Annotated in this window: 841 protein-coding genes, 21 tRNA genes, 3 rRNA genes, 12 pseudogenes and 1 riboswitch (2 of these 878 running past the window's edge); of the genes and pseudogenes, 522 read left to right on the top strand and 355 right to left on the bottom strand. The window is 61.1% G+C overall.

Going from position 1 to position 912,097, the window contains the following annotated elements; all coding sequences use genetic code 11:
• Together J3P94_RS22095 and J3P94_RS22090 are read left to right on the top strand one after the other, a co-directional pair.
• Positions 1–177: the final stretch of a tetratricopeptide repeat protein gene (locus J3P94_RS22095; RefSeq protein ID WP_305496455.1), read on the top strand. 198 nt of this gene lie to the left of the window's left edge; only the last 177 of its 375 coding nucleotides appear in the window; its start codon lies beyond the left edge, outside the window; its stop codon occupies positions 175–177.
• Positions 178–444: 267 nt separating this feature from the next.
• On the top strand, positions 445–804 hold the full coding sequence (locus tag J3P94_RS22090) for a PilZ domain-containing protein (protein ID WP_434569652.1): 360 nt from the start codon (positions 445–447) through the stop codon (positions 802–804).
• Positions 805–826: 22 nt separating this feature from the next.
• On the opposite strand, the gene J3P94_RS22085 is transcribed toward J3P94_RS22090, so the two are convergent.
• The 7 genes from J3P94_RS22085 to J3P94_RS22055 form a co-directional block, all read right to left on the bottom strand.
• A complete protein-coding gene (locus J3P94_RS22085) occupies positions 827–2,158 on the bottom strand; it encodes a DUF58 domain-containing protein (protein ID WP_434569651.1) in 1,332 nt (443 codons plus the stop codon).
• 25 nt (positions 2,159–2,183) lie between these two features.
• Positions 2,184–3,191: an AAA family ATPase gene (locus J3P94_RS22080; protein WP_305496452.1), complete on the bottom strand. Its 1,008-nt coding sequence runs from the start codon at positions 3,189–3,191 to the stop codon at positions 2,184–2,186.
• 121 nt (positions 3,192–3,312) lie between these two features.
• Positions 3,313–4,500 (bottom strand): Fic family protein, encoded by a 1,188-nt coding sequence (locus J3P94_RS22075; protein ID WP_434569650.1) that lies wholly within the window; start codon positions 4,498–4,500, stop codon positions 3,313–3,315.
• Between the two features lie 154 nt (positions 4,501–4,654).
• Positions 4,655–5,818 carry a DUF4350 domain-containing protein gene (locus J3P94_RS22070; protein WP_434569649.1) on the bottom strand — a complete coding sequence of 388 codons (1,164 nt, stop codon included), beginning with the start codon at positions 5,816–5,818 and terminating at the stop codon, positions 4,655–4,657.
• Complete coding sequence (locus J3P94_RS22065) at positions 5,815–7,371, bottom strand: DUF4129 domain-containing protein (RefSeq protein ID WP_434569648.1); 1,557 nt, start codon at positions 7,369–7,371, stop codon at positions 5,815–5,817. Before J3P94_RS22065 ends, J3P94_RS22070 begins: the two co-directional genes overlap by 4 nt.
• Positions 7,358–8,332 (bottom strand): stage II sporulation protein M, encoded by a 975-nt coding sequence (locus J3P94_RS22060; protein ID WP_434569647.1) that lies wholly within the window; start codon positions 8,330–8,332, stop codon positions 7,358–7,360. The genes J3P94_RS22065 and J3P94_RS22060 overlap by 14 nt, the downstream gene beginning before the upstream one ends.
• The gene (locus J3P94_RS22055; protein ID WP_434569646.1) at positions 8,329–9,054 is read right to left on the bottom strand and encodes an RDD family protein; all 726 of its coding nucleotides are present in this window, start codon (positions 9,052–9,054) and stop codon (positions 8,329–8,331) included. Before J3P94_RS22055 ends, J3P94_RS22060 begins: the two co-directional genes overlap by 4 nt.
• A 232-nt stretch (positions 9,055–9,286) precedes the next feature.
• Here J3P94_RS22055 and sbcB point away from each other — a divergent pair, with 232 nt between their 5' ends.
• Positions 9,287–10,714: an exodeoxyribonuclease I gene (gene sbcB / locus J3P94_RS22050; protein ID WP_434569645.1), complete on the top strand. Its 1,428-nt coding sequence runs from the start codon at positions 9,287–9,289 to the stop codon at positions 10,712–10,714.
• Positions 10,715–10,824: 110 nt separating this feature from the next.
• On the opposite strand, the gene mvaT is transcribed toward sbcB, so the two are convergent.
• A complete protein-coding gene (gene mvaT, locus J3P94_RS22045; RefSeq protein WP_305496444.1) occupies positions 10,825–11,202 on the bottom strand; it encodes a histone-like nucleoid-structuring protein MvaT in 378 nt (125 codons plus the stop codon).
• Between the two features lie 297 nt (positions 11,203–11,499).
• Here mvaT and purU point away from each other — a divergent pair, with 297 nt between their 5' ends.
• Both purU and J3P94_RS22035 read left to right on the top strand, forming a co-directional pair.
• Entirely contained in the window at positions 11,500–12,348 is an 849-nt protein-coding gene (purU, locus tag J3P94_RS22040; RefSeq protein ID WP_305496443.1) for a formyltetrahydrofolate deformylase, read from the top strand.
• Between the two features lie 70 nt (positions 12,349–12,418).
• Positions 12,419–12,598 (top strand): hypothetical protein, encoded by a 180-nt coding sequence (locus tag J3P94_RS22035; protein WP_434569644.1) that lies wholly within the window; start codon positions 12,419–12,421, stop codon positions 12,596–12,598.
• A 4-nt stretch (positions 12,599–12,602) separates the two neighbouring features.
• Here the strand turns inward: J3P94_RS22035 and J3P94_RS22030 are convergent, their stop codons facing one another.
• From J3P94_RS22030 to J3P94_RS22020, 3 genes are read right to left on the bottom strand one after another with little or no spacing between them, the layout of a single operon-like run.
• Complete coding sequence (locus tag J3P94_RS22030; protein ID WP_434569643.1) at positions 12,603–13,598, bottom strand: lysylphosphatidylglycerol synthase transmembrane domain-containing protein; 996 nt, start codon at positions 13,596–13,598, stop codon at positions 12,603–12,605.
• Positions 13,595–14,368: a DUF2334 domain-containing protein gene (locus J3P94_RS22025; RefSeq protein ID WP_434569642.1), complete on the bottom strand. Its 774-nt coding sequence runs from the start codon at positions 14,366–14,368 to the stop codon at positions 13,595–13,597. Before J3P94_RS22025 ends, J3P94_RS22030 begins: the two co-directional genes overlap by 4 nt.
• 10 nt (positions 14,369–14,378) lie before the next feature.
• On the bottom strand, positions 14,379–15,500 hold the full coding sequence (locus tag J3P94_RS22020) for a glycosyltransferase family 4 protein (protein ID WP_434569641.1): 1,122 nt from the start codon (positions 15,498–15,500) through the stop codon (positions 14,379–14,381).
• Positions 15,501–15,783: 283 nt separating this feature from the next.
• Here J3P94_RS22020 and J3P94_RS22015 point away from each other — a divergent pair, with 283 nt between their 5' ends.
• The gene (locus J3P94_RS22015) at positions 15,784–17,271 is read left to right on the top strand and encodes a helicase HerA-like domain-containing protein (RefSeq protein ID WP_434569640.1); all 1,488 of its coding nucleotides are present in this window, start codon (positions 15,784–15,786) and stop codon (positions 17,269–17,271) included.
• 138 nt (positions 17,272–17,409) lie between these two features.
• Here J3P94_RS22015 and J3P94_RS22010 read toward each other — a convergent pair whose 3' ends face one another.
• Positions 17,410–17,865: a DUF721 domain-containing protein gene (locus J3P94_RS22010; RefSeq protein ID WP_053124648.1), complete on the bottom strand. Its 456-nt coding sequence runs from the start codon at positions 17,863–17,865 to the stop codon at positions 17,410–17,412.
• 307 nt (positions 17,866–18,172) lie between these two features.
• On the opposite strand from J3P94_RS22010, the gene secA reads away from it, so the two are divergent.
• The 4 genes from secA (at position 18,173) to J3P94_RS21990 (ending at position 23,965) form a co-directional block, all read left to right on the top strand.
• Positions 18,173–20,914, top strand: coding sequence for a preprotein translocase subunit SecA (gene secA / locus J3P94_RS22005; protein WP_305496429.1), 2,742 nt, complete (start codon positions 18,173–18,175; stop codon positions 20,912–20,914).
• A 125-nt stretch (positions 20,915–21,039) separates the two neighbouring features.
• Positions 21,040–22,257, top strand: coding sequence for a bifunctional glutamate N-acetyltransferase/amino-acid acetyltransferase ArgJ (gene argJ / locus J3P94_RS22000; RefSeq protein WP_434569639.1), 1,218 nt, complete (start codon positions 21,040–21,042; stop codon positions 22,255–22,257).
• A gap of 134 nt (positions 22,258–22,391) precedes the next feature.
• Positions 22,392–23,024, top strand: coding sequence for a glutathione S-transferase family protein (locus J3P94_RS21995; RefSeq protein WP_434569638.1), 633 nt, complete (start codon positions 22,392–22,394; stop codon positions 23,022–23,024).
• Positions 23,021–23,965: a Nudix family hydrolase gene (locus J3P94_RS21990; RefSeq protein WP_434569637.1), complete on the top strand. Its 945-nt coding sequence runs from the start codon at positions 23,021–23,023 to the stop codon at positions 23,963–23,965. Before J3P94_RS21995 ends, J3P94_RS21990 begins: the two co-directional genes overlap by 4 nt.
• Before the next feature lie 121 nt (positions 23,966–24,086).
• Here the strand turns inward: J3P94_RS21990 and J3P94_RS21985 are convergent, their stop codons facing one another.
• Genes J3P94_RS21985 through J3P94_RS21975 form a run of 3 tightly spaced genes read right to left on the bottom strand, consistent with a single transcriptional unit; the run spans position 24,087 to position 27,671 of the window.
• Entirely contained in the window at positions 24,087–24,668 is a 582-nt protein-coding gene (locus J3P94_RS21985) for a cob(I)yrinic acid a,c-diamide adenosyltransferase (protein WP_434569636.1), read from the bottom strand.
• 2 nt (positions 24,669–24,670) lie between these two features.
• Entirely contained in the window at positions 24,671–26,707 is a 2,037-nt protein-coding gene (locus J3P94_RS21980; protein WP_434569635.1) for a sensor histidine kinase, read from the bottom strand.
• 46 nt (positions 26,708–26,753) lie between these two features.
• Entirely contained in the window at positions 26,754–27,671 is a 918-nt protein-coding gene (locus J3P94_RS21975) for a putative 2-dehydropantoate 2-reductase (protein WP_434569634.1), read from the bottom strand.
• A 143-nt stretch (positions 27,672–27,814) separates the two neighbouring features.
• On the opposite strand from J3P94_RS21975, the gene J3P94_RS21970 reads away from it, so the two are divergent.
• Both J3P94_RS21970 and J3P94_RS21965 read left to right on the top strand, forming a co-directional pair.
• Positions 27,815–28,300 (top strand): YajQ family cyclic di-GMP-binding protein, encoded by a 486-nt coding sequence (locus J3P94_RS21970; protein ID WP_003205057.1) that lies wholly within the window; start codon positions 27,815–27,817, stop codon positions 28,298–28,300.
• 146 nt (positions 28,301–28,446) lie between these two features.
• On the top strand, positions 28,447–29,289 hold the full coding sequence (locus J3P94_RS21965) for a mechanosensitive ion channel family protein (RefSeq protein WP_434569633.1): 843 nt from the start codon (positions 28,447–28,449) through the stop codon (positions 29,287–29,289).
• A gap of 93 nt (positions 29,290–29,382) precedes the next feature.
• Here the strand turns inward: J3P94_RS21965 and J3P94_RS21960 are convergent, their stop codons facing one another.
• Complete coding sequence (locus J3P94_RS21960) at positions 29,383–30,732, bottom strand: OprD family porin (RefSeq protein ID WP_434569632.1); 1,350 nt, start codon at positions 30,730–30,732, stop codon at positions 29,383–29,385.
• A gap of 818 nt (positions 30,733–31,550) precedes the next feature.
• On the opposite strand from J3P94_RS21960, the gene J3P94_RS21955 reads away from it, so the two are divergent.
• Both J3P94_RS21955 and J3P94_RS21950 read left to right on the top strand, forming a co-directional pair.
• The gene (locus tag J3P94_RS21955) at positions 31,551–31,976 is read left to right on the top strand and encodes an HIT family protein (protein ID WP_434569631.1); all 426 of its coding nucleotides are present in this window, start codon (positions 31,551–31,553) and stop codon (positions 31,974–31,976) included.
• A 3-nt stretch (positions 31,977–31,979) separates the two neighbouring features.
• The gene (locus tag J3P94_RS21950; protein WP_217861372.1) at positions 31,980–32,186 is read left to right on the top strand and encodes a SlyX family protein; all 207 of its coding nucleotides are present in this window, start codon (positions 31,980–31,982) and stop codon (positions 32,184–32,186) included.
• Positions 32,187–32,256: 70 nt separating this feature from the next.
• On the opposite strand, the gene J3P94_RS21945 is transcribed toward J3P94_RS21950, so the two are convergent.
• Positions 32,257–32,862: a cold-shock protein gene (locus J3P94_RS21945; RefSeq protein ID WP_186611670.1), complete on the bottom strand. Its 606-nt coding sequence runs from the start codon at positions 32,860–32,862 to the stop codon at positions 32,257–32,259.
• Positions 32,863–33,259: 397 nt separating this feature from the next.
• Between J3P94_RS21945 and J3P94_RS21940 the strand changes: the two genes are divergently transcribed.
• From J3P94_RS21940 to J3P94_RS21855, 18 genes are all read left to right on the top strand, one after another.
• Positions 33,260–33,733, top strand: coding sequence for a Dps family protein (locus J3P94_RS21940; protein WP_305496408.1), 474 nt, complete (start codon positions 33,260–33,262; stop codon positions 33,731–33,733).
• Positions 33,734–33,937: 204 nt separating this feature from the next.
• Positions 33,938–34,279, top strand: a complete 342-nt coding sequence (locus J3P94_RS21935; RefSeq protein WP_434569630.1) for a ribbon-helix-helix domain-containing protein — start codon at positions 33,938–33,940, stop codon at positions 34,277–34,279.
• A gap of 118 nt (positions 34,280–34,397) precedes the next feature.
• Positions 34,398–34,619 (top strand): FmdB family zinc ribbon protein, encoded by a 222-nt coding sequence (locus J3P94_RS21930; RefSeq protein ID WP_003178589.1) that lies wholly within the window; start codon positions 34,398–34,400, stop codon positions 34,617–34,619.
• Between the two features lie 75 nt (positions 34,620–34,694).
• Positions 34,695–36,470: an aspartate--tRNA ligase gene (gene aspS, locus J3P94_RS21925; RefSeq protein WP_305496406.1), complete on the top strand. Its 1,776-nt coding sequence runs from the start codon at positions 34,695–34,697 to the stop codon at positions 36,468–36,470.
• Positions 36,471–36,587: 117 nt separating this feature from the next.
• On the top strand, positions 36,588–37,334 hold the full coding sequence (locus tag J3P94_RS21920) for a YebC/PmpR family DNA-binding transcriptional regulator (protein ID WP_305496404.1): 747 nt from the start codon (positions 36,588–36,590) through the stop codon (positions 37,332–37,334).
• Positions 37,335–37,486: 152 nt separating this feature from the next.
• Positions 37,487–38,011, top strand: coding sequence for a crossover junction endodeoxyribonuclease RuvC (gene ruvC, locus J3P94_RS21915; RefSeq protein ID WP_305496403.1), 525 nt, complete (start codon positions 37,487–37,489; stop codon positions 38,009–38,011).
• A 115-nt stretch (positions 38,012–38,126) separates the two neighbouring features.
• Positions 38,127–38,735 carry a Holliday junction branch migration protein RuvA gene (gene ruvA, locus J3P94_RS21910; protein ID WP_434569629.1) on the top strand — a complete coding sequence of 203 codons (609 nt, stop codon included), beginning with the start codon at positions 38,127–38,129 and terminating at the stop codon, positions 38,733–38,735.
• Complete coding sequence (ruvB, locus tag J3P94_RS21905; RefSeq protein ID WP_434569628.1) at positions 38,736–39,797, top strand: Holliday junction branch migration DNA helicase RuvB; 1,062 nt, start codon at positions 38,736–38,738, stop codon at positions 39,795–39,797. It begins immediately after the preceding gene.
• Between the two features lie 128 nt (positions 39,798–39,925).
• Positions 39,926–40,393, top strand: coding sequence for a tol-pal system-associated acyl-CoA thioesterase (gene ybgC, locus J3P94_RS21900; RefSeq protein ID WP_030140799.1), 468 nt, complete (start codon positions 39,926–39,928; stop codon positions 40,391–40,393).
• On the top strand, positions 40,383–41,078 hold the full coding sequence (gene tolQ, locus J3P94_RS21895; RefSeq protein ID WP_305496399.1) for a protein TolQ: 696 nt from the start codon (positions 40,383–40,385) through the stop codon (positions 41,076–41,078). The genes ybgC and tolQ overlap by 11 nt, the downstream gene beginning before the upstream one ends.
• Before the next feature lie 23 nt (positions 41,079–41,101).
• Positions 41,102–41,554, top strand: a complete 453-nt coding sequence (tolR, locus tag J3P94_RS21890; protein WP_162254906.1) for a protein TolR — start codon at positions 41,102–41,104, stop codon at positions 41,552–41,554.
• On the top strand, positions 41,554–42,633 hold the full coding sequence (tolA, locus tag J3P94_RS21885) for a cell envelope integrity protein TolA (RefSeq protein WP_186611664.1): 1,080 nt from the start codon (positions 41,554–41,556) through the stop codon (positions 42,631–42,633). Before tolR ends, tolA begins: the two co-directional genes overlap by 1 nt.
• Positions 42,630–43,931, top strand: coding sequence for a Tol-Pal system beta propeller repeat protein TolB (gene tolB / locus J3P94_RS21880; protein ID WP_370870988.1), 1,302 nt, complete (start codon positions 42,630–42,632; stop codon positions 43,929–43,931). The genes tolA and tolB overlap by 4 nt, the downstream gene beginning before the upstream one ends.
• A 52-nt stretch (positions 43,932–43,983) precedes the next feature.
• Positions 43,984–44,481, top strand: coding sequence for a peptidoglycan-associated lipoprotein Pal (gene pal, locus J3P94_RS21875; RefSeq protein ID WP_003178634.1), 498 nt, complete (start codon positions 43,984–43,986; stop codon positions 44,479–44,481).
• Between the two features lie 6 nt (positions 44,482–44,487).
• Positions 44,488–45,321: a tol-pal system protein YbgF gene (gene ybgF / locus J3P94_RS21870; protein ID WP_434569627.1), complete on the top strand. Its 834-nt coding sequence runs from the start codon at positions 44,488–44,490 to the stop codon at positions 45,319–45,321.
• A 166-nt stretch (positions 45,322–45,487) separates the two neighbouring features.
• Positions 45,488–46,135, top strand: coding sequence for a 7-carboxy-7-deazaguanine synthase QueE (gene queE, locus J3P94_RS21865; RefSeq protein ID WP_434569626.1), 648 nt, complete (start codon positions 45,488–45,490; stop codon positions 46,133–46,135).
• A 1-nt stretch (position 46,136) separates the two neighbouring features.
• Complete coding sequence (gene queC / locus J3P94_RS21860; RefSeq protein WP_434569625.1) at positions 46,137–46,829, top strand: 7-cyano-7-deazaguanine synthase QueC; 693 nt, start codon at positions 46,137–46,139, stop codon at positions 46,827–46,829.
• Positions 46,830–46,892: 63 nt separating this feature from the next.
• Positions 46,893–46,968 (top strand) — tRNA-Lys (locus J3P94_RS21855).
• Between the two features lie 169 nt (positions 46,969–47,137).
• Here the strand turns inward: J3P94_RS21855 and J3P94_RS21850 are convergent.
• From J3P94_RS21850 to J3P94_RS21825, 6 genes are all read right to left on the bottom strand, one after another.
• Complete coding sequence (locus tag J3P94_RS21850) at positions 47,138–48,589, bottom strand: hypothetical protein (protein ID WP_434569624.1); 1,452 nt, start codon at positions 48,587–48,589, stop codon at positions 47,138–47,140.
• Between the two features lie 97 nt (positions 48,590–48,686).
• Complete coding sequence (locus J3P94_RS21845; RefSeq protein ID WP_434569623.1) at positions 48,687–49,874, bottom strand: cyanate transporter; 1,188 nt, start codon at positions 49,872–49,874, stop codon at positions 48,687–48,689.
• 272 nt (positions 49,875–50,146) lie between these two features.
• Positions 50,147–51,007: a copper homeostasis membrane protein CopD gene (copD, locus tag J3P94_RS21840; RefSeq protein WP_434574274.1), complete on the bottom strand. Its 861-nt coding sequence runs from the start codon at positions 51,005–51,007 to the stop codon at positions 50,147–50,149.
• 55 nt (positions 51,008–51,062) lie between these two features.
• Entirely contained in the window at positions 51,063–51,449 is a 387-nt protein-coding gene (gene copC, locus J3P94_RS21835) for a copper homeostasis periplasmic binding protein CopC (protein WP_434569622.1), read from the bottom strand.
• Positions 51,450–51,502: 53 nt separating this feature from the next.
• Positions 51,503–52,405, bottom strand: a complete 903-nt coding sequence (locus J3P94_RS21830) for a copper resistance protein B (protein WP_434569621.1) — start codon at positions 52,403–52,405, stop codon at positions 51,503–51,505.
• Positions 52,406–52,415: 10 nt separating this feature from the next.
• Positions 52,416–54,158 carry a copper resistance system multicopper oxidase gene (locus tag J3P94_RS21825; RefSeq protein WP_434569620.1) on the bottom strand — a complete coding sequence of 581 codons (1,743 nt, stop codon included), beginning with the start codon at positions 54,156–54,158 and terminating at the stop codon, positions 52,416–52,418.
• Positions 54,159–54,474: 316 nt separating this feature from the next.
• Here J3P94_RS21825 and nadA point away from each other — a divergent pair, with 316 nt between their 5' ends.
• A complete protein-coding gene (gene nadA / locus J3P94_RS21820) occupies positions 54,475–55,533 on the top strand; it encodes a quinolinate synthase NadA (protein WP_305496382.1) in 1,059 nt (352 codons plus the stop codon).
• Positions 55,534–55,749: 216 nt separating this feature from the next.
• On the opposite strand, the gene J3P94_RS21815 is transcribed toward nadA, so the two are convergent.
• The 8 genes from J3P94_RS21815 to J3P94_RS21780 all read right to left on the bottom strand — a co-directional run bounded on the left by J3P94_RS21815 (position 55,750) and on the right by J3P94_RS21780 (position 65,941).
• Positions 55,750–56,238 carry an RDD family protein gene (locus J3P94_RS21815; protein ID WP_434569619.1) on the bottom strand — a complete coding sequence of 163 codons (489 nt, stop codon included), beginning with the start codon at positions 56,236–56,238 and terminating at the stop codon, positions 55,750–55,752.
• Between the two features lie 94 nt (positions 56,239–56,332).
• Positions 56,333–56,545 carry a cold-shock protein gene (locus tag J3P94_RS21810; protein ID WP_003227496.1) on the bottom strand — a complete coding sequence of 71 codons (213 nt, stop codon included), beginning with the start codon at positions 56,543–56,545 and terminating at the stop codon, positions 56,333–56,335.
• A 392-nt stretch (positions 56,546–56,937) separates the two neighbouring features.
• On the bottom strand, positions 56,938–58,062 hold the full coding sequence (gcvT, locus tag J3P94_RS21805; RefSeq protein WP_434569618.1) for a glycine cleavage system aminomethyltransferase GcvT: 1,125 nt from the start codon (positions 58,060–58,062) through the stop codon (positions 56,938–56,940).
• Between the two features lie 31 nt (positions 58,063–58,093).
• Positions 58,094–59,470 (bottom strand): L-serine ammonia-lyase, encoded by a 1,377-nt coding sequence (locus J3P94_RS21800; RefSeq protein ID WP_434569617.1) that lies wholly within the window; start codon positions 59,468–59,470, stop codon positions 58,094–58,096.
• 191 nt (positions 59,471–59,661) lie between these two features.
• Complete coding sequence (gene gcvP, locus J3P94_RS21795) at positions 59,662–62,511, bottom strand: aminomethyl-transferring glycine dehydrogenase (RefSeq protein ID WP_434569616.1); 2,850 nt, start codon at positions 62,509–62,511, stop codon at positions 59,662–59,664.
• An 11-nt stretch (positions 62,512–62,522) separates the two neighbouring features.
• Positions 62,523–62,906 (bottom strand): glycine cleavage system protein GcvH, encoded by a 384-nt coding sequence (gene gcvH, locus J3P94_RS21790; protein ID WP_434561638.1) that lies wholly within the window; start codon positions 62,904–62,906, stop codon positions 62,523–62,525.
• Between the two features lie 426 nt (positions 62,907–63,332).
• The gene (locus tag J3P94_RS21785) at positions 63,333–64,841 is read right to left on the bottom strand and encodes a sigma-54-dependent transcriptional regulator (protein ID WP_434569615.1); all 1,509 of its coding nucleotides are present in this window, start codon (positions 64,839–64,841) and stop codon (positions 63,333–63,335) included.
• Between the two features lie 194 nt (positions 64,842–65,035).
• Entirely contained in the window at positions 65,036–65,941 is a 906-nt protein-coding gene (locus tag J3P94_RS21780; RefSeq protein ID WP_434569614.1) for a LysR family transcriptional regulator, read from the bottom strand.
• Positions 65,942–66,053: 112 nt separating this feature from the next.
• Here J3P94_RS21780 and J3P94_RS21775 point away from each other — a divergent pair, with 112 nt between their 5' ends.
• Both J3P94_RS21775 and J3P94_RS21770 read left to right on the top strand, forming a co-directional pair.
• Positions 66,054–66,932: an MBL fold metallo-hydrolase gene (locus tag J3P94_RS21775; protein ID WP_434569613.1), complete on the top strand. Its 879-nt coding sequence runs from the start codon at positions 66,054–66,056 to the stop codon at positions 66,930–66,932.
• 219 nt (positions 66,933–67,151) lie between these two features.
• Positions 67,152–67,766 carry an NAD(P)-dependent oxidoreductase gene (locus J3P94_RS21770; RefSeq protein ID WP_434569612.1) on the top strand — a complete coding sequence of 205 codons (615 nt, stop codon included), beginning with the start codon at positions 67,152–67,154 and terminating at the stop codon, positions 67,764–67,766.
• Between the two features lie 9 nt (positions 67,767–67,775).
• Here J3P94_RS21770 and J3P94_RS21765 read toward each other — a convergent pair whose 3' ends face one another.
• The 11 genes from J3P94_RS21765 to J3P94_RS21715 form a co-directional block, all read right to left on the bottom strand.
• Positions 67,776–68,105 carry a GlpM family protein gene (locus J3P94_RS21765; RefSeq protein WP_434574272.1) on the bottom strand — a complete coding sequence of 110 codons (330 nt, stop codon included), beginning with the start codon at positions 68,103–68,105 and terminating at the stop codon, positions 67,776–67,778.
• A gap of 25 nt (positions 68,106–68,130) precedes the next feature.
• A complete protein-coding gene (locus J3P94_RS21760; RefSeq protein ID WP_434574270.1) occupies positions 68,131–69,411 on the bottom strand; it encodes a sigma-54-dependent transcriptional regulator in 1,281 nt (426 codons plus the stop codon).
• 44 nt (positions 69,412–69,455) lie between these two features.
• The gene (locus tag J3P94_RS21755) at positions 69,456–71,357 is read right to left on the bottom strand and encodes a sensor histidine kinase (RefSeq protein ID WP_434569611.1); all 1,902 of its coding nucleotides are present in this window, start codon (positions 71,355–71,357) and stop codon (positions 69,456–69,458) included.
• 215 nt (positions 71,358–71,572) lie between these two features.
• Positions 71,573–72,307: an amino acid ABC transporter ATP-binding protein gene (locus J3P94_RS21750; RefSeq protein ID WP_014339893.1), complete on the bottom strand. Its 735-nt coding sequence runs from the start codon at positions 72,305–72,307 to the stop codon at positions 71,573–71,575.
• Positions 72,304–72,975, bottom strand: a complete 672-nt coding sequence (locus J3P94_RS21745) for an amino acid ABC transporter permease (protein WP_014339892.1) — start codon at positions 72,973–72,975, stop codon at positions 72,304–72,306. The genes J3P94_RS21750 and J3P94_RS21745 overlap by 4 nt, the downstream gene beginning before the upstream one ends.
• Positions 72,975–73,721, bottom strand: coding sequence for an amino acid ABC transporter permease (locus J3P94_RS21740; protein WP_434569610.1), 747 nt, complete (start codon positions 73,719–73,721; stop codon positions 72,975–72,977). The genes J3P94_RS21745 and J3P94_RS21740 overlap by 1 nt, the downstream gene beginning before the upstream one ends.
• Before the next feature lie 188 nt (positions 73,722–73,909).
• Entirely contained in the window at positions 73,910–74,824 is a 915-nt protein-coding gene (locus J3P94_RS21735) for a glutamate/aspartate ABC transporter substrate-binding protein (protein WP_434569609.1), read from the bottom strand.
• A 445-nt stretch (positions 74,825–75,269) separates the two neighbouring features.
• Positions 75,270–76,808 carry a glycerol-3-phosphate dehydrogenase gene (gene glpD, locus J3P94_RS21730; RefSeq protein ID WP_434574268.1) on the bottom strand — a complete coding sequence of 513 codons (1,539 nt, stop codon included), beginning with the start codon at positions 76,806–76,808 and terminating at the stop codon, positions 75,270–75,272.
• A gap of 319 nt (positions 76,809–77,127) precedes the next feature.
• On the bottom strand, positions 77,128–77,883 hold the full coding sequence (locus tag J3P94_RS21725) for a DeoR/GlpR family transcriptional regulator (protein WP_434569608.1): 756 nt from the start codon (positions 77,881–77,883) through the stop codon (positions 77,128–77,130).
• 96 nt (positions 77,884–77,979) lie between these two features.
• On the bottom strand, positions 77,980–79,485 hold the full coding sequence (gene glpK, locus J3P94_RS21720) for a glycerol kinase GlpK (protein WP_305496365.1): 1,506 nt from the start codon (positions 79,483–79,485) through the stop codon (positions 77,980–77,982).
• 76 nt (positions 79,486–79,561) lie between these two features.
• Entirely contained in the window at positions 79,562–80,413 is an 852-nt protein-coding gene (locus J3P94_RS21715; RefSeq protein ID WP_434569607.1) for an MIP/aquaporin family protein, read from the bottom strand.
• Between the two features lie 323 nt (positions 80,414–80,736).
• On the opposite strand from J3P94_RS21715, the gene ybaK reads away from it, so the two are divergent.
• Positions 80,737–81,207 carry a Cys-tRNA(Pro) deacylase gene (gene ybaK, locus J3P94_RS21710; RefSeq protein ID WP_305496364.1) on the top strand — a complete coding sequence of 157 codons (471 nt, stop codon included), beginning with the start codon at positions 80,737–80,739 and terminating at the stop codon, positions 81,205–81,207.
• A gap of 184 nt (positions 81,208–81,391) precedes the next feature.
• On the top strand, positions 81,392–82,174 hold the full coding sequence (locus J3P94_RS21705) for a PhzF family phenazine biosynthesis protein (RefSeq protein ID WP_434569606.1): 783 nt from the start codon (positions 81,392–81,394) through the stop codon (positions 82,172–82,174).
• Between the two features lie 138 nt (positions 82,175–82,312).
• Here the strand turns inward: J3P94_RS21705 and J3P94_RS21700 are convergent, their stop codons facing one another.
• The gene (locus tag J3P94_RS21700) at positions 82,313–83,422 is read right to left on the bottom strand and encodes an ABC transporter ATP-binding protein (protein ID WP_434569605.1); all 1,110 of its coding nucleotides are present in this window, start codon (positions 83,420–83,422) and stop codon (positions 82,313–82,315) included.
• Entirely contained in the window at positions 83,419–84,339 is a 921-nt protein-coding gene (gene argF, locus J3P94_RS21695) for an ornithine carbamoyltransferase (RefSeq protein ID WP_305496361.1), read from the bottom strand. The genes J3P94_RS21700 and argF overlap by 4 nt, the downstream gene beginning before the upstream one ends.
• Before the next feature lie 402 nt (positions 84,340–84,741).
• Between argF and J3P94_RS21690 the strand changes: the two genes are divergently transcribed.
• The 3 genes from J3P94_RS21690 (at position 84,742) to grxD (ending at position 87,702) form a co-directional block, all read left to right on the top strand.
• On the top strand, positions 84,742–85,029 hold the full coding sequence (locus J3P94_RS21690; RefSeq protein WP_305496360.1) for a hypothetical protein: 288 nt from the start codon (positions 84,742–84,744) through the stop codon (positions 85,027–85,029).
• Between the two features lie 123 nt (positions 85,030–85,152).
• Entirely contained in the window at positions 85,153–87,261 is a 2,109-nt protein-coding gene (locus J3P94_RS21685; protein WP_434569604.1) for a molybdopterin oxidoreductase family protein, read from the top strand.
• A gap of 99 nt (positions 87,262–87,360) precedes the next feature.
• Positions 87,361–87,702 carry a Grx4 family monothiol glutaredoxin gene (grxD, locus tag J3P94_RS21680; protein WP_305496358.1) on the top strand — a complete coding sequence of 114 codons (342 nt, stop codon included), beginning with the start codon at positions 87,361–87,363 and terminating at the stop codon, positions 87,700–87,702.
• A gap of 195 nt (positions 87,703–87,897) precedes the next feature.
• On the opposite strand, the gene bfr is transcribed toward grxD, so the two are convergent.
• Both bfr and J3P94_RS21670 read right to left on the bottom strand, forming a co-directional pair.
• Positions 87,898–88,371 (bottom strand): bacterioferritin, encoded by a 474-nt coding sequence (gene bfr / locus J3P94_RS21675; RefSeq protein ID WP_186635709.1) that lies wholly within the window; start codon positions 88,369–88,371, stop codon positions 87,898–87,900.
• A gap of 199 nt (positions 88,372–88,570) precedes the next feature.
• Positions 88,571–88,789 (bottom strand): bacterioferritin-associated ferredoxin, encoded by a 219-nt coding sequence (locus J3P94_RS21670; protein ID WP_003178704.1) that lies wholly within the window; start codon positions 88,787–88,789, stop codon positions 88,571–88,573.
• A gap of 304 nt (positions 88,790–89,093) precedes the next feature.
• On the opposite strand from J3P94_RS21670, the gene J3P94_RS21665 reads away from it, so the two are divergent.
• The gene (locus J3P94_RS21665; protein ID WP_434569603.1) at positions 89,094–89,696 is read left to right on the top strand and encodes a peroxiredoxin; all 603 of its coding nucleotides are present in this window, start codon (positions 89,094–89,096) and stop codon (positions 89,694–89,696) included.
• Positions 89,697–89,840: 144 nt separating this feature from the next.
• Here J3P94_RS21665 and rnt read toward each other — a convergent pair whose 3' ends face one another.
• Positions 89,841–90,518 carry a ribonuclease T gene (gene rnt, locus J3P94_RS21660; RefSeq protein ID WP_039591753.1) on the bottom strand — a complete coding sequence of 226 codons (678 nt, stop codon included), beginning with the start codon at positions 90,516–90,518 and terminating at the stop codon, positions 89,841–89,843.
• Complete coding sequence (pyrC, locus tag J3P94_RS21655) at positions 90,515–91,561, bottom strand: dihydroorotase (RefSeq protein ID WP_434569602.1); 1,047 nt, start codon at positions 91,559–91,561, stop codon at positions 90,515–90,517. Before pyrC ends, rnt begins: the two co-directional genes overlap by 4 nt.
• A gap of 193 nt (positions 91,562–91,754) precedes the next feature.
• Here pyrC and J3P94_RS21650 point away from each other — a divergent pair, with 193 nt between their 5' ends.
• Together J3P94_RS21650 and J3P94_RS21645 are read left to right on the top strand one after the other, a co-directional pair.
• A complete protein-coding gene (locus J3P94_RS21650; protein WP_434569601.1) occupies positions 91,755–92,762 on the top strand; it encodes a flagellar protein MotY in 1,008 nt (335 codons plus the stop codon).
• A gap of 128 nt (positions 92,763–92,890) precedes the next feature.
• Positions 92,891–94,108 carry an argininosuccinate synthase gene (locus tag J3P94_RS21645; RefSeq protein ID WP_003204943.1) on the top strand — a complete coding sequence of 406 codons (1,218 nt, stop codon included), beginning with the start codon at positions 92,891–92,893 and terminating at the stop codon, positions 94,106–94,108.
• A gap of 9 nt (positions 94,109–94,117) precedes the next feature.
• Here J3P94_RS21645 and J3P94_RS21640 read toward each other — a convergent pair whose 3' ends face one another.
• Positions 94,118–94,330, bottom strand: a complete 213-nt coding sequence (locus J3P94_RS21640) for a hypothetical protein (protein WP_434569600.1) — start codon at positions 94,328–94,330, stop codon at positions 94,118–94,120.
• 293 nt (positions 94,331–94,623) lie between these two features.
• On the opposite strand from J3P94_RS21640, the gene J3P94_RS21635 reads away from it, so the two are divergent.
• Positions 94,624–95,250, top strand: coding sequence for a response regulator transcription factor (locus tag J3P94_RS21635; protein ID WP_305496355.1), 627 nt, complete (start codon positions 94,624–94,626; stop codon positions 95,248–95,250).
• 54 nt (positions 95,251–95,304) lie between these two features.
• Here the strand turns inward: J3P94_RS21635 and J3P94_RS21630 are convergent, their stop codons facing one another.
• The 8 genes from J3P94_RS21630 to metG form a co-directional block, all read right to left on the bottom strand.
• A complete protein-coding gene (locus J3P94_RS21630) occupies positions 95,305–95,487 on the bottom strand; it encodes a PA3496 family putative envelope integrity protein (RefSeq protein WP_135846865.1) in 183 nt (60 codons plus the stop codon).
• 107 nt (positions 95,488–95,594) lie between these two features.
• Positions 95,595–96,233 carry an endonuclease III gene (nth, locus tag J3P94_RS21625; protein WP_434569599.1) on the bottom strand — a complete coding sequence of 213 codons (639 nt, stop codon included), beginning with the start codon at positions 96,231–96,233 and terminating at the stop codon, positions 95,595–95,597.
• On the bottom strand, positions 96,230–96,757 hold the full coding sequence (locus J3P94_RS21620; RefSeq protein ID WP_434569598.1) for an Rnf-Nqr domain containing protein: 528 nt from the start codon (positions 96,755–96,757) through the stop codon (positions 96,230–96,232). The genes nth and J3P94_RS21620 overlap by 4 nt, the downstream gene beginning before the upstream one ends.
• A complete protein-coding gene (locus J3P94_RS21615) occupies positions 96,750–97,361 on the bottom strand; it encodes an RnfABCDGE type electron transport complex subunit G (RefSeq protein ID WP_434569597.1) in 612 nt (203 codons plus the stop codon). Before J3P94_RS21615 ends, J3P94_RS21620 begins: the two co-directional genes overlap by 8 nt.
• Positions 97,358–98,344 carry an RnfABCDGE type electron transport complex subunit D gene (locus J3P94_RS21610; protein ID WP_434569596.1) on the bottom strand — a complete coding sequence of 329 codons (987 nt, stop codon included), beginning with the start codon at positions 98,342–98,344 and terminating at the stop codon, positions 97,358–97,360. The genes J3P94_RS21615 and J3P94_RS21610 overlap by 4 nt, the downstream gene beginning before the upstream one ends.
• A complete protein-coding gene (gene rsxB, locus J3P94_RS21605; RefSeq protein ID WP_434569595.1) occupies positions 98,331–99,335 on the bottom strand; it encodes an electron transport complex subunit RsxB in 1,005 nt (334 codons plus the stop codon). Before rsxB ends, J3P94_RS21610 begins: the two co-directional genes overlap by 14 nt.
• A complete protein-coding gene (locus tag J3P94_RS21600) occupies positions 99,332–99,904 on the bottom strand; it encodes an Rnf-Nqr domain containing protein (RefSeq protein WP_434569594.1) in 573 nt (190 codons plus the stop codon). Before J3P94_RS21600 ends, rsxB begins: the two co-directional genes overlap by 4 nt.
• A gap of 129 nt (positions 99,905–100,033) precedes the next feature.
• Positions 100,034–102,079 (bottom strand): methionine--tRNA ligase, encoded by a 2,046-nt coding sequence (metG, locus tag J3P94_RS21595; protein WP_434569593.1) that lies wholly within the window; start codon positions 102,077–102,079, stop codon positions 100,034–100,036.
• 311 nt (positions 102,080–102,390) lie between these two features.
• Here metG and apbC point away from each other — a divergent pair, with 311 nt between their 5' ends.
• Positions 102,391–103,485, top strand: a complete 1,095-nt coding sequence (apbC, locus tag J3P94_RS21590) for an iron-sulfur cluster carrier protein ApbC (protein ID WP_434569592.1) — start codon at positions 102,391–102,393, stop codon at positions 103,483–103,485.
• Positions 103,486–103,551: 66 nt separating this feature from the next.
• On the opposite strand, the gene J3P94_RS21585 is transcribed toward apbC, so the two are convergent.
• Positions 103,552–104,310, bottom strand: a complete 759-nt coding sequence (locus J3P94_RS21585) for an SDR family oxidoreductase (RefSeq protein WP_305496346.1) — start codon at positions 104,308–104,310, stop codon at positions 103,552–103,554.
• Positions 104,311–104,460: 150 nt separating this feature from the next.
• Between J3P94_RS21585 and J3P94_RS21580 the strand changes: the two genes are divergently transcribed.
• The 4 genes from J3P94_RS21580 (at position 104,461) to groL (ending at position 107,987) form a co-directional block, all read left to right on the top strand.
• Positions 104,461–105,192: a HugZ family protein gene (locus J3P94_RS21580; RefSeq protein WP_434569591.1), complete on the top strand. Its 732-nt coding sequence runs from the start codon at positions 104,461–104,463 to the stop codon at positions 105,190–105,192.
• Positions 105,193–105,258: 66 nt separating this feature from the next.
• Positions 105,259–105,735: an FxsA family protein gene (locus J3P94_RS21575; protein ID WP_434569590.1), complete on the top strand. Its 477-nt coding sequence runs from the start codon at positions 105,259–105,261 to the stop codon at positions 105,733–105,735.
• A gap of 261 nt (positions 105,736–105,996) precedes the next feature.
• A complete protein-coding gene (locus J3P94_RS21570) occupies positions 105,997–106,290 on the top strand; it encodes a co-chaperone GroES (RefSeq protein ID WP_003204913.1) in 294 nt (97 codons plus the stop codon).
• 53 nt (positions 106,291–106,343) lie between these two features.
• Positions 106,344–107,987, top strand: coding sequence for a chaperonin GroEL (groL, locus tag J3P94_RS21565; RefSeq protein WP_181288598.1), 1,644 nt, complete (start codon positions 106,344–106,346; stop codon positions 107,985–107,987).
• Between the two features lie 195 nt (positions 107,988–108,182).
• On the opposite strand, the gene J3P94_RS21560 is transcribed toward groL, so the two are convergent.
• On the bottom strand, positions 108,183–108,926 hold the full coding sequence (locus tag J3P94_RS21560; RefSeq protein WP_434569589.1) for a phosphatase PAP2 family protein: 744 nt from the start codon (positions 108,924–108,926) through the stop codon (positions 108,183–108,185).
• Between the two features lie 320 nt (positions 108,927–109,246).
• Between J3P94_RS21560 and colR the strand changes: the two genes are divergently transcribed.
• The 5 genes from colR (at position 109,247) to J3P94_RS21535 (ending at position 112,932) form a co-directional block, all read left to right on the top strand.
• Positions 109,247–109,930, top strand: a complete 684-nt coding sequence (gene colR / locus J3P94_RS21555; RefSeq protein ID WP_030142512.1) for a two-component system response regulator ColR — start codon at positions 109,247–109,249, stop codon at positions 109,928–109,930.
• Entirely contained in the window at positions 109,920–111,197 is a 1,278-nt protein-coding gene (locus J3P94_RS21550) for a sensor histidine kinase (protein ID WP_305496342.1), read from the top strand. Before colR ends, J3P94_RS21550 begins: the two co-directional genes overlap by 11 nt.
• A 123-nt stretch (positions 111,198–111,320) precedes the next feature.
• Positions 111,321–111,989: a class I SAM-dependent methyltransferase gene (locus J3P94_RS21545; RefSeq protein ID WP_434569588.1), complete on the top strand. Its 669-nt coding sequence runs from the start codon at positions 111,321–111,323 to the stop codon at positions 111,987–111,989.
• A 5-nt stretch (positions 111,990–111,994) separates the two neighbouring features.
• Positions 111,995–112,708: a lipopolysaccharide kinase InaA family protein gene (locus J3P94_RS21540; RefSeq protein WP_434569587.1), complete on the top strand. Its 714-nt coding sequence runs from the start codon at positions 111,995–111,997 to the stop codon at positions 112,706–112,708.
• Entirely contained in the window at positions 112,705–112,932 is a 228-nt protein-coding gene (locus J3P94_RS21535; RefSeq protein WP_305496339.1) for a hypothetical protein, read from the top strand. The genes J3P94_RS21540 and J3P94_RS21535 overlap by 4 nt, the downstream gene beginning before the upstream one ends.
• Before the next feature lie 39 nt (positions 112,933–112,971).
• Here J3P94_RS21535 and J3P94_RS21530 read toward each other — a convergent pair whose 3' ends face one another.
• The 6 genes and pseudogenes from J3P94_RS21530 to gap form a co-directional block, all read right to left on the bottom strand.
• On the bottom strand, positions 112,972–115,998 hold the full coding sequence (locus J3P94_RS21530) for a multidrug efflux RND transporter permease subunit (RefSeq protein WP_434569586.1): 3,027 nt from the start codon (positions 115,996–115,998) through the stop codon (positions 112,972–112,974).
• A 13-nt stretch (positions 115,999–116,011) separates the two neighbouring features.
• Positions 116,012–117,160: pseudogene (locus J3P94_RS21525) on the bottom strand (efflux RND transporter periplasmic adaptor subunit).
• A gap of 131 nt (positions 117,161–117,291) precedes the next feature.
• Positions 117,292–118,389: a DUF1513 domain-containing protein gene (locus J3P94_RS21520; protein WP_434569585.1), complete on the bottom strand. Its 1,098-nt coding sequence runs from the start codon at positions 118,387–118,389 to the stop codon at positions 117,292–117,294.
• 2 nt (positions 118,390–118,391) lie between these two features.
• Positions 118,392–119,456 (bottom strand): imelysin family protein, encoded by a 1,065-nt coding sequence (locus J3P94_RS21515; protein ID WP_305496335.1) that lies wholly within the window; start codon positions 119,454–119,456, stop codon positions 118,392–118,394.
• A gap of 29 nt (positions 119,457–119,485) precedes the next feature.
• The gene (locus tag J3P94_RS21510; protein WP_434569584.1) at positions 119,486–120,913 is read right to left on the bottom strand and encodes a di-heme oxidoredictase family protein; all 1,428 of its coding nucleotides are present in this window, start codon (positions 120,911–120,913) and stop codon (positions 119,486–119,488) included.
• A gap of 178 nt (positions 120,914–121,091) precedes the next feature.
• On the bottom strand, positions 121,092–122,093 hold the full coding sequence (gap, locus tag J3P94_RS21505) for a type I glyceraldehyde-3-phosphate dehydrogenase (protein ID WP_305496333.1): 1,002 nt from the start codon (positions 122,091–122,093) through the stop codon (positions 121,092–121,094).
• Positions 122,094–122,323: 230 nt separating this feature from the next.
• Here gap and edd point away from each other — a divergent pair, with 230 nt between their 5' ends.
• The 11 genes from edd (at position 122,324) to J3P94_RS21450 (ending at position 136,027) form a co-directional block, all read left to right on the top strand.
• Positions 122,324–124,150, top strand: coding sequence for a phosphogluconate dehydratase (edd, locus tag J3P94_RS21500; RefSeq protein WP_434569583.1), 1,827 nt, complete (start codon positions 122,324–122,326; stop codon positions 124,148–124,150).
• Positions 124,147–125,106, top strand: a complete 960-nt coding sequence (locus tag J3P94_RS21495) for a glucokinase (protein ID WP_434569582.1) — start codon at positions 124,147–124,149, stop codon at positions 125,104–125,106. The genes edd and J3P94_RS21495 overlap by 4 nt, the downstream gene beginning before the upstream one ends.
• Before the next feature lie 175 nt (positions 125,107–125,281).
• Positions 125,282–126,013 (top strand): response regulator, encoded by a 732-nt coding sequence (locus tag J3P94_RS21490; protein WP_042730801.1) that lies wholly within the window; start codon positions 125,282–125,284, stop codon positions 126,011–126,013.
• Positions 126,003–127,472 (top strand): ATP-binding protein, encoded by a 1,470-nt coding sequence (locus tag J3P94_RS21485; protein ID WP_305496330.1) that lies wholly within the window; start codon positions 126,003–126,005, stop codon positions 127,470–127,472. The genes J3P94_RS21490 and J3P94_RS21485 overlap by 11 nt, the downstream gene beginning before the upstream one ends.
• A gap of 226 nt (positions 127,473–127,698) precedes the next feature.
• Positions 127,699–128,958, top strand: a complete 1,260-nt coding sequence (locus J3P94_RS21480; RefSeq protein WP_434569581.1) for an AGE family epimerase/isomerase — start codon at positions 127,699–127,701, stop codon at positions 128,956–128,958.
• 116 nt (positions 128,959–129,074) lie between these two features.
• Positions 129,075–130,376 (top strand): ABC transporter substrate-binding protein, encoded by a 1,302-nt coding sequence (locus J3P94_RS21475; protein WP_434569580.1) that lies wholly within the window; start codon positions 129,075–129,077, stop codon positions 130,374–130,376.
• 144 nt (positions 130,377–130,520) lie between these two features.
• Positions 130,521–131,429 carry a carbohydrate ABC transporter permease gene (locus tag J3P94_RS21470; RefSeq protein WP_030139360.1) on the top strand — a complete coding sequence of 303 codons (909 nt, stop codon included), beginning with the start codon at positions 130,521–130,523 and terminating at the stop codon, positions 131,427–131,429.
• Positions 131,422–132,267 carry a carbohydrate ABC transporter permease gene (locus tag J3P94_RS21465; protein ID WP_030139359.1) on the top strand — a complete coding sequence of 282 codons (846 nt, stop codon included), beginning with the start codon at positions 131,422–131,424 and terminating at the stop codon, positions 132,265–132,267. Before J3P94_RS21470 ends, J3P94_RS21465 begins: the two co-directional genes overlap by 8 nt.
• A gap of 2 nt (positions 132,268–132,269) precedes the next feature.
• Positions 132,270–133,430 (top strand): ABC transporter ATP-binding protein, encoded by a 1,161-nt coding sequence (locus tag J3P94_RS21460; RefSeq protein ID WP_434569579.1) that lies wholly within the window; start codon positions 132,270–132,272, stop codon positions 133,428–133,430.
• Between the two features lie 131 nt (positions 133,431–133,561).
• Complete coding sequence (locus J3P94_RS21455) at positions 133,562–134,908, top strand: carbohydrate porin (RefSeq protein WP_434569578.1); 1,347 nt, start codon at positions 133,562–133,564, stop codon at positions 134,906–134,908.
• Between the two features lie 264 nt (positions 134,909–135,172).
• Positions 135,173–136,027: a D-hexose-6-phosphate mutarotase gene (locus tag J3P94_RS21450; RefSeq protein WP_434569577.1), complete on the top strand. Its 855-nt coding sequence runs from the start codon at positions 135,173–135,175 to the stop codon at positions 136,025–136,027.
• A 138-nt stretch (positions 136,028–136,165) separates the two neighbouring features.
• On the opposite strand, the gene J3P94_RS21445 is transcribed toward J3P94_RS21450, so the two are convergent.
• Entirely contained in the window at positions 136,166–137,026 is an 861-nt protein-coding gene (locus tag J3P94_RS21445; RefSeq protein ID WP_171061416.1) for a MurR/RpiR family transcriptional regulator, read from the bottom strand.
• Between the two features lie 196 nt (positions 137,027–137,222).
• On the opposite strand from J3P94_RS21445, the gene zwf reads away from it, so the two are divergent.
• From zwf to J3P94_RS21430, 3 genes are read left to right on the top strand one after another with little or no spacing between them, the layout of a single operon-like run.
• The gene (gene zwf / locus J3P94_RS21440; protein WP_305496323.1) at positions 137,223–138,695 is read left to right on the top strand and encodes a glucose-6-phosphate dehydrogenase; all 1,473 of its coding nucleotides are present in this window, start codon (positions 137,223–137,225) and stop codon (positions 138,693–138,695) included.
• On the top strand, positions 138,682–139,395 hold the full coding sequence (pgl, locus tag J3P94_RS21435; RefSeq protein WP_434569576.1) for a 6-phosphogluconolactonase: 714 nt from the start codon (positions 138,682–138,684) through the stop codon (positions 139,393–139,395). The genes zwf and pgl overlap by 14 nt, the downstream gene beginning before the upstream one ends.
• 17 nt (positions 139,396–139,412) lie before the next feature.
• Positions 139,413–140,078 carry a bifunctional 4-hydroxy-2-oxoglutarate aldolase/2-dehydro-3-deoxy-phosphogluconate aldolase gene (locus J3P94_RS21430; RefSeq protein ID WP_283556083.1) on the top strand — a complete coding sequence of 222 codons (666 nt, stop codon included), beginning with the start codon at positions 139,413–139,415 and terminating at the stop codon, positions 140,076–140,078.
• 228 nt (positions 140,079–140,306) lie between these two features.
• On the opposite strand, the gene J3P94_RS21425 is transcribed toward J3P94_RS21430, so the two are convergent.
• Together J3P94_RS21425 and J3P94_RS21420 are read right to left on the bottom strand one after the other, a co-directional pair.
• A complete protein-coding gene (locus tag J3P94_RS21425) occupies positions 140,307–141,494 on the bottom strand; it encodes an aminotransferase class V-fold PLP-dependent enzyme (RefSeq protein ID WP_434569575.1) in 1,188 nt (395 codons plus the stop codon).
• Between the two features lie 16 nt (positions 141,495–141,510).
• On the bottom strand, positions 141,511–141,747 hold the full coding sequence (locus tag J3P94_RS21420) for a DUF3820 family protein (RefSeq protein ID WP_305496320.1): 237 nt from the start codon (positions 141,745–141,747) through the stop codon (positions 141,511–141,513).
• 206 nt (positions 141,748–141,953) lie between these two features.
• On the opposite strand from J3P94_RS21420, the gene J3P94_RS21415 reads away from it, so the two are divergent.
• The 4 genes from J3P94_RS21415 to J3P94_RS21400 all read left to right on the top strand — a co-directional run bounded on the left by J3P94_RS21415 (position 141,954) and on the right by J3P94_RS21400 (position 145,690).
• Positions 141,954–142,418 (top strand): PA2169 family four-helix-bundle protein, encoded by a 465-nt coding sequence (locus J3P94_RS21415; protein ID WP_186709209.1) that lies wholly within the window; start codon positions 141,954–141,956, stop codon positions 142,416–142,418.
• Between the two features lie 204 nt (positions 142,419–142,622).
• On the top strand, positions 142,623–144,623 hold the full coding sequence (locus J3P94_RS21410) for an FUSC family protein (RefSeq protein WP_434569574.1): 2,001 nt from the start codon (positions 142,623–142,625) through the stop codon (positions 144,621–144,623).
• On the top strand, positions 144,610–144,816 hold the full coding sequence (locus J3P94_RS21405) for a DUF1656 domain-containing protein (RefSeq protein WP_249873604.1): 207 nt from the start codon (positions 144,610–144,612) through the stop codon (positions 144,814–144,816). The genes J3P94_RS21410 and J3P94_RS21405 overlap by 14 nt, the downstream gene beginning before the upstream one ends.
• Before the next feature lie 10 nt (positions 144,817–144,826).
• Positions 144,827–145,690 carry an efflux RND transporter periplasmic adaptor subunit gene (locus tag J3P94_RS21400; protein ID WP_434569573.1) on the top strand — a complete coding sequence of 288 codons (864 nt, stop codon included), beginning with the start codon at positions 144,827–144,829 and terminating at the stop codon, positions 145,688–145,690.
• Between the two features lie 165 nt (positions 145,691–145,855).
• Here the strand turns inward: J3P94_RS21400 and J3P94_RS21395 are convergent, their stop codons facing one another.
• Positions 145,856–146,326 carry a MaoC family dehydratase gene (locus J3P94_RS21395; RefSeq protein ID WP_003227420.1) on the bottom strand — a complete coding sequence of 157 codons (471 nt, stop codon included), beginning with the start codon at positions 146,324–146,326 and terminating at the stop codon, positions 145,856–145,858.
• 40 nt (positions 146,327–146,366) lie between these two features.
• Entirely contained in the window at positions 146,367–147,311 is a 945-nt protein-coding gene (locus J3P94_RS21390) for a lysophospholipase (RefSeq protein WP_434569572.1), read from the bottom strand.
• 224 nt (positions 147,312–147,535) lie between these two features.
• Here J3P94_RS21390 and fadD2 point away from each other — a divergent pair, with 224 nt between their 5' ends.
• Both fadD2 and fadD1 read left to right on the top strand, forming a co-directional pair.
• Positions 147,536–149,224, top strand: coding sequence for a long-chain-fatty-acid--CoA ligase FadD2 (gene fadD2 / locus J3P94_RS21385; protein ID WP_434569571.1), 1,689 nt, complete (start codon positions 147,536–147,538; stop codon positions 149,222–149,224).
• A gap of 372 nt (positions 149,225–149,596) precedes the next feature.
• Positions 149,597–151,288 carry a long-chain-fatty-acid--CoA ligase FadD1 gene (gene fadD1, locus J3P94_RS21380; protein ID WP_434569570.1) on the top strand — a complete coding sequence of 564 codons (1,692 nt, stop codon included), beginning with the start codon at positions 149,597–149,599 and terminating at the stop codon, positions 151,286–151,288.
• An 89-nt stretch (positions 151,289–151,377) separates the two neighbouring features.
• Here fadD1 and J3P94_RS21375 read toward each other — a convergent pair whose 3' ends face one another.
• A complete protein-coding gene (locus J3P94_RS21375) occupies positions 151,378–151,755 on the bottom strand; it encodes a hypothetical protein (protein WP_305496313.1) in 378 nt (125 codons plus the stop codon).
• Positions 151,756–151,950: 195 nt separating this feature from the next.
• Here J3P94_RS21375 and J3P94_RS21370 point away from each other — a divergent pair, with 195 nt between their 5' ends.
• The 3 genes from J3P94_RS21370 to def all read left to right on the top strand — a co-directional run bounded on the left by J3P94_RS21370 (position 151,951) and on the right by def (position 153,799).
• Entirely contained in the window at positions 151,951–152,142 is a 192-nt protein-coding gene (locus J3P94_RS21370) for a CsbD family protein (protein ID WP_434569569.1), read from the top strand.
• A gap of 170 nt (positions 152,143–152,312) precedes the next feature.
• A complete protein-coding gene (locus tag J3P94_RS21365) occupies positions 152,313–153,263 on the top strand; it encodes a YihY/virulence factor BrkB family protein (RefSeq protein ID WP_434569568.1) in 951 nt (316 codons plus the stop codon).
• A complete protein-coding gene (gene def, locus J3P94_RS21360) occupies positions 153,260–153,799 on the top strand; it encodes a peptide deformylase (protein WP_434569567.1) in 540 nt (179 codons plus the stop codon). Before J3P94_RS21365 ends, def begins: the two co-directional genes overlap by 4 nt.
• Positions 153,800–153,924: 125 nt before the next feature.
• On the opposite strand, the gene J3P94_RS21355 is transcribed toward def, so the two are convergent.
• Positions 153,925–154,344 carry a GNAT family N-acetyltransferase gene (locus J3P94_RS21355; protein WP_434569566.1) on the bottom strand — a complete coding sequence of 140 codons (420 nt, stop codon included), beginning with the start codon at positions 154,342–154,344 and terminating at the stop codon, positions 153,925–153,927.
• Between the two features lie 374 nt (positions 154,345–154,718).
• On the bottom strand, positions 154,719–155,750 hold the full coding sequence (locus J3P94_RS21350; RefSeq protein WP_434569565.1) for a LacI family DNA-binding transcriptional regulator: 1,032 nt from the start codon (positions 155,748–155,750) through the stop codon (positions 154,719–154,721).
• A 216-nt stretch (positions 155,751–155,966) separates the two neighbouring features.
• On the opposite strand from J3P94_RS21350, the gene J3P94_RS21345 reads away from it, so the two are divergent.
• Both J3P94_RS21345 and J3P94_RS21340 read left to right on the top strand, forming a co-directional pair.
• A complete protein-coding gene (locus J3P94_RS21345) occupies positions 155,967–156,500 on the top strand; it encodes a gluconokinase (RefSeq protein WP_434569564.1) in 534 nt (177 codons plus the stop codon).
• Positions 156,501–156,592: 92 nt separating this feature from the next.
• The gene (locus J3P94_RS21340; RefSeq protein WP_305496305.1) at positions 156,593–157,945 is read left to right on the top strand and encodes a GntP family permease; all 1,353 of its coding nucleotides are present in this window, start codon (positions 156,593–156,595) and stop codon (positions 157,943–157,945) included.
• 118 nt (positions 157,946–158,063) lie between these two features.
• On the opposite strand, the gene alaC is transcribed toward J3P94_RS21340, so the two are convergent.
• Positions 158,064–159,281: an alanine transaminase gene (gene alaC / locus J3P94_RS21335; protein WP_434569563.1), complete on the bottom strand. Its 1,218-nt coding sequence runs from the start codon at positions 159,279–159,281 to the stop codon at positions 158,064–158,066.
• A 208-nt stretch (positions 159,282–159,489) separates the two neighbouring features.
• Between alaC and J3P94_RS21330 the strand changes: the two genes are divergently transcribed.
• Positions 159,490–160,152 (top strand): LysE family translocator, encoded by a 663-nt coding sequence (locus J3P94_RS21330; protein ID WP_434569562.1) that lies wholly within the window; start codon positions 159,490–159,492, stop codon positions 160,150–160,152.
• A 79-nt stretch (positions 160,153–160,231) separates the two neighbouring features.
• Positions 160,232–160,720: a GyrI-like domain-containing protein gene (locus J3P94_RS21325; RefSeq protein WP_434569561.1), complete on the top strand. Its 489-nt coding sequence runs from the start codon at positions 160,232–160,234 to the stop codon at positions 160,718–160,720.
• Between the two features lie 14 nt (positions 160,721–160,734).
• On the opposite strand, the gene J3P94_RS21320 is transcribed toward J3P94_RS21325, so the two are convergent.
• Positions 160,735–161,223, bottom strand: coding sequence for a GNAT family N-acetyltransferase (locus J3P94_RS21320; protein WP_434569560.1), 489 nt, complete (start codon positions 161,221–161,223; stop codon positions 160,735–160,737).
• A 140-nt stretch (positions 161,224–161,363) separates the two neighbouring features.
• Here J3P94_RS21320 and J3P94_RS21315 point away from each other — a divergent pair, with 140 nt between their 5' ends.
• The 3 genes from J3P94_RS21315 (at position 161,364) to J3P94_RS21305 (ending at position 163,511) form a co-directional block, all read left to right on the top strand.
• Entirely contained in the window at positions 161,364–161,789 is a 426-nt protein-coding gene (locus J3P94_RS21315) for a YybH family protein (RefSeq protein ID WP_434569559.1), read from the top strand.
• A gap of 56 nt (positions 161,790–161,845) precedes the next feature.
• Positions 161,846–162,190: a YciI family protein gene (locus J3P94_RS21310; RefSeq protein ID WP_434569558.1), complete on the top strand. Its 345-nt coding sequence runs from the start codon at positions 161,846–161,848 to the stop codon at positions 162,188–162,190.
• Between the two features lie 85 nt (positions 162,191–162,275).
• On the top strand, positions 162,276–163,511 hold the full coding sequence (locus J3P94_RS21305; protein WP_434569557.1) for an RNA polymerase sigma factor: 1,236 nt from the start codon (positions 162,276–162,278) through the stop codon (positions 163,509–163,511).
• A 266-nt stretch (positions 163,512–163,777) separates the two neighbouring features.
• Here the strand turns inward: J3P94_RS21305 and J3P94_RS21300 are convergent, their stop codons facing one another.
• The 4 genes from J3P94_RS21300 to J3P94_RS21285 all read right to left on the bottom strand — a co-directional run bounded on the left by J3P94_RS21300 (position 163,778) and on the right by J3P94_RS21285 (position 169,089).
• The gene (locus J3P94_RS21300; RefSeq protein ID WP_434569556.1) at positions 163,778–165,121 is read right to left on the bottom strand and encodes an imelysin family protein; all 1,344 of its coding nucleotides are present in this window, start codon (positions 165,119–165,121) and stop codon (positions 163,778–163,780) included.
• A gap of 145 nt (positions 165,122–165,266) precedes the next feature.
• A complete protein-coding gene (locus tag J3P94_RS21295) occupies positions 165,267–167,318 on the bottom strand; it encodes a putative bifunctional diguanylate cyclase/phosphodiesterase (protein WP_434569555.1) in 2,052 nt (683 codons plus the stop codon).
• A gap of 397 nt (positions 167,319–167,715) precedes the next feature.
• Complete coding sequence (locus J3P94_RS21290) at positions 167,716–168,312, bottom strand: superoxide dismutase (protein WP_127929573.1); 597 nt, start codon at positions 168,310–168,312, stop codon at positions 167,716–167,718.
• 174 nt (positions 168,313–168,486) lie between these two features.
• Entirely contained in the window at positions 168,487–169,089 is a 603-nt protein-coding gene (locus tag J3P94_RS21285; RefSeq protein WP_434569554.1) for a LysE/ArgO family amino acid transporter, read from the bottom strand.
• A gap of 92 nt (positions 169,090–169,181) precedes the next feature.
• Here J3P94_RS21285 and J3P94_RS21280 point away from each other — a divergent pair, with 92 nt between their 5' ends.
• The 4 genes from J3P94_RS21280 (at position 169,182) to J3P94_RS21265 (ending at position 173,093) form a co-directional block, all read left to right on the top strand.
• Entirely contained in the window at positions 169,182–170,081 is a 900-nt protein-coding gene (locus tag J3P94_RS21280; protein ID WP_434574266.1) for a LysR family transcriptional regulator ArgP, read from the top strand.
• A 55-nt stretch (positions 170,082–170,136) separates the two neighbouring features.
• A complete protein-coding gene (locus tag J3P94_RS21275) occupies positions 170,137–171,129 on the top strand; it encodes an NAD-dependent epimerase/dehydratase family protein (protein WP_434569553.1) in 993 nt (330 codons plus the stop codon).
• Between the two features lie 107 nt (positions 171,130–171,236).
• Positions 171,237–172,118 (top strand): ATPase, encoded by an 882-nt coding sequence (locus J3P94_RS21270; RefSeq protein ID WP_434569552.1) that lies wholly within the window; start codon positions 171,237–171,239, stop codon positions 172,116–172,118.
• A gap of 132 nt (positions 172,119–172,250) precedes the next feature.
• Complete coding sequence (locus tag J3P94_RS21265; protein WP_434569551.1) at positions 172,251–173,093, top strand: cache domain-containing protein; 843 nt, start codon at positions 172,251–172,253, stop codon at positions 173,091–173,093.
• A 75-nt stretch (positions 173,094–173,168) separates the two neighbouring features.
• On the opposite strand, the gene rapA is transcribed toward J3P94_RS21265, so the two are convergent.
• A complete protein-coding gene (gene rapA, locus J3P94_RS21260) occupies positions 173,169–176,015 on the bottom strand; it encodes an RNA polymerase-associated protein RapA (protein WP_434569550.1) in 2,847 nt (948 codons plus the stop codon).
• A 247-nt stretch (positions 176,016–176,262) separates the two neighbouring features.
• On the opposite strand from rapA, the gene J3P94_RS21255 reads away from it, so the two are divergent.
• The 3 genes from J3P94_RS21255 (at position 176,263) to ccoM (ending at position 177,115) form a co-directional block, all read left to right on the top strand.
• Complete coding sequence (locus J3P94_RS21255; protein WP_434569549.1) at positions 176,263–176,604, top strand: aspartate-semialdehyde dehydrogenase; 342 nt, start codon at positions 176,263–176,265, stop codon at positions 176,602–176,604.
• A gap of 88 nt (positions 176,605–176,692) precedes the next feature.
• Positions 176,693–176,854, top strand: a complete 162-nt coding sequence (locus tag J3P94_RS21250; protein WP_434569548.1) for a hypothetical protein — start codon at positions 176,693–176,695, stop codon at positions 176,852–176,854.
• Between the two features lie 144 nt (positions 176,855–176,998).
• Positions 176,999–177,115 (top strand): cytochrome c oxidase subunit CcoM, encoded by a 117-nt coding sequence (ccoM, locus tag J3P94_RS21245; protein ID WP_030139315.1) that lies wholly within the window; start codon positions 176,999–177,001, stop codon positions 177,113–177,115.
• Positions 177,116–177,368: 253 nt separating this feature from the next.
• Here ccoM and J3P94_RS21240 read toward each other — a convergent pair whose 3' ends face one another.
• The 3 genes from J3P94_RS21240 to J3P94_RS21230 form a co-directional block, all read right to left on the bottom strand.
• Positions 177,369–178,844 (bottom strand): inorganic phosphate transporter, encoded by a 1,476-nt coding sequence (locus tag J3P94_RS21240; RefSeq protein ID WP_305496282.1) that lies wholly within the window; start codon positions 178,842–178,844, stop codon positions 177,369–177,371.
• A 360-nt stretch (positions 178,845–179,204) separates the two neighbouring features.
• Positions 179,205–179,405, bottom strand: a complete 201-nt coding sequence (locus J3P94_RS21235) for a hypothetical protein (RefSeq protein ID WP_434569547.1) — start codon at positions 179,403–179,405, stop codon at positions 179,205–179,207.
• A gap of 266 nt (positions 179,406–179,671) precedes the next feature.
• Positions 179,672–179,932 carry a hypothetical protein gene (locus J3P94_RS21230; RefSeq protein ID WP_434569546.1) on the bottom strand — a complete coding sequence of 87 codons (261 nt, stop codon included), beginning with the start codon at positions 179,930–179,932 and terminating at the stop codon, positions 179,672–179,674.
• A gap of 16 nt (positions 179,933–179,948) precedes the next feature.
• Between J3P94_RS21230 and pcaR the strand changes: the two genes are divergently transcribed.
• From pcaR to pcaC, 11 genes are all read left to right on the top strand, one after another.
• Positions 179,949–180,791, top strand: a complete 843-nt coding sequence (pcaR, locus tag J3P94_RS21225; RefSeq protein ID WP_305496280.1) for a pca regulon transcriptional regulator PcaR — start codon at positions 179,949–179,951, stop codon at positions 180,789–180,791.
• A 109-nt stretch (positions 180,792–180,900) separates the two neighbouring features.
• Positions 180,901–182,247: an MFS transporter gene (locus J3P94_RS21220; protein ID WP_305496279.1), complete on the top strand. Its 1,347-nt coding sequence runs from the start codon at positions 180,901–180,903 to the stop codon at positions 182,245–182,247.
• Positions 182,248–182,540: 293 nt separating this feature from the next.
• Positions 182,541–183,401 carry a CoA transferase subunit A gene (locus J3P94_RS21215; protein ID WP_434569545.1) on the top strand — a complete coding sequence of 287 codons (861 nt, stop codon included), beginning with the start codon at positions 182,541–182,543 and terminating at the stop codon, positions 183,399–183,401.
• Positions 183,398–184,177 (top strand): CoA-transferase subunit beta, encoded by a 780-nt coding sequence (locus J3P94_RS21210; protein ID WP_420764441.1) that lies wholly within the window; start codon positions 183,398–183,400, stop codon positions 184,175–184,177. The genes J3P94_RS21215 and J3P94_RS21210 overlap by 4 nt, the downstream gene beginning before the upstream one ends.
• A complete protein-coding gene (pcaF, locus tag J3P94_RS21205; protein ID WP_434569544.1) occupies positions 184,178–185,380 on the top strand; it encodes a 3-oxoadipyl-CoA thiolase in 1,203 nt (400 codons plus the stop codon).
• A 37-nt stretch (positions 185,381–185,417) separates the two neighbouring features.
• Positions 185,418–186,122 carry a protocatechuate 3,4-dioxygenase subunit beta gene (pcaH, locus tag J3P94_RS21200; RefSeq protein ID WP_434569543.1) on the top strand — a complete coding sequence of 235 codons (705 nt, stop codon included), beginning with the start codon at positions 185,418–185,420 and terminating at the stop codon, positions 186,120–186,122.
• Position 186,123: 1 nt separating this feature from the next.
• Positions 186,124–186,690: a protocatechuate 3,4-dioxygenase subunit alpha gene (pcaG, locus tag J3P94_RS21195; protein WP_434569542.1), complete on the top strand. Its 567-nt coding sequence runs from the start codon at positions 186,124–186,126 to the stop codon at positions 186,688–186,690.
• Between the two features lie 214 nt (positions 186,691–186,904).
• Complete coding sequence (locus tag J3P94_RS21190; protein ID WP_434569541.1) at positions 186,905–188,200, top strand: MFS family transporter; 1,296 nt, start codon at positions 186,905–186,907, stop codon at positions 188,198–188,200.
• Between the two features lie 69 nt (positions 188,201–188,269).
• Positions 188,270–189,634 carry a 3-carboxy-cis,cis-muconate cycloisomerase gene (locus J3P94_RS21185; protein ID WP_434569540.1) on the top strand — a complete coding sequence of 455 codons (1,365 nt, stop codon included), beginning with the start codon at positions 188,270–188,272 and terminating at the stop codon, positions 189,632–189,634.
• Positions 189,635–189,646: 12 nt separating this feature from the next.
• Positions 189,647–190,462 (top strand): 3-oxoadipate enol-lactonase, encoded by an 816-nt coding sequence (pcaD, locus tag J3P94_RS21180; RefSeq protein ID WP_434569539.1) that lies wholly within the window; start codon positions 189,647–189,649, stop codon positions 190,460–190,462.
• A gap of 10 nt (positions 190,463–190,472) precedes the next feature.
• On the top strand, positions 190,473–190,865 hold the full coding sequence (pcaC, locus tag J3P94_RS21175) for a 4-carboxymuconolactone decarboxylase (protein WP_434569538.1): 393 nt from the start codon (positions 190,473–190,475) through the stop codon (positions 190,863–190,865).
• A gap of 209 nt (positions 190,866–191,074) precedes the next feature.
• Here pcaC and J3P94_RS21170 read toward each other — a convergent pair whose 3' ends face one another.
• The 4 genes from J3P94_RS21170 to J3P94_RS21155 form a co-directional block, all read right to left on the bottom strand.
• Complete coding sequence (locus J3P94_RS21170; protein WP_434569537.1) at positions 191,075–192,328, bottom strand: OprD family porin; 1,254 nt, start codon at positions 192,326–192,328, stop codon at positions 191,075–191,077.
• Between the two features lie 554 nt (positions 192,329–192,882).
• Positions 192,883–194,340, bottom strand: coding sequence for an AdeC/AdeK/OprM family multidrug efflux complex outer membrane factor (gene adeC / locus J3P94_RS21165; RefSeq protein ID WP_434569536.1), 1,458 nt, complete (start codon positions 194,338–194,340; stop codon positions 192,883–192,885).
• Positions 194,337–197,501 (bottom strand): efflux RND transporter permease subunit EmhB, encoded by a 3,165-nt coding sequence (emhB, locus tag J3P94_RS21160; RefSeq protein WP_434569535.1) that lies wholly within the window; start codon positions 197,499–197,501, stop codon positions 194,337–194,339. Before emhB ends, adeC begins: the two co-directional genes overlap by 4 nt.
• 3 nt (positions 197,502–197,504) lie before the next feature.
• Positions 197,505–198,662: an efflux RND transporter periplasmic adaptor subunit gene (locus J3P94_RS21155; protein WP_434569534.1), complete on the bottom strand. Its 1,158-nt coding sequence runs from the start codon at positions 198,660–198,662 to the stop codon at positions 197,505–197,507.
• Positions 198,663–198,927: 265 nt separating this feature from the next.
• Between J3P94_RS21155 and J3P94_RS21150 the strand changes: the two genes are divergently transcribed.
• Positions 198,928–199,560 carry a TetR family transcriptional regulator gene (locus J3P94_RS21150; protein WP_305496265.1) on the top strand — a complete coding sequence of 211 codons (633 nt, stop codon included), beginning with the start codon at positions 198,928–198,930 and terminating at the stop codon, positions 199,558–199,560.
• A 243-nt stretch (positions 199,561–199,803) separates the two neighbouring features.
• Here the strand turns inward: J3P94_RS21150 and J3P94_RS21145 are convergent, their stop codons facing one another.
• The 3 genes from J3P94_RS21145 to J3P94_RS21135 are packed head-to-tail and all read right to left on the bottom strand — an operon-like array spanning position 199,804 to position 202,372.
• Positions 199,804–200,853 carry an alkene reductase gene (locus tag J3P94_RS21145; protein WP_434569533.1) on the bottom strand — a complete coding sequence of 350 codons (1,050 nt, stop codon included), beginning with the start codon at positions 200,851–200,853 and terminating at the stop codon, positions 199,804–199,806.
• Between the two features lie 32 nt (positions 200,854–200,885).
• Entirely contained in the window at positions 200,886–202,052 is a 1,167-nt protein-coding gene (locus J3P94_RS21140; protein WP_434569532.1) for an MFS transporter, read from the bottom strand.
• A 17-nt stretch (positions 202,053–202,069) separates the two neighbouring features.
• Complete coding sequence (locus J3P94_RS21135; RefSeq protein ID WP_014336977.1) at positions 202,070–202,372, bottom strand: ArsR/SmtB family transcription factor; 303 nt, start codon at positions 202,370–202,372, stop codon at positions 202,070–202,072.
• Between the two features lie 152 nt (positions 202,373–202,524).
• Between J3P94_RS21135 and J3P94_RS21130 the strand changes: the two genes are divergently transcribed.
• Entirely contained in the window at positions 202,525–203,109 is a 585-nt protein-coding gene (locus tag J3P94_RS21130) for an ACP phosphodiesterase (protein ID WP_434569531.1), read from the top strand.
• Between the two features lie 113 nt (positions 203,110–203,222).
• Here the strand turns inward: J3P94_RS21130 and J3P94_RS21125 are convergent, their stop codons facing one another.
• Both J3P94_RS21125 and olsB read right to left on the bottom strand, forming a co-directional pair.
• Positions 203,223–204,017 carry a lysophospholipid acyltransferase family protein gene (locus J3P94_RS21125; protein ID WP_434569530.1) on the bottom strand — a complete coding sequence of 265 codons (795 nt, stop codon included), beginning with the start codon at positions 204,015–204,017 and terminating at the stop codon, positions 203,223–203,225.
• A complete protein-coding gene (gene olsB, locus J3P94_RS21120) occupies positions 204,017–204,772 on the bottom strand; it encodes an L-ornithine N(alpha)-acyltransferase (RefSeq protein WP_305496260.1) in 756 nt (251 codons plus the stop codon). The genes J3P94_RS21125 and olsB overlap by 1 nt, the downstream gene beginning before the upstream one ends.
• A gap of 152 nt (positions 204,773–204,924) precedes the next feature.
• Here olsB and J3P94_RS21115 point away from each other — a divergent pair, with 152 nt between their 5' ends.
• The 5 genes from J3P94_RS21115 (at position 204,925) to J3P94_RS21095 (ending at position 209,242) form a co-directional block, all read left to right on the top strand.
• The gene (locus J3P94_RS21115; protein ID WP_434569529.1) at positions 204,925–205,809 is read left to right on the top strand and encodes an acyl-CoA dehydrogenase; all 885 of its coding nucleotides are present in this window, start codon (positions 204,925–204,927) and stop codon (positions 205,807–205,809) included.
• Between the two features lie 163 nt (positions 205,810–205,972).
• Positions 205,973–207,067: a serine hydrolase domain-containing protein gene (locus J3P94_RS21110; protein WP_434569528.1), complete on the top strand. Its 1,095-nt coding sequence runs from the start codon at positions 205,973–205,975 to the stop codon at positions 207,065–207,067.
• Positions 207,064–207,375, top strand: a complete 312-nt coding sequence (locus tag J3P94_RS21105) for an amidase (RefSeq protein ID WP_434569527.1) — start codon at positions 207,064–207,066, stop codon at positions 207,373–207,375. The genes J3P94_RS21110 and J3P94_RS21105 overlap by 4 nt, the downstream gene beginning before the upstream one ends.
• A gap of 117 nt (positions 207,376–207,492) precedes the next feature.
• Entirely contained in the window at positions 207,493–208,083 is a 591-nt protein-coding gene (locus J3P94_RS21100; protein WP_434569526.1) for a YceI family protein, read from the top strand.
• Between the two features lies 1 nt (position 208,084).
• Entirely contained in the window at positions 208,085–209,242 is a 1,158-nt protein-coding gene (locus tag J3P94_RS21095) for a phospholipase D-like domain-containing protein (RefSeq protein ID WP_434569525.1), read from the top strand.
• A gap of 119 nt (positions 209,243–209,361) precedes the next feature.
• On the opposite strand, the gene bglX is transcribed toward J3P94_RS21095, so the two are convergent.
• Positions 209,362–211,653, bottom strand: a complete 2,292-nt coding sequence (gene bglX, locus J3P94_RS21090; protein ID WP_434569524.1) for a beta-glucosidase BglX — start codon at positions 211,651–211,653, stop codon at positions 209,362–209,364.
• A gap of 260 nt (positions 211,654–211,913) precedes the next feature.
• Here bglX and J3P94_RS21085 point away from each other — a divergent pair, with 260 nt between their 5' ends.
• The 5 genes from J3P94_RS21085 (at position 211,914) to J3P94_RS21065 (ending at position 216,340) form a co-directional block, all read left to right on the top strand.
• Positions 211,914–212,522, top strand: coding sequence for a LemA family protein (locus J3P94_RS21085; RefSeq protein WP_305496253.1), 609 nt, complete (start codon positions 211,914–211,916; stop codon positions 212,520–212,522).
• A 107-nt stretch (positions 212,523–212,629) separates the two neighbouring features.
• Positions 212,630–213,379 (top strand): TPM domain-containing protein, encoded by a 750-nt coding sequence (locus J3P94_RS21080; protein ID WP_434569523.1) that lies wholly within the window; start codon positions 212,630–212,632, stop codon positions 213,377–213,379.
• A 27-nt stretch (positions 213,380–213,406) separates the two neighbouring features.
• Complete coding sequence (locus J3P94_RS21075) at positions 213,407–214,024, top strand: TPM domain-containing protein (RefSeq protein ID WP_434569522.1); 618 nt, start codon at positions 213,407–213,409, stop codon at positions 214,022–214,024.
• Positions 214,025–214,314: 290 nt separating this feature from the next.
• On the top strand, positions 214,315–215,532 hold the full coding sequence (locus J3P94_RS21070) for a class I SAM-dependent methyltransferase (protein WP_434569521.1): 1,218 nt from the start codon (positions 214,315–214,317) through the stop codon (positions 215,530–215,532).
• A 226-nt stretch (positions 215,533–215,758) separates the two neighbouring features.
• A complete protein-coding gene (locus J3P94_RS21065) occupies positions 215,759–216,340 on the top strand; it encodes a DJ-1/PfpI family protein (RefSeq protein ID WP_434569520.1) in 582 nt (193 codons plus the stop codon).
• Between the two features lie 164 nt (positions 216,341–216,504).
• On the opposite strand, the gene J3P94_RS21060 is transcribed toward J3P94_RS21065, so the two are convergent.
• Positions 216,505–217,524, bottom strand: coding sequence for a DUF4917 family protein (locus J3P94_RS21060; protein ID WP_434569519.1), 1,020 nt, complete (start codon positions 217,522–217,524; stop codon positions 216,505–216,507).
• Positions 217,525–217,756: 232 nt separating this feature from the next.
• Here J3P94_RS21060 and J3P94_RS21055 point away from each other — a divergent pair, with 232 nt between their 5' ends.
• From J3P94_RS21055 to J3P94_RS21045, 3 genes are all read left to right on the top strand, one after another.
• Complete coding sequence (locus J3P94_RS21055; protein ID WP_434569518.1) at positions 217,757–219,106, top strand: diguanylate cyclase domain-containing protein; 1,350 nt, start codon at positions 217,757–217,759, stop codon at positions 219,104–219,106.
• Positions 219,107–219,452: 346 nt separating this feature from the next.
• The gene (locus J3P94_RS21050; protein WP_434569517.1) at positions 219,453–219,956 is read left to right on the top strand and encodes a DUF4142 domain-containing protein; all 504 of its coding nucleotides are present in this window, start codon (positions 219,453–219,455) and stop codon (positions 219,954–219,956) included.
• Positions 219,957–220,034: 78 nt separating this feature from the next.
• Positions 220,035–220,943 carry an SDR family oxidoreductase gene (locus J3P94_RS21045; protein ID WP_434569516.1) on the top strand — a complete coding sequence of 303 codons (909 nt, stop codon included), beginning with the start codon at positions 220,035–220,037 and terminating at the stop codon, positions 220,941–220,943.
• A gap of 51 nt (positions 220,944–220,994) precedes the next feature.
• Here J3P94_RS21045 and J3P94_RS21040 read toward each other — a convergent pair whose 3' ends face one another.
• Positions 220,995–221,399, bottom strand: a complete 405-nt coding sequence (locus J3P94_RS21040; RefSeq protein ID WP_434569515.1) for a low affinity iron permease family protein — start codon at positions 221,397–221,399, stop codon at positions 220,995–220,997.
• A 176-nt stretch (positions 221,400–221,575) separates the two neighbouring features.
• Between J3P94_RS21040 and J3P94_RS21035 the strand changes: the two genes are divergently transcribed.
• Complete coding sequence (locus tag J3P94_RS21035; RefSeq protein WP_434569514.1) at positions 221,576–221,722, top strand: hypothetical protein; 147 nt, start codon at positions 221,576–221,578, stop codon at positions 221,720–221,722.
• Positions 221,723–221,868: 146 nt separating this feature from the next.
• Here J3P94_RS21035 and J3P94_RS21030 read toward each other — a convergent pair whose 3' ends face one another.
• From J3P94_RS21030 to J3P94_RS21020, 3 genes are all read right to left on the bottom strand, one after another.
• A complete protein-coding gene (locus J3P94_RS21030) occupies positions 221,869–222,279 on the bottom strand; it encodes a type II toxin-antitoxin system HicB family antitoxin (protein WP_434569513.1) in 411 nt (136 codons plus the stop codon).
• The gene (locus J3P94_RS21025) at positions 222,280–222,495 is read right to left on the bottom strand and encodes a type II toxin-antitoxin system HicA family toxin (protein WP_434569512.1); all 216 of its coding nucleotides are present in this window, start codon (positions 222,493–222,495) and stop codon (positions 222,280–222,282) included.
• A 275-nt stretch (positions 222,496–222,770) separates the two neighbouring features.
• On the bottom strand, positions 222,771–223,400 hold the full coding sequence (locus J3P94_RS21020) for a LysE family translocator (RefSeq protein WP_434569511.1): 630 nt from the start codon (positions 223,398–223,400) through the stop codon (positions 222,771–222,773).
• A gap of 144 nt (positions 223,401–223,544) precedes the next feature.
• On the opposite strand from J3P94_RS21020, the gene J3P94_RS21015 reads away from it, so the two are divergent.
• Positions 223,545–224,021 carry an Lrp/AsnC family transcriptional regulator gene (locus J3P94_RS21015; protein WP_434569510.1) on the top strand — a complete coding sequence of 159 codons (477 nt, stop codon included), beginning with the start codon at positions 223,545–223,547 and terminating at the stop codon, positions 224,019–224,021.
• A gap of 290 nt (positions 224,022–224,311) precedes the next feature.
• On the opposite strand, the gene J3P94_RS21010 is transcribed toward J3P94_RS21015, so the two are convergent.
• The 12 genes and pseudogenes from J3P94_RS21010 to J3P94_RS20955 all read right to left on the bottom strand — a co-directional run bounded on the left by J3P94_RS21010 (position 224,312) and on the right by J3P94_RS20955 (position 237,361).
• Positions 224,312–224,385 (bottom strand) — tRNA-Gly (locus J3P94_RS21010).
• A gap of 148 nt (positions 224,386–224,533) precedes the next feature.
• Complete coding sequence (locus J3P94_RS21005; protein WP_305496238.1) at positions 224,534–225,418, bottom strand: alpha/beta fold hydrolase; 885 nt, start codon at positions 225,416–225,418, stop codon at positions 224,534–224,536.
• Positions 225,419–225,727: 309 nt separating this feature from the next.
• On the bottom strand, positions 225,728–226,420 hold the full coding sequence (locus J3P94_RS21000) for a pseudouridine synthase (protein WP_434569509.1): 693 nt from the start codon (positions 226,418–226,420) through the stop codon (positions 225,728–225,730).
• Between the two features lie 35 nt (positions 226,421–226,455).
• Positions 226,456–226,674 (bottom strand): cysteine-rich CWC family protein, encoded by a 219-nt coding sequence (locus J3P94_RS20995; protein WP_434569508.1) that lies wholly within the window; start codon positions 226,672–226,674, stop codon positions 226,456–226,458.
• Positions 226,667–227,284: pseudogene (locus J3P94_RS20990) on the bottom strand (GGDEF domain-containing protein); the annotation flags it as partial. The gene J3P94_RS20995 and the pseudogene J3P94_RS20990, both read right to left, overlap by 8 nt.
• A 282-nt stretch (positions 227,285–227,566) precedes the next feature.
• Positions 227,567–229,345 (bottom strand): allophanate hydrolase, encoded by a 1,779-nt coding sequence (gene atzF / locus J3P94_RS20985; protein WP_434569507.1) that lies wholly within the window; start codon positions 229,343–229,345, stop codon positions 227,567–227,569.
• A 22-nt stretch (positions 229,346–229,367) separates the two neighbouring features.
• Positions 229,368–232,997: an urea carboxylase gene (uca, locus tag J3P94_RS20980; RefSeq protein WP_434569506.1), complete on the bottom strand. Its 3,630-nt coding sequence runs from the start codon at positions 232,995–232,997 to the stop codon at positions 229,368–229,370.
• Between the two features lie 288 nt (positions 232,998–233,285).
• On the bottom strand, positions 233,286–233,927 hold the full coding sequence (locus J3P94_RS20975) for an urea amidolyase associated protein UAAP2 (RefSeq protein ID WP_434569505.1): 642 nt from the start codon (positions 233,925–233,927) through the stop codon (positions 233,286–233,288).
• Positions 233,928–233,938: 11 nt separating this feature from the next.
• Entirely contained in the window at positions 233,939–234,664 is a 726-nt protein-coding gene (locus J3P94_RS20970; RefSeq protein ID WP_434569504.1) for an urea amidolyase associated protein UAAP1, read from the bottom strand.
• A gap of 13 nt (positions 234,665–234,677) precedes the next feature.
• Positions 234,678–235,466 (bottom strand): ABC transporter ATP-binding protein, encoded by a 789-nt coding sequence (locus tag J3P94_RS20965; RefSeq protein ID WP_434569503.1) that lies wholly within the window; start codon positions 235,464–235,466, stop codon positions 234,678–234,680.
• Entirely contained in the window at positions 235,463–236,278 is an 816-nt protein-coding gene (locus J3P94_RS20960; RefSeq protein WP_024616101.1) for an ABC transporter permease, read from the bottom strand. Before J3P94_RS20960 ends, J3P94_RS20965 begins: the two co-directional genes overlap by 4 nt.
• A gap of 15 nt (positions 236,279–236,293) precedes the next feature.
• Positions 236,294–237,361, bottom strand: a complete 1,068-nt coding sequence (locus J3P94_RS20955; protein ID WP_434569502.1) for a putative urea ABC transporter substrate-binding protein — start codon at positions 237,359–237,361, stop codon at positions 236,294–236,296.
• A gap of 60 nt (positions 237,362–237,421) precedes the next feature.
• Positions 237,422–237,523: riboswitch (guanidine-I (ykkC/yxkD leader) on the bottom strand.
• 307 nt (positions 237,524–237,830) lie between these two features.
• Here J3P94_RS20955 and J3P94_RS20950 point away from each other — a divergent pair.
• Complete coding sequence (locus J3P94_RS20950) at positions 237,831–238,250, top strand: hypothetical protein (protein WP_305496228.1); 420 nt, start codon at positions 237,831–237,833, stop codon at positions 238,248–238,250.
• A gap of 191 nt (positions 238,251–238,441) precedes the next feature.
• On the opposite strand, the gene J3P94_RS20945 is transcribed toward J3P94_RS20950, so the two are convergent.
• On the bottom strand, positions 238,442–239,554 hold the full coding sequence (locus J3P94_RS20945) for an enoyl-CoA hydratase/isomerase family protein (protein WP_434569501.1): 1,113 nt from the start codon (positions 239,552–239,554) through the stop codon (positions 238,442–238,444).
• 131 nt (positions 239,555–239,685) lie between these two features.
• Between J3P94_RS20945 and ung the strand changes: the two genes are divergently transcribed.
• Complete coding sequence (gene ung / locus J3P94_RS20940) at positions 239,686–240,378, top strand: uracil-DNA glycosylase (RefSeq protein WP_434569500.1); 693 nt, start codon at positions 239,686–239,688, stop codon at positions 240,376–240,378.
• 108 nt (positions 240,379–240,486) lie between these two features.
• Here the strand turns inward: ung and J3P94_RS20935 are convergent, their stop codons facing one another.
• The 5 genes from J3P94_RS20935 to J3P94_RS20915 all read right to left on the bottom strand — a co-directional run bounded on the left by J3P94_RS20935 (position 240,487) and on the right by J3P94_RS20915 (position 244,971).
• Positions 240,487–241,530, bottom strand: coding sequence for an AbrB family transcriptional regulator (locus J3P94_RS20935; RefSeq protein ID WP_434569499.1), 1,044 nt, complete (start codon positions 241,528–241,530; stop codon positions 240,487–240,489).
• Positions 241,523–243,037: a tripartite tricarboxylate transporter permease gene (locus tag J3P94_RS20930; RefSeq protein ID WP_434569498.1), complete on the bottom strand. Its 1,515-nt coding sequence runs from the start codon at positions 243,035–243,037 to the stop codon at positions 241,523–241,525. The genes J3P94_RS20935 and J3P94_RS20930 overlap by 8 nt, the downstream gene beginning before the upstream one ends.
• A 1-nt stretch (position 243,038) precedes the next feature.
• The gene (locus J3P94_RS20925) at positions 243,039–243,500 is read right to left on the bottom strand and encodes a tripartite tricarboxylate transporter TctB family protein (RefSeq protein WP_305496223.1); all 462 of its coding nucleotides are present in this window, start codon (positions 243,498–243,500) and stop codon (positions 243,039–243,041) included.
• Positions 243,501–243,555: 55 nt separating this feature from the next.
• Positions 243,556–244,548: a Bug family tripartite tricarboxylate transporter substrate binding protein gene (locus tag J3P94_RS20920; protein ID WP_434569497.1), complete on the bottom strand. Its 993-nt coding sequence runs from the start codon at positions 244,546–244,548 to the stop codon at positions 243,556–243,558.
• A gap of 81 nt (positions 244,549–244,629) precedes the next feature.
• Complete coding sequence (locus J3P94_RS20915) at positions 244,630–244,971, bottom strand: hypothetical protein (RefSeq protein ID WP_434569496.1); 342 nt, start codon at positions 244,969–244,971, stop codon at positions 244,630–244,632.
• Here J3P94_RS20915 and J3P94_RS20910 point away from each other — a divergent pair.
• Both J3P94_RS20910 and J3P94_RS20905 read left to right on the top strand, forming a co-directional pair.
• Positions 244,970–245,641, top strand: coding sequence for a response regulator (locus tag J3P94_RS20910; protein WP_305496222.1), 672 nt, complete (start codon positions 244,970–244,972; stop codon positions 245,639–245,641). The genes J3P94_RS20915 and J3P94_RS20910 overlap by 2 nt on opposite strands.
• Complete coding sequence (locus J3P94_RS20905) at positions 245,634–247,025, top strand: sensor histidine kinase (RefSeq protein ID WP_434569495.1); 1,392 nt, start codon at positions 245,634–245,636, stop codon at positions 247,023–247,025. The genes J3P94_RS20910 and J3P94_RS20905 overlap by 8 nt, the downstream gene beginning before the upstream one ends.
• A 55-nt stretch (positions 247,026–247,080) precedes the next feature.
• On the opposite strand, the gene J3P94_RS20900 is transcribed toward J3P94_RS20905, so the two are convergent.
• Positions 247,081–247,902 carry an HDOD domain-containing protein gene (locus J3P94_RS20900; RefSeq protein ID WP_434569494.1) on the bottom strand — a complete coding sequence of 274 codons (822 nt, stop codon included), beginning with the start codon at positions 247,900–247,902 and terminating at the stop codon, positions 247,081–247,083.
• A 36-nt stretch (positions 247,903–247,938) separates the two neighbouring features.
• Positions 247,939–248,880: a YgfZ/GcvT domain-containing protein gene (locus J3P94_RS20895; protein WP_434569493.1), complete on the bottom strand. Its 942-nt coding sequence runs from the start codon at positions 248,878–248,880 to the stop codon at positions 247,939–247,941.
• Positions 248,881–249,029: 149 nt separating this feature from the next.
• Here J3P94_RS20895 and J3P94_RS20890 point away from each other — a divergent pair, with 149 nt between their 5' ends.
• Both J3P94_RS20890 and J3P94_RS20885 read left to right on the top strand, forming a co-directional pair.
• Positions 249,030–249,284: a succinate dehydrogenase assembly factor 2 gene (locus tag J3P94_RS20890; protein ID WP_039593311.1), complete on the top strand. Its 255-nt coding sequence runs from the start codon at positions 249,030–249,032 to the stop codon at positions 249,282–249,284.
• Positions 249,268–249,720 carry a protein YgfX gene (locus tag J3P94_RS20885; RefSeq protein ID WP_434569492.1) on the top strand — a complete coding sequence of 151 codons (453 nt, stop codon included), beginning with the start codon at positions 249,268–249,270 and terminating at the stop codon, positions 249,718–249,720. The genes J3P94_RS20890 and J3P94_RS20885 overlap by 17 nt, the downstream gene beginning before the upstream one ends.
• Here J3P94_RS20885 and nadB read toward each other — a convergent pair.
• Positions 249,689–251,305: an L-aspartate oxidase gene (nadB, locus tag J3P94_RS20880; RefSeq protein ID WP_434569491.1), complete on the bottom strand. Its 1,617-nt coding sequence runs from the start codon at positions 251,303–251,305 to the stop codon at positions 249,689–249,691. The two genes, J3P94_RS20885 and nadB, sit on opposite strands and share 32 nt — an antisense overlap.
• A gap of 559 nt (positions 251,306–251,864) precedes the next feature.
• On the opposite strand from nadB, the gene rpoE reads away from it, so the two are divergent.
• The 4 genes from rpoE (at position 251,865) to J3P94_RS20860 (ending at position 255,675) form a co-directional block, all read left to right on the top strand.
• Positions 251,865–252,446 (top strand): RNA polymerase sigma factor RpoE, encoded by a 582-nt coding sequence (gene rpoE / locus J3P94_RS20875; RefSeq protein WP_003172477.1) that lies wholly within the window; start codon positions 251,865–251,867, stop codon positions 252,444–252,446.
• Between the two features lie 30 nt (positions 252,447–252,476).
• A complete protein-coding gene (locus J3P94_RS20870; protein WP_305496216.1) occupies positions 252,477–253,064 on the top strand; it encodes a sigma-E factor negative regulatory protein in 588 nt (195 codons plus the stop codon).
• 8 nt (positions 253,065–253,072) lie between these two features.
• Positions 253,073–254,020 (top strand): MucB/RseB C-terminal domain-containing protein, encoded by a 948-nt coding sequence (locus J3P94_RS20865; protein WP_434569490.1) that lies wholly within the window; start codon positions 253,073–253,075, stop codon positions 254,018–254,020.
• Between the two features lie 227 nt (positions 254,021–254,247).
• Positions 254,248–255,675 (top strand): DegQ family serine endoprotease, encoded by a 1,428-nt coding sequence (locus J3P94_RS20860; RefSeq protein WP_434569489.1) that lies wholly within the window; start codon positions 254,248–254,250, stop codon positions 255,673–255,675.
• A 64-nt stretch (positions 255,676–255,739) separates the two neighbouring features.
• On the opposite strand, the gene J3P94_RS20855 is transcribed toward J3P94_RS20860, so the two are convergent.
• A complete protein-coding gene (locus tag J3P94_RS20855) occupies positions 255,740–257,173 on the bottom strand; it encodes a M48 family metalloprotease (RefSeq protein WP_434569488.1) in 1,434 nt (477 codons plus the stop codon).
• 98 nt (positions 257,174–257,271) lie between these two features.
• Here J3P94_RS20855 and J3P94_RS20850 point away from each other — a divergent pair, with 98 nt between their 5' ends.
• Entirely contained in the window at positions 257,272–257,511 is a 240-nt protein-coding gene (locus tag J3P94_RS20850; protein ID WP_025212368.1) for a sulfurtransferase TusA family protein, read from the top strand.
• Positions 257,512–257,540: 29 nt separating this feature from the next.
• Entirely contained in the window at positions 257,541–258,611 is a 1,071-nt protein-coding gene (locus J3P94_RS20845; RefSeq protein WP_305496211.1) for an AI-2E family transporter, read from the top strand.
• A 137-nt stretch (positions 258,612–258,748) separates the two neighbouring features.
• Here J3P94_RS20845 and J3P94_RS20840 read toward each other — a convergent pair whose 3' ends face one another.
• Positions 258,749–259,222 (bottom strand): peroxiredoxin, encoded by a 474-nt coding sequence (locus tag J3P94_RS20840; protein ID WP_434569487.1) that lies wholly within the window; start codon positions 259,220–259,222, stop codon positions 258,749–258,751.
• A 10-nt stretch (positions 259,223–259,232) separates the two neighbouring features.
• Entirely contained in the window at positions 259,233–259,793 is a 561-nt protein-coding gene (locus J3P94_RS20835; protein ID WP_003184325.1) for a glycine cleavage system protein R, read from the bottom strand.
• A gap of 316 nt (positions 259,794–260,109) precedes the next feature.
• On the opposite strand from J3P94_RS20835, the gene dapA reads away from it, so the two are divergent.
• The 5 genes from dapA (at position 260,110) to J3P94_RS20810 (ending at position 263,799) form a co-directional block, all read left to right on the top strand.
• The gene (dapA, locus tag J3P94_RS20830) at positions 260,110–260,988 is read left to right on the top strand and encodes a 4-hydroxy-tetrahydrodipicolinate synthase (RefSeq protein WP_434569486.1); all 879 of its coding nucleotides are present in this window, start codon (positions 260,110–260,112) and stop codon (positions 260,986–260,988) included.
• Between the two features lie 17 nt (positions 260,989–261,005).
• Complete coding sequence (bamC, locus tag J3P94_RS20825) at positions 261,006–262,121, top strand: outer membrane protein assembly factor BamC (RefSeq protein ID WP_434569485.1); 1,116 nt, start codon at positions 261,006–261,008, stop codon at positions 262,119–262,121.
• Between the two features lie 4 nt (positions 262,122–262,125).
• A complete protein-coding gene (locus J3P94_RS20820; protein ID WP_305496207.1) occupies positions 262,126–262,884 on the top strand; it encodes an MBL fold metallo-hydrolase in 759 nt (252 codons plus the stop codon).
• A 28-nt stretch (positions 262,885–262,912) separates the two neighbouring features.
• Positions 262,913–263,626, top strand: a complete 714-nt coding sequence (gene purC / locus J3P94_RS20815) for a phosphoribosylaminoimidazolesuccinocarboxamide synthase (RefSeq protein ID WP_434569484.1) — start codon at positions 262,913–262,915, stop codon at positions 263,624–263,626.
• Between the two features lie 83 nt (positions 263,627–263,709).
• Positions 263,710–263,799: transfer RNA gene (locus J3P94_RS20810), tRNA-Ser, on the top strand.
• A gap of 620 nt (positions 263,800–264,419) precedes the next feature.
• Here the strand turns inward: J3P94_RS20810 and J3P94_RS20805 are convergent.
• A pseudogene (locus J3P94_RS20805) lies at positions 264,420–264,563 on the bottom strand (short-chain dehydrogenase); the annotation flags it as partial.
• Between the two features lie 337 nt (positions 264,564–264,900).
• On the opposite strand from J3P94_RS20805, the gene J3P94_RS20800 reads away from it, so the two are divergent.
• Together J3P94_RS20800 and J3P94_RS20795 are read left to right on the top strand one after the other, a co-directional pair.
• On the top strand, positions 264,901–266,535 hold the full coding sequence (locus J3P94_RS20800) for a methyl-accepting chemotaxis protein (RefSeq protein ID WP_434569483.1): 1,635 nt from the start codon (positions 264,901–264,903) through the stop codon (positions 266,533–266,535).
• 13 nt (positions 266,536–266,548) lie between these two features.
• Positions 266,549–267,295: a phytanoyl-CoA dioxygenase family protein gene (locus J3P94_RS20795; protein WP_434569482.1), complete on the top strand. Its 747-nt coding sequence runs from the start codon at positions 266,549–266,551 to the stop codon at positions 267,293–267,295.
• Between the two features lie 11 nt (positions 267,296–267,306).
• Here the strand turns inward: J3P94_RS20795 and J3P94_RS20790 are convergent, their stop codons facing one another.
• From J3P94_RS20790 to J3P94_RS20780, 3 genes are all read right to left on the bottom strand, one after another.
• A complete protein-coding gene (locus J3P94_RS20790; protein WP_434569481.1) occupies positions 267,307–267,675 on the bottom strand; it encodes a cupin domain-containing protein in 369 nt (122 codons plus the stop codon).
• A 101-nt stretch (positions 267,676–267,776) separates the two neighbouring features.
• Positions 267,777–268,583, bottom strand: a complete 807-nt coding sequence (locus J3P94_RS20785) for an AraC family transcriptional regulator (protein WP_434569480.1) — start codon at positions 268,581–268,583, stop codon at positions 267,777–267,779.
• 123 nt (positions 268,584–268,706) lie between these two features.
• On the bottom strand, positions 268,707–268,898 hold the full coding sequence (locus J3P94_RS20780) for a YegP family protein (RefSeq protein ID WP_305496199.1): 192 nt from the start codon (positions 268,896–268,898) through the stop codon (positions 268,707–268,709).
• Between the two features lie 164 nt (positions 268,899–269,062).
• Here J3P94_RS20780 and J3P94_RS20775 point away from each other — a divergent pair, with 164 nt between their 5' ends.
• Together J3P94_RS20775 and J3P94_RS20770 are read left to right on the top strand one after the other, a co-directional pair.
• The gene (locus J3P94_RS20775; protein WP_434569479.1) at positions 269,063–269,998 is read left to right on the top strand and encodes a LysR substrate-binding domain-containing protein; all 936 of its coding nucleotides are present in this window, start codon (positions 269,063–269,065) and stop codon (positions 269,996–269,998) included.
• A 71-nt stretch (positions 269,999–270,069) separates the two neighbouring features.
• The gene (locus J3P94_RS20770; protein WP_434569478.1) at positions 270,070–270,435 is read left to right on the top strand and encodes a 5-carboxymethyl-2-hydroxymuconate Delta-isomerase; all 366 of its coding nucleotides are present in this window, start codon (positions 270,070–270,072) and stop codon (positions 270,433–270,435) included.
• A gap of 3 nt (positions 270,436–270,438) precedes the next feature.
• Here J3P94_RS20770 and J3P94_RS20765 read toward each other — a convergent pair whose 3' ends face one another.
• Positions 270,439–271,374, bottom strand: a complete 936-nt coding sequence (locus tag J3P94_RS20765; RefSeq protein WP_434569477.1) for a LysR substrate-binding domain-containing protein — start codon at positions 271,372–271,374, stop codon at positions 270,439–270,441.
• Positions 271,375–271,869: 495 nt separating this feature from the next.
• Between J3P94_RS20765 and J3P94_RS20760 the strand changes: the two genes are divergently transcribed.
• The 6 genes from J3P94_RS20760 to J3P94_RS20735 all read left to right on the top strand — a co-directional run bounded on the left by J3P94_RS20760 (position 271,870) and on the right by J3P94_RS20735 (position 278,375).
• Positions 271,870–273,252, top strand: a complete 1,383-nt coding sequence (locus J3P94_RS20760; RefSeq protein ID WP_434569476.1) for a glutamine synthetase family protein — start codon at positions 271,870–271,872, stop codon at positions 273,250–273,252.
• Between the two features lie 162 nt (positions 273,253–273,414).
• The gene (locus J3P94_RS20755) at positions 273,415–275,064 is read left to right on the top strand and encodes a phosphoethanolamine transferase (protein ID WP_434569475.1); all 1,650 of its coding nucleotides are present in this window, start codon (positions 273,415–273,417) and stop codon (positions 275,062–275,064) included.
• A 72-nt stretch (positions 275,065–275,136) separates the two neighbouring features.
• Positions 275,137–275,778, top strand: a complete 642-nt coding sequence (locus J3P94_RS20750; RefSeq protein ID WP_434569474.1) for a class I SAM-dependent methyltransferase — start codon at positions 275,137–275,139, stop codon at positions 275,776–275,778.
• A gap of 121 nt (positions 275,779–275,899) precedes the next feature.
• Positions 275,900–277,033, top strand: coding sequence for a ribonuclease D (gene rnd, locus J3P94_RS20745; protein WP_434569473.1), 1,134 nt, complete (start codon positions 275,900–275,902; stop codon positions 277,031–277,033).
• Positions 277,030–277,323 carry a YcgL domain-containing protein gene (locus J3P94_RS20740; protein ID WP_030141193.1) on the top strand — a complete coding sequence of 98 codons (294 nt, stop codon included), beginning with the start codon at positions 277,030–277,032 and terminating at the stop codon, positions 277,321–277,323. The genes rnd and J3P94_RS20740 overlap by 4 nt, the downstream gene beginning before the upstream one ends.
• Before the next feature lie 119 nt (positions 277,324–277,442).
• Entirely contained in the window at positions 277,443–278,375 is a 933-nt protein-coding gene (locus J3P94_RS20735) for a D-2-hydroxyacid dehydrogenase (protein WP_434569472.1), read from the top strand.
• 127 nt (positions 278,376–278,502) lie between these two features.
• Here the strand turns inward: J3P94_RS20735 and J3P94_RS20730 are convergent, their stop codons facing one another.
• The gene (locus J3P94_RS20730) at positions 278,503–279,096 is read right to left on the bottom strand and encodes a nitroreductase family protein (RefSeq protein WP_434569471.1); all 594 of its coding nucleotides are present in this window, start codon (positions 279,094–279,096) and stop codon (positions 278,503–278,505) included.
• A gap of 159 nt (positions 279,097–279,255) precedes the next feature.
• Between J3P94_RS20730 and J3P94_RS20725 the strand changes: the two genes are divergently transcribed.
• Positions 279,256–279,705: a YcgN family cysteine cluster protein gene (locus tag J3P94_RS20725; protein ID WP_003184256.1), complete on the top strand. Its 450-nt coding sequence runs from the start codon at positions 279,256–279,258 to the stop codon at positions 279,703–279,705.
• Positions 279,706–279,735: 30 nt separating this feature from the next.
• Entirely contained in the window at positions 279,736–280,965 is a 1,230-nt protein-coding gene (locus J3P94_RS20720; RefSeq protein WP_434569470.1) for a hypothetical protein, read from the top strand.
• A gap of 142 nt (positions 280,966–281,107) precedes the next feature.
• On the opposite strand, the gene J3P94_RS20715 is transcribed toward J3P94_RS20720, so the two are convergent.
• The 4 genes from J3P94_RS20715 to J3P94_RS20700 form a co-directional block, all read right to left on the bottom strand.
• Positions 281,108–281,485 carry a YgaP family membrane protein gene (locus J3P94_RS20715; RefSeq protein ID WP_434569469.1) on the bottom strand — a complete coding sequence of 126 codons (378 nt, stop codon included), beginning with the start codon at positions 281,483–281,485 and terminating at the stop codon, positions 281,108–281,110.
• A 77-nt stretch (positions 281,486–281,562) separates the two neighbouring features.
• Positions 281,563–282,033: an RNA methyltransferase gene (locus J3P94_RS20710; protein WP_264432809.1), complete on the bottom strand. Its 471-nt coding sequence runs from the start codon at positions 282,031–282,033 to the stop codon at positions 281,563–281,565.
• Positions 282,034–282,213: 180 nt separating this feature from the next.
• On the bottom strand, positions 282,214–282,588 hold the full coding sequence (locus tag J3P94_RS20705) for a YajD family HNH nuclease (protein ID WP_003184246.1): 375 nt from the start codon (positions 282,586–282,588) through the stop codon (positions 282,214–282,216).
• A gap of 47 nt (positions 282,589–282,635) precedes the next feature.
• Complete coding sequence (locus tag J3P94_RS20700) at positions 282,636–283,322, bottom strand: spermidine synthase (RefSeq protein WP_030141186.1); 687 nt, start codon at positions 283,320–283,322, stop codon at positions 282,636–282,638.
• A gap of 76 nt (positions 283,323–283,398) precedes the next feature.
• On the opposite strand from J3P94_RS20700, the gene J3P94_RS20695 reads away from it, so the two are divergent.
• Positions 283,399–283,686 carry a hypothetical protein gene (locus J3P94_RS20695; RefSeq protein WP_434569468.1) on the top strand — a complete coding sequence of 96 codons (288 nt, stop codon included), beginning with the start codon at positions 283,399–283,401 and terminating at the stop codon, positions 283,684–283,686.
• Positions 283,687–283,827: 141 nt separating this feature from the next.
• Here the strand turns inward: J3P94_RS20695 and J3P94_RS20690 are convergent, their stop codons facing one another.
• Together J3P94_RS20690 and J3P94_RS20685 are read right to left on the bottom strand one after the other, a co-directional pair.
• Entirely contained in the window at positions 283,828–284,301 is a 474-nt protein-coding gene (locus J3P94_RS20690; protein WP_434569467.1) for a cyclic nucleotide-binding domain-containing protein, read from the bottom strand.
• Positions 284,302–284,511: 210 nt separating this feature from the next.
• Positions 284,512–286,566, bottom strand: coding sequence for a S9 family peptidase (locus J3P94_RS20685; RefSeq protein WP_434569466.1), 2,055 nt, complete (start codon positions 286,564–286,566; stop codon positions 284,512–284,514).
• Between the two features lie 159 nt (positions 286,567–286,725).
• Between J3P94_RS20685 and J3P94_RS20680 the strand changes: the two genes are divergently transcribed.
• From J3P94_RS20680 to J3P94_RS20650, 7 genes are all read left to right on the top strand, one after another.
• A complete protein-coding gene (locus J3P94_RS20680; RefSeq protein ID WP_434569465.1) occupies positions 286,726–287,220 on the top strand; it encodes an MFS transporter in 495 nt (164 codons plus the stop codon).
• Between the two features lie 31 nt (positions 287,221–287,251).
• Entirely contained in the window at positions 287,252–288,028 is a 777-nt protein-coding gene (locus tag J3P94_RS20675) for a class II glutamine amidotransferase (protein WP_305496182.1), read from the top strand.
• 12 nt (positions 288,029–288,040) lie between these two features.
• Positions 288,041–288,583 carry a DUF2937 family protein gene (locus J3P94_RS20670; protein WP_434569464.1) on the top strand — a complete coding sequence of 181 codons (543 nt, stop codon included), beginning with the start codon at positions 288,041–288,043 and terminating at the stop codon, positions 288,581–288,583.
• A gap of 284 nt (positions 288,584–288,867) precedes the next feature.
• Complete coding sequence (locus tag J3P94_RS20665; protein WP_305496180.1) at positions 288,868–290,154, top strand: MFS transporter; 1,287 nt, start codon at positions 288,868–288,870, stop codon at positions 290,152–290,154.
• Between the two features lie 63 nt (positions 290,155–290,217).
• On the top strand, positions 290,218–290,970 hold the full coding sequence (locus tag J3P94_RS20660) for a 5-oxoprolinase subunit PxpA (RefSeq protein ID WP_434569463.1): 753 nt from the start codon (positions 290,218–290,220) through the stop codon (positions 290,968–290,970).
• Positions 290,967–291,671, top strand: a complete 705-nt coding sequence (gene pxpB / locus J3P94_RS20655) for a 5-oxoprolinase subunit PxpB (RefSeq protein WP_434569462.1) — start codon at positions 290,967–290,969, stop codon at positions 291,669–291,671. The genes J3P94_RS20660 and pxpB overlap by 4 nt, the downstream gene beginning before the upstream one ends.
• Positions 291,668–292,588: a biotin-dependent carboxyltransferase family protein gene (locus J3P94_RS20650; protein WP_434569461.1), complete on the top strand. Its 921-nt coding sequence runs from the start codon at positions 291,668–291,670 to the stop codon at positions 292,586–292,588. Before pxpB ends, J3P94_RS20650 begins: the two co-directional genes overlap by 4 nt.
• 120 nt (positions 292,589–292,708) lie before the next feature.
• On the opposite strand, the gene J3P94_RS20645 is transcribed toward J3P94_RS20650, so the two are convergent.
• From J3P94_RS20645 to J3P94_RS20635, 3 genes are all read right to left on the bottom strand, one after another.
• Complete coding sequence (locus tag J3P94_RS20645; RefSeq protein ID WP_305496176.1) at positions 292,709–293,887, bottom strand: vWA domain-containing protein; 1,179 nt, start codon at positions 293,885–293,887, stop codon at positions 292,709–292,711.
• 34 nt (positions 293,888–293,921) lie between these two features.
• The gene (locus J3P94_RS20640) at positions 293,922–294,767 is read right to left on the bottom strand and encodes an AAA family ATPase (RefSeq protein ID WP_304550908.1); all 846 of its coding nucleotides are present in this window, start codon (positions 294,765–294,767) and stop codon (positions 293,922–293,924) included.
• Between the two features lie 257 nt (positions 294,768–295,024).
• Complete coding sequence (locus J3P94_RS20635) at positions 295,025–296,101, bottom strand: DUF748 domain-containing protein (protein WP_434569460.1); 1,077 nt, start codon at positions 296,099–296,101, stop codon at positions 295,025–295,027.
• Positions 296,102–296,227: 126 nt separating this feature from the next.
• On the opposite strand from J3P94_RS20635, the gene cysK reads away from it, so the two are divergent.
• From cysK to J3P94_RS20620, 3 genes are all read left to right on the top strand, one after another.
• Positions 296,228–297,202 (top strand): cysteine synthase A, encoded by a 975-nt coding sequence (gene cysK, locus J3P94_RS20630; RefSeq protein ID WP_434569459.1) that lies wholly within the window; start codon positions 296,228–296,230, stop codon positions 297,200–297,202.
• A 356-nt stretch (positions 297,203–297,558) separates the two neighbouring features.
• Positions 297,559–298,497 (top strand): aspartyl/asparaginyl beta-hydroxylase domain-containing protein, encoded by a 939-nt coding sequence (locus tag J3P94_RS20625; protein ID WP_434569458.1) that lies wholly within the window; start codon positions 297,559–297,561, stop codon positions 298,495–298,497.
• Positions 298,498–298,831: 334 nt separating this feature from the next.
• Positions 298,832–299,695 carry a DMT family transporter gene (locus J3P94_RS20620; protein ID WP_434569457.1) on the top strand — a complete coding sequence of 288 codons (864 nt, stop codon included), beginning with the start codon at positions 298,832–298,834 and terminating at the stop codon, positions 299,693–299,695.
• Positions 299,696–299,809: 114 nt separating this feature from the next.
• On the opposite strand, the gene J3P94_RS20615 is transcribed toward J3P94_RS20620, so the two are convergent.
• Positions 299,810–300,718, bottom strand: a complete 909-nt coding sequence (locus J3P94_RS20615) for a DMT family transporter (RefSeq protein ID WP_434569456.1) — start codon at positions 300,716–300,718, stop codon at positions 299,810–299,812.
• Positions 300,719–300,849: 131 nt separating this feature from the next.
• On the opposite strand from J3P94_RS20615, the gene aceK reads away from it, so the two are divergent.
• From aceK to J3P94_RS20590, 5 genes are all read left to right on the top strand, one after another.
• Entirely contained in the window at positions 300,850–302,571 is a 1,722-nt protein-coding gene (gene aceK, locus J3P94_RS20610) for a bifunctional isocitrate dehydrogenase kinase/phosphatase (protein ID WP_434569455.1), read from the top strand.
• A 274-nt stretch (positions 302,572–302,845) separates the two neighbouring features.
• The gene (hrpA, locus tag J3P94_RS20605) at positions 302,846–306,757 is read left to right on the top strand and encodes an ATP-dependent RNA helicase HrpA (protein ID WP_434569454.1); all 3,912 of its coding nucleotides are present in this window, start codon (positions 302,846–302,848) and stop codon (positions 306,755–306,757) included.
• 327 nt (positions 306,758–307,084) lie between these two features.
• Positions 307,085–308,206: a beta-ketoacyl-ACP synthase III gene (locus J3P94_RS20600; RefSeq protein ID WP_434569453.1), complete on the top strand. Its 1,122-nt coding sequence runs from the start codon at positions 307,085–307,087 to the stop codon at positions 308,204–308,206.
• Positions 308,207–308,533: 327 nt separating this feature from the next.
• Positions 308,534–309,844: an OprO/OprP family phosphate-selective porin gene (locus J3P94_RS20595; RefSeq protein WP_305496166.1), complete on the top strand. Its 1,311-nt coding sequence runs from the start codon at positions 308,534–308,536 to the stop codon at positions 309,842–309,844.
• A gap of 139 nt (positions 309,845–309,983) precedes the next feature.
• Positions 309,984–311,108, top strand: a complete 1,125-nt coding sequence (locus J3P94_RS20590) for a GNAT family N-acetyltransferase (protein ID WP_434569452.1) — start codon at positions 309,984–309,986, stop codon at positions 311,106–311,108.
• A 165-nt stretch (positions 311,109–311,273) separates the two neighbouring features.
• Here the strand turns inward: J3P94_RS20590 and J3P94_RS20585 are convergent, their stop codons facing one another.
• From J3P94_RS20585 to J3P94_RS20570, 4 genes are all read right to left on the bottom strand, one after another.
• On the bottom strand, positions 311,274–313,106 hold the full coding sequence (locus J3P94_RS20585) for an ABC transporter ATP-binding protein (RefSeq protein ID WP_434569451.1): 1,833 nt from the start codon (positions 313,104–313,106) through the stop codon (positions 311,274–311,276).
• Between the two features lie 85 nt (positions 313,107–313,191).
• On the bottom strand, positions 313,192–313,755 hold the full coding sequence (locus J3P94_RS20580; RefSeq protein WP_434569450.1) for a peptidylprolyl isomerase: 564 nt from the start codon (positions 313,753–313,755) through the stop codon (positions 313,192–313,194).
• A gap of 4 nt (positions 313,756–313,759) precedes the next feature.
• Positions 313,760–314,563 (bottom strand): alpha/beta fold hydrolase, encoded by an 804-nt coding sequence (locus J3P94_RS20575; protein ID WP_434569449.1) that lies wholly within the window; start codon positions 314,561–314,563, stop codon positions 313,760–313,762.
• 14 nt (positions 314,564–314,577) lie between these two features.
• Positions 314,578–315,501: a LysR family transcriptional regulator gene (locus tag J3P94_RS20570; RefSeq protein ID WP_305496160.1), complete on the bottom strand. Its 924-nt coding sequence runs from the start codon at positions 315,499–315,501 to the stop codon at positions 314,578–314,580.
• Between the two features lie 50 nt (positions 315,502–315,551).
• On the opposite strand from J3P94_RS20570, the gene J3P94_RS20565 reads away from it, so the two are divergent.
• The 3 genes from J3P94_RS20565 to J3P94_RS20555 all read left to right on the top strand — a co-directional run bounded on the left by J3P94_RS20565 (position 315,552) and on the right by J3P94_RS20555 (position 317,839).
• Entirely contained in the window at positions 315,552–315,866 is a 315-nt protein-coding gene (locus J3P94_RS20565; protein ID WP_305496159.1) for a 3-phosphoglycerate kinase, read from the top strand.
• 150 nt (positions 315,867–316,016) lie between these two features.
• The gene (locus J3P94_RS20560; RefSeq protein WP_305496158.1) at positions 316,017–316,616 is read left to right on the top strand and encodes an FMN-dependent NADH-azoreductase; all 600 of its coding nucleotides are present in this window, start codon (positions 316,017–316,019) and stop codon (positions 316,614–316,616) included.
• 350 nt (positions 316,617–316,966) lie between these two features.
• Complete coding sequence (locus J3P94_RS20555; protein WP_434569448.1) at positions 316,967–317,839, top strand: carboxylate/amino acid/amine transporter; 873 nt, start codon at positions 316,967–316,969, stop codon at positions 317,837–317,839.
• Positions 317,840–317,949: 110 nt separating this feature from the next.
• Here J3P94_RS20555 and J3P94_RS20550 read toward each other — a convergent pair whose 3' ends face one another.
• A complete protein-coding gene (locus J3P94_RS20550) occupies positions 317,950–319,248 on the bottom strand; it encodes a mechanosensitive ion channel family protein (RefSeq protein WP_434569447.1) in 1,299 nt (432 codons plus the stop codon).
• A 190-nt stretch (positions 319,249–319,438) separates the two neighbouring features.
• Between J3P94_RS20550 and J3P94_RS20545 the strand changes: the two genes are divergently transcribed.
• Positions 319,439–320,785, top strand: coding sequence for a DEAD/DEAH box helicase (locus tag J3P94_RS20545; RefSeq protein ID WP_434569446.1), 1,347 nt, complete (start codon positions 319,439–319,441; stop codon positions 320,783–320,785).
• A gap of 224 nt (positions 320,786–321,009) precedes the next feature.
• Here the strand turns inward: J3P94_RS20545 and J3P94_RS20540 are convergent, their stop codons facing one another.
• The 6 genes from J3P94_RS20540 to puuE form a co-directional block, all read right to left on the bottom strand.
• Positions 321,010–321,795, bottom strand: coding sequence for an outer membrane protein OmpK (locus tag J3P94_RS20540; RefSeq protein ID WP_434569445.1), 786 nt, complete (start codon positions 321,793–321,795; stop codon positions 321,010–321,012).
• A 374-nt stretch (positions 321,796–322,169) separates the two neighbouring features.
• A complete protein-coding gene (locus tag J3P94_RS20535; RefSeq protein ID WP_305496153.1) occupies positions 322,170–323,471 on the bottom strand; it encodes a urate hydroxylase PuuD in 1,302 nt (433 codons plus the stop codon).
• Positions 323,472–323,652: 181 nt separating this feature from the next.
• Positions 323,653–324,165 carry an ureidoglycolate lyase gene (locus J3P94_RS20530; RefSeq protein ID WP_434569444.1) on the bottom strand — a complete coding sequence of 171 codons (513 nt, stop codon included), beginning with the start codon at positions 324,163–324,165 and terminating at the stop codon, positions 323,653–323,655.
• Positions 324,166–324,281: 116 nt separating this feature from the next.
• On the bottom strand, positions 324,282–325,283 hold the full coding sequence (gene alc, locus J3P94_RS20525) for an allantoicase (protein WP_434569443.1): 1,002 nt from the start codon (positions 325,281–325,283) through the stop codon (positions 324,282–324,284).
• Between the two features lie 67 nt (positions 325,284–325,350).
• Positions 325,351–325,866 carry a 2-oxo-4-hydroxy-4-carboxy-5-ureidoimidazoline decarboxylase gene (gene uraD, locus J3P94_RS20520; RefSeq protein ID WP_434569442.1) on the bottom strand — a complete coding sequence of 172 codons (516 nt, stop codon included), beginning with the start codon at positions 325,864–325,866 and terminating at the stop codon, positions 325,351–325,353.
• A complete protein-coding gene (puuE, locus tag J3P94_RS20515; protein WP_434569441.1) occupies positions 325,863–326,789 on the bottom strand; it encodes an allantoinase PuuE in 927 nt (308 codons plus the stop codon). Before puuE ends, uraD begins: the two co-directional genes overlap by 4 nt.
• A 411-nt stretch (positions 326,790–327,200) precedes the next feature.
• Here puuE and uraH point away from each other — a divergent pair, with 411 nt between their 5' ends.
• Positions 327,201–327,554: a hydroxyisourate hydrolase gene (uraH, locus tag J3P94_RS20510; protein WP_434569440.1), complete on the top strand. Its 354-nt coding sequence runs from the start codon at positions 327,201–327,203 to the stop codon at positions 327,552–327,554.
• A gap of 203 nt (positions 327,555–327,757) precedes the next feature.
• Here the strand turns inward: uraH and J3P94_RS20505 are convergent, their stop codons facing one another.
• The 3 genes from J3P94_RS20505 to J3P94_RS20495 form a co-directional block, all read right to left on the bottom strand.
• The gene (locus J3P94_RS20505; RefSeq protein ID WP_434569439.1) at positions 327,758–328,384 is read right to left on the bottom strand and encodes a LysE family translocator; all 627 of its coding nucleotides are present in this window, start codon (positions 328,382–328,384) and stop codon (positions 327,758–327,760) included.
• A gap of 64 nt (positions 328,385–328,448) precedes the next feature.
• Positions 328,449–329,798 (bottom strand): NCS2 family permease, encoded by a 1,350-nt coding sequence (locus J3P94_RS20500; protein ID WP_434569438.1) that lies wholly within the window; start codon positions 329,796–329,798, stop codon positions 328,449–328,451.
• 330 nt (positions 329,799–330,128) lie between these two features.
• Positions 330,129–330,566: a MarR family winged helix-turn-helix transcriptional regulator gene (locus tag J3P94_RS20495; RefSeq protein WP_305496145.1), complete on the bottom strand. Its 438-nt coding sequence runs from the start codon at positions 330,564–330,566 to the stop codon at positions 330,129–330,131.
• An 81-nt stretch (positions 330,567–330,647) separates the two neighbouring features.
• On the opposite strand from J3P94_RS20495, the gene J3P94_RS20490 reads away from it, so the two are divergent.
• Complete coding sequence (locus tag J3P94_RS20490) at positions 330,648–331,814, top strand: PLP-dependent aminotransferase family protein (protein WP_434569437.1); 1,167 nt, start codon at positions 330,648–330,650, stop codon at positions 331,812–331,814.
• Between the two features lie 115 nt (positions 331,815–331,929).
• On the opposite strand, the gene J3P94_RS20485 is transcribed toward J3P94_RS20490, so the two are convergent.
• From J3P94_RS20485 to J3P94_RS20465, 5 genes are all read right to left on the bottom strand, one after another.
• Positions 331,930–332,301, bottom strand: coding sequence for a glutathione S-transferase N-terminal domain-containing protein (locus J3P94_RS20485; RefSeq protein WP_434569436.1), 372 nt, complete (start codon positions 332,299–332,301; stop codon positions 331,930–331,932).
• A gap of 103 nt (positions 332,302–332,404) precedes the next feature.
• Positions 332,405–332,950, bottom strand: coding sequence for a GTP cyclohydrolase I FolE (folE, locus tag J3P94_RS20480; RefSeq protein ID WP_305496142.1), 546 nt, complete (start codon positions 332,948–332,950; stop codon positions 332,405–332,407).
• Positions 332,951–333,027: 77 nt separating this feature from the next.
• Positions 333,028–333,585, bottom strand: coding sequence for a Smr/MutS family protein (locus J3P94_RS20475; protein ID WP_434569435.1), 558 nt, complete (start codon positions 333,583–333,585; stop codon positions 333,028–333,030).
• Between the two features lie 74 nt (positions 333,586–333,659).
• Positions 333,660–333,980, bottom strand: coding sequence for a hypothetical protein (locus J3P94_RS20470; protein ID WP_305496140.1), 321 nt, complete (start codon positions 333,978–333,980; stop codon positions 333,660–333,662).
• Between the two features lie 129 nt (positions 333,981–334,109).
• Positions 334,110–334,700 carry a cysteine hydrolase family protein gene (locus J3P94_RS20465; protein WP_305496139.1) on the bottom strand — a complete coding sequence of 197 codons (591 nt, stop codon included), beginning with the start codon at positions 334,698–334,700 and terminating at the stop codon, positions 334,110–334,112.
• Positions 334,701–334,953: 253 nt separating this feature from the next.
• Here J3P94_RS20465 and prmB point away from each other — a divergent pair, with 253 nt between their 5' ends.
• On the top strand, positions 334,954–335,862 hold the full coding sequence (gene prmB / locus J3P94_RS20460; RefSeq protein ID WP_434569434.1) for a 50S ribosomal protein L3 N(5)-glutamine methyltransferase: 909 nt from the start codon (positions 334,954–334,956) through the stop codon (positions 335,860–335,862).
• A gap of 183 nt (positions 335,863–336,045) precedes the next feature.
• Here prmB and J3P94_RS20455 read toward each other — a convergent pair whose 3' ends face one another.
• Both J3P94_RS20455 and J3P94_RS20450 read right to left on the bottom strand, forming a co-directional pair.
• A complete protein-coding gene (locus tag J3P94_RS20455) occupies positions 336,046–336,834 on the bottom strand; it encodes a hypothetical protein (protein WP_434569433.1) in 789 nt (262 codons plus the stop codon).
• Positions 336,835–336,952: 118 nt separating this feature from the next.
• Complete coding sequence (locus J3P94_RS20450; RefSeq protein ID WP_434569432.1) at positions 336,953–337,918, bottom strand: alpha/beta hydrolase; 966 nt, start codon at positions 337,916–337,918, stop codon at positions 336,953–336,955.
• A gap of 129 nt (positions 337,919–338,047) precedes the next feature.
• Here J3P94_RS20450 and aroC point away from each other — a divergent pair, with 129 nt between their 5' ends.
• From aroC to mtnC, 5 genes are read left to right on the top strand one after another with little or no spacing between them, the layout of a single operon-like run.
• Positions 338,048–339,139 carry a chorismate synthase gene (gene aroC, locus J3P94_RS20445; protein WP_434569431.1) on the top strand — a complete coding sequence of 364 codons (1,092 nt, stop codon included), beginning with the start codon at positions 338,048–338,050 and terminating at the stop codon, positions 339,137–339,139.
• Positions 339,140–339,173: 34 nt separating this feature from the next.
• Positions 339,174–340,319, top strand: coding sequence for an MFS transporter (locus J3P94_RS20440; protein ID WP_434569430.1), 1,146 nt, complete (start codon positions 339,174–339,176; stop codon positions 340,317–340,319).
• Entirely contained in the window at positions 340,316–340,936 is a 621-nt protein-coding gene (locus J3P94_RS20435; RefSeq protein ID WP_434569429.1) for a methylthioribulose 1-phosphate dehydratase, read from the top strand. The genes J3P94_RS20440 and J3P94_RS20435 overlap by 4 nt, the downstream gene beginning before the upstream one ends.
• An 18-nt stretch (positions 340,937–340,954) precedes the next feature.
• Positions 340,955–341,500: a 1,2-dihydroxy-3-keto-5-methylthiopentene dioxygenase gene (locus J3P94_RS20430; protein WP_305496132.1), complete on the top strand. Its 546-nt coding sequence runs from the start codon at positions 340,955–340,957 to the stop codon at positions 341,498–341,500.
• Between the two features lie 4 nt (positions 341,501–341,504).
• On the top strand, positions 341,505–342,188 hold the full coding sequence (gene mtnC / locus J3P94_RS20425) for an acireductone synthase (protein ID WP_434569428.1): 684 nt from the start codon (positions 341,505–341,507) through the stop codon (positions 342,186–342,188).
• 86 nt (positions 342,189–342,274) lie between these two features.
• Here mtnC and J3P94_RS20420 read toward each other — a convergent pair whose 3' ends face one another.
• Positions 342,275–342,553, bottom strand: coding sequence for a DUF3509 domain-containing protein (locus J3P94_RS20420; RefSeq protein WP_186637286.1), 279 nt, complete (start codon positions 342,551–342,553; stop codon positions 342,275–342,277).
• 355 nt (positions 342,554–342,908) lie between these two features.
• Here J3P94_RS20420 and J3P94_RS20415 point away from each other — a divergent pair, with 355 nt between their 5' ends.
• From J3P94_RS20415 to J3P94_RS20400, 4 genes are all read left to right on the top strand, one after another.
• The gene (locus J3P94_RS20415) at positions 342,909–344,732 is read left to right on the top strand and encodes a long-chain-acyl-CoA synthetase (protein ID WP_434569427.1); all 1,824 of its coding nucleotides are present in this window, start codon (positions 342,909–342,911) and stop codon (positions 344,730–344,732) included.
• Positions 344,733–344,825: 93 nt separating this feature from the next.
• Positions 344,826–345,344, top strand: coding sequence for an ankyrin repeat domain-containing protein (locus tag J3P94_RS20410; protein WP_434569426.1), 519 nt, complete (start codon positions 344,826–344,828; stop codon positions 345,342–345,344).
• A 90-nt stretch (positions 345,345–345,434) separates the two neighbouring features.
• Positions 345,435–345,965 carry a hypothetical protein gene (locus J3P94_RS20405; protein ID WP_434569425.1) on the top strand — a complete coding sequence of 177 codons (531 nt, stop codon included), beginning with the start codon at positions 345,435–345,437 and terminating at the stop codon, positions 345,963–345,965.
• A 70-nt stretch (positions 345,966–346,035) separates the two neighbouring features.
• Positions 346,036–346,227 carry a PLDc N-terminal domain-containing protein gene (locus J3P94_RS20400; RefSeq protein WP_053149901.1) on the top strand — a complete coding sequence of 64 codons (192 nt, stop codon included), beginning with the start codon at positions 346,036–346,038 and terminating at the stop codon, positions 346,225–346,227.
• A 61-nt stretch (positions 346,228–346,288) separates the two neighbouring features.
• Here the strand turns inward: J3P94_RS20400 and J3P94_RS20395 are convergent, their stop codons facing one another.
• From J3P94_RS20395 to gcl, 9 genes are all read right to left on the bottom strand, one after another.
• A complete protein-coding gene (locus J3P94_RS20395; protein ID WP_434569424.1) occupies positions 346,289–347,488 on the bottom strand; it encodes an MFS transporter in 1,200 nt (399 codons plus the stop codon).
• Positions 347,489–347,741: 253 nt separating this feature from the next.
• Entirely contained in the window at positions 347,742–348,740 is a 999-nt protein-coding gene (locus J3P94_RS20390) for a sulfate ABC transporter substrate-binding protein (protein WP_434569423.1), read from the bottom strand.
• Positions 348,741–348,833: 93 nt separating this feature from the next.
• Positions 348,834–349,658, bottom strand: coding sequence for an ion transporter (locus J3P94_RS20385; RefSeq protein ID WP_434569422.1), 825 nt, complete (start codon positions 349,656–349,658; stop codon positions 348,834–348,836).
• 21 nt (positions 349,659–349,679) lie between these two features.
• Entirely contained in the window at positions 349,680–350,579 is a 900-nt protein-coding gene (locus J3P94_RS20380) for an urea transporter (protein WP_434569421.1), read from the bottom strand.
• A 124-nt stretch (positions 350,580–350,703) separates the two neighbouring features.
• The gene (pyk, locus tag J3P94_RS20375) at positions 350,704–352,119 is read right to left on the bottom strand and encodes a pyruvate kinase (RefSeq protein ID WP_434569420.1); all 1,416 of its coding nucleotides are present in this window, start codon (positions 352,117–352,119) and stop codon (positions 350,704–350,706) included.
• On the bottom strand, positions 352,109–353,389 hold the full coding sequence (locus J3P94_RS20370; protein ID WP_434569419.1) for a glycerate kinase type-2 family protein: 1,281 nt from the start codon (positions 353,387–353,389) through the stop codon (positions 352,109–352,111). The genes pyk and J3P94_RS20370 overlap by 11 nt, the downstream gene beginning before the upstream one ends.
• A 148-nt stretch (positions 353,390–353,537) precedes the next feature.
• Complete coding sequence (locus J3P94_RS20365; RefSeq protein WP_434569418.1) at positions 353,538–354,428, bottom strand: 2-hydroxy-3-oxopropionate reductase; 891 nt, start codon at positions 354,426–354,428, stop codon at positions 353,538–353,540.
• Positions 354,429–354,586: 158 nt separating this feature from the next.
• A complete protein-coding gene (gene hyi / locus J3P94_RS20360; RefSeq protein ID WP_434569417.1) occupies positions 354,587–355,369 on the bottom strand; it encodes a hydroxypyruvate isomerase in 783 nt (260 codons plus the stop codon).
• Positions 355,370–355,499: 130 nt separating this feature from the next.
• A complete protein-coding gene (gcl, locus tag J3P94_RS20355) occupies positions 355,500–357,275 on the bottom strand; it encodes a glyoxylate carboligase (RefSeq protein ID WP_434569416.1) in 1,776 nt (591 codons plus the stop codon).
• A gap of 268 nt (positions 357,276–357,543) precedes the next feature.
• Here gcl and J3P94_RS20350 point away from each other — a divergent pair, with 268 nt between their 5' ends.
• The gene (locus J3P94_RS20350) at positions 357,544–357,984 is read left to right on the top strand and encodes a GlcG/HbpS family heme-binding protein (protein WP_434569415.1); all 441 of its coding nucleotides are present in this window, start codon (positions 357,544–357,546) and stop codon (positions 357,982–357,984) included.
• A gap of 200 nt (positions 357,985–358,184) precedes the next feature.
• Positions 358,185–358,643 (top strand): REP-associated tyrosine transposase, encoded by a 459-nt coding sequence (locus tag J3P94_RS20345; protein WP_434569414.1) that lies wholly within the window; start codon positions 358,185–358,187, stop codon positions 358,641–358,643.
• 128 nt (positions 358,644–358,771) lie between these two features.
• Here J3P94_RS20345 and J3P94_RS20340 read toward each other — a convergent pair whose 3' ends face one another.
• Positions 358,772–359,377, bottom strand: coding sequence for a TetR/AcrR family transcriptional regulator (locus tag J3P94_RS20340; protein ID WP_305496116.1), 606 nt, complete (start codon positions 359,375–359,377; stop codon positions 358,772–358,774).
• A gap of 131 nt (positions 359,378–359,508) precedes the next feature.
• On the opposite strand from J3P94_RS20340, the gene J3P94_RS20335 reads away from it, so the two are divergent.
• The gene (locus J3P94_RS20335) at positions 359,509–360,423 is read left to right on the top strand and encodes a DUF808 domain-containing protein (RefSeq protein WP_434569413.1); all 915 of its coding nucleotides are present in this window, start codon (positions 359,509–359,511) and stop codon (positions 360,421–360,423) included.
• 131 nt (positions 360,424–360,554) lie between these two features.
• On the opposite strand, the gene J3P94_RS20330 is transcribed toward J3P94_RS20335, so the two are convergent.
• Together J3P94_RS20330 and J3P94_RS20325 are read right to left on the bottom strand one after the other, a co-directional pair.
• Positions 360,555–361,343 carry an MlaA family lipoprotein gene (locus J3P94_RS20330; protein ID WP_434569412.1) on the bottom strand — a complete coding sequence of 263 codons (789 nt, stop codon included), beginning with the start codon at positions 361,341–361,343 and terminating at the stop codon, positions 360,555–360,557.
• Entirely contained in the window at positions 361,336–362,634 is a 1,299-nt protein-coding gene (locus tag J3P94_RS20325; RefSeq protein WP_434569411.1) for a serine/threonine protein kinase, read from the bottom strand. The genes J3P94_RS20330 and J3P94_RS20325 overlap by 8 nt, the downstream gene beginning before the upstream one ends.
• A gap of 428 nt (positions 362,635–363,062) precedes the next feature.
• Here J3P94_RS20325 and J3P94_RS20320 point away from each other — a divergent pair, with 428 nt between their 5' ends.
• The 3 genes from J3P94_RS20320 to J3P94_RS20310 all read left to right on the top strand — a co-directional run bounded on the left by J3P94_RS20320 (position 363,063) and on the right by J3P94_RS20310 (position 366,201).
• The gene (locus tag J3P94_RS20320) at positions 363,063–363,917 is read left to right on the top strand and encodes a glycine betaine ABC transporter substrate-binding protein (RefSeq protein ID WP_434569410.1); all 855 of its coding nucleotides are present in this window, start codon (positions 363,063–363,065) and stop codon (positions 363,915–363,917) included.
• A gap of 317 nt (positions 363,918–364,234) precedes the next feature.
• Positions 364,235–364,546, top strand: coding sequence for a DUF485 domain-containing protein (locus J3P94_RS20315; RefSeq protein ID WP_305496111.1), 312 nt, complete (start codon positions 364,235–364,237; stop codon positions 364,544–364,546).
• Positions 364,543–366,201, top strand: a complete 1,659-nt coding sequence (locus J3P94_RS20310; protein ID WP_434569409.1) for a cation acetate symporter — start codon at positions 364,543–364,545, stop codon at positions 366,199–366,201. Before J3P94_RS20315 ends, J3P94_RS20310 begins: the two co-directional genes overlap by 4 nt.
• Positions 366,202–366,488: 287 nt before the next feature.
• Here the strand turns inward: J3P94_RS20310 and gltA are convergent, their stop codons facing one another.
• Positions 366,489–367,778 (bottom strand): citrate synthase, encoded by a 1,290-nt coding sequence (gene gltA / locus J3P94_RS20305; protein ID WP_003172803.1) that lies wholly within the window; start codon positions 367,776–367,778, stop codon positions 366,489–366,491.
• A 365-nt stretch (positions 367,779–368,143) separates the two neighbouring features.
• Between gltA and sdhC the strand changes: the two genes are divergently transcribed.
• From sdhC to J3P94_RS20250, 11 genes are all read left to right on the top strand, one after another.
• A complete protein-coding gene (gene sdhC / locus J3P94_RS20300; RefSeq protein WP_024780620.1) occupies positions 368,144–368,518 on the top strand; it encodes a succinate dehydrogenase, cytochrome b556 subunit in 375 nt (124 codons plus the stop codon).
• Entirely contained in the window at positions 368,512–368,880 is a 369-nt protein-coding gene (gene sdhD / locus J3P94_RS20295; RefSeq protein WP_003179222.1) for a succinate dehydrogenase, hydrophobic membrane anchor protein, read from the top strand. The genes sdhC and sdhD overlap by 7 nt, the downstream gene beginning before the upstream one ends.
• Before the next feature lie 3 nt (positions 368,881–368,883).
• Positions 368,884–370,656 carry a succinate dehydrogenase flavoprotein subunit gene (gene sdhA, locus J3P94_RS20290; protein ID WP_434569408.1) on the top strand — a complete coding sequence of 591 codons (1,773 nt, stop codon included), beginning with the start codon at positions 368,884–368,886 and terminating at the stop codon, positions 370,654–370,656.
• 11 nt (positions 370,657–370,667) lie between these two features.
• Positions 370,668–371,372 (top strand): succinate dehydrogenase iron-sulfur subunit, encoded by a 705-nt coding sequence (locus J3P94_RS20285; protein ID WP_039594133.1) that lies wholly within the window; start codon positions 370,668–370,670, stop codon positions 371,370–371,372.
• A 262-nt stretch (positions 371,373–371,634) separates the two neighbouring features.
• Positions 371,635–374,466 carry a 2-oxoglutarate dehydrogenase E1 component gene (locus tag J3P94_RS20280; protein ID WP_305496108.1) on the top strand — a complete coding sequence of 944 codons (2,832 nt, stop codon included), beginning with the start codon at positions 371,635–371,637 and terminating at the stop codon, positions 374,464–374,466.
• Positions 374,467–374,510: 44 nt separating this feature from the next.
• The gene (gene odhB, locus J3P94_RS20275) at positions 374,511–375,734 is read left to right on the top strand and encodes a 2-oxoglutarate dehydrogenase complex dihydrolipoyllysine-residue succinyltransferase (RefSeq protein ID WP_305496107.1); all 1,224 of its coding nucleotides are present in this window, start codon (positions 374,511–374,513) and stop codon (positions 375,732–375,734) included.
• A gap of 111 nt (positions 375,735–375,845) precedes the next feature.
• Positions 375,846–377,282 carry a dihydrolipoyl dehydrogenase gene (lpdA, locus tag J3P94_RS20270; RefSeq protein WP_434569407.1) on the top strand — a complete coding sequence of 479 codons (1,437 nt, stop codon included), beginning with the start codon at positions 375,846–375,848 and terminating at the stop codon, positions 377,280–377,282.
• A 196-nt stretch (positions 377,283–377,478) separates the two neighbouring features.
• Complete coding sequence (sucC, locus tag J3P94_RS20265; RefSeq protein ID WP_305496105.1) at positions 377,479–378,645, top strand: ADP-forming succinate--CoA ligase subunit beta; 1,167 nt, start codon at positions 377,479–377,481, stop codon at positions 378,643–378,645.
• Positions 378,645–379,529 carry a succinate--CoA ligase subunit alpha gene (gene sucD / locus J3P94_RS20260; protein ID WP_305496104.1) on the top strand — a complete coding sequence of 295 codons (885 nt, stop codon included), beginning with the start codon at positions 378,645–378,647 and terminating at the stop codon, positions 379,527–379,529. The genes sucC and sucD overlap by 1 nt, the downstream gene beginning before the upstream one ends.
• A 463-nt stretch (positions 379,530–379,992) precedes the next feature.
• Positions 379,993–381,306, top strand: coding sequence for a branched-chain amino acid transport system II carrier protein (brnQ, locus tag J3P94_RS20255; RefSeq protein WP_305496103.1), 1,314 nt, complete (start codon positions 379,993–379,995; stop codon positions 381,304–381,306).
• 232 nt (positions 381,307–381,538) lie between these two features.
• Entirely contained in the window at positions 381,539–382,276 is a 738-nt protein-coding gene (locus J3P94_RS20250; RefSeq protein ID WP_434569406.1) for a DUF599 domain-containing protein, read from the top strand.
• A gap of 72 nt (positions 382,277–382,348) precedes the next feature.
• Here the strand turns inward: J3P94_RS20250 and J3P94_RS20245 are convergent, their stop codons facing one another.
• Complete coding sequence (locus J3P94_RS20245) at positions 382,349–382,600, bottom strand: hypothetical protein (RefSeq protein WP_030138335.1); 252 nt, start codon at positions 382,598–382,600, stop codon at positions 382,349–382,351.
• A gap of 158 nt (positions 382,601–382,758) precedes the next feature.
• Between J3P94_RS20245 and J3P94_RS20240 the strand changes: the two genes are divergently transcribed.
• From J3P94_RS20240 to J3P94_RS20225, 4 genes are all read left to right on the top strand, one after another.
• Complete coding sequence (locus J3P94_RS20240) at positions 382,759–383,235, top strand: PaaI family thioesterase (protein ID WP_434569405.1); 477 nt, start codon at positions 382,759–382,761, stop codon at positions 383,233–383,235.
• Positions 383,232–383,693, top strand: a complete 462-nt coding sequence (locus J3P94_RS20235) for a PaaI family thioesterase (protein ID WP_434569404.1) — start codon at positions 383,232–383,234, stop codon at positions 383,691–383,693. The genes J3P94_RS20240 and J3P94_RS20235 overlap by 4 nt, the downstream gene beginning before the upstream one ends.
• An 87-nt stretch (positions 383,694–383,780) precedes the next feature.
• Positions 383,781–385,685, top strand: a complete 1,905-nt coding sequence (gene htpG, locus J3P94_RS20230) for a molecular chaperone HtpG (RefSeq protein ID WP_305496099.1) — start codon at positions 383,781–383,783, stop codon at positions 385,683–385,685.
• Between the two features lie 145 nt (positions 385,686–385,830).
• Positions 385,831–386,559, top strand: coding sequence for a dienelactone hydrolase family protein (locus tag J3P94_RS20225; RefSeq protein ID WP_434569403.1), 729 nt, complete (start codon positions 385,831–385,833; stop codon positions 386,557–386,559).
• Between the two features lie 142 nt (positions 386,560–386,701).
• Here J3P94_RS20225 and J3P94_RS20220 read toward each other — a convergent pair whose 3' ends face one another.
• A complete protein-coding gene (locus J3P94_RS20220; protein WP_434569402.1) occupies positions 386,702–387,562 on the bottom strand; it encodes a pirin family protein in 861 nt (286 codons plus the stop codon).
• A gap of 119 nt (positions 387,563–387,681) precedes the next feature.
• On the opposite strand from J3P94_RS20220, the gene J3P94_RS20215 reads away from it, so the two are divergent.
• Both J3P94_RS20215 and J3P94_RS20210 read left to right on the top strand, forming a co-directional pair.
• Positions 387,682–388,698: an amidohydrolase family protein gene (locus J3P94_RS20215; RefSeq protein WP_434574265.1), complete on the top strand. Its 1,017-nt coding sequence runs from the start codon at positions 387,682–387,684 to the stop codon at positions 388,696–388,698.
• A 209-nt stretch (positions 388,699–388,907) separates the two neighbouring features.
• Entirely contained in the window at positions 388,908–389,372 is a 465-nt protein-coding gene (locus J3P94_RS20210) for a DUF3859 domain-containing protein (protein WP_434569401.1), read from the top strand.
• A gap of 201 nt (positions 389,373–389,573) precedes the next feature.
• On the opposite strand, the gene fabB is transcribed toward J3P94_RS20210, so the two are convergent.
• The 5 genes from fabB to J3P94_RS20185 form a co-directional block, all read right to left on the bottom strand.
• Positions 389,574–390,794, bottom strand: coding sequence for a beta-ketoacyl-ACP synthase I (gene fabB / locus J3P94_RS20205; RefSeq protein WP_434569400.1), 1,221 nt, complete (start codon positions 390,792–390,794; stop codon positions 389,574–389,576).
• An 11-nt stretch (positions 390,795–390,805) separates the two neighbouring features.
• Complete coding sequence (fabA, locus tag J3P94_RS20200; protein ID WP_030138344.1) at positions 390,806–391,321, bottom strand: 3-hydroxyacyl-[acyl-carrier-protein] dehydratase FabA; 516 nt, start codon at positions 391,319–391,321, stop codon at positions 390,806–390,808.
• A gap of 249 nt (positions 391,322–391,570) precedes the next feature.
• Positions 391,571–393,472: an ATP-binding protein gene (locus J3P94_RS20195; RefSeq protein WP_434569399.1), complete on the bottom strand. Its 1,902-nt coding sequence runs from the start codon at positions 393,470–393,472 to the stop codon at positions 391,571–391,573.
• Positions 393,469–394,401 carry an ABC transporter substrate-binding protein gene (locus tag J3P94_RS20190; protein ID WP_434569398.1) on the bottom strand — a complete coding sequence of 311 codons (933 nt, stop codon included), beginning with the start codon at positions 394,399–394,401 and terminating at the stop codon, positions 393,469–393,471. The genes J3P94_RS20195 and J3P94_RS20190 overlap by 4 nt, the downstream gene beginning before the upstream one ends.
• Positions 394,402–396,561: a TonB-dependent receptor plug domain-containing protein gene (locus J3P94_RS20185; protein WP_434569397.1), complete on the bottom strand. Its 2,160-nt coding sequence runs from the start codon at positions 396,559–396,561 to the stop codon at positions 394,402–394,404.
• Positions 396,562–396,725: 164 nt separating this feature from the next.
• Between J3P94_RS20185 and J3P94_RS20180 the strand changes: the two genes are divergently transcribed.
• The 9 genes from J3P94_RS20180 (at position 396,726) to pyrF (ending at position 403,891) form a co-directional block, all read left to right on the top strand.
• On the top strand, positions 396,726–397,751 hold the full coding sequence (locus J3P94_RS20180) for an NAD(P)H-dependent glycerol-3-phosphate dehydrogenase (RefSeq protein WP_434569396.1): 1,026 nt from the start codon (positions 396,726–396,728) through the stop codon (positions 397,749–397,751).
• Between the two features lie 30 nt (positions 397,752–397,781).
• A complete protein-coding gene (locus J3P94_RS20175; RefSeq protein WP_434569395.1) occupies positions 397,782–398,129 on the top strand; it encodes a DUF4389 domain-containing protein in 348 nt (115 codons plus the stop codon).
• Positions 398,126–398,578 (top strand): phosphohistidine phosphatase SixA, encoded by a 453-nt coding sequence (sixA, locus tag J3P94_RS20170; protein WP_434569394.1) that lies wholly within the window; start codon positions 398,126–398,128, stop codon positions 398,576–398,578. Before J3P94_RS20175 ends, sixA begins: the two co-directional genes overlap by 4 nt.
• Before the next feature lie 49 nt (positions 398,579–398,627).
• Complete coding sequence (locus J3P94_RS20165; protein WP_434569393.1) at positions 398,628–399,071, top strand: hotdog fold thioesterase; 444 nt, start codon at positions 398,628–398,630, stop codon at positions 399,069–399,071.
• Positions 399,072–399,344: 273 nt separating this feature from the next.
• Positions 399,345–400,139 carry an alpha/beta fold hydrolase gene (locus J3P94_RS20160; protein WP_434569392.1) on the top strand — a complete coding sequence of 265 codons (795 nt, stop codon included), beginning with the start codon at positions 399,345–399,347 and terminating at the stop codon, positions 400,137–400,139.
• Positions 400,136–400,987 carry an alpha/beta hydrolase gene (locus J3P94_RS20155; protein WP_434569391.1) on the top strand — a complete coding sequence of 284 codons (852 nt, stop codon included), beginning with the start codon at positions 400,136–400,138 and terminating at the stop codon, positions 400,985–400,987. The genes J3P94_RS20160 and J3P94_RS20155 overlap by 4 nt, the downstream gene beginning before the upstream one ends.
• A 147-nt stretch (positions 400,988–401,134) precedes the next feature.
• Positions 401,135–401,941 carry a DUF4892 domain-containing protein gene (locus J3P94_RS20150; protein WP_434574263.1) on the top strand — a complete coding sequence of 269 codons (807 nt, stop codon included), beginning with the start codon at positions 401,135–401,137 and terminating at the stop codon, positions 401,939–401,941.
• A gap of 60 nt (positions 401,942–402,001) precedes the next feature.
• Entirely contained in the window at positions 402,002–403,039 is a 1,038-nt protein-coding gene (locus J3P94_RS20145) for an AI-2E family transporter (protein WP_434569390.1), read from the top strand.
• 153 nt (positions 403,040–403,192) lie between these two features.
• On the top strand, positions 403,193–403,891 hold the full coding sequence (gene pyrF, locus J3P94_RS20140; RefSeq protein ID WP_434569389.1) for an orotidine-5'-phosphate decarboxylase: 699 nt from the start codon (positions 403,193–403,195) through the stop codon (positions 403,889–403,891).
• A 149-nt stretch (positions 403,892–404,040) separates the two neighbouring features.
• Here the strand turns inward: pyrF and J3P94_RS20135 are convergent, their stop codons facing one another.
• Positions 404,041–405,045: an NADP-dependent oxidoreductase gene (locus J3P94_RS20135; protein ID WP_434569388.1), complete on the bottom strand. Its 1,005-nt coding sequence runs from the start codon at positions 405,043–405,045 to the stop codon at positions 404,041–404,043.
• A gap of 225 nt (positions 405,046–405,270) precedes the next feature.
• Here J3P94_RS20135 and J3P94_RS20130 point away from each other — a divergent pair, with 225 nt between their 5' ends.
• From J3P94_RS20130 to J3P94_RS20115, 4 genes and pseudogenes are all read left to right on the top strand, one after another.
• Entirely contained in the window at positions 405,271–406,032 is a 762-nt protein-coding gene (locus J3P94_RS20130) for an SDR family oxidoreductase (protein WP_434569387.1), read from the top strand.
• A gap of 210 nt (positions 406,033–406,242) precedes the next feature.
• Positions 406,243–407,640 carry a PLP-dependent aminotransferase family protein gene (locus tag J3P94_RS20125; RefSeq protein ID WP_434569386.1) on the top strand — a complete coding sequence of 466 codons (1,398 nt, stop codon included), beginning with the start codon at positions 406,243–406,245 and terminating at the stop codon, positions 407,638–407,640.
• A 110-nt stretch (positions 407,641–407,750) separates the two neighbouring features.
• A pseudogene (locus J3P94_RS20120) lies at positions 407,751–408,809 on the top strand (methyl-accepting chemotaxis protein); the annotation flags it as partial.
• Positions 408,810–408,836: 27 nt separating this feature from the next.
• Positions 408,837–409,718: a methyl-accepting chemotaxis protein gene (locus tag J3P94_RS20115; RefSeq protein ID WP_434574261.1), complete on the top strand. Its 882-nt coding sequence runs from the start codon at positions 408,837–408,839 to the stop codon at positions 409,716–409,718.
• 95 nt (positions 409,719–409,813) lie between these two features.
• Here the strand turns inward: J3P94_RS20115 and J3P94_RS20110 are convergent, their stop codons facing one another.
• Positions 409,814–410,572 (bottom strand): hypothetical protein, encoded by a 759-nt coding sequence (locus J3P94_RS20110; protein WP_305496076.1) that lies wholly within the window; start codon positions 410,570–410,572, stop codon positions 409,814–409,816.
• 371 nt (positions 410,573–410,943) lie between these two features.
• Between J3P94_RS20110 and J3P94_RS20105 the strand changes: the two genes are divergently transcribed.
• The 4 genes from J3P94_RS20105 to J3P94_RS20090 all read left to right on the top strand — a co-directional run bounded on the left by J3P94_RS20105 (position 410,944) and on the right by J3P94_RS20090 (position 411,357).
• A tRNA-Glu gene (locus tag J3P94_RS20105) sits at positions 410,944–411,019 on the top strand.
• 2 nt (positions 411,020–411,021) lie between these two features.
• Positions 411,022–411,097 (top strand) — tRNA-Gly (locus J3P94_RS20100).
• A gap of 105 nt (positions 411,098–411,202) precedes the next feature.
• A tRNA-Glu gene (locus J3P94_RS20095) sits at positions 411,203–411,278 on the top strand.
• A 3-nt stretch (positions 411,279–411,281) separates the two neighbouring features.
• A tRNA-Gly gene (locus tag J3P94_RS20090) sits at positions 411,282–411,357 on the top strand.
• A gap of 60 nt (positions 411,358–411,417) precedes the next feature.
• Here J3P94_RS20090 and J3P94_RS20085 read toward each other — a convergent pair.
• Complete coding sequence (locus J3P94_RS20085) at positions 411,418–412,278, bottom strand: helix-turn-helix domain-containing protein (protein WP_434569385.1); 861 nt, start codon at positions 412,276–412,278, stop codon at positions 411,418–411,420.
• Between the two features lie 298 nt (positions 412,279–412,576).
• On the opposite strand from J3P94_RS20085, the gene J3P94_RS20080 reads away from it, so the two are divergent.
• The 12 genes from J3P94_RS20080 (at position 412,577) to J3P94_RS20025 (ending at position 422,843) form a co-directional block, all read left to right on the top strand.
• Positions 412,577–412,771, top strand: coding sequence for a Flp family type IVb pilin (locus J3P94_RS20080; RefSeq protein WP_008070254.1), 195 nt, complete (start codon positions 412,577–412,579; stop codon positions 412,769–412,771).
• A 156-nt stretch (positions 412,772–412,927) separates the two neighbouring features.
• On the top strand, positions 412,928–413,122 hold the full coding sequence (locus J3P94_RS20075) for a Flp family type IVb pilin (RefSeq protein WP_434569384.1): 195 nt from the start codon (positions 412,928–412,930) through the stop codon (positions 413,120–413,122).
• A gap of 26 nt (positions 413,123–413,148) precedes the next feature.
• Positions 413,149–413,679: an A24 family peptidase gene (locus tag J3P94_RS20070; RefSeq protein WP_434569383.1), complete on the top strand. Its 531-nt coding sequence runs from the start codon at positions 413,149–413,151 to the stop codon at positions 413,677–413,679.
• Between the two features lie 2 nt (positions 413,680–413,681).
• Positions 413,682–415,010 carry an AAA family ATPase gene (locus tag J3P94_RS20065; RefSeq protein WP_434569382.1) on the top strand — a complete coding sequence of 443 codons (1,329 nt, stop codon included), beginning with the start codon at positions 413,682–413,684 and terminating at the stop codon, positions 415,008–415,010.
• A gap of 15 nt (positions 415,011–415,025) precedes the next feature.
• On the top strand, positions 415,026–415,841 hold the full coding sequence (gene cpaB / locus J3P94_RS20060; RefSeq protein ID WP_434569381.1) for a Flp pilus assembly protein CpaB: 816 nt from the start codon (positions 415,026–415,028) through the stop codon (positions 415,839–415,841).
• 70 nt (positions 415,842–415,911) lie between these two features.
• Positions 415,912–417,243 carry a TadE/TadG family type IV pilus assembly protein gene (locus tag J3P94_RS20055; protein WP_434574260.1) on the top strand — a complete coding sequence of 444 codons (1,332 nt, stop codon included), beginning with the start codon at positions 415,912–415,914 and terminating at the stop codon, positions 417,241–417,243.
• A gap of 8 nt (positions 417,244–417,251) precedes the next feature.
• The gene (locus J3P94_RS20050) at positions 417,252–417,716 is read left to right on the top strand and encodes a TadE/TadG family type IV pilus assembly protein (protein ID WP_434569380.1); all 465 of its coding nucleotides are present in this window, start codon (positions 417,252–417,254) and stop codon (positions 417,714–417,716) included.
• Positions 417,716–418,210, top strand: a complete 495-nt coding sequence (locus J3P94_RS20045; protein WP_434569379.1) for a TadE family protein — start codon at positions 417,716–417,718, stop codon at positions 418,208–418,210. The genes J3P94_RS20050 and J3P94_RS20045 overlap by 1 nt, the downstream gene beginning before the upstream one ends.
• Positions 418,204–419,424: an AAA family ATPase gene (locus J3P94_RS20040; RefSeq protein ID WP_434569378.1), complete on the top strand. Its 1,221-nt coding sequence runs from the start codon at positions 418,204–418,206 to the stop codon at positions 419,422–419,424. The genes J3P94_RS20045 and J3P94_RS20040 overlap by 7 nt, the downstream gene beginning before the upstream one ends.
• Positions 419,425–419,427: 3 nt before the next feature.
• Positions 419,428–420,867, top strand: a complete 1,440-nt coding sequence (locus J3P94_RS20035; protein ID WP_434569377.1) for a CpaF family protein — start codon at positions 419,428–419,430, stop codon at positions 420,865–420,867.
• Positions 420,864–421,850: a type II secretion system F family protein gene (locus J3P94_RS20030; RefSeq protein WP_434569376.1), complete on the top strand. Its 987-nt coding sequence runs from the start codon at positions 420,864–420,866 to the stop codon at positions 421,848–421,850. Before J3P94_RS20035 ends, J3P94_RS20030 begins: the two co-directional genes overlap by 4 nt.
• Before the next feature lie 27 nt (positions 421,851–421,877).
• Positions 421,878–422,843 (top strand): type II secretion system F family protein, encoded by a 966-nt coding sequence (locus tag J3P94_RS20025; protein WP_434569375.1) that lies wholly within the window; start codon positions 421,878–421,880, stop codon positions 422,841–422,843.
• Positions 422,844–423,185: 342 nt separating this feature from the next.
• Here the strand turns inward: J3P94_RS20025 and J3P94_RS20020 are convergent, their stop codons facing one another.
• The 5 genes from J3P94_RS20020 to J3P94_RS20000 all read right to left on the bottom strand — a co-directional run bounded on the left by J3P94_RS20020 (position 423,186) and on the right by J3P94_RS20000 (position 428,794).
• Positions 423,186–423,455, bottom strand: coding sequence for a DUF3613 domain-containing protein (locus J3P94_RS20020; protein ID WP_434569374.1), 270 nt, complete (start codon positions 423,453–423,455; stop codon positions 423,186–423,188).
• Positions 423,456–423,476: 21 nt separating this feature from the next.
• Positions 423,477–424,190, bottom strand: a complete 714-nt coding sequence (locus tag J3P94_RS20015; protein ID WP_434569373.1) for a tetratricopeptide repeat protein — start codon at positions 424,188–424,190, stop codon at positions 423,477–423,479.
• Positions 424,191–424,246: 56 nt separating this feature from the next.
• Positions 424,247–425,470 (bottom strand): type II and III secretion system protein family protein, encoded by a 1,224-nt coding sequence (locus tag J3P94_RS20010; protein ID WP_434569372.1) that lies wholly within the window; start codon positions 425,468–425,470, stop codon positions 424,247–424,249.
• 380 nt (positions 425,471–425,850) lie between these two features.
• Positions 425,851–426,258, bottom strand: a complete 408-nt coding sequence (locus J3P94_RS20005) for a PA2817 family protein (protein ID WP_305496075.1) — start codon at positions 426,256–426,258, stop codon at positions 425,851–425,853.
• An 88-nt stretch (positions 426,259–426,346) separates the two neighbouring features.
• Positions 426,347–428,794, bottom strand: a complete 2,448-nt coding sequence (locus J3P94_RS20000) for an acyl-CoA dehydrogenase (RefSeq protein WP_434569371.1) — start codon at positions 428,792–428,794, stop codon at positions 426,347–426,349.
• A gap of 277 nt (positions 428,795–429,071) precedes the next feature.
• Between J3P94_RS20000 and J3P94_RS19995 the strand changes: the two genes are divergently transcribed.
• The 3 genes from J3P94_RS19995 (at position 429,072) to J3P94_RS19985 (ending at position 431,544) form a co-directional block, all read left to right on the top strand.
• Positions 429,072–429,695 (top strand): glutathione S-transferase family protein, encoded by a 624-nt coding sequence (locus tag J3P94_RS19995; protein ID WP_434569370.1) that lies wholly within the window; start codon positions 429,072–429,074, stop codon positions 429,693–429,695.
• A gap of 134 nt (positions 429,696–429,829) precedes the next feature.
• Complete coding sequence (locus tag J3P94_RS19990) at positions 429,830–430,762, top strand: ABC transporter ATP-binding protein (protein WP_305496072.1); 933 nt, start codon at positions 429,830–429,832, stop codon at positions 430,760–430,762.
• 2 nt (positions 430,763–430,764) lie between these two features.
• Positions 430,765–431,544 (top strand): ABC transporter permease, encoded by a 780-nt coding sequence (locus J3P94_RS19985; protein WP_434574258.1) that lies wholly within the window; start codon positions 430,765–430,767, stop codon positions 431,542–431,544.
• Positions 431,545–431,708: 164 nt separating this feature from the next.
• On the opposite strand, the gene J3P94_RS19980 is transcribed toward J3P94_RS19985, so the two are convergent.
• On the bottom strand, positions 431,709–432,239 hold the full coding sequence (locus J3P94_RS19980) for a DUF2062 domain-containing protein (protein WP_434569369.1): 531 nt from the start codon (positions 432,237–432,239) through the stop codon (positions 431,709–431,711).
• A gap of 144 nt (positions 432,240–432,383) precedes the next feature.
• Between J3P94_RS19980 and J3P94_RS19975 the strand changes: the two are divergent.
• From J3P94_RS19975 to J3P94_RS19920, 12 genes and pseudogenes are all read left to right on the top strand, one after another.
• A pseudogene (locus J3P94_RS19975) lies at positions 432,384–434,629 on the top strand (DNA internalization-related competence protein ComEC/Rec2).
• 95 nt (positions 434,630–434,724) lie between these two features.
• Entirely contained in the window at positions 434,725–435,360 is a 636-nt protein-coding gene (locus tag J3P94_RS19970) for a MotA/TolQ/ExbB proton channel family protein (RefSeq protein ID WP_305496069.1), read from the top strand.
• Positions 435,357–435,785, top strand: coding sequence for an ExbD/TolR family protein (locus tag J3P94_RS19965; protein ID WP_434569368.1), 429 nt, complete (start codon positions 435,357–435,359; stop codon positions 435,783–435,785). The genes J3P94_RS19970 and J3P94_RS19965 overlap by 4 nt, the downstream gene beginning before the upstream one ends.
• Positions 435,785–436,795 carry a tetraacyldisaccharide 4'-kinase gene (gene lpxK, locus J3P94_RS19960; RefSeq protein ID WP_434569367.1) on the top strand — a complete coding sequence of 337 codons (1,011 nt, stop codon included), beginning with the start codon at positions 435,785–435,787 and terminating at the stop codon, positions 436,793–436,795. The genes J3P94_RS19965 and lpxK overlap by 1 nt, the downstream gene beginning before the upstream one ends.
• Positions 436,796–436,818: 23 nt before the next feature.
• Complete coding sequence (locus J3P94_RS19955; protein WP_003179363.1) at positions 436,819–437,004, top strand: Trm112 family protein; 186 nt, start codon at positions 436,819–436,821, stop codon at positions 437,002–437,004.
• Positions 437,001–437,765, top strand: a complete 765-nt coding sequence (gene kdsB, locus J3P94_RS19950; RefSeq protein WP_434569366.1) for a 3-deoxy-manno-octulosonate cytidylyltransferase — start codon at positions 437,001–437,003, stop codon at positions 437,763–437,765. Before J3P94_RS19955 ends, kdsB begins: the two co-directional genes overlap by 4 nt.
• Complete coding sequence (locus J3P94_RS19945; protein WP_434569365.1) at positions 437,765–438,229, top strand: low molecular weight protein-tyrosine-phosphatase; 465 nt, start codon at positions 437,765–437,767, stop codon at positions 438,227–438,229. Before kdsB ends, J3P94_RS19945 begins: the two co-directional genes overlap by 1 nt.
• Complete coding sequence (murB, locus tag J3P94_RS19940; RefSeq protein WP_434569364.1) at positions 438,226–439,245, top strand: UDP-N-acetylmuramate dehydrogenase; 1,020 nt, start codon at positions 438,226–438,228, stop codon at positions 439,243–439,245. The genes J3P94_RS19945 and murB overlap by 4 nt, the downstream gene beginning before the upstream one ends.
• Positions 439,246–439,512: 267 nt before the next feature.
• Positions 439,513–439,983 carry a (2Fe-2S)-binding protein gene (locus J3P94_RS19935; RefSeq protein ID WP_434574256.1) on the top strand — a complete coding sequence of 157 codons (471 nt, stop codon included), beginning with the start codon at positions 439,513–439,515 and terminating at the stop codon, positions 439,981–439,983.
• Positions 439,980–442,295, top strand: a complete 2,316-nt coding sequence (locus J3P94_RS19930; protein WP_434569363.1) for a molybdopterin cofactor-binding domain-containing protein — start codon at positions 439,980–439,982, stop codon at positions 442,293–442,295. The genes J3P94_RS19935 and J3P94_RS19930 overlap by 4 nt, the downstream gene beginning before the upstream one ends.
• Complete coding sequence (locus tag J3P94_RS19925) at positions 442,295–443,266, top strand: XdhC family protein (RefSeq protein ID WP_434569362.1); 972 nt, start codon at positions 442,295–442,297, stop codon at positions 443,264–443,266. Before J3P94_RS19930 ends, J3P94_RS19925 begins: the two co-directional genes overlap by 1 nt.
• A gap of 16 nt (positions 443,267–443,282) precedes the next feature.
• Complete coding sequence (locus J3P94_RS19920) at positions 443,283–443,873, top strand: nucleotidyltransferase family protein (protein ID WP_434569361.1); 591 nt, start codon at positions 443,283–443,285, stop codon at positions 443,871–443,873.
• A gap of 248 nt (positions 443,874–444,121) precedes the next feature.
• Here J3P94_RS19920 and rne read toward each other — a convergent pair whose 3' ends face one another.
• Positions 444,122–447,337, bottom strand: coding sequence for a ribonuclease E (gene rne, locus J3P94_RS19915; RefSeq protein ID WP_434569360.1), 3,216 nt, complete (start codon positions 447,335–447,337; stop codon positions 444,122–444,124).
• A 699-nt stretch (positions 447,338–448,036) separates the two neighbouring features.
• Between rne and rluC the strand changes: the two genes are divergently transcribed.
• From rluC to J3P94_RS19900, 3 genes are read left to right on the top strand one after another with little or no spacing between them, the layout of a single operon-like run.
• Positions 448,037–448,993, top strand: a complete 957-nt coding sequence (gene rluC / locus J3P94_RS19910) for a 23S rRNA pseudouridine(955/2504/2580) synthase RluC (RefSeq protein ID WP_434569359.1) — start codon at positions 448,037–448,039, stop codon at positions 448,991–448,993.
• Positions 448,983–449,645, top strand: coding sequence for an HAD-IIIA family hydrolase (locus J3P94_RS19905; protein ID WP_434569358.1), 663 nt, complete (start codon positions 448,983–448,985; stop codon positions 449,643–449,645). Before rluC ends, J3P94_RS19905 begins: the two co-directional genes overlap by 11 nt.
• Before the next feature lie 21 nt (positions 449,646–449,666).
• Positions 449,667–450,656: a S49 family peptidase gene (locus J3P94_RS19900; RefSeq protein WP_434569357.1), complete on the top strand. Its 990-nt coding sequence runs from the start codon at positions 449,667–449,669 to the stop codon at positions 450,654–450,656.
• Positions 450,657–450,782: 126 nt separating this feature from the next.
• Here J3P94_RS19900 and J3P94_RS19895 read toward each other — a convergent pair whose 3' ends face one another.
• Positions 450,783–451,361 (bottom strand): Maf family protein, encoded by a 579-nt coding sequence (locus J3P94_RS19895; RefSeq protein WP_434569356.1) that lies wholly within the window; start codon positions 451,359–451,361, stop codon positions 450,783–450,785.
• Between the two features lie 105 nt (positions 451,362–451,466).
• Here J3P94_RS19895 and J3P94_RS19890 point away from each other — a divergent pair, with 105 nt between their 5' ends.
• The 23 genes from J3P94_RS19890 to araH all read left to right on the top strand — a co-directional run bounded on the left by J3P94_RS19890 (position 451,467) and on the right by araH (position 471,707).
• Positions 451,467–451,994: a YceD family protein gene (locus J3P94_RS19890; protein WP_003204262.1), complete on the top strand. Its 528-nt coding sequence runs from the start codon at positions 451,467–451,469 to the stop codon at positions 451,992–451,994.
• A gap of 13 nt (positions 451,995–452,007) precedes the next feature.
• Positions 452,008–452,190 (top strand): 50S ribosomal protein L32, encoded by a 183-nt coding sequence (gene rpmF / locus J3P94_RS19885; RefSeq protein ID WP_003179396.1) that lies wholly within the window; start codon positions 452,008–452,010, stop codon positions 452,188–452,190.
• Positions 452,191–452,194: 4 nt separating this feature from the next.
• Positions 452,195–453,205, top strand: coding sequence for a phosphate acyltransferase PlsX (gene plsX, locus J3P94_RS19880; RefSeq protein WP_434569355.1), 1,011 nt, complete (start codon positions 452,195–452,197; stop codon positions 453,203–453,205).
• A gap of 123 nt (positions 453,206–453,328) precedes the next feature.
• Positions 453,329–454,267, top strand: coding sequence for an ACP S-malonyltransferase (fabD, locus tag J3P94_RS19875; RefSeq protein ID WP_434569354.1), 939 nt, complete (start codon positions 453,329–453,331; stop codon positions 454,265–454,267).
• Positions 454,268–454,282: 15 nt separating this feature from the next.
• Positions 454,283–455,026, top strand: a complete 744-nt coding sequence (fabG, locus tag J3P94_RS19870; protein ID WP_434569353.1) for a 3-oxoacyl-ACP reductase FabG — start codon at positions 454,283–454,285, stop codon at positions 455,024–455,026.
• 191 nt (positions 455,027–455,217) lie between these two features.
• Positions 455,218–455,454 carry an acyl carrier protein gene (gene acpP, locus J3P94_RS19865; protein ID WP_003175607.1) on the top strand — a complete coding sequence of 79 codons (237 nt, stop codon included), beginning with the start codon at positions 455,218–455,220 and terminating at the stop codon, positions 455,452–455,454.
• 108 nt (positions 455,455–455,562) lie between these two features.
• Complete coding sequence (fabF, locus tag J3P94_RS19860; RefSeq protein ID WP_305496054.1) at positions 455,563–456,807, top strand: beta-ketoacyl-ACP synthase II; 1,245 nt, start codon at positions 455,563–455,565, stop codon at positions 456,805–456,807.
• Entirely contained in the window at positions 456,807–457,622 is an 816-nt protein-coding gene (gene pabC, locus J3P94_RS19855) for an aminodeoxychorismate lyase (protein ID WP_434569352.1), read from the top strand. The genes fabF and pabC overlap by 1 nt, the downstream gene beginning before the upstream one ends.
• A gap of 3 nt (positions 457,623–457,625) precedes the next feature.
• Positions 457,626–458,798, top strand: a complete 1,173-nt coding sequence (mltG, locus tag J3P94_RS19850) for an endolytic transglycosylase MltG (protein ID WP_434569351.1) — start codon at positions 457,626–457,628, stop codon at positions 458,796–458,798.
• A 19-nt stretch (positions 458,799–458,817) separates the two neighbouring features.
• Positions 458,818–459,450 (top strand): dTMP kinase, encoded by a 633-nt coding sequence (tmk, locus tag J3P94_RS19845; protein ID WP_434569350.1) that lies wholly within the window; start codon positions 458,818–458,820, stop codon positions 459,448–459,450.
• The gene (locus J3P94_RS19840; RefSeq protein WP_434569349.1) at positions 459,443–460,429 is read left to right on the top strand and encodes a DNA polymerase III subunit delta'; all 987 of its coding nucleotides are present in this window, start codon (positions 459,443–459,445) and stop codon (positions 460,427–460,429) included. The genes tmk and J3P94_RS19840 overlap by 8 nt, the downstream gene beginning before the upstream one ends.
• 40 nt (positions 460,430–460,469) lie before the next feature.
• A complete protein-coding gene (locus J3P94_RS19835; RefSeq protein ID WP_305496049.1) occupies positions 460,470–460,826 on the top strand; it encodes a PilZ domain-containing protein in 357 nt (118 codons plus the stop codon).
• A gap of 10 nt (positions 460,827–460,836) precedes the next feature.
• The gene (locus J3P94_RS19830; RefSeq protein WP_434569348.1) at positions 460,837–461,631 is read left to right on the top strand and encodes a TatD family hydrolase; all 795 of its coding nucleotides are present in this window, start codon (positions 460,837–460,839) and stop codon (positions 461,629–461,631) included.
• 383 nt (positions 461,632–462,014) lie between these two features.
• Positions 462,015–462,653 (top strand): TetR/AcrR family transcriptional regulator, encoded by a 639-nt coding sequence (locus tag J3P94_RS19825; RefSeq protein WP_003204240.1) that lies wholly within the window; start codon positions 462,015–462,017, stop codon positions 462,651–462,653.
• Between the two features lie 137 nt (positions 462,654–462,790).
• Positions 462,791–463,759 (top strand): GTP 3',8-cyclase MoaA, encoded by a 969-nt coding sequence (locus J3P94_RS19820; RefSeq protein ID WP_305496047.1) that lies wholly within the window; start codon positions 462,791–462,793, stop codon positions 463,757–463,759.
• A 134-nt stretch (positions 463,760–463,893) separates the two neighbouring features.
• The gene (locus J3P94_RS19815) at positions 463,894–464,499 is read left to right on the top strand and encodes a DUF4823 domain-containing protein (RefSeq protein ID WP_434569347.1); all 606 of its coding nucleotides are present in this window, start codon (positions 463,894–463,896) and stop codon (positions 464,497–464,499) included.
• A gap of 16 nt (positions 464,500–464,515) precedes the next feature.
• Positions 464,516–465,076 (top strand): DUF1285 domain-containing protein, encoded by a 561-nt coding sequence (locus J3P94_RS19810; RefSeq protein WP_434569346.1) that lies wholly within the window; start codon positions 464,516–464,518, stop codon positions 465,074–465,076.
• A 178-nt stretch (positions 465,077–465,254) separates the two neighbouring features.
• On the top strand, positions 465,255–466,001 hold the full coding sequence (locus tag J3P94_RS19805; RefSeq protein ID WP_305496044.1) for a FadR/GntR family transcriptional regulator: 747 nt from the start codon (positions 465,255–465,257) through the stop codon (positions 465,999–466,001).
• Entirely contained in the window at positions 465,998–466,873 is an 876-nt protein-coding gene (locus J3P94_RS19800) for an SMP-30/gluconolactonase/LRE family protein (RefSeq protein WP_434569345.1), read from the top strand. The genes J3P94_RS19805 and J3P94_RS19800 overlap by 4 nt, the downstream gene beginning before the upstream one ends.
• Positions 466,874–467,110: 237 nt before the next feature.
• The gene (locus J3P94_RS19795; protein WP_434569344.1) at positions 467,111–467,929 is read left to right on the top strand and encodes an SDR family oxidoreductase; all 819 of its coding nucleotides are present in this window, start codon (positions 467,111–467,113) and stop codon (positions 467,927–467,929) included.
• A 174-nt stretch (positions 467,930–468,103) separates the two neighbouring features.
• Positions 468,104–469,108, top strand: a complete 1,005-nt coding sequence (locus tag J3P94_RS19790; RefSeq protein ID WP_434569343.1) for a substrate-binding domain-containing protein — start codon at positions 468,104–468,106, stop codon at positions 469,106–469,108.
• Positions 469,109–469,184: 76 nt separating this feature from the next.
• Complete coding sequence (gene araG, locus J3P94_RS19785; RefSeq protein WP_434569342.1) at positions 469,185–470,729, top strand: L-arabinose ABC transporter ATP-binding protein AraG; 1,545 nt, start codon at positions 469,185–469,187, stop codon at positions 470,727–470,729.
• Between the two features lie 9 nt (positions 470,730–470,738).
• Positions 470,739–471,707, top strand: coding sequence for an L-arabinose ABC transporter permease AraH (gene araH, locus J3P94_RS19780; protein ID WP_305496039.1), 969 nt, complete (start codon positions 470,739–470,741; stop codon positions 471,705–471,707).
• A 140-nt stretch (positions 471,708–471,847) separates the two neighbouring features.
• Here araH and J3P94_RS19775 read toward each other — a convergent pair whose 3' ends face one another.
• Positions 471,848–472,228, bottom strand: coding sequence for a Rho termination factor N-terminal domain-containing protein (locus tag J3P94_RS19775; protein WP_434569341.1), 381 nt, complete (start codon positions 472,226–472,228; stop codon positions 471,848–471,850).
• Positions 472,229–472,275: 47 nt separating this feature from the next.
• Positions 472,276–472,617: a hypothetical protein gene (locus tag J3P94_RS19770; protein ID WP_305496037.1), complete on the bottom strand. Its 342-nt coding sequence runs from the start codon at positions 472,615–472,617 to the stop codon at positions 472,276–472,278.
• 166 nt (positions 472,618–472,783) lie between these two features.
• Here J3P94_RS19770 and J3P94_RS19765 point away from each other — a divergent pair, with 166 nt between their 5' ends.
• Positions 472,784–473,266, top strand: coding sequence for a GNAT family N-acetyltransferase (locus J3P94_RS19765; protein WP_434569340.1), 483 nt, complete (start codon positions 472,784–472,786; stop codon positions 473,264–473,266).
• 3 nt (positions 473,267–473,269) lie between these two features.
• Here J3P94_RS19765 and J3P94_RS19760 read toward each other — a convergent pair whose 3' ends face one another.
• On the bottom strand, positions 473,270–473,902 hold the full coding sequence (locus J3P94_RS19760) for a glutathione S-transferase family protein (RefSeq protein WP_434569339.1): 633 nt from the start codon (positions 473,900–473,902) through the stop codon (positions 473,270–473,272).
• A 184-nt stretch (positions 473,903–474,086) separates the two neighbouring features.
• Between J3P94_RS19760 and J3P94_RS19755 the strand changes: the two genes are divergently transcribed.
• The 5 genes from J3P94_RS19755 (at position 474,087) to J3P94_RS19735 (ending at position 479,260) form a co-directional block, all read left to right on the top strand.
• A complete protein-coding gene (locus J3P94_RS19755; RefSeq protein WP_434569338.1) occupies positions 474,087–475,070 on the top strand; it encodes a 2-dehydro-3-deoxygalactonokinase in 984 nt (327 codons plus the stop codon).
• Between the two features lie 19 nt (positions 475,071–475,089).
• Positions 475,090–475,710: a 2-dehydro-3-deoxy-6-phosphogalactonate aldolase gene (locus J3P94_RS19750; RefSeq protein ID WP_434569337.1), complete on the top strand. Its 621-nt coding sequence runs from the start codon at positions 475,090–475,092 to the stop codon at positions 475,708–475,710.
• Positions 475,711–475,759: 49 nt separating this feature from the next.
• Complete coding sequence (gene dgoD, locus J3P94_RS19745; protein WP_186707213.1) at positions 475,760–476,908, top strand: galactonate dehydratase; 1,149 nt, start codon at positions 475,760–475,762, stop codon at positions 476,906–476,908.
• Between the two features lie 177 nt (positions 476,909–477,085).
• Positions 477,086–478,396, top strand: coding sequence for an MFS transporter (locus J3P94_RS19740; RefSeq protein WP_305496032.1), 1,311 nt, complete (start codon positions 477,086–477,088; stop codon positions 478,394–478,396).
• A gap of 60 nt (positions 478,397–478,456) precedes the next feature.
• Positions 478,457–479,260 (top strand): IclR family transcriptional regulator, encoded by an 804-nt coding sequence (locus tag J3P94_RS19735; RefSeq protein WP_013693986.1) that lies wholly within the window; start codon positions 478,457–478,459, stop codon positions 479,258–479,260.
• A gap of 85 nt (positions 479,261–479,345) precedes the next feature.
• Here J3P94_RS19735 and J3P94_RS19730 read toward each other — a convergent pair whose 3' ends face one another.
• Positions 479,346–481,010, bottom strand: a complete 1,665-nt coding sequence (locus tag J3P94_RS19730; protein WP_434569336.1) for an electron transfer flavoprotein-ubiquinone oxidoreductase — start codon at positions 481,008–481,010, stop codon at positions 479,346–479,348.
• 546 nt (positions 481,011–481,556) lie between these two features.
• On the opposite strand from J3P94_RS19730, the gene J3P94_RS19725 reads away from it, so the two are divergent.
• The 11 genes from J3P94_RS19725 (at position 481,557) to J3P94_RS19675 (ending at position 489,486) form a co-directional block, all read left to right on the top strand.
• Entirely contained in the window at positions 481,557–482,306 is a 750-nt protein-coding gene (locus J3P94_RS19725; RefSeq protein ID WP_024776877.1) for an electron transfer flavoprotein subunit beta/FixA family protein, read from the top strand.
• A gap of 2 nt (positions 482,307–482,308) precedes the next feature.
• A complete protein-coding gene (locus J3P94_RS19720; RefSeq protein ID WP_434569335.1) occupies positions 482,309–483,238 on the top strand; it encodes an electron transfer flavoprotein subunit alpha/FixB family protein in 930 nt (309 codons plus the stop codon).
• 75 nt (positions 483,239–483,313) lie between these two features.
• The gene (locus tag J3P94_RS19715) at positions 483,314–484,138 is read left to right on the top strand and encodes a substrate-binding periplasmic protein (RefSeq protein ID WP_434569334.1); all 825 of its coding nucleotides are present in this window, start codon (positions 483,314–483,316) and stop codon (positions 484,136–484,138) included.
• Between the two features lie 9 nt (positions 484,139–484,147).
• Positions 484,148–484,507 carry a DUF4398 domain-containing protein gene (locus J3P94_RS19710; protein WP_434569333.1) on the top strand — a complete coding sequence of 120 codons (360 nt, stop codon included), beginning with the start codon at positions 484,148–484,150 and terminating at the stop codon, positions 484,505–484,507.
• Positions 484,504–485,313 carry an OmpA family protein gene (locus tag J3P94_RS19705; protein ID WP_434569332.1) on the top strand — a complete coding sequence of 270 codons (810 nt, stop codon included), beginning with the start codon at positions 484,504–484,506 and terminating at the stop codon, positions 485,311–485,313. Before J3P94_RS19710 ends, J3P94_RS19705 begins: the two co-directional genes overlap by 4 nt.
• A 201-nt stretch (positions 485,314–485,514) precedes the next feature.
• On the top strand, positions 485,515–486,957 hold the full coding sequence (locus J3P94_RS19700; RefSeq protein ID WP_305496026.1) for a PLP-dependent aminotransferase family protein: 1,443 nt from the start codon (positions 485,515–485,517) through the stop codon (positions 486,955–486,957).
• Between the two features lie 84 nt (positions 486,958–487,041).
• Complete coding sequence (locus tag J3P94_RS19695; RefSeq protein ID WP_434569331.1) at positions 487,042–487,515, top strand: translation initiation factor 2; 474 nt, start codon at positions 487,042–487,044, stop codon at positions 487,513–487,515.
• A gap of 148 nt (positions 487,516–487,663) precedes the next feature.
• Positions 487,664–487,918, top strand: coding sequence for a YkgJ family cysteine cluster protein (locus J3P94_RS19690; protein ID WP_434569330.1), 255 nt, complete (start codon positions 487,664–487,666; stop codon positions 487,916–487,918).
• Between the two features lie 39 nt (positions 487,919–487,957).
• Positions 487,958–488,566: an START domain-containing protein gene (locus J3P94_RS19685; RefSeq protein WP_434569329.1), complete on the top strand. Its 609-nt coding sequence runs from the start codon at positions 487,958–487,960 to the stop codon at positions 488,564–488,566.
• Positions 488,567–488,704: 138 nt separating this feature from the next.
• Positions 488,705–488,941 carry a hypothetical protein gene (locus tag J3P94_RS19680; protein ID WP_434569328.1) on the top strand — a complete coding sequence of 79 codons (237 nt, stop codon included), beginning with the start codon at positions 488,705–488,707 and terminating at the stop codon, positions 488,939–488,941.
• Between the two features lie 203 nt (positions 488,942–489,144).
• Positions 489,145–489,486, top strand: a complete 342-nt coding sequence (locus J3P94_RS19675; protein WP_434569327.1) for a ribonuclease E inhibitor RraB — start codon at positions 489,145–489,147, stop codon at positions 489,484–489,486.
• Between the two features lie 79 nt (positions 489,487–489,565).
• On the opposite strand, the gene J3P94_RS19670 is transcribed toward J3P94_RS19675, so the two are convergent.
• Positions 489,566–490,384 (bottom strand): c-type cytochrome, encoded by an 819-nt coding sequence (locus J3P94_RS19670; protein WP_434574254.1) that lies wholly within the window; start codon positions 490,382–490,384, stop codon positions 489,566–489,568.
• A gap of 587 nt (positions 490,385–490,971) precedes the next feature.
• On the opposite strand from J3P94_RS19670, the gene J3P94_RS19665 reads away from it, so the two are divergent.
• From J3P94_RS19665 to J3P94_RS19655, 3 genes are all read left to right on the top strand, one after another.
• Positions 490,972–492,177, top strand: coding sequence for an acetyl-CoA C-acetyltransferase (locus J3P94_RS19665; RefSeq protein WP_434569326.1), 1,206 nt, complete (start codon positions 490,972–490,974; stop codon positions 492,175–492,177).
• A gap of 26 nt (positions 492,178–492,203) precedes the next feature.
• A complete protein-coding gene (locus J3P94_RS19660) occupies positions 492,204–494,348 on the top strand; it encodes a 3-hydroxyacyl-CoA dehydrogenase NAD-binding domain-containing protein (protein WP_434569325.1) in 2,145 nt (714 codons plus the stop codon).
• An 84-nt stretch (positions 494,349–494,432) separates the two neighbouring features.
• Complete coding sequence (locus J3P94_RS19655; RefSeq protein WP_434569324.1) at positions 494,433–495,167, top strand: amidotransferase; 735 nt, start codon at positions 494,433–494,435, stop codon at positions 495,165–495,167.
• 90 nt (positions 495,168–495,257) lie between these two features.
• Here J3P94_RS19655 and J3P94_RS19650 read toward each other — a convergent pair whose 3' ends face one another.
• The 3 genes from J3P94_RS19650 to J3P94_RS19640 form a co-directional block, all read right to left on the bottom strand.
• On the bottom strand, positions 495,258–496,229 hold the full coding sequence (locus J3P94_RS19650; RefSeq protein WP_434569323.1) for a magnesium and cobalt transport protein CorA: 972 nt from the start codon (positions 496,227–496,229) through the stop codon (positions 495,258–495,260).
• A gap of 135 nt (positions 496,230–496,364) precedes the next feature.
• Positions 496,365–497,087, bottom strand: coding sequence for a 1-acylglycerol-3-phosphate O-acyltransferase (locus tag J3P94_RS19645; protein WP_434569322.1), 723 nt, complete (start codon positions 497,085–497,087; stop codon positions 496,365–496,367).
• 318 nt (positions 497,088–497,405) lie between these two features.
• Positions 497,406–498,095, bottom strand: a complete 690-nt coding sequence (locus J3P94_RS19640; protein WP_434569321.1) for a crotonase/enoyl-CoA hydratase family protein — start codon at positions 498,093–498,095, stop codon at positions 497,406–497,408.
• A 308-nt stretch (positions 498,096–498,403) separates the two neighbouring features.
• Between J3P94_RS19640 and J3P94_RS19635 the strand changes: the two genes are divergently transcribed.
• Positions 498,404–498,493 (top strand) — tRNA-Ser (locus J3P94_RS19635).
• A gap of 124 nt (positions 498,494–498,617) precedes the next feature.
• On the opposite strand, the gene J3P94_RS19630 is transcribed toward J3P94_RS19635, so the two are convergent.
• Both J3P94_RS19630 and J3P94_RS19625 read right to left on the bottom strand, forming a co-directional pair.
• Complete coding sequence (locus J3P94_RS19630; RefSeq protein WP_434569320.1) at positions 498,618–498,767, bottom strand: hypothetical protein; 150 nt, start codon at positions 498,765–498,767, stop codon at positions 498,618–498,620.
• A gap of 45 nt (positions 498,768–498,812) precedes the next feature.
• Positions 498,813–498,995 (bottom strand): hypothetical protein, encoded by a 183-nt coding sequence (locus J3P94_RS19625; protein ID WP_407684018.1) that lies wholly within the window; start codon positions 498,993–498,995, stop codon positions 498,813–498,815.
• 321 nt (positions 498,996–499,316) lie between these two features.
• On the opposite strand from J3P94_RS19625, the gene uvsE reads away from it, so the two are divergent.
• Positions 499,317–500,357, top strand: a complete 1,041-nt coding sequence (gene uvsE / locus J3P94_RS19620) for a UV DNA damage repair endonuclease UvsE (RefSeq protein WP_434569319.1) — start codon at positions 499,317–499,319, stop codon at positions 500,355–500,357.
• Positions 500,317–500,979 (top strand): nuclear transport factor 2 family protein, encoded by a 663-nt coding sequence (locus J3P94_RS19615; protein WP_434569318.1) that lies wholly within the window; start codon positions 500,317–500,319, stop codon positions 500,977–500,979. The genes uvsE and J3P94_RS19615 overlap by 41 nt, the downstream gene beginning before the upstream one ends.
• Before the next feature lie 33 nt (positions 500,980–501,012).
• On the opposite strand, the gene J3P94_RS19610 is transcribed toward J3P94_RS19615, so the two are convergent.
• A complete protein-coding gene (locus J3P94_RS19610; RefSeq protein ID WP_434569317.1) occupies positions 501,013–501,828 on the bottom strand; it encodes a DUF1206 domain-containing protein in 816 nt (271 codons plus the stop codon).
• Between the two features lie 224 nt (positions 501,829–502,052).
• Here J3P94_RS19610 and J3P94_RS19605 point away from each other — a divergent pair, with 224 nt between their 5' ends.
• The gene (locus J3P94_RS19605; RefSeq protein ID WP_434569316.1) at positions 502,053–502,385 is read left to right on the top strand and encodes a type II toxin-antitoxin system HigB family toxin; all 333 of its coding nucleotides are present in this window, start codon (positions 502,053–502,055) and stop codon (positions 502,383–502,385) included.
• Entirely contained in the window at positions 502,382–503,020 is a 639-nt protein-coding gene (locus J3P94_RS19600; protein WP_434569315.1) for a helix-turn-helix domain-containing protein, read from the top strand. Before J3P94_RS19605 ends, J3P94_RS19600 begins: the two co-directional genes overlap by 4 nt.
• 14 nt (positions 503,021–503,034) lie before the next feature.
• On the opposite strand, the gene J3P94_RS19595 is transcribed toward J3P94_RS19600, so the two are convergent.
• Entirely contained in the window at positions 503,035–504,000 is a 966-nt protein-coding gene (locus J3P94_RS19595) for an EamA family transporter (protein ID WP_434574252.1), read from the bottom strand.
• Positions 504,001–504,154: 154 nt separating this feature from the next.
• Here J3P94_RS19595 and dapF point away from each other — a divergent pair, with 154 nt between their 5' ends.
• Entirely contained in the window at positions 504,155–504,958 is an 804-nt protein-coding gene (gene dapF, locus J3P94_RS19590) for a diaminopimelate epimerase (protein ID WP_434569314.1), read from the top strand.
• 238 nt (positions 504,959–505,196) lie between these two features.
• Here dapF and J3P94_RS19585 read toward each other — a convergent pair.
• Positions 505,197–505,758: pseudogene (locus J3P94_RS19585) on the bottom strand (nucleotidyltransferase family protein).
• A gap of 75 nt (positions 505,759–505,833) precedes the next feature.
• Between J3P94_RS19585 and J3P94_RS19580 the strand changes: the two are divergent.
• The 10 genes from J3P94_RS19580 to J3P94_RS19535 all read left to right on the top strand — a co-directional run bounded on the left by J3P94_RS19580 (position 505,834) and on the right by J3P94_RS19535 (position 513,838).
• Entirely contained in the window at positions 505,834–506,649 is an 816-nt protein-coding gene (locus J3P94_RS19580) for a suppressor of fused domain protein (RefSeq protein ID WP_434569313.1), read from the top strand.
• Between the two features lie 72 nt (positions 506,650–506,721).
• Positions 506,722–507,024, top strand: a complete 303-nt coding sequence (locus tag J3P94_RS19575) for an ArsR/SmtB family transcription factor (protein ID WP_305501316.1) — start codon at positions 506,722–506,724, stop codon at positions 507,022–507,024.
• 63 nt (positions 507,025–507,087) lie between these two features.
• A complete protein-coding gene (locus J3P94_RS19570) occupies positions 507,088–508,062 on the top strand; it encodes a zinc-dependent alcohol dehydrogenase family protein (RefSeq protein WP_434569312.1) in 975 nt (324 codons plus the stop codon).
• Positions 508,063–508,102: 40 nt separating this feature from the next.
• The gene (locus tag J3P94_RS19565; RefSeq protein WP_434569311.1) at positions 508,103–508,444 is read left to right on the top strand and encodes an antibiotic biosynthesis monooxygenase family protein; all 342 of its coding nucleotides are present in this window, start codon (positions 508,103–508,105) and stop codon (positions 508,442–508,444) included.
• A gap of 157 nt (positions 508,445–508,601) precedes the next feature.
• Positions 508,602–510,791: a response regulator gene (locus J3P94_RS19560; RefSeq protein ID WP_434569310.1), complete on the top strand. Its 2,190-nt coding sequence runs from the start codon at positions 508,602–508,604 to the stop codon at positions 510,789–510,791.
• A gap of 691 nt (positions 510,792–511,482) precedes the next feature.
• On the top strand, positions 511,483–511,893 hold the full coding sequence (locus J3P94_RS19555; protein ID WP_434569309.1) for a glycine zipper domain-containing protein: 411 nt from the start codon (positions 511,483–511,485) through the stop codon (positions 511,891–511,893).
• 121 nt (positions 511,894–512,014) lie between these two features.
• Positions 512,015–512,188 carry a hypothetical protein gene (locus tag J3P94_RS19550; RefSeq protein ID WP_305495999.1) on the top strand — a complete coding sequence of 58 codons (174 nt, stop codon included), beginning with the start codon at positions 512,015–512,017 and terminating at the stop codon, positions 512,186–512,188.
• Between the two features lie 36 nt (positions 512,189–512,224).
• Positions 512,225–512,428 carry a hypothetical protein gene (locus J3P94_RS19545; RefSeq protein ID WP_305495998.1) on the top strand — a complete coding sequence of 68 codons (204 nt, stop codon included), beginning with the start codon at positions 512,225–512,227 and terminating at the stop codon, positions 512,426–512,428.
• Between the two features lie 87 nt (positions 512,429–512,515).
• A complete protein-coding gene (locus tag J3P94_RS19540) occupies positions 512,516–512,887 on the top strand; it encodes a hypothetical protein (RefSeq protein ID WP_434569308.1) in 372 nt (123 codons plus the stop codon).
• Between the two features lie 255 nt (positions 512,888–513,142).
• The gene (locus tag J3P94_RS19535) at positions 513,143–513,838 is read left to right on the top strand and encodes an HAD-IA family hydrolase (RefSeq protein ID WP_434569307.1); all 696 of its coding nucleotides are present in this window, start codon (positions 513,143–513,145) and stop codon (positions 513,836–513,838) included.
• Between the two features lie 66 nt (positions 513,839–513,904).
• Here the strand turns inward: J3P94_RS19535 and J3P94_RS19530 are convergent, their stop codons facing one another.
• Positions 513,905–514,651 carry a 3-oxoacyl-ACP reductase family protein gene (locus J3P94_RS19530; RefSeq protein WP_434569306.1) on the bottom strand — a complete coding sequence of 249 codons (747 nt, stop codon included), beginning with the start codon at positions 514,649–514,651 and terminating at the stop codon, positions 513,905–513,907.
• A 128-nt stretch (positions 514,652–514,779) separates the two neighbouring features.
• Between J3P94_RS19530 and J3P94_RS19525 the strand changes: the two genes are divergently transcribed.
• Positions 514,780–515,703 carry a LysR family transcriptional regulator gene (locus J3P94_RS19525; protein WP_434569305.1) on the top strand — a complete coding sequence of 308 codons (924 nt, stop codon included), beginning with the start codon at positions 514,780–514,782 and terminating at the stop codon, positions 515,701–515,703.
• Positions 515,704–515,850: 147 nt separating this feature from the next.
• Here the strand turns inward: J3P94_RS19525 and J3P94_RS19520 are convergent, their stop codons facing one another.
• From J3P94_RS19520 to J3P94_RS19510, 3 genes are all read right to left on the bottom strand, one after another.
• Positions 515,851–516,579, bottom strand: coding sequence for an aspartate/glutamate racemase family protein (locus tag J3P94_RS19520; protein WP_434569304.1), 729 nt, complete (start codon positions 516,577–516,579; stop codon positions 515,851–515,853).
• Between the two features lie 59 nt (positions 516,580–516,638).
• Positions 516,639–518,168 (bottom strand): NCS1 family nucleobase:cation symporter-1, encoded by a 1,530-nt coding sequence (locus J3P94_RS19515; protein WP_434569303.1) that lies wholly within the window; start codon positions 518,166–518,168, stop codon positions 516,639–516,641.
• Between the two features lie 450 nt (positions 518,169–518,618).
• Positions 518,619–519,362, bottom strand: coding sequence for a phosphoadenylyl-sulfate reductase (locus J3P94_RS19510; protein WP_434569302.1), 744 nt, complete (start codon positions 519,360–519,362; stop codon positions 518,619–518,621).
• 172 nt (positions 519,363–519,534) lie between these two features.
• Between J3P94_RS19510 and thrH the strand changes: the two genes are divergently transcribed.
• Entirely contained in the window at positions 519,535–520,152 is a 618-nt protein-coding gene (gene thrH, locus J3P94_RS19505; protein WP_434569301.1) for a bifunctional phosphoserine phosphatase/homoserine phosphotransferase ThrH, read from the top strand.
• A 128-nt stretch (positions 520,153–520,280) separates the two neighbouring features.
• Here the strand turns inward: thrH and pabB are convergent, their stop codons facing one another.
• From pabB to J3P94_RS19485, 4 genes are all read right to left on the bottom strand, one after another.
• Complete coding sequence (gene pabB, locus J3P94_RS19500; protein ID WP_434569300.1) at positions 520,281–521,624, bottom strand: aminodeoxychorismate synthase component I; 1,344 nt, start codon at positions 521,622–521,624, stop codon at positions 520,281–520,283.
• A gap of 183 nt (positions 521,625–521,807) precedes the next feature.
• Complete coding sequence (locus tag J3P94_RS19495; RefSeq protein ID WP_305495988.1) at positions 521,808–522,794, bottom strand: alpha-L-glutamate ligase-like protein; 987 nt, start codon at positions 522,792–522,794, stop codon at positions 521,808–521,810.
• Entirely contained in the window at positions 522,794–524,326 is a 1,533-nt protein-coding gene (locus tag J3P94_RS19490) for an inactive transglutaminase family protein (protein ID WP_039593717.1), read from the bottom strand. Before J3P94_RS19490 ends, J3P94_RS19495 begins: the two co-directional genes overlap by 1 nt.
• A 5-nt stretch (positions 524,327–524,331) precedes the next feature.
• On the bottom strand, positions 524,332–524,868 hold the full coding sequence (locus J3P94_RS19485) for an ATP-dependent zinc protease family protein (protein ID WP_305495987.1): 537 nt from the start codon (positions 524,866–524,868) through the stop codon (positions 524,332–524,334).
• A 280-nt stretch (positions 524,869–525,148) separates the two neighbouring features.
• Between J3P94_RS19485 and J3P94_RS19480 the strand changes: the two genes are divergently transcribed.
• The 5 genes from J3P94_RS19480 (at position 525,149) to prpF (ending at position 531,947) form a co-directional block, all read left to right on the top strand.
• Complete coding sequence (locus J3P94_RS19480) at positions 525,149–525,862, top strand: GntR family transcriptional regulator (RefSeq protein ID WP_434569299.1); 714 nt, start codon at positions 525,149–525,151, stop codon at positions 525,860–525,862.
• Positions 525,859–526,749 carry a methylisocitrate lyase gene (gene prpB / locus J3P94_RS19475; RefSeq protein ID WP_434569298.1) on the top strand — a complete coding sequence of 297 codons (891 nt, stop codon included), beginning with the start codon at positions 525,859–525,861 and terminating at the stop codon, positions 526,747–526,749. The genes J3P94_RS19480 and prpB overlap by 4 nt, the downstream gene beginning before the upstream one ends.
• A gap of 41 nt (positions 526,750–526,790) precedes the next feature.
• On the top strand, positions 526,791–527,918 hold the full coding sequence (gene prpC, locus J3P94_RS19470) for a bifunctional 2-methylcitrate synthase/citrate synthase (protein WP_305495984.1): 1,128 nt from the start codon (positions 526,791–526,793) through the stop codon (positions 527,916–527,918).
• Positions 527,919–528,111: 193 nt separating this feature from the next.
• A complete protein-coding gene (gene acnD / locus J3P94_RS19465) occupies positions 528,112–530,703 on the top strand; it encodes a Fe/S-dependent 2-methylisocitrate dehydratase AcnD (protein ID WP_434569297.1) in 2,592 nt (863 codons plus the stop codon).
• Between the two features lie 53 nt (positions 530,704–530,756).
• Complete coding sequence (gene prpF, locus J3P94_RS19460; protein WP_434569296.1) at positions 530,757–531,947, top strand: 2-methylaconitate cis-trans isomerase PrpF; 1,191 nt, start codon at positions 530,757–530,759, stop codon at positions 531,945–531,947.
• Between the two features lie 811 nt (positions 531,948–532,758).
• On the opposite strand, the gene J3P94_RS19455 is transcribed toward prpF, so the two are convergent.
• The 9 genes from J3P94_RS19455 to soxR form a co-directional block, all read right to left on the bottom strand.
• Positions 532,759–533,652: a metal ABC transporter solute-binding protein, Zn/Mn family gene (locus J3P94_RS19455; protein ID WP_434569295.1), complete on the bottom strand. Its 894-nt coding sequence runs from the start codon at positions 533,650–533,652 to the stop codon at positions 532,759–532,761.
• Positions 533,653–534,552, bottom strand: coding sequence for a metal ABC transporter permease (locus tag J3P94_RS19450; protein ID WP_434569294.1), 900 nt, complete (start codon positions 534,550–534,552; stop codon positions 533,653–533,655).
• Positions 534,552–535,304 carry a metal ABC transporter ATP-binding protein gene (locus J3P94_RS19445; RefSeq protein WP_434569293.1) on the bottom strand — a complete coding sequence of 251 codons (753 nt, stop codon included), beginning with the start codon at positions 535,302–535,304 and terminating at the stop codon, positions 534,552–534,554. Before J3P94_RS19445 ends, J3P94_RS19450 begins: the two co-directional genes overlap by 1 nt.
• Entirely contained in the window at positions 535,301–536,230 is a 930-nt protein-coding gene (locus J3P94_RS19440; RefSeq protein WP_434569292.1) for a metal ABC transporter substrate-binding protein, read from the bottom strand. Before J3P94_RS19440 ends, J3P94_RS19445 begins: the two co-directional genes overlap by 4 nt.
• Positions 536,231–536,265: 35 nt before the next feature.
• On the bottom strand, positions 536,266–536,841 hold the full coding sequence (locus J3P94_RS19435) for a DUF6162 family protein (protein WP_434569291.1): 576 nt from the start codon (positions 536,839–536,841) through the stop codon (positions 536,266–536,268).
• Positions 536,838–537,164, bottom strand: a complete 327-nt coding sequence (locus J3P94_RS19430; RefSeq protein ID WP_434569290.1) for a hypothetical protein — start codon at positions 537,162–537,164, stop codon at positions 536,838–536,840. Before J3P94_RS19430 ends, J3P94_RS19435 begins: the two co-directional genes overlap by 4 nt.
• A complete protein-coding gene (locus tag J3P94_RS19425) occupies positions 537,161–537,703 on the bottom strand; it encodes a thiamine pyrophosphate-binding protein (protein WP_434569289.1) in 543 nt (180 codons plus the stop codon). Before J3P94_RS19425 ends, J3P94_RS19430 begins: the two co-directional genes overlap by 4 nt.
• Complete coding sequence (locus J3P94_RS19420) at positions 537,700–538,914, bottom strand: PepSY-associated TM helix domain-containing protein (RefSeq protein WP_434569288.1); 1,215 nt, start codon at positions 538,912–538,914, stop codon at positions 537,700–537,702. Before J3P94_RS19420 ends, J3P94_RS19425 begins: the two co-directional genes overlap by 4 nt.
• A 281-nt stretch (positions 538,915–539,195) precedes the next feature.
• A complete protein-coding gene (gene soxR / locus J3P94_RS19415) occupies positions 539,196–539,648 on the bottom strand; it encodes a redox-sensitive transcriptional activator SoxR (protein ID WP_434569287.1) in 453 nt (150 codons plus the stop codon).
• A gap of 92 nt (positions 539,649–539,740) precedes the next feature.
• Here soxR and J3P94_RS19410 point away from each other — a divergent pair, with 92 nt between their 5' ends.
• The 5 genes from J3P94_RS19410 to J3P94_RS19390 all read left to right on the top strand — a co-directional run bounded on the left by J3P94_RS19410 (position 539,741) and on the right by J3P94_RS19390 (position 544,384).
• Complete coding sequence (locus J3P94_RS19410; RefSeq protein ID WP_434569286.1) at positions 539,741–540,154, top strand: antibiotic biosynthesis monooxygenase; 414 nt, start codon at positions 539,741–539,743, stop codon at positions 540,152–540,154.
• A gap of 65 nt (positions 540,155–540,219) precedes the next feature.
• On the top strand, positions 540,220–540,486 hold the full coding sequence (locus tag J3P94_RS19405) for a hypothetical protein (protein WP_434569285.1): 267 nt from the start codon (positions 540,220–540,222) through the stop codon (positions 540,484–540,486).
• Between the two features lie 96 nt (positions 540,487–540,582).
• A complete protein-coding gene (locus tag J3P94_RS19400) occupies positions 540,583–541,197 on the top strand; it encodes a LysE family translocator (RefSeq protein ID WP_434569284.1) in 615 nt (204 codons plus the stop codon).
• 162 nt (positions 541,198–541,359) lie between these two features.
• Positions 541,360–542,526, top strand: a complete 1,167-nt coding sequence (locus J3P94_RS19395; protein ID WP_434569283.1) for an aminotransferase class V-fold PLP-dependent enzyme — start codon at positions 541,360–541,362, stop codon at positions 542,524–542,526.
• A 49-nt stretch (positions 542,527–542,575) separates the two neighbouring features.
• Positions 542,576–544,384, top strand: coding sequence for an aminopeptidase P family protein (locus tag J3P94_RS19390; protein WP_434569282.1), 1,809 nt, complete (start codon positions 542,576–542,578; stop codon positions 544,382–544,384).
• A gap of 9 nt (positions 544,385–544,393) precedes the next feature.
• Here the strand turns inward: J3P94_RS19390 and J3P94_RS19385 are convergent, their stop codons facing one another.
• The gene (locus J3P94_RS19385; protein WP_434569281.1) at positions 544,394–544,984 is read right to left on the bottom strand and encodes a 2-hydroxychromene-2-carboxylate isomerase; all 591 of its coding nucleotides are present in this window, start codon (positions 544,982–544,984) and stop codon (positions 544,394–544,396) included.
• 32 nt (positions 544,985–545,016) lie between these two features.
• Positions 545,017–545,745 carry an SDR family oxidoreductase gene (locus J3P94_RS19380; RefSeq protein WP_434569280.1) on the bottom strand — a complete coding sequence of 243 codons (729 nt, stop codon included), beginning with the start codon at positions 545,743–545,745 and terminating at the stop codon, positions 545,017–545,019.
• A gap of 89 nt (positions 545,746–545,834) precedes the next feature.
• On the opposite strand from J3P94_RS19380, the gene J3P94_RS19375 reads away from it, so the two are divergent.
• The gene (locus J3P94_RS19375; RefSeq protein WP_434569279.1) at positions 545,835–546,404 is read left to right on the top strand and encodes a TetR/AcrR family transcriptional regulator; all 570 of its coding nucleotides are present in this window, start codon (positions 545,835–545,837) and stop codon (positions 546,402–546,404) included.
• Positions 546,405–546,412: 8 nt separating this feature from the next.
• Here the strand turns inward: J3P94_RS19375 and J3P94_RS19370 are convergent, their stop codons facing one another.
• The gene (locus J3P94_RS19370; RefSeq protein ID WP_434569278.1) at positions 546,413–546,694 is read right to left on the bottom strand and encodes a hypothetical protein; all 282 of its coding nucleotides are present in this window, start codon (positions 546,692–546,694) and stop codon (positions 546,413–546,415) included.
• Between the two features lie 167 nt (positions 546,695–546,861).
• Positions 546,862–547,749: a threonine/homoserine exporter RhtA gene (gene rhtA, locus J3P94_RS19365; protein ID WP_434569277.1), complete on the bottom strand. Its 888-nt coding sequence runs from the start codon at positions 547,747–547,749 to the stop codon at positions 546,862–546,864.
• 678 nt (positions 547,750–548,427) lie between these two features.
• Here rhtA and J3P94_RS19360 point away from each other — a divergent pair.
• The 5 genes from J3P94_RS19360 (at position 548,428) to rrf (ending at position 553,619) form a co-directional block, all read left to right on the top strand.
• A 16S ribosomal RNA gene (locus J3P94_RS19360) occupies positions 548,428–549,966 on the top strand.
• Positions 549,967–550,031: 65 nt separating this feature from the next.
• Positions 550,032–550,108, top strand: a tRNA-Ile gene (locus tag J3P94_RS19355).
• 27 nt (positions 550,109–550,135) lie between these two features.
• Positions 550,136–550,211: transfer RNA gene (locus J3P94_RS19350), tRNA-Ala, on the top strand.
• Positions 550,212–550,462: 251 nt separating this feature from the next.
• Positions 550,463–553,354: ribosomal RNA gene (locus tag J3P94_RS19345) — 23S ribosomal RNA — on the top strand.
• 149 nt (positions 553,355–553,503) lie between these two features.
• A 5S ribosomal RNA gene (gene rrf, locus J3P94_RS19340) occupies positions 553,504–553,619 on the top strand.
• Together the 16S, 23S and 5S rRNA genes with 2 tRNA genes alongside form the textbook arrangement of a ribosomal RNA operon.
• A 94-nt stretch (positions 553,620–553,713) precedes the next feature.
• Here rrf and J3P94_RS19335 read toward each other — a convergent pair.
• Positions 553,714–554,115: a lysozyme inhibitor LprI family protein gene (locus J3P94_RS19335; RefSeq protein ID WP_434574251.1), complete on the bottom strand. Its 402-nt coding sequence runs from the start codon at positions 554,113–554,115 to the stop codon at positions 553,714–553,716.
• A gap of 123 nt (positions 554,116–554,238) precedes the next feature.
• Here J3P94_RS19335 and J3P94_RS19330 point away from each other — a divergent pair, with 123 nt between their 5' ends.
• Positions 554,239–554,697, top strand: coding sequence for an SRPBCC family protein (locus J3P94_RS19330; RefSeq protein ID WP_434569276.1), 459 nt, complete (start codon positions 554,239–554,241; stop codon positions 554,695–554,697).
• A gap of 907 nt (positions 554,698–555,604) precedes the next feature.
• Here the strand turns inward: J3P94_RS19330 and J3P94_RS19325 are convergent.
• Positions 555,605–556,552, bottom strand: coding sequence for an AraC family transcriptional regulator (locus J3P94_RS19325; RefSeq protein WP_305495957.1), 948 nt, complete (start codon positions 556,550–556,552; stop codon positions 555,605–555,607).
• Between the two features lie 199 nt (positions 556,553–556,751).
• Here J3P94_RS19325 and J3P94_RS19320 point away from each other — a divergent pair, with 199 nt between their 5' ends.
• Together J3P94_RS19320 and J3P94_RS19315 are read left to right on the top strand one after the other, a co-directional pair.
• Complete coding sequence (locus J3P94_RS19320; RefSeq protein ID WP_434569275.1) at positions 556,752–557,489, top strand: SDR family oxidoreductase; 738 nt, start codon at positions 556,752–556,754, stop codon at positions 557,487–557,489.
• A gap of 27 nt (positions 557,490–557,516) precedes the next feature.
• A complete protein-coding gene (locus tag J3P94_RS19315) occupies positions 557,517–557,774 on the top strand; it encodes an Atu4866 domain-containing protein (protein WP_434569274.1) in 258 nt (85 codons plus the stop codon).
• Positions 557,775–557,821: 47 nt separating this feature from the next.
• Here the strand turns inward: J3P94_RS19315 and inhA are convergent, their stop codons facing one another.
• Positions 557,822–558,508, bottom strand: coding sequence for an isonitrile hydratase (gene inhA, locus J3P94_RS19310; RefSeq protein ID WP_434569273.1), 687 nt, complete (start codon positions 558,506–558,508; stop codon positions 557,822–557,824).
• 101 nt (positions 558,509–558,609) lie between these two features.
• Between inhA and J3P94_RS19305 the strand changes: the two genes are divergently transcribed.
• A complete protein-coding gene (locus tag J3P94_RS19305; protein WP_434569272.1) occupies positions 558,610–559,602 on the top strand; it encodes a GlxA family transcriptional regulator in 993 nt (330 codons plus the stop codon).
• Here the strand turns inward: J3P94_RS19305 and J3P94_RS19300 are convergent.
• From J3P94_RS19300 to J3P94_RS19285, 4 genes are all read right to left on the bottom strand, one after another.
• Entirely contained in the window at positions 559,571–560,473 is a 903-nt protein-coding gene (locus tag J3P94_RS19300; protein ID WP_434569271.1) for an alpha/beta fold hydrolase, read from the bottom strand. The genes J3P94_RS19305 and J3P94_RS19300 overlap by 32 nt on opposite strands.
• 28 nt (positions 560,474–560,501) lie before the next feature.
• Entirely contained in the window at positions 560,502–560,879 is a 378-nt protein-coding gene (locus J3P94_RS19295; RefSeq protein ID WP_434569270.1) for a hypothetical protein, read from the bottom strand.
• Between the two features lie 750 nt (positions 560,880–561,629).
• Positions 561,630–563,453 carry a glycoside hydrolase family 15 protein gene (locus J3P94_RS19290; protein ID WP_434569269.1) on the bottom strand — a complete coding sequence of 608 codons (1,824 nt, stop codon included), beginning with the start codon at positions 563,451–563,453 and terminating at the stop codon, positions 561,630–561,632.
• Positions 563,446–564,246 (bottom strand): SDR family oxidoreductase, encoded by an 801-nt coding sequence (locus J3P94_RS19285; protein WP_434569268.1) that lies wholly within the window; start codon positions 564,244–564,246, stop codon positions 563,446–563,448. Before J3P94_RS19285 ends, J3P94_RS19290 begins: the two co-directional genes overlap by 8 nt.
• A gap of 158 nt (positions 564,247–564,404) precedes the next feature.
• On the opposite strand from J3P94_RS19285, the gene J3P94_RS19280 reads away from it, so the two are divergent.
• Positions 564,405–565,577, top strand: coding sequence for an MFS transporter (locus J3P94_RS19280; RefSeq protein WP_434569267.1), 1,173 nt, complete (start codon positions 564,405–564,407; stop codon positions 565,575–565,577).
• 122 nt (positions 565,578–565,699) lie between these two features.
• Here J3P94_RS19280 and J3P94_RS19275 read toward each other — a convergent pair whose 3' ends face one another.
• Together J3P94_RS19275 and tam are read right to left on the bottom strand one after the other, a co-directional pair.
• Positions 565,700–566,833, bottom strand: coding sequence for a cupin-like domain-containing protein (locus tag J3P94_RS19275; RefSeq protein ID WP_434569266.1), 1,134 nt, complete (start codon positions 566,831–566,833; stop codon positions 565,700–565,702).
• An 82-nt stretch (positions 566,834–566,915) separates the two neighbouring features.
• Positions 566,916–567,686, bottom strand: a complete 771-nt coding sequence (gene tam / locus J3P94_RS19270; RefSeq protein ID WP_434569265.1) for a trans-aconitate 2-methyltransferase — start codon at positions 567,684–567,686, stop codon at positions 566,916–566,918.
• A gap of 132 nt (positions 567,687–567,818) precedes the next feature.
• Here tam and J3P94_RS19265 point away from each other — a divergent pair, with 132 nt between their 5' ends.
• From J3P94_RS19265 to J3P94_RS19245, 5 genes are all read left to right on the top strand, one after another.
• Positions 567,819–568,553, top strand: a complete 735-nt coding sequence (locus J3P94_RS19265) for a thioesterase II family protein (protein ID WP_434569264.1) — start codon at positions 567,819–567,821, stop codon at positions 568,551–568,553.
• Positions 568,554–568,953: 400 nt separating this feature from the next.
• The gene (locus J3P94_RS19260; protein ID WP_434569263.1) at positions 568,954–581,388 is read left to right on the top strand and encodes a non-ribosomal peptide synthase/polyketide synthase; all 12,435 of its coding nucleotides are present in this window, start codon (positions 568,954–568,956) and stop codon (positions 581,386–581,388) included.
• The gene (locus J3P94_RS19255; protein ID WP_434569262.1) at positions 581,388–594,977 is read left to right on the top strand and encodes a non-ribosomal peptide synthase/polyketide synthase; all 13,590 of its coding nucleotides are present in this window, start codon (positions 581,388–581,390) and stop codon (positions 594,975–594,977) included. Before J3P94_RS19260 ends, J3P94_RS19255 begins: the two co-directional genes overlap by 1 nt.
• Positions 594,974–598,180 (top strand): non-ribosomal peptide synthetase, encoded by a 3,207-nt coding sequence (locus J3P94_RS19250; RefSeq protein WP_434569261.1) that lies wholly within the window; start codon positions 594,974–594,976, stop codon positions 598,178–598,180. The genes J3P94_RS19255 and J3P94_RS19250 overlap by 4 nt, the downstream gene beginning before the upstream one ends.
• A gap of 333 nt (positions 598,181–598,513) precedes the next feature.
• Positions 598,514–600,982, top strand: a complete 2,469-nt coding sequence (locus tag J3P94_RS19245) for a TonB-dependent siderophore receptor (protein WP_434569260.1) — start codon at positions 598,514–598,516, stop codon at positions 600,980–600,982.
• A gap of 77 nt (positions 600,983–601,059) precedes the next feature.
• Here the strand turns inward: J3P94_RS19245 and J3P94_RS19240 are convergent, their stop codons facing one another.
• The 6 genes from J3P94_RS19240 to pvdM form a co-directional block, all read right to left on the bottom strand.
• Positions 601,060–602,223, bottom strand: a complete 1,164-nt coding sequence (locus J3P94_RS19240; protein WP_434569259.1) for a hypothetical protein — start codon at positions 602,221–602,223, stop codon at positions 601,060–601,062.
• Positions 602,224–602,971: 748 nt separating this feature from the next.
• Complete coding sequence (locus J3P94_RS19235) at positions 602,972–607,099, bottom strand: amino acid adenylation domain-containing protein (protein ID WP_434569258.1); 4,128 nt, start codon at positions 607,097–607,099, stop codon at positions 602,972–602,974.
• 37 nt (positions 607,100–607,136) lie between these two features.
• Positions 607,137–608,795, bottom strand: coding sequence for a cyclic peptide export ABC transporter (locus J3P94_RS19230; RefSeq protein ID WP_434569257.1), 1,659 nt, complete (start codon positions 608,793–608,795; stop codon positions 607,137–607,139).
• A 282-nt stretch (positions 608,796–609,077) separates the two neighbouring features.
• Entirely contained in the window at positions 609,078–609,953 is an 876-nt protein-coding gene (locus J3P94_RS19225) for a formylglycine-generating enzyme family protein (protein ID WP_434569256.1), read from the bottom strand.
• A gap of 20 nt (positions 609,954–609,973) precedes the next feature.
• Positions 609,974–611,254 (bottom strand): pyoverdine-tailoring periplasmic protein PvdN, encoded by a 1,281-nt coding sequence (pvdN, locus tag J3P94_RS19220; RefSeq protein WP_434569255.1) that lies wholly within the window; start codon positions 611,252–611,254, stop codon positions 609,974–609,976.
• Complete coding sequence (gene pvdM, locus J3P94_RS19215; RefSeq protein ID WP_434569254.1) at positions 611,251–612,621, bottom strand: pyoverdine-tailoring dipeptidase-like protein PvdM; 1,371 nt, start codon at positions 612,619–612,621, stop codon at positions 611,251–611,253. Before pvdM ends, pvdN begins: the two co-directional genes overlap by 4 nt.
• 330 nt (positions 612,622–612,951) lie before the next feature.
• On the opposite strand from pvdM, the gene pvdP reads away from it, so the two are divergent.
• Positions 612,952–614,568: a pyoverdine maturation tyrosinase PvdP gene (gene pvdP / locus J3P94_RS19210; protein WP_434569253.1), complete on the top strand. Its 1,617-nt coding sequence runs from the start codon at positions 612,952–612,954 to the stop codon at positions 614,566–614,568.
• A gap of 72 nt (positions 614,569–614,640) precedes the next feature.
• Here the strand turns inward: pvdP and J3P94_RS19205 are convergent, their stop codons facing one another.
• Positions 614,641–614,889, bottom strand: a complete 249-nt coding sequence (locus J3P94_RS19205; RefSeq protein WP_434569252.1) for a DUF6124 family protein — start codon at positions 614,887–614,889, stop codon at positions 614,641–614,643.
• Between the two features lie 480 nt (positions 614,890–615,369).
• Between J3P94_RS19205 and J3P94_RS19200 the strand changes: the two genes are divergently transcribed.
• Both J3P94_RS19200 and J3P94_RS19195 read left to right on the top strand, forming a co-directional pair.
• Complete coding sequence (locus tag J3P94_RS19200; protein ID WP_434569251.1) at positions 615,370–615,777, top strand: DUF6088 family protein; 408 nt, start codon at positions 615,370–615,372, stop codon at positions 615,775–615,777.
• On the top strand, positions 615,758–616,720 hold the full coding sequence (locus J3P94_RS19195; RefSeq protein WP_434569250.1) for a nucleotidyl transferase AbiEii/AbiGii toxin family protein: 963 nt from the start codon (positions 615,758–615,760) through the stop codon (positions 616,718–616,720). The genes J3P94_RS19200 and J3P94_RS19195 overlap by 20 nt, the downstream gene beginning before the upstream one ends.
• A 49-nt stretch (positions 616,721–616,769) precedes the next feature.
• On the opposite strand, the gene J3P94_RS19190 is transcribed toward J3P94_RS19195, so the two are convergent.
• From J3P94_RS19190 to J3P94_RS19180, 3 genes are read right to left on the bottom strand one after another with little or no spacing between them, the layout of a single operon-like run.
• Positions 616,770–618,164, bottom strand: a complete 1,395-nt coding sequence (locus J3P94_RS19190) for an efflux transporter outer membrane subunit (RefSeq protein ID WP_434569249.1) — start codon at positions 618,162–618,164, stop codon at positions 616,770–616,772.
• Positions 618,165–618,174: 10 nt separating this feature from the next.
• Positions 618,175–620,145, bottom strand: coding sequence for a MacB family efflux pump subunit (locus J3P94_RS19185; RefSeq protein ID WP_434569248.1), 1,971 nt, complete (start codon positions 620,143–620,145; stop codon positions 618,175–618,177).
• Positions 620,146–621,294, bottom strand: coding sequence for an efflux RND transporter periplasmic adaptor subunit (locus tag J3P94_RS19180; protein WP_434569247.1), 1,149 nt, complete (start codon positions 621,292–621,294; stop codon positions 620,146–620,148).
• 425 nt (positions 621,295–621,719) lie between these two features.
• Here J3P94_RS19180 and J3P94_RS19175 point away from each other — a divergent pair, with 425 nt between their 5' ends.
• The 5 genes from J3P94_RS19175 (at position 621,720) to J3P94_RS19155 (ending at position 628,915) form a co-directional block, all read left to right on the top strand.
• Entirely contained in the window at positions 621,720–622,202 is a 483-nt protein-coding gene (locus tag J3P94_RS19175; RefSeq protein ID WP_434569246.1) for a sigma-70 family RNA polymerase sigma factor, read from the top strand.
• A gap of 142 nt (positions 622,203–622,344) precedes the next feature.
• Positions 622,345–623,679 (top strand): lysine N(6)-hydroxylase/L-ornithine N(5)-oxygenase family protein, encoded by a 1,335-nt coding sequence (locus J3P94_RS19170; protein ID WP_434569245.1) that lies wholly within the window; start codon positions 622,345–622,347, stop codon positions 623,677–623,679.
• 266 nt (positions 623,680–623,945) lie between these two features.
• Positions 623,946–627,590, top strand: coding sequence for an ATP-binding protein (locus J3P94_RS19165; RefSeq protein WP_434569244.1), 3,645 nt, complete (start codon positions 623,946–623,948; stop codon positions 627,588–627,590).
• 171 nt (positions 627,591–627,761) lie between these two features.
• Positions 627,762–628,166 (top strand): hypothetical protein, encoded by a 405-nt coding sequence (locus J3P94_RS19160; protein ID WP_434569243.1) that lies wholly within the window; start codon positions 627,762–627,764, stop codon positions 628,164–628,166.
• Between the two features lie 134 nt (positions 628,167–628,300).
• Positions 628,301–628,915, top strand: coding sequence for a response regulator (locus tag J3P94_RS19155; RefSeq protein WP_434569242.1), 615 nt, complete (start codon positions 628,301–628,303; stop codon positions 628,913–628,915).
• Positions 628,916–628,944: 29 nt separating this feature from the next.
• Here J3P94_RS19155 and J3P94_RS19150 read toward each other — a convergent pair whose 3' ends face one another.
• Complete coding sequence (locus J3P94_RS19150) at positions 628,945–629,850, bottom strand: LysR family transcriptional regulator (RefSeq protein ID WP_434574250.1); 906 nt, start codon at positions 629,848–629,850, stop codon at positions 628,945–628,947.
• A gap of 107 nt (positions 629,851–629,957) precedes the next feature.
• On the opposite strand from J3P94_RS19150, the gene J3P94_RS19145 reads away from it, so the two are divergent.
• From J3P94_RS19145 to J3P94_RS19110, 8 genes are all read left to right on the top strand, one after another.
• Positions 629,958–630,824, top strand: coding sequence for a pirin family protein (locus J3P94_RS19145; protein WP_434569241.1), 867 nt, complete (start codon positions 629,958–629,960; stop codon positions 630,822–630,824).
• A 1,014-nt stretch (positions 630,825–631,838) separates the two neighbouring features.
• Positions 631,839–633,281, top strand: a complete 1,443-nt coding sequence (locus tag J3P94_RS19140; protein WP_434569240.1) for a mechanosensitive ion channel domain-containing protein — start codon at positions 631,839–631,841, stop codon at positions 633,279–633,281.
• A gap of 254 nt (positions 633,282–633,535) precedes the next feature.
• On the top strand, positions 633,536–633,976 hold the full coding sequence (locus J3P94_RS19135) for a carboxymuconolactone decarboxylase family protein (RefSeq protein ID WP_434569239.1): 441 nt from the start codon (positions 633,536–633,538) through the stop codon (positions 633,974–633,976).
• A 249-nt stretch (positions 633,977–634,225) separates the two neighbouring features.
• The gene (locus J3P94_RS19130; protein ID WP_434569238.1) at positions 634,226–634,648 is read left to right on the top strand and encodes an HPF/RaiA family ribosome-associated protein; all 423 of its coding nucleotides are present in this window, start codon (positions 634,226–634,228) and stop codon (positions 634,646–634,648) included.
• 12 nt (positions 634,649–634,660) lie between these two features.
• A complete protein-coding gene (locus tag J3P94_RS19125) occupies positions 634,661–635,836 on the top strand; it encodes a hypothetical protein (RefSeq protein ID WP_434569237.1) in 1,176 nt (391 codons plus the stop codon).
• Between the two features lie 207 nt (positions 635,837–636,043).
• A complete protein-coding gene (locus J3P94_RS19120; protein ID WP_434569236.1) occupies positions 636,044–636,544 on the top strand; it encodes a sigma-70 family RNA polymerase sigma factor in 501 nt (166 codons plus the stop codon).
• 38 nt (positions 636,545–636,582) lie between these two features.
• On the top strand, positions 636,583–637,554 hold the full coding sequence (locus J3P94_RS19115; RefSeq protein ID WP_434569235.1) for a FecR family protein: 972 nt from the start codon (positions 636,583–636,585) through the stop codon (positions 637,552–637,554).
• Between the two features lie 98 nt (positions 637,555–637,652).
• Entirely contained in the window at positions 637,653–640,091 is a 2,439-nt protein-coding gene (locus tag J3P94_RS19110; protein ID WP_434569234.1) for a TonB-dependent siderophore receptor, read from the top strand.
• Between the two features lie 197 nt (positions 640,092–640,288).
• On the opposite strand, the gene J3P94_RS19105 is transcribed toward J3P94_RS19110, so the two are convergent.
• Positions 640,289–641,440, bottom strand: coding sequence for an MFS transporter (locus J3P94_RS19105; RefSeq protein WP_434569233.1), 1,152 nt, complete (start codon positions 641,438–641,440; stop codon positions 640,289–640,291).
• A 200-nt stretch (positions 641,441–641,640) separates the two neighbouring features.
• On the opposite strand from J3P94_RS19105, the gene J3P94_RS19100 reads away from it, so the two are divergent.
• Positions 641,641–642,840, top strand: a complete 1,200-nt coding sequence (locus J3P94_RS19100) for an aromatic ring-hydroxylating oxygenase subunit alpha (protein WP_434574249.1) — start codon at positions 641,641–641,643, stop codon at positions 642,838–642,840.
• A gap of 104 nt (positions 642,841–642,944) precedes the next feature.
• Positions 642,945–643,937, top strand: a complete 993-nt coding sequence (locus tag J3P94_RS19095; RefSeq protein WP_434569232.1) for a diaminopimelate epimerase — start codon at positions 642,945–642,947, stop codon at positions 643,935–643,937.
• A gap of 183 nt (positions 643,938–644,120) precedes the next feature.
• On the opposite strand, the gene codA is transcribed toward J3P94_RS19095, so the two are convergent.
• From codA to J3P94_RS19070, 5 genes are all read right to left on the bottom strand, one after another.
• Positions 644,121–645,368 (bottom strand): cytosine deaminase, encoded by a 1,248-nt coding sequence (gene codA / locus J3P94_RS19090; protein WP_434569231.1) that lies wholly within the window; start codon positions 645,366–645,368, stop codon positions 644,121–644,123.
• A 12-nt stretch (positions 645,369–645,380) separates the two neighbouring features.
• A complete protein-coding gene (codB, locus tag J3P94_RS19085) occupies positions 645,381–646,652 on the bottom strand; it encodes a cytosine permease (protein WP_434569230.1) in 1,272 nt (423 codons plus the stop codon).
• A 274-nt stretch (positions 646,653–646,926) separates the two neighbouring features.
• Positions 646,927–647,757: an alpha/beta fold hydrolase gene (locus tag J3P94_RS19080; protein WP_434569229.1), complete on the bottom strand. Its 831-nt coding sequence runs from the start codon at positions 647,755–647,757 to the stop codon at positions 646,927–646,929.
• Positions 647,758–647,812: 55 nt separating this feature from the next.
• A complete protein-coding gene (gene queD, locus J3P94_RS19075) occupies positions 647,813–648,169 on the bottom strand; it encodes a 6-carboxytetrahydropterin synthase QueD (protein WP_025212792.1) in 357 nt (118 codons plus the stop codon).
• A gap of 82 nt (positions 648,170–648,251) precedes the next feature.
• Entirely contained in the window at positions 648,252–649,331 is a 1,080-nt protein-coding gene (locus J3P94_RS19070; RefSeq protein ID WP_434569228.1) for a patatin-like phospholipase family protein, read from the bottom strand.
• Between the two features lie 227 nt (positions 649,332–649,558).
• Here J3P94_RS19070 and J3P94_RS19065 point away from each other — a divergent pair, with 227 nt between their 5' ends.
• The 8 genes and pseudogenes from J3P94_RS19065 (at position 649,559) to J3P94_RS19030 (ending at position 657,169) form a co-directional block, all read left to right on the top strand.
• Positions 649,559–649,867 carry a PepSY domain-containing protein gene (locus J3P94_RS19065; RefSeq protein ID WP_434569227.1) on the top strand — a complete coding sequence of 103 codons (309 nt, stop codon included), beginning with the start codon at positions 649,559–649,561 and terminating at the stop codon, positions 649,865–649,867.
• The gene (locus tag J3P94_RS19060; protein ID WP_434569226.1) at positions 649,867–650,178 is read left to right on the top strand and encodes a PepSY domain-containing protein; all 312 of its coding nucleotides are present in this window, start codon (positions 649,867–649,869) and stop codon (positions 650,176–650,178) included. Before J3P94_RS19065 ends, J3P94_RS19060 begins: the two co-directional genes overlap by 1 nt.
• Positions 650,178–650,846 carry a response regulator transcription factor gene (locus J3P94_RS19055; RefSeq protein WP_434569225.1) on the top strand — a complete coding sequence of 223 codons (669 nt, stop codon included), beginning with the start codon at positions 650,178–650,180 and terminating at the stop codon, positions 650,844–650,846. The genes J3P94_RS19060 and J3P94_RS19055 overlap by 1 nt, the downstream gene beginning before the upstream one ends.
• Positions 650,843–652,156, top strand: coding sequence for an ATP-binding protein (locus J3P94_RS19050; RefSeq protein WP_434569224.1), 1,314 nt, complete (start codon positions 650,843–650,845; stop codon positions 652,154–652,156). The genes J3P94_RS19055 and J3P94_RS19050 overlap by 4 nt, the downstream gene beginning before the upstream one ends.
• Positions 652,157–652,401: 245 nt before the next feature.
• Positions 652,402–653,718, top strand: coding sequence for a Na+/H+ antiporter family protein (locus J3P94_RS19045; protein ID WP_434574248.1), 1,317 nt, complete (start codon positions 652,402–652,404; stop codon positions 653,716–653,718).
• A 224-nt stretch (positions 653,719–653,942) separates the two neighbouring features.
• Positions 653,943–654,716: pseudogene (locus tag J3P94_RS19040) on the top strand (cache domain-containing protein); the annotation flags it as partial.
• 84 nt (positions 654,717–654,800) lie between these two features.
• The gene (locus J3P94_RS19035) at positions 654,801–655,622 is read left to right on the top strand and encodes a methyl-accepting chemotaxis protein (protein ID WP_370871133.1); all 822 of its coding nucleotides are present in this window, start codon (positions 654,801–654,803) and stop codon (positions 655,620–655,622) included.
• 485 nt (positions 655,623–656,107) lie between these two features.
• Positions 656,108–657,169, top strand: coding sequence for an AI-2E family transporter (locus J3P94_RS19030; protein WP_434569223.1), 1,062 nt, complete (start codon positions 656,108–656,110; stop codon positions 657,167–657,169).
• Here the strand turns inward: J3P94_RS19030 and J3P94_RS19025 are convergent.
• The 3 genes from J3P94_RS19025 to J3P94_RS19015 form a co-directional block, all read right to left on the bottom strand.
• On the bottom strand, positions 657,166–657,348 hold the full coding sequence (locus tag J3P94_RS19025) for a hypothetical protein (protein WP_305495849.1): 183 nt from the start codon (positions 657,346–657,348) through the stop codon (positions 657,166–657,168). The two genes, J3P94_RS19030 and J3P94_RS19025, sit on opposite strands and share 4 nt — an antisense overlap.
• A gap of 89 nt (positions 657,349–657,437) precedes the next feature.
• A complete protein-coding gene (locus J3P94_RS19020; RefSeq protein ID WP_305495847.1) occupies positions 657,438–657,632 on the bottom strand; it encodes a hypothetical protein in 195 nt (64 codons plus the stop codon).
• A gap of 254 nt (positions 657,633–657,886) precedes the next feature.
• A tRNA-Asn gene (locus J3P94_RS19015) sits at positions 657,887–657,962 on the bottom strand.
• A 231-nt stretch (positions 657,963–658,193) separates the two neighbouring features.
• On the opposite strand from J3P94_RS19015, the gene J3P94_RS19010 reads away from it, so the two are divergent.
• Positions 658,194–658,421, top strand: a complete 228-nt coding sequence (locus J3P94_RS19010) for a hypothetical protein (protein ID WP_305495845.1) — start codon at positions 658,194–658,196, stop codon at positions 658,419–658,421.
• A gap of 251 nt (positions 658,422–658,672) precedes the next feature.
• Here J3P94_RS19010 and J3P94_RS19005 read toward each other — a convergent pair whose 3' ends face one another.
• A complete protein-coding gene (locus J3P94_RS19005) occupies positions 658,673–659,869 on the bottom strand; it encodes an amino acid aminotransferase (RefSeq protein ID WP_305495843.1) in 1,197 nt (398 codons plus the stop codon).
• Between the two features lie 332 nt (positions 659,870–660,201).
• Between J3P94_RS19005 and uvrB the strand changes: the two genes are divergently transcribed.
• From uvrB to J3P94_RS18950, 11 genes are all read left to right on the top strand, one after another.
• Positions 660,202–662,217: an excinuclease ABC subunit UvrB gene (gene uvrB / locus J3P94_RS19000; RefSeq protein WP_434569222.1), complete on the top strand. Its 2,016-nt coding sequence runs from the start codon at positions 660,202–660,204 to the stop codon at positions 662,215–662,217.
• Between the two features lie 231 nt (positions 662,218–662,448).
• Entirely contained in the window at positions 662,449–663,930 is a 1,482-nt protein-coding gene (gltX, locus tag J3P94_RS18995; RefSeq protein ID WP_434569221.1) for a glutamate--tRNA ligase, read from the top strand.
• Positions 663,931–664,076: 146 nt separating this feature from the next.
• Positions 664,077–664,152 (top strand) — tRNA-Ala (locus tag J3P94_RS18990).
• A 79-nt stretch (positions 664,153–664,231) separates the two neighbouring features.
• A tRNA-Glu gene (locus J3P94_RS18985) sits at positions 664,232–664,307 on the top strand.
• Between the two features lie 55 nt (positions 664,308–664,362).
• Positions 664,363–664,438 (top strand) — tRNA-Ala (locus J3P94_RS18980).
• A 76-nt stretch (positions 664,439–664,514) separates the two neighbouring features.
• Positions 664,515–664,590, top strand: a tRNA-Glu gene (locus J3P94_RS18975).
• Positions 664,591–664,769: 179 nt separating this feature from the next.
• Positions 664,770–665,309, top strand: a complete 540-nt coding sequence (locus J3P94_RS18970) for a TetR/AcrR family transcriptional regulator (protein WP_305495839.1) — start codon at positions 664,770–664,772, stop codon at positions 665,307–665,309.
• 27 nt (positions 665,310–665,336) lie between these two features.
• On the top strand, positions 665,337–666,170 hold the full coding sequence (locus J3P94_RS18965; RefSeq protein WP_434569220.1) for an alpha/beta fold hydrolase: 834 nt from the start codon (positions 665,337–665,339) through the stop codon (positions 666,168–666,170).
• 45 nt (positions 666,171–666,215) lie between these two features.
• A complete protein-coding gene (locus J3P94_RS18960; protein WP_434569219.1) occupies positions 666,216–666,665 on the top strand; it encodes an acyl-CoA thioesterase in 450 nt (149 codons plus the stop codon).
• Positions 666,666–666,945: 280 nt separating this feature from the next.
• On the top strand, positions 666,946–667,905 hold the full coding sequence (locus J3P94_RS18955) for a tRNA dihydrouridine synthase (protein WP_434569218.1): 960 nt from the start codon (positions 666,946–666,948) through the stop codon (positions 667,903–667,905).
• A gap of 118 nt (positions 667,906–668,023) precedes the next feature.
• Positions 668,024–668,476, top strand: coding sequence for an Hsp20 family protein (locus tag J3P94_RS18950; protein WP_434569217.1), 453 nt, complete (start codon positions 668,024–668,026; stop codon positions 668,474–668,476).
• A 212-nt stretch (positions 668,477–668,688) separates the two neighbouring features.
• Here J3P94_RS18950 and J3P94_RS18945 read toward each other — a convergent pair whose 3' ends face one another.
• Both J3P94_RS18945 and J3P94_RS18940 read right to left on the bottom strand, forming a co-directional pair.
• Positions 668,689–671,967, bottom strand: coding sequence for an EAL domain-containing protein (locus tag J3P94_RS18945; protein ID WP_434569216.1), 3,279 nt, complete (start codon positions 671,965–671,967; stop codon positions 668,689–668,691).
• 67 nt (positions 671,968–672,034) lie between these two features.
• Positions 672,035–672,925 carry a LysR family transcriptional regulator gene (locus J3P94_RS18940; RefSeq protein WP_434569215.1) on the bottom strand — a complete coding sequence of 297 codons (891 nt, stop codon included), beginning with the start codon at positions 672,923–672,925 and terminating at the stop codon, positions 672,035–672,037.
• Positions 672,926–673,082: 157 nt separating this feature from the next.
• Here J3P94_RS18940 and leuC point away from each other — a divergent pair, with 157 nt between their 5' ends.
• The 19 genes from leuC (at position 673,083) to J3P94_RS18845 (ending at position 692,084) form a co-directional block, all read left to right on the top strand.
• Positions 673,083–674,501, top strand: a complete 1,419-nt coding sequence (gene leuC, locus J3P94_RS18935) for a 3-isopropylmalate dehydratase large subunit (protein ID WP_305495827.1) — start codon at positions 673,083–673,085, stop codon at positions 674,499–674,501.
• Between the two features lie 11 nt (positions 674,502–674,512).
• Entirely contained in the window at positions 674,513–675,157 is a 645-nt protein-coding gene (gene leuD, locus J3P94_RS18930) for a 3-isopropylmalate dehydratase small subunit (protein ID WP_030142033.1), read from the top strand.
• 146 nt (positions 675,158–675,303) lie between these two features.
• On the top strand, positions 675,304–676,068 hold the full coding sequence (locus J3P94_RS18925; RefSeq protein WP_434569214.1) for a class I SAM-dependent methyltransferase: 765 nt from the start codon (positions 675,304–675,306) through the stop codon (positions 676,066–676,068).
• A gap of 47 nt (positions 676,069–676,115) precedes the next feature.
• The gene (leuB, locus tag J3P94_RS18920; RefSeq protein WP_434569213.1) at positions 676,116–677,198 is read left to right on the top strand and encodes a 3-isopropylmalate dehydrogenase; all 1,083 of its coding nucleotides are present in this window, start codon (positions 676,116–676,118) and stop codon (positions 677,196–677,198) included.
• Between the two features lie 54 nt (positions 677,199–677,252).
• Positions 677,253–678,365, top strand: coding sequence for an aspartate-semialdehyde dehydrogenase (gene asd / locus J3P94_RS18915; protein WP_434569212.1), 1,113 nt, complete (start codon positions 677,253–677,255; stop codon positions 678,363–678,365).
• A 264-nt stretch (positions 678,366–678,629) separates the two neighbouring features.
• A complete protein-coding gene (locus tag J3P94_RS18910; protein ID WP_434569211.1) occupies positions 678,630–679,640 on the top strand; it encodes an aspartate-semialdehyde dehydrogenase in 1,011 nt (336 codons plus the stop codon).
• A gap of 208 nt (positions 679,641–679,848) precedes the next feature.
• Positions 679,849–682,431, top strand: coding sequence for a FimV/HubP family polar landmark protein (locus tag J3P94_RS18905; RefSeq protein ID WP_434569210.1), 2,583 nt, complete (start codon positions 679,849–679,851; stop codon positions 682,429–682,431).
• Between the two features lie 283 nt (positions 682,432–682,714).
• Complete coding sequence (gene truA, locus J3P94_RS18900; RefSeq protein ID WP_434574247.1) at positions 682,715–683,539, top strand: tRNA pseudouridine(38-40) synthase TruA; 825 nt, start codon at positions 682,715–682,717, stop codon at positions 683,537–683,539.
• Between the two features lie 63 nt (positions 683,540–683,602).
• Positions 683,603–684,226: a phosphoribosylanthranilate isomerase gene (locus J3P94_RS18895; RefSeq protein WP_434569209.1), complete on the top strand. Its 624-nt coding sequence runs from the start codon at positions 683,603–683,605 to the stop codon at positions 684,224–684,226.
• A gap of 265 nt (positions 684,227–684,491) precedes the next feature.
• Positions 684,492–685,412, top strand: a complete 921-nt coding sequence (gene accD, locus J3P94_RS18890; RefSeq protein ID WP_434569208.1) for an acetyl-CoA carboxylase, carboxyltransferase subunit beta — start codon at positions 684,492–684,494, stop codon at positions 685,410–685,412.
• A complete protein-coding gene (gene folC, locus J3P94_RS18885) occupies positions 685,409–686,716 on the top strand; it encodes a bifunctional tetrahydrofolate synthase/dihydrofolate synthase (protein WP_434569207.1) in 1,308 nt (435 codons plus the stop codon). The genes accD and folC overlap by 4 nt, the downstream gene beginning before the upstream one ends.
• Positions 686,700–687,368, top strand: coding sequence for an SPOR domain-containing protein (locus J3P94_RS18880; protein WP_434569206.1), 669 nt, complete (start codon positions 686,700–686,702; stop codon positions 687,366–687,368). Before folC ends, J3P94_RS18880 begins: the two co-directional genes overlap by 17 nt.
• A gap of 89 nt (positions 687,369–687,457) precedes the next feature.
• Positions 687,458–688,018: a CvpA family protein gene (locus J3P94_RS18875; RefSeq protein WP_039593931.1), complete on the top strand. Its 561-nt coding sequence runs from the start codon at positions 687,458–687,460 to the stop codon at positions 688,016–688,018.
• Positions 688,019–688,059: 41 nt separating this feature from the next.
• Positions 688,060–689,565, top strand: a complete 1,506-nt coding sequence (gene purF / locus J3P94_RS18870; RefSeq protein WP_434569205.1) for an amidophosphoribosyltransferase — start codon at positions 688,060–688,062, stop codon at positions 689,563–689,565.
• Between the two features lie 57 nt (positions 689,566–689,622).
• A complete protein-coding gene (locus tag J3P94_RS18865; protein WP_434569204.1) occupies positions 689,623–690,834 on the top strand; it encodes an O-succinylhomoserine sulfhydrylase in 1,212 nt (403 codons plus the stop codon).
• Entirely contained in the window at positions 690,831–691,604 is a 774-nt protein-coding gene (locus J3P94_RS18860; protein WP_305495812.1) for an SDR family oxidoreductase, read from the top strand. Before J3P94_RS18865 ends, J3P94_RS18860 begins: the two co-directional genes overlap by 4 nt.
• A 103-nt stretch (positions 691,605–691,707) precedes the next feature.
• A tRNA-Val gene (locus tag J3P94_RS18855) sits at positions 691,708–691,783 on the top strand.
• 58 nt (positions 691,784–691,841) lie between these two features.
• Positions 691,842–691,918 (top strand) — tRNA-Asp (locus J3P94_RS18850).
• An 89-nt stretch (positions 691,919–692,007) separates the two neighbouring features.
• A tRNA-Asp gene (locus J3P94_RS18845) sits at positions 692,008–692,084 on the top strand.
• A gap of 189 nt (positions 692,085–692,273) precedes the next feature.
• On the opposite strand, the gene J3P94_RS18840 is transcribed toward J3P94_RS18845, so the two are convergent.
• Positions 692,274–693,557: an NAD(P)/FAD-dependent oxidoreductase gene (locus J3P94_RS18840; protein ID WP_434569203.1), complete on the bottom strand. Its 1,284-nt coding sequence runs from the start codon at positions 693,555–693,557 to the stop codon at positions 692,274–692,276.
• A 183-nt stretch (positions 693,558–693,740) separates the two neighbouring features.
• Between J3P94_RS18840 and J3P94_RS18835 the strand changes: the two genes are divergently transcribed.
• Positions 693,741–693,817: transfer RNA gene (locus J3P94_RS18835), tRNA-Val, on the top strand.
• Positions 693,818–693,926: 109 nt separating this feature from the next.
• Here the strand turns inward: J3P94_RS18835 and J3P94_RS18830 are convergent.
• The 6 genes from J3P94_RS18830 to J3P94_RS18805 all read right to left on the bottom strand — a co-directional run bounded on the left by J3P94_RS18830 (position 693,927) and on the right by J3P94_RS18805 (position 696,446).
• Positions 693,927–695,063 carry a tyrosine-type recombinase/integrase gene (locus tag J3P94_RS18830; RefSeq protein WP_434569202.1) on the bottom strand — a complete coding sequence of 379 codons (1,137 nt, stop codon included), beginning with the start codon at positions 695,061–695,063 and terminating at the stop codon, positions 693,927–693,929.
• On the bottom strand, positions 695,063–695,296 hold the full coding sequence (locus J3P94_RS18825; protein ID WP_055135598.1) for a hypothetical protein: 234 nt from the start codon (positions 695,294–695,296) through the stop codon (positions 695,063–695,065). The genes J3P94_RS18830 and J3P94_RS18825 overlap by 1 nt, the downstream gene beginning before the upstream one ends.
• Positions 695,297–695,376: 80 nt before the next feature.
• Positions 695,377–695,706: a hypothetical protein gene (locus tag J3P94_RS18820; RefSeq protein WP_434569201.1), complete on the bottom strand. Its 330-nt coding sequence runs from the start codon at positions 695,704–695,706 to the stop codon at positions 695,377–695,379.
• Positions 695,699–695,899, bottom strand: coding sequence for a hypothetical protein (locus tag J3P94_RS18815; RefSeq protein WP_434569200.1), 201 nt, complete (start codon positions 695,897–695,899; stop codon positions 695,699–695,701). Before J3P94_RS18815 ends, J3P94_RS18820 begins: the two co-directional genes overlap by 8 nt.
• Positions 695,896–696,201, bottom strand: a complete 306-nt coding sequence (locus J3P94_RS18810) for a CopG family ribbon-helix-helix protein (protein ID WP_434569199.1) — start codon at positions 696,199–696,201, stop codon at positions 695,896–695,898. The genes J3P94_RS18815 and J3P94_RS18810 overlap by 4 nt, the downstream gene beginning before the upstream one ends.
• Positions 696,198–696,446, bottom strand: coding sequence for a hypothetical protein (locus tag J3P94_RS18805; RefSeq protein WP_434569198.1), 249 nt, complete (start codon positions 696,444–696,446; stop codon positions 696,198–696,200). The genes J3P94_RS18810 and J3P94_RS18805 overlap by 4 nt, the downstream gene beginning before the upstream one ends.
• Positions 696,447–697,284: 838 nt before the next feature.
• Between J3P94_RS18805 and J3P94_RS18800 the strand changes: the two genes are divergently transcribed.
• From J3P94_RS18800 to J3P94_RS18790, 3 genes are read left to right on the top strand one after another with little or no spacing between them, the layout of a single operon-like run.
• On the top strand, positions 697,285–697,662 hold the full coding sequence (locus J3P94_RS18800; protein WP_434569197.1) for a type II toxin-antitoxin system RelE family toxin: 378 nt from the start codon (positions 697,285–697,287) through the stop codon (positions 697,660–697,662).
• Positions 697,663–697,699: 37 nt separating this feature from the next.
• On the top strand, positions 697,700–698,113 hold the full coding sequence (locus J3P94_RS18795) for a helix-turn-helix domain-containing protein (RefSeq protein ID WP_434569196.1): 414 nt from the start codon (positions 697,700–697,702) through the stop codon (positions 698,111–698,113).
• Complete coding sequence (locus J3P94_RS18790; RefSeq protein ID WP_434569195.1) at positions 698,110–698,553, top strand: DUF6941 family protein; 444 nt, start codon at positions 698,110–698,112, stop codon at positions 698,551–698,553. The genes J3P94_RS18795 and J3P94_RS18790 overlap by 4 nt, the downstream gene beginning before the upstream one ends.
• Before the next feature lie 249 nt (positions 698,554–698,802).
• Here the strand turns inward: J3P94_RS18790 and J3P94_RS18785 are convergent, their stop codons facing one another.
• Complete coding sequence (locus tag J3P94_RS18785) at positions 698,803–700,044, bottom strand: hypothetical protein (RefSeq protein ID WP_434569194.1); 1,242 nt, start codon at positions 700,042–700,044, stop codon at positions 698,803–698,805.
• 174 nt (positions 700,045–700,218) lie between these two features.
• On the opposite strand from J3P94_RS18785, the gene J3P94_RS18780 reads away from it, so the two are divergent.
• Entirely contained in the window at positions 700,219–700,731 is a 513-nt protein-coding gene (locus tag J3P94_RS18780) for a hypothetical protein (protein ID WP_434569193.1), read from the top strand.
• Between the two features lie 158 nt (positions 700,732–700,889).
• Here J3P94_RS18780 and J3P94_RS18775 read toward each other — a convergent pair whose 3' ends face one another.
• Both J3P94_RS18775 and J3P94_RS18770 read right to left on the bottom strand, forming a co-directional pair.
• Entirely contained in the window at positions 700,890–701,603 is a 714-nt protein-coding gene (locus tag J3P94_RS18775) for a TIGR02391 family protein (RefSeq protein ID WP_434569192.1), read from the bottom strand.
• Between the two features lie 94 nt (positions 701,604–701,697).
• Positions 701,698–702,072, bottom strand: a complete 375-nt coding sequence (locus tag J3P94_RS18770) for a hypothetical protein (protein ID WP_434569191.1) — start codon at positions 702,070–702,072, stop codon at positions 701,698–701,700.
• A gap of 763 nt (positions 702,073–702,835) precedes the next feature.
• Here J3P94_RS18770 and J3P94_RS18765 point away from each other — a divergent pair.
• Positions 702,836–703,837: a hypothetical protein gene (locus J3P94_RS18765; protein WP_434569190.1), complete on the top strand. Its 1,002-nt coding sequence runs from the start codon at positions 702,836–702,838 to the stop codon at positions 703,835–703,837.
• Between the two features lie 215 nt (positions 703,838–704,052).
• Here the strand turns inward: J3P94_RS18765 and J3P94_RS18760 are convergent, their stop codons facing one another.
• Complete coding sequence (locus J3P94_RS18760) at positions 704,053–704,496, bottom strand: helix-turn-helix domain-containing protein (RefSeq protein ID WP_434569189.1); 444 nt, start codon at positions 704,494–704,496, stop codon at positions 704,053–704,055.
• 113 nt (positions 704,497–704,609) lie between these two features.
• Between J3P94_RS18760 and J3P94_RS18755 the strand changes: the two genes are divergently transcribed.
• The 3 genes from J3P94_RS18755 to J3P94_RS18745 are packed head-to-tail and all read left to right on the top strand — an operon-like array spanning position 704,610 to position 705,950.
• Positions 704,610–704,768, top strand: a complete 159-nt coding sequence (locus tag J3P94_RS18755) for an Arc family DNA-binding protein (protein ID WP_434569188.1) — start codon at positions 704,610–704,612, stop codon at positions 704,766–704,768.
• Positions 704,749–705,147: a DUF3077 domain-containing protein gene (locus J3P94_RS18750; RefSeq protein WP_434569187.1), complete on the top strand. Its 399-nt coding sequence runs from the start codon at positions 704,749–704,751 to the stop codon at positions 705,145–705,147. Before J3P94_RS18755 ends, J3P94_RS18750 begins: the two co-directional genes overlap by 20 nt.
• A complete protein-coding gene (locus tag J3P94_RS18745; RefSeq protein ID WP_434569186.1) occupies positions 705,144–705,950 on the top strand; it encodes a phage antirepressor KilAC domain-containing protein in 807 nt (268 codons plus the stop codon). The genes J3P94_RS18750 and J3P94_RS18745 overlap by 4 nt, the downstream gene beginning before the upstream one ends.
• 45 nt (positions 705,951–705,995) lie before the next feature.
• Here the strand turns inward: J3P94_RS18745 and J3P94_RS18740 are convergent, their stop codons facing one another.
• Entirely contained in the window at positions 705,996–706,421 is a 426-nt protein-coding gene (locus J3P94_RS18740; protein WP_434569185.1) for a hypothetical protein, read from the bottom strand.
• A 99-nt stretch (positions 706,422–706,520) separates the two neighbouring features.
• On the opposite strand from J3P94_RS18740, the gene J3P94_RS18735 reads away from it, so the two are divergent.
• The 33 genes from J3P94_RS18735 (at position 706,521) to J3P94_RS18575 (ending at position 734,329) form a co-directional block, all read left to right on the top strand.
• The gene (locus J3P94_RS18735) at positions 706,521–706,754 is read left to right on the top strand and encodes a transcriptional regulator (protein ID WP_434569184.1); all 234 of its coding nucleotides are present in this window, start codon (positions 706,521–706,523) and stop codon (positions 706,752–706,754) included.
• 77 nt (positions 706,755–706,831) lie between these two features.
• Positions 706,832–707,254 carry a phage regulatory CII family protein gene (locus J3P94_RS18730; protein ID WP_215002395.1) on the top strand — a complete coding sequence of 141 codons (423 nt, stop codon included), beginning with the start codon at positions 706,832–706,834 and terminating at the stop codon, positions 707,252–707,254.
• Positions 707,255–707,367: 113 nt separating this feature from the next.
• Positions 707,368–707,751, top strand: a complete 384-nt coding sequence (locus J3P94_RS18725) for a hypothetical protein (RefSeq protein ID WP_434569183.1) — start codon at positions 707,368–707,370, stop codon at positions 707,749–707,751.
• A gap of 318 nt (positions 707,752–708,069) precedes the next feature.
• Positions 708,070–708,798, top strand: coding sequence for a helix-turn-helix domain-containing protein (locus tag J3P94_RS18720; RefSeq protein WP_434569182.1), 729 nt, complete (start codon positions 708,070–708,072; stop codon positions 708,796–708,798).
• Positions 708,782–709,585, top strand: a complete 804-nt coding sequence (locus J3P94_RS18715; protein WP_434569181.1) for an ATP-binding protein — start codon at positions 708,782–708,784, stop codon at positions 709,583–709,585. The genes J3P94_RS18720 and J3P94_RS18715 overlap by 17 nt, the downstream gene beginning before the upstream one ends.
• A complete protein-coding gene (locus J3P94_RS18710; protein WP_434569180.1) occupies positions 709,582–710,970 on the top strand; it encodes a replicative DNA helicase in 1,389 nt (462 codons plus the stop codon). Before J3P94_RS18715 ends, J3P94_RS18710 begins: the two co-directional genes overlap by 4 nt.
• Positions 710,963–711,250: a hypothetical protein gene (locus tag J3P94_RS18705; protein WP_116833013.1), complete on the top strand. Its 288-nt coding sequence runs from the start codon at positions 710,963–710,965 to the stop codon at positions 711,248–711,250. The genes J3P94_RS18710 and J3P94_RS18705 overlap by 8 nt, the downstream gene beginning before the upstream one ends.
• Positions 711,247–711,648 carry an antiterminator Q family protein gene (locus J3P94_RS18700; protein ID WP_434569179.1) on the top strand — a complete coding sequence of 134 codons (402 nt, stop codon included), beginning with the start codon at positions 711,247–711,249 and terminating at the stop codon, positions 711,646–711,648. Before J3P94_RS18705 ends, J3P94_RS18700 begins: the two co-directional genes overlap by 4 nt.
• A 176-nt stretch (positions 711,649–711,824) precedes the next feature.
• Entirely contained in the window at positions 711,825–712,142 is a 318-nt protein-coding gene (locus tag J3P94_RS18695; protein WP_434569178.1) for a hypothetical protein, read from the top strand.
• Positions 712,139–712,378, top strand: a complete 240-nt coding sequence (locus tag J3P94_RS18690) for a hypothetical protein (RefSeq protein WP_434569177.1) — start codon at positions 712,139–712,141, stop codon at positions 712,376–712,378. Before J3P94_RS18695 ends, J3P94_RS18690 begins: the two co-directional genes overlap by 4 nt.
• The gene (locus J3P94_RS18685) at positions 712,362–712,574 is read left to right on the top strand and encodes a hypothetical protein (RefSeq protein WP_434569176.1); all 213 of its coding nucleotides are present in this window, start codon (positions 712,362–712,364) and stop codon (positions 712,572–712,574) included. The genes J3P94_RS18690 and J3P94_RS18685 overlap by 17 nt, the downstream gene beginning before the upstream one ends.
• Positions 712,561–713,088: a glycoside hydrolase family protein gene (locus J3P94_RS18680; protein ID WP_434569175.1), complete on the top strand. Its 528-nt coding sequence runs from the start codon at positions 712,561–712,563 to the stop codon at positions 713,086–713,088. Before J3P94_RS18685 ends, J3P94_RS18680 begins: the two co-directional genes overlap by 14 nt.
• A 4-nt stretch (positions 713,089–713,092) precedes the next feature.
• Positions 713,093–713,320 (top strand): hypothetical protein, encoded by a 228-nt coding sequence (locus tag J3P94_RS18675; protein ID WP_434569174.1) that lies wholly within the window; start codon positions 713,093–713,095, stop codon positions 713,318–713,320.
• Positions 713,317–713,787: a lysis system i-spanin subunit Rz gene (locus tag J3P94_RS18670; protein ID WP_434569173.1), complete on the top strand. Its 471-nt coding sequence runs from the start codon at positions 713,317–713,319 to the stop codon at positions 713,785–713,787. Before J3P94_RS18675 ends, J3P94_RS18670 begins: the two co-directional genes overlap by 4 nt.
• A gap of 2 nt (positions 713,788–713,789) precedes the next feature.
• Entirely contained in the window at positions 713,790–713,993 is a 204-nt protein-coding gene (locus J3P94_RS18665; RefSeq protein WP_434569172.1) for a hypothetical protein, read from the top strand.
• A gap of 2 nt (positions 713,994–713,995) precedes the next feature.
• Positions 713,996–714,532 carry a terminase small subunit gene (locus tag J3P94_RS18660; RefSeq protein WP_434569171.1) on the top strand — a complete coding sequence of 179 codons (537 nt, stop codon included), beginning with the start codon at positions 713,996–713,998 and terminating at the stop codon, positions 714,530–714,532.
• Positions 714,510–716,015, top strand: coding sequence for a terminase (locus J3P94_RS18655; RefSeq protein WP_434569170.1), 1,506 nt, complete (start codon positions 714,510–714,512; stop codon positions 716,013–716,015). Before J3P94_RS18660 ends, J3P94_RS18655 begins: the two co-directional genes overlap by 23 nt.
• Positions 716,016–716,017: 2 nt before the next feature.
• Positions 716,018–716,365: a hypothetical protein gene (locus J3P94_RS18650; protein ID WP_434569169.1), complete on the top strand. Its 348-nt coding sequence runs from the start codon at positions 716,018–716,020 to the stop codon at positions 716,363–716,365.
• 1 nt (position 716,366) lies between these two features.
• The gene (locus tag J3P94_RS18645) at positions 716,367–718,061 is read left to right on the top strand and encodes a portal protein (RefSeq protein ID WP_434569168.1); all 1,695 of its coding nucleotides are present in this window, start codon (positions 716,367–716,369) and stop codon (positions 718,059–718,061) included.
• Positions 718,061–718,381 (top strand): hypothetical protein, encoded by a 321-nt coding sequence (locus J3P94_RS18640; RefSeq protein WP_434569167.1) that lies wholly within the window; start codon positions 718,061–718,063, stop codon positions 718,379–718,381. Before J3P94_RS18645 ends, J3P94_RS18640 begins: the two co-directional genes overlap by 1 nt.
• Positions 718,378–719,097 (top strand): hypothetical protein, encoded by a 720-nt coding sequence (locus J3P94_RS18635; protein ID WP_434569166.1) that lies wholly within the window; start codon positions 718,378–718,380, stop codon positions 719,095–719,097. The genes J3P94_RS18640 and J3P94_RS18635 overlap by 4 nt, the downstream gene beginning before the upstream one ends.
• A 29-nt stretch (positions 719,098–719,126) precedes the next feature.
• Complete coding sequence (locus tag J3P94_RS18630; protein WP_434569165.1) at positions 719,127–720,122, top strand: major capsid protein; 996 nt, start codon at positions 719,127–719,129, stop codon at positions 720,120–720,122.
• A gap of 36 nt (positions 720,123–720,158) precedes the next feature.
• Complete coding sequence (locus tag J3P94_RS18625) at positions 720,159–720,551, top strand: Bbp16 family capsid cement protein (RefSeq protein WP_434569164.1); 393 nt, start codon at positions 720,159–720,161, stop codon at positions 720,549–720,551.
• Complete coding sequence (locus J3P94_RS18620; RefSeq protein ID WP_434569163.1) at positions 720,544–720,903, top strand: hypothetical protein; 360 nt, start codon at positions 720,544–720,546, stop codon at positions 720,901–720,903. The genes J3P94_RS18625 and J3P94_RS18620 overlap by 8 nt, the downstream gene beginning before the upstream one ends.
• A gap of 57 nt (positions 720,904–720,960) precedes the next feature.
• Positions 720,961–721,560 (top strand): hypothetical protein, encoded by a 600-nt coding sequence (locus tag J3P94_RS18615; RefSeq protein ID WP_434569162.1) that lies wholly within the window; start codon positions 720,961–720,963, stop codon positions 721,558–721,560.
• Positions 721,557–723,884, top strand: coding sequence for a hypothetical protein (locus tag J3P94_RS18610; protein ID WP_434569161.1), 2,328 nt, complete (start codon positions 721,557–721,559; stop codon positions 723,882–723,884). Before J3P94_RS18615 ends, J3P94_RS18610 begins: the two co-directional genes overlap by 4 nt.
• On the top strand, positions 723,874–724,338 hold the full coding sequence (locus tag J3P94_RS18605; protein ID WP_434569160.1) for a hypothetical protein: 465 nt from the start codon (positions 723,874–723,876) through the stop codon (positions 724,336–724,338). The genes J3P94_RS18610 and J3P94_RS18605 overlap by 11 nt, the downstream gene beginning before the upstream one ends.
• Positions 724,339–724,349: 11 nt before the next feature.
• Positions 724,350–724,814 carry a virion core protein, T7 gp14 family gene (locus J3P94_RS18600; protein WP_434569159.1) on the top strand — a complete coding sequence of 155 codons (465 nt, stop codon included), beginning with the start codon at positions 724,350–724,352 and terminating at the stop codon, positions 724,812–724,814.
• Positions 724,815–724,879: 65 nt separating this feature from the next.
• Positions 724,880–726,904, top strand: a complete 2,025-nt coding sequence (locus J3P94_RS18595) for a hypothetical protein (protein WP_434569158.1) — start codon at positions 724,880–724,882, stop codon at positions 726,902–726,904.
• On the top strand, positions 726,901–728,667 hold the full coding sequence (locus J3P94_RS18590) for a hypothetical protein (protein ID WP_434569157.1): 1,767 nt from the start codon (positions 726,901–726,903) through the stop codon (positions 728,665–728,667). Before J3P94_RS18595 ends, J3P94_RS18590 begins: the two co-directional genes overlap by 4 nt.
• Positions 728,664–731,213, top strand: a complete 2,550-nt coding sequence (locus J3P94_RS18585) for a hypothetical protein (RefSeq protein WP_434569156.1) — start codon at positions 728,664–728,666, stop codon at positions 731,211–731,213. Before J3P94_RS18590 ends, J3P94_RS18585 begins: the two co-directional genes overlap by 4 nt.
• A 69-nt stretch (positions 731,214–731,282) precedes the next feature.
• Positions 731,283–733,709 (top strand): hypothetical protein, encoded by a 2,427-nt coding sequence (locus J3P94_RS18580; protein WP_434569155.1) that lies wholly within the window; start codon positions 731,283–731,285, stop codon positions 733,707–733,709.
• Between the two features lie 212 nt (positions 733,710–733,921).
• Positions 733,922–734,329 (top strand): lysis protein, encoded by a 408-nt coding sequence (locus J3P94_RS18575; RefSeq protein ID WP_434569154.1) that lies wholly within the window; start codon positions 733,922–733,924, stop codon positions 734,327–734,329.
• Here J3P94_RS18575 and J3P94_RS18570 read toward each other — a convergent pair whose 3' ends face one another.
• From J3P94_RS18570 to J3P94_RS18560, 3 genes are all read right to left on the bottom strand, one after another.
• Positions 734,330–735,457: a hypothetical protein gene (locus J3P94_RS18570; RefSeq protein WP_434569153.1), complete on the bottom strand. Its 1,128-nt coding sequence runs from the start codon at positions 735,455–735,457 to the stop codon at positions 734,330–734,332.
• A 191-nt stretch (positions 735,458–735,648) separates the two neighbouring features.
• Positions 735,649–736,374: a hypothetical protein gene (locus J3P94_RS18565; protein ID WP_434569152.1), complete on the bottom strand. Its 726-nt coding sequence runs from the start codon at positions 736,372–736,374 to the stop codon at positions 735,649–735,651.
• 88 nt (positions 736,375–736,462) lie between these two features.
• Positions 736,463–736,672 (bottom strand): hypothetical protein, encoded by a 210-nt coding sequence (locus tag J3P94_RS18560; protein WP_434569151.1) that lies wholly within the window; start codon positions 736,670–736,672, stop codon positions 736,463–736,465.
• 126 nt (positions 736,673–736,798) lie between these two features.
• Here J3P94_RS18560 and J3P94_RS18555 point away from each other — a divergent pair.
• From J3P94_RS18555 to J3P94_RS18505, 11 genes are all read left to right on the top strand, one after another.
• Positions 736,799–736,918, top strand: a tRNA-Val gene (locus J3P94_RS18555).
• Positions 736,919–737,172: 254 nt separating this feature from the next.
• Positions 737,173–737,475, top strand: a complete 303-nt coding sequence (locus J3P94_RS18550; protein WP_434569150.1) for a hypothetical protein — start codon at positions 737,173–737,175, stop codon at positions 737,473–737,475.
• A gap of 601 nt (positions 737,476–738,076) precedes the next feature.
• Positions 738,077–738,268, top strand: coding sequence for a hypothetical protein (locus J3P94_RS18545; protein ID WP_434569149.1), 192 nt, complete (start codon positions 738,077–738,079; stop codon positions 738,266–738,268).
• 261 nt (positions 738,269–738,529) lie between these two features.
• Complete coding sequence (locus J3P94_RS18540; protein ID WP_434569148.1) at positions 738,530–739,171, top strand: DUF998 domain-containing protein; 642 nt, start codon at positions 738,530–738,532, stop codon at positions 739,169–739,171.
• Between the two features lie 71 nt (positions 739,172–739,242).
• Complete coding sequence (locus J3P94_RS18535; RefSeq protein WP_434569147.1) at positions 739,243–739,788, top strand: hypothetical protein; 546 nt, start codon at positions 739,243–739,245, stop codon at positions 739,786–739,788.
• 189 nt (positions 739,789–739,977) lie between these two features.
• Positions 739,978–740,502, top strand: a complete 525-nt coding sequence (locus J3P94_RS18530) for a hypothetical protein (protein WP_434569146.1) — start codon at positions 739,978–739,980, stop codon at positions 740,500–740,502.
• 132 nt (positions 740,503–740,634) lie between these two features.
• Positions 740,635–741,252 (top strand): hypothetical protein, encoded by a 618-nt coding sequence (locus tag J3P94_RS18525; protein ID WP_434569145.1) that lies wholly within the window; start codon positions 740,635–740,637, stop codon positions 741,250–741,252.
• A 142-nt stretch (positions 741,253–741,394) separates the two neighbouring features.
• Entirely contained in the window at positions 741,395–741,922 is a 528-nt protein-coding gene (locus J3P94_RS18520; RefSeq protein ID WP_434569144.1) for a DUF2867 domain-containing protein, read from the top strand.
• A gap of 145 nt (positions 741,923–742,067) precedes the next feature.
• Entirely contained in the window at positions 742,068–742,814 is a 747-nt protein-coding gene (locus tag J3P94_RS18515; protein ID WP_434569143.1) for a hypothetical protein, read from the top strand.
• Between the two features lie 431 nt (positions 742,815–743,245).
• Positions 743,246–743,476, top strand: coding sequence for a hypothetical protein (locus J3P94_RS18510; RefSeq protein WP_434569142.1), 231 nt, complete (start codon positions 743,246–743,248; stop codon positions 743,474–743,476).
• A 61-nt stretch (positions 743,477–743,537) separates the two neighbouring features.
• Positions 743,538–743,741, top strand: coding sequence for a hypothetical protein (locus J3P94_RS18505; RefSeq protein ID WP_434569141.1), 204 nt, complete (start codon positions 743,538–743,540; stop codon positions 743,739–743,741).
• Positions 743,742–743,781: 40 nt separating this feature from the next.
• Here J3P94_RS18505 and J3P94_RS18500 read toward each other — a convergent pair.
• Positions 743,782–744,276 (bottom strand): annotated as a pseudogene (locus tag J3P94_RS18500) (aromatic alcohol reductase); the annotation flags it as partial.
• Between J3P94_RS18500 and J3P94_RS18495 the strand changes: the two are divergent.
• A pseudogene (locus J3P94_RS18495) lies at positions 744,274–744,552 on the top strand (winged helix-turn-helix transcriptional regulator); the annotation flags it as partial. The pseudogenes J3P94_RS18500 and J3P94_RS18495 overlap by 3 nt on opposite strands.
• Before the next feature lie 964 nt (positions 744,553–745,516).
• Positions 745,517–746,353, top strand: a complete 837-nt coding sequence (locus J3P94_RS18490; RefSeq protein WP_434569140.1) for a hypothetical protein — start codon at positions 745,517–745,519, stop codon at positions 746,351–746,353.
• 173 nt (positions 746,354–746,526) lie between these two features.
• On the opposite strand, the gene J3P94_RS18485 is transcribed toward J3P94_RS18490, so the two are convergent.
• From J3P94_RS18485 to J3P94_RS18475, 3 genes are all read right to left on the bottom strand, one after another.
• Entirely contained in the window at positions 746,527–746,703 is a 177-nt protein-coding gene (locus J3P94_RS18485) for a DUF3606 domain-containing protein (protein WP_434569139.1), read from the bottom strand.
• 105 nt (positions 746,704–746,808) lie between these two features.
• On the bottom strand, positions 746,809–747,237 hold the full coding sequence (locus tag J3P94_RS18480) for a DUF2628 domain-containing protein (protein WP_434569138.1): 429 nt from the start codon (positions 747,235–747,237) through the stop codon (positions 746,809–746,811).
• Between the two features lie 289 nt (positions 747,238–747,526).
• On the bottom strand, positions 747,527–747,724 hold the full coding sequence (locus J3P94_RS18475) for a hypothetical protein (RefSeq protein WP_434569137.1): 198 nt from the start codon (positions 747,722–747,724) through the stop codon (positions 747,527–747,529).
• A 354-nt stretch (positions 747,725–748,078) separates the two neighbouring features.
• Between J3P94_RS18475 and J3P94_RS18470 the strand changes: the two genes are divergently transcribed.
• Positions 748,079–748,612 carry an anti-virulence regulator CigR family protein gene (locus J3P94_RS18470; RefSeq protein ID WP_434569136.1) on the top strand — a complete coding sequence of 178 codons (534 nt, stop codon included), beginning with the start codon at positions 748,079–748,081 and terminating at the stop codon, positions 748,610–748,612.
• 360 nt (positions 748,613–748,972) lie between these two features.
• Here J3P94_RS18470 and J3P94_RS18465 read toward each other — a convergent pair whose 3' ends face one another.
• Complete coding sequence (locus tag J3P94_RS18465; RefSeq protein ID WP_434569135.1) at positions 748,973–750,850, bottom strand: sigma-54-dependent Fis family transcriptional regulator; 1,878 nt, start codon at positions 750,848–750,850, stop codon at positions 748,973–748,975.
• Positions 750,851–751,264: 414 nt separating this feature from the next.
• Between J3P94_RS18465 and J3P94_RS18460 the strand changes: the two genes are divergently transcribed.
• Genes J3P94_RS18460 through J3P94_RS18435 form a run of 6 tightly spaced genes read left to right on the top strand, consistent with a single transcriptional unit; the run spans position 751,265 to position 757,216 of the window.
• Positions 751,265–752,359 (top strand): ABC transporter ATP-binding protein, encoded by a 1,095-nt coding sequence (locus J3P94_RS18460; protein WP_305495775.1) that lies wholly within the window; start codon positions 751,265–751,267, stop codon positions 752,357–752,359.
• Positions 752,359–753,468, top strand: coding sequence for an ABC transporter ATP-binding protein (locus J3P94_RS18455; protein WP_434569134.1), 1,110 nt, complete (start codon positions 752,359–752,361; stop codon positions 753,466–753,468). The genes J3P94_RS18460 and J3P94_RS18455 overlap by 1 nt, the downstream gene beginning before the upstream one ends.
• Complete coding sequence (locus tag J3P94_RS18450) at positions 753,465–754,331, top strand: carbohydrate ABC transporter permease (protein WP_305495771.1); 867 nt, start codon at positions 753,465–753,467, stop codon at positions 754,329–754,331. Before J3P94_RS18455 ends, J3P94_RS18450 begins: the two co-directional genes overlap by 4 nt.
• A 10-nt stretch (positions 754,332–754,341) precedes the next feature.
• The gene (locus J3P94_RS18445) at positions 754,342–755,142 is read left to right on the top strand and encodes a carbohydrate ABC transporter permease (protein WP_305495769.1); all 801 of its coding nucleotides are present in this window, start codon (positions 754,342–754,344) and stop codon (positions 755,140–755,142) included.
• Between the two features lie 10 nt (positions 755,143–755,152).
• Positions 755,153–755,425, top strand: a complete 273-nt coding sequence (locus J3P94_RS18440; RefSeq protein ID WP_305495766.1) for a DUF2160 domain-containing protein — start codon at positions 755,153–755,155, stop codon at positions 755,423–755,425.
• 48 nt (positions 755,426–755,473) lie between these two features.
• Positions 755,474–757,216 (top strand): ABC transporter substrate-binding protein, encoded by a 1,743-nt coding sequence (locus J3P94_RS18435; protein ID WP_305495764.1) that lies wholly within the window; start codon positions 755,474–755,476, stop codon positions 757,214–757,216.
• Between the two features lie 195 nt (positions 757,217–757,411).
• Here the strand turns inward: J3P94_RS18435 and J3P94_RS18430 are convergent, their stop codons facing one another.
• Entirely contained in the window at positions 757,412–758,353 is a 942-nt protein-coding gene (locus tag J3P94_RS18430) for an alpha/beta hydrolase (protein ID WP_434569133.1), read from the bottom strand.
• Positions 758,354–758,524: 171 nt separating this feature from the next.
• Here J3P94_RS18430 and J3P94_RS18425 point away from each other — a divergent pair, with 171 nt between their 5' ends.
• Positions 758,525–758,752, top strand: a complete 228-nt coding sequence (locus J3P94_RS18425; protein WP_434569132.1) for a hypothetical protein — start codon at positions 758,525–758,527, stop codon at positions 758,750–758,752.
• 96 nt (positions 758,753–758,848) lie between these two features.
• Positions 758,849–759,391, top strand: a complete 543-nt coding sequence (locus J3P94_RS18420) for a hypothetical protein (protein ID WP_434569131.1) — start codon at positions 758,849–758,851, stop codon at positions 759,389–759,391.
• 126 nt (positions 759,392–759,517) lie between these two features.
• Here J3P94_RS18420 and J3P94_RS18415 read toward each other — a convergent pair whose 3' ends face one another.
• From J3P94_RS18415 to J3P94_RS18340, 16 genes are all read right to left on the bottom strand, one after another.
• The gene (locus J3P94_RS18415; RefSeq protein WP_434569130.1) at positions 759,518–760,312 is read right to left on the bottom strand and encodes a ChbG/HpnK family deacetylase; all 795 of its coding nucleotides are present in this window, start codon (positions 760,310–760,312) and stop codon (positions 759,518–759,520) included.
• Entirely contained in the window at positions 760,284–761,456 is a 1,173-nt protein-coding gene (locus J3P94_RS18410) for a GNAT family N-acetyltransferase (RefSeq protein WP_434569129.1), read from the bottom strand. Before J3P94_RS18410 ends, J3P94_RS18415 begins: the two co-directional genes overlap by 29 nt.
• Positions 761,457–761,461: 5 nt before the next feature.
• The gene (locus J3P94_RS18405) at positions 761,462–762,151 is read right to left on the bottom strand and encodes an N-acetyltransferase (protein WP_434569128.1); all 690 of its coding nucleotides are present in this window, start codon (positions 762,149–762,151) and stop codon (positions 761,462–761,464) included.
• Positions 762,148–764,106, bottom strand: coding sequence for a hypothetical protein (locus J3P94_RS18400; RefSeq protein WP_434569127.1), 1,959 nt, complete (start codon positions 764,104–764,106; stop codon positions 762,148–762,150). The genes J3P94_RS18405 and J3P94_RS18400 overlap by 4 nt, the downstream gene beginning before the upstream one ends.
• Before the next feature lie 401 nt (positions 764,107–764,507).
• Positions 764,508–765,812 carry a lipopolysaccharide biosynthesis protein gene (locus J3P94_RS18395; RefSeq protein ID WP_434569126.1) on the bottom strand — a complete coding sequence of 435 codons (1,305 nt, stop codon included), beginning with the start codon at positions 765,810–765,812 and terminating at the stop codon, positions 764,508–764,510.
• On the bottom strand, positions 765,809–766,813 hold the full coding sequence (locus J3P94_RS18390; RefSeq protein ID WP_434569125.1) for a polysaccharide deacetylase family protein: 1,005 nt from the start codon (positions 766,811–766,813) through the stop codon (positions 765,809–765,811). The genes J3P94_RS18395 and J3P94_RS18390 overlap by 4 nt, the downstream gene beginning before the upstream one ends.
• Before the next feature lie 12 nt (positions 766,814–766,825).
• A complete protein-coding gene (locus tag J3P94_RS18385) occupies positions 766,826–767,962 on the bottom strand; it encodes a glycosyltransferase (protein ID WP_434569124.1) in 1,137 nt (378 codons plus the stop codon).
• Entirely contained in the window at positions 767,955–768,914 is a 960-nt protein-coding gene (locus J3P94_RS18380; RefSeq protein WP_434569123.1) for a glycosyltransferase, read from the bottom strand. The genes J3P94_RS18385 and J3P94_RS18380 overlap by 8 nt, the downstream gene beginning before the upstream one ends.
• Positions 768,914–770,281, bottom strand: a complete 1,368-nt coding sequence (locus J3P94_RS18375) for an O-antigen ligase family protein (protein ID WP_434569122.1) — start codon at positions 770,279–770,281, stop codon at positions 768,914–768,916. The genes J3P94_RS18380 and J3P94_RS18375 overlap by 1 nt, the downstream gene beginning before the upstream one ends.
• Positions 770,278–771,381 (bottom strand): glycosyltransferase family 4 protein, encoded by a 1,104-nt coding sequence (locus tag J3P94_RS18370; RefSeq protein WP_434569121.1) that lies wholly within the window; start codon positions 771,379–771,381, stop codon positions 770,278–770,280. The genes J3P94_RS18375 and J3P94_RS18370 overlap by 4 nt, the downstream gene beginning before the upstream one ends.
• Positions 771,378–772,970 (bottom strand): GumC family protein, encoded by a 1,593-nt coding sequence (locus J3P94_RS18365; RefSeq protein ID WP_434569120.1) that lies wholly within the window; start codon positions 772,968–772,970, stop codon positions 771,378–771,380. Before J3P94_RS18365 ends, J3P94_RS18370 begins: the two co-directional genes overlap by 4 nt.
• 17 nt (positions 772,971–772,987) lie before the next feature.
• Positions 772,988–774,010: a polysaccharide biosynthesis/export family protein gene (locus J3P94_RS18360; protein ID WP_434569119.1), complete on the bottom strand. Its 1,023-nt coding sequence runs from the start codon at positions 774,008–774,010 to the stop codon at positions 772,988–772,990.
• 20 nt (positions 774,011–774,030) lie between these two features.
• Positions 774,031–774,675 (bottom strand): CpsD/CapB family tyrosine-protein kinase, encoded by a 645-nt coding sequence (locus J3P94_RS18355; RefSeq protein WP_434569118.1) that lies wholly within the window; start codon positions 774,673–774,675, stop codon positions 774,031–774,033.
• Positions 774,676–775,422, bottom strand: coding sequence for a sugar transferase (locus J3P94_RS18350; RefSeq protein WP_434569117.1), 747 nt, complete (start codon positions 775,420–775,422; stop codon positions 774,676–774,678).
• Complete coding sequence (locus J3P94_RS18345) at positions 775,409–776,491, bottom strand: NAD-dependent epimerase (RefSeq protein WP_434569116.1); 1,083 nt, start codon at positions 776,489–776,491, stop codon at positions 775,409–775,411. Before J3P94_RS18345 ends, J3P94_RS18350 begins: the two co-directional genes overlap by 14 nt.
• Positions 776,488–777,843: a UDP-glucose dehydrogenase family protein gene (locus tag J3P94_RS18340; RefSeq protein ID WP_434569115.1), complete on the bottom strand. Its 1,356-nt coding sequence runs from the start codon at positions 777,841–777,843 to the stop codon at positions 776,488–776,490. The genes J3P94_RS18345 and J3P94_RS18340 overlap by 4 nt, the downstream gene beginning before the upstream one ends.
• 377 nt (positions 777,844–778,220) lie before the next feature.
• Here J3P94_RS18340 and J3P94_RS18335 point away from each other — a divergent pair, with 377 nt between their 5' ends.
• The 6 genes from J3P94_RS18335 (at position 778,221) to J3P94_RS18310 (ending at position 785,073) form a co-directional block, all read left to right on the top strand.
• Positions 778,221–779,918, top strand: a complete 1,698-nt coding sequence (locus J3P94_RS18335; RefSeq protein ID WP_434569114.1) for a sulfatase-like hydrolase/transferase — start codon at positions 778,221–778,223, stop codon at positions 779,916–779,918.
• A gap of 296 nt (positions 779,919–780,214) precedes the next feature.
• Positions 780,215–780,883 carry an ABC transporter ATP-binding protein gene (locus tag J3P94_RS18330; protein ID WP_434569113.1) on the top strand — a complete coding sequence of 223 codons (669 nt, stop codon included), beginning with the start codon at positions 780,215–780,217 and terminating at the stop codon, positions 780,881–780,883.
• Positions 780,880–783,351, top strand: coding sequence for an FtsX-like permease family protein (locus J3P94_RS18325; protein ID WP_434569112.1), 2,472 nt, complete (start codon positions 780,880–780,882; stop codon positions 783,349–783,351). Before J3P94_RS18330 ends, J3P94_RS18325 begins: the two co-directional genes overlap by 4 nt.
• Entirely contained in the window at positions 783,341–784,411 is a 1,071-nt protein-coding gene (locus tag J3P94_RS18320; RefSeq protein ID WP_434569111.1) for a lipocalin-like domain-containing protein, read from the top strand. The genes J3P94_RS18325 and J3P94_RS18320 overlap by 11 nt, the downstream gene beginning before the upstream one ends.
• Before the next feature lie 65 nt (positions 784,412–784,476).
• Positions 784,477–784,719, top strand: coding sequence for a hypothetical protein (locus J3P94_RS18315; protein ID WP_434569110.1), 243 nt, complete (start codon positions 784,477–784,479; stop codon positions 784,717–784,719).
• Between the two features lie 183 nt (positions 784,720–784,902).
• Positions 784,903–785,073 (top strand): hypothetical protein, encoded by a 171-nt coding sequence (locus J3P94_RS18310; RefSeq protein ID WP_434569109.1) that lies wholly within the window; start codon positions 784,903–784,905, stop codon positions 785,071–785,073.
• Between the two features lie 175 nt (positions 785,074–785,248).
• Here the strand turns inward: J3P94_RS18310 and J3P94_RS18305 are convergent, their stop codons facing one another.
• From J3P94_RS18305 to J3P94_RS18280, 6 genes are all read right to left on the bottom strand, one after another.
• On the bottom strand, positions 785,249–785,767 hold the full coding sequence (locus tag J3P94_RS18305; protein ID WP_434569108.1) for an Hcp family type VI secretion system effector: 519 nt from the start codon (positions 785,765–785,767) through the stop codon (positions 785,249–785,251).
• Positions 785,768–786,067: 300 nt separating this feature from the next.
• Positions 786,068–787,444, bottom strand: a complete 1,377-nt coding sequence (hglS, locus tag J3P94_RS18300; protein ID WP_434569107.1) for a 2-oxoadipate dioxygenase/decarboxylase HglS — start codon at positions 787,442–787,444, stop codon at positions 786,068–786,070.
• 88 nt (positions 787,445–787,532) lie between these two features.
• Positions 787,533–788,753, bottom strand: a complete 1,221-nt coding sequence (gene glcF, locus J3P94_RS18295) for a glycolate oxidase subunit GlcF (RefSeq protein ID WP_434569106.1) — start codon at positions 788,751–788,753, stop codon at positions 787,533–787,535.
• Positions 788,754–789,812, bottom strand: a complete 1,059-nt coding sequence (gene glcE / locus J3P94_RS18290) for a glycolate oxidase subunit GlcE (RefSeq protein WP_434569105.1) — start codon at positions 789,810–789,812, stop codon at positions 788,754–788,756.
• Entirely contained in the window at positions 789,812–791,311 is a 1,500-nt protein-coding gene (gene glcD / locus J3P94_RS18285; RefSeq protein WP_434569104.1) for a glycolate oxidase subunit GlcD, read from the bottom strand. The genes glcE and glcD overlap by 1 nt, the downstream gene beginning before the upstream one ends.
• Before the next feature lie 157 nt (positions 791,312–791,468).
• A complete protein-coding gene (locus J3P94_RS18280) occupies positions 791,469–792,398 on the bottom strand; it encodes an alpha/beta fold hydrolase (protein WP_434569103.1) in 930 nt (309 codons plus the stop codon).
• A 199-nt stretch (positions 792,399–792,597) separates the two neighbouring features.
• Between J3P94_RS18280 and J3P94_RS18275 the strand changes: the two genes are divergently transcribed.
• Both J3P94_RS18275 and J3P94_RS18270 read left to right on the top strand, forming a co-directional pair.
• The gene (locus J3P94_RS18275; RefSeq protein ID WP_434569102.1) at positions 792,598–793,677 is read left to right on the top strand and encodes a diguanylate cyclase; all 1,080 of its coding nucleotides are present in this window, start codon (positions 792,598–792,600) and stop codon (positions 793,675–793,677) included.
• Positions 793,678–793,753: 76 nt separating this feature from the next.
• Entirely contained in the window at positions 793,754–794,992 is a 1,239-nt protein-coding gene (locus J3P94_RS18270; protein WP_434569101.1) for a M20/M25/M40 family metallo-hydrolase, read from the top strand.
• 200 nt (positions 794,993–795,192) lie between these two features.
• Here the strand turns inward: J3P94_RS18270 and J3P94_RS18265 are convergent.
• The 5 genes and pseudogenes from J3P94_RS18265 to xthA all read right to left on the bottom strand — a co-directional run bounded on the left by J3P94_RS18265 (position 795,193) and on the right by xthA (position 799,871).
• A pseudogene (locus J3P94_RS18265) lies at positions 795,193–795,476 on the bottom strand (DUF6124 family protein).
• A 462-nt stretch (positions 795,477–795,938) separates the two neighbouring features.
• Entirely contained in the window at positions 795,939–796,217 is a 279-nt protein-coding gene (locus J3P94_RS18260) for a DUF6124 family protein (protein WP_305495705.1), read from the bottom strand.
• Positions 796,218–796,760: 543 nt separating this feature from the next.
• Positions 796,761–797,039 carry a DUF6124 family protein gene (locus J3P94_RS18255; protein WP_305495705.1) on the bottom strand — a complete coding sequence of 93 codons (279 nt, stop codon included), beginning with the start codon at positions 797,037–797,039 and terminating at the stop codon, positions 796,761–796,763.
• A 480-nt stretch (positions 797,040–797,519) separates the two neighbouring features.
• Positions 797,520–798,854, bottom strand: a complete 1,335-nt coding sequence (locus J3P94_RS18250; protein ID WP_434569100.1) for a substrate-binding domain-containing protein — start codon at positions 798,852–798,854, stop codon at positions 797,520–797,522.
• Between the two features lie 204 nt (positions 798,855–799,058).
• Positions 799,059–799,871: an exodeoxyribonuclease III gene (xthA, locus tag J3P94_RS18245; RefSeq protein ID WP_434569099.1), complete on the bottom strand. Its 813-nt coding sequence runs from the start codon at positions 799,869–799,871 to the stop codon at positions 799,059–799,061.
• A 177-nt stretch (positions 799,872–800,048) separates the two neighbouring features.
• On the opposite strand from xthA, the gene J3P94_RS18240 reads away from it, so the two are divergent.
• The 7 genes from J3P94_RS18240 (at position 800,049) to J3P94_RS18210 (ending at position 811,229) form a co-directional block, all read left to right on the top strand.
• Positions 800,049–800,693, top strand: a complete 645-nt coding sequence (locus J3P94_RS18240) for a GNAT family N-acetyltransferase (protein ID WP_434569098.1) — start codon at positions 800,049–800,051, stop codon at positions 800,691–800,693.
• 65 nt (positions 800,694–800,758) lie between these two features.
• Positions 800,759–802,486, top strand: coding sequence for an autotransporter assembly complex protein TamA (locus tag J3P94_RS18235; protein WP_434569097.1), 1,728 nt, complete (start codon positions 800,759–800,761; stop codon positions 802,484–802,486).
• Complete coding sequence (locus J3P94_RS18230) at positions 802,483–806,157, top strand: translocation/assembly module TamB domain-containing protein (protein ID WP_434569096.1); 3,675 nt, start codon at positions 802,483–802,485, stop codon at positions 806,155–806,157. Before J3P94_RS18235 ends, J3P94_RS18230 begins: the two co-directional genes overlap by 4 nt.
• A gap of 223 nt (positions 806,158–806,380) precedes the next feature.
• On the top strand, positions 806,381–806,854 hold the full coding sequence (locus J3P94_RS18225) for a MarR family winged helix-turn-helix transcriptional regulator (protein WP_305495695.1): 474 nt from the start codon (positions 806,381–806,383) through the stop codon (positions 806,852–806,854).
• A complete protein-coding gene (locus tag J3P94_RS18220) occupies positions 806,851–808,320 on the top strand; it encodes an efflux transporter outer membrane subunit (protein ID WP_434569095.1) in 1,470 nt (489 codons plus the stop codon). The genes J3P94_RS18225 and J3P94_RS18220 overlap by 4 nt, the downstream gene beginning before the upstream one ends.
• A 15-nt stretch (positions 808,321–808,335) precedes the next feature.
• Positions 808,336–809,532 carry an HlyD family efflux transporter periplasmic adaptor subunit gene (locus J3P94_RS18215; RefSeq protein WP_434569094.1) on the top strand — a complete coding sequence of 399 codons (1,197 nt, stop codon included), beginning with the start codon at positions 808,336–808,338 and terminating at the stop codon, positions 809,530–809,532.
• A 167-nt stretch (positions 809,533–809,699) separates the two neighbouring features.
• Positions 809,700–811,229: a DHA2 family efflux MFS transporter permease subunit gene (locus J3P94_RS18210; protein ID WP_434569093.1), complete on the top strand. Its 1,530-nt coding sequence runs from the start codon at positions 809,700–809,702 to the stop codon at positions 811,227–811,229.
• Between the two features lie 114 nt (positions 811,230–811,343).
• On the opposite strand, the gene J3P94_RS18205 is transcribed toward J3P94_RS18210, so the two are convergent.
• A complete protein-coding gene (locus J3P94_RS18205; protein ID WP_434569092.1) occupies positions 811,344–812,111 on the bottom strand; it encodes a UDP-2,3-diacylglucosamine diphosphatase in 768 nt (255 codons plus the stop codon).
• A complete protein-coding gene (locus J3P94_RS18200) occupies positions 812,108–812,611 on the bottom strand; it encodes a peptidylprolyl isomerase (RefSeq protein ID WP_434569091.1) in 504 nt (167 codons plus the stop codon). Before J3P94_RS18200 ends, J3P94_RS18205 begins: the two co-directional genes overlap by 4 nt.
• Before the next feature lie 250 nt (positions 812,612–812,861).
• Here J3P94_RS18200 and J3P94_RS18195 point away from each other — a divergent pair, with 250 nt between their 5' ends.
• On the top strand, positions 812,862–814,559 hold the full coding sequence (locus tag J3P94_RS18195; RefSeq protein ID WP_434569090.1) for a glutamine--tRNA ligase/YqeY domain fusion protein: 1,698 nt from the start codon (positions 812,862–812,864) through the stop codon (positions 814,557–814,559).
• A 21-nt stretch (positions 814,560–814,580) separates the two neighbouring features.
• Complete coding sequence (gene cysS, locus J3P94_RS18190; protein WP_434569089.1) at positions 814,581–815,963, top strand: cysteine--tRNA ligase; 1,383 nt, start codon at positions 814,581–814,583, stop codon at positions 815,961–815,963.
• Positions 815,964–816,338: 375 nt separating this feature from the next.
• On the opposite strand, the gene csrA is transcribed toward cysS, so the two are convergent.
• Positions 816,339–816,533, bottom strand: a complete 195-nt coding sequence (gene csrA, locus J3P94_RS18185; protein WP_003179932.1) for a carbon storage regulator CsrA — start codon at positions 816,531–816,533, stop codon at positions 816,339–816,341.
• A 247-nt stretch (positions 816,534–816,780) separates the two neighbouring features.
• On the opposite strand from csrA, the gene J3P94_RS18180 reads away from it, so the two are divergent.
• Positions 816,781–817,143: an SPOR domain-containing protein gene (locus tag J3P94_RS18180; protein WP_434569088.1), complete on the top strand. Its 363-nt coding sequence runs from the start codon at positions 816,781–816,783 to the stop codon at positions 817,141–817,143.
• A gap of 138 nt (positions 817,144–817,281) precedes the next feature.
• Here J3P94_RS18180 and J3P94_RS18175 read toward each other — a convergent pair whose 3' ends face one another.
• The 3 genes from J3P94_RS18175 to J3P94_RS18165 all read right to left on the bottom strand — a co-directional run bounded on the left by J3P94_RS18175 (position 817,282) and on the right by J3P94_RS18165 (position 819,526).
• Entirely contained in the window at positions 817,282–817,971 is a 690-nt protein-coding gene (locus J3P94_RS18175) for an endonuclease (RefSeq protein WP_434569087.1), read from the bottom strand.
• Positions 817,972–817,976: 5 nt separating this feature from the next.
• A complete protein-coding gene (locus J3P94_RS18170; protein WP_434569086.1) occupies positions 817,977–818,276 on the bottom strand; it encodes a DUF1654 domain-containing protein in 300 nt (99 codons plus the stop codon).
• A gap of 161 nt (positions 818,277–818,437) precedes the next feature.
• Positions 818,438–819,526, bottom strand: coding sequence for an asparaginase (locus J3P94_RS18165; protein WP_434569085.1), 1,089 nt, complete (start codon positions 819,524–819,526; stop codon positions 818,438–818,440).
• A gap of 326 nt (positions 819,527–819,852) precedes the next feature.
• On the opposite strand from J3P94_RS18165, the gene J3P94_RS18160 reads away from it, so the two are divergent.
• From J3P94_RS18160 to J3P94_RS18125, 8 genes are all read left to right on the top strand, one after another.
• Positions 819,853–820,299, top strand: coding sequence for a hypothetical protein (locus J3P94_RS18160; RefSeq protein WP_434569084.1), 447 nt, complete (start codon positions 819,853–819,855; stop codon positions 820,297–820,299).
• A gap of 134 nt (positions 820,300–820,433) precedes the next feature.
• Entirely contained in the window at positions 820,434–821,393 is a 960-nt protein-coding gene (locus tag J3P94_RS18155; RefSeq protein WP_434569083.1) for a sugar ABC transporter substrate-binding protein, read from the top strand.
• A 55-nt stretch (positions 821,394–821,448) separates the two neighbouring features.
• Complete coding sequence (locus J3P94_RS18150) at positions 821,449–823,002, top strand: sugar ABC transporter ATP-binding protein (protein WP_434569082.1); 1,554 nt, start codon at positions 821,449–821,451, stop codon at positions 823,000–823,002.
• The gene (locus J3P94_RS18145; RefSeq protein ID WP_305495674.1) at positions 822,999–823,976 is read left to right on the top strand and encodes an ABC transporter permease; all 978 of its coding nucleotides are present in this window, start codon (positions 822,999–823,001) and stop codon (positions 823,974–823,976) included. The genes J3P94_RS18150 and J3P94_RS18145 overlap by 4 nt, the downstream gene beginning before the upstream one ends.
• A gap of 3 nt (positions 823,977–823,979) precedes the next feature.
• On the top strand, positions 823,980–824,999 hold the full coding sequence (locus J3P94_RS18140) for a LacI family DNA-binding transcriptional regulator (protein ID WP_305495672.1): 1,020 nt from the start codon (positions 823,980–823,982) through the stop codon (positions 824,997–824,999).
• A 23-nt stretch (positions 825,000–825,022) separates the two neighbouring features.
• Entirely contained in the window at positions 825,023–825,937 is a 915-nt protein-coding gene (rbsK, locus tag J3P94_RS18135; protein WP_434569081.1) for a ribokinase, read from the top strand.
• A complete protein-coding gene (gene rbsD / locus J3P94_RS18130; RefSeq protein WP_434569080.1) occupies positions 825,934–826,338 on the top strand; it encodes a D-ribose pyranase in 405 nt (134 codons plus the stop codon). The genes rbsK and rbsD overlap by 4 nt, the downstream gene beginning before the upstream one ends.
• Before the next feature lie 28 nt (positions 826,339–826,366).
• On the top strand, positions 826,367–827,395 hold the full coding sequence (locus tag J3P94_RS18125) for a nucleoside hydrolase (RefSeq protein WP_434569079.1): 1,029 nt from the start codon (positions 826,367–826,369) through the stop codon (positions 827,393–827,395).
• Between the two features lie 41 nt (positions 827,396–827,436).
• Here J3P94_RS18125 and J3P94_RS18120 read toward each other — a convergent pair whose 3' ends face one another.
• Positions 827,437–827,634: a hypothetical protein gene (locus tag J3P94_RS18120; RefSeq protein WP_434569078.1), complete on the bottom strand. Its 198-nt coding sequence runs from the start codon at positions 827,632–827,634 to the stop codon at positions 827,437–827,439.
• A 130-nt stretch (positions 827,635–827,764) separates the two neighbouring features.
• On the opposite strand from J3P94_RS18120, the gene J3P94_RS18115 reads away from it, so the two are divergent.
• Both J3P94_RS18115 and J3P94_RS18110 read left to right on the top strand, forming a co-directional pair.
• Entirely contained in the window at positions 827,765–828,070 is a 306-nt protein-coding gene (locus J3P94_RS18115; protein ID WP_434569077.1) for a hypothetical protein, read from the top strand.
• A 162-nt stretch (positions 828,071–828,232) separates the two neighbouring features.
• Positions 828,233–828,547 carry an I78 family peptidase inhibitor gene (locus tag J3P94_RS18110; protein ID WP_434569076.1) on the top strand — a complete coding sequence of 105 codons (315 nt, stop codon included), beginning with the start codon at positions 828,233–828,235 and terminating at the stop codon, positions 828,545–828,547.
• 67 nt (positions 828,548–828,614) lie between these two features.
• Here the strand turns inward: J3P94_RS18110 and J3P94_RS18105 are convergent, their stop codons facing one another.
• Positions 828,615–828,827 (bottom strand): cold-shock protein, encoded by a 213-nt coding sequence (locus J3P94_RS18105; RefSeq protein ID WP_003179963.1) that lies wholly within the window; start codon positions 828,825–828,827, stop codon positions 828,615–828,617.
• A gap of 289 nt (positions 828,828–829,116) precedes the next feature.
• Positions 829,117–829,419, bottom strand: coding sequence for a hypothetical protein (locus J3P94_RS18100; protein WP_305495662.1), 303 nt, complete (start codon positions 829,417–829,419; stop codon positions 829,117–829,119).
• 373 nt (positions 829,420–829,792) lie between these two features.
• Here J3P94_RS18100 and thrS point away from each other — a divergent pair, with 373 nt between their 5' ends.
• The 10 genes and pseudogenes from thrS to J3P94_RS18050 all read left to right on the top strand — a co-directional run.
• The gene (gene thrS, locus J3P94_RS18095) at positions 829,793–831,715 is read left to right on the top strand and encodes a threonine--tRNA ligase (protein ID WP_305495660.1); all 1,923 of its coding nucleotides are present in this window, start codon (positions 829,793–829,795) and stop codon (positions 831,713–831,715) included.
• Positions 831,715–832,266 (top strand): translation initiation factor IF-3, encoded by a 552-nt coding sequence (gene infC, locus J3P94_RS18090; protein ID WP_169432615.1) that lies wholly within the window; start codon positions 831,715–831,717, stop codon positions 832,264–832,266. Before thrS ends, infC begins: the two co-directional genes overlap by 1 nt.
• 60 nt (positions 832,267–832,326) lie before the next feature.
• Entirely contained in the window at positions 832,327–832,521 is a 195-nt protein-coding gene (gene rpmI, locus J3P94_RS18085; RefSeq protein ID WP_002553160.1) for a 50S ribosomal protein L35, read from the top strand.
• A 30-nt stretch (positions 832,522–832,551) separates the two neighbouring features.
• On the top strand, positions 832,552–832,908 hold the full coding sequence (rplT, locus tag J3P94_RS18080; protein ID WP_002553161.1) for a 50S ribosomal protein L20: 357 nt from the start codon (positions 832,552–832,554) through the stop codon (positions 832,906–832,908).
• A gap of 109 nt (positions 832,909–833,017) precedes the next feature.
• On the top strand, positions 833,018–834,034 hold the full coding sequence (gene pheS / locus J3P94_RS18075) for a phenylalanine--tRNA ligase subunit alpha (RefSeq protein ID WP_003203624.1): 1,017 nt from the start codon (positions 833,018–833,020) through the stop codon (positions 834,032–834,034).
• Positions 834,035–834,070: 36 nt separating this feature from the next.
• Entirely contained in the window at positions 834,071–836,449 is a 2,379-nt protein-coding gene (pheT, locus tag J3P94_RS18070; protein ID WP_434569075.1) for a phenylalanine--tRNA ligase subunit beta, read from the top strand.
• A 3-nt stretch (positions 836,450–836,452) separates the two neighbouring features.
• On the top strand, positions 836,453–836,755 hold the full coding sequence (gene ihfA, locus J3P94_RS18065; protein WP_002553164.1) for an integration host factor subunit alpha: 303 nt from the start codon (positions 836,453–836,455) through the stop codon (positions 836,753–836,755).
• On the top strand, positions 836,736–837,092 hold the full coding sequence (locus tag J3P94_RS18060; protein WP_223471987.1) for a MerR family transcriptional regulator: 357 nt from the start codon (positions 836,736–836,738) through the stop codon (positions 837,090–837,092). Before ihfA ends, J3P94_RS18060 begins: the two co-directional genes overlap by 20 nt.
• Before the next feature lie 90 nt (positions 837,093–837,182).
• Positions 837,183–837,259 (top strand) — tRNA-Pro (locus J3P94_RS18055).
• An 838-nt stretch (positions 837,260–838,097) separates the two neighbouring features.
• Positions 838,098–839,071, top strand: a pseudogene (locus J3P94_RS18050) (IS4 family transposase); the annotation flags it as partial.
• A 272-nt stretch (positions 839,072–839,343) separates the two neighbouring features.
• Here J3P94_RS18050 and J3P94_RS18045 read toward each other — a convergent pair.
• Together J3P94_RS18045 and J3P94_RS18040 are read right to left on the bottom strand one after the other, a co-directional pair.
• Positions 839,344–839,958: a hypothetical protein gene (locus J3P94_RS18045; RefSeq protein ID WP_434569074.1), complete on the bottom strand. Its 615-nt coding sequence runs from the start codon at positions 839,956–839,958 to the stop codon at positions 839,344–839,346.
• Between the two features lie 81 nt (positions 839,959–840,039).
• Positions 840,040–840,294 carry a protein L gene (locus tag J3P94_RS18040; RefSeq protein WP_434569073.1) on the bottom strand — a complete coding sequence of 85 codons (255 nt, stop codon included), beginning with the start codon at positions 840,292–840,294 and terminating at the stop codon, positions 840,040–840,042.
• A 136-nt stretch (positions 840,295–840,430) separates the two neighbouring features.
• Between J3P94_RS18040 and J3P94_RS18035 the strand changes: the two genes are divergently transcribed.
• Together J3P94_RS18035 and J3P94_RS18030 are read left to right on the top strand one after the other, a co-directional pair.
• Positions 840,431–841,033 (top strand): DUF6338 family protein, encoded by a 603-nt coding sequence (locus tag J3P94_RS18035; RefSeq protein ID WP_434569072.1) that lies wholly within the window; start codon positions 840,431–840,433, stop codon positions 841,031–841,033.
• A 343-nt stretch (positions 841,034–841,376) separates the two neighbouring features.
• The gene (locus J3P94_RS18030) at positions 841,377–841,661 is read left to right on the top strand and encodes a hypothetical protein (RefSeq protein ID WP_434569071.1); all 285 of its coding nucleotides are present in this window, start codon (positions 841,377–841,379) and stop codon (positions 841,659–841,661) included.
• A 148-nt stretch (positions 841,662–841,809) separates the two neighbouring features.
• Here J3P94_RS18030 and J3P94_RS18025 read toward each other — a convergent pair whose 3' ends face one another.
• From J3P94_RS18025 to J3P94_RS18000, 6 genes are all read right to left on the bottom strand, one after another.
• Positions 841,810–842,571: an SDR family oxidoreductase gene (locus J3P94_RS18025; protein ID WP_434569070.1), complete on the bottom strand. Its 762-nt coding sequence runs from the start codon at positions 842,569–842,571 to the stop codon at positions 841,810–841,812.
• Positions 842,572–842,602: 31 nt separating this feature from the next.
• Positions 842,603–843,430, bottom strand: a complete 828-nt coding sequence (locus tag J3P94_RS18020) for an EamA family transporter (protein ID WP_434569069.1) — start codon at positions 843,428–843,430, stop codon at positions 842,603–842,605.
• A gap of 68 nt (positions 843,431–843,498) precedes the next feature.
• Positions 843,499–844,410: a transcriptional regulator GcvA gene (gene gcvA, locus J3P94_RS18015; RefSeq protein WP_305495621.1), complete on the bottom strand. Its 912-nt coding sequence runs from the start codon at positions 844,408–844,410 to the stop codon at positions 843,499–843,501.
• A gap of 69 nt (positions 844,411–844,479) precedes the next feature.
• Positions 844,480–846,498: a DKNYY domain-containing protein gene (locus tag J3P94_RS18010; protein WP_434569068.1), complete on the bottom strand. Its 2,019-nt coding sequence runs from the start codon at positions 846,496–846,498 to the stop codon at positions 844,480–844,482.
• A 95-nt stretch (positions 846,499–846,593) separates the two neighbouring features.
• Positions 846,594–847,376 carry an SDR family NAD(P)-dependent oxidoreductase gene (locus tag J3P94_RS18005; protein ID WP_434569067.1) on the bottom strand — a complete coding sequence of 261 codons (783 nt, stop codon included), beginning with the start codon at positions 847,374–847,376 and terminating at the stop codon, positions 846,594–846,596.
• Between the two features lie 40 nt (positions 847,377–847,416).
• Positions 847,417–848,514 (bottom strand): alkene reductase, encoded by a 1,098-nt coding sequence (locus J3P94_RS18000; RefSeq protein WP_434569066.1) that lies wholly within the window; start codon positions 848,512–848,514, stop codon positions 847,417–847,419.
• Between the two features lie 146 nt (positions 848,515–848,660).
• On the opposite strand from J3P94_RS18000, the gene J3P94_RS17995 reads away from it, so the two are divergent.
• Entirely contained in the window at positions 848,661–849,227 is a 567-nt protein-coding gene (locus tag J3P94_RS17995) for a TetR/AcrR family transcriptional regulator (protein ID WP_434569065.1), read from the top strand.
• A gap of 217 nt (positions 849,228–849,444) precedes the next feature.
• On the opposite strand, the gene J3P94_RS17990 is transcribed toward J3P94_RS17995, so the two are convergent.
• The 6 genes from J3P94_RS17990 to choW all read right to left on the bottom strand — a co-directional run bounded on the left by J3P94_RS17990 (position 849,445) and on the right by choW (position 855,354).
• A complete protein-coding gene (locus J3P94_RS17990; RefSeq protein ID WP_305495615.1) occupies positions 849,445–849,708 on the bottom strand; it encodes a hypothetical protein in 264 nt (87 codons plus the stop codon).
• A 117-nt stretch (positions 849,709–849,825) separates the two neighbouring features.
• Positions 849,826–850,740, bottom strand: coding sequence for a LysR substrate-binding domain-containing protein (locus J3P94_RS17985; protein ID WP_434569064.1), 915 nt, complete (start codon positions 850,738–850,740; stop codon positions 849,826–849,828).
• An 88-nt stretch (positions 850,741–850,828) separates the two neighbouring features.
• On the bottom strand, positions 850,829–851,947 hold the full coding sequence (locus J3P94_RS17980) for an FAD-binding oxidoreductase (RefSeq protein ID WP_434569063.1): 1,119 nt from the start codon (positions 851,945–851,947) through the stop codon (positions 850,829–850,831).
• A 9-nt stretch (positions 851,948–851,956) separates the two neighbouring features.
• Positions 851,957–853,210, bottom strand: a complete 1,254-nt coding sequence (locus tag J3P94_RS17975; RefSeq protein ID WP_434569062.1) for an aromatic ring-hydroxylating oxygenase subunit alpha — start codon at positions 853,208–853,210, stop codon at positions 851,957–851,959.
• Between the two features lie 75 nt (positions 853,211–853,285).
• The gene (choV, locus tag J3P94_RS17970; protein WP_434569061.1) at positions 853,286–854,509 is read right to left on the bottom strand and encodes a choline ABC transporter ATP-binding protein; all 1,224 of its coding nucleotides are present in this window, start codon (positions 854,507–854,509) and stop codon (positions 853,286–853,288) included.
• Entirely contained in the window at positions 854,506–855,354 is an 849-nt protein-coding gene (gene choW, locus J3P94_RS17965) for a choline ABC transporter permease subunit (protein ID WP_434569060.1), read from the bottom strand. Before choW ends, choV begins: the two co-directional genes overlap by 4 nt.
• A 221-nt stretch (positions 855,355–855,575) precedes the next feature.
• On the opposite strand from choW, the gene J3P94_RS17960 reads away from it, so the two are divergent.
• Entirely contained in the window at positions 855,576–856,277 is a 702-nt protein-coding gene (locus J3P94_RS17960; RefSeq protein WP_305495603.1) for a TetR/AcrR family transcriptional regulator, read from the top strand.
• The gene (locus J3P94_RS17955; RefSeq protein ID WP_434569059.1) at positions 856,274–857,059 is read left to right on the top strand and encodes a pyrroline-5-carboxylate reductase family protein; all 786 of its coding nucleotides are present in this window, start codon (positions 856,274–856,276) and stop codon (positions 857,057–857,059) included. Before J3P94_RS17960 ends, J3P94_RS17955 begins: the two co-directional genes overlap by 4 nt.
• A gap of 567 nt (positions 857,060–857,626) precedes the next feature.
• On the opposite strand, the gene J3P94_RS17950 is transcribed toward J3P94_RS17955, so the two are convergent.
• Positions 857,627–859,663 carry an FAD-dependent oxidoreductase gene (locus J3P94_RS17950; RefSeq protein WP_434569058.1) on the bottom strand — a complete coding sequence of 679 codons (2,037 nt, stop codon included), beginning with the start codon at positions 859,661–859,663 and terminating at the stop codon, positions 857,627–857,629.
• Between the two features lie 209 nt (positions 859,664–859,872).
• On the opposite strand from J3P94_RS17950, the gene J3P94_RS17945 reads away from it, so the two are divergent.
• The 4 genes from J3P94_RS17945 to J3P94_RS17930 all read left to right on the top strand — a co-directional run bounded on the left by J3P94_RS17945 (position 859,873) and on the right by J3P94_RS17930 (position 864,068).
• Positions 859,873–860,622, top strand: a complete 750-nt coding sequence (locus J3P94_RS17945) for an electron transfer flavoprotein subunit beta/FixA family protein (RefSeq protein ID WP_434569057.1) — start codon at positions 859,873–859,875, stop codon at positions 860,620–860,622.
• On the top strand, positions 860,622–861,557 hold the full coding sequence (locus tag J3P94_RS17940; RefSeq protein ID WP_434569056.1) for an electron transfer flavoprotein subunit alpha/FixB family protein: 936 nt from the start codon (positions 860,622–860,624) through the stop codon (positions 861,555–861,557). Before J3P94_RS17945 ends, J3P94_RS17940 begins: the two co-directional genes overlap by 1 nt.
• A 292-nt stretch (positions 861,558–861,849) precedes the next feature.
• Positions 861,850–862,749 (top strand): glycine betaine ABC transporter substrate-binding protein, encoded by a 900-nt coding sequence (locus J3P94_RS17935; RefSeq protein ID WP_434569055.1) that lies wholly within the window; start codon positions 861,850–861,852, stop codon positions 862,747–862,749.
• Between the two features lie 332 nt (positions 862,750–863,081).
• Positions 863,082–864,068 carry an isopenicillin N synthase family dioxygenase gene (locus J3P94_RS17930; RefSeq protein WP_434569054.1) on the top strand — a complete coding sequence of 329 codons (987 nt, stop codon included), beginning with the start codon at positions 863,082–863,084 and terminating at the stop codon, positions 864,066–864,068.
• 32 nt (positions 864,069–864,100) lie between these two features.
• On the opposite strand, the gene J3P94_RS17925 is transcribed toward J3P94_RS17930, so the two are convergent.
• The 8 genes from J3P94_RS17925 to J3P94_RS17890 form a co-directional block, all read right to left on the bottom strand.
• Complete coding sequence (locus J3P94_RS17925) at positions 864,101–865,054, bottom strand: GlxA family transcriptional regulator (protein WP_434569053.1); 954 nt, start codon at positions 865,052–865,054, stop codon at positions 864,101–864,103.
• On the bottom strand, positions 865,051–866,412 hold the full coding sequence (gene dddP, locus J3P94_RS17920) for a dimethylsulfonioproprionate lyase DddP (RefSeq protein ID WP_434569052.1): 1,362 nt from the start codon (positions 866,410–866,412) through the stop codon (positions 865,051–865,053). Before dddP ends, J3P94_RS17925 begins: the two co-directional genes overlap by 4 nt.
• A 122-nt stretch (positions 866,413–866,534) precedes the next feature.
• The gene (locus J3P94_RS17915; RefSeq protein ID WP_434569051.1) at positions 866,535–868,025 is read right to left on the bottom strand and encodes an aldehyde dehydrogenase; all 1,491 of its coding nucleotides are present in this window, start codon (positions 868,023–868,025) and stop codon (positions 866,535–866,537) included.
• Position 868,026: 1 nt separating this feature from the next.
• Positions 868,027–868,929 carry a dihydrodipicolinate synthase family protein gene (locus J3P94_RS17910; protein ID WP_434569050.1) on the bottom strand — a complete coding sequence of 301 codons (903 nt, stop codon included), beginning with the start codon at positions 868,927–868,929 and terminating at the stop codon, positions 868,027–868,029.
• A 98-nt stretch (positions 868,930–869,027) separates the two neighbouring features.
• Entirely contained in the window at positions 869,028–870,347 is a 1,320-nt protein-coding gene (locus tag J3P94_RS17905; RefSeq protein ID WP_434574245.1) for an NAD(P)/FAD-dependent oxidoreductase, read from the bottom strand.
• A 315-nt stretch (positions 870,348–870,662) separates the two neighbouring features.
• Positions 870,663–871,691 carry a glycine betaine/L-proline ABC transporter substrate-binding protein ProX gene (gene proX / locus J3P94_RS17900; RefSeq protein ID WP_434569049.1) on the bottom strand — a complete coding sequence of 343 codons (1,029 nt, stop codon included), beginning with the start codon at positions 871,689–871,691 and terminating at the stop codon, positions 870,663–870,665.
• A 56-nt stretch (positions 871,692–871,747) separates the two neighbouring features.
• Positions 871,748–872,701 (bottom strand): glycine betaine/L-proline ABC transporter permease ProW, encoded by a 954-nt coding sequence (proW, locus tag J3P94_RS17895; protein ID WP_434569048.1) that lies wholly within the window; start codon positions 872,699–872,701, stop codon positions 871,748–871,750.
• A gap of 25 nt (positions 872,702–872,726) precedes the next feature.
• The gene (locus J3P94_RS17890; protein WP_434569047.1) at positions 872,727–873,887 is read right to left on the bottom strand and encodes a quaternary amine ABC transporter ATP-binding protein; all 1,161 of its coding nucleotides are present in this window, start codon (positions 873,885–873,887) and stop codon (positions 872,727–872,729) included.
• 332 nt (positions 873,888–874,219) lie between these two features.
• Here J3P94_RS17890 and J3P94_RS17885 point away from each other — a divergent pair, with 332 nt between their 5' ends.
• The 4 genes from J3P94_RS17885 (at position 874,220) to J3P94_RS17870 (ending at position 878,597) form a co-directional block, all read left to right on the top strand.
• On the top strand, positions 874,220–875,188 hold the full coding sequence (locus tag J3P94_RS17885; protein ID WP_434569046.1) for a LysR family transcriptional regulator: 969 nt from the start codon (positions 874,220–874,222) through the stop codon (positions 875,186–875,188).
• Between the two features lie 273 nt (positions 875,189–875,461).
• The gene (locus tag J3P94_RS17880) at positions 875,462–876,697 is read left to right on the top strand and encodes an aromatic ring-hydroxylating oxygenase subunit alpha (RefSeq protein WP_434569045.1); all 1,236 of its coding nucleotides are present in this window, start codon (positions 875,462–875,464) and stop codon (positions 876,695–876,697) included.
• A gap of 52 nt (positions 876,698–876,749) precedes the next feature.
• Positions 876,750–877,643, top strand: a complete 894-nt coding sequence (locus J3P94_RS17875) for a dihydrodipicolinate synthase family protein (protein WP_434569044.1) — start codon at positions 876,750–876,752, stop codon at positions 877,641–877,643.
• A gap of 66 nt (positions 877,644–877,709) precedes the next feature.
• Complete coding sequence (locus J3P94_RS17870) at positions 877,710–878,597, top strand: DMT family transporter (RefSeq protein ID WP_434569043.1); 888 nt, start codon at positions 877,710–877,712, stop codon at positions 878,595–878,597.
• A 496-nt stretch (positions 878,598–879,093) separates the two neighbouring features.
• On the opposite strand, the gene J3P94_RS17865 is transcribed toward J3P94_RS17870, so the two are convergent.
• Entirely contained in the window at positions 879,094–879,798 is a 705-nt protein-coding gene (locus J3P94_RS17865; RefSeq protein WP_434574243.1) for a methyl-accepting chemotaxis protein, read from the bottom strand.
• Between the two features lie 204 nt (positions 879,799–880,002).
• Positions 880,003–880,857 (bottom strand): annotated as a pseudogene (locus J3P94_RS17860) (cache domain-containing protein); the annotation flags it as partial.
• Positions 880,858–881,307: 450 nt separating this feature from the next.
• Between J3P94_RS17860 and J3P94_RS17855 the strand changes: the two are divergent.
• The 4 genes from J3P94_RS17855 (at position 881,308) to J3P94_RS17840 (ending at position 884,735) form a co-directional block, all read left to right on the top strand.
• Positions 881,308–882,351 carry a GlxA family transcriptional regulator gene (locus J3P94_RS17855; protein ID WP_434569042.1) on the top strand — a complete coding sequence of 348 codons (1,044 nt, stop codon included), beginning with the start codon at positions 881,308–881,310 and terminating at the stop codon, positions 882,349–882,351.
• Between the two features lie 196 nt (positions 882,352–882,547).
• Positions 882,548–883,231, top strand: a complete 684-nt coding sequence (locus tag J3P94_RS17850; protein ID WP_434569041.1) for a TenA family transcriptional regulator — start codon at positions 882,548–882,550, stop codon at positions 883,229–883,231.
• A gap of 33 nt (positions 883,232–883,264) precedes the next feature.
• Positions 883,265–884,314, top strand: coding sequence for a Rieske 2Fe-2S domain-containing protein (locus J3P94_RS17845; RefSeq protein WP_434569040.1), 1,050 nt, complete (start codon positions 883,265–883,267; stop codon positions 884,312–884,314).
• A gap of 16 nt (positions 884,315–884,330) precedes the next feature.
• Positions 884,331–884,735 carry a carboxymuconolactone decarboxylase family protein gene (locus J3P94_RS17840; RefSeq protein WP_434569039.1) on the top strand — a complete coding sequence of 135 codons (405 nt, stop codon included), beginning with the start codon at positions 884,331–884,333 and terminating at the stop codon, positions 884,733–884,735.
• A gap of 5 nt (positions 884,736–884,740) precedes the next feature.
• On the opposite strand, the gene J3P94_RS17835 is transcribed toward J3P94_RS17840, so the two are convergent.
• Positions 884,741–884,947, bottom strand: coding sequence for a hypothetical protein (locus J3P94_RS17835; RefSeq protein ID WP_434569038.1), 207 nt, complete (start codon positions 884,945–884,947; stop codon positions 884,741–884,743).
• Positions 884,948–885,120: 173 nt separating this feature from the next.
• Positions 885,121–885,843 carry a pirin family protein gene (locus tag J3P94_RS17830; protein ID WP_434569037.1) on the bottom strand — a complete coding sequence of 241 codons (723 nt, stop codon included), beginning with the start codon at positions 885,841–885,843 and terminating at the stop codon, positions 885,121–885,123.
• A gap of 323 nt (positions 885,844–886,166) precedes the next feature.
• Between J3P94_RS17830 and J3P94_RS17825 the strand changes: the two genes are divergently transcribed.
• Positions 886,167–887,117, top strand: coding sequence for a GlxA family transcriptional regulator (locus J3P94_RS17825; protein WP_434569036.1), 951 nt, complete (start codon positions 886,167–886,169; stop codon positions 887,115–887,117).
• Between the two features lie 183 nt (positions 887,118–887,300).
• Entirely contained in the window at positions 887,301–888,809 is a 1,509-nt protein-coding gene (locus J3P94_RS17820; protein ID WP_434569035.1) for an ATP-binding protein, read from the top strand.
• Here the strand turns inward: J3P94_RS17820 and J3P94_RS17815 are convergent.
• Positions 888,756–891,566, bottom strand: a complete 2,811-nt coding sequence (locus J3P94_RS17815) for an ATP-binding protein (RefSeq protein WP_434569034.1) — start codon at positions 891,564–891,566, stop codon at positions 888,756–888,758. The genes J3P94_RS17820 and J3P94_RS17815 overlap by 54 nt on opposite strands.
• A 362-nt stretch (positions 891,567–891,928) precedes the next feature.
• On the opposite strand from J3P94_RS17815, the gene J3P94_RS17810 reads away from it, so the two are divergent.
• From J3P94_RS17810 to J3P94_RS17780, 7 genes are all read left to right on the top strand, one after another.
• Complete coding sequence (locus J3P94_RS17810; protein WP_305495574.1) at positions 891,929–892,750, top strand: alpha/beta fold hydrolase; 822 nt, start codon at positions 891,929–891,931, stop codon at positions 892,748–892,750.
• A 60-nt stretch (positions 892,751–892,810) separates the two neighbouring features.
• Positions 892,811–893,758, top strand: coding sequence for a LysR family transcriptional regulator (locus tag J3P94_RS17805; RefSeq protein WP_305495573.1), 948 nt, complete (start codon positions 892,811–892,813; stop codon positions 893,756–893,758).
• Positions 893,755–894,168 (top strand): DoxX family protein, encoded by a 414-nt coding sequence (locus J3P94_RS17800; protein ID WP_434569033.1) that lies wholly within the window; start codon positions 893,755–893,757, stop codon positions 894,166–894,168. The genes J3P94_RS17805 and J3P94_RS17800 overlap by 4 nt, the downstream gene beginning before the upstream one ends.
• Positions 894,161–894,799 carry an antibiotic biosynthesis monooxygenase gene (locus J3P94_RS17795; RefSeq protein WP_434569032.1) on the top strand — a complete coding sequence of 213 codons (639 nt, stop codon included), beginning with the start codon at positions 894,161–894,163 and terminating at the stop codon, positions 894,797–894,799. The genes J3P94_RS17800 and J3P94_RS17795 overlap by 8 nt, the downstream gene beginning before the upstream one ends.
• 118 nt (positions 894,800–894,917) lie before the next feature.
• Positions 894,918–896,756: an amidohydrolase gene (locus J3P94_RS17790; protein ID WP_434574241.1), complete on the top strand. Its 1,839-nt coding sequence runs from the start codon at positions 894,918–894,920 to the stop codon at positions 896,754–896,756.
• 158 nt (positions 896,757–896,914) lie between these two features.
• Complete coding sequence (gene ycaC, locus J3P94_RS17785; RefSeq protein ID WP_030141308.1) at positions 896,915–897,544, top strand: isochorismate family cysteine hydrolase YcaC; 630 nt, start codon at positions 896,915–896,917, stop codon at positions 897,542–897,544.
• Positions 897,545–897,788: 244 nt separating this feature from the next.
• Positions 897,789–898,667, top strand: a complete 879-nt coding sequence (locus tag J3P94_RS17780) for a LysR family transcriptional regulator (RefSeq protein ID WP_434569031.1) — start codon at positions 897,789–897,791, stop codon at positions 898,665–898,667.
• A 56-nt stretch (positions 898,668–898,723) separates the two neighbouring features.
• Here J3P94_RS17780 and J3P94_RS17775 read toward each other — a convergent pair whose 3' ends face one another.
• The 13 genes from J3P94_RS17775 to nuoE form a co-directional block, all read right to left on the bottom strand.
• Positions 898,724–899,197 (bottom strand): hemerythrin domain-containing protein, encoded by a 474-nt coding sequence (locus tag J3P94_RS17775; protein WP_305495568.1) that lies wholly within the window; start codon positions 899,195–899,197, stop codon positions 898,724–898,726.
• Between the two features lie 226 nt (positions 899,198–899,423).
• On the bottom strand, positions 899,424–899,699 hold the full coding sequence (locus J3P94_RS17770; protein WP_434569030.1) for a type II toxin-antitoxin system RelE/ParE family toxin: 276 nt from the start codon (positions 899,697–899,699) through the stop codon (positions 899,424–899,426).
• Positions 899,699–899,971, bottom strand: a complete 273-nt coding sequence (locus J3P94_RS17765) for a CopG family ribbon-helix-helix protein (RefSeq protein ID WP_434569029.1) — start codon at positions 899,969–899,971, stop codon at positions 899,699–899,701. Before J3P94_RS17765 ends, J3P94_RS17770 begins: the two co-directional genes overlap by 1 nt.
• 324 nt (positions 899,972–900,295) lie before the next feature.
• Entirely contained in the window at positions 900,296–901,759 is a 1,464-nt protein-coding gene (gene nuoN, locus J3P94_RS17760) for an NADH-quinone oxidoreductase subunit NuoN (RefSeq protein WP_256228933.1), read from the bottom strand.
• Between the two features lie 7 nt (positions 901,760–901,766).
• Complete coding sequence (gene nuoM / locus J3P94_RS17755) at positions 901,767–903,299, bottom strand: NADH-quinone oxidoreductase subunit M (RefSeq protein WP_434569028.1); 1,533 nt, start codon at positions 903,297–903,299, stop codon at positions 901,767–901,769.
• Positions 903,300–903,338: 39 nt separating this feature from the next.
• The gene (nuoL, locus tag J3P94_RS17750; RefSeq protein WP_434569027.1) at positions 903,339–905,192 is read right to left on the bottom strand and encodes an NADH-quinone oxidoreductase subunit L; all 1,854 of its coding nucleotides are present in this window, start codon (positions 905,190–905,192) and stop codon (positions 903,339–903,341) included.
• Positions 905,189–905,497, bottom strand: a complete 309-nt coding sequence (gene nuoK, locus J3P94_RS17745) for an NADH-quinone oxidoreductase subunit NuoK (RefSeq protein ID WP_003180046.1) — start codon at positions 905,495–905,497, stop codon at positions 905,189–905,191. The genes nuoL and nuoK overlap by 4 nt, the downstream gene beginning before the upstream one ends.
• A 4-nt stretch (positions 905,498–905,501) precedes the next feature.
• Entirely contained in the window at positions 905,502–906,002 is a 501-nt protein-coding gene (gene nuoJ / locus J3P94_RS17740) for an NADH-quinone oxidoreductase subunit J (RefSeq protein WP_030141317.1), read from the bottom strand.
• 9 nt (positions 906,003–906,011) lie between these two features.
• Entirely contained in the window at positions 906,012–906,560 is a 549-nt protein-coding gene (gene nuoI, locus J3P94_RS17735; RefSeq protein ID WP_072392816.1) for an NADH-quinone oxidoreductase subunit NuoI, read from the bottom strand.
• An 11-nt stretch (positions 906,561–906,571) separates the two neighbouring features.
• Positions 906,572–907,579, bottom strand: a complete 1,008-nt coding sequence (gene nuoH, locus J3P94_RS17730) for an NADH-quinone oxidoreductase subunit NuoH (protein WP_434569026.1) — start codon at positions 907,577–907,579, stop codon at positions 906,572–906,574.
• Entirely contained in the window at positions 907,576–910,290 is a 2,715-nt protein-coding gene (nuoG, locus tag J3P94_RS17725; RefSeq protein ID WP_434569025.1) for an NADH-quinone oxidoreductase subunit NuoG, read from the bottom strand. Before nuoG ends, nuoH begins: the two co-directional genes overlap by 4 nt.
• A gap of 142 nt (positions 910,291–910,432) precedes the next feature.
• The gene (nuoF, locus tag J3P94_RS17720; protein WP_434569024.1) at positions 910,433–911,791 is read right to left on the bottom strand and encodes an NADH-quinone oxidoreductase subunit NuoF; all 1,359 of its coding nucleotides are present in this window, start codon (positions 911,789–911,791) and stop codon (positions 910,433–910,435) included.
• Positions 911,788–912,097: the 3' portion of an NADH-quinone oxidoreductase subunit NuoE gene (nuoE, locus tag J3P94_RS17715; RefSeq protein WP_003180060.1), read on the bottom strand. 188 nt of this gene lie beyond the right edge of the window; only the last 310 of its 498 coding nucleotides appear in the window; its start codon lies off the right edge, out of view; its stop codon occupies positions 911,788–911,790. The genes nuoF and nuoE overlap by 4 nt, the downstream gene beginning before the upstream one ends.

Genomic DNA, 912,097 nt, shown 5'->3' with positions numbered 1-912,097 from the left:
CAATGCCTGGAGCGGCAAAAGCTGTTCGTCGATGCGGCGCAGACGTACCAGTTCATCCTTACGCAATACCCGAACAGCGAGTATGCCTATCGTGCCCGCGCCCGGCTCGAAACCTTGCAGAGCCTTGGGCATTACCCCACCCGTAGCACCTCGGCCATCCGCCCGACGGCGTTCTGAGCGACCTTGCATCCAAGCCCTCGGCCAAGCGCCGTCGCGGCATCATGATGGGGATCGCATCCGGACTGGCCGTCACCGGAACCTGCGCTATAGTTGTACACATGGCTATTAGAGCTTGAGCTCTAATAGCCATTGTGACGCCTGTAGCCGATGATCCTGGACGCTTGCTGGCGTCTGGCACGGGGATCAGGGAGAGCGGGCTCGCTTGGGTTCGTTCCGAAGTGTTCGATTGGGCCGTGAGCGTCCATTAAAAAAGCGATACAGAACATGTACAAAGAGCGCCGTATTGAACGGCATCAGCTGGCTTGTTTTCTTGAGGTATTCAACGGCCTCAACGACAAACCGATCGGTTTTCTGGGCAACGTCTCTGAAAGTGGCCTGATGTTGATCAGTCAATTGCCGTTGATGATTGGCGCAAGCTTTGATCTGTACCTGAAAATCCCCGCCGACGACGGATCACAGCAAGAGATCCGGTTGAAGGCCAAGTGCCTGTGGTGTCATGAAGACGTGACGCCGCAGCATTTCGATGCCGGTTTCAGCCTGCAATGGGCGCCGCCGGAGTACGGGTCGCTGGTTAGCGCGTTGCAGCAATATTTCTGTTTTTATCCGTTGCCCGCCTCGGCTTGAGTAACCGACTCCTGCGCAGGGTCTATGCGGTTCCGGCTTTTTTCCATGCCAGGTATTGGCTCACCAGATCCGCCCCTAGCTCGCCGGGGCGCGAATCCAGGGTCGGGATGCCATGGGCCGCCAACCGCAGATGGAGTCCGGCGCGGGTGTTCATGTAATCCACCGTCCCGCAATAGGCCAAGGCTTCGGGCTGGGTTTGTACCGGCGCCTGGCGCAACCGGTCGAGTGCCTCTTCGCGCAGGCTGGCGACCAGCACCCGGTGCTGCTGGCCCAGGCGCTTGACGGCAGCCAGCAGTTCCTCGTCGTCCTCATCCCGCAGGTTGGTCACCAACACCACCAGGGCCCGGCGTTTTTGCCGGGCCAGCAGTTGATTGACCGCGGCCTGGTAATCGGCGGGATGCTGGCTGCTGTCCAGGTCATAGACGGCGTTGAGCAAGACGTTGAGCTGGCCGCTGCCTTTGACCGGCGCGAGGTAGCGAGGTCGCTCACCGGCGAAGGTATACAGGCCGACGGCGTCGCCCTGGCGCAACGCGGTATAGCTGAGCAACAGGCAGGCATTGAGAGCGTGATCGAAGTGCGCCAGCTCGTCGTCCTGGCTGCGCATGCGCCGGCCGCAGTCGAGCATGAAGATAATCTGTTGGTCGCGTTCGTCTTCGTACTCACGGGCGATCGGCGTACGGTGGCGGGCGGTGGCCTTCCAGTCGATCTGGCGCAGGCTGTCGCCCTCGCGGAACTCGCGCAACTGATGAAATTCCTGGCCCTGGCCACGGCGCTGCCGCTGGCGTATGCCGAGCTGGCTCAGCCAGTTGTCGACGGCCAATAGCTGGCCGTCATAGAGCCTGGCGAAATCCGGGTAGACGCGAGTGTTGTCGAGCGCCTCCAACAGGCGTTTGCCGGACCACAACCCCAGCGGGCTGGGCAGGCTGATCTCGCAGTGGCTGAAAATGAAATGACCGCGCTTGAGCGGGCGCAAGCGGTAGCCGAGCTGGCTGCGTTGGCCGGGTTGAAGTTCGACCGACAAGGGCAGGTCGTCGAAGTCGAGGCCATCGGGTACGTGATCGAACACCTGGACCGGCATCGGCTGGGCAAAATCATGGCTGATCTGCAGGCGCACTTCGCCCCATCGGCCCAGTGCCAGGCTGCCCGGCATGTGTCGCTGTACGCGGGGCGAGGGCAGGCGCCGCAGCCGCACGGCATCGAGCAGCGCCAAGGCCAGCAAGGCCAGCAGCATCCCCCAGTTGATCGACAGGAGTGTCGACGGCACCGCGATGCCCAGCGCTCGCAATGTGCCTAGCACGATCCCGACAGCCAGCAGGATCGCGAGCCAGATGAGCAACAGGCGCGAGGGTTTCATGGGCGCATCCTTGCCGCGCGATTTTTCACAGCCGCGGCGCCGAGACTTGATCGAGCAACTGCCCCAGCACCTGGTCCACCGAGAGCCCCTCGATGTCCAGCTCCGGCGCCAGCCTTACGCGATGGCGCAGCACGGCCAGGGCGCAGCCCTTGATGTCGTCCGGAACCACGAATTCGCCACCGCGCAGCAGCGCCCGGGCCCTTGCGCAGCGTACCAGCGCGATCGAGGCGCGCGGCCCGGCGCCCAGCGTCAGCCCCGGCCAGCTGCGAGTGGCGCGGGCCAGGCGGACGGCGTAGTCGAGCACCTGATCGTCCATCGGCAGGTCACTGGCGATGCGCTGCAACGCCTGCACATCCTTGGCTTGCAGCACCGTGCGCAACGGTTGCACGTCAAGCATGTCGGCCCGGGTCGAGCGGCTGACCTGGCGGACCATGTCCAGTTCCTGGTCGGCATCGGGATAGTCCATGCGGACCTTGAGCATGAAGCGGTCGAGCTCGGCTTCCGGCAGCGGGTAAGTGCCTTCCTGTTCGATGGGGTTCTGGGTCGCCAGCACCATGAACGGTTGGGCGATCGGCAGGGCGCGGCCTTCCAGGGTGACCTGGCGTTCCTGCATGGCCTCGAGCAGCGCCGCCTGGGTTTTTGCCGGCGCGCGGTTGATCTCGTCGGCCAGCAGGAGGTTGGTGAAAACCGGACCCTTGCGCAACTTGAACTGCTCGGTCTGCAAGTCGTACACCGCATGGCCGGTGACGTCGCTGGGCATCAGGTCGGGCGTGAACTGGATGCGCGCGAACTCGCCACTGAAACAGCGCGCGAGCGCGCGCACCAGCAACGTCTTGCCCAACCCGGGAACGCCTTCGAGCAGCACATGCCCGCCAGCGATCAACGCCGTGAGCACATCGTCGACCACCGCAGCCTGGCCGACCACCGCCTTGTGCAGTTCGGTACGGATCGCCTGGGCCAACTGGCTGGCGCGCTGGCGCTGTTGGGCGGCATGGGCCTGGCCGTCGACAGGTTCGTTCTGTTCAGTCGTCAATTCTGGCGTTCTCTTAACTGTTGAGTTTGATTAGCGCTGGATAACTTGCGCAGGTGAAAACAGTCCGCTTGCATACCACGGCAACTCCCCTCCCACCTGACAGCCGAGTCGTCGGCATGACTCAGCCCATCTGGATATGCAGGTTCGGAAAGATCAGTCCGGCGAAGCGTGCGGGCAAGCCCGCTTCCACCGTGCGAGACCTGGGCGTACTACTGACCACTATTCCCGCTTCGATCAAGTGGCTCAGTTCTTCCGTTGCGAGTCGATCCTTCAATCCTGTAAATACCTTGAATTCCGCACGCGGCATCGCACCTTGGGTGAGAAGCGCCAACACAGCACCGGCACTGGCGGGTCTGATCCCTGCACGGCGAAGGCCAGCATCCGTCGAAAACACATGGAAGATCTGCTCGCGTAGCCTGGCTGGGTTGAGTGAGGTTGTCATGTATTCAATCTGGTCGCGACAGACATCGAGCATGAACTCGATGAAGTTAAAGTAATGGCGCTGTGAGAGTTGACCTCGCCCGTCACAGTCGCCTTCTCGAGTTCGATCAGCCAAAGCCAGGAAACGATAGTATTCATCCTGCCTTCGGGCCAAGCCACGCGACAGTGACCAAAGAAACGGTTTTAGCCCGAGGTGGACAAGCTGCAGGTGGGTGAGCATCCGGATCACTCGACCATTGCCATCAAGGAAGGGGTGGACAAGCGCCACACGGTGATGACCCGCCAGGGCGGCGATCAATTGGCGTCGGGGGTCGTTTATACGTCCATAGTGCAGTTGCAGATGCTCAAGCATGGGCAATACCGCAGTAGCAGCTGGGGCGACATGTGCGCCGACCTGGACCTGTTCATTCGCTTCGGCCCGCAGCTTTCCTGGTTCCATCATCCGACCGTCGCTCAGGATCAGCTCCTGCGTTGAGGCGTCTTTGAACAGTCGACGGTGAATGGTCGCGATCAACTGGGGATCGAACAAGGCAGAGAAACTGTCCGCCGGGCGCATGCGAAGCAATCGCTCCATCACCTCCTGCTGTGTCATGTGTTGCACGGCAAGCTGTTTGAGCTCCTTTCGCTGGCGTTTCGGCGTGGTGCGAGCGACCTGGAGATCAGCGATCTCGGTTCGATGCCCCTCGATCAGATTCGAATAGTAGGTATTGGTGATGCGCAACAGGCTCGCCAGTTGCTTCGATGTCTCATCGGCGAGCCGCCCGGCAAGAAACTCTGCTTTGCGCGGCAACTGATCCGCGGCCTGAATGATCGAGGTGGGAAGATTTTCCGGCAGTACTGGATCCAGGTACGTTTTCGAGGTAATCATCGTTTTGCTTCCAGCGAGCGGAAACGGCTGTTTGTTAGGCAACTTTGCGGAAATTCCTGCGGAAAGTAAAATGGCGATAATGCCCGCAGTTGCTATGGCTAGTGACAGGGTACGATAGGTTATATAGAGCTTTTTTGCGGATTTTTTTCGGAATCTATAAGGCATTCCTGAGAGTTTGCAAAAGGGCAACCTGGCGGCAGAACTCAGTGCTGGACATGCGCTGCGCCGGCCGGGGGCTGAGGGCCTGGCTGATGGTTCGCGTGGGTTGGCGGGTCAGGCGTGCAAGCACTTGCCATTGTTCGGCGACGACCAGCCGTTCGAAACCTGGATGAAGCTGGCGCGCCCGGCGCAACACGTCATGCTGCAAATTCTGCAACAGGTGTTGCCGGCCGTGGTGGCGCAGCTGGAACGCGGCGCTGGCCTGCAGGTGTTCCAGTAACTGCCGTCGCGCCTTGGGTGCGGGTTGTTGCAACGGGCCATGCCGCACCGCCGAGCGCCAGAACCACAGCCCGATCAGGACCAGCAGCGCCACCAGGGCCTGGGGGAAATAGCGCAGCAGCAGGGTCAGCAGGTTGTCGTGCTCGATGTCGAACAGCAGCGTGACATTCGTGTCGGCATTCAGGTACCAGAGCAGCCAGGCGTTGTCGTATTGGTCGATCTGGTCGTTCTTCCACAGCTCGGCGTCTGTGAGCACAGTGATGGTGCCGAGGCCGTGGTTCAGTTGCATCATGTGAGTTGCCTGTTCGCTGTTGGCCCAGGCCTGGGCGAGGTTCTGCGGGTCTTCGAGATGAAAGTCGGTGTCGAAGGCGACATAGGCCGGCGCTTCTTCATCTTCCAGATAAAGCTTGGTCAGTTCGGGGTAGCGATCCTTGATGAGTTCGGCGTCGGATTCCTCGAGGTCCTTGCTGAGGAGTTGGCGCAGACCCACGCGGTCCAGCAACAAATCGCCGCTGCTGCTGGTGCTGTCATCCCACAAGGCCTCGGCGACGAACAGCAGCCGTCCGCCGGCCCGGGTCCAGTTCATCAACTGGTCGGCCTCCCGTGGCGTCATGTCGCTGCGCTCGCCCAGCAACAGCAGGCTGCGCTGGTGGGGTTCGAGGCCGGGCAGGACGTCCAGGCTGTTGGCGTGATCGACTTCTACCCCATGCCGACGCAGGAAATGTTCCGCCGCCAGGTAGGGATTGGCCTGGGCTTCGGGGGATGGGCCGTGATCAATGGTTTCCTGGTAGGGCACGGCTTTCGTGGACAAGTAGAAGCCCACTGCACAAACCAACGCCGCAACCAGCGCCGCGACCAGCCATCCGGCGCGGCGGCTCATCGGGAAACTCCCGGACCGAACAGGCCGCGCCAGCCATCGCACAGCTCCCGTTGCAGATGCAGCGCTGGTGGACGGTGCCCGTAGGCGATGTTTTGCCAGTGCTGGGTCAGGTTTTTGCTGAAGACCAGCAGGTCCTGCTGCTGAAGCTGTTCGACACGTTGCAATACCTGGCCTTCGGTGTCGGCGGGTTTCAGGGGGATGGCGAATTCATGGTGCAACCGGCTGAGCAAGGCTCGATAGAGCAAGCCCAACGCCTCGCGGGGCGCGGTGGACCATAGCTGTTCGGCACGGGTCGCCACATCCTCCGGCAGGCTCTCTTCGCGGATATCCAGGCCGAACATCTGTGTCGGCGCAGGAGGTTTCGAAGGTATGCGCTGTGCTGGCCTACGGTTCGCCAGGGCCTTGAGACTATGGCGGTAATGCCAGGCCAGCCAGGCGATGGACGTCAACAGGGCCGCCCAGAGCAGCACCTGGATCAGCGCGGCAATACCCTCGAAGCGTTTTTTCGACAGCCATTCGAACAGCGACTTGAGCCAGCCCGGCGCTCCATCGGTTTCAGCTGGCTCGGCTGATTCGGCTGGTTTTTCGGCTTCTTCGCCGAAACGATAGCGGGTGATCGTTTCCGGATTCTTGAATGGCGGCGCTTCGAGAATCGCTTCAATGCTTTCCCGAGAGGCCTCGCTGGTCAGCGGCTGGTTGAGCAAGCGCGGGCTGTCGGGACCGTTGTCGTCCTGCGCGGCCCAGGCAGGTGGCGCCAACGGCAGCAGCGTCATTGCCAGCAGCAACAGCGCCGGGGCCAAGCCGGCCAGGCGCTGGCGCAGGCGCCGGAATACCAGTTCGATGTCCCAGGCCTCGAGAATCGTGCGGCGGTTCAGGTAGAGGCTGAAGCCACAGGCGACGTAAACCGGTTCCCAGAAGATCAGCAGCAGTGGATACAGGAAGTTGACCAGGTGTTCGAGCCACAGCCAGTCGTGCTCGGCCACGGCGATCAGGGTCTGCCAGTCCCATTCCAGCTCGACCTGTTGCGGTATGAACAGATAGAACAGCGCCATCAGGCCGAACCACAGCGCGGTTTCCAGGTGCACGCCGATGATGGTCAGCCACTGCGCCGCGCCGCCGTTGCGCTGCAGCAGGACGCGCAAGCGTTGCTCGCGCGCCTCGCCGGCCAGGCCTTCGAGTTGCACCACCGGCATCAGGAAGCTGCGGTTCAGGCTCAGCCGTCGCCAGGTCAGGCTGGCCAGCAATTGCGGCTTGAGCAGCGCGGGCCATTGGCGCAACGCCTGCTTCAGCGTAGGCGGCTCGCCAAACAGGGCCTTCGATAAAATGAACAGGGGCAGGCGGTCGAAGGCCGGTTTCAGCCACCAGAACACAATGACTACCAGCGACGGCGAGTCCCACAGCAACAGGGTCAGCAGCGCATACACCGGTAGCGTGACGATGGCCCAACTGGTCATCAGCAGCCGTCGGTGCTGCTGGCTCATCAGCACGCCGAGGTCCATGGCTTCCCAGGTGGTGCGGGGGCGGATGACAACGCTGGCGTCACTCAGGCGCATGGTGGCCTCGTCCGGCAAACAGCAGATACCCGAGCACCAGCAGCCACAACAAGGCGCCGACGATGTATTTGGTGGTGGGTGTCACCGCGCTGGAAGACCAGTAGGCCTCGACGAACGCGGCGATGAGCAGCAACAGCACCACGCCGCCGATGATCAGCACGCTCTTGCCGGCGGCGAGCCGTAACGCTTCGCCTCGGGTGAGACGCCCCGGCGCGATCAGTGCCCAACCGAGCAACAGGCCCGCCGCGCCGGCCAGTACGATGGCGGTGAGTTCGAAGGCGCCGTGGCCGATCACGAATGACCAGAACGTCGATCCCGAACCGATCTGGGTCAGGTGCCCGGCCACCGCGCCGATGGTCAGGCCGTTGAAGAACAGGAAGAATGCGCTGCCCAGGCCAAACAGCAAGCCGCTGGCGAACGTCTGAAAGGCAATGCCGATGTTGTGCATGATGTAATAGCCGAACATGACCCAGTCTTCGCTGGCGGCCCGCTCGATCGAGCGCCCCAGGTGGCCGGCGGCAGGGTCGTACATGCCGCGTATCTGACTGGCTTCTTCGACGCTCAACACGCTGTAGACCAGTTCGGGGAACAGGTAGACCAGCAGCCCGATGCCGACCAGGCTACCAAGGAACATCAAGGCCGCCGCCAGCACGAATCGCCATTGCTCACGAACCAGTCGGGGGAAACCGGCCAGGATGAAGGTCGACAGGCTGGCCGAGAACCGGCCGCGGTCCCGGTAGAGTTGCTGGTGACCACGCAGGGCCAATTGCTGCAACGCGTCTATTAAAAGGCTGCTATAGCCCCTGGCCTGGGCCAGCGTCAGGTGGTGGCAGAGGCGTCGATAGGCATTGGGGAAATCGCTGCTCTGCCCGACGTTGCGGCTGCGCTCCAATTGGTCGAGCTGTTGGGACAGACGGTCCCATTCCTCTTGATGACGTTTTTCGAAAAGGCTTTGTTTCATGTCGGCCCCAGCAGGCCGCGGGCGATGCCATTGAGTTCGGCCACGGCGCCGGAAGGGTGCACCTTCAGCGGCGCGGCCAGGATCGTCGCCAGTTCGGTGACCCTGGCACCGGACAGTTCTGCCTGGCGCTCGGCGAAGCCCAGCACGGCACGCTGCTCGTTGAGGTCGAGGACAAAAGGTGGCCGTATCGGTCGGGCCGATGGCAGGATGGGGCGTTTGATCGCTTGTTCGCGATAAACCACCAGGGTCCCGGCCGCCAGGTCGCCCAGGCGCTTGAACGCTGGATGCTGCAGGCAGGTAATCGCCCCGAACGCATAGCCGAAGGGCAGCATGTCGACGAAGCGCAGCAGGTTGCGGATCAGCGAGGCCGACCAGTCGACAGGCCGGCCGTCATCCTGCACCACGCGCAAACCCATGATCTGCTTGCCGGGGGAACGCCCCTGGTTCAGCACTTCGAACAGCACCATGTACCACCAACTGATGACAAACAGCAGGATCGAGCCCAGGCCGACGCCCAGTTCGCCAAAAAACGCCAGGATCAGGAACAGCAGGCCCAAGGCCAGGCCCCGTATGCCGAGGTCGATGGCAAAGGCCAGGGCGCGAGGCATCAACCCCGCCGGGCGCAGCGGCAGGTCGATGCCCTCGGGCGTCTCGACCTGGTAACGCGTGTCCAGTGGCGCGGGCAGCGGCGCGTTCCTTTGCAATGCTGGTGTCTCGAGCATGGGCAACCTGTGAGGGGGCGGTTCGAACGTTCGATCTCGGCCCAGATGCTAGCAGTCTTCGTGCAGGCGCACGATACAACTCTGTGGGTCATTTCACGCTTCATGTAAACAACAGGGATCTTGCGGGAGGGCGCAGGCTTGCGCCTCCCAGGAATTCAAAAGTTACAGCAGCGCTGGCCGCCGGCCGGTTGCAGCGCCTAGACTTCGCCAGTCCTCAGCACAGGAACCACCCGTGACCTCCATTTTCTGGTACGACTACGAAACCACCGGCATCAATCCGCGTTGCGACCGCCCCTTGCAGGTGGCCGGGATACGTACCGATTTCGAACTCAATGAAATCGATGAACCGGTGAACCTGTACTGCCGGCCCAGCGATGACATCCTGCCCCATCCGGCCGCATGCGCGATCACCGGGATCACACCGGCATGCCTGGCGGAAAAAGGCTTGAGCGAGGCCGATTTCATGACCCGCGTCCATGCGCAACTGGCCGCGCCCGGGACCTGTGGCGCCGGCTACAACACGCTGCGCTTCGATGACGAGATGACCCGCTACAGCCTTTACCGGAATTTCTTCGACCCGTACGCACGGGAATGGCAGGGGGGCAACAGTCGCTGGGACCTGATTGACCTGGTGCGGGCCGCCTATGCGTTGCGCCCCGATGGGATTGTCTGGCCGCAGGAGGAGGGGCGCGTCACCCTCAAGCTCGAACGCCTGACCGCCGCCAACGGCATCGACCATGGCCAGGCCCATGATGCGCTGTCGGATGTACGTGCAACGATTGCCCTGGCCCGGTTGATCCGTCAGAAACAACCCCGGCTTTACGACTGGCTGTTCCAGTTGCGCACTAAACAGAAAGTCATGGACCAGGTCCGCCTGCTACAGCCCATGGTGCACATCTCCGGGCGCTTCTCGGCGGCGCGAAACTACATCGGCGTGGTCCTGCCGCTGGCCTGGCATCCGAAGAACCGCAACGCCCTGATCGTCTGCGATCTGCATCTGGATCCTCAAGGGCTGCTGGACCATGACGCCGAAATCCTGCGCCATCGCTTGTATACCCGCCGTGAAGAGTTGTTGGAAGGGGAATTGCCCGTACCCCTCAAGCTTATTCATGTCAACAAGTGCCCGGTGGTCGCGCCGCTGTCAGTCCTGCGCGACGAGGACCAGCAACGCCTGCAACTGGACATGGAGGGTTATCGCCAGCGGGCGCTGCGGCTAAGTGACGCACAGCAAGTCTGGCACGATAAACTCCAGGCGATTTACGGTCGCGAGGATTTCACTGCGAGCGAGGACCCCGAACAACAGTTGTACGCTGGATTCATGGGTGATCGTGATCGGCGTTTGTGCGAACAAGTGCGCCAGGCTGATCCCGACCAGTTGGCGGGGGAACGTTGGCATTTCGATGATGAGCGCCTGCCGGAATTATTATTCCGATACCGGGCCCGTAACTTCCCCGACACCTTGAGCATTGAAGAGCAGGTACGCTGGAAACTATTTTGCCAGCAGCGACTGAAATCGCCGGAGTGGGGGGCGCCTAATACCCTGGAAAGTTTTGATGAGGCGATGACGCAGTGGCTGGCGCTTTCCAGCCCAATGCAGCAAGAGGTGCTGACTCAATGGCAGGGTTATAGCCAGCAATTGCGCAAACGTTTGAGCCTTTGAGTCGCCGCGCTGCCATGTAAGGAAATAAATCAGAAGTGGACAGGCAGAAAAAAACGCCAGCAATCGCTGGCGTTTTTTTCTGCGTCGAGAACGCTTCGAACCGCCGGAGCTTAGCCCAGCAGGGTCGCCCAGCCTTCAACCACGTCGCCGCCCCACTTGGCTTTCCACTCTTTCAGAGTCTTGTGGTTGCCACCTTTGGTTTCGATGACTTCACCGTTGTGCGGGTTCTTGTATTGCTTAACTTTGCGAGCGCGCTTGGTGCCGGTAGTTTTCACAGCGCCACGCGGGGCTTTGCTCGACTTGGACTCTGGATCCAACAGGGCAATGATATCGCGCAGGGACTTGGAGTATTCACCCATCAGCGTGCGCAGTTTGCCTTCGAATTCCAGTTCTTTTTGCAGTTTGTCGTCTTTGGACAGGTCGGCCAGACGTTGTTGCAGTTCTTCAATGGCTTGTTTTGTAGCGTTGTATTCGGTGATCAGGGACATGGGGACTACCTTATGTAGGACGCTGGTGACAAGGAGACAGTGGGGTAATAGTAATCAGACAGTTTCATCAAGTAAACATTTAAGCAGTGTTTATTTAATTAATAGTGCGCTAGCACAGAGTGGGCGCCGTGAAATAAATAATGTGATGCAGTCTTCACATCTGTTCACGATAAAGCTTGCCATGCGGGCATTGGCAGTCCAGGTCAGCCACTGCTGGGCGCGATGTGTGATCGATACTGCAGTTTTGCCGCGCAATGGCTAGAATGGCCGCCTTTGCGAAGTTCTGGAGTTCCCCTAATGCGCACTTTTCGGCTGGTGATCGCTTGCCCGGACCGCGTCGGTATCGTTGCTAAAGTCAGTAACTTTCTGGCGTCCCATAACGGCTGGATCACTGAAGCAAGCCACCATTCGGACAATCAGAGTGGTTGGTTTTTCATGCGTCACGAGATACGCGCCGACTCGCTGCCCTTCGGCATCGAAGCCTTCCGCGAGGCATTCGCCCCGATTGCCGAAGAGTTTTCGATGGACTGGCGTATCACCGATACCGCGCAGAAAAAGCGCGTAGTGCTGATGGCCAGTCGTGAGTCCCACTGCCTGGCTGATCTGTTGCACCGCTGGCACAGCGATGAGCTCGATTGCGACATCGCCTGTGTCATTTCCAACCATGACGACTTACGCAGCATGGTGGAATGGCACGGCATCCCTTATTACCACGTACCGGTCAACCCGCAGGACAAGCACCCGGCGTTCGCCGAGGTCTCGCGGCTGGTCAAGCAGCACGACGCCGAGGTGGTGGTACTGGCCCGCTACATGCAAATCCTGCCGCCGTCACTGTGCAGCGAATACGCGCATAAAGTCATCAACATCCACCACAGTTTCCTGCCGTCGTTCGTTGGTGCCAAGCCTTACCACCAGGCCTCGATGCGCGGAGTGAAGCTGATCGGCGCCACGTGCCACTACGTGACCGAAGAGCTGGACGCCGGCCCGATCATCGAGCAGGACGTGGTGCGTGTCAGCCACAGCGACAGCATTGAAGACATGGTGCGCTTCGGCCGCGACGTGGAAAAAATGGTCCTGGCGCGCGGCTTGCGCTATCACTTGGAAGACCGCGTACTGGTGCACGGCAACAAGACCGTGGTCTTCTGATCTATAGTCTTCTGACTCTATGTGGCAAGGGAGCTTTCTCCCTTGCCACCAACCTCGAGGCATGAATTCCATGACCGATCCCTTGGACAAAGCCACCGCCAGAGCGCCGGCGACCGTGGGCGAGGGTTGCCTGAGTCGCTACGATCCCGAAGCGCTGGGCCCGGAAGACGGCACCGAATTTCCCGACGCCGCCCAGCTGTGGAACGAAATGCACAAACAGCCCCAGGACGACCCCGAGTCCAAGGGCTGACCTCTCAGGCTTGCCGCAGCTTCATCAGCTTCTTGATCAAAGGTCGCCCGACCATCATGAAGAACACCGGTCCTCCGGCCAGCAGATAGAAGTAATACGTCACCGCCCGCCAGATCAGGATCGCTGCCGCCGCGGTGGATTTGCCCACCATCGGCGCCAGCAACGCCGCCGAGGTCAACTCCGCCGCTCCGGCGCCGCCCGGCAACAGGCTGAACTGCCCAGCGCTGAGGGAGAGCATCTGGATCAGGAAACTCCAGGCCCATTGCAGATCCGCGCCGAGTCCTTTTAATGCCAGGTACAGCACGCTATAGCGCAGGACCCAATGCAGGCAGGTCAAGACGAACACCTGGAACAGCGTCTGGCGTGGCAATTTCAGAGTGTCGGTAAATGCCGCGAGGAAGTTCAGGATCTTGCGTCCCCAGCGTCGACGGGTTGCCGGCTTCACTCGCAAATGCCGCAGCAGCCGCGCGCCCAGGAGAATCAGCCGGCGATGGTAGCGGGCCACCAGCACGCAGCAGCAAAGCCCGCCGAACAATGAAACCGCGCTCAGCGCCAGCATCCATTCCATGCGCTGGCTGAGATTCTGGAAAAGTGCATAAAACAGGATGCCCAACAAGGCGCAGAGAAAAAACAGCAGGTCGCTCAACTGATCCATGGCGAACACCGCGCTGCCATGGGCGGGGCGCACGCCGTTGCGCGCGAGCAGCGCCATCAGCGTCAACGGCCCGCCACTGCCGCCGGGCGTCGCGCACATCGCGAACTCGGTGGACATCACTACGCCAATGCTTTTCAACCCGCCTATGCGCCCACGGTGTTCACCCAGCAGCAAGCGCAGGCGCACCGAGTTGAGGCCCCAGCAGAGTACGATCATGCCAAGCATGACCAGCAGCAAGGACAGGGGAAAGCGCTGCAGCCGCGACCACATTTCCCCGCCGCCCACGAGCATCGGGACCAATACTGCAATCAACAGGGCGGCGCCTAACCAGACCAGCCGTTTCATGCGGCACTGCTGACGGGCTGGCGCAGTGACGCCAGCCAGTCGATCTTGGTCATCGGCACGCGTCCGTCTTCAAGCAGGCGCTCCAGGGTTCGCAGCCAGTAGTCGCGGGAAAATCCGTGGCGCATGTCTACCGGGTGCAGGCCCAGGCGAATGACCGGTGCCTGACGCCAGCGCTGTTCACGCCGGTCGCTGATGACTTTCGACAGGCCTCGGCGCCAGGCACTGCGAGCGCTCCAGACCAGCCCCGGGGCGTCGATCGGGGTGAACTCCGGCAAGCGATAAAGGTGCTGGGTGTCGCTGGTATAACTCAACGGCAACTGGCGCAAGGCCTGGCGTGTGCCTTCGCTCATCAGCCAGGCCGGCGCGACGAAGCCTTCCAGCGGCCACTGGTAGCGCTGAAAGATTTCGATGCCGGCGCGAAGGCGGGCGAGGGCCGCTTCCTCGGACAGACCGTAGAACTCCCCTTCATGGGTGTAGACCCGGCGCATGAACCAGTCCTTGGGATGGAGCGCCGGCGGACCGTCATCGCAGTGGTAATAGCCGTGCAGCACCAGTTCATCGCCGCGCTCGACCCGGCTGTCGAGCAAGCGCCGGAAGCCGGGATGTTCGTCGAGCGCGTTGGCGTGATGGAAGTCCGGCACCACCAGCCAGGTCATCGGCACCTGGCCGAGGGCGTCGACGGCTTCGACGAAGGGCTGGTAGTCGGGCCAGGTTTGCGGTGCGACATCGTGCAGCACCAGCAGCAGGCTGGATTGAGCGGTCATCGACATGGGCCTCGACTCAACCATTGGCCAGCAGGGGCATTTCTGCGCCGAGCACGCTGTAATAGTGGCCCAACAGACTGTTGACCACCGAATCCCAGGCGTAATGACGTTCTACATGCCTGCGTGCTTTTGCGCCGCGTTGCTGGCAGCCTTCGGCGAACAGTTGCCGAACGGCATTGGCCATCGCCTGTGGATTGTCAGGCGCGCACAACAGGCCACAGTCCTCGTGGACGATTTCATTGAAGGCGCCTGCCGCGACCGCTACCACCGGGATGCCGCTGGCCATCGCTTCGAGGATTACCAGGCCGAAGGTTTCCTGGTCGCCTGCGTGCAGCAGGGCGTCGGCGCTGGCCATCAGCCGGGCGACTTGCGGAGCCGGGCAGAATTCGTCGATCACCGTGACGTTGTCCGGCACCACGGCAGGCATCGAAGAGCCCACCAGCAGCAGGTGATAGCGTTCGCCCAGGCGTTTCATGCATTTGAGCAGCACCGGCAGGTTTTTTTCCTTGGAACCGCGACCGGCGAAAATCAGCAGGCGCGCATCCTCGGCGATGCCCAGTTCGGCCCGCAGTTCCGGGTCGCGAGCGGCGGGATTGAAGGTCTGCAGGTCTACCCCCAACGGCTGCACGTAGACATTTTTGACCCCAAGCCCGGTGAGTTTGTCGGCCATGACCTGGCTCGGCGCGAGCACCCGGTCGAAGTTGCCGTACAGTTTGCTGACATAGGCTTCGATATTGGGCGTGAACCAGTTGCCCATGCGGTTGCTTACCAGCAACGGCAGGTCGGAGTGATAAAAGCCGATCACGGGCACGTCCAGCTGTCGCCGGGCATCCAGGGCGGCCCAGGCGGTGAGGTAAGGGTCGCCGACCTCGATCAGGTCGGGCTGCAAGTCGCGCAGGACATTACGCCAAGGGGCCAGGCGCAGCGGGAAGCGGTAGCCCTTGCCAAAGGGCAGCGGAGGGGCCGGGACCTTGTAGATCCCATCCTGCTCGCTCAAATGCGCGCCGGGGATCAGAAGGCTATGGCGAATACCCGGCCGATTGCCCAGGCGCCGGTGCTTGGCATCCAGATAAGTGCGTACACCTCCGCTGGCGGGGGCGTAGAACATGGTTATGTCCGCTATATGCACGATGAACATCCCTCCGGTCTGTGTTCTCCCCTTGTTGACCTTGGGTAAGAATAGATGTTCGGTTGGGGTTGGGTGCAGTAAAGGAATGCGTTGTCGGGCACTCTTCGCGAGCAGGCTCGCTCCCACAGGGTTCTATGCTCAACATAGGCCTAAAGTGTGGGAGCGAGCCTGCTCGCGAAGGGGCCAGTGCCGGTTGCAGGCTATTATTCTGCCGCTCGGGCCTTATTGCACTGGGCATGCTTTTATATATGCGCGCAAAATGGCCTCATACCGCAAACCCACAGGTGACCAAATGCCTGATTCATCGCAACTCGTTATCGGGGCCGACCTGGCCGGCCAACCTGTCGCCCAGGCCATGCGCCTGGCCAATCGTCATGGGCTGGTGGCGGGCGCCACCGGCACCGGCAAGACCGTCACCTTGCAGCGCCTGGCCGAGATGTTCAGCGATGCCGGCGTGGCGGTGTTCGCGGCGGACATCAAGGGTGACCTGTGCGGCCTCGGCGCCGCCGGCAATCCTCAAGGCAAGATCGCCGAGCGCATCGCCGGCATGCCCTGGCTCGGCCATGAGCCACAGGCCTATCCGGTGACCTTGTGGGATATCCACGGTCAGTCCGGTCATCCGCTGCGCACCACGTTGAGTGAAATGGGCCCGTTGTTGCTCGGCAGCCTGCTGGAACTGACGGACAGCCAGCAAGCAGCATTATACGCGGCCTTCAAGGTCGCCGACCGCGAGGGCCTGTTGCTGCTCGACCTCAAGGACCTGAAAGCGCTGCTCAATCACCTCAAGGACAACCCTGAATTGCTCGGGGACGACGCGGCCCTGATGACCACCGGTTCCAGCCAGGCCTTGATGCGCCGACTGTCCACCCTGGAACAGCAGGGCGCGGATGCCTTGTTCGGCGAACCGGCGTTGCAGCTTGAAGACATCCTGCAACCGGCCAGTGACGGCCGTGGCCGCATTCATCTGCTGGACGCCAGTCGTCTGGTCCATGAAGCGCCGAAAGTCTACGCCACATTCCTGCTGTGGCTGCTGGCCGAGCTGTTCGAGCAACTGCCCGAGCGCGGCGATGCGGACAAACCCTTGCTGGCGTTGTTTTTCGATGAGGCACATTTGTTGTTCGCCGGCACGCCCAAGGCATTGCAAGAGCGCCTGGAACAAGTGGTGCGGCTGATCCGCTCCAAGGGCGTCGGGGTGTATTTTGTCACCCAGTCGCCGGGCGATCTGCCGGACGACGTGCTCGCGCAGCTGGGGTTGCGCATCCAGCATGGCCTACGGGCGTTCACCGCCAAGGAACAGAAATCCCTGCGGGCGGTGGCTGACGGTTTTCGACCGAATCCGCAATTCGATGCCCTGGCGGTGCTGACCGAGCTGGGCATCGGTGAAGCGCTGGTGGGCACCTTGCAGGAAAAAGGCACGCCGGAAATGGTCCAGCGTGTGCTGGTGGCGCCGCCGCAGTCGCGTATCGGGCCGTTGACCGCGGCTGAGCGTGCCGGGCTGATCGCCAGCTCACCGTTGCAGGGCCGTTATGACAAACCCATCGACCGCGAGTCGGCCTATGAAGTGCTGATGGGGCGCAAGGGGCTGGAGCCGCAGGCCGAAGCCGTGCCAGGCAAACCGGCCGCCGAGGAGCCGAGCTTCACCGAAAAGGCCGGGGAATTCCTCGGCACCGCGGCCGGCCAGGCGCTGAAATCGGCGATGCGCCAGGCGGCCAATCAGTTGGGCCGGCAGTTGGTGCGTGGGTTGATGGGATCGTTGCTGGGGGGCAGCAAGCGGCGTTAGATCGAAGACCGAGTCGCCGCCTTCGCGAGCAGGCTCGCTCCCACAGGAGATCTCCTGCGCGCGCAATCTTGTGCCTCATGCAGATCCATTGTGGGAGCGAGCCTGCTCGCGAAGGCTATTCAACAGCCGAAAAAAATCTCAATCCTTGGGCCGCGCATGCGCCGCCAATCGCTCCAGCGCTGCCCGCAGGTTGGGGTCGCTGATGCCATCGGCCGTGGCCTGGATGGTGGCGGCAGCGTCGGTAGACAGATCCAGCGTATGACCCTTGGCGCCGACTTGCACCGTGGGCGGCTGGACCTTGAACAGGATTCTCGTCAGGTTGGCGAACTCCTCGAATGCCTGCAATTGGCGCAACAGGCGCTTTTGCTGGTAGCGCAGGCGCGTGGCCCAGTGACCATCGGTGACGATCAGCAACAAACTGCCTTCCCGCCAGGACGCCACGTGACAATGCTCGCGCGCAGCGGGCTGTAGCTGGCTGTCGAGCAGGCGTTGCAAGTGCCCCAGGCGTCTGGCGTGGCCGAAGATGGCTTTCAGCGGCTTGGCTTCGCGCAGCAGAACGGCGGGCGCCTTGGCTGGAAGAGGGCGAAAGGCCATGGTTGATTACCGCAAGTGACAAAGGCGCCATGGTAGCAGAAAGCGCCGGATACGCCCGAGCCCTGCCGCCCGGAGGCTTTTACTCGCATAATCAATGAGTAACTTCTGCGTTTTGTGGGTTGAAGTTCGCGCAAAAGCCCTTATTTTAGGGAGGCCCCGTCACAGCGCTGTGCCAGCATCGTGGAATAACGCCACTTTCCTCTCCATCGTTTCCGGGTAGAATGCTCGTTCGCATGCGGCCATGAGGGCTGCACGGGCGACTCATGGGGCCGCCCTCCATCCCTTTAGTGTGGAAGATCCTGCCGATATGTTTGCGCCTTTGTTAAAGAAACTTTTTGGAAGCAAGAACGAGCGTGAAGTCAAACGCATGCTCAAGACGGTACAGATCGTCAATGCCTTCGAAGAGCAAATGGTGGCCCTTTCGGACGATCAGTTACGCGCCAAGACCGCCGAATTCAAGGACCGCATCGCCAAGGGCGAGACCCTTGACCAGATCCTGCCCGAAGCTTTCGCGGTCTGCCGTGAAGCCGGCAAGCGGGTCATGGGCATGCGCCACTTCGACGTCCAGTTGATCGGCGGCATGACCTTGCATGAAGGCAAGATCGCCGAAATGCGCACAGGTGAAGGCAAGACCCTGGTGGCGACCCTGGCGGTATATCTCAACGCACTGTCCGGCAAGGGCGTGCACGTGGTGACGGTCAACGACTACCTGGCCCGCCGCGACGCCAACTGGATGCGCCCGCTCTATGAATTCCTCGGCCTGACGGTCGGCGTGGTCACGCCGTTCCAGCCGCCGGAAGAGAAGCGCGCCGCCTACGCCTCGGACATCACCTACGGCACCAACAACGAATTCGGTTTCGACTACCTGCGCGACAACATGGCGTTCAGCATGGAAGAAAAATTCCAGCGCGAACTCAACTTTGCCGTGATCGACGAAGTCGACTCCATCCTCATCGACGAAGCCCGTACGCCGCTGATCATTTCCGGCCAGGCCGAAGACAGCTCCAAGCTGTACATCGAGATCAACAAGCTGATCCCGCAGCTCCAGCTGCACGTCGAGGAAGTCGAAGGCGAAGTGACCCAGCCCGGCCACTACACCGTCGACGAGAAGACCCGCCAGGTCGAGCTCAACGAATCCGGCCACCAGTTCATCGAAGAGATGTTGACCCGCGTCGGCCTGCTGGCTGAAGGCGAAAGCCTCTACTCGGCCCATAACCTGGGCCTGCTGACCCACGTCTACGCCGGCCTGCGTGCCCACAAGCTGTTCCATCGCAACGTCGAATACATCGTCCAGGACGGCCAGGTCGTACTGGTCGACGAACACACCGGCCGCACCATGCCGGGCCGTCGCCTGTCCGAAGGCCTGCACCAGGCCATCGAAGCGAAGGAAGGCCTGAACATCCAGGCCGAGAGCCAGACCCTGGCCTCGACCACGTTCCAGAATTACTTCCGCCTGTACAACAAACTGTCCGGCATGACCGGTACCGCCGACACCGAAGCGTTCGAATTCCACCAGATCTACGGCCTGCAAGTGGTGGTGATTCCGCCGAACAAGCCGCTGGCGCGCAAGGACTACAACGACCTGGTGTTCCTGACCGCCGAAGAGAAATACGCGGCGATCATCAACGACATCAAGGAAGGCATGGCCCAGGGCCGTCCGATCCTGGTGGGTACCGCGACCATCGAGACCTCCGAGCACATGTCCGCCTTGCTCGCCAAGGAAGGTATCGAGCACAAGGTCCTCAATGCCAAGTTCCACGAGAAGGAAGCCGAGATTATCGCCCAGGCCGGTCGCCCGGGTGCGTTGACCATCGCCACCAACATGGCCGGCCGTGGTACCGACATCCTGCTGGGCGGCAACTGGGAAGTCGAAGTGGCTTCGCTGGAAAACCCGACCCCCGAGCAGATCGCGCAAATCAAGGCCGACTGGCAGAAGCGTCACCAGCAGGTGCTCGAATCCGGTGGCTTGCAGGTGATCGCGTCCGAGCGTCACGAATCGCGCCGTATCGACAACCAGCTGCGTGGCCGTGCCGGTCGCCAGGGCGACGCCGGCTCCAGCCGCTTCTACCTGTCCCTGGAAGACAGCCTGATGCGCATCTTCGCCTCTGACCGGGTGAAGAACTTCATGAAGGCCCTGGGCATGCAGCCGGGCGAGGCGATCGAGCACCGCATGGTGACCAACGCCATCGAGAAGGCTCAGCGCAAGGTCGAGGGCCGCAACTTCGACATCCGCAAGCAGTTGCTGGAGTTCGACGACGTCAACAACGAGCAGCGCAAAGTGATCTATCACATGCGCAACAGCCTGTTGGCCGCCGACGACATTGGCGAAACCATCGCCGATTTCCGCCGCGAAGTGCTCGACGCCACTGTCAGCGCACACATTCCGCCGCAGTCGCTGCCGGAGCAGTGGGACGTTGCTGGTCTGGAAGCCTCCCTGCGCAGTGATTTCGGCGTGTCGTTGCCGATCCAGCAGTGGCTCGACGAGGACGATCACCTCTACGAAGAAACGCTGCGCGAGAAACTTCTGACCGAACTGATCGCCGCGTACAACGAGAAAGAAGACCAGGCCGGCGCCGAAGCGCTGCGCTCATTCGAGAAGCAGATCGTGCTGCGGGTGCTGGACGACCTGTGGAAAGACCATCTGTCGACCATGGATCACCTGCGCCACGGTATCCACTTGCGTGGCTACGCGCAGAAGAATCCGAAGCAGGAATACAAGCGCGAGTCTTACACGCTGTTCTCCGAGCTGCTGGATTCGATCAAGCGCGACTCGATCCGGGTCCTGTCCCACGTTCAGGTTCGCCGCGAAGATCCGGTCGAAGAAGAAGCCCGCCTGCGCCAGGAGGCCGAAGCCCTGGCCGCGCGCATGCAGTTCGAGCACGCCGAAGCTCCGGGCCTGGAAGTGGTCCAGGCGATGGAAGAGGGCGTCGATGTGGACGTGGCCCTGGCCACCGCACCGGTACGCAACGAGCAGAAACTGGGCCGAAACGAGCTGTGCTATTGCGGCTCGGGCAAGAAATACAAGCATTGCCACGGGCAGATCCAATAACCCCCCGTTTCAACGCTGAAGCACCCGCGCCGCGACCGGATTCTATCCGTCGCGGCGTTTTGCCATTTTTAATCGCCGTCTCGATGAGGACGGCGTCGATAGACATCTCATTTAGGAGCGCATTCATGGCTGTTGGTCTTGGTCCGTTGCCAACGTTGCACCCGGTTGCCGGTTTTGAACTTGGTATCGCCTCGGCGGGCATCAAGCGTCCCGGGCGCAAGGATGTGGTGGTCATGCGTTGCGCCGAGGGCTCGACGGTGGCCGGCGTGTTTACGCTCAATGCGTTTTGCGCCGCGCCGGTGATCCTGGCCAAGCAACGCGTGCAAGGGCCGGTGCGTTACCTGCTGACCAACACCGGTAACGCCAACGCCGGCACCGGCGCGCCTGGCCTGGCCGCCGCTGAGCGCACCTGCGCCAGGCTGGCTGAACTGACCGGTGTCGACGCCAGCCAGGTGCTGCCGTACTCCACGGGTGTGATCGGCGAACCGCTGCCGGTCGAAAAAATCGAAGGCGCGCTGCAAGCCGCCCTTGATGACCTCTCGGAAAACAACTGGGCCGCGGCCGCCACCGGCATCATGACCACCGACACCCTGCCCAAGGGCGCGAGCCGCCAGTTCCAGCACGACGGTGTGACCGTGACCGTGACCGGCATCAGCAAAGGCGCCGGCATGATCCGCCCGAACATGGCGACCATGCTCGGCTACATCGCCACCGACGCCAAGGTCTCCCGCCAGGTGCTGCAGGACCTGATGCTCGACGGCGCCAACAAGTCCTTCAATCGCATCACCATCGACGGCGACACCTCGACCAACGACTGCTGCATGCTGATCGCCACCGGCAAGGCCAACCTGCCGGAGATCACCGAAGCCAGCGGTCCGCTGTTCGCGGCGCTGAAACAGGCGGTATTCGAGGTGTGCATGGAAGTGGCCCAGGCCATCGTCCGCGACGGCGAAGGCGCGACCAAGTTCGTTACGGTACAGGTCAACGGTGGTAGTAATCACCAGGAATGCCTGGACGTCGGTTATACCGTGGCGCATTCGCCGCTGATCAAGACCGCACTGTTTGCTTCCGACCCGAACTGGGGTCGTATTCTCGCCGCTGTCGGCCGTGCCGGCGTGCCTGAGCTGGACGTGAGCAAGATCGATGTCTTCCTCGGTGAGGTCTGCATCGCCAGCCAGGGCGCCCGGGCGACGACCTACACCGAGGCGCAGGGCGCGGCGGTGATGCAGCAGGAGGAAATCACCATCCGCATCGAGCTGGGGCGTGGCGATTGCAGCGAAACGATCTGGACCACCGATCTGTCCCACGAGTACGTCAAGATCAACGCTGAGTATCGGACTTAAAACCGAGTCGTTCCATTCGCGAGCAGGCTCGCTCCCACAGGGATTCTGTGAACGCCACAGATTCACTGTGGGAGCGAGCCTGCTCGCGAAGACGGCAGTACAAACACCCCCAGAACCACAAGAAAGGAATCCAAATGAGCCTGCACCTGATCATCGGCGATAAACGAGCTTCTTCCTGGTCCCTGCGGGGCGCGCTGGCCCTGTCGTTGACCGGCGCGAACTACACCGAAGAACTGGTCAGGCTCGGCCAGCCCGATACCCGCGAAAAACTGCTGAAGTATTCGGCCACGGCCAAGGTCCCGCTGCTCAAGACCGAGTTCGGCGTGATCGCCGACTCCCTGGCCATTGCCGAGTACCTGGCCGAGCAGTTTCCCGAGGCCGGTCTCTGGCCCAAGGATGTAGCGGCACGGGCCCAGGCTCGTTCGGCCTGTGCGCAGATGCACAGTGGTTTCTTTGCCATCCGCACCCACATGCCGTTCGACCTGGGCCGCGATGCGCCGTTGTCACCGATTCCGGCGGATGTGCAGGCGGAAATCCAGCGGATGTTGGCGTTGTGGGCAGAGTGCCGCGCGGCGGCTACCGAAGCCGGTCCCTACCTGTTTGGTACCCTGAGCCTGGCTGACGTATTTTTTGCGCCGATTGCCGTGCGCTTGCGCACCTACCAGGTGGAACTGCCGGAAGTCGACGCGGCCTATGTTGAAACCCTTTATCAATGGCCGGCCTTCAAAGCATGGCAACAGGCTGGCCTGGAGGAAATCGCCCGGTGAAACGCGTACATGTAGCGGCGGCAGTCATTCGAGACGCCGCCGGCAAGATCCTGATTGCTCGCCGGGCCGATTCCCAGCACCAGGGCGGTTTGTGGGAATTCCCGGGGGGCAAGGTCGAGGCCAATGAGTCGGTCGAAGCGGCCCTGGCCCGCGAGCTTCTCGAAGAGTTGGGCATTGTCGTCAGCGCTGCCCGGCCACTGATCAAGGTGCGCCACGATTATCCGGACAAGCAGGTGTTGCTGGATGTCTGGGAAGTCTCGGCGTTCAGCGGCGAGCCCCATGGCGCCGAAGGCCAGCCGCTTGCCTGGGTGACGGCCCGTGAATTGACGAACTACGAGTTTCCAGCGGCCAATCAGCCGATCGTCGCGGCGGCCCGTTTGCCGGGCGAGTACCTGATCACCCCTGAAGGCCTTGAAACGCCCGCCTTGCTGCGTGGCATTCAAAAGGCTGTTGTTGGCGGGATCAAGCTGCTGCAACTGCGCGCGCCCAGCGGTTACGACCCGCAATACCGTGACCTGGCAGTGGACGCGGTGGGGCTGTGTGCCGGCAAGGCGCAATTGATGCTCAAGGGCCCGTTCGAATGGCTGGGTGATTTTCCGTCTGCCGGCTGGCATATCACCGCCGCGCAACTGCGCAAGCATGCGGCGGCGGGTCGGCCGTTCGGCACCGATCGCTGGCTGGCGGCCTCGTGCCACAACGCCGAGGAACTCTCCCTGGCTCAGCAGATGGGCGTGGATTTCGTGACGTTGTCACCCGTGCAACCGACCCAGACCCACCCCGATGCGCAGCCATTGGGGTGGGAAGAGGCTGCGCGACTGATCGAGGGGTTCGACAGGCCGGTGTATCTGTTGGGCGGGGTAGGCCCCGATCAGCGGCAGAAAGCCTGGGAGGCCGGGGCGCAAGGGGTGGCGGGGATTCGGGCGTTCTGGCCTGACGCCTGATGCTGCGGTGTGGCTGCTGGCCTCTTCGCGAGCAGGCTCGCTCCCACGGGAGGCTTGAGCGCCGAAAATCCAGTGTGGGAGCGAGCCTGCTCGCGAAGAGGCCCTGATAGACGCCTATGCTTCAACTCCCCGGCTTTGCCGCCGCCTCCCAAAGCACTTCCGCCACACCCTGGCGCCGGGCGATGACCCGCGCCGCCACGAACAGCAGGTCCGACAACCGATTGATATACGCCAGCCCCGGCCCGGCCAGTGGTTCCACCGCGTTCAGTTGCTGGCAACGGCGCTCGGCGCTGCGGGCCAGGCTGCGGCACACATGGGCCTGGGCGATCAGGGTCGAGCCGCCGGGCAGGATGAAATTCTCGAGCGGCCCCAACTCTTCATTCCACACATCGATGGCCGCTTCCAGGCGCGCCACTTCTGCATCGTTCAGGGCCTGATAGGTCGGCATCGCCAGCTCGCCGCCCAGGTCGAACAGCCGATGCTGACAAGGCGTCAGCACCTCGGTTACTTCCTTCAACGCCGGGTACCGTTGCGTTTCGACGGCAAGCCCGGCCAGCAACAAGCCCAGTTGGCTGTTCAGCGTATCCACTTCGCCGATGGCCTCGATTCGCGGATGATCCTTCGCCACCCGGCGACCATCCCCCAGTCCGGTTTCACCTTTGTCCCCGGTGCGGGTGTAAATCTTCGACAGACGAAAACCCATGTTCAGCGCTCCACTTGCTTGTGTTCTTGCGCCACCATCGAAGTGCCCGCCAGCGGCAGGCGTAGGGTGAAGCAAGTGCCTTGGCCCGGCGCTGATTGCACTTCCATCTGGCCCTTGTGGTTGTTGGTGATGATGAAATACGACACCGACAATCCGAGCCCGGTGCCCTGGCCGATCTCCTTGGTGGTGAAGAAAGGCTCGAAGGTACGCTTGCGCACGTTCTCGCTCATGCCGATGCCGTTGTCCTCGACCTGGATTTCCGCCCACGGCGGATTCAGCCGTGTACGCAGGATGATACGGCCGGGCTCGCTGTCGTCCTGGCGTTGATGGATGGCCTGGGCGGCGTTTTTCAGCAGGTTGAGCAATACCTGCTCCAGTTCGTTGGCGGTGCCTGGCACCGGGCCGAGGTTCGGGTCGAACTGGCGGATGATCGCCTGGCCCTTGAAGTCGAAACCGATCGCCAGGTCGAAGTCGTTACCGGCAATTTCCACGGCCTGGTCGATCAGTGCAGGCAGGTCGCAAGGCGCCATCTGCCTTGTGCTGCGGCGGCTGAAGCTGAGCATGTGGGTGACGATTTTCGCTGCCCGGGCGCCGGCCTGCTGGATGCCATCGAGCAACTGCGGGATCTCCCGGCTTTCCAGATAACGGTTGACCACCGGTAAATCGATCCCCAACTGCTCGGCCTGCTCAAGGTTCTTCGGCAATTCCGCAGACAGGCGTCGGCGAATATTCTGCACGTTGTGCAGGATCGCCCCCAGCGGATTGTTGATCTCATGGGCCATGCCCGCCGCGAGGCCGCCTACCGAGAGCATTTTTTCCGATTGCACCATCATTTCCTCCAGCGACAGGCGCTGGGTGATGTCATCGATGCGGATCACCACGCCGCGCCCGGCACCGCCCATCAAAGGATAAAAAGTCAGGGCGTAATGCCGGGCTTCATCGTCCTTGGTCCAGGTGACGCGCTCGATCTTGGCCACTGTGTGTTGTTCCACCGTCTGCTTGAGCTGCGGCAGGTACGGCTTGAGCGGCTCGAAGGCGAGGAAGATCGGCTGGTTCAGCGCCTCGTCCAGCCGGGTGCCGGAAAGGGCGCTGGCCTCCTGGTTCCATTGCGTGACATAGAGCTGCTCGTCGAGGGCGATCAGCGCCGATGGCATGGAGTCGATGATGCTGTTGAGGTAGTTCTGGAAGCCGGTGAGTTTTTTCTCGATCTTGCTGCGGACCTGGACTTCCAGCTCCAGCTTGCGGTTGGTGTGACGGGTTTCTTCCGCCAGGCCCTGGGCCTGGTCGTAGGCGGCCTGGGAATCGTCCCGCGCGCGCTTGAGCTGCTGTTCCCGGGCTTCGATCCGCGAGAGCATGGTGTTGAACGCTTCGGCCAGGCTGCCGATTTCGTCGTGGTTGCCCCGGGCGGCGCGCAGGGAATAGTTTTCTTCGCGGGTGACCTGGCGCGACAACTCTTCGAGTTGATGGATCGGCTGGGTGATCAGCCGCTTGATCTGCTGGGCAATGACCAGCCACAACAGCACGCTGAAAATCAGGATGCCCAGGCTGGCGGTCAGGGTGCCGGTGTAGAACGCAGTGGGCAGTTCGCTGCTGGCCACCAGCAGGAGATGGCCGGGCGCCCTGCCGGGGCGGGGCAGGGTAATGACCTGGTTGCTGCGAAACTCCCCGGCCTGCCAGGCCTGCATGTTACGGAAATGCTCCGGCAACTTGAGCTTCTCGCCCTGTTGCAACTGGGCCAGGCGTACGCCGTCACCGTCATACAGTGCCGCTGCCCGCAGCGGCGCATAGCTGTTGAGTTCATCGAGCAGACGCTTGGCGCTTTGCGGCGATTGCAATGCGTCGGAGATCAGGCTCGGGTTGGCTACCAGTCGACCGATGGTCTGCAAGGCCTGGGGCGCCATGCTTTCCTGGGAAATGTAATAGGCCGCGCTGATGAAGGTCAGGTTGGCCACCAGCAGAACCGTGGTCAACAGTACCAACAGGGCCGCCAGCAGTTTCTGGCCGACCGGGAGATTTTCAAGGCGCTGGCGCAATGGCATCTGACTCGTCGCTGAAAGGGAACACGAGGGCCAGCGTAGCCGCTGCTCAGTCGCTGGGCAATCCGAGGTTGTCCAAGTGGGCAATCAGGCGCTGGCGCATCTGTTCAAGATGCGGCACCGCCACGTCATGGCGCCGCGCGACGGCGCAGGCATGGCCGAGCAGATAGCTGATTTCGGTACGTCGCCGGTTGGCAACGTCCTGGTACATGGAGGAATAGTTGGCGGCTGTGGCCTGGATCACCCGTTCCACCTCCGATTGTAAGTCCTCGGCCGCCGTCGGCTGGCCGCAGCGTTCGAGCAGATCGGCGAGCTCCGCGCACAAGGTCGCCACTTCGCAGCGGTGTTCCTGCAAGCCGCCGTTTTTGCACTGATGCAGTACCGTCAATGGGTTGATTGCACAGTTGAGCGCCAGTTTGCGCCACAGGCGGGTGAGGATGTCGGCGCTCCATTCGTGGGGAATGCCGGCCATGCCCAGGTCATCCAGCCAGACCGGCGCCACCGGCTGGGCGGGGTCGCCCAGCCAGGTGTAGCCGTGGCCGGCGAACACCACGCGCCAGTCACCGTCGCGAAACGCGCCTTCGGTGCTGGAGGCGCTGATACAGCGGGCCTGGGGGACGCGGTTCGCCACGGCGTCCTGGCTGCCGAGGCCGTTCTGCAGCAGGATCAGTTCGCTCTCGCCATCCAGGCGATGGGCGACCGAAGCCACAGCCGCCTCCGCGTCATAGGCCTTGCAGGCCAGCAGCAAGCGTTTTATCGGTTCGAGGCCCTGCGCGGTTTCGCCTGGCACCGGGTAACACTGCGCCTGGCCTTGTTCCACCAGTGTCAGCCCTCCGGCCTCCCGGTAAGCCTGCAGCCGCTGTTCATTGCGCAACACCAGCCTCACCGGCAGGCCGGCCCGGGCCAGGCGCGTCGCCCACAAGGTGCCGAGGCTGCCGGCGCCCAGGACGTGCCAGGTGGTGGACATCAGTTTTTTACTCGGTTTGGCGCAGGCATCTGAGGCGCTCGCGGTAACGACGGGAAAAGACCCGTTATAATGAGCCCGATTTCAACCACAAGCCAAGTGCGCGCCTTTGTCATGAGCGCGCCTTTTTATTTGGAGAACACTACATGCCGTCATTCGACGTGGTATCCGAACTGGACAAGCACGAAGTCACCAACGCCGTTGAAAACGCCGTCAAGGAACTCGACCGTCGGTATGACCTCAAGGGCAAGGGCAGTTTCGAGTTCAAGGAAAAGGACCTGACCGTCAACCTGACCGCCGAGGCCGATTTCCAGCTCGAGGCGATGATCGAGATCCTCAAGCTGGCGCTGGTCAAGCGCAAGATCGACGTGCAATGCCTTGAAGTCAAGGACGCCTATGCCTCCGGCAAGCTGATGAAGCAGGAAGCCGTGCTCAAGGAAGGCATCGACAAGGAACTGGCCAAGAAAATCGTCGCTCATATCAAGGACGCCAAGCTCAAGGTCCAGGCCGCCATCCAGGGCGAGCAGGTGCGCGTCACCGGCAAGAAGCGTGACGACCTGCAAGAAGCCATCGCCGCGCTGCGGGGCAAGGAATTCGGCATGCCGCTGCAGTTCAACAACTTCCGCGACTGACCCCTCGGTTATAGGGAAACACTGTGGCGAGGGAGCTTGCTCCCGCTGGGCTGCGTAGCGGCCCCTTTGGTGGGTGCTGCGCCCCCAAACGGAAGCAAGCCCCCTCGCCACAAATGCCGCGCACAACAGGAACAAAGGAGAATTAGATGGACTTGAACGCTGAAGTAGACCACCTGGTCAAGGCCTCCCAGGCCTGGATACCGATGATCATGGAGTACGGCAGCCGCGTGTTGCTGGCAATTGTCACCCTGGCAATCGGCTGGTGGCTGATCAACAAGGTCACCCAGAAGCTCGGGGCGCTGCTGGCCCTGCGTAACGCCGACCTCGCGCTGCAAGGGTTTATCAGTACCCTGGCAAACATCATTCTGAAGATCCTGCTGATCGTCAGCGTCGCCTCGATGATTGGTGTGGAAACCACGTCCTTCGTCGCGGCCATCGGTGCGGCAGGCCTGGCGATTGGCCTGGCCTTGCAAGGCAGCCTGGCGAACTTCGCCGGCGGCGTGCTGATCCTGCTCTTTCGTCCGTTTCGCATCGGAGACTGGATCGAGGCCCAAGGCGTAGCCGGAACGGTCGACAGCATCCAGATCTTCCACACGGTCCTGCGTACCGGTGACAACAAGACGGTCATCGTGCCCAACGGCAATCTGTCGAACGGCATCATTACCAACACCAATCGCCAGCCGACCCGCAAAGTGGTGTTCGACGTGGGCGTGGATTACCAGGCTGACCTGCAAAAGGCCCGGGAAGTGTTACTGGAATTGGCCAAGGATGAACGGGTGTTGACCGATCCTGCACCTGAGGCGGTGATTTCTACCTTGGGCGACAGCTCGATCACTGTTTCGCTGCGCATCTGGGTGAAGACGGCGGACTACTGGAACGTGATGTTCATGCTCAATGAACAGGCGCGCGACCGCTTGAAAGATGCCGGTATCGATATTCCGTTTCCGCAGCGTGTGATCCGGGTGGTTCAGGAATCTGCATCGGTCTGACCGATTTGATTTGCCGGTCAAGCTTCAGCGCAATAAAAAAGGCCCATCCGAAGATGGGCCTTTTTTTGATTACCGCAAACTGACTTTCGGCAATTACAGAACCGAAATCGGGTAGTCGACGATCAGGCGGAACTCTTTGATGTCGCCTTCAGTTTCGTCGGTGTTGGCGTGGTGCCAGGCTTGACGAACGCGGAAGGAAAGATCTTTGGCCGGGCCAGACTGAACAACGTACTTGGCTTCGAAGTTGGTTTCGTTATGTTTGCCATCTTCACCATAACCCAAAGCGGCGTATGGGCTGCTGGCGTCCACTTTGGTACCGTCGATGTCCCAACCTTTGACGTAACGGGTCATGAAGCTCAGACCAGGAATACCGTACTCAGCCATCTTGATGTCGTAACGGATCTGGGCAGATTTCTCGTTAGGCGCGTTGAAGTCGGAGTATTGGATGGAGTTGGCAAGGAAGATCGAGTCGCCGCCGCGGTTGGTGGAACCGAAATGGCCACCTACACCGATGTAGTCGAACGGTGTATCACCGTTGATTTTCTGGAAGGCAACGGTGACGGTGTGAGCTTTCAGGAACGAGAAAGCAGCTGCCAGGGAGAACGCCGTGTTGCTGATGTCACCAGCTTTGGCGCTGCCGGTGTCGGTGGTACGGTAGATGTTACCGTCCAGGTTCAGCGACTGATCACCGCCCATTGGGATGGTGTAGTTCAGGTTGGCGTAGTACTGGTTCCAGATATCTTCCAGCTGGGCGCCGTACAACGATGCACTCAGGTTTTCGCTGATAGCGTATTTGCCGCCAGCGTAGTCGATGGAGTTGGCTTCCACTCCGGCATAGGTTGCCCACAGGCCGCCGTCACGAGCGTTTTTGTCCTGGCTGGTGGACGAGTAGAAGTGACCTGCTTCAAGGTCAAGGTCTTTGATCTCGCTGCTTTGCAGTTGGAAACCGCTGGCAGTTTGAGGCAGGACGCGGGAACCACCGACGGCGAACACTGGAGCAGTGCTTGGCTGCTGGTCACCGATTTTCAGCTCGGTCTTGGAGACGCGGAACTTGATGGCTGCGCCGGCTTTGCCTTGGCTGTCGTTGACATCACCGTCGCCAGGGACGTCGCGGCTCATGTTGCCAGTGCCGCCGGTACCGTCGCCACCGTCCAGTTTGACAGCCAGGTAACCGAATGCATCAACACCGACGCCTACGGTACCTTGGGTGTAGCCGGAGCTGAGATTGCCCCAGATACCCTGAGTCCAGTCTTTCTGGTCGGTGCTACCGTCTTTGCGGTCACGGTTGAAGTAATAGTTACGCAGCAGCAAATCGAACTTGGCGTCTTCAACAAAGCCTTTGGCTTCAGACTGGTCACTTACGAAAGGTGCGGCCGTAGCCATTTGAGTACTGGCTGCTGCAGCAACGGCCAGTGCGATCATGCTCCACTTCATCACGCGCATCGTGATTTGCTCCTTTGGTTTTAAGAGTACTGCCGTCCCACCTGTTTTTTTATCTGGGCGGCTCTTTCTTTTTGTGTCGGCGCAAACTTATATCACGCCGACATTCTTTGGCGACACTTGCCCATTCAACCTTTCAGCTTCTTTACGACCATGTCGCCAATGGCTCGATCCATGTCGCATTTCAGCTGAACCGAGGCGTCCGAACTGACAACTTCAGAGTTGTTCTATTGGGTTCGCCATCGGTGTAAAGAGTCCCTGATTGCTACGCTTGATGCTCCTGAGGGCAGCCTTGCCACTTTAATTTTCGAGCCTGCAGGTTTCGCTTCCGGCGATACCCTGTAGACGATGTTGGGATGAATGCAACAAGCATGCACAAATCCGGTTTTCTTTTACATTTTTTTCACATTTTAGCTGCGGTTGCGGTGAAACCTCATGAAACCGGGCTCCAAAGGCCTTGTTTTAAATGGGGTTGACTGCTGGACAGCTGCCATGTTTGAAGCGGGTAAACCGCGCCGGACAACCAAAAACGTTACCGGTTCACCCCTTCAGTGGGTAAAACGCGGATGCTTCGTGCACAGAGCGTAGACGCATTGTGCTGTTTTGGTGCAAAAAATCTTCCAGCTGTACGAAAACCGCACAGGGCTTGTGTCTACTCAGCTCGAGGTGCGCCGTTAAAGTACCGGTGCGCGCTATTGGTGCGCAAAGACGGTGCGCAGTGAACGTTCCGGCATTCACAGGTATGCTGGCCCCCTGTGCTCGGGCGGGCCTGCGGGCTGCCAGCTCGATCGCAATCGATTAATGAGCGAGGAGTACGCGCGGTGTTTGCCCTAGATCCACGACTGCAACAAGACACATTGCCTATCGGCGATTTCCCGCTGTGCCGTTTGCTGTTATCCAATGATTCCAATTACCCGTGGTTCATCCTCGTGCCGCGCCGGGAAAATATCAGTGAATTGTTTCAATTGGATGACGCCGATCAACAACAGTTGTGGAAAGAAACCACGGCACTGGCTGAAACCCTCAAGGACTCGTTCGATGCGGACAAATTGAATGTTGCAACCTTGGGTAACGTTGTCAGTCAATTGCACATGCATGTGATCGTGCGCAAGCGAGAGGATGCCGCATGGCCTGCGCCGGTGTGGGGCAAGCATCCGGCACAGCCTTATGATGCCGAGCAGGTCAGCGTCATTCGTGAACGCTTGCGAGCGGTCCTGACCGATGATTTCAAGTTCCTGGAGGGCTGAACCATGAACCTTGAAGAGCGTGTAACCGACCTTGAAAGCCGCCTGGCGTTTCAGGACGACACCATCCAGGCATTAAACGACGTGCTGGTGGAGCAGCAGCGAGTTGTCGAACGTCTGCAGCTGCAGATGGCGGCGTTGCTCAAGCGTCAGGAGGAAATGGCCGGCCAGTTCGAATCCTTTGAAGAAGAAGCGCCGCCACCGCATTACTGACCGGGGCCGAACGGCAGGCAATAAAAAACCGCGAGCAGCCTGGCTGCATCGCGGTTTTTTTACGCCTGGATCAGCGGCGCGGCAGCGCGGCGATCACATCTTCGGCCTGCAGGCCTTTGTCACGGTGCATGACGGAAAACTCCACGCGCTGGCCTTCGACCAGGACGCGATGGCCTTCGCCACGAATGGCCCGGAAATGCACAAAAATGTCATCGCCGGAGTCGCGGGAGATGAAACCGAACCCCTTGGAGGTGTTGAACCACTTCACGGTACCGGTATCACGGTTGGACATGTCGTAGTTCTGCGGCGCGGCGGCCGGCGACGACTTCTTGTAGAAGCTGACGGCCAGGTGCAGCAACACAGCGAGCAACGCGGCGGCCAGGCTGGAAAGAATGGCGGGTTGGCCGCCGATTTCCGGCATGGGCGCCAGCAGGGTCAGTGTTTGCAGGGCGACGGCCAGCACCAGCAGGGCGCTGACAAGGTTTTGCAGTTGATGACGTGGACCTTTGTTCCAGTAAGGGATGACGGGTGCCAGGGTCAGGTTGAGCAGGCCGAAAAAGGCCAGGTACAGCGCGTCGGGATGTTGCAGGTAAGGTGTGGCTTCGGAACCCAGGCTAGGGATGAAGGACAGCAGCAGGGCAGCTGCGCCCATTAGCAAGTGGACGATTTTCAACATTTTGATTGGCTCACGGTTAAGACAGATCACAAGGAAGAGCTGGTCGGGGACGGTTCGCTCCAGAACAATGAGAGGCGTAGGAACACGTACCCGAATCAGCCTATGCGCGACGCCCGGAAAAATAGGCGTAGCGACACACTGCCTATTTAACAGCAAAGCCCCGGCCTTCTCAAACTCGTTACGGGCCCGTGACACGCTGTTCGTCGGCCGAAAAGCGCCGGCGGGGCGCTTGAAGATGGCCGGCAAAGGAGCTTGAATTTTCCCCTGCGCCGGAACCCTCCGCCATCCCGGCTTGTCGGTTCAGGAGGGCTGGCGATTAGTCGCAGGCTACAGATGGCGACACCCGCTAGAGTGCAATGGCCGCTGTCGAATTCATCACCGTCAGGAGATCAAACACATGGCAATTGATATCGGTATCAGCGAAGAAGATCGCAAGTCCATCGTCGACGGGCTTTCGCGCCTGTTGTCGGACACCTACGTGCTTTACCTCAAGACCCATAATTTCCATTGGAACGTCACCGGGCCGATGTTCCGCACCCTGCACTTGATGTTCGAGGAACAGTACAACGAGCTGGCGCTGGCGGTGGACCTGATCGCCGAGCGAATCCGTGCCCTGGGCTTTCCGGCGCCGGGTGCCTACTCCGTGTATGCGCGCCTGTCTTCCATCAAGGAGGAGGAAGGCGTGCCTGGCGCCGAGGACATGATCCGGCAACTGGTCGAAGGCCAGGAGGCGGTGACACGTACCGCCCGCGGCATCTTTCCTTTATTGGACAAGGTCAGCGACGAGCCGACCGCCGACCTGCTGACCCAGCGCATGCAGGTTCATGAAAAAACCGCCTGGATGCTGCGTTCGCTGCTGGACGAGCGGTAATCCGCAATCGGGTGATGGTGCCGCCATTGGCATCATCGCCTGCGGTCCGGGGTAGGACGGAGTCATTCGTCCTCGGGCTACTGTTGTCATCTCCTACGCTGATGGGCAAAAAGTCATCTGGAGCTTGGGCTCGAGTTGAGCTTCCATAGAGCCACAGGCCGCTTGGCCTGACTGAGGCTCGTATGGCAAAGGAGTGTCAACGGTATGATTCAAGGAAAAGCACCCAGGGGCGGTGCAGGCGGGCGTCTCAAGCCCGTCAGCATCGACCCGTTCGTCAGGGGGTTCGATATGCAACTGGCCCGGCCCCTGGCCCGCTCCATCCGGCTTAACGGGTTCGCCACCTGTTTACGCCTTGAGCAAGTCTATTGGGATATTCTCGGCGATATGGCCCAGCTCAACAGTTGCTCCGTCAGTACCTTGCTCTCCCATGTGGATCGGGAGGTGCAGTTGCGTCACGGCGGCGTGCGCAATTTCAGCGGGCTGGTGCGTGTTGTCTGCGTGGTGCACAGCCTGAAGGATATGGGCACCGATCATCGCGAGGCCTAGCCCTCTCACCGCCTGTGCGGTCTTACGGCTGCACAGGCCGCATTTAATGGATATAATCCCGCTCTTTGCCGCAAAGCCCGGGTTTTGCGTGAATAACCTGATTGCCGAGACAACCCCCATGCCGATGTACGACTATCAATGTGCTTCCTGTGGTCATCAGATGGAAGCCATTCAAAAAATCAGCGCGGCACCGCTGGTCGATTGCCCTGCCTGCCAGGCGCCGGAGCTGAAAAAGATGCTGTCCATGCCAGGTTTCCGCCTCGGCGGCACCGGCTGGTATGAAACCGACTTCAAGACCGGTGCCAAGAAGAACCTGGCCGGTGGCGACAAGGCTGACTGAGTTGAACACGCGCGGGTTCTTGCACGGGCAGGGCCTCCAACCGAATTTCGAATTACGAGAAGTGAAACCACTACCATGATGCGCAGCCATTATTGCGGCCAACTGAACGAAAGCCTGGAAGGTCAGGAAGTTACTCTTTGCGGATGGGTTCATCGTCGCCGTGACCATGGCGGGGTGATTTTCCTCGATATCCGTGATCGTGAAGGCCTGGCCCAGGTAGTGTTCGACCCCGACCGCGCGGAAACCTTCGCCACCGCCGACCGCGTGCGCAGCGAATACGTGGTCAAGATCACCGGCAAGGTGCGCCTGCGTCCGGCCGGCGCCGGCAACGCCAACATGGCGTCCGGCATGATCGAAGTGCTCGGCTACGAGCTGGAAGTGCTGAACGAAGCGGAAACCCCGCCGTTCCCACTCAACGAATATTCCGACGTAGGCGAGGAAACCCGCCTGCGCTATCGTTTCATCGACCTGCGTCGCCCGGAAATGGCCGAGAAGCTGCGCCTGCGTTCGCGCATGACCACCAGCATCCGTCGTTACCTGGACGAGAACGGCTTCCTCGACGTCGAGACGCCGATCCTGACCCGTGCCACGCCGGAAGGCGCCCGCGACTACCTGGTGCCGAGCCGTACCCACCCCGGCAGTTTCTTCGCCTTGCCGCAATCGCCACAATTGTTCAAGCAGTTGCTGATGGTGGCCGGGTTCGACCGCTACTACCAGATCGCCAAGTGCTTCCGCGATGAAGACCTGCGTGCCGATCGGCAGCCTGAGTTCACCCAGATCGACATCGAGACCAGCTTCCTCGATGAAAAAGACATCATGGGCCTGACCGAGGGCATGATCCGCAACCTGTTCCGGGAAGTGCTGGGTCTTGAGTTCGGCGAGTTCCCGCACATGACCTTCGAAGAGGCCATGCGTCGCTACGGTTCCGACAAGCCTGACCTGCGCAACCCGCTGGAACTGGTGGACGTCGCGGACCAGCTCAAGGAAGTCGAATTCAAGGTCTTCAGTGGTCCGGCCAACGATCCGAAATGCCGTATCGCCGCCCTGCGTGTTCCAGGCGGCGCCAGCATGCCGCGCAAGCAGATCGACGATTACACCAAGTTCGTCGGCATCTACGGTGCCAAGGGCCTGGCATACATCAAGGTCAACGAGCGCGCCGCCGGTATCGACGGCCTGCAGTCGCCGATCGTCAAGAACATCCCGGAAGCCAACCTCAACGTGATCCTCGATCGCGTGGGCGCGGTCGATGGCGACATCGTGTTCTTTGGCGCCGACAAGGCCAAGATTGTCAGCGAAGCCCTGGGCGCGCTGCGCATCAAGCTGGGTCACGACCTGAAACTGCTGACTTGCGAGTGGGCGCCGATGTGGGTCGTCGACTTCCCGATGTTCGAGGAAAACGACGACGGCAGCTTCTCTGCCTTGCACCACCCGTTCACCGCGCCGAAGTGCTCGCCTGAAGAGTTGGAGGCCAACCCGGCCGGCGCATTGTCCCGTGCCTACGACATGGTCCTCAACGGCACCGAGCTGGGCGGCGGTTCGATCCGTATCCATCGCAAGGAAATGCAACAGGCAGTGTTCCGTCTGCTGGGTATCAGCGAAGCCGAGCAGGAAGAGAAGTTCGGCTTCCTGCTGGACGCTTTGAAGTACGGTGCGCCGCCCCACGGTGGCCTGGCCTTCGGCCTGGATCGCCTGGTGATGCTGATGACCGGCGCCCAGTCGATCCGCGAAGTGATCGCATTCCCGAAAACCCAGAGCGCGGCCGATGTCATGACCCAGGCTCCGGGCGTGGTGGATGCCAAGGCGCTGCGCGAGTTGCATATCCGTTTGCGCGAACAGCCAAAGGCTGAGTAAGGCCGGCACCTGAAGGCGCATCTTCGGATGCGCCTTTTCATTGGGGTCGACATTTCCGATTGCTGGCTGCCGCGCAAGCGGGGCGGGCAATGTTTCAAAGAAAAACCGGAGCGAGTTATGGCAGGTCATTCCAAGTGGGCGAACATCAAGCACCGCAAAGAACGTCAGGATGCCAAGAGGGGCAAGATCTTTACCAAGTGGATCCGTGAGCTGACGGTCGCGGCCCGCCAGGGTGGCGGCGATCCAGGTTCCAATCCGCGCTTGCGCCTCGCCTTGGACAAGGCGCTGGGCGCGAACATGAGCCGCGACATCATCGACCGGGCCATTGCCCGTGGCGCGGGTGCCACCGAGGCCGACAACGTCGAGGAGCTGACCTATGAAGGCTACGGCCCGGGTGGCGTGGCGGTCATGGTCGAGTGCATGACCGACAACCGCAACCGCACCGCTGCGGCCGTGCGCCATGCGTTCAGCAAATGCGGTGGCAACCTGGGGACCGACGGTTCGGTGGCTTATCTGTTCGAGCGCAAGGGGCAGATCAGCTTCGCGCCAGGCATCGATGAAGATGCGCTGACCGAAGCGGCGCTGGAAGCCGATGCCGATGACGTGGTCAGCCACGAAGACGGTTCGTTCGACGTGTTCACCTCGTTCGCCAGCTTCTATGCCGTGCGTAATGCCCTTGAAGCTGCCGGTTTCAAACCGGTCGACGCGGAAATCGTCATGCAGCCGACCACCAGTGCCGAACTCGACCTGGAAGGCGCCGAGAAGGTGCTCAAGCTGATCGACATGCTTGAAGACCTGGACGATGTGCAGAACGTTTATTCCAACGCCGATATTCCGGAGTCGGTGGCTGAGCAACTGGGCTGATGGTCTTTATCGAATAGCATGAGTGCCAGGGTGGGAGCGAGCCTGCTCGCGAATGCGGTGTGTCGGCCGACCTTGATGTCGGATGTGACGGCCTCTTCGCGAGCAGGCTCGCTCCCACAGGTCCAGTTAGCCCCCTTCAAACCGCAGGCGTTATGACTTTAATCCTTGGTATCGACCCCGGTTCGCGCATCACCGGCTACGGCGTGGTTCGCGATACCGGGCGTGGCTGCGTGTACGTTGCTTCCGGCTGTATCCGCACCGGTGCGGGCGAGTTGCACGAGCGCTTGCAGATCGTTTATCGCGGCGTGCGCGAAGTCATCCAGACCTACGGCCCGGTGACCATGGGCATCGAAAAGGTCTTCATGGCCCGCAACGCCGATTCCGCCCTGAAGCTGGGGCAGGCCCGCGGCGCGGCCATTGTGGCCGGCGCCGAGGAAAACCTGGAGATCGCCGAATACACCGCGACCCAGGTCAAGCAGGCCGTGGTAGGCACCGGCGCGGCAAACAAGGAACAGGTGCAGATGATGGTGATGCACCTGTTGAAACTGGTCAGCAAGCCGCAGATCGACGCCTCCGACGCCCTGGCCATCGCCATTTGCCATGCGCATACCCGTTCCAGCCTGCTGCCTCACGGACTGGGAAGCGCACGCAGTCGTGGCGGGCGCCTGCGTCTCTGATAGCATCAGCGCATTCATTCATCAGCCCATGCAAGTTGCGCCTGTGTCGTCGGCCTTCCTGCCTGGGCTGTTATTCGCCAGCCAGCGGGCTGGTCAACGCCCAAGGATCTGAAACGTGATTGGACGCTTGCGCGGCACCCTGGCTGAAAAACAGCCGCCGCACCTGATTCTGGATGTAAACGGCCTCGGTTATGAGCTGGAAGTGCCCATGACCACCCTGTATCGCTTGCCGTCGGTCGGTGAGCCGCTGACGCTGCACACTCATCTGGTCGTGCGTGAAGATGCCCAGTTACTCTATGGTTTCTTCGCCAAGCGCGAGCGGGATTTCTTTCGCGAGCTGATCCGGCTCAATGGCGTCGGCCCGAAGCTGGCGCTGGCCTTGATGTCCAGCCTGGAAGTCGATGAACTGATTCGTTGCGTGCAGTCCCAGGACACCTCGGCCCTGACCAAGGTGCCGGGAGTCGGCAAGAAAACCGCCGAGCGCCTGTTGGTCGAGCTCAAGGATCGCTTCAAGGCCTGGGAAACGGTGCCGGCAATGTTCGCCCTGGTGCCGAACCAGCCGGATGCGCCGATGCCGGCGGTCAGCGCTGAAAACGATGCGGTCACCGCGCTGATTTCCCTGGGCTACAAGCCGCAGGAAGCCAGCAAGGCGATCTCCGCGATCAAGGAAAAAGGCTTGAGTACCGAAGACATGATTCGCCGCGCCCTGAAGGGAATGATTTAAGTGATTGAAGCCGATCGTCTGATCGCCGCCACGGGCGCGCCCCGTGACCGCGAGGAAATCCAGGACCGTGCGATTCGTCCCGTCAGCCTCGCCGATTATATTGGCCAGCCGACCGTGCGCGAGCAGATGGAGCTGTTCATCCAGGCGGCACGCGGGCGCAGCGAGTCGCTCGACCATACACTTATCTTCGGCCCGCCTGGCCTGGGCAAGACCACCCTGGCCAATATCATTGCCCAGGAAATGGGCGTGTCGATCAAGAGCACGTCCGGCCCGGTTCTCGAACGGCCGGGTGACCTGGCGGCGCTGCTGACCAATCTTGAGCCGCACGATGTGCTGTTCATCGACGAAATCCACCGGCTGTCGCCGATCGTCGAGGAAGTGCTATACCCGGCCATGGAAGATTTCCAGCTCGACATCATGATCGGCGAAGGGCCGGCGGCGCGCTCCATCAAGCTGGACCTGCCGCCCTTTACCCTGGTGGGCGCCACCACCCGCGCCGGGATGCTGACCAACCCGCTGCGGGACCGTTTTGGTATCGTCCAGCGTCTGGAGTTCTACAACAACGCTGACCTGGCGACGATTGTCAGCCGTTCGGCGGGCATCCTCGGGTTGCCGCTGGACCTGGACGGCGCTTATGAAATTGCTCGTCGGGCGCGGGGTACGCCGCGGATCGCCAACCGCCTGCTGCGCCGGGTGCGGGATTTTGCCGAAGTCCGGGCCAAGGGCCACATCACCAAGCCGATCGCCGACCTGGCCTTGAACCTGCTGGACATCGACGAGCGCGGCTTCGACCACCAGGACCGGCGCCTGCTGCTGACCATGATCGAGAAATTCGACGGTGGCCCGGTGGGCGTGGACAGCCTGGCGGCCGCCATCAGCGAAGAACGCCACACCATCGAAGACGTGCTGGAACCGTACCTGATCCAGCAGGGCTATATCATGCGCACGCCTCGCGGACGCGTGGTGACCCGTCATGCTTATCTGCACTTCGGCTTAAACATCCCGACACGAATGGGTGAGATGCCGGTGGTAGACGAATTTCTCGATGCGGTGGACGATTGAACCCGCTCTGTATCCCGACTTTTTTCCGCTTCGTGCTGTCCCAGACCACGCCTGGAGCGTCAATGCGTTCAAGAATGAAAAAACAGTTGCCTGGCCGGATTGGCAACCCGAGGAGTAAGCACTAGAGTATGCGCGCGCAAAACGGGCTTGAGTCGTTCGCACATCGCTGTCGCGTTTATTACGAGGACACCGATGCCGGCGGCATCGTTTACTACGTCAATTACCTCAAGTTTATGGAACGGGCTCGAACCGAACGGCTGCGGGAACTGGGTTTTGCCCAATCCGCGCTGGCAGGGGAGGACCTGTTATTCGTCGTGCATTCCAGCGAAGCGCGCTACCACGCGCCGGCGCGACTGGACGACGAGCTGGTGGTGACTGCCGATGTCATCGAATTGAACCGCGTCAGCCTGCGCTTCAAGCAGCAGGTCAGGCGGGCTGCGGATAATGTGCTGCTCTGCGAAGGGCAGTTTTTGGTGGCCTGTGTGCGCACCCATAGTTTGAAACCCCGGGCCATTCCCGAAGCTCTACGCGCGGCCTTTGCCGGCGTGAGCGGCGCGGGTACACACTCAGAGCAGGAGATAAAGCGTGGAAGCTAACGTCGTCGACCATTCCTCCATGTGGAGCCTGGTCAGCAATGCCAGCGTCGTGGTGCAACTGGTAATGCTGATCCTGGTAGCCGCATCGGTGACCTCATGGATCATGATTTTTCAGCGCAGCAACATGCTGCGTGCCGGTCGCCGTGCCCTGGAGAGCTTCGAAGAGCGCTTCTGGTCCGGCATCGACCTGTCCAAACTCTATCGCCAGGCCGGCAGCAATCCGGACCCGGATTCCGGCGTCGAGCAGATCTTCCGTGCAGGCTTCAAGGAATTCTCCCGTCTGCGCCAGCAGCCGGGCGTAGACCCTGAAGCGGTGATGGAAGGTGTGGCCCGCGCCATGCGCGTCGCCATATCCCGCGAGGAAGAAAAACTCGAACAGGGCCTGCCGTACCTGGCTACCGTCGGTTCGGTCAGCCCGTACATCGGCCTGTTCGGCACCGTGTGGGGGATCATGAACTCGTTCCGTGGCCTGGCTTCCGCCCAGCAGGCGACGCTGGCTACCGTCGCCCCGGGTATCGCCGAGGCGCTGATCGCCACCGCCATCGGCCTGTTCGCGGCGATTCCGGCCGTGATCGCCTACAACCGTTTCGCGGCTCGCAGCGAAACGCTGACCAGCCGTTACTACACCTTCGCCGATGAATTCCAGGCGATCCTGCACCGCAAAGTGCACACCAGCGAAGAATAAGCAGGTATTTCCCGATGGCTTTAATCGCTCGAGCCCGAAACAAGCGCAAGCCGGTTGCCGAGATGAACGTGGTGCCTTACATCGACGTGATGCTGGTGCTGCTGGTCATCTTCATGGTGACCGCGCCGATGCTCAATCAGGGCGTGAAGGTCGATCTGCCCAAGGTTTCCAGCGAAGCCTTGCCGCAGGACAACAACACCCAGGTCCTGACCATTTCGATCAAGGCCGACAAGACTTATTACTGGAACCTTGGCAGCGAAGTCGACACCGAGAAGCAGCAGGACCGGGCCATGACCCTGCCGCAGATGACCGATGCGGTGACCAAGATCATCAATGCCGGCAACAGCAACGGCAAGCGCACCCAGGTCTTCATTCGCGGCGACAAGACCGTCGACTACGGTGCCGTGATGGGCGCCATGGGCGGCCTGCAGAAAGCCGGGGTCGGTAATGTTGGCTTGATCACCGAGGCGCCCTGATGCAGCAACAGCGAGAGCCGTCCGCCTCGGAAAGCTACTTCTGGCCTAGTGTCCTGGCAATCGGCCTGCATGTGCTGGTATTCGGCATGCTGTTCGTCAGTTTTGCCATGACACCGGAGCTGCCGCCGGCCAAGCCGATCGTGCAGGCGACCCTGTACCAGCTCAAATCGAAAAGCCAGGCCACCACGCAGACCAACCAGAAGCTTGCCGGCGAGGCGAAGAAATCCGCCGCGCGCCAGACCGAAGTCGAGCAGATGGAGCAGAAGAAGGTCGAGCAGGAAGCGGTGAGAGCAGCGGAACAAAAGAAAGAGGAAGCTGCTCAAAAGGCCGAAGAAGCCAAGAAGGCCGATGAGGCGAAAAAAGCGGACGAGGCCAAAAAGGCCGACGAAGCCAAGAAAGCCGACGAGGCGAAGAAAACCGCCGAAGCGAAAAAGGCAGAAGAGAAACAATTGGCTGATATAGCCAAGAAGAAAGCCGAAGAAGAAGCCAAGAAAGCCGCTGAAGAAGAGGCCAAGAAAGCGGCCGCTGAAGAAGCGAAGAAAAAGATTGTCGAGGACGCGAAGAAAAAAGCGGCCGAAGACGCCAAGAAGAAAGCTGAAGCTGAAGAGGCGAAAAAGAAAGTCGCCGAAGACGCGAAGAAGAAAGCCGCCGCCGACGCCGCCAAGAAGAAGGCCCAGGACGCAGCGCGTAAATCCGCCGAAGAGAAAAAGGCCCAGGCCCTGGCAGATTTGCTTTCCGACACGCCGGAGCGTCAGCAGGCCTTGGCCGACGAGCAGGGCGATGAAGTCGCCGGCAGCTTCGACGATCTGATTCGCGCCCGGGCGGCGGAAGGCTGGGCGCGTCCTCCTTCGGCGCGCAAAGGCATGACGGTAGTATTGCAAATCGGCATGTTGCCCGACGGTACGGTTACCTCGGTCAGCGTGGCCAAGTCCAGTGGCGATGGTCCGTTCGACGCTTCGGCGGTCGCGGCGGTCAAGAACATTGGGCGATTGACGGAAATGCAAGGAATGAAGCCGAGCGATTTTGCTCCCTATCGTTCGTTCAAGATGACATTCACACCTGAGGATCTAGCCTTGTGAGAAACCTTCTTCGATCAATGCTTGTCGTTATCTGCTGCCTGGCAGGGATAGCGGTAGCAGAGGAAAAGAACATCCTGGTCACCAGCGGCAGCGACCGTGCGACCCCGATCGCCGTCGTTCCGTTCGGTTGGCAGGGCGGCAGCGTCCTGCCGGACGACATGGCGGAAATCATCGGCAACGACCTGCGCAACTCGGGCTACTACGCGCCGATTCCCAAGCAGAACATGATCAGCCTGCCAACCCAGGCCAGCGAAGTCATCTACCGCGACTGGAAGGCTCTTGGCGCCCAGTACATCATGGTCGGCAGCATCGTTCCGGCCGGTGGCCGCCTGCAGGTGCAGTACGCCTTGTTCAACGTCGCCACCGAGCAGCAAGTGCTGACCGGCAGCGTGTCGGGCAGCGTTGACCAGTTGCGTGACATGTCCCACTACATCGCCGACCAGTCGTTCGAGAAACTTACCGGCATCAAGGGCGCGTTCTCGACCCGCATGCTCTACGTGACCGCCGAACGCTTCTCCGAGAAAAATACCCGCTACACCCTGCAGCGCTCCGACTATGACGGCGCCCGCGCGGTGACCCTGCTGCAATCGCGCGAGCCGATCCTGTCGCCGCGTTTCGCCCCCGATGGCAAGCGCATCGCCTATGTGTCGTTCGAACAGAAACGCCCGCGCATCTTCGTCCAACACATCGACACCGGTCGCCGCGAGCAGATCACCAACTTCGAAGGCCTGAACGGCGCGCCTGCCTGGTCGCCCGACGGTACGCGGCTGGCGTTCGTGTTGTCCAAGGACGGTAATCCGGACATCTACGTGATGAACCTGGCTTCACGCTCGATCTCCCGCGTGACCAACGGCCCGGGCATCAACACCGAACCGTTCTGGGGCAAGGATGGCTCGACCATCTACTTCACCTCGGACCGTGGCGGCAAGCCGCAGATCTACAAGACCAGCGCCGGTGGCGGTGGTGCCGAGCGCGTGACGTTCGTCGGTAACTACAACGCCAACCCTAAGCTTTCGGCTGACGAAAAGACTCTGGTGATGATCCATCGCCAGGACGGTTTCACCAATTTCAAGGTGGCGGCCCAGGATTTGCAGCGCGGTAGCGTAAAAATCCTCACTGATAGCACTCTGGACGAGTCACCTACTGTTGCGCCCAACGGCACCATGGTAATCTACGCCACCCGCCAGCAGGGCCGGGGAGTCTTGATGCTCGTGTCCATTAATGGACGCGTGAGGCTCCCGCTTCCTACCGCTCAAGGCGAAGTCAGAGAACCGTCCTGGTCCCCTTACCTGAACTGACGCGGCGCAATACGTTTTACTTAACACACTGGGGTTCATTAGGAGTTTCACGATGGAAATGCTGAAGTTTGGTAAATTTGCTGCGCTGGCTCTGGCCATGGCTGTAGCTGTAGGTTGCTCGTCCAAAGGCGGCGACAACGCCGGTGAAGGCGCTGTTGATCCAAACGCTGGTTACGGCGCTAACACTGGTGCAGTTGATGGCTCCCTGAGCGAAGAAGCTGCTCTGCGCGCAATCACCACCTTCTACTTCGAATACGACAGCTCGGACCTGAAGCCAGAAGCCATGCGCGCTCTGGACGTTCACGCCAAAGACCTGAAAGCAAACGGCGCTCGCGTTGTTCTGGAAGGCAACACCGACGAACGTGGTACTCGTGAGTACAACATGGCACTGGGCGAGCGTCGTGCGAAAGCCGTTCAGCGCTACCTGGTACTGCAAGGTGTTTCCCCAGCTCAGCTGGAACTGGTTTCCTACGGCGAAGAGCGTCCAGTTGCTACCGGCAACGACGAGCAGTCCTGGGCTCAAAACCGTCGCGTCGAACTGCGTAAGTAATTCGTCATGCGAACGTGCCGTCGTGCTGTAACTGTTCTGGCTCTCAGCCTCGCGCCGCTTGCGGCGTGGGCTGCGGTTCCTGTGGTCGATAACGATGCCGGCTATAACAATAGCGGGAGCAGTTATCCGCCTGCAGGTTACGGTACGAACGGCGCCTATGCCGGGGGAGGGGTTTCGGCCCCTGTCTCGGCACAGGGCGAGCTGTTCAACCAACTGCAGCAAATGCAGGATCAACTGTCACGCCAGCAAGGCGCGATTGAAGTTCTGCAAAACGAAGTATCGCGCATGAAGCAGGAAAACCTGGAGCGATACCAGGATCTTGATCGGCGCATAGGAACCGGCGTTGCACCTGCCGCGACTCCTGAGAATTCTCCAGCCGGTGGCGACTTGAACGCCCCCGGTGCAGCCGCAGGCGCCGGGGCAAGTGCCCCAGCAGCACCTGCCGCTGGTGGCGAGCCGGCTGACCCGGCGAAGGAAAAGCTCTATTACGATGCTGCCTTCGACCTGATCAAAGCCAAGGATTTCGACAAGGCCAGCCAGGCCTTCGGCGCTTTCCTGCGTAAATACCCCAATAGTCAGTATTCGGGTAATGCCCAATACTGGCTGGGCGAAGTGAACCTGGCCAAGGGCGACCTGCAAGGCGCAGGCCAGGCGTTCGCCAAGGTCTCGCAGCTGTATCCCAAGCATGCCAAAGTGCCGGATTCGCTGTACAAGCTCGCTGATGTCGAGCGCCGCCTCGGTCATACCGACAAGGTAAAAGGCATTCTGCAGCAGGTGGTGGCCCAATATCCGGGTACCTCCGCCGCTCAGTTGGCCCAGCGCGATCTGCAACGCATGTAAGGCCGTTTGACCCGTTTTGAAGAAACCCGCGCCTGTCGCGGGTTTTTTCGTTAGAATTCACGCCCTTTTTCTGAAACACGCTTCCTGGGATCTACGCGTTGGCGGGGTTGCTTGAAGTGCCTGACGGAGGCGGACAGCCTGTTTAGCTGTTACGCCCGTGGCGACTATGCAAGACACATTGAGAATTACCGAAGTTTTTTACTCGTTGCAGGGTGAAACGCGGACGGCCGGGCTGCCCACTGTTTTTGTGCGCCTCACCGGTTGCCCGCTGCGTTGCCAATACTGCGACAGCGCCTACGCCTTCAGCGGCGGTACCTTGCGCACCCTCGATGACCTCGTTGAACAAGTGGCAGGTTTTCGTCCGCGCTATGTTTGCGTCACTGGCGGTGAGCCGTTGGCACAACCCAATGCCATCCCTTTACTCAAGCGACTGTGCGATGTCGGCTATGAGGTCTCGCTGGAGACCAGCGGCGCCTTGGATATCTCGGCCGTCGATTCGCGCGTCAGTCGTGTCGTGGACCTGAAGACCCCGGGTTCGAAGGAGGCGCATCGTAACCGCTACGAGAACATGGAGCTGTTGACGTCCAACGACCAGGTCAAATTTGTTATCTGTTCGCGGGAAGATTACGACTGGGCGGTATCCAAGCTGATCCAGTACGGACTCGATCAGCGCGCCGGCGAGGTATTGTTCTCGCCGAGTCACCACGACCTGAACGCCCGGGATCTGGCCGACTGGGTGGTAGCGGACAACTTGCCGGTGCGCCTGCAATTGCAGCTGCATAAATATCTTTGGAACGACGAGCCGGGGCGCTGACATGACTGAACAATCAACCACTTCTGAAAAACGTGCCGTCATCCTGCTGTCCGGTGGCCTGGACTCGGCGACTGTCGTGGCGATGGCCCGTGCCGAAGGTTATCGCTGCTACACCATGAGCTTCGATTATGGCCAGCGCCACCGTGCCGAACTGCATGCTGCCGAGCGAGTGGCACGAGACCTGGGTGTGATCGAACACAAGGTGATCGGCCTGAACCTCAACGGCATCGGCGGTTCGGCGTTGACCGACAGTTCCATCGACGTGCCCGAAGCACCGAGCGAGGGGATTCCGGTGACCTACGTGCCGGCGCGCAATACCGTGTTCCTGTCCCTGGCGTTGGGCTGGGCCGAAGTACTGGGGGCGCGTGACATCTTCATTGGTGTCAATGCCGTGGATTATTCCGGTTATCCGGATTGCCGCCCGGAGTTCGTCGAAGCCTTCGAGCGTATGGCCAACCTGGCGACCAAGGCCGGTGTAGAAGGGCAAGGCTTCCGTATCCAGGCGCCGCTGCAAAACCTCAGCAAGGCTGACATCATCAAGGCGGGGGTGAAGCTGGGCGTGGACTACGGCCTTACCGTCTCGTGCTATCAGGCCGATGATCAAGGGCGTGCTTGTGGCAAGTGCGACAGCTGCCGTCTGCGTGCTGAAGGCTTCGCGGCAGCCGGCGTGAGCGATCCAACCCCTTATTTTTGATTTATTTCAAATTAAGTGTTGAATAGTCCTTAGAAATCAGTATTATACGCGCCACCACACAGAGGGTCGTTAGCTCAGTTGGTAGAGCAGTTGGCTTTTAACCAATTGGTCGTAGGTTCGAATCCCACACGACCCACCATTTTCTGTAGTTTTAAAAGTCTGGAAGGCCCACGTAAGTGAGGATTTCCGGATTTTTTTTTGCCTGGAATAAAGTATCCCCCGCGCAGAAGCGAGGAGTCAGGTGCTGCGGCTGGACGGTCGCAGAGCGGACGCATGCCAGCTCTGCGACGAGTAGCGCGAGCGATACGCTATGACCTGACCTGGTCTGGCGCTTTCTTCTCGCCCCAAGCGGAGCGATGGATACCTGGAACCAGCACTTCCCAACCTAGCCAACGTCCTGCGTGGATTTGCCATGATGGTACCCGGCAGGACCATTCATTTGGCGCCTTCCTGGCGAATGCCGGCAACAGAGGTTTTCGTACGACTTTGCTGTTGAGCGTGCTGACACAGAACTTCGAGTAGTTTTTCAGCTCCTTGAGTTCAAGCGACAGCATGTCTTTTGGGCACAGCAGCAGTACGTCCCCAAAGGAATACAACTGGAACGCCTCGACTTCTATTTTTTTCGCGGCAACCTGACGTGTTTTCCACAGGGTGGCGCTCAGGTCCTGCAGCTCCATGTCTTCTGGCAACGCATATCGTTCTGCCGTTTTTTGCCGGACTGACAAGCTTTCTGCCGCGATATAGGTAATGTGGCTCAAACTGCCTGGTGAAAGCATTGTGAAGGCGCAGAATGCGAGGATCATTGCCATCAGGCCATTGAAGGTACGCCTGTAGATGTCCCCCTTGAAACAATAAAAGATGATGACTGGCAGCAGGGTGAAGATGAGTGTCAACCAAGACAGACCCGCCACGTAGGGGACGGTGTCCGGCGTTTCCCTCTCCATATACGAACGTATCGTCAACAGGATTGGAAAAGCGGCGAAGATCACAGTGACAAATATGGAGAGCGAGAGCAGGAAGACGAGCCAGAATCCTTTGCGAGCCCATACCCATGACCACAGCCGCTGGCATTCTCCTGTCATCCATAACCACGTTGGCGTCATCCTGTTTTTGAATGCCCGCCACGAATCGGTAAGCCGTTTTGGCAGCCGGGCCTTTGGGGCGCGGGCTACCTTCTGCGGCTTTTGTTTTTTTTGCTTTATCTGCTGATGGTGCGCCAGGCGTTTCAGGCGGGCTCGATCCAGCCTGGCTTGGACAAGGATGCTTTTCCTGATGACTTTTTTGAACGGCGTGAAGGCGTACATGAGAAAGCACGCCACGAAGACGATCACGAATAACGCCGCGAATGTCGCCCATGCGTTTAATGCGGGCAGGAAGAAAGTGGTCAGGATGAATGCGCTAAAACCCACGACCGTGGGAAACGCCAGATAAAAAACGATCTTCGGCTGGTTATCCTTCAGGTTTGAAAACAGCGAAACCGAGCAGCCGAACATCCAGGTTGTTGCTCCGAGGATGAACAGGTACGAAAGCATCAGCAGTAAAACCAGTACGACCCAGACCAACAGTGCGGACTTCACATCGATGGACGGCATGAACAGATCGATTCGTCCAATCGTGCGGGTATAGAGATACAGCGTGATGAACCCTAGCCCTGTTGCGAGCAGGCCTAAGGTGACTGTGATCTGGGTCCAATAGGAAAGAATGCGTCTGACGGTGTGCTTGAGTACTTCAGCGAAGGTTCTGTCAGGTCTGACGGACAAGGCGTAGCTCCCTTACAAGGTAAAATTCCTGGCAGGTATAGTAGCGCCAGGAAGCGAGAGCTAAAGCTTCAACCTGTAAATCTCCTACCTGAAATCGTTAGCGGATGTGCTTTGCGTAATGTTTCGGGTCCAGGCGCAATACCATTACCATCATCAGCGCGATGACCACCACGAGCGACCACCAGGCCCATTCGAAACTCCCCAGCCGGTCGCGGATCATCCCGGCAATCAGCGGCGACAGCCCGGCGATGAGGTAGCCGATGCCCTGCACGAATGCAGTGAGCCCCCCGGCGCGGCGTGGGTTGTCCAGGTGATCGAGGGAGACGATCAGGCTCATGGGGAACAGCCCGCCGATACCCAGCCCCAACAGGCTCGGCCATAACAGGCTGAGGCGCTCCGGATTGAGAATCAGGCCGCAGAAGCCGGCCATGATCATGACCAGCAGAACGATCAGGATTTTACGTTTGTCCTGACTGCGGTTGGCGATCGCCGGAGTGATGAGGCCGGACAACACCTCCATCGTCGTGAGAAATCCCAGCAGCAGGCCGGCGTGCTGTTCGCTCCAGCCTTTTTCCACGTAATACGGTGCCAGCCAGGCCAGTACGCAGGTATAGGAGGCGGTGCCCAAGCCAAAAAAAATCGCCAGCAGCCAGGCCCGGGCGTTGCCGAAAAACGCTTGGTGGCGCTGGGATGCGGCTTGGGGCAGGGGCGTGACGCTCCAGCGTTGGACCCACCAGCAGCCCAAGGCGACCAGCGCCAGCAAGGCCCAGATCGCCAGGCCGATGCGCCAACTGCCGGTCTGCGCCAGGACAAAGGGTGAAAACGAGGCGGCAAGCGCCGCGCCGCCCATGATTGAGGTGACATACAAGCCCATCAGCAGCGAGACGCTGTCGGCGAAGCGCGCCTTGATCAGTGCGGGCATCACGGCCTGGATCAAGGCGATTCCGAGCCCGGCCACCACCGCGCTGGTGACCAACCCGGCGGCGCTGTCCAGATACAAGCGCGATGCCGTGGCGATACCAATGATCAGCAGCGACAGGACGACGGTACGGTGTTCACCGATGCGCAGGGCGATGCGCATGCCCAGGAACATGGCCACGCCCATCGCCATGACAGGCAGCATGGTCAGCAGTGAAGCGCTGCTGAAACTCAGGGGCACCTCGCCGCGAATGGCTGACAGCAGCGGCCCGACCGCGGCCATCGAGGGCCGCAGGTTCAGCGCTACCAGCACGATACTGACCATCAGCCAGACGGCGCGGGTGCTGGTGGTTTGGACGTTTTCCATGATGGGGCCTTGCTAAGACAAAGCACATTTAGGCTACGGCGGCCTGCATTGGGCAAACTGAAAAACGGCGGGACTTATCGAATAATCAAATGCCGCACCCAGTCGCCCTTCGTGGCGAGGGAGCTTGCTCCCGCTGGGCTGCGAAGCAGACCTGAAAAAGAATGGGCGCGATGCATCTGGGGGGACCGAGTGCGGCGGTTTTGGGGCGGCTTCGCCCCCCAGCGGGAGCGAGCTCCCTCGCCACGGGTTCGGTGAGTGCCGTGAGAGGGGCTTTATTCCATCCCTGGGCTTAACGTCCCCAGCCACGCCACCAATCCCAGGATAACCACCGCTACACTAAGCTCCAGCAGCATGCTGCGCCGCAGGGCCCTCACCGCGGCTCGGTGCTCGCCGGTCTGTCGGGCCTGTTCCAGCAGCGGGCCCAGGTGAAAACGGTTCAGCGCGGCGAACCCCAGCATGGCCAGGAACAGGCCGAGTTTCAGCACCAGCAGCTGACCATAGGTGCTGTCGAGTAACCCCGCGACGTTCGGGCCGACGATGAACAGATAATTGGCGACTCCTGTCAGAGCGATGACTGCCACGATCACCGCACCGGCCGTGGCAAATCCGCTCAGGGTCCGGGCCAGTACCGCCAGCTGAGGTTCGGCCTGCCGAAGCAGCAGGGCAAACGCGGCCAAGGCTCCGACCCAGCCACCCGCTGCCCACAGGTGCAGAAAGTCGCTGATGAAATGCCAGCTCCGGCGTGCGCCTTCGTCCATGGCGCCGTGCCCTGCCCAGGCCAGCGTCGCCAGAGCCACGGCTCCGCCCAGCATGGCCAGGACCAGGCTGACGGTTGGCGAGCGGCTATCAAGCGTCACGGCGAAACCGGCCAGTAATAACGCCGCCATGCGCAGCGTCCAGCTCAAACCGACATCGGTTTCCAGCACCATCATTTCGAAGTGCGGCCACAGCTCCGCCCACTCCGAAGCTCCGCTCATGGCCCAGGTCATGCACGCCATGGCACCCAGGGAGAGCAGCATCCCAAGCACGGCCGTAGTCGCCAGCAACGACGCGAAAGGCAACACCGCGCCTGACGCCCGCTCCCGACCTCGCAGGCTGTAAAGGCCAAACGCAGCCAGGCCGAACAGCAACATCAGATCCAGGTAGAGGGCAAAGCGCAGCGCGATGTTGATCGAGTCGCTCGTCAACTCAGTTCACCTTGAACGTGATATTGCCGGTGATCGGGTGCGTGTCTGACGATACCGCGCGCCACTGCACCTGGTAGGTGCCGGCGGTGAGAGGCGCATGGGGAGTAATGACCATGGTTTTCGGATCATCGCTGCCGGATACCTTGGCTGGCACGGGCATTGGTGCGTGCGCCGACATGCCGGGCATCCCGGTCATCATCAGCTTGGCGCCGGAGAATTGGGTCACGAGATTTTCGGAAAAGTGCAGCTCGATCTTCGCTGGCGATGACCCCTCAGCGCCTTCGGCGGGGCTGGAGGACAGCAGTTTCGGATGGGCCTGGGCCAGGCCACTGGCCAACAGGCCGGTGGACAGCGCGGCGGCCATGACAGCGGTTTTGATGAATGACATGCAAGGACTCCTACAGCTTGTTTTTCAGTGATTGATGGAGCAGGGCCAATGCCTCAGAACCGCAGGCGCACACCCACTACCAGGCGTGCCTCGCTGCGGTCTTCACCTTCGTCCCGGGCGAAGTCGGCGGTGTTGCCGTAGACGCGGTTCCAGGTCACGCCAACGTACGGGGCGAACTCACGGCGGATTTCGTAGCGCAGCCGCAGCCCCACTTCGGTGTCGGACAACCCCGAGCCGACGCCCCGATCAGGGTCATTCTTGCCGTAGAAGTTGGCTTCGGCGGTGGGCTGCAGAATCAGCCGATTGGTCAGCAGAATGTCGTAGTCGCCCTCCAGGCGCGCCGCGCTCCGGCCATCTTCACCGATGAAGGCGGTGGCCTCGGCTTCGAAGTTGTACAGCGCCATGCCTTGTAGGCCGAATGCTGCCCAGGTCTGTGAGTCACCTGGCTTGAAGTCCTGGCGCACGCCGGCCACCACATCCCACCAAGGGCTGATGGCATGGCCCCAGAGGGCCTGGAGTTCGGCTTCTTCGGTCTTGCCATGGTTGCGTTCGCCTTCGGAGCGCAGCCACAAGCGGTCGATGTCGCCGCCGATCCAGCCGGAGGCATCCCAGCTAAGGGCGTTGCCGTCATCGGCGTCTTGCCACTCCAGCTGGTCGATAAGGAAGAACGAGTTGATGGCGCTGTCGTGCACCGCGTGGCCACCGTGGTCTTCATAGACGGCGGCGCGGTCAGCGGCGGTCAGTTCGGGGATCGGTGTGCGGCTGCTGGTGGGCGCGGCTTGCATGGAATCCATGCCCTGCATCGAGTCCATGCCTTGCATCTGGCTGTGGTCCATACCCGGCATCCGGCTGTGATCCATGCCTTGCATCGTGTCGCTTGCTGCCCAGGCTGACAGGCTGGTGCCGAGGGCAAGCACAGCCACGGGCAGGGTGGGGGATTTAAACAGGCTGATCATGGTCGGCTCCTCATTCCTGCACCCGGACTTCGCGGAACATGCCCATTTCCATGTGAAACAGCAGGTGGCAGTGATAGGCCCAGCGGCCAAGCGCGTCGGCGGTCACTCGATAGCTGCGCCTGGAACCGGGCGGTACGTCGATGGTGTGCTTGCGCACCATGAACTGGCCGTTTTCGTCTTCCAGGTCGCTCCACATGCCGTGCAGGTGGATGGGGTGGGTCATCATGGTGTCGTTGATCAAGACGATGCGCAGGCGCTCGCCGTACTTGAGCAGCAGCGGCGCGGCGTCGCTGAACTTCACGCCGTTGAACGACCAGACGAATTTTTCCATGTGCCCGGTCAGGTGCAGCTCGATCGTGCGGCCCGGCTCGCGGCCGTCGGGGTCGGCAAAGGTGCTGCGCAGGTCCGCGTAGGTCAGCACTTTGCGGCCATTGTTGCGCAGGCCCATGCCTGGGTCGTCGAGCTTGGGTTTGACGCTCATGGCCTGCATGTCCACCAACGGATTGTCGTTCTCCGTTTCGGGATGGGTTTGCATCCCGCCCATACCTGGCAGGGTGCCGTGGTCCATGCCGGTCATGTCATCCATGCCCTGCATCTGGCTATGGTCCATGCCCTGCATTGATCCGTGATCCATGCCAGCCATGCCCATGTCGTCCATGGTCACCAGTGGCCGAGGGTCCAAGGGCGGTACCGGCGCCGCCAATCCGGCCCGGGTCGCGAGGGTGCCGCGGGCGTAGCCGGTGCGGTCCATGGACTGGGCGAACAGGGTGTAGGCTTGCTGCGTCGGCTCGATGATGACGTCGTAGGTTTCCGCCACGGCGATTCGGAACTCATCGACGCTCACCGGTTTGACGTACTGGCCATCCGAGGCCACGACGGTCATTTTCAGGCCGGGTATGCGCACATCGAAATAGGTCATGGACGAGCCATTGATGAAACGCAAGCGGATGCGTTCACCCGGCTTGAACAGGCCGGTCCAGTTCATGTCCGGTGCCTGGCCGTTCATGAGATAGGTGTAGGTGGCGCCACTGACGTCGGCAAGGTCGGTGGGATTCATCTTCATCTCGGCCCACATCTTGCGATCGGCCACGGTGGCGGCCCAGCCGTTCTTGCCGACATCGTCGATGAAGTCGCCGACCGTGCGTTTGTTGTAGTTGTAGTAGTCCGATTGTTTCTTCAGCTTGCGGATGATCTGGGTGGGGTCCTCATCGCTCCAGTCGGTGAGCATGACCACGTAGTCACGCTCATACTGGAAAGGCTCGGGTTCCCTGGCGTCTATGACCAGCGGGCCATAGACCCCGGATTGCTCCTGGAAGCCGGAATGGCTGTGGTACCAGTAGGTGCCGTTCTGCCGGACCTTGAACTGGTAGACATACAGGCCGCCGGGCTCGATGCCTTTGAAGCTCAGCCCGGGGACGCCGTCCATGTTGGCCGGCAGGAGGATGCCGTGCCAATGGATCGAAGTGCTGTCTTGCAGGCGATTGCGTACGCGCAAGGTCACGGTGTCGCCCTCACGCCAGCGCAGCAACGGCCCGGGAATGCCGCCGTTGATGGTCTGGGCGGTGCGCGGGTTGCCGGTGAAATTGACCGGGCTTTCGCCGATGAACAGGTCGAACTCGGTGCCGCTCAGTACGTTGGGCTGGCCCGGGCTGGTAAGGGCCCAGACGGGCGAGCGCCACAAGCCCAGGCCACCAAGGATGCCGCCGGCAGTCAGGCCCTTGACGAAGGTTCGCCGGGAAGTTTTCGATTGCATGACGTTTGAAAATCCATCGCTCGATTCAAAGCAGGCACAGGAGCTGGCCCCTGTGCGGGTTGAAAAGAAGATGACACAGCCGGACGCGGCGGGTGATTACATTTCAGTCAGCTTGGCACCACGAGGGAACGGGTGCGTTGCAGTGGCGGGGCACAGGTCAGAATGATCTTTTGCAACGGCGGGATATTCTGTAGCCTTGCCGGCTTCATGCTGTCCCGTGCCTGATTGATACCCACTTTCCCGGCGGTACCCGAGTGGTCCGGAGCCGGGTGTATACTCGACTTTCGCGCAAAACGCGCCCATAGGTCTTGCGAACATGACGCAGATTTCCGAACGCCTTCTGGTCCAGGCCCACCTCGATGCCAAGCAGCCCAAGCCGCTGACGGCCGAGCAAGAAGCCTGGTACCGCGCCGCCATCGCCGCCGAGCTCAAGGCTCAGGACGCGGTGCTGGTTGCGCATTTCTACTGTGACCCGATCATCCAGGCCCTGGCCGAGGAGACCGGGGGCTGTGTTTCCGACTCCCTGGAAATGGCCCGCTTCGGCAACGCCCATCCGGCCAAGACCGTGGTGGTGGCCGGGGTCAAGTTCATGGGCGAGACCGCGAAGATCCTCAACCCTGAAAAACGCGTGCTGATGCCGACCCTGGAAGCCACCTGCTCCCTGGACCTGGGCTGCCCGGTGGATGAGTTCTCGGCGTTCTGCGACCAGCATCCGGAGCGCACCGTGGTCGTCTACGCCAACACTTCGGCGGCGGTAAAGGCCCGGGCCGACTGGGTTGTGACGTCCAGCTGCGCACTGGAGATCGTCGAGAGCCTGATGGACAACGGCGAGACGATCATCTGGGGCCCGGACAAGCACCTGGGGACCTACATCCAGCGCAAGACCGGCGCCGATATGCTGCTCTGGGACGGTGCCTGCATCGTCCACGAGGAGTTCAAGTCCAAGCAATTGGAAGACATGAAGGCGCTGTACCCGGACGCCGCGATCCTGGTGCACCCGGAGTCGCCGACCTCGGTGATCGAGCTGGCGGATGCCGTGGGCTCCACCAGTCAGTTGATCGCTGCGGCGCAAAGCTTGCCGAACAAGACGCTGATCGTCGCCACCGACCGCGGCATCTTCTACAAGATGCAGCAGCTGTGCCCCGACAAAGTCTTCATCGAAGCTCCCACGGCCGGCAACGGCGCGGCGTGCCGCAGTTGCGCGCATTGCCCGTGGATGGCGATGAACACCCTGGAGCGCACCCTCCAGGCGTTGAAGGACGGCAGCAACGAGATCTTCGTCGACCCGGCCTTGATCCCCCAGGCGATCCGCCCGCTCAAGCGCATGCTGGACTTCACCCAGGCAGCGCGGATGAAATTGGCGGGGAATGCCTGATTCCGGGAGTCTTGAGACCTCTGAAGGGCTTGAAGCTTTGAGAGGTATTGAGACCTGAGAAACCTTCGTGGCGAGGGAGCTTGCTCCCGCTGGGCTGCGAAGCAGCCCCCTCCTGCCAGCACCGCATATCTTCAGATAAACCAAACAGGCCTTTTACAACTGCTGCGCAGCCGAGCGGGAGCAAGCTCCCTCGCCACGGGACCAGTGGTTGTTCCTTTACTTGGTTTTCTTGGGAATCCGCACCAGTTGCGTATCCGAGTAGATGTCATGCCAGCCGCGCTTGCGCTTGTCGAACAGCGCCCAGATAAAGCCCAGCCCCAGCAACAGCAACGACGCAATCGACACCACGAACCGCAACAGCGCCTGCCACAGGCTGATGGCCGTGCCATCGGCGTTCTGCACGCGAATACACCAGACCTGCATGCCCAGGGTCTGGCCGTTGTGGGTCCAGAACTTGGCGAAGAAACCGAACAGCACGAAGAGCAATACGGTGGACAGCAGCGGGTCACCGTCCAGTGCTCCGGCGTCGGTGAGGGCGCGCATCTTTTCTTCGCCGATGATCGCCATCTGGATCATCTTGTAGACCCCACCGGTCACGATCAGCAGTGCCGTGCACAGCAGGAAGTCATAAAACATCGCTGCCAGGCGACGGCCCAGGCCGACGGGTGGAAAATCGCCCTGGGGAGTGAGCAGGTGTTTCGGCATGACGGCCTCGGCTGAAAAAAGAAGCCATTTTACGGATTTGCGCCCATAAAAAAGCCCCTGATATCAATCAGGGGCTTTTTAGTTTGCGAAAGCCTCAGGCCTCGGCTTGAACCTCGTCAGCCTGCATGCCTTTCTGGCCCTGCACAGCGACGAAAGTGACTTTCTGGCCTTCTTTCAGGCTCTTGAAGCCGTTGCCCTGGATGGCGCGGAAGTGCACGAACAGGTCCGGACCGCTTTCAGGGGTGATGAAACCAAAACCTTTTTCGTCGTTGAACCACTTGACGGTACCGCTCTGACGAGTAGACATTTTCTTAATTTCCTTGACGCTAAATTAATGACAGCCTCTTTCAACGCGAAAGAGTACTGGGGCTGGGTTGCAGGAAAGTAAGATGACGTCGAACGGGATGTAGCTAACTTCGTAGGCTACTGCCCAGGTCACGATCCAAGCGACCCATGCAAACACAGTGACGAAACTCTACGCCAACTTCCAATGAAAAAACAACCCCCCTCAAGGGCCCGGATTTGCTCAGCTTGCTGGCGATTTAGATGTTTCGCTGGAGAAGGCTTATTCGAAAGGCTAGTCCAATAGTTCCTCGACGTTATAAGCCGGTTGAATATCAAACATGCACCTTTTTATGGCGGTTGCGTTACACATTAGTGCACGTTTAACGCAACCGCGTTACTTATAGAAACAGCCAATCAACCACGGTAGTAGCGCTGTGCAACAAATGGCATTTTGCTTACAAGCATAGGCACCTTTTTCCCACGCACAATGGCCCAGACCGGTGTATCCATTGCCACGTAGGCACTGTCCAGATAGCCCATGGCCAACGGACCGCCCAGCGTCGGGCCGAAACCGCCGCTGCATACGGTGCCGATGGTCTCGCCAGCTTCGTTGACGATCTCCGCGCCTTCGCGCACCGGTGTGCGTTCCTGGGGCAGGAGGCCGACGCGTTTGCGGCTGACGCCGCTCTGTTGTTGGGCGAAGATGGTCTCAGCCCCGGGGAACCCACCGGCGCGGGCACCGTCGGCACGGCGTACTTTGGAAATGGCCCAGAGCAGGCTGGCTTCGATCGGCGTGGTTTCGGTGTTCATGTCGTGGCCATAAAGGCACAGGCCGGCTTCCAGGCGCAGGGAGTCGCGGGCACCGAGGCCAATGGCCGCGACTTCCGGTTCGGCCAGCAGGGCGCGGGCGAGTTTCTCTGCGTCGGCGGCCGGCACGGAAATTTCGAAACCGTCTTCGCCGGTGTAGCCCGAACGGCTGACAAAACAATCCACGCCCAGCAGCGTCACGCGCTGGAACTGCATGAAGGTCATTTTCGCCACGTCCGGCGCCCGGCGCGCGAGTACGCTGACGGCGGCCGGGCCTTGCAGGGCGAGCAGGGCGCGGGCTTCGAACAGCGGTTCGATGCTGCACCGGTCGCCGATTTTCGCTTGCAGGTGGGCCAGGTCCTGATGCTTGCAGGCGGCATTGACCACCAGGATCAGTTCGTCATTGCCCAGGTTGGCGACCATCAGGTCGTCAAGGATGCCGCCGTTATCGTTGGTGAACATGGCGTAGCGCTGCATGCCCACCGGCAGGTCGATGATGTCCACCGGCACCAGTGTCTCCAGGGCTTTGGCGGCATCGGCGCCGGTCAGGCGGATCTGGCCCATGTGGGACACATCGAACAGCCCGGCCTGATCACGGGTGTGCTGGTGTTCTTTCATGACGCCCAGCGGGTATTGCACGGGCATGTCGTAGCCGGCAAATGGCACCATGCGCGCGCCCAGCTCAAGGTGCAGAGCGTGCAGCGGGGTTTTCATCAATTGTTCGGTGGACATATCAGCTCCTGGAAAATGAAAGTGGCGCGTATCAGCATTCGATGATGTTGACCGCCAGACCGCCGCGGGCGGTCTCCTTGTATTTGCTTTTCATGTCGGCGCCGGTCTGGCGCATGGTGCGGATGACTTTGTCGAGGGAGACGAAGTGATGCCCGTCGCCGCGCATGGCCATGCGCACCGCGTTGATGGCTTTCACCGAGCCCATGGCGTTGCGTTCGATGCAAGGTACCTGGACGAGGCCACCGATGGGGTCGCAGGTCAGGCCGAGGTTGTGTTCCATGCCGATTTCGGCGGCGTTTTCCACTTGTTGCACGGTGCCGCCCAAAACTTCGCACAGTGCGCCGGCCGCCATGGAACAGGCCACGCCGACTTCGCCCTGGCAGCCGACTTCGGCGCCGGAGATGGAAGCGTTTTCCTTGTAGAGGATGCCGATGGCGGCGGCGGTCAGCAGGAACCGCACCACGCCATCTTCGTTGGCCCCGGGAATGAAGCGCATGTAGTAATGCAGTACGGCCGGAACGATGCCTGCCGCGCCGTTGGTAGGCGCGGTGACAACGCGTCCGCCGTAGGCGTTTTCTTCGTTGACGGCCAAGGCATACAGGTTGACCCAGTCGAGCACGGACAACGGATCACGCAATGCCGCTTCGGGATTCTTGCACAGCTGGCGATGCAGCGCGGCGGCCCGTCGCTTGACCTTCAGCCCGCCCGGCAGTATCCCTTCATTGCGACAGCCGGCCGCCACGCAATCCTGCATGACCTGCCAGATCTTCAGCAGGCCGGCGCGGGTTTCGGCTTCGGGGCGCCAGGCACTTTCGTTGGTCAGCATCACCTGGCTGATGGACAGGCCGTAAGTGGTGCAATGGGCGAGCAGGTCCTTGGCGCTCTTGAACGGGAAGGTCAGGGGCGTTGCATCCTCGACGATACGGTCGGCACCGGCGGCGCCTTCATCGACCACAAAGCCGCCGCCTACTGAGTAGTACTCGCGGCTGCGCACCTGCAGCCCGGCGGCGTCGAAGGCACGGAAGATCATGCCGTTGGGGTGGAAGGCCAACGGTTTGCGAATCATCGCCAGGTGCAGCTTTTCGTTGAATTCGATGGGGTGTTCGCCGAGCAGGTTCAGGCGACCGCTGCTGCGAATCTCCTGGAGCCGGGTAGATACCGTTTCGGTGTCCACGGTATCCGGGTGCTCGCCTTCCAGGCCCAGCAGCACGGCCTTGTCACTGCCATGGCCCTTGCCAGTGGCACCGAGCGAACCATACAGCTCGACTTTGACGCTGGCAGTGGTCTTGAGCAGGTCATCACGGCGCAGCCCTTCGGCGAACCGGGCCGCGGCACGCATCGGGCCAACCGTGTGGGAGCTGGAAGGGCCGATGCCGATCTTGAACAGGTCGAACACGCTTAACGACATGGTGTTTCTCCGGTTTCTTTTTATGGGATCGACGGTTTACAAGGGTTGAAAACAAATTCCCTGTGGGAGCGAGCCTGCTCGCGAAGGCGGCGTGTCAGTTGACATCTGATTGGCTGACATATCGCCTTCGCGAGCAGGCTCGCTCCCACAAGGGAAGTTCGGAGGACGGATGGACCGTCCCCCTTCACAGATCAAGCGTAGCTTTCGATCGACGGGCAGGCGCAAACCAGGTTGCGGTCGCCGAACACGTTGTCGACCCGGCCCACGGGCGGCCAGTACTTGCCTTCGATCAACGACGCCAGCGGGTACACGGCCTGTTCGCGGCTGTAGGGGTGAGTCCACTCGCCGACGAGTTCCGCCGCGGTGTGCGGGGCGTTTTTCAGCGGGTTGTCGTCCTTGTCGAGGCTGCCGTTCTCCACCGCGCGGATTTCTTCGCGGATGCAGATCATGGCGTCGCAGAAGCGGTCCAGTTCTTCCTTGGATTCGCTTTCGGTCGGCTCGATCATCAATGTGCCGGCCACCGGGAACGACATGGTCGGGGCGTGGAAGCCGAAGTCGATCAGGCGCTTGGCGACGTCATCGACGCTGATGCCGCTGCTGTCCTTGAGCGGACGCAAATCGAGGATGCATTCGTGGGCCACCAGACCGTTGCTGCCGGAGTAGAGCACCGGGTAGTGCTCTTCCAGGCGACGGGCGATGTAGTTGGCGTTGAGGATCGCCAGTTGCGAGGCGCGCTTGAGGCCGGCGCCGCCCATCATGCGGATGTACATCCAGGTGATCGGCAAAATGCTCGCACTGCCGAACGGCGCCGCGCACACCGCGCCTTCCTTGCGCTCCATGTTCGCATGGCCGGGCAGGAACGGTGCCAGGTGCGACTTGACGCCGATCGGGCCGACGCCCGGGCCGCCACCGCCGTGAGGGATGCAGAAGGTCTTGTGCAGGTTCAGGTGCGACACGTCCCCGCCGAACTTGCCTGGGGCGCAGAGTCCGACCATGGCGTTCATGTTGGCGCCGTCGATGTATACCTGGCCGCCGTTGTCATGAATGATGCCGCAGATTTCGCGGATGCCTTCCTCGAACACGCCGTGGGTGGACGGGTAGGTGATCATCAGCGCGGCGAGGTGTTCGCGGTGCTCGATGGCCTTGGCGCGCAGGTCTTCGATGTCGACGTTGCCACGGGCATCGCACGCGGTCACGACCACGCGCATGCCGGCCATGTTGGCAGTGGCCGGGTTGGTGCCGTGGGCGGAGGACGGGATCAGGCAGATGTCGCGACGGTCTTCGCCACGGCTCTGGTGGTAGGCGCGGATTGCCAGCAGGCCAGCGTATTCACCCTGGGAACCGGCGTTGGGTTGCAGCGACACCGCGTCATAGCCGGTGGCGGCGCAGAGCATGGCTTCCAGCTCGTCGGTCAATTGCTGGTAGCCGGCGCTCTGCTCGGCCGGGGCGAACGGGTGCAGGGCACCGAATTCGGCCCAGGTCACCGGGATCATTTCGCTGGCGGCGTTGAGTTTCATCGTGCAGGAACCCAGCGGGATCATGGTGCGATCCAGGGCCAGGTCCTTGTCGGCGAGCTTGCGCAGGTAACGCATCAGCTCGGTTTCGGAATGGTAGCGGTTGAACACCGGGTGGCTGAGGATCGCCGATTGGCGCACCAGTTCGGCCGGGATGCGGCTTTGCACGCTGGCGGCGAGGGCGGCAAAGTCCGGCAGGGCCTTGCCGTCGGCCAACAGGCTCCACAATGCCTCGATATCAGCCTGGCTGGTGGTCTCGTCCAGGGACAGGCCCAGGCGTTCTGCATCCACCACGCGCAGGTTGATGCGTTGGGCACGGGCCTTGTCGTGCAGGGCAGCAGTCTGTGCGCCGGTGTGCAGGGTCAGGGTGTCGAAGAAGCTCTCTTGCTCGACGCTCAGGCCCAGCGCGCCCAGGCCCTTGGCGAGGATCGCGGTCAGGTGGTGGATGCGGTTGGCAATCTGCACCAGGCCTTTGGGGCCGTGATACACCGCGTACATGCTGGCGATGTTGGCGAGCAGTACCTGGGCGGTGCAGATGTTGCTGGTGGCTTTCTCGCGGCGGATGTGTTGCTCGCGGGTCTGCATCGCCAGGCGCAGGGCCGGCTTGCCGAAACGGTCTACGGACACGCCGACCAGACGGCCCGGCATGTCGCGCTTGAACGCATCCTTGGTGGAAAAATACGCCGCGTGCGGGCCGCCGAAACCCAGTGGCACGCCAAAGCGCTGGGCGCTGCCGATGGCCACGTCTGCACCGAATTCACCGGGGGCGGTCAGCAGCGTCAGGGCCAGCAGGTCAGCCGCGACGGCCACCAGGGCATTGGCGGCGTGGAAGCGTTCGGTCAGCTCGCTATAGTCGAACAGATCACCGTTGCTGGCCGGGTATTGCAACAGTGCGCCAAAAAAGCCGCTGACGTCGCTCAGTTCGCGTTCATCACCGACCACCACGTCGATACCCAGGGGTTCGGCACGGGTGCGCAGCACGTCGAGGGTCTGCGGGTGGCAATGGCGAGAAGCGAAGAAGGCATTGCTGCCCTTGTTCTTGCTCAGGCGTTTGCAGAAGGTCATGGCTTCGGCAGCGGCGGTGGCTTCGTCGAGCAGCGAGGCGTTGGCGATCGGCAGGCCGGTGAGGTCGCTGATCAGGGTCTGGAAATTCAGCAGCGCTTCGAGACGGCCCTGGGAAATTTCCGGCTGGTACGGCGTGTAGGCGGTGTACCAGGCCGGGTTTTCCAGCAGGTTGCGCAGGATCGGCGCCGGGGTGTGGCAGTTGTAGTAACCCTGGCCGATGTAGGTCTTGAATAGCTGGTTCTTGCCGGCGATGGCCTTGATCGAGGCCAGTGCATCGGCTTCGCTCTGGCCGTCGCCCATGTCCAGCACGCTGGTGCCCTTGATGCTTTCCGGGATGACGCTGGCGCTCAGGGCTTCCAGGGAGTCGAAACCCAGGCGCTCGAGCATGGCTTGCTCGTCGCTGGCCCGAGGGCCGATATGGCGGGCGATGAATTCGTTGGCGGTGCCGAGATTTACGGTCATGTCGTGGCTCCTCAGGCTTCGGCGTTGGCTTTGATCAGGCGATCGTAGGCGTCTTGATCCAACAGCTTAGCCACTGCGTCGGCGTCGGTCGGTTTAAAGCGGAAGAACCAGCCGTCGCCCAGCGGATCTTCGTTGACCAGTTCCGGGCTGTCGCCGAGCTTGTCGTTCACTTCAAGTACTTCCCCATCGAGGGGCATGTACACACCGCTGGCGGCTTTCACCGATTCAACCGTGGAGGCTTCGTCGCCCTTGGCGTAGGACTGCAATTCAGGCAGTTGCACAAAAACCACGTCGCCCAATGCGTTCTGCGCGAAGGCGGTAATGCCTACGGTGACGCTGCCGTCTGCTTCGGTGCGCAGCCATTCGTGATCTTCAGTAAAACGCAACTCGCTCATGGAAACTCCTGGGGCCAGATTTCGTCTGGTGGACGCGAAGAAAGGCGCGGGGCTTGGCCCGGCCGAATGGCTAAAGCCTTAGCAAGAACGTGGCCAATTTACAAAATTCATTATTTATCAATAGGTTGAAAGATCTTCGCGCGGCGATAGTCTTTCGCGCTGTAGCGAAATCGCTACAGCGCCTCGGCCGGATAAAATCGTTATGGGATCAGAGCCTTACGCTGCGCAGGCTGACGACGACTGTAGCGATATCGTTCCGCTGTAGCGCTTTCAGTACAGTGGAGGTCGTTTTTGACGCGATTTCGACCACAGCTCAGAACCTCTGTGGGAGCGGGCTTGCTCGCGAAGACGGTGTGCCAGCCAAGTTGATGTTGACTGACACACCGTCTTCGCGAGCAAGCCCGCTCCCACATGAACCGAGTAAAGCTATGGCTTCCCGGAAATCCCATACTTGCGCAACCGATGGGCAATCGCGGTATGGGAGGTCTGCAGGCGGCTGGCCAACTGGCGGGTGGACGGGTAGTTGGCGTACAAACTTTCAAGCAGGTGCTTCTCGAAGCTTTCCACAGCCTGCTCCAGGCTTTCGACTTCCACATCGCCCTGGCGCGCCACGGAGGTGCCGGCGATGTCGAGGTCGCCGATGTCCACCAGGCTGCTTTCGCAGATGGCGGCGGCGCGGAAGATCACGTTCTGCAGTTGCCGCACATTGCCCGGCCAGCGATTGCCCAGCAATGCCGGATAGGTGCCGGGGGCCAGCCGGCAGACCGGGCGCTGGATCTGCGCGCAGGCCTGCTGCATGAAATAACGCGCCAGCAGCAGGATGTCCTGGCCGCGCTCGCGCAGCGGCGGGACTTCGACGTTGAGCACGTTCAGGCGGTAGAACAAGTCTTCGCGGAACGAGCCTTCGCTGACCATTTTCTCCAGGTTGCGGTGGGTGGCGCTGAGGATTCGCACATTGACCTTGATCTCCCGATCGCCACCCACACGGCGAAAGCTGCCGTCATTGAGGAAACGCAGCAGCTTGGCTTGCAGGTACGGCGACATCTCGCCGATTTCATCGAGAAACACCGTGCCCTGATTCGCCAGTTCCATCAGCCCCGGCTTGCCGCCGCGCTGGGCGCCGGTGAAGGCGCCGGGGGCATAGCCGAACAGTTCGCTTTCGGCGAGGTTCTCCGGCAGCGCGGCGCAGTTCAGGGCCAGGAATGGCGCGCCGTGGCGGGCGCTGATGGCGTGGCAGGCGCGGGCCACCAGTTCCTTGCCGGTACCGGTCTCGCCCTGGATCAGCAGCGGCGCATCCAGGGCCGCGACGCGCTGGGCCCGGGCCTTGAGCGTGCGGATCGCCGGGGATTCGCCCAGCAGCGCGTCGAAACCCTCGGCGTGGTCGTGATGCAGCGCCGACAGGCGTTCGCCGATGCGGTTTGGCTGATAAAGCGTCAGCAGCGCCCCGGCATCGGTGATGGGCGTGGCGTCCAGCAACAAGGTCTGGCCGTTGAGGGTGATTTCCCGCAGCGGCAGGCGAAAACCGTTTTCCAGCAGGGCGTCCAGCAGCGCCGCGTCGCCGAACAGCTCGGCCACGCTTTCCCCGGCCGGTTCCCGACCGTACAAGGCGATCAGCGCGGGGTTGGCGAGCAGCACCTTGCCGGCGCTGTCGAGGGCCAGCACCGGGTCAGTCATGGCGGCGAGCAAGGCATCGAGCTGCAAGTGTCGGCGTTGCCCCGGGAGAATGTCCACCACGGTGACCGCCTGCACGCCGCGCACGCTGAACAGTGCCTCGCGCAGTTCGTCGAGCACCTGCGGGCTGAGGGTCGGGGCATCGATGTAGACGTTGGGCGGCACCATCTCCACCGCATCCAGGTTCAAATTGCGCCCACCGAGCAAAGCCAGGACTTCCTGGGTGATGCCGACGCGGTCGATGAAACTGACGTGGATGCGCATGGGGCGGTTTCGGGTTCTGGATTACGAAGGGTGGCAAGTATGCCTTGGGCCGGGCTGTTGGTGAAATCCCGGTCATGCGTCGATTTCCATTGTGGGAGCGAGCCTGCTCGCGAAAGCAGTATGTCAGCCAGCATTGATGTTGGCTGAGACACCGCTTTCGCGAGCAGGCTCGCTCCCACAGGCTCCCACCGGGCTTATAGCCCGTCATCCCACTCAGGCGTTTCGGGAAACTTCAGCACCAGAAAATCCACCAGGCAACGCAGCGCCGAGGGCATGTGCTTGCGCGATGCATACACTGCGTACATGTTCATCAGCCGCGGTTCGGCGTGGGCCAGCAGGCGCACCAGTTCACCACTGCGCAGATAAGGGCCGGCCTGGTAGCTGGGCAGCATCGCCACGCCAGCGCCGGCGATCGTTGCCTGGAGCAGCGTGCTGGCTTCGTTGGCGCTGATGTTGCCCTGCACCGGAACCGCGATCTGTTCGCCGTCCTGCTCGAAATGCCACAAGCTCTTGCCGACGTAGGAATGGGTCAGGCAGTTGTGTCGGCTCAAGTCCTCCACCTGTTGCGGTGTCGGCTGCTCGCGCAGGTAACGGGGCGAGGCGCAGATCACCGAGCGGCACACCGTGAGGCGCCGGGCGATCAGGTTGGGATCGAGATCGTTGCTCATGCGGATCGCCAGGTCGATGCGCTCATCTACCAGGTTCACCGTGCGATCGAGCATCTGCAGGTCGACGCTTACCCCCGGGTAGCGCTTGACGAACTCGGCCATGGCCGACGCCAGCTGGGACTGGCCGAATGAGGGGCTGGCGGTAATGCGCAGCATGCCCCGGGGCGCGTCTTCCGGCGTGCTCACGGCGGCTTGAATGTCGCCGGACAGCTCAAGCATCTGTCGGCAGCGCGGCAGGATCTCCGAGCCGGCGGCCGTCAGGCTCAGTTTGCGCGTGGTGCGGTGCATCAGCCGGGCGCCGACCCAGTCCTCGAGCTCCGCCAGGTAGCGCGACACCACCGGTCGCGACAGGTCCAGGTGCTCGGCCGCCGCCGATTGGCTGCCCAGGTCCATCACGGTTACGAACACCCGCATAGCTTGTAGACGATCCATGATTTGCCCGATTTCAGAAACAAACTATGTCCCAGCATCGCATTTTTTGTAATGAGTCAGGCAACTAAGCTCTGTCCATTCCCTTGCGGACCCTTGGACGACGGAGCACAACATGACCGGATTCACCCCAATCAAACGCCTGCTGCTGGCGACCGCCGCCTTGGCCTTCACCGCCCAGGCCTGGGCGGGCGACTTGACGCTCGATGTCTATAACCCCGGCGCCGCGGCGATTTTCCCGGTGACTTCGGTTCTGGTCAGCGGCGACAAGGAGGCAATCCTGGTGGACGCCCAGTTTGGCAAGGCCCAGGCCGAGCAGGTCGTGGAGAAAATCCGCGCCAGCGGCAAACGGCTGACCACGATTTACATCAGCCACGGCGATCCGGACTACTATTTCGGCCTCGAGACTCTGACCTCAGCGTTCCCTGAAGCCAAGGTGCTCGCGTCGGCAGCGACCGTCGAGCACATCCAGCACACCGCTGACGGCAAGTTGAAATACTGGGGGCCGATCCTGAAGGCCGATGCACCGGCCAAGACGCTCGTGCCCCAGGTACTCAAGGGCGACAGCCTGACGCTGGAGGGCAAGCGCTTGCAGATCATCGGCCTCGACGGCCCGCAACCGGACCGCAGCTTTGTCTGGATTCCATCGATCAAGGCAGTGGTTGGCGGCGTGGTGGTGGCGGAAAACATTCACGTCTGGATGGCCGATACCCAGACGCCGCAATCCCACAAGGACTGGCTGGCGACGCTGGCGGGCATTGAAAAACTGCAACCGGCCACGGTGATCCCCGGCCATTACCTGGGTGAAAGTGCCCGCTCCCTGGCGCCGGTGCGCTTCACCGCCGACTACATCAAGGCCTTCGACGAGGAGACCGCCAAGGCCAAGGATTCCGCCGCGCTGATCGCCGCGATGAAACTACGCTATCCCAACCTGGGGGAGGACAGTTCGCTGGAACTCAGCGCCAAGGTCGCGAAGGGCGAGATGAAGTGGTGACGCTCAACTTTTGATCGGGGCTTTTGTGGCGAGGGAGCTTGCTCCCGCTGGGCTGCGCAGCAGCCCCAATAGCAACAAATGAGAAGTACCTGACACACCGCATGAGCCGTTTTTGCGACTGCTTCGCAGACGAGCGGGAGCAAGCTCCCTCGCCACGAATGTGTTCATGGCTCCAAGAGGCGTTGAAGTAATCCCTACGAATAACCATAGGAGAACACCATGAGCAAAATCGCAATCATCGGCGCCACCGGCCGGGCCGGCAGCCAGCTGTTGGAAGAGGCCCTGCGACGCGGCCACAGCGTGACGGCCATCGCCCGCAATACGACCAAGATCGGCGAGCGGGCCGGCGTGGTCAGCAAGCAACTGGACGTACTGGACAGCGAGGCGTTGACCGCAGCAGTCGCCGGCCATGACGTGGTAATCAGCGCCGCGCACTTTGCCACCGTGCCGGCCGATAAGGTCATCGCTCCGGTGAAAGCTGCCGGGGTCAAGCGTCTGCTGGTGGTGGGCGGTGCCGGTTCGTTGTTGCTGCCGGATAACAGCCGTGTGATCGACGGCGAGGGCTTCCCGGAGGAATACCTGGCCGAAGCCAGCGCCGGTGCATTGTTCCTCGACGTGTTGCGCAAGGAACAGGACCTGGATTGGACCTTCCTCTCGCCCTCGGCGGAGTTCGTCGAAACCGAGCGCACCGGGCAGTTCCGTGTCGGCAAGGATCACCTGTTGTTCGACCAGGCCGGACGCAGTTGGATCAGCTTTGCCGACTACGCCATTGCGATGATCGATGAAGTCGAAACGCCGCAGTTTTCACGGACGCGGTTTACCGTCGGCTATTGATCGCGGGGATCAGCCGTGAAGCCGCACCCAGACGCTGACCAGCACCGTCGCCGCCATCAGCCAGGCGACGGCTGCTATGGCCAATGAGGCTTCGAGGCGCATGCGGTCGACCATCACGTACAGCGTCGCAAGATAGACGAAGTACGGAATGATCGACCACATGCCGAACACGATGGTGGTCTTCAGGTCGTCCACCGAGCGGCCCTTGCCGACGATGTAGTGGGCGATCAGGGCGAAAGTGGGAAACAGCGGCACCAGCCCGGCAATGTAATAATTCCTGGTCTTGGCGAGCATCGCCAGGATGACCACTACGGCCGCGCCAAGCGCCGCCTTGAAAATCAGATCCACAGGTTCGCGTCCTCGGTCAGTGGCTCAGGCCATATTTTTTGACTTTGTCGAACAGCGTGGTCTTGGCCATGCCCAGTTCCTGGCTGGCCTGGGTCAGGTTGCCGCCGCTGCGTTGCAATGCGTCCACCAACAGGTTGCGCTCGAAGGCTTCCACTGCTTCGGCGAAAGCCAGGCCCTGGCTGCCCGCGCTCGCGCCGGACTTCTTGAAAGCCGGCAGGCCGAGGGCATAACGCTCGGCGACGTTGCGCAGTTCACGTACGTTGCCCGGCCAGTCGTGGCTCATCAGGTTCGACAGGGTCTGGTTGTCTAGCTCCGGCACCGTGCGGTCGAAGCGCAGGGACGATTGCTGGAGGAAATGCTCGAACAGTTGCAGGATGTCCTCGCGCCGTTCGCGCAGGGGCGGCAGTTCCAGGGTGACCACGTTGAGGCGGTAATACAGGTCGCTGCGGAACTGCCCGGTCCGGCCCATTTCGTCGAGGTCGGACTTGGTGGCGGCGATCACGCGACAATCCACGGCCACGCTCTGGTTCGAACCCAGGCGCTCCAGGGTGCGTTCCTGCAACACCCGCAGCAGCTTGATCTGCAAGGGCAGGGGCATGCTTTCCACTTCATCGAGAAACAGCGTGCCGCCATCGGCGTGCTCGATCTTGCCGATCCGGCGTTTGCCCGCACCGGTGAAAGCGTTGGCCTCGTGACCGAAAATCTCGCTTTCGAACAGGTTTTCCGGCAGCCCCCCGCAGTTCAGCGCGACGAACTGTTTGTCGTGGCGTCGGCTGAAATCATGCAGGCAGCGGGCGACCAGCTCCTTGCCGGTACCGGTTTCGCCCTCGATCAATACGTTGGCCGAGGTGTCGGCGACGTTGGCGATCAGCGCTCGCAAATGCTGCATGGCCGGCGAGCGGCCAATGATCCGGCCTTCCAGCGAATCGCGTTCGGCCAGTTTCCTGCGCAGCGTTGAAACTTCCCGGGCCAGGCTGCGTTGCTCCAGGGCGCGGCGGGCGACGTCCACCAGGCGTTCGGGAGAGAAGGGTTTTTCCATGAAGTCATAGGCGCCTTTCTGCATGGCGCCGACGGCCATGGAGATATCGCCGTGGCCGGTGATCAACACCACCGGCAGGCTGCGATCGCGGGCCTTGAGCCGGGTCAGCAGTTCCAGCCCATCGATGCCCGGCAGCCGGATGTCACTGATGACGATGCCGGCAAAATCATCGCCAACCCGTTCCAGGGCCTCTTCGGCGCTGCCCACGCCCACGCAGGGAATGTCTTCCAGGGTCAGGGCCTGTTGGCAGCCCAACAGGACATGGGGGTCGTCTTCGACGATCAGAACGCTCAGGTCGTTGTTCATAGCGGCTCGGCAGGTGAAAGGCTTACCAACGGTAAACTGAGGACAAACGTGGTGCCACCATCGTCCGGGTGCTCGACGCCCAGGTGTCCGCCCGCGGCGGCGCACAGGCTCGCCGAAAGCGTCAGGCCGAGGCCCAGGCCTTGTTCGCCGGGCTTGGTGGTGAAAAAAGGTTCGAACAGATGCTTGCGTGCCTGCGGATCGATGCCGTGGCCGTTATCGCGCACCCGCAGGCGGTATTTGCCATCGCTGATCTCACCGGCGAGCCACAGTTTTGGCTCGGGTTGGACTTGCATCGCGTCCAGGGCGTTGCCAATCAGGTTCACCAGGATCTGCTCCAGGCGTGTCTGGTCGATTTGCAGCTGGACGTCTTCGAAAGCTGTCTGTGTCTGGACGCCAAGTTTTTCCAGACGCGCCCCGAGCAATTGCAGCGCGGCCTCGACGGCCTTGCCCAGGCTGGCCCGGCCTTTGTCGTCACCGCGCCGGGCAAAGGCACGCAGGCTGGCGGTGATCCGGCCCATGCGGTCGATCAGGTCGTTGATGGTCCTGAGGTTGGCGCTGGCAATGTCCAGCTGGCCGCGCTCCAGGAAGCGCACCGTGTTGCCGGACAACGTACGCAACGCAGCCAGCGGCTGGTTGAGTTCATGGGCGATGCTGGTGGACATCTGGCCGATGGCCGCCAGCTTGCCGGCCTGTACCAGTTCGTCCTGGGCGCGGCGCAGGGTCTCTTCCGCTTGCCGGCGTTCGCGGATCTGGCCTTTGAGCCGCTCGTTGCTGGCCCGCAGATCGGTGGTGCGTTCGGTAATCCGACGTTCGAGCTGGTTGTTGGCTTGCTGCAACGCTTCGCGAGCGGCGAGGCGGGTGGCAATCACCTTGCGCCGCTCGTTCCAGGCGATCAGCAGGAAGGCCACCAGGGCAAACGCCACGGCCACCAGAATGCCCTGGTTGATCGCTTGGCGGCGCAGGTCTTCAAGTGGGGTGAGCAAGGTGAAATTCCACGGCGTGTCGCTCAACGGCCGGGTCTGCGAGAGGTAGCTGGTGGCCTGCTGGTCGGCGGCGATTTCGGTATTGGCGGGGAAGGTCAGCTTCTCCATGCCTTCGGCCAGTTGCTCGCGGGCCAGGGGGACCAGCTCGTTCAGCGGGAACCAGTAGTATTGCAGGCTGCGGGCCAGGCGTTCCTTGGTTTCGTCGCTCAGCGGCCGTACGGACTTGAGCCGTCGCGCTGGATCGCTGGAGAGGATGATGATGCCGTTCTCGTCGCTGACGAAGGCTTCCAGGCGTGCTCGCTGCCAGCGTTCCTCCATGGCTTCGAGACGCACCTTGACCACGGCCACGCCGATGATCTTGCCTCTTTCTTCCAGCCCATGGGCCAGGTAGTAGCCCGGCTCGCCGTTGGTGCTGCCGATGCCGTAGAAGCGTCCCGGCTGGCCGCGAACGGCGTTCTGGAAGTAGGCGCGGAATGACAGGTCTTCGCCCAGGTAACTGTCGACGTCGCGCCAGTTGCTGGTGGCCATCACCCGGCCGGTGGTGTCCATGACATAGATGGCCCGGCTACGGCTGCGCCGATTCAGGCCTTCGAGGTACTCGTTGACGGTCTTGCGGTGCTCGGGTGTCGGGTCGTCGAGCAGTTTCGAGACGCTGGATTCAAGCTCCAGCAGGCTGGGCAGATAGGTATATTTGCTGATCTCGCTTTCCACCGCCCGGGCATGCAGTTCCAGCTGGCGCTCGCCATTTTCGGCCAGGCCGCGAATGCCGTAGTGCTCGCTGATCCAGAAGCCGAGGTAACCCAGGCCGATCATCAGGGCAATGACCAGCGGCGGCAGGAACAGGTGGCGGATCAGGCGGGGTTTCACGGCGAGTGATGGCGGCGCGGCGCGATAGAGGGTGGGGTCGCATTTCATCACAGAAGCCTTGGGTCAACCAGTGAGGCGGCGATTGCCCTTCAAACGCGGTCCCGTGGCGAGGGAGCTTGCTCCCGCTCGGCTGCGAAGCAGTCGCAAAACGGCTAATGCGGTATGCCTGATACATCGCATTTGCCGGATTTGGGGCCGCTACGCGACCCAGCGGGAGCAAGCTCCCTCGCCACAAGGGCAAGCGCGTCTAAAGAAGGCGACGCTTAGTGCTGCAGGATTTTCTCAAGGAAATGCTGTGCGCGTTCGGAGCGGGCGCTGATGTCGCCGAAGAACTCTTCCTTCTCGCAATCCTCGATGATCTGGCCCTGGTCCATGAAGATCACCCGGTTCGCCACTTTGCGGGCGAAGCCCATTTCGTGGGTCACGCACATCATGGTCATGCCTTCGTGGGCCAGTTGCACCATCACGTCCAGCACTTCGTTGACCATTTCCGGGTCGAGGGCCGAGGTCGGTTCGTCGAACAGCATCACCACCGGGTCCATCGCCAGCGCACGGGCAATCGCCACGCGCTGTTGCTGGCCGCCGGAAAGCTGGCCCGGGTGCTTGTGGGCATGGGCGGACAGGCCGACGCGCTCAAGCAGTTGCAGGCCTTTTTTGGTGGCTTCTTCCTTGCTGCGGCCCAGCACCTTGATCTGCGCGATGGTCAGGTTTTCGGTGATGGTCAGGTGCGGGAACAATTCGAAGTGCTGGAACACCATGCCCACCCGCGAACGCAGTTTCGGCAGGTTGGTCTTCGGGTCGGCGATGGAGGTGCCATCGACCACGATGTCGCCTTTCTGGAACGGCTCCAGCGCGTTGACGCACTTGATCAGCGTGGACTTGCCCGAACCCGACGGCCCGCACACCACCACAACCTCACCCTTGCTGACCTCGGTGCTGCAATTGGTCAGTACCTGGAAGTCCCCATACCACTTGTTGATGTTCTTGATAGAGATCATACGGCGAACCTTTTTTGCAGACGCTTGACCAGCAGCGAGGCGGCAAAGCTGATTGTGAAGTACACGAGACCTGCGATGATCAGGAACTCATTGGAGCGGCCGATGATGTCGCCATTGGCCCGCGAAGCATTGAGGAAGTCCACCAGGCCGACGGTGTAGACCAGCGAGGTGTCCTGAAACAGGATGATGCTCTGTTGCAGCAACAGCGGGGTCATCTTGCGAAACGCCTGGGGCAGGATGATCAGGCGCATGACCTGGCCATAGTTCATGCCCAGTGCCTGTGCCGCGCCCATCTGGCCCTTGGGGATCGACTGCACGCCGGCCCGGACGATTTCGCAGAAGTAAGCCGCCTCGAACATCATGAACGCCACGACGCAAGAGCCAAACGCGCCGATCGGCGTGTCTTCACCGGTGATCCAGCGCAGCACGAACGGCACCGCCAGGTAGAACCAGGTGATGACCAGCAGCAACGGGATCGAGCGGAAATAGTTGACGTAGGCGCCAGCGATGTTGGAGACCAGCTTGTTGTGGGACAGGCGCATCAGCGCCAGGATCGTCCCCAGGATGATCCCGCCAACGACGCCCAGGGCCATCAGCTTGAGGGTCATCACCATGCCGTTCCACAAACCGGGAATGGCCGGGATGATGCCTGTGAAGTCGAATTCCATTATTTACCCCCCACGGAGATCAGGCCGGGCACCGCGACTTTCTTCTCGACCATGCGCATGAGCAGCATCAGGCTCATGTTCAGGGTGAAGTAGATCAGCGTCGCCAGGGTAAAGGCTTCGAACAGGTTGGCCGAGAACTCGGCGGTCTGCTTGGTCTGCGCGAGCAGCTCCATCAGGCCGATCAGCGAGGCCACGGAGGAGTTCTTGAAGACGTTGAGGAATTCCGAGGTAAGCGGCGGAATGATGATCCGGTAGGCCTGTGGCAGCAGCACGTTCCAGTAGATCTGGGGCAGCTTGAAGCCCATGGCGCGGGCGGCGGCTTCCTGGCCGCGTGGCAGCGCCTGGATGCCGGTGCGCACCTGCTCGCAAACCCGTGCGGCAGTGAACAGGCCCAGGCAGACGACGACGCTCAGGTAGGCCGAGGTGGTCGGGTTGAGGTCCTGCTTGTACCATTCCTGCATGTCGGCGGGCAGCAGATCCGGCACCAGGAAGTACCAGATGAACAGCTGCACCAGCAGCGGCACATTACGAAAGAGTTCCACGTAGCAAGTCGCGATGCCCGACACCAGCCGGTTCGGCACGGTGCGCATCACACCCAGGATCGAGCCCAGCAGCAGGGCAATGATCCAGGCGACGACGGCGATGGCAATGGTCCAGCCCAGGCCGGCCACGTACCAGTCGAGATAGATCTCGCTGCCCACGCCGGTGGACTTGAAGAACACGCCCCAGTCCCAGTTGTAATTCATCAGGGTCTCCCCTCAGATCGATCGATGTACAAATATCTGCAGGGGGAAGTCCTTTCCCGCCCAATCTTGACGATCGGGCACACACTCTCGGCTCGACTCGCCGTTTCGAGTGTTTCCTTTGATTCCAGCAGGGAATGACACACTCCTGGAAGGGCCGGGCCCTTCCAGGAGGTAAGGTTAGTCAGAAATCAGGATTTCTTTTCGTCAGCCGCTTTGTCGGTCGGTTCTGCGATCAGTTTCTTGAGTTCGTCGCTCATCGGGAAATTGAGGTTCAGGCCTTTTGGCGGGATAGGCTGCATGAACCACTTTTCGTAGATCTTGTTGATCTCGCCCGACGCGTAGGTGGCCTTGATCGCGTCATCGACAACCTTTTTGAACGGCTCGTCGCCCTTGCGCACCATGCAGCCGTAGATTTCGTAGGATTGCGGAGTGCCGGTGACGGCCCAGTCATCGGCCTTCTTGGCCTTGGCGGCTTCGCCGGCCAGCAGCGCGTCGTCCATCATGAACGCCACGGCACGACCCGATTCCAGCATCTGGAAGGATTCGCCGTGGTCCTTGGCGGAGATGACGTTCATGCCCATCTGCTTGTCAGCGTTCATGGCCTTGAGCAGGCGCTCGGACGTGGTGCCGGCGGTGGTCACGACGTTCTTGCCCTTGAGGTCGTCGAAATCCTTGTACTTGGAGTCTTTCTTGGACAGCAGCTTGGTGCCGATCTCGAAGATGCCAACGGAGAAGGCGACTTGTTGCTGGCGCTCGACATTGTTGGTGGTGGAGCCGCACTCCAGGTCCACGGTGCCGTTCTGCACCAGCGGGATACGGGTTTGCGAGGTGACCAGGTTGTACTTGACCTGCAGGTTCGGCACATCCAGCTCTTTTTTCAGGGCTTCGACGACTTTCAGCTGGATGTCGTGGGAGTAGCCGACCGGTTTGCCGGAAGCGTCCGCGATGTAGGAAAACGGAATGGAGGCGTCGCGGTGGCCGAGCGTAACGACGCCGGACTCTTTGATCTTTTTCAGTGTGCCGGTCAGTTCGGCGGCGAAGACCGGAGTGCTGATCAGAGCGGCAGCAACGGCTGCGCCCAGGAGATGGGGAACGATGCGCATCGATGTTTCCTCGACATTGTTTTTTTTGTATTCGGCCGGTTCACCGGCCCTGAGTGCTTCGAATGCCTGGAAGCTCCTGTTGTGTTGGCGTACAGGCGTTCGTCTCCAGGAGTGTAGAGCATGACTCGTGCCAGGCCAGTGGCAGTTGGGTAAGACTATGTTTTTAAAGAAATTAATGTTTTGTTTCAGGTTTTTGGCCGGTTGTTTATCCGGTTTGCCGAACTGACCGTCGGGTCGTGTTCGGAAAACCGAATGGCTTGAGAACCCATCGACTCCTGTGGGAGCGAGCCTGCTCGCGAAGGCGGCCTCTCAGTTGCATCAGTTGTGAAACGGATGGCCTCTTCGCGAGCAGGCTCGCTCCCACAGGGGAGTTGCGGTGCATTCCAGGCAATAAAAAGCCCCTGAATCGTAGGATTCAGGGGCTTTCTGGTTTCGCGGGTCGCACTCAGGCCGCTTCGATCTTGCGCCGGTTGTGCTCGACCTTGTCCAGATACGTGCGAAGCTTTTCCTGTTCAGCGGCGGTTGTGAACAAGCCCAGCTTGCTGCGACGCCAGAGAATATCCTCGGCGGCGATGGCCCACTCGTCGCTGCACAGATAGTCGACTTCCCGGGTATAAAGGCCCGCGCCGATGTGCTCGCCCAGGTCGGCAAGGCTGTGGACGCCTTCGAGCATGCGCCAGGTGCGGCTGCCATAGGTAGTGGCCCAGCGGCGGGCGATATCGGTGGGCAGCCAGTCGAACTTGTCGCGGATTGCCGAGCACAGAGCCTGTGGCGTGGTCATGTTCTCGCCGCCGGGCAAGGTCTCCAGGGCCGTCCAGCTCGGGCGCATCTGGGTGAAGTACGGAGCCAGCTGGGCCATCGCCGACTCGGCAAGCTTGCGGTACGTGGTCAGTTTGCCGCCGAACACCGATAACAACGGAGCTTCCTGGCCACACCCCGACAGCGCCAGGGTGTAGTCCCGGGTCACGGCGGAAGGGTTGTCGGATTCGTCGTTGCACAAAGGCCGGACACCGGAATAGCTGTGCAGGATGTCGTCGCGGCTGATCTGTTTCTTGAAGTGCGCATTGACGACCTTCATCAGGTAGTCGGTTTCGCCCTCGGTAATTGCCACCTTGGCCGGATCGCCGGTGTATTCGCGGTCGGTCGTGCCTATCAGGGTGAATTGATTCAGATACGGGATGGTGAAGACGATGCGCTGGTCTTCGTTTTGAAGAATGTGCGCATGCTCGCCTTCGTAGAGTTTTGGCACGATCAGGTGGCTGCCCTGGATCAGACGGATGCCGTAGGGCGATTCCATCTTCAGGTCATCACGAATGAACCTGGCGACCCATGGGCCGGCGGCGTTCACCAGCGATTTGGCCAGGATTGAAAACAGGCTGCCGTCGGCACGTTCCAGGTTCAATTGCCACAGGCCTTTACTGCGTCGAGCGCTGACGCAACGGGTGCGGGTGTGGATATGCGCACCTTTTTCTCGCGCCGACATGGCATTGAGCACCACCAGCCGGGCGTCATCGACCCAGCAATCGGAGTATTCGAAGCCTTTGGTGATCTCGCTTTTTAATGCGCTGTCGGCGCCGAATTTCAGACTCCGGGAGCCGGCGAGCTGCTCGCGCTTGCCCAGGTGATCATAAAGGAACAGGCCGGCGCGGATCATCCAGGCCGGACGCAGGTGCGGGCGATGGGGCAACACGAAGCGCATCTGCTTGACGATATGCGGAGCCTTGGTCAGCAGCACTTCGCGTTCGGCGAGTGCTTCACGTACCAGGCGGAATTCGTAATGTTCGAGATAACGCAGGCCGCCATGGATCAGCTTGCTGCTGGCCGAAGAGGTGTGGCTGGCCAAATCGTCCTTTTCGCAAAGGAACACCGAAAGACCGCGACCGGCAGCATCCGCGGCGATCCCTACACCATTGATACCGCCACCGATGACGGCGACGTCATAGATTTCAGCGAGAGGGGGCATAGGCAAGGTGGAATTGGGCATCGGCTGGCCTCGGGTTCTTTTTTCGAAATATTTGAATTCGAACATAAATGTTCATTTGCGAAAATACTAGCCCATAAGCACAGCAACAGCCAGTCGAATCCGATTGAAAATACTGATCGAAGTACGCTGAAAGGAAAATTTTCGAACAAAAAGGAGTTGAGGAGGGCTTTTGTGGCGAGGGAGCTTGCTCCCGCTGGATGGCGAAGCCGTCCCAAGCAGGCCGGGGTTTTTCTTCAGGCTAGCCCCATCAGGCCGATTTACGACGGCTACGCCGCCGAGCGGGAGCAAGCTCCCTCGCCACAGGGGATCGGGGGTGAAGTCAGACCACTTCCAGGCGAATCTTGTGCTGGCTCAACAACTGCGCCAGGGCCGGCACCGGTTGTTGGTCGGTCACCAGGCAATCTATCAGGCTGATCGGGCCCAGGCGGACCATGGCGTTGCGGCCGAACTTGCTGGAATCCGCCGCCAGCAATACCTGCCGGGCGTTGGCGATGATGGCTTGGGAGACCCGGACCTCCTGGTAGTCAAAATCCAGCAGGCTGCCGTCCTCGTCGATCCCGCTGATGCCCACCAGGGCGAAGTCGACCTTGAACTGACTGATGAAATCGACGCTGGCCTGACCGACCACGCCGCCGTCACGGCGCACGTTGCCGCCGGCGATCAGGACTTCGAAATCATCCTTGGCACTGAGGATCGATGCCACGTGCAGGTTGTTGGTGATGACTTTCAAATGGTTGTGGTTGAGCAGCGCCCGGGCGATGGATTCGGTGGTGGTACCGATATTGATGAACAGCGAGGCGTGGTCGGGAATCTGCGCAGCGATCGCTTCGGCGATGCGTTGCTTCTCATCGCGCATCTGATCGGCGCGCATGGCGTAGGCGGTGTTTTCCACGCTGGAATCGTAAGCGGCGCCGCCATGGTAGCGGCGCAGCAGGTTCACTTCCGCCAGTTGATTGATGTCGCGGCGGATGGTCTGCGGGGTGACGACAAATAGCTGCGCCATTTCCTCGATGCTGACATAGCCGCGTTCGCGGACCAGTTCAAGGATTTGCTGCTGGCGGGGAGGCAGATTCATGGGGCTTCCTTTGGGCTGCCGTACAAAATTTGCCCATGATGCCGCAGGAATCCTTTCCCGACCAGTTTCAGATCCTCATCATCCTCGGCTCAGCTGTCATTCAGCGTCTTCGTGGGGCTCCCAATCGCGCGTGCGGCTGACGGCTTTTTTCCATCCTGCGTAGAGTTTTTCCTTGGCTTGCTCATCCAGCTGCGGTTCGAACTCGCGCTCGATGACCGCTTTGCCACGCAACTCTTCCAGGCTGCCCCAGAAACCGCATGCCAGGCCAGCCAGGTATGCCGCGCCGAGCGCAGTGGTTTCGCGCATTTTCGGGCGTTCGACCTGCGTGCCAAGAATGTCGGCCTGAAATTGCATGAGGAAATTGTTGGCCACGGCGCCACCGTCCACGCGCAAGGACTTGAGGCGTTCGCCGGCATCCTGTTGCATGGCGTCGAGTACGTCGCGGGTCTGGTAGGCGATGGATTCCAGCGCGGCCCGGATGATGTGATCGACACGCACGCCACGGGTCAGGCCGAACAGCGCGCCACGGGCGTAGGGGTCCCAGTACGGTGCGCCGAGGCCGGTGAAGGCTGGCACCAGGTAAACGCCGTTGCTGTCCTTGACCTTGTTGGCGAAGTATTCGGTGTCGAGGGCGTCGTTGATGATTTTCAGTTCATCGCGCAACCACTGGACGGTAGAGCCACCGTTGAACACGGCGCCTTCCAGGGCGTAGGCCACTTCGCCGCGAGGACCGCAGGCGATGGTGGTCAGCATGCCGTGGTTGGATTTGACGGCTTTGTTTCCGGTGTTCATCAGCAGGAAGCAGCCGGTGCCATAGGTATTTTTCGCCTGGCCCGGTTCCACGCACATCTGGCCGAAGAGGGCGGCCTGCTGGTCGCCGGCGATGCCGCCAATAGCGATGCCGCTTTTGGTCCGGCCGTAGATTTCCGAGGATGATTTGACTTCCGGCAGCATCTCGCGAGGGATGTTGAGGATGTCGAGCATCTTCGCGTCCCACTCCAGCGTGTGGATGTTGAAGAGCATGGTGCGAGAGGCGTTGGTGTAGTCGGTGACGTGGACCTTGCCGCCGGTAAATTTCCAGATCAGCCAGCTGTCCACGGTGCCGAACAGCAATTCACCGTTGCGCGCGCGCTCGCGGCTGCCTTCGACGTTGTCGAGGATCCACTTGAGCTTGGTGCCGGAAAAGTAGGGGTCGGTCACCAGGCCAGTGGCTTCACTGATGTACTGCTCATGGCCGTCGCGCTTGAGTTGCTGGCAGATTTCGGTGCTGCGTCGACATTGCCAGACTACAGCGTTGTAAATGGGGCGGCCGGTGGACTTGTCCCAGACCACGGTGGTTTCGCGCTGGTTGGTGATGCCGATTGCGGCGACCTGGTCGTGGTGCAAACCCGCTTGAGCCAAGGCTTCCACCATCACCGCGCTTTGCGTGGCAAAGATTTCCATGGGGTCATGCTCGACCCAGCCCGGTTGCGGATAATGCTGGACGAATTCCCGTTGGGCGGTGCAGACCACGTTGGCGTCACGGTCGAAAATAATGGCGCGTGAGCTGGTCGTACCCTGGTCGAGGGCAATGATGTAGTTTTTGTTCTCTGAGTCAGTCATGTCGATTGCCTTGGGACGTGTGTTTGGGATGAAGCCATGGCGCATGCTTGAAGGGCAGTGGCATGCGCCCATTGTTTCAGGAAGTTCTTGGCTTGCCGTCAATGGCCGGTTCTGCATCCTTTGTAGCAGCCTTGGCACCCGGCAGGTGTCGGGCAATCAATCCGCGATACGCGGCAGCGCCCAGGCACGCACCCACTATCGGCGCGAAAATCGGAACCAGGAAGTAAGGGATGTCACGCCCGCCCGTGAGGGAAATTTCACCCCAGCCAGCGAAGAAAGTCATCAATTTTGGACCGAAGTCCCGCGCCGGGTTCATCGCGAAGCCTGTCAGCGGCCCCATCGAGCTGCCGATCACGGCGATCAGAAGGCCGATCAGCAGCGGCGCAAGCGCACCACGAGGCAGGCCATTGTTGTCATCGGTCAGGGACATGATCACGCCCATCAGGATTGCAGTGATGATCACCTCCACCAGAAAGGCTTGGCCGGTGGAGAGCGCCGGGTGCGGGTAGGTGGAGAATACCGAAGCCAGTTCGAGGCTGGCTTGGGTGCCACGAATCATTTGCCGGGACTGTTCGAAATCGAAGAAAAGATTGCTGTACAGCGTGTAGACCAAGAGCGCGCCACAGAATGCCCCCGCCACCTGGCAGATAATATAGAAGGGCAGTTTGCGTTTTTCGAAATCGGTAAAAATACACAGGGCGATGCTGACGGCGGGGTTGAGGTGGGCGCCGGAAATACCCGCGCTGAGGTAGATGGCCATGCTGACCCCGACACCCCAGATGATGCTGATTTCCCACAACCCGAAACTCGCGCCCGCGACCTTGAGCGCCGCGACGCAACCGGTACCGAAAAAAATCAGCAGGGCGGTACCGAGGAATTCGGCCAGGCATTGGCTGGAAAGGGTGGGCTGTTGTAAAGCGGTAGTCATGCAAACCTCGGTGTTTTTGTTCTTGTCTGGTGCCTTCGATAAACCTTGAAGACACATTCTTCGCCGAGACCAGGATCCCCATCCGGGTCTCGGGTGCAGCTTGAGACAGGTAAATCGGCTTTCAGTTTCGAAAAAATATAGACAAGAAACGCTGGTGTCAAAGGTCGAAAGTGAACCGTCGGTCATATTTGGATTATTCGTCACGTGAATGTTTCGCTGTGCTCCCTGCAGGGAGATCATCCCAGTAGGCTCACGACGCCTTTTCATTGCCGATCGCTTAGAATCTGCGCCACTCTTTTGCTTTTTCCTTGTCAGGAGCCGTCATGACCCCCGCATTGGACCTGCTTAAAAAAGTGCGCGCCGAACATCGCATCCACAGTTACGAACATGACCCGAAGGCTGCCTCCTATGGGCTGGAGGCGGCTGAAAAACTCGGTCTGGATCCGGCGCAGGTGTTCAAGACCCTGTTGGCGGCCAGCGAAAAAGGCGAATTGCTGGTGGCCGTGGTGCCGGTGGCCGGGAGCCTGGATCTGAAAGGCCTGGCTCATGCGGCCGGAGTGAAAAAAGTCGAGATGGCCGATCCGGCCGCCGCGCAGCGTTCGACCGGCTATTTGCTGGGCGGGATCAGCCCGCTGGGTCAGAAAAAGCGTCTTCGCACGTTTATCGACAATTCTGCGCAGCCGTTGGCCAGCATGTTCGTCAGCGCGGGGAGGCGGGGGCTGGAAGTGGAACTGGCGCCTGCGGTACTGGCGGAGCATACCGGAGCGATCTTTGCTGATATCGGGCGTGCCTGAGCCTGTTGGAGGCCGCTGCGCCCAAGCGGGAGCAGGCTCCCTCGCCAGAATGATTTGAATCTTCAAGATCGATTGGGCGTCAGATTTCATGTGCGCTGTAGGGTGAAAATTCTGCTGATCTGTCACTGGCTAAACGATGTCCGGGCAGCTCATGCTCGCGCATCCATAAAAAAGGAGAAGTGCCATGCAGCTCGCGTTTCATCAAGTCGATGCGTTCAGTGACCGGCCGTTTGGCGGTAACCCGGCGATGGTCTATCGGCTCGATGCCTGGCTTGCCGATGAACTGATGCAGAAAATTGCCGCCGAACACAACCTGGCCGAGACCGCTTTTCTGGTACGTGAGAATCAGCGTTGGCACATTCGCTGGTTCACGCCCACCACCGAAGTGCCGCTGTGTGGGCATGCGACATTGGCCAGCGCCCATGTCTTGTTCGAGGTCTACCACGAACCGGCCGAGCGACTCGACTTCATCTGCAAGTCCGGAGCGTTGAGTGTCACTCGTGAAGGCGATCGGTTGTGGTTGGATTTCCCGGCCATCGTGCCGACTGAGTTGGGCGCCTCCCTGGCGGTCCAGAGCGCCTTGGGTGTCGAGGCGGTGGATGTGCTCAGTTGCAACGAATTGTTCGTGGTGCTGGAGTCGGAGCAGGCAGTGCTCGATTGCAAGCCGGACATGGCGGCCCTGGCGAAGCTGCCGTGGCCGGGCGCGATCGTTACCGCACCGGGAAGCAAGCACGATTTTGTCTCGCGCTATTTTGCCCCGGCGATCGGCATCAACGAGGATCCGGTAACCGGATCGACTCATTGCAGCTTGATTCCATACTGGTCCAAACGCCTGAACAAACATGGCCTGACGGCCTATCAATGCTCGGCGAGGGGCGGGGCATTGTTTTGCCGATTGGAAGGTGAGCGGGTGAAGATTGGCGGGGATGCGACGTTGGTGGCTAGTGGTACGCTGACGCTGGGGTGAATCTGCACTCAAGCCAATGGATCAAATGTGGGAGCGAGCCTGCTCGCGATAGCGGTAGCTCAGCTTGCACGATCGCTGGATGTGCCTACGCCATCGCGAGCAGGCTCGCTCCCACAGAGGTTTGCATTCCTTCAGCTATTAGCTGGCGGTGCCATACCGCCGCACACCACTTTCCCCGATCGGCAAATGCGCCGCCGTGCTGCCCGATGCCTGGAACAGCACCAGGTGCTCAGCCGCCACGCGGATACCGACCGTAGCCCCGACCTGATGGTCGGCATGGCTTGGGAAAATCGATTCCAGTTGTGCGCCGGTCGGCAGTTGCAGGCGATACAGGGTTGAAGCACCGAGGAACGTCTTGCCAACGATAGTCGCCGTGAGCGGACTGTCCGGCGCGTGGACGATGTCGTCCGGGCGCAGCAGGACGTCTACGGCGCTGCCGATGGGCCAGGTGTACGCCCGGTTGCCGCGCAGCATGCCCAGTTCGGTCTGCACCGATTCCGGGCTGTCGAGCTGACCGCGGATGAAGTAACCCTGGCCGATGAAACTGGCGACATAGGGCGTCAGAGGTTCGTGATACAGGTTGTAGGGCGTATCCCACTGTTCCAGGCGACCCTCTCTGAACACACCGACATGGTCACTCACCGCAAAGGCTTCTTCCTGGTCATGGGTGACCAGGATTGCGCTGGTGCCGCGGGCCTTGAGAATGTCCCGCACCTCATGGCTGAGCTTGCGTCGCAGCTCGCCGTCGAGGTTGGAGAACGGCTCGTCGAGTAACAGCAGTTGGGGTTCCGGTGCCAGTGCGCGGGCCAGCGCCACGCGCTGTTGCTGGCCTCCCGACAGCTCGTGGGGAAAACGCTTGCCCAGGCTTTTCAGGTTGACCAGCTCCAACAGTTCTTCGACCACGCGATCCTTGTCCGGATGTTTGCGGATGCCGAACGCGATATTTTCGGCGACGCTCAAATGCGGGAACAACGCGTAGTCCTGGAACACCATGCCGATGCGGCGTTTTTCCGGAGCGAGGGTAAACCCCGCGCGGGAAATGGTTTCCCCAGCCAACTGGATCTCGCCTTCATGCACCGGTTCGAAACCGGCGATGGCCCGCAGGGTGGTGGTCTTGCCACACCCGGAAGAGCCGAGCAGACAACCGATGTCACCAGCATTGAGGTGCAGGTTGAGGTTCTGGACGACCCGCTGGTCCTGATAACCGCAGGCCAGATTGTGCAGATTCAATAACAATGGAGCACTCATGCGTGGTGGTACGCCGGCTCGACGAGGAATTCAAGCAGGGCCTTCTGTGCATGGAGACGGTTTTCTGCCTGGTCCCACGCCACCGAGCGGGGATCATCAAGCAGGTCGAGACTGATTTCTTCGCCACGGTGGGCTGGCAGGCAATGCATGAACAGCACCTCGGCATCCGCGAGGTCGAGCAGTGCCCGATTGACCTGGAAGGGCGCAAACAACTCCAGGCGCTTGGCGGTTTCTTCTTCCTGGCCCATGGATGTCCAGACGTCGGTGCTCACCAGGTGCGCGCCGGCGACGGCCTGTTTCGGATCGCGCAGGATTGTCACCCGGTCGCCGGCCCTGGCGACGAATTGCGGGTTGGGTTCGTAGCCTTCAGGGCAGGCGATGCGCAACTGGAAGTCGAACTGGATCGCCGCTTCTATATAGCTGTTGCACATGTTGTTGCCATCGCCGATCCAGGCCACGGTCTTGCCCTGGATCGGGCCGCGATGTTCGAGGAAAGTCTGCATGTCGGCGAGCAACTGGCACGGGTGCAGATCGTCGGACAGGCCATTGATCACCGGCACGCGAGAATGCGCCGCGAACTGGGTCAGCGTGCTGTGGGCAAAAGTCCGGATCATCACCGCATCGAGCATGCTCGACATGACGATGGCGCAATCGCCAATGGGTTCGCCACGGCCCAGCTGGGTGTCACGGGGCGACAGGAAAATCGCCTGGCCGCCGAGCTGGATCATGCCGGCTTCGAAAGAAATGCGCGTGCGCGTGGAGGATTTCTCGAAGATCATCCCCAGCACACGGTTTTTCAAGGGCTCGAACAGTACGCCGCGCTTACGCAGGTCCTTGAGCTCCACGCCTCGACGGATCACGCCGAGCAACTCTTCGGGCGTGAAATCCATCAGGGAGAGAAAGTGCCTTGCGCTCATGATTGACTACCTTTTTGTAACTGACCGCAGATGCTCAAAGCCTTGTTTAATGGAAAAACGGGCGAGACCTGCGGCAAAAGCCGCACGGGGCGACGAAATTAGGGGAAGGCGCGATATTGACATTAAATGTCGCGTCTTACCAATAGGGCTACGGTTTTAGGGGATTTCATCGAGGTCATGGCAGGACTGCGATGACATGTTTGAAGCCGGTTTCCTGACAGCAGCGACCCCATTTGTACACTGGCGCTGCGGCGCTTGGCAAACAAGCCGGACGGGCGCCGGAGGACAAACGGCGTTTATTGGCCAGCGTGCAATTGATTTCGTGTGTCTGTCATCGGATGTGAGATTTCTTAATGCAAGGGCCTGGGTTATAAATGAACCCTTAGACGCAGGAGCCCCGAAATGGATTCGAAAGAGCAACAACTGATGGAACTGCTGGGGCTGACGGCACGCTCCCTGACGCACCTGACCGCTTCGGTGACCTCCATGTCATTCGAATTGTTGCGCAGCGAAGACGAAGTGACCAAGGCTGCCGGCCGCCGCATGATCGACCGCATGGCTACCATCAGCAGCGGCCTCGACGAACATTGGCGATTGATCGGCGAGTTGACCGGAGTGCCCATCGCTCAGGAACAAGTGGAAACCGTCGAGGAAATCCAGCTGCTGGCGCCGCCTCCCGAGCACCCCTGAAATCGGTTGGCCTGATGCCCGGCGATTCACAGGACGAACGTCGCTGGCGCGGTGGAGGATCCCGCGCCATAGTTTTGTTCCCGCGGCCGAAAGTGCCCGCTACGAATAAAACAGAGACTGGCCATGACCAAGACTCTTCATCACCGTGCGTGCCATCTATGTGAGGCCATCTGTGGCCTGACGCTCGAAACCACCGAAACTGAAGGCCAAGGCCTGGCGATCACCTCGATCAAGGGCGATCCGCTGGACAGTTTCAGCCGTGGGCACATCTGTCCCAAGGCCGTCGCCCTGCAAGATATCCAGAATGACCCGGACCGGCTGCGCCAACCCATGCAGCGGGTCGGCGGCGAGTGGCAGCCGATTGCCTGGGATGACGCTTTCGCCCTGGTCGCCGAACGCCTGGCTGCAATCCAGGAGCGCCACGGCCAGAACGCGGTGGGCGTCTACCAGGGCAACCCCAGCGTCCATAACTATGGGTTGATGACCCACAGCAACTATTTCCTCGGCCTGCTGAAGACACGCAGTCGCTTCTCGGCGACGTCAGTGGACCAACTGCCCCATCACCTGACCAGTCACCTGATGTACGGTCACGGCCTGCTGCTGCCGATACCGGACATCGACCATACCGATTTCATGCTGATCCTGGGAGGCAATCCCCTGGCTTCCAACGGCAGCATCATGACCGTGCCGGACGTCGAGAAGCGCCTCAAGGCGATCCAGGCCCGTGGCGGCAAAGTCGTGGTTGTCGATCCACGGCGCAGCGAAACGGCGGCGATTGCCGACCAGCATGTTTTCGTGCGTCCCGGTGGCGATGCCGCGCTGCTGTTTGGCCTGCTCAATACGCTGTTCAGCGAAGGTCTGAGCCGCGACAGCCATTTGCCGGTGGACGGCCTCGAAGAGGTGCGCCAGGCCGTGGCAGGTTTTACCGCCGAGGTGATGAGCCCCCTCTGTGCGGTGCCGGCGCCGCAGATCCGGCAGTTGGCCCGCGACTTTGCCGCTGCGCCCTCAGCGGTCTGCTACGGCAGAATGGGCGTGTCCACCCAGGCGTTCGGCACGTTATGCCACTGGCTGATCCAAGTGATCAACCTAGTCACCGGCAACCTGGATCGGGTGGGCGGGGCATTGTGCACCGAGCCGGCGGTGGACCTGGTGGCGACCACTTCGGGTGGCCATTTCAACCGTTGGCAGAGCCGGGTGTCCGGGCGTCCCGAATACGCCGGCGAGCTGCCCGTGTCGACCTTGGCCGAAGAAATGCTGACCGAGGGCGACGGGCAGATTCGTGCGCTGGTCACCGTGGCCGGCAACCCGGTGCTGTCCACGCCCAACGGGCGGCAGCTCGAACAGGCGCTGGATGGGCTGGAGTTCATGGTCAGCATCGATTTGTACATCAACGAGACCACGCGTTATGCCGATCTGATCCTGCCATCGACTTCGGCTTTGGAAAACGATCACTACGACACCACGTTCAACCTGTTCGCGGTGCGTAACGTCAGCCGTTTCAATCGGGCGATCCTGCCCAAGCCCGAAGGGGCACTGCACGATTGGGAGATTTTTGTCGGCCTGGCCAAGGCCTTCGCCGCGCGGACTGGCAAGGAACTCAAGCCGACCATGCCGCCCGCGCAAATGATTGATTTTGGCCTGCGCGCGGGAAGGTATGGGGATGCCTCGCCACACAAGTTGTCGCTGGCGACGCTGTTCGATCATCCCCACGGCATCGACCTTGGTGCGCTCAAGCCCAACCTGACGACGCGCTTGAAAACCGAAAATGGCCGCGTGCAGGCCGCGCCGGCGGTGATCCTCGCGGATCTGGCGCGCTTTGCCGCGCTGCGAGCGCCGGCATCGGACGAGTTGCTGATGATTGGCCGTCGGCATGTGCGCAGCAACAATTCCTGGATGCATAACTTTCATCGACTGGTGAAGGGCAAGCCGCGCCATCAGTTGCTGATGCATCCTGAAGACCTCGCCAGTCGCGGTTTAGTCGATGGCCAGCGCGTGCAGGTCAGTTCACGGGTGGGCGTGATCGAAGTGGAGGTGCAAGGCAGCCTGGACATGATGAAAGGCGTGGTCAGCCTTCCCCATGGCTGGGGCCACGCCCGACCGGGCGTGCAGATGACCATCGCCAGCGGCCAGCCTGGTTCCAGCGCCAACGACCTGACCGATGAATGTCAGCTCGATGAGTTGTCCGGCAATGCGGCGCTTAATGGGGTTCCGGTGAAAGTGGCGGCTGCGTAGAATTGTCCTTGGGCCGGACCGAGCAGGGTGCTCGGCTTTCCGTTACAATGCGCCACCGTGTCGACATCTGTAGTCGCAAAGTTCAAGCCGAGGTGCTCCGTGGATATCATCGAAACGATCAAAGACCAGATTGCCAACAACACTATCCTGCTTTACATGAAAGGCTCGCCGAATGCCCCTCAGTGCGGCTTCTCGGCCAAGGCTGCTCAGGCGGTGATGGCGTGTGGCGAGAAGTTCGCTTACGTGGACATCCTGCAGAACCCGGAAATCCGCGCCAATCTGCCCAAGTACGCCAACTGGCCAACCTTTCCACAGTTGTGGGTTGGCGGTGAACTGATCGGCGGCAGCGACATCATGACCGAGATGGCCGCGGACGGTTCGCTGCAGTCCACGATCAAGGCAGCTGTAGAAGCGGCAGCGGCGAACAAGACTGAAGCCTGATTCACCCCAAGCCAATGTGGGAGCGAGCCTGCTCGCGATGAGGGCGTGTCAGTCAATTTGATGGTGACTGACACACCGCTATCGCGAGCAGGCTCGCTCCCACAAGGAATCCAGGGGAGCCTGGAATCCAGGCAATAAAAAGCCCCGCCTCTCGAAAGAGGGCGGGGCTTTTTAGTGGCCTGCTACTGGGGAAACTTACTCTTCACCCATCTGCGACTGCAGGTAGTTCTCCAGACCGATCTTGTCGATCAGGCCCAACTGGGTTTCCAGCCAGTCGATGTGCTCTTCTTCGGACTCGAGGATATCCTCGAGCAACTCGCGACTGCCGAAGTCACCGACGGTTTCGCAATGGGCGATGGCGGCTTTCAGGTCGGCGTGGCCGGTGCGTTCGATGCGCAGGTCGCATTCGAGCATTTCCCGGGTGTGTTCGCCGATGTGCAGCTTGCCAAGGTCCTGGACGTTCGGCAGGCCTTCGAGGAACAGGATGCGCTTGATCAGCTTGTCCGCGTGTTTCATCTCGTCGATGGATTCGTGGTACTCGTGCTTGCCCAGCTTGTTCAGGCCCCAATCCTCATACATGCGCGCATGCAGGAAGTATTGATTGATCGCGACCAGCTCATTGGCGAGGATCTTGTTGAGATGCTGGATGACTGTAATGTCGCCTTTCATGGTGAGGGCCTGCCCTGTAATAGCTGTGTATACGGCAGAGTTTGAGCCGCGCAATTACCAGTGTCAAACCTAAGTTATTGAATAATAAATGAAAATTAATCGGAATAAGAATGTTTGTGTTCCGCGTCTGGAAGCTAAGCACTTGATTTCCCGGCATAAAAAAACCGGACATTGAGTCCGGTTCTTCAAAAAGCTGGATTTATGCGGCAGTAAATTCTACCGGATAAGGGATCGAGGCCTGGGCAGTCTGCACTTTGGCCAGGGTTTCACGCACCACTTCCTTGGCAAGGCAGGCACATTTACCGCATTGGCTGGCTACGCCGGTGGCCTGGCGGACTTCCCTATAACTGCAGCAACCTTCATAGATCGCTTCGCGGATCTGTCCGTCGGTGACGCCAGTGCAGAGGCATACATACATAAGTGAGAACCGTCGCTGGTTGTGACTCAATTGAGACGGATCTTAATGTTAACGAGAATGATTGTCAAAGTGGTTTCTGATAGTCCCTGGCTTGAGATGCCTTGGTCTGACGAACGGTTTTTTCCCGGTGGGCCATGAGACGTCGCGGATTTCCGTGATCCCCGAAAAACCGTTGAGGACAGTCCAAACGCGCGGTGTATGATGGTCGGTCCTTGCAAAGCGGGTTCGTGTCACAGGGCTGTCGCCTGAGGGTGGCAGGCTGGCGCGGACCCGGTTTTCACGTTACTACACCAGGAGATATCCAATGAGCGTACTCGTAGGCAAACAAGCCCCTGACTTCACCGTTCCAGCCGTCCTCGGCAACGGCGAAATCGTCGACAGCTTCACCCTGTCCTCGGCCATCAAAGGCAAATACGGCCTGGTGTTCTTCTACCCGCTGGACTTCACCTTCGTCTGCCCGTCCGAGCTGATCGCACTGGATCACCGCATGGACGACTTCAAGGCGCGCAACGTTGAAGTGGTCGCGGTTTCGATCGACTCGCACTTCACCCACAACGCCTGGCGCAACACCCCGATCAACAACGGCGGGATCGGCCCGGTGAAGTACACCATGGCCGCTGACATGAAGCACGAAATCGCCAAGGCCTACGACGTTGAGTCCGAAGGTGGCGTGGCCTTCCGTGGCGCGTTCCTGATCGACGACAAAGGCGTGGTCCGTTCGCAGATCATCAACGACCTGCCGCTGGGCCGTAACATGGAAGAGCTGATCCGTCTGGTCGACGCTCTGCAATTCCACGAAGAGCACGGCGAAGTCTGCCCGGCCAACTGGAAAAAAGGCGACAAGGGCATGACCGCATCGCCTGAAGGCGTAGCGGCTTACCTGGGCGAACACAGCGACAAGCTGTAAGCGCACTCAGGCATAAAAAAACCGGCCCTTGATGGGCCGGTTTTTTTATGGGCGGGTTATAAGCTGCAACGCAGAACCTTTTGCACTGAATACCGTGGCGAGGGAGCAAGCTCCCTCGCCACAAGATCTAAATCCAGTCCTATGTCAGTCGTCGAAATCCTGCCAGCCGCCCATTTCCTTCCAGCGATTGACGATGCCGCAGAACAGCTCGGCAGTCTTCTCGGTGTCATAGCGGGCCGAGTGGGCTTCGCGGCCGTCGAAATCGATGTCGGCGGCCTGGCAGGCCTTGGCCAATACGGTCTGGCCGTACGCCAGGCCGGCCAGGGTCGCCGTATCGAAGCTGGAAAACGGGTGGAATGGGTTGCGCTTCATGTCCAGTCGCGCAACGGCGGCGTTAAGGAAGCCCAGGTCGAAGCTGCTGTTGTGACCGACCAGGATCGCGCGCTTGCAACCGTTGGCCTTCAGGGCCTTGCGCACGCCACGAAAGATATCGGTCAGTGCCGTTTCCTCGCTGACCGCCATGCGCAGCGGGTGGTCGAGCTTGATCCCGGTGAATTCCAGCGCGGCTGCTTCGATGTTGGCGCCTTCGAACGGTTCAACGCGGAAGAAATAAGTGTGGTCCGGGAACACAAAACCTTTTTCGTCCATGCCGATGGTGGTCGCGGCGATTTCCAGCAACGCATCGGTGGCCGAGTTGAAACCGCCGGTTTCTACGTCGACCACGACCGGCAGGTAACCCCGGAAACGGGCTGCCATGGGGTGGCGAGCGCCGCCGGAACCACCGTTGCCGTCCAGTTCGTCGTCGAAATGATCTTCACTCACGCGTTTTCCTCCAGCAGGCGCCAGCGCAGTTTTTCACCGGCGCGCAGCGGGATGACAGTCTGTTCGCCAAACGGCAGGCTGGCGGGGGCAGTCCACTCGTCGCGGACCAGGGTAATGCTATCGGTGTTCACCGGCAGGCCATAGAAACGCGGACCGTGCAGGCTGGCAAAACCTTCGAGCCTGTCCAGCGCGTTGCGCTGCTCGAACGCTTCGGCGTACATCTCGATGGCGGCATAGGCGGTGTAGCAACCGGCGCAACCGCAGGCGGCTTCCTTGGCATGGCGGGCATGGGGCGCCGAGTCCGTGCCGAGGAAAAACTTCGCGCTGCCGCTGGTGGCGGCGTCGAGCAAGGCTTCCTGGTGGGTGTTGCGCTTGAGGATCGGCAGGCAATAGAAGTGCGGCCGGATCCCGCCCACCAGCATGTGGTTGCGGTTGTAAAGCAGGTGATGCGCGGTAATGGTCGCGCCGACGTTGGCCGGGGCCTCGTTGACGAACTGCACGGCATCGCCGGTGGTGATGTGTTCGAACACCACCTTGAGCGTCGGGAAACGCTCCACGACGCGGCGCATGTGCTCGTCGATGAAAATTTTCTCGCGGTCGAACACGTCGACATCGCTGCGGGTGACTTCACCGTGGATCAGCAACGGCATCCCGACTTCGGCCATCGCTTCGAGCGCCGGGAAGATCTTGTCGATGCTGGTGACGCCGGAGTCCGAATTGGTGGTGGCACCGGCCGGGTACAATTTGGCCGCGTGGACGAAGCCGCTGGCCTTGGCCTCGCGGATTTCCTCGGGCTGGGTGCGGTCGGTGAGGTAAAGCACCATCAGCGGTTCGAAGCGGCTGCCGGCCGGGCGTGCGGCCAGGATGCGCTGGCGATAGCCATCGGCCTCGACAGCGTTGCGTACGGGCGGAACCAGGTTAGGCATGATGATGGCGCGCCCGAAGGTGCGCGCGACATCGGCGACGGTATGGGTCAACACAGCACCATCGCGAAGATGAATATGCCAGTCGTCGGGACGCAGCAGGGTCAGGCGGTCGGACATTGGGGGGCTTCCAGGCGGGTCAAACTCTGGGGGAATGCTACCGGAAAAGACCGATGCGGGCACCCGCTATCAAGTTTTGCCACAAGTTACCGATAGCCCCTTCAGGTGTGCCACGAATCCGTGCGGTGTCTCGTACAGGCGTCATGCCCGGTGTTTTTCGATTTCCGTAAGTAAAAAGCCAGTGGAGCCTCCCGTGCGCCAGCGTTATCTAGCCTTGCTCAGCTTGTTTGCCAGCCTTCCTGCGATGGCGCTCACTTTCCAGACTCGTCTGGAGAGCATCGAGTGGACGGTCGAAGGCGACAAGTTCGAGTGCCGGCTGAGCCAGCCGATCGCCGATTTTGGTAGCGGCGAGTTCGTCCGCCGGGCGGGCGAGCAGGCCACGTTCCGACTCAAGGCCTACAACCCGGTGCTGGGTGGCGGTTCCGCGACGCTGCTGGCGGCCGCTGCGCCGTGGCAACCGGGGCGGGGCGATATCAACCTGGGGTCGGTCAGGATCGGCAGCGGCGACGTGTTATTCAACAGCTCCCAAGTCCAGGCGGGACGCCTGATCAGTGGGTTGATGGAAGGGCGCAGCCCCGTGGTCCGGCGTAATGCCGAGGATGGCCGGGTGTCGGAAGTTCGCCTGTTGCCTGTGCGCTTCAACAAGGCCTTCAGCGACTACCAGGGCTGCGTGGCGAAACTGTTGCCGAAGAATTTCGAGCAGATCAAGCAGACCCAGATCGGCTTTCCCGGCGAGGGGGTTGAGCTCGACGCCCAGGCCAAGGCTCAATTGCAGGTCATGCTCGACTTCATCAAGGCTGACCCGAGCGTCAACCATGTCGAACTCGATGGGCATTCCGACAACAGCGGCAACCGCTTGACCAATCGTGAGCTGTCGCGCCGCCGTGCGCTGGCGGTCATGGATTTCTTCAAGGCCAATGGCTTCCAGGAATCGCAGTTCACTGTGCGTTTCCACGGTGAGCGTTATCCGCTCGTGCCTAATAACAACGCTGCCCATCGCGCCAAGAACCGGCGTGTGGTGGTGCAACTGGATCGAGTGGCGGCCACTCAGGCGCCAGCGGCCCAGCCCACCACGCCAACCCCGCCAGCAACGCCAGCTGTGCCTGCGGCGACGCCCGCTGCGGCACCCGGCAAGGCTCCGGCGCCGGTCGCCCCCACCAAGGCCGTGGCGCCCGCAGCGGCGACTGCAAGAACTTCCTGAGGCCATTCTGATCGTCGCGCCATCGACATAATCTGTCGCTTCGTCGTCATAAGCTGTCGCGCCTCTGTAAATTATCCGCGCTGGACGTTAGACTTCCCGGCTTTCCGTACAACCCGTGGAGTGATGGCATGGCGGACGTAAACAAGGTCGTTCTGGCGTATTCCGGCGGCCTGGACACTTCGGTGATCCTCAAGTGGCTGCAGGACACTTATAACTGTGAAGTGGTGACGTTCACCGCTGACCTGGGGCAGGGCGAAGAAGTTGAGCCTGCCCGCGCCAAGGCTCAGGCCATGGGCGTCAAGGAGATTTACATCGATGACCTGCGCGAAGAGTTCGTCCGCGACTTCGTGTTCCCGATGTTCCGCGCCAACACTGTTTACGAAGGCGAGTACCTGCTGGGTACCTCCATCGCCCGTCCGCTGATCGCCAAGCGCCTGATCGAAATCGCCAACGAAACCGGCGCCGACGCCATTTCCCACGGTGCTACCGGCAAGGGCAACGACCAGGTACGTTTCGAGCTGGGCGCCTATGCCCTCAAGCCGGGCGTCAAAGTCATCGCCCCGTGGCGCGAGTGGGACCTGCTGTCCCGTGAAAAACTGATGGACTACGCCGAGAAGCATGCGATCCCGATCGAGCGTCACGGCAAGAAAAAATCCCCGTATTCGATGGATGCCAACCTGCTGCACATCTCCTACGAAGGCGGCGTGCTGGAAGACACCTGGACCGAGCACGAAGAAGACATGTGGCGTTGGACCGTCTCCCCGGAGAAGGCTCCCGATACCCCACAATACCTTGAGCTGACCTATCGCAACGGCGATATCGTTGCCCTCGACGGCGTGGAAATGAGCCCGGCCACCGTCCTCGCGACGCTGAACCGTATCGGCGGCGAACACGGCATCGGTCGCCTGGACATCGTTGAAAACCGCTACGTCGGCATGAAATCCCGTGGCTGCTACGAAACCCCCGGCGGCACCATCATGCTGCGTGCTCACCGGGCGATCGAGTCGATCACCCTGGACCGCGAAGTGGCTCACCTGAAAGACGAGTTGATGCCCAAGTACGCCAGCCTGATCTACACCGGCTACTGGTGGAGCCCGGAGCGTCTGATGCTGCAACAGATGATCGATGCTTCCCAGGCCCACGTGAACGGCGTCGTGCGCCTGAAGCTGTACAAGGGCAACGTGATCGTGACCGGGCGCAAGTCCGACGAGTCGCTATTCGATGCAAACATCGCGACCTTCGAAGAAGACGGTGGCGCCTACAACCAGGCCGACGCGGCCGGCTTCATCAAGCTCAACGCCCTGCGCATGCGCATCGCGGCGAACAAGGGTCGCAAGCTGTTCTGACCCGGCTGCTTAAAAAAAGGCCTGCCTTGCGCAGGCCTTTTTTTTGCGCATTGTCTCGTCCTGAATAATGTTGTTGCCGAGGAATATCATTGATCGCTTTCCCTGGTTTATAACAAAAGTAAATTTTTGAATTGAGTAACGCAAATAGGCTTCGGAATAACGATATTGTGCTGCTTTCTCTTCCTTGGAATTTTTTTCTGCAGGAAGCAGGCGTTTGGGCATGAATAGATCAATTACTTTGTATGAGAAAAGTCCCACGTCTAATAACAAGTCAGGTGTATTTTTTGCCGAAGTCGAGCTGTTATCGGGGAGCCGTGGCGCGTCAGAATCACTCCATCGCTGCGACGGAAAAAATCATGGCGCGTTATGTTACGGGTTATTTGTAGGATTTTTCTGCATTGCTTGTAAGTTTTGTCTTTCGGTGCGAACGGCTTGCTACAGCGGCATCCCACGGGTGAAATGACTACGCTATTGTGCGTGCTCTAAAAATTCGAACAGCTAAGTTGGATTTGCCCATGAATAAAGTGCTGATCGTGGATGATCACCCCGTCATTCGTCTTGCTGTACGTTTGTTAATGGAGCGCCATGGATATGAAGTCATCGCGGAAACAGACAATGGCGTCGATGCGTTACAGCTGGCGCGCGATAAAATGCCCGACATCGTTGTTCTCGATATCGGGATCCCGAAGTTGGACGGACTGGAGGTTATCGCGCGCCTGACCACCAATCCTTCGCCCCTGAAAGTACTGGTGCTCACCTCTCAGTCGCCAGGGCATTTCTCGATGCGATGCATGCAGATGGGAGCGGCCGGTTATGTGTGCAAGCAACAGGACCTGACCGAGTTGTTGAGTGCAATAAAAGCGGTGCTCTCGGGCTACAGTTATTTTCCCAACCAGGCGTTGCATACCGTGCGTTCGAGCCTGGGCAACGCCAGCGAGTCGGATATGGTCGATCGTTTGTCCGGACGAGAGATGATGGTCCTGCAGCAGCTGGCCCGTGGGAGAACCAACAAGGAGATTGCCGACGGGATGTTCCTGAGCAACAAGACAGTGAGTACCTACAAGACCCGACTGTTGTTGAAGCTCAATGCTCGCTCACTGGTCGACCTGATCGAGCTGGCACAGCGTAACGGATTGGTGTAAGTCCACAGCCCCACGTGCTCGGTAAAAGGCCTCCGTCAGGGAGGCTTTTACGAGTCAGAGGTCAAAATCATAGTCGGCCAATTGTTTCTGCAAGCGACGCTCTTCCAGCAGGTTATCGATGGTGCGACGTTTGCTCAGGTTGGTTTTCGCCACTTCCACGACCACAGGTTCCGCATCGTCAGCCTCGACGGCGATGAAATCGTCTTCTACATCCAGTTGTTCTTTGCCAGCGCTCATGGGTTCGACTCCAGGCTAAGACTGCCATTGGCGCTCCTTATAGCGATAAACCTGCGGCGGGTAAAAAAGATTTTTTCAATCGCTCGATCAAAGAAAGCAATAGCGCCTCAATCGTCAGATGTCTTGTGCTTGTATTCGCACAGGTCTTCGATTCGGCAGCTGCCGCAACGGGGCTTTCTCGCCAGGCAGACGTAACGTCCATGGAGGATGAGCCAGTGGTGGGAATCCAGGAGGTATTCCTTGGGGACAAATTTCATCAATTTCTTTTCCACTTCCACGACATTTTTGCCCGGAGCAATTCCGGTACGGTTGCTGACGCGGAAAATGTGCGTGTCGACTGCCATCGTCAGCTGACGAAACGCGGTGTTGAGCACCACGTTGGCGGTCTTGCGGCCGACGCCTGGAAGGGCTTCCAGCTCTTCGCGGGTCTGCGGGATCTCGCCGCCATGACGCTCTATCAGCAGGCGGCAGGTCTCGATGACGTTTTTGGCCTTGCTGTTGAACAGCCCGATGGTCTTGATGTATTCCGACAGCCCTTCGACCCCCAAGGCGTGGATCGCTTGCGGCGTATTGGCCACGGGAAACAGCTTGGCTGTGGCCTTGTTGACGCCGACGTCGGTGGATTGGGCCGACAGAATTACCGCGATCAGCAGCTCGAAGGGCGAGGAGTAGGCCAGTTCGGTTTTCGGCTCCGGGTTGTCTTCATGAAAGCGACGGAATATTTCCAGGCGTTTTGCGGCGTTCATGGGCGCGGCGTTTCCTCTAGGGGTGGATGGGGTTTGCTGGCCGTCCAGGCCTGGTGGGCCGCCAGCAGCAGGCCGAGCAGGATGAACCCGCCCGGAGCCAGCAGGGCCAGTGGGACGCCATTGCCGATCAATTCGCGCAGGGCGCTCAGAATGGCCATCAGGAGGCCAGACTGGCCCGCAAGCCTGAGGCGGTCAGCAACCCGGGATTCGTCCACTGGCGCTTGATCCAGCGCTACGCAGCTCAAGGCGATCCAGCCGAGGTAAAGGCCTGACGATGCATACCACTCCGGCAGCCAGGCCTGCGTGACCAGGCTTGCGCAAGCACTCAAGGCTGCGGCCAGCAGGATAGCGGCAACCAGCCGCTGATAAGTCGTGCAGCGTGGCCCGGCCAGCGTCATGGCCCAGCCATGGCCGAAGCTGATCAAAACCCAGGCCAGCCACACCCCCAGTGCATTCGTCAGCGAGCTGCTTGCACCCACCAAGGGCACGAGCAGCAGGCCACGGGTCAATACCGGCTTATTCATTGGCACTCGCTCCGGACAGGTGGGCCTGGTGCTCATCGAAATAACGCAGCGCATCGTGGATCGCCTGGAGCACCGCGCGCGAGGTCACCGTCGCGCCGGCCAATTGATCGAACTGGCCCTGGTCCTTTTTCAAGGCCCAGCCGTCATCGGTCGGCGCCTGGCGCGACTTTCCGGTGAATGTCCGCAGCCAGGCATTCGGCCAGTCGGCGATTACCGCGCCCAGGCCGGGTGTTTCCGACTGGCGCAGGGTTCTAACGCCAAGCAGGCGGCCGCTGGGATCGATGGCGATCATCAAATCGATGCTGCCCTCATAGCCCAACGCCTGGCTGCGCAACAGCACCGCGCTGGGCTGGCCGTTGCGGGTCGCCAGGTAACCGCCCAGCAACCGGCTGTGGCTCAACTCAACCGGCGTCGTTATGACTGGTTGCGCCAACGGCTGGTTGTCATAACGCTCGGAGGGCAATACCTCGAGCAAGGTCCTGCCGGCCAAGGCTTGCCGTTGGGCTTCGATGCGTCCGGCCAGATTGATCTGCATGAGGTACGTGGCGCCGATGCCGAGGCCGGCCAGGACGATCAGGATCAGCACGCCGCCGGGTCTTTTCATGTCAGCGCTCGCCTTTGTCGTGCCTCGGCGAGACGATCCAGCGCAGGCACGCCGAGGTTCATCAGCAGCACGGCAAACGCCACGCCGTCCGGGTAGCCGCCCCAGGTGCGAATCAGGTAGACCAGCGCGCCCACGCCAGCCCCGAACAACAGTCGGGCGAGCGGGGCCTTGGCGCCTGACACCGGTTCGGTGACGATGAAAAATGCGCCCAGCATGGTTGCCCCGGTCAACAGATGAAACAGCGGCGAGCCATGGGAGTCCGAGCCCGAGCCGTTCCAACACAGCAGGCTCAAGGTGAACAGGCTGGCAAGCATGCCCACCGGCGCGTGCCAACTGAACACGCGCTGTTGCAGCAGGAACAAGCCACCGGCGAGGAAGGCCAGGTTGACCCACTCGACACCGCGCCCACCCCAACGACCGAACGCCGGATTGCTCGCGAACAGTTCGTCGACGGTCAGGCTTGTGTTGATTCGCAGACTGTCCAGCGCCGTGGCGCCGGCCCATCCGTCGGGCGCCTGGGCAATGCCGGCGACTTGTCGCAGACCTTCGAGAAAGTCCATGTCATGGGGCGCGGGCCATTGGCTCAGGTGCTGGGGAAACGCCACCAGCACCAGGGCATACCCGAGCATCGCCGGATTGAAGGGATTGCTGCCGAGCCCGCCCCATAAGTGCTTGCCGAACAGCAAGGCGCAGGCAGCGGCCGTGACGGTCAGCCACCAGGGGCAATACGCCGGCAAGGCCATGGCCAGCAGCGCGGCGCTGACCAGTGCGCTGCCGTCGCTCAGGCCGGGCTTGAGGGGACGTCGTCGCAGACGCAACGCCAGCGCCTCGACAGCCAGCGCGGCGAGGGCCGACAACAGCAGGTTCAGTGCCACGCCCCAGCCATAAAACCAGACCATCGCCAGCACGCCGGGCAGCATCGCCAGCAGCACGCGTCGCATCGCTTGCCGCAGCCGCTCGTCCACCGGATCAGGGCGTAGCATGGGCGTCCACCTGCCGTTGGGCGTCTTCCACTGCTTGTTCCAGTGCCTGCAACTGTTCGGCGGAAGCCGCGGCAGCGCGGGCCTTGCCGAGCTCGGCGCGACGCATCGCCAGCTGGATCTTGGCCCGCTTCAAGTCAGCACTCTGCGCCGATGCCGGGGCGGCGGGCGCCGCGCTGCCTTCCAGTCTGGCCAGGGCCTGCTCTGCCGCTTCGAATTGGCGTTGCAGCACGATCAATTGTGATTGTTGTTCGAGGGTCGGTGGATGGCCGAACGCTTTCAAGGATTTATTCAGCTGTGCCCTGCTCATGGCCAGGTCGACCTTGGCTTTTTTCAGGGCAGCGTCGGCGCTGGCGGTTTTTTGCGCGCGCACTCGTTCCAGCGCAGCCTGCACCGGATCAAGTGGCTGGGCCTGGGCTGGTTGAGCGTTGCGCTGGGTTCGGGCCAGTCGCTCGGCCTGGCGCTGCTCTTCTTCTCGGCGCAGGCGCGCATTGCGCAGCTCGAAGCGGCGGCGGGCGTGATTGCGCTTGGCGGTCCGCGTCTGCTGTTCTTCGATGCTGGAGGCCAGGCCACCGATGACCGGCGTTACGGTTGCCATCGGCAATGGGCGCATCTCGATGCAATCCACCGGACAAGGCGCCACGCAGAGGTCGCAGCCGGTGCACTCATCGATGAGGACGGTGTGCATCAGCTTGGCCGCGCCAACAATCGCGTCCACCGGGCACGCCTGGATGCACTTGGTGCAGCCGATGCATTCGGCTTCGCGGATGTATGCGATCTGCGCCGGGGCCGAGCCACGGCTGGCGTCCAGTTCGAGTACCGGCACGGTCATCAGCTCGGCCAGGGCAGCGATGGTTTCGCGTCCACCGGGGGGGCACTTGTTGATCGGTTCGCCCTGGGCGATGCCTTCGGCGTAAGGCTTGCAGCCGGGATGGCCGCACTTGCCGCATTGGGTCTGCGGTAGCAGGGCATCGATACGTTGAATCAGGTTCATGTCTTGACCAACCCGCGCAATCCGAGAAATGCCACCGCCATCAATCCGACGCTGATCAACTGGATTGGCAGGCCCCGAAAAGGCAAGGGAATATCGTTATCCTGGACTCGCTGGCGCAAGTCCTCGAACAGGCTCAGCACCAGCCAGAAACCCAGCCCGGCGCCCAGGCTGAAGGCCATGGCCTGGCCCAGGCCCTGGTCGTTCCGGCTGTTGAGCAGCGTGACGCCCAGTACGCCGGCATTGCCGAGCAGCAGCGGCCACAAGCCATCGAACGGCTGCGACGGCAGCCAATGCGTCAGCAGGCGCAGCAACGGGCTGATCAGCAGCACGCTCAGGGGCAGCCATACGAACAACCGTAGCGATGTCAGCTGCGCCGGAACCAGCAGCCAGCGGTCGAGCAGATAACCGAGGGCCCCGACAACCAGCATCAGGCAGGCTGTCGCCAGGCCCAGTGCATGTACCCGGCTCCTCCCCTTGGCCGCCAGCAGCGGATCGACGCCCAGCGGCCAGTGCAACACGAGGTTGTTGATCAGGGCAGCGCTGAACAGCGAGAGAAGAATGTCAGTCATGGGCATGGGGCAACAGGGGAGCCGGTTGAAAGATCAGGCATTATCCGGCACGCCGCGAGGGCGGGCCAGATATGAAAATCCCACAGCCGCTCGACAGCGACTGTGGGATCGGTGCAGCGCGCAGTCGCGTTATTTGATCCGCTGACCCGGCTTGGCGCCGCTGTCGGGGCTCAGCAGGTAGATTTCTTCGCCGCCAGGACCGGCCGCCATGACCATGCCTTCGGAAATGCCGAAGCGCATTTTGCGTGGCTTGAGGTTGGCGATCATCATCGTCAGCCGGCCCTCGAGCTTGGCCGGATCCGGGTAGGCGCTCTTGATGCCGGAGAACACGTTGCGCTGCTCATCGCCGATGTCCAGGGTCAGGCGCAACAGTTTGTCGGCGCCTTCCACGGCTTCAGCCTTGACGATCAGCGCCACGCGCAGGTCGATGGCGGCGAAGGCATCGAAATCGATTTCCGGCGACAGCGGGTCCTTGGTCAGCTCGCCGTTGCCAGCAGGGGCACCGGTGTCGGTCTGGCTGGCGGCCAGGTCTTCCTTGGACGCGTCGATCATGGCCTGGACCTTGGCCGGGTCGATGCGGGTCATCAACGGCTTGAACGCGTTCAGTTGATGGTTGCTCAGCAGGGTCTGGTGGTCGTTCCAGGTCAGCGGCGCAACGTTCAGGAACGCTTCGGCATCGGCGGCCAGCAACGGCAGCACCGGCTTGAGGAAAATCACCAACTGGCGGAACAGATTGATGCCCAAGGCGCAGATGGCCTGGACTTCGTCCTGCTTGCCGTCCTGCTTGGCCAGCGACCATGGGGCCTTGTCGGCGATCCAGGCGTTGGCGCGGTCGGCCAGGGCCATGATTTCACGCATGGCGCGGGCAAAGTCGCGGCTCTCGTAGGCCTCGGCGATGCTTGGCGCGGCAGCCAGGAAAGCGTCGGTGAGTTCCGGCGCGGCGTTACCCGCCACCAGCACGCCGGCGTTGCCCTTGTGGATGAACCCGGCGCAACGGCTGGCGATGTTGACGACCTTGCCCACCAGGTCGGAGTTGACCTTCTGCACGAAGTCCTCGAGGTTCAGGTCGAGGTCGTCGACGCCACGGCCGAGCTTGGCCGCGTAGTAGTAGCGCAGGTATTCCGGCGACAGGTGATCCAGGTACGTCCGCGCCTTGATGAAGGTGCCACGGGACTTGGACATCTTCTGGCCGTTGACGGTCAGGTACCCGTGGACGTTGATGCCGGTCGGCTTGCGGAAACCGGCGCCTTCGAGCATGGCGGGCCAGAACAGCGCGTGGAAATTGACGATGTCCTTGCCGATGAAGTGATACACCTCGGCCGTGGAGTCCTTGGCCCAGAACGCGTCGAAGTCCAGCTCCGGGGTGCGATCGCAAAGGTTCTTGAAGCTCGCCATGTAGCCGATGGGCGCGTCCAGCCATACGTAGAAGTACTTGCCGGGCTCGCCAGGAATTTCGAAGCCGAAATACGGCGCATCGCGGGAGATGTCCCATTCCTGCAAACCGGAGTCGAGCCATTCGGCGAGCTTGTTGGCCACCGCGTCGTGCAGCGTGCCGCTGCGGGTCCAGGTCTGCAGCATCTCCTGGAAATCCGGCAGCTTGAAGAAGAAGTGCTGGGAATCCCTGAGTACCGGCGTCGCGCCGGAAATCGCCGATTTCGGGTCTTTCAGGTCGGTCGGTGCGTAGGTGGCGCCGCATTTTTCGCAGTTGTCGCCGTACTGGTCTTCGGTGCCGCATTTCGGGCAGGTGCCCTTGATGAATCGGTCGGCCAGGAACATTTTCTTTTCCGGGTCGAAATATTGGGTGACCGAACGGGTGGCGATATGCCCGGCGTCACGCAGCTTCAGGTAGATCTGGCTCGACAGCTCACGGTTTTCTTCGGCGTGAGTGGAGTGGAAGTTGTCGAAGTCCACCAGGAACTCGGCAAAGTCGGCGCTGTGTTCAGCCTGGACATTGGCGATCAGTTGTTCCGGAGTGATGCCTTCCTTTTCCGCGCGCAACATGATGGCCGAACCGTGGGCGTCGTCGGCGCAGACGTAGATGCACTGGTTGCCGCGATGTTTCTGAAAGCGCGTCCACATATCGGTCTGGATGTATTCCAGCATATGGCCAAGGTGAATCGAACCATTGGCATAGGGCAGGGCGCTGGTGACGAGAATCTTGCGTGGCTCGGACATGGGGCTCGGCTACTTGATGAAACGGAGGTCGGCCACTATAAAGCGCCGGGAAATATTTTTCACCCCGCGGGCCTGTTTCCCGCCGAATCCGTGGCGAGGGAGCTTGCTCCCGCTGGGGGGCGAAGCCGCCCCAAAAATGGTTCTACGCCCTTGCTGCTCGACAGCGTCAGCTTCATTGCGGCTGCTGCGCAGCCGAGCGGGAGCAAGCTCCCTCGCCACAAGAGCGGTCGTCGCTTTTAATCGGGTCGCCACGCGAGAGCGTGCGGCGTAGGATAGCGGCCTGTTTTCAAGTCTTGTTATCGGAGTTGCCCATGAGCGCCGTCAATCGCGCAGCGGTGGAAGCCGTCCTTCGCCAGTACACCGACCCCTACCTGAGCCAGGATCCGGTCAGCGCCGGATGCGTGCGAGCCATCGATATCCAGGGCGATCGTGTCAGCGTCGAACTGGAGATCGGTTATGCCGCCGATCTGTTCAAGAATGGTTGGGCGCAAATGCTGCAGATGGCGGTCGAAGGCCTGGACGGCGTGGTGAGCGCCAAAGTCCAGGTTACCAGCGTGATTTCCGCCCACAAGGCCCAAGCCCAGGTGCCGGGCTTGGCGAACGTCAAGAACGTCATCGCCGTGGCCTCGGGCAAGGGCGGCGTAGGCAAGTCCACCACCGCCGCCAACCTGGCGCTGGCCCTGGCTCGCGAAGGGGCGAAGGTCGGTATCCTCGACGCGGATATCTACGGTCCGAGCCAAGGCATCATGTTCGGCATCGCCGAAGGCACCCGACCGCAGGTCAAGGACCAGAAGTGGTTCGTACCGCTGCAATCCCATGGCGTGGAGGTCATGTCCATGGCCTTCCTCACCGATGACAACACACCAATGGTCTGGCGCGGGCCGATGGTCTCCGGCGCCTTGCTGCAACTGGTCACGCAAACCGCGTGGGGCGACCTGGATTACCTGGTGATCGACATGCCGCCGGGAACTGGCGACATCCAGCTGACCCTCGCGCAGAAAGTCCCGGTGGCCGGCGCGGTGATCGTTACCACGCCCCAGGACCTGGCCCTGCTGGATGCGCGCAAGGGTGTGGAGATGTTCCGCAAGGTGAACATCCCGGTACTGGGCGTGGTGGAAAACATGGCCGTGCACATCTGCTCGAACTGTGGACACGCCGAGCATCTGTTCGGTGAAGGCGGCGGTGAAAAACTGGCGACCCAGTACGGTGTCGAGTTGCTGGCTTCGTTGCCGCTGTCGATGGTGATCCGCGAGCAGGCCGACGGCGGCAAGCCGACCGTCATCGCCGAGCCGGACAGCCAGATCGCCATGGTCTATCAAGAGCTGGCCCGCCACGTGGGCGCGCGGATCGTGTTGCAGGAGGCTGCGTCGCCGGCGATGCCGAACATCACCGTCAGCGACGATTGATAGATTGAATTGAAACCCTATCCACTGTGGGAGCAAGCTCGCTCCCACAGGGGTTATGGGGTGGGTTTAGATCCGCAACCCGCCATCCATCTCCAGGATCCGCCCGGTGTAGTAGTCGTTCTCGAAGATATACGCAGCCGAGTGCGCAATCTCTTCGGGCTTGCCCATGCGCTTGAGCGGAATTCCCGAGGTCATTTTTTCGAGGGCTTCGGGTTTCATGCCCAGGGTCATTTCGGTTTCGATGAAGCCCGGAGCAATCCCCGCCACGCGGATGCCGTAGCGCGCCAGTTCCTTGGCCCAGGTCACGGTAGCGGCCGCGACGCCGGCCTTGGCCGCCGAATAGTTGGTCTGGCCGACGTTGCCAGCCCGGGAGATCGAGGAAATATTGATGATCGCGCCGTTGTTCTTCAGCTCGACCATTTTTGCCGCCACTTCGCGGGTGCACAGGAATACACCGGTGAGGTTGACGTCGATCACCGCCTGCCACTGGGCCAGGCTCATTCTGGTCATTTCACCGTCCTTGACCTTGAGCAGCAGGCCGTCGCGCAGGATACCGGCATTGTTGATCAGCCCGTGGATCGCGCCGAAGTCCTCGGCCACCCGGGCAACCATGTCGATCACCTGATCTTCATTGGCCACGTTGCACAGGTACGCACGCGCCTCGACGCCCTTGGCGGCGCAGGCGGCGACCGCCTGGTCGAGTTTTTCCTGATTGAGGTCCACCAGCGCGAGCTTTGCACCCTTGCCGGCGAAATACTCGGCCATGGAGCGACCCAGGCCCTGGCAACCGCCGGTGATAATGATTACTTTGTCAGTGAGTTGCATTCTCATGTCCAGGTGGCGCAGCGGTGGAGGGGTTGGGCGCGTCTCGATTTGCAGCGCGGCTGCGCGAGCAAACAGGCCCGAAGGTGCGTCAGAACATTACTCCACTCAACCGACCGTTTTCTAGACGAATTTTATTAAAGGAGTCATAAATTGAGCGTTGAAGCTGCCAAGCATGCCCGCGAACTGCTGCTCAAGGAATATCGGGGCATGCTCTCCACCCATTCCAAATCGATGCCCGGCTTTCCGTTCGGCTCCGTTGTGCCGTATTGCCTGGACGCGCAAGGCCTGCCGCTGATACTCATCAGCCGCATCGCCCAGCACACCCACAATCTGCAAAAAGACCCTAAATGCTCAATGCTGGTGGGAGAGCGGGGCGCCGAGGATGTTCAGGCCGTCGGGCGCCTGACCTATCTGGCCGAGGCGCAGAAGCTGGAGGACAGCGCCGCCATCGAGGCCGCCGCCGAGCGTTATTACCGCTATTTCCCCGAATCGCAGAACTACCATAAGGCCCACGATTTCGATTTCTGGGTTCTCCACCCGGTGCGCCATCGTTATATCGGCGGCTTCGGCGCGATTCACTGGATCGACCAGATCACCCTGGCCAATCCCTTTGCCGGCAAAGCCGAGGCGGGCATGGTCGAACACATGAATGCCGACCATGCCAAAGCCATCGCCCACTACGTCGAATTGAGTGGCCTGCCAAAAAACCAACCCGCGCGATTGGTCGGTATCGACAGCGAAGGCATGCACCTGCGCATTGGGCAAGGCCTGCACTGGTTGCCGTTTGCGGGGCCTTGCAATACCCCGACACAAGTGCGCGAAGCCTTGGTTTACCTGGCTCACGCCGAGCAATGGCCAAAAAATGCCGAGGTTGATGCTTGAATTCACGAAAGGGCGACGTCATTTAGGTTTTCATAGCAAGGCATTCTTGCGTTGAGGAACCATTTGATGCGCCCTTTTTTATTGCTCTTTCTGCTGTTCCCGGTGTTGGAGCTGTTCGTATTCGTCAAGGTCAGCGGTGCGATCGGGTTCTTCCCGGCGTTGCTGCTGGTCATTCTCGGCTCGATGCTTGGCGTGTTCGTGCTGCGCATCGCCGGCCTGGCCACGGCACTGCGTGCCCGTGAAAGCCTGACCCGTGGCGAACTGCCCGCCCAGACCATGCTCGAAGGCCTGATGCTCGCGCTGGGTGGTGGTCTGTTGATCCTGCCTGGCTTCATCAGCGACGTGCTGGGCCTGGTCTTGCTGCTGCCCTTCACGCGCCGGTTGCTGTCCAACAAGATGCGCCAGCGCGCCGAAGAACAGGCGATGCGCCAGCGGGCTTTCGCCGATGACCTCCAGCCCCGTGGCGGTCCGACGCCGCGCGAACCCGTGGGCCGTGAGCCCAACGTGATCGAAGGCGAATTCGAACACCGCGACCCCAAGTAGCTTTCAGTGACACGGCAGCCAGCGACACGGCACCTTCGGGTGTCGTGTTCGTTTTAGCGCTCGTTCAGTAAAAAATTTCACCCCCGACCCTTGTAATCGACTTGCACGCCCTTATGTATGGGTCACCGCAAGGTTTCCGGTGGCGACACCGGACAGACTTCCGCGGTTCGCTTGACGAACCGCACCCCGGCACCGCCGGCTTTTGTTAAACCCGCCGGGACTACACCGGCCGATGAAAACCAAAATTAGGAGAGATCGACAATGAAGCTTCGTCCTCTGCATGACCGCGTCGTCATCCGTCGCAGCGAAGAAGAGAAGAAAACCGCTGGCGGTATCGTCCTGCCAGGTTCGGCTGCTGAAAAAGCCAACCACGGTGAAGTTCTCGCTGTAGGTCCGGGCAAGGCTCTGGAAAACGGTGAAGTACGTGCGCTGGCCGTGAAAGTGGGTGACAAGGTTGTGTTCGGCCCTTACTCCGGCAGCAACACTGTGAAAGTCGACGGCGAAGACCTGTTGGTAATGAGCGAGAACGAAATCCTCGCCGTTCTCGAAGGCTGATTTCCCCGCGCATTTTCCCGCTACTACTACAAAGTATTTAAGGAATATCGATCATGGCTGCTAAAGAAGTTAAATTCGGCGATTCCGCCCGCAAGAAAATGCTCGCCGGTGTCAACGTCCTGGCTGACGCAGTAAAAGCGACCCTCGGCCCGAAAGGCCGTAACGTGATCATCGAGAAGAGCTTCGGCGCTCCGACCATCACCAAGGACGGCGTTTCCGTAGCCAAGGAAATCGAGCTGAAAGATCGCTTCGAAAACATGGGCGCGCAGCTGGTCAAGGACGTTGCTTCCCGTGCCAACGACGACGCCGGTGACGGCACCACCACCGCGACCGTACTGGCTCAGTCGATCGTCAACGAAGGCCTGAAAGCCGTCGCTGCCGGCATGAACCCGATGGACCTCAAGCGCGGCATCGACAAGGCGACCATCGCCATCGTCAAGGAACTGAAGGGTCTGGCCAAGCCTTGCGCTGACTCCAAGGCTATCGCCCAGGTAGGTACCATCTCCGCCAACTCCGACAACTCCATCGGCGACATCATTGCCGAAGCCATGGAAAAAGTCGGCAAGGAAGGCGTGATCACCGTTGAAGAAGGCTCGGGCCTGGAAAACGAACTGTCGGTTGTAGAAGGCATGCAGTTCGACCGTGGCTACCTGTCGCCATATTTCGTCAACAAGCCGGACACCATGGTTGCCGAGCTGGACAGCCCGCTGATCCTGCTGGTCGACAAGAAGATCTCCAACATCCGCGAAATGCTGCCAGTGCTGGAAGCCGTTGCCAAAGCCGGCCGCCCTCTGCTGATCGTGGCTGAAGATGTCGAAGGCGAAGCCCTGGCGACCCTGGTCGTGAACAACATGCGTGGCATCGTCAAGGTTGCAGCCGTCAAGGCTCCAGGCTTCGGCGACCGTCGCAAGGCCATGCTGCAGGACATCGCCGTACTGACCGGCGGTACCGTTATCTCCGAAGAGATCGGCCTGAGCCTGGAAAGCACCACCCTGGAGCACCTGGGTAACGCCAAGCGCGTGATCCTGTCCAAGGAAAACACCACCGTGATCGACGGTGCTGGCAACGATGCCGATATCCAGGCTCGTGTCACCCAGATCCGCGCACAAGTGGCCGAGACTTCGTCCGACTACGACCGCGAAAAACTGCAAGAGCGTCTGGCCAAGCTGTCCGGCGGTGTTGCGGTGATCAAGGTTGGCGCCGGTTCCGAAGTTGAAATGAAAGAGAAGAAAGCCCGCGTTGAAGACGCCCTGCACGCAACCCGCGCAGCCGTCGAAGAAGGCGTGGTGCCTGGCGGCGGCGTGGCACTGGTTCGTGCCCTGCAAGCCATCAGCGAGCTGAAAGGCGACAACGATGACCAGAACGTTGGCATCCAGTTGCTGCGTCGCGCTGTTGAAGCACCTCTGCGCCAGATCGTTGCCAACTCCGGCGACGAGCCAAGCGTAGTGGTCGACAAGGTCAAGCAGGGTTCGGGTAACTACGGTTACAACGCTGCCACCGGCGAATACGGCGACATGATCGAAATGGGTATCCTGGACCCGGCCAAAGTGACTCGTTCGGCTCTGCAAGCGGCTTCGTCGATTGCCAGCCTGATGATCACCACCGAGGCGATGATCGCTGAAATCAAGGACGACGCTCCAGCTGGCGGCGGCATGCCAGACATGGGCGGCATGGGTGGCATGGGCGGCATGATGTAAGCCAGCCTTACCCCTGTAGCGAAAAACCCCGCCTGTGAAAGCAGGCGGGGTTTTTTATTGCCCTGGATTCATGAACGACACCAATCCCAATGTGGGAGCGAGCTTGCTCGCGATTACGGTGTGTCAGCTCATATATCCGGCACTGACCCACCGCTATCGCGAGCAAGCTCGCTCCCACATGGGACGTGGTTCAATTCAGGCATTGGCGGGACTGGCGACCGCGACACGCCCAGCCATGGCGGCAGGTCGGTACAGAACGCAGTAATAACACCCGAGGCAAATCAGCCAGCAGAACACCGCCGTCCAGACGTTGTGGGAGAAAAAGTGCGCCCCTTGCATCATGCGTCCCACGGAAAACACCGTGCCCAGGGCAAAGGCGAACAACAGCGCCTGGCGTGCGAGGCGTGGGCGACGGTCACGCAGTACGAAAAACAACGCGAACAGCGTGAAGCCGGTGGCGGCATGCCCGCCGGGCCAGCATCTGCCGGGCTTGTCGGTAGCCGGGCGTGGGCTCAGTAGCTCACTGTAGGTTTCCTTGCCACCGAACTCCTTGAGACTCCATGGGCATTGCACTGCCGTCACTGCCTTCAAAGGCGTGACAAACGCAGTCGCCAATGCCAGCGACAGGACCAGGCAACCCAGCTCACGTTTGTACGGCTTGAGCCGAGCGATAAAAAACGAGGCGACAAACCCCACGACCGCCAGCACGGAAAACCCGATGACCAGTTGTTTGGCCCGGTCATGCAGGATGTCTTCCAGGAAAAAACTGTGTCGACCGATAAACCCACCCGCCGTCGGATCGTAAAACAGCTTGGCCACGTTCATGTCCAGGGTGGTCAGTTCCAGCAACACCAGAATGGCTGCGACCACGGCGGGCAGGCCCAGGGCGACCCATAGATTCAGGGGCCTGGAAGCGGGGCGGATGGCAGTGGAAACCATGGCAGTACCTTTGATGGGAGTTTTCGTGATCAGCGCGTTGCACAGTCTGGTCTGCGTTGCGTTCGGGCGGTGTGAAGGTTGGGTGAAAAACTCGTCAACACCCGCGCAGCCCCGCTGCTGGGGGCTATTGACCTTTGTGGGAGCGAGCCTGCTCGCGAAGGGGCGGCACATTCAACCTGGATGGCGGCTGTTCTACCGCCTTCGCGAGCAGGCTCGCTCCCACAGTGACTCGCGCTGCGTATACAACCCTAGCCGTAAGCCACGCTTGGCCTTAAGCTGCGCGGGCCACGACGATTGCCCCGTGCGCAGAGGAGATGCCCATGCGAATTCTGTTGGTTGAAGACAACCGTGACATCCTGGCCAACCTGGCCGACTACCTGGGCCTCAAGGGCTACACGGTCGATTGCGCACAGGACGGTTTGTCAGGGCTGCACCTGGCCGCGACCGAACACTACGACTTGATTGTGCTGGATATCATGCTGCCGGGCATCGACGGCTATACGCTGTGCAAGCGCCTGCGCGAAGACGCCCGGCGCGATACACCGGTGATCATGCTCACCGCGCGGGACCAGTTGGATGATCGTTTGCAGGGTTTCAAATCCGGGGCGGATGATTACCTGGTCAAGCCCTTTGCCTTGTCGGAGCTGGCGGCGCGGATCGAAGCGGTCATGCGGCGTGCCCAGGGCGGTGGCCGACGCGCGTTGCAAGTCGGCGACCTGAGCTACGACCTCGATACGTTGGAAGTGACCCGGGAAGGCAAACTGCTCAAGCTCAACCCCGTGGGCCTCAAGTTGCTGGCGGTACTGATGCAGAAAAGCCCCCACGTGCTGCGGCGCGAGATCCTTGAGGAAGCCTTGTGGGGCGATGATTGCCCGGATAGCGACAGCCTGCGCAGCCATGTCCACCAATTGCGCCAGGTGATCGACAAACCGTTTGAAAAACCGTTGCTGCACACTGTGCACGGCGTCGGCTATCGGTTGGCCGAGGGCCGAGATGGAGTTTAAGCAAAGCCTTGCGCAACGGATCATCATCGCTTTTGCGCTGATGAGCGCATTGGTGGCGGGAGCGTTTGCACTGGGCATCGTGGCAACGGTCCATCTGGTGGAAGAAAAACTGATTTCCGCCGGGCTCGGAGGCGACCTGCAACGCCTGCTGTTGATGGACAGCGTTTCCGACTGGAGTCATCGTCCGGAACCCGACCAGCTGTTCTATTTCAGCGGCGGCCCGGGGGACTTCGAGTTGCCCAGGGACCTTCGTCACTTGCAACGTGGCTTTCACGAAGTCTTTCGCGAACAGCTGTCCTATCACGCGATGGTAGAGATTGTTGACGGTCGGCATTACGTGCTGTTGCAGGACCAGAGCGATTTCGAGGAGCGCGAGCGGGTGCTGTTTGCCGTGGTGCTGGTGGGCTTCGTCCTCAGTCTGGCGCTCGCGGTGTTCCTGGGCTGGGTCCTGGCACGCCGGGTGATGGCGCCGGTGGTACGTCTGGCCCGGCAGGTACGGCATCGCGACCAGTTGCTCGGGCTCGCTCCGCCATTGGCGCCGGATTATGCCGCTGATGAGGTGGGCGAGCTGGCCGTGGCGTTCGATGCCACGCTGGGCCGGTTGCGCCAGGCCCTGACCCGGGAACGGTTGTTCACCAGCGACGTAAGTCACGAACTGCGCACGCCGTTGATGATCCTCGCCACCTCCTGCGAATTGCTGCTGGAGAATCCGGCGTTGGACCAGCGTGGTCGCACCCAGGTCGAGCGCATCAACCGCGCCAGCGAAGAAATGCGCGAACTGGTGCAGACCTTCCTGATGCTAGCCAGGGCCCAACGCGAGGACAACGGCATGTCGCCTCGCTCGACGCTGGGGCAGGTCGCGGAAAACCTCCTTGGGGTCTGGCGTGCGCCGATCGAATCCAAGGGCCTGACTTTGATTTTCGAACCAGGGCAAACCACCGATACGCAGTACAACGCCACGTTCCTGACTGCCGTCATGGGAAATCTGCTGCGTAACGCCTTGCACTACACCGATCAGGGCTTTATCCGCGTCTCGCTGACCGCCACGGGATTTGTCGTCGAGGACAGCGGCGTAGGCATTCCCGAGGAGAAGCGCGAGGCGATGTTCGAGCCGTTTGTGCGCGGTAACGAAAAGCGTGGCGAGGGACTGGGGCTGGGGCTGTCACTGGTGCAGCGGATCTGCGAGGACCAGGGCTGGACCGTGAGCCTCAGCACGATGGAACCCAACGGATGCCGTTTCGAGGTGGAGTTGAACCCGAAGTCCTGAGATCGGCGGCGAAAAATCTTGAAAACATTCAGCCGTTTACATGACGAAGTTTTCACAAAGGGATGACCTGGCAGCTACAAGCCGATCCCTAAGGTGGCGCCATCAACTCTGGAGGCGCCATCGATGTCCAATCCCATCAAGCTAGCTTTTTCCGCCAAGTACGACGAGCGACATGCCCAGCAGTACCTGCGCAAACACAAGACGGGGCTGAGCCGCCGTCTTTCCCACCATCGGGACGAACAACTGGCCCGGCGCGCCTTGATGCTCGCGGGCGACCCGGGCCTGGTCCTGGACTTGCCGTGCGGAGCCGGACGTTTCTGGCCGCTGCTGGCCGAGAAAGCCGGCCGGGTAATCATCGGCGCGGACAATTCCACCGCCATGCTCCAGACGGCATTGAAGGCACAACCGGCCGATGTCGTAAAACGGGTACAACCTTTGCACACATCTGCGTTCGACATCGCCTTGCCTGATAACGCCGTCGACAGCATTTTTTGCATGCGCCTCTTGCACCACATCGGCGAACCCGCGCACCGACTGGCGATATTGAGGGAATTCGAGCGTGTCACCCGTGACAGCGTAATCGTTTCATTGTGGGTCGACGGCAATTTCAAGGCCTGGAAACGCAAGCGCCTGGAGCGCACCCGTGGGCAGAAAGACTACCAGAACCGATTTGTGTTACCGGTCGCTACAGTCGAAGAAGAGTTTCGGCAGGCCGGGTTTCGCATTGAGGAACAGTTGGATTTCCTGCCGCTCTATGCCATGTGGCGAGTTTATGTATTACGCAAGGGGTAGCAGGCATGGTTGTACAGGTAGCAGGAGCCCAGGCGGCTTTTCGTAGTTGCTTTGACCAGATCTGGAATCAGCGTGGCGAGTGGGTGGAAGCCCCCAATACCCGGCGTGGCGGCGAAAGCGGTGTGCAGCGGATCAGCCATGATGGCGAGCTGTTTTATTCCAAGCGCCAGACCGGACACATTTACCGTAGTCTGCTGCACCCGTTCGGCCGTCCGACGGTGTTGCGTGAAGAGCGAGCGCTGCTGGCCCTGGCGGAACTCGGCGTCACGGTACCCCAGGTGGTCTTTTGCGGCGCGCAGAGAGACCCGGTCCACAAGTGGCGGGCGCTGCTGGTCACCCGCGCTCTGGACGGCTTCGAGGAAATCGGGCATTGGTATGCCGCAGGCGGCCGCGAGCGTCATGGCGAGGCGGTCCATGATCGTCTCCTCCAGGCCCTGGCCGAGAACCTCGCCCGCATGCACAAGGGACGCTGGCAGCACAGTTGCCTCTACATCAAGCATGTATTCGTGCGAGTAACCGGAGAGGGCGAGTCGGCCAAGGCCGAAGTGGCGTTGCTCGATCTTGAGAAATGTCGCCAACGGCTGACCGCACGCGGCGCGGCGTTCCATGACATGAGCCAGCTGCGGCGCCATTCGTCGTTCCAGGATTGCGACTGGGGAAAACTCGTCTATTTTTACGAGGCGGCGTTTGGCAGCGCTATCAAAGGTTTATCCCGATGAAACTAGAAATTGCTAGAGGTTTGTTTTTAGTCGGAGCCCTGGCAGTTGCATCCCTGGCGCTGGTGGTGTGGGAGCAGCCACGCTCGCAGATCCTCAGTGCCTCCACTGTCGGTGCACATTGCCCGGTGCCTCGGGTGGCCAAGGCCAGCGAGGCGATCCAGCCGGACGACGACCTGTTGCTGTTCATGTTCAGTCTGTCCCAGGGCATGCGACCGCAGAGTTGAGCGTCAGGTAGCCCAACACGGCCCCGATATCTGCATGCCTCAGGCTTTGTCCGGCTTGGCCAGCAAGGTGTAGACACACGGCAGCACGAACAACGTGAACAAGGTGCCGATCGACATGCCGGTGGCGATGACCGTGCCGATGTCGAAGCGGCTCACTGCGCCGGCACCGGTGGCCAGGATCAACGGCACCATGCCAAACACCATGGCAGCAGTGGTCATCAGCACCGGACGCAGGCGAATCGATGCGGCCTGTTCCACTGCGTCACGCGGGCTCAAGCCTTGCTCCTTGCGCAGCTGGTTGGCGAATTCGACGATCAGGATGCCGTGCTTGCTGATCAGGCCGATCAGGGTCACCAGCCCCACCTGGGTGTAGATGTTCATGCTCGACCAGCCGAGGAACAGCGGAATCAGTGCGCCGCAAATGGACAACGGCACCGTCACCAGGATCACCAGCGGGTCGCGGAAGCTTTCGAACTGCGCCGCCAGCACCAGGAAAATGATTGCCAGGGCCAGGCCAAAGGTGACCCATAACGCGCTGCCTTCCTGGACGAACTGACGCGAAGCTCCGGCGTAATCAAAGGCGAACCCTGTCGGAGCTTCCTCAAGGGCTATCTGGCGAACCGTCTCGATGGCCTCGCCCATGCTTACCGTGGGAAAGCCCGAGATCGTGACGGCATTGAGCTGCTGGAACTGGTTCAGTTGCCGCGGTCGTGCCTGGTCGCTGACCTTGATCAGCGTCGACAACGGAAGCGACTCGCCCTGGGCGTTCTTTACGTAATAATTGTTCAGCCAGTCCGGATTGTCCCGGAATGGCCGCTCGACCTGGGCGATGACCTTGTAGCTACGCCCCTCCAGCGTGAAGCGGTTGATCTCCGCCTCGCCCAGCAGTGTCGCCAGCGTGCCGCCGAGGTCTTGCATCGAGACGCCCATCTGGGCGGCTTTGGCGCGATCGATGTCCACTACGACTTCAGGCTTGTCGAACGCAAGGTCGATGTCCATGAAGGCGAACTTGCCGGACTCCAGCGCACGCTTCTTGACCCGTTCGGCAATCTGCAGGAGCGTCGTGTAGTCCTTCGGCGAGTTGATGACGAATTCGAAGGGCAAGCCTTCGCCGGTGCCGGGCAGCGAGGGCAGGTTGAAGCCGAAGATCTGCAGGCCGGGCACGCTTTCCAGCCTGGCCTGGACTTCCGGGAGGATTTCCATCTGGGTGCGGCTGCGTTCGTTCCAGGGCTTGAGCAGGAAGCCGCCGATGCCCGACTGTACGCCGTTGTAGCCGTTGATCTGGAACGAAGAGTAGTACTCGGGGAATTCCTTGAAGATCGTGATGAAGTGATCGGTGTAAGCGTTCAGGTAGTCCAGGTTGGTGGTCTTCGGGGCGTTGGCCATCATGAAGATGATGCCCTGGTCCTCGTCAGGCGCCAGTTCGGACTTGGTGAACATGATCAGCACCGGAATCAGCAACAGCACGAGCACGGCGAATACCAGCACCACCGGCCGAGTGTTGAGCGTGCCGTGAAGCATGCGCTGGTAACGGGCCTTCAGGCGCTCGAAGATCACGTCCAGCCGATGGGCCAGCCCCGAGGGGTTCTGGTCATGACGCAGCAGCATCGCGCACATCATTGGGGAGAGGGTCAGGGCGACGATTCCAGAGATCACCACCGCCCCGGCGAGGGTCAGGGCGAACTCCTTGAACAGCGCCCCCGTCAGGCCTTCGAGCAGGCCGATCGGTGCATACACCGCCGCCAGCGTGATGGTCATCGAGACCACCGGCATGGCGATTTCCCGCGCGCCTTCAATCGCGGCGTCGAACGGTGTCTTGCCTTCCTCGATGTGCCGGTGGATGTTTTCCACCACCACGATGGCGTCGTCCACCACCAGGCCGATGGCTAATACCATGGCCAGCAGTGTCAGCAGGTTCATGGAGTAGCCCATCAACTGCATGAAGAACATCACGCCGATCATCGACAGCGGAATGGTCACTACCGGAATGAGCACCGAGCGCAGGGCGCCGAGGAACAGGAACACCACGACGATGACGATCAGCACCGCCTCGAACAGGGTCTTCACCACTTCGTCGATGGAGGCCTGGATGAACAGCGTGGCATCGTAGGCGATCTCGGCCTTGAGGTTGGACGGCAGCTGGGCCTCCATTTCCGGCATGATCTTGCGCACTTCCTTGATGACATCGAGGGGGTTGGCCCCAGGGGTTGCCTTGATCCCGATGTACACCGAAGGGGTACCACCGAAAGAGCTGATGGTGTCGTAGTTTTCGGCGCCCATCTCCACCCGCGCCACGTCCCGCAGCAACACGCGGCTGTCACCGTCAGTCTTGAGCGGGATGCCGGCGAATGCCTCGGCGGATTTGAGTTCGGTGTTGGCGTTGATGCTGGTGACCACGTACTCGCCTTTCACTTCACCAGCAGCGGAGAGAAAGTTGTGCTGGCGCACGGCGTTGGTCACGTCGGCGGCGGTCAGGCCGAAGCCTGCGAGCTTGACCGGGTCCAGCCACAGGCGCATGGCGAATACCTGGTTACCGAGGATCTCCGCTTCAGCCATGCCCGGCAGCGTCGCCAGTTTTGGCTGGATGACGCGCGACAGATAATCGGTGATCTGCGGGTTGTTCAGCTCCTTGCTGAAAAAACTGATGTACATCAACGCCGAGGCATCGGCTGCCTCGCGGCTGAGGACCGGGTCCTCGGCGTCCTGGGGCAGTTGATTCTTCACCTCGTTGGCCTTGGCCAGCAGTTCGGTAAAGAGCCGGTCGCTGTTGGAACCGATGCGCGCGTAGACCGATATGACCGAGAAATTCTGGCGGCTGACCGAGGTCATGTAGTCGATGCCCTCGGCACTGGCCAGGCTTTGCTGCATCGGTTGGGTGATGTAACCCTGGATGGTCTCGGCGTTGGCCCCGGGGTAGGCGGTGGTCACCGTGATCAGGGCATTTTCCATCTGTGGATACTGGCGCAGGGGCAGCTTGCTCCAGGCCTGGAAGCCCAGCAGCACGATCAACAGGCTGACCACGGTGGCAAGCACCGGGCGGCGGATGAACGGATCGGTAAAGGCCATGGGGGTTCCTTGATCAGTCCGCGCGCGGTGGGCTGTTCTGTTCGGTCAGGGTCTTGTCGTCGCTGATGGCGATGGGCGTACCGTTGTCGAGCTTGATCTGGCCGGCAATCACTACTTCTTCGCCGCGCTGCACGCCCTTGGCCACCAGGACCTGCCCGTCACGGCGCTCACCGGTTTCGACAAAACGCCGTTCGGCAATCAGGATCGGCTGGCCCTTGTCATCCTTCTCGACACTGCCATCGGCGGTTTTCTTCTGAGTGACCACGTACATGGAATTGCCATAGAGGGTGTAGGTCACGGCGCTCTCCGGCACGACGATACCGACAGCGACGTCCGGCAGGATGACGTTCAGGTTGGCGAACATGCCGGGCAACAGCTTGCCGTCGGGGTTGGCGAGCGTGGCGCGCACGAGCACATTACGGGTGCTGTCCTCGACCTTGGGGTTGATTGCGCTGATGGTGCCAACGAAGGTCTGGCCGGGATAGGCCGAGACGCTGACGTTGACTGGCTGGGCAACCGCCAGCCGAGGCACCGTCTGTTCAGGAACGTAGAAGTCGACGTACAGGCTGCTGAGGTCCTGCAGGGTCGCGATCACCGTGCCGCTGGCGAGGTAGTCGCCGACATCCACCTGGCGGATGCCGATGGTGCCGCTGAACGGCGCGACGATGTGTTTTTTCGCCAGCGAAGCCTTGAGCTGGTTGACCGTGGCCTGGTTCTTCTTCAATTGGGCCGAAAGCCGGTCGAACTCGCCCTTGGAAATTGCCTGGCTGCCCACCAGTTGTCGGCCACGGCCGAAATCCAGTTGCGACAGGCCAAGGTCGGCCTGGGCAGTTTCCAGCAGGGCGCTTTCGACTTCGCTGTCCAGTTGCAGGATCGGTTACCCGGCCTTGACCTTCTGGCCGGATTCGAACTGGACCTTTTGCACGGTGCCGGCGATTTCCAGGCTCAGGTCGACGCCTTGCAACGCCTTGAGGCTGCCGACAGTGGGCAGGCGGGCTTGCCAGGGCTGTTCGACGGCCTTGGCCACCGCGACGCTGACCGCAGGTTTGGGCGCAGAGAACATCTGGATCTGCTGATAGATGGAATAGGCCTTGTAGCCCGCCAGCGCCAGCACCACCAACAGGACAACACCCAACATGATCAGCATGCGTCGTCGCAGCATGTTCCACTTCCTTGGAAAATAGCCGAGAGAAATACAGACAGGCGGGCACCTTACCTTGAGTGCCCGGAGGATTCCAATCGGTGTTTGTCGGCAATGTGTAAGGTTTTCCCTGCGCCCTCCGCGCTTGCAGCTCAGACCAGATGCAGATGGTTGTCCCAGAGCCCTGCCGGCAGATCCAGCGGCTTAGCAACCAGTTGTGCCTGTCGACAATCGTAGTAGCGGCAACGCCCCTGGCCCGACGTCACGACAAACCCGTCGGCTACCGCGCCGACCCCGGCGCAGTCCGGCAGGGGCGCGTCGAGGCGAACCTCGCCGCTGTCCAGGTCCCAGATGAAAAAGCGGTTGCCCCGTGGCGCCGTCAGGGCCACCAGGCGCAGGTCGCTGTGCACGGCGACGCTGGCGGTGTAATGCCCCATGGCTTGCAACTGGTATTCAGGTACCGGGAACGCCTTGAACGGTTGGCCCGGACGCTTGATCGCGAGCAATTCGGACGATTCGTGGGCCGCTCCCATGAACTGCTGGCCGGTGACGATGGTGCCATCGCTGGCGATGCCCATATGGCGCACGCTGTTCATCTGCTGGGCGAGGGTTTCCTTGCTCAACAGCGTGCCATCGCGGTGCATCAGCACCAGGCTCGGCTCCATGGCGTCGAGGTTCATTTCGACCCGGCTTTCGGCCTCGGTGCGGATGCCGCCGTTGGCCACCACCAGCGTCTCACCGTCGGGCAGCCACGACACTTGGTGAGGGCCGATGCCGTGGGTGGACAGTTCGCCACTGTGCACCAGCCGTTCGCCTTCAAAACGGTACACGCCGAGCAGGCCGCGTCCCGGATCGCTGGTATCGTTTTCTGTGGCGTACAGCCATTCGCCGCTCTTGTGGATCACCGCATGACCGTAGAAATGCCGGTTCGGCAGCGAGGTGATGGTTTGCAGCAGCGTGCCGTCGCGCAGGTCGACCAGATAGCTTTCGGTGCCCGGGCGGCGGGCGACGAACAGGGCGATCGGCAGCGCCGGGTGATTGATGATGTCATGGCAGCGCTGGCCAACCTGGGTGGCGAACACCCGTGTGCCGTCCAGTCGATAGCCGACCGCGTAGTGCTTGCCGTCGGCATCGTCCCGTGCCGACAGCAGTAACGGACTCTTGTCCTTTTGCTTGAACAGCGTCCAGCCGCCCAGGGTGATGGCGCCGAGCAGCAAGCTGCCCAGCGTCAGAGCCTGACGTCGAAACATGATCAGTCACCGTCGTTGGCGTTGAAGCCCAGTTGAATGCCCAGCGCCTTGGCCAGTTCGCCTTCATGCAGGCGATGGACGACGTTGAGGCTGTCGTACAAATCGTTGAGTTGCTGGCGCCCGGCGTCGTCACCGAGCATTTCGGTCAGTGAGCGCTGGCTGCTGGCGAACAGTTTCAACGAGGCGTCGTAGGCGGCGTCGATCTTGTCGGCCAGCGGCTTCTGCTCGCTTGGCAACAAACCTCGCAAGCCTTTGTTGTCGACGCCAACCCACACGGTCCGGGCGGCGCTCAGGCTGGCCTCAAGCCCTTGCAACGACGACTGGCTGCGCCATGCATCGGCCTGGAACGGTTGCGGCACGCCCTTGCTCTGGCGGCCCATCGGCGTGCCGAGTTTTTTCTTCAAGGTGTCCAGGGCGGTCACCTGGACCCGCAGCAGGTCGGCGATCGCTTCATGGGAGTCGGCGTAGCGCTGGTTCGGGAACTTGCTCATCTGGGCGAGCATGCCGTCGTTGGTGTTCCACCGCGACAGGATCTCTTCGGCCAGTTGCTTCTGGCGTTCGCCGATGGCGATCAGCAGCGGGCAGTACTTGGCTTTCTGGGCGCTGTCGGCCATGTCGATCTTTGCGTCGAACAGCAGGTATTCGTAAGCCGAGAGCCCTTGCACGACGACGCTGGACTTGGCCAGGCCGGCGGCGTCGATCTGCGGCTGGCTGTTGACCAGTTGCTCGACCTGGCGGCCGACGAGGTTTTTCTTGTCCGGCCAGAACTGTACCTGCCAGGCGCGGTTGCCCTCCGCCAGCGGCCCGATCAGTAGCGGCTGGAGTTCAGCCCAGGCTTTTTGTGCCTTGAGGAAATCGGCGCGGGCGGTTTCCAGGTTTTCCTTGCCCTGGCAGAACGCCAGGGCGCTGGTCGCCAGTTGGCGGTCGGCCTCGACCCAGCGACTGTAGGTCGGCAGGATCACCTGCTTGGCGATGGCGGCCGAGGTGACCGCTTGCGGGTCCTGGGGCGAGCAGGCACCCAGGGCGATGGCGGCGAGGCTGGTGAACAACAGCTTGGGACGGAACATGTCGGGCTCCCGTTTTTCGGAAAGTGCGTTTAAAGAGAGTTCAGGAAAGCCAACAGCGCAGCGCGCTGCTCGGCGTTGAATGCTAGAACCTGTCGCTGCGCCGCCTGGGCTTCGCCGCCATGCCAGAGCACGGCTTCGAGCAGGTTGCGGGCGCGACCGTCGTGGAGAAACTGGGTGTGGCCGTTGACGGTTTCGGTCAGGCCGATGCCCCACAGCGGCGGGGTCCGCCAGTCGCGGCCGCTGGCCTTGAATTCGCTGCGGTTGTCCGCCAGGCCTTCGCCCATGTCGTGCAACAGCAGGTCGGTGTAGGGACGGATGACCTGGTTCGCCAGCTCGGGTTCGGCGGCATCGGCGGACGTGGTGTACTTGGGGGTGTGGCAGGACTGGCAACCGGCCTGGAAAAACAGGTTCTTGCCCGCCAGCACCTGGGCCGAACCCACCTCGCGGCGGGCCGGCACGGCGAGGTTGCGGCTGTAGAACAGGACCAGCCGCAGAATGTTGTCGCTGACTTCCGGTTCGCCCTCCGGGCCGTTGCCGTTGGGCGCGCGCTGGCAATCGAGCTGGGCCTGGGTGCAGTCGTCGAAGGGCCGCAGGCTGGTCGTCAGGCCCATGTCGCCGGAGAACGCATGGACGTTCTGTTGATTGAGGTTCGGTTGTCCGGCCTTCCAGCCGAAGCGCCCCGGCACGGTTTTTTGCTGGACGTCGTCCCAGACCATGTTCGGGCGACCGGCGATGCCGGTGTTCTCCCGCGCCTGGGACTCGGCATTGGCCAGGATGGCTGCATCGGGGATGGCCTCGAGCAGACCCAGGCCGATCATCGGCGGTGCGACACGGGCCGAAAATCGTGTGTCGGGGTGCATCGGGCCATAGCCCAGCTGGGTGATCTGCAGGCTCGGCTTGCGCAATTCGACGACGGTGCCGTCCTCGAAGCGCACCGGGACGGGAGAGTAATCGACCCTGACCTTGCCTTCCGGCGCGACGCCCGGCACGGACATGTCCTGCAATTGCCCGCCGTAGACCGGCTCCGGTACGACGCCGAGTTGTTCGATGAGCTTGGCGTAGGGCGGCGCATCGGGGATCGACAGGCGTACCAGCATCGACACCGCGCTGCTGGCATCCGGTGCCGGCGGATGGCCGCGACCGTCCTTGATGTGGCAGTTCTGGCAGGCGTTGGTGTTGAACAGGGGGCCGAGGCCGTCCCGGGCGGTAGTGGTCGAGGGCGCGATTACCCAGGGACTGCGGAAAAAACTGTTGCCGACGCTGAAGTCCACGCGCCGCGACGGCGGCAGATTGGCCGAGGGCAGCGAGAAGGCGTTCTGGTCGGCCTTGCGTACTGTCGCGCTGCCGCCGGATCTGGCTTCGCCGGGCTCGGCCTGGGTAAAACGCGGGGCGTCATCGCAGGCCGTCAGGCCCAGGGCCATGAACAGAGCGCACAAGCGAAGAGGCAACGACAGCATTGGAAATCCTGCGGGACGAGTGAAACGCGGGGGCAAAGTCTAACAGGGTGGGGGAGTTTGAATAAGAGGAATTATCGTTTGGTTCGAGGCAGATGCTTCAACCGCGTGGCGGTGGACGGCCTTTTTCGACTATCGCCCCCAAGGGAGCAATAGTCGAGGCACACGCAGCTATCGGGGATTATTCGGCGTTGCACAGCGCCAGGCAGTTATCCAGCATGCGGTTGGAGAAACCCCATTCGTTGTCATACCAGGCCAGTACCTTGAGCAGCTTGCCGCTGGCCTTGGTGTGGTTGGCATCGAAGATCGACGACAGCGGGTTGTGGTTGAAGTCGCTGGAGACCAGCGGCAGGGTGTTGTAGCCAAGGATCTTCGAATGCTGGCTGGCCTGCTTGAGCAGCGCGTTGACCTCATCGGCCGAAGCTTCGCGCTTGAGTTGCACGGTCAGGTCCACCAGCGACACGTTGATCACCGGCACGCGCACGGCCATGCCGGTCAGCTTGCCCGCCAGCTCCGGCAGCACCAGGCCTACCGCTTCGGCGGCGCCGGTCTTGCTCGGGATCATGTTCTGGGTGGCCGAACGGGCGCGGTACGGGTCGCTGTGATAGACGTCGGTCAGGTTCTGGTCGTTGGTGTAGGCATGGATGGTGGTCATCAGGCCGCTTTCGATACCCAGCTCGCGGTGCAGCACCTGGGCCACCGGGGCCAGACAGTTGGTGGTGCACGAAGCGTTGGAAATGATCTGGTGGGACTGGCGCAGGATGTCATGGTTCACGCCATACACCACGGTCGCGTCGGCGCCCTTGGCCGGGGCCGAGATGATCACCTTGCGGGCGCCGGCGCTGATGTGCGCGGCGGCCTTGGCGCGGTCGGTGAACAGGCCGGTGCATTCGAACACGACGTCGATCTTTTCGGCGGCCCAGGGCAGTTCGGCCGGGTTGCGGATGGCACTGACCGCGATGCGGTCGCCATTGACCGTCAGGCTCTCGTGATCGTGCTGCACGTCGGCATCAAAGGTGCCGTGGACGGTGTCGAACTTGAGCAGGTGAGCATTGATCGCGCTGTCACCCAGGTCGTTGATGGCGACGATCTGCAAGTCGCGACGATAGCCTTGGGTATACAGTGCACGGAGGACGTTGCGGCCGATGCGGCCGAAACCATTGATTGCGATTCGAAGAGTCATTAACTGCGCCGCCGTCGGTTTGTTGTTGGAATTACAAGATTATTCGCATAAAAATAGAAAACAAGCCTTTTTAGTGGCAATATTTTGTTTTATCTACAACGAGTGACCTGAATCAACTGGTCCGATTGGTCAAAAACCGTTTGTCGCCCTGTCTTTCCTGCGGTGTGCAACGGGCTTCTAACCAGCATAGACAATCAGGTCGCCACATCCGTTAGCCTGGAGTTCTACACATGCATCCCCGCGTACTTGAGGTCACCGAACGGCTTATCGCCCGCAGTCGCGCTACTCGCGAGGCTTACCTTGCACTGATCCGCGGTGCAGCCAGCGACGGTCCGATGCGCGGCAAGCTGCAATGCGCCAACTTCGCCCATGGCGTTGCCGGTTGCGGCACTGAAGACAAACATCACCTGCGGATGATGAACGCCGCCAACATCGCTATCGTGTCGTCCTATAACGACATGCTCTCGGCCCACCAGCCGTACGAAACCTTCCCGGAACAAATCAAGAAAGCCCTGCGCGAGATCGGCTCGGTCGGCCAGTTCGCCGGCGGTACGCCAGCCATGTGCGATGGTGTGACCCAGGGCGAGGCGGGGATGGAGCTGAGCCTGCCGAGCCGCGAAGTGATCGCGTTGTCCACGGCGGTGGCGTTGTCCCACAACATGTTCGACGGTGCCTTGATGCTGGGCATCTGCGACAAGATCGTCCCGGGGCTGATGATGGGCGCGCTGCGCTTCGGTCATCTGCCGACGATCTTCGTGCCTGGCGGGCCGATGGTCTCGGGCATTTCCAACAAGGAAAAGGCCGATGTGCGCCAGCGCTACGCCGAAGGCAAGGCGACCCGCGAAGAGCTGCTGGAGTCGGAGATGAAGTCCTACCACAGCCCAGGTACCTGCACGTTCTACGGCACCGCCAACACCAACCAGTTGCTGATGGAAGTGATGGGCCTGCACTTGCCGGGCGCCTCGTTCGTCAACCCGAACACGCCGCTGCGCGATGCCCTGACCCGCGAAGCGGCGTTCCAGGTGACGCGCCTGACCATGCAGAGCGGCAACTTCATGCCCATCGGCGAAATCGTCGATGAGCGTTCGCTGGTCAACTCCATCGTTGCGCTGCACGCCACCGGTGGCTCCACCAACCACACCCTGCACATGCCGGCCATCGCCATGGCGGCGGGCATCCAGCTGACCTGGCAGGACATGGCCGACCTCTCCGAAGTGGTGCCGACCCTGAGCCACGTCTACCCGAACGGCAAGGCCGATATCAACCACTTCCAGGCGGCGGGCGGCATGTCGTTCCTGATTCGCGAACTGCTGGAAGCCGGCCTGCTCCACGAAAACGTCAACACCGTGATGGGCCATGGCCTGAGCCGTTACACCCAGGAACCGTTCCTGGAGGACGGCGAACTGGTCTGGCGCGATGGCCCGACCGAAAGTCTCGACGAAAGCATCCTGCGTCCGGTCGCCCGGGCCTTCTCGCCGGAAGGCGGGTTGCGGGTGATGGAAGGCAACCTGGGCCGGGGCGTGATGAAGGTCTCGGCCGTGGCCCTGGAAAACCAGGTCGTCGAAGCCCCGGCCATGGTGTTCCAGGACCAGCAGGACCTGGCCGATGCGTTCAAGGCTGGTCTGCTGGAGAAGGATTTTGTCGCGGTGATGCGCTTCCAGGGCCCGCGCTCCAACGGCATGCCGGAGCTGCACAAGATGACGCCGTTCCTCGGCGTGCTGCAAGATCGCGGCTTCAAGGTGGCGCTGGTCACCGACGGGCGCATGTCCGGCGCATCGGGGAAAATCCCGGCGGCCATCCATGTCAGTCCCGAAGCCTATGTCGGCGGCGCGTTGGCTCGGGTGCGCGAGGGCGATATCATCCGTGTCGATGGCGTCAAAGGCACCTTGGAATTGAAGGTGGACGCCGAGGAATTCGCCGCGCGCGAACCGGCCAAGGGCCTGTTGGGCAACAACATCGGCACCGGTCGCGAGCTGTTCGGTTTCATGCGCATGGCCTTCAGCTCGGCAGAGCAGGGCGCCAGCGCCTTCACTTCTGCCCTGGAGACGCTTAATTGAAACTGGCTTTGGTCGGTGATATCGGTGGGACCAACGCACGTTTCGCGTTGTGGAAGAACCACAACCTGGAAAACATCCAGGTGCTGGCGACGGCGGATTACGCCTGCCCGGAAGATGCCATCAAGGTTTACCTGAGCGGGATGGGCATGGCGCCGGGTTCCATCGGCTCGGTGTGCCTGTCGGTGGCCGGTCCGGTGAGTGGCGATGAGTTTCGCTTCACCAACAATCACTGGCGCTTGAGCAACCTGGCGTTCTGCAAGACTTTGCAGGTGGAGAAGCTGCTGCTGGTCAACGATTTCTCCGCCATGGCCCTGGGCATGACCTGCTTGCGTCCCGATGAATACCGGGTCGTCTGCCAGGGCACGCCGGAGCCGATGCGCCCGGCGGTGGTGATCGGCCCGGGCACGGGGCTGGGCGTCGGTACGCTGCTGGACCTGGGCGAGGGCCGTTTCGCGGCGTTGCCGGGGGAGGGCGGGCATGTCGACCTGCCGATGAGCAGTCCGCGCGAGACCCAGCTCTGGCAGCACATCTACAACGAAATCGGCCACGTCAGCGCCGAAACGGCACTGAGCGGCAGCGGTCTGCCTCGTGTGTACCGGGCGATCTGCGCGGTGGACGGCCATGAGCCGGTGCTTGATACCCCCGAGTCGATCACCGCCGCCGGCCTGGCCGGCGACCCGGTCGCCCTGGAGGTGCTCGAACAATTCTGCCGTTGGCTGGGGCGCGTGGCGGGCAACAATGTGCTCACCGTGGGCGGGCGTGGTGGCGTGTACATCGTCGGCGGCGTGGTCCCGCGCTTTGCCGATTTTTTTGTCGAGAGCGGCTTCGCCAGATGCTTCGCCGACAAGGGCTGCATGAGCGATTATTTCAAAGGCATTCCGGTCTGGCTGGTGACGGCGCCTTATTCCGGCCTGATGGGCGCGGGCGTGGCGTTGGAGCAGTCCTCCGCAGTTTGAGATGCGCCCACTGTGGGAGCGAGCTTGCTCGCGATGACGGCGTGCCAGTCGCCATTTATATTGGCTGATACATCGCTATCGCGAGCAAGCTCGCTCCCACAAGGGGCCATGGTGTTTGCAGATCCCGTCCATCAGGCATAATCGCCCCCAATTCAAACAACAAGGACGAGGCCCCGTGAGTTCAGTGAACAAATCGATTTTGCTGGTCGACGACGACCAGGAGATTCGCGAACTGCTGGACACTTACCTCAGTCGCGCGGGTTTCCAGGTGCGTACCACCCCCGATGGCGCCGGGTTTCGCCAGGCCCTCAACGAGGCCCCGAGCGACCTGGTGATCCTCGACGTGATGCTGCCCGACGAGGACGGCTTCAGCCTTTGCCGCTGGGTTCGCCAGCATCCGCGCCAGGCCCATGTGCCGATCATCATGCTCACCGCCAGTTCCGACGAGGCCGATCGGGTCATCGGCCTGGAGCTGGGTGCGGATGATTACCTGGGCAAGCCGTTCAGTCCTCGCGAATTGCAGGCGCGCATCAAGGCCTTGCTGCGACGGGCGCAGTTCGGCCAGGAGCGATCCGGCGGCGAAGTGCTGGCCTTCGATGAGTGGCGGCTGGACATGGTCAGCCACCGGCTGTTCCATGCCGATGGCGAAGAGGTGATCCTGTCGGGTGCCGATTTTGCCTTGCTCAAGCTGTTCCTCGATCATCCACAGGAAATCCTCGACCGCGACACCATCGGCAACGCCACCCGGGGGCGTGAATTGATGCCACTGGACCGGATTGTCGACATGGCGGTGAGTCGCTTGCGCCAGCGCCTGCGCGATACCGACAAGCCGCCCCGATTGATCCGCACGGTGCGCGGCAGCGGTTATCAGCTGGCGGCCAGTGTGGTTGCCAGCAATGGTCATTGAGGGAATCCGCAAGATTGCCCGACGGGTGCCCGTGCCGCGCTCGTTGCTCGGGCGGATGCTGCTGCTGACGCTGCTGGTGGTGCTGTTCGCCCAGACGCTGTCGAGCCTGATCTGGGTTTCGCAACTGCGCGCCACGCAGCTCGAAGGCCTGGTCACCAGCGCCCGCAGCCTGGCTCACTCGATGACCGCCACCGTGACCTACTTGCGTTCGCTGCCGGTGGCCTATCGGCCGTTGGTGCTGGACCAGTTGCGCAGCATGGGCGGCACGCGGTTTGTCGTTACGCTCAATGACAAGCCGCTGGGCATGGATGTGCTGCCGGTCACGCCGCGCAAACTGGCGGTGCTCAAGGCCGTGGACGATGTGCTGCGCCGCTCCCTGGGCAATAACGCCGACATCTCCGTCAAGTTTGTCAGCCCCGAAGACCTGCGGATCTTCAACGGCGGGCTCAAGCTTGATGAGCTACCCCGTTCGTGGGCTCACTACGCCCTGACGCTCGAGCCGGTGAACCCGCCGGTACTGGTCACGCAGATCCAGATGGCGCCGGGCGAATGGCTGTACATCGCCTCGCTGCTGCCCGAACCCTATACCAGTCTCGAAGAGCAGGACCTGCCCAAGCAGCAGGTGGGCTTCATCGTGCTCACCAGTAGCCTGTTGCTGTTGTTCATCGGCTTGCTGGTGCATTGGCAGAGCCGGCCGCTCAAGCGCTTGGCCCGTGCCGCGCGGGACATGTCCCTGGGCGCTGAAGTGGAGCCCGTGGCCGAGGGCGGCGGCAGCGAAGTGGTGGAGGTGGGGCGTGCGTTCAATGCCATGCGCGAGCGTATCAGCCGCTACCTGACCGAGCGCAGCCAGTTGTTCAGCGCGATTTCCCATGACCTGCGCACGCCGATCACCCGCCTGCGGCTGCGGGTCGAGTTGCTCGAGGATGAAAATCTGCAGGCCAAGTTCGGCCGCGACCTCGACGAGCTGGAGCTGCTGGTCAAGGGCGCGCTGCAATGCGTCAAGGACACCGATATTCACGAGAACATCGAGCCGGTCGACCTCAATCATGTGCTCGATTGCCTGGTGGAGCCTTACCTGGCGCCCCACGGCAACGGCCGGGTGACCCAGGATGGCCGGGCGTTGGCACCGTACCCCGGCAAACCGCTGGCCCTCAAGCGCTGCATCGGCAACCTGATCGACAACGCCTTGAAATACGGGCAGAGGGCCCACTTGCACATCGACGATGATGAAAACGCCTTCATCCTGCACGTTGACGATGAAGGCCCGGGCGTACCGGAACAACGCCTCGAACAGGTCTTCGAACCGCACTTTCGCCTGGCCGGGCAGCAGCAGGGATATGGCCTGGGGCTGGGCATCGCGCGTAACATTGCCCACAGCCATGGCGGCGAGGTGAGCCTGCAGAACCTGCGCGAGGGCGGGTTGCGGGTGACGTTGCAGTTGCCTCGCAGTGTGGATTGATTAGACCGCGTTATCGTTCATCGCGAGCAAGCTCGCTCCCACAGGGGATTTGTGAACGCCGAAGATCCAATGTGGGGGCGAGCTTGCTCGCGATGGCGTCAGTCGTCTCGATACTTCTCTCAGCTGAATGTCACAATGCGGTGACATAACTCGCCCCTTTCGTTACCTGCCACCCATCCCGCCTTGTTTAGACTCCTTGCGTCAAAACAACAAAAAAGGTACCTCGATGGACACCTTCCAACCGGCGTTCAGCAGTTGGCTGAATGCGCCTGCCCATCAGCAGTGGCTCGCCGCCGAAGGTTTGCGGCTGCTGGCGTTCGCCAAGGCTTCGAAGCTGCCGGACGGTTTCGGCAACCTGGACGAGCTGGGTCGCCTGCCGGCCGGTGCGCGGGCCGAGACCATGAACACCGCACGCATGACCCACAGCTTCGCCATGGCCCACATCCAGGGCCTGCCGGGGTTCGCCGAGCTGGTGGATCATGGCGTCCAGGCCCTCGGCGGCTCGCTGCGCGATGCCGAACATGGCGGCTGGTTCGCCATGGCCGATCCCGATGCCAGCGACACCGGCAAGGCGGCTTACCTGCATGCTTTTGTGGCCCTGGCCGCCAGCTCCGCGGTAGTCGCCCAACGCCCCGGCGCCGAGGCATTGCTCAAGGAAGCGGTGCGGGTCATCGACGAGCATTTCTGGTGTGAAGAAGAGGGCGCCCTGCGCGAGTCCTTCAGCCGCGACTGGAGCGAGGAGGAAGCCTATCGCGGCGCCAACAGCAACATGCACGCCACCGAAGCCTTCCTGGCCCTGGCCGACGCCACGGACGACCCGCGCTGGTTGGCCCGCGCGCTGCGTATCGTCGAGCGGGTCATCCATGGTCATGCGGCCGCCAACGACTACATGGTGGTGGAGCATTTTGACCGCGACTGGCGACCGCTGCGCGAGTACAACCAGGACAATCCCGCCGATGGCTTCCGCCCCTACGGCACCACGCCCGGTCATGGTTTCGAATGGGCGCGGCTGCTGCTGCATCTGGAAGCCGCGCGCGTGCAGATCGGCATGCTGACCCCGGGCTGGCTGGCCCAGGATGCGCAGAAACTTTTCGATCAGAATTGCCGCCATGGCTGGGACATCGATGGCGCGCCCGGCATCGTCTACACGCTGGACTGGGACAATCGCGCCGTGGTTCGCCATCGCCTGCACTGGGTGCACGCCGAAGCGGCAGCGGCGGCCAGTGCCTTGCTCAAACGTACCGACGAGGCGCAATACGAAGTCTGGTACCGGCGTTTCTGGGAGTTTTGTGACAAACATTTAATCGACCGCTGCAACGGCAGCTGGCATCACGAGCTGGACCCGCAGAACCGCCCCAGCGCCGACATCTGGCCGGGCAAACCGGACCTTTATCACGCCTGGCAAGCGGTGCTGATACCACGCTTGCCATTGGCGCCGAGCATGGCGTCGGCCTTGGCGCGATTATCCGATCCTGCACCTGTGTAACCATGTCGTGACATACACGCGTCCCTTCGTTACCTGCGAAGGGATTGCCCCTGATTAGAATCCATGCAGCGCAAGCACCAGACTTGCATGCATAACAACAAGAAAGGTACTTCTAGATGAATGCGATTTCTCGCCTCGCTACTGTCATTTCTCTTGCTTCCTTGCTTCCCGTCGCAGCATTCCCCGTCAGCGCCCTGGCCGCCGAATCGAAAGGTTCCGTGGAAGTCGTCCACTGGTGGACGTCGGGTGGTGAAAAAGCCGCGGTCGATGTGCTCAAGGCCCAGGTAGAAAAAGACGGCTTTACCTGGAAGGACGGCGCTGTCGCCGGCGGCGGCGGTTCCACCGCCATGACCGTGCTCAAGAGCCGTGCCGTGGCCGGCAACCCACCGGGCGTCGCCCAGATCAAAGGTCCGGACATCCAGGAATGGGCGTCCACCGGCCTGCTTGATACCGACATCCTGGAAGACGTTGCCAAAGCGGAGAAGTGGGACAGCCTGCTCGACAAGAAAGTCTCCGACACCGTGAAGTACGAAGGTGACTACGTCGCCGTGCCGGTGAACATCCACCGCGTCAACTGGCTGTGGATCAACCCGGAAGTCTTCAAGAAAGCCGGCATCACCAAGAACCCGACCACCCTCGAAGAATTCTACGCTGCCGGTGACAAGCTCAAGGCCGCGGGCTTCATTCCCCTGGCCCACGGCGGCCAGCCATGGCAGGACAGCACCGTGTTCGAAGCGGTGGTGCTCTCGGTCATGGGCGCTGATGGCTACAAGAAAGCCCTGGTCGACCTGGACAACAAGGCGCTGACCGGTCCGGAAATGGTCAAGGCGCTGACCGAGCTGAAAAAGGTCGCGACCTACATGGACGCCGACGGCAAGGGCCAGGACTGGAACCTGGAAGCGGCCAAGGTCATCAACGGCAAGGCCGGCATGCAGATCATGGGTGACTGGGCCAAGAGCGAGTGGACCGCGGCCAAGAAGGTCGCCGGCAAGGACTATGAGTGCGTAGCCTTCCCGGGCACCGACAAGGCGTTCACCTACAACATCGACTCTTTGGCGGTGTTCAAGCAGAAAGACAAGGGCACGGCGGCGGGTCAGCAGGATATCGCCAAGGTCGTGCTGGGCGAGAACTTCCAGAAAGTCTTCAGCATCAACAAAGGCTCGATCCCGGTGCGTAACGACATGCTGGGCGACATGGCCAAGTACGGTTTCGACTCGTGCGCCCAGACCGCCGCCAAGGACTTCCTGGCAGATGCCAAGAGCGGCGGCCTGCAACCAAGCATGGCGCACAACATGGCGACCACGCTGGCGGTGCAGGGCGCGTTCTTCGATGTCGTGACCAACTACATCAACGACCCGAAAGCCGACCCGGCCGATGCTGCCAAGAAATTGGGCGCAGCGGTTCAGTCTGCGAAGTAATTAGCGCCGCGGTCCCTTGTGGGAGCGAGCTTGCTCGCGATAGCGGAGTGTCAGGCAGCAAATGAGTGAACTGACACACTGCCATCGCGAGCAAGCTCGCTCCCACAAAGGGAGGCCCTTGTAACCTAGTTTTTGGATCTTCCCATGAGTTCTGTTGCTGTGTTCAGCAAGGCCTCGCCGTTCGATGCATTGCAGCGCTGGCTACCAAAACTGGTGCTGGCGCCGAGCATGTTCATCGTCCTGGTGGGCTTCTATGGCTACATCTTGTGGACGTTCGTCCTGTCGTTCACCACGTCGACCTTCCTGCCTACTTATAAATGGGCCGGCCTGGCGCAATACGCACGGCTTTGGGACAACGACCGCTGGTGGGTGGCGAGCAAGAACCTGGCAGTCTTTGGTGGCATGTTCATTGGTATCACCCTGGTGATCGGCGTGCTGCTGGCGGTGTTCCTCGACCAGCGTATTCGCCGCGAAGGGTTCATCCGCACCATTTACCTGTACCCGATGGCGCTCTCGATGATCGTCACCGGTACCGCCTGGAAATGGCTGCTCAACCCGGGCATGGGCCTGGATAAATTGTTGCGCGACTGGGGTTGGGAAGGCTTCCGCCTGGACTGGCTGATCGACCCCGATCGCGTGGTGTACTGCCTGGTGATCGCTGCCGTATGGCAGGCCTCGGGTTTCATCATGGCGATGTTCCTGGCCGGCCTGCGGGGCGTTGATCAATCGATCATCCGTGCCGCGCAGATCGATGGCGCGAGCATGCCGCGCATCTACTGGAAAGTGGTGCTGCCAAGCCTGCGTCCAGTGTTCTTCAGTGCCGTGATGATCCTGGCGCATATCGCGATCAAGAGTTTCGACCTGGTGGCGGCGATGACCGCTGGTGGTCCGGGGTATTCCTCCGACCTGCCTGCCATGTTCATGTATTCCTTCACGTTCAGTCGCGGCCAGATGGGCATGGGCTCGGCCAGTGCAATCCTGATGCTCGGTGCGATCCTCGCGATCATCGTGCCTTACCTGTATTCCGAGCTGAGGGCCAAGCGTCATGACTAGTCTCGCTGCGAAACCTTCCATCAGCCTGAGCCGCATCGCGATCTACGCAGTGTTGATTCTTGCGGTACTGCTTTACCTGGTGCCGTTGGTGGTCATGCTGTTGACCAGCTTCAAGACGCCGGAAGACATCAGCACCGGTAACTTGCTGAGCTGGCCGACCGTGGTCAGCGGCATCGGCTGGGTCAAGGCCTGGGCCACGGTCAACGGGTACTTCTGGAACTCGATCAAGATCACCGTGCCGGCCGTACTGATTTCCACCGCCATCGGCGCGTTGAACGGTTATGTGCTGTCGATGTGGCGCTTCCGTGGCTCGCAGTTGTTCTTCGGCCTGTTGCTGTTCGGTTGCTTCCTGCCGTTCCAGACCGTGCTGCTGCCGGCCTCGTTCACCCTCGGCAAGATGGGCCTGGCCAGCACCACCACCGGCCTGGTGTTTGTCCATGTCGTCTACGGCCTGGCGTTCACTACGCTGTTCTTCCGCAATTACTACGTGAGCATCCCCGACGCGCTGGTGAAGGCCGCGCGCCTCGACGGTGCCGGGTTCTTCACGATCTTCCGCCGCATCATCCTGCCGATGTCGACGCCGATCATCATGGTCTGCCTGATCTGGCAGTTCACCCAGATATGGAACGACTTCCTGTTCGGCGTGGTGTTCTCCAGCGGTGACTCCCAGCCCATCACGGTGGCGCTGAACAACCTGGTCAATACCAGCACCGGGGCCAAGGAATATAACGTGGACATGGCGGCGGCGATGATCGCCGGGCTGCCGACCCTGCTGGTCTATGTGATCGCAGGCAAGTATTTCGTGCGCGGCCTCACGGCTGGCGCGGTCAAGGGGTAATCATGGCTACGCTTGAACTTCGCAATGTAAACAAGACCTACGGCGCGGGCCTGCCCGACACCTTGAAAGACATCCAGCTGTCGATCAAGGAAGGTGAATTCCTGATCCTGGTCGGTCCTTCGGGCTGCGGCAAATCGACCCTGATGAACTGCATCGCCGGCCTCGAGACCATCACCGGTGGCGCGATCATGATCGGCGACCAGGACGTCAGCGGCATGAGTCCCAAGGATCGCGACATCGCCATGGTGTTCCAGTCCTATGCGCTGTACCCGACCATGAGCGTGCGCGAGAACATCGAGTTCGGCCTGAAGATTCGCAAGATGAAACAGGCGGACATCAACGAAGAAGTGGCGCGAGTGGCCAAGCTGTTGCAGATCGAGCACTTGCTCAACCGCAAGCCCGGGCAGCTCTCCGGCGGGCAGCAGCAGCGCGTCGCGATGGGCCGGGCCCTGGCGCGGCGGCCGAAGATCTACCTGTTCGACGAGCCGCTGTCCAACCTCGACGCCAAGCTGCGGGTCGAGATGCGCACCGAAATGAAACTGATGCACCAGCGCCTGAAGACCACCACGGTCTACGTGACCCACGACCAGATCGAAGCCATGACCCTGGGCGACAAAGTGGCGGTGATGAAGGACGGGATCATCCAGCAGTTCGGTACGCCGAAGGACATCTACAACAACCCGGCCAACCTGTTCGTGGCGAGTTTCATCGGTTCGCCGCCGATGAACTTCATCCCGCTGCGCCTGCAACGCAAGGACGGTCGCCTGCTGGCCTTGCTCGACAGCGGCCAGGCCCGTTGCGAGTTGCCGCTGGGCATGCAGGACGCCGGTTTGGAGGATCGCGAAGTGATCCTTGGCCTGCGCCCGGAACAGATCGTGCTGGCGGGCAACGAGCCGAACGGCCTGCCGACCATCCGCGCCGAAGTCCAGGTCACCGAGCCTACCGGTCCGGACACCCTGGTGTTCGTCAATCTCAACGACACCAAGGTCTGCTGCCGACTGGCACCGGACGTGGCGCCGTCGCCGGGAGAGACCCTGACGCTGCAATTCGATCCATCTAAAGTGCTGCTGTTCGATGCCAAATCCGGCGAGCGCCTGGGCGTGGCCGCGCAACCGTCGATGGAAGCCCGAGCCGACAACGTGGCGCAGTTCAAAGGCCGCTGATGAACAAATGTGGGGGCAGCAAGCCTGCTTCCACACAAAAGGAGTATGCGATGGGTGGGGACATTCATCGCAATCGTTGTAAACCGCGTTAGATAAAAACAGTTAATAACAATAAAGACGAGGATGTAGGGATGAAGAAGAAGAACAATGCCCAGCTTATCTGCCAGTTGTCAGCCGTTGCGGCGATGATGCTGGCCGGTAGCGCACACGCAGCCGACGCGTTCAGCGCCGACTCGAAGTGGATGACGGGCGACTGGGGCGGTGAACGGACCAAGCTGATCGAGCAAGGTATCGATATCAAGGCGGATTTCGTCGGTGAGATGGGTGCCAACCTCGACGGCGGCTACAACGATGACAAGACCGCGCGCTGGTCCCAGCAGTTTGGCCTGGGCGTAGCTCTTGACCTGGAGAAACTGGCAGGCTGGAACGATACGGAAGCCAAGATTCAATTCACTCGCCGGGACGGTCGCAACATCTCCAACGACCGTATCGGTGATCCACGTGCCGGCACCCTCAGTTCCTCCCAGGAAGTCTGGGGCCGTGGGCAGACTACCCGTCTGACCCAGTTGTGGATCAAGCAGAAGTACTTCGACAGCAAGCTGGATGTCAAAGCCGGTTACTTCGGTGAAGGCGAAGACTTCAACACCTTCCCGTGCGAGTTCCAGAACCTGGCGTTCTGCGGTTCGCAAGCGGGTAACTGGGCAACCGGCATCTGGTACAACTGGCCGATCATGCAGGCGGCAATCCGGGTTAAATACAACCTCACGCCTGAGCTCTATGCGCAAATCGGTGCCTACAACCAGAACCCTTCGCAACTGGAAAACAACAACCGCTACAAGCTCAGCGGCAGCGGCACCAAGGGCACTCTGATTCCGGTCGAGTTGGTCTGGTCGCCGAAGCTCAATAACCTGCCGGGCGAATACCGCGTCGGTTACTACAAGAGCACGGCCAAGGCTGACGATGTGCGTGAAGACATCAACGGCGATGACGCCGCGACCACTGGCAACGCCTATCGTAGCCACAGCAGCAAACATGGCTACTGGCTCGTCGTGCAGCAGCAGCTCACCACTCACAATGGCGATGCTTCCCGCGGCCTGAACATCGCGGCCAACGCTACCGTCCACGACAAGGACACCAACGTCGTCGACAACTACCAGTCGCTGATGTTTGTGTACAAGGGGCCGTTCGATGCGCGTCCGAAGGACGACGTTGGTATCGGTTTCGCCCGTATCCATGTCAACGAGGACGTCAAGAAAAACGCCGAGCTGACCAACGCCGCCAATGGCGTCAGCGACTACGACGATCCACTGTTCGCGCCGTTGCGTAGCACTGAGTACAACTACGAAATCAACTACGGCTTCCATGTCACCAACTGGCTGACCGTGCGTCCGAACCTGCAATACGTGACTCACCCGGGTGGTGTCGATGAAGTCGACAACGCGCTGGTGGCCGGCCTGAAAATTCAGTCGGTGTTCTAACGCTGTTGCGATAAGCTCCTCTCTATGTGCGCATATTTGCGGACGGCCAAGGCTGTCCGCTTTTTTTTGCAAGGTGGCTGGCATTGAACTTGTGGCGAGGGAGCTTGCTCCCGCTGGGTCGCGAAGCGACCCCTGAGCCATTCAACTCGGTGCTTCAGTCAGACCGAATTTGCTTCGTTTACGACTGCTTCGCAGCCGAGCGGGAGCAAGCTCCCTCGCCACAAAGGCAGATGAGCGACTCAATGATTTCCAGGACCGCGACCCATGCATGAGCATCCGCTACAACGCTTTTTCAGATCCTTGCGCGAGCGTCCGGTGTTTGCGTGGGAGCGCTATCAGCAGCGCGATGTGTTGGTGATCGACCACCCGTTGTGCCAGGCGGTGTTCAGTCGCCAGGGCGCGCAGCTGCTGCACTTCCAGCCGCGCGGGCAGAAGCCGTGGTTGTGGTGTGCAGCCAGGTGGCCACAAGTCGGGGCGATTCGCGGCGGGGTACCGGTGTGTTGGCCATGGTATGGCCGTCATCCGAGTGAAAACGCCTGGCCCTCCCATGGTTGGGCGCGGCTGATCGATTGGAAATTGCTCGACAGCAGCAGCGACGAAGAGGGCGTTCACCTGCATTGGCAATTGCAGTTGTGTGACTGGCAGGTGGACCTGCATGCCGACCTGGGTGAGCGCATGGAGCTGCGCTTGAGCACCGAGCATCAGGACAGCCTGCCCTGCCAGTTGAGCCAGGCCTTGCACGCCTATTGGCGCATTGGTGACGTTGGCGAGGTAGCGCTGTCTGGCCTCGACGGCGCCCAGGGTTACGATCAGTTGAACCGGGCGGTTTGCCAGCAGGAAGGCGAGTTGCGGGTGGAGGGTGGCTGCCAGCGAGTGTTCCAGCATGAGGGCGAATTGCAGCTAAAGGATCACGCCTGGCAACGCGAGCTGCGCATCGACACCGGCGACAGCGCCGATACGGTGGTGTGGCATCCCGGCGCACGGCCACTGTTGGGTGTGAGCTGGGATGAAGTGAGTGAGTTCGTCTGCGTCGAAGCGGCCAGCGGCGGTACCGGGAGCCTGTGCCTGGCGCCGGGTGAGCGGGCGCATTTGAGTTTGCAGGCGCGGGTGGGGGCTTAGGTCAGGATCGCTGGTGTGGCGGCTGGCCTCATCGCGAGCAAGCTCGCTCCCACAGGTTTTGTGAACGCCAAAGAACCCCTGTGGGAGCGAGCTTGCTCGCGATGACGGCCTGTCATGCAATAAAGCACTCAAGCCAGGTCAGTTGAACTCATCCCCAACCGGATACCGGCTGGCATTCAGGCTTTCCTTGATCTTGCGCAAATGCGGTTGGAAATCCACGCCCCGGCGCAGGGTCATGCCGGTGGCGAGCACATCGAGCACGGTGAGCTGGATGATCCGCGACGTCATCGGCATGTAGATGTCGGTGTCTTCCGGCAAAGGGATGTTCAGGCTCAAGGTGCTCGCCTTGGCCAGCGGCGAGCCCTCGGCGGTCAGGCCGAGCACCGATGCGCCGTTTTCCCGGGCGATGCGCGCCACTTCCACCAGTTCGCGGGTACGCCCGGTGTAGGAAATGATCACGAACAGCTCGCCGGTATGGGCCACCGAGGCGATCATGCGCTGCATCAGCACATCGGCATGGGCGGTCACCGCCAGGTTGAAGCGGAAAAACTTGTGCTGGGCATCCAGCGCCACGGGGGCCGAGGCGCCGAGGCCGAAGAAGTGGATCTGGCGGGCCTGGATCAGCAGATCCACGGCGCGACTGATCAAATTTGGATCAAGGGCCTGGCAGGCGCTGTCCAATGAAGCGATGGCACTGCCGAAGATTTTGCGGGTATAGGCTTCCGGATTGTCATCGGCCTCGACCGCACGACTGACATAGGCCGCGCCGCTGGCCAGGCTCTGGGCCAGTTGCAGCTTGAGTTCCGGATAGCCGCTAACGCCGAACGAGCGGCAGAAGCGGTTGACGGTCGGTTCGCTGACCGAAGCGGCCTGGGCGAGGGCGGCGATGCTGAAGCGGGTCGCCTGCTGCGGATTGAGCAGGATCACCTCGGCCACCTTGCGTTCGGCCTTGTTCAGGTCTTCCAGGCGACTCTGGATCTGCTCCAGTAGATTTCGCACGCGGTCCATACAAGATTCCTAGAGAAACGGGTCTTTGATACGACCCTTGGCGGTGGCCTATCCTACTGATGGCTCCGACGGACCACCACTCGGAATCGGTATTTTCGAAAAATGTTGTAGTTATTACTACATTTTTCCTTGAGTGATACCTTGAAAAAAGGTATTTGTAGTTTAACTTGATAAAAGAACAAACATCATGCATTCGATTACGGTTGAACCGTGCACCTTTGCCTTGTTCGGCGCGTTGGGCGACCTGGCGTTGCGCAAGCTGTTTCCTGCCCTTTATCAGCTCGACGGTGCCGGCCTGTTGCATGAGGACACGCGAATCTTCGCGCTGGCCCGCGAACCTGGCAGCGAACAGCAACACCTGACGTTCATCGCGACCGAGCTGCGTCGCTATGTGGGCGAAAAAGACCTCGACGAAACCGTGATCGAGCGCTTCCTGGCGCGGCTGACGTATCTGCATGTGGATTTTCTCAAGGCTGACGATTACGTCGCGCTTGCCGAGCAGGTCGGCCAGGCCCAGCAGCAAGTCATCGCCTATTTCGCCACGCCGGCGGCGGTCTACGGCGCGATCTGCGAGAACCTGGCGAAAGTCGGCTTGAGCGAGAACACCCGCGTCGTATTGGAAAAACCCATCGGCTCGGACCTGGAATCGTCGCGCAAGGTCAACGACGCCGTGGCGCAGTTCTTCCCGGAGAACCGCACTTACCGTATCGACCATTACCTGGGCAAGGAAACGGTCCAGAACCTGATCGCGTTGCGTTTCGCCAACAGCCTGTTCGAAACCCAGTGGAACCAGAATTACATCTCCCACGTGGAAATCACCGTGGCCGAGAAGGTCGGCATCGAAGGCCGCTGGGGCTATTTCGACAAGGCCGGCCAACTGCGCGACATGATCCAGAACCACTTGCTCCAGTTGCTGTGCCTGATCGCCATGGACCCGCCGGCCGACCTGTCGGCCGACAGCATCCGTGACGAGAAGGTCAAGGTGCTCAAGGCCCTCGCACCGATCAGCCCGGAAGGCTTGACCACACAAGTGGTGCGCGGCCAGTACATCGCCGGCCACAGTGAAGGCAAGGCCGTCCCCGGCTACCTGGAAGAACCCAATTCCAATACCCAGAGCGACACCGAGACGTTCGTCGCCCTGCGCGCCGACATTCGCAACTGGCGCTGGGCCGGTGTTCCGTTTTACCTGCGTACCGGCAAGCGCATGCCGCAGAAGCTGTCGCAGATCGTGATTCACTTCAAGGAACCGTCCCACTACATCTTCGCCCCCGAGCAGCGTCTGCAGATCAGCAACAAACTGATCATCCGCCTGCAACCGGACGAAGGCATTTCCTTGCGGGTGATGACCAAGGAGCAAGGCCTGGACAAGGGCATGCAATTGCGCAGCGGTCCGCTGCAACTGAACTTCTCCGACACCTATCGCAGCGCGCGGATTCCCGATGCCTACGAGCGGTTGTTGCTGGAGGTCATGAATGGCAATCAGAACCTGTTTGTCCGTAAAGATGAAATCGAAGCCGCGTGGACGTGGTGCGACCAGCTGATTGCCGGCTGGAAGAAGTCCGGTGATGCGCCCAAGCCGTATGCCGCCGGGTCATGGGGGCCGATGAGCTCCATCGCACTGATCACGCGGGATGGGAGGTCATGGTATGGCGATATCTGAATTGAAACTGCCCGAGGGCGTCACGGCCCTTGAGTTCAAGAGCCCGGTGCTGCTGGCGGAAAACCTCGCGCTGAACGTGGCGCAGCAGTTGCGCGCGGCAATCGACACTCGTGGTGCGGCGACTTTGGTGGTGTCTGGCGGTCGCAGCCCGGTGGCATTTTTCCAGAACCTGTCCAAGCAGACGCTGGACTGGTCAAAGGTGGTGGTGAGCCTGGCCGATGAGCGCTGGGTGCCGGTAGAACACGCCGACAGCAATGCCGGTCTGCTCAAGCGTTACCTGCTTCAGGGCGCGGCGGCCAAGGCGCAGTTCCTGAGCCTGTACAGCGCCAGTGCCAACCTGGAGGCTGCGGCCGAACAGGCGGATCGTCTGTTGGCCGAGCTGCCGCCGATTGATGTGCTGGTACTGGGCATGGGGGACGACGGGCATACCGCCTCGCTGTTTCCCGACAGCCCGAACCTGGCCGAGGCCCTGGATGAAAAGGGCGCTCGCCGTTGCTGGCCTATGCTCGCGCCAACCGTCCCGCACCAGCGCCTGACCATGAGCCGCGCGTTGCTGGCTTCGGCCAGGCACAAGGTGCTGTCGATTTCCGGTCAATCGAAGTTGACCACCCTGAACGCCGCGACGGCCGGTGACAACGTCGCCGAAATGCCAATCCGCGCGTTTTTGCAACCTACGTTAGAGATTTACTGGTGCCCATGAACCAAGGATCAGCCGCTATGACAAACCCATCCCCGACCGTTTCCATGGCGGACAAAGTAACGCTGATCGACAGCCTCTGCGCCAAGGCGCGGATCTTGCCGGTGATCACCATTGCCCGTGAGCAGGACATCCTGCCGCTGGCCGATGCCCTGGCCGCCGGTGGCCTGACGGCGCTGGAAGTGACCTTGCGCTCGCAATACGGCCTCAAGGCCATCCAGGTGCTGCGCGAGCAGCGTCCGGAACTGGTGACCGGCGCCGGCACGGTGCTCGATCGCCATATGCTGGCCGCCGCCGAGGCCGCCGGTTCGCAATTCATCGTGACGCCGGGTATTACTCGCGACTTGCTGGAGGCTAGCGTCCAGAGCCCGATTCCGTTGTTGCCGGGAATCAGCAATGCCTCGGGCATCATGGAAGGCTACGGGTTGGGTTATCGCCGCTTCAAGTTGTTCCCGGCGGAAGTCAGCGGTGGCGTGGCTGCCATCAAGGCCCTGGGTGGCCCCTTCGGCGAAGTGAAATTCTGCCCGACTGGCGGCGTCAGTCCGGCCAATATCAAGAGCTACATGGCGTTGAAAAACGTGATGTGCGTGGGCGGCAGCTGGATGCTGGATCCGGAGTGGATCAAGAACGGCGACTGGGCCCGCATCCAGGAATGCACCGCCGAGGCCCTGGCGCTGCTGGACTGATTGTCTTACCGAACTTCGTTGGGTGTTCTACGGCTTTACGGTGCGCTTGGTCGGCGCACCGTTTTTTTTGCCTATTGTTTCACTGCGCATCCCCGTGGCGAGGGAGCTTGCTCCCGCTGGGCTGTGGAACAGCCCCAATCAGCACGAACGAGATTGGCCTGACTCACCGAGGTGATAGTTCAAGGGGCTGCTGCGCAGCCCAGCGGGAGCAAGCTCCCTCGCCACGGGTTATGTGTTGCTCAGGTGGATAAGCGCCTCGGTCAACCGCTCGATATCCCGTGCCAAGGTAATCAACCCAGGCGTGATGCGGATGCACGGGCCGACGCTGGTCTTGCGCACCACGGTAAAAATCCCATGTTCTTTCAGCAGCCGATCGGCCATGACTTGCTGATCGGGCTGGGCGGTGAAGCGCATCGAGGTGATGCCGCAATAGAGCCGCCGGTCGTCCGGAGTCATGACTTCGATGCCGGGCACATCCCGCACCGCGTTCACCCACAGGTCCCGCAAGTAGCAGAGTCGGGCACCTTTGGCCGACGCGCCGCCCAGGGTGCGGTGTTCTTCAAAGACCAATGGCAGCGTCAGCAGGGCAGGGATGTTGGGCGTGCTGTGGGGTGTGCGTGAGCGCACATCGGTGGCGGGGTAATTGGCTTCGTCCATGTCCGGATCGATGTCGGCCAACCGCTCTGGAGCGATATAGAGAAAGCCCAGGGCCAGCGGGCCGCCAATCCACTTCTGCAAGTTGAAACCGGCAAACTGGATACCCAGCTTCTTCAGATTGAACTCGATCTGACCCAGGGCGTGCGCGCCGTCGAGAATGATGTCGACATCGAACTCCCGCGCCGCCTCGGCAATCGCCTTGACCGGCATGACGAGGCCGGTCAGGTGGTTGACGTAAGTCAGCGCCATCAGCTTCAGGCGCGGGTAGCGAATGAAGGTTTCCCGATAGGTGCCCACCAGGCTTTCGAAACTGGCGGGATGCGGGTGCACCAGTTCGATGATCTGCGCCCCTCGCTGGCGAGCCAGCCAGCGCATCGCGCTCTTGACTGACTCGTACTCGACGTCGCTTATCAGCACCTGGTCGCCAGGCTTGAGGCCGTTGTAATTGCGAATCAGCGTCTGCAGGGCGTCCACCGCGCTGGTGGCCAGCGCCACGGTAGAGGAGGGGACGTGAATCAGTTGCGCTACCTGCCGGCGGATGGCCTCGCTGTGCTCCCGGTCGAAATGCTGACGCACGTACACCGAGTTGCTGCGATTGACGAATTCGATGTTGCGCTGGTACTCCTCGACCACGGTACGCGACATCCGCCCGAAGTAGCCGTTTTCCAGGTTGAGCGGGCCCTCGGGCTCGACGTCGTAGCGGTCGACGAAGGTCTGCCAGAAAGCTTCATCATGGGCGCGCAGGGTGTTTTCGGGCATGGGCGGATTCAGTCGGTCAATGGCGTGGTTTGGGCAGGCCGTGTTTGGCGCGCAGCGGATCCAGCAGGTCCGACAGACCGTTGTGGTCGATCTCCTGCATCAGCGCCAGCAAAGCGCCCAATTCTCCGTGGGGAAAACCCTCCCGGGCAAACCAGTTAAGGTACTGGCCCGGCAGGTCGGCGAGGATTCGGCCCTTGTATTTGCCGAAGGGCATCTGGCGCGTCACCAGCAGTTCAAGCTTTTGCGGATTCATGGCGATTTGTCTTGATAGGAACCCTCGGCAAAATACAGGCATTCTGCATGCAGGCCAAATGACAGATCATGCAAATAACGCGGATACAGATTTTTGGGTATTTTGTAAATTATTGAATTTAAAGTATTTTTATTGTTGTTTTTGGCTGGCACGGCCAATGCAATATTCCTTGCAGGTTTTTATTCACCAAGCAAAGGAACTGAAAAATGACTGACATCAATAAAGAATCCATCTCTGTCTTGAACGACCTGATCGAGACCAGCAAGGATGGCCAGGAAGGATTCAAGACCTGCGCTGAAGACATCAAGCATCCAGAACTCAAGGCCCTGTTCGTTAAACGCGCGGCCGATTGCGCAACTGCCGCGGCCGAGCTGCAAGCCGCTGTGCGTTCGTTGGGCGGCGATCCGGAAACCTCCACCAGCGTCGCTGGCGACCTGCACCGTCGTTGGGTAGACGTAAAATCGATGTTTACCGGCAAGGACGAAGAAGCGGTCCTCAACGAAGCCGAACGCGGCGAAGACCATGCACTCAAGGCTTACAAGGAAGCCATTGAGAAGATCAACAAGCACAACCTGGTAGGTATTCGTGACCTGGTTGAGCGTCAGTACCACGGCGTGCAACGCAACCACGACCAGGTCAAGGCGCTGCGTAACCAGGCGCGTGCCAGCTGACACATGCCTGTGACGCAAAAAAACGCCAGCTTGCTGGCGTTTTTTTATGGGCTCGAAACCGCAAGAGTGTTTGTCAGATCCGTCAATAATCTGCTCTGGACTCGAATAGGTAGCTAGCTAATAATTGCGCTGCCCCTCGCGCGATCTATCGTTACTACGTTCGTGACTACGTTCATTACCTCGGCCCCCAGAAGAGTTTTCCGCGTGCCCATTACCTTCCAGGCCTTGTTCGCCCCTGACCGCCTCGCTGTGCAGTTCGCCATCAAAACCGTGCTCGGCGGCGGCCTGGCGTTGTGGCTGGCGTTGCGCTGGGGCCTGGAGCAGCCGTCGTGGGCATTGATGACGGCGTTCATCGTCGCCCAGCCGCTGTCCGGCATGGTGGTACAGAAGGGCCTGGCGCGTTTGGTCGGTACTTTGGTCGGGACGATCATGTCGGTGGTGTTCATGGGATTGTTCGCCCAGGCACCGTGGTTGTTCTTGCTGGCGCTGGCGCTGTGGCTGGGTGTGTGCACGGGCTGTTCGACGCTGTTGCGCAGCGCCTGGTCGTATTCTTTCGTGCTGGCTGGCTACACGGTGGCGATCATTGCCTTGCCGGCCCTTTCCCATCCACTTGGGGTCTTCGACCAGGCCGTGGCGCGGTGTACCGAGATCAGCCTGGGCATTACCTGCGCCACGGCGGCCAGTGCCTTGCTCTGGCCGTTGCGGGTCGAACGACAACTGGCGGATCAGGCCCGTGCCGCCTGGCAGAGCGGCATGCAGGCGGCGCGTGCAACGTTGGCCGGCGATGCCCAGGCGCGCAAAGGCTTGCTCGAAATCCTCGGCAAGATCGTTGCTGTGGATGCCCAGCGCGAACACGCCTGGTTCGAAGGCAGCCTGGGCCGCCAGCGCGCCCGGGCCATCAGCGGCTTGAGCCAGAAACTGCTGATGCTGTTGCGTATTTCCCGTTCGGTGCGTCGGCAGTGGAAACAACTCGAACCTCAGGAGGCCGAAGCGCTCCAGCCGTGGATGGACGAGGTGCAGCAGGCGCTCGCTGCAGACAGCGCGACGCTCCAGGCCCTGCGGCCTCGGGTTCTGGATGCCTCTCATGACCTGCGGATCAGCTCGGCGCAAAGTTACTGCCTGGCTCGTTTCGCCTTGTTGCTCGATACCGCCCTGGCTGCCTGTGCCGCGCTCGCGGCCGTGCAGGAGGGCAGGGCCGCCGCCGATCCGCCGCGCACGCTGGCGCCGCACCGTGATCTGTCCCTGGCCATGGTATTCGGGGCCCGCAGCGCCCTGGCATTCCTGGCAGTAGCCTGTTTCTGGCTGGCGACCGCCTGGCCCGCCGCATCCGGTGCGCTGTTGCTCACGTGCGTGGTGTGCAGCCTGTTTGCCAGCCGCGAAAACGGTGCGCAGATCGGCATGAGTTTCCTGCGGGGTATTTTCCTCGCAGTGCCGACGGCGTTTGTCATTGGCGAGATTTTCCTGCCGCAATGGAGCAGTTTCGCCATGCTGTGCATGGCCATGGGCGTGCCGTTGTTCCTGGGGGCGCTGTGCATGGCCAAGCCGCCGCTCTACGCCACGGCCACCTCGTTCTGCCTGCACTTTGTGGTGCTGGTCTCGCCGCTCAATGCGATGAAGTACGACGTTTCGGCATTTTTCAACAACGCCCAGGCGATGATGATCGGCGTCGGCGCGGCGGTGCTGGCGTTCAAGCTGCTGATCCTGCGCAACCCGGCCTGGCATAGCCGTCGGCTGCTGGCCGCGACGCTGGACGATCTGGTCAGGCTGACCCATCGCAATCTGCGTGGTGCTGAAAGCTGGTTCGGTGGCCGCATGGCTGACCGGCTGCTGCAACTTGCGCGGCATTATCCCGAGCTGCCGGTGCCGGCGCGCAGCCGTTGGGACGACGGCTTGCTGGGCCTGGACGTCGGTGACGAGTTGCTGCATCTGCGCCTGAGCCTGGCCGTCGCCCAGATACCCGACAGCCCGGCCCAGCGCGAATATTTCGAAACCCTGGAGCAGGCGCTGGAACGCGGCCCCGGCGGCGATCAGGCCGAGGCTTTGGCCCAGGCAAGCGACGAATATCTGCGGGTGCTGTCGCAGCAACCGTCCAGCGATGCGCTGAAGCTCGCCCAAGGCGCGGTGGTGCAATTGCAGAACAGCTGGCGCGCCTGGTGCCGCCAGCACGAATCCGAAGAAGGGAAACATAGCCATGGGCTTGCGTGAATGGTCGATTGGCGGGGTGCTGCTCAGCCCGTTCCTGATTTATGTGGTCCTGGCCTTGCTGGCAACCGGGGCGCTGCGCCTGTTGCTCGGCCTGTTGCCGGTCGGGCGCTGGATCTGGCATGAAGCCTTGTTCGACTGCGCCCTGTACGTCTGTGTCCTGACTGTCATTACCCTGGTCCTCGGACCGTTATAAGGAGCTGAACATGCGTACACCCGTACGTGTCGCCGTCACGCTGGGCGTGGTGGCCGTGGCGATCTTCGCCGGGTTTCATCTGTGGCAGTACTACATGCTCACGCCCTGGACCCGGGATGCGCGAATCCGTGCCGACGTGGTGGTGGTCGCCCCTGACGTATCCGGTTGGGTGCGCGAACTCAAGGCCGTGGACAACCAGCAGGTCAAGGTTGGCGACCTGTTGTTGAGCATCGACCGCGAACGCTTCGAGGCCGCGCTGGAAAAGGCTCGCGCGGTGGTCCAGACCCGTCAGCAGCAGCTGAGCCTGCGTGAGCACGAAGCCAGCCGCCGCGCCGCCCTGGGGCCTCAGGCGATCAGCGCCGAGCTGCGGGAAAATGCCCAGATCAACGCCGGCATTGCCCGTGGCGAACTGCGCGAGGCCCAGGCCCAGGCCAAGGTCGCCGAGCTGAACCTGGCCCGCAGCCAGGTCCTGGCGCCACGCAGTGGTCATATCACCAATCTGCGCCTGGCCGAAGGCAACTACGTCAACGCCGGGCAACCGGTGATGGCGCTGATCGATGATTCGACGTTCTACGTGCAGGCCTATTTCGAGGAAACCAAATTGCCGAGGATCCGCGTGGGCGATCCGGTCAAGGTCTGGTTGATGAGCGCCGACCATGCGCTGGACGGCCATGTGGAAAGCATCAGCCGCGGTATCACCGACCGCAACACCAACCCCGATGCGCAATTGCTGGCAGAGGTCGAACCGACCTTCAACTGGGTGCGCCTGGCCCAGCGGATCCCGGTGCGGATCAAGCTCGACAAGGTGCCGGAAGGGGTGAGCCTGAGCGCGGGTATGACGGCGAGTGTGCAGGTGCAAGAGCGGCTGCAATAGCCGTCGCACTGCGGACTCCGTGGCGAGGGAGCTTGCTCCCGCTCGGCTGCGAAGCAGTCGTAAAAAGAACATCACGGTTAATCAGATTAAACGCGGTGGGCTTTTCTCAGGGGCGCTTCGCACCCCAGCGGGAGCAAGCTCCCTCGCCACGGGGAATCATGATCATCAGCCGATGCTGATCGCCGGCAACGTCGGCAACGTAACAGTCTGCTGCTTGCGCGGAGCCAGGATCTCGGCCTCGCCGTCCACCACCAGTTCATCGCGCTGATTGAACACGCGCGTGGCGATGCGCACGCGGAACTTCGGCAGTTTCTCGAGGATTTCCAGGCGCACGGTCAGGGTGTCGCCAATCTTCACCGGTTTCTGAAAGCTCATCTGCTGGCCGATATAGATGGTGCCCGGCCCAGGCAGCTCGCACGCCACCGCCGCGCTGATCAGCGCACCGCTGAACATGCCGTGGGCGATGCGTTCCTTGAACATGCTGGCGGCGGCGAACTCGGCGTCCAGGTGCACCGGGTTGTGATCGCCGGACATGGCGGCGAACAGCTGGATATCGCGCTCTTCGACGGTCTTGCTGTAGCTGGCGGTCTGGCCGACTTCGAGGGCTTCGTAAGGGATATTGGTAACCTGGGTCATGTCTGGATCCTGTAACAGGTAAAGGAAAAACGCTGCAAACCTACTCGCTACGTGGTGGCCGCTGGTGGCTCAGCGCCTGGGCAATCCAGGCCAGCACGTCGGCCGTCACTTCATCGCGGTTGGTTTCATTGAACAGTTCGTGCCGGGCCTGCGGATAGATCGTCAATTGCAGATGTTGATTGCCGGCGTCGCGCAGGGCATCGGCCAGATCTTTCAGACGCTTGCCTTCGCTCACCGGATCACATTCGCCGCCAATCACCAGCAACGGCAGGCCCGGATCGATCTGCGCGAGATTGGACGCTTTGCTGGTCTGCTGCAAGCCGCCGAGGAGGTCGATCCACAGCTGATTGGTACAACGAAAGCCGCACAGCGGGTCCTGGACGTATTTGTTCACTTCGGTCGGGTCGCGACTGAGCCAGTCGAAGGGCGTGCGCGCCGGTTTGAATTTCTTGTTGAAACTGCCGAATGACAGCCACTCGATGAGCGCGCTACGCCCCGTGGCTCCCTGGCGTCGACGTTCGAGGCGGGCGATCAGGCGCGCCGCGCGGTACAGCGCCACGGGCTGGAAATTCGAGCCGCTGAGAATCGCCCCGTGCAGGCTGGCGCTGTGGTGCAGCAGGTAACCCTGGGCGATATAGCTGCCCATGCTATGGCCCAGCAGGAGAATTGGTATTTCTGGATGTTGCTGGCCGATGTGCTGATTGAGGCTCGCGAGATCGCCGACCACCTTGGCCCAGCCGTCCTCGTCGGCAAAATGCCCCAGGACTGTTTCCTCGCCGGTCTTGCCGTGGCCGCGCAGGTCCGGTGCGTAGACACCATAACCTTCATCGCACAACGCCTGGGCCAGGCGCCCATAACGAGCGCTGTGTTCGGCCATGCCGTGGGCCAGCATGAGCACGGCCTGCGGGGCGGTTTCGGGCAACCATTGGTTGACGAAGATGCGCCTGTGATCGGTCGCGGTCAGCCAGAACGTTTGGTGGATCATGGCGGTTCCTTTGCACAAAGTCAGACGCAGCGTCGCTGCATTGTATAGCGCATCCGTCGCGTCTCGCCTGATCAGGTCACGGCAAGGGAGGAAGATTCACACGATCTATGACGCAAGTTGCCATATTTGCCTGATTGGCCATAGCTGCTAGTGTCCGAGGAGCTCCGCTGTGCAAGCGATACGCAAGCGGTCCCGGATACGTTCAGGTAAAGAGGACAAAAACAATGCAGCCTGATTTCTGGAATGACAAACGCCCGACCGGCGTGCCCTCGGACATCGACCTGGGTGCCTACAAGTCGGTTGTCGAGGTGTTCGAGCGTTCCTGCAAGAAATTTGCCGACCGTCCGGCCTACAGCAACATGGGGGTGACCCTCACCTACGCCGAGCTGGAGCGCTACAGCGCGGCCTTTGCCGGTTATCTGCAAGCCAATACCGACCTGGCGCCGGGCGATCGCATCGCCGTGCAGATGCCCAACGTCCTGCAATACCCGATCGCCGTCTTCGGTGCCCTGCGCGCCGGCCTGGTCGTGGTCAATACCAACCCGCTGTACACCCCGCGGGAAATGCGTCATCAGTTCAAGGACTCTGGTGCCCGGGCGCTGGTGTACATGAACCTGTTCGGGCAGAAGGTCCAGGAAGTGCTGCCCGACACCGACCTGCAATTTCTGATCGAAGCGAAGATGGGCGACCTGATGCCCACCGCCAAGGGCTGGCTGGTGAATACGCTGGTCAGCAAGGTCAAGAAAATGGTCCCGGCCTATTCGCTGCCCCAGGCGATTTCCTTCAAGAGCGCCTTGCGCCTCGGGCGAGGCCAGGGCATCAAGCCCCTGAACGTCAGCCTCGATGACATTGCCGTGCTGCAATACACCGGTGGCACCACGGGGCTGGCAAAAGGCGCGATGCTGACCCACGGCAACCTGGTCGCCAACATGCAGCAGGCCCGGGCGTGCCTGGGGCAGATCGGCGATGACGGCCAGCCGCTGTTGCGCGAGGGCCAGGAAGTCATGATCGCGCCGTTGCCGCTTTACCATATCTATGCGTTCACGGCGAACTGCATGTGCATGATGGTCACGGGCAACCACAACGTGTTGATCACCAATCCCCGGGACATCGGTGGCTTCATCAAGGAGCTGAAGAACTGGCGGTTCTCGCTGTTGCTGGGGCTCAACACGCTGTTCGTGGCGCTGATGGACCATCCTGATTTCAAGACGCTGGATTTTTCCAACCTCAAGGTCACCAACTCAGGCGGCACCGCGCTGGTCAAGGCCACGGCCGAACGCTGGAAGCAGCTCACCGGCTGTGGCATCACCGAGGGCTACGGCCTGACGGAAACCTCGCCGGTGGCCAGTGCCAACCCTTACGGCGGCAAGTCGCGCCTGGGTACGGTGGGGCTACCGGTGCCGGGTACGCTGATGAAGGTCATCAACGACGACGGCGTCGAGCTGCCCCTGGGCGAGCGCGGCGAGCTGTGCATCAAGGGCCCGCAGATCATGAAGGGCTACTGGAACAAGCCCGAGGCGACCGCCGAAGTGCTGGACAGCGAAGGCTGGTTCAAGTCCGGCGATATCGCGGTGATCGATCCCGACGGGTTTGTGCGCATCGTCGACCGCAAGAAAGACATGATCATTGTCTCGGGTTTCAATGTGTATCCCAACGAGATCGAGGACGTGGTCATGGCTCACCCGAAAGTCGCCAGTTGCGCGGTCATCGGCGTGCCGGACGAGCGTTCGGGGGAGGCGGTGAAACTGTTCGTGGTGGCCCGTGAGGCGGGCGTCAGCCTTGAAGAACTCAAGGCCTACTGCAAGGAGAACTTCACCGGCTACAAGATCCCCAAGCACATCGTATTGCGTGACTCGCTGCCGATGACGCCGGTGGGCAAGATCCTGCGGCGGGAGCTGCGCGATATCGCCTGAGGCGCTTGCCTCAATGGAAACCCCTGACCCTGTGGGAGCGAGCTTGCTCGCGATAGCGTTAGATCAGTGACAGAGATGTTGGCTGATCCATCGCTATCGCGAGCAAGCTCGCTCCCACAGTTGTTATGTGTGGATGCAATTACGCGGTCTTAGAATTTTTACTCTAAAAATGACCATTAGATTCTCTTGAGTCGGATTTGTGACTATAGGGCCCATTTTTGGCTCTAGTCGACCCTTGGCAAAGCTGCTACTCTCGGCGCGCTTTTGTGACTTCTCGGCCTTGATTCAAGCCAGATTCACCAACAAAACACACACCAATAATAATCGCATCAAATGCGGTGAAGAATTCGCGTTGCTGAGGAGTGGGCTTCCATGATTGAAGACTTTTGGAAGGATAAGTACCCAGCTGGGATTGCTGCCGACATCAATCCAGACGAGTATCCGAATATTCAGGCGGTGTTGAAGCAGTCCTGCCAACGCTTCGCCGACAAGCCGGCATTCAGCAACCTCGGCAAGACGATCACCTACGGTGAACTCTACGAATTGTCCGGTGCCTTTGCCGCGTACCTGCAACAGCATACCGATTTGCAGCCGGGCGATCGAATCGCCGTGCAGCTGCCCAACGTTCTCCAGTATCCGGTGGCCGTTTTCGGCGCGATCCGCGCCGGGCTCATCGTGGTAAACACCAATCCGCTGTACACCGCGCGGGAGATGGAACACCAATTCAACGACTCCGGCGCCAAGGCGCTGGTGTGCCTGGCCAACATGGCGCACCTGGCCGAGAACGTGGTGCCCAGGACCAGCGTCAAGCACGTCATTGTCACCGAAGTCGCCGACCTGCTGCCGCCGCTCAAGCGCCTGCTGATCAACAGCGTGATCAAGTACGTCAAGAAGATGGTCCCGGCTTACCATTTGCCCAAGGCCATCAAGTTCAACGACGTGTTGAGCAAGGGCCACGGCCAACCGGTGAACGAAGCCAACCCCACCAGCGATGACGTGGCCGTTCTGCAATACACCGGTGGCACCACTGGCGTGGCCAAGGGCGCGATGCTGACCCATCGCAACCTGGTGGCGAACATGTTGCAGTGCAAGGCATTGATGGGCTCCAACCTCAATGAAGGCTGCGAAGTGTTGATCACGCCGCTGCCGCTGTACCACATCTATGCGTTCACCTTTCATTGCATGGCGATGATGCTGATCGGCAACCACAACATCCTGATCAGCAACCCGCGCGACTTGTCGGCGATGGTCAAGGAACTGTCGAAGTGGAAGTTCAGCGGTTTTGTCGGCCTCAACACGTTATTCGTGGCCCTGTGCAATAACGAAGCCTTCCGCAAGCTGGACTTCTCGGCACTGAAGGTGACCTTGTCCGGTGGCATGGCGCTGCAACTGGCAGCGGCCGAGCGCTGGAAGGCGGTCACCGGCTGCCCGATCTGCGAAGGCTACGGCATGACCGAGACCAGCCCGGTGGCTACCGTCAACCCGATCCAGCACATCCAGGTCGGCACTATCGGCATTCCGGTGCCATCGACGCTGTGCAAGGTCATCAATGACGCGGGCGTCGAATTGCCACTCGGTGAAATCGGCGAATTGTGTGTGAAAGGTCCGCAAGTGATGAAGGGCTACTGGCAGCGCCAGGAGGCCACCGACGAGATCCTCGACGGTGAAGGCTGGCTCAAGACCGGTGATATCGCGCTGATCCAGCCGGACGGCTACATGCGCATCGTCGATCGCAAGAAGGACATGATCCTGATCTCCGGCTTCAACGTTTACCCCAACGAACTGGAAGACGTACTGGCCACCCTGCCGGGTGTGCTGCAGTGCGCGGCGATCGGTGTACCGGATGAAAAGTCCGGCGAGGCGATCAAGATTTTCATCGTCGTGCGTCCAGGGGCCACGCTCACCAAGGAACAGGTGATGGAGCACATGCGCGCCAACGTCACTGGCTACAAAGTGCCCAAGGCCGTGGAGTTCCGCAATGCATTGCCGACCACCAACGTGGGCAAGATACTGCGGCGCGAGTTGCGTGATGAAGAACTGAAGAAGCTGGGGCTGAAGAAATAAACCCGCCGCCAATGAAAAGCCCCGCTGATGCGGGGCTTTTTGTTACAAGGCTATGGCCTCGCGCGGGGCGGCCGTTGTGGCAATCGGGACTACAACCGAAACTGCGCAAAATCCAGGTTGGTGCCACCCGGCCGCATGTCTTGCAGGTAGGAATCCTTGTCGGCACTCAGTTCCAGGCTCAGGGCCGCCTTGCGTTTGCCCTGGTTGCGTACTTCCAGGCCTTCCAGTTTTTCCCGCAGGAACACCGTCGGCACTTTCAGGTGCAGCAGTTCATCGGTGGCGGGGGTGTGCAGCAGCAGGTGAATCCATTCGTATTGACCAATGGCCAGCCGGGCCACCGGAATGTCGAACCAGAAGATGTTGCGATTGCGGTTCAGTTCGCTGAAATGGCAATTGTTGACGCCCAGGACGGCGCCGCCCAGTTGCTGGTTCCTGCGGGCGATGGCCTGCTTTTTATCGAGTTTCATAACGTTCCTACGGAATTGGAGCTTCAGGTCGCAGCCTGAATACGTGGGGCATTCTCGGGGGTTGATCGGCAAACATAAAGCGCAACCTGCAGTCGCCGACGAAATCAGCCGCAGAAAAAATGAAACTCCCCGCAAACGGCCCCGGTCAACCTTTGTGTAATGACTTTTCTTACGGTTATTCACAGGAGAGACATGATGAGTAGCACGAGCGATAAAGTGAAGGGCGTTGCCAACGAAGCCGTCGGCAACATCAAGCAAGGCGTCGGCAAGGCCACCGATAACGACCGCATGCGCGCCGAGGGCGTGGTCCAGGAGAAAAAGGGTGAAGCCCAGCAAAACGTGGGCAAGGCCAAGGATGCCGTCAAGAAAGGCGTCGACGAGGCGTAACCGATCAGTTGAAACGTGATCGGAACGGTCATCTGCAGGTGGCCGTTTTCATGTCGACTCGAACTAGCACCGGGGGAAATTGTTCCAAAGTCGCCAACAGGTTACTTTGTCTTGCATAACCCGATGAGTCGCCAGGCGACCTTCCTTTTTTGCGGCGAAAGGAGACGCACATGATGTTCCCGGCCTTGAAAGGCTTGCCCCTGCACCGTGTGATGATGCGCACGGTGACCGAATTTCTCGACGACGAGATGTCGACGTACGCCTCCGCACTGGCTTACCAGATGTTGTTTTCGCTGTTCCCCTTCATTCTTTTCCTGATAGCCCTGATCGGTTTTCTGCACCTGCCGGATTTTTTCTCCTGGCTGCGCCTGCAATCGGAACTGGTGCTGCCGCCGCAGGCGCTGGAGCAGGTCAACCCGGTGATCGACCAGCTCCAGCAGTCCAAGGGGGGCCTGCTGTCGGTCGGTATCGTGATTGCGTTGTGGACCGCGTCGGCCGGCGTGCGGCTGATGATGAGCGCCATGAATGCCGCTTATGACGTGGTCGAAGGGCGTCCGGCCTGGAAGCGTTTTCCGCTGTCGATCCTGTACACCGTCGGCATTGCCGGCATGCTCCTGGCCGCCGCGGCGCTGATGGTGCTGGGGCCGCAGGTGATGGGCTGGATTGCCGCCCAGATCGGGCTGGAGGAATTCATTGTCACCGTCTGGACGCTCGCGCGCTGGCCGGTCATCGTGTTTTTGCTGATGGTCGCGGTGGCGCTGATCTATTACGTGATGCCCGACGTCAAACAGGAGTTTCGCTTCATCACGCCGGGCTCGGTATTGGCGGTGGTGGTCTGGATCATCGCGTCCCTGGGCTTCGCGTTCTACGTCAAGACCTTCGCCGACTACAACGCCATGTATGGCAGTATCGGCGCGATCATCGTGCTGTTGCTGTACTTCTATATCTCGGCGGCGGTACTGTTGCTCGGCGCTGAGATGAACGCGGTGATCGAGCACATGTCCGCCGAAGGCAAGGACCATGGCGAAAAGAGCCCCGGCGAGCATGAAAAACAGCATGTATCGGGCCTTGGGCGCGACCATTCCATTCCTCACAATCACACTGACGAAGCCCGACCATGATCCGCGAAATCCTGAAGATGGGCGACGAACGCCTGCTGCGCATCGCACCGCCGGTGCCGCCAGAAATGTTCGACAGTCCCGAGTTGTGGCAATTGATCGATGACATGTTCCAGACCATGGAAAGTGTCGGCGGTGTCGGCCTGGCGGCGCCGCAGATCGGCGTCGACCTGCAACTGGTGATCTTCGGCTTCGAGCACAGCGAGCGTTACCCGGATGCCGAGGCGGTGCCGCAGACCATCCTGATCAACCCGTTGATCACGCCGCTGAGCCCGCTGATGGAAGAGGGCTTCGAGGGCTGCCTGTCGGTGCCGGGGCTGCGCGGTGCAGTGGATCGCTACCAGCACATCCGCTATGAAGGTTTCGACCCGAAGGGCGAGCCGATCGTGCGCACCGCCTCAGGCTTCCACGCGCGGGTAGTCCAGCATGAATGTGATCACCTGATCGGCCGCTTGTACCCATCGCGCATCACCGACTTCAGCAAGTTCGGCTTCACCGAGGTGATGTTTCCGGAGCTGGATCCCTCGGCCGACGATTAGCTGAAGCCTACCCAAAACCCTGTGGGAGCGAGCTTGCTCGCGATTGCGGTGTGTCATCCAAATTGATGCAGCTGACCTGACGCCATCGCGAGCAAGCTCGCTCCCACACTGGGCTGAATGGGTCTTCACGGTCTTGCAGGCACCAACCCCATCGCAATCATCGGCTTGCTCCGCGCATACCGGCTCAGCCGTTCAGCCATCGCATAAGGCAGTTCCGGATCGAAGTCGAACCCGCGTCGCTCATAGAAGCCGCGCAGGTCAGGGTGGCAGAACAGCCACACCGGCGCCTCCACGCCTTTCACCGCCTTTTCTATCAACCGCGCCGCGATGCCTTGCGCGCGGAACGCCGGGTCGACGAACAACCCCGTCAACCAATACCCACCGGACACCGGTCGCAGGCACAGGGCCGCGACGATTTCATCGCGCCGCGCCACCCAGAGTTGCGCGTCGCGCACGGCTTTCATCGAGGATTGGTGGGCACGATAAAATTTGTTCATCAACGGCCAAAGCGATTCTTCGAGCGCTGCATAACGGATTTCGGACATGGCTGGGTCATGGCGAAGAGGGGGAGGCGATTATAAAAGAACGCGGCTGCAGGGATAGGTGTATACCTGAGGTACATCCCGTATGAGTGGAGTGCGTATCATGGCCAAAGGCATGGATTCAAAAAAAGCGGCAAAGAAAAAACCAGCGAAGAGCGCCGATGAAAAACGCGCCGACAAAAAAGCCAAGAAGGTCAATCTGTTCGGTCATTGAAACGCTGTCGACTCGGTTGGTCGCAGGTTTGAGGCGGAGGTTGAAACGCTCCGCTCAAACCCGCTGAGGTGATGTCGAGACGCTGCCAGATTCAGAGAGTGGCGAGGACGGTGCTCTCGGCAGGGTTCGTCGGCATGGTTCGACCGCATCCTGCCGGGGCCGCTCAGGTGCTTTCGCGGACCTTGAGTTCGAACCCCAGGTCCACCACCGGCTGGGCGATGCGGTTGCCAGCCATCAAGGTGAGCATCTGTTCAGCGGCACGGCGGCCGATGGCTTCCCGCGGGGTGCTGATGCTGCTCAAGCGCGGCACCATGTGGGCCGAGGCGGGAAGGTCGTTGAAACCGAGGATCGAAACCTGCTCGGGGATCCTGATACCGCTGCGCAACGCTTCGAGCAGTGCGCCGTGGGCCAGGTCGTCGTTGCCGAAGAAGATCGCATCGACGTCCGGGTGGCTGGCGAGCAACTGCAGGAACAACTCGCCGCCCAGGCCCACCGATGACGGACGCGGCGTGAGTATTTCCAGGTCCGGGTCGTAGAGCCCGGCCTCCTGTAATGCGCGCCGGAAACCTTCGCCGCGCAACAGCGTGCGCTGGTCCAGTTGCGCGCCGATGTAGGCCAGGCGCTTGCGGCCTCGGGAAACCAGGTGTTCGGCAGCGGTTTCGCCGGCCTTGAGCTGGGAGAAGCCCACACAGTTGAGGCCGGCGCCCGGGTCCAGTTCCATCATGTACACGCAGGGAATGTTGCTGGCCTCGATCATCCGTCGAGCGCTTTCGGTGCGGTCGAACCCGGTGAGCAACAATCCTCGCGGCTGATAGGCCATATAGTTGCGCAGCAGGTCCTCTTCTTCATCGCGGGAATAATGGTAATTGCCGATCACCACTTCGAAGCCCTTGGGCCGCAGCACGCGATGAATGGCTTCGAGGGTGTCGATGAACAACAGGTTCGACAACGATGGCACCAGCACCACCACCGAATGGCTCTGGGCCGAAGCCAGGGCGCGGGCGGCGGGGTTGACGACGTAGTTGAGTTCCAGGGCGGCCTGGCGGACCTTGTCCACCAGCTCGACGGCCACGGTGCTGACGCCGCGAAGGGCACGGGAGGCGGTGATCGGGCTGACCCCGGCCAGGCGTGCGACTTCGTTGAGCGTGGGGCGACCGGTGGTGCGAGTATTCTTATCGTTTTTAGGGGCGGTCATCAGGGCGGCTTGCCAAACAAAAATCAAGGCACTAAGGTAGCGCTGTCTCGGCGCGGCTGCAAATGCGTGAGCAGGGTTTGCCTGATCCCCTGTCCGCTGGCGTCGTGGACGTACATGCTGCAACCACAAAAATGACAAGAAGGCGTCGGCAACTTCTGCTTTTGCTGCGGTGTCATAACTGGCAAAGGTAGCGCTGTCTGCGCGCTGAGGTGTTACATGAATAATCCAATCACCGCCCTGGTCATCATGGGCGTTGCCGGTTGCGGCAAAACCTGCGTCAGCCAGGCCCTGTGCCAACTGAGCGGCGCCAGCGCCATTGAAGGCGACACTTTCCACCCCGCGGCCAACATCCAGAAGATGAGCGCCGGTATCCCCCTGAACGACGACGACCGTGCCGGCTGGCTCGACAGCCTGTGCGATGAGTTGCGCCGTGTCGACGCCATGGGCGCGCGCCCGGTGCTGACCTGCTCGGCCCTCAAGCACAGTTATCGCGAGCGCCTGCGCAGCGCCTTGCCGGGCCTGGGCTTCGTATTTCTTGAACTGACCCCGGAAGTAGCCGCTGATCGCGTGTCCCATCGCCCGGGCCATTTCATGCCGTCGACCCTGATCGACAGCCAGTTTGCCACCCTTGAATCTCCTGTCGGCGAGCCCCTGACCCTGGCTCTGGATGCGTCCAGCCACAGCGTTGATGAACTGGCCCGCCAGGCTTACGTCTGGTGGTTGGCCCACGGCCTGAAGCTCGCGAGCTGAAGCGTGAACAATTTGCGTCAGAAAGATAGCGCTGTCCCGACGGCTTGAAAATAACTGCTTCAATAACAACAACAAATCAGGAGACACCTCCCATGTTCGGCATGTCCCACGAGACGTTCCTGCTGCTAGATGCAGTGGTTACGGTGATCGGACTCATCGTCCTCATCACCAAGTTCAAATTCCACCCGTTCATTGCACTGACCATCGCCGCCGCGTTTCTCGGCCTGACGTCGGGCATGCCGACCGGCACCATCATCAAGGCGTTCCAGGACGGCTTTGGTGGCGTGCTCGGTTTTGTCGGCATCATCCTGGCGCTGGGCACGATGCTCGGCAAAATGATGGCCGAGTCGGGCGGCGCCGATCAGATCGCCCAGACCCTGATCCGTGCCTTCGGCAAGGAGAAGGTGCAGTGGGCCATGATGTTCGCCGCGTTCCTGGTGGGCATCCCGCTGTTCTTCGAAATCGGCTTCGTGCTGCTGATCCCGCTGGTGTTCATCGTCGCGCGCCGCACCGGCGTGTCGATCATCAAGATCGGTATCCCGCTGCTCGCCGGTCTTTCCGCCGTCCACGGCCTGGTGCCACCGCACCCGGGTCCGCTGCTGGCGATCGGCATCTTTGGCGCTGACATCGGCAAGACCATTCTTTACGGCCTGATCGTCGCGCTGCCGACCGCCATCATTGCCGGACCGATCTTCGGTACGTTCATCGCCAAGCACATCCCCGGTCATCCAAATCAGGAGCTGGTGGACCAACTGGCCCGCGAGACGAACGCCGCCGAACTGCCAAGCTTCAGCATCACCCTGATCACCGTGCTGTCGCCGGTATTCCTGATGCTGCTCAAGACCTTCGCGGATGTGGCGCTGCCGGACGGCAACCTGTTCCGTGTCTGGATGGACATGATCGGCCACCCGATCTCGGCCTTGCTGCTGGCGTTGCTGTTGTCGCTGTACACCTTTGGCTACAAGCAGGGCATCGGTTCCAGCCAGATGCTGAAGTGGCTGGACGCGAGCCTGGCGCCGACGGCGGCGATCATCCTGATCATCGGTGCCGGCGGCGGTTTCAAGCAGATGCTGGTGACCAGCGGCGTGGGTGACGTGATTGGCCACATGGCCGTGAGCGCGCAGATTTCGCCGATCCTGCTGGCCTGGCTGGTGGCGGCGGTGATCCGGATTGCGACCGGTTCGGCGACCGTGGCGACCATTACCGGTGCCGGGATCGTGGTACCAGTGGTGGGGATGATGCCAGGGGTGAACCGTGAGCTGCTGGTACTGGCGACCGGCGCCGGCTCGCTGATCCTGTCTCACGTCAACGATGCGGGCTTCTGGCTGGTCAAGCAGTACTTCAACATGACCGTGGCCGAGACCTTCAAGACCTGGACCGCGATGGAAACCATCCTGTCGGTGGTGGGGCTGATCTTTATCCTGCTGTTGTCGCTGGTGATCTGAATCTAAGGCAATACCTACTGTGGGAGCGAGCCTGCTCGCGAAGCGATATGACATTCAACATCCGTGTTGACTGTTACATCGTTTTCGCGAGCAGGCTCGCTCCCACATTGGTTTTGGGTCAGGCCTCAGGTTTTTTGATCAACCCATCCGCCCGGAACATCCCGCGGATCCCGCGTACCGCCTGGCGAATCCGGTCCTGGTTCTCGATCAGCGCAAAGCGCACATGATCGTCTCCATATTCCCCGAACCCCACCCCCGGCGAGACGCAGACCTTGGCTTCGGCCAAAAGCTTCTTGGCAAACTCCAGTGAGCCCAGGTGCGCATAGGCCTCGGGAATCTTCGCCCAGACATACATCGATGCCTTGGGATTCTCCACCATCCAGCCCAGTTCATGCAGGCCCTTGACCAGTACGTTGCGGCGCTGGCGGTACTGCTCGGCGATGTCGCGCACGCATTGCTGGTCGCCTTCGAGTGCGGCGATGGCGGCCACTTGCAGCGGGGTGAAGGTGCCGTAGTCGTGGTAACTCTTGATCCGCGCCAGGGCGCTGACCAGTTCCGGGTTACCCACCATGAAGCCGATGCGCCAGCCGGCCATGTTGTAGCTCTTGGACAGGGTGAAGAACTCTACCGCAATGTCTTTCGCGCCCGGCACCTGCATGATCGACGGGGCTTTCCAGCCGTCATAGACGATGTCGGCGTAGGCCAGGTCGTGGATGACCAGTACGTCGTATTGTTTGGCCAGGGCGATGACCCGCTCGAAGAAGTCGAGCTCCACGCACTGGGCGGTGGGGTTGGACGGGAAACCGAGGATCATCATCTTCGGCTTGGGGATCGAACCGCGAATGGCCCGTTCCAGTTCATCGAAGAAATCCACGCCGGGCACCAGCGGCACCGAACGCACCTGGGCGCCGGCGATCACCGCGCCGTAGATGTGGATCGGATAGCTGGGGTTGGGCACCAGCACCGTGTCGCCCTGGTCCAGGGTGGCCAGCATCAGATGTGCCAGGCCTTCCTTGGAGCCAATGGTGACAATGGCTTCGCTTTCCGGGTCGATGTCCACTTCGTAGCGGTCCTTGTACCAGCGCGAGATGGCTCGGCGCAGGCGTGGGATGCCTTTGGAAGTGGAGTAGCCGTGGGTATCTTCGCGCTGGGCGACGGTGACCAGCTTCTCGACAATATGCGGGGGCGTGGCGCCGTCGGGGTTACCCATGCTCAAGTCGATGATGTCTTCGCCGCGCCGACGCGCAGCCATCTTCAGCTCGGCAGTGATATTAAATACGTACGGGGGGAGTCGATCGATGCGCGCAAAGCGGCGCGGCGAACCTTGTTCGGCCATTGTTGCCTCGAGATACGTGAGCGCCCGGAACCGTCCGAGCGACGTCGGCCAATGCGTTGGCCTGCGGCGCAAGATAATCGGGCCAATGGCGGATTGTCCAGTAGCCGCGCCGAACTATTTTCGACGACACTGTCGCCCTGGCTGCGCCACCAGCGGTGGCCGCAGCGGCTTGTCGGACCTGTCTTACCCAATTGTAATGGAATGAATAATGGAATTTTCCAGCGGCTTCCTGCTGAGCCTTTCCTTGTGCCTGGACATCGGCGTGGCCAATATCGCGATGATCACCCTGGCGATGCAGCGCGGCTATTTCCAGGGCTTTGCCCTGGGCCTGGGCACCTGCGTAGGCGACCTGGTCTATGCGGTCCTGGCGCTGGCCGGGATGACTGTCCTGCTGCAATACGAAACGGTGCGGTGGGTGCTGTGGATCGGCGGTTCGGTGCTGTTGCTGTATTTCGCCGCGAAGATGGTTCATTCGGCGATCTTTCACAGTGCGGTGCTGGCCGAGGCCGGCGAAGTCCGGGGCAACTCGTCTCGGCAGGAGTTTTTTCGCGGGATCTTCCTGGCAATGTCGTCCCCCAGCGCCATCCTCTGGTTCGCGGCGGTGGGAGGTACGCTCATTGCCCGCTCAGGGGGTGGCACGGTAGTCAGTTCGGCGCTGTTTTTGAGCGGATTCCTCTGCGCCGGGCTCCTCTGGAGCGCCGGCCTGTGCCTGGCGGCAACCCAGGGCGGAAAATTGTTGGGGGATAAATTGCTGCGTTATTCCTATTGGGCATCGGCGGCGATTTTCTGCTATTTCGCCATCTACGTGATCGTTTCTGGCTACAACGAGTTTGTCGGAACAACCGCCTCGGCTGTCCCGCCTGGACTCTGACAAGCGAAACGGCCTGGCAATCACCGTTTGGGTTCTATACTGCCAAACCCGACTTCAAGTTTTCCGGAGTGTCGAAGCAATGGAATCGCAAAAACGCGTTAATGCATCCGAGCCGCGCTTCGAGCAAGGACGCTTTCAGCTCATCGCCGGTTTCGGCGCGCGTTTTACCCAGGACACCGCCCAGGACATCCCGCTGCTCTGGGAAAAGTTCTTGCCCTGGCTTGGCAAAGTGCCGGGGCAGAAAGACGAAGTGACCTACGGCGTGTGTTGCAACCCGGACGGTACAGGCGGCTTTGAATACATAGCCGGCGTGGAGATCAGCCGACTAGACGACCTTCCGGACCAATACCGCTGGATCGAAATCCAGCCCGGGCCCTACGCCGTATTCGAGCACAAAGGGCCATTGAAGAGCCTTCCGGACACTTTCCAGTACATCTGGAAGGAATGGTTGCCACAATCCGGCCACCAGGCGGCGGATGAGCCTGAGTTCGAGCGCTATAGCGAAGACTTCAACCCGCGGACGGGGGAAGGCAGCCTGGAGATCTGGATACCCCTCAAGCCGAGTTGATCGTCGCGAGCCTGTTATTCAAAGACCAACCCCATCCGCCGTTCATAACCGATTCGGCCCTTGTAGGCCTCGCCGCTGTCGACCCAGCCCAGGCGGGTGTACAGGCTGATGGCCGCGTCGTTGTCTGCATCAACCGAAAGCTCAAGCCCCTTTATTTCCGGCCATACCGCTCGGGCGACGGTGGGTAGCGCTTGCAGGCAGGCCTTGCCGTAGCCTTTGCCCTGGGCGCGGCGGTCGACCTGCAAGGCGTGCAGGGTGGCGCTGTGTTCGTCGGCCCAGGCGGGCAGTACGGGTGGCCGCTTGAGCAGCAGGAACGCGACGGGCACTTCGTCGGCCAGCAGCGCAAAACCCTTTACCCCAGGGGCGGGCCTGGACAGCAGCGTATGTAGCGCACCGTGGATATCGCCGGAAAACCTGATCTGTTCGGGGTGGATTTCGATGGCTTCGACCTGTTGCCGTTGCAGCGCGGTCAGGTCTTCATAGGGTACGAGCTGAGCAGTCACGAAAACGTCCATTGTTGCCGACAGAATGAGGCCTGGATTCTAGCGAAATTTTTTCTTTGGATTATTTTTGTTTGGCTGTCGATTCACTGTTTCTCCAGACGACTAAGGCTGTCTCTAACAAAAAACTGCGGAGAACCACCATGAATACCGAAACCGAAATCCAAGCGTTGATCGACACCTATCGCCAGGCCGTCATGGCCAAGGATGTGGAAAAAGTCATGGCGCTCTATGACGACGATATCGTCTCGTTCGATGCCATCCAGGCCCTGCAATTCAAAGGCAAGACCGCTTACCGCGCGCACTGGGAAGCCTGCATGGAAATGTGCCCTGGCCCGCACAAGTTCGATTTCCATCAGGTCCAGATCACGCCGGCCGAGAACATCGCCTTCGCCCATTGGCTGGCCTATTGCGGCGGCACCAACGACAAAGGCGAAGAGCAGGCATGCTGGATGCGTGTGACAGCTTGCTACAAGCGTACGGCCGGAGCGTGGAAGATCGTCCATGAACATTGGTCGGCGCCATTCGACCCGATGGCGGGTACGGCGATATTCGACTTGCAGCCCTGATCGGCTTCGGTTTCCTCCTGCCACCTTTGTCGATCGGTTCGATCACGGAGCTTTCCATGAAGTATTTATGCCTGGTGTATAGCAACGAACAGGCCCTGCACAACTCTCCCGACAGCCCTGAGGACGCAGAGTGCATGGCTTATGCCGAGTCGATCCAGGGCAGCGGACGCATGGTCGCCGCCGAAGCCCTGGAGTCGGTGCAGACCGCCACCACGGTGCGTATGCGCGGCGGCAAACTGTCGATTACCGACGGCCCGTTCGCCGAAACCAAGGAGCAACTGGCGGGCTTCTACCTGATCGACGCCAAGGACTTGAACGAAGCCATCCAGGTCGCCGGGCATATCCCGGCGGCCCGGGTCGGCTGCGTCGAAGTCCGGCCGGTACGCCAGCTGAATCCCTGAACGACAATCACAACGGGATGATTTCCATGAGCCGTGAACCTGCTTTGTTGTCCATCAGTCCGATCACCCAAGGCCTTCCCGGCTGATGTCGGCCGAAGCGGTCAGGGCACGGGTCGAGCAGGTTTATCGCCAGGATTCGCGGCGAATCCTGGCGACGCTGATTCGCCTGCTGGGAGATTTCGATCTCGCCGAGGAAGCCTTGCACGAGGCGTTCTTCGTCGCGGTCGAGCGCTGGCAGCGCGACGGCGTGCCGGACAATCCCCGGGCCTGGCTGGTGTCGGCCGGGCGTTTCAAGGCGATTGACAGCCTGCGTCGGCGGGCGCGCTTCGCGGCGTCCCAACCGATGCTGATCGCGCAACTCGAAGCGCTTGAACAGGCCGAGTGGAGTGATGAGGACGTGGAAGACGACCGCCTGCGGCTGATTTTCACTTGTTGCCACCCGGCTCTGGCCGCTGATGCCCAGGTACCGTTGACGCTGCGGGAAGTCTGCGACCTGACCACCGAGGAAATCGCTCGTGCGTTTCTTGCCGCGCCGGCAGCCATCGCCCAGCGCATCGTGCGGGCCAAGGCGAAGATTCGTGATGCGAAGATCCCCTATCAGGTGCCGTCCCGCACGGAGCTGCCTGAACGACTCGACAGCGTGCTGCGGGTGATCTACCTGGTATTCAACGAGGGATATTCAGCCTCGATGGGGGCCGAGTTGACCCGTGAAGATCTCACCCGCGAAGCCATACGCCTCGCGCGTTTGCTGCTGGAGTTGCTGCCCGAAGCTGAAGTGATGGGCCTGTTGGCGCTGATGCTGCTGCACGAGTCGCGGCGGCCCGCGCGAATGTCGATGGCCGGCGATCTGGTCTTGCTCGATGAGCAGGACCGGTCGCTATGGGACCAGGCAATGATTGCCGAAGGTTGCGCGATGGTCGAGGCCGCGCTCAACACCCGGCGGTTCGGACCGTATTGCCTGCAAGCCGCGATTGCTGCGGTGCACGCCGAAGCGCCGAGCGCCCGGGAGACCGATTGGCCGCAGATCGTCGGCCTCTACGATGTGCTGTTGCGGGCCGTGCCGTCGCCAGTGATCGAACTCAACCGCGCGGCCGCCCTGGCCAAGCGCGATGGGCCGCAGGAAGGGCTACGCCTGGTTGACGGGATACTGGGCAGGGGCGAGCTGCTTGACTATCACCTGGCCCATTCGGCGCGGGCTGAGTTCTGCCGGCAGTTGGGTCGAGTGGAGGAGGCGAGGGCCGCCTATCGACGGGCGCTTGAATTGACGCAGCAACTGCCGGAGCGGCGGTTCATTGAAGCCAGGCTTGCGGGATTGGACTGATAATCAACCAGACGACGCCCCCTGTGGGAGCGAGCCTGCTCGCGAAAGCGTCAGCATAATCGACATCCGCTGTTGCTTTATCCACCGTCTTCGCGAGCAGGCTCGCTCCCACAGAAATGACCTCACATTATCGAAACACCACAAACCAATGTGGGAGCGAGCTTGCTCGCGATAGCGGTGTATCAGCCACTATTGCTGTCGGCTGGTAGACCCTATCGCGAGCAAGCTCGCTCCCACAGGTGCATCGATGGCTAGTCTGGCGTTGATCAGAACTCGTGATCAGCGTTGTCCGGGTTCAGGTCGCTGATACCCAGCTTGCCCGCAGCGTGTTCGATCGAGCCGGTCTGCTTGACCAAGGCGGCGATGGCGTCACGCACGATCTGGTTGCCCGCGGTGTTACCGGCGGCGATCAGCTGGTCGTAGTGCTCACCCTTGTTGGCGTGATCGACCATGACCTGGATCTTGGCTTCGGTCTCGGCCAGCTCGGCCTTGAGCGTGGTGTCGGCGGCCGGGTCGGCCTTGGCCACCAGGGAGGACAGGCTCGCGCCGGTCATCTTGGTGCCGTCGACGCGGGTGTATTCGCCCAGGTAGACGTTACGCACACCCTTGGCATCGTAGAAATGCGAGTAGTGGGTGTTGTCGCTGAAGCAATCCTGTTCGTCTTCTGGCGAGTTGGCTTCCAGGGAGACCTTCATGCGCTCGCCCGCCAGTTCACCCAGGGACAGGCTGCCCATGCCGAACAGCATCTTGCGCAGACCGGTTTCGGCCGGTTCGGCTTCCAGCGTGGCGCGGTAGTTGTCGGCGACGTTCGGTTTCCAGTTGCCGACCATTTCCTGCAAGTCGTTCACCAGCAGTTGGGTCACGGACTTGAGGTAGGCACGCCGACGGTCGTTGTGGCCGCCAGTGGCGCCGGCGCCTTCCAGGTAGTCCGAAGCCGGACGATTGCCGGCACCCGGGCCGGTGCCGTTGAGGTCCTGGCCCCACAGCAGGAATTCGATGGCGTGGTAGCCGGTGGCAACGTTGGCCTCGGAACCACCCAGCTCGTTCAGGCTGGCGAGTTTTTCCGGGGTGATGTCTTTGACGTCGACCTTGTCTTCGCCGACCTGCACTTCGGTGTTGGCGATGATGTTGGCGGTAGCGCCCGGGTTACCCAGGGCGTGCTCGTAGGATTTGTCGACGTAGTCGATCAGGCCTTCGTCCAGGGGCCATGCGTTCACCTGGCCTTCCCAGTCGTCGATGATGGTGTTGCCGAAACGGAACACTTCGCTCTGCAGGTAAGGTACGCGCGCGGCAACCCAGGCAGCCTTGGCGGCTTTCAGGGTATCGGCGTTCGGCTTGGCGAGGAAGGCGTCGACGGCGGTCTGCAGGGTTTTCGCGGTGGATTCGGCATCGCTGTAGACGGCGTAGACGATGTCGGCGTAGTGCGCGACAACGGCCTTGCCAGCGGCTTCGTCGATCTTGCCAGCGGCTGCGGGGGCAGCCGGAGCCGCAGTGCTGGCGGCCGGCGTTGGCGCTTGCGGCGCGGCCGCCTTGTCTTTGCCTTCGCCGCAACCGGCGAGGGAAATAGCGATGGCCAACAGACTGGCGGTAGCCAGAGGCATACGAATCATGGCGAACATCCTGCTTCGGTGATGAATGGGACAGGCGCGAGGGCGCGCAAAACTGCGACATAATGCGAAAGATTTGCATTATATGTAAAGAGCTGCGGCGGTAATATTTCTAGCGCAGGCAGCCCGCGGAGAAGGGGGGAAACAGTCAGATGATCGAGGCGTTGATGCGCTCGGCTTGCTTCAGATAGTTACCCAGCTCCCGTGCCGGCAACGGTTTGCTGTAGTAGTAGCCCTGACCTTCATGGCAGCCCTCGGCAATGATGTAGGCTTCCTGCTCGATCGTTTCGACGCCTTCGGCTATCACCTGCATGCCCAGGCTCTTGCCGAGCTGGATGATGGCGCGAACGATGGTCGCATCGTCTTCGTCATCGAGCAGGTCCTGGACGAAACTCTTGTCGATCTTGATCTTGTCCAGCGGCAGGCTCTTGAGATAACTCAAGGACGAATAGCCGGTGCCGAAGTCGTCGATGGCGATCAGCGCGCCGGAACGGCGCAGGCTCAACAGATGCTGGGCGGCCGTGGTGATGTCTTCCATCAGGCCGGTTTCAGTGACCTCCAGCTCCAGGCTGCGCGGGGGCAAGCGGTACATCTGCAGGAAATTGCTCACCACTCGGGGCAGTTCGGCGTGGTGCAGTTGCACTGTCGACAGGTTGACGGCCATGCGCAGGTCGACAAAACCCTGGTCGTGCCATTCGCGCAACTGTTTGCAGGCCTGGTCCAGCACCCATTCGCCGATGGCGATGATGGTGCCGTTCTGTTCCGCCAAGGGAATGAACAGGTCGGGCGGTACGAGGCCGTGCTCGGGATGATGCCAGCGGATCAGCGCTTCGGTGCCGACCACCCGCAGGTCGCGGTAGCTGACCTGCGGCTGGTAGACCAGGGTGAACTGGTCGCGAGCCAACGCCTCGCGCAAGTCTTTTTCCAGTTCACGCCGGCGGCGCATTTCGCTGTCGACGCTGGCGATATAGAACTGGTAACGATTGCGCGAGCGCGTCTTGGCCAGGGTCATGGTCTGCTCGGCTTTTTGCAGGAGCTTCTCGGTGCTGTCGCCGTCTTCGGGGAACAGCGTGATACCGATGGTGGCCCGCAGGCGGATCCCCTGGTCGTCGAGGATGAATGGCGCTTCCAGATCGTCGAGGATGCTCTGGGCCAGTTCGGCGGCCTCGTAAGGCTGCTCGATATCGGCTTGCACCAGGGCGAACTGGTCGCCGCCCAGCCGCGCCAGGGCGCCGAGGCGTCCGCTGTGGGCGCGCAGCCGATCGGCCAAGGCCAGCAGCAATTGGTCGCCGGTCTGATAGCTGAACTGTTCGTTGATACCTTTGAAGTCGTCCAGTCCCACACACAACACGGCCACGCGACGTTGCAGGCGCCCGGCGTCCACCAGGATCTTGTCCAGTTGTTGTTGCAGCTGCTGGCGATTGGGCAGGCCGGTGAGGAAGTCGTACTGGGCCATGCGCAGCAGGCTGTTTTCCGCTTCGTGGCGCAAATGTGTGTTGCGCTCGATGGATTCGAGCAACTGGTTCGCGGTGTTGATCCACAGGCCAAGTTCGTTTTGCTCGTGGCCTCGTAGCTGCGGAATCTTGTGCGCGCTGGGGCGATCGGGGTTGATTTCGGTCAGGTGCTGGATGATCCGCGACAACGGTTTGGTCAGCAGCCAGTGATAGACCAGGTACAGCACCAGGCCCATGGCCAGGGCCCGGAGCATTCCGGAAATGAAAATGATCACCGAGCTGACAATGAAGCCCTGGCCATAGGTGGCGGTGTCGAGGGTGATGCTCAGGTCGCCGTAGTATTCACTGTAGGGCCCGCGTCCCACGAGTTGCGTGGTGAAGGTGCGTTCCTGGCCCAGGATCAGGTCGGTCAGCCAGCGGCTTTCGGAATGCTGGAGGGGCCGGGTCTTCTCGGCGAGCATCGTTTCGTGGGGGTGGCCAATGGAGGCCATGCGCACGGCCTCATCCTGGAACAGGCCTTCGATGACCTGCATGCCCATTTCCCGGTCGAGGCTGTAGACCGCCTGGGTGGAAGGGTCGCGGAACATATCGAGGATGCGCTGGGCGTCGTCGGCGACGGCCCGATTGGTTTTGTAGGCATCGAAAACGATCTGGGCGCAGCTCAAGACCACGCCAACGATCAATGCCGAAAGGAGCACGACCCGGAGCAACTTCACAGACAAGCTGTTCTTGAGTTCCAGCTTCAAAGAGGGATTCCTTGTTCCGTGCGGGTAGCGTCAAGTTGCCATGAGTATTGGCAATCCTGTGATGTCAGTCAAAGGGACAATCCAACACAAGGCTTTTCGCCTGAAACCTGGCCGTTATACGGTGTTTGCAGAGTCTTTGCTCTACGACCATTGTTTCGGTTGAGGAGGGCCGCAACTTGAGGCCTGGCGGGATTATTTATCGGATTTCAGACGCGAGGTCATTTGCACGTTGCGAAGCTGTTGTGGGGAGTGAGCTTGCTCGCGATGAGGAAGGTACCGTCAACATCTCGGTGTCTGAACCACCGCTATCGCGAGCAAGCTCGCTCCCACAAAGTAAAACCGAAAAAAAAGCGCTTTCCCGTCTCCGGAAAAGCGCCGTTTTCATTGGCATCACAACTTACGCAGTAAAGGTCTTGCCTTCGAACTGCTCAGCCACGAACTTCCAGTTGACCAGGTTCCAGAACGCTTCGACGTACTTCGGACGAACGTTGCGGTAGTCGATGTAGTAGGCGTGTTCCCAGACGTCGCAGGTCAGCAGCGGAGTGTCGCCGCTGGTCAGCGGGTTGCCGGCGCCGATGGTGCTGGCCAGGGCCAGGGAGCCGTCGGCCTTTTTCACCAGCCAGCCCCAGCCGGAACCGAAGGTGCCGATGGAAGTCTTGCTGAATTCTTCCTTGAACTTGTCGAACGAACCGAAGGCTGCATTGATGGCTTCAGCCAGGGCGCCGGTTGGTTGACCGCCGGCATTTGGCGCCAGGCAGTTCCAGTAGAAAGTGTGGTTCCAGACCTGAGCGGCGTTGTTGAAGATACCGCCCGAGGAAGTCTTGACGATTTCTTCCAGGGTCTTGCCTTCGAACTCGGTGCCAGGCACCAGGTTGTTCAGGTTCACGACATAGGTGTTGTGGTGCTTGTCGTGGTGGTACTCCAGGGTTTCTTTGGAGATGTGCGGCTGCAGTGCATCGTGAGGATAGGGCAGCGGCGGCAATTCGAAAGCCATGGTGATTCTCCTAATCAGGTCAGTTGCGGTGAGCGCAAGGCCGATCACGGGCGGCCAGACTAGCGCCGGGGAGTTTGTACTCTTTGCGGCGCAGGAGTCGGATCATAGCACCGGGGGTGCGGCATAACCACGCAACAACTGTGTGGAATAGAGGTTCCAGAGCGGTTTGGAATATCAGCCCGAGACGATCAATTGCAGCGCCACGGTGAACATCATCAACGCTACCAGCAGGTCCAGGATCCGCCAGGTACTGGGTCGGGCCAGCCAGGGAGCCAACCATGCCGCACCAATGGCCAGGGTCGAAAACCACAGCAGCGAGGCACTGGCCGCCCCCATGACATAGGCGCCGGGCATGCTCTGCTGGGCGCCGAGGGAGCCGATCAGCAACACGGTGTCGAGATAGACGTGGGGGTTGAGCAGCGTGACCGCGAGTGCGCTCAGCAGGACTGTTCCCACTGAGCGCGCGGCCTGTTTTTCATCGCGTTGCAGGCTCTGTTTCGAACAGGCGCGGCGCAGCGCCTGGGTACCGTACCAGAGCAGAAACGCGGCGCCGCCCCAGCGTGCGATCGAAAGCAGCAACGGGCTTTGCGCCAATAGCGTCGCCAGGCCGAACACTCCGGCGGTGACCAGCAACGCATCGCAGATGATGCACAAGGCAGCCACCGGCAAATGGTGCTCGCGGCGCAAGCTCTGGGCGAGCACGAAGGCGTTCTGCGTGCCAATGGCCATGATCAACCCGAGGGCGACCAGCAGCCCGTTTACATAACTTTGCCACATGACGTCAATTCTCCAGCTGGATTTGCAATGCTGGCCATTCTCCGGTCCGGCGCGGTATAAGAAAAACCAATCTTGCTGATTGCTCATTAGGAATTCTGATGTTCGATTACAAACTGCTGTCTGCCCTGGCGGCCATTGTCGAGCAGGCCGGATTCGAGCGTGCCGCCCAGGTGTTGGGACTGTCGCAGTCGGCCATCTCCCAGCGGATCAAGCTTCTGGAAGCGCGTGTCGGCCAGCCCGTACTGGTGCGTGTCACACCGCCGGTGCCCACCGAAATCGGCCGACGCCTGCTCAACCATGTGCAACAGGTTCGTTTGCTTGAGCGTGACCTGCAAAGCCTGGTGCCGGCGCTGGATGAGGCCGGGTTGCCGGAGCGCCTGCGAATTGCCCTGAACGCCGACAGCCTGGCTACCTGGTGGGGCGGTGCGGTGGGGGCGTTCTGTGCCGAGCGGCAGCTCTTGTTGGACCTGGTGGTGGAAGACCAGAACGTCGGCCTCAAGCGCATGCGCGCCGGGGAAGTGGCGGCCTGCGTCTGCGCCAGCGAACGGCCGGTGGCCGGCGCCCGCAGCGTATTGCTGGGGGCGATGCGCTACCGGGCGCTTGCCAGCCCTGCGTTCATCGCCCGGCACTTCCCCGGCGGGGTGCGCGCCGATCAGTTGGCTCGCACGCCGGCCCTGGTATTCGGCCCGGATGATTTCCTGCAACACCGTTACCTGGCTTCCCTCGGTATCGAGGGCGGTTTCGAGCACCATCTGTGCCCGTCGTCCGAAGGTTTCATCCGTCTCGCTGAAGCGGGGCTTGGCTGGGGACTGGTGCCGGAACTGCAAGTGCGCGAGCAACTGGCGCGGGGCGTGCTGGTGGAGTTGTTGCCTGACAAGCCGATTGATGTGCCGCTGTACTGGCATCATTGGCGCAATGGCGGACACTTGCTCGGTCTGTTGACCGAGCAACTGATTCAGGCGTCCCGGCAGTGGCTGGTGCCGTTGGCCTGACTGACAGCGTCAGGATTAGACGAAGTATGCAAAACCCTAGCAATCGGAGCACTACATGAAGATTCTGGTCACCGGCGCAAGCGGCTTCATCGGCGGGCGCTTCGCGCGTTTCGCCCTTGAGCAGGGCCTGGATGTACGGGTCAATGGCCGCCGGGCTGAAAGCGTCGAGCATCTGGTGCGGCGTGGCGCCGAGTTCATCCAGGGCGACCTCAGCGAGCCGATGCTGGCCCTCGATCTGTGTCGCGATATCGATGCCGTGGTGCATTGCGCCGGCTCGGTGGGGCTGTGGGGGCGCTATCAGGACTTTCACCAGGGCAACGTCCAGCTCACCGAAAACATCGTCGAGGCGTGCCTCAAGCAAAAGGTCCGGCGATTGGTGCACCTCTCCTCACCGTCGATCTATTTTGATGGCCGTGACCACTTGGGACTGACCGAAGAGCAGGTGCCCAAACGTTTCAAGCATCCCTACGCCGCCACCAAGTACCTGGCCGAACAGAAGGTCTTCGGCGCCCAGGAGTTCGGCCTGGAGGTGTTGGCGCTGCGGCCGCGCTTCGTCACTGGTGCCGGTGACATGAGCATTTTTCCGCGCTTGCTCAAGATGCAGCGCAAGGGACGACTGGCGATTATCGGCAACGGCTTGAACAAGGTCGATTTCACCAGCATGCAGAACCTCAACGAAGCACTGCTCAGCAGCCTGCTGGCCACCGGTTCGGCCCTGGGCAAGGCTTACAACATCAGTAACGGGGCGCCCGTTCCGTTGTGGGACGTAGTCAATTATGTGATGCGGCAGATGGAAGTCCCACAAGTCAGGCGTTACCGCTCCTACGGGCTGGCCTACAGCGTTGCGGCCATGAACGAAGGGTTCTGCGCATTATGGCCCGGGCGCCCGGAGCCGACGTTGTCGCGCCTTGGCATGCAGGTGATGAACAGAAATTTCACCCTGGACATCGGTCGGGCCCGGCATTATCTCGATTACGATCCGCAAGTCAGCCTGTGGGCTGCGCTCGATGAATTTTGCGCCTGGTGGCGCGTCCAATATGCCCGCTGATCGCCCCGTCATGAACCGAGTGCCCGGTTCGGGGTCAATGGCTGCGGTGGGCGAGGGGGTTATACTCGCCGCATCGAGTCACTACCGATTTCCCAAAGGTTGAACCCATGCCCACGCGTAACGATGCCAACGACGACTTCGACGATGTACCGAGCCTGCGGATGCGGGCGGACATTCCCGATGACGATGACTTCCTGACCAACCGCCAGCCCCACGTGCAAGCGCGTCCGGCACCTGTTGCGGCGGCCAGGGTCAAGGCACCAAGCACCGGGCCGTTGTGGGCATTGGTCGGTGCCTTGCTGTGCGCCTTGGCGTTTCTCGCGTGGTGGAGTTTCCAGCAGATTTCCCTGATGGAGCAGCAACTGGTGGCCACCCAGGAAAGCTTCGCCCGGATCAGTGAGGATGCCGCGGGCCGCCTGCAGGACATCTCCGGCAAAGTGGTTGCCGGGCAGTCCAACGTGATGAGCGACAGTGAAGCCTTGAAATTGCAGATCAAGCAGTTGGACAGCAAGCTGCAGGAGCAGGGCCGGCAATTCGACGGCAAGTTGATGGAGCAGTACAAGCAGCTGCAAGGCGCGTTCGGACCGTCCGCCGACCTGGACAAGCAACTGGCCCAGATGATCGCCCTGGATTCCGAGCAGCAGAACGCCTACACCCAGTTGCAAGCGGCCAACGCCCAGCTCCAGGCCCAGGTCAAGGCGTTGGCGGCCGAGGTTGCAACCTTGAAGAACCAAGGCGAGGGCGGCGCGCTGGATGCCCAGCTCAAGAGCATCGGTGCCGACATCACGGCCTTGAAAAGAGCCAACTCGAACTCGGCCATCGAGCGCCTGGAGCAGGACATGATCGTGCTCAAGAGTCAGCAGGAGAACCGCTCGGGGGGCAATAACGCCGAGTTCGATGCCTTCCGCGGCCAGGTCACGCGCAACATCAATACCCTGCAATCGCAGATCCAGTACCTGCAACAGCAACTGAGCAATCGGGCCCAGTAACGGGCCCTGTGGGAGCGAGCCTGCTCGCTCCCACAGGTATTGCAGTTCGCCTGCAACCATCTCCTGAATACTCCAACATCACCCCACCCCGTCTACGCTCTTGAAACACCAACAAGAACGAGGGGCGTGCCCATGGGGTTTATTCGAAGGCTGGCCTGGCTGGCCGCAATGCTGGCGCTGGGGCTGAACCACGCACAGGCCGCTACGCCGGATGACGGCCAGGCGGCTCGGGCGCTGTTGGAAAGGGCGTTGGCCTACTATCACGATTACGGCGACTATGCGTTCGCCGCCTTCAGCCGCCAGGGCGAATTCGTCGACAAGGACCGCTACGTGTTCGTGGTCGACACCCAGGGAGTAATGCTTGCCAGCGGCGGCCCATCGTCAGCGCTGATCGGGCGAGACGTGTCCGAGGTATTGGGGCCGGATCTGCGCAAGGCGTTCAAGGATGCGTTGAAGACCCCGGAAGCCAGCGGCATCCAGCAGGCCGAGTATCGCTGGCAGAACTGGGCGGACGGCAAGGTCGAGCGCAAGCGTGTGTATTTCCAGCGGGTCGGCGAGCATATCCTCGCGGTTGGCTATTACTTGCCAAGGGCTTCTTCCGAACAGGCCAGGGCGCTACTGGACAAGGCTTCGGCGGACCTGCTGAAGAGTGAGAAAGCGACGCTGACGGCGATCAATTCCCTCAAGGGCGGTTACCTTCAGGATGACCTGTACGTCTTTGTCGTTGATCTCGGTACCCGCCGCTATGTCGGTCATGGCACCAATCTGCGTTTGATCAATACCGATTTTGCCAAGGTCAAGGATCCGGCTGGCAAACCGGTGGGTGAGCCGATCCTGGCAATGATGGGCAAGCAGGATGCGGGGGAATATGAGTATCGCTGGAAGAATCCGGTCACGGGGAAAGTCGAGAACAAGCATGCCTATTTGAAGAAGGCCGGGCATTTGTTGGTGGCTGTGGGGTATTACAGTCCTTGATTTCTGGGTTTCTGGGTCTTGGGTGTATATCCGTTACCGCAGCAACGGATATACACACGACCAAAGCAGTAGGAATCACCCCGCCACCAACACCCGAATCGCCTCCAGCCGCAACGCAGCCTTCTCCAGCATCGCCAACCCTTGCTCACGCTGCTGGCGCAGAGCCTCCAGTTCGCTGTCGCGCACGGTAGGGTTCACCGCTTGCAAAGCGGTCAAACGGGCCAGTTCCTCTTCGGTGTCGGCCGCCAGACGGCGTTGCGCCTCGGCCACGCGTTCGGCGTGACGCGGGGCGATCTTCTCTTCGCCGGCGTTGATCCGTGGCGAGAGCTGGTCGCGCTGGGCCTGGATGAACTTGTTGGCGCTGGCGCGGGGGACGCTTTCGAGCTGGTCGTTAAGGGTTTCGAACGACACCCGGCCCGCCAGGTCGTTGCCGTTGGCATCCAGCAGGCAGCGCAGGGCGGCCGGTGGCAGGTAGCGGCCCAATTGCAGCGAGCGCGGGGCGACCACTTCGCTGACATAGAGCAGTTCCAGCAACACGGTGCCAGGCTTGAGCGCCTTGTTCTTGATCAGCGCCACGGCGGTGTTGCCCATGGAGCCGGACAGCACCAGGTCCATGCCGCCTTGCACCATCGGATGCTCCCAGGTGATGAATTGCATGTCTTCACGAGACAGCGCCTGGTTGCGGTCATAGGTGATGGTCACGCCTTCGTCGTCGCCCAGGGGGAAACTGGCGTCGAGCATTTTTTCGCTCGGCTTGAGGATCAGTGCGTTATCGGAATGGTCCTCGCTGTCGATACCGAAGGCGTCGAACAGGGTTTCCATATAGATCGGCAGGGCGAACTGGTCGTCCTGTTCAAGGATGGCCTCCACCAAAGCGTCGCCTTCGCCCGCACCGCCGGAATTGAGCTCCAGCAGACGGTCACGACCGGTATGCAGCTCGGCCTCCAGGCGTTCGCGTTCGGCGCGCGCCTCGTCGATCAATGCCTGCCACTCGCCGTCGTCGGCTTCTTCCAGCAACGGCAGCAGGCGCGGGCCGAACTGATGTTGCAAGGCGTTGCCGGTCGGGCAGGTGTTGAGGAAAGCATTCAGCGCCTCGTGATACCACTGGAACAGCCGCGCCTGCGGGCTGGTTTCCAGGTACGGCACATGCAGCTCGATAGTGTGTTTCTGGCCGATCCGGTCCAGACGGCCGATCCGCTGTTCCAAAAGGTCCGGGTGCGCCGGCAGGTCGAACAGCACCAGGTGATGGGCGAATTGGAAGTTGCGACCCTCACTACCGATTTCCGAGCAGATCAGCACCTGGGCACCGAACTCTTCGTCGGCAAAGTAGGCCGCCGCGCGGTCGCGCTCAAGGATGTTCATGCCTTCATGGAACACCGTGGCCGGAATGCCGGAGCGCACGCGCAGGGCGTCTTCCAGGTCCATCGCGGTTTCGGCGTGGGCGCAGATCACCAGGACCTTGGTGCGCTTGAGCATCTTCAACTGATCGATCAGCCACTCGACGCGCGGGTCGAATTTCCACCAGCGTTCTTCTTCGCTGGCTTCAGGCTGAGCCTGGAAGCTGACTTCAGGATACAGCTCGGCGTGTTCGCCCAGCGGCAGTTCCAGATATTCGTCAGGGCACGGCAGAGGATAGGCGTGCAGCTTGCGCTCGGGGAAACCCTGGACGGCAGCGCGGGTGTTACGGAACAGCACGCGGCCGGTGCCGTGGCGGTCCAGCAGTTCGCGAACCAGGCGGGCGCTGGCTTCGATATCGCCATCGTTGACGGCGGTCAGCAGCGCTTCGCCTTCATTGCCCAGGAAACCATGGATGGTCTGGTGGGCCTCGGGCGACAAGCGTCCCTTGTCCAGCAGCTCCTGGACGGCTTCGGCCACCGGGCGATAGTTCTCGCTTTCGGCACGGAAGGCCTGCAGATCGTGGAAGCGGTTCGGGTCCAGCAGGCGCAGGCGAGCGAAGTGGCTGTCCTGGCCCAGTTGTTCCGGGGTGGCGGTCAGCAGCAGCACGCCAGGGATGGTCTCGGCCAACTGTTCGACGAGCGCGTATTGCGGGCTGACCTGGTCTTCGTGCCACACCAGGTGGTGCGCTTCGTCGACCACCATCAGGTCCCAGCCGGCGGCGAACAGCGCGTCCTGGGCCTTTTCGTCCTCTACCAGCCATTCCAGCGCGACCAGCGCCAGTTGGGTGTCCTCGAACGGGTTGCTGGCATCACTTTCGATAAAGCGTTCTTCGTCGAACAGCGCGACCTGCAGGTTGAAGCGCCGGCGCATCTCCACCAGCCACTGGTGCTGCAGGTTTTCCGGGACCAGGATCAGGATGCGACTGGCGCGGCCGGAAAGCAGTTGCCGATGGATGATCAAGCCGGCTTCGATGGTCTTGCCCAGGCCCACTTCGTCCGCCAGCAATACCCGTGGCGCAATGCGGTCGGCGACTTCACGGGCAATATGCAACTGGTGAGCGATCGGTTGGGCACGCACGCCACCCAGGCCCCAGAGCGGTGACTGCAGTTGGCGGCTGGTGTGTTCCAGCGTGTGGTAGCGCAGGGAGAACCAGGCCAGCGGATCGATCTGCCCGGCGAACAGGCGATCGCTGGCCAGGCGGAACTGGATGAAGTTCGACAGTTGGGTTTCCGGCAGCGTGACGACTTCGTTCTGCCCGTTGAGGCCGTGGTAGACCAGCAGCCCGTCGACGTCATCGACTTCGCGCACGGTCATTTTCCAGCCTTCGAAGTGAGTGATCACGTCGCCCGGCGAAAACCGCACGCGGGTGAGGGGCGCATTCCGTAGCGCGTACTGGCGAGTGTCGCCAGTGGCCGGGTAGAGCACGGTCAACAAGCGGCCGTCCTGTGCCAGAACGGTGCCCAAACCCAGCTCGGCTTCGCTGTCACTGATCCAGCGTTGCCCCGGTTGATACTGCTGCGCCATGCTGCCTGACTCCCGCCGTGAAAAAGCCGGCTATCTTAACGGAATGACGCGTCAGACCAAAGGATTTACGCACGTAACCAGCGCTCGTGACGGCTTGCCCATCAACGGCCCAACGGAACTTAAGCGTGTTCTGCGATCAAACAAGCTTGTGTCCTCGCTCCGCGTAATGCCAACCAGCTCACAAGTTTCAGACCAGCGGTTCAAGCTGTCCTCGCCGCCGCCGACAACCTGAAGACAGGAGACCTTTATGTTGCCACCCATGCTCCCCTTGAGCGCCGTACCCATCACCGCTCAGCAGGATCCGATCCGCCCGCGACCGGATATTCCTCCCGTGGTCCCGGTACAACAAAGCTCCAACGAAAGCACCATCGACCTGCAAAAGGGTGACCCGGAGGAGGCCGCTCTGTTGCTGCGCGAAGAGCAGCGTCGCCAGCAGGAGCGCAACCGGCGCCGCCGCGAAGCCGACGAGGATCCCGAGGAGCATCTGGCTGTTCCGGGCACGGAGCTGAACGCCGACAACACCGTGCCGGTCGTTCCGCTCGTCGAGGGCGAAGAGCGCCAGGGCCTATGGGTGGATATCCAGATCTGAGGTCTCGTCGACGTCGCTGGCTGGTCAACGCAACCGGTAACCCGCATCATGGGCGCATCCGCCACTCACCGTACGATGTCGACACAGCATGAGCCAAGAAGACAAACTGATTGATCTCGGTGCAGAGCGCGCAAAGCGTGTTCACGACCTCAACGAAAAACGCCTCAATGAAGTCCGCCAGGCCTTCGAGCAGGCCATGCCCTTGGGCAAGCCGAAGAAAAAATCGAAAAACAAACCAAAAAAGCGCTGAACCCCCTCGATCCATTGATATGGATCAGTTATCACCCTTCCTTTGCGCTCCGTCGCGAGCGTTATTGACCCCGGTCAATTTTCCTCCAGGCCTGATTGGTTAACTTGATCCCATCGCAACAGGGGCAAGACCAGGAGGCCAGTCATGTTTATCGATAATGTGGTGTTTGCCGGTGTGTTGACGGTCGGCCTCATGTTCGTGTTTTTTGCAGGGTTTGGATTATTCATCTGGAAAGACGCACACAAGCGCAAAAAGCCGTAGGTCTTTTCCGGCGACAACGAGCACGCAAGGCATTTGGGCGACTTCGGTCGCCCTTTTTTTTTGGAGGCGAATTTTCAGTTCTACACAAAACCACTGTGGGAGCGAGCCTGCTCGCGAAGGCGCAGTATCAGCTATCCACTCAGTGGCTGATACACCGCTTTCGCGAGCAGGCTCGCTCCCACACAAGGATTCAAGTGGAAATAAAAAAGGTGCGAACCGCAAGGAACGCACCTTTTTCACGAGCCGCTGAAACTCAGCTGCCGATGGCCTTCGACGCCAGCCAGAACAGTGCCGCCGACAGGCCCACCGTTGCTGGCAGGGTCAGCACCCAGGCCAGCAGGATAGTCTGGACCGTGCCGCCCTGCAGGCCGCTCTTGTTGGCCACCATCGTGCCCGCCACGCCGGAAGACAGCACATGGGTGGTGGAAACCGGCAGGCTGAAGATATTCGCCGCGCCGATCATGCAGGCCGTGGTGATCTGCGCCGACATGCCTTGGGCGTAGGTCATGCCTTGCTTGCCGATCTTCTCGCCGATGGTCAGTACCACGCGCTTCCAGCCGACCATGGTGCCCAGGCCGAGTGCCAGGGCAACCGCCAGGATTACCCAGAACGGGGCGTATTCGGTGGTCGCGGTCAGGTCCTTGCGCAGCTTGTTCAGGTCGTCTTTTTCACGGGCTGCCAGGCCAGGCAACTTGCCGACTTTTTTCGCCGTATCATCCAGGCAAAGCAGGTAGCGGCGCACTTCGATGCGGCTTTCCGACGGCAGCGAGTGGTAATCCGCCACGCCTTTGAGGGTGTCGAGCAGCGCATTGATGGTCGGTTCGGTCTGCTGCGGGTTGCAGCGGAATTTCTCCGGCAGGTCGCCTTCGACGCTCTTGCCCAAGGCCAGGAACTCACCCAGCGACTCGTTGTTGCGCTTGTAGAACTGGCTAAGGTGCAACGTCGCGTCGCGGGTGCGCTCGATCTGGTAGGTAGTGCTGTTCAGGTCGAGAACGAACTGTGCGGGTACGATACCGATCAGCACCAGCATGATCAGGCCGATGCCTTTCTGGCCATCGTTGGAACCGTGGACGAAGCTGACGGCCATGGCGGAAATCACCAGTACCAGGCGATTCCAGAACGGCGGGTGTTTCTTGTCGTCGATCTTGCGGCGCTGTTCCGGCGTCTTGTGCATCTTCGACAGTGGGCGCCACCATTTCAGGCTGAGCAACACCAGGGCCGCGATCAGGAAGCCGGCCATCGGCGAGAACACCAGGGAGGCGCCGATATCGATCGCTTTCTGCCAGTTCACCCCGTCGGCCAACGGAATATCGTTGATCAGCGCATTGGCCAGGCCCACGCCGAGGATCGAGCCGATCAGCGTATGGGAACTGGACGCCGGGATACCGAAGTACCACGTGCCGAGATTCCAGGTGATGGCCGCCGCGAGCAGCGAGAACACCATGGCCAGGCCGTGTCCGGTGTTCACATTGATCAGCAACTCCACGGGCAGCAGGTGAACGATGGCGTACGCCACCCCCACGCCACCCAGCAGTACGCCGAGGAAATTGAACACACCGGAAAAGAACACCGCCAGGTGAGGCGGCATGGCTTTGGTGTAGATAACAGTGGCAACCGCGTTAGCGGTGTCATGAAAGCCGTTGATGAACTCGAAGGCGAGGACAAAAGCCAGGGCGAGCAAGAGGCTCACGAGCACCCAAGCATCCAGTCCGCTGAATAAATCGATCATGAAGGTTTTCTGACCCGGTCATAAGGGGGCGCGATTATGCCAGAAAACCTCGCTAATCGATGCATCGACTGCTCATCGGTAACATTCTTCAACGAAATAACCGGCAGGAAGCCGTGCGGGCCTGGGTTTTGAATGGGCTGCGCAACCCTTTGATTTCGGGATGAAAATGCCGGCTGGCAAGGTTCTGCGCAGGGCGTGGGGGGGTGGGGCGGGCGCCTGAAATATCTGAAAAAAGAAATTCAGCGGTGAATGTCCGCCGACCGATGGTGGAGAGAATGACGGCCCGCTTTTGGCGGGCCCTCGCTACCGGTGTCCGACCGGGGTGTGGCCGGACACGCTACGGAACTCAAGCCCGGAGAATCATTCTTCCTCGGCCTTGAGTTCTTTTTCCATCTTTTGCAGTTCCTGGCTGAACGCCTGGTCCTGAACAGTGGCGCGTTTGCGCCAGGGTTTGCGTTCCGGTTCAGGTTGCGCGGCGTAGGTGGTGACTTCCCCGCCGTAAACTTCCTTGTAACGTTGTTCCTGGCGCTCAAGTTCCGCGCGCAGTTCGTCTTTCGTCACATCATTACCTAATGAATTGAAATTGATCTGGTGATACGCACTGCATGTACGCGATGCAGACGGCCACGGCACCAGAGCTGATAGCTGACGTAGCATCAGGGTTTCGCATATTGCCGATACGGGAGATGCGGCCAGGCTGCTGACACAACAAAACCATTGTGCTCGCGGAAGGAGTGGATCCATTGGCCGATCCGCCACTGGCGCGCATTATAGCGGTCCGCCGCAATAACACTAGCAAAGTTAAAGTACCGGGTTACCGGTGTGAATCAATATTGCATAAGTGTTGCTAGTTGTGCGGCACGCATCACAAGTGTCGATATCCTGACGTCATTTTCATATGACAAGTTCATTATTCTTTGTCGCTGTTTAAGTTCGTCGTCCAAGGTGCTTGCTGGAAAAACGCAAAAAACAGCAAGACTGGCAGGCGCCTGCTGATTGCGATTATCGACCGCCGGTTCGATAATCGCACGGTGTTGATGGATCGACACTTGTCTGTCCGACGGGCAGCCGCTTGTAATAGCCGTCATTCCGGGAGAACCAGAGATGAACGACCAATTGCGCAACGCCTTCACTTCAGTAGCGCCGCCGATCGTCGCTTCGCCGGCCAAGCGGATCCAGGCCCTGACCGGTGACCCGGACTTCATGACCTCGCTGGCCCGTGGACTGGCGGTGGTCCAGGCATTCCAGGAGCGCAAGCGGCACCTGACCATCGCCCAGATCAGCCACCGCACCGAAATTCCCCGCGCGGCGGTGAGGCGCTGCCTGCACACGTTGATCAAGCTCGGCTACGCCACCACCGACGGACGAACTTATTCGCTGTTGCCCAAAGTGCTGACCCTGGGCCATGCCTATCTGTCATCGACACCGCTGGCGGTTTCTGCCCAACCGTACCTGGACCGCATGAGCGAACAGCTGCACGAGGCCTGCAACATGGCGACGCTGGAAGGCGATGACATCCTTTACATCGCCCGGTCGGCCACGACTCAAAGGCTGATTTCGGTGGACCTGTCCGTCGGTGGCCGCCTGCCAGCCTATTGCACGTCGATGGGCCGGATCCTGCTGGCGGCACTGGATGACGCGTCGCTGCGCGATTATCTCGAGCATGCCGACCTGCAGGCCAAGACCAGCCGCACCCTGCACACGCCCGAGGCGTTGCTCGAATGCTTGCAACAGGTCCGGCAGCAGGGTTGGTGCATTGTCGATCAGGAACTGGAACAGGGCCTGCGCTCGATTGCCGTGCCGGTATACGATGCTTCGGGCCAGGTGGTGGCGGCCCTGAACGTCAGCACCCATGCCGGACGGGTCAGCCGCAACGAGCTGGAGCAGCGCTTTTTGCCTGGCCTGCTCGGGGCCAGCCGGGACCTGAGCGCGCAACTGTTCACTTAAGCTGTTCGATAAACGCACACACTCCGCTTCGGTGAATTGACGGTATTTGCCCGGGCTCATTAATGTCGCGCAGCGTCATCTGGCGTTTCTTGCGTGGAATAAAAATAAAATGAACCAGCCCCAGACCTCCGTAGGCACCTGCCTCGATGTGCAATCCTTCATCAATGCCCAGCCCATTTCTCGTTACCAATGGCGAGTGGTCATTCTCTGTTTCCTGATCGTTTTCCTCGATGGCCTCGACACCGCGGCCATGGGCTTCATCGCCCCGGCGCTTTCCCAGGATTGGGGCATCAATCGGGCCAGTCTTGGCCCGGTGATGAGCGCAGCGCTGATCGGCATGGTATTCGGCGCACTGGGTTCCGGCCCATTGGCTGACCGTTTCGGACGAAAAATCGTATTGGTGGGGGCGGTCGTGTTGTTTGGCGCTTTCAGCCTGGCCTCGGCCTTCTGTACCAACGTCGACCAACTGCTGGTGCTGCGTTTCCTGACCGGCCTGGGATTGGGGGCCGGGATGCCGAATGCCACGACCTTGCTCTCGGAATACACCCCGGAACGCAAGAAGTCCCTGCTGGTCACCAGCATGTTCTGCGGCTTCAACCTGGGTATGGCCGGCGGCGGTTTCATCTCCGCCAAGCTGATACCGGCGTTCGGCTGGCACAGCTTGCTGCTGATCGGTGGCGTGCTGCCGTTGATCCTGGCGGTGGTGCTGGTGTTCTGGCTGCCGGAGTCGGCGCGTTACCTGGTGGTGCGTAACCGTGGCACCGACAAGGTGCGCAAGACCCTGGCGCCGATCGACCCGCCGACCATCGCCCAGGCGGCCAGCTTCAGCGTGCCCGAACAAAAGACCGTAAAAGCGCGCAACGTGCTGGCGGTGATCTTTTCCGGTACCTACAGCGCCGGCACCTTGTTGTTGTGGCTGACGTATTTCATGGGGCTGGTGATTGTCTATCTGCTGACCAGTTGGCTGCCGACGCTGATGCGCGACAGCGGCGCGAGCATGGAGCAGGCGGCGTTCATCGGCGCGCTGTTTCAGTTCGGCGGCGTATTGAGTGCAGTCGGGGTGGGTTGGGCGATGGACCGTTTCAATCCGCACAAGGTCATCGGCATTTTCTACCTGATGGCCGGGGTATTTGCCTACGCGGTAGGGCAGAGCCTGGGCAACATTACCTTGCTCGCCACCCTGGTGCTGGTGGCCGGCATGTGCGTCAACGGCGCGCAATCGGCGATGCCGTCCCTGGCGGCGCGGTTCTACCCAACCCAGGGCCGGGCTACCGGGGTGTCGTGGATGCTGGGCATCGGCCGGTTCGGCGCGATTCTTGGCGCGTGGATGGGCGCGACGTTGTTGGGGTTGGGCTGGAACTTCGAACAGGTCCTGACCGCGCTGGTGATTCCAGCGGCATTGGCGACCGCGGCGGTCGTTATCAAAGGCATGGTCAGCCATGCGGATGCGACCTGAGCCAGCGGCATTTTTGCTCAAATTCCTGTGGGAGCGAGCTTGCTCGCGATAGCGGTGGCTCAGTCAACTTCTATGCAAGTTGACACGACGCCATCGCGAGCAAGCTCGCTCCCACAGGGGACTTTATGAGCTTGAGTAAATCGATAGCTACGCAACAATCTGTTCGATAAACGAACACTCTGTCGATTATCGGATTGTTTGGCGTTTTTCCCCGGCTTAATCTTCAGTCACCCAGGCGCTGGACCTCGCGCCTCTTTTTCATGTCGGTCTACTGGATAACGGGAGCCTGCCCCATGGCTGAAATCCTTTCGCTGCACGACGCGGTGAAGCAGTTCGTCAACGACGGCGATACCGTCGCGCTCGAAGGCTTCACGCACCTGATCCCGACGGCGGCGGGTCATGAAATCATTCGTCAGGGCAAGAAGGACCTGACCCTGGTGCGCATGACGCCTGACTTGATTTACGACCAGTTGATCGGCGCCGGTTGTGCTCGCAAACTGATTTTTTCCTGGGGCGGCAATCCTGGCGTGGGTTCCTTGCACCGGCTGCGCGATGCGGTCGAAAAGCAATGGCCGCATCCGCTGGAAATCGAGGAGCACAGCCACGCCGACCTGGCCAATGCCTACGTTGCCGGCGCCTCCGGCCTGCCGTTCGCAGTACTTCGGGCCTACGCCGGCTCCGACCTGCCGAAGGTCAATCCGCTGATCAAAAGCGTCACCTGTCCCTTCACCGGGGAAGTGCTTGCCGCCGTGCCGTCGGTGCGACCGGACATTACCGTGATCCACGCACAGAAGGCCGACCGCAAGGGCAACGTGTTGCTGTGGGGCATCCTCGGTGTGCAGAAAGAAGCGGCCCTGGCGGCCAAGCGTTGCATCGTCACCGTGGAAGAAATCGTCGACGACCTGAACGCGCCGATGAATGCCTGCGTGCTGCCAACCTGGGCCTTGAGCGCGGTATGTCATGTACCGGGTGGCGCGCATCCGTCCTACGCTCACGGCTACACCGAGCGTGACAATCGTTTCTACCAGGCGTGGGATCCTATCGCCCGGGACCGTGAGACATTTACCGCATGGATTGACGAGTACATCCATGGCACCAGGGACTTCAGTGAATTCCAGGCCCGGCTGGCGGCCGCTTCGCAGGTGAAACCATGACCTATTCCACCAATGAGATGATGACCGTCGCCGCGGCCCGTCGGCTGAAGAACAACGCCGTGTGTTTCGTTGGCATCGGCCTGCCGTCGAAAGCGGCCAACCTGGCGCGGCTGACTTCGTCGCCTGATGTCGTCCTGATCTACGAATCCGGTCCGATCGGCGCCAAGCCCAGCGTATTGCCGCTGTCCATCGGCGACGGTGAACTGGCGGAAACCGCGGACACCGTCGTACCCACCGGTGAGATTTTTCGCTACTGGCTGCAGGGCGGGCGCATCGACGTCGGCTTTCTCGGCGCGGCCCAGGTGGACCGTTTCGGCAACATCAACACCACGGTGGTCGGCGATTATCATCAGCCGAAAGTCCGCTTGCCGGGTGCCGGTGGCGCGCCGGAAATCGCCGGCTCGGCGAAAAGTGTGCTGATCATCCTCAAGCAATCGGCGCGTTCGTTTGTCGACAAGCTGGACTTCATCACCTCGGTCGGTCACGGCGAAGGCGGTGATTCGCGCAAGCGCCTCGGCCTGCCGGGCGCTGGCCCCGTAGGGATCATCACTGACCTGTGCATCATGGAACCGGAAGCCGGCAGCCATGAGTTCGTGGTCACTTCGCTGCACCCCGGGGTGACCCGTGAGCAGGTCATCGCCGCCACCGGCTGGGCGATCCGTTTCGCCGACCAGGTGCAGACCACCGCCGAACCGACCGAGGTCGAGTTGCGTGCATTGCGCGACCTTGAGGCCCGTACCGCTGCGGCCCACGGCCAGACTCCAGGAGAAGCCTGAATGCGCGACGTTTTTATCTGTGATGCGATTCGAACCCCCATCGGCCGGTTCGGCGGCAGCCTGTCCGCAGTGCGTGCCGATGACCTGGCGGCAGTGCCGATCAAGGCGCTGATGGAACGCAACCCATCGGTGGACTGGCGCGCGGTGGACGAAGTGTTCCTGGGCTGCGCCAACCAGGCCGGTGAAGACAACCGCAACGTCGCGCGCATGGCCTTGTTGCTGGCCGGTCTGCCGGAGAGCATCCCCGGCGTGACCGTCAACCGCCTCTGCGCCTCGGGCATGGACGCCATCGGCACGGCGTTCCGCGCCATTGCCAGCGGCGAAATGGAGCTGGCCATCGCCGGCGGCGTCGAATCGATGTCCCGCGCGCCGTTCGTGATGGGCAAGGCCGATGCGGCGTTCTCACGCAACATGAAGCTGGAGGACACGACCATTGGTTGGCGCTTCATCAACCCGCTGATGAAAGCCCAGTACGGCGTTGATGCAATGCCGCAGACCGCTGATAACGTGGCGGATGACTACGCGGTGTCCCGCGCTGATCAAGACGCCTTTGCCGTGCGCAGCCAGCAGCGTGCGGCGGCGGCCCAGGCGGCGGGATTTTTTGCCGAAGAAATCGTGCCGGTTCGCATCGCCCACAAAAAGGGCGAAACGGTGGTCGAGCAGGACGAGCATCCACGCGCCGACACCACGTTGGAAACCTTGGGCCGACTCAAACCGGTCAACGGCCCCGACAAGACCGTGACCGCCGGCAACGCCTCGGGCGTGAATGACGGGGCGGCTGCGCTGATCCTCGCGTCCGCCGAAGCGGTGAAGAAACACGGCCTGACCCCCAGAGCCAGAGTGCTGGGCATGGCCAGCGCCGGCGTCGCGCCACGGGTGATGGGCATCGGCCCGGTGCCGGCGGTGCGCAAACTGACTGAGCGCCTGGGCCTGGCGGTCGCCGATTTTGACGTGATCGAGCTTAACGAAGCCTTTGCCAGCCAGGGCCTGGCGGTGTTGCGCGATCTCGGGCTGGCGGACGATGCACCGCACGTCAATCCGAACGGTGGCGCCATTGCCTTGGGCCATCCACTGGGCATGAGTGGGGCGCGGCTGGTAATGACAGCGCTGCATCATCTGGAAAAGACCGGCGGCAAGAAAGGCCTGGCGACCATGTGCGTCGGCGTCGGCCAAGGTCTGGCACTGGCTATCGAACGCGTCTGACGGGTCGTCCTACCAATAAGAAACCGAGGAATGCTGCATGACTGACAAGCCTGGTTACCGTCGCCCTCAAGCGGGCACTCAGCCGGAGTATCTGCACCCGCCGTACCAGTCCACCAACCTGCGCTCGCCGTCCAAGCCGTTGGTGTACCTGCCCCATTCATTGTCGGAAATCACCGGGCCGACCGTAGGTGCTGATCGTCTTCAGGAGAAGGACCATGACCTGACCGCCCAGCATGCCGGTGAGCCGCTCGGTGAACGGATCATCATTCACGGGCGCGTGCTCGATGAGCACGGCGAGCCGGTGCCGGGCATCCTGATCGAGATCTGGCAGGCCAACGCCGCCGGTCGCTACAACCACGACCGTGACAACCATGACGCGCCGCTGGACCCGAACTTCACCGGCACCGGTCGCACCGTGACCGATGCCGATGGCGGGTATCAGTTCCAGACCATCAAGCCCGGCGCCTATCCGTGGGGCAACCACCACAACGCCTGGCGTCCTGCGCATATCCATTTTTCATTGTTCGGGCCGAGCATCCTGACGCGCCTGGTCACGCAGATGTATTTCCCCGGTGATCCGTTGCTGGAATACGACCCGATCTACAACTGCGTGCCGGACAGCCGTGCCAAGGAACGCTTGATCGCCAGTTTCGACCTGGAAAAAACCATTCCTCACTACGCCCTCGGTTATCGCTGGGACATCGTCTTGCGCGGCCGCGAAGCCACGCCGATGGAGAAATAAGATGACGCTCAACGCCACTACGTCCCACACCGTCGGGCCTTACTACCACATCGGCCTGACGTGGCTGAACCGCGAAGACCTGACCGACGCCCAGACGCTCGGCCAGCGCGTGGCGATCACCGGGCAAGTGATCGACGGCAACGGCCAGTTCGTCAACGACGCCATGCTGGAAGTCTGGCAGGCCAACGCCGCCGGTAAATACGCTCACCCGGAAGACGATCAGGACAAACCGCTGGACCCGCATTTCGACGGTTTCGGCCGGGTGCCAGTGGATGCCGAAGGGCGGTTCCGCTTTACCACCATCAAGCCGGGCACCGTGCCGGGGTTGGGCGGTACGACCCAGGCGCCGCATCTCGTTGTACTGGTGTTCGCCCGCGGGTTGGTCAAGCATCTGTTGACGCGCATCTATTTCGCCGACGAATCCGCCAACGAAGCTGACCCGTTGCTGGCCTGCGTACCCGAGGGGCGTCGCGACACCATCGTGGCCAGGCCCGATGCATCGGGTGTTTACCAGTGGAACGTGATTCTCCAGGGCACGGATGCCGAGACAGTGTTCTTCGATTACTGAGTGAACCCCCGTGGCGAGGGAGCTTGCTCCCGCTGGCTTGCGCAGCAAGCCCATGGCAGGCGACGCGGTGTATCAAAGCAGCGCGGAGCCTGGTTTTGCGACTGCTACGCAGCCGAGCGGGAGCAAGCTCCCTCGCCACGGGAGGCAAGACTGTGGAACGGGAGTGTTACGAAGTATGTCTAGACTTCGTCAGTCCCCAACGAGTGATTAACCCATGACCACCCCAATCAGCCACTACACCGGCGAAGAACGCAGCAAGCGCATCTTCGCCATCGTCGGTGCCTCTTCCGGCAACCTGGTCGAATGGTTCGACTTCTACGTCTATGCGTTCTGCGCGATTTATTTCGCCCCGGCGTTTTTTCCATCGGACAATCCGACGGTGCAACTGGTCAACACGGCGGGGGTATTCGCCGCCGGGTTCCTGATGCGGCCCATTGGCGGCTGGATTTTCGGCCGGGTAGCGGACCGTCACGGGCGCAAGAATTCAATGATGATCTCGGTGATGATGATGTGCTTCGGCTCGTTGCTCATCGCCTGCCTGCCCACCTACAAGGACATCGGCGTCTGGGCGCCGGTGCTGCTGCTGTTCGCTCGCCTGCTGCAAGGCCTGTCGGTGGGCGGCGAGTACGGCACGACCGCGACCTACATGAGCGAAGTCGCCCTCAAGGGGCAACGCGGCTTTTTTGCCTCGTTCCAGTACGTGACGCTGATCGGCGGACAACTTTTGGCAGTGTCGCTGGTGGTGATCCTGCAGCAGTTTCTCAGCGAAGACGAACTGCGCGCTTACGGTTGGCGAATCCCGTTCGTGGTGGGCGCCGCCGCGGCGTTGATTTCCCTGTTCCTGCGCCGGTCCTTGAAGGAAACCACCAGCAAGGAAATGCGCGAAAACAAAGACGCTGGCAGCATCGCCGCGTTGTTTCGCGATCACAAGGCGGCGTTCATCACCGTGCTGGGCTACACCGCCGGCGGTTCGCTGATTTTCTATACCTTCACCACTTACATGCAGAAGTACCTGGTGAACACCGCCGGCCTGCATGCCAAGACCGCCAGTTACATCATGACCGGTGCGCTGTTTCTCTACATGTGCATGCAACCGCTGTTCGGCATGCTCGCAGACAAGATCGGCCGGCGTAACTCCATGCTCTGGTTCGGCGGGCTGGGGGCGTTGTGCACCGTGCCGATCCTGCTGACGCTCAAAAGCACCAGCAACCCGTTCCTGGCGTTTGTCCTGATCACTTTCGCCTTGGCGATCGTCAGCTTCTACACCTCCATCAGCGGTCTGGTGAAAGCCGAAATGTTTCCACCAGAAGTGCGGGCGCTGGGAGTAGGGTTGGCCTATGCGGTGGCGAACGCGATTTTTGGCGGTTCGGCCGAGTACGTTGCCTTGAGCCTGAAAGCCCAGGGCGTGGAAAACGCTTTTTATTGGTATGTCACGGTGATGATGGTCGTTGCGTTCCTGTTCAGCCTGCGGCTGCCAAAACAACCGGCGTATTTACATCACGATCTTTAAGGCATGGTTGATTCATTGTGGCGAGGGGATATCTGGCCATAGAGGCATCCAATTTTCGAAGGACTGTTTATGAGCGAACGACCGGGCAATCAGCTGTTCGATGCCTACTTCACCGCCCGCGACATGCGCGAAGTGTTCTGTGATGCGGGGCGTGTGCAGGCGATGCTCGACTTTGAGGCGGCGCTGGCCCGGGCCGAGGCGCGGGTTGGGCTGATCCCCCAGGAGGCGGTGGCGCCGATCGGGAATGCCTGTCGCGCCCAGCTGTACGACTTTTCAGCGTTGAGCGAAGCGATTGCCAGTGCCGGCAATTCTGCGATCCCGCTGGTCAAGGCGTTGGGCAAGCGCATCGCTGCCGAGAGCGCCGAGGCCGAACGCTACGTGCACTTGGGCGCAACCAGCCAGGACGTGATGGACACTGGCTTGGTCCTGCAACTGCGCCAGGCGCTCGGACTGATCGAAGGTGAACTGGCGCAACTGGCTGTCACCCTGGCTCGACAAGCCGAACGTTACGCCGCCACGCCGCTGGCCGGGCGTACCTGGTTGCAACACGCCACGCCGGTCACCCTGGGGATGAAAATCGCCGGCTGGCTGGGGGCCGTCACGCGCAGTCGCCAGCGCTTGCGGGAACTCAAGCCACGCCTGTTGGTACTGCAATTTGGCGGCGCCTCCGGGACCCTCGCCGCCCTGGGGAAGCAGGCGCTGCCGGTGGCCGAAGCCTTGGCCGCCGAGCTGCAGCTGAACCTGCCGGAGCAGCCTTGGCACACCCAGCGCGATCGCTTGGTGGAGTTCGGCGCGGTGCTGGGCTTGATCGCCGGCAGCCTGGGCAAACTGGGGCGCGACGTCAGCCTGTTGATGCAGACCGAGGCAGGCGAGGCGTTCGAACCTTCGGCACCGGGCAAGGGCGGTTCGTCGACCATGCCCCATAAGCGCAACCCGGTAGGCGCGGCGGTGCTGATCGGCGCTGCGACGCGGGTGCCCGGTTTGTTGTCGACGCTGTTCAGCGCCATGCCCCAGGAACATGAGCGCAGCCTCGGCCTGTGGCACGCCGAATGGGAAACCCTGCCGGACATCTGCTGCCTGGTGTCCGGCGCGCTGCAACAGGCGCGACTGCTGGCCGAAGGGCTGGAAGTGGATACGGCGCGCATGGCCCGTAACCTGGAACTGACCCAAGGGCTGGTGCTGGCCGAAGCCGTCAGCATCGTCCTGGCCCAGCGGGTGGGTCGCGACACCGCGCATCATCTGCTGGAGCAATGCTGCAAGCGCGCGGTGGCCGAACAACGGCATTTGCGCGAGGTGCTGGGGGACGAACCCCAGGTCACCGCGCAGTTATCCGCGACCGAGCTTGATCATCTGCTCGATCCGGCCCACTACCTCGGACAAGCCCAGGCCTGGGTTGCCCGAGCGGTGGCCGAACACCTTGCCTTGAATGCCTGAAAGGAGATTGTTGTGGGATTGGTCAAACTCGCCGAGGGCGATCTGAGCTATTGTTTTGATGAGCGGCGATTGGACGGGCCGCAGGCCGCCCCGGTGCTGGTGCTCTCCAACTCCCTGGGCACCGATTTGCACATGTGGGACGAGCAGGTCGCGGCGTTCAGTGAACACTTTCGGGTCTTGCGTTTCGACACCCGTGGTCACGGCCGGTCGCTGGTCACCGAGGGCCCCTACAGTATCGAACAGCTGGGCCGCGACGTGCTGGCGATGCTTGATGCGCTGGACATCGACAAGGTGCATTTCTGCGGCCTGTCCATGGGTGGCCTGATCGGCCAGTGGCTGGGAATCAACGCCGGCGAGCGCCTGCACAAACTGGTGGTGTGCAATACCGCCGCGAAGATTGGCGACCCTTCGATGTGGAACCCGCGCATCGAAACCGTGCTGCGTGATGGCAAGGCGGCGATGGTGGCGTTGCGTGATGCGTCGATTGCCCGCTGGTTCACGCCGGATTTCGCCAAGGCCCATCCGGCGACGGCGGAAAAAATTACCGACATGCTGGCGGCGACCTCGCCCCAAGGCTATGCAGCCAACTGCGCCGCAGTACGCGATGCCGATTTTCGTGAGCAGCTATCGCTGATCCGTGTGCCATTGCTGGTGATCGCTGGCACCGAAGATGCCGTGACGCCGCCAGCGGGCGGACGTTTTATCCAAGAGCGGGTCGAGGGTGCCGAATACGCCGAGTTTCATGCCGCGCACTTGTCCAATGTCCAGGCCGGCGCCGCGTTCAGCGCGCGGGTACTGGATTTCCTGCTTGATACTGGCCGCGCCTGAGGAGTTTTTAGTGGACGAGAAACAACGTTACGACGAAGGCATGCAAGTACGCCGCGCAGTGCTGGGCGATGCCCACGTCGACCGCAGCCTCAATGCCTTGACCGAATTCAACAGCGAATTCCAGGAGATGATCACCCGCCACGCCTGGGGCGACATCTGGACCCGCCCGGGCCTGCCGCGCCATACCCGCAGCCTGATCACCATCGCCATGCTGATCGGCATGAACCGCAACGAGGAACTCAAGCTGCACCTGCGCGCCGCCGCCAACAACGGGGTGAGCCGCAGCGAGATCAAGGAAGTGATCATGCAGAGCGCCATCTACTGCGGCATCCCGGCGGCCAATGCCACCTTCCACCTGGCTGAATCCGTCTGGGATGACCTGGGCATTGAATCACGAACTTGAGGGATGACTTCATCCCTGTGGGAGCGGGCTTGCTCGCGAAGGCGGTGGTTCAGCCAGCACTCATGTTGGATGTGCCCACGCCTTCGCGAGCAGGCTCGCTCCCACATTGGATCTTCGGTGAGCACAAGTTTTTTGCTCGGCACTGATCCCCTGTGGGAGCGAGCTTGCTCGCGATGGCGGTGGTACAGCCGCCGTCCATGTTTGGCTTTTTACAACAAGCTGATCGGATAGCTGACAATCAACCGGTTCTCATCGAACTCATTGGTATTGAAGTCCCTGCGCATCGTCGAGTTGCGCCACTTCACGTTGAGACTCTTCAGCGCACCGCTCTGCACGGTATAAGCCAGCTCGGTCTCGCGGCCCCATTCCTTACCGTCATCGACGGTGGCGGTGTGCACGTTGTCACCGCTGATATAGCGGTTCATCAGGGTCAGGCCCGGCACGCCGACGGCGGCGAAGTTGAAGTCGTGGCGCAACTGCCAGGATTTTTCCTTGGCGTTGTCATAGCTGGAGTTGTAGCTGTCGTTCGCCAGGGTGCCGCCGCTGGTGCCGTTGACGCGCATCCAGGCATCATCGCCGCCGACTTTCTGCAAGCCGACGTAGAAGGTGTTGCCACCGTATTTGGCCGAGAGCATGGCGAACGCGGTCTTGTTATCCAGGTCGCCGGCCAGGGCGCTGCCGTCTTCCTTGCCGGTGAAGTAGCCCAGGTTGGCGCCCAGGGTCCAGTCGCCCATGGGTTGGCTGTGGGTCAGGTTGAAATATTGCTGCTGGTAGATGTCGGACAGTTCCGCGTACCAGACGCCGACCTGGGTGCGTTTTTCGTTGAAGGCATATTCGCCGCCGCCGAAGTTGAAACGGTCGGAAGTGATGGCACCGCGGCCGTTCATCGACATGTCTTCCATGCTCGCGTCGTTGCGCGGGCTGTTGCCACGGAACTGACCGCCATAGAGGCTCAGGCCGTTGATCTCAGTGGAAGTGACCTGGCCGCCCTGGAAGGTTTGCGGCAGGGAGCGACCGTCGTCGGAACGCAGGATCGGCAGCACCGGCATCCACTCGCCGACTTTCAGCTCGGTCTTCGAGACCTTGGCCTTGAGGGCCACGCCCAAACGACCGAAGTCATCGGCCGGACGACCGTCGTCGTGCACCGGCAGCAACTGGGTACCGGCGGTGCCGCGACCGCCGTCGAGCTTGACCGAGTACAGGCCGAGCACGTCCACGCCGAAACCGACCGTGCCCTGGGTGAAACCGGACTTGGCGTCGAGGATGAAGCTTTGAGTCCATTCCTCGGCTTTGCCTTGGGTGGCGGCGTCATTGGTAAAGTTGCGGTTGAAATAGAAGTTACGCAGGTTCAGCGTGGCCTTGGCGTCCTCGACGAACCCCGATTCCGCTGACAACACCGGCAATGCTACGCCGGACAGCGCGACGGCAATGAGGCTGGGGAAAACTTGCTGTGTGGGTTTCATGGGCGTGTCTCTTGTTTTTCTGTGGACGAAGCGAGTCGTTGCCGCAACCCTTGGGTTGCAGGCGGTACGGTGGGGCTGGACGGTTAAAGTGGCTGAGGATCAGCCGGACGGTGCAGGGCGTAGGAGCATGGCGTCGAACCTGTTGTTATTGGTTTTGTGCGAGCGATGGTGAAGGGCCGCCCGGGATCGGTTCAATTGCGATTTGCGGGTTTCGGGCGATTATCGAACGGCAAAACAAACGCAATTCCCTGTGGGAGCGAGCTTGCTCGCGACGGCGTCGGCACACTCAATATCCCTGCAAGCTGACCCAACGCTTTCGCGAGCAAGCTCGCTCCCACAGGAAGGTGGCGGTGTACGCAGATTTGACGAGCGCAGACGACTCGGGTGGGAGCGAGCCTGCTCGCGAAGACGTTGGCGCATTCAATATCAGTGCAAGCTGATCCATTGCTTTCGCGAGCAGGCTCGCTCCCACATTGGAATATGTGTTGGGCTGGGAATCAGGCGCAAACAAGAAGCCCACCTTTCGGTGGGCTTCATGTTTTCAGCGCATCAAATCAAAACAGCTTCGTCTCCGGCGCTTTCTCCGCGATCGGCTCGCGCTTGCCCGTCTCGGCATTCCAGCCGCCGCCCAGGGCCTTGTACAAATTGACCTCGCTGGTCAGTTGCGCAAGGCGATCGGTGATCAGCGATTGCTGCGCGCTGAACAACTGGCGCTGGGCATCGAGGAAAGTCAGGTTGCTGTCGACGCCGATGCGGTAGCGACGCTCGGCCAGGCGGTAGTAGTCCTGGTTGGCGGCGACGAAGTCGGTCTGTGCCTGCAACTGTTCGTTGTAGGTCTGGCGCGCGGCCAGGCCGTCGGAGACTTCCTGGAACGCGGTCTGGATCGACTGCTCATACTGCGCGACGTTGATGTCTTTCTGGATCTTCGCGTAATCCAGGCTTGCCCGCAGGCTGCCGGCGTTAAAGATCGGCAGGTTGATCTGCGGAGCGAAGGTCCAGGTGCCCGAGCCGCCCTTGAACAGGCCGGACAGGTCCGGGCTGAGGGTGCCGGCATTGGCCGTCAGGCTGATGCTTGGGAAGAACGCGGCCCGCGCGGCGCCGATATTGGCGTTGGCGGCGAGCAGGTTGCGTTCGGCCTGGAGGATGTCCGGGCGCCGTTGCAGCAGGTCCGAGGGCAAGCCGGGTGGCACTTCGCTGAGCAGGTCGGCGCTCAGCGGTTGTGTCTGCAGGTTGGTCGGCAGGCCGGTGCCCAGCAGCAGGGTCAGGCTGTTTTCGTCCTGGGCCACCTGGCGGGTGTAGCGGGCCAGTTGCACGCGGGCGTTTTCCACCGCCGTACGGGCTTGGCTCAAGTCCAGGGCCGAGGCCACGCCGACTTCGGCGCTGCGCGAGGTCAGCTTCAGGCTTTGCTCATAGGTGCCGAGGGTATCCTGGGTCAACTTGAGCAGTTCCTTGTCGGCCTGCCAGGTCAGGTAAGCGTTGGCGACGTTGGCCACCAGGCTGATCTGGGTGCTGCGGCGGGCTTCTTCGGTGGCGAAGTAGCTTTGCAACGCTTGCTCGCTCAGGCTGCGGACGCGACCGAACAGGTCCAGTTCGTAGGCGCTGATCCCCAGCGTCGCCGAGTAGGAGCTGCTGATTGCCGCTTCACCGGTTTGCGAGGCCCGTGCCGGCACCCGCTGGCGGTTGCCGGAGCCGGTGGCCGAGACCGCCGGGAACAGGTCGGCGCGCTGGATGCGGTACTGCGCGGCGTAGGCGTCGATGTTCAGCGCCGCGACGCGCAGGTCGCGGTTGTTTTCCAGGGCGACCTGGATCAGCTGTTGCAGTGCCGGGTCGTGGAAGAACTGTTTCCAGCCCTGCTCGGCGGCGGCCTGGCCGGGTGCTTTGGCCGGCTCATAGGCCGGCCCTTGCGGGTACTGCGCCGCGACCGGTGCTTCGGGCCGCTGATAGTCGGGAATCAGCGAGCATCCGCTGAGCACGACGGCGGCGATGGTCAGGGAAAGTAGCGACTTGCTCATTGGCCAGCCTCTTTAGAAGTTTCAGGAGTGTGGTCCTGGTCGATATTTTTACGCCGACCGATTGACGACACCGTCACGAAGAACAATGGCACCCAGAAGATTGCCAGGATGGTCGCGGTGAGCATACCGCCAATCACGCCGGTACCGATGGCGTGCTGGCTGCCCGAGCCGGCGCCGGTGGAGATGGCCAGCGGGACGACGCCGAGGACGAACGCCAGGGACGTCATGATGATCGGCCGCAGACGCATCCTGCAGGCTTCGATCGCGGCCTCCACCAGAGTCCGGCCCTGTTCATGGAGCTCCTTGGCGAACTCGACAATCAGGATGGCGTTTTTCGCCGCCAGGCCGATGGTCGTCAACAGACCCACCTGGAAGTACACATCGTTGGACAGGCCGCGCAGGCTGGTGGCCAGCAGGGCACCGATGATCCCCAGCGGCACCACGAGCATGACCGCGATCGGAATCGACCAGCTTTCATACAGCGCCGCCAGGCAGAGGAATACCATCAGCAGCGAGAGCGCGTACAGAGCCGGCGCCTGGGAACCCGACAGGCGTTCCTCGTACGACAGGCCGGTCCAGGAGATGCCGACACCCGCCGGCAGCTTCTGCGCAATGGCCTCGACTTCGGCCATCGCTTCACCCGTGGAGTAACCTGGCGCCGGAGCACCGAGGACTTCCATCGCTTCCACGCCGTTGTAACGGGCCAGTTTCGGCGATCCGTAGGTCCACTCGCCCTTGGCGAAGGCGCTGAACGGCACCATGGTCCCGGCGCTGTTGCGCACGTACCATTTGTTCAGGTCCTCCGGGCTCATGCGCGCGTCCGGTCGGCCTTGAACGTAGACGCGTTTCACCCGACCACGGTCGATGAAGTCATTGACATAGTTACTGCCGAGGGCAATCGACAGCGTATTGTTGATATCCGAAAGGGTGATGCCCAGGGCACTGGCCTTCTCGTCATCGATGTCCAACTGGTACTGGGGCTCGTCGTTGAGACCGTTCGGACGCACCTGGGTCAGGACCTTGCTCTGCGAAGCCATGCCCAGGAACTGGTTGCGAGCCTCCATCAGTTTTTCGTGACCGATGCCGGCGCGGTCCTGCAGGAACACGTCGAAACCGGTGGCGTTACCCAGTTCCATCACCGCTGGCGGAGCAAAGGCAAACACCATCGCGTCGCGGAACGTGAAGAAGTGCTGCTGGGCGCGGCCGGCGATCTTGAATACGGTGTTGTCGGCGTTTCGCTCTTCCCACGGCTTGAGCATGATGAACGCCATGCCGGAGCTCTGGCCACGACCGGCGAAGTTGAAGCCGGTCACGGTAAACACCGAGGCCACGCCATCCCCTTCACCGCCGTCCTTGCTCGGACGCAGCAGGAACTCACGCATCTTGTCCACCACCACCTGGGTGCGCTCGGCACTGGAGCCGGCCGGTGTCTGCACTTGGGCAAACAGCACGCCCTGGTCTTCTTCCGGCAGGAACGCGGTGGGGATGCGGGTGAACAGCCAGACCATGCCGACCAGAATGATCACGTAGGCCAGCAGGTACGGGGCCTTGTGCTTGAGCATGTTGCCCACGCCACGCTCGTAGCTGCGGACGCCACGGTCGAAGTTGCGGTTGAACCAGCCGAAGAAACCGCGTTTCGGCGTGCCGTGCTCGCCCTTGGGGATTGGCTTGAGCATGGTGGCGCACAGGGCCGGGGTGAAGATCAGGGCAACCAGCACCGACAGAGCCATGGCCGAGACGATGGTGATGGAGAACTGTTTGTAGATCACGCCGGTGGAACCGCCGAAGAACGCCATCGGCAGGAGTACCGCCGACAGCACCAGGGCGATACCCACCAGGGCGCCCTGGATCTGGCCCATGGATTTCTTGGTCGCTTCCTTGGGCGACAGGCCTTCTTCGCTCATCACCCGTTCGACGTTTTCCACCACCACGATGGCATCGTCCACCAGCAAGCCGATGGCTAACACCATGCCGAACATGGTCAGGGTGTTGATGCTGAAACCGAACGCGGCGAGGATCCCGAAAGTACCCAGCAGTACCACCGGCACCGTCATCGTGGTGATGATGGTGGCGCGGAAGTTCTGCAGGAACAGGAACATCACCAGGAACACCAGCGCGACCGCTTCGATCAGGGTTTCAATCACGCCCTTGATCGATTCGCTCACCACTGGCGTGGTGTCGTAGGGGAACACCACCTCCAGGCCTTGCGGGAAGAATGGCTTGAGATCATCGACGGTCTGGCGCAGGGCCTTGGCCGTGTCGAGGGCGTTGGCGCCCGTCGCCAGGCGCACTGCCAGGCCGGAAGCCGGCGCGCCGTTGAACTGAGCGTTGATGCTGTAGTTTTCGCCGCCGAGGGCCACATCGGCGACATCGCCGACGCGCACTTGCGAGCCGTCCGGGTTGACCTTGAGCAGGATCGCTTTGAACTGCTCGGCGGTCTGCAGGCGGGTCTTGCCGATGATGGTGGCGTTCAATTGCTGGCCGGGCAAGGCAGGCAGGCCGCCGAGCTGGCCGGACGCGACCTGGACGTTCTGCGCGGAAACCGCGTTGCTCACATCCACCGGGGTCAGGTTGAATTTGTTCAACTTGGCCGGGTCAAGCCAGATCCGCATGGCGTACTGGGCACCGAAGACCTGGAAGTCGCCGACGCCCTTGGTGCGCGAGATCGGGTCCTGCATGTTCGACACGATGTAGTTGGACAGGTCCTCACGAGTCATGCTGCCATCGCGCGAGACCACGCCGATCACCATCAGGAAGTTTCTCACCGACTTGGTCACGCGGATGCCCTGTTGCTGCACTTCCTGCGGCAACAGTGGAGTGGCCAGGTTCAGCTTGTTCTGCACCTGGACCTGCGCGGTGTCGGAGTTGGTGCCTTGCTCGAAGGTTGCGGTGATGGTCATGCTGCCGTCGGAGTTACTTTCCGACGACACATAACGCAGGTTGTCGATGCCGTTGAGCTGTTGCTCGATGACCTGCACCACGGTGTCCTGCACGGTTTGTGCGGATGCACCCGGGTAGGTCACCTGGATCGCAATGGCCGGCGGCGCGATGCTCGGGTACTGGTTGATCGGCAACTTGAGGATCGATAGGGCCCCGACCAGCATGATCACCAGGGCAATCACCCAGGCGAAGATCGGACGGTCGATAAAAAATTTCGACATGGTTTACTCCCCTTTGCCGCCGGCGGCTTTGTCAGCTGCCTGAGCGGGGGCCGGGTTCTTTGCGTCGACGTTGGTGGCTTCGGTGGCTTTGACTTCCACCCCTGGCCGTACGTACTGCAACCCTTCGGTGATCAGGCGATCACCGGCCTTGAGGCCGTCTTCGATCAGCCACTGGCTGCCGACGGTACGGCTGGCCTTGAGCTGACGCAGTTCAACCTTGTTGTCCGCGCCCACGACCATCGCAGTCGGCGTGCCCTTGAGGTCGCGGGTCACGCCTTGCTGCGGCGCCAGGATTGCGGCGCTGTTCACGCCGGCCTGCAGCTGCGCGTGGACAAACATGCCCGGCAGCAGCGTGTGCTCAGGGTTGGGGAACACGGCGCGCAAGGTCACGGAACCGGTGGTCTGATCGACCGAGACTTCAGAGAACTCCAGCTTGCCTTCATGAGGGTACTGGCTGCCATCTTCCAGAGTCAGCTTGACCATGGCGGCATTATCGCCAGCCTTTTGCAAGCGACCACTTTCCAGCTCCCGGCGCAGGTTCAGCAGCTCGACGGAACTCTGTGTCACGTCGACGTAGATCGGATCGAGTTGCTGGATGGTCGCCAGGGCGTCGGTCTGGCCATTGCTCACCAGCGCACCCTCGGTGACCGAGGAGCGCCCGATGCGACCGGAAATCGGCGCGTAGACCTTGGTGTAACGCACGTTGATCTGGGCCGTCTGCAGGTTCGCTTCCGACTCAAGGCGGTTGGCCACGGCGGTGTCGTACTCCTGGCGGCTGACGGCCTGCTCGTCGACCAGTTGCTTGTAGCGATCGGCAATCGACTTGGTGGATCGCAGGTTGGCCTCGGCGCTCTTGAGGTTCGCTTCATAGACGGCCGGGTCGATCTGGTACAGCTGCTGGCCGGCCTTGACGTCGGCGCCTTCCTTGAACAGGCGCTTGAGGATGATGCCGTTGACCTGCGGACGCACTTCGGCGACGCGGAACGCACTGGTGCGGCCCGGCAATTCGGAGGTCAGGGTAAAAGGCTGAGTCTTGAGGGTTACGACGCCGACCTGAGGAGGGGGAGGGGCAGGGGCAGCCTCTTCCTTGTTGCATCCGCTGAGCAGCGATGCCAGGGCGATGGCAGTGACCAGAGCGGTAACAGCTGGCTTGAATTGCATGGAAATCCTCGGGTCCAGGCGCGCAACAGGCGCACTCGAAAAGTGGAAGGTTAAAAAATCAGCATTATTCAATTAATAGGTTGCTAAGAAATATACTTACGTACATGGTTGTTTGTAAACAGCCAAATTGCGTACCATCCGTATTTACAAAAGCCTGACAAAGGCCGATGCAGTCCGGGGACGCATTCCGACAGGCACTGCTTCATAGGTTATCCAACCGATCCTTACGCATTGCTTACGCATCCTGATTGAGGTGTTTACTGCCATGGTACGTCGTACCAAAGAAGAAGCCCTGGAGACTCGCAGCCAGATCCTTGAAGCGGCCGAAAAGGCCTTCTTCGAGCGCGGCGTGGCGCGAACCACGCTGGCCGACATCGCGACGCTGGCCGGTGTGACGCGTGGTGCGATCTACTGGCATTTCAGCAACAAGGCGGATTTGCTCCAGGCCATGCTCGATACCTTGCATGAGCCGCTCGATGAGCTGGCCCGCGCCAGCGAAAGCGAGGAGGAACTCGACCCGCTGGGGTGCGTGCGCAAGCTGCTGGTGAGGTTGTTCCAACAAGTGGCCCTGGACCCGAAAACCCGCCGCATTAATGAGATTCTGTTCCATAAGTGCGAATTCACCGATGAAATGTGCGACTTGCGCCAGCAGCGGCGCGAGGTCAGCCTTGACTGTAACGTGCGCATCGCGCTGTCCCTGCGCAATGCAATGAAGCGTGGGCAGATGCCGGATGACCTGGATCCCGAGAGGGCTGCGGTGGCTATCCATGCCTATATCGACGGGATCCTGTATCAGTGGCTGCTGGCGCCGGACAGCTTCGCCCTGGCCGGTGAGGCGGAGCGCTGGGTGGATATCGGGTTGGACATGCTGCGCCTGAGCCCTAACCTGCGCAAATGAAACAAAGTGTGCAATTGCGACCGGTTATGTCAATGGCGTAGGACGTTGCCGCCGTCTCCCGGGCGGTGTCGTATGAATCAAGGCTGCTTTTATATACGCATGGTTGCCGCGATGACAGGTCCAAAAACGGCTAATTTGTAGGAAATTTGTTGGGATCGGATTACAGATCGTTAACATCCGCCGCTTGCAAACAAAAAAGCCCCGGCTCTTTCGAGTCGGGGCTTTTGCTTACACGGCGCCGGTTTACAGCACGGGATAATCGATATAACCCACCGGTCCCTTGCCATAGAAGGTTTCCGGGTGAGGTTCGTTCAGCGGTGCATCGGCTTTCAAGCGTGCCGGCAGGTCCGGGTTGGCAATGAACGGCACGCCGAACGCCACGGCGTCAGCCTTGCCTTCCGCCAGCCAGGCATTGGCACTTTCTTTGGTGAAACGCTCGTTGGCGATGTAAGGGCCGCCGAACGCTTGCTTCAGTTGTGGGCCGATGCTGTCCGCGCCTTCTTTCTCGCGCGAGCAGATGAAGGCGATGCCACGCTTGCCCAGTTCGCGGGCCACATAGCTGAAGGTTTCCAGGCGGTTTTCGTCGCCCATGTCATGGGAATCGGCGCGCGGTGCCAGGTGCACGCCCACGCGGCCGGGGCCCCAGACTTCGATCGCCGCGTCAGTCACTTCCAGCAACAGGCGCGCACGGTTTTCCAGGGAGCCGCCGTAGTTGTCGGTGCGCTGGTTGGTGCTGCTTTGCAGGAACTGGTCGAGCAGGTAGCCGTTGGCGCCATGAATTTCCACGCCATCAAACCCGGCGGCCTTGGCGTTTTCGGCACCCACACGGTAGGCATCGACGATGTCGGCGATTTCCGCGGTTTCCAATGCGCGCGGCGTCGGGTAGTCGGCCAGCGGACGTACCAGGCTCACATGCCCCTTGGGCTGGATGGCGCTCGGAGCCACCGGAAGCTCGCCGTCCAGGTAGGACGGGTGGGAAATCCGGCCGACGTGCCAGAGCTGCAGGAAAATCTTGCCGCCGGCGCCGTGGATGGCTTTGGTCACGTTGGCCCAGCCGCGTACCTGGTCGTTGGACCAGATGCCTGGGGTATCGGGGTAGCCCACGCCCATCGGCGTCACCGAAGTGGCTTCGCTGAGGATCAGCCCGGCGGAGGCGCGTTGCACGTAATACTCGGCCATCAGCGCGTTGGGTACTCGGCCTGCGTCAGCGCGGCAGCGGGTGAGCGGGGCCATGATGATGCGGTTTTTCAGCTCGATGTCGCCGAGTTTGATGGGGTCGAAAATTGTCGCCATGAAATGCAACCTCGCAAGTGAAGGGTTAAAAGTCAGTGAGTGGCAGGGGCCAGGTCGGCATTGCCGCCCTGGCGAAAAGTGATCAGGGTTACCAGCAGCGCCAGCATGGCCAGCGCGCCGGCGGCCAGGGGCACGGCTGTCAGGCCCAGGCCATGGTCGATGACACTGCCGCCGACCCAGGCACCCAAGGCATTGCCAATGTTGAAGGCACCGATGTTCAGGGTGGACACCAGGTTTGGCGCGGCTTTGCCGAAGGTCACCACGTTGACTTGCAGGGCCGGCACGGCGGCAAAGCAGGCGGTGGCCCAGAGGAACAGGGTGATTTCAGTCGGGATCAGCGCCACGCTGGTCCAGCTCAATACCGTGGACACCAGCGCCATGGTCAAAAAGACGCCCATCAGCGTGTTCGCCAGGCTCTTGTCCGCCAGCTTGCCGCCGATGATGTTGCCAAGCGTCAGGCCGAGGCCGATCAGGACCAGGGTCCAGGTCACGCCACGGGGCGAAACGCCGGTGACTTCGCCGAGCAGAGGGGCGACGTAGGTGAACAGCGTGAACACCGAGGCGGAGAACAACGCGGTCATGCTCAGCGATAGCCACAGGCCTGCGCCCTTGAGCGCCACCAGCTCGGCACGCATGTCGAGTTTTTCCTCGTCGCGCTTGGCCGGCAGGAAGCGGATCAGACCGATCAGGGCGATCACACCGATGACCGTCACGGCCCAGAAGGTCGAGCGCCAGCCGGCCTGTTGGCCCAGTGCGGTGCCCAGCGGTACGCCGAGCACGTTGGCCAGGGTCAGGCCGGTGAACATCAGGGCCACGGCCGAAGCGCGCTTGTTCGGCGCCACCAGGCCGGCCGCCACCACCGAGCCGATGCCGAAGAACGCACCGTGACACAGGGCAGTGACGACCCGGGCGAACATCAGTACGTTGTAGTCGCTGGCGACGGCGCAGAGCAGGTTGCCGACTATGAAGATCCCCATCAGCGCCACCAGCGCAGCCTTGCGTGGCAGCCGCGCGGTGGCCATTGCCATGAACGGCGCACCGATGGCCACGCCCAGCGCATAGCCGGTCACCAGCCAGCCGGCGCCGGGAATCGATACGCCGAGGTCCGCCGCCACATCGGGCAACAGGCCCATGATGACGAATTCCGTCGTGCCGATGGCGAAGGCGCTAAGCGCCAGGATCAAGAGTGAAAGGGGCATTTCGAATCCTTGTCAGGTCAGAGCTCTTGGCTCATTTGCTTGAGGAATTGCTGGATCACGTCCTCGTTGCGTTTGAAGAAGTGCCATTGACCGACCTTCTGGCTGGTGATCAACCCCGCCCGCTGCAAAACCGCCAGATGCGCCGATACCGTGGACTGCGAAAGGCCGCAGCGCTGATCGATCTGGCCGGCGCAAATACCGAATTCATGGTTGTGCAACTGTTCGGGGAACTGGACCTTGGGGTCCTTGAGCCAGTTGAGGATGTCTCGCCGTACTGGGTGCGCCAGGGCTTTTATTATTTCGTCGAGGTCGAGGGTCATTGGGGCAGCTCTTATGTATAACGCTATATCGCGATGAGGCGAACCTTAAATCGTTGCTTCGCGATATACCAATATGTATTTGATCTGAGGGACCAACAAATCGCTATATCGGGTTATAACGATATAGGCGTGGCGATGGTAAGCTGCCCGCCATGAACTATCTCGCACACCTGCACCTCGGCGGCCCTGGCCGGGAACAACTGCTCGGCAGCCTCTACGGCGATTTCGTCAAAGGGCCGCTGCAGGGGCAATTCACTCCGCAGATCGAAGCGGCGATCGCCCTGCATCGACGCATCGACATGTACACCGATCGCCATCCGTTGGTGGATGTCGCCTTGTCGCGCTTCTCCACGGTCCGCCGGCGTTATGCCGGGATCGTGCTGGATGTGTTTTTCGACCATTGCCTGGCCCGCGACTGGGCGCAGTACGGCGAAGGGCCGCTGCTGGATTTCACTTCCCGGGTCTACCAGGTGCTCGCCGCCGAAGCGCAACTGCCCGGGCGCCTGGCGCAGATCGCGCCGTTCATGGCGGCGGATGACTGGTTGGGTTCCTATAAGGAATTCGACGTGCTCGGGCAGGTGCTGCGCGGTATTTCCCGGCGCCTGTCGCGGCCCGAGGAACTGGCCGGGGCGATGGCGGAGTTGGTCAGGCTGTATGAGCCGTTGAGCGAGGATTTTCGGTTGTTCTATCCGCAGTTGCAGGATTTTGCGCAGAATCAGATCACACCGCAGGACTAAAATGTGGGAGCGAGCTTGCTCGCGATAGCGGTGTATCAGCCAGCACATCTGCTGAATGTTAAATCGCTATCGCGAGCAAGCTCGCTCCCACAGGGACCTCATGCGGATTCGGATCAAGCCGCAATCGCCGCAGGCCGTACCGGCGCTTGCTGTTTCTCTGGAATCGTTCCGAACAGCGCCTTGTGCACCGCCTGTTGCGCCTGGAACGCCAGGGCCGCGCGTTCCTGGCCGTGGCAGGCGATGGGCTCCAGCAAGTGGATTTCCACGTCGCCCAGGTCATTGGCAAACAGGCGCATCAAATGTGACAGCAGGTCATCATCGCCAATGAAGGGAGCCAACAAGTCGGGTTCGCCGTTACGCAGGTAACGGATCGCCACCGGTTGCAAGGCCACGTCGGCATCGATGGCCGCCGACAGCAGGCGACCATGGAACGTGCGCAGCGAACGTCCGTCGGTGGTCGTGCCCTCAGGGAACATGAGCAGCGGATGCGCTTGCTCCAGATGGCGGCTCATCTGTTTGCGAATCAACTGGCTGTCGCCCGAGCCGCGCCGGATGAACAGGCTGCCGGCCTTGGCCGCCAGCCATCCAGCCACCGGCCAGGTGCGCACTTCGGCCTTGGACAGGAACGACAGCGGCGTGAGCATGCCCAGCAGCGGAATGTCGGTCCAGGACACATGGTTGCTGACCCACAGCATCGGCTGTTTTGGCAGGTGTCCATGAACGGTGACGCGAAAGGGCAGGGCATTGCTCAGTCGCGCCATGAAAAACCGCGACCAGCGCTGGCGGCGCACCATCGAATGGGCCAGCCCCAGGCGTTCCAGCAGCCCGAACACACTGGCCATGGCCAGGCCCAGCGCGACGACCAGCAACACGCGCGCGATTCGCGCGTACACCCGCAGCCGGCTCATCACACCGCCGCCTTGAAGTGACGGGCATAACGCGGGCAGAGTTCGTCGCGCTTGAGCAGGATGAACACGTCGGCGACCTGGAAATCCTCGTCCCAGCACGGCTCGCCGCAAATCTTCGCGCCCAGGCGCATGTACGCCTTGAGCAGCGGTGGCATCTCGGCGATGACGTTGGACGGAACGTCGAGTGCCGGCAAGGGTTTTTTCGGCACGGCTTGCAGGTGTTCGGTGCACAGGTAGCGTTCGCGCAGGCGTTGCATGATTGCCTGGGCCTGGATGCCGCCGTCTTGCATCGGAATGCTCGCGCAACCCATCAGGTAGCTGTAGCCGCCTTCATTGAGGACTTCGGCCAGTTCGCCCCAGAGCACCGCGATGGTACCGCCGTTGCGGTAGGCCGGGTCGACGCAGGTGCGGCCGATTTCCAGGATCGGACCCTGGAGATGGACCAGCCCGTGCAGGCTGAATTCTTCTTCGCTGTAGAACCGGCCCAGACTGCTGGCGGCCTGGTGGTCGAGCAAGCGGGTGGTCGCCACGAGGCGGCCGGTGTTCAGGTCGCGTACGCCGATGTGGGCGCAGTGAACATCATAGTCATCCATGTCCAGACCCAGTTCCGCGCCCTTGAGCTTGGCGTTGAATTCGCCGCTGAAGACGTTGAAGCGCAGGGCCTGTGCTTCTTGCAAGGCCTTGGCGCCAATCAGGCGTTCGGCTTGCAGGCGGCGTTCATTGCCGGTGTCGCTGATGCGGGCGATCTGAGTCATAGCGAATCTCCGTGCGGGCTTTACACCCGTCTTGGGGTGAGCCAATCGACTTTCTTTATGCAGCCATGTTGTGCAAAGTCAGGCTATGTAGCCCCGGTGTCATCGCCATGAAGCTTTGGTGATGCTTATATGACAGCCCACGAGGAACCCCCATGCCTTGGCAAACCCTGATCGAACGCGGCGAGCGGTTGCCTGCCTTCATGGATCTGGCGGAAGGTCACGCGAGCTTGTTGCAACGGCTGGGGCCGGTCACGCCATTCGAGCTGGCCGTGGCCGGCGCAAGGTTGATGGCCACGCCGGGGCTGGCGTTCCTGGTGGGCTACCAGGCGGCCCTGCGGGCGCTCTGGCCAAGCGCGCCGCAGAGCCTCGGCGCCTTGTGCGCCACCGAGCAGCGCAGCCTGCGCCCGGCGGATATGCAGACCCGTCTCAGCGACTTGCGGGTGAATGGACGCAAGGATTTCGTCACCGCGGGCGATGCCGCCGAATGGCTGCTGATCGCGGCCCGAAGCGAAGCGGCCGGCGAAGCACCGCGGCTGAAGCTGGTGGTGGTCTATGGCGGAGAACCTGGAGTGAACCTGGAAAAACTCCCCGCCATCCCCTTGATGCCGGACATCGGCCATGCTCGGGTATTGCTCGATGGCGCGTTGTGCGAAGTGCTGCCAGGTGACGGCTGGGATGCCTACGTCAAACCGTTCCGTACCCTGGAAGACCTTTATGTGCTCAGTGCAATGGCTGCCTGGCTCTATGGTGTGGGCCAGGAGTGCGATTGGCCGCAGGCCTTGCAACTGCGTCTGTTGGCGTTGCTGGCGGGGTGCGCGGAGGTGAGTCGGCAAAACCCGTCCAGTGCGGCCGGGCATGTGCTGCTGGGTGGGCTGTTCGCGCAGTTCAAGGGGCTTGATGCCGAATTGAATGAGGCACTGGCTGCTGGGCCGGCGTCGTGGCGAGAAATGTGGGGGCGCGACAAAGGAGTCATGGACATCGCGGCGGGCGCGCGGGCCAAGCGGTTGGCCAAGGCGTTGGAATCTTTATTGGCTTGACGGGCCTCTTCGCGAGCAAGCTCGCTCCCACATAGGGCTGTGTCGCACATGAGACCCATGTGGGAGCGAGCTTGCTCGCGATGGCGTCCTCCCAGACCCCATCAACTCAAACTGTCATCAAGCCCGGCTAGGCTCTGCAGGTTAAATCCTGCGAGCCCCACGCATGTCCAGACGCTGGCTGTTGCTCCCGCTGTTGCTGTTGACCCTCACAGCCCGCGCTGAAGAGTGGCCGTCAGAACAATGGCCAACCGGCCCGACGCCCACTGGGCCGGCCCTCGAAGCGCTGGAGCAATACGCCTTTACCCAAAGGGATGACAGCACCCGCGAGGGCATCCGCACCGACGCGCTCCTGATCATCCAGGACGGCCGACTGGTCTATGAACGCTACGCCGGACCCACGACCGCCCAGACTCCGCACCTGACCTGGTCCATCAGTAAAAGCCTGCTGGCGACAATCTTCGGCGTGGCCTACGGCGAAAGGCTGTTTGCCCTGGATGATCTTGCTGCCAAGTACTACCCGCCGCTGCAGCGACACCCGGACATGACCCTGGCCGATCTGTTTCATTGGACTTCCGGCCTGGACTGGCAGGAAGACTACGAATACGCGCCACTCAATTCCTCAGTCGTGGCGATGCTCTACACGCGGGGGCGCCACGACATGGCGGCGTTCACTGCCGCGCACGCAAGCTTCGGCCCGCCCGGGCAAGTGTTCCGTTACTCCAGTGGCGACAGCAACCTGCTGGCGGCGGCGCTGAAAACCATCGTCGGCCCGGCACGCTATGCCGACTACCCCTGGACGGCCCTGTTCGAACCGCTGGTCATCCGCCACGCGACCTGGGAAACCGACGCCAGCGGCACGTTTGTCGGGTCGTCCTATGCCTACCTGACGGCGCAGGACCTGGCGCGTGTCGGCTTGTTGATGCAGCGCGATGGCCGCTGGGGCGACCGGCAACTGGTGCCGAAAGACTGGATAGCATTCAATCGCGAGCCTTTCGCCGGTTTCCAGGCGGGCCAGGACGAAGCCGTGCCTGGCGGGCATTGGTGGCTCAATCGCGGTGCCGACGCCACCCTCCGCCCATGGCCTGACGCACCGCCGGATACGTTTGCCGCGCTCGGTCACTGGGGCCAGGCGCTGTATATCATTCCCAGCGCCAGGCTAGTGATCGTGCGCTACGGCGATGACCGCGACGGCAGCTACCGCCACAACGAATTGCTCAAGCGCGCCATGGCGGCCTTCGCCGGGGCGGTGCGACCATGAGACGCAACGTGTTGCTCAGCCTGGCGTCGGTGCTGCTCATTGCCCTGTTCGGTTGGGTCTGGCTGGAACGGGTAGCCCTGCAGGCCTTTCCCGGCATTATCAGCGCGTACACCGCCAAGGAGTATTGCTCGTGCCGCTATGTGATGCGGCAGCCAGCCGAGTATTGCCGGGGCTACGTGAAGCAGTCGGTACCCATCAGCGATTTTTTCGAGACCGTTGAAGCCAGACGCGTCACCGTCAGCGGGTTGGGGCGTAGCCACAGTGCGCGCTGGATCGGCGAGCGGCAGGGGTGCCGGTTGGAGCCCTGAATGCTGATTCAAGGATTGCCTTTGTGGCGAGCCAAGGCAGTTGTCGAAACCGACAGTTTGCAATCGCCCTCGTCCCGGTTAAGGTTCGCCACAGGTTTCTCTGCCCTCCGAGTCTGTATGTTCAAGCGGTTTCTCCCCCACGCTGTCGTCACGTTGCTGCTGGCCTGCGCCGCATTGCCGGCCCAGGCCGATTGGTACCTGGACGGCGAATCGTCGCGGCTTTCGTTTATCAGCAGCAAAAACGGCAATGTGTCCGAGGTCCAGCGCTTTCTGGTGCTTCATGGCCAGGTCCAGCCCAAGGGCCTGGCGCGGCTGGAGGTCGAGCTGGAGTCCATTAACAGCGGCGTCCCGCTGCGGGACGAACGCATGCGCGCCGAGCTGTTCGAGATCAAGCAGTTTGCCGAAGCCACCATCACCGCGCAGCTTGACTTGATGCCGATCCAGGACCTGGCCAACGGCGCACAGTTGGAGCTGCGCCTGCCGGTAACGGTGGACCTGCATGGCAAGCAGCACGAATACAACGTGCAACTGCTGGCGACGCGCCTGGATGAGCGACGCTTCCAGGTCGTGACCCTGGAGCCGGTGGTGCTCAACGCGGCGGATTTCGGCCTGGCGCCGGGCCTGGAAAAGCTGCGCGCACTGGCCGGATTGTCGACTATCAGCCTGTCGGTGCCGGTGAATGCGGTGCTGATCTTCACGGCGCGCTGACATGAGCGGTCCGGTATTCCCTTGGCGCGAAGGCAATCGCTTCGAGTTGCTGATCGACGGTCCGCAGTTCTTTCCGCGCATGCTGGTGGAAATCGCCCGCGCCCAGGAGCAGGTGGAACTGGAGCTGTATCTGGTGGAGGCGGGCGCTTGCGCCGAGGCGATGGTCCAGGCGCTTGTCCAGGCCGCCGAGCGGGGTGTTCGCGTGCGCTGCCTGTTCGACGACTACGGCAGCCTGGCGTTTACCCTGGGCCTGCGCAATCGCCTGGTCGAGGCAGGTGTGGAGCTGCGGTTCTACAATCGCCTGAGCTGGCGTCGCTGGGTGCGCAATCTTTACCGCGACCATCGCAAGCTGCTGCTGGTCGATCAGCGCCTGGCGGTGGTCGGCGGCACCGGGGTCACCGACGAATTCTGGAACCCTTTGGAAGACCAAAGCGACTGGCACGAGGTGATGGTGGAAATCGTCGGCCCGCTGGTGCTCGACTGGCAGCTTCTGTTCGACCGCCAGTGGCTCGCCAACCGCCATCGTCGGGCCTGGAAACCGGCTTCCAATTTCGGCTTGCCGCGCTTGCCCCGTGTTCCGCCGGTGGGCGAGGGTATGGGCCGGGTGGCCTATGCCGACGCCCGCCAGCACCGCGACATCCTGCAATCACTGTCCCGGGCGTTAAACAGCGGCCAGAAACGTATCTGGATGGCCACGCCGTATTTCCTGCCGACCTGGAACGTGCGTCGCTCCTTGCGCAAGGCCGCCGCTCGGGGCGTCGATGTGCGTCTGCTGCTGACCGGCCCGCGCACCGATCACCCCTCCGTGCGCTACGCCGGCCACCGTTATTACCCGCGCCTGCTCAAGGCCGGTGTGAAGATCTATGAATACCAGCCATGTTTCCTGCATTTGAAAATGGTGCTGGTGGACGATTGGGTCAGCATCGGCTCGTGCAATTTCGATCACTGGAACCTGCGCTTCAACCTGGAGGCCAATCTGGAAGCACTGGACTCAGGACTGAGCAAGGCCGTGGCGGCCAGTTTTGAGCGCGATTTCGACCAAAGCCTGCAAGTGAGTCTCGACGCCTGGCAGCGTCGGCCGCTGTGGAAGCGCGTCAAGCAACGGTTGTGGGGATGGGTGGACCGGCTGGTGGTGAATCTGCTGGATCGACGGGGTTAGTCCAGACACCACAGATACAACTGTGGGAGCGAGCCTGCTCGCGAAAGCGGTCCGACAGTCAATGATGCAGTGACTGAAGGATCGCCTTCGCGAGCAGGCTCGCTCCCACAGGGGGATTTTCAGAGCAACTCGAAACTCTGCTGCTTCACGTCCTGGGAATCCAGGCCGATCTGCACGTTGAACTTGCCCGGTTCAGCGGCGTACTTGAGCTGGGCGTTGAAGAACTTCAGGTCGTCTTCGGTGATGGTGAAGTGGATGACTTTCTTCTCGCCGGCCTTGAGCATCACCTTGCGGAAGTTCTTCAGCTCTTTCACCGGACGGATGATCGAGCCGGTCACGTCCTGGATGTACAGCTGCACCACGGTTTCACCGTCACGCTCGCCGGTGTTTTCCAGGGTGATGCTGGCGTCGAGCTTGCCGGTCTTGTTCAGCGTGGTGGACGACAAGGCCATGTCCGACAGGTTGAACGTCGTGTAGCTCAAGCCATAGCCGAACGGGTAGAGCGGGCCGGTGGTGTCGTCGAAGTATTGCGAGGTGTAGTTGCCCGGCTTGCCCGGCGTGAACGGCCGGCCGATGCTCAGGTGATTGTAGTAGGTAGGAATCTGCCCGACCGAGCGTGGGAAGGTGATCGGCAGCTTGCCCGACGGGTTGTAGTCGCCGAACAGCACGTCAGCAATGGCGTTGCCGCCTTCGGTGCCGCTGAACCAGGTTTCCAGGATCGCATCGGCTTGCTGTTGTTCTTCCAGCAGCGACAGCGGACGGCCGTTCATCAGCACCAGCACCAAGGGTTTGCCGGTGGCTTTCAGGGCTTTGATCAGCTCGCGCTGGCTGGCCGGGATGTTCAACTCGGTGCGGCTCGAGGACTCGTGGGACATGCCACGGGACTCGCCCACGGCGGCCACGACCACGTCGGCTTCCTTGGCTGCTTTCACCGCTTCATCGATCAGCAGCTGGGCCGGGCGCGGGTCATCCACCACTTCCGGTGCGTCGAAATTGAGGAAGTTGAGGTAGTCGAGCACCTTCTTGTCGCCGGTGATATTGGCGCCACGGGCGTAGATCAGCTTCGACTCGCCGCCCAGCGCACGGGCCATGCCGTCGTACACGGTGACCGACATGGCCGGGCGACCGGCGGCGGCCCAACTGCCCATCATGTCGATCGGCGCCTTGGCCAGCGGACCGACCAAGGCGATCTTCGCGGTCTTCTTCAAGGGCAGGGTCTGGTTGCGGTTTTCCAGCAGGACCAGGCTGCGGCGCGCCACGTCACGGGCATCGGCGCGATGCATGCGGCTGTCGGCATAGACGTCGGCCGGGTCATCCTCGGCCTTGCCGATGCGCAGGTACGGGTCCTTGAACAGGCCCATGTCGTACTTGGCGGCCAGCACTTCACGCACCGCGTTATCAAGGTCGCTCTGCTCGATTTCGCCAGCCTTGAGCAGCCCTGGCAGCTCTTTGCCATAGAGCGAGTCGTTCATGCTCATGTCGATGCCGGCCTTGATCGCCAGTTTGGCCGCTTCGCGACCGTCCCGGGCGACGCCATGCTTGATCAACTCGAAAATCGCCCCGTGGTCGCTGACGGCCAGGCCCTTGAAGCCCCATTCCTTGCGCAACAAGTCGTGCATCAGCCAGGTGTTGGCGGTGGCCGGCACGCCGTTGATGGAGTTCAGCGCGACCATCACCCCGCCTGCACCGGCGTCGATAGCGGCGCGGTAGGGCGGCAGGTAGTCCTGGTACATTTTCACGGGGCTCATGTCCACGGTGTTGTAGTCCCGGCCGCCTTCCACCGCGCCATACAGGGCGAAGTGCTTGACGCTGGCCATGATGCTGTCGGCGGCGTTGGCGCCGCTGCCCTGGAATGCCTTGACCATCACCCCGGCAATGCGCGACACCAGGTAAGTGTCCTCGCCGAAACCTTCGGAGGTGCGGCCCCAGCGCGGGTCGCGGGAGATATCGACCATCGGCGCAAAGGTGATGTCCAGGCTGTCGGCCGCCGCTTCCTTGGCCGCGATACGGCCGGAGCGGTAGATGGCGTCCATGTCCCAGCTCGAAGCCAGGGCCAGGGGAATCGGGAAAATGGTCCGGTGGCCATGGATCACGTCATAGGCGAAGAACATCGGGATCTTCAACCGGCTGCGCATGGCCGCGTCCTGCATCGGACGGTTTTCGTCGCGGGTAATGGAGTTGAACGTACCACCGATGTTGCCCGCGGCGATTTCCTTGCGAATCATCTCCCGGGGCATTTCCGGGCCGATGCTGATCAGGCGCAGTTGGCCGATCTTTTCCTCGAGGGTCATTTGCTTCATCAGGTTGCTGATGAAAGCGTCCTTGTTCTCTATGGGGGCTGGCAGGTTGTCGGCTAATACAGGTTGAGTGGCCAGGGTGACAAACAGGCCCAGCAGACACAGCTTCTTCATGAATGGTTTTCTCGCAAGCCTAAAGGGCGGTGAACAGGACACGCCGGTCAGCCTGAATGTGAGGAGCGGCTATTGTTGTTCGGGTGTATCCGGATAAATGCAGCACACTTTCGAACCCATGGGGATGAACTAAGTTTCGCACCGGGCATCTTTTAGCCCATCGACCCGATTCAATCCAGTGCGGCGGCGATTATGCCCCAGACGCCGGTAAGATAGGTGGCGGTGTTTTTTTAATGCAATGCAAGGGAGCGCTCGATCCGATGAATCCACGACTGAACCACCTTCGCGGCCTGCAAATGCTGGCCCTGATGCTGTTCACCACGCTGTTGGCCGGTTGCGGCATCAATAACATCCCGACGCTGGACGAGCAGGCCAAGGCGGCCTGGGGCCAGGTGCAGAACCAATACCAACGCCGCGCCGACCTCATCCCTAACCTGGTGGAAACCGTCAAGGGTTATGCCCGGCATGAGCAGGAAACCCTGACCGCAGTCATCGAAGCGCGGGCCAAGGCCACCTCGATCCAGGTCGATGCCAATACCTTGGACAATCCGGAAAAACTCAAGCAGTTCCAACAAGCCCAGGACCAGTTGAGCGGGGCGTTGAGCCGCTTGATGGTGGTGTCCGAGCGCTACCCGGACCTGAAGGCCAACCAGAACTTCCTGGCCTTGCAATCGCAACTCGAAGGCACCGAGAACCGCATTGCCGTGGCGCGTCGCGACTTCATCCTGGCGGTGCAGAAGTACAACACCGAAATACGCACGTTCCCCGGCCGCCTGTGGCACAGCGTGATGTACAGCGACTTGCCGATCCGCGAAACCTTCGAGGCGACCAGCCCGAATGCCGAAAAAGCGCCTGAAGTGAAGTTCTGAAAAAACTGTGTGAGCGAGCTTGCTCGCGATGGCGGCCACACATCCAGCATTGATGCAAACTGATCCACCGCTATCGCGAGCAAGCTCGCTCCCACACAGGAGTTCTGATGCGAGTGTTGAAATTTGGCCTGGTGCTGTTGCTCTGGGTGTTCGCAGTTACGGCCCAGGCCGAATTGAAGTTCCCGGCATTGACCGGGCGGGTGGTGGATACCGCCCAGATGCTGGAGCCCTCGGTGCGCACGCAACTCGATGCGCAGCTCAAGGCCCATGAACAGGCGACCAGTGAGCAGGTGGTTGTCGTCACCCTGCCGGACCTGCAGGGCGCCAGCATCGAAGACTTCGGTTACCAATTAGGCCGCCACTGGGGCATCGGGCAGAAGGATAAAAACAACGGCGCGCTGCTGATCGTCGCCCGCGATGACCGTAAACTGCGGATCGAAGTGGGGTACGGCCTGGAAGATCGGCTGACCGATGCCCAGAGCTCGGTCATCATCAATCAGGTCATCACTCCGGCATTCAAGACGGGAAATTTCAACAAGGGCATCAGCGACGGCGTCGCGGCGATGCTCGTGGTGTTGGGCGGCAGTCCGCTGGATGAGCCGGCCCCTGCGTATGACGCGGGAGGGCAGGGTGAGGGCGACTTCATCGACCGGCATGCGGGGCTGATAATCTTCCTGGCGATGCTGTTCATCCTGACGATAGGCGTTTGCCAGGTGCTTGGTATCCTGCCGAGCAGTGGCGGTTCCGGCGGTGGCAGCTCCAGAAGCGGCGGTGGCGGTTTCGGCGGCGGCGGTGGCGGAGGCTTCAGCGGTGGCGGTGGCAGTTTTGGTGGCGGCGGTTCGTCGGGCGGCTGGTGAGCATAATAATGAGCAGGCATTTTTGACATGGCATTACTGACTGAACACGAACAACGCAAGGTGGCCGAGGCCATTGCCCGGGTCGAGCGCGACACCGATGCCGAACTGGTGACGGTGCTCGCTGCCCGCGCCGACGACTACGCCTACATCCCACTGCTCTGGGCCAGCCTGCTGGCCTTGGTGGTGCCCGGCGTGGCGCATTACCTGACGGGCTGGCTGACCACGCACAGCTTGCTGTTGGTGCAGTGGGGCAGTTTCATCGGGTTGTGCCTGCTGTTTCGCCTGCCTGCTATCACCACGTACCTGATCCCTCGCTCAGTACGTCACTGGCGAGCGTCGAACCTGGCGCGCCGGCAATTTCTCGAGCAGAACCTGCACCATACGGTGGACGGCACAGGCATGCTGATTTTCGTTTGCGAGGCCGAGCGGTATGTGGAAATCCTGGTGGACGAGGGCATTTCCAAGCGACTCGACAATAAGCATTGGGAGGCGATCGTCGCGGCATTTACCCAGCGGGTTCGCCAGGGCCAGACGTTGCAAGGCTTTGTGACGTGCATTGAAGCCTGCGGCGAACTGCTCAAGGCGCATGTGCCGGTGACCCATGCGCGCAATGAGTTGCCGAATCGGTTGGTGGTGCTCGGCTGACACTATTTTCTGCCGGACACCGTTGTGGCGGGAGCGCCTTTGTGGCGAGGGAGCTTGCTCCCGCTGGAGCGCGAAGCGCTCCCCATCGGTCTGAAGGGTTGAGTCAGGCCTGAGATCGGGCGACTGCTTCGCAGCCGAGCGGGAGCAAGCTCCCTCGCCACAGAAGCCTGTTGACCTATGAAGATGGACTATCACTTTTGCACCGTTGGGGAAATTCCCCGTGCCCTGGCCTCCCATCCCCCCTAAAATACCCGCCATTCCCGATCCGCCCGCCCCGAGGCCGCTTTTCCATGTCCGTCACTGCAACTTCCGCCCGTCCCGCGCCGGATCACCACGCCCAGTTCATCGAGCTGTTGCAGGCCAGCCTTGGGCAGAACGCCTTCATCAAGCTGGTGCTGGCCAAATACGTCGGTGACGAAGCCGATCTGCAGCGGCTGATCATCAAGCAACTGACGGTCAAGGATCAGCCGTGCCTGTCCTTCGTCTACCGCTACAAGACGCGCGACATCACCAAGAATTTCCCGCTGGTCGAAGGCGTTGAGACGGTCGCCGCGCTGTTGCCGGCCTCGTTCAAGAATGCACATCTGCTGGCAATCACTGACGAGGCGCAGCTGGAGTACAGCAAGAAGGGCAAGAGCTCGTTGTTCAAGAGCAAGCCCCAGCAGCTGCGGGAAGTGCCGTCCGCGGGGCACAACCGTGAGAAAAACCGCTTCCTCGATCTGAGCCGGCCGTTCCTCGCCGACCTGGGCGTGACTAACCACAAGCACGAGCTGATTCCGGCGATGTCGCGCAAGTGGAAGCAGATCAACAAGTTCATCGAAGTCTTCAGCCACGCGTTGACGTCTTCGCCGCTGGCGCTGGACAAACCGGTGCGGGTCGCGGATTTCGGCTCGGGCAAGGGCTACCTGACGTTCGCCATCCATGATTACTTGCGCAACACCTTGCAGGCCGAGGGGCTGGTGACAGGCGTCGAATTGCGCGAGGACATGGTCAAGTTGTGCAATGAAGCCGCCGCGCGGCTTGAGCACCCGGGCCTGGAGTTCCAGCACGGGGACGTGCGCAGCGTGGCGCCGCGTGAAGTGGACGTGATGATCGCCCTGCATGCCTGCGACATCGCCACCGACTACGCGATCCACATGGGCATCCGTTCGGGTGCCTCGATCATCATGTGTTCGCCGTGCTGTCACAAACAGATCCGCTTGCAGATCCAGAGCCCGGCGCTGCTCAAGCCGATGCTGCAATATGGCCTGCACCTTGGCCAACAGGCGGAAATGGTCACCGATAGCCTGCGGGCGCTGTACCTCGAAGCCTGTGGCTACGAGACCAAGGTGTTCGAGTTCATCTCCCTGGACCACACCAACAAGAACAAGATGATCCTGGCGGTCAAGCGCGCCGAGCCGGTGGATCCTGCCGAACTTCTTGCCAGGATCGAAGAGCTCAAGGCGTTTTACCACATCACCGAACATTGCCTGGAAACGCTGCTGCGGGCTGACGGCTACCTCGCTTGAAACCGCTGCTCGAAATCCTGTGGGAGCGAGCTTGCTCGCGATTGAACGATGACGCGGTATGCCTGAAACACCTTATCGCCTGAATCGCGAGCAAGCTCGCTCCCACAGGGGGCGACCGACACGCCGCTGTGCAGCCCGTCAGCCAGTGGACAGAGTTTCTCCCTGTTCTGTTACAGCGGACTACCTTTAATGCGTTCCCCCCACGCATCCCAAAGGAGCCCATGCCATGGCCGCGAAGAAAATCCTCATGCTGGTCGGCGATTACGTCGAAGATTATGAAGTGATGGTGCCTTTTCAGGCCCTGCAGATGATCGGCCATACAGTGCACGCGGTGTGCCCGGACAAAACCACCGGGCAGACGGTGCGCACCGCGATTCATGATTTCGAAGGCGACCAGACCTACAGCGAGAAGCCAGGGCATCTGTTTGCCATCAACCATGATTTCGCCAGCGTCCAGGCCAGCGACTATGACGCACTGCTGGTGCCGGGCGGTCGTGCGCCGGAATACCTGCGCCTGAATGAAAGCGTCCTGCAACTGGTGCGCGATTTCGACCTGGCGGGCAAGCCGATCGCCGCGGTGTGCCACGGTGCGCAATTGCTGGCGGCGGCAGGCATCCTGGAAGGGCGCGAATGCAGTGCCTATCCGGCCTGTGCTCCGGAGGTGCGCCTGGCCGGCGGGACGTTCATCAATATTCCAGTGACCGAAGCCCATGTCCAAGGCAACCTGGCCACGGCACCGGCGTGGCCCGCCCATCCGAACTGGCTGGCGGGGTTCCTGACGCTGCTGGGCACGGCCATTACCTTGTAGAAGCCAGGGGCTACGCGCCGCACTCGTCCGATAGAGTGAGCTCTTGTGGCGAGGGAGCTTGCTCCCGCTGGAGCGCGAAGCGGTCCCATCGCGTAAATGGCGACCGCTTCGCAGTCGAGCGGGAGCACGCTCCCTCGCCACGGTTCTGCGCCGCCCCGTCGGATTTAGACCTCCACCGGCACCGCCAGCTTCGGATCGCCCAGTGGGTGGGTCTTGGCATCGAAGAAGCGCAGTTGCGTGTCCAGGCCCTCGAACAATCTGGCGTAATGCCGCTTCTGATGTTGGATGAACGCCTGGCTGCGCGGGTAAATCGAGATGGCCACGGTCCTCGGCGCCGCTTGGCGCAGGGCATGGACGATGTGGCTATCCTGCTCGCCCAAGGCATGGCCGAACAGACACAGATTGTCGTCGTGGTGCAGCAACTGGTCGTAGCAGAACGACAGGTAATCGCTGCTGCGGATGGTCTTGAGTTTGTCCTGGCTCGGCCCTTCGCTGACAAAAAGCGGCACGTCGTCGAGGGTCTTGAGGGTGTTGTTGATGGCAAAACTGCCCAACAGCGTGCCTTCGGTGGAAGCGAGCTTGCGTGCCGTGCCGTCCTGGTTGCGCACCAAATGCAGGCCGCCGTGCAGATACAACAGGCGCGGCTTGTCTGTACTGGTCCGACTCGGATCGAAGCTGTGATCGGCACCCAGGAACAGATCGGTCAGGGTCTCGGGCGTATGCTGGATCGCCCAATAGCTGAGCAGATCGTAGTTGGTGGTGAACACTGTGCGGTAGCGGCCCAGCTCCTGATTGAGACTTCCCAGGGTCGAGGGTTGCACCAGTCGCCAGGGGATATGCACCGCGTGCACGGTGTTGATCAAGGCTTCCTTGATTGCGTAATAGCGATTGCGCGGGGCGGCGGAGCTGACGGCCAGGGCCTTGTTGACCCGGCTGGTGGTTTTCAACGCGCCCAATACCTGCTCGAAACTGCGTGTCTGCAAGGCGTCGAAGACGCTCAGTTCCGAAGGGCTCAGTGGTTTTTCCTCGACGGTGCGGGCGTTCTCGAACAACGAGTCATAGCCGAAATCGTCCCACACGGCGCGGCTCGCGCCATTGCCCACCAGCAGGCCGCTGAAAGCGGTGTTGGTGCGCAACGTCTCCCAATTGTCGAGCCGGGCGTCGTATTCCTGGAAATCGGTCATTGCGAAGGTCATCTCAAAACGTGGCAAAGGGCAGGACGCGACTTTATCACGACCCAGTCTTGAGCCAGATCAAGATACGTCGTGACCGGCCGATAACCTTTAAGGCGTTCTGGTCGAGCGGTTTACTGCGGCGGACCGGGCGCCTGGGCTATCCTCACCGGTATCAGGGCGCGCGCTGGCCTGGCGATTTCCCGGTTTGTTCATTGCTGCATTCCCGGATGGCTTCTGTGCCATGGATATTCGAAACTCCACGCCGCTGGCCGGTTACCTTGATCTGCTGATGGATGCCGTGTGCGCCGTCGACGCCCTGGGGCGTTTCGTGTTTGTCAGTGCCGCCAGCGAGCGGATCTTCGGCTACACGCCCAAGGAGCTGATCGGCCGTTCGATGATCGATATGGTCCACCCTGCCGACCGCCAGCGGACCCTTGATGCGGCGCGCGAAGTCATGCGCGGAGAACCCAAGCTCAATTTCGAGAACCGCTATCTGCGCAAGGACGGTGGGGTCGTCCATATCCTCTGGTCGGCGCGCTGGTCCGAGCCTGACCAATTGCGGATCGCCGTGGCGCGGGACATCACCGAGCGCAAGCTGGCGGAGTCTCGGCAGGCCGCGTTGTACGCGATCTCCGAGGCCGCCCATGCGGCTGCCGACCTGCTGGCGTTGTTCAAACGTATCCATTTGATAATCGGCGAGTGGCTGCCAGCACTGAATTTTTCGGTGGCGCTGTATGACGAGCAATGTGCCCAGCTCAACTTTCCCTATCACGTCGACGACCGGGAGCGACAGCCGGAACTGCCGGGTACGACCATCGGACGTTTGTGTGCCGAGGTCATACGCAGCGGTCAGCCGATCCTGCTGACGCCCGGCTCCAGCTCGTTGCCCGTGGAGCTGCACGACCTCGTGGCGAAACCGGACGCGCCGTGCTGGCTGGGGGTGCCACTGAATTCGCAGAGCGGCACGATTGGCGCGTTGATCGTCAAGAGCGCGGCGGATAACGAGCGCTACACCGAGCAGGACAAGGAATTGCTGCAGTATGTTTGCGTGCAGATTGCGATTGCCATCGAGCGCCAGCAACTGCATACCCGGTTGCAGCACATGGCGCAGTACGATCAGCTCACTCAGGTACCCAATCGCGAGCTGCTGCGTGACCGCTTCAAGGCCGCGTTGACCACGGCCCGTGTTGCATCGGGGCGGATGGCATTGCTCTACATCGATCTGGATCGCTTCAAGCAGATCAACGACACCTACGGTCATGCCGTTGGCGACATGCTGCTGCAAGCGGTGGCCAGCCGACTCAAGGGTTGCATACGTGACACCGACACTGTCGCGCGCATCGGTGGCGATGAATTCGTGGTGCTGCTCCATAGCATCCAGAGCGTGGCAGACGCCGACCGGGTGCAGGAGCAGATTCGTCACGCGCTGGCCCAGCCGCTGCGGCTGGACGGTCATTGCCTGAGCATCGAACCGAGCATTGGCGTGGCATGTTTCCCCGAACACGGCACGGAAGACATCACCTTGTTCCGCCACGCCGACGAGGCGATGTACGCAGCCAAACGCCACAATCACCGGGCCTTCGGCATCTGACACCTCACCGTTCGTCGTCGCGCCAGCGCTTTTTCCAAACCTTGAATGCCGACTCCTTTCAAATGAAATACGGGGTAGGCATGCCCATCATTCATGCAATACGGAGGGCTCGAGCATGCGCGGGTCAAGCAACATTTATCCGGGAAACATTGCTCATGATCGAACGAAGGTGTCTGAAGCGGGTCGCAAAAGTGGGAGAACCACCACCGCGAGTGTCGATAAAAGTCCGCTGAAGGCTGAGATCGGCCGCAAGCCGGATCGCACGACTCGCTGAATATTCAACGGTGGTTCTGATTCAGCGGCGGGGAAACCCCGGCGCAATTTTCTATCAGAGGAGGGCGTGACCATGAGCCGGATGGCCACCTTTTTACGCACCACCAGTGTTGTCGTGCTGATGGGCCTGGGTGCCAGCAGTGCCTGGGCCCAGTCACCTGCCGAATTCATCGACGATGCATCCGCCAAAGGCATGGCTGACATCGAAGCCAGCCGTGCCGCACATTCGAAGGCGGAATCAAGGGAGGTCAAGGATTACACCATCATGGTGATCAACGACCGCACTACCGCCAACCAACACCTGGCGAAAATCGCCAAGAAGCTCGACTTGCCCGTCGCGCCCCGGGAAGAAGTCGCGGACAAGGCCAAGACCTTGATGCCGCAAGTGGCCGAGGGCGAGTCGTTCGAGGCGGCATATGCCGCCAGCCAGGTCAAGGCCACTGAGGAAGCCATCGAGCAGATCCAGCAACAGGCCCAGACCACCAACGTGCCGGAGATCAAGGCGTTCGCCGACGAAACCCTGCCCAAATTGCAGACGCATCTCGAGATGGCCAGGGCGCTGCAGGCCAGTCGCTGATTTGCCGCACCTGTTTTTACCTCAGGACCGGGACGCCAGCGTCCCGGCTTGTTTTGCCCGCCGAAAAGGAGAACCTCGATGTCTACACGCCGAGAACCCAACCAATACGCGATGCAGAATCCACTGACCCAATACCCTCGTCCGGAATTCCCCGACCAGCCGCAATCTCCTCCCGGCATTGACCAGGACATGGAACCACAGCCCGATCACGGCGAAAAAACCTATCAAGGCTTCGGTCGCCTGGAGGGGCGCAAGGCGCTGATCACGGGCGGCGATTCGGGGATCGGTCGCGCGGCGGCCATTGCCTATGCCCGCGAAGGCGCCGATGTAGCTATCAACTATCTGCCCAGCGAGGAACGCGACGCGCAGCAAGTCATCGAGCTGATCAAGGCCGAAGGCCGCAAGGCCATTGCGATTCCGGGAGATCTCAAGGACGAAGCGTTCTGCGTCCAAATGGTGAAGATGGCGCAGCAGGAGCTCGATGGCCTGGATATCCTGGTCAACGTCGCCGGTAAGCAGGAAGCGCAAAAGGACATTGCGGACATCACCACCGCGCAATTCGACGACACCATGAAAACCAACATCTACGCGATGTTCTGGATCTGCAAGGCCGCGATACCGCTGATGCCGGCCGGGGCGACGATCATCAATACCGCGTCGATCCAATCCTACGATCCGTCCGCGACGCTGCTCGATTACGCCACCACCAAAGCGGCGATCGTGGCGTTTACCAAGGCGTTGGCCGGACAGGTCATCAGCAAGGGAATCCGGGTCAATGCCGTGGCTCCGGGGCCGATCTGGACAGTGCTGCAACCCAGCGGCGGACAGCCTAGGGAGAAGATCCCTACATTCGGCTCCCAGGTTCCGATGAAGCGTCCGGGGCAGCCAGCGGAATGTGCGCCGCTGTACGTGCTGCTGGCGTCGCAGGAGTCGAGTTATATCACCGGAGAAGTGTTTGGCGTGACGGGTGGGAATCCGTTGCCCTGATGCGCGGCATTCGGATGCGCGAGCGTTGCAACAACGCTCGCGCATCTGCTTTCAGCACTGGTTCAAGTCGACTTTTTTCTCTTCTTCTACACCCTCAAGGCTCTTGGCCTCGTCTTTGCCCATGTCCTGGTAGCGCTTGCGCAACGCTTCCAGCTGCTTGAGGTCCAGCGACTCGAGACCGAGCATTGCGTTCTGCGCGTCCTTGGTCGCGCGCAACAATTCATCGACTTTCAAGTGCAGGATATCGGTATCGCGGTTTTGCGTGTTCTGGATCAGAAACACCATGAGGAAGGTGATGATCGTAGTCGAGGTGTTGATGATCAGTTGCCAGGTGTCATTAAAACCGAAGAACGGTCCGCTGGCGGCCCAGAGCGCCAACAACACAATAGCTCCGAGAAAAGTCTTGGGACTTCCTGCCCATAGGGCCAGTTTTTGAGCAATCTTTGCGAACGTCATTGCTGTGTTTCCTTAGTGGATGCACCTGTCTGGTGTGACAGCAACGCAGCGGCGAAAATTCTACTTACATTTCAATCCGAACCTCCGTCGACGTTCATCGTTCGGGACGAAGACTGGCGCAACCATTTGCTCTGCCTGATGGTCACTCCTTAAAGCCTTCATCGACGGAGTACACCATGAACCTCACCCGCACCTTCTGCCTCGCCTGCTGCCTGTTCGCACTGCAGGGCTGCTTTGACAATTCGGATAACGAGACCAAGGACAACACCGACGGCACCAAGTCTTCGGTGCAGATGCAGGAATCCAAGTCAGAGAGCAAATAAATGACATAGCCCAGGCAAGGCTATGTACAAACCTGTGGGAGCGAGCCTGCTCGCGAAGGCGTCGGATCATCAACCTGGATTGACTGTTCCACCGCTTTCGCGAGCAGGCTCGCTCCCACAGGTTCTTGTGTTTCGGCAGGTATTGCTCAGCGTCCTTGTTGCAAAACCTTGAGTGCCGCCGATGCCAGGAAGCCTGACCGGCTTTTTTCTTCCGGATGATGCAGCACATATTCATCGATACGGTTCAGCAGGTAGCCGGGCAGGGTGATGTTGAGTTTCTGCGCCTTGCCCAGATATCGGGTCACATCAATGTCCACCAATGCCCAAGCGCACCCGGCATATTTCGGATTGGCCGCGTGCAGCGTCACGGTGTTGGCCGGCGGAATGGGCGAACCATCTTCGGCAAGAATTTCAAAGTGCCCTTCGATGGCCTCGCGCGCCATGGCCATGGCATCGTCCAGATCATCGCCTGCGGAAAAACAACCAGGGATATCCGGCACTTCAACGCCCCAGGCGTGGTGCTCATCGCCCATGGAAATCGCAATCGGGTAAAGCATTCAATCGTCCTCCGGGGAAGCTGGGCAACTGGCCGTCTGGAGCAGGGCCTGTTGCAAGATACTGATGGCCGTTTTCTTGAGCAGGTCCTTCTTGGGATGAGGAACCGTAACCAGTCCCGGTTTGGTCGGGTGCTTGAAATGGTGGTGACTGCCTCGGATCCGTACCAGGTACCAACCATCCGCAACAATCTGGCTTATCAGGAATCGGCTGTTCACAACACCTCCGTGGTGTGTGTGGTAGGTACTATACCTACTGGAAAGGAATGATCAACACTATAACCACCGTTAGCGACGACCGGGATCGAGTGGGATCTACGTCCTGAAGTCTAGAAGCGGCGCAGGACAAGGCGACGGAGAGTCGAATTGGGTCTATTTCCAGATGTGAGACGCAAGGAACATTTGGAGGATCGCAACCCGTGGCGAGGGAGCTTGCTCCCGCTGGGCTGCGAAACAGCCCCGGTTTCAGCGATTCGCAGACATATCCACAGGACCTACGACTGCTGCACAAACGTCAGCCGTACCGCAAACCCAATCAGCAGGCTGCCAAACAACCACTGCTGCACACGTTGGGCCGAAGGCGATCGCTGAAGCCAGCGTCCGAGCACGACGCCCACGAGTGCGTAGGCGCTGTCGAACAGCAGGCCGACGCCGACCAGCACCAAACCGAGCATAGCGAATTGCCCCAGCACCGGCCCGCCCTGTGGGTCGATGAACTGCGGTAGCAACACTGAGCAAAACAGCAACGCCTTGGGATTGAGCAGGTTGGTCAGCAGACCGCGTTGTATCGCTTGGTACCACTGTCGCTTTCCGACATCGGCGTCAGCTCCTTCAAAGCTTGGCACCAACGTGGTTCGCAAACACTGGAACCCGATCCACGCCAGATACGCAGCCCCGGCCAGGCGCACCACATCAAAGGTCCAGGGCGCGGTCTTGAATAACACCGAGAGCCCCATTGCCGCCAGCGCGACATGACATGCCCGGGCAATCCCCAAGCCTACCGCCGTCGCCAGCGCCGCAGCCTTGCCCTGACGGGCGCCGGTTTGCAGCACCAGGATCATGTCCGGCCCGGGCAACAGATACGCCACCGTCAACGCCATGAAAAACAACCAGAGCTCTGTCATTGAACGCCCCTCCAATCTGTGAATTGAAGGTGTCAGTCTATGGCCGAAGGGCAGGGCAGGTGGTTGCGTAATCAGCTTCTAAAGCTCTAAGAATTGGCATAGCCTGCCAACTAATCGATCAATTCAATCGGAAAGTGCCAAATTATGAGACTTGATGCCTTCGACCGCAAAATCCTCGCCGCACTGCAACGGGACGGCCGACTGAGCAACGTACAACTGGCCGAGGAAATCGGCCTGTCCCCCTCGCCATGCCTGCGCCGCGTGCGAATGCTCGAGGAAGCGGGAGTGATCCGCGGCTATCAAGCCATCCTGGATCGCGATGAAGTGGGCCTCGGTATGACGATCTTTGTCGGCATCAAGGTCGAACGGCACACCGATGAACGAGCCGAGGCATTTCGCCTGGCGGTGACCGCGCTACCCGAAGTGATCTCGGCATTCCTGGTGTCAGGCGAGTCGGATTTCCTGCTGCAAGTGGTGGTGCCGGACTTGCGGGCCTATGACCGATTTGTCACGGGCAAGCTGCTGAAGCTGCCGGGGGTGAGTGACATTCGCAGTAATTTTGCGATCAACACGGTGAAGGCTCCGGGGGCGTTGCCGTTGGGGCATTTGGCGGGGGAGTGAGGCTGTTGCTGCAATGCCGAAAGCAGCCACTCTTGTGAGCGCTTCGCACTCAAGCGGGAGCAAGCTCCCTCGCCACGGGCGTCACTCGTTCTTGAGATTATGACCTGTCTTTCTTGCAACGGTCCGGTGTCAAGGATGCGCAACGTCTCGCAACAGCCTTCGGATAAAGCCGCTGGCCTGTTCATTCCAGATCATCGCCAACCAAAAAACAGACCAAAAAAAACCGGCCACCAGGAGCCGGTTTTTTTATCCCCCGTCAAAACCATCACGACGCGGGACCAGAATTCGATTGGAGCGGGTGAAGGGAATCGAACCCTCGTTATCAGCTTGGGAAGCTGGAGTAATGCCATTATACGACACCCGCTCAGAGCGGCTGACTTTGTACCAGATGTGGCCTGGGATTTGAAGTTTTTCTTTCCGGACGGCGAGGTCATCCGTCTACGCAAGCCTCAAACCAGAGCGGTCATTCGCGAGCAAGCGCCGTTGCCGGAGACTTGCTCGCGATGACTTTTTCAGATGGCCACTGCATGGTAGTCCTGCACATAGCTGTAGCGCGGTCGGCTGGCGTGGTGGGTTGGCTTGAGGAAACCCAGCAGCGCCTCGCGGCTGTCGCGGCAGGCGGCCTTGTGTTCCATGTCGAGGAAGTGCCCGGTGGCTTGCAGCGTGGTGAAGCTGCTGTGCTGGACATGGTTGGCGAAGAGCCTGGCGTCGGTGGCCGCGGTGTATTCGTCCCATTCGCCATTCAGGAACAGCACCGGCACGTTGATCTTTTTCGCCGCGTTGACATAGCACTGCTGGTCGCTGTGGAGCACGTCGTTGATGTGAAAGTGCATCTGTCCGTATTCATGCTCGGCCAGGTTGCTGACGTGGCGATAGTTGAAGCGCTTGAACAGCGGCGGCAGGTGCTTGCCGATCGTGCTGTTGACCAGGTGTCCGACACGATCGCCGTCCAGGCTGCTCAAGTAGTCCACGCCCCGTTCCAGGTAGTCGCGCATCGGTGCGTTGAGCACCGGTGAGAAAGAACTGATCACGGCTTTTTCGATGCGCCGCGGGCGCTGGGCCAAGGCGGTCAGGGTGGCGGCTCCGCCCCAGGAAAACGACAACACGTGATCGGCGGCGAAGTGGTCGATCAGCTCCAGCAGGATCTGGCCTTCGATTTCCTTCGTCAGCATTTTCTCGTGGCGGTTGTGAGCCTTGGACTTGCCCGCGTAGGGCTGGTCGTACAGCACGACATTAAATTGCGGGTAGAGGTTTTTGGTGGTCTGAGCAAACGACGCGGTGGTGGCCATCGAGCCGTTGACCAGGATGATGGTCTTTTGCGCGGCGTCTGCGCGATAGAACTCCGTGTAAACCCGATACTGACCCTGTATATCCAGCACAGCGATTTCTGGCCTCATGTCATAAGACTCCTGGCAAGCGGGTATGCGCGCAATGAGATTGCACGGGCAATGTGACAGGTAGGCATACGCCTGGAAGATAAGGCCCATGTCGATCCGCGCAAGCCGGTCGACGGGTGTTGTTATGGCGGGCAATTTGCCGGCGAACGAGGCGGAACCTGAGGGTTCCAGCCGGCAAAAAGTTTCTTAGAGGTATGGGGTGACTCGTCGGTCACATTTCGGCCGACGGTTTGATTCAAGCAGGGGGGAGGCCGTTGCGCAAGTGCTCTTTGAAAATTGTCCGACACTTCTGCCCAGCGGTCGTTTGGCTCAGATCAGGCCAACTTCTTCTGGGCTCAAGGCGCGGTATTGGCCCGGCGCGAGATGAGGATCCAGCAGCAGCGGGCCCATGCTTTCACGGTGCAGGCGCAGCACCTTGTTGTTGAAGTGACCAAACATGCGCTTGACCTGATGATAACGGCCTTCAACGATGCTCAAGCGCGCGGACGTCGGCCCCAGTTGGGTCAATTGCGCCGGTTGGGTGGTGAGGTCTTCGAACGCAAAGTACAGGCCTTGGGCAAACGTGAAGGCGTACTCGGCGGTAATGGTTTGCTCGGTCTCGACGTAGTAGACCTTCGGCAGTTTGGTCTGCGGCTGGGTCAGGCGCCGCGACCAGCTGCCGTCGTTGGTGATCAGCATCAACCCGGTGGTGTTGAAGTCCAGGCGACCGGCAATGTGCAAGTCGTCCTTGTCCGGTTCGTCCAGTAGATCGAGGACAGTGCGGTGCTGCGGATCGCAGGTGGCACTGACGCAGCCGGGCGGCTTGTGCAGCATGAAATAGCGCGCCGGTCGGCCTGCTTGCAGCACTTCGTCATCCACCTCGACGCGGCTGAATTCACGCACCTGTGCCTGTGGATCGTTGACGGTCTGGCCGTCGATCCGCACGCGCCGTTCCACCAGCAGCAGACGGACCTGTTGGCGGTTGAAACGCGGCAGGTTACTGAGGAAACGGTCAACGCGCATGGGCAGTTCGGGCAAGGGAGCTGGGGGCGGGCATCTTACGTGATCGATTGAGAATTGGCGCGCAACTGGTCATCGACCCGGGCGCATCGCGGGCACAGGCAGGATTGGTTGCGCAGCTCGGCCGGCAAATTTTCCAGCACCGCCGGGTCGATGCTCACGCCGTAGCACCAGCAGGCACGATCAGCGGTTTTCGGATTGGCCAGGGTGCAGTCGTTGGTGGCGCCACACGCCGGGCAGAGATCGGGTTTATTCATAACTGGAATGAGGCATTTCCACGCAGGTTCGGTTGCTTCCGGTCTGTCGGGCGCGTTGCAGCGCATGATCGGCCCGGGACAGCAGGCTGTGCAAGGTGTCTTTGTCCTGCAAGGTGGTCAGGCCGATGCTGATGGTGATCCGCAATTGCTTGCCGCTGCAAAAGTAGCGCTGTTGCTCGATGCGCTGGCGAATTTTCTCGGCGATTTTCAGAGCGTTCTGTCCATCGGTGTCCTTGAGCAGCAGGACGAAGGCATCGGCGCTCCAGCGGCAGACAATGTCTGAATGGCGCAGTGTATCGGTCAGGTCGCGAGCGAAACCCGTCAGCAACTGATCACTGGCGATGTGGCCGTGGTTGGCGTCCAGTCGCTTGAAGTCATCCACCTCCAGCAACAGCGCGCTCAGTGGCCTGGGCTCGCGTTGGGCTTCGTGCAGGGCCTGTACCGCAAGCAGGTCGAAGCCCCGCCGATTGGGCAGCTCGGTGAGGCCGTCAAGAATCGCTTGGGCATCGATCCGCCGCTGGTAGCTGACCATCAGCCGATGCAGCACCACGAGCGCGGCCACCGTCACCATCAGGCCGATCAGCAGATTGAAATACAGCGTCTTGAGCACGTTGTCCCGCAGCGATGTGTTGGCGGCGTAGTAACCCAGCAGCGACGTCACCAGGAAGCCGGCGCCGAGCAAAATGGCCAGGATGAGCACCGGCGAGCGCTGGGAATACAACGGCGAACGAAGCGACATGGCGATTCCCTTGGAGTGACCCGATGGAATCAGTTTAGTGGCCCTGTAAGAAAAGACATTCGGATTTACAGCTTTGCAAGATCGTGGCGAGGGGATTTAGCGAAACGTCGCGCCGCCCAGCGGGGGATAAATCCCCTCGCCACAGGGTGCTATTTACTGACGGGTACTCAGATAAGCCCGCCATCCGCCCAGATGACTGATGTCCTGCGCGCCGTCCAGACCATACGGCTCGCAAATGAAGCCGCTTTCCCAGCGTCCGTCGGCCAGTTGCACCTTACCCAGCCCCAGCGGTGCCGGGATACCGGTGAGGAACGAACCCAACTCGCTGCTTGGCAATTCCCAGACTTCCACTTCGATCGCCACGCCTCCCTCGCCGACCCGAAGCATGCCAGGGCGCAGTGGCGGGCCGCCGGCCAAGGCGTAGAGGCGATAATTCGCTGAGCTTCGGGTCGCCTCGATCAGGCGGGCGCCACGTTGCTTGAGCTGCCAGTTCAAGGCCAGCCCATCCAGGTGCGCGCCGCACACGACCAACCGTGCCCGATCATGGCGCGCCGGGTTGGCAGGCACTGGCAGATCAGGCGCTTGCTGACGCTGCAAGGCGTCGGCCACGCTCAGCAGGTACTGATCGGTGAAGGCGCGGCCGAACAGCGTCACGCCCCAAGGCAAACCGTTGGCCATGAATGCGCTGGGAACGGCCACGGCGGCGTAGTCCAGCAGATTCATGAAGTTGGTGTAATAACCCAGTTGCGAATTGCGCAGGAGCGGTTCGGCGGCGAGTTCGGCGAGCGTCACCGGGCGCCCGATGGTCGGGGTGAGGACGCAATCGAACGCTTCCATCGCGCGGTCGCATTGGGCCTTCAGCGCCTGCAAACGGTACTGGGCACGGAAGGTTTCCACGCCGGTCACCGTCGGCGCTTGCGCCAGCACGGCGCGGATCACCGGCAGTACCGCGTCGGGTTCGCGCTCCATCAGTTCCCCGGCCACGCTGTAGCGTTCGGCAACCCACGGCCCCTCATAGAGTAGGCGTGCCGCTTGGAGGAAGGGTGACAAGTCCAACTCGACAGCTTCGCCGCCCAGGTGTTCGAGGCGCTCGATGGCATCGGCGAACAGCCGTGGGCCTTCGTCGCAGTCGAAAAATTCCAGGTCTTGCCGGCGGGGCACGCCGAAGCGAAAACATCGTGGCGCGCCGAACGCCGCGCCGTCGTTCCATTGCGGGTTGGGGCGGCTGTATTCGTCGCGCGGGTCGAGACGCGCAGTCAATGCCAGCAGCTGGCTGGCTTCGCGTGCCGTCGCGGTGAATGTGGTCACGCAGTCCAGCGTACGGCAGGCCGGCACCACGCCAGCGGTGGAGATCAGGCCCTTGGTGGCTTTCAACCCCACCAGGTTGTTCAGCGCCGCAGGCACGCGGCCTGAGCCGGCGGTGTCGGTGCCCAGGGCAAAGCTGGCCACGCCCAGGGCCACCGCCAGCGGCGAGCCCGCGCTGGAGCCGCCCGCCGGGTAGTCGGTCAGCACGCTGTTGCGGCAAGCCCCGTAGGGCGTGCGGGTACCGTTGAGGCCAGTGGCGAACTGGTCGAGGTTGGTCTTGCCAACAGGAACCGCACCCAGCGCCAGCAATTGCTCGACGATGCTCGCCGAACGTTGCGGCACGTAGGCAAAGGCCGGGCAGGCGGCGGTGGTGGGAATGCCAGCCAGGTCGATGTTGTCCTTGATCGCGAATGGCACGCCATACAACGGCAGGCTTTCCAGGTCGCGGTTTTCCAGTGTCGAAAGGTAAGGTTCGAGTTCCTCGGGCGAGAGCAGGTGGATGAACAGGTGATAGTCCGGGTTGAGCGCAGCGGCTTTTTCCCGCAGGGCCAACAGCAGCTGACGCGGTGTGGTTTCACCCTTGCGATAGGCGTTGCGCAGGTTGTCCAGGCGCAGAGAGAGGGTCATGGCGTTAATCCTTTGATTGAGTTCAGTCACGTTCCAGCACCACCACGCGTTGCCCGGCGCGCACCGCTGAACCGGGCTGGACGCGCACTTCTCGGACCACGCCGGCGATGGGCGCAAGCACCGGGATTTCCATTTTCATGGACTCCAGAATCACCAGCACGTCACCCGCGGCGACCCGCGCACCCACCTCCACCTGGACCTGCCAGAGGTTGCCGGCGATGTGGCTGTCGACGCTCAGTTGGCCCTCGTCCAGCACTGAATCTTCGCTCGGCGCGGTTGCCGGTTCCTCGCTGTCGAAATGCGCCTGGCCACTGGCGATCCAGCGCTCGCGCTCGGCACGGAAGGCGCCTTGTTGCTGCTCGCGGAACGCGTCGATACTGTCCGCTTCCCGGGCCAGGAAGCGCTGGTAATCAGCGAGGTTGAGTTGGCTGTGTTCGATCGCCAGGTCGAAGCGGCCCAACGGGAAATCCCGACGGATGCGCAGCAGTTCATCGGCGCTGACCGGGTAGAAGCGGATCTGGTCGAAGAAGCGCAGCAGCCAGGGCTTGCCGTCAAATGCGGCGACGTCCCGATAACGATTCCACATCTGCAACGTGCGGCCGACGAACTGATAGCCGCCGGGGCCTTCCATGCCGTACACGCACAGATAGGCGCCGCCGATGCCCACCGAATTTTCCGCGGTCCAGGTGCGCGCCGGGTTGTATTTGGTGGTCACCAGCCGGTGCCGCGGGTCCAGCGGCGTGGCGACCGGCGCCCCGAGGTAGACATCGCCGAGGCCCATCACCAGATAACTGGCATCGAACACCGTGCGTTGCACTTCGTCGAGGTTGGGCAGGTCGTTGATGCGCCGGATGAACTCAAGGTTGCTCGGGCACCAGGGCGCGTCCTTGCGCACGGTGGTCATGTACTTTTCGATCGCCAGCTGGCAGGCCGGATCGTCCCAGGACAGCGGCAGATGGACGATGCGCGACGGCACCTGCAAGTCTTGCGCGGCGCACACGGCGTCCCACTCGCCGGCGACGATGGCCAGCAGATCGGCCAGGGGTAATTGTTCGGGCTGGTAATGCACTTGCAGCGAGCGAATACCCGGCGTCAGGTCGATCACCCCTTGCAGGTGTTTTTGCTCCAGGGCCTGCATCAAGGCGTGAGCGCGAAAACGCAGCACCAGGTCCAGTTCGGGAGCGCCGATTTCAAGCAGCAGATGGGTGTCGCCGGACAGCCGCGCGACCAGGCGGGTATCGTCCTGGCCGATGTCTAAAACCACGGGCGACATAATTCCCTGTGGGAGCGAGCCTGCTCGCGAAGCAGTCAATGCGGTGTCTGATCCGGCCCCTTCGCGAGCAGGCTCGCTCCCACATGGGTCCCATTTCAATGCAAGGGAGCGGGCAATCTTCAGGTCCACCGGCACAAACCGCACCTTGTCCCCCGCCTTGAGCTGTCCCAGTTGCCACAGGTCCGCCTCGATCACCGTCACGGGGCAGACGAAGCCACCCAGGCTCGGGCCGTCGGGGCCGAGGATGACCGGCATGTCGCCGGTGAAGTCCACCGCGCCGATGGCGTACGGGTTGTCATGGATATTGGACGGGTGCAGGCCCGCTTCGCCGCCGTCGGCACGTACCCATTCCGGCTTCGGCCCGATCAGCCGCACGCCGGTTCGGCTGGAGTTGAAATGCACTTCCCACGCGGTGCCGAAGAACGTCTGGATGTAGCGCTCGGTGAAATATTCCGGCGCGCCGTGGGGACCGTAGATCACACGGATCTGCCGCACGGCTGGCAACACCAGGGGCGGCTCTTCGATCGACGGCATGACGACGTGCTCATCCAACGCAGCCAGGTGCAGCACGTCGCCGGTGCACAGTGCTCGACCGCCGTGGCCGCCGAACTGGCCGAGGGTGAAGGTGCTTTTGCTGCCGAGGTAATCCGGTACCTGCAAGCCGCCATGCACACACAGATAACTCCGCGCCCCGGCGCCTGTAATCGTGCCGATGGCGAGGGTGGACCCTGCACCGATCGACAGCGCGGTGTCCATCGGCACCGTTTCGCCGTCCAGCGTCAGGGCGATTTCTGCGCCGGTCACCGCCACTCGCGCAGCGCAGTTGAAGCGCAGCAGCGGCCCGCTCATGGTGATTTCCAAGGCCGCCGCACCTTCCTCGTTGCCCAGCAGGCGATTGCCCAGGCGCAACGAACGGCTGTCCATCGGTCCCGACGGCGGCACGCCCACCGCCCAATAACCGAGGCGACCCGGGTAATCCTGAACGCTGGTTTGAGTGCCGGGGCTGAGCACTTCGACGGTGTTGGCGCGGTAGGCCAGGGTCTCCAGGCAGCGGGTCCAAGGCTGGCCATTGGCGAAGGGCGCGTCGAGCAGGATCTGTTGCAGGTAGACACGGTTGGTTTCCACGCCGTAGAGCAGGCTTTCGTCCAGCGCTTGATGCAGGCCCAGGCGTGCCTGCTCGCGGGTCGGCGCCCAGCGAATGACTTTGGCGATCATCGGATCGAAGTAGGGCGGGATCTGGCAACCGGCCTCGACCCAGGTGTCGATGCGCAGTTCCTTGCCGTTGGCCTGCGCAAATTCCACCGCAGTCAGCAGCCCCGGGCTCGGCTGGAAATCCCGGCCTGGGTCCTCGGCATACAGGCGCGCCTGGATCGCGTGGCCCTCGGCTTTCAGCCCTTGGCTCAGCTCGCTCAGTGGCGGCAGTTCTCCGGCGGCCAATTGCACCATCCAGCGCACCAGGTCGACGCCCCACACCTGCTCGGTGACGCCATGCTCCACTTGCAGGCGCGTGTTCACTTCCAGGAAATAGAAGCGTCCTGCCTCACTGTCATAGACAAACTCCACGGTGCCGGCGCTGCGGTAGTCGACCGCCTGGGCCAGCTTGATCGCGGCCGCGCAAAGCGCGTCGGCCATGCCCTCGGGCAGGTTGGGCGCCGGGGTTTCTTCGATGACTTTCTGGTTGCGCCGCTGCACCGAGCAGTCGCGCACGCCCAAGGCGATCACCTGGCCCTGGCCGTCTCCGAACACTTGAACCTCAAGGTGCCGCGCCCGTTCGATGTACTTCTCGATGAACACGCCAGCGTCGCTGAAATTGTTCTGCCCGAGGCGCTTGACCGCTTCGAAGGACTCGCTCAATTCAGCGGCGCTGCGGCATACGCGCATACCGATTCCGCCGCCGCCCGCCGTGCTTTTCAGCATGACCGGGTAGCCGACCTGCGCGCCGGCCAGTAGCGCCGCATCGAGGCTGTCGAGCAGCTCCGTGCCTTCGAGCAGGGGCACGCCGTGCTGGCGAGCCAGGGCGCGTGCGGTGTGCTTGAGGCCGAACACTCGCAACTGCTCCGGTGTCGGGCCGATGAAGGCAATGTTGGCGGCCTCGCAAGCTTGTGCGAAAGCGGCGTTTTCCGAGAGAAAACCGTAGCCGGGATGGATCGCAGTCGCGCCGCTGTCCCGGGCGATCGCCAGGAGCTTGTCCACCGCCAGGTAGGTGCCCGCCGCCGCGCCTTCGCCCAGGCAGTGGGCTTCGTCGGCCTGGAGGATGTGCAGGCTGGCTTCGTCGGCCTGGGAGTAAACCGCGACGCCTTTGACGTCCAGCTCGCGCAGGGTCCGCAGGATGCGGCAGGCGATGGCGCCACGGTTGGCAATCAGGATTTTTTCGAACATGGCATTTACCCCTCAGGCCGCAATGTCAGCCTGAATCGGGATGCGGGCCGTCCCGCAGTTTTCGATGGCCGACGGGGTCGTCCCCGTGGGCGGATACCTTCGAACACCACACAACCTCTGTGGGAGCGAGCCTGCTCGCGAAAACGGTACATCAGCCGTATGAAGGCTGACTGATCCGACGCCTTCGCGAGCAGGCTCGCTCCCACAGGAGACCAAGGCGTTATTTGATGCACTGCCCCGACCGGCTCTGGCACAACGCGAACAGCCAGCGGCGCAGGCGCATGAGTTTCAGTTCCATATCAGCAGCTCCGCAGGGGTAGGGTTGTAGGCGTTGCACGGGTTGTTCAGTTGCGGGCAGTTGGAAATCAACACGATCACATCGATCTCGGCCCGCAGGTCGACGTATTTGCCCGGCGCCGAGATCCCGTCTTCGAAAGTCAGGCCGCCGTCGGCGGTCACCGGCACGTTCATGAAGAAATTGATGTTCGGTCCGATGTCACCCTTGCCCAGTCGACCGTCGTGGGCGCAGGCCCGCAGGTAGTTGTCGCGGCAGCTGTGCATGTAGCGTTTTTCCAAGGCGTAGCGCACGGTGTTGCTTTCCTGCGCGCAGGCGCCGCCGAGGGTGTCGTGGCGCCCGCAGGTGTCCTCGACGATGGTCAGCATCGGGCGGCCGAGGTTGGAATACAGCACGCTGCCGGTGCCCAGGTAGACGCTGTTCTGCCGGCGCAGTGTGCGTTGCACGTCGTAGCGTTCCTTGGGGTTGGCCAGGCTGTAGAACAACGTATCGACTGCCTGGTTGCCTTCCAGGTCTAGGATGCGCAGGGTCTGGCCGGCCTTGACCTCGGTCAGCCAGGGTTCGCCGGCGGGAATCGTGGAACGGTAGACGGCGGTCTCGGGTTGCTTGTGTGCAGTGGCGATGGCGAGTGACATGGCGACGATCCTCAGGCGAACAGGCGGTCGGTGTTGATGAAGCCGCGCTGGTTTTCCGGGCGCGATTGGCGGCAGTGTTCGGCGACGCTGGGGTTGGCGTTCATCCAGCTGAGTTTGAGCGGCTGCGGCGCGTATAACGGGTTCGGGTCCATCGGATGTTGCAGCGCGGTCAGCACCACCAGAGTGTCCATCGGTGCGTACAGCTCGATGTAGTCACCGGCCGTGGAGTTGCCCTCCACGAAGTGGAAGTGGCCGGCCTCGTCGACATCGACCCGGCTGAACAGGTTGAGGGTCATCAGCAGGTCGGACAGACCCAACCCCCATTTGCCCAGTTCTACCAACAGGTTGTCGGTGCCGTTGCGGAAGAAGCCGTTGCGCAGTTCCTGGTAACGGCCCTGACCATACTTTTCAGCGACTTCCTCGGCGCAGAGCACGCCGCCAAAACTATCGCTCCAGCCACAGGTATCCGCAGTGATTGCCGCCAGTACCCGGCCCATGTCCGAGTACAGGCAATGACCGGCGGTGAGCTTGGCGGTGTGTTGGCATTTCAGACTGTCCGGCAAGTTCAGGCGCTCGGTTTTTTCGTTGGCATTGAGCAAGGTAAGGCTCACGTTGGCACCGCCACGCACATCGGTCAGGCGCAGCAACTGGCCGCGCTTGAGGATGAACGAGCGATGGCCGCCACCGGGCAGCAATTCTTCGGCGAAGGGGGGGAACAGCTGGGTCGAATCGGTCATGGAATTTCTCCTTTCAAGCGATACGCAACGTGCCGGCCAGTTCGGCGGGCAGGGCGTCGACGGCGGCACGGGCGGTGCGGCGGTCGCTGTTCAGTGGGATGTCGTAGGTGATGCGCGCGCCATAGGCGCCAGGGGCATGGGGATCGACACGAACCTTGTCGAACACCAGCAGGCGGGTGCCAAGGCTGAAACCTTCGGACAGGTCATGGGTCACCATGAACACGGTCAGCCGGGTTTCCCGCCAGAGTTCCAGCAGCAGGGCATGCATGTCTTTGCGAATGCCGGGGTCGAGGGCGCCGAAGGGTTCGTCGAGCAACAACACCCGCGGTTTCATGATCAGCGCCTGGGCGATGGCCAGCCGTTGCTGCATGCCGCCGGAGAGCTGCGCGGGGTATTTGTCCAGCGCGTGGCCGAGGCCGACTTTGTCCAGCAGTTGTGCGGCGTCTTCGCGGGCCTGGCGTTTGGCGCCGCCGAACAGACGCCCCAGCAGCGGCGAGCGCGGCAATTCCAGGCCGAGGGCGACGTTGTTCAGTACCGTCAGGTGCGGGAATACCGAGTAACGCTGGAACACCACTCCTCGGCTGGCATCCGGCTCGCCCGCCAAAGGCTCGCCATCCAGCAGGATCTGTCCGCGGCTGGCGCGTTCCTGGCCTAGCAGCAGCCGCAGGAAAGTCGACTTGCCGCAACCCGAGGCACCCACCAGGGTGCAGAACTCACCCTCGGCAACGCTCAGGTTCAAGCGCTCGAGCACCACTTGATCGGCATACTGCTGCCAGACGTTGTTCACGGTAATGAAGCTCATGCCTTCGCCCCCTCGTACCAGGGAAATGCTCGGCGGGTCAGGCGCTTGAGGCCCCAATCCATCAGCCAGGCGAGCAGGGTTATCCACACCACGTAGGGCAGGATCACATCCATCGCCAGGTAACGACGCACGAGGAAAATCCGATAGCCCAGGCCATCGGTGGAAGCGATGGCTTCGGCAGCGATCAGGAACAGCCAGGCCGAACCCAGCATCAGCCGCAGGGAAATCAACAGGCGCGGCAGCAATTGCGGCAGCACCACGCGCAACATCAGGGTCCAGGTCGAGGCACCCAGCGTCTGGGCCTTGATCAATAGCTCAGGCGGAATTTCCCGGGCGCGCTGCTCCAGGTCGCGAGCCAGGCACGGGGTGATGCCGATGACGATCAGCATCACCTTGGACAACTCCCCCAGGCCGAAGACGATGAACAGGATCGGCAGGATCGCCAATGGCGGCACCATCGACACCACGGTGAGCAGGGGCGACAACGGCGCGCCGAACAGCGGCAGTGTGCCGGCGGCGATGCCCAGGCACAGCCCGGCCAGGGCGCTGATGCCCAGGCCGATCGCCAACCGGCGCAGACTCGAAGCGGTGTCCTGCCAGAGCAGGTAATCGCCGCTGCGAGCGTCGGCGGTAAAGGCCAGGCGTTTGACCGCATCGGCCATTTGCACAGCGCTGGGCAGCAGTTTGTCGTTGGGGTTGTCCGTCAGCCGTTCCGCCGAGCCCATGAAGTAGGCAAACAGCACCAGCGCAAATGGCAGGATCACCAGCAACAAGCGGCTGGGGCGATCCGGGTAGCGGTTGATCAGGCGCATGCCAGTCCTCCGGTCCTACAACTTGGCGTCGGCGGCCAGTTGCACGTAGGTGGGGTCGAAGCGCAGCTTGAGGTTGGTTTTGTCGCCCAGGGTCACGCCATTGGCGAACGCCATGCCCACTGCGTCGGCATCCTTGGCGCCTTCACCCAGCAGACCGTGGCGGAACGAGAACTCGGCGACCTTGCGCAGGGTGGCGGGCAGTTGTTCGCTGGTGGCGAAGGCGAGGGCTTCCTTGGGGGTGGCGAACAGCTTGGTGGTGTCCAGTTGCGCCTGGAAACCTTTGAGATCAGTACCCGACGCCTTGGCCATGTGTTCCAGCGCGGCATTGGCGGCTGCGTTCCTGGCGTTCATCAGCGCCACCACTTCGAACCAGGCGCCGGTCAGTGCCTTGCCCAGGGCCGGGTTGTCTTTGAGGGTCTGAGTGTTGACCACCATCATGTCCATGATTTCGCCGGGAATCTGGCTGGAGTTGAATACTTCGCTGACACCCGGCTGGGCCTTGATGTCCGAGAGCATCGGGTTCCATGTCGTGACGGCTTTGACCTGGTCGGTGTTGAAGGCGGCAGAAATATCGGCGTCGGAGGTGTTGACGACTTTCAGGTCTTTCTCGGCGAGGCCGACCGAATCCAGGGCCCGAGCCAAGAGGTAGTGGGACACCGACAATTCCACCAGATTGACGTCCATGCCCTTGAGGTCGGCGACTTTCTTGCCCTCGCCCTTGAGGACGATGCCGTCGTTGCCGTTGGAGAAGTCACTGACGATCAGTGCGGTGCTGTCCACGCCGCCGGCGGCGGGAATGGTCAGGGCATCCATGTTGGTCATGGTGCAGCCATCGAACTGACCGGCGGTGTACTGGTTGATGGATTCGACGTAATCGTTGAGCTGCACGACATCGATGGTGATGCCGTATTTCTTCGCCCATTTGTCGACGATGCCCTGGCTGCCGGCGTATTCCCAGGGCATCCAGCCGGCATAGATGGTCCAGCAGACGCTGAAATGGTCCTTGGGCGCGGCGTGGGATGGGATGCTCGCGAAGGCCGCAAGCGCGGCGAGGAGCAGTGAGGACAGACGAAGCTTGAGCATGGTGGTTCTCCAGTTGATCAAGGGCGGACAGGAGCAACGCGGCACCGCGAACGGTGGCTTGTCTCCCGGGCTTTTGTCCCGCCGTGTAACCTCAACTGGAGGTCGCCAACTCTCGGACCAGCCACTCGCCAGAGGCGAGCCGGAACCCTAGTCAGCCATTGCAAATTGTGGTGCCGCGAACCTGTGATGACTCCTGCACAAGGTTCGTTAAAGCGAGAGCCGTGCCAAGTACGCGCAAGCCCCGGCCCAGAGCGACCGCATGCCAGGAAGGCGCGGACCTCAAGCGAATTCATGCGTTGTTGTGGTGCTGTGGCGCACCGCAATGAAGCAAAAGGCTACATGTTTCGAGTTATTGCAACGTCGCACCAGATTCCGATTTCGCTGTCAGATTAATCGTCAGTCACCCCAATAGATGACTGCCGCCCGTCAGCGTCGCTGATGTGGCCCATCCGCGGTCCAGGAGGCCGCCATGTATCGACGACTGCTGCTCATTGCGTTTCTCGGTTTGACTCTTTCGGCCTGCGTGCCTTATTCCGACGGAGGCTCCAGTTACTACCGTTCCGAGGTTTATACCTCTCCGGCGCCGGTCTATTACAGCGGCGGTGGAAGTTACTACTCGGCACCGCGTGGCTATTACGCACCACCACGGTACTACCAGCCGGCGCCGCGTTATTATTCGGCTCCACGCTACTACCAGCATGGCCCACGCTATTACTCGCCACCGCGAGCGGCGTATCGCCCCTACCCGCATCGGGGCGGTTGGGACGGCCGGGACCGGGGCGGCTGGAATGACGACCGTCGCGGCCGGGGCGGACGTGACCGTGGCCATGATCATCGGGGACGTGGCCATGATGGACGTGGCCATGACGGACGGGGCGGTCATCGCTGACGGATCGGCAGCAAAAAGCGGCGCAATGAGCGCCGCTTTTTTTGTGCCTGCGTAAAGCTAACCCTCTAAACCCTGTGGGAGCGAGCCTGCTCGCGAAGGCGGTATACCCGACACAGCATTACTGTCAGGGCCGACGCCATCGCGAGCAGGCTCGGGTTCCACCAAAGGTATGCCCACCAAAAGCAGGTCCGTTATTCATTGGACAAATCCGCCAACGGATGCCGCCCCTCCCATACCTTATGGAAATGCGCCTCGACCGCCGCTTGCGGCACATGATTGATATCCGGCCAATGCCAGCGCGGCTTGTGGTCCTTGTCGATCAACCGCGCCCGCACGCCTTCGCTGAATTCCGGATGGCGGCAGCAGTTGAGGCTCAAGGTGTATTCCATGCGGAACACACCGGCCAATGACAAAGGGCGGGCGCGGCTGATCTGCTCCCAGACCAGGTGCGCCGTGAGCGGCGAGCCTTCGGTCATGGTCCTGGCTGCCCGGGCGATCAATGGGTCCGGATGATCCACCAGCAGGCTGAGGGCTTTCCAGGCGCAGCGCACGTCGCTGACATCCAGCCACTCATCGATTTGCTGCCGACGCGGTAACCATTGGGCTTCGGGTTGTTGCGGCAGTGCTTCTTGCTGCAGGGCCTTGAGCAGGCTGTTGAGCTGCATCTCGGTCTGTTCCTGCCAGTTAAGCTGCAACAAGCCTTCGATCAGGTCATCCTGCTGCTCATCGAGCAGAAAGCGATCGGCCAGACCCAGATCGATGGCATCCCTGGCGTTCATGTGGGCGCCGGTAAGGCCGAGGAACAGGCCAAGCTTGCCCGGCAGACGCGACAGGAACCAACTGGCGCCGACGTCCGGATACAGGCCGATGCTGATTTCCGGCATCGCCAGTCGACTGCTCGGCGTGACGATTCGCGTGCTGGCGCCTTGCAGCAGGCCCATGCCGCCGCCGAGTACATAGCCATGGCCCCAGCAGATCAACGGTTTCGGATACGTGTGCAGATTGAAGTCCAACCGGTATTCGGCAGCGAAAAACTGCGCCGCCAGCGGCGGCACTTCGCCGGGGTGGGCGCGACACGCTTCGACCAGGCTGCGCACCTCGCCACCGGCGCAGAAGGCCTTGGCACCATTGCCGCGCAACAGCACACAGACAATCTGCGATTCCCGGGCCCAGGCGTCGAGGCGATCGCGCAGGGCGTTGATCATCGGCAGGGAAAGGGCGTTCAAGGATTTTTCGGCATCCAGCGTGGCGACGCCCAGGCGCGCCCCGTTGATGCCGGTCAGTTCTTCGAAGTGCAGATTCATCGTGACCTCGATTGGAAAATTGAATGATCAGTATGACTGCTGTGGGGGAAAGTGCCGGATTGACGTCAGATCAATTGACAAGCCCTGTAGGCTTTCCTAGGGTGCGCCCATTGTTTCTACCGGGTGCACCCATGACCGCTGACGACCGTATCAAACTCGAACCCAGCTGGAAGCAGGCACTGCGTGCCGAGTTCGACCAGCCGTACATGGCGGAGTTGCGCGAGTTCCTGCGCAGTGAATACGCCGCCGGCAAGGAAATCTATCCGCCGGCCCCGCTGATTTTTAATGCGCTCAATTCCACGCCGCTGGACAAGGTCAAGGTGGTGATCCTCGGCCAGGACCCGTACCACGGCCCGGGCCAGGCCCATGGCTTGTGCTTTTCGGTGCAGCCGGGCGTGCCGACGCCGCCGTCGCTGGTGAACATCTACAAGGAATTGAAGCGCGACCTGAACATCGATATCCCCAACCATGGCTATCTGCAGAGCTGGGCCGACCAGGGTGTGTTGTTGCTCAACACGACCTTGACCGTGGAGCGCGCCAATGCCAATGCCCACGCTAAAAAAGGCTGGCAGCACTTTACCGACAAGGTTATCGAAGTGGTCAGCGAACACCAGCCGAACCTGGTATTCCTGCTGTGGGGCGCTCATGCCCAGAGCAAGCAGAAGCTGATCGATGCGACCAAGCATCTGGTGTTGACCTCGGTCCACCCGTCACCGCTGTCAGCCCATCGGGGCTTTATCGGCTGCGGGCATTTCAGCCGGACCAACAAGTTTCTCCAGCAGCATGGCGAGCAGCCGATCGATTGGCGGTTGCCGCCGGTTTAGTGGTCGGCAATAAGGGCCCCTTCGCGAGCAGGCTCGCTCCCACAGGGGTTTGAGGACAAACAAAATCCCATGTGGGAGCGAGCCTGCTCGCGAAGAGGACAACCCGGTCTACAAGTCCGGATCCGGTCTGCGAACCCAATACCTGAACAACGGCTCAGCCAGAAACAGCACGAACAACAGCCGCATCACCTGCAGCGCCGTCACCAACGGCACCGACAGTTGCAGGGTCTCCGCCGTCAAGCTCATTTCGGCGATGCCGCCGGGCATCATGCCCAGGGTCAGCGAGCGCAAGTCCAGGTGGGTCAAGGTGCTCAGGCCCAGGGCCGCAAGCGTGGCGATCAGCATGGTCAGCACTGTGCCAATCAAGGTACGACCCATGAACGACGGTGCGCGGCGGAAGAACTGCCGGTTGAAATGACAGCCCAGGCCGCTGCCGATCAGCCATTGGCCGATCTGGCTGCCGCCGTCGGGCAGGCCGATGTGCAAGTCCCAGCCGATGCTCACCGCCGCGCTGACCAACAAGGGCCCGAACAGCCATGGATTGGGTTGGCGCAAGCGCTCCCAGATCCAGGCGAGCAGGGCACCCGCTGGAAACAGAACCGCCAACCACAACCAATCCACCGCCGTGGCGTGTTGCACCGGCGTGCCGTCACCGAGCAGATACTTGAAGGCAGCCGGCACGCACAACACCACCACTAGCACACGCAGGCTCTGGCCCGCGGCAACATGGCTGAGCATCGCGCCATTGCGGGCGCCGAGGTTGACCATCTCGCCGGAACCGCCCGGCATGCTGGAGAAAAAGGCCGTGGCGCGGTCTTCGCCGGTGCGGCGCATCAGCCAGACACTCACGATGCTGGACACGCTGGTGATCAGCGCGCCGAAGAAGATCAGGCCGAAGTGGCTGAGGACCTGTTCCATCACCACCGGCGTGAAGTGCAGGCCGATACCGATGCCCACCACCCATTGGCCGCATTTGCGGCCGCCGGGGATTTCCATCAGTTGCCAGGGAGTTAGACAGCGCACCAGGATGATCGCCAACAGCGAGCCGACCATCCAGGGCAAGGGCCAGCCGATCAGGCTGGCCAGATAACCGCCGGCCAGACCGACCAGCGGTGTTCCCCACCATTGTCTGAAAGTTGTCGCCTCAGACATTGGCCAGGGCACGACGCTGGGCACTGCGACGACGCCAGATGCGCAGCAGCGGCAGGAACAACATGATTGCCGTCAGGACCCAGCAGCCGAAGGTGATCGGGCTGGACCAGAGGATCTCCAACGCGCCATTGGAAATCGACAATGCACGACGCAGGTTCTGCTCCATCAGACCGCCAAGGATGAAACCCAGCAGCACTGGCGAGAGCGGGAATTCCAGCTTGCGCAGGATGTAGCCGAAGATACCGATGCCGATCATCAGGAACAGGTCGAATGTGGTCGCGTGCACGGCGTAAACGCCGATCCCGGTGATGATCGCGATGACCGGCACCAGCGCCCAGTTCGGCACGGCCAGGATGCGGGTGAAGATACGAATCATCGGGATGTTGAGGATCACCAGCATGACGTTGGCGACGAACAACGAAGCGATCAGGCCCCAGACGATGTCCGGCTGTTGCTGGAACAGCAGCGGGCCGGGCGTGATGTTATAGAGCGACAGCGCGCCGATCATCACCGCCGTGGTGCCTGAACCTGGGACGCCGAGGGTCAGCATTGGCACCAGCGCGCCGCAAGCCGCGCCGCCGATGGCGGTTTCCGGCGCCGCGAGGCCACGCTTGTCGCCCTGGCCGAACGTCCCACTGGCTCCAGCCATGCGTTTTTCGGTCATGTAGGCCACGGCACTGGCCAGGGTTGCGCCAGCGCCAGGCAATACGCCCATGATGAAACCGAGCACGCCGCAGCGGATGTTCACCCAGAACACCGAGGCCGCTTCCTTGAAGTTGAACATCATCCGCCCGGTGGCTTTCACCGCTTCCTGGCCGCGATGGGTTTTTTCCAGCAGCAACAGAATCTCGCTGATGGAGAACAGGCCCAGCACCAGCACGACGAACTGGATGCCATCGGTCAAATGGATGTTGTCACCCGTAAAACGGTACACGCCGCTGTTCGCATCGATGCCGACGCAAGACAGGAACAGCCCGATCAGCGCAGCGATGAAGGTCTTGAGCGGTCGGTCGCCGGCCATGCCGCCGAGGCAGACAATGGCAAACACCATCAGGACGAAATATTCCGCCGGTCCGAAGGCGATCGCCCATTTGGCCAGCAGTGGCGCAAACAACACCATGCCGCAGGTGGCGATGAACGCGCCGATGAACGAACTCCACGCCGACAGCGACAACGCCACCCCGGCCAGGCCTTGGCGGGCCATCGGGTAGCCGTCCAGGGTGGTCATCACGGTGGAGGCTTCGCCGGGGATGTTCAGCAGGATCGAGCTGATGCGTCCGCCGTATTCGCAACCCAGGTACACCGCCGCCAGCAGGATCAGCGCCGACTCCGGCGGCAGTCCCAGGGCAAAGGCAATCGGGATCAGCAGCGCCACGCCGTTGATCGGGCCCAGGCCCGGCAGCAGGCCGACCACGGTACCGATCAGCGTGCCGCTCAACGCGGTGACGAGGTTGTACGGCGTCAGCGCAACACCAAAACCCTGGCCGAGATAATTCAGGGTATCCATATCAATTCTCCAGGACGCCGAGCAGGCCCAGGGGCAGCGGCACGTCCATCAGCTTGTCGAACAACAGATAAAGACCAATGGCCATGAGGCTGATGATCACCACGCTCGGCACCCAGCGGCCGCCGTACAGACGTGCCATCGGCACGCCGATCAGAATGCTGGCGAGGATGAATCCCAAGGGCTCGAAGGTCCCGGCGAATACCAGCAGCAGCGCCACGCAGATACCGATCTTCTGCAGGGTTTCACGGTCCAGGTGCGGATCGTCTTCGCTGTGCACGACGGGCGTGGGACGAAACAGCATGTACAGCAGCGCCAGTCCCATCAGCCCGAGTATCAGCAGGGGAAAGGCACGCGGGCCAACCGGTTCATAGGAAAAGGCTGCCTGATAGGGCCAGGCCATCAGTGCCAGGCCGATGCAGGCCAGCAGCAGCACCGCGGCAATAATACGTTGGATGACGAGCATGACTAACTCCTGGGCGGCGCCGACTGTGCCGGTGCCGCCGCGAGAACAGAGGCGATTACTGGATCAGGCCGAATTCTTTGGCCAGCATCTTGTAGTCGGCTACTTGCTTCTTCACGTAGGCGTCCAGCTCCGGACCGGTCATGGCGAACGGGAACAGTTCCCGTTGGTCGCGCAGCTTGGCGAACTCTTCGGAAGCCAGCAGCTTGTCAAAGGCGTTTTTCCACCATTCGTATTCTGCATCGGTGACTTTCGGGCCCAGGTAGAAGCCACGTACTACCGGCCAACGGATGTCGTAGCCTTGTTCCACGGCGGTCGGGATGTCTTTCATCTCCGGCTCGTCCAGGCGTTTATCAGAGAACACCGCCAGCAAACGCATGTCGCCGCTCTGGATGTGTGGCATGGAGTCGGAGATGTCGGTACTGCCCACCTGGATATGGCCACCGAGCAGGGCGGTCGCGATTTCACCGCCGCCTTCAAGGGCCACGTAGCGCAGTTTGCGCGGGTCGATGCCGGCGGCCTTGGCAATCAAAGCGGTCTGCATCCAGTCCTGGCTGCCGACGGTACCGCCGGAACCGATCACCACCGAGCCCGGATCTTTCTTCAGGGCCTGTACCAGATCGTCGAGGTTTTTGTAGGGCGAATCGCTTTTCACGGCGATGGCGCCATAGCTGGTGCCGACGGCAGCGAGCCAGCGCACATTGGTTTCGTCAAAACGGCCAAATTTGCCTTGCGCCAGGTTCAGCAACGAACCGCTTGACCAGGCCACCAGCGTGCCGGCGTCGGCCGGGCGTTGTGCGACGACTGCGTTGTAGGCCACCGCGCCGACACCGCCGGGCATGTAAGTGACGCGCATTGGCTTGGTCAGCAGTTTTTCGTTGACCAGCGCGCTTTGCGCCAGTTTGCAGGTCAGGTCGAAACCGCCGCCAGGGGCAGCGGGTGCGATGCATTCCGGGCGCTTCGGCTCTTTGGATGGGTCCGCGGCGAGCAATTGCCCGGCGAACATCAGGCATCCGGCGGCCAAGGCTACTTTGCGCAGTGATAGGTTCATTTTTGTCTCCACAGGAGTTGTTGTTGTGTGTTTCAAGTCAGGCTTCGCAGAACATGTACGGTGCAGATCCGCAAACGCGTTTCAAAGACGCGGCAGTTCGGTCTGCGCAGCGGCACAGGCAAGGGTAGTCTGGTTGGGGCAGGAATGGCGGGTGGGCGTTGAAGCCAGAAGCTGTATGGACAGCATGATGAATACTCCGCTTATTGTTTTTATTCGGCGAAAACGCTTCGAGGCGTTTTTCGTTTCGCGATGTGTTTCGCGACCGGCAGTCGAAACTGTCCGTGGAGCGACTCTAGCGGCCCAACCTTTCGCTAACCTTTCAAAAGCTGTCAGGATGATTTTGAGCTTCACAGTGGCGAATGCGGCTGTAAACTCCGCGCCAAAGAATGGCCCCGACCATCCCTGAATCGAGGAAAACTCCATGCGTGTCCTGCTCGTCGAAGACCATCTGCAGCTCGCCGAAAGTGTCGCCCAGGCCCTCAAGAGCACAGGGTTGACGGTGGATGTGCTGCACGACGGGGTGGCCGCCGACCTGGCCTTGAGCAGCGAGGAATACGCGGTGGCGGTCCTTGATGTCGGGCTGCCGCGCATGGACGGCTTCGAGGTGCTGGCGCGCTTGCGGGCGCGGGGCAAGACGCTGCCGGTGCTGATGCTGACCGCTCGCAGCGACGTCAAGGACCGGGTCCATGGCCTGAACCTCGGCGCCGACGATTACCTGGCCAAACCTTTTGAACTCACCGAGCTTGAGGCGCGGGTAAAGGCGCTGCTGCGCCGTAGCGTACTGGGTGGCGAGCGGCAGCAGCGCTGTGGTGGACTGGTCTACGACCTGGACACCCGGCGCTTTACCCTCGACGAGGAACTGATGACCCTGACCTCTCGCGAGCAGGCTGTCCTGGAAGCGTTGATCGCCCGGCCCGGGCGGGTGATGAGCAAAGAACAACTGGCTGCCCAGGTGTTCGGCCTGGACGAAGAGGCCAGCCCCGACGCCATCGAAATCTATGTCCATCGCCTGCGCAAGAAGCTCGACGGCCATGCGGTGGCGATCGTGACGTTCCGCGGCTTGGGCTATCTGTTGGAAAACCGCGATGCATAAGCCCGACAGCCTGCGCTGGCGGCTACTTCGCAACCTTGCTTCGTTGCTCGTGGTACTGATGCTCGCCAGCGGCCTGAGCGCCTACTGGAATGGCCGTGAAGCCGCCGATACGGCCTACGACCGGACGCTGCTGGCGTCGGCCCGAACCATCGCCGCCGGTCTTTCGCAGCGCGACGGTACCCTCAGCGCGGACGTACCTTATGTCGCTCTGGACACCTTCGCCTATGACAGTGCCGGACGTATCTATTATCAAGTCAACGACATCCACCAGAAGCTGATCTCCGGCTACGAGAATCTTCCCGGGCCGCCGCCCGGTACGCCGCGCACCGGCGATTACCCGGCGCTGGCACGTTTCTACAACGCCAGTTACCAAGGGCAGAATGTGCGCGTGGTGAGCCTGCTCAAGGCCGTGAGCGAACCCGAAATGAACGGCATGGCGGAAATCCGCGTGGCCGAAACCGAAGAGGCGCGGGTCAGCATGGCCCGCAGCTTGATGGCCGATACCTTGTTGCGGCTGGGCATGCTGGCGGTGGGCGCGCTGTTGCTGGTGTGGTTCGCGGTCAGCGCGGCGTTGCGCCCGCTGGAACGCTTGCGCACGGCGGTGGAGGAACGCCAGCCGGACGATCTGCGGCCGTTGCCGCTGGTGGAAGTCCAGCACGAATTATGGCCGTTGGTGCGGGCCCTCAATCACTTCACCGAACGGCTGCGCGGCCAGTTCGAACGCCAGGCGCAATTCATTGCCGATGCCGCCCATGAGCTGCGAACACCACTGGCGGCGCTCAAGGCTCGACTGGAGCTGGGCCTGCGCGCCAGCGAACCGTCGACCTGGCGCGAAACCCTGGAAACCGCGGCCCAGGGCACTGATCGCTTGACCCATCTGGCGAATCAACTGCTGTCGCTGGCGCGGGTGGAGAACGGCGCGCGGGCAATTGCCGAAGGCGGCGCACAATTGCTCGACCTGAGCCAGCTCGCCCGAGAACTGGGCATGGCCATGGCGCCACTGGCCCATGCCCGTGGGGTTGCGTTGGCCCTGGAAGCCGATGAACCCGTCTGGTTACGGGGCGAACCGACTTTGCTCAACGAGCTGTTGAGCAACCTGGTGGACAATGCCCTGGCCCATACTCCCTCGGGCGGTAACGTGATCCTGCGGGTCACCGCGCCGGCGGTACTGGAAGTCGAGGATGACGGCCCAGGCATTCCCGAGACTGAGCGGGAACGGGTATTCGAGCGCTTCTATCGGCGCAACCAGCAAGTGGCGGGCTCGGGATTGGGGTTGGCAATTGTCGGAGAAATCTGCCGTGCGCACCTGGCGCAGATCACCCTGCATGATGGGCAGGAGGGCGGGTTGAAGGTGCGGGTGAGTTTTGCTCCTGGCTCAGAATGAGCCCGAGCCGAATGCCACAGGTTGTGACCAACACAAATTCATTTGCCCGGCCTGCTTAATAAAACATCGACCGAGCTTCTTCGATATCCGCGCAGCGGTCCTTGTTGTCCAGGTCGATGCCCAGCTTCCTGATCGCCGGAACCCCGAACGCGTCAATCCTGCTCAGCGGATGGTCGGCATCCTTGTAGCAGTACAGCGCGGCAACCTGCACCAGGTCGACATAATCGAGTTGCTTCGAGTCTCGGGTGAAATCCAGGTACAGCCCCGGCAACTTCACCAACCGTTCCGGAAACTCCCAGACACTGAGCAGCTTGTCGCCCAGCACGGGATGGATCGTCTCGATGACGTGATTGAGGCTGACCGGGTCCGACAGCAATTCATTGTTGTCCTCGGCGTACGTCAGGATCGGCAGCACGCCGATCTGATGGACCAGTCCACCCAGCGCCGCCTGATCGGGCTTGAGATGCGTGTAGCTGCGACATAATGCATAGCTGACGCCGGCGATCTCCAGGCTTTTGCGCCAGACTTCCCGCATCTTTTGCTCAACCACTTCGGAGCGAGCATGGAATATCTGCTCCATGACCAGCCCGATCGCCAGGTTGCTGCTGTAGTTGACCCCCAACCGCGTGATGGCCGTGTGCAGGTCCGTTACTTCCTGGGTGGCACGCAGCAGGGGGCTGTTGACTACTTTTATCAGGCGCGCCGAGAGGGCGGTGTCACGACCAATCACTTTACTCAGGTTGCTGACGCTGATTTCCGGGTCTTCGGCGGCCCGGCGAATCTGCATGGCCACTTCCGGTAATGTTGGCAGGACCAGGTCATCATTATCGATGGCCGCCACCAAATCCCGCTGGACCTTATCCGCCAAATCGCTCATTTCGGTTCTCTAGGGTGTTGCGACAAAATGTTGCGATCAACGCTGGATTTCGCGGTCGCGGTCCAGTTCGTAAGGCAAGTCCAGCAATTGTAGCGCGGGTCCTTCCAAAGCCCCGAGGTGCAAATTGCCATCTTCCGCCGCTTCGGCCTGCAACACCGCCAGCAGTTCAATGTTTTGTTCGGCGCGGGCAGCAATGACCACTTCGCCGATGGAACTGCCGTGAGTGGGGGAGAACAGCGGAGTGCCCGGCTCTGGCAGCTCGCCTGCCCCCAGCTGCAGGCGATACAGCCGGCGCTTGAGCTTGCCGAGGTACTGCATGCGCGCGACGATTTCCTGGCCGGTGTAGCAGCCTTTCTTGAAACTCACGCCGCCTACGGCCTGCAGGTTGAGCATCTGCGGAATGAACAGCTCGCGAGTAGCCGGCATGACCTGGCCAATGCCCGCGCGAACCTGGCCCAGCAGCCAGCGGTTGAGATCGCCTTCGGCCAGTTTCGCGCCCAGGCGAGTGCGCAGCGTATCGGCCTGTTCAGCGCGAGCCCAGAGTTCGGCGCGGCCTGGAGAGACGCGAATGGCGATCAAGGATTCATGGCGAACCACGCTGTCAGTATCGACCGGCAGTTCCAGGCCCAGGTCGGTGAGCGTGGCATCGGCGCCTTCCAGTCCGAAACGAACCCATGCGGCGCTCTCGTCGGTGAGCTTGGATTTGGAGAACACTGCGTATTTTTTCAGGTCCGCCAGTTGCGGTTCGAGCAATTCGCTGGCCATTGCCAGGAGCACGCCGTCGCCTTCAAGCAGGATCCTGAAGCTCGATTGCATCCGGCCCTTCTGGGTGCAACGGGCGCCGAGGCTGGCCCGGCTGTCGCTCAGGTAGTTGAGGTTGCAGGTCAATTGGCCTTGCAGGAATTTGCTTGCGTCCACGCCGCGGACCGCGAGAACGCCTTCGTGGGACAGGGTGCAGAAAAAAGCGGAATCAGCCATGGGTCATCGCAGGGTAAAAAGTCTGGCAGACATCATAAGGGGACGCCCTTGAAATGGGTAGTTCACAAAGGATCGGAGGCGCCCGACCAAAGCCGTCTGTTCCGCTACGGCCGGGTCTGTATACTTGCGCTCTATTTGAGGAGTGCTCCATGGTCGAAGATGTTGAACTGAATCGCCTCTACTGGCACAGCCGCCGCGGCATGCTTGAGCTTGACGTGCTGCTGGTGCCGTTCGTGAAGGAGGTCTACCCACACCTTGATGAAGTCGACCGTGCGTGTTACGTCCGTTTGCTCGAATGCGAGGATCAGGACATGTTCGGCTGGTTCATGGAACGCAGTGAATCCGAGGATCCGGAACTGCAGCGCATGGTCCGGATGATCCTGGACCGTGTCCAGCCCAAGTAGCCGCTTCGAGTGCCGCTGGCGCGCCTCCCGGCAGCTGCTGGCGGCCTATCTACTGGCCCAGGTGTTTGCCTTGGGCTCGTTGTTCCTGTGCTCGATTCCTCCCTGGCTCGCAGTCGTTGCTTCCATGTTGTGCCTGGGCCACGGCGCCTGGGTGCTACCGCGATATTTGTTGCTGAGCCATCGCCAGGCTTTTCGTGGTTTGCGTCGCGATGCCGACGGCTGGCAGCTCTGGAGCGAGGGCGGCGGCTGGCAGGCGGTGCAGTTGCGGCCGGACAGCCTGGCATTGCCGATGATTGTGGTGCTGCGCTTTCGCTTGCGGGGCGAGTGGTGGGTCCGCTCGTTGTGCGTGCCCCGCGACGCGCTGGCGCCGGATGTCCATCGGCGCCTGCGGGTCCGGCTCAGGTTCAGCCGGCGTAGGTGGGCGGCACCAGGATAGTGTCCAATGCCTCGGGCAGCAGGTCCGGGTAGTCGAGGGTGTAGTGCAGTCCTCGGCTTTCCTTGCGCTCCATGGCTGAGCGAATCATCAGTTCCGCCACCTGCGCCAGGTTGCGCAACTCGATCAGGTCGCGGCTGACTTTATAGTTGCTGTAGAACTCATCGATCTCATCGAGCAGCAAACGCACCCGATGCTGGGCCCGTTGCAGGCGCTTGTTGGTGCGTACGATGCCGACGTAGTCCCACATGAAGCGCCGCAGTTCGTCCCAGTTGTGGGCGATGATCACGTCTTCGTCCGAGTCGGTCACCTGGCTGGCATCCCAGGTGGGCAGGGTGGTCGGGATGGCAACCTGCGGCAACTGATCGAGGATGTCCGCCGCCGCCGAGCGGGCATAGACGAAACATTCCAGCAGCGAATTGCTGGCCATGCGATTGGCACCGTGCAATCCGGTGAAGCTGGTTTCGCCAATCGCATACAGGCCGGGTACATCGGTGCGGCCGTGCCGGTCGACCATCACCCCGCCGCAGGTGTAATGCGCCGCTGGCACCACCGGGATCGGCTGCTTGGTGATGTCGATGGAAAATTCCAGGCAGCGTTCATACACCGTGGGGAAATGACTTTTGATGAAGGCTTCGGGTTTGTGGCTGATGTCCAGGTACACGCAGTCGATGCCCAGGCGCTTCATTTCATGGTCGATGGCCCGCGCAACGATGTCCCGTGGGGCCAGTTCGGCGCGAGAATCGAAGCGCTGCATGAAGCGTTCGCCGTTGGGGAGCTTGAGGTGAGCGCCTTCGCCGCGCAGTGCCTCGGTCACCAGGAAGCTCTTGGCCAAGGGGTGATACAGGCAAGTGGGGTGGAACTGGTTGAATTCCAGGTTCGCCACTCGGCAGCCTGAACGCCAGGCCATGGCAATGCCGTCACCGCAGGCACCGTCGGGGTTGCTGGTATAGAGATAGACCTTGGCCGCGCCGCCGGAGGCGAGGATCACGAAGCGCGCCCCGTAGGTGTCGACTTCGCCGGTGCCCCGGTTGAGCACATAGGCCCCCAGGCAGCGGTCACCTTCCAGGCCGAGGCGTTTCTCGGTGATCAGGTCGATCGCGACTCGCTGTTCCAGCAATTCGATGTTCGACCGTTGCCGGGCTTGGGCCAGCAGGGTCTTGAAAATTGCCGCGCCGGTCGCATCGGCTGCATGGATGATCCGCCGGTGGCTGTGGCCACCTTCGCGTGTCAGATGAAATTCAAAGCCGCCATCTTCAGTGCCCGATTGCTCGTCACGGGTGAAAGGCACGCCCTGGTCGATCAGCCATTGGATGGCTTCCCTGCTGTGCTCGACGGTAAAACGCACGGCTTCGCGATTGCACAACCCGCCGCCGGCGTTAAGCGTGTCGTCGACATGGGATTGGATAGTGTCCGCGTCATCCAGCACGGCGGCGACGCCGCCCTGGGCCCAGAACGTCGAGCCGTTGGCCAGGTCGCCTTTGCTCAGCACTGCTATGCGCAGGTTCGCGGGCAATGTCAGCGCAAGGCTCAATCCGGCGGCGCCGCTGCCGATTACCAGAACATCATGTTGAAACTGTTGGCTCATTCGAATGGTTTCCGCTCAAAGCGACCCGGGTCGGGGTGGGTGCCAGGCATCCGGTTCAATGGGGGCAGGCGACCGTGCAGCCCACTAGTATATAGAGGGGGGGATCGGCACAATAGCCGGGCGTTCATGGCAATATGGAACCAGTGCGACAGGGAAGCGACGCGCTTCGTCGGATCAAGGTTTTGCTGAAACGGCGACAACGCAGCCTTTTCGAGGACAGAACGCTGTTTATCTCGTCACGGTTGCTAAATTTTCGTTTCGAAGAGCTACAAATGGTGGGAACTTTTGCCAAGCGCCTAGGTTCAATAGACGGTTGTCTGCAAAAGGGAACAGCGTCGGGTTGGTGCAGGACTTCGATTCGAGTCCCATCCGACAGGCCCGACGACAGATTATTCGCGCGGCCGGGCAATCCCGTGCTGCGTTTTTCGTGCGTGCCGGATCAGAGCACGCCGGAAACTTGCTTGGAAGGGGGAGAACTTTTGCGAAAAGCCCGAGTCTATGGTTGCAAGCTTGGACGATTAGTAATGCAAGCCTCCTTCGAGCTTATCGAGGAGTGTTCATGCTAACCCAGGAAGAGGATCAGCAGCTGGTCGAGCGCGTTCAACGCGGCGACAAGCGAGCTTTCGATCTGCTAGTGCTGAAATACCAGCACAAAATTCTCGGGTTGATCGTGCGTTTTGTGCACGACACCCATGAAGCCCAGGATGTTGCCCAGGAAGCTTTCATCAAGGCGTACAGGGCACTTGGTAATTTTCGCGGGGATAGCGCGTTTTATACGTGGCTTTACCGCATCGCCATCAACACGGCGAAAAACTATCTGGTTTCACGCGGCCGCCGGCCGCCGGATAGCGATGTTAGCTCCGAGGATGCAGAGTTCTATGACGGCGATCACGGCCTCAAGGATCTCGAATCACCGGAACGTGCATTGCTGCGGGATGAGATCGAAGGCACTGTCCATCGAACCATTCAGCAACTGCCTGAAGATTTGCGTACGGCGTTAACTTTACGTGAATTCGACGGTCTGAGTTACGAGGACATTGCCAGTGTCATGCAATGTCCGGTGGGTACCGTGCGCTCCCGGATCTTCCGCGCTCGGGAGGCCATCGATAAAGCCCTGCAACCATTGTTGCAGGAAAACTGAGACAGCGGCGACAGCCAAGAGAGGAACGCCATGAGTCGTGAAGCCCTGCAGGAATCGCTGTCCGCAGTGATGGATAACGAAGCGGACGAATTGGAATTGCGTCGGGTATTGAATGCCTTTGACGATGTTGAAACCCGTGAGACCTGGGCTCGCTACCAGATTGCCCGGGCGGTGATGCACAAGGACTTGTTGCTTCCACGCCTGGATATCGCTGCGGCCGTTTCTGCTGCTCTGGCTGACGAAGCCGTGCCGGCAAAAGCCTCCCGCGGTCCATGGCGCAGCCTGGGTCGCCTGGCAGTTGCTGCCTCGGTTACCGTAGCTGTACTGGCAGGTGTGCGTCTGTACAACCAGGATGAGATTGCCGGCGTGCAAATGGCGCAGCAGTCCAATCAGCCTGGCCTGGCAGCACCACAGGTCAAGGGCCCGGCGGTACTGGCTGGCTACAGCGAAGGTTCGGAAGCTGCCGGTCCGATGGCCAACGGCGTCCTGCAAGGCCAGCCAGGCTGGCATGATCAGCGTTTGCCTAACTACCTGCGTCAGCATGCTCAGCAGGCTGCGCTGAAAGGTACTGAAAGCGCGCTGCCATACGCTCGTGCGGCCAGTCTGGAAAACCGTTAAGGAGGACCATGCGCGCCATACCTCTTTTCTCGCTTCTGGTAGGTGGCTGGTGCGTTGTTCCAGCCTATGCCGGTGAAGCTCAGGACTGGCTCAATCGTCTGAGTCAAGCCGAGCAGCAGCAAAGCTTCCAAGGCACTTTCGTTTACGAGCGTAACGGTAGTTTTTCTACCCATAACATCTGGCATCGCGTCCAGGATGGCAAAGTCCGCGAGCGGCTGCTCCAGCTCGATGGTTCGGCACAGGAGGTCATGCGCATTGATGGAAAAACTCAATGCGTCAGCGGCACCTTGATCGCCGGGCTGGGCAATACGCCAGATGGCACCGCACGTGCGCTCGATCCGCAGAAACTCAAGAATTGGTATGACCTTGCCGTTATTGGCAAGTCGCGCGTGGCTGGGCGTCAGGCTGTCATTGTCGCCCTGACTCCCAAGGATCAGCATCGCTATGGCTTTGAGCTGCATCTCGACAGAGAGACCGGCTTGCCGCTCAAGTCCCTGTTGCTCAGTGACAAAGGCCAGTTGCTCGAACGTTTCCAATTCACTCGCTTGAACATCGGTGAGCCTTCAGACGCTGATCTGCAGGCCAGTGTCGAATGCAAGGCTGTTGCGCAGGGGCCCGGTAAGGCCGCCACGGTGAAAACCGCCTGGCATTCCGACTGGCTTCCGCCCGGCTTTGAATTGACCAGTAGCGCTGCGCACAAGGACCCGGACACCAAGATCCAGGTCAGTAGCTTGATGTATGACGATGGCCTGGCCCGTTTCTCGGTGTTCCTGGAGCCGCTGAACGGTGCAACTGCCACCGACACCCGCACGCAGCTTGGCCCGACCGCAGCGGTATCGCGTCGGCTTACTACACCCCAGGGCGAGATGATGGTGACGGTGGTTGGCGAAATACCTATCGGTACGGCGGAACGGATCGCGTTGTCCATGCGTTCCGACGTCGCGGCAGCCCAATAACACGCTGCCCGGGTGGCTCGATTGCGCAAGAGGCCGGCAAGCGTGCTTGAGCAAAATGCTGAAACTTCCTGTCAGCATTTTCATTTGCAAAATAACCAGTTTTTTTCTATTAGGTCAGAGCCGCTCGGCTCTGGCCTTGTCTGTTTGCGGAACAAAAATACTGGCGTATCGTTCCCAGGTATTTCTGCTCCATATCGCTTAACCATGCTCGTCGTAACGGGAGCCGTATGTCGATACCACGCTTGAAAACCTATCTCTCCATTTTTGCCACCGTGCTGGTGCTCGGTCAGGCCGTTCCCGCTGTGGCGGTCGAGTTGCCGGACTTCACTCAACTGGTCGAACAGGCTTCGCCTGCCGTCGTGAACATCAGTACCACGCAGAAGCTGCCGGAGCGTCGGGTGATGGACCCGCAGATGCCGGACCTGGAAGGCCTGCCGCCTATGCTGCGCGAGTTCTTCGAGCGCGGGATGCCCCAGCCGCGTTCGCCTGGCGGTGGTCGTCAGCGTGAAGCGCAGTCCCTGGGCTCGGGCTTCATTATCTCGCCAGACGGCTACATCCTGACCAACAACCATGTGATTGCCGACGCCGATGAGATCCTCGTGCGCCTGGCAGACCGCAGTGAACTGAAGGCCAAGCTGATTGGTACCGATCCGCGTTCGGACGTGGCCTTGCTGAAAATCGAAGGCAAGGACCTGCCGGTGCTCAAGCTCGGCAAATCGCAGAACCTGAAAGCCGGCCAATGGGTGGTGGCAATCGGTTCGCCGTTCGGCTTCGACCATACCGTGACCCAGGGCATCGTCAGCGCCATTGGGCGTAGCCTGCCAAACGAAAACTACGTGCCATTCATCCAGACCGACGTGCCGATCAACCCGGGCAACTCCGGTGGGCCGCTGTTCAACCTCGACGGCGAAGTGGTGGGTATCAACTCTCAGATCTACACCCGTTCGGGCGGTTTCATGGGGGTGTCCTTCGCTATTCCGATCGACGTGGCCCTGGATGTATCCAACCAACTTAAAAGCGAGGGCAAGGTCAGCCGTGGCTGGCTGGGCGTGGTCATCCAGGAAGTGAACAAGGACCTGGCCGAGTCGTTTGGCCTGGAAAAACCTGCCGGCGCGCTGGTGGCGCAGATCCAGGAAGGTGGTCCGGCCGCCAAGGGCGGCTTGCAAGTGGGCGATGTGATTCTCAGCCTCAATGGGCAGCCGATTGTCATGTCCGCCGACTTGCCGCATCTGGTGGGCGCCCTCAAGGCCGGGGCCAAGGCCAATCTGGAAGTGATTCGCGAAGGCAAGCGCAAGAATGTCGAGTTGACTGTCGGCGCGATCCCGGAAGAAGGCAAGGAACTGGATTCGCTGCCCAAGTCCGGCGTCGAGCGCAGCAGCAATCGCCTGGGTGTCGCGGTGGCCGAGCTGACCGATGAGCAGAAGCGAACCCTGGAATTGCAGGGTGGTGTGGTGATCAAGGAGGTACAGGACGGTCCCGCTGCGTTGATCGGCCTGCAACCTGGCGACATCATTACCCACCTGAACAACCAGGCCATCGGCTCGGCCAAGGAGTTCACCGACATCGCCAAGGCGTTGCCGAAAAATCGTTCGGTGTCGATGCGCGTCCTGCGCCAGGGGCGTGCAAGCTTCATTACCTTCAAGCTGGCTGAATAAACCGGTATTCAGCTGAAAAAAACCGCCTCGATATCGAGGCGGTTTTTTTATGCCTGGTCAATGCTCAGCCCATCATGTCCTTGACCATGCGCTCCTGCTCCATGAGTTCACGCTGGCGGGCGTCGATGCGCGAGGACAAAGGGAAATTGCTCCCGGCGCGTCGTTTGGCAAAGTCCAGTTGCTGGATCGCCTGGCGATAGTCGCCAACCAACGCGAAGTATTCGGCGCGTGCCTGGTGCAAGCCAATGATATTGCCTGACAGGCCACGCGTTTCGGCCACCATGTACCAGATGTCCGGGTCGTCCGGGCGGCTCTTGAGCAGGGTTTCCAGGGCCTTTTCCGCATCGGCGGGGCGATTCTGCTTGAGCAACAGATCGACGCGCACCTGATTGAGCGGGTAGTTGCCCGGATATTGGCTCAGCAGTCGATCCACGCGAGATTGAGCGTCCGCCAGCTTGTTACTGGTGATGTCCAGGTCCACCTGGGCGAGGTTGTAGATGATCTCGTTGGGCGCTTTGGCCAGCAATGGCTTGAGGTTCTCCCTGGCTTCATTCAGTTGGCCGCCCTTGATCTGGGCGATCGCCAGTCCGTAACGGGCCACGTCACTCTTCGGGTTCTCGTCCAGCTGTGCGCGGAAGCGCTTGGCCCCCAGGCCAGGGGTTTCCTCATAGGTCAACTGGACCCGCGCGCGGATCAGTTGGTAACGCATGCTGTCCTCGATTCCGCCCGGCTTGGCCTGTTCGGCGCGGTTGCGGGTGTCGGCGATGCGCGATTCGGTGACCGGGTGAGTCAGCAGGAACTCCGGGGGCTTGGCGTCAAACCGGTACTGGCGCATCAGACGCTCGAACATGGTCGGCATCGACCGTGGATCGTAACCGGCCTTCTCCAGATTCTGGATGCCGATGCGGTCGGCTTCCTGTTCGTTTTGCCGCGAAAAACGCCGTTGCTCCTGGATGGCGGCCGCCTGGGTCCCGGCAATGGCGGCGATCCCGGCGTCACCGCCACCGGCGGCGGCAATCACGATGCCGGCCAGCAGCGCCGCCATCATCGGCACCTGCATGCGCTGTTGGGCTTCGACGCCGCGGGCAAAATGGCGTTGCGACAAGTGCGCCAGTTCGTGGGCCATGACCGAAGCATATTCGCCTTCGGTCTGGGCGTTGAGGAACAGGCCGCCGTTGACCCCGACGATCCCGCCGGGTGCGGCGAAAGCGTTGAGCTGGGGGCTGTTGATCAGGATGAATTCCAGGCGTCGGTCGTTGACCTGGCTGGTCTCCACCAGCTTGTACACGCTGGTTTCGACATAGTCCTTGAGCTGCGGATCGTTGAGTTGCGAGACCTGGCTGCGCAACAAGGCCAGCCAGGCGCGGCCCAGCTGATGCTCCTGTTCCGGCGAGACGATGGCAGAACTGGCATCGCCAAGTGACGGCAGGTCGTCGGCGAAGCCCGGTGAGGCGAGCAGGCAAGCGAGCGTCAGCAGGGTGGGGCGCAGAAATGTCATGCACGAAGCCTTAGTCGACAAAGACCTTACTGTAGCCGGACAGCGGGTCCGGGACCAGATATTCTAGGCCGCTCGACGACCTGTTGCGGAGTGAAACAATGACCGATGCTGTAGCCCACGATGCCGAGCTGGACGCCAGTGGCCTGAACTGTCCGCTGCCGTTGCTCAAGGCCAAGCTGGAACTCAATCGCCTGGCCAGTGGCGCCGTGCTCAAAGTGACGGCCACGGATGCGGGCTCCCAGCGCGACTTTCGCACCTTTGCCCGCTTGGCCGGTCATACGCTGCTGCGCGAAGAAGACGATAACGGCGTCTACCGTTACTGGCTGAAAAAAGCCTGAAAACCGACAGCGTCTCCTAAGGATTTTTAATGTTCAAAGTGTTACGCGACTGGATTCAGCGCTACTTCTCCGATGAGGAAGCGGTGGTCCTGGCAGTGCTGCTGTTCCTGGCGTTTACGGCGGTCCTGACGCTGGGCGGGATGCTCGCGCCGGTGTTGGCGGGAATGGTGCTGGCGTACCTGATGCAGGGGTTGGTCACAGCCTTGGAACGCCTGCGTTTGCCTGGCTCCGTGGCAGTAGGGCTGGTGTTTGCGTTGTTCATGGGGCTGCTTGTGGTGTTCCTCGTGGTCATCGTGCCGTTGCTCTGGCACCAGTTGGTGACTCTGTTCAACGAGCTGCCGGGAATGCTCGCCAAATGGCAATCGCTGTTGTTGCTGCTGCCGGAACGCTACCCGCACCTGGTCTCGGACGAGCAAGTGCTGCAGACCATCGAAGTGGTGCGTGGCGAGATCGGCAAGTTCGGCCAGTGGGCGCTGACGTTTTCGCTGTCCAGCCTGCCGTTGCTGGTGAACATCATGATCTATCTGGTGCTGGTGCCGATCCTGGTGTTTTTCTTTCTCAAGGATCGGGAAATGATCGGGCGCTGGGTCCGAGGCTACCTGCCGCGCGAGCGGGCATTGATTACCCGTGTGGCCCAGGAGATGAACCGGCAGATCGCCAACTACATCCGTGGGAAAGTCATCGAGATTTTCATCTGTGGCGGCGTGACCTACATCGGCTTTGTGGCCCTGGGTCTCAACTATGCCGCGTTGCTCGCGTTGCTGGTGGGCATTTCGGTGGTGGTGCCTTACGTCGGCACTGTGGTCGTGACCGTGCCGGTGGCGCTGATCGCGCTGTTCCAGTGGGGTTGGAGCGACCAGTTCATCTATCTGATGGCGGTGTACGGGATCATCCAGACGCTGGACGGCAATGTGCTGGTGCCGCTGCTGTTCTCCGAGGCAGTGAACCTGCATCCAGTGGCGATTATCTGCGCGGTATTGTTGTTTGGCGGGCTGTGGGGCTTCTGGGGGGTGTTCTTTGCGATTCCCCTGGCGACGTTGTTCAAGGCGGTGCTGGATGCGTGGCCGAGCAAGGAGCCGGTTGTGGCGCCGTTGTTGTAGAAGTCAATCTGACTGGTCGGGAGGCTGATGGCCCCTTCGCGAGCAGGCTCGCTCCCACAGGGGATTGATTAACGCCACAAATCCAGTGTGGGAGCGAGCCTGCTCGCGAATGAGGCCAGTGCAGACAACAAAGAACTTCAGGCTTGGTTGAGCGCCTGAGCCGCCGCCAGCACCGCATCCACATGCCCCGGCACTTTCACGCCACGCCACTCCTGGCGCAGCACGCCATCCTTGTCGATCAGGAAGGTGCTGCGATCAACGCCCAGGTATTCCTTGCCATAAAGCTTCTTCAGCTTGATCACGTCGAACAGTTGGCAGACCGTTTCGTCCTTGTCGCTGATCAGCTCGAAGGGGAACTCCTGCTTGCACTTGAAGTTCTCGTGGGACTTGAGGCTGTCCCGCGACACACCGAATATTTCGGTGTTGGCGCCCTGGAACTGCGCGTATTGGTCGCGAAAACCCTGGCCTTCGGTGGTGCAGCCGGGGGTGCTGTCTTTCGGATAGAAATAAATGACCACCTGTTTGCCTTTCAGGGCGGCGAGGCTGATGGTCTGTCCGCTGGTGGCGGGCGCCTGGAAATCGGTAACCGGCTGGTCGATGGCAACGGCCATGAACGCTTCCTTACATTGGGTTTTGTGGGCGCCACGGTTCGATCAGTGCGTCCAGGTTCATCGCGTCGGCGAAATCCAGGAACTGATCGCGCAGCCAGCTGATCTGGGTGCCGGCCGGCAATGTCACGGTGAACGTGGCGTTGAGCATGGTGCCGCCAGTCTGCGGGGCCTGATAGGTATCGCAGGTCAGGTTTTCCAGCTCGACGTGATGGTCCATGAAGAACTGGCACAGTTCGTTGATGATGTCCGGGCGGTAGGCCGAACTCACATAAGCAACATAGGGCAAGGCCTGGGGACGATTTTCCAGGGCGGCGCTGCGCACTACGTTGACGGTGAAGGCGTGCTTCTTGGCCAGCACCGGCAGGCTGCCCTCCAGGCGCGCCAGGGCGTCCCAGCTGCCGGAAATCTCCAGCACGAGGGCGCTGCATTCGCCGTGACGGGTCAGGCGTGAGGTCACGACGGCGCAGCGATTTTCATGGCTGGCGCGGCACAGGACGTTAGTCAGCTCCATGGGGTTTGCGCCAAGGGCACTGATAACAAGGAATTGTTCGCGGACTGTGGGGGTGGACATGCAGCATTCCTAAAGCGATGAGCGGTCGGTACCTTTGTGCCGCGCGGCACGGTAGCAGCCCTGCGAAAGCGAACGGTTCAAGCCCTCTGCCCGGGTTTCTGCTGCATTGCGGGATCAGCCAATGCTTCAGGACAAACGCAGGATCGGGGCTTGTAGCGACGAAAACGGAGGCTGGGAACCGGCGTGTGAGCTTATCGGTACCGATCAAAGCCTGAAGGGTAGCGAAAACCATCGCCAAGGGGAATGGGAGTTCGCTTGTACAAGCATCTTGGCGCCAGTACCATTACCGCTCTCTTTTTCCGGCAGGAGCGGTTTCATGATTGCGGGCAGTATGGTGGCACTGGTCACACCCATGGATGCACAAGGGCGTCTTGACTGGGCCAGCCTCAGCAAACTCGTGGACTTCCACCTTGAAAACGGCACCCACGCCATCGTTGCCGTCGGTACCACCGGCGAGTCGGCCACCCTTGACGTCAACGAGCACATCGAAGTAATCCGCGCCGTGGTCAAGCAGGTCAATGGCCGCATTCCGGTAATCGCCGGCACCGGCGCCAATTCGACCCGCGAAGCCGTCGAGCTGACCCGCAACGCCAAGGAAGCCGGGGCCGATGCCTGCCTGCTGGTCGTTCCGTACTACAACAGGCCGACCCAGGAAGGCCTGTACCAGCACTTCAAGCACATTGCCGAAGCCGTCGACATCCCGCAGATCCTCTATAACGTTCCCGGCCGCACCTCCTGCGACATGCAGGCCGAGACCGTGATCCGCCTGTCCACCGTGCCGAACATCATCGGCATCAAGGAAGCCACTGGCGACCTGACGCGTGCCAAGGCCATCCTCGATGGCGTGAGCGAGGACTTCATCGTCATGTCCGGCGATGATCCGACCGCTGTCGAGCTGATCCTGATGGGCGGCAAGGGCAATATTTCCGTCACCGCCAACGTCGCGCCACGCGCCATGGCCGACCTGTGCGAGGCCGCGCTCAAGGGCGACGCCGAGACCGCACGGGCAATCAACGAAAAACTGATGCCGCTGCACAAGGACCTGTTCATCGAAGCCAACCCGATCCCGGTGAAGTTCGCCCTGGTCGAAATGGGCCTGATGCACGAAGGCATCCGCCTGCCGCTCACCTGGTTGAGCATTACCTGTCACGAACAGCTGCGGCAGGCCATGCGCCAGTCCGGCGTCCTGGTTTAATTGAGGAACTACACCGCATGAAGCGAATGGCCGGCCTTTCCGCACTTGCCTTGATTATCTCCAGCACCAGTGGCTGTGGATGGATCTGGGGCCCGGATGGTTATTTCCGCGACCGTGGTAGCGATTACCTCGAAGCGCAACAGACTGCACCGATGCAACTGCCACCTGATGTCAGCGTTGCCAAGCGCCTGGATCCGCTGCTGCCGATCCCGCGCAACGTCGCCGACGACAGCGTCAAGGGCGAATACGTTGTACCGCGGCCACAGCCGCTGTCGGCCGTGGCCGATGCCAGCGACTACACCCTGCAGAAGAGCGGTGATTCGAGCTGGGTCATGGGCCAGCATCCACCGGCCGAAGTCTGGCCCGTGGCTATCCAGTTCTTCCAGGACAACGGTTTCCGCCTGGACGAACAGCGCCCGCAGACCGGCGAATTCACCACCACCTGGCAGCGCTCCGATGAACTGTCCGCGGCCATGGCCAAGCGCCTGAGCGCCGCCGGTGTCGCAGCCGACAGCGAAACCCGCGTGCGCGTGCGCATCGAGCCGGGCGTGCAGCGCAACACCAGTGAGATCTACGTGGTCAGCGCCGAGCGTCCCGCCGGCAGCACTGCCGACGTGGCTTTCACCAATCGCTCGGTCAATGGCAGTCTCGACGCCGCGCTGGTCGACGACATGCTCGCCAGCATGAGCCGTAACGCCGAGCAGGGCGGTTCGGTCTCGATGCTCGCGACCCGTGACTACGACACGCCGAGCCGGGTCAGCCTGAGCGAAGACGGCAGCGGCAACCCGGTGCTCAACGTCGGCTCCGACCTCGACCGCGCCTGGTCGAGCGTTGGCCGCGCGCTGGAGCAGGGCGAATGGCGGGTTGAAGACATCAACCGCAGCCTGGGTCTCTACTACATCAACCTCGCTGAAAAAGCCGAGAAGAAAGACGAGAAGCCTGGCTTCTTCAGTAGCTTTTTCGGCAGTGCGCCGGACAAGGAAGAAATCGAAGCCCGCGCCGAGCGTTACCAGGTTCGCCTGAGCAAGGTCGGCGACAACGTCCAGGTCACCGTCGAGAAAAACATCAATACCGTGGCGCCAGCCGATGTGGCTCGCAAGGTATTGGGTGTGATTCAGGACAACCTGGGCTGATCCGATGCGTTTTGCCGTTCTCGGCAGCGGTAGCCAGGGGAACGGCACGCTGATAGCCAGTGCTGGCACCTACGTGCTGGTCGATTGCGGTTTCTCCCTGCGGGAAACCGAGAAGCGTCTGTTGCGCCTGGGTGTGCACCCGGCGCAACTGAGCGCGATACTCGTGACCCACGAACATGCCGACCACGTGCATGGCGTGGGTTTGCTGTCTCGGCGCTACAATCTGCCGGTCTACCTCAGCCGTGGGACGTTCGGTGGCCTGCGCAAGCCCATCGAGCCGGCTGGCTTCGTAGCCGGTGGCGAGCAGTTGCGTATCGGTGCCCTGGACATCAGCGTGGTCAGCGTGGCGCACGACGCCCGCGAGCCGACGCAGTATGTGTTCAGTGATGGCGAGCGGCGCTTCGGATTGCTCACCGACCTGGGCTCGTACTGCGACAGGGTGATGGACAGTTATCGGGACCTCGACGCACTGATGATCGAGTCCAACCACTGCCGCGACATGTTGGCGCGAGGGTACTATCCCTACTTCCTGAAGCAACGGGTAGGCGGGGAACACGGACATCTGAATAACCACCAGGCGGCATTCCTGGTGGCCGAATTGGGCTGGCAAGGCCTGCAACACCTGGTCCTGGCCCATCTGAGCAGCAAGAACAACCTGCCGCAGCTGGCCCGGCAATGTTTCGTCGACACCCTCGGGTGCGACCCGGACTGGCTGCAACTGGCCGATCAAGATTCAGGGCTCGACTGGCGACATATCGCCTAGCCCATCTACTTAGCAAGCGGAGCCCATCATGGAAAAACGTGAAGAACTCTACCGCGGCAAAGCCAAGTCGGTTTACAAGACCGATGACGCTGACCGCTTGATCCTGCTGTTTCGCAACGACACCTCGGCGTTCGACGGCAAGCGCATCGAACAGCTGGATCGCAAGGGCATGGTGAACAACAAGTTCAACGCCTTCATCATGCAAAAGCTCGAAGCCGCCGGCGTGCCGACCCAGTTCGACAAGCTGCTGGGCGACAACGAATGCCTGGTCAAGAAGCTGGACATGGTCCCGGTCGAATGCGTCGTGCGTAACTATGCCGCCGGCAGCCTGGTCAAGCGCCTGGGCGTGGAAGAGGGCATGAAGCTCAACCCTTACACGTTCGAGCTGTTCCTGAAGGACGACGCCAAGGGCGACCCGTTCATCAACGAATCCCACGTCGTGGCATTCGGTTGGGGCACCGCCGAGCAACTGGCGCGCATGAAGGAACTGTCGCTCAAGGTCAACGAAGTGCTGACCAAACTGTTCGACGACGCCGGCCTGCTGCTGGTCGACTTCAAACTCGAATTCGGCGTGTTCAGCGACGGCTCCATCGTCCTGGGTGACGAGTTCAGCCCGGACGGCTGCCGCCTCTGGGACAAGGACACCAAGAAGAAGATGGACAAGGACCGCTTCCGCCAAGGCCTCGGTGACGTGATCGAAGCCTACGAAGAAGTCGCCCAACGCCTGGGTGTTCCGCTGTAATCGACGCAAGCATCTGATAGCACGGAAAAAATTTCGCTCGGGGGTTCGCTTCCGGCAAATGTGCTGGTATGATGCGCGCCACTGGAGAGATGCCGGAGTGGCCGAACGGGACGGATTCGAAATCCGTTGTACTGGCGACAGTACCTAGGGTTCAAATCCCTATCTCTCCGCCATATTAAAAAGCCCCGAACGCTTAAGCGTATCGGGGCTTTTTTGTGTTTGGGGATTTTTAGGCGAATGATCCGGATTCTTTAACCGTATCGAGCTTTTTATCTCCGCCAAGGATGGCCGGAATCTCGCCGCACATTGTGTGGTTATAAAAGTGTGAGGCAATGTTTTTTTCAGTTCTTTGTTTCTACAAAAAGTGCGGCATTTGAACGGCTGGCATCAGGCCTACTTTGTAGTAGTAAGCTTGCCAGTGATTATAAATTTACCGAATACTTTCTGACCATCACGTGCAGCTTGTCGAACGTCGAGAAATGTCAGCTCTTCGTGAGTGGCTTTTCTGCTCATTTTTTCGACTTTTTTTATGGTAGCCATCGGAGCCTCCAGGTATGCGTATTCATGCTGATCAGCTTGTGTGATTAGTTAGGTCAATCGACGAACCCGTGGCGAGGGAGCTTGCTCCCGCTGGGCCGCGAAGCGGCCCCCAAACCCGCCAAATACGTAGTATCAGACACACCGCATCCGCCGGTTTACGACTGCTTCGCAGCCGAGCGGGAGCAAGCTCCCTCGCCACGGGTACATCATTCTTTCTTAGATGATCCACATCACCCGTGAGAGGCCCTTTGAACTAGGCTGGCTCTGCATCCAAGCGTCGCGCTATGACATCGAGTACGTCACAACCATCCCTCAAGAAGATGCAACACAGTTGTGCAAAGTCCTGAAGCACTACTGAGTCACTCGGAATATCCCCTCGCATGGCGAGGCATTTCAAACTCCGTTTGATTGAAGGCCTTCTTACCATTTGTAGTCGAGTCGCCAAACCCAAGCCGCTCTTACGAGCGGCGCTTGGACTATAGGGCCTTTCTGTAATGATCATCAATCAGACGATGCGTAGGACGCTTCCCTGAATTGTGTGAGCGGAAAATGTCAGAAAATTCCCCGACGGTACTGCGTCAAATCCATGCTTTTTATCAAGCTCAACTTCCCTCCGCATCCTCCATAACCACAGCCCTTCACACCAAAACCTTTGTGACAATCAGACTAATGGGCTATAGCTCAAGACATGGCTGCCGATAGGCAGGTATTCCCCCGTGTAAGGAGTGACCCCCATGCCGCGATTTTTTGCCGACCTTGGCTTTCGCTGGAAAATCACTCTGCCGATTGCGTTCCTGGCGGTGCTGCTGGTGCTGATGGGGTGGACGGGCATGCGCGGCATCGGTCAGGTGACCGAGTCCAGTACGCAGTTGACCAAGCGCTATCTGCCGGCCATCAGCCTGTTGCTCAATGCCGACCGCGATCTTTATCAGGCCTTTGTGGCCGAGCGCAGTCTGCTTGATGGTCATGCGGATGAGCATATCCAAGCGCTGAGCGCCAGTCATGGCGAGAATGCCAAGCAGGCCTATGACCGTGTGCAGAAATATGCCGCGATGCAGCCCGGCGCAGAGGCTCAGGCCTTGGTCAGCCAGTTCAATGACAGTTTCGGGAAATGGATGCAGGTTTCGCGGCGGGTCGTCGAGCAGGCGGTAGGCGATCCTCAGGGCGCCAGCGCGCTGAGCTTTGGTGACAGCGAGCGCCTGTTCGAAATCATGCGCGATTCAATCGACAAGCTGGGGGAGCTGGAAGATGCGGCGTCCCATCGCGAGGGCGACGAGGCGATCGCCAACGGCGAGACAGTCGGGTTACACCAAGGCGTGATCCTGCTGGTCGGTCTGCTCGGTTGCATTCTGGTGCTTGTTGTCCTGCCGCTTGTGGTGCTTACCCCTATGCGTCGCTTGTTGCACCGCGTCGAGCAGATTGCCGAGGGCGGCGGTGATTTGAAAGGGCGTCTGGAAGTGCGTTCGGCCGATGAGTTGGGCCAGCTCGGCAGCGCCTTCAACCGCTTTCTCGATAAGCTGCAACCATTGATCGCTGAGGTTGGGCGGGTGACCGGGGAAGTCGACTCCGCCGCGCGCGCCATGGCCACCATGGCTGCGACGAACGACCGATTGATCAGCAGCGAGCATGCAGCGCTCGACCAGGTCAGCACCGCCGCCACTCAGATGAGCGCAGCGGTGCATGAAGTTGCGCATAACGCAGCGAGCGCTTCGGACGCGGCGCAGCAGGCGACGAGCCAGTCCCGCGAAGGAGCCCAAGTGGTCAGCAGTACCGTCGAGTCGATTCGTCAGTTGGCCCAGGAGGTGGAAAGCGCTTCCGGCACCATCGAGGCGCTGGCCCAGGAAACGTCCAGCATTGGTGCCGTGCTCGAAGTGATCCGTGGCATCGCCGAGCAGACCAACCTGCTTGCGTTGAATGCGGCCATCGAAGCCGCGCGGGCCGGTGAGCAGGGCCGTGGTTTTGCCGTGGTCGCCGACGAGGTGAGGGCGTTGGCGGCGCGGACCCAGGATTCGACCAAGGACATCCAGGTTCGCATCGAGCGTTTGCAGAGCGGCGTTGCCAAGGCCGTGCAAGCCATGCAGGTCGGCAGCAACAAGGCACGGGACAGCGTTGAACGCGCTGCGGGCGTCGATCAGGTGCTCAGTGGTACCGGCGGTTCAATACAACGGATTAACGACATGGCCGCGCAGATCGCCAGCGCATGTGAAGAGCAGAGCAGCGTTACCGAGGAAATAGCCCGCAATATTTCCGACATCCGCGACCTGTCCAACGAAGCCGCAGCCAATTCTGCCCAGAGTATGCAGGCCAGCCAGCAGCTGTCGAACCTGTCGAGGAACCTGGCAGAGCTGACCGGTCGTTTCCGGACCTGAGCAGGTTGCGACCGTGTCCACCGCTGAGCTTTTGCAAGCATTGCATCAGGACGGTTTTGTCCTGATGCCCGGTGTGTTGAGCGCCACGCAAATCACCGAAATACGCCAGGCCATCGACCAACTGAAACCCCACCACTGGGACTACAGTGGCGTCATCGATCATTACAAATGCGTCTTCAATCGAGACCCGTTCTGGCTGCCGTATCTGGAGGTGAGCGGGGTGATCGACCTGGCCGAGGCGGCGTTGGGCGAGGATTGCCACATCATTGGGCAGACCGCCTGGCGCTGCCATCCCGGTTTTGTCGGCGCTGGGCTACACCTGGATTACTTGCCGATGCAGCTGCCCCCCAGCCTGTTGGCCGAGCCTTCTTTTGAACTGCCGATGCAGGTTTTCACCGCACAGTTCTACCTTGATGACATCGACGCCGACTTGAGCCCGACGCGGGTCATTCCCGGCAGCCACAAGGCGGGGCGGGCGCCCATGGCCGGCGAAACCCAGTGGCAGGGCCGTTCGGCAAAGCCGGTGCTGTGCCAGGCGGGTGATGTGCTGATATTGCGCAGCGAGTTGTGGCACGCCGGCAGTGACAACCGGACCGCCGACCGCACCCGCTACATGCTCCAGGTGCACTATGGCCGGCGGATGGTCGCGCAGAAGTTTTCACCTTACCTGCACTGGCGGTTCAATCCCGCGGTGCTGGCCGCCGCGACACCTCGCCAACGGCGGCTGCTGGGCGACCATCAGGAGGCGGAATACGATTGAGCCTGGCTCGGTCAGATCCAGATATCATTGATCGCGGTTCGCGCATTCACTTGTTCGCCGGTATTGATGACTCCCCGCGGTTCGATCAGCAACAGCTTCACTTCCTGCGCCGCACTGGGCTTGTGCTCGACCCCTTTCTTGACGACGTACATCTCGCCCGGACCGATCAGCACCGCACCATCGCGAAAGTCGATACGAAGTTCGCCGTCCAGCACGATGAAGGTTTCATCCGTGTCGGCGTGGGTGTGCCAGATGAAATCGCCTTCCAGGCGGACGATCTTGAACTGGTAGTCATTCATTTCAGCCACGACTTTCGGTGCCCACTGATCGTGGAACAGCGTGTACTTCCGCGCGAAGTTGATTGGGGAATATCGAGTCATCCTGGCGTGCTCCTCTGTGGTTGATGAGCCGCACCTTAGCGCTGGGGATAGCTTGGGTATTGGATGATCGTGCAGCTTTTCGCGTTATGCCGTGCGTGCCGCTAGCGCAGCATTTTCAGCCAGCGTGCCGGTGAAATGCCAAAGGCCTGGGTGTGCAGCCGGGTCATGTGGCTCTGGTCGAAAAAGCCGCAGGCCAATGCGGCTTCGCTCAGCGGCATGCCATGCAGCACCAGACGACGGGCTTCATTCAATCGACGCTGGGTGATGTAGCGATAGGGGCTGGTGCCGTACAGGGCGCGAAAGTCCCGGGACAGGCTCCATCGGTCCCGGCCACTGGCCTGCACGAGATCATCCAAGGTAATGGCCTGATCAAGGGCATCATGAATGAACAGGCGCGCGCGCTCCGCTGCCGGGTAGTCAAGCAGTCGGCGTCCGCGTTGGTTACCTGCCGCGTCAGCCAGTGCCTGGGCCACATCGTAGAGGGCATCGTCTTCCTCCAGCGGATCGAGGTGATGCCCGAGGCTGCCCAAGAGCCTGCGAGTCGCAACGTTGAGCCGGGGATCGTTCGACAACCCGCCTTCGATGAAAGGCAATGGCCTGCCCCCCAATACCTGCTGGATCAATGACGGTTCGATGTAGGACATTCGATAATGAAAACCATCGCTTGTCCCCGCCTCGCCGTCATGGACTTCGTCCGGGTGCAGCACGATGGTTCCGCCGGGCTGGCTATGACGTTTGCTCTGCCGGTAGTTGAAGCTCTGGACCCCGGCGAGCGTGAACCCGATGGCATAGGTGTCATGCCGGTGGGTGCTATAGCCGTGCCCACTGAAGTAGGCTTCGATGCGCTCGAGCTTCTTCGATTCAGGCGCGCGCAGCAGCCAGTCGCGACGGTTACCAGGTTGGGTCATGGAAGGTCGGCTCTCGCTTTTGTCTGCATACGATACCTGTCCGGCACGACCCATCACAGCGGCGGCTTGTAGTTCAGGGAAAGCTGCTCATCGAGCAGCTTCGAGTGATACGAATGGACGCCTTCAGATTTCCTTTACAGGCGTCTCGCATTGGGCGGTTTTGATCAATCCGATGACGTGAAGGCAGTCCGCCTTGTTCACGTAGGATTCACCGCTGGCGATGGTTTCGTGGTTGCCGGCTCGCAGGCGCCAGCGCCATTGACCTTGTCCTGTGGTCGGGGTCCCTCGGGTCTGTCGATAGATTTCAAAGTACATCGGTTCGCTCCATGCGATTAACGGATTCAGGACATGCTTGAACATGTCCTGGCAAGCCTAGCCAAGCTGGAATTTTTCGCTAATGGGAATACGTTTCCAATGATTGTGAGATATTTCCGCAAATTGCAGCGCTTGCTTGATCCGACCGGAACCAGGAGCAATGGATGAACCGCAACGAATTGCGCAAGGCCGACATCAACCTGATGGTGGTTTTCGAAACGCTGATGCTGGAGCGTAACGTGACACGGGCGGCGGAAAAGCTGTTCCTCGGCCAGCCAACCATCAGTTCGGCACTGAACCGCTTGCGCACGCTGTTCAACGACCCGTTGTTCATTCGCGTCGGGCATCGCATGGAGCCCACCGCCCGCGCCGAGGAAATCATCCAGCACCTTTCGCCGGCGCTGGATTCGCTGTCGGTGGCCTTGAGCCTGACCCATGATTTCGACCCCTCCAGCAGTGCCATGACGTTTCGCATCGGGCTGTCCGACGATGTCGAGTTCGGCCTCTTGCCGCCGCTGTTGCGCAGCTTGCGGCAGGAGGCGCCGCAGATCGTGTTCGTGGTCCAGCATGTCGATTACTGGCGTATCCCCGATTTGCTGGCCTCGGGCGATATCACTGTCGGCATCAGCCAGACCCGTGGGCTGCCGGCCAATGCCAAGCGCAAGCTGTTGCGACATATCCAGCCCTGCGTGTTGCGCGCCGATGCCTCGGATACCCCGCTGACCCTGGATGAATACTGTTCGCGGCCCCACGTGCTGGTTTCCCATACCGCCAACATCGCCGGGTTTGCTGACGAATGGCTGGCCGAGATCGGTCGCAAGCGCCAGGTAGTGCTGTCGGTGCCGCAGTACAGCGCGCTGCCGGCGCTGCTGGCTGGCACTGACCTGATCGCCAGCCTGCCGGACTACACCGCCACCGCCATGGCCGCTTCCGGCCAGGTGTTCTGCGAACCCTTTCCCTTCCAGACACCGACCCTGGACCTGTCCATGGTCTGGCTGAGCCATGTCGACAATGACCCGGCCGAACGCTGGTTGCGGTCCCGCCTGGAGGCTTTCATGAGCGAGCGCGCCGGCTTGCTGGACGAAACAAAACCTGCCTGAAACTGCAAAGTCGAGGTATGGTTGCGCCGACTGTCATCCCAACATCATCTTTTCGAAACGGAGTCGAACACATGCCTCACTTGCACATGGAGTACACCGCCAACCTGACCGAGCTGAACGCCGACGTCGCGCTGTTGCGCATGAACAACGCGCTGGTGGCATCCGGTCAGTTCGCCGCCGAGTTCGACATCAAGAGCCGGGCCGTGAAAATCGATACGTTTCGCGTCGGCACCGGCATGGGTGAGCGCGGGTTCGTGCATGTGAAGCTGGCCTTGCTGAGCGGTCGTTCGCCGGAAACCAAGAAGCAGCTGGCCGATAGCCTGCTGGCGGTGATCCAGGATCTTGGCCCATGGCCCGTCGGCGTCAGCGTGCAACTGTGCGTGGAAGTCCTCGATATCGACCGCGGCCCCTACGCCAAGGCCGCCATCGGTCTTTGAGGTTCAAGCGAGGTCTTGCCCGGGACAGGCCTTGACGATCTGTTCACGCAGCCAGGCGTTGGCGCTGTCCTGATCGGCCGCAAGGCTCCATTGCATGTCCAGGGTAAATCCCGGCAAGCCCGCCGGCGCCGAGCAGTGCTGGAATGTCGCTGCGCTGGCCAGCAATTGCTGGATGCGACGGGGCAGGGTCAGGAGGAAATCGGTACCGGCGATCATCTTCAACGCCGCGCCGTAACTGTTGGCACGTGCGGCAATCTGCCGTTGCCGAGCCTGCCGCGTCAGCCAGCCATCCACCATGTTGGTGGGCGACGCCCAAGGCGTGGGAAAAACGTGTCGACGCTGTACGAACGCTTCGATGCTCAACGGCGATTCCAGCGGAGCCGACCGTTTGTCTGTCACGCAGACCAGTTCTTCTTCCAGCAGGCGTTGGGTCTTGAGATCGGCATGGCTGCTGTGGAAATGGGGGCCGAAACAGATCACCAGGTCCAGGCTGCCGTCCCGCAAGTCATCAACGGGAATATCGGCCCCGAGCTTGTGCACGTTCACCACGACGGGCAGGTCTGCATGATCGAAGCCTTGCAGCAGTTGTGGCAGGAGCAACTGTTCAAAGTATTCCGGTGCGCAAATCTCGAAGGTCACGGCCTGCCGGGTCGGATCGAAGGCCGGCGTGCCGGCATGGCAGAGGTTGATGCTTTGCAAGATGCTGCGCACATGCTCGTGCATGCCTTCGGCCTTGAAAGTGGGGCGCATGCCGGTCCGGGTGTTGATGAACAGTTCGTCGTCAAAGCAGGCCCGCAGCTTTTTCAGGCTGTAGCTGACCGTTGACTGGCTGACGCAGAGGATTTCCGCCACACCGGTGACGCTGCCTTGCTCGAATACGGCGCTGAACACCATGAGGTCTTGCATATCGAGCTTTCTGAGGGTGTTGCTGTTCAGCATCCGTTCTGTCTCTCGCTGTGCTCCTTGCGCGGGGCGTGCGCAAACAGGTTTTGATCCTAACGGAACGAGCGTGTGCAGAGAATGCCGACCGCTGCTTTTCCCGCTGGCAAGACGGTGTTCAGCCGGCATGGCGAAGACGATTGTTTAGCCGACGCCAACGCAGACTCCATCAAATCCTGGTTTAACGGCTCCTGGCGTCATGGGAGGCTCGTGTCGAATGTTTTTTCCGTGATGCTCCTATGGACGGTTGGCCTGTCGCATTTCAATACCCGCCGTGCCCCGCCATCGTCCTGGTCGGCGCCCAACCGCCTGCCGTGCCTCCAGCATCCTTTGCGCTGCCCTGCGAACTGGCGTTCTGGGCCCTCTGGCATTGTCGCCACGCACGTCCTCCGGATGGCCGTATTTCCTGTTGATTCCTTGAACCGTGCTCGTTGATCGCGAGCACAGGATGACGGTGCCTGATCGCCCGTCCGACACGAAAATACGAGCGTTCCCATGAATCTTGTCGAATCTTCTTTTGCCTCCGTGCAGCAAGCCCAGGCGTTCCTGGCACAAAACCCGGATATCGAGCTGTTCGAATTGTTTATCGTGGATAACAACGGCGTGCCTCGGGGCAAGTGGCTGCATCGGGACGAACTGCTCGCGGTCTACCAGAGTGGCCGGCCGCTGCCGAGTACGATCCTCGGGCTGACGCTCAATGGCGACGATGTTGAGGACTCTGGCCTGGTCTGGGACGTCGGTGATATCGATTGTCGTGCCTACCCCATCAGCGGCAGCTTGCAGCGCATGCCGTGGCGGCGGATTCCTACCGCCGCCGTGCAAGTCGGCATGCATCCCCGGGAGGGTATGCCGGCAGCCGTTGCCGATCCGCGCCATCTGCTCAGTCGGGTGATCGAAGCCTTGCAGGCTGTGGGTTATTACCCGGTGATGGCGGCGGAGCTGGAGTTCTACCTGTTGGATGCGCAGCGGGACAGCGAGGGACGGCCGCAACCGGCGCGGGACGCAGATGGGAGCAGGCCGCGTTCCACCCAGGTCTATGGTTTGCGTGAGCTGGAACAGATCGAGCCCTTCCTTGCTGATCTTTATGCGGCCTGCAAGCTGCAGGGTATCCCGGCCCGTACGGCCATTTCCGAATACGCGCCGGGGCAGGTCGAGATCACCCTTGAACACCGCACCGATGCCCTGCAAGCCATGGATGACGCAGTGCGCTACAAACGGCTGGTCAAGGGCGTGGCGCACCAGCACGGCATGGTGGCCTGTTTCATGGCCAAACCGTTCGATGACCTGGCGGGTTCCGGCATGCACCTGCATGTCAGTCTCGCCGACCGGGAGGGCAATAACCTGTTTGCCAGCGAAGCTGCCGACGGCACGCCGTTGCTGCGTCATGCGGTAGGCGGAATGCTCGCGACCTTGCTCGATTCGCTGCTGTTGTTTTGCCCGAACGCCAATTCCTACCGCCGTTTCCAAAGCCACAGCTACGCGCCGCTGGCTGCGACCTGGGGCGTGGACAACCGCACTGTCAGCTTGAGAGTCCCGGGTGGCCCGGCCTTTTCTCGGCACATCGAACACCGTATCTGTGGTGCCGATGCCAATCCGTACCTGGCCGCAGCGGCGATCCTGGCCGGTATCCATCGTGGCATACGCGAACAGCGCGATCCCGGAGCGCCTGTCGAGGGCAACGGGTACGCCCAGGCGAGCCAATTGTTGCCCACCGACTGGCTGACCACCTTACGTGCCCTTGAATCTTCGACATGGGCGCGGGAAGCGTTGGGGGATGGATTCCTTGGCGTCTACCTGGCGGTCAAGCGCGCCGAATATCGCCAGTTCATGGGCGAAGTCGGCGAGCAGGATTGGCGTTGGTACCTGAACCAGGCCTGAAGTGTTTTGAAGTGGCTGTTGAAAAATTATTTAACAGCAACTTTTTCACGAAAAATTGATGGTGGGCTGCCTAAAGTTTGTGTTGCCGTAGCAAATGAATTTTTCACATTTGCCTACGGCAGGTCTTTTTAAAGAGCAACTTTCAGGAAGTCTCCAACCCTCATGCTGACTATTAAAGCCGTGCGCCCCGAGTGGGTGACGCTGGTCGCCAGTGCCTTTTTGTTAGTGGCCTTCAACGCCATTCTCTGGCAACACCTGCTCGCCATCACGGCGGCGGACGGACACGGTGTGTTGCTGTGCATGGCGTTTGCCGTGATGGTGTTCTGCGCGTTCAATCTGGTGCTGACACTGGTGGCGTTCCGTGCGCTGCTCAAGCCGTTGTTGATGCTGTTGTTCATGATCAGCGCCGGGGTCGCTTATTTCATGGCCCAATACGGTGTTTTGATTGATGCCGGCATGTTGCGTAACTTTGCCGAAACCAATGCCACGGAAGTGCGTGACCTGTTGTCGTTAAAGTTGTTTGGCTACCTTTTGCTGTTAGGTGTACTGCCTGCATGGTTATTGTTCAAGACCCCGATAAGTTATCGTCGCTGGCCCAAGGAGTTGTTGAGCAAGTTGCTCGTCGGCGTCGTCTCGGCTGCGCTGTTGGGCGGGGTTGCCTTGATCAATTACCAAGGGTTGTCTTCGCTGTTTCGCAATCATCACGAGTTGCATCTGATGGTGGTGCCGAGCAACTACATCGGCGCCTCGATCGGCTACTTGCGCGAGCAGGTCGCCTCGGCCAAGCAGCCATTTATTACATTGGGCGAGGATGCGCAGCGCAACCCGGCCTGGCAAACCCATGGGCGCAAATCCCTGACGGTGCTGGTGGTGGGCGAGAGCGCGCGCGCGGAGAACTTCGGCATTCTTGGCTATCACCGCGATACCACGCCGCAGTTGGATAAAGAGGCCGGCTTGATTGCCTTTACCGACGTGCATTCCTGCGGCACCGAGACCGCCGTGTCGGTGCCGTGCATGTTTTCCAACATGGGCCGCAAGAACTACGACGCGAGCAAGGCCAAGAACGAAGAGGGCCTGCTGGATGTGCTCAAGCGCGCCGGACTGGAAGTGATCTGGCGCGACAATCAGTCCGGCTGCAAAGGCACCTGTGATCGGGTTGCGGTGCAGGACGTCAGTAATCTCAAGGACCCGGTCCTGTGTGCCAACAGTGAATGCCGCGATGAGATCCTGCTCCAGGGCCTGCAGCAATTCATCGATACCCTCGACAAGGACACCGTGCTGGTGTTGCACCAGATGGGCAGTCACGGGCCGGAATACTTCAAGCGTTATCCCAAGGAGTACGAGTATTTCACCCCGGTGTGTGAAAGCAACGCGTTGAACAATTGCAGCCGGGAAAGCATCGTCAACGGCTACGACAATACGCTGGTGTACACCGACCATGTGCTGTCGACCCTGATTGACCTGCTGCGGCTAAATCAGGACAAGGTCGACACGGCCATGCTGTACCTGTCAGACCATGGCGAGTCGCTTGGCGAATACAACCTGTTCCTCCATGGCACACCTTATATGCTCGCTCCGGAGCAACAGAAGCATGTGGCGATGCTGGCCTGGTTCTCCGACGGTTATCAGAAAGCCTTCTCGGTCGATACGCATTGCCTGCAACTGAGTCGGGACAAACCCCTCAGCCAGGACAACCTGTTTCATTCGATGCTCGGGCTGCTGGAGGTCAACAGCAAGGTCTACAACCAGGAGCTGGACATGTTTGCCGGTTGTCGCGGCGCAGTCATCGACGGCGTGCTCGCCCGTGAGTAGAAGTTTCCTACACCTTTTTTTCACGCGGCACTGTTTAAGCTGTTGCTCACTTATTTTTACTGAGCTGTGAGTATGCCCGGGCAATCCCCATCCACCGTCGAGCTTGAATTCGCCCGGCAGCACGAGCAGGAGCATGCGCAAACGTGCCGTCAACCGGCGCCTCGGCGGTTGCGCCTGGTGTTCTGGCGTGACGAGCAGTTGGTGCGCAACGCTCTGAAGGCCGCCGGCGAGCCCGGCCTGGTGCTGGATGTGGCGTGCGGGGCGGGGCGCTTCTGGCCGGTGCTGGCCGAACATGCCAACCGGGTGATCCTGGCGGCGGACCCGTCGCCGCAAATGCTTGATCACGCGCTCGCCCACCACGACGAAGCTTTACTTGAGCGGGTCAGGACCTTCCCGAGTTCTGCGTTCACCCTCGGGCTATCCGCGAACGCGGTGGACTGTATTTTTTGTCTGCAACTGTTTCTGCATATCCAGGCCAGCGAGCATCGCCTGGCGTTGCTGCGCGAATTCCATCGGGTCAGCCGCGACACAGTGATCGTGTCGGTCCAGATCGAGGGCCGGCTGAGAACTGGCCAGCCGCCACCCAGGCGCCTGGTCGACCGGGCCCGGGTCGAAGCCGAGTTTATCGAAGCCGGTTTCAGCGTGCAGTGGTATCAGGATTTCCTGCCCGGTTTTGCCCTGAAGCGAGTTTATGTCTTACGTAAGAGCAGTTAACCGCTGATGTAGGACTATTCTTGCGTTTGCGCAGGCGATTTCTCTAAAGCTCTTGCTCCGTAGATGCTCGCAATCGCCGACGGCGATATATACTGCGCGCCATTCTTCAAGGGAGAGCCGTGTGGCCATCGATATTCACTGGATTCGCGACAACGATAGCCTCGGTCGGTTTTGCGCCGAATGGCAACAGTTGCCATTCGTCGCCCTCGACACCGAATTCATGCGGGTCGACACCTTTTATCCCATTGCCGGCTTGCTGCAGATCGGTGACGGTAAAAGCGCCTACCTGATCGACCCATTGACCATCGATGACTGGCAACCCTTGGCTGCGCTGCTGGAGAACCCGGCTGTGCTCAAGGTGTTGCATGCCTGCAGCGAGGATCTGGAAGTCTTGCTGCGCCTGACGGGCAGCCTGCCCGCGCCGCTGTTCGACACCCAGCTGGCCGCCGCTTACCTGAACCTGGGCTTTTCGATGGGTTACTCGCGGCTGGTGCAGGAAGTGCTGGGTATCGAGTTGCCCAAGGGCGAGACCCGTTCCGACTGGTTGCAGCGGCCCCTTTCCGAGACGCAGATTAGCTACGCCGCCGAGGATGCCGTGCACCTGGCGGAAGTTTTCGTCGAGTTGCGCCCGAAGCTTTCCGATGAAAAGTACGCCTGGGTATTGGAGGATGGCGCCGAGCTGGTGGCCAACCTGCGACGTGAAATCGACCCGTATGAGGTCTACCGCGAGGCCAAGCTGGCCTGGAAACTCTCCCGTGCGCAATTGGCCGTACTGCGCGAGCTTTACGCCTGGCGCGAACGCGAGGCGCGAGCCCGTGACCTGCCGCGTAACCGCATTATCCGCGAGCATTCGCTGTGGCCCTTGGCCCGCACGCAACCGGATAACCTCGGCGCGCTGGCAAAAATAGAAGACATGCACCCGCGCACGGTGCGTCAGGACGGCGAATTCCTGCTGGACCTGATCAAGCGTGCCGGCAGCGTGCCGCCCGAACAATGGCCGCCCGCCGTGGCCGAGCCGCTGCCCATCGAGGCCGCGGCGCTGCTCAAGCGCCTCAAGGCGCTGGGCCAGGCTGAAGCCGAGCGCCTGGGCATTGCTCCTGAATTGATGCTTCGCAAGAAAACCCTCGAAGCCCTGATCAAGAGCGGCTATCCCGAGGGACCTTACCAACTGCCCGATTCGCTGCGTGGCTGGCGCCGCGAGTTGATGGGCCAGGCGCTGCTCGACAGCCTGGCCACCGCCGGAGAACAGCCTTGAAACGTATCTGCTCCATCTACCGAAGCTCGAAGAAAAACGAGATGTACCTGTATGTGCTCAAGAGCGAGGCATTGGCCCGTGTGCCTGAGCCATTGATGGCGGCCTTCGGCAAGGCGATCCATGCCTTCGACCTGGTTCTGAGCCCGGAGCGGCAATTGTCCCGCGAAGACATCAACAAGGTGCTTGAGAACCTCGATACCCAGGGTTATCACCTGCAGATGCCACCGGCGGAGGACGAATACATCGAGCATTTGCCCGAAGAGTTGTTGCGCCGCAACGACCCGGTCTGATTGCCTTGGGCGTCCGTCCTGGGGGCTCTCGAAACACTGGAATGATTATCGGGATGGCCGCGAAGATGGAGCAACACTCTGTCGGCGGTCGTTTGCACTGTTTTTGAAAGGTTTGATTCATGCGCGTTCTGATTGCCGAACACGACCACGCGATGTATGCCCAGCTCCTGCGCCAGGCTGCAGCCGATATCGAAATCCTGACCAGCGGCGACTCCGCTGAACTGTCACGCCTGGCCGCCGATTGCCCGGTCTGGCTCGGGCAGCCGGACTTGCTGGCGACCTTGTTGCGTCAGGGCCACAAGCCCCGTTGGCTGCAGTCGACCTGGGCAGGCATCACGCCGCTGCTGGCCGAGGGCCTGGCCCGTGACTACCGCCTGACCCGCGCGGTGGGCATTTTTGGTCAGGTCATGGCCGAATATGTGCTCACCTACATGCTCGGGCATGAGCGCGAAGTCCTGGCGCGCCTGGTCAGCCAGGTGGAGCGCAAATGGGACAATCGCCAGAGCCAGAGCCTGGCGGGCCGCAAGGTATTGATCGTCGGGACCGGCGATATCGGTCGCCGCGTGGCTGAGTTCCTGGTGCCATTTGGCGTGCAGTTGTACGGCATCGCCAGTGAAGCTCGGGAATTGGCGCCGTTTATTGAAGTTGGCGCGTTGCAGGACTTGCCCCGTCTGGTGGGCGAGGTGGACTACGTGATCAACCTGTTGCCGAATACACCGGACACTCACGATATCTACGACGCGGCGTTGTTCAAGCAATTCAAACCCACCGGGCTGTTCATCAATGTCGGCCGTGGCGTGGCCGTGGTCGACGCGGACCTGGTGCAAGCGTTGCAGGACGGGCACCTGGCCGGTGCGGTAATCGACGTGTGCCGCCAGGAGCCGTTGCCACAGCGCCATCCGTTCTGGACCGCCTGGGGATTGTTGCTGACCGGCCACAGCTCCGCACCGACGTCGCCGCCGATGATGGTGCAGTTGTTTCTGGAGAACCTGCGAGCCTATGAGGCCGGCGAAGCGTTGCGCGGGGAAGTGGATTTCAGTCGGGGCTACTGATCCGGGATTCAGCGCGGTCCATTGTGGGAGCGAGCTTGCTCGCGATAGCGGTTTATCAGTCGACATCAATGTTGGCTGACTTGACGCCATCGCGAGCAAGCTCGCTCCCACAGGGGGTGTGTCGAGATCAGAAGGTGAAATCACCCTCGGCCACCAGTTCGCTCAACGGCCGGCGCGGGCTCGGCACTTCGCGGGCCTGGAGGTAGTCGGCCAGCGTCGATTTGTCTCCCAGCTTGCCAATCGCCACGGCCGCGTGCAGGGCGTAGCCGTCGGGGATCTTCAGTTCCTTGCGGGTCAGCTCCTGGTCGAAGCCGGCCATGCCATGGGTGTGCCAGCCGCTGAGGCTCGCTTGCAACGCCAGGTGGCCCCAGGCCGCGCCCGTGTCGAAGGTGTGGCACTGGGCCGGGGTTTCCTCGGTGGCGCCGGGCACCGCGAAGGTGGTTTTCGAGGCGATGATCACCAGCGCCGAGGCGTGTTGGGCCCAGCCACGGTTGAATTCATTGAGCAAGCCCAGGTAACGCTCCCAGTTCGGCGTGTCGCGACGCGCGTAGAGGAAACGCCACGGCTGCGAGTTGTAGGCCGAAGGCGCCCAGCGCGCGGCTTCGAAGAAGCTCAGCAGGGTTTCTTCGCAAATGCTTTCAGCGGTGAAAGCGCGGGGCGACCAGCGTTCGATGAACTGGGGGTGGATGGCGTATTCGGCGATGCGGGGATTGGCACTCATGGGCTTACCTTGGCTGGGATCGGGAACGTGATGAAGCAACCTACGTCCAGACATCCGGGCTGACAAGCCCCTTGTACCGACAGTCGCCAATGCTTGGCCTCAAGAGGCCCCGGCACTAGACTGTCGGCCTTTTCACCACGTGATGTTGATGCTTGAGCCATGGCCGCCAAAGTCGAACCGTTCTGGATACGCAAAACCCTCGATCAGCTCGATTCACAGGAGTGGGAGTCGCTGTGCGACGGCTGTGGCCTGTGCTGCCTGCAAAAGCTCGAAGACGAAGACGACAACAGCGTCTACTACACGCGTATCGCCTGCAAATTGCTCGACCTGAAGACATGTCAGTGCACCGATTACCCCAATCGTCGCGACTTTGTTCCTGATTGCATCCAGCTCACGCCGGGCAAGGCCGATGAGTTCAAATGGTTGCCGCCAACCTGCGGCTATCGCCTGGTCAGCGAGGGCAAGGACCTGCCGCTTTGGCACCATCTGGTCTGCGGCGACCGTGATGCGGTGCACCACGAACGCATTTCCCAATCCGGGCGCATGCTCGCTGAAGGCAGCGTGGCTGAAGAGGATTGGGAAGACCACCTGATTTTCCGCGCCGGCTGAAACACCCGCCATCGCACCCCAGGAGAACCCATGGCTGCAGGATTGAAATGGATGCTGGCGGCCGGGCTGCTGGCAGTGAGCGGACCGCTGTGGGCCGCGCAGAAAGTCGATCTGGATTATCACGTCCACCTGTTGCCGCAGAGCGACCAGGCCGAAGTGCGCCTGACGCTGGCGCGGGGCTCGGCGGTGCGCAGCCTGGATTTCGACCTCGGGGGCGATGGTCGCTACAGTGATTTCAAAGCCGATGGCCAGTGGCAACTGACTCCCGGTCACGAGGCTCGGGGCGTCTGGCGCCCAGCTGCTGACAAGGCGAGCCTGACTTATCACGTCCGCCTCAGCGAGTCGCGCAAAAACGGCTCCTTTGAGACCCGCATGACCCGCGGATGGGCGCTGCTGCGCGGTGATGACCTGGTACCGCCAGCCAGGCTGGATCAGCAGGACGGCACTGAACTGGTTTCACGCCTGGAATTCGAATTGCCGGGTGGCTGGCAAAGCATCGAGACGCCCTGGCCGCGTATCGGCAAGCAGCGTTTTCGCATCGACAACCCTTCGCGCCTGTTCGACCGACCGACGGGCTGGATGCTGGCCGGCAAACTCGGCAGCCGCCGCACGCGCCTGGGCGAGACCGAAGTGACCGTGGCTTCGCCGCGAGGCCAGGGCATGCGGCGGATGGACGTGCTGACGCTGCTGACCTTCGTCTGGCCGCAGGTGCAGGCAATCGTGCCGCGCCATCCGGCCAAGCTGTTGATCGTTGGCGCGGGCGATCCGATGTGGCGTGGCGCCCAGGGCGGCCATGAATCGATTTACCTGCACAGCCGTCCGGCGCTGGTCAGCGAACGGGGCAGCAGCCCGTTATTGCGGGAGTTGGTCCAGGTGCTGGCGCGCATCAACGATCATGATCGCAGCGACTGGATCAGCGAAGGGCTCAACGAGTATTACGCCATCGAATTGCTGCGCCGTGCCGGCGGCATGAGCGACGAGCGTTACCAGGCATTGAATGATCGACTCGCCAGGGAGAGCAAGGGCGTCACCACGTTGCGTGGCGAACAGGTGAGCCCTTCGATGGTGTCCAAGGCGGTGCTGCTGTTGCAGGAGCTGGACCGGGAAATTCGCCTGAAGACCCGCAACAAGCGTTCGCTGGATGATGTGCTGCAAGGGGCGATGCGGTTGGAAACCGTCGACACCGAGGAGTTTGTGCAGCTCAGTGAAAGTGTTCTGGGTGGGGCTTCCACTGTGCTGGATAGCCGGTTACTCCAGTGACACCGCCATCGCGAGCAAGCTCGCTCCCACATTGATCGAGTCGTACACAAATAGTGTGTCCATTGAAGATCCAGTGTGGGAGCGAGCTTGCTCCGGGCGGCGTTCCGACGATGGGGCCATCAGCCTCTACGCATCTGTCCGCTCAGAGCCCAGCCTTCGGCGAAACCAACGAATCATTCCCCGTCACCGTAGCGGTACCGGTCGCCGCCTCGGCATTGGTTTTCATGCGGCTCAGTTCATCGCCGGCCTGCTCGATCCGGGCGCGGGCGTCGTGCAGGTGCTGACGATTTTTTTCCAGCAGGGTCTTGGCCGAACAATGCCCGGTGATGCCGCGGGCCAGGGCCATGCCGCCGATTGCCAGTTGGGCCAGGCCGATCACACCGCCGCGGCGCAAGCCCTTGCCCATCATCAGCACCCCACCGGCCAGTGACCCAATGCGCTCCCAGCCGTGCACATTCTGCGGGCTGCGGGTTTGGAAAGGGGTGGTCTCAACCGGCCCGAACGGATTGTTTTCGCTCATGATCTGTCTCCAGTGTGGGGATGTGTATAAAGCTGACTGCCAGAGCGAATCCGTCGTTCCATGGAATTTCCCGCCGGTCAGCGAAATTGCGGCCCCGAGCGGGTGTTGTTGCCTTTGGCCATGCGGTCGTAGAGCACGACGTTGACTGTAGCGGCCAGGTTCATGCAGCCGTTGGTGGGGATGTAGATCACGTCTTCGCACCAGTCGCGGATGTCCTTGTCCAGGGAACCGTCTTCCGGGCCGAAGATGTACAGGGCCCGGTCCGGATGGGTGTATTCGGGCAAGGGACGGGCGCCGTCCACCAGTTCCACGGCCACCGGCACGCAGCCCAGGGGCAGGATCTTTTTCAGGTCGTCGATGCCGATCAGCGGGATGTCGTAGTGGACTTTTTTGGTGTCGGTAACGAAGTCGGCAGCGCGTTCGTAGCGCTTGCCGGTGTAGAACACCGACGCGACGCCGTAACAGCCAGCGGCACGCATGACCGAACCGACGTTTTCCGGAGACTTGGGGTTGAACAGACCGATGCAGCTGTAGCGTTTGTTGGCCACGGACGGGGGTGCCTTTGGGAAAAGGCACGATTATACGGGGAATGGGTGAGGCTGGTCAGGTTCGAGATGTGTGGTGGGCTGGTTGACCGCCTTCGCGAGCAGGCTCGCTCCCACAGCATTTTGTGAACAGCAAAAATCCGATGTGGGAGCGAGCCTGCTCGCGAAGGCGGCCTTGCGGGCTCACTCGTCTTTTTTCATCAACCCGGCCAGCGCGGCGAAGGGGTTGTGCGTCGCCTTGGCGATCTTCGGCGTGCTCAGGGAGCCGTCGCCGAAGTATTGCTGGTCGGTATAGCGCGAGTGCTCGTTGTCGTGGCAGTACAGGCACAGCAGTTCCCAGTTGGAACCGTCCTGCGGGTTGTTGTCGTGGTTGTGGTCACGGTGATGGACGGTCAGTTCGCTCAGGCGCTTGCCGGAAAACTCACGGGCGCAGCGACCGCAGACGTGGGGGTACATTTTCAGGGCTTTGTCGCGGTAGCCCATTTCCCGGTCGCGCTGGGCGTCGGCGAGGATGCGGTCGAGCTTGGCGGTGTTGGACGGTGGGGTGGACGAACTCATGGGTTCACCTTTGTAAAAAGACTGATGACGGTTGGACAGAGTTTAGCTCAGCCCTTGAGCTTCTCGGCAATCCAGATGGTGTGGCGGGTGCCTTTGTTGCCATGGGCGAACACTTGCACCTCTTCGGCCTTGAAGCCGGCCTTTTTCAGCTTGTCGGAAAACTGCCGGTCAGCGCTGGCCGACCATACCGCCAGCACGCCCTTGGGGCGCAGGGCCTTGGCGCACGCGGCCAGGCCGCCGGCCGAATACAGCCAACTGTTGGCTTTCTGGGTAAGGCCTTCCGGGCCGTTGTCGACATCCAGCATGATCGCGTCGAACCCCTGCGGCTCGGCTTGCAGGACCTTGGCGACGTCTTCCATGCGGATCACGGTGCGCGGGTCCGACAGCGGTCGCCCGGCCTTTTCTCCGAGGGGGCCGCGGTTCCACTCGACCACACCCGGGACCAGCTCGGCCACTACCACTTCGGCGCTTTTGCCCAGGTGTTTGAGGGCGGAGGCGAGGGTGAAGCCCATGCCGAGACCACCGATCAGCACCCGCGAGCCGGGACGGCCGGCGACCTTGCGACAGGGAATCTCGGCCAGGGCATCTTCGGAACCGTGCATGCGGGTATTCATCAACTGTCCGCCGTCACCGCCCTGGATCTTGATGACGAAGTCTTCGCCATACTCGAAAAGGCACAAGGCACCGCCGTTGTCGGGAATGGGCGTGGTGTCGAGCAGAACGAAACGTTTCATGGAAATCTCATGGGAATGGGGCAGACCGGCCCGGTTGGGACTAGCCTGAAAGCAGACAATAGCCACGGAGCCATTGATGAAGTGCACCATTCTAACGGCCATTGCCGTGGCGGCGCTCTCGATAAGTTACGCCCAGGCCCAGCAACCGACGATTCCCGTCAACCCGCCGAGCATTCCCGGGGCGCCGGGCACCGCCACGCCCATGCCGTATCCGCCGGTCACGCCCAACGGCGTGCCCAAGGCTGCCCCACCGGGTGGCGGCCCGCCGCTGTTGCCGCCGATCGAAATGCCCAGGCCGCCGAAGGACCAGCCGATCCCGGGCATGGAACCGAAGCCGGCGAAGGCCAAGTCGCCGGGGGGGTAGATTTTTAACTCGACGCCATAACCTGTGGGAGCGAGCTTGCTCGCGATGGCGGCGGATCGGTCAGAATTAAAGTCGACTGACACACCGCTATCGCGAGCAAGCTCGCTCCCACAGGGGCTCGTGCAAGGTTCAATGGTTCAGCTACACCTGCTGCGACAGCAACTGCCCGTCGGCCATGCGCAGGCGCTTGGACAGGGAGACGGCGAGGGCGCGGATGATCTTGGCGGCGATCTTCGGTGCGTCGTTGAGCATTTTTTCCAGGGAGTCCTTGCCCAGGTTCAACAACTGACATTCGGTGGCGGCGATGCAACTGGCCGAGCGTCGTTCGCCGTCGAGCACGGCCATTTCGCCGAAGGCGCGGCCGCTGCGCAGCGTGGCGATGGTCACGGGCTGGCCGTCGGGGCCGGTTTTCTGCACGGCCACCTGGCCGGTGTGAAGGATGCACATGAAACTGCCGGCATCGCCCTCGCGAAAAATCGCTTCGCCCTGGGCGACGGTACTGATGCTGAAATAGCCCGATGCCGCGGCGAAGTCGACGGGCAGCAGTTGGTCGAAGAGACCACAGTCCATCAGCCAGTCGCGAATTTGGTTGTTCAGTAAGGTCGGTTCTGACATGTCGTCACGGTCTTTTCTTATCGTGTTCTGCGATTTTGGATTGTCTTGAATGTAAGGCGATTCCCTGTGGGAGCGAGCCTGCTCGCGAATTCGGTCTTTCAGCCAACGTTGGGGCAGGCCGATCCACCGTCATCGCGAGCAGGCTCGCTCCCACATTTGATCCAGTCGCGCCAGGTATGGAGCTAAGACCCGGCCATCCCGCAGAGTTCCTCAAGCCACGCCCAAAACCTTCAAGACAAATGCATATTCGAGCGCTACGTCACGCAATCCCTGGTAGCGGCCGCTCATGCCGCCATGGCCAGCGCCCAGTTCGGTCTTGAGTAGCAGCGGGTTTTCGTCAGTCTTGGTCGCGCGCAGTTTCGCCACCCACTTGGCCGCTTCCCAGTACTGCACGCGGCTGTCGTTGTATCCGGCGATCACCAGCATCGCCGGATACGCCTGGGCGCGGACGTTTTCGTACGGCGCGTAGGCCCGGATCCGATCATAGACGTCCGGCTCCTCGGGGTTGCCCCATTCGTCGTATTCGGTCACGGTCAGTGGCAGTTCGGGGTCGAGCATGGTGTTGAGCACGTCGACGAACGGCACCTCGGCGATCGCCACCTTGAACAGCTCCGGGCGTTGGTTGAGGACTGCGCCGATCAGCAGGCCACCGGCGCTGCCGCCGCTGATCGCCAACCGATCGGCCGAGGTGAAGCCCTGGGCGATCAGGTGTTCGGCGCAAGCGATGAAATCACTGAAAGTGTTGTGCTTGTGCTCCTGCTTGCCGGCGCGATACCAGGCCTCGCCCAGTTCGCCGCCGCCGCGCACATGGGCGATGGCAAACGCTACGCCACGATCCAGCAGGCTCAAGCGCGAATGGGAGAACCACGGGTCGAGGCTTTCGCCATAGGCGCCGTAGCCGTACAAGTACAGCGGCACGGGTTTGCCCAAGGCCTCGCGCTTGACCACCAGACTGATGGGTACTTGCGTGCCGTCCGGTGCCGTCGCCCAAAGCCGTTGGCTGACATACGCATCGGCATCAAACGGACCCAGCACCGGGGTTTGCTTGAGTACGACCTGAGCCCCGCTGGCCAGGTCCAGCTGGCGGATCTGCGCCGGACGATTCAGCGCTTCGTAGCGCAGGCGAATGCGCTCGCTGACAAACTCCAGGCTGTTCTGCACGTGCAGGCTGTAGGCCGCGTCCGGCAATTGCACCCGATAGGCCGGTAAACCTTGTGGGTGGACTTCGATGATCGGCAGGCCGCCCTCGCGCAGGCTCAATGTCATGGCGCTGGCGTTCAGGCTCAGGCCGTCAATCATCACCGCGTCACTGTGGGCGATCAGGTTCTGCCAGTCGGCTTCGGCCGGCGCTTCGCCCATATCGGGCGCCTGGTACAGGGCGAAATTGATGCCGTCGCGGTTGCTGCGGATGAACCAGGTCCATTGCCCTTCGAGCAGGCCATGGTCGACATCGTATTCGTGGTTCTCTACCCGTGGCGCGACGCAGGTAAACGGTTGTTGTGGTTGCGCCGAGTCCAGCACCCAGACTTCGCTGGTGGTCTTGCTGCCCAGGGACAGGATCAACTGCCGCTCGGAGCTTGAACGGTAGCAATGCAGGAAAAAGCGCCCGTCCGGCTCATGGAACACTTCTTCGGCGGCGGTGCCGTCCAGGCGATAGCGCAGCAGCTTGTGCGGGCGATGGGTATCGTCAAGTTCGCCGAAGAACAGCGTCAGGCTGTCGTTGGCCCAGGTCATGCTGCCGTCGCAGTTTTCGAAGGACAGTTCGCTGACCTTGTCGTTGGACAACTCCTTGACGAACAGCGTGTAGATCTCATCGCCGCTGGTGTCCAGGCTGTAGGCCAGACGCTGATGGTCGGGGCTGATGCTGAACGCGCCGAGGGAAAAGAAACCGCCGCCGGCCAGCGCGTTCGGGTCCAGCAACAGCTGTTCACGACTTTCATCGACCGTCAGGCTGTCATCGGCCGGACGCGGGCAACGGTAATGGCGAGCGTATTCATCACCCGCCGTGGTGCGGGTGTAATACAGGTAAGGGCCCCAGGGCGAGGGCAGGGAGAGGTCGGTTTCGAGGATTCGTCCCTTGATTTCCTGGAACAGCGTTTCGCGCAGTTCGGCCTGATCGGCGAGCCGGGCTTGCTGGTAGCTGTTTTCAGCCTTCAGGTATTCGAGCACGGCGTCGGTGTCGCGCTCCTGCAGCCAGGCGTAGGGGTCAACACCGGGGGCCTTGCGGGCAATCGGGGCGTCGGGAACGTGGGCGGATAGGGGCATGGAAAAACTCTCAAGCATGATACGAACAGGGACAAGTGGCCGACGGGGTCAGTTCGGTAGCCGGACCGAAAAACTCACCCCGCCGGGCATCCGGCAGATGCCGGGGCAGCCTGACGAGCGAAAAGCCGTTACTATAAGCGCCTCTTTGCCTGCCTTGCCATGGACACCATGACCGAGAACGATTATCTGATTGCCTGGGGTCTCTACGCCTTCGCCGCCCTCGGCTGCCTCCTGGTGTGGATGCGCATGACCCGCTTCATGTGGCGCTGGTTGCGCGAGCCGCTGCGGCTGCTGATGGCGGTGTTGCTGTTCAGCCCGACCATCGTCGACCCGGTGAAGGAAAAGGTCGCCCCGGCGCTGGCCATTGCCGCCCTGGACCTGCTCTTCAAGGTTGGCAACAACGTCTGGCGCGCAGCGTCCGACCTGCTCATGTACGCCATGATCGCCTTCGGCCTCTATCTCGTCCTGGTGCTGATCCGTATCCCTGTCGAACGCGCGGCCAAGGCTCGCCAGGAGCGGGTCGCCGCGGCCAAAGCGGCCGCCGCTGCCGAGCCTGACGACGAGCCTGCGTTCGGCGTGGCCGGTGATGACCGTTATGGTCGCCCACCCGTGCCGAGCAATCCCCAGCGTTCGCGTATCGAACCGCGCCTGTAACCGGGCTGCCCAATCAAACGAGGGTTCGAGCATGTGTGAGTTATTGGGCATGAGCGCCAATGTGCCGACCGATATCGTCTTCAGCTTCACCGGGCTGATGCAGCGCGGCGGCAAGACCGGGCCGCACCGCGACGGCTGGGGCATCGCTTTTTATGAAGGCCGTGGCCTGCGCCTGTTCCAGGACCCGGCCGCCAGCAGCGAGTCGGAAGTGGCGAACCTGGTGCAACGTTATCCGATCAAGAGCGAAGTGGTCATCGGTCACATCCGCCAGGCCAACGTCGGCAAGGTCTGCCTGTCCAACACCCACCCGTTCGTGCGGGAGTTATGGGGGCGCAACTGGTGTTTCGCCCACAACGGCCAGCTCGCCGATTTCCAGCCGGGCGTGAGTTTCTACCGCCCGGTGGGCGATACCGACAGCGAGGCGGCGTTCTGCGACCTGCTCAACCGCGTGCGCCAGGCTTATCCTGAGCCGGTGGAGGTCGAGCAGTTGCTGCCGGCCTTGATCGAGGCTTGCAGCGAATACCGCAGCAAGGGCGTGTTCAATTGCCTGCTCAGCGACGGCGACTGGCTGTTCTGCTATTGCTCGACCAAACTGGCGCAGATCACCCGGCGCGCACCGTTCGGCCCGGCGCGGCTGAAGGATGTGGACGTGATTGTCGACTTCCAGGCCGAAACCACGCCCAACGACGTGGTCACGGTGATTGCCACCGAACCCTTGACCGAAAACGAAACCTGGACCCGCTACGAACCGGGCCAATGGAGCCTGTGGCGACGCGGCGAATGCGTCAGCCACGGCCGGACCGAATAAGGACGTCACGTTATGTTGCTCAGTTATCTACGGTTGGTGTTGTTCGCGGTGGGCCTGCTGGTTGGGGTCCAGGTGCCGGGCTTCGTCAATGATTACGCCAAGCGGGTCGAGGCCCACCTGATCGAGGCGCATACTGGCCTGCAGGGGTTCCAGGGCACCGCCAACCAGTTCTTCAAGGGTGACATGCAGGCCCTGGTGGCGCATTACCGCGCCAGTGAAGACCCGATCTTTCGCAGCGATGCCGACAGCCTGAACACCTTGCTCGTGCGCCAGCAGGCTCTGGACAAGCAGTTCCAGGCAATGCAGGGCCCGTGGTACATCCGCCTGCTGCAGGTGGCCCTGGCCGCCGATCCGGACATCCGCAAGGAAACCTGGAACGGCTACAGCTACCAGATCCTGCTGACCCCCGAGGCGATGATCTGGGGCATCAGCGGCGCGATGTTGCTGTCGTTCGGCCTGGAATGCCTGTTCCGCCTGATCGACTGGGTGGTGCTGGGTGGCAAGCGCCTGCGCCAGAGCCGGCCGATCGAAGAGCGTGACCTGCGCGGACTCTGACTCGATGGTTCAGTGAGCTTCCTGTGGCGAGGGAGCTTGCTCCCGCTAGGCTGCGCAGCGGCCCCAAGATTTTGCGAGCGCTACGCACTCGAGCGGGAGCAAGCTCCCTCGCCACAAAAGCGGTCCGCCTTTCCTGGCGATGTTTTACCCAATCAACTTTTTCTTATGACCCGGCCAAGGTTTTATTCGTTGGACGCGATCAGCCGTGGGCTCAAGAATCGGGGCAACGGTCTCCACGTCAGCGTCGTCGAGACTCACAACAATAAAACCCGTGGAGAACCACCATGAGTGCACCCGACACGCTCGGCGTCCCCCAACCCCAGGCCCGCTCCGGTCCGTTCGATTGGTATCGCAACATCAACCAGCAGGAACGGCGCACCTTCTGGAGCTGCAAGATCGGTTACGCCCTGGACGGCATGGACACCCAGATGCTCAGCTTCGTAGTGCCGACGCTCATCGCGATGTGGGGCATCAGCACGGGTGAAGCGGGGCTGATTCACACCAGCACCTTGATCGCTTCGGCCATCGGCGGCTGGGTGGCGGGCATTCTCTCGGACCGCATCGGTCGGGTGCGCACGTTGCAATTGACGGTATTGTGGTTCGCCTTCTTCACCTTCCTCTGCGGTTTCGCCCAGAACTACGAACAACTGTTGATCGCCCGCACGCTGATGGGCTTCGGCTTCGGCGGCGAGTGGACCGCCGGCGCCGTGTTGATGGGCGAAGTGATTCGCGCCAAGGACCGTGGCAAGGCGGTCGGCATGGTGCAATCGGGCTGGGCCCTGGGCTGGGGCATGACGGCGATTCTGTATGCGCTGCTGTTCTCGGTGCTGCCGCCGGAAGACGCCTGGCGCGCATTGTTCATCCTCGGCATCGTGCCGGCGGTGTTCGTGATCTTCGTTCGCCGGCTGGTCAAGGACCCGGAAGTCTATAACCAGACCAAGGCCCGGCTGACGCCCGAGAACCCAGCGAAGTTCTACGAGATTTTTGCCCCCGGCATTCTGTTCACGACGATTCGAGCCTCGCTGCTGACCACTGGCGCGCTGGGTGGCTACTACGCCATCACCTCCTGGCTGCCGACCTTCCTGAAAAACGAGCGCGGCTTGAGCGTCCTGAGTACCGGCGGCTACCTGGCGATGGTGATCGTCGGCTCTTATGTGGGTTACGTCATCAGCGCTTATTTGTCCGACATCCTCGGGCGCAAGAAAAATTTCGTCCTGTTTGCCGTCGGTTCCTTCACCATCGTGCTGCTGTACACCCAGGTGCCGGTGAGCAACAACGTAATGCTGTGGCTGGGGTTTCCCTTGGGCTTCTTCGCCTCGGGCATGTTCAGCGGCATGGGGTCGTTCCTCACCGAACTGTTCCCCACGCGCATCCGCGGATCGGGGCAGGGCTTCTGCTACAACATTGGCCGCGCGGTGGCGGCGCTGTTTCCGCTGTTGATCGGTATCCTGAGCCAGAAGGTGCCGCTGAGCGTCGGTATCGGAGCCTTCGCGGCGGTGTCCTATGGCGTGGTGATCCTGGCGGCCCTGAGCCTGCCGGAGACTCAGGGCAAGCAGTTGGAAGCCGACTGATTGATAACCTGTGGGGGTGCGATCCCCATGGTCCATAAGAAAGAATCCACAGGAGCGTTCACCGTGAACCGCCTGCTACTGAACTGCGACATTGGCGAAAGCTTCGGCAACTGGACCATGGGTCTGGACGCCGAGGTGATGCCCTTCATAGATTGCGCCAACATCGCCTGCGGCTTTCATGCCGGCGATCCGAGCATCATGCGCAAGACCGTCAGCCTCGCCCTGAGCCACGGCGTACGGATCGGCGCGCACCCGGCCTATCAGGACCTGGCGGGCTTCGGCCGCCGCTCCATGGCCTATGGCGCCCAGGAGCTGCAAGACCTGCTGCACTACCAGATCGGCGCCCTGGACGGTATCTGCCGGGCCCAGGGTGGACAGGTCAGCTACGTCAAACCCCATGGTGCGATGTACAACGACATGATGGCCAACCCGGCGCAACTGCGTGCTGTTATCGAGGCCATCGCCGCGTATGACCGGCAGTTGCCGCTGATGCTGCTGGCGACCCGGGACAACAGCGCCGCCCAGGCCCTGGGCGACGAATACGGTGTGACCCTGTGGTTCGAAGCCTTTGCCGACCGGGCCTATGACAGCGCCGGTCGCCTGGTCTCGCGGCAATTGCCGGGGGCGGTGCATCACGATTCCGAGGTGATCATCGGGCAGGCACTGACCATTGCCCGCGGCGACGCGCTGACGGCCAGCGACGGCAGCGCCTTGAATCTGCACGCCGATACATTGTGCGTGCACGGCGACAACGCCAGCTCCGTGGCGGCCGTGCAGCGTATCCGCGAGGCCCTCGACCGGCAGAGCGCGCCATGAAACCACGCGTGGAAGTGGTGGCGGTGGACTGCCTGATGGTGCGCCTGTTCGACGAAATCGCCGAGGCCAACATGCCGTGGATGCTCGCTGCCAGCGCGCGCCTGCGCGCGGTTTTCGCCGATGATCTGATTGATCTGGTGCCGTCCTACACCACCCTGATGGTGCATTACGATTTGCTCGCCCTGACTCCGACCCAGGCCCGCGAGTTGATCGGCGAAGCGCTGAACAACCTCTCGCCGGATGCCCGGTCCGCCGGGCAATGCCATGTGCTGCCGGTGTGGTACGACCCAAGTGTCGGGCCGGAGCTGGACCTGCTGGCGAGCCGCAGCGGGTTGACGGTGACGCAAGTCATCCAGCGGCACAGTGAGCGGGAATATCAAGTGTTCGCCCTGGGCTTCGCGCCGGGATTCGCTTTCATGGGGCTGGTGGACGAGGAACTGGCCGCACCGCGACTCGACACCCCACGCAAACGGGTCGCGGCGGGCAGCGTCGGAATCGCCGAGCGCCAGACCGCCGCGTATCCGGTGGTATCGCCTGGCGGCTGGAACCTGATCGGCCGCACCCCGACCAAATTGTTCGACCGCGAGCGCGATGGCTACAGCCTGATGCAGCCCGGCGACACGGTGCGTTTTGCCGCTGTCGGTCACGCTGAGTTCATTGCCCTGGGCGGCGACGACACACCGTTGGAGGCACAGGCATGAGCCGTCTGTTGATCGAGGCCAGCACAGCGCTGTGCCTGTTGCAGGACACTGGCCGCTTCGGCGTCAGGCACCTGGGCGTGACCCAGGGCGGCGCGGCGGACTGGCTGTCGATGAGCTGGGCCAATTGGATGCTGGGCAACGCCCCGGACGCGGCGGTGGTGGAAATCACCCTCGGCGGTTTTACCGTGGTGGCCGAGGAGGACTGCGTGCTGGCGCTGGCCGGTGCGGACCTGGGCGCGCGGATAGACGGCCAGGGCGTGGCGTCGTGGCGCTTCTTCAGCCTGCGCCAAGGCCAGGTGTTGGCGTTCACTCAGCCGGTGCTCGGTGCCCGCGCCTACCTGGCGGCTCCCGGTGGTTTTGATGCGCCTGCGGTGCTGGGCAGCCGGGCGACGGTGGTACGCGAGGAACTCGGTGGCCTGGATGGGCGGGGGCGGGCGCTGAGTCGCGGTGACCAGCTGAGTTATTCAGGCTCGGCAACGCCTCGGCCGATGCCGCACAGGCGGATTCCGGACTTTCAGCAGCTGCAGCCGCTGGACCTGATCCTCGGCGCGCAAAATGGCGCGTTCAGCGGACGCAGCCTGTTCGATGCCTTCAATACATCGTGGACGCTGGACAGTCGCGCCGATCGCATGGGCATGCGCTTGCTCGGTCCGGCGCTGGAATACCAAGGCCCGGCGATGATTTCCGAAGGCATTCCGCTCGGCGCCGTGCAGGTGCCGCCGGACGGCCAGCCGATCGTGCTGCTCAATGATCGGCAGACCATCGGCGGTTATCCGCGCCTGGGCGCCTTGACGCCGCTGTCCCTGGCCCGGTTGGCGCAATGCCTGCCAGGGACGCAACTGCGGTTGCGGCCGGTGGTGCAGGAGGTGGCGCATCGGCAGCAGGTGGAGTGTATGCGCAGTTTTCTCGGCCGCTAAAAGCATCGTCGGATCGCCGCCCGGAGCAGGCTCGCTCCCACAGGGGATCTTATGTGTGACGAAGATCCAGTGTGGGAGCGAGCCTGCTCGCGAAGAGGCCCTTACAGGCACCGGAAGACTTTACTTGGAAAGAAACCGCATCCCTTCCTCCAACCCTCGCAACGTCAGCGGATACATCCGGTCCTCCACCAACTCACGGACGATATTGGTCGAGGCGGTGTAACCCCAGGTGTCCTTCGGGTACGGATTGATCCAGATGAGCTTCTTGTACTTCTCCATGAAGCGTTGCATCCACACATAACCGGCTTCTTCGTTCCAGTGCTCGACGCTGCCGCCGGCCTGGGTGATCTCGTAGGGGGCCATGGCCGCGTCGCCGATGAAGATCACTTTGTAGTCGGCGCCGTATTTGTGCAGCAGGTCCTGGGTCGAAGTGCGCTCCGAGGTGCGACGCAGGTTGTTCTTCCACACCGATTCGTAGACGAAGTTGTGGAAGTAGAAATACTCCAGGTGCTTGAACTCGGTCTTGCAGGCCGAGAACAGCTCCTCGCAGATCTTCACATGGGCGTCCATCGAGCCGCCGATGTCGAACAGCAGCAGGAGCTTGACGGTGTTGCGTCGCTCCGGGCGCATCTGGATGTTCAAGAGGCCAGCGTCCCGGGCGGTGTGATCGATGGTGCCGTCGATGTCCAGCTCTTCGGCCGCGCCCTGGCGGGCGAACTTGCGCAGGCGGCGCAGGGCGATCTTGATATTGCGGGTGCCCAGTTCCACCTGGTCGTCGAGGTTCTTGTACTCGCGCTGGTCCCAGACTTTCACAGCCTTGCCCTGGCGCTTGCCGGCGTCGCCGACACGGATGCCTTCGGGGTTGAAGCCGCCGGAACCGAACGGGCTGGTGCCGCCGGTGCCGATCCACTTGTTGCCGCCGGCGTGGCGTTCCTTCTGTTCTTCCAGACGCTTCTTGAACTCTTCGATCAGCTTGTCCAGACCGCCCAGGGACTGGATCTGTGCCCGTTCCTCATCGGTCAGGGAACGCTCGAACTCCTTGCGCAACCAGTCCTCGGGAATCAATGCCTGCAGATGATCATCAAGTTTTTCCAGGCCATTGAAGTAAGCGCCGAACGCGCGGTCGAACTTGTCGAAATGCCGTTCGTCCTTCACCAGGATGGCCCGGGACAGGTAATAGAACTCGTCCATGTCGGCGAAGATCACCCGCTGTTTCAGCGCGTTGATCAGGTCCAGCAGTTCGCGCACCGACACCGGCACCTTGGCGGCGCGCATCTCATTGAACAGGTTAAGCAGCATGGCAATCGCCCTCGCTCTTGTTGGACGAAGAGGATCAGCGAGTGCCGCGACGGCTCATGAACGCCAGGCGCTCAAGCAATTGCACGTCCTGTTCGTTCTTGACCAGGGCGCCGGCCAGCGGCGGGATAGCCTTGGTCGGATCACGCTCGCGCAGCACCGCTTCGCCGATGTTGTCGGCCATCAGCAGCTTGAGCCAGTCCACCAGTTCGGAGGTGGAAGGTTTTTTCTTCAGACCCGGCACCTTGCGCACGTCGAAGAACACGTCCAGCGCTTCGCTGACCAGGTCTTTCTTGATGTCCGGGTAGTGCACGTCGACGATTTTCTGCAGGGTGGCGCGGTCGGGGAAGGCGATGTAATGGAAGAAGCAGCGGCGCAGGAAGGCGTCCGGCAGTTCCTTTTCGTTGTTGGAGGTAATGATGATGATCGGGCGCTGCTTGGCCTTGATGGTTTCGTCCGTCTCGTAGACGTAGAACTCCATCTTGTCGAGTTCCTGCAGCAAATCGTTGGGGAACTCGATGTCGGCCTTGTCGATTTCGTCGATCAGCAGGATGACCCGCTCTTCGGACTCGAACGCTTCCCAGAGCTTGCCCTTTTTCAGGTAGTTGCGCACGTCGTGGACCTTGTCCACGCCCAGCTGTGAATCACGCAGGCGGCTGACCGCATCGTATTCGTACAGGCCTTGGTGGGCCTTGGTCGTGGACTTGATGTGCCAGGTGATCAGGCGCGCGCCGAAGGACTCCGCCAGTTGTTCGGCCAACATGGTCTTGCCGGTGCCCGGTTCGCCCTTGACCAGTAACGGCCGTTCCAGGGTGATGGCGGCGTTCACCGCCAGTTTCAGGTCATCGGTGGCCACGTAGGCGCGGGTGCCTTCGAACTTCATCTGCAAATCCTCGAACGGTGTCGCCGGCCCGGCGAGGCGGGGCGCGCGAAATAAATGTCGTGCCCGACTATAACGCGCGGCCCCGCCGACTGTGAACGCAGACGCTGTATTCAGTCTCTGAATGGGGCGTCACATGTTGACTCAGTCTTGTGGCGAGGGAGCTTGCTCCCGCTCGAGTGCGCAGCGCTCGCAGGCTTTTAAGGCCCGCTTCGCGGCCCAGCGGGAGCAAGCTCCCTCGCCGCTAAAAGCCGCAAATCTCAGTCCTTCGAGGGCGGCGGCTGTTCATAACGGGCATTGAAGGCCTGGACGAAACCGTTGCGCAGAATCTGCAGGAAGGCTTCGAAGGCGCTGATGTTCTGCTGATGCACGTTGCCGCTGAGCTCCACGCGAGTGGCGAACTGGTTCCTGCTCTGGTTTTTCAGGGCGGTTTCGCCCGTGCCGACCAAGGCTTCCCAGACCGAGCGGAAGATGTTCTTGTTCTTGTTTTCGACGTCCTGTTGCCAGTCGAACACGTCCACATCGCGAAGCAGCGGCTTGATGTAACCGCTGAGCCGGGCGTTGTCGGCTTCGGCCTCGACTACAAGGTCGCCGTGGCCGGCGTTGAAGTCGAACTTGCCATAGGCCGCGGCAAAGTCGTTCAGGCGCTTGAGCTCGATGTTGGTGGCGCGCAGGCGGAAATCGAAATCCTCGAAGTCGCTCAATGGGTCGAAGGTTGCCTGGACTTCCAGTGGGGCATGCTCGGCCACCAGGGCCTTGCCTTCGAAACGGGCGTCGCGCTTGCCTTCGGTGTCGACCACATTGGTCAGGTTATAAAAACTGGCGTTGACGTTGGTAGCTCGCAGATTGACCGGTGGTTTGGAGTTGAAGTTGCGAAACGTGGCCTTGCCGTCGCTGATCCGCACCTCGTTCAGGGTGATGGGCATCAGTTTGCTCAATTGTTCACGCCAATTGGTACCCCGGCCGGTCTGGGAGTTCTGCCGGTTGGGCCCGCCGTCAACGAAGTTGACCTCGGGATGGGTGAACTCCACGGCGGCCACCACCGCATGGTCATACCAGAGCGAGTGCCAGCTCACGGACAGGTCGACCAGTGGCGCGTCGACGAATGGCACCGGGATCTTGCCATCGACCTTGACGATTTTCAGGCCATTGATCCGGTAGGCGCCGCGCCAGAGCGCGAGGTCGACATCGCTGACCTGGCCGCGGTAGTCGCCCATGTCCGCCAATTTGTCGTTCAGGTAGTCGCGCACCAGATAAGGCAGCGCGAAATGCACGGCCACCAGCAGTGCAACGATGGCGACGAAGGCCCACAGTGGCCAACTGTATCGACGCTTCATGTCAGTAGTCTCCGTTGTTAAAGCCATTGACTCTCGTAACAACTGGAACGTTCGCTGCAACTGGACGCCCTTTGGCAACAGGCTTACCTTTAAGCGCTAAATTCCCTCTGCATTAAGGACCCGGTCATGAGTCGTATATACGCTGACAACGCCCATTCCATAGGCAATACGCCACTGGTGCAGATCAACCGCATCGCCCCGCGCGGCGTGACCATCCTGGCGAAGATCGAAGGGCGCAACCCGGGTTATTCGGTCAAGTGCCGGATCGGCGCAAACATGATCTGGGACGCTGAAAGCTCAGGTCGTCTCAAGCCCGGCATGACCATCGTCGAGCCAACCTCGGGTAATACCGGCATTGGCCTGGCGTTCGTCGCCGCCGCCCGTGGCTACAAGCTGATGTTGACCATGCCGGCGTCCATGAGCATCGAGCGGCGCAAGGTGCTCAAGGCGCTGGGCGCGGAGCTGGTGCTCACCGAGCCGGCCAAGGGCATGAAGGGCGCCATCGAGAAGGCCGCCGAGATCCTCGCCAGCGACCCGTCGAAATATTTCATGCCGCAGCAGTTCGATAATCCGGCGAACCCGGCGATCCATGAAAAAACCACCGGTCCGGAAATCTGGAACGATACCGATGGCGCGGTGGATGTGCTGGTCGCGGGCGTGGGTACGGGTGGAACCATTACCGGGGTCTCGCGGTATATCAAGAACACTTGTGGCAAACCGATCCTGTCGGTGGCGGTGGAGCCCGAGGCGTCGCCGGTGATTACCCAGGCGATGGCGGGGCAGGAGATCAAGCCGAGCCCGCACAAGATCCAGGGGATCGGTGCGGGTTTTGTGCCGAAGAACCTCGATCTGTCGATTGTCGACCAGGTCGAGCGAGTGACCGATGAGGAGTCCAAGGCCATGGCCCTGCGCCTGATGCAGGAAGAGGGCATCCTTTGCGGCATTTCCTGCGGCGCGGCCATGGCCGTGGCGGTGCGCCTGGCGGAAAAACCGGAAATGCTGGGCAAGACGATCGTGGTGATCCTGCCTGATTCGGGCGAACGGTACCTGTCGAGCATGTTGTTCAGTGACCTGTTTACCGAGCAGGAGACTCAGCAGTAACTGAACGCTGGATTTAGCGGGGGAAGGCTCTTGTGGCGAGGGAGCTTGCTCCCGCTCGACTGCGAAGCAGGCGCCCGGGATTGAGGCGTGCCGCCGATTGCAGGGGCGCGCTTCGCACGCCAGCGGGAGCAAGCTCCCTCGCCACAAAAAACATCGCCATTTGGAGGGCTGGTTGGAAGATCGTTCGATGCGTCAGCCAAGGTTCAGCTGACGCATGTTAACAAGGGCTTTGTTGCGTAATCCTCAACAGTGAATGTCGCGTCTGACGATGTTTCATCTGCATGAGGATATCTAACATGGCCAGCCGCCGCGTCGGGCTGATGGCGCTGTGTAATTCAAACAAGGAGTTGAAAGAAATGAGCGTTTCGTTTGTCGCCAAGGCCTCGGTGTTGCTGCTGTTTGTGGGCAGTACGCTTTTTGTGCATTTGCGTGGCAAGGCGCGGTTACCGGTGTTGCGCCAGTTCGTCAATCACTCGGCGTTGTTCGCCCCTTACAACGCCTTGATGTACCTGTTTTCCAGGGTGCCCTCCAAGCCCTACCTGGATCGCCGCGAGTTCCCTGAGCTGGACGTCCTCAAGGAAAACTGGCAAGTGATCCGCGACGAAGCCATGCACCTGTTCGACGAGGGTTATATCCGCGCCGCCGAGAAAAACAACGACGCCGGTTTCGGTTCGTTCTTCAAGAAAGGCTGGAAGCGCTTCTACCTCAAGTGGTACGACAAACCGCTGCCGTCGGCCGAGTTGTTGTGCCCCCGAACCGTCGAGCTGGTCAGTCGGATTCCCAACGTGCGGGGCGCGATGTTTGCCTTGTTGCCGGGGGGCAGCCACCTCAATCCCCATCGTGACCCATTCGCCGGTTCCCTGCGTTATCACCTGGGGCTGTCCACGCCCAACTCCGATGATTGCCGGATCTTCGTCGACGGGCAGGTCTACGCCTGGCGCGACGGCGAAGATGTGATGTTCGATGAAACGTATGTGCATTGGGTCCGCAATGAAACAGACCAGACGCGCGTGATCCTGTTCTGCGATATCGAGCGTCCCCTTAAAAATCCCTTGATGACTCGTTTCAATCGCGCCATCAGTGCCTTCCTCGGCCGCGCCACCGCGCCGCAAAACCTGGACGACGAGCACGTCGGCGGCATCAACCGCGCCTATGCCTGGAGCAAGACGTTCAGCGACGGCATCAGCGGCCAGGTCAAGCAATTCAAGCGCCGGCATCCCAAGGCCTATCGGGTGATGCGACCGGTGTTGGCGGTGGCTGTGTTGACGGCGCTGGGCTACTGGTTGTTCGTTTAAACATTGCGTTACACATCGGCGCTGGTTATAGTCGGCGCTCGGTCTTCGGACCCATCCCTCAAGAGATCGGCTCATGCCTGCATTCCCATTCACCGCGGTTGTGGTTCCAGCGTTCAACGCTGGCGTCGTGCCGTGCGGGAATCCGCAGCCTGAGCAGATCGGTCAATACCCTCCACCTGTCAGTCGCTCACCGGTATACGCCTGCGTATCACCGCCGGGTGTTGGCGTTCGGGGCTGATCGGCAACGGTTGCCGTCCCCTGTGCCTGCCTGAAAAAAACGACTGGATTTCAGCTTCGGCTGAGTTGGCTTTTTGCCTGACTACAGGTGGTTTTCATGTTTTCCTTTTCCAAGAACGCCTTATTGGCGACGGCTTCCACGAGCCTGTTCGTTTTGTTGTGGAGCAGCGGAGCGATCTTTTCCAAACTGGGCCTGGCCCACGCGTCACCCTTCGCTTTCCTGCTGATCCGTTTTGCGCTTGCGCTGTGCGCGCTGGTGCTGTTGATCCCGCTGTTGAAGTTCAAGCTGCCGAAGGCTGGCAAGCCGATGCTGTACGCGGCGGCGACCGGCCTGGTGTTGTTGGGTGCCTATCAGATTTTCTATCTGCTGGCGCTGCAATTGAACGTTACGCCCGGTGTGATGGCCACGTTGATGGGCGTACAACCGATCCTCACCGTGGTGCTCATGGAGCGCCAGCGTTCCTGGCAACGGATGTTCGGCCTGGCGCTGGGCCTGGTGGGCTTGATCATGGTGGTGTACCAAGGCATTGGCCTGGCCGGCATGTCGTTGACGGGCATGCTGTGCGGGTTGCTGGCGCTGGTGAGCATGACGGCAGGTTCGATCATGCAGAAACGCATCACCGACAATCCCCTCGGTACATTGCCGGTGCAGTACCTGGCCGGGCTCTTGCTGTGCGTGGTGTTCGTGCCGTTTCAACCGTTTCACTTCGAGCACAATGCGGGGTTCATCGTGCCGGTGTTGTGGATGGGGCTGGTGGTGTCGGTGTTGGCGACCTTGTTGCTTTACCGCTTGATCGCCAGGGGCAACCTGGTCAACGTCACCAGCCTGTTCTACCTGGTGCCGGCAGTGACGGCGATCATGGACTACCTGGTGTTCGGCAATCGGCTGGCGTTGTTGAGCCTGCTGGGCATGGTGCTGATCATCGTCGGGTTGGTGTTTGTGTTCCGTAAAGTCCGCTAGAGCTTCGGTAACTGTCATACCGCTATCGCGAGCAAGCTCGCTCCCACAGGGTTATGCGCAGCCCTTTGTGGGAGCGAGCTTGCTCGCGATGGCGGAGTCAATCACACCGATGTGCTACCGGCCAGACACCTCAGCCGGTTTCGCCCCGCCAGGCTTCAACACCAGCCACAACGCCGCCGCAATCAACACCCCGCCATACAAATGCGCCATCCCCAACGGCTCATCCAGCAGTAACGCGCCCCACAGCACGCCGAACGGGGGGATCAAAAAGGTCGTTGTCATGGATTTGACCGGACCGATGGAGCTGAGCAAGCGAAAATACAGGATGTACGCCAGCGCGGTACACACCAGGCCCAGCCCCAGCAACGATAGCCAGACGCTCCAGCCGCCCCAACTGGCCGGCGGTTGGCTGATGACGCTGTAACCGAACAACGGCAGGAGGATAACCGTGGCGCCGAACATACTGCCCAAGGCGGAGAGGCGGCTGTCCAGCCCACCTTGATGGTCGAGCCAACGACGGGTGAGGAAGCCGGCAAAACCATAGCAAGTGGTGGCGAGCAGACAGGCGAGGGCACCCATCAGTAACTGGTGGTCGAATGCCACCGGGCCGGCACCGGTCAGGATGCCAACGCCGAACAGGCCGAGGAACACCCCGCTGACCTTGGCCACGGTGAGCTGCTCGCTGAAAAACAACCCGCCGATCAACACGCCCATCAACGGTGTGGTGGCGTTGAAGATTGCCGAATAACCGGCCGGCAACACCTGGGCTGCAAGGGAATAGAACGTTGCCGGAATGCCCGAGTTGATCAGGCCCAGCACCATCACCGCTTTCAGTTTGCCGCGAAAATTCCAGTCGATACGCATCAGCGCAAGAATGACCAGCAGGCCGACGAAGGCAATGGAAACGCGGAAAAAAGCCGTAGGAATCGTGCCAATCACCGGGGCGATGATGCGCATGAACAAGAAACTGGCCCCCCAGATGGCGGCCAGCGACAGCAAGCGCAGGGTGTCGACGAGATTCACGAGATGCGTCCTTCCTTGATCGGGCCGCAAGTGTCGCCCCGCCAAACACCGATGGCAATGGTTGCGTTGCCGCTCGGTTGGCCTCTAAGCTCAGTCGCCAATAACAAGCATGACCCGCCGAGGTTTTCCCTATGTCGCAGCCATGGCCCGCCACCGATATCGCCCGTTCGATTCTCGACGGCTTCGACGATTACCGTGAGCAATTCCGGCACATCACCGATGGCGCCCGTGCCCGGTTCGAGCAGGCGCAGTGGCAGGAGGCGCAAGCGGCGTCGGCGGCGCGCATCAGCTTGTATGAAGAAAAAGTCTTCGAAACCGTGGCCAGGCTGCGCAACACCTTCGATGCCGAGGCCCTGATGGATGTCGGTTGCTGGCCGCTGGTGAAAAGCGCCTATATCAGCCTGATCGACCTGCGGTTTGACGATGAGCTGTCGGAGACCTGGTACAACTCGATCTTCTGCGGCCTGTTCAGCCATGACCTGATCAGCGACGGCACCATGTTCATCCACACCACCCGGCCGAGCCTGCGCCGTGCCCGTGCGGCCCAGACCCGGACCTACAAACCCCAGGGGCAACTGGACAGGATGCTGGCGGCGATTTTCGCCGACTATCGCTTCAGCGAGGACTACGCTGACCTGCCCGGCGACCTGCAACGCCTCGAAAGCCAACTGCGCGAGAACCTGCCGGATTGGGTCTGCAAGGATCCGGAACTGACGGTGGAGTTGTTCTCCTCGGTGCTCTACCGCAACAAGGGCGCCTACCTGGTGGGGCGCATCTACACCCGTGACGACCAATGGCCGCTGGTGATCCCGCTGCTGCATCGCGAGGGGCGCGGCATCCAGATCGACGCGCTGATTACCGACGAGGCGCAGGTGTCGATCATTTTCTCGTTCACGCGTTCGTATTTCATGGTCGATGTGCCGGTGCCCGCGGAATTCATCGGTTTCCTCAAGCGCATCCTTCCGGGCAAGCACATCGCCGAGTTGTACACGTCCATCGGTTTCTACAAGCACGGCAAATCGGAGTTCTACCGGGCGCTGATCAACCACCTGGCGAATACCGACGACCAGTTCATCATGGCCCCGGGCGTGCGCGGCATGGTCATGAGCGTGTTTACCCTGCCGGGCTTCAACACGGTCTTCAAAATCATCAAGGACCGCTTCTCGCCGTCGAAAAACGTCGACCGGGCCACAGTGATCGAGAAGTATCGACTGGTGAAAAGCGTCGACCGGGTCGGGCGCATGGCCGACACCCAGGAGTTCGCCGACTTCCGGTTTCCCTTGAGCAAATTCGAACCGGCCTGCCTGGAGGAGCTGCTGGAGATGGCGCCGTCCACGGTGTCGGTGGACGGCGACACGGTGCTGATTCGCCACTGCTGGACCGAACGCCGGATGACGCCGCTGAACCTCTATCTGGAAAACGCCAACGAGGCCCAGGTACGCGAGGCGCTGGAGGATTATGGCCTGGCGATCAAGCAACTGGCGGCGGCCAATATCTTCCCCGGCGACATGCTGCTGAAGAATTTCGGCGTGACCCGCCATGGCCGCGTGGTGTTCTACGACTACGATGAAATCTGCTTCCTGACCGAAGCCAATTTTCGCCACATCCCGCAGCCGCGTACACCGGAAGACGAGATGGCCTCCGAGCCCTGGTATTCCATCGGGCCGCTGGACGTCTTCCCCGAAGAGTTCCCGCCGTTCCTGTTTGCCGATGCAGGGCAGCGCAAGCTCTTCGACCAGTTGCACGGCGAGTTGTACAACGCCGACTACTGGAAGGGCCTGCAAGAGGCGATTCGGGCGGGGAAGGTGATCGATGTGTTTCCGTATCGGCGCAAGGACCTGGACAGCGAATAATCGCCCGGCAAACAAAGCCCCTGTGGCCTGCGGCTTATAGTCTGTGGTGGTCTGTGGTCTCTGGCTTTTGTGGCGAGGGAGCTTGCTCCCGCTGGACTGCGCAGCAGGCCCCTGCGTTCTGTCCGTCACATCGCGGTGCCGAATACAGCTGGGGGCTGCTTCGCACCCCAGCGGGAGCAAGCTCCCTCGCCACAAAAGCGCTAGCGCTCGGCGTCCGGTGCGCAAATCTGCGACAATCGCTCCCTTGCTCAAACCGACGACCCCTGCGTACCTGATGACTGACCAAGCCCCCGCTATCGACAAACTGCTGAAGAACCTCGATCACGCCATGCTCGCCGACCGTCACCGGTTGCGGCGGCAGTTGCTCGAGCTGCGCAAGAAACCCGACGAGGCCAAGCTGGCCCAGTGGGTGACGCGCATGCAGGCATCGTGCGACCAGGTGCTGGCGCGCAAGGCGAGCGTGCCGTCGATTCGCTACGACGACAATTTGCCGATCGCGGCCAAGCGCGACGAAATCAAAGAGGCACTGCTCAAGCATCAGGTGCTGATCATCGCCGGCGAAACCGGCTCGGGTAAAACCACCCAGTTACCGAAAATCTGCCTGGAAATCGGTCGCGGCCAGCATGGCTTGATCGGCCACACCCAACCACGCCGGATCGCCGCCCGCAGCGTGGCGAGCCGGGTCGCCGAAGAGCTTGGCACGCCGTTGGGGGCGTTGGTGGGTTACCAGGTGCGCTTCGAGGACCAGAGCGATGCCAATACCCTGATCAAGCTGATGACCGACGGTATCCTGCTGGCCGAGACCCAGAACGACCGCTACCTCGAACGCTACGACACGATCATTGTCGACGAGGCCCACGAACGCAGCCTCAACATCGATTTCCTGCTCGGCTACCTCAAGACCCTGTTGCCGCGCCGTCCGGACCTGAAGGTCATCATCACCTCGGCGACGATCGACCTGGAGCGCTTTTCCAAGCACTTCGATGACGCGCCGATCGTCGAAGTCTCGGGCCGTACCTTTCCGGTCGAAACCTGGTATCGCCCGTTGACGCTGGAGCAGGACGAGGAGGGCAATCGGGTCGAGGACGACTTGACCGTCGACCAGGCGATCCTCGCCACCCTCGACGAAATCGCCGCCTACGAGCGCAGCGAGCGCCGCAGCCCCGGCGATGTGCTGGTGTTCCTGCCGGGCGAGCGGGAGATTCGCGACGCGGCGGAGATGCTGCGCAAGGCCCAGCTCAAGCACACCGAAATCCTGCCGTTGTACGCGCGACTGTCGCCGGCCGAACAACAGCGGATCTTCCAGTCTCACCCGGGCCGCCGCGTGGTGCTGGCAACCAACGTCGCCGAAACCTCGCTGACCGTGCCGGGCATCCGCTACGTGATCGACAGCGGCACCGCGCGCATCAGCCGCTACAGTTACCGCGCCAAGGTCCAGCGCCTGCCCATCGAAGCCATTTCCCAGGCCAGCGCCAACCAGCGCAAGGGCCGCTGCGGACGAGTCGAGCCGGGGATTTGCGTGCGCTTGTACAGCGAAGAGGATTTCCTTGGCCGGCCGGAGTTTACCGATCCGGAGATCCTGCGCACCAACCTGGCGGCGGTGATCCTGCAAATGCTGCATCTGCGCCTCGGCGAGATCACCGACTTTCCGTTCATCGAGCCGCCGGACGGCAAGGCCATCAGCGACGGCTTCAACCTCCTGCAAGAACTCTCGGCGGTAGACCGCAACAGCCAGTTGACGCCGTTGGGGCGTCAATTGGCGCGCTTGCCGGTGGACCCCCGCATGGGCCGCATGCTGCTGGAAGCGGCGAAACTGGGCAGCCTCCAGGAAGTCCTGATCGTTGCCAGTGCCATGTCGATCCAGGATCCGCGCGAACGCCCGCCCGAGCGCCAGCAGGCCGCCGACCAGGCCCACGCGCAGTGGAAGGATGCGGATTCGGACTTCGCCGGGCTGGTCAATCTGTGGCGCGGCTTTGAAGAACAGCGCCTGGCCCTGACCGCCAGCCCCCTGCGTAACTGGTGCCGCAAGAACTTCCTGAATTACTTGCGCCTGCGCGAATGGCGCGATTCCCATCGCCAGTTGAGCCTGATCTGCCGCGACATGCAGTTGAGCCTGAACAAGGAACCGGCCGATTATCCGAAACTGCACAAGGCGGTGCTCTCGGGCCTGTTGAGTCAGATCGGCCAGAAAACCGAGGACGGCGATTACCTCGGTGCGCGGCAGCGACGCTTCTGGGTCCATCCCTCGTCCGGGCTGGGCAAGAAGCGCCCGCAGTGGCTGATGACCGCCGAACTGGTGGAAACCACCAAGTTGTATGCGCGCATGGTGGCGAAGATCGAACCGGACTGGATCGAACCGCTGGCCGGGCACCTGATCAAGAAGAACCACTTCGAGCCCCATTGGGAGAAGAAGCGCGGGCAAGTGGTGGCTTACGAGCAGATCACCTTGTTCGGGCTGATCGTGGTCGGTCGCCGGCCGGTGCATTACGGGCCGGTGGACCCGGTGGTGTCCCGCGAACTGTTCATCCGCGAGGCGCTGGTGCGTGGCGAAATCCAGTCCCGGGCAAAGTGCCTGAGCGCCAACACCCGATTGCTGGAGCAGCTTGACGAGCTCGAAGCCAAGGCCCGTCGCCGCGACATCCTGGCGGATGAGGAGACCCTCTTCGCGTTCTACGATGCACGCCTGCCCGCCGAGATCCACCAGACCGCGACGTTCGATAGCTGGTACCGGATCAACAGCCAGAAAGATCCGCAGCTGCTGATCATGCGCGAAGAAGACGTGCTCGCTCGCGAGGCCAGCGAGGTGACGGCCAATCTGTATCCCGACACCTTGCGCGTCGGCGACCTGACCTTGCCGTTGAGCTATCACTTCGAGCCCAACCACCCGCGCGATGGCGTGACGCTGCGGGTACCGGCGCCGCTGCTGCCGATGTTGCCGCCGGAGCGCCTGGAATGGCTGGTGCCGGGGATGATCGAGGCCAAGTGCATTGCCCTGGTGCGCAATCTGCCCAAGGCCTTGCGCAAGAACTTCGTGCCGGTGCCGGACTTCGTCAAGGCGGCGCTGCAGCGCATCACGTTTGCCGAGGGCTCGCTGCCGCAGTCCCTGGGGCGTGAGCTGCTGCGCATGACCGGCGCGCGGGTCAGCGACGAAGCCTGGGCGGAAGCGGCGCTGCAAGTGGAAAGCCATTTGCGCATGAACCTGGAAATCGTCGACGGCCAAGGCAAGTTCCTCGGTGAAGGCCGCGACCTGGCCGAGCTGACCGCGCGTTTTGCCGAAGCCAGCCAGGCCGCGTTGGCCGTGCCGCAGACGGCGAAGAGTCAGGAACCGGTGGAAGCGAAAATCTTTGCGCCAGTGGCGGAAAAAACCCAACAGAAGATCGCCGGGCTGTCGATGACGGTGTACCCGGCGCTGGTGGAAGAGGGCGGCGTGGTCAAGGAAGGCCGTTTCCCGACCCCGGCCGAAGCCGAGTTCCAGCATCGCCGCGCCTTGCAACGCCTGCTCATGCAGCAACTGGCCGAAACGGCGAAGTTTCTTCGCGGCAAGCTGCCCGGCCTGACCGAACTGGGCCTGCTGTATCGCGAACTTGGGCGCATCGACGGTCTGGTGGAAGACATTCTGCTGGCGAGTCTCGACAGTTGCGTCCTCGAAGGCGAGCCGAGCCTGCCACGCGACGGCGCCGCGCTGGCGGCCCTGGCCGAACGCAAGCGTGGCGGCTGGACCGAGCATGCCGAACGCCTGGCCAGGCTGACCCTGGATATCCTGAAACTTTGGCACGGCCTGCAAAAACGCTTCAAGGGCAAGATCGACCTGGCCCAGGCCGTGGCGCTGAACGACATCAAGCAGCAGCTCAGCCACCTGGTGTATCCGGGCTTCGTGCGTGAAACCCCGCATCAATGGCTCAAGGAGCTGCCGCGCTACCTCAAGGCTATCGAGCAACGCTTCGAGAAGCTCGGCAGCCAGGTACAAAAGGACCGGGTCTGGAGCGGTGAGCTGTCCAACCTCTGGGCGCAATACCAGGCCCGCGCCAGCAAGCATGCCCAGGAAGGCAAGCGCGATCCGCAGCTGGAACTGTACCGCTGGTGGCTGGAGGAATACCGCGTATCGCTGTTCGCCCAGCAGCTGGGCACCAAGGTGCCGATTTCCGACAAGCGCCTGAGCAAGCAGTGGGGGTTGGTGGAGGGCTGATGGAGTAACGCCGCATAACCCCTGTGGGAGCGAGCTTGCTCGCGATGGCGGCGTATCAGTCAACATACATGCAAGCTGAACCACCGCTATCGCGAGCAAGCTCGCTCCCACAGGTTTCATGCCTGGTGAAAGGGAGAATGGGCCAAACGCCAGCGTTTATGGCAAACTTCGCGCCTATAAATGCCGGTCCCGTGGTTTTGGCTTCATTGCCACGGGCGGATCGGAATAAAGCGATGCCAGGTCTGCTCCCACGGGATGGGAAAGACCCTTTGCGTGTTGGTACGTCGGTGCCAATACTTTCTGCCTGAACAGATCAGAGACACGACCATGCATAACGTCGTCATCAGCGGCACCGGCCTGTATACCCCAGCCAACAGCATCTCCAACGAAGAGCTGGTGCAGTCTTTCAATACCTATGTCGCGCAGTTCAACGCCGACAACGCCGAGGCCATCGAGCGCGGCGAAGTCGAGGCATTGACCGAGTCCAATGCGGCCTTCATCGAAAAGGCTTCAGGCATCAAGAGTCGTTTCGTGATGGACAAGGACGGTATTCTCGATCCCAAGCGCATGACGCCGCGCCTGCCGGAGCGCTCCAACGAAGAATGGTCGGTGCTCTGCGAAATGGCCGTCGGCGCCGCGAAACAGGCGCTTGAGCGCGCCGGTCGCAGCGCCGCTGACATCGACGGCGTGATCGTTGCCTGTTCCAACCTGCAGCGTCCCTATCCGGCCATTGCCATCGAAGTCCAGGAAGCTTTGGGTATCGAAGGGTTCGGTTTCGACATGAACGTGGCCTGTTCTTCGGCGACCTTCGGCATCCAGGCCGCCGCCAACAGCGTACAACTGGGCCAGGCCCGGGCGATCCTGATGGTCAATCCGGAAGTGTGCACCGGCCACTTGAATTTCCGTGATCGCGACAGCCATTTCATCTTCGGCGACGCAGCCACGGCGGTGATCATCGAGCGGGCGGACCAGGCGACATCGCCGTACCAGTTCGACGTGGTCAGCACCAAGCTGCTCACCAAGTTCTCCAACAACATCCGCAACAACTTCGGCTTCCTCAACCGCGCGGCGGAAGAGGGCATCGGCACGCGGGACAAACTGTTCGTCCAGGAAGGCCGCAAGGTGTTTCGCGACGTCTGCCCGATGGTCGCTGAATTGATTGGCGCTCATTTGCAGGAAAACCAGCTGAACGTCGGCGAAGTGAAGCGTTTCTGGCTGCATCAGGCCAACCTGAGCATGAACCAGCTGATCGTCCGCAAGCTGCTCGGGCGCGAAGCCAGCGAGGAAGAAGCCCCGGTGATTCTCGACCGCTACGCCAACACCAGCTCGGCGGGTTCGGTGATTTCCTTTCACCTGTACCAGGACGACCTGCCCAGCGGCTCGGTCGCGGTGCTCAGCTCGTTTGGCGCCGGTTATTCGATCGGCAGCGTGATCCTGCGCAAGCGCTAATCCGGACTGCTTGATTCGTGGCGAGGGAGCTTGCTCCCTCACCATGCGATAAATCTAACTTCATGTGGGAGCGAGCCTGCTCGCGAAGGCGGCGGCCCAGTCAATGCAACGTTGACTGACTTACCGCTTTCGCGAGCAGGCTCGCTCCCACAGGTTTTGCAGCAAATCCGTTATTCCCATTCGAAGTAAAAAGTTCCGCTGTCATAAAATCTTTATGTGATAGCAACTCGCCTGACACAACCCATCGCCAAGATCCCCTCCCAACACCAGCGGGCCCAGTTCCGCGTGTTTTCTAACGCATAGACTACCAACTAGGGGAATTCTTCGATGATCCGTAAGCACTTCGCAGGTTTTGCCGCCAGCGCTCTGGCAATGGCAGTAACCGCCCAGGCTTTCGCCGGCACCGTAACCACCGACGGCGCCGATATCGTGGTCAAGACCAAGGGCGGCCTGGAGGTCGCTACCACTGACAAAGAGTTCAGCTTCAAGCTCGGCGGTCGTTTGCAGGCTGACTACAGCCAGTTCGACGGGATCTACACCGACAACGGCGACAAGGCTGATGCCGCTTACATCCGTCGCGGCTTCCTGGAGCTGTCCGGTGTGCTGTACACGGACTGGGCCTACACCATCAACTACGATTTCTCCCACAACAGCGGCGATTCCGACAACGGCTACTTCGACGAAGCCTCTCTGGCCTACAACGGCTTCAAGCCGGTGTCGATCAAGGTCGGTCGTTTCGACCCGGACTTCGGCCTGGAAAAAGCCACCAGCTCCAAGTGGGTCACCGCGCCTGAGCGTAACGCCGCCTACGACCTGATCGACTGGGCCAACGGCCACCAGAACGGCCTGGGCCTGCAAGCTTCCGGCGTCTTCGCCGACTCGTTCTATGCCTCGGCTGGCGTGTTCAGCAAAGATACCGACGACACCGACGGCAACAGCATCAAGCAAGCCAACGGTCGTTTTGTATTCGCTCCGATGCACGACGCCGGCAACGTGCTGCACTTCGGTGTGAACGTGGCCTCGCGTGACGTTTCGGACACTGCGTTCGACGCGCGTTATCGCTCCCGTCTGGGCATGCGTGGTGTCGAGACCCTGGGCGGCAACGATGCCGGTCCTAACGGCAACCGTCCGGTACTGGGTGGCGCGAACAACTCGCCGGCCGGCTCCTACGACACCGACACCGCTTTCGGCCTGGAAGCCGCGTTCGCCATGGGTCCTGCGTCGATCCAGGGTGAATACATCACCCGCAAGACCAAGGCTGACGACAGCGCCTTCGAAGACCTCAAGGGCCATGGTTTCTACGTGCAAGGCGCCTACACCCTCACTGGCGAGGCGCGCGGTTACAAGATCGGCAAATTCGATTCGATCAAGCCTGCCAACAAATCCATCGGCGCCTGGGAATTGTTCTATCGCTACGACAGCATGACCGTCGAAGACGACAACATCACCACCGCCACCGCGACCCGTGATGTGGGCGACGCCGAAGCCAAGGTGCACAACCTGGGCGTCAACTGGTACGCCAACGAAGCGGTGAAGATCTCTGCCGCTTACGTCAAGGCCAAGACCGACAACGTGACCAACGTCAACGGCGACGACGACGGCAAAGGTGTGGTCGTGCGTGCCCAGTACGTGTTCTAAATCGCTTTGACCTGATACACCGCTCCACTTTCATCCGTTACGCTCCTTTGAACCCCGCCTCTGGCGGGGTTTTTTTATGCCCGACCGGCCTGGATCGGCGATACTCGGGTAATCCGCCGCCTGGATATCGAGGAACCGCATGCCGCTTCACGTCCTGGACAACCTGTCCGCCATCGCGTCACCCGAGTGGGACGCGTTGGTGCCCGCCAATCAACCGTTCCTGCGCCACGCTTTTTTAAGCACACTTGAAGACAGCGCCAGCCTGGGTGCGCATTCCGGCTGGCAGCCCGAGCACCTGTTGCACATGGAAGACGGACGGCTGCTGGCGGCCCTGCCCAGTTACCGCAAGTGGCATTCCTACGGCGAGTACGTGTTCGATCATGGTTGGGCCGACGCCTGTGCCCGGGCGGGCATCGACTATTACCCCAAGCTGTTGACGGCGGTGCCGTTCAGTCCGGTCAGCGGGCCGCGGCTGCTGGCGGCGTCAGTGGAGGACGGTCTGGAATTGCTCGGCAGCCTGCCGGGTTATCTGGAAATCGAAGGGCTTTCCAGCGCTCACATCAACTTCACCGATGCCTTTACCGATGCGGCGCTGGCCGGTCAGGTGGGTTGGCTGCAGCGGATCGGTTGCCAGTACCACTGGCAGAATCGCGGCTATCGGGATTTCCAGGATTTCCTTGATGCGCTCAGTTCCCGCAAGCGCAAGCAGATGCGCAAGGAGCGCGAGCAAGTGGCAGGGCAGGGCATCGAGTTCGAGTGGCTCGAAGGCCATCAACTGGACGAGGCGCAATGGGATTTTGTCTACGCCTGTTACGCCAATACCTATGCGGTGCGTAGGCAAGCACCTTATCTGACCCGGACATTCTTCAGCCTGCTGGCCGAGCGCATGCCCGAATCCATTCGCGTGGTGCTGGCCAAGCAAGGTTCGCGGCCGGTGGCGATGGCATTCAGCCTGGTCGGGGGCGACAGTTTTTACGGCCGTTACTGGGGTTGTCTCGCGGAGTTCGATCGCCTGCACTTCGAGACGTGTTTCTACCAGGGCATGGACTATGCGATCGCCAACGGTCTGCAGCGCTTTGACGCCGGGGCCCAGGGCGAGCATAAATTGATTCGTGGGTTCGAGCCGGTGATTACCCGCTCGTGGCATTACTTGCGCCATCCGGGCCTGAAGGCGGCGGTGGCGGATTTCCTCGTGCGTGAGCATGAGGGCGTGCTGGCGTATGCCGAAGAGGCCAGGACAGCACTGCCGTATCGGCAGTGCTGAGGATGTTATGAAACCCCGTGGCGAGGGAGCTTGCTCCCGCTGGGCTGCGCAGCAGCCCCAAAAAATCTGAATCCAACCATGAAGCTGGACCGGGCTCCAAGGGGGGCGCTGCGCACCCCAGCGGGAGCAAGCTCCCTCGCCACGGGTTTTGTGCGGACTCCGGAGTCAATCAATCCCGACAAATCCACCCGTCTGATGCTGCCAGAGCCGCGCATACAGCCCGCCATGGGCCAACAGCTCGGCATGACTGCCGGTTTCGGCGATGTGGCCGTTTTCCAGTACTACCAGCCGGTCCATCCGGGCGATGGTCGAGAGGCGGTGGGCAATGGCGATCACGGTCTTGCCTTGCATCAGCGTCTCGAGACTTTCCTGGATCGCCGCTTCGACTTCCGAATCCAGCGCGGAGGTCGCTTCGTCCATGATCAGGATCGGCGCATCCTTGAGCAATACCCGGGCGATGGCGATGCGTTGGCGCTGGCCACCGGAGAGCTTCACGCCGCGCTCACCGACGTGCGCATCGAAACCGCTGCGGCCTTCGGCGTCCGACAGTAACGGGATGAACTGATCGGCACGGGCCTTGTGCACCGCTTCCCAGAGTTGCGCGTCGGTGGCGTCGGGCTTGCCGTAAAGCAGGTTGTCGCGGATCGAGCGGTGCAGCAGCGAGGTGTCCTGGGTGATCATGCCGATGCGTTCGCGCAGGCTTTCCTGCCCGACATGGGCAATGTCCTGGCCGTCGATGAGGATGCGTCCGCCCTGCACGTCATAGAGGCGCAGCAGCAGGTTCACCAGCGTGGACTTGCCCGCGCCGGACGGCCCGATCAGGCCGATTTTCTCGCCGGGCCTGATGGTCAGGTTCAGGTCGCTGATCACGCCGCTTTTCTTGCCGTAGTGAAAATCGACATGCTCGAAACGCACCTCGCCACGGGCCACCGCGAGCGGCTTGGCCTGTTCGCGGTCGGTGACGCTGACCGGCTGGGAGATGGACTGCAAGCCGTCCTGGACCATGCCAATGTTTTCGAAAATGCCGGTGACCACCCACATGATCCAGCCGGACATGTTGACGATGCGGATCACCAGGCCGGTGGCCAGGGCAATGGCGCCGACGCTGATGAGCGATTGCGTCCACAGCCACAGCGCCAGGGCGGTGGTGCCGACGATCAGGAGCCCGTTCATGCTGGTGATGACCACGTCCATGCTCGTCACCACGCGGCCGGCCAACTGGGCTTTCTCGGTCTGTTCCTCGATGGCTTCGCGAGCGTATTGCTGTTCGAAGTTGGTGTGGGCGAACAGCTTCAGGGTGGTGATGTTGGTGTAGCCGTCGACGATCCGGCCCATGAGCTTGGAGCGCGCGTCGGAGGACACCACGGAGCGTTCCTTGACCCGTGGCACGAAGTAACAGAGCGCGCCGATGTAGGCGGCGATCCAGGCCAGCAGCGGGATCATCAGGCGCCAATCGGCTTCGGCGAACAGCACCAGTGAGCTGATGGCATAGATCAGCACGTGCCACAACGCATCCACGGCCTGTACCGCCGAGTCGCGCAGGGAGTTGCCGGTCTGCATGATGCGCTGGGCGATGCGCCCGGCGAAGTCGTTCTGGAAGAAGTTCAGGCTCTGCTTGAGCACATAGCTGTGGTTTTGCCAGCGGATCAGGCTGGTCATGCTCGGGCTCAGGGTCTGGTGCACCAGCAGGTCATGCAGGGCCACGAAGATCGGCCGGAACACCAGCGCGACCACCGCCATCCAGGCCAGCTCGAGGCCGTGCAGCTTGAAGAAGTCGGTGTTGGGCGTGGCCTGGGTCAGGTCGATGATGCGGCTCAGGTAGCTGAACAGCGCCACTTCGATCAGCGCGCCGATCAGGCCAACCACCAGCAGTGCGGCGAAGCTGGGCCAGACCTGTTTCAGGTAATACGTGTAGAAGGGCAGGACGCGGTTCGGCGGGGCCGAGGTCGGGGCGTCGCGGAAGATGTCGATCAGTTTTTCAAAACGGCGGTAAACCATGGGGTACATAGCCCGGGCGGGGGCTCTCCTTTTTTGCGGTGGGCGGCGCGGGTTTGCCGGCGCCGCTCAGGCTTGCCCTGTGGGTTCAGTCGATGCGCTTGGCCGACTTGATGATCACAGGATCGATCGGCACGTTTTGCATGCCTTGTTTGGTGGTGGTCTGGGAGTTGACGATGATGTCCACCACGTCCATGCCCTTGACCACCTTGGCGAATACCGCGTAGCCGGCGTCGCGGCCCGGGTCGAGGAAGGCGTTGTCGGCCACGTTGATGAAGAACTGGCTGGTGGCCGAATCCGGGTTGGATGTGCGGGCCATCGACAAGGTGCCGCGAACGTTATGCAGGCCATTGCTGGCTTCGTTCTTGATCGGTGGCTTGGTGTCTTTCTGCTGCATCTGCTGGGTGAAACCGCCGCCCTGGGCCATGAAACCCGGGATCACGCGATGGAAAATCGTGTTGTTGTAGAAGCCGCTGTCGACGTACTCAAGGAAGTTCTTGGTACTGATGGGCGCCTTGACCGGGTCCAGTTCGATTTCGATCTGGCCGTTGGTGGTGTCCAGCAGGACGTGTGGTGCCTTGGCCGGCGTGGCAGCCATCAGGTTGGCAGCAAACAGTACGGTGCCGGCGGCGAGGGCGATTTTTTTCAGCATGGGTTCAGTGATCCTGGGTAGTGAAGTCGGTTGCGGTCAAGAATTCGAGCAGGGTCTGGTTGAAGCGTTCGGGTTGATCCAGGGGCGTAGCGTGCCGTGAATCGGCGATGACTGCCAGTCGTGCGTCAGGCAGCAGTTTTACATAGGCCTCTTTCAGCGCCACCGGGGTGTAGTCGTGGTCGGCGCAGATAATGAGGGTTGGACAGGCAATTTGCGCCAGGTGTTCCTGCACGCCCCAGCCGACAATGGCGTCGAAACTGGCGAGATAGGCGCGTTTGTCGTTCTCTGCCCAACGCCGGGCCATTTCCAGGCGCAGTTCGGTTTGTTCGGGCTTGGGAAACAACTTCTGGCCGAGGGCCTTGCCAATGGTTTCCAGGCTCAGCAGGCGCATCAGGCTCCAGCGCTTGAACCATTGCCAGCAATCGTCGGGCGTACGGACTTTGACTTCAGGGGCACTGTTGACGATGCACAGGCTCCTGACCCGTGCGGGTTCGTCCACGGCCAGCTGGAAACAGATCATGCCGCCCATGGACCAGCCCACCAGGTGCACCGGGCCGAGATCGAGGTGCTCGATCAGGGCGCCCAGGTCGGCGCTGAAGCCCGCGATGCTGTAGTGCTCGCGCGGCTTGTCGGAGCGGCCGTGGCCGCGCACATCCATCACGATCAGGCGGTAGTGGCGCGACAACACGGGAATCTGCTTTTCCCAGTCGCGAGTGCTGGAGCCCAACCCGTGGACCAGCACCAACGGTGTGCCGTGGCCATATTCCTCATAGTGCAGGTTGCAACCTTCATGTTCGAAAAAGGCCATCGGCGAGATCCTTGTCAGGCTTGTTCAGGGGCAGCGAACGGCGCATCCAGCGGCGCGGTATCGAAGGTGCGCAGCAGCTCGATGAGAATCTGCGTGGCCGGTCCCAGGGGCTTTTCCTTGTTCGAATACAGGTAGAAGCTCGGGTTGCGGCTGGCGCCCTGATCCAAGGGTAGACGTTTGAGCGTGCCCTCCCTGAGTTCTCGCTCGATCATGTGCCGGGGCAGCCAGGCAAAGCCCAGGCCGCTGCCGACGAATGTCGCGGCGGTGGCCAGGCTTCCGACGGTCCAGCGCTGTTCGGCGCCGAGCCAGCCGACATCGCGGGGCTGCTGGCGGCCGGAGTCGCGGATCACCACTTGCAGCTGGCTTTCCAGGTCCTGGAACGTCAGCTCGCGGTTGAGTCGGTGCAGGGCGTGCTCGGGATGGGCCACCGCGACGAATTCGACATCGCTCAGTTCCGCGCCCAGGTAACCGGGAATGCTGAAGCCGCTGATGGCAAGGTCGGCGACGCCTTCGAGCAGCACCTCTTCGACGCCGGACAACACTTCTTCGCGCAGCCGCACCCGGCAGCCCCGGCTCTGCGGCATGAACGCGGTCAGCGCGCGGACGAGGCGGGCAGTGGGGTAGGCCGCGTCGACCACCAGGCGCACTTCAGCTTCCCAACCCTGCTCCATGTGGTGGGCCAGGTCTTCCAGCTGGCTGGCCTGTTTCACCAGTTGCCGGGAACGGCGCAGCAGCACGCCGCCGGCTTCGGTCAGCACGGCCTTGCGCCCGTCGATACGCAGCAACGGCACGCCGAGCTGATCCTGCATGCGGGCCACGGTGTAGCTCACCGATGATTGAGAGCGGTGCAGTACTTCGGCGGCCTGGGCGAAACCACCATGGTCCACCACCGCCTGCAACGTTCGCCATTGATCAAGGGTCACGCGGGGCGCTTTCATATTGAGCTCCTCTTGTCCTAAGCTGGCGGTCCCCTCGTGGAGACTGCCGAATGAAAAAAATCTGTTGTGCGCTGCTGGCCCTGCTGCCGCTGAGTGCGTTTGCCTACCCGATCGACGTGGAAAAACACCTCAACGGCTTGAGCATCGACTACACCGCCTACGACACCGATGCCGACATCGGCTCGATCCAGGTCAACAACTACGGCAGCACCGACGCGGCGTGCAGCGTGGTGTTTCGCAACGGCCCCGAAGCGCCGCGAACCCGCAAGATCGAAGTCGCCGCCGGCAAGTTCAAGAACGCCACCGCCAAGTTCAACCGCAACATCATCAAGCTGCGCATCGAGCTGACCTGCAAGCCGAAATAACCAGCGGCGGGGCAGCGTCACAAGGCGTGCTCCGCTTATAAACGAAATAATCGATGTTTTGCAGCAATTATTTGCGCTTTTTCATCGATATGATCGCGCTTAACCTTCACTCCATCGACTTACAACATTCTCAGATGGAGCCTACAAGCCATGTCCCGCGTTCTGATCATCGAAAGCAGTGCCCGCCAGCAAGACTCGGTTTCCCGTCAACTGACCCAGACCTTTATCAGCCAGTGGAAAGCCGCGCATCCGGCCGATGAGATCAGCGTTCGCGACCTGGCAGTCAACCCGGTTCCGCACCTGGACGCCCATCTGCTGGGGGGCTGGATGAAACCGGCCGAGCAGCGCAACGACATCGAGAACGCTTCGCTGGAGCGCTCCAACCAGTTGACCGATGAGCTGCTCGCCGCCGATGTACTGGTGATGGCCGCGCCCATGTACAACTTCGCCATCCCGAGCACCTTGAAAGCCTGGCTCGACCACGTGCTGCGCGCCGGCGTGACCTTCAAGTACACCCCCACCGGTCCCCAGGGGCTATTGACCGGCAAGCGCGCTTTCGTGCTCACCGCCCGCGGCGGCATTCACGCCGGTGGCAGCACCGATCACCAGGAACCGTACCTGCGCCAAGTCATGGGCTTCATCGGTATCCACGACGTGACCTTCATCCATGCCGAAGGCATGAACCTGGGCGGCGACTTCCAGGAGAAGGGGCTGAACCAGGCCAACGCCAAGCTATCCCAAGTGGCCTGAGCGTTAATCCTCGGGTAATCGCCAGGTGTTCTAGTGACTTGGCGCTTCCCTTCAAACCGTTTTGCGCATCGAACCTCCCTTGGCACTTATTGCTCCTGAGTGCAGCCGCCCGATTGAACGCTAAGCGAGATCGGGTTTTTTTTTGTCTGCCACCTCCCATTCACTGAATTTCCCCTGTGGGAGCGAGCTTGCTCGCGATAGCGGAATGTCAGCCGACATCTCTCTCGACTGTCAGGCAGCCATCGCGAGCAAGCTCGCTCCCACAGGGTTTAGTGTCTGGGCTGGTTATTGCGGTTAGCGGTGATCCTGAAAAACCGCTATCTTCGCCGCCATTCGAAACGAGGGGCGGTATGGGCTATCTACTTTTTGTGACCTTGATCCAGGCGTTTTCCTTCAGCCTGATCGGCGAATACCTGGCCGGGCATGTCGACAGTTATTTCGCGGTGCTGGTGCGCGTAGTGTTGGCGGGGCTGGTGTTCATTCCACTGACCCGCTGGCGCCAGGTTGAGCCGTCGTTCATGCGCGGCATGTTGTTGATCGGCGCCCTGCAGTTCGGCGTGACCTACGTCTGCCTCTACCTGAGTTTCCGCGTACTGACGGTGCCGGAAGTGCTGCTGTTTACCATCCTCACGCCGCTGCACGTGACCTTGATCGAAGATGCACTCAATCGACGCTTCAACCCCTGGGCCTTGATTGCGGCGCTGGTGGCGGTGGCCGGCGCGGCGGTGATTCGTTATGACCGGATCAACCCGGATTTCTTCATGGGCTTTTTGCTGCTGCAACTGGCGAACTTCACCTACGCGGCCGGGCAAGTGTTGTACAAGCACCTGGTGGCGCGGCACCCGAGCGACCTGCCGCACTATCGGCGTTTCGGCTATTTCTACCTCGGCGCGCTGATGGTCGCGCTGCCGGCCTTCCTGCTGTTCGGCAAGGCCGATTTCTGGCCTGAAGCGCCGTTGCAATGGGGCGTACTGGTATTCCTCGGCCTGGTCTCCACCGCGCTGGGGCTGTATTGGTGGAACAAGGGCGCGTGCCTGGTGAACGGCGGGACATTGGCGGTCATGAACAACCTGCACGTGCCGGTGGGGTTGCTGGTGAACCTGCTGATCTGGAACCAGCATGAGGCGTTGGGTCGGTTGCTGCTGGGTGGGTCGGTGATACTCGCGGCGGTGTGGATCAGTCGGTTGGGGATACGCCAGCCCCAGCCCCAGCCTTCACCCTGAACCCTGTGGGAGCGAGCTTGCTCGCGATGGCGCACTATCAGTCAACATCTATGTTTCTGATACACCGCTATCGCGAGCAAGCTCGCTCCCACAGGGGAATCGGGTTGGCTTCAGACCACCTGCTTTTCCGGTTCCGGAATATGGCTTGCCCCCAACACCGCCGGCAGCAACCCCGCCCGCAGATCCGTACCGCTCGGCTGTTGGTACAAGCCCAGCCCGAACTCTGGCATCACCGCCAGCAGGTAATCGAAGATATCCCCCTGGATGCGCTCGTAGTCGGCCCACACGGTGGTGCCGGTGAAGCAGTAGATTTCCAGCGGGATACCCTGGGCAGTGGTCTGCAGCTGGCGGACCATGCAGGTCATGTTCGGCTGGATCTCCGGGTGGCTTTTCAGATAGGCCAGGGCATAGGCGCGGAAAGTGCCCAGGTTGGTCATCCGCCGGCGGTTGGCCGACATCGCCGCGACGTTGCCCTGGGCTTCGTTCCAGGCCTTGAGCTCGGCCTGCTTGCGGCCGATGTAATCGGTCAGCAGGCGCACCTGCGTCAAGCGCTGTTCTTCCTCGTCGTGGAGGAAGCGCACGCCGCTGGCATCGATGAACAGGCTGCGCTTGATCCGCCGTCCGCCGGATTGCTGCATGCCGCGCCAGTTCTTGAACGATTCGGACATCAGGCGCCAGGTGGGGATCGAGACGATGGTCTTGTCGAAGTTCTGCACCTTCACCGTGTGCAACGTGATGTCCACCACATCACCGTCGGCGCCCACCTGGGGCATTTCGATCCAGTCGCCGACCCGCAGCATGTCGTTGCTGGTCAACTGCACGCTGGCGACAAACGACAGCAGCGTGTCCTTGTAGACCAGGAGGATCACCGCCGACATCGCACCCAGGCCCGACAGCAGCAACAGCGGTGATCGGTCGATCAGCGTGGCGACGATGATGATCGCGCCGAACACGTAGAGGACCATTTTTGTCAACTGCACGTAGCCCTTGATCGAGCGGGTGCGGGCGTGTTCGGTGCGCGCATAGACGTCCAGTAGCGCACTGAGCAGGGCACTGACGGCCAGCAGCATGAAGAGGATGGTAAAGGCCAGCGCGACATTGCCTAGGAAGACCATGCTGGTCTTGCTCAGCCCCGGCACCAGGTGCAGGCCGAACTGGATGATCAGCGACGGCGTCGTCTGCGCCAGGCGATGGAAGACTTTGTTCTGGCGCAGGTCGTTGACCCAGTGCAGGGCTGGTTGGCGGCCGATCAGCTTGGCGCCGTGCAGGATCAGGTAACGCGCCAGGCGTCCGAGCACCAGCGCGATCGCCAGCAGCAGGGCCAGGGCGAGACCGGAATGCAGGAGCGGGTGCTGATCCAGGGCCCCCCAGAAATCCTGAAGGTTGAGCCAGAATTGTTTGATATCCATGGACGAGACGGTCTTCTATGAGCGCGATGGGCGAATTAGAGCATTTAAGCGTGGCGAAGTGACCGTTGATGACAAATCCGGTCTTGAAAACACACTGATTTGCAGCCGTTTGTATAAAGAAACTCGGCCTGCGCGCTCGAAACCGGTAACCTATGCAGCTGTTTTTTTGCATTTCTTCGAGGTAGCACCCGTGTTTTCCCAATTCGCCCTGCACGAACGCCTGCTCAAAGCCGTGGCCGAGCTTAAATTTGTCGAGCCAACGCCGGTGCAGGCAGCGGCTATTCCGCTCGCGCTCCAGGGGCGTGACCTGCGGGTGACGGCGCAGACCGGAAGCGGCAAGACCGCTGCGTTCGTGCTGCCGATCCTCAATCGCCTGATCGGCCCGGCCAAGGTCCGCGTCAGCATCAAGACTCTGATCCTGCTGCCGACCCGCGAACTGGCCCAGCAGACCTTGAAGGAAGTGGAGCGCTTTTCGCAGTTCACCTTCATCAAGTCCGGCCTGATCACCGGCGGGGAAGATTTCAAGGTCCAGGCCGCCATGCTGCGCAAGGTGCCGGATATCCTGATCGGCACCCCGGGGCGGATGATCGAGCAACTGAACGCCGGCAACCTCGACCTCAAGGAAGTCGAAGTGCTGGTGCTGGACGAAGCCGACCGCATGCTGGACATGGGTTTTGCCGAAGACGTGCAGCGCCTGGTGGATGAATGCGTCAATCGCCAGCAGACCATGCTGTTCTCCGCGACCACTGGCGGTTCGGGCCTGCGCGAGATGATCGCCAAGGTCCTGAACAACCCTGAGCACTTGCAGCTCAACGCGGTCAGCCAGCTGAACTCCACGACTCGCCAGCAAATCATCACCGCTGACCACAACCAGCACAAAGAGCAGATCGTCAACTGGTTGCTGGCCAACGAGACCTACGAAAAAGCCATCGTGTTCACCAACACCCGGGCCATGGCCGACCGCATCTACGGTCGTCTCGTCGCCCAGGAATACAAGGCGTTCGTACTGCACGGTGAGAAAGACCAGAAGGATCGCAAGCTGGCCATCGACCGCCTCAAGCAGGGCGGTGTGAAGATCCTGGTTGCCACCGATGTCGCCGCCCGTGGCCTGGATGTCGATGGCCTGGACATGGTCATCAACTTCGACATGCCCCGCAGCGGCGACGAGTACGTGCACCGCATCGGCCGCACCGGTCGCGCCGGCAACGATGGCCTGGCGATCTCGCTGATCTGCCACGGCGACTGGAACCTGATGTCGAGCATCGAACGCTACCTCAAGCAGAGCTTCGAGCGCCGCACCATCAAGGAAGTCAAAGGCACCTACGGCGGACCGAAAAAGGTCAAGGCATCGGGCAAGGCCGTTGGCGTGAAGAAGAAAAAGGTCGACGCCAAGGGCGACAAGAAAAAAACCGGCGCCAAGGCCCCGACCAAGCGCAAGACCGCCAACCGCCCGAAGAGCGACGCGCCATCGCTGGTCAGCAAGGACGGCATGGCCCCGCTCAAACGCCGCAAGCCCGAGGCGCCGGCGGCTGAATAAGCCCATGAACGAGAACCCGGGTGGAAACAGACCCGTGGCGAGGGAGCTTGCTCCCGCTTGACCGGGCTGGCGCTCCAGTGCGAAGCGCTCACAAAAAAGGGCCGCTACGCAGCCCAGCGGGAGCAAGCTCCCTCGCCACGGTGCATGGTTGTATCTACACGGTGTATCGTTCTATCCAGATGAAAACCGGACCTTGGGTCCGGTTTTTTTATGGGTACGCCGGGTCAGAAATGGTATTTGACCAACAGGCTGGTATTGCTCTGGTTGGTCTTGAAGCTTTCGCTGTCCTCGATGGCGTACTTGTTCTTCCAGTAGTCGTATTCCACGCCCACGTATAGCTGCTTGGCGCCGAGCTTCAAGGCCTTGCCCAGGTCATATTTGATCTGCGGGACGATATGCAGGTTGGCGTGGTACGTGCCCTTGGCGTTGCTGTCGTTGTCGACGACCCAGTCGATGAACCCATCGAACAGAATGTCGGATGAACCCACCGGGACGGTGACGGCCCAGACCGGGGTGATCTGCCAGACGTTGTCGCCTGCCCGCGAGCCTTCGGTCTGGCGGTTGTAGAAGTTCAGCTGGAAGTAATCGAAGCCGGGAATCGCCAGGTCGAAACCCGGGCCGATCAGGTAGGACTCGTTGTCACCTTCGCCAAACTCATAGGTCATGGCCAGCAGCACGTCCTTGACCGGGCCCAGTTCCAGCTTCTGATCAAAAATCTTGCCGAACGACAGGCGCGGGCTGAACTCGCCGTAGTAGGTGTTCGGGCCGGAATTGCTGTCGTCTTCGCCGTTGTAGAAGATCCGGTCGAGGAAGAAGAAGTTGTCGCCGTAGGTCCAGGCATCGGCGTGTTCGAACGTCACGGTCTGCTGGATACGCGGATTGATCTGGAAATCCTTGCCGTAGAGGTAACTCAGGCTGTTGTTCTGCCACTGCAACAGATCGCCGGCCATGGCTTGGCTGCCGGCGAGCAACGATCCTGCGAGTATCAGGCTGGTGCACGTACGTTTCATTCGGTTTGCTCCCAAAGGTAAGTGGTACCGCGTTGTTGTCGTCAGCGCTCTGGTGTGGCGCCTTTTTCCACGGACAAAACATCCGTTCGGTCAGCTTTTTGTTTGTGGCAGTGGCTGAAAGTCGGTGGGTCGCTCAGGACCTGATGATTATTTTGAGGTGTCCGGGTTTGAACGGCCGCGCAGGATACGGACTTGCCTGGGGCGACTCAAGTGCGCTGCGACGGCGCATCTGGAGGCGTGACGATGGAGCGCATGCATAAAGCTTTCCTCTTGTTCTTATTGTTGAGGCGCAGGCGGCCGCTGACGGGCGACCGGTCGTGTGCCGGCCTGCCTGTCTGCGGTATTGCGGGTGGAGCGGGGTGTGTCTGGCCGGACTAGTTGGTGCGTGCGCCCTGGGTGATCCAGGCTCCGATCAGGTCACGTTCCTGCTGGGTCATCTGGGTGATATTGCCCAAGGGCATGATCTGGGTGGTTACGGCCTGGGCCTGGATGCGTGCGGCCTGTTGCTGGATCTGCTGCGGCGTATCGAAGATCACCCCGCCTGGCGCGGCGCTGAACAGCGGACTGGTGGGCTTGGCCGAATGACAGACCGAGCAGCGCTCCTGGATCACGCTGTGGACCTTTTCAAATGACGGGCCCTGCGCACTGGACGCCTGGGCGGGCGCGGTTGCCGGAGCGGCTGGCGCCGTGGCCGGTTTGGCCCCGCCGCCCACCGCCGTTTCCGGCAACGGTTGATACTCGATCACGCCAGGAGCCTTGGCGACTTCCGGTGCCGTTGGCATTGGCTTGGGCCCGGTGACGTAAGCCAGGCAGATCATCGCCAGGGCGCCGACCGGCAGCGTCCAGGCAAACCGGTTGCTGTCATGGCGGGTGTTGAAGTAATGACGCACCAACACGGCCGCCACGGCGATCCCGGCCAGGATCAGCCAGTTGTACTGGCTGCCGTAGGTGCTCGGGAAGTGGTTGCTGATCATGATGAACAGCACCGGCAGGGTGAAGTAGTTGTTGTGGCGCGAACGCAACAGGCCCTTGGCCGGCAACGCCGGGTCAGGCGTGCGGTTCTCGGCGATGGCCGCCACCAGGGCGCGCTGGGCCGGCATGATGATGCGGAACACGTTGCCGACCATGATCGTACCGATGACGGCGCCGACATGCAGGTAGGCGCCGCGACCGCTGAACACCTTGCTGAAGCCGTAGGCCGCGGCGATCAACAGCACGAACAGAATCAGGCCGAGCAGGGCGGGGCGCTTGCCGAGTGCCGAGTCGCAGAGTGCCGAATAGACGAACCAGCCAACGAACAATGAACCGATGCCCAGGGCAACACCCTCAGCGCCGCTCAGGCTGCTGCCGGGAGCCAGCAGGTAGACGGTCGGGTTCCAATAGAACACCAGGCACAGCAGGGCGATGCCCGACATCCAGGTGAAATAGGCTTCCCATTTGAACCAGTGCAGGTTGTCCGGCATGGACGGCGGCGCGAGTTTGTATTTTTCCAGGTGGTAGATGCCGCCACCGTGGATGGCCCATAAATCACCGGCCAGGCCGCTCCGGGGATTGACGCGATTGAGGTTGTTTTCCAGCCAGACGAAGTAGAACGACGCGCCGATCCAGGCCACGCCAGTGATCATGTGAACCCAGCGAACGCTCAGGTTCAGCCATTCCAGCATATGTGCTTCCACAGTCTTTACCTCTCGCCCGTCACCCTTGTCTTCGGGTGATCGGACCTTCTCTTGGGGACGGTGTGAAAACGTAGCGAGCGAAGGCAAGACAAGGCGAAAACTGGCGAGAAAGCGGAGTTGACTTTAGTCAATGAGCATTTCGAGTCTGTTTTCAACGCAGTATTGCCGAGCGCAGCAGTTTTCACTCCGTCCGCTGGTGGGGGGCGAGGATCAAATACTCATCCTCTTGGAAAAAATGTTCATCGCAGTTGTTGCCTGTGCCACTGCGATCAACCACCAGGAAGTCATCCCGCTTTTCGATCGTTAGCACCGGGTGGTGCCAGACGCCGCGATGGTAATTGATGCCCTGCCTGCCGTTGGTGACGAAGGCGCGGACCAAGCCTGATACAGGTGCATCGCCAAGTGGCGCGACCACGATCAGAAAGGGGTTGCCGAGCAGCGGAATGAAGGCCTGGCTGCCCAGCGGATGGCGCTCCAGCATGCGCACGGTCAAGGGCATCTGCAGCGCGTCGGCGCGGAAGATGCTGATGATCGCCTGGTCGTCCGGCGTGGCGGTCTCGACCGTCGCCAGGCGATGGAAGCGCATGGTCGAACCGTTGTTGATCATGAAGTGATCGCTGCCGTCGGTTTCGATCACGTCACCGAACGGGGCGAAGGCTTCTTTGGTCAATGGCTCGATCTTGAGTGTGCGCATGCTGGTCTTCTTAACCTTGAATTCTGTGTTGTTTGTTATGCCGCCATCGCGAGCAAGCTCGCTCCCACAGGGGAACGCATTTCAAATGTGGGAGCGAGCTTGCTCGCGATTGGGATTCACCCTTGTTTCGACACCTTGCCCACTACCCGCAGGCGGCTCACGCCACCGTCCGGGAACACGTTCAGGCGGATGTGGGTGATCGGCCCTAGTTCCTTGATCTGCTCGGCGAAGGTGTGTTCGGCGTGCATTTCCAGCTTCTGGCTCGGCAGCAGTTCACGCCAGAACAGCGATTGGGTTTCGATCTGGCTGTCGGTGCCGCCTTTGACGAACGCGCCCTGGATCGAGCAGCTGTCCGGGTAGTTGCCTTTGAAGTGCAGGGTATCGACGACGACTTTCTCAACAATGCCGGCATGGCCCAGGGCGACGATCACCCAGTCATTGCCGGGGGTGCGCCGACGGGCGGTTTCCCAGCCGTCGCCCATGTTCACGCCACGGCCCGGGTTGAGGATGTTGCTCATGCGGCCGAAGTGTTCGTCGGAGCAGGCCAGGGCACGGCCACCGTTGAGGGCGGCAGCCAAGTCAATCTGTTCGTTGTCACCGACGGCGGACCAGTCGCGGTATGGAACCCCGTAGACCCGCAGGCGGGCCACGCCACCGTCCGGATAGATATTGAAACGCAGATGGCTGAACGCCTGGTCGTTGCTGATTTCGTGGTAGTGGTGGCTGTCGCCCTTCAGCTCGACGGCCGACAGCACTTCGGTCCACTGGGTGTTTTCATCCGGCTCGCCTTCAGCCAGGAAACAGGCTTCCAGGGAGGCCGACGGTGGGTAATTGCCGGTGAAGAATGAGGTGTCGATATCCACGCCCTTGATCGAGCCCGGCACGCCCAGGCGGATCACCGCGCTGTCGTAGCCTTCGAAACGCTTGCGGCGCGACTCCCAGCCGTCCATCCATTTGCCGTTATCGTCGAACACACCCTCCTTCCATACGGCCGGGGTCGGCTGGAACAGGCGGTTGGCATCGGCGAACCAGTCATCGGTCACCGAAATGATCCTGGTGCCCAGGCGGGCGTCGGCCAGGTTGACGAATTTCTCGAACGGTACGGCGTAAGCTTTCATTCTTCTTGTCTGCCTTTGATAAGTTGGCTGGGGATGCTTGCAGGACCTGGTCTTGAGGTGCTGCTCGCTAAAGGGTCAGTAATCGGAACAACGCGATCTTGTTGATCTCTGCCAATGCGCATTTGAATTCGGCGTCCGCCGAGTGGTGAATGCGCGTTTCGAACGCGGCAAGGATCTGGTGCCGGTTGCTGCCTTTTACCGCCATGATGAAGGGAAACTTGAACTTGGCCTTGTAGGCCTCGTTCAGCTCGGTGAAGCGCTGGAACTCTTCGGCCGTGCATTGGTGAATACCGGCGCCAGCCTGTTCGTTGGTGCTGGCTTCGGTCAGTTGGCCCTGGACGGCGGCTTTGCCGGCCAGGTCCGGGTGAGCGTTGATCAACGCCAGCTGGCTGGCGTGGTCGGCACTCAACAGGATGTCGCTCATGCGCTGGTGCAGGGTTTCGATCTGGTCGATCGAGGGATCCTGGCCCAGGTCGAAGGCCTTTTCGGCAACCCATGGCGAATGTTCGTAGATGTCGGCGAAGGCTTCGACGAACGCTTCGCGGCTCAGGCTGGAAGGCTTGAGGGTCTGGAAGGCAGTCATTTCGAAGCTCCCGGATACGGGTGGGTCTGCTGCCAGTGGCGTGCAATGTCGACCCGGCGGCTGAACCACACCTGTTCGTGGCCTTTGACGTATTCCAGGAAACGCTTGAGGGAGGCGAGGCGGGCAGGACGGCCGATCAGGCGGCAATGCAGGCCGATGGACAACATCTTCGGTGCTTCGGCGCCTTCGGCATACAGTACGTCGAAGGCATCCTTGAGGTACTGGAAGAAGTCGTCGCCCTTGTTGAAACCCTGCACCTGGGTGAAGCGCATGTCATTGGTGTCGAGTGTGTAAGGGATTACCAGGTGCGGCTTGCCGGTGGGGTTGTTCGGCTCCCAGTACGGCAGGTCGTCGTCGTAGGTGTCGCTGTCATAGAGAAAGCCGCCTTCTTCCATTACCAATCGCCGGGTATTGGGGCCGGTGCGGCCGGTGTACCAGCCCAACGGCCGCTCGCCGGTAAGTTCGGTGAGGATGCGGATCGCTTCGAGCATGTGTTCGCGCTCCTGCGCTTCATCCATGTACTGGTAGTCGATCCAGCGATAGCCGTGGCTGCATATTTCGTGGCCGGCGGCGACCATGGCGCGGATCACGTCCGGATGGCGCTGGGCGGCCATGGCCACGGCGAAGATAGTCAGCGGAATATCGAATTGCTTGAACAGCTTGAGGATCCGCCAGACGCCGGCACGGCTGCCATACTCGTATAGCGACTCCATGCTCATGTTGCGCTCGCCCAGCAACGGTTGCGCCGAAACCATTTCCGAGAGGAACGCTTCGGACTCACGATCGCCGTGCAGGATGTTGCGCTCGCCGCCTTCCTCATAGTTGAGTACGAAAGACAGGGCGATTCGGGCATTGCCCGGCCATTGCGGGTGGGGAGGGTTACTGCCGTAACCGATCAGGTCGCGTGGGTAGTCAGCGCTCACTGCAGTCTTCCTTCTTCTTCGAACCATGTAGGTGGCGCCTTGGGGGGATCACAGGCTGGCGTCACGACGATGGGCTGATTGTATACAACTTTATATTCGACTTGTAAGCCTGTTTTTTGCATTTTTCATCGCGACCTTCGGTTTGTCTACACTGCAAGAAATCTGCCCACTTGGTCAATTTGCCCTTCATAAGCCTTTGTCGAAGCAGGGGCGGACCGGGAGTCGGGCGGAACCATCGTCAGGCGGCGTGCACGAGAAAAATTCATTTTTTATTGTGTACAATTAATGTTTAAAGTGTCTTAATTCGAGAATTGCCGCAGCGTTAATGCTTCAGAATGGTGCGGCCTGTCTTTTTCAACTGACTCAGGAGGCGCCGTGCCTGGTCGCCTTGCGGCAAGGCGCGCACAATCAATGGGACGTCTGACTACACACGTTTTGGATGCTGCGCACGGTTGTCCGGGCAGCTCGATCAGGATCGAGCTGTACCGCGTCGAAGGTTCGCAATTGCAGCTGGTCGCCAGCGCATTGACCAACAGCGATGGCCGTTGCGACGCACCGCTTCTGCAAGGGGATGACTACCGCAGCGGGGTCTACCAGATTCAATTCCACGCCGGCGACTACTACCGCGCCCGTGGCGTGCAACTGGCCGAGCCGGCGTTCCTTGATGTGGTGGTGCTGCGCTTCGGTATTTCGCAGGAGCAGGAGCATTACCATGTGCCCCTGCTGATTTCGCCTTACGCCTATTCAACCTATCGAGGCAGCTGAGCCCCCAAGCAGCTGCCTTGCCCTGGAAGCGACTGCGCATAGAGCTTCTTTGGTTTTTAGCCCGCTCACACTGCGGGCTTTTTTTGGCCTTGAAAAAGAGGTTGTCTTCGAGGCCGCCTTAGCGAGCAGGCTCGCTCCCACAAGGTTTCGTGAACACCAGTAATCCAGTGTGGGAGCGAGCCTGTTCGCGAAGCTTTTGCTTATCAGCGGCTCAACAAAGAAGCCGCCCCCGCCCCACTGAACAACCCCGCACTAACCCGGTTGAACCAGCTCTGGCCCTTGCCGGTACGCAGATACCGGGCAGCGCCGTGGGCACCCAGGCCATAGGCCAGTTTGCACAGCAGGTCGAGCACGGTCCAGGTGGCGATCATGATCAGCAGTTGCGGCAGGAATGGCTGTTCGGCGCTCAGGAATTGCGGCAAGAACGCCGCGAAAAAGAGGATGTCTTTCGGGTTGCTCGCGCCCAGCACGAATGCCCGGCCGAACAGGGCGCGAAACCTTGGAGTGGCGGTAGCCTGGGGCACTTCGGCACCTTGGGATGGCTGGCGCGATTGCTGCCAGCTCTGCCAGGCGAGGTAGAACAGATACAGCGCGCCGACAACTTTCAGGGCGCTGAACAATTGTTCCGACGCCAGCAACAGCGCCCCGAGCCCCAGCGCTGAGGCGCTCAACAGGCAGATCGAGGCGACCACCCCACCGAGGAACGCCGGATAAGAACGACGCAGACCGTAGTTGAGGCTGTTACTGATCATCAGCAGCGACAGCGGGCCGGGGATGAGGATCACCACCAAGGCGGCGCCAGTGAACAACAACCAGGTTTCCAGATTCATTGCTTTGCTCCTGATGCACAAAAGCCTCACCCGACGGGGTGAGGCGGATACAGACGGGGCCCGCTTACAAGAAGATGAACTTGGCGATAAAGATCGCGCAAAGCACCCACAGGCTGACGGATATTTCCTTGTGTTTACCGGTGCCGGCCTTGAGTACCACGTAGGTGATGAAACCCAGCGCGATGCCATCGGCGACCGAGAAGGTCAGCGGCATCATGATGGCGGTGACGATGGCCGGGATGCTGTCGGTCGCTTCGTCCCACTCGATGTGAGCCATGCCGCCCATCATCAGCATGGCCACATAAATCAAGGCGCCGGCCGTGGCGTAGGCAGGAATCATCCCGGCCAGCGGGGCAAAGAACATGGCGGCAATAAATAGCACACCGACCGTCACCGCCGTAAGCCCCGTGCGGCCGCCGGCTGCGACGCCGGCCGCGCTTTCCACGTAGCTGGTCACCGGCGGAACACCGACCATCGCGCCGAATACGCTGGAGGCGCTGTCGGCCTTGAGGGCCTTGGACAGGTTTTCGATCTTGCCGTCGGGCTTTACCAGGCCAGCGCGTTGGGCGACGCCCATCAAGGTGCCGGCGGTGTCGAACATATGCACGAACAGGAAGGCCAGTACCACACTGATCATGCTGACGTTGAACACGCCGGCGACGTCCATCGCCATCCAGGTCGGAGCCAGGCTCGGCGGCGTCGACATCACGCCGTTGTATTGCACCAGTCCCAGGCCCCAACCGGCCAGGGTCACGGCAATGATGCTGATCAGGATCGCGCCGAACACGCGGTGATAGCTCAGCACGGCGATCATCAGGAAACACACGGCGGCCAGCAACGGTCCTGGCTCATGCAAGGAACCCAGCCTGATCAGCGTCGCCGGGCTGTCGACGATGATTCCGGCGGTCTTCAGGCCGATCAGCCCGAGGAACAATCCGACCCCCGCACCCATGGCGTAGCGCAGGCTCACCGGAATGCTGTTGAGCAACCACTCACGCACCCGCGACAGGGTCAGGAACATGAACAACACCCCGGAAACGAACACCGCGCCCAGCGCGGTTTCCCAGTTGTAGCCCATGGTCCCGACGACCGTGTAGGTGAAAAAAGCGTTCAGGCCCATGCCCGGCGCCAGGCCTACCGGCCAATTGGCATACAGGCCCATCAACAGGCAACCCAGGGCGGCGGCAATGCACGTAGCGACGAACGCAGCACCGTGGTCAATGCCCGCGTCGGCCATGATGTTTGGGTTGACGAAGATGATGTAGGCCATCGTGATGAAGGTCGTCAGGCCGGCGATCAGCTCGGTCTTCACCGTGGTGCCATGCAAGCTGAGTTTGAAGATTCGCTCCAGCCAGCCACTGCGTAGTGGCGGCGAAAGGTCCAGGGTCTGGGCTTCGGGTTTGCGGCTTTCCACAGCGAGTACTCCTCAAGAGTCTTATTGTTATTTCAGCACCGCGTGCTCCCTGAGGAGGGCTGCGAGGCATTGAGGCGGTAAGGCTGGCGAAGTAGTTGACCTTTTGGTCAGGAACTCGCACGAAGCGAATTATGCTTTTGTATACAAATAAAGCAAATAATGTTTTCTGTTTTGTTGACGAAAATTATGACGGTCGGGCTATATCGGCCTTCAGGACGCTATCGCGAGCAAGCTCGCTCCCACAATGGTGCTGTGGTGAATGAAAGATTGTGTTCACCGATGAACCCTGTGGGAGCGAGCTTGCTCGCGATAGCGGCGGAGCAGACGCCTTCATTCACTGGATTTCCCCAACCCCAGATTCACCGCCAGCCACCCATCCACCGCCGCTTCCCCCGCCTCGGCAAACACCCGTTCAAGCAATTTCACCTGCTCGCGCCGTAACGCCTGTTCAAAGCGCGCGCCCTCGGCAGTCAGTTCCAGCAGCCGCTTGCGCTTGTCGGCCTCGGAGGCAACGCTGTTCACCAAATGCATTTCCATCAATTGCCGCAGCGGCATGTTCAATGCCTGTTTGCTCACGCCAAGCAGCGCCAGCAGCTCCTTCACACTCAATGATGGATAACGGGCAATGAAAAAAACAATGCGCTGATGCACGCGGCTCAAGCCCCGGCGCTCAAGCATTTCATCGGCTTTGGCGGTGAACGCCTGATAACCGAAGAAGAACGCTTCCATGGCCATTTGTTGGGAGGTCGGATTTTTAAGGTCAAGCATATTGACGTTTCCAGAGGCGGCGCGGTAATTTCGGTCAAACAGTTTGACTCATTTTTCCAACGCCTCGCTACAGGTGACCCCATGGCTTTTTCCGAACGTGTCTCGCGCCTCAAGAGTTCTTTGATCCGGGAAATTCTCGCCGCGGCGCAGCGCCCGGAAGTGATGTCATTTGCCGGCGGCCTGCCGGCCGAAGCCATGCTGCCGAAGGTGCAGTGGGAAGACATGCCGCTGTCCATGGGCCAATACGGCATGAGCGAAGGTGAGCCGGCCTTGCGTGAAGCGCTGGCAGCGCAGGCGCGATCGTTGGGCCTGGCTTGTGAGGCCGGTCAGGTATTGGTCGTGAGCGGTTCCCAGCAAACCCTCGATCTGGCGGCAAAGCTGCACATTGACGTCGGCACCGAGATCCTGCTCGAAGCGCCGACCTACCTTGCGGCTTTACAGATTTTCCAGTTGTTCGGCGCCAATTGCATCACCGTGCCCCTTGAAGCGGATGGTCCGGACCTTGAGCAATTGCGGGCCCGGCTGCAGCAGCATCGACCGGCGTTCATCTACCTGATCCCAACGTTCCAGAACCCTTCGGCGGTACGCTACAGCGAGGCCAAGCGCGATGCGGTCGCGGCACTGCTGGACGAGTTCGGCGTGACGCTGGTGGAGGACGAGCCCTATCGCGAACTGACCTTCGATGGCGGCAGCGCCACGCCAATTGCCAGCCGTTTGAAAAAGGCCAGCTGGATCTACACCGGCACGGTGTCGAAGACGCTGCTACCTGGGCTGCGGGTGGGGTATCTGATTGCCAGCCCGGACCTGTTCCCGCATCTGCTACGGCTCAAGCAGTCAGCGGACCTGCACACCAATCGCATCGGCCAGTGGCAGGCGTTGCAATGGATCGGCACCGAGCAGTACCGCAGCCATTTGAGTGAATTGAGGGATTTTTACCGGGATCGCCGCGACAGGTTCCAGGCCGCGCTGCAAAAGCATTTCGCCGACATCGCCGACTGGAACGTGCCCCAGGGCGGGCTGTTTTTCTGGCTGACCCTCAAGCAACCGCTGGATACCCGGACCTTGCTTGCCGCAGCCCTGGCGGAGGATGTGGCGTTCATGCCAGGAGAGCCGTTTTTTCCCGAGCCGGACAAGCATCCCGGGCACTTGCGGTTGAATTTCAGCCATATCGATCCGGCGCGGCTGGATGAAGGGCTCAGGCGACTGGCGGGGGTGGTGCGGGGGGCTTTGGCTGCCGAGGCGGCTTGAGGCTTGGGTTGGATCGACCGGCCTCTTCGCGAGCAGGCTCGCTCCCACATGGAAATGCGATCCCCCTGTGGGAGCGAGCCTGCTCGCGAAGGGGTCATCAACCCCGGCAAAAATCTCAGACCGCCGAAAACCGCTTATCCAGATAATCAATGATCACCTTGGACTCATACATCCAGGTGGTCTCGCCGTTCTCTTCAATACGCAGGCAAGGCACCTTGATCCGGCCGCCCTGTTCCAGAAGCGTCTGGCGATCCTGCTCGTTGTTTTTCGCATCGCGCAGGGTCACGGGCACGTTGAGGCGGTGCAGGGCGCGGCGGGTCTTCACGCAGAACGGGCAGGCATGGAACTGATAAAGCGTCAGGCTGCGGGCCGCCTGGTCGACTTGCGCCTGGGCCTCGGCCGAGCGCTTTTTCTTGCCGGGTCGAGTGATGAAATCGATGAAGATGATGAGCTGGCCCAGACCAACTCGAAGCGCTTTGACGATCACGGTGCAAGCCTCGAAGCAGGGAAGAAGAGGGCGCGCAGCTTACCTGATTTTTGCCAGGCGAAAAAAAACCGGCGATCAATGCCGGTTTTCTTGATGCATCGCGTTACTTGATCAGGCTGAGGAATTCCATGCGGGTCGCCGCGTTTTCACGGAATTCACCGAGCATCACCGACGTGATCATCGAAGAATTCTGTTTTTCCACACCGCGCATCATCATGCACATGTGCTTTGCTTCGATCACCACTGCCACGCCCATGGCCCCCGTCACCTGCTGGACCGCATCGGCGATCTGGCGGCTGAGGTTTTCCTGGATCTGCAGGCGACGCGCATACATATCGACGATACGCGCGACTTTCGACAGGCCCAGCACCTTGCCACTCGGGATGTAGGCCACATGGGCCTTGCCGATGAAAGGCAACAGGTGGTGCTCGCACAGCGAGTACAACTCGATGTCCTTGACCAGCACCATTTCGCTGTTGTCGGAGCTGAACAAGGCACCGTTGGTGACTTCTTCCAGGGTCTGTTCATAACCGCGGCAAAGGTACTGCATGGCCTTGGCAGCGCGCTTGGGCGTGTCGAGCAGGCCCTCGCGGGAAACGTCCTCGCCGAGTTGGCCGAGGATCGCGGTGTAATTCTGTTCCAGAGACATGAAACTACCTGTGGGATTTTACGCAAAGGGCAAGGGTACGGTGGCGGACACGGCGCTGCAAGCTCGGCAATCGAGGGTTACTCGTCGCGACCTTCCATCATGGTGCGCTTGAGCATCACGTAGACCGCCCCGGCGCCGCCGTGCCTGGCCTGGCAGGAGGTGAAGCCGAGCACTTGCGGGTGCTGGCGCAGCCAGGTGTTGACGTGGCTCTTGATCATCGGTCGCTTGCCGTCCAGCCGCACCGCCTTGCCGTGGGTGACGCGCACGCAGCGGATTTCGAATCGGGTGGCTTCGGCGAGGAAGGCCCAGAGGGTTTCCCGGGCCTTTTCGACGGTCATGCCGTGCAGGTCGAGGCTGCCTTCGAAGGGGATCTGGCCGACCTTCAGCTTGCGCATCTGGCTTTCCTGGACCCCGTCGCGCGCCCACATCAACTCGTCTTCAGGGCCGACGTCGATGACGAACTGATCGGACAGGCCATCCACGGTCGTTGCTTCGGTGCGCACGGTGGCGGCCTGGCGCAACTTGGCGATCTGCGCGCGATCGGCCTTTGGCTTGCCGGTTTCGGCGCGATCGTGTTTGATCGGTTTTACGCCCTGGATCGCACTTTTGAACAGGGAAAAGTCGTCGTCTTGCATGTCAGCCTCCGCGAAGGCCGGCCAGTTTACCCAACTCCGCTGGGATAGGGCGCGACAAAACGTCGGATGGCGGATCAGTCGTGTTTTTTCATCAGATGGGGAGCCATGGCCAGCTCCAGGGATTGGCGGGCGCGGCGGCGGCAACGGCGCCAGAGCCAGATGCCCAACAGCAGAACCAACAGACCGATTGCCAGGATGATCGCCGAGCCGAGCGGGGTGGCATTCAACTCGCCCAGCGCGGGTGGACGGCCGAGCAGGCTGGCGGCGCCGGCCATCGCCAGCAGCACACCGAGCGTTGCCAGCAGCGCCGCGATCCCCGCGCCGATACGAAATCGCCAGTTGCTCGGGCCCTTGGGCCGCAAGCGACGTGCGTCAAAACCATCGGATAACTTCATTCCGACCTTCCTCAATGGGTATCGGCCCTTCGACCGGAAGATGTTCGGGTTGTTCCTGACGCCGGGACAATTGCAGCAAATGAGACGTTTTTGCGGATGAGCGGCGCAACCAGCCGCTCATCAGGTGTTTCAGGTGAAGTCGCGGGTCATGGCCAGGGTGGCGAAGTTGTCCGCCATGATCGCCATTTCAGTCTGGTGGACGTGTTCGGCGCTCAGCACGCCGCCTTTGTGCGGCAGATCACGAGTGGCGCAGGCGTCTTCGACCAGGGTGCAGCGAAAGCCCAGGTTCTTGGCGGCGCGCACGGTGGTGCTGACGCTGGAGTGGCTCATGAAACCGCAGACGATCAGATCCAGTGGGCCGAAATCTTCCAGGCGCTTCTTCAGTTCGGTGCCGTGGAAAGCACTTGGCAAGAGCTTTTCGATAATGGTTTCGTCGTCCCGCGGCTCAAGGCCTGGAATGAATTCTCCCCGTTCGCCCTGTGGATCGAACAGCCCGCCGTGGGTACCGAGGTGGCGTACATGCACGATCGGCCGGCCGGCGGTGCGGGCTGCGCCGAGCAGTTGCTTGATGTTCGCGACTGCCGCATCCATGCCGCTGAGGGCCAGGGGGCCGGCGAGATACTCTTTCTGGGCATCGATGATGATCAGCGTCGCTTGACTCAGGTTGGCCGCTGCATAACCGCGGCCGCTGAGTTGAAACATCGTTTTTGGAACGGACATTCTGGGGCTCCTTCGAGTGGGGCTTTTGCGACATTCTCCTCCGGCTGAGCGGTTCTGTGAATCGCTTCCATCGCAAGGGCCGTCGTTGCTGGCCTACAGCCTTATCAAGATCGCCATCTTATTCAACGGGCGGTGCAAAAAAAGGACAGGTCCTACGGCTGGATCGGAGTTTTTCGTTTCTCGCGGGGGGTGTTTGGGAGAGTGCGGGTTTGGCTGGTAGACTCGCCCGTCGATTTCTCTGGAGTTTGCCGCTGTGATCACTTCCCGCCTTCGTACCCTGCGCGACCATATTCGTTGGGCCGTCAGCCGTTTCCATGGCGAGGATCTGTTCTTTGGCCATGGCACCGACAATGCCTGGGATGAGGCTCGCCAACTGGTGTTGGGCGCGCTGCATTTGCCTTGGGAAATTGCCGACAGCTATCTGGATTGCCGTCTCGAAGACGAAGAGCTGGTGCATGTACAGCGCCTGCTGCGCCGACGTATTGCCGAGCGCATTCCAACTGCCTACCTGCTCGGTGAAGCGTGGTTCTGCGGAATGTCTTTCATAGTCGACGAACGCGTGCTCATCCCGCGTTCGCCCATCGGCGAGCTGATTGAAAAACGCTTCGAGCCCTGGCTGGGCCAGGAGCCTGCGCGGATCCTCGACCTGTGCACCGGTTCCGGCTGCATCGGGATCGCCTGTGCCTATGAATTCCCGGAGGCCGAAGTGGTGCTGGCCGACCTGTCGTTCGAAGCGCTGGAGGTGGCCAATCAGAATATCGAGCGCCATGGCGTCGATGAGCGGGTGTTCACAGTCCAGGGCGATGGTTTTGATGGCTTGCCGGGGCAACGTTTCGACCTGATCGTGTCGAACCCGCCTTACGTCGACGCGGAGGATTTCGCCGACATGCCCCAGGAATACCAGCACGAACCTGAGTTGGGCCTGGCCTGTGGCGATGACGGCTTGAACCTGGTTCGCCGGATGCTGGCCGAGGCGGCCGACCATCTGACCGAGAAGGGCCTGTTGATTGTCGAAGTGGGCAACAGCCAGGTGCATGTCGAGGCACTGTACCCGGAAGTCGACTTCGCCTGGCTGGACTTCGAACGCGGCGGGCATGGCGTGTTCATGCTCAGCGCCGGACAGTGCCGTGAGCACCAGGCGTTGTTTGCTTCAAGGATTTGACGCTGGGCTGCTTTTGTGGCGAGGGAGCTTGCTCCCGCTGGGCTGCGAAGCAGCCCCCGCTTCAAAGGTTTGAGATAGGAGTCGCCCGGTTTACGACTGCTGCGCAGCCGAGCGGGAGCAAGCTCCCTCGCCACGGTTTCTGCGTTCCGCCGCGCTCCCACAGGGTTATTCACCCGCTTGGATTCAATGTCGCGTCGCAATCCAGATCAGCAATCCCGCCTGGAACATCGCAAACGCCACCAGGCAAGTGATGGTAAAGCGCAAGCCGGTGTCTTCGCGCTTGAACTTGTTGACCTTCTCTTCCTGCTTCTTGAGTTTGACTTCCTGCTCCGCCAGGTTCTGCTCGGCTTGTTGCAGCATCTGCGCGGCTTCGAGAATCTCGACGAACTGCAGCTTCTCGGTGTTCCAGTCGCCCACCAGGTCGCCAACCTGTGCGGCCTTGACGCTGCCCTTGAGATGCTGGGCGTCGGCGTAGACCACCTCGAAGCCGTGGGCCTTGAGGAAGTGATCGCGGCGCAGGCGCGTGTCTTCGTTCAGCGCGTCCTTGTTGTTCAGGTCGCTGCCGTCCACCCGATAGCTCGACCAGCGCTTTTTCGCCCAGGTGATGCCCTGAGCGGCGAGAAAGCGTCCGAGCCCACGATTCAAAGGCTCGACTTGCAAGTTGTCAGGGGAGAAAGACAGACGTTTCTCGACGTGGTCGGCCCAGACGTCCAGATGGTTCTGTTCCTTGCGCACCCGTTGGCCCGGCAACTTGATGCTCATGCGCAGCAAACTGCGCTCCTTGCTGTGACGCTCGGCGTAGCTGAACTCGACAAAGCGCAAGGGCCGCACACCGGTGGCGCGATCGGTCTTGAGCGGGGCCAGCCGGAGCATTTTATGCTGCTCAGCCTGCACATCCGCCCAAGGCTGCTCCACCGCAGGCGCGGCGGCCGGTTCGGCGACGGTGTCGGGAGAAGTTTGAGTCTCAGTCATAACGGCAAAATCCTGTCCAGGCCGGCTTGTCGACAGCCATTGCGCTGCCCGACGTTGGTTTATCGGCCGTTTTCGCCAGGACTGGAGGGCAATTGGCCGGTATGGCGATCAAGTCCGCTCAACGGGAACCGATCGAGCCGATAAAGCGCAGGATCTGCACACCCAGTTCAGCCGCCAGGGGCAGATTGGGGTCTTTATAGGACGCCAGTTGCCGCTTCACGTCGTTGGGCACAATGCGCATCACATGGTTCATGCCCTCGATCAGGGCCAGTTGTGCGTCAGGCTTGGCGGCTTTCAGCTGCCTGGCATCGTCGACGCTGACCTGGATGTCATGGCTGCCCTGGATGATCAGCGCCGGCATCTTCAATGCCGCGAAGGCTTGGGCCGGGTCCTGGCGGAACAACGAGATCAGGTAAGGCTGCACACTGGGACGGAAAATCACCTGCAGCTGCGCAGGAACGTCCGCGTCGGGGCGCCCGGCCTTGAGGCTGTCGAGTAACTCGTTGCTGCGCAACATCAGCGCCGGTGGCAAGCGGCTGCTCAGTTGTTGCCGTAGCACCTGGTCGATCGGCCGTGCACTGCCGGACACCGAAATCACTGCCGCAGCGTTGGCCTGGGGCGCGGCGAGGCTGGCGATCAGCGCGCCTTCGCTGTGGCCCAGCAGGATCAACCGGCCCAGTCGCGGATCGGCGGCGAGCTTGTGGCTCCAGGCCACGGCATCGGCGACGTAAGCCTCGACGCTCAGGTTGCGCTCGTCTGGTGTGGCGGCAAGGCTGGCGGCCACGCCGCGCTTGTCGTAGCGCACGCTGGCGATGTTGTGCCTGGCGAGTACCCAGGCCAGGCGCTTGAGGCTGTCGTTGCGCCCGCCCTCGGGGTTGTTTCCGTCACGATCCGTAGGACCTGACCCGGAAATGATCAGGACAACGGGCACCGGTGTGTCGGACTTGGGCAGCAGCAGCGAGCCGAAAAGTTCACCGTTGCCGGTGTCGAGGCTGATGGGGCGTTGCAGGACGGTGGCCTGGGCCTGGCCGCAAACCAGGCCAGTCAAGAGGGCGAGACTCAAGGCAAACAGTTTTAACATCATGACGCCATTAGTTGCGAAGGTGCCGGTTGGACTGGCGCGCACCGATAAGGTTCGAGGATGAACTACTCGGGGAGCCTGCGTATACTGGCGCCCATCTCGATTTTTCAGCGATTCCACGGAGCACCCTGCATGTCCGGCAATACCTACGGCAAGCTGTTCACCGTCACCACCGCGGGCGAAAGCCATGGCCCGGCGTTGGTCGCCATTGTCGACGGCTGCCCGCCGGGCCTGGAGATTTCCCTGGAGGACCTGCAGCGTGACCTTGATCGCCGCAAGCCCGGCACCAGCCGCCACACCACCCAGCGCCAGGAAGCCGATGAAGTCGAAATCCTCTCCGGTGTGTTCGAAGGTCGCACCACCGGTTGCGCCATCGGCTTGCTGATTCGCAACACCGACCAGAAGTCCAAGGACTACTCGGCCATCAAGGACCTGTTCCGCCCGGCCCACGCCGACTACACCTACCATCACAAATACGGCGAGCGCGACTACCGCGGCGGCGGTCGCAGTTCGGCCCGGGAAACCGCCATGCGCGTAGCGGCCGGGGCAATCGCCAAGAAGTACCTGGCCAGCCAGGGCATCATCATCCGTGGCTACATGAGCCAGCTGGGCCCGATCGAAATCCCGTTCAAGACCTGGGATTCGGTGGAGCAGAACGCCTTCTTCAGTCCCGACCCGGACAAAGTACCCGAGCTTGAAGCCTACATGGACCAGTTGCGCCGGGACCAGGATTCGGTCGGCGCGAAAATTACCGTGGTCGCCGAGGGCGTGATGCCTGGCCTGGGCGAGCCGATCTTCGACCGTCTCGACGCCGAACTGGCCCACGCGCTGATGAGCATCAACGCAGTCAAGGGCGTGGAGATCGGCGCCGGTTTCGCCTGTGTCGCCCAGCGTGGCACCGAACACCGTGACGAGTTGACTCCCCAGGGATTTCTGAGCAACAACGCCGGCGGCATCCTTGGCGGCATCGCTTCGGGCCAGCCGATTGTTGCCCACCTGGCGTTGAAGCCGACGTCCAGCATCACCACACCGGGACGCTCGATCGACATCCACGGCGACCCGGTGGACGTCATCACCAAGGGCCGCCACGACCCTTGCGTGGGGATTCGCGCAACGCCGATTGCCGAGGCGATGATGGCGATCGTGCTGATGGACCACCTGTTGCGTCATCGCGGACAGAACGCCGACGTTCGGGTCGGCACACCGGTGTTGGGTCAGCTTTGATGGCTGGCCTGCCGACCGCCGTGGCCTGACGACCATGGCGGCAGTGCCGTACTGGCGGCTTTCCAGCTTCTATCTGTTTTACTTTGCGTTGCTCGGTTCGACCGCGCCGTTCCTGGCGCTGTATTTCGATCACCTCGGGTTCAACGCCGCGCGCATCGGCGAGCTGGTGGCGATTCCCATGCTGATGCGTTGCGTCGCGCCGAACCTCTGGGGCTGGCTGGGTGACTACACCGGCCGGCGCCTGGCAATCGTGCGGTTTGGCGCGATCTGTACGCTGCTCAGTTTCTCACTGATCTTCATCGACAGAAGCTACGCCTGGCTGGCGATGGTCATGGCGCTGCATGCGTTCTTCTGGCACGCGGTGCTGCCGCAATTCGAAGTCATCACCCTGGCCCACTTGAGCGGGCAGGCGGCGCGCTACAGCCAGATCCGCCTGTGGGGCTCCATCGGCTTCATCATCACCGTGGTCGCGCTCGGTCGGTTGTTCGAATGGTTGAGCCTGGACATCTATCCCGTGGCGCTGGCGTTGATCATGGGTGGCATCGTGCTCAGCAGTTTCTGGGTGCCCAACGCCCAGCCCGTTCAAGGGCCGCGGGTGGCCGGGGACGGTTTCCTGCGGCAGTTGCGCAATCCGGGCGTGCTGGCGTTTTATGCCTGCGTCGGCCTGATGCAACTGAGCCATGGGCCGTATTACACCTTCCTGACGTTGCACCTGGAACGCCTGGGCTACAGCCGCGGATTGATCGGCATGCTCTGGGCCGTCGGCGTGGTCGCGGAAGTGCTGGTTTTCCTGCTGATGAGCCGGATCCTGGCGCGGTTTTCCGTGCGCCGGGTGTTGATGGCCAGCTTCCTGCTGGCGGCGCTGCGCTGGTTGCTACTGGGGTCGTTGGCGGAGTTTCTCTGGGTGCTGTTGCTTGCCCAGGTCTTGCACGCAGCGACCTTTGGCAGCTTTCACGCCGCTGCCATCCATTTCGTGCAACGTAGCTTCGGCTCACGCCAGCAAGGTCAGGGGCAGGCGCTATACGCCGCGCTGGCCGGCACCGGCGGGGCGCTGGGCGCGTTGTACTCCGGCTACAGCTGGAATGCCCTGGGCGCCGGTTGGACTTTCAACATCGCCAGTCTCGCAGCCTTCGCTGCAGCCGTTATCATTGCCACACGCATGCAAGAGGACAGGCCATGAGCCTTACCCGTGAACAACTCACCCGGGAGATCATCGACGCCGGGCGTTTTCTGTATGGTCGCGGCTGGTCCCCGGCCACCAGCAGCAATTATTCGACCCGGTTGTCTTCCGACCAGGCCCTGCTTACCGTGTCCGGCAAACACAAGGGGCAACTGGGCGTCGACGATGTGCTTGCCACCGACCTGGACGGCAACAGCCTGGAGCCGGGCAAGAAACCGTCTGCCGAAACCCTGTTGCACACGCAGCTGTATCGCTGGCGGCCGCAGATCGGCGCGGTGCTGCACACCCATTCGGTGAATGCCACGGTGCTCTCGCGCCTGACCGGCGCAGCCTTTATCGACTTCGAGGACTACGAGCTGCAAAAGGCCTTCAGCGGAGTCACGACCCATGAGTCCCAGGTTCGCGTGCCGATTTTCGACAACGACCAGGACATCGCGCGCCTCGCCGCCAAGGTTCAGCCCTGGCTCGACGCGCACCCCGATTGCGTCGGTTATCTGATCCGTGGGCACGGCCTGTACACCTGGGGGCCGGGCATGAACGATGCGCTGCGGCAAATCGAGGCGTTTGAGTTCCTGTTTGAATGCGAGCTCAAGACTCGCACAGTCCTGAACCGTTAAATTGCTGGAGCCATGACCATGAGCAGCCTGTCCGTCTATCACGTTTCAAGTCCCGAGATTCCGAACAAGGTCCTGACCCATTTCGAAGACATCGCCGCGACCCTCGCCGAAAAAGGCGTGCGCTTCGATCGTTGGGAAGCCGCGACGAAGATCCAGCCCGGCGCCAGCCAGGAGGAAGTGATTGGCGCCTACCGGACCCAGATCGACAAGCTCATGACCGAGCGCGGCTACGTCACGGTGGATGTCATCAGCCTCAACAGCGACCACCCGCAAAAAGCCGAACTGCGCGCCAAGTTTCTTGATGAGCACCGTCACGGCGAGGACGAAGTCCGCTTTTTTGTCGCCGGTCGTGGCCTGTTTACCTTGCACATCGACGACTACGTCTACGCGGTACTGTGCGAAAAGAACGACCTGATCTCGGTGCCCGCCGGTACGCCGCATTGGTTCGACATGGGCGAGCACCCACATTTCGTCGCCATTCGGCTGTTCAATAATCCGGAAGGCTGGGTCGCCAAGTTCACCGGTGATGAAATTGCCAGCCGTTTCCCGCGCCTGGAGGACTGAGCCCGTGACGATCAAGGCTATCCTCACCGACATCGAAGGCACCACCAGCGCGGTCAGTTTTGTATTCGACGTGCTGTTTCCCTATGCCGCCCGACACCTGCCGGATTTTGTCCGGCACAACGCCGGGCGCGCCGACGTCGCGGAGCAACTGGACGCCGTGCGCCGCGACAGTGCCGAGCCGGACACGGACGTCGAACGGGTCATCGCGATCCTGCTGGGCTGGATTGCCGAAGACCGCAAGGCCACGCCTCTCAAGGCGTTGCAGGGTATGGTCTGGGAGCAGGGATACACGGCCGGTCAGTTGAAAGGGCACGTTTATCCTGACGCGGCGCAGGCACTCGAAGCCTGGCATCGGCAAGGTTACCGGTTGTTTGTCTATTCCTCAGGGTCGATCCAGGCACAGAAGCTGATTTTCGGCTGTTCTGAGGCTGGCGATCTGTCGCCGTTGTTCAGCGGTTATTTCGACACCACGTCGGGAGCCAAGCGGGACGCGCAGTCGTATCGGCGAATCAGCGAGGCGATGGGGATCGCGCCGCAGGAAATCCTGTTTCTGTCGGATATCGTCGAGGAACTGGACGCGGCCAGAAATGCCGGAATGGCAACCTGTGGATTGGCCCGCGAGGGCGGTGATCTGGCCGGCCACACGACGGTTGAAAGCTTCGCGCAGATCGAACCTTCGCGCTTCTGAACGCCTTCTCGCGGCTAAAAAAATCAGGCCATGGAACCGCTGGGTTCCATGGCCTGTCTTTGTTCAGAGCTTGAAGCTGGTTGCTGTCAGGCGCTGTGATAGGTCGGCAGCGCGAAACGGTGCTGGCTCTGCAGCATCGCGACCGGTGGCAGTTCGCTGGCCTGTTCAGCCAGATCACGGCGAATGGCACTGATCGCCCAGGAGAGTTGATCCCCGGCATGCAGCTGAGCGTAGGAAATCGTACGCTTGAACAGTTTGCCATCGCTGTTGCGCAAGGTCAGCAGGATGCCGCCGTCCGGGCGAGGCTGCGTGGTGACTTCGTAGTTGGAAAACAGCGATGCAAACTTCTCTTGAATCATGTTCATAGTTGACTGCTCCATGGTATGGCAAACCGTGGAGGGGTAGTTGCAGTGTCTATGCCAGCATTGGAATAATGAAAAACTCCTTTAAAAACAATAAGTTAATCTTTTAAGGTTTTTTTGCATTCGTGCATCTTGCATGAACGGCCATCGTGCATCCTGCATTTTGCGGGGATGCTTGATTATTTTTGGAACCAAACCGCATCCTGGCGCTCCCGCTTCGCCTGTTCCCCACAGCGGATACAAAACATTGCAAAAACCGCATGTACAGCACCGGAATCGCTGGCGTAATTTCCCTCCAGATTCGCCCAACCCATAACAAGAACCGCGGCCCACAAGGTCGAACGGGGAAGGATCGTCCATGAGTCGTACACCCAGCGACGCTATTACCTGGGGCATGGTGCTGCGCAAACTGCCCGTCATTGCCAGAGTTGTTCCCCGAATCATCAAAGGCCTGAAACTCGCCAACGTCCAGGACCCCACCCAGCCTTGCGGCCTTGGTTGGTGTTTCGAACAGGCCACGCAACGCAATCCCCTCGGCCCGGCGCTGCTCTGCGGCGACACGGTGCTGTCTTATGCACAGGTCAATGAACAGGCCAATCGCATTGCCCATTACTTGCTGGCGCAAGGTATTGGCAAGGGCGACTGCGTGGCGATTGTTCTGGAAAACCGCCCGCAGTTGCTGATTACGGTGTTGGCGGTGGCGAAGGTCGGGGCGGTGAGCGCGATGATCAATACATCGCAAACCGGAGATGCCCTGGTGCACAGCCTGGCGCTGGTCGCGCCGGTGGCGGTGGTGGTCGGGGATGAACGGGTCGCTGTCTTCAACGACGTGCGCGGCCGAACGGCGCTGGCGGATGCGCGGACCTGGTGGGTTGCCGACCAGGACAGTGGCGCGGTTCCGTGCGGATTCGTCGACCTGATGGTCGGCAGCGAGGATTACCCAGGCGATAACCCGCTTGGCAGACAGGTGTTTTTCAACGATCCCTGTTTTTATCTCTACACCTCGGGCACCACCGGGTTACCCAAGGCCGGCGTATTCCGCCATGGACGCTGGATGCGCACGTCCACCAGTTTTGGCCTGATCGCCCTGGACATGCAGCCCGATGACGTCGTTTATTGCACGCTGCCGCTGTATCACGCCACCGGCCTGTGTGTTTGCTGGGGCGCGGCAGTTTGCGGTGCCTCGGGGTTCGCCATCCGCCGCAAGTTCAGCGCCAGCCAATTCTGGAGCGACGTGCGTCGCTACCGGGCGACCACGTTGGGTTATGTCGGCGAACTGTGTCGCTACCTGATCGAGCAGCCCGCCAGCGCCGACGACCGGCGGCATGAGGTCCGGAAGATGATCGGCAACGGCTTGCGCCCGGGCGCCTGGCTGGCCTTCAAGACCCGCTTCGGGATTGGCCATATCTGCGAACTGTATGCGGCCAGCGACGGCAATATCGGCTTCACCAACATCCTGAACTTCGATAACACGGTCGGGTTTTCCCTGATGGGTTGGGCACTGGTGCAGTACGACCATGACAGCGGTGCGCCCTTGCGCAACCTGCAAGGGCGCATGCAGAAAGTCCCGAAAGGCGAGCCGGGCCTGCTGCTGGCGCGCATTGACGACAAGGCGCCGCTGGATGGCTACACCGATCCGGCCAAGACCGAAAAAACCGTCTGCCGGGACGTCTTCGTCCCAGGCGATTGTTATTTCAACACCGGCGACCTGCTGCGCAATATCGGCTTCGGCCACGGGCAGTTCGTTGATCGCCTCGGCGACACCTATCGCTGGAAAGGCGAAAACGTCTCCACCACCGAAGTCGAAAACGTGCTCCTGCAACATCCGCAGATCGCCGAGGCGGTGGCCTACGGCGTGGAGATCACCGGCACCAACGGCCGCGCCGGGATGGCCGCGATCACCCCGGCCGAGTCCCTGGCGACCCTGGATTTCAGCGAGCTGCTGCAATTTCTGCAAGGCAAGCTGCCGGCCTACGCGGTGCCGCTGTTCCTGCGGATCAAGGTAAAGATGGAAACGACCGGCACGTTCAAGTATCAGAAAACCCGTCTCAAGGCCGAAGCCTTTGACCCCTGCCTCACGGGCGAGGAACCGATCTACGCCTGGCTCCCCGACACCTCGACCTACGTGCGGGTGGACCGCCAACTGGCGACGCAGATCCAGGGTGGGCAGTACCGCTATTGATTGTGGCTATGGCTCTTGCAGAGAAAAAAGGGATGACAGGCTTTGAGTCCCTCGGGAAACTAGCGGCTTTGCAAAAGCCAGAGGAAGTTGTCCATGTCCGATACAAGCCGCCAGATGACCCCGGAAGAGGCTGCGGAGTTTGCCGAGCAGGTATTCAACGTCGCTCGTCAGGGCGATGCCGCGATGATGGCCGCGCTGTTGAGCAAGGGCCTGCCGCCAAACCTGCGCAATCACAAGGGCGACACCTTGCTGATGCTGGCCGCGTACCACGGGCACGTGGAGACGGTAAAAGTGCTGCTGGAGAATAAGGCCGATCCGGAAGTCCGCAACGACAACGGCCAGAGCCCGATTGCCGGTGCGGCGTTCAAGGGGGATCTGGCGGTGGTTTCGGCCCTCGTCGATGGCGGCGCGCAAGTCGAAGGCTCCTCGTTCGATGGCCGCACGGCGCTGATGATGGCGGCGATGTTCAACCGGGTGGAAATAGTCGATTACCTGATCAGCAAAGGCGCCGACCCGAAGGCCAAGGATGCCAACGGCGTATCGGCGCTGGACGCGGCCAGGACCATGGGCGCGGTGGACACCACGGCGCAGTTGGAAAAGTTGTTGGGCTGAAGCCTGGCTCCCTGGCCACAGGGTTCCTGACTTGACCTGGGGTGATGCGCTATCCTGCGCGCCTGAAAATTCAGCCACAGGATCCGCCCCATGAAAGCCGCACTCGTCGAACTCATCAGCAAAATCAGCTCCGGCTGCCTGGGCGAGGCGGACATCGAGAAAATCGCCGACGAAGCGGCCCAGGCCTACGCCGACCCGGTGACGTTCCTGGCGGCGAACCCGGACATCAACTATGACGACAGCTTCCCGATCCCGCTGGGGGAGTGGGTGGTGGTAGGCAGTCTGCCGGACACCGTGCTGTTCCAGGCCGACTCCTACGTCGACCTGTTCGAGCAGATCGTCGCCTCGTTCGGCCCTGGCGTCGCGTTCAACCTCAAGCCCAAGCAACTGGCGAAGACCGAGGCGCTGACCGCGCTCAATCGTATCCAGATCCAGATGAGCAGCCTGAACAAGGAGAGCGGCGGCTACGTGCTGATGAACTTCAGCCAGTTGCTCGACGATGAATTGCAGATGGTGCTGGTGTACGGCAACGACGTGCCGCGTGTGCTGGAACTGTGTGGCGAAGTCGGCATCGCCGCGGCCCCCGCCCTGGAAGCGCTCAAGATCGCGGTTCACGTCTGAAACAATAAACGGAACCCTTGCCCGGACCCCGCTATCCTAAGTGTGCATACCACCATTCGGGAGCGACACCATGGGTTCCACTTTCAACGGCCTGATTGGCCTGATCATCCTGGCGCTCGATATCTGGGCGATCATCAATGTGCTCAAGAGTGGCGCGGGCACCGGGGCGAAAGTCCTGTGGGTGCTGCTGATTCTCCTGCTGCCGGTGTTGGGCCTGATCATCTGGGCGATTGCCGGGCCGCGGGGCAACGTGCGGGTCTGACCGCTCCATGAAAAAAGCCCGACAGGTCCTGGCCTGTCGGGCATTTTTTTGTTCGACGGTATCAGGCCGTCGCCAGCGAAGCCTTCTTCGAAGCACTCAGGAAACGCAACAGGGCCAGCAACGGGAAGGCGCTGCCGACGATCACTACCCACAGCCAGCCGCCATGCTCGTAGACGGCGCTGGCGATGGACGAACCGAAAGCGCCGCCGACAAAGATGCTGGTCATGTACAGCGCGTTCAGGCGGCTGCGGCTTTTTGCGTCAAGGGCGTAGATGGTGCGCTGGCCCAGGACCATGTTCATCTGCACGCAGAAATCCAGGACCACGCCGGTCACCGCGAGGCCGATCACGCTATAAGCGGGATGGATGAACGCCGGCAGGAAACTCAGGCTGGCGAACAGCATGGCCAGCAGCGAAGCAATTCGGGTGTGGCCGGCGTCTGCCAGGCGGCCGGCAATCGGCGCGGCGACGGCACCGATGGCGCCGACCAGCGCAAACAGCGCGATTTCAGTCTGGGACAGGCCATGGTTGCGCGACAGCTCCAGGGGGACGGCGGTCCAGAACAGGCTGAACGTGGCAAACATGCACGCCTGGTACAAAGCCCGCTGGCGCAACTGCGGCTGCTGGCGTAACAGGGTGCCGAGCGAGCCCAGCAGTTGCGCGTAGGAGGCGCGGTGCTCGGGCTGGCGCTTGGGCACGGTGAATGCCAGGACGATGCTGATTGCCGCCATCAACGCGGCGGCGATCATGAACATCGCCCGCCAGCCAAGGTGATCGGCGACGAGGCTGGACACCGGCCGCGCCAGCAGGATCCCCAACAGCAGGCCGCCCATGATCCCACCCACGACCCGTCCCCGGGATTCTTCCGGCGCCAGGTGCGCGGCCAGCGGAATCAGCACTTGCACCGAGACGGAACTGAACCCCACCAGCAATGACACCAGCAGGAACACGTTCGGCTGGTCGGTAAACGCCGCGCCCAGCAGGCTGCCGATTGCCACCACGGTGGTGACAATCATCAAGCGCCGGTTTTCCAGCAAATCCCCCAGCGGCACCAGGAAAAACAGGCCCAGGGCGTAGCCGATCTGGGTCAGCGAGACGATCAGGCTGGCCATGGTGCTGGACAGGCCGACGTCGGGCGCGATCAGTTCGATGATGGGTTGGGCGTAGTAGATATTGGCAACGATGGCGCCGCAGCAGAAGGCAAACAGCAGGACCATGCCCCGGGTCAGGGCAGCGGGCGAGGCGGGTGAATGAGCACTCATGGCAATCTCATCGATCGATTGAAAGGGATGGCGAGAGGCTAAAGATTTGCAGGGCTCTGGAACAGGGCTTGGGGTTGATAGCAGTCATGCCTGCGGTTGATGGTAGATCGCGCCAGAGGGGATGTGAAAGTGCTCTTGTGGCGAGGGAGCTTGCTCCCGCTCGGTTGCTCGGCAACCGCCTGAATGGGGCTGCTACGCAGCCCAGCGGGAGCAAGCTCCCTCGCCACAGAACCGCGTTCAGCTCACTATTGCGTCACTGCCCGCTATAGATCTGGTCAAAAATCCCACCATCGTTGAAATGGGTCTTCTGCACGGTGCGCCAGTCGCCGAAGGTTTTTTCCACCGAGAGGAAATCCACTTTCGGGAAACGGTCGGTGTATTTGGCCAGCACCGCCGGGTCGCGAGGGCGCAGGTAGTTGGCGGCGGCAATTTCCTGGCCTTCGGGCGACCACAGGTATTTGAGGTACTCCTCGGCAGCGGCGCGGGAACCTTTCTTCTCGACGACTTTATCCACAACGCTAACCGGTGGCTCGGCTTCGGCGGAGACGCTTGGGTAGACCACTTCGAACTGGTCGCGACCGAATTCACGGGCGATCATTTCCGCTTCGTTCTCAAAGGTCACCAGCACATCGCCGATCTGGTTGGTCATGAACGTAGTCGTCGCGGCACGACCGCCGGTGTCCAGCACGGGGGCCTGCTTGAACAGCTTGCCGACGAAATCCTTGGCCTTGTTTTCATCGCCGCCATTCTTCAGCACATAGCCCCAGGCCGAAAGGTAGGTATAGCGGCCGTTGCCCGAGGTTTTCGGGTTGGGCACGATTACTTGCACGCCGTCCTTGAGCAGGTCCGGCCAGTCCTTCAACGCTTTCGGGTTGCCCTTGCGCACGATAAACACGGTGGCCGAGGTGAACGGCGCGCTGTTGTTCGGCAGACGGGTGACCCAGTTATCCGGAACCAGCTTGCCGTTGTCGGCCAAGGCATTGATGTCAGTCGCCATGTTCATGGTGATGACATCCGCCGGCAGCCCATCGATTACCGAACGCGCCTGCTTGCTCGAACCGCCAAAGGACATCTGCACGGTGATGCTTTCGTTGTGCTCGGCCTGCCAGTGTTTCTGGAACGCGGCGTTGTAGTCCTTATAGAAATCCCGCATCACGTCGTAGGAAACGTTGAGCAGAGTCGGGGCGGCGTGGGCCAGGCTGCCGAACGCCAGGCCGGCGGCGAGGAGGGAGGCGCCAAAGAAATTCTTCACTGCGAGGTCCTTTTTATTGACAAGGGATGCGGGCGATAAGCCAGCACCCTAGCGATTAGCTTATAGGTCATCAAGAATTAAAAAGTGCTTTGCTTATTCCAATTTTTTAAACAGTGCGTTACCGCAACGAGAACAGAAAGCAGCGCCATGTTCGTGGTTGTTTTTGCTGCACACCGGGCAATTGTGCTTGAGCTGGTCACCGCGCATGGCGGTGGCGAGTTCCGCAGTGAAGATACCCGTCGGCACGGCGATGATCGAGTAGCCGGTAATCATCACCAGGGACGAAACCACTTGGCCCAGCGGCGTCTTCGGCACGATGTCGCCGAAGCCTACGGTGGTCAATGTCACGATAGCCCAATAGATGCCCTTGGGAATGCTGGTGAAACCATGCTCGGGGCCTTCGATGACATACATCAGGGTGCCAAACACCGTCACCAGCGTCGACACGCTGACCAGGAACACGATGATTTTCTGCTTGCTGCCGCGCAGTGCGGCCAATAGATAGTTGGCCTGCTTGAGGTAGGGGCTGAGCTTGAGGACGCGGAAAATCCGCAGCATGCGGATGATCCGCACGATCAGCAGGTACTGGGCATCGCTGTAGTACAACGCGAGGATGCCCGGCACGATCGCCAGCAGATCCACCAGGCCATAAAAGCTGAACGCATAGCGCAGCGGCTTGGGCGAGCAGTACAGGCGCAGGCCGTATTCAACGATGAAAATCAACGTGAAGCCCCACTCGATGTAGGCCAGCAGGGCCGCGTAATTCTTGTGCACGCTGTCGATGCTGTCGAGCATCACAATCACCAGGCTCGCAAGGATGATCAACAGCAGCGTGCTGTCGAAGCGCCGGCCGGCCACCGTGTCGGTCTGGAAAATGATCACGTAGAGGCGTTCACGCCAGTTGTTGTTGCTGTCCATAACCTTCGCCTGAACCAATGATCAGCGCAGCCTAGGGTGATTGCCCCGCAGAGCGCAAGGCGCGATGTCGAGACAGGCTGGGTGCCAAAGCCGCGCGGTGGCATGCACCAGCCAGCACGCGAGAATGAAAGGCGCCGTCAGCGGCGCCACGCCCAGCGCCGCGAAACCCGGTGCGAGAAGGACCGCCAGCAGCACGCCCGCCAGCGGCTGCCATGGCCCGCGTGCGTGTTGGCCGAGGGCCAGGGCCGCTAACGCCGGGTTGTAGCCGCCCAGGCCGGACAAGGCGTGCGGGCAATCGTGCAGCCAGGCGAAGGCAAAGCCTGCGACGGAACCGAACAGCGCCCAGCCGGCGGCGCGACGGTTGGCGATCAGCAGGCCGATGGTGATCAGCACACCAGCCAGGGGCTGGTCGAGAAACATGACCTGGCCCAGGCCGTTCAGCGGGGCAAGCGACAGGTTGGGGAGTGTCTGCTCCAGTGCTGCGGGCGAGGGCGCAGGCGGGGCGAGACCCAGCAGCAACCAGCCGAGCCCGACGAAAGGCGCGGTGTAGGCGGGCAGGCAGCGTGGGCCTCGGGTGCGCTTGAGCCACTGCTGGGTCAGCATTGCGCTGAGGCCGCCAGCGGCGATGATCAATGGCGGCAACAGGGCTGACCAAGGCAATGCCAGGCTCAGCAGCAAACCCAGCAGGATGGCGTTATAGCTGAACAGCCCGGCCTGCCGATCCTCCTTGGCATAACCACGCCGTTGGGCCGTCAGCAATCCGGCCACGCCGCCCAGTAGCGCGCCGCCGAACAACGCTGGCGCGGTGAGCAGAATCGCCAAGAGGCAGAACAGGCCGCACAGGGGATGGCGCTGGAGGAAAATCTGGCTGAAGCCGTTGAGCAGGGCGGTAGCCCAGTCGGGGCAGTGGGTATTAGGCATGGTTGAGGAATGTCATAGGGACCGCGTCGACTTCATCGCGAGCAGGCTCGCTCCCACACTGGATTTGCGGCGATCACAAAACCCTGTGGGAGCGAGCCTGCTCGCGAAGGGGCCAGTACAGGCGCTAGAGGAGGGTCTCGATGCGCAAGGAGTTGGTCGACCCCGGCTGCCCGAACGGCACGCCGGCGGTAATCAGCAGGGTGTCGCCACGCTGGGCCATGCCCTGGGCCTGGGCGATTTCCAGCGCGGTGGAACACACTTCGTCCACCTGCCGCAGCCGATCGTTGACCACCGAATGCACGCCCCACGCGACGGTCAGGCGACGGGCCGCCTGCAGGTTGGGCGTCAGGTTGAGGATCGGCACCGTCGGCCGTTCCCGCGCCGCCCTCAGGCTGGAGCTGCCCGACTCGCTGTAGTTGACCAGCACCGCCACGGGCAGCACGTTGCTGATCCGGCGGATCGCGCAACTGATGGCGTCCGACACGGTGGCCTCGGCTTTCGGTCGGCTGACGTCGAGTTGTGCCTGGTAGTCCGGGCCGTTTTCCACCTGGCGGATGATCTTGCTCATCATCTGCACGGCTTCGAGGGGATAGTCGCCCGAGGCGGTTTCCGCCGACAGCATCACCGCGTCGGCACCTTCGGCCACGGCGTTGGCGACATCGGTGACTTCGGCGCGGGTCGGCGCCGGGGAGAAGCGCATCGACTCAAGCATCTGTGTCGCCACCACCACCGGTTTGCCGAGGGCGCGGCAGGTGCCGATGATGTTTTTCTGAATCTGCGGCACGCTCTCGGCCGGCACCTCGACGCCCAGGTCACCTCGGGCAACCATGATCGCGTCGCTCAGTTCGGCGATTTCCCGCAGTTGGGCGACGGCCGAGGGCTTCTCGATCTTGGCCATCAGGAACGCCTTGTCGCCGATCAGCGCGCGGGCTTCGCGAATGTCCTCGGCACGCTGGACGAACGACAGCGCCACCCAGTCCACGCCCAGCTCCAGGCCGAAGCTCAGGTCGCGGCGGTCCTTGGCGGTCAGCGGGCTCAGGTCGAGCACGGCCTGGGGCACGTTCACGCCCTTGCGGTCCGACAGTTCGCCACCGTTGAGCACCTCGGTATCAATGGCGTCGGTGTGTCTGGCGGTTACCCGCAGGCGCAGCTTGCCGTCATCGAGCAGCAAGTCCATGCCCGGCTCCAGCGCGGCGATGATTTCCGGGTGGGGCAGGTTGACCCGACGCTGATCGCCCGGCGTCGGGTCCAGGTCCAGACGCAAGGCCTGGCCGCGCTGCAACAGCACCTTGCCATCGGCGAACTTGCCGACCCGCAGTTTTGGTCCCTGCAGGTCCATCAGGATGCCCAGCGGGTAATTGAGCTGCTGCTCGACTTCGCGGATCCACTGGTAGCGCTGGGCGTGGTCGGCGTGGTCGCCGTGGCTGAAGTTCAGGCGAAAGATGTTCACTCCGGCCTGCACCAGTTCGCGGATGTCATCGATCCCACGGGTGGCGGGGCCGAGTGTCGCGAGGATCTTGACCTTCTTGTCAGGCGTCATTTTTCGGGTTCTCGAGGATCAGGATGGCGCGAAAATCGTTGACGTTGGTGCGGGTCGGCTCGGTGACGATCAACCCGTCCAGCGCGGCGAAGTAGCCGTAGCCGTTGTTGTTATCCAGTTCATCGCTGGCGTTCAGGCCCAGCTCGGTGGCGCGGCGATAGCTGTCCGGAGTCATGATGGCGCCGGCGTTGTCTTCGGAGCCGTCGATGCCGTCGGTGTCGCCCGCCAGTGCATAGATGCCGGGGTGGCCCTTGAGGCTGTCGGTCAGGCTCAGCAGGAACTCGGCGTTGCGCCCGCCACGGCCATTGCCGCGCACGGTGACCGTAGTTTCGCCGCCGGAGAGGATCACGCACGGCGCAGCCAAGGGCTGACCGTGAAGGGCGATTTGCCGGGCGATGCCGGCGTGGACCTTCGCCACGTCCCGGGATTCACCTTCCAGGTCACCGAGGATCAATGGGCTGAAACCGGCCTGGCGAGCCTTCACCGCCGCGGCTTCGAGGGATTGCTGAGGACGGGCGATGAGCTGGAAATGACTGCGCGCCAGGCTCGGGTCGCCGGGCTTGACGGTCTCCGATTCCGGACTTTGCAGCCAGATGCGCACCGAGGCCGGGATCTCGATGCCGTAGCGCTTGAGAATCGCCAGCGCGTCGGCCGAAGTGCTGGGGTCGGCCACGGTAGGGCCGGAGGCGATGACCGTGGCAAGATCGCCGGGCACATCGGAAATCGCGTAGGTGTAGACGGTCGCCGGCCAGCAGGCCTTGCCCAGTCGGCCACCCTTGATCGCCGAGAGGTGCTTGCGCACGCAATTCATCTCACCAATGGTGGCGCCGGACTTGAGCAGGGCCTTGTTGATCGATTGCTTGTCGGCCAGGGTGATGCCGGCCGCCGGCAAGGCCAGCAACGCCGAGCCCCCGCCGGAGAGCAGGAAGATCACCCGGTCGTCTTCGTTGAGGTTGCTGACGAGTTCGAGCACCCGTCCGGCCACTTCCAGGCCAGCGGCGTCCGGTACTGGATGAGCGGCCTCGACCACTTCGATTTTCTCGCAGGGCGCGCCATGGCCGTAGCGGGTTACCACCAGGCCGCTGACTTCTCCGTGCCAGCAGCGCTCGACCACTTGCGCCATGGCCGCGGCGGCCTTGCCGGCGCCGATGACGATCACCCGACCGCTGCGGTCAGCCGGCAGATACTGTTCGAGAACGTGCTGCGGATGCGCCGCGTCGATGGCCGTGGCAAACAGCTCACGCAGCAATTGTTGCGGATCGACCGACATGGCGGGCTCCCGATTTTTATTATTGGCTGAGGCGACTCGGTTACCTGTGGGAGCGAGCCTGCTCGCGAAGGCGGTCAACCTGCCAATCAAGCGTTGACTGACACACCGCTTCGCGAGCGGGCTCGCTCCCACAGGGGCAGGGCAGGGCCTATTTGTCGCGAATCGAGAAATTGGCCATATGCTCCAGCCCCTTGATCAGCGCCGAGTGGTCCCAATTGCTGCCACCCATGGCCGCGCAGGTACTGAACACTTGCTGGGCGTTGGCGGTGTTGGGCAGGTTGATGTTCAGCTCCCTGGCGCCTTGCAGGGCCAGGTTCAGGTCCTTCTGGTGCAAGCTGATGCGGAAGCCCGGGTCGAAGGTGCCCTTGATCATGCGCTCGCCGTGCACTTCGAGGATCTTCGACGAGGCGAAACCGCCCATCAGCGCTTCACGGACCTTGGCCGGGTCCGCGCCGTTCTTCGAGGCGAACAGCAGGGCCTCGGCCACGGCCTGGATGTTCAGCGCGACGATGATCTGGTTCGCCACCTTGGCGGTCTGGCCATCGCCGTTGCCGCCCACCAGGGTGATGTTCTTGCCCATCGCCTGGAACAGTGGCAGCGCGCGCTCGAACGCGGCGCTGTCGCCACCGACCATGATGCTCAGCGTCGCGGCCTTGGCGCCGACTTCACCGCCCGACACCGGGGCGTCGAGGTACTGCGCGCCTCTTTCGTTGATCTTCGCCGCGAACGCCTTGGTGGCGGTAGGGGAGATCGAGCTCATGTCGATCACCACCTTGCCCGCGCCCACGCCGGCCGCTACGCCATCGGCGCGCAACAGCACGTCCTCGACCTGTGGGGTATCCGGGACCATGACGATGATGAATTCGGCCTCCTGGGCGACTTCCTTCGGGTTGGCCAGCGCCACCGCGCCGCCTGCCACGAGGTCGGCCGGGGCAGCGTCGTGATGCTGGGTCAGGAATAGGCTGTGACCGGCCTTTTGCAGGTTCAGTGCCATGGGGTGGCCCATGATGCCGGTGCCGATGAATCCGATTTTAGCCATGTGGAAAGTCCTCTTGTTGTTATCGCTGCTTCAGCCGATGAAGAACTGCTTTTCTGTGGGAGCGAGCTTGCTCGCGATGACGGTTTCACCTTCACCGAAGAGGTTGGCTGGACCACCGCTATCGCGAGCAAGCTCGCTCCCACAAAGGGAGAGCTGGATCAGATCGCGTTATGGCTTTTCAACCAGCCCAAGCCCGCTTCGGTGGTGGTCAGCGGCTTGTATTCGCAGCCGACCCAACCCTGATAGCCGATGCGATCCAGGTGTTCGAACAGGAAGCGGTAGTTGATCTCGCCGGTGCCGGGCTCGTTGCGGCCCGGGTTGTCCGCCAGTTGCACATGGTTGATCTCGCCCAGGTGCGCCGACAGCGTCCGGGCCAGGTCGCCTTCCATGATCTGCATGTGATAGATGTCGTATTGCAGGAACAGGTTGGCGCTGCCCACCTGTTCGCGGATCGACAGGGCCTGGGCGGTGTTGTTCAGGAAAAAACCCGGGATATCGCGGGTGTTGATGGCTTCCATCACCAGCTTGATGCCGGCGCCCTGGAGCTTTTCGGCGGCATATTTCAGGTTGGCGACGAAGGTTTTTTCCGCCAGCGCTGCGTCGCACTTCTGCGAACGGATCCCGGCCAGGCAATTGACCTGGGTATTGCCCAGCACCTTGGCATAGGCAATCGCCAGGTCGACCCCGGCACGGAATTCCTCGACCCGGTCCGGCAGGCAGGCGATACCGCGCTCACCGTTGGCCCAGTCGCCGGCCGGCAGGTTGAACAGCACCTGGGTCAGGCCATGGGCATCGAGCAGGGTCTTGAGTTCAGCGGAGCTGTAGTCGTAGGGAAACAGGTATTCGACACCACTGAAACCGGCCTTGGCGGCCGCTTCGAAACGGGCGAGGAAATCCTGCTCGGTAAACAGCATGGACAGGTTGGCGGCGAAACGCGGCATGGTGATCTCCTGTAAATAGTTGGCAGGCCTCCCTTGTGGGAGCGAGCTTGCTGGCGAAAGCGGTATGTCATTCAACATTCAATAAAGGGTAGATCGCCTTCGCGAGCAGGCTCGCTCCCACAGGAGGAGGTCAATCGAGCAACGAAATGGCGGTCGGTGCATCGTTGCCCACCAGCGCCAGGTCTTCAAATTCATTGACGGCGTTGATCTCGGTGCCCATGGAAATGTTGGTCACCCGCTCAAGGATGATCTCGACGATCACTGGCACCCTGAACTCTTCGATCATCTCCTGGGCCTTGCGCAGCGCTGGCTGGATACCTGACGGCTCGAACACCCGCAATGCCTTGCAACCCAGGCCCTCGGCCACGGCGACGTGGTCCACGCCATAACCGTTGAGCTCCGGGGCGTTGAGGTTGTCGAACGACAGCTGCACGCAGTAGTCCATGTCGAAGCCGCGCTGAGCCTGGCGGATCAAGCCCAGGTAGGAGTTGTTCACCACGATGTGGATGTAGGGCAGCTTGAATTGTGCGCCCACCGCCAGTTCTTCGATCATGAACTGGAAATCATAGTCGCCCGACAGCGCCACGACCTTGCGATCCGGATCGGCCTTGACCACTCCCAGCGCGGCCGGAATGGTCCAGCCCAGGGGACCGGCCTGGCCGCAGTTGATCCAGTGGCGTGGTTTGTAGACGTGGAGGAACTGCGCCCCGGCGATCTGCGACAGACCGATGGTGCTGACATAGCAGGTGTCGTTGCCGAACACCTGGTTCATTTCCTCGTAGACGCGCTGCGGCTTCACCGGCACGTTGTCGAAATGGGTCTTGCGTTGCAGGCTGGCCTTGCGTTGCTGGCAATCCTGAAGCCAGGCGCTGCGGTTCTTCAGCTTGCCGGCGGCTTGCCATTCGCGGGCCACTTCGATGAACACGGTCAGGGCCGAGGCTGCGTCGGAAACGATGCCCAGGTCGGGGGTGAATACCCGGCCGATCTGGGTCGGTTCGATGTCGACGTGAATGAACGTGCGGCCTTCGGTGTAGACGTCCACCGAACCGGTGTGGCGGTTGGCCCAACGGTTGCCGACGCCCAGCACCACGTCCGACTTGAGCAAGGTGGCGTTGCCGTAGCGGTGCGAGGTTTGCAGGCCGACCATGCCGACCATCAACGGATGATCGTCCGGGATCGTGCCCCAGCCCATCAGCGTCGGAATGACCGGGATGCCGGTGAGCTCGGCAAACTCCACCAGCAAATCGCTGGCATCGGCATTGATGATGCCTCCACCCGCCACCAGCAATGGGCGCTCGGCCTGATTCAGCATCGCCAGGGCCTTCTCGATCTGCACCCGGTTGGCGGCCGGCTTGGCCAGGGGCAGCGGCTGATAGGCGTCGATGTCGAATTCGATCTCGGCCATCTGCACGTCAAACGGCAAGTCGATCAGCACCGGGCCCGGCCGGCCGGAGCGCATCTCGAAGAACGCCTTCTGGAAGGCATACGGCACCTGGCCAGGCTCCAGCACGGTAGTCGCCCATTTGGTCACGGGCTTGACGATGCTGGTGATATCCACCGCCTGGAAATCTTCCTTGTGCATGCGGGCGCGGGGCGCTTGTCCGGTGATGCACAGGATCGGAATCGAGTCGGCCGAAGCGCTGTAGAGGCCAGTGACCATGTCAGTGCCCGCCGGCCCCGAAGTACCGATGCACACGCCGATGTTGCCGGCCTTGGTCCGGGTGTAGCCCTCGGCCATGTGCGAGGCGCCTTCAACGTGGCGAGCGAGGACATGATCGATGCCGCCAACCTTTTGCAGGGCAGAGTACAGCGGGTTGATCGCGGCACCGGGGATGCCGAAGGCGGTGTCCACGCCTTCACGGCGCATCACCAGGACGGCAGCTTCGATTGCTCTCATTTTGCTCATTATTTTGTGCCTCTTACGTTTTGTAATTGTATACAAGTGGCTTTGCGGCAGAGTGTATTCATGGCGAATGGCGCAGGTCAATCCCTTTCCTCAAGCACGCGTTTAATTCGGTGGGAACCTGATTCTGCTGCAGCCTTTTGTCGCTAAAGCTGATTTGCGTAAATTATTGTATACAAAAATATATATTGTTGTGTTCTATTTGTGGTGTTCGGTTTTGCTGAAAGTGAAGCCGCCAAGGCTTTCCCATAACAAAAGAAGGACAGCACCCATGAGCGTTCTAACCTTGAAAGTTGCCGTCAACCTGGCGGGACAAGCACTGGCCGCAGGCCGTGAGGTCAATGCGGCACCCTTGACCGTCGCGGTCCTGGACAGCGGCGGGCACCTCGTAGCCTTGCAGCGCGAGGACGGTGCGAGCCTGTTGCGCCCTCAAATCGCTATCGGCAAGGCCTGGGGCGCGATCGCCCTTGGCAAGGGCTCACGCCTGCTGGCCCAGGACGCCCAGCAGCGCCCGGCGTTCTTTGCCGCTTTGAACGGCTTGGGGCAAGGCAGCGTCGTGCCGGCGCCGGGCGGAGTGTTGATCAGGGATCAGGAGGGCAGGGTGCTGGGTGCGATTGGTGTCAGCGGGGATGTTTCGGATGTGGATGAGCAGGTGGCGGTCAGGGCGGTGGAGGTGTCGGGGTTGAGGGCGGATGCGGGGGTGGCTGTTTGATCATGCGCTGAATCGACTGGCGTATTCGCGAGCAGGCTCGCTCCCACAGGTGGAGACATTCTGCAAACGCCGCAGATCCAAACTGTGGGAGCGAGCCTGCTCGCGAAAGCGATCATGCAGACACATCCAGCTAAAAGTCTGCGCTACGACTGGGATTCGACCGGCTAGCCTTTCATGACTTAATCGAGAAGGGGCATGGAATGCCTGGCTTATCCGCTTCACATCGGCTGCGAGTTGGCCGCTACTCCGAATCCAGCCGGATCTATTTATTGACCACCAACACCTTTGGTCGCGAACCAATCTTCAGGGATTTCAGGATGGGTCGGCATGTCGTCGATCAATTTCGACAAGCCCAGATGCAGGGTTATGCACACTCGTTGGCCTGGGTTGTCATGCCTGATCATTTCCATTGGCTGATCGAGTTGCGCCAAGGATCCCTGAGTGAGTTGATGCAAAGGACCAAATCATTGGCCACCAAGACTGTGAATCTGCACCTTGGCAATAACATCTGCCTTTGGCAGCGCGGATTTCATGATCGGGCGCTCCGTCGAGAGGAAAATCTGGTCAAGCTTGCGCGCTATGTCGTCGCGAACCCACTGCGGGCAGGCCTGGTCAAGCGGCTTGGCGACTATCCGCTGTGGGATGCCATCTGGCTTTGACTTGAACTCGAGTGGCCTTCATCGCGAGCAAGCTCGCTCCCACAGGGTTTTGCGGTGAATACAGGCTCTGCTGGCAACCTGGATTCCTGTGGGAGCGAGCTTGCTCGCGATAAGGGCAACCCGGTCTATCAGCCCACCTCACACCCCTTCAAAACCAACCGGATAATCGTCTGCGCCGCCGCTTCGTAATCCGCTTCGTCGAGCTTGGCCTTGCCGGTCACGGCGCTGATCTGCCAGTCGAAATCGGCGTAGGTCTGGGTGGCGGCCCAGATGCTGAACATCAGGTGGTTGGGATCGATGGGGGCGATCTGGCCGCGGTCGATCCAGGTCTGGATGCAGTCAATGTTGTGCCGGGCCTGGGCGTTGAGTTGTTCGACCAGGTCGGCGCTGAGGTGCGGGGCGCCGTGCATGATTTCACTGGCGAAGACTTTCGAGGCGAAGGGCAGGTCGCGGGAGATGCGGATCTTGGAGCGGATGTAGTGGCTCAATACTTCGCCCGGCTCGCCGTCAGCGTTGAAGGGCGTGGAGGCCTGGAGGATCGGCTCGATGATGCTTTCCAAGACCTCGCGGTAGAGGTTCTCCTTGGATTTGAAGTAGTAATAGACGTTGGGTTTGGGCAGGCCCGCCTTGGCCGCGATGTCGCTGGTTTTGGTCGCGGCGAAGCCCTTGTCGGCAAACTCTTCGCTGGCGGCACGCAGGATCAGTTCTTTGTTGCGCTCGCGGATAGTGCTCATAAACCCTGGGGTTCCTTGCCGGTTCTGGCGGTGGCGCATGGTAGCACCGGCCTCGCGGGCCGCTCAAGAATGCCCCAAGGCGGCGCCGCTCGCGGTATGCTGCGCAGCATTATTGTTCAAGGAGCCCCTCCATGGCTGGAAGCAGTTTGCTGGTTTTGATCGACGACATCGCCACCGTGCTCGACGATGTGGCGCTGATGACCAAGATGGCCGCCAAGAAAACTGCCGGCGTGCTCGGCGATGACCTGGCGCTCAATGCCCAGCAAGTCTCCGGCGTGCGGGCCGAGCGGGAGCTGCCGGTGGTCTGGGCGGTGGCCAAGGGTTCCTTCATCAACAAGCTGATCCTGGTGCCGTCGGCGCTGGCAATCAGTGCCTTCGTGCCTTGGCTGGTGACACCCCTGTTGATGGTGGGTGGCGCCTACCTGTGTTTCGAAGGGTTCGAAAAACTCGCCCACAAGTTCCTTCACAGCAAGGCTGAAGACCAGGCCGGGCATGCGCAACTGGTGGAGGCGGTGGCCGACCCGGCGGTGGACCTGGTGGCCTTCGAAAAGGACAAGATCAAAGGCGCGGTTCGCACCGACTTCATTCTCTCGGCGGAAATCATCGCCATCACCCTTGGCACTGTCGCTGATGCGCCGCTGACCCAGCAGGTTATCGTGCTGTCGGGCATTGCGATTGTCATGACTGTCGGCGTGTACGGCCTGGTGGCGGGGATCGTCAAGCTCGATGACCTGGGCTTGTGGCTGACCCAAAAGCCTGGCCAGGCCGCCAAAAGCATCGGCGGCGCCATCCTGCGCGCCGCGCCCTACATGATGAAAAGCCTGTCGGTGATCGGTACGGCGGCGATGTTCCTGGTGGGCGGCGGCATCCTGACCCATGGCGTACCGGCGGTGCATCACTGGATCGAAGGCGTGGCGGCTGGTGCCGGCGGCGCCGGGTTCATCGTGCCGATGCTGCTCAATGCGGTGGCGGGGATTGTCGCGGGAGCTGCAGTGTTGGCGGGTGTGCTCGTAGTGAGCAAAATCTGGAAAGCGCTGAAAGGCTGAGTCTGCCAACGCATTACAACTGTGGGAGCGAGCCTGCTCGCGATAGCGGCCTGTCAGGCAACATTAATATTGAATGTCAGGCCCCATTCGCGAGCAGGCTCGCTCCCACAGTGGTTTTATGTGTCCGAAAGTTACTCGGCGATCTGCAACTTGCGCGACTCGGTGTACACGTACCGCACCTTCTCATACTCGAACGGCGAGTTCAGCTGCCCGTAGCGGAAACTGGTCTGGTAGCGCCTGTCCACACCGCGCAACAGCAGCAGTTCCGGGTGGTTGGAGCTGACTTCCGAGACGTTCAGGAAGTTGATCGCCGATTCCGCGGTGTAGTCCACCAGCAGGCCCGACGTGTCGCGCAGGTTCGAAGGACCGAAGATCGGCAGCACGAAATACGCGCCGCCGGGCACACCATAGAAACCCAGGGTCTGGCCGAAGTCCTCGCTCTGGCGCGGCAGGCCCATGGCCGTGGCCGGGTCCCAGAGGCCGGCGATGCCTACGGTGGTATTGAGGAGCAGGCGCGCCGTGGTTTCCATCGAACGCTTGCCCTTCAATTGCAGCAGGCTGTTCATCAGGTTCGGCACGTCGCCCAGGTTGTTGAAGAAATTGCTGACGCCGGTGCGCACGAAGCTCGGAGTGACGTAGCGATAGCCGTCGACGACGGGCAGGAAGACCCATTCGTCAAAGCGGTAGTTGAAGTGGTAGACGCGGCGGTTCCACGATTCCAGCGGGTCGTAGACGTTCAAGGCGTTGAGCGTCGAGCGTTCGAATTCGCGCTGATCCAGGCCGGGGTTGAACTTGAGTTTGGTCAGCGGCTCCTTGAAGCCGTCCGAATCCACCACCACGGGCGCATTGGCCTTGCTGTCATCGGCGTGGGCCATGCCCGCGCTCATTAACGCGGCGATAAGCAGGAGGTATTTAGCCACGGAAGAACTCCAGCATGGCGTCGCTGTTGACGCGATAGTTAAGGTTGCCGCAATGGCCGCCCAGTGGATAAACGGTCAGGCGGTCGCCAAAAGTCTTGCGTAGGAAGCCGAGGTCGCCCGGGCCGAGAATCACATCGTCGGCGTTGTGCATCACCGCGATTTTCGTGCTGGTCTGCAGATAATCCTTCAGCGCGTAGAGACTGACCTGGTCGACCAGTTGCAACAGGCTGCCGCCGTCTGTGCGCGCACGCCACATCGGGATCACCTGCTCGGTGAGGTAGCAGTCGAAATCGCATTGCAGCGCGCGCTTGAGGAACGGCGTCAGGCTGGTGCTTTCAGTGATCGGGAACTTCGGCGGGATGATCAGGCCGCGACGGTTGATCAGGTCCGAGGTAAAGGCGATGTCGGCCGCCGAGAAACGGAACGAGGTGCCGATCAGCATCGCCATCTGTTCGTTGGTCAGGTGTTGCTTGGACTGCTGGAAGTCATAGAGCAACGCATCGTTGAGATCGATGTAACCTTTCTGCTGGAAGTAGCGGGTCAGCTTGTTCAGCACCAGTTCATAGAATGTCGTGGTGCTGTTGATGCCCTTGACCTCGGTCTGGACCAGCTTGTCCAGGTTGGTGATCGAGGTGTAGAGGTTCACTGGCGGGTTCAGCAACAGGACTTTCTTGAAGTTGAAACTGCGCCGGGTCTCGTCCAGGTGGGCAACGAAGGCCGCGTCCAGGGCGCCGAGGCTGTAGCCGGTCAGGTAGTACTCGGTGACGGGCACTTTCGGATTTTGCGCGCGCACGGCCTGCATCACGCGGTACATGTCTTCGGCGTCTTCCTTGGTGATGCCTGGCGTGGCGAAGCGCGAAGCGGCACTCATGAAATCGAAACTGGTGGGCGAGGACAACTGCACCACGTGGTAGCCGGCCTTGTAGTAGAGGCGCTTCAAATACTCATTGAGCGTGCTGTCATACCGCGCGCCGGTGCCGGCGATCAGGAAGATCAGCGGCGCGGGTTTGTCCTGGGTGGCCATGCGGTAGGTGAGGCTTTTCACCGGCCAGAAATTGTCCGGCAGGATGAATTCGCGCTCCGGACGCAGGGTCAGGCTCTGGTCCGACTGGTTGATGTCTTCATTGAGCGGCAGCTCCGGGCGCAGGTCCGGCGGCGTGGTGGCGATGGTCGCCTCGAACGGGTTGGTCAAGGGGTAGCCATAGCTGGCGGCGTCGACATCCACCGCCAGCGCGGACGCACTCAGGATAAGGCCGCCGGCGAAGGCAGCGAAGCGCAAGGAACGGAGCATGTCTGGATCCCTTAAGAGGAAGGTGCCGAATGAAGTTCGCAGCCTATGACCACCGAAGTGAAGCCAAGTGCCATGACGGCTGCAAAACAAGCGCGGACGGGTCGCGATAGTAGCGGGACGATACACGTTGAGGCGTGGTGACCGCTAGTGACCTGGCGGCTCGCCTGGTTCAGGCATGCAAGATTTGATCGAAATCCGCGGTCTGAAACGCCTGGATTGGCTTGCTGGCTTTCTGATGTCGTTTCTCGCTGCCTCAGCGTCGCAGACAGAGCAGGTTCCAGATCGGCGCAGGTTGATGATCAGCCTGTCAGTACTCCACTGGCGTTCGAACCGGTTTGCAGGTGAGCGTGATGGGGGCGCTGTGCACCATAACAATACGTTGACGCTGCTCGGCATCCGTCGGGCGCAGCACTTTCGGGGAAGTAACGATGAAGATGCGACGACTCTTGGGCGCAGGTGCCGCACTGGTACTGGCGATCAGCTCCACCCTGGCCAGCGCCGAAACCAAAACCCTGAGCATTGGTTATGTCGACGGCTGGTCCGACAGCGTCGCGACCACCCATGTGGCGGCCGAAGTGATCAAGCAGAAACTCGGTTATGACGTGAAGCTGCAAGCGGTGGCGACCGGGATCATGTGGCAGGGCGTGGCCACCGGCAAGCTCGATGCAATGCTTTCGGCCTGGCTGCCGGTGACTCACGGTGACTACTGGACGAAAAACAAGGACAACGTGGTCGACTACGGCCCGAACTTCAAGGACGCCAAGATCGGCCTGATCGTGCCAGAGTACGTCAAGGCCAAGTCGCTGGAAGACCTCAAGACCGACGATTCCTTCAAGAAACGCATCGTCGGCATCGACGCCGGTTCAGGCGTGATGCTCAAGACCGAACAGGCGATCAAGGACTACGACCTGACCGGTTATCAACTCAAGGCCAGCTCCGGCGCCGGCATGATCGCCGAGCTGACCCGTGCCGAGAAAAAGAATGAGTCCATCGCCGTCACCGGTTGGGTGCCGCACTGGATGTTCGCCAAGTGGAAACTGCGCTTCCTGGAAGATCCAAAAGGTGTCTACGGCGCGGCTGAAACCGTAAACAGCATCGGCAGCAAGGAGCTGGCTACCAAGGCGCCGGAAGTGGTCGAGTTCCTGAAGAAGTTCCAGTGGGCCTCGAAAGACGAAATCGGCGAAGTCATGCTGGCGATCCAGGAAGGCGCCAAGCCGGACGCCGCCGCGAAGGATTGGGTTGCCAAGCACCCGGACCGCGTGAAGGAGTGGACCGGCAAGTAATGGGCCTGGTCTGACTGTTCCGAAAAACCGCATGAGTGGCTGGCATGCGGTTTTTTTGTGCCCGCGATTCCTGAATCTCTCCACAAAACCCTGTGGGAGCGAGCTTGCTCGCGATGACGGCACAACATTCAACAGAGACGCAAACAGACGCGCCGCTATCGCGAGCAAGCTCGCTCCCACAAAGGGAATTGCGAAAAATTGCGAGAAACTGGCAAAACCGTCATGTCGTTCTAATACTAAGGTCGTCTGGAACCTGGCCTTGAGCCGCATAGAGTAGGGTCGTTCCAACTTAAATCTGTGCTGCGAGGATAAAAACAATGAACGACAGCATTTACCTCTCGATACAAAACAGCCCGCGCTTCAAGGAGCTGGTGAGTAAAAGGGAAAAGTTCGCCTGGATTCTCTCGGCGATCATGCTAGGGCTTTACTCGGGATTCATCCTGCTGATTGCCTACGGGCCGCATATTCTCGGCGCCAAGATCACGCCTGAGGGAACGATCACCTGGGGCATTCCCATCGGGATCGGCCTGATTCTCTCGGCTTTTGTCCTGACCGGCATTTACGTACGACGCGCCAATGGCGAGTTCGACGACCTGAACAATGCGATTCTCAAGGAGGCTCAGCAATGATCCGGCGTCTACTGGCTCTTTTGAGCATCGCTGCGTTCGCACCGAGCGTCTGGGCGGCTGATGCCGTGGCGGGGGCTGTGCAGAAACAACCCCTCAACGTCGCGGCTATCCTGATGTTCGTGGCCTTCGTCGGCGCGACTCTGTACATCACCTACTGGGCATCCAAGAAAAACAACTCGGCGGCCGACTACTATGCGGCCGGCGGCAAGATCACCGGCTTCCAGAATGGCCTGGCGATTGCCGGCGACTACATGTCGGCGGCGTCCTTCCTGGGTATTTCCGCGCTGGTTTTCACGTCCGGTTATGACGGCCTGATCTACTCCATCGGCTTCCTGGTGGGCTGGCCGATCATTCTGTTCCTGATCGCCGAGCGTCTGCGCAACCTGGGTAAATACACCTTTGCCGACGTGGCGTCCTATCGCCTCGGGCAAACCCAGATCCGCAGCCTGTCGGCTTGCGGCTCGCTGGTGGTGGTGGCGTTCTACCTGATCGCGCAAATGGTCGGTGCCGGCAAGCTGATCCAGCTGCTGTTCGGCCTGGACTACCACGTTGCGGTGATCCTGGTCGGTATCCTGATGTGCCTCTACGTGCTGTTCGGCGGCATGCTGGCCACCACCTGGGTACAGATCATCAAGGCCGTGCTGTTGCTGTCGGGTGCTTCGTTCATGGCGCTGATGGTGATGAAGCACGTCAACTTCGACTTCAACATGCTGTTTGCCGAAGCGGTCAAGGTTCACCCTAAAGGTGAAGCGATCATGAGCCCTGGCGGCCTGGTGAAGGATCCGATCTCGGCCTTCTCCCTCGGCCTGGCGCTGATGTTCGGTACCGCTGGCCTGCCCCATATCCTGATGCGCTTCTTCACCGTGAGCGACGCCAAGGAAGCTCGCAAGAGCGTGCTGTATGCCACCGGCTTCATCGGCTACTTCTACATCCTGACCTTCATCATCGGCTTCGGCGCGATCCTGCTGGTCAGCACCAACCCGGCCTTCAAGGACGCGGCAGGTGCCTTGCTGGGCGGCAACAACATGGCGGCGGTGCATCTGTCCAACGCGGTTGGCGGCAGCATCTTCCTGGGCTTCATCTCGGCGGTGGCGTTCGCGACCATCCTGGCGGTGGTAGCGGGGCTGACCCTGGCCGGTGCCTCGGCGGTGTCCCATGACCTGTACGCCAGCGTGATCAAAAAAGGCAAGGCCAACGAGAAGGATGAGATTCGGGTTTCGAAAATCACCACTATCTGTCTGGCGGTGCTGGCGATCGGCCTGGGTATCCTGTTCGAGAAGCAGAACATCGCGTTCATGGTGGGCCTGGCGTTCTCCATCGCGGCGAGCTGCAACTTCCCGGTACTGCTGCTTTCGATGTACTGGAAGAAACTGACCACCCGTGGCGCGATGATCGGCGGCTGGCTGGGCCTGGTCAGTGCCGTGGGCCTGATGGTGCTCGGTCCGACCATCTGGGTGCAGATCATGGGTCACGAGAAGGCGATCTTCCCGTACGAATACCCAGCGCTGTTCTCGATGGCCATTGCGTTCGTCGGCATCTGGTTCTTCTCCATCACCGACAAGTCGGCTGAAGGTGCAAACGAGCGGGCGCTGTTCTTCCCGCAATTCGTGCGTTCGCAGACTGGCCTGGGGGCGAGTGGGGCGGTGAATCACTGAGGCAGCTGCAAGTTGAAAGCTTCAAGTTGAAGCGTTGTGTTTGAAGAAATACCCCGGTTGAGAGGCCGGGGTATTTTTTTGCATGTGATGTTTGCGTTGTCTGTGAGGACGCCTTCGCGAGCAGGCTCGCTCCCACAGTGGTATGCGATCCTTGTGGGAGCGAGCCTGCTCGCGAAGAGGCCGGTCCTGACACTAAGCTTTTTGAAGGCATAAACAAAACAGCCCCTGCTCTTTATAAGAAGCAGGGGCTGTTCCGGTGCAGCTTGAGACTTACTGCAAGGCAAGCCTTACTTGCGGTCTTCCAGCTTGGTGATGTCACGCGACTCGTAGCCGGTGTACAGCTGGCGCGGGCGGCCGATCTTGTACGGGCTGGAGAGCATTTCCTTCCAGTGGGAGATCCAGCCGACGGTCCGCGCCAGGGCGAAGATCACGGTGAACATGCTGGTCGGGATGCCGATCGCCTTGAGGATGATCCCCGAGTAGAAGTCGACGTTCGGGTACAGCGAGCGCTCGATGAAGTACGGGTCGGTCAGGGCGATCTCTTCCAGGCGCATGGCCAGTTCGAGTTGCGGATCGTTCTTGATCCCCAGTTCCTTGAGCACTTCGTCGCAGGTCTGCTTCATGACGGTGGCGCGCGGGTCGCGGTTCTTGTAGACCCGGTGACCGAAGCCCATCAGCTTGAACGGATCGTTCTTGTCCTTGGCCTTGGCGATGAACTTGTCGATGTTCGAGACATCGCCGATTTCATCGAGCATGGTCAGTACCGCTTCGTTCGCGCCGCCGTGGGCAGGGCCCCAGAGCGCGGCGATACCGGCGGCGATACAGGCGAACGGGTTGGCACCCGACGAGCCGGCCAGGCGCACGGTGGACGTGGAGGCGTTCTGCTCGTGGTCGGCATGGAGGATGAAGATGCGGTCCATGGCCTTGGCGAGCACCGGGCTGATCGGTTTGATCTCGCACGGGGTGTTGAACATCATATGCAGGAAGTTCTCTGCATAGGTCAGGTCGTTGCGCGGGTACATCATGGGCTGGCCCATGGAGTACTTGTAGACCATGGCTGCCAGGGTCGGCATCTTCGCCACCAGGCGGATCGCGGAGATTTCGCGATGCTGGGGGTTATTGATGTCCAGGGAGTCGTGGTAGAAGGCCGAGAGGGCGCCGACAACACCGCACATGACGGCCATCGGGTGAGCATCGCGACGGAAGCCGTTGAAGAAGGTCTTCAACTGCTCGTGAACCATGGTGTGGTTCTTCACGGTGCTGACGAACTGGGCCTTTTGCTCTGCGGTTGGCAGCTCGCCGTTGAGCAGCAGGTAGCAGGTTTCCAGGTAGTCCGATTTTTCAGCCAGTTGCTCGATCGGGTAGCCGCGGTGCAGCAGGATGCCGTTGTCGCCGTCGATATAGGTGATTTTCGACTCGCACGAGGCGGTCGACATGAAACCTGGGTCAAAGGTGAAACGGCCCGTGGCCGTCAGGCCCCGTACGTCGATTACATCGGGACCAACGGTGCCGGTTAAAATGGGCAGCTCGACGGGGGCTGCGCCCTCGATGATCAACTGCGCTTTTTTGTCAGCCATGTGGCCTCCTATTAATGCTTGGAATCATCAGACAGACCCCCCACGCAGGGCCCGCACCACTATAGTGAGATAAATCCGAATGTCAATTTGCCTAAAGTCTTGCTCCAGAAGGCTTTAACCGGACTTTTTCCGCGAAATTGCCTGCCGTTTACGCCTTTTGCCCTGCATGTGCAATGCGCTATTAGGGGAAGGTGAACGCGTTGTCATTAGTAGCCTAACTGTCTATACTCGGCCACCGACCGCCAGGGGCTTTTGGGCCTGCTTTCTTGGGGGTCGTCACTCCCTGGGTGGTGAGTACCTGACCAGTGCGCGCCCCAACAACTTTGCCCTGATTGTTAGGGGCTCTTCAGTGTGAAAAAAAAGCCGTGAAAAGCCAACGACCTGTAAACCTAGACCTAAGGACCATCAAACTCCCAGTCACTGCTTACACGTCCATTCTTCACCGTATTTCCGGTGTCATCCTCTTCGTCAGCCTGGCCATCATGCTTTATGCATTGGACAAGTCGCTCGATTCGGAAGAAGGCTTCGGTCAGGTGAAAGCGTGTCTGACCAGTCCGCTAGCCAAGCTAGTGATTTGGGGCATCCTGTCCGCCTTGCTGTATCACCTGGTAGCCGGCGTGCGCCACTTGATCATGGACATGGGCATCGGTGAGACGCTGGAAGGCGGCAAGCTGGGCTCGAAAATCGTTATCGCCGTTTCCGTGGTGGTAATCGTTCTGGCAGGAGTCTGGATATGGTAACCAACGTCACGAACCTTTCGCGTTCGGGCCTCTATGACTGGATGGCGCAGCGTGTCTCTGCGGTCGTTCTCGCGGCTTATTTCATCTTCCTGATCGGATATGTGGTAGCCAACCCCGGCCTGGGCTATGCCCAATGGCACGAACTGTTTGCAAACAACTGGATGCGTATCTTCAGTCTGCTGGCACTTGTCGCACTCGGCGCTCACGCCTGGGTCGGCATGTGGACCATCGCGACCGACTACCTGACGCAGATGGCGTTCGGCAAGTCGGCGACTGCCGTACGTTTCCTCTTCCAGGCAGTATGCGGCGTTGCGATGTTCGCTTACTTCGTCTGGGGTGTGCAGATTCTCTGGGGTATCTGATTCATGGCTAACATTCCAACGATTTCTTTCGACGCCATCATCATTGGTGGTGGCGGTGCCGGCATGCGCGCAGCGCTGCAACTGGCACAGGGCGGTCACAAGACTGCCGTGATCACCAAGGTTTTCCCGACGCGTTCGCACACCGTTTCCGCCCAGGGTGGCATCACTTGCGCCATCGCTTCGGCCGACCCGAACGATGACTGGCGCTGGCACATGTACGATACCGTCAAAGGTTCCGACTACATCGGCGACCAGGACGCTATCGAATACATGTGTCAGGAAGGCCCGGCCGCCGTGTTCGAGCTGGACCACATGGGCCTGCCGTTCTCGCGTACCGAAACCGGCCGCATCTACCAGCGTCCGTTCGGTGGCCAGTCCAAGGACTACGGCAAGGGTGGCCAGGCTGCACGTACTTGCGCGGCGTCCGACCGTACCGGTCACGCACTGCTGCACACCCTTTACCAGGGCAACCTGAAGGCCGGTACCACGTTCCTGAACGAGTACTACGCCGTTGACCTGGTGAAGAACCAGGACGGTGCCTTCGTCGGCGTGATAGCGATCTGCATCGAAACCGGCGAAACCACCTACATCCGCGCCAAAGCCACCGTGCTGGCGACCGGCGGTGCGGGCCGTATCTACGCGTCCACCACCAACGCCCTGATCAACACCGGTGACGGCGTCGGCATGGCCCTGCGTGCCGGCGTGCCGGTGCAGGACATCGAAATGTGGCAGTTCCACCCGACCGGCATCGCCGGCGCTGGTGTACTGGTCACCGAAGGCTGCCGTGGTGAAGGCGGTTACCTGATCAACAAGCACGGCGAGCGTTTCATGGAGCGTTATGCTCCGAACGCCAAGGACCTTGCCGGTCGTGACGTCGTGGCTCGTTCGATGGTTAAAGAGATCATTGCCGGTAACGGCTGTGGCCCGAACGGCGACCACGTGATGCTCAAGCTCGACCACCTCGGCGAAGAAGTGCTGCACAGCCGCTTGCCAGGCATCTGCGAACTGTCCAAGACCTTCGCTCACGTCGATCCAGTCGTTGCGCCGGTTCCAGTGGTTCCAACCTGCCACTATATGATGGGCGGCGTTGCCACCAACATTCATGGCCAGGCAATCACCCAGAACGCCGAAGGCGTGGACGAAATCATCCCTGGCCTGTTCGCAGTGGGTGAAGTGGCGTGCGTATCGGTGCACGGTGCCAACCGCCTGGGCGGCAACTCGCTGCTCGACCTGGTGGTATTCGGCCGCGCTGCCGGTCTGCACCTGGAAAAAGCGCTGACCGACGGTATCGAATACCGCGACGCCAGCGACACCGACATCGACGTGGCGCTCAAGCGTCTGGCCGGTCTCAACGAGCGTACCGAAGGCGAAGACGTCGCCACCCTGCGTCGCGAGCTGCAAAGCTGCATGCAGAACTACTTCGGTGTGTTCCGTACCGGCGAATACATGCAGAAGGGTATTGCCCAGCTGGCGCAATTGCGTGAACGAATCGCCAACGTGAAGATCAACGATAAGTCGCAGGCGTTCAACACTGCCCGTATCGAAGCGCTGGAACTGCAGAACCTGCTGGAAGTGGCCGAAGCCACCGCCATCGCGGCTGAAGTGCGTAAAGAGTCCCGTGGTGCCCACGCCCGCGAAGACTATGAAGACCGTGACGACGAAAACTGGCTGTGCCACACCTTGTACTTCCCGGGTGATAAGCGCGTTACCAAGCGTGCCGTGAACTTCTCGCCGAAGACTGTTCCGACTTTCGAACCTAAAGTCCGGACTTATTAAGGGTGACCGCTATGTTGCAAGTCAGTGTGTATCGCTACAACCCTGATCAGGACGCCGCGCCGTTCATGCAGGACTTCCAGGTCGATACCGGTGGTAAAGACCTGATGGTGCTGGACGTGCTGGCCTTGATCAAAGAGCAGGACGAAGGTTTTTCCTATCGTCGCTCGTGCCGCGAGGGCGTTTGCGGCTCCGACGGCATGAACATCAACGGCAAGAACGGCCTGGCCTGCATCACGCCGCTGTCGGCCGTGGTCAAGGGCAACAAGCTGATCGTTCGGCCGCTGCCAGGCCTGCCGGTCATCCGTGACCTGGTCGTCGATATGAGCATCTTCTACAAGCAATACGAGAAGGTGAAGCCATTCCTGCAGAACGACACGCCGGCTCCGGCCATCGAGCGTCTGCAGTCTCCTGAAGAGCGTGAAAAGCTCGACGGTCTGTACGAGTGCATCCTGTGCGCCTGCTGCTCGACCTCGTGCCCATCGTTCTGGTGGAACCCGGACAAATTCCTGGGCCCGGCCGCCCTGCTGCAAGCGTATCGCTTCCTGGCAGACAGCCGTGACACCAAGACGTCCGAGCGTCTGGCCGCACTGGATGACCCGTTCAGCGTATTCCGCTGCCGCGGGATCATGAACTGCGTCAACGTCTGCCCGAAAGGCCTGAACCCGACTAAGGCCATCGGTCACGTACGTAACATGCTGCTGCAAAACGGCGTGTGATTCAGCTGCTGTACCCGTAGAACCGCTGTACCCGTAAAGGCGAGGGCGTGGGCTTCAACCCACGTCCTGGCTATAACCAGAGCAGCCACTCACAAAGCGGCCGTTCTTATTTTGAAGAAATGAGACAAGCAGGGGCATCCGGGCTGGTACCCGGACTATCAGCGTGATCCTAAGTGGCTTGTTTTAGTCGCTGCACTCGGACTTCTGCAAGTTTGCTCGGTGTTTTCGCCGGTGGTGTTCCCCTAATCGAGGGTGACCAAGCATGCAAGAAAGCGTGATGCAGCGCATGTGGAACAGTGCCCACCTCTCCGGTGGTAACGCTGCCTATGTGGAAGAGCTCTACGAGCTCTACCTGCACGACCCTAACGCTGTGCCAGAAGAATGGCGCACCTACTTTCAGAAGTTGCCGGCTGACGGTAACTCTGCCACCGATGTTTCGCACTCGACGATTCGCGATCATTTCGTGCTGCTGGCAAAGAACCAGCGCCGCGCCCAACCGGTGTCTGCCGGCAGCGTGAGCTCCGAGCACGAGAAGAAGCAAGTTGAAGTACTGCGACTGATCCAGGCCTACCGGATGCGCGGCCACCAGGCAGCCCAGCTGGACCCGCTGGGGCTGTGGCAGCGTCCTGCACCTGCAGACCTGTCGATCACTCATTACGGCTTGACCAATGCCGATCTTGATACGACCTTCCGTGCCGGCGACCTGTTCATCGGCAAAGAGGAAGCGAGCCTACGCGAAATTCACGAAGCGTTGCAGCAGACATATTGCCGCACCATCGGCGCTGAGTTCACGCACATCACCGATTCCGAGCAGCGCCAGTGGTTCCAGCAGCGTCTGGAAAGCGTTCGTGGCCGTCCGACGTACTCCGCCGACATCAAGAGCCACTTGCTCGAGCGCGTCACCGCCGGTGAAGGTCTGGAGAAATACCTGGGTACCAAATACCCGGGCACCAAGCGTTTCGGCCTGGAAGGCGGCGAAAGCCTGATTCCGATGCTCGACGAGCTGATCCAGCGTTCCGGCTCCTACGGTACCAAGGAAGTCGTCATCGGCATGGCCCACCGTGGTCGCCTGAACGTACTGGTCAACACCTTCGGCAAAAACCCGCGCGAGCTGTTCGACGAGTTCGAAGGCAAGAAGAAGGTCGAGCTGGGTTCCGGTGACGTGAAATACCACCAGGGCTTCTCGTCCAACGTGATGACCACGGGTGGCGAAGTCCACCTGGCCATGGCCTTCAACCCGTCCCACCTGGAAATCGTTTCCCCGGTGGTCGAGGGTTCGGTCCGTGCCCGCCAGGATCGTCGCAACGACCCGACCGGTGAAAAAGTCCTGCCGATTTCCATCCACGGTGACGCGGCATTCGCCGGTCAGGGCGTGGTCATGGAAACCTTCCAGATGTCGCAGACCCGCGGCTTCAAGACTGGCGGTACGGTTCACATCGTCATCAACAACCAGGTCGGTTTCACCATCAGCAACCCGCTGGACTCGCGTTCCACCGAGTACGCTACCGACGTCGCGAAAATGATCCAGGCGCCGATTCTCCATGTGAATGGTGATGACCCGGAAGCCGTGCTGTTCGTGACCCAGCTGGCCATCGACTACCGCATGCAGTACAAGCGCGACGTGGTGATCGACCTGGTCTGCTACCGTCGTCGCGGCCACAACGAGGCCGACGAGCCAAGCGGTACCCAGCCACTGATGTACCAGCAGATCGCCAAGCAGCGCACCACCCGCGAGTTGTACGCCGATCGCCTGACCCAGAGCGGCGTTCTGGATGCCGCGCGCGTCCAGGAAAAAGTCGATGAATATCGCAACGCCCTGGACAACGGCCTGCACGTTGTAAAAAGCCTGGTCAAGGAACCGAACAAGGAACTGTTCGTGGACTGGCGTCCTTACCTGGGCCACGCCTGGACCGCGCGTCACGACACGCGCTTCGATCTCAAGACCTTGCAGGAACTGTCGGCCAAGCTGCTGGAAATCCCGGAAGGCTTCGTGGTCCAGCGCCAGGTTGCGAAGATCTACGAAGACCGCCAGAAGATGCAAGCCGGCGGCCTGCCGATCAACTGGGGTTACGCCGAAACCATGGCGTACGCGACCCTGGCGTTCGAAGGTCACCCGATTCGCATCACCGGCCAGGACGTAGGCCGCGGTACTTTCTCGCACCGCCACGCGGCGCTGCACAACCAGAAAGACGCCAGCACCTACATCCCGCTGCAACACCTGTACAAAGGCCAGCCACGTTTCGACCTGTACGATTCGCTGCTGTCCGAGGAAGCCGTCCTGGCGTTCGAATATGGCTACTCCACCACCGAGCCGAATGCGCTGGTGATCTGGGAAGCCCAGTTCGGCGACTTCGCCAACGGTGCCCAGGTTGTAGTCGACCAGTTCATCACCAGCGGCGAGCACAAGTGGGGTCGTCTCTGCGGCCTGACCATGCTGTTGCCACACGGTTATGAAGGACAGGGGCCGGAGCACTCTTCGGCACGTCTGGAGCGTTACCTGCAATTGTGCGCCGAGCACAACGTCCAGGTTTGCGTACCGACGACCCCGGCGCAGATCTACCACCTGCTGCGTCGTCAAGTCATCCGTCCGCTGCGCAAGCCGCTGATCGTGCTGACGCCCAAGTCGCTGTTGCGGCACAAGCTGGCGATTTCCACGCTCGAAGACCTGGCCGAAGGCTCCTTCCAGACCGTTATCTCGGAAATCGATACCCTGGACGCGGCAAAGGTGACTCGCCTGATCCTGTGCAGCGGCAAGGTCTACTACGATCTGCTGGAAAAACGTCGTGCCGAAGGCCGCGAAGACATCGCCATCGTGCGTATCGAGCAGCTCTACCCGTTCCCGGAAGACGACCTGATGGAGGCCATCGCGCCTTACACCAACCTCACCCACGTGGTGTGGTGTCAGGAAGAACCGATGAACCAGGGCGCGTGGTACAGCAGCCAGCATCACCTGCGTCGCAGCATCGGCAACCATAACAAGGCCCTGGGCCTGGAGTACGCCGGTCGTGACGCTTCTGCTGCCCCTGCGTGTGGTTATGCGTCGATGCACGCCGAGCAGCAGGAAAAACTGCTGCAAGATGCCTTCACTGTTTAACGCCTTCGTGCTGACTGAAACCGAATTTTAAGGACCCACAGATAATGGCTATCGAAATCAAAGCCCCGTCATTCCCGGAATCGGTTGCCGATGGCACCGTTGCCACCTGGCACAAGAAACCAGGCGAGGCCGTCAAGCGTGACGACCTGATCGTCGACATCGAGACCGACAAGGTCGTGCTGGAAGTATTGGCCGAAGCCGACGGCGTGCTGGGCGCAATCATTGCCGAAGAAGGCGCTACCGTTCTGTCGAACCAGGTCCTGGGCTCGATCGAAGAGGGCGGCGCTGCCGCCGCCGCTCCAGCCGCTGCTGCTGCACCGGCTGCCGCTCAGGCCGCTGCTCCTGCTGCATCGGGCGAAGACGATCCAGTCGCTGCCCCTGCTGCTCGCAAGCTGGCTGAAGAGAACGGTATCAACATCGCTTCCGTTGCCGGCACCGGCAAGGGTGGTCGTGTGACCAAGGAAGACGTGGTTGCAGCTGTTGCCGCCAAGAAAGCCGCACCGGCCGCAGCACCAGCCAAGCCTGCCGCGCCTGCCGCTTCCGCACCAGTGTTCGCTGCCGGCGACCGCGTGGAAAAACGCGTACCGATGACCCGTCTGCGGGCCAAGGTTGCCGAGCGTCTGGTCGAAGCCCAGTCGAACATGGCGATGCTGACCACTTTCAACGAAGTCGACATGACCGAAGTCATGGCCCTGCGTTCGAAGTACAAGGATCTGTTCGAGAAGTCCCACAACGGCGTACGCCTGGGCTTCATGTCGTTCTTCGTCAAGGCTGCCACCGAAGCGCTGAAACGCTTCCCGGCCGTCAACGCGTCGATCGACGGTTCCGACATCGTCTACCACGGCTACGCCGACATCGGTGTCGCGGTCTCCAGCGACCGTGGCCTGGTGGTTCCGGTACTGCGCAACGCCGAGCTGATGAGCCTGGCCGAAATCGAAGGCGGCATCGCCACCTTCGGCAAGAAGGCCCGTGACGGCAAGCTGTCCATCGAAGAGATGACCGGCGGTACGTTCACCATCACCAACGGTGGTACATTCGGTTCGATGATGTCGACCCCGATCGTCAACCCGCCACAAGCGGCTATCCTCGGCATGCACAACATTCTGCAGCGTCCGATGGCGATCAATGGTCAAGTCGTGATTCGTCCGATGATGTACCTGGCACTGTCCTACGATCACCGCCTGATCGACGGCAAAGAAGCCGTGACGTTCCTGGTCACCATCAAGAACCTGCTTGAAGATCCGGCTCGTCTGCTGCTGGATATCTGATTTTCGCCGCGAGGGCCGGTCTGTTGACCGGCCTCTTGCTGAAACAACCGGTTTCGTCCCTCGACGGTCACCACAAGTGACCGTCCGGTTTGATTCGAAAAGGAATGACTCATGACTCAGAAATTCGACGTGGTAGTGATTGGTGCGGGCCCTGGCGGCTACGTAGCGGCCATCAAGGCTGCGCAACTGGGCCTTACCACTGCCTGCATCGAGAAATACACCGACAAGGAAGGCAAGCAAGCCTTGGGCGGTACTTGCCTGAACGTCGGTTGCATTCCTTCCAAGGCGCTGCTGGACAGCTCCTGGAAATACAAGGAAGCGAAAGAAAGCTTCAACGTTCACGGTATCTCTACCGGTGAAGTGAAAATGGACGTCGCCGCGATGGTTGGCCGCAAGGCCGGCATTGTCAAGAACCTGACCAGCGGTGTTGCCACCCTGTTCAAGGCCAACGGCGTGACTTCCATCGAAGGCCACGGCAAGCTGCTGCTGGGCAAGAAAGTCGAAGTGACCAAGCCGGACGGCTCGGTTGAAGTGATCGAAGCCGAAAACGTCATCCTGGCGCCAGGCTCGCGTCCGATCGACATCCCGCCGGCTCCGGTCGACCAGAACGTCATCGTCGACTCCACCGGTGCCCTGGAATTCCAGACCGTGCCAAAACGCCTGGGCGTGATCGGCGCTGGCGTGATCGGCCTGGAGCTGGGTTCGGTATGGTCGCGCCTGGGCGCTGAAGTGACCGTGCTCGAAGCCCTCGACACCTTCCTGATGGCCGCCGACACCGCGGTTTCCAAGGAAGCGCTGAAGACCCTGACCAAGCAAGGCCTGGACATCAAGCTGGGCGCTCGCGTGACCGGCTCCAAGGTCAACGGCGAAGAAGTCGTGGTCAACTACACCGACGCCAACGGCGAACAGACCATCACGTTCGACAAGCTGATCGTAGCGGTCGGCCGTCGTCCGGTGACCACTGACCTGCTGGCCGCCGACTGCGGCGTGGAAATCGACGAGCGCGGCTTCATCGCTGTCGATGATCATTGCGCAACCGCCGTGCCGGGCGTCTTCGCCATCGGTGACGTGGTTCGCGGCATGATGCTGGCGCACAAGGCGTCCGAAGAAGGCATCATGGTTGTCGAGCGCATCAAGGGCCACAAGGCCCAGATGAACTACGACCTGATCCCATCGGTTATCTACACCCACCCGGAAATCGCATGGGTCGGTAAAACCGAGCAGGCCTTGAAAGCCGAAGGCGTTGAAGTTAACGTCGGCACCTTCCCGTTCGCCGCCAGCGGCCGCGCCATGGCAGCCAACGACACCGGCGGTTTCGTGAAAGTCATCGCCGACGCCAAGACCGACCGCGTATTGGGCGTTCACGTCATTGGCCCAAGCGCTGCCGAGCTGGTACAGCAAGGCGCGATCGGTATGGAATTCGGCACCAGCGCTGAAGACCTGGGCATGATGGTCTTCTCCCATCCGACCCTGTCCGAAGCCTTGCACGAAGCGGCCCTGGCCGTGAATGGCGGCGCCATCCACGTGGCCAACCGCAAGAAGCGTTAACGGATAATAAGAAACCACGGCGGTGCGGCCCGTCGCGAGCCTTGCGTGCAAGACTCACCGCGGAATGTCCGCTGGACGCAGTCTTGCGTAGCGGCACCGGTTAACCGGAACGCTACGCAAGCAGCAGTCACAGGTGGTGCGGCACCACAACGGTGCAGCACCGAATGCGCAGTACCTAACGAAGACGGTAATAAGCATGAATCTTCACGAGTATCAGGGTAAGCAGCTGTTCGCTGAGTACGGCCTGCCAGTATCCACCGGTTACGCGGTAGACACCCCGGAAGCGGCAGCAGAAGCTTGCGACAAGATCGGCGGCAGCGAATGGGTTGTCAAAGCCCAGGTTCACGCCGGTGGTCGCGGTAAAGCGGGCGGCGTCAAGCTGGTTCGCAGCAAAGAAGACGCCAAAGCCTTCGCACAGCAGTGGCTGGGCAAGCGTCTGGTGACTTACCAGACTGACGCCAACGGTCAGCCAGTCACCAAGATCCTGGTTGAATCGTGCACTGATATCGCTAAAGAGCTGTACCTGGGCGCTGTCGTTGACCGTTCGAGCCGCCGCATCGTGTTCATGGCTTCCACCGAAGGTGGCGTGGACATCGAGAAAATCGCTCACGACACCCCTGAGAAAATCCTCAAGGCCACCATTGATCCACTGGTTGGCGCACAGCCATTCCAGGGTCGCGAGCTGGCTTTCCAGCTGGGCCTGGAAGGCAAGCAGGTTGCCCAGTTCGCCAAGATCTTCGTTGGCCTGGCCAAACTGTTCCAGGATCACGATCTGGCCCTGCTGGAAGTGAACCCGCTGGTGATCAAGGCCGACGGTGATCTGCACTGCCTCGATGCGAAGATCAACATCGACGCCAACGCCATGTACCGTCAGCCTAAGCTGAAGACTTTCCACGATCCGTCGCAGGACGATCCGCGCGAAGCGCACGCTGCCAAGTTCGAACTGAACTACGTAGCGCTGGAAGGCAACATCGGCTGCATGGTCAACGGTGCCGGCCTGGCCATGGGTACCATGGACATCGTCAACCTGCATGGCGGCAAGCCAGCCAACTTCCTCGACGTGGGCGGCGGTGCTACCAAGGAACGCGTTACCGAAGCGTTCAAGATCATCCTGTCCGACTCCAACGTCGCTGCAGTACTGGTCAACATCTTCGGCGGCATCGTTCGCTGCGACATGATTGCCGAAGGCATCATTGGCGCCGTGAAAGAAGTCGGCGTGAAAATCCCGGTTGTTGTGCGCCTTGAAGGCAACAACGCTGAACTGGGCGCTAAAGTACTGGCAGAAAGCGGTTTGAACATCATCGCTGCTACCAGCCTGACCGACGCTGCTCAACAAGTCGTCAAAGCTGCGGAGGGCAAATAATGAGCGTCCTGATCAACAAAGACACCAAGGTTATCTGCCAGGGCATTACCGGTTCGCAAGGTAGCTTCCACACCCAGCAAGCCATCGAATACGGCACCCAGATGGTCGGCGGTGTAACGCCGGGCAAAGGCGGCACCGAGCACCTGGGCCTGCCAGTGTTCAACACCGTGAAAGACGCTGTAGCTGCCACTGGCGCCACCGCCAGCGTGATCTACGTTCCAGCTCCTTTCTGCAAGGACTCCATCCTGGAAGCAGCATTCGGCGGCATCAAGCTGATCGTCTGCATCACCGAAGGCATTCCTACCCTGGACATGCTGGATGCCAAGGTCAAGTGCGACGAACTGGGTGTTACCCTGATCGGCCCTAACTGCCCAGGCGTGATCACTCCAGGCGAATGCAAGATCGGCATCATGCCAGGTCACATTCACTTGCCAGGCAAGGTCGGTATCGTTTCCCGTTCCGGCACCCTGACCTACGAAGCCGTGAAGCAGACCACTGACGCCGGTTTCGGTCAGTCCACTTGCGTCGGCATCGGCGGTGACCCGATCCCAGGCTCCAACTTCATCGACATCCTGAAGCTGTTCCAGGAAGACCCGAAGACCGAAGCGATCGTCATGATCGGTGAGATCGGCGGTTCCGCTGAAGAAGAAGCCGCTGCCTACATCAAGGCAAACGTGACCAAGCCGGTCGTTTCCTACATCGCTGGTGTGACTGCCCCTGCGGGCAAGCGCATGGGCCATGCGGGTGCAATCATCTCCGGCGGCAAAGGCACTGCGGACGAGAAGTTCGCTGCGCTGCAAGACGCAGGCGTGAAAACCGTGCGTTCGCTGGCAGACATCGGCAAGGCCCTGGCCGAGCTGACTGGCTGGGAAATGAAGAAGTAAGCTTCGGCTGACCCTTCGTTCCAGCAACAAAGGCCACCTTCGGGTGGCCTTTGTCGTTTCTGGTTCGCTCTTGTGGCGAGGGAGCTTGCTCCCGCTCGGCTGCGCAGCAGTCGTAAACTGGACAGCGCTTTTTGTCTGAATAGATACAGGCGCCTGAATGAGGGCTGCTGCGCAGCCCAGCGGGAGCAAGCTCCCTCGCCACGGGGGATAGGTAGCTTGGAGAATAGGCGCGAGCCGAAAAATAGATACGTAAATGCGACACAGCAATGTCGTGTATCGGATAGTTCGCCCTGTAACAGTGCGTTTTTCACTTGAATTCGTTAGGCTAGCAGCCATTTTTGCGACCGCTGCCCACAAGGAAGCGACGCGCTAAACGGGTCGGTCTCATACGGATCGGCAGCATTTCCCTCACCCATAAGGGAAATCCCTCTCTAAATTCCGATTCAGTAGTGTGGTTTCCTTAATGAAAGTGTTGAAAGGCCAGGACATCCTGGCGCTTGGTTTCATGACATTTGCCCTGTTCGTCGGGGCTGGCAACATCATCTTCCCGCCTATCGTCGGTTTGCAGTCCGGGCCTCATGTCTGGATGGCGGCGCTGGGCTTTCTCATCACGGCGGTCGGGCTTCCGGTGATCACGGTCGTTGCGCTGGCCAAGGTCGGCGGCGCGATGGACGCCTTGAGCAGCCCCATCGGCAAGATCGCCGGTGGTTTGCTGGCAGCGGTGTGCTACCTGGCGGTCGGCCCGCTGTTCGCCACCCCGCGAACCGCTACCGTATCGTTCGAAGTCGGCCTGGCACCGCTGACCGGCGAGAGCCCGTTGGCGTTGTTCCTGTACAGCGCGGTGTACTTTCTGGTGGTGTTCTTCATCTCGCTTTATCCGGGCCGCTTGCTGGACACCGTCGGGCGCTTTCTCGCGCCGCTGAAAATCATCGCCCTGGCGGTGCTGGGCATCGCCGCGTTTGCCTTGCCGGCGGGCGACATCGGCGTGGCGACTCCCGAATACGTGGCGGCGCCGTTTTCCCAAGGCTTCATCAATGGCTACCTGACCATGGATACCCTCGGTGCCTTGGTGTTCGGCATCGTCATCGTCAACGCCATCCGTTCCCGAGGGGTCGAGTCTCCGGCCTTGATCACCCGCTACGCCATCATCGCCGGGCTTATCGCCGGGGTGGGGCTGGCGCTGGTCTATGTCAGCCTGTTCCGCCTGGGTTCGGGCAGCCATGAAGTTGCCGCGGGCGCGACCAACGGCGCGGCCGTCTTGCATGCCTACGTGCAACATACCTTCGGCAGCCTGGGCAGCGGCTTCCTTGCGGTACTGATCTCGCTGGCGTGCCTGGTGACGGCGGTTGGCCTGACCTGCGCCTGCGCCGAGTACTTCAGCCGCGTCCTGCCGCTGTCCTACAAGACGCTGGTGATCATCCTGGCGGCGTTTTCGCTGCTGGTGTCCAACCTCGGGCTGACCAAGCTGATCGCTTTCTCGATTCCGGTCCTGACCGCGATCTATCCGCCTTGCATCGCATTGGTCGCCCTGAGCTTCTGCAAGGACTTCTGGCATGAGCAGGGGCGCATCGTCGGCCCGGTCATGCTGGTGTCGTTCCTGTTCGGCTTGATCGACGCCCTCAAGGGCGCCGGGCTGGCGGATTGGCTGCCGACGCAGTTGGCCCACCTGCCGTTGAGCGACCAGGGCCTGGCCTGGCTGGTGCCTTCGGTCATGACCCTGGTGGTCGCAGTGGTCTGCGATCGACTGCTGGGCAAGCGCAGCGAAGCGTTGGCGTAAGCGGCTTCCAGCAGGCCCATCGGTAAAACGAAATGCCCCGTATCAATCGATGCGGGGCATTTTTTATTGGAACAGTGTCTTTTTCCGTGGACCTGTGGGAGCGAGCCTGCTCGCGAAAGCGCCCGAACTGCTGACATAGAAGCGAAAGTTATATCGCTATCGCGAGCAGGCTCGCTCCCACAGGGTTCGCTGATATTATTGCCGCAGGTTTTGTTTCATCACAGGGAACTGCATGTCATTCATCCAAGCCAACCTGATCCATCTGCTCGCCGCCGTCTGGTTCATCATCTGCTGGGCCGGCTATACCCGTTACGCCTCCTGGAAGGCCCGCGACACGGCGTGCCTGGCCAGCGTGATGCACCTGTACCGCGAAGACTGGATGCGTCGCATGCTGCTGCGCGACAACCGCATTGCCGATGCCAGCGTGATCGGCAACCTGGAGCGCAACGCGTCGTTCTTTGCCTCCAGCACGCTCATCATCCTGGCCGGTATCCTGACCGTGCTCGGGGCGTCTGACCGCGCGGTATCGCTGCTTGCGGACCTGCCGTTGGTACAACAGGCCTCCCAAGGCATGGCGGAAGTGAAGCTGCTGTGTCTTGCGCTGGTGTTCGTCTACGCGTTCTTCACGTTCAGCTGGTGCATGCGCCAATACAACTTCGCCGCGGTCCTGGTAGGTTCGGCGCCAATGATCGGCGAGCGGCATGTCTCCGAGCTGGAGCGCAAGGCCTTTGCTTCGAGGGCGGCGCGGGTCATTTCGATGGCGGCCAACCAGTTCAACTTCGGCTTGCGTGCCTATTATTTCGGCATGACCATGCTGGCGTGGTTCGTCAGCCCGTGGCTGTTCATGCTGATGAGCGCCGGCGTGGTGTTTGTGTTGTATCAGCGCGAGTTTCATTCGGATGTGCTGGATGTGATGGTCTATACGCCTACCGAAGCGCCGGTGCCCGAAACCGGCAAGGAAGCGACCTGACGGCAGCTTTCTCAAATCGCAGGCAAAAGAAAACCCGCACCAGGCGGGTTTTCTTTTACCACTGAAACCGTATCAGTTGGTTTTAGGCGCGGTAGCAGGGGCTTGTTCCTGCTGGGCGGCACTGTTCGATTCAGACTGAGCTTTGGCAGCTTCGGCGTTTTCTTTCGCCGCGTCGTTCACTTTATCCTGTGCTTTGTTCATGTCTTGCTGAGCTTGTTCAGCGTGTTGGTTGGCATCTTGAGCCTTGTCCTCGGATTTTTTATCGCAGGCAGCGAGACCGAGGGAGGCGGCCAACATCAAGGCAATAGCAAAAGTCTTACGCATGGGGTGTTTCTCCTTATGGATATAACTACTGGCCTTTTGAGCGCGCCCCCTCGGGTTAAGTTCCTCTTTTGCTCTAGATATATAACTTTGCAGCGCAGCGGAACTTTATGGCCCACGGTCGTTGTTGGGCTTCTTCATACATAAGGGCATTAACACAAATGGCTGAGGATTCCGTTTTTGAGCGTGCGACACGCTTCTTATCCGCGCTAAGGCATTGCCAGGTGCTGGGTCTGACATTGCACAGCGCCAATTCCGAAGGTTTGACTGTGATGTTGCCCTACAGCCCATCTATCGTTGGTAATCCGCTGACAGGCATCGTCCATGGCGGAGCGCTGACCACGCTGATGGATACCGCTTGTGGCATGTCGACCTTGTGCGTGCTGCCGCAATTCGAGGTCTGCCCGACCCTGGATCTGCGCATCGATTACATGCACGCGGCCATGCCTGATAAAGCCATCTATGGTTTCGCCCAGTGCTATAGGGTCACGCCGGACGTGATTTTCAGCCGGGGTTTTGCCTACCAGGATGATCCCGCGCAACCCATCGCCCATGTGGTGGGCACTTTCATGCGCCTGGGCGATAGCGCTCGGGGAATGAGAAAGGGTGGCCTGACGGCTGCAGCGCAAAAGCCATGAGCGATATCACCGAGGAACACCTGCGCCAGGCCTGCGAGCATGGCGACTACGCGCTGCTGCTGGCCTCGATCCCCTATGCGCGCCTCATCGGCGTCGAATGTTCTCGTCAGGGCGACGAGTTGCTGTTCTGCCTGCCGTCCAACAAGGACAACATTGGTAACCCTTTACTACCCGCGATCCATGGCGGGGTGATTGCCGGTTTCATGGAGCTGTCGGCCGCCGTTCATCTACTGATTGCGACCCGTGCGACCGGGGTGCCGAAGATCATCGATTTTTCCCTGGATTACCTGCGCGCCGGACAGTTTCGTGACACCTATGCCCGGTGTCAGGTCTGGCGCCAGGGCCGGCGCGTGGCCAATGTGGCGATCACCGCCTGGCAGGAATCCGAAGCCGAACCGATTGCCACGGCTAGGGCCCATTTCAAGATCCCTGCACCCTCCAGGCCGACCGCCCCTTGAAATCATCACCGGTGCCCCCACCTTGTGGACATCCCGCCGCCAATCTCAGCGAGGCGGACACCACCATCCACTTGGAGTTTGATGACCATGAGCGTGGAAACTCAAAAGGAAACCCTGGGCTTCCAGACCGAGGTGAAGCAACTGCTGCACCTGATGATTCACTCGCTGTATTCGAATAAGGAAATTTTTCTTCGCGAGCTGATCTCGAACGCCTCTGACGCTGTCGACAAATTACGTTTCGAAGCGCTGTCCAAGCCAGAACTGCTGGAAGGCGGCGCGGAGCTGAAAATCCGTGTGAGCTTCGACAAGGACGCGAAAACCGTCACTCTCGAAGACAACGGTATCGGCATGAGCCGCGACGAGGTGATCACGCACCTGGGCACCATCGCCAAGTCTGGCACCGCCGATTTCATGAAAAACCTGTCGGGCGACCAGAAGAAGGATTCCCACCTGATCGGTCAGTTCGGCGTCGGTTTTTATTCCGCGTTCATCGTTGCCGATCAGGTCGAAGTGTTCAGCCGCCGTGCCGGCCTCGCAGCGAGCGAAGGCGTGCACTGGTCATCCAAGGGCGAAGGCGAATTTGAAGTCGCGACCATCGACAAGGCTGAGCGCGGTACCCGCATCGTCTTGCACCTGAAGTCCGGTGAAGAAGAATTCGCCGATGGCTGGCGCCTGCGCAACATCATCAAGAAATACTCTGACCATATCGCGCTGCCGATCGAGTTGCCGAAGGAAGTCACCGCTGCCGAAGGCGAAGAAAAACCTGAAGTGGAATGGGAAACCGTCAACCGCGCCAGTGCCCTGTGGACCCGTCCTCGTACCGAGATCAAGGACGAGGAATACCAGGAGTTCTACAAGCACATCGCCCACGACTACGAGAACCCGCTGAGCTGGAGCCATAACAAGGTCGAAGGCAAGCTGGAATACAGCTCGCTGCTGTACGTGCCGGCCCGTGCGCCATTCGACCTGTACCAGCGCGAAGCACCACGCGGGCTGAAGTTGTACGTGCAGCGCGTGTTCGTGATGGACCAGGCCGAATCGTTCCTGCCGCTGTACCTGCGCTTCATCAAGGGTGTGGTGGACTCCAACGACCTGTCGCTGAACGTTTCGCGGGAAATCCTGCAGAAAGATCCGATCATCGACTCCATGAAGTCGGCGCTGACCAAGCGCGTCCTCGACATGCTGGAAAAGCTGGCGAAGAGCGAGCCTGAGCAATACAAGAGCTTCTGGAAGAACTTCGGCCAGGTGATGAAAGAAGGCCCGGCCGAAGATTTCGCTAACAAAGAGAAGATCGCCGGCCTGCTGCGTTTCGCCTCGACCCAGAGTGACGACGGCGAGCAGAGCGTCAGCCTGGCCGATTACCTGGCCCGCGCCAAGGAAGGCCAGGACAAGATCTACTACCTGACCGGCGAAACCTATGCACAGGTCAAGAACAGCCCGCACCTGGAAGTCTTCCGCAAGAAAGGCATCGAAGTGCTGCTGCTGACCGACCGCATCGATGAGTGGCTGATGAGCTACCTCAATGAGTTCGACGGCAAGAGCTTCGTCGATGTGGCCCGTGGCGACCTCGACCTTGGCAACCTGGATTCGGAAGAAGACAAGAAAGCCGCCGAAGAAGTCGCCAAGAGCAAGGAAGGCCTGGTCGAGCGGATCAAGACTGCGTTGGGCGATGCCGTCAGCGAAGTGCGTGTCTCGCACCGCCTGACCGACTCCCCGGCCATCCTGGCCATCGGCGAGCAGGACCTCGGCCTGCAGATGCGCCAGATCCTTGAGGCCAGCGGCCAGAAGGTGCCGGATTCCAAGCCGATCTTCGAATTCAACCCGGCTCACCCGCTGGTGGAAAAACTCGACAACGAGCAGAGCGAAGAGCGTTTTGGCGACCTCTCGCACATCCTGTTCGACCAGGCGGCCCTGGCGGCCGGCGACAGCCTGAAGGACCCGGCGGCCTATGTCCGGCGTTTGAACAAGCTGCTGGTTGAGCTGTCAGCTTGATCTGACGTAAGAAAGTCCCTGTGGGAGCGAGCTTGCTCGCGATGACGGTAGACCAGTCAACGCATCTGTTGAATGTCGGACCGAAATCGCGAGCAAGCTCGCTCCCACAAGGGCTTCTTGAATGTTTCATCAAGAGGAGTCCGTCATGAGTCAGGTTACGGTTCGTTCACTGGTGTATCAGATCGATGGGCAAAGCTATGAAGGTCGCCTGGCCTTCGACGTCAACCAGCAGGGCCCGCGTCCGGGTTTGCTGATGGCGCCGAACTGGATGGGCGTGGGGGCGGGGGCCGAGGACATTGTCAGGTCGGTGGCCGCCAACGGCTACGTGGTGCTGATCGCCGACCTGTACGGGCAGACGCTGCGCCCGACCAACGCCGACGAGGCGGGAGCGGCAATGATGCCGCTCAAGAATGACCGGGCCTTGTTGCGCAAGCGCATGCAGGTTGCGCTGGAGCAATTGCAGAACCAGGGCGAAGCGCAGGTCGACACGGCGAAACTGGCCACGTTCGGCTTCTGCTTCGGTGGTTGCTGTTCACTGGAGCTGGCTCGCAGCGGCGCACCGCTCAAGGCTGCGATCTCGTTCCATGGGACCCTGGATACGCCGAACCCGGCCGATGCGCAGAATATCCAGGGCGCCGTCCTGGTGATGCATGGCGCCGCCGATCCGCTGGTGCCGAAAGAACAGTTGCCGGCTTTCGAGGAGGAGATGAACGCCGCCGGGGTGGACTGGCAATTGCTGAGTTATGGCGGCGCGGTGCATTCCTTCACCGATCCTCAGGCCAATGTGCCGGGCAAGATGATGTACAACGCCAAGGTCGCCGGGCGGGCGTTCCGGTCGATGCATAATTTGCTGGATGAGGTGTTCAAGGGCTGATTGCCCTGGCTTCTGTCATATTGCTTTCGCGAGCAGGCTCGCTCCCACATTGAACCGAGTTGTACGCGAGATCTGCGAACCGCGCCGATCCAGTGTGGGAGCGAGCCTGCTCGCGATGGCTGCATATGAGACACCCCTGAAATCAGGGCAATTCGATCCGCTCGCTTTCCCCCGGCACAGTCGGCCAGTCCCCGGCCGCCCAGCGCCGGCGGGCTTCATCGATACGGGCCGGGTCGCTGGCGACGAAATTCCAGTTCATCCGCCGTGGCCCGTCCAGCGGTGCCCCGCCGAACAGCACGGCATGGCAGTCGCTGCTGGCGAACAGGGCCATCTCTTCTCCGGCCGGCAGGATGACCAGCGAATGAAGCTCCAGCGGCTCACCGTCCAGTTGCGCCTCGCCGCTCAATACATACAGTGCACGCTCTTCATGCTCGGTGGGAATCAACAATGTCGTCGCGGTTTGCAGGTTCAGTTCGGCATACAACGTAGGCGAGAGCACCGGTACCGGCGATTCCAGGCAAAAGCCTGACCCGGCAATCATGCGGATGCTGACGCCCAGATTCTCGCTGACCGGCAAGGTCGGCGCCGGATGATGGCTGTAGTGCCCGGGGCCCTGCTCACGAGGCTGGGGCGAGGCCAGCCAGACTTGCAGGCCATGCATGACAAAAGCGCTGCCCAGCAACGACTGCGGAGTACGCTCGACATGGGCGATCGCGCTGCCCGCCGTCATCCAGCTGACATCCCCGGCATCCACTACCTGGTCGGAACCCAGGCTGTCCTTGTGCTGGAGTTTTCCTTCGAACAGGTAGGTGAGGGTGGATAACCCGATGTGCGGGTGCTGGCGGATGTTCATGCCTTTGCCCGCCGGGTAGGTGGTTTGCAACATATGGTCGAAAAACACGAAAGGCCCGACGCTGCGGCATTTGGCGGACGGCAGCGGGCGAAGAATCGGCTGGCCCTCCACGTCTTCTGCGCGGGGACGAACGATCAGGGGAGCGGTCATGGTGTCTTCCAGGTTGAACGACGAATGCGCAAAGCATAACCCGAGGCTACAGCGGACGGCAGCGCTGGCTGAACCCAGGCGGGACGGATGGGTCTATGCTGCTTATGGCTTTTCGGAGACTGCCTGTGCCCTTGACCCGTTTGATCTTCATTTGGCTGCTGACTGTTTCGAGCACCGGCGCTGTGGCTCGCGAATACACCTACAGTGATGCGCACCTGCACTACGTCGATTTCTTCCAGGAAACGGCCGGCATGCCCAAGTTGCTCAAGGCCATGGCGGACAATCGCATCGAGCATGTGATGATCTCCGGCGTGCCGGTGGCCAAGAAATGGCATGAAGACGAACCCAAGCGCCCGCGCTATTACGCCGGTGACGATGCCGACGCCTATTGGTACAGCGCCACCGATGTGATTGTGGCCGCCGCGGTAAACAAACTGCCCGCCGAACAGCGGCAGTACTTCCATCCGTTCCTGTCCGGCTTCAATCCCAATGACAAGAACTCCGACGCTCATATCCAGCGCATGCTCGATCTGTATCCGGGGCTGTGGCAAGGCATCGGCGAAGTCTTCACCCGCCATGATGACCTGACGGCGCTGACCTCCGGCGACACACCGCGCGCCAACAACGAAGCGATGACGCGGATCTATCACCTCGCGGCGGAAAATGACCTGCCGGTGATGCTGCATTCCAACATCACCTCCAAGCGTGAGAAAAATCCGCTGTACCTGGCGGAGGTCGAAGAGCCGTTGCGCAATCATCCCCATACGCGATTCATCTGGGCTCATGCCGGCACCAGCATGGAAATCCATCGGCACCAGACTCGGCTGGATTTCCTGTTGCCCACCCTGACGCGGATGCTTGAGTCTTATCCCAATCTGTTCATCGACCTGTCCTGGAGCATGCTCACGCCGTATTTGCTCGACGAGGCGGGTAAGCCCCGCGAGGAATGGGTAAAACTGGTGGAGCGCTTCCCGGAGCGCTTCATGGTCGGATCTGATGTGGTCGGACGCTTCAACAAGCTGGGCAAGGAGCTGCACAGCTTCGACCCGTTCCTTGATGCCTTGCCGGAAGATGTCGCGAGGAAAGTGGCGCGGGATAACTTTCTGGCGGTGTTGCCGCGCTCACTGACCCGCTAAGTCCGTTTTTGTGGCGCGGGAGCTTGCTCCCGCTGGGCTACGCAGTAGCCCCAAAATCTGGCGACTGCTGCGCAGCCGAGCGGGAGCAAGCTCCCTCGCCACAGGTCTGCCATTCCCTGGGCTGTTGGTGGCGTGGCGAACATCGCTTTGTCATCAGGCTGTCACTCCCGCGTCATACCCTCGCGCTCATCTCAATCAAGGAGCGCACTATGCATCTCACCCGTTCAAGCGCACTGGTCGCGCTGTTGTTGACCTGCGGCCTGGCACAGGCCGAAGTCCGTGTCGAAGGTCCGGTGGAATACGGTGTCTTCGAAGGGCCGCAAGCCGAATTGCAATCGGGCGAGCGGGTCCTGCGGCGCAGCAATGAGCAGATCCGCCAGACCGAGAGCGTACCGGCAAAGCTGGGCACCAAATTTGGCATGCGCTACCAGCTGGCCGGCAAGGTCGCGGATGACCAGCCGTTGACCCTGTTGTATTTCACCCCGGGCATCCGTACCCCCGATGGCGTGCGCCATGACAAATTCGAAGTCATCCAGAAGCTGGTGCCTGGCGCGCCGCAGGATGTGATGGCCTACGAATTCACCGAAAGCCACGAAGTGATGCCGGGGGAGTGGCGATTCATGGTGTTCCAGGGTGATCGGTTGCTGACGCAGCAGCGGTTTGTGGTGCGCTGAATTTATCCACCACAAGCCAATGTGGGAGCGAGCTTGCTCGCGATAGCGGTGGATCAACAAAATCGATACTGACTGATCTGGCGCCATCGCGAGCAAGCTCGCTCCCACAGGGGAGCTCCCTCAGAGATTTTGTGTTGTGAGCAGATAAAAAAACGCCCCGAACCAGTCGGGGCGTTTTTGTGTGTGGCGTAGCAGCGGGGCTTACTGACCCTGCCAGCGCTTCATCACCAGGGTGGCGTTGGTGCCACCGAAGCCGAAGCTGTTGCTCATCACGGTGTTGATAGTGGCGTTTTCGCGAGTCTTGGTCAGGATCGGCAGGTCGGCCACTTCCGGGTCAAGCTCGTCGATGTTGGCCGAACCGGCCATGAAGTTGCCTTCCATCATCAGCATGCAGTAGATCGCTTCGTGAACGCCGGCGGCGCCCAGGGAGTGACCCGACAGGCTCTTGGTGGAGCTGATGGCCGGGGCCTTGTCGCCGAACACTTCACGTACGCCCTTCATCTCCGCGACGTCGCCGACCGGAGTCGAGGTGCCGTGGGTGTTCAGGTAGTCGATTGGCGTATCGACGGTGGACATGGCCATCTGCATGCAGCGCACGGCACCTTCGCCGCTTGGCGCGACCATGTCGTAGCCGTCGGAAGTGGCGCCGTAGCCGACGATTTCCGCATAGATCTTCGCGCCACGGGCGAGGGCGTGTTCCAGCTCCTCGACCACGACCATGCCGCCACCGCCGGCGATGACAAAACCGTCACGGTCGGCATCGTAGGCACGGGAAGCTGTCTGCGGGGAATCGTTACGCTTGCTGGACAAGGCGCCCATCGCGTCGAACAGGAACGACTGGCTCCAATGTTCTTCTTCGCCGCCGCCGGCGAAGACGATGTCCTGCTTGCCCATCTGGATCTGCTCGACCGCGGTGCCAATGCAGTGGGCACTGGTGGCGCAGGCGGAGGAGATCGAGTAGTTCAGGCCCTTGATCTTGAATGGCGTGGCCAGGCAGGCCGACACGGTGCTGCCCATGGTCCGCGTGACGCGGTACGGGCCGACACGCTTGACGCCTTTTTCGCGCAGGATGTCCAGCGCTTCCATCTGGTTCAGGGTCGACGCGCCACCGGAACCGGCGATCAGGCCGGTGCGCACGTTGGAAACCTGCTCGTCGGTCAGGCCGGAGTCAGCGATGGCGTCCTTCATGGCCAGGTAGGCATAAGCTGCCGCGTGGCCGACGAAACGGTAGATCTTGCGATCGATCAGCTCTTCGAGATTGAGGTCAATGGAGCCGGAAACCTGGCTACGCAGACCCATTTCGGCGTATTCCGGGTTGTACCGGATGCCAGGGCGACTTGCACGCAGGTTAGCGGAGACGGTCTCTTTGTCATTGCCCAGGCACGAAACGATGCCCAGACCAGTGATAACGACGCGGCGCATGCGGATAACCCTTAGAAGTTGTCAGTGGAGGTGAAAACGCCGACCCGAAGGCCTTCGGCGGTGTAGATCTCGCGACCGTCGACAGCCACCGAACCATCGGCAATGGCCATGTTCAGCTTGCCCTTGAGGACGCGTTTGATATGAATGTTATAGGTAATCTTCTTCGCGGTCGGGAGCACCTGACCGAAGAACTTCACCTCGCCCGAACCCAGGGCGCGACCGCGACCCGGCAGGCCCTGCCAGCCAAGGAAGAAGCCGACCAGTTGCCACATGGCATCCAGGCCCAGGCAGCCCGGCATCACCGGGTCACCTTCGAAATGGCAGGCGAAGAACCACAGGTCCGGAGTGATATCCAGCTCGGCGACCAATTCACCTTTGCCGTACTTGCCACCCTCGTCGCTGATATGGGTGATGCGATCCACCATCAGCATGTTCGGGGCGGGCAGTTGCGCGTTACCTGGGCCGAACAGCTCACCGCGACTGCAGCGCAGCAGATCTTCCCGAGTAAAGGCGTTTTGTTTGGTCATGCGAGCTCCTCAATAGTCCCATGCGGCAGGGTGGGGCAAATCTTCCCGGCCGATCGAAGCGTTCATGCCTCGAGTCGGCAGCCTACTCATAGACTATTGCGTTGTAGTGAAAGTCACAGCACACGGGAAAATGAATGTACACCTGTGCACTGAAATTGTTATTCGTTTCCCGATCGAGACTTGTCCGGGTGCTTAAGACTGCCGCACTTTCGCCTTTCACGCCAGTCACAGATGGTCCGGGGCCCCGGATCAACGTACCCAGCGCTGCAAAATCTGCTGCAGGTCAATTCTTTTGAATGGCTTGGCCAGGTAATCGTTCATGCCTGCGGCCAGGCAGGCTTCACGGTCGCCCTGCAACGCGTTGGCCGTCAGGGCGATGATGGGCACCTCGGCACAGCCCGGCAACTGACGGATCTGTCGCGTGGCTTCGTAGCCGTCGATCACCGGAAGCCGGCAGTCCATCAGGATGACTTCGAAAATCAGGCTTTCGGCGCTGCGCACGGCCTGGGCGCCATCGGTGGCGACGCTGACCGTGAAGCCCAGGCTGCGCAGCATGGCTTCGATCACGGTCTGGTTGACCGGATTGTCTTCCACCAGCAAGACGTTGCGGCCCTCGCCATCATTGCCGCCACCGGGCGCGCGCGGGGCCAGGGTCGGTGGAGACTGCCGCGACAGCGCGAGCGGGATTTCCAGGGTGAACACCGAACCTTGGCCTTCCACGCTCTGGGCCCGCAGTGTGCCGCCCATGCGTTCGGCCAGGGTGCGCGCGATCGGCAGGCCCAGGCCCGTGCCGCCATAGCGGCGGGAAATCGAACTGTCGGCCTGCTGGAACGCATCGAACATGCGCTCCAGGCTGTCGGCCGGGATGCCGATCCCGCTGTCGCGTACCGTGCAGGTGAACCACAGCAGTTCGTGATCCAGCGCCTGCCACTGGCATTGCACGGTGACGCGCCCCTGGTCGGTGAACTTCAGTGCGTTGCCAATCAGGTTGACCAGGATCTGGCGGATCCGCGTCGGGTCGCCTTGCACTTGCAGGGCCCGCATGTCGTCGGGGATCAGCAAGTCCAGGCCCAGCTTGCGTTGCGCGGCGCTGTGCTGGAACGACTGGGCGCAGCTGCCGACCAGTTCCGCCAGGTTGAAAGCGATATGTTCAAGTTCCAGGGCCGAACGTTCGATGCGCGAGAAGTCGAGAATGTCGTTGATCACCTTCAGCAGGTGCTCGGTGGATTCCGAAGCCAGCGCGGTGTACTCGTGCTGCTCGTCGGTCATCTGGGTGGTTTCCAGCAACTGCAACATGCCCAGGACACCATTCATGGGCGTGCGCAGTTCATGGCTCATCATGGCCAGGAATTCCGATTTGGCGCTGTTGGCCTTTTCCGCTTCCTCGCGGGTCTGGATCAACTGCGCCATGGCTTGCTGCTGTTCGCGGCTGGCCTGCTCAAGGCCGTCGGCCAGATTGTTGATGTGCCGCGACAGAGCGCCCAGTTCGCCGTCGTCGACGATCGGCAACGGGGTGCTGTAGTCGCCTTGCTGGATCGCCTTGACCGCGTTGCCGATGTCGCGGATCGGCTGTGACAGGCTGGCGGCCAGTCGGCGCGCCACCAGGAAGGTAAAGAGCAGGGCGAACAACGCCAGGATCGCGGCCTTGAGCAGGATCTCCTGCTGGCGCTCGCTGAAGGCATCACTGGACATGCCGACGATCACGCGGCCCAGGTAGTCTTCGCCGGGCGCCTCGGTGGACGGGCTGGTGCCTTGCAGGAAGTCATTGTTCAGCGCAATGCGTTGCAGGCGAACCGGAGCCTGGAACACCTCCACCTGCCGCGAGTGGTTGCGCGTCTGCGCCGGTTGCTCGACGTACACGAGGATCCGCTCCGTGCGGTCCTGGACTTCCAGGAAGCGTACATGAGGGGTGGCCAGGGTGGCGGTGAGCAAACTTTCCAGCACTTCGTTGTTGCCGGAAATCACCCCGTATTCCGCAGCCGGAGCCAGTTGGTTGGCGATCAGTTGCCCGGTGTGGTTGAGTTCCTGGCGCAAGTCCTGGATTCGCACGAAGGTAAAGAAGCTGATCAACAGCACGGTCAGCAACAATGCCGGGCCGAGGGCAATGAGCTGGGTGCGGGTATTGATATCCCAACGTCGACGCAAGGTCATGGGCGGTGTTCTCCTTCTGCCAACTGCGCAGCGACGGCTTCGGCATCAATCGGTTCAATGCCCAGCGAGCGGGCGACCTGCTGGTTACTCATGACTTTGAAACGGACCGGATACAGCGTGCGCGGCCAACTGGCGGTGGGACGGTCGAGCAATTCGTCGAGGATCGCCAGCCAGTCGTCCTGGTCGCTGTAGGTGCTGGCCAGGCTGCCGGCCCTGACAAACGCGGCGCTTGGCCCGATCAGCGCGCGTTGCCGGGCGTAGCTGCTGAGCAGCAGGTTCTTCACGGTCTTGGGGTTGTAGAGGTCGGGGTCATCGAGGCCCAGCAGTACGTCGCTGCGGCCCAGCAGGTTCTGCAAGGGACGGTTGTCGCTGCTGTCGTCCCAGCGTTCGCTGACGATTTCCAGGCCCAGCGGCCTGGCTGCCTGCTGGATGTCCTTGAGCAGGAATTCGCTGTGCCGGTCGAACAGCACGCCGACCCGCCGCACTTGCGGCAGCACCCTGCGGATCAGTTGCAGTTGCCGCGCCATGGGCGGATCGCTCCACAGCAGGCTCAGACGCTCAGGCGTTGCCTCGCCCAGGCGTTCGTATGCCTGCAAGCGACTGATGCGCAGGACCAGCGTGGCCGGGCCGTGGTTTTTTTGCAGGCGCCAGTCGAGGCTTGGCGGATCAAGCAGGACCAGGCGCACATCGCCGGGCAGGCGGTCCGGCGACGGCAGGCTGGCCAATGGCGCGAACCGCACGTTGTCTTGCGGGCGTCGGGCTTGCAGGGCCTGGGTGAACGATTGCACGCCGGGGGTATCCTGGGCGCCGGTCAAGAGAATCTCGGCGGCCCGGGCATCAAGGGTCGTCAGCAGACTGACAAACGCCAGGCACAGGAATAGCGGCAGGCGGCCACGGAGGGGCGTCTTGCGCGGTTGGTCCGCAGACATCTAGAACGACAGCTCCGCGCTGAAATACAGGACGTGACGGGCGTCGTAGCGATTGTCGGCGAACGTGGTCGGCTGGTTATCGAGGCGATGCTGCACGATACCCGCCAGCTCCAGGCTGGCCTTGCCCAGGGGGATCCGCTTGGCGACGCGGGTATCGACCCGCTCGTAGCGGTAGCCATTGAGATCGTCGGCCCCGTAATAGAAAACCGCGCTGTTCCAGCCCTGGCCCCAGTCGTGCAGCCATCCGGCCGAGCCGCTGTTGCGGGCGGTCAGTTGTTCGTCGAGAGGATTGCTGGCCTGGGCATCGACGTAGGCATAGGTCAGGCGCAGGCGATCGGCGCTGGTCAGGCGCCAGTCGAGCTGGGTCTCGGCACCGTCGAACTGCGAGTCGTTGGCATTGCTGGCGATGTACTGGTTGTTGCGCAGCGGTTCGCTGATCATGCCGGTGATTTCGTCATGGAACAGCTTCACATCCACCGTCAGGCCCAGGTCCATGAAATAACCGTTGTAGCCCAGCTCTCGCGAACGCATGTGCTCCTGCTCGAGGTTCCCCGGGCCGCGCGTGCGGACGAAATAGCGCGCGCTGTCCTGGCCGAACGCGGCGGGCCGCAGGTTGGTGACCTGGTAGCTCCAGTTGACGTTGTTCTCGAACATGTCTGGCGAGCGCACCGCTTCGGAGTACACCGCCCGAAGCCCGTGTCGCGGGTTGATCAGGTAATTGACCGCGACTCGCGGGGTCAGTGAGCTGCCGGTCAGGCGGGTGTCTTCGAACATCGCCCCACCCTGTAGCAGCCAATGCTCGCTGGCGCGCCATTCGAGTTGGCCGAACAGACGCCAGGTGGTGTCGTCCAGCGTGCCATTGAAGTACGTCTCGGAGTCGGCCCGGTCGTAGCGATAATTCGCCCCGGTGACCAGGCGCAGGCTATCGGACAGGCTCAGGGTGTCCTGGATTTCCAGGTCGTAACGTGACTCCCGGGCGCTCTGGTCGATGTCGCCGCACAGGGTTCGCGAGGCACCGTTGCGCCATTGATCGATCACCTGGTTGGCCAGCGCCTGTTCCTGGGCCGTGCCGGCAGGTGCCCCTGTGCCAAGGAAGCTTGGAATATTGCGCGCCAGCTTCTCGGCGTAATTCGGGTTGAGCTGCCAGAGGTCGGTCAGTTGCGGGCTGAAGGACACCTCGGCATCGCAGGCGCGCCAGGTCTGCTGGCGATCCCAATGCTGGATCGAGCCTTGTACATAAAGACTGTGGTTGGGGTCCAGGTCGAGGTTCCAGCGCAACGAACCGGCGTAGTCCTTGGCGATGACATCGGAGTTGTCCCCGGCCGCGGTTATCCCGGCGAAAACCGGACGATAGGTATAGGGCCGCTGGTTGCTGCCCTCCTTGGCGCTCAGTTGCCAATCGATGCTCTGCCATTCGTCCAGGGCCTGGCTGACGGAGAGGTTGATGCGGTTCAGGCGCCGGCTGTCGCGGTAGTCCGCGCCGTTGCGGTCACTGTCGAAACCGTCGTCTTCCTGGCCGGACAAGGACAGGCGCATATCGCCATTTTCCCAACCGCTGCCCTGGCTGGCGTACCAGTCGCTGATGCCACGCTGGCCGCGGGTCATTTTCAACCGGGTGCCGTGGCTACCTGCCGGGGCGCGGGTGATGATATTGACGACTGCCATCAGCGCATTGGCGCCGTAGCTGACGGTGTTGGGGCCGCGGAAGACTTCGATCCGGTCGATGTCTTCCATGGCGACCGGAATGTCACTCCAGTCCACCGTGGCGAGGCCGGCGCGGTACACCGAGCGGCCATCGATCAGCACCTGCATGCGTCGCGCTTCGCTGGCGTTGGTGCCGTGGTAATTCACCGTGGCCTGGTTGCCGCTGAGGTTGCCGACCATCATGCCCGGCACCAGGCGCAACAGTTCGCTGATGTCCCGGGCACCGCTGGCCTTGATCAACTCGCTGTCAAGCACGGTCATGCTGCCCGGCACCGCCGCCGGCGACTGTTTCAGGCGCGTGGCGGTAAGTACCTGGGGCAGGGGCTGGTTGTCCACGAACAGATCATCGGCCACCACGGAGGGGCTGATGACCAGCGCCAACAGCAGTGATGAACCTGGACGGGAAGGGCCAACGAACACGGCACAGCCTTTGATTGAAGGAGGGATGGCGGGCATGTTAACCGAGCCGTGCGACTTTTCCATTCACGTTGACAGCATTTTCCTCGCAATTGATTGTCAGCTTGCTACTGCCATCGGTAATTGCTGGCGGGGCTGGTCGCGGTTCGGCTGCTCCGTATAATGCCGGGCATTGCCACTTGGTATGGAAGAGCGGATTGCATATGACTGAACAGCGCCCGATCGCGGTCCTGGGAGGCGGGAGTTTCGGCACCGCCGTGGCTAACCTGCTGGCGGAGAACGGCCAAGCGGTGCGCCAGTGGATGCGTGACCCGGAGCAGGCCGAGGCCATCCGGCTCAACCGGGAGAATCCGCGTTACCTCAAGGGCATCAAGGTTCGCCCTGAAGTGGAGCCGGTCACCGATTTGCAGGCCACGCTCGAGGGCAGCGATCTGTTCTTCGTTGCCCTGCCTTCCAGCGCCCTGCGCTCGGTGCTGGCGTCCCACGCCGAACGCCTGAGCGGCAAGTTGCTGGTGAGCCTGACCAAAGGCATCGAGGCGCAGACCTTCAAGCTGATGAGCGAGATTCTTGAGGAAATCGCCCCCAAGGCGCGCATCGGCGTGATTTCCGGGCCGAACCTGGCGCGGGAAATCGCCGAGCATGCGCTGACCGCCACCGTGGTCGCCAGTGAAGACGAGGAGCTTTGCCGGCGGGTCCAGGCCGCCCTTCATGGCCGAACCTTCCGGGTCTATGCCAGCGCCGATCGTTTCGGCGTGGAGCTGGGCGGGGCGCTGAAGAACGTCTACGCGATCATCGCCGGCATGGCGGTCGCGTTGGGCATGGGCGAAAACACCAAGAGCATGCTGATCACCCGGGCGCTGGCGGAGATGACCCGTTTTGCCGTCAGCCAGGGTGCGAACCCGATGACATTCCTCGGGCTGGCCGGGGTGGGCGACCTGATTGTCACCTGCTCTTCGCCCAAGAGTCGCAACTACCAGGTCGGCTTCGCCCTCGGCCAGGGCCTGAGCCTGGACGAGGCGGTGTCGCGCCTGGGCGAAGTGGCGGAAGGGGTCAATACCCTCAAGGTCCTCAAGGCCAAGTCCCAGGAGACCGGGGTGTATATGCCGCTGGTCGCGGGACTGCACGCCATTCTGTTTGAAGGGCGCACGCTGGAGCAGGTCATCGAACTGTTGATGCGTGGCGAACCGAAGACCGATGTCGATTTCATTTCCACCAGCGGTTTCAACTGATTCCGTATCGACCGCAAGCAGGAGCGAACCATGAACGATCCGAAAGGGCAGCCACAATACGAATCCATCCTGCTGCGTGTGCTGTGGATGGTGATTTACCTGCTGGTCTGGCAGGTGGCGCAATTCATCCTCGGCGCCGTGGTGCTGGTGCAGTTGGTTTATCGACTGATCTACGGCGCACCCAGCGCCAGCCTGATGAATTTTGGCGACAGCCTGAGCCAGTTCCTCGCGCAGATCGGCCGCTTCGGCACTTTCCACAGCGACCAGAAACCCTGGCCCTTCGCTGACTGGCCGACCCCGCGGACACCGGAAGGCGAAGCGCCTCACACCGTGGCGCCGGCGCCGCACCCGGTCCGTGACGAGGAGCCGAAACTATGAAACTGTGGGTATTGCGTCACGGTGAAGCAGAGCCGCACGGGGCTCGTCCGGACCCTGAGCGGGTATTGACGGTCCATGGCCGCGAAGAGGTGCTGCGCAGCGCCGGGCAGTTGATGGCTGAGCCGTTGCGGGCCATTTATGCCAGTCCCTACGTGCGTGCCCAGCAAACCGCGCAACTGGTGCGTGAAGCCCTGGGGTTCGAGCCAGAGTTGATCACGGTCGACTGGCTCACCCCGGAGACCCGGCCGGCCGATGTGTTGAAACATCTGGAGGACCAGGACGACGTACTGCTGGTCAGCCACAACCCGCTGGTGGGCAGCCTGCTGGGCTTGTTGCAGCACGGCCACCTGCAGCAACCTGAACAGGTGCAAACGGCCGGTCTGGCGGAGCTGGAAGGCGACCTGCCGTTGGCCGGCTCGATGAAACTCAAGAGCCTCAGGCATCCCTGAGAAACCGCTTGCGGGCGGGCAAAACAAAAAATCACGAAGGAAGGGCACGATGAGTCTTTGGCGCACCACCCCCAACATCGAACAACTGAACGCCGCCGGTAAAAATACCATCAGCGAAGTGCTGGACATCCGTTTTGAATCCTTCGATGACGAATCCCTGACCGCGAGCATGGTGGTCGATCATCGCACCCACCAACCGTTCGGGTTGCTGCACGGCGGCGCGTCGGTGGTGCTGGCCGAAACGGTCGGATCCATGGCCGCCTACCTGTGCGTCGACACCAGCAAGTTCTATTGCGTCGGCCTGGAAATCAACGCCAACCACCTGCGTGGCGTGCGCAGCGGGCGGGTCACCGCGACGGCTCGCGTGGTTCACCTGGGCCGCACCACGCAGGTCTGGGACATTCGCCTGGTCAATGATGATGGCAAGGTCAACTGTGTATCGCGCCTGACCATGGCGGTAGTGCCGCTGGGCGAGCAGCCGCCGGCGCGTTGATCCCTACGGGGACGTCTTCGTCGCGAGGGAGCTTGCTCCCGCTGGGCCGCAAAGCGGCCCCCGGTCAATTGACTCGCGCAGCCTGACATACCGCGTCGCCTGGCTTCGGGCCTGCTGCGCAGGCCAGCGGGAGCAAGCTCCCTCGCCACGGGGCAGCGGGGCAGGGCGCCATACCCCAACCCCGACTGTCATCATTCCTGTCAGTTACGGTCATTGCCGGGCTATCGGGTTCTGCGGACAATCGGTGGCAGTTCTCGCAACGGATCGGCCAACATGTCGCAACAGGTGTTTTTCGCCCACGCCAATGGTTTCCCCTCGGCTACCTACGGCAAGCTGTTCGCCGCGCTGGCGCCGCAATATGAGGTCGCGCACCTCGAACTGCACGGTCACGACCCACGGTTTCCGGTGGACGACAACTGGAACAACCTGGTGGACGAGCTGATTCATCACCTGGAGCAGCAACCGGAACCGGTGTGGGGCGTCGGGCATTCCCTGGGCGGTGTGTTGCACTTGCACGCGGCGTTGCGTTGCCCTCGGTTGTATCGCGGCGTGGTCATGCTCGATTCCCCGGTGCTGACCCGCGCCGACCGATGGCTGATCCTGGCCGCCAAGCGCATGGGGTTCATTGATCGCCTGACCCCGGCCGGGCGGACCCTGGGACGACGCGAGGAATTCAGCGACCTGGCGTCGGCGCGGGCCTATTTTGCCGGCAAAACGCTGTTTCGCGGTTTCGACCCGGAATGCTTTGAAGCTTATCTGCAACATGGCTTGCAACCCGTCGGTGACCGGTTGCGGCTGCGCTTCGACCCGGCCACGGAGATCAGCATCTACCGTGGCGTGCCCCATACCCGCCCCGCGAGGGCTGGAACACTCCAGGTTCCGCTGGCGGTAGTACGGGGCCGGCAGAGTCGCGTGGTGATGCGTCATCACACGCGTGTGGTGGGGCGCATGCCGCAGGGTGAATCCCTGACCATGCCCGGTGGCCACATGTTTCCCCTCGAATATCCCCAGGACACGGCCAACCTGCTCAAGGACCTGCTCCAGCGCTGGCAAGGGCCTGACGCATGAACGCCGTCGAAGAGGTTCGCCTGAGCTTGCCCCATATCGAACTCGCCGCCCACCTGTTCGGACCGGAGGATGGCCGGCCGGTGATCGCGCTGCATGGCTGGCTGGACAACGCCAACAGCTTCGCCCGGCTCGCCCCACGGCTGGAGGGTGTGCGGGTGATTGCCCTGGACATGGCCGGCCACGGTCATTCCGGACACCGCCCGCCCGGGGCCGGTTACGCCCTGTGGGACTACGCCCATGATGTGCTGCAAGTGGCCGAGCAATTGGGCTTGAAACGTTTCGCGTTGTTGGGGCACTCCATGGGCGCCATCGTTTCGCTGGTGCTGGCCGGCTCTCTGCCGGAGCGGATCACGCACCTGGGCCTGATCGACGGGGTGATTCCGCCTACAGCCAAGGGCGACAATGCGGCGGAGCGGATGGGCATGGCCCTGCAGGCGCAGCTGGATTTGCAGGAAAAGCGCAAGCCGGTCTACACAACCCTCGACCGAGCCATCGAAGCGCGCATGAAAGGGCTGGTGGCGGTCAGTCGCGAGGCTGCCGAGTTGCTCGCCCAGCGCGGCCTGATGCCAGTGTCGGGCGGCTATACCTGGCGCACCGACAACCGCCTGACCTTGCCATCGCCACTGCGCCTGACCGATGAACAGGCCATGGCGTTCGTGGCCCGAGTCGCCTGTCCAGCGCACCTGGTGGTGGCAGCTGACGGCATGCTGGCCCAGCATCCGGAGTTGCTGGAACGTCTACCCTTCAGTCATGAGCGGTTGCCTGGCGGTCATCATTTGCACCTGAACGATGAGGTCGGTGCGGCTCTTGTAGCAGACTGTTTCAATCGGTTCTTCAGCGTTTCTTGACTTGCGCCGGGCAACTGTCGAGGCTTGGCGGGTGGAAAGGGAGCCAACCATGACAGAAAACCGTACATTCGCCTTGCTGCGCATCAGCATTAAAAGACGCCTTCGCGTCGCGCGGGTCCAGGCACAGTCGATCCGATGAAACTATCCTTGTATTCATTCGCCCTGCTGGCGCTGGCCGCTTTCGGTCCGGCCGCCCTGGCCGCCGATGTGTCCGGCAGCCAGGACCTGGCGCGCGTGCCGCGGATGCCCGACGCGCAAATCGTCGAGTACAAGCAAACCAGCGACCTTGAGCGTATCTACCCGATGGGCTCGATCCGCAGGATAAGCGGCCAGCTACGCTTCGATGGGCAGGTCGACGCCCGCGGCAACGTCACGTCGGTCACCTATGAATTACCGCCGGAGCACACCGCCACCCAGGCTTTTACCGCTGCTCGCGAAGCATTGCAGAAGCAGGACGCCGAGCTGCTTTTCTGGTGCCAGGCGCGTGATTGCGGTGAAAGCAGCCTGTGGGCCAACCAGGTGTTTGGCAATGCCAAACTCTATGGTGCCGACAGCGGCCAGGCCTATCTGCTGTTGCGCCTGGCGCCGCCGGCGGACAACACGCTGATCGCGCTGTATGCCATCACCCGCGGCAACCGCAAGGCCTACCTGCACGTCGAACAGTTCGAAGCGAACGCTCCCCTGGGGGATCTGCTGCCGACATCTGCGACGTTGCTACGCCAGCTCAAGGACACCGGCGTGCTGGATCTGCCGCGTCTTGCCGGCGAGCCGGACGACGCCTGGCAGCGCTTGCTCTCCCGGGCGCTGAACCTGGACACCGGCCTTCGGGTCAGTATCGCCGGCCCGCAGGCCGAGGTCTGGCGCCAGGCCCTCATTGGCCAGGGTGTGCGGGCCGCGCGCATGGAGACGTCCAGCGATGACGCGAAGGGTCTGCACCTTGAACTGTTGCGATAAGCTGTTTCAGGGATGCACCCTACGCCGTTGACCGGCCCCGTTAATTTTTCGAGACCTTTCATGCTCAATAACGATCGGCTACTGGTGCAGATCCTGCTGCTGGTGTTGTTCGGCGCAAGCCTCTGGGTGATGGCGCCATTCTGGTCGGCGCTGTTCTGGGGCGCCGTGCTGGCTTTCGCCAGCTGGCCGCTGATGCGCTTGCTGACCCGCTGGGTCAACGGGCGTGAATCCCTCGCCGCGGCGTTGCTGACGGTCGGCTGGATGTTACTCGTGGCGGTGCCGCTGGTGTGGCTGGGGGTCAACCTGGCCGATCATGTGCGCGATGCCACGGCGTTCATCAGGGATGTCCAGGTCGACGGTCTGCCCGCCGCGCCGGAATGGCTGGCGGGTGTGCCGCTGGTAGGCGGGCGGCTGGTGACGCTCTGGGACAGCATCGATCAACAGGGCGCGGCGATGATGGTGTCCATCAAGCCGTACCTCGGAAGGGTCGGCAATTGGTTGCTGGCCCGCAGCGCGCAAGTAGGCGGCGGTATTCTCGAACTGACGTTGAGCATCGTGTTCGTGTTCTTTTTCTACCGTGATGGCCCACGCCTGGCGGCGTTTGTCCAAGGCTTGCTGGAGCGGTTGATTGGTGACCGGGCCGGGTACTACGTTGACCTGGTGGCCGGTACGGTGCAGCGGGTGGTCAACGGCGTGATCGGTACCGCGGCGGCCCAGGCCGTGCTCGCGCTGATCGGTTTCCTGATCGCGGGCGTGCCGGGAGCACTGGTGCTTGGTATTGTCACCTTCCTGCTCAGCCTGATTCCCATGGGCCCGCCGCTGGTCTGGATCCCCGCCACGGCCTGGCTGGCGTGGAAGGGCGAATACGGGATGGCGGTGTTCCTCGGTATATGGGGCACCTTCATCATTAGCGGCGTGGATAACGTGCTCAAGCCTTACCTGATCAGCCGCGGCGGAAACCTGCCGCTGATCATCGTGCTGCTGGGGGTTTTCGGTGGGTTGATCGCCTTTGGTTTCATCGGCCTGTTCATCGGTCCGACGCTGTTGGCGGTGGCGTACAGCTTGCTGACGGATTGGAGCAAGAGCCACGCGCGCTAGGACTGCAGGTTGACCTGCGGCGCGGTGCGGGTAATCAGCCAGTTGGTGAAGATCAAAGTCGGGGCTGGATGACGATTTACGATCATCGGGTCCCGCACGGGCGCTGGTTCCGCTACAATGCGCGCCGATTTCGACTTGCCTGAGAGCCCGCTCATGTCCGCCTGCCAGACGCCTATCATCGTCGCCCTGGATTTCCCTACCCGTGACGCCGCCCTGAAGCTGGCCGACCAGTTGGACCCCAAGCTCTGCCGGGTCAAAGTCGGCAAGGAACTGTTCACCAGTTGTGCTGCGGAAATCGTCGGCACCCTGCGGGACAAGGGCTTCGAGGTCTTCCTCGACCTGAAATTCCACGACATCCCCAACACCACCGCCATGGCCGTCAAGGCCGCTGCGGAGATGGGCGTGTGGATGGTCAACGTGCACTGCTCCGGTGGCCTGCGCATGATGGCGGCGTGCCGGGAAGTGCTGGACCAGCGCAGCGGTCCGAAACCGCTGCTGATCGGCGTGACCGTGCTGACCAGCATGGAGCGTGAGGACCTGGCGGGAATCGGCCTGGACATCGAGCCCCAGGAGCAGGTGTTGCGTCTGGCGGCGCTGGCGCAGAAGGCCGGCATGGACGGTCTGGTCTGTTCGGCCCTGGAAGCCGGCGCCCTGAAGACGGCCCACCCGTCGCTGCAACTGGTGACCCCGGGGATTCGTCCAGCGGGCAGCGCCCAGGACGACCAGCGCCGTATCCTGACTCCGCGCCAGGCACTGGATGCCGGTTCTGACTATCTGGTGATCGGCCGTCCGATCAGCCAGGCCGCCGATCCGGCCAAGGCCTTGGCGGCGGTGGTGGCCGAACTGGCCTGACGGCCACCTGTGGTTCAACTCTGCTCACCTCACCTGTGGGAGCGAGCCTGCTCGCGAAAGCGGTATGTCAGTCAAGCTGATATTGACTGACACGGCCCCTTCGCGAGCAGGCTCGCTCCCACAGGTGTTTTGCGGTAGATCCGCGAGCGTCAGACCTTCAACACCAACTTCCCGAAGTTCTCCCCGCTGAACAGTTTGGTCAGCGTTTCAGGAAACGTTTCCAGCCCTTCGACGATGTCTTCCTTGCTCTTGAGCTGCCCCTTGGCCATCCAGCCGGCCATTTCCTGCCCGGCGGCGGCGAATTGCGAGGCGTAGTCCATGACCACGAAACCTTCCATGCGTGCGCGATTGACCAATAGCGACAGGTAGTTGGCCGGTCCTTTCACCGCTTCCTTGTTGTTGTATTGGCTGATCGCGCCGCAAATCACCACGCGGGCCTTCATATTCAGGCGGCTGAGCACCGCGTCGAGGATGTCGCCGCCGACGTTGTCGAAATACACATCCACGCCTTTGGGGCATTCGCGCTTGAGGCCGGCATGGACGTCTTCGCTCTTGTAGTCGATGGCGCCGTCAAAACCCAGCTCATCAATGAGAAACCGGCATTTATCGGCACCGCCGGCAATGCCGACCACGCGACAACCTTTGATTTTGGCGATCTGCCCGGCGATGCTGCCTACCGCACCAGCGGCTCCCGAGAGCACTACGGTTTCACCGGCCTTGGGGGCGCCGACATCCAGCAGGGCGAAGTAGGCGGTCATGCCGGTCATGCCCAGCGCGGATAAATAACGCGGCAGCGGCGCCAGGTTCGGATCTACCTTGTAGAAACCTCGTGGCTCGCCGAGGAAATAATCCTGCACGCCCAATGCACCGTTGACGTAGTCCCCGACCGCGAAGCCCGGATTGTTCGACGCGACAACCTGGCCTACGCCCAAGGCCCGCATGACTTCGCCGATGCCGACCGGCGGGATATAGGACTTACCCTCGTTCATCCAGCCACGCATGGCCGGATCCAGTGACAGGTATTCGTTCTTCACCAGGATCTGACCGGCTGCCGGTTCGCCAACCGGCACTTGTTGATAAGTGAATGTCTCGCGGGTCGCGGCGCCTACCGGGCGTTTCGCGAGCAGGAACTGGCGGTTGATCTGGGCAGTCATGGCTTGCACTCAAGATGAATGAAGCCTTGTTGATAGACCCTCGGGGACTTGGCCGCAAGGTTTGCCGACACAGCGAATGCACGTCGATCCAACCCGGTGATGATGCGGACAGGGCTGTCATCACTGGCATCCATGAATATCCAACCGGCATTTGCATAGTGCTGCCGTAGTAGCGCGGGCGATGACTATATTCAGCGACTCCCGTAATTCTTCGAGGCATTGACAATGAGCATGACGTTTTCCGGACAGGTTGCCGTGGTGACGGGCGCGGCAGCAGGCATTGGCCGCGCCACCGCGCAGGCGTTCGCGGCGCAAGGCCTGAAAGTGGTCGCGGCGGATCTGGACGTGGCCGGCGGCGAGGGCACCGTGCAGTTGATTCGCGATGCCGGTGGAGAGGCGGTATTCGTGCGCTGTGACGTGACCGTGGAAAGCGATGTGCGACGTCTGATGGACGAGGTGATCAGTGCCTACGGTCGCCTGGATTACGCATTCAATAACGCCGGCATCGAGATCGAGAAGGGCAAGCTGGCCGATGGCACGCTGGACGAGTTCGACGCGATCATGGGGGTCAACGTCAAAGGCGTCTGGCTGTGCATGAAGTATCAATTGCCGTTGCTGCTGGCCCAAGGGGGCGGCGCTATTGTCAATACGGCCTCGGTGGCAGGGCTTGGGGCTGCGCCGAAAATGAGCATCTATGCAGCCTCCAAGCATGCGGTGATCGGCCTGACCAAGTCGGCCGCCATCGAATACGCCAAGAAGAAGATCCGCGTGAATGCGGTCTGCCCGGCGGTCATCGACACCGATATGTTCCGGCGCGCCTACGAGGCGGACCCGAAGAAAGGCGAGTTCGCCAATGCGATGCATCCTGTGGGGCGTATTGGCAAGGTCGAGGAAATAGCCAGCGCGGTGCTGTACCTGTGCAGCGACGGGGCGGCATTCACCACCGGGCATTCGTTGGCCGTGGACGGCGGGGTCACGGCGTTCTGACCGTCAGGGTTGCAACCCTGTACGCAGGATTTAGCCCGCACTGGATGCGGGCTTTGTTTTTTCTGGGGAAGGTTCACTTGATGGACCGACCAATGTATTTCAAGGAATGAGAAGCAGACGTTTTCACGCCGTTGGCTTACATCGTCCGATCCGGCCCTGTGCTTAACTGTTTGTGAACGCAAACACATACGCTTAGGAGCTTGGTTACTCATGGAGTTGAGAATCGACCGGCAGGCCCTGGTGCCTGTCGTGCAGCAAATTGTCGACGCGCTGGCCAGCCGGATCCGCCAGGGTGTGGTACCGCCAGGAGCCCGACTGCCGTCCATCCGACAGTTGGCGCGGGAAAACCTGCTAAGCCAGGCGAGTGTCCACGAGGCTTGCCAGCGGCTGGTGGCCCAGGGGTTGCTGGCATCTCGTCACGGCTCAAGTTTTCTGGTTGCCTCAGGCCCCTTGGCATGGCATGAGCCTGTCGATCAGTTTTGGCCGCCGGGCATTTCTGACCAGCAGGCGGGATTGGGGGACGGTTTGCCAGGGCCACTGGAGTTGGGTGGCGGCGGGTTGCCGGAGAGTTGGCGTGAAAGCGATGACCTTGGTTATGCGATCCGCCAGGTCTCTCGAACCGACATGGCGGGGCTGTTCAACTACAGCACGCCGATGGGGCTGCCGGCACTGCGGGAGCAATTGTCCAGGCGCCTGAAACAGTTTGATATCAACGCTGATGAAAACCTGGTCCTGACCACGACGGGGGCAAGCCACGGGCTGGACCTGATCGTGCGGACACTTCTGCAACCAGGGAGCTGCGTCGTGGTGGAAAGCCCGGGTTATTCGAAACTGTTCGACCTGCTCCGGCTGCACAAGATCGACATGGTCGAACTGCCGAGGACTCCCCACGGCCCGGACATTGCTGCGCTCGAATTTCTGTTGGCGATGCATCGCCCCAGTGCCCTGTTTATCAACAGTGCCTGCCACAACCCGACCGGCAGCAACCTGTCCCTGGCCGTGGCCCAGCGGTTGCTGGAGCTGGCGAAAGAGCACGCCATGCTGGTCATCGAGGACGATGTCTATGCCGACTTCCAGGGTTCGACGCGAGTCCGACTGGCCGCTCTGGATGCCGATGTGATCTACATCGGCAGTTTCTCGAAAACCCTCAGCAGTTCTTTGCGAGTCGGCTTCGTGGCAGCCAGGTCCTGCGTTATCGCGCGCCTGAGCGAGGTCAAGGGAATAACCAGCATGGGCGGGTCGCGATTCTGTGAAGCGGTGTTGACCAATCTGTTGGCCAACGGTGCCTACCGAAAACTGGTCCAGCGCCAGCGACAGCGGTTGAATGCCGATATGGCTGTAACGTTGGAGTTGCTCGACGAGACCGACTGGGAAGTGTTTGGCAAGCCGGCGGGAGGGCTGTTCATTTGGGCGCGTCCGCCCGTTTGCGACTATGCCAGGTTGCAGCGTCTGGCCAGGTACTGCGGCATCCAGCTGTCCTCGCGTACGGCGTTCAGTCCTTCAGGCACCGACACTGACTGGTTGCGGATCAACGTGGCTCATGCCCGAGACCCCAAGGCGCTGGCGTTTTTCCATGCCACGGCTCTGGATCGACCTCAAGTGTCCTGAAAACGACGCGGCTGTAGCTTTTTGCCATTATTCCGACGCAGGCATCTTGTGTTGCGAGGTGTCTCGTTGCGAATCTGCAAGCAACACACACTGGCAGAGGACTGGGCGCAATGATTACGGCCGTGCAAGGACGTTTTGCCAACCTCGGTATGGCGAAAAAACTGGGCATCGGGTTTTTCCTGGTGTTGCTGCTCACTGCGTTGGTGGCGGCCATCGGTGTCTGGTCCCTGCAAACCATCAGTCAGCGTTTCGATGGTTTGAAACAGATGTCGTCCCTCAACAGCGGGTTGCTCAAGGTCCGGTTGCTTGAGCAGGAATACGCCTCGCGCTCCGACCCCAAGACGGCCGATGCCTTGCGCCAGGGTGTCGATGCATTGGTTGCCCTGGCGAATGAGCTCAAGGCGCAATCGGCTGCCAATGTACCGGTGATGAATGATGTGGAGCAGGCTCTGGCGGCGTATCGCAAGGCGTTCGATGAGTTTGTGGATCTGAGCCAGAGCAAGGACCTGGCCCTGGAAATGGCCAGTTGGTCGGTTTCCAGTGTCGCCAACAACCTGGATGTGTTGCAGGCGGGTCTGGCCGATGACGGCGCTTATACCTTGAAAGAGTCCGAAGGCAAGGACGGTGCGGAATTCATCGAGCAGGCCAACCAGGTCAGCGAGGTCTCGCGGCTGATGCTGCAGGCCATGAACGAAGCGCGGGTTCGCCTGGACCAGAGCCGTAAAGGCAGCGAGGAGAACGCTGGGCAAGGCAACATCGAACAGGCCGAGCAGGCCATGAAACTGGCCGAAGTACTCAAGGGCGCGGTCAAGGATCCAGGTTACCAGACCGTACTCAACGAAGTGGCCGGGCACATCGGCGGATTTAATCAGCAGTTGGCCGAATACACCGGTTTGCTGGCCAAGGAGAAAACCGTCTACCAACAATTGCATGAGCGTGCCGACCAGGTTGTGGCGCGGGTCGACCAGGCCTACAACGCCGAAGACAGTGCAATGCAGGCGGAGCTGAAGAAAAATTCGCTGATGATCGTCGGTTCGTCGGCCCTGGCCCTGCTGGTGGGATTGATCGCTGCCTGGCTCATCACCCGCCTGATCGTTACGCCGCTGCGCAGTGTCATTCGCGTCGCCCAACAGATTGCTTCAGGTGACTTGAGTGCCAAGGTCGATGTGACACGTCGGGATGAGATCGGCCAGTTGATGCTGGCCATGCAGCAGATGGCGGCCGGCTTGAGCAGCATCGTCAGCGGCTTGCAGGCCGGCATCGAGCAATTGGCCAGCTCGGCACAGTCGCTGTCGTCCGTGACCGAGCAGACCAACCTTGAAGTCAGCAGCCAGAAGGAGGAAACCGAGCAGGTGGCCACGGCCATGAACCAGATGACCGCCACCGTGCATGACGTGGCGCGCAACGCCGAAGAGGCCGCGCAAGCAGCCCAGACCGCCGACGACAAGGTTGAAAGCGGCCAGCGGGTGGTGCGCCAGAGCATGGTGCGTATCGAACAACTGGCTGATTCGGCCACGTCGGCCAGCACCAGCATCGAAAGCCTCAGCGCCGAGATACAGAACATCGGCACGGTGCTGAGCGTGATCAAGAGCGTCGCCGAACAAACCAACCTGCTGGCGCTCAACGCCGCTATCGAGGCGGCCAGGGCTGGCGAGCAGGGCAGGGGTTTTGCCGTGGTGGCCGATGAGGTACGAGCCCTGGCCAAGCGTACGCAACAGTCCACCGAGGAAATCGAGCGATTGGTCAGCGCCCTGCGCTCGGCCGCACAGGCCTCCGTACAACAGATCCAGAGCAGCGGCGAATTGGTGAAAATGGCCGTCAGCGATGCGCTGCAGACTGAAAGCGCACTGGGCAGCATCGCGGCGGCGGTGTCGTTGATCCAGCAGATGAACCAACAGATCGCGGCGGCAGCCGAGCAACAGAGTTCGGTGGCTGAAGAGATCAACCGCAGTGTTACCAGTATCCGTGCCAGCGCCGATCAATCGTCCATGGCCATGCAGGGCAATGCCGCTTCAAGCATTGAGCTGGCACAGCTGGGGAGCGAGTTGAAGGGGATGGTGGGGCATTTCAGGTTGTGAGTGTGGGGCTGCACTGATCGCCTTCGCGAGCAGGCTCGCTCCCACCCACAGAGAAATGTGTTTGCACAAGAAACGGGCGGGCTATCAGTCCGAACTCAATCGTAGACTTTCTTCTTTTTCCACTCGTCGTTCGCTTCGTCTTCCTTCAACCCTTCAGTCAACTGGTTAACCTCGCCCTCGACCGGCTGGGTGCTGGCCAGGACCTGGGCGTTGGCGCGGGCCAGAAGCTTCTCCAGATAGGCCAACTGTTCGGCATAGACCTGCGGCTCCTGCTGTTTGCGCAGGTATTGCACGCCCCGCTCGAAGGCCAGGCGGGCCTGCCCCGGTTGCTCCTGTTGCAAGGCTTGCTGACCGAGATTGTTAAAGAACTCGATGTGCAGCAGTACCAGCAGGTGCCGCACTTCACGGATCCAGCGCTTGGCCTCGTTGGGCGGCAGGAAGCCATCCTGCGCGGCGCGGGTGATCTGGCCGTGCAACGCTTCGAGCAGAAACCGCACATCCTTGGCCTTGGCCTCGGTTTGTATCGGTGCCGGCGGGTTGCTTACCGGAATCGACTCACCCTGGGCAGCCAATGCGGAGAGTTCATCCAGGCGAGCCTTGACCGCAGCGTTGGACTTTTCAAGATTGAGCAAGCGCTGGCAGACATTCATCTCCAGGCGCGTCATCAGCAATTTCAGGGCCGGGGTCATCAACTGGCCGGGGAAGGTTTCCGTGAGCTCGCCGCAACGCCGCAAGCGGTCGTTGAGTTCGACTTTGGTGCGGGCCTTTTCCAGCTTGTTGTTTTCCACCACATGGTTCATGTAGCCAATGGCGATCAACAGTGCGATCCCGGCTACGACGAGCAGGGTGATCATGAGTGGTGTCACCGGTAAGACCTCTTTATTAGCGTTCGCATGTCATGAGTGTAGTGGCTTGGCTTTTAAGCGCATAGGCCCGAGCGACGCGATTAGACGGGCGACGTACTGTTCACGCGGCGCGTAGCGGAGTAGATGCACATTGCCACTATTTGTCGGGCGCGACTATAACCCCTTGGCGGGCGACAGAATATAGGCGCCAGAGAGCGGACGGGGAAAATCCGCGAATCCTCCTCAAACCGGGCGAAGTCATTGATTTAAATAAATTTATATTCGGGGGTTGACGACCCTCCAATCCATCCATAGAATGCGCGCCACTTACAGCGTAAAGCACTCAGCCAAACGCGATAAGCAGTGAATGTTGTACGTGTGTCCCCTTCGTCTAGTGGCCTAGGACACCGCCCTTTCACGGCGGTAACAGGGGTTCGAGTCCCCTAGGGGACGCCAATGCGGGAATAGCTCAGTTGGTAGAGCACGACCTTGCCAAGGTCGGGGTCGCGAGTTCGAGTCTCGTTTCCCGCTCCAATTTTAAACAGCGTTGCTTTCGGGCAGGGCTGAGTGAAACCAGAGCCGACATCTTCGGATGCGGATTTGGGCACTGGGATACACACCATGTGTTCCAGTTAGCGTGTCCCCTTCGTCTAGTGGCCTAGGACACCGCCCTTTCACGGCGGTAACAGGGGTTCGAGTCCCCTAGGGGACGCCATTTGCGGGAATAGCTCAGTTGGTAGAGCACGACCTTGCCAAGGTCGGGGTCGCGAGTTCGAGTCTCGTTTCCCGCTCCAAATTCAAAAAAACGCCGCTCATCGAGCGGCGTTTTTTTATGCGCGTGAAAAAAGTCTTTTTCAGCCCTCAAGGCTGTGTACCAGGCTTTCCAGCGCCTCCTCATCCGATGGCAACGGCGCCGGGCTTGCGCAACGCATCAGATAGGCAAGGCGATATTCGCTCGGCGTACAGTTGGCGTACTGCTTGAAGGCACGCGCGAAGTAGGACGGGTCCTTGAATCCGGCCTCGTAGCCGATGCTGGTGATGGGCATCTGGCTGTTGTCGAGCAATTCCTTGGCGAAACTCATGCGCTTGTTCAGCACGTAGTCGGTGAACCCCAGGCCATTGGTCTCCTTGAACACGCGGCTGAAGCGAAACGTCGTCATGCCGCAACGCTTGGCCAGGTCGCGCTGATCGATGCTGTCGCGAAAGTGCTGGTCGATGTACAGCATGATGTGGTTGAGGGCCTGGTGTTTCTGATGCCCGGAGGTCAGGCGGATGCTGTCCGGCAGCGTTGGCGCATGGTCGATCTGCGAGGTCGAGCCATGGCCACCAGCCTGCCTGCGCAATTCGCACAATTGCACCACGGCGGTCAGGTAGCGTTTCCTCTCGGCGGCTGTCAGGGGAAGTACCATGTATTCCCAGACGCTCGAGCGCATGGCCCAGACCGCCAGCTCCTCGGAGTGCTGCACCGTGAACATGCTGATGGGAATTGCCGGGACGGTGCGCTTGATGTCCAGCAGCCGCCTGAGTCCCTGTGTATCCGGCCGGTCGAAATGAATGCAGATCATGTCGGCCTGTACACCATTGGGCAGCAGGGTGTTTTTTGCCAAGACGCAGTTGCACGTTTGCTCGAACTGGCTGGCGAGTTCCTTGGTGGACCGATCATGCGTCAGATCGAACCACAACAGCTTGGGCTTTCCAGTCTGATTCGGCGCCATAGGACAACTACTCGGTGGTTCTTCCTGCCCGTTAGCTAGCAGTATTGTCAATGTGCTATCAGTTTGCCGAATAAATTTTCCCCGGCGTCCCGTCCTTTAGCGCGTCGCCCCAGCCACCGCCGGTATAGCGCCCGGCAGGGTTGGCGCTCATGGGCAGGGCTATTTCGTCTGCCGCGCAAAATAATCCTAGCGTTGTGCAAAATCCTCCTAACGACTGTACCGACCTGCTGACTAGGGTTGCATCAGGCAGTTCGCAAAGTACTGCCTCTTTTAAAACAACCCCGATGAGGTGTGCGAAATGACTCTTCAAACTATCAAGGCTTCGGTACTGAAGTTCGCCAAAGATGAAGATGGCCTGACCATTGTGGAATACGCCGTAGCCGGTGGCCTGATCACCGTATTGGTCGCCGCAGCCTTCGTCCTTCTGGGCGGGGCCGTCAACACCAAGATCCGTGCGTTGTGCCAGGCCGTCAACGGCAACGTTGCCTGCTGACGGCGAACTTGCGCGATGGGGACACGGTAACTTCCAGGGAAGCTGCTTGCGACTCTTTTGCAGTGAGTACAACGACTTGGACAAATGGACTTGGTGTTGTCCCCGACAACTAAGTTCATGACTTCGAGCCTTTGTTCAAAGGTAGGGTGAATCAAGATGACTCTTCAAACAGCAAAAACTGCAATCAGCAAGTTCGCCAAGGATGAAGATGGCCTGACCATCGTCGAATACGCCGTGGCGGGCGGCCTGATCACGGTGTTGGTGGCAGCGGCTTTCGTCCTCCTGGGCGGTGTCGTGGATACCAAGATCCGCGCGCTGTGCCAGGCCGCCAACGGCAACGTGGCCTGCTAACGACAATCGCAACAGGGAGGCACGTCATGTCCATGGAATTGCTCATATCGACAATATTGCTGCTAGGACTGCTGGGAGTGGCGGTGGTGGGCGATCTGCGTCGCCACCGTATCCCTAACACGCTGGTCCTGACGGGGGTTGCGCTGGGATTGGCCGGCCAGGTTTATACCGGCGGGTTGAGCGGGTTGGGTGACAGCCTGCTGGGTATGCTGATCTGTTTCGCGCTGTTCCTGCCGATGTACGCCGTGGGCGGCATGGCCGCTGGCGACGTCAAGTTGATGACCATGGTCGGCGGTTTCCTGCCCTTTCATTACGCCCTTTGGGCGGCGCTGTTCAGCCTGATCGCCGGCGGGGTGTGCGGTTTCCTGATCGTCCTGGCCCGCGGCCAACTGCTCCGGACCCTGCAGCGTTACTGGTTGAGCGTCCGGGCCCAGGCCTATCTGGCGCCCACTGTCGATGAGGTGGCTGGCAAACCTTTTCCCTATTCGATTGCAATCCTGATCGGCACCTTGAACAGCGTTTACTGGCAACTGGTTGCCGACGGCTGGGGAGTCTAGTCATGCACGTCATCAACGATAGCGATGCCTACCCCAGTGAACGGGAAGCGGTGCAGCGCCTGGCGCCCCAGCCTGGCTCCATACGCGACACCGGCCTGACCGACAGCTTTCTCGGCGAACTGGTCTGCAAGCATTTGCACGAAGCCGGTGTGCTGGACATGTCGCGACTGGTCGAACGCCTGGCCCTGACCGGCGCAGTGCTGGAGGAAGTGCTGGCCTTCCTGCGCAAGGACGGTCGGGTCGAAGTGCTGGGCCAACTGGCCCAGGCAGGCGGGCAGTCGCTGCGTTATGGCCTGACCGAACGCGGCCGCAGTTTCGCCCGGGATGCGCTGGCCCGCAGTGGCTACATCGGCGCGGCACCGTTCCCGGTCAGCACGTATCGCTCGCTGATCAAGATCCAGACCATCCACCACGGCCGTATCACCGCCAAGGATATGAACCACGCCCTGGCGGGCATGGTGCTGAGCCAGGGCATGCTCGACCAGTTGGGCGTCGCGCTGAATTCCGGGCGGGCAATCATGATCTACGGCCCGGCGGGCACTGGGAAAACCTACGTCAGCAGCCGGCTGATCCGGTTGTTTGCCGAGGCCATCTGGGTGCCCCACGCCATCGTCATCAACGAGTCGGTGATCGAGATCTACGATCCGCAGGTGCACCAGCGTCTGGATGACAGCGGCCAGACGAACAGCCTGATGCTCAACGAAGGCATCGATCGCCGGTTGCTGTGCTGCAAACGTCCGATCGTCATCACCGGCGGCGAATTGAGCATGGAGCAACTGGACGTACGCTACGACCCGTTCACCCGCCAATACCAGGCGGCCTTGCAGCTCAAGGCCAGCAACGGCCTGTTCATCATCGACGACATGGGCCGCCAGCGCATGGCCCCGGCTGAATTGCTCAATCGCTGGATCGTGCCGATGGAGGAAAAGCGCGACTTCATCAACCTGGGCGGCGGCCGCCACTGCGAGCTGCCGTTCGACCTGGTGCTGGTGTTCTCCACCAACCTCAATCCCCTCGAACTGGCCGACGAGGCCTTCTTGCGGCGCATCGGCTACAAGGTCCAGTTCGGCTACCTCAAACCCGAGGAATACGAGCGCATCTGGCGCCAGGAATGCGAACGCCTGGGCATCGTGCATGACCCGCAGCTGGTGCGTCATGTCCTGCAGCGGTTGTATGGGGGCGAGGGCATGCCGCTGGTGCCCTGCCATCCCCGCGACCTGTTGAGCATGGCGCTCGACCGCCAGCGTTACCTGGGCGGTTCCGGGCCCCTGGCGCCCCAAGAGCTGGAGTGGGCCTGGCACAACTACTTCGTTCAGCTCGACTTCCTTTGATCTGGAGATACCGACATGAGCTCTCGTACGTTTTCGCTGATAGGCGTTTCCCTGGTAATGGGCCTTGGTGCCGCATGGATGGCTGACTCCTGGCTGAGCGCGCGACTCAACGCGACCCCCGACGATCATCTGCGCAGCGTCGTCATCGCGACGGTCCAAATCCCCTTCGGGCAAATGGTCGAGGCCCAGCAGGTGACGACCGTGCGCATGCCCATGGACACCATCCCGGACGATGCCTTCGATGCCAGTGAAAAAGCCGTGGGCAAGATCGCCACGTTCGACATCCTGCGCGGCGACATCGTGCGCGGTGCCCGGCTCAGCGAGCACTTGGGTGGCAGCACCCTGGCCTCGCTGATCGCGCCGGACAAACGCGCCATATCGGTACGCGTGGATGATGTGGTCGGTGTCGGTGGATTCCTGTTGCCAGGTAATCGGGTCGATGTGCTGGCGACCAAGACCACCAACGCCGGTAGCAACAGCGCCACGTCCCGGACTCTGCTGGAGAACCTGCGGGTGCTGGCGGTGGACCAGACGGCGGGTACTGACAAGACCCAACCGGTAGTGGTGCGGGCCGTGACCCTGGAAATGTCCGCCAGCGAAGCGGAATTGCTGGTCACCGCGCAGACTGAAGGCAAGCTGCAACTGGCCTTGCGCAACCCGTTGAACCTGGAGAAGAGAGCCTTGGCCGTTGCGCCGCCAGCTCCGGCGCCGATGATGACGGTGGCTGCAGCTCCGGTGCCACGGCCTGCGGTGCAGCGCAGCGTCAAGCCTCAGGGCAGTGCGGTCACGTTGATCCGTGGGGTTGAAAGCAGTGTGATCAACATCCGCTGAATGAAGCACCTGTGCCAGCCCCCTCGGGCTGGCGATACCGATCCTCAACGTTGTAGATGAGGGCTCGATGATGAATTCCAGTACCCGGCAGCCCTTGACGCTGCCTAGACGCCAGGGAGGGGCGGTGAGTGTATTGATGGTGATCGCGCTGGTGGCGATTTCCATGATGGCGGCGTTGGCCCTGGACGGCGGTCACATGTTGCTGAACAAGACGCGCCTGCAGAACGCGGTGGATGCCGCGGCCTTGGGTGGCGCGAAGACCCTGAGCCAGGTGAGCGGTGGCGTCAACATGTCCAGCAGTACCCGCACGGCGGCCCTGGACACCCTGACGCTCAATGCCGACGCCGCTGGCAACGCCGAACTCGCAACGGCCATCGCCGGCAATCCGGGGGCGTTTGCCGTGGTCGAGTTGGCCAGCAGCGTCTATGGGCCTTTCTCCTATCCTGGCCCGACCGATGCGAAGTACGTACGGGTATCGGTCGCCAGTTATCAACTGAACGGGTTCTTCTGGAGTGCCGTCCAGACGATGGGCAGCGACGGCCTGGGCAACAAGAGAGTCGCGGCGATCGCCACGGCAGGCCCCAGCCCGACGGCTCCGTGCGATCTGGCGCCGCTCATGGTCTGTGGCGATACCTCTCAATACAACCCGGCCGCCGGTAATTTCTGGGGCTACCGATTTGGTGACCTGGAAGTGTTGAAGACTGCGGCAGGCAATACTTCGCCCATCGGACCGGGCAACTTCCAACTGCTCGATTTCGGCTCCGGCGGCAGTGCGGTACGGGAAGACCTGGCCGGTGGTGGTTCGATTTGCCGCAGTGTCGGGGACAACGTCCAGACCTCGCCCGGCAACAAGGCGGGCCCGACATCCCAGGGCCTGAACACCCGCTTCGGGATCTACAACGGTCCGGTCAGTTCCTCCGACTACCCGCCCGATCTGGTCACGGCCTCCAACACGCCGGCAATGACCTATGACGATGCGCTTGGCCCCAGATACGAAGGCCAGTCTGTCACCTCGAGCAATGGCGACCTGTCGGCGGGCGGCCAGGCGATCCTGGATTACAACGATTGGCGCGCCAGCGTTGCCGCGTGTGTCGCGGGAGGCGGCAGCGGCTGTGAAAGCAATGGGGTGTTCGAGCGCAGGATGCTGAAAATCGTCATCGGCGACTGCGCCGGAAAACTCAGCGGCTCGACTTCGATCCCGGTCCTCGGTTTCGGCTGCTATTTCGTCGTGCAGCCGGTGAACGGCGGTGGTTCGGAATCCGTCATCTTTGGTCAGTTCGTCCAGGAGTGCGAGGGCGACAACGTCCCCGGGCCGACGCCGTCCAGCGATGCCGGCCCGCAAATCATCCAGCTCTATAAAACCTACCTCAACGGCAGCGGCACTCCGAGCACCGACTCGTAGGAGGCGTCATGAGACTTGTCCCATTCAGACCGCGTCGCGCCCAGCAAGGGGTGGCGCTGGTGGAATTCACTCTGGTGCTGCCGTTGTTGCTGCTGCTGTTGCTGGCCTTCGGCGAGTTCGGTCGCATGCTTTATCAGTACAACGTGCTGCTGCAAGCCAGTCGCGATGCCGGGCGCTTCGTCTCCAGCCAGGCCTGGAACACCACCCTTGGCGCCATCGACTTGAACGGCACGCTGCGGACCCGGACAAAAAACGTCGCGGTGTATGGCGTGCCCAGCACCGCCGGTGCGGCGGTAGTGCCGGGGTTGACAGTCGGCAACGTGGTGGTCGAGGCCGTGGGCAGCAATCACGTGAGGGTGACCATCACCCATGCTTTTTCCCCGGTCATCGGCACTGTGATTCCAGGCTTCTTCGGTGCTCCTACCCGCCTGGGCATCGATCTGGTCGCGACTACTGTGATGAGGGCGCTCTGATGAACCGCAAGCACATGCGCGGTACCTATGTCGTGGAGTTCGCCTTCGTCGGCCTGCTGGTGTTCACCCTGCTGTTCGGCGTCGTCGAAATGGGCCGCCTGTATTTCACTGCCAATGCCCTGGATGAAGCGGCACGGCGCGGGGCACGGCTGGCGGCGGTGTGCAACATCAGCGATCCGGTGGTCTTGCGCCGGGCCATTTTCAACGCCGCGACGGACGCCGGCACCAGCCAGCTGATCAGCAACCTGGCCACCACGAACCTGGCGCTGACGTACCTGGACGTCGACGGTGCTGTCGTCGCCAACCCGGCCAACACCACTGGCACCGCAGGTTTTCGGGCCATCCGCTACGTGCAGTTGAGCGTGCAGAACTTCACTTTCAATCTGTTCATCCCCGGCTTGGGCGTGTCGATTACGTTGCCTACCTTCAGGGCGACCTTGCCACGCGAAAGTCTTGGGCGTCATTCCGATTCAGGGGAGATCACACCATGCTGAACACCCGGGAAACTCCGCTCACGACCGCTACCGGCAGGCCCGGCTTGCGGTTACTGATCAGCAGTCGCGACGCGACGTCGCTGCGCGATCTGCAATGCGTCTGCCAGCGCATGCCGGGCCTTGAAGTCAGCACCCGGCTGGTCAGCAACGGGCATGTCGATCCGCTCTTCGGCCTCGATCGCATGCCTGACCTGTTGCTGTTGCGGGTCAGCCATCTGTGGCGCGAGGAACTGTCGGCGCTGCTGCAACGTCCGGCCCATGAGCGCCCGCCGATGCTGGTGTGCGGTCTGTTGGGCGAGCAGGAGGGCATGCGCCTGGCCATGCAGGCCGGTGCGCGTGACGTGCTGCCCGAACCCTTCGCCGATACGGAGCTGGCGGCCGCGCTGAACCGGCTGGTGGCCGAAGTGCGTCTCGGCAACGGCAACGAAGGCAAGCTGATTGCAGTGATCAGCGCCAAGGGCGGCTCCGGCGGGACCCTGGTGGCGTGCAACATGGCCCAGCAACTCAGCGCTCGTGCAGGCAATACCCTGCTGTTGGACATGGACTTGCAGTTTGGCAGCGTGACCCATTACCTGGACGTGGCGCAGTCCCACAGCCACCTTGAAGTGCTGCAGCAGGTCGATGACATGGACAGCGTGGCGCTTCGCGGTTTTTGCAGCCATTTCAGCCCGACCTTGCATGTGCTGGGTGGCCGGGCCGGCGAGCTGTGCCTGCCCCAGGATGCCCAGCCCGAGCAGCTCGATGCGCTGTTGCAACTGGCACGCGGCAGCTATGACTGGGTCGTGGTGGACCTGCCCAGGCAGATCGACCACCTCACCGGCGCAGTCCTGGAACAGGTCGACCGGGTGTACGTGGTGGTCCAGCAGAGCGTCAGCCACCTGCGTGATGCCAGCGCCCTGGTGCGGATCCTTCGCGAAGACCTGGGCGTGCGCGGCGAGCAACTGCAGATCGTGATCAACCGCTACGACAAGACCTCCGCCGTCAGTCTGAAGGATGTTGGCGAGGCCCTGCGTTGCGCGAACCTGTCGAAATTACCCAATGACTTCAACCTGGTCAGCCAGAGTCAGAACACTGGCGTGCCGTTGGGGCTGCATGCGCCGAAGGCGGCTATCACCGCCGCCCTGCGCGATTTGGCCGAGGACCTGGTCGGTCACCAGATGGCCGCAGACAAAGGCCTGCTCAAACGCGCCTTCAACCGTTTTTTCGGGGGATGACCCATGATCAGCGACTTCCGCAACCGCTTGCGCAAACAGCCCGCCAGAGCCGCGGCTCCAGCCGCCCAGCCGAGAGACAGCCTGCCCGATAGCATGGATGAATTGATGCCATGGGAGCAGGCCGTCCCGGATGTGCTCTATGAAACCCGCAGCCAGGTTACCCCGGTGGAAGCCGAGTGGCGGGAAAGAATCTATCAGCAACTGCTCAAGGTCATGGACCTGTCCCTGCTCGATGCCTTGGAGCAGGCCGAGGCTGCGCGGCAGATCCGCGATATCTGCCAGCGCTTGCTGGAAGAACATTCGGCCCCTGTCAGCACGGCCAGCCGCCAGCTGATCATCAAGCAGATCACCGATGAAGTGCTCGGGCTCGGGCCTCTGGAACCGTTGCTGGCCGACCACAGCGTCTCCGACATCCTGGTCAACGGCTTCGCCTCGGTCTATGTCGAACGCTTCGGAAAGCTGCAACGCACCGACGTGCGTTTCCGCGACGACCAGCACTTGTTGAATATCATTGACCGCATCGTTTCCAGCCTCGGCCGGCGCATCGATGAGTCCTCGCCGTTGGTCGACGCACGCCTCAAGGACGGCTCGCGCGTCAACGCGATCATTCCGCCGCTGGCCATCGACGGCCCGAGCATGTCGATCCGGCGTTTTGCCGTGGACCTGCTCAACACCGACAGCCTGATCCAGGTGGGCACCATGACCCCGGCCATCGCCTTGCTGCTCAAGGCCATCGTCCGCGGACGCCTGAACGTGTTGATTTCCGGCGGGACCGGCAGCGGCAAGACCACCATGCTCAACGTGTTGTCGAGCTTCATCCCGCATAACGAGCGCATCGTCACCATAGAGGATTCGGCCGAGTTGCAATTGCAGCAACCCCATGTGGTGCGCCTGGAAACCCGGCCCTCGAACATCGAAGGTCGTGGCGAGGTGAGCCAGCGTGAACTGGTGCGCAACAGCCTGCGGATGCGTCCCGACCGCATCGTCATCGGCGAAGTGCGTGGCGCCGAAGCGATGGACATGCTCACCGCCATGAACACCGGCCACGATGGTTCCCTCACGACGATCCATGCCAACACCGCCCGCGATGCACTGGGGCGAATCGAAAACATGGTGTCGATGACCGGGGCGACGTTTCCCATCAAGGCGATGCGTCAACAAATTGCCTCGGCCATCGATGTCGTGATCCAACTGGAGCGTCAAGAAGACGGCAAGCGCCGCGTTGTGAGCATGCAGGAGATCAATGGCATGGAAGGGGAGATCATCACCATGACCGAAATCTTCTCGTTTGCCCGCCACGGTCTCGGCGAGCACGGTGAGGTGCTCGGGGAATATCGGCCTAGCGGCATGATCCCGGCGTTTCGCGACGTGCTGGCCAAGCGCGGCATCGAGCTGCCGCTGACACTGTTCCGTCCTGAATGGATGGAGGGTCGGCAGTCATGAATAACATTCCTGGTGAATTCATCCTGGCGTTCCTCGGCATGGTCTTTGTGGCTGTGTTCCTGCTGTCCCAGGGCGTGGTGGTCCCGGTCTTCGGCGAGGCGGGGAAAATGCGCAAGCGCATTCGTGGCCGTCTGCATGTGCTGGAGAAAGCCAACCACTTGCCCAACATGCAGACGGTATTGCGGCAGAAATACCTGACGCGCCTGTCTCCCTTGGAGGCCCGGCTGGAGCAACTGCCGTTCATGGCCAGCCTGACCCAGATGATCGAGCAGTCCGGCCATGAATACCGGGCCTATCGGGTCATGCTGCTCGGCCTGGCGCTGGGCGTGGCCGCCGGGGCCGCGGTGCTGCTGGTGTCGCCGCTCTGGTGGATGGCGCTGATCGCGTCGTTTGTCGTGACGTGGCTGCCGCTGCTGAAAATCATGCGCGACCGCAACAGGCGTTTCGCTGCGTTCGAGGAGGGCTTGCCGGATGCGCTGGACGCCATGTGCCGGGCCTTGCGCGCCGGGCATCCGTTCAACGAAACCTTGCGACTGGTGGCCGAGGAGCACAAGGGGCCGGTGGCCCAGGAGTTCGGCATGACCTTCTCCGACATCAACTATGGCAACGACGTGCGCAGGGCCATGCTTGGTCTGCTGGAGCGCATGCCGAGCATGACCGTGATGATGCTGGTGACCTCCATCCTCATTCACCGCGAGACCGGCGGCAACCTGACCGAAGTACTCGAGCGCCTGAGCAGGTTGATCCGCGGGCGCTTTCGCTTCCAGCGCAAAATCAGAACGTTGTCGGCGGAGGGACGCATGTCGGCCTGGGTACTGGTGGCGATCCCGTTCGTGCTGGCGATCGCCATCGTGCTCACCAGCCCCAGCTACATGCCTGTGCTGATCAACGACCCCATCGGTCACAAGCTGATCATCGGTGCCTTCTGCGCCATGTTGATCGGAATTTTCTGGATCAAGAAAATTATCCGGATCCAGGTTTAAGTGCTGTTGTGCCCAGAGGTGGCAGTCATGGATTTCTTACTTGGGTTGTTCAGTCGGTTCACCGGAAGCGAGGAGCTCGCCCGGCTGTTGTTCATCGTTGTGATCGGCCTCAGCACGGTGCTCGCAGCCGTCGCCGTCAGCCTGCTTTTGCTGGGCTTGCAGGACCCGGTCCAGCGGCGCCTGGCGTTAATCAAGCGCGGCTATTCCGGCAGCACGGCGGGGCAGGAGGCGCCCGGCAACCTGCAACTGCTGCTGGAGCGGGTCGGCCAGCGCTTTGCCTCGGCCGACCCGACGCAGGTTTCGGCGACCCAGATGCTGCTGACGCATGCTGGCTACCGCTCCGCCTCGGCGGTCCAGATGTATTGGGCTGTGCGCCTGATCCTGCCGCTACTGATGATTGGCCTTGCGCTGGTGTTGCTGCCGATGATCAAGGTTTCAGTGGCTATTGGTTTGCTGGCCGTGACGCTCGTTGCCGGCATCGGCTGGCTGTTGCCGGCGCTCTATGTCGGCAAGCGCAAGCTGGCACGGCAAACCCGTTTGCGCGCGGCGTTCCCGGATGCGCTGGACCTGATGGTCGTCTGCGTCGAGTCAGGCCTGGCCCTGCCCACGACGATAGAACGGGTGGCTGAAGAAATGTCGGTCAGCCAGGTCGAACTGGCCGAGGAACTGGCCTTGGTCAACGCTCAGATCCGCGCGGGCATCACCAGTACCGAGGCGCTCAAGCAATTGGCCGTGCGCACCGGCCTGGAAGACATCCAGGGCCTGGTCAGCCTGTTGGCGCAAAGTATCCGTTTCGGCACCAGCGTGGCCGATACCCTGCGAATCTATGCCGACGAATTTCGTGACCGGCGGACCCAGGCCGCCGAAGAAATGGGTGCCAAGGTCGGCACTAAACTGATCTTCCCGCTGATCTTCTGCCTCTGGCCAAGCTTCTTCCTGGTCGCCATAGGCCCCGCCATGATCGGTGTGTTCAGGGCTTTCGGGAATATGTAGCACTGCTTGTCTGTCGTAGATTCATGTGGGAGCGAGCCTGCTCGCGAAAGCGCTGTAACAGTCGATGTAGATGTTGGCTGCCAGATCGCTATCGCGAGCAAGCTCGCTCCCACAGGTGCTTGTGTTGCTCCACCTATTCGTGTCCATCCGCTGACCGCGCTTATGTCGCTGCACCTTCAGGCACCACACCCCGTGGCGAGGGAGCTTGCTCCCGCTGGGGCGCGCAGCGGCCCCGGTCTGTTTCAGTCAAATACCCGTAAGACAAAAGATCGCAGCCCCGGCAGTCCTGCATCGAATGCAAGGTTGCCGAAGGCTGCGATCCCGGGGTTGTCGTGACGGGTGTTATTTGCTGCTGGTGATCTCTCCACCCGAGTCCTGGTCAAAAAATTCCGGGATCGGGTAGGTGAAACTATTGAGCCAGCGCTGCATGGCCAGCTCGCGTTCGGTGGCCGAGACGGTCTGCAGATTGGTCGATGCCACGACACCGCGGATCTGCAGTTGCATCCAGCGCTCGGTGCCTTGCTGCGCCGCGGAGGAAGGACCTGGCTCGATCGCCCAGGCGGTGGTAGACAGGCAGGCCACGCAAACGATCATCAATTGTTGGGTTTTCATTGTCCGGACTCCTCGAATGCTCTACTTGGCCGCGCCGGTTGAGGCCTCGACGACCTCGTTCAGGCGGTTCGCTTGTGTCGTCAGGGGATGACTGGCCGAGCCCCTGATTTTTTCCGCGCGGGCCTGGGCATCAGCTATCTGCTGAGGGCTCAGCTTGGCCATGTTCGCGAGCTCGGCGGCCTGCTTCCAGTTGTCCTGGTAGATCAACAGGGTGACCATGTTAAGTGCCGCCAGCGAGTCTGATCGCTGAAGTTCCATGGCTGTCATGAACTCGAAGCGGGCCTGGGGAATCCGGCGTTGGTTGAGATAGACCACCCCCAGGTCGTTGCGGATCTTGCCTTCGGTGGGGGCCATCCTGGCGGCGTGCTCAAGGTGTTCCGTAGCGCTGGCGTAATCATTTCGAGCGGCGGCCAACTGCCCCAGGCCATGTTCGCCGTCGGCGGCCAGGCAAGTCCCGAGCAGGCTCCTGTACAGCGGCTCGGCCTCGTTGCGCCCCATCAGGCGCAGCACCCGAGCCTTGCGCAGGCGAACCTGGACCAGCTCCTCGGGTAAACCTTCGAGGTTCGCCAGGCTGGCATACAAGCGCCCATCATTGGCCATGTCATCGGCCAGGTTGAGGGCCAGATCCTGATCGGATCCGGGCTTGGCGCAACTGGCCGGGTGCGAGGCCACGGTGCCGTTGCTGGCGCAACCGGTCAACACCAGGGCCGCCGCTATTGCGGTCAATGTTTTCATTAAATTTCCCCTTGTCACCGGCTGGATGGGTGACGCCTCGGATTTCGGATGGCGGCTCATTGGGAAAGCCCGCTGCGCTTGTCGAACTCGCCGTTTTCAAGGAAATACATGCGATAGAAGTTCGGGTCATAATTGCGCAGTTGCTCGCCCGGTAGCGTCGGCAACTGAGCGTTGGCGGCCAAGGGCTGAACCAGGTGCGGCGTGACGATCATCAGCAGTTCGCGCTCTTCGCGATTGATCGAATTGTCACGGAAAAATGCACCGAGAATCGGCACGTCGCCCAGGCCCGGAAATTTGTTCACCTGAGACGCATTGCGTGTGCTGATCAGACCGCTGATGACAAAGCTTTCACCGTCGGCCAGGGCGATGCTGGTATCGGTGCGGCGCACGGTCAGCGCCGGGACGAGCGTGCCGGCAATGTTCACGGCGTTGGTGAAATCCAGTTCACTGACTTCGGGCGCCACCTTCAACACGATGCGATTCTTGCCGATGACGGTCGGCGTGAGCGTCAGGCGAATCCCGAACTCCTTGTACTCGATGGACACGTTGTCGCTCCCGGCACTCGGCACCGGAATCGGTACTTCGCCACCGGCCAGGAAGCTCGCGCTTTGCCCGCTGAGCGCCACCAGGCTCGGCCGCGCCAGGGTATAGGCAAAACCGCTGCCCTCCAGCGCGTTGATCATCAGCAGCGTCTGCCCGGTGGCGAAGGACAGGTTGAACATGTCGTTGTTGACCGGCAGGGAAGGACGGACTACGCCGCCGATCGTGGGCAGCGTTCTGGGCGAGCCGAACAGGAAGTTGCCACGGCTACCGAAAATCGAAGTCGAGGCCTCCTTGAGCTTGGTCCGGCTGACCTCGACGAAGCGGATGTCGGTCTGGACCTGGGCGAGCAGCATCGGGTCTTCCGACGGCACACTCGCGGCGCTGGTCAGCGCCGCGGTGGCCCGGCCCGTCACGAAGACCATGCTCTGGCGCGGTATTTTCGAGCACTCGGTCCAGACCATCAGACTGGTAGCACCGGGCATCAGGCCGGTGAGAATGAAGGCATCGCTGCCACTGGGTTGCACGTCGGCAATCTTCGGATCGCCCACCGCCAGCTTCGTCACGGGGGCCAGGATACGCAGTTCATTCTGCAGCCCTTGGCCGACCTCGAAGGTCGCGGGCAGATTGTCCAGTTGCGAGCAGTTGGCCGAAGCAGCGTGGGCTGCTTCCAGGCCGAGGCTCATCCAGAACAATCCATGTATGAAGCGTTTTAGTGTAGGCACGGTGCGATAGGTCATGAAGTGATCCTCGTCAGAGAGGCCATCCCAGGCTGGTCGGTCGCCTCGGATCACTTAAGAGGCCCGGGCTGCCCCTCTGTATCTCACCTGATCGCCTGATCGGGTGGCCTCGGGCGTGGTCAGACATGCCGTCCCGAGTCCTGCTGTTGTGACGGTAGTTCACCCATGGCAAAGCGCCACGTCGCAAATGAAGTTTCCGCCTGAAATCTGACGGAAGGAAAGAAACTAAGAAACAGGTGTCAATAAAATATCTTTTTGCTGTCTTGCGCCGGGGAGGAAATTGGCGGGGCAGGGCGATTCGGGTCTCCCGATGTTCTTTCATTCCCACAAAAAAGGCCCGCAGGGTTAAACCGTGCTGGCCTTCGAGTGATAGCGGGCAATCAGTGCTTGCTGTCCTGATCCGACATGGCCAGCAATTGTTTTTCCTGGTTCCAGTCGAACGGCTCGTCGTTTTGCTCGGCTTCGAAACGACGTTCCTCGAGGGCCTGGTACAGGGCGATCTCTTCGTCGGGCATGTAGTGCAGGCAATCGCCGCCGAAATACCACAGCAGGTCTCGAGGTACCAGGTGGGCGATCTGTGGATAACGCACGATCACCTGGCACAGCAGGTCCTGACCCAGGTACTGGCTTTCGATCGGGTCGACTGGCAGTTGCGCGCGCAATTCGTCAAAGCGCTCCAGGAACAGCGCATGGCTTTCTTCGGGAACCTGTTCGGCCTCACCCACGGCGACCAGGATGCTGCGCAAGTGGTCAAGCAAGACGAGGTGATCGGCAACGACGTTGGACACGAGATAAGTCCTCAAGAGCAAAACGGGCGCAGGAGTATAAAGCCCCTGCGCCCGCTTTTACATGCTATCGATCAGATCGCTGCCAGCATCACCGCACCTTGGCCTCGGCGAGCGTCAGTTCCTCCTTGTCGAAATCATCCACATCGATGACCTTGCGGCGTGCCTCTTCGGCTGCGTGCAGGGTCTGCGCCTCACCGGCTTGCAGGATACCCGCCTCCAGGGCCGCATCGATGATAGATTCGCCGGGCGCAGGGTTGAGTTGGCCCTGCTTGAACGCTCCATGGAGCTTTTTGTGAAGCGGCTGGGCGGCGGCCAGCAGGTCAGCGGCATGTTGCAGCGCACCCACCGGGTCCTCTTGCGACTGCGGGCGATAACAGCCTTGGAGCAGCTCTTCCAGAGTCGGATCGCCCTTTGCGCGGCCGATAACGGCGGCCACCTCGGCGTCCAGCCTGTCGCTCGGTCCCTTGTGACGGCGGCCGAAAGGAAACACCACCACTCGCAAGAGGCCGCCCAGCAGCCGATTCGGGAAGTTGACCAGCAGTTCGTCCAGTGCCCGCTCCGATTGACCCAGGCTTTCCTCCATGGCCCAGCGAAACAGCGGTGCCATATGGTCTGGCGAGTCAAGGTCGTGATAGCGCTTGAGCGCCGCCGAGGCCAGGTAAAGGTTGCTCAATACATCGCCCAGGCGGGCCGAAAGGCGTTCGCGACGTTTGAGTTCGCCACCCAGCAGCATCATGCTCAGGTCCGCCAGCAAGGCGAACGCCGCCGCCTGCCGGTTGAGGGCACGGAAATACCCTTGGCTCAGGGCATTGCCCGGCACGTTGTCGAAGTGCCCCAGGCCGAGGTTCAGGACCAGAGTGCTGGCGGCGTTGCCGATGGCAAAACCGATGTGCTTGAGCAGCAACCCGTCGAATTCGACCAATGCCTGGTCTTTGTCTTCTCGAGTTGCCAGGGCCATTTCCTTCAATACGAACGGATGACAGCGAATCGCCCCCTGGCCGAAGATCATCAGGTTGCGCGAGAGGATATTCGCGCCTTCGACTGTGATGAAGATCGGCGCACCTTGCCAGCTGCGGCCCAGGTAATTGTTCGGCCCCATGATGATGCCCTTGCCGCCGTGCACGTCCATGGCGTGGCTGATGCACTCGCGGCCGCGCTCGGTCAGGTGGTACTTGAGGATGGCCGAGAGTACCGAGGGTTTTTCGCCGAGGTCCACCGCGTTGGCGGTCAGCATGCGTGCGGCGTCCATCAGCCAGGCATTACCGCCGATACGTGCCATGGCTTCCTGGATGCCCTCGAAGGCGGACAACGGCACGTTGAATTGTTCCCTTACCTGGGCGTACTGGCCGGTGACCAGGCTGGTGAACTTCGCCGCGCCGGTCCCTACCGCTGGCAGGGAAATCGAGCGCCCGACCGACAGGCAATTCATCAGCATCATCCAGCCCTTGCCGAGCATGGCCTGGCCGCCGATGAGGCAGTCCAGCGGGATGAACACGTCCTTGCCCCAGTTCGGTCCGTTCATGAAGGCGGCGCCAAGAGGCAGGTGACGGCGACCGATATTGACCCCGGGCGTATCCGTGGGGATCAGCGCCAGGCTGATCCCCAGGTCCTCTTCTTCACCCAACAGGTGCTCCGGGTCGTAGGCTTTGAAGGCCAGGCCGAGGAGGGTGGCGACGGGGCCGAGGGTGATGTAGCGTTTTTCCCAGTTCAAGCGCAGGCCGATGGTTTCCTGGCCTTGCCATTCGCCTTTGCAAATGATCCCTGTGTCGGGCATCGCCCCCGCATCGGAGCCAGCCAGCGGCCCGGTCAGGGCGAAGCAGGGAATATCGTCGCCCCGGGCCAGTCGCGGCAGATAATGGTTGCGTTGTTCATCGGTGCCGTAGTGCAGCAGCAGTTCCGCCGGGCCGAGGGAGTTGGGGACCATCACGGTGGACGCAAGGTCGCCACTGCGGGTCGCCAGTTTCATCGCCACCTGGGAATGGGCGTAGGCGGAAAATCCCTTGCCGCCGTATTCTTTCGGAATGATCAGGGCGAAGAAACCATGTTCCTTGATATGGGCCCAGGCTTCGGGCGGCAGGTCCATGGCCTGGCCGATCTGCCAGTCGCTGACCATCGCGCAGAGTTCTTCGGTTGGACCGTCGAGAAACGCCTGCTCTTCGTCAGTCAGTTTCACTTTTGGGTAGGCCAGCAGCATGTCCCAGTCCGGCCGGCCGCTGAATAATTCCCCGTCCCACCACACCGTGCCGGCATCAATGGCATCGCGCTCGGTCTCGGACATCGGTGGCAAGGTTTTCTGGAACCAGTCGAACATCGGCGCGCTGAAATATCTACGGCGCAGGTCAGGTAGCAACAGCGGGGCTGCAACGGCGGCAAGTACCAACCATAGGACAAGCAGCAGCCACCCGGGCGCATGGCTGAAGATGCCCATCGCCAACAGGTAGACCGCAACGATGCCCAGCGCTGGCAGCGGGGCGGTGCGGCGGTGTGCCAGCCAGGCTATCCCGACGACCAGAACCAGTATCCACAACAACAGCATAAATAATCCTCCGTGAACCAGGGCAAGACCGACCCTCAGAGCTTAGACGTCCTCTGTAAAACCGGCGGTCGGCGCGATGTGATTGATTTCGTGGGAAACCTTGGATGCATTGCGCCAGTCTGGTTGGCAACACCGGTAGGAAATCGTTCGTTGGTCAGGTGAGAAAACGCCATTGTTTGGCTGAAACGCCGTTATTGCTCGGCAACATGCAGGGCGATTTGAGTCGCGGTTGATCCGGCGTATGCTGCTGCGGCATTTATCCATTGAGGAAGCCGTGATGCTGAAGATCTGGGGTCGGAAGAATTCGTCGAACGTGCGCAAGGCGCTGTGGTGTGCCGAAGAGCTGGGGCTGAACTATGAGGCCATCGACGCGGGCGGCGCGTTTGGCATGGTGGATACGCCCGAGTACCGCGCGAAAAATCCCAACGGCCGGGTTCCGATGATAGAAGACGACGGCTTCGTGCTCTGGGAATCCAATACCATCGTGCGTTACCTGGCGGCTCGCCATGCCTCAGGCTCGGCCTGGTATCCCGATGACATACAGGCCCGGGCCAGCGCTGAAAAATGGATGGACTGGACCACGTCCAGCTTTGCCGCTCCGTTTCGCACGGTGTTCTGGGGCGTGCTGCGCACCCCGGCCGAGCAGCAGGACTGGCCGGCCATCAATGCGGCAATCAAGGAGTGCGACCAGTTGCTGGCAATGGTGGAGCAAGCCCTGGGCGAACAGCCTTACCTCTGCGGTGACGAAATCGGCATGGGCGACATTCCCTTGGGCAGTTTCATTTATGCCTGGTTCGAGATGCCCATCGAGCGCGCCGCATTGCCTCGGCTGGAGGCCTGGTACGCGCGGCTCCAGCAGCGTCCGGCTTATCGCAAGGCCGTCATGACCGCGTTGACTTAATACTTACTATCGACACACTTCACTGTACTTGTGCGGCGACGCCACGCACCATTGCCTTCATGCGCCGTGGTTGTATTGCTCGCCGCCGGCCCTTATCTATTCTTCTTCCTCCCCTTCTTGGTGCGTAATCCGATATGAGTTCCGCTCTGTCCATACGGCAGCTAACCAAAACCTACGGCAACGGTTTCCAGGCCCTGAGTGGTATCGATCTGGATGTCGCCGAAGGTGATTTTTTTGCCTTGCTGGGCCCCAACGGTGCCGGCAAATCCACCACCATCGGCATTCTTTCCACGCTGGTGAACAAATCCGGCGGGACGGTGAACGTCTTCGGCCATGACCTGGACCGCGAGCCCGCCGCGCTCAAGCGCTGCATTGGCGTGGTGCCCCAGGAATTCAACTTCAACCAGTTCGAAAAGACCTTCGACATCGTCGTGACCCAGGCCGGCTACTACGGCATCCCGCCGAAGATCGCCAACGAGCGCGCCGAGCAGTATCTGACCCAGCTCGGCTTGTGGGATAAGCGCGATGTGCCGTCCCGTTCGTTGTCCGGCGGCATGAAGCGACGCCTGATGATTGCCCGTGCGCTGGTGCATGAACCGCGCCTGCTGATCCTCGACGAACCCACCGCCGGCGTGGACATCGAGCTGCGTCGTTCGATGTGGACCTTCCTCACCGAGCTGAACCAGAAAGGCATCACCATCATCCTCACCACGCACTACCTGGAAGAGGCCGAGCAGCTGTGCCGCAACATCGGCATCATCGACCACGGCACCATCGTCGAGAACACCAGCATGCGGCAGTTGCTGAGCCAGCTGCATGTGGAAACCTTCCTGCTGGATCTCAAGCATGACCTGAGCGCCGCGCCGCAGCTGGTGGGTTATCCGGCTCGCCTGCTCGACGGCCATACCCTGGAGGTCCAGGTTGACAAGTCCGCCGGTATCACCGGGCTGTTCACCCAGCTGGCCGTGCAAAACATCGAAGTGCTGAGCCTGCGCAACAAGACCAATCGCCTTGAGGAGTTGTTCGTGTCCCTGGTGGAAAAAAACCTGGCGAAGGTGGCGGTATGAGTATGAGTTCGGAACTGCGCCCCAACCTCATCGCCCTCAATACCATTGTCTATCGTGAAGTCCGGCGCTTCATGCGGATCTGGCCGCAGACCCTGCTGCCCCCGGCGATCACCATGGTCCTGTACTTCGTGATTTTCGGTAACCTGATCGGCCGGCAGATCGGCGACATGGGCGGTTTCACGTACATGGACTACATTGTGCCGGGGCTGATCATGATGTCGGTGATCACCAACTCCTACGGCAACGTGGTATCGAGTTTCTTCGGCAGCAAGTTCCAGCGCTCCATCGAAGAGCTGATGGTTTCGCCGGTTTCACCCCATACGATCCTGATCGGCTTCACCCTGGGCGGCGTGCTGCGCGGGCTGGCGGTCGGCCTGATCGTGACGCTGCTGTCGCTGTTCTTCACCAATCTGCAGGTGCATCACCTGGGGGTGACGATCCTGGTGGTGGTCCTGACGGCGACGATCTTTTCGCTGTTGGGCTTCATCAACGCGGTGTTCGCGCGAAACTTCGATGACATCTCCATCATCCCGACGTTCGTGCTCACGCCGCTGACGTATCTGGGCGGGGTGTTCTACTCGATTTCCCTGCTGCCACCGTTCTGGCAGACCGTATCGCTGGCCAACCCGGTGCTGCATATGGTCAATGCTTTCCGCTACGGGATCCTTGGCGTTTCGGACATTCGCATCAGTATTGCAATTACCTTCATGCTGGTGGCGACCGTGGTGCTTTATGTGAGCTGTGCGCGGTTGCTGGTGAGTGGGCGAGGGATGCGTACCTGACACTGTCCGTGTCTGAAGTGTCGTACCTGTGGGAGCGAGCCTGCTCGCGAAGACTGAACATCATCCGATGCAGATGTTGGATGTGATGGCCTCTTCGCGAGCAGGCTCGCTCCCACAAGGACTTCGGATTACCCCTGAATGTCGTGTCTGGAGGGGAAACGCGGTCAGTCCAGTTTTTCTCTCATCCGACTGCGCTTGCGTCGCCGCCACTGCCTGGCAACCCACCATCGCCAATACGCCATGGTGACGAAATAAGCCAAGACTCCAAGCACCAACCCAGTGACCACCGACCCCAGCAAAAATGGCTGCCACAACGTTGACAGCTGGTTGGTGATCCACTCCCAGGTCAATTCGTCCGGCAGCGTCCGGGCTGGAACGTCCATCAGCCAGGCGCCGGTCTGATAGGTGCAGAAGAATACCGCGGGCATGGTGATGGGGTTGGTCAGCCAGACCAGGCTTACCGCGATCGGGATGTTGCCGCGAACCGTGACGGCCAGCGCGGCGGCCAGGAGCATTTGCAGCGGTATCGGCAGAAAAGCGGCGAACAGGCCAACGGCCATCGCCCGCGCCACCGAATGACGATTGAGGTGCCAGAGGTTGGGATCGTGCAGCAGGGTGCCGAGAAAGCGTAAGGATTTATGTTCCCGAATGCTCGCGGGGTCAGGCATGTAACGTTTGAATAATCGCCGGGGCATAAGGCTTCTCGGTCGGGTCAAAGCAGTAAGGCCGCAAGTATGTCCGGATTCTACAACCGGGAGATTCAGACTTTGTGACAATTGTTAACGCCCACGGTGCCCCGCACCGGCTAAGCCTGGAGAGGGACTCTCAAGGATGGGCTTATGCGCACGGCAATGGTCGCGCTTGCACTGGGGCTGCTGGCCCCGGTTTTTCTACCGGTACTGCCGTCGCCATGGCTGATCGCAGCCATGGCGACGCTGGCGTTGATGGTACTGCCGTTTCGCCTGTACCCGGCGGGTTGCTTCCTCTTCGGGCTGGTCTGGGCGAGCCTCGCCGCACACCATGCACTGGACGGACGGTTGCCCTTCGCACTGGACGGCGAGACGCGCTGGGTCGAAGGGCGGGTCGTCGGTTTGCCGCAACACGGCGATGGAACGGTGCGTTTCGAGTTGGCCGATATCCAGTCGAGGCGCACGCGCTTGCCAACCTCGATGCGCCTGGCCTGGTATGGCGGGCCGCCGGTCAGCAGCGGTGAGAAATGGCGCCTGGCGGTAAAGCTCAAGCGACCCGCGGGGCTGCTCAATCCCCATGGCTTCGACTATGAGGCGTGGCTGTTGAGCCGCGGCATTGGCGCGACCGGCAGCGTCAAGCAAGGGCGACGCCTGCAACCGGCCCAGGGCGCCTGGCGCGACGGGGTGCGCCAGGCATTGGCGAAAGTCGATGCCCAAGGGCGTTCCGGGGCGCTGATGGCATTGGTCCTTGGCGATGGCTCCGGGTTGAGTCGCGAAGATTGGCAGGTGCTGCAAGACACCGGCACGATCCATCTGCTGGTCATTTCCGGGCAGCACATCGGCCTGTTCGCCGGCCTCGTATACCTGCTGGTCGCCGGCGCGGCGCGTCATGGTGTCTGGCCGGCGTGGTTGCCATGGCTGCCTTGGGCGTGCGTGCTGGCGTTCACCGCGGCGCTGGGTTACGGCCTGCTCGCCGGTTTCGAAGTGCCGGTGCGGCGGGCCTGTGTGATGATCGGACTGGTGCTGCTGTGGCGCTTGCGCTTTCGCCAGGCCGATCCTTGGAAAGCCTGGCTGTTGGCGCTCCTGGCAGTGCTGCTGCTCAATCCGCTGGCGAGCCTGCGGCCGGGGTTCTGGTTGTCGTTCGCCGCGGTGGCCGTTCTGATGTTTACCTTCGGCGGTCGCCTGGGCCCCTGGCGTTGGTGGCAGACCTGGACCCGCGCCCAGTGGTTGATTGCTCTCGGGTCGTGCCCGCTACTCTTGATCCTCGGGCTGCCGGTCAGCCTCAGCGGTCCGTTGGCCAATCTGCTGGCGGTGCCCTGGGTCAGTCTGCTGGTGTTGCCTTCGGCCTTGCTTGGCACCGCGTTGCTACCGATACCTTACATAGGCGAGAGCCTCCTCTGGATTGCCGGCGGCTTGCTCGATCTGCTGTTCAAGGCGCTCGCGCTGGCAGCCGGGCAGATGCCAGCCTGGGTGCCTCCCGCGGTGCCGCTGTGGGCCTGGTGCGTGGCGGCGCTCGGCACTGCGCTGCTGTTGCTGCCCAAGGGCGTACCGCTGCGGATCCTGGGTTGGCCGATGCTGATGCTGATGGTTTTCCCCCCACGGGAAGAAGTACCCCACGGGCAAGCCGAAATCTGGCAACTGGACGTCGGCCAGGGGCTGGCGATCCTCGTGCGCACCCAGCGGCACGTCTTGCTTTATGACGCAGGGCCGCGATTTGGCGACGCCGATGCGGGCGAGCGCGTGGTGGTGCCGACCTTGCACAGGCTCGGTGTGCGTACCTTGGACATGCTGCTGCTCAGTCACGCCGATGCCGATCACGCCGGCGGTGCACAAGCCGTACGCAACGGATTGCCGACCCGTCGGGTGGTCAGCGGCGATCCCGAGGCGCTGCCCGTCGATCTGCAGGCAGGGGCGTGCGATAGCGGCGAACGCTGGGAATGGGACGGGGTCAGGTTCGAACTGTGGCGCTGGCCATCGGCTGTCGAGAGCAACCAGAAATCCTGTGTCTTGCTGGTCGAGGCCGGTGGCGAGCGGTTGCTGCTGACCGGCGATATCGATACCCATGCCGAACGGGCCTTGCTCGACAGTCCCTTGGCGATGCCGACCCAGTGGCTGGCAGCGCCGCACCATGGCAGCCGCAGCTCATCGTCGATGGCGCTGCTGGCGCGCCTCGAGCCCCATTCGGTATTGATTTCCCGGGGGCGCAACAATGCGTTCGGCCATCCCCTCCGTGGGTGATGGAGCGTTATCGACGCTTGGGCATGGTTATCTACGACAGTGCCGAACAAGGTGCCATTCGTCTGCAACTCGGCGCCTTTACACCTGCGCTTGGCCAGGCGGGCATTCGCCGTTACTGGCGTGATCCGCCGCCTGCCGGGCCAGCGTCGGAGCATTGATCTGGCGCAGCGTTCTTGCCGTGTTGTCGGCAGGGCGGGCCTGCACAGCGAGTCTGTATGATAAAGTGGCGCACTTTTTCGAGGGGGCTGTCACTGTGTGGGAATTGGTCAAATCCGGCGGCTGGATGATGTTGCCGATCATTCTGAGTTCCATCGCGGCACTGGGTATCGTTGCCGAACGCCTGTGGACCCTGCGGGCCAGCCGCGTGACCCCGGAGCATCTGCTCGGGCAGGTCTGGGTCTGGATCAAGGACAAGCAGCTGAACAAGGACAAGCTCAAGGAGCTGCGAGCCAGCTCGCCGCTGGGGGAGATCCTCGCGGCAGGCCTGGCGAATTCCAAGCATGGTCGCGAGATCATGAAGGAGTGCATCGAGGAGGCCGCCGCGCGCGTCATTCATGACCTGGAGCGCTACATCAATGCCCTTGGGACCATCGCGGCCATGTCGCCATTGCTGGGCCTGTTGGGCACGGTCCTCGGCATGATCGACATTTTCAGCGCGTTCACCGGTTCCGGCATGACGACCAATGCCGCCGTGCTGGCGGGCGGTATTTCCAAGGCACTGATCACCACCGCCGCGGGCCTGATGGTGGGTATCCCGGCCGTGTTCTTCCATCGCTTCCTGCAGCGCCGCGTCGACGAGCTGGTGGTGGGCATGGAGCAGGAAGCCATCAAGCTGGTCGAGGTGGTGCAGGGCGACCGTGACGTGGACCTGGCCGGGGGCAAGAAGTGAAATTCCGCCGCAAACCACGGGAAAATATCGAGATCAACCTGGCGTCGCTGATCGACGTGGTGTTCATCCTGCTGCTGTTTTTCGTCGTGACCACCACCTTCACCCGGGAAACCCAGTTGAAGGTTGAGCTGCCGCAAGCGGTGAGTGGTTCGCCGGCCGAGGACCAGCAGTTGAAAAACCTGGAAGTCACCATCAGCGCCGAGGGCGCGTTCTCGGTGAACAACCAGTTGCTGCCCAAGAGCGACCTGGCGAGCCTGATCGAGGCCCTGCAGAGGGAGTCCGGCGGTGATACCAACCTGCCGCTGGCCATCAGCGCCGACGGCAAGACGCCTCACCAATCGGTCATCACCGCCATGGACGCGGCTGGCAAGCTCGGCTTCAGCCACCTGCGCATGACCACGATCGAGGCGGCGCCGGCACCTTGATGGCCATGTCCGATCGATTGCTTGCCGCGTGGTACAAGGGGCATCCCGCCCTGGTGCTGCTGCGCCCGCTTGAATGGCTGTACCGACGCGTAGTGACCGGCAAGCGCGAGCGCTTCCTGGCGGGCGAGGGCGAGATCTACCAGCCGCCGGTGCCGCTGATTGTGGTGGGTAACATCACCGTTGGCGGCACCGGCAAGACGCCGTTGATCCTCTGGATGATCGAGCATTGCCAGCGCAGTGGCCTGCGGGTCGGCGTGGTCAGCCGGGGTTACGGCGCCAGGCCGCCGCAATTGCCATGGCGAGTCGAGGCCGAGCAGGGCGCCGACGTCGCGGGCGACGAACCGCTGCTCATCGTCCAGCGCAGCGGCGTGCCGTTGATGATCGATCCTGATCGCAGCCGCGCTGTCCGGGCACTGCTGGACGCCGAGCCACTGGACCTGATTCTGTCCGACGACGGTATGCAGCATTACCGCCTGGCCCGTGACCTCGAACTGGTATTGATCGACAGCGCCCGTGGCCTGGGCAACCGCCGTTGCCTGCCGGCCGGCCCGTTGCGCGAGCCGGTGGAGCGCCTGCGCTCGGTCGACGCCGTGCTGTTCAACGGCGCCAGCGCTGATCGCGAGGACGGCTTCGCGTTCGAGTTGCGGCCCACCGCGCTGATCAACCTGGCCAGTGGCGAACGGCGCCCCCTCGACCATTTTCCTCCCGGCCAGGCCCTGCATGCCGTGGCCGGTATCGGCAACCCCCAGCGTTTCTTCAATACCCTCGAAACGCTACACTGGCGGCCTGTACCGCACGGGTTTGCCGATCATGCCGAATACAGTGCCCAGGCCTTCGATTTCGAACCGTCATTGCCAGTGGTCATGACAGAAAAGGACGCGGTCAAATGCCGTGCCTTCGCCGCGCCCGACTGGTGGTACCTGGCGGTTGACGCCGCGCCTTCGCCAGCCTTCGCGGCCTGGTTCGATACGCAGCTGATGCGCCTGTTGCCGGATCGGCTCTTGCCTTAAAACGTTATACCCAGGGGAATTTCATGGACACCAAACTGCTCGACATCCTGGCTTGCCCGGTCTGCAAAGGCCCGCTCAAGCTCAGTGCCGACAAGACCGAGCTGATCAGCAAGGGCGCCGGCCTGGCCTATCCGATTCGCGACGGCATCCCGGTGATGCTCGAAAGCGAAGCCCGTACCCTGACCACTGACGAGCGCCTGGATAAATGAGTACAGCTTTTACCGTTGTCATTCCGTCGCGCTTTGCCTCCACGCGCTTGCCCGGTAAACCGTTGCTGCTGATCGCCGGCAAGCCGATGATCCAGCATGTCTGGGAGCAGGCTTGCAAGAGCAGCGCCCAGCGTGTGGTGGTGGCAACGGACGATGCGCGCATCGTGGAGGCCTGCCAGGGCTTTGGCGCCGAAGTGGTGATGACCCGCGAGGACCACAGCTCCGGTACTGACCGCCTGGCGGAAGTGGCTGGGAAACTCGGTCTGGCGCCCGACGCAATCGTCGTCAACGTGCAGGGCGACGAGCCGCTGATCCCGCCGAGCGTGATTGATCAGGTTGCGGCGAACCTGGCGGCGCACCCAGAGGCGCGCATGGCCACCCTGGCCGAGCCGATCGAGGACGTGCAGACGCTGTTCAATCCCAACGTGGTCAAGGTGGTCAGCGACCTCGATGGCCTGGCGCTGACGTTCAGTCGTGCCACTTTGCCTTGGGCCCGAGAGGCATTCGCTCAGGACCGCGACGTGTTGCCCGAAGGCGTGCCGTACCGTCGCCATATCGGTATCTATGCCTACCGCGCCGGTTTCCTTCAGGACTTCGTCGCTTGGGGCCCGTGCTGGCTGGAAAACACCGAAGCCCTCGAGCAGCTTCGGGCGTTGTGGCATGGCGTGCGGATCCATGTCGCCGATGCGCTGATCGCGCCGCCGACCGGTGTAGACACTCCCGAAGACCTCGAGCGCGTTCGTCGCCTGCTGGAGGCTTGATGCGGGTTCTGTTCGTCTGCCTTGGCAACATTTGCCGGTCGCCCACCGCCGAAGGCATCCTGCGCCATAAGCTGCGCGAGGCCGGGCTGGAGGGGCAAGTCGAAGTCGCCTCTGCCGGGACCGGTGACTGGCACGTCGGCAAGGCCCCTGATAAACGCAGCATGGCCGCGGCCCTGCGACGTGGCTACGATCTGTCGGCCCAGCGGGCCCGGCAAGTCACCCGCGCCGATTTCGCCGCCTATGACCTGATCCTGGCGATGGACAGCAACAACCTGCGCAACCTCAAGGCACTGCAACCGGCCAGTGGCAAGGCCGAGCTCGATCTGTTCCTGCGTCGCTACGAGGCTGAGCTCGATGATGTCCCTGATCCGTACTACGACGGCGAACAGGGTTTCGAGCAGGTGCTCGACCTGATCGAACAGGCCACGGATCGCCTGGTCATCGAAGTGAAGGGGCGGTTATGACCTTGCATGTCCAGGCCGGTGTCAGCCTCAAGCCGTTCAACAGCTTTGGCGTGGACGTCGCCGCACGGTTGTTCGCCGAGGCCCACAGCGATGCCGATGTCCGCGAGGCGCTGGCCTATGCCGCCGGGCATGATCTGCCGTTGCTGGTGATCGGCGGCGGCAGCAACCTGCTGTTGACCGATGACATCGACGCGCTGGTGTTGCGCATGGCCAGCCGGGGGATCCGCCTGCTCAGCGACGACGGCGAACGTCTGGTGATCGAGGCCGAGGCCGGGGAGCCCTGGCATCCTTTTGTCCAGCACACGCTGGCGCAAGGTTGGTCGGGGCTGGAGAACCTCAGCCTGATTCCCGGTACGGTAGGGGCGGCACCGATGCAGAATATCGGTGCCTACGGCGTGGAGATAAAGGATGTCTTCGCCGGCCTTACCGCGCTGGATCGCCACACCGGCGAGTTGCGCGACTTCACCCTTGAAGAGTGCGCCTTCGCCTACCGCGACAGCCTGTTCAAGCAGCAGGCGGGGCGCTGGCTGATCCTGCGGGTACGTTTTGCCCTCAGTCGTGTCGCGCATCTGCACCTGGAATACGGCCCGGTCCGCCAGCGCCTGAGCGAGCAAGGCATCGCTCAGGCAACGCCTTCGGATGTCAGTCGGGCGATTTGCAGCATCCGCAGCGAAAAACTTCCGGACCCCGCCGTACTCGGCAACGCCGGCAGCTTCTTCAAGAACCCGTTGGTGCACGCCACCCACGTGGCCCACCTCAAGCTGCAATACCCTGACCTGGTGGCTTATCCACAGCCTGGGGGGCAGATGAAAATCGCTGCCGGCTGGCTGATCGAACGCGCTGGCTGGAAGGGCTTTCGCGAGGGCGACGCCGGCGTCCATAAGTTGCAGGCACTGGTGCTGGTCAACTATGGCAATGCCACCGGCCTGCAATTGCTGGACCTGGCTCAACGGATCCAGAAGGACATTGCCGAACGTTTCCAGGTCGATCTGGAGATGGAGCCGAATCGGTACTGACGCGCGCATGGCCCTGCGTGAACAAAAAAACGCCCTGCATGACCTGCACACGCTCATTCGTGCAGGATTGTGCAGGGCGTTTTGCTTGTTCCTGGGTTAATTTAATTGGCTGACGATGCGAGCATACGCATCCCCAAGGCCCGGTGCAGACGCTGTTGACGTTTGCACAAGAGAGCCGGATCAGCCTGAGCCAGTCTGCGACACCGAACCGATCACCCAACGGCAGATTGCTCGACCCCATAACTCGAAACGAATGCGGGCGTGCCCATGATTACCCTGAAACTCAATGGAACAGATCATCAACTGGATGTCACCGAGGACATGCCGCTGCTGTGGGCGATCCGCGACGTGGCCGGCTACAACGGCACCAAGTTCGGCTGCGGCATGGGCCTGTGCGGCGCGTGCACGATCCACATCGATGGCGCCCCGGCGCGCAGTTGCATCACGCCGATCGGCTCGGTGAAAGGCCAGAACGTCAGCACGATTGATGCGCTTCACGTCGACCCGGTCGGCCAGGTTGTACAGAAGGCCTGGCTGGACACCGCCGTGGCCCAGTGTGGTTTTTGCCAGGGCGGGCAGATCATGTCCGCCACGGCATTGCTCAAGACCAACCCCAACCCGACGGATGAACAGATCGAAGAGGCCATGGTCGGCAACCTCTGCCGCTGCGGCACCTACAACCGGATCAAGACCGCGATCCGTCAGGCCTCCACTCACCTGAAGGAGGCCAAGGCATGAGCCGCTTGCCGAATGATTTTGTGCTGAGCAACCTCAGTCGTCGGGGTTTCCTCAAGGGCGCCAGCGCCACGGGTGTGCTGGTGCTGGCCGCCAGCTGGGGGCTGCCGGAGGCCTTTGCCGAAGAGAAGAAGTTCGGCGCCGAGGGCATGCCCCATGGTGCAGTCGACGACCCCAAGGTCTACGTAAGCATTGCCGCTGACGGCAGCGTCACGGTGATCTGCAACCGTTCGGAAATGGGCCAGGGCGTGCGCACCAGCCTGAGCATGGTGGTGGCCGACGAACTCGACGCCGACTGGGCGCTCGTCAAGGTCAGGCAGGCGCCAGCCGACGAGGCGCGCTTCGGCAACCAGGACACCGACGGCTCGCGCAGCATGCGTCACTGGTACGAGCCGATGCGCCGTTGCGGTGCCGCCGCCCGGACCATGCTTGAATTGGCCGCCGCTGCCCAGTGGAAAGTGCCGGTGGGCGAATGCCGTGCGCAACTGCATAAAGTGGTGCATCAGCCTTCGGGGCGCGAACTGGGTTATGGCGAGTTGGCCGCCGCCGCGGCGGCCTTGCCGGTTCCGGCCCGCGACAGCCTGCGCCTCAAGCAGCCGTCGGAGTTTCGTTACATTGGCAAGGAAGCGAGCCGTGCCATCGACGGCGCGGACATCGTCAACGGCCGAGCGGTGTTCGGTGCCGACGTGCATTTCGACGGCATGCTCTACGCCGTCGTGGCCCGCCCACGGGTCTATGGTGGCAAGGTCAGGAGCGTGGACAGCAGCGCGGCGTTGAAGGTGCCGGGCGTGATCAAGGTGGTGCAGATCGAAGGACGCCCTTTGCCCTCCGAATTCCAGCCGCTGGGCGGCGTGGCGGTGGTAGCGAAAAACACCTGGGCGGCGATCAAGGGCCGCGAAGCGTTGAAAATCGAATGGGACGATGGCCCGAACGCCGGCTATGACTCCATCGCCTACCGCAAGGAACTGCAAGCGGCTGCTCTGAAACCAGGCAAAGTCCTGCATAGCACTGGCGACCTTGACGACGCATTGGCCAAGGCCGATTCGACGTTGGAGGCTGCCTACTACCTGCCGCACCTGTCCCAGTCACCGATGGAGCCGATGGTCGCGGTCGCCCGCTTCAAGGACGGGCAATGCGAAGCCTGGGCACCGAGCCAGGCACCCCAGGTCACCCGCGAGCGTGTCGCCGAACGCCTGGGCATCCCTTTCGAGAAGGTCACGATAAACATCACATTGCTGGGCGGCGGTTTCGGACGCAAGTCCAAACCCGATTTCGTCGTCGAGGCGGCTGTGCTCGCCAAGGAATTCCCCGGCCAGGCGGTTCGGGTGCAATGGACCCGCGAGGACGACATTCATCACTCGTATTTCCATACCGTATCGGCCGAATACCTGAAGGCCGGCCTGAACAAGGACGGGCTGCCCTCCGGTTGGCTGCATCGCACCGTGGCTCCGACCATCACCGCGCTGTTCGCGCCGGGCATGACCCACGAAGCGCCCTTCGAAGTGGGCATGGGCGTGACCAACATGGCCTATGCCATTCCCAACCTGCGCCTGGAGAACCCCGAGGCGGTGGCCCACACCCGCGTTGGCTGGTATCGCTCGGTGTCGAACATTCCCCATGGTTTTGCGATCCAGAGCTTCATCGACGAACTGGCCCACAAGGCCGGCCAGGATCCGCTCAAGTACCATCTGAAGTTGCTCGGCCCGGACCGCAAGATCAACCCCAACAGCCAGAATGACAGCTGGAACTACGGCGAATCGCCCGAGCGTTATCCCATCGATACGGCGCGGATCCGCACCGTGCTGGAGACTGCCGCGAAGGCCGCTGGCTGGGGCCGTGAATTGCCCAAGGGCCGAGGCTTGGGGCTGGCGGTGCACTACAGCTTCGTCACCTACGTGGCCGCGGCAATTGAAGTCGAGGTCAAGGATGACGGCACGGTGATCGTGCACAAGGCGGACATTGCCGTGGACTGTGGGCCGCAGATCAATCCCGAGCGCATCCGCTCGCAGTTCGAAGGCGCCTGCGTGATGGGCCTGGGCAACGCGATGGTCGGGGAAATCAGCTTCAAGGACGGCAAGGTCCAGCAGGACAATTTCCACATGTACGAAGTGGCGCGCATGTCCCTGGCACCCAAGGAAGTAGCCGTGCACCTGGTCACTCCGCCGGGCGAAGTACCGCTGGGAGGCGTTGGTGAACCGGGCGTGCCGCCGATCGCGCCGGCATTGTGCAACGCAATCTTCGCCGCCACCGGCAAGCGCATCCGTGATCTGCCTGTGCGTTACCAGTTGCAAGGCTGGCAGCAGGCCAAAGCCTGATGGACAGCGTTGATCTGAACGTGCTGCGCAGCGTGCTGGAATGGCGTCGCGCCGGGCAGCGGGTGGTGCTGTTCACCGTGGTCCAGACTTGGGGCACCGCGCCGAGACCTCCGGGGGCCATGCTGGCCCTGCGCGAAGACGGCGTAGTGATCGGTTCGGTATCGGGCGGTTGTGTCGAGGATGACCTGATCGCCCGGCTGCACGACGGCCGGATTCCGGCGGATGGCCCGCCCGTGCAGCTCATCACCTACGGTGTCACACGCGAGGAAGCGGCGCGTTTCGGCTTGCCGTGCGGCGGCACCTTGCGCCTGACAGAGGAGCGAGTCGGCGATCCAGGCTGGGTCGCCGAGTTGCTGGCGCGGTGCGAGGCCCACGAGATAGTTGCCCGGGAATTGACTATCGCGACCGGCGCTGTGGTGCTGACACCGGCGAGCAAAAGCGATGCGTTGGTGTTCGATGGCAAAACGCTGCGGGCGATTTATGGCCCGCGCTGGCGGCTGTTGCTGATCGGCGCCGGACAGCTGTCGCGTTACGTGGCTGAAATGGCCCGGTTGCTGGATTTCGAGGTGTTGATCTGCGACCCGCGCAAGGAATTCGTCTACGGTTGGGAAGAGCAGCATGGCCGCTTTGTTCCGGGCATGCCCGACGAGGCGGTGCTGAGCATCGAGACCGATGAGCGCACCGCGATCGTTGCCCTGACCCATGACCCGCGCCTGGACGACATGGCCTTGCTCACCGCCCTGGATTCCAAGGCTTTTTATGTGGGCGCCCTCGGCTCACGGGTCAACAGTCAGAAGCGCCGGGACAACCTCGCTCAGCTAGGCTTGTCAGCACAGGCCATCGAGCGGTTGCACGGGCCCATCGGCTTGCACATTGGCAGCCACACCCCGGCGGAAATTGCCTTGTCGCTGCTGGCGGAAATCGTCGCGATCAAGAATGGCGTCGAATTGCGTCAAAAGAAACCGCTGTAGTCCAGGAGGGAAGGGTATGTCTGAGTCCATTGGCGTGATCATCCTCGCGGCGGGCTCGGGCCGCCGTTTCCGGCAGGTCGCCGGGGCCGACAAGGACAAGCTGCTGGCGGATTGCACAGGCCGTGACGGCGCGGTGCGCTCGGTGATCGAGCACGTGCTGGTCAATCTGCCGGCCTCCCTGGACAAGCGCGTGCTGGTCACCCGCAATGACCGTCCGCAGGCCATTCGCATGGCCCAGGCCTATGGATGCGATTTTGTCGAGCTGGATTCACCGGGACTGGGAGATAGTATTGCCGCCGGCGTCCGAGCCTGTCCGGAGGTGGCTGGGTGGCTGATCGTGCTGGGCGACATGCCGTTTATCCTGCCGTCGAGCATCGAAACGGTGGTGGCAGGGATTCGCGAGGATGGCATCAGCGTGCCGGTTTTTGCCGGGGAGTATGGGCATCCGGTGGGATTTGGCCGTGGGTTTGGCCCGCAGTTGATGGCCTTGACCGGTGATCGTGGTGCGAAGGTGTTATTCGCCGGGGCGCAAGTGTCCGAGGTGCCGGTGGACGATCCTGGTGTGACTTGGGACATTGACGTGCCGGAGGCATTGATCTTCAGATAGATTTTTTGAAGGATCGTAAAATTTATGGTGGTTGCAATTCCCCTGTGGGAGCGAGCTTGCTCGCGAAAGCGGTCTGATATTCAACAGTGATGCAAGCTGATCCACCGCCTTCGCGAGCAAGCTCGCTCCCACATGGTTTTTCAGCGGATATAAATCTCGTGCCAGGCTCTCATAGGCACCTGCAAATCGAAGGCATAAAAAAGCCCCGCCTGGCATCACCAGGCGGGGCTTTTTACTGGGCGGTGGAATCAGGCGTGAGGTTTAGGCTCGTGCTCTTTTTCCAGGGCTTCAGTGTGACGCGGAGCGACTTCTTCTTCAGCACCGTGCTGAGGTTCGTCGATCACCGGGGCCGATTCAGTCGGGGCTTCAGCTACCGGGGCAGGGGCTGCCTCGGCGACTTCTTCCACGACCGGAGCCGGTTCGGCGGCAGGCGCTTGAGCGGCGGCAGCCAGTTCAGCTTCCTTCTGCAGACGCTCGGCCTCACGCTTGCGACGACGCACTTCGCGTGGATCGTTCGGGGCGCGGCCGTTAGGGGTCAGGGCACTGACCGGTGCAGGCGCTTCAACCGGGGCAGGGGCTTCGGCAACCACTGCTTCGGCAACCACTGCTTCGGCAACCACTGGCGCCTCGACCATTGGCGCAGGCTCGACCACTTGCGGTTCGACGACTACTACCGGCTCCGGTTCAGCAACCGGCGCTGGTGCGGCTGGCTCGGCATTCCAGTTGAAAGCGGTCTGCTCTTCGCGTACTGGCTCTGGTGCGGTTTCCTCGGCAGGCATTTCGACGGCAGGTTCAGCGGCTACCACCGGCTGCTCGACGACCGGGGCAGGCTCGGCGGCGGCTTCGGCTTGCGGCTCGGCTTCACGAACCGGTGCGAGTTCCACTTCTGGCGAAGCAGTGATTTCTACCGGAGTGATCGCTTCGACAACTGGCGCTTCGACCGCTGCCTCTTCCACCGCAGCGGTGGCCCGTTCGGCCTGCTCGTGTGCCTGGGCCTCGGCTGGGGCGCTGATCGCGCTGCTGGCAACTGCCGCGGTGACGGCCAGGCCGGCGGCCAGGTCGGCAGCGCTAGGCGCTTCGGCGTTCTCGCCGGCTTCGGACTCTTCCGAGCCTTCGATCACGTTGCCGTTGGCATCGCGTTGACGCTCGCGACGGTTGCTGCGACGACGCTGGCCGCGGGAGCGACGACGTGGACGATCGCCCTCGGCGCTGTCCTGACCGTCTTCCTGCAACTGCTCCTCGGTGTTCAGTACTTCCTCTTCGCTGGCTTCGGCGGCTGCCTGCTCGGCGCGCGGCTGACGCTCTTCACGCGGCGGACGCGGTGCACGCTCTTCGCGAGGCTGGCGAGCCGGACGTTCTGCAGCCGGAGTCGCAGGAGTCGCAGCAACAGCCGGTGCGGCGTCCAGAGGCTCGCGCAATTCGCGAACACGTTCTTCACGCTCGCCACGCGGCTTGCGATCTTCACGTGGTGCGCGTGGCTGGCGCTCTTCGCGAGGCGGACGCGGTGCGCGTTCTTCGCGGGCTACCGCTGGAACTTCCTCACGGGCTTCGCGTGGTTGACGCTCTTCACGCGGCTCACGGGGTGCGCGCTCTTCACGCGGGGCACGTTCTTCGCGCGGCTTGCGCTCTTCGTCGCGACGACCGTTGCGGTTGCGGGTCTGCTGGCGACCATTGCGGCGTTCTTCGTTGCGGGCTGGACGCTCGGTAGCGGCAGGCTTGGCGACAACGGCGGGGGCGGCAGGCTCTTCCTTGGTGGCGAACAGGCTGACCAGGGACTTCACCAGGCCTTTGAACAGGCTAGGTTCCGGGGCTGCGGCCGGGGCGGCAACCGGTGCGGCGGCTTCGGTCGGGACCGGAGCGTTGGCACGGGCCGGCGCGGTCTTGACCGCTGCTTCCTGGCGAACCAGGGTGCGGGTGGCGGCAGCTGGCTGGACGTCTTCGACTTCGGCGGCGGCCGCGGCGATTTCGTAGCTGGACTGGTTGGTGTGGGCCTCGGGGCTGTCATCACGCAGGCGCTGCACTTCGAAGTGCGGCGTCTCGAGGTGGTCGTTCGGCAGGATCACGATGCGGGCGCGGGTGCGCAGTTCGATCTTGGTGATCGAGTTGCGTTTTTCGTTGAGCAGGAACGCGGCCACCGGGATCGGCACCTGGGCACGAACTTCAGCGGTGCGGTCCTTCAGGGCTTCTTCTTCGATCAGGCGCAGGATCGCCAGGGACAACGACTCGACGTCACGGATGATGCCGGTGCCGTTGCAGCGCGGGCAAACGATGCCGCTGCTTTCGCCCAGGGATGGACGCAGGCGCTGACGGGACATTTCCAGCAGGCCGAAGCGCGAGATACGACCGACCTGTACGCGGGCACGGTCGGCTTCCAGGCACTCACGGACCTTTTCTTCCACGGCGCGCTGGTTCTTGGCCGGGGTCATGTCGATGAAGTCGATGACGATCAGGCCGCCGATGTCGCGCAGGCGCAACTGGCGGGCGATTTCTTCGGCGGCTTCAAGGTTGGTCTGCAGGGCGGTTTCTTCGATGTCGCTGCCTTTGGTGGCGCGCGCCGAGTTGATGTCGATCGACACCAGGGCTTCGGTCGGGTCGATGACGATGGAGCCGCCCGACGGCAGTTCGACGACGCGCTGGAAGGCGGTCTCGATCTGGCTTTCGATCTGGAAACGGTTGAACAGCGGAACGCTGTCTTCGTAGAGCTTGATCTTGCTGGCGTACTGCGGCATCACCTGGCGAATGAAGGTCAGGGCTTCGTCCTGGGCTTCGACGCTGTCGATCAGCACTTCGCCGATGTCCTGGCGCAGGTAGTCGCGGATGGCGCGGATGATCACGTTGCTTTCCTGGTAGATCAGGAAAGGTGCGGAACGATCCAGCGAGGCTTCCTTGATCGCGGTCCAGAGTTGCAGCAGGTAGTCGAGGTCCCACTGCATTTCTTCGCTGCTGCGGCCCAGGCCGGCAGTGCGTACGATCAGGCCCATGTCGGCGGGTGCGACCAGGCCGTTCAGGGCTTCGCGCAGTTCGTTGCGCTCTTCGCCTTCGATACGGCGGGAGATACCGCCGGCACGTGGGTTGTTCGGCATCAGGACCAGGTAGCGGCCGGCGAGGCTGATGAAAGTGGTCAGGGCGGCGCCCTTGTTGCCACGTTCTTCTTTTTCGACCTGGACGATGACTTCCTGGCCTTCGCTCAGGACGTCCTTGATGTTGACGCGGCCTTCGGGGGCCTTCTTGAAGTATTCGCGGGAGATTTCTTTGAGGGGCAGGAAGCCGTGGCGCTCGGAGCCGAAATCGACAAAGGCAGCCTCAAGGCTTGGTTCGATGCGAGTAATCCGGCCTTTATAGATGTTGGCCTTCTTCTGCTCGCGTGCACCGGATTCGATATCCAGGTCGTAGAGGCGCTGGCCGTCTACCAGTGCAACACGCAACTCTTCGGGTTGAGTTGCGTTAATCAGCATTCTTTTCATGTAGTACCGTCGGTTTCCGGGCTGCCGGAAACGGCGTTCGGCACACACGACTTCTCACGGTCGGTGTCAGGTGCGTCCTGGCGATGGCGGGGCCATTCCAGTGTCCAGCGAGTTCGACCCAATGATGGCGAAGTCGCGACGGACGCGTCCTGCTTGCTGGTACTCAAGCACTCAGTCAGGAGGAGGAATCAACCGGCGCCTGTGGACGAGATGAAGCGTCTAAATATAAGCCTAGTGCTACACAGTCCGACGGTTGTACATCTCCACCCTACACGTATCCCTGATAATTCGGGTGCTGCCGCGCGCAGAATCCGCAGCGGGTTGGCATTTACCGTGAGCTCCGGAAGGGGAGGTCACGCATCATGGCTCATTTAGGCGTTGTTTCCGAAGCTCTCGCTCGGGGTCGTCTGCGGGCGACTGCACTTTGTGAACTGGCCGTGAATGTGGCGCGCAAGGCGAGTCAAGACTCTGCTTTGCGGCGTATTTCAGGCCTCATGTCACCTGCGCTCGTTACACCTGCGAACTCTACCGTTACGTAGCAAAAGCCCCGTAGGACGGCCTCTCGTCCTCGTGAATTGCGTTGGTCAGGGCCGGTTTTTGACCGCTGGTCCGCTGTCCAGCCACTTTTGGCGGCGTTCGCGACTATAGCAGCAATGATTAAGTGCTTCAATTCCATAAAAAATTGTTATCATCGCCGCCATGACAACTACTGCCCCTTCGACCCCAGGCGTTCAACTGCTTGAGGTCTCGCCGGAATATGCCGGCCAACGAATTGATAACTTCCTGCTTGCCCGGCTCAAAGGCGTGCCCAAGACCTTGATCTATCGCATTTTGCGCAAAGGCGAAGTGCGGGTGAACAAAGGTCGGATCAAGCCTGAATACAAGCTCCAGGCGGGCGACGTCGTGCGCGTGCCGCCGGTTCGCGTGCCCGAGCGCGATGAGCCGGTGCCACTGGCGCAAGGTTTGTTGCAACGCCTGGAAGCCGCCATCGTCTTCGAAGACAAGGCGCTGATCGTGGTCAACAAGCCCGCGGGCATCGCGGTCCACGGCGGCAGCGGCCTGAATTTCGGCGTGATCGAAGCCTTCCGTCAGCTGCGTCCCGACGCCAAGGAGCTGGAGCTGGTCCATCGTCTGGATCGGGACACCTCCGGGCTGTTGATGATTGCCAAGAAGCGCAGCATGTTGCGCCATCTGCACGAACAGTTGCGCGGCGATGGCGTCGACAAGCGCTACATGGCGCTGGTGCGCGGTCGTTGGGAAACATCCGTCAAGCAGGTCCGCGCGCCGCTGCTCAAGAGCAACCTGCGCTCCGGCGAGCGCATGGTGGAAGTCAACGAAGAAGGCAAGGAAGCGCTGACCGTGTTCAAGGTGCTGCGCCGTTTCGGCGACTTCGCCACCATGGTCGAGGCCAAGCCGGTCACTGGGCGGACCCACCAGATCCGCGTCCACACCCTGCATGCCGGGCATTGCATTGCCGGTGACAGCAAGTACGGGGACGATGACTTCAGCAAGGAAATCCGTGACCTGGGCGGCAAGCGCCTGTTCCTTCATGCCTACATGCTGACCGTGCCGTTGCCGGACGGCGGCGAGCTGAAATTGCAGGCCCCCGTGGATGACATGTGGGCCAAGACCGTGGAGCGGTTGAGTGCATCCTGACTACAAGCTGCTGATATTTGATTGGGACGGCACTCTGGCCAACTCCATCGGTCGGATTGTCGAGTCGATGCACGTCGCGTCGGACCGTACGGGTTTTGCTCGGCGGGATGATTTTGCGGTGAAGGGTATTATCGGTCTCGGGCTGCCGGAAGCGATTCGCAGCCTGTACCCGGAAATCGCTGATGATGAGTTGAGCGTTTTTCGCCAGCATTATGCCGACCACTACATCGCGCTGGAGGCCGAGCCTTCGCCGCTGTTCGACGGCGTGGCCGACACGCTCCAGGCCCTGCGGGAAGAGGGCTATCACCTGGCTGTCGCGACCGGCAAGGCTCGACGCGGGCTGGATCGGGTGCTGAAGTCCCATGGCTGGGACGATTATTTCGACATCACCCGCGCCGCCGACGAAACCGCCAGCAAGCCGCATCCGCTGATGCTTGAACAGATCCTGGCCCACTGTAACGTGCGGCCCGAGCAGGCGCTGATGGTCGGGGATTCGTCGTTCGACCTGCAAATGGCGCGTAATGCCGGCATGGGCTCTGTCGCTGTCAGTTATGGCGCGCAGACGATCGAGGCGCTCCGGGCGTTTGAACCGTGCCTGGCGATTGACCATTTTCCCGAATTGCACGCGTGGCTGAGCCAGCGTGCCGGTTGACGTTTTGATGGGGATGCATGCATGACCGATGAATGGAAAGCACCGGCCAAGGCAGATGCCGAGAGCGGTGATGGAAAAAGCTGGAAGCTGTTGGAAAAGACCCTGCTGGCCGGTGTGCAAGAGCAGCGTCGGTCGCGCCGCTGGGGGATCTTCTTCAAGCTGCTGACCTTCGTTTATCTTTTCGTTGCGCTGCTGCTGTTCACGCCGTTGATGAGTATCGAAAAAGGTGCGGTCAGTGGTTCGGCGTATACCGCGTTGATCGACATTCAAGGCGTGATCGCCGACAAGGAGCCAGCCAGTGCGGATAACATCGTCGGCAGTCTGCGGGCCGCCTTCGAAGATCCGAAGGTCAAGGGCGTGGTGCTGCGCATCAACAGCCCGGGCGGCAGTCCGGTGCAGTCGGGTTACGTCTACGACGAGATCGTCCGGTTGCGCGCGCTTCACCCGAACACCAAGGTCTATGCAGTCATCGCCGATCTCGGCGCGTCGGGTGCCTATTACATTGCCAGCGCCGCGGACCAGATCTATGCCGACAAGGCCAGCCTGGTCGGCTCCATTGGCGTGACGGCGGCCGGTTATGGTTTTGTCGGGACCATGGAGAAGCTCGGTGTGGAGCGGCGGGTCTATACCTCTGGCGAGCACAAGTCGTTCCTTGATCCGTTCCAGCCGCAAAAGCCTGAAGAAACCGCGTTCTGGCAGGGCGTACTCGACACGACTCACAAGCAATTCATTGCCAGCGTCAAGAAAGGCCGCGGCGAGCGCTTGAAGGACAAGGAGCATCCGGAATTGTTTTCCGGGTTGGTCTGGTCCGGGGAGCAGGCTTTGCCGCTGGGCCTGATCGACGGCCTGGGCAGCGCCAGTTCGGTGGCTCGGGATGTGATCGGTCAGAAGGACCTGGTGGACTTCACCATCGAAGAATCGCCGTTTGACCGCTTCTCGAAGAAGCTGGGCGCAAGCATCGCCGAGCATCTGGCGATGTGGATGGGCTTCCAGGGTCCGGCGTTGCGCTGATTCAAGCGTGACGCATTTGCCCTTGTGGCGAGGGAGCTTGCTCCCGCTGGGCTGCGCAGCGGCCCCAGATTTTTGCGGTCGCTGCACAACCGAGCGGGAGCAAGCTCCCTCGCCACGGAGGGCGGTTCAGGGAACCTCCACACCCTCCACCAGCAACATATCCACAAGACGAATCAGCGGCAGGCCGACCAGGCTGGTGGCGTCCGGCCCTTCGGTGCTCTGGAACAGGCTCACGCCCAGGCCTTCGGCCTTGAAGCTGCCGGCGCAGTCGTACGGTTGCTCGGTGCGCAGATAGCGCTCCACGCGAGCCTGATCCAATGTCCGCATGGTTACGGTAAACGGAACGCAATCGACCTGGCAGGCGCCGGTCTGGCTGTTGAGCAGTGCCAGGCCGGTCAGGAAGGTTACCTTGGCCCCGCTGGCGGCCAGCAGTTGCTCGCGGGCGTTCTCGAAGGTGTGCGGCTTGCCCAGGATGCGCTTGCCGAGCACGGCGACCTGGTCCGAGCCAATGATCAGGTGTGCCGGGTAACGGTCCGCCAGGGCAAAGGCTTTTTCCCGGGCCAGGCGTTTCACCAGTTCGAGCGCGGCCTCGCCGGCGCGATGGCTTTCGTCGATGTCCGGTGAGTCGCAGACGAACGGCAGCCCCAGGCGGGCAAGCAGTTCCCGACGGTAGACCGAGCTTGAGGCAAGTAATAAAGGCAGCATTGGCGTCTCCAGGAGGCAGGAGAGGATTCTAGCGAGGCGTGCAAGTGACGGACAGGGCTGAATTTCCTTTGACATGGCCCGGTGCATCCCTATAATGCTGCGCCTATGTTGAATGACCCGATTCCACCTCACGTTGACCCGCGCAAATTGGCTGACCGTGGCACCACCCTTCAAGGTGAATTGCTGCTGGCCGATTTGAAGAGACTCTGCGACCCGCTTTCCGACGATGTCGGTACGGTCCAGGCCAAATTCGTTTTTGAACGAGATGAACGTAAATCTGTGGTGATCCACAGCTTTATCGACACTGAAGTCAAAATGGTTTGCCAGCGTTGTCTTGAGCTGGTCACCCTGCCGATCCACAGCGAATGCAGTTACGCCGTGGTGAAGGAGGGTGCGAATACCCAGTCGTTGCCGAAAGGTTATGACGTGCTGGAACTGGGCGAAGATCCATTGGATCTGCAGTCACTGATCGAGGAGGAGCTTCTGCTCGCCTTGCCCATTGTGCCTGCTCATCATCCGGAAGAATGCCAGCAGCCGGCGGGAGCAGATGAGCCCGAACCGAGCGAGGACGAGGTAACGCGGTCCAACCCGTTCAGTGTATTGGCGCAGTTAAAGCGTGACCCAAACGTTTAGGAGTTAATCAATTATGGCTGTTCAGCAGAACAAAAAATCCCGCTCTGCCCGTGACATGCGCCGTTCGCACGACGCTCTCGAGGCTAGCACTCTGTCTGTAGAAAAAACCACCGGTGAAGTTCACCTGCGTCACCACGTATCGCCAGAAGGCGTATACCGTGGCCGTAAAGTGATCGACAAGGGCGCCGACGAGTAATCACTTGTCCGCTCAAGTCATCGCGATTGACGCAATGGGCGGGGACTTCGGTCCCCGCAGCATTGTTCAGGCCAGCCTCGCTTGCCTGAATGCTACGCCCTCTCTGCACCTGACCCTCGTCGGTCAACCCTCCCTCCTGGAAGAATTGCTCAGTGGTTATCCTGCTGCGGATCGCGCGCGCCTGACGATTACGCCGGCAGCCGAAGTCATCGCCATGGACGAGAAGCCTGCCCAGGCTCTGCGCGGCAAGCCCGACGCCTCGATGCGCGTGGCGCTGGAGCTGCTGCGCGACGACAAGGTCCAGGCGTGTGTCAGTGCGGGTAATACCGGGGCGTTGATGGCGCTGTCCCGCTACGTGCTGAAAACCCTGCCGGGGATCGATCGGCCCGCCATGGTCGCGGCGATCCCGACCCAGCGCGGTTTCTGCCAGCTACTGGACCTGGGCGCCAATGTCGACTGCAGCGCCGAGCATTTGCTGCAGTTCGCGGTGATGGGCTCGGTCGCGGCTGAAACCCTGGGCATCGCTCGCCCTCGCGTGGCACTGCTGAATATCGGCACCGAAGACATCAAGGGTAATCAGCAGGTCAAGCTCGCGGCCACATTGTTGCAAAGCGCCCGGGGCATCAATTACATCGGTTTTGTCGAGGGTGACGGGCTGTATCGCGGCGAGGCTGACGTGGTGGTATGCGACGGTTTTGTCGGCAATATCCTGCTCAAGTCCAGCGAAGGCCTGGCGACCATGATTGGCGGCCGCATCGAGGCCCTGTTCAAGCAGAGCCTGGCTTCCAGGGCGGTGGGTGCGCTGGCATTGCCGCTGATGCGTCGTCTGCAGGCGGACCTGGCCCCGGCACGGCACAATGGTGCGAGTTTTCTCGGGCTGCAGGGCATCGTGATCAAGAGTCATGGCTCGGCTGGGGTGCAGGGCTTTCAGAGTGCAATCAACCGGGCGGTGATTGAAATCGAGGAAAACCTGCCTGAGCGTCTGCATGGCCGTCTTGAGGATTTGTTAACTTAGGCGTTTTCGTCCGACAATGCTTAAATGTGACCGGTCGGTTCAACCCGCCATCCAACTGTCAGTTTCCTAGCGCCCCCAGGGGCGTCAATTTTTGACGACAAGATCATTAGGGGCTTTGTTTTCATGTCTGCTTCCCTCGCATTCGTCTTTCCAGGACAGGGCTCGCAGTCCCTCGGCATGCTGGCCGAGCTGGGCGCGCAATACCCGTTGATCCTGGAAACATTCAAAGAAGCATCCGATGCACTCGGCTACGACTTGTGGGCACTGACCCAGCAAGGGCCGGAAGAGCAGCTCAACCAGACCGACAAGACCCAACCCGCGATCCTGACCGCCTCCATTGCGCTGTGGCGCCTGTGGCTGGCTGAAGGCGGCGCGCGTCCGGCGTTTGTCGCCGGTCACAGCCTGGGTGAGTACAGCGCCCTGGTGGCGGCTGGCAGCCTGAGCCTTGGCGACGCGGTCAAGCTGGTGGAGCGGCGTGGCCAGTTGATGCAAGAGGCGGTTCCGGCCGGGCAGGGTGGCATGGCCGCTATCCTCGGCCTGGAAGACGCCGATGTGTTGGCAGCCTGTGCCGAAGCGGCGCAAGGCGATGTGGTCAGCGCGGTGAATTTCAATTCGCCGGGCCAGGTGGTCATTGCCGGCGCCAAGGCGGCTGTCGAGCGCGCGATCGAAGGTTGCAAGGCCCGTGGCGCCAAGCGCGCGATGCCATTGCCGGTCAGCGTTCCGTCGCACTGCGAGCTGATGCGCCCGGCCGCCGAGCGGTTTGCCGAATCCATCGCCGCCATCGACTGGCAGGCGCCACAGATTCCCGTGGTTCAGAATGTCAGCGCCAACGTGGCGTCGGATCTCGAGACCCTCAAGCGGGATCTGCTGGAACAGCTCTACAAGCCGGTTCGCTGGGTCGAATCGGTACAGACCCTGGCAGCCAAGGGCGCGACCGAACTGGTCGAGTGCGGCCCTGGCAAGGTGCTGGCAGGTCTGAACAAACGCTGCGCCGAAGGCGTGTCGACTTCCAATCTCAACACCCCAGACGCTTTCGCTGCCGCTCGTGCAGCGCAAGCCTGAACAGGAGAAGCTTGCATGAGTTTGCAAGGTAAAGTTGCACTGGTGACCGGTGCAAGCCGCGGCATCGGCCAGGCTATCGCACTGGAATTGGGTCGCCAAGGCGCCGTTGTCATCGGCACCGCGACTTCCGCTTCAGGCGCCGAGCGTATCGCCGCGACCTTGAAGGAAAACGGCATCCAAGGCACCGGCCTTGAACTGAATGTCACCAGCGACGAATCTGTTGCGGCGGTTCTGGCAAGCATCCAGGAGCAGTTCGGCGCTCCGGCGATCCTGGTCAATAATGCCGGCATCACTCGCGATAACCTGATGATGCGCATGAAAGATGACGAATGGTTCGATGTGGTCGATACCAACTTGAACAGCCTGTATCGGCTGTCCAAGGGCGTTCTGCGTGGCATGACCAAGGCCCGTTGGGGCCGAATTATCAGTATCGGCTCGGTTGTGGGTGCCATGGGCAACGCTGGCCAAGTAAACTATGCTGCGGCTAAAGCCGGCCTGGAAGGTTTCAGTCGTGCGCTGGCACGGGAAGTCGGTTCGCGCTCGATTACGGTAAACTCGGTTGCACCGGGTTTCATCGACACCGACATGACCCGCGAACTGCCGGAAGCACAGCGTGAAGCTTTGTTGACACAGATTCCGCTGGGCCGTCTGGGGCAAGCTCAAGAAATCGCGTCCGTGGTCGCTTTTCTTGCTTCGGACGGTGCGGCATACGTGACTGGGGCTACAATCCCGGTAAACGGCGGGATGTACATGAGTTAAATGTGACGGATTGCTTCAAAAAAATGTCATACGAGCTGTCTAAAATCCGTTATAAAGCTGCAATCTATTTATAGGCGGCGGGCCCCAGGGTTCGAGGAGTGAAGCTTTCGGTTGAAAAACCGAAAAGTCTTTCTATACACTTACCCACCGGCCAGCTGCCTGAATTTGTCCATTAGGAGTGAAAACAAGGTATGAGCACCATCGAAGAGCGCGTCAAGAAAATCGTTGCCGAGCAACTGGGCGTTAAAGAAGAAGAAGTTGTGAACACCGCTTCCTTCGTCGAAGACCTGGGTGCCGACTCCCTTGACACCGTTGAGCTGGTGATGGCTCTGGAAGAGGAATTCGAGACCGAGATTCCTGACGAAGAAGCTGAAAAGATCACTACTGTACAAGCTGCTATCGACTACGTTACCAGCCACCAGGCGTAATCGTATTTAGTCGTCGCTAGCTGTCATGGAAAAACCGCACTGCCATTTCGGCGTGCGGTTTTTTCTTTAGGCCTGATGCAAAGTCGTCATTTGAAAAAGGAGAGTGCTGTGTCGCGTAGACGCGTCGTAGTCACCGGTATGGGTATGTTGTCGCCACTGGGCACGGATGTGCCGAGCAGCTGGCAGGGCATTCTGGCTGGCCGTAGTGGCATTGGTCTGATCGAACACACCGACCTTTCTGCCTATTCCACCCGTTTTGGCGGCTCGGTAAAGGGTTTCAATGTCGAGGAATACCTGTCGGTCAAGGAAGCCCGCAAGCTTGACCTGTTCATTCAATACGGCCTGGCAGCCGGTTTCCAGGCGGTGCGCAATGCCGGGCTGGAAGTCACCGACGCCAACCGTGAGCGCATCGGCGTGGCCATGGGTTCGGGTATTGGCGGCTTGACCAATATCGAAGAAACCAGCCGTACGCTGCATGATTCCGGGCCGCGGCGTATTTCGCCGTTTTTCGTGCCGGGCTCGATCATCAATATGATTTCCGGTTTCCTGTCCATCCACCTCGGTGCACAGGGACCCAACTACGCCATCGCTACTGCCTGCACTACGGGCACCCACTGCATCGGCATGGCCGCGCGCAACATCATGTACGACGAAGCTGACGTGATGATTGCCGGTGGTGCCGAAATGGCCGCCTGCGGCCTCGGCATGGGCGGTTTCGGCGCGTCCCGTGCGCTGTCGACCCGCAACGATGAGCCGGACCGGGCCAGCCGCCCGTGGGACAAGGGCCGCGATGGTTTCGTACTGTCGGACGGTGCCGGTGCGCTGGTGCTTGAAGAGCTTGAACATGCCAAGGCTCGTGGCGCGACCATCTATGCCGAACTGATCGGCTTCGGTACCAGCGGCGATGCGTTCCACATGACCTCGCCACCGGCCGATGGCGCCGGTGCGGCTCGTTGCATCACCAATGCCTTGCGCGACGCCAAGCTCAATCCAGGGCAAGTGCAGTACATCAATGCCCATGGTACGTCGACCCCGGCTGGCGATCTGGCCGAAGCCCAGGCCATCAAGACCGTGTTCGGCGACCACGCCTACAAACTGGCTGTCAGCTCGACCAAATCGATGACCGGCCACCTGTTGGGCGCGGCAGGTGCGGTGGAAGCGATCTTCAGCGTACTGGCGATCAACAGCCAGGTGGCGCCGCCGACCATCAACCTCGATGAGCCGGACGAGGGTTGCGACCTCGACTTCGTGCCGCATACCGCCCGCAGCATGGACATCGACGTCGTGTTGTCCAATTCCTTCGGCTTCGGCGGGACCAATGGCTCGCTGGTGTTTCGCCGGTTCGCCGGTTGATGGAAAGCTGGGTCGACGGTCAGCCGGCTGACGCTCTGTCGCTGAAAGATCGCGGCCTGGCCTACGGTGATGGGTTGTTCGAAACCATCGCCGTGCGGGACGGTAAGCTCGTTCTGCTTGAGGGGCATCTGCAACGCCTCGCGTTGGGATGCCGACGGTTGGCAATCAGTGCCGATTGGGCGGTATTGAACGCTGAACTGCAAGCCTATGCGCAGCAGCTCGGCGATGGCGTTCTGAAACTGATCGTGACCCGTGGCGACAGTCTGCGGGGCTATGCCGCCAATCCTTCAGCCCAGGCCCGCCGCATCTTGCAGGGCAGCCCGCCGGCGGCCTATCCGCTGGCCCATGCCGAGCAAGGCGTTCAGCTGTTTCCTTGCACTACACGCCTGTCCGAGCAACCGTTGCTCGCCGGCCTCAAACACCTCAATCGCCTTGAACAAGTGCTGGCCCGCGCCGAGTGGAGCGACACCGAGCATGCCGAAGGCTTGATGCTGGATATGTCCGGGCGGGTGATCGAAGGCGTGTTCAGCAATCTGTTCATGGTGCACGACGGAGCGCTGATCACGGCGGATCTGAGCCGTTGTGGTGTCGCCGGGGTGATGCGCGGGCAATTATTGTTTCAAGCCGAGTCTGATGGCATCGCAACTCAGGTCACCGATATCCGCCTCGAACAGCTGCACCAGGCCGACGAGGTCTTTGTCTGCAACAGCGTTTATGGCGTGTGGCCGGTACGCGGATGCGGTTCGGCGCGCTGGCCGGTTGGCCCGCTCACCCGTAAACTGCAGACCCTTGCCCGTGCGCTATTGGATGCTTGATTCGTGAGACGTAAATTCTTGCTGCTGCTGGAAGTCGGACTGGTTCTGGCTGGGCTGTTGCTGGGCGCTTCGGCGTGGAAAATTCACTCGGCGCTGCAGCAGCCGTTGAACATCACCCAGGAAGAACTGCTTGACGTACCCAGCGGCACCACGCCGACCGGGACGCTCAATCGCCTGGAAGCCGATGGCCTGATCAAGGATGCATTCTGGCTGCGAGTGTACTGGCGCTTCAACCTCGCCGGCCAACCCCTGCACTCCGGCGAATACCGGATGGTCCCAGGGATGACGATGGACGGCCTGATCGGTGTCTGGAAGCGTGGTGACGTGGTGCAGTACAGCGTCACGCTGGTGGAGGGCTGGAATTTCCGTCAGGTTCGCGCAGCGCTGGCCAAGGATGAGAAGCTCCAGCAGACCCTCGCCGGCCTGAGCGACAGTCAGGTGATGGACCGTCTTGGTCATTCCGGGATATTTCCCGAAGGCCGGTTTTTCCCGGATACCTATCGGTTCGTGCGCGGTACGTCGGATGCCGATCTGCTGAAGAAGGCCTACGATCGGCTGGAAGAGGTGCTCGCCAAGGAGTGGGCGCAACGAGCCGCCGACGTGCCTTACACCCAGCCCTACCAGGCATTGATCATGGCTTCCCTGATCGAGAAGGAGACCGGCGTGCCCCAGGAGCGTGGCCAGATCGCCGGGGTGTTCGTGCGCCGCTTGCGCCTGGGCATGTTGTTGCAGACCGATCCCACCGTAATCTATGGCCTGGGGGAGCGCTACGCCGGCAAGCTCACCCGCGCCCATCTGAAAGAACCGAATCCCTACAACACCTATCTGGTTCCAGGGCTGCCGCCGACGCCGATCGCGATGGTCGGGCGCGAGGCGATTCATGCGGCGTTGAACCCGGCGGACGGCAACAGTCTTTATTTCGTGGCCCGGGGCGATGGCAGCCATGTGTTTTCCGATGACCTGGAAACGCACAACAACGCGGTGCGCGAATACCAGCTCAAGCGCCGCGCCGATTATCGCTCCAGCCCGGCCCCGGTTGCGCCGGACGATGTGGCGCCAATTCCCGCCGCTTCACCTGATACGGCGCCTGAAGCCGTGCCCCAGGTGCCGCCCCAGGAACCCGCGCCGCAACCCGCCCCCGAAGCGAATGCCAGCGAGCCGCCGAGCCCGCAATGACTCTGATTAAGGATCGCCCGTGACTGGCTTGTTTATAACCCTGGAAGGCCCCGAAGGCGCCGGCAAGAGCACCAACCGCGAATACCTCGCCGGACGTTTGCGGGCTGAAGGCATCGAGGTGGTGCTGACCCGTGAGCCGGGCGGCACGCCGCTGGCCGAGAGGATTCGCGAGGTGCTGCTGGCACCCCTTGACGAGGTCATGAACCCCGACACCGAGCTGTTGTTGGTTTTCGCTGCCCGGGCGCAACATCTGGCCGAGGTGATCCGCCCGGCGCTGGCCCGTGGAGCGGTGGTGCTGTGTGATCGCTTCACCGATTCGACCTACGCCTACCAGGGGGGCGGCCGAGGCTTGTCCCTTGAACGCATCGCCGCGTTGGAAACCTTTGTCCAGGCGGACCTGCGGCCGGACCTGACCCTGGTGTTCGACTTGCCGGTGGACATCGGTCTGGCCCGCGCCAGCGCCCGGGGTCGGCTCGATCGCTTCGAGCTGGAAGGGCAGGCTTTCTTCAACGCCGTGCGCAACGCCTTCCTGGAGCGTGCCCAAGCTGATCCGGCGCGTTACCTGCTGATCGACGCCGCCCAGCCGCTGGCACAGGTCCAGCAATCGCTGGATGGTCTGCTGCCGCGTCTACTGGAGCGTGCCCGTGGCTGAAGCCTATCCGTGGCAGGACAGCCTCTGGCAGCATTTGGCCGGGCGTGCCCAGCATGCCCATGCCTACCTGCTCCACGGTCCGGCCGGGATCGGCAAGCGGGCCCTGGCCGAACGCCTGATGGCGAGCCTGTTGTGCCAGGCCCCGGTGGCCGCGGGCGCCTGCGGCGAATGCAAGTCCTGCCTGCTGCTCAAGGCCGGTAGCCATCCAGACAACTACGTGCTGGAGCCTGAAGAGGCGGACAAGGCGATCAAGGTCGACCAGGTCCGGGACCTGGTGAGTTTCGTTGTCCAGACCGCGCAGATGGGCGGGCGCAAGGTCGTGTTGATCGAACCGGTGGAGTCGATGAACATCAACGCTGCCAATGCCTTGCTCAAGAGTCTCGAAGAGCCTTCCGGGAATACCGTCCTGCTGTTGGTCAGCCACCAACCGAGTCGGTTGTTGCCGACCATCAAGAGCCGTTGCGTGCAGCAGGCTTGTCCGCTGCCCAGCGAGGCCATGAGCCTGCAGTGGCTGGGCCAGGCCTTGCCTGACAGCAGCGATGAGGAGCGTGTCGAGCTGCTGACCCTGGCCGCCGGTTCGCCACTGGCGGCCGTCAGCCTCCAGGCCCAGGGCGTGCGTGAGCAGCGGGCACTGGTCGTGGACGGCGTCAAGAAGCTGCTCAAGCAACAGCAGTCGCCGACGCAACTGGCCGAGGGCTGGAACGCCATTCCGTTGCTGCTGCTGTTTGACTGGTTCTGCGACTGGTCGAGCCTGATCCTGCGTTATCAGCTCACCGAGGACGAGGCAGGGCTGGGACTGGCGGACATGCGCAAGGTGATCCAGTACCTGGCGCAAAAAAGCAGCCAGGACAAAATCCTGAACATTCAGGACTGGATCCTTGCCCAACGCCAGAAGGTGCTGAGCAAGGCGAACCTAAATCGCGTCCTGTTGCTGGAGGCGCTGTTGGTGCAATGGGCAAGTTTGCCTGGTCGTAACTGACAGGCACACTAAACTCAGCTCAATTGCAGCGGAGATCAGCATGAACGAACCTGTCAGCCCCGGGCCACGCAATGGCATCCTGTCCCTGACCATCAAGGACAAGTCGGTGCTCTACGCCGCCTACATGCCCTTCATCAGGAATGGCGGCCTGTTTATCCCGACCAACAAGAATTATCGCCTGGGCGACGAGGTGTTCATGCTGTTGAGCCTGATGGACGAACCGGAGAAAATCCCGGTCGCCGGCAAGGTGATCTGGCTCACCCCCAAAGGCGCCCAGGGCAACCGGGCGGCCGGGGTTGGCGTGCAGTTCAACGAAGGCGATAACTCGGCCCGCAATCAGATCGAAACCCACCTGGCCGGAACCCTCAAGTCCGACCGTCCTACCCATACGATGTAGCTGGCCCCATATGCTTGTAGATTCCCATTGTCACCTTGATCGCCTCGACCTTACCGCCCATGGTGGTTCGCTGGACGCCGCGCTGGATGCCGCGCGCCAACGGGGCGTCGGGCATTTCCTGTGCATCGGCGTCAGCGCCGACAACGCCGCCGACGTCAAGGTCCTGGCCGACCGTTATGCGGATGTCGATTGTTCGGTGGGTATCCACCCGCTGGACGTACAGCCCGATGCCGCGCCGGCCCTGGACTGGCTGCTGCACGAGCTCGACCATCCTCGGGTGGTGGCCATTGGCGAGACTGGCCTCGACTATCACTACGAGCCGGAGGCCGCCGAGGTGCAGCAGGCTTCGTTCCGCTTGCACCTGGAAGCGGCTCGTCAGACTGGCAAGCCGGTAATCATCCACACCCGCGGTGCCCGCGCCGACACCCTGGATCTGCTGCGCGACGCGGCGTTGCCCCAGGCGGGCGTGCTGCATTGCTTCACCGAAGACTGGGACATGGCCAAGGCTGCGCTGGACATGGGTTACTACATCTCCCTGTCCGGTATTGTCACGTTTCGCAATGCCGATGCCCTGCGCGACGTCGCCAGCAAAGTGCCGGCCGATCGATTGCTGGTGGAGACCGATTCGCCCTACCTGGCGCCAATACCCTATCGCGGCAAGCCGAACCTTCCCCAGTACGTGCGCGAGGTGGCCGAGTTCCTCGCCATGTTGCGCGGTGAATCCTATGAGCGGTTCGCGCAGCAGACCACGGAAAACTTCAAACGCCTGTTCCCCCTGGCCCATGTCGGTTCGCCGAGGGCCTGAATCACGGACAAAAAAAACCCGGGTTCTGGGGGGTGAATCCGGGTTAAGACCATTAGGAGTAAACAAAGGCACTCGGTCCGTTGGTACCTTTATCGGCGCGTCACTTGGGGGAGATGTCGCGCCGACAGTTCAAGTATTGATCACTGTGGCGATGCGTCCAGTGTGGTTGCGGCGGTTTTTAAACAAATTTGGAATACGCTCGCTTCGGATAGGTTCTCACTGTCCTGTTCACCTGCCAGTACGGTAGGGTGCCAGGTAAACGGAGGAGTCGGGACTGCACGGTTTTCCGCAGAACACTGATCGAAAATGGATGATCCGTGCATTTTTGCGTAATTTAGGCATAATACCCGGCTTCGAATTTTGACCCTTCAGACCTTTTTCTTATGCACAAAGAACCCCGTAAGGTCCGTGAGTTTCGTCGCCGCGAGCAGGAAATTCTCGATACCGCGCTCAAGTTGTTCCTCGACCAGGGTGAAGACAGTGTCACCGTCGAGATGATTGCGGATGCCGTGGGTATCGGCAAAGGCACGATTTATAAACATTTCAAATCCAAGGCCGAGATCTACCTGCGGCTGATGCTCGATTACGAGCGCGATTTGAACGAGTTGTTGCATTCGGCCGATGTGGACAAGGACAAGGAAGCGCTATCCCGGGCCTATTTCGAGTTCCGCATGCGCGACCCGCAGCGTTACCGCTTGTTCGACCGTCTGGAAGAGAAGGTGGTCAAGGGCAACCAGGTGCCGGAAATGGTCGAGGAGCTGCACAAGATCCGCGCTTCCAACTTCGAACGCCTGACCCTGCTGATCAAGGGCCGGATCAGCGAAGGCAAGCTCGAAGATGTGCCGCCGTATTTCCATTACTGCGCAGCCTGGGCGCTGGTGCATGGCGCCGTGGCGCTGTATCACTCTCCGTTCTGGAGCAATGTGCTTGAAGATCAGGAAGGCTTCTTCCAGTTCCTGATGGACATTGGCGTGCGCATGGGCAACAAGCGCAAGCGCGACACCGACGTCCCGAGCAGTTGAGGCATTCAGCTGTCTGATTGCGCCATGTCTGCTTACATGGCGCATTGCCCGAGGAATATACTCAGGCTTGGGCCTTGCAGAAATCTGATTTTTAGGTCAGGTTTTGCGGGCCCGATTCTTCTTTCGCCGGAGTGATCATGATCGTTGACCGTCAAGGCAGGCGTTTTCGCAATTTGCGGATCAGCCTGACTTCAGCCTGCAACTATGCCTGTACCTACTGCGTGCCAGACGGCAAGCGGCTGGTGGCTGCGCAGGATGAACTGTCGGCCGAGGCCATGGCGCGGGGCGTGGCCTATCTGATCGAAGCCGCCGGCATCGAGCGGTTGCGCATCACCGGTGGAGAGCCACTGGTCAGCCCCAAGCTGGAAAGCTTCATGACGGCGGTGGGGCAGATGGGGCTGCAGGACATCAGCCTGACCACCAATGGTCAGCTGCTGGCAAAGAAGCTGCCTCTACTGGTCAACGCCGGTATCCGCCGTATCAACGTCTCCCTCGACACCCTGGACCCCGTGGCGTTTCGCAGCATTGCCCGTGGTGGCGACCTGGCGACCGTGCTGGACGGCATGGAGCAGGCCCGGGCGGCGGGAATGAAGATCAAGGTCAACATGGTGCCGTTGCGCGGGCAGAACCTGGACCAGGTGATGCCGTTGCTCCAGTACTGCCTGGAGCGTGGTTATGAGTTGCGTTTCATCGAGTTGATGCGCATGGGCCACCTGGCCAAGGATTCCAATGCGTTCCTTCAACAGTTCGTCAGCCTCCAGCAGTTGCTGGGGCTGATTGGCGACCAGTACGAATATCTGCAGGCCGATGCGCCGATCGATGCCACGGCCGTGCGTTACGAAATTCCGGGGTTGGGGCACTTCGGTGTGATCGCCAACGAAAGCGTGCCGTTCTGCCGCACCTGTTCGCGGCTGCGGCTGTCTTCCACAGGCTGGTTGCATGGCTGCCTGTCGTCGAGTAACCGTCACTACGTTGGCGATCTGTTGGACAAACCGCGTCACCAGGCATTGCCGGCGCTCCAGCGGCTGTTGGTCAAGGCCTTGGGGGACAAGCAGGAAGTGGCGTTCTCGGGTGGTGCGACCATCATGAAGATCATCGGCGGCTGAACAGCGGCTTTTTGTGGTGATGGAGCAAGCTCCCCCCCCATAGACATTCCAAACCGGATAATTGTCGAGCTGGCGCAAAAGCTGCATCCCATGGCCATTCGCCGGTTTTCCGTCACCGGTTTTTGGAGGATAGGATGCGTAGCCTGTTTTTGCTGCTGGCCGTTTTGACGCTGGGTGGCTGCATGAATGTCAGCGACATGGGGGAGGGCGTTCGTTATCACATGAGCGACGCCGGCCTGCTGGACCATAGCGACAGCCGTCGGGTGAACAACCTGCGCATTCAGCCGGATTCCTTCATCTACATTGCCCAGGGTGCTTTTGCTCCGCCAGGCAGCGCTTATCCGCGGCCCAATGTCGTGGCTGAAGAAGCGTTCAACGGTTTCATCGAGTATTTCCCCATGGTTCGTCGCGCCCGGGTCCCGGAAGGCCTCGACCAGGCGATGGGCGAAGCGCGTGCCGCCGGTGCTCATTACTTGCTTTATACCCGGTTCGCCAAAGCGGACAACCGCATCGGCAACACCGACGAATGGCTGGACGAAGAAGCCGTGGATCGACTGGGTGTCGATACCGGTGTCATTCAGATCATGTTGATCGAGACCAGCACCCAGTATTTGATTGATACTGCGCGTATCAAAAGTCGTGGCGGTTTACTGACGTTGCACGACAAACAGCCAGAAGACCTGATCGCCGCCCCACTGCGTGAATATGCCCGCACCTTGCTGGGGATAAGCGACCAGTAACATTCAAGGAGTCACCATGAGCGGACCGCAAAAAGCCAATGACCTGCTGGGACAGATCCCGAAGACCAAAGGCCTGCCGCCGGTCCACTTGTGGAACCCCGACTTCTGCGGCGACATCGACATGCGCATCGCCCGTGATGGCACCTGGTATTACCTGGGCACGCCGATCGGGCGCAAGCCGATGGTCAAGCTGTTCTCCACCATCATTCGCCGCGACGGCGATGATTATTTCCTGATTACCCCTGTGGAAAAAGTCGGCATCAAAGTCGACGACGCCCCGTTCGTGGCCGTGACCCTTGAGGTCGACGGAGAGGGGGAGGGGCAGTTGTTGCGCTTTACTACCAATGTCGAGGAAACCACCGAAGCCGGCCCCGATCATCCGATGCGGGTGGTCATCGACCCCCGGACCCAGGAGCCTGCGCCGTACGTGCATGTGCGCAGCAACCTCGAAGCGCTGATTCATCGCAACGTGTTCTATCAACTGGTGGAGCTGGCGGTGAGTCGCGAGATCGATGGTCAGCGCTGGTTGGGCGTATGGAGCGGCGGCGTGTTTTTCCCCATCGGTCTTGAGCCCTGAAATCCTGGGTGGGAGCGAGCCTGCTCGCGAAAGCGGCAGCATAGTCGACATCTTTTTATGCAGACCGACCGCTATCGCGAGCAGGCTCGCTCCTACAGTAGTTGCGCAAATTCAAATTGACACCCAATCATATGATGATTAGCGTGGGCGCCTGATAAGAAAAGCCCACGGGGTAGTCATGTCCAGCAGTTTTCACGCGTCGACCGTCGATTGGCTGGGTGGCTGGATTGCCGCCGGCCAGGTCAAGCCTGGGCAAACCATCAAGGTCGAGGCAGATCTGGGCGAGCAACTGGGCGTCAGCCGCACGGTGATCCGTGAGGCAATCAAGACGCTGGTGGCCAAAGGCATGTTGGAAGTCGGCCCGAAAGTCGGCACGCGAGTACTGCCGGTGCGCCGCTGGAACCTGTTCGACCCGCAGGTGGTTGGCTGGCTGTCACGCAGCGGCCTGCCGGAAAACTTCGTCGACGACCTGCTGGACCTGCGGCGCACCATCGAACCGATGGCGGTGCGCTGGGCCTGCGAACGGGCGACGGCTGATCAGGTGCAGGCGATCCGCCTGGCTTATCATGCGCTGGAGCGGGCGGTGGACAGCGGCGCCGATTACAACCTTGCCGACCAGTTTTTCCATGAATGCATTCTCGCCGCCAGCCACAATCAATTCATCGAGCAGATGGTTCCGGCCCTGGGCGCGTTGCTGGCGGTCTCGTTCGAGGTGTCGGCGGCCGATCCGGACGAATTGCGGCGCACCTTGCCGATCCACAAGGATATCGCCGAAGCCATCGCCGAGCGCGACGCGGCGCGCGGCGTCTGGGCCTGCATGACCCTGATCGACAACGCTGACCTGGCCATCAAGCGCTTCTACCCCGACGTCATGGCCGGTCGAACAGACAATACCGGGCGAGCCGGGAACGGGAGGTTGCAATGAACTGGACGGCTGTGACGGAACATCGGGCGAAACTGGGCGAGGGACCGTTCTGGGACGAGCCGACCCAGGCGCTGTATTGGGTAGATATCGCCGGCAAGCAGGCGCTGCGGCTGATCGGCGCCAATGTACAGATCTGGCAGATGCCCGAACACGTTTCCGCCTTCATCCCGACCCAGAGCGGCGATGCGTTGGTGACATTGAGCAGTGGCGTCTATCGACTGGACCTGGATTCGCCTGGGCTGGAGCCGCGCCTGAAGCTGCTGTGCATGGCCGATCCCCAGCCTGGCAATCGTGCCAATGAAGCGCGCTGTGATGCGCTGGGCCAGCTTTGGCTGGGCACCATGCAAAACAACATCGGAGAAGAGGGCGAGGACCTGCCCATCGAGCGACGTTCCGGCGGCCTGTTCCGTGTCGGCGGCGATGGCCGGGTGATGCCCCTGCTGCGCGGGCTGGGCATTCCAAACACGCTGCTATGGAGCCCCGATGGCACGACGGTGTATTTCGGTGAGAGCCTCGATGGCACGCTCTATCGGCACTTCATCTACCCCGACGGCAAACTCGCGCCCGCGGAGGTCTGGTTCGGCCCCCATTCCCGTGGCGGGCCGGACGGTTCGGCGATGGATGCGCAAGGTTACATCTGGAATGCTCGCTGGGATGGCAGTTGCCTGCTGCGGCTGCATCCGGACGGCCATGTCGATCGGGTGATCGAGTTGCCGGTCAGCCGTCCCACCAGTTGTGTATTCGGTGGGGACGACCTGCGGACGCTCTACATCACCAGCGCGCAAAGTCCGCTTGGGCATCCACTGGACGGTGCGGTGCTGTCGATGCGAGTGGACGTGCCGGGTGTGGCTTGTACGAGGTTTGCTGGCTAGATCCCAAAATATGGGATGTAAATATATATATTGAGATTATTTGGCGGTCGGGTTTATAGTCGGCTGCATCAGCAATACGCACTCACACTTAAAAAAACAAAACAGGTGAAGCGATGCATCGAATTTCCCCCGAACGCCCCAGCGGCGTTCGCCAGCTACTGTCGGTTATGCAGTCTCTAGACCGGTCCCCCGTGGGTGCCCGGTTTTTCTCGTGTCTTGCCGCGGGAGCCCAGGTTCATGGCTGAAGCGCTTTGCTTGCCACCGGTGCCGGAGCCGCCGCAGGGCGATCGGTTGAAAGGCAAGGTCGTGCTGCTGACGGGTGCTGCCCAGGGCATTGGCGAGGCAATCGTTGCTGCGTTTGCTTCCCAACAGGCGCGGCTGGTCATCAGCGACATCCAGGCTGAAAAAGTCGAGGCCGTCGCCGCCCATTGGCGTGGGCGCGGTGGGGATGTACAAGCACTCAAGGTCGATGTTTCAAGCCAGCAGGACCTGCACGCCATGGCCCGGCGAGCGGTTGAACTGCATGGTCGCATCGACGTATTGGTGAACTGCGCTGGCGTCAATGTGTTCCGCGATCCGCTGGAAATGACCGAGGAAGACTGGCGCCGTTGCTTCGCCATCGACCTGGACGGTGCCTGGTATGGCTGCAAGGCCGTATTGCCGCAGATGATCGAGCAGGGCGTGGGCAGCATCATCAATATCGCGTCGACCCATTCGTCCCATATTATTCCCGGCTGTTTCCCGTATCCCGTCGCCAAGCATGGGCTGCTGGGCCTGACCCGCGCCCTGGGCATCGAATACGCCCCCAAAGGCGTGCGGGTGAATGCCATTGCGCCGGGCTACATCGAGACCCAGCTGAATATCGATTACTGGAATGGCTTCACCGATCCCCGGGCCGAACGCCAGCGTGCGCTGGATCTGCACCCGCCACGGCGTATCGGCCAGCCGATCGAAGTGGCAATGACGGCGGTGTTTCTGGCCAGTGACGAAGCACCTTTCATCAACGCTTCATGCATCACCATTGATGGTGGACGTTCGGTCATGTACCACGACTGAATATTTCTGGATTGCAGTGGGAAACTTCGCCTGTAATCCAATCATCATACGATATGACTATTTAGACCTATGCTGTGCAGTAACACGATTTGACCGGCCAGCCTGCGCATTTCCACCAACGTGGAGCAGATCCCTGGACGTTTGGCTTTCAATAAAAAAAACAAGGAGTCAGCTATGAAACATCGTCGTGGGATCCGTTCCCTGTGTCGCGCCGCCCTGGCGGTTACCGCGTTCAGTCTCAGCAGCCACCTGCTGGCGGCCGATGCGGTGAAAATCGGTTTCCTGGTCAAGCAGGCCGAGGAGCCCTGGTTCCAGACCGAATGGGCATTCGCCGAGAAGGCGGCCAAGGACAAAGGCTTCCAGTTGATCAAGATCGCCGTGCCTGACGGCGAGAAAACCCTCTCCGCTATCGACAGCCTGGCCGCCAACGGTGCCAAGGGCTTTGTGATCTGCCCGCCGGACGTGTCCCTGGGCCCGGCCATCATGGCCAAGGCCAAGCTCAACGACCTCAAGGTGATCGCCGTGGACGACCGTTTCGTCGACGCCAACGGAAAATTCATGGAAGACGTGCCGTACCTGGGCATGGCCGCGTTCGAGGTTGGCCAGAAACAAGGCGCCGCGATGGCTGCCGAAGCGAAAAAACGCAATTGGGACTGGAAAGAAACCTACGCGGTGATCAACACCTTCAACGAGCTGGACACCGGTAAGAAACGCACCGACGGTTCGGTCGATGCCCTGAAGAAGGCCGGTATGCCGGAAGACCATATCCTCTTCTCGGCGCTGAAAACCCTCGACGTGCCGGGCAGCATGGACTCCACCAACTCGGCGTTGGTCAAGCTGCCAAGCGCCGCGAAAAACCTGATCATCGGCGGCATGAACGACAATACTGTGCTGGGCGGCGTGCGCGCTACCGAAGCCGCCGGGTTCAATGCCAAGAACGTGATCGGTATCGGCATCAACGGCACCGACGCCATCGGCGAGCTGAAGAAACCAAATAGTGGCTTCTTCGGTTCGATGCTGCCAAGCCCGCACATCGAAGGCTACAAGACCGCGGAAATGATGTACGAGTGGATCACCACCGGCAAGGAGCCGCCGAAGTACACCGCCATGGACGAGGTGACGCTGATCACCCGGGAGAACTTCAAGCAGGAACTGGAAAAGATCGGCCTGTGGAATTGACGGCTGGTTGATTCAAAAGCGGCCCCTGGTCACAGGCGTGACCGGGCCGCTTGATCTCTGTGAGTTCGAGGTGGTTATGCAAGCGCAAACAGCGACACGGCAACACAACACTGGCGGCAGCTTGCGATTCAACGGGATCGGCAAGACCTTTCCCGGCGTGCAGGCCCTGGCCAATATCAGTTTCGTCGCCCATCCAGGACAGGTTCATGCCTTGATGGGTGAAAACGGCGCGGGCAAGTCCACGTTGCTCAAGATCCTTGGCGGCGCCTATATCCCGAGCAGCGGCGACTTGCAGATCGGTGAGCAGACGATGGCGTTCAAAGGCACCGCCGACAGTATCGCCAGCGGTGTGGCGGTGATTCACCAGGAGCTGCACCTGGTGCCGGAAATGACCGTCGCCGAAAACCTGTTCCTTGGCCATTTGCCGGCGCGTTTCGGCCTGGTCAATCGCGGTGTGCTGCGCCAGCAGGCGTTGGCGCTGCTCAAAGGCCTGGCGGACGAAATCGACCCGCAGGAAAAAGTCGGTCGCCTGTCCCTCGGCCAGCGCCAGTTGGTGGAAATCGCCAAGGCATTATCCCGTGGCGCCCACGTCATTGCTTTCGACGAACCGACCAGCAGCCTCTCGGCGCGGGAAATCGACCGTTTGATGGCGATCATCGCCCGCCTGCGGGACGAGGGCAAAGTGGTGTTGTACGTCAGCCACCGGATGGAAGAAGTCTTTCGAATCTGTAATGCGGTGACGGTGTTCAAGGACGGTCGTTATGTCCGGACCTTCGAAAACATGAGCGAGTTGACCCATGATCAACTCGTCACCTGCATGGTCGGTCGTGATATCCAGGACATCTATGACTACCGTCCGCGTGAGCGTGGCGATGTGGCGCTGCAGGTGAAGGGGCTGCTGGGGCCGGGCCTGCGCGAGCCGGTGAGTTTCGAGGTGCACAAGGGTGAGATTCTTGGCCTCTTCGGGCTGGTCGGCGCCGGTCGTACCGAGCTGTTTCGCTTGCTCAGTGGCCTGGAGCGCCAGAGCGAGGGCAGTCTCGTGCTGCACGGCAAGGAACTGAAACTGCGTTCGCCACGGGATGCCATCGGCGCTGGCGTGCTGCTCTGCCCGGAGGACCGGAAGAAGGAAGGCATCATTCCGTTGGGCAGTGTCGGCGAGAATATCAACATCAGCGCGCGTCCGTCCCATTCGACCCTCGGCTGCCTGCTGCGCGGCGAATGGGAGCGGGGCAATGCCGACAAGCAGATCAAGTCGCTGAAAGTGAAGACCCCGGCGGCGAGCCAGAAAATCATGTACCTGTCGGGTGGCAACCAGCAGAAGGCGATCCTCGGGCGTTGGCTGTCGATGCCGATGAAGGTCCTGCTGCTGGACGAGCCGACACGGGGCATCGACATCGGTGCGAAAGCCGAGATCTACCAGATCATCCACAACCTGGCGGCCGATGGCATCGCTGTGATCGTGGTGTCCAGCGACCTGATGGAAGTGATGGGTATTTCCGACCGGATCCTGGTGCTGTGCGAAGGGGCCATGCGCGGCGAGCTGCCGCGTGACCAGGCCAACGAATCCAACCTGCTGCAACTGGCGCTGCCGCGCCAACGCGTTGCCGACGCGGCGAACTGAGAGGTAATCATGACCATTCAAAACAATGCACTGCCAACGGCACGCAAGCCCCTCGACCTGCGCCGCTTCCTCGACGACTGGGTCATGCTGCTGGCGGCTATCGGCATCTTTGTGCTCTGCACCCTGATGATCGACAACTTCCTGTCGCCGCTGAACATGCGGGGCCTGGGCCTGGCGATTTCCACCACCGGCATTGCCGCCTGCACCATGCTTTATTGCCTGGCTTCCGGGCACTTCGACCTGTCGGTGGGCTCGGTGATTGCCTGTGCCGGCGTGGTCGCTGCCGTGGTAATGCGCGACACCAACAGCGTGTTCCTCGGTGTCAGCGCGGCGCTGGTGATGGGCCTGATCGTCGGTCTGATCAACGGCATCGTCATTGCGAAACTACGGGTCAACGCGTTGATCACGACGCTGGCGACGATGCAGATCGTTCGCGGCCTGGCGTATATCTTCGCCAACGGTAAAGCGGTCGGCGTGTCCCAGGAATCGTTCTTCGTGTTCGGCAACGGCCAGCTGTTTGGCGTGCCGGTGCCGATCCTGATCACGATTGTCTGCTTCCTGTTCTTCGGCTGGTTGTTGAACTACACCACCTACGGGCGCAACACCATGGCCATCGGCGGCAACCAGGAAGCGGCGTTGCTGGCGGGGGTGAACGTTGATCGCACCAAGATCATCATCTTCGCCGTGCATGGCGTGATTGGCGCGCTGGCGGGTGTGATCCTGGCGTCGCGCATGACCTCGGGCCAACCGATGATCGGCCAGGGCTTCGAGCTGACGGTGATCTCGGCTTGTGTATTGGGCGGGGTTTCGCTGAGTGGCGGGATCGGCATGATCCGCCATGTCATTGCCGGTGTACTGATCCTCGCGATCATCGAGAACGCGATGAACCTGAAGAATATCGACACCTTCTACCAGTACGTCATCCGTGGTTCGATCCTGTTGCTGGCGGTGGTGATCGACCGGTTGAAGCAGCGCTGAAGGTCAGTGGCGACTGATCTTCCACTATCGCGAGCAAGCTCGCTCCCACAGGGTTTGTGCCCGGCGCAGAAACACAGCGCAACGCAGATCCTATGTAGGAGCGAGCCTGCTCGCGAAGCCGTTCTTGCTGACGCCAACAATTACCCAGCCTTGCGCAACGCCTCGACCAACTCCTGCTTGCGCATCTTCGAGCGTCCGGGGATGTTTTTCGCCCGGGCTTCCTTCATCAGGCTTTCTACCGTCTGAGCCTCATGGGAGGCGTTGCTGGTGCGCGGATGGCCTTCACGCGACTTGACGGCGCGCCGGGCCGATTCCTTGCGGTCGGATTGCTTGGCCTCGGCGGGTTTTTTCTTGCCGGACCCACCGGAGCGTTCGCCACCCCCGGACTGCTTGTTGACTGTCGCCCAGGCCCGAGCTTCGGCCTTGCCCTCCGGCACGCCTTTTTGCTCATAACTCTCTTCGATGTGCTCGGCCTTGCGCTTTTGCTTGTCGGTGTATTTGTCTTTGCTTCCACGAGGCATGAACTGTTCCTCCTCTGGTGTGTGAGCAGAGTCACCTGCGAGCCAGGCTATTGGTTGGCACCACCTTCCGAACCGGAGCCGCCGGTCGTGGTTTTCGAACCTACGCCGGTGTCGGCGTTATCCGGAGCGGTGGAGTCCGGGGTGTTCATGCCGCCCTGGCGACCGGTGTCGTTGCCCTGGACTCGCGGATCGGTGCCCGTGGCGGGCGGCTGGCCATTGTTCAAGGTGCCGCCGGTGCCATCGGTATTCAGCTTGGGCAAGCCTTGGGTGGCGGGCGAGTTCGGTGCCTGTACCGGATCGGTCGGGCCGGTCCCTGAAGTCGTGGCCGCGAAAGCCGCCGAGGACAACAAAGCGGCAAATGTGAACGCAGTCAGCCTGGAACTGATCATGGTGTAGCCTCCATTTTAGGAATGCTTGCCTGATTTTTGGCCGCGCGGGAGCGGGGATGGTGCCTTGAGGGCGACGAACGGTACTTTGAAAGTTGTCTTCAGAAGATGTGACGAGCGCCGCGCAGCGGCTTAGTATGGTGCTTTCATTTGGCTACAAGGCCCGTTCATGTCGATCGAGATCCGTCCTGCGCAACCCAGCGATGCGCCGCAAATCCTTGCCTTCATCACTGAGCTTGCCGATTACGAAAAAGCCCGCCACGAAGTCATCGCCAGCGTTACCGATATCGAGCGCAGCCTGTTCAGCGAAGGCGCAACCGCCCATGGGTTGATGTGCCTGCGTGATGGCGTGCCGATCGGTTTCGCGGTGTTTTTCTTCAGTTACTCCACTTGGCTGGGCAGCAATTGCCTGTACCTCGAAGACCTCTATATCACTCCCGAACAACGCGGCGGCGGGGCGGGCAAGACGTTGTTGCGGCATCTGGCGAAGATCGCCTGCGACAACGACTGCGGTCGCTTCGAGTGGAGTGTCCTGGACTGGAACACCCCGGCCATCGAATTCTACAAATCCCTCGGCGCGCAACCCCAGGAAGAGTGGGTGCGATACCGCATGGATGGCAAGGTGCTGCGGGATTTCGCCAACGGCAATTAAGGCTTACGAGTAGGCGCTGGACGCGTACTCGGCAAATCCGGGACGCTGTTCGAGCCGCTTGCAATAGGCGGCCACGGCTGGATAGTCCGGACGCTCCATGGGCGTCTGGCGCCAGCGGTGCGCGGACAGGCCGATAAGCACGTCCGCCAGGGAAAATTTCGCGCCGGCCACATAGGCGCCGGTGTGATTTAACTGCTGCTCGAGCAACCCCATCTTCTCGTTCCAGCCTTTAACCCCGGCAGCGATGAGCTGTGGGTCCTGGAAATCCGGATGTTTGCGCACCAACCCATAAAACGCATCCCCCCACGACGGATTGAGCTCCGTGGCTTGCCAGTCCATCCACTGCTCGACGCGCGCGCGGGCGGCAGGTTCGATGGGCAACAAATCGGCGCGCCCATGCTTGCCCACCAGGTAGCGGCAAATAGTGTTCGACTCCCAGAGCACGCCGTTCTCATCAATGATCACCGGCACCTGGGCGTTGGGGTTGAGGGCCAGGAATGCCGGGTCATGGGTCGACGCAAAGCCGATGCCCCAATCTTCGCGTTCGTAAGGGATGTCCAGTTCCTGACAGGTCCAGAGTACTTTTCTGACGTTGATCGAAGAGGTGCGGCCGAGGATCTTCAGTGAATGTTCCATTTTTTGTCCCTGATGTTTGGCGTCCGGTCAAAAAACGTAGCAGGGTCTCATGCAGATAGCGATCGTTTTGCGGGACGCTTTTTTATCCCAATATATGGGAGTGATATTTATATATTGAGATTTTCCAGCGCCCGGGTTTATAGTCCGCTTCACTCACTGCCAATAAACAAAACAGGTGAAGCGGATGCAGGCGCAATTGATAGCGCTCGATTGGGGTACCACCTCATTACGAGCTTACAAACTTGCCGCTGGAGGCGAGGTGCTCGAACAGCGTTCGCTGTCGTCGGGGATCATGCAGTTGCCGTCCGGGCCGCGCACGGTCGCCGGCCAGGAGTGCAACAACGGTTTCGAACTGGCCTTCGATGAAGCCTGCGGCGACTGGCTCGATGCGCAGCCAGGTTTGCCCGTCATCGCTTGTGGCATGATCGGCAGCGCCCAGGGCTGGTGTGAAGCGCCTTACTGCGACACGCCGGCAAACGTCGCCAACCTCGGACATTCCCTACAGGTCATCCGCAGTCTTCGCGGAGTCGATGTGCACATTGTGCCGGGAGTGATCCAACGTTCCCGGCTGCCCAATGTCATGCGCGGCGAAGAAACCCAGGTGCTCGGTGCGTTGGCCAGCCTGCCGAACGAAGCGGTGCTGATCGGCCTGCCGGGCAGCCATTCGAAATGGGTGGAAGTGGCCGATGGCTGCATCGTGCATTTCGACACCTTCATGACCGGCGAGATCTTCGCCGTGCTCAGCGATCACAGCATTCTCGGCCGCACCCAGCAACGCGGTGTGGCGTTCGACGGCGCGGCGTTTGATCGTGGCGTGCAGGTAGCGCTGTCGGTAGACGGCCAGATCGGCCCGCTGTCCACGGTATTCAGCGCCCGCAGCCTGGGCTTGACCGGCGAACTCGGTGCCAGCGCCCAGGCCGACTATCTTTCCGGCCTGCTCATCGGCCATGAACTGACCGCCCTGGCCGCCGTGCAGCGGCAGCGACGCAACAGCGTGCATCTGCCAACGGTGGTGCTGATCGGCAACTCTCAACTATGTGCCCGCTATCAACGGGCTCTCGACGCCTGCGGGTTCGCCCGCGTGACCCTGGCCGAACAGGCCACCGAACGCGGGCTGTGGCAACTGGCCGTGGCGGCCGGGCTGCTCGATTCCACCGCATCGCGCTAAACCTCACTGGAGACCTGAAATGCTCACCCAAGCACTGGCGCAAAACGGGCTGATCGCGATCTTGCGCGGCCTACGTCCCGAAGAGGCGGCCGCTGTCGGCAAAGTCCTTTATGACGCCGGATTTCGCGTCATCGAAGTACCGCTCAATTCTCCTGAGCCGTACGAAAGTATCCGCATCCTGCGCAGCACGTTGCCCGCCGATTGCCTGATCGGTGCCGGCACCGTGCTCACACCGGAGCAGGTCGAGCAGGTGAAAGCGGCTGGCGGCCAGGTGATCGTCATGCCCCACAGCGATCCAAAGGTGCTGCGCGCGGCGAAAGCGGCGGGCCTGTACCTGTCGCCCGGCGTCGCCACGCCCACCGAAGCCTTCGCCGCGCTGGCCGAGGGTGCTCATGTGTTGAAGATGTTTCCGGCCGAGCAGATGGGCCCGGCAGTGGTGAAGGCCTGGCTTGCGGTATTGCCGACCGGGACCGTGCTGGTGCCGGTGGGCGGGATCACGCCGGACAACATGGCGGTGTTCATCGAGGCTGGCGTCAAGGGTTTCGGCCTCGGTTCCGGGCTGTTCAAGCCGGGCCTGACAGTGGACGAAGTGGCGGTGCGCGCCAAGGCCTACGTGGCCGCATGGAACGCTTTGAGCTGAAGACTTTCCCAGCGCCCCGCGCGCTGCATCCGACAAGAGAGACAAGAAGATGAAAATCACCAAGTTGACCACCTTTATCGTTCCGCCGCGCTGGTGCTTCCTCAAGGTCGAGACCGATGAGGGCGTGACGGGTTGGGGCGAGCCGGTGGTCGAAGGCCGTGCCCACACGGTGGCGGCCGCCGTCGAGGAACTGTCCGACTACCTGATCGGCAAAGACCCACGCAACATCGAGGACATCTGGACCGTGCTCTATCGCGGCGGTTTCTACCGAGGTGGTGCCATTCACATGAGCGCGCTGGCCGGTATCGATCAGGCGTTATGGGACATCAAGGGCAAGGCCTTGGGCGTGTCGGTCAGCGATCTGCTGGGCGGCCAGGTGCGCGACAAGATCCGCGTCTATTCGTGGATCGGCGGCGACCGCCCGGCGGACACCGCCCGAGCGGCGAAAGAAGCCGTGGGGCGGGGCTTCACGGCGGTGAAGATGAACGGCACCGAGGAGCTGCAATTTCTCGACACGTTTGAAAAAGTCGACCTGGCCCTGGCCAACGTGGCGGCGGTGCGCGATGCGGTCGGGCCGAACGTCGGCATTGGCGTGGACTTCCATGGCCGCGTGCACAAGCCGATGGCCAAGGTGCTGATGAAGGAGCTCGACCCTTACAAGTTGATGTTCATCGAGGAGCCGGTGCTCAGCGAAAACTACGAAGCGCTCAAGGAACTGGCACCCCTGACCAGCACGCCGATCGCCTTGGGCGAACGGTTGTTCTCGCGCTGGGACTTCAAGCGGGTGCTCAGCGAAGGCTACGTGGACATCATCCAGCCGGATGCCTCCCACGCCGGCGGCATCACCGAAACCCGCAAGATCGCCAACATGGCCGAGGCCTATGACGTGGCGCTGGCGTTGCACTGCCCGCTGGGCCCGATCGCGCTGGCGGCGTGCCTGCAGCTGGACGCGGTTTGCTACAACGCGTTCATCCAGGAGCAGAGCCTGGGTATCCATTACAACGAGAGCAACGACTTGCTGGATTACATCAAGGATCCGCAGGTGTTCGACTATGACAAAGGCTTCGTGAAGATCCCCAACGGCCCGGGCCTGGGCATCGAGATCAACGAGGAATACGTCATCGAGCGCGCGGCCATCGGCCACCGCTGGCGCAACCCGATCTGGCGCCATGCCGATGGCAGTTTTGCCGAGTGGTGAGTCACGCCTGACCCTGTGGGAGCGAGCTTGCTCGCGATGGCAATGCATCAGTCACAGATGCGCCAACTGACACACCGTCATCGCGAGCAAGCTCGCTCCCACAATTGGATCTTCGCAAGCAGGGAGATCTCTTCGATGCGCCCGTTTCCTCAATAAACATAAAAAGAGGCACCTCACATGCAAGCGCACACCCTTAGCGCGCAGGCGTCGTTGGTGACGCCCAGCCGCAAGCGTTTTTTCATCATGGTCCTGCTGTTCATCACCGTGGTGATCAATTACCTGGACCGCAGCAACCTCTCGATTGCCGCCCCCGCACTGACCAGCGAACTGGGGATCGATCCGATCCATGTCGGGCTGATTTTCTCGGCGTTCGGCTGGACCTACGCCGCCATGCAGATTCCCGGTGGCTGGCTGGTGGACCGCGTGCCGCCACGCATTCTCTACAGCGTGGCGCTGCTGCTCTGGTCGGTGGCCACGGTGATGCTCGGTTTCGCTGCTAGCTTCATCGCGCTGTTTGTCCTGCGCATGGCCGTCGGCGCCCTGGAAGCGCCGGCTTATCCGATCAACAGCCGCGTGGTCACCACTTGGTTTCCCGAGCGTGAACGGGCCACGGCAATCGGTTTTTATACGTCCGGGCAATTTGTCGGCCTGGCATTCCTGACGCCGGTCCTGGCCTGGCTGCAGCATGCCTTCGGCTGGCACATGGTGTTCGTCGTGACCGGTGCCGTCGGCATTCTCTGGGCGGTGATCTGGTACGCGGTGTATCGCGAGCCGCGGGATTTCAAAGGCGCCAACGCCGCTGAAATCGAACTGATCCGCGAAGGCGGCGGGCTGGTGGATATCCAGGCCGAGACGGCCAAGGCCAAGGCGAAATTCAGCTGGACCGATCTCGGCATCGTCCTGACCCAGCGCAAGCTCTGGGGGATTTACCTGGGCCAGTTCTGCCTCAACTCCACGCTGTGGTTCTTCCTGACGTGGTTTCCGACCTACCTGGTGAAATATCGCGGCATGGACTTCATCAAGTCCGGCTTGCTGGCGTCGCTGCCGTTCCTCGCGGCGTTTGTCGGCGTGTTGTGTTCCGGGTTCTTTTCCGACTGGCTGATCCGTCGCGGCGCCACAGTGGGGTTCGCGCGCAAGCTGCCGATTATCGGTGGTCTGTTGATTTCCACGGCAATCATCGGCGCCAATTTCGTCGAGTCGACGCCGCTGGTGATTGCATTCCTGGCCCTGGCCTTTTTCGGCAACGGCCTGGCGTCGATCACCTGGTCGCTGGTATCGACTCTGGCGCCGGCACGGCTGTTGGGGTTGACGGGTGGGGTGTTCAATTTCATCGGCAACCTGGCGGCCATCGCCACGCCGATCGTCATTGGTTTTCTCGCCAGCGGCGATTCGTTTGCCCCGGCCATCACCTACATCGCCGTTCTGGCGTTGATTGGCGCGCTCTCCTACATCCTGCTGGTCGGGAAAGTGGAGCGCATCGAGTTGTAGTCCCGAGGGGCGGGCGACCATAATGCCGCCCGTTCCCCCGCTCATTGTGAAAGGCCGGATATGCAGCAAGACGATCCAAAAATCACCAAGGACGCCGCGCCTACAGGCACCCAGACATTGCTGCGTGGCCTGGGCGTGGTCCAGGCGGTCGCCAGCGGCGCCCGTGACTTGAAGGAAATCGCCCGGCTGATCGGCACCACCCGCAGCACCACCCATCGCCTCGCCAGTTGCCTGGTGGACGAGCGTTATCTGCGCGTGGTGCCGCAAGTGGGCTATCTGCTGGGGCCGAAGCTGATCGAGCTGGGTTTCCAGGCGCGGGAAGAACTGCCGTTGGTGAGCCTGGCGGGGCCGTACCTGGACGAGCTGTCGGCGCTCACCGGAGACACCGTCCACCTGGCGATTCGCGAGGGCGACGAGGTCCTGTACCTGTTGAAAAATCCGGGCCGCAACGGACCGGAAATGCGCTCACGGGTGGGCCACCGCATGCCGCTCGCGCGCACCGGGATCGGCAAGGCACTGATGCTCGATGACTCCCAGGAGCAATGGAAAAGGCTGTACGAGATCAGCCTTCCAGCGGGTGGGAAGAATCAGTTCTGGCCCCAGCATCAGGAGCAATCCTGGGAGCAGTTCCAGCAACGAATGGTGGAATACGTAGCAGGCGGCTATGCCTTCGACCTCGAAGACAACGAACCGTCGATTCGTTGCGTGGCGGCACCGATCCGCGACGCCGGCAAGCGTATCGTCGCCGGTATCAGCATCGCCAGCACCGTGCCGTACATGCCGCTGGAAAAGATGGCCGAGCTGATTCCCCTGGTCAAAGGCGTCACCGCGCGGCTGTCGGCGGAGCTGGGCGCCAAGGTCTGACGCCCGTCACTCATGGTGTTGGGGTTTTTTGTGGTAGGCAACAAAAAGGCCCCCATTCGGGAGCCTTGATGTTCAGCGGATCGGCTTACATGTTCGGGTAGGTCGGTCCGCCGGCGCCTTCCGGCGTGACCCAGGTGATGTTCTGTGCAGGGTCCTTGATGTCGCAGGTCTTGCAGTGAACGCAGTTCTGGGCATTGATCTGGAAGCGCTTCTCACCGTCTTCCTTGGTGATCACTTCGTACACGCCGGCCGGGCAGTAGCGCTGGGCCGGTTCGTCATACAGTGGCAGGTTCTTGCCGATCGGGATGCTCGGGTCGGTCAGCTTCAGGTGGCAAGGCTGTTCTTCTTCATGGTTGGTACCGGAGATGAACACCGAACTGAGCTTGTCGAAGCTGATCTTGCCGTCCGGTTTCGGGTAGTCGATCTTCTTGCAATCGGCCGCCAGTTTCAGGCACGCATAATCCGGCTTGGTATCGCGCAGGGTGAACGGAATCTTGCCGCCGAAGATGTTCTGGTCGAGCCAGTTGAAGCCGCCGCCGACGATCGCGCCGTACTTGTGGATCGCTGCGCCGAAGTTGCGACTGGCGAACAGTTCTTCGTACAACCAGCTGCTCTTGAAGCCATCGACATAGGCGGTCAGTTCGTCACCGCCTTCGGACTCGGCGAACAGGCGATCAGCCACTGCTTCGGCGGCGAGCATGCCCGACTTCATTGCGGTGTGGCTGCCCTTGATCTTGGCGAAGTTCAACGTACCGAGGTCGCAACCGATCAGCGCGCCGCCCTTGAAGATCATTTTCGGCAACGAATTCAGGCCGCCCTTGGCGATGGCGCGAGCACCGTAACTGACGCGCTTGCCACCTTCCAGATACTGCTTGAGCACCGGGTGATGCTTGAGGCGCTGGAACTCGTCGAACGGCGACAGAAAGGTGTTGCTGTAGGAAAGATCGACGATCAGACCGACCACCACCTGATTGTTTTCCAGGTGATAAAGGAACGAGCCGCCGGTGTTTTCGGTGCCCATGATGTCCAGCGGCCAACCGGCGGTGTGCACCACCAGGCCAGGCTGATGCTTGGCCGGGTCGATTTCCCAGATCTCTTTCAGACCGATGCCGTAGTGCTGGGTGTCGGCCTCGCTGTCCAGGTTGAAGCGCTTGATCAGTTGCTTGCCGATGTGACCACGGCAGCCTTCGGCGAACAGCGTGTACTTGCCACGCAGTTCCATGCCTGGGGTGTAGAGGCCTTCCTTCGGGTTGCCTTCACGGTCGACACCCAGGTCGCCGGTGATGATGCCGCGAACCACGCCGTTTTCATCGAACAGCGCTTCCTGGGCGGCGAAGCCAGGGTAGATTTCCACGCCCAGGTTCTCGGCCTGCTGGGCCAGCCAGCGGCACAGGTTGCCCAGGGAAATAATATAGTTGCCTTCGTTGTGCATGGTCTTGGGCACAAAGAAGTCGGGGATTTTGCTCGCCGCCTCGGCGTTTCGCAGGACATAAATGTCATCGCGCACGACCGGCGTGTTCAACGGCGCGCCGAGTTCTTTCCAGTCCGGGAACAGTTCGTTCAGAGCACGCGGTTCGAACACCGCGCCGGAGAGAATGTGCGCACCGACTTCGGAGCCTTTTTCGACCACGCAGACGCTGATTTCCTTACCGGCTTCGGCGGCCTTCTGTTTCAGTCGGCAAGCGGCAGACAGGCCAGCGGGGCCGGCACCGACGATGACCACGTCGAATTCCATGTATTCGCGTTCCACAGGCTATCTCCTACTCAAGGCTCAACAGTTTTTTCTAATTGGAGGTTTGGCGTTGCATCCGTTATTTCCTTCGCCGAGCGACGAAAGCGACAATGGATGACCCGCGCTTCTCTCTCTGAGCGGCGCATTATATCTACACCACTCTTGGGGTCCAATACAAACGTTCGTTTGAAATTGCCGCAGCCCAGATAAATCACTGACGTACGGCTTATGACCGACCATTTTGCCGTATTGACCGGAATAGGCGTTCCGGTCAAGATACGGGCGGTTTTGCGCTCGCCGTAGGCTGACTGTTGGTTTCAAGAGCACCTCTAAAGACAGGGCGAAGGCAGCACAAAGTGACGAGGTGCGCGGTTCGGACGCGCAGTTTACACGCCGCGATAATGAATGACTCATCGGTCATCACTGACGAATGGTCTTCACTCCCGTGAGCAAGGTCATGTGTGGTTCATGCCGGCGTTTTTAGAGGTGCCCTTGCGCCCATGATCATCAACCGCCAGGTTCGCCCAGGCGACTTTCTTTTCACCGGAGAGTAACGAGGAATCCATGAAGGTTCTTGTAGCTGTCAAACGAGTGGTCGACTATAACGTCAAGGTTCGCGTCAAGGCGGACAACTCCGGCGTCGACCTCGCCAACGTCAAGATGTCGATGAACCCCTTCTGCGAAATCGCCGTGGAAGAAGCCGTACGCCTGAAAGAGAAAGGCGTGGCAACCGAGATCGTTGTCGTCTCCATCGGCCCGACCACCGCCCAGGAGCAACTGCGTACTGCGCTGGCGCTGGGTGCCGATCGCGCCATCCTCGTCGAATCCGCCGAAGAGCTGACTTCCCTGGCCGTTGCCAAACTGTTGAAAGCCGTTGTCGACAAGGAACAGCCTCAGCTGGTGATCCTCGGCAAACAGGCCATCGACAGCGACAACAACCAGACCGGCCAGATGCTTGCTGCGTTGAGCGGCTACGGCCAGGGCACCTTCGCTTCGAAAGTCGAAGTGTCCGGCGACAGCGTTGCTGTGACCCGCGAGATCGACGGCGGCGCGCAGACGGTTTCCCTGAAACTGCCGGCCATTGTCACCACCGACCTGCGTTTGAACGAGCCGCGTTATGCGTCCCTGCCAAACATCATGAAAGCCAAGAAGAAGCCGCTTGAAGTGCTGACTCCGGATGCTTTGGGCGTTTCCACCGCCTCCACCAACAAGACCCTGAAGGTCGAAGCGCCGGCTGCACGCAGCGCGGGCATCAAGGTCAAGTCGGTGGCTGAACTGGTCGAGAAACTGAAAAACGAAGCGAAGGTAATCTGACTATGACTATCTTGGTAATCGCCGAACACGATAACAAGGCGCTGGCTCCGGCCACGCTGAACACCGTTGCTGCCGCGGCCAAAATCGGTGGCGATGTGCACGTGCTGGTGGCCGGGCAGGGCGCGAGTGCCGTTGCCGAAGCTGCTGCTAAAATTGCCGGCGTGGCAAAAGTACTGTCGGCCGACAACGCCGCCTACGCACATCAGCTGCCGGAAAACGTTGCTCCGCTGGTTGCCGAGCTGGGCAAGGGCTACAGCCACATCCTGGCTGCCGCTACCTCCAACGGCAAGAACATCCTGCCGCGCGTGGCTGCCGCACTGGACGTCGACCAGATCTCCGAAATCATCTCGGTGGAAAGCGCCGATACTTTCAAGCGCCCGATCTACGCCGGCAACGCCATCGCCACCGTACAATCGACCGCTGCGATCAAGGTCATCACCGTGCGCGCCACCGGTTTCGACCCGGTTGCCGCCGAAGGTGGCTCGGCTGCCGTTGAAGCGGTAGGCGCTGCTCATAACGCCGGCATCTCCAGCTTCGTCAACGAAGAACTGGCCAAGTCCGACCGTCCTGAACTGACCGCTGCCAAGATCGTCGTTTCCGGCGGTCGCGGCATGCAGAACGGTGACAACTTCAAGCACCTGTACGCCCTGGCCGACAAGCTGGGCGCTGCCGTCGGCGCTTCCCGCGCCGCGGTCGACGCAGGTTTTGTGCCCAACGACATGCAGGTCGGCCAGACCGGCAAGATCGTTGCGCCACAGCTGTACATCGCCGTCGGTATCTCCGGCGCGATCCAGCACCTGGCCGGCATGAAAGACTCCAAGGTGATCGTTGCGATCAACAAGGACGAAGAAGCGCCGATCTTCCAGGTGGCCGATTATGGCCTGGTGGCTGACCTGTTCGAAGCCATCCCCGAGCTGGAGAAGCTGGTCTAATCCGGCGTCTTCACTTATAAAGAGCCCGGCCTTTGGCCGGGTTTTTTTATTTCTGCTTCCGGGGAGCGTAGCGCCATGGATCTTCGCCGTTTGGCCGGTTGGTCGTTGTTGTGGACATTGGCTTGCATGCCAGGCCTGTCTGTCGCCGCTGGCAAATGTGAGCGTCTGGTCGCCACTGGCAGCCCCGATGCGCCGCCTTATCTTTGGCAAGACCCCCAGGACCCCAAGCACCTGATCGGCGCTGGCGCCGAACTGCTGGAGCAGGTGGCGCAGGCGCTGGGGATCAAGATCGAGCTGCTCTACGCCGGCAAGCGTGCCCAGGCATTGGACGAGGTGCGCAGCGGGCGCATGGACCTGCTCACCGATGCTCCGCTGACCACGAACGGGCTGGAAAGCCTCGATTACGTGCATCCGGCCTTGCTGGAAAATGACTACCTGGTCTGGACCCGCAAGGATTCGACGTTGCTCATCACCCGGCCCGAGGACCTTCACGGACATCCCGGAGCCTTGTCGGAGAAGGCCCGAATGACCCAGGGATTCAGCGTCTTTGCCGAGCAGAACCTAACCCTGACCCGGACGCCCAACCTGACCCAGGCCTTTCAGAAATTGCTGCTGGGTGAAGTGGAATATGTCTTGGCAGGACGCTACTCGGGCATGGCGATGGCGCAGACATTGGGGATGGCCAACGATCTGCAGGCGGTACCGCAACCGGTGGATAAACCGGGATTGTTCCTCGCGGTTTCCCATAACTCCGCCTGCAACGACCCATGGTTGCGCGGACAGCTGGCGCAAAAGATGACAGAATTGGCCGCGTCCGGCCTGACGGAGGCTGTGTTGCAGCGCAATCTGGAGCGTTGGAGAACACAGTTGCAGCCACCTGTCAGTGCCCCAAAACAGTAGGGAACATTAGTGACTATTCGACCTCTTTTCGCTGCCCTGGCCGTTCTGGCTCTGGCGGGTTGTGCAGCCGATCCGGCGCCGAATGAACAGCTGCGCCTGACTGAACAGGCCATCGAGCAGGCCCATGCGGTGGGCGCCACCGCGGATGACGTGCCTGAACTTAAACTCGCCGAAGAAAAATTCGTCCGCGCCAAGAGCAACATGGCCGACGAATCCTACAAGAAGGCACGCATGCGCGCCGAGCAGGCCGAGCTGGACGCGCGCCTGGCCGAAGCGAAGGTGCTCAGTCTCAAGCGCCAGGAGCAGTTGAACGTGCTCGATACTCGAATCAAGCGCTTGCGCAAACAGTTGAGGGATGATGCCCAATGAAGCCGTCCCATGTATGTGGCAGCCTGGTCCTCGCGGGCCTCGCCAGTTTGTATGGCTGCGCCGGCCAGCGTAGCGAAGCGGCGCTGGAACAGGCCAGCGCCAGCTTCCAGAAGGTCAAGGAAGACGCCAATGTCCTGCGCGCCGCGCCCAAGGATGTCATCCGCGCCGGCGAATCCCTGGCCCGGGCCGATCGCCTGTCCAGCTATTGGGGCAGCGGCGAGGATGTCCAGCATTACGCTTACCTGAGCCAGCGCTACAGCGAGATCGCGCGGGAACACAGCAATCAGTTACTCAACGAAGAGCGCGCGGCGAAGCTTGAGCTGGAACGCCAGCGCCTGCAATTGGCCTTGCGCGAATCCAAGTTGCTGAGCGTCCAGCAGCAAGGCAAGTGGCTGGAAGAACAGATCATGGCGATGGCCACCACCCAGACTGATCGCGGCTTGGTGATGACCCTGGGTGACGTGCTGTTCGACACCGGCGAAGCGGAACTGAAGAACTCGGCCAACCGCGTGGTACTCAAGATCGTGCAGTTCCTGCAGCTCAATCCCAAGCGCGTGGTGCGTATCGAGGGCTATACCGACAGCACCGGCGGCAAGCAGGAGAACCTCAAGCTGTCCCGTGATCGCGCGCAGGCGGTTGCGGACGTGCTGGTGGACCTGGGAATCGATGAAAAACGCATTCAGGTCGAAGGCTACGGCGATCAATACCCGGTGGACGTCAACGCTTCCGAGCGTGGCCGGGCCCAGAACCGTCGTGTGGAAATCGTCTTTTCCGACGAGAAAGGCCAGCTAGGCGCCGCCCGCTGAGGGTTGCGTCACTGGAAAACCCGGCCCCTGCCAAGGCGCCGGGTTTTTTTGCGCCTGGAGATCGTAGAGAAAAGGGTACAGTTTGGGGGTGTCACTGCACTGTGCTGTCAAGTAATCTGGCAACTGTCCCAGTACACTTCTAAACTGTTCCGGTAATATTTCCCACAAGAATAAAATGCCCGTGAAATCGAGTGCTGCGTCATGACCAACCTCCTGCTCTACCAACGTATTGCTCAACAACTGGCTGAAGATATCCGGCGCGGTGTATATCAGCCCGGCGAACGCGTGCCTTCGGTGCGCAAGATGAGTTCGCAGCTCAACGTCAGCCATGCCACTGTGTTGCAGGCCTATGCCAACCTGGAAGACCAAGGGTTGATCCGGGCGCGGCCGCAGTCGGGTTACTACGTGCACCAGACGCCGGCCCTGACCGCGCCGACGCCGGACATCGCCCGGGTCGAGCGCCCCGGCCTGGTGACGCGCAGCAGCATTATCCAGCAGGTGTTGGTCGAGTCGCGCCGTGAAGGGGTCTTCCCGCTGGGCGCGGCGGTACCGAGCGTCGATTATCTGCCAGTGCGGGCGTTGCACCAGCAGTTGGCCAAGGTCACACGGTTTCACAGTCCGCGGGCCTTCAGCTACATGTTCAGCCCCGGCTTCGAGCCGTTGCGACGCCAGGTGGCGATTCGCATGCGTGATGCCGGAGTCGTGGTCGACCCCTCCGAAGTGGTGATTACCCATGGCTGCGTCGATGCGTTGCAAATGTCGCTGCGCGTGCTGACCCGGCCGGGGGATCTGATCGCCGCCGAGTCGCCGACCTATTACGGTTTGCTGCAGCTGGCGGACCTGTTGGGGCTCAAGGTGATCGAGATCCCCAGCGATCCTGTCACCGGCATGAGCCTTGAAGCCTTGCAGCTGGCGGCCAACCAGTGGTCGATCAAGGCGTTGGTCCTGACCACGCGCCTGAGCAATCCCCTCGGCGGCACGATGCCTGAGGAGCGGCAAAAGCAGCTGCTGCGCCTGGCGTCGGATTTCGACATTCAGATTGTCGAGGACGACATTTACGGCGAACTGATGTTCGAGCAGGGGCGTACCAAGGCACTCAAGGCGTACGACCGCCTGGATCGGGTGATCTACTGCTCGAGTTTTTCCAAGACCTTGTCGCCGGGTGTGCGCATCGGCTGGATGATCGCCGGCAAGTTCCAGCAAGAGATCCAGCGCCTGCAAACGTTCAGCACTCATTCGGCGTGCAGCGTCACGCAGATGGGCATCGCGGCGTACCTGGAAAACGGCGGCTATGACCGGCACCTGCGCTACATACGCCAGGAGTACCGCAAGAACCTCAGCGCCTTTCAACTGGCTGTGCAGCAATATTTTCCTGAAGGCACGCAAATGAGCCGTCCTACCGGGGGCTTCATCCTTTGGGTCAGCCTGCCGGGACGGGTCAATACCCAGGAGTTGCACGTGCGGGCGCTGCAGCAGGGCATAAGCATCGCCCCCGGGCTGATCTTCAGTAACACCGAGCAGTTCAACCACTGCATTCGCCTGAACTGCGGCACGCCCTGGAACCGCGAGGCAGAGCGGGCCCTGATGACGCTGGGGCTGTTGGCCACCCAGCTGTGCCAGGAGACCGCGAGCGGGCTCCTTTAAATTCAAGCGCTTGGATGGACATGCTTGTCAGCGCTCGATTAACAGGCGAGCATGGGGCTTGTGTCGTAACTGCCATCGAGTCCAATGAAAGCCATTGTCCCTGCCGTCTGGGTTTTGCTTGGCCTGTTGACTGCCTTCCATTCAGGAGGCGTCGTGGCGGCTGCGGCACAGGAAAAACCCGCGGCCAGCGCTACGAAGAATCCTGGCAAGGCACCCGCAGCGGTGAAAAAAGCCCCCGCGAAGAAAGCCGCGAATACCAGAAAAAAACGTGCGCCTGTCGCCTCCAAAAGCAAATCCGCCCGCGAAATTGCCAAGACCCGACTGCCACCGGCGAAGCTCGACTTGAGCTTGCCCAACGAAATGGTCGAGGAGCTGAAGCCCCCGGGAACTGTGCCGCTGCCCAAGCGTGAGCCGTTGTTGCCGCCCATGTTCGGCGATAAGCCTGGGCCGTTCCAACTCAACGGACGTTTGCTGAGCAACGAAATGCAGCTGCCGTTGCGCAATCAGGAGCGCAACGAAGTGGAAGGCGCAGCGCTGGAGTTCGAATTCAAGCAGTAGGTATTCGTTGCGCCTGCAACTCGTCGCTGACTGCTCGGTCATCGCGTCATGAACGAAAAAACACTCATCCAGTAATTTGAAACGTTCGTTTTAGCCGTTACTCTCTGTCCTGTTATCAACCATTACCTGCCGCGAGGACGTTTTCGTCATGAAATGCCGCGAGGGCTGTGGCGCCTGCTGCATCGCCCCCTCCATCAGCTCACCCATCCCAGGGATGCCTCAAGGCAAGCCGGCGGGCGAGCGTTGCGTGCAGTTGTCGGCCGACAATCTGTGCCAGATATTCGGCCGGGCCGATCGCCCTGCGGTGTGCTCGGCGTTTAAGGCTGACATCGAGGTCTGTGGCGATAGCAGCGAAGAAGCCATTCGCTTGATCGGTTGGTGGGAGCAAGTCACGGCAGCGTAATGCGTCAAGATCGGAACTTCGAAAACAAGGAAAACAATTATGGGTTCGCTGCATCGTATGGCTGTGTTGTGTGGTTTGACCGTGTTGCTGGCGACGGCTACCGCCCAGGCTGAGGATTGGCAGGTTGCCAAGGAAAAGGAAGGCATCAAGGTTTCACTCAGTGAAGTCAGCGGTTCCAAGTACAAGGCCTACCAAGGCGTGACCGTCATGAAGACCACCATGGCGAAGTTGCGCGCCTTGCAGGAAGACGTATCGGGTGCCTGTGCCTGGATTCATGAATGCAAGAGCCAGAAGCTGCTCAAGCACGAGGGCGGCGAGAGCTGGACCTACACTCAATTCAACACGCCATGGCCGGTCACGCCCCGTGACTCAGTGCTGGAAGTCACTACCGTCGAAGGCGCGGATGGCAGCCTGACCCGCAACCTCAAGGGCGTACCCGCTTACGCACCTGAAGAAAAAGGTTTCGTGCGAGTGGCACAAGTCGAAGGTTTCTGGAAATTCACTCCCAAGGGCGCGGATCAGGTCGAAGTGATTTACCAGGTCCATACCGAGCCGGGGGGCGATGTTCCGTCCTGGCTGGCTAACAAGTTCGTGGTGGATGCGCCGTTCAATACCCTGAAAGCGTTGAAAGAACGCGCCGAAAAATAGTCTTGGTCACTCCGAGAAAAACCGCCCTTGAGGCGGTTTTTTCGTATGTGCCGTCAACGAACTCAGCGGAACGATTGTTTCGCCGCCAATGTCGAGATAGAGGTAAGCCCGGCCATTCCATCGATCAAGGAGACATTGATGCAAAAGTGGGAAATCACCTTCGTTGACGATCACGGCGAAACGATCGCCGAGCAGTTTGATTACGCCCAGGAGCCCACGATGGAACAAGCGGCACAACTGATTCGGGAAAAGCTGGTACCTCTCTCGAAAGAGCTGGACCTCAACGACCTGGAGGGCCGCACCGACGACCCCACGGTCAAGAGCCTGAAAACCCAGAACAGCATTGAAATCACCAGCATTAAACCGGTTCCATGAAATTCATTGTCTGGTCCCGCTTGGCAGTCGCACTGACTTGACGCTACTCTGCAATCGAGATCAGCGAAAGGATCGCGAAGGTCCGGTCTTGTCAGCTACATGCTTGTGTCCCGACGGTCATTTGATGCCGTATCGCTTGTAACCGCTGGTTGCATGCACGGGAAGACGGAAAGTCTATCCATCGGTTCTGAGGAGGACGTTTCATGAGCACAGCCTATCAAGAAGATGTCAGCACCAGCGTGTTGCGCCGCATGAAAGAAGGCGGTTTCGATTTCTCCCAATTCCATCCCATCGAGTTCTACGCCATTTTTCCCGACGAGGAACGGGCGCGCAGGGCGGCAGGTCATTTTCGAGGAGAATCGTTGAATGCGCAGATCAGCGCTCGGGAAGATGGAGCCTGGTCACTGGAACTGAGCCGGGTGATGTACGCCACTTATGACGATATCGGCGACTTCGAACTGAATTTCGAGGCGGTGGTGGAGCCACTGGGTGGCATCATTGAAGGGTGGGGCGTCAAGCAGGAGATCCGTCGCCTGCAGGCCTGATACTTACTCTTTGCAGCACAGCAACGGCTGACCTTTGTGTCGGCCGTTTTCATGTAGCGCTCTTGTGGCAATCAAGCATCTACGGCTGCTTGCGTCCCGCCATATGCTTCAAATATCCCACCAGCAGATCAAGCTCCGCATCCGGCAGCACCGCCGCCGAGAACCCCGGCATCTTCCCTTGAGGCCAGCGCCGCAGGCTCTGCGGATCCCGTATGTAACGCTTGAGAAAATCCCCCGAGAAGTACTCGGTTGGATTGAAGGGAATGTTCAGGTCCGGGCCGAACTGGGCATCGCCTGCACCGTTGAGGCGGTGGCAGGCCAGGCAATTTTTCTGGAACAGCGCAAAACCCTGATTGATCGGATTGTCCCTGGCCAGGCCCGGGGCGGGCAGCAGGGCAGGGAAACGCTCGGCCACCGCGGACAGGCGCTTGATGCTCGCCAGCGCGTAGGGCCACTGTTCGGGGCTGATATGTCCCGCCTGGGGATCGGTCCAGACCAAGTAAAAGGGCCCGGCACTGCGCTTGCCCTCGCCCAGTGAGGGCCAGGGGGCTGCTGGGTCTTCGATCGCCAGCCACGCACGGGCGCCACTCTGGTTGAGCAACGGTGCAGCGGACATTTCGGCGGCAAAGCCATCCAGCGCCACGGCCTGCAAATGGTCATCCGGCTGGACGCCGGTCAACAACGCCGTGAGGGGGACGGCGCGATAGCTCATGGGTTTCTTGTAGGAAACATCGTCATTGATCCGGACCGTCCGAGCTTCAGGATGCTTGAGCAGTTCCTCGGTTTGCCAGGTGCGTGCCTGCGTGCCCAGTTCAAGTACGAGTTGCGCGGCAAATAGAGGCGTGCTGAGCAGCAGCGCCCCGATCGCAATGAGAGCTTTCAATGAATCGCCTTCCATGTCGAGAGGGAAGCGCAAAGGGTGGCACAGCCACCGTCGCTTGAACAACGACCCTCGTGCATTTGCTGGCGATGGCACCACGCGCCGGATTCAGCCGATGACCTTAGTAATGTTCGGCAAAATCAACAGCAGCGTAGTGGCAAAGAGGATGAGTCCGGCTTGACGAACTTTCGAGTGTTTGAACATGGCTGACCCGCCTTTTTTGTTATTTCCTGAGGCCAGCCTGCGTAGCTCCGTGGCGGCTGGCGTTGCACTTCCTGTTTGAAACTGGCTGACAAGCGCCTCGGCAAAACCCGACGACTCTCTTGTACAGGGTTTACATTAGGGGCCGCAGGCGCGTTGGCTTAGATCCAATTCATATGAGTTTCAAGCTGATAGCTATTAAACAGGCATGAGGCCTATTGCCAGCTACTTGCCGGCCCTCTTGCTAGACAGCTTGCTCACCTGAAACGGTTAACCCGATAGCACGCTACCGTTCGTCTGAGCGTGGCTGTCAATGCCGTTGAGCGCTGGGGTCATTGAATCCGGCGCCGCTGGGCTTAAGGTTGGAGGTGTTCGCATTTCGTCGATGATGGTTCGAGGATGTCATGACCCAAGCTTTGATTTTCGATGCATTACGCACGCCCCGCGGCAAGGGCAAGGCCGATGGCGCCCTGTACACCGTCAAGCCGGTGAACCTGGTCGCCGGCCTGCTCGACGCGTTGCGTCAGCGCATGGGCCTGGACACCCGTCACGTCGATGACATCGTGCTCGGCTGCGTGACTCCGGTAGGAGACCAAGGCGCCGACATTGCCAAGACGGCGGCCCTGGTGGCAGGCTGGGACGTCAGCGTGGCGGGCGTGCAACTCAACCGTTTCTGCGCCTCGGGCCTTGAGGCGGTGAACCTGGCGGCGATGAAAGTGCGCTCCGGCTTCGAGGACCTGGTGGTGGCCGGCGGCGTGGAGTCGATGTCACGGGTACCGATGGGCAGCGATGGAGGCGCGTGGGCGCTGGACCCACAATCGAACCTGCAGGGGCATTTTGTCCCCCAGGGCATTGGCGCGGACCTGATCGCTACCCTGGAAGGTTTCAATCGCGAAGATGTCGATACCTTCGCGCTGCAATCCCAGCGCAAGGCCGCTCGGGCTCGGGACGACGGATCGTTCGCGAATTCACTGGTGGCGGTGCGGGACCAGAATGGCATCGTGCTGCTGGACCACGACGAATTCATCCGTGGCGACTCGACCCTTGAAGGGCTGGGCAAGCTTCGGCCGAGTTTCGAGGCGATGGGCCAGATGGGCTTCGACGCGACGGCGTTGCGTGTCTACAGCCATGTCGAACGAATCAACCATGTGCACACCCCGGGCAACAGCTCGGGCATCGTCGACGGCGCGGCGCTGATGCTTGTCGGCACCGAGGCAAAGGGCCGCGAGTTGGGCCTGGAGCCCCGGGCGCGAATCGTCGCCATTGCGGTCACCAGCACCGAGCCGACCATCATGCTCACTGGCCCGGCCCCGGCCACCCGCAAGGCCTTGGCGAAAGCCGGGTTGCGGGTGGAAGACATCGATCTGTTCGAGGTCAACGAAGCCTTCGCCTCGGTGGTGCTCAAATTCATCAAGGACATGGCCATCGATCCCGCAAAGGTTAATGTCAACGGAGGTTCTATCGCCATGGGGCACCCACTCGGTGCCACCGGGTGCGCAATTCTTGGCACTTTGCTCGATGAGCTGGAGGCGCGTCGCCTGCGTTACGGCCTGGCGACGCTGTGTGTCGGCGGCGGAATGGGCATCGCCACTATCATCGAACGCCTCTGAGCCCTCGACACCAAGGAACACTTTTCATGACCGAAGCCATTCGTTACGAAACCGGCCAGGACCGGATCGTTCTCCTGACCCTGGACATGCCGGGCCAGAGCAGCAATACCATGAACGCGATCTATCGCGAGGCGATGGCCGCCTGCGTGGCGCGTCTGTTGGCCGAAAAAGATTCAATCGCCGGGGTGATCATCACCTCGGCCAAGAAAACCTTTTTTGCCGGTGGCGACTTGAACGAGCTGGTCAGGATCGACCCATCCGAGGCCCAGGCGTTCTATCAGATGGTCCTGGGGCTGAAAGCGCAACTGCGCGCCCTCGAAACCCTCGGTGTACCCGTCGTCGCGGCGATCAATGGTGCGGCCTTGGGCGGCGGCTGGGAAATCTGCCTGGCGTGTCATCATCGCGTAGCGCTGGACCATCCATCGGTGCAGATCGGCTTGCCGGAGGTCACCCTCGGCTTGCTGCCGGGCGGTGGCGGTGTGGTGCGGATGGTGCGGGTGCTGGGTTTGGAAAAGGCTTTGCCGTATCTGCTCGAGGGCAAGCGACTTGGCCCGCAGCAGGCGTTGCAGGCCGGCTTGATCGACGAGCTGGCGGCGGATCGCGACGAGCTGCTGGCCAAGTCCCGAGCCTGGATTCTCGCCCATCCGGATGCGATCCAACCTTGGGATGTGAAGGGGTATCGGCTTCCAGGCGGGACCCCGTCCGACCCGAAGGTCGCCCAGATGCTGGCGATCGCGCCTTCGATCCTGCGCAACAAGACCCAGGGCTGCCTGCCGGCCCCGGAAAAGATTCTCTGCGCTGCAGTAGAGGGCGCGCAGGTGGGGTTTGACGCGGCGCATCTGATCGAGACGCGCTATTTCACCGAGCTCGCCACGGGACAAGTGGCGAAGAACCTGATCGGCACCTTCTGGTTTCAACTCAACGAAATCAAGGCCGGCAAATCCCGCCCACAGGGTGTTGCGCCTTATCTGACAAAAAAAGTCGGCGTGCTCGGTGCGGGCATGATGGGCGCCGGTATCGCCTGCGTCAGCGCCGTGGCCGGCATCGACGTGGTGCTCAAGGACATCGACCTGGCCGCCGCACAGAAGGGCAAGGCACGCTCGGCGGCGTTGCTGGACAAAAAAGTCGCGCGCGGCCAACTCACCGAGGAACAACGCGACGCCACGCTGGCGCGGATTCACCCTACCGACAACGATGCCGAGCTGGCCGGTTGCGACCTGATCATCGAGGCCGTCTTCGAAGACCGTTCCCTGAAAGCCCAGGTGTCGTCAGCAGCCCAGGCGGCAGCGGGGCCTGAGGCGGTGATCGCTTCCAACACCTCGACCCTGCCCATCACCGGCCTGGCCGAGGCGGTGCCGGACGCGAGCAGATTCATCGGACTGCACTTCTTCAGTCCGGTGGAAAAAATGCCGCTGGTGGAAATCATCAAGGGGGCCGGGACCAGTGATGAAACCCTGGCCCGGGCTTTCGATTTTGCCCGGCAGATCGACAAGACGCCCATCGTGGTCAAAGACAGCCGTGGTTTTTTCACTTCGCGGGTGTTTGGTACCTTCATCAACGAAGGCATTGCGATGCTCGGCGAGGGCGTGAGTGCGCCGATGATCGAAACCGAAGCGCGCAAAGCCGGGATGCCGGTCGGGCCCCTGGCTGTTTCTGACGAGGTTTCCCTCGGTTTGATGAGCCATATCCGCGCTCAAACCGCCAAAGACCTGCACGCAGAAGGGAAAGCGCCGACAGAGCATCCTGCATTCGCCGTGATCGACCTGCTGCTTGATGAGTACAAACGACCAGGCAAAGCGGCCGGAGCCGGTTTTTATGACTATCCAGCCCAAGGGCAGAAGCATCTCTGGCCGGAGCTCAAGAGCCGTTTCGAGAAAGCCGATGGGCAAATCCCCGCGCAGGATATCCGCGATCGCCTGCTGTTCATCCAGGCCTTGGAAACTGTTCGCTGCGTAGAAGAAGGCGTCGTCACTTCGACGCCGGATGCCAATGTCGGCTCGGTATTCGGCATCGGTTTCGCGGCCTGGACAGGTGGGGCGTTGCAGTTCATCAACCAGTACGGTTTGCCGGCATTTATCGCTCGTGCCCAGTACCTTACCGAGCAATATGGCGAACGTTTCTCACCGCCGGCCCTGTTGCTGGAAAAAGCCGCCAGCCGGGCGACGTTCTGACGGGGAGGGGGCTTGCCTTGGAGCGGTGTTTCAAGGCAGGCTCTGGGGTGTGCAATATTCCCATCATCGTGTCAGGTATTTTTTATGTCGTTACGCATCTGCATTCTGGAAACCGATATCCTGCGTCCGGAACTGGTCGAGCAATATCAGGGTTACGGGCAGATGTTCCAGCGCCTGTTTTCGCAACAGCCCATTGCGGCCGAGTTTGTCGTATACAACGTGGTGGAGGGGCAATACCCCAGCGATGGCGAGCAATTCGACGCCTACCTGGTGACCGGCAGCAAGGCCGACTCCTTTGGCAGCGACCCCTGGATCCAGACCCTCAAGACCTATCTGATGGACCGCTACCAGCGTGGCGACAAACTGCTGGGCGTCTGCTTTGGTCATCAGTTGCTGGCCTTGCTGCTGGGCGGCAAGACCGAGCGCGCCAGCCAGGGATGGGGGGTTGGCACCCATCGTTACAAACTCGCGGCAAAGGCGCCCTGGATGAGCCCGGTGATGGAGGAACTGACTTTGTTGATCAGTCATCAGGACCAGGTTACCGAGCTGCCGGAAAATGCCACGGTCATCGCCTCAAGCGATTTCTGCCCATTCGCGGCCTATCACATCAATGATCAGGTCTTGTGCTTCCAGGGCCACCCGGAATTCATCCATGATTATTCCCGGGCCCTGCTGGAAATTCGCCAGCAACACCTCGGCGAGCAGATCTACAGCCAGGGCGTGGCGAGCCTTGAACAGGAGCATCACGGCACGACGGTAGCGGAGTGGATGATGCGTTTCGTCGCCCACAAACCCCAAGCTGAAGCCGCCCAAGGCTGATTGTCCGGGCATCCCACATTTGATCAGCAGATCAAATGTGGGAGCGAGCCTGCTCGCGAAGACGGCCACGCAAATCCCACTAGCAAATCCCTACAACCATCCCGATCGCTTGAAACTCGCCCACAACGACGTACATCCCACCCCGATAAACCCGAGCACCAGAAAATACCCGTAGTGCCAGGTCAACTCCGGCATGTTTTCGAAGTTCATCCCATATATCCCCGCCACCGCGGTCGGAAACGCCAGGATCGCCGCCCACGCTGCGAACTTGCGTTGCACCACACTCTGGCGCGAGGCCTCCAGCAATACGCCGATCTCGATGGTCTGGCTGGCAATGTCCGCCAGTGTTGCTAGGTCTTCCATCTGCCGGGCGACATGAATCTGTACATCGCGGAAATACGGAGTCATGTTCTTGTCGATGAACGGAAAGTCCAGGCGCTGCAGCTCTTCGCTGATTTCCACCATAGGTGCCGCATAACGACGCAGGCGTAGCACGTCGCGGCGCAGACTGTGCAGGTTCTGGATATCGCGCTCGTTCAAGGCGCTGCACAGGACGTTGCGCTCCAGTTCATCGATCTCGGTGTGGATGGCTTCGCCGACGGGCTGGTAGTTCTCGATGACGAAATCGAGGATGGCGTAGAGGACAAAATCCTCCCCATGCTCCAGCAAGATGGGACGCGCCTCACAGCGCTGCCGGACATGTGCGTAGGACGCCGAGTGGCCGTTGCGAGCGGTGATGATATAGCCCTTGCCGGCGAAGATATGGGTCTCGATGAATTGCAGCTTGCCGTTCTCGCGTACCGGCGAATAGGTGACGATGAACAGCGCATCGCCAAACGTCTCCAGCTTGGGACGGCTATGTTTCTCCATGGCGTCTTCAATTGCCAGCTCATGCAGGTTGAACTGGCGTTGCAGGTTGGTCAGTTCCAGCGCGCTGGGCTCTTCGAGGCCGATCCAGACAAAATGTCCTGGTTTTGCAGCCCAGGCGCTGCCTTCGTCGAGGGTGATATTGGTGACTTTTTTACCGGCGCTGTAAACCGCAGCAGCAACGACTCTACCCATGGTGATGGTTCGCTTCTTCTTGGAAATTGGCAGTGGCAGGCAACGTGCAGCTTAGCGCGCCATGGTCTTTGAGAGTCAGCAAAATGCGCCGAGTTCGGTGCAAAAGAAAACCCGCCGTGAAGGCGGGTTTTTGGTTTACGCGACGCGCAGTTGCCGGTCCATCGTCTCGATGCATTCACGCATCTGTTCGCGGCATTGGGCGATGAGGCGGGGCATGTCATCCATGCTCAGGCCAGCGGTAGGAATGGCTGGCAGCGAACGAATGAGAATGTCACCGGCGTGCCAGCGATCCAGGCGCATATGCTTGATATAAGTGCTGACGCATACCGGGATAATCGGCACCCCGGCGGCAATCGCCATCTGGAACGCGCCTTTCTTGAAGGGCAACAGGTCTTCGCCCAAGTTGCGCGTCCCTTCCGGGAACACCCAGATGGACGTGTTTTCATGCTGCAACGTATGGGTGGTGGTCAGCATCGATTTGCGCGCCTTGATTGCATTGCCGCGATCAATCAACACGTTGCCCGCCAGCCAGAACAGTTGGCCGAACAACGGCACCCACTTCAGGCTCTTCTTGCCAATGCACACGGTACGACGCGGCACCACGTTGCCGAACACGAAAAGATCGTAGTTGGACTGATGATTGGCGATGATCACGCAGCCATGAGTCTTGTTGACCAGCGTGTCGACCTGTGCCTTGACCCGCAGGCGTAGAAACCACATCGCAGGCAGCGCGTACAACCTCGCGCATATACGACTGTTGTCAGGATTGAACGGCCGGCACAGACCCAGGATCACGCCCAGCACACCCGCCAAAATAAAATGCAGGCCCATCAAACACATACGCAGTGCAAACAACATCAACAGGCCCCATCGGGACAAAAGGTGGCGCAGTGTACGGATGTGCACTGTTTTCGGCAATTGCGCCTGTAGAGGGAGTAGATAGACGTTGTTTAAGCGTATGTTTCTAAACGATGAGTAAGAAGCGGAATAGAGCGGTTACCGATTCCTCAGTAACTTACATGGGAAACTTCACCAGTCCCGTGGCGAGGGAGCTTGCTCCCGCTTGAGTGCGAAGCGCTCATGAAAATGGGCCTGCTACGCAGTCCAGCGGGAGCAAGCTCCCTCGCCACGGGTACGTTGTTTTTCCAGGTGAGCGATGTTGCCTTTAGCCAACGTTCAGCCCGTGTATTCCTGATCCAGCAATATCGCGCTGTCCAATGCATCCAGCAACGCCTTGCGAACCTTGAGCTTGGTGTTCTTGTGGGCGGTCATGTTGATCTTCTTCAACTGACGCGCTGCCTCCAGTGCCGCAGCTTGCAACTCGTCAGCCGCGACCACCTTGTCGAGGAAACCGGCATCCACGGCGCTCTGCGGATTGAACATCTCGCCATTGATCACCGAGCGGTGGAACGCAGACTTGCGTAAGCGATCACGGGCCAGCTCGATACCGGCGTGGTGCATGGTCATGCCGATCTGCACCTCGTTCAGCCCGATGGTAAACGGCCCCTCCACACCAATGCGGTAGTCCGCCGACAGCAGCAAGAACGCACCCTTGGCCACCGCATGCCCAGGGCAGGCGACAACGACGGGGAAGGGGTGCGACAACAAACGACGGGCCAGAGTCGAACCGGACGCGACCAGATTGACTGCCTCCTTGGGGCCGGCGGTCATCACCTTCAAATCGTAACCGCCCGACAGAATCCCCGGTTGCCCGGTAATGATTACCACCGCGCGATCAGACACTGCCTGGTCCAGCGCAGCGTTGAATGCGACGATCACATCAGGCGAAATGGCATTGACCTTGCCATTGTTCAAGGTCAGGGTCGCGATACCGTCTTCGAGATGGTAGGCAATCAGGTCGCTCATGACGCTATTCCTTGTAAGAGAAGTGAAGCAGACGTTACCCACCGCCGCAGGCCAGGTAAAGCGCCGTGACTGACTCACCAGTCAGCGCCGCTCCGCCCCAAATCTCGCAAAGCGCCTAACAGCCAGCGCTTGCCCCTTGGGGCCACCCATAGCCGAAGCCGGAGTTTGGCCGGTTTGCCCTGCCTCGCCGCGTCCGAAATGCCCGACCGGCCTTAACCGCATGAAAATTCTGAAAAAAACCTTTGCCATCGGAAAGGCTTTCGACTACATTAGCGCGCCTCGACAGACTGAACAGTTTGCCGAGACACGGTGAAGTGTCCGAGTGGCTTAAGGAGCACGCCTGGAAAGTGTGTATACAGGAAACTGTATCGAGAGTTCGAATCTCTCCTTCACCGCCATATTCTGTAAACACAAACCCCTGATTTTCCTAGAGAAAGTCGGGGGTTTGTGGTTTTTGGTGTCTGGAAAAGGGCGATATGGGACCAATATGGGAACATTGGCTTTTTCTGCCGCATTTGCCCTTCAGCTCGCGCCACCCGTGTACTTGCCCCATTGCCCACCCTGAGCCAGCCCTACCAGTTCGGCCATTTGCTGGCGGGTATAGCCGAGGTTGATTTTCAGGCGCGCCAATGCGTCCGCGGAGGGCGGACTGTACTGCTCTATGGTTTTCATGTGGGCTCAAGGTAAGAAGGCCCCGCGTTTGCAGGGCCTGTCAGGTTAGACGAATTTGATTAGCAGCGTGGTGACGGTGGCCACTGTACCGATCAGGCCGGTGGCGACCGCGACTGGGTACCAGAACGTTTCGCGAGTCATCTTGCCCGCTTCGGCGTTGAGCTTTTTGGTCTCAGCCATCAATTTGGCAATTTCGACATGGACCTTTTCCAATTCTGCGCCGCTCATACTGAATTCCTGCATGGTGTTCGTCCTTTCGGGGTCACCACGGGTCGCGCTCTGTGCGCTGCCCTGAGATCCATATTGTCCTTTAAGGTACGGCTGCGAGTTTTTTCCTGCCCCGAGTATAGCCATTTGAATTCATTGCGGCTCGCCGATCAGCGTGTACTTGGGTTTCAAGGTATGCCGAGCGCATCGCAATCGGTTTTTCTTGGCGGCGCCAAGCGTGGTCAACATATCGCCGAAAATAGTTTTCATCGAGCCAATCAAAAAGGACAACTCAGCCACCAGGATGTCTACCGCCAACACGGATGACGGCCAGGACCTTCCATGACTCACCCCCGAATCGGTTTCGCCTGCCAATACCGGCACCCTGATCGCGGCCTTGCAGCGAGTGCGTTAAAGACCATCGAAGCGCCATACAACCCCCGCACTACGACGTTACGCTGGATGGATGGCGTCCCTCTCCAGGTCGCCCGCGACAAGCTGCTCGAAGTCGTGACGCACAATCTCGACGCACAGCTGCGCCTCATCGCCTACGTTGCCGAGCTTGCGCCGACCCTGCGCATGCTCCGACTGAGCAGTGATCTGTTGCCGTTCTACAGTCATCCGAAGGTGAGTGCTTTCTATCAGGACCCGGCCATTCAAAGCCAGCTGGAAGAACGCTTTGCTGCGATTGGCAACCTCGCGCGTTCGGCCGATATCCGGCTGTCCTTCCACCCTGGCCAGTATTGTGTGTTGGGCTCGGATAAACCGGGTGTGGTGGACAACAGCATCGCCGAGTTCGAGTACCACGCCGACATGATCCGGATGATGGGTTACGGTCGGCGCTTCCAGGACTTCAAATGCAACGTGCACATCGCCGGGCGCCTGGGCGGCGAGGGGATCCGTTCGATCTGGCCGCGGTTGTCGCAGGTGGCGCGCAATTGCATCACCTTCGAAAACGAGGAGAAGACCTACGGCGTCGATGATTGCCTGCAACTGGCTGACCTTGCCCCCGTCGTGCTGGATATCCACCACTGTTGGATCAACGAGAACGATTACATCGCACCGGACTCCCCGCGAGTCGATCGCATCATCGAAAGTTGGCGTGGAGTTCGGCCCACCATGCATTATTCACAGCCGCCGGAGCGATTGCAGGAATTGGGTTTCGATGCAGGCAAAAAGCTTGAGATGGATGCGTTATTGAAGGTGGTGTCCAAACGTGACTTGTACGGTCACAGTGATCAGATGTGGAATCGCTGGACCAACGAATACGCGCTCAAGTTTCTGGACCGTTTCGACATCATGTTGGAGGCGAAAGACAAAAATCTGGCTGCGCAGGCATTTTATGAAGATGTCGCTCGGCGTTATCTTCATCCCTGTGCATAGATCAAACGACCTGCGAACAGCATCAGGCAACCCCACAGCAGTATCGAGCAAAAGCTTCAAGGCGCATGCCGTTAAGGTTCTCAGAAAGAACTTTTATCAACTGCATTGCCGTGAGGTAAACATCATGACTACATGGAAAAGTTTGGGCTGGCGTGCCCAGGTTGTTGTTTTGGCGTTAATGCTTTCCACGAACACCTCCTGGGCTTCGGAAAACACTCAAGAAGCCAATACGAATCTGGTCCGCCAGGCATTCGCGAACTGGCAGCAGGGCAAAGGCACGGTCTTCGACCTGCTGGCGCCCGATGCGGTCTGGACAGTCGCCGGATCGAGCCCGGTTTCCGGCGTGTATGACGGCAAGACCGAGCTGATCGAACAGGCCGTGCGGCCGATCAGCGCCCGACTGGCGACGCCAATTTCTCCCACGTTGCAGAGCATCATCGCCCAGGATGACATTGTCGTTGTCCTGTGGAACGGCACTGCGACAGCCCTCGATCAAAAACCCTACAACAATACCTACTTGTGGCAACTGACCTTCAAGGATGGCCGGATCATTCAGGCAATGGCCTTCCTCGACACCTACGCGTTAAATGACCTCATGCGCCGGGTAACGCCTGCGCAGTAGAGGGCAGCTGACATAACAACGGCGCAAGTTGACCTATGTGTGCGCCACTCCTGGCACATCCATATTGATCTTGCGCCATGCCGCCTCGGAAAAGCTGTAGACCGAAAAGGCAATCAGCCCCAGGGCCATCACCATCAACACCAGGCCTCCGGCCGGCAGATTCTGCAACGCATCGAGGGCATCTTTCATGCCGGGCGGGTCCACGGCTTTATAGGCCGAGCCGCTGATGATCAGCAGCACGGCGATCTCGATAAACACTACCCCGCGGGCGATCAGGCCGAAGCGCGACACCGGCCGCACATAACGCATCACTTCTTCGTCAGCCTGGAAATATTGTTCGAACGAGGCCTTCCAGCCTTTAATGATGTGGGCAATGCCGACGCCCAGCGGCACCAGGGCGACGAGGTAAACCAACAGGTTTGAATGGTCCCAGGACAGGACGCGCGCCAACAGGTCCTGGGTTTGCCCACCGCCGGAATTCCCGGAGCTTTTCAAGCCGCTGATCAGCAGGCCCAAGGCAAAGAATGCCAGCGCGCCATTGACCAGGCCGCTCGCCAGCAACCCGGCGCGAATCACCAAGCCCTTGAACTGCGTGCCGTGATGATCAACGTCGCGCGTGGCTTGCAAAATGCGCCAGCCGGCGAAGGCAAGCAGGCCCGCCACCACTAGCCCGACCAAGGCATGGCCGAAGGGCTGGCTCAGCAAGATCTCCAGGCTTTTGTGACTGTCCTTCGGTTTGGTGGAGTCCTGGGCCGCGAGCAAGGCAAGAATGCCGACGATGAGATAGATAGCGCCACGAGCGGCATAACCGCCTCGGGCAAGTAGCACCAGGCTCTGGTGTGGGGACATGGGATCTATTCCGCGACAGTGATACAAAAACAGACCCATGGCGTCGGAAGGGGTTCGATTGAAGATGGGGCGCTGACCCATTGGTCTGATGGTTGCGTCGAGGTTCAGCGCACGGCTGGGATTGCTGACTTTTTCCGTCATCATTAAGCTTTCACATTTGCCAACAAACAAAAGTTGTTAAAAAACACAACCAGAGTACCATCGGCCCAAAGACAAGGACGCCCATGGATATACTCACGCCATCCCGCTTTGACGACGCTGCGATTCTGTACCCGAACGACAGGGCTGGGCTTGAGCGCTGCCTGCGCATTTTGAGGATGGCGCGTCCCAAGGAATTCACAGACCTGCAAAAGCTGTTCGGTACGCACGGTGTCGACTTGTTCAAGCCAAGAGCTGCAATGAATTGGGTTGTGATTGATGTAGGCGGCAATAATCTCAGGGTGATAGGCGGCGTTAACTACGCGCGGCAGAAATTCTACGTCAAACACGTCTACACGCATGCCGATTACGACGTCGCCAACGTCTGGTATGCAAGAAACAAAGGGACAAAACGATGAGCGCAGCCCGGAACGACTTTCAAACGGTGATCGCAACGCTTGGCGAGCTTTACGCGATACTGGATCGCCTGCGGGGTGAGTTTGTGCACGGCATCAAGACCCCGGCCGACTACGAGCGCGCGACCGATTTGCTCGATGAACTCACCGACGGGCGTGAGCTGAGCAAGACCGAGGAAAGGATTCTCGCTGAGCTTGAAGAGGAAATCCTGGCGTACCAGCGCGATTCCGACCAGTTCCGCGAATCGAACGCCGCTTTTGAGGCGACCTGCACCCCGGTGCAACTGATCAAGGACCTTATGGAGACGCTTGGGCTCACCGGTTCAGACCTTCCTGAAATCGGTGACAAAACCGCGGTGTCCAAGGTGCTCAATGGAGATCGCCCCATCAGTCACAAGATGGCATATGCGCTAGCTGAGCGTTTTGCGATGGAACCGAGCGCTTTCTTGTCGGCTGGTCCTGCAAAGGCTGCTCATCTCGGAACTGTTGATCTTCCTGTCAGGAAACCCTCAACCTATTACCGTTTTCACAGCGACTCTCCAACTGCACAGCCAGTGAAAGAGGCCGGTGCCGCTGAATACAAAGTAGTGACTTCGAAGGGCCGCAGAAAGGCAGTAAAGGAGCCGGATAGGGGGTAGCAATAACCTGTTGATCAAGTGGCAGCGGCCATTGTCGATCCACGCGAAGCCACGATGATACGCACCGCCATGATCACCCCGACAAGCACGGCAGCAAGCCCCGACATCTCCAGTAGCGTCGGCAGCCGGCCATGAAACCACAAGCCAAGCAGTGTCGCGAACAGCGACTCCAGGGCGATCAATTGCCCGGAAAGCACCATGGGCAGGCGCCGGGACGCAGCGTTCCAGGCCCAGGCGCCGACGACGGATGACATCAGCGCAATAACGAAACTCCAGAGGTACAAGTGTCCTGCAACGGAAAGACTGAAACCTACGCGCGGCAGTTCGAGCAGGTCGAACGCTTGTATCGCCGGTAACAGGTACACGGTGCCGATTCCCGCACCCGCCATCATGAGGCCTGTCCATACGCCCGAGGCGTTGGGCGATAGCTTCAGCAAGGCGCGTTGATTAAACCAACTGAACGCGAGCCACAAGATCACCGCACCGATTGAAAACAGCAAACCCATCAGCCAGGAACCCTGGCTTGCAACGGGTTGATGGACAGCGCCGAGATTGGACAGCAGCAGGCCCACGGTCAGAAAAACCAGTGGGATCGCCAGTTTGCTCCACTGGAGAGTTTTGGTCGTGGCGTTGCCCAGCAGTGCCAGCAAGACCGGCACCATGCCAATAAAGGCCGGGGTCAGCACCGGCCCACCAAAAATGATACCGGCGGCGATGCATGCGCTGTAGCCGAGATAGCCGATCACACCCAGGCCTGCCGCCAGGAGCATCTGATCGAGGCGCAGGAGCCGAAGTCGGGCCCGGTAGAGCAGCACGACACCCAGGCCCAGCGCTCCGGCGATCAGGAATCTTACGATCATCAAATCATAGATTGTGTAGGCCCCGGTGACGTAGGGCGCAATGAAGTTCAGCGCCCAGCTCAGCGTCGCGACTACCGCGAGGGCCAATCCGACGATGAGGTTCGAATGCGTCTTCACTATCCGACAGGTTCTCCGAGCATCAGCCCCCCGAAGGCGACGGATAATTTTCAGAATGTTAGCTTTCCAAGCGCCATAACGTTATAGACGGAATTCAACGACGCGCATTGAGCCTCTTTGAATAGTCCCGTCCGTTATCCATTGCCAGGATCAATCCATGCCGCTGAACTTCCAAAAAATGCACGCCAATGGCGACGATTTTGTCATCGTCGATTCGCGAAACTCGCCCAGTCCGGTGACCGGTGCGATGGCCCGGCGGATGGGGGATCGGAACCGCGGCGTGGGCTTCAACCAACTTGCGGTGCTGCTCGATTGTGACGATGCCGATGCGCGGGTGGTGTTCTGGAACGCAGATGGCTCCGCGCTGGATGTTTGTGGCAGCGCGACGCGCGGGGCGGCGGACCTGCTCATGCGCGAAGCCAATGTTGCTTCGGTAGCGCTACGCACCAACCGCGGTCTGTTGATCTGCGAGCGTACGCCAAACGGCGACATTTGCGTCGACATGGGCGTGCCACTTTGCGGCTGGTCGGACATTCCCCTGTCGCAGGACCTGGACTCCACCGTTTTGCCCCTTGCCGGTAGTCCAGCCGCGTGCAGCATGGGCAATCCGCATTGCACATATTTTGTCGACGACCTAGCGGACGTTGATATCGCCACGATCGGACCGGCCATCGAAACCCACCCGCTATTCCCACTCAAGACCAATGTTCATTTCGTCCAGGTAGTTGATCGCACGCATATCCGATTGCGCATCTGGGAGCGCGGGGCGGGCATTGCGCTAGGTTCAGGTTCTTGCTCGTGCGGCGCGGTTGTCAACGGAATCCGTCGTGGACTGCTGGACAGTACCGTCGAAGTTGAATGTGATGGCGGAAACGTGACGGTGCAATGGGACGGCGTGGGTTCGGTCTTTCTGATCGGCCCGGTGGAGGCAAGTTTCTCAGGGACAATGAGTCAAGCTTGAGTAGGCAGGTGCTTGAGCCCTGAGCCGATTTCTGTGGCAGCGAGCCTGCTCGCGAAGGCGGCAGCAACTTCCGTACATAATCTTCCAAGTACACGCTTCGTGGCGAGGGAGCTTGCTCCCGCTCGGCGGCGTAGCCGTCGTAGACCGGTGAATGCAGTTCGTCTGGAAGAACGTTTGGGGCGGCTTTGCCGCCCAGCGGGAGCAAGCTCCCTCGCCACCAGGACCATGGAGATTTGCATCATGTTTCCATGATCCTGAGCCACGGCCAGCGAGCCTGATAACTTCCCGCTTTCTCAACGAACAAAATCCGGCTGGGGGTTTTTTGGATTGATACGGAGAATGCCTTGCTCTACGTCAGCCAGGCCGTAGGGCGCATAGACTTCATCGGTTTCAACATCCAGTCCGATACAGGTCCCCGCAATCAAATAACGATCAACACCATCCTTGGCCGACTGAAGCTGAGGATAAGACTTGCCAAACCGCTGACCGTACCAAAGGTGGACGCGAGCCTGGTTCTTGATCTCGATGTTGACGTCGAGGTCCTGGAAGAGTTGCCGGGCGGCGTTGATCACTTCATTCTCGGCTTCCCAGGAAAGGTCCGGATCGAAGTAAAAAACATCGTAATCCTTGACACCCCAAGCGGGCGCTTGCTGCGTTTGATGATTCCAGACGGCCTGGAACATGCAGCCAGCGGTAAGCATGCATTGATCCAGGCCGAGCGAAGGCAGTCGCGCGGTGATTTGCGCGTTGATGGGGTTGGTCATTGCTATCCTGACCAGGCTTTCGGCCGTCAGCGTCATAAGTATCCCTTGGGAAAATCGATCCTGGCTGGCGCCTGACCTTACAGCAACTGCAAGTTTCGAACAGGAACACCCATGAATTTTTTCAAGAAGCTCTTCGGTTCATCCAAAGCCCCTGAAACCCAGGACGCGCAGTCAACGCCGCAGACCCAGGAGCTCGGCGACCTGACCGAGGCAGAAACAGCCAATCTGGCCATCCGGGAAGCGGGTGAAGCGTGCCTGGATCGTCATTGGCGCGCTGTCGGCACCGTCGAGCGGGATGTCCTTGCCTATATGATCAGTCCAACCTTTTCCGGTGGCCCTTACTGGCCCTCCAGCCGCCAGGCCTACCGCGTGGTTCGCCGTGGCGACACGATCATTATCGCCACGGAAGGCCTGTCGGATCCGTTCGATGATACGGAAGGAATGGGCAACGGTTTCGAAATGGAGTTGTTCATCGAAACTGCGGATATACCCGAGCACGCCTATGGCCCGGTGGGTGAGGTCGACCCTTTCAAGCGCAGTTGGGCATTCGAGCTCGTGGAGCATGTTGCCAGGACGGTCGCCGACGCTGGCGGCATCACGCACCAGCTTGATCAGTACGGGGCGCTGTCCCTGGAGATTCCCGGGTCCAGTCAATCGCACCATATGAGTGAGCAATTGCCCAAGCTCTTCGTAACGGATGATGATTGCACTGGGGTCCTGCTGGGAGGCCCCGAGCCGGACTTCTCTACCCGAGTGGAGGATATGCCCTTGTCACCGGTCAGATTGGTGCCGGTGGTGTTGATCACCGCGGCGGAGTTGGAGTACGTGCGTTCCGGTGGGCGAGCGGCGCGGGAGGATCTGGTGGGCCGTTTGCAGGAGGCGGGCGTCGGACATATGAGCAGCCTGCATCGAGCGAGTGTGGTGTGAGTCGGATGGGCTCGGACGAAAAGCTTGAAGTTGCGTATTGACATATCTAAAAATCTCGATATCCTCGGCGTCATGGAATTGATCGAAATATTCAAAGCGCTCTCGAACCCTACACGCCTTCAGATCCTGAAGGGTCTGAAGGACCCCGCAAAGAACTTCCCTCCGCAGGATGAAGGTGACGTTCATACGGTGGGAGTCTGCGTCAGCAGTATTCAAGAAGGTATCGGACTGTCGCAGTCGACGGTGTCCGGTTATCTTGCGACGTTGCAACGAGTGGGGTTGGTCGAAGTCAGGCGCATCGGTCAATGGACTTACTACAAGCGCAATGAAGCAGCCATCAGCGCGCTTGCGGAGATCATAGGGACAGAACTGTAATTTTTTTGCCGCATCATATCGAGATATCTCGATATCCCTTTTTATCGATACGAGGATTTTGCAATGAAAGCGATGATACTCAAGTCATTTGGCGGGTCGGGTTCGTTCGAGCTTCGCGATGTGCCCAAGCCAGTGCCGCAGACAGGACAAGTCCTGGTCCGGGTACATGCAACCTCCATCAATCCGTTGGATTACCAGGTTCGACGCGGCGACTATCCCGACCTGGTGCAACTGCCGGCCATTACCGGCCACGATGTATCGGGCGTTGTCGAAGAAGTTGGGCCAGGGGTGACAAACTTCGCTCCGGGCGATGAAGTCTGGTACACCCCGCAAATATTCGACGGGCCAGGAAGTTATGCCGAGTACCACGTCGCTGCCGAGAGCATCGTCGGGAAGAAGCCAGCCTCGCTGAGCCATCTTGAGGCGGCGAGCCTGACCCTGGTTGGCGGGACGGTATGGGAAGCATTGATCGTGCGTGCGGCGCTCAGAGTGGGAGAAAGCATTCTGATACACGGCGGCGCGGGAGGCGTCGGCCATGTAGCGATCCAGTTGGCAAAAGCCATGGGAGCACAGGTGTTCACCACCGTGCGCGAGGCAAACGCCGAGTTCGCACGCAGCATGGGCGCCGATGTGATCATCGACTACGAAAAACAGGATTATGTTGAAGCCGTCATGCGAGAAACGGGTGGCCGCGGTGTGGATGTCGTGTTCGACACCATCGGCGGCAACACATTGTCACGCAGCCCTGACGTGCTCGCACAACTTGGCCGCGTCGTCACGATCGTCGACATTTCACAGCCACAGAATGTCGTTCAGGCCTGGGGCAAGAACGCGAGTTATCACTTCGTTTTCACCAGACAGAACCGCGGCAAACTCGATGAGTTGAGCGCATTGGTAGCGCGGGGTCTGCTGCGGCCACATGTCGGCGCCGTCTATTCGCTGGCCGACATCGGGCTCGCCCATGCCCGGCTGGAAAGTCCAAACAATGGCATTCGAGGAAAAATCGCGATCGCAGTCGAGCCGTCGCTCATCGCGTAATGCGCTTTTTCAACCGCTTGAGTCATTTTCGAGGTACGCCATGATTTACGAGATCGCTCTGCTCCCGGTTCACAAAGAACGCATTGAAATGTTCAGACGAGCATTTGCCGAGGTCGCCCCTTTGCTCACCCGAGCAAAGGGCTACGGCGGCCATTTGCTGGCGCAAGGGATTGAAACTCCCGAGCAATTCAACCTGATCGTGCGATGGCAATCGCTTGAGCATCACACACCGGGTTTCGAAGAAAGTGAAGACCACCAGCTGTTCATGCTGGGCTTGGAGGAATACTTTTCTGCAGAACCGAGGGTCTACCACATCGAGGGGGCGGCTTTCTTTACCGGTGAAGGTGCTGATCCAGGCGGCGCCGTCAGCTGGGGAATCTAAGCCGATCCCCACTCTCCGAGTGTCCGGTCCTTTCAGCCCGACCCATCCGACAATCCAATCGCGCATTCTCACGTGACGCGGGATAATACGGCTCAGCTTGGGGTCACAAGCGTTTCCCCCCTCGTTGGGATTGGCGGTTGAGCAAGGATCGAAGGCAATGACAGATTGGCTCCAGAGCTACGGAGAAATGGCTGAACGGGTCCGCCGCCATGACTGGGACAGCACGCCACTCGGGCCGCCCGCGCAATGGCCCGATGTGCTGAAGACAACCGTGGCGCTGAGCCTGGCTTCGCATTTCCCTCAGGCCATCGTCTGGGGACCGGACTTGATCACGTTATACAACGATGCGTTCACGCCCATTCTCGGCAGCAAACCCGAGGCGCTGGGGCGGCCGTTCAATGAGGTCTGGCGGGAGGCCTGGAGCGAGATCGGCCCTATCGTGGGGGCGGCTTTTGATGGGCAGGCGACGTTTATCGAGAACTTTCCGCTGGTGATCGAGCGCGGTGGTGGTCCTGAACAGGCCTATTTCACCTTCTGCTACAGCCCTATCCGCGACCAGTTCGGCAAAGTGGTGGGCATGCTCGACACGGTCACCGAGACCACTGCGACCGTATTCATGACCCAGCGCCTGGCGGTGCTCGATGCAATCGGCAGCGCCGTGGCGAATGCCACCGATCCACAGGCGATCATGGCGGCCACCGCCCGGATCCTGGCGGCGCACCTCAACCTGTCCAACTGCGCATACGCTGACATGGACGAAGACGAGGACGGCTTTACGATTCGCGGCGATTGGGCCCGGGCCGGGTCGCCGAGTATCGTCGGGCACTACCGACTGGCGGATTTCGGTCGGCTGGCGGTCGCCAACCTGGGCGCCGGCAAGCCGCTGGTGATCAATGACAACCTGGCGGAGCTGGCACCGGAGGAGGCGGCAGCGTTCCAGTCGATCGGTATTGCGGCGACTATTTGTGTTCCGTTGATCAAGAATGGACGGTTGACCGCCCTGATGGCCATCCACGATAAAACGCCCCGGATCTGGTCGTCCAACGATCTGGCGCTGCTGTTGGAAGTCACCGAGCGATCCTGGGCGCATATCGAACGCGCTCGGGCGGACGCGGCCGTGCGTGAAGGCCTCGCCGCCCTGGCCGAACTGAACGCAACGCTGGAGCAACGGGTCGAGGAGCGCACTACACGATTGAGGCAGACCGAAGCGGCGCTGCACCAGTCGCAGAAACTCGAAGCCATCGGCCAGCTCACCGGCGGCGTGGCCCACGATTTCAACAATCTCCTGACGATCATCCGCTCCTCTGTCGATTTCCTGCGCATGCCTAACCTGTCCGACGAGCGCCGCCAACGCTACATGACCGCCGTTTCCGAGACGGTGGAACGTGCTTCGAAGCTGACCAGCCAATTGCTGGCGTTTGCCCGGCGCCAGCCGTTGACGCCGGAAATCATCGACGTGCGCAAGCAGGTACAGAGCCTCGGCGACATGCTGGAGACCGTGACCGGGGCGCGGATTCACGTCAAGGTCGAATTGTGCGAGCAGCCCTGTTACATCCGCGCCGACCTGAGCCAGTTCGAAACGGCGTTGATCAACATGGCCCTGAACGCCCGGGACGCGATGAACGGCCAGGGAACGCTGTGGCTACGGCTCAATTGCGGTGCAGGCATGCCGCCGATCCGCGGCCATGCCGGGGCAGGGCAGGTATTTGCCGCGATTGTCCTGGAAGACACCGGCACGGGTATTGCCCCGGAGGCACTTGAACACATCTTCGAACCGTTCTTCACCACCAAGGAGGTGGGCAAGGGAACGGGGTTGGGATTGTCCCAAGTGTTCGGTTTCGCAAAACAGTCCGGTGGCAATGTCGATGTCTCGACCGTGGTCGGAAAGGGCAGCGTATTTACCTTATATCTTCCGGAGGTGGAGCCCGAGGAGCAGCATGAACCCGAGGGAGAGGAAAACTCTCTGCTGGTGCTGGAAAAAGGCCGGCGCCGGGTATTGGTCGTGGAGGACAATCTGGAGGTGGGGCGCTTTGCCAACCAGATCCTGCAAGACCTCGGATACGAAACGGCCTGGGCGACCAATGCCGAACAGGCGCTGGAAATGGTCGGCCCGGATGCGATGGCGTTCGACGCGATATTTTCCGACGTGGTCATGCCGGGCATCAGTGGCATTGCCCTTGCCAGGCAACTGCGCCAGCGCCGCAAGGATCTGCCGGTGGTGCTGACCTCCGGCTACAGCGAGGAGCTGGCCCACAGCGGGCATGAAGGTTTCGCGTTTTTGTCCAAGCCTTACTCGGCCGATCAGGTTTCCCGGGTTTTAAACCAGACGCTGTTGGGCTCGGACTGAGTTGTTTCGGTTTTGAAACAACGCTTACCCGTTCGTCGGCGAGGCGGTCCCTTGAATCATTGGTCTGTTGATGACCGGCTAGTCTCAATTCGAAGGTCGGTATTTCCAGGCAATTGGTTATTGCCGGTATCGGCTCGATGAAAGGGGAAAAATGCGATGGGAGCACCGTACAGCGAGGAGAACGGAGCCGCGTATCCGATCAATGAAGGGTTGCAGTGTGGGCAATCGGCCTATCGGTCGGACTTTGGTGACGAGCCAATCAAGTCAATCCGGACCAAGGTGGCCAAGGTGCCGCGGGGCGAGAAGGCCAAGTTCTTGCCCAGGGTCCCGCTCAGCAAATAACCGCCGTGGCCAGGGGGCATGCTCGCGCTCGGGCGCGATGGAATTGCCGTGCAATCCAGCGGGAGCAAGCTCCCTCGCCACGGGGAATTCCAGCGTTTGTATAAATATCTTTTTATCTTTTTTTCGACTGGCGTTTTCTTTCACGTTTCTTTCACAAGCAGGCGCGTAGTCTGAGCTCATCCGTTAGAAAGCAGTACCTGCCCGTTTCCCCAGCGGGCTTTTTTTTGCCTGTCATAAAACTACCCCTGCGTTTGTTGTCGAACCGTCATGGCTGACACGGTTTGGCGTACACTCGCGCCAGCGCGCACCGGCCATCTCTCCCCGATGCGGCATTCTTGAGGTTTTTATCATGCGTTTGACTTTGTCCACCTTGGTGCTTGGGCTTGTGGTCGCTCAGGGCGCGATGGCCGCTGGCGACGGTACCGCTGCGGTTGGTGGTGGCTTGGGCGGTGTCCTGGGGAACGTGGTCGGCCAGCAGATGGGCGGCAGCACAGGCGCGGCGATTGGCGCCGGTGTCGGCGGTGCAGCCGGCAGTGCGGTCGGGGCTCGCAAGGGCAGCCGTACGGAAGCGGCCATCGGTGGTGGGCTGGGATCGGCCGGTGGTTCGATTGTTGGCAATCGCCTGGGCGGGTCCACGGGCTCGACTATCGGCGCAGGCGTCGGTGGGGCGGCAGGCGGCGCATTGGGCAGCAACCTGTCCAACGATAACGACGGACATTCCAGAAGCAAGAAGCACAAGCACAAGAGAAAGCATCGCTGAGCGAATGCATGAATGAAAAAACCCGGCCCCGTGCCGGGTTTTTTCATATTGGCTATTTCCCGGAACGTTTACCTCGCCATCGCCTCGAATTGATACACCCACTTGCATTGTGAGTTATGCCATGACCCCGGAAACCGAAGGCAAGGAAGAAAAAGGCCCCTCGGGCGTCCCGTTCATCAATGATCCAGGCGTCAACGACCCGGGCAACGAAGATCCCGGTTCCCTGATGGATGACGCCCAGGTGCCCTTGATCGAGGATGAAGAAACCGAAGTTGAGGATGAATCCTACGATTGAGCCTTCCAGCCCAAACTGCACGACCAGGAGATTGTTATGACTGCCGACTCGCCTGTTCCCGACGACGATGAAACCCCGGAATATCCGTTGCCTTCGCCCACCGACTCATTGAGCCGCGATCAGCGTCCACCTGATGACGATGCTGGAGTAGAGCAGGTGCCAAGCGAAGATGAAGACGTTGAGGCGGCGCCGGACGATCCCGATATTGCCGGTGATGATGCTTCCGGCAAGCCGAGCTGAAGAGCAGTTCCGTCCGTCCGGTTGTCGGCACCATCAGTCAATGATGGTTGCCACACATCAGGTAGCTATCTGAAAAGGAGACTTATCATGATGAAGCCAAACATGACCGCGCTGGCGTTGGCCGGGATTCTATCGGCCAGCTCGTTGGCGGCTTTCGCCCAATCCGACAGCGCGCCCGTGGACAAGGGAGGCATGCCGCCCTCTACCCAGATGGACGCCGGCTCCACCACCGAGAAAGCCGGTAACGCTCTGCCACCCGGTTCCGTGGGAGGAGGCAATGGCGGCGACGCCAGCGGCAGCAGCACCAGCCCGGGAACCGGGAGTGGCTCCACCAGCGGTGGCAGCACGATGGGCGGCGGTTCTTCCGGCTCAAGTAGTGGAACCGGTAGCAGCAGCAGTAGCGGTGGCAGCTCCAGCGGCGGCGGATCGGGCTCCGGCTCAGGCGGCTCCGGCGGCTAATGCATGACCCTCTGCTGATCATCCAGTCTGTTAGTGGCGAGGGAGCTTGCTCCCGCTGGGCGCCAAGCGCCCCTGAAACGTAGTCAACTGCCGCCCGGCCAAGGCGCGGCCGATCCCTCGCCACCCCCTTGAAAATTTCCCATTGCCTGCGCCAAGCACGGCTCGTTATTCTGCTGAATCCTTTAAGGCGAACACGCTGCGCTGGCCGCACCTGAGCCATCCCTGGAATGTTGTGTTGATAACGGATCAGATGCGATGAATGCACCGCTGAAAAAGTTTGGACCGATCAAGGCTGTGATTTTCGATATGGATGGCCTGCTGCTGGATACCGAAGGTATCTACACCGAGGTCACCTCCATCATCGCCGAGCGCTACGGGCGCACGTTCGACTGGAGCGTCAAGCAGAACATCATCGGGCGCGGCGCCGGGGACCTGGCGCGCTACGTGGTGCAGGCGCTGGAGCTGCCGATCACCCCGGAGGAATTTCTGGTGATTCGTGAACCGCTCATGCGTGAACGTTTCCCCCACGCCCTGGCGATGCCCGGCGCGGAGGAATTGGTGCGGCATCTCAAAGCCCATGACGTGCCGATTGCGGTGGGAACCAGTTCGTCGCGTCAGTCGTTCGAACTGAAAACCACCCTGCACCGGGATTGGTTCGCGCTGTTCGACTTCATTGTTACCGCCGATGACCCCGAAGTGGGAGCGGCGAAACCGGCGCCGGATATCTTTCTCACCGCTGCCCGTCGCCTGGGTGTCGCGCCGGTGGATTGCCTGGTCTTCGAGGATTCCCCGTTTGGTGTGACGGCGGCGAAGGCGGCAGGCATGACGGCTATTGCGATTCCCGACTCGGCCATGGCCGACGAAAAGTACAGCCATGCCGACGCCATTATCCGTTCGCTCAAGCTGTTCCAGCCAAGCCTGTGCGGTTTGCCGGAACTGGAGTGGGCCTGAAAAAGGGCTGCTGCGCCCGAAAGCGTCGAAGCAGCCCAGCGGGAGCAGGCTCCCGCGCGACGTGGGTCAGGCGCCGAAACCACCGTCGATTGTCAGGCTGGCCCCGGTGATATAGGCCGCTTCCGGACCCGCGAGGTAGGCGACGAAGCTGGCGATTTCTTCCACCGTGCCATAACGGCCTACCGCCATGAGCTCCATCAGGCTGGAGGCGAAATCGCTATCCGCCGGGTTCATGTCAGTGTCCACCGGGCCGGGCTGAACATTGTTGACGGTGATGCCGCGTGGGCCCAGGTCGCGAGCCAGGCCTTTGGTCAGGCCCACCAGCGCGGATTTGCTCATGGCGTAGGTGGCGCCGCCAGCGAAGGGCATGCGGTCGGCATTGGTGCTGCCGATATTGATGACTCGGCCCCCTTCGCTCATATGCCGTGCGGCTGCCTGAGTGGCGACAAATACGCTGCGCACGTTGATGGCGAGGGTCTGGTCAAAATCTTCCAGCTTGAATTCATCCAGCGGCGCCAACGCCAGGATGCCCGCGTTGTTGACCAGGATGTCCAATCGGCCAAAGGCGTCGACGGTGGCGGCGACGGCATTGCGGATGGCGTCGGCATCGGCGCTGTCGGCCTTGATTGCCAGGGCCTTGCCGCCGGCGGCGGTGATGCTGTCCTGCAGTTCTTCAGACTTGGCGCCAGAGCTGACGTAGGTGAAGGCCACGGCCGCGCCTTCTGCAGCAAGGCGTTTGACAATGGCGGCGCCGATGCCGCGGGAACCGCCTTGGACCAAGGCGACTTTGCCACTCAGTGTTTGCGTGCTCATGCGGGTGTTCTCCAAAGGTGCCGGGGCGAGATGCCGCGGTTGATGGGGTGAGTATCAAGACTAGGCCATCGGCTGTGTAGACCTTCATTGATATAGTCTGTGTAAACCAAAATTTTAGAGTGGGCGTCATGGAGAGTTTCAGCAGTATCGAATGTTTTGTCCGCAGCGCCGAGGTCGGCAGCTTCGCCGAGGCCGCACGCCGCTTGAGCCTGACCCCGGCGGCGGTAGGCAAAAGCGTCGCCAAGCTTGAAGCGCGCCTGGGCGTTCGGCTGTTCCAGCGCAGCACTCGACGCCTGGCCTTGACCGAGGCCGGCCAACTGTTCCTGCGGGAAGTGGGCAGCAGTTTTAATACCATCCAGAACGCTGTCGCCAACCTGGCCAGCGCCGGCGGGCAGCCAGCCGGCACGCTGAAGGTGAGCATGGGCACGGCGTTCGGCCGGTTGTATATCGTGCCGTTGCTGGGTGAGTTTTTGCGCCGATACCCGGCAATCAACCCGGACTGGCATTTCGATAACCGTCAGGTGGACCTGATCGGCCAGGGTTTCGATGCCGCCATCGGCGGCGGCTTCGAGCTGCCCCAGGGCGTCGTGGCGCGTAAATTGACGGTGGCTCATCGGGTGCTGGTTGCGTCCGGACAGTACCTGCAAAACCATGCCGCCGTCGTTGAGCCGCAGGATCTGGCGCAACATCAGGGAATCCTGATCCGCTCACCGCAGACAGGGCGTATCCGTTCCTGGCAACTGACCAGCCGCAACCGCGAACACAGCCCGCTGACACTCAAGGCGGGGATGACAATGAGTGACTCGGAAGCCGCCTGCATCACCGCAGCCCAAGGGCTGGGCATTGCCCTGGTGAGCATGCCGTTTGCCGTGCCGTTCCTGGACAGTGGCGCACTGCAACGGGTGCTGCCGGACTGGTACGTCGACGATGGCAACATCTCGATCTACTACGCCGAGCACAAACTGCTGCCGGGCAAGACCCGGGCGTTCGTGGATTTTATCATCGAGCAGTTTGCCGAGCAGGGGCTGGCGCAGCGGTTCAGTGCTGTTTGAGCCTGGCTGGGAGTCGAGTCGCCCTCATTCGCGAGCAGGCTCGCTCCCACACTGGTTCGGCGGTGACCGCACCTTTTGTGCCCCGCAAAAAAAACTGTGGGAGCGAGCCTGCTCGCGAAAGGGGCAACGCAGTCTAAAGCCGCAAACTCACCGCCCAAACCGCCCCGGCCAGCCAATGATGGTCTTCGGTCGCGGCGTCGCATAAGTGCGCACTTTCGACGTGGACAACCCCAGCCGCACCAGCGACTCGGCAATCGTCACCGCCGCCGTCACGCCATCGACCACAGGCACTCCGGTGCGTTGACGAATCTGCTCATCCAGCCCGGCCATGCCGCCGCAACCCAGACAGATCACTTCGGCCTTGTCCTGGCTGACGGCGAGTTCCGCCTGATGGACGATGGCTTCAACCGCCCGCTGCGGGTCTTGCTCAAGTTCCAGCACCGCGAGGCCACTGGCCCGGACTGAGGCGCAGCGGTCGAACAGGCCGGAAAGCTTGAGCCGGTCCTCGATCAGCGGCACCGTGCGGTCCAGGGTGGTGACGACCGAGTAGGCATGACCAAGAAACATGGCCGTGCTGGCGCCGGCGTCGGTGATGTCCACCACTGGCACGTTGAGCAGTTCCTGCAGTCCTTCCCGACCGTGTTCGCCGTAGCCGGCCTGGATTACCGCGTCGAACGGCTGGTCGTAGGACATCACCCGGTCCATCACGGCGATGGCGGCCAGGTAGCTTTCAAAATTGCCTTCGATCGAGTCTGCCCCGAAATGCGGCGTCAGCCCGACGATCTCGGTTCCCGGCGCGGCAACGGCCTGGGCCTGGCGCGCGATGGACTGAGTGATGGACTCGGTGGTGTTGACGTTGACGATGAGAATTCGCATGAGTAGTCCTTTTTGCAGCGTAACGGTAGATGGCCCGAATCCCCGTGCCTTTCGAACAATCAATGGCTGACGTTATCCACGGCAATGGACTCACCGCTGACGTCCTCGTAATGCACCTCGCGCTTGGCAACGATCAGGTACAGCAACCCTGCAATCGAAGCGCCAATCAGCCAGGAAAACGGAGAAATACTGTCGAAACCGGGCACCAGCGCCAGGACAATCGCGATCAGCGCCGCTGGAATGAACGCCGCTACCGCCCGCAGGTTGACCCCATTGCTGTAGAAATACGCACCGTTTGGGTCCTCGCTGTAGAGTTGCGGCACGTTGATGCGGCCTTTTCGCAGCAACCAGTAGTCGACCATGATCACGCCGTACAGCGGCCCGAGCAGGGCGCCGAGACCGGAGAGGAAATACACGATCACCAGCGGGCTGTTGTAGAGGTTCCACGGCAGGATCAGCACGGCAATGGCGGCACTGATCAGCCCGGCACGACGGAAGTTCAGGTACCTGGGCGCCAGGTTACTGAGGACGAAGGCCGGGGCGACAAAGTTGGCCATGATATTCACCGCCACGGTGACGATCAGGAACGCCAGGCAACCGAGCACCAGGAAAAAGGTGTTGGGAATCGAGGCGATGACCTGGGTCGGGCTCTCGATGACCTGGCCATTGATCTGGAACTGCGCACCGCACAACAGAATGGTGATGGCGGCAAATACCAGAATATTCACCGGCAGGCCCCAGAAATTTCCGACGACGATCGTCCGCCGGCACGGCGAGGAGCGAGCGAAATCGCAAAAGTTGAGGATCAATGTGCCATAGATCGCCAGCCACAGCGCACCACCGGCGAATATGTTGCGCCACATCTCACCGCCGGCCAGCGGCTCGCGGATCGACCAGGCAATCGTTGCACCGGCCTGGAAGTACATCCAGCCGGCCAACGCCGCGACTGTCACCAGGATGACCGGGCCGGCGAAGCCTTCATAGCGCCGCACGGTTTCCATGCCATAGGCCAGGATCATCAGTTGCACGAACCAGATGGCGACGAAGCATACCCAGCCCAGGCTCGAAAGCCCTAGGATCGAGTTCTGATCATAATCGGCAAAGCCCGGATGAATCGCCACCAGCAGCACCCGAAACACCACGGACGCCAGGTAAGTCTGGATACCAAACCAGGCAATTGCGATGACGGCCCTGATCAGTGCGGGAATCTGCGCACCGTGTATGCCAAAACTGATCCGGCTGATGACCGGAAACGGCACGCCGGTCTTCTGCCCCATATAGCCGGACAGATTCATGAAGCCGTACACCAGCGCCGCGCCGATCCCCAGCGACAGTAAAATCTGCCAACCGCCCAGGCCCAAGGCATACAGGCCGATGGCGAATGAATAATTGGCAATGTTATGCACGTCGTTGGTCCACAGCGCGAAGATGCTGTAGCGGCCCCAGCGTCGCCCTTCGGCTTTGGTGGGCGCGAGGTCCTTGTTGTGTAGCCTTGGACTCAAGGTGAGAGGGGCCGCGGGTTGTTCATCCAGGGCAGCGGTTGGGGAGGGCAGATCCAGCGCGATGTTATTGGAAAGACTTGTACGCATTCCGGCAGGCTCCTGACTCTCAGGCCACGATGACTGTGCTTGAGCGCGAGGCTCGGCAGATCTTCGTCGCGGCGGTGAGCATCATTGGTTACGGGGCATCTGCAGCCTGTACGGGATAGGGCGCTTCAGGCTTGCGGATCAAAAAGTGTGTGTATGTTTTGGTATTGTTGTATACAAAACACTTGTCGAGTTAAGCCAGATATATGCCACTTGCGAGTCTAGCTTTGGCGTCGTTAATTTCGTTTCGTTATGTTTTACGGATAAATCACTGAAATAATGGAAGTTAAAACTGACCGTTCGAACAGGTATTTATTTTAGGGGGCGAGCGCCAACGGGAAGGAAAACAGGCAGCGCGCAAGGGTGCCTGTAACTTTTAGGGGCATTAAAACCCGAGGTGCACACAAAAATGCCACCTGAGGTGACATTTTTGTGTACATGGCTGCGGCGGGATCAGACGGTCTTGGATTTGGCGATGATATTGCCAGCGTGCAGCCCGCATTCTTTTTGCGTGGCTTCTTCCCACCACCAGCGGCCTTCGCGCTCGTGCTGGTTCGGCAGGACAGGGCGGGTGCAGGGCTCACAGCCGATGCTGATGAAACCGCGCTCATGCAGGCTGTTATAAGGCAACTCCAGCATGCGGATATAACCCCAGACTTCCTCGCTGGTCATCTGCGACAACGGGTTGAATTTGTACAGCGTGCGCTCCGGCGTGGAGAACGCCGTGTCGATTTCCAGCACGGCCACCTGGCTGCGGGTGCCCGGGCTCTGGTCGCGGCGCTGACCGGTAGCCCAAGCGCGGACATCGGTCAGTTTGCGGCGCAGCGGCTCGATCTTGCGGATGCCACAGCATTCACCGTGACCGTCCTTGTAGAAGCTGAACAGGCCTTTTTCCTTCACGAAAGGGTCCAGTTTCGTATGGTCGGGCGAGATCAGTTCGATATCGATCTTGTAATGCTCGCGCACTTGTTCAATGAAACGATAGGTTTCCGGGTGCAGGCGACCGGTGTCGAGGCTGAACACCTTGACGTTCTTGTTCAGCTTCCAGGCCATGTCCACCAGCACGACGTCTTCAGCGCCACTGAAGGATATCCACAGGTCGTCGCCGAATTCGGCAAAGGCCAGCTTGAGGATGTCCTGCGGGGACTTGTTGGCATAGGTCGTGGCGAGTTCCACGACATCAAACGATGGGCTCATCAGGGCGGTTTCCTACAGGTCGGTGGCGCTGGGCGCTCTATATGGGGCTGATGGTAACAAAAGCTGCCGGGGCTGGCGCGCTCCTGTGCGTTGCGCGGGCTTCGGCGAATGGCTAGAGTCGGCAGTCCTTTTGTTCGCTCAACCGATAAACATCAAAAAATGGGAGTGTCTTGTGGAAATTGCCTGTCTCGACCTGGAAGGTGTGCTGGTTCCGGAGATCTGGATCGCCTTCGCTGAAAAAACCGGGATTGACTCCCTCAGGGCAACCACTCGGGACATTCCCGACTACGACGTGCTGATGAAGCAACGGTTGCGTATCCTGGATGAGCATGGCCTGAAGCTCTCCGACATCCAGGAAGTCATCGCTACGCTCAAGCCGCTGGACGGCGCCATCGAGTTCGTCGACTGGCTGCGCGAGCGCTTCCAAGTGGTGATTCTTTCCGACACGTTCTACGAATTTTCCCAGCCGCTGATGCGTCAGCTGGGCTTCCCGACGCTGCTCTGCCATCGTCTGGTTACCGACGACAGCGGACGGGTGACTGGCTATCAGTTGCGTCAGAAAGATCCGAAGCGCCAGTCGGTCCTGGCCTTCAAGAGTTTGTACTACCGAGTAATTGCCGCCGGGGATTCCTACAACGACACGACGATGCTGGGCGAAGCCGATGCCGGGATTCTGTTCCATGCGCCGGAAAACGTGATCCGTGAGTTCCCGCAGTTTCCGGCGGTGCATACGTTCGCCGAGTTGAAGCAGGAATTCATCAAGGCCTCGAACCGCAATCTCAACTTGTAAACCAAACCCCCTGTGGGAGCGAGCTTGCTCGCGATAGCGGTGGATCAGTTTGCTCAAAAGTGGCTGACCCATTGCAATCGCGAGCAAGCTCGCTCCCACAAGGTCCTGTATCAGGTCTTGGACCTTATTCAGAGGTTCTGCAAGGTTTCCAGCAACACCCTCACCTTGGTCATCGACTCCTGATACTCCGCCTGCCAATCCGAATCCGCGACGATCCCGCCGCCACCCCAGCAACATACCTGCCCGTCCTTGACCAGCAAGCTGCGGATGGCGATGGAGCTGTCCATCTCCCCGCGCACATCGAGGTACAGCAACGAGCCGCAATACAGACCGCGTCGGGTCGGTTCGAGCTCGTCAATGATCTGCATGGCACGGATCTTCGGCGCGCCGGTGATCGAGCCGCCGGGAAAGCTGTCGGCGATCAGGTCCAGGGCGTCCTTGTCGTCCGCCAGTTCGCCAGTCACGCTGCTGACCAGGTGATGGACGTTCGGGTAGCTTTCCAGACTGAACAATTCCGGCACCCGCACCGAGCCGATGCGGCAGGTGCGGCCCAAGTCGTTGCGCAGCAAGTCGACGATCATCAGGTTCTCGGCACGGTCCTTGGGGCTGGCCAGCAGCTCGGCGGCGTGGGCCGCGTCGTCTTCGGGCGTCGTGCCGCGAGGGCGGGTGCCCTTGATCGGACGGGTTTCGACGTGACCTTCACTGACCTGGACGAAGCGTTCGGGCGACAGGCTCAGCACCGCACCGCCCTCCGGCAGGCTCTGGAAGCCGGAAAACGGCGTCGGGCAAGCCGCCCGCAGCGCCTGGTAAGCGGCCCACGCATCGCCCTGGCACGGCGCGCGAAAGCGTTGGGCAAAGTTGACCTGATAACAGTCGCCGGCCTGGATATACGCCTGGATACGCTCGAATGCCTGTCGATAGGCTTCAGCGTCGAGATCGGGCGCCATCGGGCCGTCCAGACTGAACGAGGAGAGAGGCACCGAGGTTAGCTGACTGAACAGCTCGATCAAGCGTTGGCGTTGGTTTTCGCCGCAATGGGGATGGAAGACCAATTGGCTTGTGCGAGTCTGGTGATCGGTGACCAGTGCCCAGTCGTACACGCCAAAACGCGCGTCCGGCAGTTGCAGATCGTCCTTGGCGCAGGACGGCAGGGCTTCGAGGCGTCGGCCGAAGTCGTAACTCAAATAACCGATCAGGCCACCGGCGAAGGGCAATTGCACGGTGGCTGGTAATTCGGCGTGGCCCAGTTGCGTCAGCTGTATCCGAAGACGTTGCAGGAAATCGCTGCCACTCTCTTCCGGCAATACCGCCAGTTGCTTCAGCGGCCAGGCGCTGAGCAAGTCATAACGCCCGCGCTCGGCGCTCGGCCGGCCACTGTCGAGCAGCACGCTGCCGGGGGCATGACGGATCGCCGCGAAATACTCGGCGGGGTTGGCGCGGTAGGGCAGAGGGTGTACGAAGCAGGTTGGCATGGGCGGGGCGGGTCGGCCGTTCAGGCGGGGTGGCGATTGTAATCCCCTGTAGGATTTGCTCCTAGGGGGATGTCGGTATTGAACATCTGAAGGCGCATGGAACCCTGTGGCGAGGGAGCAAGCTCCCTAGCCACAGGGTTCAACTTTTGACCCTCGACTTTCTTCCCCCTTCAAACCTCAGCCTCACCCCTCAACCGGCGGAATATGCCCGAACAATTCCTGGGCAAACGCCACCCGCTCTTCCACGGTTTCGGTGACGCCCCTGGCCTTGAGCTCTTCTAGGCGTGCTTCCACGGCGTGGGTGCGCAGGGTCAGGCCGCAGTCGTTGGCGATCTGGATGTTCAGCCCTGGGCGGGCGTTCAGTTCCAGGATCAACGGGCCTTTTTCCTGGTCCAGCACCATGTCGACGCCGATGTAGCCCAGCCCGCACAGTTCATAACAACCGGCGGCCAGTTTCATGAAGCCGTCCCAATAGGGCAGTTGCACGCCATCCACCGCGTTGGTGGTGTCGGGGTGCTTGGTGATGATGTTGTTCAGCCAGGTACCGCGCAAGGTCAGGCCGGTGGCGAGGTCGACGCCGACGCCGATGGCGCCCTGGTGCAGGTTGGCCTTGCCGCCGGACTGGCGGGTCGGCAAGCGCAGCATGGCCATCACCGGATAGCCCATCAGCACGATGATGCGGATATCCGGTACGCCTTCGTAGCTGATGCTCTTGAAGATCTGGTCCGGGGTCACGCGGTACTCGATCAGCGCCCGGTCACGGTGCCCGCCGAGGGAGTACAGGCCGGTGAGGATGCTGGAGATGTGGTGCTCGATTTCCTCGTGGCTGATGATCTTCCCGGACACGGTTCGATAGCGGCCCTCGAAGCGGTCGGCAATAACGATGATGCCGTCACCGCCGGCGCCCTGGGCCGGCTTGATAACGAAGTCGGTGCGTCCGCCGATGATCCCGTCGAGCTTGTCGATTTCCTTCTCGGTGGAGATCACCCCGTACAGCTCCGGCACGTGAATGCCGGCCGCGATAGCCCGTTCCTTGGTGATGATCTTGTCATCGACGATCGGGTAAAGGCTGCGCTTGTTGTACTTGAGCACATAATCGGCATTACGCCGGTTGATGCCCATGATGCCCCGTGCTTCCAGGGCCTTCCAGGTCTTCCAGAGGCCGAACATCAGGAATCAGCCTTGACGAAAGCCTTGAACCGCACCAGCTCGGTCAGGCGGTAGCCGCGATAACGACCCATGGCCAGCATGAAACCCACCAGGATCAGCAGGATCGCCGGGAACGTGAACACGAAGTACACCAGCTCCGGCACGCTCATGATCAGGTGCGCCAGGGATGCGGCGAACAGGGTGCCGATGGCGACTTTCATCGCATGGCCGGCGCCGCGCTCTTCCCAGGTGATGGACAGGCGTTCGATGGTCATGGTCAGGATCACCATTGGGAACAATGCCACCGACAGGCCACGCTCCAGGCCCAGCTTATGGCTGAACAGGCTGATGGCGGCGATCAGCACCACCACGAACGTCAGCACCACCGAAAGCCTCGGCAGCATTTGCAGCTTGAGATGCTCCAGGTAGGAACGCAGCGACAGGCCCAGAGTAGTGATCACCGTGAACAGGATGATGCCGAAGCCCAGTTGGGTTTCGCGGAAGGCCAGGGCGATCAGCACCGGGGTGAACGTCCCGAGGGTCTGCAGGCCGATCAGGTTGCGCAACACCAGGATCACCAGCACGCCGATCGGGATCATCACCATGATCATGAAGGTCTGCTGGGTTTGCAGCGGCAGGCCGTAGAGCGAGTATTCGAGGAAGTTGGCGTCGGTGTTCTCGTCCGTCAGCTTGGCCAGGCGAATGGCGTTCATTTCGCTGTTGTTCATGCTGAACGTGACGGTGGCTTTCTTGCCGCCATCGACGGTGATCAGGTTTTCATCGCCGGTCCACCACAGCAGGCGGTCGGTGGGCAGGCCTTGCTCGCCGGTGTCGGGGTTGAAGTACAGCCAGTCGGTGCCGTTGAAGCTGCGCAGCCAAAGCTCGGGCGTCTGCGGCTGGTCGGCCACCAGGCGGATGGTGTGGACCTTCTCGACCGGCACGTGGGCAATGGACAGTACCAGTTCGACGATTCTGGCCTTGTTGCTCGAAGACGGGTCGCCGGCCAGCAACAGCTTGACGTTGTCGTCGTTGAGGTTGTTGACCCGCTTGATGGCTTCGCTGATGAACGTTTCGACGTCGGCCGAATGCTGGCGGATCGGTGCCAGCAGCGCTTCGGCGGCGAGTTTTTCCGGCCCTTCGACGGCGATGCTGTCGCGGAAGGTCGGGCCCTTGACCTTGGTTTTCTCGGCGCTGTAGCGCTTGGTCAGCACCAGGCGGTAATAAAGGGTCTGGTTGCCCTTGGCGCGCCGGGCCGACCACGTCACCTTGCGGTTGCCGTCGACGCGGTTCACCGCTACGCCGTAATTGTTGGAGATGAAGCTCTCGTTGAGGCTGACGTAATCGCGGCTCAGGGGCGGCACGAACATCTGGATCTTCACCGGGTCCTTGGCGTTGGGCACGAACTCGACCTTGGCATCGATATTCCACAGGTCATCGGTGGCGTCTTCGGTCACCGGGATGCCGAGCACGAAAATCTGATAGGCCGTCACTGACAGGCCCAGCACCACCAGGATGGCGATCAGCATTTTCAGATGGAGGGTAAGGGAGCGCATTGGAATTACTCTGCGGTATGAGCGGCATTGGCGCAGGCGGGTTTGCCGGCAGCGTATTTGAGACTGGGGTCGACCAGCGCGTCGAAACGCTTGAGCGCTTCGGAGCCGATCAGCAACGGGTATTGGAAGGCGCTACGGTCGGTCAGGTTCACTTCGATGCTGCGCAGGGCCGAGCCCATGCAGATATCCAGTTCGATGACCGGCCGGGCCGTGTATTTCTTGCCTTCTTCCGGGTCGTAGTCACCGGCGCGGCGCTTGATCTTGCTGACCCGGGCCAGCGGGCGTTCGATGGGGTGCGAATGGGCCGCGTCGATGGCCAGGTAGAAACGCACCCAGGATTCGCCGTTGCGCTTGAAACGCTTGATGTCACGGGCGCTGAGGGAGGCGGTCTTGGCACCGGTGTCGAGCTTGGCCGCGACCTCCAGGTCAATGCCCTGCAGGGCTGCATATTCGTTGAGGCCGTACACGGTTTTTTCACCCGCCGCGGCAATCCCTGGCAGGCAGATAAAGCATAGGGCGGCAGATAAGGGCTTGAGTGTCATAGATCCTGGTGCGCAGCGTTCCGTTTTTCGGTTCAGGCCCTGGCATTACTGCACAAGCTCCCTAGGTTGCCTTCTCTATATAGGGAGAGCGGCAATTGCGGCGGCATTCTAGCACGGTGGTTTTCTGACGCCACCGCTGGCCGGAGGCTACGACACTTCGAAACGAGGGGTTATGTCTGGGACCGTTATTAGACGATTGTCGACAATCCATATTTTTGTTTTGACGTTAAGGGTGTCGAAGGGTAGTTTTTGCCGTATTGATTTTAAAGGTGTCGACAATATGCTCGATCAGCTCGAAACGCCGGTCCTCGTCCAGGAAGATGCCGAGACGCTGTCCGAGAACGTCTTCCGGCGTATCCAGGCCGCCATCGTCAAGGGTGAAATTGCCCCCGGCAGCAAGATCTCCGAGCCCGAGCTGGCCCGCACCTACGGCATCAGTCGCGGGCCGCTGCGCGAGGCGATCCATCGCCTGGAAGGCCAGCGGCTGCTGGTGCGCATTCCCCATGTTGGCGCGCGGGTGGTCTCGCTGAGCCATGCCGAGCTGCTGGAACTCTACGAAATTCGCGAATCCCTGGAGGGCATGGCCTGTCGCCTTGCGGCGGAGCGCATGACCCAGGAAGAAATCGACGAACTGCGTCGGGTGCTAGAAACCCACGAGCGCGATGCGGCGTTCCAGGCCGGCGTCGGTTATTACCAGCAGGAAGGCGATTTCGACTTCCACTACCGGATCATCCAGGGCAGCGGCAATCGCACCCTCACCCAAATGCTCTGCGGCGAGCTGTATCAACTGGTGCGTATGTACCGCATCCAGTTTTCCACCACGCCGAACCGTCCGCGCCAGGCTTTTGCCGAGCACCACCGGATTCTCGACGCCATCGCCGACCGTGACGGCGAACTGGCCGAATTATTGATGCGCCGGCACATCGGCGCCTCCAAACGCAACATTGCGCGTCATTTCCAGGACAGCGCCGCCACTCAACGAGGTGAGTCATGAGTTCCAGCAAGAGCACGCCAGGCCAGCGTTTTCGCGATGCGGTCGCCGCCGAGCATCCATTGCAAGTGGTCGGCACCATCAACGCCAACCATGCGCTGCTGGCCAAGCGCGCCGGCTTCAAGGCGATCTACCTGTCGGGTGGCGGCGTGGCGGCCGGTTCCCTCGGCGTGCCGGACCTGGGCATCACCGGCCTGGATGACGTGCTCACCGATGTGCGCCGCATCACCGACGTGTGCGACCTGCCGCTGCTGGTGGACGTGGACACCGGCTTCGGCTCCTCGGCGTTCAACGTGGCGCGCACGGTCAAGTCGATGAGCAAGTTCGGCGCGGCGGCGATTCACATCGAGGACCAGGTCGGCGCCAAGCGTTGCGGCCATCGGCCGAACAAGGAAATCGTCTCGCAACAAGAGATGGTCGATCGCATCAAGGCTGCCGTCGACGCCCGTACCGATGACAGTTTTGTGATCATGGCGCGTACCGATGCGTTGGCAGTGGAAGGCCTGGAGTCGGCCCTGGATCGCGCCGCCGCGTGCATCGAAGCCGGTGCCGACATGATCTTCCCGGAAGCGATCACTGAACTCGACATGTACAAGCTGTTCGCCAGCCGCGTGAAAGCGCCGATCCTGGCCAACATCACCGAATTCGGCGCGACCCCGCTCTACACCACCGAACAACTCGCCGGGGCCGACGTTTCCCTGGTGCTGTACCCGCTGTCGGCGTTCCGTGCGATGAACAAGGCCGCCGAAAATGTCTACACCGCCATCCGTCGCGATGGCACCCAGCAGAACGTCATCGACACCATGCAGACCCGCATGGAGCTTTACGATCGCATCGACTACCACACCTTCGAGCAGAAGCTCGACGCGTTGTTCGCCGCGAAAAAGTAAGGCGCGACTCCCTACAAATCCAAGAAAATGGAGACAGCAACATGGCCGAAGCAAAAGTACTCAGTGGCGCCGGGCTCCGTGGCCAGGTGGCCGGACAAACCGCCTTGTCCACCGTGGGCCAGTCAGGCGCCGGGCTGACCTATCGCGGCTACGACGTTCGCGACCTGGCGGCTGACGCGCAATTCGAAGAGGTGGCCTACTTGCTGCTGTACGGCGAGCTGCCGACCCAGGCTCAGTTGGACGCTTACACGGGCAAACTGCGCCAGTTGCGCGACCTGCCCCAAGCCTTGAAAGAAGTGCTGGAACGCATTCCCGCCGACGCCCATCCGATGGATGTGATGCGCACGGGCTGCTCGTTCCTCGGCAACCTGGAGCCCGAGCAGGATTTCTCCCAGCAGCACGACAAGACCGATCGTCTACTGGCCGCGTTCCCGGCGATCATGTGCTACTGGTATCGCTTCAGCCACGAAGGCCAGCGCATCGAATGCGTAACCGACGAAGTCTCCATTGGCGGCCACTTCCTGCATCTGCTGCACGGCAAAAAGCCGAGCGAGCTGCACGTCAAGGTGATGAACGTATCGCTGATCCTCTACGCCGAGCATGAGTTCAACGCCTCGACCTTTACCGCGCGGGTTTGTGCTTCGACATTGTCCGACCTGTTCTCCTGCATCACCGCTGCCATCGGCTCGCTGCGCGGCCCGTTGCACGGCGGCGCCAACGAGGCGGCGATGGAAATGATCGAGCGCTTCAGCTCGCCGCAAGAAGCCATCGAGGGCACCCTCGGCATGCTCGCGCGCAAGGACAAGATCATGGGCTTCGGCCATGCCATCTATAAGGACAACGACCCGCGCAACGAGGTGATCAAGGGCTGGTCGAAAAAGCTCGCCGATGAAGTCGGCGACACGGTGCTGTTCCCGGTTTCCGAAGCTATCGACAAGACCATGTGGGAGCAGAAGAAACTGTTCCCCAACGCCGATTTCTACCATGCCTCGGCGTACCACTTCATGGGCATCCCGACCAAGCTGTTCACGCCGATCTTCGTCTGCTCGCGCCTGACCGGCTGGGCCGCCCATGTGTTCGAACAACGCGCCAACAACCGCATCATCCGACCTAGCGCCGAATACACCGGCGTCGAACAGCGCAAGTTCGTGCCAATCGAACAACGCTGAGCTGGAGGGTTAGCCGCAGGTACTGGATCACCCCGAAACCCTGTGGGAGCGAGCTTGCTCGCGATTGCGCACTGACATTCAACATCGATGTCGACGGATACACCGCTATCGCGAGCAAGCTCGCTCCCACAGGGGTCGGGGGTGTTTCAAGGCCGGCCACCCTCCTGAAACCACCGTGACCCGAGTCCTGACGATGAACACAGAATTTCGCAAACCGCTGCCCGGCACTTCGCTGGATTATTTTGACGTTCGCGCGGCCGTGGATGGCATTCGGCCTGGCGCCTACGATGGCCTGCCGTACACCTCCCGCGTGCTGGCGGAAAACCTCGTGCGCCGCTGCGATCCGGCGACGCTGCGCGAATCGCTGCTGCAACTGATCGAGCGTAAGCGCGACCTGGACTTCCCTTGGTTCCCGGCACGCGTGGTCTGCCATGACATCCTCGGCCAGACCGCATTGGTCGACCTGGCCGGACTGCGCGACGCCATCGCCCTGCAAGGCGGCGACCCGGCGCAGGTCAATCCGGTGGTGCCGACCCAACTGATCGTCGACCACTCGTTGGCGGTAGAGAGCGCCGGTTTTGATCCGCAGGCGTTCGCCAAGAACCGCGCCATCGAAGACCGCCGCAACGAAGACCGCTTCCACTTCATCAACTGGACCAAAAAGGCCTTCAAGAACGTCGACGTGATCCCGCCGGGCAACGGGATCATGCACCAGATCAACCTGGAGAAAATGTCTCCCGTCATCCAGCAGCGTGACGGCGTGGCGTTCCCCGACACTTGCGTAGGCACCGACAGCCACACGCCTCACGTCGATGCCCTGGGCGTGATCGCCATCGGCGTCGGTGGCCTGGAAGCCGAAAGCGTCATGCTCGGTCGCGCCTCGTGGATGCGCCTGCCGGAAATCATCGGCGTCGAGCTGACCGGCAAGTTGCAACCGGGCATCACTGCCACCGACATGGTGCTGGCGCTGACCGAATTCCTGCGCAAGCAGAAAGTCGTCGGGGCCTGGCTGGAGTTCTTCGGCGAAGGCGCCCGCGCCCTGACCCTGGGGGATCGCGCGACGATCTCCAACATGGCCCCGGAATACGGCGCCACGGCAGCGATGTTCCATATCGATCAGCAAACGATCGATTACCTGAAACTCACCGGCCGCGAAGACCAGCAAGTGCAGTTGGTCGAACATTACGCCAAGACCACCGGCCTCTGGGCCGACAGCCTGGAAGGCGCGTTATATGAGCGCGGTCTGACCTTCGACCTGTCCTCGGTGGTGCGCAACATGGCCGGTCCGAGCAACCCGCACGCCCGTGTCGCGGTGTCCGATCTGGCTGCCAAAGGCATTTCTGGCCAATGGGACGATGTGCCCGGGCAAATGCCCGACGGCGCGGTGATCATCGCGGCGATCACCAGTTGCACCAACACCAGCAATCCGCGCAACGTGATCGCCGCCGGTTTGCTGGCGCGCAACGCCAATCGCCTGGGCCTGGCGCGCAAGCCGTGGGTCAAGTCATCCCTCGCACCAGGCTCGAAAACCGTCGCGTTGTACCTGGATGAAGCGGGCCTGACGTCTGAACTTGAGCAACTGGGTTTTGGCGTGGTCGCGTTCGCCTGTACTACTTGCAACGGCATGTCCGGCGCGCTGGACCCGGTGATCCAGCAGGAAATCATCGACCGTGACCTGTACGCCACCGCCGTCTTGTCGGGTAACCGCAACTTCGACGGGCGTATTCACCCGTACGCCAAGCAGGCGTTCCTGGCGTCGCCGCCATTGGTGGTGGCTTATGCCATCGCCGGGACCATCCGTTTCGACATCGAGAAGGATGTGTTGGGTGTGGTGGACGGTCAGGAAATCCGCCTCAAGGACATCTGGCCGAGCGACGAGGAAATCGACGCGGTGGTCAAGGCTTCGGTGAAACCCGAGCAGTTCCGCCAGGTGTACATCCCGATGTTCGCCATCCAGGAAGACACCGGGCCGAAAATGACCCCGCTGTACGACTGGCGCCCGCAAAGCACCTATATCCGGCGTCCGCCATATTGGGAAGGCGCATTGGCCGGTGCGCGGCCGCTCAAGGGCATGCGTCCGCTGGCGGTGCTGCCGGACAACATCACCACCGATCACCTGTCGCCGTCCAACGCCATCATGCTCGACAGTGCCGCGGGTGAATACCTGGCGAAAATGGGCCTGCCGGAAGAAGACTTCAACTCCTACGCGACCCACCGCGGCGATCACCTGACCGCCCAGCGCGCAACCTTCGCCAATCCGAAACTGTTCAACGAAATGGTCGTTGAGGACGGCAAGGTCAAGCAGGGCTCCCTGGCTCGGGTCGAACCGGAAGGCAAGGTCATGCGCATGTGGGAAGCCATCGAAACCTACATGGAACGCAAGCAGCCGCTGATCATCATCGCCGGCGCCGACTACGGCCAGGGTTCGTCCCGGGACTGGGCTGCCAAGGGCGTGCGCCTGGCCGGTGTCGAGGCGATCGTCGCCGAAGGTTTCGAGCGCATCCACCGCACCAACCTGGTGGGCATGGGCGTGTTGCCGCTGGAGTTCAAACCCGGCACGGATCGCAAGACGCTTGGCATCGACGGCAGCGAAGTCTATGACGTGATCGGCGAGCGCACCCCGCGGGCGACGCTGACCCTGGTCATCACGCGCAAAAATGCTGAACGCGTCGAAGTGCCGGTGACCTGCCGCCTCGATACCGCCGAGGAAGTGTCGATCTATGAAGCCGGGGGCGTGCTGCAACGCTTCGCCCAGGATTTCCTTGAATCGGCGATTGCCGTTTAAATCGCTCGGGTGGCCGGTTTTCTGGCCACCCTTTTTTTCAGGAGTTGGAGCACATGGCTCACTCGCCTCAAATCAAGATCCCCGCGACCTATATGCGTGGCGGCACCAGCAAAGGCGTGTTCTTCAGCCTGCAAGACCTGCCCGAAGCGGCGCGCGTTCCCGGCCCGGCCCGGGATGCGCTGCTGCTGCGGGTGATCGGTAGCCCCGATCCGTACGAAAAGCAGATCGATGGCATGGGCGGTGCGACGTCCAGCACCAGCAAGACCGTGATCCTGTCCAAGAGCACCCGGGCCGATCACGACGTCGATTACCTGTTCGGCCAGGTGTCCATCGACAAGCCGTTCGTGGACTGGAGCGGCAACTGCGGCAACCTGTCGGCGGCGGTGGGGGCGTTTGCCATCGGGAGCGGTCTGGTGGATGCCAGCCGTATCCCGCAGAACGGTATGGCCGTGGTGCGGATCTGGCAGGCGAACATCGGCAAGACGATCATCGCCCATATACCGATCACCGACGGCGCGGTGCAGGAAACCGGTGACTTCGAACTCGACGGCGTGACCTTTCCGGCCGCTGAAGTGCAGCTGGAGTTCATGGACCCGGCGGCCGAGGAAGAGGGCGGCGGTGGTTCGATGTTTCCTACCGGCAACCTGGTGGACGACCTGGAAGTGCCCGGTGTCGGCAAGCTCAAGGCGACGCTGATCAACGCAGGCATTCCGACGATATTCGTCAACGCCCGGGATGTCGGTTACACCGGCACCGAATTGCAGGGCGCCATCAACGGCGATCCCAAGGCGCTGGCGATGTTTGAAACGATTCGTGCCCATGGCGCGTTGCGCATGGGCCTGATCAAGCACCTGGACGAAGCTGCCCAGCGCCAGCACACGCCGAAAGTCGCGTTCGTCGCGCCGCCGGCGGATTACCTTTCATCCAGCGGTAAAACCGTGGCGGCGGGTGACGTCGACTTGCTGGTTCGGGCGTTGTCCATGGGCAAGCTGCACCACGCCATGATGGGCACCGCCGCTGTCGCTATCGGCACCGCCGCGGCGATTTCCGGCACCCTGGTCAACCTCGCGGCCGGTGGCGTCGAACGCAACGCGGTGCGCTTCGGTCACCCGTCCGGCACCTTGCGCGTCGGCGCCGAGGCGAGCGTAGTCAATGGCGAATGGACCGTGAAAAAAGCCATGATGAGCCGCAGCGCGCGGGTGTTGATGGAAGGGTTTGTGCGGGTGCCGGGGGATGTGTTCTAACTCGTTGCTTGAGAAATAACACAAAACCTGTGGGAGCGAGCCTGCTCGCGAAAGCGGTGTGTCAACTGGCATTGATGTTGGATGTGCCGGCGCCTTCGCGAGCAGGCTCGCTCCCACAGGGGATTTCCAGCGGGCCCGGAATCCAGGTCCGCCCTCAATCAAAATGTGGGAGCGAGCCTGCTCGCGAAAGCGGTGTGTCAGTTGGCATTGATGGTGGATGTGTCGACGCCTTCGCGAGCAGGCTCGCTCCCACAGGGGATTTCCAGCGGGCCCGGAATCTTGGGGCCGTCCTCAATCAAAATGTGGGAGCGAGCCTGCTCGCGAAAGCGGTGTGTCAGTTGGTATTGATGGTGGATGCGCCGGCGCCTTCGCGAGCAGGCTCGCTCCCACAAGGGATGCCCAGTGGGCCCGGAATCCTGGGGCCGTCCTCAATCAAAATGTGGGAGCGAGCCTGCTCGCGAAAGCGGTGTGTCAACTGGCATTGATGTTGGATGTGCCGGCGCCTTCGCGAGCAGGCTCGCTCCCACAGGGGATTTCCAGCGGGCCCGGAATCCAGGTCCGCCCTCAATCAAAATGTGGGAGCGAGCCTGCTCGCGAAAGCGGTGTGTCAGTTGGTATTGATGGTGGATGTGCCGGCGCCTTCGCGAGCAGGCTCGCTCCCACAGGGGATACCCAGTGGGCCCGGAATCCAGGTCCGCCCTCAATCAAAATGTGGGAGCGAGCCTGCTCGCGAAAGCGGTGTGTCAGTTGGCATTGATGGTGGATGTGTCGGCGCCTTCGCGAGCAGGCTCGCTCCCACAGGGGATGGCTGTCAGCCTTTCGTCAGTGCGGTGACGACCAGCCCCACGTTGTTTTCCAGTTCCGCCACCGGATCGGCACCGTCGCTGCTCAGCACCAGCAGTTGGCTACCGCCTTCGACGATGGCCGCTTTCACAGCTTCCGGCGGCTGTCGGTGATGCAGCACCAGCGCGACGTCGTTCTCCTTGAGCGTGGCTGTCAGCTGCTTCAGGGCTTCGGCTGTCCACTCGGCGTCGGGGCGGGCATCAGTGTTGATGCCATCCAGGTTCAAGCCACTGATCAAGTAACCGAAGTGCTCGCTCAGGCTGACCACGCTCAGGTTGTCAGCGCTGGCGAGGCGCTTTTCACTGTCGGCGCTGAGCTTGAGCAGGCGCTGCTTGAGTGCCGCCAGGTTGGCATCGATTTTCGGTTTGTTCGCCGGGACGAGGCGCACCAGATCAGCAGCGATCACGTCGGCCATCCGCCCCAGATTGTGGCTGGCCATCCACGGCTGGCTCGCCAGGCCGTCGGTCATGCCCGGTTGTATGGCGATGCCGGGCAGGGCGCCATCCACCGGGCGAGCAGCGTCGATTTCAACGATACGGATATTGCTGCGTCGGGCCATGGGGTACAGCGGATCGTCCGGCCAGAGCGAACGCAGCCCGATCACCGCGTCGGCCTCGCCGGCCAGCTTGCTCAGGGCCGGGGCGCCACGGCCATTGAAATAGGCGCTTTGCCGGGTGCCGGGAAGATTGTCCGGAGCGGCCCGGGCCAGGCTGACGTCGGTGCCCTTGAGCAAGGCCTCGCCCAATCCGTAGGTGACGGGCAGCGAGGCCAATAGTTGGGTCTTTTCGGCGGCCATCGACGAGGTAATCACTGCGCCGCCGAGGGCGAGAGCCCAGACCAATTGTCGTAATGAAAAAACCATTTATCCAAGATTCCCTTTCAGATGGGGGACGACGCCACGGGCGATGGCGCTCAGGGCGAAGGCGATGCCGGCCACAAGAATAATCGCGGCACCGGACGGGATCGGCAGGTCGAAAACGATCGGCGCCAGGATCCCGCATAAAGTGCTGACGGTCGCGATCAGCACCGAACACCAGAAAAAACCTTTCAACGATTGGCTGAGCAAACGTGCGGCCGCGGCCGGAATCACCAGCAACGCACCCACCAGGATCGCGCCGATGACTTTCACCGCCGCCACAGTGATCAGCGTCACCAGGACCACGAACAGATAGTCCAGCGTCTTGACCGCCACCCCGCGTACCGCCGCCAGCTGCGGGTTGAAGCTGGCAAGCATGATCCGGTTGTACAGCGGCAGCGCCAGCGCCATCACCAGCGAACCGACCACCGCCAGCACCGCGAGATCATTGCCGTTGACCGTCAGCACTGAGCCGAACAGCACGTTTTCCAGGATGTGCACATTGATCTTGCCCGCCAGGATCAGCAGCAGGCTCGCGCCCAGGGCCAGGGACACCGAGAGGAAGACGCCGATCAACGTATCCGGGGCCAGGCCGGTGCGGTTGCGCAGGTAATTGAGCAGGATGCCGAACAGCAGGCAGTAGCCGAACAGACTACCGTATGGCCCAGTGTAGGGTTCGCCGAGCAGGATGCCGACGGCCACGCCGGTCAAGGCGGCATGGCCCACCGCTTCGGAGAAAAACGCAAAGCGCTTGACCACCACCAGCGTGCCGAGGCCGCCCAGCACCGGGCCGATCAACAGCCCGGCCAGCAAGGCGTTGACCACAAAACCATAGGCCAGCGCCTCGGGCAGGTAACCGGAGGAGGCCCAACCCTGGACCATCAGGCGGAAGGCTTCATAACTCATCAGGCGGCGCTCCCGTTGGCACGTGGATGGGTCGAAAACAACGTCAGCAGCCGTTCCGGGGTCAAGGTCTGGCGCGGCGGGCCGTCGAACAACACCCGTCGATTCAGCCCGGTGACGCGATCGGCCAGACGCCCGACGGCTTCCAGGTCGTGTTCGATCCAGAGCACGGTAATGCCGTCCTGGCGCCAGTCCTGCAGCAAGCGTTCGAATACCTGGATGCCGGCCTCGTCCAAAGCCGACATGGGTTCATCCAGTACCAGCAGTTGCGGTGGCGGAATCAATCCCTGGGCCAGCAATACCCGCTGACGCTCGCCGCCGGACAGCGCGCCCATGCGCCGCTTGCGCTTGTCCTGCATGCCGACCCGCTCGAGGGCCTGACCGATGGCGCCAGCAAAATGCTTGCTCAAACCGAGGAAGGCGGGACGCCGCTGACACATGGCCGCCATGAAGTCGTCCACCGTCATGGGCAGGCCCCGGTCGAATTCCAGCGCCTGGGGCACGTAGCCGATGACACCGGGTTCGCCCGGCCATTGCAGGCTCAAGCGCCCCTGGTGCGGCATCTGTCCAAGCAAGGTCTTGATCAGCGAACTCTTGCCGCCGCCGTTGGGGCCGACCAGTGCATGGATGCTGCCGGCTTGTACCTGAAAGGCCACATTGTCGAGAATCGCGGTGCGCCCAAGATTCAGGCTGATGTCGGCGAACTCGATCATCGGGCCGACATGTTGCTGGATGAGGGGTTCCTGAGCCGTCATGCGCCGGACTCCTGGATCGCCCGTACCACGGTGTCGAGGTTGCCGGTCATTTCCTTTTCGTATTTCTCGGCGCTGTAGTCGCCGTAGGAAATGTGCGACAGCGGGTACAGCTTCACCCCCGATTCACGCTGGATGGTGTCGACGTAGGTGGATGGGAAATCCATCTCCGAGAAGATCACCTTCACGTCCAGCTCACGCAGCTGGTCGATGGTCTTTTTCAACTGGCTGGGGCTTGGCTCGATGCCGTGGGCCGGCTCGACCACGGCAGTCACTTCCAGGCCGAATTCGCGCAGCAGGTAATCGTAGGCGGCATGTACCGTGGCGACCCGCAGCTCGGCGTTCGGCGCCTGGGTCAGCTTGGCCAGGGCGGCGGCGCGCATCTGCCGCAGGCGCTTGCCGTAGGCCCGGGCGTTCTGCGTGTAGGTCTTGGCGTTGTCCGGGTCGAGCTTGCCCAGTTCCCGGGCGATGTTGTTGACCTGGGCAATGGAGGCGCTGATGGACAGGAACGTATGCGGATTGACGACTTTGCCCGCGCCCCGCGCCGCGGTTCCGGTGGCGGCGAGCAAGGGGACGTTCTCGTTGGCCTCGATCACCTTCACGTCCGGGGTTTCGCTGGCGGCGATCATGCGGTCGGCGAAATCGTCGTGACCCACGCCGTTGAGCACGATCACATCGAGCCCGCCGATGCGCTTGATGTCCTCGGCGCGGGGTTCATAGGCGTGAGGGTTGAAGCCGGCCGGGATCAACGGCACCACCTCGGCCTTGTCGCCGACGATGTTGGCCACGTAGCTGTAATAAGGGTGCAGGGTGATGCCGATGCGCAGGCGCTTGGCCGTTTCGGCGCTGGCCATTGGAGTGAACAGGCAGGCGAGCAGGCCGATCAGCAGCAGGCGCAGCAAGGGGCGGCGTGAAGGTGCAATAGACATGGGCAAGCGGTCTTCTCTGGAGTGAAGGCGTGGGGTCAATGCCGATGCTGGCGGGTTACGCCAGCGTCGAATTGCGCGACGATCTGTTGCCAGCCGGCGGCGGACAAAGCGGCGTCGTCCAACGTGGTAGGGGTGGTTGGAGGATTGCCGCGGTTGAGCCAGATGTCCGGGGACGCATCGGGCACTTCGCTGATGCGCATCAGAAAGGAGCCTGCGACGGACGGATTGGCGCTCGCGCCGAAGTAGGCTCGCGCCTTCAGCAATTGCCAGGCGTGGCCGCCGCGGCTGACGGAACTGGCGTCCTGGGCGAACGGGGCGAAGCCTTCATCGGCCAGGGCTTGCGGGCCGGGGAGGGCCGGCTCGCTCTCGCGCAGGATCCGGATCTCATCCAGTGTCACCCGCAGATCGGCATAAATGCCTTGCTCGGCGGCGCTGAGGTCGCGGCGTGCGTCCAGCTGATGGGCGTCCAGGTGGGCAACATCTCGGGTTTCGCCATGCCAGGCCACGACCGAACCGGCGCCCAGCAGGATAATCAGGCACAGCAACAATACATACAGGGTTTCGTGGCCGGCACCGGCGGGGCGGATGACCTGGGTGGTGGGTGCGCTCATGGGGCCTCGATGTCGGCTTGGTCGATTTCCACGACGTGGCCGGGGCCGGCGTCAAAAAGTACGTAGAACTCGGCGTTGGGTTTCTTGAAGGTCAACGTCGAGTCGGCGCCGAGCTTGCCGGGGACAAGGATGGTTTCGTCGTAGCCGATCACGTCCAGCGTCACTCCGGGGGCGCCGCTGCCGTCGGAAAAACCGCCAGTACACTGGATCTGTTCAGCGTCGATAGCCTTGCATTCGCACATTGGATTGTGGGCCAGGGCGCTGGTGCTCAAGCCTGCGCAGAGCAGCAGCGCCAGGCTGTTGAAAGAGGCGCGGAGGTTCATGGTCGGGCTCCTTGGGATTGCAACCAGGCGACGGTGGCCGGCGAGGCCTGGCTCAGGGGGATGGAAGCTTGATGCATCGAGCCGTCCCAGCCTTCGAGGGTGATCCACAGTTCGGCGTCTGGCTGGGTCTTTTTCGGCACCGGCAACAAGGCGCCCATGCGATAGGGCGAGCCGAAGAAAATCACCCCGGCGGCCCGCAGGCTGCGGGGCTTGCCGATACGCAGATAGGTGGCTTTAACCTCGCTGATGCAGCGCTGGCACAGGGCGGCGTTGAAGTGTTTCATCGGTCCGGCGGGGCCCTGGGTCCGTGGCGCTTCGTTGCGAAATTCCGCTAAACGCAAGCTCCAGGGGCCCACCTGGACTTCGCCGACTTCCCGCTCGCCAAGCCCGCCGTCGCCCCGGAACAACGCGGCCTCCGACAAGTACTTGGGCATGAAACCCAGGGGAATCAGCAGCAACAGCACGTTGATATGGAAGCGCCATTTATGCCAGAACTGGCCCAGGCGTGACGGTGATATTGTCGTATTGGACGGGTTCACAGGCTGCCCTCCGGTGAGTCACGGTGCAGCGAAGGCTGCAGTTGCGGCGTGGTTTGGGCTGGCCGCACAGGTTTCTGGTTGCGCTTGAGGGCGTTGGCGGTCGCCAGGGCCGTGCGTTTGGTCCAGATCAGCAGGCCGCTGAGGACCATCATGCTCAACACCAGGCCGAAGAAACACCAGATGAGCTTGATCCAGAGGCCACCGAAATCCCCGGTGTGCAGCGGGCGCATGGATTCGGTCACGAACTCCAGCGCCGTGCGGTCCGACAACAATCGGGAAGCGTCGACATCACCGTTGTAGGGATTGATGGTCGCCGTCTGGAACATCAGCGGATACCAGCCGCGTCCGCCGACTTCCAGATGGCTGTAGGCATTGCCGGGCAGACTGACGAAACTCGCTTCCAGGCCCGGGATCCGCTGCTGGGCAATTTCAATGGCGCGGTCCAGGTTCAGTTGCGGCGGAGGCGTACCACCCGTCGATAGCGGAACGTTTTCCCGGGCCACCACCGGGACGACCGGAGCACTGGAGATGGAAATGCCGTTATCGGCCAGCGTGGCCTCAATCAGGAACCAGGTGCCGGTAATGGAGATGACGGCAATGAACCAGATCGACCAGATGCCGCTGAGCCGATGGAAATCGCCCCAGAAAATGCGGGCCCCGTGGCGAATACGCAGGGTCGGGTTGAAAAATCCTTTCCAGAAACGTTTATAGACAACCAGCCCGGTCACCAACGACGCGAGCATCGGCAGGCCGAGGAAGGACACCAGGTACCAGCCCCAGCTGTAGCCGTTGGTGAACGGCACCAGCCACCAGCCATGCAATGCACGAGTGAACCCCCTGAAGTTGAAGGCCGGTGCCGAGCCCTGGATGACGCCGCTGTAGGGGTTGACGTACACAGTGTCGGGGCGACCGTCGGGGTAGGTGACCTTGACCTCCAGGGCGAAGTGCGACTCGTCCGGACGCACAATGTTTTGCACCTGAGTCAGGGGCTGGGCTTGCTTGATGGCGGCAACGACCTGGTCGTAGCTGAGCAACGGCGCATCATCGGCGGGCTTGCTGGCGCGCATTTCCGGATTGACCAGCCAGACGATCTCCTGGCTGACCACCGCCAGGGTACCGGTGACGCAAACGATCAGAACGAAAAACCAGATGGGCAACGCCAGCCAGCTGTGAACCAGGAACCAGAGTTTGGAGCGGGACTTCTTCGACATGATTGAGCGTCTTGATTCGATGAAAGGTTTCGTGTCGCGGGCTTCGCAACACCATGAAACCTGGAAAAGCCGGCCGTGGCTTTTGCCGACGCGGCCTGCTGCATCTAATTAAGACGAACGAGCAGCCGGAATCCTGAAAGGGAAGATGAAAGAAAATGTTTCGCGTTCTCGAACAGGCGCTCGGTCTTCTCGTGGCGAGGGAGCTCGCTCCCGCTGGGTCGCGCAGCGGCCCCTAGCATCTTCCACGCAACCACGGCGGGACTCATAGGCCGACAAACGTCTCAGGGTTCCAGCAAATGCGCCCCTGACCCACGCTTGCCGAGCACATCACCCTGGTTGCGCAGCGGACAATGTTCCATCGACAGGCAACCGCAGCCGATGCAACCGTCGAGCCGGTCTCGCAATGCGATCAGTTGGTTGATCCGGTCATCCAGGTTCCGGCTCCACTGCGCTGACAGGGTCTTCCAGTCGGCCGCCGTGGGCGCACGGTTGTCCGGCAGGTTTTTCAGCGCCTCGCCAATTTCCGCGAGGGGAATGCCCAGGCGCTGGGCGACTTTGATCAGCGCCACGCGCCGCAGGACGGCCCGGGGGTAACGACGTTGGTTGCCCGGGTTGCGCGTGCTTTTGATCAGGCCCTTGGTTTCATAGAAGTGCAGCGCGGTGACCGCCACGCCGCTGCGGGCGGCGACTTGGCCGACGGTCAGTTCCTTGTGAATGTTGATGGACGTCGTCACCTGAATCACCGCTTGACCTTGACTTAACTGGAGGTTTTACCCTGCAGGCCTTTGGATCGCAAGATCCGCCTTACCTGAACGGGGGACTTTTCATGCAATCGCCAAGTGGTTATCGCAGCTTCACGCAGTTGATCGAGTTCGACATCGAGCCTCAGTGGCAGCAGACGCTGGTCAACGCCCTGTCAGCGCAGACCGAGCGCCTGGCTCGTGATCATTCGGGTTTCCTCAATGCCAGTATCCAGGTTAGCGAGGACGGGCGTCGGGTGCTTAACTACCTGCAATGGCAAACCCGCGAGGCGGGTGAAGCCGCGTTCCGCAGCGTTGAGAATGGTGAGGAAAGTTTCTGGCAGTTCATCCAGGCGCATCGGTCCAAAGCGGTGACGTTTGGCTCGTTCCAGGTGCTGCGCAACATCGAGCGCAGCCTGGACGATGCGTTGCATTGCCCGTTGGTCAACCAAGCGCAACGGGAGATCCGAGAGGGCGATACCCATTATCAAAAGCGTTGATTTCTGCCGCCAAGTGCCGGCGGGTAGCCTTTGTTCATCGCCCTACTGAACATCGGACATCCGCCATGAATCGTATCCTTGCTGTCTTGTTGCTGTTGACTGTCACCGTATTGAGCGGTTGCGCTTCGTCGTCCCCGGAGCTGCGTCCTTACACCGCCGAGGAATCCCGTGAGCTGGCCCTCGAAGCCTTGAATCGCCGGGGGCTTTCGTTTGATGAATACCATGCGAAGAAAGCCGAATTGCTCGGTCCTTCGCAGAAAAACGTCGGCTTCGACGAGCGCGGCGAGATGAGCGCCGAGCAGACAGCCCAGGCACCGGGCCGGTCGAGCTGAGACTGTACCGCCAGAAGTTTTACCTAACTGTCCATGGGTTTGCGCCGGGACGTGGGGTAGGGTCAACTCCTGACTGCCCCGACGGATTGACCTGCCATGACCCTCTCGCTTGACCTGCTGCTGGGCTTCGCCCTGTTTGCCCTGGTGACCTCGATAACGCCCGGCCCCAACAACACCATGTTGCTGGCCTCAGGTGTGAATTTCGGCTTCAACCGGACCATCCCGCACATGCTCGGCATCACTTGCGGCTTCTTTTCCCTGGTCCTGGCGGTGGGCCTTGGGCTGGGCGCGGTGTTCCAGACATATCCGCTGCTCTACACCGTGCTGCGCTACGTCGGTGCGGCGTATTTGATCTACCTGGCCTGGAAAATCGCCCATTCCGGCCCTGTCTCGGACGGTGGCGCGGGGGAGAACAAGCCGATCAGCTACTGGGGCGCAGCGGCGTTCCAATGGGTCAACCCAAAGGCCTGGATCATGGCCATCGGCGCCATCAGCACCTATACGCCTCTGCAAGGTTACTTTTTCAATGTGGTGGTGATCGCGGCGGTGTTTGCGTTGATCAACCTGCCTAGCGTCAGCCTGTGGGTAGTCTGCGGCAGCCTGCTGCGCAACTTGTTGCAGGATCGCCGGTGGCTGCGTGTCTTCAACTGGGGCATGGCGCTGCTGTTGGTCGCGTCGCTGTATCCGTTGTTGCTCGAAAGCGTGAGTTAAGGGCTGAGCTTCAACGCGATGCCTGCTAAGCTCGCTGTTTCAGGAGCGTTCCTACGCACTTTTAAATGAAGTCCGACTTCTTTTAAGGTCTTGATCAGTTAAAGCTATGTCTCGAACCCAACGAGGGCATCTGGTCTTGGAACAGATTCTGCGAGCTTCCTTATGAATAAGCGTCCTTTGTATTTTGATTACGCCGCGACCACCCCGGTGGACGAGCGGGTGATCCAGGTCATGGTCCAATGCCTGGGTTTCGACGGTAACTTCGGTAACCCGGCCTCCAGCTCCCATGCCTTCGGCCAGGAAGCCCGGCGCTCGGTGGAACTGGCGCGCCAGCAGGTGGCTCGGTTGGTGGGGGCTCAGGCCGGACAAATCGTCTGGACTTCCGGCGCCACCGAATCCAATAACCTGGCCCTCAAGGGCGTGGCCCAGGCGCGTGAAGCGCGTGGCGGCCACGTCATTACCAGCCTGATCGAACACAAGGCCGTTCTCGATACGGTCAGGCAGCTCGAGGAAAATGGCGTCGCGGTAACCTGGCTGGCGCCGGGCGCCGATGGCCTGATCAACCCGCAAGCGGTTCGCGAGGCGCTGCGCGAAGACACTTTCCTGGTGTCGCTGATGCTGGTCAATAACGAGTTGGGCACCGTCAATGACGCCATCGCCATTGGCGAGATCGTTCGAGAGCATGGCGCGTTGTTTCATATGGACGCGGCCCAGGGTGCGGGAAAAGTGAGCATCGACCTGGCCCGGTGGCCGGTGGACCTGATGTCGTTTTCCGCACACAAGATCTACGGCCCCAAGGGGATCGGCGCACTTTACGTCGGTGATCGCGCGCGCCCGCGGCTGTCGGCCCAGATCCATGGCGGCGGTCATGAAGGTGGCTTGCGCTCCGGGACCTTGGCGACTCATCAGATTGCCGCGATGGGCGCGGCATTCGAGCTGGCGGCGCAGTCCTTTGATGAAGAGCTTGCCGACATTGACCGACTGCGCAATCGTTTGCTTGAACCTTTGCTGGCCTTGCCCGGTGTGTGTATGAATGGCAGTGCCAACTGTCGCATTCCCCATACGGTGAGCCTGACGTTCAACGAAGGTGAGTTCAACCCGGCGACGCTGGGCGCATCGATGGCATTCTCCGCGACCTCGGCTTGCAACTCGGCGCAAAACACCCCATCCCACGTGTTGCTCGCCCTTGGGCATGATGCACGCGCGGCGGGGCGGACCATTCGTTTGAGCCTGGGCCGCTTTACCAGCGAACAGGATATTGATGAGGCGGTGCGATTGATCAAGGCCGCCTGTGTTGCCGCGCCGGCCTTCTGGGCGGCAACCCCCTGAGCCGAACGCATTCGGCATCGAACAATAAAATTGATTAGCAGGAGTGATGATGAGTACCCAGCCTTCGATCCCGGGACAGGTTCCCCAGCGCCTGGCCCGAATTCGCCAATTGATGAGCCAGGAGGGCATCCATGCGCTGTTGGTGCCCTCCGCAGACCCGCATCTTTCGGAGTATCTGCCGGGGTACTGGCAAGGGCGCCAATGGTTGTCCGGGTTCCATGGCTCGGTCGGTACATTGATCGTGACCGCGGATTTCGCCGGGGTCTGGGCGGACAGTCGTTACTGGGAACAAGCCACCTGGGAACTGGAAGGCAGCGGCATCGAGCTGGTCAAACTCATCCCCGGAAAGCCCGGGCCGTTGGAGTGGCTGGCCGAAAACACGCCTGAAGGGGACGCGGTAGCGGTCGATGGGGCGGTCATGGCGGTGGCATCGGCGCGGACCCTGAGCAGCAAGTTGCAAGAGCGTGGCGCACGGTTGCGTACCGACATCGATCTGCTCGCACAAGCCTGGACCGATCGTCCGAGCTTGCCTGATCAACCGGTCTATGCCCATTTGCCGCCGCAAGCCACGATCGGTCGTGTCGAGAAAATCGCCCAGTTGCGCGACGCCCTGAAGGAGCGTGCTGCGGATTGGCATTTCATCGCCACCCTGGACGACATCGCCTGGCTGTTCAACCTGCGCGGCGCGGATGTGTCATTCAATCCGGTATTCGTCTCCTTTGCCCTGATCAGCCAGCAGCAGGCGACGCTGTTTGTGGATTTGAACAAGGTCGACGCTGCGCTGCGTTCTGTTCTTGAGCAAGACAGCGTAACGCTGCGCGACTACAGCGAAGTGGCCACTGCATTGCGTGAAGTGCCGAGCGGCGCGAGCCTGCAGGTCGATCCGGCCCGGGTCACGGTCGGCTTGCTGGACAATCTGGACAGCGGCGTGAAACTCGTCGAAGGGCTCAACCCCACAACACTTGCCAAATCGCGCAAAAGCCCGGCCGATGCCGAGCACATCCGTCGAGCAATGGAGCAGGACGGAGCGGCGCTCTGCGAATTTTTTGCCTGGCTGGAAAGTGCCTGGGGCCATGAGCGCATCACTGAACTGACTATCGATGAGCACCTGACCGCAGCGCGCAAGCGCCGGCCGGAGTTCGTCTCCTTGAGCTTCAATACCATCGCAGCGTTTAATGCCAATGGCGCGATGCCTCATTATCACGCCACGGAAGAGGCGCACGCGATCATTGAAGGCGATGGCTTGCTGTTGATCGATTCGGGCGGCCAGTACCTTGGCGGTACCACCGATATCACTCGCATGGTGCCGGTCGGGACACCGACGTCGGAGCAGAAGCGTGACTGCACCCGCGTGCTCAAAGGTGTGATCGCCTTGTCCAGGGCCAAATTCCCCAAGGGCATTCTGTCGCCTCTGCTGGATGCCATCGCCAGGGCGCCGATCTGGGCTGAACAGGTGGATTACGGTCATGGCACCGGCCACGGTGTCGGTTATTTCCTTAACGTTCACGAAGGGCCGCAGGTCATTGCCTATCAGGCTGCTGCCGCGCCCCAGACCGCCATGCAGCCGGGCATGATCACCTCCATCGAGCCGGGTACTTATCGCCCGGGCCGCTGGGGTGTTCGCATCGAGAACCTGGTGTTGAACCGTGAGGCGGGCAGCAGCGAGTTCGGCGAGTTCCTCGCATTCGAAACCCTGACGCTGTGCCCGATAGACACCCGCTGCCTTGAGCCGTCGTTGCTGACCCAGGACGAAAAGGACTGGCTCAACGCCTACCACGGCGAGGTTCAGCGTCGCTTGAGTCCGCTGCTCGATGGCGCTGCGCTGCAATGGCTGAACACACGGACAGCGGCAATCTGAAGCATAGGGTCAGCCGAGGGCTTCACGGACGAAGTCCAGGCGATCCTGGCCAAAGAACATCTCGTTGCCGACAAACATGCTCGGCGCACCGAACACACCTCGGCGCACGGCCTCTTCGGTTGTGCTCCTTAGTGTTTCCTTGACCTGCTCGTCGGCTGTAAGGGCAAGCACATAGGCAGGGTCGAAACCCCCTTCGTCCAGCACGGCCGCGACTGTTGCCGGGTCGTTGAGGTTGCGGGCATTCACCCAGAGCGCCCGGAACAGACAGCTCGTGAAAGTCTCGAAACGACCCGGATGACGCAGTTGCATGCCCGTGACGGCGCGCATCAATAGCAATGTGTTGATTGGAAAATGCGGGTTGAGCTTGAAGTCGACACCGTAGCGCTTGGCGAAACGGTTCAAGTCCTGGAACAGATAAGGCCCCTTGGCCGGCACGGTAACGGGCGACGCGTTGCCCGTTGCCTTGAATACGCCGCCCAGAAGCATGGGGCGATAGATGAGCTCGCTATGGGTTTCGGCGCAGAGCGCGGGCAATTGGGTATAGGCCAGGTAGGTGGTCGGGCTGCCCAGGTCGAAAAAAAACTCGACGGATCTGTTCATGGCTACGCTTCTCTTATTGTTGTGAGGGAGACTTACCAGCGTTCGTTCCAGGGGCGCAGATCCAGTTCGAAGGTCCAGGCATCCCGCGGCTGGGTATGCAGGTACCAATAGTTTTCGGCGATGTGCTCAGGGTCGAGGATGCCGTCTTCTGCCCTGGTTGCGTATTTTTCCGGGAAATTATCGCGGATGAAGTCGGTGTCGATGGCACCATCCACCACCACATGGGCTACATGAATATTCATCGGCCCCAATTCTCGCGCCATGCTCTGGGCCAAGGCCCGGATGCCATGTTTGGCCCCCGCAAATGCGGCGAACCCTGATGCCCCGCGCAAGCCTGCCGTGGCGCCAGTAAACAGGATCGTGCCGCGCTGACGTTTGACCATGCGCCTGGCCACTTCTCGAGCATTGAGGAAACCTGAAAAGCAGGCCATTTCCCAAATCTTGAAATATTTGCGAGCCGTCTCTTCGAGAATGCTGCAAGGCACGTTGGCGCCGATGTTGAATACAAAGGCTTCGATCGGGCCCACCTTCTCCTCGATTTGCTCGATCAGTGCGATCACATCATCTTCCTTGCGTGCGTCGCAGGCAAAACCGTGGGCTTCACCGCCCTGGGTACGGATTTCGTCGACCAAAGCTTCAAGCTTGTCAGCGTTGCGGCGAGTGACGCAGGCCACGAAGCCTTCCCGAGCGAAACGCCGGGCTATCGCGCCACCAGTAGCATCGCCAGCTCCCACTACCAGTACAACCTTCTTGTTATTCATGATTGGCCTCATTGGTAAACGATCGTTAGCTAAACGGACGTTATGCTAAGATTCGCCAAGCGTCAAGATGAGCATCCAGAGGCAAGCACATGCGTTATTCAGCCAATCACAAGATGGAAACCCGAGAGAAACTGCTGACCAGCAGTGCCATGTCGGCCAAGAAATCAGGATTTTCAACGGTAGGGGTAGATGGCCTGATGAAGGCGATCGGTCTTAGCGGCGGGGCGTTCTACAGCCATTTCTCATCCAAGGATGAGCTATTCAAGGCGATCGTCGAGCGCGAGTTGAGCCAGAGCCTGGAGCGCTTGAGTGGTAGCGGCGTCATGGACTCGATGAAACTGGAGCGTTGCCTCAAGCAGTACCTGAGCATGAGCCATGTCGAACAACCCGAGGCTGGCTGCGCCTTGCCGGTTCTGGGGGCTGAGATTGCTCGTTCGGATATGTCGGTGCGTGAGGCCGCGCAAAGCTGGATCTGCCGCCTGCACGAAAGCTGGGCGCGGATACTTGAGAGCGATAGCCTGGCTTGGGCGATCCTGTCTCAATGCGTGGGTGCGCTGGTTGTTGCGCGGATGCTGGCAGCGCCTGAGCTCCAGCAGGAGGTTCTCAGCTCCAGCCATGACGAGATCAGCCATCGCCTGGCCGAACGACAGTCCAACTGAAGCGCCGCCTATTTGCAGATGACGATCATGCTGCGGCTGGTGTATCCGGCTGGATTGAGCCCGAAAGGATAATCTCCTGGCTCCTCAACGGCGTCACCTGATTTGGCGATGATTTTGTAACCTTTGGGCGCGCATGAGTTGGCGGCGCTGGCCCTGCACTGGTCCCAGGAAGAGGACAGGCCGGAGCAGTTGATATGCAGGCCTTTTTTTCCGCGTTTGACTTCGGTTTTCGACGTCGCCGCGCAGCCCGTAACCGCTAGTACAGCGATCAGTATCAAGATTCGTTTCATTCCCGTCCTTAATGCCGCCGCGGATCTTATGCCTACGTACGGCTGCGTTCGCTTTCGCTTCAAGCGTTCATGACATCCTGTACGAAAAAATCCATGTCTGACATTAGGTTACGGGGCTAAACATGGCCTAAATGCGCGATAAATACCAGACCTGCGTTAGAACGTTATCAATCTGCGGCAATGGCGGGCTTGGCAGAGTCGCCCATGGTCAACGTAGCGCCGATCGACGCGAGGATGATGCAGGTTATGGCTGCCCATTGGGCCAGGGATAGATATTCCTGGAGAAACAGCAGCCCCGATAGCGCGCCGACCGCAGGCTCGACGCTCATCAGTGTGCCGAAGGTGCGGGCTGGTATGCGGGTGAGTGAGATCATTTCCAACGTGTAGGGCAGGGCGGTTGACAGAATGGCGACGCCAATGGCGACAGGGATGAGGCTCGGGGTCAGCAAAGCGGTCCCGGCATGCACGATGCCGATGGGGGCTACGAACAAGGCTGCGATCATGACGCCGAGCGCAGCGGTCTGCACACCGTTGTCCGCACCGGCCTTCTGGCCAAACAGGATATACAGGGCCCAACAGACACCCGCCCCCAATGCATAACCGGCTCCGATCAGGTCGATGCCCGCGCTGGTGGCTCCGGTGGGTATGAGCAGGAGCAAGCCAACCACCGCCAGGGCGATCCAGAGAAAATCAATCGCACGGCGCGAGGCATAGATAGCGACTGCCAAGGGGCCGGTGAATTCCAGAGCCACTGCAATGCCCAGTGGAACGGTACGAAGCGACATATAGAAGAGAAAGTTCATGCCGCCGAGCGCCAGCCCATAGACAATCACCGTGCGCAAGGATTGGGCGGTAAGTTTGGCTCGCCACGGTCGCAGCAGTACCAACATGATAAGGCTGGCGAAAATGAGCCGTAGCGTCGTGGTGCCTTGCGCACCGACTACAGGGAACATGCTTTTGGCAAGAGAGGCTCCAGACTGGATGGATGCCATGGCTATTAGTAGCAGGGCAACCGGATACAAGGTGGTTGCCAGGCTGCGATGTGGTGAAGTCATTGCGGGGTGTCATCCAGAAGTAGGGCAGGGAAACAAGGTGAGCAATATAGTGCGCATTTCAATCGGCGCAGTCTACATACATGACGGCTTGGGATTCAGTTGTGCATAGACAGCTGAAAACTGAAAATAATGGTTGACGGCAAATTCTGGATGTCTATAATTCGCCCCACTTCCGGCGCAGTCGAAACGGAAAACTCCTTGAGATTCAACGAGTTAAGTAGGTTTCGAAAGTGTGCGGCTTCAGATCATCGAAGCGCGGAAGGAGTGGGCAGGCCGGTTTGATGGGCGCTGTCGACGGTTCGATCCTCTCGGTCGAAAGCGGTAAAAAAGAGGTGTTGACAGCAGCGACTAACGCTGTAGAATTCGCCTCCCGCTAACGAGAGATCGGAAGCGCAAGTGGTTGAAGTTGTTGAGGATTTCCAAGCGAAACTTTGAAAACTTCTTAAAATAACCGCTTGACAGATACACGGGGCGCTGTAGAATGCGCGCCTCGGTTGAGACGAAAGGCTCAACCCACCGCTCTTTAACAACTGAATCAAGCAATTCGTGTGGGTGCTTGTGGAGTCAGACTGCTAGTCAACAGATTATCAGCATCACAAGTTACTCCGCGAGAAATCAAAGATGTAACCAACGATTGCTGAGCCAAGTTTAGGGTTTTCTCAAAACCCAAAGATGTTTGAACTGAAGAGTTTGATCATGGCTCAGATTGAACGCTGGCGGCAGGCCTAACACATGCAAGTCGAGCGGCAGCACGGGTACTTGTACCTGGTGGCGAGCGGCGGACGGGTGAGTAATGCCTAGGAATCTGCCTGGTAGTGGGGGATAACGCTCGGAAACGGACGCTAATACCGCATACGTCCTACGGGAGAAAGCAGGGGACCTTCGGGCCTTGCGCTATCAGATGAGCCTAGGTCGGATTAGCTAGTTGGTGAGGTAATGGCTCACCAAGGCGACGATCCGTAACTGGTCTGAGAGGATGATCAGTCACACTGGAACTGAGACACGGTCCAGACTCCTACGGGAGGCAGCAGTGGGGAATATTGGACAATGGGCGAAAGCCTGATCCAGCCATGCCGCGTGTGTGAAGAAGGTCTTCGGATTGTAAAGCACTTTAAGTTGGGAGGAAGGGCAGTTACCTAATACGTAATTGTTTTGACGTTACCGACAGAATAAGCACCGGCTAACTCTGTGCCAGCAGCCGCGGTAATACAGAGGGTGCAAGCGTTAATCGGAATTACTGGGCGTAAAGCGCGCGTAGGTGGTTCGTTAAGTTGGATGTGAAATCCCCGGGCTCAACCTGGGAACTGCATTCAAAACTGTCGAGCTAGAGTATGGTAGAGGGTGGTGGAATTTCCTGTGTAGCGGTGAAATGCGTAGATATAGGAAGGAACACCAGTGGCGAAGGCGACCACCTGGACTGATACTGACACTGAGGTGCGAAAGCGTGGGGAGCAAACAGGATTAGATACCCTGGTAGTCCACGCCGTAAACGATGTCAACTAGCCGTTGGGAGCCTTGAGCTCTTAGTGGCGCAGCTAACGCATTAAGTTGACCGCCTGGGGAGTACGGCCGCAAGGTTAAAACTCAAATGAATTGACGGGGGCCCGCACAAGCGGTGGAGCATGTGGTTTAATTCGAAGCAACGCGAAGAACCTTACCAGGCCTTGACATCCAATGAACTTTCCAGAGATGGATTGGTGCCTTCGGGAACATTGAGACAGGTGCTGCATGGCTGTCGTCAGCTCGTGTCGTGAGATGTTGGGTTAAGTCCCGTAACGAGCGCAACCCTTGTCCTTAGTTACCAGCACGTTATGGTGGGCACTCTAAGGAGACTGCCGGTGACAAACCGGAGGAAGGTGGGGATGACGTCAAGTCATCATGGCCCTTACGGCCTGGGCTACACACGTGCTACAATGGTCGGTACAGAGGGTTGCCAAGCCGCGAGGTGGAGCTAATCCCACAAAACCGATCGTAGTCCGGATCGCAGTCTGCAACTCGACTGCGTGAAGTCGGAATCGCTAGTAATCGCGAATCAGAATGTCGCGGTGAATACGTTCCCGGGCCTTGTACACACCGCCCGTCACACCATGGGAGTGGGTTGCACCAGAAGTAGCTAGTCTAACCTTCGGGAGGACGGTTACCACGGTGTGATTCATGACTGGGGTGAAGTCGTAACAAGGTAGCCGTAGGGGAACCTGCGGCTGGATCACCTCCTTAATCGACGACCGCAGCGGCTTCATGAGCTCCCACACGAATTGCTTGATTCATTGAAGAAGACGATTGGGTCTGTAGCTCAGTTGGTTAGAGCGCACCCCTGATAAGGGTGAGGTCGGCAGTTCGAATCTGCCCAGACCCACCAATTTCATGGTGTCCCCTGTAGCGATACGGGGCCATAGCTCAGCTGGGAGAGCGCCTGCCTTGCACGCAGGAGGTCAGCGGTTCGATCCCGCTTGGCTCCACCATTACAGATTGGTACCAACGTTTAAAGCTTAGAAATGAGCATTCCACCGTACGGTGCCTGAATGTTGATTTCTAGTCTTTTGATTAGATCGTTCTTTAAAAATTTGGGTATGTGATAGAAAGATAGACTGAACGTTACTTTCACTGGTAACGGCTCAGGCTAAGGTAAAATTTGTGAGTTCTCTTAGTTGAGAAATTCGAATTTTCGGCGAATGTCGTCTTCACAGTATAACCAGATTGCTTGGGGTTATATGGTCAAGTGAAGAAGCGCATACGGTGGATGCCTTGGCAGTCAGAGGCGATGAAAGACGTGGTAGCCTGCGAAAAGCTTCGGGGAGTCGGCAAACAGACTTTGATCCGGAGATGTCTGAATGGGGGAACCCAGCCATCATAAGATGGTTATCTTGTACTGAATACATAGGTGCAAGAGGCGAACCAGGGGAACTGAAACATCTAAGTACCCTGAGGAAAAGAAATCAACCGAGATTCCCTTAGTAGTGGCGAGCGAACGGGGACTAGCCCTTAAGCTTCTTTGATTTTAGCGGAACGCTCTGGAAAGTGCGGCCATAGTGGGTGATAGCCCTGTACGCGAAAGGATCTTAGAAGTGAAATCGAGTAGGACGGAGCACGAGAAACTTTGTCTGAATATGGGGGGACCATCCTCCAAGGCTAAATACTACTGACTGACCGATAGTGAACTAGTACCGTGAGGGAAAGGCGAAAAGAACCCCGGAGAGGGGAGTGAAATAGATCCTGAAACCGTATGCGTACAAGCAGTGGGAGCCCACTTTGTTGGGTGACTGCGTACCTTTTGTATAATGGGTCAGCGACTTATTTTCAGTGGCGAGCTTAACCGAATAGGGGAGGCGTAGCGAAAGCGAGTCTTAATAGGGCGTCTAGTCGCTGGGAATAGACCCGAAACCGGGCGATCTATCCATGGGCAGGTTGAAGGTTAGGTAACACTGACTGGAGGACCGAACCGACTACCGTTGAAAAGTTAGCGGATGACCTGTGGATCGGAGTGAAAGGCTAATCAAGCTCGGAGATAGCTGGTTCTCCTCGAAAGCTATTTAGGTAGCGCCTCATGTATCACTGTAGGGGGTAGAGCACTGTTTCGGCTAGGGGGTCATCCCGACTTACCAAACCGATGCAAACTCCGAATACCTACAAGTGCCGAGCATGGGAGACACACGGCGGGTGCTAACGTCCGTCGTGAAAAGGGAAACAACCCAGACCGTCAGCTAAGGTCCCAAAGTTATGGTTAAGTGGGAAACGATGTGGGAAGGCTTAGACAGCTAGGAGGTTGGCTTAGAAGCAGCCACCCTTTAAAGAAAGCGTAATAGCTCACTAGTCGAGTCGGCCTGCGCGGAAGATGTAACGGGGCTCAAACCATACACCGAAGCTACGGGTATCACGCAAGTGATGCGGTAGAGGAGCGTTCTGTAAGCCTGTGAAGGTGAGTTGAGAAGCTTGCTGGAGGTATCAGAAGTGCGAATGCTGACATGAGTAACGACAATGGGTGTGAAAAACACCCACGCCGAAAGACCAAGGTTTCCTGCGCAACGTTAATCGACGCAGGGTTAGTCGGTCCCTAAGGCGAGGCTGAAAAGCGTAGTCGATGGAAAACAGGTTAATATTCCTGTACTTCTGGTTATTGCGATGGAGGGACGGAGAAGGCTAGGCCAGCTTGGCGTTGGTTGTCCAAGTTTAAGGTGGTAGGCTGAGATCTTAGGTAAATCCGGGATCTTAAGGCCGAGAGCTGATGACGAGTTACCCTTTGGGTGACGAAGTGGTTGATGCCATGCTTCCAAGAAAAGCTTCTAAGCTTCAGGTAACCAGGAACCGTACCCCAAACCGACACAGGTGGTTGGGTAGAGAATACCAAGGCGCTTGAGAGAACTCGGGTGAAGGAACTAGGCAAAATGGCACCGTAACTTCGGGAGAAGGTGCGCCGGTGAGGGTGAAGCACTTGCTGCGTAAGCCCACGCCGGTCGAAGATACCAGGCCGCTGCGACTGTTTATTAAAAACACAGCACTCTGCAAACACGAAAGTGGACGTATAGGGTGTGACGCCTGCCCGGTGCCGGAAGGTTAATTGATGGGGTTAGCTAACGCGAAGCTCTTGATCGAAGCCCCGGTAAACGGCGGCCGTAACTATAACGGTCCTAAGGTAGCGAAATTCCTTGTCGGGTAAGTTCCGACCTGCACGAATGGCGTAACGATGGCGGCGCTGTCTCCACCCGAGACTCAGTGAAATTGAAATCGCTGTGAAGATGCAGTGTATCCGCGGCTAGACGGAAAGACCCCGTGAACCTTTACTATAGCTTTGCACTGGACTTTGAATTTGCTTGTGTAGGATAGGTGGGAGGCTTTGAAGCGTGGACGCCAGTCTGCGTGGAGCCATCCTTGAAATACCACCCTGGCAACTTTGAGGTTCTAACTCAGGTCCGTTATCCGGATCGAGGACAGTGTATGGTGGGTAGTTTGACTGGGGCGGTCTCCTCCTAAAGAGTAACGGAGGAGTACGAAGGTGCGCTCAGACCGGTCGGAAATCGGTCGTAGAGTATAAAGGCAAAAGCGCGCTTGACTGCGAGACAGACACGTCGAGCAGGTACGAAAGTAGGTCTTAGTGATCCGGTGGTTCTGTATGGAAGGGCCATCGCTCAACGGATAAAAGGTACTCCGGGGATAACAGGCTGATACCGCCCAAGAGTTCATATCGACGGCGGTGTTTGGCACCTCGATGTCGGCTCATCACATCCTGGGGCTGAAGCCGGTCCCAAGGGTATGGCTGTTCGCCATTTAAAGTGGTACGCGAGCTGGGTTTAGAACGTCGTGAGACAGTTCGGTCCCTATCTGCCGTGGACGTTTGAGATTTGAGAGGGGCTGCTCCTAGTACGAGAGGACCGGAGTGGACGAACCTCTGGTGTTCCGGTTGTCACGCCAGTGGCATTGCCGGGTAGCTATGTTCGGAAAAGATAACCGCTGAAAGCATCTAAGCGGGAAACTTGCCTCAAGATGAGATCTCACTGGGACCTTGAGTCCCCTGAAGGGCCGTCGAAGACTACGACGTTGATAGGCAGGGTGTGTAAGCGCTGTGAGGCGTTGAGCTAACCTGTACTAATTGCCCGTGAGGCTTGACCATATAACACCCAAGCAATCTGTAGACTCGAAAGGGGCCAGATTGCGGTGTGTGAAGACGCAATGAACCGAAAGTTCGAGTCAAAACCCACAAACTATCGCATACCCATTCGCTGGAACGTGACCGCAAGGCACGCGCTGGCTACCGAATTTCTTGACGACCATAGAGCATTGGAACCACCTGATCCCATCCCGAACTCAGAAGTGAAACGATGCATCGCCGATGGTAGTGTGGGGTTTCCCCATGTGAGAGTAGGTCATCGTCAAGATTAAATTCCGAAACCCCTATCTGCTGACGCAGGTAGGGGTTTTGTTTTGCCCGCAAGAAAATTGACCTGAGGACATCCTCTTCGACACCATCAATCAAGCCCCAGGTACCGGGCAGCTCAGGTCTCCTTCTTCGCAGTTGAGGTACGTCTTGAACGCCTCTACTCGCGCCTTCGTCAGGGCTGTAATGCAGTCATTCTGAATCATCGGATAGACGCTCCCCCCTTCGGCACCAGAAGCAGAAAAGCTGCATTCGGCGTCACGGAAGTCAATCCAGGCTCGCTGTGCCTTGACCAGCAATTGCTTGGCCTCGGCATTGTCTTTCAAACGCGCTGTGATCTGTTTGTACAGACTGTTCAGTTCCTTGTCGGCGGCCTTGGTCTCTTGGGCTGCACACTGGTTTATGTCGCCTTGGGTCGTGGCGTTGGTACAAACGTCAGCCTGGACAGCGCCAATGAACAACAGCGGAATCAGGGGCAGCAACAAACGGGTGTACATCATCAATCTCTCCATGAGGGGTAAAAACTGCTGGAGGAGTGTAACCAAACAAGGCGTTGATACAACTTTACGGTTGGCCTTGTGGTCTTACAGGCCTAATGTTGAACACAGGAGGTGACGACCATGCATCTGTCTGATCGTATCGAAAGAAAGATCTTGTTGAAGGCGCCGCGTTCGCAGGTCTGGCGAGCCCTGGCCAATGCTGAAGCCTTCGGCCAATGGTTTGGCGTGGATCTCGCGGGCAAGCGGTTTGTTGCCGGTGAGCGCACCCAAGGGCAGATTACCTATCCGGGTTATGAGCATCTTGTGTGGGATGTCCTGGTGGAGCGTGTCGAGCCCGAGCGAGTGTTCTCGTTTCGCTGGCATCCTTACGCTGTGGAGCCGCAGACCGACTATTCCCAAGAGTCCGAGACGCGTGTGCAATTCGAGCTTGAAGACATGGGCGGTGGCACCCTTCTGAAGGTAGTGGAGTCAGGATTCAATGACATTCCCGAGGCGCGTCGACTCAAGGCTTTCCGAATGGACAGTCGTGGTTGGGATGAACAGATGGCCAATATTGAAGAGTATCTGAACAAGGCATGATGGAGCCCAAGGACCAAACGCCGGTTACCTGACCGGGCTAAGGGTTTCCGGAAGGGGTGATATGGCGAATGTCTTACACGGCTTGGTAGCTATGTCCTCTGTTTCACTTTGGATCCGACGCGTAATCTAGCCTCATCCACTGAAGCACAGGAAGTGCTCAGGATCAGGGACGATCGACCTTGCAAGGATGGCTACCGACAAGGAGTCGTAATGGTCTTGGAAAAACCCGCTTCGGCGGGTTTTTTTTCGCCTGTAGAAAAGTAACAGTGGCGCATAGCGAAACGCTTACGTTGCGACGCTGCTTTCTCGTCTTTTTCTGCCTATTGATCCCCTCTAATCTACATCCATCCACTGAGTACAGGGAGTGCTTGGGGTCATGGATGATGGGACCCGGCATGGAGTGCCTGACAGGAAGTCAATCTGGTCCTTGAAAAACCCGCCTAGGCGGGTTTTTTTTCGTCCAAGGAATAGCCCCGTCATGCCAGGCGCCGTCCCATAGTACGGTCAGCGCCATCAGCAGCGAGAGTCTGGCCACCGGGAGTACGGTCAGCGCCATCAGCGGCGAGAGTCTGGCCACGAGGAGTGCGATCCGCGCCGTCTGCTGCCACTGACTGCGAAGGCTCAGGCGACTGGGTAAAGAATCGATCCTGTTGCTGGCTTGGCAATGCGAAAGCGCTGGCGCTCAGGACAAGGCTGGTAACGGCGATCAAGGAATTGAAAGTTTTCATGGCAATGACTCCGGTCGTATCAAAGGGTTGAGTGCCGGGTCGTTCAGACGTCGAAATCTGCTGAACCCGTTGCAGCCCGGACGGTTGCCTTGCTGCATGGGTTCAGAGTAGGGGCGAGGTGGCTAGGGTCGTTAGTCGGATACTGCCCTCGGTTTGCCTGATCCTGTTTGTATGCAGAATCAGGCGCTGCTCGCTTGCAACGCCTGGGCGCGAAGGCGAGCGACGTCCTTGCTCGGTGAGGCGCCGAATAGACGGCTGTATTCACGGCTGAACTGCGAGGGGCTCTCGTAGCCCATTTTGTAGCCGATTGACGAAACATCGCTGTTCTCCGCCAGTAGCAATCGTCGGGCTTCCTGCAGGCGTAACTGTTTCTGGTATTGCAGCGGGCTCATGGCGGTCACGGCCTTGAAGCGATGATGCAGTGCCGAGGGACTCAGATTGATCATCTGCGCCAGGCTGTCGATGCTCAATGGTTCGGCGTAATGGGTGTTAAGCCACTCGATGGCGCGGCTGATGCGGTGGGTCTGGGTGTCAGGAATAGCGATTTCGTGCAGCCGCCTGCCCTGGGCGCCCCGCAACAGTCGATAGAAAATCTCTTTCTGGGCCAGTGGCGCGAGGGTGGCGATGTCGTCCGGGCTGTCGAGCAGTCGCAGCAAACGCAGCATTGCGTCGAGCAGCGGCTCGTCGATGCGGTCCAGGAACAATCCGCGATCGGCTCTTTCGCTCGGTACGCCAATTGGGCTGGCATCGGCGATCAACTGGCAGATCTGTGCCGGGTCGATGTCCAGGCGTATGCACAGGTACGGTTGCTCGGGGCTGGCCTCGATTACCTGGCCGGCCAGCGGCAGCGTCACAGAGACCACCAGGTAATTGAGCGGATCGTAAACGTAGCGCTCGTCAGACAGCGTGACTTCCTTGCGCCCCTGGACAATCACGCACAGCCCGGGCTTGTGCACAACGTGCAAGGCCTCGGTGGGTTGATCGCTGCGGATCAGGTGCAAGGCCTCGATGGCCGTTGCGTGGACACCATATTCCGGTGCGAAGCGCTTCATCAGGTTCGCCAGCTCGGCGCGACGCTGATCTACGCCGTTAATGGGCGTGATGGTGATGGACGTGGATACCGACATGCCGATCAATCTCCCTGACCAATTTAATGGATCGCGCTAGTAAAGCTGATTGCAGCCGTAACGACCAGAGGCGTTATCGTTACAGGATCGTGCAAATGCGCAGGAGAATCCGGCTAACCGAAGCGCCTGACACCCTCCTAATCTGGACCTGTCAAAACGCTCCCACCGGGGGCCAACGCATCCAGACGAGGAAACCATCATGTCCGATATTCAAAACAAAGTAGTGGTCATCACTGGCGCCAGCAGCGGGATTGGTGAGGCGGCAGCACGGTTGTTGGCGGCCCGCGGGGCTTGCGTGGTGCTTGGCGCCCGGCGCGTGGAGCGCTTGCAAGCGCTGGTGCAAGAACTTGAAGCCGCCGGTCACCGGGCTGCCTGCAAAGCCGTGGACGTGACCCGTCGCGACGATGTCCAGAGCCTGATCGATTTCGCCGTCGAGAAATTCGGCGGGCTTGATGTGATCATCAATAACGCCGGCGTCATGCCGCTCTCCAAGCTTGAGGCGCTGAAGGTCGAGGAATGGGACCGCATGATCGACGTCAACATCCGTGGCGTGCTGCACGGCATCGCCGCCGGCCTGCCGTTGATGCAGCGCCAGCGCAGCGGACAATTCATCAATATTGCCTCCATCGGTGCGTACACCGTCAGCCCGACTGCCGCTGTGTACTGCGCGACCAAGTTTGCCGTACGGGCGATTTCCGAAGGCCTGCGCCAGGAGGTGGGTGGGGATGTCCGCGTGACGGTGATTTCCCCCGGCGTGACCGAGTCGGAACTGGCCGAAAGCATTTCCGACGAAGGCGGACGGGCCGAGATGCGCGAGTTCCGCAGGATCGCCATCCCCGCCGAGGCCATCGCTCGGGCAATTGCCTATGCGATCGAGCAACCGGCGGACGTGGACGTCAGCGAACTGGTAGTGCGGCCGACGGCCAGCCCATTTTAAAACCTGGCGACCACTAGGAGACGTCCCATGAGAAAGGCATTTGGAGATCAGGACAAATTCGTCGGCCTGTGGGTGACGGCCGATGGCGTGATTCGCCATCGGTTGCTTCCGGGCGGGCGCTACGACGAAGCACGTGGCACTCGCGAGAGTGCCTACGAGGGCGACTATTGGCTGCAGGACGACCATATCGAATACCACGACGATACGGGTTTCACCGCCGACGGTGATTTTCGCGATGGCGTGCTGTATCACGCCGGAATGGTCCTGTATCGCCAGGAGGAATAGGCCATCCAAGCCAGGCACCGGATTGCTGTGTCTGGCTGAACCTGCCGCTACGCTGATTCCAAGCGTGCCGCAGCCCGCTGGGTGATCTGCGAGCGCACGCGGAACGATTCCGCCGAACGCCGGTTGGCCTCTTCGAGCACCAGCGTCGGCGCGGTGTCCGGAGAACCTGCGGCGAACGGCGGAGCAGGTGCGTATTCAAGCTGCAATTGGACCAGCTCGGCGGTGTCCTGGTCGAACAGCTCGGCCGCCAGGGTCAAGGCAAAATCGATTCCCGCGGTAATGCCACCTCCGGTAAGCAGGTTGCCGTCGCGGACCACACGGTCCGTGACCGGCGTCGCCCCCAGCGGCTGCAACAAACTGTGGAAGGCCCAGTGGGTGGTGGCGCGTTTGCCGCGCAACAATCCCGCCGCGCCGAGTACCAGCGCACCGGTGCACACCGAGGTGATGTATTTGGCGTGAGTGGCCTGGCGTTTGATGAAGGCCAGGGTCTGCTCGTCTTCCATCAACGGACCGACGCCGCTACCACCGGGGACACAAATGACGTCGAGCTTCGGACAGTCCTCGAAGGTGGTGGTTGGCAGCAGGACCAAGCCCGTGCTGGAGGTAACCGGCGCCAGGTCTTTCCAGATCAGATGCACTTTCACATCTGGCAGCGAAGCCAGCACGTCAAAAGGCCCGGTGAGGTCCAACTGCTGAACCTGGGGGAATAACAGAAAACCGATCTGCAACGTCATGTCGCTTGCTCCTTTGGATGATTGCCCGAGAGGGTGGACGGTTTGACTTTAGACTCGTAGGATCTGGCTTATTCGCCAATAAGCCCTCGAATCACGCCAATATGCCAAACACAGCAAAAACCGTTCATGTGCTGGCCTTCGCCAACGTACAAGTGCTGGATGTCACCGGGCCTCTGCAGGTCTTCGCGTCGGCCAATGATCTGGTTTGCGGACAAGGCTTGCCGGCGCCGTATGCGCCGACTGTTATTGCTGCGGGTGGCGGGGCGGTGATGTCGTCGGCGGGGTTGGCGCTGATGGCCGAACCACTGCCCAGCGAGGGCAGTGACACCTTGTTGATTGCCGGCGGTTGGGGCGTGTACGAAGCCGCGAAAGATCCTGCGCTGGTGGCCTGGGTCAGGGATCAGGGAGCGCGTTCGCGAAGGGTCGCATCGGTGTGTACCGGGGCGTTTCTGCTGGCGGCCAGTGGCTGGCTGGACGGACGCCGGGTGGCGACCCATTGGACCCGTTGTGAACAGCTGGCCCGGCAACATCCAGAACTGCAGGTCGAACCCAATCCGATTTTCATCAAGGATGGTTCGGTCTGGACCTCGGCTGGAGTCACGGCCGGCATTGACCTGGCGTTGGCGCTGGTCGAAGAGGACCTGGGCCGGGCGATGGCGCTGGAAGTCGCGCGGCATCTGGTGGTATTCCTCAAGCGCCCCGGGGGGCAGTCGCAGTTCAGCGCTACTTTGGCATTACAGGAGCAGGGCGGTCGTTTCGATAAACTGCACGCCTGGATCGCCGAAAACCTCACCCGCGACCTGGGCTTGTCGAGCCTGGCCGCCGAGGCCGGTATGAGCGAGCGCAGCTTTGTCCGTCATTACCGCGCCGAGACCGGCCAGACCCCGGCCCGTGCGGTGGAACTGATCCGCGTGGAAACTGCCCGGCGGCTGCTCTGCGACAGTGCGGTGCCGATCAAGCGCGTCGCCCTGCAATGCGGCTTCGGCAGCGAAGAAACCTTGCGTCGCAGCTTTCTGCGGGGCATGGGCGTGACGCCCCAGGCTTATCGCGAGCGGTTTGCGCTCAGCCCTCAAGCAAATCCAGCAATGCCCTGAGCGTGGCTTCAGGTGCTTCCTGAGGAATGTTATGGCCGACGCCGGCCAGCACGCGGCGCTCGTAGCGTCCGGTGAAATGCGCGGCATCTTCGTCGTGCTCGGGCGCAGGTCCCACCCCGTCATCTGCACCACACAGGGAAATACTCGGCACGCTGATGGCCGGTTGCGCCGCCAACTGTTCCTCCATCCATTCAAGCGTCGGATCTCCCGGCGCGTACATGAAGCGATGGCGATAGGAATGAATCACCACCTCGACAAAATCCGGATTATCAAACGAAGGCGCGCTCAGCGGATACAGCTCCGCACCGCGCGCCCAGGTCGGCGACCACAGGCGCCAGAGCAATTGGCACAGCTCGCGTCGGTTCTGCTTCACGCCTTCGACGCCTCGGTCGGTGTGGAAGTAATACTGATACCACAGACGGTGTTCGGTTTCCGGGTCCAGTGGCTGGGTCGATCGAGGAATATTCTGCAGGTTGTAGCCATCGCCGGTGACCAGGCAGCGAACGCGCTCGGGCCACAACGCGGCGACAATGCACGCGGCGCGGCCACCCCAGTCATAACCGCACAGCGCAGCCTGGGGAATATCGAGTGTGTGCATCAGGTCCAGCAGGTCCTGGGCCAGTGCCGCTTGCTGGCCGGAGCGGGCAATCGCGGGATTGTTGAACCGGGTCGGGCCGTAGCCGCGCAGGTACGGCACGATGACTCGATAACCGCGTTGGGCCAAGGGCGGGGCAACCTCGTCAAAGGCCCGCGGATCGTAGGGAAAACCGTGCAGCAGGATAATCGGCTCGCCGCTGGCGGGGCCGTGTTCCTCATAGGCGATGCGCAGCAGCGGCGTTACCGCAAAATTGATCCTGGGCGCAGATGTCATGTCGGTCTCCGGCTTCACTCGGTTGGGGTCAGGCGGGTTCCTGGTTCACATATTTGGCCCGGTCTGGCGTGAATGTCACGATCATGCTCGTGTTGGAGCAGGTCAGGGTGCGTTCCTCGGCCAGGTCGATGTCCAGGTCTTCGCCGCGCAGGCCCTGCCATTGGGCTAGATACTTGAGGCAACCGAACTTGGCGGTCTTCTTCAGGCTGCGGCTGACCCCGCCTTTCCAGCCCAGCACCGGTAGCTCTCCGGCGAGACAACGTTGCGCCAGTTCAGGGAACCTCTGCGCCCGGTCGCGGCCGACTTCCCAGCATTTGATCAAGCCCTTGTCCGGGCCGTCCCAGAGTTCTTCGCGGCTCAGCCCGGTTCGGGGTTCGGTGGTGATGGTACGTTGGATATGCGTCATGGTCGGGTCCTTGAGTCGGGTTCTTATCGGGCAGCTCCGCTGCACCCGTGAGTGCATCGATCTTAGGAGAGGGGGACGGGGCTGGCAACCAGGAGTCACTCAAATGCGTTTGGCTTTGGCGAAAAGCAGATCCACCGTGGCGAGGGAGCTTGCTCCCGCTCGGCTGCGCAGCAGTCGTCGCTTTTCAATCCGGAATTTTTGGGGTCGCTGCGCAACCCAGCGGGAGCAAGCTCCCTCGCCACGGGCTTGGTGGTCCTACAAAAAATTTGGCGAATCAGAATTTTCCGACGAGTCGTGGCGGTTGGTGCTTCGGAAGTTGTGGGGATAGGCTTTGGTCGTCGCTGCAAAATCAGCGACCGGGCTTGGTCGTCCGGGTTTAGAATGGCGCATTGTCTGCTTATGGCTGACTGTGCGTGGGAGGGCTGCGGCCCTGCCGGGTTTCCATTCCCTGGTCGACCAACCTGCGCACAGTTCGCCACCCTCTGCTTGGTCGCGGAAATGGCGAACTCCACCGCTGGGGCTTCAGCAGTTGATCGAGTTGGGAGTACTGCTGGCCAACCGAGCGCTGGATAACATCGAACTGGCGGAGCCACCGCGCTAGCCGGAGCGCTGCAGGCCCCCTGTGGCGAGGGAGCTTGCTCCCGCTCGGCTGCGCAGCAGTCGTCGTTTTTCAATCCGGAATTTTTGGGGTCGCTGCGCAACCCAGCGGGAGCAAGCTCCCTCGCCACGGGGGACAATCCAAATTTCCCCTCACGGCTGCCAATGATTTTTCTCCCCGCTCAACCTGCGGTCCAGGAAACTCGCCGCGCTGATCAGCGCCAGATGGCTCAGCGCCTGGGGCAGGTTGCCCAGGTGATAACCATGGCTGTCGAATTCCTCGGCATACAGCCCAAGCGGATTGGCGTAGCGCAGCAATTGTTCGAATTCCAGTTGGGCTTTCTCCACGCGGCCGGCGCGGGCCAGGCACTCGACGTACCAGAACGAGCAGGCGACGAACGAACCTTCGGTGCCGCTGAGACCATCGATGGAGCCGTCGTCGGTGCGGTAGCGATAGACCATGCCGTCGCGCACCAAATCTTTCTCGATGGCGTCCAGCGTTGACAGCCAGCGCGGGTCGCGGGCACTGACGAAGCGCACCAGCGGCATCAACAGCATCGAGCCGTCAAGGGCGGTGCTGCCCAGGCGCTGGACGAAGTGCTGGTGTTCGTCATTCCAGAAATTCGTCCAGATGTCTTCATAGATGGCCTGTCGAGTCTCGTCCCAACGGGCGAACGGGGCGGGCAGCGAACGTTTGCTCGCCAGGCGGATGGCCCGGTCCACCGCCACCCAGCACATCAGCCGCGAATGCAGGAAATGCTGCTCCTCGCCGCGCATTTCCCAGATGCCCACGTCCTTGTCCCGCCAGATTTCGCACACTTGGTCGACCACATCGACCGTGTGTTTCCAGCCTTGGTGGGAGATGGCTTCGCCGTATTTGTTGACCAGGTACACCGCATCCATCAACTCGCCGAAGATGTCCAACTGCACCTGCTGGTAGGCGAGGTTGCCGATGCGCACCGGTCGCGCGTTGCCGTAGCCGCTCAGGTGCGTCAGCTCGGTTTCCGGCAGTTCGAGCCGGCCGTCCAGGCCGTAAAGAATGTTGAGCTTGGTCGGTTGTTCGCGGCAGTCGCTGACCCGGCCGCGCAGCCAGCGCATATAGGCGTTGGCTTCGTCGACAAAGCCCAGGCGCATGAACGCGTAGACGGTGAACGAGGCGTCGCGGATCCAGGTGTAGCGGTAATCCCAGTTGCGTTCGCCGCCGCGTGTTTCCGGCAGGCCGAAGGTGGCGGCGGCGAGGATCGCGCCCTGTTTGCGCGAGGTCAGCAGCTTCAGCGCCAACGCCGAGCGGTTGACCATTTCCCGCCAGCGACCACGGTAGTTGGATTGGCCGATCCAGCCGCGCCAGAACGCCAGGGTTCGTTCCAGGCACAGGGCACTGGTGTCGTCCACCAGGCGCGGGTCGTCGATGCCCCCGAGGAGAAATTCCGCGGTCTGGCCTTGGCCAAGGGTGAATTCGGCCACCGCCGCCTGGCCCTCCAGGGTCATGGGCTGGTCGGCGCACAGGCGCAGGCTCGGTTGCTGCGGGGCCTCGAAGATGACGTGGTCGCCGTCCTGGCGCGCGGTAGTCGCGGCGCGTGAATAATCATGGCGCACCGCGCAGCGCATGCGAAACGTCGCGCTGCCGACCGTCATGCGAACTCGGCGCAGCAAGACCGGCAAGTCATCCTCGCTGTCGCCAATGGGCAGCAGATCGGTGATCTCCACCACCACGCCATCGCTCAGCCAGCGGGTCTGCAGGACATTCGTGTCGGGCAGGTAGATTTGCTGGCGACGGGCATCCGGCAAATCCGGAGCAAGCTGGAAGATGCCCGCTTCGGGGGTGTCGAGCAGCGAACAGAAGATCGACGGGCTGTCGAATTCCGGCCAGCAGAAAAAATCCACGCTGCCCCGATCGTTGACCAGCGCCGCCGTGCGCATGTCACCGATGATGCCGTGGTTTTCGATCGGGCTCTGCGGTTCGTCATGATCAGCCATTGCCGCGGAACCCCGGATAGAGGCTCATCCCGCCATCGATGAACAGCGTGGTGCCCACCACATAATCGGACAGGTCCGACGCCAGCCAGACCACCGCGTTGGCGACATCCTCCACATTGCCGACCCGGCCGTAGGGGATCAGCTGCAACAGTTTCTGTTCCTTGTCGCCCTCCATGGCCTCACGGTTGATGGCCGTGCGGATGGCGCCGGGGGCGATGCTGTTGATGCGGATGCGCTGGTGACTGGTTTCCTGGGCCAGGGTCTGCATGAGCTGATCGATGCCGCCCTTGGACGCCGCGTAATTGACGTGGCCGGCCCAGGGGATGCGCTGGTGCACCGAACTCATGTGGATAATCTTGCCGGCGGCCTGGGACACACCCTGGCGAATGCCCTGGCGGTTGAAAATGCGCAAAGCCGCGCGGGCGCAAAGGAACTGGCCTGTGAGATTGACGCCGATGACGGTGTTCCAGTCTTCCAGACTCATGTCGACGGCGGCGGCGTCTTTTTGCAGGCCGGAGTTGGCGACCAGGATGTCCAGCGTGCCGAACGCGTCCACGGTCTGGGCGAATAGCCGCTCGACGTCCTGTTCCTTCGACACATCGGCGCCGATGGCGATGGCTCGGCCACCGCTGTCGTTGATCTCGCGGGCCAGGTCTTCGGCGGGGCCGGCGCTGGAATGGTAATTGAGCACCACGGCGGCACCGGCCGCCGCCAGTGCCCGGGCCGAACCTGCGCCAATGCCGGAGCTGGCGCCGGTGACCAGAGCAACTTGTCGGGCAAGAGAAATCTGCATGGGATAGCACCTTGAACTGAGGGCCTTACTTGCTGACTGACGACAGGCGCGCAGAGTTCATTTGCAGGCGGCAGTCTTCACATATCACCCACAGTTTTGCGCTTTCCCCGGCACCGTCCTTTGTGGCAAGTTGCAGGCCCTTGTTGAGGCGGCGTCCCATGGCAAATCCTTATCGTGAACTGTTCAGCGCACCTGGCAGCCGTGGCTTCGTGCTGGCGGGAATGATCGCGCGCATGCCGATATCGATGACCGGGATCGGCGTGATCACCATGCTTGCGCAGCTCAAGGGCGGTTACGGATTGGCCGGCGCGGTGGCGGCGACGTTTGCCTTGGCGACGGCGTTCTGCGCGCCGCAGGTGTCGCGGCTGGTCGACCGTTTTGGCCAGGGGCGGGTCTTGCCATTAGCGGCGCTGCTGGGTGGCGGGGCGTTGCTGATGCTGCTGTTGTGCACGCGCTTGCAGGCGCCCCAGTGGACGCTGTTCCTGTTCGCCGCCCTGGCCGGATGCATGCCCAGCATGTCGGCGATGGTGCGGGCGCGCTGGACCGAGGTGTATCGCGGCCAGCCGCAGCTGCGCACTGCCTATGCGCTGGAGTCAGTGTTGGACGAGGTCTGCTTCATCGTCGGACCGCCGCTGTCGGTGGGGTTGTGCGTGGTGGCGTTCCCGGAGGCTGGGCCGCTGGCCTCGGTGTTGCTGCTGGCGATCGGCGTAACGGCGTTTGTCCTGCAGCGCGGCACCGAGCCGCCGGTGCACCCGCATCAGGCGCATCACCAAGGCTCGATCATCAGCTCAAGCAACGTGCTTTTGCTGCTGCTGTTGATGGTCGCCATGGGCGTCATCGTCGGGGTGGTGGACGTAGTCAGCGTGGCGTTCGCCCAGCATCAGGGGCAACCGGCGGCGGCGAGCATCGTGCTGTCGGTCTATGCCATCGGCTCGTGCCTGGCCGGCCTGGCGTTCGGCGCGCTGCGCTCGAAACTGCCGTTGCCGCGATTGTTCCTGTACGGCGGGGTGGCGACGGCGCTAACCACGCTGCCGCTGTTGTTGGCGAGCAATATCCTCGGGCTGTCGCTGGCGGTATTTGTCGCGGGGTTGTTCTTCGCGCCGACGCTGATCGTTGCCATGGCCCTGGTGGAACGCATCGTGCCGCCGGCGCGGCTCACCGAAGGCCTGACCTGGCTGGTGACCGGGCTGAGCATCGGCGTGGCCATCGGCGCGGCGGGCTCGGGTTGGCTGGTGGATACGTATGGCGCGCGCAGTGGTTTCTGGCTGGCGATTGCGGCTGGGGCAGTGGTGCTGGGAGCGGCGGTGCAGAGTTATCGCCAGCAAAAATAACGCACAGTCCTTTGTGGCGAGGGAGCTTGCTCCCGCTGGGTTGCGTAGCGACCCCAGTTTTTGCGCCTGCTGCGCAGTCGAGCGGGAGCAAGCTCCCTCGCCACGAAAGCAAACTTCGGACGCTACCAACCCCGCCCCGAATTCACCCAGAAATTCACTGATAGCGAGGTGGACACCGACTCCACCTGATGAAACCAGCCCTCCGGCAAAAACAGCAAATCCCCAGCCTCCAGCGTCACCCGCAGGAATGTCACGTCGCGGGCGTGGGGGAAACGCTCGTAGTCCGGCGCGTCCGGGTTGAAGTCGCAACCGTCCAGCCCGCCCTGGGGCGCGGTCGACCAGGTGCCCAGGGCCTCGCGGTGGTGGGGGGCGGCGAGGGTGAAGGTTTTCTGGCCCCAGACCTGGGCGAACAGGTTGTCGGTGTCGTCGCGGTGCAGCGGTGTGAGGGTGCCCTTGGGGCCGATCCAGATGCGCGGCGGAATGAACAGCGATGGATCGAAGTAGGGCGGGTACTTGATCAGCTCCATCAGTTGCGCCGGCAAGATATTGTTGCCCATGTAGGCTGGCGGCTCGCCGTCCGCACCCTTGGCGGCCGGGTTGTCGAGGGACGCGATGAAATCGGCCATGGAGGTCGAGCGAAAATCGCGCTCGGTGGAAAAGGTTTTTTTCACGTAGTCGCCGTGGCGAGTGATGCCTTGCAGCTGGGCAAAATGCACCAGGGATTCTTCCCGGCTGAGCTTGAACAAGGGCCAGTCCTGCAGCGCGTCGCTGATCACCAGCGGAATGCCATGGGGCAGGTAGCGTGCCTGGAAATCCCTCACCGACAGTTCGCTTCGCGGCCGCCGCTCGACGCTGCGTTGGGTCGGCAGGCTCGCGGTGAGGGTATCGCTGAAGCGCGGCGGGGTCGGGTAGCGTTTGTTCATGTCGACCTTTTCCGCCGGGCGGCTGCCATTGCGGGCGTGATCGATGATCTGCGGCAGCAACGTCGCCAGGCCCATGTTGCCATCGATCTTCAGGCGGCCGCTGGCGAACAGTTCCTCGACATTGGCCAGGCCGGCCATGATCCCGAGAAAATCCTTTTCCGCGATTTCCATGGTCACGTCGGGGCTGCTGTGCCGACCAGCCTGGGTGTGGCTGCTGGCTTTGACCTCGGACCAGTACGCCTGATGAGGGCCGAACACGAATTGGAAAACGCCGTCGATACCAACGGCGCCGGCGTTGGCGAACAGTTTGCCCAGGATGGTTTGCAGGTCCACGGCGGTCACTCTTGTGGGTTTTGGTCTTAGCAGGTAACGAGGGCCTGGATCAGAAATTTAGCCCTCGCGCCTGACCATCGCCCTAGCGTGTCGCGACGATAAACACCCTCGGGAACGGCAGCAGGACCGACCCATCGTCCAAGGCCGGATAGGCCTGTTCGATGGCCTTGAGGTATTGCTTCAGATAGTCCTCGCGCTGCGCTTCGTCCAGCGGCTCGAGGAATGGCCGCAGGCCGCTGCCCTTGAACCACTCCACGACCCCCGAGGCGCCACCGGCCAGCGGGTGATGGTAGGTGGTGCGCCACACATCGACGCGGGTGCAGTGGGGTTTGAGGATCGAGTAATAGGTGCTGGCATCCTCCACCTCGGTCCGCGAATCCGCCGCGCCGGCCAGTTGGCTGGCCCAGGGGCCGCTGGCAGCGATGTCACGCATCAAGCGATGGGAAGGCTGGTGCAGAGTGTCAGGCATCTGGACGGCCAGGCTGCCGCCAGCGGCGAGTTTGTCCACCAGCGACGGCAGCAGGGTGGCGTGGTCGGGCAGCCATTGCAGCACGGCGTTGGCGAAGATCACGTCGAAGGGGCCGCTTTCGTTCCAGCGCCCGATATCGGCGGTGTCGAATGTCACGCCGGGCAAGCGCTTACGGGCGGCTTCGACCATGTCGGCGGAACTGTCCAGGCCACGCACCGTTGCGTCGGGAAAGTGATCGACCAGCAGTTCGGTGGAGTTGCCGGGGCCGCAGCCCAGGTCGATGACCTGACGCGCCTGTACCGGCGGGATGGCCGCCAGCAGATCGCGGGACGGGCGGGTGCGTTCCTGTTCGAACGCGACATATTGTTGGGCGGACCAGCTCATTGTGTTCTCCTTAAGGGCAGACCAGGCCATCGGGCGTGCAGTATAAGACGCATCCGGGCGAGGGGCCGGTGACTAATTCTGCACGGCCCGGCCTCGTTATTCCTTTTATACAAACGATCGGAGAAAACCGCTGTGACCCAACTGACCCTGCTGTGTCTGCCGTATTCCGGCGCCAGCGCGATGGTTTACAGCCGCTGGCGGCGCAAGGTGCCGCAGTGGCTGACGGTGCAGCCGGTGGAGTTGCCGGGGCGTGGGGCGCGTTTCGCCGAGCCGCTGCACACCGACATGGGGCCCTTGGCCAAGCAATTGGCGCGGGAGCTGGCTCCGACCCTCCAGGCCCCTTACGCCTTGTTCGGCCACAGCCTGGGCGCGCTGCTGGCCTGTGAAATCGCTCATGCCTTGCGTGAGCTGGGCTGCCCGGAGCCGGTAGCGCTGTTTGCCTCGGGCACCGCGGCGCCGACGATGCGCGCCGACTATGACCGAGGTTTCGCCGAGCCGAAAACCGATGCCGAACTGATCGACCAGCTGCGTACCCTCAACGGTACCAGCGAAGAGGTGCTGGCCAATGAAGAGCTGATGGCTTTGACCTTGCCGGTACTGCGCGCGGACTTCCTGCTCTGTGGCCGCTACCAGCCAAGGCTTCGGTCACCGCTCAACTGCCCCGTGCACGTACTCGGCGGCACCGCCGACAAGGCCACCACCGAACAGTTGATCGGCTGGAGCCGCGAAACCAGCGGCAGCTTCTCCGTGGATATGCTGGCGGGCGGGCACTTCTTCATCCATGAACACGAGGCCAGGGTGCTGCGGCTGATCAAGGATCAGCTGAGCGTGCATCACCGGCGACACGGGTTGGCGATCAGCGCCTGACTCGATTTCCAAGCGCACGCAATACAGGCCCCTGTGGGAGCGAGCTTGCTCGCGATAGCGGTTTGTCAGCTTGCCTATGCATGACTGATCCGCCGCCATCGCGAGCAAGCTCGCTCCCACAAGTGATCTGTGGTGGACACAAATATCGAGCCCGACACCAGCCCCTGTGGGAGCGAGCCTGCTCGCGAAGGGGTCGTCACCTTCAACATCCCAGCCAGCTGACCCAGCGCTTTCGCGAGCAGGCTCGCTCCCACAGGGATGGCTGATTATTCTTCAAATCCCTGCTCCACCTCGCTACTCGACACAAATTCCCAATCGCTAATTTTTCCGGTTTGCATTCGTTTCATAGGGACGACTTGCCTTTGTGCCTCTGTGCCCACTGATTCCGGATACCCCAGAAATGAATGCTGAAGACGCCTTGAAACTTGCTCGCCGGTTTATCGGGTTGCCCCTGGACAAGCGCCAGATGTTCCTGGCAGCGCTGGACAAGGAGGGCGTGGACTTCAGTCGCTTCCCCATTCCCCAAGGCGTCGAAGCCGACGACCGCCAGGCCCTGTCCTATGCCCAGCGCCGCATGTGGTTTCTCTGGCAACTGGACCCCGACAGCGGCGCCTACAACTTGCCCGGCGCGGTGCGGCTCAAGGGCACGCTGAGCCTGTCGGCGCTGGAGCAGGCCTTCGCCAGCCTGGTGGCCCGCCATGAAACCCTGCGCACAGTGTTCCAGCGCCAGGCCGACGACAGCCTCCTGCAAGTGCCCATCCATGCGCCGCTGATGATCGAGCAACAGGACCTCAGCGGCTTGCCGGCAGGCGAGCGCGAGCAGGCAGTGCGCCAAGCCGCCGAAGCACAATCGATGCGCCCCTTCGACTTGTCGCGCGGCCCTTTGCTGCGGGTCGAACTGCTCAAGCTTGACCAGCAGGAGCACGTGTTGCTGCTGACCTTGCATCACATCGTCTCCGACGGCTGGTCGATGAACGTGCTGATCGACGAGTTCGTCCGCTGCTACGACGCCCACGAAGCCGGACTCAAACCGCAACTGGCCGACCTGCCGATCCAGTACAGCGACTATGCCCTGTGGCAGCGTCGCTGGCTGGAGGCCGGCGAGCAGGCGCGGCAGCTGGCGTACTGGCAGGCACAACTGGGCGATGAACATCCGGTGCTGGAGTTGCCCACCGACCATTCGCGCCCGGCGATGCCCAGCTATCGCGGCAGCCGCTATGAATTCGCCATCGACGCCGCATTGGCGGAGCAACTGCGCAGCACAGCCCAGCAGCAGGGCGTCACGCTGTTCATGCTGCTGCTCGGCGCGTTCAATGTGCTGCTGCATCGCTACAGCGGCCAGTCCGATATCCGCGTCGGCGTGCCGATCGCCAACCGTAACCGGGATGAGGTCGAAGGGCTGATCGGCTTCTTCGTCAACACCCAGGTACTGCGTACCGAACTGGATGGCCAGCTCCGTGTCGACGAGTTGCTGCGCCAGGTCAAAGAAACCGCTCTCGGCGCCCAGGCCCATCAGGACCTGCCGTTCGAACGCCTGGTCGAAGCGCTCAAGCTGGAGCGCAGCCTCAGCCATACGCCGTTGTTCCAGGTGATGTACAACCATCAGCCGCACGTGGCGGACGTCACCACGATCCGCACGGCGTCCGGGCTGGAACTGGGCATGATCGAATGGCAGGCGCGCACCACCCAGTTCGAGCTGACCCTGGACACTTATGAAAAGGCCGGCACGCTGCACGCGGCGCTGACCTACGCCAACGACCTGTTCGAGGCGCCGAGCATCGCGCGCATGGCCCGGCATTGGCTGCGATTGCTCACGGCGATGATCGCTGATCCGTCCCGGCGCATCGGCGAACTGCCGCTGCTCGACGCTGACGAACACGCCACCCTGGTCCACGGTTGGAACGCCACGGCGCAACGCTACCCGACCGAGCGCTGCATGCATCAACTGATTGAAGCCCAGGTGGCGCGCACCCCGGACGCACCGGCGCTGGTGTTTGCTGAGCAAACCCTGAGCTATGCCGAGCTCGATGCCCGCGCCAACCGACTGGCTCATCTGCTGCGTGAGCGCGGCGTGCGGCCGGATAGCCTGGTGGGGATCTGCCTCGAGCGCTCGCTGGAAATGGTGGTGGGCTTGCTGGCGATTCACAAGGCCGGCGGCGCCTATGTGCCGCTGGACCCTGAGTACCCGCAGGAGCGCCTGGCCTACATGATCGAGGACAGCGCCATCGGCTTGCTGCTGACCCAGCGCTCGCTGTCGGCGGCGCTGCCAACCGACGGCGTCGAGGTGATCGAGCTCGACCAGCCGGCCGGCTGGCTCGACGGCTACAGCGACCATCGTCCCGACATCACGCTTGATCCGCTGAACCTGGCCTACGTGATCTACACCTCAGGCTCCACCGGCAAACCCAAGGGCGCTGGCAACAGTCACGCGGCGCTGGTCAATCGCTTGTGCTGGATGCAGCAGGCCTATGGCCTGGACGGCAGCGACGCGGTGCTGCAGAAAACCCCGTTCAGCTTCGACGTTTCAGTGTGGGAGTTCTTCTGGCCGCTGATGACCGGAGCCCGGCTGGTAGTCGCCGCGCCAGGCGTGCACCGCGATCCGCTGCAACTGATCGAGACCATCAATCGCCATCGCATCAGCACGCTGCACTTCGTGCCTTCGATGCTGCAAGCGTTCATTCATGAGCCAGGCGTGGAAAGCTGCGAAGGTCTCAAGCGCATCGTTTGCAGCGGTGAAGCGCTGCCGTTGGACGCGCAACACCAGGTCTTCGCCAAGCTGCCGAACGCCGCGCTCTACAACCTGTACGGCCCGACCGAAGCGGCCATCGACGTGACCCACTGGACCTGTGTCGATGAAGGCGCCGATTGCGTGCCGATCGGTGTCCCCATCGCCAACCTGCGCACCCATGTGCTCGACGCGGATCTGTCGCCGGTGCCGTGGGGCGTGGCGGGCGAGTTGTACCTGGGCGGGGCGGGGCTGGCGCGCAGTTATCACCAGCGTCCGGCGCTGACCGCCGAGCGTTTCGTGCCGTGCCCGTTCCATGCCGGCGCACGCCTGTACCGCACCGGTGACCGCGTGCGTCAGCGCGCCGACGGTGTGATCGAATACCTCGGCCGTCTCGATCATCAGGTCAAGTTGCGCGGCCTGCGCATCGAGCTCGGTGAAATCGAAGCCCGCCTCATGCAGCATCCGCTGGTGCGCGAGGCCGTGGTGCTGGTCCAGGACGGCAAGCACCTGGTGGGTTATCTGGTGCTGGAAAACAGCGAGCCGCACGAGCAGTGGCAGCAGGACCTGAAGGCCTGGCTGCTGGCGAGCCTGCCGGAATACATGGTGCCGACCTATCTGATGCCGCTGGCCAGATTGCCCGTCACCGCCAACGGCAAGCTCGACCGCAAGGCCCTGCCACAACCGGACGCCGCGCCCCGGCAAACATTCGTCGCCCCGCAGGATGCGCTGCAAGTTGCCCTGGCCGAAATATGGCAGGACGTACTCGGCGTGGAGCGCGTCGGCCTCGAAGACAACTTCTTCGAGCTGGGCGGTGACTCGATCATTTCCATCCAGGTGGTAAGCCGCGCGCGGCAGGCCGGCATCCGCATTCATCCCCGTGATCTGTTCCAGTACCAGACCGTGCGCAGCCTGGCGCTGGTCGCCACTCGCGCTAGCCACATTGCTGTGGATCAGGCGCCAGTCACCGGCGATGCTGTGCTCGGGCCGATCCAGCGGCAGTTCTTCTCCCAGGCGATGCAGGCCCGTGACCACTGGAACCAGTCGCTGTTGCTGACCGCCCGCGAGCCGCTGGATGCACAGCGGCTCGACGCGGCGCTGACCTGCGTCATCAACCACCACGACGCCTTGCGCCTGCGCTTTGTCGAAGACGCCGACGGTTGGCGGCAGAGTCACGGGCCGCTTGTGCAAGACGCCGATGTTTGGCAACGCGAAGCCCGATCCATCGAAGACCTCGCTGCACTGTGCGATGAGGCGCAGCGCAGCCTGAAGCTGCAGGACGGTCCGCTGCTGCGCGCCATGCTGGTGGACCTGGCCGACGGGAGCCAGCGGCTGGCGCTGATCATTCATCACCTGGTAGTGGACGGTGTGTCGTGGCGCGTGTTGCTGGAAGACTTGCAGCAAGCCTACGAACAACTGGCGGCGGGCGGCGCGGCCACGTTGCCGGCCAAGACCAGCGCGTTCCAGAGCTGGACCGCGCGGCTGAGTGCCGAAGCGTCGCGCTTCGACGATCAGTTGGCCTACTGGCAAGCCCAGCACCAGGGCGCGGCGGACATTCCTTGTGATCGTCCGCAGGGCAGCCTGCAAAATATCCACGGCGCGAAGATCGAATGGCGCCTGGACGCCGAGCTGACCCGGCAGTTGCTGCAACAGGCCCCAGCGGCCTATCGCACCCAGGTCAACGACCTGTTGCTGACCGCGCTGGCCCGCACCATCAGCCACTGGAGCGGGCAGCCGGGCACGCTGGTGGAACTGGAAGGCCATGGCCGCGAAGAGCTGTTCGACGACATCGACCTGACCCGCACGGTCGGTTGGCTGACCAGCCTGTTCCCGGTGAAGCTCACCGTTACCGACGACCTCGACGGTTCGATCAAGACCGTCAAGGAGCAACTGCGCGGCGTGCCGGACAAAGGCCTGGGGTATGGCGTGCTGCGGCATCTGGCGGCGCCTTCGGTACAAGCGACATTGGCCGGTCTGGCGCAACCGCGCATCACCTTCAATTACCTCGGCCAGTTTGACCGTCAGTTCGACGAAACGGCGCTATTGCTGCCATCCGGCGAAGGCAGTGGAGTCGCCCAGGACCCGACCGCGCCGCTGGCCAACTGGCTGACCGTGGAAGGCCAGGTGCATGGCGGCGAGCTGGCGCTGAGCTGGGGGTTCAGCCGTGAAATGTTCGACAGCGCGACTGTGCAGCAACTGGCCGATCAATACGCCCTCGAGCTCAAGGCGCTGATTCGACATTGCGTCAGTCTGGCGACGCCGCAAGCGACGCCGTCGGATTTCCCGCTGGCGCAAATCAGCCAGGCGCAGCTCGACCATCTGCCGGTGGCGGCTGGCCAACTCGACGATATCTACCCGCTGTCACCGATGCAGCAGGGCCTGTTGTTCCACACGCTGTACGAGCAGGCGGCGGGCGAGTACGTCAACCAGCTGCGGGTGGACGTGCAAGGCCTGGATGCCGAGCGATTCCGTGCGGCGTGGCAGGCCACCGTCGCCGCGCAAGACATCCTGCGCAGCGGCTTCGTCTGGCAGGGCGAATTGCCGCAGCCGCTGCAGATTGTCCACAAGCAGGTGCAGCTGCCGTTCACGGTGCTCGACTGGCGCGAGCGTGCCGAGCAGAGCCAGGCTCAGGCCCGAGCCCTTGCCGCGCTGGCTGACGCAGAACGCGCGCATGGTTTCGATCTGAGCCAGGCACCGCTGTTGCGCCTGGTGCTGGTGCAGACCGGCGCCGAGCAGTGGCATCTGATCTACACCCATCACCACATCCTGATGGACGGCTGGAGCAATTCGCAGTTGCTCGGCGAGGTCATGCAACGCTACAACGGCCACGCGCCGGGCCGCATCGCCGGACGTTATCGCGATTACATCGCCTGGCTGCAACGCCAGGACGGCCAGCTCAGCCAGGACTTCTGGAGCGAGCAACTGGCCGCGCTGCAAGAACCGACCCGGCTCGCCCGCGCGGCCTTGGGCGATGCCGGCCAGAGCGGCCATGGCGATCACTTCCTGACGCTGGATGCGCCACGCACCAAGGCACTGGAGACCTTCGCCCGCCGGCAGAAAGTCACCGTCAACACGCTGGTGCAAGCGGCGTGGCTGCTGTTGCTGCAACGCTATACCGGGCACCAGACCGTGGCATTTGGCGCGACCGTGGCCGGGCGGCCGGCGGATCTGCCCGGTATCGAGCAGCAGGTCGGCCTGTTCATCAACACCTTGCCGGTGATCGGCACGCCGCGCCCCGACCAGACGGTCGGCCAGTGGCTGCAAGCGGTGCAGGCGCAGAACCTGAGCCTGCGGGATTTCGAGCACACGCCGTTGGCGGACATCCAGCGTTGGGCCGGGCAGGGCGGGGAGGCGCTGTTCGACAACCTCCTGGTGTTCGAGAATTACCCGATCGCCCAAGCCTTGCAGCAGGGCACCGAAAGCAATGTCACCTTCGGCGACGTGGCCAATCTTGAGCAGACCCACTATGCCCTGAGCGTGGCGGTCACCCTCGGTGAACAACTGGCGTTGCACTACAGCTACGAGCGTCGACAGTTCGCCGACGAGGTCATCAACCAGATCAGCGCTCACCTGCTGCACCTGCTTGAGCAATTCAGCCAGGACGCCGAACGCAGCCTGGGCGAAATCGCCTTGGCCAGCGCCGCGGAACACGCGCGGCAACAGGCCGACAACCACCCGCAGCCTTATCCGGTGGACATCGCCGTGCATCAGCGGATCGCCGCGTTGGCGACCGAGCGCCCGCAACGCACGGCGGTGATCTTCAATGGCCGGCACTTCAGTTACGGCGAGATCGACCGGCGCGCAAACCAACTGGCCCATGCCTTGATCGCCCGTGGTGTCGGCGCCGAAACCCGCGTCGGCGTGGCCCTGCCGCGCAGCGAAAGCGTGATCGTCGCGCTGCTGGCGGTGCTCAAGGCCGGAGGCGCCTACGTGCCGTTGGACATCAGTTATCCCCGGGAACGCCTGGCGTACCTGATGGAAGACGCCGGCCTGGCCTTGTTGATCAGTGACACCTCGGTGGCGGCGCAGTTGCCGGTGGCCGAATCGCTGCCGCTGCTGGAACTGGATCGGATCGATCTGCGCGAGCTGCCGGTCAGTGCGCCGCAGGTGCGACTCGATCCGCAGAACCTTGCCTACGTCATCTACACCTCCGGCTCCACCGGCAACCCCAAGGGCGTCAGCGTGGCCCACGGTCCGCTGGCGATGCACTGCCAGGCGATCGGCGAGCGTTATGAAATGCGCGACAGCGATTGCGAGTTCCATTTCATGTCGTTCGCTTTCGACGGTGCCCATGAGCGTTGGCTCACCAGCCTGACCCATGGCGCCTCGCTGCTGATTCGCGATGACAGCCTGTGGACCCCGGAGCAAACCTACGACGCCATGCGCGAGCACGGCGTGACGGTGGTGGCGTTCCCGCCGGTGTACCTGCAACAACTGGCCGAGCACGCCGAGCGCGAAGGCAACCCGCCGAAAGTGCGCATCTACTGCTTCGGCGGCGACGCGGTGGCCAACGCCAGCTTCGAACGGGTCAAGCGTGCCTTGCAGCCTGAGTACATCATCAACGGCTACGGCCCGACCGAAACCGTGGTCACGCCGCTGATCTGGAAGGCCGGCCGCGAGGTGGCTTGTGGCGCGGCCTACGCGCCGATTGGCAGCCGCATCGGCGACCGCAGCGCCTACGTGCTCGATGCCGACCTGAACCTGCTGCCACAGGGCATGCCCGGTGAGCTGTACCTGGGCGGCAGCGGCCTGGCCCGGGGTTACTTGAACCGTCCGGGGCTGACCGCCGAGCGCTTTGTCGCCGACCCGTTCAGCGCCGGCGGCTTGCTGTACCGTACCGGCGACCTGGTGCGCCAGCGCGCCGACGGCACCTTCGATTACCTCGACCGTATCGACAACCAGGTGAAGATCCGTGGTTTCCGCATCGAGCTGGGTGAAATCGAAGCCAGCCTGCAAGCCCTCGACGGCGTGCGCGAAGCGGTGGTCGTGGCCCAGGAGGGTGCTGCCGGCAGCGGCAAGCGCCTGGTGGCCTACGTCGTGGCTGATCAATGGGTGCCGGATGATTTCGCAGAGAGTCTGCGCGAACAACTCAAGGCGACCTTGCCGGCGCACATGGTCCCGGCCTATCTGCTGTTGCTCGAACGGCTGCCGCTGACCCCCAACGGCAAGCTCGATCGCAAGAACCTGCCCAAGCCCGACGCCAGCCAATTGCAGCAAAGCTACAGGGCACCGCGCAGCGCGCTGGAGCAGCAACTCGCGGCGATCTGGCAGGACGTGCTCAAGCTTGAGCGGGTGGGCCTGCGGGATAACTTCTTCGAACTGGGCGGCGATTCCATCGTCTCGATCCAGGTGGTCAGCCGCGCCCGTCAGGCCGGGATTCACTTGACGCCCAAGGACCTGTTCCAGCACCAGACGCTTGAGATGCTGGCGACCGTGGCCCGCCAGGGCGAAGCCGCGCGAGTCATCGATCAGGGCCCGGTGACGGGTGAGCTGGCGCTGCTGCCGGTGCAACGAGTGTTCTTCGAGCAAGCGGTGCCGCAGCGTCATCACTGGAACCAGGCGGTGCTGCTCAAGCCGACCGAGCCTCTGGAGGCGTCGACTCTGAACCAGGCGCTGAGCGCGCTGGTGCTGCATCACGATGGCCTGCGCTTGAGCTTCACGGAGCAGGGCGAAGGCTGGACGGCGGCTTACCGTCCTGCGGACGTTCACTGCGAAGACCTGCTCTGGACCGTGGACGCACCTGATGCCCCGGCCTTGCACAGCATCGCCAACGAAGCCCAACGCAGCCTCGATCTGCAAGACGGGCCGCTGCTTCGGGCGGTGCTGGCGACCTTGGGCGATGGCAGCCAACGTCTGTTGCTGGCGGTGCATCACCTGGTGGTCGATGGCGTGTCCTGGCGCATTCTGTTCGAGGATCTGCAACGCGCCTACCGACAGCTGTCCAGCGGCGCAGCGTTGCAGCTACCGGACAAAACCACCTCAGCGCAGGTCTGGGCCGAGCGCCTGCAAGACCATGCCCACAGCCCGGCGCTGCAGCAGCAACTGGCCTTCTGGCAGGCCCAACTCGAAGGCATCGATGCGCGCTTGCCGATGGATAATCCACAGGGCGGCCAGCAGAACCGCCTTGCGCTGACGGTGCGTACGCGACTGAACGCCGCTCTGACCCGACAACTGCTGCAAGACGCGCCCAAGGCCTATCGCACCCAGGTCAATGACTTGCTGCTGACGGCTTTGGCGCGGGTCATGGTGCGCTGGACCGGCGCCGACAGTGCGCTGATCCAGCTCGAAGGCCACGGCCGCGAAGCGCTGTTCGACGACGTCGACCTGACCCGCACCGTCGGCTGGTTTACCAGCCTGTACCCGGCCCGACTCACGCCGCAGGCCGACCTTGGGGATAGCCTCAAGCAGATCAAGGAGCAATTGCGGGCGATTCCCGACAAAGGCCTCGGTTTTGGTGCCTTGGCGCATCTGGCGGATGACGCCACGCGGTCGATCCTGGCGCGGCTGCCGACGCCAGGCCTGACCTTCAACTACCTGGGCCAGTTCGACGCCAGCTTCGACGCAGCCGACGGCGCCTTGTTCGTGCCAGCCAGCGAAGCGGCCGGCGATGAGCTGGACGCTGAAGCACCGTTGTCGAATGTGCTGGCGTTGAACGGCCAGGTGTTCAATGGCGAACTGGACCTGGGCTGGACCTTCAGCCGCGAGCAGTTCAACGAGGCGACCATCCAGGCCTTGGCCGATGAGTATGCACTTGAGTTGCAGCAGCTCATCGAGCATTGCTGCCAGGGCGGACATCACGGTGTGACGCCATCGGACTTCCCGCTGGCGAGCCTGAGCCAGCAGCAACTGGACGGGCTGGCGCTGCCGATGGCGCAGATCGTCGACCTGTATCCGTTGTCGCCGATGCAGCAAGGCATGCTGTTCCACGGCGTGTATGGCGACGCCACCGGCGACTACATCAACCAATTGCGCCTGGACGTGGAAGGGCTGGACCCGCAGCGTTTCCGCCAGGCCTGGCAAGCGGCGGTGGACGCCCACGACATCCTGCGCACGCGGTTCGTCTGGCAAGGGGATTTGCCGGCGCCGGTGCAGGTGGTCAGCAAATACCTGGAGCTGCCTTACAGCGTGCAGGATCTGCGCAGCGATCCGTTGCCTGTCCAGACCTTGCAGGCCCTGGCCGATGCCGAACGCGAGCAACTGGACCTGAGCGCGTCGGCACTGATACGCCTGATGATCGTGCGCCTCGACGAGCAGCGTTATCACCTGATCTACAGCCACCACCACGTCCTCATGGACGGCTGGAGCAATTCGCAGCTGCTCGGCGAAGTGCTGCAACGCTACAGCGGCCAACCCGTCACTGTGTCCGGCAGCCGCTACCGCGACTACATCGCCTGGCTGCAACGCCAGGACGCGGCGGCCAGCGAAGCGTTCTGGAAACCGGCGCTGCAACAGCTGGAGGCGCCAACACGACTGGCCGATGCGGTGGCCAAACCGGCCGAGATAGGCAGCGGTTACGGCGATCATATCCACGTGCTGGACGAAGCGTCGACCCATCGCCTGGAAGCTTTCGCCCGCGCCTCGAAAATCACCGTCAACACCCTGGTGCAAGCCGCGTGGCTGCTGCTGTTGCAGCGCTACACCGGTCGAGAAACGGTGGCCTTCGGCGCGACCGTGGCCGGGCGTCCGGCGGACTTGCCCGGCATCGAGCAGCAGATCGGCCTGTTCATCAACACCTTGCCAGTGATCGCCAGCCCACGGGCCGAGCAGACCTTGGCCAGCTGGCTGCAAGCGGTGCAGGCGCAGAACCTGGCCCTGCGCGAGTTCGAGCACACCGCGTTGCTCGACATCCAGCGCTGGGCCGGGCAGGGCGGCGAGGCGCTGTTCGACAGCCTGCTGGTGTTCGAGAACTACCCGATCGCCCAGGCGCTGGAGCAGGGCGCGCCAGACGGTTTGCGTTTTGGTTCGCCGGTGACTCAGGAGCAGACCAATTACCCGTTGACGCTGCTGGTGGGGTTGGAACGGCAGTTGTCAGTGCACATGAGTTATCAACGGGCGAGCTTTGCTCCGGATATGGTTGAGCGGTTGGCGGCGCATCTGGGGCAGTTGCTTGGACAGATGAGCGCCAATGGCGAGCGCTGCCTCGGTGAACTGTCGATGCTGGAATTCGATGAGCATCAACGTTTGACCCATGAGTGGAACCCGGTCGATGCGCCGTTCGAACAGGACCTGTGCATTCATGAAGTCATTGCACGCCAGGCCGACGCTTCGCCGGATGCCCTGGCAGTGACTTTCAATGATATTCGCCTGAGCTACAGCGAACTCGACGGCCGCGCCAATCGCCTGGCCCACAAGCTCATCGAACTGGGCGTCGGCCCGGAAGTGCGGGTCGGCGTGGCGATGCCGCGTTCCGAGCAATTGCTGATCGCCTTGCTGGCGGTGCTCAAGGCCGGTGGCGCGTACGTGCCGCTGGACCCGGATTACCCGGCCGAGCGCGTGGCCTACATGCTTGAGGACAGCCGTGCGCGGGTGTTGCTGACCGAGCAGGCGGTGGCGCAGACGCTGACGGTTCCGGCTGGCACCGAAGTGCTGATGCTCGATCAGCTCGACCTTTCACGTTATCAACTGAGCTCGCCCGTTACCCACGTCACGCCAGACAACCTCGCCTACGTCATCTACACCTCCGGCTCCACCGGCAAACCCAAGGGCGTGGCCATCGCCCATCGAAACGTCTTGGCGCTGATCGACTGGTCCAGAACCGTCTACAGCCGCGACGACATTCAAGGCGTACTGGCGTCGACCTCGGTGTGCTTCGACCTGTCGGTGTGGGAGCTGTTTGTCACCCTCGCCAACGGCGGCTCGCTGATCATCGCCCGCAACGCCCTCGAACTGCCGCACCTGCCGGCCCGCGATCAGGTACGCCTGATCAACACCGTGCCTTCGGCGATCGCCGCGTTGCAGCGCAGCGGCGAGATCCCGGACAGCGTGCGCATCATCAACCTGGCCGGTGAGCCGCTGAAGCAGAGTCTGGTGGATGCCCTCTACCCGACACCCAAAACCTGTGGGAGCGAGCCCGCTCGCGAAGGCGTCCCGTCAGTCACCCCATCATTGATTGACCCAGCGCCTTCGCGAGCAGGCTCGCTCCCACAGGTAGGTGTGGGGGTTGAGCATGTTTATGACCTGTACGGCCCCTCCGAAGACACCACTTATTCCACCTGGACCCGCCGCACCGCCGGCGGCACGGCGAACATCGGTCGCCCGCTCAAGCACACCGCCAGCTACCTGCTGGACGCCAATCTGCAACCGGTGCCGCAAGGCGTCTCGGCGGAGCTGTACCTGAGCGGCGCGGGCATCACCCGGGGTTACCTCGGGCGCGCCGCGATGACCGCCGAAAAGTATGTCCCCAATCCGTTCTCGACCACCGGCGAACGCCTGTATCGCACCGGCGACCTGTGCCGCTATCGCGCCGATGGCGTGCTCGAATACCAGGGCCGGCTCGACCATCAGGTGAAGATCCGCGGCTTCCGCATCGAGCTGGGGGAAATCGAGGCGCGGCTGCTGCAACAAGCCGAGGTAAACGACGTCGCCGTGCTGGCCCAGGAAGGGCCGGGCGGGCAGCAGTTGATGGCTTACGTGGTTGCCCCGGCGCTGCAACAGGAGGCTAAAACGCTGCGCGACCAGCTCAAGGCACACCTGCCCGACTACATGATCCCGGCGCACTGGCTGTTCCTCGACCACCTGCCGCTGACCCCCAACGGCAAGCTCGACCGCAAGGCCTTGCCGAGCATCGAGGCCGGGCGCTCAGAAAACGCTTACGAAGCACCGGTCAGCGACTTTGAACAGCAAGTCGCAGCGATCTGGGCCCAGGTGCTCACCGTCGAGCGCGTGGGCCTGCACGATCACTTCTTCGAGCTGGGCGGCCACTCGTTGCTGGCGGTCACCGCCGTTTCACGCATGGCTCTCGAACTGGGGTTGAGCCTGACCCCGCAACTGCTATTCCAGCACCCCGTCCTGAAGGATTTCGTCGCCCGACTCGACAGCGGCGACGGGCCGATCAACGAACAGAAACTGAACAAGCTGGACGCCCTGCTTGATGAAATGGAGGAAGTCTGATGGACAAGAGTGTTGCTTTGAGGGTTGCCAAGCGCTTTATCACTCTGCCGCTGGACAAACGCCGGCTGTACCTGGAAAAGATGCTGGAAGAGGGCGTCTCGCCGGCCAACCTGCCGATCCCCGAGGTGCGCCCCGAGTTTGAACATGTTCCGCTGTCCTACGCCCAGGAGCGCCAGTGGTTCCTCTGGCAGATGGACCGCCACAGCTCGGCTTACCACATCCCCAGCGCCTTGCGCCTCAAAGGGCAACTGGACGTGCCGGCGCTGGAGCGCAGCTTCAATGCCGTGGTCGAGCGCCACGAAAGCTTGCGCACCACGTTCGCCGAGCACGGCGAGCAAACCGTGCAGATCATTCATCAACGTATGCCCTTGAGCATCGCGGTCGAGGCGCTGCCCGCCGGTTCTACGGTCAGCCAGGACGAACGCATCAAGGCCTGCGTCGAAGGTCAAACCGCGCGTCCGTTCGATCTACGCCGAGGGCCGTTGCTGCGGGTTTCACTGTTGAAAATTGCCGAAGACGACCATGTCCTTGTGCTCATCCAGCACCACATCATTGCCGATGGCTGGTCGATGCAGGTGCTGGTGGATGAACTGGTCCGGCACTACGCCGCCGACATCGGCGGCCAGCCGCTGGCCTTGCCGGACCTGCCGGTGCAATACGCCGACTACGCCATTTGGCAACGGCACTGGCTGGAGGCCGGCGAGCGTGAGCGGCAATTGGCCTATTGGGTCCAGACCCTCGGTGACGAGCAACCGGTGCTTGAACTGCCGTTTGATCATCCGCGCCCACCGGTGCAGAGCTTTCGTGGCGCGCGCCTGGATTTGACCCTGAGCGCGGAACTGGCCACCGCGCTCAAGCAGTTGGCCCAGCGTGAAGGCGCCAGCCTGTTCATGGTCTTGCTGGCCTCGTTCCAGGCGCTGCTGCACCGCTACAGCGGGCAACCGCAGATCCGCGTGGGCGTGCCGACTGCCAACCGCAACCGGGTCGAGACCGAAGGGCTCATCGGCTTTTTCGTCAACACCCAGGTACTCAGTGCCGACGTTGACGGGCAACTGCCGTTTGATCAGTTGCTCGCCCAGGTCAAGCAATCGGCCATGGCGGCCCAGGCCCATCAGGACTTGCCATTCGAGCAATTGATCGAGGCTCTGCAACCGGAGCGCAGCCTCAGCCATAGCCCGATCTTCCAGGTCATGTTCAACCACCAGAACGCCGACGCCACTCGAAGTCGGCAGATGCACCTGCCGCAGCTGCGGGTCGAGGATCTGGTATGGGAAGGGCGGACCGCCCAGTTCGACTTGACCCTGGGCACCTATGAGACCGAGCTGGGCATCGCTGCGGAACTGACCTACGCCACCGACCTGTTCGACGCGCAGACCATCGAGCGCCTGGCCGGGCACTGGCAGAACCTGCTGCACGGCATCGTCGATGCGCCACGCCAGCGTATCGGCGAACTGCCGTTGCTCGACCCGGCGCAACAGCAACTCACGCAGCAGCAATGGCTGCGGGTCGCCGACCACACTGACGGAGCCGTTTGCGTGCACCAGCGCATCGCCCAACAGGTGCGCCGCAACCCCGAGGCGCTGGCGCTGACCATCGACGACCAGGCCCTGAGCTACGCACAACTGGACGCGCGCGCCAACCAATTGGCCCATCGCCTGATCGACCTGGGCGTGATGCCCGGCCAGTTGGTGGGCATCGCGGTCGAGCGCAGCGTCGAGATGATTGTCGGCCTGCTGGCGGTCCTCAAGGCCGGCGCCGCCTATGTGCCGCTGGATCCGGCGTACCCCGAGGATCGCCTGGCCTACATGATCGAGGACAGCGGCATCGGACTGCTGCTGACCCAGGCCCGTTTGCAGGCGCGCTTGCCGATCCCGCCAAGTCTTCGGACTCTGTTGCTGGACCAGCCGGACGCCGCACTGCAAGCAGCCCCGCAAATTTGCCCGGTGGTGCCGCTGACTGGCGAACACCTGGCCTACGTCATCTACACCTCCGGCTCCACCGGAAAGCCCAAGGGCGTGATGGTGCGCCATGGCGCCCTGAGCAATTTCATCCACAGCATGATCGCCGAGCCGGGTCTCGTGCCCGGCGACCGCATGCTGTCATTGACGACGTTCTCTTTCGATATTTTCGGCCTGGAAATCTACGGACCTCTGTCAGCCGGGGCCGGCGTGGTGCTGACCGGCCAGAACGTGCACCAGGACCCGCAAGCGGTGCTGGCGCTGATCGAACAACACGATGTCAGCGTGCTGCAAGCCACGCCGTCGAGCTGGCGTATGTTGATCGATCATGAGCAGGCTTCGCTGCTGGCCGGGCGGACCTTCCTCTGCGGCGGCGAAGCGTTGCCGCTGGAACTGGCGCAGCGCTTGCTGGCGCTCTCGCCGAACGTCTGGAACCTCTACGGCCCGACCGAAACCACCATCTGGTCGGCGCTGCATCCGTTGGGCCTGGAGCGCGACCGTCCGTTCCTCGGTAAACCGCTGGACAACACCGCGCTGTACATCGTTGGCAGCGACCTGGCCCTCAACCCGCCCGGTGCGCCGGGAGAGCTGCTGATCGGGGGCGCCGGCCTGGCCCGTGGTTATTTCCAGCGTCCGGCGCTGACCGCCGAACGCTTCGTGCCGGACCCGTTTTCCGCCACGGGCGAGCGCCTGTACCGCACCGGCGACCTGTGCCGTTATCGCGCCGAAGGCGTGGTCGAGTACCTCGGCCGGATCGACCATCAGGTGAAGATCCGCGGCCTGCGTATCGAGCTGGGGGAAATCGAAGCCGCGCTGCTGGCCCAGGACAGCGTGCGCGAAACCGTGGTGGTGGCCCACGAAGGCCCGACCGGCGCGCAACTGGTTGCCTACGTGGTGCCCGCCAGCGGCGCAGTGCCGGAGCCGGACGCGCCGTTGCGCACCGCACTCAAGGCGGCCCTCAAGGCGCAGTTGCCGGAATACATGGTGCCGGCGCACCTGTTGTTCCTGGCACAACTGCCGCTGACGCCCAACGGCAAGATCGATCGCAAGGCCTTGCCGGCGCCCGAGGCCAGCGATTTGCAGCAGGCCTACGTGGCGCCGCGCAGCGAGGTCGAGCAACAGGTCGCGGCAATCTGGCAGGACGTGCTCAAGCTTGAACGCGTGGGGCTGGAAGACAATTTCTTCGAACTGGGCGGGCATTCGCTGCTGGTGACCCAGGTGGTCTCGCGGGTCCGTCGGGTGCTCGGCATCGAGGTGCCGCTGCGCAGCCTGTTCGAACACAGCACGTTGCAGGCGTTCGTCGCCGCCTTCGATACCACGACAGGCGAACAGGCCCCGGCCATGACGCCGGTGCCTCGCGATGCGCCGTTGCCGTTGTCCTTTGCCCAGGAGCGCCAGTGGTTCCTCTGGAAAATGGACCCCGACGGCGCCGCCTACAACATCCCCACCGCGTTGCGGATGCGCGGCGCCTTGGACAAGGACGCGCTGCGCAAGAGCTTTGCCGCACTGGTCCAGCGCCACGAAAGCTTGCGCACCGCATTCGTGGAAGAGGATGGACGCACCTGCCAGGTCATTTGTGAGCAGGGCGAAGTCGACTACACCGAGCAGCGTCTGGAAGGGCGTGATATCCAGGCCTTCCTCGAGCAGCAGACGCAACGCCCGTTCGATCTGCTGAATGACGCGCTGCTGCGCGTGGCGCTGTTGGAAGTGGCCGAGGAGGATCACCTGCTGGTGCTGACGCTGCATCACATCGTCTCCGACGGCTGGTCGTTGCAGGTGATGGTCGATGACCTGATGAGCCTGTACTCGGCTTTCGTCCAGGGTCAACCGGCACAGCTGCTGCCCTTGGCGGCGCAATACGCCGACTACGCGGTCTGGCAGCGGCAATGGATGGCGGCCGGAGAACGCGACCGCCAACTGGCCTACTGGTCGGCGCAACTGGGCGGCGAACAGCCGCTGCTGGAACTGCCCACCGACCACCCGCGCCCAGCGCAACAAAGCCTGCGCGGGGCACGCCTGCCGATCGTGCTGGATCGCGCCTTGAGCGATGACCTCAAGGCCCTGGCCCGGCAAGAAAACGTCACCCTGTTCGTGCTGTTGCTCGGCTCGTTCCAGGCATTGCTGCATCGCTACAGTGGCCAGGCCGACATCCGCGTCGGCGTGCCGATCGCCAACCGCCAGCGGCTGGAAACCGAGCGGCTGATCGGGTTCTTCGTCAACACCCAGGTCCTGCGCAGCGAATTCCCCGGCGACCTGACCGGCGCCGCTTTGCTGCAACAGCTCAAGCAGACGGCCATGGCCGCGCAGATGCACCAGGACCTGCCTTTCGAGCAACTGGTGGATGCCCTGCAGCCGCAGCGCAACCTGAGCCACAGCCCGCTGTTCCAGGCGATGTTCAACCACCGCAACGAAACCGCCGCGGTGTTTGCCAAGGCCTTGCCGGGGCTCGACGTCGAACCCGTAGGCTGGGCGCAGCGCACCGCGCAATTCGACCTGAGCCTGGACACCGTCGAAAGTCCCCAGGGCCTGCACGCTGCCCTGACCTACGCCACCGACCTGTTCGAGCCGGCGACTATCGAACGCATGGCCGGGCATTGGCTCAACCTGTTGCGCAGCCTGGTGCAGGACCTGCACCGCCCGGTGGCGCAATGGTCGCTGCTGGACGAGGACGAGCGTCGGCACATGCTCATCGACTGGAACGCGACGGCCCGGCAATACCCGCTCGACCGCAGCGTCCAGGCGCTGATCGAGGAACAGGTGCGCCGGACCCCGGATGCGCCTGCATTGGTCTTTGGCGGGCAGCGCCTGAGCTACCGCGAACTCAACGCCCGGGCCAACCGCCTGGCCCATCGCTTGATCGACCTGGGCGTCGGTCCCGATGTGCTGGTGGGCATCGCCGTCGAACGTTCCGTGGAGATGGTGCTCGGGCTGTTGGCGATCCTCAAGGCCGGCGGCGCCTACGTGCCGTTGGACCCTGAGTACCCGCAGGATCGCCTGGCCTATATGTTCGAAGACAGCGGCATCGGTCTGCTGCTGACCCAGCAACACCTGCTTGATGCTTTGCCGATTCCGCAAGGACTGCGCAGTCTGCTACTGGACCTGCCCGCTGAGGAGTCGCATGCCAGTCGTGAGGAGAATCCCGACGTCAAGGTTCACGGCGAAAACCTGGCCTATGTCATCTACACCTCCGGTTCCACCGGCAAGCCCAAGGGTGCGGGCAATCGCCATTGCGCCCTGGTCAACCGCTTGTGCTGGATGCAGCAGGCCTATGGCCTCGATGCGACTGACGGTGTGTTGCAGAAAACGCCGTTCAGTTTCGACGTGTCGGTGTGGGAATTCTTCTGGCCGCTGCTGACCGGCTCGACGCTGGTGGTGGCCGCGCCGGGGGCCCATCGCGACCCGGCGCAACTGATCGAGCTGATCACGGCGCAGCGCATCACCACGCTGCACTTCGTACCGTCGATGCTCCAGGCGTTCGTGCAGGACCCGCGGGTAGCCGAATGCACCAGCCTCAAGCGGATCGTCTGCAGCGGTGAAGCGCTGCCGGTGGATGCCCAGCAGCAGGTGTTCGCCAAACTGCCGGATGCCAGCCTGTACAACCTCTACGGCCCGACCGAGGCGGCCATCGACGTGACCCACTGGACCTGCGTCGAGGAGGGCCGCGACAGCGTGCCGATCGGACAGCCGATCGCCAACCTCGGCACCTACATTCTCGACGATGAGCTGTCGCCGGTACCGGTCGGCGTGATTGGCGAGCTGTACCTGGCGGGCGAAGGGCTGGCGCGCGGTTACCATCGGCGCGCGGCGTTGACCGCCGAACGGTTCGTCACCGCGCCGTTCGGCGCTGGTCAGCGCTTGTATCGCACCGGCGACCTGGCGCGTTATCGGGCTGATGGCGTGATCGAATACGCCGGCCGAATGGACCATCAAGTGAAAATCCGTGGCTTGCGCATCGAGTTGGGCGAAATCGAAGCGCGTCTGGCCGAACACGAGGCGGTACGCGAAACCGTGGTCCTGGCCCAGGACGGCACGTTGCTGGTGGCCTACGTGGTGCCGGCGCACGCCGAGCTGCTGGTCGCCGATGACGCCGTCCGCCAGGCGCTGCAAGTGCGCCTCAGGGAACATCTGAGCCAGTCCTTGCCCGACTACATGGTGCCGCAACACTGGGTGTGGCTGGAGAACATGCCGGTCAGCCCCAACGGCAAGCTTGAGCGCAAGGCTCTGCCGAAGGCCGATCCGAGCGCCAGCCCGAAGAGCTACAGTGCCCCGGTCACCGCCGTGGAAAACACTTTGGCCGCGATCTGGCAAAGCGTGCTCGGGCGCGAACGCGTAGGGCGGACCGACAATTTCTTCGAGCTGGGCGGCGATTCGATCATTTCCATCCAGGTGGTGAGTCGCGCCCGTCAGGCCGGGATTCATTTCAGTCCCAAGGACCTGTTCCTGCACCAGACCATCCAGGGCCTCGCCGGGGTGGCAACGACCGGAGACAACGGGCCGGTCATCGATCAGGGCCCGGTGGTCGGGCAGACGGTATTGCTGCCGTTCCAGCAGTTGTTCTTCGAACAGGCCATGGCCGAGCCTCATCATTGGAACCAGTCGGTGTTGCTCAAGAGCTTGCGCGCCGTGGATGCCGCGCATCTGGAGCAGGCGTTGCAGGCTCTGGTCGAGCATCACGATGCGTTGCGCCTGGCCTTCGTCTGCGAGGCAGGCACCTGGACCGCTCGCCACAATACCTTGGCCGAACAGCGCACGCTCTGGCAGCGCTCGCCGCTGTTGTGGACCGCCGAGGTGGCCGATGCGCCGGCCCTTGAACGCCTGGCCGAACAAGCCCAACGCAGCCTCGACCTGCAAGATGGCGCGCTGCTGCGCGGAGTGCTGGCGAGCCTGGCCGACGGCAGCCAGCGACTGCTGCTGGTGATCCATCACCTGGCGGTGGACGGCGTGTCCTGGCGTGTACTGCTGGAGGACCTGCAACAGGCGTACGAGCAGTTGCAGGCCGGCCAGACGCCAGCGTTGCCGGCCAAGACCACGGCTGCGCAGACCTGGGCGCAACGGTTGCAGGCGCATGCCGGCAGCGCGACGTTGCAGTCCCAGCTGAAGTATTGGCAAGAGCAACTGCAAGGCGCCGGTCATGACTTGCCTTGCGACCATCCAGAGGGCGATTTGCGCAGGTGCCACGCGACCCAGGTCCAGACGCGGCTGGACAAGGACCAGACCCGACGCCTGTTGCAGCAAGCGCCGGCGGCTTATCGCACCCAGGTCAACGATCTGCTGCTGACGGCCCTGGCCCGGGTGATCGGCCGCTGGACTTCCCAGGCCTCGACCTTGATTCAGCTGGAGGGCCATGGCCGTGAGGCGCTGTTCGAGGATGTGGATCTGAGCCGCAGCGTCGGTTGGTTCACCAGCCTGTTCCCGGTGCGCCTGGCCCCGACGGCCACCGCCGAAGGTTCGATCAAGGCGATCAAGGAGCAACTGCGGGCGATCCCAGACAAAGGGCTCGGCTTCGGCGTGTTGCGTTACCTGGGCGATGAACCGACGCGGCGCACCCTCGCGGCGCTGCCCGTGCCGCGCATCACATTCAACTATCTGGGCCAGTTCGACAGCGGCTTTGCCGACGACGCCGAGGGCCTGTTTGTCCCGGCCAGCGAATCGGCGGGCGCGGCGCAGAGTCCGTTGGCGCCGCTGGACAACTGGCTGACGCTCAACGGCAGCGTCTATGCCGGCGAGTTGAGCATCGACTGGACGTTCAGCTCGCAGATGTTCGACGAAGCGACGATCCTGGCGCTGGCCGAGGATTACGCTGGGGAATTGCAGGCATTGATCGACCACTGTTGCGAGCCGCGGCACCACGGGTTCACGCCGTCGGACTTCCCCCTGGCCGGATTGCAACAGCAACAGTTGGACGCCTTGCCGCTGGTGGCGCGCGACATGGAGGACATCTATCCGCTGTCGCCGATGCAGCAGGGCATGCTGTTCCACACGCTGTACGAGCAGCAGGCCGGCCACTACATCAACCAGATGCGCGTGGATGTCGAAGGGCTGGACGTCGAGCGCTTCCGCCAGGCCTGGCAAGCGGCGACCGATGCCCACGACGTGCTGCGCAGCGGTTTTGTCTGGGAGGGAGATTTCAAGCGTGCAGTGCAGGTGGTGCACAAGCGCGTAGAGGTCGCGTTGCAGCTTGAGGACGGGCGCACACAGGTTGACCTGGTTCATTATCTGGGAAACCTCGCGACAGCCCAGCGTCAGCAAGGGTTTGCCTTGGGCGCGGCGCCGTTGTTGCGGTTGCTGGTCGTGCGCGTGGCGGACGAACGCTATCACTTGGTCTACACCAGCCATCACATCCTGATGGACGGCTGGAGCAATTCGCAGTTGCTCGGCGAAGTGCTGCAACGCTACAGCGGCCAACCCGTCACTGTGTCCGGCAGCCGCTACCGCGACTACATCGCCTGGCTGCAACGCCAGGACGCGGCGGCCAGCGAAGCGTTCTGGAAACCGGCGCTGCAACAGCTGGAGGCGCCAACACGACTGGCCGATGCGGTAGCCAAACCGGCCGACATCGGCAGTGGTTACGGCGATCATATCCACGTGCTGGACGAAGCGTCGACCCGTCGCCTGGAAGCCTTCGCCCGCGCGTCGAAAGTCACCGTGAACACCCTGGTGCAAGCCGCGTGGCTGCTGCTGTTGCAGCGCTACACCGGTCGAGAAACGGTGGCCTTCGGGGCGACCGTGGCCGGGCGTCCGGCGGATTTGCCCGGCATCGAGCAGCAGATCGGTCTGTTCATCAACACCTTGCCAGTGATCGCCAGCCCTCGGGCCGAGCAGACCTTGGCCAGCTGGCTGCAAGCGGTGCAGGCGCAGAACCTGGCCCTGCGCGAGTTCGAGCACACCGCGTTGCTCGACATCCAGCGCTGGGCCGGGCAGGGCGGCGACGCGCTGTTCGACAGCCTGCTGGTGTTCGAGAACTATCCGATTGCCCAGGCGTTGGAGCAGGGCGCGCCGGACGGTTTGCGTTTTGGTTCGCCGGTCACTCAGGAGCAGACCAATTACCCGTTGACGCTGCTGGTGGGGTTGGAGCGGCAGTTGTCGGTGCACATGAGTTATCAACGGGCGAGCTTTGCTCCGGATATGGTTGAGCGGTTGGCGGCGCATCTGGGGCAGTTGCTTGGACAGATGAGCGCCAATGGCGAGCGCTGCCTGGGTGAACTGTCGATGCTGGAATTCGATGAGCATCAGCGTTTGACCCATGACTGGAATCCGGTCGATGCGCCGTTCGAACAGGACCTGTGCATTCACCAACTGATCGCCCGCCAAGCGCAATCCACTCCTGACGCATTGGCGGTCACCTTCGCCAACACGCGCCTGAGCTACAGCGAACTGGACGGCCGCGCCAATCGCCTAGCCCACAAACTCATCGAACTGGGCGTCGGCCCGGAAGTGCGGGTGGGCGTGGCGATGCCGCGTTCCGAGCAGTTGCTGATCGCCTTGCTGGCGGTGCTCAAGGCCGGTGGCGCGTACGTGCCGCTGGACCCGGATTACCCGGCCGAGCGCGTGGCCTACATGCTTGAGGACAGTCGTGCGCGGGTGTTGCTGACCGAGCAGGCGGTGGCGCAGACGCTGACGGTTCCGGCCGAGACGCAAATGCTGATGCTCGATCAGCTCGACCTTTCACGTTATCAACTGAGCTCGCCCGTTACAGACGTCACCCCAGACAACCTCGCCTACGTCATCTACACATCCGGTTCCACCGGCAAACCCAAGGGCGTGGCCATCGCCCATCGCAACGTGCTGGCGCTGATCGACTGGTCCAGAACCGTCTACAGCCGCGACGACATCCAGGGCGTGCTCGCTTCAACCTCGGTATGCTTCGACCTGTCGGTGTGGGAGCTGTTTGTCACCCTCGCCAACGGTGGTTCGCTGATCATCGCCCGCAACGCCCTGGAACTGCCGCACCTGCCGACCCGCGATCAGGTGCGCCTGATCAACACCGTGCCCTCGGCGATCGCCGCGTTGCAGCGCAGCGGCGAGATCCCGGACAGCGTGCGCATCATCAATCTGGCCGGTGAGCCGCTGAAGCAGAGCCTGGTGGATGCCCTCTACCCATCACACCTCACCTGTGGGAGCGAGCTTGCTCGCGATAGCGGTGGGTCAGTCGATGAGGGGCTAACTGCCAGGACGCCATCGCGAGCAAGCTCGCTCCCACAGGTGGTGGGTGAACAGGTGGGTGGGGTTGAGCATGTTTATGACCTGTACGGCCCCTCCGAAGACACCACCTATTCCACCTGGACTCGCCGCACCGCCGGCGGCACGGCGAACATCGGTCGCCCGCTCAAGCACACCGCCAGCTACCTGCTGGACGCCAACCTGCAACCGGTGCCGCAAGGCGTCTCGGCGGAGCTGTACCTGAGCGGCGCGGGCATCACCCGAGGTTATCTCGGGCGCGCGGCGATGACCGCCGAGAAATACGTGCCGAACCCGTTCTCGACCACCGGCGAACGCCTGTATCGCACCGGCGACCTGTGCCGCTATCGCGCCGATGGCGTGCTCGAATACCAGGGCCGACTCGACCATCAGGTGAAGATCCGCGGCTTTCGCATCGAGCTGGGGGAAATCGAGGCGCGGCTGCTGCAGCAAGCCGAGGTAAATGACGTCGCCGTGCTGGCCCAGGAGGGGCCGGGGGGGCAGCAGTTGGTGGCTTACGTGGCGGCCTCGACCGACGCGGACACTTTGCTTGATCAACTCAAGGCCAATCTCAAGGCACACCTGCCCGACTACATGATCCCGGCCCACTGGCTATTCCTCGATCACCTGCCACTGACCCCCAACGGCAAGCTCGACCGCAAGGCCTTGCCGAGCATCGAGGCCGGCTCTTCGCGGGGCGGTTACGAGGCGCCGGCCAGCGAGTTGGAGCACCGGATCGCCGGCATCTGGCAAGAAGTGCTGGAAGTGGAACAGGTCGGGCGCAACGACCATTTCTTCGAGCGCGGCGGTCACTCCTTGCTGGCGACGCAGGCCGTCTCCCGGCTGCGCAAGCTCACGCGTTATCCGCTGAGCCTGCGCGACCTGTTCGATCATCCGCAGCTCAAGGCACTGGCGGCACTGATGAGCGAGGCCGGCGACGGCGCGGAGCGGGCCGGCGATTCCAGCCAGGTCCGACTCAAGGCCCATGGGCCACGGCAATCGGCACCGCTGTCGCTGGTGCAGCGGCGATTGTGGATCGCCGAGCAGCTGGCTGGCGGCACCTCCGCCTATGGCATGCCCATGGCGCTGCGGTTGTGCGGCGAGTTGTCGGTCGAGCGGCTGATGAGCAGCTTTGCCGAAGTGACACGCCGTCACGCCGTGCTGCGCACCGCGTATGTCCAGGATGACGAAGGCGATCCGCTGGCGCTGATTGCCGATGAGGTCCGGCTGGATTTCCCGCTGGTCGATCTGTCCGACCTGTCGCCCGGTGCCCGGCAGGAGCAAGTGGCCCAGGCGATCCTGGACAACGCCAGTACCCCGATTGATCTGGAGCAGGCGCCATTGCTGCGCGGGCGGATCCTGCGCCTGGGGCCGACCGAGCACGTGTTGTTGTACGCCATGCACCACATCATTTCCGATGGTTGGTCGATGGGGCTGTTGATCAATGAACTGGTGCAGATCTACGAAGCGTCCCTGCGCGGCGAGCCCATGCCGCTGGCGCCGCTGGAGGTCCAATACCATGACTTCGCCTTGTGGCAGCAGGCGCTGGAAGACCAAGGCGTGCTGGCGCGCCAGGGCGATTATTGGAAGCAGCGGCTCGACGGTTACCACGGGCGTCTTGATTTGCCTTTGGACAATCCACGCGGCCAGACGGCCTCCTTTGCCGGCGATGCGCTGCAGTTCGAGCTGCCTGCCGGGCTGAGCGCGGCGTTGCGCCGGGTGTCGAGCGCGGCCGGCGTCACGCTGTACAGCACGTTGCTGGCGTCGTTCCAGGTGTTGTTGCATCGCCTCTGCGACGCGCAGGATCTTGTCGTCGGCGCTGACGTGGCCGGGCGCGAACAACCCGAGCTGGAGCGCTTGATCGGCTTCTTCGTCAACGTCCTGCCGTTGCGTTCGCACTTTGCCGCCGATGTCGGCTTCAACCGGTTCCTGGCGCAGACCCAGGACCATCTGCTCGGCGCGCTGGAACATCAGGACCTGCCGTTCGACCAGATCGTCGAGGCCGCGGGCGTGCCGCGGCACAAGGGCATGAACCCATTGCTGCAGGTGTTGTTCGTGATGAACAACGTGCCGGTGCGCACGCGTTCCATGGCCGGCTTGAGCGTGGAGTTCCTGCCGGCGCTGCAGAACCATTCTAAATTCGACATGGCATTGTTCGTTGACGAAGAAGAAGGGCAATTGCGCGGTAATTGGCAATTCGCCACAAGCTTGTTCGGACAAGAGCGCATCCAGTACCTGATCCGGGCCTGGACGGCCCTGTTGGAACAGATCGTCGCTGATCAGGACATTCAATTGGGAGCTATCAGCATGCCAGTCGACAACGTGGCGACAGCCGCCACGCCTGCCAACGTCCCGGGGCCCAAGGCCGACAAACTGGGCAAGTTTCTCAAGCGTTCGGCGACCCCGGCCGCGCGGCCACGTCCGGCGTTGGTGCGCGAATCGCTGGTGGCGGCGCCCCAGCGTTTCCCGCTGATGCTGGAGCCCGGCGAGCCGCACCTGGACGTCATCGAGTGGATCCGGCAGAACCGGCCGTTGATCGAGCAGAAGTTGGCCGAGCACGCCGGCATCCTCTTCCGTGGCTTCGAACTGGACGGTATCCAGGGCTTCGAAGCGTTCGCCGAAGCGATCCAGCCGGGGCTGTACGGCCAGTACGGCGACCTGCCGAAGAAGGAAGGCGGCAAGAACACCTACCGGTCCACGCCGTACCCGGAACGCAAGATGATCCTGTTCCACAACGAGAGCTCCCATCAGGACCGTTGGCCGCGCAAGCAGATGTTCTATTGCGAGCAGGCCGCACCCGTGGGCGGCGCGACCCCGGTGGTGGATTGCCGCCTGATGTACGAAAAGCTGCCGGCGGACCTTCGCGAGAAGTTCGAGGACAAGGGCTTGCTGTACGTGCGCACCTTCACCGACAAACTCGACGTGTCGTGGCAGCACTTCTTCAAGACCGAAGATCGCCTTGAAGTGGAGGCCCGTTGCCGGGCCGGCGGCATTCAATGGCGCTGGCTCGATAACGATGAACTGCAGACCCGCACGCCGGGGCCGGCGATCATCACGCACCCGATCACCGGGGAAAAATCCTTCTTCAACCAGGTGCAGCTGCATCACATCCATTGGCTGGAGCCGGACGTGCGCCAGGACCTGTTGTCGATGTACGGCCTGGAGCGCATGCCCCGGCACGTGTACTACGGCGACGGCACGCCGATCGAAGACGAGGTGATGGCGCGTATCGGTGAGTTGTACGAAGCCTGCGCGGTGCGTTTCGACTGGCAGAAAGGTGACGTGATCCTGTTGGACAACATGCTCGTGGCCCACGCCCGCGACCCGTACGAGGGGCCGCGCAAGATCGTCGTCGCCATGGGCGATATGTACGACCACGCCAGCCTGGAGCGTCCAGCGGGCGCCGGGCGATCGGTCCGTGGCGCATTCAATACCGAGGAAAGCGGAGCATGAACGAGGTGACGATGGACACGCAGGAAGCGGGTTTCGCCCTGACGCCCGAGCAGCAACGGGCACTTGAGCAACTGTCGGGCACGGTGACCTGTGGCGAGGCCTTGCGTTGGCTGAACGTGGTCATCGACGGTGATCTCGACCCGCAGCGATTGCAGGTCGCCTTCGACACGCTGGTGGCGCAGCAGCCGATGTTGCTGGCGCGACTGACCAAGGTCGCCGGTTTCCACGGTTTGCGTCAGGTGGCCCATGCGGGACGCTTCCCACTGACGATACAAGTCAGCGAACAGCCGGCCGAGGAAGTCCGGGCGCAGATCAGCGAGACGCTGGGCCGGGCTTTTGTGCTTGGCGAATCGGCCAGCGTCCAGGCGGTGCTTTATCGTCTGGCGTCTCGGCAATGGCAATTGCTGCTGGGCGTCGCCCGCCACAGCGCTGATGCGCCGTCGATGAACCTGCTGCTTGAACAGCTACGGCAGGCTTACGCCGGCGATGGGGCGGAGGAAGAAGCGCCCGGTGAGTTTGCCCAATACCTGGAGTGGCGCAGCGAAGTGGTGCTGGATGAAGATGCCGGCACTGCAAGAAATTACTGGCAGCAGCATTTGCACGGCCTGCAGACGGCGATCGACACGCCGTGGCTGGCTGCGCGTCGTGCTGGTGGTGGAACAGCCGATGCGCAGATTTCGCTGATCTTCGAGCCGGCCCGACGCGATGCCTTGCAACGGTTGGCCGAGCAGCTCGGCCAACCGCTGGCGACGTTGCTGCAAGGCGCATGGTGGGTGCTGCTGGGACGCCTGGGTGGCCTTGAGCAGGCGCTGGTCGGCGTTCGCCACGACAGCCGTGGCGACTATGACTACTTCGCCAATGCCTTCGGTGTGTTCGAAAAGAACCTGCCGCTTTGCGTTCCATTGCCCGCCGACGCGCCGTTCAGCGAGTGGCTGGCGGAACTCGCGACGCGTCTCGAAGCCCATCGCACCTGGCAGGAATACTGGACGCCGGAACTGGCGTCGGAGGCGGCGTATCCGGCCTATGGCTTCGCGATTGCCCCGGCAAATCCTGTTCGCAGCAGCGCTGGCCTGACGTGGGCGACTGAGCCCTTGCCTGGGCGGGATGCGTTCGAATGGCTGCTGCGGATTCAACTGGACGACACCCAACAACTGGTTGCGGCCGACCTCTGCTACGCCCGCTCGGGTTATTCGCAAGCCGCGGTCCGCAGCGTGCTCGAACAATACGAGGTGCTGCTGGCCTCGATCCTCGTGGCTGCGCACACGCCACTGGCGCAGCTCAACTTGCTCGGCGACACCGAGGAGCAGCGTTTGCGGGCGATCAACCCGGCGATGCAGGCATTGGTGGATAACCGCTACCTGCCGCAGCGCATCGCCGAGCTGGCGCTGCAGACGCCGGACGCCATCGCCCTGAGCGAGGCTGGTCAATCGCTGAGCTACGGTCAGCTGAAAGATCAGGTCGAGCGCGTCGCGCAGGGCCTCATGGACCAAGGCCTGGGCGAAGGGTCGATTGTCGCCCTGGCCTTGCCGCGCTCGGCGGAACTGGTGATCGCGATGCTGGCGAGCTGGCGCATCGGCGCGGCTTATCTGCCGCTGGATATCCAGTGGCCCCAGGCCCGTCAGGCGTTGATGCTGGAGCAGGCCGGTGCCGCTGTGTTGCTCACCGATGCAACACATTTGCCTGCCTGGCAGGCGCAGCCGTTCAAGGCGCTGGCGATCGCCGAGCTTGATCGTTCTTCAAACACGCCGTTGCCGGCCCTCACGACCAAGGGCAATGACATTGCCTATGTGCTGTTCACCTCAGGTTCCACCGGCGTGCCCAAGGGCGTGGTGATCGAGCATCGGCAATTGCTCAACTACACCGCCCAGGCCAGCCAGGCGTTGGGGCTGAGCCGGTGCAAACACGTCGCTTTGAGCTCTACCGTGGCGGCGGACCTGGGCAATACGGCGCTGTTTGGCGCGTTGTTCAATGGCGCGACCTTGCATGTGGCCAGTGATGAACAGATGCAGGACGGAGCGCTCTTTGCCGGGTTCCTGCGAGAACAACAGATCGACTGCCTGAAAATCGTGCCGTCGCACCTCGCGGCGTTGCTCGACAGTGAGCAGGCGACGCTGCCGCACGTCCTGGTACTTGGCGGCGAGCCGATTGCGCCAACGCTGGTCGAGCGTATCGCCCGGTTGCGCAGCGATTGCCGGGTGTTCAACCACTATGGGCCGACCGAAGCCACGGTCGGAGTGATGATCCATAGGTTGGCGCTGGATGGCGCTGCCGATGATTGTTCGGCACTGACCCAGGTGCTGGGCAATAACCAGGTCTACGTGCTGGACGCTGACAGGCGCCTGGCGCCGGTGGGTGTGCTGGGCGAGGTGTACCTGGGCGGTGCGCAGTTGTGCCGGGGCTATGTGAATGCCGAGGCGGACAAGCAGACGTTCATCCCGAGCCCGTTCGACCCGGCGCAGCGCCTGTACCGCACCGGCGACCTGGCGCGTTATCGCCCGGACGGCGGGATCCAGTTGCACGGTCGCCGCGATCAACAGGTCAAGGTGCGCGGGTTCCGCATCGAACTGGCGGAAATCGAGGCCGAGCTACTACGTGTATCGCAGGTGGCCGAAGCGCTGGTATTGCCCGGCGAGCAGGGCTTGTTGGCATTTGTCGTGCCTCGGCAAGGCCTGTCTTCGGGCGTGCTCGACGCCGTGCGCGCCGAATTGAGCGCGCGCCTGCCCGGCGTGATGGTGCCGCAGCAGCTGCAACTGATCGAACGTTTCCCGCGGCTGGCCAACGGCAAGATCGATCGCAAGGCGTTGCAGCAGTTGGCGGTCGTGATCAGCGATGAAGAGGATGCCGCGCCCCGCGATGCGCTGGAGCAACTGCTGGCCGCGCGCATGGCGCAATTGCTTGGGCTTGAACGATTGGGCATCGAGCGCGACTTCTTCGCCGCCGGCGGCCATTCGCTGCTGGTGATCAAGCTGGTGGCCGGCATTCGCAAGTTGTTGCAGTGCGACATCCATCCTGGGCTGGTCTTCGATCATCCGACCGTGGCGTCCCTGGCCATGGCCTTGCGAGCGGTGGAGGGCAGTCCGGGGCAACTGGAAAAAATCGCTCAGGTGCGTTTGCGCATGGAAGCGCTGAGCCCCGAGGAAAAGGCCCGGCTGACCGAACAGGCTCAACAGCTGCAAGCCGCCAAGGCCGCGCAAGGCCGCTGAAAGGGAGACCGTTCCCACGCTCCGCGTAGGAACGATCGCTTCAATCAACAAGAGGCCGATGCCCGTTCGCATCGGCTTTTTTTTTGAGCTTTTGCGCGAATGATAAATAAACTCATTCCGGTTTTTCCCAGGTGCTGCGTCTTACTAAGGTATGCGGGCAAATCGGCTCGGGCAGGGCTGCCCAGGCGCCGGTTGTGTCCAGGAAAAATTTAGCTGTCGTCCAGTCGGATGACCGTACCCGGGGAGGGGTCGGTCAGCGGTACACCGTGCTGGCGAGCGGCAGGCCCTTCGGCCCCCATGGACTTTTCACTTCTACCAATAATAGAGAGCACGATGTCGGCAATTCATGAGTTGAAACCGCTGTTCAAGGCACTGGTCATGTCCCGCGGCCTGCTTTCGCGCCGGGTGTTGACGGGCCTGGGTCTGGTCTGCGTGTTGCCATTGAGCGCCCAGGTGATGGCTGAAAACGTCAGCATCAACATCCCTGCGCAACCGCTGCCGCAGGCAATAAAAGCGTTCGGCGAGCAGACCAACCAACAAGTGATCTATAACGCCGACGAACTGGCCGGCCTGAAAAGCAATCGCGTCAGCGGCAAGATGAGCCCGCAAGCGGCCATCGCCGAATTGCTCAAGGGCACCGGCGTGCGCCACAGCCTCGAGGGCAATACCCTGATGCTGGTAAAGGGCTCCGGCGCAGGCCTGGAACTGGGCGCGACCACCATCAACGCGCGGCAGCCGGAGGCCACCACCGAAGGCAGCAACTCGTACACCAGTAATGCCGTGACCATCGGCAAGGGCACTCATACCCTGAAGGAGATTCCGCAGTCGATCACGGTGATGACGCGCAAGCAGATGGATGACCAGAACCTGGTCAGCCTCAAGGACGCCGTCAACCAGACCACCGGCGTCGTTGGCCTGCAGGGCGTCGGCCAGGGCATGATCCTCTCGTCGCGCGGTTTTCAGATCGACGACTGGCAGTACGACGGTGTGCCGATCCCGCGTAACACCTACTCGCTGGGCAACTGGGCGACCCAGGACCTGATCTTCTTCGACCGTCTGGAAATTCTCCGTGGCGCCTCCGGCCTGCTGCAAGGCACCGGCAGCCCCGGCGGCGCCGTCAACCTGGTGCGCAAGCGTGGCCAGAGCGCCCCGACCGTGACCCTGACCGGCAAGGCCGGCTCCTGGGACCACTACGGCCTGCAACTGGACGCCGGCGGCCCGCTGAACGAGGCCGGCAACATCCGCGGTCGTATCGTCGCCGACGAAGACCAGAGCAATTCCTTCGTCGATCATGCCTGGAACAAGACCCACTCGCTCTACGGCTCGCTGGACATCGACCTGAGCGAAGACACCACTCTGGGCTTCGCGGCCAGCCAATCCAATGGCGAGTCGCGCGGCAACATTCGCGGCCTGCCACGCTACGCCGATGGCTCGATGCCGGACGTGTCGCGCTCGACCTACACCGGCGCGCGCTGGAACCGTTCCGATATCGACGTCACCACGCTGTACGCCGACCTGGAGCATCGCTTCAACGAGGATTGGGCGTTCAAGGTCGGTGCCGTGCAGATGACCGAAGACAACCAGGCAAAAAACCAGCGCACGCAAAGTCCTGGCGGCCTGCTACCGGATGGCAGCCGTGTGCAATATGCCGACTTCGTGACTGACTTCCAGTCCACCAAGGTGGGTCTGGACATGAACCTGGTCGGCAAGTTCGAAGCCCTGTCGATGGAGCAGGAGGTCATGCTCGGCGGCAACTACTCCCAGCTGGAGACGGACGACAAATACGCCCGGACCTTCAACAGCAGCACCGACAATATCTTCGACCTCGACAACAACCGTCCGGACATCAGCTATGAGGGCCTGATCAACAGCCCGGGTGGCATGGGCACACTGAGCAAGTACGACATCCGCCAGAAAGGCATATACGGTACCTGGCGCGTCAAGCCGGTGGACGACCTGACGCTGATCCTCGGCTCCCGGGTCAGCTGGTATGACTTCAGCTACAAGTCGAAAACGGAACGGGCAACCGGTATTACCCCCAACGCGCCGAGCACTGGAAGTGAGACGGGGGAGGTCACGCCATACGCCGGTATCGTCTACGATTTGAGTCGTGAGTGGGCGGTGTACGCCAGTTACACCGACGTGTTCCAGCCGCAGACCAACGTTGATGCCAACGGTTCCGTGCTCAAGCCCGTCATCGGCACCAACTATGAAGTGGGTCTTAAAGGTGAATTGATGGACGGTCGGGTCAATACTTCCCTGGCTGTCTTCCGCTACGACCATGAAAACCGTGCCGTCAACGACGGCGGTTCGGGGTGTGGTGGCTTCGGTTGCTCGACAGCCTCGGGCAAGGTGCGTAGCCAGGGCATCGAGGCCGAAATCAGCGGTGAAGTGATAGACAACCTGCAGCTGTTCGCGGGCTACACCTACAACACCACCAAGTACCTGGAAGACCCGACCAACGAAGGCAGTGTCTTCAGTACCTGGACGCCGAAACACATGCTCCGGGTGTGGGGCAACTACCAGTTCACCGGTGACTGGAACCGTGTCAATGCCGGCCTGGGCTTCACCACTCAAAGCCATACGCAGGTCTTCGACCTCAACTATGACGTTCCGGGTTACACCGTGTGGAATGCCCGTGTCGGCTATCAGTTGACGCCGGAGATCGGGTTGGCGGTCAATGCCAACAACCTGTTTGACAAGACGTATATCACGCCGGCTTACAACCAGATCAACGGTAACAACAACTTCGGTGATCCGAGGAATCTGATGTTTACCGTGAAGTACACGCCGCAGTTTTGATTTTCGGCGGCAACAAAAAACCGACCCGCCTTTCGCGGGTCGGTTTTTATGGGGTTTTCTTTTCCTCGGGACAACGGCTATTTGCTTGTGGAATTGGAGGCCTGGGCACATTCGCCGTCGATGCAAGATGACCCACCGCCTTCGCGAGCAAGCTCGCTCCCACATTGGATCTCCAGCGAATAAAAAAACCAGCGACACCACAGATCCCATGTGGGAGCGAGCTTGCTCGCGAAGAGGCCGGTCCATTCGACATCTTCCTCGACTGTGCCACCGCCTTCGCGAGCAGGCTCGCTCCCACAGTGGATCTCCAGTGAATATAAAACCCAGCGACACCACATAACCCATGTGGGAGCGAGCTTGCTCGCGAAGAGGCCGGTCCATTCGACATCTTCCTCGACTGTGCCACCGCCTTCGCGAGCAGGCTCGCTCCCACAGTGGATCTCCAGTGAATATAAAACCCAGCGACACCACATAACCCATGTGGGAGCGAGCTTGCTCGCGAAGAGGCCGGTCCATTCGACATCTTCCTCGACTGTGCCACCGCCTTCGCGAGCAGGCTCGCTCCCACAGTGGATCTCCAGCGAATACAAAACCCAGCGACACCACAGATCCCATGTGGGAGCGAGCTTGCTCGCGAAGAGGCCGGTCCATTCGACATCTTCCTCGACTGTGCCAGCGCCTTCGCGAGCAGGCTCGCTCCCACATTGGATCTCCAGCGAATAAAAAAACCAGCGACACCACAGATCCAATGTGGGAGCGAGCTTGCTCGCGAAGAGGCCGGTCCATTCGACATCTTCTTCGACTGTGCCACCGCCTTCGCGAGCAGGCTCGCTCCCACACTGGATCTCCAGCGAATAAAAAACCCAGCGACACCACAGATCCCATGTGGGAGCGAGCTTGCTCGCGAAGAGGCCGGTCCATTCGACATCTTCCTCGACTGTGCCGCCGCCTTCGCGAGCAGGCTCGCTCCCACGGTGGATCTCCAGTGAATATAAAACCCAGCGACACCACAGATCCCATGTGGGAGCGAGCTTGCTCGCGAAGAGGCCGGTCCATCCGACATCTTCTTCGACTGTGCCACCGCCTTCGCGAGCAGGCTCGCTCCCACAGGATCTCCAGTGAATATAAAACCCAGCGACACCACAGATCCCATGTGGGAGCGAGCTTGCTCGCGAAGAGGCCGGTCCATTCGACATCTTCTTCGACTGTGCCACCGCCTTCGCGAGCAGGCTCGCTCCCACACTGGATCTCCAGCGAATACAAAACCCAGCGACACCACAGATCCCATGTGGGAGCGAGCTTGCTCGCGAAGAGGCCGGTCCATTCGACATCTTCCTCGACTGTGCCACCGCCTTCGCGAGCAGGCTCGCTCCCACACTGGATCTCCATGAATATAAAACCCAGCGACACCACAGATCCCATGTGGGAGCGAGCTTGCTCGCGAAGAGGCCGGTCCATTCGACATCTTCTTCGACTGTGCCACCGCCTTCGCGAGCAGGCTCGCTCCCACACTGGATCTCCATGAATATAAAACCCAGCGACACCACAGATCCCATGTGGGAGCGAGCTTGCTCGGGAAGAGGCCGGTCCATTCGACATCTTCCTCGACTGTGCCACCGCCTTCGCGAGCAGGCTCGCTCCCACATTGGATCTCCAGTGAATAAAAAAACCAGCGACACCACAGATCCCATGTGGGAGCGAGCTTGCTCGCGAAGAGGCCGGTCCATTCGACATCTTCTTCGACTGTGCCACCGCCTTCGCGAGCAGGCTCGCTCCCACAGTGGATCTCCATGAATATAAAACCCAGCGACACCACAGATCCCATGTGGGAGCGAGCTTGCTCGCGAAGAGGCCGGTCCATTCGACATCTTCCTCGACTGTGCCACCGCCTTCGCGAGCAGGCTCGCTCCCACAGTGGATCTCCATGAATATAAAACCCAGCGACACCACATAACCCATGTGGGCTGGACACGTCACTTAACTGCCGAGTTATATCCCTTGCGCCACGCTCGTCAGTAACACCTCAACCAACGAATCAAGCAACCCCTCATCAAAGATCATGCCCCGATGGCGCAACGGAGAATGCACCGAGCACTGCAACTCGCCAGTCAAGCTATGTTCCCTGACCAACGCCTCGCAAAACGCCAGCTCTTGCGGTGTTTTCTCCGCCTCGGTCCACCAGCAGCTGGGACGTACCCGTACCGGCTTGAAAGTGAACCCTTCAAAGGCCTCCAGCAACCGGTCATGCACCGAAAACGCCTGGGCATTCATGACCTCTTCCTTGACGCTCTGCACGACCGACAGCAAGTCGCCTCGCTCAGGCTCGATCTGGCCGGCGGCCCACTCGTGGAAGGCCTTGACCGAGCTGTCAGGGTGTTCCCGTCGAAAGGCCGCGGTGCGTTCCGTAAGAGCAGGGAACAGCAGATCGAAGTACTCGATTGCCTCATGCAGATCCTGCGAGGCCGGGTCGGTTTTCTCCTCCGCAAGCAGTTCTCGATGACGCGGCAACGTCGCGGGATACAGGTGCTCGGGAATCGTACTGTCCACCAGCCCCAGGAAACCCACCGTGTGACCCTGGCTTTCCAGGGTTGCCGCGATGTCCAGGGCAATCGCCCCGCCCAGGGACCATCCCATCAGGTAATACGGACCCTCTGGCTGAGCCGAGACGATTTCCTGGCTGTAGTCGGCAATCATCTGGTGCCAGGCCTCGGGACCCGCATGGGGTTCGCTGAAGCCGCGGTGCATGACGCCGAAGGTGCGTGCGCGATTTTGCAGTTTGCGCGCCAGTGGCTGGTAGCAGAAGACGATGCCCCCGCTGGGGTGCAGGCAGAACAGCTGCGGTGCGCTGGCGGGCGCGTTGTTCAGGGCGACGAGGCACTGCGTCTGCTCGCGGTGTTTTTGCGAGATGAACCGGGCCAGTTCGGCGATGCTCGGGTTGGCCAGCAGTTCTTGCAGGCGCACCGTGTGGTTCAGGCGTGCCTTGAGGTTGGCGATGAGCTCGATCGCCAGGATCGAATGCCCACCCAGCTCAAAGAAACTGTCGCTGATACCCACGCGCTCGACCTTCAGCGACTGTTGCCAGAGTTGCACCAGGGCCTGTTCCAACTGTGTGCGGGGCGCCACGTAGGTCGAATGCCGGAGGTCGGCGTCCGGTTCCGGCAAGGCCTTGCGATCGAGCTTGCCGTTGGCATTGAGCGGTAGGTGATCGATGAATAACAGATGGCTGGGCACCATGTAGTCCGGCATCTGCGTTTTCAGCGCAGTCAGCAGGCCTTCGCGCAACTCGGCCGAGGCCGGTTGCGTCGGGATGACGTAGGCGATCAATTGCAGGCCGCCTGGGCCTTCATGGGCCAACACCACGCAATCGCGGACCGCCGAGAGCATTTTCAGGCGGGCCTGGATCTCGCCCAACTCGATGCGGAAGCCGCGGATCTTGACCTGGTGATCGACGCGTCCGACGTATTCGATGCTGCCGTCGCAGAGGTAGCGGGCCAGGTCCCCGGTGCGGTACAGGCGTCCGCCCGGCAGTGGGTCGAACGGGTCTGGAATGAAACGGCTGGCGGTCAGGTCGGCGCGCTGGTGGTAACCGCGGGCCAGGCCCGCGCGACCGACATACAGCTCGCCGATGCAACCCTTGGGCACCGGATTCAGGTGCGCATCGAGCAAATACCAGGACAGATCGACGATGGGCTCGCCGATGGGGCTGGCGGCCTCGCCATGCAAATCCTGCAACGACAGCGGCCGCCAGGTGACATGCACCGTGGTTTCGGTGATGCCGTACATGTTGATCAATTGTGGTGTCTGGTCGCCGAAACGTTCGAACCAGGGGCGCAGGCTCTGCACATCAATCGCTTCACCGCCGAAAATCACTTGTCGCAAGCGGTGGACGAGCGTCTGTTGAGCCTCGCAGGCCACCTGCAGCAATGACTTGAATGCCGATGGGGTCTGGTTGAGCACCGTGACCTTTTCCTGGCAGAGGAGGGCGTAGAAATCCTCGGGCGAACGGCTTACGGCGTGGGGCACGATGACCAGTCGACCGCCATGCAGCAGGGCACCGAAGATCTCCCACACGGAAAAATCGAAGGCGTAGGAGTGAAACAGGCACCACACGTCCTGCTGGTCGAAACCGAACCAATGGTCGGTGGCCTGGAACAATCGGCTGACGTTGTGGTGCGCGAGCAGTGCGCCTTTGGGTTTGCCGGTGGAGCCGGAGGTGTAGATCACGTAGGCCAGGTTGTCCGGATTTATCGGCACGTGCGGATTGTGTTCGGGACAGGTGCTGACGGCATCGACCGAATCCAGTAACAGGCAGTCGACGCCGGCGGGCAGCGCCAGCGAATCAAGCAGGTGGGCCTCGGTCAGGATCTGCCTGACGCCGCTGTCCTCGATCATGTAGGCCAGGCGATCAGCCGGGTAGGTCGGGTCCAGCGGTACGTAGGCGCCGCCGGCCTTGAGAATCGCCAGCAGGCCGATGATCATCCGTGGCGTGCGTTCGACGGCGATGCCGACCAGTACGTCGGGCCCGACGCCTTGTTCGATCAAGCGATGGGCCAATTGGTTGGCGTGTCGATTGAGCTCGGCATAGCTCATGTGCTGCCCTTCGAACGTCAGGGCTATCGCCTCTGCGGTGTTGGCGGCGTGGGTTTCGATCACCTGGTGCAGGCACTCTTCCTGGCGCAACCGGGTCGGCCGGCGGTTCCAGTCGTTCAGGGTCAGCCGCTGTTCATCGGCGCTCAACAATGGAAGCTCGCCGAGGGCGCAGCCGGGCGTTTCGATCAGGCCGCGCAGCAGGTTCTGCCAATGCTCGGCCATGCGCTCGATGGTTTGTGTGCGGTACAGGTCACGGCTGTATTCGAAGGTCGCCACGGTCTGCTGTTGTGAATAGTCGACATCCAGCGACACGTCGAACTTGGCCTGGTTTTCGCCGGTGTCGAGAAACTCCAGCATAAATTGCTCCGGACTTGGCAGCGACGCCGCCTGTGATCCGGTGCGCCAGTTGAACAGGACCTGAAACAGCGGGTTGGCGCCCAATTGATCGAGGATCAATTCCAGCGGGTAATCGGCATGCTCCAGCGCGGCGAGGGACTGCACGCGCAGATCGCGGAGAAAATCCAGCGCGCTGCGGGTCGAGTCGATCCGCGCCCGGTACACCTGGCTACTGACAAAAAAACCTACCAGGTCCTGGCTTTCATGGTTGTTGCGGTTGGCGTTGGGAACGCCGACGGTGAAGTCGTTCTGGCGGCTGTAGCGGGCCAGCAGCAATTGCCAGGCACCCAGCGCTACCACGAACGGCGTCAGCCCCTGGCGTTGGCAGAACGTGTCGAGCGCCTGGACCATCGCCGGGGCCAGCGCCACCTGCACACGGCCGGCCATGTGTGTCTGGCTCGCGGTGCGCGCAAAGTCCTGTGGCAGTTCCAGTGTGGGCAGGTCGTGGCCCAGGTACTCGCTCCAGTATTCGCCGCCGCGCCGGCAGGCCAGGCTCTGCAAGTACTCGCCGCGTTGCCACGTCGCGTAGTCGGCGTATTGCGTGGGCAACGGTGGCAGCGGTGACGGATCGCCCAGCAAGCCCTGGGCATAGGCCTGGGTCATGTCCTGCATGAGGACCGTGTTGGACCAGGCATCGGACACGATGTGATGCATATTCAGCAACAGCACATGTTCCGCAGGGCTCAGCCTGAGCAGTGTGGCCCGCATCAGCGGCGCCTGGGTGAGATCGAACGGTTGCCGGGCGTGTTGCTCGATGCGCTGCGAAAGCGTCGGCTGGTCGAGCCCGGCAAGGTCTTCGCGATGCAGGACCAGGCAGGCGTTGCGCTCAACCACCTGGGTCGCGGCGCCGTCGATTTCGATGAACGCGGTGCGGAGGATATCGTGCCGGTCGATGACCCGATTCAGCGCTTGCTCCAGGGCATCGGCATTCAGCTCGCCCGTCAGGCGCAGGGCACGTGGCAGGTTGTAGGCCGACCGGGTCGGGTCGCGCTGTTGTTCCAGCCACAAGCGTTGCTGGGCGAAAGACAAGGGCGCGCGGTCCAGCCGGCTGCGGTTGGACCGCGCGTGCAGATCGTCGGCGGCGTCATCGAGCAGCAGCGCCAGCAGATCATCATCTAGCAATTCGTTCATGGTGTTCTCGCGGTAGACAGCATTGCGTCGGGCAGGCTCAGGCGAAGGCTGCCGGGACCTTTTCAGTGACGACCTGACCGGCCTGCATCCGCACCAGCTGATCGGCGATGTCGAAGTAACGGTCGTCGTGGGAAATGACGATGATGGTCTTGCCCAGGGCCTTCAGCTCCGGCAGCAGCTCGGTGTAGAAGATCCGCCGGAACACCGGGTCCTGGTCGGCGGCCCATTCGTCGAAGACCAGTACCGGGCGTTCTTCCAGCCAGGCGTTGAGCAGGGCCAGGCGCTTGCGTTGGCCGGTGGAGAGATCGGTGGTGCTGAAGACACCGTCGCGAATGCTGACCTTGTGGGCAATCTCCAGGCGCTCCAGGTAACGATTGGCGGTCCCCGGCACTTGCTGGTCGCCTTGCACCAGTTCATCGAACAGGTAGTAGTCGGCAAAAATCGTGGTGAACAACTGGCGATAATCGTCACGCTGCGCAGCCAGCACCGGCTTGCCATCGAGCAGAATTTCACCGCCCTGGGGCGTATAGAGGCCCAGCAGCAATTTGATCAGCGTGGTCTTGCCCCCGCCGTTCTCGCCGACGATGAATACGATCTCGCCCTGGGCGATGGACAGGTTGACCGGTCCGAGGGCGAAGGCCTGGCTGCCGTCGACCGCCGGGAAGGCGTAGTGCACGTCACGCAATTCAAGCTGTTGGATCGTCGGCTTGGGCACGCTCTTATCATTGAGCAGCAGGTGTGGCTCCGGCGAGGAGAACTGCTCGGCCAATTCCGCAATGCGCTTGAATGCAATGTTGGCGCGGCTGATCACCGGCAAGGTCATCACCAGATATTCCAGCGGCCCTTTCATGTACAACAGCACCAGCACAAAACCGCTGAGCACCGCCTTGTCGATGCCCAGCCACAGCGATTGGAGGGCCAGGACCAGGCCGATGACCACAAAAAACAGCATCGAGCCGAAGGTCTTGGCGACCACGAAGGTGTTGACCGAGCGGATGTTGGTATCGCAGATCTGCTCGGCGGTGGCTTCGATGCGCTGGCTGAACATGCGTTGGCGACGAGGCCGATGGATACGCAATTCCTTGGCGCCGGCGGCGATCGCGCTGTAGTGCTTTTGCAGGGCGTCTTCAGCCTCGCGGGCCGCTTCGAAACCGCGAATGCCACGGGCTCGCGCCACGTACTGGATGACCGTGCCGATCACCAATGCCACCAGCAGCAGCGCAAACATCGGCAATGACAGGTAGGCCAGGTAGGCCAGGCAACCGAGGGTGACGGTGAAAGCAATGGCCAATGGCGCAAAGGAAAAAGCGAAGTTGCTGACCATGTTGACGTCGTGGGTCAGTATCGGGATGAGCCGATGACTGCGAAAACGCTCGATCTGTTCGATCGGTGCCAGCAGGACTTTCTGGCCGAGGGATTTGCGCAGGCTGGCGATGATGTTCTGGCCGACATGGTTGGTGCCGATGTCCGACAGGATCGAGGTCAGCAGCGCCGCCGTGCAAAGCCCGGCGAACGTGCCGAGCATGTGTGACGAGGGCCCGGCATCGGCGTTCAGCGCGTCGTTGATGGTCGCCAGCAGGGCGGTGATGCTCAGGCCACCGAGCATGCCCAAGAGGATGGAGCCTACGACAATCAGCCGGAAGGGTTTGAGCAGGATGAACAATTCAGTGATCACCCCGCGTTGTGGTTGGCTCATGGAGGTTCCCTGCTAGATAAAAAGGGCGAAGGCCATCGGGGGCATTCACCGCATGGGCTGGAGGACGGCGGCACGCCGGTTGGGGCGCGCCCACCTATGGAACGATTGGAGGGGAAGGGGATTTAACGAGGAACCGCCTGACACACATTATTGTGGCGAGGGAGCTTGCTCCCGCTCGGTTGCGCAGCGACCGCAAAATCTTGGGGCCGCTGCGCCCGAAGCGTCGGACCGGCCCAGCGGGAGCAAGCTCCCTCGCCACAAAAGCGTGTCCGGCAGGTTGATCTACATCTCCCGGGCGACCCGGAACCCCAGCCAATCGCCGCGGGCATCGGAAAACACCGCGTTGCGGTTGCCCGAACGGGAGAATATCGGTGCTTCGCCCCAGTCGTTGCCACGGATGCGCCGCACTTTGCAGTTGCCCGTCAGCGCTGCGCTGCCGTCGCCTGGAGCATTGAGGTAGTTTTCGTTGAAGCAATCGGCGGTCCATTCGTAGACGTTGCCGTGCATGTCGTATACGCCGAAGGCATTGGGCGCGAAGCTGCCGGCCGGCGCGGTGAAGTTGTAGCCATCGGCGGCGCCGTAGGTATTGGCGTGCTGGGCGATGCTGTAGTCCTCGCCTTCATCGAACGGGAAGGGAAACGGGCCATCGCTGCCGCCGCGCGCTGCGTATTCGCGCAGGGACTCGCTGACCAACCGATACGGCTTGCCGGTTTTTTTCGACAGCCACGCCACGTAGGCGCTGGCCTCGGCGAAATCCATGCACACCGCCGGGTGCCGGTCGGTGTATTGCTTGCGCGGATCGCTGCCCTGGTAATCCGGGACGCCGGCCTGGCACGCGCGGCCGGGGCGCTTGTCGCCGTCAGGCATCACGTAGCCGCTGTCGCGCAGGTAGGCGAACCACTCGCCTTTGAGCACCTGGAAGCGGCTGATTGCCACCGGCTTGTCGAACGTCACCGGGTGCATCGGGCCTTCGTCGGGCTCGCGGCCGACCTCGTTGTCCGGCGTGCCCATCTGGAAGGTGCCGGTGGGCAGCACGACCATTTCCGGGCAGTCCTTGCAGTCGCGAAATACCTGGCCCGGTTGCGAGGCCTGGGCATTGGAGGGCAGCAGGGCGGTGAGGGCCAATGCCGGAAGCGTCTTCAATAAAAATCGGTTCATCGATTGCTCTCGATCAGTCATCAGAGTGTTTTGCTCAACAGCGCCATGAAGCGGTCGATTTCCACTTCGGTGTTGAGCAGCCCCGGCGCGGTGCGGATCACCGGCCCGGCATCGCGGTGCACGGCGTCGGCGATGACGCGGTTTTGCATCAGGTAGGCAGCGATCTCATCGCTTTCGCGATTCTTGACCCGGAAGAAGGTGAAGCCGGCCGACAGCTCCGGGCTCGGCGGCGTGACCAGCTCGATCTGCGGCAGCGCCAGCAGTTGTTTCTTCAGGTAGCTGTTGAGCGCGTGAATGCGCGCCTGCACCTCGGCCTTGCCCAGTTGCAGATGCAGCTTGAAGGCCTCGTCCGCCGCCCAGCGATGCTCGAAGGCGTGGTAGCCGCCCGGGGTCATGGTGGTCGAAAACGCCGTCGCCTCGGAGAAGGTCGGGATGATCGGCGTGACGTACCTGACTTCTTCGCTGCGGCTGCACACCACGCCGGTGCCCCGGGGGCCGAACATCCATTTGTGGGTGCCGGCGATGAAGAAGTCGCAATTCATCTGCGGGAAATTCAGGTCCTCGACACCGAAACCGTGCACGCCGTCCACCACATACACGATCCGCTGCTCATCGCCGCGGCCCTGGTTGTGCTTGTCCACCAGGGCGCCGATCTTGCCGATCGGCAGCTTCACGCCGCTGCCCGAGTGCACCCAGGTCATGCCCAGTACGCGGGTCTCGGGGCGGATGTTGCGGTCGATGGCCGCGAGGATTTGCGCCTCGCTGGCGTCGCGGGCGTTTTCGAACAGCTTGATCTTGCGCACCCGGGTGCCGTCCCGTTGCTTGCGCAAGTCGAGGATGGTGTGGGTGGCATAGTGTTCATGGTCGGTGGTGAGGATTTCCTGTTCGGGCCGTACATGGACGCCGCCATAGATCATCGCCAGGCCTTCGGTGGTGCTGCCGGTCAGGGCGATCTGTTTCGGTGTCGCTTGCAGGTAGCGCCCGGCCCAGGTCCGCACGTTTTCCTCGCGCTCTTCGGTGACGCCCAGGTCCCAGTCCATCAACAACCCCGGGTTTTTATCGAGGGCGGCGCGGTGGCGTTCGATGGCCTCGCGCACCGGACGCGGGTGCGTGGTGATGAGGAAATTGGAGAAATGCAGGTAGTCCGGGTCCTGGTTGAACAACGAGCGCAGTTGCGCCCATTTGTCCCGGGGCAGCGGCGACAATGGATCTGCAGCGGCGATGGACGGCAGGCTGGCGGCAAACGGCAGGCCGGCCGTCAGGATCCCGGCTTGCTTGAGAAAGGTACGGCGTTCGTTCATCGCTGGGCCGCCTTCTGCGTCGCGGCAATCGCTGGCTGGGCGGCTTTCTGCACCTGGTCCCAGACGCGCAGGAAGTTGCCGCCCCAGAGTTTGGCGATGTCGGCTTCGGAGTAGCCGCGCGTCAGCAGTTCGGCGGTCACGTTGCGGATGTCGCCGACATCTTCCCAGCCCTTTACGCCGCCGCCTTCGTTGAAGTCCGAGCTGATGCCGACGTGGTCGATACCGATCTTGCGCACGGCGTAGTCGATGGCATCGCCCAGGTCCTTGAGGCTGGCCTTGGGTTCCTCTTCGAGAATGGCGTAGAGCTGGCCGGCGTATTCGCCGAATCGCTGTTCCGGCCACGCGGCGATGATCGGATCGCCGGGCGTCAGCGCCATCGCCAGGTTGGGCAGCGGCGGCAGGTCGAAGCGCTCGCGCAGGTCGTTGAGTTTGTCCTGGGTCTTTTGCGTCAGCGGCCGCAGGTACTGGGAGAAACCGACAATCTGCACCACGCCGCCGCTGGCCTTGATCAGTTGCATTTCCTTGTCGCTGAGGTTGCGCGGGATGTCCACCATGGCCCGTGGCGCCGAGTGAGAAGCCACCAACGGGGTGCGGCTCAGTTGTGCGACTTGCTCCAGGGCCAGGGTCGACATTTGCGATACGTCAATGATCACGCCCAGGTCGTTCAGGCGTTTCACCGCTTGCTTGCCAATGTCCGAGAGGCCGCCAAGGGCGTCGGGCGAATCGTTGAAGAACGGCAGCGGTCGCGAAGAATCGGCCCAGTCGTTGTTGCCGATGTAGCTGAAGCCGAACATGCGCATGCCCCGCGCCGTCCATAGGTCCAGCAGGCTCAGGTCGTGGCCGAGGGGATAGGCATTGAGCATGCTGATGAAAATCGCGAACTTGCCTTCGCCGTGCAGGCGGCGAAAATCATCCGGGGTGTAGGCGATGGCGACCTGGTTGGGGAAATCCCGGACCATGCCGGTGATGATCTTGTAGCGCACTTCCTGCTGGTTGCGCGCTTCCTCGACGAAGCCGGCGGTGGGCTTGTGCGGCGCGTTGGGGCCGTTCCACAGTTCGGGCCAGCCGAATATGGTCAGCGCTGCGCCGGAGAGGTGACCGCGATTGGCTTTCACCAGGTCGAATTGGCCGTTGCCGTCCTTGTCCGCTTCATTGCCGGCGGTGCCAAAATCCAGCGGCACGGTGATGTGACTGTCGAAGGACAACAGGCGTTCGTGCAGCTCCCGGGCTTCTTTCATCACCTTGACCGGGTAGCCGGGATTGTCCCGCCACCAATGGTCCCAGGCCGCGAGCCCACCACCAACGACCAGCGCCAGGGCCAGGGATACGCCGGTGAAAAGAGCCTTTTTCGAACGTGGTGTGGTCATTGCCGATCTCAGTCTGGTTCGCCTTGGAAGGACAGGCGCGGGGGCCTTTGCTATCTGGGGGGAACGAGTGGTCGGCGGCGAAATTTAGGCGCCTTCGAGGGCCTCTTCGCGAGCAGGCTCGCTCCCACATTGAAATGCAATCCACCTGTGGGAGCGAGCCTGCTCGCGAAGGCGGCCGTGAAACCAACCTATCTTCTGCGAATGTACCCAGACCCATTGTGGGAGCGAGCTTGCTCGCGATGAGGCCCTCGCAGCTCGCTATAAATTTGTCCGCCCAGCCATCGTCCTAGCTTGGATAAAGCCCGTGCGAGGGCGAACACAGGTAAGGCAATGACGATTTCTCGACGATGGTTCATGGCAGGCCTGGCGCTGACCGGGGCCGCCGTGCCTGCGGTGTATTACGGGCGCCGTGAACTGACCCGGCCGGACCCCACCATTACTCCCGGCGAGGCGTCGTTCGATGTGGCGGATGTGGCGGGCCAGCGCCGGGCCAACACGCTGCGGGGTATCTGGACGATCCGTTTCGCCGGTCGCGATGCCGGTCTCGACGGTTTGCCCGGCGACGGCCTGCAAGTGTTTCTCGACATCGCCCACAAGGGCCGTGGCCTGGTGGGCTGCCTGGACACCGCCGAACGCCTGCGTGCCGGGGGCGAACCGCGTTATCGGGTCTTGGGCGACCTGGCCGGCAGCGACCCGAAGCAGTTGAGTTGGCGACTGATCGGCAGCGAACATGACGCGCCGGACTATGAGTTCATCATGACCCTGGACGAAGTCTGGGCCGGTTTCGGCAATGCCGGCACCGCCACCCTCAGTGGCCGGGTGTTGCGCCTGGACCGCCCGCTGGCCGAGCCGGAACTCGACAATCAGTTCATCGCCGTCAAGCTGCGCTTTCCCGAAGCCAGGGAGCGCATACCGCTGAGCCCGAAGCTCTTGGCCTGGCTGGTCTCGCCCGAGCACCGCCTGTTTCACCAGCTCTGGCACGCCTCGCGGGACAAATGGCACACCCTCGACGAAGACAAGCGCAATGCCCTGCGCGGCCTTGGCTGGCAGCCCGGTCCACGGGACAACGAGCGTGACGCCCGTGGGCCGCGCAAGGATCGCAACGGCTCGGGGGTGGATTTCTTTTTCATGCATCGGCACATGCTCGGCACGGCGCGTTCGTTCCAGTCGTTACCGTCATGGCCGCGTTTCCCCTTGCCGCAACCGGAGCTGGAACGTGATCGCTTGGGCTTTGCCCGGTATTTCGATAACGTCGACGGCACGGCACTGCCGCCGACCTGGCTGGCCCGTGGCGACGAGCAGTACGCTCAATGGGTCAGCGACATCAAGACCGCCGAGACCTACCACAGCAATTTCCAGGTCTGGGAGTCGCGCTATCGCGACCCGCGCTACCTGTCGAAGCTGACCTTGGGCCAGTTCGGTTCCGAGGTAGAACTGGGCCTGCATGACTGGCTGCACATGCGCTGGGCCTCGGTGCCCAGGGACCCGTCCAACGGTCATCCGGTGCCGTTCGCCCGTGATCAGGCGGACTTCGCCCAGCGCTGGTTCGAACCGGAGAACGATTTCCTGGGCGATCCGTTTTCGTCTCACGTGAGCCCGGTGTTCTGGGCCTTCCACGGCTGGATCGACGATCGCCTCGAAGACTGGTTCCGCGCCCACGAGCGTTTCCATCCGGGCGAAGTCAGCCGGCTGCAAGTCAACGGCGTGCCCTGGTTCGCCCCGGGCCGCTGGGTGGAAATCGCCGACCCCTGGCTGGGCCCGGACACCCATGGCTGCAGCACCACGCCGGGGCTGCAGGTCGGCCGCTCGGTGGAAATGGACCCGGAAACCATGAAACTGGCGCTGCGCATCACCTTTGGCAGCGATGACGACAAACTCTCCAGACTGTTGCGCCGCGTGCCGCAACGGCCGTGGTACGCGCGTAATCTGAAGTCCAAGCCGGTTTGACTTTTCCTTTGCGCGACACCTTGTGGCGAGGGAGCAAGCTCCCTCGCCACGGGTTTCACTTGGCTTGAGGTGCTAGCGCGGCGCGGCAATGTCCAGGGCGCGGTTTGCCAGGAGCTCGCCGAGCTCGATCATCTGCTGGATCCCCAACGCCAAATGCCGTCGCGAGCCTTCCAGGGCGAAGGCAAGGTCGCTGGCCATCGCATTCGCCGAGGCGAGGGTTTCGCTGAGGTTGGCGAGCAGGCATTCGATGTCGGCGTCTGCTGCGACGGTGAATAACGGGCTGGGGGATTCTTCGGGGGGATTGGGGGTGGCTTTGAACATTGTGCAGCTCCTGATTATGAACAAGGCGCTGCCAGAACATCACTTGCAGATGATGGGTGGCAGCTATGCGCGGGTCTGCAAGACCGGGAAACCAGGAACCCGGCAGACCCGAAGGTCTCCCGCACACAGCCGCCATTGAGCGACACGGATATGTCGATTGGCTTGTGGCAATGCGCCTGGTATTTCGCCGGGCTTGCAGACCCGATCACTGATGGGCAGTGACGAGGTACAAGTTATCGACAGAGTGGCAGGCGCACAAGCCGGCGGATTCTGGCGTAGTTGTAGGCAATGACGCAAGGCAACGTAGCCTCGCTCGGACGGCTTACATGGCCGGATAAACAGAACCAAAGCCGAATGAATTGGCATGTACTCCTGATGCTGATCTATACTGAGCAAGTATGAGCACGGTTCGTATTAAAAAACCTATAGAAAACATATAGTTATGTTGTTTTTGTACCTAGGTGCTGTTTGAGGTGAGGCATGGTTATCGAGGAGCGTATCAGGAGATCAATCGCCTTGCGAAAGGATGACGTGTTTCTGCGCTCTGAATTTTCCAAGTTCGGCAGCCCCGCGCAAGTATCTCGAGCATTGCGTCATCTGGTCGCTAGCGGTGTGTTGGTCAGACTTGGCATTGGTGTCTTTGCAAAAGCTAAAACCAGTATCCTCACCGGCAAGCCGATCCCGATACGTCCGCTTGAAGTTCTGGCGCCCCTGGCTCTGCAAAAGCTTGGCGTGAAGATCACGGCAGGGCGCGCATTGCGTGAATACAATGCCAGCGACAGTTTGCAGCTACCCGCCGGCATTGTTTTTGACACAGGCTTACGCCGTATCAATCGCAAGCTCGGTTTTGGTGGGCGTTACGTAGTCTATGAAAACCATCACGCCTGAGCAGGTCGAATTAATTGACGCGGTACTGGCAGAGGTTGACGTCGGTTTTCTTACCGCCAGCATCCTGGAAAAAGACATCCACGTAACAGATGCCTTGCAGCGCCTGATGGAAATGCAGTTCCCAGGCATTCGACTGGTGTTTTGTGGTGGGACGAGCCTGTCCAAGGCTTATCGATTGATCGAGCGCATGTCAGAAGACGTTGACTTGAAGATCGTATGGGATGAGTCGAACACGTTCAGTGCTTCGGCTCAAAAGCGACACCTCAGCCAACTGAAGGCTGAGGTCTGCCAGGTCCTCGCTAAGCTTGGCTTCGAAGAAACCATGGACGCGCGTATCGCCCGCAATGAAAACCGATATTTCTCCAGTCGTTGGCAATATGCTCCCCGATATCCTCATGATGCCAGTTTGCGGCCTTATCTGAGCCTCGAACTGACCGCACGAACTCCCCAATTTGAAGTGACTCGGCGACCGTTGGAACACCTGGTGGAAAGACTCGCCGCAAGGCCTGGACACCTGGGAACCATTCCGTGCGTGGCGGTTGAAGAAACACTCGCGGAAAAAGTCATTTCATTTCTTCGACGTTATGCTCAACACCAAGGCGGGGCCATGATTCAGCCATGGGACGATACATTGGTACGTCATATCTATGATGTATATTGCATAAGCGTTGGCGATCCTGCTGTCAGCGAACGAGCCGCCCACGGTTTCAAAAAGCTGGTCGAGTTCGATGCTGCTGAATTTGGTCGGCAGTTCCCTCCGTTCGCCGCCGACCCTGGGAAGGTTATGCAGGGCGCCTTGAATCAAATAAACTCGGACGCGGTGATTCGTGGCCAGTATGACGCTAGGCTGATACCGCTGATTTTTGGCTCCGTCCGCCCAAGCTTCGATGAGGCTTTTGCTGTATTTCGTGAGCACGCCGAGGCGTTAATCCGGACTCTGTGAATTCCTGACAGGATAGCTGGCCGCGGTTCTCGATCTCACTTGGCTTTACTTACATCACCCGCCAACCCCCACCCAGCGCCTTGTACAACGCCACGCTCGCCTGCACTCGTGCCAGGCGCAATTGCACGTTCATGTCCTGGGCGGCGTACAGCGTGCGTTGGGTTTCGAGTACGGTGAGCAAGTCTTCGGCGCCGGCCTGGTAGCGGCTCTGGGCGATGTCGAAAGCGGTTTGCGCCTGGTGCAGTTCTTCGCTCTGCCATTGTCGTTGCTGGTCCAGGCCCTGGATGCCGTTCAGGGCTTTTTCGACGTCGGCGAAACCGTTGATGATCGCGGCGCGGTAGGTTTCCAGCAGTTCTTCCTGGCGCGCGGTGGCCCTGTCCCGTTCGGCCCGCAGGCGACCGTTGTTGAAGATTGGCGCGGCCAGGCCGGCGCTGAGGTTGTAGACGTTGTTGCGCAGCAACTGGTCGGCAATGTCGGCGCCGGTGGCCAGGCTGAGGCCCAGGGTGACCGAGGGCAGCAGGGCGGCGCGGGCCACGCTGATGTCGGCCTGGGCGGCGGCGAGGCGTGCTTCGGCGGCGGCGATGTCGGGGCGCCGGCGCAGCAGGTCACTGGGTACGCCCGCGTCGATGGCGGGCCAGTGCAAGGCGTCGAAGGTTTCATCGTCGAGCTTGAGTGATTGCACCGGCTGGCCCAGCAACGCCGCCAGGGTGATCAACGCCTCCCGCGCCTGTTGTTGCACCTGGGGCAATCGGCGCCGCTGCGTCGCCACCAGGCTTTTTTGCTGGGACAGTTCCAGCGCCGTGGCGCTGCCGGCGTCGTAGCGGGTCTGCACCAGGTCGAGCACGTTTTGCGCGTTGGCCAGGTTCAGTTCGGCGATGCGCTGCTGTTCGCGCAGCGACAAGGCCTGGGTGTAGCTGTTGGCGACAGCGCTGAGCAGGGTCAGCTCCACGGTCGCCCGGTCAAACCGGCTGGCCGACAACGCGCTCAGCGCACTGTCCCGCGCCGCCCGTTTGCCGCCCCAGAAATCCACTTCATAACTGGCGCTGAGGTGGGCATCGTAGTAGTCGATGGTGCGGTTGTTCCGATCCACGTCCAACTGGCTGTAGCCCTTGCCCCGCAGCAACTCCTGGCGATTGCCGTTGAGCCCGGCGCGGATTTCCGGCAGCAACGGCGCGCCGGCGATCACCGCGCTGGCCTGGGCCTGGCGAACCCGGGCCATGGCGGCCGCGAGGTCGAAGCTGCCTTGGCGCGCCTGTTCGATCAAACGATCAAGTTGCGGGCTGCCGAACTGCTTCCACCATTGTTGGTTATCGACATGAGCACTGGGCGTATCGACAGTTTGCCAGGCCGAGGGCGGCTCGATGCCGCTGTCGGGTGTCGACAAAGGTGTGCCGCAGGCCGCCAGCAGCAGGCTGGCGGCCAGGAGGGTCAGGTGCGCTTTCATAGAGAAGGGTTCATTCACTGGTAAGGGCCGCGACCGGGTCGAGGCGAGCGGCCTTGCGGGCCGGCATGAAACCGAAGACGACGCCGGTGACCAGCGCGCAACCGAAGGCGCCGAACACCGCCAGCCATTCGAACGCCACGGCGATTTTGCCCAGCAGCAACGCGCCGCCCACCAGCAGGGCCAGGCCGATGCCGGCCAATCCACCGACTACGGAGAGCATTACCGCTTCGGTCAGGAACTGGCGCAGGATGTCGCGCTGGCGGGCACCGGTGGCCATGCGGATGCCGATTTCCCGGGTCCGCTCGCGCACCGTCATGAGCATGATGTTCATCACGCCGATGCCGCCCACCAGCAGCGAGATTGCCGCAATGGCCCCGAGCATCAACGACAGCGTGCCCTGGGTGCGGGCCTCGGCCTGGATCATCGCGGCGTTGTTGGTCAGCTCGAAATCCTGCTTGCCGTTGTGCAGTCGCAGCAAGGTACGGGAAACGGCCTGCTCGGCCTCCTTGACCTTGGCCGCGTCGCGAGCGGCGATCACCACGTATTCAGGATGACGGCTGCCGAACAGACGCACGCTGGCGGCGGAGTAGGGCACGGCGATGCGGTTGTCGGCGTCCGAATCCCCCGAGCTGGCGCCTTTTTCGGCGAGTACACCGACCACCTGAAACGGCACGTTTTCGATCAGGATGTAACGGCCGATGGGATCGGCGACGTCCTTGAGCAGCTTCTGCCGGACCTTGTGGCCGATCACCGCCACGGCCGCCGCGCTGCGTTCATCGGCGTCACTGAAATAGCTGCCCTGGGCCACCGGCCAGTTGAAGATGGTCGGGAAATTGGTGTCGTTGCCGCCCACGTAGCTGGTGTGGTCGAGGTTGCCGAAACGCACGTTGGCGTTGTTGCCGTTGACCGGCATGATGCGTTGCACTTCGGGCAGGGCGGCGAGGGCGGCGATGTCCTGTTCGCTGATGATGCCCTTGGCGGCGCGCGGGTTGGGCGCGGTGCCGTTGAGGTAGATGATGTTGGAGCCGAAGGCGCCCATCTGGGCCATGACCTGGCGCTTGCTGCCTTCGCCCACCGCCAGCATCACCACCACCGAGGCCACGCCGATGACGATGCCGAGCAAGGTCAGGGCGGTGCGAAAACGGTTGATCCACATCACACGCCAAGCGGCCTGGACGGCGTCCACCAGTTCGCCTTTCCAGGCGCCGTTGTGCTCGCTGCCGGCGCTCAGGCGCCGGCGCAGATCCACCGCCTGCAACGCCTTGGGGTTGGCTTGTGGTGCGCTGGCTGTGGTGGTGGCGCTGTCGCTGATGATCAGCCCATCGCGGATTTCGATGATGCGTTTGGCCCGGGTCGCCACTTCGCGGTCGTGGGTGATCAGGATCACCACGTGGCCCTGGCTCGCCAGTTCGTCGAGCAGCGCCATGACTTCGATGCCGCTCTGGCTGTCGAGGGCGCCGGTAGGTTCGTCGGCGAGGATGATGTGGCCGCCGTTCATCAAGGCCCGGGCAATCGACACTCGCTGTTGCTGCCCGCCGGACAGCTGGTGGGGACGATTGCCGGTGCGGCTCGCCAGGCCCAGGCGTTCGAGCAGGGCGCTGGCCCGGGCATGACGCTCGGCGGCCGAGGTGCCGGCATAGATGGCCGGCATCTCGACGTTTTCCTGGGCCGTGCCGGACGGGATCAGGTGGTAGCCCTGGAACACAAACCCGAACGCCTCCCGGCGCAGCCAGGCCAGTTCGTCGCTGCCCAGTCGGGCGACGTTCTCACCGGCAAAGCGGTACTCGCCGCTGGTGGGACGGTCGAGGCAGCCGAGGATGTTCATCAGCGTCGATTTGCCGGAGCCGGACGCCCCGACGATCGCCAGGAACTCCCCGGCGTGAATCGACAGGTCGATACCCCGCAGCACTTCCACCCGTGGGCTGTCGCCACCGCCGTAGGCCTTGCGAATGTCCCGCAGTTCGATCAGGGGCGTACTCATTCAGCCTCCGCTGCCGCTGGCCGGGCCGATCAGCACACGATCGCCTTCGCTCAGGCCGTCGAGGATCTGCGTGCGCAAGCGGTCGCTGACGCCGGTGCGAACGGTCCTTGGCTGGATGTCGCCATTGTCGGCCAGCACCCGCACCTGGCTCGCGTCCTGCAACGCGGCGATGGGCACGGTCAACACGTCCTTGGCCTGGGCAGCGACGAAAAATACCTGGGCGGTCATGTCTGTCATCAGGGCGCGGTCGGCGTTGTCCACGTCCAGCAGAACGGTGTACAGCACCACCCGTTCGCTGCCGCTGCGGCCACCGGAGGGGCTGCCGCCCTGGCTGGCTTCCAGCGGACGCGGCGGCACCGGCAGGATCTGTCGCACGGTGCTGCTCCAGCGCCGGTTGCCGCCGGCCAGGGTGGTGAAGTAGGCGGTCATGCCAGGTTTGACGTGGCCGATGTCGGCTTCCGAGACTTCGGCCCAGACCGTCATCGGTGACAGCCGGGCGATGCGCAGGATCAGCGGGGTTTGCTGCTGGGCGTTGAGGGTCTGGCCTTCCCGGGCGCCGACGGCAACTACGGTGCCGTTCATCGGCGCATAGATCCGGGTGTAGCCCAATTCGGCCTCGTCGCTGCGCAGATTGGCCTGGGCCTGGCGGATCTGCGCCTGGAACATGTCGATGCGCGCCTGGGTCGCCCGCACCTCGGCCTGCGCCGTCTGCACATCCTCTTCGCGAGTAGCTCCGCCGGCCTTGAGCTGTTGTTGACGGCGGAATTTCTGTTGCGCCAGGTCGTGCTGGGCGCGTTGTTCCTGGAGTTGGGCCTTGAGGTTTTCGATGGAAAAACGTCCGGCGTCGAGCCGGGCTTTCTGCGTGGACGGGTCGATTTCCACCAGCAACTGACCTTCGCGAAGCTCGTCGCCGGCTTCGACATGGATCTTCTGGATCTGCCCGGAGGCCTGGGCGCCGACGTCTACATAACGCCGCGGTTGCAAGGTGCCGAGGGCGGTGACGCTGTTTTCGATATCGCCACGGGTGACGGCCGCGGTGGCGACGGGGCCGTGGTCCGGCGTAACCGCTTGCCACGCGGCGAAGGCCACGGCCGGTAGCAGGGCGAAAGTCAGGAGCCAGGCGGGGCGGGTGAGGCGGGGACGTTTCATGCAGGGTTCCGGCCGGTGATATCGGGTCCGTCGCAAGAGCAGCAGGGACGGGGGGCTGTTCTGGTAAACGAGCGTTACCGGCGGGAATTTAGCGGGGGAAATACTGCGTAACAGTTGAACCCCGTGGCGAGGGAGCTTGCTCCCGCTGGTCTGCGCAGCAGGCCCAAGGCAGGCAACCCGATAAAAATTGTGCACTCAGGTTTTGGGGCCGCTTCGCGCCCCAGCGGGAGCAAGCTCCCTCGCCACAAAGGCGGGTTTAATGCCCAATCAGATGAACGAATCGGCCTTGATACAAACCAACGCTTTAAATCTATATGAGAATTACTATAAATTACGCGATTGAGCCTGCCACTATCCTGCCATGCCTTTTTCAGGCATGCCGAGTGGCACAGGGATAGCTGTCGCAGTCGCTGCGCACGGGAGTCATGTTGGAAAACTACTATCGCGAACTGGTGTGTTTCCTCAACGCCAGGCTAGGCAACCGCCAGGCGGCCGAAGATGTGGTGCATGACGCCTACGTGCGGGTCCTGGAGCGCGCCAGCGAAACCCCCATCGAGCAGCCCCGGGCGTTCCTTTATCGCACCGCGCTGAACCTGGTGATCGACGGGCATCGGCGCAACACCCTGCGCCAGGTCGAATCCCTCGATGTGCTCGACAGCGAAGAACGGTTCTTCACCCCATCGCCCCATACCAGCCTGGACCACGGCCAGCGCCTGGACATGCTGCAACGGGCCCTGGCCGAGTTGCCGCCGCTGTGCCGCGAGAGCTTCCTGCTGCGCAAACTCGAAGGGCTGTCTCACTCGCAGATCGCCGGGCGCCTGGGTATTTCCAGGGCGCTGGTGGAGAAACACATCGTCAATGCCATGAAGCATTGTCGTATTCGCGTACGGCAGTGGGACGCGTCCTGATTCACCCTCGCTGATTCTCGGTGGTAAATTTTCCTTCATTGTCCTCGTTCCTCTCAACAGACGACTGACGGCCTAGTGCGGGCCGCTCAAGTCACCCAGGCTTTCGCGCCCTGTTAAGGGGCTTCTCCAGAGGACACTGGACATGACACAGGCAATTGCAGCGCCCACCGTTCACGATTTGATCGGCATCGGCTTCGGCCCTTCGAACCTGGCGCTGGCCATCGCGCTTCAGGAACGTGGCCCGGTCCAGGGCGAACTGGATGTGTTGTTCCTCGACAAACAGGCCGACTACCGCTGGCACGGCAATACACTGGTGACCCAGAGCGAATTGCAGATTTCCTTCCTCAAGGATCTGGTGACGCTGCGCAACCCGACCAGCCCGTACTCGTTCGTCAATTACCTCAAGCACCATGGCCGCCTGGTGGATTTCATCAACCTCGGCACTTTCTACCCGTGTCGCATGGAGTACAACGACTACCTGCGCTGGGTGGCGGCGCAGTTCGCCGGCCAGAGCCGCTACGGCGAAGAGGTGCTGCGCATCGAGCCGGTGCTGCACAACCAGCAGGTTGAAGCGCTACGGGTGATTTCCCGCAACGGACGGGGCGAGGAGTGTGTGCGCACCACGCGTTCGGTGGTGGTCAGCGCTGGCGGCACGCCGCGCATCCCCGAGGCGTTCAAAGGGTTCAGGGAAGATGCGCGGGTGTTCCATCACTCGCAGTATCTGGAGCGCATGGCAACCCAACCGTGCGTGAGCGGCCAGCCAATGAAAATCGCGATCATCGGCGGCGGCCAGAGCGCAGCCGAAGCCTTCATCGACCTCAACGACAGCTTCCCATCGGCGCAGGTCGACATGATCCTGCGCGGCTCGGCCCTCAAGCCTGCCGACGACAGCCCGTTCGTCAACGAAGTGTTTTCGCCGGAGTTCACCGACCTGGTGTTCCAGCAACCGCACAGCGAGCGCGAGCGGCTGGTCAATGAATACCACAACACCAATTATTCGGTGGTCGACATCGATCTCATCGAACGCATCTACGGGATTTTCTACCGCCAGAAAGTCTCGGGCATCGCCCGCCATGCGTTCCGTACCCTGACCACGATCGAAAAAGCCACGGCCACGGAGAATGGCGTGGAGTTGGCCATGCGCAACAACGCCACCGGCGAGCTGACAAACCGGCGCTATGACGCGGTGGTGCTCGCCACCGGCTACGAGCGCCAGATGCACCGCACCTTGCTGGAGCCGCTGGCGCAATACCTCGGCGATTTCGAGGTGGATCGCAACTACAAACTGATCACCGATGAGCGCTGCAAGGCCGCCATCTACATGCAGGGCTTTTGTCAGGCCAGCCATGGTTTGAGCGACACCTTGCTGTCGATCCTGCCGGTGCGCGCCGACGAAATCGCCGGCTCGCTCTATGAGCACGGCAAGGAACGCGGCCTGGGCCAATCGGTACGGGAACAATTGCTGGCCACGGCATAAGGTGTGCCGCAGGCGGCGATCCCGGGCTGCGCTTGGGCGCAATACCACGGATCACCGTCTGCGCCTGAGCGATGTTATTTAATCGATAACACATCAGGAAATTCCTCAGAAACTTCCTACACTCCAGTCACGCTTGCTGTATTTTTCTACAGGCACGCTGACGGTTCGCTGTTCCCTTGCTTTGGCAGGCAGAACCTTATTTTCACCCAGGTTCGGTGGCGCTTCCGCGCCAACTCTGCCAAGGCCAGGCGAAACCCTCTGATCCGATGATTGTGTTTTCACGCATGAGCCTGGCGGCGTTGTGGCTGGGTTTATTGAGCATGGCGCCGGAGACCGTCGCTGCGCCCGAGTCGCTGCAGGTGCTTGGGCGTTCCACCGTGAGCGGTTATTCGGTGTCACTGGACGCAGCCGACCGGGCCTGGCTGCGCGGCAAGGGCTCGTTGCTGCTGGGCGCCTCGGCGCCGGATTATGCGCCGTTCGGTATCACCGGCAATGGCCATGAATACGAAGGCCTGACCGCCGATTACGCCGGGTTGCTCGGTCAGTTGTTGCAGGTCGATGTGCAGGTGCGCCGGTACCCGTCGCGGGCCGAGGCGCTGCAGGCCCTGCGCGGCGGTGCAATCGACATGCTCGGCAGCGCCAATGGCTTCGAGGCTGGCGACCCGGAACTGGCGATGTCCCAGGCCTACGCCGATGACCAGCCGACCCTGGTGACCCGTGCCGGTGACAATCGCAAGCTCGCGCCGGACCTGGCGGGCAAGCGGGTGGCGATGCTCTATCACTATCTGCCCCCTGAGGCGGTCAAGGCTTTTTACCCCAAGGCTTCGCTGCAGCTGTACCCGTCGACCCTGAGCGCCATCGGTGCCGTGGCTTTCGGCCAGGCCGACGTCTATCTGGGGGACTCGATCAGTGCCCATTACCTGATCACCAAGAACTACCTGAATAACGTCCAGTTGGCCGATTTTTCACGCTTGGAAGTGCAGCCGTTCGCGTTTGCCCTGGCGCGTGACAACACGCGCCTGCTGCGGATCATCAACAGCGCCTTGCAAGCCATTCCCGGCACCGAGCGCATGGCGATCCTGCGCCGCTGGAGTGCCGGGGGCGCAAGCATGCCCGGCCATCAGCGCCTGCATTTCAGTGTCAACGAGCAGCGCTGGCTGGACTCGCATCCGCGGATCAGGGTGGTGATCAATGATCATTTCATGCCGCTGACGTTCATTGATCAGCAGGGGCACTTTCGCGGTATCAGTGCCGATGTGCTGGCGAAGATCACCCTGCGCACCGGGCTGAAATTCGATATCCAGCACGGTGAGTCGCTTGAGGATCTGATCGCGCAGGTCAAGGGCGGCGAGGCCGACGTCGTGGCGGCGTTCCCGCCGGGTTCCGACTACGCCGATGAACTGAGTTCCACCCGACCTTATTTGAGCAATCCCTACGTGCTCGTGGCCGCCCTGGATACCCAGGCCCCCGTCACGCCGGAGCAGATGGCTGGCAAGCGCCTGGCGCTGGTGCGCGGCAATGTGCTGCTTGATTACCTGACGCAGCAGTTCCCCCAGGTGCAACTGGTGCCTGCGCAAAATGTCGCCGATGCCCTGGCCATGGTGGCTTCCGGCGCGGTGGACGCGGCGATCAGCCCGCTGCTCAGTGCCAGCTACATGATCTCCCGTCAGTACCGCGACACGCTGCAGATCACCTGCACCGTCGGTACCGAGCCGGCGCTGATCGCCTTGGGCACCCGCCGGGACGCGCCGCAGTTGCATTCGATCCTGGACAAGGCGCTGCTCAGCGTTGCCCCTGAGGAAATGGACGAACTGACCAACCGCTGGCGTACGGAAATCGTTGTGGAAGACAGTTATTGGCTGCGCCACCGCGCCACCGTTCTCCAAGGCTTCGCCATCGCTGCACTGCTGTTGCTCCTGGCGCTGGGCTGGATCGGCTATCTGCGCCATCTGATACGCAAGCGTCGGCAGGCCGAAGTCGCCCTCAACGACCAACTGGAATTCATGCGGGTATTGATCGATGGTACGCCGCATCCGATCTATGTCCGTGATCGCGAGGCGCGGCTAGTGTTGTGCAACAGCGGCTACCTGGAGGTATTCGGTGCCGAACGGCAGAGCGTTGTCGGCAAGACCCTGCTCGAAAGCGCGCCGGGGGATCCGGTCGAAGCGCGGCTCTACCACCATGACTATCTAAGGGTCATGGAGGAGGGCTTGCCACGGGTCCAGGACCGCCGCCTGACCGTGGCCAACGGTGAGGTGCTGACCATCTATCAATGGATGCTGCCGTATCGCGGCAGCGACGGCGCGGTCAGTGGCATGATCGGCGGCTGGATCGACGTCAGCGAACGCCAGCACCTGCTCGAACAATTGCGCATTGCCAAGGACGGTTCGGATGACGCCAACCGGGCCAAGACCACGTTCCTTGCGACGATGAGCCACGAGATCCGCACGCCGATGAACGCAGTGATCGGCATGCTCGAAATGGCGCTGAAAAAGGCCGAAGAAGGCATTGTCGATCGGGCGGCCATCGAGGTCGCTTCGGGCGCCGCTCATGGCTTGCTGGCGTTGATCGGCGACATCCTCGATGTTGCCCGTATCGAGTCCGGGCGGATGTCGCTGGCGCCGGAGCGCGCCAACCTGCGGGAACTGGTCGAGTCGGTGGCGCGGATCTTCGAAGGCCTGGCCCGGCAGAAACACCTTGGCCTGCAATTGGCGCTGGACGATGAGCTCGACCGCGACGTGCTGATTGATCCGTTGCACTTCAAGCAGGTGCTGTCGAACCTGCTCAGCAACGCGATCAAGTTCACCGATCAGGGCCAGGTGCGCTTGATCGCCGAGGCCGTCCCCGGCAGCGAAGACCGGCGACTCGCTGTTTGCCTGCGAGTGGAAGACACCGGCAGCGGGATTTCCTTTGAAGACCAGCAGCGGCTGTTCCAGCCGTTCACCCAGGTTGGCGACAACCGCGAGTCGACCCGCGGCGGTTCCGGGCTGGGGTTGGTCATCAGCCGGACCTTGTGCGAAATGATGGGCGGCACCCTGACGATGAGCAGCCTGCCGGGGGAGGGCACGCAGGTCGAGATCCGGCTGGATCTGCCGCTGCTCGACGCCTTGCTCCAGGCTCCGCTTGCCGGAGGCAAGGCGTCGTTGCCGATGCGGGCGCTGGCCATTCTGGTGGTCGATGACTATCCGGCCAATCGCCTGTTGCTGTGCCAGCAACTGAGTTACCTGGGCCATCGGGTGGAGGAGGCTGCGGAGGGTGTGCAAGGCCTGCAAGCGTGGCGCGCCGGGCGCTTCGACATGGTCATTACCGACTGCAACATGCCCCTGATGGATGGCTACGCATTGACCCGAGCCATTCGTGAAGAGGAGCGCGCGCGAGGCCTGTCGCCGATATTGATACTGGGGTTCACCGCCAATGCCCAGCCAGAAGAAAAGAAGCGTTGCATCGACGCGGGAATGAACGACTGCCTGTTCAAGCCCATCGGTCTCGAAGTCCTCGGCGCACGCCTGGCGCAGGTTTTGCCGGAACCGGCCGCAGGGATTCCTGAAGCGGAGCCCGAGGCGCCCACGGATGATTTTGACCTGGACGGCCTGGCGCAGTTGACCGGCGGCGATACGGAGGCGCTGAACAACCTGATCAGCGAACTGGTCACCTGCAATACCGAAGACACCGCGCAGTTGCTGCGCTTGTCCGCCCGGCATGATCTGCCCGGACTCGCCGACCTGGCGCATCGGATCAAGGGCGGGGCGCGGATGGTCAGGGCGCAAGGTCTGGTTAGCGCGTGCGATGCCCTGGAAGACGCTTGCCGGGAGCGGGATGCGTCGTCATTGGCCGATGCGGTGGGCGACTTGCAGCAGGCGCTCGAACATTTGACCGGGCGGCTGCGTGCATCGTCGCTCTGGTCAGGTTGAGGTGGTTGCTGGCCGACATGAGGGGATATCGATCGCAGGACGGCGCCATGGGCGCCATTTACCCGGTTTTTAAGATTTTTCCTACAGCGTCGTTTGGAAGCTTTCTCTAGCCTGACGCCTCCTGACGTTCATGGGCCGCCTTACCCGTCGCGTTGCCATTGGATGCCCGTCATGCCGAACAAAGCATTACGTATCATGATCGCCGATTCAGAGCATTTTCATCGAATGAAGCTTGAGCGCCTGTTCAACCAGCGGGGTTATTTCCGGATTGCGCCGGTGAACGACATGGAGGAATTGTTGCTGCTGGTGGAGTATGGCAGCGAGCCGTTCGACGTGATCGTCGCCAATGCCCGACTGGCAAGTGGCGGAGTGGAGTTAGCCGATTTCCTGGTCGACAACCCCCAGGTGCTTCACGGGTTGATCTACAACACGCCGCAGGCTGGCGTGTCGCCGCAGGTAGGTGGGCGCCGGTCTCACGTGCAACTGAGCCAGGCCGCGTTGCCCGATCCTGTTGCACTGGCCTGCCTGATGGCTCGTGTCGAGGGAGCGCGTATCAGCGAGCGGGCGCGCTCTTGACGAGGTGGTTGTCGCCGGGCCAATGACCACTGGTCGCACCTGTCAGATCTGACAGGTGAATCCTGCCCACCGCTTGTGCAAGAGTTCGATGCCGTCTGGCACCAATGTCGTTTGTAATTACCCAGGGAGTTGCCGTGAAAGACATGTTGATCGTGGACGACCACCCTGTCATTCGAGGAGCGTTGCGGCTCATTTGCCAGAATGAAGGGGCTGCGCAGGTCCGCGATGCCAGCAACGTGGCGCAAGCCAGGGCCTTGATCAAGGAAGGCATACCCGACCTGGTAATCCTGGACCTGGTAATGAACGGTTTCGACGGCCTTGAACTGTTGAGCTGGATCATGGCCGAGTTCCCGTCATGCGGGGTGCTGGTGTTTACCTCCCAGGATGCCCAGCATTTCTGCAATCGCTGTATCTCGGCGGGGGCCCGAGGGTTTGTCACCAAGAAAAGCGACCTGAAGGAATTGACCAAGGCCATTCATGCATTGAAGTCCGGTTATTCCTATTTCCCACAGATGTCCGTCCGCCTGGATTTCCAGCAGCGCACCGAACAGCAGGCGCTGGAGAGTCTCTCGATCCGCGAGTTATCAATCCTGCGGATGCTGGCCATGGGCATGCGCGGCAAGGACGTCGCCGAAGCTTTGTTCCTGAGCCCCAAGACGGTCAGCACCTACAAGACCCGCCTGCTGGAAAAGCTTGGCTTGAAAACCCTGGTGGGCCTGTCGGATTTCGCCAAGCGCAATCACTTGTAGGGACCGTGGGGAGCGCCTTGCCGCATGCGCTAGGCCATGTCGCTCTGGCTGAACTCCTCGGCGAGGAAGTCGATCAGGGTTCGCACCGAGGGCAGCAAGCCACGGCGTGAGGCAAATATCGCATGGACGATCCCGCATTTCGGTGCCCAGCCCGGCACCAGTTCCACCAGGCGTCCGGCGGCCAGGTCTTCGCGTACCACGACCGTGGGCAGGTGGGCGATGCCGATGCCCGCCAGCACCGCATGACGCAAGGCCAGCAGGTCGTCGGTGACCATGCGCGGTGCGTGGCGGATCAGCGCGCGGGTGCCGTCCGGGCCGAACAGCTCCCATTGGTATTCACGTTGCGCCGAACCCCAGTGGACGCTCGGCAGGCCATTGAGGTCCGCCGGCGAGGCGGGGGACGACAGGCCTTCACGATAGACCGGGCTCCCCACCAGGCACTGGGTGCTGTTGCTCAGCACCTTCATGACCATGTCAGTGTTTTCCAACGGGGGAAAACGGACCCGCAACGCGATATCGAACCCTTCGTGGAGCAGGTCGACGCGGCGGTTGGTGCTCTCGATGAACAGCTCCACCCGCGGGTACTTGACCATGTAGCGGGTCAGCATCGGTCCGACCCAGCTGTTGAGCAGCGCCGTCGGGCAACTGATGCGCACCAGCCCCTGGGGTTCCGAGCGGTTGCGTTCGATCACTTCGGCGGCACTTTCAGCCTCGACCCGCATGGCCAGGCAGCGCTGGTAATAGGCCTGGCCGATTTCCGTCAACGAACAATGCCGGCTGGTGCGATGGATCAGCCTGACGCCCAGGCGCTCCTCCAGCTGGGCGATACGCCGGCTGAGCTTGGACTTGGGCATGTCCAGCGCCCGGCCAGCGGGGGCGAAGCCGCCGTGTTCGACCACTTGGGTGAAGTAGTACAGGGTGTTGAGGTCTTCGATGATCGTTCTCCTGGTGGAACGCTACGGCCGATTTTTGCAGTCTAGCGCATCAAGGGTTGCGGTTTTAAGCTGTTCCATCGATGGCAACACCCGATTGGAGACTCAGCATGAAAAACATCACCGGCGTCTATACCAGTCCGCGGCCTCATTGGGTCGGCGACGGCTTTCCGGTTCGCACGCTGTTTTCCTACGATAATCTGGGCAAACATGTCAGCCCGTTCCTGCTGCTCGATCATGCGGCCCCCAGCGAATTCGCACCGACCACCGAGCGACGCGGCGTAGGCCAGCACCCTCATCGTGGTTTCGAAACCGTGACCATCGTCTACCAGGGCGAACTGGAACATCGCGATTCGACTGGCAGCGGCGGCAAGATCGGCCCCGGTGATGTGCAATGGATGACCGCGGCGTCCGGCATCATTCACGAAGAGTTCCACTCCGAAGCCTTCGCCCGGCAGGGCGGGTTCATGGAAATGGTCCAGCTGTGGGTCAACTTGCCCGCCAAGGACAAGATGGCGCCGGCCGGCTACCAGACCATTCTCAAGGGCGACATTCCACAGATCGCGCTGGAGGACGGAGCCGGTAGCTTGCGCCTGATTGCCGGGTCCTTCGAAGGGCATCAAGGCCCGGCGAAAACCTTTACCCCGATCGACGTCTGGGATATCCGCCTGAACGCCGGGAAGCACCTGACCGTGGCCGTGCATGACGGTTACAACACCGCATTGGTAGTGCTGCGCGGTACCGTCCAGGTCAACGGCCGTGAACGCGTCGAGCAAGGGCAACTGGCCCTGTTCGAACGGGCCGGCGACCAATTGAGCCTGCAAGCCGATCATGACGCGGTGGTCCTGTTGCTCAGTGGCGAGCCCATCGATGAACCCATCGTCGGCCATGGCCCGTTCGTGATGAACAGCCAGCAGGAAATCCTCCAGGCCTTCGAGGATTTCCATTCCGGGCGCTTCGGCCGGATGCAGGGCTGAAGTGGTCGCATAGCCCTGTAGACCTCACCTGTGGGGGCGAGCCTGCTCGCGAATGCGCCGGTTCAGCTTGCATCAATTTTGAATGGACGGCCGCCTTCGCGAGCAAGCTCGCTCCCACATGGTTTTGCGTTGGTCCTGACTTTGTGTTCGCCGGGGATCTATTGTGGGAGCGAGCCTGCTCGCGAATGCGTCGGTTCAGCTTGCATCAATGTTGAATGGACGGCCGCCTTCGCGAGCAAGCTCGCTCCCACATGGTTTTGCGTTGGTCCTGACTTTGTGTTCGCCGGGGATCTATTGTGGGAGCGAGCCTGCTCGCGAAAGCGCCGGTTCAGCTTGCATTGATGTGAATGGGCCGCTGCCTTCGCGAGCAGGCTCGCTCCCACATGGTTTTGCGTTGGTCCTGACTTTGTGTTCGCCGGGGATCTATTGTGGGAGCGAGCCTGCTCGCGAATGCGTCGGTTCAGCTTGCATTGATGTGAATGGGCCGCCGCCTTCGCGAGCAAGCTCGCTCCCACATGGTTTTGCGTTGGTCCTGACTTTGTGTTCTCCGGGGATCTATTGTGGGAGCGAGCTTGCTCGCGAATGCGTCGGTTCAGCTTGCATCAATGTTGAATGGACGGCCGCCTTCGCGAGCAAGCTCGCTCCCACATGGTTTTGCGTTGGTCCTGACTTTGTGTTCGCCGGGGATCTATTGTGGGAGCGAGCCTGCTCGCGAATGCGTCGGTTCAGCTTGCATCAATGTTGAATGGACGGCCGCCTTCGCGAGCAAGCTCGCTCCCACATGGTTTTGCGTTGGTCCTGATTTTGTGTTCGCCGGGGATCTATTGTGGGAGCGAGCCTGCTCGCGATAGCGGTATCTCAGGCGAAAAAGGATGTTGAAGGGGCCGGCCTCTTCGCGAGCAAGCTCGCTCCCACATGGGGGCTGGGGCGTGCCTGGGATTTGTCGTGGGGTGACCTCTACAGCGTGTTCATTCTGTGCCAATCTTCGCCAATGGCCTTCCTGGAGCTGTCCCGATGCTGTCTCTGTTCACCGACCACCCGCTGCTCTGTGCCCTGGCACTGCTTGTGCTCGATCTGGTGTTGTGGCGGCTGGTCAGCGCCGACCGGACCTACTGGAAAATCGGTGTACGGCTGCTGATCTTTTCGTTGTTCAGCGTGCTGCTGTTCAACGAAGGCCTCAATCCCATGGAAAAAGCCCAGTGGGTCGACGACGTGCCCCGGCACCTCGCGGCGACCGGCTTGCAAATCGGCTGGTGGTTGTTCGCCGCGCGCACCCTGACGGTGATGATCGGTGCGGTGATGATGCAACGGGTCGGCCATACCGGGCGGCTATTGCAGGACCTGCTCGGTGCGGTGATTTTCCTGGTCGCGGTCATCGCCGCGTTGGCGTATGTGCTCGACCTGCCGGTCAAAGGCGTGCTGGCGACGTCCGGCGCGATGGCAATCATCGTCGGCCTGGCGTTGCAGAGCACCCTCAGCGATGTTTTCTCCGGCATCGTGCTCAATACCACAAAGCCCTATCAGGTCGATGACTGGATTTCCATCGACGGCACCGAAGGCCGGGTCACCGACATCGATTGGCGGGCTACACGACTGCAGACCTCCCAAGGGAGCATGGCGGTGATCCCCAACTCGCTGGCGGCAAAGGCCAAGATCATCAATTTCAGCCGACCCAGCGATGTCCATGGCTTGTCGATCAGCATCCAGGTGAGCCCTCACGCACGGCCGCAAACGGTAATCGACGCACTGGAGCGGGCGATGGTCGGCTGCCGTGCGTTGCTGTCGAGCCCGGAGCCCTGCGTGGCGCTGAAAAGCACCGGCAGTGGCGGGGCGGAATACGAGATCAGTGGGTTCGTCGCCTCGATGTCCCAGAAGCGCGGGGTGCGCAACCAGTTGTTCGACCTGGCGTTCCGGCATTTGCAGGCGTCCGGCGTGAGCCTGCTATCTACCAGTGAAAGCGCCGCTCCCGCGGTGGTGTCCCGGCCGCGGGCATTGCTGGAGAGCTCGAACATTTTCTCGACCCTGCGCCAGGATGAAAAAGACACCTTCAGCCAGAACATGACCCTGCAAACCTTCCGCGCCGGCGACGTGATCCTGGCGGCCGGGGAGGTCAGCGATCATCTGTTCATCATCGAGTCCGGGGTGGTCAGCGTGACCCTCATGCGTAACGGCCAGCCGCTGGAGGGCGGGCGCATGGGACCGGGGGAAGTCATCGGCGAAGCCGGAATTGTCGCCGAACAAGCCGCACTGGCGAACTTCTCCGCCAAGACCTTCTGCACGCTGTATCGCATCGAGAACAGCTACCTCAAGCCCTGCCTCGAAGCCCGTCGCGATATCAACGACGCGATGAAAAACCTTCTGGATGTGCGCATGCACCTTGCCCAGAACCTGACTCGCGACGTGCCCAAGCCGGTAGCCAAGAAGCGTTTTCTGCAATGGTTGCGCAGCCGGGCCTGAGTACCTGTGGCGAGGGAGCTTGCTCCCGCTGGGCTGCGCAGCGGCCCCAAAACCAGACACCTCGGTGCAGCGGGTAAACCGTGCCAGCCGGTTCACGACTGCTGCGCAGCCGAGCGGGAGCAAGCTCCCTCGCCACGAAGGCATTCTTTCATTTCCGGACCATTGGCCACCCGAACTTCCCAACAATTGGCTATTTGTCCAGCGCCAGGGCAGGGCTAACGTAGCGCCACACCAAATTGTTTCAGGAGTTCACCATGCAACCGCGTATCGATTTCTACACCGCTTCCCCCGACGCCTACAAAGCCATGCTGACGCTGGAAAACACGGTGTCGAAACTGGGCCTGGAAAAGTCCCTGCTGGAGTTGGTCAAGCTGCGTTCCTCGCAGATCAACGGCTGCGCATTCTGCATCGACATGCACACCGCCGATGCGCGCAAGGACGGCGAGACCGAGCGGCGTCTGTACGCGGTGACCGCCTGGCGCGAAGCACCGTTCTTTACCGGCCGTGAACGCGCCGCGTTGGCCTGGACCGAAGCGCTGACACGCCTGAGCGAGACCCATGCGCCGGACGCGGACTACGCGCTGCTGAGCGAGCATTTCACGCCCAAGGAGATGGTCGACCTGACCGTGGCGATCAACGCCATCAACGGCTGGAATCGGCTGGCGGTGGGCTTTCGGAAAATGCCCGAGGTTTGAGGTGCCTTGATTCCGATCAGGTAACACCCTTGTGGGAGCGAGCCTGCTCGCGATGATGGTCTGTCAGGCCGCTTCAGGCTAACTGACACACCGCCATCGCGAGCAAGCTCGCTCCCACATTTTTTGCCCCATTGCCGCTGTATCTCCCGAAGGCCTCCACCAGTCATCCCGTGCCGGGAACTAAGCCCGATCACTTTTCTTCTACCCACAATAGGCGGCCCAAAGCCGCCTTTGTCAGAGGAGTCGATCATGCAAGTTCAAGTCAACAGCAACCATATCGAAGGCAGTGTCCGATTGCAGGAGTGGGTCGGCAGTACGGTGGTGGACGCGCTACAGCGTTTCGAAGACCAGTTGGCCCGGGTTGAAATCCACGTCAGCGACGAGAACGCCCAAAAGGGCGGCGCCGCGGATAAACGCTGCCAGATCGAGGCGCGCCTGCAAGGCGTTGCGGCCATCTCCGTAAGCCACAAGGCCGAAAGCCTGGAGCTGGCGGTCGAGGGCGCCGCCGAGAAAATGCTGCATGCGCTCGATCATCAGGTCGGCAAGCTCAACCCCGCCGTCGAATCCATGGGACGCGTGACCGCGCCGGTGGATGAGGCTCCACCGGAATTGGTGGACGCCATGCTGGAGGAAGATTTCCTCGCAAACCAAGAGGCTCGTGGCAAAGAATAAAAGGAGACGATCATGACCGCTCATCAACCCTTCAGCCGGCAGGTATTGGCCGAGCTTCTGGCGTTCGACGAACAGCCGAGCCTTTCGTTGTATATGCCTACCCACCGTACGTTCCCCGAACGCAGCCAGGACCCGATCCGCTACAAGAACCTGGTGCGCGAACTGCAGACGCAACTGGAACAACAGCATCCGGGCGTCGATTGCGCACCGTTGCTTGAGCCTTTTCATGCGCTGGTGGACGACCAGGATTTCTGGAACTCCAATCGGGACGGCATCGCCGTATTCGGCGCCCGTGACTACTTCAAGGTCATCGCGGTGAACCAGCGCCTGCCGCAATGCGCATTCGCCAACAGCCATCCTTATCTGAAGCCATTGTTGCGTCTGGTCCAGTCGACCGAACGTTATCAGGTGCTGTGCCTGACCCGTAACGAGGTGTGGTTGTACGAGGGCTCCTCCCAACAACTGGAAAAAGTCGAGCTGGCCGACGAGGTGCCGCGCAACCAGAACGAGGCGCTCGGCGATGAACTGACTTCAGGTGACCAGCAGGGTTTTCCCAACGGCTTCAGCCGCAGCAGTGAGCGCGGCGATCCGATGATGCATGAATCCGCCGGCGGCGGTAAGCAGGACGAAATCAACCTCGACCGCGAGCGTTTTTTTCGCGCCGTGGACAAAGCCATCCTGGAACATTACTCGCAGCCTTCGGGCTTGCCGATGATCCTCGTGGCCCTGCCGGAAAACCAGGCGGTGTTTCGCGCGGTCAGCCATAACTCGCAGTTGTTGGCCCAGGGCATCGATGTGGACCCTTCGAGGTTGAACGTGGAGGAGTTGCGCGTCCAATGCTCCAAGGTCATGGCCCACAGCCACTCGGACCGGGTCGTCGATAGCCTCAATCGTTATGGTGTCGCGGTCGGCCAGGGACGGGCGCTGGACAACCTCGCCGAGATCGCCAAGGCCGCCTGGGAAAGCCGCATTGCACTGTTGCTGGTGGAGGCGGAGCGCCAGGTGCCCGGCCAGCTCGACGCAGACAAGGGCCGCTTGATCATTGACGAGACCGGCGATGAACAGGCGCCTGACGTGCTGGACGAATTGATCCTGGCCGTGACCCGGCAGGGCGGCGAGGTCATCGTCGTGCCGCCTGAGCATGTCATGCCGACCGATACGGGGGCGGCGGCGGTGTGCCGGTTCTAGGCAATCCCAGAGGCAGTGTCGAACCCTGTGGGAGCGAGCTTGCTCGCGATAGCGGACTGACCTTCAACATAAATGTTGACTGATATCCCGCCATCGCGAGCAAGCTCGCTCCCACATTGTATTTTTCTGCCCAGGTGGTCGGACGGCATTTGCTTCCAATTAATAAGAACGATTACTATTCGTGCCCCGTCCCCACAGCACGCCGCGATGATTCCCAAGCTGCCTCGCAGACCCGGCTTTTTCGAGCATTACGAAGAGTTGATCGGCACCTGGACCCGCCGCCTGCGCAACCGCGAGCAGGCCGAGGACCTGGCCCATGACGCCTTCGTGCGCGTGCTCGAGTCCGATTCGGCGCAAGTCGAGCAGCCACGGGCCTATTTGCACCAGACAGCGCGCAATATTGCAGTGGACGGCTATCGGCGTGAAGATCGACGGGGCGCCATGGAGGAAGCGGCGCTTGACCCTGGTTATTCGTTTGCGGGCGACCCGGAGCACTACATGCACGCGATCCAGCTGGCGGACTCCATCGAACGGGCGCTTGCCGAGCTGCCGGCCCATTGCCGCACGGTGTTTGTCTGGCAGAAGATCGAAGGCCTGACCCAGGCGGAAATCGCCGAGCGCCTGGGCCTGTCAAAAAACATGGTGGAAAAGTATATGATCCGCACCCTGCGCCACCTGCGTGATCGTCTCGACGGGCCAGATCAATGACCGGTCGTCCTTTTCCACCCGAGCCACAGGACCCTTCCATGATGGATAGCCGTGACTGCCCGTGCGGGCAGAGCAGGGTTCGCGACGAGGCGGCGCAATGGTTCGTGCGTCTGCAGGACCCGGTCATGAGCCTCGACGAGCGCCAGCGCTTCGAGGCCTGGCTGGGCGAACACCCCAACCACCGCGATGAAATTCAACTGTTGCAAGGGATCTGGAGTGCAACGGACCTGCTGTCCATGGAGCGCTTGCAAGCCTTGTGCGAGCGGCCCGCCGAACGCCCGAGACGCAGGCCTTTGCTGCGCTACGCGGTGGCCGCCGGATTGGTGGCTGTGGCGGTCGGGCTGGGGCTGTTCAGCGGCCTCGGTGCGTCGAGCGATTACCGCAGCGAGTTCGCCACTGCCCTCGGTGAGCGTCGGCATGTCGCGCTGCCGGATGGCTCGCTGATCGATCTCAACAGCCGCAGCCATGTGCGCGTTGTCTTCGAGCACCGCCAACGCCGGGTAGAGCTGGTCGAGGGGGAGGCGCTGTTCAGGGTCGAGCATGATGCCGCGCGCCCGTTCACCGTTGACGCGGGCAACGGCCAGGTGACGGTGACCGGGACGCGCTTCGACGTGCGCCGCGATGCCGGCAGCACCCGGGTGGCGGTGGAGGAGGGTAGCGTCAAGGTCCAAGGGCGTGATTTCCCCATCAGTCTCACGGCCGGCCTGGGTACCCGGATCGATGCTCAAGGCAAGGTCGCGTCACCGTACCCGATCAACGCCGATGAACTCACCGCGTGGCGCAACGGCAAGCTGGTGTTCAACAACGCGCCGTTGAATGAAGTCGCCGAGGAGGTCTCCCGTTATCGCGCCAAGCCCCTGCGGGTTGCCAGTGCCGCAGTGGGCCACCTGCGCCTGACCAGTGTGTTTCGTTCGGACAATCCCGAGGCGCTGCTCAAGGCCTTGCCGAACATCCTGCCAGTGGCCGTGCGCACACTTGCCGACGGCAGCCAGGAAATAATTGCGAAATAGATTCAGGTTTTTTTCGAGTTCTTCGTCTTCTTGTCCAACTGCAACTGGTTTGCATTAACAGACGCGTATTCTTGCGATTCGACAGGACAAGGTTCGACGTGAAAACTTCCGCCAAGAACAACAAACGTACCTCCACTCGTTGGCTACCGCTGGCCCTGACCCTGGCGGTCAGCGCCGCGTTGCCCGAGGCTTTTGCCGACCAGACCGTCACGGCGATCCACATCCAGGCGCAACCCTTGGGTCAGGCGCTGAGCCAGCTTGGCCAGCAGACCTCATTGCAGGTGTTCTTCAGCCCGGAGCTGGTGGCCGGCAAACAAGCACCGGCGGTGCAGGGCAACCTGTCTCCCGAGGTGGCCCTGGGTCAATTGCTCAAGGGCAGCGGTTTGCAATACCAGATCGATGACGGCTCGGTGACTGTGCTGCCGGCTCCTTCTGCGTCTACCGATGGCCCACTGGAGTTGGGCGCAACCGAGATCCAGGTGGTCGGCGACTGGCTTGGCGACGCCAACGCCGAAGTGGTACAGAACCACGCCGGCGCGCGGACGGTGATCCGCCGCGAAGCGATGGTCGAGCAGGGCGCCATGAACGTCGGCGATGTCTTGCGGCGGGTCCCGGGCGTGCAGGTGCAAGACGCCAACGGCACCGGTGGCAGCGACATTGCCCTGAACGTCGGCGTGCGCGGCCTGACCTCGCGTCTGTCGCCGCGCTCCACGGTACTGATTGACGGCGTACCGGCGGCCTTCGCGCCGTACGGCCAGCCGCAACTGTCCATGGCACCGATCTCGTCGGGCAACCTGGACAGCATCGACGTGGTACGCGGTGCCGGCTCGGTGCGCTACGGCCCGCAGAACGTCGGCGGCGTGATCAACTTCGTGACCCGCGCCATCCCGGAAAAAGCCACCGGGGAAATCGGCAGCACCCTGGAGACCTCCCAGCGCGGCGGCTGGAAGCACATCGACACGGCGTTCCTGGGCGGTACCGCCGATAACGGGCTGGGCGTGGCGCTGCTGTATTCGGGCATCAACGGCAACGGATATCGCAAGAGCAACAACGATAACGACATCGACGACGTGATCCTCAAGACCCACTGGGCGCCGACCGACGTTGATGATTTCTCGCTTAACTTCCACTACTACGACGCCGAGGCCGACATGCCCGGCGGCCTGACCCAGGCACAGTACGACGCCGACCCGTACCAGTCCGATCGCGACTGGGACAGTTTCAGCGGCCGCCGCAAGGACGTGTCGTTCAAGTGGATCCGCGAAATCGGCGAGCGCACCCAGGCCGAAGTGCTGACCTATTACTCCGACAGCTTCCGCGGCAGCACCATCGCCTCGCGGGACCAGCGCAACCTGGTGTCCTACCCTCGTAGCTATTACACCTTTGGCATCGAGCCGCGGGTATCCCATGTGTTCGACCTCGGGCCGACCACCCAGGAGGCCAGCGTCGGTTATCGCTACCTCAAGGAAGGCATGCACGAGGAGGCCAGCCGCCTGGCGCTGCGCAACAACGAACCGGTGGTGCGTCCGGGCGCCGACGGTCACGTCTATCAGGACCGGACCGGTGGTACCGAAGCCCATGCGGTCTACATCGACGACAAGATCGACGTGGGCAAATGGACCATCACTCCGGGCATCCGCTTCGAAAGCATCAGCACCGAATGGCACGACCGCCCGGTGCTCGACACCGCCGGCCGCCCGGTGCAGGAAAAGCGCCGCAGCATCGACAGCAACGAACCGTTGCCGGCCTTGAGCGTGATGTACCACCTGTCCGACGCCTGGAAGCTGTTCGCCAACTACGAGACCTCGTTCGGCAGCCTGCAGTATTTTCAACTCGGCCAGGGCGGCGACGGCAACAACACCGCCAATGGCCTGAGCCCGGAAAAGGCCAAGACCTACGAGATCGGTACGCGCTACAACGATGACGTGTGGGGCGGCGAAGTGACGCTGTTCTACATCGACTTCGACGACGAGTTGCAATACATCAGTAACGATGTGGGCTGGACCAACATGGGCGCCACCAAGCATCAGGGGCTGGAAGCGTCGGTGCACTACGACATGGCCGCGTTGGACCCGCGCCTCGACGGCCTGACCGCCAGCGCTGGTTTCACCTATACCCGCGCCACCTATGAAGGGGACATCCCGAGCTTCAAGGGCCGTGACCTGCCGTTCTATTCGCGCCAGATTGCCACCGTGGGCCTGCGCTACGAAGTCAATCGCTGGACTTACAACCTCGATGGCTTTGCCCAGTCCGGGCAACGTTCACCGGGCAACAGCGTGAACCCCGATGGCAGTTTCAGCGATAACTACATCACCGACGGCACCGCCGATGGGCAGTATGGCGACATGCCGGGCTATATGCTCTGGAACGTTCGGGGTGGCTATGATTTCGGCTCGCAGTTGTCGAACCTGAAACTCGGCGCGGGGGTGAAGAACCTGTTCGATCATCAGTACTACACGCGTTCCAGCGACAACAACTCAGGTATCTACGTCGGCGCGCCGCGTACGTTTTTCGTGCAGGCGAGAGTGGGGTTTTGATTCAGTCTTCTGCGGCCTGAAACACAGTCCCAAGACTCAAATACATTCCCGTGGCGAGGGAGCTTGCTCCCGCTGGGTCGCGAAGCGGCCCCAAAACCTGTCGAACGCGAAGCATCAGGTACTCCGCGTCCGCCGGGTTACGACTGCTTCGCAGCCGAGCGGGAGCAAGCTCCCTCGCCACGGTGAATCTGCAGGGCTTAGACCTTCAACACCTTCCCGCTGCCCGCCACCGCCACCAGCGACAGCGCAATCAATCCGAACGCAATGGCCAGGCTGCTGCCATGGGCGACAAAGCCGATCAGTGCCGGCCCCGCGAGGATGCCGGCATAACCGATCGTGGTGATGGCCGGCACGGCGATGGCTTCGGGCATCAGGGTCTGTTTGCCGACGGCGGTGTACAGCACTGGCACGATGTTCGAACACCCGGCGCCGACCAGCGCATACCCCAGCAGCGCCGCTTGCCACATCGGTGCGAGGGTCGCCAGGAAGAAACCTGCTGCGGCGATCGAGCCGCCGTAGATGATCACGCGCTTGGCACCCAGGCGATGCACCACCGAATCGCCTGTCAACCGGCCGACGGTCATGGTCAGCGCAAACGCGGCATAACCCAACCCGGCGTAGGCGGTATCCACCGCACGCTCGGTGGTCAGGAACACCGCGCTCCAGTCCAGTACCGCGCCTTCGGCCAGGAACACGATAAAGCACAGGATGCCGATGAACAGCACCACGCCATGCGGAATGGCAAACGCCGGTCCCGAGCTTTCACTGCCGTAGGGCAACAGGTGCGGTGCGGCCTTGAGCAACGCCACCAGCAGGACCGCGTTGACCACCAGGGTTGCCGCCAGCGGCGAGAGCCCGAGGCCGAGCAGGGCGCTCACGCCGGCCGCGCCGATGATTCCGCCGAGGCTGAACATGCCGTGGAAACCCGACATCATAGTCTTGCCGCTGGCGCGCTCGACGATCACCGCTTGCAGGTTGACGGTCGAATCGACGGTGCCGAGCCCGGCGCCAAACACGAACAATGCCGCCACCAACCAAGGCAAGGAACTCATCGATGTCAGCAGCGGCAACGCCAGGCAGATCAGGATCGTACCGCCACTGAGTACCCGACGGCAGCCGAACCGCGTCGCCAGCGCACCGGAGATCGGCATCGCCAGGATCGACCCGACCCCAAGGCATAACAGCAGCAAGCCGAGGGTCCCTTCATCCAGGTTCGCCCGCGCCTTGGCGTAAGGCACCAGCGGCGCCCAGGCGGCAATGCCGATTCCAGCGATGAGATAGGCGATGCGGGTGGACATCTGTTCCAGGCGTCCGGGAACAAAAGTGGGCGGGGGTGTTATGGCAGTCATGAAACGTCCTTGGCTTTGGTGCGGTGCGGTGATGCAGGCAGGGGCCTATGCTTGCATATCCACTGACCGCACCGCGACCCCAAGGTGCCGACGCCTTCTTCGTGCATACGGTCGATCCTATCCGCACCTGTCGAACCTGACAGTTTACGGCTCGCTCCTTTGTGCCTATCAATGCGAAACGGTTTCGACCATTGAAGCTCGTGAGCTGTGAGCTCGGGAGTGTGCAGGAGGCGAAGATGGATCATCAGACTCAACTCAGGTTGACCCGGGAACTTCTGCACCTCATTGACTGCAATGAAACCAGCCAGGCCGAGTCGTTTTCTCTCAACCCGGTGACCCGCTACACGTGCGTGGCGCATCTGGCGCGCGAGCAGGCCGTGCTCTTTCGCGGTGTCCCGCTGATGGTCGGCCTGTCCTGTGAATTACCCGGCTCCGGTGATTACCTGACCGATGATCGGTGCGGCGTGCCCATCGCTGTCGTCCGGCTCCCGGATGGCGGGCTCAGTGCATTCATCAACGTTTGCCGCCATCGCGGCGCGCGTGTTCTGGATGATCGAGGAACGTTGACGGGCTCGATGGTTTGTCCTTATCACGGTTGGGTCTACGATCTGGCTGGCAACCTGAGGACGGTGGCGCCCGCTGAGAATTTCCAAGGCTTGACGTGTGCCGAGCGGAGCCTGACGCGCCTGGCCGTGTGCGAGCAGCACGGGCTTATCTGGGTCAGCTCGGTGCCTGACCGCGTCATCGAGCCGCTGGCGCCGATGGGAGCGCTGACCCAGGAAATCGCCAATTATCACTTCGAGAAATTTGCTCTTTATCGACGAGTTCAGCTCGATAAAGCTTTCAACTGGAAGATGGTCATAGAGACCTTCCTGGAGAACTGGCATTTCCCATTCGTGCATCGCAGAACGGTGCTGCCAATTTTCCTGCCCTCGGTCAGCCTGTTCGAGGCATTTGGTCGCCACGGGCGTTTGATCATGCCACGCCGCTCCATCCTGCAGATGCGCGACGAGCCCATTGAGCAATGGAGCCTGCTCAAACATTCGCTGATCATCTATTGGCTGTTTCCCAATACCCTTTTGCTCTGGCAGGGCGATCATCTGGAAACCTGGCAGGTCTTTCCCGATCAAGAACGTGTTAATCGATGCACGGCTCAGGTGTCGATTTATACGCCGCAGGCCGCGACGTCGGTTCGCGAACGCGAATACTGGGACAAAAACATGGCGCTTTTGCTCGAAACGGTGGACGGCGAAGATTTCCAAATCAGCGAGCGTATCCAGGGCGGCTTGCGTTCCGGCGCCCAGGAACACCTCACATTTGGCCGTCATGAACCGGCGCTGCAGCATTTCCATCGGCAGATCTGGCTGGCTTTGGAAGAGGCCCCGGCGCCGGCCGACTGATATTGGCGGAGCTTCGAACAAGCGCCATAGGCTTGCCTGAGTGTGTTTTATAGCGTCAGGATCTAGAGTATCGACGCCTTCTTGCTCGCTCCGGATTTGATCTCATGACGCAGTTCTACAACGCACGCGGCAACCTCTACGGAGTCGTGTCACCGCAGCAGGTGCGCGCCCAGGGCATCGGCTTGCCGTCGTCCGCCGCCGAGGCGGCCTCGTTACGCCAATCCTGGGCCAGCGCCGCCGTGCAGGCCTTCTGCGCCTGGGCGCCGGGCGAAGCGCCACCGGATGCCAAGGCTCATCGCAGTGATGGGCTGCTGGTCGGCCCGTTCCAGGACACGCCGCCCTTCGACCTGCTGATCGTCAATACCGACGGGACGCTGGCCGAGCGTAGCGGCAATGGCCTGACGATTTTTTCCCTGGCGCTGCAAGAGCAAGGGTTGCTGGTGGGCGATGACGATTGCGTACTGCAGGTTCACCACGACAAACCCGACGGTATCTCACCGCTGCGGACATCGGTTCGCGCGGCTGAACTGGGCGGCGTCCCAGGCTTCTGGCTGGACCTGGGGACACCGCTGTTCGGGCCCGCTGCCGTGGGCGCTCAAGGTGTAGCAGCGGTGACCTTCAACCAATGCGCGGTAAGCCGGGTGCCTGCGCTGCATGGCTTGAATCCGGCGTGGGGCAACAGCCAGTTCGTGCGCATCGGCAATCCTCATTGCGTAACGCTGGTGGATGACGTGGAGGCGTTGCCAGGTCTTGCGCAGATGCGCGCCGAGGCGCTGTCGCAAAGCCTGACCGGCATTGCCTATGCGGCGCCTGGCGGGGCGGGGATGCCTTGTCCGGCGGGGGTCAACCTGCAATGGGCCTGGCGCGCCGCCGACGGACAGATCGCCGCCCGGGTGTTCGAGCGGGGCGAAGGCCCAACCGCGTCCTCCGGCACCAGCGCCAGCGCGGTCGCGTGTGCCGCGTGGCGGGTGGGCTGGGTGCAGGCCGGGACGGTGAGCGTCATGATGCCCGGCGGTACTGCGCCAATCTTGCTGGAGGAACAGGCGGGTGAGCTAACGCGGGTCAGGTTGTTTGGCGCGGCACGGCTTGTGCCGTAGGGCTTCTGGAATTTGTTAGGCGCGGCGGTTGCCGCCATCGCGAGCGAGCTCGCTCCCACAGTTGATCTGCTGCGGCCACGAAATTTGTGTACGGCACAGAACCCTGTGGGAGCGAGCTTCTCGCGAAGACGGCGGCAAGTCCAACCTTGCTGTAACTGAACCACCGCTCATTGCGTGCAGGAATCAACCCGGTTGCTGCCCGAACTCCACCACCGGCATCTGCCGCTTCATCAACACTTCACCATTGCGAATCGAGTAAAGCGGCAGGCCCTGGCTGCGGATCACTTCGTAGTCGCTGTCGGCCGAGAGGATCAGCAGGTTCGCCGGGCGTCCGGGTTCCAGTCCGTAGCGTTCGCCCAGGGCCATGGCCTTGGCGCTGTTGTCAGTGACCAGGTCCAAAGCGCTTTGCAGGTTGCGGTAGCCGAGCATATGGCAGATGTGCAGCCCGGCTTCGAGTACGCGCAGGATGTTGCCATTGCCCAACGGATACCACGGGTCGACGATCGAGTCCTGGCCGAAGCAGACGTTCATCCCGGCTTCGAGCAGTTCATTGACCCGGGTGACGCCACGGCGTTTGGGAAAGTTGTCGAAGCGCCCTTGCAGGTGAATGCTTTCGGTGGGGCACGATACAAAGCTGATGCCCGAGTGCCCGAGCAGGCGGAACAGCTTGGCGCAGTAGGCGTTGTCGTAGGAGCCCATGGCCGTGGTGTGGCTGGCGGTGACCCGCGCGCCCATGTCGCGGCTGCGGGCCTCTTCGGCGAGTACCTCGAGGAAGCGCGAGTGCGGATCGTCGGTTTCGTCGCAATGCACATCCACCAGGCAACCGGTGCGCTCGGCCAGGTCCATGAGGAATTTCACCGAGCTGACGCCTTGATCGCGGGTGTACTCGAAATGCGGAATGCCGCCCACCACGTCGGCGCCCATGCGGATGGCTTCTTCCATCAGTTCGCGACCGCTGCGGTAGGACTCGATGCCCTCCTGGGGAAACGCGACGATCTGCATGTCGACCAGATGACGGCTTTCCTCGCGCACTTCCAGCATTGCCTTGAGCGCGGTGAGCGTCGGGTCGGTCACGTCGACGTGGGTGCGCACATGCTGGATGCCATGGGCGGCGAGGGCCTGGAGCGTCTTCCTGGCGCGGGTTTTGGTGTCTTCGTGGGTGATGGTGGCCTTGCGTTCGCCCCAGCACTCGATACCTTCGAACAGCGTACCGCTCATGTTCCAGCGCGGTTCGCCGGCAGTCAGGGTGGCGTCCAGGTGGATGTGCGGCTCGACGAAGGGCGGCACCACCAGGTTGCCGCCGGCGTCGAGGTCTTCGGGGCCCAGGCTGGGGGCCTCGGTCTGGCGGGCGATGCTGGCGATCAGGCCGTTTTCCAGGTGCAGTTCATGCAAGCCTTCGCGGTTGCGCAGGCGGGCGTTGATGATGTGCATCAAGCGAGTCCTTTATAGGTCTTGTAGGGGCGCGTCAGCGGTGCGAATACCCATCACGCCGATCAATAGCACATACGTTAGCGCGCCGGTGGCGATTCCTACCAGCGGCGCGACCCAGGGTGAATTGAAGGCGGCCACCGTGCCGACGCCGTAAGCACACAGCCCGGGCCAGTTGAAGGCCGGCAGTTGCGCCGCGGCCAGGCGCGGATAGCGGCCACGCCAGCGGAAGAAGAAGTCGGCCATGATCACCCCGCCAATCGGTGGGATCACGGTGCCGAGCAGGATCAGGTACGGCACCAGCAAATCGTACATGCCCAGCAGCGCCAGCAGCGTGCCGATCACCGCGCCGGCCAGCGTGACGGTCTTGCGTCGGCGGGTGCGCAGCAGGTTGCAGCCGGCCACGGCAAAATTGTAGATCGTGTTGTCCTGGGTGCTCCAGATGTTGAGCAGAAGCATCGCCATCGCCGCCATGGCGAAACCTTGCAGCAGCAACACTTCGACCACATCGGGCTGCTGGTAGACGATGGCTCCGTAGGCGCCGATCAGCACCATCAGGCCATTGCCGAGAAAAAAACCGATCAGGCTGGCCAGCACCGCGATCTTTGCCGAACGGGAAAAGCGCGTCCAGTTGGTCGCCTGGGTGGCGCCGCTGACGAACGTGCCGAACACCAGCGTGATCGCGGTCGACCAGTCGAGGCTGCCGGTGGGCACTACCGCGAGCAGACCATCGAGGCCACCGACCTGCTGCGTGGCGACCCACATCGAGAGCATCAGCAACAGTATCATCGCCGGCACGGCGACGTACGAGAGGATTTCCAGTCCGCGATAGCCGATGTAGGCCGTGGCGCAGAAGCCCAGCCCGAACAGCACCATCAACCCCAGAACGGTGCCCTGGCTCAATTCGAAATACTTACCCAGCACCACCGCCGCAGTGGCCGTGCCCCAGGCGTACCAGCCGATCTGGGTGAAGCCCAGGATCAAGTCGCTGAGCTTGCTGCCCACCTCGCCAAAACAGAAGCGGCCCATCAACACCGAATTGAGCCCGCTCTTGAACGCGATGTAACCCAGGCTCGCCGCGTACAGCCCCAGCAGCAGGTTGCCGATGACAATCACGCCGAGCATCTCGGCGAAACCGAACGCCACGCCCAACTTGCCGCCGGCGAACATGGTCGCGGTGAAAAAAGTGAAACCCAGCAGCACCATGGCGGTGGAGGCCAGGCCCTTGCGGGCATGCATCGGGACTTCGCTCAAAGGATAGTCGTTACCGGGATCGTTCTGAGTCATGTGGCGGTCCTTGCGGAGGAGGGAATGTCGCAAGCGTGCAGCGGCCGTGCCAAACGAGTGATTGCCGGTTATTTATAGCCAACGGATGGATCGGGTGGGCTTCGAGGCGCAAAAGCGGTGCAGGGAGTGGATCAAGTTGGAACACGGATCGTGTTACTCAGAAGTACCTTGTGGGAGCGAGCCTGCTCGCGAATGCGGTACATCAGTCGATGGCTATGTGACTGATCGGACGCTTTCGCGAGCAGGCTCGCTCCCACAAAGGTTGCTGGGGCCCTCAGGCAGGCGAGTGCAGCGGCAAAAACCGCATCACCGCCGCGACGATCGCTTCCGGCGCGTCCTCCTGGACCAGATGCCCGGCATTCGGTACAGGATGGAACAGCGCCCCCGGGATCATCTTGTGCAACGCCCGGCCGCGCTCGATGGGGATCCAATGGTCATCCTCGCCCCAAAGGATCTGCGTTGGGCAGCGCACCTTCGGATAAAAGTCCTGGACCTCGTCGGTGTAACGCTCGTCCATCTGCGCAATCTGCCGGTAGAGCGCGGCCTGGCCGGTTTCGCCGAGCCAGGGCTGGACGTACGGGGAGAGCTCTTCATCGGTGATGCAGCGCTTGATCGCGCCACGGATATAGGTCGGCACGATGGCCCGCTGGATGTAGTCGGGCAGGCCGCTGAACGCCGCTTCGTGCTGGCGTACGTGTTGCACGAACGCAGAGCCCCAAGGCGACAAGGCTACCGGGTCGATCAGGGTCAGGCTGCGGTAATCCTTGCCATCGAGCAGATGGGCGCGCAGGGCCGTGGCGCCGCCAAAGTCATGGGCGATGACGTCCGGGCAATCCAGCTTCCAATGCTCCAGCAGTCGGGCAAGCAGCCGGTTTTGAACGCCGAGGGACACGTCTGCATCGGGTTGCGCGGACTGGCCATAACCCAACAGGTCGAAGTAATGAACCTTGTGCGTGGCGAAAAACAGCGGGGCGATCCGGTGCCATACATAAGAGGAGAACGGCGTGCCATGGACAAACACCAACGGCGGGCCGTCGCCGTGGATGGCGTAGCGGATGGGGTGCCCGTTGAAGTCGTATTCCTGATCCAGCGGCCAGCGGGTCATGATGGTGTCCTCTTGGTATCCGAACCAAGGAGGATAGACACAAAGGCCGCCAGGTTCATTCGCCGTGGTAGATGCAGCCGCTGGTGCAGGTCTCGTGGATGCGGATGGCGCTGAGTTCCGGCAGCAGCGGCTTCAACTCGTTCCAGATCCACTTGGCCAGGACTTCGCTGGTGGGGTTTTCCAGACCGGGGATGTCGTTGAGGTAGTTGTGGTCCAGGCGCTCGTAGAGCGGCTTGAAAATCGCCTTGATTTCCGAGAAGTCGCGAATCCAGCCGGTGTGCGGGTCGATGTCGCCGCTGAGGTGGATCGCCACCTTGAACGAATGACCATGCAGGCGTCCGCACTTGTGGCCTTCCGGTACGTGGGGCAGGCGGTGGGCGGATTCGAAGGTGAACTCTTTGAAGATTTCCACAGATTTGGCTCTTTAAATGGACGGTCGCGAGGCAGGCGGCGCAGTTTATCAGTTTGATCCCCGCGTTGCGCGGGCGTGCTGACTAAAGGGTCAACAAACGCTCTCCCAGCCCACTGTTGGCGGTTAGTTCGAGGAACTCGTCGCCGAGGCGGCGGCTTTCGTCCATTGCGGTGCGCCAGTATTTGCGGCGGGCCGGGTCATCGCCCATGAAACGCTTGAAGTCGTTGCGGTCCGGCAGTTTGCCGTAGGGCAGGCGAGCCAGGTATTCGCGGGACGGCGCCAGCAGCAGAACATCCTGCAAGCGCGAGGTATCGCCTCGGCGCCATGGCAGGCCTTTGTCGAACCAGCCGGGAATGACCCGATCGGTGAAGTGCGGATAGAGCACGATGTCCTCGCCGCTATAGGGCAGGTCAAGGTGGTAGTCCAGCAGGCCGCCATCACGGTAGGTGCCCGCGCCGGCGCCGGGCAGGTCGCGCACGCCCTCCATTATCATCGGGATCGAGCCCGACGCCAGCAGTGCCTGGCGCAGGTTGCCGGCCTCCAGCGGCACGAAGCGCGAGGGGAAGTCCGTCAGCGGATGGAGCGGGGGAGCCAGGCGCGGGTCGTGGATGATCAGCCTTTCGAAATGCCGCGACAGCCGCGCCCGGCCGCGCAGGTTGTCGGCGATCACCGAGGACAGCCCCAGGCCCAGCCGGCCGCGATGGTCCTGCGCCAACAGGCCATGACTCTTGACTACCATAATGTTGAGCCGGTAATGCGGATTGTCGAGGATCGTCAGGTCGCGACCTTCAAGCAGGTCGTCGAGCATGCGCTGCGAGCTCTGGCTGACCCCGGCCATGGTCACGCCTTTGGCGAAGCTCTGCTCGTTGTACAGGATGCCCAGGCGGCGAATGCCCTCGGCGGCGTCCGGCAGACAGGCGCTGGCGAAGCGCCAGGAGCCGACCGATGCACCGATCAGCGAGCGCTCCCGCGGCGCGGCGGGCAGCCATTCACCGAACAGCGCCAGGTCCAGCCCCTGGATACCCAAGGCCTTCGGCCCTCCTGCGGCACCCGGCAGGATGCCGACATCGGCGGCCTGAAGGCCCGCCTGGCGGATGCGCTTGAAGGCGCGAGGGCCGGCCTTCAGAGTCAGCGCTGGGAACTTGATGTGAATGGCGGTCATACCGGTCTCGAATACGTGCAAGCGGCTGATTATAGCGACACAGAAAACCTGTGGGAGCGAGCCTGCTCGCGAAGGCGTCAGTGCAGCCACCTCGATGTCAACTGACAAACCGCTATTGCGAGCAAGCGCGCCCCCACATTGATCCGGGTTCAATGATGGCAATTCAGTTTCAGTTAAGTTCGTCCCGATACAGTTCCCCGCTGAAGATTATAAAAAGGAGATAACCCGTGAACCGCCTCACTGCCTTTTTCATCGCGGCGCTCATGGTCATCGGTACAGGTCCGGCTCAAGCCAGGGATCTCGATGCCACTGAAGCCCAAAAATTGCTGGACGCTGGTACCATCCTGCCTTTTGATCAGCTCAACGCCGCTGCCCTGGCCAAACACACTGGCGCCACGGTGACCGATACCGAGCTGGAAGAGGAATACGGCAAGTACCGGTACAAAGTGGATCTGCGTGATGCCAAGGGCATCGAGTGGGATCTGGAACTCGACGCCGTCACTGGCGAGGTGCTCAAGAATCATCAGGATACGTAATGAAGCTTAATCTGCGCGCCCGCAACCGTTGGGCGCTGGCGCTGCTGGTGTGCTGTTCGGTGGCCGTGGCCCGCGACCTGGACCAGGACGAGGCCCTGCAACTGCGTCAGCAGGGCGTGATCCTGCCCTTGGAACACCTGCTGCAACAGGCCCTGGACCGCCATCCCGGCGCCAAGTTGCTGGAAGCCGAGCTGGAAGAAAAGCACGGCATCTACATCTACGAAGTCGAGCTGCTGGACACCGACGGCGTCGTGCGCGAACTGGACCTCGAGGCCGCGACCGGCCGCCTACTCAAAGATAAGGAAGACTGATGCGCCTGCTACTGGTGGAAGACCATGTTCCCCTGGCCGACGAACTGATGGCCGGGCTCGCCCGGCAGGGCTACGCCGTCGATTGGCTCGCCGACGGGCGCGACGCGGTGTATCAGGGCAGCAGCGAGCCCTACGACCTGATCATTCTCGATCTTGGGCTGCCGGGGGTGCCGGGGCTCGAGGTGCTGTCCCAATGGCGCGCTGGCGGCCTGACCACCCCGGTACTGATTCTCACCGCGCGTGGCTCCTGGGCCGAGCGCATCGAAGGACTCAAGGCCGGGGCCGATGATTACCTGACCAAACCCTTCCACCCCGAAGAGCTGCACCTGCGCATCCAGGCACTGCTGCGTCGCTCCCACGGCCAGGTCAACCAGCCGACGCTGCAAGCGGCGGGGTTGCACCTGGACGAAGGCCGGCAATGCGTGATTAGCGACGGCGCCGAGATCCAGCTGACCGCCGCCGAATTCAGGCTGTTGCGCTATTTCATGCTCCACCCCGAGCAGATCCTTTCCAAAAGCCACCTCGCCGAGCACCTCTATGATGGTGAAACCGAGCGCGATTCGAATGTGCTGGAAGTCCACGTCAATCACCTGCGCCGCAAGCTCGGACGCAGCGTGATCGAAACCCGTCGCGGCCAGGGCTACCTGTTCGGCGGACAGGCGCAGTGAGATCCATCCAGCGGCGCCTGAGCCTGGGCCTGATCGGTGTGATGGTGGTGGTCGGCCTGGTCCTCGCGCAGACCAGCCTGTGGTTGTTCGAGTTGGGTTTGCAGCGCTACCTCGAAGCGGGGTTGCGCAATGACAGCGAGAACCTGCTGGTGGCCCTGGTCCGTGGCCCGCAAGGGTTGCAACTGGACGAGCGGCGTTTGTCGCCGGCTTACCTGCGGCCTTTCTCCGGGCATTACTTCCGCATCGATTTTGCCGACGAGCATTGGCGCTCCCGTTCCCTCTGGGACCAGGAACTGCCGCGGCTCGACCATCCAGGGCTGCACAGCAACCTGCAACTGGGCCCCGAAGGCCAGAAACTGCTGGTGCTGCGCACGGACTACCGCCGCCTGGGCCAGGCGATTTCCATCAGCGTGGCGCAGGACTACACGCCGGTGCGTGACAGCTTCCTGCGGATGCAGCAGGTCGGGCTTGGCCTCGGGTTGGCGGGGTTGCTGCTGATCCTGCTGTTGCAACGGCTCACGGTGCAGCGCGCCTTGCGGCCGTTGGAGAAGGCCCGGGAGCAGATTGCCCAGCTGCAACGCGGCCAGCGTTCACAACTCGACGAACAAGTGCCCAGGGAACTGGAGCCGCTGGTGGCGCAGATCAACCATTTGCTGGCCCATACCGAAGACAGCCTCAAGCGTTCGCGCAACGCCCTGGGCAACCTTGGGCATGCCTTGAAGACACCTCTGGCGGTGCTGCAAAGCCTGGCGTCGAACGAGAAGCTCGACCCTTATCCCGAGTTGCGCAAGTTGCTGCTGGATCAACTGGAGCAGGTTCGCCAACGCCTGAACCGCGAACTCAACCGTGCCCGCCTGTCCGGCGACGCCTTGCCCGGCGCGCACTTGGATTGCGACGCCGAACTGCCGGGTTTGTTGGCGACGCTGAACATGATCCATGGCGAGCATCTGCACCTGGCTTATGTCGCGCCGCCCGGCTTGCACCTGCCTTGGGATCGGGAAGACCTGCTGGAATTGCTGGGCAACCTGCTGGACAACGCCTGCAAATGGGCCGACGCCGAAGTGCGCCTGACCGTGAGCGAGACGCTCGTGGGTTTCCACCTGGCAGTGGAAGACGATGGCCCCGGCATCCCGCCGGATCGCCGCGACCAGGTCTTCAGCCGCGGCACGCGCCTGGATGAGCAGACCGACGGCCATGGCCTGGGGCTGGGCATCGTGCGCGACATCGTCGACACCTGGGGCGGGACATTGGCGTTGGGCGACAGCGAGTGGGGCGGGTTGAAAGTAATGATTGAGCTGCCCAAGCGCTGAAGCCATGGCTGCATCTCCTGTGGGAGCGAGCTTGCTCGCGATAGCGGCTTGTCAGTCGACACTTTCGTAACTGACCCGACGCTATCGCGAGCAAGCTCGCTCCCACAGGGGCAGTGTGGTGGATTCAAACACTGCGAGTGACTGCAAATCCCGCCGCATGACCCTTGCAGCTTGCCGCTGCTTGCTGCAAAGTCGCGACCTTTTTGTCCGGTGGCTTTCCATCGCTGTGCTTTGAGGTAACGATGATAAATGCAGTAATTGCCGCGGTTGGCGTCATGCTGGTACTCAGCCTGTCCCGCGTGCATGTGGTGATCGCGCTGATTATCGGCGCGCTGGTGGGTGGCTTGGTAGGCGGCCTGGGGATCGAGGCAACGCTCAAGGCCTTCAACGCGGGCCTTGGCGGCGGCGCGACGGTGGCGTTGTCCTACGCTCTGCTGGGCGCCTTTGCGGTGGCGATTGCCAAGTCCGGCATGGCCCATGCCTTGGCCGACAAGGTCCTGGCCATGGTCGACCGCCAGGACGCGGCCGGCGGCACGAGCGTCAAATGGCTGTTGATCGGCCTGCTGGGTACGGTCGCGGTGGCCTCGCAGAATATCCTGCCGATCCATATCGCCTTCATTCCGCTGCTGGTGCCGCCACTGCTTTATGTGCTGACCAAGCTGCAACTCGACCGTCGGCTGATCGCTTGCGTCATGACTTTCGGCCTGATCACCCCCTACATGTTCCTGCCGGTGGGCTTCGGCAACATCTTCCTCAACGAAATCCTGCTCGCCAACATCGCCCGCAGCGGTGTCGATGTCAGTGGCATCAACGTCACCCATGCCATGGGCATCCCGGCGCTGGGCATGGTGTTCGGGCTGGTGCTGTCGTTTATCAGCTACCGGAAGAAACGCGTCTACGATCTGAAAAAGATCGCCAGGGCCGAGCAGGTGGCCGTGCGCTACAACCCGCTCAGCCTGTTGGTCGCCGGGTTGGCAATCGCGGCGGCATTCGCCATCCAGCTCCTGCTCGATTCGATGATCATCGGCGCCCTGGCCGGTTTCCTGATTTTCTCGGTGTCGGGCGTGGTGCGCTGGCGCGAGACGGACGACCTGTTCACCGAAGGCATGAAGATGATGGCGATGATCGGCTTCATCATGATCGCCGCCTCGGGCTTCGCCGAAGTGATGAAGGCCACCGGTGAGGTGCAAAGCCTGGTGGAAACCTCGGCGGCCTGGATCGGCCACAACAAGGGCATCGGTGCGCTATTGATGTTGCTGGTCGGGCTGCTGGTGACGATGGGGATCGGCTCGTCGTTTTCCACGGTGCCGATCCTGGCGACCATTTTTGTGCCGCTGTGCCTGCAACTGGGCTTCAGCCCGCTGGCGATCGTCTGCATCGTCGGCACCGCCGGTGCCCTGGGCGATGCCGGCTCGCCTGCCTCGGATTCGACACTCGGCCCGACCTCCGGCCTGAACATTGACGGCCAGCATCACCACATCTGGGACACCGTGGTCCCGACCTTCCTCCACTACAACCTGCCATTGCTGGCGTTTGGTTGGGTGGCGGCGATGGTGTTGTAACTCGGGACCGAGTCGCCTTCATCGCGAGCAAGCTCGCTCCCACAGGGTCCGGTGGTGTTCACACATCTTGTGTTCACACCGATCCACTGTGGGAGCGAGCTTGCTCGCGATGGGGCCCTTAATTCAATCCTTCCCTTAAGCCCTGTCCACCTTGTCCTACAGTTTTGTCGTGCGCTGCCGTTAACCCAGCTAACCACGCCATAAAACCAACAAGAGTGAACAGCATGCGCCTGAGTCTGAAGGCTAAAGTCCTGTCCCTGGCAATTCTGCCGGTATTGCTGTCCGCGGTGATCATCAGCCTGACCACGGCGTTCATCTTGAAGGAACAGGCCAGCAAGGAAGTCCAGCAAACCCGCGAACGTCTGCTCAGTGAAGCCAAGGCCACGCTGCAGAATTACGTCGCGGTCGGCCTTACCGCCATCAAGCCGCTCTACGATGCCGCCGCGCCTGGCGATAACGAGGCGCGCGCCCAGGCGATCAAGTTGCTGTCGAACATCAGCTACGGCAAGGACGGCTACTTCTTCGGCTACGACTCCGAGACCATTCGCCTGTTCAAGGCCAACAGCCCCGACGGCGTGGGCAAGAGTTTCAAGGACAACCGCGACCCGAACGGTGTCTACGTCAACCGTGACCTGGTGAAAGTCGCCAAGGACGGCACGCATTATCTGGAATACAGCTCGCCGCTGCCCGGCAGCAAGGACCTGGTGCCCAAGCTCGGCTACACCGAATACCTGGCCAAGTGGGACCTGGCGGTCGGCAGCTCGGTCAACCTCGACGGTATCGAAGGCCAGGTGGCGCTGGTGGAAGCCAAGGTCCACGATCGCCTGCAGGGCGTGATCCTGAGTATCGTCGGGATCGCCGCCGTGGTGCTGCTGGTGATCGCGGTGGTGGGCCTGGTACTCGCCAATACCATCCTGCGTCCGCTGCACCTGATGAAGGACAACCTCGACGACATCGCGGCGGGCGAGGGCGACCTGACCCGGCGCCTGGCGATTACCAGCCAGGACGAACTGGGCCAACTGGCCGGTTCCTTCAACCGCTTCGTCGACAAGATCCATGGCCTGGTGCGGCAGATCACCGACATGACGTCGCAACTGACTGGCCTGGTGACGCAAGTGTCCGAGCAGGCCCAGCGTTCCGAGCAGGCCATGGAGCGCCAGCGCCACGAGACCGACCAGGTCGCCACGGCGATCAACGAAATGTCCTCCGCCGCCCAGGAAGTTGCCCGCAGTGCCCAGGGCGCAGCCGTCGCGGCCCAGCAGACCGATGAAGAAGGCCAGTCCGCCAAGCGCGTGGTGGCCGGCAGCATCCAGCAGATTCACGCGCTGGTGAACGATATCCGCAGCAGCGGCGTGTCCCTGGACAGCCTGCAACAGGACGTGGCCTCGATTGTCAGCGTACTCGGTGTGATCCGTTCGATTGCCGAGCAAACCAACCTGCTGGCCCTCAACGCGGCCATCGAGGCTGCGCGTGCCGGTGAGGCGGGCCGCGGGTTTGCGGTGGTTGCCGACGAAGTCCGCGCCCTCGCCAGCCGGACCCAGCAAAGCACCCAGGAAATCCAGGGCATGATCGATCGCCTGCAGTCGGGTACGCATGCCGCGGTGGAAGCGATGCGCCGTTCCAGCGAGGCCGGCGACGGCACCTCGGAACGGGCCAACGAGGCGGGCGCCTCCCTGGACACCATGGCGCAACTGATCGGCACCATCAACTCGATGAACGCCCAGATCGCCAGCGCCGCCGAGGAGCAGACCGCGGTGGCTGAAGAAATCAACCGCAGCGTGCATCAGATTGCCGTGGCGGTGGACACTGTCGCCGACGAAACCCAGCTCAGCGCCCAGACTTCTCGCAGCCTGGCCGATCTGGGCCAGCGCCTGGGCAAACTGGTGGGGCAGTTCCGGATCTGATCCGAGCGCAGCAGGAGCTGCCGAAGGCTGCGATCTTTCGCTTTCGATCCAGATGTTTTCGCCTGGGCTACCAGGCCCTATCGGAAGCGGAGGATCGCAGCCTTCGGCAGTTTCTGCCGGGCAGAGACAAACATGATCCGTGTGGGAGTGAGCCTGCTCGCGAAAGCGATTTCCGGCCGAATGCAACGCAGTCGTGGCGAGGGAGCTTGCTCCCGCTGGGCCGCGAAGCGGCCCCATACCTGCCGCATGCGGAGCATCAGACACACCGCATCCGCAGATTTACGACTGCTTCGCAGCCGAGCGGGAGCAAGCTCCCTCGCCACGATTAGATCTCAGGCAGGCAGCTCGCGCGCATCGCGCATCAACAGCCCGAACCACATTCCCATCCCCCGGCGCGACCTCGAAGGCCGGCATATGGCAGACGCGACGGCACTCCGGCGAGTCCTGGCGGACTAACGTCTATCTGCCAATGACATGGAAAGCACATGAACCGAAAGAACCTCCAAAACAAGTCGCAGATGCTGTTGCTGATCCTGGTCAGCATTGCCTTCGTCTGGATTCTGCTGCCGTTTTATGGGGCGGTATTCTGGGCCGTCATCCTGGGCATCGTCTTTGCGCCGCTGCAACGTCGCTTGCAGTTCAAGTTCGGCTGGCCGCGCAATGTCACGGCACTGTTCACCCTGAGCATCTGCGTGGTGATCGCCATTTTGCCGGTGATCGTCATCAGTACCTTGCTCGTCCAGGAAGGGGCGGCGCTGTACAAGAGCCTGGAAAGTGGCGAGCTGGACGTCGCCGATTACCTGGCGCGTTTCAAGGAGGCGTTGCCGCCGTTCTTTCAGCATCTGCTTGACCGCTTCGGCCTGGGCAACCTGAGTGGCTTGCGGGACAAGATCGTCAAGAGCGCCATGCAGGGCAGCGAATTTTTCGCCACCCAGGCGTTCAGTTTCGGCCAGGGTACGTTCCAGTTCCTGGTGAGCTTCTTCGTGATGCTCTACCTGTTGTTCTTTTTCCTGCGTGACGGCGCGGAGCTGGTGCGCAAGGTGCGCTCGGCCGTTCCGCTGGCCGAGCACCAGAAGCGCCGCCTGCAATTGAAGTTCAACCGGGTGGTGCGGGCGACGGTGAAGGGTAATCTGTTGGTGGCGATCACTCAGGGCGCCCTGGGCGGCCTGATTTTCTGGATCCTGGGTATCCCGACGGTGTTGCCGTGGGCGGTGCTGATGGCTTTCCTGTCGCTGCTGCCGGCGGTGGGGGCGGGTATTGTCTGGGTGCCAGTGGCGGTGTATTTCCTGCTGTCGGGGGCGATCTGGCAGGGCGTGGTGCTGGCGCTGTTCGGGGTCTTCGTGATCGGCCTGGTGGACAACTTCCTGCGCCCGATCCTCGTCGGCAAGGACACCAAGATGCCTGACTACATGGTCTTGGTCTCGACGCTCGGCGGGCTGGCCGTATTCGGCCTCAATGGTTTTGTCATCGGGCCACTGATCGCCGCGCTGTTCATGTCCTGCTGGGCGCTGTTCGTCGAGGGCAAGCCGCGGGTGCAGTTGCCCTAGGCACTCAACAGGTAGGGACCGATACGTTGCGACAAGGCCTGGGCGGCGGGTAGGGAAGTCAGCGGGCCGCTGACGGTGACGCCGTCCTGCACCAGATACCAGCAAGCCAACAGTCCGCGCTCCCGAAGTGGGGCGGGGACGGCGCTGCCAATGACAGACATGATTTGAACCTTGGGCATGGGAAACCTCCATCAGTCGATGGGGTTACCTTACGTCTCATGCGGGATGGGGAAAAATCAACCGCTTCAATAGTAGGAATCGATGCCGCTCAATCGACCACCAGGTCGAGCATGTGCACCACTTCCTGTTCATTGAGCAGGCCCTTGCGAACCAGATTTTCCGCGAGCAGGGAAAGGAACTTGGCGCTGCGGTGGCCTTCCAGGTGCTTGAGCTCGGTCAGTACGTTGTAGACCTTGCTGGAAGTGCACAGGCCAACGATGCGGTGGGGATTTTGTGTGGGCATGGCTTCGTCCTTGTTGTTATGAGCTGCGGCGGCGGACGTTGACAGTTTGCGGCACTGCCATGACACGCTCGTGACAGCTTGAGTCGTCGAAAAATAAAGCAGGATTCAGACCATAGTGCCTGGTTGGCGCCAGATTATTGTTCCGGTAGCGACCTCAGCCAGGCGGTATGCGGCGATCAGTCGCCGTTTGGCTGAAAAGCGCCCACAAAAAAGCCCCTGGATCTTTCGATTCAGGGGCTTTTTCTGTTGCTGTCTGGCTCCACGACCTGGACTCGAACCAGGGACCCAGTGATTAACAGTCACTTGCTCTACCAACTGAGCTATCGCGGAATGGCGCGTATGTTACTGATTGGAAAAGAGAAGTCAAGCTTCTATTGTGGGCGGAGCGGCCTGAAGCCCATCGGTGACCCATCAACGATTGGCAGTTACCGCGACGGCGAGAGAGGGCTACCATGGACGCCCGGAAGTGGCAGGATGCGCTGCCGGCCATCCGCCGATCAAGGGACGCGCCATGAACCATCTGTTACCACTTCACACAATCGATTGCGCCGAGGTGTTCCTGTGAGCACCGCCCAGATCAGTCTGCCCAAGGGTGTGGGCCCTCACGCTGAAAAACTGTACGACGCCATCACCCAGGCCAGCACCCCGGAAGAACTGAACCGCGCCGGTGGCAAGGCCGAGGGATTTGTCCTGGGGCTCGAAAGTACCAAGGCGATCAAGAGCCAGGTCGCCGAGTCGTTGTATGTCATCTACGACGATGCGGCGAGCCAGCGGGCGACGGAGCTGTAGGCTCGACGAGCATGCGTTCGCTGCTTCGTGGCCGCCTTTTCTGGCTCGCTTTTGTGGCGAGGGAGCTTGCTCCCGCTGGGTTGCGAAGCAGCCCCAGGCTGTTCCAACCAACCAGGCTGATATCCCGCGGTGGCTGATTTCGGGGCTGCTCTGCAGCCCAGCGGGAGCAAGCTCCCTCGCCACGGGGGGGCGGATTCAACCGAAAAAAAACGGGAAGCTCGAAGGCTTCCCGTTTTTCATTTCATTGAGCGTCAGATCACCTGGACGATGGCCTTGGTCACCGCATCGATGTTGTTCTGGTTCAACGCGGCCACGCAGATGCGGCCGGTGTCCAGGGCATAGATGCCGAACTCGTTGCGCAGGCGGGTCACTTGTTCGACGGTCAGGCCGGAGTAGGAGAACATCCCGCTCTGGCGGGCGACGAAGCTGAAGTCGTGATGCGGCGCGGCCTTGGCCAGCATGTCGACCATCTGCTCACGCATGCCACGAATGCGCAGGCGCATTTCGGCCAGCTCTTCTTCCCACTGTGCGCGCAGCTCGGGGCTGTTGAGCACGGCGGCGACGATACTGGCGCCGTGGGTCGGCGGGTTGGAGTAGTTGGTGCGGATCACGCGCTTGACCTGGGACAGCACGCGGGTGCTTTCTTCCTTCGACTCGCTGACAATCGACAGCGCGCCGACACGCTCGCCGTACAGGGAGAACGACTTGGAGAACGAGCTGGAGGCGAAGAAGGTCAGGCCCGACTCGGCGAACAGGCGCACGGCCGCGGCGTCTTCGTCGATGCCTTTGCCAAAGCCCTGGTAGGCCATGTCCAGGAACGGCACATGATTCTTGGCCTTGACCACGGCCAGGACGTTTTTCCAGTCTTCCGGGCTCAGGTCCACGCCGGTCGGGTTGTGGCAGCAGGCATGCAGCACAACGATCGAACGGTCGGGCAGGGCGTTGAGGTCTTCCAGCAGGCCGCTGCGGTTCACGTCGTGGGTAGCGGCGTCGTAGTAACGATAGTTCTGCACCGGGAAACCGGCGGTTTCGAACAGCGCGCGGTGGTTTTCCCAGCTTGGGTCGCTGATGGCCACGACCGCGTCCGGCAGCAATTGCTTGAGGAAATCGGCACCGATCTTCAGTGCGCCCGTGCCGCCCACAGCCTGGGTGGTGATGACGCGGCCCGATGCGATCAACGGGGAATCCTTGCCGAACAGCAGGGTCTGGACTGCCTGGTCATAGGCGGCAATGCCGTCGATCGGCAGGTAACCGCGGGAAACGTGCTGAGCCACGCGAATCGTCTCGGCTTCGACCACGGCGCGCAGCAACGGAATGCGCCCTTCCTCGTTGCAGTAAACACCCACGCCCAGGTTGACCTTATTGGTACGGGGGTCGGCGTTGAAAGCTTCGTTGAGGCCCAGGATGGGGTCGCGTGGTGCCAATTCGACAGCGGAAAACAGGCTCATTATTGCGCGGCTCTGAATGGAGGGTGAGAGGACGTGTCGCGCTCCAGCCGAATGCACTAGAGCGGTGCACAAACGGGGAGCTAGTATAGAGGCCATCACCGGACAGGGCGACAGGCTATTCGGCGTTTAGCTTAAGTATTTTCGATTTTTTTCGACCGTTAGTCCCTTCGCAGCGTCAAAGTCTGCAAGGCGTGTAGGACGTTCGTCTTGAAAGCGAAGGCAATCACCTCCACATTGTGTGCATTCCAGCTTTTTCCTCGGGCGACGTCAGTCGTTTCGGTCTTTCTCGTTCCTGTCGCCTGGCCGACGGGAGTGAACCCAGGGGTTATGTCATGTCTGAATTCCAGCTAGTCACTCGCTTCCAGCCCGCCGGCGACCAGCCGGAAGCCATCCGCCTGATGGTGGAAGGCATCGAGGCCGGGCTGGCGCACCAGACCTTGCTCGGTGTGACCGGCTCGGGCAAGACGTTCAGTATCGCCAACGTGATCGCCCAGGTGCAGCGGCCGACCCTGGTGCTGGCGCCGAACAAGACCCTGGCGGCGCAGTTGTATGGCGAGTTCAAGGCGTTTTTCCCGAACAACGCGGTCGAGTATTTCGTCTCCTACTACGACTACTACCAGCCCGAGGCTTATGTGCCTTCGTCGGACACCTTCATCGAGAAGGACGCCTCGATCAACGACCACATCGAACAGATGCGGCTGTCGGCGACCAAGGCGTTGCTTGAGCGCAAGGACGCCATCATCGTCACCACGGTGTCGTGCATCTACGGTCTGGGCAGCCCGGAAACCTATCTGAAAATGGTCCTGCACGTGGATCGTGGCGACAAACTCGACCAGCGCGCCTTGCTCCGGCGCCTGGCGGACCTGCAATACACGCGCAACGACATGGACTTTGCTCGGGCGACGTTTCGGGTGCGCGGCGACGTGATCGACATCTACCCGGCCGAATCGGACCTGGAAGCGATTCGTATCGAGCTGTTCGATGACGAAGTGGAGAGCATCTCGGCATTCGATCCGCTGACCGGCGAAGTGATCCGCAAGCTGCCACGCTTCACGTTCTACCCCAAGAGCCACTACGTGACGCCGCGGGAAACCCTGTTGGGCGCCATCGAGGGCATCAAGGCCGAATTGCAGGAGCGCCTGGAATACCTGCGTTCGAACAACAAACTGGTGGAAGCCCAGCGTCTGGAGCAGCGGACCCGGTTCGACCTGGAAATGATCCTGGAGCTGGGATACTGCAACGGCATCGAGAACTACTCGCGCTACCTGTCGGGTCGTCCGGCGGGTGCGCCGCCGCCCACGTTGTATGACTATTTGCCGGCCGATGCCCTGCTGGTGATCGACGAATCCCACGTCAGCGTGCCTCAGGTCGGCGCCATGTACAAAGGCGACCGTTCGCGCAAGGAAACCCTGGTGGAATATGGCTTCCGCCTGCCCTCGGCGCTGGATAACCGGCCGATGCGCTTCGACGAATGGGAAGGCGTGAGCCCGCAGACGATTTTCGTCTCGGCCACGCCCGGCAACTACGAAGCCGAGCATGCCGGGCGGGTGGTCGAGCAAGTGGTGCGGCCAACCGGGTTGGTGGACCCGCAGGTCGAGGTGCGCCCGGCGCTGACTCAGGTCGATGACCTGCTCTCGGAGATCACCAAGCGCGTGGCGGTGGAGGAGCGGGTGCTGGTGACCACGCTGACCAAACGCATGGCCGAAGACCTCACCGACTACCTCGCCGACCACGGCGTGCGGGTGCGTTACCTGCACTCGGATATCGACACGGTGGAGCGGGTCGAGATCATTCGCGACCTGCGCCTGGGCACCTTCGACGTCCTGGTGGGGATCAACCTGCTGCGTGAAGGCCTGGACATGCCCGAAGTGTCGCTGGTGGCGATTCTCGACGCGGACAAGGAAGGTTTCCTGCGTTCCGAGCGCTCGTTGATCCAGACCATCGGTCGCGCAGCGCGTAACCTCAACGGCCGGGCAATCCTGTATGCCGATCGCATCACCGGCTCGATGGAGCGCGCCATCGGCGAGACCGAGCGCCGTCGCGACAAACAGATCGCTTTCAACCTGGCCAATGGCATCACGCCCAAGGGCGTGTTCAAGGATGTCGCCGACATCATGGAAGGCGCCACCGTGCCCGGTTCGCGCAGCAAGAAGCGCAAGGGCATGGCCAAGGCCGCCGAAGAGAGCGCCCGCTACGAGGCTGAACTGCGCTCACCGAGCGAAATCACCAAGCGTATCCGGCAGTTGGAAGAGAAGATGTACCAGCTCGCCCGGGACCTGGAGTTCGAAGCAGCGGCGCAGTTGCGTGACGAGATCGGCAAGTTGCGTGAACGGCTGCTGACTGTCTGAGGTTTTGTGGCGATGCCTAGGACCTCATCGCGAGCAAGCTCGCTCCCACATTGGACCGTGTCCAGCCCGGACAACCTGGTTCCCTGTGGGAGCGAGCTTGCTCGCGATGGGCGCGACTCGGTCTGACGACTGGCCACACAAATCCCGCGCTCACTGGAGCCCCCCCACCATCGCCTGTTACCATTCGCCCCCTGTTTCATCTTCGCTTTTATATTCTTTCCGAGACATGCCATGACCACCGTCCGTACCCGCATCGCGCCTTCGCCTACTGGCGATCCCCATGTCGGCACCGCTTACATCGCCTTGTTCAACTATTGCTTTGCCAAGCAGCACGGCGGTGAGTTCATCCTGCGGATCGAGGACACCGATCAATTGCGTTCGACCCGCGAGTCGGAACAGCAGATATTCGACGCCCTGCGCTGGCTCGGCATCGACTGGAGCGAAGGTCCGGACGTCGGCGGGCCGCACGGTCCGTACCGCCAGAGCGAGCGTGGCGAGATCTACAAGCAGTACTGCCAGCAGCTGGTGGACATGGGCCACGCGTTTCCTTGCTTCTGCACCGCCGAAGAATTGGACCAGATGCGCGCCGAGCAAATCGCCCGGGGCGAGACCCCGCGCTACGACGGCCGTGCGCTGCTGCTGTCCAAGGAAGAAGTCGCCCGTCGCCTGGCCGCGGGCGAGCCTCATGTGATCCGCATGAAGGTGCCGAGCGAGGGCGTCTGCGTGGTGCCGGACATGTTGCGTGGCGATGTCGAGATCCCGTGGGACCGCATGGACATGCAAGTGCTGATGAAGACCGACGGCCTGCCGACGTACTTCCTGGCCAACGTGGTCGACGACCATCTGATGGGCATCACCCATGTGTTGCGCGGCGAAGAATGGCTGCCCTCGGCACCGAAACTGATCCTGCTCTATGAGTACTTCGGCTGGGAGCAACCGCAGTTGTGCTACATGCCGCTGCTGCGTAACCCGGACAAGAGCAAGCTGTCCAAGCGCAAGAATCCGACCTCGGTGACCTTCTACGAGCGCATGGGCTTCATGCCCGAGGCGATGCTCAACTACCTGGGCCGCATGGGCTGGTCGATGCCGGACGAGCGCGAGAAGTTCTCGCTGGAGGAGATGGTCGAGCACTTCGACCTGTCCCGCGTCTCCCTGGGCGGGCCGATCTTCGACGTCGAGAAGCTGTCCTGGCTCAACGGCCAGTGGCTGCGCGACCTGCCGGTGGAAGAGTTTGCCGCGCGGGTGCAGAAGTGGGCGTTCAACCCCGAGTACATGATGAAGATCGCCCCGCACGTGCAGGGCAGGGTAGAGACCTTCAGCCAGATCGCGCCATTGGCCGGGTTCTTTTTTGCCGGCGGCGTGACCCCGGACGTGAAGCTGTTCGAATCGAAGAAACTCTCTGGCGATCAGGTGCGGCAGTTGATGCAGTTGATCCTGTGGAAGCTGGAAAGCTTGCGCCAGTGGGAAAAGGACAGCATCACCGCGACCATCCAGGCGGTGGTTGAACACCTGGAGCTGAAATTGCGCGATGCGATGCCGCTGATGTTTGCCGCGATCACCGGCCAGGCGAGCTCGGTGTCGGTGCTCGATGCGATGGAAATCCTCGGGCCGGACCTGACCCGTTTCCGTCTGCGCCAGGCCATTGATCTGCTCGGTGGCGTGTCGAAGAAGGAAAACAAGGAGTGGGAAAAACTGCTGGGCGCGATTGCCTGAGCGGTCGATGGAACAAGGCATACCCCGGTTTTCCGGGGTTTGTCGGTAAGTGATTGTTATCCCGGCAAAAAATTTTCAATTTTGTTGAAAATAAATTTGACAGCCCTCGGATACGCCCTTAAGATTCGCCCCGTCCTCAGCGATGAGGGGCTATAGCTCAGCTGGGAGAGCGCTTGCATGGCATGCAAGAGGTCGACGGTTCGATCCCGTCTAGCTCCACCAATTTACAACTTCAAGGCCTGGCCACACCGGCCTTGAAGCGATCAACACTCAGCGTTGATCAGATGTTAGAAGGGTTTGCGTCCCCTTCGTCTAGTGGCCTAGGACACCGCCCTTTCACGGCGGTAACAGGGGTTCGAGTCCCCTAGGGGACGCCAGTTTTACAGAAGCGATGTTGCAACAGGATGTCGCTCCGCCGCGAGGCGAAAATCCGGGGCTATAGCTCAGCTGGGAGAGCGCTTGCATGGCATGCAAGAGGTCGACGGTTCGATCCCGTCTAGCTCCACCAATTTACACTTCGAGGTCTGGCCACACCGGCCTTGAAGCGATCAGTCCTCAGCGCTGATCATGTTCAGAAGGTTTGTGTCCCCTTCGTCTAGTGGCCTAGGACACCGCCCTTTCACGGCGGTAACAGGGGTTCGAGTCCCCTAGGGGACGCCACGATTACCCGCTCTGCGGGATTTTATAAGGGTCATTCAATTCTTGAATGGCCCTTTTGTTTGTCTGGCGTTCAGCCAATTCCCTTATCCTCGATGAATACTTCCGACCAGCGGTGAAGATTTCGCTTGCGGAAAATTATTATGGGAATAATATTTCAATCGTAATATTCGGAGGCAACGATGAGCGATAAAAAAGCACAAACCCGTGAACGCATTCTCAAGGCCGCCAGCGATGCGCTGATCCAGCGCGGGCCGGCCGAGCCGAGCGTGGGCGAGGTGATGGGCGCGGCAGGACTGACGGTGGGCGGTTTTTATGCCCACTTCGAAAGCAAGGACGCCTTGATGCTGGAGGCGTTCAAGCAACTGCTCAATCGCCGCCGTGGCCTGATCGCCGACATGGATGCCGAGCTGACAGGCGAAGAGCGGCGCGCGTTGGTCGCGGCGTTCTACCTGTCGCGCAAACATCGTGATTCCACCGAGCAGGCGTGCCCCATCCCGGCCTCGGTCGGCGAGCTCGGGCGACTGCCGGACGCGTTTCGTGAGGTTCTCAGTGAGCATATCGAGCTGATGGTCGCGCAGTTGGCCGCCAGCCCCGAGGATGCGGATAAAGCCCTGGCCGACATCGCCTTGATGGTCGGCGGCCTGGCCCTGGCCCGGGCGTTGGGCCCGGGCGAGTTATCGGATCGTTTGCTGCGCGCCGCCAAGTCGGCGGTGCGCTGAGCTAAGGCGCAAGCCCTGGAGATGAGCATGGACAGGTTGAGCTGGATTCGTGGTGTCAATGGCACGCTTGGCCGGATAGCCCCGCGCCTGGTAGCGAAACAAATGCGCAGGGTGTTCATGAGTCCTCGGGCCCTGCCGCCGCGGGACTGGGAGCTGCCATTGCTGGCCTCGTCCGAGCGCATCACCTTGCGCTTCGGCCTGTCTGCGTTGCGCTGGGGCAAAGGACCGGCGGTGCTGCTGATGCACGGCTGGGAAGGGCGCCCGACGCAATTCGCGGCACTGATCAACGCGCTGGTGGAGGCCGGTTATACGGTGGTGGCGCTGGATGGGCCGGCTCATGGTCGCTCGCCGGGTCGCGAGGCCAATGTGCTGCTGTTCGCCAGGGCGATGCTCGAAGCCGCAGCCGAGTTGCCGCCGTTGCAAGCGGTGATCGGCCACTCCATGGGCGGCGCCAGTGCCATGCTGGCGGTTCAGCTTGGGTTGCGGACCGAGACATTGGTCAGCATCGCCGCGCCGGCGCGTATCCTCGGCGTCCTGCGTGGCTTCGCGAGGATGATGGGTTTGCCACCCAGGGCGCGTTCGGCCTTTATTCGCCAGGTGGAGCAGGACGTCGGCATGCAGGCTTCGAAGATGGATGTCGCGCAATATCAGCTGGATATTCCGGGCTTGATTGTCCACGCCGAGGACGATACGTCGGTATCGGTCAAGGAATCACAATTGATCCATGAAGCCTGGTTCGACAGCCGCTTGCTGCGCCTGGGCCAGGGCGGGCATCAACGGGTACTGGCCGATCCCCGGGTCATTGATGGTGTGTTATCACTGCTGGCCGGACGCAGCCTGCAGGCGCGGCAATCGGCCTGAGCTTCCGGTACACTGCGCCGATCCAAATTCGACCAGGAGACGGGCATGGGCTGGGATCGGGCAACGCCGTTCATCATTGATCTTCAGGTGAATGCCGAAGACATCGACGGGCTGGGTCACGCCAATAATGCGGTGTACGTTACCTGGCTGGAGCGCTGCGCGTGGCGCCATTCCCAGCGCCTGGGCCTGGACCTGGTGGAGTACCGCCGGCTTGACCGGGCCATGGCGGTGGTGCGGCATGAGATCGATTACCTGGCAGCGGCCTATGAAGGCGACGAATTGCAGTTGGCGACCTGGATCGTCGACTGGGACCAGCGGCTGAAAATGACCCGGCACTTTCAACTGGTTCGCCCCAGTGATAACGCCACATTGCTGCGCGCCCAGACCACTTTTGTCTGCATCGAACTGTCCACCGGCAGGCCCAAGCGCATGCCGCCGGAGTTTATCGAGGGCTACGGCCCTGCGCTGAATCCATCCGGCATCCTTATAGACTGACCCACCGCTATCGCGAGCAAGCTCGCTCCCACAGGCTTGGATGGTGAATCCGATTTCATCAACGCCTTGAAACCCCTGTGGGAGCGAGCCTGCTCGCGAAGGCGGCGGTGCATCCAACACCTTTGCAGGCCGGGCCACCGCTTTCGCGAGCAGGCTCGCTCCCACAGTGAAAAGTGGTGAGCTCAAGTTTTTGGGCACCTCACAGGTTTTGTGGTGAATGCCGGGTAGGTGAGCAAAATCCGCTAAACTGCCGCACGTTTTTTCGTTGAGTGTGTTTTCCATGCAAATTGCCCTGGCGCCCATGGAGGGGTTGGTCGACAACATCCTGCGGGACGTCCTGACCCGTGTTGGCGGTGTCGACTGGTGTGTCACCGAATTCATCCGCATAAACGACCGTCTGCTTACGCCAGCCTATTTTCACAAGCTCGGCCCTGAACTGCTGACCGGTGCCCGGACGGCTGCCGGCGTGCCGTTGCGGGTGCAATTGTTGGGTTCCGATCCGGTGTGCCTGGCGGAGAATGCGGCGCTGGCCTGTGAGCTGGGCTCGGAAGTCATCGACTTGAATTTTGGGTGCCCGGCCAAGACCGTGAACAAATCCCGGGGCGGGGCGGTATTGCTCAAAGAACCGGAATTGCTCAACCGGATCGTCGAGCATGTCCGTCGCGCGGTGCCGAAAAACATTCCCGTCACCGCCAAGATGCGCCTGGGCTTCGACAGCCCGGACGGCGCGCTGGTCTGCGCCACGGCCCTGGCCGAGGGCGGAGCGGCGCACATCGTCGTGCATGCGCGGACCAAGGTTGATGGCTACAAGCCGCCGGCCCACTGGGAATGGATTCCGCGGGTCCAGGACGTGGTCAAGGTGCCGGTGTTTGCCAATGGCGATATCTGGAGCGTGGAAGACTGGCGTCGTTGCCGGGAAATCAGCGGCGTCGAAGACATCATGCTCGGCCGCGGCCTGGTTTCCCGCCCTGACCTGGCCCGGCAGATCGCCGCCGCCCGGGCCGGCGAGGAGGTGGTCGAGATGTCCTGGGCCGAACTGCAGCCGATGCTCCAGGACTTCTGGATGCAAGTGGTCGACCAACTGACGCCTCGCCAGGCACCCGGTCGGTTGAAGCAGTGGCTGGCGATGTTAACCCGCAACTACCCCGAGGCGGTCGAGCTGTTCAGTGCCCTGCGCCGGGAAACCGACCTGGACGCAGTGGGTCGTTTGCTGGGTGTGCAGCGCACGGAAGCGGCCTGAAAAAATTTCCGAAAAAGCTCTTGAAAAGTATTTGGCGGTCCCTAGATAGGGAGTACGCGATGCCGAATTCGGGTCGCGGAGACAAAAAAACTTGCTGAACTTTCAGGAGATTTGAATCATGAGTACTGCATTTTCGCTGGCCCCTCTGTTCCGTTCCTCGGTGGGCTTCGACCGTTTCAACGACCTGTTCGAAACCGCGCTGCGTAACGAACCGGGCAGCAGCTATCCACCCTACAACGTGGAAAAACATGGCGATGACGAATACCGCATCGTAGTCGCCGCCGCTGGTTTCCGCGAAGAGGACCTGGACCTGCAAGTGGAAAAAGGTGTGCTGACCATCAGCGGCGGCAAGCGCGAGGCCAGCAACGACAGCGTGACCTTCCTGCACCAGGGCATCGCCCAGCGTGCGTTCAAGCTGTCCTTCCGGTTGGCGGATCATATCGAGATCAAATCCGCCGGTCTGAGCAACGGTCTGTTGAGCATCGACCTGTTGCGTGTGGTGCCGGAAGAGGCGAAAGCCAAGCGCATCCCGATCAACGGTGCGCAACAGCAAGCCGCGCTGGAAAATTGATGCATTGCAGTTGAAGAAGGGCGCCGGATGGCGCCCTTTTTTGTCTTGGCAAGCAGTGAAGGATAAATTGTGGCGAGGGAGCTTGCTCCCGCTGGGCCGCGAAGCGGCCCCAAATGGTACGACTCAAACCGACCTGATACACCGAGGTGGCAGGTTTCAGGGCTGCTGCGCACCCCAGCGGGAGCAAGCTCCCTCGCCACAAAAGCTCCTAGCTAAGGCAACAACCGCTCGAACGCCTCCAGCGGCAACGGCCGGCTGTGCAGGTAACCCTGGTACAAATGACAATCGAGCCCCTGCAGGAACTTCAATTGCTCAAGCGTCTCGACGCCTTCGGCAATCATTTCCAGGTTCAGGCTGCGGGCCATGGCAACGATGGCGCGGATGATCTCGGCATCGTTGGGGTCACTGGTGGCGTCACGTACGAACGATTGGTCGATTTTCAGCGTGTCCACCGGCAGGCGCTTGAGGTAAGTCAGCGATGAATAACCGGTGCCGAAGTCGTCCATGGCAAAGCTCACCCCCAATTTCTTCAGGCGGCGCATCTTGCCGATGGTGTCGTCCAGGTTGTGGATCACGATGCCTTCGGTGATCTCCAGCTTCAACAGGGAATAGGGCAGGCCATGGCTGGCGAGGCTGGTTTCGATGCGCTCGACGAAGTCGCTCTGGCGGAACTGCCGGGGGCTGATATTCACGCACAGTTTGAACCGTCGGGGGTCGACCTTGCCCTTGGCGATCAGTTGTTTGAAGCCGTCGCAGGCTTCGTCGAGGATCCAGGTGCCGACTTCCAGGATCAGGCCGCTGTCCTCCAGCACCTTGATGAACTCGTTGGGTGATTGCGCGCCCAGGTCCGGATGATGCCAGCGCACCAGGGCTTCGGCGCCGACGATGCGGTTGTCCCGGGCATCGACCTGTGGCTGGAAATGCACGCTGAATTCGTTGCGAGCCAGGGCCTGGCGCAGGTCGGTTTCCATGCGCAGCCGCTCGCTGGCGGCTTTTTGCATGGTGGCGTGGAACATCTGCGAGGTATTGCGTCCCGAATCCTTGGCGCGGTACAGGGCGATATCGGCGCGCTTGAGCAGGTCAGTGGGCGTGGAGCCGTGGTCCGGTATCAGCGCCATGCCGATGCTGGGGGTGACTTGCAGTCGTTGCCCATCGAGAAACATCGGCTCGGAAAGCAGTTCGCGAAGGGTGTCGGCCAGGGTCTGCACCTGCTGGCTGACCACGCCACGCGTGCCTTCCAGGCCGCTGAGCAGCACGACGAATTCATCGCCGCCCAGGCGCGCCACGGTGTCTTCGAGGCGCACGCTGGCTTCGAGGCGCGCGGTGATGATCTTCAGCACCGTGTCGCCAACCGGATGGCCGAGCGAATCATTGATGTGCTTGAAATGGTCGAGGTCGAGGAACAGCAACGCCCCGCGCAGGTTATGGCGCTTGAGCAGGGCGATCTGCTGGCTGAGCCGGTCCAGCAGCAGCGCGCGGTTGGGCAGGTTGGTCAGCGGGTCGTGATAGGCGAGGTGACGGATCTGCGCCTCTGCGTTGCGCAGCAGGCTTACGTCACGGGCGGTCAGCAGCAGGCATGCGGTTTCGTTGAGCGTGATGGGCTCGACCGATACTTCCACCGTGAGGATTTCCCCGCGCTTGTTGCGCCCGAGCATTTCCTGGTGGAGAACGCGACCCTTGAGCTGCAATTCGGCGAGCAGCGCCGTCCGTTGCTTTTCTTCGGCCCAGATGCCCACCTCGTAGACGGTATGGCCGATGACTTCGTCGGCGCGATAACCGGTCAGGCGACAGAAGCCATCGTTGACCTCAAGGTAGCGGCCGCTTTCGCATTCGGTAATGGTGATCGCGTCGGGGCTGGAGTGGAATGCCTTGGCAAATTTTTCCTCGCTGGCTTTCAGTGCCGCTTCGGAGCGTTGTTGCTGGGTGATGTCCCGCAGGGTGGTGACGATGCAGGGCTGGTTGCCGACACTGATCTGCCGGCTGGAGATCACGCAGGTCAGCGGCTGGCCGTTCTTGTGGTGGACGACGATGGCGACATTGCTCAGCGACTGCTCGCGGATGACCCGTTCGATGCGCTGCAGGCTGCTGCCCGAAGCTTCCCACAGGCCGATCTCGTCGGCGCTGCGGCCCAGCACATCATTGGCCGCCCAGCCGAATGTCTGGGTAAAACTGGAGTTTATTTCCAGGAACGTGCCGTCGTCCTGGTGGGTAAGGCAAATCGGATCGGGGCTGACCTGGAACAACGTGGCGAATTTTTCTTCCGAAGCCGCCAGGCTCTGTTCGCGCTCCACCTGGTCGGTGATGTCGAGCAAGGTGCCGGCCATGCGCAGCGGGCTGCCGTCGTCGTTGCGGTAGAGGCGGGCGCGACTTTCCAGGTAACGCGAGCTGCCGTCCGGCAGTTGCACGCGGTAGGTCAGCTGGTAATTGCCCGCCGGGCCTTCACGCAGGCTGCGGTAGGCGTTGCGCATGTTGTTGCGTTCTTCGGTAGGCACGCCCTCGAAAAACGCATCGAACGATTCGTGGAACGCCTGGGGCTCCAGGCCATGGAGCTGCGCGGCCCGGGCCGAGCCGTAGAGCATGCCGCTGGGGATGTGCCAGTCCCAGGTACCCAGTTGCGCCGAGTCGAGGGCCAGGTCCAGGCGCTCCTGGCTGTCCTTGAGGGCCTGTTCGGCAAGTTTGCGTTCGGTGGTGTCGAGGAAGGTGCTCAATAAATAAGGCTGGCCTTCGAGTTCGACTTTCTGGGCGCTGAGGATACCGTTGTGGACCTGGCCGTTACTGGCGCGGAATTCCACTTCCATGCTCACCAGCTCGCCCTTGGCCTTGGTGGCCTCTACCAGTTTGGCGCGCTGCGTGGGGTCGACCCACAGGCCCAGTTCCAGGGTGGTGCGGCCGATCACATTGTGGACCGGCCAGCCGAACAGGCTTTCGAAATACTGGTTGGCTTCGCTGATCAGCCCATCTTCCTGGCGGGTCAGCAGGACCATGTTCGGGCACAGGTGGAACAATGTCGCGAAGCGTTTCTCCGAGCTGCGCAGCGCCTGTTCCCGTTCGCGCTGGTGGGTGATTTCGCGGATCACCCCGATCATGCGCGGGCGACCGTGCTTGTCGGGCAGTACGCTGCCACTGATTTCCAGCCAGTGCAGGCTGCCATCGGGCCAGACGATGCGGTGGTGCATCGCCTGTTCCAACGGCACGCCGGACACGGCTGCATGGAAGGCCCGCACGGCCCTGGCCCGATCTTCGGGCAGCAGCAGGTCGAGGTAGTCGACGTCCGCCGGCAATGGCTGGCGCGGGTCGAAGCCGAACAACGCCTGGGTGCCTCGGGACCAGCTGATCTGGCCGGTATCGATGTCCCACGACCAGGCCCCCAGCCGCGCTCCGTTCAGGGCGGCGAGCAACTGTGGCGCGCTTTCCCAGCTTTGCTCCGACCGTTTCGGGTCGAGCGCCTGGATACGCGGCAGGGGCGGAGTATGGTCGGCGGGTTTGGGCATTCTCTAGCGGGCCTTGGGCGGTTGGGTGTTAGGCGCAGGCGTAATGGCCCTGTAGGAGTAGCACAACTTATGCCCTTGTCCCTGGCAGATCGATTTGTGCGTCCAATAGAGCCATGAAAGCCCGTGCAGCGTTCGACAGCGTCCTTTCGGTGTGCAGGATATAGCCTAGCTGGCGACTGAGCTGTATGCCCGGTAAAGGCACACGCGCCACTTGATCATCAAGCATCGTGCGCGGCAAAACGCTCCAGGCCAGGCCGATGGACACCATCATCTTTATGGTTTCCAGATAATTCGTGCTCATTGCGATGTTCGGCGTCAGGCCCTGGGCTTCGAACAGCCGCTGCACGATGTGATGGGTAAACGTGTTGCCTCCCGGGAAAACCGCCGGATGAAGGGCGATGTCCGCCAGGCTGACCGCGCTGTTTTCCAGCAGGGCGTGCTCCGGCGCCACCACGAAATCCAGCGGGTCGTCCCACACCGGCGTGGCCCGTACCAGCGTGTGGGGCTCGGGGGCCAGGGTGATGACCGCCAGTTCCGCCCGGCCGTGGAGAATTTCCTCGTAGGCCACTTCCGAATCCAGGAACTGAATATCCAGTGCCACCTGGGGGTAGCGTCGGGTGAACTCACGCAATAGCGGTGGCAGGCGGTGCAAGCCGATGTGGTGGCTGGTTGCGAGGGTCAGGCGCCCGGTCACTTCGCCGGTCAGGTTGGTCAGGGCGCGGCGGGTGTCGTCCAGCACGTTGAGGATCTGATAGGCCCGTGGCAGCAGGGCCCGACCGGCTTCGGTCAGGCTCACTTCCCGGCCCAGACGGTCGAACAGGCGCACGTTGAGCTGCTGCTCGAGGCCGGCGATACGCTTGCTGATGGCCGGTTGCGTCAGGTGCAGGCGTTCACCGGCACCGGAAAAACTGCCGGTTTCAGCAATGGCAATAAAGGCATTGAGGTTGGCGAGGTCCATGGCGTTTCTGGTCGGATTCCAGTTGGTTATGCAAAGCATGAAAAATATGAATTTGAGTTATTTAATGTAGCCTCTTACCATCAGCCTCACAAGCCAAGGGGTTATTGAGCCGCTCAGGACCCAGGGCATAGAAACAAGCTGATGAGGAAACCGTCTGATGGCCGGCAAAACGCTCTACGACAAGCTCTGGGATTCGCATTTGGTCAAGCAGCGCGACGATGGCTCTGCGCTGATCTACATCGACCGTCACATCATTCACGAAGTGACCTCGCCGCAAGCCTTCGAAGGTCTGCGTCTGGCCGGGCGCAAGCCTTGGCGCATCGATGCCAACATCGCGACCCCGGACCACAACGTGCCGACCACGCCGGAGCGCAAGGGTGGCATCGAAGCCATTGCCGACCAGGTTTCCCGCCTGCAAGTCCAGACCCTTGACGACAACTGTGATGAATACGGCATCGTCGAATTCAAGATGAATGACGTCCGCCAGGGCATCGTCCACGTGATCGGCCCGGAGCAGGGCGCGACCTTGCCGGGCATGACCGTGGTCTGTGGTGACTCGCATACTTCGACCCACGGCGCCTTCGGTGCGCTGGCGCATGGCATCGGTACTTCCGAGGTCGAGCACGTACTCGCCACCCAGTGCCTGGTCGCCAAGAAAATGAAAAACATGCTGGTGCGCGTCGAGGGCAAGCTGCCATTCGGCGTGACCGCCAAGGACATCGTCCTGGCCGTGATCGGCAAGATCGGCACCGCCGGCGGTAACGGCCATGCCATCGAGTTCGCTGGCAGCGCGATCCGCGATTTGTCCGTCGAAGGCCGCATGACCATCTGCAACATGTCCATCGAGGCCGGCGCCCGCGTCGGCCTGGTGGCCGCCGATGAAAAAACCGTGGAATACGTCAAGGGCCGGCCGTTTTCCCCGAAAGGCGCCGAATGGGACATGGCGGTCGAAGCCTGGAAAGACCTGGTCTCCGACCCGGACGCCAGGTTCGACACCGTGGTCGAGCTCGACGCGACGCAGATCAAGCCGCAAGTCAGCTGGGGCACTTCGCCGGAAATGGTCCTGGCCGTGGACCAGAACGTGCCGGATCCGGCCAAGGAAATGGACCTGGTCAAGCGTGACTCCATCGTCCGCGCCTTGAAATACATGGGCCTGAGCGCCAACCAGGCGATCACCGACATTCAGCTCGACCGTGTGTTCATCGGTTCCTGCACCAACTCGCGGATCGAAGACTTGCGCGCCGCCGCCGTGATCGCCAAGGGCCGCAAGGTTGCCTCGACGATCAAGCAGGCGATCGTGGTGCCGGGCTCGGGGCTGGTGAAAGCCCAGGCCGAAGCGGAAGGGCTGGACAAGATTTTCCTCGAGGCCGGTTTCGAATGGCGCGAGCCAGGCTGCTCGATGTGCCTGGCGATGAACCCGGATCGCCTGGAGTCGGGCGAGCACTGCGCCTCGACGTCCAACCGAAACTTCGAAGGCCGCCAGGGCGCCGGAGGGCGTACGCACCTGGTGAGTCCAGCCATGGCCGCCGCCGCTGCCGTCAACGGCCGTTTTGTCGATGTCCGCGAATTGATCTGAAGGAGCGCAGCATGAAAGCTTTCACCCAGCACACCGGTCTTGTCGCGCCTTTGGATCGTGCCAACGTCGACACCGACCAGATCATCCCCAAGCAATTCCTGAAGTCCATCAAACGCACCGGCTTCGGCCCGAACCTGTTTGACGAATGGCGTTACCTGGATGTGGGCCAGCCGTACCAGGACAACTCCAAGCGGCCGTTGAACAAGGACTTCGTGCTCAATGCCGAGCGTTACCAAGGCGCCAGCGTATTGCTGGCCCGCGAGAACTTCGGTTGCGGTTCGAGCCGCGAGCACGCGCCCTGGGCCCTGGAAGAGTACGGTTTTCGCAGCATCATCGCGCCGAGCTACGCCGACATCTTCTTCAACAACAGCTTCAAGAACGGCCTGCTGCCGATCATTCTCAGCGATGCCGAAGTGGACGAGCTGTTCCAGCAGGTCGAGGCCAACCCTGGCTATCAACTGCAGATCGACCTGGCGGCCCAGACCGTGACCCGTCCCGACGGCAAGGTGCTGGGTTTTGAAATCGACGCGTTCCGCAAGCATTGCCTGCTCAACGGCCTGGACGACATCGGCCTGACCTTGCAAGACGGCGAGGCGATTGCCGCGTTCGAAGCCAAGCACCGGGCGAGCCAGCCTTGGTTGTTTCGTGATGCTTGATTGAGTGTGATTGATGTAGTCAGTGCTGGCCTCTTCGCGAGCAGGCTCGCTCCCACAGGGACGCCGAAAATCCAGTGTGGGAGCGAGCCCGCTCGCGAAGACGGCGGTGCTGACACCACAAGGCTACAGCCCAAAAGGAAGTCCCCATGACCAGCACCGCCCACAGCCAAGTCGTACAAAAGCAATTCGGCGAACAGGCATCGGCCTACCTGAGCAGCGCCGTGCACGCCCAGGGCGCCGAATTCGCCCTGCTGCAGGCCGAGCTGGCCGGTCACGCCAATGCCCGTGTGCTGGACCTGGGCTGTGGCGCCGGGCATGTGAGCTTCCATGTGGCCCCGGTGGCCGGCGAGGTGGTGGCCTACGACCTGTCCCAGCAGATGCTCGACGTGGTTGCCACGGCGGCGGCCGAGCGTGGCCTGGGCAATATCGGCACGGTACGTGGCGCCGCCGAGCGGCTGCCGTTCGCCGACGGCGAGTTCGACTTCGTGTTCAGCCGCTATTCGGCGCATCATTGGAGTGACCTGGGCCTGGCTTTGCGGGAAGTGCGCCGGGTGCTCAAGCCGGGCGGCGTAGCGGCGTTCATTGATATCCTGTCGCCGGGCATGCCGCTGCTCGATACCTACCTGCAAAGCGTCGAAGTGCTGCGCGACACCAGCCATGTGCGCGACTATTCGGCTGCCGAGTGGTTGCAGCAGGTCAGCGACGCGGGGCTGCACACCCGTAGCACCTCGCGCCAGCGTCTGCGCCTGGAATACCGTTCGTGGGTCGAGCGCATGCGTACTCCGGAGGTAATGCGGGCGGCGATTCTCGAGCTGCAGCGCTCGATGGGCGATGAAGTGCGTGAATATTTTCAGATTGAGGCCGATGGATCGTTCAGTACGGATGTACTGGTGCTGTGGGCCGAGCGATAGCATTTTTCCCGGCTAGCCCAAGGGCGCCGACAGTTAACGAGGAAAGCATGAGCAAGCAGATTCTGATTCTCCCAGGTGATGGCATCGGCCCGGAAATCATGGCCGAGGCGGTCAAGGTCCTGGAGTTGGCGAACGCCAAGTACGGCCTGGGTTTCGAACTCAGCCACGACGTGATCGGTGGCGCCGCCATCGACAAGCACGGCGTGCCGCTGGCCGATGAAACCCTGGACTGTGCCCGTGCCGCCGATGCCGTGCTGCTGGGCGCCGTGGGCGGGCCGAAATGGGACAAGATCGAACGCGACATCCGCCCCGAGCGCGGGCTGCTGAAGATTCGCGCGCAACTGGGCCTGTTCGGCAACCTGCGTCCGGCGATCCTTTATCCGCAACTGGCCGATGCATCGAGCTTGAAGCCAGAAATCGTCTCAGGCCTGGACATCCTCATCGTGCGTGAGCTGACCGGCGGTATCTACTTCGGTGCCCCGCGCGGTACCCGTGAGCTGGAAAACGGCGAGCGCCAGGCCTACGACACCCTGCCGTACAGCGAAAGCGAAATCCGCCGTATCGCCCGGGTCGGCTTCGACATGGCCCGCGTGCGTGGCAAGAAGCTGTGCTCGGTGGACAAGGCCAACGTGCTGGCGTCCAGCCAACTGTGGCGCGAAGTGGTCGAGCAGGTGGCCAAGGATTACCCGGACATCGAGCTGAGCCACATGTACGTCGACAACGCCGCGATGCAACTGGTGCGCGCGCCGAAGCAGTTCGACGTGATTGTCACCGACAACATGTTCGGCGACATCCTGTCCGACGAAGCGTCGATGCTCACCGGTTCCATCGGCATGCTGCCGTCGGCCTCCCTGGATGCCAACAACAAAGGCATGTACGAGCCGTGCCACGGTTCGGCGCCGGACATTGCCGGGCAAGGCATTGCCAACCCGTTGGCGACCATCCTGTCGGTGTCGATGATGCTGCGTTACAGCTTCAACTTGAACGATGCCGCCGACGCGATTGAAAAAGCCGTCAGCGTGGTCCTGGACCAGGGCTTGCGCACCGGTGACATCTGGTCACAAGGTTGCACCAAGGTCGGTACGCAGCAAATGGGCGATGCAGTAGTCGCCGCGCTGCGGAATCTGTAATCTTTCGGGCCCACTGCTTCGACGGTGGCCCACTTTTGTATAGGTGTAGTTGCGATGAAACGTGTAGGTCTGATCGGTTGGCGCGGCATGGTCGGTTCCGTGCTCATGCAGCGAATGCTGGAAGAGCAGGATTTCGATCTCATTGAGCCGGTGTTTTTCACCACCTCCAACGTCGGTGGCCAAGGCCCGTCCGTGGGCAAGGACACCGGTGTGCTCAAGGATGCCTACAGCATCGAAGAGCTCAAGACCCTCGACGTGATCCTGACCTGCCAGGGCGGCGACTACACCAGCGAAGTGTTCCCCAAGCTGCGTGAAGCCGGCTGGCAGGGTTACTGGATCGACGCCGCTTCCAGCCTGCGCATGCAGGATGACGCGGTGATCATCCTCGACCCGGTCAACCGCAAGGTCATTGACCAGCAGCTGGACGCGGGCACCAAGAACTACATCGGCGGCAACTGCACCGTCAGCCTGATGCTGATGGGGCTGGGCGGCCTGTTCGAGGCTGGCCTGGTCGAGTGGATGAGCGCCATGACCTATCAGGCGGCCTCCGGTGCCGGCGCGCAGAACATGCGCGAACTGATCAAGCAGATGGGCGCGACCCACGCCGCTGTCGCCGATGACCTGGCCAACCCGGCCAGCGCCATCCTCGACATCGATCGCAAGGTCGCCGAAGCGATGCGCAGCGATGCCTATCCGACCGAGAACTTCGGCGTGCCGCTGGCTGGCAGCCTGATCCCGTGGATCGACAAGGAACTGCCTAACGGCCAGAGCCGTGAAGAGTGGAAGGCCCAGGCCGAAACCAACAAGATCCTCGGTCGCTTCAAGAGCCCGATCCCGGTGGACGGCATCTGTGTGCGCATCGGCGCCATGCGTTGCCATAGCCAGGCGCTGACCATCAAGCTGAACAAGGACGTGCCGATCGCCGACATCGAAGGGCTGATCAGCCAGCACAACCCTTGGGTCAAGCTGGTGCCGAACAACCGCGAAACCAGCATTCAAGAGCTGAGCCCGACCAAGGTCACCGGCACCCTGAATGTACCGGTGGGCCGTCTGCGCAAACTGAACATGGGTTCGCAATTCGTCGGCGCTTTCACCGTCGGCGACCAGCTGCTGTGGGGCGCGGCCGAACCGCTGCGCCGCATGCTGCGGATCCTGCTCGAGCGTTGATCGGTTGCTGCTGTTGAAGAACCCGTGCCTTGCGAGAGGCACGGGTTTTTTATTGGAAAACCGCCTTGAGGTGGCGGGTGTCTGAGCTGGCCTCTTCGCGAGCAGGCTCGCTCCCACAGGTTTTGTGTTCTATAGAGATCCAATGTGGGAGCGAGCCTGCTCGCGAAGCGGTCGGCACAATTACCAGGAGATTTCCTGCCAATTGCCTGCCCACCCCACCACCCGGTAAAGTGCCGCTCCCCACGTTTTACCTGAGGTAGACCCATGAGCCAGTCCTTTGATATTGCCGTGATCGGCGCCACCGGTACTGTCGGCGAAACCCTGGTGCAGATCCTCGAAGAACGGGATTTTCCGATCGGCACCCTGCACCTGCTTGCGAGCAGTGAATCGGCGGGAAGCTCGGTGCTGTTTCGCGGCAAGAACGTGCGGGTGCGCGAGGTCGATGAATTCGATTTCGGCAAGGTCCAACTGGTGTTCTTCGTCGCCGGCCCGGCGGTCACCCTGAGTTTTGCACCACGCGCCACGGCCGCCGGTTGTGCGCTGATCGACCTCTCCGGCGCGCTGCCGCCGGAACAGGCGCCGCAGATCGTGCCAGAGGCCAACGCCCAGTTGCTGGCCGGCCTGAGCAAACCGTTCCAGGTCAGCAGCCCCAGCGCCTCGGCCACTGCGCTCGCCGTGGTGCTGGCGCCGCTGCGCGATTGCCTGGACCTGCAACGTATCAGCCTGACCGCCAGTCTCGCCGTCTCCGCCCAGGGGCGCGCAGCGGTGAGCGAGTTGGCGCGCCAGACCGCCGAGTTGCTCAATGCCCGTCCGCTGGAGCCGAAATTCTTCGATCGGCAGATGGCGTTCAACCTGCTGGCCCAGGTCGGTGTCCCGGATGAGCAGGGTCATACGCTGCTGGAGAAGCGCCTGGTCCGCGAGCTGCGCCAAGTGCTTGCGCAACCTTTGTTAAAGATTTCCGTCACTTGCATTCAAGCGCCGGTGTTTTTCGGCGATAGCTTTAGCGTGACCGTACAGTCCGCGAGCGCTGTTGACCTGGCGAAGGTCAACGCAGCCCTGGAGGCGGCGCCCGGCATTGAGCTGGTGGAGGCGGGTGACTACCCGACGCCGGTGGGCGATGCGGTCGGCCAGGATGTGGTTTATGTCGGGCGTGTGCGCGGTGGCGTGGACGATCCGGCGGAACTGAATCTGTGGCTGACGGCGGATAACGTGCGCAAGGGCGCGGCGCTCAATGCCGTGCAGGTGGCTGAGTTGTTGATAAAAGACTTGCTGTAAAAGATACTTGGCAACAATTTGTCGAATGAGTCTAGCTGGGCGCTATGCTTGGCCAGAGTGCTGAAGGCGAACCTCCTCCCCGGGGCGTCCTCGGGCATGAGTGAAACGATCGCGCGCGCCGTCGCTTCGGGGCTGCGCGCAATGCCTTACGGCAGCGGCATCAACACCTTCTCGCTGGCCGAGGAATGTTCAAACAAAGGAAGAGGCTATGGTTCAAGTTCGCAAACTGGTGTTAGCAATAGCGGCCGCCTCGGCGCTGTCCTCCGGTATGGCGCAAGCGCTCGGGCTCGGGGAGTTGACCCTGAAGTCGCCGCCGAACCAGCCTTTGGTCGCCGAGATCGAGCTGCTCGATGTCCAGCAACTGACCGCCGCCGAAGTCGTGCCGAGCCTGGCTCCCCCAGAAGAATTCGCCAAGGCGGGCATTGACCGCCAAGCCTTCCTCAATGACCTGAGCTTCACCCCGGTGATCAACGCCAACGGCCGCAGTGTCCTGCGGGTGACGTCCAGCCGGCCGCTGTCCGAGCCGATGGTCAAGTTCCTGGTGCAGGTGATGTGGCCCAACGGCCGCTTGCTGCGCGACTACAGCGTGCTGCTCGATCCGTCCAAATTCTCGCCGCAGGCCGCCGATGCTGCGCGGGCGAAGCCGTCCCAAGCGGTTTCCACACCGGTCACCGGGGCCACCAAGCCGTCCCAATACACCACCACGCCGCGCGACACCCTGTGGGAAATCGCCGCCAAGGTGCGCAACGGCGGTTCGGTGCAACAGACCATGCTGGCGATTCAGGCGCTGAACCCGAACGCCTTCATCAACGGCAATATCAACCTGCTCAAGACCGGCCAGGTCCTGCGCCTGCCGGATCCGGTGCAAAGCACGGCGCTGCCGCAACCCCAGGCCATCGCCGAAGTGGCTGCACAGAACGCCGCCTGGCGCCAGGGGCGTCGGGGTGTGGCGGGTAACGGCCGGCAGCAGTTGGACGCGACCAAGCGGGGCGCTGCCGAGGGCGCGCCAGCCCAGGCCGCCGCGCGCGACAACCTGAGCCTGGTTTCCGCCGAGTCGGCGAAGGCCGGCGCCAAGGGCAAGGGCGCTGCCGGTGATGCCCAGGCACTGAGTAACCAGCTTGCAGTGACCCAGGAAAGCCTTGATGCGGCTCGCCGCGACAACGAAGAACTGAAAAGCCGCATGGCCGACCTGCAGAGCCAACTGGACAAGCTGCAGCGTCTGATCGAACTGAAAAACAACCAGCTGGCGAAAATGCAGGCTGATGGCGCTGCTGTACCGCCTGCGGGCGAGTCGACCCCGACGATGTCGGCCGAGCTGACCCCGGCGCCGTCGGCGCAGCCACCGGCGCCAACACCAGCACCCGAGGCCGCCCCGGAAGCGACGCCGCCCGCCGCACCGGTCGAGCCGACACCTGCCGCTTCCGATGAAAAGAAATACAACGACCTGCTGACCAATCCGATCCTCCTGGGGCTGATTGGCGGCGGCGCGTTGATCCTGTTGCTGCTTCTGTTGCTGCTTGCCCGTCGCCGCAAGGCCCAGCAGGAAGCCGAGAAACATCTGCGCATGGCCCGAGCCCTCGAGGAGGAGGCCGACTTCTCCCCGGAGCTCGATCTGCCCCCGAGCAGCTTCGAGGGCATTGAGGTTCCACCACCTAGCGTAAAACTCGAACCCAAGCCAGCCCCGACGCCAGCGCCCAAGCCGGCTCCGGTGATTGCGCCAGTGATTGTCACGCCGCCCATTGCCGCACCGTTGGTGGCCCCGGCCGCCGATCGTTCCGACGACGTGCTGCCTCAGGCCCAGTCGCACATCGATCGCGGTCGTTTGAACCAGGCGGCCGATCTGCTGGAGCAAGGCATCAAGGCTGAGCCTCAGCGCAGCGATCTGCGTCTGAAGTTGATGGAAGTCTACGGCCAGCAGGGCGATCGAGACGCCTTTGTGGCCCAGGAACGCCAACTGGTCGCCAACGGTGAAAACTACGCCCAGGTCGAACAGCTCAAGAGCCGTTTCCCGGCCATGGCAGTCGCCGCTGGCGCAGGCCTGGCGGCCGCAGCCGTGGCCGCCGAGCTGGACGCGCAGTACGTCAAGGAACTGCTGGAAGACAAGCCGGCGACCGATGAAGAGCTCGACAACGCTTTTGACCTGAGCCTGGACGACTTTGATACGACGCCCGCAGCGCCGGCACCCGAGCCGCTCAACGAGCTGGACGCGTTTCCGGAAGACGATGACCTGAGTTTCGAGTCGGTGCTCAAGCAGCAGACCGAGGCCAACGAAAGCCTCGACGACCTGTCGGAGTTCGACCTGGACCTGGGCGCCGATGCTCCGGCACCCGCCCTGGAGGACGAAGATTTCCTGCTGGGCCTGGAGGATGACCTCAAGGGCCTGGACGTCCCGGCTGCCGAAGCGCCGGCCCTGAACGACACCCCGGCCGACGATCTTGAGCTGCCGGCGGATTTCGACCTGTCCCTGGCGGACGAAATGGATGCCCATGACCAGCCCAAGGATGCCTTCGAATCCGAGCTGGACGATGTCAACGCCGAGCTGGATCGTTTGTCCGACAGCCTCGGTCAGCCGACCTTCACGGCCGATGATGCCTTGGCGACTGCTGACGACGAGCCGGATTTCGACTTCCTCAGCGGCACCAACGAAGTGGCGACCAAGCTCGATCTGGCCCAGGCCTACATCGACATGGGCGACGACGATGGCGCTCGGGATATCCTGGGCGAAGTCCTCAACGAAGGCGATGCCACGCAGAAGAGTGAAGCGCAGGAAATGTTGTCACGCCTGGCTTGAGGTGATTGTTTAAACAGAGACGGCAGCCGGTGAGGCTGCCGTTTTTGTTTGCAGGGGTTGGATGGTGTCTGGGCTGGCCTCATCGCGAGCAAGCTCGCTCCCACAGGTCGGTGCTCACTGGAGATCCCATGTGGGAGCGAGCTTGCTCGCGATGGCGCCAGTCGATTCCACGCAGAACCACCGGTTGCACTGGCATCCCGCCCCGCCCGCCTTATAATGCCCGCCTTTGCGTACCTCAGCAGGCTGTAATTCCTTGGCAAACATAGACAACCCGGTCGCAGAAATGGCGGCTGACGGCTTTTTCCGGATCGCCCTGGGCGTTGAATACAAAGGCTCGCGCTATCGCGGCTGGCAGCGTCAGGCCTCCGGTGTCCTGACGGTGCAGGAAACCCTTGAAAATGCCCTGTCCAAAGTCGCCGACTCGCCCGTGTCGCTACATTGCGCCGGGCGTACCGATGCCGGCGTGCATGCGTGCGGGCAGGTGGTGCATTTTGATACCCAGGTCGAGCGCTCGATGAAGGCGTGGGTCATGGGCGCCAATATCAACTTGCCGCACGATGTCAGCGTCAGTTGGGCCAAGGCCATGCCGGCGCATTTCCATGCCCGCTTCAAGGCCATCGCCCGGCGTTATCGCTATGTGATCTACAACGACCAGATCCGCCCGGCGCACCTGAACGAAGAAATCACCTGGAATCACCGCCCGCTGGACGTCGAACGCATGGCCGAGGCCGCGCAATATCTGGTCGGCGTCCACGACTTCAGCGCCTTCCGCGCCGGCCAATGCCAGGCCAAATCGCCGATCAAGGAGCTGCATCACTTGCGCGTGACCCGTCACGGCAAGATGATCGTGCTCGACATCCGTGCCAGCGCCTTCCTGCATCACATGGTGCGTAACATCGCCGGCGTGCTCATGACCATCGGCGCAGGCGAGCGGCCAGTGGAGTGGATCAACGAAGTGCTGGAAAGCCGCATCCGTCGTTCCGGAGGCGTCACGGCGCATCCGTTTGGCCTGTACCTGGTGCAGGTGGAATATCACAATGAGTTCGAACTGCCGGAGCGTTACATCGGGCCACATTTCCTGACAGGCTTCTCGGAACTCGACGGCTGACGCCTTCCGTTGCATTTGTTACCATCCGGGACTTTCATGGAATTGCCTGAGGTTTTCCCCATCATGCCGGTCGTTCGCAGCAAGATATGCGGGATCACTCGCGTCGAGGACGCGCTGGCGGCGGTCGAGGCCGGGGCGGACGCCATCGGGCTGGTGTTTTACGCCAAGAGTCCGCGGGCGGTGACGGTGCAGCAGGCGAGGGCGATCATCCAGGCCTTGCCGCCATTCGTGACGCCGGTCGGTCTGTTCGTCAACGCCAGCCGTTGCGAGCTGGGCGAGATACTCGATGCGGTGCCATTGGCGCTGTTGCAGTTCCATGGCGACGAGACGCCAGCCGATTGTGAAGGCTGGCATCGCCCTTATATCAAGGCCCTGCGGGTCAAGGCCGGCGACGACATCGCCGCGGCTTGCGAGGCCTTTGCCGGTGCCAGCGGGATCTTGCTGGACACCTACGTCGAGGGCGTTCCCGGCGGGACCGGCGAAGCGTTCGACTGGTCGCTGGTCCCGCAAGATCTTGCCAAGCCGATCATCCTCGCCGGTGGCCTGACGGCGGACAACGTGGCGGCAGCCATTGCCCAGGTCCGCCCCTATGCGGTGGACGTCAGTGGTGGCGTGGAGCAGGCCAAGGGCCTCAAGGATCCGGCGAAGATTCGCGCATTCATGGCTGCTGTGCGCAGCAGCCAGTAGTCAATGTGACGGCTGGCAGACTGCCGCCGTCCATACCTGCACTGTACAAAGCAGGCAGGCGCCGCCTCCGGGCGGGCCGATAGCGTAGTGGCAATCGCCGTGCAGCGGTTGTCGGGATGGCAGGGGATGGTGGGGCTGGACGCAGGTCATGTTTCGCGCTGACCGCGACGGTCCGCAACCCTCGCCGCACAATGAATTTGAGCTCAAGGGCATACGCGGGGCCGCGAACCAGAGCGTTCGGGCCGCCGGTACTGGAGAAAGAAGCATGAGCAACTGGTTGGTAGACAAACTGATCCCTTCGATCATGCGTTCCGAGGTGAAGAAAAGCTCGGTGCCTGAAGGTCTGTGGCACAAATGTCCATCCTGCGAAGCGGTGCTTTACCGCCCCGAGCTGGAAAAGACCCTGGACGTTTGCCCCAAGTGCAACCACCACATGCGCATCGGCGCGCGCGCCCGTATCGATATTTTCCTCGATGCCGAAGGCCGCGTTGAACTGGGCGCCGAACTGGAGCCCGTGGACCGCCTGAAATTCCGCGACGGCAAGAAATACAAGGACCGCCTGACCGCCGCCCAGAAACAGACCGGCGAGAAAGACGCGCTGGTGTCCATGAGCGGTACCCTGCTGGGCATGCCGGTGGTGGTGTCGGCGTTCGAGTTCTCCTTCATGGGCGGTTCCATGGGCGCGATCGTCGGCGAACGCTTCGTTCGCGCGGCCAACCACGCCCTGGAAAACCGTTGCCCGATGATCTGCTTCGCCGCATCCGGCGGTGCGCGTATGCAGGAAGCGCTGATCTCGCTGATGCAAATGGCCAAGACCTCCGCGGTGCTGGCGCGTCTGCGTGAAGAAGGCATTCCGTTCATTTCGGTACTGACCGACCCGGTCTACGGCGGCGTCTCCGCCAGCCTGGCGATGCTCGGTGACGTGATCGTCGGCGAGCCGAAAGCGCTGATCGGCTTTGCCGGCCCTCGCGTGATCGAACAGACCGTGCGGGAAAAACTGCCGGAAGGTTTCCAGCGCAGTGAATTCCTGCTTGAGCACGGTGCCATCGACATGATCATTCACCGTCAGGAACTGCGCCCGCGCCTGGGCAACCTGCTGGCGCAACTGATGGGCCTGCCGACGCCGAAGTTCGTCGCCACGCCTATCGAGCCGATCGTGGTTCCGCCGGTGCCTGCAGGCCTATGACCCAACGTACCCTGGGCGACTGGCTTGCCTACCTTGAGCAGTTGCATCCATCCGCCATCGACATGGGGTTGGAGCGCTCGCAAGCGGTAGCGTCCCGCATGGGACTGGCCAAGCCGGCGCCCCGGGTCATCACGGTTACCGGCACCAATGGCAAGGGTTCGACCTGCGCCTTCCTGGCTTCGCTGTTGCGGGGCCAGGGCCTGAGTGTCGGTGTCTACAGTTCGCCGCACCTGCTGCGCTACAACGAGCGGGTGCAGGTCAATGGCATCGAAGCCTCTGATGCCGAGCTGTGCGAAGCCTTCGCGGCGGTGGAAGCCGGGCGGGGCGAGACTTCCCTGACGTATTTCGAAATGGGCACGCTGGCGGCGTTCTGGCTGTTCGCCCGCGCTGGCCTGGATGCGGTCGTGCTGGAAGTCGGCCTGGGCGGGCGGCTGGACGCGGTCAACCTGGTGGATGCGGACATCGCGCTGGTCACCAGTATCGGCGTGGACCATGCCGATTACCTGGGCGATACCCGCGAATCCGTGGCTTACGAGAAGGCCGGCATCTTCCGCCCGGGCGCGCCTGCGCTGTGTGGCGACCTTGACCCACCGCAGCCCTTGCTCGACAAGGTTCGCGAGCTTGATTGCCGATTTTTTCTGCGTGGGCGGGATTTCGACCTGGCCATGACCGAGCAGCACTGGCAATGGCGCGGCAGTGACGCCAAGGGCAATCCGGTGGAGCTGCACGACCTGCCGCTCCTGGACCTGCCGATGGAAAACGCTGCGCTGGCGCTTCAGGCCTATTTGCTCGCGGATCTGCCGTGGGACGCGGAACGGATTGTCCAGGCGTTGCAGGCGACTCGCGTCGTCGGTCGTCTTGATCGTCGTTCGTTCGATTGGCAGGGCAAGCGTCTCAACCTGCTGCTCGATGTCGGCCACAACCCCCATGCGGCCCAGTACCTGGCGGAGCGTCTGGCGCGGCGGCCGGTGCCGGGCAAGCGCCTGGCGGTGTTCGGGCTGCTGTCCGACAAGGACCTCGATGGCGTGGTCGATGCCATGGATGCTACTGTCCAGCACTGGGCCGTCGCTCCGCTGGATTCGCCGCGTTCCCGTCCGGCCAGCGAGTTGCAGGCAGCCTTGCAGGGTCGTGGCGCTTCGGTTGATGCTTACGCCAGTGTGGCCGACGCGCTGGAAGGGCAGTGCGCCCTGGCGACGGCCGACGATGAGATTCTGTTGTTCGGATCATTTTTTTGCGTAGCCGAGGCCCTTCAATGGTTGGCCCGGCGCTCCTCGGAGGAAGCTGCAGATGGCATTGCTGGATAAGGCTTATAAGCAGCGCATGGTCGGGGCCCTGGTGTTGGTGGCCCTGGCGGTGATCTTCCTGCCGATGCTGTTTTCCCGTCAGGACGAGCAGCGCCAGGTCACGGTTGATGCACCCGCTGCGCCCCAGGCGCCCGCCGTGCCGCCGGTGCAGGTCGAACCGGTGGCGGTGCCCGAGCCGCAAGCATTGCCTCAGGAACCTGTTCCGAGTGACGAGGAACTGGCCCAGGAACCTGCCGCGCCGTCTGCGCCCGTTGCGCCCGCGCCGACCGCACCGGCTCCGGCCACGCCGAGCAAACCGGCTGCCGCGCCGACGCCTGTTCCAGCAGCGCCGACAGTCAAGCCAGCCCCGACCCAGCCGATCACGGCGGCACCGAAACCGGACACCACGCAAAGCCGCGTCGATGCCAATGGCCTGTCGGTCAGTTGGTCGGTGCAACTGGCCAGCCTGACCAGCCGCGAAAGCGCGGAAAAACTGCAGAAGAACCTGCGCAGCCAGGGTTACAACGCCTATATCCGTTCCGCCGATGGCAAGAATCGGGTGTTTGTCGGTCCGCTGATCGAGCGTGCCGAGGCTGACCGCCTGCGCGACTTGCTCAATCGCCAGCAAAACCTCAAGGGTTTCGTGGTGCGCTTCCAGCCGGAGCGTGGTTGAACGCCATTTGGCTGATTTGAATCACGCAGCTTACCGACAGCCCTGCGCTCTGCTAAAATGCGCCGCCTTATCCGTCTGTAGGCTGCACCGTGCCATTTACCTGGGTTGACTGGGCGATCGTTGCAATCGTCGCCATCTCTGCATTGATCAGTCTGAGTCGCGGCTTCGTCAAGGAAGCGCTCTCGCTGCTGACCTGGATCATTGCGGGAGTCGTGGCCTGGATGTTTGGTGGCTCGCTGTCCCAGTACCTCGCCGGATACATCGAAACACCGTCGGCCCGCGTCATCGCGGGCTGTGCCATCTTGTTTATCGCCACCTTGCTGGTTGGCGCAATGATCAATTATCTGATCGGCGAACTGATTCGCGTCACCGGGCTTTCCGGGACCGACCGGTTCCTGGGCATGGCCTTCGGCGCGGCGCGTGGCGCGTTGCTGGTGGTCGTGGCCGTCGGGCTGTTGAGCCTGGGGCCGGTGCAGCAGGATACGTGGTGGCAGGAGTCCCGGCTCGTGCCACAATTTCTATTGGTCGCAGACTGGTCCAAAAACCTGATCCTGGGTTGGAGCAGTCAGTGGCTTGCCAGCGGTATCAGCGTACCCGCTGAAATACCGTTCAAGGAACAGCTCTTGCCGATGGCCAAAACGCCGCAGTGAGTGTTGTTCAGTTCAGATCCATTAAGTAGGGGTTGCGTCGCATGTGTGGCATCGTCGGTATCGTCGGTAAGTCGAACGTCAATCAGGCGCTGTATGACGCGCTAACCGTGCTCCAGCACCGCGGCCAGGACGCTGCCGGTATCGTGACCAGCCATGACGGCCGGTTGTTCCTGCGCAAGGACAATGGACTGGTGCGTGACGTGTTTCATCAGCGTCACATGCAGCGCCTGGTCGGCCACATGGGTATCGGCCATGTGCGCTACCCGACAGCGGGCAGCTCGACCTCGGCCGAGGCCCAGCCGTTCTACGTCAACTCGCCGTACGGCATCACCCTGGCGCACAACGGCAACCTGACCAACGTCGAGCAGTTGGCCAAGGAAATCTACGAATCCGATCTGCGCCACGTCAACACCAGTTCCGACTCGGAAGTGATGCTCAACGTGTTCGCCCACGAGCTGGCCCAGCGCGGCAAGCTGCAGCCAACCGAAGAAGACGTGTTCGCCGCCGTAACCGACGTGCATAACCGTTGTGTCGGTGGCTACTCGGTAGTGGCGATGATCACCGGCTACGGCATCGTCGGTTTCCGCGACCCCCACGGCATCCGCCCAATCGTGTTCGGCCAGCGCCACACCGACGAAGGCGTCGAGTACATGATCGCCTCCGAGAGCGTATCCCTGGACGTGCTCGGCTTCACTCTGATTCGCGACCTGGCACCGGGCGAAGCGGTTTACATCACTGAAGACGGCAAGCTTTTCACCCGCCAGTGCGCGACCAACCCGAGCCTGACCCCGTGCATCTTCGAACACGTCTACCTGGCGCGTCCGGACTCGATCATCGACGGTATCTCGGTCTACAAGGCGCGCCTGCGCATGGGCGAGAAACTGGCCGACAAGATCCTGCGCGAGCGTCCGGACCACGACATCGACGTGGTCATCCCGATCCCGGACACCAGCCGCACCGCGGCCCTGGAGCTGGCGAACCACCTGGGCGTGAAGTTCCGCGAAGGCTTCGTGAAGAACCGCTACATCGGCCGCACCTTCATCATGCCGGGCCAGGCCGCGCGGAAAAAATCCGTACGCCAGAAGCTCAACGCCATCGAGCTGGAATTTCGCGGCAAGAACGTGATGCTGGTGGACGACTCCATCGTGCGCGGCACTACCTGCAAGCAGATCATCCAGATGGCCCGCGAAGCCGGCGCCAAGAACGTGTATTTCTGCTCCGCGGCCCCGGCCGTGCGTTACCCGAACGTCTACGGCATCGACATGCCGAGTGCCCACGAGCTGATCGCTCATAACCGCACGACCCAGGAAGTGGCCGACCTGATCGGCGCCGACTGGTTGATCTACCAGGACCTGCCGGACCTGATCGAAGCGGTCGGTGGCGGCAAGATCAAGATCGAGCAGTTCGATTGCGCGGTATTCGACGGCAAGTACGTCACCGGCGACATCGACGAGGTCTATCTGAACCGGATCGAGAACGCCCGTAACGATGCGTCCAAGGCCAAGACCCAGGCGGTCAGCGCGATCATCGATCTGTACAACAACTGAGTAACGAACCGGCCCCGAGGGGCCGGTTTGCGTTCAAGCGATAGAAGGAGTGGCAGCATGAGTCAGGATTGGGATGCCGGTCGGCTGGACAGCGACCTTGAGGGCGTAGCGTTCGATACCCTGGCGGTTCGCGCGGGCCAGCACCGTACACCGGAAGCCGAACATGGCGATCCGATGTTCTTCACCTCCAGCTACGTCTTCCGCACCGCTGCCGATGCCGCGGCGCGATTTGCCGGTGAAGTGCCGGGCAACGTCTATTCGCGTTATACCAATCCCACCGTGCGGGCTTTCGAGGAGCGCATTGCCGCCCTGGAAGGCGCCGAGCAAGCGGTTGCCACCGCCACCGGCATGGCCGCGATCATGGCCGTGGTCATGAGCCTGTGCAGCGCCGGTGATCATGTACTGGTGTCGCGCAGCGTCTTCGGCTCGACCATCAGCCTGTTCGAAAAGTACTTCAAGCGCTTCGGTGTTGAAGTCGACTACGTGCCGCTGGCGGATTTGTCGGGTTGGGATGCGGCGATCAAGGCCAACACAAAACTGTTGTTCGTCGAATCGCCGTCCAACCCGCTCGCCGAACTGGTGGATATCGCCGCGCTGGCGGAAATCGTCCACGCCAAAGGCGCCATGCTGGTGGTCGACAACTGCTTCTGCACGCCGGCGCTGCAACAGCCGCTCAAGCTGGGCGCGGACGTGGTCGTGCATTCGGCCACCAAGTTCATCGACGGCCAGGGCCGTTGCATGGGCGGCGTTGTTGCCGGTCGTGGCGAGCAGATGAAAGAAGTGGTGGGATTCCTGCGCACCGCCGGGCCGACCCTCAGCCCGTTCAATGCCTGGATCTTCCTCAAGGGCCTGGAAACCCTCGGCCTGCGGATGAAAGCGCATTGCGCCAACGCCCAGGTCCTGGCCGAGTGGCTGGAACAGCAGGACGGCATCGAGAAAGTCCATTACGCCGGCCTCAAGAGTCATCCGCAACATGACCTGGCGGCGCGTCAGCAGCGTGGTTTTGGCGCGGTGGTGAGTTTCGAAGTCAAGGGCGGCAAGGAGGGCGCGTGGCGCTTCATCGATGCCACGCGGTTGATTTCCATCACCGCGAACCTGGGTGACAGCAAGACCACCATCACGCACCCAAGCACCACCTCTCACGGGCGTCTCTCGCCGCAAGAACGTGAAGCAGCGGGCATCCGTGACAGCCTGATCCGCGTCGCGGTCGGCCTGGAAGACGTAGCGGACCTGCAAGCCGACCTGGCCCGCGGGTTGGCGGCCTTGTGATCGAGCTGGCAACGCCGCCGAGCGGTACTCATGGCCGGGTTGCCCTGGTAACGGGTGCGGCACGGGGGATCGGCCTGGGCATTGCCGCCTGGCTGATCTGCGAAGGTTGGCAGGTCGTCTTGACCGACCTGGACCGCCAGCGCGGCTCCAGGGTGGCGAAGGCCTTGGGCGACAATGCCTGGTTCATCGGCATGGACGTGGCGGATGAAGGGCAGGTCGCAACCGGCATCGCCGAAGTGCTCGGGCAGTTCGGCCGGCTCGACGCGCTGGTGTGCAACGCGGCCATTGCCGACCCGCACAACATCACACTGGAAAGCCTCGACCTGGCTCACTGGAACCGGGTCCTGGCGGTGAACCTGGGCGGGCCGATGCTGTTGGCCAAGCATTGCGCGCCTTACCTGCGTGCCCATAACGGCGCCATCGTCAACCTGGCCTCGACCCGCGCCGCGCAATCGGAGCCCGACACCGAGGCTTATGCGGCGAGCAAGGGTGGCCTGCTGGCGCTGACCCATGCCCTGGCGATCAGCCTTGGGCCGGAGATCCGGGTCAATGCCGTCAGCCCCGGCTGGATCGATGCGCGAGACCCCTCGCAACGTCGTGCGCAGCCGTTGACCGACGCCGATCATGCCCAGCATCCTGCGGGCAGGGTAGGCACGGTGGAGGACGTGGCGGCGATGGTGGCGTGGCTGTTGTCGCGCAACGCCGGTTTTGTTACCGGGCAGGAGTTTGTCGTGGACGGTGGCATGACCAAGAAAATGATCTACGAGTGAAAGGCTGCCCGCGCGTTGTTTGAACTGTTTTTAAAAAAACTTCAACGCTGCTATTGACTTAGCATCGGTACCTGCGTAAATTTCGCGGCCTCAACGCAGCAAAGGGTGATTAGCTCAGCCGGGAGAGCGTCTGCCTTACAAGCAGAATGTCGGCGGTTCGATCCCGTCATCACCCACCATGTTTCTTGAGAGTCTTGCGAAAGCAAGATGGAAGCTGTCAGAAGCCTCCACCGACGCGCAGCGGTAGTTCAGTCGGTTAGAATACCGGCCTGTCACGCCGGGGGTCGCGGGTTCGAGTCCCGTCCGCTGCGCCATATTTTGCGAAGCAGGTTCGCCTGGTTCGAGATCCAAACCTTAGGGTTTTGATCAGACGAGTTAACTGGACGCAAGTCCACAGCGATACGCAGCGGTAGTTCAGTCGGTTAGAATACCGGCCTGTCACGCCGGGGGTCGCGGGTTCGAGTCCCGTCCGCTGCGCCATATCTGCTTCGAGGCCCACTGAACGCCTTGAAGCTAAGAAGAAAGCTGAAAAGCTTCTTCCAATCGATAGCAAAGACCCTGGTCGAAAGACCGGGGTTTTTTGTTTCTGGCCCAAAGCAATCAGTGTATTCCGTGGCGAGGATCTTGCTCCCGCTGGGCTGCAAGGCAGCCCTTCGGTGATGATTGTTCTCAGAACCCCAACCGATCCCGCAACCCGTAATACCAGGCCCCCATCGCCGCAAACGGCGTACGCAACAACTGCCCGCCCGGGAACGGATAGTGAGGCAGGTCCGCAAACGCATCAAAACGCTCCGCCTGACCTCGCAGCGCCTCGGCCAGGACCTTGCCCGCCAGATGCGTATACGTCACGCCATGGCCACTGCAGCCCTGGGAATAATAAATGTTATCCCCCAGGCGCCCGACCTGCGGAAGACGCGACAGTGTCAGCAGGAAATTTCCGGTCCAGGCGTAATCGATCTTCACATCCTTGAGCTGCGGAAACGCCTTGAGCATCTTTGGCCGGATGATCGCTTCGATATTCGCCGGATCCCGCGCACCGTACACCACGCCGCCACCGAAGATCAGACGCTTGTCGCCTGTCAGCCGGTAGTAATCGAGCAAGTAGTTGCAGTCTTCGACGCAATAATCCTGGGGTAGCAGACGTTGAGCCAACTCATCGCCCAACGGCTCGGTGGCAATCACCTGCGTACCGCAAGGCATGGACTTGGCCGCCAGCTCAGGCACCAAATTACCCAGGTAAGCGTTACCCGCCACGATAATGAACTTTGCCCTGACCTTGCCCTGCGGGGTATGCACAACCGGACTGGCGCCGCGCTCGATGCGCACCGCCGGCGACTGTTCATAAATCACCCCGCCCAGCGACTCGACCGCCGCCGCTTCGCCCAAGGCCAGGTTGAGCGGATGAATATGCCCACCGCTCATGTCCAGCATCCCGCCGACATACTCGTCGCAAGCCACCACCTCGCGAATACGCCGCTGATCCAGCAGTTCCAGCTGGGTATGCCCGAAACGCTCCCATAAACGCTTCTGCGACTCCAGATGGCCCATCTGCTTGGCGGTGAGAGCGGCGAACACACCGCCGTCCTTCAAATCACACTGGATCTGATACTTCGCCACCCGCTCACGAATGATCCGGCCACCCTCGAACGCCATGTTGCCCAGTAACTGCGCCTGCTGAGGGCCGACACTGCGTTCGATCACATCAATGTCGCGGCTATAGCTGTTGACGATCTGCCCGCCGTTACGACCCGAGGCGCCAAAGCCGACCCTGGCCGCCTCGACAACCGTGACCTTGAAGCCATGCTCCAGCAGAAACAATGCAGAAGACAACCCCGTATAACCCGCACCGATGACGCAGACATCGGTTTCGACGTCATCCTGCAGGGCAGGGCGCGACGGCGCCGGATTCGCCGATGCGGCGTAATAGGACGCTGGGTAGGATGTGTTCGCCATTCTGGAACCTCTGTTTTATATTTTTTACGAATGCGCCGATCCTACCCGAGATAAAAATCCGCCGCCAGCCGGCGCAAAATCTTCGTCGCGTTGGCGCAATTAAATATTTTGCATATTCATAGGGTTAGGTGAAAAAAAGGTGTTGACACCCTTTTGGAATTCCGTAGAATGCCGCCTCACAGCAGGCACGTAGCTCAGTTGGTTAGAGCACCACCTTGACATGGTGGGGGTCGTTGGTTCGAGTCCAATCGCGCCTACCAAACAAAATCCGCTCTGCTGGGCGGTCTAGAAGGGCTCACCGAAAGGTGGGCCCTTTTTTGTTGGATGCGATTTGCAAAACTTTTGCAAAACTTTTGCAAAACCCCCACCTCAGAACGCCAATTCGGCTCCCACATCGACGTACTCAATTGTCTTGTTGCCGTGTCCCTCCTGGTAGTGCCTGGTCATCTTCTCATCTGCATGGCCAAGCAGCGCCTGGATATATTCCTGTGGGAAATTCTGCTGCTCGTACAACCATGCACCCAAAGCGCGGATCTCGTGAAAAGTAGGGCGCTCACCGGCCGGCACGTGATCGTAGGCGTGTGTCGCGTCTCGGGCCTTGCTGAACTCCTTGGTCAGGTAGTCCGGTGTCACCGATGTCCAATGGTCCTTAGCGTCGATCTGCTCCCGACGACGCGCCTTCGGCTTGTAGTGGATCAGGTAAGGCGAAGCCAGGGGCGAGCGCAAGCACTCGCCAACTACCTCACGGAGCGCGGCGCCCATCTTTATTTTCAGGTGGACAGGGCTGTCATAACCCTGGGTCTTGCCAGGCGATACCGTCAGAGTGTTTTTCTCCATGTCGGCAGCTGATTTCAGCCATGTCACGATATCTTCGCGGCGCTGTAGACTGGTCAGCGCCAGGCGAATTGCTCGCTTCAGCCAGGGCGGCGTGGTCGCCGCGTCGATGATCGACTTCAGCCCCTCCAGCGTGTGCCGCTGCCGCTTCTTCTCCGCCTCCTTCTTCACCAGAGTCAGCTCGGCGTTATTTCGCTCGGCCAGGCCCTTGGCCACGGCAAACGCGAATATCTGCGCCCACAACCCCCGGTGCTTGGTGTAGGCGTTGTTGCTGAACTGGTCCAGATATTCAGCCATAGCCAGCACGTCCATCTGCCCGATAAGCCTATCTCCAAGGTCCTGCCGGTATCGCTCGATCTTGAATTTGATCTCTTCCAGGGTGCGAGCGGCATAGCCCTTATCCACCAGCCATTCATCGTGGAAGCGCTGGAGCAGGTTACTGACAGTCGGCAGGCGATCACCTGTCAGCAGGGTGAGCAGCGCGCCATCGTCGACAACGAGCGCCGCCAGTTTCAAATTTGCCGCCCGGGCTAGTTTGATTGCCTCCTCTATGGGGCGGTTGATGCTCGTCATCAGGCCGGTGATTGGGTTGCGGTACCGCCAATACTTCCCGTTGGGGTAGAGGTTCGGCGGTAATTTCCTGTTTTTTAGTGTGCGCGGCCGGGCAGCCATCAGCCGATCTCCATCATTTGGGCCAGCAGTGGGTCAGTAGAGCCCATCACTGCAGCCTGGACGTCTACAAAGTACATCCCGCCTTTGACTTCCCCTGCCACCTCGCCTTCCTCAATCCATTTCTTCAGTTGCTGAACGCTCGGCTTTCCTCCGACGTAGCGCAGCTTCCTGTATTCGCTCACCTCCATGAGGCGGGGGAGTTTTATTGTCATTTGTGCAATGACTTTCGCCATGATGATGCTCCGGACCGTGCTCGGCTCTATCTACGGATTTGTCTTGCGACACGTTTTCGGTATTCGCGATTTGTGTCGCGTCACGGCCTATTCGTCACGCGAAGCGGGAAAGCCTCACCTTCCCATTTGCCCGGCCGACCGCGTATATCACCGTACTGCCCGTATTGATGAGGCTTCTTGCTCAAGAACAGTTTCTCGCACGCCTCGAATCTGGCCGGATCATTATCGAGTGCAACGAGTTCCTTACCCGCCGTCGAGCCGACCGAGATCCACCCCAGCTTGTCCCGCCCGTAGTTATCGGTCTTGAACAGGCGGTACCGGTTTCTGTGTCCGGTATCTGGAGACGAGGATTCGGTATTCAGGTAAAAGGATATGGCGTCCAATCGGATGCGCAGGACTGTTTTAGCCATCTGATCGTCCCTCCGATTCAGCCATCATGCGCAGCTTGAGGTTGATCCCGCAGGCCTGGGCCAACTGCGTCAGTTCGCTGACCGTGGTGCTGGGCTCCTGCATGGCCTGGCCGAACCGAACCAGGCGGGAGCCGAGCTGGTTGAATTCATTCTGGAGAGCTATCCGGCGGTCACTGGGTGTTGTGGCTGTCATGGCTGCGCCTCCGTTTGTTCGACGAAGGAGCCGACAGGGTTGGCCTTAGTGAACAGATCGCGCGGATCTGTGTAGGGGTTGCTTCTTTCCTGTCCTGAAACGGCCCGCTCAAGTGCATCGGCCAGGGCATCCAGCGTCAGTTCTTGGCGTCGGTTGTAGTCGAGGTGATTTCGGATCGCCTGGACAATCACGCTGTTCATGCTGCGGTCTTCGAAGAGCGCCAGAGCCTCAACATCGGATCGCATGTCGTCCGGCAGACGCACCACAAATTTATCGGCGGTGCGGGAGTCGTACCGCTTCATGGTTGTTTCTCCGTGGTCTTGGCTGAATGCCATTTTTTGATGATGTGGACGACGATGCAGGCGGTGCAGATGAGCCACAGGACGGACCCTGCGAAGCCGGTCAGGACTGCTCCGGTTGAGCTGCTGCTTAGCATTTCCAGCGCGGCAAAGCCGAACCAGACAACAGTTAGCGCGACGTAGACGAGCGTGAGCATCAGCATCAGCGCCTCAAACAGGCGCATCGCTGATAAGCGTTTAGGGGGCATCACTTTCTCCAGGCCGAACGAATCCCGGCCGCGTTATAGGCGTTGCAATAATATGGATTGGCGTCTCGGTCACCTGAGTGGCGAGGGAGCAGAGTGAAATTAGCAAAAGCTAAACAATAAGACAATTCATTTTGCTAAAGTACGGGCTGCTAATTTTCGCAGGAAGATAGGGCCCTGTTTTCAGGCTCGTAGTGTCATCTCAAGGATAAATTCCGGGTGGTTACCAAGGTGTATGGCGATAAGGACGCACCTCGTCTAGAGCCTCGGGCGACGGCGTCAGCTTACCGAGCCTCAGAGCAGTACCTGTTCCGAGGGGGTGGGGTGCCCTGCAGAAAGGCTAGGTTGAGGGAAAACGTCGGAAAGCGACTGCTGCAGAATTGACTTCTCTATCCAGGCCCTGAACAAAACGGCTGAGCGCTATGGGAGTAGTTCTGACAGGTGGGCCACGCACCGAATCCAGCTAGCAAGGCCGTGAGTGACGATTTTTCTTACATTTCACTGTGCTATTTATCGTCTTGCTGATACCATTACAGATGGCATTAAGCCACCCTTTCGTTCACAAGGATGAGACTGTGCGGCGCCCTCGAAAAAATACGGAAAAGCTATCTCTCTTCTTTGGGCGACAGGCTGCTCTGCCGTTAGCGATGAAACTATTCAGGATTCCCGCGAATCAATATAGGCGCGCGCAACGTTTCCTGAGCATTGGCAGCTATTTTCCACGGAGAAAATTCAGATTTCTGGTAGGCCTGGATCGCAATAATCAGCTAGCTGACGAAATAATTGCAGGAGCCCAGCCTTGTGCCATTATATCTAGGTCGATATAGTGTCGGCCCTTATCATGAATCCAGACGCCGAAAAGGATCTGGAGAGGCTCTGGAGGCTGGATAGGTGGGCGGCATCTCGAATCATTGCGTTGCTAGAGGAGATCGAAGGAAATGATGACCTACTGGACCGCCTTTCTCAGGATTACTTCCATAGGGATGCTCCGCGTCAGTTTGACGTGCGCAGATGGGTAGAAGCGTGGAATTCAGGTTCGAACATATTCAGACTGAAGGTTTGGGATCCAAATGATGATTTATTACCTTATAGGGTGATTTATGCATATTTACCAAACGAAAATGAATATCACGTTCTAGCTATCGTTCATAGAGAATGGAATTATGATCCCGAGCACCAGCTTTCACACAGAATATTTCAAGCTTACGACGAGCTCTAACGTTCACGTTAGAAAGGATGCTTCGGAGTTTGTAGAGGTGTCTGCAACTGACGTAGAGCTTACAAAAGTCGTTTATATAAATTATAGCAAGCCAGCAGTCGAGCCTAAAAAAGGTAGATCACTATCTGGCTTTTTAAGCGACTGGACAAAAGATTTAGAAAAAAAAGAGATGTTGGAAGATGCCCGAGAGTGGGTTGGAGAAACTTACTTCGATAGTGATAAAAATCCAACATTAAAATCTCTGAGGCTTAAAAAGAAATTATCTCAAGCAGACCTTGCAAGGCTAATGAATACTAGCCAGCCTCACGTTGCACGTATTGAGAAGGGGTCGGATACTGTGACTCTGAAAACTTTGTGCAAGTTGGCTGCGGCGCTTGAAGAAGATTACAATACATTGATCCCAGCCCTCCAGCGGCAGCAAGAAGCGGCAGCGTTAAGGTCAAAAGCATGAGCAGGAAAGTTTTCACATTATTCTCAGATGATGTACGCCATGAACAAGGCGGTAAAGTTTCTTACATGGGTGTCTACACCGGGAGAATGTTTCTTCCTGCCTTTCCGACTACTCTCACTAAATTCTGCGTTACTCTCAGAATACACACCCCTTTCAATAAACCCTTCAAAAAGCTAATAGTAAAAATATACAAAGACAATGAAGAGATTGCTCAGGGCGAAATGCCTTCTGACGAGTTGTCGCGGCACGCGATGAAGTCAGAGGTTGGTGGTAAAGAAGTCGGAAAGATAACAACTATTAACATGGGGTTTATTTTTTCTCCATTTGAAATAGATGGTCCTTGCTTTATAAAGGTTAGAGTCGAGAATGAAGGCACGGAGCTCAAAGGGATTGGCTTGCGCATTATGCAAGAACCCGGAGAGATACCTTCGGCGACATAGCTTAATAAACTGTTTTATTCAAGTCCTTAAGCTTGCCCCTTAAACGGACTCATAATAGTGCCTGTAACCGAATATTCTCCCTGCGGTGTCCTTAGGCCCTGTATAACAACCAGCTTGCCATTGAGGCTGCTCCAATGGAGCCTACATTCTCCTTGAGAACCGAGGCCTGTCGATGTTGATGTCCGCAGTGCCTTGCACACTATTGGCGAGCGCTCAGGGCAATCAAGCAGGGACTACCCTGCTCAGACCTCAGGGGCGGATCTTTTCCGAAAGGGGAAGGGAGGCGACCAACTCTTTGAATTTAATCTCATCTTTTCCCAAATAAATTGATCCTCTGTGGGTCAGGGCTAACTGCTTGCCATCAATTTCCAAAATTTCAACCAAGCCGAGTAGGGCGAGCAGCTCGCATCCCTGGGCTCTACTGACCTCAGACTCTTCTAAGTCGTCGCCGGCCAGCTCAGCTGCGAAATCTTGCGCCTCCTCATGTGTCTCGAACAGTTCAATGCCTTCTGAAGGCCTGTACCTGAGCTCATCACAGTAAACGATGGTGTCTGGCTGCCCTGAGGTGGTCAAGTAGAACGCGTGTCTCCCCTCGAGTGCTTTGCGCTGCGGGTGTTCTGGCCCGCGACGGATGATCCAGGCGCCGTTTGGCCCTCTGCCGCTGATGTGAGGGATTAAGATCAGTTGGCGTACCCAAGGCGCATAGTCAAAGAAATTGATGGGGAGGGCGGGGCGGCCGAGGTAGATCTCAGATCCTCCGCATCTGAAGTTCGACCAGTGACTATTTGAAGAGGACCAGGAGCCGAAGGGCTCATGCTCTCTCATCAGATTAATAATTGCCGGGACCAGCTCCTGCGATTTACGCCCCATCATCGGTTTGCATCGCTTGAAATACGCCACATCCTCGGCGCTGTCTTCAATCGGGAGAGGGGCAAGCATTTCTTTCCCAAATTCTATGAACTCCCATTCCCAGAGCCTATCGCGTTGCATGTCGACGGCTTTGTGATACTCATCATTGTAGGTGCGCAGCTGTTCGTCTCGAAGGGGGAGGACATCTGTCTCACGCGCAGCTCTGCCGGCGTTGGGATCTGATTTGATTGACGCGATCACAGCTTTCCAGTCGCATCCGATGCCGGACCAGATCAAGACTGCCTCGGGGAACGGTACGCCTGACATGTTCTCGGTTGGATCACCTGGGTAGTAGCGCACGAGTGACGGAGCGCCGAAGAAGGACCTGGCCCAAACCCTGGTATAGGGCAGGGCCCCTTTGGTTTGCACGCCTATGACCAGATCCAGATCGCCACAGGTCGTCGCGCCCCGGGCGTAGGATCCCACGACCCACATCGATGTGATTGTGATCTCGCCAGTGAACTCACCGTAGATGTCTTTGTGCGTGATGGTCCGGACAGAGCACTCATCAAGCCTCTGGCACATTCGGATCAGCTTCTTGGTAAATGATTCGCGGGGATACCGTTTCTCAGATGCGGACATGCTCTGGTCTCAGAAGGTAGGCGGGAGACCGAACGTATCACTCCTGGTATTCAAATCACCATTAGCAACAGGTACGGGACGGCGCTGCATAGCGAGTAAGATGTGGCGGTCAACATCGAGTTCGGAAGGAGCGCCTAGTAACTGGCTGGCACTGCTGAATCGAAGGAGCAGGCCATGGCTGAAACACAGAAGCCGACGGCGGAAGCGCGAGAAGGCCGCAGCGAAGGCTGCCGCGCTGGACATCGAGAAGTTATTACGGCTGAAGTGGCTGGAACCTTCAAGTCAGACCTGAAGCGGGTCATGAAGGCCCGCAGCATTAACAACCAGCAGGACGTTCACCAGCGGCTGCTGATTAACCTGACCGTGGCTGACCTCGATGCCCAGGCAAAGGTGCTCCTTTGTGTCACGCCACCTATTGTTGTTACAGAAAAAGTGTCACGCATTATCCGTGCTGCCGGGCTGAAGTCGCTCGACGACGATCAGCCAGAGCCTGACGACGAAATCGACATTCCGAATAACCTGCCTTACTCGCTGAAACGGCAAAAAACCTTCTTACCTAGAAGAGCTTTCGAAACTGCCCGGAAGAAATGGCCAACCTCCTCGACGTTTCTTTTTCTTTGCCGGTTTTGCTTTCTTCGAGCCAAGAGCTGTCTTCATTGCCAGCTTCGAAGCTTCTTCTGGCGTTAGCTCTATCCCGTCGCGGCTCGCCTCAGTCTTCGCCGTGTCGAGCCCTTTGATGAATTTTCGTGTTCGGTTATCGAAAGCCATTTCAGCCCCTTTGATCCGGCTCCATGCCGACCATCGTATCACCCGACTTGAACGATCCGAGCCGTCTAATTAAGAATCTAATTCGCGGATGTGCTGGCATTCACGGCCAAAGATTTCTCAGCCAGAAGCTCCAGATCTTTGATCAATGTATTAGCCATTTCTACAACTCCTCGCGCTTGCGACAGAGTCGGCTGGTAGTCGCCGTGGTTGAGTTTATTTCGATATGAGGCGTAGAAACCAGCAAGTAAATTTCGATATGCGGTCTTTTCGTCCTGCGGCAGTACAACAGGATTGGAGCCTAGTGCCCGTGTGAATATGTCATTTACTAGGTTCTCTCCATCCGTACCGTCTGGAATAACAAAAATTCTTCGGAGCCTCGAAGAGAGAACAGGAAATGTCGCTCGGATCACCGAGGCATAGTCCTCAATCTCGAACAGTCTAGATGTAGCTTCTGCCAAACGGGCGTCTAAATAGTTTGGAGAGGAAGCCTCTTGAAGCAGAAAATCCTGCAATGTTGGCATGTCAAAAAATACGATGTCGGCAGCGTCACTCTTGCTATATCGCTTTTCGTTACGCTCTAGATTGCGACGCATAAAAGCCATATGCCGGCCGAGCGCCCCCGAGCTTCTCCACTGCGGATCAACCTGCTCCATCAAGTGGGCCATTCGTCCGCTAAATCGCTCAAAATGTCCAAGCAGTACGGGGGCCTCTTCCTCGTCCCAGAGACGGTAGATTTCAAGAGCATCTCTATAGGCTCGATGGTATTCGGCCAAGTGATTGATACCTACCACGACTCTCTCCTCGATCCGACCTCATGCCGGCCATCAACCAATAGTCCACAAACACCAATCGCGCCAACCGGCCAGACATCCCGATTGGTATTGCTCAATCAGATTTAGTGAACATCGCCTTCAGCCGCTCCTCCGCGGTTTCCCTGCTCAATTCGTACTCAGCTTCGTCAAGACGAGTGTTGTAGTCCGCAAGCAGTTGCTTCGTTGCCTTCGATGATTGTTCGGCCTGAAGCCCTTGGTAGAGCGCGAGCCCGCCGACGCCAATCGTCACCGCCCAGTGCCAGCGCAACCCTTCCATGAGCACCCCCATCACACCCGTGGCACCGACGAAGCAAAGGGTCATGCATAGCAATATCTTTGCCTTGTCGATCCAGGACCTAGGGGCATTATTCGATGAATGTAGAGCCGCGATAAAAGTCTTCAGCTCATTGATTTCTGCTTCAAGCCTGCGAGCTTTCGCCTCATCCATTTACTTGCACATCCATAAAAATACGCAGTTTATTCATCGCGCACAGATCCGAGGTCGCCGTTCGGCTTGCGGTTGATACGAGCCCGCTGGGTTAATGCGCTATCTGGTTGCCTCAGTACATGCTCGGGCATTTGTAGAATTTGATCGCTGAGCTGTCCAGGCCGGTACTGGCAATCACATAAAGCGTTTGAATGTTGGCCTTCTCTGCGATGAAACCATCGCAGGAAGAACCACACATCATGATCTTGGCAGTGAAGCAAACATTCTGCAGCTTGAGCTTGTACAAGTCCTGAGGCTAGGTCATGCAGTCGTAGTCGCCGAAAGGAGGGCAGATGACTCGCTTGAGCCCGCCGGAGGCCAGGACGGTCGACCCTGCCAGTTGATCAATCTCTCCATATCCCCACGCCACCCGGCTCAGCCCAGTAACGAACAGCAGAATACCCAGCGCAGTGTGGTCATCATCTTTCCATGATTCACGTGGTAGGGCGCCGACTCTACCAACGCCGGGTGCGTGCCTCAATGCTGGTGCCATCACCGATTGTGCATAGGAGTCAGCTCTCCCCAAATTGGGGGCAGCGTCCCCTGGGTGCGCCGCTTGACTATTACATTTTGCTAACAGGCGATAGACTGGATGCTATCGCTGGCATGTGGGCAGCACATGATCCTGAGCAAATTTGGACCGCCTTGCCCGGCCGAGCGCAAAAAGGTCGTTCTACCAACTTGTTTTTCGATCTTTTCAACACGGAACGCCTAGGAGGCGTAAGTGGACCGGATTTATCGTCTTTTCGATTGGCTCGATATAGCACAGGCAGCAGATTGGCTGAGCACGCTCACAGCGCTTCCAATAGGCCCGGTAGAGCTACGGAGACTGGTTTTCTCAAAGCAGTGTGATTCTTACATTCAAGCCCTCGGTTTGGCCGGCCATTACATCAATGATGAAGGTATCGAGGTTGAAGTTATCGGGCGCGGCTTCCAGCTTGTTCTTGGTAGTGAAACCATTAGAAAAGCCGACAAAAAACACGGAAAACCAGAAAAGCGCAGGATCAGTCTTGAGGGTGCCAGGTATGAGCCAGACCCTTTCGATAGTGAAATTGCCATACGAGCCGATTACGACTACTGGGACGCTATTACTGAGGACGAGGAAGGACATCCGCTATATTTCAAGCCTGCTGACATTGAATATTTAGCCGCCAAGATTAATGAAACTGCCGACCAACCTGATAATGCGCAGGTTAAGAGCCTTCAGCAGCAACTTGAGGAGGAAAAGCATGCACGCGAGGCGGCTGAAGAAGAATTGTTGAAACGGCGTACTGATGACGGCAATAGAGGCCTAGCCGGAATCAGAAACATGCTTATGCACGACCATGTGGAGTTTAAGGCCATGCAAGAGCGCGCCGAACAGGCTGAGCGAATGGTTGCAGCTTTAGACAGGCAACTGACAGAGCAGGCCGAGCGTAAACGCATTAATGATAATGTCATCAAAGCGTTGACGCAGGAGCTGCGAAAGCTTCATGGCCGCGAACAGTCTCCAAGTCCGCACGATGAGTCAGTCCCTGGCCTGACCTTCCCCTATGCGACTAAGCAGCTAGAAGCTATGCGCGACGCAGCGCTGGCTCATTGGGTAGAGCATGATAGATCCAAGCCGGCACCCTATGGTATCCAAAAGACGGTGGCTACATTCCTGGCTGCACGTACTGGAGAGAATGCCCGGAAGCTGGCCGAATTAGCTGCAGCCATTAAACCCGACGACCTTCCAAAAGCCTGACATGCAACCTGACATAGTGTCATGTCAGTATGTCAGGTCTGTCTGACAATATCCCTTTGCTGCAATCTGTTTCCAATCCCAATCAATGACAGGAATGGAAACAGCATGACCGACTTGAATGACCATTCGGCGCAATTCCGGAGAGAGCGGGGTGAGTCTTGTAATGGCGGCGATGCTTTACTGGGTTTCGTACAGGTGTGACAGGGATTTGCGACTTAGAGGTCGATGGATTTATGGTATTTCTGGACGTTATCGATAGCCTGTTCAATACCTGGATCGATACCTTTCTCCCAAAAAGACCTGGCACGTTCGAGCTCGGCAACAAACATCACCTCAACGCTCACACCATGCATTTCTGCCTCGGCCTGGATTTTCGAAACTAGTTGCTTAGGGACCGTGACCTTCCAGGTGTCATCCGCTCCACTTGATGATCGCTCCGACATGGTGATGCTGACCATATCTGGCTTGCTGAGCTGTTCAATGGTGACGCCAAGCGCATCGGCAAGCTTTCGGAGCACGGTCTTTCGCGGCATTGCTTGACCGGCTTCGTATCTGGAAATCTGAGATGGAGAAACCCCAATAGCGTCTCCGAGCTGCTGCTGGGTGAGGTTTCTTTCCCCTCGAAGATAGATGAGATTCATTGCGAAATCTTTGGACATGGCGAGCCTCGTGTATACCTCTAGAAGCATACAGCAAACGCACAAAAAGCAAAAAATTGTTTGACGCAATCACAAAACGCATTAGACTCACAAAACGCAAACAAGGAGGCGTTATGAAAGCCCTAAAAATTACTACCGCTGTGCGGATGCTGTGCGAAATGCGCGAGAAGCTTGAGATAAGGGCCGCCGAAAACGGCCGCAGTCTGAGCGGAGAAATAGTGTTCAGGCTGAGAAAATCCTTGGAGCAGGACCATGAAAAACAACAGGCATAAAAAAACCCCAGCGCTGGCAGGCGATGGGGTTCTGGTTAACGAGATCAACTTCGAGGAAGAAATCGTCATGGATAAGCATACCGAAGTAAACGAAAAACTCAATGCTGGCGCTGTTAAAGGACCTGTAACTGTTGAGCATCCATTTACCAGCTGCAACGTAGAGCGGCAGAAGGTGTTCGCTGTGCGGCCTAGCATCCCTGCTGCAGACGCCCTAGATGAGGCATCGTGCATTTTGGGTGAGCTGAGGTCTTCACTTGAAGGCATCGCCATGGGCACAGATGGCATTAATCCTGATCAGGCTTGGCTTTTGTTCCGTTCAGTTGGATTGGCAAAGGCTGTTGTTGATTCCACTCGCGATGGCTTGGGGAAATTCTCATGAATATCTCATCAAGCGAGCCAGGCCTGCGAGTGGGTGTCGTCGCGACACAATTTGTTGATCCGCAAAACGTGTCGCGACCCACGATGTCATCAAAGGAAATTGCCGATCTTGTCGGTTCTCGACATGACAAGGTCAAGCAGTCGATTGATCGCCTGGCCGAGCGCGGCGTTATTGTCCAACCCCCAGCGAGGGTCGAACAATCCAGCGATAGTCTGGGGCGCCCGCGCACGGAGGCTGTCTACCACGTTTGCAAGCGCGACAGCTTTATTGTCGTGGCGCAACTCTGCCCTGAGTTCACGGCCCGCCTTGTGGACCGCTGGCAGGAGCTGGAAGAGAGGGTGGCCAAGCCAGCCTTCGACATGTCTAGCCTCAACGACCCGAAAGTCCTCTTGGCCCTGCTGACTGACAACGTGCGCAAGGTCGTCACCCTGGAGGCGGACAACACCGAATTGACCAAAGAGAACCACCTCTTGGAAGTGAAGGTAGAGCAAGACGCTCCCAAGGTCGCCTTTCACGACATGGTCACGGTATCCCACAAGAGGTACAACGCCGCCCAGGCCGCGAAGATCATCGGTACCGGCCGCACCAGACTGCTGCAGTTCATGAGGCAGAAGGGGTGGGTGACCAGGACCAACGAGCCGTACCAGGCGAAGATCGAGGCCGGCCTTCTAGATGTGAAGCTGGGCACCTTCGAGCATCCAATAGACGGCACGGTGCCAACGTGCTCGACGCTAATCACTGGCAAGGGGCTGACCAAGCTTCAGGCCATGTGGCAGAGCAGGGAAGAGGACTTGCTGACCTAGCAAATGAAGAGAGCCCGGCCAAGCGCCGGGCTTTTTGCATCTGGCTTAAGGCTTTTCAGCGTTGGCCTTCTCAAGCAATCCGGCAATGCCCTCCAGCAGCACCAAGTCCGACTCCTTGAGCCTTCCCTTTGCCGCGGCCCTGGCTAGCTTCTCGATGACCGCGATCGCCTTGGGCGAGGCATTTTCTTGCATGGCCTGATAGGCAGGTGACTGGTCGCGCACGCTTTCTTGGCGAGTGAACTCACCTTCAATGACGTTCGAACCGTACCCGCCCGGGTTGACCAGAACGCCGGGCGCTAGCCCGATCTTCTTCTCAAGGTTGAGCGCTGCTTTCTCGCCCAGGCCTCGATGCCCGTTGAGAATCTGGGACAAATAGGAAGCGTCCAGATCGTGCTGGTCGGCAAATTCTTTCTGGCTGAGTGGGCCGATGACACGCCGCAGCGCTTCGACCCGAAGAGTTTTCATATCCATTGGCGAATAGTGTCCCTGCGTTAGCAAACAGTAAATTATGAAATGCTATTGCTATTTAATTTAGCAATATGTAATGTGGAGCCTCTTAGGAGGAAAACCATGACGCTAATTGAACACATGCGCTCCCTGGACGCCGTTTCGCTGGAATCCCTGGCTAAGCGTTGCGACACCAGCGTGGGCCAACTCAGACAGGTTGCTCTTGGCTTCCGTCGTGCCAACCCCGCTCTTGCTATCAAGCTCGAGCGTGAGACGGAGAGGGCGGTGATCTGTGAAGACCTTCGGCCCGATATCGATTGGGCGTACCTGCGCAACTCCCAGCTCAAGACCGCATAAGCGAGCCTTGCCGAGGGCGCACATTTTCGCCTTGGTCAGGACGTTCCGCCACGACAACCACAAAGAGGTTTCCCGAAATGGAACAGGTACATCGCGCAATTCACGAGGCAGTCCTGGAGGCGGGACCGAAACAATTGGCTCACCTGATGGGGATGAGTCACACCGCGCTGCTCAATCGGGTCAACCCGAACGACGACTCGCATCGGCTGAACTTTGAGCAGTTCCTGCAAATTCTGGTGCACAGCAAGAACCCTGAACCACTTGAGCTGCTGGCAAGCGCTTTGGGTTATGCCCTGGTGCCGCAGGCACGGCCGGCGAGCAAGAACCTCATCGAAGCGCTGATACATCTCGCAGCCGAATACGGGGACGTCTCTCGCCTGGTTCACGACGCGCTTTCCGATGGCCGGGTTTCACCGTTTGAGAAGGCAAATATTCAAAAAGAGATCGGCCATGTGCGGCAGAGCTTGTTGGTGCTGGAGGAGTCAGTGAAGGCGGCGTGAACTGCTGGCAAATGAATTTTCGCCTGGTGCAGAAAGCAACAAACCCGGCGGGAACCGGGCTCATTTAATCGTCCTGTGCAACCAGGACAACACATCTCGTAGAGGTACTAATCATGGCACACGCAATCCGTAATGAACAAGCTCGTGTACTGGCAACGATTAATTTTCCGCTAGTGCGTACTCGCGATGACCTCAGTTTTACTGCGCGCGACTCGGAAGGACGCCTCATCAACTGGCCCAGGAATAACCCTGGTGTTGCTTCGGATTGGGCGAAGGGAATGGCGTTTGTTGATCAGGAAGTAAGTTCGCTGGCCGCGTTCGACGAGACCGAAGCATACGAGGCGATCGAGTTCGCGATCCTGGGGATGGGAGGGCGCACCACCAACCTGGAAATAGGGTTCGTTCAGCAGATAGCCAAGGCAGCTGTGCTGGGGTTGCGAGCCATGCGAAATGGCGAGGCAGAATTTGCTCCCGCGGATTTGGAGGATGATCAATGAGCCCTCTACGTGTAGCTCCTACTCGCATCGCTGGACGGTTGGAGGTCCTGGTACTGTGCCCTGAGATTGATCAGTTCCCTGCTGGGGGGACGGTGCAATGAACACGCGCCCGAGAACATCTTCTGCTGAGAAGGGGCCGGCATCCTTGATAGCTGGCCCATGGCCCAGCTACGCGTCGTTCAGATCCCTCCCCGAGCGAGAGCGCTGGGTGCTTTACGGCAGCGCCAAGGCGTATCGCGAGGCGCTCGAGAACCAAGGCCTGATCATGGCTGAAGGTTACGACGATTTCGTACGTCGCGTGACCGGGGAGCTTGACCTATGAGCATGGAATTAATGGTCAAGGCCATGAAAACCAAAGTCGGAAATCCGCTGCGCAAGCTGGTGTTGGTCAAGCTGGCGGACAACGCCAGCGATCAGGGCGAATGCTGGCCGTCGTACCAGCATATTGCCGACCAGTGCGAGATCGGACGATCCACCGTGAAGCTGCATATCCGCGAGCTGGAAAAAGCGGGATTTCTTCGTCGAGAGTACCGCCGAAAGGGCGAGTTGAATCAGTCGAACGTTTTCCACTTGTCGCTTGATGGTGGGGCAGCATCTGCCCCAGGGGGTGGGGCAGGAGATAACCCACCTGGGGCAGGAGATAACCCAGGGGGTGGGGCAGGAGCTGCCCCCAGAACCAGTCACTCTTATGAACCAGTCAAGGAACCTAAACCTACGGTCATTTCAGATGCGGCAGAGGGGTTTGAGCAATTCTGGAAGCTGTACCCGAAAAAGAAGGGGCGCAAGGACGCTGCCAAAGCCTGGGCGAAGCTGAAGCCGAGCGATGAGCTACGCCAGACCCTGATCACCGCCCTGGGCAGTCACTGCCTTTCCGAAGACTGGACCAAGGACGGCGGGCGTTACGTCCCGAACGCTTCAACCTGGCTGAACGGAGAGAGATGGACCGATGAGCTGGAGCCTGCCATGCCCACCAAGCAATCTGCCTACACCGGCCTGCCTAACCACACGCTCGAATACCCGGAGGTAGCACATGGCGCGAATTTCTAATTTCTGCCCGCAGCCGCGCGTCCGCTTCTTCAACATCGAATGCCCGAAGCATGGCCAGGTGAGCAGTTCAGAGACCGAGCAGTTCGACGGCTCCATGCTTGTGCGTGGGTGCAAGAATTGCCACTGGGAGGCGTTGAACATCGCTTCAGCCGAGAGCGAGGAATATATCCAGGCGTGCAATCGAAAAAAGGCAGAGGAGCTGAACAAACTGCTCGTAGCTTCGGGAATCACGACGCGATTCAGCAGCTGCACCTTTGGCAATTACAGAACCTCCGGCGGCGTGGCCGGCATGGCGAAGGCTCTCAAACTTTGCGAGGACTATGTTCATCGGTTCAAAGAGAACTACGAGGTCGGCCGCTCGTTGATTCTCTCGGGAAATGTGGGGAATGGGAAAACGCATCTGGCCTGCGCGATAGTCCAAGCTGTGATTCGAGAACACCGGGCCCAGGCCGTGATCGTGTCTGCGGCTGAGATAATCCGGGTGTTCAAGGGTGCTATGGATCGCGGTGCTGAATACACCGACAGGGATGTATTGAGCGAGCTTGCCAGTTTCGATTTATTGGTCGTCGATGAACTGGGAGCTCAGGCGGGGACCGCCTACGAGCTCGGTGTGCTTCATGAGGTGATTGATCGGCGCTACCAGCTCGTCCTGCCCACCGTAGTAGTGTCGAATCTGGCAGCAGCGGACTTGGGGCGTTACATCGGAGATCGAGCACTGGATCGACTTCGTGAAGGGGGAGGCCAGGCTGTCGGATTCAGTTGGGCCTCGGCGAGAGGTGCTGTATGAGCGACTATCGCGAGCTGTACAGCGATGAGGCAGAACACGCTCTTCTTGGTGCCCTGATGTTGGACGGTGATCTGTTCGACTTGATCACCGCCAGCGTCACAGTTGCTGACTTCCATGATCCGGAAAACGCAGCGCTGTTCCAGGTGATGGTTGAACTGCACGCAACCGGCGCACCAGTGGACCCGGTCACGCTTCACGATTTCAGGCCTTACCTCCCCAGTGGCGGAGCGACCATTGCTTACGCTGGGGAACTGGCGAAGAACACGCCCAGCACTGCGAACTGGCGTGCATACGCGAGAACCGTGGCCGAGCGGGCAGTACTGCGTCGCCTGGTGGAAGCGGCTGATGCCGTGCGTGAGTCGGCCAGTGAGAACCGCCCATTAGCCGAGATCATCGCCAGCGCACAACAGGCGATGGCAGACATGCGCGATCTTGAGGGGGATGAGCCAAAGTATCGCCGTCTTGATGAGTGGATGGGGGAGGCTGCCAACACTGTCAATGACAAGAACCTCGGCTTGATACCTGACTGGCCTTCGTTTGGACTGTCCGATCTCGACGAACTGGTCGATGGGATACGCCCCAAAAAGATCACCATTATTGGCGGCTTGCCTGGTAGCGGTAAAACCACCCTCGCGCTACAGGCGGCTCAGTACAACGCGATCAAAAGGAAGGATCCGTGGCTCGTCTTTTCGCTGGAAATGCCAGGCGAAGAACTCGGGCTTCGTGCAATCGCCTCGCTCGGCAGTATCGAGCTGCAGCGCCTTTCAAAACCTGCGAGCAAGCGCGGAATGCGAGACGAAGACTGGCGCGCGATGGTGGGCGCGGTAGCTCAAGCGAACGGTGCACCACTGTTCGTCGTTGAGGACCCCGTTCAAACACCGTCGAGCATTCGAAAAGAGGCGCGCAGGTGCCAGCGTGAGCACGGTCTCGGCGGGATCGTCGTCGACTATCTGCAATTGGTCAAAGCTGAAACGAAGGGCCGGACACGCAGCGAAGAGGTTGGCGCTATCAGCAAGGCATTTTTACGGCTATCGAAGGAGCTCGACATTCCGGTGGTCTTGCTCTCCCAGCTCAACAGAGAGTCAACAAAGCGCACCGGCAAGAAGCCCCAGTCGAGCGATCTACGCGATTCCGGCGAAGTGGAGGCGGATGCCAGCTGCATCATCTTGGTTCATCGCGATATGGACTCTGAAGAAGGCCAAAACGGCTTAACCGAAATGCTCATGACCAAGTGCAGGCACGCCCGAGTTGGCAGTTGCATCGTGCAGCAGCAAGGACAGTACGGGCGTTTCGTCAACTTTGCAGGCCGAGAGCCTACGCAGGAGGAGGTCGAAGCAAATCGCCCCTTCGCGGGTCGGGTTAAGGGGAGGAAGACGTATGAGTAACGTCAGAGCGGTATTGCCGGGCAAAGCTATGAGCGACATCGAGTGCCAGTTCTTGAAAATCGCTGGCGAGGAGTTGGCCAAGGTCAAAATGGGCGGCCCGGCGGCGCTGGCGGCTCTGTTGGATATGGTCGCCAGTTGGCACTCGAGCCGTTTGCAGATCGGTTTTCATGACTACGGCCAGCGCTGGCTACTGGAGGGCAACGCAAAGAAGACCGCCGCCGACCGGTTGCTTCGAGACCTGTTTGGCCTGAGTGATCCTGACCCGAGGAAAGCTGCATGAAAAAGCGCACCTACATCAACAAGCCCCTGGGGGACACGGAACACTTGCTGGAGCAGTGGGGCTGGTGGCGCATGGACGGAATGGGAGTGCCTCGGTATGTCTCGCCGCAATTGGCGCTCATGCGGGACAACGTTCAGATGCCCAGCGTGTCCAGTTACTTGATCACGGATGACGAGGCTCTGGCAGTGGATTCCGCTATGGCCAAGCTCACCCAGCGCAACGCACAGATGGGCCTGTTCCTCTGGCTTTACTTCGGTGCCAAGTGGACGATGGTTCGAATAGGGGAATCGGCGGGGGGCGGGGCGGCAGGCATTTCTGAGCGCTCAACGAGAGAGATAATCAAGTCCGGTGTTGGTTGGATTGATGGCGTCCTGCACGGAATGAGCGATGCGGCGTAAATAATCCTTTCATGCCGGATAAACACCTGCTTTCATGGCACGGTGTTCAGCTGTTCCAGCGCGACACAAAGACAAGCTTCAAGACAAGCCCGGCCACTGTGTCGGGCTTTTTTGTGTCCCATATAAATTCTGAGCCTCGCCACTGTGCGGGGCTTTTTCGTTTCTGGACAAAGCCCATGACCGACGTCTCCCGCATCGCCGACAGTACGGTCTTCAAGCTGGTTGTGCCTGTGCTCCAGACCATCCTGTCAGCTGGTGCCATTGGGGCCTTTGTCTATGTGGTTGGCTCGCTCTCTGCACTACAGGCTCAGCTGGGCACCTACCAGACCAATCAGGCCCTACTGACGCAGCGTGTTGAATCCCTGGAGCGCTCCCGAGACTCCAGCGAGAAGCTGGTCGACACCCTGCGCACCTCGGACCAGCGCCAAGAATTCCAGATCAACAGCATGGGAGAGAGCCTTAAGGCGCTCTTCCTGAATGGGCGGCCCAAGTGAAAGCCCTGCTGGTTGCCGCGCTGGCTCTTGCCGGTTGCGCGCATCAGGAGGCACCGAAACAGCCAGCCTCAACCCACACCACGGTTTACCGGTATTCATCGACGGCCTGTGAAGCGCCCGAGCCAATCGACAGCAGGCTCAAGCAAGCCCTGAAAAGCCGGGACGAGTGGAAGCGCTACGCCGAAAGCCTAGAAAAACTCACGACAGCGAAGCCGACCAATGAAGCTCATCCCTGAATGGCGCACTGCCTGGCGACTGTCCAGTGTGCAGGCTCTGTTCCTGCTTCAGTTCCTGCCAGACGTGGTCCAGCTGTTCATGAATTACGAGCCGACCGGCATGGATCTCATCATGTACCGCGCTGCGTTGATCATCGCCCTGGTTGCCAGGCTGATCTACCAGCCCAAGGTGAGAGACATCAATGACAAGCCGTAGCCTCGGCACTGGCCGTCAGCGCATTGCTGTCGCCTTGCTGGTCACATCCCTTGCTGGCATCGCCACATGGAAGCAGAACGAGGGCTACACCGAGCAGGCGGTCATCCCAACCAAGGGCGATGTACCGACGATCGGCCACGGCTCGACCCGATACGAAGACGGCACACCGGTACGCATGGGCGACACCATCACCCCACAGCGCGCTGACGTGCTGGCCCGCGACCTGATCAGCCAGGACGAGAAAGCGTTTGCCGCGTCTCTCCCTGGCGTAAAGCTGAACCAGGATGAATTCGACCTGTACATGGACTTCATCGGCCAGTACGGCATCGGCACCTGGCGCAAGGGATCGCCCCGCAAGAGCCTGATGGCCGGCAACTACGTCCAGGCCTGCCATGACCTGCTGAAGTACCGCTTCGCCGCCGGCTTCGACTGCTCCACTCCAGGTAACAAGCGGTGCCCGGGCGTGTGGACTCGCCAGCTCCAGCGTCATGCCAAGTGTATGGAGGCGCAGTAAGACCATGCCAAAGCAGCCTTACACACCATGCAAGCTGTACGTTGATGGTGCTGACGGCATCGCAGTTGGCGACTACATCGCCACGTCGGGCGGCTCCGCTTATCTGGTCCAGACGCTTCGCGTGAGTCGCACCAAGCCCGAGCGCAAGCATATGCAATGTCTGCGCTGGCCGATTGCTGATATCCCGACAGATGCGCGGTGTTTCACGCTGACTTGGTACGCACGGACATGACTCGTTACCTGATCGCCGGCCTGGCAGTAGCTCTGATCATCGCTGGATGGCGCCTCGATCATGTCAGCAACAGCCTGGACAGGGCAGAAGGCGTGATCACCGACCAGGTTGAAACAATCAACACGCTTGAGGCTGCCGCTCAATCTCGCCGCAACACCCAGAAGCTGCTGGCCCAACTCGACACCGAACACACAAAGGCCCTGACCGATGTTCAAGCCCGCAATGCTGCAACTCTTGCTGCTGTCGGCACTGGCAATAAGCGGCTGTCAGTCCCAGCCCGCTGCCCAACCGCCGCTGTGCGAGCCGCCACCCCCGCCGCCCGCGTGGATGATGCAGCCGAGAGAGCCGAACTTGACCCAGCGTCTTCTCAACGAATTATCGCCACCGCAACAGACGGCGACGCCGCAATCATCGCCTTGACCGGCCTGCAGGACTACGTAAGCCGGTTCTGCCTGAAAGGAAACTGACCATGCCAACCTTCAAAGTCCGCACCTACGAAGAGCACGTAACCGTCGAGGCTGATTCGATTGAATACTGCCTGGACGGTATCAGCCTGCGGTTCACGACTGGCGACAAGGTCACCGCAGGGTTCTCTCGTTACCTGTGGGTGCAAGAGGTGAAGGCTGAGCCTGTCGCTGATGCGCCTGTAACCGAAGAGCCAGTGAGCGAATAACCATGGCTGAGCTGACCGGTAAGCGTGCTCGCTTCGTGGATGAGTACCTTATCGACTTGAACGGCACTCAGGCTGCGATACGGGCCGGTTACAGCGAAAAGACAGCCAATGAGCAGGCAAGCAGGCTGTTAACGAATGTTAGCGTTCAGGCGCAGCTACAGAAACGCATGACGGACCGCGAGAAACGGACTGAGATCAATGCCGATTACGTGCTGAAGCGCCTGGTTGAGATCGATCAGCTCGACGTGCTGGACATCCTGCAAGACGACATGAGCTTCAAGCCTTTGTCGGAGTGGCCGAAGGGGTGGCGCCAGTATCTGGTCGGTTTCGATATCGCCGAGATGTTCGAAGGCCAGGGCGAAGATCGTTCAATGGTCGGCCTGATGAAGAAGATCAAGTGGCCTGACAAGGTCAAGAACCTCGAACTCCTTGGCAAGCACGTCAATGTGAACGCCTTCCGCGACCAGGTGAGCGTTGATGTCAACGTTTCCCTATCTGAGCGGATGGCAAAAGCCCGTGAACGCGCCAGCAAAGATTGACCTCGAACAGCAACTGGTCGAGGACATCCTTTCATTTGCTGACGATCCGCTGGGCTATGTCTGGTATGCGTTCCCCTGGGGCGAGCCTGGCACTGAACTGGCGAACAAGACCGGGCCCAGGCAGTGGCAGATAGATGTCCTCGACTCGATCGGCAAGAAGATCCGGGCCGGTGCCAAGGACTTGGGCGACGTCATCCATGAAGCTGTAGCCAGCGGCCACGGTATTGGCAAGTCCGCCCTGGTGTCCTGGATCATCAAGTGGGCATTGGACACGGCCATCGACACGCGCGGCGTGGTGACAGCCAACACCGAAACCCAGCTCAGGACCAAGACCTGGCCCGAGGTGGCGAAGTGGAACCGGCTATCCATCACGTCGCACTGGTTCAGGCTCACAGCCACGGCGCTGATTAGCACCGACCCGGAACACGAAAAGAACTGGCGCATCGACGCCGTGCCCTGGTCGGAGAGCAACACCGAGGCCTTCGCCGGTCTACACAACGAAGGCAAGCGCCTACTGCTGATCTTCGACGAGGCCTCGGCCATTGCCGATCTGGTGTGGGAGGTGGCCGAAGGTGCGCTGACGGACGAGAACACCGAAATCATCTGGGCAGCATTCGGCAACCCGACCAAGAACACCGGCCGGTTCCGCGAGTGCTTCACCCGATACAAGCACCGCTGGAGCCACCGGCAAGTCGATAGCCGCACGGTGGACGGCACCAACAAAACACAAATTGCCAAATGGCAGGCGGACTACGGCGAAGACAGCGACTTCTTCCGTATCCGCGTTCGCGGCATGTTCCCGAGGGCTTCCGAATTGCAACTGATCCCGTCCGACTGGGTAGCCGCGGCGATGAAGCGCGAGCCTGTGTATGGCCTGGATGACGCCATGGTCTGCGGGATCGACATTGCCCGGGGCGGCGCGGACAGCAACGTGATCGTGTTCCGGCGCGGCCTCGATGCCCGCTCGATCAAGGCCATGAGTATTCCAGGCAGTGAGACGCGCGACACCACGCTGTTCATCGCCAAGGTATGCACGGTGGTCCAGGAGCACAGGCCCGATGCTGTGTTTGTGGATTCGACCGGTGTCGGTGGTCCGGTAGCCGACCAACTGCGCCGCCTGATGCCCGGCGTCGTCATCCTCGACGTGAACTTCGCCAGCGCTGCGCCTGATCGCCACTACGCCAACATGCGCACCTACATGTGGTGGAAGTTGCGTGAAGGCCTGCGCGCCGGCTTGGCGCTCGAGGAGAACACCGAACTTGAGTCGGAACTGACCTCGCCCATGTACGGGCACAACGGCAGCGACCAGATCGCGCTGGAAAAGAAAGACGCCATTAAGAAGCGCCTCGGCCTGTCGCCTGACTACGCCGACGCCTTGGCCCTGACCTACGCAATGCCCGTGATGAAGAGCCAGTACACCGGCACCGGTGGCGGCCCCAACAGCGAACTGGAATCCGATTACGACCCCTATGCGGAGGCATAAACATGTGCGGCAAGAGCATCAAGAAACTCATGAACAAAGCCATCGACCTGGACCCGCTGCGCGGCGGTGACGTGATCCTGGAAGGGATGGGCCTGCCCAACCTGACCGGTGAGAACACCGGGTTCCTGAACAAGGCCGAGCGCGACAAGGCGGCAGCCGAGGCAATGACCGGCTCAACCACGACCAGCACCACGGCGCCGACTACCAGCAGTGACTCGGTACAGGCAGCCATTGATGCTGAACGCCGCCGGCGCCTGGCTCAGTCTGGGCAGAACGGAACCATCCTGACCGGTGCATCTGGCGTGCTTGGCAATGCCAACACCAGCCAGAAAACGCTGCTGGGGGTGTAGGTTGAGCACATCCCTGCGCGAGCGCCTGCAACAGCGGTATGACCGCCTGAAGCAAGAGCGCGACACCAATTGGCTGACTGAGTGGAAAGAACTCGGCGATTTCATCAGTCCCCGCTCTGGGCGCTGGAACAACGAGGACACCAACAGCGGCAAGCGCCGGGACCGCAAGATCATCAACCCCCGTGCAAGCTTTGCCCAGCGCACGCTGGGCGCTGGCATGCACACCGGCATGACCAATCCCGCGTCACCTTGGGTCAAGTTCGGCACGCCTGACCCGGCGATGATGGAGTTCGCTCCGGTCAAGGAATGGCTGTTCGCCGCCCAGACCGCAATGCGCGAAGTCATGGCCCGCTCCAACCTGTACAGCGTTCTGCCTGGCCGGTATGCAGAAGAGGGCACCTTCGGCACGGCTCCAATAGTGCTGCTGCCAGATGACGACGACCTGTTGCGCGCCTACCCGCTGGCCGTGGGCAGCTACATGCTCGCCAACAATAGCCGCAACCAGGTGGACACGCTCTACCGCGACTTCCGCATGACTGCGCGCCAGATGGAGCAGCAGTTCGGCAAGGAGAAGATGAGCCCGACGGCCCGCGGCTATCTCGACAAGAGCCCGGAAACCTGGGTCGACATCTGCCACGCCATCGAGCCCAACGAGGGTCGGGACGCCAAGCTCTCCGATAACGAGAACATGCCTTTCCGTTCTGTGTACTGGGAGAAGGGCAGCGACAAGGACACCATCCTGCGCAAGTCCGGGTTCAAGACGTTCCCCGTCATGGCGCCGCGCTGGGACGTGCTCGGCGAAGATGTCTACGGAACCGGCCCTGGCTCGATGTGCATCGGCTCGACCAAGGCTGTGCAGCTCATGGAGTTGCGCAAGGCCGAACTGTTGGAAAAGGGCGTACGCCCACCAATGGGAGCGCCTGCCAGCCTCAAGGGCCAGCGCGCATCGATCCTGCCAGGCAGCATCACTTACCTGAACGACATGCAGATCGGCGCTCAGTTCGCGCCGCTGTATGAGGTGCAGCCGGCGTGGCTGGGCCAGCTTCGCGGAGAAATCCAGGCAGACAGCGAGATCATCGACACCGCCTATTTCGTTGACCTGTTCCTGATGATCAGCCAAATGGACAGCGTGCGAACGGCATACGAGATCGCCACGCGCAAGGAAGAGAAGCTGCTGATGCTCGGCCCAACCCTGGAGCGCCAGACCGACGACCTGTTAGACCCATTGGTCGACATGTACTTCAACCAGATGCTTGAGCAGTCGGTGCCGCGCTGGATGGGCTTGCTACCCGGCGCGCCACTGCTGCCGCCACCACCGAAAGAGCTGGCAGGCCTGGACCTGCGCGTCGAGTTCACCAGCATTCTGGCCCAGGCGCAGAAGGCGATCGGCGTGTCCAGCATCGAGCGCGCCATTGGCTTCGCAGGCCAGGTCGCCACCACCACGCAAAGCATCGCGCCGCTCGATCTCCTCGACGCCGACGAGGCTATGCGGCAGTACTTCGAACTGATCGGCGTGCCGCCAACCATGGTGCGAGCCGAAGACATGGTCCTCCAGATCCGTGATCAGCGCGCCCAGGAACAACAGGCGGCGCAGATGCAGCAGGAACTTGGCAGCGTCATCCAGGGTGCGCAAATGCTCAGCCAGACCGACACCAGCGGCGATAACGCCCTGACGCAACTTGCCGGAGCTGTGTGATGAGTGACGGACTTGAATCGCTCGAAGCGCTGCGCGAAGAGGGCGAGCAGCAAGAGCGCGCGCTGCTCCTGAGGCAGGCCGCCGACTTCCGCTGGATCATGAACGACGAGCGTGGGCGCCGGTTCATGTGGCGCCTGATGGGTCAGTGCAAAGTGTTCGAACCCTCATTCAACCCCCACGGCGGGGTCATGAATTTCAACGAAGGCCAACGAAATGTTGGTCTTTTTCTTTTGGGCCAAGTGAATCAGCTGTGTCCGTCGATGTTCCCGGTCATGGCCGCCGAGAACGCCCCCAAGCCTTTAGAGGATGAATCCAATTGAATCGCCTGATGATGAAACTGATGGGCCGCGTCCTGATGAACGAAGCCCCGGCCGACGGCGGCCAATCTGGTAGCACTGCACCGGCCACCACTGACGCCGCACCAGCAGCGCCAACTACCGACTCCACCGTACTAACCCCTCCAGCAACACCAGCGGCCACGGACCCTAAACCCGAAAGTGACCCGGCGAAGCCAGAGGATCCTGCAAAACCCGACGATGGCAAGACCAAGGAAGGAGCAAAGGACGAGCCGAAAGGCGCACCCGAAGCCTATGGCGAATTCAAGTTGGCCGAAGGCATGGAGCTGGATACCGAGGTTCTGGGTGAATTCACCGGACTGGCTAAGGAGCTGAATATCTCGCAGGAAGCGGCGCAAAAGCTGATCGATCTGCAAACGAAGATCGCCAACAAACAGGCCCAGGAATACCAGGTCGCCGTTGAGAGACAGAAAGAGCAATGGATGGCAGCGGTCAAAAACGACCCCGATCTTGGCGGCGAGAACTACGACAAGAGCGTAGCCAGCGCCGTGAAAGTAATTCAAGCGTTTGGCAGTCCCGAGCTCAGGGAAGTCCTCAGTTCCACCGGACTCGGCAACAACCCGGAGCTCTTCAAATTCGTCCACCGCATCAGCCAGGCCATCTCGGAAGACAAATTTGTCATGCCCGGCAGCCAAACCGCTGCACCCAAAGAAATGAGCATCGTCGACGCCTTCAAGTAAGGCCCTAAAACCACGTAGGAGATACACAGATGGGCATCCTCACCTCTACCATGCCGACCTTGCTGGATAAGTTCAGCCGGGAAGACAGCCAGAAAAAGATCATGAAGATCGTCGAGCTGATGGCAAAGCAAAACGACATCCTCATGGACGCCGAGTACCAGGAGTGCAACGACGGCTCCAAGCACAAGACCACCATGCGCTCGGGCATCCCTGAGCCAACCTGGCGCCTGTTCAACAAAGGCATCCAGCCAAGCAAGTCCACCACCGTGCCAGTGCTCGACACTACCGGCATGATGGAAGACTACGGCCTGGTTGATAAGGCCCTGGCGGACCTGTCCGGCAATGCCGATGCGTTCCGCGTGTCCGAGAACGTCGCCAAACTGCAAGGCTTCAACAACAAAGCCGCGCGGTACATGTTCTACGGCAACACCGGTTCAGAGCCTGAAGCGTTCCTGGGCCTGGCGCCACGCTACAACGACAAGGCGGCCGAGTCTGGCGCCAACATCGTCGACGCAGGCGGCACCGGCTCCACCAACGCATCGCTGTGGTTCGTGACCTGGGGCGAAATGACCACGCACCTGCTGTATCCGAAGGGCAGTGTGGCCGGCTTCCAGCACCGCAACCTCGGCGAAGACACCGTTAAGGATGCCGTCGGCGGCGAATACCAGGCGTATCGCGACCACTTCAAGTGGGACATCGGTATGTCGGTACGTGACTGGCGCGCGAACGCTCGTATCGCCAACATCGACGTCAGCACCCTGACTGCCGACGGCGCGACCGGCTCCAAGCTGATCGAGCTGATGATCAAGGCCTACTACCTGCTGGAGAACCCAATGCAGGGCGAAGGCCGCACGGTCATCTACGCCAACCGCACCCTGCAAACGTTCCTGCATCTGCAGGCCATGAACTCCAAGAACGTGAACCTGACCATCGGCGAATACGCCGGCAAGAAGATTCCAGAGTTCCTGGGCATCCCGATCAAGCGTGTTGACGCGCTTCTCAACACTGAAGCCCGCGTAGTCTAAGGACTCCGCGGTTTCCCCCATTCTGGAGAAACCATCATGCTTTTTGACGCAAAGCTGCTCATGTCGAACGCCCAGGCGATCACCGCCACGGCTGCATCGACCGACATCATCGACCGCGGCGACACCAAGGACGTAGGCCGCGCCGGTGACATTCCGTTGCTGATCCAGGTGGTTGAAGCATTCAACACCCTGACCAGCCTCACCATCGAACTGCAAACCGATGACAACTCGGCGTTCAGCTCTCCGCGCTCCCTGTTCCAGGTCGTGGTTCCGTTGGCCGACCTGAAGCTGGGCTACCAGACGCCCGTCATCACCCTGCCGCAGAAGACTGAGCGTTTCCTGCGCGTCAACTACACCGTGACCGGTACCGCCCCAACCCTGGGCAAGGTGACTGCCGGCGTGGTCGCTGGAGTGCAGACCAATGTCTAAGCGCTACGAAGTACTGGAGCGGTCGTTCATCAACGGTCGTCTCTATGAGCCCGGCGATACTGTTGTGTTGGAAATCGACAGCCCTGGCGGAAACCTGAAGCTGGCGACAGGGAAGGCTGTCACGCCACCAGCGCCTGCACCCGCCCCTCCACCTGGCGGCGATGATGCCGCGTTCGTGGCTGCGCGTGGCGCGGCTGGCAAGTACGTCATCAAGGACGCTGAAGGCAACCGTGTTGGCGATTTCGCTGGCACCAAAGCGGAAGCCGAGGCCGAAGCCCAGCGCCTCATCCAAGGTGGCGACATTGTCCCGGCCAAGGAAGGCGAAGGCAGCGACGACCTGCCCGACGCCTGATCCACCGCAACAACCTAAGGGCCCTCCGGGGCCCTTTCCTATTTCTGGGGTGCCCGAATGCCAAGCGATATCGAGATCTGCAACATCGCGCTCTCGCGGGTTGCGCACACCCAGCCGATTGCCGCATTTGACGAGAACAGTCAGGCGGCCGAGCTGTGCAGCGTGTTCTTCAAGCCGTTGCGCGAACTGGTACTTGCTGATTTCCCGTGGCCGTTCGCTGAATCCATTGTGACCCTGGCCGACATCGGGAGCCCCGCGCCTGGCTGGGCGTATCGCTACCGCTACCCCGCTGACTGCCTGAAGGTGCGTGAGATCATCATTCCGGACCAGCGCCGGCCACTGTCGAGCGACCAGCAGATCCCGTACAAGATCGGCTATGACTCGGGCGGACGTGTCATCCACACCGACCAAGAAGCCGCCGGCGTGCGGTTCACGTTTCGGGTTGAGGACTCAACCTTCTTCGACCCGCTGTTTGTCGACGCGCTGGCCTGGCGCCTGGGTCAGGATTTGGCCTTGCCGCTCAGTTCGAAGCCTGACCTGCAGCAGTACTGCCAACAGCAATACGAAATGGCGAAGACCCGAGCCCAGGGCTCGGCCTTTGAAGAGTCGCAGGACGATCCAGAGCCTGAGAGCGAATTCGTGTCGGTGCGCTCATGACCAGCGCCCTGCAGCCAACCTTCGCCGCGGGCGAGCTGTCGCCATCGGCCAGCGCTCGCACCGACATCGCCCGGTATTACACCGGTCTGAAGCTGTGCCGGAACTTCATGGTCATGCCGTACGGCGGTGTGCGCAACCGGCCGGGTACAAAGTTCGTGTGTGAGGTGGCCGATTCCACGAAGCTCAACCGCCTCATCCCGTTCCAGTTCAACGATGAGCAGACCTACATCCTGCAGTTCACCGACCTGCAAATGCGCGTCATCAAGGATGGTGGACAGGTACTGGCTGGAGGTGTGCCGTATCAGCTCGCCATGCCCTATACCCAGTTCGACCTCAAGCAGCTGAACTTCACCCAGTCGGCGGATGTGATGACATTCGCTCACACGTCCTACAAGCCGCGCGAGCTGAGCCGCCTTGCTCACGACAACTGGACCACAGCCGAGCTGAACCTGGCCCCGCGCATTGCTGCACCGGCCACGGCCACGGCCACGCCGACCGCGGGCACCGGGGCAACCCAGTCCTGGCGCTATCAGGTCACTGCTGTGCTGGATGATGGCAACAGCATTGATGAGTCCCTGCCGGTTACGTCGAATGCAGTGACGATCTTTGCTGACACCGCTTCAGCCACCATTGTGTGGCCAGCGGTTACGGGCGCCACGTATTACATCATCTACAAGGACAACGCCGGCGCCGGGATCTACGGATTCATTGGCCGGGCCACAGCCCTGACCTTCACCGACCGCAACATCACGGCAGTGAAAACTGACACTCCGCCGAATGGTGCTGATCCGTTCGTGGGAGCGAACAACTACCCAGGCGCTGTTGGCTATTTCCAACAGCGCCTGGTGTTCGCTGGAAGCAACGCCAGCCCGCAAACCTTCTGGATGAGCAAGACCGGTCTGTTCAAGAACTTCGGCTATTCGATCCCGAACAAGGACGATGACGCTATCACGTTCACCATTGCCAGTACCGAAGTAAACAAGGTTCGCCATCTGATCGGCCTGCGCAAGCTGCTGGGCCTGACCTCGGGCGGTGAATGGACATTCACGGGTGGAGACACAGGACTCACGGCAAAGACCATCCAGGCCAGCCAGGAAGGGTATGACGGCTCAGCCATCGTCCCGCCAGTGGTGGTTGGCAGCAGCGCGGTCTACGTCCAGGCGCGCGGCAGTCGAGTTTCATCTTTCGGGTACTCGCTTGAGGCTGACGGATTTGCCGCCGGCGACCTGACGTTGTTCAGCGCCCACCTGTTCCGCGGCTACGAGCTGACCAGCGTTGCCTACCAGAAAATTCCCGATTCAATCGTCTGGTATGTGCGTGATGATGGGATCCTGCTGGGCATGACCTACCTGCCTGAGCAACAGTTGGTCGGCTGGCACTGGCACGACACGGATGGTTTTGTCGAGTCCATCGCCTGCATCCCTGAAGGCCAGGAGGACGCGCTCTACATGGTGGTGCGCCGGACGATCAATGGTGTGCAGAAGCGGTATGTCGAACGGATGGCTACACGTCAGGTGCTGTCGATCGAGGACGCCTTCTTTGTTGACTGCGGTCTGACTTATGACGGCCGCAACACCGATACAGCCAAGACCATGCGACTTTCCGGCGGCACGACCTGGCAATACCCTGAAGTCGTGACGATGACGGCCTTGGGGCATGCGCCTTTCACCGTCGGCAGCGTTGGCAACCAGTACTCCCTGAAGCTGACCACCACCGATGATAACGATGATGTCACCACCGAAACGGTTCGTGTCGAGGTTGTCGGGTACACCAGCACCACCGTGGTGACGGTGAAACTTCTGATCGTCTGCCCGCCAGCTCTGCGCAATGTGGCCTTGACTGGCTGGGCGCGGCAAGCCAAGACCATTTCCGGCCTGGGCCACCTGGAAGGCAAGACCGTCTCGATCCTAGCCGACGGCAGTGTTCACCCGCAGCGCGTGGTCGCCGGTGGGGCGGTGGTGCTGCAAGAGGCGGCTGGCGTGGCGCATATCGGCCTTCCGTACAAGTCCGACATGGAAACGCTCGACCTTGAACTGAAGAACGGCAACGAGACGGTTCTGGACAAAAAGATCGCTGTGACGTCGCTGACGGTGCTGGTCGAGGAATCACGCGGCATCTTCGCCGGCATGGACAAGAATCATCTGAGGCCGCACAAAACCAGTCGGGGCACGTACGAACAGCCGCTTGATGAGCTGACCGGTCAGGCAGAGATATACATCGCCAACGACTGGAAGGGCAAAGGCCGGGTGTTCATTCGCCAATCTGACCCACTGCCGCTGTCCGTGCTTGCGGTGATCCCAGAGGTAACCATCGGTGGCCGCTGAAGTCTTGCCGGTATCGGCTGAGGATGTGCCGGCCATCCTGCCCTTTGTGCGCCAGGCAGACATCGACGAAATCACCGAGGCCCTGGGAATCCCGATGGAAGAGGCGCTACTTGACGCGGTCACTGGCAGCCTCAACGCCAAGAAGATCTTGGTCAATGGCGAGGTAGTGGCGGTGTTCGGTGATGCCACGTACAGCATTCTTGGTTCCGTCGGCGTGCCTTGGCTGATCAGCACCGTGCACGTTGAGCGCCATGCCCGGGCATTCCTGAAGGTCTGCAAGCCAGAAGTTCAGGGAATGCTGACCAGGCATACCCACCTCCTGAACTATGTCGATGCCCGCAACACCGCCGCCATTCGCTGGCTGAAGTGGCTGGGCTTCACCTTTGCCCCGGCCATCCCCTACGGCCCAAAGGGCTTCCTGTTTCACCCATTCACATTGAACAGAGAGAATTGATTATGTGCTGGATGGCATTGATCCCGGTCGCCATATCCCTGGTCGGCGGAATGATGGGCGCGCAGAACGCGAAGCAGGAAGGCGCCTTCAACGCCGGAATGCTTAAACGAAACGCCGAATTGAAGGAGCAAACCGCCCAGGAGACGCTGTTTGCTGGCGATGCGTCTGCCGATTGGCAGCGTGTCAGGACCGGTCAGGCGGTGGGCACGCAGCGCGCCGTGCAGGCCGCCAACGGCATCGACGTTAACAGCGGCAGTGCGGCGCAGCTTCAGGACGACACATCCATGATTGGTGAGCTGGACGCCCTGACCATCCAGAACAACGCCGCGCGCGAGGCATACGGCTACCGCATTCAGGCTGATCAGGACCGTATGAACGCCGTGCAGACCGTCACCAACGCAGGCAATAAGGCCACCGGCTCAATACTGGGTGGCATTGGTGGCGCGTTCGGCTCCTTCGCTGGAGGTCGCGCATGAGGGTCCCTACGTTCGATACGGCTCAGGTCCAGCAGCAACCAGGGCGCGCGGTCGAGCTGCGCGGCGTGGCGCCGGACAATTCAGGCATTGAGGATGGCTTGCGCAGTTTCCAGCGCGGCGTCGAGATACTGGTAGCCAAAGAGCGCGAGAAGGCCGACACCGCCCTGTTGATGGAGGCTGATAACCAGCTGACCCAGTGGCAGCAGAAGACCATGTACGACGACGGCGGCGTTTACACCCGCAAAGGCAAGAACGCCCTCGACGTCACCAACCAGACCCTGGAGCAGTTCGAGCAAACCCAAGCCGAGATCGCCAAGAGCCTGACCAATGATGCGCAGAAGGCCCGTTACGCGCAGATCGTCGCCAGCCGCCGAAACTCGCTGTCCAATGACCTGAACCGGTACGAGTACGGCGAGCGGCAGAACTACTACGGCCAGGTTGAGAAGGGCCAACTTGAAACGTCCATGCAGGGCGCCGCGCTTGAATACCAGGACCCGGCCAAGGTCCAGCAATATCGGCAGAAGATTGATGCCGTGCTGGCGAGCCGCGCCGAGCGCCTGGGACTCTCGCCTGAAGCAGCACAGGCTGAGCGCCTGGAGACGAACAGCGGCATGTCCACGGCAGTGATTCAGCGGATGCTGGTCGACTCGCCGCAGCGCGCCAAGGGCTACTTCGATTCATTCAAGGACACCATGACCGCCGAGGACCAGATCCGGGCGAGCAGCGGTATTGATCAGGGGTTTCGGCGTCTTGAAGCAGAAGCCCGCCAGCGCCAGGTCGAGGCCCGCCAGATTCAAGCCATCAACCGGATGGAGCTGAGCAGCCGCGTGCAGGACGCCAGCGCCGCGTATTCGCAGGGCCTGGACTATGACAATCCGCCAAACCGTGCCGACTTCAGAGCCGCCTATGGCGACAAGGCTGAAGAGCAGTACCGGTCATTCACCAAGATTCAGGAAGTCGCGCCAGCCATTCGCGAGTTTGCCACGGCCTCGCCAGAAGAGCGCCAGCAGATCCTGACCAAGTTCCAGCCAGGCAAGGACGGCATTGCCACCGAGGGGTTCAAGGAAGACTCCCAGCTCTACCAGCACCTGACAGGCGTGGCCGTGGGCCTTATGAAGCAGCAGCAGACCGACCCGGCTGCCTATGTCGCGAAGTACAGCCCGATCGTGCAGCAGGCTTTCGCCGTGGCCCAGGAAGAAGGCACGCCCGAGGCGTATCAGGCGTACGCCACCGCAACGGTTGCAGAGCAGCAGCGCCTTGGCGTGGTCCAGCCACAATTGCTCCCGAAGCAGGCCGCCGATCAGTTCGCCGCCACCTTCAACCAACAGGTTATGGGAGGTGAGAACGCCGCCGCGCTGATCGAGCAAGAGGCTCAGAAGTGGGGCAAGGACTTCCCGGCGGTGCTTCAGCAGGTCGGCGATAAGCTCCCGGCTGAGGCTCAAGTAATCGCCACCGGCTTACCGAAGGACCTTGCCGAACGTATGGCTTCGGTTGCGCCGCTGAAAAAATCAGAAGTAATTAAAGGGCTTGAAAAAGGTCAGGCCGACGAAATCAAGATGTCGATATCCTCGGCCATGCTTCCATTTACTGAGTCTCTTCAGGGACAGGATCGGCAGAAGGCGATCACCACCTACAACTCAATGTTTGACGCCGCAGAGAAAACAGCAGCGTCTTATGTGCTTCAGGGTATGAGCCCGAAAGATGCTGCCAGAAAGGTGGTCGACGGAATGGTCAACGACAAATACGACTTCTTCGGCACCTACCGCGTACCGAAAACCTTGGACACCAATGCCGTCAGCCGCGGTGCCGACCGGGCGCTGCAAACAATCACGCCTGATGAGCTGATGCCGCTTCCTGGGTTCGAGGGCGTGACTGACGGGGAGAACGCGAACCAGCTCATCAATGCCGTGAAGTCCGGCGGTCAGTGGGTACCGACCAACGATGAAAGCGGCCTGGCCCTGACGCTCAATGGCTATCAGCTGTTGGGCAAAGACGGGAAACCACTCATCCGCACATGGGATGACCTGCAGCTGAAGGGCCTGCAAGAATCCGGCACCTACCGCGTAGCGCCGATGGGGATCATGCCATGACGATCTTTGCAGGCGATGCACCGGTACTGCGCCGGCGGACAATGCTCGACATCCCGGCCGATGCCGGCGAGGTTTTTGGCTCAGGGTTTGATAATGACCTCTCTCAGACCCCGTCAGCCTCCCTAATTCGCATGGAGGAACTGGCCGAGCAGGAGCAAGGCCGTGCCATGGTGATGGGGCCGGAATCCTATCTGGCCCCTGATGCCGGCCGTGCAGCACCAGATACGCCAATGCTCGACGCTCAAGTCGCCCGGGAGCGCGTGGCAGGCATGGGCCTGGACATTAAGATCCCCGACCAGGGTATCCGCGAGGGCGCTCTCGAAGTTCTGGTCAACCGTCACCGGGAGCAGGCTGCGCGCCAACAGGTAGCCGCCCGAGCAGCAAACGGCACGTTACCCGCCAGGCTTGCTGCCAGCCTGGCTGCATCATTGCTCGACCCGCTGAACATCGCGTCAGCCTTCGTCCCCGTGGTCGGCCCTGCGCGGTATGCCTCTATGCTTGGCCGAGCATCTGGCCCGCTGGGTCGTGCCGGTGTTCGTGTTGGCGTCGGCGCCGTTGAGGGGGCAGTGGGTGCAGCCATCATTGAGCCGTTGCCGCTGATCGCCGCGAACATGGACCAGACCGAGTATGGCCTTTCGGACTCCCTGGCAAACATTGCCCTGGGCGGCGTTCTGGGCGGCGGCCTGCACAGTGTTGGTGGTGCGGTATCAGATGCACTGCGCCGGCGGATCGCCACCGAGACGCCCGCGGTAGATACCGTGCTGAACGCTGCCGATCGCCAAGCCACCCCACCTTCCTCGTTGCGCACTGCTGACTTTGACCGGCTATTCGATGAAGACCCTGAAACAGCCCTCCGGACAACCCTGTCCCGGCAACTGGAGGCCGACGGCGCCAACCTGTACCGCAATGCCCAGCGCCAGGCCATCGACGAGATCCGCCCGACGCTGACCGGTGAGCGGGTAGGGAATGTGGCTGATCTGCACGCCGAGCGGATAAACCTGACCCAGCAGGCCATGAGGCTGGACGACACCTTCCGCGACGTGGCGAAACAGTTCCAGGGCCAGGGCCTGACCCGCAAGCAGGCCGAGCGCGCCGCCCGGGACAGTATCGCCGTGCAGCGCGAACAGATCGGCGCCAGGCAGGCTGAGATCAATACCACGCTCGAGCGCAACCGCGCCGGCGAGTTCGATCGTCGTGACCTGGGCCTGATCGAGCGTGGCGAGGTTCCGGAACGCTTGAAGCCACAGATCGAGGCCAGGGCCAAGCAGATCATGCAGGGCTACCAGCAACGGCCGCTCGGCCCGGCAATTGCCACCGCCCGGGAAACAGCCGAGTCCGCAGACTGGAAGGTGCGCGAAAGCGCCTTGCGCAGCGCCGTGGCGCAGGCCGTGAGCGGTCGCGAAATCGACGTGAATGCGCTGTTTGACTTGGAAGTCCCCGCCAAGTCAGGCGCGGCACTGGAATATGTGAAACGCCCAGCAGCCAGGCGGGTTGACCCTGAAGGTCGGTCCGAAAGCCTGCGCGCCGATGGCCAAGCGAAGACGGACACCCAGGACGATCTCGACACAGTGCAACAGGCATTCGACGAGGACGAAGCATTGGTCAATGAAATGCTCGACCAGATGCCAGAACAAGACCGCGCCGCCGTACTGGCGGCCGGACGGGAAGAGGCAGACCTTGCCGCGGCCCAGGCTGAGCGGGCTGAGAGCTATTCGAAGGCATACCGCGCCGCCGCCGTGTGCGACATAAGGAACGGACAATGACCCCTTGCATCGACGCCGTACGGGCCGCCGCCGGCGACCTTGAGGACCAAGAGATCAGTGAGATTTTCGAGCTTTTGCGCGGACGCGCCCAGGAGATCATGGCCAGGGAAGGCGCGCTGGGCATGGAGCAAGCAACGCTCCGAGCTGCCGACGAACTCGGCAAACAGGCACAACAGGCAGCACTGATCGAGCGCCGCAACGCGCTGATCAACCTGCGCCGCCGGAGCGAGATCGTCACGTTCGTGCGCAGCAACTTCGCTGACCGCCCCGACCTTGGCATCGAATCGCTGCTGGTGGGCACCAACCTGGCACGCCAGGGCTCCAGAATGTCGGTGGCCGCCGAGCAAAAGGCGTTGGGCGATGCCTATATAGGCGGCCTGATTCACGACTTGGAAAGCAAGGACCTGACGGCAGTGCTCGCCAATGGCGGATCGGACATAGATATCGCGGATGCCTTGTGGAAAATCGGCAATGACCTGGACACCTCGAAGCTGAACGACCAGGTCGTCGATATCGCACGGATCATCCAGAAGTACCAAGAGGCGGCGCGCGTCGACGCGAACCGTGCCGGTGCCAGCATCGGTAAGATCCCGGGCTACATCGCCCGCCAGAGCCACGACAGCGAGAAGATCGGCGCTGCAGGCTACGACAAGTGGGCAGAAGACATCCTGCCACGCCTTGACCCGAAGACGTTCGATGGCGTGACCAATGAAGCCAGCTTCCTGCGCGGGGTCTATAACGGACTGGTCACCGGTAATCACCTGAAATCGGCTGATACGCCCAAGCCAAACGGCTTCAAAGGCCCGGCCAACATCGCCAAGAAGATGAGCCAGGAACGTGTCCTGCACTTCAAGGATGGCGTGGCCTGGCACGAATACAATCAGCAGTACGGCACGGGCAACCTGCGCGAAGCCGTGCTGCGTGGCCTGGACCTGTCCGGTCAGAACACGGCGATCATGCGCCGTTTGGGAACCAACCCCGAGGCAAACCTTGAGATGGCAATGGATGTTATCGCCTCCGACCTGGACAAGGCCGGCGACACAGCAGCATCGACCAACTTCAAGACCGCCCGGGAAACCATGCTGAAGAACCGATTCGCGGAAGTCAGTGGGCAGACTCGAATCCCTGGCAACGCCTGGGCCGCCAGAATCTCGGCCAACGTCCGGGCTTGGCAATCGTTGTCCAAACTGGGCGGTGCCCTGCTGTCGAGCTTCACCGATCTGCCGGTGGCTGCGAGCGAAATGCGGTATCAGGGGAAAAGCTTTTTGGGTTCGCTGGGGGAAATGACCGCCGGCCTGGTCAAGGGGCGCGGGAGCAAGGAGCAGGAGGAAATCCTGTCCAGCTTCGGCGTGTATGCCGACTCGATGCGAGGGGAGATTATGCGGCGGTTCTCGGCCGATGACTCGGTGGGCGGGAAGATGTCGCGTGGGATGTCGCTGTTCTTCAAGCTGAATGGCCTGTCCTGGTGGACTGATGCCAACAAGGCCAGTGCCGGTCTGATGATGGCCCACAACCTGGCACAGAACAAAGGCCGCGCGTGGGGCTCTATGGATGCCAGCTTTCGCCGCACGCTGGAGCTGTACGATCTGGACGCCGGCAAGTGGGACCTGCTGCGCGGCATGGATACCAAGATGGCCGACGGTCGGGATTACATGACTACCGACGGCATTGGCTCCATTCCAGACGAAAAGATCAGCGAATACCTGACGTCTCAAGGTCGGAAGGTATCCGACGCCGCCATCCGCGAAACCCGTGAAGGCCTGGACCGCAGTCTGCGCACCTACGTCAACGACCGGGTGAGCTACGCAGTGCTGGAGCCGGACGCCCGAACCCGTTCAATCCTAAATCAGGGGACGCGCCCAGGCACAATCATGGGTGACCTCAACCGGTTCTTGACCCAGTTCAAAAGCTTTCCAGCGGCATACATGCAGAAGACCTTGGGCCGCGAGCTCTACGGGCGCGGGTATGCACCGACACCGCTCGGCGAGGGCTACCGGGGAAGCAAGGACCTGATCGCCGCCCTGCGCAGCGGCAATGGGGAAAAGCTCGGCATGGCCCAGCTCCTGCTGTGGACCACCGCCTTCGGCTATCTGTCGATGTCGTCGAAGGATGCCATCAAGGGCCGCGAGCCTCGACCAGCGGACGATCCTAAAACATGGATCGCCTCGATGGTGCAGGGTGGTGGGTTCGGGATATTCGGCGACTTCATGTTCGGTGAGGTGAGCCGCTTCGGCAACAAGCCACTGGAAACCATGGCCGGGCCGACCCTGGGCACCGCTGCCAGCGCCATTGACCTCTGGAGCAAGATCCGCTCCGGTGATGACGCCGCCGCCTCGACGTTCAACCTGGCACTGAACAACACGCCATTCCTGAACCTGTTCTACACCCGCATCGCCTTGAACCACCTGTTTCTCTATTCGGCACAGGAGGCAATGAACCCAGGCTCATTGCGCCGAACCGAGCAACGAATCCAAAAAGAGAACGGCCAGCAGTTCCTTGTCAGGCCATCCCAAAACTACGCCGACCCACTGGGAATTGCCCGGTAGATAAACCAACCCCCATGAAGCCCGCCGCCGAGCGGGCTTTTTTTCGTCCAGAGAAAAGGAGTCACGACAGTGACCGTACCCACTCTAAATAGCGTTGCTGAGTTTGTGACCAACAGCGTCACAACCAACTTCCCGTTCTTTTTCAAATTTCTGGCGAATGAAGACCTGGTCATTACCTACGTGAGCCCAGCTGGCGTCTCAACCGTACTGACGCTGGGCACGGACTACACCGTCAATGGCGCAGGCGATGATGACGGTGGGAGCATCGTCACGAACTCAGCATTGGCTGGCCCAGGCCAACTGGTCGTTTCTCGAGAAATGGATGCCTACCAGCAAACATCGCTGCGCAATCAGGGTAAATTTTTGGCAGAGACTCATGAAGATGTCTTTGACAGATTGACCATGTTAATCCAGCAGGGTCTTTCTGTTTTCAAGCGCGCACTTATCAGACCTCTCGGCCGAGATTATTACGACGCCGAAAACAGAAACATATCCAATCTCAAGGATCCTGACGACCTGCAGGACGCAACGACCAGAGGCTGGGTGAACAATCACTTTGCGGATCTGATCGACCAAGTCACCGGCCTGATCAACACCACCACCGGCATTCTCTACGACGCCGGCACGCTGTTCGACCACCTCAGGTTCGGTGTTGCGCGGACCGTCGACAGCATCGCAGCGCTGAGGGCTCTGAGCAGCGCCCGTAACCAGCGCGCCTTCGTCATGGGTTATTACGCAGCCAACGATGGTGGTGGCGGCCATTACCGCGTGCGCGTGGGCGACGTTTCAACCGCGGACAACGGCGGAACAATCATTGTGGCGAACGACGGCGCGCGCTGGGAGCTGGTTGTTATCGGTCGCGTGTCGCTCAAGCAATTCGGGGCCAAGGGTGACGGCACATTCATAGATTCGACATTCATCCAGAAGGCGTTCGATTCGAACCTGCCGTTATACGCTGGCCCTGGGACCTACCTGCTGACGTTGTGGCAGACGATGCAGATGGAAGGCGGGTCGACCTTCGCAGCCCTGAAAATTGCCTCAACGCTCAATATCCAAGGCGCCGGGCGCGACATCACCACCTTCAAGCTGAAGGACAACGAGTCAACCGACGCGAGCCCCAAGTATTTCAACTTAATGGGCATCAACACCATTGTGAGCGGCCTGTTCATTGATGGCATTACCTTTGACTTGAACGGTCAAAATAACAAGATCAGCCCGAACCGCGCGGGTCTGGTTTACAACTACTTCAATTGTGCGGCGCTTATGGTGTCCGGCAGCGTAGGTACCGTTGGGCAAGACGCTCGCTTGATCAACGCAAAGTTCACCAACAACCGAGTTAAGAACAGCCCAGGCGTCACGGGCATCTCCTTGGGTCAGTCGAACGCGGCCGGTTACATTCTTGGCGACACCATCGAAATCGCCTACAACATCTTCCAAGACAACGGCCTGGACTGTAACGATCACAGCACCGTTTATATGTGGGCGAATAACGTCTGGGTCCACAACAACCTGTTCACGAACTCGGTTATGTCGAGTGGGGTTCAAGGCCCGCTTGCCGCCGCTGAATTGCACGGGTCGAATAACTGGTTCCACCACAACACCGTTCGCAACTACTTGTGGGGCGTCTACGTCGCGGGCAACTACACGTCGGTCTCACGCGGCCATTTCGTCCATGACAATGACTTTCTCGTGGCTCAGAAGGCGGTCATTTTCTACAACGAAACGAGTGCAGAACCAGGCATGGCCGATATAGATATCCACGACAACCATGTTTGGCTGACTGATGACTTCCACCATGGTAGTGGAGTGGCTAAGCGCGCATTCGATTTGACTCCATCGCAGGGGAACGTCGACGGGGTGAAGGTGCATGGGAATACCTTATTCTGTACCGACCTGTATGGCGCGATTGCGGTTCACGTCGGTGTGTTGGCAGCTGGCAGATCGATCAAGAACATCAGTTTGTGCAACAACGAAACCAAGGGCTTTGGCACGCCAATTCAGTTTGGTACGACGGGTGGAGGTATCGTCGAAGCACTAACGATTGATGGCAATCAGCTGCTGGACATCAAGCCGAACAGCACCGCGCCTACGTTCACGGTGGCCATCTACGGCAAGGCTGCAAACGGTTCTGTCAAAATCTCCAACAACAAAGGACAGGGCGCGTCGGTTGCGCACCCGTATTACGGGATTTTGCTCGACACTGGAACCATGTCAAACCTTGATATGGAAAACAATCAGTTCGACAGCGGCACCGTCGTGCCAATTTCGGATGGGGTTATCGTGGTGGGCCGGCGGTCGGGCTCTCAGGCCACGGTTTTTCCTGCGCTGCCGACTCAATCGACTTGGCGAGTCGGCGACCAGATCACCAACTCAGCAGTGGCGGAACTAGGTACCACTCCCAATAAGTACGTCATTGGAGGATGGATTCGAATGACGAACGGGACAGGTAACACCGGCACCGATTGGCTCCAGCGGCGGACGCCAACTGGGAACTAAATCTGCTGGAGGCCCTGATCCTAGGGTAGCCTCCGCGAACTGCGGGCATCACTACATCATGCCGGAGTCGCAGGCTTGGGCACCCACATCTTCTTCAAGTACATGCCATGAGCCCCGCGAGCTGAAGCTGCTCATCGCTGGGGTTGCCGTGGCGCTGATCCTGGCGATCAGCGCTACATGGAAGGTGCAGGGCTGGCGGTATAGCGGACAGCTTGCATACGGACGACCTAATCAATATCGGCAGCGCCGCCGCGGACCAGATCCAGGCAGAGCAGGGGAAGCGACTGGGCTTGGAACAGCGGCTGATCAGTAACGAGACAAACCATTACCGAGCAATTACCGATGCCCAACGTGACCAAGATCGCCTGCGCGATCGCCTTGCCACTGCTGATGTCCGGCTGTCAGTCCTCCTTGCCGAGGATCCAGCCGGTTGCAGCTCAGTGCCTACCGCCTCCGGCGCCGGCGGCGTGGTTCATGGAAAAGCAAGAGCCCAACTTGACCCAACGCATGCTCAAAGAATTATCGCCATCACCGACGACGGCGACCGGGCAGTGATCAAGCTAGCGGCGTGCCAGGCATATGCAAAGAGTGTTTCTACCCTAAATGGCACTGGAGATTAATTATTCCTCGCCTGGAAGTGTTTGTATCCAGCGGGATATGGCGTGTCTCGCTATCGCAATTATAAGTTCGTAATTGAGAACGAATGTCGTGCGGGGGACGCCTTTGCTGTACTCATCTATGTTCTGAAAAAAATGACTTCTTGCATTAGGGTCTTTGTGAGGGGGCTGTTCGCCGTTGTGCACAAAATCGCAACGATGATCATACGACGCCTGGATCGCTTGCTGTATCTCAGAGGATGAGAGCTCTTCGGGGGTGAACTCATTCCATAGTTTGTCAGCGGGATAGCGGCTTCCATCAGGGTTTATCAGATTCTTCAGAATGTCTATCCGGTCTTGCTTTGGGTGTGGCAGCAAAGTTTTCCATATTTCGGAAGGGGCAAAATCATTAATGAACTTTGTATACCTTTCCTTTAAATAATTGCCCCCTCGGGCCGCCTTGTAGGCTTTCAATAGTTCAGAAAACTGCTCATTTTCCTTCGCTGTTCGCTCCCAATCTTTCTCCTTGGGATGTTTGATTTTAGGGCGTTTTATCGCGTTTGTGGCTACAGCTTCGATCGCGCCAACACCCAAGAAATAAGCTAAGCCAAAATCTTGACGTTTGTTTATTATGGACAGGTTGACAAGGCGTATTGCCTGCATGGCCATAATATAATGCTCGTAGGATATTGTGCGCAGTTTCGAAATCAGATTGTTTGAAGATGCGATGTAACTGTTAATGTCTTCTTGTGTAAGTCTGGGGCTCACATACCCAGGGCCCGCGGTAAGCACCGGGTGTAGAATTGCGAGCGCTAAACAGTTTTCCTCATTAAGAGCGGCTCTGTTGTAGTATCGGTCTCGCGGTGCTACAACTCGTCGGCCTGTTGAAAAAGTCAGTATCGACGCGAGAGCGTTTGCATATAGATGAGCAGTCCTGTTACTGCATTTTTCATCAATGCTTATTGGGCAGATAAATGCTGACTTGGCCCCAGGTAAATGAACCTGTATTGATGGTGAGATTGTAACTCCTGGTAAATTTATATTGTGCTCTACGTGAAAATCGGTCAGCAAGTGGCAATTGCTGGGATGATCGTGTGGTTCAAAGTTTCGAACGACGCTGTGCCGAAATTCTTCAATGCTTTCGTTGAACATTACGTGGTCTTGTGAGACTGGACGGGACATTGACTTAATCCAATGGCTTATGTCTATTTTTTTGCTCATATGATTACTCACGCGTTCAGGAGGATTGCACTGTGCTTGCGGCCTAATTCACGTGCCGGATGCTCACCAGCTACTTCGGCCAGCCGAGCTCGGCTACAAGTCATTTGAACACTTCTATTACTCTAAATTTGGATTATAGCGGTCGAGACGCGCTTTGGCATGAAACCTTGACCAGCACAAGCCCCGCAGGCCTCGCGTACGCCAAACTGATCAAGGCACAACGAACATTGAACGAATCGTGCTAATTCGGCGATTGACCGGAGTTTTTGCATCAGCAACAGGTTTCGCTCTTCGCGTGCGACTTGCAAGATGTCGGTAAGCCAGCGATAGACATCAGGATCTTCGATGGGCCTATAAACTACACCCTGAATCATTCTGGCCGTCTCAATCAGGTCGTACTGGCGTCCATCATCCAATGTGAGGACAAGCCCTTCAATGACACCGTCTGTCGAGCCTCGGCAGCTCAACAGTAGTTTCTCGCCTTGTCGGTAGACCTGCCCATCGTAAGCGTGAATGCGGCGGCTCTCGGTTCTCTCCGTGAACGTCGATTGATGAATCGTGCCCAGCTGGGACGAGCCGTCTCGTGTAACAAGATCATAATGGGATGCACCGTGATAGAGGACTGTCGTCGATTGCAGCTCTTCCACGGCGTGCCAGTACGCGGCGTTCGCCATTTCGTCCATCTCGAACTGTTGCATTCGATCAATCAGCCGTTCCTCGGCTAACCGCGCGCTAGCTTCAAGCAGGCAGGACCGGTGCGCCTCCGGGTTCTGCATCCTGAAATAGTGATCATCAAGGGTGTCGCGCCATCGCTGGATCCTCAGCGCCTTGGCCTGTTCAAAGTTCATGATGGGGTTCGCTTGCTTATTACTGTTTGGATATACAGTAATCGAGGGGATCGGCTCAGGCGAGGTTGAGCCGACGAGCAGCGCTATTTCACTCTGGCGCCATCAGCACAGCGAGCGTCAGCTTGATGAACTCCTCGTTCTGGTCGATGGTGTCCAGGGCGCCGCGCACGTTGTCGGCGACTTCGGGCGAGCCATGCTGCTCGACCCAGTTGGACAGCTCCAGGATGGCCGCTTCGAGCGCCAGCTGGTTTTCGTTGATCTTGTACAGCAGGGAAGGGAGCAGGTCTGAGTTGGGCAATTGATGTTCTCCAGTGATGAGACCAGGGTAGCAGTTGGGAGATTTTCGTTCGGTCGGCAGGACGCCGGAGGAGGGGAGTACTGTAGGAATATCCAACGCTAAGTTATTGATTCATATAGCGCGATACGGCGCTTTTAGTTAACGCGCTTTGGCTGCACTTTCCTTTATTTTTCAGAGTGTTATCATCGCTTCACGGTCACCTTGACATGGTGGGGGTCGTTGGTTCGAGTCCAATCGCGCCTACCAAACAAAATCCGCTCTGCTGGGCGGTCTAGAAGGGCTCACCGAAAGGTGGGCCCTTTTTTGTTGCTTCGGATTCAGGCAGAACGTTCACAAAATATCGGGTTCGTTCACATCGGCAATGTGAACGCTGGATGAGCGAGCTTTCGTAAGGCGATTTCTCCCGTTCATTCCCGCCGAACCACCGTTCATCCTCCTTGTCTTGAGTGTCTTTCGTTGTACCGATACTGTTCATTTGTACAGTATTTGGTGTGATGGCGATGCATGACGATCTGATCGATGACACTGGTTTTGAGCTTGGGCTACCTAGCCGTGAGGAGATGCTTAAGCATCAAGTGGACATACTCTGTTCAGACCTGGAGCTGACACGCCGTAACCTCAGAGCAGCCCACAGGGAGCTTGCAGGGCTGATCGTCGTGTACCGGAGTGCACTAAAGGAGATTGGGACGTTGAAGGCTGAGAACGAGAGGCTGAGGTGGACGCTGAGTGACATCTACCACAGGCAGAGCCAGGAGATGACCAAAAAGATGGGGTATGCCTACGGGGATCACGACAAGAGATGAGATCCGCCCTTTCTTAAGAAACCACTTCTTCTATAGAAGAAGAAAAGGGACGGATTTATTTTTTTGCTCCGGTGTTCTGAGTTCTCATCGAATGGATTCACTTGGAGCTGGCAGCCGCTAGAAAATAAATCTGTTCCCTTTTCTTTCCTTTTCCCTCTTATCAGACTTTTAGTTTCTGATTGAGCCGCCGATACACTCACCACTCATTTTCAAATGGATGTAATCGGATGGTCATGTACTTGCTCCTGTCGGGGCTCGGCTTAATGGTTGCTATGCAGCTGGTCATTTTCTGCGTTGCCATCAAAAATTCGTTACCCCAGGCCATGCTCTGCTTAGTCATACCCTTTTACGTGTATGTCTATGCGAAGAAAGATTCACAAGCGAAGGTGTTCCTCTGGGGTTGGTATTTGGGAGTTGTTTTGCTCACTGCGGGGGTCGTGGCCTCAGCTTGAGGACATCTCAACATATTCATGAGCCTCGGCATTTTCCGGTTTTTTTCGTTTTCGGTTCCACCACACCTTTTGCCCCGAGCTGGGAGTGCTGCTGGAGCTGACTTGTTTGACCAGGCCTGCAGCGGCCAACTTTTACTAATGGAGTTGCGATGGATCCTCCTGACCTCGGCCCAGGCTCAGCTACCTGGCCGGGCGGTACTGGAACAAGAAAAGGGGACAACAAGAAAAAAGAAAAGGGGACGGATTTATTTTTAGCAAGAAAAGGGGACGGATTTATTTTTTGCTCCGGTGTTCTGAGAGTTCTCATCGAATGGATTCACTTGGAACTGGTAGCCGGCTAGAAAATAAATCTGTTCCCTTTTTCAAGGAAGACGAAGGCTGGATGAGCGATAAGATTCCTAGCGCAGCGATGTACAACATTTTCGTAATAGGCGAAAAAGTGTTCGGCAAGCATGACCGTCCATGGTTCGAAGGGGCCACAGGGTGACGCATCTACCCGCTAGCTTGCAAAAATAGATACCCCCCATGCCAGACGCCCGCTAGCATGAAGGCGCTTCGTAGGAAACGGAGCGGTCTATTGCCATAAAAAGGGAGTGTCGTATTTGAAAACCATTGACCGCATACTGCTGGGAATGGGGCTGTTGATTCCTCTTTGGTTGTTCGCGGGTGTGGCGCTGACGTCGCTGGGCTATCCGGGTTATAGCCATCTAGACCAGGCGATGAGTGTGTTGGGCGCGGTAGGGGCTCCCACGCACGGTTATTCCGCCTGGGTGAATAACTTTCCGCTGGGCGTGCTGTTCGTACTGTTCGCGATAGGTTTGATACGCAACTTCGGGGGATCGCGCCTCGCCCTGTTCAGCGCCGTTTTGATAGTGCTCCACGGCCTGGCGAGCTTCGCTGCAGGCTATTTTTCTTGTGATCAGGGATGTGCTCCGGTACTTCCTTCAACCTCTCAGCAGGCTCATAACCTCGCGGGGTTGATCATGTTCGTCTCCCTGGCGCTGGCCATTGTGTTGTGGGGTTTTCTCGGTAAACGGTTACTGTCGTCACCTGGATTCGGAAGGTTCTCGATGCTTTGCGTAATCCTGGCTGTCGTGACATTAGCGATGATGTCCAAGGCATTCGCCGAAGGGCATGGATTTGGTCTGTATCAACGGCTTAATTATGGCGTATGCGTCTTGTGGATCGCCGCCTTGGCATGGATCGCTCTTCGTGCTGAAGTGACCCCGGCAAGCGTCCGTTAAGGGACGGCCATAACCTACCCGCCCCGGCGGATACTTACCTCCATCTCACCGATTTTTGGATAGGGAAATCAATGAACAACTCCAAGCTTTCGATTGCACTGTCCTGTGCTGTTGCTCTTTTGATGTTGAGCGGATGCGCTGCTTCTGTCAAAAGCGGCGGGACAGAAACGCTGGTCATCCAGGAGTCAGCCAAGCAAAACCTGGTGGTGAACTTCCAGGGAAACAGCAAGGTTCAACAGAACGAGGACTGGCCTCGCTTGAAACAAGAATGGCGCGATGCCCTGCAAGTCGAAGCGACTCGTGCCGGCTATAGCCTTGCGGAAGGTCAGGCATCAAATCCTGAAGGCGAAGACGGTGTCGGTATCAAGATCAATGTGAGCAATTTCCGTTACCTCACTCCGGGTGCACGCTACGGCGCCGGTGTCATGGTGGGGAATGCGTGGGTCAATTCCAGCGCAGATTATACGGACTTGAAATCAGGCCGGCTGATCGGCACCCGAACGTACGACACATCGTCGTCTGCCTGGGAAGGCGTCATGTCGGCGATGACCAAGGAGCAGGTTGAGGCTATTTCCCAGAAAATCATAAGCGACATCAAGAGCGCAAAAGCCAAGTAGTGCGGCCTTCGAAGCAAGAAAAAAAAGAAAAAAGGGACGGATTTATTTTTGCTCCGTGCGTTTGAGAGTTCTTATCGAATGGATTCGCTTGGAACTGGCAGTTGGCTGGAAAATAAATCTGGTCCCCTTTTCCCTTTTTTCCTCCCTTTTCCCCTATCTTTTCCTTCAGTCTGCGACAGGGGATTACGGATGACGCCACTTGGCTCCAACGAAGTTTTCATCATCCGGCCGAAGATCGGCATCGGTCGTTTATTTTTTGTCCCGCTGCTTCGCCAGACACCTTGGGCGATCACGGCGATCTTTTGTATCAGCTTATCGACCGGCCTGTCGTTACCTGGGAGGGAGTGGCCGGGCATCATCCTCGCAAGCCTGGTTGTGATGTGGTGGGTATATCAACTGGGCAGAGATATCAGCGAGCGCGCTCCGCTGGCCATGCAGTCGTCTGGTGTGGCTTTTCTCGGACGGTATCAACTAACGAAACGCACACCGCTTCGAATAGTGCTCAAGCCCGACGGCCACCTGGCTGTTTTTAGCAAGTCCTACAGTATTTATGTCGAGTATGAAAACGGGCGTTTGTTAATTGCTCGCCGTGTCGTCGGAAAAAAAGTCAGCCAACAGAAACAGCTCGCCAGCGAGCTCGCCGCGTTTCTGGGCTTATTTGCATACGTGGATGATGGCTCTGGAAGACTGAAGAAATTAGCCGGCCAACGGTGAGGTTTCCGCCGCGAGCAAACAAACGAAGCCCTGTTGGGGCACGTCCACGCGAATTGCGGGCCAAGCCCTATGAGTTGGCGCTCTGTGAGTGATAACCTGCGAGTTCTTATTTAAGTGATATTGGATACAGTCATGGACAGCTGTTTGAGGACGCTCGGAGTTAGCCTCGCTAACAAAATAGCGATTCCCGCCGCTTGGTTATCGGGGCTTGTAACGATAGGACTCGTGTGGGGCATTATACGGTTTTCGCCCGATAAGCTTACAGTCGAGGGACGTCAGCTCTTCGGGGCTTCTTTTTCTATTTTTTGTCTCGCCATAGGGTATTTGATATGGCGTAAGCGACGAGCAAAAGCACTTGTGACATCCATCAACCGAAAAGAAGGTCTGAGCCTGGACGGTGCTCGGATGCTCGGCTATCCAAACTCCCTGTTTTTTGTCTTTGACCTGTCCAACAGGAAACTCGCTCAATGCCAAAGCATCACTGGCGACTATCAAATTCGAAACTTCACCTGGGTAACAGGCTGGCAGTTCGAATGGCAACGGATTGACAGCAGGGTATCGGGCGGCGTTCTTCAAATAGTCGATGGGGCAGGCATCAGCGTTCCAGCCGACGAAATTCGGCGTAGGTTCATAAACTTCTCACTGGTTTTGACGGTTTCCGATACAGGTCATCTTCTCTTCCGTTTTCCGATGAGCCGGAGCGCAGCTGAAGGCTGGTGCAGCCGGTGCAATGTACTTTTCAAATGCTAAACATGAGGCATCACACCAGAAGGGATATCGCAATCCCACCAGGCAGTTCGTCCTCTTCACAGGTGAGTGCACCGTGAGATGTTCCCTTTATCGACACGGCAGGTCGTCCAATTCGTGGCTGGAAACTAAGGAAGGATCCCCAATGCGAGAATTTAAGCTCATTAAGTCCGTGCCAGTCCCCTCAACGTCAGGCATTACCCATCTTTACAACCCGATGAACCTGGCGGACGCTTTTGCGATTCGGCTCCCTGCGGGCACATCCAGCGATCCGGATTTGCTAGCTCGATTCATTCTTTCACACCAGCCCTCCTGGATCGGATGGCTCCTGACAATCCGCGACACTATCGTTGCCTGTTTTGGCCTGAAGACAGCCAGACATCTGGCATCGCTTGCCAATCGGGTTGGCGTCTTCAAGGTCTACAGTACAAACCAGACTGAAATCGTGTTGGGAGAGGATGACAAGCACCTCGACTTTCGGATATCGATCCTGTGTTCTGAAGAGGCGGAGCGAGAAGGCAGTCGCCAACTGGTGTTTTCAACCGTGGTCCAGTGCCACAACCGTCTTGGACGAGCCTATATCTTCGTTATTGCCCCGTTTCACCGTTTGGTTGTCAGGGCCAGCCTGCTCCGTGCAGCACGCGTCGGTTGGCCTCTGGCTACCTGCGCCTGAGACCTGGAGCTGTATTTTCCAGCGGACACTTCTGCAGCCAGGCAAGCAGCCGTCAGAAGATAATGAGCATCGGTGGTCCTGACCTGATAGCGTTGCGGGAAAGGAGCATGGGTGTGTGCAGAGAATGGGCAAACTGGAACCGTTAATGCCGTACAACTACATGAACGGCCGCTACCTGGTCTTCAAAGGCAACGGCAACGATGGGGCGCCTTTGGGCAGGATTCACCAGGACGGAACCGTTCGAAACCTGCAGGGTGAGCCGCTCTACTACATAAACATGGACGAACATGCGTTCTGTTCGATGGACTTTACCTTTCAGGGCACTATACAAAAAATTCGTGGCACGTTTTACGTGCTCAGCGACAGAACGCAGTTCACATTTTCCGAGATGAAGGTTAAGCCACTTGGAAACGAGACCGAGGAGCAGGCGCTTCACCGGGAATTCAAAAACACCGCGATAAACCTGGCAAGGCAAATCGTTCAGGCGAAGAACGAGATGGCGCAGGAACGGATAGAGATGGCCATGTCCGATTCAAACCCTTTCAGGCGTTTCCGTGCCTTCTTCACGAGCCGAGCCCGCAGGGAGCGAGCATCACCAGGATGGCGTCGCAGTGAGTTAGAAAGCGATCATGAGTTCAAATCGAGGTCTGTCGCTGTCTCCTCATCATCACTCGCGCCAATGATTTTATGGGCAACAGATGCAAGGACCAGGAAAACGCGGCCATACAACAATTACGCGACGGTCCGGTTACAGGTGAACTCCTATTACGGTCTGTCCCTGGCTTTCCGCTTTTCGCCGATCAACGTGGGTTGTACTGCGTCACTCGCAGAAGCTTCTCGTCGTAGCTCACGTTGGGAAAACATCCCATCCGTCTATACCCCGCGTTTCTAGCCGCGGTCAATCTCAAGAGCGCGGTGTGCAACACACGCCTTCCAATTCACTGGGATTCATATGAAAACGCTAGTCTTGGCATTCTTGCTGGTAGTACTGGCAGCCTGCATGCCTTATAGGACAGTCACCTCGCCAGATCCAAACTGGATGCGTCTGGGTGGAAATGAGCCTGAGGGTTATCCAAGGACGTTTGTCGAGACTTGGGAGGGCAAATGCTATGCGGTTACCGAGGCATGGTTCAAGAGCGCAATCAACGGTCGTACCTTGTGGACCAAGCGGCAGTCTAACGAGGCTGTTACCTGTCCATAGGCGCCCCCGCAAGCAGATTGGGTTGTTCGGGATCCTGCAGTCATGGTTGCAGGCGATCAAGCCATTGAAACTTCACCCTTTACCAGACGATCTTCTAAGCATTGGCTAACAGGAGATCAGGTATGAAATGTTATCTATGCGGGCTGGAAGCACAACAGTCCGAAGAGGATCAAGGTGGTGAACTCGTCAACTGCGCTGACTGCGGCACCTACAAAATTTCAGGCCTTGTTCTGAAAGAGCTGGGGGGCAGGAAATTCAATTACCCGAAAATGCGCGATGATCTGCACCGCCAGCGGCAGTTCAACGCTACGTCTGTCGCCGAGATCAATACCGAGACGGTCATCTGGACTTGAGCGTGGCGCTGCCTGGCGATTCATCGCAAGACCCCGATCAACTTTAAAAAGCGCCAAGGCAATGCCAAAGAAACAGCCGGATGACAAAACGACAGCGAGTGCTGCCGAAATCGAGCGATCAATTCTGGCGCTCAACAAAATGGCTGAGCGCCTATGGGGCGATGGCCGGGAAGCGGAAGCCGAGGCGCTGTTAAAGGCGCTGGACGCGTTAAACCGTGCGCTTGATCGCATCAGGATCGGGGAGAGTCGCAGAGTGCTTCACTGACGCCCGGCTTGGCCCCGGGCTTTCCCAGGCGCTCCGCCCACTACCGCAAATGCTGTTCGATCCACTGCGCGACACTGGTCGTTTCGATTTTCTTTCGTGCGTTGTAACTGTCCGCTTTTGGCCATGCGACGCCTTTACCTTCGGCGAACACTGCGCGGTACTTGCGGATCGGGTCAGCAGGGGCTGTCGCCAGGTCGGCCTTGAGCACTGGCAGCGTCCATTCCTCGCGTTTTACCTGGCGGTTGAGTACGTGCTCGATGGTATCCGCCAACTGCCCGTAAGTGAGGGTGTCGCCTGCGGTGAAGACCACTTGGTTTGCAAGTCCCGGTTCGAACAGGATAGAGGCGGTCAGCCAGCCAATATTTTCTGAAGTAGTGACGGTCACTGCCGTGTCCCAACTACCCAGCGCACGCACCGTGTTCTGATCAAGGTCTACTACGCCAAAGGCCGGCTCAAACAGAAAGCTGGTGAACATGCCGGTGGAGATAATGAGCCATTGAACCCGCGACTGGCCGCGCAACAGATCACGTACATCGTTCATGCGCTGGGAGTGGAGGGCAAACTGCGGCACGCTGAAATCGCTCGTCGGCTTCCGGGTGTCACGCAACGCATGTTGACCCGTAGCTTGCGGCAACTTGAAAGAGACGGACTTATCGCACGCCACGATCACGGCGAGGTGCCGCCACGTGTTGATTATGAACTGACTCCGCTGGGCCGAAGTTTCCTGGCGCAGATGGTGCCGTTATGGATGTGGCTGTTGGAACACGCAGAAGATTTTCGCGTGGCCCGCGTTCGATTTGGCGAAGTCTGAGCGTACGTCGGTTCCACTCGACAGCCAACCGGAACACTGACGCACCTTGGCGTATCTACCGACAACACAATCGGAGCGCCTGGCAGTGGATGTGTACAGGATAGAGTTCGAAAACGACCGTTGGACACTTTATAAATCCCATGGCTACAAACCGATCCTGCAGGCCGACAGTCAAGGTGAGTTGATCGACCATGTGCTTGCCTTGACGAGGGGGGAGGGTGTCGTGATTCGATTCATGGGGAACAGCGGCCTGCGAGAGTTGAGGCTGGGGAACGTGCGGGACGACTGACCGTAGAACCACGTATTGATTGAACTGCCAGCGCCCTGGTGTGCCCAACCTGTTATCAACGAGAGGGCAAACCCATGACCGACGAGAAGAAAAACGAACAACCCAAGGACGACACGCCCGCCCACTCCACCGAGCAGGAGCGTGAGCGTTTGAAGGACTTCAACAAAGATGGTATTCCGCCGGGGTCCTCATGATCGGCCTCGGGAATTGCGCACTGCCTAAGTGCGGATTTATATACCGTTAGGCGGAGACTGGCGGCGCAAACGTTCTCAGCGCCGCCAGCACAACTTACCGATTATTCCACCATGCAAATCCAATGATGATCCTCCCTGTAAGGCGCTCGGATAAACGCCACATCGGATACCAGCACCATCCCACGCTTCTGAAGTGCTTCGGTCAGTTGTACGAGTGTCTCTGCTTCGATAGTCATCGCTGTTACCTCGTCAGATTACTGCGTTCATAATTGTTGACCGAACGCCTTGACGGGTAATTCATTTTTTCTAACGAGCTGATCGTAGAGCCTGAGCGTTTTTCCAGGTCTTGCTGCGAACTAAAGATGTCGCTGGCTCTACCGACATAGTGGAAACCTGACATCGAATGGCCTCGCTGTGCAGGCAAACAGTTCGCGCAAATGAGCGTGTGTTTCGATTTTGGCGCCACCATGGAAGATTTTCAGTGAAAAAGCTTTACCCCTTGTTTTTCGCAGCCCTATCTTTGGGCGCTCATGCAGTGCAAGTAGCAGATTCTGCGGTGGGTGCATCGGCAAAGGCCGATCATACGGCTCTTTTAGGAACTTGGGCGATGAGCCCTCTACGCAACGGTATTGCCAACGTGGCAAATTACTTGCCGGATGGAACAGTGGCATTGCATTCGTTTAACTGCAATGAGCCCAACGCCAGAGGGGAGGTCGAGGTATCCAAGTACACCTTGGCCGATGACGGTAAGTCGATCCATATCGAGTCGCCAAACGATACCTTCGACCTTGAGGTTATTTCGTTGACGCCGAATACCATGCGCCTGGGTATGGTGTTGTCCGGCAATCCTCTGATCTTTAGCTATCGAAAGGTGCAAAAGATCGCGCCATTGTGCGATTCGTATGTCATTGACCGGGAAGCAGAAGCCAAAAAGTCGCCGTACCAAGAGGCTGATTTTGCTCCAGCGCCTACTTTGCCCTCGCACGCCGACCTGAACCGATACATCGGTCGGTGGGCAAGCGAGCGAGGAGATATTCAATTTGAGATCCGCAGGGACAAAGGCGGCGAAGCTTATCTCTATAACTCAGACAGCGAAAATTGGGTCTACCTGTTCAACGGCGTCAGTTGGGAAGCTGACGGCCTCCACTTCACCGCGTTCGCCTACAGCAATAAGCCAGACCTTTATGATCACCCGTATCATAAATCCAGGATACCGCATGTGATTGCTATCAATGAGGACGGTACGCTAAAGCAAATATACTTCATCAGAGGAACCCATCGCTTCGAGACCACACTTTTCCGCAAGGCCGACAAATAAGCTCACGTCTAAGGCTCCCGGAGACGAAGCGCAATCATTGGCCCAGGTAGCCGCCAGGACGAATTGCTTTCTAAGACGCTCAGACTGGGCAGGATTGATCCGGTCAGCGTCTAAGCCGTCGGATGGAGGTCCACCTGAATGAATAAGCCCCGCAGCAATGCAGGGCTTATTCGTTACTTCTTCAATTGCCTGCGAACATCATCGGCCACCGGCCCAACAGCCTTGACCGCTGCCTTGAGCTGCTCTTCGGTCACGCCGAATTCTTTCGCCCAGTATCTCAATTCCCAGTCTTCGGAAGTGTTGATGCGGTTCCGGTCCTGGGGCCCGCGATTGCTCAAGTCGTCAGCCATTGTCGAGTTCCTATGAAAGGCCTGGTAACGCCAGGCGACACTCAATGGACCATCAGGCGGGGCTGTTTGCGCCATTTTTATAGGGCGCTGCGGCTGAGCCGGTAATTAGAGACGCATGCCTTTGAGCGGATTCCAGCCTTGCTCGCCCTTGATTTCCTTCAGGTAGTACGCATAGTTGGTCATGAGCGCATACATCATCGACATGGCGATGTTCAGACCCATGCTCAACGGCCGCGGAAACTCCATGCCGATGATGGAGAAAATCACGCTCAATACGATGTTGATCGCCAGGAAGATTCCGAGCAGCGCCAGGTTCTTCTTCCACAGGCCCAAGACAAACAGGTAGATAGGACCAAAGAAAAACGCGATCACGTTGGCGTTGATCAGGATTTTCTTTTTGAAGTCCGGCAGGCTCTTGACGGCTTCCTTGTAGCGCGGGTCGTTTGGCGCGCCATAGGTATCAAAGAAGTCGAAACGTTCCTGCCATTTGGCGCTGTATTTTCCGCTGCTTTGTATTTGTTCAGTCGTGCTCATTTTTCGCTGCTCCTGGTGTTCCATCAAAGAGATCGTTCTTCCGAGAATCCTGCGCTGTTTTTCCTGGTCTTTTGGCTAATGCGCTTTTGCTGCCCGCTTTATAAGCGTTCGCGCGCAAAAATACCGCAACAGTTGCTTAAATGGCTTTCTGATCTGTGATGGGCATCACGCTGGTCTTGCGAGGGAAGACGGGAAGTTCACGACGGCACTGGAAACTGCAAAGGCAGGTCATCCCGAATCGCCCGCTCAATCAAACGGGCGACGGGTTTCATCCAACATTAGGACTCACTCAGAGCATGGCATCTGCAAAAGCGTGGTCTGGGAGGATTGTCAGAAAGTGCAGCGGCATCTGCTGTTCCGTGTGCGTCACTGGCAACTCAAGACTGCCAACTACCTGGCTTTGAAGCGCGCTCAACCGCATCGACTCTTCTTCCTTTAATTTTGCCATTCTCGCGTGGTTCGCTGCGATTTCATTGAGAGTTGACACGGTACATCTCCGGTGGCTGACCAAGCGTTTAGAATTTGCTGCCGCGCCAGAAAGACGTCGTCCTGCGCTGCGTACAAGGTCCGCTGCAAACCTTGAGCCAGACGTGCCCGTGTCATGTGCACGACTTGTCACAGGCGACCAGTGGCAAGTTTCGGCGCATGTCGGGGCGGCAGCGCTCCAACCATGCCTCAGGAATAAGTCACTGATACGACAAAACCGGGTCAATTGCCGCCTGATTGCTTGGTTCAGGGCGGCACCGGGTGCAGGTAACCGACACGCAGCGTGATATGGAACTAATATCACCGTTAGTCTCTATATCTTTACAGGGACTATTCCCTTTCTGAGAGTACTGCCATGTTCAAATCGCGCTCGTTGATTGCTGCAGTAACCTGTTTTGCCTTGGCGGCGGGCCCTGGCCTTGCTGTCGCGGACCCGGGCAATGGCAAGGGAAACGCTCAATTCGATCAAGGTCAGGGACAAGGAGGCAAGGGCGGGCAGGGCAACAAGGGCGGCCAGGGTAATGCTGGCAATAAGGGTAACCAGGGCAATGCTGGCAATAAAGGCAACCAGGGAGGCAAAGGCAACCAGGGCGGTGGCGGCAGCGATTGGCATAATGGGCCGAGCATCGACCGTGGCGGTGTTCTGGGTGTGATTGGCGGTTATCGCGATTACTGGAGCCCAGGCCCGGCATTGCCGCCGGGTATCCAGAAGAACCTCGCCCGGGGCAAGCCGCTGCCACCCGGCATCGCCAAGAAGCTCGACGGACGTTTGCTGGGACACCTGCCGCGCTATGACGGTTACGAATGGCAGCAGGTTGGTACCGACCTGATTCTGGTGGCGATCGCCAGCGGCATCATTTACGAAGTGCTCAACGGTGCCTTCGACTGACCTGTTGCTTGAGTGGAATGGCAACCGCTTCGGAGTACCAGGCAGATAAGCGAAACTTCTGTGGGAGCGAGCCTGCTCGCGAAAGCGGTGTGTCAGTCACCGTTGATGTTGGCTGTCCCGACGCCTTCGCGAGCAGGCTCGCTCCCACATTTTCCGAGTTGTTCTCAGATTTCTCATCCACTACAGATCCCCGGTGGGAGCGAGCCTGCTCGCGAAAGCGGAGTGTCAGTCACCGTTGATGTTGGCTGATCCGACGCCTTCGCGAGCAGGCTCGCTCCCACATTTTTTCTGCGTTGTTCTCAGGTTTCACATTCACCCCAGGCCCCCTGTGGGAGCGAGCCTGCTCGCGAAAGCGGTGTGTCAGTCACCGTTGATGCCGACTGATCCGACGTTTTCCAACTGCCGCAGGCGTTTGTACAAGGTATTGCGGCTGACGCCGAGGCGTCGTGCCAGGTGGGAAATGTTGCCGCCGACGGCCTGCAACTGGCGGTTCAGGTCTTCGGCGTCGTTCAGGTCTACTGCCAGCGGTTCCGGTGTTTCCACCGGCTCCATTTCCAGGTCGACAAAAAAATCATCGGGCAGATGTTCCGGGCGGATCGGTTGTTCTTCGGCCATTGCCAGGGCCACTTGCAGCACGCTGCTGACTTGCCGCAGGTTGCCCGGCCAGGGGTGGCGTTCGAACAGCTCCAGGACTTCGCGGCTCAGGCCGGCCCATTGGGTCGGCTCGCGGTGGTGTTCCCAGAGGCGGTTGAACAGCGCCTGCTTGTCGCTGCGTTCGCGCAGGGGCGGCAATTCGAGGGTCAGACCGCCGATGCGGTAGTAGAGGTCTTCACGAAATCGCCCCAGTTGCACCTGTTCGCGCAGCGAGCGGTTGGTGGCGGAGATGATGCGGATGTCCACCGGGAACAGCTCGGCGCTGCCCACCGGTTGCACGCAGCGTTCCTGCAAGACCCGCAGCAAGCGGGCCTGGGTCGGTAGCGGCATGTCGCCGATCTCATCAAGGAACAACGTGCCGCGATCGGCCTTGCGGATCAGGCCGATGCTGCCCTTCTGGTTGGCGCCGGTGAAGGCACCTTTTTCATAACCGAACAATTCCGACTCGACCAACTCGGCGGGAATCGCCGCGCAGTTGACTGCGATAAACGCCTGCTTGCAACGCGAACTGGCCTGGTGCAAAGCCTTGACGAAGACTTCCTTGCCGACGCCGGTCTCGCCGTGGATCAGCAGCGGAATGTCTTTCTCCAACAGGCGCTCGGCCTGGCGCACAGCTTTTTCCACCCTGCTGTCACCGAAGTGCAGGGTGTTGAGGCTGATGGTGGTATTTGCAGGGGCGGGTGCTGGCGAGGGCGTCGTTTCGGCAAAGATGCGCGGCTTGACCGACACCTGCTTCGGCCGCTTGAGCAGGCACTGGAACCGATTGCGCCCGGACGCCTGCAAGGCGAATGGCAGGCCGTCGGGCTGGTTGAGCAATTCCATCAGCGAGACCTTGAACAGGCTTTCGATGCTCACCCGTGACAGGCTGAGGCCCAACAGGTTGTCGGCGCGGCGGTTGGCCGAGAGCACCTGGCCGCTCTCATCGAAAATCAACAGCCCGGCCCATTGGCTGTCGAGGTTGTTCAGTCCGGTGTTGAACGTGAGTTGAAAGTGTTCACCGCGAAACAGATTAAGAATCAGCCGGTTCTCCACCGTCTGGCTCATCATCTTGACCATGCCCAGGGTGTGGGACGGCGGCAGGTAGCTGTCGCTGGAGACGTCCAGCACCGCGATGACCTTGCGCTCGGCATCGAAGATCGGCGCGGCGGAGCCGGTCATGAAGCGGTTGGCCTTGAGGAAATGTTCATCGTGTTCGATGTGCACCGCCTGTTCACAGGCCAGCGCGGTGCCGATGGCGTTGGTGCCGGTGCAGCGCTCCATCCAGGTCGCTCCGGCGCTGAAACCATGGGCCAGCTTCGGTTCGATGAAGCGCTGGGTGCCCCAGGAGGTCAGCACCTGGCCCTGGTTGTCGGCCAGCATGATCAGGCAATTGGAATTGCTCAGGATGTTCTCGTAGTACGGCAGGACTTCCTGGTGGGTGGTCTGCACCAGCGAATGCTGGCTTTCCAGTAACTGGGCGATGCCCTCGGCCGGCAATGGGTCGAACGCCGGTACGCTCTGGTGATTGAGGCCAAAGGCGCGGCAACGGGACCAGGAAGCCTGAATGATGGCCTCGTGGGACAAGGCAGGAGCAGGTGCGGCCATGGGGCACTCTCGCAGGTGCTGTTTTTATTGTTGTGGCAAGTCTCGCACAGAGTCCTTGTGCTGGGGCAGGCCTGAATATCAATCCATACACGGATCCTGTGGAAGATTCTGTGGGAGCGAGCTTGCTCGCGATGGCGGTCAGTCACATCAATGCAACTGATCCACCGCCATCGCGAGCAAGGACTATCGTCAGGCCGGCAGATAGCGTTCATTCAGTGTTGTTCAAAATTGTTCATTGTCAACCGGCTCACTGTTCAATTGTTCATCCCTGATTGTTCACTTCTGTTCAGCAATGAACGCCAGTTTTACCGTCAAAAAAAGAAAGCCAAGCATAATCAACAGCTTGTGATTTCTGGCACGGCTTTCGCTTTTGCACTCAGGTCGCTTGACTCCAAATAATAAAAAGGCCGAGCCATGTCATTACAGCTTGAGCACATCTGTCGCACCGTCGAAGGCCAGACCTGGATCGACGATGCCAATCTGAGTTTCGAACCCGGATCCTTCAACGTTCTGCTGGGCCGCACGCTGTCCGGCAAGACCAGCCTGATGCGCCTGATGGCCGGTCTGGACAAGCCCGACAGCGGCCGCATCCTGATGAACGGCGTGGATGTCACCAAGCGGCCGGTGCGGCTGCGCAATGTGTCGATGGTGTACCAGCAGTTCATCAACTACCCGACCATGACCGTATTCGAAAATATCGCCTCGCCGCTGCGCCAGGCCGGTATTTCCGAGGAAATCATCCAGGGCAAGGTCCTGGAAACCGCGAAGATGCTGCGGATCGAAAAATTCCTCAAGCGTCATCCGCTGGAGCTGTCCGGTGGTCAGCAGCAACGGACCGCCATGGCCCGTGCGCTGGTCAAGGACGCCGAACTGATCCTGTTCGACGAGCCGCTGGTGAACCTCGACTACAAGCTGCGTGAAGAACTGCGCCAGGAAATGCGCGAGCTGTTCCAGGCTCGTCACACCATTGCCGTCTACGCCACCACCGAGCCGAACGAAGCGTTGGCCCTGGGTGGCACCACGACGATCCTGCATGAGGGCCGGGTGATCCAGAGCGGCAAGTCGTCTTCCGTTTATCACCAACCGCAAACCGTGCTGGCCGCCGAGCTGTTTTCCGAACCACCGATCAATCTCATGCCGGGACGCATTGCCGGCAATGAAGTCAGCTTCGCCAACTTCGTGCACTTTCCGCTGAACGTCGACCTGCGTCCGGTGGGCGAGGGCGAGTTCCGTTTCGGCGTGCGTCCCAGCCATATCTCCCTGGTGCCGAGCAACGATGACGACCTGGAACTGGCGGTGACCGTCGAGGTGGCCGAGATCAGCGGTTCCGAGACCTTCCTCCACGTGCGCAACGAACACTTCCTGCTGGTCCTGCATTTGCCCGGCGTGCACGAATACGACGTCGACGCGCCGATCCGCATCTACATCCCGACCCACAAACTGTTTGTCTTCGATGCCCAGGGCAAGCTGGTCCAAGCCCCAGGGCAACGTATCGCGAGGGTTGCCTGATGGCCGAAATTCGTTTGCAGAACCTCGCCCACAGCTACACCAGCACCCCGGCGGGCCCCGAGGACTACGCGATCCGCGAGATGAACCACATCTGGGAGCAGGGCGGCGCCTATGCGCTGCTCGGGCCTTCGGGTTGCGGCAAGTCGACCTTGCTCAACATCATTTCCGGTTTGCTCAGCCCTTCCGAAGGGCAGGTGATGTTCGACAGCAAAGTCGTCAACGAACTGTCCCCGGAGCGGCGCAACATCGCCCAGGTGTTCCAGTTTCCGGTGGTCTACGACACCATGACGGTGTTCGACAACCTGGCGTTCCCGCTGCGCAACCAGGGCATGGCCGAGGCGCGGATCCACACCAAGGTGCAGGAAATCGCCGAGGTTCTCGACCTGCAGAGCCTTCTGGACAAAAAGGCCCGCAACCTCACCGCCGATGAAAAACAGAAAGTCTCCATGGGCCGTGGGCTGGTGCGCGACGATGTCTCGGCGATCCTGTTCGACGAGCCGCTGACGGTGATCGATCCGCACCTGAAATGGAAACTGCGGCGCAAGCTCAAGCAGATCCACGAGCAGTTCAACATCACCATGGTCTACGTCACCCACGACCAGTTGGAGGCCTCCACCTTCGCCGACAAGATCGCGGTGATGTACGGCGGCCAGATCGTGCAGTTCGGCACACCACGTGAACTGTTCGAGCGTCCGAGCCACACCTTCGTCGGCTACTTCATCGGCAGCCCCGGCATGAACCTGATCGAGGTCCAGGCGCAGCCCGGTGGCGTCGGTTTCGCCTCGACCCACTTGCCGCTGTCCGAAACCCTGCAGCGGCGTGTCGCCGACGCGCAAGGCAAGAGCCTGAAGGTCGGCATCCGCCCGGAATTCGTGCATGTCTGGGACGGCCCTTACGACGACGCGATGCGGGCTGACGTGGTGCACGTCGAAGACCTCGGCACCTACAAGATCCTGACCCTCAACCTTGATGGCGCACCGCTGAAGGTCCGCCTCGCCGAAGACAAGCCTGTGCCGGAAGGCACCGCGTACATCAGTTTTCCGGGTCAATGGCTGATGGTCTATGCCGATGAATATCTGCTTGAATCCGCAGGCGAGGTGCAGCCATGAACAAGGTGCAGAACAACAAGGCCTGGTGGCTGGTGTTGCCGGTGTTCCTGCTGGTGGCCTTCAGTGCCGTGATCCCGATGATGACCGTGGTCAACTATTCGGTGCAGGACATCTTCGACCAGTCCAGCCGCTACTTCGTCGGCGCCGACTGGTACAGGCAGGTGCTGCTCGACCCACGGCTGCACGATTCGCTGTTGCGCCAGTTCATCTACTCGGCGTGTGTCCTGCTGATTGAAATTCCGCTGGGCATCGCCATCGCCCTGACCATGCCGACCAAGGGCAAGTGGTCGTCCCTGGTGCTGATCATCCTGGCGATTCCGTTGCTGATTCCGTGGAACGTGGTGGGTACCATCTGGCAGATTTTCGGGCGCGCCGACATTGGCCTGCTGGGCTCGACGCTCAACGCCATGGGCATTAACTACAACTACGCGGCCAACACCATGGACGCGTGGGTCACGGTGCTGGTGATGGACGTCTGGCACTGGACTTCGCTGGTGGCGCTGCTGTGCTATTCGGGGCTGCGGGCGATTCCGGACGTCTATTATCAAGCGGCGCGAATCGACCGGGCGTCGAACTGGGCGGTGTTCCGGCACATCCAGTTGCCGAAGATGAAGAGCGTGCTGCTGATCGCGGTGATGCTGCGCTTCATGGACAGCTTCATGATCTACACCGAGCCGTTCGTCCTCACCGGCGGCGGGCCGGGGAACGCCACCACGTTCCTCAGCCAGACCCTGACGCAGATGGCTATCGGTCAATTCGACCTGGGCCCCGCGGCGGCGTTTTCCCTGGTGTACTTCCTGATCATTCTGTTGGTGTCCTGGCTGTTCTATACCGCCATGACGCACTCCGACGCCAACCGTTGAGGCCCGCACAATGAGCAAAAGAAAGCTGATTCCGCTTTTGATCTACATCCTGTTCCTGCTGGTGCCCATCTACTGGCTGCTGAACATGTCGTTCAAGAGCAACACCGAAATCCTCGGCGGCCTGACGCTGTGGCCGCAGGATTTCACCTTCCAGAACTACAAAGTGATCTTCACCGATCCGAGCTGGTACACCGGTTACCTCAACTCGCTGTACTACGTGAGCTTGAACACGGTGATTTCCCTGGCGGTCGCGCTGCCGGCGGCCTATGCGTTCTCGCGCTACCGCTTTCTTGGCGACAAGCATCTGTTCTTCTGGTTGCTGACCAACCGCATGGCGCCACCGGCTGTGTTCCTGTTGCCGTTCTTCCAGCTGTACTCGTCCATCGGCCTGTTCGACACGCACATCGCCGTGGCTTTGGCCCACTGTCTGTTCAACGTGCCGTTGGCGGTGTGGATCCTCGAAGGCTTCATGTCCGGCGTGCCGAAAGAAATTGACGAGACCGCCTACATTGACGGCTACAGTTTCCCCAAGTTCTTCGCCAAGATCTTTATCCCGTTGATCGGTTCCGGCATCGGCGTCACGGCGTTTTTCTGCTTCATGTTCTCCTGGGTCGAGCTGTTGCTGGCCCGGACACTGACCTCGGTGAATGCCAAGCCGATCGCGGCGGTCATGACCCGCACGGTGTCGGCGTCCGGTATTGACTGGGGCGTGCTGGCGGCGGCAGGGGTCTTGACCATCCTGCCGGGCATGCTGGTGATCTGGTTCGTTCGCAACCACGTGGCCAAGGGCTTTGCCCTGGGCCGGGTCTGAGGAGTCGATGATGGAATGGATGAACTGGACCGCCCCGACGGCGACGTTTTTTGGGGTCATCGCCTTGCTGCTGGCGGGCATGACGACATGGGAATTGCGTTCGCCGAGTATCCCTCGGCGTGGTTTCCTGCCGATTGCCACGACCCGTGGCGATCGGTTGTTTATCGGTCTTCTCGGTAGCGCCTACCTGCACCTGCTGGTGATCGGCGTTACCGACTGGAGCATCTGGATAGCGTTCGCGTTGTCTCTGGTGTGGCTGTTGGCAGTGATGCGGTGGGGCTAATCGCGACAACTTGACGATCAAGCTCTTAAACCCAAACAGGAGGTCTCTATGTTCGATAAAAACAATAAGCTGCGACATAGCGTTTCATTGGCAGCCATGCTGGCACTCAGCGGGCTGAGCGCTACGGCCTGGGCCGACGCCTATGAAGACGCCGCGAAAAAATGGATCGGCAGCGAATTCAAGCCGTCGACCCTGACAGCCGAGCAGCAGCTCGAAGAACTGAAGTGGTTCATCAAGGCCGCCGAGCCATTTCGCGGGATGAAAATCAACGTGGTCTCGGAGACCATCGCTACCCACGAATATGAATCCAAGGTACTGGCCAAGGCTTTTAACGAAATCACCGGGATCCAGCTGACCCACGACCTGCTCCAGGAAGGCGACGTGGTGGAGAAGCTGCAGACCCAGATGCAGTCCGACAAGAACATCTACGACGGCTGGGTCAATGACTCGGACCTGATCGGCACGCACTTTCGCTACGGCAAGACCGAGTCGATCACCGACCTGATGGCCAACGAAGGCAAGAATTTCACCTCGCCGACCCTCGACCTCAAGGACTTCATCGGCATCTCCTTCACCACCGCGCCGGACGGCAAGGTCTATCAACTGCCCGACCAGCAGTTCGCCAACCTCTACTGGTTCCGCGCCGACTGGTTCGAGCGTGCGGACCTGAAGGCCAAGTTCAAGGAAAAATACGGCTACGAGCTGGGTGTACCGGTGAACTGGTCGGCCTATGAAGACATCGCCAAGTTCTTCTCCGAAGACGTCAAGGAGATCGATGGCAAGCGCGTCTATGGCCACATGGACTACGGCAAGAAAGACCCGTCCCTGGGCTGGCGCTTCACCGATGCCTGGTTCTCCATGGCCGGCGGCGGTGACAAGGGCCTGCCTAACGGCTTGCCAGTGGACGAGTGGGGTATTCGCGTCGAAGACTGCCATCCGGTCGGCTCCAGCGTCACCCGTGGCGGCGACACCAACGGCCCGGCCGCCGTGTTCGCCACCACCAAGTACGTCGACTGGATGAAGAAATACGCGCCACCGGAAGCGGCGGGCATGACCTTCTCCGAGTCCGGTCCGGTGCCGTCCCAAGGCAACATCGCCCAGCAGATTTTCTGGTACACCGCTTTCACCGCCGACATGACCAAGCCGGGCCTGCCCGTGATGAACGCCGACGGCACGCCGAAATGGCGCATGGCGCCGTCGCCACGCGGTCCGTATTGGGAAGAGGGCATGAAGCTGGGCTATCAGGACGTGGGCTCCTGGACCTTCATGAAGTCGACGCCTGAGAAACAGCGCCTCGCGGCCTGGCTCTACGCGCAGTTCGTGACGTCCAAGACCGTGTCGCTGAAGAAGACCATCGTTGGCCTGACGCCGATTCGCGAATCGGACATCAACTCCCAGGCGATGACCGACCTGGCGCCGAAACTCGGTGGCCTGGTGGAGTTCTATCGCAGCCCGGCCCGTGTGCAATGGTCGCCAACCGGGACCAACGTGCCGGACTATCCACGCCTGGCGCAACTGTGGTGGAGCCACATCGCCGAAGCGGCCAGTGGCGAGAAAACCCCGCAACAGGCTCTCGACGGGCTGGCCAAGGATCAGGACGCGATCATGACGCGTCTGGAACGCTCCAAGGCCCAGGCCACCTGCGCACCTAAGATGAACCCTGAGCGCGACGCGCAATACTGGTTCGATCAACCGGGCGCACCGAAGCCGAAACTGGCGAACGAGAAGCCTAAAGGCGAGACGGTGAATTATGCCGAACTGCTGAAATCGTGGGAGGCGGCGCGTAAGTAAATCTGCCCCCGCAATGAAGAAACGGCACCGAAGGGTGCCGTTTTTTTTGCGGAGAATTCGAACTGGACACCATCCCCTGTGGGAGCGAGCTTGCTCGCGATGACGGTGGCCCATTCAATTTGGATGCGAACTGAGCCACCGCTATCGCGAGCAAGCTCGCTCCCACAGGGGTCGCTTCCAGAGAGGGATGATGATTTAGCCCGCCTTGGCCGGGCTTGCCTGGGCGTTTCCGGCCACCGGGGATGGGCGGGCATGCATCAACGCATCCAACGCCTGCCGATACGTGCGGCCCGCCAGGCTCATGCTGTTGTTATGCGTGGCGCCCGGCACCAACAACAAACGCTTCGGTTCCCGGGCGGCATTAAACAGCTGCTCGCTGAAGCGTGGTGGTACGTAGCGGTCGGCGGCGCCGTGGACGATCAGCAGCGGCATGTTGATCTCGCCGATTTTGTCGATGGAATCGAACTTCTGCGACAGCAGCCAGCGTACCGGCAGGGAAGTGTTGGCCATGGCGGTGGCGACATCGCCCAGGGACGTGAAGGTCGATTCGATGACCAGGCCTCGGGCGGGCACGGCGGTGCCATTTTTTGCCGCCTCCTGACCCAGCTCCGCCGCAAGATCCACCGCGACGGCACCGCCCAGGGAATGGCCGTAGATCAGGCGCAGGGCCGGGTCTGGTTGCAGCACCGCAAGACGTTCCCAGGCGATTCTTGCATCCTCGTACACGCTGGCTTCAGAGGGCAGTCCCCCTTGGCTTTTGCCAAAGCCACGGTAATCGATCGCCATGACCGAATAGCCCAGCGCCCGCAATTGCTGGATGCGAAACAGCTGGCCGGTCAGGTTCCAGCGCACGCCGTGCAGGTACAGGATGGCGGGCGCGTTCTTGCGTTCGGCCGGCCACCACCAGCCGTGGATATTTTCCCCGGCCTTGAAGCTCTTGGGCTTGAGGTCGAACTCTTGCACACCGCTGGGAAGGCCACTGAACCAGCTCGCCGTCCCCGGCTCGATGCGAAACACCAGCTCGCGTTCCTTGTGCTGCAACACCGCGCAGCCCACCGGCAGGCCGACCACCATCGCGGCCATGAACAACCAGGCCAGCCAGCGTTGCCTGAGGCGAGAAAGTAAGGATGAAGGCATCGACGCGATTCGCTACTCGGGGACAGAAGCTGCGTTTTAGCAGATTCCTCGGAGAGCGCGCAGGGATTTCGGACGGTTTGCCTGTGGCGGGGGGCTTCATGCAACCCGATCGAACTCTCGCCGTTTCGCCCCACTCGAAATTCAATACTCAACCCTGTCGAGGACGATGTCATGACGAGCGAACATTCGAAAACAGCCAGTCAAGTCGGCAACAATGCGCCAGCGAAGGATGCTGCCGGCGACCCGGTGGACGTCGTGGAGCGCGATGTGCGCCACCCGGATCCAGCCACTGACAAAGTCGACAAGACGATCACGCCCAAGTCGATCAAGAGCCATGAGCAGGACGCTGAGAAACTGCGTGACAAAGTCGGGCAGGTGGAGAAAAAACACGGCCGCTGAGTGGCGACTGTCATTCGTCAGAAGCCCGCTTTGCATCGCTGGAATTTGTCCCATCCGTGTGCCTTACTCCCTGTTCCTTAGGGGGAGGGCAACGGGATGCGACGTAGAAGCGCAGCGTATTGGCTGTGGGTGAACCGCCAACTGGCGGGGCGCAACCACGAAGAGGTCCTGGATGACGGCACGCAGGTCGAGGTCCAGGCGCGGATCAACCAGCAGAGCGTGACGCAACTATTTATCTGTGTTTATCGGCCGAACGGATCCGTCTGGGTCGAGGAATTCCATGATCGCGCGTTGCGCGAACCGTTGTGCCAAGCGCTCGAATGGGGCTTGGCCCGGGCCAGGGATATCGTCGCCGGTAGCGGATGTTTCAAGGCGCCCCACAAGATTCAGATGACCCTTGGGCCATTGATCCGCGACGAGTGCACCCTGGCCCTGAGGCGTATGGACATGAGCGATGAAGAGCGCCGCAACCTCAGGATCCGGGATGCCTGGGCAGAGTACGTCCACGCCAAGGAAGCGATGCTGGCGCTGATGCGTTCGGCCCGGGTCGAGGCCGACGTCTGGGAGACGCAGAAGCGTCGGCTGTGCGAAGCCATCGATCGGCGGGCCTCCCTGGCCCGAGCGTGCCTGGGCAATTGAACATGGCAGCCTCCGTGGCGAGGGAGCTTGCTCCCGCTGGGGCGCGTAGCGGCCCCCCCCGGTTCCAGCATTTGCCTCGTCGGGGCCGCTGCGCAGCCCAGCGGGAGCAAGCTCCCTCGCCACGGATCAGTACAGATCCCCCAACTCAACTCGCTCAAACTCCCGCCCACTCTCGCCATACCCCACCTTCGGCACCCCCGCCAGGCGCCTGTGCAGCACTTGGGTCAGCGAGTTGTCGAGGGCCAGGCTGGCGTCGCCAAAATCCCCGTCCAGTTGCAGCGGATGAACGATCACTTCCAGCGAACCATGCTTCGGTGGCGCCGCGTGATGAAGGTCCGCTGGCGTGCAGACATAATCCGCCGTTGCGCCGCAGAGCCTGCGCAGGCGGCGGTTGAGCAGGGTTTTGAAGATGCGTTTGGCCACGCTCAGGTTCGGTCCCAGGTTACGTGCCAGGCGCATGGGCACGCCCTGCCGGGCGGCGAAGCGAGCCACCAGTTCGCCGACGGGCCAGATATTGTGCACATGCTGATGAGAGTCCAGATGGCTCGGACGCAGGCCACGGTCCAGGCAGTATTGCCACTGCGCCTGGAGTTCTTGTTCCACGGCCGCCAGATCATCGGTCCCCAGCCGCAGGCTGTAGCGCGACAGGTTGAGGTCGAATTCGCCGGTTGCATTGCAGAACGTCTGCCGTGTCCTGATTGCCTGACTCAGCGGCGGTCCGTAACTGAGATTGAAATGCAGGCCGATGCGCCCTTCAAGCAGTGGGTGTCGGGCCAGTTCACACGCCTGATCAAATCCCGGCATGTTGGCCATGGCCGTAGCGGAGCTGATCACGCCTGCCTCGAAGGCTCGTAGAATCAAGTCGTTTTCATCGAGGCTGAGCCCGAAGTCATCAGCGTTGACGATCACTTGGCGAGGCATGCGTGTCCTCCGGCTTTTTGGCAGTGGGCGACGTTGTCGCGGGCGGTTTGGCGCGGCGCTTGCCGAGCCAGGGCTTCAGGCTTTTCCATAGCCGCAGGGCGAACCCCAGGAGCAGGCCATCGGGCCGCCAGGAATAGAAACTCCAGCGCCAGTGCTCAAGTTGGCCGGTCATGCGTTCGTGCAGTTGATGGCTGGAATTCTCCAGACTGACGCGCGATGCATCGATCCACCGCCAGTTCTCGTCCAGCCCCCAACGGATCCACTCTTCGAGCAAGACCCGGCCGCTGCCCAGGTCGGCGTGCCGCGGCAGGAACGCCAGGTTGTAGTCATACAGCCGTCCCTGGTCGAGCAGGCCGAGGCGATAGCTGATGCACTCGCCGTTCAGCTCCAGCATCACCACCCGCACCAGGCCTTGGGCGGCGAGGGCGGTGAAGGCGAGGTTCATCCATTGCCGGCGCCCGGGGTCGGCGAAGATGCCGACACCTTCCTCGCCTTTCCAACTGGCCGCCTCGACTTCAGCGAGAGCCCGCAGCAGTTGCCCCATGCCGATGGCATCCGGTGTCACCCGACGTATTTCGGCACCGCAAGCGGCGATCCGCTTGCGCGCGCGGCGCAACTTGTAACGCGGATCGCCGGTGATTTCCTGACGGTCACTGTCGCTGATCAGGTGCACCGGGACCCGGCAACTGAGCCGCCGTTCGCCGGTGGAACTCTGCGCCATCCAGGCACTGAGCACGCTTTGTTCGCCGACCGGCTCGATCACTTCATTCAATTGCAGCAACGCGTGGGGCACCCGCTGGCGGATCTGCATCAGCGCCTGGCCCATGGCTTCGGCGTCCAGGCGCACCAGCAGGGCGATACGGTCAGCCAGTGGAAACCCCAAGTGATGCAACACCCGAAAGCGCAGCCCGCCGATGCGCTCGCGCCCCGCGACCAGAGGCAGGCACAGACACAGTGTCTCGTCCTGCCAGCCCAGCAGCACATGGAGTTGCTGGTCGGGCGCGAGGGCGAATTCCGCCGCTTGCAACCAGGCCAGCGTATTGAACGGCGTAGCGTCGACCACCTGGGTCCGCAGCTCTTCATAAGCCGTTGCAGGAAACTCCGCCGCGCTCATGGAGCGACACCACTGGAACCGGATCGCCATGGACGTCAGGCCGCCGCAGCCGATGCAACCGGCCGGGCCGGTTTACGGAAAGCGTCGAGTACCGAGCCGCTGTAGAACGTGTCGCGGAAGAACCGGAAGCGACCAAACAGGCAATACACATGGGTGATCTGGCCGCGCTCCTGGAAGTCCATGCGGATGTGCATCTTGATCGCTGGGGTGTTCTCCAGGTCGCAGACATCGACCATTTTTTCGCAGCCCTTGTCCGCCATGACTTTCCATATATCGGTTTGTACATCCGCCGACAATTGGGAGCCCCAGTACGCGCGAATCATCTCGCCACCGAACTGGAAGTATTCACCCGGCTTGATCGGGAACCAGCAGCCATAGAAGTGGCGATCAAAATAGTCTCGGGTACTGGCCCAGGCGAAACCTATGGTGTCGCCCTTGTCGTCCAGGTACATCAGGCCGGTATAGCCTTCGGCGGCCAGCTCGCGCATGGTTTCGACGCGGTCGCCGAAATGCCTGGCGAAAGCGTCGGCGTTTTCGACGGTGATGAACTCGCGACGTACCGGTGGGTAGGGCCTGAGGGTATGCGGCCGCAGCGGGATTCTCACATCGTGTTCCAGCCATACCAGTTGCGAATGGAAAAACACGAAGCGACGTACCAGCAGTTTGAAAACGGAACGCAGGCCTTTTTTCTGAATGCGATCACGCAATTTTTGCAGAGCGTTCATGGAGCCTCCTGACGGATAGCGGGTTGGGGGGGAAGGGTGGCAGTCCAGCGCAGGGCGAATACGGTTTCTCCTGGCAAGAGAAATCCGACCTGGCCGGCCTTGCAGTTGAACGGGGCATGGCGGCTGATGTTGTCCGGGCCGAAATACACCAGGCTGGCGCCGGGCTGCGGGCAGGCCGCGCCCTGCAGGCTGACTTGATGGGCGCGGGTGCTTTTGTTCACGCCCAGCAGGCTGCGCTGCTGCCCGGTAGACATGGCCAGCGCGTCGACTTCAAACGCGTCGTTGTCCAGGCGCAGCACCTGGTCGAGCCAGTGCTGCTGGATAAATTGCTGGGCCAGGCCCACCGGCTTGAGTTCGAAGCGCTGGTTCTCCAGCACTCGCACCATGCCTTTGGGGTATTGCGGCTCGTCGGCGGACTGAAACCAGTTGAGCATGTCCAGCCAGCCGTCGGCGGAGGCGTTGATCGCCACCGACGCCCACCACAGCGCGGCATAGTGGGTTTCCTGATCGTAGGGGCTGAGGCTCGAGCCGCTGGAGATGTTGGTCTGATCCAGCAGCAAGGCCTTGCGCGGCCGGCCCTGGCTGTCCAGGCCAACCAGGTCGGCGGCCTGGCGGACGCTGTTGCGATAGACCCGGGTCGCCAGTAAGTCGCGGACCATCCATTCATGCCAGGCCAGGGCGTCGATCCGGTCGCCGGAGGTTTCCAGCAGGCGCCGTGCCCAATCGATGCCGCGCCGATCCGCCGCGTTTTCGGCCAGCGGGCCATTGGTGAACCGGGAGCTGGCCGGCATGGCGATGCGCACTCCGGCGCGGGCGTTGGCGTCGTTGGCGCGGACCTGGGCGGCCAGGCTTTCGAACATCTGCTGGAAGCTGGCGAAGTCCGGATAGTTGAGGTTCGGCTCGTCGGCGAAACTCAGGTAATGGAGGCCCTTGCCGCCCAAGGCGCGGGTCGTGTCGAGCCAGGCTTGCAAGCCGCTGTTGCTGGTCCGGTCGGCGCGCAGATCGGCCTTGCGTTGGCTGCCGGCCAAGAGGGTAATGTCCCGGGTGATGCCGAAGCGATCCTGGTACAGGCGCCGGAACGCATCTTCGTGGTCGGCCTTGGCCGCCGTGACATCGACGAAACTGTAGTAGGTGGCCGCTCGGGGCTTGAGGGTATCGATCACCGCGTAGGCGGACGGTGGCGGCAATACATAGGGCAGGGACATGCCCAGGCTGGGGGTGGGGCCGAGCACATCGTCATGGAGGGTCAGGTGGGTTTGGCCCGGATCCTGGCGCACCGGCTGCAACTGCGCCGGGTCCTGGGCGAACAGGTTGGCGCTACCGTCGAGCCAGAACGCTACCTTGCCGTTGCCTTGCAAGTGCAAGCGCCAGGTTTGCTCGACATCCGCCACCGGCAGGGCGATCTGGTCGAACTGCCAATAGGCGCGATACGGTTTGAGATTCAGCTGGAGCTGTTTGCCGTCGCCGACGCGCCGGGCTTGCAGCGCGTGCACACCGCCATGGAATTTACCCGCCAGCACTGCGCGTTCGCCGGCCGCCACCTTGAAGTACAACTCGTCGCCATCGTGGGCTTCGGCGCTGAAATGCACTTTCGCCGGGGCGAACAGGGCACGGGTGCGCGCATCGTGCTCTACCGTATAGCGGCGGAAACTGTAGCCGGGAATTTCCAGACGATAACTGGCGGCACCAGGCCGCAGCGGCCACTGCTGCTCGCCACGGGTCTGTGCCGCCTCGACCAGGCGCTCACCGGCCAGCCGCCCCTGGCCGTCGAGCAGGTAAAGGTGTTCGGTATTGGCATCGGCCTGCCAGGCGGGCACCCAGCGCACGGTCACAGTGCTTGGCTGGTCGGTCTGCAGGTACAGGCTGCCGTCGCGAATGCCGGTCCATTGCATGGACGCGCCATGGGCCGAGGCTGCGAGGGCCAGAAGGCATAGACCGGCGCCGATTTTTCCCATGCACCCCACTGGCCCCATCGCGAGCAGGCTCGCTCCTACAGGTGATCTACGGTGACCACAAATACCCTGCCCAACCCCGCCCCCTTGTGGGAGCGAGCCTGCTCGCGAAGAGGCCGTCACCTGCAACATCCCAGCCAGCTGACCGACCGCTTTCGCGAGCAGGCTCGCTCCCACAGTGGAAGTGTGGTGAACAAAAATACCGAGCCCAACCCCGCCCCCCTGTGGGAGCGAGCCTGCTCGCGAAGAGGCCGTCACCTGCAACATCACCGCCAGCTGACCCAGCGCTTTCGCGAGCAGGCTCGCTCCCACAGGTGATCTGTGGTGGATATAAATACCCTTGCCAACCCTGGACCCTGTGGGAGCGAGCTTGCTCGCGATGGCGGTCTGGCGGGCGGCGGTGTTCACGCGGATTTCCCCAGCAGCATCTGGCGCATCGGCAGCAAATCGCTGGGCAGGATGATCAGTGTCTGCCACAGCGCCACGCCGCTGAGGCGGCAGTACACGCCCAGCAGTGCCAGCGTCACGCCCAGATAGGCGATCGACGACGCGGCGGCCGCGCCGACGATGCCGTAGCGCGGTATCAGGACCAGGTTGAGCGCCAGGTTCAGCAGCGCGCCGACGCCCATCAGCAGCGACACCGTGCCGGGTCGGTCCTTACCCAGCAGATCCAGGCGCAGGATGCTTGCGTAGCAGAGCCCGAACAGCCCCGGCAGCAGCGCCAGCAGGGCCGGGTAGGCCGGTTGATAGGCGGCGCCGAACAGCGTGACGATCAACCATTCGCCAATCAGCGCCATGCCCAGGCAGGCACCGAGCATCACTGTGGCGGTCAGGCGCAAGGCCAGCGGGGTCAGGCGCTGCATGTCGCGGTCTTGCTGCAGCAGGCGTTTCATCAGCGGCGTGGTGACCGCTTCCGGCACGATCAGCAGCAGTTCGGCCGCGGCGCTGGCCATGGCGTAATGCCCCAGCGCCGTGCTGCCCAGCAGGGCGCCGATGAACAGAAAATCCGAACGCAGCACCACTTGCTGGAACAGCAGGTCCGGATGGCTGCGGGCACCGTATCGCAACAGCTCGTTCTGGCCGGCACGGTCCCACTGCAGCTCGACCGCATGATCGCGGCGCAACCACATCCAGCCGGCCAGCACCACCAGGCTCAAGCCCGCCAGCCAACTGATCAGCGCCGCCTCCAGCGCTTTGTCTTGCCACATCCAGAACAGCGCCACGAACAACAACAGCGGTGCCAGCGATTCCATCAGCCGCAACGCGTTGAACGCGCCCACGCCGCCCGAGGCATTGTGCAGCGTCAGCAGGCCGCTCTTGAGCACGGTCAGCGGTACGGCCAGCAAGAGCAGCCAGGCCAGCAATCCCAATTGCGTGGTGATGTCCAGCTCACCGCCGAATTCCCGCACCAGCGCCACCACCAACAAGGTCAGCAACCCGGCGAGGAGACAACCGAACACCAGCACCTGGCTGAGCAACAAGCCCATCGAGCGCTGCTGCGCCGCCTGGTAACCGACGGCGGAATTCAGGCCACCGCTGGTGGCGGCGCTGATCAGGTCGGGCAGGGTACTGAGTAGTGCAAACAGTCCGCGCTCGCTGGGCCCGAGGATCCTTGCCAACAACACGTTACGCAGCAGGCGCAGAGCGATCATCGCCAGGCGCGTGCCCATGCTCAGTGCCAGATGCTTGAGGTAATGGGCTCGGCTCATGAGCGGGCTCCTCGACGGATGCGCCAGGCCAGCAACTCGGGGTGGCAGGCATTGCGCTGGCTGACGCCAAAGCGTGGCAGGTTTAAGGGGTCGCCATCGTGGCGATACAGCCCGGCCTCGGTGCCCAGGGCAAACGGAAAACCGTGGGCCGCTACCTGCTCGCGTACCCGTGCATCATGATCACCGTTGGGGTAGCAATACACCGGCAGGGGTTGCGCGCAGCCGTTTTCCAAAGCTATCCAGCTGCGGGTCAGTTCCTCGTGCAAACGCTGGTCGTCCAGCCCGGTCAGGATCGCATGGCTGGCACCGTGGGGGCCGAAGCGGATCAGGCCGGAATCTTCGAGCATGCGCACCTGGGTCCAGTCCAATGCCTGGGGTTGCGAGCCCTGCGGACAGGCCTCGGTGAGATCGCTCAGGGTCCGCGCATCGAGGGTTTTCAGGCTTTGCAGGAAATGCAACAGCGCCAGGCTGCGGCGCTCGTCGTCGATGTCATCGAGCAGCACCGGCAATGGCCGGCCGACCTGCTGCAAATGCTCGATGAGCGAATGCCGCGCCAGTTGCCCATGGCTGCCCCAGAGGGTTTCGCCGATGCTTTCCCACCAGAAATGCTGGCGGCTGCCAACAAAATCGGTGGACAGGAAAATGCTCGCCGGCACCTGGTACTGGCGCAGCAAGGGAAAGGCATTCATGGCGTTGTCGCGCCAGCCATCATCGAACGTCAGGGCCACCCGCGGACGGTTCGGAACGCTTTCCGGGTCGGCCAGCAGCAAGCTCATCAGCGGCACGCATTCAAAATGCCGTTGCAGCCAGATCAACAGGTGTTCGAACGCGTCAGGCCCCACGCACAACTCGTTGCGATGCGGCAGTTCGGCGGCGCGGTCGTTGTTCAACACCCGGTGCAACATCAGGATCACGCCGGCGCCACGCAAGGGATGGCGCCCCATCGACGTGTTCAGGTACAGCCAGCCGCCGGTGCGCTTGAAGACGTGTTTGATCGACATCGGCGTTACTCCTTAGCGGTTCTGCTCGGGGTTCCATTGGCTATAGCGGTGGCCGCGCAGAAACTGCCACAACCCGATGCTCATGCCCGCCAGCGTCACCAGCACGAACGCGGCCAGGCGGAAAGGCCTGGGCAGACGGTGGCCGACGTCCAGCAACCCGATCAAGGCGATGGCGTAACCGAGCAACTGCGCCACCAGGCTCAGGCGATAGAATCCATGCTCGCTCCACAGCCAGGCGTTGCTCAGCAACAGCGGCACCAGCAACACCGGGGCCAGGCGGCGGATCAGCTTGTGGCTGATCAAGCCAATGGCGTAGAGCCCATGGCGCACGGGATTGAGCAGTTCGCGACGCTGGGCCAGGCTTTGCAACCCACCGACGGTGACCCGCTGGCGCCGGCGGAACTGCTTGTCGGCTTCGTCCACGCCCTGGTCGGTCACTCGGGCGAGCGGTGCGTAGACGATCGCCTTGCCGGCCACCGGCGCACAGGTGCTGAGAAAAAAGTCATCGTTGACTTGCGCCGGTATCGCCTGGAACAACTCCCGGCGCAGGGCCAGCAGAGCACCGTCAGCGGAGACCATGCAGCCGGTGCGGCTCTCGACCCGACGCAGCCAGCCTTCGTAGTGCCGATACAGGCTGTCGCCCAGGCTCAGGCCCTTGCCGGGCACGGGGATTACCATGTGCCCGGCGCAGGCGCCGACTTCCGGGTCGGCCAGCGGCGCCAACAGATGGCCGAGGGTATCGTGGGCCCATTGATTGTCGGCGTCGGTGAACACCAGGATTTCGCCGCTGCTATGGGCCACGCCCGTGTTGAGGGCGGCAGCCTTGCCTTGGCGCGGCAGCTCGAGCACGCTGATCCGCGGATCGCTGACCCTGCGTGCGCAGGCCACCGTGTCATCGGTGGAACCGTCGCTGGCGAGGATGATTTGCAGCGAGCGCGCGCGATAATCCTGAGCCAGCAGCGTGCGCAATTTTTCTTCGATGTGCCGCGCCTCGTTGTGGGCGGCAATCACAATGCTCACGTCCATCGGCACTGCCGTGGTGTAGCGTCGTAGCGGAAACAGCGGCGCCAGCAAGGTCAGCAACAGCGGGTAGCCGAGGTACGCGTACACCGGCAGCAACAGGCAAGACCAATAGAAAAACTCAGCCACGGGCAGGTCTCCTGACGTTCCATTGAAAAAGATTGAGCAGCAGCGCCGCGCCGGTCAGGTGCAGGCGCACCCCATGCAGGGCCCACAATTGCAAGGTCAGGCGCGGGTCGCGCTGGCTCTGGCGCAGGCTCAGAACCAGGGCCGGCAATGTGCTGATCAACAGCAGCATCAGCCCCAGGCGCGCCTGGCCCTGGAACAGCGCGACCAGCGCCAGGAAATCCAGGCCCCAGGCACCGATGGACAAGGCGGGGAAGCGCAACAGCCGCAGGCTCGGCCCGTGGCTGCGCAGCAGTTGCCAGTGACTGCCCTGGCGCCACAGTTCCTTGCTCATCCACTCGCGCCAGCTGCCTTCGTAACCCCAGTGCAGGGCAAGGCTTTCGCTCACCAGCAACAACTGCGCTCCGGCCTGGCGCAGGCGCAGGGAAAAATCCTTGTCCTCACCGGTGCGCAGGGTTTCATCGAAGCCACCGACGCGATCGAACCAGGCGCGGCGCATCAGCAGATTGGCACTGGGCAGCCACTGCACCCGGTGCAGCGGACGCGACCCCGGGCGTTGGCCGCGCCGCTGCCAGGCCCGGGCGAACCACGGCGCCTGCTCGGGAGTATCCAGGTCGAGACCGAGCACATCGCCCTGGCGACCTTCGATTTCGATCAACAACCTGAGCCAGTCGGCGGGCATTTCGATGTCGGCATCGATGAACGCCAGCCAGTCGCCGCTGGCCGCCGCCGCGCCACGATTGCGCAGGGCGCCGATGTGCACGCCGGGCACGATCAGCACCCGTGCGCCCAATTCGTTGGCGATGCGCGGGCCATGGTCGTCCGAGCCGTTGTCGACCACGATCAGCTCGCACTCCAGCTGCGCCTGGCGCGCAGCTTCCTGCGCCGCCAGCAACGTGCGGCCGATGTGCCGGGCCTCGTTGTACATCGGGATCACAATGCTCACGCGTTTCATCAACGGGTCTCCTGCGGCGCGGACCGTTCGGCGTCGTAGCGCAATACGCTGGTCAAGCCCAGCATGATCCACAGCAACTTGTGGTTCGGTGCACTGAGAAACATCAGGAACAACGCCAGCGACAGGAAACTCATGCCCAGGTGCGTCAGCAGGTCCGCCTGCGCCCAGTCCCGCCGCTGGAGCCAGAGCTGGCGTGCGCGCAACAGGTTGTAGAGACCCAGGCCGATCATGCCGACAAACATCAAGCCGCCGGGAATGCCGATCTCGCTGAAAATTTCCAGATAGGTGTTATGCGCCCGGCGATACAGGTCCCCCAGCTTGCGGTTGGCCGAGAAAGCCTTGGCGTAACCGGTGGGGGCGTAGTGCAGGGGAAACGTTCCGGGGCCTGAGCCGAGCAGCGGATTTTCGCGAAGCATCTGGCTGCCGACGACGATGTACGAGGCGCGACGGCCCAGGGATTCGTCCTTGTGAGCGCTGGCGCCAGCGCTGAGGATGCTCAGTGACTGGATGCGCGCCACGTAGCCGGCCGGCATCACCGCGATTGCCAGGGGAATCAGCAGCGCCAGCCCGAGCATCGCGAAGCCCAGGTGCCGTGGGCGGATGCGCGGCAGCTGCGCGCGGTAGTGATACAAGCCGATCATCAGGCTGAGCAGCAGCACCACCAGTCCCGAACGCGATTCGGTCTTGGTCATGCCGCCCAGCAGCAGGATGAAGCAGCCACCCCAGAACAACCGGTGCAGCAGGTTCGGACTGCGCACCACCAACAACAACGCCAGCGGCACGGTGAAGGCGATCAGCAGGGCGAAGGTGTTCGGATCTTCCAACAGGCCGGAAGCGCGGCCCTGGTCTTGGTACCGGGCGGAGAACATCGCCAGCACGCAGGTCGTCGTGACGCTCAGCGTGACCAGCCGGCAGAACAGGTCCAGGTTCAGCTCGCGGCCGATCAGCAGGGTGATCGCGAACAGCACCAGGCCCACCGCCAGTTCCCGGAAGTGGGTGGTGGAGAGGCCCGGGTTTTCCGATAGCAGCAAGCTCAGGCCATAGAACAGCATGAAGCCGATCAGCGGCTTCCAGATGTTGCTGCGCAGGCGAGTGGCGGGAATCTGGTGCAGGGCCAGTTGCAACGCCAGGATCAGGATCAGCGCCAGTCCGAGGAACTTGCTGCCGGAAAAGGCGTTTTCCTTGAACAGGCCTTCGAACGGCACCAGCGCGGCAATCCCCAGCAAGCCCCAGCCGGGCTTGCGATAGAGCACGGCGACACCGACCAGGCCGAGCACCGCGCCGGGAGCCAGGTACGGATAAGGGCTGGCCAGCAACATCAGGCAAACCAGGCCCAGGAGACTGACGATCGAGAGCGGGACAATCATGGCCGGGCCTCCCGTGCGGTGCGGATATACAGTTGCGACCAGCGTTCGGCCAGCGTGCGCAGGTCGTAGCGGTCGCGTTGGGTGCGCCGTGCGTTGTCGGCGAGGATCTGCGCCAGCGGTGGTTCGCTGAACAGCGTCTCGATCTGCCGGGCCAGCTCCTCGCTGTCGGCAGGCGTGGCGAGCAGGCCGTTGTGGCGGTCCTGCACGACATCGGGAATGCCGCCGACGCCGAACGCCACCACCGGCACTCCGGCTTGCATGGCTTCGAGCAGAATCATCGGCGTGCCCTCGGTGCGCGAGCTGATCACCAGTACATCGAGGCGGCTCCACCAGGCATTCATGTCGGTCTGGTAGCCAGGCAATTCGATGCGCGTGGGCAGCCCGGCATCGGTGATGCGCTTGAGCAGGAGCTGGCGTTCCGGGCCGTCGCCGAGCATCACCGCGTGCAGCGAAGCATGGCGCTGGCACAGCGGGATCATGGCGTCGAGAAACAGGTCCGGGCCTTTTTCGCTGCTCAAGCGGCCGACGTAGCCGACCCGCCAGCGCTGCCGGTCATCGCGATGCGGCAGGGGTGTGGCGACCGCCGGGAGACCGTTGGGAATCACGTCGAGTTTGTCCGCCTGCACGCTGGCCTGGCGGTGCAACGCCGCGATGCTTTCGGCCACGCATACCACTCGCTTGACCGAGGCGGTGCGGCACAGTTGCAGGCTCAGCCAGGTATATAAACGCTGCTTGGTGCTGCGCGGCGTAAAGCCGTGCTGGGTAATCACCAGGGGCAGGCGCAGCAGCGTGGCCGCGGCCCAGCCGAACAACAGGCCTTTGAAGTTGTGCGTGTTGATCAGCGGTCGCTCGGCGCGCCGTTGCCGCAAATGCTGCAGCAGCTCGGCCCAGTTGGCGCAGTGGCGGCAGTCGACCCCGGCCTGGCGAAAGCGCGTGATCAAGGTCGGCGGCGCCGCCAAAAACACCACCTGGTGCTGGCCGGGCGTGGCCAGGCAATGATCGAGCAGCATCCGCTCGGCCCCGTAGAAGCCGCCGCTGTCGAGCAGATGAATGATCGACAGGGGGCTGCTGCGGTGGGACGGGCCGAACGGCGCGTTCAATTTCTCACCCAATGGACAAGGCTGGGCAAGCTCCAGTTGCGATGCGGATTGACCTGCTCGGGTGACTGCTCGTTGATCACCAGCAACACCGGCAGATCCAGTTGCTGGGTGATCTGCGCCGGATGCTTGAAGCGATGGTCGAAGAACTCACGCACATAGACCAGGGCGATGGCCAGCAGCAGGCCGCTGAACAGGCCGAACACAATGATCAGCATCGGCTTGGGAAATGCCGCGGCGGTCGGTTCGAAAGGCGGGCTCAGGACCCGGGCGTTGGACAGGTCGTTGTCCAGCGAGCGGGCGGTGCTGGCTTCGGCGAATCGCTGGGCGTAGGTGGAGAATGCCGCATGCAGAGCGTTGATCTCGGTGTCCATCTGCCGCAGCTTGCTCTGGGTTTCCTGCAACTGATGGATGCGCTCCTTGAAGGCCCCGATGCGCGCTTTTTTCTGCTCGATCACCGAGCTGACCACCGCAAGATCGGTGGTGCGTTCCTGGATGCGGTTGTTCACCACTTTCAGGAACTGCTGGCGGGTGCGCACGATCTGCTCCCGGGCCAGCAGCATCGGTTCGCTGCCGGGCTGGAAAATCGCCAGGTCATTCATGTAGCGGCTGACCTGGCCGGTCAATTGCTCACCCAACTGGCGGATTTCCCGGTCTTCGAAGGCGATGTTGTCCACCGTGGTGGTGAAGGTGAACGGGAAGGTGTAGTCGTTGAACCGCGAGCTGGTCGTCGCCGCCAGGCTGCTCTTGAGGTAGTCGAGCCAGCGTTGGCTTTGCAGCAGGCGATCCTGATAGAGGTTCAGCGCCTGCTCTTCGGTATTGATGGCGTTCAGGCGGAAAGTCACTTCTTCCTTCGGATCGGACGAACCGATGCCTTCGAGCAGCCCGAGTCGTTTGTCTTCCAGGCCGTCGAGACGCGTCTGGTATTGGGCTTTTTTCTGCTCGTAGAAGGTCTGCGGCAGTTCGATCGATTGCAGTTCCTGGCGGCCGGTGAGGTAGTTCTTCAGCAGTTGCGCGACGAACCGCGTGCCCTGGGCCGGGTCACCGAAGCTGTAGACGATGGAGATGACATTGGAGCCGGGGAGGGTTTCGATCTTCAGGTTTTCGATGGCCTGGTCGGTCAGCGTATCGAGCATCGTGTCGCGCACCGGATCGACCTCAAGCCCCAGGCCGTCGCGCAAAGGGTTGACCACATACTCACGCAGCGGCTGGGTGATGTAGCGCTTGAGCGGCTCGCTGACCCATTTGTTGAGGATGCCCGGGCTTGGCGTGTACTCGCCCTGGTCGCGCAGGGTCTGGATGGTCTGGCGAATCAACGCCGGCGAGCGGAGGATATTGCTCTCGGTTTCCATGTCCGCCAGGGACGGCGGGATAAACGTGGCGTTTTCCTGGTTCAGCGACGTGGTGGCGTCGCCCTGGGAAAGTTTTTTCGACTGGACGATCACCTGGGCGGTGATATCGAAGCTCTGCTTGAGCATCAATGGCAGCACCAGGGCGATCACGGCGAAAATCAGGAAGATGCGCTTCACCCACTGCTTGTTGGCAAAGAAGATCCTGAAAAACTCGTGCAGATAATTTTCCTTGGGGTTCATGATCGGTCACCTGAGTTTCAGTTGTCGCTGCCTTTGTTGTCGACGCGGTAGCCGAAGCCGAACCCCACGCCCTGGAACAGCACCACGTCGGCCAATTGGCGGGCCGTTTCGCCGGCTTTGGCCAGCCCGGTCTTGGGCACGAAGAGCATGTCTTCGGGCTGCAGGTAGGCGATTTGCGAGGCGTCGCCGCTCAAGGCTTTTTCGACGTCGTAGTGGCGGGCTTCGACCTGATTGCCGTTGCGGCGCATGATCACCACCGAGTCGAGCCGGGCCTTGACGTTCGGGCCACGGGCCAGGGTCAGGGCTTCCAGTACCGAGATGGGCCGGCGGATCGGATAGGAACCGGGCTGGGCCACTTCACCGAGGACGTAGATTTCATTGCCGGCGGTGGACTTCAGCAGCACATCGACGGTCATGCGTCCGGGCAGATTGGCGTAACGCTCGTTGAGGAAGGTTTCCAACTGGGTGACGGTCATGCCCTGCAACGGTACGGCGCCGATTTCCGGAAAGCTGGCGTAACCGTCCCGGCCCACGGTGATTTCCCGGCTCATGCCGGTGCCAGGGTGGGTCAGGGTATTGCGCAGGGTCGTCTCGCCGGCCAGCGGACTGGTCACCAGCACCGTCAACTGGTTGCGATTGGGCTGGAACAGCATCTTCTGGTCATAGGCTCGCTGTACCGCCAGGCGGGCCTCGTCGGTGGTCAGGCCGGCGAGTTTCACCGAGGTGTTGGCGCCCGGCAGTTCGATGCTGCCGTCGGGCATCACCTGTTGCGTGCCGTTGAGCTGGCTGGCGGCGGTAAAGTTCAGCGCTACCTGGTCGCCCGGCTGTACACGATAAGCCTGGGACGCGGTGGTGCTGATATGAAAAATCACATCCAGCACGTCCTGGGGCCGCAGGGTCTGTTCGACCTTGGGCATGTCGGTGGCCTGAGCGTTGGCCGGCGCGGCCGTGAGGATCTGCACCGGCATCGAGCGGGTATCGGTGGTGCTGGAGCAACCGGCAAGCGGCAGCAACAGCAGGACAAGCATTTTGGCGTTCATCTCGTCATCCTTTTGCAGGCTTACAGGTTGTTGTAAAGCCACTTGGGCATGTAGTACTTGCGGCGATTGAAGACGCTGCCGACCACCTTCGCGCCGGCCTGGGCCAAGCGTTGTCGGGCGGCCTGGGCGACTTCCCAGCGGGTGTCCTCGCCGCGCACCACCAGCACCACGCCGTCCACCTGAGTGCCCATGACCAGGGTGTCGGTGGCCGAATACACCGCGTCGGCGTCGATCACCACGAAGCGGTACTGCGCGGCCAGTTGCCTGAACAGCGGGCGCAGTCGCTCGGGGCTCAGGCGCTCGGCGTTATGGCCCAGGCGACCGTTGGGCAGCACGTCGAAGGGCAGGCTGGAAACCTGCACCACGCAGTCCTGCAACAGCGGCGGAGAAAGGCTGTTGAACAGCAGGTCGCTAAAGCCGCGCTCTTTTTGCAGCGACAGCTGCTGGCTGAGGTTGCGCGGCGACCGGCTGGCGTCCACCAGCAGCACACGGCCGCTGCTCATCTGCGCCAACTGGGCGGCCAGCGCCATGGCGCTGGTGCTCGTGCCGGTGCCGATATTCGCCGCCGTCAGGAGCAGGATCCGCAAGGAAGGGTCGAGCACGGTCGAGGTCAGGTTGGTCTCGCTCGGGCTTGCTATGGTCAGGATATTCGTTGAACCGTCCATTTAACTCGCTCCGTGGCCGCTGAAGACTTTGAAGGGGGTGATGATCAGGATCTTCAAATCCAGCAAAAGGCTCTGCTCGGCGATATAGCTGAGGTCCAGTTCCACGCGCTGGTCGAAGTCGATATTGCTGCGTCCGGAGATCTGCCAGAGGCCGGTGAGGCCGGGGTAGATGCTCAGGCGCACCAAATGGTTGTCCTTGTAGCGGTAGGCGTTGAACGAGGTCGGCCGCGGGCCCACCAGGCGCATGTCGCCGGTCACGACGTTAATCAGGTTCGGCAGTTCATCGAGGCTGCTGCGGCGCAGGAACCGGCCGATGGGGGTTATGCGTGGATCGTTGTCGATCTTGAAGTCGATGGCGTCGGCGCCGTGCTTGTTGAGGTGGCGCAGCGATTCTTTCAAGGCCTCGGCGTCGGCGACCATGGTGCGGAACTTGTACATGCCGAAAACGCGGCCGCGATAGCCGGTGCGTTTCTGCACGAACAGCACCGGGCCAGGGCTGGAGAACCTCACCAGCAGTGCCAGGCCCAGCAGCAGCGGACTGAGCATCAGCAACAGGGCCAATGCGCCGAGGCAGGCCACCACCCGGTTGGTGCGCGAGACGGTCCAGGGCCGGCCGCCGTCGCGGCCAGTCATCCAGCCACGACCCTGGCGGTGGATAGCCGCGTCCAGGCGCCTGCGGTGCTCGGGGTCGACTCGTTTGTCACGGCCGAGGGTCCGGGTCGGGATGGCTTGCTCATGTCGGGTCATAGACTCCTCCGTTGAGGTTGGGCCGCAAGCGTTCTGTCGCAAGCGGTGCGTGGGCGATGGGCGGTGCGTAGTAATCGAGGAACCAGTCGATGAAACGGCCGAGGCCTTCATCCAGTTCGATGCAAGGCTGGAAACCGGTGGCCCGGGCCAGGTCGCTCGCATCGGCGCAGGTGTTCAGCACATCGCCCGGTTGCAGGGGCAGCAGCTCGACTCGCGCGCTCCGGCCCAAGTGTTTTTCCAGCAGCGCCACGTAGGCCCGCAGCGTCACCGGATGCTGTCCGCCAATGTTGAAGACGCGCCACGGCGCCAGGCTGGTGGCCGGGTCCGGCTGGTGGCGATTCCAGTCCGGGTTTGCATGAGGTGGGCGCTCGATCAGCCGGGCGATGCTCTCGATGATGTCGTCGATGCAGGTGAAGTCGCGCTCGTGCTCGCCATGGTTGAACAGCTTCAGCACCTGGCCTTCGGCAATGGCCCGGGCGAACTGGATCGGCGACATGTCCGGCCGGCCCCAGGGGCCATAGACGGTAAAGAAACGCAGGCCGGTGCAGGGGATGCCGAACAGATGGCTGTAGCTGTGGGCCATCAGTTCATTGGCCTTTTTGGTGGCCGCGTACAACGACAACGGATGGTCGACGCCGTCCTGTACCGAATACGGCGTGCGCTGGTTGGCGCCGTACACCGAACTGGAAGAGGCGTAGATCAGGTGCCTGACCGGATGGCGGCGGCAGCTCTCCAGAATGTTCAGGAACCCGCTGAGATTACTGTCGACATAAGCCCGCGGGTTTTCCAGCGAATAACGCACGCCGGCCTGGGCTGCCAGATGAATCACCACGTCGGGGCGATGGGACTGGAACAGTTGATCGAGGGCCGATGCGTCGGTCAGGTCGATGCGCGCCAGGTGGAAGTCGCCGGCCTGGTCTTTGACCCAGGCCACGCGGTCGTGCTTGAGTTGCGGGTCGTAGTAGTCGTTGAAGTTGTCCAGCCCGCACACGTCATGGCCATCGCGCAGCAGTCGCAGCACGCAATGGGCGCCGATGAAACCGGCCGCGCCGGTCACCAGGATGTTCACGCTTGTGGCCCCTGAGCGGGCACGGTGTGGCGCAGCCCGATGCCGCGATACAGCAGTCCGGCGGCGGCCAGGTGTTCCGGGTTGTACAGGTTGCGGCCATCGATGATGACCCGCGCGCGCAACTTGCTGGCGAGCAGGTCGAAATCGACCACGCGAAAATTCTTCCACTCGGTGCAGATCACCAGGGCGTCGGCATCTTCCAGCGTGTCGTCGCGGGTAGCGCAAAGGTTCAGGTCCTTGCGATAGCCATAGAGGCGCCGGCATTCGGACATGGCTTCCGGGTCGTAGGCCTGAACGCGGGCGCCTTCGCGCCAGAGTGCCTCCATCAGGTAGCGACTGGGCGCTTCGCGCATGTCGTCGGTGTTCGGTTTGAATGCCAGGCCCCAGACGGCAATCGACTTGCCCGCCAGGCCGTCGGGGAACTGCAGCGTGAGCTTTTCGAAAAGAATGTGCCGCTGGCTGTCGTTCACATCGGTGACGCTGCGCAGCAGGCGCAGTGGCATGCCGCTTTGTTCGGCGGTGTGCAGCAGGGCGCGCAGGTCCTTGGGAAAGCACGAGCCGCCAAAGCCGCAGCCGGGATAGATGAAGTGGTAGCCAATGCGCGGGTCCGAGCCGATGCCCTTGCGCACGGCCTCGATGTCGGCGCCCAGGTGTTCGGTGAGGTTGGCCAGTTCGTTCATGAAACTGATGCGCGTGGCGAGCATGGCGTTGGCGGCGTACTTGGTCAGTTCCGCGCTGCGGTTGTCCATGAACATCAGCTTTTCGTGGTTACGGCAGAAGGGCGCGTAGAGCTCGCTCATCTGGTCGCGGGCCAAGGCGTCGACGGTGCCGACGATGATCCGGTCCGGGCGCATGCAATCGGCCAGTGCGCTGCCTTCCTTGAGGAACTCCGGGTTGGACACCACGCGCACATTCAGTTGTTGCAGGCCGCGACGGGCCAACGCCTGGCGGGCGCATTCGGCGACCTTGTCAGCCGTGCCGACCGGCACGGTCGACTTGATGATCAGGGTGCGGTCGCTGTCCATGAAGTCGGCGATCTGCCGGGTCACGGCCAGGACATGGCTGAGGTCCGCCGAGCCATCTTCATCGGCGGGCGTGCCCACGGCGATGAAGATCAGCTCGCCATGGTTGACCGCATCACTGGCCTGGCAACTGAACGACAGGCGCCCGGCCTTGATGTTGTCTTCGAGCAACCCGGACAGTCCCGGCTCGCTGATGGGCGGTACCGCCTGTTGCAGTTGCCGGATCTTGTTCGGATCGATATCGACACACAGGACGCGATGTCCGACGTCTGCCAGCGCCGCCGCTTGAATCAGCCCAACGTACCCCGTTCCAAATACGCTCACGTCCATTCTTGGCGCGCCTCGCAGACCCGTTGATGTAACTCGGATGAAACTGTTTAGAGGGGTATAGCGCAGCCTCAGAAAAGCGTGTCAGCAAAATGACAGTTGTCACTGTTGGCAAACTCGAAAGAGTAGGGCTTTTTGATATCAAGTCCTTGACCGAATTAGAAAAGTGCCGTTTTTAAAGGGCTTTAAAGGGGTTTGAGTAGCCGATGAACGGTATCCATCCATAGATTTTTATATTTTTAGCGGTTATTAGGTGTCATTTTTGAGCTAACTTTTTTTTGACGCTGTAGCCGTTGATCGACTTTCTTGCGCTTTGCAAACCCGCTGCTAGTGTGCAGAAACCAAGCCGTTTTCAACCTCCTCGTAACGCTGGGAAAAACATGGCGCGATACCTCAAGGAACTGCTACTGCTGCTGTACCTGCTCAGGGCGCATGACTATTACCTCGACCGTCTTGCGGCGCTGGGTTTTGGCTTGGCAACGCTGCTGTTCGGCGCGATGTTCGTTGCGCTGGTGCTGGCTCTGTGGATGACCGCGTACATTCGCCAGGCATTGGTGCGGCATCTGTTTGCCCTGGCGATGTTTGCCTCGGCGGTGTTCTTCGAGGTCTACACGCGCGTAACCGACAGCTACCTGACCTACAGCCAGTTCGTGTCGATGGTCTATTCCGGCGGGTTCATCCAGGAGGCGGCTTATCAGTACCGCGATGTGATCATCAGTGCGGTTGCGGGAGGCTTGTTGCTGCTGCTGGGGATCGGCCTGAAGCCCCGGCGGCGTCTGCCGTTGCCCGGCTACGTCGCGATCACTGCGCCACTGATCGGCGTGCTGCTGCTCAGTGGCGTGCTGTTCGTACGGGCAGGCGAGGGCGCGCGCGGTTTGCCGATCATGTACACGCCGCTGGCCTATCTGAACCTGTTCATCTATGAAGCCGTGCACAACACCGTGGGCCCACGGGCGCCAGTCAGACTCGTGCGGCAAACAGCGGCAATCGGGCACGATATCGTGCTGATCATCGACGAAAGCATTGGCGGGAATTATCTTGATATCAACACGCCGTCCGGCGTCGCCACCGGCCTCAAGACGCCCCCTCCCGGCGTGGAAATCCTCAATTACGGCTACGCCGCCTCGATCGCCAATTGCAGCGTGGACACCAACGTTACCTTGCGGTATGGCGGCACACGTGGCGACTACATGCGCATCAACAGCACCCAGCCGTCGATCTGGCAGTACGCCCGCAACGCCGGGTTGCGCACCGTCTATATCGACGGCCAGAACACCGGCGGCAAGCGGCAGAACCTGATGACCGAGCTGGAACAACAGGACATCGACGAATTTGTCCAGTTCGACCAGGTCCGTGTACGCGACCGTGACATGGCGGCTGCGGCGAAACTGATCGAGCTGATGGGCAACGACCGGGCCGAGCTGGTGGTGGTCAACAAAGTCGGCGCGCATTTCCCGGTCCACGACAAATACCCCGATGCTTTCATGACCTACCGTCCGGCCTTGCCGCGAGGGCAGTTCGAGGAGGTGGCCGACACCGGCCGGCGCGACGGCTTCAGTGGCGAAGCGAATGATTGGGTGCTGTATCGCAATGCTTACCAGAACACCTTGCTGTGGAACGTCGGCGAATTTTTCCAACGCCTGTTCCGAGAGGGCAATCTCGACAATGCGGTGCTGATCTACACCTCCGACCATGGCCAGGACCTGCACGAGCGCGGCAACCCCGGCCTCAACACCCATTGCGGCGGGGATCCGGTGGAAGAAGAAGGGCTGGTGCCGTTGCTGGTGATCCAGGGAAGCCGGTTGCAGACCCTCGATTGGCGCAGCGCCTGGGCGCAGAACAAGGACCGCTCCAGCCACTACAACATCTTCCCGACGTTGCTGCGGTTGATGGGCTACGAGTCGGCCGGCGTCACGGCCCTGTATGGAAAATCCCTCGACCAGCCGACCGAAGATGACTTCACCTTCAACTACCGTTTTAACGCGCGACTGGGGGCCAAGCCGGCGTGGAAGCATATTGACCTGGACAATATTGTTACGCCGAAACCGGTTCAGGGTGAGATGGCGGTGGGGCACTGAACTGGCGGGTGGGAAACCTGAATCCTCGGGGGCGCTGCATCAGTGGCTTTGGTGGCGACTGGTGCATCGCTATCGCGAGCAAGCTCGCTCCCACATTTGATTTGTGTTGAGTCAGATTCTGGGATTCACTGGACTAACCCTGTGGGAGCGAGCTTGCTCGCGATGGCGTCCGGTCAGCTTGCAATTCCCCTTGGCTTGCCGCTATTACAAACAAGCCCGCATCACATGTTTTTGGAACTCTGCGCACAGCGCAACCTCCGCTATCCTGATGCCCTTGTCGATCAGCCGAGTTGCCCATGCTTGAGGTCCGAAACGTCTTCAAAAGCTACACCACGCCCCAAGGCCCCCTGGCGGTGCTGCAAGGTATCGACTTGACGCTGCCTCCCGGCAGCAGCCTGGCGCTGATGGGGGAATCCGGCAGCGGCAAGAGTACCTTGCTGCATCTGGTCGCTGGCCTCGACAAGGTTGATCGGGGCAGCATCCACAGCGCGGGGCACCGGCTCGAAGACATGAGCGAAAGCCAGTTGGCGAATTGGCGGCGCACCGAGATCGGCCTGGTGTTCCAGCAGTTCAACCTCATCAGCAGCCTTGCGGTGGAAGACAATCTTGCGTTCCAGGCGCGCCTGTGCGGTCGTTTCGACGCTACGTGGCAAGCGCATCTGGTGCAGCGGCTCGGGTTGTCGGAGCTGTTGCGGCGTTATCCCGAGCAGCTTTCCGGTGGTCAACAACAACGGGTAGCCCTGGGCAGGGCGCTGGCTTCACGGCCGCCGTTGTTGCTGGCCGATGAGCCCACCGGCAGCCTCGACGAAGCCACCAGCGACGAGGTGCTGAAACTGCTCCTGGAATTGCTCGATGGCAGCCCGACCAGTCTGTTGATGGTTACCCACAGCCAGCGGGTGGCGGCGCGCCTGGCGCATCGCGTGGTATTGCAAGGCGGGCGCCTGGCCCAAGCGGGCCCGGCGTGATGATCTTTCGCCAGACCCTCAAGGCCCTGCTCAGTCACTGGCGTCGGCACCCAGTGCAATTTTTCAGTGTGTTGACCGGGCTTTGGCTGGCCACCAGCCTGCTCACTGGCGTGCAGGCCTTGAACAGCCAGGCCCGGGACAGCTACGCCCGGGCCAGCCAGCTGATCGGCGGCGAACCCCAGGCCAGCCTCAGCGCTCCCGGCGGGGGCTCGTTCCCACAGCAATGGTTTGTCGACCTGCGGCGTCAGGGTTGGCCCGTATCGCCGGTGTTGCAGGGTCGGCTGACGCTTGCGGGGCATGAAGACCAGCGCCTGCAATTGATGGGCATCGACCCGGTGTCGCTGCCGCCGGGTTCGGCCGTGGCGGGGCAAGCGCGGGAGATTGCCGAGGTGGTGGACTTCTTCACCGGGCCCGGTCGTACCTGGATCGCCCCGCAGACGTTGCAGGCCCTCGGGCTGAAGGTGGGCGACCGGCCCCGCAGCGCCGACGGCCAGGCCTTGCCGCCGCTGCACGTACAGCCGGACATGGCGCCAGGCATGCTGTTGATGGACATCGGTTTCGCCCAGCAGCTCCTGGGATTGCCGGAGCAGGTCTCGCGAATGTTGTTACCGGCCACGTTCACCGCGCCCTTGCCCGAGGCATTCAACGGCCTGTTGCAATTCAAGCGCGCGGACGAGGAGAACAACTTGACGCGCCTGACCGAGAGCTTTCATTTAAACCTCGACGCACTCGGGTTCCTGTCATTCGTGGTGGGACTGTTCATCGTTCATGCGGCCATCGGCCTGGCGCTGGAACAACGGCGCAGCCTGCTGCGAACCTTGCGCGCCTGTGGCGTCAGTGCGCGGGTACTGGTCGCCAGCCTGGCGCTGGAGTTGGGCGCGCTGGCCTTGCTCGGCGGGGTTGCCGGGGTGCTCAGCGGTTACTGGCTGGCGAGCCTGCTATTGCCTGATGTCGCGGCGAGCCTGCGCGGTCTGTACGGCGCCGAAGTGCCCGGGCAATTGCACCTCAGCCTTTGGTGGTGGCTCGGCGGCGTGGGCCTGGGCCTGCTCGGTGCGTTGCTGGCCGGGGGCCAAAGCCTGTTGCGGGCGGCGCGCCTGCCCTTGCTGGCGTTGGCCAATCCCCAGGCCTGGCACCAGGCACACGCGCGGTGGTTGCGGCGCCAGGGCGGGGTGGCACTGATGGCCGCGCTGATCGCGGTGGCGGCGCTGGTCTGGGGCGACAGCCTGGCGAGCGGTTTTGTCCTGATGACTGCGTTGTTGCTGGGCGCGGCGCTGGCGCTACCGGTGCTGCTCAACGCTGTGTTGAACCGGTTGTTGCGCGGCAACCGTTCCGTGCTCGGCCAATGGTTCCTCGCCGATTGCCGCCAGCAGTTACCGACGTTGAGCCTGGCGCTGATGGCGTTGTTGCTGGCGCTGGCGGCGAATATCGGCGCTGGCAGCATGACCGCCGGTTTCCGCCAGACCTTCAGCGACTGGCTCGAACAGCGGCTCACCGCCGAGCTGTACATCAACCCACAGACCCCGGCCCAGGCAGGTAAATTGTACGAATGGCTCAAGCAACAACCGAGTATCAGCGCCGTGCTGCCGAACTGGCAGGTATCGGTCCCTCTGCAAGGCTGGCCGACGGATATCTACGGCATCGTCGATCACCCTTCCTATCGCCTGCACTGGCCCTTGCTGGAGTCGGCCGGTGACCAGGCCTGGGACCAACTGGCCGGCGCCGACACGCTGATGCTCAGCGAACAACTGGCCCGGCGCCTGAAAGTGAATGTTGGCGACCGGTTGACCCTGCCGACCCCACAAGGGCCGTGGACGCCGCGGGTTGTCGGGATTTATGCCGATTACGGTAATCCCAAGGGGCATGTGCTGATCAACGCCGATCACCTGCTGGCGCACTGGCCGCAATTGACGCCGAATCGCTTCAACCTGCGCATCGAGCCGGCCGCCATCGGGCCATTGCTGGCGGCGTTGCAAAGCCGGTTCAGCCTGGACGACAGTCACATCGTCGACCAGGCTCGCCTCAAGGGTTGGTCGACCCAGGTATTCGAACGCACCTTTGCCGCCACGGCGGCGCTGAACAGCCTGACCCTGGCGGTCGCCGGGGTGGCGTTGTTCATCAGCCTGCTGACCCAGAGCCAGAGCCGTCTCGGTCAGTTGGCGCCGTTATGGGCGGTGGGGGTAACGCGTCGGCAACTGATGCTGCTCAACCTCGGCCAGACCTGGCTGCTGGCGCTGCTGACCCTGATGCTGGCCGTGCCGCTGGGCATCGCCCTGGCCTGGTGCCTGGACGCCGTGATCAACGTGCAGGCTTTTGGCTGGCGCCTGCCGTTGCGGGTATTCCCGCTGCAATTGGCGCAGTTGCTGGGCTTGGCAATGTTCGCCACGCTGCTGGCGTCGGCGTGGCCGCTGTACGCGCTGTACCGCACGCAACCGGCGGATCTGCTCAGGACCTTCGCCCATGAAAATTAGAATCGGCCTGATGCTGCTGGCCTTGCTCGGCGGCTGCGACGACTCGTCGGCGCCGGAAAAAGGTTTCGCCGGCCTCGGCAACCAGGCCGTTGCATTTACGCCTGTGGTGCCCGGGCGCGTATTCAGTTTTCCGGCCGATCATGGTGTCCATGACGGGTTTCGGATCGAGTGGTGGTACATCACCGCCAATCTCAAGGACGCCGAAGGCCGGGATTTCGGTGTGCAGTGGACGCTGTTCCGCAGCAGCCAGGATGCCGCGCCCCAGGCCAGCGGCTGGCGTAACCAGACTATCTGGCTCGGCCACGCCGCGGTCACTTCCGCGACCGTCCATCACGCCGCCGAACGTTATGCCCGCGGCGGAGTGGGGCAGGCCGGAGTGCGCACGACCCCGTTCGATGCCTGGATCGACGATTGGCAATTGACCACCCGAAGCGCGGGCACCGATCCCCTGGCGGCGATGCAGCTCAAGGCGCGGGATGCACGTTTCGGCTATGAGCTGCAGCTCACCTCGACACGCCCCTTGGTCCTGCAAGGCGACCAGGGTTTCAGCCAGAAATCCGCGCAGGGCCAGGCGTCGTATTACTACAGCCAACCCTTCTTCCAGGCCAACGGTCAGCTGGAAATCGATGGCCAGCGCTATCAGGTCAGTGGTCCGGCCTGGCTCGACCGTGAATGGAGCAGCCAGCCCCTGACCGAAAACCAGACCGGATGGGACTGGTTTTCCCTGCATCTGGATAATGGCGAACACGTCATGCTCTACCGCATGCGGCACAGGAAGGGCGCACCGTACCTCACCGGCACCTGGATCGACGCCCAGGGCCAGGCAACGACTCTGGGCGCCAGCGAAATCAGCCTCGAACCGCTGGACACCGCCGAGGTCGCGGGACGCTCGATGCCGGTGCGCTGGTCGATCAGGATTCCCGCCAGGCAGCTCGAGATCACCACTCGGGCGCTGAACCCCGATGCCTGGATGAACCTGCGTATTCCCTATTGGGAAGGGCCGGTGCAACTGAGCGGCAATCGTGGCGGCATCGGTTACCTGGAAATGACCGGCTACTGACAATCACCGGAACTCCCGACATTCGTCGCCTCTCATACTTTATGAATGCCTCGCGGGAGCCCCTCATGAGCGATGACCTCAAACCTCCGTCGCTGCCCGACTGGCAGCGGCTGTTCGACGACAAGGCCTACTTCCAGCAGTCGCCCGACGCTCATTTCACCGAGCTGATGCGGCTGGCCGACGACCTGTTTGGCCAGGGAGCCATTGACCTGGACCGCTGGCAGGAGCTGAAGACCAAGGCGGAGGAACTGCACCAGCGCTCGCCGGATGCGAATGTGGCGGAGGAAGTGGCCGATCCTGACGCCTGATTCTTCGAGGGCCGCCTTCGCGAGCAGGCTCGCTCCCACAGAAGCGCGAGCAGGCTCTGCCACAGAAAATGCATTTCAGTGTGGGAGCGAGCCTGCTCGCGAAGAAGACAACCCGGTTCTGGATGACAACCCTCGCCACCATCAACCAAACGCCAGCCACTGGCACCACCCAAGGAGTCCACCATGAAGCCCGGTCCCGATCAGACCCAACACAACCCCGACGAGCCGGCTCTGCCCGGCGAAGTGGAGCGAGACAACGACGCGCTACGGCCGAACGACCCGGCCAAGCGAGAACAGCAAGGCAATGCCGAGGCGCAGGAAACCGATGCGCAAAAAACCGCACGGCGCGATTGAATCCCTGGTGGCGAGAAACAAACTCCCTCGCCACGCCAGGTGAATAATTATTTAAGCGGGCCTCACGGACAGACCCGGCAAGCTCCACTATCATTGTTTTCGTTCGCCCAGTGCCAGGCTCTTTACCAGTGCATGGAATGCCGAGGCCGTCACACTGGGCGAACACCTGCATGACTCAGCCGGCTACCGGGGTGCGCCAGTCATCCGAGCCCGAAGTGCCGCTGACTTCGTGAGTCCAGGTGATTTTCCGATAGCTGAAATGAACGTCCTCCAGATGGGTGAAGTGGCTGTTGCCCGGGTCCTGGCAATTGAGCATGTAGTCTTTCATGTCGACAATGATCGCGTCCTCCAGGGTGGTGGTGTAGTAGTGCTCCTGGGTGCCTGCAGCTGATGTGCGGTACCACTGGATTTCGACCTTCGTCAGGCGTTCGCCGCTGGTCAGGGCTGCCAGCAGCAGGGGCGAAGCCTTATCGAAGACTTTGGTGATGACCAGCGGTTTGTGCACGCGCTGGCCAGTTGGCTGGCCCGATTGAGGGTCGCGGGGGATGTTCACCTGATGCTCGAAGCCCTGCACCATGACCTGGTCTTCATGACCCTCCTGATAGGTATTGCCAACCGAGTCGGCGGTGAACGCACCGGCAGTGATCAGGCCTTGTTTTTCACCGGTGACGGACATGTAAGCGGGGGTAGCCAATGGATGCTCTCCTTCCTGGATAAACTGAGAAGCCCCGGGACGCGAATCGTCCTGAGGCGGTCTGAGCGTTATCAAGAGCCGTGCCATCGGCCAGAAAATACAGCCAGATCAAGGTGTTAACTTATTTTTTGAGCCGGCGTCGGGTTGCGCGCCCGGCAAATCATGCAAACGGCTGCACGCTGCGTCGCATTGATTTGCCCACGCCCGAGGCGCCGTGTTGCCGGGAGCAAGGCGCGTAAGTCGAGCGGATGCTGCTGTCGGACTTGCGCAACTTGCTGCTTCTCCTTCCTGCGCTGTTTTTCAGAGCCCCAGCGTGTGTAGACATTCATCGACGGAGCGCTGCTGCGTCTCGGCATACAGCCCCAGTTCATCAATGGTCGGTCGCCCCAGCGCCGTTTCGAAGGCATGCCGATTGGACTGTCCGGCGTAGTGATTCTGCGCGGCATCGCCCAGGTTCGACTGGAAGATGCCGGCGGCGCTGACCGGGAGGAAGTCTTCGTACACCAAGGGTTCGGCGCGCAGGTATTGCTGCTCAAGCAAGTGCTCCAGCGAGCTCGACCGTTCAATCGCGCCCTTGGCGGTCAGCCCCGCTGGCGTCACGAAATAGCGAAAGTACGCCAGCGCTTGTCGGCGCAGCTCGTCGAGGGTGTCAGGGAATTCGGCGAAGTGTTCAGCCATCAGCGCGTTGTAGCGTTCGGCATTGGCTTCGTTGGGAAACGCGCCCAGGGCGTCCCGCGCCGCGTTCAGCAGTTGATCGTAGAGCGCCCGGCCCTTGGGCGTAAGCGCCGCGCCGCGTTGCTCGATTTCACCAAACCGGGCGCTGTGGCTGCCTTGGGATTCTGGTTGGTCGGTAAACGCGACGGGTTCATCGAGCGCCTTGAAACTGGTCTGGCGCAGCAGGATGGGGCACTGGCGACGGGGCGGGCCTTCGATCACGGCCTTGGGCGTGATGCCATGCACCGGCATCTGGGCCTGGACAATGTCGATGTCCAGGGTGCGCGGCGTCAGGTGATTGATATGCGGGCCCTTGAACGCCACCACGTCGGCAATCAGCCGATGCTGGGCGCTCAGTTGACGGTATTGTTCGGCGGTGACGGTGGCGCTGTGGTGCCAGCGAAAGGTTTCCAGCGCTTGCAGCACGAATTCCTCGGCCTGGGGCTCGGTCAGGCCGCCCTGACGTTCGGCCAACTCGATGAGTTCAAGGGCGCCGGGGGTAAAGATCTGCCGTTTGCCCAGCACCGATTCGGCAAAGGCCCGAAGCTCGGCGTTTTCAATCAGTTCCAGGCGCAACAGCGACGTGAACACGCGGAAGGGGCTGACCTGCAGTGCGGCCTCATGCACGGCGCGAAACGCCGTGGAATGCACCGGCACCCCGGCCGTTGTGAGGTCGTAATAGCCCACCGGCTGCATGCCCATGACCGCGAACAGCCGACCCAGCATCGCCAGCTCGGCGGCGGTGCCGACGCGGATCGCGCCATGCCGTTCCAGGTCCAGGCGCTGCAGTTCGCCGGTGCTGCGCAGGTGTTCGGCCAGTTGCGGATCGTTGCCCAACACCCGGGCGTTGGTTTGCTCCACCAGGTTCATCAACGCGCCGTACAGCGGTACTTCGTCGCGGTACATGTCGGACATCGCCCTTGAGAAGCGTTGGCGGATCAGGTCGGGGCTGACGAAGCTCATCGTGGGAGTTCCTGGCGAGGGCTGTGGGAAAGATGGACAAAAGATCGCAGCCTTCGCCAGTGCCGGCAAACGAAGAATCTTCACGACTTCATTCTGCCAGGGACTGATCCACCAGCTCGATCCAGTGCCGCACGGGCGTGCGACCAGCACCGTCGAGGTGGCTCTGGCAGCCGACATTGGCGGTGACGATCAGCTCCGGTCGGCCGCTTTCCAGCGCGTTGAGACGGTTGTCCCGCAATTGTCGCGCCAGCGCCGGCTGGGTCAGCGAATAGGTCCCGGCCGAGCCGCAGCACAGGTGGCCGTCGGGCACCTCGGTGAGGTTGAAGCCCAGCCGTGTGAGCAGGGCTTCGACGGCGCCACCGAGTTTCTGCGCGTGTTGCAAGGTGCAGGGGCAATGGACGGCGATGCGTTGATCCCTGGCGGCGCAAATTTCTTCCAGCGGTTCGTTGCCGAGTACCTGCACCAGGTCCAGCGCGTGTTCGCTGACGTGTTTCGCCTTGGCGGCATACACCGGGTCGTGCTCCAACAGATGTCCGTAGTCCTTGATAAACGCGCCGCAGCCGCTGGCGGTCTGGACGATCGCCTCGGCGCCGTCTTGCAAGTGCGGCCACCAGGCATCGATGTTGCGCCGGGCGCGGTCCAGCCCGGTGGGTTGAGCGTCGAGATGATAATCCAGCGCGCCGCAACAGCCGGCATCAGAGCTGGCAACGACGCTGATGCCGAGCCGGTCCAGCACCCGGGCGGCGGCCGCGTTGGTGTTCGGCGACAGGCCCGGCTGCACGCAGCCTTCGAGCATCAGCACGCGGCGCGAGTGCCGCACGGCCGGGCGCGTGCCGGGGGACGCCGCCGACCGTGGCAACTTGGCCTCCAGGTTCGCCGGCAGCAGCGGGCGGAATAGCGTTCCCAGGCGCAGCAGATTCTTGAATCGTTCGGGACTCGCAGCCAGGCCCCGCAAGCCGAGACGCAGGGCCCGTTGGCCGGCGGGGCGGGGTACGGCCGCGTCGACCACGGCTCGGCCGATGTCCAGCAGGTTGTGATAATCGACGCCGGACGGGCAGGTGGTTTCGCAGTTGCGGCACGACAGGCAACGATCCAGGTGCAGTTGGGTGCTGGCGGTTGGCGGCTGGCCTTCGAGCACCTGCTTGATCAGGTAGAGGCGTCCGCGCGGGCCGTCCAGTTCATCGCCGAGCAACTGGTAAGTGGGGCAGGTGGCGTTGCAGAAGCCGCAATGCACGCAACTGCGCAGGATCCGTTCGGCCTCTTCGGCGCGAGGCAGGCGTTGGCTTTTTTCACTGAACCGGGTCTGCATCTAGAACTCCGCGTACATTCGGCCAGGATTGAACAGGCCCTGGGGATCAAGCTTCGCCTTGAGTTGACGGTGGTAGCGCAGCAGCGCCGGGGCCAACGGTTGGAACGGCGTTGCGGTTGCGCCAGGACAATAGCAGACGGCATGGCCGCCCCATTCCCGCGCCAGGGCCTGGACCGTATCGGCGTCGGTTTTCAGCCAGCGCTGCGCGCCCGCCCAATCGACCAGTTGCGCACCGGGCAAGTCGAGCGGGCCGGTAGCGTTGGGCAGCGACAGGCGCCACAGCGGCAGGTCTTCAGCGAAGAATGGCAGGCGATGTTCATTCAGCTCGGTCCAGTATTGATCGTCGATGGCTTCGCCGCCCAGGCGCTGATGGGCCGCGCTGACCGAACCCTCGCCGCCTTCCAGGCGCAGGCGCAGACAATCGCCGTCGTGGCTGGCTGCGCTGATGGGCAAGGGTTGTCGGCCCCATTCGGCGAGTTTTTCCAGGGCTTCGCGGCTGTCCATTTCCAGGCGGATGCTCAAGCCGTGGCGGGGCTTGGGCAGCACTTTCAAGGACACTTCAGTGATCACCCCCAGGCAACCGAAACTGCCGGCCAGCAGGCGCGACAGGTCGTAGCCGGCGACGTTTTTCATCACCTCGCCGCCAAAGCGCAACAGGTGGCCATGGCCGCTGATCATCCGCGTGCCGAGCACATAGTCGCGCACCGAGCCGGCCCACGGACGGCGCGGCCCCGACAATCCGGCGGCGACCATGCCGCCCACCGTGGCGTCCGCGCCGAACGCCGGCGGCTCGCAGGGCAGCCGCTGCCCGGCGGCGTCCAGCGCGGCCAACAGCTCCCGCAGCGGGGTGCCGGCGCGGGCGGTGATGACCAGCTCCGTGGGGTCGTAGTCAACGATCCCGCGATGCGCACGGGTGTCCAGCACCTCGCCGGCCACTTGGCGTCCCAGGAAAGCCTTGCTGTTGGAGCCCTGGATGCGCAGCGGCGTATCGCTCGCGCGGGCGCGGTTGACCTGCTCCAGCAGCAGCTCGCTGGCGTCGCGGTCGACTTGCGCGGTCATCAGAATCGCTCCAGTTCAGGAAACGGCAACTGCCCGCCATGGATATGCATCGCGCCGAATTCAGCGCAGCGGTTCAGGGTCGGTATGTTCTTGCCGGGGTTGAGCAGGCCAAGCGGATCGAATGCGGCTTTCACCGCGTGGAACAGCAGCAGCTCGTCGCTGTTGAACTGCGTGCACATCTGGTTGATTTTCTCCCGGCCGACGCCGTGTTCACCGGTGATGCTGCCGCCCACCTGGACGCACAGTTCGAGGATCTTCCCACCCAGGGTTTCGGCGCGCTCCAGCTCGCCCGGCTGGTTGGCGTCGAACAGGATCAGCGGGTGCATGTTGCCGTCGCCGGCATGGAACACGTTGGCGACCCGCAGGCCGTGTTCGCTGCCCAGGCTGGCGATGCGCTGCAGGACCTCGGGCAATGCCCGCCGGGGGATGGTCCCGTCCATGCAGTAATAGTCCGGCGCCAGGCGGCCTACCGCCGGAAACGCATTCTTGCGTCCGGCCCAGAACCGCAGGCGTTCGGCCTCGTCCCGGGCCAGGCGCACCTCGGTGGCGCCGGCCCGTTGCAGCACTTGGCGGACCCGTTCGCAGTCATCGTGGACATCGGCCTCGACGCCATCGAGCTCGCACAGCAGGATCGCTTCGGCGTCGACCGGATAGCCTGCGTGGATGAAATCCTCGGCGGCGCGGATCGCCAGGTTGTCCATCATTTCCAGGCCGCCGGGGATGATCCCGGCTGCGATGATCTCGGCCACCGCTCGTCCGGCCTTGTCCACCGAATCAAAGCTGGCCAGCAGCACCCTGGCAACCTGGGGGCGAGGCAACAGCTTGACGGTGACTTCGGTGATGATCCCCAGCAGGCCTTCGGAGCCGGTGAACAACGCCAGCAGGTCCAGGCCTGGCGAGTCCAGGGCCTCGCTGCCCAGCACCAGGCGTTCGCCTTCGATGGTGAGGATTTCCAGCTTCAGCAGGTTGTGCACCGTCAGGCCGTATTTCAGGCAATGCACGCCACCGGCGTTCTCCGCGACGTTGCCGCCGATGGAGCAAGCGATCTGCGAGGAAGGGTCCGGCGCGTAGTACAACCCGAACGGAGCCGCCGCCTGGGAAATCGCCAGGTTGCGCACCCCTGGCTGCAAGCGCGCGGTGCGGGCGTCGGGGTCGATGTGCAGGATCTGGTTGAAGCGCGCCATCACCAGCAACACGCCGCTTTGCAGGGGCAGGGCGCCACCGGACAGGCCGGTCCCGGCGCCCCTGGCCACCACCGGTACATTCTGTTCATGGCACAGCGTGAGCAAGGCCTGCACCTGCTCGACCCGCCGCGGCAGCACGACCAGCAATGGCGTGGTCCGGTAGGCAGACAGCCCATCGCATTCGTAGGGCCTGAGGTCTTCGTCGCGGTGCAGGATATCCAGGTCCGGAATGCGTGCCTGCATGGCGTCGAGCAGGGCCTGCTTGGGCACTTTCGGCAGCGGGCCGTCGAGCTGCTCGTCGTAGAGGATGTTCATGGCAGTCAGATACCTCTGAGTCGGCGCGGACCCCCTGTGGGAGCGAGCTTGCTCGCGATGGCGGCGGGTCAGCTTGCATCAATGCTGGATGTGCCTGCGCTATCGCGAGCAAGCTCGCTCCCACAGAGTAGATTCACTTGAGTACTTGTTATTGTTTTCACTGCCCCAGCCCCTTCAAAAAATCCCGGTACAACGCCGCAGTCTTGCCCGGTTTTTCAACCATCGGCATATGCCCGACCCCGTCCCAGATTTCCACCCTGAGGTCGGTGATGCCCTTGCTCCATACCGGTACGCTGCTGACGTCGATCAACCGGTCCTTGCGCCCCCAGAGTAGCAACGAAGGGGCGCGGATGTCGGCCAGGCGCGGTTCCATGGGTGGGCTGGCGCGTAAATCGACGAAGATCTCCGCCAATTCCTCCCGGCGCTGTTCATAACGCTCGGCCAGCGCCGCCAGCACTACGCTGGGCAGCCAGGGCGGCGAGGCCATGGTCATGGCGTAGAACGGCGCGAAATCGGCTCGAGAATCAACCAGGAACGGGTTGTGACCGGCGGCCAGGTGGCGTTCCATGTCACTGGGTTCGGGGGCGGTGACACCGGCCGGATCGATCAGCGCCAGGGTCAATACCCGCTCAGGCGACGTCGCCGCCAGCCAGGCTGCGAGGTAACCACCCATCGAGTTGCCGATCACATGGACCTTGTCCAGGCCACAGGCATCGAGCAATTCGATCACTCGCCGCGCCTGGGTCGGGATGTCATAACCGCCGCCGGCCTTGAAGCCGGTTTCGCCATGGCCGGCCAGGTCGGGAATCACCACCCGGTAATCGCCGACGAAATATCGGGCGAAGCGCAACCAGAGGTTCTTGTCGGCGCTGTAGCCATGCAGCATCAGCACGCTGCCGGACGCTTCATAGGGCCCGCCTTGCCAGGTCGACACCGTCATTTCGCTGATGGGCACGGTAATTTTGTGCAGCCGGTAGAGACGCGCCTCCAGCGCCATGCCCAGGTCATACAGCACATGGCCGATGCCCGGATACGTCAACCAGCTCCAGGCGATGAACACCGCAAGGACCACCCACAACACCAGCATGTTGTTGCCTCCATATCAGGACAAGGCGAGACCCTGTACCAACGAATTTCCCTTTTTCATGTATAGCCAAAATCCGCGGGGAACCACGCTGATCGGTCGGAATAAATACCCCTGCATCGATAGTGGCTATTTGACCTCGCCCTGATAGACTGCCCAAAACCTATCCCGGCCCCGGGAGACCGGTGGTGCAGAGGCCTCTATGCATAAAGCGGGAAAAAAGGGATTGTCGCTGGCCAGGAGGCTCTACACATCCCGAATCCTCGGTCTGGCGCTGGGGTTGCTGGTCGTGAGCGCCGCGCTCTATCCCCTCGACCCGGCGCCCTGGGTCTGGGGCTTCATGCTGTTCAACGGGTTGCTCTGGCCGCACGTGTCCTACCAATGGGCCCGTCGTTCGACGGTGCCGTACCATGCCGAGCACCGCAACCTGGTGATCGACGCCTTCCTCGGTGGCTTCTGGGTCGCCGCGATGCAATTCAACCCGCTGCCCACCGCCGTGACGCTGGCGATGATGGCAATGAACAACGTGGCCATCGGCGGCCTGCGTTTCCTGTTGGTCGGGGCTGTGGCCCAGGTAGCCGGTATCACCGTCGGGATATTCATGTTCCCCTTTGCCAGCGTGCCCATGACCAGCCCGGCGCAGCTATACGCCTGCTTGCCGTTGCTGTGCCTGTACCCGCTGGCGCTGGGCTGGATCTGCTTTCGCCAGGCGCACACCCTGGGCCGACAGAAACGCGAATTGCTGGCCCTGAGCCGTACCGACAGCCTGACCGGCCTGCTCAACCATGGCGCCTGGAAGGACCGGCTCAACGAGGCATTCCAGCACTGCCGACGCCAGTCACCGGACGGGGCAGGGCATGGCGTGATCGCGCTGATCGATATCGACCACTTCAAAGCCATCAATGACACCTACGGCCATGGCGCCGGTGATGTCGTGCTGCGTCAGCTCGGCAAGCTGCTGGGGCAGAACCTGCGGGCCACGGACATCGTCGGGCGTTATGGCGGCGACGAGTTCGGGGTGATCCTGCCGGACCTGACGCTGCTCAGCGCGGTGCAGGCGATGGAGGGGCTACGCGAACGCTTCACCGCGCAGGACTACGAACGTGACCCGGCGCTGAAAGTGAGCCTGAGTATCGGCCTGGCGGCCTTCACGGCGGATTATGCCGATGCGACCGCCTGGCTCGACGACGCCGACCAGGTACTCTATGAAGCCAAGACCAGCGGACGCAACCGGGTTGTCTGTCAGCGACACCGGCCGGTGCTGGAGGCGTCTGCGGTCTAGAGCCTTGGCGCATTGTCGGGTAGGGTGCTGGCTGACCTTCCCGATGATGCTTTCCAGATGAAACAAGGATGAACTCATGACCGTTATCGTTCGTCGCTCCCGTCTCGCCGTCAGCCTCGGCCTGAGCCTGGCCCTTGGCGCCTTCGCTCCGGCGGCCCTGGCGCAACCTCATCAACAGGTGCTGGCCGATGCCGAGCAGTACAAGGGCGAGGCGCTGAAACTGCTTGAACGCCTGGTGAACATTGACTCCGGTTCCGGCTATGTGCCGGGGCTGACCCAGGTCGGCGACATCGCGATCGACGAGTTGCAGAAGCTCGGCGCCAGCATTGAAAAGGTGCCCAATTCGGACGGCACCCACCATGTCCTGGCGACCTTCAAGGGCACCGGCAAGGCGAAAATCCTGCTGATGGCCCATATGGACACGGTGTTCAAGGAAGGCTCGGCGGCCGAACGTCCGTTCCATATCAAGGATGGCCGCGCCTACGGGCCGGGGGTGATGGATGACAAGGGCGGCATCGTCGCGGGCATCTACGCGCTGAAGGTGCTGAAGAACCTGGATTTCAAGAATTACGCGCAGATCACGTTCCTGCTCGATGCCAGCGAAGAGACCGGTTCGGACGTCGCCACCGACCTGATCAAGAAAACCGCCAAGGCCCATGACGTGACCCTCAACCTTGAACCAGGGCGCCCGGCCGACGGCCTGGTGGTGTGGCGCAAGGGCAGCGCAACCGCGCTGGTGGAGGTCAAGGGCAAGGCGGCCCACGCCGGCGTCGCACCGGAACTGGGGCGTAACGCGGCAATGGAAGCGGCGCATCAGATACTGCAACTGGGCAAGCTGGGCGACGCGGAAAAGAAGACGACCATCAACTTCACCGTGCTCAAGGCCGGTGACCGGACCAACGTGATTCCCGACCAGGCCAGCGCCAAGGCCGATGTGCGCGCAGCGGTGCCGGAAGAATTCGACCGCATCGAAAAAGACCTGGCCCGGGTCTCGAAGGACAAGCTGATCGCCGACACCGAAGTCACCACCAGCCTGCAGCGCGGCTTGCCGCCCATGCCACAGACCGCCGAGTCGGACCGGCTGATGGCCATGGCCCAGGGCATCTATGGCGAGCTGGGCCGCAAACTGACCGAGGAAGGCAGCGGCGGCGCGGCGGACGCCAGCCTGTCCGCCGGCGTTGGTACACCCACGCTGGACGGCTTTGGCATCGTCGGCGGCAATATCCATACGCCCGAGGAATATGCCGAGGTCGAAAGCGTGGTGCCGAGGATTTATCTGCTGACGCGAATGATCATGGAGTTGGCGGCACGGTAGCAGCCCGCGGAAGAAAGGCTTTTCGTGGCGAGGGAGCTTGCTCCCGCTGGGCCGCGAAGCAGGCCCGGTTTTTTTGTTTCTAAACGGGGTGGATCAACACCTTGAAACCCTGTGGGAGCGAGCTGTCTGTCCGTCAGATGTTGACTGACCTACCGCTATCGCGAGCAAGCTCGCTCCCACAGGGGGATGTGTTGAAGCGGCTAGCGCGGGTCGACGTTGTCCAGCGCGCGGTTTGCCAGGAGTGCGCCCAGTTCGATCAGTTGCTGGATGCCCAAGGCAAGGCAATATGGCGTCGTGAGTCTTCCAGGTCGAAGGCCAGGTAACCGACCATGGCGTTGGCCGAGGCGAGGGTTTCGCTGAGGTTGGCGAGCAGGGATTCGGTGTCGATGCCGTTGATGACGGTGAAGAGCTGGCCGGGATCGGTTTCTCTTGGATCGGCGGCGGCCGGATCGGTGTCCGGTGGGTTGGGTGTTGCTTTGAACATGATGAAACTCCTTGGTAATGGAGCCGCAACCCTTCTGCTACCAAACATCAGGTGGCGGCTATACGCAGGTTGGTAGACCGGGTACCAAGGCAAACCCGGCGCGCCACGAGGGCGCCCCACGCACAGCCGCCATTACAAATATGCCGGAGCTGTGCGCCTTAGTTTTACCCGGGCTACCAAACCCGATCGCTGATTTTTCTACGACCTGGCAACAGTAAAGCCCAACCCCAAGGCGCACAAGCCGGCGGATTCTGGCGTAGTTGTAGGCAAAGGCGCAAGACGCGGGAGTTCGGTCCTACACGCAGGCCAACCCAATAAACCCCCGGGCTTTTCGTGGCGAGGGAGCTTGCTCCCGCTGGGCCGCGAAGCGACCCCAAGGATTTTGTGTTGAAACAAAAAACCTGGGCCTGCTGCGCAGTCCAGCGGGAGCAAGCTCCCCCGCCACGACAGGGTTGTGCTTGGCTAGCGTGGGTCGACGTTGTCCAGCGCGCGGTTTGCCAGGAGTGCGCCCAGTTCGATCAGTTGCTGGATGCCCAGGGCAATGTGGCGTCGTGAATCTTCCAGGTCGAAGGCCAGGTAACCGACCATGGCGTTGGCCGAGGCGAGGGTTTCGCTGAGGTTGGCGAGCAGGGATTCGGTGTCGATGCCGTTGATGACGGTGAAGAGTTGACCAGGATCGGTTTCTCTTGGAGCGGCGGTGGCTGGATCGGTGTCCGGTGGGTTGGGTGTTGGTTTGAACATGATGAATCTCCGATGCGTCTGAAGGAGCCGTAACCCTCTCGCTACCAAACGAAGGGTGGTGGCCATACGAAGGTTGGTAGACCGGGCATCGGAAGCCGGCGTCTCCGAAGAGACCCTGCGCAGGGCCACCATAAAGCGAAGCGCATGATTGCACTCACAAGAGGTGACGCTATGCACCGAAAGCCCGGGCTACCAAACCCGATCGCTGATTTTTCAACGACCAGACAACAGTAAAGCCCAACCCCAAGGCGCACAAGCCGGCGGATTCTGGCGTAGTTGTAGGCAAAGGCGCAAGACGCGGGAGTTCGGTCCTACACGCAGGCCACCCCAATAAACCCCGAGGCTTTTCGTGGCGAGGGAGCTTGCTCCCGCTGGACTGCGCAGCAGGCCTGGTCTTTTGTTTTGACACAAGGGGGGATCAACACCTAGAAACCCTGTGGGAGCGAGCTTGCTCGCGATAGCGATCTGTCTGTCCGTCAGATGTTGACTGACCTACCGCTATCGCGAGCAAGCTCGCTCCCACAGGGGGATGTGTTGAAGCGGCTAGCGTGGGTCGACGTTGTCCAGCGCGCGGTTTGCCAGGAGTGCGCCCAGTTCGATCAGTTGCTGGATGCCCAAGGCAATATGGCGTCGTGAGTCTTCCAGGTCGAAGGCCAGGTAACCGACCATGGCGTTGGCCGAGGCGAGGGTTTCGCTGAGGTTGGCGAGCAGGGATTCGGTGTCGATGCCGTTGATGACGGTGAAGAGTTGACCAGGATCGGTTTCTCTTGGAGCGGCGGTGGCTGGATCGGTGTCCGGTGGGTTGGGTGTTGGTTTGAACATGGTGAATCTCCGTGAACGGGTTGAGCCGCCACGACCTATCGCTAAACAAGTAAGGTGGCGGCTGTACGCAGGTTAGCGATCCGGGTCACAGAAACCCCGGGTAGACCAGAAGGTCTCCCGCGCACAGCCACCATGACGCAAATTGCAGACTTAAAAAACTGCAATCGAGACTGGGCTTGTAGCTTCTGTGTCTGGAGCCGGATCGCTAAACCCGATCGCTGATTTTTCAACGACCAGGCCACAGTAAAGCCCAACCCCAAGGCGCACAAGCCGGCCGATTCTGGCGTAGTTGTAGGCAAAGGCGCAAGACGCGGGAGTTCGGTCCTACACGCAGGCCAACCCAATAAACCCCCGGGCTTTTCGTGGAGAGGGAGCTTGCTCCCGCTGGGCCGCGAAGCGGCCCCAAGAATTTTGTGTTGAAACAAAAACCTGGGCCTGCTGCGCAGTCCAGCGGGAGCAAGCTCCCTCGCCACAAGGGGTTCAATAAACCCAAACCTCCACTCTCCGATTGCGCACCCGGCCTTCGTCTTCATTGTTGGCTGCCACCGGCATCAACGCGCCGAACCCGCGGACCTCGCGCAACGTCACGCCGTATTTGACCAGTTCCCGCCGCACCGCCATGGCGCGCAATTTCGACAGCAGGTCGGCTCGCGCCGGGTCGTCCTTGAGGTCGCCAAAACCCACCAGGGTCACGCGCCGATCGAGTTTTCCGTGTTGCCTTATATAGTCGAGTACCCGGCCGAGGTCTTGGTGGGCCTTGTTGTCCAGGCTCGCGCTGCCTTCCTCGAAGCGGAAATTCACGGTCAGGCGCTGGGCATGGCGGCTCAAGGCCTGGTAACCCTCCGGCATCAGCGCGTTGGGGGTGACGGACATGGCCTGGATGGTCTGGGCGATGAATCCGTTGGCCGCGACGATGGCCTGGCCTTGTTCACTTTGGCTGAAGTCGACCAGGGCTTCGGCCCACGGGTTGGTTTGCGCTGGCGGCAAGTAGAAGAACAAGCGTCGGGACAGGGGATAATCCTCGGTGGCGATCAGGTTGTTCAGCGGCAGCATGGGCTGCGAGGCGCCGTCAACGAGCGCCAGGGGTTTTGCCTGACGTACATAGGGCAAACCGATGAAGCCGATGCCTTGCGGATCCTGGCTGACCGCATCGGACAATTGCTCACTGGATTCGAAGCGCTGGGCCGTAGGGTCGAGCTTTTTTCCTTGTCGGTTGAGTACCAGTTCCTTGAAGGTATCGTAGGTGCCGGACTGTTCGTCCCGCGCGTATAAATGAATGGCCCCGCCGACGCTGCCCACCGCTTCCCAGGTCTTTGCCTCACCGCTGAAAATGCGCGCCAGTTGCGCGGTGTCGAGCTGACGCAACGGGTTTTGCGGATGCAGAATAATCGCCAGGCCGTCGATGGCGATGACCTGCTCGGCCATCGGACTTTTCAAGTCGCCGAGGGCCGACAGGTCCTTCAGTTCCCCGTCCTTGATCGGTCGGGAAGAGGCTGCCAGATCAGCGCTGGCTTGCTTGAGGGCGGCGAATCCGGTGCTGGAACCGTGGGCCGCGATGTCGATCTGGACGCGCTTGCCTTCGGCGGTCCAGCCAACGATCCGTTGCTCATTGTCCCGGCCGGTTATTTCGCTGCTGACCCTGAGCAGCCCCTGGCCTTGCATCAGACCCTTGACCAGGGCCGGCCCCAGTGCCGCGCCGATGGTGTTGGAGCCCTGGATGCGTAGGGCCGGGCCGTGTTCGGAAACGGGCAAGGCGCCGGCCCATGCCATGAGCGGCAGCCAGAAGCTCATGAAAAACACAACGCACAGCTGCATGCCGGCACCTTTTTGAACCAGGGAGGTGCCGGAAGATTAAGTCAGTCAGGTTGCTGAAAGATGACAGGGTTGCGACGGGTTCAGTGGAGCGGGTGGGAGCGAGCTTGCTCGCGATGGCGGCGGCACAGTCGATGGTGATGTGACAGTGAAACCGCTATCGCGAGCAAGCTCGCTCCCACAGGGGACGAAATGGAAGGCTGGTACTCAGCTCAGTTCCAGCCAGATCGGCGCGTGGTCCGAGGGTTTTTCCATGCCGCGCAATTCATAATCCACGCCGGCATCCTTGACCCGTGGCAGCAGGCCTTGGGACGCGAGGATCAAATCGATGCGCAGGCCGCGCTTGGGCTCGTCCTCGAAACCGCGGCTGCGGTAGTCGAACCAGCTGAAGCGGTCACTGACGTCCGGGTTCAGGTGACGGAAGCTGTCCACCAGACCCCAATTCTTCAGGCGCGCCATCCATTCGCGTTCTTCCGGCAGGAAGCTGCATTTGCCAGTCTTGAGCCAGCGCTTCATGTTGTCCGGGCCGATGCCGATGTCGCAGTCTTCCGGGGAAATGTTCACATCGCCCATCACCACCACCGGCTGGTCGTTGCTGAAGCGGGTTTCCAGCAGTTGCTGCAAATCGCTGTAGAAGCGCTGCTTGGCCGGGAACTTGGTCGGATGGTCGCGACTTTCACCTTGAGGGAAATAGCCGTTCATGATGGTCACCGGTACGCCATTGGCATCGGCGAAGGTGCCCCAGATGAAACGCCGCTGGGCGTCTTCGTCGTCAGTCTCGAAACCTTTGTGCAGGGTCAGCGGCGCCTGGCGCGAGAGCAGGGCGACGCCGTAATGGCCTTTCTGCCCGTGGTACTGCACGTGATAACCCAAGGCTTGCACCTCGGCCAGGGGGAATTGTTCGTCGTGAACCTTGGTTTCCTGCAACCCGATGACGTCAGGCTGGTGCTTGTCGATCAGTGCCGCCAACTGATGGGGACGGGCGCGCAGCCCGTTGATGTTGAAGGAGACGATCTTCATGGTCGGCTGTCCTGGCAAAACTGCGATGCTAGCTGACATGTCGGAAGGGAGCCAGCGTGGCGGTAGGACAAATGCACTGCTAATGTCCTCTGGCATGTAGGAACGATCGCAGCCCTGACGGGTTCGTAGTCAATAAGAGCAGGGCCTCACCGAGCCTCGCCCAGGAGATCCACCACCATGCCTGACGCCATTACCGCTGATATCCACATGCTCGACAGCGGCTATTCCCGCGAAGCGCGTTCATTGCTGTACCAGGCCTACCGCCATGAGCCGACCTTCAGCTACCTGTTCGAATCCGAGCGTCCCGGTTACGAACAGCGGGTGCGGGCGACGGTGCGTGAACTGGTCAAGCAGCATTTCTTCCAGGACCTGCCAGCCATCGGCCTGTTGGTCAACGACCGCCTGATCGGCATCGCCCTGATTGCCCCGCCGCAGCGGCGCCTGGGCATTACCGAAAGCTGGGCCTGGCGCCTGCGCATGGTCTTGAGCACGGGGTTTCGCTGCACCCGGCGTTATCTGGAGTATCACGCCGCGGTGCTGGCCTGCCTGCCATCGGACGCGGTCCATGTGCTGCCACTGCTGGGGGTTCATCCGCAGTTCCAGGGCCAGCATTACGGTGAGCAGTTGCTTGAGGCAGTCCATAACTGGTGTGCGGTGGACGAGCATTCCCAAGGCGTCGTGCTCGATACCGGCAACCCGCGCTACCTGGAATTTTATAAACGCCAGGGCTATGAGGAAATCGGCGAAATCGCGGTAGGACCGGTCCGCGAGCATGTGTTCTTTCACGCCAACCCGCAGGTTTTACACAGCGCGACGGCATAATCGGACGAACTTTTGCGAAGCGTCCGGCTCTATCAGGCTCCCAAGCTCGTGATAGCATCCGCGCCATGAATTTCCCAGGACGAATGACCAGTGGCGCGCTCTTGCTGTCCCTCAGCTGCGCCGCGCTGGCACAAAGTGTATTGGATGTACGGGTCAAACCGTCCAATGACGAGCTCAAGGCCAATGTAGAGGGCTATATCGGTGGCCTCGGTGAGCGTGACGAAGAGGCACTGCTGCGTTTCAGTCGCGGCGCCGAGGAGCAGGCGCGCAAGGCGGCCCAGGCGCTCGGCTATTACCAGCCGCAGATCGACAGCGAGGTCAAGGCTGGCAAGGACCCGCGCCTGATCCTGACCATCGACCCCGGCGAGCCGGTGCACCTGCGCAATGTCACGATCCGCATCGACGGCCCGGCGGCCTCGCTGAAGAGTTTCCGGGTGCCGGACAACGCCGGTCTCAAACCGGGTGCGGTGCTCAATCACGGACGCTATGAAGACGCCAAGCGGACGATCCAGAACCAGGCCTCGCGTTATGGCTTTTTCAGCGGAAAGTTTCTCAGCCAGACGTTGCGCGTGGATCCCACGGCCGGCATTGCCGACATCGAGCTGATCTACGACAGCGGCCCGCGTTATGCCTTGGGCCCGGTCAGTTTCGAGGGCGATACGCCGTTCGACGAGGACCTGCTGCAGCGCATGGTGCCGTTCAAGGCGGGCGCGCCCTACGACTCCGAATTGATTGCCGAACTCAACCAGGCCTTGCAGTCGAGCGGTTATTTCGAAGGCGTGCGCGTTGATGCGGCGCCCACCGCGGCCACCGACAATGTGATCCCGGTGGCGGTCAGGCTCGACACCCGCAAGCCGCGCACCATGGGCCTGGGCCTGGGGTTTTCCACTGACGTCGGCCCGCGCGCCAAGGCCAACTGGACGCGTCACTGGGTCAATCCCCAAGGCCACAGCTATGGCTGGGAAGCGGAAATATCGGCGCCCCGGCAAAACGTCGGCCTCTGGTACGACGTGCCGCTCGACCCGCCACTGACTGACAAGATGCGCTACGCCGGCGGCTATCAATATGAAGAACTGTCCGGCACCGACACCCTCAGTAAACTGCTGACCGTGGGCCCCGAGTGGCACAGCAAGCTGCCCAGCGGCTGGCAGCGGGTGGTGTCGCTCAAGTGGCAGCGCGAGGAATACCGCCTCGGCGACGATTCGGGCCTGAGCACCTTGCTCATGCCCGGCGTCAGCTATTCGTACTTGCGCAGCGACAACCGCATCGACCCGCACAACGGCTATCGCCTGCAATTCGACACCAAGGTCGCCAAGGAAGGGTTGGGTTCGGACAACAACCTTTTGTATGGCACGGCCATGGTCAAGGGCCTGACCACGGTGTTCGACAAGCATCGCCTGTTGGCCCGGGCCCAGGTGGGCGGCAGCGCCACCAACGGCTACAAGTCGATCCCGCCGTCGCTGCGCTTTTTCGCCGGTGGCGACCAGAGCGTGCGTGGCTACGACTACCAGAGCCTGTCGCCGGAGAACTCCGAGGGCGATCGCATCGGCGGTCGCTACATGGTGGCCGCCAGCGTCGAGTATCAATATTCGGTCGCGGAGAAATGGCGCGTGGCGACCTTCGTCGACCAGGGCAACTCCTTCAACAGCCTTGAGCTGCCAAGCCTCAAGACCGGCGTCGGCGTCGGCGTGCGCTGGGTCTCGCCGGTCGGCCCGATCCGCCTTGACCTGGCCCATGCGATGGACGACGACGGCGGCATTCGACTGCACTTTTCCATGGGGCCCGAGTTGTGAATCGCGGTTTGAAAATAACGCTCCTGGCGCTCGCCGGGTTGCTGCTGACGGTTGTCCTGGCCTTGAGCATGGTGTTGGGCACGGCCTTTGGTAGCCGTTGGGCTCTCGGCCTGGTGCCAGGCCTGAGCGTGGAGAATTTCCAGGGGCGGCTGGGCGGGCAGTGGAGCGCCGATCGGGTGCTGTGGCAGCAAGATACCCGCCGGGTGGCGCTGGAGAGGCCGAATGTCGCCTGGTCGCCGTCGTGCCTGCTGCGCATGACCCTGTGCATTGAACAGCTCAAGACCGAGACCATCGCCGTGCAGTTGCCAGCCACCGCCGATGAACCGAGCAGCGGCCCGATCAGCCTGCCGGACCTGGACTTGCCGTTGGCGATCGAACTGGGCGATGTGCAGGTGGGCAGCCTGTCGTTCAACGGCAGTGAGCAGCTCAAGGGGCTGCAACTGGTGGCGCACTGGACCGCCGAGGGTTTGCAGATCGACTCGGTGCAGTTGCAGCGCGACGAACTGAGCCTGAAATTGTCCGGCCTGCTGCAACCGCACGGCGACTGGCCGCTGAATGCGACGGGTCAGCTGACCCTGCCGGCGCCGGGCGCGACGCCTTGGGCACTGGAGCTGAAAGTCGCTGGCAACCTGCTCAAGACCCTCAATCTCACAGCCGACAGCAGTGGTTATCTGCAAGGCCGCCTGACGGGCGAACTGCAACCGTTGGCGGATAACCTGCCGGCCAAGGTGCGCATCACCGCCGACGGCTTCAAGGCCAGCGCCGATCTGCCGGACACGCTGCTGCTCAACCAACTGGAACTGACCGGCGAAGGCGACCTGAAGAACGGCTATCAACTGCTCGGCAAGGCGACTCTGCCCGCCGAAAAGGGGCCGGTGGCGTTGCTGCTGCAAGGCCAGGTGGACGCCACTGGCGCGCAAGTCGCAGGGCTGGATCTCGACGCCGGCAACCAGCAGACCCTCAAGCTCACCGGGCAGTTGGATTGGCGTGAAGGGCTGAACGCCGAAGCAAAAGTCGCCTGGCTGGATTTCCCCTGGCATCGCCTTTATCCGCTGATCGACGAGCCGCAAGTCACGCTGCGCAGTTTTAATGGCGAAGTCTCGTACACCGACGGCCAGTACCTGGGCAATTTCCAGGCGGCGCTGGACGGTCCCGCCGGGGCGTTCAGCCTGGGCAGCCCGTTCAGCGGCAACCTGACGCAAGTCCACTTGCCGGAACTCAAGCTCGCCGCCGGGCAGGGCAAGGCCGAAGGACACCTGGACCTGCAATTTGCCGACGGCATCGCCTGGGACACCGCGCTGCAACTGTCATCGGTCAACCCGGCGTACTGGCTCGCCGAATTGCCCGGCACGCTGGCCGGGCCGTTGCGCAGTAAAGGCTCGATGAAAAACCAGCGCATGGAACTCGACGCGGACGTGGACCTCAAGGGCAAGCTGCGCGGCCAGCCGGCGCTGTTCCAGGCCAAGGCCAGCGGCGCCGGCGAGCAATGGAACCTCGGCGCACTGGATATCCGCCTCGGCGACAACCGCATCAACGGTACGGGCAGCCTGCAACAGCAGCTGACCGGCCAGATCGACATCAAGCTCGCGCGCCTGGCCCAGCTCTGGCCGCAGTTGCGCGGTCAGGTCAGCGGGCGTGTCGACGTGGCCGGCACGCTCAAGGCCCCCCAGGGCAAGCTCGACTTGCAAGGCACGCAACTGGCGTTTCAGGACAATCAGCTGCAAAGCCTGAACCTGGACGCGACGCTCGACGGCGCGCAACGGGGCAAAGTCGATCTCAAGGCCAGCGGTATCCGCAGCGGCGAAACCTCCCTTGGCGTCCTGACGCTGAGCGGGCAGGGCGATATCAAGCAACAGCAACTGAAGGTCGACCTGCAAGGGCCCCAGTTGAAATCCAGCCTGGCCCTTGATGGTACGCTGGATCAGGGCAACTGGCGTGGACGCCTGGCCAGTGGCGACCTGCGGGTCGGCGGTCAGGACTGGCGCCTGCAAGCGCCAGCGAAGCTGGAACGGCTGGCCAACGGTACGCTGAACTTCGGTGCCCACTGCTGGCGCTCCGGCCCGGCCAGCCTGTGCGGCGAAGACCAACGGCTGATGCCGGAGCCGAAGCTGCGCTATCACCTCAAGCAATTCCCCATCGAAAGCCTGGCCCAGTGGATGCCCAGGGATTTTGCCTGGCAAGGCCGGCTCAACGCCGACCTGCAACTGGACCTGCCGGCCAGCGGCCCGAATGGCCGGGTGCTGGTGGATGCCAGCGGCGGCACGTTGCGGATTCGGGATAAAGAACAGTGGCTGGACTTCCCCTACCAGACCCTGACGCTCGACAGCCGCCTGACACCCACGCGCATCGATACCGATCTGAATTTCGTCGGCGCCAGGCTCGGCGAACTGAGGGTCCAGGCGCGGATCAATCCGTTGCCAGCGAGCAAGCCGCTGAGCGGTTCGTTCCGCCTGAACGGCCTGGACCTGTCCGTCGCCCGTCCGTTCGTGCCGATGGTGGAAACCCTCACGGGTCACTTGAACGGCAGTGGCACGCTGTCCGGCGGGCTGCTCGCGCCCCAGGTCAACGGTAACCTGGTGCTCAGCGATGGCGAAGTGTCCGGCCCGGAACTGCCGGTCAGCCTCGAAGCCTTGCAACTGCGGGCGATGATCGCCGGTGAAACGGTGCGTCTGGATGGCGATTGGAAGAGTGGCAAGAGCGGGCAGGGCCGCCTGACCGGGAACATCGGCTGGGGCGAGGCGCTGACCATGGACCTGGCACTCAAGGGCTCGCAACTGCCGGTGACCGTCGAACCCTACGCGGTGCTGGACGTGGCGCCGGACTTGAAAATCACGCTGCAGGGCGAGCGGCTGGCGATTGCCGGCAAGGTCCTGGTGCCGAAGGGCGAGATCACCATTCGCGAATTGCCGCCATCAACCGTCAAGGTTTCGGACGACACGGTGATCGTCGGCCACCAGACCGAAGAGGGCAAGGCACCGATGGCCATGGCAATGGACATCGACGTGCTCGTCGGCCAGGAGAAGCTTGCCTTTTCGGGATTCGGGCTCACCGCCAATGTCCAGGGGCAGGTGCACATTGGCGATAATATGGACACTCGCGGCGAACTCTGGCTCAACGACGGCCGCTATCGGGCCTATGGGCAGCGGTTGACGGTGCGCCGGGCGCGCTTGTTGTTCGCCGGGCCTATCGATCAGCCGTACCTGGACATCGAGGCGATCCGCCAGACAGACGATGTGATTGCCGGCATCCGCTTGAGCGGCAGCGCCGAGCAACCCACCACGCAAATCTTCTCGGAGCCGGCCATGAGCCAGGAGCAGGCATTGTCCTACCTGGTGCTGGGCCGGCCGCTGAGTACCACCGGCGAAGACAACAACATGCTCGCCCAGGCTGCACTGGGCCTGGGCTTGATGGGCAGTTCCGGCGTGACCACCAGCCTGGCCAACAACCTGGGAATCGAGGATTTCCAACTCGACACCCAGGGCAGCGGCAACGAAACCAGCGTGGTCGCCAGCGGCAACCTATCGGAAAAACTCAGCCTGCGCTACGGCGTCGGAGTGTTCGAACCGGCCAATACCATTGCCCTGCGCTACAAGCTGAGCAAGAAGGTCTACCTCGAAGCCGCCAGCGGCGTCGCCAGCTCGCTGGATATCTTCTACAAGCGCGATTTCTGATTTTCCCCCAAGTCCCCTGTGGGAGCGAGCTTGCTCGCGATAGCGGTGTCACATTCAACCTGTTCGCAGGCTGACAGACCGCTATCGCGAGCAAGCTCGCTCCCACATGGTTTTCTCATTTCTGTTGTTTATGCATAGCTAACTAACTATTTGTTTGACATTTGCTGCCTAAGCAGTAACATCTCGACATACATTCACTGCCTAGGCAGCTAACGGTATCCAGATGAAGCATTTCACCCCGGACGAATTCCACAATTGCCATCTCGGCATGCTCCTTGGCCGTGCCGCGGCGCTCAAGGACCGGATCATCGACACCCACATGGAGCCTGTCGGCATCACCGCCGCGCAGTTCAAGGTGTTGATCATCATGGCCCAGCACGGCATCGATACGCCGGTCGAGCTGTGCCGGTACCTGTCGCTGGACAGCGGCTCGATGACCCGCATGCTCGACCGCCTGGAGCAGAAGGGCTTTCTGGTTCGCCAGCGCTCGGCACAGGATCGGCGCCAGGTTCGTCTGGTGCTGACCGACGCCGGCCAGGCCCTCGCCGATCGCCTGCCGTTCATCGGCGCCGACGCCATGAATCAACTGGCCGGCGCCATCAGCCGCGAGGAGCTGCAAACCCTCGAAGACATCCTCAAGAAAATACTGCTCGCCGCCGGTGACCCCATCACCGTCCTGCGATTGGGGGCCAAATGAAACATCAAACCTTGCGTACCCGCCTGAGCCTGGTGCTGTTGGCCATGAGCCTCGCCGGTTGTGCCAGCTACAGCGGCCTGAAGACCGAGGGCGTCAGCCTGGAGGCCAAGAGCCTGCAAGCTGGGCAATCGCTGACCGGGGTCAAACTGTCGCCCGCGGCGTGGCCGAAAAACGACTGGTGGAAAAGCCTTGGCGACCCGCAACTCGACGGCCTGATCCGTGAAGCGCTGCGCGACAGCCCGGACATGCAGATCGCCAGCGCCCGGGTGCACCAGGCCAGCGCCGCTGCCTATGCCGCGAATGCCGCGCGCCTGCCGACCCTCGACGCCAGCGGCAGTGTCAGCCGTTCGCGCCTGGCCCGTGACCAGGACCCGCAAGGGCAGGGCGGCGCCTATAGCACCCTGCGTTCGCTGAGCGTGGATTTCAATTACAACTTCGACCTCTGGGGCGGCCAACGTGCCGCCTGGGAAGCGGCCCTGGGCCAGGCCCGCGCCGCCGAGATCGATCGCCAGGCCGCGCAACTGACCCTCGCCGCCGACGTGGCCCGGGCCTACAGCGACCTGGGCCAGGCCCACATCATTTATGACCTGGCCAATGAAGACCTCAAGCGCACGCGGCAGATGCTCGACCTGGGCAAACGCCGTCTCGGTGCCGGGATCGACAGCGAATACCAGTTCCAGCAGACCGAAAGCCTCGAAGCCAGCGCCGATGCGACGCTGATCGACGCGGAAAAACGCCTGCAAAGCGCAAAGATCGCCTTGGCGGTGCTGCTGGGCAAAGGTCCCGACCGGGGCAACGACATCGCCCGGCCCAACGTGCTGCAGGCCAGCGCGGTTGCCCTGCCGTCGAATCTGCCGGCCGAGTTGCTCGGTCGCCGTCCCGACCTGGTCGCGGCGCGGTGGCGGGTCGAGGCGGCGAGCAAGAACATCGAGGCCGGCAAGACCAACTTCTACCCCAACCTCAACCTGAGCGCGGCGGCGGGGGTGCAATCGCTGCTGGGTGACGCGATGTTCGGCGCGCCCAGTCGTTTCTTCAACGTGGCGCCGACCGTGTCGTTGCCGATCTTCGATGGCGGCCGCCTGCGGGCGGACCTGGATGCCCGGGACGCCGATTACGACCTGGCGGTGGCGCAATATAACAAGAGCCTGGTCGCGGCCCTTGGCGATGTCAGCGACACCATCAACCAGTTGCGCGACATCGGTCGGCAGCTCGGCGCCCAGCAACACGCGGTGGATATCGCCCGGAACTCCTACGACACCGTGGTCCAGCGCTACGGTTCCGGCATCGGCAATTACCTGGACGTGTTGAGCATCGAGCAACAATTGCTCCAGGCCCAACGCCAACTGGCGACCCTCAATGCCGAGCAGATCGATCTGTCGATCCAACTGATGCAGGCCCTGGGTGGTGGTTTCGATACCCAAACCATCGCTTCGGCCACTCCGGCCGCCACCGCGCCGACTCACTGATTCGAGGTACTTGTCATGGCAACTGCCGAAACTACCCAGGAAACCCAACAGGACAGCGGCAACCCGCGCAAGCGCAAGGTGTTGCTGCTGGCCCTGGCCCTGATCGTCATTCTCGCCGGCGTCGGTGTCTGGGCCTGGCATGAACTTTATGGACGCTGGAGCGAAAGCACCGACGATGCCTACGTGAACGGCAACGTGGTGGAAATCACCCCGCAAGTCACCGGCACCGTGGTGAGCATTGGTGCCGATGACGGTGACCTGGTGCGCGAAGGCCAGGTGCTGGTGCAGTTCGACCCGAACGACGCCGAAGTTGCCTTGCAAAGTGCCCAGGCCAACCTGGCCCATACCGTGCGCCAGGTGCGTGGTTTGTACAGCAATGTCGACGGCATGAAAGCGCAGGTGCATGCGCAGGAAGCGGAAGTGCAGAAGGCTCGGGAAAACTACAACCGACGCAAGAACCTGGCGGCCGGCGGGGCGATCTCCCAGGAAGAACTGTCCCACGCCCGGGACGATCTGACCTCGGCGCAGAACGCCCTGGCCAATGCCCGGCAACAACTCATGACGACCAGCGCGCTGGTGGATGACACCGTGGTGTCGAACCATCCCGACGTGCAGGCGGCGGCCGCGCAACTGCGCCAGGCTTACCTGAGCAATGCCCGCAGCACCTTGATTGCGCCGGTGACCGGTTACGTCGCCAAGCGCACCGTTCAGCTCGGGCAACGCGTGCAGCCGGGCACGGCGCTGATGGCGGTGATCCCGCTGGACCAGTTGTGGATCGACGCCAACTTCAAGGAAACCCAGCTACGTGACATGCGCATCGGCCAGCCGGTGGACATCGAGACCGACCTTTATGGCAGCGACGTGAAGTACAGCGGCACGGTGGACAGCCTGGGCGCCGGCACCGGCAGCGCGTTTGCCTTGCTGCCAGCGCAGAACGCCACCGGTAACTGGATCAAGATCGTCCAGCGGGTGCCGGTGCGTATTCATATCAATGCCGAGGAGCTGGCCAGGCATCCGCTGCGGGTCGGCCTGTCGACCCAGGTCAACGTCAATCTCCACGACCAGAGCGGCCCGGTACTGGCCCAGCAGCCACCGCAAAAAGCCTCGTTCAGCACCCAGGTCTACGCCCGCCAGCTGGCCGATGCCGACGCGATGATCACTCGGCTGATTCATGAGAACAGCGCGGCGGCGAGCAAGACCGCACAGCGCTAGTCAATGACGGCACGGACCGGACCTGTGGGAGCGAGCCTGCTCGCGAAAGCGGCGGGCCAGCTTGCATCCATGGTGACTGACACAGCGCTTTCGCGAGCAGGCTCGCTCCCACAGGGTTTGTGTCTTGCCTAGACAAATTTCATCACCTCCGATTCAGGATTCTCGCAATGAGCAATAACGCGTCCTTCACGCCGCCCAGCCTGTTGCTCAGCACCATCGGGTTGTCGCTGGCGACGTTCATGCAGGTGCTCGACACGACCATCGCCAACGTCGCCTTGCCGACCATTTCCGGCAACCTGGGCGTCAGTTCGGAGCAGGGCACCTGGGTCATTACCTCGTTTGCGGTGAGCAATGCGATCGCGCTGCCGCTGACCGGTTGGCTGAGCCGCCGGTTTGGCGAGGTGAAACTGTTTTTGTGGGCAACGATGCTGTTCGTCCTGGCCTCGTTCCTCTGCGGGATTTCCACGTCGATGCCCGAGCTGATCGGTTTTCGTGTGGTTCAGGGCCTGGTGGCCGGGCCTCTGTATCCGATGACCCAGACCTTGCTGATTGCCGTGTACCCGCCAGCCAGGCGCGGCATGGCCTTGGCCTTGCTGGCGATGGTCACGGTGGTGGCGCCGATCGCCGGGCCGATCCTGGGCGGCTGGATCACTGACAGTTACAGTTGGCCGTGGATTTTCTTCATCAACGTGCCGATCGGGATTTTCGCGGTGCTGGTGGTGCGTCAGCAGCTCAAGGCGCGGCCGGTGGTCACCAGTCGCCAGCCGATGGATTACGTCGGGTTGATCACCCTGATCATCGGTGTCGGGGCGTTGCAGGTGATCCTCGACAAGGGCAACGACCTGGATTGGTTCGAGTCGAACTTCATCATCATCGGCGCGCTGATTTCGGTCGTTGCGCTGGCGGTGTTCGTGATCTGGGAAATGACCGACCGCCATCCGGTGGTCAACCTGCGGCTGTTTGCCTATCGCAACTTTCGCATCGGGACGATCGTGCTGGTGGGCGGTTATGCCGGATTCTTCGGCATCAACCTGATCCTGCCGCAGTGGTTGCAGACCCAGATGGGTTATACCGCCACCTGGGCCGGCCTGGCGGTTGCGCCCATCGGGATCCTGCCGGTGTTGATGTCACCTTTCGTTGGCAAATACGCCCACAAGTTCGACCTGCGCCTGCTGGCCGGGCTGGCGTTCCTGGCGATCGGCCTGAGTTGCTTCATGCGCGCCGGGTTTACCAACGAGGTGGATTTCCAGCACATCGCTCTGGTGCAGCTGTTCATGGGCATCGGCGTGGCGCTGTTCTTCATGCCGACCCTGAGCATCCTGATGTCGGACCTGCCGCCCCAGCAGATCGCCGACGGCGCGGGGCTGGCGACGTTCCTGCGGACCCTGGGCGGCAGCTTTGCCGCGTCGCTGACCACCTGGATCTGGATCCGCCGCGCCGACCAGCACCATGCCTACCTGAGCGAAAGCATCAGCACTTTCGAACCGGCCACGCGCGAGACGATCAACCAGCTCGGCGGGGCGAGCACGCCGGTGTACGCCCAGCTCGACCAGATCCTCACCAGCCAGGCGTACATGCTCTCCACCGTGGATTACTTCACGCTGCTGGGCTGGGCGTTCATGGGGTTGATCCTGCTGGTGTGGCTGGCGAAACCGCCGTTTGCGGCGAAGGCGGGGCCTGCCAGCAGCGGTCATTGATGGCGGGCGCAGTCCAACCTGTGGGAGCGAGCCTGCTCGCGAATGCGGATTATCAGTCAGTGATGTTTTGACTGACACAGCGCTTTCGCGAGCAAGCTCGCTCCCACAGGGGATTTATATTGGATCAGGGATTGTGTCCGGTGCCGGCAGTTGTGGCGGCGGCGCCAACTCGAAAGGCGCCAGCGAAAAGCCCTGTTCATCTACCTGCAACGCCCAGCCCTGCTTGTCCCAATCTCCCAGCACGATGCGCCGGGCGGCGTGTTCGCCCAGTTGCAGCTTGTGGATGGCAGGGCGGTGGGTGTGGCCGTGGACCAAGGTTTTTACGCCATAGTGCTGCATGACGCGCGGGACCTCTTCTGGCGTGACATCAACGATGTCGTTGGCTTTCATCCTCACCTGCGTGCGGCTTTCACTGCGCAGCTTGCGCGCCAGTTTCTGACGGCTGCCCAAGGGCAGGTGGCGCAGGACGAACAGCGTGACCGGGTTGCGCAGCCAGCGCCGCAGTTTCATATAGCCGACATCCCGCGTGCACAGGCTGTCGCCGTGCATCAGCAGCACCGGCTCGTCGTTGAATTGCACGACGGTCGGGTCCTTGAGCAGGGTACAGCCGGCCGCTTTGCAGAAGGCCTGCCCGAGCATGAAGTCGCGGTTGCCGTGCATCAGGAAAATCGCCGTGCCGCTGTCGCTCAATTCGCGCAGGGCCTGGCAGATGGAACGCTGGAACGGCGTCATGGCATCGTCGCCGATCCAGGCTTCGAAGAAGTCGCCCAGAATGTATAACGCTTGCGCCGAGCGGGCGCGTGTGGCGAGTAAATCCAGAAACGCCCGGGTGATGTCCGGGCGCTCCTCTTCCAGATGCAGATCTGAAATCAGCAATATCACTCAATGATCTCGGCTTTCTCGATGATCACATCTTCTGCCGGGACGTCCTGGTGGCCAGCCTTGGAAGTGGTGGAGACGCCTTTGATCTTGTCGACCACGTCGGTGCCTTCGATCACTTCACCGAATACTGCATAGCCCCAGCCCTGTACGGTCTTGCCGCTGTGGTTCAGGAAGCTGTTGTCGGCGACGTTGATGAAGAACTGCGCGGAGGCCGAATGCGGCTCCATGGTACGGGCCATGGCAACGCTGTACTTTTTGTTCGGCAGGCCGTTGTCGGCTTCGTTCTGGATGCTCGGGCGCTTGTCTTTCTTTTCTTTCATGCCCGGTTCGAAACCGCCGCCCTGGATCATGAAGTTGCCGATGACACGGTGGAAAACGGTGTTTTCGTAGTGGCCGGCCTTGACGTATTCAACGAAGTTGGCAACGGTAATCGGTGCCTTCTCGGCGTTCAGCACCAGGACGATCTCGCCATGGTTGGTGGTCAGTTTGACTTGGGTCATGATCACTACTCTTTCAAGGAATTCGTGGGTTTCGGGGGCGCGGACGCCCGCAACCGGTCTGGCTGTAATCGGCCAGGCTGGGCAGTTTAGCGCGCCATGCGCGAATTTCGAGGCTGTTTTTCATCTGGCTGTCGAATAAATTCAATCGTTTGCCGGCCTGGCCTGTCAGGTGCTTGACAGCATCGGCTATGATACGGGCTTTGATTTATCAGGCCGCACCCGGCCGCGCACTTGTATGTTCAAGGATCCTATGAGCAAGCCCACTGTCGACCCTACCTCGAATTCCAAGACCGGCCCGGCCGTGCCGGTCAATTTCCTGCGCCCGATCATCCAGGCGGACCTGGATTCGGGTAAGCACACGCAGATCGTCACCCGTTTTCCGCCGGAGCCCAACGGCTATCTGCACATCGGTCACGCCAAATCCATTTGCGTGAACTTCGGCCTGGCCGAGGAGTTTGGTGGCGTCACGCACTTGCGTTTTGATGACACCAACCCGGCCAAGGAAGACCAGGAATACATCGACGCGATCAAGAGCGACGTCAAGTGGCTGGGCTTCGAATGGGCCGGCGAAGTGCGCTACGCCTCGCAGTATTTCGACCAGTTGCACGACTGGGCGGTGGAACTAATCAAGTCCGGCAACGCCTACGTGTGTGACCTGACGCCGGAGCAGGCCAAGGAATATCGCGGCAGCCTGACGGAGCCGGGCAGGAACAGCCCGTTCCGTGACCGCAGCGTGGAGGAGAACCTCGACCTGTTCGCCCGCATGCGCGCCGGTGAGTTCCCGGACGGTGCCCGTGTGCTGCGCGCGAAGATCGACATGGCCTCGCCGAACATGAACCTGCGCGACCCGATCATGTACCGCATCCGTCATGCCCATCACCACCAGACGGGCGACAAGTGGTGCATCTACCCGAACTATGACTTCACCCACGGCCAGTCCGACGCCATCGAAGGCATCACGCATTCGATCTGCACCCTGGAGTTCGAAAGTCATCGTCCGCTGTACGAGTGGTTCCTCGAGCATCTGCCGGTGCCGGCCAACCCGCGCCAGTATGAATTCAGCCGCCTGAACCTGAACTACACGATCACCAGCAAGCGCAAGCTCAAGCAACTGGTGGACGAGAAGCACGTCAGCGGCTGGGATGACCCGCGCATGTCGACGCTGTCGGGTTTCCGCCGTCGTGGCTACACGCCAAAGTCGATCCGCAACTTCTGCGAGATGGTCGGCACCAACCGTTCCGACGGTGTGGTCGATTTCGGCATGCTGGAATTCAGCATTCGCGAGGACCTCGACCACAGCGCACCGCGCGCCATGTGCGTGTTGCGTCCGCTGAAAGTCGTCATCACCAATTACTCGGAAGGCCAGGTCGAGAACCTCGAACTGCCGTGCCACCCGAAAGAAGACATGGGCGTGCGCGTCCTGCCGTTCGCCCGGGAAATCTACATCGACCGTGACGACTTCATGGAAGAGCCACCAAAAGGCTACAAGCGCCTGGAGCCGGCCGGCGAAGTGCGCTTGCGCGGCAGCTACGTGATCCGCGCCGACGAGGCGATCAAGGACGCCGACGGCAACATCGTCGAGCTGCGTTGCTCGTACGATCCCGACACCCTGGGCAAGAACCCGGAAGGTCGCAAGGTCAAGGGCGTGATCCACTGGGTGCCGGCCGCCGCCAGCGTCGAGTGCGAAGTGCGCCTGTACGATCGCCTGTTCCGTTCGCCGAACCCGGAGAAGGCCGAAGACAGCGCCAGCTTCCTGGACAACATCAACCCTGACTCCCTGCAAGTACTTACGGGTTGTCGTGCCGAGCCTTCGCTGGGCAACGCACAGCCGGAAGACCGTTTCCAGTTCGAGCGCGAAGGCTACTTCTGCGCGGATATCAAGGACTCGAAACCCGGTGCTCCGGTATTCAACCGTACCGTGACCTTGCGCGATTCCTGGGGTCAGTGATCAAGTCTTAAGGGAAACCCCGTGCTTACGATCTACAACACGCTCACCAAGAGCAAAGAAGTCTTCAAGCCGCTGGATGGCAACAAAGTCCGTATGTACGTCTGCGGCATGACCGTGTACGACTATTGCCACCTCGGCCATGGCCGCAGCATGGTTGCCTTCGACCTGGTGACCCGTTGGTTGCGCTTCAGCGGTTATGACCTGACCTATGTGCGCAACATCACCGACATCGACGACAAGATCATCAATCGGGCCAACGAGAACGGTGAAGCGTTCGATGCGCTGACCGAGCGCATGATCAAGGCCATGCACGAGGACGAGGCGCGCCTCAACATCCAGAAGCCGGACCTGGAGCCGCGGGCCACGGACCACATCCCGGGCATGCTGGCGATGATCCAGACCCTGATCGACAAGGGCTATGCCTACGCACCGGGCAACGGCGATGTGTACTACCGCGTCGCCAAGTTCATGGGCTACGGCAAGCTGTCGCGCAAGAAGATCGAAGACTTGCGCATCGGCGCACGCATCGAAGTCGACGAGTCGAAAGAAGACCCGCTGGACTTCGTGCTGTGGAAAGGCGCCAAGCCGGGCGAGCCGAGCTGGGATTCACCGTGGGGCGCCGGGCGTCCGGGCTGGCATATCGAATGCTCGGTGATGTCGACCTGCTGCCTGGGCGAGACCTTCGACATTCATGGCGGCGGCAGCGACCTGGAGTTCCCGCACCACGAAAACGAGATCGCCCAGAGCGAAGCGGCCACCGGCAAGACCTACGCCAATGCCTGGATGCATTGCGGCATGATCCGCATCAATGGCGAGAAGATGTCCAAGTCCTTGAACAACTTCTTCACCATCCGCGACGTGCTCGACAAGTATCACCCGGAAGTTGTGCGTTACCTGCTGGTGTCCAGCCACTACCGCAGCGCCATCAACTATTCGGAAGACAACCTCAAGGACGCCAAGGGCGCCCTGGAGCGTTTCTACCATGCACTCAAGGGCCTGCCGAACGTGGCGCCCGCCGGTGGCGAAGCGTTCGTGGCGCGGTTCACCGAAGTGATGAACGACGACTTCGGCACGCCGGAAGCCTGCGCGGTGCTGTTCGAGATGGTGCGTGAGATCAACCGCCTGCGCGAGAGCGATCTCGATGCGGCGGCGGGCCTGGCAGCGCGGCTGAAGGAATTGGCCAGCGTGTTGGGCGTGTTGCAGCTTGAAGCCGACGACTTCCTGCAAGCCGGCGCCGAAGGCCGGGTGAACGCCGCCGAGGTCGAGGCCTTGATCCAGGCGCGCCTGACCGCGCGGGCCAACAAGGACTGGGCCGAATCCGACCGCATCCGCGACCAGCTCACCGCCATGGGCGTGGTGCTCGAAGACGGCAAGGGCGGGACGACCTGGCGATTGGCGGACTGAGTCCTTCCAGCCCTCGCAATACCCCTGTGGGAGCGAGCCTGCTCGCGAAAGCGCAATATCAGCCAACAATGGTTTGACTGATATACCGCATTCGCGAGCAGGCTCGCTCCCACAGTTTTTTGTATGTCCACGCTGGAACAGGTCGCTTCGACCTTCGCGCTGACAGCACAGTCCCCATGCCGGAACCGGTCACGAACGCCTGCTTCGTCGCCATTAAAACGAAACGTCTGACAGCCATGCTGTGAGACATGCCAGTAGTATCGGTTTTAACGGAACGTCAAAGGCGGGATAGAGCAGGGTGAGGCTCGGTCGGCCTGATCTTTAGCCAGCCACTGCGCTGCTGCAAACGGGCTGGCTGCGGATTGCGGCAGGGGCTCAGGGCGTTTGTGGTTTGTCAGGAGCAGTCAGGCCGGCCTGGATACGCTGATAGATTTCTTCGCGGTGCACCGCAACGTTTTTCGGGGCGTTGATGCCGATCCGGACTTGTTGGCCGCTTACGCCCAGAATGGTGATCGTGATGTCGTCACCAATGTTTATGCTTTCACCGACTTTGCGGGTGAGTATCAGCATGGTGTTCTCCTTGATTGCTTTATAGGGCACCTGATTCAGACAGTGCAGATGTCGGTACTGCTTATAGATTAGTGCTAAGTGTCACAATGTGGGTGCCTCTTTCTGACGTGCAGATGCTGCATTAATTCCCAGGGTGCGACTATACAGAGACGCCGGAGAGGTTTCTCGTGTTTTGAGCTCCGTTTGCGGCGTTTTTGGCGACAGTGAGTGCTAAAATTCCCGCCTCATGTCTTTCGGGGGAATCGTTGTGCGTAAATTGGCTTGGGTATTGGTGGTATTGGCGCTGGCGGGATGCGGTGAAGGGCGTGACGTCGCGGCACCCAAGCCCAAGCCCGTGGCGAGCTCTACGCCGGCCGCCGCTGCCGCACCGCAGTGGGCCGTCGAGGTTCGAGGCCAGACGCCCCAGGCCGTCAGCGACCTGACCGGATGGCTGATCGAGCACAGCTTCATGTCCACCGTCGTCAGGGAAAACGGCAAGGACCGCGTCCTGGTAGGGCCGTTAAGCTCCAAGGCTGAAGCCGAAGCGAAGCAGGAACAGATCACCGCTGCCCTGGTCCGTGCGAAGAAACGCAATATCGAAGCCTTGGTGGTGGACTTCCCACCGGCTTAATAATCGGTCAATACAGAACCTGTGGGAGCGAGCTTGCTCGCGATAGCGGTATATCAGTCGACAAACCTGTTGTCTGTCACTCCGCTATCGCGAGCAAGCTCGCTCCCACATTGTTTTGTGCTGTTAACGAATGCCAGGTCAGCCGCAGGCCTTCAGGTCCACCGGGCCGACAAATTCGTTCCCGCGGCCCATGACACACGCCACGCTCTGGTTGCGCTGGCGTTCCCAGGCCTGCACCGGATAGGTCTTGTCCCAGGCCTCATACAGGCGCCGGTCCTGTTTGGAGAGGCGCAAACCGTATTGTTTGCTCATGTAGAAATACGTCCTGGCGATCATCCCCCGAATGGACGGGCGCGGCATGACCTTCTTGGCCTTGAAATCCACCTGGGTCAGGCATGAGCCGTACTGGCCTTTCTGCACCGGCAACCAGCCGAAGCTGAAGTTGCTGCGATCACCGTTCACCTCGCCAATGCTCGGCACCAGGTTATGCAGATCCGCCTCGGCCCGTTGATAGACCGGGTCGTAGCGGGTGCACTGCTTGCGCCCGCCCTGTTGCCAGCATTGGCGCTGATGGCCGATCTGCCAAGCCGGGACAATATGCTCCCACTCGATGCGGGCGGCGCGATTGGCGTTCTTGCGCGGTACATAACCGCAGGCCGCGAGGTTCACCCGGTTGCCGGTGTATTTGCACCCGCAATAGAACTCGGTGGATTGCGGCGCATAGAGTTTCCAGGCGACTTTCTTGGCTTCGTTGAAGGTGCGCGGCGCACCAGCCTGTGCACCCGTGGCAACGAAGACGAGCAATAAAGCTAAGCAGCGAACAATCATCGGGCTCAATCTTCCTTCGGCACAACCCAGAAAACCTGCACACCGCCATCGTCGCGATAAGCGAGGGTGACGTTGTCGTTCTCGTCGATTTCTTCGAGCAGGCGTTCCCACTCGTCGATCGGCTCGTCGGGCAGGCGGAAGATCAGTGCGGCCTTGGCCTTTTGCGCGGTGGGCGAATTGATGATTTTCGAGACGCGCAGGCCGAGTCGTGTGTAGGAATCTAAGGGGGTAGTTGCAGCGAGAGGCGTTGCCACAGGATTATCCTTATTAAGCTGTACGGGCATACAGTATTTAACCGTAGGCAATTACGCAACTGCTTAAAAATTCAAGAAAATCGTCTGACAACACTTTTCCGACTTTGGTGTAGGAGAAATACGTTTTTTTAGCGGGTGTGTAGGCGAAGCGCCACCTGCTCGTAGGAAGCAGGTGGCGAAGCAGCCCGACCGGAAAAGGCCGGGCGTGAGTATCAGTATTCCCAGAATATCCGCTGCAATTCCTTGCTGTCCTGAGTCTTGGTCAGGGCGACCATGGCCAGGATGCGCGCCTTTTGCGGATTCAGGTCGTGGGCCACGACCCAGTCGTATTTATCGTCAGGCTGTTCGGCGTTGCGCAGCACGAAACCGCCGGCGTTGGCGTGGGACGAGCGAATGATCTGCAGGCCTTCCTTGCGCAAGGCCTGCAACGAAGGCACAACCCGCGACGACACCGAACCGTTGCCGGTACCGGCATGAATGATCGCCTTGGCGCCGGACTGGGCGAGGGCCTTGTAAGCCGTGTCGCTGACGTTGCCGTAGGAGTAGGCGATTTCCACGTCCGGCAGGCTCTTGATGGTCTTGATGTCGAATTCCGAGTCCAGGGTGTGACGCTTGGCCGGCAGGCGGAACCAGTAGGATTTTCCTTCCACTACCATGCCCAGCGGGCCCCATGGGCTCTTGAAGGCTTCAGTCTTGATGTTGATCATCTTGCTGACATCGCGACCGGACTGGATTTCATCGTTCATGGTCACCAGCACGCCCTTGCCCCGTGCTTCCTTGCTGCTGGCCACGGCCACGGCATTGTAGAGATTGAGCATGCCATCGGCCGACATCGCAGTGCCGGGACGCATCGAGCCGACGATGATGATCGGTTTTTCGGTCTTTTCCACCAGGTTGAGGAAGTACGCGGTTTCTTCCAGAGTGTCGGTGCCATGGGTGATGACAATGCCATCGACGTCATTGCTGTCGGCGAGCTCGGCGACGCGCCGGCCCAGCTGCAGCAGATTGTCGTTGGTGATGCTTTCCGAGGCGATTTGCATGACCTGTTCGCCACGCACATTGGCCAGTCGGCTGAGCTCGGGCACGCCGGCGATCAGTTGTTCGATGCCCACCTTCGCCGCCTGGTAAGTGGCGCTGTTGGCCGAGCTGGCTCCCGCGCCGGCGATGGTGCCGCCGGTGGCGAGGATGACGACGTTGGCGAGCTTTTGCTCAGTTTGGGTTTCTTTTGCCTGGAGCGCGCCGGGCAGCAGGAGCAGAAGGGCCAAGGCGCCCGGGACAAGAGTCTTGAAAGCAGATGTCATTATTTTTCTCTCTAGTCATGAGGAATCTAGTCATGAGGATTCATCTAGATGTTCCGGCAGACCTGAATGCCGGGAACACAGCTGGAGGAGCATGATCCGTACCAGCCCGGTCGGCGCCGCTGATCAGGGCCTAAGACGTTGATATCCATAACGATGTGTATTAAGTGAGGGACCCGGGCAAGCAGTCCGGGGACGGGTTTCCGAATGCCGCGAGTGTTTACTGTTCGGTTACCCGAAAGGGAAAGGGCTGAAAGAAAGATCTGAAGCGCTAAAGAAAAAGCTCTGACGGACGATGCCTTTGTAGGAATTTATTCACGGAGCGAGACATGTCCTTTTCCATCGGCTTTCCCAATGCCGCGACCATCACCCTCGGTGGTAGATCTATCTCCACGCTGAATGCCCTGAGGGAGGCGAGCGCTGACGCGGCTGACGAGGCGCTGGGCGAAACGCAGGAAACCGGCACGGTCCGTGCGAACCTGGCAACCGAAGCCGAGGGCAAGACCGAGAAAAGCAGCAGTACGCAAAGTATCGCTATGCAAGTGCTGCTCAAGCGAATGCAGGAACTCCAGCAGCAATTGCGGGAGCAGCAGCAACAACTTGCCGCTGCACAGACGCGTGCCTATTCAACGCCCGAAGCCAAGACGACCGCTATCATGGCTATCCAAGGGCAAATCGCCGATACCACCGGCGCGCTGCAACAGGTCACCGGAAATCTGATCAAGGAACTGGCCAAGGATTCGGGTTCGGGGGCGCTGGTGAATACCACCGCTTGAGGTGTCAACGTTGCGGATGAAACCGCAACGTTGACAAAACCCTGATGCTTTACCATAGTTCATTCCACGCAAACGTTTGCGCGGCTGACGTGCGACGATTTTGCTCACAATAATCATAAAATCGGAGTGAACCCATGAAGCTGCCATTCGCTGGACGCCTTCTCGCCGTCGCCATGCTCGCGGCCGCATCCGCAGCGCTGCCATTCTCCTCGGCGCTCGCCCAGACCACCGAAAAACCCAAGGTCGCCCTGGTCATGAAATCCCTGGCCAACGAATTCTTCCTGACCATGGAAGATGGCGCCAAGGCTTATCAGAAGGAACACTCCGCCGAGTTCGACCTGATCTCCAACGGGATCAAGGATGAAACCGACACCGCCAACCAGATTCGCATCGTCGAGCAGATGATCGTGTCCAAGGTCGATGCGCTGATCATCGCGCCGGCCGACTCCAAGGCCATGGTGCCGGTGATCAAGAAAGCCGTGGATGCCGGCATCACTGTGATCAACATCGATAACCAGCTCGATCCGGCCGTGGTCAAGAGCAAGAACATCAATGTGCCGTTCGTAGGCCCGGACAACCGCAAGGGCGCCCGCCTGGTGGGTGAATACCTGGCCAAGCAGCTCAAGGCCGGTGACGAGGTCGGCATCATCGAAGGCGTGTCGACCACCACCAACGCCCAGGCGCGCACAGCAGGCTTCAAGGATGCGATGGAAGCGGCGCAGATCAAGGTCGTCTCCCTGCAATCCGGTGACTGGGAAATCAACAAGGGCAACCAGGTTGCCGCGTCGATGCTCAGCGAATACCCGAACATCAAGGCACTCCTGGCCGGCAACGACAGCATGGCGGTCGGTGCGGTCTCGGCCGTTCGTGCCGCTGGCAAGGCGGGCAAGGTGCAAGTGGTCGGCTACGACAACATCAACGCCATCAAGCCGATGCTCAAGGACGGTCGCGTCCTGGCGACGGCCGACCAGTTCGCTGCCAGGCAGGCAGTGTTCGGCATCGAAACCGCGCTGAAGATGCTCAAGGGCGAAAAAGTCGACAGCGGCACCAACGGCGTCATCGAAACTCCGGTCGAGCTGGTGACCAAGCCGTAACCCTGGCGACACAACGGCGCTCGCCCGTCCGGGCGGGCGCATTGGAGAGTTTGTTATGTCCGTTCGTGATCCGAACGCTGTCCTTTGCGTCAGCGGTATCGGCAAGACCTATGCGCAGCCGGTACTGAGCGATATCAGCCTGACGTTGATGCGCGGTGAAGTGCTGGCGCTGACCGGCGAAAATGGCGCCGGCAAAAGTACCTTGTCCAAGATCATCGGCGGGCTGGTCACGCCGACAACCGGGCAGATGCAATTCCAGGGGCAGGATTACCGTCCCGGCAGCCGGACCCAGGCTGAATCGTTAGGCGTGCGCATGGTGATGCAGGAGCTCAACCTGCTGCCGACCCTTTCCGTGGCTGAAAACCTGTTCCTTGACAACCTGCCCAGCCACGCTGGCTGGATCAGTCGCAAGCAATTGCGCAAAGCGGCAGTCGAGGCCATGGCCCAGGTGGGGCTGGATGCCATCGATCCTGACACGTTGGTCGGTGAACTGGGGATTGGTCACCAACAGATGGTCGAGATCGCCCGCAACCTGATCGGCGATTGCCATGTGCTGATCCTCGACGAACCGACCGCCATGCTGACGGCCCGTGAAGTCGAGATGCTGTTCGAACAGATCACCCGTCTGCAAGCCCGCGGCGTGTCGATCATCTACATTTCCCATCGCCTCGAAGAACTGGCGCGGGTGGCCCAGCGCATTGCGGTCCTGCGCGACGGCAACCTGGTCTGCGTCGAGCCGATGGCCAACTACAACAGCGAGCAACTGGTGACGCTGATGGTCGGTCGCGAGCTGGGTGAGCACATCGACCTGGGCCCGCGCCAGATCGGCGCACCGGCACTGACGGTCAAGGGCCTGAGCCGTTCCGACAAGGTTCGCGATGTGTCCTTTGAAGTGCGCAGTGGCGAAATCTTCGGTATTTCCGGCCTGATCGGGGCAGGGCGCACCGAGCTGCTGCGACTGATCTTCGGCGCCGATGCGGCCGACAGCGGCACGGTGGCGCTGGGTTCACCGGCGCAGGTGGTGAGCATTCGCTCGCCGGCCGACGCGGTAGCTCATGGCATCGCCTTGATTACCGAGGATCGCAAGGGCGAAGGCTTGCTGCTGACCCAATCCATCGCGGCCAACATTGCCTTGGGCAACATGCCGGAGATTTCCAGTGGCGGTTTCGTCAATGGCAGCGACGAACTCTCGCTGGCGCAGCGGCAGATCGATGCCATGCGCATCCGCAGCTCCAGCCCGACGCAGCTGGTGTCGGAGCTGTCCGGCGGCAACCAGCAAAAGGTCGTGATCGGCCGCTGGCTCGAACGCGATTGCTCGGTATTGCTGTTCGACGAGCCGACCCGGGGCATCGACGTCGGCGCCAAATTCGACATTTATGCGCTGCTCGGTGAGTTGACCCGCCAGGGCAAGGCGCTGGTCGTGGTGTCCAGCGACCTGCGGGAACTGATGCTGATCTGCGACCGGATCGGCGTGCTGTCCGCCGGGCGCCTGATCGACACCTTCGAGCGCGACAGCTGGACCCAGGATGACTTGCTTGCCGCCGCGTTCGCCGGCTACCAGAAACGTGATGCGTTGCTCAACGAAGCAGCGCCTAGGGAACTCTCATGAAAACCGCTCCTGCCGTCGGCAAATCGAATGGCAACTTTTATGGCCTTGGCACTTACCTGGGCCTGGCCGGCGCCTTGCTGGCCATGGTCGCGCTGTTCTCGGTCCTGAGCAGCCACTTCCTTTCCTACGACACCTTCAGCACCCTCGCCAACCAGATTCCGGATTTGATGGTACTGGCGGTCGGCATGACGTTCATCCTGATCATCGGCGGCATCGACCTGTCGGTGGGCTCGGTGTTGGCGCTGGCGGCCTCGACCGTCAGCGTGGCGGTGCTAGGCTGGGGCTGGAGCGTCTGGCCGTCGGCCTTGCTCGGCATGGCTGTGGCCGCGCTGGCCGGGACGGTGACCGGTTCGATTACCGTAGCGTGGCGCATCCCGTCGTTCATCGTCTCGCTGGGCGTGCTGGAAATGGCCCGTGGCCTGGCGTACCAGATGACCGGCTCGCGGACCGCCTATATCGGCGACTCCTTCGCCTGGTTGTCCAACCCGATCGCCTTCGGTATTTCCCCTTCGTTCATCATTGCCTTGCTGGTGATTTTCATTGCCCAGGCCGTGCTGACCCGTACCGTGTTCGGCCGCTACCTGATCGGCATCGGCACCAACGAAGAGGCCGTGCGTTTGGCCGGCATCAATCCCAAACCCTACAAGATCCTGGTGTTCAGCCTGATGGGGCTGCTCGCCGGTGTCGCCGCGCTGTTCCAGATTTCGCGCCTGGAGGCGGCCGATCCCAACGCCGGTTCAGGGCTTGAGCTGCAAGTCATCGCCGCGGTGGTCATCGGCGGTACGAGCCTGATGGGCGGGCGCGGCTCGGTCATCAGTACCTTCTTCGGCGTGCTGATCATTTCGGTGCTGGCGGCGGGCCTGGCCCAGATCGGCGCGACCGAGCCGACCAAAAGGATCATTACCGGCGCGGTGATCGTGGTGGCGGTGGTGCTCGATACGTACCGCAGCCAGCGCGCCAGTCGGCGGGCTTGAAGCATGGCGACGATCAAGGATGTGGCGGCGCTCGCGGGGATCTCCTACACGACGGTGTCCCACGTGGTTAACAAGACGCGGCCGGTCAGTGACGAGGTGCGGCGCAAAGTCGAGGCGGCCATCGAGCGCTTGGACTACGTGCCCAGCGCGGTGGCGCGTTCGCTCAAGGCCAAGACCACGGCGACTATCGGCCTGCTGGTGCCCAACAGCCTCAACCCGTACTTCGCGGAACTGGCTCGCGGGATCGAGGATTACTGCGAGCGCAATGGCTATTGCGTGATCCTGTGCAATTCCGACGACAACCCGGACAAGCAGCGCAGTTACCTGCGGGTGCTGCTGGAGAAACGCATCGACGGCTTGATCGTGGCGTCGGCCGGCGGCGATGTCGGCCTGGCCGAGGGCTTGGCCAACGTGCGCACGCCCATGGTGATCGTCGACCGCGGGCTCGATGGGGTGGACGCCGACCTGGTGCGTATCGACCACGAATATGGCGCGTACCTGGCGACCCGGCACCTGCTGGAGCTGGGGCACCGCGACATTGCCTTTATCGGTGGGCCGGCGGACACCAGTGTGGCGCAGATGCGCCTGGCGGGTTACTGCCGTGCGCTGAAAGAGGCGGGGATCGAATTGCCCGTAGAGCGCATGCTCGAAAGCGATTTCACCAGTACCGGCGGCTATCGCGCGGCGGCGCAACTGCTTGAGCAGCAGCCGCCCAGCGCGATCTTCGCCGCCAACGATATGATCGGCATCGGTGCGCTGCGCGCCGCCGCCGAACGCAACGTGCGGGTGCCCGGCGAGCTGTCGATCATCGGCTTCGACGACATCCAGATGAGCCGTTACGTCTACCCGGCGCTGACCACGGTGGGGCAATCGATCCTGCAGCTCGGCGAGATGGCGGCCGAAGTGCTGCTACGCCGGATCGCCACGCCGACGCTTGCCACCGACCAGCGGATCGTGACGCCCAGCATTGTCTTGCGAGAATCGACTGCACCGCTGTCCGGTACATTCGCCCAATACCGCTGAACCGAATTGACGAGTAATGATGTATGCCAGCAAAAGTAGTGGTAATAGGCAGCCTGAACATGGACCTGGTGACGCGTGCGCCACGTCTGCCCCGTGGCGGTGAAACGCTGATCGGGAAATCGTTTTCGACCATCCCCGGCGGCAAGGGCGCCAACCAGGCGGTGGCTGCCGCGCGCCTCGGGGCGCAAGTGTCCATGGTCGGTTGCGTCGGCGGTGACGCCTACGGTCAGCAACTGCGCGGTGCGCTGATGGCCGAAGGCATTGATTGCCAGGCCGTCAGCGTTGTCGAGGGTTCCAGCGGCGTGGCGCTGATCGTGGTCGATGACAACAGCCAGAATGCGATCGTGATCGTCGCCGGCGCCAACGGTGAGCTGACGCCGGCTGTGCTCGGCAGTTTCGACGCGGTGCTGCAAAGCGCCGAGGTCATCATCTGCCAGCTAGAAGTGCCGGATGCGACAGTGGGCCATGCGCTCAAGCGTGGCCGTGAACTTGGCAAGACCGTCATCCTCAATCCGGCGCCCGCTTCTAGGGCATTGCCTGCCGACTGGTATGCCTGCGTCGATTACCTGATTCCCAACGAAAGTGAAGCGGCGATCCTCAGCGGCCTGGCGGTGGAGTCCCTGGAAAACGCCGAAGCCGCCGCGACCCAGTTGATCGGCGCCGGTGCCGGCAAGGTGATCGTGACCCTGGGGGCCCAAGGGCTGATGTTCGCCAACGGTTCGAGCTTCGAACATTTCCCGGCGCCGCGGGTCAAGGCGGTGGACACCACGGCAGCGGGCGACACGTTTGTCGGCGGGTTTGCCGCGGCCCTGGCCAGCGGCAAGAATGAGGTCGAGGCTATTCGTTTCGGCCAGGTCGCCGCTGCACTGTCGGTCACCCGCGCGGGCGCTCAGCCTTCCATTCCAACCCTGCAGGAAGTCCAGGCGTTCGAAGCATGAAAAAAACTCCTCTGTTGAACATCGCCCTGTCGCGATTGATCGCCTCCCTCGGTCATGGCGACAAGGTGGTCATCGGTGACGCCGGCCTGCCGGTGCCGCCCCACGTCGAGTTGATCGACCTGGCGCTGACCCATGGGGTTCCGGATTTCGTCAGTACCTTGAAAGTGGTGCTCAGCGAAATGCAGGTCGAGCGCCATGTGCTGGCTCAGGAAATCCTCGATAAACAACCGTCGGCCCTGGCCACGTTGCAGGCGCTGCATGCCGAAGGCGCGTTGGGCACGCGGGAGCTGGTCAGCCACGAGCAATTCAAGACGCTCAGCCGAGAGGCGAGGGCGATCATTCGCACAGGAGAATGTTCTCCATACTGCAACGTGGTGCTGATCGCCGGCGTCACGTTCTAGGTTTCCCCACCAGCACAAGGAGTGCGCCATGCACCGCTATGCTCAGAAAATGCATCAACTGTTGCGGAGTCTGCTGCTTTTGTCATTGCTCACGGCTACAAGCGCCCAGGCGGCGGAAAAAATCGACCTGATCATCGACACTGATCCGGGCGCCGATGACGTGGTTGCGTTGTTGTTCGCCCTGGCATCCCCCGAAGAGCTGCATATTCGGGCGTTGACCACCGTCGCCGGCAACCTGCGCCTGGACAAGACATCCCGCAACGCGCGCCTTGCTCGCGAGTGGGCCGGGCGTGAAGAGGTTCCGGTGTACGCCGGTGCCCCGAAGCCGTTGATGCGCACGCCGATCTACGCCGAAAACATCCATGGCAAGGAAGGTTTGTCCGGTGTCGAGGTGCATGAGCCGAAGAAAGGATTGGCCGAGGGCAATGCCGTCAACTACCTGATCGACACGCTCAAGGCCGCCAAGCCACACAGCATCACCATTGCGATGCTGGGCCCGCAGACCAACCTGGCCCTGGCGCTGGTCCAGGAGCCCGACATCGTCCAGGGCATCAAGGAAGTGGTGATCATGGGCGGCGCGCATTTCAACGGCGGCAATATCACGCCGGTGGCGGAGTTCAACCTGTACGCCGATCCCCAGGCGGCAGAGATAGTCGTCAAAAGCGGGCTGAAGCTGACGTATCTGCCACTGGACGTGACCCACAAGATCCTCACCAGCGAGGCACGCCTCAAGCAGATCGCCGCGCTGAACAACAACGCCAGCAAGCTGGTCGGCAATATTCTCAATGAGTACGTCAAGGGCGATATGGAGCACTACGGCATGACCGGCGGGCCGGTGCATGATGCGACCGTGATCGCCTATCTGCTCAAGCCGCAGTTGTTTACCGGGCGTTCGGTCAATCTGGTGGTGGACAGTCGTGAAGGCCCGACGTTCGGGCAGACGGTCGTCGATTGGTACGACGGCCTCAAGGCGCCCAAGAATGCCTTCTGGGTGAAGGACGGCGATGCCCAGGGGTTCTTCGATCTGTTGACCGAGCGGCTGGCCCGCCTCAAGTAGACCTTCTCGCAGCGACCCCGCAGGCGCCGGCCTGCGGTGGTCTAGTCAACCGCCTCGATAATGCTCGGGTAGCGTTCGAACGCCTGCTGGATGAAGTTCTGAGCGCCTTGCGTCCCGAGCTCTTTCACCAACAACTCGATGCCGATGATTGCCAGTTCCTCAGGGCTGCCCGGGCTGTATGAGCTGTGGCCCTGGGCCCATTTGGCATTGATGGTGGCTTCGATGCTGACGGTGCTCATGGTCGGGCTCGCAGGTTGGGAGATCAGTAGGCTGAGTTAAGCATTTTTGCTTCGGGTTTGGCAGTGCGACTTAGGCATCAGAAGTGCGGTATGCGACACTTGGCTTTTGATTTTTTCGAGGAGCCCTGGCATGCAGATCGACCTGAACAAACCAGATGGACTTACCCTCGACTCGGTTCGCCAATTGCTGGCTTCTGCCAGTGATGACGAGCATACCCAACTGCGAGTGACCAAGGACGGCATCGCCTATCTGTCTTCGGGCATCGTGGGTGGTGCTGAAATCGATGGCCTGCGGTTCCGGCTCGAGACATGGGCGAAAGGGTCAGGCTACGTTGGCCGGGTCGCGGCAAGTGACGAGGTCTGGGTCATGCAGATCTATAACGCGCTGAAGGACAACTGGCCGAACCCACCCTTCGATTACATCGATATCTATTGAGCACCGTTCATATTCAGTCACGATTCAGCTCTGGACTGGCGGTCGTGCTCGGGCAAACTGCCGGTTTTTCCAGTGAGGGCGCAATGATAGCGCCGGTGTTGAAACCAAGCGTCATCCCGGCTGTCGCACGCTCACTACTATCCATCGAAAAAAGGAGGCTTCATGCCTTGGAAGCTCGTGTCATTGAATATTCTGTTGGCCGCCACGTTCTTGAGCGGATGCAGTAGCACGTCGGAGTCGACGCCTGATCCTGTAGCAGCCGAGGCCGGTCATACCCGCTGCGATGCCAAGGCCGCCGAGTTTGCCGTCGGCAAGCAGGCTTCGCCGCAGTTGCTTGAGCAAGCGCGCGCTCGATCCGGCGCGCAGAATGCCCGGATTCTCAAACCCAACGACATGATCACGCTTGAGTACCGCTCCGATCGCCTCAACCTCAACACCGATGCCAAGCTGGTGGTCAATCGGGTGAGCTGCGGCTGACAGGCGGTTTCCAGCAGACCATAAAAACCCCGTCACATGGACGGGGTTTTTTTAGCGCGCCGGGAAATTACTCTGGGCGAACTTGTGCAGCTTGCATACCCTTTTGGCCTTTCTCAGCCACGAAGGAAACGGTCTGGCCTTCTTTCAGGCTTTTGAAACCGTCGCTTTCGATAGCTTTGAAGTGTACGAACAGGTCGTCACCGCCACCTTGAGGAGTGATGAAGCCGAAGCCTTTTTCATCGTTGAACCATTTAACGGTGCCGGTTTGGCGATTAGACATGGTGTATCTCCAAGAAACATATATTTTCAGTGTACTGTGCTGCTCAGGCCAACTGGGCACACCCGGGTATCATAGTCGAAATGTTCGATTTGGGAGCCCCCCGGACGAGCTGTTTGCCAATCAGTCGTGTTTCCTTTACCCCCTGAACCGGCTGGAAGGCCCGGTTTCAAAGGCTTTCAGCCGAACGTAAAGACGATAAAAAAAGCTGTAAAACCTGAATAAATCCTGAAAAAAGCCGCTTATCCAAGCCTTTTCAGCTGTTCCGAGCCGTCTCTGGGGCCTCGATCACTCATTTTTTTGCGGGTGGATTGGCCTTGCATTTGGCGATCTGACCGAGCGCTTTCTGCTGCAGTTCAGGGGTGGCCTTATTGTCCATCAGCGCCTGGATATCGCTCGCCGGGTAGGACTTGATCGCGTCCGCACCACAAGCGCAGTGGGCCTTGGCCGCCGCTGCGCCAATCTGCGGGGTCGCCGCTTGAGTGCACTGTGCCATGTATTTTTCGCGCTCGCCCTTGGGCCATTCGGCGTGGGCACTTAGCGGAAGCAGCAAGGCGAGGGGGGCGACTACTGCCAATAGGGTGTTCAGACGCATGCGGGGATGCTCCTTTGTGGGTCGATGTCTTGTTATCTGAGGCGTAGCAGACGCTTCGGTTCAGCACTCTGGCATAAAAATCGTCAGTTTACGCCGGCTTCGATCCAGGCGCGGCGATGACCGTTCATCTGTGCTAGGATGCCGGGCTCGGGTATTTCTCAGGCTCCGGAGGCAACAGGCCCCGGCGGCGGTAAATGTTCGATCAACCCTGATTTGAATCCCAGTCACTCTGGTTCGGTTTCCCGGTTGGCCGCAAGGCTCCTGCCGCTGTAAGGCAGGCGTTCTTCATTGAACGGCCTGGACTGGATCTTGTACTGGCTCATCCCAACCCACGTGACCTTTGGTAGGGGTCACCACTAGGAGAGGAGGCGCCATGCCAACTATTACTCTTCCCGACGGCAGTCAACGTTCATTCGACCACCCGGTTTCCGTAGCCGAGGTCGCCGCATCCATCGGCGCGGGCCTGGCCAAGGCCACGCTGGCCGGCAAGGTCAACGGCAAGCTGGTCGACGCCAGCGATGTCATCGACAGCGATGCCACGCTGCAAATCATCACGCCCAAGGACGAAGAGGGGCTGGAGATCATTCGCCACTCTTGCGCGCACCTGGTTGGCCATGCGGTCAAGCAGCTGTATCCGAGCGCGAAAATGGTCATCGGTCCGGTCATCGACGAAGGCTTTTATTACGACATCGCCTTCGAGCGTCCTTTTACCCCGGACGACATGGCCGCCATCGAACAGCGCATGCAGCAGTTGATCGAGAAAGACTACGACGTCATCAAGAAGGTCACCCCGCGCGCCGAAGTCATTGAAGTCTTCAAGGCCCGTGGCGAGGACTACAAGCTGCGTCTGGTGGAAGACATGCCGGACGAACAGGCCATGGGCCTGTACTACCACGAAGAATACGTCGACATGTGCCGCGGCCCGCACGTGCCGAACACCCGTTTCCTGAAGTCCTTCAAGCTGACCAAGCTGTCCGGCGCCTACTGGCGTGGCGATGCGAAGAACGAACAGTTGCAGCGCGTCTACGGCACCGCCTGGGCCGACAAGAAGCAGCTGGCGGCCTACATCCAGCGCATCGAGGAAGCGGAAAAACGCGACCACCGCAAGATCGGCAAGCGCCTCGGCCTGTTCCACACCCAGGAAGAATCCCCGGGCATGGTGTTCTGGCACCCGAATGGCTGGACGCTGTATCAGGTGCTCGAGCAATACATGCGCCAGGTCCAGCGCGAAAACGGCTACCTGGAGATCAAGACGCCGCAGGTGGTTGACCGCAGCCTGTGGGAGAAATCCGGGCACTGGGCCAACTACGCCGACAACATGTTCACCACCCAGTCGGAAAACCGCGACTACGCCATTAAACCGATGAACTGCCCGTGCCACGTGCAGGTGTTCAACCAGGGCCTGAAAAGCTACCGTGAGTTGCCGATGCGCCTGGCCGAGTTCGGTGCCTGTCACCGCAATGAGCCATCGGGTGCGCTGCACGGCATCATGCGCGTGCGGGCCTTTACCCAGGACGACGCCCACATCTTCTGCACCGAAGAGCAGATGCAGGCCGAATCCGCCGCGTTCATCAAGCTGACCATGGACGTCTACCGGGACTTCGGCTTCACCGAAGTCGAGATGAAGCTGTCCACTCGTCCGGAAAAACGCGTCGGCTCCGACGAACTGTGGGATCGCGCCGAAGCAGCCCTGGCCGCTGCGCTCGACAGCGCGGGCCTTGCGTACGATCTGCAGCCGGGCGAGGGCGCTTTCTACGGTCCGAAGATCGAATTCTCGCTGAAAGATTGCCTTGGTCGCGTCTGGCAGTGTGGTACCCTGCAGCTCGATTTTAACCTGCCGATCCGTCTGGGCGCTGAATATGTGTCCGAAGACAACAGCCGCAAGCACCCGGTCATGCTTCACCGCGCGATCCTCGGTTCCTTCGAGCGTTTCGTCGGTATCCTGATCGAACACTACGAGGGTGCGTTCCCCGCGTGGCTGGCGCCGACCCAGGCAGTGATCATGAATATCACTGATAAACAGGCAGATTTTGCCGCTGAAGTCGAAAAAACTCTCAACCAAAGCGGATTTCGTGCCAAGTCCGACTTGAGAAATGAAAAGATCGGCTTTAAAATCCGCGAGCATACTTTGCTCAAGGTTCCCTTTCTCTTGGTTATTGGAGATCGGGAGGTCGAGATGCAGACTGTCGCTGTGCGTACTCGTGAAGGTGCTGACCTGGGCTCGATGCCCGTCGCCGAATTCGCTGAGTTTCTCGCGCAAGCGGTTTCCCGGCGTGGTCGCCCAGATTCGGAGTAATTATTATTAAGCGTGAAATGAGACAAGATAAACGAGCTGCACCGAAAGCCCCGATCAACGAGAATATCTCGGCACGCGAGGTTCGGTTAATTGGCGCTGATGGCGAGCAGATTGGCATCGTCTCGATTGATGAAGCGCTTCGTATTGCTGAAGAAGCCAAGCTTGATCTGGTGGAAATTTCCGCGGACGCAGTCCCACCCGTTTGCCGGGTGATGGACTACGGCAAGTCGATCTTCGAAAAGAAGAAGCAGATTGCCGCGGCGAAGAAAAACCAGAAGCAGATTCAGGTAAAAGAAATCAAGTTTCGTCCAGGGACGGAGGAAGGGGATTACCAGGTAAAACTGCGCAACCTGGTACGTTTCCTGAGTGACGGGGACAGGGCCAAGGTATCCTTGCGATTCCGCGGCCGTGAGATGGCCCACCAGGAGCTGGGGATGGAACTCCTCAAGCGGGTTGAACAAGACCTGCTCGAGTACGGTTCGGTCGAACAGCATCCTAAGATGGAAGGACGCCAGCTGATCATGGTCATCGCCCCGAAAAAGAAGAAGTAATCAACAGGGCACGGCAGGCCTTGCGATTATGTTTATCAACTGAATGCGGAGTATCCGAACATGCCAAAGATGAAGACTAAAAGTGGTGCTGCTAAGCGGTTTCTGAAAACTGCTAACGGTATCAAGCACAAGCACGCTTTCAAGAGCCACATCCTGACCAAAATGTCGACCAAGCGTAAGCGTCAACTGCGCGGTAGCAGCTTGCTGCATCCGTCTGACGTGGCAAAAGTCGAGCGCATGCTGCGCCTTCGTTAATTTTTGGATCAAGAATAGAGGAAGTAACTCATGGCTCGTGTAAAGCGTGGCGTCATTGCCCGTAAGCGTCACAAAAAAATTCTGAAACTTGCTAAAGGCTACTACGGCGCGCGTTCCCGCGTATTCCGTGTTGCCAAGCAAGCGGTAATCAAGGCAGGCCAATACGCCTACCGTGACCGTCGTCAGAAAAAACGTCAGTTCCGCGCTCTGTGGATCGCTCGTATCAATGCTGGTGCTCGTGTTAACGGTCTGTCCTACAGCCGTTTCATCGCTGGCCTGAAAAAAGCGTCCATCGAGATCGACCGCAAGGTTCTGGCTGATCTGGCAGTGAACGAAAAAGCGGCGTTTGCTGCGATTGTCGAGAAAGCTAAAGCCACCTTGGCTTAAGTACCCCCGGCAGTCACCAGGGCTCACCTCTGTGGGCCCAGGTGTCAAACGTCTTAAATAGGGGAAGAGCCTTAAAGCTCTTCCCCTATTTTGTATCTGGAGTCTGTACATGGAAAACCTGGACGCGCTGGTCGCTCAAGCACTAGAGGCTGTGCAAAGCGCTGAAGATATCAATGCCCTGGAGCAAATCCGGGTTCACTACCTCGGCAAGAAAGGCGAGTTGACTCAGGTGATGAAGACCCTGGGGAACCTGCCGGCTGAAGAGCGTCCGCAGGTCGGTGCGCTGATCAACGTTGCCAAGGAACGTGTCACAGAGGTCCTCAATGCGCGCAAGGCGTTGTTCGAGGAGGCGGATCTGGCTGCCAAGCTCGCCGCCGAGTCCATCGACGTGACCCTGCCTGGCCGTGGCCAGACTTCCGGTGGCTTGCATCCGGTGACCCGCACCCTGGAGCGCATCGAGCAGTTCTTCACCCATATCGGCTATGGCATCGCCGAAGGCCCTGAGGTCGAAGACGACTACCACAACTTCGAAGCGCTCAACATCCCAGGCCATCACCCGGCCCGGTCGATGCATGACACCTTCTATTTCAATGCGAACATGCTGTTGCGCACCCATACCTCGCCGGTACAGGTCCGCACCATGGAATCGCAGCAGCCGCCGATCCGCATCGTCTGCCCAGGCCGTGTGTACCGCAGCGACTCCGATATCACCCACTCGCCGATGTTCCATCAGGTTGAAGGCCTGCTGGTGGATCGCGACATCAATTTCGCCGACCTGAAAGGCACTATCGAAGAGTTCCTGCGGGTGTTCTTCGAAAAAGAACTGGCCGTGCGTTTCCGCCCTTCGTACTTCCCGTTCACCGAGCCATCGGCGGAAGTCGACATGGAATGCGTGATGTGCAGCGGCAAAGGCTGCCGTGTCTGCAAACAGACCGGCTGGCTGGAAGTCATGGGCTGCGGCATGGTTCATCCGAACGTGCTGCGCATGTCCGGGATCGATCCGGAAGAGTTCTCCGGCTTTGCCTTCGGCATGGGCGTCGAGCGCCTGGCCATGCTGCGTTACGGTGTGAATGACTTGCGCCTGTTCTTCGACAACGACTTGCGATTCCTTGCGCAATTTCGCTAGGTCGCAGTCGGTAACGAATTTATTAAGGGGAGCAGGATGAAATTCAGTGAACAATGGCTGCGCGGCTGGGTAAGCCCGCAGGTAAGCCAGGACGAGCTGGTTGCTCGCCTGTCGATGGCCGGCCTTGAGGTCGATAGCGTGACGCCGGCCGCCGGTGAGTTCAGCGGTGTGGTCGTGGGCGAGGTGCTGAGCACCGAGCAGCACCCGGACGCTGACAAGCTGCGGGTTTGCCAGGTCAACAATGGCGCGGAGACCTTCCAGGTCGTCTGCGGCGCGCCCAACGTGCGCCCGGGCCTGAAGATCCCGTTCGCCATGATCGGCGCCGAACTGCCGGGCGACTTCAAGATCAAGAAAGCCAAGCTGCGCGGCGTCGAATCCAACGGCATGTTGTGCTCCCAGGCCGAGCTGCAGATCGGCGAAGGTAATGACGGCCTGATGGAACTGCCGGCCGACGCACCGGTTGGCCAGGACATTCGTGAATACCTGGGCCTGGACGATGCCAGCATCGAAGTCGACCTGACGCCGAACCGTGGCGACTGCCTGTCCCTCGCCGGTCTGGCGCGCGAAGTGGGCGCCTTGTATGACGCACCGGTAACCCGCCCTGCGGTCGCGGTCGTTCCGGCGGTGCATGATGAAGTGCGCCCGGTTGAAGTTCTCGCGCCGGCCGCATGCCCGCGTTACCTGGGTCGTGTGATCCGCAACGTCGACCTGTCGAAGCCGACCCCGCTGTGGATGGTCGAGCGCCTGCGGCGCGCCGACGTGCGCAGCATCGACGCGGCCGTCGACATCACCAACTATGTGATGCTCGAACTGGGCCAGCCGCTGCACGCGTTCGACCTGGCTGAAATCAACGGCGGCATCCGCGTGCGCATGGCCGACGAAGGCGAGAAGCTGGTACTGCTCGACGGCCAGGAAGTGACCCTGCGCAGCGACACACTGGTGATTGCCGACCACACCCGCGCCCTGGCGATTGCCGGCGTGATGGGCGGCGAGCACAGTGGCGTCTCCAAAACGACCCGTGATGTGTTCCTCGAGAGCGCGTTCTTCGACCAGATCGCCGTCGCTGGCAAGGCCCGTTCGTACGGCCTGCACACCGACGCCTCGCACCGCTACGAGCGTGGCGTGGACTGGCAGCTGGCCCGTGAAGCCATGGAGCGCGCCACTGGCCTGCTGCTGGAAATCACCGGTGGCGAAGCCGGCCCGATCATCGAGACGGTCAGCGAGCAGCATTTGCCGAAGATCGCGCCGGTGACCCTGCGCGCCCAACGCATCACCCAGATGCTGGGCATGGAAATGGACTCGGCCGAAGTCGAGCGCCTGCTTAGCGCCCTGGGTCTGGGCATCCGCGCCGATGGGCAAGGGCAGTGGCAGGTTGAAGTGCCGAGCCACCGCTTCGATATCAGCCTGGAAGTCGACCTGATCGAAGAACTGGCCCGCCTGTACGGCTACAACCGTCTGCCGGTTCGCTACCCGCAAGCCCGTCTGGCTCCACAGGCCAAGGCTGAGGCGCGTAGCGAGCTGCCGGAACTGCGCCGCCTGCTGGTGGCCCGTGGTTATCAGGAAGCGATCACCTACAGCTTCATCGATCCGCGCCAGTTCGAGCTGTTCAGCCCGGGTGTCGAGCCGCTGCTGCTGGCCAACCCGATCTCCAACGACATGGCGGCCATGCGTTCGTCCTTGTGGCCGGGCCTGGTCAAGTCGTTGCAGCACAACCTGAACCGCCAGCAGGACCGCGTGCGTCTTTTCGAAAGTGGCCTGCGCTTCGTTGGGCAACTGGACGGCTTGAAGCAAGAGCCGATGCTGGCCGGTGTCGTCTGTGGCAGCCGCCTGCCGGAAGGCTGGGCGCAAGGTCGCGATGTTGTCGACTTCTTCGACGTAAAAGCTGACGTGGAGGCGGTGCTGGGCTTCGCCGGCGCGCTTGACGCGTTCACCTTCGTGCCGGGCAAGCATCCGGCGCTGCACCCGGGCCAAACCGCACGCATCGAGCGAGACGGGCGCGAAGTCGGTTATGTCGGGGCGATTCACCCTGAATTGTCGAAGACCCTGGGCCTCGATCGTCCGGTCTTCGTTTTCGAGCTGGTGCTGGCCGAAGTCGCTCAAGGAAAAATGCCGAAATTCCAGGAGTTGTCGCGCTTTCCTGAAGTGCGTCGTGACCTTGCCCTGGTGGCCGATGTCAGCGTTGCATCCAGCGACGTACTGGCAGTAATCCGTGAAAATGCAGGCGAATGGCTGACGGACCTCAGGCTATTTGACGTGTATCAGGGTAAAGGCATTGATCCGCATAGAAAAAGCCTTGCAGTCGGCTTGACCTGGCAGCATCCATCGCGCACTCTTAACGACGATGAGGTGAATACCGCAACGCAGAATATCCTCACCTCGCTCGAACACAGGTTGAACGCCACGTTAAGGAAGTGACGTATGGGGGCTCTGACGAAAGCTGAGATGGCGGAACGTCTGTATGAGGAGTTGGGCCTGAATAAACGGGAGGCCAAAGAATTGGTCGAACTGTTTTTCGAAGAAATCAGGCACGCTCTCGAAGACAACGAACAGGTCAAGTTGTCCGGTTTCGGCAATTTCGACCTTCGGGACAAACGCCAGCGGCCTGGCCGCAATCCGAAAACGGGAGAAGAAATCCCGATCACGGCTCGCCGTGTGGTCACCTTTCGTCCAGGGCAGAAGTTGAAGGCCCGAGTTGAGGCTTATGCTGGAACCAAGTCATAACGACGAGCTACCCGTCATTCCAGGCAAACGCTACTTCACCATCGGTGAAGTCAGCGAGCTGTGTGCGGTAAAACCGCACGTGCTGCGCTATTGGGAGCAGGAGTTTCCTCAACTCAACCCGGTCAAGCGCCGCGGAAACCGCCGGTATTATCAGCGCCAGGACGTGCTGATGATCCGCCAGATCCGCGCGTTGCTGTATGACCAGGGGTTCACCATCGGCGGCGCGCGCCTGCGCCTCTCCGGTGATGAGGCCAAAGACGACACAACCCAGTACAAACAAATGATCCGCCAGATGATCGCCGAGCTTGAAGATGTACTGTTGGTGCTCAAGAAATAAATTTCTGCTTTTAAATACTTCCAGTTTTCAAAAGCTTGCGATATATTCCTGAGCGTTCCGTTGAGAAGCGGAACAAGATTCACGCCTAGTCGGGGCGTAGCGCAGTCCGGTAGCGCACTAGCATGGGGTGCTAGGGGTCGAGTGTTCGAATCACTCCGTCCCGACCATATTTTTCAAGGGGTTGCGAGATTTTATCTCGCGGCCTTTTTTATTTTTGGTGTTTGTTACTCCCACGAGTGTCTCGCTCTCACATTTTTGAAAGGTTTCGTGTAATTCATTGTACTGCCCGCGGTCGGGAACTTAGATAATTTTTCCAAAACCCGGCCCAAGAGCCGGGTTTTTGTTGAGGTGACATGGACACTCCTGCTCAACAACTCCATCGATTCTACGTCGACGCAATGCTTGTTCCTGGGGCGCTTACCTTCGCGTTAGTAGTTTTCTTAATGGTTCTTGGTAGAAAACGTCCTGACGTGCCAGGAGTCTGGATTTGGGTGGTGCTTGTTTTAGCTTTTTTCACCATCACCTGTTTACCGCACGCAAAGCAGCTTCTATTTCCAATGCCTTGCACTATCCGGTTTGTTTCCCCGACAGATATGTGCAATTTCGGCCCCGCCGTACGATTGAAAGCAGGCGTGTTGGCAGGGGCTTTAGGCGCAATTATTGCGTTTGTATCGACGAAATCCGTGCTGTTCATACGCCACAGAGCAGGATCGTAGCCCGATACAAACGAAAACAAACCCGACCACCGTGCCGGGTTTTTTATTTCCTGTTTCACCTGTAGCCAGGACAGCCCTCGGGACGACCTGGACGCCGATTAGCCAGACAGTACGGCGTACGGAAATAACACCGGCAGCCCGCGCACCTTGACCTCACGTGCTTTCGGGTTGGCGCGAGACTTGAGCGGCGAGATCGATGCAATAGGGCGTCGACGTTGCGAAGGCCTTCGGCAGACAGCGGGAAAGACTGCGCACCTATTCAGGGCCTCTGCACTCGCAGGTTTTTTTTATGTCTGTTCAACAGGACATGCTCGACCTCGACGACCTTTTCAATTTCTGCGACCTGAGCACTTTCACCCAAAACATTCCCATAGAGTGGGTAGCGTCTGCGCTGATCTATCGAGCCAGGCCGCCATTCGCCGACGATGCCTGCCCGCTGATCAAGTGCTTTGACTGGTGCTCGGCATGGCGCTGTTTCGTGACAAGCCGCTTCACGAGGTGGCCAGACGCTTGAATGTTTGCGCCCAAGGCCTCGCCTCCGAGCACTTGTTGGCCCGAAGCGGCGTAACCGAAGAGCGCAAACGACTCGGCGCCGATCCCGTTGAGTGGCTATTCCGTAAGACCGGTACTCAGTGGGGAGCGCAGCGCTATGACGAGGATGACTGGCACGGTTTGCAGGTGTTCGCCGTGGACGGTACGCTTTTGCGCACACCGGATCCTCCTGAGCTACGAGATCACTTTGGATCGGGAAACACACCGAGTGATCGTCAGACACCTTTTCCCATGATGCGCCTAGTGGCACTGATGAATGTACGCTCGCACCTGATTCTGGACGCTCAATTGGGGCCTTACCGTCGCAGTGAAATGCGCTTGGCCGACGAGTTTTTGCAGCAGATCCCCGATCACTCCGTGATGCTCTTCGATAAAGGATTCTGGGGTGCTGAAATGCCGTCGAGCTTGAGTAACGTCGGAACCCACCGTCATTGGTTGATCCCCGCCAAAAAAGGCACGGTCTGTGAGGAATTGGTTCATTACGGCGAGCACGACCGCTTGGTACGCATGAAGGTCTCACCGCAAGCCAGAAAGCGAAGTCCGGCTCTTGGCACGCACTGGGAAGCCCGCGAAGTCAGCTATGAAATCCAGGGCAGAGTAAAAACGGTCATGACATCGTGCCAGCCACCACCTACAGCACCAAGGTCGTTGCGAAGCTTTATCAGGAGCGCTGGGAAATCGCTGGGCTTCAGGGATATCAAAAGCTCCATGCCTTGGCTCGACCGAACACGCCTGGTCCTCAGACACAGAAATGCAAAGATAGACATATCTCGCGGTCAAGCCGCAGGAGAAAAGGCATGAGCGATTTAACGGATTGGTTGAACGCGCAAAGCCTTGCCGACCTTGCGCGCTTTGCAAGTCGTCCGCCTCAAGAGCTAGGGCAAGTGATCGTTACTAGGCGATGACTGAGACTGCCATGGAGTACATCTACAGCCTCTACTATCCGTTAATGTCCAGTCACCTGTTGGCAGAGGTTTTCCGGATTATGGCAGTTCTTCAGCCGAAACATCTGGTATGTCAAGCAGAGCCTGACGCGTCTTGTTAAGTACGTCATCGACACCTGACAGAGCCAGATCAATGAATGTGTCTGGAATATTTCCCGCTATAAAAGACGATACCAGTGCCATCAGCACGTTGACTTGCATTAATCCCCAAGAGGTTGCTTTTAAGGATCCTAGTGTGTGGTTTCTATCTGCACTAGGATCCCCATGGTTCATCCCTAGAAAATTAGAGGTCATAGCATTATCTTCGCCACTGGGCGAGAGACCCCACTGCCAGTGAGCTATCAGATTTCTGGCTTTGGAGAGCTGGTCATACGTCGAAAGGCATTCGGTTATTCGCTTCGATAGCTCTGGATGAATTTGTGATTCTTTTTCTTTTTTGAACGCTTTTATAAGCTCAATAAGGCCTCCACTTTTCAGTCTTAGAGCTCTCACCATGACCTTTGCTGTAGCCTCATTGATGCCTGATAACGCATGAAACAATGAATAAAGCGAAGGGTCGCATAGCGCGTGATTTATCACGATTTGACCGATCTCTTGCTTCATTGCGTCGGTTGGGCCAGCTTCATAATTCCATGTTGCGCTGTCTTCGTTCACATTGACCTCGAGGTCACACGCGCGCCGAATTGGCGCATCCCAGTCCTTGGGCTTGCGGGTAAAGGGCTGGGGGGAAATCCTTCAGCCTTTAGTTTGGGTTTCGACGATCAGGCGCCACTCAACCTTTTTTGTGTTGGTGTGCTGATGCTTGTTTTGTGGGGGGAAGCGATCGTCTTTGTTTGAGGTGATTTCGTCGCCACATCCCTCGCAACGATAGATTCCAGATACCGGAACAGTGCTTGATATCTGGTAAAGCGTGTCCCAGACGGCGCCGCCTAGGACGGTCTTCGGCGTCTTTTTCAGGTACTGGACTGTCTCTTCGATTACTCGCGCCATAGCGGTGCCGCCTCGGTTGGTTTGGAGGCACAACGCTACTACTTTCGGATCCAATCCAGTTACTGGGCTTTCGTCCAGGCTGGTTATCCCAACAGCCTGACGCTATGCGCGAGGGACTTGCTCAGAGATCGCCAGTATGGAAGACGTTGCAGGAAAGCTATTACCGGTCTTACAGGCGCTTTTGCCCGGATTTCTGGCGACGGTCGTTTTCTATTGGTTGGCAGATGCGAAAAAACCCGCACAGTTTGAGCAGGTGATTCAGGCCTTGATTTGTACCGCGTCGATCAAATTCATTGTCGACGTGGTTGCTGCAGTCGCTCTGTGGGCGGGACAGTGGCATTCGTTCGGTATATGGACAACAAATGTCGCCATCACATGGTCGCTCGCGCTGGCAATCATCATTGGCCTCTCGTTAGCCTATCTTTCCCAGCATGACTTGCTCTATAAATTAGCTCGACGGGTCGGCCTCACCTCTAGGGCATCTGTTGGCGAATGGAGGTTCGCCTTCCTACGATTTTCCGATCGCGGAATTGTGCTCAATCTCAGAGATGGACGTAGGCTAATGGGGTATCCATACGCATGGCCTGCAGAGCCAGAAAATGGACATTTTGTTATGCAGTACCCAACATGGATCGTTGGTGAGGATGCTCAGCCTCAGGACGGAGTATCGTTCCTCATGGTTGCAAATACTGATGTTCAATGGGTCGAATTTCTAGAGCCGCAGGGGAAACCGAAATGAATGATCAAAATGGGCGTCCAATGATCTTGGAGCGCAAGCACGTTAATGACGGAATGAACGTGAATCCTGATCGGACTAGAAGCGTATTACCACCTCAGCCCCCTAAGGCACCACCTCAGGCGCCGACCCCTAAAAAGGATTGAACATCAAGCCCTGCCCACCCGCTGGGCTTTTGATTTCTGATATGGAGTAAAAGTCCGGCGGGCCTTGGCTTGATCGAACTCGCCTCATCCTCAGGCACACCCATAGGTGTGCAAGCGGCGATTGACGTAGTGTGACGCACTCAAGCTTGAGCGGATTGTGCAGATACAACAGAAGTAGAAATTTTCTCTAGGGAATTGGCGTGGCACGTTATTTTAAGAATCCAGAAAGTAATGAAACAGAGGAAGTTGGTGCATTCCAGGTTTTGGCGATCCTTTTTCTTGGCCCGATTTATCTGTTTTTTGCGCAACTCTGGTTCCATCTATTGATCTGGGTAACTGCGATTGGCTTGGGGGTCATAGCGGGCCCACCTTGGATGGGTATACCCGTTATGTGCCTCCCCATTGGATATTGCTTTTTTATCCGCAAAATTGTCGCTGATGTCTATTTGAAGAAGGGCTGGGAAGAAGTACCGGACGCGCCCTGATCTGCCGAGCGCGGAGCATCAGACCCACCGCACCCGCTGGTTTTACGACCGCTTCGCAGCCGAGCGGGAGCAAGCTCCCTCGCCACGGGTCTGCCGTTTCTCTTGGGTGAACAGCGTTAGGCTCCTCAGCCTTTCACCCGCGCAAAACTCACTTCCCCCCAGTCACATCAAGAAACGTCCCCGTCACAAACGAGGCCTCTCCACCCGCCAGCCATAAAATGGCCCGTGCCACTTCCTCCGGTTGGCCGCCTCGACCCATGGGGATCGAATCCTTCACCCGATCAACCCGCCCCGGCTCGCCGCCGCTGGCGTGCATTTCGGTGTAGATGTGTCCGGGGCGAATGCAGTTGACGCGTATGCCTTCCCGGGCCACTTCTTTGGCGAGGCCGATGGTGAAGGTCTCCAAGGCGCCTTTTGATGCCGCGTAATCGACATATTCGTTGGGACTGCCCAGGCGTGCCGATGCCGAAGAGACGTTGATGATCACGCCGCCCGGGCCGTTATGCCGGTATGACATACGCTTGACTGCCTGCTGGGCGCAGAGAATCGGGCCGATGGAGTTGACCGCGAAGATGCGCTGCATGCGCTCGAAGCCAAGGTCTTCCAGGCGTGACTGAGCCGACAGTATCCCCGCGTTATTGACCAGGACGTCGATGCGCCCGAACGCGCGGTCGATGGCCGCGAACAGATCGGCGACCTGTTCGGGATCGGCACTGTCGGCGCGCATGGCCAGCGCGCGACGTCCGAGTGCCTCCACATCCGCGACCACGGCCAGCGCCGCGGGCTCGTTGGCAACGTAGCTGATCGCGACGTCGTAGCCTTGTGCGGCGGCCAGCCGCGCGGTGGCGGCGCCCACTCCGCGACTTCCGCCGGTTATCAGGATCAGCGGTGCCTGCGAGTCGTTGACCATGGTGAATAGCCTTCCTGAGCAGTTGGCTGTGTCAGCCGATGATGATGGTGCCGCTGACGATCACTACGCACGCCAGGATCCGGCGGGCGGTGAGTGTCTCGCCGAGGAAGATGGCGCCGATCAGCGCTGCAAACAGCACGCTGGTTTCGCGCAATGCCGATACCGCCCCCAGGGGCGCTTCGTTCATGGCGTAGATGACGATTCCATAGGCCAGCAAGGAGACCAGCCCGCCGGCCGCGGCGCTGAATATTCCGGGGCGGACGGAGAACAGGCTGCGTGCGTCGCGCAGGCCGATGTAGACCATCGGCATCATCACGCCCCACAAGGCGCACATCCAGACGGTATAGGCGAGCGGCGCGCCGGAGAGCCTGGCACCGATGCCGTCGACGACGCTATAGGCGGCGATGAAACAGCCCGTGCCCAGCGCGTAGGGCAGGCTGGGCACCGACAGTTTGCGGCCCCTGAAGGCCAGGGAAATGATCCCGCCGGACACCAGCGCAATCCCCAGCAGGACGCCGGGGGCGATGCTTTCTCCGGCGAAGACGGCGGCGCCCATGGCGATCAGTGCCGGTGATGAGCCACGGGAAATCGGATAGACCTGTCCCAGGTCGCCGACCCGGTAGCTGCGCACCAGGAACAGGTTGTAGCCGACGTGCAGTACGGCTGAAAGCACCGCATAACCCCAACTGGCGGCAGCCGGTGGGACCATGAATGCTGCGGCGACGACGCAGGTCACGGCGATGGCGATGCACATGATCGTCATTGACCACAGCCGATCGGCACCGCCGCGCAGCAAGGCGTTCCAGCTGGCATGCAGGAGCGCAGCGAAAAGAACCAGTGAGATGATATGGATAGGCATGCGCCATTCTAGGCGGCGCAGATGCCTGTACTACAGCGAAGTCTCCTCATCATTTCATGAGTAAAACCTCATGCATTTTCATAAGCGCGTTGGACGGTCGACGCCTCGCCGATCAACCATTGGCGGAAGCTGACGATATGCGGCTGCGATTCGATGCCCTTGGGACAGACAAAATAGTAGGCCAGCGGTGACGGGAATGGCACGTCGAACAGCCGCACCAGGCGGCCATCGCTGATTTCGCTTTCAACATGCCCGCTGCGCACCAAGGCAACGCCCTGGCCGAGCAGGGCTGCCTCGACCGTCATGTTGGTGTCGCCGAACCTGACGCTTTCCTTGAGTGGCAAGAATTCCAGGCCGACCTTCTCAAACCACATCTCCCATTTCGGCACCAGCTCGGCGCCATCCCGGGTCAGCAACGGGTAGTGCAACAGTTCGGCAGGGCTGCGTGGCGTCCCGAAGCGCTGCAGCAGATCGGGACTCGCCACCGGAAAAACCTGCTCGCCGAAGAGGAATTCCGAATACAGGCCGGGGTAGTTGCCCTTTCCGAGCCGGATTGCCACGTCGGCCTGGGCACTGGAGAAGTGGATGATCTTGTCGGTAGTGTCCAGCGAGACCAACAACTCCGGGTGCAGGCGGGAGAGATTCGGCAAGCGGGGCAGTAGCCATTTCAGTGCGAAGGAATACGTGGTGCTGACTTCGAGTCGAACCCTGCCTTTCTGCTCGCGCAGATCGCCCAGGGTCGCTTCAAGGCTCATGAAAAACTCGCGCACGATGGGCGCCAGCGTGGCCCCCGCGGCGGTGAGGCGCAGTGACTTGCCACGTTCGAACAATTGCAATCCCCAAAGGGATTCCAGGTGCTTGAGCTGGTGACTGACCGCGCTTTGGGTGACATGCAGTTCTTGCGCGGCTGCGGTAAAGGTCGCATGGCGGGTGGCGACTTCAAAGGCTCGTAGTGTAGCGGTCGGCGGCAGGTCTCTCATGTGAAGGGTATCCGGCGATTTCAGGATGCGCGTCATGAGCGCTGGCTCATGATAGAACATCGCCGGCGGCTATGAATGGGACGGCTCACGAAGGGATTGCTGATAATGCGCTTCATCGACCTCGGTCAGGCTCGCATAGCCGTCGTAGTGGTAGATTCGGTGCTTGTCTCGGGCATAACGCTCCGTCAGGAATTCCAAGGTGCCCAGGTCGATACGCTTGGCACTCAGTGGCCGCCGGTGGCAGAACAGTTTGCGTGTACCCAATTGCAGGAAATCGGGATGCGGCACGCGGACTTCGTCAGGCTCGAAAGCCACATCCAGCCACTTGCCTTCCGAGAAGATCAGCGTGGGGCTAACGGCATAAGTACCGAGAATGCGAGTGTCGCAAAGATGCAGCTTTTTTTTCGCCTCGCCGTAGTAATAAACCGCGTCCCGATCCTTGGCCCAACCCTGCCCGCAAGACTCGAAACTGCCTACCTGAGCCTTACGAATCGGTTCAGGGGGATGATAGAAGACCCGGTGGCAGAACACGGTTTTGCCGTCGGTGAGATAGGGGCCGCCGAGTGAGCGGAAGTGCTCAACCGGCTCCTGGGAAAACCGTTCGGGCACTTGCGTCTCGGCGTTATGAAACGGGATCAGATAAAGGCCCTGGGCGTCGCCGCACAGGTGTGTGTCGAGCAATTTGAAACTTGTTGCGTCCAGCCCGTTGATAACGCGGCCATGGAAGTACACCTGGCGGCCGACTTCGAAACCGAGGCCGATGGCTTGTAACGGCGGCGTTTCTGTTTGCGCTTCTGCAGCTTCAGGCGATACCTGCAAACGATGCCACCAGTAACCCTGCAATTGCGGATGAGCCTCGAAGTAGGGCGCCCATGCCTGTTGCATGGCCGCATCGATGATTCCGCCAGAACCCAGCGGACCATTCCTGTCGCCTGCGAGCACAGGCGAGTAATCCAGGTCATCGCCACAGAGCTGGGTCACGACGAAGCTTTCCGCGTCGACATCCAGGCGTTTCTGGCGTTTGTAGACGTGATGTTGATCACGGTAATAATCGAACCCCAAGTGGCGGAAACTCGGGCTGTGGGCGTCACGCAGACGCGTCCCGGCGGCGTAGACGTACAGGTCGTCCACGGCGAAATACTCATCCTCGCTTTCGCTGCTGCCGACCACGCGGCCGCACTCGTCGAACGCCGGATGGCAGTTCTTCAGCAGCCGAAAATCACCAACGTAGCGCAGGGTCTTGCCGGTCAGGTAATAGGCGCGTTGCTGGTCCTTGGCGTAACGTTCGTTAAGCACGGTGAAGGTCGCCAGGTCGGCATTGTCGGTGCGATAGAAGTACTCATAGGCAATGCTCGAACCTTGCTGCGCCTGCACGATGATCGACTGCCCATCGGTTCCCCAGCGTTCGGCGAGCATCCGGAAGTCGTTCGGATTGCTGATCGGCAATGGGGTGCCGTCCTTCTGATGCAGGGGTTTGAAGCCCTTGTAGACCTGGCCGTCAATCACTCGATAGGAAGGGTGGTTGCAATAACGCACCCGCGCCGTCGCGCTGGCGATGAATTTGCCTTGGAGAAAGATACTCACCCCGTCGCTGAACAGGGCAGAGGCTGCCGTCACCGAGGCTGGCGACGATGGCACCGGGGCCAGGCTGGCGGGCTTTGCCTGAAGGATTTCGGTGATTGCGTATTCGCCGAACCAATAGGCGCCGGACGCATCGCGCCAATACTGGTGGCCGAGGTTTTCCAGGGCCTTGTCGAACCGAAACGCCAGGGCCTGGAGCGCGTGATAGCCGTAGCGCTGTTGGTAGGCGGGAAGCAGGTAATAGTCGCGCAAGGCGTCACGCAAAACCCCGGGGTTGCGTCGATGCCGCCAGACCGGTTGGCCGGCAACCAGAGGCGAGGGCGGATAACGCCCGTCACTGGCAGCTTTCGCTATCGCGTCGGGGTGTGCGCCTTCAGGGCTGAGCAGGATGTACACGTCCGGCACTTGCCCGTCGCCCAGCAGCACGCCTTCCAGGAAGGCGAAACCCTGATGCCATTCGAGATCAAGCGGCTCCCACTCGGCGATAGCCGTCTCTACGTCTGTCATGTTGTTGCGACCTGAGCGTTCGATGGTTGGCCAATGATCACGGTTTTACATGCCAGAAGCACACCGTTCAGTTATGAATCGGCGGCGGTGAAGCGTCAGGCTTTGTAGCGCTCGGCAACCGTCGATTGCTTGATCTGCGACAGCAGTCCCTGCCGCGCCGCCTGCAACGCATCCCAACGCGCGCCGTCCTGCAAGGGTGGAATGGTTACGCCTTCGCGGCGATCGAAGCCGACCAGCGCGGCATCCACCAGGTCGCTCACTTCCATGATTTCGCTCAGCGTATTGATGTCGATGCCGGCGCGTTCCCAGATTTCGGTACGGGTGGCTGCCGGCAAAACGGCTTGGACGTAGACGCCTTTGGGCGAAAGCTCGAGGCTCAGCCCTTGGGAGAGGAACAGCACAAAGGCTTTGGTTGCGCCGTAGACCGACATGCCGAATTCCGGTGCCAGGCCGACCACCGAGCCGATGTTGATGATTGCGCCTTCGCCAGCGTTTGCCAGGCGCGGGGCGATGGCGCTGGCGAGTCGAACCAGCGCGGTGGTGTTGAGCGCAACGAGGTGCGCGACGCTGTCGGTGGTCTGTTCGACGAAACTGCCGGACTGGGCGGCGCCGGCGTTATTGATCAGGATGCCGATGCTGTCGTCATCGCGCAGGCGGGCCTCCACCTTGTGCAGATCGCCGGTTTGGGTGAGGTCGGCCTGGAGCACATCGACGCTGACGTTGTGTTCATTGCGCAGTTCGCTTGCCAGCGCTTCCAGCCGCGCGTTGTCGCGGGCGACCAGCACCAGATCGTGGCCGCGTTGAGCGAAGCGCTTGGCATAGACCGCGCCGATGCCGGTGGAGGCGCCAGTGATGAGGACGGTTTTGCGAGTGGTCATGGTGTCGGTCTCTTCAGGGGGAGGAAATGTGCGATCAACTTCAGTTGCGGGTGCCGGATTCGGCGAACGTCGGGTAGTCGATGTAGCCCTCTGCGCCGCCGCCATAGAGGGTGGCTGGGTTGAGCGCAGCCAAGGGGGCGTTGGACTTGAGGCGCTCCACCAGGTCCGGATTGGCAATGTACGGCCGACCGAAGGCGATCAAGTCGGTCTTGTCTTCGAGCAGTTGCGCAGTCGCCAGCTCCAAGTCGTAACCGTTGTTGGCGATGTAGGTGTTGTTGAAGCGTTGGCGCAAGCCGGCAAAATCGAAGGGCGCCACGTCGCGCGGTCCGGCAGTGGCGCCTTCGACAACGTGAAGATAGGCGATGTCCAGCGTGTTGAGCTGGTCGACGATGTAGTCGAACTGCGCCTGCGGTGCGCTGCTGGACACGCCATTGGCTGGCGATACCGGCGAGATGCGCAGGCCCGTGCGCCCGGCACCGATCTCGCCCACGACGGCGGCGGTCACCTCCAGCAGCAGGCGCGCGCGGTTTTCAATCGAGCCGCCGTATGCATCGGTGCGCACGTTGGCGCCATCCTTGATGAACTGATCAAGCAAGTAGCCGTTCGCACCGTGGATTTCTACGCCATCGAACCCGGCGGCAATGGCGTTGGAGGCCGCTTGGCGAAAATCGTCGACGATCCCTGGCAGCTCGCTGACGTCGAGCGCTCGTGGTTCAGACACGTCCTCGAAACTGTTATTGACGAACACCTTGGTGGCCGGGCGAAGGGCGGAGGGCGCTACCGGCGCTGCGCCGTTTTTCTGCAGGGCAACGTGGGAAACACGCCCGACATGCCATAGCTGCAGGAAAATCCGACTGCCTTTGGCATGTACCGCATCGGTGACGGTGCGCCAGCCGTCGATCTGCGCCTGGGTATAAATTCCTGGCGTGTCCTGGTAGCCCTGACCTTGTTGCGAAATCTGCGTGGCCTCGGCGATCAGCAAGCCTGCCGATGCCCGCTGGCTGTAATAGGTCGCCGCGAGTTCGCTGGGAACGAAGCCTTTTCCGGCCCGGTTGCGGGTCAGTGGTGCCAGCACGACTCTGTTGGCAAGGGTAAGGGAGCCCAGTTTATGCGGGGTGAACAGAATCTGGTTGGTCATGGGTCTTGTGTCCGTGCCTGTGGAGGAGGTTTCGTACCGCTTGTTTCTAGGATGATGACCGAAATCTAAACTGTCAACGAATTTGATTATGCTCGGCATCTATGTATGATGAGGGCTTGATTCGAGCGGCCACGAGGCATACGCAAATGAGAGTGACCAAGGCCCAGGCACAGGCAAACCGCGAGCACATCGTCGAGACGGCGTCCGTGTTGTTCCGCGAGCGCGGCTTTGACGGAATAGGCGTGGCGGACCTGATGGCCGCTGCGGGTTTTACCCATGGCGGCTTCTACAAACATTTCGGTTCGAAGGCCGACCTGATGGCTGAGGCTTCCGCGAACAGCCTGTCGCAGTCGCTGGCCAGCACCGGCGAGCTTGATGTAGCCGGATTTTTTGCGATGTATCTATCCAGGGAACACCGCGATGCGCGGGGGCACGGTTGCACCATGGCGGCGTTGTGCGGGGATGCGGCGCGTCAGTCAGACGAGTTGAAGGCGACTTTCGCCAGCGGCGTCGAAAGCACCCTGGCTTCGCTTGAAAAAAAGCTTGAGACACAAGAGGAGGGGGGCCGGGCGAAGATGCTTGGCCTGCTCGCCCAGGCTATCGGCGCGATCATGCTGTCGCGCGCGTGCCCGGACGATGCTCCGCTGGCTGGCGAAATACTCGAGGTCTGCCGAGCACAGATCCTCGCGTCCCTGCCAGCATCGGAGCCATGAAAAACCAGCGGTAGCGCAGCTCGTGCTACCGCTGTCCGGGTCAGAAAATGAACTTGAACAGGGCAATGACCACGATTAGGCCGATGAGGAAAATGATCCCGACGGTACCACCAAGAAATTTCAACATGAGGACGCTCTCTTCAGATGGGCTTAGTGTTCTAGACCCCTGGCGAGCGCGCGCGGTTCGTTAAATTTTCGAATGATCGGGCCACAGGCTTCAGTGAACCGCCAGGGACCTCGGGACGGAAACGTATTCGAACTTCGAAACGGTCTTGATCCAGTACCGCCGATACTCGGTCTTGTCCGGCGCCAGCGGTTTATGGCTTGACCAACGGTTTTCCGCCTTCAGGCTGGCGCGATACGCCTCCCATTCTTTCTGCTCGGCCACTTCCCTGGCTTTGTTCCTGTCATCGAACCAACCCAGCACGTACGCATCGCTCTGGTCCGTGCCGCTCGCTATCAGCAGATATATGTCTGTCATCACCGGTTCCCGCCGCAATCCAGCCACCCAGTCACTGGGCTCTTGTGAGGGTTATCGGCCGCCGTAGCGGTTTTTGAAGCCGTTTGATAAACGGCCCTGGGTTCGACGCACCACTGCTCAGGCACCCTCCGTCTGCGCAAGATAAGTCATCAGCCATTCGCGGAAGCGATTGACACTTTGCCGGTTCGGCGCGCGCCCCAAGGGTTCCAGCAGGCAAAACTGCGCATCGGTGCGCAAGAGGCTGGAGGTCGGGCGAACAAGGTTGCCGGTCTGCAAGTGGTCGCCGAGCAACCTCGACCAGGCCAGGGCCACACCTTGCCCGGCCAGCGCCGACTGGATCAGCATCGAGTAGCTGTTGATGTTGATCCGCCGACGAGGCTCTGGCGCCTGGTGGCCCAGGCGTCGGAACCATTCCTTCCAGCCGATCCAGTCCCGATGCTGATCCTCCAGCCATAACCAGGTGCAGGCGCCGAGCTGTTCGAGCCTGCCGGCCTCGGGATGCTGCGCCAGGTACGCCGGGCTGCACACCGGGAAAATCTCTTCGCTGAACAGCGTGGTGACCTTCATGTTGTTGGGCGGCTTGCTGCAGTAATACAGCGCCAGATCGCAATCGAGTCGGGAAAAGTCCTCGACCTGGTCGGTGGCGATGATGCGCAGGTCGATCTCTTCGTGCTGGCGCTGAAACTCCGAAACAAGCGGAAGCAGCCACAGGGATGCCATCGCCGTACTGGTGACCACGGTGACTTGCTGCGCGCCTTGCCAATGCCGAACGCCAGCCGTGGCGCGGGCGATCTGCTGCAGAGTGTCGCGAATGCTTTCGTGGTACTGGCTGCCTGTAGAAGTGAGGTTGATTTCACGGGTCGTGCGGATGAACAGTGCCGTGCCCAGATAATCTTCGAGCAGGCGTATCTGGCGGCTGATGGCGCCCTGGGTGACGTTCAGTTCACGAGCCGCCACGGTGAAACTCAGGTGGCGAGCAGCGGCCTCGAACGCCACCAGGCTGTTGAGCGGCGGCAACGGTTGCAGTTTCATCGGGCTGGGTCACTGTCTTGTTTGGGGTCAGGCGCAGGGTGATTGTGCAGAAGCCTGCGCGCAGTGACTAGCGGATCAGGCGTGACGGCTAGAGATCGATGATCAGATTGGAGGTCGGCTTGCTGCAGCAGAGCAAGCGCAGGCCCTTATCGATCTCCCGTTGCCGGATGCCGCCGTTGTGGTTCATATCCACCGTGCCTTCCAGCAGGGCGGTCTTGCAGGTGCCACAGATGCCCTGGCTGCACGAGGAGGGCACGATCGCCCCGGCTTTTTTTGCCGCGCTCAGCACGGTCTGGTTGCCGGGCATGCTGAAGGTCTTGCCCGAGCGCGACAGGGTGACGGTGAACATCTCTTGCTGGTCGAGTGAAGGGGCCTGCTCAATCAGCGGTTCCTCATTCAGCACCGCGATATCGAAGCTTTCCTGATGATAGTGGCGAAAATCGAACGCCGCTTCCCTGAGCAGCGACTTGACCGCTTCCATGTAGCCCTGGGGACCACAGGTGAAGATTTCCCGCTCGTTGTAGTCAGGCACTTGCTGGCTCAACAAAGGCAAATCGAGCCGGCCGATCGGCTGCTGCCACTGGCTGGCAGCGCCAAGCCCTTCGCAAATACCAATGACCCGCAGGCCGGGCATATCGGCCTGCATTCGCGTCAGTTCGTCATGGAAGATGATATCCGCCGGCGTGCGGGCGCTGTGCAGGAATACGATGTCGAGATTGGCCGCCATGTCGCAGGCGGCGCGGGTCATCGACATCAAGGGCGTCACGCCGGAACCGGCCGACAGGTACAGCAGTTTTGTCGCCGGATGACCCACCGGTGTGAAACTGCCCGCCGGGCCGGAGGCCCTGAGGTTGTCTCCCGGTTCGAGATGGTCATGCAGCCAGTTCGAGACCACGCCACCCGGCACACGCTTGACCGTAATCGAAAAGGCGAACGGGCGCGTGGGGGAGGACGACAGCGTGTAGCAGCGCGCGATGGTTTGCCCACCGATGACCGGCGACAGCGTGATGAATTGCCCCGGTTCGAAGCTCAACGCACTGAAGTCCGCGCATTGGAACACGAACGTCTTTACGTCATGGGTTTCCTGGTGCACGGCGCAACATGACAAGGTTTTCTGCTCGCCGCTGTGCCATTGCGAGCCATAAGCGGTCCAGGTCGTCGGGTCGGTAAAACGTTGGGGCCGCGTCAGCTTTTCGTAGGTCGTCATGTCCATCCCTCACACGCCATGGGCGGCCAGACGCGCCGCGTACCAGCGAGAAAACTGGTCGACATAGGTTTCGGTAAACGCCGAGAACGGTCCGGGTGAATAGGCCGGGTCCTGGGTGCCGCTGTGGGTGATGCCGACCAGGTTGGCGTCTTGAAGATTGGTCGCCGCCCAGACTTCGATCAGTCTATCCACCTGGTAGTCCACGCCCTCGATGGCATCGGCGTGCACCAGCCATTTGGTCCGCACCAGGGTTTTGTCGGGCGCCAGCGGGATGATGTAGGAGACCACCGCATGGTCGCTCATGATGTGGGTCCATGAGTTGTGGGTCCACAGGTGCATGTCGCCCAGATCGCGCCGGGTGAGGTCGCCAAACAAGCGCGTGCAGGCGACGCGGGTATCGAGGGTCTGGGATTCGCCGTTGCCGGCGATGGCCAGGCGCTGGGTGCGGAACTGAGTCACCGCGTCCTCGCCCAGGTGCTCGACGGCCTCACAGAGGTAGCCTTGGTTTTCCCAGTCTTGCCTGGTATCGGCGTTGCGCTGGTGATATTCCTTGAGTGCCAGGAGCGAGTCCTCGCCCAGGCCGTCGGTGCAGAAGCCGAAGTCTTCCGGCAGGAACGACGCGGTCAATTCGGGGTGAGTGGCGGCGCAGTGATAACACTCGCGATTGTTCTCGATCACCAGTTTCCAATTGCCGTTTTCGATGATTTCCGACTCGTAGGCAATCTTCGAACGGGCAAGGTCATATTGAGCGAAGCGTGGGGTCATGACCTGGTCGAGGTACAGGATGTCTTCCGGCGGCTCGTCACTCAGGCAGACGAATACATGGGCACCCACCACGCGGGTGTGGACCGGGATCAGGCTCTTGCACCCCGGGTCGAAATCCTTGCCCATGTGCGCGGCATGTTTCAGGCTGCCGTCCAGGTCGTACGTCCATTGGTGATAGGGGCAGACCAGCATGCCCACCGTCGATTTGCCGGCCTGTTTCAAGCGCGCCCCACGGTGCCGGCAGACATTGCGGAACGCCTGCACATGCTCGTCATCATCGCGGACCAGGATGATCGAGGATTTGCCGATATCGATCGTCGAAACATCGCCGGGTTCGGCAACGTCGCTGGTGACCCCCACCAGAATCCAGTGTCTGGTAAAAAACACATCGACGTCGGTTTCAAAAACATCCTCGCGGCCGAACAGACCGCCGGGCATGCCATGGCCCGGGGTGCGGTCGGCCAGCAGTTCACGATGGGTTTTAAGGGTTGGGTTCATCGTCGATCTCACTCAAGGCAAATGATCGGTGGTTGGCGGACAAGCAGTGCTGCAGGGAAAACGGGTTTCGTTTGTTCAGGCCACCGCAGGCTCTGACAATGGCTCGGATAAAACCGGGCGCGACAGGTCATGCCCGAGCAGTGCGCGGTACAGTTCCGTATCGCCCAGTACACCGACGACGGTCTGGTCTGTATCGAGCACGATCAATGGATGTCCTGTTTCGTAGCGGATACGCAGCGCCTCGCGCATGCCGGTATCCGCCGGCACCGAGGTGACCAGGCGGCGCAAGGGCGCGGTGGCCTCGTTGCGGTTCCAGTATTGCAGCGGTTGGGCCGCAGCGCCGCGGCGCACGCTGGCCAATTCTTTCGATGCGTTCAGCGCAACCCAGAGGTTCTGCACCGTATCCAGGCAATATTCGCCCTGTGCGGATATGCACTGGTCCAACGGGGTCATCAGGCTTCCCGCACAGAGCACATTCAGTGGGTTGGTGTGGGCGACGAAGTTGCGCACGTAGTCATCGGCCGGCTTCAGCACGATCTCCTCGGGTTTGCTGTACTGGATGATCTTGCCGTCTTTCATGATGGCGATCCGTGTTCCCAGCTTGAGGGCTTCGTCCAGGTCATGACTGACGAAGACGATGGTCTTGTGCAACTTGCGCTGCAGGTCGAGCAGTTCGTCCTGCAGGCCTTGGCGAATCAGCGGATCGAGGGCCGAGAAGGGTTCGTCCATCAGCAGGATATCGGCGTCCATCGCCAGGGCGCGGGCCAGGCCGACGCGCTGCTGCATGCCGCCTGACAACTCGTCGGGCTTCTTGTTGCGCCATTGGGTCAAGCCCACCAGTTCAAGCTTTTCATCGACCAGCTTGCGCCGCTCCTTCTCGGGGCGGCCTTGCATTTCGAGGCCGAAACCGATGTTCTCGCGCACGGTCAGCCAGGGCATCAGGGCGAATTTCTGAAAGACCATGGCGATGCGTCGGGTGCGCATCATTTTCAGCTCGGCCGGGGTGCAGGCGGCGATGTCGATCTGTCGGCCCTCGTGCTCGACGAACAATTTGCCGCGACTCACCGTGTTCAAGCCGTTGATGCAGCGCAACAGGCTCGACTTGCCGGAGCCGGACAGGCCCATCAGCACGCAGATTTCACCTTTGTTGATGTCGAGATTGGCCTTCTCCACGCCGACGATCAGGCCGGTTTGCTGCAGAATCTCCGGGCGCGAAAAACCCTGGTCGAGCAGCTCCAGCGCCGGCTTCGGGCGGTTGGCGAAGATGACGTCGACGTCTTCAAAACGAATGATGCTCATGCGTCACCTCTCTTTACGGTTTCGCGCTGCTTGCAGATGCGGTCGAGGATGATCGCCAACAACACGATCGCCAGGCCTGCTTCGAAACCCATGGCGATATCGGCGGTATTCAAGGCGTTGACGACAGGCTTGCCCAGGCCATCCGCGCCGACCAGCGCGGCGATGACCACCATCGACAGCGACAACATGATGCATTGGGTAATCCCGGCGGCGATGCTCGGCATGGCATGGGGCAGCTCGATGCGTGCCAGCAGCTGGCGACGCGAGCAGCCAAAGGCTTTGCCGGCGTCCATCAGTTCTTGAGGAACATCGCGCACGCCCAGGTAGGTCAGGCGGATTGGCGCGGCAATGGCGAAGACCACCGTGGAAATCAATCCCGGAACCACGCCGAGGCCGAACAGCGTCAAGGTCGGGATCAGGTAGACGAAAGTGGGAACGGTTTGCATCAGGTCGAGCACCGGTCGCAGGGTTGCGTAGAACCAGGGACGATGCGCCGCGACGATGCCCAGCGGCACGCCGATGATGACGCACACCAGCGTGGCGAATGTCACTTGGGCCAGGGTTTCCATGGTTTCCTGCCAGTAGCCCAGGTTGAAGATCAACAGGAACGACAGGGCGACGAAAAGCGTCAGGCTCACCTTGCGTTGAATGTAATAAGCGAAGAGGGCCAGCAGCCCGATCAAGGCCGGCGGGTTGAACCAGAGCAGGGCGCTGGTAAAGACCGCAATGACCTCGGAAAGCGACAGCGAAATGGCGTCGAAGACATCGGCGCCATGTTGGGTCAGCCATTCGACGTATCGGGCGATGTACTCACCCAGCGGGAGTTTTTCTTGTGCAGTCCACATAAGGCGGCTCGTTTTTGTTCTGGTTTGCCTGGAGCAGATACTCATCCGGGCGTGCGGTGCTGACAAACCATTTAAAGTCAGTGGCTCATGAGTTTTTGTCATCAATCTGGCCGGGCTTCGGGCGCACAGGCCGCGCTGCGTTGAGCAACTGTACTCAGGTGTACATTCGGCGGGCATCCGAGTACATTCGCGTTACGTATGTTCAACAAGGTGGATGCAAGATGCCCCAGGTAGGGAAGGCGCGCGGCAAGGCCCAGGACGCCGGCTGGCGAGGGTCGCCCGAAGGCTGGCTGGAAGCGGCCTACGAGGCCTTGAAGGAGTCCGGCATCGATGCGGTCAGGGTCATGCCGCTGGCCAAGCGTTTGGGTTTGTCACGCACCAGCTTCTATTGGTTCTTCGAGGATCGTGAGCAGTTGCTCGCCGCCTTGCTGTCGCGCTGGCGCGAGACCAACACCGGTGGCCTGATCCGGCAAAGCGAGAGCTACGCCGAGAGCATTTCCGAGGCGATCCTGAACGTGTTCGAATGCTGGCTCAACCCTCAGTTGTTCGATTCGCAATTCGAATTTGCCGTGCGCAGCTGGGCGCTCCAGTCCGCTGAAGTGGCGCAGGAAGTCGCCATCGTCGACGAGCAGCGAATGGGTGCCCTGGCGAGCATGTTCAAGCGCTTTGGTTACGACAGCCAGGGCGCCGACGCACGGGCCCGGACGATCTACCTGACCCAGATCGGCTACATCACCATGAACACCAGCGAGCTGATCACCGTGCGTTTCCAGCGCATCCCGCATTACGTGAGCATTTTCACCGGCAAGGTACCCAAGCAGCGGGAGCTGGATCGTTTTTACGGCAAATTCGGTTATGCCGAAAAAGAGCCGGGGATCTTTGTGCCGTTGACGGAAACCTTTGAAGAGACGGCCGGGAAATGAACGCGCCGACGCTGGGCATCATTGGCGGAACGGGCTGGCTGGGCGGGGCGATTGCCAAGGCTGTGTTGGCGCAGGCGCTGTTGCCGGCGGGCAATCTGGTTATTTCCAATCGCTCGGGTGTCCATCCTTTGGCGCAACAAGGCGTTTGTCTCGTCACGGACAACCAGGCGCTGGTGGACCGCAGCGACGTGATCATCATTGCGGTGCGCCCTGAGCAGTTCGCCGGCCTGAGCCTCAATGCTTCTGGCAAGACAGTCATTTCATTGATGGCCGGGATCACCGCGCAGGCCATCGCCGCCCGGACCTCGGCTTCGAGGGTGCTGCGGGCGATGCCCAATGCGGCGGTGGAGATCGGGCAGTCGTTTACACCTTGGTATTGCTTCGGCGTGGTGGATGCGGCGACGAAGAGCTTCGTCCAGCGCTTGTTCGGATGCGTCGGTACTGCCGCCGAGGTTGAGCAGGAAGACTTCATTGATTACCTTTCCGCGCTTTCCGGCACCGGCCCGGCCTTTCCCGCCTTGCTCATGACAGCCCTGGCCAATCAGGCGATGGAGGCCGGCATCCCCGCCGAGATTGCGCAGCTTGCGGCGAAGAATGTCGTGGTCCACAGCAGCCAGTTGCTGGCCAGCCATGACGCCCGGCAGATGATCGACGCCCTGGTCGCCTACCGCGGCGTGACCGCCGCCGCCCTCCAGGCGATGACCGAGGGACATTTCGAGGAGCAGGTGGGGAAGGCATTGCAAGCCGGTGCCGCGGTCGCCCGTCAGGGCCTGCAAGCCTGATTCACTGATCAGACCTGTGGGAGACCTGTGGGAGCGAGCCTGCTCGCGAAAGCGTCAGCCAGTCCAACATCCCTTTCACTGAACCACCGCCTTCGCGAGCAGGCTCGCTCCCACATTTGGATCTTTATCAATCATACAATTGCTGTGCAACACAGAACCCTGTGGGAGCGAGCCTGCTCGCGAAAGCGTCAGCCAGTCCAACATCCCTTTCACTGAACCACCGCCTTCGCGAGCAGGCTCGCTCCCACATTTGGATCTTTATCAATCATACAATTGCTGTGCAACACAGAACCCTGTGGGAGCGAGCCTGCTCGCGAAAGCGTCCGCCATCCAGCATCCTTGTCACTGAACCACCGCTATCGCGAGCAAGCTCGCTCCCACATTTGGATCTTTATCAATCACAAGATTGCCGTGCAACACAGAACCCTGTGGGAGCGAGCCTGCTCGCGAAAGCGTCCGCCAGTCCAGTATCCCTGTCACTGAACCACCGCCATCGCGAGCAAGCTCGCTCCCACATTTGGATCTTCATTTATCGACACAATTGCTGTGTCCTTATCCGGTCGCGCTTCAGATGTCCTTGACCAACCGCAGCGCATCGTAGATGGCCGCGTGGGTATTGCGCGCCGACACCGCATCGCCGATCCGGAACAGCTGGAAACGGCCTCCGGGGTTGGTCACGATATTCTGGGTTTTCCCGGCGATCAGGTTGTGCTGCTCGACCGCGCCGTTGTTGCTCGAATGCGGCCGCAACTCAAAGTACAAATCGTCCAGGGGCAGGGTCCCGTGGTTGACCACCACCTGATCGACCACGCGTTGCTTGTGCACCTGGCCGTAGTCGCTGCCGAAGTGGGCGATCAGTTGGCCGTCGCGTTTTTCCACGAAATCGACCCGATAGGTGACGGTGAAGGTAACGTTCAGGTCTTGCAGGCTGCGCATGTAAGGCACCAGATTCATCGCCATCACCTCCGGTGCGAACGATCTGTCGGGCGTGACGATTTCCAGTTTCGCGCCGCTGCTGGCGATGATTTCGGCCGCCTGTAGCGCCGCGTGGTCGCCGGCGTCGTCGAAGATCAGCACGTTCTGGCCGGGCTTGATATCGCCGGAAATGATGTCCCACGTCGACACCACCAGCTCATTACCTTGCTTGAGCACCTCGGTGTGGGGCAGACCGCCCGTGGCGACGATCACCACGTCCGGTTCTTCGGCCATCACCGTCTCGGCTTCGGCCCAGGTGTTGAACTGGAACTTCACGCCGAGGCGTTCACATTGCGCCATGCGCCAGTCGATGATGCTGATCATCTCGCGGCGGCGCTCGCTCTGCGCGGTCAAGCGGATCTGCCCGCCTGGCTGGTCGGCCACTTCGAACACGGTGACTGCATGGCCGCGCTCGCCGGCCACCCGTGCTGCCTCCAGGCCCGCCGGGCCGGCGCCGATTACCACCACCTTGCGCTTGAGCGGCGCCTTGGGGATTTCGTGGGGCATGGTGGTTTCGCGCCCGGTGGCGGCGTTGTGGATGCAATACGCGGCGCCGCCCTGATAGATGCGGTCCAGGCAATAGTTGGCGCCAACGCAGGGGCGGATCTCTTCTTCACGTTTTTCAATGATCTTGCGCACGATATGCGGGTCGGTCATGTGCGCGCGGGTCATGCCGACCATGTCCACCTTGCCCGAGGCGATGGCGTGTCGCGCCGTGGCGACGTCCGGGATCTTCGCTGCATGAAAGGTCGGAAAACCGGTGGCGGAGCGGATCTCGCCAGCAAAATCCAGGTGCGGCGAGTTGCGCATGCCTTGGATCGGGATCACGTCGGTGAGGCCGGCATCGGTATCGATGTGCCCGCGCACGACGTTGAGGAAATCCACCAGCCCGCTGTCCTTGAGCATGTGGGAAATCTGCAGGCCATCGCTGGCGCCAAAGCCGCCCGGCAGGTCTTCGTCGCCGGTATAGCGGACCCCCAGCAGGAAGTCCTCACCGCAACGCTGGCGGATGCCGCGCAACACATCGAAGGTGAAGCGCATGCGGTTTTCCAGCGAACCACCATAGGGGCCGTCGAGATTGTTGGTCAGTGGCGACCAGAATTGATCCATGAGGTGCCCGTAGGCCTGCAGTTCCAAACCGTCGAGACCGGCGGCCTTCATGCGTTCGGCGGCGTCCACGTAATCCTTGACGATCCGGTCGATGTCCCAGTCTTCCATCTTTTTCGGGAACGCCCGGTGGGATGCTTCGCGGCGATGGGACGGCGAGACGACCGGTAGCCAGTCAGCCTTGTCCCAGCGCGTGCGCCGCCCCAGGTGGGTCAGTTGAATCATCACCGCGGCGCCGTGTTCGTGGCATTCGTCGGTCAGGTCCTTCATCCATTTGACCACTTCGTCCTTGTACGCCAGCACGTTGTTGAACACCGGCGGGCTGTCCCGTGAAACCGCAGCGGAGCCCGCGGTCATGGTCAACGCAACGCCGGCCTTCGCCCGTTCGACGTGATAGGCGCGGTACAAATCCTTCGGCATGCCATCCACGGGATACGCGGGCTCGTGGGAGGTGGTCATGATCCGATTCTTGAGGGTTAGATGCTTGATCTTGTAGGGCTGCAGCAGAGGATCGCTGGACATGGTGTTGCTCCGGGAACAGAACATCAGGCTTGGTTTTGACATAACGGTATGTGCAATGTTCATGTGTGTCAACGATTGAGACACAGGTGTACATTTTTCTTGCGCGGGGGAAAAACCAGGATTACCATCCAATCGAAACAGGGGTGGTCCGGCGTCTGCGCGCCGGTCATCGCGCATCGATCCAAGTGCAAGGGGGCTGTGCAAAGACCATGAAAGTGCTCGTTGCGATAAAGCGCGCCATCGATCCGAATGTGAAAGTCCGGGTGAAGGCTGACGGTTCAGACGTTGAGCTCAACGGCGTGAAAATGGCCTTGAATCCGTTCTGCGAGATCGCGGTGGAAGAGGCGATTCGCCTCAAGGAAAAAGGCCTGGCAACCGAAGTGGTGGTGGTCTCGGTGGGCACTTCGGCCGCCCAGGAACAACTGCGCACGGCGTTGGCACTCGGTGCGGACCGAGCACTTCTGGTCGAGACCAGCGCGATTCTCGAGCCCCTCAACGTCGCCAAGTACCTGAGCAAAGTGATTGAGCAGGAACAACCGCAACTGGTCCTGTTTGGCAAGCAGGCAATCGACCAGGAAAACAACCAGGTCGGGCAAATGGTCGCGCAGTTGATCGGCAGCGGTCAGGCCACTTACGCCTCGGCAGTCAATCATGTCGATGGGCAATGGCTCGTCGAGCGTGAGGTCGACGGGGGCAGCCAGGTGGTCGCGCTCTCGACGCAGGCCGTGGTGACCTGCGATCTGCGCCTGAACCAACCGCGCTACGCCTCGTTGCCGAACATCATGAAAGCCAAGAAAAAGCCCTTGGAAACCATTGCCGCTGACAGCTTGGGCGCGAGCGTGAAGCAACACTCGCGATTGCTCGGTGTTGTCCCTCCGCCTGTACGCAAAGCAGGCATCACGGTCGCTTCGGTGACCGAGTTGGTGGATAAACTGAAAACTGTTGCGGGGGTGATTTGATGCGCACATTGGTGATCGCCGAGCACAGTGCCGGTCAACTGACGGCAGGCACCTGGAGTGCCGTGAGTGCTGCCGCGGCGCTGGGTGCTGAAACGGATTTGCTGGTGATGGGCTGGACGGACGCCCCGGCCATGGCGCAACAGGCAGCGTTGACCCAGGGCGTGGACCGGGTGCTGCTCGCACAGGCGGCGGTGTTCGAAAATGCCCTGGCTGAAAACGTCCAGCCGCTGATCACTTCGCTGGCGGCCGAGGGGTATACACACGTCGTTGCCGATGCCAGCAGCATGGGCCGCAATCTGCTGCCACGGGTCGCGGCGAGCCTGGATGTGGGCATGCTTTCGGACGTTACCCACATCGTCTCGGCGGACACTTTCCAGCGGCCTGTTTATGCCGGCAATGCCATCGCCACGGTGCAGTCGCTGGATCCGATCAAGTTGCTCACGGTGCGCGCTTCGGCATTCGCCCCAGCGTTATCCCATGACAAACCCTGCGAAGTGGTTGCAGTGGACGGCGGACAAAGCGCCAGCAACGTGCGTCTGGTGAGCGAACAATTGACGGCCAACGAACGGCCCGACCTGTCGAGTGCACGCGTCGTCGTTTCCGGTGGCCGCGGGATGCAGAGCAAAGAGAACTTCGCCCTGATCGAGCGGGTGGCCGACAAGCTAGGCGGTGCCGTGGGGGCCTCCCGCGCTGCTGTTGATTCGGGATTCGCGCCCAACGATTTGCAGGTCGGGCAGACGGGCAAGATCGTCGCGCCGGAGCTTTATATTGCCGCAGGCATCAGTGGCGCCATTCAACATCTGGCGGGCATGAGCGGTTCAAAGGTCATCGTCGCGATCAACCAGGACGCCGAGGCACCGATTGCCCAAGTGGCGGATTACCTGTTGGTGGCGGATTTGTTCGAGGCGCTGCCGGCACTCGAAAGGGCATTTTGAATTCAAGACGTAAAACGACGAACCCGTGGCGAGGGAGCTTGCTCCCGCTGGGTCGCGCAGCGGCCCCAGGTTTTGCGGCTGCTGCGCAGCCGAGCGGGAGCAAGCTCCCTCGCCACGGGTTTATCGACAACCTTGAAAGAATCAGCCCGCCAACGGGCGGAGGAGGGTAAGCCACACCCAATAGCCGTGATTTGATAATTAGAACTTGCCCATGGCCGTGCGCGGTCGCGATGGGAAATGAATGCTTCTGCTGCCCTGCCAATAACTATTAATACAGTCTGCGGAGATGCACATGATGACGTTACCCCGTAAAACTTTTATCGGCTGGTTTGCCGGCCTTGCATTGGCCTGCGGCAGCCTGATCGCTCAAGCCGAGGAACCCGCGCCCATTCGTATCGGCTGGGTGAACTGGTCGGATACGGAAATCGCCGTGAAGCTGGCGAATACCGCGTTGCAGGATCATCTCAAGCAACCGGTCAAGCTGGTACTGGCCGACATCGGCATCCAGTTCCAGGCACTGGCCAACGGCAATATCGATTTGATTCCGATGGTCTGGCTGCCGAGCACCCACAAGTCCTTCTATGACAAGTACAAGGACAAGCTCGAAGACCTCGGCGTACTGTATGAAGGCCGGATCGGCATGGCGGTGCCCACCTCGATTCCTACCAGTGAAATTGCCAGTGTCGAAGACCTCAACAAACCCGAAGTGCGGGAGAAGCTCGGCGGCAAGATTCTCACCTCGGAAGTGGGCAATGGTCAGTACAAGCTGACGGAAAAAGCCATCAAGGAATACAAGCTCGACGGCTACAAGATGGTTGCGTCTTCAGAGTCCGGCATGCTGAGTGAACTGGATCGCAACATCAAGCGGGACAAGTGGTCGTTGGTCAACGCCTGGAGCCCTCATTGGATGTTCGCCAAATGGCCGCTGCGTTACCTGGATGATCCGAAGCAGATATTCGGTGGCGCCGAGCAGATCCACGCGATTGCCCGCAAAGGTTTCAGCGCCGAACATCCGGACGTGGCGCGCTTCTTCGCCAACTTCAAGATCCCGAAAGCGGACCTTGAGAAGTTGATGGCGGATGCCCGCGAAAGCACTGCGGACAAGGTGGTTGCCGAGTACTACGCGGCGAACAAACCGCGCTTCGAAGCGATGTTCGGCAGCCAGACTGCTTCTGCTACGCCAGCTCCGTAATCACCGCTGTCCCATGATGGTTTTGTTGCCGTCCGGTGCCCTTAGTCAGGGCACCGGATTTGTTGTTTTCAAGGATAAATAGTCTGTAAGCGCTGCTACTGCCTGACAACTTTAAAGACACTCCGTTTTCGTTATTGCGCTCTTAGGATTCTAATGAGTGGCATTGTTTGGTTTGACCAATGATTATTTGTCATGAGTGCAAAAAGAAATATGGTTTGTCTGTAACTGTCCGGTTCTCGACAATGACTTAAGCGCAAGTACCAAGAGGAGTTGCGCTCCACGGGTACTTGGCTTCCCGCCATTATTCAAAGTGTTCTGTTGAGGACCGATCGATGAATCAGATGACCGACGCCAGGCTGAATAGCAAACAAATAACTTTCGAAGAAATTCCGCTCATTGATATTGCCGCTCTGGTCGATGGTAGTGATCCCCGGAAAGTCGCACGCGAAATAGGTGTGGTTTGCGAGGAGGTCGGGTTTTTCTACGTTGGCAACCACGGTGTGCCCAGAGCCCTGACCGATGCCATGCATGTTCAAGCGAAAGGCTTTTTCGCCAGGCCTTTTGACGAAAAGAATAAACTCAATGTGGTTAATTCGGGCCCTACGCTCCGCGGCTATATCCCCATGTACGCGGAGAACGTCGATCCGGAAAATACCCGTGATTTCAAGGAGTGCTTTGACTACGGCGCGCACTATGACGAAGTGTCGCCTTTCTTCGGAGCCAACCTGATGCCGGCTGAGCCTGCCGCGTTTTCCGATGTTTGCGAGGCCTACCACAATGCAATGCTGGCGCTCGCACGCAAGCTTATCAGCGCCATTGCGTTGAGCCTCGATCTGCCAGCGGATTACTTTGAAAAGTTGCAACGCAAACCGATCACCATCCAGCGCTTGCTGCGCTACCCCTCGCAAAGTGGCGAGGTGTCTCAGAAGGAAATAGGGATCGGAGCACACACGGACTATGGTGTCCTGACGATCCTGTTCCAGGACCGGGTCGGCGGCTTGCAAGTGCGCAATCGCGCGGGTGAATGGGTAAGCGCTCCTCCGCTGGAAGATACGTTCATCGTCAACATCGGGGACCTGGTCCAAACCCTGACGAATGATCGCTACACCTCGACCATGCACCGGGTCATCAATACCAGTGGTGTCGAACGGTACTCCTTCCCATTCTTCATTGACCTGGACTTCGACGCGACAGTAGCGACCGTTGCGACCTGTGTCAGCGCCGGCAACCCGGCCAAATATGCGCCTTACACCTGTGGCCAACATAAGTACCGTCGTTTTGTTGCCAGCTATACCCACCTGAAGCCCATCGAGGCCTGACATCGGAGGACCTGCCTCCTCGTCAGCAGGCGCTATATCTCGTAGCGACTTTCCTTCGAAGGAGGAAAGCCAAAGAGCGTGCTATAGCACTTGCTGAAGTGAGGGGTAGAGACAAACCCGCAGGCAATGGCGACATCCGTGACGCTCAGCCTGGAGTTCTGTAGCAGGCGCCGCGCCTCGGTCAGCCGTAGTTCCAGATAGTAGCGCTGGGGAGACATATTGATCTGCCTGCGAAACAGGCGCTGGATCTGGCGCTTGGACAGCTGAACGCATTGAGCGAGCAAGTCCAGGCTCAAAGGTTCTTCAAGGTTGCATTCCATCAATGCAATGACTTCCCGCAGGCACGCACTGACTTTGCGGTCCAGGACCTTGGCCGAGGTACGAAACCGAGACTCATGGTCCAACAGGTCAAACACCGCGTCCGCGAGTTTCGGGTCGAGGGCCGCGTACAGCCATTTCATCATGATCTGAAAGGCGCCGGCAGGGTTGGACGCGGTGAATCGGTCCCTGTCGAACACCACTGTATCCAGCGTCACCGTGGTCTTCGGTGAACACTCCGACAAGGCCATTCGTTGTTCGGCATGAATAGCACATCGGTAACCGTCCAGCAGTCCAGCCTTGCCCAGGTACCAGGCGCCGTTCCATAACCCGCCGAGCGCAATGGGCAGGTTCGCCAGTTTGGTCAGCAGCGTTACCAGCCCGTGGGGGAGTACCCTCGGCGTGCGCAGGCCGCCGCAGACAATCATCAAGTCCAGCGCCGCGATCCTGATATCGGTCAACGGTGTGTCTGGCCTGATGGGGATTGCCAGGTCGCTGATCACTTCAGAGTCGTTGCGACTGAAAGTATGGATTCTTATCGACCCTGGCTGAATCAGATTGGCGGTGACAAGCACGTCCAGGCATTGAGTGAAACAGGTCAGGGAGAAGTTATCGAGCAACAGGAAGCCCACGCTCGATGTTTTCTGGGACTCGATCATCGCGTTCATGAGTGGTGCTTCGTATCCCGCAGGAAACTGTCATCGAAAGGGCAGTGGGTGAGTAACTCATAACCGGCCTCGGTCACCAGCAATTGGTTCTCCAGCTTGATGCCATCCTGTCCGCCCACCTCACCGACATACGCCTCGACGCACAGGGCCATGCCCGGCTGCAGTTCGCCCTCGTATCCGTAGGACTCCAGGTCCTCCGGATAACGAATGCTCGGGTACTCGTCACACAGCCCGACGCCGTGATAAAGCACGCCATACCGTTGAGCCCGGCACGGCTCGGGCAACCGGTGCGCCTTGGCGGTCAGCTCGGTGAAGCGTACGCCTGGCTTGATCAACTCGGTGTTATGGATGATATGGTCATGGGCGATCCGGTACAGGCGCTTCTGTTCGGGCGTGGGCTCCAGCCCCCCGCAGATCCAGCTGCGGGACATGTCCACGCACATGCCGTAGGTGCCGATCAGATCCGTGTCGAATGACAGCAGGTCGCCGTCGTTCAACACGCGTGGGCCGGACTCCTGGAACCAGGGGTTGGTGCGAGGACCGGAACTGAGGATGCGCGTCTCGATCCATTCGCCACCGCGGCGGATATTGCCGGAATGCAGCGCGGCCCAGACATCGTTTTCGGTCGCGCCGGCGCGCATTGCCTGGTGCATTTCGGCCACTGACGCTTCGCATGAAGCCACCGCACAGCGCATCGCCTTGATTTCATCCGGGCCCTTGATCATGCGCGCGAATTCGGTCACTTCCTGGCCGCTGCAAATCTCGATTGCCAGGGCATCCAGGGCACGTACGCCGGCGACTTCTATTCGATCGACCGCAAGCCGTCGGTTGACTCCGGCGTGTTGGCGCAGCAAATCGTCGATTTGCGCGGCGAAATGCCTGGCGTGTCGATCAGTGTGTTCACCGGTCTCGAAAAAGAAAAAAGATGCCCCGCTGCGTAGCTCCGTCACCAGCGGCAAGTGGGCGGACAAGTGATCACAGCCATGGAAGTCCCACAAAACCACATGCCCACTGGCGGCGACGAAGCATGCCCGTGCAGGGTTATGAGTCGTCCACAGTTGCATGTTGGTGGTATCGGTCGCGTAGCGGATATTCAGCGGATCGAATAACAGGATGCCACCCAGGTCACGGGCGACCAGCTGATCGACAATCCGTCGTAATCGGTACTTGCGCAGGGTGGGCAAATGGGGCGGCTCCAGGCCCAGCCGCTCCCACTCCGCAAACGCCAGCGGCGTAGGGCCTATCTCGACGCGGTTGTTGTCATCGACGGAGCCGTCTTTTTTCAGTGCTACTGCACGCTGCCTCGCCGGGTCGATGCGCCGGGCAGAGGCTGGAATCGAAAAAGGTGAAGGAGGCATGAGGGGGTCCAGTGTTCAGTCTGCTAGAAGTATTGCCAGCTGTGCCGGCCTCATCGCGAGCTTGCTCGCGATGAGGCCAGTACAGTCGCTACAAATCGCGACCCTTATTAAAAGCATCCAGCTTACGAAGCATCGATCCAGATGGTTTTCAGCTCGGTGTACTGATCGTGTGCCCAGACGGATTTGTCGCGACCACCAAAACCGGACTCCTTGTAGCCGCCGAACGGCGTGGAGGCGTCGCCTTCACCGAAACAGTTGACCGTGACCACGCCCGCCCGAATTTCCCGCGACAGCCGCAAAGCGTTACGCAGGCTGCCGGTATAGGCAGATGCCGCCAGGCCGTAGACCGTGTCGTTGGCCAGCGCAATGGCTTCGTCGATCGTGCTGAAGCGGGTGACGCTCAGGACCGGGCCGAAGATCTCCTCGATGAACAGGCGACTTTCCCGTTCAACACCGTCGATGATCGTCGGCTGCACGTACACACCGGACTCGGTCTCGCCACCTTGCACCACATTGAGTTTCTGCTCGGCCGCATATTCGAGATACGAACGCACCTTCTCGAAATGCGTTTTGCTGATCATGGCCCCGAGGCGATTTTGCGGGTCCAGCGGGTCACCCATTTTCCAATCGCGCAGGTGCTTGCCGATCAGTTGCAGCAACTCATCCTTGACGTCTTCATGGACGATCAGCCGCGACGACGCCGAGCAGTTCTCGCCCATGTTCCAGAAAGCGCCGGCGGTCACATACTGGGCAACCTGATCGAGGTCTTCGCAGTCATTCATCACCACGGCGGGGTTCTTGCCCCCCAGTTCCAGCACCACGCGCTTGAGGTTCGACTCGGACGCGTACTTGAGGAACAACCGGCCTGTGTCGGTAGAACCGGTGAAGCTGACCATCGCCACATCCATGTGCCGGCCGATTGCCTCGCCAGCCTCGCGACCACCGCCAGGGGTAATGTTGAATACACCGGCCGGAATACCAGCCTCATGAGCCAGCTCGGCGACACGCAGCGCGGTCAGGGTGGTTTCCTTGGCGGGCTTGACCACGATGGAACAGCCGGCGGCCAGGGACGGACCAATCTTCCAGGCCAGCATCAACAGCGGGAAGTTCCAAGGCAGGACCAGGCCGACCACGCCGATCGCTTCGCGCACCACCATGGTTACGGCACCTTGGCCGGTCGGCGCGGTACTGTCGTACACCTTGTCGATCAACTCGGCATGCCAGCGCAAGGTATGGATGGTATCGGGCACATCGACATTCTGGCATTCGCTGACCGGCTTGCCACTGTCCAGGCTTTCCAGCACCGCGAGCTCATGGGCATTGTCTTCCAGCAACTGGGCGAAACGCAGGAGCACCTGCTTGCGTGCGCCGGGCGACAGCTTGTGCCAGCGGCCATCCTCGAACGCTTGCTTCGCGGCAGCCACGGCAACGTCGACGTCACGGGTATCGCAAGCCGCTATCTCTGCAAGCTGTTCACCCGTGGCAGGATTCGTCGTGATGAAGGTTTTTCCAGAAAGCGCATCGCGGAACTCGCCATTGATGAAAGCCTGGGTAGGAAACTGCAACTTGGCGGCGATGGCCGCGTACTGTTCCTTGGTCAGTAAATCAGCCATCTCATGCACCTCCAGTGATTTGCGCGATGTTGCGCTTGAGCTCGGTGACGACACTTTGCAGCGCCTGTTTCTCATCAAGGTCCAGGCCGTGCAGGGGGGCACGCAGGCCACCGGTGCTCAAGCCGTTCAGTTCACAGCCGTACTTGATGGACTGGACAAATTTCCCACCTTCCAGGAAATCCATCAGCGGCATCATCGCCGCCATGATTCGGCGACCTTTGTCGAAGTTCTTCTCGACCACGCAGGCCTCGTACAGCGCGACGTGTTCACGGGGAATGAAGTTGGAACCGGCACATACCCAACTGCGGGCGCCCCAGGCGAAAAACTCCAGGGCTTGATCGTCCCAGCCGCAAGACAGAGCGATGTGCGGATACTTGCAGGCCAGACGGTGCATCTGCGCCATGTCGCCAGAGCTTTCCTTGATGGCGACGATGTTTTTCACATCGCGGACTTCGTCAAAGAATTCCTCGCCCATGCTCACGCTCATGCGGCCTGGATAGTTGTAAAGCATGATGGGGAGATTGGCGGCGCGGTCCACTGCCTTGACGTGCAGCGCGATTTCCTTTTGCGTTGGCAGTGCATAGGGCGGTGAACCCACCAGCAGCGCATCGGCCTTGATCGCCTTCGCCGCTTCGGCGTAGGCGACCGAGTCTTCGGTGCGGATGGCGCCGGTCCCCACGATCAGCGGCAGGCGACCGCGCAGCACGTCCTTGGCCTGGGCAGCCAGGTCGAAACGCTCCTGGGCGGTGTGGGCATAATATTCGCCGGTCGAGCCGCCGATAATGATGCCGTGTACCTTGGCGTCGACCAGATATTCCAGGACTTCGGCGAAGGCTGTCTTATCGATACTGCCGTCTGAGGTCAGGGGCGTAACGGCCGGTGTGTAAATGCCTTCAAACTTCATTGATATCGCTCCAGTTAATGTCACTGTTCAACCAAGGGAGGCCGCTTGCCGAGAATCGAGCGAGCGGACCTGAACTTCTTCAAGTGTGTCGGGGCGGGTCAACTTTCTTTACCGGCGCGGTATTGCCCCCAGCGCAAACTTATATTGACGCCCGCTGAAACCAGCGGGGCGGGTGGATTAGGGCAGGGGCCGGGTGATTTCAAGACGAAATCAATAAGTTCGGAGTGTTCGCCGGCCAGCCAATCCGCCAGAAGTTTTCCGGTCGCCGTCCCGCGGGTAACACCCAGGCCGTTGCAGCAAAGTGCCCCATAGACATGGGGTGAAAGTTCGCCGAAATAACCCATATGGTTACGCGAAAGAGCCAGTGCGCCGCCCCAGGTATATTCGAAGTTCATCTCGGGCAACATGGGAAAGCGTTGCTCGAAAGAGGCTTGATGCCTGGCGACAAAACGTCTCAAGTATTTTGCATCGCTGCGCCCGTCGGGGTTGAAGCTGAAACTGTTACGGATCAACAGGCGGTTGTCCGGGGTGCGACGTACCGTGGTGCCGAATGGGTCCGCAGGAATCACCCCCCAATAAGGCCGGCCGCCCAGGCGAGCTTGCTCTTGCTCGGTCATGGGACGGGTCAGGCTGGCATAGGTGAACACCGGTAGCATTCGCCCTTTCAGGAAGCCGAAACTCATGCCAAAGGCATTATTGGTCAGGATCAGTTTGTCCGCGGTGATTGAGCCCCCGGCGTGCTTGAGCACCGTCCTGGTGCCGTACTCGACATGAGTGATCGCGGTGTTTTCGTAGAGTGTCACGTTGCCTGGGAGGCTGTCGGCCAAACCTTTGACCAGCGCCGAGGGCTGAAGCAAGGAAGTCCCTGGCGTAAATAAGGCCTTGCGGTAGAAATGCGTGCCGATATGTTCGGGTAGTTCGCCAGCCTCGATCATCTGGTAGGGTTGATCGAGCTTATCGAGTCCGCGACGGTAGGCTTCCAGCACAGCGATGCCCCGTGGTTCAACGGCCGCCTGATATTTACCGCAATGCTTCATCTGGCAATTGATGTTGTGGCGTTCAACCAATTCTTTTAGATAGCTCAGGCCGCTCAAATTAAGTTTAAGGGTTGTTTTTGCAGTGGCGATATCACCGATGTAATCTTCTGCGGCGATGTCATGCGGCAAGTCGATAGCGAATCCGGCATTGCGACCGGAAGTGCCAAAGCCGATTTCCTGAGCGTCGATCAACACGATGTGATCGTCGGGGAAATGAGTCGCGAGCTGCCGGGCGGCGGCGAGCCCTGTAAAACCGGCACCGACAATCACCCAACGTGCGCTGTCGTGACCTTGATGGGCTGGCTTGACCTGGCGCCCCCTGCTCAAGTGATACCACCCGCAAGACTGATCATCGGCAGGTAACGAAGAGACTTTCAACATTTCAAGATCCTGTTCATTCAACCAATCCGACGCCTGTCTTGCAAAAGCTTGCTTGGCAATTTCACGGCGACTGAGTATTTAACGGGCGTAACGGTCAAGACGTTGCAGTTTCAATTAACGACAGGGTAGGTCATCAAATTATTCTGAGGATTGCTTGATATCCAGCAACATTAAATCAAGAAAAATATAACCCTCCGTTATCAATAATCGAAACGGGAGTTTTCCCAATTGGATTTCATAAACTAAATGTTGCGTAGAACCGAGCGCCATTAAAAGGCGGGGGCAGTCATCGATTCGCCCCGCCTTTTGTTCGTATCAATTGCTGGCTTGTGTCGCTGCGGCGCGAGCAGTTTGTAACCAGGTATCAAACTGCTGCCGATGTGCGGCTACCCACTCCTTGGCGTGACGGCGAATATCCGCAGGCTTTTTCTCGCCCTGTTGCATCTTCAGGTTCTGGGCACTTTCGTCAGCCGTAGTAATCTGCATCACCGAAAGGAACTTCAAGGCTGCCGGATTTTTGTCGGCGAAATCTTTATTCAACACGGCCTCGACCTTATCCACTGCAAAGCCGAGATTCTTGCCCTTGTACATCGTGTCAACGTCATTATTGCCATCAGGCAGGTCGGTTTTCGGTACTTCCAGCCAGACCACATCCCTGTCTTCGACCAGAACGGTGGCAATCCACTGTGGGACCCAGGTGAAGTAGAGAATCGGCTGTCCTTCCTTATAACGGGTAATGGTGTCAGCCATCAGCGCGAAATAGGAGCCCTGGTTGACCGTGACCGTTTTTTCCAGGTCATAGGCCTTCATGTGATGGGCAATGATCAGCTCGCAGCCCCAGCCAGGATTACAGCCCGTCATGTCTGCCTTGCCGTCGCCGTTGGTGTCGAACAGCTTGGCGATTTCCGGTTTCTTCAAGTCGGTGATGTACTTGATGTTGTGCGCTTCAGCGGTCTTTTTGTCGATCAGATAACCTTGAAGTACACCGGGCATGATGTCGCCCGCCTTGACCATGGCTTTATCACCCCCGGCCTGCTGGAAGAATTTATCGTGCAACTTGTCCCACAAATGCACGGTAAAGTCCGCATCACCGTTACCCAAGGCCATCATCATGACGCCGTATTCGGTCTCCTTGGGCTCCTGCACCTTGTAACCCAGCTCTCGCAGCCCTTCCATGGCCACTTCGCCACGGAAGCGCTCTTCAGCGATGGACGGGAAGATGGGGGTGACCTTCACACCGTCGCCCGGTTGGTTCGCCGAGGCGTTTGCGCACAGGGACATGGCCGCAATGGCCAGGGCTGTAGCGCAATTGAGAATGCTGCGGGAGAGCTTGAATTCAGACATTGTCCTGTACCTTTTTTTGGGTTTTTTCTTCAAGTGCGGCAGATCGAAAGTGAGATTCAGGCGGTCTTGCTCCGCCCCGCAGGCTGTCTTGCGCCGAACAGGCGTAGCAGCAGACCTACGGGACCGGTGTGATACCAGCGCAGGCTCGGGTCGGCGCCGGTGCGCGCGCCCATCGCTTGGGTCAGGCGGTCAAGGAAGATGGCGAGCAGTACCAGGCCCGTCCCGCCGACCGTGGCCAGGCCCATGTCCAGGCGACCGATGCCGCGCAGGACCATCTGTCCAAGGCCGCCCACCGAGATCATCGAGGCGATGACCACCATCGACAGCGAGAGCATCAGGGTCTGATTGAGTCCCGCCATGATGGTTGGCGTCGCCAGTGGCAGTTGGACACGGGTGAGCATCTGCCGCGGTGTGCAACCAAACGCGCGGGCCGCTTCTATCTTGTCCTCCGGTACCTGGCGGATGCCCAGGTTCGTCAGGCGCACCAGAGGGGGGAGGGCGAAGACAATCGTCACAAGGATGCCCGGCACGTTGCCGATGCCGAACAGCATGACGACCGGCACCAGGTAAACGAACGCCGGCAGCGTCTGCATGGCATCGAGGATGGGCCGCAGGACCTTTTCCAGGTTGTCGCTGCGGGCGCAGAGGATACCCAGTGGAATACCCAGCAGCGCGCAAAAGAACACCGAGGTCAGTACCAGCGCCAGAGTCGTCATCGACTCGGACCAGACACCGATCAAACCCAGCAGTGTAAGTGTCACAAAGCACAGCAACGCCATGCGTTTGCCAGCGAGTTGCCATCCGAGCAATGAAGACAGGATGATGCCGATGCTCGGTGGAATGCTCTGCAGAATGAACTCAACGCCGTTAAGTACCTGATCAATCGGCCAGCGGATGGCGCGAAATACATCGCGAAAGTTGTGCACCAGAAAATTCAGGGTGCTTTCCACCCAATCGCCGAGTGGAATGGTGGCGACTTGGAACGGGTCGAGAAAACTGAACTCGGACATCAGGGCTTACCTCTTCACGGTTGTATCAATGGCGGCTCAGCGTTTGCAGCAACTCGCTCTTTGACAGGGTCCCGGTGAGCGCGCCCGAGCGGTCCAGTACAGGGACCGGATACGGCAGGTTGGCCGCAATTTCCAATACTTCGTGCAGGGGCGTATCGGTAAATACCGGCTGGTGTTGGTGCTGGGTGTGATGTGTGCTGCCACCCGCGCCACTGGTATCGATGTCGACGACGCCGAGCAGTTGCCCTCGTTCATCGACCAGGTAACCAAACGGAAGGCCGGCCTTGAACTGCGGTGCTTGACCATTCACTTTATGAACCCATTCCGGATCAAGCCTGGCCACGTCCCCCGCCTTGAGAATCCGTGAACTGTCGAATCCTTTGAAAAAGGTGCGTACATAGTCATTGGCGGGTTGGCTGATCAGCTCTTGAGGCGTGCCGATCTGTACCACCTGGCCGCCCTCCATGATCGCGATGCGGTGGCCGATGCGAACGGCTTCCTCGATGTCGTGGGAGATGAAAATGATGGTCCGCTTCTGTTCGGCTTGCAGGCGAATGAGCTCTCCTTGCATCTCGCTGCGGATAAGCGGGTCCAGCGCGGAAAAGGCTTCGTCCATCAACAGGATGGTCGGGTCGTTGGCCAGCGCACGGGCCAGGCCTACGCGTTGCTGCATGCCGCCGGAAAGTTGATGCGGATAACTGTGCTCCTGTCCGGCAAGACCGACCTGGCTGAGGGCTTCCCGGGCGCGGCTATGCCGTTCCTTTTCGGCGATGCCGGAAATTTCCAGGCCGAAGGCGGTGTTCTCCAGGACACTCATGTGAGGCATCAGGGCAAAGGATTGGAACACCATGCCCATCTCTTTACGGCGAACATCAAGCAGGGCTTTATCAGCCAGCCCGGTAATTTCCCGACCGTTCAGATAAATGCTGCCGGAAGTGGGCTCGATAAGGCGGTTGAACAAACGCACCATCGTCGACTTGCCAGAACCCGAGAGCCCCATGATCACAAAGATTTCGCCACGCTTGACGGCGAAGCTGGCGTCGAAAACACCAATAACCTGGCCTGTTTTTTCAAACACATCTTTTTTGCAGGCGCCGGCGGCAAGCATGTTCATCGCCGCGTCGGGTTGTGTGCCGAATATCTTGAAAACGTTCTTAACAGAAATGATTTCGTCTGAACTAGTCATCGCGTCCCTCCTTTGCGTGTAACGCTACAAGCGCACGAAATCGAATTGAGTTCGAGCGTTGGTAATTTAGGCGGGCAGGAATAAATGATTGAATGGCGCATGACATTGACCTTGTTTTTATTGTTTGCCCTTGGGCTCGGGCTTTTTTTCAATCTATGGGTATCCTTGTGTTAAATCCAACAACATTTACCGGGCTTTATGGATAACCTAACGTTATCGAGGCCTGTCGAAACGACCGCCTTGGCGTAATCACGACGCTTTGTATGGCCCGGGCCAGGCTATTGAGTTACGCTCCGCCGCTTTCGCGGATGCTAGGAGTGCGAGGGCTTGCCATGCTCAGCAGACACGTTGACCCCGATACATTACTGCTTAGAATGCCTTCCCTCAGGGCTGTCAGAGCGTTTGTCGCCGCCGCCAAATATGAAAGCTTCACTCGGGCGGCGGAGGCACTTTGTGTATCGCAAGCAGCGATCAGTCGGCAGATCCGAGAGCTTGAGGACTCCTTGGGCGCTCAATTGTTCATGCGTGCCGGGCGGACTGTAGAGCTGACCGCCGAGGGAAAGATCTTTTTTGAGGCGGCCCAGCTGTCCTTCGTTAATATCGCACAGGCGGCTGAAAGGATTCGTACCACGCCGACGCAGAAGCACATTCTGACTGTTTGTTGCTCACCAGCATTCTCCGCATTATGGCTGTCGGAACATCTTCCAGAGTTTCGTGCAACGAACCCGGATATCGAGTTCAATCTGATCACTACCCAGAACTTTGTGAATATGGAGCCTGGCGTAGAGCCGGACATCATCATCTCGAAGATCCGCAAGGTCGGGGACGGGTACAAGAGTTATCAGTTGTGCCACGACATTATTTATCCTGTTTGCTCTCCCGTGTTCCTGGAGGCGCACCCCGAACTGACCTCGCTTGAAGGCGTGCGCGATTCTTCGCTACTCAATCTGAGCCCCTATGGCCGGTCGGGGGTGGCTGAGCATGTTGACTGGGGGGTATGGCTGGCGTTTCTGAACGTTGATATTGATGAGCGTCCTGGTGACTGCCCGCCTATTTTTCATGCCAATGACTACAACCTGATCATGAATATGGTCTTGACCCATCAGGGCATCGCACTGGGCTGGAACCAGCTTGTCGGGGCCATGGTCGAGAGAGGGCAGCTCGTTCGTCCCGTCGAGCAGCAGGTGACGCTTCGAAACAGTCTTCATTATGTTGCCTGTAATGAAAGGACTGAATATGAAGATGCCTGTCGGAGAGTGCGAGACTGGATCCTCTCGAAGTTTTCCAGATTGGCCGTATAAGTTTCTCCCGACGTAGGTTCCTCTCGCCGTTAGCGAAATCCAAACGAGGTATTGTCTGGATTCGCCCGGTCATAACGCCAAGTTATCAGTTGATCAACGAAAATGTAGTTTTGCCGACCGGATTGGCTATCGTACCCTTCGGGCTAAACATGGCTGATACATAGGTATCCAGCGGCTGCGCTGAACAATCGTTCGCGCAGGATCCGTTGGCCATGGCACTGCTTTCTGGGCGTACTTGCCATTAACCGTCAGGTTGATGTGTAGAGGATAATAATGAATATCAGAACATCCGTGATCGACCTGATTCAAAAGCGCAAGGCGCGCCACGCGCTTCCTCGCGAACTGTACATTGAACCTGAGGTTTTTCGGCAGGATCTTGAGCAGATCTGGCACAAGGACTGGATTTTTGCCGGGCACACATTTGAGCTTGAAAAACCCGGGCAATACCTGACGTTGCAGATCGGCGACTATCCCGTCTTGGTCGTCAGGGATAAAAGTGGTCAGGTCCGGGCTTTTCACAACGCCTGTCGTCACCGTGGCTCCAAAGTTTGCGAGCACGCCCAGGGCAAAGTCGCAAAACTGGTCTGTCCTTATCATAAGTGGACTTTCGAACTGGACGGCAGCCTATTGTTTGCCGGTAACATGGGCGCCGACTTCGACAGGGCGCAATATAATTTGAAGCCTGTCCATTGTGAAATTGTTCACACCTACATTTATGTCTGTGTCGCTGACAAGGCGCCGGAATTCGACAGTTTCAGAAATGCTGTAAATCCATTTATCGCCCCGCATTTCCTGGATAACTGCAAGGTCGCTTTCGAGTCCAACCTCATTGAAAAGGGTAACTGGAAACTTGTCTTTGAAAATAATCGCGAGTGCTTCCACTGCGACGGTACCCATCCGGAATTGATGAACTCCTTTGTCGAAAACCTTTCGGTGGCCGGGGTGGGCGGCGAAGATGATCCCGAACTGAGCGCACACTGGAATCGCTGCGAGACCGCGGGTATGCCGAGCAAGCTGGTCATGGATCCCAATGGCCGGTTTCGTATGACGCGTATTCCACTCTCCGCGGGTGCCGTGAGTTACACAATGGACGGTAAACCTGCTGTGGCGGGACGCCTGGATAAAAGCGGCGAGCCGGATATTGGCGCCTTGCTGTATTTCAACTACCCATCTACCTGGAATCACTTCCTTGGTGATCATGCGTTGAGCTTCCGCGTCCTCCCGATCGGACCGGACGAAACGCTTGTCACGACCAAATGGCTGGTGCCCAGTACCGCCGTTGAAGGTGTTGACTACCAGATCGATCGGCTGACCAAGGTCTGGCTTGCCACCAACGATCAGGATCGTCGTTTGGTGGAAGGTACGCAGGCCGGTATTACCTCACCGAGTTACGAGCCGGGACCCTTTTCGGACATCGCGGAAAACGGTGTATGCCAGTTCGACGATTGGTACTGCGAAATCATGCTGACGCGGCTCCAAGCCCATATTCCGCTTAAGTCGGTGGGCTGATTCCCCGTCATGAGTGCGTTCGATCAGAGAGAACAAGAAGAGGCTCGAGTTAATGTCCGCGTTCGCTTTTTCCGGCCTCAACCTGGCCGTGACCACGCCTTTCGATGCCCAAGGCAAGATCGACTATCCACGCTTCGAGACGTTGCTTGAGCGCTATCTCGTGGCCGGCGTGGAGGGCTTTGTCCTGAGTTCGGGGACCGGCATGCATGTCTACCTTAGCCAGGAAGAGTCCAGGCAATTGGTTGCCTTCGGCACCAGCGTCATCAAGGGTCGTGCTCGCGTCATTGTGCAAACCTCTGCCTTGCTGGTGGACGAAGTAGTGCAGCGCACCCGCCACGCCGCTGGGTGTGGCGCCGATGGCGTCATGGTGCTGCCGCCGTTTTTCGAAGGCCCAACCGACGAACAGTGCATTGTTGACTTCTACTCCACAGTGTCCGAAGCCGGGTTGCCGATCATTGGCTACAACGTGCCTCAGGCGGTGGGTGTGGAAGTCACTCCGTCGCTGTTTCGCCAGTTGAGTGAGATTCCGAACTTCGTGTCGGTCAAGGACAGCAGTGGTGACCTTGCCGCCCAAGCCGCGCTGATCCGCACGGGCCTGCCGACGATGAATGGCGCCGATGCATTGGTGCCCTACGCGCTCTTCGCCGGGGCCGCAGGCCTGATCTGGGGCGGCGCGAACATGGCTCCACGCGCTTGCGTTGCCGTGGTAGAGGCCGCCATGAGGCACGACTGGATCAGTGCCCGGGAGATCTGGCGGTCGATAGAGCCGGTGATGTCGTTGATCTGGCAGGGTGACTATGTGCAGTCGGTCTACGCCGCTGCCGAGATCACCGGCTACGGAGCGGGAAACCCGCGTCGGCCGTTGGCGCGTTTGGCCGCTGGTAAACTCGACGCGCTCAAGGTTGCCCTGGAACCGTTGATCGCGCTTGAATCTGATCTCGCCTGAGGATCGGGCGCGGGCTTACGAGCGTGTCGGGCGAATGATGTCGTCTCCCTCGAAATGGAATGATCCATGAGCAACCAGTCGGACAGCGCGGCACCTGCTTACGATGTGCCGAGGCCTCGGCTCGGTATCATCCTGTGCCTTCTCTCGATGCTGGTGTTCGCCAGCCAGGACGGGATTACCAAGGTACTGGTCAAGGACCTCCCGATTGCGCAGCTGGTGATGGTGCGCTATTGGGCCTTCCTGGTTTTCGCTGCCGGCTATGGCGTCTTCCAGGGAAACCTGCGCACCGCCTGTCGAAGCCGCCACCCCTGCCTGCAGATCATTCGCGCCCTGATAGGCGTGGGTGAAATCGCCTTGTTCGGACTGGGGCTGCGCTACCTTGGGCTGGCGGAAATGCACGCGCTGTATGCAGTCTTCCCGCTGATGACGCTGGCCTTGGCTGGAGCGTTCCTGGGCGAGTTCATCGGGGTTCGTCGATGGATAGCCGCCGCCATCGGTTTTACGGGGACACTGGTTATCCTTCGCCCCGGCACCGGTGTCTTCGAGCTGGCGGCGCTAATCCCGCTGTTGTCCGCCCTGGGCTTCGCGATTTTCAGCGTGCTGACCCGGCGGATCAGCCAACATGATTCGTTCGCTACGAACCTGCTTTACATGGGATTCTTTGGCGCAATAGCCATCACCTTGTGGGGGCTTCCAGGTTGGGTTTCGCCAAGCCCGATGCAATGGGCCCTGATCGCGGTGCTTTCCACTACCGGGGTTCTGGCCCAGCTGTTGTTGCTCCAGGCGCTGAAGTACGCAACGGCAGCCACGCTCCAACCGTTCAACTACACCTTGCTGGTGTTCGCCACGCTGATTGGCCTGCTGGTATTCGGTGAGCTGCCCGACACCTGGACCGTGGTGGGTGCATGTCTGGTGATTGCGGGTGGGATGTATGCGATCAAGGCGAAAGGGTAGCCACCGGGCAGGTACCCAGCGGCTGTGACACCGCCTTCGCGAGCGAGCTCGCTCCCACATTTTTGATCTTCACGGACACAAAACCCAGGTAACCGCAGAACCCCCTGTGGGAGCGAGCCTGCTCGCGAAGAGGCCGGCACCGTCAACACATCTATCGACTGTCAGACCGCTTTCGCGAGCAGGCTCGCTCCCACATTGTTGATCTTCACGGACACAAAACCCAGGTAACCGCAGAACCCCTTGTGGGAGCGAGCCTGCTCGCGAAGAGGCCAGCACATTCAACACATCTATCGACTGTCAGACCGCCTTCGCGAGCAAGCTCGCTCCCACATTTTTGATCTTCAGCGGACACAAAACCCAGGTGACCGCAGAACCCCTGTGGGAGCGAGCCTGCTCGCGAAGAGGCCGGCACAGTCAACATCTTCATTGGCTGTCAGACCGCCTTCGCGAGCAGGCTCGCTCCCACATTGGATCTTCGGCGGGACATAAGGCCGATTTAGAACCTGAAGCGTCCCACCAAGCCCTTGAGTTGCCCGGAAATATCGGTCAGCCGCCCCGAACCGGTCTGCGCCGTGTGGGCGAATTCCTCGACCAGTTGCGCATCGGAATGGATCTGCGCGATGTGCCGGTTGATGTCTTCCGCTACTTGGTGCTGTTGCTCCGCCGCAGTGGCGATCTGGGTGTTCTGGTCGCGGATCGAGTCCACCGAGGTGCGGATCTTGTCGAAGCTGTCGCGAGCCTGCTGGATGCGCTCGACGCTGGTATGCGACACCTGCAGGCTGTTCTGCATCTGTTGCGTCACTTCCTGGGTGCGCCGCGCGAGGTTGCCGAGCAGACTGTCGATCTCGCCGGTGGAATCGGCGGTACGCCGCGCCAGGGCGCGCACCTCGTCGGCCACCACGGCAAAGCCGCGGCCCTGATCGCCCGCGCGCGCCGCTTCGATGGCCGCATTGAGCGCCAGCAGGTTGGTCTGTTCAGCGATCGAACGGATGGTATCGAGGATGGTGTTGATGTTCTTGCTGTCCTGCTCCAGCGCCTGCATGGTCTGGGTCGACTGCTGCAATTCCTCACTCAGCTTCAGCACACTGCCCGTGGCTTCGCCGATGTGGTGCTGGCCGTCATGTACATCGCGATAGCCGGTGTCCGCGCTGACGGCGGCCTGGCTGCAGGAGCGGGCCACCTCGTTCGCGGTGGCGACCATTTCGTTGAACGCGGTGCTCACCAGCTCCACGGCCTGGCGCTGGCGCCCGGCGGCATCGTTCATGTTCTGGGCCACGTTGCTGGTATCGGCCGCGGCAGTTTGCAGGTCGGAAGAAGCGCTGCCGATGCGCTGCATCAGTTGCGCGATCATGGCCAGGAACTGGTTGAACCAACCCGCCAGGGTGGCCGTTTCGTCCTTGCCCTGCACCGACAGTTTGCGGGTGAGGTCGCCTTCACCTTCGGCGATTTCCTGCAGGCCATTGGCAACGCCACGAATCGGCCGCACGATCACGCTGGCGAAGCTGGCGCCGACGATGGCGAAGACCACGGCCAGCGCGGCGGCGATAGCGGCGATCAACCAGGTCAGGCTCGAAGCCTCGGCCATCACTTCGTCGCGCTTGATCAGGCCGATGAAGCGCCAGCCCAGGCTTTTGGAGGTGACGATGTTGGCCATGTAGGGCACGCCATCGATCTCGATCTGGGTGGCGCCATCGCTGCTCTTGGCCAGCGCGGCGTAATTGGGGCCGAGGTCGGCCAGCGGCTTGAAGTTGTGCTTGGCCTCGGCCGGGTCGACCAGCACGTTGCCGCTGGCCTCCACCAGCATCAGGTAGCCGCTGTCGCCCAGCTTGATGTTCTTGACCAGTTCGGTCAGCTGTTTGAGCGACACATCGAGGCCGACCACGCCGACCAGCTTGCCGCTGGCATCGGCGACGGTGTGCACGATGCCGATCAACGACACGTCGTCCGGTGCCCAGTAATAGGCATCGGTTTTCACGGTGGTGCCAGGCGCTGCAATAGCCGCCTTGTACCAGGGGCGTACGCGCGGGTCGTAGTTGGAAATCTTCGGATCATCCGGCCAACTGGCATAGCCGCCGTCCGCCAGGCCCAGGGACAGGTAGGCGGTGGTTGGATGGCTCTTGGCGAACTGGTCGAAAATCGCCAGCAGCTGTTTGTTGTTCTCGGTCAGCGGGATTTGCGCGGCGTCAGCGCCCGAGTAGTTCTTCAGGTCCTTGGCCGCGACGATCCGCGGGTCCTTGGCGAAGAACTCGACGTTCTGCATGATGCCGTCGAAGAACTGCTTCATGCCGTTGTCGATCTGGCGGATCTCGCGGCCGCTGCTGTCCAGGAAGTTGGCTTGTGCCGCATCGCGCAGGTTCAATACAACGAGCACCGCCACCAGGATAACCGGGAGGCAGGCAATGGTCGCGAACGCCCATGTCAGCTTCTGTTTGATATTCATGACTTCTCCCGCGGGTATTTATCGGTGTTGGAAACGGCGGAAACAGTAGCGGTGAGCGTTGCGAACTCTTGGGGGAAAAGCGCCCATGCCTACTCTCAGGCTATCGACCAATGTCCTATTCCCTTGAGGTCGCCACTGGTCGGACGTCGCTAACGCTGACAGTGATGTCGCGCAGGCGATGGTTGCCTTTGCGGTTAATCGGGAAGATGGCTTGGCTCGGGCAATCCGCCCGGGTCCGGTCCAGATCGCCTTCCTGTCTCACGAGGCCCCATGCCCAGCGCATTCGAAAGCGTACTCAAGAACAAGAACATGGCCTATCGCCCCCAAGGGGCTGCGCCTGTGGGACAAGCGCCGGTGCGCGTCGCGTTTGTGCTGATGGACAACTTTTCCATGATGTCCTTTACCGGCGCGGTGGACGCGCTGGTCACCGCCAACCTGATGAGCGACATGCCGCTTTATGAAGTGCTGACGGTGGGCGCTTCGGGCGGGCAGGTGACGAGTGACCTGGGCATCGTGATTTCCACCGATATCGAGCTGGCGCAATTGCCCGATAACCTCGACGTGCTGATTGTCGCCGGAGGCTTTCGTGTGAAGTTGCAAGGCACGCCGTTATTGCGGCGCAAGCTGCGCGCCCATGCGACGTCCGGGGCGATAGTGGGGGGGTTGTGGAACGGCGTTTTTTTTGTGGCAGAGGCGAACCTGCTCGATGGTTTCGAATGCGCGGTCCATCCGGAAAGTCGGGCGACGATGGCCGAGATGTTCCCCCATGTGAAAGTCACTAGCCGCGCCTATGTCGTAGACCGCGAGCGAGTCAGCTGCGCGGGCGCCAACAGCTCGCTGCGCATGATGCTCCAGCTGATCCGCCGCACCGGCGGGGAGGCGCTGGTGGGGGCGATTGAAGAAATCCTTCGCTGCGATGAATCAGGGGATGACGCCACGGACCTGCCGCCGATCTTCGTCGAGACCGATCCGACGCTGCCGGAAAGCCTCAAGCTGGCGTTGGAACTGATGTGGCAGAACGTCGAGGAGCCCTTGACGATCGATGAGCTGGCGGCCTGCGTCAAGGTCTCCAAGCGCCAGCTGGAACGACGGTTCTGCCGGTTCCTCGGTGCGACCCCGACGCGTTATTACCTGGAGCTGCGCCTGACACGCGCACGCCAGCTCATCCAGCAGACCAACCGCTCGGTGACCGAAATCGCGGTGGCTACGGGCTTCGTCAGCTCTCCGCATTTCCAGCGACGTTTTCGCGACTTCTTTGGCGTTCCGCCCGGCAGTTATCGCGCCGGGCTCGGGCGCAAACAGGGGGCGCGTTGAAGCATCAATGCGAAGCGCTTATAGGCGTTTGTGTCTGACGCCAGGCGTTTTTATCGCAAATAAACAGGCACACCTGTCAAAGTTGACAGGTGTGCCTGGAAAAAACCCCACACAAGATAGTCAGCCATGTTCATTCAATTTAGCCAATTGACGAAGTCGATTTGTTCAGTTCGAACAGCATGAAAAGGGGACTCTTATGCCTGTTTGCCTCGATTTGAAAGACTGTCTGGAAACCTGTATCTCGGAATTGAATTTGCCGGAGAATCTGTACTTCAAGATGCTTTGCAGCGGGAGAATGTCAAAGCAACAATTCCTGAAGAGCCAAATGGAATTTGCACCGATGGTGTATTTTTTCAGTCGTCCGATGGCACAAGTGATCGCCAACATTCCTGAGGCGCCACCCCGTGTTGCCCTGGTGGGAAATCTATGGGAAGAGCATGGCCAGGGCGTTCCGGAAAATGTACACGGCCAGACCATATTGACACTCATCGACCGACTGGGTGGCGACTCCTCAAGCATCGACCTGAACAACCCGTCACCCAATGCACGGATCTTCAATGAAGCGCTGCGTGGCGTCTCGACATTCGAAAACTATCGTTTTGCCGTCTCCATGTTCGCGGGGATTGAGCGAACATTCGCCGATATCTCGGCACTGATAGGCCAGTCCATCGTCGACCAGAGATGGCTGGATGTACATCAGGTCACACACTATGGATTACACAAGGCGCTGGATATCGAACATGCCGAAGACTTCTTGAGCGTTGTTGACAACGATTGGCAAGGAGGCGTCTTCAAATCTTCAATCAAAGAAGGGATACGATTTGGCTGTCACCTCTTCGCCAGTACCTACACGGGTTTTTATAACAACATGACTCGTTGAATGTGTTCGCGAGGCACTCAGTGGACTTTCGCTATGAACTTCATCAGGAATGCCTGGTACGCGGCTTGCCGGAGCCAGCAAGTACGTGGTGGTGAGATTTTCCATAGAACACTGCTGGATGAACCTGTCGTTTTCTATCGCAAGCAAGACGGCGCGCTGGCGGCGTTACGCGATCGTTGTCCCCATCGATTCGTACCGCTTCATTTCGGTAAGCTTCAAGGGGATGAGATCGAATGCGGGTATCACGGCCTGCGATTCGACTGTGCAGGTCGCTGTGTCGGCAATCCTCATGGCGATGAAAAAATTCTCGAGGTGGCAAAGGTACGTGCCTATCCGGTGCAGGAGCTGTATGGCCTGGTGTGGATCTGGATGGGGAATGCTCCGGCCGACCTGACGCGGATTCCCGACTATGGCCTGCACGGTGCGGATTCCAGCTACCAAGTGGTGAGCGGTTACCTCCATGTCGGCGCCAATTACCTGCTGATGGCGGACAACCTGCTGGATCTGAGCCACCTCATGTATCTCCACGATGGCCTGCTGGGTGATCCTGAACAGGCCGGCGCTGAGCAAGTTGTGGAGGAAGACGAGGAAGGGCGACTCGTCTGCCGGCGTTGGATGCCAAACAGTAAAGTTCCTGCTGTCTTCGACCTGATCTACCGACGTGACCAGCAACCGGTTGATATGTGGACGGAGATACGTTGGATGGCGCCGAGTTACTTCTGGTTCGACGGCGGAGTACGGGCGCCACGACTGGAGGAACGCGAGGATCACGGTTGGTGGTACGGACAACATATCCTGACACCGGAAACCAGGTCGACCACCCATTATCACTTCGCCGCCGCACTGCCATCGGGGACTCGATTGAATGAAGTCGACGAGACAAAGTTTGCTGAAATGCGTCGTTTCGCATTTGCCGAACAAGACAAGGTCATGCTCGAAGCGCAGCAGGCTGCGCTGGGTGATAGCGAGTTCTGGGCAATGAAACCGTCACTGTTTTCCGTCGATGCGGCTCCGGCGCGCATGCGCCGGGCTGTCGAGCGGCTGATCCGTGAAGAACAGGCGCAGGGCCGCGTTCAGGCGTGACTGGATGGAATCGGATATGAAAGACCGTACGTTTCCCGGCCGTGAGGCGTTCGGCGACATCGCCCCCGCCCTGGCCGATTACACTGACCGGATTCTCTTTGGCGAAGTCTGGCAGCGAGAGGAGCTCTCGCCACGCGACCGCAGCCTGGTAACCGTAGCCGCTCTGGTAGCGCTCTATCGTGGTAATGAGCTGCCGATTCATTTACGCAAGGCGCTTGAAAATGGCGTCAGCCAGGAAGAGTTGGTCGAGTTGATCACCCATCTGGCATTTTACTCAGGCTGGCCAACGGCCCACTCGGCACTGATGATATTCCGACGCATCGTTGAAGAGGAGCAGACCCCATCAGACCCTCGCCATCCACGGTCGGACAACCCAAAAAATAGTCGCTCGGACTTGCGCGATCCCCGCGACCCTGGTTGAAAAACTCAGTGGCCGGCCGGGTTTTTCATCCTGGGCAGCAGTTCCAGCGCCAGAGCAGTCAGAATCGCTCCCGCCGATACCAGAAACAGTAACCCGTGCTGTCCGCCATTGGCATTGAACAGCGCCGAATAGCCAAACTCGGTCAGCGCCTGGAAGGTTGCGGTGCGAGCGGTGATCGATGAGATCGTCGCGGCGTTTTCCCAGGAGACCAATTAAATAAATGTGGGAGCGAGCCTGCTCGCGAAGGCGTCAGGCCAGCCAACTGTCATCTTGGCTGACCCACCGCCTTCGCGAGCAGGCTCGCTCCCACCAGTTACACCAGTTACACCAGTTACACCCGTTACACCCGTTACACCCGTTACACCCGTTACATAGGGCGTCGACCTCATGGCATCTGCGGCAGTTCCTGCGGCCGCAGGTCAAACACCAGCACCTCGGCATCCTGGCCGTTGCCCAGCGTCAGTACCTGTTCGTTGCGTACCCGCACACCGTCGCCTTCCTGCAACGCCACGCCGTTGAGCTCGACGCTGCCCCGGGCCACATGCACATAGGCATAACGATCAGCGGCCAAGGTCAGCGTGGCACTTTCCTGGCCATCGAACAGCCCGGCATACACCCGTGCGTCCTGGCGTACGTGCAACGAGCCCTCGGTGCCGTCCGGGGAGATGATCAGTTGCAGGCGACCGCGTTTCTGTTCGGTGCTGAAGTGCTCCTGCTGGTAGCGCGGCGTGGCGCCCACGACATTGGGCACGATCCAGATCTGCAGGAAGTGCACCGGCTCGTCCGCGCTGTGATTGAACTCGCTGTGGGCCACGCCGCTGCCGGCGCTCATCAACTGCACATCACCCGGACGAATCACCGAGCCCGTGCCCAGGGTGTCCTTGTGTTCCAGCGCGCCTTCGAGCACGTAGGAGAAAATCTCCATGTCCCGGTGTGGGTGCTGGCCGAAACCTTTCGCGGCGGCGACCCGGTCGTCGTTGATCACCAGCAGGTCGGAAAAACCCTGTTGGTTGAGGTCGCGGTAGTTGGCGAAGGAAAAGGTATGGAACGACGTCAGCCAGCCGTGACGAGCGATGCCGCGATCAGAAGCTTTGCGAAGGGTCAGCATGATGATTCTCCTGGTTCAGTGGGCGGTGGCCTTGGCCGTTCGCCGGGTACAGAAGAAGGTTAATGGTTATCGGCGCATTCAATAAGCGGCTGAATGTGGAAATACTGTCCGTTCTGAGTGGACAATCTCGCCGGGAGCGCTGCGCTTCGTCATAATGCCAGCCGATCAAACCATGAACCCGTGTGGGAGCGAGCCTGCTCGCGATAGCGGTGCTTCAGTTACATAGATGCCGGCTGGACGGACGCTATCGCGAGCAAGCTCGCTCCCACAGGGTCGTCGGTCGCCAACCGGTAGCATGTTCCCCTTGTCTTGGCGTCCCCCCCATGAAAACCGTTGCAATGGTGCTGTTCCCCGATTTCCTGCTGCTCGACATGGCCGGGCCGCTCGAAGTGTTTTCCATCGCCAATCGTTTTCTCGCGCCGGAGCAGCACTATCAGTTGCTGACCCTGGGCACCGAGCGCGGGGCGTTGCGAGCCTCCAACGGGGTGACGGTCCAGGCCGACATCCATATCGACCAGGCTTGGGCGGCCTACGACGTACTGCTGGTACCGGGCGGGCCTGGTGCCTATAACGACCGGCATCCGGGCTTGCATACCTGGTTGCGGGCGTCGGCGCAGCGGGCCACGCGCTACGGGTCGATCTGCACGGGAGCCTTCATCCTGGGAGAGGCGGGCTTGCTCGACGGCTATCGGGTCACCACCCATTGGCATTACACCGAACGCCTGATGCAGCGGTTCCCCAAGGCTCTGGTCGAGACCGACAAGATCATCTTGCATGACCGACGGTTGATCACTTCCGGCGGGGTCACGGCCGGTATCGACATGGCCCTGTCCATCGTCGCCCAGGACCATGGCCGCAAAGTCGCGCTGGATGTGGCCAAGGTGTTGCTGGTGGTCATGCAGCGCCAGGGTGGGCAAGCGCAGTTCAGCCCGCTGGTAGCGGCGGTGGCGGCACAGGAGTCGGCGGTTACCCGGGTGCAGCATTACGTGATGGAACACCTGGAGGAGCCGTTTTCCATCGAGCGTATGGCCGATCTGGCCGCCATGAGCTCAAGGCATTTCGCCCGGGTTTTCCAGCGCGAAGTCAAAATGACGCCGATGGAGTTCCTGCAAGGTGCGCGCATCGATCGGGCGCGGCAATTGCTGGAGTCCACCGACTTGCCCCTCAAGACCGTGGCGTTTCGCAGTGGCTTTGGCAGCGTCCGGCATATGCGCCAATTGTTCAGCGAAAAACTCGGCCTGACACCGGTCCAGTACCGGCAGCAGTTCAGTTGAGCCTTCGGTGTCCGTCCAGGGCACCGTGATGTCCGTGATGCGTCCTGTGCCAGCATTGTTCTCTGCCCTGTGGCTGCCAAGATAACGGCGAACCCTCTGCAAAGGATGCGCAGGAGCCAGGGCAGGTGTGTGCGGTAATCCGCAGCGCCACGCCCGGACCGGTTTTCTGTCGCTGGATCGCTCATGAACAGCTTCACCAAACCTTGCGCCGCAACAGCGGTGAGCACCGAAACAACGGTGCGCTTCGGTCCGTTTGTCTTTCACCGCCAGCAGCGGCTGGTTACCCGCGATGGCGAGCCCCTGGCCTTGGGCGGTCGCGCCCTGGACATCCTGCACTTGCTGGTTGCCCATGCGGGCGCCTTCGTCAGCAAGCAAACCCTGATCGCCCAGGTCTGGCCCGACAGCGTGGTGGAAGACATCAACCTGCGGGTGCACATCGCCGCCTTACGGCGGGCGTTCGGTGCCGGACAGGATGGCAACCGCTACATTCTCAATCATCCGCGCCAGGGCTACTGCTTCGCCGTGCCCCTGACCCCACAGCCGAGTGCCGAATCATCCGGCGCCAGGCGCTCCGAGCGGCACAATCTGCCCGCGCGCCTGAGCCCGGTGATCGGTCGCGACAAGCTGCTGGGACGGCTGTTGGTCGAGGTTCCTCGCCAGCCCCTGACCACCGTCGTCGGCCCGGGCGGTATCGGCAAGACCACGGTGGTGTCGCGGGCGGCGGAACTGTTGCTTGAGCATTTTGCCGACGGCGCCTGGTTTATTGACCTGGCGGCGATCAGCGACCCGGCCGAGGTCTGCCCGCGGATCATGCAAACCCTTGGCCTGACGGGCGGCTCGCTGGAACAGTGCCTGCAATCGTGCCGGATGTTGCTGGTGCTCGATGGCGCCGAACACCTGCTCGATGCCTGCCGGGAGCTGGCCTTGACGCTGCGCTCAGCGGCCCCTGGCGTATCGCTGTTGTTGAGCAGTCGCGAAGCCTTGGAGCTTGCAGATGAACAGGTCGTGCAATTGGCCGGTCTGGCCGTGGCGACGGCCAGCGAGCCCGGCCACCTGATATTGGCGAGTCCGGCGGTGCGCTTGCTGGTTGATCGGGTCGGTGCCCGACAGCAGGGCTTCAAGCCGGGTGAGCGCGACCTCGCGCCTCTCGCACAAATCTGCCAGCGCCTGGACGGGTTGCCGTTGGCGCTGGAGCTGGCGGCGGCCCAGGTTGATGTGCTGGGTGTGGCGGGGGTCCTGGAGCAGTTGGACTACGGTCTGTCGCTGTTGAGCCACGGCCGCCGTACAGCCGTGGCGCGCCACCGCAGCCTTGATGCGGCGCTGGATTGGAGTTTCGAGCGCTTGGGCAGCGACGAACGGACGGTGTTCCAGCGGCTGGCGGTGTTCGAGGAACCGTTCACGTTGAAGGCTGCGCTGGCTGTGGTCAGTTGCACCGACGTCGGGGTGGGGCGATTGCCCTGGCTGCTGTCACGGCTGGTCAAGCAGTCGTTGGTGATGGTTGAACAAGGTGCCGAAGGCAATCGCTACCACCTGCTCAATACCACGCGTGCCTATGCCTTGGAAAAGTTGCGCCGCGCTGGCCAGTGGCAGTCGCTCCATCGGCGCTACGTGTTGCAGGAGGCCTGGCTGGCGCGACGTTCAAGACCCGAGCTGGCGAGTCAGCGTCTGGAGCAGCGCGCCGGCTTCCTTTAGGTCGGGTGTGTCGAATCCTTCGCTGAAGCGCCGATAGACCGAAGCGAGCACATCCTGCGCTGCCGCATCCTGGCCGCGCCGTTGCCACAGCCGGGCCAGGGACATGGCACTGCGTAATTGCCAGGCCAGCGCGCCTTGGCTGCGGGCTACCGCCAGCGCGGCGTGCAAGTACTCTTCGGCACGGCTTTCTGCGCTCGCCTTTCCCTCGGCCAGCAACGCTTCGGCAGCGACGCGCAGGATTTCCGCCGAGCACCAGCCTGCCGCGCCGCTATGGGCGCGCTCGATCTGCTGCGGGCTGACGGCATAGCCGCGCAGAGTGACGACGGTATCTTGGATCAGGCCGCAAGCGCTCCAGTGCGACTGCGGACTGGCGCCGTCGAAGGCGCGCTCGTAATGGCCAGCCCAATCATGGAACAGCATGACCGAATGGCGTTTGGCCTGCTGCTTCAACATGTCCAGCCGTTCCCGGGCGGTCGGCTGATCGCCGGTGTAATGGGCGATCACGCAACCGGCGATCGCCAGGGTGTAGCAGATCGAAAGGCCGTGGTTGATCTGCAGGGCAATCTGTAGCGCAAGGTTGGCCGTGCGCCGGGCTTTTTCGGCGAAGCCTTGCAGCCAGAGGATGCGCGACAGGATTGTCAGCGCGGCCACGCTCTGCTCGTATTGCACGCCGAAACCGTGGCTGAAGCGGCTCAGGTGACCATTCTGGGCCAGGCGCTGGATGACCTGCTCGGCGTCACGTCGCGCGCCGTCCTGGTCGCCGGTGAAATGCAGCGCCAGCACCCGCAGGCGCTGGGTACTCAAGGACAGGACCGGGTCGCCCGGCAGGCCCAGGCGATCGAAATCCAGGCTTTGCTCCAGCGCCTGCTGATAGCGGCCGGCGCTGAGATTGACCGTCATGAGGCCCGACAATGCGCGCAATTCTCCCGCCCGGTCCTGGCACTGCCGGGCCAGGTGGCGGGCCGTGACGAAGGCCTCGACAGTGGCCGGCGTACCGCCCTCGGTGTGGTAGTTGAAACTGCCATGGGCCAGTTCCAGGGCGAGGGTCAATCTCGGGCACGGCGAGGGGCTGGCCCGTAGCAGCGCCCGCGCCTTGCTGACATACAGCCCGTGCTCCTTGAGCAGCGACAGCTCTTGCCAGAGCGGCAGGGTGCGCGCGGCCAGACGGATCGCCACGGCGTGCGAACCCTGCGGGCCCAGCCCGCGGTCGAGCGCCGCGCGGATGTCGTCCCGATAGGCCGCGTACCGTGCGATCCACACGCGCGTAGAAGTGTTTTCCCAATCCTTTTCAGCCTGTTCCATGAGCGTCAGGCAGCGCTCGGCGTGGCGCTCCCGGGTGGCGGCCAGTTCCCCGGCCTCCAGCAGTTTTTCCAGGGCGTAGCTGCGCGTGGTGTCCAGCAACCGATAACGGACCTCATCGTCGCCGATCTCGACGTTGAGCAACGATTTCGCCACCAACTGGCTGATCGAGACCAGTACCTGTTCCGGCGCGACATGCTGGCCGACGATGACTGCCGCGGCCGACGCCAGGTTGAAACTGCCCATGAACACCGCGAGGCGCCGCAGGCAGGTCTGTTCGCACGGCGTGAGCAGCGCGAAGCTCCAGTCCACCGTGGCGCGCAGGGTCTGCTGGCGCGGTGCGCTGGCGTGCCTGTCATGGTCGAGCAGGGCGACGCTGTCTTGCAGTTGCCGGCATAGCGCCTCCAGCCCAAAGCGCCCGACCTGGGCGGCGGCCAGTTCGATCGCCAGGGGAATTCCGTCGAGCCGCTGGCAGATATCGACGATCAGCGGAACCTCGTGGTCCGTCAGCTCAAAATCGTCCTGGCTGGCCATCGCCCGTTCGGCGAACAGTTGCAGCGCCGGGAATTCCAGGGCCGGATAACCTTCGATGACCATGCCCCTTGGCGGAAACGCCAGCGAATCGAGGCGCTGCACGTGTTCGCCTTCGGCGCGCAGGCCTTCGCGGCTGGTGGCCAGGATGTGCAGGTGAGGCGCGCCGCGCAGCAAGGTTTCGCAGAGCAGCGCAACGGCATCGATCAGGTGTTCACAGGTGTCGATGACCAGCAGCAGATGGCGGTCCTTGAGTTGCCGGACGATCGCGTCAAGCGGTTCGCCGTCATGCAGCGTCAGCTCCAGCAGCGCACAGAGGTTGGGGGCGATCATGGTCGCGTCGTTGAGCGAGGCCAGGTCCAGCAGGCAGGTGCCGTCGCGGTACTGGCCGAGCAGCCGTTCGGCAACCCGCAAGGCGACGGTGGTCTTGCCGATGCCGCCGCTGCCGACCAGGCTGATGAAGCGTTTGCGCGGAAGCTGCGCCACCAGGCTCTCCACCAGGCCCTGGCGGCCGATCATGCGGGTACGGCGCGGCGGCAGGTTGCGTGCCAGGGAGGGGTGTGGGATGCGCGCCAGTTCCTCGGGCGCTTCGAATGTCACCGGCGCGACAAAACTGTAGCCGCGCTGCGCCACCGTGACGATATAACGCTGGCCGGCCTGGCCGTCGCCCAGGGCCTTGCGCAACGCCGCCACGTGAACCCGCAGGTTGGTGTCCTCCACCACGCTTTTCGGCCAGACCCGGGCGATCAGTTGCTGCTTGCTCACCACTTGGCCGGCGTGTTCGAGCAGCACCAGCAGGATCTCCACCGCTCGCCGCCCCAGGCGCAACGGTTGCCCGCCCTCCAGCACCAGGCGCTGGCGCGGATGGACCCGGTAGGGGCCGAAATGCACCGTCTGTTCGACGGGCAGGCTGAGGTATTGGCTCATGGTCTGCTCAAGGTTCTGTTCCCGCTGTACCCGAGCATATTCCTCAGGTTTTGCGTCAAGCGCAACGGTAAGGCGTCTTGTTCCAACCCACGACCCGTGGCGAGGGAGCTTGCTCCCGCTGGGCCGCGAAGCGGCCCCAAAAGCACCACCCCAACCAATCTGGCACACCGAAGTGACAATTCCGGGGCTGCTGCGCCCGAGACGTCGGACCGACCCAGCGGGAGCAAGCTCCCTCGCCACAAATGTGCTCTCCAGTAGCTTGTTAACACCTCAGTCCCAAAAAAATTAACAACGTTTAACTCACGCACATGCCTCTCCTGGCCGGACCATTGATTGATCCACCGACCTCAAGGAATCACGTCATGAGCACCTTCATCACCCGCGACGGCACCGAGATCTACTACAAGGATTGGGGCAGTGGCCAACCGGTGGTCTTCAGCCACGGCTGGCCGTTGAATTCGGACAGTTGGGAGGCGCAAATGATGTTCCTGGCGTCCAACGGCTATCGGGTGATTGCCCACGACCGTCGTGGTCACGGGCGTTCCAGCCAGCCCTGGGACGGCAATGACATGGACACCTACGCCGATGACCTGGCCGAGCTGATCGAGCGCCTGGATCTCAAGGACGCGGTGTTGCTCGGTTTCTCCACCGGCGGTGGCGAAGTGGCGCGCTACATCGGTCGGCATGGCGCCGCCCGCGTCGCCAAGCTCGGCCTGATCTCGGCGGTCACGCCGCTGATGCTCAGGACCGCGGCCAACCCTGGCGGCCTGCCCATCGAGGTGTTCGACGGCTTCCGCCAGGCCTCCCTGGCCGACCGTTCTCAGCTATACAAGGATGTGGCCAGCGCGTTTTTCGGCGCCAACCGTCCGGGTGCCAAGGTGTCCCAGGGCATGATCGACTGGTTCTGGATGCAGGGCATGCTCGCCGGCCACAAGAACGCCTATGACTGCATCAAGGCCTTCTCGGAGACCGATCTTTCCGAAGACCTGCGCAACATCGATGTGCCGACCCTGGTGGTGCATGGCGATGACGACCAGGTCGTGCCGATCGAAACCGCCGGCATCGCGGCCGCCAAGCTGCTCAAGAACTCGCAGCTGCTGGTCTATCCGGGCGCGCCCCATGGTCTGACCGACACCCACAAGGACCGGCTGAACGCCGACCTGCTGGCGTTCATCCAGGGTTGATCAAGCCATGAACCTGTGGGAGCAAGCCAGCTCCCACAGTTTAAACAGGACCTCACACCCATGAACCGCAACGATCTACGCCGCCTCGACATGAACCTGCTGGTTATCTTCGAGGCGCTGATGTTCGAGAAGAACCTGACCCGCGTCGCCGAGAAGCTGTTCATGGGCCAACCGGCGGTGAGCGCGGCGCTCGGGCGGCTGCGGGATCTGTTCGATGATCCGCTGCTGATCCGTCACGGCCGGGGCATGGAACCGACGCCTCGGGCCCTGGCGATCCTGCAAGAATTGCAGCCGGCCATGGACACCATTTCCGGCGCGGTCAGCCGGGCCAAGGCGTTCGACCCGTCCACCAGTTGCGACGTGTTCCGCATCGGTCTGTCCGACGATGCCGAATTCGGCCTGTTTCCACCGCTGCTCAGTCAATTGCGCGAAGAAGCGCCGGGCATCATCGTGGTGGTGCGCCGGGCCAATTTTCTGCTGATGTCGTCGTTGCTCGCCAGCGGCGAAATCAGCGTCGGCGTCAGCTACACCACCGACCTGCCGGCCAATGCCAAGCGCAAGAAACTGCGGGACATTCCCTGCAAGGTCCTGCGTGGCGACAAGCGTCCGGGGCCGCTGACCCTGGATGACTACTGCTCGCGACCCCACGCCATGGTGTCGTTCTCTGGCGACCTGAGCGGCAACATCGACCTGGACCTGGCGCGCATCGGCCGGGCCCGCAAAGTGGTCTTGGCGGTGCCGCAATTCAGCGGCCTGCGCGCCTTGCTGGCCGGCACCGAGCTGATCGCCACGGTACCGGACTACGCCGCCTGCGCGCTGGTGGAGGGCTGCGCCTTGCGCGCCGAAGACCCGCCGTTCGAGATCAATGCCGCCGAGTTGTCGATGGTCTGGAGCGGCGTCCACGACAACGACCCCGCCGAGCGCTGGCTGCGCTCGCGCATCGCCACCCACATGTCCCAACCGTTGCCGGCAGCCGCCTCGACGGACCCGGCCGGAGCTCACCGATGAACGCCACTGACGAACGCCGCATGCAGGACCTCGGCCTGCTGTTCCTGCGCCTGAGCGGCGCGCTGTTTTTGCTGTGGGTCCATGGCTTGCCGAAGCTGCTGAACTACAGCGCCGAGCTGACCCGCATCGAAGACCCGTTCCACCTCGGCACGGCGCCCACGCTGATCCTGGCGATTTTCGCCGAGGTGCTTTGCCCGCTGCTGATCATGGCCGGCGTGCTGGTGCGCCTGGCGTGCTTGCCCATCCTCTTCCTGCTGGCCGTGGCGCTCCTCGTGGTGCACCCGCAATGGAGCCTGGAAGAAGGCCAGTTCGGTTGGTTGCTGCTGATCATATTTACCAGCGTGTTCATTGCCGGCCCGGGAGGCCTGGCGATCAACGCGCGTTTTGCTGGAGTGCTGCGTCATGCCTGAATCCCAAACCCTTGAATCAACCGCGATCCCGGCGATCCCCGGCTTCGATGAAATCGTCACCCTGGTAGTCAAGCACCGGGTCAAGTCCGGGCAGGACGGCGCCTATGAAGCCTGGTTGCGGCGCATCGTCAGCGTGGCCGGCCAATGGCCGGGGCATCTGGGCGTGGACGTAGTCCGGGGCAAGCAGGGTGGGTTGTCGCTGTTCACCTGCGTGCTGCGGTTCTGCTCCACCGAGGCCATGCAGCGCTGGCTGGACTCGCCCGAGCGCCGCGAACTGGTGGAAGAGGCCGCGCCGCTGCTGGCGGACGGCGACCAGACAGAAGTCGCCCCGCACAAGGAATTCTGGTTCGCCCCGCTGGCGGATGCCGCCACGCCGCCACCGCGCTGGAAGCAATCGGTGGTGACCTTGCTGGTCATCCTGCCGCACACCTTGCTGGTGCCGTTGCTCTGGGGCCCGCTGCTGCAACTCAACGCGTTTCTGTCGAATTACGTGGTCGCCACGTTCCTGATCACCGTGACCATCGTGCTCTCGGTGGTGTACGTGTGCATGCCGCTGGCGACGCGTCTGTTCGCGCCGTGGCTGGAAGCGTCCAAGGCCCACCAACACCTGGAGCCCGGCGATGGCCAATAAAGACGACCCGACCGATCCGCTGCGCCGCCAGTTGCTGGCCGCCGGATCCCTGCTCAGCGCGGCGGCGGCTTTCTGGCCACGCCTGTCTCTTTCATCTTCCCATCCAGAAGGACATCCAATGAACGCCGATCTGATTCTGTTCAATGGCCAGTTCCATACCGTCGACCGTGAAAAACCTCGCGCCAGCGCGGTTGCCATCAGCCAGGGCCGTTTCGTCGCCGTGGGCACCGATTCCGAGGCCATGGCCTTGCGTGGCAGCGGCACCCAGGTCATCGACCTCAAGGGCCGCACCGTCATTCCCGGCCTCAACGACTCGCACCTGCACCTGATCCGCGGTGGCCTTAACTACAACCTGGAACTGCGTTGGGAAGGCGTGCCGTCTTTGGCCGACGCCTTGCGCATGCTCAAGGACCAGGCCGATCGCACCCCGACCCCGCAATGGGTACGGGTGGTGGGGGGCTGGAACGAATTCCAGTTCGCCGAAAAACGCCTGCCGACCCTGGAAGAACTGAACCAGGCCGCGCCCGACACCCCGGTGTTCGTGTTGCACCTGTATGACCGCGCCTTGCTCAACCGCGCCGCGCTGCGGGTGGCCGGCTACACCCGCGACACGCCGAACCCGCCGGGCGGCGAGATCGTTCGCGATGCCAACGGGAATCCGACCGGCATGCTGGTGGCGCGGCCCAACGCGATGATCCTTTACTCGACGCTGGCGAAAGGGCCGAAGCTGCCGCTGGAATACCAGGTCAACTCCACCCGCCAGTTCATGCGCGAGCTCAACCGCCTGGGCCTGACCAGCGCGATCGACGCCGGCGGCGGCTATCAGAACTACCCGGACGACTACGAAGTCATCGAGCAGTTGGCTCGCGAGCAGCAGTTGACGGTGCGCATCGCCTACAACCTGTTCACCCAGAAGCCCAAGGAAGAGCTCACCGACTTCAAGAACTGGACCGGCAGCGTCAAGCTGCACCAGGGCGATGACTTCCTGCGGCACAACGGTGCCGGTGAAATGCTGGTGTTCTCGGCGGCGGACTTCGAAGACTTCCTCGAACCGCGTCCGGACCTGCCGCCGGGCATGGAGCAGGACCTGGAGCCGGTGGTGCGTCATCTGGTCGAGCAGCGCTGGCCGTTCCGCCTGCACGCCACCTATGACGAATCCATCAGCCGCATGCTCGACGTGTTCGAGAAGGTCAACCGCGACATTCCGTTCAACGGCCTGCCGTGGTTCTTCGACCACGCCGAGACCATCACGCCGAAAAACATCGAGCGGGTCCGGGCGCTGGGCGGTGGCATCGCGATCCAGGACCGCATGGCCTTCCAGGGTGAATATTTCGTCGACCGCTACGGCGCCAAGGCCGCCGAAGCCACGCCACCGATCAAGCGCATGCTGGCCGAAGGCGTACCGGTGGGCGCCGGCACCGACGCCACCCGGGTCTCCAGCTACAACCCGTGGACATCGCTGTACTGGATGGTCAGCGGCCGCACCGTCGGCGGCCTCTCGCTGCACGAAGAAGGCCTGCCGCGGCTGACCGCGTTGGAGCTGTTCACCCATGGCAGCGCCTGGTTCTCCTCGGAGCAGGGCAAGAAGGGCCAGATCAAGGTTGGCCAACTGGCGGACCTGGCAGCCCTGAGCGCGGATTTCTTCAGCGTCGAGGAAGAAGCCATCAAGTGGATCGAATCGGTGCTGACCGTGGTGGACGGCAAGGTCGTCTACGCCGCCGGCGACTTCGAAAAACTCGGCCCGGCCAGCGTCCCGGTACTGCCGGACTGGTCGCCGGTGGTCAAGGTTCCCGGCCACTGGCGCCCGGCTTCGCCATTGCAGGCGCAAGTCCACCAGTGCAGTGGGCCGTGCAAGGTGCATTCCCACAGCCATGAACGGGCGCGCTTGTCGAACGTCCCGGTCAGCGACTTCCAGGGTTTCTGGGGCGCGTTTGGCTGTTCGTGTTTTGCCTTTTAACTGAGACGCGGAATTCCCCTGTGGGAGCGAGCTTGCTCCGGGCGGCGATCCGACGATGGCGGCGGAACATTCAACGTGCCGCCGCCTGACACTCCGCTATCGCGAGCAAGCTCGCTCCCACATTGGTTTCAATATATCCATCCCAAAGGAGTCATCCCATGAGCAACGTTCCCGCCTACAACCGCCTGAATAAAGACGACGCGGTGGTCCTGCTGGTCGATCACCAGACTGGCCTGATTTCCCTGGTCCAGGATTTCTCGCCCAACGAGTTCAAGAACAACGTGCTGGCCCTGGCTGACCTGGCCAAGTTTTTTGGCCTGCCGACCATCCTGACCACCAGTTTCGAACAGGGCCCCAATGGCCCGATCGTGCCGGAGCTCAAGGAAATGTTCCCGGACGCGCCGTATATTCCGCGCCCTGGCCAGATCAATGCCTGGGACAACGAAGACTTCGTCAAGGCGATCAAGGCCACCGGCCGCAAGCAATTGATCATCGCCGGCGTAGTGACCGATGTCTGCGTGGCGTTCCCGACCCTGTCGGCCCTGGCTGAAGGTTTCGACGTGTTTGTCGTCACCGACGCCTCGGGTACGTTCAACGAAACCGTGCAACAGGCCGCCTGGGTGCGCATGACCGCCGCCGGCGCGCAGATGATGAACTGGTTCTCGGTGGCCTGTGAGCTGCACCGCGACTGGCGCAACGACATCGAAGGCCTGGGCAACCTGCTGTCCCAGCGCATCCCCAACTACCGCAACCTGATGAACAGCTACTCGGCGCTGACCGCCAAGTAAGCGCGCCTTGCTGGACGACGCCCGCCTTGTGCGGGCGTTTTTGTGTCGGGCCTTTGATGGTGGGCAGCTGTACTGGCCTCATCGCGAGCAAGCTCGCTCCCACAGGTGATTTGTGAACGCCTCGAATCCCTGTGGGAGCGAGCTTGCTCGCGATGAGGCCGGCACATTCAACAGCTGGTCAATCTGACCTGCCAAGACCACAATGCCCGCTGGAACCCGATGACTGTCCACCCACGTAATGACAATGAACCCCTTCGAAGAAATGCGCATCTTTGCCCAGGTCATGGAGTCGGGCAGTTTCACCGCCGCGGCGGACAAGCTCGGGCTGTCCAAGCAGTTCGTCAGTCGCAAGTTGATGGAGCTGGAGCAGCGGCTGGGGGTTCGGTTGCTCAATCGCTCGACGCGCCGGCTGGACGTCACTCCGCTGGGCCAGCGTTATCACGAGGCGGCGTTGCGCCTGCTCAGCGAAGTCGAGCAGGTGGAGCAGGGCATCAGTGGCCAGACCAGCGAGCCGCGCGGAACCATCCGCCTCAGCGCTCCGTTGTCCTTCGCCGTGGCGCACCTGGGCAGCCTGCTGCCGCTGTTCTTGCAGCGCTACCCGGATGTCACCGTTGAGGTCGACCTGAGTGATCGTTCGGTGGACCTGCTGGGGGAGGGGTACGACCTCGCACTGAGGATCGGCGTGCTGGAAGATTCGACCCTGATCGCCCGGCGCATTGCGAGTATCGAGCGAGTGTATTGCGCCAGCGCCGCCTACCTGGCGCAGCGAGGCACGCCGACGCGACCGGAAGACCTGCGCACCCACGACTGTTTGCCGTACGGGCACAGCCGTCAGGTGCAGTGGCGATTCGCCGGAAAGGGCAAGCCGTTGGCGCTGGAAGTGGTGGGACGCATGCGTGCCAATAACGGCGACTTGCTCAGGGATGCGGCGATTGCCGGCATGGGGATTACTTATCTGCCGACCTTCATCCTCGGTGAGGCGTTGAGGGATGGGCGGCTGATCCAGGTGTTGGAGGGATTCGAGACCGAGCCGTTGACGCTGTCGGCGGTCTATCCGCAACACCGACAAAGCTCGCGACCGGTGCGAGCGTTGGTGGAATTCTTGCGTGAACACATGCAGTAGGTAGCGCAAAACGCATTCAGCCGTCCCAGGGACGGCTGAATTTCAAGACGCCTGGATCAGGCAGCCAGGTTGGCGGTGAACTCTTTCTTGTACTGGGCCTTCACGGCTTCCATCTGGTTGCCCAGTTCTTCGAGCTTGGCCTTGCCGAGGATTTCTTCGGCTTTAGGGAACATTTCTTCCTCTTCTTCTTCGATGTGATGCTCGAGCAGCTCCTTGACCACTTTCACGCGACCGGCGAACTCAGGTTGGGAAGGGTCGGTGTTTTTCAGGTCGGGCAGCACCAGGGAATCGACGGTACGGTGCTCTTCCTTGGCTTCGTAGTACATCTCGGCTTCATCCTTGCCACCTTCCTGTTTGAAGGCCGGATAAAGGATTTCTTCTTCCAGGCGAGTATGGATGGACACTTCCATTTCCAGCTTGGCCAACAGTTCGGTGCGTTTCTTGATAGCGCGGTCGGTTGATTCGCTCAACTGGGACAGGATGCCCTTCACGCGTTCGTGGTCGGCTTTCAACAGGTCGATGGCGTTCATGTGTTGCTCCTCGGTCATTCACGGATGCGGGCCGGCTTCGAGCGCCGACGCCACGTAACAAGGACAGGTGCATCCACCGTGCCAGCCGAGTCGCTTGATAAAAATCTTTGAAATCAATGACTTGAATTATCGAGAATTTTCGCCATCGTGCAGGCTGCATGAGGCCCGCTGAAAACGCCTTGCACTTTGCGCTGCCAAGGGCGCTGGTGGCTGATCGAGCCCAGGGTCACCGATCTTCGCGTGTGTGCCACAGGCGTAGCAGGTAAAGGGTGGAGCCGATTATTTCATAGCGCATTTCGTAGGGGCCAACCTGGATTCTGCGCACGTTCCGAGGGTCGAACTCTTCCAGGCGCTCACCCATGCGCGGGTTGGTCAGCAGAGCGGTAGGCGCCGCCGTGAGCTGTTGCACTGTTCGCGCGGCGGCGGGTTGATTCACCAGCGCCAGAAATTCATAAAGTCGGGCGATGTCGGAAAGCGCCTTGCTGGTCCACTTCAAGTCCATCAACGCGGTACCGGTAACGGGGCGTCAGTGCTGAGGCTATCGGCCCAAGCCTGGACGGCCTGGTGGTCAACCACACGGCCAGCGTCAACATCGGCCAACGCCTCATCAGTCAGGCGGCTGCGTTCCTCCTCCTGTTCGATCCAGGCAGATAGCGCTTGTTTAACGATCCAGTTCCTGGAGCGCTCAAGGCGCTCGGCCATCAGATCGATTTTTTCGGCCAGGTCCACCGGGACATGAGCGGTGACCGACCGGGTTTTCGTGGTGGTTGTCATGACGGAATTCTCCTTGGCGGTTGGCGGTGCAAGCCAGTCTTCTAGGCCGATGATTATAGATGACTGGTTGCGATTTAAGCCGCCAAAAAACTAATCAAACCTAATAACAATCTCAGAAAACCACCAAACCGTGGCGAGGGAGCTTGCTCCCGCTCGGCTGCGCAGCAGTCGTAAAAATCTGCCTGACCTGACGCGGTAAAGCGATGGGGCTGCTGCGCAACCCAGCGGGAGCAAGCTCCCTCGCCACGGTTTTAAATCCAGCTTAAAAAAAAATGCCCGCATCTCACGATACGGGCATTTTTGTCAGCGATGACGCTCAGGCAATCAGCCGGTCAGGCCCGCCTGCTGGACCAGCGTCAGCAACGGCTGCGGGTACACACCGAGGAAGAACGCCAACACCGCGATGGCCAGCAGCATCACGCCGCCTGCCTTCTGTTCCCAGTGCAACTCGGCATCGTGACGACGCAGGTTCGGTTCCATCAGGTACAAGGTGACCATCACGCGCAGGTAGTAGAACACGCCGATGGCACTGCCCAGCACCAGGGAGCCGACCAGCCACCACTGGTGGGCCTCGACGCCGGTGGCGATGATGTAGAACTTGCCGATGAAGCCGGCGGTCAGCGGGATGCCGGCCAGGGACAGCATCATCACGGTCAGCACGGCAGTCAGGTACGGACGACGCCAGAACAGGCCGCGGTATTCGTACAGGGCGTCGGCGTCGCGGCCGTTGTACGGCGAGGACATCAGGGTGATCACGCCGAAGGCGCCGAGGCTGGTGATCACGTAGGTCACCAGGTACACGCCGATGGCTTCCACGGCCAGGCCTTTGCTGGCGATCAGGGCGATCAGCAGGTAGCCGAAGTGGGCGATGGACGAGTAACCGAGCAGACGCTTGAGGTTGCTCTGGGTCAGTGCGAGCAGGTTACCGAACAGGATCGACGCGATGGCGATGATCGTCAGCACATTGTTCAGCACACCGCTACTGGCCACTGGCGAGATCTGGAACAGCCGCACCATCACCGCGAACACCGCCACTTTCGAAGCGGTCGCCAGGAACGCCGCCACCGGCGCCGGGGCGCCTTCGTAGACGTCCGGGGTCCAGAGGTGGAAGGGCACCAGCGACAGCTTGAACGCCAGGCCGATCAGCATCATGCCCAGGCCCAGTTGCGCGATCGGGCTAGGCAGGCCGGTGGCGGCCAGGGCCTGGCCGATGCCGACGAAGCTCAGGGTGCCGGCTTCGGCGTAGAGCAGGGCCATGCCGAACAACAGGAACGCGGAACCGGCCGCCGACAGCACCATGTACTTGATGCCGGCTTCCAGGGAGCGCTTGTTGAAGAAGGCATAGGCCACCAGGCCGTAGACCGGTACCGACAGCAGCTCCAGGCCAATGAACAAGCTCGCCAGGTGCTGCGCGCTGACCAGGACCAGGCCACCGGCGGCGGCCATCAGGATCAGCAGGTACAGTTCTTCGCGGTTGCCCGGGTAACCCGAACCGCCGTCACCCAGGTAGGCGTGGGCGAGGGTGACGCAGGCGAGGGTGGCGACCAGGATCAGCGCCATGTACAGGCAGGCGAAGCTGTCGATCTGGATCAGTGGCGTGACCGCCAACGGCGCGACTTTCAGGGCCGGCAGGATCGACAGCAAGGCCAGGTTCAGCCCCGCCACCGACAGCAGGAAGGTCTGCGAGTGATTGCGCCGCCAGGCGATCGCCAGCATCACCACGATGATCGTGGCGCTGGTAATCAACAGCGGCGCAAGCGCGATAAAGTGTTGAATCGTGAATTCCATAGCGCTCTTACCGGGCCGAAGCGAGTTGAGAGAAGGCGGTGCCGAGCCACTGCTGCACGCCATGCATCGTGGCGGCAGAGGTGTCGAGGAACGGTTGCGGGTAGACGCCGAGGTAAACCAGCAGCACCGCAAGGCCGAGCACCATGATCAGTTCGCGACCGTCCATGCCCCGCAACACTTCGTCCGACTTGGCCGGACCGAAGTAGGCGCGGTGGATCATGATCAGCGAGTAGACCGAACCGAACACCAGGCCGGACGTCGCGATCGCGGTGATCCACGGTGCGCTGACGAACGAGCCGATCAGGATCAGGAACTCGCCGACGAAGTTGCCGGTGCCTGGCAGACCCAGGGAAGCGGCCGCGAAGAACAGGCTGATGGCCGGCAGGTAGGCGATGCGCGACCAGATGCCGCCCATTTCACGCATGTCCCGGGTGTGCAGGCGCTCGTACAACTGACCGCTGAGGATAAACAGCGCCGCGGCCGACAGGCCGTGGGCGAGCATCTGGATCACCGCGCCTTGCAGGGCCAACTGGCTGCCGGAGTAGATCCCGATCAGCACGAAGCCCATGTGCGAGACGCTGGAGAAGGCGATCAGGCGCTTGATATCGCTCTGGGCAAATGCCAGGAACGCACCGTAGAAAATCCCGATCAGGCCCAGGGTCATGGCAATCGGCGCGAACTCCGCCGAGGCATTCGGGAACAGCGGCAGGGCGAAACGCAGCAGGCCGTAGGCCGCCGTTTTCAACAGGATACCGGCCAGGTCCACGGAACCGGCGGTCGGTGCCTGGGCGTGGGCGTCCGGCAGCCAGGAGTGGAACGGCACCACCGGCAGCTTCACCGCGAAGGCGATGAAGAAGCCCAGCATCAGCACGTATTCGGTGGTGCGCGACATCTGCACTTTCAACAGGTCGGCGTAATTGAAGGTAATCACGCCAGTGTTGTTGAAGTTCACCAGCACCAGGCCAAGGATCGCCACCAGCATGATCAGGCCGGAAGCCTGGGTGAAGATGAAGAACTTGGTCGCCGCGTAGATCCGGGTTTTCTTGCCATCCGAAGAACTGTGACCCCAGAGCGCGATGAGGAAGTACATCGGCACCAGCATCATTTCCCAGAAGAAGAAGAACATGAACAGGTCCAGCGCCAGGAACACGCCGACGACACCGCCCAGGATCCACATCAGGTTCAGGTGGAAGAAGCCGACGTGACGCTGGATCTCTTTCCAGGAGCAGAGTACCGAGAGGATACCCAGCAGGCCGGTCAGCAGGATCATCAGCAGCGACAGGCCATCGAGGGCCAGGTGCACGCTGATGCCGAAGCGCTCGATCCAGGTGTGCTTGAACTCAAGCGCCCAGGTCGGATCGGCGCCAGGGGCCGGTGCAAATGAATAGTCGCCGGTCGCCCACAGCCAGAGGCCGAGCGCGAGTTCCAGGGACATGGTCAGCAGCGCAATCCAGCGCGGGAGGGTAGAGCTGGAACGCTCCGCCATCCAGCACAGCAGGCCGCCGATGAAGGGGATCAGGATTAGCCAGGGCAGAATCATGACGGGCTCGTTTCCTTTCGCAAGTTCGCAAGGTTCATATCAGACCGCTACCAGCACGATGGCGCCGATAACCAGCACGGCGCCAGCCGCCATGGAAGCCGCATACCAACGCAGTTGACCGGTCTCGGTACGGCTCAAGGCGGTGTGGCCGCCCTTGGCCATGCGCGGGATCAGGCCAATGGTCTGGTCGAGCGGGTCTTTGCGCAGAATGTGGCTGATCGCAAGGTATGGCTTGACGAACAGTTTGTCGTAGATCCAGTCGAAGCCCCAGGCGGCGAACCACCAGGCCGAGAGGAAACGCCCGATGCCGCTGGTGGCGATGGCCGTGACGAAGCGGCGCTTGCCAAGGAACAGCAGGGCGGCCAGCAGGATCCCCGCCAGGGCGATGGCACCCGAGGCGATTTCCAGGCTGTGCTTGGCTTCGCCGCCGGCATGGCCGACGCTTTGCGGCAGCACATCGGCCAACGGTGGGGTGATCATTGCGCCGACAAAGGTCGACAGCACGATCAGCACCGACAGCGGCAGCCAATGGGCGATGCCGTGGCCGGCGTGGGCTTCGGTCTTGGCTTCACCGTGGAACGCGATGAAGATCAGGCGGAAGGTGTACAGCGAGGTCATGAACGCACCCACCAGGCCGGCGTAGAGCAGACCTTGGTTACCGCTGGCGAACGCTTCCCAGAGGATTTCGTCCTTGGAGTAGAAACCGGCGGTGACCAGTGGCAGGGCCGCCAGGGCCGCGCCGCCAACGATGAAACTGGCGTAGGCCAACGGCAGTTTTTTCCACAGGCCGCCCATCTTGAAGATGTTCTGCTCGTGGTGGCAGGCCACGATCACCGCACCGGAGGCAAGGAACAGCAGGGCCTTGAAGAAGGCGTGGGTCATCAGGTGGAAGATCGCGCCTTCCCAGGCGCCGACGCCCAGGGCCAGGAACATGTAGCCGATCTGGCTCATGGTCGAGTAGGCGAGGATACGCTTGATGTCGGTCTGCACCAGTGCGGCAAAACCAGCCAGCACCAGGGTCACGCCACCAACGAGGCCGACCAGGTGCAGGATGTCCGGCGCCAGGGCGAACAGGCCATGGGTACGGGCGATCAGGTAGACGCCCGCGGTGACCATGGTCGCGGCGTGGATCAGTGCCGAAACCGGGGTCGGGCCGGCCATCGCGTCCGCCAGCCAGGTCTGCAGCGGCAGTTGCGCGGATTTACCGACAGCACCGCCCAGCAGCATCAGGGTCGCCAGGACGATCCAGAAGTCGCCGGCCTTGAAGTGCTCCGGAGCACGCACCAGCAGCTCCTGGATGTTCAGCGTGCCCAGTTGCTGGAACAGGATGAACAGGCCGATGGCCATGAACACGTCGCCGATGCGGGTCACGATGAACGCCTTGAGCGCGGCGTTACCGTTGTTGCGGTTGCTGTAGTAGAAACCGATCAACAGGTACGAGCACAGGCCCACGCCTTCCCAGCCGAAGTACAGGAACAACAGGTTATCGCCGAGCACCAGGAACAGCATGCTGGCGATGAACAGGTTGGTGTAGGCGAAGAAGCGCGAGTAACCGGCTTCACCGCGCATGTACCAAGAGGCGAACAGGTGGATCAGGAAACCCACGCCGACCACCACGCCAAGCATGGTCACCGACAGGCCGTCCAGGTAGAGGGCGAAGTTCGGCGTGAAGCCTTCCACCGCCATCCACTGCCACAGCACCTGCACGTAGGCGCCACCTTCCGGTGGGGCGACGTTGAATTGCCAGATCACGTAGGCGGTGACGAGGGCGGACAGGCCGATCGAGCCCACGCCGACCAGCGCCGAAAGGTTTTCCGACCAGCGTCCACGGGAGAACGACAGCAGCAGGAAACCGATGAGGGGGAATACGAAAGTCAGGAAGAGAAGGTTCATCCGCGCATCTCGCTGGCAGCGTCAATATCGAGAGTGTGGAAGCGGCGGTACAGCTGCAACAGGATCGCCAGGCCGATACTGGCCTCGGCGGCTGCCAGGCTGATCACCAGGATGAACATGATCTGTCCATCCGGTTGCGCCCAGCGCGCGCCCGCGACGATGAAGGCCAGGGCGGAGGCATTCATCATGACCTCCAGGCTCATCAGCACGAACAGAATGTTGCGGCGGACCATCAGGCCGACCAGACCGAGACAGAACAGGATGCCGGCAACCGCCAGACCATGCTCAAGAGGGATAGCAGGCATGTGATTACTCCTTCGCCTCGTTACGGCCCAAATGGAACGCCGTGACAACTGCGGCAAGCAGCAGCATCGAGGCGAGTTCGACCACCAGCAGGTACGGACCGAACAGGCTGATGCCCACGGCCTTGGCGCCTACGGTGGTGTGGCCGATGGCCTGGCCGCTCTGGTGGGCGAACAGCACATACAGCAGTTCACCCAGCAGCAGCGCGGAGAGAATCACCGGCCCGGCCCAGATGCCCGGCTTGAGCCAGGAGCGTTCCTGCTGGACGGCCGCCGGACCCAGGTTGAGCATCATCACCACGAATACGAACAGCACCATGATGGCGCCGGCGTAGGCGATCACTTCCAGGGCACCGGCGAACGGTGCTCCGAGAGCGAAAAAGGTCATGGCCACGGCGATCAGCGAAATGATCAGGTAGAGCAGGGCGTGCACAGGGTTGGTGTTGGTGACCACACGAAGCGTGGACACCACCGCGATACCCGATGCGAAATAGAAAGCGAATTCCATCTTTCTTCCTTAAGGCAGCAAGCTCTTCACGTTGATCGGTTCGGCTTCGTTCTGCGCGGCGCCTTTCGGCTTACCGGCAATGGCCATACCTGCAACACGATAGAAGTTGTAATCAGGGTTTTTACCGGGACCGGAAATCAGCAAGTCTTCTTTCTCGTACACCAGGTCCTGACGCTTGAAGTCGGCCATTTCGAAATCCGGCGTGAGCTGGATCGCGGTGGTCGGGCACGCTTCCTCGCACAACCCGCAGAAAATGCAGCGCGAGAAGTTGATACGGAAGAAGTCCGGGTACCAGCGACCGTCTTCGGTCTCGGCTTTCTGCAGCGAGATGCAGCCTACCGGGCACGCCACGGCGCACAGGTTGCAGGCCACGCAGCGTTCCTCGCCGTCGGGGTCGCGGGTCAGGACGATACGGCCGCGATAACGCGGCGCCAGGTAGACCGCTTCTTCCGGGTATTGCAGGGTGTCGCGCTTGCGAAAGCCATGACCGAAGATCATGACCAGGCTTCGCAGTTGGGTACCGGTACCCTTAACGATGTCGCCAATATATTTGAACATGGGTCAAATCCTCACTGAACCGCGGCCGCGGGCGCGTTCAACAAAACGATCGCAGCGGTCACCAGCATGTTGATCAGGGTCAGCGGCAGGCAGAATTTCCAGCTGAAGTCCATCACCTGGTCGTAGCGTGGGCGCGGGATCGAGGCGCGCAGCAGGACGAACAGCATGATGAAGAACGCGGTCTTCAGGGCGAACCAGACGAAGGACAGTTGCGGCAGGATGCCGAACGGACCGTGCCAGCCACCGAAGAACAGCGTTACCAGCAGCGCCGAGATCAGGATGATGCCGATGTACTCGCCAACGAAGAACATGCCCCATTTCATGCCGGCATATTCAATGTGGTAACCGTCGGCCAGTTCCTGTTCCGCTTCCGGCTGGTCGAAGGGGTGACGGTGAGTCACGGCCACGCCAGCGATGAAGAAGGTACAGAAGCCGAAGAACTGCGGAATGATGAACCACAGGTTCTGGGCCTGGTACTCGACGATGTCGCGCATGTTGAACGAGCCGGCCTGGATCACGATGCCCATCAGCGACAGGCCCATGAACACTTCATAGGACACGGTCTGGGCCGAGGCCCGCAGACTGCCGAGCAGGGCGAACTTGTTGTTGCTCGACCAACCGGCGAACAGCACCGCGTACACCGAAAGACCGGCCATGGCGAAGAAGAACAGCAGGCCGATGTTCAGGTCCGCCACGCCCCAGGTCGGGGTGATCGGGATGACCGCGAAGGCGATCAGCAAGGCGCTCATGGCCACGACCGGTGCCAGGGTGAAGATCACCTTGTCGGCAAACGGCGGGGTCCAGTCTTCCTTGAAGAACATCTTGATCATGTCGGCGGCGATCTGGAACATGCCGAACGGGCCGACGCGGTTCGGACCGTAGCGGTCCTGCCACCAGCCGAGCAGGCGACGTTCGACGAAGCTCAGCAACGCGCCGCAGACCACCACGGCCAGCAGGATCACGATGGCCTTGAGGACCGTCAGGATCACCGCGATCACTTCAGGGGTGAACCAGCTCATTGCGCTGCCTCCTGCAGACCGTCGACAGTCTTGCCGAAAATCGCCGGTGGAATGCCCGCCAGGCCAGCCGGCAGTGCCACCAGGCCGGCGCCCAGTTCTTCATTGATGCGCAGCGGCAGACGCAAGGTCCGGCCCGCAACGTTCAGGCTCAGCAAGGCGCCATCGTTGACGCCCAGGCGATCGGCTTCGGACTTGGCCAGCGACACGTAGGCCGCCGGGATGCGCTCCTGCACCGGCTCGGCCTTGGAAGAGTTCTCTTCACTGCCGAACAGGTGATGGAACGGCACGACCTGCCAGGTGCCCGGTGCCGGATTGAAGGCGCGTGGCACGCTGGCGAACCAGCCGAGGCCATCGCCCTGGCTTTCGATCAGGCGGGTGCCCGGATCACCGGCGCGCAGGTGACCGCCGACTTCGTCCTGGAACTTGTTCCAGGCTTGCGGCGAGTTCCAGCCCGGCGACCAGGCGAACGGCACCTGGGAGCGCGGTTCGGCGGAGCCCGAGTAACCTTCCATGGAGAAGGCGAACGCGGTGTCCTGATCCTGCGGCATACGCGGTTCGTGCACGCTGATGTTCGCCCGCATCGCGGTGCGACCGGAGTAGCGCAGCGGTTCGCGCGCCAGCTTCAGGCCCTTGATGCGGAACGCGGCGGACGGCGCGGCGTCGACGATGCGGTTCAACTGCGGGCTGCTCGAGGCAACAGCGGCGGTGACGTGGTCCAGCTGGGTCCAGTCGATCGGCTGGTTCAGCAGGGTCGCGCGCAAGGCATGCAGCCAGCGCCAGCCTTCGTGGACCAGGATGCTGGCGTCCAGGTATTGCGGGTCGAAGACCTGGAAGAAGCGCTGGGCGCGACCTTCCTGGCTGACCAGCGTACCGTCGCCTTCGGCGAAGCTCGCCGCCGGCAGCACCAGGTCGGCGCGGTCGGTGGTGGCGGTTTTCTGATGGTCGGCGACGATGACGACTTTGGCAGCGTTCAGCGCAGCATCGACCTTGGCATTGTCGGTGCGGGTGAACAGGTCGTTCTCCAGCACCACGATGGCGTCGGCGCTACCGTCGATCACTGCTTGCAGGGCGGCATCGACCGATTCGCCACCGAGCATGGCCAGGCCGAGGCTGTTGGCTTCCGGCACGACCAGGCTGATGGAACCGTTCTTCTCGCGCAGCTTCAGGGCCTTGGCGATGTTGGCGGCGGCTTCGATCAGCGCCTTGGAACCCAGCGAGGTGCCGGCGATGATCAATGGACGCTTGGCCGCCAGCAGGGCGTCGGCGATGCGCTGGGCCAGGCCGGCGGCTTCGCTGTCCAGGCCGTCGACGGCCGGGGCGCTGGCGTCCAGGGCGTGGGCGACGGCAAAACCGATGCGCGCGAGGTCGTCCGGAGCGGCGTGGACGCATTCTTCGGCGACGTCGTCGAGCTTGGTTTCAGCGAGGCTGGCGATGAACAGCGGGTTCAGCGCGTGCTGGCCGATGTTCTTCACCGCAGCGTCGAGCCATGGCTGGACGCGCATGGCGTCGGCCATGTCCTCGGCCTTGCCTTTTACCGACTGGCGCAGGGCCAGGGCCATGCGGGCGGCGGTCTGGGTCAGGTCTTCGCCGAGGACGAACACCGCGTCGTGATCTTCGATGTCGCGCATCGTCGGCACGGGCAGTGGGCTGTCCTTGAGCACTTGCAGCACCAGGCGAATACGTTCCAGCTCGCCGGCTTCGATGCCGCTGTAGAAGTGCTCGGCGCCGACCAGCTCACGCAGGGCGTAGTTGCTTTCCAGGCTGGCCCGTGGCGAACCGATGCCGACAATGTTGCGACCGCGCAGCAGTTCGGCGGCCTTGTCCAGGGCTTCGTCCAGGCTCAGCTTGGCGCCATTGGCGAGCAGCGGCTGGCGCGGGCGGTCCTTGCGATTGACGTAGCCATAGCCGAAACGGCCGCGGTCGCAGAGGAAATACTGGTTCACCGAACCGTTGTAGCGGTTTTCGATGCGCCGCAGTTCGCCGTAGCGCTCGCCCGGGCTGATGTTGCAGCCGCTGGAGCAGCCATGGCAGATGCTCGGTGAGAACTGCATGTCCCACTTGCGGTTGTAGCGCTCGGAATGCGTCTTGTCGGTGAACACACCGGTCGGGCAGACCTCGGTGAGGTTGCCGGAGAACTCGCTTTCCAGGGTGCCGTCTTCAACGCGACCGAAGTACACGTTGTCGTGGGCGCCGAACACACCGAGGTCGGTGCCGCCGGCGTAGTCCTTGTAGAAACGCACGCAACGGTAGCAGGCGATGCAGCGGTTCATCTCGTGGGAAATGAACGGGCCGAGGTCCTGGTTCTGGTGGGTGCGCTTGGTGAAGCGATAACGGCGCTCGTTGTGGCCGGTCATCACGGTCATGTCTTGCAGGTGGCAGTGGCCGCCTTCCTCACAGACCGGGCAGTCGTGAGGGTGGTTGGTCATCAGCCATTCGACGACGCTGGCGCGAAACACTTTCGCTTCTTCGTCGTCGATGGAGATCCAGCTGCCGTCGGTGGCGGGGGTCATGCAGGACATGACGATCCGACCACGCTTGTCGTTCTCGTCGGTGTACTGCTTGACCGCGCACTGGCGACAGGCGCCAACGCTGCCAAGGGCGGGGTGCCAGCAGAAATAAGGAATGTCGAGGCCCAGCGACAGACATGCCTGTAACAGGTTGTCTGCGCCATCGACTTCGAGCTCTTTGCCGTCTACGTGGATAGTGGCCATGGTTCAAAGTTCTTCGTTGGCCCGGTGTCAGCGGGCGTGGCTAATGGAATCTTGTTGTTCGTCCGAATCCAAACAGCCTTGGTGAAAAGGCGTCATCGAACGAAAGGCGAAGGGCACGGACCCTTCGCCTTGTTAAGCGTCGTTACGCGCCGACCATGGTCGGCGTGACCACCTGATTGAGATCGCCCGCGCGGGTTGGCGCGATGCCGGCCTCGAATTCAGGGCGGAAGTATTTGATTGCGCTGCCCAGCGGCTCCACGGCACCCGGTGCGTGAGCACAGAAGGTCTTGCCTGGGCCGAGGAAACCCACCAGGCCCAGCAGGGTCTCGATGTCGCCGGGCTGGCCTTCACCGTTCTCGATGGCCATCAGCAGCTTGACGCTCCACGGCAGGCCGTCGCGGCAAGGGGTGCAGAAACCGCAGGATTCACGCGAGAAAAACTGCTCCATGTTGCGCAGCAGCGAGACCATGTTGACGCTGTCGTCCACCGCCATCGCCAGGCCGGTACCCATCCGGGTGCCGACCTTGGCGATGCCGCCGGCATACATTTGGGCGTCCAGGTGTTCCGGCAACAGGAAACCGGTGCCGGCGCCGCCGGGCTGCCAGCACTTGAGCTTGTAGCCGTCGCGCATGCCGCCGGCGTAGTCCTCGAACAGCTCGCGGGCGGTGACGCCGAACGGCAGTTCCCACAGGCCAGGGTTCTTGACCTTGCCGGAGAAGCCCATGAGCTTGGTGCCCATGTCTTCGCTGCCGTCACGGGCCAGGGATTTGTACCAGTCCACGCCGTCGGCGATGATCGCTGGCACGTTGCACAGGGTCTCGACGTTGTTCACGCAGGTCGGCTTGCCCCAGACGCCAACGGCGGCAGGGAAGGGCGGCTTGGAGCGTGGGTTGGCGCGGCGGCCTTCGAGGGAGTTGATCAGCGCGGTTTCTTCACCGCAGATGTAGCGCCCGGCGCCGGTGTGGACGAACAGCTCGAAGTCGAAGCCTGAGCCCAGGATGTTCTTGCCCAGCAGGCCGGCGGCCTTGGCTTCTTCGACGGCACGGTTCAGGTGCCTGGCGGCGGTGGTGTATTCGCCGCGCAGGAAGATGTAGCCACGGTAGGTTTTCAGCGCGCGGGCACTGATCAGCATGCCTTCGATCAGCAGATGGGGCAGTTGCTCCATCAGCATGCGGTCTTTCCAGGTGTTGGGCTCCATCTCGTCCGCGTTGCACAGCAGGTAGCGGATGTTGATCGACTCGTCCTTGGGCATCAGGCCCCACTTCACGCCCGTGGGGAAGCCCGCACCGCCACGGCCCTTGAGGCCGGCGTCTTTCACGGTCTGGACGATGTCGTCGGCAGCCATGTCGGCGAACGCCTTGCGCGCGGCGGCATAGCCGTTCTTCGCCTGGTATTCGTCCAGCCACACCGCCTCGCCATCGTCACGCAGGCGCCAGGTCAGGGGATGGGTTTCGGCCGAACGCTGGATGCGGTTGGCGGGCCCGAAGGAAGTCAGGGTCATACGTAGCCCTCCAGCAGTTTGGCGACGCCATCAGGCTTGACGTCACCGAAGGTGTCGTCGTCGATCATCAGCGCCGGTGCCTTGTCGCAGTTGCCCAGGCAGCACACCGGCAGCAGCGTGAAGCGGCCGTCGGCGGTGGTCTGGCCCAGGCCGATACCCAGCTTGCCCTGGATTTCGCTGACCACCGACTCGTGGCCGCCGATGTAGCAGACCATGCTGTCGCAGACGCGAATGATGTGGCGGCCCACCGGCTGGCGGAAAATCTGGCTGTAGAACGTGGCGACACCTTCGACGTCGCTGGCCGGA

Origin of the sequence: Pseudomonas sp. Z3-8 (assembly GCF_051131975.1) — a bacterium.
Taxonomy (GTDB): Bacteria; Pseudomonadota; Gammaproteobacteria; order Pseudomonadales; family Pseudomonadaceae; genus Aquipseudomonas.
This window is presented reverse-complemented; position numbering and strand designations above follow the sequence as displayed.

Excerpts from the sequence above, each read along its gene's own strand:
- pcaH (WP_434569543.1), top strand. The coding sequence starts at position 185,418 with ATGACTGACAAGCCTGGTTACCGTCGCCCTCAAGCGGGCACTCAGCCG.
- J3P94_RS19690 (WP_434569330.1), top strand. The coding sequence starts at position 487,664 with ATGAAATGCCGCGAGGGCTGTGGCGCCTGCTGCATCGCCCCCTCCATC.
- J3P94_RS19890 (WP_003204262.1), top strand. The coding sequence starts at position 451,467 with ATGTTGAATGACCCGATTCCACCTCACGTTGACCCGCGCAAATTGGCT.
- J3P94_RS20025 (WP_434569375.1), top strand. The coding sequence starts at position 421,878 with ATGGATTTCTTACTTGGGTTGTTCAGTCGGTTCACCGGAAGCGAGGAG.
- J3P94_RS20370 (WP_434569419.1), bottom strand. The coding sequence starts at position 353,389 with ATGTCGGTCGATCCGCAACAATTGCTGCGTGAGCTGTTTGCCACGGCC.
- J3P94_RS18115 (WP_434569077.1), top strand. The coding sequence starts at position 827,765 with ATGCAGATCGACCTGAACAAACCAGATGGACTTACCCTCGACTCGGTT.
- J3P94_RS18880 (WP_434569206.1), top strand. The coding sequence starts at position 686,700 with ATGGCATTGCTGGATAAGGCTTATAAGCAGCGCATGGTCGGGGCCCTG.
- J3P94_RS20285 (WP_039594133.1), top strand. The coding sequence starts at position 370,668 with ATGTTGCAAGTCAGTGTGTATCGCTACAACCCTGATCAGGACGCCGCG.
- J3P94_RS18650 (WP_434569169.1), top strand. The coding sequence starts at position 716,018 with ATGTGCGGCAAGAGCATCAAGAAACTCATGAACAAAGCCATCGACCTG.
- J3P94_RS21145 (WP_434569533.1), bottom strand. The coding sequence starts at position 200,853 with ATGGCGACAATTTTCGACCCCATCAAACTCGGCGACATCGAGCTGAAA.
- J3P94_RS21135 (WP_014336977.1), bottom strand. The coding sequence starts at position 202,372 with ATGACCCTCGACCTCGACGAAATAATAAAAGCCCTGGCGCACCCAGTA.
- J3P94_RS19195 (WP_434569250.1), top strand. The coding sequence starts at position 615,758 with ATGAAAACCATCACGCCTGAGCAGGTCGAATTAATTGACGCGGTACTG.
- J3P94_RS18525 (WP_434569145.1), top strand. The coding sequence starts at position 740,635 with ATGGACAGCTGTTTGAGGACGCTCGGAGTTAGCCTCGCTAACAAAATA.
- glcE (WP_434569105.1), bottom strand. The coding sequence starts at position 789,812 with ATGACCGCGCAAGTCGACCGCGACGCCAGCGAGCTGCTGCTGGAGCAG.
- J3P94_RS20790 (WP_434569481.1), bottom strand. The coding sequence starts at position 267,675 with ATGACTCGATATTCCCCAATCAACTTCGCGCGGAAGTACACGCTGTTC.
- J3P94_RS17855 (WP_434569042.1), top strand. The coding sequence starts at position 881,308 with ATGCCCAGCGCATTCGAAAGCGTACTCAAGAACAAGAACATGGCCTAT.
- J3P94_RS17905 (WP_434574245.1), bottom strand. The coding sequence starts at position 870,347 with ATGTTGAAAGTCTCTTCGTTACCTGCCGATGATCAGTCTTGCGGGTGG.
- J3P94_RS18725 (WP_434569183.1), top strand. The coding sequence starts at position 707,368 with ATGGCACACGCAATCCGTAATGAACAAGCTCGTGTACTGGCAACGATT.
- J3P94_RS20650 (WP_434569461.1), top strand. The coding sequence starts at position 291,668 with ATGAGCCGTCTGTTGATCGAGGCCAGCACAGCGCTGTGCCTGTTGCAG.
- J3P94_RS20315 (WP_305496111.1), top strand. The coding sequence starts at position 364,235 with ATGAACGACAGCATTTACCTCTCGATACAAAACAGCCCGCGCTTCAAG.
- J3P94_RS19830 (WP_434569348.1), top strand. The coding sequence starts at position 460,837 with ATGCTTGTAGATTCCCATTGTCACCTTGATCGCCTCGACCTTACCGCC.
- J3P94_RS19655 (WP_434569324.1), top strand. The coding sequence starts at position 494,433 with ATGTCGTTACGCATCTGCATTCTGGAAACCGATATCCTGCGTCCGGAA.
- alaC (WP_434569563.1), bottom strand. The coding sequence starts at position 159,281 with ATGGCCGAACAAGGTTCGCCGCGCCGCTTTGCGCGCATCGATCGACTC.
- J3P94_RS19545 (WP_305495998.1), top strand. The coding sequence starts at position 512,225 with ATGACTGCCGACTCGCCTGTTCCCGACGACGATGAAACCCCGGAATAT.
- J3P94_RS20950 (WP_305496228.1), top strand. The coding sequence starts at position 237,831 with ATGTATCGACGACTGCTGCTCATTGCGTTTCTCGGTTTGACTCTTTCG.
- J3P94_RS18945 (WP_434569216.1), bottom strand. The coding sequence starts at position 671,967 with ATGCCCAAACCCGCCGACCATACTCCGCCCCTGCCGCGTATCCAGGCG.
- sixA (WP_434569394.1), top strand. The coding sequence starts at position 398,126 with ATGAAACTGTGGGTATTGCGTCACGGTGAAGCAGAGCCGCACGGGGCT.
- J3P94_RS21785 (WP_434569615.1), bottom strand. The coding sequence starts at position 64,841 with ATGCGCATCCACGTCAGTTTCATCGACCGCGTCGGCATCACCCAGGAA.
- J3P94_RS18400 (WP_434569127.1), bottom strand. The coding sequence starts at position 764,106 with ATGGGAAAAATCGGCGCCGGTCTATGCCTTCTGGCCCTCGCAGCCTCG.
- J3P94_RS20165 (WP_434569393.1), top strand. The coding sequence starts at position 398,628 with ATGAGTCTTTGGCGCACCACCCCCAACATCGAACAACTGAACGCCGCC.
- mvaT (WP_305496444.1), bottom strand. The coding sequence starts at position 11,202 with ATGTCCCTGATCACCGAATACAACGCTACAAAACAAGCCATTGAAGAA.
- J3P94_RS17915 (WP_434569051.1), bottom strand. The coding sequence starts at position 868,025 with ATGGCTGATTTACTGACCAAGGAACAGTACGCGGCCATCGCCGCCAAG.
- J3P94_RS18625 (WP_434569164.1), top strand. The coding sequence starts at position 720,159 with ATGCTTTTTGACGCAAAGCTGCTCATGTCGAACGCCCAGGCGATCACC.
- J3P94_RS21970 (WP_003205057.1), top strand. The coding sequence starts at position 27,815 with ATGCCGTCATTCGACGTGGTATCCGAACTGGACAAGCACGAAGTCACC.
- queE (WP_434569626.1), top strand. The coding sequence starts at position 45,488 with ATGCAAGACACATTGAGAATTACCGAAGTTTTTTACTCGTTGCAGGGT.
- J3P94_RS19260 (WP_434569263.1), top strand. The coding sequence starts at position 568,954 with ATGAATGCTGAAGACGCCTTGAAACTTGCTCGCCGGTTTATCGGGTTG.
- J3P94_RS20555 (WP_434569448.1), top strand. The coding sequence starts at position 316,967 with ATGGGCTATCTACTTTTTGTGACCTTGATCCAGGCGTTTTCCTTCAGC.
- J3P94_RS18515 (WP_434569143.1), top strand. The coding sequence starts at position 742,068 with ATGCCGTACAACTACATGAACGGCCGCTACCTGGTCTTCAAAGGCAAC.
- J3P94_RS18140 (WP_305495672.1), top strand. The coding sequence starts at position 823,980 with ATGGCGACGATCAAGGATGTGGCGGCGCTCGCGGGGATCTCCTACACG.
- J3P94_RS19335 (WP_434574251.1), bottom strand. The coding sequence starts at position 554,115 with ATGTACACCCGTTTGTTGCTGCCCCTGATTCCGCTGTTGTTCATTGGC.
- J3P94_RS19395 (WP_434569283.1), top strand. The coding sequence starts at position 541,360 with ATGAATAAGCGTCCTTTGTATTTTGATTACGCCGCGACCACCCCGGTG.
- J3P94_RS20475 (WP_434569435.1), bottom strand. The coding sequence starts at position 333,585 with ATGCAAGACGACGACTTTTCCCTGTTCAAAAGTGCGATCCAGGGCGTA.
- J3P94_RS17880 (WP_434569045.1), top strand. The coding sequence starts at position 875,462 with ATGAATATCAGAACATCCGTGATCGACCTGATTCAAAAGCGCAAGGCG.
- J3P94_RS21100 (WP_434569526.1), top strand. The coding sequence starts at position 207,493 with ATGTTCAAGCGGTTTCTCCCCCACGCTGTCGTCACGTTGCTGCTGGCC.
- J3P94_RS17940 (WP_434569056.1), top strand. The coding sequence starts at position 860,622 with ATGCGCACATTGGTGATCGCCGAGCACAGTGCCGGTCAACTGACGGCA.
- leuC (WP_305495827.1), top strand. The coding sequence starts at position 673,083 with ATGGCCGGCAAAACGCTCTACGACAAGCTCTGGGATTCGCATTTGGTC.
- murB (WP_434569364.1), top strand. The coding sequence starts at position 438,226 with ATGACCTTGCATGTCCAGGCCGGTGTCAGCCTCAAGCCGTTCAACAGC.
- J3P94_RS20935 (WP_434569499.1), bottom strand. The coding sequence starts at position 241,530 with ATGTCTGAGGCGACAACTTTCAGACAATGGTGGGGAACACCGCTGGTC.
- pcaG (WP_434569542.1), top strand. The coding sequence starts at position 186,124 with ATGACGCTCAACGCCACTACGTCCCACACCGTCGGGCCTTACTACCAC.
- J3P94_RS19775 (WP_434569341.1), bottom strand. The coding sequence starts at position 472,228 with ATGCCTCGTGGAAGCAAAGACAAATACACCGACAAGCAAAAGCGCAAG.
- J3P94_RS18120 (WP_434569078.1), bottom strand. The coding sequence starts at position 827,634 with ATGAGCACCGTCAGCATCGAAGCCACCATCAATGCCAAATGGGCCCAG.
- J3P94_RS19095 (WP_434569232.1), top strand. The coding sequence starts at position 642,945 with ATGACGCAGTTCTACAACGCACGCGGCAACCTCTACGGAGTCGTGTCA.
- J3P94_RS21105 (WP_434569527.1), top strand. The coding sequence starts at position 207,064 with ATGAGACGCAACGTGTTGCTCAGCCTGGCGTCGGTGCTGCTCATTGCC.
- J3P94_RS17775 (WP_305495568.1), bottom strand. The coding sequence starts at position 899,197 with ATGAACGCCATCGACCTGTTGAAAGCCGACCACGAACGCGTGAAGGGC.
- rsxB (WP_434569595.1), bottom strand. The coding sequence starts at position 99,335 with ATGAACCTGATTCAACGTATCGATGCCCTGCTACCGCAGACCCAATGC.
- J3P94_RS21540 (WP_434569587.1), top strand. The coding sequence starts at position 111,995 with ATGGTTGTACAGGTAGCAGGAGCCCAGGCGGCTTTTCGTAGTTGCTTT.
- accD (WP_434569208.1), top strand. The coding sequence starts at position 684,492 with ATGAGCAACTGGTTGGTAGACAAACTGATCCCTTCGATCATGCGTTCC.
- J3P94_RS21075 (WP_434569522.1), top strand. The coding sequence starts at position 213,407 with ATGGCATTACTGACTGAACACGAACAACGCAAGGTGGCCGAGGCCATT.
- araG (WP_434569342.1), top strand. The coding sequence starts at position 469,185 with ATGCAAGCGCAAACAGCGACACGGCAACACAACACTGGCGGCAGCTTG.
- J3P94_RS20310 (WP_434569409.1), top strand. The coding sequence starts at position 364,543 with ATGATCCGGCGTCTACTGGCTCTTTTGAGCATCGCTGCGTTCGCACCG.
- J3P94_RS21960 (WP_434569632.1), bottom strand. The coding sequence starts at position 30,732 with ATGCGCGTGATGAAGTGGAGCATGATCGCACTGGCCGTTGCTGCAGCA.
- J3P94_RS20575 (WP_434569449.1), bottom strand. The coding sequence starts at position 314,563 with ATGGCCTTTTTCGAACATGAAGGTTGCAACCTGCACTATGAGGAATAT.
- J3P94_RS20685 (WP_434569466.1), bottom strand. The coding sequence starts at position 286,566 with ATGCCCCTATCCGCCCACGTTCCCGACGCCCCGATTGCCCGCAAGGCC.
- J3P94_RS17845 (WP_434569040.1), top strand. The coding sequence starts at position 883,265 with ATGAACTTCATCAGGAATGCCTGGTACGCGGCTTGCCGGAGCCAGCAA.
- J3P94_RS21340 (WP_305496305.1), top strand. The coding sequence starts at position 156,593 with ATGTTCGGCATGTCCCACGAGACGTTCCTGCTGCTAGATGCAGTGGTT.
- J3P94_RS18200 (WP_434569091.1), bottom strand. The coding sequence starts at position 812,611 with ATGACCCAAGTCAAACTGACCACCAACCATGGCGAGATCGTCCTGGTG.
- def (WP_434569567.1), top strand. The coding sequence starts at position 153,260 with ATGATCCGCGAAATCCTGAAGATGGGCGACGAACGCCTGCTGCGCATC.
- sucD (WP_305496104.1), top strand. The coding sequence starts at position 378,645 with ATGAGCGTCCTGATCAACAAAGACACCAAGGTTATCTGCCAGGGCATT.
- J3P94_RS20325 (WP_434569411.1), bottom strand. The coding sequence starts at position 362,634 with ATGCTCCGTTCCTTGCGCTTCGCTGCCTTCGCCGGCGGCCTTATCCTG.
- J3P94_RS20665 (WP_305496180.1), top strand. The coding sequence starts at position 288,868 with ATGAGTGCACCCGACACGCTCGGCGTCCCCCAACCCCAGGCCCGCTCC.
- J3P94_RS18455 (WP_434569134.1), top strand. The coding sequence starts at position 752,359 with ATGGCCGAAATTCGTTTGCAGAACCTCGCCCACAGCTACACCAGCACC.
- J3P94_RS19450 (WP_434569294.1), bottom strand. The coding sequence starts at position 534,552 with ATGAGTTATGAAGCCTTCCGCCTGATGGTCCAGGGTTGGGCCTCCTCC.
- J3P94_RS21470 (WP_030139360.1), top strand. The coding sequence starts at position 130,521 with ATGAGTTCTGTTGCTGTGTTCAGCAAGGCCTCGCCGTTCGATGCATTG.
- J3P94_RS20890 (WP_039593311.1), top strand. The coding sequence starts at position 249,030 with ATGGTCGAAGATGTTGAACTGAATCGCCTCTACTGGCACAGCCGCCGC.
- J3P94_RS21575 (WP_434569590.1), top strand. The coding sequence starts at position 105,259 with ATGCGCCCTTTTTTATTGCTCTTTCTGCTGTTCCCGGTGTTGGAGCTG.
- J3P94_RS18330 (WP_434569113.1), top strand. The coding sequence starts at position 780,215 with ATGCTTGAGGTCCGAAACGTCTTCAAAAGCTACACCACGCCCCAAGGC.
- J3P94_RS20600 (WP_434569453.1), top strand. The coding sequence starts at position 307,085 with ATGCATAACGTCGTCATCAGCGGCACCGGCCTGTATACCCCAGCCAAC.
- nuoL (WP_434569027.1), bottom strand. The coding sequence starts at position 905,192 with ATGAACCTTCTCTTCCTGACTTTCGTATTCCCCCTCATCGGTTTCCTG.
- J3P94_RS17850 (WP_434569041.1), top strand. The coding sequence starts at position 882,548 with ATGCCTGTTTGCCTCGATTTGAAAGACTGTCTGGAAACCTGTATCTCG.
- J3P94_RS19835 (WP_305496049.1), top strand. The coding sequence starts at position 460,470 with ATGAACGAACCTGTCAGCCCCGGGCCACGCAATGGCATCCTGTCCCTG.
- J3P94_RS20735 (WP_434569472.1), top strand. The coding sequence starts at position 277,443 with ATGCGCGTTCTGATTGCCGAACACGACCACGCGATGTATGCCCAGCTC.
- J3P94_RS19760 (WP_434569339.1), bottom strand. The coding sequence starts at position 473,902 with ATGGAACATTCACTGAAGATCCTCGGCCGCACCTCTTCGATCAACGTC.
- J3P94_RS21055 (WP_434569518.1), top strand. The coding sequence starts at position 217,757 with ATGGATATTCGAAACTCCACGCCGCTGGCCGGTTACCTTGATCTGCTG.
- J3P94_RS17975 (WP_434569062.1), bottom strand. The coding sequence starts at position 853,210 with ATGAACCCAACCCTTAAAACCCATCGTGAACTGCTGGCCGACCGCACC.
- cpaB (WP_434569381.1), top strand. The coding sequence starts at position 415,026 with ATGAGCTCTCGTACGTTTTCGCTGATAGGCGTTTCCCTGGTAATGGGC.
- J3P94_RS19245 (WP_434569260.1), top strand. The coding sequence starts at position 598,514 with ATGTCGGCAATTCATGAGTTGAAACCGCTGTTCAAGGCACTGGTCATG.
- groL (WP_181288598.1), top strand. The coding sequence starts at position 106,344 with ATGGCTGCTAAAGAAGTTAAATTCGGCGATTCCGCCCGCAAGAAAATG.
- J3P94_RS20925 (WP_305496223.1), bottom strand. The coding sequence starts at position 243,500 with ATGCTCGTCATCCAACGTATTATTGCCGCGGTGCTGCTGCTGGCCTGC.
- J3P94_RS18505 (WP_434569141.1), top strand. The coding sequence starts at position 743,538 with ATGCCAAAGAAACAGCCGGATGACAAAACGACAGCGAGTGCTGCCGAA.
- J3P94_RS20645 (WP_305496176.1), bottom strand. The coding sequence starts at position 293,887 with ATGCTGCTTAACCTGTTCAATGAGATGCGCGCCGCCAAGGTGCCGGTG.
- J3P94_RS22075 (WP_434569650.1), bottom strand. The coding sequence starts at position 4,500 with ATGATTACCTCGAAAACGTACCTGGATCCAGTACTGCCGGAAAATCTT.
- prpC (WP_305495984.1), top strand. The coding sequence starts at position 526,791 with ATGGCCGAAGCAAAAGTACTCAGTGGCGCCGGGCTCCGTGGCCAGGTG.
- J3P94_RS19005 (WP_305495843.1), bottom strand. The coding sequence starts at position 659,869 with ATGAGCCTGTTTTCCGCTGTCGAATTGGCACCACGCGACCCCATCCTG.
- xthA (WP_434569099.1), bottom strand. The coding sequence starts at position 799,871 with ATGAAGATCGTCTCCTTCAACATCAACGGGCTGCGCGCCCGTCCCCAT.
- nuoG (WP_434569025.1), bottom strand. The coding sequence starts at position 910,290 with ATGGCCACTATCCACGTAGACGGCAAAGAGCTCGAAGTCGATGGCGCA.
- J3P94_RS19825 (WP_003204240.1), top strand. The coding sequence starts at position 462,015 with ATGCACAAAGAACCCCGTAAGGTCCGTGAGTTTCGTCGCCGCGAGCAG.
- rbsD (WP_434569080.1), top strand. The coding sequence starts at position 825,934 with ATGAAAAAAACTCCTCTGTTGAACATCGCCCTGTCGCGATTGATCGCC.
- J3P94_RS20050 (WP_434569380.1), top strand. The coding sequence starts at position 417,252 with ATGAGACTTGTCCCATTCAGACCGCGTCGCGCCCAGCAAGGGGTGGCG.
- brnQ (WP_305496103.1), top strand. The coding sequence starts at position 379,993 with ATGAAAGTGTTGAAAGGCCAGGACATCCTGGCGCTTGGTTTCATGACA.
- J3P94_RS21250 (WP_434569548.1), top strand. The coding sequence starts at position 176,693 with ATGAGCCAAGAAGACAAACTGATTGATCTCGGTGCAGAGCGCGCAAAG.
- J3P94_RS22065 (WP_434569648.1), bottom strand. The coding sequence starts at position 7,371 with ATGCGCCTGAGTGACGCCAGCGTTGTCATCCGCCCCCGCACCACCTGG.
- J3P94_RS20430 (WP_305496132.1), top strand. The coding sequence starts at position 340,955 with ATGAGCAGCCTGTCCGTCTATCACGTTTCAAGTCCCGAGATTCCGAAC.
- J3P94_RS19810 (WP_434569346.1), top strand. The coding sequence starts at position 464,516 with ATGAGCGGACCGCAAAAAGCCAATGACCTGCTGGGACAGATCCCGAAG.
- J3P94_RS19935 (WP_434574256.1), top strand. The coding sequence starts at position 439,513 with ATGATTACCCTGAAACTCAATGGAACAGATCATCAACTGGATGTCACC.
- J3P94_RS21425 (WP_434569575.1), bottom strand. The coding sequence starts at position 141,494 with ATGCCCGAAAACACCCTGCGCGCCCATGATGAAGCTTTCTGGCAGACC.
- J3P94_RS21395 (WP_003227420.1), bottom strand. The coding sequence starts at position 146,326 with ATGACCCAGGTTACCAATATCCCTTACGAAGCCCTCGAAGTCGGCCAG.
- J3P94_RS20130 (WP_434569387.1), top strand. The coding sequence starts at position 405,271 with ATGAGCATGACGTTTTCCGGACAGGTTGCCGTGGTGACGGGCGCGGCA.
- J3P94_RS20115 (WP_434574261.1), top strand. The coding sequence starts at position 408,837 with ATGCTGGCCATGCAGCAGATGGCGGCCGGCTTGAGCAGCATCGTCAGC.
- J3P94_RS21665 (WP_434569603.1), top strand. The coding sequence starts at position 89,094 with ATGAGCGTACTCGTAGGCAAACAAGCCCCTGACTTCACCGTTCCAGCC.
- J3P94_RS18460 (WP_305495775.1), top strand. The coding sequence starts at position 751,265 with ATGTCATTACAGCTTGAGCACATCTGTCGCACCGTCGAAGGCCAGACC.
- J3P94_RS18600 (WP_434569159.1), top strand. The coding sequence starts at position 724,350 with ATGGCATTGATCCCGGTCGCCATATCCCTGGTCGGCGGAATGATGGGC.
- sucC (WP_305496105.1), top strand. The coding sequence starts at position 377,479 with ATGAATCTTCACGAGTATCAGGGTAAGCAGCTGTTCGCTGAGTACGGC.
- J3P94_RS19390 (WP_434569282.1), top strand. The coding sequence starts at position 542,576 with ATGAGTACCCAGCCTTCGATCCCGGGACAGGTTCCCCAGCGCCTGGCC.
- J3P94_RS18660 (WP_434569171.1), top strand. The coding sequence starts at position 713,996 with ATGGCTGAGCTGACCGGTAAGCGTGCTCGCTTCGTGGATGAGTACCTT.
- J3P94_RS18355 (WP_434569118.1), bottom strand. The coding sequence starts at position 774,675 with ATGGACGGTTCAACGAATATCCTGACCATAGCAAGCCCGAGCGAGACC.
- J3P94_RS21715 (WP_434569607.1), bottom strand. The coding sequence starts at position 80,413 with ATGACTACCGCTTTACAACAGCCCACCCTTTCCAGCCAATGCCTGGCC.
- J3P94_RS20675 (WP_305496182.1), top strand. The coding sequence starts at position 287,252 with ATGTGTGAGTTATTGGGCATGAGCGCCAATGTGCCGACCGATATCGTC.
- J3P94_RS21705 (WP_434569606.1), top strand. The coding sequence starts at position 81,392 with ATGCAGCTCGCGTTTCATCAAGTCGATGCGTTCAGTGACCGGCCGTTT.
- proX (WP_434569049.1), bottom strand. The coding sequence starts at position 871,691 with ATGTCTGAATTCAAGCTCTCCCGCAGCATTCTCAATTGCGCTACAGCC.
- folE (WP_305496142.1), bottom strand. The coding sequence starts at position 332,950 with ATGTCTCTGGAACAGAATTACACCGCGATCCTCGGCCAACTCGGCGAG.
- J3P94_RS20670 (WP_434569464.1), top strand. The coding sequence starts at position 288,041 with ATGTTGCTCAGTTATCTACGGTTGGTGTTGTTCGCGGTGGGCCTGCTG.
- J3P94_RS20465 (WP_305496139.1), bottom strand. The coding sequence starts at position 334,700 with ATGTCCGTTCCAAAAACGATGTTTCAACTCAGCGGCCGCGGTTATGCA.
- J3P94_RS18740 (WP_434569185.1), bottom strand. The coding sequence starts at position 706,421 with ATGGATATGAAAACTCTTCGGGTCGAAGCGCTGCGGCGTGTCATCGGC.
- J3P94_RS20225 (WP_434569403.1), top strand. The coding sequence starts at position 385,831 with ATGAGTCAGGTTACGGTTCGTTCACTGGTGTATCAGATCGATGGGCAA.
- pabC (WP_434569352.1), top strand. The coding sequence starts at position 456,807 with ATGGAAAGCTGGGTCGACGGTCAGCCGGCTGACGCTCTGTCGCTGAAA.
- J3P94_RS21220 (WP_305496279.1), top strand. The coding sequence starts at position 180,901 with ATGAACCAGCCCCAGACCTCCGTAGGCACCTGCCTCGATGTGCAATCC.
- J3P94_RS20620 (WP_434569457.1), top strand. The coding sequence starts at position 298,832 with ATGTTTTCCTTTTCCAAGAACGCCTTATTGGCGACGGCTTCCACGAGC.
- J3P94_RS20865 (WP_434569490.1), top strand. The coding sequence starts at position 253,073 with ATGCGCGCCATACCTCTTTTCTCGCTTCTGGTAGGTGGCTGGTGCGTT.
- J3P94_RS20080 (WP_008070254.1), top strand. The coding sequence starts at position 412,577 with ATGACTCTTCAAACTATCAAGGCTTCGGTACTGAAGTTCGCCAAAGAT.
- fabA (WP_030138344.1), bottom strand. The coding sequence starts at position 391,321 with ATGACCAAACAAAACGCCTTTACTCGGGAAGATCTGCTGCGCTGCAGT.
- J3P94_RS17890 (WP_434569047.1), bottom strand. The coding sequence starts at position 873,887 with ATGACTAGTTCAGACGAAATCATTTCTGTTAAGAACGTTTTCAAGATA.
- J3P94_RS19930 (WP_434569363.1), top strand. The coding sequence starts at position 439,980 with ATGAGCCGCTTGCCGAATGATTTTGTGCTGAGCAACCTCAGTCGTCGG.
- J3P94_RS20245 (WP_030138335.1), bottom strand. The coding sequence starts at position 382,600 with ATGCGTAAGACTTTTGCTATTGCCTTGATGTTGGCCGCCTCCCTCGGT.
- gap (WP_305496333.1), bottom strand. The coding sequence starts at position 122,093 with ATGACTCTTCGAATCGCAATCAATGGTTTCGGCCGCATCGGCCGCAAC.
- J3P94_RS21520 (WP_434569585.1), bottom strand. The coding sequence starts at position 118,389 with ATGTTTCGACGTCAGGCTCTGACGCTGGGCAGCTTGCTGCTCGGCGCC.
- rapA (WP_434569550.1), bottom strand. The coding sequence starts at position 176,015 with ATGGCGCAGCAGTATCAACCGGGGCAACGCTGGATCAGTGACAGCGAA.
- J3P94_RS21620 (WP_434569598.1), bottom strand. The coding sequence starts at position 96,757 with ATGAATAAGCCGGTATTGACCCGTGGCCTGCTGCTCGTGCCCTTGGTG.
- J3P94_RS21155 (WP_434569534.1), bottom strand. The coding sequence starts at position 198,662 with ATGCAATTCAAGCCAGCTGTTACCGCTCTGGTCACTGCCATCGCCCTG.
- J3P94_RS20410 (WP_434569426.1), top strand. The coding sequence starts at position 344,826 with ATGTCCGATACAAGCCGCCAGATGACCCCGGAAGAGGCTGCGGAGTTT.
- J3P94_RS18235 (WP_434569097.1), top strand. The coding sequence starts at position 800,759 with ATGAATTTCCCAGGACGAATGACCAGTGGCGCGCTCTTGCTGTCCCTC.
- J3P94_RS21305 (WP_434569557.1), top strand. The coding sequence starts at position 162,276 with ATGTCGGCCGAAGCGGTCAGGGCACGGGTCGAGCAGGTTTATCGCCAG.
- J3P94_RS19645 (WP_434569322.1), bottom strand. The coding sequence starts at position 497,087 with ATGTTGTTTGCACTGCGTATGTGTTTGATGGGCCTGCATTTTATTTTG.
- J3P94_RS21550 (WP_305496342.1), top strand. The coding sequence starts at position 109,920 with ATGGAGTTTAAGCAAAGCCTTGCGCAACGGATCATCATCGCTTTTGCG.
- J3P94_RS21115 (WP_434569529.1), top strand. The coding sequence starts at position 204,925 with ATGCCTTGGCAAACCCTGATCGAACGCGGCGAGCGGTTGCCTGCCTTC.
- J3P94_RS18680 (WP_434569175.1), top strand. The coding sequence starts at position 712,561 with ATGACAAGCCGTAGCCTCGGCACTGGCCGTCAGCGCATTGCTGTCGCC.
- J3P94_RS19615 (WP_434569318.1), top strand. The coding sequence starts at position 500,317 with ATGAAGATGTCGCTCGGCGTTATCTTCATCCCTGTGCATAGATCAAAC.
- nuoI (WP_072392816.1), bottom strand. The coding sequence starts at position 906,560 with ATGTTCAAATATATTGGCGACATCGTTAAGGGTACCGGTACCCAACTG.
- J3P94_RS18480 (WP_434569138.1), bottom strand. The coding sequence starts at position 747,237 with ATGAGCACGACTGAACAAATACAAAGCAGCGGAAAATACAGCGCCAAA.
- J3P94_RS21140 (WP_434569532.1), bottom strand. The coding sequence starts at position 202,052 with ATGCCCCTTTCACTCTTGATCCTGGCGCTTAGCGCCTTCGCCATCGGC.
- J3P94_RS20975 (WP_434569505.1), bottom strand. The coding sequence starts at position 233,927 with ATGTCACTCGCCATCGCCACTGCACACAAGCAACCCGAGACCGCCGTC.
- J3P94_RS20625 (WP_434569458.1), top strand. The coding sequence starts at position 297,559 with ATGAGCGTTTCGTTTGTCGCCAAGGCCTCGGTGTTGCTGCTGTTTGTG.
- fabG (WP_434569353.1), top strand. The coding sequence starts at position 454,283 with ATGAGTTTGCAAGGTAAAGTTGCACTGGTGACCGGTGCAAGCCGCGGC.
- J3P94_RS20850 (WP_025212368.1), top strand. The coding sequence starts at position 257,272 with ATGACCGATGCTGTAGCCCACGATGCCGAGCTGGACGCCAGTGGCCTG.
- J3P94_RS18225 (WP_305495695.1), top strand. The coding sequence starts at position 806,381 with ATGAAGCATTTCACCCCGGACGAATTCCACAATTGCCATCTCGGCATG.
- emhB (WP_434569535.1), bottom strand. The coding sequence starts at position 197,501 with ATGTCGAAATTTTTTATCGACCGTCCGATCTTCGCCTGGGTGATTGCC.
- codB (WP_434569230.1), bottom strand. The coding sequence starts at position 646,652 with ATGACTCAGAACGATCCCGGTAACGACTATCCTTTGAGCGAAGTCCCG.
- sdhA (WP_434569408.1), top strand. The coding sequence starts at position 368,884 with ATGGCTAACATTCCAACGATTTCTTTCGACGCCATCATCATTGGTGGT.
- J3P94_RS21110 (WP_434569528.1), top strand. The coding sequence starts at position 205,973 with ATGTCCAGACGCTGGCTGTTGCTCCCGCTGTTGCTGTTGACCCTCACA.
- J3P94_RS19370 (WP_434569278.1), bottom strand. The coding sequence starts at position 546,694 with ATGAAACGAATCTTGATACTGATCGCTGTACTAGCGGTTACGGGCTGC.
- rbsK (WP_434569081.1), top strand. The coding sequence starts at position 825,023 with ATGCCAGCAAAAGTAGTGGTAATAGGCAGCCTGAACATGGACCTGGTG.
- J3P94_RS21465 (WP_030139359.1), top strand. The coding sequence starts at position 131,422 with ATGACTAGTCTCGCTGCGAAACCTTCCATCAGCCTGAGCCGCATCGCG.
- J3P94_RS21430 (WP_283556083.1), top strand. The coding sequence starts at position 139,413 with ATGACAAACCCATCCCCGACCGTTTCCATGGCGGACAAAGTAACGCTG.
- purU (WP_305496443.1), top strand. The coding sequence starts at position 11,500 with ATGCGCACTTTTCGGCTGGTGATCGCTTGCCCGGACCGCGTCGGTATC.
- gcvP (WP_434569616.1), bottom strand. The coding sequence starts at position 62,511 with ATGACCGTAAATCTCGGCACCGCCAACGAATTCATCGCCCGCCATATC.
- truA (WP_434574247.1), top strand. The coding sequence starts at position 682,715 with ATGGCGGCTGACGGCTTTTTCCGGATCGCCCTGGGCGTTGAATACAAA.
- aspS (WP_305496406.1), top strand. The coding sequence starts at position 34,695 with ATGATGCGCAGCCATTATTGCGGCCAACTGAACGAAAGCCTGGAAGGT.
- J3P94_RS21345 (WP_434569564.1), top strand. The coding sequence starts at position 155,967 with ATGAATAATCCAATCACCGCCCTGGTCATCATGGGCGTTGCCGGTTGC.
- J3P94_RS18790 (WP_434569195.1), top strand. The coding sequence starts at position 698,110 with ATGAGCAGGAAAGTTTTCACATTATTCTCAGATGATGTACGCCATGAA.
- lpxK (WP_434569367.1), top strand. The coding sequence starts at position 435,785 with ATGGCCATGTCCGATCGATTGCTTGCCGCGTGGTACAAGGGGCATCCC.
- J3P94_RS20070 (WP_434569383.1), top strand. The coding sequence starts at position 413,149 with ATGTCCATGGAATTGCTCATATCGACAATATTGCTGCTAGGACTGCTG.
- J3P94_RS19755 (WP_434569338.1), top strand. The coding sequence starts at position 474,087 with ATGCAGGCGCAATTGATAGCGCTCGATTGGGGTACCACCTCATTACGA.
- J3P94_RS17840 (WP_434569039.1), top strand. The coding sequence starts at position 884,331 with ATGAAAGACCGTACGTTTCCCGGCCGTGAGGCGTTCGGCGACATCGCC.
- J3P94_RS19485 (WP_305495987.1), bottom strand. The coding sequence starts at position 524,868 with ATGACACTCAAGCCCTTATCTGCCGCCCTATGCTTTATCTGCCTGCCA.
- J3P94_RS19115 (WP_434569235.1), top strand. The coding sequence starts at position 636,583 with ATGATGGATAGCCGTGACTGCCCGTGCGGGCAGAGCAGGGTTCGCGAC.
- bglX (WP_434569524.1), bottom strand. The coding sequence starts at position 211,653 with ATGAAGAAGCTGTGTCTGCTGGGCCTGTTTGTCACCCTGGCCACTCAA.
- J3P94_RS20730 (WP_434569471.1), bottom strand. The coding sequence starts at position 279,096 with ATGAGTGCCAATCCCCGCATCGCCGAATACGCCATCCACCCCCAGTTC.
- J3P94_RS21000 (WP_434569509.1), bottom strand. The coding sequence starts at position 226,420 with ATGCGCGTTGACCGTTTCCTCAGTAACCTGCCGCGTTTCAACCGCCAA.
- hrpA (WP_434569454.1), top strand. The coding sequence starts at position 302,846 with ATGACTGACCAAGCCCCCGCTATCGACAAACTGCTGAAGAACCTCGAT.
- J3P94_RS17805 (WP_305495573.1), top strand. The coding sequence starts at position 892,811 with ATGAACCGCAACGATCTACGCCGCCTCGACATGAACCTGCTGGTTATC.
- J3P94_RS18565 (WP_434569152.1), bottom strand. The coding sequence starts at position 736,374 with ATGAACTTTGAACAGGCCAAGGCGCTGAGGATCCAGCGATGGCGCGAC.
- J3P94_RS18520 (WP_434569144.1), top strand. The coding sequence starts at position 741,395 with ATGCGAGAATTTAAGCTCATTAAGTCCGTGCCAGTCCCCTCAACGTCA.
- dddP (WP_434569052.1), bottom strand. The coding sequence starts at position 866,412 with ATGCCTCCTTCACCTTTTTCGATTCCAGCCTCTGCCCGGCGCATCGAC.
- J3P94_RS21945 (WP_186611670.1), bottom strand. The coding sequence starts at position 32,862 with ATGTTGAAAATCGTCCACTTGCTAATGGGCGCAGCTGCCCTGCTGCTG.
- J3P94_RS19675 (WP_434569327.1), top strand. The coding sequence starts at position 489,145 with ATGAGCACAGCCTATCAAGAAGATGTCAGCACCAGCGTGTTGCGCCGC.
- J3P94_RS20965 (WP_434569503.1), bottom strand. The coding sequence starts at position 235,466 with ATGAGCTTCATTACCGTGAACAACGTCTGGCAGCAGTATGCCGATCAA.
- pcaF (WP_434569544.1), top strand. The coding sequence starts at position 184,178 with ATGCGCGACGTTTTTATCTGTGATGCGATTCGAACCCCCATCGGCCGG.
- J3P94_RS20415 (WP_434569427.1), top strand. The coding sequence starts at position 342,909 with ATGAGTCGTACACCCAGCGACGCTATTACCTGGGGCATGGTGCTGCGC.
- J3P94_RS21060 (WP_434569519.1), bottom strand. The coding sequence starts at position 217,524 with ATGACCGATTTCCAGGAATACGACGCCCGGCTCGACAATTGGGAGACG.
- J3P94_RS21230 (WP_434569546.1), bottom strand. The coding sequence starts at position 179,932 with ATGACGGCTATTACAAGCGGCTGCCCGTCGGACAGACAAGTGTCGATC.
- J3P94_RS21050 (WP_434569517.1), top strand. The coding sequence starts at position 219,453 with ATGAGCCGGATGGCCACCTTTTTACGCACCACCAGTGTTGTCGTGCTG.
- rne (WP_434569360.1), bottom strand. The coding sequence starts at position 447,337 with ATGAAAAGAATGCTGATTAACGCAACTCAACCCGAAGAGTTGCGTGTT.
- J3P94_RS19625 (WP_407684018.1), bottom strand. The coding sequence starts at position 498,995 with ATGAGCGGCGCAGAATTGGAAAAGGTCCATGTCGAAATTGCCAAATTG.
- J3P94_RS21530 (WP_434569586.1), bottom strand. The coding sequence starts at position 115,998 with ATGGCCTTTACCGATCCGTTCATCCGCCGCCCGGTGCTTGCCACCGTG.
- uvrB (WP_434569222.1), top strand. The coding sequence starts at position 660,202 with ATGTCTGAATTCCAGCTAGTCACTCGCTTCCAGCCCGCCGGCGACCAG.
- J3P94_RS21040 (WP_434569515.1), bottom strand. The coding sequence starts at position 221,399 with ATGACGTTCGCAAAGATTGCTCAAAAACTGGCCCTATGGGCAGGAAGT.
- J3P94_RS19440 (WP_434569292.1), bottom strand. The coding sequence starts at position 536,230 with ATGTCTATTGCACCTTCACGCCGCCCCTTGCTGCGCCTGCTGCTGATC.
- J3P94_RS20915 (WP_434569496.1), bottom strand. The coding sequence starts at position 244,971 with ATGGAGTTTTCCTCGATTCAGGGATGGTCGGGGCCATTCTTTGGCGCG.
- nuoF (WP_434569024.1), bottom strand. The coding sequence starts at position 911,791 with ATGACCCTGACTTCCTTCGGGCCCGCCAACCGCATCCAGCGTTCGGCC.
- J3P94_RS17820 (WP_434569035.1), top strand. The coding sequence starts at position 887,301 with ATGAACAGCTTCACCAAACCTTGCGCCGCAACAGCGGTGAGCACCGAA.
- J3P94_RS21980 (WP_434569635.1), bottom strand. The coding sequence starts at position 26,707 with ATGCCATTGCGCCAGCGCCTTGAAAATCTCCCGGTCGGCCAGAAACTG.
- J3P94_RS17830 (WP_434569037.1), bottom strand. The coding sequence starts at position 885,843 with ATGCTGACCCTTCGCAAAGCTTCTGATCGCGGCATCGCTCGTCACGGC.
- J3P94_RS21615 (WP_434569597.1), bottom strand. The coding sequence starts at position 97,361 with ATGAAAAGACCCGGCGGCGTGCTGATCCTGATCGTCCTGGCCGGCCTC.
- J3P94_RS17790 (WP_434574241.1), top strand. The coding sequence starts at position 894,918 with ATGAACGCCGATCTGATTCTGTTCAATGGCCAGTTCCATACCGTCGAC.
- J3P94_RS21045 (WP_434569516.1), top strand. The coding sequence starts at position 220,035 with ATGTCTACACGCCGAGAACCCAACCAATACGCGATGCAGAATCCACTG.
- J3P94_RS20560 (WP_305496158.1), top strand. The coding sequence starts at position 316,017 with ATGTCCCGCGTTCTGATCATCGAAAGCAGTGCCCGCCAGCAAGACTCG.
- J3P94_RS20580 (WP_434569450.1), bottom strand. The coding sequence starts at position 313,755 with ATGCTGAAAAAAATCGCCCTCGCCGCCGGCACCGTACTGTTTGCTGCC.
- colR (WP_030142512.1), top strand. The coding sequence starts at position 109,247 with ATGCGAATTCTGTTGGTTGAAGACAACCGTGACATCCTGGCCAACCTG.
- J3P94_RS19510 (WP_434569302.1), bottom strand. The coding sequence starts at position 519,362 with ATGAGCCCATCGTTTGATGTCGTGGAACTCGCCACGACCTATGCCAAC.
- J3P94_RS19315 (WP_434569274.1), top strand. The coding sequence starts at position 557,517 with ATGAGAAAGGCATTTGGAGATCAGGACAAATTCGTCGGCCTGTGGGTG.
- J3P94_RS21300 (WP_434569556.1), bottom strand. The coding sequence starts at position 165,121 with ATGATTCGTATGCCTCTGGCTACCGCCAGTCTGTTGGCCATCGCTATT.
- J3P94_RS19665 (WP_434569326.1), top strand. The coding sequence starts at position 490,972 with ATGACCCAAGCTTTGATTTTCGATGCATTACGCACGCCCCGCGGCAAG.
- J3P94_RS18530 (WP_434569146.1), top strand. The coding sequence starts at position 739,978 with ATGACGCCACTTGGCTCCAACGAAGTTTTCATCATCCGGCCGAAGATC.
- J3P94_RS20960 (WP_024616101.1), bottom strand. The coding sequence starts at position 236,278 with ATGCGCCTGATCAACCGCTACCCGGATCGCCCCAGCCGCTTGTTGCTG.
- J3P94_RS19375 (WP_434569279.1), top strand. The coding sequence starts at position 545,835 with ATGCGTTATTCAGCCAATCACAAGATGGAAACCCGAGAGAAACTGCTG.
- J3P94_RS18615 (WP_434569162.1), top strand. The coding sequence starts at position 720,961 with ATGCCAAGCGATATCGAGATCTGCAACATCGCGCTCTCGCGGGTTGCG.
- J3P94_RS20405 (WP_434569425.1), top strand. The coding sequence starts at position 345,435 with ATGAAAGCCGCACTCGTCGAACTCATCAGCAAAATCAGCTCCGGCTGC.
- J3P94_RS21700 (WP_434569605.1), bottom strand. The coding sequence starts at position 83,422 with ATGAGTGCTCCATTGTTATTGAATCTGCACAATCTGGCCTGCGGTTAT.
- J3P94_RS21930 (WP_003178589.1), top strand. The coding sequence starts at position 34,398 with ATGCCGATGTACGACTATCAATGTGCTTCCTGTGGTCATCAGATGGAA.
- apbC (WP_434569592.1), top strand. The coding sequence starts at position 102,391 with ATGAGCGCCGTCAATCGCGCAGCGGTGGAAGCCGTCCTTCGCCAGTAC.
- J3P94_RS18410 (WP_434569129.1), bottom strand. The coding sequence starts at position 761,456 with ATGGCGATCCGGTTCCAGTGGTGTCGCTCCATGAGCGCGGCGGAGTTT.
- J3P94_RS19420 (WP_434569288.1), bottom strand. The coding sequence starts at position 538,914 with ATGTCGAAGAAGTCCCGCTCCAAACTCTGGTTCCTGGTTCACAGCTGG.
- J3P94_RS21560 (WP_434569589.1), bottom strand. The coding sequence starts at position 108,926 with ATGGTTTCCACTGCCATCCGCCCCGCTTCCAGGCCCCTGAATCTATGG.
- J3P94_RS21375 (WP_305496313.1), bottom strand. The coding sequence starts at position 151,755 with ATGAAACTCGATAAAAAGCAGGCCATCGCCCGCAGGAACCAGCAACTG.
- J3P94_RS20800 (WP_434569483.1), top strand. The coding sequence starts at position 264,901 with ATGCCGCGATTTTTTGCCGACCTTGGCTTTCGCTGGAAAATCACTCTG.
- J3P94_RS20955 (WP_434569502.1), bottom strand. The coding sequence starts at position 237,361 with ATGCTCAAGCTTCGTCTGTCCTCACTGCTCCTCGCCGCGCTTGCGGCC.
- J3P94_RS19120 (WP_434569236.1), top strand. The coding sequence starts at position 636,044 with ATGATTCCCAAGCTGCCTCGCAGACCCGGCTTTTTCGAGCATTACGAA.
- J3P94_RS18750 (WP_434569187.1), top strand. The coding sequence starts at position 704,749 with ATGAAAAACAACAGGCATAAAAAAACCCCAGCGCTGGCAGGCGATGGG.
- J3P94_RS20715 (WP_434569469.1), bottom strand. The coding sequence starts at position 281,485 with ATGAGCGAAAACAATCCGTTCGGGCCGGTTGAGACCACCCCTTTCCAA.
- J3P94_RS18020 (WP_434569069.1), bottom strand. The coding sequence starts at position 843,430 with ATGCCTATCCATATCATCTCACTGGTTCTTTTCGCTGCGCTCCTGCAT.
- J3P94_RS18830 (WP_434569202.1), bottom strand. The coding sequence starts at position 695,063 with ATGGCTGCCCGGCCGCGCACACTAAAAAACAGGAAATTACCGCCGAAC.
- J3P94_RS18470 (WP_434569136.1), top strand. The coding sequence starts at position 748,079 with ATGTTCAAATCGCGCTCGTTGATTGCTGCAGTAACCTGTTTTGCCTTG.
- csrA (WP_003179932.1), bottom strand. The coding sequence starts at position 816,533 with ATGCTGATACTCACCCGCAAAGTCGGTGAAAGCATAAACATTGGTGAC.
- J3P94_RS18785 (WP_434569194.1), bottom strand. The coding sequence starts at position 700,044 with ATGTCCGCATCTGAGAAACGGTATCCCCGCGAATCATTTACCAAGAAG.
- J3P94_RS19445 (WP_434569293.1), bottom strand. The coding sequence starts at position 535,304 with ATGACGGCTCAGGAACCCCTCATCCAGCAACATGTCGGCCCGATGATC.
- J3P94_RS18720 (WP_434569182.1), top strand. The coding sequence starts at position 708,070 with ATGAGCATGGAATTAATGGTCAAGGCCATGAAAACCAAAGTCGGAAAT.
- alc (WP_434569443.1), bottom strand. The coding sequence starts at position 325,283 with ATGAAAGCTTACGCCGTACCGTTCGAGAAATTCGTCAACCTGGCCGAC.
- J3P94_RS20235 (WP_434569404.1), top strand. The coding sequence starts at position 383,232 with ATGAGCGATATCACCGAGGAACACCTGCGCCAGGCCTGCGAGCATGGC.
- J3P94_RS19135 (WP_434569239.1), top strand. The coding sequence starts at position 633,536 with ATGCAACCGCGTATCGATTTCTACACCGCTTCCCCCGACGCCTACAAA.
- J3P94_RS18100 (WP_305495662.1), bottom strand. The coding sequence starts at position 829,419 with ATGCGTCTGAACACCCTATTGGCAGTAGTCGCCCCCCTCGCCTTGCTG.
- J3P94_RS18005 (WP_434569067.1), bottom strand. The coding sequence starts at position 847,376 with ATGACCACTCGCAAAACCGTCCTCATCACTGGCGCCTCCACCGGCATC.
- J3P94_RS19290 (WP_434569269.1), bottom strand. The coding sequence starts at position 563,453 with ATGGCTGATCATGACGAACCGCAGAGCCCGATCGAAAACCACGGCATC.
- J3P94_RS19455 (WP_434569295.1), bottom strand. The coding sequence starts at position 533,652 with ATGGTTTTTTCATTACGACAATTGGTCTGGGCTCTCGCCCTCGGCGGC.
- J3P94_RS20930 (WP_434569498.1), bottom strand. The coding sequence starts at position 243,037 with ATGGATACCCTGAATTATCTCGGCCAGGGTTTTGGTGTTGCGCTGACG.
- J3P94_RS18280 (WP_434569103.1), bottom strand. The coding sequence starts at position 792,398 with ATGCTGGTGTTGTGGGTGGTCCTTGCGGTGTTCATCGCCTGGAGCTGG.
- proW (WP_434569048.1), bottom strand. The coding sequence starts at position 872,701 with ATGTCCGAGTTCAGTTTTCTCGACCCGTTCCAAGTCGCCACCATTCCA.
- J3P94_RS19140 (WP_434569240.1), top strand. The coding sequence starts at position 631,839 with ATGCTGTCTCTGTTCACCGACCACCCGCTGCTCTGTGCCCTGGCACTG.
- J3P94_RS22055 (WP_434569646.1), bottom strand. The coding sequence starts at position 9,054 with ATGCTCGAGACACCAGCATTGCAAAGGAACGCGCCGCTGCCCGCGCCA.
- J3P94_RS19765 (WP_434569340.1), top strand. The coding sequence starts at position 472,784 with ATGTCGATCGAGATCCGTCCTGCGCAACCCAGCGATGCGCCGCAAATC.
- ccoM (WP_030139315.1), top strand. The coding sequence starts at position 176,999 with ATGTTTATCGATAATGTGGTGTTTGCCGGTGTGTTGACGGTCGGCCTC.
- argJ (WP_434569639.1), top strand. The coding sequence starts at position 21,040 with ATGGCTGTTGGTCTTGGTCCGTTGCCAACGTTGCACCCGGTTGCCGGT.
- tam (WP_434569265.1), bottom strand. The coding sequence starts at position 567,686 with ATGAGCTGGTCCGCCCAACAATATGTCGCGTTCGAACAGGAACGCACC.
- J3P94_RS20220 (WP_434569402.1), bottom strand. The coding sequence starts at position 387,562 with ATGACCGCTCCCCTGATCGTTCGTCCCCGCGCAGAAGACGTGGAGGGC.
- J3P94_RS18165 (WP_434569085.1), bottom strand. The coding sequence starts at position 819,526 with ATGACATCTGCTTTCAAGACTCTTGTCCCGGGCGCCTTGGCCCTTCTG.
- J3P94_RS18425 (WP_434569132.1), top strand. The coding sequence starts at position 758,525 with ATGACGAGCGAACATTCGAAAACAGCCAGTCAAGTCGGCAACAATGCG.
- J3P94_RS19705 (WP_434569332.1), top strand. The coding sequence starts at position 484,504 with ATGAAGCCGTCCCATGTATGTGGCAGCCTGGTCCTCGCGGGCCTCGCC.
- J3P94_RS18805 (WP_434569198.1), bottom strand. The coding sequence starts at position 696,446 with ATGCCCCCTAAACGCTTATCAGCGATGCGCCTGTTTGAGGCGCTGATG.
- gcvA (WP_305495621.1), bottom strand. The coding sequence starts at position 844,410 with ATGAGAGACCTGCCGCCGACCGCTACACTACGAGCCTTTGAAGTCGCC.
- J3P94_RS20895 (WP_434569493.1), bottom strand. The coding sequence starts at position 248,880 with ATGGCTGATTCCGCTTTTTTCTGCACCCTGTCCCACGAAGGCGTTCTC.
- J3P94_RS17950 (WP_434569058.1), bottom strand. The coding sequence starts at position 859,663 with ATGTCCAGCGATCCTCTGCTGCAGCCCTACAAGATCAAGCATCTAACC.
- J3P94_RS21610 (WP_434569596.1), bottom strand. The coding sequence starts at position 98,344 with ATGCTACGCCCTGATCCGGTGGACGAGCGGCTGCGGCAAGCGATGCGA.
- J3P94_RS18485 (WP_434569139.1), bottom strand. The coding sequence starts at position 746,703 with ATGGCTGACGACTTGAGCAATCGCGGGCCCCAGGACCGGAACCGCATC.
- J3P94_RS18510 (WP_434569142.1), top strand. The coding sequence starts at position 743,246 with ATGAAATGTTATCTATGCGGGCTGGAAGCACAACAGTCCGAAGAGGAT.
- J3P94_RS21330 (WP_434569562.1), top strand. The coding sequence starts at position 159,490 with ATGGAATTTTCCAGCGGCTTCCTGCTGAGCCTTTCCTTGTGCCTGGAC.
- J3P94_RS18315 (WP_434569110.1), top strand. The coding sequence starts at position 784,477 with ATGAGCGATGACCTCAAACCTCCGTCGCTGCCCGACTGGCAGCGGCTG.
- J3P94_RS21630 (WP_135846865.1), bottom strand. The coding sequence starts at position 95,487 with ATGAGCGCTGGCAAAGAACAACTGGATGTAGAAGACGATTTCATCGCC.
- J3P94_RS21640 (WP_434569600.1), bottom strand. The coding sequence starts at position 94,330 with ATGCCCAAACGCCTGCTTCCTGCAGAAAAAAATTCCAAGGAAGAGAAA.
- J3P94_RS19560 (WP_434569310.1), top strand. The coding sequence starts at position 508,602 with ATGACAGATTGGCTCCAGAGCTACGGAGAAATGGCTGAACGGGTCCGC.
- J3P94_RS21255 (WP_434569549.1), top strand. The coding sequence starts at position 176,263 with ATGTTGCCACCCATGCTCCCCTTGAGCGCCGTACCCATCACCGCTCAG.
- J3P94_RS19145 (WP_434569241.1), top strand. The coding sequence starts at position 629,958 with ATGAAAAACATCACCGGCGTCTATACCAGTCCGCGGCCTCATTGGGTC.
- J3P94_RS18590 (WP_434569157.1), top strand. The coding sequence starts at position 726,901 with ATGACGATCTTTGCAGGCGATGCACCGGTACTGCGCCGGCGGACAATG.
- J3P94_RS19410 (WP_434569286.1), top strand. The coding sequence starts at position 539,741 with ATGCAATCGCCAAGTGGTTATCGCAGCTTCACGCAGTTGATCGAGTTC.
- queC (WP_434569625.1), top strand. The coding sequence starts at position 46,137 with ATGACTGAACAATCAACCACTTCTGAAAAACGTGCCGTCATCCTGCTG.
- J3P94_RS19480 (WP_434569299.1), top strand. The coding sequence starts at position 525,149 with ATGCTCGATCAGCTCGAAACGCCGGTCCTCGTCCAGGAAGATGCCGAG.
- metG (WP_434569593.1), bottom strand. The coding sequence starts at position 102,079 with ATGTCCGAGCCACGCAAGATTCTCGTCACCAGCGCCCTGCCCTATGCC.
- J3P94_RS20900 (WP_434569494.1), bottom strand. The coding sequence starts at position 247,902 with ATGAGCGATTTGGCGGATAAGGTCCAGCGGGATTTGGTGGCGGCCATC.
- J3P94_RS21920 (WP_305496404.1), top strand. The coding sequence starts at position 36,588 with ATGGCAGGTCATTCCAAGTGGGCGAACATCAAGCACCGCAAAGAACGT.
- J3P94_RS19320 (WP_434569275.1), top strand. The coding sequence starts at position 556,752 with ATGTCCGATATTCAAAACAAAGTAGTGGTCATCACTGGCGCCAGCAGC.
- J3P94_RS20135 (WP_434569388.1), bottom strand. The coding sequence starts at position 405,045 with ATGACTGCCCAGATCAACCGCCAGTTCCTGCTCGCGAAACGCCCGGTA.
- J3P94_RS18360 (WP_434569119.1), bottom strand. The coding sequence starts at position 774,010 with ATGAACGCCAAAATGCTTGTCCTGCTGTTGCTGCCGCTTGCCGGTTGC.
- J3P94_RS20770 (WP_434569478.1), top strand. The coding sequence starts at position 270,070 with ATGCCTCACTTGCACATGGAGTACACCGCCAACCTGACCGAGCTGAAC.
- ybgC (WP_030140799.1), top strand. The coding sequence starts at position 39,926 with ATGCGCGCGCAAAACGGGCTTGAGTCGTTCGCACATCGCTGTCGCGTT.
- ycaC (WP_030141308.1), top strand. The coding sequence starts at position 896,915 with ATGAGCAACGTTCCCGCCTACAACCGCCTGAATAAAGACGACGCGGTG.
- J3P94_RS19435 (WP_434569291.1), bottom strand. The coding sequence starts at position 536,841 with ATGAGCGCACCCACCACCCAGGTCATCCGCCCCGCCGGTGCCGGCCAC.
- J3P94_RS19495 (WP_305495988.1), bottom strand. The coding sequence starts at position 522,794 with ATGTTCGGCCTCTGGAAGACCTGGAAGGCCCTGGAAGCACGGGGCATC.
- J3P94_RS21005 (WP_305496238.1), bottom strand. The coding sequence starts at position 225,418 with ATGAGGCCAGAAATCGCTGTGCTGGATATACAGGGTCAGTATCGGGTT.
- J3P94_RS20250 (WP_434569406.1), top strand. The coding sequence starts at position 381,539 with ATGTCATTCATCCAAGCCAACCTGATCCATCTGCTCGCCGCCGTCTGG.
- J3P94_RS20450 (WP_434569432.1), bottom strand. The coding sequence starts at position 337,918 with ATGATGTTAAAACTGTTTGCCTTGAGTCTCGCCCTCTTGACTGGCCTG.
- rpmI (WP_002553160.1), top strand. The coding sequence starts at position 832,327 with ATGCCAAAGATGAAGACTAAAAGTGGTGCTGCTAAGCGGTTTCTGAAA.
- acpP (WP_003175607.1), top strand. The coding sequence starts at position 455,218 with ATGAGCACCATCGAAGAGCGCGTCAAGAAAATCGTTGCCGAGCAACTG.
- J3P94_RS20435 (WP_434569429.1), top strand. The coding sequence starts at position 340,316 with ATGAGCCTTACCCGTGAACAACTCACCCGGGAGATCATCGACGCCGGG.
- J3P94_RS21770 (WP_434569612.1), top strand. The coding sequence starts at position 67,152 with ATGAGCAAAATCGCAATCATCGGCGCCACCGGCCGGGCCGGCAGCCAG.
- J3P94_RS20690 (WP_434569467.1), bottom strand. The coding sequence starts at position 284,301 with ATGTCAGAACCGACCTTACTGAACAACCAAATTCGCGACTGGCTGATG.
- J3P94_RS18755 (WP_434569188.1), top strand. The coding sequence starts at position 704,610 with ATGAAAGCCCTAAAAATTACTACCGCTGTGCGGATGCTGTGCGAAATG.
- J3P94_RS21185 (WP_434569540.1), top strand. The coding sequence starts at position 188,270 with ATGAGCGAACGACCGGGCAATCAGCTGTTCGATGCCTACTTCACCGCC.
- J3P94_RS21315 (WP_434569559.1), top strand. The coding sequence starts at position 161,364 with ATGAATACCGAAACCGAAATCCAAGCGTTGATCGACACCTATCGCCAG.
- folC (WP_434569207.1), top strand. The coding sequence starts at position 685,409 with ATGACCCAACGTACCCTGGGCGACTGGCTTGCCTACCTTGAGCAGTTG.
- nadA (WP_305496382.1), top strand. The coding sequence starts at position 54,475 with ATGACGCAGATTTCCGAACGCCTTCTGGTCCAGGCCCACCTCGATGCC.
- J3P94_RS19025 (WP_305495849.1), bottom strand. The coding sequence starts at position 657,348 with ATGCCCAAGGTTCAAATCATGTCTGTCATTGGCAGCGCCGTCCCCGCC.
- J3P94_RS19285 (WP_434569268.1), bottom strand. The coding sequence starts at position 564,246 with ATGCAGATTTCTCTTGCCCGACAAGTTGCTCTGGTCACCGGCGCCAGC.
- J3P94_RS19800 (WP_434569345.1), top strand. The coding sequence starts at position 465,998 with ATGAACTGGACGGCTGTGACGGAACATCGGGCGAAACTGGGCGAGGGA.
- J3P94_RS17815 (WP_434569034.1), bottom strand. The coding sequence starts at position 891,566 with ATGAGCCAATACCTCAGCCTGCCCGTCGAACAGACGGTGCATTTCGGC.
- J3P94_RS17985 (WP_434569064.1), bottom strand. The coding sequence starts at position 850,740 with ATGAAACTGCAACCGTTGCCGCCGCTCAACAGCCTGGTGGCGTTCGAG.
- J3P94_RS21240 (WP_305496282.1), bottom strand. The coding sequence starts at position 178,844 with ATGATCGATTTATTCAGCGGACTGGATGCTTGGGTGCTCGTGAGCCTC.
- thrS (WP_305495660.1), top strand. The coding sequence starts at position 829,793 with ATGCCAACTATTACTCTTCCCGACGGCAGTCAACGTTCATTCGACCAC.
- J3P94_RS19080 (WP_434569229.1), bottom strand. The coding sequence starts at position 647,757 with ATGACCCGCTGGCCGCTGGATCAGGAATACGACTTCAACGGGCACCCC.
- rplT (WP_002553161.1), top strand. The coding sequence starts at position 832,552 with ATGGCTCGTGTAAAGCGTGGCGTCATTGCCCGTAAGCGTCACAAAAAA.
- J3P94_RS21035 (WP_434569514.1), top strand. The coding sequence starts at position 221,576 with ATGAACCTCACCCGCACCTTCTGCCTCGCCTGCTGCCTGTTCGCACTG.
- J3P94_RS20015 (WP_434569373.1), bottom strand. The coding sequence starts at position 424,190 with ATGAAAACATTGACCGCAATAGCGGCGGCCCTGGTGTTGACCGGTTGC.
- J3P94_RS18965 (WP_434569220.1), top strand. The coding sequence starts at position 665,337 with ATGGACAGGTTGAGCTGGATTCGTGGTGTCAATGGCACGCTTGGCCGG.
- J3P94_RS18630 (WP_434569165.1), top strand. The coding sequence starts at position 719,127 with ATGGGCATCCTCACCTCTACCATGCCGACCTTGCTGGATAAGTTCAGC.
- J3P94_RS20680 (WP_434569465.1), top strand. The coding sequence starts at position 286,726 with ATGGACACCATGACCGAGAACGATTATCTGATTGCCTGGGGTCTCTAC.
- J3P94_RS18450 (WP_305495771.1), top strand. The coding sequence starts at position 753,465 with ATGAACAAGGTGCAGAACAACAAGGCCTGGTGGCTGGTGTTGCCGGTG.
- J3P94_RS19770 (WP_305496037.1), bottom strand. The coding sequence starts at position 472,617 with ATGATCAGTTCCAGGCTGACTGCGTTCACATTTGCCGCTTTGTTGTCC.
- J3P94_RS19180 (WP_434569247.1), bottom strand. The coding sequence starts at position 621,294 with ATGAAACGTCCCCGCCTCACCCGCCCCGCCTGGCTCCTGACTTTCGCC.
- sdhD (WP_003179222.1), top strand. The coding sequence starts at position 368,512 with ATGGTAACCAACGTCACGAACCTTTCGCGTTCGGGCCTCTATGACTGG.
- J3P94_RS18585 (WP_434569156.1), top strand. The coding sequence starts at position 728,664 with ATGACCCCTTGCATCGACGCCGTACGGGCCGCCGCCGGCGACCTTGAG.
- J3P94_RS21125 (WP_434569530.1), bottom strand. The coding sequence starts at position 204,017 with ATGAGCCGGCTGCGGGTGTACGCGCGAATCGCGCGCGTGTTGCTGGTC.
- J3P94_RS20540 (WP_434569445.1), bottom strand. The coding sequence starts at position 321,795 with ATGAAACGTACGTGCACCAGCCTGATACTCGCAGGATCGTTGCTCGCC.
- J3P94_RS21670 (WP_003178704.1), bottom strand. The coding sequence starts at position 88,789 with ATGTATGTATGCCTCTGCACTGGCGTCACCGACGGACAGATCCGCGAA.
- J3P94_RS19995 (WP_434569370.1), top strand. The coding sequence starts at position 429,072 with ATGCTGAAGATCTGGGGTCGGAAGAATTCGTCGAACGTGCGCAAGGCG.
- J3P94_RS20855 (WP_434569488.1), bottom strand. The coding sequence starts at position 257,173 with ATGACATTTCTGCGCCCCACCCTGCTGACGCTCGCTTGCCTGCTCGCC.
- J3P94_RS18640 (WP_434569167.1), top strand. The coding sequence starts at position 718,061 with ATGAGTGACGGACTTGAATCGCTCGAAGCGCTGCGCGAAGAGGGCGAG.
- nuoN (WP_256228933.1), bottom strand. The coding sequence starts at position 901,759 with ATGGAATTCACGATTCAACACTTTATCGCGCTTGCGCCGCTGTTGATT.
- J3P94_RS20725 (WP_003184256.1), top strand. The coding sequence starts at position 279,256 with ATGGCCGCCAAAGTCGAACCGTTCTGGATACGCAAAACCCTCGATCAG.
- pabB (WP_434569300.1), bottom strand. The coding sequence starts at position 521,624 with ATGCCAACCTGCTTCGTACACCCTCTGCCCTACCGCGCCAACCCCGCC.
- J3P94_RS22030 (WP_434569643.1), bottom strand. The coding sequence starts at position 13,598 with ATGAAACGGCTGGTCTGGTTAGGCGCCGCCCTGTTGATTGCAGTATTG.
- pvdN (WP_434569255.1), bottom strand. The coding sequence starts at position 611,254 with ATGAACGAACGCCGTACCTTTCTCAAGCAAGCCGGGATCCTGACGGCC.
- J3P94_RS21815 (WP_434569619.1), bottom strand. The coding sequence starts at position 56,238 with ATGCCGAAACACCTGCTCACTCCCCAGGGCGATTTTCCACCCGTCGGC.
- J3P94_RS19185 (WP_434569248.1), bottom strand. The coding sequence starts at position 620,145 with ATGAGTACGCCCCTGATCGAACTGCGGGACATTCGCAAGGCCTACGGC.
- J3P94_RS19400 (WP_434569284.1), top strand. The coding sequence starts at position 540,583 with ATGACCCTCTCGCTTGACCTGCTGCTGGGCTTCGCCCTGTTTGCCCTG.
- J3P94_RS21545 (WP_434569588.1), top strand. The coding sequence starts at position 111,321 with ATGTCCAATCCCATCAAGCTAGCTTTTTCCGCCAAGTACGACGAGCGA.
- J3P94_RS20595 (WP_305496166.1), top strand. The coding sequence starts at position 308,534 with ATGATCCGTAAGCACTTCGCAGGTTTTGCCGCCAGCGCTCTGGCAATG.
- J3P94_RS19430 (WP_434569290.1), bottom strand. The coding sequence starts at position 537,164 with ATGAACCTCCGCGCCTCTTTCAACAGCCTGGCGCTGCTGCTCTGCGCA.
- dapA (WP_434569486.1), top strand. The coding sequence starts at position 260,110 with ATGATTGCGGGCAGTATGGTGGCACTGGTCACACCCATGGATGCACAA.
- J3P94_RS19900 (WP_434569357.1), top strand. The coding sequence starts at position 449,667 with ATGACCGATGAATGGAAAGCACCGGCCAAGGCAGATGCCGAGAGCGGT.
- J3P94_RS18160 (WP_434569084.1), top strand. The coding sequence starts at position 819,853 with ATGTCCTTTTCCATCGGCTTTCCCAATGCCGCGACCATCACCCTCGGT.
- J3P94_RS20920 (WP_434569497.1), bottom strand. The coding sequence starts at position 244,548 with ATGAACCTATCACTGCGCAAAGTAGCCTTGGCCGCCGGATGCCTGATG.
- J3P94_RS21290 (WP_127929573.1), bottom strand. The coding sequence starts at position 168,312 with ATGGCTTTCGAATTGCCGCCGCTGCCCTATCCTCACGATGCACTGCAG.
- J3P94_RS20440 (WP_434569430.1), top strand. The coding sequence starts at position 339,174 with ATGGCGGCAGTGCCGTACTGGCGGCTTTCCAGCTTCTATCTGTTTTAC.
- pheT (WP_434569075.1), top strand. The coding sequence starts at position 834,071 with ATGAAATTCAGTGAACAATGGCTGCGCGGCTGGGTAAGCCCGCAGGTA.
- J3P94_RS18335 (WP_434569114.1), top strand. The coding sequence starts at position 778,221 with ATGGCGCGATACCTCAAGGAACTGCTACTGCTGCTGTACCTGCTCAGG.
- J3P94_RS21355 (WP_434569566.1), bottom strand. The coding sequence starts at position 154,344 with ATGTCCGAAATCCGTTATGCAGCGCTCGAAGAATCGCTTTGGCCGTTG.
- aroC (WP_434569431.1), top strand. The coding sequence starts at position 338,048 with ATGTCCGGCAATACCTACGGCAAGCTGTTCACCGTCACCACCGCGGGC.
- J3P94_RS18760 (WP_434569189.1), bottom strand. The coding sequence starts at position 704,496 with ATGTCCAAAGATTTCGCAATGAATCTCATCTATCTTCGAGGGGAAAGA.
- J3P94_RS21480 (WP_434569581.1), top strand. The coding sequence starts at position 127,699 with ATGGACACCTTCCAACCGGCGTTCAGCAGTTGGCTGAATGCGCCTGCC.
- J3P94_RS19815 (WP_434569347.1), top strand. The coding sequence starts at position 463,894 with ATGCGTAGCCTGTTTTTGCTGCTGGCCGTTTTGACGCTGGGTGGCTGC.
- J3P94_RS18955 (WP_434569218.1), top strand. The coding sequence starts at position 666,946 with ATGCAAATTGCCCTGGCGCCCATGGAGGGGTTGGTCGACAACATCCTG.
- J3P94_RS21065 (WP_434569520.1), top strand. The coding sequence starts at position 215,759 with ATGGCCGCGAAGAAAATCCTCATGCTGGTCGGCGATTACGTCGAAGAT.
- J3P94_RS18175 (WP_434569087.1), bottom strand. The coding sequence starts at position 817,971 with ATGATTGTTCGCTGCTTAGCTTTATTGCTCGTCTTCGTTGCCACGGGT.
- J3P94_RS19530 (WP_434569306.1), bottom strand. The coding sequence starts at position 514,651 with ATGAGCACGCAAACACTGAGTGGCAAAGTCGCCTTGGTCCAAGGCGGT.
- adeC (WP_434569536.1), bottom strand. The coding sequence starts at position 194,340 with ATGAGCAAGTCGCTACTTTCCCTGACCATCGCCGCCGTCGTGCTCAGC.
- J3P94_RS21190 (WP_434569541.1), top strand. The coding sequence starts at position 186,905 with ATGACCACCCCAATCAGCCACTACACCGGCGAAGAACGCAGCAAGCGC.
- J3P94_RS17780 (WP_434569031.1), top strand. The coding sequence starts at position 897,789 with ATGAACCCCTTCGAAGAAATGCGCATCTTTGCCCAGGTCATGGAGTCG.
- inhA (WP_434569273.1), bottom strand. The coding sequence starts at position 558,508 with ATGACGTTGCAGATCGGTTTTCTGTTATTCCCCCAGGTTCAGCAGTTG.
- J3P94_RS19035 (WP_370871133.1), top strand. The coding sequence starts at position 654,801 with ATGACGTCGCAACTGACTGGCCTGGTGACGCAAGTGTCCGAGCAGGCC.
- J3P94_RS18275 (WP_434569102.1), top strand. The coding sequence starts at position 792,598 with ATGCATAAAGCGGGAAAAAAGGGATTGTCGCTGGCCAGGAGGCTCTAC.
- J3P94_RS21365 (WP_434569568.1), top strand. The coding sequence starts at position 152,313 with ATGATGTTCCCGGCCTTGAAAGGCTTGCCCCTGCACCGTGTGATGATG.
- J3P94_RS18730 (WP_215002395.1), top strand. The coding sequence starts at position 706,832 with ATGGAACAGGTACATCGCGCAATTCACGAGGCAGTCCTGGAGGCGGGA.
- J3P94_RS20195 (WP_434569399.1), bottom strand. The coding sequence starts at position 393,472 with ATGACCTTGCGTCGACGTTGGGATATCAATACCCGCACCCAGCTCATT.
- J3P94_RS21265 (WP_434569551.1), top strand. The coding sequence starts at position 172,251 with ATGGGGTTTATTCGAAGGCTGGCCTGGCTGGCCGCAATGCTGGCGCTG.
- J3P94_RS21420 (WP_305496320.1), bottom strand. The coding sequence starts at position 141,747 with ATGAATCCGCAAAAGCTTGAACTGCTGGTGACGCGCCAGATGCCCTTC.
- pyrF (WP_434569389.1), top strand. The coding sequence starts at position 403,193 with ATGTCCGCCTGCCAGACGCCTATCATCGTCGCCCTGGATTTCCCTACC.
- J3P94_RS19600 (WP_434569315.1), top strand. The coding sequence starts at position 502,382 with ATGAGCGCAGCCCGGAACGACTTTCAAACGGTGATCGCAACGCTTGGC.
- J3P94_RS17925 (WP_434569053.1), bottom strand. The coding sequence starts at position 865,054 with ATGAACGCGATGATCGAGTCCCAGAAAACATCGAGCGTGGGCTTCCTG.
- nuoK (WP_003180046.1), bottom strand. The coding sequence starts at position 905,497 with ATGCCTGCTATCCCTCTTGAGCATGGTCTGGCGGTTGCCGGCATCCTG.
- J3P94_RS21450 (WP_434569577.1), top strand. The coding sequence starts at position 135,173 with ATGCATGAGCATCCGCTACAACGCTTTTTCAGATCCTTGCGCGAGCGT.
- nadB (WP_434569491.1), bottom strand. The coding sequence starts at position 251,305 with ATGAGCCAACAGTTTCAACATGATGTTCTGGTAATCGGCAGCGGCGCC.
- J3P94_RS21095 (WP_434569525.1), top strand. The coding sequence starts at position 208,085 with ATGAGCGGTCCGGTATTCCCTTGGCGCGAAGGCAATCGCTTCGAGTTG.
- J3P94_RS21390 (WP_434569572.1), bottom strand. The coding sequence starts at position 147,311 with ATGATCCACCAAACGTTCTGGCTGACCGCGACCGATCACAGGCGCATC.
- J3P94_RS19735 (WP_013693986.1), top strand. The coding sequence starts at position 478,457 with ATGCAGCAAGACGATCCAAAAATCACCAAGGACGCCGCGCCTACAGGC.
- J3P94_RS17810 (WP_305495574.1), top strand. The coding sequence starts at position 891,929 with ATGAGCACCTTCATCACCCGCGACGGCACCGAGATCTACTACAAGGAT.
- J3P94_RS18610 (WP_434569161.1), top strand. The coding sequence starts at position 721,557 with ATGACCAGCGCCCTGCAGCCAACCTTCGCCGCGGGCGAGCTGTCGCCA.
- J3P94_RS19650 (WP_434569323.1), bottom strand. The coding sequence starts at position 496,229 with ATGGGTAGAGTCGTTGCTGCTGCGGTTTACAGCGCCGGTAAAAAAGTC.
- J3P94_RS21150 (WP_305496265.1), top strand. The coding sequence starts at position 198,928 with ATGGTACGTCGTACCAAAGAAGAAGCCCTGGAGACTCGCAGCCAGATC.
- J3P94_RS21325 (WP_434569561.1), top strand. The coding sequence starts at position 160,232 with ATGGAATCGCAAAAACGCGTTAATGCATCCGAGCCGCGCTTCGAGCAA.
- J3P94_RS21215 (WP_434569545.1), top strand. The coding sequence starts at position 182,541 with ATGGCTGAAATCCTTTCGCTGCACGACGCGGTGAAGCAGTTCGTCAAC.
- J3P94_RS21080 (WP_434569523.1), top strand. The coding sequence starts at position 212,630 with ATGCGAGTGTTGAAATTTGGCCTGGTGCTGTTGCTCTGGGTGTTCGCA.
- J3P94_RS19305 (WP_434569272.1), top strand. The coding sequence starts at position 558,610 with ATGCCAAACACAGCAAAAACCGTTCATGTGCTGGCCTTCGCCAACGTA.
- pxpB (WP_434569462.1), top strand. The coding sequence starts at position 290,967 with ATGAAACCACGCGTGGAAGTGGTGGCGGTGGACTGCCTGATGGTGCGC.
- J3P94_RS19190 (WP_434569249.1), bottom strand. The coding sequence starts at position 618,164 with ATGAAAGCGCACCTGACCCTCCTGGCCGCCAGCCTGCTGCTGGCGGCC.
- J3P94_RS19235 (WP_434569258.1), bottom strand. The coding sequence starts at position 607,099 with ATGAACGAATTGCTAGATGATGATCTGCTGGCGCTGCTGCTCGATGAC.
- J3P94_RS19540 (WP_434569308.1), top strand. The coding sequence starts at position 512,516 with ATGATGAAGCCAAACATGACCGCGCTGGCGTTGGCCGGGATTCTATCG.
- uraH (WP_434569440.1), top strand. The coding sequence starts at position 327,201 with ATGGGACGTCTGACTACACACGTTTTGGATGCTGCGCACGGTTGTCCG.
- ybaK (WP_305496364.1), top strand. The coding sequence starts at position 80,737 with ATGACCCCCGCATTGGACCTGCTTAAAAAAGTGCGCGCCGAACATCGC.
- J3P94_RS22085 (WP_434569651.1), bottom strand. The coding sequence starts at position 2,158 with ATGAAACCCTCGCGCCTGTTGCTCATCTGGCTCGCGATCCTGCTGGCT.
- J3P94_RS21750 (WP_014339893.1), bottom strand. The coding sequence starts at position 72,307 with ATGATCTCTATCAAGAACATCAACAAGTGGTATGGGGACTTCCAGGTA.
- J3P94_RS21510 (WP_434569584.1), bottom strand. The coding sequence starts at position 120,913 with ATGCTGTCGTTGCCTCTTCGCTTGTGCGCTCTGTTCATGGCCCTGGGC.
- J3P94_RS19795 (WP_434569344.1), top strand. The coding sequence starts at position 467,111 with ATGGCTGAAGCGCTTTGCTTGCCACCGGTGCCGGAGCCGCCGCAGGGC.
- J3P94_RS20905 (WP_434569495.1), top strand. The coding sequence starts at position 245,634 with ATGCATAAGCCCGACAGCCTGCGCTGGCGGCTACTTCGCAACCTTGCT.
- J3P94_RS21985 (WP_434569636.1), bottom strand. The coding sequence starts at position 24,668 with ATGGGTTTTCGTCTGTCGAAGATTTACACCCGCACCGGGGACAAAGGT.
- gcvT (WP_434569618.1), bottom strand. The coding sequence starts at position 58,062 with ATGTCCACCGAACAATTGATGAAAACCCCGCTGCACGCTCTGCACCTT.
- J3P94_RS20760 (WP_434569476.1), top strand. The coding sequence starts at position 271,870 with ATGAATCTTGTCGAATCTTCTTTTGCCTCCGTGCAGCAAGCCCAGGCG.
- J3P94_RS21570 (WP_003204913.1), top strand. The coding sequence starts at position 105,997 with ATGAAGCTTCGTCCTCTGCATGACCGCGTCGTCATCCGTCGCAGCGAA.
- J3P94_RS17825 (WP_434569036.1), top strand. The coding sequence starts at position 886,167 with ATGAAAACCGTTGCAATGGTGCTGTTCCCCGATTTCCTGCTGCTCGAC.
- J3P94_RS20695 (WP_434569468.1), top strand. The coding sequence starts at position 283,399 with ATGAAGTGCACCATTCTAACGGCCATTGCCGTGGCGGCGCTCTCGATA.
- J3P94_RS19330 (WP_434569276.1), top strand. The coding sequence starts at position 554,239 with ATGCATCTGTCTGATCGTATCGAAAGAAAGATCTTGTTGAAGGCGCCG.
- J3P94_RS20470 (WP_305496140.1), bottom strand. The coding sequence starts at position 333,980 with ATGAAGTTATCCGATGGTTTTGACGCACGTCGCTTGCGGCCCAAGGGC.
- J3P94_RS20495 (WP_305496145.1), bottom strand. The coding sequence starts at position 330,566 with ATGCTTGACCTTAAAAATCCGACCTCCCAACAAATGGCCATGGAAGCG.
- J3P94_RS20780 (WP_305496199.1), bottom strand. The coding sequence starts at position 268,898 with ATGTACTTTGAAATCTATCGACAGACCCGAGGGACCCCGACCACAGGA.
- J3P94_RS17935 (WP_434569055.1), top strand. The coding sequence starts at position 861,850 with ATGATGACGTTACCCCGTAAAACTTTTATCGGCTGGTTTGCCGGCCTT.
- J3P94_RS21170 (WP_434569537.1), bottom strand. The coding sequence starts at position 192,328 with ATGAAACCCACACAGCAAGTTTTCCCCAGCCTCATTGCCGTCGCGCTG.
- J3P94_RS21645 (WP_003204943.1), top strand. The coding sequence starts at position 92,891 with ATGGCGGACGTAAACAAGGTCGTTCTGGCGTATTCCGGCGGCCTGGAC.
- J3P94_RS18215 (WP_434569094.1), top strand. The coding sequence starts at position 808,336 with ATGGCAACTGCCGAAACTACCCAGGAAACCCAACAGGACAGCGGCAAC.
- J3P94_RS18040 (WP_434569073.1), bottom strand. The coding sequence starts at position 840,294 with ATGGCGCGAGTAATCGAAGAGACAGTCCAGTACCTGAAAAAGACGCCG.
- J3P94_RS22070 (WP_434569649.1), bottom strand. The coding sequence starts at position 5,818 with ATGAGCCGCCGCGCCGGATGGCTGGTCGCGGCGCTGGTTGCGGCGTTG.
- J3P94_RS20860 (WP_434569489.1), top strand. The coding sequence starts at position 254,248 with ATGTCGATACCACGCTTGAAAACCTATCTCTCCATTTTTGCCACCGTG.
- J3P94_RS18390 (WP_434569125.1), bottom strand. The coding sequence starts at position 766,813 with ATGTCGATCAAACACGTCTTCAAGCGCACCGGCGGCTGGCTGTACCTG.
- J3P94_RS20835 (WP_003184325.1), bottom strand. The coding sequence starts at position 259,793 with ATGTCCACCCCCACAGTCCGCGAACAATTCCTTGTTATCAGTGCCCTT.
- nuoM (WP_434569028.1), bottom strand. The coding sequence starts at position 903,299 with ATGATTCTGCCCTGGCTAATCCTGATCCCCTTCATCGGCGGCCTGCTG.
- pal (WP_003178634.1), top strand. The coding sequence starts at position 43,984 with ATGGAAATGCTGAAGTTTGGTAAATTTGCTGCGCTGGCTCTGGCCATG.
- J3P94_RS22035 (WP_434569644.1), top strand. The coding sequence starts at position 12,419 with ATGACCGATCCCTTGGACAAAGCCACCGCCAGAGCGCCGGCGACCGTG.
- J3P94_RS20210 (WP_434569401.1), top strand. The coding sequence starts at position 388,908 with ATGCATCTCACCCGTTCAAGCGCACTGGTCGCGCTGTTGTTGACCTGC.
- J3P94_RS18105 (WP_003179963.1), bottom strand. The coding sequence starts at position 828,827 with ATGTCTAATCGCCAAACCGGCACCGTTAAATGGTTCAACGATGAAAAA.
- J3P94_RS17910 (WP_434569050.1), bottom strand. The coding sequence starts at position 868,929 with ATGAAGTTTGAAGGCATTTACACACCGGCCGTTACGCCCCTGACCTCA.
- J3P94_RS18780 (WP_434569193.1), top strand. The coding sequence starts at position 700,219 with ATGGCTGAAACACAGAAGCCGACGGCGGAAGCGCGAGAAGGCCGCAGC.
- fadD2 (WP_434569571.1), top strand. The coding sequence starts at position 147,536 with ATGCAGCCTGATTTCTGGAATGACAAACGCCCGACCGGCGTGCCCTCG.
- J3P94_RS18155 (WP_434569083.1), top strand. The coding sequence starts at position 820,434 with ATGAAGCTGCCATTCGCTGGACGCCTTCTCGCCGTCGCCATGCTCGCG.
- J3P94_RS20145 (WP_434569390.1), top strand. The coding sequence starts at position 402,002 with ATGCTCAATAACGATCGGCTACTGGTGCAGATCCTGCTGCTGGTGTTG.
- nth (WP_434569599.1), bottom strand. The coding sequence starts at position 96,233 with ATGAACGCCGCAAAACGCCTGGAAATATTCCGTCGCTTTCATGAAGAC.
- J3P94_RS18895 (WP_434569209.1), top strand. The coding sequence starts at position 683,603 with ATGCCGGTCGTTCGCAGCAAGATATGCGGGATCACTCGCGTCGAGGAC.
- J3P94_RS19720 (WP_434569335.1), top strand. The coding sequence starts at position 482,309 with ATGACTATCTTGGTAATCGCCGAACACGATAACAAGGCGCTGGCTCCG.
- J3P94_RS20995 (WP_434569508.1), bottom strand. The coding sequence starts at position 226,674 with ATGAATAAACCCGATCTCTGCCCGGCGTGTGGCGCCACCAACGACTGC.
- J3P94_RS20490 (WP_434569437.1), top strand. The coding sequence starts at position 330,648 with ATGGCTTTTTCCGAACGTGTCTCGCGCCTCAAGAGTTCTTTGATCCGG.
- J3P94_RS20185 (WP_434569397.1), bottom strand. The coding sequence starts at position 396,561 with ATGCCCGCCATCCCTCCTTCAATCAAAGGCTGTGCCGTGTTCGTTGGC.
- prpF (WP_434569296.1), top strand. The coding sequence starts at position 530,757 with ATGGCTCACTCGCCTCAAATCAAGATCCCCGCGACCTATATGCGTGGC.
- ybgF (WP_434569627.1), top strand. The coding sequence starts at position 44,488 with ATGCGAACGTGCCGTCGTGCTGTAACTGTTCTGGCTCTCAGCCTCGCG.
- leuD (WP_030142033.1), top strand. The coding sequence starts at position 674,513 with ATGAAAGCTTTCACCCAGCACACCGGTCTTGTCGCGCCTTTGGATCGT.
- nuoH (WP_434569026.1), bottom strand. The coding sequence starts at position 907,579 with ATGAGCTGGTTCACCCCTGAAGTGATCGCGGTGATCCTGACGGTCCTC.
- J3P94_RS18435 (WP_305495764.1), top strand. The coding sequence starts at position 755,474 with ATGTTCGATAAAAACAATAAGCTGCGACATAGCGTTTCATTGGCAGCC.
- J3P94_RS18035 (WP_434569072.1), top strand. The coding sequence starts at position 840,431 with ATGGAAGACGTTGCAGGAAAGCTATTACCGGTCTTACAGGCGCTTTTG.
- J3P94_RS21485 (WP_305496330.1), top strand. The coding sequence starts at position 126,003 with ATGGTCATTGAGGGAATCCGCAAGATTGCCCGACGGGTGCCCGTGCCG.
- J3P94_RS18620 (WP_434569163.1), top strand. The coding sequence starts at position 720,544 with ATGTCTAAGCGCTACGAAGTACTGGAGCGGTCGTTCATCAACGGTCGT.
- fabD (WP_434569354.1), top strand. The coding sequence starts at position 453,329 with ATGTCTGCTTCCCTCGCATTCGTCTTTCCAGGACAGGGCTCGCAGTCC.
- J3P94_RS19605 (WP_434569316.1), top strand. The coding sequence starts at position 502,053 with ATGGATATACTCACGCCATCCCGCTTTGACGACGCTGCGATTCTGTAC.
- J3P94_RS18550 (WP_434569150.1), top strand. The coding sequence starts at position 737,173 with ATGCATGACGATCTGATCGATGACACTGGTTTTGAGCTTGGGCTACCT.
- J3P94_RS18220 (WP_434569095.1), top strand. The coding sequence starts at position 806,851 with ATGAAACATCAAACCTTGCGTACCCGCCTGAGCCTGGTGCTGTTGGCC.
- J3P94_RS18195 (WP_434569090.1), top strand. The coding sequence starts at position 812,862 with ATGAGCAAGCCCACTGTCGACCCTACCTCGAATTCCAAGACCGGCCCG.
- J3P94_RS21460 (WP_434569579.1), top strand. The coding sequence starts at position 132,270 with ATGGCTACGCTTGAACTTCGCAATGTAAACAAGACCTACGGCGCGGGC.
- J3P94_RS21455 (WP_434569578.1), top strand. The coding sequence starts at position 133,562 with ATGAAGAAGAAGAACAATGCCCAGCTTATCTGCCAGTTGTCAGCCGTT.
- J3P94_RS20635 (WP_434569460.1), bottom strand. The coding sequence starts at position 296,101 with ATGAAGCGTCGATACAGTTGGCCACTGTGGGCCTTCGTCGCCATCGTT.
- J3P94_RS20565 (WP_305496159.1), top strand. The coding sequence starts at position 315,552 with ATGAAAAAAATCTGTTGTGCGCTGCTGGCCCTGCTGCCGCTGAGTGCG.
- J3P94_RS19575 (WP_305501316.1), top strand. The coding sequence starts at position 506,722 with ATGGAATTGATCGAAATATTCAAAGCGCTCTCGAACCCTACACGCCTT.
- J3P94_RS19715 (WP_434569334.1), top strand. The coding sequence starts at position 483,314 with ATGGATCTTCGCCGTTTGGCCGGTTGGTCGTTGTTGTGGACATTGGCT.
- J3P94_RS17955 (WP_434569059.1), top strand. The coding sequence starts at position 856,274 with ATGAACGCGCCGACGCTGGGCATCATTGGCGGAACGGGCTGGCTGGGC.
- J3P94_RS19105 (WP_434569233.1), bottom strand. The coding sequence starts at position 641,440 with ATGACTGCCATAACACCCCCGCCCACTTTTGTTCCCGGACGCCTGGAA.
- J3P94_RS18125 (WP_434569079.1), top strand. The coding sequence starts at position 826,367 with ATGCACCGCTATGCTCAGAAAATGCATCAACTGTTGCGGAGTCTGCTG.
- purC (WP_434569484.1), top strand. The coding sequence starts at position 262,913 with ATGGAAAAACGTGAAGAACTCTACCGCGGCAAAGCCAAGTCGGTTTAC.
- pyrC (WP_434569602.1), bottom strand. The coding sequence starts at position 91,561 with ATGTCCGACCGCCTGACCCTGCTGCGTCCCGACGACTGGCATATTCAT.
- J3P94_RS18110 (WP_434569076.1), top strand. The coding sequence starts at position 828,233 with ATGCCTTGGAAGCTCGTGTCATTGAATATTCTGTTGGCCGCCACGTTC.
- J3P94_RS18685 (WP_434569176.1), top strand. The coding sequence starts at position 712,362 with ATGAAGCTCATCCCTGAATGGCGCACTGCCTGGCGACTGTCCAGTGTG.
- fadD1 (WP_434569570.1), top strand. The coding sequence starts at position 149,597 with ATGATTGAAGACTTTTGGAAGGATAAGTACCCAGCTGGGATTGCTGCC.
- J3P94_RS21810 (WP_003227496.1), bottom strand. The coding sequence starts at position 56,545 with ATGTCTACTCGTCAGAGCGGTACCGTCAAGTGGTTCAACGACGAAAAA.
- J3P94_RS21310 (WP_434569558.1), top strand. The coding sequence starts at position 161,846 with ATGAAGTATTTATGCCTGGTGTATAGCAACGAACAGGCCCTGCACAAC.
- J3P94_RS21350 (WP_434569565.1), bottom strand. The coding sequence starts at position 155,750 with ATGACCGCCCCTAAAAACGATAAGAATACTCGCACCACCGGTCGCCCC.
- J3P94_RS20400 (WP_053149901.1), top strand. The coding sequence starts at position 346,036 with ATGGGTTCCACTTTCAACGGCCTGATTGGCCTGATCATCCTGGCGCTC.
- J3P94_RS19405 (WP_434569285.1), top strand. The coding sequence starts at position 540,220 with ATGAATCGTATCCTTGCTGTCTTGTTGCTGTTGACTGTCACCGTATTG.
- J3P94_RS20045 (WP_434569379.1), top strand. The coding sequence starts at position 417,716 with ATGAACCGCAAGCACATGCGCGGTACCTATGTCGTGGAGTTCGCCTTC.
- J3P94_RS18840 (WP_434569203.1), bottom strand. The coding sequence starts at position 693,557 with ATGGCGAACACATCCTACCCAGCGTCCTATTACGCCGCATCGGCGAAT.
- J3P94_RS20700 (WP_030141186.1), bottom strand. The coding sequence starts at position 283,322 with ATGAAACGTTTCGTTCTGCTCGACACCACGCCCATTCCCGACAACGGC.
- argF (WP_305496361.1), bottom strand. The coding sequence starts at position 84,339 with ATGAGCGCAAGGCACTTTCTCTCCCTGATGGATTTCACGCCCGAAGAG.
- J3P94_RS19280 (WP_434569267.1), top strand. The coding sequence starts at position 564,405 with ATGGCAAATCCTTATCGTGAACTGTTCAGCGCACCTGGCAGCCGTGGC.
- J3P94_RS20365 (WP_434569418.1), bottom strand. The coding sequence starts at position 354,428 with ATGGCTAAAATCGGATTCATCGGCACCGGCATCATGGGCCACCCCATG.
- J3P94_RS18145 (WP_305495674.1), top strand. The coding sequence starts at position 822,999 with ATGAAAACCGCTCCTGCCGTCGGCAAATCGAATGGCAACTTTTATGGC.
- atzF (WP_434569507.1), bottom strand. The coding sequence starts at position 229,345 with ATGACCCTCTCTCTGCGCCTGGACAACCTGCGCAACGCCTATCGCAAG.
- J3P94_RS21405 (WP_249873604.1), top strand. The coding sequence starts at position 144,610 with ATGGGCTTGCGTGAATGGTCGATTGGCGGGGTGCTGCTCAGCCCGTTC.
- J3P94_RS21535 (WP_305496339.1), top strand. The coding sequence starts at position 112,705 with ATGAAACTAGAAATTGCTAGAGGTTTGTTTTTAGTCGGAGCCCTGGCA.
- J3P94_RS22090 (WP_434569652.1), top strand. The coding sequence starts at position 445 with ATGTACAAAGAGCGCCGTATTGAACGGCATCAGCTGGCTTGTTTTCTT.
- copC (WP_434569622.1), bottom strand. The coding sequence starts at position 51,449 with ATGTCATTCATCAAAACCGCTGTCATGGCCGCCGCGCTGTCCACCGGC.
- J3P94_RS21515 (WP_305496335.1), bottom strand. The coding sequence starts at position 119,456 with ATGTTCCGTCCCAAGCTGTTGTTCACCAGCCTCGCCGCCATCGCCCTG.
- J3P94_RS17930 (WP_434569054.1), top strand. The coding sequence starts at position 863,082 with ATGAATCAGATGACCGACGCCAGGCTGAATAGCAAACAAATAACTTTC.
- J3P94_RS17990 (WP_305495615.1), bottom strand. The coding sequence starts at position 849,708 with ATGACAGACATATATCTGCTGATAGCGAGCGGCACGGACCAGAGCGAT.
- J3P94_RS21070 (WP_434569521.1), top strand. The coding sequence starts at position 214,315 with ATGTCCGTCACTGCAACTTCCGCCCGTCCCGCGCCGGATCACCACGCC.
- J3P94_RS21585 (WP_305496346.1), bottom strand. The coding sequence starts at position 104,310 with ATGCAACTCACTGACAAAGTAATCATTATCACCGGCGGTTGCCAGGGC.
- secA (WP_305496429.1), top strand. The coding sequence starts at position 18,173 with ATGTTTGCGCCTTTGTTAAAGAAACTTTTTGGAAGCAAGAACGAGCGT.
- pgl (WP_434569576.1), top strand. The coding sequence starts at position 138,682 with ATGGCGATATCTGAATTGAAACTGCCCGAGGGCGTCACGGCCCTTGAG.
- J3P94_RS20280 (WP_305496108.1), top strand. The coding sequence starts at position 371,635 with ATGCAAGAAAGCGTGATGCAGCGCATGTGGAACAGTGCCCACCTCTCC.
- J3P94_RS20040 (WP_434569378.1), top strand. The coding sequence starts at position 418,204 with ATGCTGAACACCCGGGAAACTCCGCTCACGACCGCTACCGGCAGGCCC.
- J3P94_RS17885 (WP_434569046.1), top strand. The coding sequence starts at position 874,220 with ATGCTCAGCAGACACGTTGACCCCGATACATTACTGCTTAGAATGCCT.
- J3P94_RS20845 (WP_305496211.1), top strand. The coding sequence starts at position 257,541 with ATGTTCAAAGTGTTACGCGACTGGATTCAGCGCTACTTCTCCGATGAG.
- J3P94_RS19060 (WP_434569226.1), top strand. The coding sequence starts at position 649,867 with ATGAAGCTTAATCTGCGCGCCCGCAACCGTTGGGCGCTGGCGCTGCTG.
- J3P94_RS21725 (WP_434569608.1), bottom strand. The coding sequence starts at position 77,883 with ATGAATCTGCCTCCCCGCCAGCAGCAAATCCTTGAACTGGTCCGCGAA.
- araH (WP_305496039.1), top strand. The coding sequence starts at position 470,739 with ATGACCATTCAAAACAATGCACTGCCAACGGCACGCAAGCCCCTCGAC.
- J3P94_RS19020 (WP_305495847.1), bottom strand. The coding sequence starts at position 657,632 with ATGCCCACACAAAATCCCCACCGCATCGTTGGCCTGTGCACTTCCAGC.
- uraD (WP_434569442.1), bottom strand. The coding sequence starts at position 325,866 with ATGACTGCCTTCCAGACCCTCAAGCCTTCCAGCCTGAGCCGCGAAGCG.
- J3P94_RS19200 (WP_434569251.1), top strand. The coding sequence starts at position 615,370 with ATGGTTATCGAGGAGCGTATCAGGAGATCAATCGCCTTGCGAAAGGAT.
- fabB (WP_434569400.1), bottom strand. The coding sequence starts at position 390,794 with ATGCGCCGCGTCGTTATCACTGGTCTGGGCATCGTTTCGTGCCTGGGC.
- J3P94_RS19955 (WP_003179363.1), top strand. The coding sequence starts at position 436,819 with ATGGACACCAAACTGCTCGACATCCTGGCTTGCCCGGTCTGCAAAGGC.
- J3P94_RS21370 (WP_434569569.1), top strand. The coding sequence starts at position 151,951 with ATGAGTAGCACGAGCGATAAAGTGAAGGGCGTTGCCAACGAAGCCGTC.
- J3P94_RS17800 (WP_434569033.1), top strand. The coding sequence starts at position 893,755 with ATGAACGCCACTGACGAACGCCGCATGCAGGACCTCGGCCTGCTGTTC.
- J3P94_RS19055 (WP_434569225.1), top strand. The coding sequence starts at position 650,178 with ATGCGCCTGCTACTGGTGGAAGACCATGTTCCCCTGGCCGACGAACTG.
- pvdM (WP_434569254.1), bottom strand. The coding sequence starts at position 612,621 with ATGACCACACCACGTTCGAAAAAGGCTCTTTTCACCGGCGTATCCCTG.
- choV (WP_434569061.1), bottom strand. The coding sequence starts at position 854,509 with ATGAGCATCATTCGTTTTGAAGACGTCGACGTCATCTTCGCCAACCGC.
- J3P94_RS20720 (WP_434569470.1), top strand. The coding sequence starts at position 279,736 with ATGGCTGCAGGATTGAAATGGATGCTGGCGGCCGGGCTGCTGGCAGTG.
- J3P94_RS21030 (WP_434569513.1), bottom strand. The coding sequence starts at position 222,279 with ATGCTTTACCCGATTGCGATTTCCATGGGCGATGAGCACCACGCCTGG.
- J3P94_RS19165 (WP_434569244.1), top strand. The coding sequence starts at position 623,946 with ATGATTGTGTTTTCACGCATGAGCCTGGCGGCGTTGTGGCTGGGTTTA.
- glcF (WP_434569106.1), bottom strand. The coding sequence starts at position 788,753 with ATGCAGACCCGGTTCAGTGAAAAAAGCCAACGCCTGCCTCGCGCCGAA.
- J3P94_RS21995 (WP_434569638.1), top strand. The coding sequence starts at position 22,392 with ATGAGCCTGCACCTGATCATCGGCGATAAACGAGCTTCTTCCTGGTCC.
- J3P94_RS18010 (WP_434569068.1), bottom strand. The coding sequence starts at position 846,498 with ATGACAGACGTAGAGACGGCTATCGCCGAGTGGGAGCCGCTTGATCTC.
- J3P94_RS19565 (WP_434569311.1), top strand. The coding sequence starts at position 508,103 with ATGATTTACGAGATCGCTCTGCTCCCGGTTCACAAAGAACGCATTGAA.
- J3P94_RS19680 (WP_434569328.1), top strand. The coding sequence starts at position 488,705 with ATGCAAAAGTGGGAAATCACCTTCGTTGACGATCACGGCGAAACGATC.
- J3P94_RS18440 (WP_305495766.1), top strand. The coding sequence starts at position 755,153 with ATGGAATGGATGAACTGGACCGCCCCGACGGCGACGTTTTTTGGGGTC.
- cysK (WP_434569459.1), top strand. The coding sequence starts at position 296,228 with ATGAGTCGTATATACGCTGACAACGCCCATTCCATAGGCAATACGCCA.
- kdsB (WP_434569366.1), top strand. The coding sequence starts at position 437,001 with ATGAGTACAGCTTTTACCGTTGTCATTCCGTCGCGCTTTGCCTCCACG.
- J3P94_RS21690 (WP_305496360.1), top strand. The coding sequence starts at position 84,742 with ATGGATTCGAAAGAGCAACAACTGATGGAACTGCTGGGGCTGACGGCA.
- J3P94_RS18350 (WP_434569117.1), bottom strand. The coding sequence starts at position 775,422 with ATGACCCGACATGAGCAAGCCATCCCGACCCGGACCCTCGGCCGTGAC.
- J3P94_RS18705 (WP_116833013.1), top strand. The coding sequence starts at position 710,963 with ATGAGTAACGTCAGAGCGGTATTGCCGGGCAAAGCTATGAGCGACATC.
- J3P94_RS21475 (WP_434569580.1), top strand. The coding sequence starts at position 129,075 with ATGAATGCGATTTCTCGCCTCGCTACTGTCATTTCTCTTGCTTCCTTG.
- rluC (WP_434569359.1), top strand. The coding sequence starts at position 448,037 with ATGACAACTACTGCCCCTTCGACCCCAGGCGTTCAACTGCTTGAGGTC.
- acnD (WP_434569297.1), top strand. The coding sequence starts at position 528,112 with ATGAACACAGAATTTCGCAAACCGCTGCCCGGCACTTCGCTGGATTAT.
- olsB (WP_305496260.1), bottom strand. The coding sequence starts at position 204,772 with ATGACTCAGATCGCCCGCATCAGCGACACCGGCAATGAACGCCGCCTG.
- J3P94_RS18675 (WP_434569174.1), top strand. The coding sequence starts at position 713,093 with ATGCCAAAGCAGCCTTACACACCATGCAAGCTGTACGTTGATGGTGCT.
- J3P94_RS19205 (WP_434569252.1), bottom strand. The coding sequence starts at position 614,889 with ATGTTCAAAGCCACCCCCAATCCCCCCGAAGAATCCCCCAGCCCGTTA.
- J3P94_RS17865 (WP_434574243.1), bottom strand. The coding sequence starts at position 879,798 with ATGGTCGCCACCGCGAACGAGGTGGCCCGCTCCTGCAGCCAGGCCGCC.
- bfr (WP_186635709.1), bottom strand. The coding sequence starts at position 88,371 with ATGAAAGGCGACATTACAGTCATCCAGCATCTCAACAAGATCCTCGCC.
- J3P94_RS20085 (WP_434569385.1), bottom strand. The coding sequence starts at position 412,278 with ATGGCGCCGAATCAGACTGGAAAGCCCAAGCTGTTGTGGTTCGATCTG.
- J3P94_RS19255 (WP_434569262.1), top strand. The coding sequence starts at position 581,388 with ATGGACAAGAGTGTTGCTTTGAGGGTTGCCAAGCGCTTTATCACTCTG.
- J3P94_RS18465 (WP_434569135.1), bottom strand. The coding sequence starts at position 750,850 with ATGGCCGCACCTGCTCCTGCCTTGTCCCACGAGGCCATCATTCAGGCT.
- J3P94_RS20550 (WP_434569447.1), bottom strand. The coding sequence starts at position 319,248 with ATGGATATCAAACAATTCTGGCTCAACCTTCAGGATTTCTGGGGGGCC.
- dapF (WP_434569314.1), top strand. The coding sequence starts at position 504,155 with ATGCCGCTGAACTTCCAAAAAATGCACGCCAATGGCGACGATTTTGTC.
- J3P94_RS19535 (WP_434569307.1), top strand. The coding sequence starts at position 513,143 with ATGAATGCACCGCTGAAAAAGTTTGGACCGATCAAGGCTGTGATTTTC.
- J3P94_RS21755 (WP_434569611.1), bottom strand. The coding sequence starts at position 71,357 with ATGAAATGCGACCCCACCCTCTATCGCGCCGCGCCGCCATCACTCGCC.
- J3P94_RS21270 (WP_434569552.1), top strand. The coding sequence starts at position 171,237 with ATGCCCACGCGTAACGATGCCAACGACGACTTCGACGATGTACCGAGC.
- J3P94_RS21825 (WP_434569620.1), bottom strand. The coding sequence starts at position 54,158 with ATGCAATCGAAAACTTCCCGGCGAACCTTCGTCAAGGGCCTGACTGCC.
- J3P94_RS20190 (WP_434569398.1), bottom strand. The coding sequence starts at position 394,401 with ATGTCTGCGGACCAACCGCGCAAGACGCCCCTCCGTGGCCGCCTGCCG.
- J3P94_RS19130 (WP_434569238.1), top strand. The coding sequence starts at position 634,226 with ATGCAAGTTCAAGTCAACAGCAACCATATCGAAGGCAGTGTCCGATTG.
- J3P94_RS20530 (WP_434569444.1), bottom strand. The coding sequence starts at position 324,165 with ATGCGCACACTCAAGATCGAGCCATTGACCAAAGAAGCCTTCGCCCCG.
- J3P94_RS19295 (WP_434569270.1), bottom strand. The coding sequence starts at position 560,879 with ATGACGCATATCCAACGTACCATCACCACCGAACCCCGAACCGGGCTG.
- uvsE (WP_434569319.1), top strand. The coding sequence starts at position 499,317 with ATGACTCACCCCCGAATCGGTTTCGCCTGCCAATACCGGCACCCTGAT.
- J3P94_RS21780 (WP_434569614.1), bottom strand. The coding sequence starts at position 65,941 with ATGGATCGTCTACAAGCTATGCGGGTGTTCGTAACCGTGATGGACCTG.
- J3P94_RS20155 (WP_434569391.1), top strand. The coding sequence starts at position 400,136 with ATGAACGCCGTCGAAGAGGTTCGCCTGAGCTTGCCCCATATCGAACTC.
- J3P94_RS19515 (WP_434569303.1), bottom strand. The coding sequence starts at position 518,168 with ATGCGTACAAGTCTTTCCAATAACATCGCGCTGGATCTGCCCTCCCCA.
- gcl (WP_434569416.1), bottom strand. The coding sequence starts at position 357,275 with ATGAGCAAAATGAGAGCAATCGAAGCTGCCGTCCTGGTGATGCGCCGT.
- nuoJ (WP_030141317.1), bottom strand. The coding sequence starts at position 906,002 with ATGGAATTCGCTTTCTATTTCGCATCGGGTATCGCGGTGGTGTCCACG.
- J3P94_RS18700 (WP_434569179.1), top strand. The coding sequence starts at position 711,247 with ATGAAAAAGCGCACCTACATCAACAAGCCCCTGGGGGACACGGAACAC.
- J3P94_RS19640 (WP_434569321.1), bottom strand. The coding sequence starts at position 498,095 with ATGAGCGACCTGATTGCCTACCATCTCGAAGACGGTATCGCGACCCTG.
- J3P94_RS21740 (WP_434569610.1), bottom strand. The coding sequence starts at position 73,721 with ATGAATTACAACTGGGACTGGGGCGTGTTCTTCAAGTCCACCGGCGTG.
- J3P94_RS17960 (WP_305495603.1), top strand. The coding sequence starts at position 855,576 with ATGCCCCAGGTAGGGAAGGCGCGCGGCAAGGCCCAGGACGCCGGCTGG.
- codA (WP_434569231.1), bottom strand. The coding sequence starts at position 645,368 with ATGCACATCATCAACGCCCGCCTGCGCAACCGCGAAGGCTTGCATGAA.
- J3P94_RS18260 (WP_305495705.1), bottom strand. The coding sequence starts at position 796,217 with ATGTTCAAACCAACACCCAACCCACCGGACACCGATCCAGCCACCGCC.
- pvdP (WP_434569253.1), top strand. The coding sequence starts at position 612,952 with ATGACGATTTCTCGACGATGGTTCATGGCAGGCCTGGCGCTGACCGGG.
- leuB (WP_434569213.1), top strand. The coding sequence starts at position 676,116 with ATGAGCAAGCAGATTCTGATTCTCCCAGGTGATGGCATCGGCCCGGAA.
- J3P94_RS19380 (WP_434569280.1), bottom strand. The coding sequence starts at position 545,745 with ATGAATAACAAGAAGGTTGTACTGGTAGTGGGAGCTGGCGATGCTACT.
- J3P94_RS19520 (WP_434569304.1), bottom strand. The coding sequence starts at position 516,579 with ATGCGAATTCTCATCGTCAACGTCAACACCACCGAGTCCATCACTCAG.
- J3P94_RS19990 (WP_305496072.1), top strand. The coding sequence starts at position 429,830 with ATGAGTTCCGCTCTGTCCATACGGCAGCTAACCAAAACCTACGGCAAC.
- J3P94_RS20075 (WP_434569384.1), top strand. The coding sequence starts at position 412,928 with ATGACTCTTCAAACAGCAAAAACTGCAATCAGCAAGTTCGCCAAGGAT.
- J3P94_RS18365 (WP_434569120.1), bottom strand. The coding sequence starts at position 772,970 with ATGAACCCCAAGGAAAATTATCTGCACGAGTTTTTCAGGATCTTCTTT.
- J3P94_RS21400 (WP_434569573.1), top strand. The coding sequence starts at position 144,827 with ATGCGTACACCCGTACGTGTCGCCGTCACGCTGGGCGTGGTGGCCGTG.
- J3P94_RS18415 (WP_434569130.1), bottom strand. The coding sequence starts at position 760,312 with ATGCCTCGCCAAGTGATCGTCAACGCTGATGACTTCGGGCTCAGCCTC.
- J3P94_RS18405 (WP_434569128.1), bottom strand. The coding sequence starts at position 762,151 with ATGAACGCTCTGCAAAAATTGCGTGATCGCATTCAGAAAAAAGGCCTG.
- J3P94_RS20590 (WP_434569452.1), top strand. The coding sequence starts at position 309,984 with ATGCCGCTTCACGTCCTGGACAACCTGTCCGCCATCGCGTCACCCGAG.
- J3P94_RS18270 (WP_434569101.1), top strand. The coding sequence starts at position 793,754 with ATGACCGTTATCGTTCGTCGCTCCCGTCTCGCCGTCAGCCTCGGCCTG.
- bamC (WP_434569485.1), top strand. The coding sequence starts at position 261,006 with ATGAAGCGAATGGCCGGCCTTTCCGCACTTGCCTTGATTATCTCCAGC.
- J3P94_RS20110 (WP_305496076.1), bottom strand. The coding sequence starts at position 410,572 with ATGATCACCCTGCTCGTCGTAGCCGGGATCGCACTGTTGATCGCCATT.
- zwf (WP_305496323.1), top strand. The coding sequence starts at position 137,223 with ATGCATTCGATTACGGTTGAACCGTGCACCTTTGCCTTGTTCGGCGCG.
- J3P94_RS22020 (WP_434569641.1), bottom strand. The coding sequence starts at position 15,500 with ATGTTCATCGTGCATATAGCGGACATAACCATGTTCTACGCCCCCGCC.
- J3P94_RS21210 (WP_420764441.1), top strand. The coding sequence starts at position 183,398 with ATGACCTATTCCACCAATGAGATGATGACCGTCGCCGCGGCCCGTCGG.
- J3P94_RS19250 (WP_434569261.1), top strand. The coding sequence starts at position 594,974 with ATGAACGAGGTGACGATGGACACGCAGGAAGCGGGTTTCGCCCTGACG.
- pcaR (WP_305496280.1), top strand. The coding sequence starts at position 179,949 with ATGAACGACCAATTGCGCAACGCCTTCACTTCAGTAGCGCCGCCGATC.
- J3P94_RS21635 (WP_305496355.1), top strand. The coding sequence starts at position 94,624 with ATGAATAAAGTGCTGATCGTGGATGATCACCCCGTCATTCGTCTTGCT.
- J3P94_RS19670 (WP_434574254.1), bottom strand. The coding sequence starts at position 490,384 with ATGGAAGGCGATTCATTGAAAGCTCTCATTGCGATCGGGGCGCTGCTG.
- J3P94_RS21950 (WP_217861372.1), top strand. The coding sequence starts at position 31,980 with ATGAACCTTGAAGAGCGTGTAACCGACCTTGAAAGCCGCCTGGCGTTT.
- pyk (WP_434569420.1), bottom strand. The coding sequence starts at position 352,119 with ATGACGCCTGACAAGAAGGTCAAGATCCTCGCGACACTCGGCCCCGCC.
- odhB (WP_305496107.1), top strand. The coding sequence starts at position 374,511 with ATGGCTATCGAAATCAAAGCCCCGTCATTCCCGGAATCGGTTGCCGAT.
- J3P94_RS18375 (WP_434569122.1), bottom strand. The coding sequence starts at position 770,281 with ATGATTGTCCCGCTCTCGATCGTCAGTCTCCTGGGCCTGGTTTGCCTG.
- ihfA (WP_002553164.1), top strand. The coding sequence starts at position 836,453 with ATGGGGGCTCTGACGAAAGCTGAGATGGCGGAACGTCTGTATGAGGAG.
- J3P94_RS19070 (WP_434569228.1), bottom strand. The coding sequence starts at position 649,331 with ATGACCGCCATTCACATCAAGTTCCCAGCGCTGACTCTGAAGGCCGGC.
- J3P94_RS21130 (WP_434569531.1), top strand. The coding sequence starts at position 202,525 with ATGAACTATCTCGCACACCTGCACCTCGGCGGCCCTGGCCGGGAACAA.
- J3P94_RS18250 (WP_434569100.1), bottom strand. The coding sequence starts at position 798,854 with ATGCAGCTGTGCGTTGTGTTTTTCATGAGCTTCTGGCTGCCGCTCATG.
- J3P94_RS18535 (WP_434569147.1), top strand. The coding sequence starts at position 739,243 with ATGAACAACTCCAAGCTTTCGATTGCACTGTCCTGTGCTGTTGCTCTT.
- J3P94_RS20785 (WP_434569480.1), bottom strand. The coding sequence starts at position 268,583 with ATGACCCAACCTGGTAACCGTCGCGACTGGCTGCTGCGCGCGCCTGAA.
- J3P94_RS19945 (WP_434569365.1), top strand. The coding sequence starts at position 437,765 with ATGCGGGTTCTGTTCGTCTGCCTTGGCAACATTTGCCGGTCGCCCACC.
- J3P94_RS18255 (WP_305495705.1), bottom strand. The coding sequence starts at position 797,039 with ATGTTCAAACCAACACCCAACCCACCGGACACCGATCCAGCCACCGCC.
- rpoE (WP_003172477.1), top strand. The coding sequence starts at position 251,865 with ATGCTAACCCAGGAAGAGGATCAGCAGCTGGTCGAGCGCGTTCAACGC.
- glpD (WP_434574268.1), bottom strand. The coding sequence starts at position 76,808 with ATGCCCAATTCCACCTTGCCTATGCCCCCTCTCGCTGAAATCTATGAC.
- J3P94_RS19555 (WP_434569309.1), top strand. The coding sequence starts at position 511,483 with ATGCGTTTGACTTTGTCCACCTTGGTGCTTGGGCTTGTGGTCGCTCAG.
- J3P94_RS20585 (WP_434569451.1), bottom strand. The coding sequence starts at position 313,106 with ATGGTTTACCGCCGTTTTGAAAAACTGATCGACATCTTCCGCGACGCC.
- glpK (WP_305496365.1), bottom strand. The coding sequence starts at position 79,485 with ATGACTGACTCAGAGAACAAAAACTACATCATTGCCCTCGACCAGGGT.
- gltA (WP_003172803.1), bottom strand. The coding sequence starts at position 367,778 with ATGGCTGACAAAAAAGCGCAGTTGATCATCGAGGGCGCAGCCCCCGTC.
- J3P94_RS19170 (WP_434569245.1), top strand. The coding sequence starts at position 622,345 with ATGACACAGGCAATTGCAGCGCCCACCGTTCACGATTTGATCGGCATC.
- J3P94_RS20910 (WP_305496222.1), top strand. The coding sequence starts at position 244,970 with ATGCGTGTCCTGCTCGTCGAAGACCATCTGCAGCTCGCCGAAAGTGTC.
- J3P94_RS20000 (WP_434569371.1), bottom strand. The coding sequence starts at position 428,794 with ATGCTGTTGTTGTGGATACTGGTTCTGGTCGTCGGGATAGCCTGGCTG.
- J3P94_RS18825 (WP_055135598.1), bottom strand. The coding sequence starts at position 695,296 with ATGGCGAAAGTCATTGCACAAATGACAATAAAACTCCCCCGCCTCATG.
- hyi (WP_434569417.1), bottom strand. The coding sequence starts at position 355,369 with ATGCCGCGTTTCGCCGCCAACCTGTCCATGCTGTTTACCGAGCAGGAT.
- J3P94_RS19925 (WP_434569362.1), top strand. The coding sequence starts at position 442,295 with ATGGACAGCGTTGATCTGAACGTGCTGCGCAGCGTGCTGGAATGGCGT.
- J3P94_RS21965 (WP_434569633.1), top strand. The coding sequence starts at position 28,447 with ATGGACTTGAACGCTGAAGTAGACCACCTGGTCAAGGCCTCCCAGGCC.
- J3P94_RS20870 (WP_305496216.1), top strand. The coding sequence starts at position 252,477 with ATGAGTCGTGAAGCCCTGCAGGAATCGCTGTCCGCAGTGATGGATAAC.
- J3P94_RS18970 (WP_305495839.1), top strand. The coding sequence starts at position 664,770 with ATGAGCGATAAAAAAGCACAAACCCGTGAACGCATTCTCAAGGCCGCC.
- J3P94_RS19525 (WP_434569305.1), top strand. The coding sequence starts at position 514,780 with ATGGAGAGTTTCAGCAGTATCGAATGTTTTGTCCGCAGCGCCGAGGTC.
- J3P94_RS19820 (WP_305496047.1), top strand. The coding sequence starts at position 462,791 with ATGATCGTTGACCGTCAAGGCAGGCGTTTTCGCAATTTGCGGATCAGC.
- J3P94_RS19125 (WP_434569237.1), top strand. The coding sequence starts at position 634,661 with ATGACCGCTCATCAACCCTTCAGCCGGCAGGTATTGGCCGAGCTTCTG.
- J3P94_RS18060 (WP_223471987.1), top strand. The coding sequence starts at position 836,736 with ATGCTGGAACCAAGTCATAACGACGAGCTACCCGTCATTCCAGGCAAA.
- J3P94_RS20385 (WP_434569422.1), bottom strand. The coding sequence starts at position 349,658 with ATGGACAGCAACAACAACTGGCGTGAACGCCTCTACGTGATCATTTTC.
- J3P94_RS21275 (WP_434569553.1), top strand. The coding sequence starts at position 170,137 with ATGAAGATTCTGGTCACCGGCGCAAGCGGCTTCATCGGCGGGCGCTTC.
- J3P94_RS18815 (WP_434569200.1), bottom strand. The coding sequence starts at position 695,899 with ATGACAGCCACAACACCCAGTGACCGCCGGATAGCTCTCCAGAATGAA.
- gcvH (WP_434561638.1), bottom strand. The coding sequence starts at position 62,906 with ATGAGCGAGTTGCGTTTTACTGAAGATCACGAATGGCTGCGCACCGAA.
- J3P94_RS17870 (WP_434569043.1), top strand. The coding sequence starts at position 877,710 with ATGAGCAACCAGTCGGACAGCGCGGCACCTGCTTACGATGTGCCGAGG.
- J3P94_RS18940 (WP_434569215.1), bottom strand. The coding sequence starts at position 672,925 with ATGGACCTCGCCAACCTCAATGCCTTTATTGCCATTGCTGAAACCGGC.
- J3P94_RS18800 (WP_434569197.1), top strand. The coding sequence starts at position 697,285 with ATGAATCCAGACGCCGAAAAGGATCTGGAGAGGCTCTGGAGGCTGGAT.
- J3P94_RS21015 (WP_434569510.1), top strand. The coding sequence starts at position 223,545 with ATGAGACTTGATGCCTTCGACCGCAAAATCCTCGCCGCACTGCAACGG.
- J3P94_RS18320 (WP_434569111.1), top strand. The coding sequence starts at position 783,341 with ATGAAAATTAGAATCGGCCTGATGCTGCTGGCCTTGCTCGGCGGCTGC.
- J3P94_RS18865 (WP_434569204.1), top strand. The coding sequence starts at position 689,623 with ATGAGTCAGGATTGGGATGCCGGTCGGCTGGACAGCGACCTTGAGGGC.
- J3P94_RS20455 (WP_434569433.1), bottom strand. The coding sequence starts at position 336,834 with ATGACTGAGACTCAAACTTCTCCCGACACCGTCGCCGAACCGGCCGCC.
- J3P94_RS19920 (WP_434569361.1), top strand. The coding sequence starts at position 443,283 with ATGTCTGAGTCCATTGGCGTGATCATCCTCGCGGCGGGCTCGGGCCGC.
- J3P94_RS19030 (WP_434569223.1), top strand. The coding sequence starts at position 656,108 with ATGAACCGAAAGAACCTCCAAAACAAGTCGCAGATGCTGTTGCTGATC.
- J3P94_RS19385 (WP_434569281.1), bottom strand. The coding sequence starts at position 544,984 with ATGAACAGATCCGTCGAGTTTTTTTTCGACCTGGGCAGCCCGACCACC.
- J3P94_RS17765 (WP_434569029.1), bottom strand. The coding sequence starts at position 899,971 with ATGACAACCACCACGAAAACCCGGTCGGTCACCGCTCATGTCCCGGTG.
- pheS (WP_003203624.1), top strand. The coding sequence starts at position 833,018 with ATGGAAAACCTGGACGCGCTGGTCGCTCAAGCACTAGAGGCTGTGCAA.
- J3P94_RS21935 (WP_434569630.1), top strand. The coding sequence starts at position 33,938 with ATGATTCAAGGAAAAGCACCCAGGGGCGGTGCAGGCGGGCGTCTCAAG.
- J3P94_RS20750 (WP_434569474.1), top strand. The coding sequence starts at position 275,137 with ATGCCCGGGCAATCCCCATCCACCGTCGAGCTTGAATTCGCCCGGCAG.
- J3P94_RS20970 (WP_434569504.1), bottom strand. The coding sequence starts at position 234,664 with ATGACCGATTCGACCCAGCTGTTCCCCCCCTTCGCCGAAGAATTGCTG.
- J3P94_RS20065 (WP_434569382.1), top strand. The coding sequence starts at position 413,682 with ATGCACGTCATCAACGATAGCGATGCCTACCCCAGTGAACGGGAAGCG.
- J3P94_RS20240 (WP_434569405.1), top strand. The coding sequence starts at position 382,759 with ATGGCTGAGGATTCCGTTTTTGAGCGTGCGACACGCTTCTTATCCGCG.
- J3P94_RS21845 (WP_434569623.1), bottom strand. The coding sequence starts at position 49,874 with ATGGAAAACGTCCAAACCACCAGCACCCGCGCCGTCTGGCTGATGGTC.
- aceK (WP_434569455.1), top strand. The coding sequence starts at position 300,850 with ATGTCGCAGCCATGGCCCGCCACCGATATCGCCCGTTCGATTCTCGAC.
- J3P94_RS19490 (WP_039593717.1), bottom strand. The coding sequence starts at position 524,326 with ATGCGCTCCCTTACCCTCCATCTGAAAATGCTGATCGCCATCCTGGTG.
- J3P94_RS17995 (WP_434569065.1), top strand. The coding sequence starts at position 848,661 with ATGAGAGTGACCAAGGCCCAGGCACAGGCAAACCGCGAGCACATCGTC.
- J3P94_RS18340 (WP_434569115.1), bottom strand. The coding sequence starts at position 777,843 with ATGGACGTGAGCGTATTTGGAACGGGGTACGTTGGGCTGATTCAAGCG.
- J3P94_RS20320 (WP_434569410.1), top strand. The coding sequence starts at position 363,063 with ATGAAGATGCGACGACTCTTGGGCGCAGGTGCCGCACTGGTACTGGCG.
- J3P94_RS20160 (WP_434569392.1), top strand. The coding sequence starts at position 399,345 with ATGTCGCAACAGGTGTTTTTCGCCCACGCCAATGGTTTCCCCTCGGCT.
- J3P94_RS18715 (WP_434569181.1), top strand. The coding sequence starts at position 708,782 with ATGGCGCGAATTTCTAATTTCTGCCCGCAGCCGCGCGTCCGCTTCTTC.
- J3P94_RS19300 (WP_434569271.1), bottom strand. The coding sequence starts at position 560,473 with ATGACATCTGCGCCCAGGATCAATTTTGCGGTAACGCCGCTGCTGCGC.
- J3P94_RS18925 (WP_434569214.1), top strand. The coding sequence starts at position 675,304 with ATGACCAGCACCGCCCACAGCCAAGTCGTACAAAAGCAATTCGGCGAA.
- J3P94_RS18695 (WP_434569178.1), top strand. The coding sequence starts at position 711,825 with ATGACCGACGTCTCCCGCATCGCCGACAGTACGGTCTTCAAGCTGGTT.
- J3P94_RS17770 (WP_434569030.1), bottom strand. The coding sequence starts at position 899,699 with ATGGACTTGAAGTGGACCAGCAAGGCGCTTTCCGACATCGCCCGACTT.
- choW (WP_434569060.1), bottom strand. The coding sequence starts at position 855,354 with ATGTGGACTGCACAAGAAAAACTCCCGCTGGGTGAGTACATCGCCCGA.
- rhtA (WP_434569277.1), bottom strand. The coding sequence starts at position 547,749 with ATGACTTCACCACATCGCAGCCTGGCAACCACCTTGTATCCGGTTGCC.
- J3P94_RS18710 (WP_434569180.1), top strand. The coding sequence starts at position 709,582 with ATGAGCGACTATCGCGAGCTGTACAGCGATGAGGCAGAACACGCTCTT.
- J3P94_RS20380 (WP_434569421.1), bottom strand. The coding sequence starts at position 350,579 with ATGCCTAATACCCACTGCCCCGACTGGGCTACCGCCCTGCTCAACGGC.
- J3P94_RS19805 (WP_305496044.1), top strand. The coding sequence starts at position 465,255 with ATGTCCAGCAGTTTTCACGCGTCGACCGTCGATTGGCTGGGTGGCTGG.
- ruvC (WP_305496403.1), top strand. The coding sequence starts at position 37,487 with ATGACTTTAATCCTTGGTATCGACCCCGGTTCGCGCATCACCGGCTAC.
- J3P94_RS20350 (WP_434569415.1), top strand. The coding sequence starts at position 357,544 with ATGAGCGTTCTAACCTTGAAAGTTGCCGTCAACCTGGCGGGACAAGCA.
- J3P94_RS19660 (WP_434569325.1), top strand. The coding sequence starts at position 492,204 with ATGACCGAAGCCATTCGTTACGAAACCGGCCAGGACCGGATCGTTCTC.
- dgoD (WP_186707213.1), top strand. The coding sequence starts at position 475,760 with ATGAAAATCACCAAGTTGACCACCTTTATCGTTCCGCCGCGCTGGTGC.
- J3P94_RS18960 (WP_434569219.1), top strand. The coding sequence starts at position 666,216 with ATGGGCTGGGATCGGGCAACGCCGTTCATCATTGATCTTCAGGTGAAT.
- J3P94_RS21775 (WP_434569613.1), top strand. The coding sequence starts at position 66,054 with ATGACCGGATTCACCCCAATCAAACGCCTGCTGCTGGCGACCGCCGCC.
- J3P94_RS20345 (WP_434569414.1), top strand. The coding sequence starts at position 358,185 with ATGCCTGGCTTATCCGCTTCACATCGGCTGCGAGTTGGCCGCTACTCC.
- J3P94_RS18665 (WP_434569172.1), top strand. The coding sequence starts at position 713,790 with ATGCCAACCTTCAAAGTCCGCACCTACGAAGAGCACGTAACCGTCGAG.
- J3P94_RS18395 (WP_434569126.1), bottom strand. The coding sequence starts at position 765,812 with ATGAGCCGAGCCCATTACCTCAAGCATCTGGCACTGAGCATGGGCACG.
- J3P94_RS22010 (WP_053124648.1), bottom strand. The coding sequence starts at position 17,865 with ATGGCCTTTCGCCCTCTTCCAGCCAAGGCGCCCGCCGTTCTGCTGCGC.
- J3P94_RS18380 (WP_434569123.1), bottom strand. The coding sequence starts at position 768,914 with ATGAAACGCGTGAGCATTGTGATCCCGATGTACAACGAGGCCCGGCAC.
- J3P94_RS18545 (WP_434569149.1), top strand. The coding sequence starts at position 738,077 with ATGGATCCTCCTGACCTCGGCCCAGGCTCAGCTACCTGGCCGGGCGGT.
- J3P94_RS18810 (WP_434569199.1), bottom strand. The coding sequence starts at position 696,201 with ATGAAGCGGTACGACTCCCGCACCGCCGATAAATTTGTGGTGCGTCTG.
- J3P94_RS20840 (WP_434569487.1), bottom strand. The coding sequence starts at position 259,222 with ATGGCCGTTGCCATCGACCAGCCGGTTACCGATTTCCAGGCGCCCGCC.
- J3P94_RS18210 (WP_434569093.1), top strand. The coding sequence starts at position 809,700 with ATGAGCAATAACGCGTCCTTCACGCCGCCCAGCCTGTTGCTCAGCACC.
- J3P94_RS19740 (WP_305496032.1), top strand. The coding sequence starts at position 477,086 with ATGCAAGCGCACACCCTTAGCGCGCAGGCGTCGTTGGTGACGCCCAGC.
- J3P94_RS19160 (WP_434569243.1), top strand. The coding sequence starts at position 627,762 with ATGCCGAACAAAGCATTACGTATCATGATCGCCGATTCAGAGCATTTT.
- J3P94_RS19895 (WP_434569356.1), bottom strand. The coding sequence starts at position 451,361 with ATGCTGCCTTTATTACTTGCCTCAAGCTCGGTCTACCGTCGGGAACTG.
- J3P94_RS18310 (WP_434569109.1), top strand. The coding sequence starts at position 784,903 with ATGAAGCCCGGTCCCGATCAGACCCAACACAACCCCGACGAGCCGGCT.
- J3P94_RS18240 (WP_434569098.1), top strand. The coding sequence starts at position 800,049 with ATGCCTGACGCCATTACCGCTGATATCCACATGCTCGACAGCGGCTAT.
- J3P94_RS18150 (WP_434569082.1), top strand. The coding sequence starts at position 821,449 with ATGTCCGTTCGTGATCCGAACGCTGTCCTTTGCGTCAGCGGTATCGGC.
- purF (WP_434569205.1), top strand. The coding sequence starts at position 688,060 with ATGTGTGGCATCGTCGGTATCGTCGGTAAGTCGAACGTCAATCAGGCG.
- J3P94_RS19685 (WP_434569329.1), top strand. The coding sequence starts at position 487,958 with ATGGGTTCGCTGCATCGTATGGCTGTGTTGTGTGGTTTGACCGTGTTG.
- copD (WP_434574274.1), bottom strand. The coding sequence starts at position 51,007 with ATGTTGCTGTTCGGCCTGGCTGCGTTTGGCCTTTACAGCCTGCGAGGT.
- J3P94_RS19580 (WP_434569313.1), top strand. The coding sequence starts at position 505,834 with ATGAATTTTTTCAAGAAGCTCTTCGGTTCATCCAAAGCCCCTGAAACC.
- asd (WP_434569212.1), top strand. The coding sequence starts at position 677,253 with ATGAAACGTGTAGGTCTGATCGGTTGGCGCGGCATGGTCGGTTCCGTG.
- J3P94_RS21600 (WP_434569594.1), bottom strand. The coding sequence starts at position 99,904 with ATGACTGACATTCTTCTCTCGCTGTTCAGCGCTGCCCTGATCAACAAC.
- J3P94_RS19230 (WP_434569257.1), bottom strand. The coding sequence starts at position 608,795 with ATGAGCCAACCACAACGCGGGGTGATCACTGAATTGTTCATCCTGCTC.
- glcD (WP_434569104.1), bottom strand. The coding sequence starts at position 791,311 with ATGAACATCCTCTACGACGAGCAGCTCGACGGCCCGCTGCCGAAAGTG.
- J3P94_RS19325 (WP_305495957.1), bottom strand. The coding sequence starts at position 556,552 with ATGTCGGTATCCACGTCCATCACCATCACGCCCATTAACGGCGTAGAT.
- J3P94_RS18905 (WP_434569210.1), top strand. The coding sequence starts at position 679,849 with ATGGTTCAAGTTCGCAAACTGGTGTTAGCAATAGCGGCCGCCTCGGCG.
- J3P94_RS20180 (WP_434569396.1), top strand. The coding sequence starts at position 396,726 with ATGACTGAACAGCGCCCGATCGCGGTCCTGGGAGGCGGGAGTTTCGGC.
- J3P94_RS20335 (WP_434569413.1), top strand. The coding sequence starts at position 359,509 with ATGGCTGGAAGCAGTTTGCTGGTTTTGATCGACGACATCGCCACCGTG.
- J3P94_RS21415 (WP_186709209.1), top strand. The coding sequence starts at position 141,954 with ATGACTGACATCAATAAAGAATCCATCTCTGTCTTGAACGACCTGATC.
- J3P94_RS20505 (WP_434569439.1), bottom strand. The coding sequence starts at position 328,384 with ATGAATCTGGAAACCTGGTTGTTGTTCACTGGCGCCGCCTTGGTGGTG.
- J3P94_RS19630 (WP_434569320.1), bottom strand. The coding sequence starts at position 498,767 with ATGAAAACCATAGAGCAGTACAGTCCGCCCTCCGCGGACGCATTGGCG.
- J3P94_RS17875 (WP_434569044.1), top strand. The coding sequence starts at position 876,750 with ATGTCCGCGTTCGCTTTTTCCGGCCTCAACCTGGCCGTGACCACGCCT.
- J3P94_RS21020 (WP_434569511.1), bottom strand. The coding sequence starts at position 223,400 with ATGACAGAGCTCTGGTTGTTTTTCATGGCGTTGACGGTGGCGTATCTG.
- J3P94_RS20820 (WP_305496207.1), top strand. The coding sequence starts at position 262,126 with ATGCGTTTTGCCGTTCTCGGCAGCGGTAGCCAGGGGAACGGCACGCTG.
- J3P94_RS18430 (WP_434569133.1), bottom strand. The coding sequence starts at position 758,353 with ATGCCTTCATCCTTACTTTCTCGCCTCAGGCAACGCTGGCTGGCCTGG.
- J3P94_RS20030 (WP_434569376.1), top strand. The coding sequence starts at position 420,864 with ATGAATAACATTCCTGGTGAATTCATCCTGGCGTTCCTCGGCATGGTC.
- J3P94_RS20765 (WP_434569477.1), bottom strand. The coding sequence starts at position 271,374 with ATGCTGAACAGCAACACCCTCAGAAAGCTCGATATGCAAGACCTCATG.
- tolA (WP_186611664.1), top strand. The coding sequence starts at position 41,554 with ATGCAGCAACAGCGAGAGCCGTCCGCCTCGGAAAGCTACTTCTGGCCT.
- J3P94_RS19750 (WP_434569337.1), top strand. The coding sequence starts at position 475,090 with ATGCTCACCCAAGCACTGGCGCAAAACGGGCTGATCGCGATCTTGCGC.
- J3P94_RS22025 (WP_434569642.1), bottom strand. The coding sequence starts at position 14,368 with ATGTCGATGACCGCTCAATCCAGCCTGCTGCTGGTGCTGCACGATGTC.
- J3P94_RS20945 (WP_434569501.1), bottom strand. The coding sequence starts at position 239,554 with ATGAATCTGCACTTCGAAGAACTGACCGGCATCAACGGGGCGCGCCTG.
- rpmF (WP_003179396.1), top strand. The coding sequence starts at position 452,008 with ATGGCTGTTCAGCAGAACAAAAAATCCCGCTCTGCCCGTGACATGCGC.
- J3P94_RS21685 (WP_434569604.1), top strand. The coding sequence starts at position 85,153 with ATGACCAAGACTCTTCATCACCGTGCGTGCCATCTATGTGAGGCCATC.
- J3P94_RS21085 (WP_305496253.1), top strand. The coding sequence starts at position 211,914 with ATGAATCCACGACTGAACCACCTTCGCGGCCTGCAAATGCTGGCCCTG.
- J3P94_RS20340 (WP_305496116.1), bottom strand. The coding sequence starts at position 359,377 with ATGAGCACTATCCGCGAGCGCAACAAAGAACTGATCCTGCGTGCCGCC.
- J3P94_RS18770 (WP_434569191.1), bottom strand. The coding sequence starts at position 702,072 with ATGGATGAGGCGAAAGCTCGCAGGCTTGAAGCAGAAATCAATGAGCTG.
- J3P94_RS18735 (WP_434569184.1), top strand. The coding sequence starts at position 706,521 with ATGACGCTAATTGAACACATGCGCTCCCTGGACGCCGTTTCGCTGGAA.
- J3P94_RS19725 (WP_024776877.1), top strand. The coding sequence starts at position 481,557 with ATGAAGGTTCTTGTAGCTGTCAAACGAGTGGTCGACTATAACGTCAAG.
- ung (WP_434569500.1), top strand. The coding sequence starts at position 239,686 with ATGACCGCTGACGACCGTATCAAACTCGAACCCAGCTGGAAGCAGGCA.
- J3P94_RS20175 (WP_434569395.1), top strand. The coding sequence starts at position 397,782 with ATGAACGATCCGAAAGGGCAGCCACAATACGAATCCATCCTGCTGCGT.
- J3P94_RS20755 (WP_434569475.1), top strand. The coding sequence starts at position 273,415 with ATGCTGACTATTAAAGCCGTGCGCCCCGAGTGGGTGACGCTGGTCGCC.
- J3P94_RS19980 (WP_434569369.1), bottom strand. The coding sequence starts at position 432,239 with ATGCCCCGGCGATTATTCAAACGTTACATGCCTGACCCCGCGAGCATT.
- J3P94_RS21800 (WP_434569617.1), bottom strand. The coding sequence starts at position 59,470 with ATGTCGTTAAGCGTGTTCGACCTGTTCAAGATCGGCATCGGCCCTTCC.
- J3P94_RS20775 (WP_434569479.1), top strand. The coding sequence starts at position 269,063 with ATGAACCGCAACGAATTGCGCAAGGCCGACATCAACCTGATGGTGGTT.
- J3P94_RS20420 (WP_186637286.1), bottom strand. The coding sequence starts at position 342,553 with ATGAACATGATTCAAGAGAAGTTTGCATCGCTGTTTTCCAACTACGAA.
- J3P94_RS19225 (WP_434569256.1), bottom strand. The coding sequence starts at position 609,953 with ATGAACCGATTTTTATTGAAGACGCTTCCGGCATTGGCCCTCACCGCC.
- J3P94_RS20570 (WP_305496160.1), bottom strand. The coding sequence starts at position 315,501 with ATGAAAGCGCCCCGCGTGACCCTTGATCAATGGCGAACGTTGCAGGCG.
- J3P94_RS21285 (WP_434569554.1), bottom strand. The coding sequence starts at position 169,089 with ATGTGGCAAAGTTATGTAAACGGGCTGCTGGTCGCCCTCGGGTTGATC.
- J3P94_RS20010 (WP_434569372.1), bottom strand. The coding sequence starts at position 425,470 with ATGACCTATCGCACCGTGCCTACACTAAAACGCTTCATACATGGATTG.
- J3P94_RS19570 (WP_434569312.1), top strand. The coding sequence starts at position 507,088 with ATGAAAGCGATGATACTCAAGTCATTTGGCGGGTCGGGTTCGTTCGAG.
- J3P94_RS19700 (WP_305496026.1), top strand. The coding sequence starts at position 485,515 with ATGACCAACCTCCTGCTCTACCAACGTATTGCTCAACAACTGGCTGAA.
- J3P94_RS17980 (WP_434569063.1), bottom strand. The coding sequence starts at position 851,947 with ATGACGACCTACGAAAAGCTGACGCGGCCCCAACGTTTTACCGACCCG.
- hglS (WP_434569107.1), bottom strand. The coding sequence starts at position 787,444 with ATGAGCTTCGTCAGCCCCGACCTGATCCGCCAACGCTTCTCAAGGGCG.
- J3P94_RS18570 (WP_434569153.1), bottom strand. The coding sequence starts at position 735,457 with ATGTTCAACGAAAGCATTGAAGAATTTCGGCACAGCGTCGTTCGAAAC.
- uca (WP_434569506.1), bottom strand. The coding sequence starts at position 232,997 with ATGTTCGAAAAAATCCTGATTGCCAACCGTGGCGCCATCGCCTGCCGC.
- J3P94_RS19790 (WP_434569343.1), top strand. The coding sequence starts at position 468,104 with ATGAAACATCGTCGTGGGATCCGTTCCCTGTGTCGCGCCGCCCTGGCG.
- J3P94_RS19175 (WP_434569246.1), top strand. The coding sequence starts at position 621,720 with ATGTTGGAAAACTACTATCGCGAACTGGTGTGTTTCCTCAACGCCAGG.
- J3P94_RS20125 (WP_434569386.1), top strand. The coding sequence starts at position 406,243 with ATGGAGTTGAGAATCGACCGGCAGGCCCTGGTGCCTGTCGTGCAGCAA.
- J3P94_RS20055 (WP_434574260.1), top strand. The coding sequence starts at position 415,912 with ATGAATTCCAGTACCCGGCAGCCCTTGACGCTGCCTAGACGCCAGGGA.
- J3P94_RS18670 (WP_434569173.1), top strand. The coding sequence starts at position 713,317 with ATGACTCGTTACCTGATCGCCGGCCTGGCAGTAGCTCTGATCATCGCT.
- htpG (WP_305496099.1), top strand. The coding sequence starts at position 383,781 with ATGAGCGTGGAAACTCAAAAGGAAACCCTGGGCTTCCAGACCGAGGTG.
- lpdA (WP_434569407.1), top strand. The coding sequence starts at position 375,846 with ATGACTCAGAAATTCGACGTGGTAGTGATTGGTGCGGGCCCTGGCGGC.
- J3P94_RS19695 (WP_434569331.1), top strand. The coding sequence starts at position 487,042 with ATGAAAGCCATTGTCCCTGCCGTCTGGGTTTTGCTTGGCCTGTTGACT.
- J3P94_RS18420 (WP_434569131.1), top strand. The coding sequence starts at position 758,849 with ATGCGACGTAGAAGCGCAGCGTATTGGCTGTGGGTGAACCGCCAACTG.
- J3P94_RS21745 (WP_014339892.1), bottom strand. The coding sequence starts at position 72,975 with ATGGAATTCGACTTCACAGGCATCATCCCGGCCATTCCCGGTTTGTGG.
- prpB (WP_434569298.1), top strand. The coding sequence starts at position 525,859 with ATGAGTTCCAGCAAGAGCACGCCAGGCCAGCGTTTTCGCGATGCGGTC.
- J3P94_RS18950 (WP_434569217.1), top strand. The coding sequence starts at position 668,024 with ATGAGTACTGCATTTTCGCTGGCCCCTCTGTTCCGTTCCTCGGTGGGC.
- J3P94_RS20035 (WP_434569377.1), top strand. The coding sequence starts at position 419,428 with ATGATCAGCGACTTCCGCAACCGCTTGCGCAAACAGCCCGCCAGAGCC.
- J3P94_RS17945 (WP_434569057.1), top strand. The coding sequence starts at position 859,873 with ATGAAAGTGCTCGTTGCGATAAAGCGCGCCATCGATCCGAATGTGAAA.
- J3P94_RS18025 (WP_434569070.1), bottom strand. The coding sequence starts at position 842,571 with ATGGTCAACGACTCGCAGGCACCGCTGATCCTGATAACCGGCGGAAGT.
- J3P94_RS21975 (WP_434569634.1), bottom strand. The coding sequence starts at position 27,671 with ATGTCCACCACCTGGCACGTCCTGGGCGCCGGCAGCCTCGGCACCTTG.
- J3P94_RS21735 (WP_434569609.1), bottom strand. The coding sequence starts at position 74,824 with ATGCGCATCGTTCCCCATCTCCTGGGCGCAGCCGTTGCTGCCGCTCTG.
- J3P94_RS20640 (WP_304550908.1), bottom strand. The coding sequence starts at position 294,767 with ATGAAGTTCGAAGGCACCCGCGCCTACGTGGCCACCGATGACCTGAAA.
- J3P94_RS19550 (WP_305495999.1), top strand. The coding sequence starts at position 512,015 with ATGACCCCGGAAACCGAAGGCAAGGAAGAAAAAGGCCCCTCGGGCGTC.
- J3P94_RS18745 (WP_434569186.1), top strand. The coding sequence starts at position 705,144 with ATGAATATCTCATCAAGCGAGCCAGGCCTGCGAGTGGGTGTCGTCGCG.
- J3P94_RS19610 (WP_434569317.1), bottom strand. The coding sequence starts at position 501,828 with ATGTCCCCACACCAGAGCCTGGTGCTACTTGCCCGAGGCGGTTATGCC.
- J3P94_RS20705 (WP_003184246.1), bottom strand. The coding sequence starts at position 282,588 with ATGAGTTCGTCCACCCCACCGTCCAACACCGCCAAGCTCGACCGCATC.
- gltX (WP_434569221.1), top strand. The coding sequence starts at position 662,449 with ATGACCACCGTCCGTACCCGCATCGCGCCTTCGCCTACTGGCGATCCC.
- J3P94_RS18000 (WP_434569066.1), bottom strand. The coding sequence starts at position 848,514 with ATGACCAACCAGATTCTGTTCACCCCGCATAAACTGGGCTCCCTTACC.
- J3P94_RS20020 (WP_434569374.1), bottom strand. The coding sequence starts at position 423,455 with ATGAAAACCCAACAATTGATGATCGTTTGCGTGGCCTGCCTGTCTACC.
- J3P94_RS20395 (WP_434569424.1), bottom strand. The coding sequence starts at position 347,488 with ATGAGTGCTCATTCACCCGCCTCGCCCGCTGCCCTGACCCGGGGCATG.
- edd (WP_434569583.1), top strand. The coding sequence starts at position 122,324 with ATGCATCCCCGCGTACTTGAGGTCACCGAACGGCTTATCGCCCGCAGT.
- J3P94_RS18445 (WP_305495769.1), top strand. The coding sequence starts at position 754,342 with ATGAGCAAAAGAAAGCTGATTCCGCTTTTGATCTACATCCTGTTCCTG.
- J3P94_RS18910 (WP_434569211.1), top strand. The coding sequence starts at position 678,630 with ATGAGCCAGTCCTTTGATATTGCCGTGATCGGCGCCACCGGTACTGTC.
- J3P94_RS22060 (WP_434569647.1), bottom strand. The coding sequence starts at position 8,332 with ATGAAACAAAGCCTTTTCGAAAAACGTCATCAAGAGGAATGGGACCGT.
- J3P94_RS21940 (WP_305496408.1), top strand. The coding sequence starts at position 33,260 with ATGGCAATTGATATCGGTATCAGCGAAGAAGATCGCAAGTCCATCGTC.
- J3P94_RS19985 (WP_434574258.1), top strand. The coding sequence starts at position 430,765 with ATGAGTTCGGAACTGCGCCCCAACCTCATCGCCCTCAATACCATTGTC.
- J3P94_RS17795 (WP_434569032.1), top strand. The coding sequence starts at position 894,161 with ATGCCTGAATCCCAAACCCTTGAATCAACCGCGATCCCGGCGATCCCC.
- J3P94_RS21830 (WP_434569621.1), bottom strand. The coding sequence starts at position 52,405 with ATGATCAGCCTGTTTAAATCCCCCACCCTGCCCGTGGCTGTGCTTGCC.
- J3P94_RS18820 (WP_434569201.1), bottom strand. The coding sequence starts at position 695,706 with ATGGCTAAAACAGTCCTGCGCATCCGATTGGACGCCATATCCTTTTAC.
- J3P94_RS22015 (WP_434569640.1), top strand. The coding sequence starts at position 15,784 with ATGCCTGATTCATCGCAACTCGTTATCGGGGCCGACCTGGCCGGCCAA.